The sequence below is a fragment of the Bradyrhizobium cedriense genome (assembly GCF_054602315.1).
In genome coordinates this window covers 280748-977975 of record NZ_JBTSWB010000004.1, presented here as the reverse complement: position 1 = coordinate 977975, position 697228 = coordinate 280748, and the positions used below count along the sequence as shown (strand labels likewise).

At 64.5% G+C, this 697228-nt stretch carries 629 protein-coding genes, 7 tRNA genes, 1 other RNA gene, 6 pseudogenes and 1 riboswitch (1 of these 644 only partly in view); of the genes and pseudogenes, 290 read left to right on the top strand and 353 right to left on the bottom strand.

The window, feature by feature from the left end:
- Positions 1 to 153: 153 nt before the first annotated feature.
- On the bottom strand, positions 154 to 1323 hold the full coding sequence (gene pobA / locus ACYCVF_RS21245) for a 4-hydroxybenzoate 3-monooxygenase (protein WP_459599634.1): 1170 nt from the start codon (positions 1321 to 1323) through the stop codon (positions 154 to 156).
- A gap of 264 nt (positions 1324 to 1587) precedes the next feature.
- On the opposite strand from pobA, the gene ACYCVF_RS21240 reads away from it, so the two are divergent.
- The 9 genes from ACYCVF_RS21240 to ACYCVF_RS21200 all read left to right on the top strand — a co-directional run bounded on the left by ACYCVF_RS21240 (position 1588) and on the right by ACYCVF_RS21200 (position 10568).
- On the top strand, positions 1588 to 2604 hold the full coding sequence (locus ACYCVF_RS21240; RefSeq protein ID WP_459599632.1) for a TRAP transporter substrate-binding protein: 1017 nt from the start codon (positions 1588 to 1590) through the stop codon (positions 2602 to 2604).
- Between the two features lie 258 nt (positions 2605 to 2862).
- The gene (locus tag ACYCVF_RS21235; RefSeq protein WP_459599630.1) at positions 2863 to 3372 is read left to right on the top strand and encodes a TRAP transporter small permease; all 510 of its coding nucleotides are present in this window, start codon (positions 2863 to 2865) and stop codon (positions 3370 to 3372) included.
- A gap of 2 nt (positions 3373 to 3374) precedes the next feature.
- Complete coding sequence (locus tag ACYCVF_RS21230; protein WP_459599628.1) at positions 3375 to 4694, top strand: TRAP transporter large permease; 1320 nt, start codon at positions 3375 to 3377, stop codon at positions 4692 to 4694.
- Between the two features lie 11 nt (positions 4695 to 4705).
- Positions 4706 to 5167 (top strand): DUF3237 domain-containing protein, encoded by a 462-nt coding sequence (locus ACYCVF_RS21225; RefSeq protein WP_459599626.1) that lies wholly within the window; start codon positions 4706 to 4708, stop codon positions 5165 to 5167.
- A gap of 254 nt (positions 5168 to 5421) precedes the next feature.
- Positions 5422 to 6231 (top strand): crotonase/enoyl-CoA hydratase family protein, encoded by an 810-nt coding sequence (locus ACYCVF_RS21220; RefSeq protein WP_459599624.1) that lies wholly within the window; start codon positions 5422 to 5424, stop codon positions 6229 to 6231.
- Positions 6228 to 8111 carry a feruloyl-CoA synthase gene (locus tag ACYCVF_RS21215; RefSeq protein ID WP_459599622.1) on the top strand — a complete coding sequence of 628 codons (1884 nt, stop codon included), beginning with the start codon at positions 6228 to 6230 and terminating at the stop codon, positions 8109 to 8111. Before ACYCVF_RS21220 ends, ACYCVF_RS21215 begins: the two co-directional genes overlap by 4 nt.
- 23 nt (positions 8112 to 8134) lie before the next feature.
- Positions 8135 to 8896, top strand: a complete 762-nt coding sequence (locus ACYCVF_RS21210; protein ID WP_459599620.1) for an SDR family NAD(P)-dependent oxidoreductase — start codon at positions 8135 to 8137, stop codon at positions 8894 to 8896.
- 10 nt (positions 8897 to 8906) lie between these two features.
- The gene (locus ACYCVF_RS21205; protein WP_024340606.1) at positions 8907 to 9326 is read left to right on the top strand and encodes an acyl-CoA thioesterase; all 420 of its coding nucleotides are present in this window, start codon (positions 8907 to 8909) and stop codon (positions 9324 to 9326) included.
- Positions 9327 to 9416: 90 nt separating this feature from the next.
- The gene (locus tag ACYCVF_RS21200) at positions 9417 to 10568 is read left to right on the top strand and encodes an ABC transporter substrate-binding protein (protein WP_459599617.1); all 1152 of its coding nucleotides are present in this window, start codon (positions 9417 to 9419) and stop codon (positions 10566 to 10568) included.
- A gap of 212 nt (positions 10569 to 10780) precedes the next feature.
- Here the strand turns inward: ACYCVF_RS21200 and ACYCVF_RS21195 are convergent, their stop codons facing one another.
- On the bottom strand, positions 10781 to 11509 hold the full coding sequence (locus ACYCVF_RS21195) for a glutathione S-transferase family protein (RefSeq protein ID WP_459599615.1): 729 nt from the start codon (positions 11507 to 11509) through the stop codon (positions 10781 to 10783).
- Positions 11510 to 11547: 38 nt separating this feature from the next.
- A complete protein-coding gene (locus ACYCVF_RS21190) occupies positions 11548 to 11823 on the bottom strand; it encodes a hypothetical protein (protein WP_459599613.1) in 276 nt (91 codons plus the stop codon).
- Positions 11824 to 11949: 126 nt separating this feature from the next.
- Here ACYCVF_RS21190 and ACYCVF_RS21185 point away from each other — a divergent pair, with 126 nt between their 5' ends.
- Together ACYCVF_RS21185 and ACYCVF_RS21180 are read left to right on the top strand one after the other, a co-directional pair.
- Positions 11950 to 12648, top strand: a complete 699-nt coding sequence (locus ACYCVF_RS21185; RefSeq protein ID WP_459599611.1) for a helix-turn-helix transcriptional regulator — start codon at positions 11950 to 11952, stop codon at positions 12646 to 12648.
- A 5-nt stretch (positions 12649 to 12653) separates the two neighbouring features.
- Positions 12654 to 12977: a YkgJ family cysteine cluster protein gene (locus ACYCVF_RS21180; RefSeq protein WP_459599609.1), complete on the top strand. Its 324-nt coding sequence runs from the start codon at positions 12654 to 12656 to the stop codon at positions 12975 to 12977.
- Here the strand turns inward: ACYCVF_RS21180 and ACYCVF_RS21175 are convergent.
- Complete coding sequence (locus tag ACYCVF_RS21175) at positions 12974 to 13372, bottom strand: hypothetical protein (RefSeq protein ID WP_459599607.1); 399 nt, start codon at positions 13370 to 13372, stop codon at positions 12974 to 12976. The genes ACYCVF_RS21180 and ACYCVF_RS21175 overlap by 4 nt on opposite strands.
- Before the next feature lie 276 nt (positions 13373 to 13648).
- A complete protein-coding gene (locus tag ACYCVF_RS21170) occupies positions 13649 to 13996 on the bottom strand; it encodes a DUF3307 domain-containing protein (protein WP_459599720.1) in 348 nt (115 codons plus the stop codon).
- Positions 13997 to 14384: 388 nt separating this feature from the next.
- Between ACYCVF_RS21170 and ACYCVF_RS21165 the strand changes: the two genes are divergently transcribed.
- From ACYCVF_RS21165 to ACYCVF_RS21155, 3 genes are all read left to right on the top strand, one after another.
- Complete coding sequence (locus ACYCVF_RS21165) at positions 14385 to 15833, top strand: TAXI family TRAP transporter solute-binding subunit (RefSeq protein WP_459599605.1); 1449 nt, start codon at positions 14385 to 14387, stop codon at positions 15831 to 15833.
- A 118-nt stretch (positions 15834 to 15951) separates the two neighbouring features.
- Positions 15952 to 16170 carry a hypothetical protein gene (locus ACYCVF_RS21160; RefSeq protein WP_459599603.1) on the top strand — a complete coding sequence of 73 codons (219 nt, stop codon included), beginning with the start codon at positions 15952 to 15954 and terminating at the stop codon, positions 16168 to 16170.
- Positions 16171 to 16292: 122 nt separating this feature from the next.
- On the top strand, positions 16293 to 17078 hold the full coding sequence (locus ACYCVF_RS21155) for an enoyl-CoA hydratase/isomerase family protein (protein ID WP_459599601.1): 786 nt from the start codon (positions 16293 to 16295) through the stop codon (positions 17076 to 17078).
- A gap of 134 nt (positions 17079 to 17212) precedes the next feature.
- On the opposite strand, the pseudogene ACYCVF_RS21150 reads toward ACYCVF_RS21155, so the two are convergent.
- Positions 17213 to 17859 (bottom strand): annotated as a pseudogene (locus ACYCVF_RS21150) (glutathione S-transferase family protein).
- An 85-nt stretch (positions 17860 to 17944) separates the two neighbouring features.
- On the opposite strand from ACYCVF_RS21150, the gene ACYCVF_RS21145 reads away from it, so the two are divergent.
- Positions 17945 to 18964, top strand: coding sequence for a helix-turn-helix transcriptional regulator (locus ACYCVF_RS21145; RefSeq protein ID WP_459599599.1), 1020 nt, complete (start codon positions 17945 to 17947; stop codon positions 18962 to 18964).
- Positions 18965 to 19061: 97 nt separating this feature from the next.
- On the top strand, positions 19062 to 19316 hold the full coding sequence (locus ACYCVF_RS21140) for a hypothetical protein (protein ID WP_459599597.1): 255 nt from the start codon (positions 19062 to 19064) through the stop codon (positions 19314 to 19316).
- A 53-nt stretch (positions 19317 to 19369) separates the two neighbouring features.
- Here the strand turns inward: ACYCVF_RS21140 and ACYCVF_RS21135 are convergent, their stop codons facing one another.
- From ACYCVF_RS21135 to ACYCVF_RS21120, 4 genes are all read right to left on the bottom strand, one after another.
- Complete coding sequence (locus tag ACYCVF_RS21135; protein ID WP_459599595.1) at positions 19370 to 20596, bottom strand: EAL domain-containing protein; 1227 nt, start codon at positions 20594 to 20596, stop codon at positions 19370 to 19372.
- 270 nt (positions 20597 to 20866) lie between these two features.
- Positions 20867 to 21814 (bottom strand): fatty acid desaturase, encoded by a 948-nt coding sequence (locus ACYCVF_RS21130; protein WP_459599593.1) that lies wholly within the window; start codon positions 21812 to 21814, stop codon positions 20867 to 20869.
- 15 nt (positions 21815 to 21829) lie between these two features.
- Positions 21830 to 22846 (bottom strand): alpha/beta fold hydrolase, encoded by a 1017-nt coding sequence (locus ACYCVF_RS21125; RefSeq protein WP_459599592.1) that lies wholly within the window; start codon positions 22844 to 22846, stop codon positions 21830 to 21832.
- Between the two features lie 158 nt (positions 22847 to 23004).
- A complete protein-coding gene (locus ACYCVF_RS21120; protein ID WP_459599590.1) occupies positions 23005 to 23808 on the bottom strand; it encodes an MBL fold metallo-hydrolase in 804 nt (267 codons plus the stop codon).
- Between the two features lie 174 nt (positions 23809 to 23982).
- Between ACYCVF_RS21120 and ACYCVF_RS21115 the strand changes: the two genes are divergently transcribed.
- Both ACYCVF_RS21115 and ACYCVF_RS21110 read left to right on the top strand, forming a co-directional pair.
- The gene (locus ACYCVF_RS21115; protein WP_459599588.1) at positions 23983 to 25185 is read left to right on the top strand and encodes an MFS transporter; all 1203 of its coding nucleotides are present in this window, start codon (positions 23983 to 23985) and stop codon (positions 25183 to 25185) included.
- 258 nt (positions 25186 to 25443) lie between these two features.
- On the top strand, positions 25444 to 25722 hold the full coding sequence (locus tag ACYCVF_RS21110; RefSeq protein ID WP_459599718.1) for a helix-turn-helix transcriptional regulator: 279 nt from the start codon (positions 25444 to 25446) through the stop codon (positions 25720 to 25722).
- Here ACYCVF_RS21110 and ACYCVF_RS21105 read toward each other — a convergent pair.
- The 3 genes from ACYCVF_RS21105 to ACYCVF_RS21095 are packed head-to-tail and all read right to left on the bottom strand — an operon-like array spanning position 25719 to position 29175.
- A complete protein-coding gene (locus ACYCVF_RS21105; protein WP_459599586.1) occupies positions 25719 to 26726 on the bottom strand; it encodes a zinc-dependent alcohol dehydrogenase family protein in 1008 nt (335 codons plus the stop codon). The two genes, ACYCVF_RS21110 and ACYCVF_RS21105, sit on opposite strands and share 4 nt — an antisense overlap.
- A gap of 15 nt (positions 26727 to 26741) precedes the next feature.
- Positions 26742 to 28355 (bottom strand): acyl-CoA synthetase, encoded by a 1614-nt coding sequence (locus ACYCVF_RS21100; RefSeq protein ID WP_459606606.1) that lies wholly within the window; start codon positions 28353 to 28355, stop codon positions 26742 to 26744.
- A gap of 52 nt (positions 28356 to 28407) precedes the next feature.
- Complete coding sequence (locus tag ACYCVF_RS21095) at positions 28408 to 29175, bottom strand: FadR/GntR family transcriptional regulator (protein ID WP_459599582.1); 768 nt, start codon at positions 29173 to 29175, stop codon at positions 28408 to 28410.
- A 165-nt stretch (positions 29176 to 29340) separates the two neighbouring features.
- On the opposite strand from ACYCVF_RS21095, the gene ACYCVF_RS21090 reads away from it, so the two are divergent.
- The 4 genes from ACYCVF_RS21090 to ACYCVF_RS21075 all read left to right on the top strand — a co-directional run bounded on the left by ACYCVF_RS21090 (position 29341) and on the right by ACYCVF_RS21075 (position 35734).
- The gene (locus tag ACYCVF_RS21090; RefSeq protein WP_459599580.1) at positions 29341 to 30546 is read left to right on the top strand and encodes an ABC transporter substrate-binding protein; all 1206 of its coding nucleotides are present in this window, start codon (positions 29341 to 29343) and stop codon (positions 30544 to 30546) included.
- Positions 30547 to 30783: 237 nt separating this feature from the next.
- A complete protein-coding gene (locus ACYCVF_RS21085; RefSeq protein ID WP_459599578.1) occupies positions 30784 to 31851 on the top strand; it encodes an HlyD family secretion protein in 1068 nt (355 codons plus the stop codon).
- Positions 31848 to 34619, top strand: a complete 2772-nt coding sequence (rbbA, locus tag ACYCVF_RS21080; protein WP_459599576.1) for a ribosome-associated ATPase/putative transporter RbbA — start codon at positions 31848 to 31850, stop codon at positions 34617 to 34619. Before ACYCVF_RS21085 ends, rbbA begins: the two co-directional genes overlap by 4 nt.
- 2 nt (positions 34620 to 34621) lie before the next feature.
- Positions 34622 to 35734 carry an ABC transporter permease gene (locus ACYCVF_RS21075; RefSeq protein ID WP_459599574.1) on the top strand — a complete coding sequence of 371 codons (1113 nt, stop codon included), beginning with the start codon at positions 34622 to 34624 and terminating at the stop codon, positions 35732 to 35734.
- Positions 35735 to 36053: 319 nt separating this feature from the next.
- Here ACYCVF_RS21075 and ACYCVF_RS21070 read toward each other — a convergent pair.
- Positions 36054 to 36130 (bottom strand) — tRNA-Met (locus ACYCVF_RS21070).
- 311 nt (positions 36131 to 36441) lie between these two features.
- Here ACYCVF_RS21070 and ACYCVF_RS21065 point away from each other — a divergent pair.
- Positions 36442 to 37875 (top strand): coniferyl aldehyde dehydrogenase, encoded by a 1434-nt coding sequence (locus ACYCVF_RS21065; protein ID WP_459599572.1) that lies wholly within the window; start codon positions 36442 to 36444, stop codon positions 37873 to 37875.
- A 95-nt stretch (positions 37876 to 37970) separates the two neighbouring features.
- Positions 37971 to 39569 (top strand): GMC family oxidoreductase, encoded by a 1599-nt coding sequence (locus ACYCVF_RS21060; RefSeq protein ID WP_459599570.1) that lies wholly within the window; start codon positions 37971 to 37973, stop codon positions 39567 to 39569.
- Between the two features lie 158 nt (positions 39570 to 39727).
- Here the strand turns inward: ACYCVF_RS21060 and ACYCVF_RS21055 are convergent, their stop codons facing one another.
- Positions 39728 to 40489, bottom strand: coding sequence for an SDR family oxidoreductase (locus ACYCVF_RS21055; RefSeq protein ID WP_459599568.1), 762 nt, complete (start codon positions 40487 to 40489; stop codon positions 39728 to 39730).
- 143 nt (positions 40490 to 40632) lie between these two features.
- Between ACYCVF_RS21055 and ACYCVF_RS21050 the strand changes: the two genes are divergently transcribed.
- Positions 40633 to 41145 (top strand): CvpA family protein, encoded by a 513-nt coding sequence (locus ACYCVF_RS21050; RefSeq protein WP_459599566.1) that lies wholly within the window; start codon positions 40633 to 40635, stop codon positions 41143 to 41145.
- Between the two features lie 224 nt (positions 41146 to 41369).
- Positions 41370 to 42152 (top strand): SDR family oxidoreductase, encoded by a 783-nt coding sequence (locus tag ACYCVF_RS21045; RefSeq protein ID WP_035669603.1) that lies wholly within the window; start codon positions 41370 to 41372, stop codon positions 42150 to 42152.
- Positions 42153 to 42297: 145 nt separating this feature from the next.
- On the opposite strand, the gene ACYCVF_RS21040 is transcribed toward ACYCVF_RS21045, so the two are convergent.
- Complete coding sequence (locus ACYCVF_RS21040; RefSeq protein WP_459599563.1) at positions 42298 to 42774, bottom strand: DUF3775 domain-containing protein; 477 nt, start codon at positions 42772 to 42774, stop codon at positions 42298 to 42300.
- Positions 42775 to 42885: 111 nt separating this feature from the next.
- On the opposite strand from ACYCVF_RS21040, the gene ACYCVF_RS21035 reads away from it, so the two are divergent.
- The 8 genes from ACYCVF_RS21035 to ACYCVF_RS21000 all read left to right on the top strand — a co-directional run bounded on the left by ACYCVF_RS21035 (position 42886) and on the right by ACYCVF_RS21000 (position 51949).
- Positions 42886 to 43734 carry an MBL fold metallo-hydrolase gene (locus ACYCVF_RS21035; RefSeq protein ID WP_459599561.1) on the top strand — a complete coding sequence of 283 codons (849 nt, stop codon included), beginning with the start codon at positions 42886 to 42888 and terminating at the stop codon, positions 43732 to 43734.
- An 85-nt stretch (positions 43735 to 43819) separates the two neighbouring features.
- Positions 43820 to 44662, top strand: a complete 843-nt coding sequence (locus ACYCVF_RS21030) for a fumarylacetoacetate hydrolase family protein (protein WP_459599559.1) — start codon at positions 43820 to 43822, stop codon at positions 44660 to 44662.
- 145 nt (positions 44663 to 44807) lie between these two features.
- The gene (locus ACYCVF_RS21025) at positions 44808 to 45419 is read left to right on the top strand and encodes a glutathione S-transferase family protein (RefSeq protein WP_459599557.1); all 612 of its coding nucleotides are present in this window, start codon (positions 44808 to 44810) and stop codon (positions 45417 to 45419) included.
- A gap of 15 nt (positions 45420 to 45434) precedes the next feature.
- Positions 45435 to 46304, top strand: a complete 870-nt coding sequence (locus tag ACYCVF_RS21020; protein WP_459599555.1) for an MBL fold metallo-hydrolase — start codon at positions 45435 to 45437, stop codon at positions 46302 to 46304.
- Between the two features lie 126 nt (positions 46305 to 46430).
- A complete protein-coding gene (locus ACYCVF_RS21015; protein WP_459599553.1) occupies positions 46431 to 47579 on the top strand; it encodes an alpha/beta hydrolase in 1149 nt (382 codons plus the stop codon).
- A 65-nt stretch (positions 47580 to 47644) separates the two neighbouring features.
- The gene (mbfA, locus tag ACYCVF_RS21010) at positions 47645 to 48616 is read left to right on the top strand and encodes an iron exporter MbfA (protein ID WP_459599551.1); all 972 of its coding nucleotides are present in this window, start codon (positions 47645 to 47647) and stop codon (positions 48614 to 48616) included.
- Positions 48617 to 48750: 134 nt separating this feature from the next.
- Positions 48751 to 50223 (top strand): amidase, encoded by a 1473-nt coding sequence (locus tag ACYCVF_RS21005; protein WP_459599549.1) that lies wholly within the window; start codon positions 48751 to 48753, stop codon positions 50221 to 50223.
- 346 nt (positions 50224 to 50569) lie between these two features.
- A complete protein-coding gene (locus ACYCVF_RS21000) occupies positions 50570 to 51949 on the top strand; it encodes a hypothetical protein (RefSeq protein WP_459599547.1) in 1380 nt (459 codons plus the stop codon).
- Here the strand turns inward: ACYCVF_RS21000 and ACYCVF_RS20995 are convergent.
- Together ACYCVF_RS20995 and ACYCVF_RS20990 are read right to left on the bottom strand one after the other, a co-directional pair.
- The gene (locus tag ACYCVF_RS20995; protein ID WP_459599545.1) at positions 51946 to 53034 is read right to left on the bottom strand and encodes a Zn-dependent alcohol dehydrogenase; all 1089 of its coding nucleotides are present in this window, start codon (positions 53032 to 53034) and stop codon (positions 51946 to 51948) included. The two genes, ACYCVF_RS21000 and ACYCVF_RS20995, sit on opposite strands and share 4 nt — an antisense overlap.
- 73 nt (positions 53035 to 53107) lie before the next feature.
- Entirely contained in the window at positions 53108 to 54892 is a 1785-nt protein-coding gene (locus tag ACYCVF_RS20990) for an acyl-CoA dehydrogenase family protein (RefSeq protein WP_459599543.1), read from the bottom strand.
- A gap of 221 nt (positions 54893 to 55113) precedes the next feature.
- On the opposite strand from ACYCVF_RS20990, the gene ACYCVF_RS20985 reads away from it, so the two are divergent.
- Positions 55114 to 55815 (top strand): SDR family oxidoreductase, encoded by a 702-nt coding sequence (locus tag ACYCVF_RS20985; RefSeq protein ID WP_459599541.1) that lies wholly within the window; start codon positions 55114 to 55116, stop codon positions 55813 to 55815.
- 117 nt (positions 55816 to 55932) lie between these two features.
- The gene (locus ACYCVF_RS20980; RefSeq protein WP_459599539.1) at positions 55933 to 56763 is read left to right on the top strand and encodes an enoyl-CoA hydratase; all 831 of its coding nucleotides are present in this window, start codon (positions 55933 to 55935) and stop codon (positions 56761 to 56763) included.
- 196 nt (positions 56764 to 56959) lie between these two features.
- Here the strand turns inward: ACYCVF_RS20980 and ACYCVF_RS20975 are convergent, their stop codons facing one another.
- A complete protein-coding gene (locus ACYCVF_RS20975; RefSeq protein ID WP_459599537.1) occupies positions 56960 to 57850 on the bottom strand; it encodes a LysR family transcriptional regulator in 891 nt (296 codons plus the stop codon).
- Between the two features lie 123 nt (positions 57851 to 57973).
- Here ACYCVF_RS20975 and ACYCVF_RS20970 point away from each other — a divergent pair, with 123 nt between their 5' ends.
- Positions 57974 to 58816, top strand: coding sequence for an oxidoreductase (locus ACYCVF_RS20970; protein ID WP_459599535.1), 843 nt, complete (start codon positions 57974 to 57976; stop codon positions 58814 to 58816).
- Between the two features lie 50 nt (positions 58817 to 58866).
- Here the strand turns inward: ACYCVF_RS20970 and ACYCVF_RS20965 are convergent, their stop codons facing one another.
- Together ACYCVF_RS20965 and ACYCVF_RS20960 are read right to left on the bottom strand one after the other, a co-directional pair.
- A complete protein-coding gene (locus ACYCVF_RS20965) occupies positions 58867 to 59490 on the bottom strand; it encodes an N-acetyltransferase family protein (protein WP_459599533.1) in 624 nt (207 codons plus the stop codon).
- Positions 59491 to 59556: 66 nt separating this feature from the next.
- Positions 59557 to 59760, bottom strand: coding sequence for a DUF1127 domain-containing protein (locus ACYCVF_RS20960; protein WP_459599531.1), 204 nt, complete (start codon positions 59758 to 59760; stop codon positions 59557 to 59559).
- Between the two features lie 110 nt (positions 59761 to 59870).
- Between ACYCVF_RS20960 and ACYCVF_RS20955 the strand changes: the two genes are divergently transcribed.
- Positions 59871 to 60770: a transcriptional regulator GcvA gene (locus ACYCVF_RS20955; protein ID WP_459599529.1), complete on the top strand. Its 900-nt coding sequence runs from the start codon at positions 59871 to 59873 to the stop codon at positions 60768 to 60770.
- A 173-nt stretch (positions 60771 to 60943) separates the two neighbouring features.
- Here ACYCVF_RS20955 and ACYCVF_RS20950 read toward each other — a convergent pair whose 3' ends face one another.
- The 3 genes from ACYCVF_RS20950 to ACYCVF_RS20940 are packed head-to-tail and all read right to left on the bottom strand — an operon-like array spanning position 60944 to position 63550.
- Positions 60944 to 61357 carry a Rieske (2Fe-2S) protein gene (locus tag ACYCVF_RS20950; RefSeq protein WP_459599527.1) on the bottom strand — a complete coding sequence of 138 codons (414 nt, stop codon included), beginning with the start codon at positions 61355 to 61357 and terminating at the stop codon, positions 60944 to 60946.
- The gene (locus tag ACYCVF_RS20945) at positions 61357 to 62466 is read right to left on the bottom strand and encodes an amidohydrolase family protein (RefSeq protein WP_459599525.1); all 1110 of its coding nucleotides are present in this window, start codon (positions 62464 to 62466) and stop codon (positions 61357 to 61359) included. The genes ACYCVF_RS20950 and ACYCVF_RS20945 overlap by 1 nt, the downstream gene beginning before the upstream one ends.
- 25 nt (positions 62467 to 62491) lie before the next feature.
- Complete coding sequence (locus ACYCVF_RS20940) at positions 62492 to 63550, bottom strand: amidohydrolase family protein (RefSeq protein ID WP_459599523.1); 1059 nt, start codon at positions 63548 to 63550, stop codon at positions 62492 to 62494.
- A 143-nt stretch (positions 63551 to 63693) separates the two neighbouring features.
- On the opposite strand from ACYCVF_RS20940, the gene ACYCVF_RS20935 reads away from it, so the two are divergent.
- The gene (locus ACYCVF_RS20935) at positions 63694 to 64176 is read left to right on the top strand and encodes a CinA family protein (RefSeq protein ID WP_459599521.1); all 483 of its coding nucleotides are present in this window, start codon (positions 63694 to 63696) and stop codon (positions 64174 to 64176) included.
- 7 nt (positions 64177 to 64183) lie between these two features.
- Here ACYCVF_RS20935 and ACYCVF_RS20930 read toward each other — a convergent pair whose 3' ends face one another.
- The 12 genes from ACYCVF_RS20930 to ACYCVF_RS20875 all read right to left on the bottom strand — a co-directional run bounded on the left by ACYCVF_RS20930 (position 64184) and on the right by ACYCVF_RS20875 (position 77453).
- Positions 64184 to 64459: a DUF1488 family protein gene (locus tag ACYCVF_RS20930; protein WP_459599519.1), complete on the bottom strand. Its 276-nt coding sequence runs from the start codon at positions 64457 to 64459 to the stop codon at positions 64184 to 64186.
- Positions 64460 to 64538: 79 nt separating this feature from the next.
- Positions 64539 to 66008 (bottom strand): AMP nucleosidase, encoded by a 1470-nt coding sequence (locus ACYCVF_RS20925; RefSeq protein ID WP_459599517.1) that lies wholly within the window; start codon positions 66006 to 66008, stop codon positions 64539 to 64541.
- An 88-nt stretch (positions 66009 to 66096) separates the two neighbouring features.
- Positions 66097 to 67431 carry an HlyD family type I secretion periplasmic adaptor subunit gene (locus ACYCVF_RS20920; protein ID WP_459599515.1) on the bottom strand — a complete coding sequence of 445 codons (1335 nt, stop codon included), beginning with the start codon at positions 67429 to 67431 and terminating at the stop codon, positions 66097 to 66099.
- Positions 67428 to 69176: a type I secretion system permease/ATPase gene (locus tag ACYCVF_RS20915; protein WP_459599513.1), complete on the bottom strand. Its 1749-nt coding sequence runs from the start codon at positions 69174 to 69176 to the stop codon at positions 67428 to 67430. Before ACYCVF_RS20915 ends, ACYCVF_RS20920 begins: the two co-directional genes overlap by 4 nt.
- Before the next feature lie 252 nt (positions 69177 to 69428).
- Positions 69429 to 69698, bottom strand: coding sequence for a GlsB/YeaQ/YmgE family stress response membrane protein (locus tag ACYCVF_RS20910; protein ID WP_459599511.1), 270 nt, complete (start codon positions 69696 to 69698; stop codon positions 69429 to 69431).
- 98 nt (positions 69699 to 69796) lie between these two features.
- Complete coding sequence (locus ACYCVF_RS20905) at positions 69797 to 70771, bottom strand: ABC transporter ATP-binding protein (protein WP_459599509.1); 975 nt, start codon at positions 70769 to 70771, stop codon at positions 69797 to 69799.
- A complete protein-coding gene (locus ACYCVF_RS20900) occupies positions 70768 to 72183 on the bottom strand; it encodes an amidase (RefSeq protein WP_459599507.1) in 1416 nt (471 codons plus the stop codon). The genes ACYCVF_RS20905 and ACYCVF_RS20900 overlap by 4 nt, the downstream gene beginning before the upstream one ends.
- Positions 72180 to 72389, bottom strand: coding sequence for a hypothetical protein (locus ACYCVF_RS20895; protein ID WP_459599505.1), 210 nt, complete (start codon positions 72387 to 72389; stop codon positions 72180 to 72182). Before ACYCVF_RS20895 ends, ACYCVF_RS20900 begins: the two co-directional genes overlap by 4 nt.
- Positions 72386 to 73447, bottom strand: coding sequence for an ABC transporter ATP-binding protein (locus tag ACYCVF_RS20890; protein ID WP_459599503.1), 1062 nt, complete (start codon positions 73445 to 73447; stop codon positions 72386 to 72388). The genes ACYCVF_RS20895 and ACYCVF_RS20890 overlap by 4 nt, the downstream gene beginning before the upstream one ends.
- 79 nt (positions 73448 to 73526) lie before the next feature.
- Positions 73527 to 74429, bottom strand: coding sequence for an ABC transporter permease (locus ACYCVF_RS20885; RefSeq protein ID WP_459599501.1), 903 nt, complete (start codon positions 74427 to 74429; stop codon positions 73527 to 73529).
- A gap of 215 nt (positions 74430 to 74644) precedes the next feature.
- The gene (locus tag ACYCVF_RS20880) at positions 74645 to 75598 is read right to left on the bottom strand and encodes an ABC transporter permease (RefSeq protein WP_024338965.1); all 954 of its coding nucleotides are present in this window, start codon (positions 75596 to 75598) and stop codon (positions 74645 to 74647) included.
- A gap of 196 nt (positions 75599 to 75794) precedes the next feature.
- Entirely contained in the window at positions 75795 to 77453 is a 1659-nt protein-coding gene (locus tag ACYCVF_RS20875; RefSeq protein ID WP_459599498.1) for an ABC transporter substrate-binding protein, read from the bottom strand.
- 200 nt (positions 77454 to 77653) lie between these two features.
- Here ACYCVF_RS20875 and ACYCVF_RS20870 point away from each other — a divergent pair, with 200 nt between their 5' ends.
- Positions 77654 to 79249 (top strand): ABC transporter substrate-binding protein, encoded by a 1596-nt coding sequence (locus tag ACYCVF_RS20870; RefSeq protein ID WP_459599496.1) that lies wholly within the window; start codon positions 77654 to 77656, stop codon positions 79247 to 79249.
- Between the two features lie 213 nt (positions 79250 to 79462).
- Here the strand turns inward: ACYCVF_RS20870 and ACYCVF_RS20865 are convergent, their stop codons facing one another.
- From ACYCVF_RS20865 to ACYCVF_RS20855, 3 genes and pseudogenes are all read right to left on the bottom strand, one after another.
- Entirely contained in the window at positions 79463 to 81694 is a 2232-nt protein-coding gene (locus ACYCVF_RS20865; RefSeq protein ID WP_459599494.1) for a CHASE2 domain-containing protein, read from the bottom strand.
- A gap of 142 nt (positions 81695 to 81836) precedes the next feature.
- The gene (locus ACYCVF_RS20860; RefSeq protein ID WP_459612937.1) at positions 81837 to 84089 is read right to left on the bottom strand and encodes a VCBS domain-containing protein; all 2253 of its coding nucleotides are present in this window, start codon (positions 84087 to 84089) and stop codon (positions 81837 to 81839) included.
- A gap of 6 nt (positions 84090 to 84095) precedes the next feature.
- Positions 84096 to 86702, bottom strand: a pseudogene (locus ACYCVF_RS20855) (VCBS domain-containing protein); the annotation flags it as partial.
- 620 nt (positions 86703 to 87322) lie between these two features.
- Between ACYCVF_RS20855 and ACYCVF_RS20850 the strand changes: the two are divergent.
- Positions 87323 to 88057, top strand: coding sequence for a transglutaminase-like cysteine peptidase (locus ACYCVF_RS20850; RefSeq protein WP_459599492.1), 735 nt, complete (start codon positions 87323 to 87325; stop codon positions 88055 to 88057).
- Between the two features lie 167 nt (positions 88058 to 88224).
- The gene (locus tag ACYCVF_RS20845; protein ID WP_459599490.1) at positions 88225 to 89340 is read left to right on the top strand and encodes a lysozyme inhibitor LprI family protein; all 1116 of its coding nucleotides are present in this window, start codon (positions 88225 to 88227) and stop codon (positions 89338 to 89340) included.
- Between the two features lie 237 nt (positions 89341 to 89577).
- On the opposite strand, the gene ACYCVF_RS20840 is transcribed toward ACYCVF_RS20845, so the two are convergent.
- From ACYCVF_RS20840 to ACYCVF_RS20815, 6 genes are all read right to left on the bottom strand, one after another.
- Positions 89578 to 90777, bottom strand: coding sequence for an ABC transporter substrate-binding protein (locus ACYCVF_RS20840; RefSeq protein WP_459599488.1), 1200 nt, complete (start codon positions 90775 to 90777; stop codon positions 89578 to 89580).
- Positions 90778 to 90857: 80 nt separating this feature from the next.
- Positions 90858 to 92696: an AMP-dependent synthetase/ligase gene (locus tag ACYCVF_RS20835; RefSeq protein WP_459599486.1), complete on the bottom strand. Its 1839-nt coding sequence runs from the start codon at positions 92694 to 92696 to the stop codon at positions 90858 to 90860.
- A gap of 94 nt (positions 92697 to 92790) precedes the next feature.
- Positions 92791 to 93579 (bottom strand): ABC transporter ATP-binding protein, encoded by a 789-nt coding sequence (locus tag ACYCVF_RS20830; RefSeq protein ID WP_459599484.1) that lies wholly within the window; start codon positions 93577 to 93579, stop codon positions 92791 to 92793.
- A gap of 4 nt (positions 93580 to 93583) precedes the next feature.
- Complete coding sequence (locus ACYCVF_RS20825; protein WP_459599482.1) at positions 93584 to 94342, bottom strand: ABC transporter ATP-binding protein; 759 nt, start codon at positions 94340 to 94342, stop codon at positions 93584 to 93586.
- Positions 94339 to 95490: a branched-chain amino acid ABC transporter permease gene (locus ACYCVF_RS20820; RefSeq protein ID WP_459599480.1), complete on the bottom strand. Its 1152-nt coding sequence runs from the start codon at positions 95488 to 95490 to the stop codon at positions 94339 to 94341. The genes ACYCVF_RS20825 and ACYCVF_RS20820 overlap by 4 nt, the downstream gene beginning before the upstream one ends.
- 5 nt (positions 95491 to 95495) lie before the next feature.
- On the bottom strand, positions 95496 to 96371 hold the full coding sequence (locus tag ACYCVF_RS20815; protein ID WP_122405871.1) for a branched-chain amino acid ABC transporter permease: 876 nt from the start codon (positions 96369 to 96371) through the stop codon (positions 95496 to 95498).
- A 262-nt stretch (positions 96372 to 96633) separates the two neighbouring features.
- Here ACYCVF_RS20815 and ACYCVF_RS20810 point away from each other — a divergent pair, with 262 nt between their 5' ends.
- From ACYCVF_RS20810 to ACYCVF_RS20790, 5 genes are all read left to right on the top strand, one after another.
- On the top strand, positions 96634 to 97383 hold the full coding sequence (locus ACYCVF_RS20810; protein ID WP_459599478.1) for an ABC transporter ATP-binding protein: 750 nt from the start codon (positions 96634 to 96636) through the stop codon (positions 97381 to 97383).
- On the top strand, positions 97380 to 98906 hold the full coding sequence (locus ACYCVF_RS20805) for a permease (protein ID WP_459599476.1): 1527 nt from the start codon (positions 97380 to 97382) through the stop codon (positions 98904 to 98906). The genes ACYCVF_RS20810 and ACYCVF_RS20805 overlap by 4 nt, the downstream gene beginning before the upstream one ends.
- A 104-nt stretch (positions 98907 to 99010) precedes the next feature.
- A complete protein-coding gene (locus ACYCVF_RS20800; protein ID WP_459599474.1) occupies positions 99011 to 99826 on the top strand; it encodes an MBL fold metallo-hydrolase in 816 nt (271 codons plus the stop codon).
- Positions 99827 to 99891: 65 nt separating this feature from the next.
- Entirely contained in the window at positions 99892 to 100413 is a 522-nt protein-coding gene (locus ACYCVF_RS20795) for a hypothetical protein (protein ID WP_459599472.1), read from the top strand.
- Positions 100414 to 100522: 109 nt separating this feature from the next.
- Positions 100523 to 101575, top strand: a complete 1053-nt coding sequence (locus ACYCVF_RS20790) for an amidohydrolase family protein (RefSeq protein ID WP_459599470.1) — start codon at positions 100523 to 100525, stop codon at positions 101573 to 101575.
- 81 nt (positions 101576 to 101656) lie between these two features.
- Here the strand turns inward: ACYCVF_RS20790 and ACYCVF_RS20785 are convergent, their stop codons facing one another.
- From ACYCVF_RS20785 to pcaB, 3 genes are all read right to left on the bottom strand, one after another.
- Complete coding sequence (locus tag ACYCVF_RS20785) at positions 101657 to 102112, bottom strand: cupin domain-containing protein (protein ID WP_459599468.1); 456 nt, start codon at positions 102110 to 102112, stop codon at positions 101657 to 101659.
- A gap of 557 nt (positions 102113 to 102669) precedes the next feature.
- Positions 102670 to 103926, bottom strand: coding sequence for an aminopeptidase (locus ACYCVF_RS20780; RefSeq protein ID WP_459599466.1), 1257 nt, complete (start codon positions 103924 to 103926; stop codon positions 102670 to 102672).
- A gap of 113 nt (positions 103927 to 104039) precedes the next feature.
- The gene (pcaB, locus tag ACYCVF_RS20775) at positions 104040 to 105401 is read right to left on the bottom strand and encodes a 3-carboxy-cis,cis-muconate cycloisomerase (RefSeq protein WP_459599464.1); all 1362 of its coding nucleotides are present in this window, start codon (positions 105399 to 105401) and stop codon (positions 104040 to 104042) included.
- A 441-nt stretch (positions 105402 to 105842) separates the two neighbouring features.
- Between pcaB and ACYCVF_RS20770 the strand changes: the two genes are divergently transcribed.
- On the top strand, positions 105843 to 107399 hold the full coding sequence (locus ACYCVF_RS20770; RefSeq protein ID WP_459599462.1) for a winged helix-turn-helix domain-containing protein: 1557 nt from the start codon (positions 105843 to 105845) through the stop codon (positions 107397 to 107399).
- Positions 107400 to 107461: 62 nt separating this feature from the next.
- Here ACYCVF_RS20770 and ACYCVF_RS20765 read toward each other — a convergent pair whose 3' ends face one another.
- The 4 genes from ACYCVF_RS20765 to ACYCVF_RS20750 all read right to left on the bottom strand — a co-directional run bounded on the left by ACYCVF_RS20765 (position 107462) and on the right by ACYCVF_RS20750 (position 110441).
- Entirely contained in the window at positions 107462 to 108142 is a 681-nt protein-coding gene (locus ACYCVF_RS20765) for a hypothetical protein (protein ID WP_459599460.1), read from the bottom strand.
- An 88-nt stretch (positions 108143 to 108230) separates the two neighbouring features.
- On the bottom strand, positions 108231 to 108944 hold the full coding sequence (locus ACYCVF_RS20760; protein ID WP_459599458.1) for a hypothetical protein: 714 nt from the start codon (positions 108942 to 108944) through the stop codon (positions 108231 to 108233).
- A gap of 132 nt (positions 108945 to 109076) precedes the next feature.
- Positions 109077 to 109325: a hypothetical protein gene (locus ACYCVF_RS20755; RefSeq protein WP_459599456.1), complete on the bottom strand. Its 249-nt coding sequence runs from the start codon at positions 109323 to 109325 to the stop codon at positions 109077 to 109079.
- 141 nt (positions 109326 to 109466) lie between these two features.
- Positions 109467 to 110441 carry an NAD(P)H-dependent flavin oxidoreductase gene (locus tag ACYCVF_RS20750; protein WP_459599454.1) on the bottom strand — a complete coding sequence of 325 codons (975 nt, stop codon included), beginning with the start codon at positions 110439 to 110441 and terminating at the stop codon, positions 109467 to 109469.
- A gap of 107 nt (positions 110442 to 110548) precedes the next feature.
- Between ACYCVF_RS20750 and ACYCVF_RS20745 the strand changes: the two genes are divergently transcribed.
- Positions 110549 to 112111 carry an AMP-binding protein gene (locus ACYCVF_RS20745; RefSeq protein WP_459599452.1) on the top strand — a complete coding sequence of 521 codons (1563 nt, stop codon included), beginning with the start codon at positions 110549 to 110551 and terminating at the stop codon, positions 112109 to 112111.
- A gap of 321 nt (positions 112112 to 112432) precedes the next feature.
- Here the strand turns inward: ACYCVF_RS20745 and ACYCVF_RS20740 are convergent, their stop codons facing one another.
- The 7 genes from ACYCVF_RS20740 to ACYCVF_RS20710 all read right to left on the bottom strand — a co-directional run bounded on the left by ACYCVF_RS20740 (position 112433) and on the right by ACYCVF_RS20710 (position 118214).
- On the bottom strand, positions 112433 to 113206 hold the full coding sequence (locus ACYCVF_RS20740; RefSeq protein WP_459599716.1) for a thioesterase family protein: 774 nt from the start codon (positions 113204 to 113206) through the stop codon (positions 112433 to 112435).
- 117 nt (positions 113207 to 113323) lie between these two features.
- Complete coding sequence (locus ACYCVF_RS20735) at positions 113324 to 114292, bottom strand: NAD(P)H-dependent flavin oxidoreductase (RefSeq protein WP_459599450.1); 969 nt, start codon at positions 114290 to 114292, stop codon at positions 113324 to 113326.
- Positions 114293 to 114556: 264 nt separating this feature from the next.
- Positions 114557 to 115957 (bottom strand): aspartate ammonia-lyase, encoded by a 1401-nt coding sequence (locus ACYCVF_RS20730; RefSeq protein WP_459606605.1) that lies wholly within the window; start codon positions 115955 to 115957, stop codon positions 114557 to 114559.
- 36 nt (positions 115958 to 115993) lie between these two features.
- Complete coding sequence (locus ACYCVF_RS20725) at positions 115994 to 116533, bottom strand: hypothetical protein (RefSeq protein WP_459599714.1); 540 nt, start codon at positions 116531 to 116533, stop codon at positions 115994 to 115996.
- 142 nt (positions 116534 to 116675) lie between these two features.
- Positions 116676 to 117278 (bottom strand): YqaA family protein, encoded by a 603-nt coding sequence (locus ACYCVF_RS20720; protein WP_459599446.1) that lies wholly within the window; start codon positions 117276 to 117278, stop codon positions 116676 to 116678.
- Positions 117279 to 117323: 45 nt separating this feature from the next.
- Complete coding sequence (hisE, locus tag ACYCVF_RS20715; protein WP_459599444.1) at positions 117324 to 117728, bottom strand: phosphoribosyl-ATP diphosphatase; 405 nt, start codon at positions 117726 to 117728, stop codon at positions 117324 to 117326.
- A gap of 117 nt (positions 117729 to 117845) precedes the next feature.
- Complete coding sequence (locus ACYCVF_RS20710) at positions 117846 to 118214, bottom strand: hypothetical protein (RefSeq protein ID WP_459599442.1); 369 nt, start codon at positions 118212 to 118214, stop codon at positions 117846 to 117848.
- A 228-nt stretch (positions 118215 to 118442) separates the two neighbouring features.
- Here ACYCVF_RS20710 and ACYCVF_RS20705 point away from each other — a divergent pair, with 228 nt between their 5' ends.
- The 6 genes from ACYCVF_RS20705 (at position 118443) to ACYCVF_RS20680 (ending at position 126122) form a co-directional block, all read left to right on the top strand.
- Positions 118443 to 119492, top strand: a complete 1050-nt coding sequence (locus ACYCVF_RS20705; RefSeq protein ID WP_459599440.1) for an ABC transporter substrate-binding protein — start codon at positions 118443 to 118445, stop codon at positions 119490 to 119492.
- An 85-nt stretch (positions 119493 to 119577) separates the two neighbouring features.
- A complete protein-coding gene (locus ACYCVF_RS20700; protein ID WP_459599438.1) occupies positions 119578 to 121374 on the top strand; it encodes a glucan ABC transporter ATP-binding protein/ permease in 1797 nt (598 codons plus the stop codon).
- A gap of 189 nt (positions 121375 to 121563) precedes the next feature.
- On the top strand, positions 121564 to 123087 hold the full coding sequence (locus ACYCVF_RS20695; protein WP_459599436.1) for a D-alanyl-D-alanine carboxypeptidase family protein: 1524 nt from the start codon (positions 121564 to 121566) through the stop codon (positions 123085 to 123087).
- A gap of 187 nt (positions 123088 to 123274) precedes the next feature.
- On the top strand, positions 123275 to 124960 hold the full coding sequence (locus tag ACYCVF_RS20690) for a long-chain-fatty-acid--CoA ligase (RefSeq protein WP_459599435.1): 1686 nt from the start codon (positions 123275 to 123277) through the stop codon (positions 124958 to 124960).
- A gap of 14 nt (positions 124961 to 124974) precedes the next feature.
- Positions 124975 to 125529 (top strand): DUF924 family protein, encoded by a 555-nt coding sequence (locus ACYCVF_RS20685; RefSeq protein WP_459599433.1) that lies wholly within the window; start codon positions 124975 to 124977, stop codon positions 125527 to 125529.
- Positions 125530 to 125636: 107 nt separating this feature from the next.
- Positions 125637 to 126122 (top strand): redoxin family protein, encoded by a 486-nt coding sequence (locus ACYCVF_RS20680; RefSeq protein ID WP_459599431.1) that lies wholly within the window; start codon positions 125637 to 125639, stop codon positions 126120 to 126122.
- 137 nt (positions 126123 to 126259) lie between these two features.
- Here the strand turns inward: ACYCVF_RS20680 and rnhA are convergent, their stop codons facing one another.
- From rnhA to ispH, 3 genes are read right to left on the bottom strand one after another with little or no spacing between them, the layout of a single operon-like run.
- On the bottom strand, positions 126260 to 126724 hold the full coding sequence (rnhA, locus tag ACYCVF_RS20675) for a ribonuclease HI (RefSeq protein ID WP_459599429.1): 465 nt from the start codon (positions 126722 to 126724) through the stop codon (positions 126260 to 126262).
- On the bottom strand, positions 126721 to 127704 hold the full coding sequence (locus ACYCVF_RS20670; protein ID WP_459599427.1) for a homoserine kinase: 984 nt from the start codon (positions 127702 to 127704) through the stop codon (positions 126721 to 126723). The genes rnhA and ACYCVF_RS20670 overlap by 4 nt, the downstream gene beginning before the upstream one ends.
- Before the next feature lie 6 nt (positions 127705 to 127710).
- Entirely contained in the window at positions 127711 to 128679 is a 969-nt protein-coding gene (ispH, locus tag ACYCVF_RS20665) for a 4-hydroxy-3-methylbut-2-enyl diphosphate reductase (RefSeq protein WP_459599425.1), read from the bottom strand.
- 266 nt (positions 128680 to 128945) lie between these two features.
- Between ispH and ACYCVF_RS20660 the strand changes: the two genes are divergently transcribed.
- Entirely contained in the window at positions 128946 to 129641 is a 696-nt protein-coding gene (locus tag ACYCVF_RS20660) for a DUF1013 domain-containing protein (RefSeq protein WP_459599423.1), read from the top strand.
- 106 nt (positions 129642 to 129747) lie between these two features.
- Here the strand turns inward: ACYCVF_RS20660 and ACYCVF_RS20655 are convergent, their stop codons facing one another.
- The 5 genes from ACYCVF_RS20655 to ACYCVF_RS20635 form a co-directional block, all read right to left on the bottom strand.
- Positions 129748 to 130491 (bottom strand): OmpW/AlkL family protein, encoded by a 744-nt coding sequence (locus tag ACYCVF_RS20655; RefSeq protein WP_459599421.1) that lies wholly within the window; start codon positions 130489 to 130491, stop codon positions 129748 to 129750.
- A 194-nt stretch (positions 130492 to 130685) separates the two neighbouring features.
- Positions 130686 to 130946 (bottom strand): hypothetical protein, encoded by a 261-nt coding sequence (locus tag ACYCVF_RS20650; protein WP_459599419.1) that lies wholly within the window; start codon positions 130944 to 130946, stop codon positions 130686 to 130688.
- A 170-nt stretch (positions 130947 to 131116) separates the two neighbouring features.
- Entirely contained in the window at positions 131117 to 133039 is a 1923-nt protein-coding gene (locus tag ACYCVF_RS20645; RefSeq protein WP_459599417.1) for a propionyl-CoA synthetase, read from the bottom strand.
- Positions 133040 to 133319: 280 nt separating this feature from the next.
- Positions 133320 to 134705: a tetratricopeptide repeat protein gene (locus ACYCVF_RS20640; protein WP_459599415.1), complete on the bottom strand. Its 1386-nt coding sequence runs from the start codon at positions 134703 to 134705 to the stop codon at positions 133320 to 133322.
- A gap of 112 nt (positions 134706 to 134817) precedes the next feature.
- The gene (locus tag ACYCVF_RS20635) at positions 134818 to 135579 is read right to left on the bottom strand and encodes a tetratricopeptide repeat protein (protein ID WP_459599413.1); all 762 of its coding nucleotides are present in this window, start codon (positions 135577 to 135579) and stop codon (positions 134818 to 134820) included.
- A gap of 124 nt (positions 135580 to 135703) precedes the next feature.
- Between ACYCVF_RS20635 and ACYCVF_RS20630 the strand changes: the two genes are divergently transcribed.
- Together ACYCVF_RS20630 and ACYCVF_RS20625 are read left to right on the top strand one after the other, a co-directional pair.
- A complete protein-coding gene (locus tag ACYCVF_RS20630; RefSeq protein WP_459599411.1) occupies positions 135704 to 137248 on the top strand; it encodes a cation:proton antiporter in 1545 nt (514 codons plus the stop codon).
- 105 nt (positions 137249 to 137353) lie between these two features.
- Complete coding sequence (locus ACYCVF_RS20625; protein WP_459599409.1) at positions 137354 to 138124, top strand: hypothetical protein; 771 nt, start codon at positions 137354 to 137356, stop codon at positions 138122 to 138124.
- Positions 138125 to 138185: 61 nt separating this feature from the next.
- Here the strand turns inward: ACYCVF_RS20625 and ACYCVF_RS20620 are convergent, their stop codons facing one another.
- The 5 genes from ACYCVF_RS20620 to ACYCVF_RS20600 form a co-directional block, all read right to left on the bottom strand.
- A complete protein-coding gene (locus ACYCVF_RS20620) occupies positions 138186 to 138992 on the bottom strand; it encodes an SDR family NAD(P)-dependent oxidoreductase (protein ID WP_459599407.1) in 807 nt (268 codons plus the stop codon).
- An 85-nt stretch (positions 138993 to 139077) separates the two neighbouring features.
- Positions 139078 to 139491: a DUF1850 domain-containing protein gene (locus ACYCVF_RS20615; protein WP_459599405.1), complete on the bottom strand. Its 414-nt coding sequence runs from the start codon at positions 139489 to 139491 to the stop codon at positions 139078 to 139080.
- The gene (locus ACYCVF_RS20610) at positions 139452 to 141563 is read right to left on the bottom strand and encodes a TRAP transporter permease (protein WP_459599403.1); all 2112 of its coding nucleotides are present in this window, start codon (positions 141561 to 141563) and stop codon (positions 139452 to 139454) included. The genes ACYCVF_RS20615 and ACYCVF_RS20610 overlap by 40 nt, the downstream gene beginning before the upstream one ends.
- A 171-nt stretch (positions 141564 to 141734) precedes the next feature.
- Complete coding sequence (locus tag ACYCVF_RS20605) at positions 141735 to 142682, bottom strand: TAXI family TRAP transporter solute-binding subunit (protein ID WP_459599401.1); 948 nt, start codon at positions 142680 to 142682, stop codon at positions 141735 to 141737.
- A 243-nt stretch (positions 142683 to 142925) separates the two neighbouring features.
- Complete coding sequence (locus ACYCVF_RS20600; RefSeq protein ID WP_061024273.1) at positions 142926 to 143405, bottom strand: hypothetical protein; 480 nt, start codon at positions 143403 to 143405, stop codon at positions 142926 to 142928.
- Between the two features lie 193 nt (positions 143406 to 143598).
- Here ACYCVF_RS20600 and ACYCVF_RS20595 point away from each other — a divergent pair, with 193 nt between their 5' ends.
- Positions 143599 to 143904 (top strand): hypothetical protein, encoded by a 306-nt coding sequence (locus ACYCVF_RS20595; RefSeq protein WP_459599399.1) that lies wholly within the window; start codon positions 143599 to 143601, stop codon positions 143902 to 143904.
- Positions 143905 to 144039: 135 nt separating this feature from the next.
- On the opposite strand, the gene ACYCVF_RS20590 is transcribed toward ACYCVF_RS20595, so the two are convergent.
- Both ACYCVF_RS20590 and ACYCVF_RS20585 read right to left on the bottom strand, forming a co-directional pair.
- Entirely contained in the window at positions 144040 to 145254 is a 1215-nt protein-coding gene (locus ACYCVF_RS20590; protein ID WP_459599397.1) for a hypothetical protein, read from the bottom strand.
- 56 nt (positions 145255 to 145310) lie between these two features.
- Positions 145311 to 145937 carry an NUDIX hydrolase gene (locus tag ACYCVF_RS20585; protein ID WP_459599712.1) on the bottom strand — a complete coding sequence of 209 codons (627 nt, stop codon included), beginning with the start codon at positions 145935 to 145937 and terminating at the stop codon, positions 145311 to 145313.
- Between the two features lie 68 nt (positions 145938 to 146005).
- Between ACYCVF_RS20585 and ACYCVF_RS20580 the strand changes: the two genes are divergently transcribed.
- The 4 genes from ACYCVF_RS20580 (at position 146006) to ACYCVF_RS20565 (ending at position 149747) form a co-directional block, all read left to right on the top strand.
- A complete protein-coding gene (locus tag ACYCVF_RS20580) occupies positions 146006 to 146428 on the top strand; it encodes a PaaI family thioesterase (RefSeq protein WP_459599395.1) in 423 nt (140 codons plus the stop codon).
- A gap of 201 nt (positions 146429 to 146629) precedes the next feature.
- A complete protein-coding gene (locus tag ACYCVF_RS20575) occupies positions 146630 to 147640 on the top strand; it encodes an aldo/keto reductase (protein WP_459599393.1) in 1011 nt (336 codons plus the stop codon).
- A gap of 15 nt (positions 147641 to 147655) precedes the next feature.
- On the top strand, positions 147656 to 148969 hold the full coding sequence (locus ACYCVF_RS20570) for a tetratricopeptide repeat protein (RefSeq protein ID WP_459599391.1): 1314 nt from the start codon (positions 147656 to 147658) through the stop codon (positions 148967 to 148969).
- Positions 148970 to 149168: 199 nt separating this feature from the next.
- Positions 149169 to 149747 carry a hypothetical protein gene (locus tag ACYCVF_RS20565; protein ID WP_459599389.1) on the top strand — a complete coding sequence of 193 codons (579 nt, stop codon included), beginning with the start codon at positions 149169 to 149171 and terminating at the stop codon, positions 149745 to 149747.
- A 9-nt stretch (positions 149748 to 149756) separates the two neighbouring features.
- Here the strand turns inward: ACYCVF_RS20565 and ACYCVF_RS20560 are convergent, their stop codons facing one another.
- Entirely contained in the window at positions 149757 to 151355 is a 1599-nt protein-coding gene (locus ACYCVF_RS20560) for an oleate hydratase (RefSeq protein ID WP_459599387.1), read from the bottom strand.
- A 56-nt stretch (positions 151356 to 151411) separates the two neighbouring features.
- Positions 151412 to 153238 (bottom strand): AMP-dependent synthetase/ligase, encoded by a 1827-nt coding sequence (locus ACYCVF_RS20555; protein ID WP_459599385.1) that lies wholly within the window; start codon positions 153236 to 153238, stop codon positions 151412 to 151414.
- Positions 153239 to 153431: 193 nt separating this feature from the next.
- Here ACYCVF_RS20555 and ACYCVF_RS20550 point away from each other — a divergent pair, with 193 nt between their 5' ends.
- Both ACYCVF_RS20550 and ACYCVF_RS20545 read left to right on the top strand, forming a co-directional pair.
- The gene (locus ACYCVF_RS20550) at positions 153432 to 153635 is read left to right on the top strand and encodes a hypothetical protein (RefSeq protein ID WP_459599383.1); all 204 of its coding nucleotides are present in this window, start codon (positions 153432 to 153434) and stop codon (positions 153633 to 153635) included.
- 4 nt (positions 153636 to 153639) lie between these two features.
- The gene (locus ACYCVF_RS20545) at positions 153640 to 153948 is read left to right on the top strand and encodes a hypothetical protein (RefSeq protein WP_459599381.1); all 309 of its coding nucleotides are present in this window, start codon (positions 153640 to 153642) and stop codon (positions 153946 to 153948) included.
- 50 nt (positions 153949 to 153998) lie between these two features.
- On the opposite strand, the gene ACYCVF_RS20540 is transcribed toward ACYCVF_RS20545, so the two are convergent.
- The 4 genes from ACYCVF_RS20540 to ACYCVF_RS20525 form a co-directional block, all read right to left on the bottom strand.
- Entirely contained in the window at positions 153999 to 155270 is a 1272-nt protein-coding gene (locus ACYCVF_RS20540; protein ID WP_459599379.1) for a flavin monoamine oxidase family protein, read from the bottom strand.
- A 9-nt stretch (positions 155271 to 155279) separates the two neighbouring features.
- Complete coding sequence (locus tag ACYCVF_RS20535; protein ID WP_459599377.1) at positions 155280 to 155987, bottom strand: RibD family protein; 708 nt, start codon at positions 155985 to 155987, stop codon at positions 155280 to 155282.
- Positions 155988 to 156006: 19 nt separating this feature from the next.
- On the bottom strand, positions 156007 to 156684 hold the full coding sequence (locus ACYCVF_RS20530; protein ID WP_459599375.1) for an FABP family protein: 678 nt from the start codon (positions 156682 to 156684) through the stop codon (positions 156007 to 156009).
- Between the two features lie 189 nt (positions 156685 to 156873).
- Positions 156874 to 157116, bottom strand: a complete 243-nt coding sequence (locus ACYCVF_RS20525) for a hypothetical protein (RefSeq protein ID WP_459599373.1) — start codon at positions 157114 to 157116, stop codon at positions 156874 to 156876.
- 296 nt (positions 157117 to 157412) lie between these two features.
- Between ACYCVF_RS20525 and ACYCVF_RS20520 the strand changes: the two genes are divergently transcribed.
- The 4 genes from ACYCVF_RS20520 to ACYCVF_RS20505 all read left to right on the top strand — a co-directional run bounded on the left by ACYCVF_RS20520 (position 157413) and on the right by ACYCVF_RS20505 (position 159583).
- Positions 157413 to 157958 carry a sigma-70 family RNA polymerase sigma factor gene (locus ACYCVF_RS20520; RefSeq protein ID WP_459599710.1) on the top strand — a complete coding sequence of 182 codons (546 nt, stop codon included), beginning with the start codon at positions 157413 to 157415 and terminating at the stop codon, positions 157956 to 157958.
- Positions 157955 to 158599, top strand: a complete 645-nt coding sequence (locus ACYCVF_RS20515; protein ID WP_459599371.1) for a ChrR family anti-sigma-E factor — start codon at positions 157955 to 157957, stop codon at positions 158597 to 158599. The genes ACYCVF_RS20520 and ACYCVF_RS20515 overlap by 4 nt, the downstream gene beginning before the upstream one ends.
- Positions 158600 to 158678: 79 nt before the next feature.
- Positions 158679 to 159263, top strand: coding sequence for an RNA polymerase sigma factor (locus tag ACYCVF_RS20510; RefSeq protein WP_459606604.1), 585 nt, complete (start codon positions 158679 to 158681; stop codon positions 159261 to 159263).
- A 17-nt stretch (positions 159264 to 159280) separates the two neighbouring features.
- Entirely contained in the window at positions 159281 to 159583 is a 303-nt protein-coding gene (locus tag ACYCVF_RS20505; RefSeq protein WP_459599367.1) for a hypothetical protein, read from the top strand.
- Positions 159584 to 159650: 67 nt separating this feature from the next.
- On the opposite strand, the gene ACYCVF_RS20500 is transcribed toward ACYCVF_RS20505, so the two are convergent.
- Positions 159651 to 160232: a DUF2177 family protein gene (locus ACYCVF_RS20500; RefSeq protein WP_459606603.1), complete on the bottom strand. Its 582-nt coding sequence runs from the start codon at positions 160230 to 160232 to the stop codon at positions 159651 to 159653.
- A complete protein-coding gene (locus ACYCVF_RS20495) occupies positions 160208 to 161011 on the bottom strand; it encodes a DUF1295 domain-containing protein (protein WP_459606602.1) in 804 nt (267 codons plus the stop codon). Before ACYCVF_RS20495 ends, ACYCVF_RS20500 begins: the two co-directional genes overlap by 25 nt.
- A gap of 173 nt (positions 161012 to 161184) precedes the next feature.
- On the opposite strand from ACYCVF_RS20495, the gene ACYCVF_RS20490 reads away from it, so the two are divergent.
- The 3 genes from ACYCVF_RS20490 to ACYCVF_RS20480 are packed head-to-tail and all read left to right on the top strand — an operon-like array spanning position 161185 to position 164512.
- Positions 161185 to 162498: an NAD(P)/FAD-dependent oxidoreductase gene (locus ACYCVF_RS20490; protein WP_459599708.1), complete on the top strand. Its 1314-nt coding sequence runs from the start codon at positions 161185 to 161187 to the stop codon at positions 162496 to 162498.
- Positions 162499 to 162502: 4 nt separating this feature from the next.
- Entirely contained in the window at positions 162503 to 163291 is a 789-nt protein-coding gene (locus ACYCVF_RS20485) for a DUF1365 domain-containing protein (protein ID WP_459599706.1), read from the top strand.
- Positions 163292 to 163294: 3 nt separating this feature from the next.
- Positions 163295 to 164512, top strand: a complete 1218-nt coding sequence (locus ACYCVF_RS20480; RefSeq protein ID WP_459599361.1) for a class I SAM-dependent methyltransferase — start codon at positions 163295 to 163297, stop codon at positions 164510 to 164512.
- A 271-nt stretch (positions 164513 to 164783) separates the two neighbouring features.
- Here ACYCVF_RS20480 and ACYCVF_RS20475 read toward each other — a convergent pair whose 3' ends face one another.
- Positions 164784 to 165761 (bottom strand): LysR family transcriptional regulator, encoded by a 978-nt coding sequence (locus ACYCVF_RS20475; protein WP_459599359.1) that lies wholly within the window; start codon positions 165759 to 165761, stop codon positions 164784 to 164786.
- Positions 165762 to 165898: 137 nt separating this feature from the next.
- On the opposite strand from ACYCVF_RS20475, the gene ACYCVF_RS20470 reads away from it, so the two are divergent.
- From ACYCVF_RS20470 to ACYCVF_RS20455, 4 genes are all read left to right on the top strand, one after another.
- The gene (locus ACYCVF_RS20470; protein ID WP_459599357.1) at positions 165899 to 166939 is read left to right on the top strand and encodes an ABC transporter substrate-binding protein; all 1041 of its coding nucleotides are present in this window, start codon (positions 165899 to 165901) and stop codon (positions 166937 to 166939) included.
- The gene (locus tag ACYCVF_RS20465; protein ID WP_459599355.1) at positions 166936 to 167718 is read left to right on the top strand and encodes an ABC transporter ATP-binding protein; all 783 of its coding nucleotides are present in this window, start codon (positions 166936 to 166938) and stop codon (positions 167716 to 167718) included. The genes ACYCVF_RS20470 and ACYCVF_RS20465 overlap by 4 nt, the downstream gene beginning before the upstream one ends.
- Positions 167715 to 168587, top strand: coding sequence for an ABC transporter permease (locus ACYCVF_RS20460; protein ID WP_459599353.1), 873 nt, complete (start codon positions 167715 to 167717; stop codon positions 168585 to 168587). The genes ACYCVF_RS20465 and ACYCVF_RS20460 overlap by 4 nt, the downstream gene beginning before the upstream one ends.
- 82 nt (positions 168588 to 168669) lie before the next feature.
- Positions 168670 to 170673, top strand: a complete 2004-nt coding sequence (locus tag ACYCVF_RS20455) for a molybdopterin-containing oxidoreductase family protein (protein ID WP_459612936.1) — start codon at positions 168670 to 168672, stop codon at positions 170671 to 170673.
- 99 nt (positions 170674 to 170772) lie between these two features.
- Here the strand turns inward: ACYCVF_RS20455 and ACYCVF_RS20450 are convergent.
- The 9 genes from ACYCVF_RS20450 to ACYCVF_RS20410 all read right to left on the bottom strand — a co-directional run bounded on the left by ACYCVF_RS20450 (position 170773) and on the right by ACYCVF_RS20410 (position 176940).
- Positions 170773 to 170848 (bottom strand) — tRNA-Phe (locus ACYCVF_RS20450).
- Positions 170849 to 171034: 186 nt separating this feature from the next.
- Positions 171035 to 171217: a DNA gyrase inhibitor YacG gene (gene yacG, locus ACYCVF_RS20445; RefSeq protein ID WP_459599349.1), complete on the bottom strand. Its 183-nt coding sequence runs from the start codon at positions 171215 to 171217 to the stop codon at positions 171035 to 171037.
- Between the two features lie 157 nt (positions 171218 to 171374).
- On the bottom strand, positions 171375 to 172004 hold the full coding sequence (locus ACYCVF_RS20440) for a Maf-like protein (protein WP_459599347.1): 630 nt from the start codon (positions 172002 to 172004) through the stop codon (positions 171375 to 171377).
- A 207-nt stretch (positions 172005 to 172211) separates the two neighbouring features.
- The gene (locus ACYCVF_RS20435; RefSeq protein ID WP_459599345.1) at positions 172212 to 172679 is read right to left on the bottom strand and encodes an arsenate-mycothiol transferase ArsC; all 468 of its coding nucleotides are present in this window, start codon (positions 172677 to 172679) and stop codon (positions 172212 to 172214) included.
- 71 nt (positions 172680 to 172750) lie between these two features.
- The gene (locus ACYCVF_RS20430) at positions 172751 to 173248 is read right to left on the bottom strand and encodes a UPF0262 family protein (RefSeq protein ID WP_061022060.1); all 498 of its coding nucleotides are present in this window, start codon (positions 173246 to 173248) and stop codon (positions 172751 to 172753) included.
- Complete coding sequence (gene hisD, locus ACYCVF_RS20425; protein ID WP_459599704.1) at positions 173245 to 174540, bottom strand: histidinol dehydrogenase; 1296 nt, start codon at positions 174538 to 174540, stop codon at positions 173245 to 173247. The genes ACYCVF_RS20430 and hisD overlap by 4 nt, the downstream gene beginning before the upstream one ends.
- Before the next feature lie 147 nt (positions 174541 to 174687).
- The gene (locus tag ACYCVF_RS20420; RefSeq protein WP_459599343.1) at positions 174688 to 175131 is read right to left on the bottom strand and encodes a DUF2948 family protein; all 444 of its coding nucleotides are present in this window, start codon (positions 175129 to 175131) and stop codon (positions 174688 to 174690) included.
- A gap of 184 nt (positions 175132 to 175315) precedes the next feature.
- Entirely contained in the window at positions 175316 to 175975 is a 660-nt protein-coding gene (locus ACYCVF_RS20415) for a Rossmann-fold NAD(P)-binding domain-containing protein (RefSeq protein ID WP_459599341.1), read from the bottom strand.
- Between the two features lie 26 nt (positions 175976 to 176001).
- Positions 176002 to 176940 carry an SDR family oxidoreductase gene (locus ACYCVF_RS20410; protein ID WP_459606601.1) on the bottom strand — a complete coding sequence of 313 codons (939 nt, stop codon included), beginning with the start codon at positions 176938 to 176940 and terminating at the stop codon, positions 176002 to 176004.
- 87 nt (positions 176941 to 177027) lie between these two features.
- On the opposite strand from ACYCVF_RS20410, the gene ACYCVF_RS20405 reads away from it, so the two are divergent.
- The gene (locus ACYCVF_RS20405) at positions 177028 to 177669 is read left to right on the top strand and encodes a TetR/AcrR family transcriptional regulator (protein ID WP_459599337.1); all 642 of its coding nucleotides are present in this window, start codon (positions 177028 to 177030) and stop codon (positions 177667 to 177669) included.
- 6 nt (positions 177670 to 177675) lie between these two features.
- On the opposite strand, the gene ACYCVF_RS20400 is transcribed toward ACYCVF_RS20405, so the two are convergent.
- The 5 genes from ACYCVF_RS20400 to ACYCVF_RS20380 all read right to left on the bottom strand — a co-directional run bounded on the left by ACYCVF_RS20400 (position 177676) and on the right by ACYCVF_RS20380 (position 181913).
- Positions 177676 to 178500 (bottom strand): alpha/beta fold hydrolase, encoded by an 825-nt coding sequence (locus tag ACYCVF_RS20400; protein ID WP_459599335.1) that lies wholly within the window; start codon positions 178498 to 178500, stop codon positions 177676 to 177678.
- 128 nt (positions 178501 to 178628) lie between these two features.
- The gene (locus ACYCVF_RS20395; protein ID WP_459599333.1) at positions 178629 to 179138 is read right to left on the bottom strand and encodes a hypothetical protein; all 510 of its coding nucleotides are present in this window, start codon (positions 179136 to 179138) and stop codon (positions 178629 to 178631) included.
- A 232-nt stretch (positions 179139 to 179370) separates the two neighbouring features.
- Entirely contained in the window at positions 179371 to 179679 is a 309-nt protein-coding gene (locus ACYCVF_RS20390) for an EthD family reductase (RefSeq protein WP_211413088.1), read from the bottom strand.
- Positions 179680 to 179978: 299 nt separating this feature from the next.
- A complete protein-coding gene (locus ACYCVF_RS20385) occupies positions 179979 to 181685 on the bottom strand; it encodes an FAD-dependent oxidoreductase (protein ID WP_459599702.1) in 1707 nt (568 codons plus the stop codon).
- 39 nt (positions 181686 to 181724) lie between these two features.
- Positions 181725 to 181913 (bottom strand): hypothetical protein, encoded by a 189-nt coding sequence (locus ACYCVF_RS20380; protein ID WP_459599331.1) that lies wholly within the window; start codon positions 181911 to 181913, stop codon positions 181725 to 181727.
- Positions 181914 to 182240: 327 nt separating this feature from the next.
- On the opposite strand from ACYCVF_RS20380, the gene ACYCVF_RS20375 reads away from it, so the two are divergent.
- A tRNA-Thr gene (locus tag ACYCVF_RS20375) sits at positions 182241 to 182315 on the top strand.
- Positions 182316 to 182394: 79 nt separating this feature from the next.
- The gene (locus tag ACYCVF_RS20370; RefSeq protein WP_459599329.1) at positions 182395 to 182745 is read left to right on the top strand and encodes a RidA family protein; all 351 of its coding nucleotides are present in this window, start codon (positions 182395 to 182397) and stop codon (positions 182743 to 182745) included.
- A gap of 1049 nt (positions 182746 to 183794) precedes the next feature.
- On the opposite strand, the gene ACYCVF_RS20365 is transcribed toward ACYCVF_RS20370, so the two are convergent.
- The 3 genes from ACYCVF_RS20365 to ACYCVF_RS20355 form a co-directional block, all read right to left on the bottom strand.
- Positions 183795 to 184271: a Crp/Fnr family transcriptional regulator gene (locus ACYCVF_RS20365; RefSeq protein WP_459599327.1), complete on the bottom strand. Its 477-nt coding sequence runs from the start codon at positions 184269 to 184271 to the stop codon at positions 183795 to 183797.
- 126 nt (positions 184272 to 184397) lie between these two features.
- Positions 184398 to 185027, bottom strand: a complete 630-nt coding sequence (locus ACYCVF_RS20360) for a ferric reductase-like transmembrane domain-containing protein (RefSeq protein WP_459599325.1) — start codon at positions 185025 to 185027, stop codon at positions 184398 to 184400.
- A gap of 12 nt (positions 185028 to 185039) precedes the next feature.
- Positions 185040 to 185543 carry a Twin-arginine translocation pathway signal gene (locus tag ACYCVF_RS20355; protein WP_459599323.1) on the bottom strand — a complete coding sequence of 168 codons (504 nt, stop codon included), beginning with the start codon at positions 185541 to 185543 and terminating at the stop codon, positions 185040 to 185042.
- 212 nt (positions 185544 to 185755) lie between these two features.
- Between ACYCVF_RS20355 and ACYCVF_RS20350 the strand changes: the two genes are divergently transcribed.
- Positions 185756 to 186760, top strand: coding sequence for an LLM class flavin-dependent oxidoreductase (locus ACYCVF_RS20350; protein WP_459599321.1), 1005 nt, complete (start codon positions 185756 to 185758; stop codon positions 186758 to 186760).
- Positions 186761 to 186933: 173 nt separating this feature from the next.
- Here the strand turns inward: ACYCVF_RS20350 and ACYCVF_RS20345 are convergent, their stop codons facing one another.
- From ACYCVF_RS20345 to ACYCVF_RS20320, 6 genes are read right to left on the bottom strand one after another with little or no spacing between them, the layout of a single operon-like run.
- Positions 186934 to 187809 (bottom strand): amidohydrolase family protein, encoded by an 876-nt coding sequence (locus ACYCVF_RS20345; RefSeq protein WP_459599319.1) that lies wholly within the window; start codon positions 187807 to 187809, stop codon positions 186934 to 186936.
- 13 nt (positions 187810 to 187822) lie between these two features.
- Entirely contained in the window at positions 187823 to 188218 is a 396-nt protein-coding gene (locus ACYCVF_RS20340; RefSeq protein ID WP_459599317.1) for a RidA family protein, read from the bottom strand.
- Positions 188219 to 188243: 25 nt separating this feature from the next.
- Positions 188244 to 189047, bottom strand: a complete 804-nt coding sequence (gene hpaH / locus ACYCVF_RS20335) for a 2-oxo-hept-4-ene-1,7-dioate hydratase (RefSeq protein ID WP_459599315.1) — start codon at positions 189045 to 189047, stop codon at positions 188244 to 188246.
- Between the two features lie 3 nt (positions 189048 to 189050).
- Positions 189051 to 189911 carry a fumarylacetoacetate hydrolase family protein gene (locus ACYCVF_RS20330; RefSeq protein ID WP_459599313.1) on the bottom strand — a complete coding sequence of 287 codons (861 nt, stop codon included), beginning with the start codon at positions 189909 to 189911 and terminating at the stop codon, positions 189051 to 189053.
- 43 nt (positions 189912 to 189954) lie between these two features.
- Positions 189955 to 190572, bottom strand: coding sequence for a flavin reductase family protein (locus ACYCVF_RS20325; protein WP_459599311.1), 618 nt, complete (start codon positions 190570 to 190572; stop codon positions 189955 to 189957).
- Positions 190573 to 190575: 3 nt separating this feature from the next.
- Positions 190576 to 191541: a Bug family tripartite tricarboxylate transporter substrate binding protein gene (locus tag ACYCVF_RS20320; protein WP_459599309.1), complete on the bottom strand. Its 966-nt coding sequence runs from the start codon at positions 191539 to 191541 to the stop codon at positions 190576 to 190578.
- A gap of 128 nt (positions 191542 to 191669) precedes the next feature.
- Here ACYCVF_RS20320 and ACYCVF_RS20315 point away from each other — a divergent pair, with 128 nt between their 5' ends.
- The 5 genes from ACYCVF_RS20315 (at position 191670) to ACYCVF_RS20295 (ending at position 196020) form a co-directional block, all read left to right on the top strand.
- Positions 191670 to 192470, top strand: a complete 801-nt coding sequence (locus tag ACYCVF_RS20315; RefSeq protein WP_459599307.1) for an IclR family transcriptional regulator — start codon at positions 191670 to 191672, stop codon at positions 192468 to 192470.
- 81 nt (positions 192471 to 192551) lie between these two features.
- Positions 192552 to 193847, top strand: a complete 1296-nt coding sequence (locus tag ACYCVF_RS20310; protein ID WP_459599305.1) for an O-acetylhomoserine aminocarboxypropyltransferase — start codon at positions 192552 to 192554, stop codon at positions 193845 to 193847.
- Between the two features lie 4 nt (positions 193848 to 193851).
- Positions 193852 to 194634: an alpha/beta fold hydrolase gene (locus ACYCVF_RS20305; protein ID WP_459599303.1), complete on the top strand. Its 783-nt coding sequence runs from the start codon at positions 193852 to 193854 to the stop codon at positions 194632 to 194634.
- Positions 194635 to 194703: 69 nt separating this feature from the next.
- The gene (locus tag ACYCVF_RS20300; protein WP_459606600.1) at positions 194704 to 195207 is read left to right on the top strand and encodes a DUF6496 domain-containing protein; all 504 of its coding nucleotides are present in this window, start codon (positions 194704 to 194706) and stop codon (positions 195205 to 195207) included.
- Between the two features lie 81 nt (positions 195208 to 195288).
- Positions 195289 to 196020 carry an SDR family NAD(P)-dependent oxidoreductase gene (locus ACYCVF_RS20295; RefSeq protein WP_459599300.1) on the top strand — a complete coding sequence of 244 codons (732 nt, stop codon included), beginning with the start codon at positions 195289 to 195291 and terminating at the stop codon, positions 196018 to 196020.
- A gap of 166 nt (positions 196021 to 196186) precedes the next feature.
- Here ACYCVF_RS20295 and ACYCVF_RS20290 read toward each other — a convergent pair whose 3' ends face one another.
- Genes ACYCVF_RS20290 through phnG form a run of 9 tightly spaced genes read right to left on the bottom strand, consistent with a single transcriptional unit; the run spans position 196187 to position 203165 of the window.
- On the bottom strand, positions 196187 to 196798 hold the full coding sequence (locus tag ACYCVF_RS20290; protein WP_459599298.1) for a pyridoxamine 5'-phosphate oxidase family protein: 612 nt from the start codon (positions 196796 to 196798) through the stop codon (positions 196187 to 196189).
- A gap of 23 nt (positions 196799 to 196821) precedes the next feature.
- The gene (phnN, locus tag ACYCVF_RS20285; protein WP_459599296.1) at positions 196822 to 197415 is read right to left on the bottom strand and encodes a phosphonate metabolism protein/1,5-bisphosphokinase (PRPP-forming) PhnN; all 594 of its coding nucleotides are present in this window, start codon (positions 197413 to 197415) and stop codon (positions 196822 to 196824) included.
- Positions 197412 to 198569 carry an alpha-D-ribose 1-methylphosphonate 5-triphosphate diphosphatase gene (locus ACYCVF_RS20280; RefSeq protein ID WP_459599294.1) on the bottom strand — a complete coding sequence of 386 codons (1158 nt, stop codon included), beginning with the start codon at positions 198567 to 198569 and terminating at the stop codon, positions 197412 to 197414. Before ACYCVF_RS20280 ends, phnN begins: the two co-directional genes overlap by 4 nt.
- 12 nt (positions 198570 to 198581) lie before the next feature.
- Positions 198582 to 199280 (bottom strand): phosphonate C-P lyase system protein PhnL, encoded by a 699-nt coding sequence (phnL, locus tag ACYCVF_RS20275; protein WP_459599292.1) that lies wholly within the window; start codon positions 199278 to 199280, stop codon positions 198582 to 198584.
- 8 nt (positions 199281 to 199288) lie between these two features.
- Positions 199289 to 200101 carry a phosphonate C-P lyase system protein PhnK gene (phnK, locus tag ACYCVF_RS20270; RefSeq protein WP_459599290.1) on the bottom strand — a complete coding sequence of 271 codons (813 nt, stop codon included), beginning with the start codon at positions 200099 to 200101 and terminating at the stop codon, positions 199289 to 199291.
- Positions 200094 to 200984, bottom strand: a complete 891-nt coding sequence (locus ACYCVF_RS20265) for an alpha-D-ribose 1-methylphosphonate 5-phosphate C-P-lyase PhnJ (protein ID WP_459599288.1) — start codon at positions 200982 to 200984, stop codon at positions 200094 to 200096. Before ACYCVF_RS20265 ends, phnK begins: the two co-directional genes overlap by 8 nt.
- A complete protein-coding gene (locus ACYCVF_RS20260) occupies positions 200981 to 202084 on the bottom strand; it encodes a carbon-phosphorus lyase complex subunit (protein ID WP_459599286.1) in 1104 nt (367 codons plus the stop codon). The genes ACYCVF_RS20265 and ACYCVF_RS20260 overlap by 4 nt, the downstream gene beginning before the upstream one ends.
- A 3-nt stretch (positions 202085 to 202087) precedes the next feature.
- Positions 202088 to 202696, bottom strand: coding sequence for a phosphonate C-P lyase system protein PhnH (phnH, locus tag ACYCVF_RS20255; RefSeq protein WP_459599284.1), 609 nt, complete (start codon positions 202694 to 202696; stop codon positions 202088 to 202090).
- Positions 202697 to 202700: 4 nt separating this feature from the next.
- Positions 202701 to 203165: a phosphonate C-P lyase system protein PhnG gene (phnG, locus tag ACYCVF_RS20250; protein WP_459599282.1), complete on the bottom strand. Its 465-nt coding sequence runs from the start codon at positions 203163 to 203165 to the stop codon at positions 202701 to 202703.
- Between the two features lie 105 nt (positions 203166 to 203270).
- On the opposite strand from phnG, the gene phnF reads away from it, so the two are divergent.
- Complete coding sequence (gene phnF / locus ACYCVF_RS20245) at positions 203271 to 204002, top strand: phosphonate metabolism transcriptional regulator PhnF (RefSeq protein WP_459599280.1); 732 nt, start codon at positions 203271 to 203273, stop codon at positions 204000 to 204002.
- 146 nt (positions 204003 to 204148) lie between these two features.
- Here phnF and phnE (ACYCVF_RS20240) read toward each other — a convergent pair whose 3' ends face one another.
- The 4 genes from phnE (ACYCVF_RS20240) to phnC form a co-directional block, all read right to left on the bottom strand.
- Positions 204149 to 204964, bottom strand: coding sequence for a phosphonate ABC transporter, permease protein PhnE (gene phnE / locus ACYCVF_RS20240; protein WP_459599700.1), 816 nt, complete (start codon positions 204962 to 204964; stop codon positions 204149 to 204151).
- 29 nt (positions 204965 to 204993) lie between these two features.
- Positions 204994 to 205878 carry a phosphonate ABC transporter, permease protein PhnE gene (gene phnE / locus ACYCVF_RS20235; protein WP_459599278.1) on the bottom strand — a complete coding sequence of 295 codons (885 nt, stop codon included), beginning with the start codon at positions 205876 to 205878 and terminating at the stop codon, positions 204994 to 204996.
- Positions 205879 to 205970: 92 nt separating this feature from the next.
- Positions 205971 to 206906, bottom strand: coding sequence for a phosphonate ABC transporter substrate-binding protein (phnD, locus tag ACYCVF_RS20230; protein WP_459606599.1), 936 nt, complete (start codon positions 206904 to 206906; stop codon positions 205971 to 205973).
- A gap of 66 nt (positions 206907 to 206972) precedes the next feature.
- A complete protein-coding gene (gene phnC / locus ACYCVF_RS20225; RefSeq protein WP_459599274.1) occupies positions 206973 to 207782 on the bottom strand; it encodes a phosphonate ABC transporter ATP-binding protein in 810 nt (269 codons plus the stop codon).
- 173 nt (positions 207783 to 207955) lie between these two features.
- Here phnC and ACYCVF_RS20220 point away from each other — a divergent pair, with 173 nt between their 5' ends.
- Genes ACYCVF_RS20220 through ACYCVF_RS20210 form a run of 3 tightly spaced genes read left to right on the top strand, consistent with a single transcriptional unit; the run spans position 207956 to position 210534 of the window.
- Complete coding sequence (locus tag ACYCVF_RS20220; RefSeq protein ID WP_459599272.1) at positions 207956 to 208627, top strand: transferase hexapeptide repeat family protein; 672 nt, start codon at positions 207956 to 207958, stop codon at positions 208625 to 208627.
- Positions 208624 to 209817, top strand: a complete 1194-nt coding sequence (locus tag ACYCVF_RS20215) for an alpha-D-ribose 1-methylphosphonate 5-triphosphate diphosphatase (protein ID WP_459599270.1) — start codon at positions 208624 to 208626, stop codon at positions 209815 to 209817. The genes ACYCVF_RS20220 and ACYCVF_RS20215 overlap by 4 nt, the downstream gene beginning before the upstream one ends.
- Positions 209818 to 209835: 18 nt before the next feature.
- The gene (locus ACYCVF_RS20210; protein WP_459599268.1) at positions 209836 to 210534 is read left to right on the top strand and encodes a DUF1045 domain-containing protein; all 699 of its coding nucleotides are present in this window, start codon (positions 209836 to 209838) and stop codon (positions 210532 to 210534) included.
- Between the two features lie 9 nt (positions 210535 to 210543).
- On the opposite strand, the gene ACYCVF_RS20205 is transcribed toward ACYCVF_RS20210, so the two are convergent.
- The 14 genes and pseudogenes from ACYCVF_RS20205 to ACYCVF_RS20140 form a co-directional block, all read right to left on the bottom strand.
- Entirely contained in the window at positions 210544 to 211131 is a 588-nt protein-coding gene (locus ACYCVF_RS20205; RefSeq protein ID WP_459599266.1) for a hypothetical protein, read from the bottom strand.
- An 83-nt stretch (positions 211132 to 211214) separates the two neighbouring features.
- Entirely contained in the window at positions 211215 to 212615 is a 1401-nt protein-coding gene (locus ACYCVF_RS20200; protein WP_459599264.1) for a selenium-binding protein SBP56-related protein, read from the bottom strand.
- Positions 212616 to 212919: 304 nt separating this feature from the next.
- Positions 212920 to 213861, bottom strand: coding sequence for a dihydrodipicolinate synthase family protein (locus ACYCVF_RS20195; protein ID WP_459599262.1), 942 nt, complete (start codon positions 213859 to 213861; stop codon positions 212920 to 212922).
- 121 nt (positions 213862 to 213982) lie between these two features.
- A complete protein-coding gene (locus ACYCVF_RS20190) occupies positions 213983 to 216064 on the bottom strand; it encodes a methyl-accepting chemotaxis protein (RefSeq protein WP_459599260.1) in 2082 nt (693 codons plus the stop codon).
- A gap of 119 nt (positions 216065 to 216183) precedes the next feature.
- A complete protein-coding gene (locus ACYCVF_RS20185; RefSeq protein WP_459599258.1) occupies positions 216184 to 216954 on the bottom strand; it encodes an enoyl-CoA hydratase in 771 nt (256 codons plus the stop codon).
- Positions 216951 to 217397, bottom strand: coding sequence for a MarR family winged helix-turn-helix transcriptional regulator (locus ACYCVF_RS20180; RefSeq protein WP_459599256.1), 447 nt, complete (start codon positions 217395 to 217397; stop codon positions 216951 to 216953). The genes ACYCVF_RS20185 and ACYCVF_RS20180 overlap by 4 nt, the downstream gene beginning before the upstream one ends.
- A 48-nt stretch (positions 217398 to 217445) precedes the next feature.
- On the bottom strand, positions 217446 to 219107 hold the full coding sequence (locus ACYCVF_RS20175) for a tannase/feruloyl esterase family alpha/beta hydrolase (protein ID WP_459599254.1): 1662 nt from the start codon (positions 219105 to 219107) through the stop codon (positions 217446 to 217448).
- 81 nt (positions 219108 to 219188) lie between these two features.
- Positions 219189 to 220433, bottom strand: a complete 1245-nt coding sequence (gene serA, locus ACYCVF_RS20170; RefSeq protein WP_459599252.1) for a phosphoglycerate dehydrogenase — start codon at positions 220431 to 220433, stop codon at positions 219189 to 219191.
- A 264-nt stretch (positions 220434 to 220697) separates the two neighbouring features.
- Positions 220698 to 221930: a rhodanese-like domain-containing protein gene (locus ACYCVF_RS20165; RefSeq protein WP_459599250.1), complete on the bottom strand. Its 1233-nt coding sequence runs from the start codon at positions 221928 to 221930 to the stop codon at positions 220698 to 220700.
- 96 nt (positions 221931 to 222026) lie between these two features.
- The gene (locus ACYCVF_RS20160) at positions 222027 to 222971 is read right to left on the bottom strand and encodes a DUF1963 domain-containing protein (protein WP_459599698.1); all 945 of its coding nucleotides are present in this window, start codon (positions 222969 to 222971) and stop codon (positions 222027 to 222029) included.
- Between the two features lie 75 nt (positions 222972 to 223046).
- A pseudogene (locus ACYCVF_RS20155) lies at positions 223047 to 223241 on the bottom strand (DUF1963 domain-containing protein); the annotation flags it as partial.
- Between the two features lie 227 nt (positions 223242 to 223468).
- Positions 223469 to 224653, bottom strand: coding sequence for a PepSY-associated TM helix domain-containing protein (locus tag ACYCVF_RS20150; RefSeq protein WP_459606598.1), 1185 nt, complete (start codon positions 224651 to 224653; stop codon positions 223469 to 223471).
- A 2-nt stretch (positions 224654 to 224655) separates the two neighbouring features.
- Positions 224656 to 226983 carry a TonB-dependent siderophore receptor gene (locus ACYCVF_RS20145; RefSeq protein ID WP_459599246.1) on the bottom strand — a complete coding sequence of 776 codons (2328 nt, stop codon included), beginning with the start codon at positions 226981 to 226983 and terminating at the stop codon, positions 224656 to 224658.
- A gap of 201 nt (positions 226984 to 227184) precedes the next feature.
- Entirely contained in the window at positions 227185 to 228069 is an 885-nt protein-coding gene (locus ACYCVF_RS20140) for a dihydrodipicolinate synthase family protein (RefSeq protein WP_459599244.1), read from the bottom strand.
- A 163-nt stretch (positions 228070 to 228232) separates the two neighbouring features.
- Here ACYCVF_RS20140 and ACYCVF_RS20135 point away from each other — a divergent pair, with 163 nt between their 5' ends.
- Together ACYCVF_RS20135 and ACYCVF_RS20130 are read left to right on the top strand one after the other, a co-directional pair.
- A complete protein-coding gene (locus ACYCVF_RS20135; RefSeq protein ID WP_459599242.1) occupies positions 228233 to 229645 on the top strand; it encodes an FAD-binding oxidoreductase in 1413 nt (470 codons plus the stop codon).
- A 7-nt stretch (positions 229646 to 229652) separates the two neighbouring features.
- Entirely contained in the window at positions 229653 to 230318 is a 666-nt protein-coding gene (locus ACYCVF_RS20130; protein ID WP_459599240.1) for a GntR family transcriptional regulator, read from the top strand.
- 6 nt (positions 230319 to 230324) lie between these two features.
- Here the strand turns inward: ACYCVF_RS20130 and ACYCVF_RS20125 are convergent, their stop codons facing one another.
- On the bottom strand, positions 230325 to 230489 hold the full coding sequence (locus ACYCVF_RS20125) for a hypothetical protein (protein WP_459599238.1): 165 nt from the start codon (positions 230487 to 230489) through the stop codon (positions 230325 to 230327).
- A 289-nt stretch (positions 230490 to 230778) separates the two neighbouring features.
- Between ACYCVF_RS20125 and ACYCVF_RS20120 the strand changes: the two genes are divergently transcribed.
- Positions 230779 to 232800, top strand: coding sequence for a YgiQ family radical SAM protein (locus ACYCVF_RS20120; protein WP_459599236.1), 2022 nt, complete (start codon positions 230779 to 230781; stop codon positions 232798 to 232800).
- A 612-nt stretch (positions 232801 to 233412) separates the two neighbouring features.
- Here the strand turns inward: ACYCVF_RS20120 and ACYCVF_RS20115 are convergent.
- Positions 233413 to 234855, bottom strand: coding sequence for a DUF1254 domain-containing protein (locus ACYCVF_RS20115; RefSeq protein WP_459599234.1), 1443 nt, complete (start codon positions 234853 to 234855; stop codon positions 233413 to 233415).
- Positions 234856 to 235252: 397 nt separating this feature from the next.
- On the opposite strand from ACYCVF_RS20115, the gene ACYCVF_RS20110 reads away from it, so the two are divergent.
- Positions 235253 to 235480, top strand: coding sequence for a hypothetical protein (locus tag ACYCVF_RS20110; RefSeq protein WP_459599232.1), 228 nt, complete (start codon positions 235253 to 235255; stop codon positions 235478 to 235480).
- Between the two features lie 62 nt (positions 235481 to 235542).
- Positions 235543 to 235908, top strand: a complete 366-nt coding sequence (locus ACYCVF_RS20105; protein ID WP_459599230.1) for a hypothetical protein — start codon at positions 235543 to 235545, stop codon at positions 235906 to 235908.
- Positions 235909 to 236540: 632 nt separating this feature from the next.
- Here ACYCVF_RS20105 and ACYCVF_RS20100 read toward each other — a convergent pair.
- On the bottom strand, positions 236541 to 237230 hold the full coding sequence (locus ACYCVF_RS20100) for a Crp/Fnr family transcriptional regulator (RefSeq protein WP_459599228.1): 690 nt from the start codon (positions 237228 to 237230) through the stop codon (positions 236541 to 236543).
- 92 nt (positions 237231 to 237322) lie between these two features.
- Here ACYCVF_RS20100 and ACYCVF_RS20095 point away from each other — a divergent pair, with 92 nt between their 5' ends.
- The 6 genes from ACYCVF_RS20095 to ACYCVF_RS20070 all read left to right on the top strand — a co-directional run bounded on the left by ACYCVF_RS20095 (position 237323) and on the right by ACYCVF_RS20070 (position 248909).
- On the top strand, positions 237323 to 238738 hold the full coding sequence (locus tag ACYCVF_RS20095) for a DUF1254 domain-containing protein (RefSeq protein WP_459606608.1): 1416 nt from the start codon (positions 237323 to 237325) through the stop codon (positions 238736 to 238738).
- 16 nt (positions 238739 to 238754) lie between these two features.
- Positions 238755 to 239792, top strand: coding sequence for a DUF1254 domain-containing protein (locus ACYCVF_RS20090; RefSeq protein WP_459606597.1), 1038 nt, complete (start codon positions 238755 to 238757; stop codon positions 239790 to 239792).
- Between the two features lie 264 nt (positions 239793 to 240056).
- Positions 240057 to 241286 carry a GTP-binding protein gene (locus tag ACYCVF_RS20085; RefSeq protein ID WP_459599696.1) on the top strand — a complete coding sequence of 410 codons (1230 nt, stop codon included), beginning with the start codon at positions 240057 to 240059 and terminating at the stop codon, positions 241284 to 241286.
- Between the two features lie 817 nt (positions 241287 to 242103).
- Positions 242104 to 247629: a DUF4082 domain-containing protein gene (locus ACYCVF_RS20080; RefSeq protein WP_459599222.1), complete on the top strand. Its 5526-nt coding sequence runs from the start codon at positions 242104 to 242106 to the stop codon at positions 247627 to 247629.
- Positions 247630 to 247742: 113 nt separating this feature from the next.
- Positions 247743 to 248201 carry an Rrf2 family transcriptional regulator gene (locus ACYCVF_RS20075; RefSeq protein WP_459599220.1) on the top strand — a complete coding sequence of 153 codons (459 nt, stop codon included), beginning with the start codon at positions 247743 to 247745 and terminating at the stop codon, positions 248199 to 248201.
- A gap of 24 nt (positions 248202 to 248225) precedes the next feature.
- The gene (locus ACYCVF_RS20070) at positions 248226 to 248909 is read left to right on the top strand and encodes a class I SAM-dependent methyltransferase (protein ID WP_459599218.1); all 684 of its coding nucleotides are present in this window, start codon (positions 248226 to 248228) and stop codon (positions 248907 to 248909) included.
- 12 nt (positions 248910 to 248921) lie between these two features.
- Here the strand turns inward: ACYCVF_RS20070 and styB are convergent, their stop codons facing one another.
- Both styB and styA read right to left on the bottom strand, forming a co-directional pair.
- On the bottom strand, positions 248922 to 249407 hold the full coding sequence (gene styB / locus ACYCVF_RS20065; RefSeq protein WP_459599216.1) for a styrene monooxygenase NADH-dependent flavin reductase subunit StyB: 486 nt from the start codon (positions 249405 to 249407) through the stop codon (positions 248922 to 248924).
- A gap of 24 nt (positions 249408 to 249431) precedes the next feature.
- Complete coding sequence (gene styA, locus ACYCVF_RS20060) at positions 249432 to 250682, bottom strand: styrene monooxygenase subunit StyA (protein WP_459599214.1); 1251 nt, start codon at positions 250680 to 250682, stop codon at positions 249432 to 249434.
- 103 nt (positions 250683 to 250785) lie between these two features.
- On the opposite strand from styA, the gene ACYCVF_RS20055 reads away from it, so the two are divergent.
- The 3 genes from ACYCVF_RS20055 to ACYCVF_RS20045 all read left to right on the top strand — a co-directional run bounded on the left by ACYCVF_RS20055 (position 250786) and on the right by ACYCVF_RS20045 (position 253200).
- The gene (locus ACYCVF_RS20055; RefSeq protein WP_459599212.1) at positions 250786 to 251682 is read left to right on the top strand and encodes a LysR family transcriptional regulator; all 897 of its coding nucleotides are present in this window, start codon (positions 250786 to 250788) and stop codon (positions 251680 to 251682) included.
- 63 nt (positions 251683 to 251745) lie between these two features.
- Positions 251746 to 252768: an LLM class flavin-dependent oxidoreductase gene (locus ACYCVF_RS20050; RefSeq protein ID WP_459599694.1), complete on the top strand. Its 1023-nt coding sequence runs from the start codon at positions 251746 to 251748 to the stop codon at positions 252766 to 252768.
- Positions 252769 to 252927: 159 nt separating this feature from the next.
- The gene (locus ACYCVF_RS20045) at positions 252928 to 253200 is read left to right on the top strand and encodes a hypothetical protein (RefSeq protein ID WP_459599210.1); all 273 of its coding nucleotides are present in this window, start codon (positions 252928 to 252930) and stop codon (positions 253198 to 253200) included.
- Positions 253201 to 253262: 62 nt separating this feature from the next.
- Here the strand turns inward: ACYCVF_RS20045 and ACYCVF_RS20040 are convergent, their stop codons facing one another.
- The gene (locus ACYCVF_RS20040) at positions 253263 to 255410 is read right to left on the bottom strand and encodes a GumC family protein (protein WP_459599208.1); all 2148 of its coding nucleotides are present in this window, start codon (positions 255408 to 255410) and stop codon (positions 253263 to 253265) included.
- Positions 255411 to 255509: 99 nt separating this feature from the next.
- Positions 255510 to 256139, bottom strand: a complete 630-nt coding sequence (locus tag ACYCVF_RS20035; RefSeq protein ID WP_459599206.1) for a LysR family transcriptional regulator — start codon at positions 256137 to 256139, stop codon at positions 255510 to 255512.
- Positions 256140 to 256282: 143 nt separating this feature from the next.
- On the opposite strand from ACYCVF_RS20035, the gene ACYCVF_RS20030 reads away from it, so the two are divergent.
- On the top strand, positions 256283 to 257524 hold the full coding sequence (locus ACYCVF_RS20030) for an MFS transporter (protein WP_459599204.1): 1242 nt from the start codon (positions 256283 to 256285) through the stop codon (positions 257522 to 257524).
- Here the strand turns inward: ACYCVF_RS20030 and ACYCVF_RS20025 are convergent.
- Complete coding sequence (locus ACYCVF_RS20025; protein WP_459599202.1) at positions 257517 to 258560, bottom strand: zinc-binding dehydrogenase; 1044 nt, start codon at positions 258558 to 258560, stop codon at positions 257517 to 257519. The two genes, ACYCVF_RS20030 and ACYCVF_RS20025, sit on opposite strands and share 8 nt — an antisense overlap.
- Positions 258561 to 258572: 12 nt before the next feature.
- Positions 258573 to 259238 (bottom strand): class I SAM-dependent methyltransferase, encoded by a 666-nt coding sequence (locus tag ACYCVF_RS20020; RefSeq protein WP_459606596.1) that lies wholly within the window; start codon positions 259236 to 259238, stop codon positions 258573 to 258575.
- A gap of 395 nt (positions 259239 to 259633) precedes the next feature.
- Here ACYCVF_RS20020 and ACYCVF_RS20015 point away from each other — a divergent pair, with 395 nt between their 5' ends.
- On the top strand, positions 259634 to 260011 hold the full coding sequence (locus ACYCVF_RS20015) for a BA14K family protein (RefSeq protein WP_459599198.1): 378 nt from the start codon (positions 259634 to 259636) through the stop codon (positions 260009 to 260011).
- 211 nt (positions 260012 to 260222) lie between these two features.
- Positions 260223 to 261014, top strand: coding sequence for a phytanoyl-CoA dioxygenase family protein (locus tag ACYCVF_RS20010; RefSeq protein ID WP_459599196.1), 792 nt, complete (start codon positions 260223 to 260225; stop codon positions 261012 to 261014).
- A gap of 230 nt (positions 261015 to 261244) precedes the next feature.
- Here the strand turns inward: ACYCVF_RS20010 and ACYCVF_RS20005 are convergent, their stop codons facing one another.
- The 4 genes from ACYCVF_RS20005 to ACYCVF_RS19990 all read right to left on the bottom strand — a co-directional run bounded on the left by ACYCVF_RS20005 (position 261245) and on the right by ACYCVF_RS19990 (position 264612).
- Entirely contained in the window at positions 261245 to 262147 is a 903-nt protein-coding gene (locus tag ACYCVF_RS20005) for a hypothetical protein (protein ID WP_459599194.1), read from the bottom strand.
- A gap of 186 nt (positions 262148 to 262333) precedes the next feature.
- On the bottom strand, positions 262334 to 262690 hold the full coding sequence (gene queD / locus ACYCVF_RS20000) for a 6-carboxytetrahydropterin synthase QueD (protein ID WP_459599192.1): 357 nt from the start codon (positions 262688 to 262690) through the stop codon (positions 262334 to 262336).
- An 83-nt stretch (positions 262691 to 262773) separates the two neighbouring features.
- Positions 262774 to 262850: transfer RNA gene (locus ACYCVF_RS19995), tRNA-Arg, on the bottom strand.
- A gap of 262 nt (positions 262851 to 263112) precedes the next feature.
- Positions 263113 to 264612, bottom strand: a complete 1500-nt coding sequence (locus ACYCVF_RS19990) for an ATP-binding protein (protein ID WP_459599190.1) — start codon at positions 264610 to 264612, stop codon at positions 263113 to 263115.
- A 350-nt stretch (positions 264613 to 264962) separates the two neighbouring features.
- Between ACYCVF_RS19990 and rpmH the strand changes: the two genes are divergently transcribed.
- The 11 genes from rpmH to dapE all read left to right on the top strand — a co-directional run bounded on the left by rpmH (position 264963) and on the right by dapE (position 274561).
- Positions 264963 to 265097 (top strand): 50S ribosomal protein L34, encoded by a 135-nt coding sequence (rpmH, locus tag ACYCVF_RS19985; RefSeq protein ID WP_008542748.1) that lies wholly within the window; start codon positions 264963 to 264965, stop codon positions 265095 to 265097.
- A gap of 28 nt (positions 265098 to 265125) precedes the next feature.
- Positions 265126 to 265512, top strand: a complete 387-nt coding sequence (gene rnpA, locus ACYCVF_RS19980) for a ribonuclease P protein component (protein ID WP_459599188.1) — start codon at positions 265126 to 265128, stop codon at positions 265510 to 265512.
- A gap of 16 nt (positions 265513 to 265528) precedes the next feature.
- On the top strand, positions 265529 to 267379 hold the full coding sequence (gene yidC, locus ACYCVF_RS19975) for a membrane protein insertase YidC (protein ID WP_459599186.1): 1851 nt from the start codon (positions 265529 to 265531) through the stop codon (positions 267377 to 267379).
- Between the two features lie 153 nt (positions 267380 to 267532).
- Complete coding sequence (yihA, locus tag ACYCVF_RS19970) at positions 267533 to 268186, top strand: ribosome biogenesis GTP-binding protein YihA/YsxC (protein ID WP_459599184.1); 654 nt, start codon at positions 267533 to 267535, stop codon at positions 268184 to 268186.
- Positions 268186 to 268551, top strand: a complete 366-nt coding sequence (locus ACYCVF_RS19965) for a DUF423 domain-containing protein (protein ID WP_459599692.1) — start codon at positions 268186 to 268188, stop codon at positions 268549 to 268551. The genes yihA and ACYCVF_RS19965 overlap by 1 nt, the downstream gene beginning before the upstream one ends.
- A gap of 154 nt (positions 268552 to 268705) precedes the next feature.
- Positions 268706 to 269593: an acetylglutamate kinase gene (argB, locus tag ACYCVF_RS19960; RefSeq protein WP_100236847.1), complete on the top strand. Its 888-nt coding sequence runs from the start codon at positions 268706 to 268708 to the stop codon at positions 269591 to 269593.
- Between the two features lie 218 nt (positions 269594 to 269811).
- On the top strand, positions 269812 to 270798 hold the full coding sequence (locus tag ACYCVF_RS19955; protein ID WP_459599181.1) for a DUF1036 domain-containing protein: 987 nt from the start codon (positions 269812 to 269814) through the stop codon (positions 270796 to 270798).
- 14 nt (positions 270799 to 270812) lie between these two features.
- A complete protein-coding gene (locus tag ACYCVF_RS19950) occupies positions 270813 to 271505 on the top strand; it encodes a pyrimidine 5'-nucleotidase (RefSeq protein ID WP_459599179.1) in 693 nt (230 codons plus the stop codon).
- 174 nt (positions 271506 to 271679) lie between these two features.
- Positions 271680 to 272525: a 2,3,4,5-tetrahydropyridine-2,6-dicarboxylate N-succinyltransferase gene (dapD, locus tag ACYCVF_RS19945; RefSeq protein ID WP_459599177.1), complete on the top strand. Its 846-nt coding sequence runs from the start codon at positions 271680 to 271682 to the stop codon at positions 272523 to 272525.
- A gap of 222 nt (positions 272526 to 272747) precedes the next feature.
- The gene (locus ACYCVF_RS19940; protein WP_459599175.1) at positions 272748 to 273398 is read left to right on the top strand and encodes a DUF805 domain-containing protein; all 651 of its coding nucleotides are present in this window, start codon (positions 272748 to 272750) and stop codon (positions 273396 to 273398) included.
- On the top strand, positions 273395 to 274561 hold the full coding sequence (gene dapE, locus ACYCVF_RS19935) for a succinyl-diaminopimelate desuccinylase (RefSeq protein ID WP_459599173.1): 1167 nt from the start codon (positions 273395 to 273397) through the stop codon (positions 274559 to 274561). The genes ACYCVF_RS19940 and dapE overlap by 4 nt, the downstream gene beginning before the upstream one ends.
- 159 nt (positions 274562 to 274720) lie before the next feature.
- On the opposite strand, the gene truA is transcribed toward dapE, so the two are convergent.
- The 3 genes from truA to def form a co-directional block, all read right to left on the bottom strand.
- A complete protein-coding gene (truA, locus tag ACYCVF_RS19930) occupies positions 274721 to 275458 on the bottom strand; it encodes a tRNA pseudouridine(38-40) synthase TruA (RefSeq protein ID WP_459599171.1) in 738 nt (245 codons plus the stop codon).
- Positions 275458 to 276381 (bottom strand): methionyl-tRNA formyltransferase, encoded by a 924-nt coding sequence (fmt, locus tag ACYCVF_RS19925; protein ID WP_459599169.1) that lies wholly within the window; start codon positions 276379 to 276381, stop codon positions 275458 to 275460. Before fmt ends, truA begins: the two co-directional genes overlap by 1 nt.
- 138 nt (positions 276382 to 276519) lie before the next feature.
- Complete coding sequence (gene def, locus ACYCVF_RS19920; protein ID WP_459599167.1) at positions 276520 to 277047, bottom strand: peptide deformylase; 528 nt, start codon at positions 277045 to 277047, stop codon at positions 276520 to 276522.
- A gap of 171 nt (positions 277048 to 277218) precedes the next feature.
- On the opposite strand from def, the gene ACYCVF_RS19915 reads away from it, so the two are divergent.
- The 3 genes and pseudogenes from ACYCVF_RS19915 to ACYCVF_RS19905 all read left to right on the top strand — a co-directional run bounded on the left by ACYCVF_RS19915 (position 277219) and on the right by ACYCVF_RS19905 (position 280352).
- Positions 277219 to 278421 carry a DNA recombination protein RmuC gene (locus tag ACYCVF_RS19915; protein WP_459599165.1) on the top strand — a complete coding sequence of 401 codons (1203 nt, stop codon included), beginning with the start codon at positions 277219 to 277221 and terminating at the stop codon, positions 278419 to 278421.
- Positions 278422 to 278509: 88 nt separating this feature from the next.
- Positions 278510 to 278811: pseudogene (locus ACYCVF_RS19910) on the top strand (GIY-YIG nuclease family protein).
- Positions 278812 to 278990: 179 nt separating this feature from the next.
- On the top strand, positions 278991 to 280352 hold the full coding sequence (locus ACYCVF_RS19905) for an AmpG family muropeptide MFS transporter (protein WP_459599163.1): 1362 nt from the start codon (positions 278991 to 278993) through the stop codon (positions 280350 to 280352).
- Between the two features lie 129 nt (positions 280353 to 280481).
- Here ACYCVF_RS19905 and ACYCVF_RS19900 read toward each other — a convergent pair whose 3' ends face one another.
- The 5 genes from ACYCVF_RS19900 to ffs all read right to left on the bottom strand — a co-directional run bounded on the left by ACYCVF_RS19900 (position 280482) and on the right by ffs (position 283995).
- Complete coding sequence (locus tag ACYCVF_RS19900) at positions 280482 to 280919, bottom strand: hypothetical protein (protein WP_459599161.1); 438 nt, start codon at positions 280917 to 280919, stop codon at positions 280482 to 280484.
- Between the two features lie 27 nt (positions 280920 to 280946).
- Entirely contained in the window at positions 280947 to 281549 is a 603-nt protein-coding gene (gene recR / locus ACYCVF_RS19895; protein WP_459599159.1) for a recombination mediator RecR, read from the bottom strand.
- 1 nt (position 281550) lies between these two features.
- Positions 281551 to 281871, bottom strand: coding sequence for a YbaB/EbfC family nucleoid-associated protein (locus tag ACYCVF_RS19890; RefSeq protein ID WP_028176358.1), 321 nt, complete (start codon positions 281869 to 281871; stop codon positions 281551 to 281553).
- Between the two features lie 112 nt (positions 281872 to 281983).
- Entirely contained in the window at positions 281984 to 283804 is a 1821-nt protein-coding gene (locus tag ACYCVF_RS19885) for a DNA polymerase III subunit gamma/tau (RefSeq protein ID WP_459599156.1), read from the bottom strand.
- A 94-nt stretch (positions 283805 to 283898) separates the two neighbouring features.
- Positions 283899 to 283995: signal recognition particle sRNA small type (ffs, locus tag ACYCVF_RS19880), an RNA gene on the bottom strand.
- 200 nt (positions 283996 to 284195) lie between these two features.
- Here ffs and ACYCVF_RS19875 point away from each other — a divergent pair.
- From ACYCVF_RS19875 to ACYCVF_RS19860, 4 genes are all read left to right on the top strand, one after another.
- On the top strand, positions 284196 to 284615 hold the full coding sequence (locus ACYCVF_RS19875) for an HIT domain-containing protein (RefSeq protein ID WP_459599154.1): 420 nt from the start codon (positions 284196 to 284198) through the stop codon (positions 284613 to 284615).
- Positions 284616 to 284626: 11 nt separating this feature from the next.
- Complete coding sequence (gene nudC / locus ACYCVF_RS19870; protein ID WP_459599152.1) at positions 284627 to 285571, top strand: NAD(+) diphosphatase; 945 nt, start codon at positions 284627 to 284629, stop codon at positions 285569 to 285571.
- Positions 285572 to 285584: 13 nt separating this feature from the next.
- Complete coding sequence (locus ACYCVF_RS19865) at positions 285585 to 286532, top strand: sugar kinase (protein ID WP_459599150.1); 948 nt, start codon at positions 285585 to 285587, stop codon at positions 286530 to 286532.
- Positions 286533 to 286599: 67 nt separating this feature from the next.
- Entirely contained in the window at positions 286600 to 287106 is a 507-nt protein-coding gene (locus ACYCVF_RS19860) for an Lrp/AsnC family transcriptional regulator (protein WP_459599148.1), read from the top strand.
- Positions 287107 to 287170: 64 nt separating this feature from the next.
- Here the strand turns inward: ACYCVF_RS19860 and ACYCVF_RS19855 are convergent, their stop codons facing one another.
- Together ACYCVF_RS19855 and ACYCVF_RS19850 are read right to left on the bottom strand one after the other, a co-directional pair.
- Complete coding sequence (locus ACYCVF_RS19855; RefSeq protein ID WP_459599146.1) at positions 287171 to 288520, bottom strand: sensor histidine kinase; 1350 nt, start codon at positions 288518 to 288520, stop codon at positions 287171 to 287173.
- Positions 288520 to 289242 (bottom strand): response regulator, encoded by a 723-nt coding sequence (locus ACYCVF_RS19850; protein ID WP_459599144.1) that lies wholly within the window; start codon positions 289240 to 289242, stop codon positions 288520 to 288522. Before ACYCVF_RS19850 ends, ACYCVF_RS19855 begins: the two co-directional genes overlap by 1 nt.
- Positions 289243 to 289426: 184 nt before the next feature.
- Between ACYCVF_RS19850 and ACYCVF_RS19845 the strand changes: the two genes are divergently transcribed.
- The 3 genes from ACYCVF_RS19845 to ACYCVF_RS19835 all read left to right on the top strand — a co-directional run bounded on the left by ACYCVF_RS19845 (position 289427) and on the right by ACYCVF_RS19835 (position 290881).
- Positions 289427 to 289648: a hypothetical protein gene (locus ACYCVF_RS19845; RefSeq protein WP_459599142.1), complete on the top strand. Its 222-nt coding sequence runs from the start codon at positions 289427 to 289429 to the stop codon at positions 289646 to 289648.
- 72 nt (positions 289649 to 289720) lie between these two features.
- The gene (locus ACYCVF_RS19840; protein ID WP_459599140.1) at positions 289721 to 290032 is read left to right on the top strand and encodes a cysteine rich repeat-containing protein; all 312 of its coding nucleotides are present in this window, start codon (positions 289721 to 289723) and stop codon (positions 290030 to 290032) included.
- 9 nt (positions 290033 to 290041) lie between these two features.
- The gene (locus ACYCVF_RS19835) at positions 290042 to 290881 is read left to right on the top strand and encodes a sterol desaturase family protein (RefSeq protein WP_459599138.1); all 840 of its coding nucleotides are present in this window, start codon (positions 290042 to 290044) and stop codon (positions 290879 to 290881) included.
- A gap of 12 nt (positions 290882 to 290893) precedes the next feature.
- Here ACYCVF_RS19835 and ACYCVF_RS19830 read toward each other — a convergent pair whose 3' ends face one another.
- The 4 genes from ACYCVF_RS19830 to ACYCVF_RS19815 form a co-directional block, all read right to left on the bottom strand.
- Positions 290894 to 292393 carry a phosphomannomutase/phosphoglucomutase gene (locus ACYCVF_RS19830; RefSeq protein WP_459599136.1) on the bottom strand — a complete coding sequence of 500 codons (1500 nt, stop codon included), beginning with the start codon at positions 292391 to 292393 and terminating at the stop codon, positions 290894 to 290896.
- Positions 292394 to 292585: 192 nt separating this feature from the next.
- Positions 292586 to 293098, bottom strand: coding sequence for a TIGR02281 family clan AA aspartic protease (locus ACYCVF_RS19825; protein ID WP_459599134.1), 513 nt, complete (start codon positions 293096 to 293098; stop codon positions 292586 to 292588).
- Positions 293099 to 293226: 128 nt separating this feature from the next.
- Positions 293227 to 295701: an ATP-dependent helicase HrpB gene (hrpB, locus tag ACYCVF_RS19820; RefSeq protein ID WP_459599132.1), complete on the bottom strand. Its 2475-nt coding sequence runs from the start codon at positions 295699 to 295701 to the stop codon at positions 293227 to 293229.
- Between the two features lie 118 nt (positions 295702 to 295819).
- Positions 295820 to 297136 (bottom strand): UDP-glucose dehydrogenase family protein, encoded by a 1317-nt coding sequence (locus ACYCVF_RS19815; RefSeq protein ID WP_459599130.1) that lies wholly within the window; start codon positions 297134 to 297136, stop codon positions 295820 to 295822.
- A 193-nt stretch (positions 297137 to 297329) separates the two neighbouring features.
- On the opposite strand from ACYCVF_RS19815, the gene ACYCVF_RS19810 reads away from it, so the two are divergent.
- The 3 genes from ACYCVF_RS19810 (at position 297330) to ACYCVF_RS19800 (ending at position 302428) form a co-directional block, all read left to right on the top strand.
- Positions 297330 to 298397, top strand: a complete 1068-nt coding sequence (locus tag ACYCVF_RS19810) for an acyltransferase family protein (protein WP_459599128.1) — start codon at positions 297330 to 297332, stop codon at positions 298395 to 298397.
- A gap of 174 nt (positions 298398 to 298571) precedes the next feature.
- Entirely contained in the window at positions 298572 to 301649 is a 3078-nt protein-coding gene (gene polA, locus ACYCVF_RS19805; protein WP_459599126.1) for a DNA polymerase I, read from the top strand.
- 143 nt (positions 301650 to 301792) lie between these two features.
- A complete protein-coding gene (locus ACYCVF_RS19800) occupies positions 301793 to 302428 on the top strand; it encodes a LysE family translocator (protein WP_459599124.1) in 636 nt (211 codons plus the stop codon).
- Between the two features lie 169 nt (positions 302429 to 302597).
- Here ACYCVF_RS19800 and ACYCVF_RS19795 read toward each other — a convergent pair whose 3' ends face one another.
- Positions 302598 to 303224: a glutathione S-transferase family protein gene (locus ACYCVF_RS19795; RefSeq protein WP_459599122.1), complete on the bottom strand. Its 627-nt coding sequence runs from the start codon at positions 303222 to 303224 to the stop codon at positions 302598 to 302600.
- Between the two features lie 172 nt (positions 303225 to 303396).
- Between ACYCVF_RS19795 and pyrE the strand changes: the two genes are divergently transcribed.
- Both pyrE and ACYCVF_RS19785 read left to right on the top strand, forming a co-directional pair.
- On the top strand, positions 303397 to 303960 hold the full coding sequence (gene pyrE / locus ACYCVF_RS19790) for an orotate phosphoribosyltransferase (protein WP_028176382.1): 564 nt from the start codon (positions 303397 to 303399) through the stop codon (positions 303958 to 303960).
- A 245-nt stretch (positions 303961 to 304205) separates the two neighbouring features.
- On the top strand, positions 304206 to 304952 hold the full coding sequence (locus ACYCVF_RS19785) for a DUF2865 domain-containing protein (RefSeq protein ID WP_459599690.1): 747 nt from the start codon (positions 304206 to 304208) through the stop codon (positions 304950 to 304952).
- A gap of 122 nt (positions 304953 to 305074) precedes the next feature.
- Here ACYCVF_RS19785 and ACYCVF_RS19780 read toward each other — a convergent pair whose 3' ends face one another.
- The 7 genes from ACYCVF_RS19780 to ACYCVF_RS19750 all read right to left on the bottom strand — a co-directional run bounded on the left by ACYCVF_RS19780 (position 305075) and on the right by ACYCVF_RS19750 (position 312680).
- Positions 305075 to 305506, bottom strand: a complete 432-nt coding sequence (locus tag ACYCVF_RS19780; RefSeq protein ID WP_459599120.1) for a hypothetical protein — start codon at positions 305504 to 305506, stop codon at positions 305075 to 305077.
- 120 nt (positions 305507 to 305626) lie between these two features.
- The gene (pdeM, locus tag ACYCVF_RS19775) at positions 305627 to 306325 is read right to left on the bottom strand and encodes a ligase-associated DNA damage response endonuclease PdeM (RefSeq protein ID WP_459599118.1); all 699 of its coding nucleotides are present in this window, start codon (positions 306323 to 306325) and stop codon (positions 305627 to 305629) included.
- Between the two features lie 148 nt (positions 306326 to 306473).
- Positions 306474 to 309062 (bottom strand): ligase-associated DNA damage response DEXH box helicase, encoded by a 2589-nt coding sequence (locus ACYCVF_RS19770; RefSeq protein WP_459599116.1) that lies wholly within the window; start codon positions 309060 to 309062, stop codon positions 306474 to 306476.
- Positions 309063 to 309139: 77 nt separating this feature from the next.
- Positions 309140 to 309505, bottom strand: coding sequence for a nuclear transport factor 2 family protein (locus tag ACYCVF_RS19765; protein ID WP_459599114.1), 366 nt, complete (start codon positions 309503 to 309505; stop codon positions 309140 to 309142).
- A gap of 111 nt (positions 309506 to 309616) precedes the next feature.
- Entirely contained in the window at positions 309617 to 309967 is a 351-nt protein-coding gene (locus ACYCVF_RS19760) for a RidA family protein (protein WP_027575148.1), read from the bottom strand.
- Positions 309968 to 310100: 133 nt separating this feature from the next.
- Positions 310101 to 311018, bottom strand: coding sequence for a CE1 family esterase (locus tag ACYCVF_RS19755; RefSeq protein WP_459599111.1), 918 nt, complete (start codon positions 311016 to 311018; stop codon positions 310101 to 310103).
- A gap of 3 nt (positions 311019 to 311021) precedes the next feature.
- The gene (locus ACYCVF_RS19750; protein ID WP_459599109.1) at positions 311022 to 312680 is read right to left on the bottom strand and encodes an FAD-binding dehydrogenase; all 1659 of its coding nucleotides are present in this window, start codon (positions 312678 to 312680) and stop codon (positions 311022 to 311024) included.
- Between the two features lie 263 nt (positions 312681 to 312943).
- On the opposite strand from ACYCVF_RS19750, the gene ACYCVF_RS19745 reads away from it, so the two are divergent.
- The 5 genes from ACYCVF_RS19745 to ACYCVF_RS19725 all read left to right on the top strand — a co-directional run bounded on the left by ACYCVF_RS19745 (position 312944) and on the right by ACYCVF_RS19725 (position 317380).
- Positions 312944 to 313471: a hypothetical protein gene (locus tag ACYCVF_RS19745; protein ID WP_459606595.1), complete on the top strand. Its 528-nt coding sequence runs from the start codon at positions 312944 to 312946 to the stop codon at positions 313469 to 313471.
- A 109-nt stretch (positions 313472 to 313580) separates the two neighbouring features.
- Positions 313581 to 313775 (top strand): hypothetical protein, encoded by a 195-nt coding sequence (locus tag ACYCVF_RS19740; RefSeq protein WP_459599105.1) that lies wholly within the window; start codon positions 313581 to 313583, stop codon positions 313773 to 313775.
- Between the two features lie 24 nt (positions 313776 to 313799).
- On the top strand, positions 313800 to 314390 hold the full coding sequence (locus tag ACYCVF_RS19735; protein WP_459599103.1) for an SCO family protein: 591 nt from the start codon (positions 313800 to 313802) through the stop codon (positions 314388 to 314390).
- 241 nt (positions 314391 to 314631) lie between these two features.
- Complete coding sequence (locus ACYCVF_RS19730) at positions 314632 to 315564, top strand: transporter substrate-binding domain-containing protein (RefSeq protein WP_459599101.1); 933 nt, start codon at positions 314632 to 314634, stop codon at positions 315562 to 315564.
- 172 nt (positions 315565 to 315736) lie between these two features.
- Positions 315737 to 317380: a lysine--tRNA ligase gene (locus tag ACYCVF_RS19725; protein WP_459599099.1), complete on the top strand. Its 1644-nt coding sequence runs from the start codon at positions 315737 to 315739 to the stop codon at positions 317378 to 317380.
- Positions 317381 to 317486: 106 nt separating this feature from the next.
- Here ACYCVF_RS19725 and ACYCVF_RS19720 read toward each other — a convergent pair whose 3' ends face one another.
- Positions 317487 to 318239, bottom strand: a complete 753-nt coding sequence (locus tag ACYCVF_RS19720) for a carbonic anhydrase (protein WP_459599097.1) — start codon at positions 318237 to 318239, stop codon at positions 317487 to 317489.
- A 127-nt stretch (positions 318240 to 318366) separates the two neighbouring features.
- Positions 318367 to 319023, bottom strand: coding sequence for a S24 family peptidase (locus ACYCVF_RS19715; RefSeq protein ID WP_459599095.1), 657 nt, complete (start codon positions 319021 to 319023; stop codon positions 318367 to 318369).
- A 291-nt stretch (positions 319024 to 319314) separates the two neighbouring features.
- Between ACYCVF_RS19715 and ACYCVF_RS19710 the strand changes: the two genes are divergently transcribed.
- Positions 319315 to 319659: a DUF952 domain-containing protein gene (locus tag ACYCVF_RS19710; protein ID WP_459599093.1), complete on the top strand. Its 345-nt coding sequence runs from the start codon at positions 319315 to 319317 to the stop codon at positions 319657 to 319659.
- Complete coding sequence (locus tag ACYCVF_RS19705) at positions 319656 to 320753, top strand: quinone-dependent dihydroorotate dehydrogenase (RefSeq protein ID WP_459599091.1); 1098 nt, start codon at positions 319656 to 319658, stop codon at positions 320751 to 320753. Before ACYCVF_RS19710 ends, ACYCVF_RS19705 begins: the two co-directional genes overlap by 4 nt.
- Positions 320754 to 320842: 89 nt before the next feature.
- Here ACYCVF_RS19705 and ACYCVF_RS19700 read toward each other — a convergent pair whose 3' ends face one another.
- The 5 genes from ACYCVF_RS19700 to ACYCVF_RS19680 all read right to left on the bottom strand — a co-directional run bounded on the left by ACYCVF_RS19700 (position 320843) and on the right by ACYCVF_RS19680 (position 326143).
- Complete coding sequence (locus ACYCVF_RS19700) at positions 320843 to 322168, bottom strand: MATE family efflux transporter (protein WP_459599089.1); 1326 nt, start codon at positions 322166 to 322168, stop codon at positions 320843 to 320845.
- A gap of 1 nt (position 322169) precedes the next feature.
- Positions 322170 to 322904 carry an MBL fold metallo-hydrolase gene (locus ACYCVF_RS19695; protein WP_459599087.1) on the bottom strand — a complete coding sequence of 245 codons (735 nt, stop codon included), beginning with the start codon at positions 322902 to 322904 and terminating at the stop codon, positions 322170 to 322172.
- Between the two features lie 21 nt (positions 322905 to 322925).
- Complete coding sequence (locus ACYCVF_RS19690) at positions 322926 to 323231, bottom strand: DUF6460 domain-containing protein (protein WP_459599085.1); 306 nt, start codon at positions 323229 to 323231, stop codon at positions 322926 to 322928.
- Between the two features lie 216 nt (positions 323232 to 323447).
- Positions 323448 to 325109 carry an ATP-dependent DNA ligase gene (locus ACYCVF_RS19685; RefSeq protein WP_459599083.1) on the bottom strand — a complete coding sequence of 554 codons (1662 nt, stop codon included), beginning with the start codon at positions 325107 to 325109 and terminating at the stop codon, positions 323448 to 323450.
- Complete coding sequence (locus ACYCVF_RS19680; RefSeq protein ID WP_459599688.1) at positions 325106 to 326143, bottom strand: ligase-associated DNA damage response exonuclease; 1038 nt, start codon at positions 326141 to 326143, stop codon at positions 325106 to 325108. Before ACYCVF_RS19680 ends, ACYCVF_RS19685 begins: the two co-directional genes overlap by 4 nt.
- A gap of 136 nt (positions 326144 to 326279) precedes the next feature.
- On the opposite strand from ACYCVF_RS19680, the gene ACYCVF_RS19675 reads away from it, so the two are divergent.
- Together ACYCVF_RS19675 and ACYCVF_RS19670 are read left to right on the top strand one after the other, a co-directional pair.
- The gene (locus ACYCVF_RS19675) at positions 326280 to 327206 is read left to right on the top strand and encodes a class I SAM-dependent DNA methyltransferase (RefSeq protein WP_459599686.1); all 927 of its coding nucleotides are present in this window, start codon (positions 326280 to 326282) and stop codon (positions 327204 to 327206) included.
- Positions 327207 to 327322: 116 nt separating this feature from the next.
- Positions 327323 to 328552, top strand: coding sequence for an ABC transporter substrate-binding protein (locus ACYCVF_RS19670; protein ID WP_459599081.1), 1230 nt, complete (start codon positions 327323 to 327325; stop codon positions 328550 to 328552).
- 75 nt (positions 328553 to 328627) lie between these two features.
- Here ACYCVF_RS19670 and ACYCVF_RS19665 read toward each other — a convergent pair whose 3' ends face one another.
- The 13 genes from ACYCVF_RS19665 to ACYCVF_RS19605 all read right to left on the bottom strand — a co-directional run bounded on the left by ACYCVF_RS19665 (position 328628) and on the right by ACYCVF_RS19605 (position 341318).
- Complete coding sequence (locus ACYCVF_RS19665) at positions 328628 to 329479, bottom strand: amidohydrolase family protein (RefSeq protein ID WP_459599079.1); 852 nt, start codon at positions 329477 to 329479, stop codon at positions 328628 to 328630.
- Positions 329480 to 329482: 3 nt separating this feature from the next.
- Positions 329483 to 330460 carry an aldo/keto reductase gene (locus ACYCVF_RS19660; RefSeq protein ID WP_459599077.1) on the bottom strand — a complete coding sequence of 326 codons (978 nt, stop codon included), beginning with the start codon at positions 330458 to 330460 and terminating at the stop codon, positions 329483 to 329485.
- A 102-nt stretch (positions 330461 to 330562) separates the two neighbouring features.
- Positions 330563 to 331495, bottom strand: a complete 933-nt coding sequence (locus ACYCVF_RS19655; RefSeq protein ID WP_459599076.1) for a sugar-binding protein — start codon at positions 331493 to 331495, stop codon at positions 330563 to 330565.
- Between the two features lie 92 nt (positions 331496 to 331587).
- On the bottom strand, positions 331588 to 332670 hold the full coding sequence (locus ACYCVF_RS19650; RefSeq protein WP_459599074.1) for an ABC transporter permease: 1083 nt from the start codon (positions 332668 to 332670) through the stop codon (positions 331588 to 331590).
- Positions 332670 to 333428 (bottom strand): ATP-binding cassette domain-containing protein, encoded by a 759-nt coding sequence (locus ACYCVF_RS19645; protein WP_459599070.1) that lies wholly within the window; start codon positions 333426 to 333428, stop codon positions 332670 to 332672. Before ACYCVF_RS19645 ends, ACYCVF_RS19650 begins: the two co-directional genes overlap by 1 nt.
- Positions 333429 to 333440: 12 nt before the next feature.
- Complete coding sequence (gene xylA, locus ACYCVF_RS19640) at positions 333441 to 334760, bottom strand: xylose isomerase (RefSeq protein ID WP_459599068.1); 1320 nt, start codon at positions 334758 to 334760, stop codon at positions 333441 to 333443.
- The gene (gene xylB, locus ACYCVF_RS19635) at positions 334761 to 336215 is read right to left on the bottom strand and encodes a xylulokinase (protein WP_459599066.1); all 1455 of its coding nucleotides are present in this window, start codon (positions 336213 to 336215) and stop codon (positions 334761 to 334763) included.
- An 81-nt stretch (positions 336216 to 336296) separates the two neighbouring features.
- Complete coding sequence (locus tag ACYCVF_RS19630) at positions 336297 to 337355, bottom strand: LacI family DNA-binding transcriptional regulator (protein WP_459599064.1); 1059 nt, start codon at positions 337353 to 337355, stop codon at positions 336297 to 336299.
- A gap of 245 nt (positions 337356 to 337600) precedes the next feature.
- Positions 337601 to 338074: a GNAT family N-acetyltransferase gene (locus ACYCVF_RS19625; RefSeq protein WP_459599062.1), complete on the bottom strand. Its 474-nt coding sequence runs from the start codon at positions 338072 to 338074 to the stop codon at positions 337601 to 337603.
- A gap of 24 nt (positions 338075 to 338098) precedes the next feature.
- A complete protein-coding gene (locus ACYCVF_RS19620) occupies positions 338099 to 338680 on the bottom strand; it encodes a helix-turn-helix domain-containing protein (protein ID WP_459599060.1) in 582 nt (193 codons plus the stop codon).
- 751 nt (positions 338681 to 339431) lie between these two features.
- On the bottom strand, positions 339432 to 339683 hold the full coding sequence (locus ACYCVF_RS19615) for a hypothetical protein (protein ID WP_459599058.1): 252 nt from the start codon (positions 339681 to 339683) through the stop codon (positions 339432 to 339434).
- On the bottom strand, positions 339680 to 340534 hold the full coding sequence (locus ACYCVF_RS19610; protein ID WP_459599056.1) for a helix-turn-helix domain-containing protein: 855 nt from the start codon (positions 340532 to 340534) through the stop codon (positions 339680 to 339682). The genes ACYCVF_RS19615 and ACYCVF_RS19610 overlap by 4 nt, the downstream gene beginning before the upstream one ends.
- A 481-nt stretch (positions 340535 to 341015) precedes the next feature.
- Entirely contained in the window at positions 341016 to 341318 is a 303-nt protein-coding gene (locus ACYCVF_RS19605) for a hypothetical protein (RefSeq protein ID WP_459599054.1), read from the bottom strand.
- Between ACYCVF_RS19605 and ACYCVF_RS19600 the strand changes: the two genes are divergently transcribed.
- From ACYCVF_RS19600 to ACYCVF_RS19590, 3 genes are all read left to right on the top strand, one after another.
- The gene (locus ACYCVF_RS19600; protein ID WP_459599052.1) at positions 341298 to 342899 is read left to right on the top strand and encodes a PAS domain-containing sensor histidine kinase; all 1602 of its coding nucleotides are present in this window, start codon (positions 341298 to 341300) and stop codon (positions 342897 to 342899) included. The genes ACYCVF_RS19605 and ACYCVF_RS19600 overlap by 21 nt on opposite strands.
- Positions 342896 to 343567 carry a response regulator transcription factor gene (locus ACYCVF_RS19595; protein ID WP_459599050.1) on the top strand — a complete coding sequence of 224 codons (672 nt, stop codon included), beginning with the start codon at positions 342896 to 342898 and terminating at the stop codon, positions 343565 to 343567. The genes ACYCVF_RS19600 and ACYCVF_RS19595 overlap by 4 nt, the downstream gene beginning before the upstream one ends.
- Positions 343568 to 343669: 102 nt before the next feature.
- Positions 343670 to 344047 (top strand): response regulator transcription factor, encoded by a 378-nt coding sequence (locus ACYCVF_RS19590; protein ID WP_459599048.1) that lies wholly within the window; start codon positions 343670 to 343672, stop codon positions 344045 to 344047.
- 357 nt (positions 344048 to 344404) lie between these two features.
- Here the strand turns inward: ACYCVF_RS19590 and ACYCVF_RS19585 are convergent, their stop codons facing one another.
- The 9 genes from ACYCVF_RS19585 to ACYCVF_RS19545 form a co-directional block, all read right to left on the bottom strand.
- Positions 344405 to 345340: an acyltransferase domain-containing protein gene (locus tag ACYCVF_RS19585; RefSeq protein ID WP_459599046.1), complete on the bottom strand. Its 936-nt coding sequence runs from the start codon at positions 345338 to 345340 to the stop codon at positions 344405 to 344407.
- Between the two features lie 9 nt (positions 345341 to 345349).
- On the bottom strand, positions 345350 to 346300 hold the full coding sequence (locus tag ACYCVF_RS19580) for an AEC family transporter (protein WP_459599044.1): 951 nt from the start codon (positions 346298 to 346300) through the stop codon (positions 345350 to 345352).
- On the bottom strand, positions 346297 to 347175 hold the full coding sequence (mdcB, locus tag ACYCVF_RS19575; RefSeq protein ID WP_459599042.1) for a triphosphoribosyl-dephospho-CoA synthase MdcB: 879 nt from the start codon (positions 347173 to 347175) through the stop codon (positions 346297 to 346299). Before mdcB ends, ACYCVF_RS19580 begins: the two co-directional genes overlap by 4 nt.
- The gene (gene mdcG, locus ACYCVF_RS19570) at positions 347172 to 347852 is read right to left on the bottom strand and encodes a malonate decarboxylase holo-[acyl-carrier-protein] synthase (protein ID WP_459599040.1); all 681 of its coding nucleotides are present in this window, start codon (positions 347850 to 347852) and stop codon (positions 347172 to 347174) included. The genes mdcB and mdcG overlap by 4 nt, the downstream gene beginning before the upstream one ends.
- Positions 347827 to 348549, bottom strand: a complete 723-nt coding sequence (mdcE, locus tag ACYCVF_RS19565) for a biotin-independent malonate decarboxylase subunit gamma (protein ID WP_459599038.1) — start codon at positions 348547 to 348549, stop codon at positions 347827 to 347829. Before mdcE ends, mdcG begins: the two co-directional genes overlap by 26 nt.
- Entirely contained in the window at positions 348536 to 349474 is a 939-nt protein-coding gene (locus tag ACYCVF_RS19560; RefSeq protein WP_459599036.1) for a biotin-independent malonate decarboxylase subunit beta, read from the bottom strand. The genes mdcE and ACYCVF_RS19560 overlap by 14 nt, the downstream gene beginning before the upstream one ends.
- Positions 349471 to 349788: a malonate decarboxylase acyl carrier protein gene (gene mdcC / locus ACYCVF_RS19555; protein WP_459599034.1), complete on the bottom strand. Its 318-nt coding sequence runs from the start codon at positions 349786 to 349788 to the stop codon at positions 349471 to 349473. Before mdcC ends, ACYCVF_RS19560 begins: the two co-directional genes overlap by 4 nt.
- Before the next feature lie 9 nt (positions 349789 to 349797).
- Entirely contained in the window at positions 349798 to 351519 is a 1722-nt protein-coding gene (mdcA, locus tag ACYCVF_RS19550; RefSeq protein ID WP_459599032.1) for a malonate decarboxylase subunit alpha, read from the bottom strand.
- A 98-nt stretch (positions 351520 to 351617) separates the two neighbouring features.
- Positions 351618 to 352403, bottom strand: coding sequence for an alpha/beta hydrolase (locus ACYCVF_RS19545; protein WP_459599030.1), 786 nt, complete (start codon positions 352401 to 352403; stop codon positions 351618 to 351620).
- A 730-nt stretch (positions 352404 to 353133) separates the two neighbouring features.
- Between ACYCVF_RS19545 and ACYCVF_RS19540 the strand changes: the two genes are divergently transcribed.
- From ACYCVF_RS19540 to ACYCVF_RS19520, 5 genes and pseudogenes are all read left to right on the top strand, one after another.
- On the top strand, positions 353134 to 353661 hold the full coding sequence (locus ACYCVF_RS19540) for a hypothetical protein (protein ID WP_459599028.1): 528 nt from the start codon (positions 353134 to 353136) through the stop codon (positions 353659 to 353661).
- A 20-nt stretch (positions 353662 to 353681) separates the two neighbouring features.
- Entirely contained in the window at positions 353682 to 354854 is a 1173-nt protein-coding gene (locus tag ACYCVF_RS19535; RefSeq protein WP_459599026.1) for an efflux RND transporter periplasmic adaptor subunit, read from the top strand.
- Positions 354851 to 357994, top strand: coding sequence for an efflux RND transporter permease subunit (locus ACYCVF_RS19530; protein ID WP_459599024.1), 3144 nt, complete (start codon positions 354851 to 354853; stop codon positions 357992 to 357994). The genes ACYCVF_RS19535 and ACYCVF_RS19530 overlap by 4 nt, the downstream gene beginning before the upstream one ends.
- Positions 357981 to 358388: pseudogene (locus ACYCVF_RS19525) on the top strand (thioesterase family protein); the annotation flags it as partial. The gene ACYCVF_RS19530 and the pseudogene ACYCVF_RS19525, both read left to right, overlap by 14 nt.
- 110 nt (positions 358389 to 358498) lie before the next feature.
- Entirely contained in the window at positions 358499 to 359986 is a 1488-nt protein-coding gene (locus tag ACYCVF_RS19520; protein WP_459599022.1) for a sensor histidine kinase, read from the top strand.
- A 17-nt stretch (positions 359987 to 360003) separates the two neighbouring features.
- On the opposite strand, the gene ACYCVF_RS19515 is transcribed toward ACYCVF_RS19520, so the two are convergent.
- Positions 360004 to 362295, bottom strand: coding sequence for an FdhF/YdeP family oxidoreductase (locus ACYCVF_RS19515; protein WP_459599020.1), 2292 nt, complete (start codon positions 362293 to 362295; stop codon positions 360004 to 360006).
- A gap of 247 nt (positions 362296 to 362542) precedes the next feature.
- On the opposite strand from ACYCVF_RS19515, the gene ACYCVF_RS19510 reads away from it, so the two are divergent.
- Positions 362543 to 363790: an oxalate decarboxylase family bicupin gene (locus ACYCVF_RS19510; RefSeq protein ID WP_459599018.1), complete on the top strand. Its 1248-nt coding sequence runs from the start codon at positions 362543 to 362545 to the stop codon at positions 363788 to 363790.
- 394 nt (positions 363791 to 364184) lie between these two features.
- On the opposite strand, the gene ACYCVF_RS19505 is transcribed toward ACYCVF_RS19510, so the two are convergent.
- The 6 genes from ACYCVF_RS19505 to ACYCVF_RS19480 all read right to left on the bottom strand — a co-directional run bounded on the left by ACYCVF_RS19505 (position 364185) and on the right by ACYCVF_RS19480 (position 368811).
- A complete protein-coding gene (locus ACYCVF_RS19505; RefSeq protein WP_459599016.1) occupies positions 364185 to 364853 on the bottom strand; it encodes a YoaK family protein in 669 nt (222 codons plus the stop codon).
- An 18-nt stretch (positions 364854 to 364871) separates the two neighbouring features.
- A complete protein-coding gene (gene fdhD, locus ACYCVF_RS19500) occupies positions 364872 to 365708 on the bottom strand; it encodes a formate dehydrogenase accessory sulfurtransferase FdhD (protein ID WP_459599014.1) in 837 nt (278 codons plus the stop codon).
- Between the two features lie 320 nt (positions 365709 to 366028).
- Positions 366029 to 366529, bottom strand: coding sequence for a Dps family protein (locus ACYCVF_RS19495; RefSeq protein ID WP_459599012.1), 501 nt, complete (start codon positions 366527 to 366529; stop codon positions 366029 to 366031).
- Positions 366530 to 366591: 62 nt separating this feature from the next.
- Positions 366592 to 367152 (bottom strand): cytochrome b, encoded by a 561-nt coding sequence (locus ACYCVF_RS19490; RefSeq protein ID WP_459599010.1) that lies wholly within the window; start codon positions 367150 to 367152, stop codon positions 366592 to 366594.
- A complete protein-coding gene (locus ACYCVF_RS19485) occupies positions 367149 to 368204 on the bottom strand; it encodes a catalase family peroxidase (protein ID WP_459599008.1) in 1056 nt (351 codons plus the stop codon). The genes ACYCVF_RS19490 and ACYCVF_RS19485 overlap by 4 nt, the downstream gene beginning before the upstream one ends.
- A 325-nt stretch (positions 368205 to 368529) precedes the next feature.
- Complete coding sequence (locus tag ACYCVF_RS19480) at positions 368530 to 368811, bottom strand: hypothetical protein (protein ID WP_459599006.1); 282 nt, start codon at positions 368809 to 368811, stop codon at positions 368530 to 368532.
- A 57-nt stretch (positions 368812 to 368868) separates the two neighbouring features.
- Here ACYCVF_RS19480 and ACYCVF_RS19475 point away from each other — a divergent pair, with 57 nt between their 5' ends.
- Positions 368869 to 369306 carry a hypothetical protein gene (locus ACYCVF_RS19475; RefSeq protein ID WP_459599004.1) on the top strand — a complete coding sequence of 146 codons (438 nt, stop codon included), beginning with the start codon at positions 368869 to 368871 and terminating at the stop codon, positions 369304 to 369306.
- Positions 369307 to 369514: 208 nt separating this feature from the next.
- On the opposite strand, the gene ACYCVF_RS19470 is transcribed toward ACYCVF_RS19475, so the two are convergent.
- The 6 genes from ACYCVF_RS19470 to ACYCVF_RS19445 all read right to left on the bottom strand — a co-directional run bounded on the left by ACYCVF_RS19470 (position 369515) and on the right by ACYCVF_RS19445 (position 377854).
- On the bottom strand, positions 369515 to 370216 hold the full coding sequence (locus tag ACYCVF_RS19470) for a hypothetical protein (protein WP_459599002.1): 702 nt from the start codon (positions 370214 to 370216) through the stop codon (positions 369515 to 369517).
- Between the two features lie 11 nt (positions 370217 to 370227).
- Positions 370228 to 371499: an efflux RND transporter periplasmic adaptor subunit gene (locus ACYCVF_RS19465; protein WP_459606594.1), complete on the bottom strand. Its 1272-nt coding sequence runs from the start codon at positions 371497 to 371499 to the stop codon at positions 370228 to 370230.
- Positions 371496 to 374678 (bottom strand): efflux RND transporter permease subunit, encoded by a 3183-nt coding sequence (locus tag ACYCVF_RS19460; protein ID WP_459598998.1) that lies wholly within the window; start codon positions 374676 to 374678, stop codon positions 371496 to 371498. Before ACYCVF_RS19460 ends, ACYCVF_RS19465 begins: the two co-directional genes overlap by 4 nt.
- An 86-nt stretch (positions 374679 to 374764) precedes the next feature.
- Positions 374765 to 375679, bottom strand: a complete 915-nt coding sequence (gene rpoH, locus ACYCVF_RS19455) for an RNA polymerase sigma factor RpoH (RefSeq protein ID WP_459598996.1) — start codon at positions 375677 to 375679, stop codon at positions 374765 to 374767.
- Between the two features lie 60 nt (positions 375680 to 375739).
- Entirely contained in the window at positions 375740 to 377164 is a 1425-nt protein-coding gene (locus ACYCVF_RS19450; RefSeq protein ID WP_459598994.1) for a sensor histidine kinase, read from the bottom strand.
- Between the two features lie 9 nt (positions 377165 to 377173).
- Positions 377174 to 377854 carry a response regulator transcription factor gene (locus ACYCVF_RS19445; RefSeq protein ID WP_459598992.1) on the bottom strand — a complete coding sequence of 227 codons (681 nt, stop codon included), beginning with the start codon at positions 377852 to 377854 and terminating at the stop codon, positions 377174 to 377176.
- Positions 377855 to 378346: 492 nt separating this feature from the next.
- Here ACYCVF_RS19445 and ACYCVF_RS19440 point away from each other — a divergent pair, with 492 nt between their 5' ends.
- Entirely contained in the window at positions 378347 to 378595 is a 249-nt protein-coding gene (locus ACYCVF_RS19440; RefSeq protein ID WP_459598990.1) for a hypothetical protein, read from the top strand.
- Between the two features lie 288 nt (positions 378596 to 378883).
- On the top strand, positions 378884 to 379234 hold the full coding sequence (locus ACYCVF_RS19435; RefSeq protein WP_459598988.1) for a hypothetical protein: 351 nt from the start codon (positions 378884 to 378886) through the stop codon (positions 379232 to 379234).
- Between the two features lie 408 nt (positions 379235 to 379642).
- On the opposite strand, the gene ACYCVF_RS19430 is transcribed toward ACYCVF_RS19435, so the two are convergent.
- A tRNA-Gly gene (locus tag ACYCVF_RS19430) sits at positions 379643 to 379716 on the bottom strand.
- Positions 379717 to 379888: 172 nt separating this feature from the next.
- On the opposite strand from ACYCVF_RS19430, the gene ACYCVF_RS19425 reads away from it, so the two are divergent.
- The 4 genes from ACYCVF_RS19425 to ACYCVF_RS19410 all read left to right on the top strand — a co-directional run bounded on the left by ACYCVF_RS19425 (position 379889) and on the right by ACYCVF_RS19410 (position 382377).
- Positions 379889 to 380467, top strand: a complete 579-nt coding sequence (locus ACYCVF_RS19425; RefSeq protein ID WP_459598986.1) for a methylated-DNA--[protein]-cysteine S-methyltransferase — start codon at positions 379889 to 379891, stop codon at positions 380465 to 380467.
- A gap of 9 nt (positions 380468 to 380476) precedes the next feature.
- Positions 380477 to 381316 carry a helix-turn-helix transcriptional regulator gene (locus tag ACYCVF_RS19420; protein ID WP_459598984.1) on the top strand — a complete coding sequence of 280 codons (840 nt, stop codon included), beginning with the start codon at positions 380477 to 380479 and terminating at the stop codon, positions 381314 to 381316.
- A gap of 54 nt (positions 381317 to 381370) precedes the next feature.
- Positions 381371 to 381730, top strand: a complete 360-nt coding sequence (locus ACYCVF_RS19415) for a VOC family protein (RefSeq protein ID WP_459598982.1) — start codon at positions 381371 to 381373, stop codon at positions 381728 to 381730.
- A 179-nt stretch (positions 381731 to 381909) separates the two neighbouring features.
- On the top strand, positions 381910 to 382377 hold the full coding sequence (locus ACYCVF_RS19410) for a hypothetical protein (protein ID WP_459598980.1): 468 nt from the start codon (positions 381910 to 381912) through the stop codon (positions 382375 to 382377).
- Here the strand turns inward: ACYCVF_RS19410 and ACYCVF_RS19405 are convergent.
- The 4 genes from ACYCVF_RS19405 to ACYCVF_RS19390 all read right to left on the bottom strand — a co-directional run bounded on the left by ACYCVF_RS19405 (position 382374) and on the right by ACYCVF_RS19390 (position 386886).
- Positions 382374 to 383816 carry an MATE family efflux transporter gene (locus tag ACYCVF_RS19405; RefSeq protein ID WP_459598978.1) on the bottom strand — a complete coding sequence of 481 codons (1443 nt, stop codon included), beginning with the start codon at positions 383814 to 383816 and terminating at the stop codon, positions 382374 to 382376. The two genes, ACYCVF_RS19410 and ACYCVF_RS19405, sit on opposite strands and share 4 nt — an antisense overlap.
- A gap of 153 nt (positions 383817 to 383969) precedes the next feature.
- Positions 383970 to 385034 (bottom strand): hypothetical protein, encoded by a 1065-nt coding sequence (locus ACYCVF_RS19400; protein WP_459598976.1) that lies wholly within the window; start codon positions 385032 to 385034, stop codon positions 383970 to 383972.
- A gap of 103 nt (positions 385035 to 385137) precedes the next feature.
- Positions 385138 to 385551, bottom strand: a complete 414-nt coding sequence (locus ACYCVF_RS19395) for a PAS domain-containing protein (protein WP_459598974.1) — start codon at positions 385549 to 385551, stop codon at positions 385138 to 385140.
- A 189-nt stretch (positions 385552 to 385740) separates the two neighbouring features.
- Positions 385741 to 386886, bottom strand: coding sequence for a 2'-deoxycytidine 5'-triphosphate deaminase (locus ACYCVF_RS19390; protein ID WP_459606593.1), 1146 nt, complete (start codon positions 386884 to 386886; stop codon positions 385741 to 385743).
- Positions 386887 to 386958: 72 nt separating this feature from the next.
- Positions 386959 to 387038, top strand: a riboswitch (SAM riboswitch).
- Between the two features lie 75 nt (positions 387039 to 387113).
- On the opposite strand from ACYCVF_RS19390, the gene ACYCVF_RS19385 reads away from it, so the two are divergent.
- Positions 387114 to 388301 carry an O-succinylhomoserine sulfhydrylase gene (locus ACYCVF_RS19385; protein ID WP_459598970.1) on the top strand — a complete coding sequence of 396 codons (1188 nt, stop codon included), beginning with the start codon at positions 387114 to 387116 and terminating at the stop codon, positions 388299 to 388301.
- 65 nt (positions 388302 to 388366) lie between these two features.
- Here ACYCVF_RS19385 and ACYCVF_RS19380 read toward each other — a convergent pair whose 3' ends face one another.
- Genes ACYCVF_RS19380 through ACYCVF_RS19370 form a run of 3 tightly spaced genes read right to left on the bottom strand, consistent with a single transcriptional unit; the run spans position 388367 to position 391407 of the window.
- Complete coding sequence (locus ACYCVF_RS19380; RefSeq protein ID WP_459598968.1) at positions 388367 to 389359, bottom strand: SGNH/GDSL hydrolase family protein; 993 nt, start codon at positions 389357 to 389359, stop codon at positions 388367 to 388369.
- Positions 389360 to 389371: 12 nt separating this feature from the next.
- A complete protein-coding gene (locus ACYCVF_RS19375) occupies positions 389372 to 390151 on the bottom strand; it encodes an SGNH/GDSL hydrolase family protein (RefSeq protein WP_459598966.1) in 780 nt (259 codons plus the stop codon).
- Positions 390151 to 391407 carry an OpgC domain-containing protein gene (locus ACYCVF_RS19370; RefSeq protein WP_459598964.1) on the bottom strand — a complete coding sequence of 419 codons (1257 nt, stop codon included), beginning with the start codon at positions 391405 to 391407 and terminating at the stop codon, positions 390151 to 390153. The genes ACYCVF_RS19375 and ACYCVF_RS19370 overlap by 1 nt, the downstream gene beginning before the upstream one ends.
- 192 nt (positions 391408 to 391599) lie before the next feature.
- Here ACYCVF_RS19370 and apaG point away from each other — a divergent pair, with 192 nt between their 5' ends.
- Complete coding sequence (gene apaG / locus ACYCVF_RS19365; protein WP_024337101.1) at positions 391600 to 391992, top strand: Co2+/Mg2+ efflux protein ApaG; 393 nt, start codon at positions 391600 to 391602, stop codon at positions 391990 to 391992.
- A 166-nt stretch (positions 391993 to 392158) separates the two neighbouring features.
- Here the strand turns inward: apaG and ACYCVF_RS19360 are convergent, their stop codons facing one another.
- The 3 genes from ACYCVF_RS19360 to ACYCVF_RS19350 form a co-directional block, all read right to left on the bottom strand.
- Positions 392159 to 393166, bottom strand: a complete 1008-nt coding sequence (locus ACYCVF_RS19360; protein WP_459598962.1) for an Hsp33 family molecular chaperone — start codon at positions 393164 to 393166, stop codon at positions 392159 to 392161.
- Positions 393167 to 393406: 240 nt separating this feature from the next.
- Entirely contained in the window at positions 393407 to 394330 is a 924-nt protein-coding gene (argF, locus tag ACYCVF_RS19355; RefSeq protein WP_459598960.1) for an ornithine carbamoyltransferase, read from the bottom strand.
- Positions 394330 to 395538 carry an acetylornithine transaminase gene (locus tag ACYCVF_RS19350; RefSeq protein ID WP_459598958.1) on the bottom strand — a complete coding sequence of 403 codons (1209 nt, stop codon included), beginning with the start codon at positions 395536 to 395538 and terminating at the stop codon, positions 394330 to 394332. Before ACYCVF_RS19350 ends, argF begins: the two co-directional genes overlap by 1 nt.
- A gap of 454 nt (positions 395539 to 395992) precedes the next feature.
- Between ACYCVF_RS19350 and ACYCVF_RS19345 the strand changes: the two genes are divergently transcribed.
- The gene (locus tag ACYCVF_RS19345) at positions 395993 to 396505 is read left to right on the top strand and encodes a GcrA family cell cycle regulator (RefSeq protein WP_459598956.1); all 513 of its coding nucleotides are present in this window, start codon (positions 395993 to 395995) and stop codon (positions 396503 to 396505) included.
- A 220-nt stretch (positions 396506 to 396725) separates the two neighbouring features.
- Here the strand turns inward: ACYCVF_RS19345 and phoB are convergent, their stop codons facing one another.
- From phoB to ACYCVF_RS19295, 10 genes are all read right to left on the bottom strand, one after another.
- Positions 396726 to 397433, bottom strand: a complete 708-nt coding sequence (phoB, locus tag ACYCVF_RS19340) for a phosphate regulon transcriptional regulator PhoB (protein ID WP_008143479.1) — start codon at positions 397431 to 397433, stop codon at positions 396726 to 396728.
- A gap of 32 nt (positions 397434 to 397465) precedes the next feature.
- Positions 397466 to 398182, bottom strand: a complete 717-nt coding sequence (gene phoU, locus ACYCVF_RS19335; protein WP_459598954.1) for a phosphate signaling complex protein PhoU — start codon at positions 398180 to 398182, stop codon at positions 397466 to 397468.
- Positions 398183 to 398193: 11 nt separating this feature from the next.
- On the bottom strand, positions 398194 to 399015 hold the full coding sequence (pstB, locus tag ACYCVF_RS19330; RefSeq protein WP_459598952.1) for a phosphate ABC transporter ATP-binding protein PstB: 822 nt from the start codon (positions 399013 to 399015) through the stop codon (positions 398194 to 398196).
- Complete coding sequence (gene pstA / locus ACYCVF_RS19325) at positions 399012 to 399857, bottom strand: phosphate ABC transporter permease PstA (protein ID WP_459598950.1); 846 nt, start codon at positions 399855 to 399857, stop codon at positions 399012 to 399014. The genes pstB and pstA overlap by 4 nt, the downstream gene beginning before the upstream one ends.
- A gap of 4 nt (positions 399858 to 399861) precedes the next feature.
- Positions 399862 to 400851 (bottom strand): phosphate ABC transporter permease subunit PstC, encoded by a 990-nt coding sequence (gene pstC, locus ACYCVF_RS19320; protein WP_459599684.1) that lies wholly within the window; start codon positions 400849 to 400851, stop codon positions 399862 to 399864.
- 167 nt (positions 400852 to 401018) lie between these two features.
- Positions 401019 to 402032 (bottom strand): phosphate ABC transporter substrate-binding protein PstS, encoded by a 1014-nt coding sequence (gene pstS / locus ACYCVF_RS19315; RefSeq protein WP_459598948.1) that lies wholly within the window; start codon positions 402030 to 402032, stop codon positions 401019 to 401021.
- A gap of 144 nt (positions 402033 to 402176) precedes the next feature.
- Entirely contained in the window at positions 402177 to 403475 is a 1299-nt protein-coding gene (locus tag ACYCVF_RS19310; protein ID WP_459598946.1) for an ATP-binding protein, read from the bottom strand.
- Between the two features lie 46 nt (positions 403476 to 403521).
- A complete protein-coding gene (locus ACYCVF_RS19305) occupies positions 403522 to 404577 on the bottom strand; it encodes a lysylphosphatidylglycerol synthase domain-containing protein (protein ID WP_459598944.1) in 1056 nt (351 codons plus the stop codon).
- A 453-nt stretch (positions 404578 to 405030) separates the two neighbouring features.
- Positions 405031 to 405333, bottom strand: coding sequence for a hypothetical protein (locus ACYCVF_RS19300; RefSeq protein WP_459598942.1), 303 nt, complete (start codon positions 405331 to 405333; stop codon positions 405031 to 405033).
- Positions 405334 to 405335: 2 nt separating this feature from the next.
- Positions 405336 to 406730 (bottom strand): OmpA family protein, encoded by a 1395-nt coding sequence (locus ACYCVF_RS19295; protein WP_459598940.1) that lies wholly within the window; start codon positions 406728 to 406730, stop codon positions 405336 to 405338.
- Positions 406731 to 406895: 165 nt separating this feature from the next.
- On the opposite strand from ACYCVF_RS19295, the gene ACYCVF_RS19290 reads away from it, so the two are divergent.
- On the top strand, positions 406896 to 407954 hold the full coding sequence (locus ACYCVF_RS19290; RefSeq protein WP_459598938.1) for a polysaccharide deacetylase family protein: 1059 nt from the start codon (positions 406896 to 406898) through the stop codon (positions 407952 to 407954).
- A 98-nt stretch (positions 407955 to 408052) separates the two neighbouring features.
- Positions 408053 to 408865 (top strand): SDR family oxidoreductase, encoded by an 813-nt coding sequence (locus ACYCVF_RS19285; RefSeq protein WP_459598936.1) that lies wholly within the window; start codon positions 408053 to 408055, stop codon positions 408863 to 408865.
- 302 nt (positions 408866 to 409167) lie between these two features.
- Here ACYCVF_RS19285 and boxB read toward each other — a convergent pair whose 3' ends face one another.
- The 4 genes from boxB to ACYCVF_RS19265 form a co-directional block, all read right to left on the bottom strand.
- Positions 409168 to 410619: a benzoyl-CoA 2,3-epoxidase subunit BoxB gene (gene boxB / locus ACYCVF_RS19280; RefSeq protein WP_459598934.1), complete on the bottom strand. Its 1452-nt coding sequence runs from the start codon at positions 410617 to 410619 to the stop codon at positions 409168 to 409170.
- Positions 410620 to 410737: 118 nt separating this feature from the next.
- Positions 410738 to 412426, bottom strand: coding sequence for a 2,3-epoxybenzoyl-CoA dihydrolase (gene boxC, locus ACYCVF_RS19275; protein ID WP_459598932.1), 1689 nt, complete (start codon positions 412424 to 412426; stop codon positions 410738 to 410740).
- Positions 412427 to 412557: 131 nt separating this feature from the next.
- Positions 412558 to 413376, bottom strand: coding sequence for an alpha/beta fold hydrolase (locus ACYCVF_RS19270; RefSeq protein ID WP_459598930.1), 819 nt, complete (start codon positions 413374 to 413376; stop codon positions 412558 to 412560).
- Positions 413377 to 413504: 128 nt separating this feature from the next.
- Positions 413505 to 415046 (bottom strand): benzoate-CoA ligase family protein, encoded by a 1542-nt coding sequence (locus tag ACYCVF_RS19265; protein ID WP_459598928.1) that lies wholly within the window; start codon positions 415044 to 415046, stop codon positions 413505 to 413507.
- An 84-nt stretch (positions 415047 to 415130) separates the two neighbouring features.
- Here ACYCVF_RS19265 and ACYCVF_RS19260 point away from each other — a divergent pair, with 84 nt between their 5' ends.
- Positions 415131 to 416075 carry a helix-turn-helix transcriptional regulator gene (locus tag ACYCVF_RS19260; RefSeq protein ID WP_459599682.1) on the top strand — a complete coding sequence of 315 codons (945 nt, stop codon included), beginning with the start codon at positions 415131 to 415133 and terminating at the stop codon, positions 416073 to 416075.
- Positions 416076 to 416088: 13 nt separating this feature from the next.
- A complete protein-coding gene (locus ACYCVF_RS19255; protein WP_459598926.1) occupies positions 416089 to 416484 on the top strand; it encodes a group II truncated hemoglobin in 396 nt (131 codons plus the stop codon).
- Between the two features lie 319 nt (positions 416485 to 416803).
- Here ACYCVF_RS19255 and ACYCVF_RS19250 read toward each other — a convergent pair whose 3' ends face one another.
- Positions 416804 to 417136, bottom strand: coding sequence for a PRC-barrel domain-containing protein (locus ACYCVF_RS19250; protein ID WP_061026089.1), 333 nt, complete (start codon positions 417134 to 417136; stop codon positions 416804 to 416806).
- Between the two features lie 266 nt (positions 417137 to 417402).
- Here ACYCVF_RS19250 and ACYCVF_RS19245 point away from each other — a divergent pair, with 266 nt between their 5' ends.
- From ACYCVF_RS19245 to ACYCVF_RS19235, 3 genes are all read left to right on the top strand, one after another.
- The gene (locus ACYCVF_RS19245; protein WP_459598923.1) at positions 417403 to 418236 is read left to right on the top strand and encodes a helix-turn-helix domain-containing protein; all 834 of its coding nucleotides are present in this window, start codon (positions 417403 to 417405) and stop codon (positions 418234 to 418236) included.
- 75 nt (positions 418237 to 418311) lie between these two features.
- Positions 418312 to 418746 carry a VOC family protein gene (locus ACYCVF_RS19240; RefSeq protein ID WP_459598921.1) on the top strand — a complete coding sequence of 145 codons (435 nt, stop codon included), beginning with the start codon at positions 418312 to 418314 and terminating at the stop codon, positions 418744 to 418746.
- Between the two features lie 92 nt (positions 418747 to 418838).
- On the top strand, positions 418839 to 419519 hold the full coding sequence (locus ACYCVF_RS19235; RefSeq protein WP_459598919.1) for a transglutaminase-like domain-containing protein: 681 nt from the start codon (positions 418839 to 418841) through the stop codon (positions 419517 to 419519).
- Positions 419520 to 419613: 94 nt separating this feature from the next.
- Here ACYCVF_RS19235 and ACYCVF_RS19230 read toward each other — a convergent pair whose 3' ends face one another.
- A complete protein-coding gene (locus ACYCVF_RS19230; RefSeq protein ID WP_459598917.1) occupies positions 419614 to 420399 on the bottom strand; it encodes an IclR family transcriptional regulator domain-containing protein in 786 nt (261 codons plus the stop codon).
- Between the two features lie 111 nt (positions 420400 to 420510).
- Here ACYCVF_RS19230 and ACYCVF_RS19225 point away from each other — a divergent pair, with 111 nt between their 5' ends.
- The 4 genes from ACYCVF_RS19225 (at position 420511) to ACYCVF_RS19210 (ending at position 425241) form a co-directional block, all read left to right on the top strand.
- The gene (locus ACYCVF_RS19225) at positions 420511 to 421869 is read left to right on the top strand and encodes an aromatic ring-hydroxylating dioxygenase subunit alpha (RefSeq protein WP_459598915.1); all 1359 of its coding nucleotides are present in this window, start codon (positions 420511 to 420513) and stop codon (positions 421867 to 421869) included.
- Between the two features lie 159 nt (positions 421870 to 422028).
- The gene (locus ACYCVF_RS19220) at positions 422029 to 423465 is read left to right on the top strand and encodes a glutamine synthetase family protein (protein WP_459598913.1); all 1437 of its coding nucleotides are present in this window, start codon (positions 422029 to 422031) and stop codon (positions 423463 to 423465) included.
- A gap of 136 nt (positions 423466 to 423601) precedes the next feature.
- Entirely contained in the window at positions 423602 to 424582 is a 981-nt protein-coding gene (locus tag ACYCVF_RS19215; RefSeq protein ID WP_459606592.1) for an FG-GAP repeat domain-containing protein, read from the top strand.
- 314 nt (positions 424583 to 424896) lie between these two features.
- Positions 424897 to 425241 carry a hypothetical protein gene (locus ACYCVF_RS19210; protein ID WP_459598909.1) on the top strand — a complete coding sequence of 115 codons (345 nt, stop codon included), beginning with the start codon at positions 424897 to 424899 and terminating at the stop codon, positions 425239 to 425241.
- Positions 425242 to 425300: 59 nt separating this feature from the next.
- Here ACYCVF_RS19210 and ACYCVF_RS19205 read toward each other — a convergent pair whose 3' ends face one another.
- From ACYCVF_RS19205 to ACYCVF_RS19175, 7 genes are all read right to left on the bottom strand, one after another.
- On the bottom strand, positions 425301 to 426014 hold the full coding sequence (locus ACYCVF_RS19205) for an ABC transporter ATP-binding protein (protein ID WP_459598907.1): 714 nt from the start codon (positions 426012 to 426014) through the stop codon (positions 425301 to 425303).
- Positions 426007 to 426774, bottom strand: coding sequence for an ABC transporter ATP-binding protein (locus tag ACYCVF_RS19200; RefSeq protein WP_459598905.1), 768 nt, complete (start codon positions 426772 to 426774; stop codon positions 426007 to 426009). The genes ACYCVF_RS19205 and ACYCVF_RS19200 overlap by 8 nt, the downstream gene beginning before the upstream one ends.
- Positions 426767 to 427711 (bottom strand): branched-chain amino acid ABC transporter permease, encoded by a 945-nt coding sequence (locus tag ACYCVF_RS19195; RefSeq protein ID WP_459598903.1) that lies wholly within the window; start codon positions 427709 to 427711, stop codon positions 426767 to 426769. The genes ACYCVF_RS19200 and ACYCVF_RS19195 overlap by 8 nt, the downstream gene beginning before the upstream one ends.
- Entirely contained in the window at positions 427708 to 428625 is a 918-nt protein-coding gene (locus ACYCVF_RS19190) for a branched-chain amino acid ABC transporter permease (RefSeq protein ID WP_061023219.1), read from the bottom strand. The genes ACYCVF_RS19195 and ACYCVF_RS19190 overlap by 4 nt, the downstream gene beginning before the upstream one ends.
- A 395-nt stretch (positions 428626 to 429020) precedes the next feature.
- Entirely contained in the window at positions 429021 to 429239 is a 219-nt protein-coding gene (locus ACYCVF_RS19185; protein ID WP_459598901.1) for a hypothetical protein, read from the bottom strand.
- Between the two features lies 1 nt (position 429240).
- Complete coding sequence (locus ACYCVF_RS19180) at positions 429241 to 429900, bottom strand: acyl-homoserine-lactone synthase (RefSeq protein WP_459598899.1); 660 nt, start codon at positions 429898 to 429900, stop codon at positions 429241 to 429243.
- An 84-nt stretch (positions 429901 to 429984) separates the two neighbouring features.
- Positions 429985 to 430722, bottom strand: coding sequence for a helix-turn-helix transcriptional regulator (locus ACYCVF_RS19175; protein WP_459598897.1), 738 nt, complete (start codon positions 430720 to 430722; stop codon positions 429985 to 429987).
- 166 nt (positions 430723 to 430888) lie between these two features.
- On the opposite strand from ACYCVF_RS19175, the gene ACYCVF_RS19170 reads away from it, so the two are divergent.
- Together ACYCVF_RS19170 and ACYCVF_RS19165 are read left to right on the top strand one after the other, a co-directional pair.
- Positions 430889 to 431065 carry a hypothetical protein gene (locus ACYCVF_RS19170; RefSeq protein WP_459598895.1) on the top strand — a complete coding sequence of 59 codons (177 nt, stop codon included), beginning with the start codon at positions 430889 to 430891 and terminating at the stop codon, positions 431063 to 431065.
- Between the two features lie 19 nt (positions 431066 to 431084).
- Positions 431085 to 431204, top strand: a pseudogene (locus ACYCVF_RS19165) (LysR family transcriptional regulator); the annotation flags it as partial.
- A gap of 140 nt (positions 431205 to 431344) precedes the next feature.
- On the opposite strand, the gene ACYCVF_RS19160 reads toward ACYCVF_RS19165, so the two are convergent.
- Positions 431345 to 432517: an ABC transporter substrate-binding protein gene (locus ACYCVF_RS19160; protein WP_459598893.1), complete on the bottom strand. Its 1173-nt coding sequence runs from the start codon at positions 432515 to 432517 to the stop codon at positions 431345 to 431347.
- A gap of 320 nt (positions 432518 to 432837) precedes the next feature.
- On the opposite strand from ACYCVF_RS19160, the gene ACYCVF_RS19155 reads away from it, so the two are divergent.
- The gene (locus ACYCVF_RS19155) at positions 432838 to 434100 is read left to right on the top strand and encodes an NAD(P)/FAD-dependent oxidoreductase (RefSeq protein ID WP_459598891.1); all 1263 of its coding nucleotides are present in this window, start codon (positions 432838 to 432840) and stop codon (positions 434098 to 434100) included.
- Positions 434101 to 434326: 226 nt separating this feature from the next.
- Here ACYCVF_RS19155 and ACYCVF_RS19150 read toward each other — a convergent pair whose 3' ends face one another.
- From ACYCVF_RS19150 to ACYCVF_RS19140, 3 genes are read right to left on the bottom strand one after another with little or no spacing between them, the layout of a single operon-like run.
- A complete protein-coding gene (locus ACYCVF_RS19150; protein WP_459598889.1) occupies positions 434327 to 435538 on the bottom strand; it encodes an ABC transporter substrate-binding protein in 1212 nt (403 codons plus the stop codon).
- A 59-nt stretch (positions 435539 to 435597) separates the two neighbouring features.
- Entirely contained in the window at positions 435598 to 435921 is a 324-nt protein-coding gene (locus ACYCVF_RS19145; protein ID WP_459598887.1) for a 2Fe-2S iron-sulfur cluster-binding protein, read from the bottom strand.
- Between the two features lie 11 nt (positions 435922 to 435932).
- Positions 435933 to 437141: a cytochrome P450 gene (locus ACYCVF_RS19140; RefSeq protein WP_459598885.1), complete on the bottom strand. Its 1209-nt coding sequence runs from the start codon at positions 437139 to 437141 to the stop codon at positions 435933 to 435935.
- 83 nt (positions 437142 to 437224) lie between these two features.
- On the opposite strand from ACYCVF_RS19140, the gene ACYCVF_RS19135 reads away from it, so the two are divergent.
- Positions 437225 to 437731 (top strand): MarR family winged helix-turn-helix transcriptional regulator, encoded by a 507-nt coding sequence (locus tag ACYCVF_RS19135; RefSeq protein WP_061021456.1) that lies wholly within the window; start codon positions 437225 to 437227, stop codon positions 437729 to 437731.
- Positions 437732 to 438093: 362 nt separating this feature from the next.
- Here ACYCVF_RS19135 and ACYCVF_RS19130 read toward each other — a convergent pair whose 3' ends face one another.
- Positions 438094 to 439950 (bottom strand): feruloyl-CoA synthase, encoded by a 1857-nt coding sequence (locus tag ACYCVF_RS19130; protein WP_459598883.1) that lies wholly within the window; start codon positions 439948 to 439950, stop codon positions 438094 to 438096.
- Between the two features lie 151 nt (positions 439951 to 440101).
- Between ACYCVF_RS19130 and ACYCVF_RS19125 the strand changes: the two genes are divergently transcribed.
- Positions 440102 to 440608, top strand: a complete 507-nt coding sequence (locus tag ACYCVF_RS19125; RefSeq protein WP_459598881.1) for a MarR family winged helix-turn-helix transcriptional regulator — start codon at positions 440102 to 440104, stop codon at positions 440606 to 440608.
- Positions 440609 to 440803: 195 nt separating this feature from the next.
- Positions 440804 to 442609: an allophanate hydrolase gene (atzF, locus tag ACYCVF_RS19120; protein ID WP_459606591.1), complete on the top strand. Its 1806-nt coding sequence runs from the start codon at positions 440804 to 440806 to the stop codon at positions 442607 to 442609.
- 15 nt (positions 442610 to 442624) lie between these two features.
- On the opposite strand, the gene ACYCVF_RS19115 is transcribed toward atzF, so the two are convergent.
- The 11 genes from ACYCVF_RS19115 to ugpB all read right to left on the bottom strand — a co-directional run bounded on the left by ACYCVF_RS19115 (position 442625) and on the right by ugpB (position 454254).
- Positions 442625 to 442840, bottom strand: coding sequence for a hypothetical protein (locus tag ACYCVF_RS19115; RefSeq protein ID WP_459598877.1), 216 nt, complete (start codon positions 442838 to 442840; stop codon positions 442625 to 442627).
- Positions 442841 to 442958: 118 nt separating this feature from the next.
- On the bottom strand, positions 442959 to 443681 hold the full coding sequence (locus tag ACYCVF_RS19110) for a GntR family transcriptional regulator (protein WP_459598875.1): 723 nt from the start codon (positions 443679 to 443681) through the stop codon (positions 442959 to 442961).
- A gap of 4 nt (positions 443682 to 443685) precedes the next feature.
- The gene (hpxZ, locus tag ACYCVF_RS19105) at positions 443686 to 444078 is read right to left on the bottom strand and encodes an oxalurate catabolism protein HpxZ (RefSeq protein WP_459598873.1); all 393 of its coding nucleotides are present in this window, start codon (positions 444076 to 444078) and stop codon (positions 443686 to 443688) included.
- 1 nt (position 444079) lies between these two features.
- Positions 444080 to 445474 (bottom strand): AtzE family amidohydrolase, encoded by a 1395-nt coding sequence (locus ACYCVF_RS19100; protein ID WP_459598871.1) that lies wholly within the window; start codon positions 445472 to 445474, stop codon positions 444080 to 444082.
- Positions 445475 to 445481: 7 nt separating this feature from the next.
- Positions 445482 to 445661, bottom strand: a complete 180-nt coding sequence (locus ACYCVF_RS19095; RefSeq protein ID WP_459598869.1) for a DUF4089 domain-containing protein — start codon at positions 445659 to 445661, stop codon at positions 445482 to 445484.
- Positions 445662 to 445687: 26 nt separating this feature from the next.
- Positions 445688 to 447457, bottom strand: a complete 1770-nt coding sequence (locus ACYCVF_RS19090) for a dipeptide ABC transporter ATP-binding protein (protein ID WP_459598867.1) — start codon at positions 447455 to 447457, stop codon at positions 445688 to 445690.
- Between the two features lie 94 nt (positions 447458 to 447551).
- Entirely contained in the window at positions 447552 to 448451 is a 900-nt protein-coding gene (locus ACYCVF_RS19085) for an ABC transporter permease (RefSeq protein ID WP_459598865.1), read from the bottom strand.
- Between the two features lie 213 nt (positions 448452 to 448664).
- On the bottom strand, positions 448665 to 449678 hold the full coding sequence (locus ACYCVF_RS19080) for an ABC transporter permease (protein WP_459598863.1): 1014 nt from the start codon (positions 449676 to 449678) through the stop codon (positions 448665 to 448667).
- 115 nt (positions 449679 to 449793) lie between these two features.
- On the bottom strand, positions 449794 to 451416 hold the full coding sequence (locus tag ACYCVF_RS19075) for an ABC transporter substrate-binding protein (RefSeq protein ID WP_459598861.1): 1623 nt from the start codon (positions 451414 to 451416) through the stop codon (positions 449794 to 449796).
- 389 nt (positions 451417 to 451805) lie between these two features.
- Positions 451806 to 452747 (bottom strand): aminoglycoside phosphotransferase family protein, encoded by a 942-nt coding sequence (locus tag ACYCVF_RS19070; RefSeq protein WP_459598859.1) that lies wholly within the window; start codon positions 452745 to 452747, stop codon positions 451806 to 451808.
- Between the two features lie 184 nt (positions 452748 to 452931).
- Positions 452932 to 454254: a sn-glycerol-3-phosphate ABC transporter substrate-binding protein UgpB gene (gene ugpB, locus ACYCVF_RS19065; RefSeq protein ID WP_459598857.1), complete on the bottom strand. Its 1323-nt coding sequence runs from the start codon at positions 454252 to 454254 to the stop codon at positions 452932 to 452934.
- 292 nt (positions 454255 to 454546) lie between these two features.
- Here ugpB and ACYCVF_RS19060 point away from each other — a divergent pair, with 292 nt between their 5' ends.
- The 12 genes from ACYCVF_RS19060 (at position 454547) to ACYCVF_RS19005 (ending at position 468625) form a co-directional block, all read left to right on the top strand.
- Positions 454547 to 455542: a TRAP transporter substrate-binding protein gene (locus ACYCVF_RS19060; protein WP_459598855.1), complete on the top strand. Its 996-nt coding sequence runs from the start codon at positions 454547 to 454549 to the stop codon at positions 455540 to 455542.
- 54 nt (positions 455543 to 455596) lie between these two features.
- Positions 455597 to 457627 (top strand): sensor histidine kinase, encoded by a 2031-nt coding sequence (locus ACYCVF_RS19055; protein WP_459598853.1) that lies wholly within the window; start codon positions 455597 to 455599, stop codon positions 457625 to 457627.
- The gene (locus ACYCVF_RS19050; RefSeq protein ID WP_459598851.1) at positions 457597 to 459342 is read left to right on the top strand and encodes an ATP-binding response regulator; all 1746 of its coding nucleotides are present in this window, start codon (positions 457597 to 457599) and stop codon (positions 459340 to 459342) included. The genes ACYCVF_RS19055 and ACYCVF_RS19050 overlap by 31 nt, the downstream gene beginning before the upstream one ends.
- 10 nt (positions 459343 to 459352) lie before the next feature.
- Complete coding sequence (locus ACYCVF_RS19045) at positions 459353 to 460090, top strand: response regulator (RefSeq protein WP_459598849.1); 738 nt, start codon at positions 459353 to 459355, stop codon at positions 460088 to 460090.
- Between the two features lie 377 nt (positions 460091 to 460467).
- Positions 460468 to 461079: a sigma-70 family RNA polymerase sigma factor gene (locus ACYCVF_RS19040; RefSeq protein ID WP_459598847.1), complete on the top strand. Its 612-nt coding sequence runs from the start codon at positions 460468 to 460470 to the stop codon at positions 461077 to 461079.
- Positions 461080 to 461500: 421 nt separating this feature from the next.
- A complete protein-coding gene (locus tag ACYCVF_RS19035; RefSeq protein WP_459598845.1) occupies positions 461501 to 462199 on the top strand; it encodes a cytochrome c biogenesis CcdA family protein in 699 nt (232 codons plus the stop codon).
- Between the two features lie 32 nt (positions 462200 to 462231).
- Complete coding sequence (locus tag ACYCVF_RS19030; RefSeq protein WP_459598843.1) at positions 462232 to 462795, top strand: thioredoxin family protein; 564 nt, start codon at positions 462232 to 462234, stop codon at positions 462793 to 462795.
- 143 nt (positions 462796 to 462938) lie between these two features.
- Positions 462939 to 464348, top strand: a complete 1410-nt coding sequence (locus ACYCVF_RS19025) for a cytochrome ubiquinol oxidase subunit I (protein WP_459598841.1) — start codon at positions 462939 to 462941, stop codon at positions 464346 to 464348.
- Complete coding sequence (cydB, locus tag ACYCVF_RS19020) at positions 464345 to 465355, top strand: cytochrome d ubiquinol oxidase subunit II (RefSeq protein WP_459598839.1); 1011 nt, start codon at positions 464345 to 464347, stop codon at positions 465353 to 465355. The genes ACYCVF_RS19025 and cydB overlap by 4 nt, the downstream gene beginning before the upstream one ends.
- A gap of 269 nt (positions 465356 to 465624) precedes the next feature.
- A complete protein-coding gene (locus ACYCVF_RS19015; protein WP_459598837.1) occupies positions 465625 to 466599 on the top strand; it encodes a hypothetical protein in 975 nt (324 codons plus the stop codon).
- Positions 466600 to 466863: 264 nt separating this feature from the next.
- Positions 466864 to 467457, top strand: coding sequence for a L,D-transpeptidase (locus tag ACYCVF_RS19010; protein WP_459598835.1), 594 nt, complete (start codon positions 466864 to 466866; stop codon positions 467455 to 467457).
- Between the two features lie 130 nt (positions 467458 to 467587).
- The gene (locus ACYCVF_RS19005; RefSeq protein WP_459599680.1) at positions 467588 to 468625 is read left to right on the top strand and encodes an amino acid ABC transporter substrate-binding protein; all 1038 of its coding nucleotides are present in this window, start codon (positions 467588 to 467590) and stop codon (positions 468623 to 468625) included.
- 231 nt (positions 468626 to 468856) lie between these two features.
- On the opposite strand, the gene ACYCVF_RS19000 is transcribed toward ACYCVF_RS19005, so the two are convergent.
- Positions 468857 to 469996: an acyl-CoA dehydrogenase family protein gene (locus tag ACYCVF_RS19000; RefSeq protein WP_459598833.1), complete on the bottom strand. Its 1140-nt coding sequence runs from the start codon at positions 469994 to 469996 to the stop codon at positions 468857 to 468859.
- A gap of 129 nt (positions 469997 to 470125) precedes the next feature.
- Complete coding sequence (locus tag ACYCVF_RS18995; RefSeq protein WP_459598831.1) at positions 470126 to 471325, bottom strand: acyl-CoA dehydrogenase family protein; 1200 nt, start codon at positions 471323 to 471325, stop codon at positions 470126 to 470128.
- 136 nt (positions 471326 to 471461) lie between these two features.
- Here ACYCVF_RS18995 and ACYCVF_RS18990 point away from each other — a divergent pair, with 136 nt between their 5' ends.
- Both ACYCVF_RS18990 and ACYCVF_RS18985 read left to right on the top strand, forming a co-directional pair.
- Positions 471462 to 472007, top strand: coding sequence for a carboxymuconolactone decarboxylase family protein (locus tag ACYCVF_RS18990; protein ID WP_459598829.1), 546 nt, complete (start codon positions 471462 to 471464; stop codon positions 472005 to 472007).
- A gap of 90 nt (positions 472008 to 472097) precedes the next feature.
- A complete protein-coding gene (locus ACYCVF_RS18985; RefSeq protein ID WP_459598827.1) occupies positions 472098 to 472592 on the top strand; it encodes a VOC family protein in 495 nt (164 codons plus the stop codon).
- Positions 472593 to 472713: 121 nt separating this feature from the next.
- Here ACYCVF_RS18985 and ACYCVF_RS18980 read toward each other — a convergent pair whose 3' ends face one another.
- Both ACYCVF_RS18980 and ACYCVF_RS18975 read right to left on the bottom strand, forming a co-directional pair.
- On the bottom strand, positions 472714 to 473949 hold the full coding sequence (locus ACYCVF_RS18980; protein ID WP_459598825.1) for an MFS transporter: 1236 nt from the start codon (positions 473947 to 473949) through the stop codon (positions 472714 to 472716).
- Between the two features lie 126 nt (positions 473950 to 474075).
- Complete coding sequence (locus tag ACYCVF_RS18975; RefSeq protein WP_459598823.1) at positions 474076 to 475323, bottom strand: MFS transporter; 1248 nt, start codon at positions 475321 to 475323, stop codon at positions 474076 to 474078.
- A 196-nt stretch (positions 475324 to 475519) separates the two neighbouring features.
- Here ACYCVF_RS18975 and ACYCVF_RS18970 point away from each other — a divergent pair, with 196 nt between their 5' ends.
- Positions 475520 to 477586 carry a prolyl oligopeptidase family serine peptidase gene (locus ACYCVF_RS18970; RefSeq protein ID WP_459598821.1) on the top strand — a complete coding sequence of 689 codons (2067 nt, stop codon included), beginning with the start codon at positions 475520 to 475522 and terminating at the stop codon, positions 477584 to 477586.
- A gap of 51 nt (positions 477587 to 477637) precedes the next feature.
- Here the strand turns inward: ACYCVF_RS18970 and ACYCVF_RS18965 are convergent, their stop codons facing one another.
- Positions 477638 to 478309 carry a DUF938 domain-containing protein gene (locus ACYCVF_RS18965; RefSeq protein WP_459598819.1) on the bottom strand — a complete coding sequence of 224 codons (672 nt, stop codon included), beginning with the start codon at positions 478307 to 478309 and terminating at the stop codon, positions 477638 to 477640.
- Between the two features lie 273 nt (positions 478310 to 478582).
- Between ACYCVF_RS18965 and soxX the strand changes: the two genes are divergently transcribed.
- From soxX to ACYCVF_RS18910, 11 genes are all read left to right on the top strand, one after another.
- Entirely contained in the window at positions 478583 to 478909 is a 327-nt protein-coding gene (gene soxX / locus ACYCVF_RS18960; RefSeq protein WP_459599678.1) for a sulfur oxidation c-type cytochrome SoxX, read from the top strand.
- A 20-nt stretch (positions 478910 to 478929) separates the two neighbouring features.
- Positions 478930 to 479421, top strand: a complete 492-nt coding sequence (gene soxY, locus ACYCVF_RS18955) for a thiosulfate oxidation carrier protein SoxY (RefSeq protein WP_459598817.1) — start codon at positions 478930 to 478932, stop codon at positions 479419 to 479421.
- 15 nt (positions 479422 to 479436) lie between these two features.
- A complete protein-coding gene (gene soxZ, locus ACYCVF_RS18950) occupies positions 479437 to 479748 on the top strand; it encodes a thiosulfate oxidation carrier complex protein SoxZ (RefSeq protein WP_459598815.1) in 312 nt (103 codons plus the stop codon).
- The gene (gene soxA / locus ACYCVF_RS18945) at positions 479748 to 480611 is read left to right on the top strand and encodes a sulfur oxidation c-type cytochrome SoxA (protein WP_459598813.1); all 864 of its coding nucleotides are present in this window, start codon (positions 479748 to 479750) and stop codon (positions 480609 to 480611) included. Before soxZ ends, soxA begins: the two co-directional genes overlap by 1 nt.
- Positions 480608 to 480913 carry a hypothetical protein gene (locus ACYCVF_RS18940; RefSeq protein ID WP_459598811.1) on the top strand — a complete coding sequence of 102 codons (306 nt, stop codon included), beginning with the start codon at positions 480608 to 480610 and terminating at the stop codon, positions 480911 to 480913. Before soxA ends, ACYCVF_RS18940 begins: the two co-directional genes overlap by 4 nt.
- 56 nt (positions 480914 to 480969) lie before the next feature.
- On the top strand, positions 480970 to 482721 hold the full coding sequence (gene soxB / locus ACYCVF_RS18935) for a thiosulfohydrolase SoxB (protein WP_459598809.1): 1752 nt from the start codon (positions 480970 to 480972) through the stop codon (positions 482719 to 482721).
- Positions 482721 to 483176 (top strand): DsrE family protein, encoded by a 456-nt coding sequence (locus ACYCVF_RS18930; protein ID WP_459598807.1) that lies wholly within the window; start codon positions 482721 to 482723, stop codon positions 483174 to 483176. The genes soxB and ACYCVF_RS18930 overlap by 1 nt, the downstream gene beginning before the upstream one ends.
- A gap of 207 nt (positions 483177 to 483383) precedes the next feature.
- A complete protein-coding gene (locus ACYCVF_RS18925; protein ID WP_459598805.1) occupies positions 483384 to 484421 on the top strand; it encodes an MBL fold metallo-hydrolase in 1038 nt (345 codons plus the stop codon).
- 83 nt (positions 484422 to 484504) lie between these two features.
- Positions 484505 to 484678 (top strand): hypothetical protein, encoded by a 174-nt coding sequence (locus tag ACYCVF_RS18920; RefSeq protein WP_459598803.1) that lies wholly within the window; start codon positions 484505 to 484507, stop codon positions 484676 to 484678.
- Between the two features lie 174 nt (positions 484679 to 484852).
- The gene (locus ACYCVF_RS18915; protein ID WP_459598801.1) at positions 484853 to 486058 is read left to right on the top strand and encodes an MFS transporter; all 1206 of its coding nucleotides are present in this window, start codon (positions 484853 to 484855) and stop codon (positions 486056 to 486058) included.
- Between the two features lie 189 nt (positions 486059 to 486247).
- Complete coding sequence (locus tag ACYCVF_RS18910; RefSeq protein ID WP_459598799.1) at positions 486248 to 487966, top strand: N-acyl-D-amino-acid deacylase family protein; 1719 nt, start codon at positions 486248 to 486250, stop codon at positions 487964 to 487966.
- Positions 487967 to 488110: 144 nt separating this feature from the next.
- Here ACYCVF_RS18910 and ACYCVF_RS18905 read toward each other — a convergent pair whose 3' ends face one another.
- Positions 488111 to 489448 (bottom strand): MFS transporter, encoded by a 1338-nt coding sequence (locus tag ACYCVF_RS18905; RefSeq protein WP_459598797.1) that lies wholly within the window; start codon positions 489446 to 489448, stop codon positions 488111 to 488113.
- 143 nt (positions 489449 to 489591) lie between these two features.
- Here ACYCVF_RS18905 and ACYCVF_RS18900 point away from each other — a divergent pair, with 143 nt between their 5' ends.
- From ACYCVF_RS18900 to ACYCVF_RS18885, 4 genes are read left to right on the top strand one after another with little or no spacing between them, the layout of a single operon-like run.
- Positions 489592 to 490245 carry an ABC transporter ATP-binding protein gene (locus ACYCVF_RS18900; protein WP_459598796.1) on the top strand — a complete coding sequence of 218 codons (654 nt, stop codon included), beginning with the start codon at positions 489592 to 489594 and terminating at the stop codon, positions 490243 to 490245.
- A complete protein-coding gene (locus ACYCVF_RS18895) occupies positions 490242 to 492704 on the top strand; it encodes an FtsX-like permease family protein (protein WP_459598794.1) in 2463 nt (820 codons plus the stop codon). Before ACYCVF_RS18900 ends, ACYCVF_RS18895 begins: the two co-directional genes overlap by 4 nt.
- Complete coding sequence (locus ACYCVF_RS18890; RefSeq protein ID WP_459598792.1) at positions 492694 to 493776, top strand: lipocalin-like domain-containing protein; 1083 nt, start codon at positions 492694 to 492696, stop codon at positions 493774 to 493776. Before ACYCVF_RS18895 ends, ACYCVF_RS18890 begins: the two co-directional genes overlap by 11 nt.
- 27 nt (positions 493777 to 493803) lie before the next feature.
- Positions 493804 to 494193: an MAPEG family protein gene (locus tag ACYCVF_RS18885; protein WP_459598790.1), complete on the top strand. Its 390-nt coding sequence runs from the start codon at positions 493804 to 493806 to the stop codon at positions 494191 to 494193.
- Positions 494194 to 494262: 69 nt separating this feature from the next.
- Here ACYCVF_RS18885 and ACYCVF_RS18880 read toward each other — a convergent pair whose 3' ends face one another.
- The 3 genes from ACYCVF_RS18880 to ACYCVF_RS18870 form a co-directional block, all read right to left on the bottom strand.
- Positions 494263 to 495453, bottom strand: coding sequence for an ABC transporter substrate-binding protein (locus ACYCVF_RS18880; RefSeq protein WP_459598788.1), 1191 nt, complete (start codon positions 495451 to 495453; stop codon positions 494263 to 494265).
- 165 nt (positions 495454 to 495618) lie between these two features.
- Complete coding sequence (locus ACYCVF_RS18875) at positions 495619 to 498786, bottom strand: efflux RND transporter permease subunit (RefSeq protein WP_459598786.1); 3168 nt, start codon at positions 498784 to 498786, stop codon at positions 495619 to 495621.
- Entirely contained in the window at positions 498783 to 499988 is a 1206-nt protein-coding gene (locus ACYCVF_RS18870; RefSeq protein ID WP_459606590.1) for an efflux RND transporter periplasmic adaptor subunit, read from the bottom strand. Before ACYCVF_RS18870 ends, ACYCVF_RS18875 begins: the two co-directional genes overlap by 4 nt.
- A gap of 505 nt (positions 499989 to 500493) precedes the next feature.
- Between ACYCVF_RS18870 and ACYCVF_RS18865 the strand changes: the two genes are divergently transcribed.
- The 7 genes from ACYCVF_RS18865 to ACYCVF_RS18835 all read left to right on the top strand — a co-directional run bounded on the left by ACYCVF_RS18865 (position 500494) and on the right by ACYCVF_RS18835 (position 508967).
- The gene (locus tag ACYCVF_RS18865) at positions 500494 to 501648 is read left to right on the top strand and encodes an iron-containing alcohol dehydrogenase (RefSeq protein WP_459598782.1); all 1155 of its coding nucleotides are present in this window, start codon (positions 500494 to 500496) and stop codon (positions 501646 to 501648) included.
- 18 nt (positions 501649 to 501666) lie between these two features.
- Positions 501667 to 503217, top strand: a complete 1551-nt coding sequence (locus tag ACYCVF_RS18860; RefSeq protein ID WP_459598780.1) for an AMP-binding protein — start codon at positions 501667 to 501669, stop codon at positions 503215 to 503217.
- A 268-nt stretch (positions 503218 to 503485) separates the two neighbouring features.
- The gene (locus ACYCVF_RS18855) at positions 503486 to 505084 is read left to right on the top strand and encodes an ABC transporter substrate-binding protein (protein ID WP_459598778.1); all 1599 of its coding nucleotides are present in this window, start codon (positions 503486 to 503488) and stop codon (positions 505082 to 505084) included.
- A 42-nt stretch (positions 505085 to 505126) separates the two neighbouring features.
- Positions 505127 to 506074 (top strand): ABC transporter permease, encoded by a 948-nt coding sequence (locus ACYCVF_RS18850; RefSeq protein ID WP_459598776.1) that lies wholly within the window; start codon positions 505127 to 505129, stop codon positions 506072 to 506074.
- A 9-nt stretch (positions 506075 to 506083) separates the two neighbouring features.
- Positions 506084 to 506977 (top strand): ABC transporter permease, encoded by an 894-nt coding sequence (locus tag ACYCVF_RS18845; protein ID WP_459598774.1) that lies wholly within the window; start codon positions 506084 to 506086, stop codon positions 506975 to 506977.
- Complete coding sequence (locus ACYCVF_RS18840; protein WP_459598772.1) at positions 506977 to 507984, top strand: ABC transporter ATP-binding protein; 1008 nt, start codon at positions 506977 to 506979, stop codon at positions 507982 to 507984. The genes ACYCVF_RS18845 and ACYCVF_RS18840 overlap by 1 nt, the downstream gene beginning before the upstream one ends.
- A complete protein-coding gene (locus tag ACYCVF_RS18835) occupies positions 507981 to 508967 on the top strand; it encodes an ABC transporter ATP-binding protein (protein ID WP_459598770.1) in 987 nt (328 codons plus the stop codon). Before ACYCVF_RS18840 ends, ACYCVF_RS18835 begins: the two co-directional genes overlap by 4 nt.
- Here the strand turns inward: ACYCVF_RS18835 and ACYCVF_RS18830 are convergent.
- The 8 genes from ACYCVF_RS18830 to ACYCVF_RS18795 all read right to left on the bottom strand — a co-directional run bounded on the left by ACYCVF_RS18830 (position 508939) and on the right by ACYCVF_RS18795 (position 518875).
- Complete coding sequence (locus ACYCVF_RS18830) at positions 508939 to 509745, bottom strand: hypothetical protein (RefSeq protein WP_459598768.1); 807 nt, start codon at positions 509743 to 509745, stop codon at positions 508939 to 508941. The genes ACYCVF_RS18835 and ACYCVF_RS18830 overlap by 29 nt on opposite strands.
- 256 nt (positions 509746 to 510001) lie before the next feature.
- Complete coding sequence (locus ACYCVF_RS18825) at positions 510002 to 511975, bottom strand: acetyl/propionyl/methylcrotonyl-CoA carboxylase subunit alpha (RefSeq protein ID WP_459598766.1); 1974 nt, start codon at positions 511973 to 511975, stop codon at positions 510002 to 510004.
- On the bottom strand, positions 511972 to 513588 hold the full coding sequence (locus ACYCVF_RS18820) for an acyl-CoA carboxylase subunit beta (RefSeq protein ID WP_459598764.1): 1617 nt from the start codon (positions 513586 to 513588) through the stop codon (positions 511972 to 511974). The genes ACYCVF_RS18825 and ACYCVF_RS18820 overlap by 4 nt, the downstream gene beginning before the upstream one ends.
- Positions 513589 to 513688: 100 nt before the next feature.
- Positions 513689 to 514555, bottom strand: a complete 867-nt coding sequence (locus tag ACYCVF_RS18815) for a beta-keto acid cleavage family enzyme (RefSeq protein WP_459598762.1) — start codon at positions 514553 to 514555, stop codon at positions 513689 to 513691.
- A 243-nt stretch (positions 514556 to 514798) separates the two neighbouring features.
- Positions 514799 to 515599 carry an AraC family transcriptional regulator gene (locus tag ACYCVF_RS18810; protein WP_459598760.1) on the bottom strand — a complete coding sequence of 267 codons (801 nt, stop codon included), beginning with the start codon at positions 515597 to 515599 and terminating at the stop codon, positions 514799 to 514801.
- 191 nt (positions 515600 to 515790) lie between these two features.
- Positions 515791 to 516447: a glutathione S-transferase family protein gene (locus tag ACYCVF_RS18805; protein ID WP_459598758.1), complete on the bottom strand. Its 657-nt coding sequence runs from the start codon at positions 516445 to 516447 to the stop codon at positions 515791 to 515793.
- Positions 516447 to 517610 (bottom strand): acyl-CoA dehydrogenase family protein, encoded by a 1164-nt coding sequence (locus ACYCVF_RS18800; RefSeq protein WP_459598756.1) that lies wholly within the window; start codon positions 517608 to 517610, stop codon positions 516447 to 516449. Before ACYCVF_RS18800 ends, ACYCVF_RS18805 begins: the two co-directional genes overlap by 1 nt.
- 128 nt (positions 517611 to 517738) lie before the next feature.
- Complete coding sequence (locus tag ACYCVF_RS18795) at positions 517739 to 518875, bottom strand: acyl-CoA dehydrogenase family protein (protein ID WP_459598754.1); 1137 nt, start codon at positions 518873 to 518875, stop codon at positions 517739 to 517741.
- Positions 518876 to 519138: 263 nt separating this feature from the next.
- Between ACYCVF_RS18795 and ACYCVF_RS18790 the strand changes: the two genes are divergently transcribed.
- Positions 519139 to 520689, top strand: coding sequence for an acyl-CoA synthetase (locus ACYCVF_RS18790; protein WP_459598752.1), 1551 nt, complete (start codon positions 519139 to 519141; stop codon positions 520687 to 520689).
- 73 nt (positions 520690 to 520762) lie between these two features.
- On the top strand, positions 520763 to 521995 hold the full coding sequence (locus ACYCVF_RS18785; protein WP_459598750.1) for an ABC transporter substrate-binding protein: 1233 nt from the start codon (positions 520763 to 520765) through the stop codon (positions 521993 to 521995).
- Between the two features lie 74 nt (positions 521996 to 522069).
- Here ACYCVF_RS18785 and ACYCVF_RS18780 read toward each other — a convergent pair whose 3' ends face one another.
- A complete protein-coding gene (locus tag ACYCVF_RS18780) occupies positions 522070 to 522840 on the bottom strand; it encodes a helix-turn-helix transcriptional regulator (RefSeq protein ID WP_459606589.1) in 771 nt (256 codons plus the stop codon).
- A 184-nt stretch (positions 522841 to 523024) separates the two neighbouring features.
- Between ACYCVF_RS18780 and ACYCVF_RS18775 the strand changes: the two genes are divergently transcribed.
- The 4 genes from ACYCVF_RS18775 (at position 523025) to ACYCVF_RS18760 (ending at position 529281) form a co-directional block, all read left to right on the top strand.
- The gene (locus ACYCVF_RS18775; protein WP_459598746.1) at positions 523025 to 525286 is read left to right on the top strand and encodes a marine proteobacterial sortase target protein; all 2262 of its coding nucleotides are present in this window, start codon (positions 523025 to 523027) and stop codon (positions 525284 to 525286) included.
- A gap of 88 nt (positions 525287 to 525374) precedes the next feature.
- On the top strand, positions 525375 to 525944 hold the full coding sequence (locus tag ACYCVF_RS18770; RefSeq protein WP_459598744.1) for a class GN sortase: 570 nt from the start codon (positions 525375 to 525377) through the stop codon (positions 525942 to 525944).
- A gap of 141 nt (positions 525945 to 526085) precedes the next feature.
- Positions 526086 to 528302 (top strand): acetate--CoA ligase family protein, encoded by a 2217-nt coding sequence (locus ACYCVF_RS18765; RefSeq protein ID WP_459598742.1) that lies wholly within the window; start codon positions 526086 to 526088, stop codon positions 528300 to 528302.
- Positions 528303 to 528459: 157 nt separating this feature from the next.
- Positions 528460 to 529281 carry an MlaD family protein gene (locus tag ACYCVF_RS18760; RefSeq protein ID WP_459598740.1) on the top strand — a complete coding sequence of 274 codons (822 nt, stop codon included), beginning with the start codon at positions 528460 to 528462 and terminating at the stop codon, positions 529279 to 529281.
- Between the two features lie 106 nt (positions 529282 to 529387).
- On the opposite strand, the gene ACYCVF_RS18755 is transcribed toward ACYCVF_RS18760, so the two are convergent.
- The 8 genes from ACYCVF_RS18755 to urtA all read right to left on the bottom strand — a co-directional run bounded on the left by ACYCVF_RS18755 (position 529388) and on the right by urtA (position 537428).
- Positions 529388 to 530428 carry an aliphatic amidase gene (locus ACYCVF_RS18755; protein WP_459598738.1) on the bottom strand — a complete coding sequence of 347 codons (1041 nt, stop codon included), beginning with the start codon at positions 530426 to 530428 and terminating at the stop codon, positions 529388 to 529390.
- 61 nt (positions 530429 to 530489) lie between these two features.
- Positions 530490 to 530867, bottom strand: coding sequence for an FmdB family zinc ribbon protein (locus ACYCVF_RS18750; protein ID WP_459598736.1), 378 nt, complete (start codon positions 530865 to 530867; stop codon positions 530490 to 530492).
- 92 nt (positions 530868 to 530959) lie between these two features.
- Positions 530960 to 532189: a formamidase gene (gene fmdA / locus ACYCVF_RS18745; protein ID WP_459598734.1), complete on the bottom strand. Its 1230-nt coding sequence runs from the start codon at positions 532187 to 532189 to the stop codon at positions 530960 to 530962.
- 27 nt (positions 532190 to 532216) lie between these two features.
- Entirely contained in the window at positions 532217 to 532906 is a 690-nt protein-coding gene (gene urtE / locus ACYCVF_RS18740; protein WP_459598732.1) for an urea ABC transporter ATP-binding subunit UrtE, read from the bottom strand.
- A 223-nt stretch (positions 532907 to 533129) separates the two neighbouring features.
- Positions 533130 to 533885 carry an urea ABC transporter ATP-binding protein UrtD gene (gene urtD, locus ACYCVF_RS18735; protein ID WP_459598730.1) on the bottom strand — a complete coding sequence of 252 codons (756 nt, stop codon included), beginning with the start codon at positions 533883 to 533885 and terminating at the stop codon, positions 533130 to 533132.
- Between the two features lie 64 nt (positions 533886 to 533949).
- Positions 533950 to 535092 carry an urea ABC transporter permease subunit UrtC gene (urtC, locus tag ACYCVF_RS18730; RefSeq protein WP_459598728.1) on the bottom strand — a complete coding sequence of 381 codons (1143 nt, stop codon included), beginning with the start codon at positions 535090 to 535092 and terminating at the stop codon, positions 533950 to 533952.
- A gap of 17 nt (positions 535093 to 535109) precedes the next feature.
- Entirely contained in the window at positions 535110 to 536036 is a 927-nt protein-coding gene (urtB, locus tag ACYCVF_RS18725; RefSeq protein WP_459598726.1) for an urea ABC transporter permease subunit UrtB, read from the bottom strand.
- 132 nt (positions 536037 to 536168) lie between these two features.
- Entirely contained in the window at positions 536169 to 537428 is a 1260-nt protein-coding gene (urtA, locus tag ACYCVF_RS18720; RefSeq protein ID WP_459598724.1) for an urea ABC transporter substrate-binding protein, read from the bottom strand.
- Positions 537429 to 537594: 166 nt separating this feature from the next.
- Here urtA and ACYCVF_RS18715 point away from each other — a divergent pair, with 166 nt between their 5' ends.
- Both ACYCVF_RS18715 and ACYCVF_RS18710 read left to right on the top strand, forming a co-directional pair.
- Positions 537595 to 540966, top strand: coding sequence for a hybrid sensor histidine kinase/response regulator (locus ACYCVF_RS18715; RefSeq protein ID WP_459598722.1), 3372 nt, complete (start codon positions 537595 to 537597; stop codon positions 540964 to 540966).
- Complete coding sequence (locus ACYCVF_RS18710; RefSeq protein ID WP_459598720.1) at positions 540950 to 541876, top strand: response regulator; 927 nt, start codon at positions 540950 to 540952, stop codon at positions 541874 to 541876. Before ACYCVF_RS18715 ends, ACYCVF_RS18710 begins: the two co-directional genes overlap by 17 nt.
- A 95-nt stretch (positions 541877 to 541971) precedes the next feature.
- On the opposite strand, the gene ACYCVF_RS18705 is transcribed toward ACYCVF_RS18710, so the two are convergent.
- Positions 541972 to 543474, bottom strand: a complete 1503-nt coding sequence (locus ACYCVF_RS18705) for a flavin-containing monooxygenase (protein WP_459598718.1) — start codon at positions 543472 to 543474, stop codon at positions 541972 to 541974.
- 125 nt (positions 543475 to 543599) lie between these two features.
- Positions 543600 to 544358 carry a S1 family peptidase gene (locus tag ACYCVF_RS18700; protein ID WP_459598716.1) on the bottom strand — a complete coding sequence of 253 codons (759 nt, stop codon included), beginning with the start codon at positions 544356 to 544358 and terminating at the stop codon, positions 543600 to 543602.
- Positions 544359 to 544467: 109 nt separating this feature from the next.
- On the opposite strand from ACYCVF_RS18700, the gene ACYCVF_RS18695 reads away from it, so the two are divergent.
- Complete coding sequence (locus ACYCVF_RS18695) at positions 544468 to 545103, top strand: HAD-IA family hydrolase (protein WP_459598714.1); 636 nt, start codon at positions 544468 to 544470, stop codon at positions 545101 to 545103.
- 143 nt (positions 545104 to 545246) lie between these two features.
- Here the strand turns inward: ACYCVF_RS18695 and mtnA are convergent, their stop codons facing one another.
- The 3 genes from mtnA to ACYCVF_RS18680 all read right to left on the bottom strand — a co-directional run bounded on the left by mtnA (position 545247) and on the right by ACYCVF_RS18680 (position 547694).
- Positions 545247 to 546353: an S-methyl-5-thioribose-1-phosphate isomerase gene (gene mtnA / locus ACYCVF_RS18690; protein WP_459598712.1), complete on the bottom strand. Its 1107-nt coding sequence runs from the start codon at positions 546351 to 546353 to the stop codon at positions 545247 to 545249.
- 18 nt (positions 546354 to 546371) lie between these two features.
- Complete coding sequence (locus ACYCVF_RS18685; protein WP_459598710.1) at positions 546372 to 547247, bottom strand: S-methyl-5'-thioadenosine phosphorylase; 876 nt, start codon at positions 547245 to 547247, stop codon at positions 546372 to 546374.
- A gap of 174 nt (positions 547248 to 547421) precedes the next feature.
- Positions 547422 to 547694 carry a phosphopantetheine-binding protein gene (locus ACYCVF_RS18680; protein WP_459598708.1) on the bottom strand — a complete coding sequence of 91 codons (273 nt, stop codon included), beginning with the start codon at positions 547692 to 547694 and terminating at the stop codon, positions 547422 to 547424.
- Between the two features lie 361 nt (positions 547695 to 548055).
- Here ACYCVF_RS18680 and ACYCVF_RS18675 point away from each other — a divergent pair, with 361 nt between their 5' ends.
- The 7 genes from ACYCVF_RS18675 (at position 548056) to ACYCVF_RS18645 (ending at position 557652) form a co-directional block, all read left to right on the top strand.
- The gene (locus ACYCVF_RS18675) at positions 548056 to 549273 is read left to right on the top strand and encodes an acyl-CoA dehydrogenase family protein (RefSeq protein ID WP_459598706.1); all 1218 of its coding nucleotides are present in this window, start codon (positions 548056 to 548058) and stop codon (positions 549271 to 549273) included.
- Positions 549274 to 549330: 57 nt separating this feature from the next.
- Entirely contained in the window at positions 549331 to 550311 is a 981-nt protein-coding gene (locus tag ACYCVF_RS18670) for an amino acid--[acyl-carrier-protein] ligase (RefSeq protein WP_459598704.1), read from the top strand.
- Between the two features lie 41 nt (positions 550312 to 550352).
- Complete coding sequence (locus tag ACYCVF_RS18665) at positions 550353 to 551228, top strand: acyl-CoA acyltransferase (RefSeq protein ID WP_459598702.1); 876 nt, start codon at positions 550353 to 550355, stop codon at positions 551226 to 551228.
- 228 nt (positions 551229 to 551456) lie between these two features.
- Positions 551457 to 554324 (top strand): PAS-domain containing protein, encoded by a 2868-nt coding sequence (locus ACYCVF_RS18660; protein ID WP_459598700.1) that lies wholly within the window; start codon positions 551457 to 551459, stop codon positions 554322 to 554324.
- Positions 554325 to 554526: 202 nt separating this feature from the next.
- Positions 554527 to 555504 carry a tripartite tricarboxylate transporter substrate binding protein gene (locus tag ACYCVF_RS18655; RefSeq protein WP_459598698.1) on the top strand — a complete coding sequence of 326 codons (978 nt, stop codon included), beginning with the start codon at positions 554527 to 554529 and terminating at the stop codon, positions 555502 to 555504.
- Positions 555505 to 555653: 149 nt separating this feature from the next.
- Complete coding sequence (locus ACYCVF_RS18650; RefSeq protein ID WP_459598696.1) at positions 555654 to 556139, top strand: tripartite tricarboxylate transporter TctB family protein; 486 nt, start codon at positions 555654 to 555656, stop codon at positions 556137 to 556139.
- A gap of 4 nt (positions 556140 to 556143) precedes the next feature.
- Positions 556144 to 557652 (top strand): tripartite tricarboxylate transporter permease, encoded by a 1509-nt coding sequence (locus ACYCVF_RS18645; protein ID WP_459598694.1) that lies wholly within the window; start codon positions 556144 to 556146, stop codon positions 557650 to 557652.
- Between the two features lie 104 nt (positions 557653 to 557756).
- Here ACYCVF_RS18645 and ACYCVF_RS18640 read toward each other — a convergent pair whose 3' ends face one another.
- Complete coding sequence (locus tag ACYCVF_RS18640) at positions 557757 to 559448, bottom strand: EAL domain-containing protein (protein WP_459598692.1); 1692 nt, start codon at positions 559446 to 559448, stop codon at positions 557757 to 557759.
- Between the two features lie 221 nt (positions 559449 to 559669).
- On the opposite strand from ACYCVF_RS18640, the gene ACYCVF_RS18635 reads away from it, so the two are divergent.
- A complete protein-coding gene (locus ACYCVF_RS18635; RefSeq protein ID WP_459598690.1) occupies positions 559670 to 559930 on the top strand; it encodes a hypothetical protein in 261 nt (86 codons plus the stop codon).
- Positions 559931 to 560012: 82 nt separating this feature from the next.
- On the opposite strand, the gene ACYCVF_RS18630 is transcribed toward ACYCVF_RS18635, so the two are convergent.
- The 3 genes from ACYCVF_RS18630 to mtgA form a co-directional block, all read right to left on the bottom strand.
- Complete coding sequence (locus ACYCVF_RS18630; protein ID WP_459598688.1) at positions 560013 to 560666, bottom strand: hypothetical protein; 654 nt, start codon at positions 560664 to 560666, stop codon at positions 560013 to 560015.
- A gap of 144 nt (positions 560667 to 560810) precedes the next feature.
- Positions 560811 to 560993: a 50S ribosomal protein L32 gene (rpmF, locus tag ACYCVF_RS18625; protein ID WP_007598106.1), complete on the bottom strand. Its 183-nt coding sequence runs from the start codon at positions 560991 to 560993 to the stop codon at positions 560811 to 560813.
- A gap of 169 nt (positions 560994 to 561162) precedes the next feature.
- Positions 561163 to 561837: a monofunctional biosynthetic peptidoglycan transglycosylase gene (gene mtgA, locus ACYCVF_RS18620; protein ID WP_459598686.1), complete on the bottom strand. Its 675-nt coding sequence runs from the start codon at positions 561835 to 561837 to the stop codon at positions 561163 to 561165.
- 161 nt (positions 561838 to 561998) lie between these two features.
- Between mtgA and ACYCVF_RS18615 the strand changes: the two genes are divergently transcribed.
- Positions 561999 to 562922, top strand: coding sequence for a polyprenyl synthetase family protein (locus ACYCVF_RS18615; RefSeq protein ID WP_459598684.1), 924 nt, complete (start codon positions 561999 to 562001; stop codon positions 562920 to 562922).
- 9 nt (positions 562923 to 562931) lie between these two features.
- Positions 562932 to 563624 (top strand): DUF1345 domain-containing protein, encoded by a 693-nt coding sequence (locus ACYCVF_RS18610; protein WP_459598682.1) that lies wholly within the window; start codon positions 562932 to 562934, stop codon positions 563622 to 563624.
- Between the two features lie 41 nt (positions 563625 to 563665).
- Here ACYCVF_RS18610 and ACYCVF_RS18605 read toward each other — a convergent pair whose 3' ends face one another.
- Entirely contained in the window at positions 563666 to 565480 is a 1815-nt protein-coding gene (locus ACYCVF_RS18605) for a caspase family protein (RefSeq protein ID WP_459598680.1), read from the bottom strand.
- Between the two features lie 180 nt (positions 565481 to 565660).
- Complete coding sequence (locus tag ACYCVF_RS18600) at positions 565661 to 566089, bottom strand: GFA family protein (protein WP_459598678.1); 429 nt, start codon at positions 566087 to 566089, stop codon at positions 565661 to 565663.
- Between the two features lie 95 nt (positions 566090 to 566184).
- Between ACYCVF_RS18600 and ACYCVF_RS18595 the strand changes: the two genes are divergently transcribed.
- From ACYCVF_RS18595 to ACYCVF_RS18585, 3 genes are all read left to right on the top strand, one after another.
- Positions 566185 to 566559 (top strand): nuclear transport factor 2 family protein, encoded by a 375-nt coding sequence (locus tag ACYCVF_RS18595; RefSeq protein WP_061020581.1) that lies wholly within the window; start codon positions 566185 to 566187, stop codon positions 566557 to 566559.
- Positions 566560 to 566745: 186 nt separating this feature from the next.
- On the top strand, positions 566746 to 567603 hold the full coding sequence (gene bla / locus ACYCVF_RS18590; RefSeq protein ID WP_459598676.1) for a class A beta-lactamase: 858 nt from the start codon (positions 566746 to 566748) through the stop codon (positions 567601 to 567603).
- Between the two features lie 48 nt (positions 567604 to 567651).
- On the top strand, positions 567652 to 569259 hold the full coding sequence (locus ACYCVF_RS18585; protein WP_459598674.1) for a Na+/H+ antiporter: 1608 nt from the start codon (positions 567652 to 567654) through the stop codon (positions 569257 to 569259).
- Positions 569260 to 569288: 29 nt separating this feature from the next.
- Here ACYCVF_RS18585 and ACYCVF_RS18580 read toward each other — a convergent pair whose 3' ends face one another.
- From ACYCVF_RS18580 to ACYCVF_RS18560, 5 genes are all read right to left on the bottom strand, one after another.
- Positions 569289 to 570107, bottom strand: coding sequence for an N-acetylmuramoyl-L-alanine amidase (locus tag ACYCVF_RS18580; protein WP_459598672.1), 819 nt, complete (start codon positions 570105 to 570107; stop codon positions 569289 to 569291).
- Between the two features lie 377 nt (positions 570108 to 570484).
- The gene (locus ACYCVF_RS18575; RefSeq protein ID WP_459598670.1) at positions 570485 to 571381 is read right to left on the bottom strand and encodes a TauD/TfdA dioxygenase family protein; all 897 of its coding nucleotides are present in this window, start codon (positions 571379 to 571381) and stop codon (positions 570485 to 570487) included.
- Between the two features lie 131 nt (positions 571382 to 571512).
- Positions 571513 to 572796 (bottom strand): flavodoxin-dependent (E)-4-hydroxy-3-methylbut-2-enyl-diphosphate synthase, encoded by a 1284-nt coding sequence (gene ispG / locus ACYCVF_RS18570; RefSeq protein ID WP_459598668.1) that lies wholly within the window; start codon positions 572794 to 572796, stop codon positions 571513 to 571515.
- 12 nt (positions 572797 to 572808) lie between these two features.
- Complete coding sequence (locus tag ACYCVF_RS18565) at positions 572809 to 573762, bottom strand: DMT family transporter (protein ID WP_459599676.1); 954 nt, start codon at positions 573760 to 573762, stop codon at positions 572809 to 572811.
- Positions 573763 to 573797: 35 nt separating this feature from the next.
- The gene (locus ACYCVF_RS18560; RefSeq protein ID WP_459598666.1) at positions 573798 to 574292 is read right to left on the bottom strand and encodes a Fur family transcriptional regulator; all 495 of its coding nucleotides are present in this window, start codon (positions 574290 to 574292) and stop codon (positions 573798 to 573800) included.
- 155 nt (positions 574293 to 574447) lie between these two features.
- On the opposite strand from ACYCVF_RS18560, the gene ACYCVF_RS18555 reads away from it, so the two are divergent.
- Genes ACYCVF_RS18555 through ACYCVF_RS18545 form a run of 3 tightly spaced genes read left to right on the top strand, consistent with a single transcriptional unit; the run spans position 574448 to position 577659 of the window.
- Positions 574448 to 574930 carry a MarR family winged helix-turn-helix transcriptional regulator gene (locus ACYCVF_RS18555; RefSeq protein WP_459598664.1) on the top strand — a complete coding sequence of 161 codons (483 nt, stop codon included), beginning with the start codon at positions 574448 to 574450 and terminating at the stop codon, positions 574928 to 574930.
- Positions 574923 to 576098 (top strand): HlyD family secretion protein, encoded by a 1176-nt coding sequence (locus tag ACYCVF_RS18550; RefSeq protein WP_459598662.1) that lies wholly within the window; start codon positions 574923 to 574925, stop codon positions 576096 to 576098. Before ACYCVF_RS18555 ends, ACYCVF_RS18550 begins: the two co-directional genes overlap by 8 nt.
- Positions 576099 to 576102: 4 nt before the next feature.
- Positions 576103 to 577659 (top strand): MDR family MFS transporter, encoded by a 1557-nt coding sequence (locus ACYCVF_RS18545; protein ID WP_459598660.1) that lies wholly within the window; start codon positions 576103 to 576105, stop codon positions 577657 to 577659.
- A gap of 176 nt (positions 577660 to 577835) precedes the next feature.
- On the opposite strand, the gene ACYCVF_RS18540 is transcribed toward ACYCVF_RS18545, so the two are convergent.
- The 5 genes from ACYCVF_RS18540 to pcaF all read right to left on the bottom strand — a co-directional run bounded on the left by ACYCVF_RS18540 (position 577836) and on the right by pcaF (position 583668).
- Positions 577836 to 578900, bottom strand: a complete 1065-nt coding sequence (locus ACYCVF_RS18540; RefSeq protein WP_459598658.1) for a phosphotransferase — start codon at positions 578898 to 578900, stop codon at positions 577836 to 577838.
- A 76-nt stretch (positions 578901 to 578976) separates the two neighbouring features.
- Complete coding sequence (locus ACYCVF_RS18535) at positions 578977 to 580665, bottom strand: methyl-accepting chemotaxis protein (RefSeq protein ID WP_459598656.1); 1689 nt, start codon at positions 580663 to 580665, stop codon at positions 578977 to 578979.
- A gap of 264 nt (positions 580666 to 580929) precedes the next feature.
- The gene (gene pcaG, locus ACYCVF_RS18530) at positions 580930 to 581523 is read right to left on the bottom strand and encodes a protocatechuate 3,4-dioxygenase subunit alpha (protein ID WP_459598654.1); all 594 of its coding nucleotides are present in this window, start codon (positions 581521 to 581523) and stop codon (positions 580930 to 580932) included.
- A complete protein-coding gene (gene pcaH / locus ACYCVF_RS18525; RefSeq protein ID WP_459606588.1) occupies positions 581524 to 582225 on the bottom strand; it encodes a protocatechuate 3,4-dioxygenase subunit beta in 702 nt (233 codons plus the stop codon).
- 234 nt (positions 582226 to 582459) lie between these two features.
- Positions 582460 to 583668, bottom strand: coding sequence for a 3-oxoadipyl-CoA thiolase (pcaF, locus tag ACYCVF_RS18520; RefSeq protein WP_459598650.1), 1209 nt, complete (start codon positions 583666 to 583668; stop codon positions 582460 to 582462).
- A gap of 216 nt (positions 583669 to 583884) precedes the next feature.
- Between pcaF and mutS the strand changes: the two genes are divergently transcribed.
- On the top strand, positions 583885 to 586623 hold the full coding sequence (mutS, locus tag ACYCVF_RS18515) for a DNA mismatch repair protein MutS (protein ID WP_459598648.1): 2739 nt from the start codon (positions 583885 to 583887) through the stop codon (positions 586621 to 586623).
- A gap of 105 nt (positions 586624 to 586728) precedes the next feature.
- Here the strand turns inward: mutS and ACYCVF_RS18510 are convergent, their stop codons facing one another.
- The 6 genes from ACYCVF_RS18510 to ACYCVF_RS18485 all read right to left on the bottom strand — a co-directional run bounded on the left by ACYCVF_RS18510 (position 586729) and on the right by ACYCVF_RS18485 (position 593082).
- Entirely contained in the window at positions 586729 to 588405 is a 1677-nt protein-coding gene (locus ACYCVF_RS18510; RefSeq protein ID WP_459598646.1) for a methyl-accepting chemotaxis protein, read from the bottom strand.
- A gap of 358 nt (positions 588406 to 588763) precedes the next feature.
- Positions 588764 to 589573, bottom strand: coding sequence for a hypothetical protein (locus ACYCVF_RS18505; RefSeq protein WP_459598644.1), 810 nt, complete (start codon positions 589571 to 589573; stop codon positions 588764 to 588766).
- A 263-nt stretch (positions 589574 to 589836) separates the two neighbouring features.
- The gene (locus ACYCVF_RS18500) at positions 589837 to 590346 is read right to left on the bottom strand and encodes an OsmC family protein (RefSeq protein WP_459598642.1); all 510 of its coding nucleotides are present in this window, start codon (positions 590344 to 590346) and stop codon (positions 589837 to 589839) included.
- Positions 590347 to 590401: 55 nt separating this feature from the next.
- Positions 590402 to 591187, bottom strand: coding sequence for an ABC transporter ATP-binding protein (locus ACYCVF_RS18495; protein ID WP_459598640.1), 786 nt, complete (start codon positions 591185 to 591187; stop codon positions 590402 to 590404).
- A gap of 4 nt (positions 591188 to 591191) precedes the next feature.
- Positions 591192 to 592037: an ABC transporter permease gene (locus ACYCVF_RS18490; RefSeq protein WP_459599674.1), complete on the bottom strand. Its 846-nt coding sequence runs from the start codon at positions 592035 to 592037 to the stop codon at positions 591192 to 591194.
- Between the two features lie 73 nt (positions 592038 to 592110).
- The gene (locus tag ACYCVF_RS18485) at positions 592111 to 593082 is read right to left on the bottom strand and encodes an aliphatic sulfonate ABC transporter substrate-binding protein (protein ID WP_459598638.1); all 972 of its coding nucleotides are present in this window, start codon (positions 593080 to 593082) and stop codon (positions 592111 to 592113) included.
- A 188-nt stretch (positions 593083 to 593270) separates the two neighbouring features.
- Here ACYCVF_RS18485 and ACYCVF_RS18480 point away from each other — a divergent pair, with 188 nt between their 5' ends.
- Positions 593271 to 596060: a [protein-PII] uridylyltransferase gene (locus ACYCVF_RS18480; protein ID WP_459606587.1), complete on the top strand. Its 2790-nt coding sequence runs from the start codon at positions 593271 to 593273 to the stop codon at positions 596058 to 596060.
- Positions 596061 to 596216: 156 nt separating this feature from the next.
- Here the strand turns inward: ACYCVF_RS18480 and ACYCVF_RS18475 are convergent, their stop codons facing one another.
- A complete protein-coding gene (locus tag ACYCVF_RS18475) occupies positions 596217 to 596747 on the bottom strand; it encodes a methylated-DNA--[protein]-cysteine S-methyltransferase (protein WP_459598634.1) in 531 nt (176 codons plus the stop codon).
- A gap of 50 nt (positions 596748 to 596797) precedes the next feature.
- Here ACYCVF_RS18475 and ACYCVF_RS18470 point away from each other — a divergent pair, with 50 nt between their 5' ends.
- Positions 596798 to 597205, top strand: coding sequence for a DUF1304 domain-containing protein (locus ACYCVF_RS18470; protein WP_459599672.1), 408 nt, complete (start codon positions 596798 to 596800; stop codon positions 597203 to 597205).
- A gap of 134 nt (positions 597206 to 597339) precedes the next feature.
- A complete protein-coding gene (locus ACYCVF_RS18465; protein WP_459598632.1) occupies positions 597340 to 598566 on the top strand; it encodes an ABC transporter substrate-binding protein in 1227 nt (408 codons plus the stop codon).
- 179 nt (positions 598567 to 598745) lie between these two features.
- Here the strand turns inward: ACYCVF_RS18465 and ACYCVF_RS18460 are convergent, their stop codons facing one another.
- The gene (locus ACYCVF_RS18460) at positions 598746 to 599171 is read right to left on the bottom strand and encodes a DUF1330 domain-containing protein (protein ID WP_459598630.1); all 426 of its coding nucleotides are present in this window, start codon (positions 599169 to 599171) and stop codon (positions 598746 to 598748) included.
- 167 nt (positions 599172 to 599338) lie between these two features.
- Between ACYCVF_RS18460 and ACYCVF_RS18455 the strand changes: the two genes are divergently transcribed.
- Positions 599339 to 601549, top strand: coding sequence for a transglycosylase domain-containing protein (locus ACYCVF_RS18455; protein WP_459598628.1), 2211 nt, complete (start codon positions 599339 to 599341; stop codon positions 601547 to 601549).
- A 318-nt stretch (positions 601550 to 601867) separates the two neighbouring features.
- Positions 601868 to 602536 (top strand): hypothetical protein, encoded by a 669-nt coding sequence (locus tag ACYCVF_RS18450; RefSeq protein WP_459598626.1) that lies wholly within the window; start codon positions 601868 to 601870, stop codon positions 602534 to 602536.
- A gap of 203 nt (positions 602537 to 602739) precedes the next feature.
- Here ACYCVF_RS18450 and ACYCVF_RS18445 read toward each other — a convergent pair whose 3' ends face one another.
- From ACYCVF_RS18445 to ACYCVF_RS18430, 4 genes are all read right to left on the bottom strand, one after another.
- Positions 602740 to 603579, bottom strand: coding sequence for a M48 family metallopeptidase (locus ACYCVF_RS18445; RefSeq protein WP_459598624.1), 840 nt, complete (start codon positions 603577 to 603579; stop codon positions 602740 to 602742).
- A 217-nt stretch (positions 603580 to 603796) separates the two neighbouring features.
- Positions 603797 to 605125: a polyhydroxyalkanoate depolymerase gene (locus tag ACYCVF_RS18440; RefSeq protein WP_459598622.1), complete on the bottom strand. Its 1329-nt coding sequence runs from the start codon at positions 605123 to 605125 to the stop codon at positions 603797 to 603799.
- A gap of 121 nt (positions 605126 to 605246) precedes the next feature.
- On the bottom strand, positions 605247 to 606065 hold the full coding sequence (locus ACYCVF_RS18435) for an ABC transporter permease (protein ID WP_459598620.1): 819 nt from the start codon (positions 606063 to 606065) through the stop codon (positions 605247 to 605249).
- 130 nt (positions 606066 to 606195) lie between these two features.
- Entirely contained in the window at positions 606196 to 606999 is an 804-nt protein-coding gene (locus ACYCVF_RS18430; protein WP_459598618.1) for an ABC transporter ATP-binding protein, read from the bottom strand.
- A gap of 117 nt (positions 607000 to 607116) precedes the next feature.
- Between ACYCVF_RS18430 and ACYCVF_RS18425 the strand changes: the two genes are divergently transcribed.
- From ACYCVF_RS18425 to ACYCVF_RS18415, 3 genes are all read left to right on the top strand, one after another.
- Complete coding sequence (locus ACYCVF_RS18425; protein WP_459599670.1) at positions 607117 to 608439, top strand: ActS/PrrB/RegB family redox-sensitive histidine kinase; 1323 nt, start codon at positions 607117 to 607119, stop codon at positions 608437 to 608439.
- A gap of 207 nt (positions 608440 to 608646) precedes the next feature.
- The gene (locus tag ACYCVF_RS18420; protein WP_459598616.1) at positions 608647 to 609201 is read left to right on the top strand and encodes an ActR/PrrA/RegA family redox response regulator transcription factor; all 555 of its coding nucleotides are present in this window, start codon (positions 608647 to 608649) and stop codon (positions 609199 to 609201) included.
- A 560-nt stretch (positions 609202 to 609761) separates the two neighbouring features.
- Positions 609762 to 610751 (top strand): c-type cytochrome, encoded by a 990-nt coding sequence (locus ACYCVF_RS18415; RefSeq protein ID WP_459598614.1) that lies wholly within the window; start codon positions 609762 to 609764, stop codon positions 610749 to 610751.
- 71 nt (positions 610752 to 610822) lie between these two features.
- Here ACYCVF_RS18415 and ACYCVF_RS18410 read toward each other — a convergent pair whose 3' ends face one another.
- Both ACYCVF_RS18410 and ACYCVF_RS18405 read right to left on the bottom strand, forming a co-directional pair.
- Positions 610823 to 611314 carry an MmcB family DNA repair protein gene (locus ACYCVF_RS18410; RefSeq protein WP_459599668.1) on the bottom strand — a complete coding sequence of 164 codons (492 nt, stop codon included), beginning with the start codon at positions 611312 to 611314 and terminating at the stop codon, positions 610823 to 610825.
- Between the two features lie 61 nt (positions 611315 to 611375).
- Positions 611376 to 612977, bottom strand: a complete 1602-nt coding sequence (locus ACYCVF_RS18405; protein ID WP_459598612.1) for an alpha-amylase family glycosyl hydrolase — start codon at positions 612975 to 612977, stop codon at positions 611376 to 611378.
- 172 nt (positions 612978 to 613149) lie between these two features.
- Between ACYCVF_RS18405 and ACYCVF_RS18400 the strand changes: the two genes are divergently transcribed.
- Positions 613150 to 613818, top strand: coding sequence for an MBL fold metallo-hydrolase (locus ACYCVF_RS18400; protein WP_459598610.1), 669 nt, complete (start codon positions 613150 to 613152; stop codon positions 613816 to 613818).
- A 257-nt stretch (positions 613819 to 614075) separates the two neighbouring features.
- Here the strand turns inward: ACYCVF_RS18400 and ACYCVF_RS18395 are convergent, their stop codons facing one another.
- Positions 614076 to 615251, bottom strand: coding sequence for an extracellular catalytic domain type 1 short-chain-length polyhydroxyalkanoate depolymerase (locus ACYCVF_RS18395; protein WP_459598608.1), 1176 nt, complete (start codon positions 615249 to 615251; stop codon positions 614076 to 614078).
- A 654-nt stretch (positions 615252 to 615905) separates the two neighbouring features.
- Between ACYCVF_RS18395 and ACYCVF_RS18390 the strand changes: the two genes are divergently transcribed.
- Positions 615906 to 617141 (top strand): LLM class flavin-dependent oxidoreductase, encoded by a 1236-nt coding sequence (locus tag ACYCVF_RS18390; protein WP_459598606.1) that lies wholly within the window; start codon positions 615906 to 615908, stop codon positions 617139 to 617141.
- 146 nt (positions 617142 to 617287) lie between these two features.
- Positions 617288 to 618664 carry a cytochrome P450 gene (locus ACYCVF_RS18385; protein ID WP_459598604.1) on the top strand — a complete coding sequence of 459 codons (1377 nt, stop codon included), beginning with the start codon at positions 617288 to 617290 and terminating at the stop codon, positions 618662 to 618664.
- 53 nt (positions 618665 to 618717) lie between these two features.
- Here the strand turns inward: ACYCVF_RS18385 and ACYCVF_RS18380 are convergent, their stop codons facing one another.
- Positions 618718 to 619557, bottom strand: coding sequence for an SDR family NAD(P)-dependent oxidoreductase (locus ACYCVF_RS18380; protein WP_459598602.1), 840 nt, complete (start codon positions 619555 to 619557; stop codon positions 618718 to 618720).
- 173 nt (positions 619558 to 619730) lie between these two features.
- Here ACYCVF_RS18380 and ACYCVF_RS18375 point away from each other — a divergent pair, with 173 nt between their 5' ends.
- The 14 genes from ACYCVF_RS18375 (at position 619731) to ACYCVF_RS18310 (ending at position 637666) form a co-directional block, all read left to right on the top strand.
- Positions 619731 to 620696 carry a sensor histidine kinase gene (locus ACYCVF_RS18375; RefSeq protein ID WP_459598600.1) on the top strand — a complete coding sequence of 322 codons (966 nt, stop codon included), beginning with the start codon at positions 619731 to 619733 and terminating at the stop codon, positions 620694 to 620696.
- 318 nt (positions 620697 to 621014) lie between these two features.
- The gene (locus ACYCVF_RS18370; RefSeq protein WP_459598598.1) at positions 621015 to 622751 is read left to right on the top strand and encodes a putative bifunctional diguanylate cyclase/phosphodiesterase; all 1737 of its coding nucleotides are present in this window, start codon (positions 621015 to 621017) and stop codon (positions 622749 to 622751) included.
- Between the two features lie 151 nt (positions 622752 to 622902).
- On the top strand, positions 622903 to 624342 hold the full coding sequence (locus ACYCVF_RS18365) for a sigma-54 interaction domain-containing protein (RefSeq protein ID WP_459598596.1): 1440 nt from the start codon (positions 622903 to 622905) through the stop codon (positions 624340 to 624342).
- A 243-nt stretch (positions 624343 to 624585) separates the two neighbouring features.
- Positions 624586 to 626610, top strand: a complete 2025-nt coding sequence (locus tag ACYCVF_RS18360) for an acyl CoA:acetate/3-ketoacid CoA transferase (RefSeq protein ID WP_459598594.1) — start codon at positions 624586 to 624588, stop codon at positions 626608 to 626610.
- Positions 626611 to 626717: 107 nt separating this feature from the next.
- Complete coding sequence (locus ACYCVF_RS18355) at positions 626718 to 627902, top strand: substrate-binding domain-containing protein (RefSeq protein WP_459598592.1); 1185 nt, start codon at positions 626718 to 626720, stop codon at positions 627900 to 627902.
- A gap of 169 nt (positions 627903 to 628071) precedes the next feature.
- Positions 628072 to 628836, top strand: coding sequence for an ABC transporter ATP-binding protein (locus tag ACYCVF_RS18350; protein ID WP_459598590.1), 765 nt, complete (start codon positions 628072 to 628074; stop codon positions 628834 to 628836).
- Positions 628833 to 629555, top strand: a complete 723-nt coding sequence (locus tag ACYCVF_RS18345; RefSeq protein WP_459606586.1) for an ABC transporter ATP-binding protein — start codon at positions 628833 to 628835, stop codon at positions 629553 to 629555. The genes ACYCVF_RS18350 and ACYCVF_RS18345 overlap by 4 nt, the downstream gene beginning before the upstream one ends.
- Positions 629552 to 630562, top strand: coding sequence for a branched-chain amino acid ABC transporter permease (locus ACYCVF_RS18340; RefSeq protein ID WP_459598586.1), 1011 nt, complete (start codon positions 629552 to 629554; stop codon positions 630560 to 630562). Before ACYCVF_RS18345 ends, ACYCVF_RS18340 begins: the two co-directional genes overlap by 4 nt.
- On the top strand, positions 630559 to 631644 hold the full coding sequence (locus tag ACYCVF_RS18335) for a branched-chain amino acid ABC transporter permease (RefSeq protein ID WP_459598584.1): 1086 nt from the start codon (positions 630559 to 630561) through the stop codon (positions 631642 to 631644). Before ACYCVF_RS18340 ends, ACYCVF_RS18335 begins: the two co-directional genes overlap by 4 nt.
- 147 nt (positions 631645 to 631791) lie before the next feature.
- Positions 631792 to 634902, top strand: coding sequence for a bifunctional diguanylate cyclase/phosphodiesterase (locus ACYCVF_RS18330; protein WP_459598582.1), 3111 nt, complete (start codon positions 631792 to 631794; stop codon positions 634900 to 634902).
- Between the two features lie 134 nt (positions 634903 to 635036).
- Positions 635037 to 635113, top strand: a tRNA-Arg gene (locus ACYCVF_RS18325).
- Positions 635114 to 635442: 329 nt separating this feature from the next.
- On the top strand, positions 635443 to 636321 hold the full coding sequence (locus tag ACYCVF_RS18320; protein WP_459606585.1) for a hypothetical protein: 879 nt from the start codon (positions 635443 to 635445) through the stop codon (positions 636319 to 636321).
- A 195-nt stretch (positions 636322 to 636516) separates the two neighbouring features.
- Entirely contained in the window at positions 636517 to 636990 is a 474-nt protein-coding gene (locus ACYCVF_RS18315) for a hypothetical protein (protein ID WP_459606584.1), read from the top strand.
- Complete coding sequence (locus ACYCVF_RS18310; protein WP_459606583.1) at positions 636977 to 637666, top strand: hypothetical protein; 690 nt, start codon at positions 636977 to 636979, stop codon at positions 637664 to 637666. Before ACYCVF_RS18315 ends, ACYCVF_RS18310 begins: the two co-directional genes overlap by 14 nt.
- Positions 637667 to 637994: 328 nt before the next feature.
- On the opposite strand, the gene mcrC is transcribed toward ACYCVF_RS18310, so the two are convergent.
- The 10 genes from mcrC to ACYCVF_RS18260 form a co-directional block, all read right to left on the bottom strand.
- Complete coding sequence (mcrC, locus tag ACYCVF_RS18305; protein ID WP_459606582.1) at positions 637995 to 639080, bottom strand: 5-methylcytosine-specific restriction endonuclease system specificity protein McrC; 1086 nt, start codon at positions 639078 to 639080, stop codon at positions 637995 to 637997.
- Positions 639081 to 639092: 12 nt separating this feature from the next.
- Positions 639093 to 641297 carry an McrB family protein gene (locus ACYCVF_RS18300; RefSeq protein WP_459606581.1) on the bottom strand — a complete coding sequence of 735 codons (2205 nt, stop codon included), beginning with the start codon at positions 641295 to 641297 and terminating at the stop codon, positions 639093 to 639095.
- A gap of 108 nt (positions 641298 to 641405) precedes the next feature.
- Positions 641406 to 641633, bottom strand: coding sequence for a hypothetical protein (locus ACYCVF_RS18295; RefSeq protein ID WP_459606580.1), 228 nt, complete (start codon positions 641631 to 641633; stop codon positions 641406 to 641408).
- Positions 641605 to 642852 carry a GIY-YIG nuclease family protein gene (locus tag ACYCVF_RS18290; protein WP_459606579.1) on the bottom strand — a complete coding sequence of 416 codons (1248 nt, stop codon included), beginning with the start codon at positions 642850 to 642852 and terminating at the stop codon, positions 641605 to 641607. Before ACYCVF_RS18290 ends, ACYCVF_RS18295 begins: the two co-directional genes overlap by 29 nt.
- Positions 642842 to 644821: a DEAD/DEAH box helicase gene (locus ACYCVF_RS18285; RefSeq protein WP_459606607.1), complete on the bottom strand. Its 1980-nt coding sequence runs from the start codon at positions 644819 to 644821 to the stop codon at positions 642842 to 642844. The genes ACYCVF_RS18290 and ACYCVF_RS18285 overlap by 11 nt, the downstream gene beginning before the upstream one ends.
- A gap of 80 nt (positions 644822 to 644901) precedes the next feature.
- Entirely contained in the window at positions 644902 to 647688 is a 2787-nt protein-coding gene (locus ACYCVF_RS18280) for a class I SAM-dependent DNA methyltransferase (protein ID WP_459606578.1), read from the bottom strand.
- Positions 647689 to 647921: 233 nt separating this feature from the next.
- Positions 647922 to 648935: an AAA family ATPase gene (locus ACYCVF_RS18275; RefSeq protein ID WP_459606577.1), complete on the bottom strand. Its 1014-nt coding sequence runs from the start codon at positions 648933 to 648935 to the stop codon at positions 647922 to 647924.
- Positions 648928 to 649251 (bottom strand): hypothetical protein, encoded by a 324-nt coding sequence (locus ACYCVF_RS18270; RefSeq protein WP_459606576.1) that lies wholly within the window; start codon positions 649249 to 649251, stop codon positions 648928 to 648930. Before ACYCVF_RS18270 ends, ACYCVF_RS18275 begins: the two co-directional genes overlap by 8 nt.
- Positions 649252 to 649605: 354 nt before the next feature.
- Positions 649606 to 650454, bottom strand: coding sequence for a hypothetical protein (locus ACYCVF_RS18265; RefSeq protein ID WP_459606575.1), 849 nt, complete (start codon positions 650452 to 650454; stop codon positions 649606 to 649608).
- Between the two features lie 88 nt (positions 650455 to 650542).
- Positions 650543 to 651811, bottom strand: a complete 1269-nt coding sequence (locus tag ACYCVF_RS18260) for a tyrosine-type recombinase/integrase (protein WP_459606574.1) — start codon at positions 651809 to 651811, stop codon at positions 650543 to 650545.
- 6 nt (positions 651812 to 651817) lie between these two features.
- Between ACYCVF_RS18260 and ACYCVF_RS18255 the strand changes: the two genes are divergently transcribed.
- Positions 651818 to 652007, top strand: a tRNA-Arg gene (locus ACYCVF_RS18255).
- A 28-nt stretch (positions 652008 to 652035) separates the two neighbouring features.
- Here ACYCVF_RS18255 and ACYCVF_RS18250 read toward each other — a convergent pair.
- A complete protein-coding gene (locus tag ACYCVF_RS18250; protein ID WP_459598580.1) occupies positions 652036 to 652245 on the bottom strand; it encodes a hypothetical protein in 210 nt (69 codons plus the stop codon).
- A 95-nt stretch (positions 652246 to 652340) separates the two neighbouring features.
- On the bottom strand, positions 652341 to 652784 hold the full coding sequence (locus tag ACYCVF_RS18245) for a TspO/MBR family protein (protein ID WP_459598578.1): 444 nt from the start codon (positions 652782 to 652784) through the stop codon (positions 652341 to 652343).
- 43 nt (positions 652785 to 652827) lie between these two features.
- On the opposite strand from ACYCVF_RS18245, the gene dinB reads away from it, so the two are divergent.
- The 8 genes from dinB to ACYCVF_RS18205 all read left to right on the top strand — a co-directional run bounded on the left by dinB (position 652828) and on the right by ACYCVF_RS18205 (position 662330).
- On the top strand, positions 652828 to 653928 hold the full coding sequence (gene dinB, locus ACYCVF_RS18240; protein ID WP_459598576.1) for a DNA polymerase IV: 1101 nt from the start codon (positions 652828 to 652830) through the stop codon (positions 653926 to 653928).
- A 388-nt stretch (positions 653929 to 654316) separates the two neighbouring features.
- Positions 654317 to 655006: a cytochrome c oxidase assembly protein gene (locus tag ACYCVF_RS18235; protein WP_459606573.1), complete on the top strand. Its 690-nt coding sequence runs from the start codon at positions 654317 to 654319 to the stop codon at positions 655004 to 655006.
- Positions 655007 to 655047: 41 nt separating this feature from the next.
- A complete protein-coding gene (locus tag ACYCVF_RS18230) occupies positions 655048 to 656121 on the top strand; it encodes a c-type cytochrome (RefSeq protein WP_459598572.1) in 1074 nt (357 codons plus the stop codon).
- Positions 656118 to 657131, top strand: coding sequence for a cytochrome c oxidase subunit II (gene coxB, locus ACYCVF_RS18225; RefSeq protein WP_459606572.1), 1014 nt, complete (start codon positions 656118 to 656120; stop codon positions 657129 to 657131). The genes ACYCVF_RS18230 and coxB overlap by 4 nt, the downstream gene beginning before the upstream one ends.
- Complete coding sequence (gene ctaD, locus ACYCVF_RS18220) at positions 657124 to 659649, top strand: cytochrome c oxidase subunit I (protein ID WP_459598568.1); 2526 nt, start codon at positions 657124 to 657126, stop codon at positions 659647 to 659649. The genes coxB and ctaD overlap by 8 nt, the downstream gene beginning before the upstream one ends.
- A gap of 5 nt (positions 659650 to 659654) precedes the next feature.
- Complete coding sequence (locus ACYCVF_RS18215) at positions 659655 to 660029, top strand: hypothetical protein (protein ID WP_459598566.1); 375 nt, start codon at positions 659655 to 659657, stop codon at positions 660027 to 660029.
- Between the two features lie 105 nt (positions 660030 to 660134).
- Positions 660135 to 660662: a DUF421 domain-containing protein gene (locus ACYCVF_RS18210; protein WP_459598564.1), complete on the top strand. Its 528-nt coding sequence runs from the start codon at positions 660135 to 660137 to the stop codon at positions 660660 to 660662.
- Between the two features lie 255 nt (positions 660663 to 660917).
- Complete coding sequence (locus ACYCVF_RS18205) at positions 660918 to 662330, top strand: sensor histidine kinase (protein WP_459598562.1); 1413 nt, start codon at positions 660918 to 660920, stop codon at positions 662328 to 662330.
- A gap of 117 nt (positions 662331 to 662447) precedes the next feature.
- On the opposite strand, the gene ACYCVF_RS18200 is transcribed toward ACYCVF_RS18205, so the two are convergent.
- The 3 genes from ACYCVF_RS18200 to ACYCVF_RS18190 all read right to left on the bottom strand — a co-directional run bounded on the left by ACYCVF_RS18200 (position 662448) and on the right by ACYCVF_RS18190 (position 664054).
- Positions 662448 to 662741 (bottom strand): hypothetical protein, encoded by a 294-nt coding sequence (locus tag ACYCVF_RS18200; RefSeq protein WP_459598560.1) that lies wholly within the window; start codon positions 662739 to 662741, stop codon positions 662448 to 662450.
- Positions 662742 to 663045: 304 nt separating this feature from the next.
- On the bottom strand, positions 663046 to 663339 hold the full coding sequence (locus ACYCVF_RS18195) for a DUF1330 domain-containing protein (RefSeq protein WP_459598558.1): 294 nt from the start codon (positions 663337 to 663339) through the stop codon (positions 663046 to 663048).
- Positions 663340 to 663367: 28 nt separating this feature from the next.
- On the bottom strand, positions 663368 to 664054 hold the full coding sequence (locus tag ACYCVF_RS18190) for a DNA-3-methyladenine glycosylase I (RefSeq protein ID WP_459598556.1): 687 nt from the start codon (positions 664052 to 664054) through the stop codon (positions 663368 to 663370).
- Positions 664055 to 664205: 151 nt separating this feature from the next.
- Between ACYCVF_RS18190 and ACYCVF_RS18185 the strand changes: the two genes are divergently transcribed.
- On the top strand, positions 664206 to 665033 hold the full coding sequence (locus ACYCVF_RS18185; protein ID WP_459598554.1) for a metallophosphoesterase family protein: 828 nt from the start codon (positions 664206 to 664208) through the stop codon (positions 665031 to 665033).
- Here ACYCVF_RS18185 and ACYCVF_RS18180 read toward each other — a convergent pair.
- The 4 genes from ACYCVF_RS18180 to ACYCVF_RS18165 all read right to left on the bottom strand — a co-directional run bounded on the left by ACYCVF_RS18180 (position 664972) and on the right by ACYCVF_RS18165 (position 667378).
- Positions 664972 to 665457, bottom strand: coding sequence for a Crp/Fnr family transcriptional regulator (locus tag ACYCVF_RS18180; RefSeq protein ID WP_459598552.1), 486 nt, complete (start codon positions 665455 to 665457; stop codon positions 664972 to 664974). The genes ACYCVF_RS18185 and ACYCVF_RS18180 overlap by 62 nt on opposite strands.
- Before the next feature lie 173 nt (positions 665458 to 665630).
- A complete protein-coding gene (locus ACYCVF_RS18175) occupies positions 665631 to 666371 on the bottom strand; it encodes a di-trans,poly-cis-decaprenylcistransferase (RefSeq protein ID WP_459598550.1) in 741 nt (246 codons plus the stop codon).
- 28 nt (positions 666372 to 666399) lie between these two features.
- Positions 666400 to 666774 (bottom strand): transcriptional regulator, encoded by a 375-nt coding sequence (locus ACYCVF_RS18170; RefSeq protein ID WP_459598548.1) that lies wholly within the window; start codon positions 666772 to 666774, stop codon positions 666400 to 666402.
- The gene (locus ACYCVF_RS18165; RefSeq protein ID WP_459598546.1) at positions 666761 to 667378 is read right to left on the bottom strand and encodes a hypothetical protein; all 618 of its coding nucleotides are present in this window, start codon (positions 667376 to 667378) and stop codon (positions 666761 to 666763) included. The genes ACYCVF_RS18170 and ACYCVF_RS18165 overlap by 14 nt, the downstream gene beginning before the upstream one ends.
- A 196-nt stretch (positions 667379 to 667574) precedes the next feature.
- Here ACYCVF_RS18165 and ACYCVF_RS18160 point away from each other — a divergent pair, with 196 nt between their 5' ends.
- Positions 667575 to 668819, top strand: coding sequence for a S1C family serine protease (locus ACYCVF_RS18160; protein ID WP_459598544.1), 1245 nt, complete (start codon positions 667575 to 667577; stop codon positions 668817 to 668819).
- Between the two features lie 36 nt (positions 668820 to 668855).
- On the opposite strand, the gene ACYCVF_RS18155 is transcribed toward ACYCVF_RS18160, so the two are convergent.
- Positions 668856 to 669128 (bottom strand): DUF3551 domain-containing protein, encoded by a 273-nt coding sequence (locus ACYCVF_RS18155; RefSeq protein WP_459598542.1) that lies wholly within the window; start codon positions 669126 to 669128, stop codon positions 668856 to 668858.
- Positions 669129 to 669274: 146 nt separating this feature from the next.
- A complete protein-coding gene (locus ACYCVF_RS18150; RefSeq protein WP_459598540.1) occupies positions 669275 to 670249 on the bottom strand; it encodes a Bug family tripartite tricarboxylate transporter substrate binding protein in 975 nt (324 codons plus the stop codon).
- 122 nt (positions 670250 to 670371) lie between these two features.
- Here ACYCVF_RS18150 and ACYCVF_RS18145 point away from each other — a divergent pair, with 122 nt between their 5' ends.
- A complete protein-coding gene (locus ACYCVF_RS18145) occupies positions 670372 to 670782 on the top strand; it encodes a VOC family protein (protein WP_459598538.1) in 411 nt (136 codons plus the stop codon).
- Between the two features lie 238 nt (positions 670783 to 671020).
- Complete coding sequence (locus tag ACYCVF_RS18140) at positions 671021 to 672601, top strand: AMP-binding protein (RefSeq protein ID WP_459598536.1); 1581 nt, start codon at positions 671021 to 671023, stop codon at positions 672599 to 672601.
- Between the two features lie 92 nt (positions 672602 to 672693).
- Here ACYCVF_RS18140 and ACYCVF_RS18135 read toward each other — a convergent pair whose 3' ends face one another.
- The 3 genes from ACYCVF_RS18135 to ACYCVF_RS18125 form a co-directional block, all read right to left on the bottom strand.
- Positions 672694 to 673788, bottom strand: a complete 1095-nt coding sequence (locus ACYCVF_RS18135) for an HD domain-containing protein (RefSeq protein WP_459598534.1) — start codon at positions 673786 to 673788, stop codon at positions 672694 to 672696.
- A 350-nt stretch (positions 673789 to 674138) separates the two neighbouring features.
- Entirely contained in the window at positions 674139 to 676424 is a 2286-nt protein-coding gene (locus ACYCVF_RS18130; protein ID WP_459598532.1) for a xanthine dehydrogenase family protein molybdopterin-binding subunit, read from the bottom strand.
- Positions 676421 to 676912: a (2Fe-2S)-binding protein gene (locus ACYCVF_RS18125; protein ID WP_459598530.1), complete on the bottom strand. Its 492-nt coding sequence runs from the start codon at positions 676910 to 676912 to the stop codon at positions 676421 to 676423. Before ACYCVF_RS18125 ends, ACYCVF_RS18130 begins: the two co-directional genes overlap by 4 nt.
- 358 nt (positions 676913 to 677270) lie before the next feature.
- Between ACYCVF_RS18125 and ACYCVF_RS18120 the strand changes: the two genes are divergently transcribed.
- The 3 genes from ACYCVF_RS18120 to ACYCVF_RS18110 all read left to right on the top strand — a co-directional run bounded on the left by ACYCVF_RS18120 (position 677271) and on the right by ACYCVF_RS18110 (position 679239).
- A complete protein-coding gene (locus ACYCVF_RS18120) occupies positions 677271 to 678035 on the top strand; it encodes an alpha/beta fold hydrolase (protein WP_459598528.1) in 765 nt (254 codons plus the stop codon).
- A 24-nt stretch (positions 678036 to 678059) separates the two neighbouring features.
- Positions 678060 to 678395: a hypothetical protein gene (locus ACYCVF_RS18115; protein WP_459598526.1), complete on the top strand. Its 336-nt coding sequence runs from the start codon at positions 678060 to 678062 to the stop codon at positions 678393 to 678395.
- A 172-nt stretch (positions 678396 to 678567) separates the two neighbouring features.
- The gene (locus tag ACYCVF_RS18110) at positions 678568 to 679239 is read left to right on the top strand and encodes a dienelactone hydrolase family protein (protein ID WP_459598524.1); all 672 of its coding nucleotides are present in this window, start codon (positions 678568 to 678570) and stop codon (positions 679237 to 679239) included.
- A 180-nt stretch (positions 679240 to 679419) separates the two neighbouring features.
- Here ACYCVF_RS18110 and ACYCVF_RS18105 read toward each other — a convergent pair whose 3' ends face one another.
- From ACYCVF_RS18105 to ACYCVF_RS18095, 3 genes are all read right to left on the bottom strand, one after another.
- A complete protein-coding gene (locus ACYCVF_RS18105; RefSeq protein ID WP_459598522.1) occupies positions 679420 to 680151 on the bottom strand; it encodes a polysaccharide biosynthesis/export family protein in 732 nt (243 codons plus the stop codon).
- Positions 680152 to 680402: 251 nt separating this feature from the next.
- Positions 680403 to 681053, bottom strand: coding sequence for a peptide-methionine (S)-S-oxide reductase MsrA (msrA, locus tag ACYCVF_RS18100; RefSeq protein WP_459598520.1), 651 nt, complete (start codon positions 681051 to 681053; stop codon positions 680403 to 680405).
- 140 nt (positions 681054 to 681193) lie between these two features.
- Positions 681194 to 681511: a hypothetical protein gene (locus ACYCVF_RS18095; protein WP_459598518.1), complete on the bottom strand. Its 318-nt coding sequence runs from the start codon at positions 681509 to 681511 to the stop codon at positions 681194 to 681196.
- Between the two features lie 422 nt (positions 681512 to 681933).
- Between ACYCVF_RS18095 and rpsT the strand changes: the two genes are divergently transcribed.
- The 9 genes from rpsT (at position 681934) to murA (ending at position 695657) form a co-directional block, all read left to right on the top strand.
- On the top strand, positions 681934 to 682200 hold the full coding sequence (gene rpsT / locus ACYCVF_RS18090) for a 30S ribosomal protein S20 (RefSeq protein ID WP_035704405.1): 267 nt from the start codon (positions 681934 to 681936) through the stop codon (positions 682198 to 682200).
- A gap of 1230 nt (positions 682201 to 683430) precedes the next feature.
- The gene (gene dnaA, locus ACYCVF_RS18085; protein ID WP_459598516.1) at positions 683431 to 684840 is read left to right on the top strand and encodes a chromosomal replication initiator protein DnaA; all 1410 of its coding nucleotides are present in this window, start codon (positions 683431 to 683433) and stop codon (positions 684838 to 684840) included.
- Positions 684841 to 685182: 342 nt separating this feature from the next.
- Positions 685183 to 686301 carry a DNA polymerase III subunit beta gene (gene dnaN / locus ACYCVF_RS18080; RefSeq protein ID WP_459598514.1) on the top strand — a complete coding sequence of 373 codons (1119 nt, stop codon included), beginning with the start codon at positions 685183 to 685185 and terminating at the stop codon, positions 686299 to 686301.
- Positions 686302 to 686399: 98 nt separating this feature from the next.
- On the top strand, positions 686400 to 687536 hold the full coding sequence (gene recF / locus ACYCVF_RS18075) for a DNA replication/repair protein RecF (RefSeq protein WP_459599666.1): 1137 nt from the start codon (positions 686400 to 686402) through the stop codon (positions 687534 to 687536).
- A 109-nt stretch (positions 687537 to 687645) separates the two neighbouring features.
- A complete protein-coding gene (locus tag ACYCVF_RS18070) occupies positions 687646 to 688389 on the top strand; it encodes a hypothetical protein (RefSeq protein WP_459598512.1) in 744 nt (247 codons plus the stop codon).
- Between the two features lie 142 nt (positions 688390 to 688531).
- Positions 688532 to 690697, top strand: coding sequence for a hypothetical protein (locus tag ACYCVF_RS18065; RefSeq protein ID WP_459598510.1), 2166 nt, complete (start codon positions 688532 to 688534; stop codon positions 690695 to 690697).
- Positions 690698 to 691154: 457 nt separating this feature from the next.
- The gene (gene gyrB / locus ACYCVF_RS18060; RefSeq protein ID WP_459598508.1) at positions 691155 to 693590 is read left to right on the top strand and encodes a DNA topoisomerase (ATP-hydrolyzing) subunit B; all 2436 of its coding nucleotides are present in this window, start codon (positions 691155 to 691157) and stop codon (positions 693588 to 693590) included.
- Between the two features lie 196 nt (positions 693591 to 693786).
- The gene (locus ACYCVF_RS18055; protein ID WP_459598506.1) at positions 693787 to 694254 is read left to right on the top strand and encodes a hypothetical protein; all 468 of its coding nucleotides are present in this window, start codon (positions 693787 to 693789) and stop codon (positions 694252 to 694254) included.
- A 110-nt stretch (positions 694255 to 694364) separates the two neighbouring features.
- Positions 694365 to 695657 (top strand): UDP-N-acetylglucosamine 1-carboxyvinyltransferase, encoded by a 1293-nt coding sequence (gene murA / locus ACYCVF_RS18050; protein WP_459598504.1) that lies wholly within the window; start codon positions 694365 to 694367, stop codon positions 695655 to 695657.
- Between the two features lie 492 nt (positions 695658 to 696149).
- Here the strand turns inward: murA and ACYCVF_RS18045 are convergent, their stop codons facing one another.
- The 3 genes in view from ACYCVF_RS18045 to ACYCVF_RS18035 are tightly spaced (each overlapping or abutting the next) and all read right to left on the bottom strand, a layout consistent with a single transcriptional unit that may run on beyond the window.
- Positions 696150 to 696593 (bottom strand): periplasmic heavy metal sensor, encoded by a 444-nt coding sequence (locus ACYCVF_RS18045; RefSeq protein ID WP_459598502.1) that lies wholly within the window; start codon positions 696591 to 696593, stop codon positions 696150 to 696152.
- Positions 696590 to 697015, bottom strand: a complete 426-nt coding sequence (locus ACYCVF_RS18040; protein WP_459598500.1) for a hypothetical protein — start codon at positions 697013 to 697015, stop codon at positions 696590 to 696592. The genes ACYCVF_RS18045 and ACYCVF_RS18040 overlap by 4 nt, the downstream gene beginning before the upstream one ends.
- On the bottom strand, positions 697012 to 697228 hold the final stretch of the coding sequence (locus tag ACYCVF_RS18035; protein WP_459599664.1) for an RNA polymerase sigma factor. 344 nt of this gene lie beyond the right edge of the window; 217 of the gene's 561 nt are visible here — the last part of the coding sequence; the start codon falls outside the window, past its right edge; its stop codon occupies positions 697012 to 697014. The genes ACYCVF_RS18040 and ACYCVF_RS18035 overlap by 4 nt, the downstream gene beginning before the upstream one ends.

Sequence of the window (697228 nt, the reverse complement as noted above, 5' to 3'; positions counted from 1 at the left end):
GCAATCGGATTTCATCAGGGCCAGCGGTCGTAAACCCGCACCAACAGGCCGGACATATGACTGAAGCCGACCAAGTCGTTCGATATTTCAAAAAGTGCTTGCCAATAGGGGCCGTCCACATATGACGATGTTGAGAGAACGCGCGATGCCGCTCTAGAACGGCAGCCCGACATAATTCTCCGACAGCGACGTCATCGCGGCCTGCGACTGCGTGACGTAGTCGAGCTCGGCGAGCTGGATGCGCGCGCCGATGGTGCCGGTGTCGGGGAATTTGTGCAGCATCGAGGTCATCCACCAGGAGAAGCGCACGGCTTTCCAGACCCGTGCCAGCGCCCTCGCGGAATAGGCATCGATGCCGGCGCTGGATCTCTCGTCGTAGAACTCGCGCAGCGCACTCGACAGATAATGCGCGTCGCTGGCAGCCAGGTTCAATCCCTTGGCGCCGGTCGGCGGCACGATGTGGGCGGCGTCGCCGCACAGGAACATGCGGCCGAAGCGCATCGGCTCGGCAACGAAGCTGCGCAGCGGCGCGATGCTCTTTTCGATCGAGGGTCCCGTGACGAGGGCGTCGGCCGCCTCCTGGTCGAGCCGGCGCTTCAACTCGTCCCAGAAACGGTCGTCCGGCCATTGGTCGACCTGGTCATCGAGCGAACATTGCACATAGTAGCGGCTGCGTTTGGTCGAGCGCATGGTGCAAAGCGCAAATCCACGGGCGTGGTTGGAGTAGATCAGCTCGTGGCTGACCGGCGGCGTATCCGAGAGGATGCCGAGCCAGCCGAACGGGTAGACCCGCTCGAACTCCTCGACCGTGGATGATGGGACGCTGGCACGGCTGACGCCGTGGAAACCGTCGCAGCCGGCGATGAAGTCGCAATCGATCGTGTGGGTGACGCCGTCCTTGGCGTAAGTCACGCGCGGGTGACTGCCGTCGAAATCATGCGGCTGCACGTCTCCGGCTTCGTAGACCGAGGTGAGACCCGCGGCCTTGCGCGCATTCATCAGGTCGAGCGTGACCTCGGTCTGGCCGTAGATCATCACCGTCTTGCCGGTCGCGCCCTTCATGTCGATGCGGTGACGGCGACCGGAGAAGGCGAGTTCGATGCCTTCATGCACCAAGCCTTCGGCATGGGCCCGAGTCCCGGAGCCGACCTGATCGAGCAGGGCGACGGTTCCCTCCTCCAGCAGACCCGCGCGGATACGGCCCAGCACATAGTCCGGGCTCTGCCGCTCCAGGATGACGTTGTCGATGCCGTATGCGTGCAGCAGTTGCCCAAGCAACAATCCGGCCGGTCCAGCCCCGATGATTGCGACTTTTGTCCGCAATACTTGCTCCTCTCGATCCTGTAGGCTTTCGTCGCGGCCTGCTTGTCGCCAAGGCCGACAGACGATAATTATATCATATAATTGTTGGACAAAAGGGGAGCGGTGGTCGCCCGAGCAGCGACAAATCAATGCAATATGGCTGACGTGGATGGCGCAAAAAGCGCACGCCGATTCCGGCTTGAACGCACCGGCCAATTAGATAACATGTTAATTAACGAGACCGGGCCATCGAAGCCCGCCGTCGAAAACAGGGAGAGACGCGTGATGAGAAAAGCCTGTCTGGCGTTGCTGCTGGCAGCAAGCGTGAGCCCTGCGCTCGCGCAGGACAAGACCTTCGATCTGAAGATCTCGCATTGGGTGCCGGCTTCGCATCCGCTGCAAAAATCGCTGGAGGACTGGGCCGCCGCGGTCGAGAAGGATTCCGGCGGCACCATCAAGGGCAAGGTGTTTCCGGCCCAGCAGCTCGGCAAGGCGTTCGATCATTACGACATGGCGCGCGACGGCATCGCCGACGTCACCTATGTCAACCCCGGCTACCAGCCCGGCCGCTTCCCGATCATCGGCGCCGGGGAATTGCCGTTCCTGATCTCGGACGCCAAGGGCGGCTCGATGGGGCTCGACGCCTGGTACCGCAAATATGCCGAGAAGGAGATGAAGGACGTCAAATACTGCCTCGCCTTCGTCCACTCGCCCTCCTCCTTCCACTCCAAGACCAAGAAGATCGCCAACCCTGAGGACGTGAAGGGCATGAAGATCCGCCCGGCGCACGCCACCATGGCGAACTTCGTCACCTCGCTCGGCGGCACCAATGTGCAGTCTTCGGCCCCGGAAGTGCGCGACATCATCGAGCGCGGCGTCGCCGACGGCGTCACCTTCCCCTGGGGCTCCCTGGTTCTGTTCGGCATCGACAAGGTGACGAAATACGACATGGAGGCGCCGCTCTACACCACGACCTTCGTGTTCGTGATCAACAAGGACAAGTACAATGCGATGTCCGACAAGCAGAAGGCCGCGATCGACAAGAACTGCACGGTCGAAATGGCGGGCGTGGTCGGCGAGCACTGGGGCAAGTTCGAGGATGCCGGCATTGCCAAAGTGAAGGCGGAATCCGGTCACGAGGTCTACAAGCTGACGGCCGAGCAGACCGCCGCCTGGAAGAAGGCTGCCGAGCCGCTGGTCAAGACCTGGGGCGACAATGCCAAGAAGGCCGGCGCCGATCCTGATGCGGCGCTCGCGGACCTCAAGGCCTCGCTGAAGAAGTACAACGCGCTGGCGGAGTGACGCCCAGCTGCGGCCACGCACTCGCTGCACCTCTCCCGCTTGCGGGAGAGGCGCAGGCCGCCTCCGGCGGCCATTCGCCTGGAGACGCCAAGGCCGGGCCTTGGCTATGGCGAAGCGCCGGGTGAGGGCTCTCTCCTCTTGGGATTGTCCCGTTGCGGAAACACCCTCTCCCCAGCCCTCCCCCGCAAGCGGGGGAGGGAGCGCAGCTCGATCGCGGGCGCATCTTGAACTCGTCAAGCTTTTGAACAGGACACACTCATGAAGCGCGCCTGGATGGATCGCGTGATCGACTCGATCGAATGGATCGCGGCCGGCTTCGTCGGCATCGTCGCGCTCGACATCTTCCTGTCGGTGCTGCTGCGCAACACGCTGAACTATTCGATTCCCGACAGCTTCGACATCGGCCGCATGCTGCTCGGCATCCTCATTTTCTGGGGCATCGCCGCGACCTCCTATCGCGGCACCCACATCACCGTGGACCTGATCTGGGCCAATGTCGGGCCGCGTTACCAGCGCATGATCGACGTGTTCGCGACGCTGGTGCTGCTGTTCGTCGTCACGGTGCAGACCTGGACGCTGTTCGACAAGGTCCGGCTGACCTACAACGACAATGTTCAGACCTTCGACCTGCACATGCCGACATGGCCCTTCTTTCTCGTCGCCTGGATCGGCGACGTCTGCGCCGTGCTGCTGATCGCGATCCGCACGTACCGGCTGATCTTCCATCCCGAAGAGATTCATGAACCGAAAATGAAGGTGACGGAGTAACCATGAGCACTGACGCCGTCGCCGTCATCGGCTTTATATCCCTGTTCGCGCTGATGCTGCTGCGCGTGCCGGTCGGCATGGCCATGGGCCTCGTCGGCGTGTGCGGCTTCAGCTATCTGGTCGGCTCGACACCGGCCCTGAAGATGGTCGGACAGGTCACGATGCGGACGGTGACCGACTACACCTTCGGCGTGATCCCGATGTTCCTGCTGATGGGCGCCTTCGTCAGCAACTCCGGCATGAGCCGCGAGCTGTTTCGCGCAGCCAACGGCTTCGTCGGCCATTTGCGCGGCGGGCTCGGCATTGCGACGGTCGGCGCCTGCGGCGGCTTTGCCGCGATCTGCGGCTCCTCGGTCGCGACGGCCGCAACCTTTTCCGCGGTCGCTTATCCCGAAATGCGGCGCTTCGGCTACCCGCAGTCCTTTGCCACCGGCGTGATCGCGGCCGGCGGCACGTTGGGTGCGATGCTGCCGCCCTCGACCGTGCTCGCGGTGTACGGCATCATCACCGAGCAGGACATCGGAAAACTCTTCATCGCCGGCATCATTCCGGGCTTGCTCGCGATGACCATGTACATGCTCACGATCTTCCTGATCGGCTATTTCCGCCCCGACTTTCTGCCCAAGGGCAAGGTGACACCGTGGCGCGAACGCTTTGCCGGACTGAAGGACATCTGGGCGCCTGTGCTGCTGTTCATATTCGTGATCGGCGGCCTCTATGGGCTACCCTTCCTGCCGCGCTTCACGCCGACGGAAGCCGGCGGCGTCGGCGCCACCGGCGCCTTCATCATCGGCGTGCTGACGGGCCGGCTGGATCGCGAGAAGGTGCTGGCCTCGCTGCTGCAGGCGACGCGCACCGCGGCCGCAGTATTCACCGTGCTGATCGGCGCGCTGATCTTCGGCTATTTCCTGACGGTGACGCAGACGCCGCAGAAGGTCACGGAATTGCTTACCGGCCTTGGCCTTGGTCCCTACGGCGTGCTGGCGCTGATCATGGTGATGTATCTCGCGCTCGGCTGCCTGATGGATGCGATGGCGATGATCATCCTGACCGTGCCGATCATCTTCCCTGTCATCATGCATCTCGGCTTCGACCCGATCTGGTTCGGCGTCATTATCGTCGTGACCGTCGAGCTCGGCCTGATCACTCCGCCGGTGGGCATGAACGTCTTTGTCATCAAAAGTGTGGTGAAGGGCGTCTCATTCTCCACCATCTTCAAGGGCGTAGCCCCGTTCGTGGCGACCGACCTCCTGCGCCTCGTGATCCTGATCGCCTTCCCGCTGCTGGCGACCTGGCTGCCGACGCGGATGATGGCGCATTGAAAGGTGAAGCGATGACGACCCCTGTCCTCGAAACAAAGTACGTCTTCACCATCACCGCCCGCATCGGCGACGTCGTCACCGCCGGTGAGACCGGCATCGGCGTCCGTCGCATCATTCCGATCATCGGCGGCGAGGTGACGGGCGCGATCAGGGGCAAGGTGCTTCCCTTCGGCGCCGATTTCCAGACCATCCGGCCCAACGAGCTGATCGACCTCGAGGCGAAATACGCCTTCGAGACCGAGGACGGCGCGACCGTCTATGTCGAGAACAAGGGCATGCGCTTCGGTCCGGTCGAGCTGCTGCAAAAGCTCAAGCGCGGCGAGCCGGTCGATCCCAAACTGATCTACTTCCGCACCGTGCCGAAATTCGAGACCGGCCACGAGAAGTATCGGTGGCTGATGGAGCACATCTTCGTCGGCTCAGCCGCGCGGCATGCGGATCGGGTGGTGATCGACGTGCACCAGGTGATGTGAGGCCAGAAGCAAGTCTCCGCCGGCTTTGCAAACTCCACTCGTCGTCCCGGCGAAGGCCGGGACCCATACCGCGGAATCCATCGATAGCCGGTCGGTCAGAGTACCGAACGACGAATCTTCGCCAAATTCCTCCCTGGGATGATGGGTCCCGGCGTTTCCCCGGGACGACACCGAATGTGAGGGTAGCCGCTCGGCTTCCATATTGACTCCCCCAGAATTCGTTATACAACATAACTATTCTGACAAGGACGCAAATGACACAGGGAAACGCCGAGACCGCTGCCGCGGGCCCGTCCGGGCTGCTCCGGATCGAGAGGGCGGACCGGATTCTGACCGTTGGTCTGAACCGGCCGGCCAAGCGCAATGCGCTCAACGACGGCATCATCCTGGAAATCGGCGCGTGTTTTGCCTCCCTGCCCGAGGATATCGGCGCGGTCGTCATCCACGGCATCGGCGATCATTTTTCCTCGGGCCTCGACCTGTCCGAGCTGACCGAGCACGACGCAACCGGCGGCCTGCTCCATTCCCAGATGTGGCACCGCGTGTTCGACCGCATCCAGTACAGCCGCGTGCCCGTGATCGCCGCGCTCAGGGGCGCCGTGATCGGCGGCGGCCTCGAGCTCGCCTGCGCTGCGCATATCCGCGTCGCCGAGCCCTCGACCTATTTCGCCCTGCCCGAGGGGCAGCGCGGCATCTTCGTCGGCGGTGGCGGCTCGGTGCGGCTGCCGCGGCTGATCGGCGTCGCCAGGATGATGGACATGATGCTGACGGGGCGCGTCTATAGCGCGACCGAGGGCGCGTCCTACGGCTTCGCGCAATATCTGACGGAGGCCGGCAACGGGCTCGGCAAGGCGCTGGAGCTTGCGACCAAGGTCGCCTCCAACGCGCCGCTGACGAACTTTGCCGTGCTCCAGGCCTTGCCGATGATCGCGGAGGCCAATCCGCAGACGGGCCTGCTGATGGAATCGCTCATGGCCACCGTCGCGCAGAGCGACAAGGAAGCCAAGCGCCGGATCCGCGAATTCCTTGAACACAAGACCGCGAAGGTGAAGCCGAAGCCATGAACGCGCAGCCGTCCTCTTCCAGCACGGAGCGCGGCGCGAGCACTTTCCCGCTGCGGCCCATCTCTTTCGGCGATCCCGTCGTCAACATCGAGCGGCGCGACGACGGCACGATTTACCTGCGGCCGAAGCAGCCGCTCGGCGACTATCCCCTCCGCATCACCGATCGCCTGCATCATTGGGCGAATACCACGCCGGACCGCGTCTTCATGGCCGAGCGCGAAGGCGGCCGCTTCTGGCGCAAGATCACGTATGCCGAGTTGCTCGCCGCGAGCCGGCACATCGCCTCGAGCCTGATCGCGCGCGGCCTCTCGGCGGAGCGGCCGGTCGTGATCCTCTCCGGCAATTCGATCGACCACGCCCTGCTCGCATTCGGCGCGTTCTATGCCGGCGTCCCGTTCTGCCCGGTGTCGCCGGCCTATTCGCTGGTGTCGAAGGATTACGGCAAGCTGTCTTACCTGATGAAGCTGCTGACGCCCGGCCTCGTCTTCGCCGACGACGCCGACAAGTTCGCGGACGCGCTCGCCGCCAACGTCTCGCTCGGCACCGAGATTGCGACGTCCTATGGTCGCGTGCCGGGCCGCGACGTCACGCTGCTCGCCGACCTCATGGCAACGCCGCTCCGCGGCGATCTCGACGACGTCCACGGCCGGATCGGCCCTGATACGATCGCAAAATTCCTGCTGACCTCGGGCTCGACCGGCAACCCCAAGGCCGTCATCAACACCCAGCGCATGATCTGCGCCAACCAAGTGATGCTGCGCGAGACGCTCGCCTTTCTCAAGGACGAGCCGCCCGTCATCATCGACTGGCTGCCCTGGAATCACACTTTCGGCGGCAACCACAATATCGGGCTGACGCTCTACAACGGCGGCTCGATGTATCTGGACGCCGGCAAGCCGGTGCCCGGCGGCATCGAGGAGACCGTGCGCAATCTCCAGGAGATTTCGCCAACGGTCTATTTCAACGTACCCAAGGGCTACGAATCGCTGCTGCCCTATCTGCGCGACGACCAGGGCCTGCGCGCAAGGTTCTTCGACCGGCTGCATGCGATGTTCTTCTCCGGCGCGGCGCTCTCGCCCTTCGTCTGGAACAGCCTCGACGAACTCGCGGTGAAGGAAAAGGGCTACCGCGTGCCGATGCTGACCGGCCTTGGAGCCACCGAGACTGCGCCGTTCTTCATGTCGGTCAATCCGCGCACCAGCCGCTCCGGTCATGTCGGCCTGCCCGTCTCGGGCAACGACGCCAAGCTCGTGCCGAACAACGGCAAGCTGGAAATCCGCGCCAAGGGACCCAACGTGATGCCCGGCTACTGGCGCCAGCCCGACATCACGGCAAAATCCTTCGACGAGGAAGGATTCTACAAGATGGGCGATGCGCTCAAGGCCGCCGATCCCGAAGATCTCAACGCCGGCTTCGATTTCGACGGACGCATCGGCGAAGACTTCAAGCTAGCCAGCGGCACCTGGGTCAGCGTCGGCCCGCTGCGGGCGCGCTTCGTGGCGGCCTGCGCGCCGCTGGTGCGCGACGTGGTGATCGCAGGCATCAACCGCGACGAGATTTCCGCGCTCGTGGTGCTCGATCTCGACGGCTGCCGGCTGATCAACCCGACGCTGCCGACCGACGATCTCGTCGTCGCGACACGCGATCGCCTGGTGCGCGAGGCTTTTCGCGAACGCCTGACCCGTTTTCTCGCCTCGGCCACCGGCTCCTCGACCCGGATCACGCGCGCGATCCTGATGGACACGCCGCTGTCGATCGACAAGGGCGAGGTCACCGACAAGGGCTCGATCAATCAGCGCGCGGTGCTTGAGCATCACGGCGAGCTGATCGAGGAGCTCTACGCTGCCAATCCATCGAACCGTGTGATATCGGTCGCCTAAAATCATCGCCAAAGGAGAACCTCATGTTGTTGAAGGATCAGGCAGCCATCGTCACCGGCGGCGCATCGGGACTGGGCGCGGCGACCGCGCGCAAGCTTGCGGCGCAGGGCGCCAAGGTCGCGGTGTTCGATCTCAACACCAAGCTCGCCGAGACCGTCGCCGCCGAGATCAAGGGCGTGGCCGTGACCTGCGATGTCTCCGATGCCGCTTCCGCTGAAGCCGCGATCGCGCAAGCGGCGAAGGCCCACGGCCCGGCCCGCGTGCTGGTCAATTGCGCCGGCATCGGCGTTGCCAAGCGCGTGGTCGGCCGCGACGGCCCGATGGCGCTCGCCGATTTCGACAAGGTGATCAAGGTCAACCTGATCGGCACCTTCAACATGCTGCGCCTCGCCGCCACCGAGATGTCCAAGCTCGAGCCGCAGGCGACCGGCGAGCGCGGCGTCATCATCAACACGGCATCCGTCGCCGCCTATGACGGCCAGATCGGCCAGTCGGCCTATTCGGCATCCAAGGGCGGCATCGTCGGCATGACGCTGCCGATCGCGCGCGAGCTCGCCCAGTTCGGCGTCCGCGTACTGACGATTGCGCCCGGCCTGTTCCTCACGCCGCTGCTCGCCAATCTGCCGCAGGAAGCCCAGGACTCGCTCGCCGCCGCGATCCCCTTCCCGCGCCGGCTCGGCAATGCCGACGAGTTCGCCGCGCTCGCGCTGCACATGGTCGAGAATGCCTACCTGAACGGCGAAGTGGTGCGCCTCGACGGCTCGCTGCGCATGGCGCCGAAATAAGGCGCGCCAGATGTTCGTGAACCGGCGCGAGGTCCAGATCCAGTGGGGCGATTGCGACCCCGCCAACATCGTCTATTACCCGCGCTATTTCGCGATGTTCGACGATTCGACCTCGACCCTGTTCGAGGTCGCCGGCTTCTCCAAGCAGGACCTGGTCCGCAAATACGGCCTGGTGGGCATTCCCATGGTCGACACGCGGGCCAAGTTCTACATCCCCTCCACCTATGGCGACTGGATCACCATCGAAACCAGGATCGAGAGCATCAAGCGCTCGAGCTTCGAGGTGAAGCACAACGTCTACAAGGGCGAGGCGCTGGCGATCGAGGGGTTCGAGACCCGCGTCCTCGTCGGCCGCGACCCCGTTAACCCCGACAAGCTGAAATCGGCACCTTTCCCGGCGGAAATGGTAGCCAAATTCACTGGGAGCTGAGCCCGGAGCTAAATCGCCGCATCACCAAAAGAGGGGGCTGAATTACCCCCCGATTTCTGCTTTCAAAGAAACACGTCAAGGGAGGAATAGATGAAACGTTTTTATTTGACCGCTGCCATCACTGCGGCCGCGCTTGCGCTGCCGGCATTGCCTGCGCTGGCCCAGACCAGCGAAATCACCATCGGCATCACCACCACCACGACCGGCCCGGGCGCTGCCCTCGGCATTCCCGAGCGCAACGCGCTGGAATTCGTGCCGAAGGAGATCGGCGGCGTGCCGTTGAAGGTGATCGTGCTCGACGACGGCGGCGATCCCACCACCGCAACCACCAACGCCCGCCGCTTCGTGACCGAATCCAAGGCCGACATCATCATGGGCTCGGCCCTGACGCCGCCCACGATCGCGGTCTCCAACGTCGCCAACGAGGCCGGCATCCCGCATTTCGGCCTCGCGCCGTTCCCGATCACGCCCGAGCGCATGAAGTGGTCGGTCGCAATGCCGCAGCCGATTCCGATCGTGGGCAAGGTGCTGTACGATCACATGAAGGCCAAAGGCGTGAAGACGCTCGGCTATATCGGTTACTCGGACTCATATGGCGACCTCTGGTTCAATGACCTGAAGGCCCAGGCGGTTCCGATGGGCATGACCATCGTCGACGAGGAGCGGTTTGCCCGTCCCGACACCTCGGTGACAGGGCAGGTGCTGAAGCTGGTCGCGGCCAATCCGGACGCCATCCTGGTCGGCGCCTCCGGCACCGCGGCCGCGCTGCCGCAGACCGAGCTGCGAGAGCGCGGCTACAAGGGCCTGATCTACCAGACCCATGGTGCCGCCAGCATGGACTTCATCCGCATCGCCGGCAAAGCGGCGGAGGGCGTGCTGATGGCCTCCGGTCCCGTCATGGACCCCGAGGACCAGCCGGACACCGCGCTTACCAAGAAGCCGGGCCTCGCTCTGAACTCGGCCTATGAAGCCAAATATGGCCCGAACAGCCGCAGCCAGTTTGCCGGCCACTCCTATGACGCGTTCGAGATCCTCAAGCGCGTGATCCCGACGGCGCTGAAAACCGCAAAACCTGGCACGCCGGAATTCCGCGAAGCCATTCGACAGGCGCTGCTGACGGAGAAGGAGCTGGCGGCGAGCCAAGGCGTCTACAACTTCACCGAAAAGGACCGCTACGGCCTCGACGAGCGCTCGCGCATCCTGCTCACGGTGAAGGACGGCAAGTACATGCTGGTGAAGTAGACGCGGCGAAAGATTTGAGACAAGGAGAGCCGGCCCATCGGGCCGGCTCTTTTGTTTCGTGCTTGAGAGTGGCCGAGGCCCCGGTGGCGGTGCGAGGCTTGTCGAGGAAGTCCCTTAGCCGAGAAAGCCCTCACCCGCCGCGCTCTGCGAGCGCGTCGACCTCTCCCGCAAGCGGGAGAGGTGCACCGAGCCCGTGGACAACAAGATCCGCCTCACGCCGCCTGCCGCAGCGGGGTCCAGGCGAACTCCGGATAGTAATTGTCCATCATGCGATCGACATAGGCGGTGAGGTTCGGAAATCCTTCGGCGCGCTCGCGCAAGGCCGATTCGAAGAACGGCGTCAGGATCCCCGCGAGCGCGCCGAAGGCGGTGGCATCGACGCCGCAGGGCTTGTTGCCCATCAGGTACGCCTTGTCGCCGAGTTGCACCGAGAGCGCGAACAGCGAGCGCACCGCGAGATCGACATCGTCATCGGGCGCATGGCGGCCGAGACCGGAGAGCAGATAGTTCTCGGCGACGCGGAATTGCGCATCCTCGCGCAGCTTCTCGCGGTTGTGCTCCGGCGCGCCATCGAAGAAATGCGCAGGACCCTTGGCGAAGTTGACCGAATCGACCCAGCGCGCGCCGACCAGCGCCCAATAGACGTGATGCTCGATCATGCGCTCGAACGCCCAGGCCTGCGCGCGTTCCTGCAACGAGAGTCCCGCGTCGAAATCGAAGCCGTAGCGGCGCTCGATATGGGCGCGGATGAAGGTGGAATCGGCCACCGCCTCGCCGCCGTCGTCGATGAAGGGCAGCTGCCCCTTCGGCGACGCGGGTGGCATCGCCCGCTCCTTCCGGTAAGGAAGTCCCGCCATCTTGAGCTGCACCTCCGTCTTGGTGACGAAGGGGCTGATTTCCGGCAGGCCAAAGCCGGCGCCGAAACCGTAAAGCGTGATCATGCAAGCTCTCCTGAACCTGTCGAACGAGTTGACGGAACCTAGCGGTCGGCTGCTGCCACCATGGTGGCAGCAGCCGTGATATCTTCTGCGAAGCGGGCCCCGCGCCAGGCGCGACCCATCAGTTGGCGGACCAGCGCATCCGCAGCATGGACCAGCGAGCGCGTCACGGCGGTCGCGAGCGCAAGACGGAGGGCGACGACCGTGGAATCAAGCGAAGCGAGGCGGCCGAATGCCCAAGCCTGCCACGGCTGGACCTGGCAAGGCTGGCTCCGCCACAACGGGCCGGCCGGGCCGAAATGGGTTGGAATGATCATGGACAAATCCTCTTCAGTCGATGTGTTGTCCCGGTATAGAACTCCCCTGCTGCCAACACTCTGTCAGCAGCCGCGCGCCGCCTTCTGAAGAGGCCACCGACAAAAAGCAGCGACAAGAGACCCGTCATGAGACGCGCCGACCGGCTGTTTCAAATCATCCAGGTGCTGAGGCGCACGCGTAAGCCGCTGACGGCGGACGCGATTGCGGCCGAGCTCGAGACCTCGAAGCGCACCATCTATCGCGACATCGCGACACTGATCGGCCAGCGCGTGCCGATCCGCGGCGAAGCCGGCATGGGTTACATCCTGGAAAAGGGTTTTGACCTCCCGCCGCTCATGCTGACACCCGACGAGATCGAAGCGGCGGTGCTGGGCGCGCAATGGGTCGCTGGCCACGCCGACTCCGCGCTGGCGCGCGCGGCCGAGGATTTGATGGCCAAGATTGCCGACACCGTACCTGAGCGCCTGCGGCCCTTCGTGCTGGAACCCGCAAGCCGGGCGCGACCGAGTTGGAACAGGGAGCCGGACCGCCTGGACATGGCGCGCACTCGTACCCAGATCCACGAAGGCCGGAAGATCATACTGCGCTATCGCGACGAGCAGGGCCGCCCCAGCGAGCGCGTGATCTGGCCGATTTCGGTCGGCTATCTCGAAGCGGTGCGGCTGCTTGCGGCCTGGTGCGAGCTGCGCGGCGACTTCCGCAGCTTCCGCACCGACCGTGTGGTCGAGGCGACCTATCTCGACGAGAAATATCCGGAGCGGCGCGACGTGCTGCGGGCAAGATGGCGGCAGAGCCTGGTCTGGGGCCCGCCAAAGGACACGTGACGACGATGGAACGGACCACACCCCACGATCTGTCGAGCTGTTGCCAGGGTTGCGGCGCCTGCTGCGGCTATTCGGCGAACTGGCCGCGCTTCTCGATCGAGAGCGACGAGGAGCTTGCCGCCATTCCCGAAACGCTGGTCAACGAACGCCAGTCCGGCATGCGCTGCGAGGGCGATCGCTGCTCTGCCTTGCAGGGAGAGATCGGAAAGATGACGGCCTGTGGGATCTATGCCGTGCGGCCGGAGGTGTGCCGCACGTGCATGCCTGGCGACGCCGAATGCGCGATGGCGCGGCGGAGGTTCGGCTTGCCTGCGATAGAGGCCGCTTAGGCTGGAACGGCTTCGCCGATCTCGTCGTCGAGCTCGTCATCGAGCGGTGCGAGCACCGAGAGCGGCTTGGTCGATAGCGTGATCGGCTTGCGCCCGCCCGACACCGAGGGCGACGATTTTGCCGCGCCTTCGCGCGACAGCGCGTAGAGCGTCGAGCCGACGCGGCCGCCGTTCTCGATCAGGTCGCGCTCGCTGCAGCTTGCGGCAATCGCAACCGCCAGCGAGTGCAAATGGCTGCGCCGGTAGCAGAACAGCGCCAGCTTCGCGCGCGCGTCAGGGGAAACACTCTCAACCAGCCTCGGCAACCCACTCTCGCTGGCACGATACATCTCGCCAAGGAGTTCGTCGCGGACCGGGCAGAAATCGCTTTCAAAGGTGTCGCGGCTTGAAAACATTGCAGTTCTCCCTCGTGTCAGGAAGATGCAGCGCAATTCTCTAATGAAAGGTTAACCACGCGGCCCGGTAGTCACCCGGAGTGCTTGCGCCCCCGCCGCGAATCAGAGGCGCCGGGGGCGCAAATGCTCTCCCAAAGTCATGGCCGGGCTTGTCCCGGCCATTCACGGAGAACCAAGCGGCACGAAGAACGTGGATGCCCGGGACAAGCCCCGGGCATGACGACCATTCGTGATGCAAGCGATGGCTTCCAGCCAAACGCCGCAAGGGGGCAGCAGTCAGTTCGCCGCCATGAAGATGGAGAGGCCGAACCCGGTAAGGTGATGCAGCGCCTGGTCGACGCCGATCAGGGTCCAGAACCAGGGATGCGCAAGGTCGACGCCAAAATTGGCGGAGACGAACCCCTTGGCGCGGTCGATCGTGATATGGATCACGAAGTCGATGAACGCCACGAACCAGAATTTCGGGGCCACGATCAGGATCAGCGGCAGCGCAACCGCGAGGTGAACGAGGCAGTGCACCAGGAGCGGCAGGGCCCAGCCATGCTTCTGGTCCTTGCCATGCGCCATCCAGGCAGTCTGGAGAACGAAATCGCCGATGATGTGCTTGAAGGTGAGCAGCAACATCCAGCCAATGAGCGCTTCAACCGGAATCGCCGATGACATGGGTGGAAACGACAAGCTGACGCCTCATTGACGTGACGAGAAGAATTGGAGCGTTCAGCGCAACTTCTTCTTGGACCGGTCAAATCGCCGGGACGCCTGATTTATGACATCTCCCGCGACGGAATGCAGCCGGGGGAACCGGAAAATCGCCAACTGTGGCTAACTGGTGATAGGATGACCAATCGCCGCGCCCGCATCGAGTAAGGTTACCTCCGGCTCGAAATTTGCATTCCGTCACCTCCGCGCTATCATCGGCGACGGAAAATACCGTCCTTTTTTCAGACGTTTACGATTGCAAGGCGCCGGCCAATAGCCGCAAGCCGTCCGAGTACAAGGCCAGAGTGCCGCCATGAGTACCGAGGGCCCGACCGCATCATTGACACCGCCGCCACCCCGGCGTCCCAAGGTGATCAAGACCAATCAGCAGCAAGTCCTGCTCTACGTCGTGCTGACCCTGCTGTTGTCGTTCGCCACCGTCTGGGGCGGCCGCGCCTTGCTGCACAGTTCGGAGACGCTGACCTTTGCCGTCGGCGCTCCCAACAGTGACGAGGCGCTTTTCGCGGCCAAACTCGCCACGGTGCTGAAGAGCGATGCCTCCCGCATCCGGATCGAGATCGTCAACAACGCGGACAACGCCAAGGCGGTCGCGCAGTTCGACCGCAAGCAGGCCGACCTCGCCGTGCTGCGCACGGACGCCAAGGTGCCGCTGCGGGCGCGCACGCTCGCGATCCTCGAGCACGATCTCGTGCTCTTGCTCGGGCCCGGCACCAAGAAGATCAAGTCCCTCTCCGAGCTGAGGAAGAAGAAAGTCGCGGTCGTCGCCGAGAACGAAGCCTCGCTCGCCTTCGTCCGCAGCATCCTCGAGATCCCCGACGGTCCCGAGGCTGCGAGGGTCCAGATGGCGCCGCAGGGCGCAACGCTCGACAAGCTGTTTGCCCCGCCGAATGGCTTTGGCGCGGTGATCGCCATCGTCCACGCCTCCAGGGCCGTCAGGGACAAATCCTATGAGAAAGCCGCCAGACGCGGCGGCGGCTTCACGCTGAACGCGATCGACGAAGCCAAGACGCTGGCCCGCAAATTCCCCGGCATTTCCGACGAGACGCTGACGGCGGGCACGTTGTCGACATCCCCGCAAATTCCCGACGACGATCTCGACACGATCGGGCTCGAATGGCTCCTGGTCGCACAATCCAGAATGTCCCCGACCACGGCAGGGGAGCTCGCGCGCATCGTCTACGAGAACAAGTCCGCGCTCGCGCTCGACAACGGCTTCGCCACCCGGATAGAGCCGGCCTCCGTCGAGAAGGATGCGTTCGTGATCGCGCACCGGGGCGCCGCCGACTACATCAACGACGACACCAAGTCGTTCATCGATAAGTACAGCGACCTGATGTATGTGGGCGTTGCCGCGCTCAGTATCATCGGGTCGATCTTCGCCGCGGTCTACACCAAGATCACGAGGATCGCGCCGGAGAAGGCCAGCGAGCTCTCCACCGCCATCCTCGACATCGGTGAGCGGATCGAGCATGCCCACTCGCTGGATCAGCTCGAATGTCTCCAGGACGAGCTGGAGGCGATCTTGCGCGGCGCCGTGATCGGCCTCAGAGACGGCACGATCAGTACCGACGGGCTAGACACCTTCAAGCTCGGCTATGAATTCGTTCGCGACGAGATCGGCATGCGACGCGACTATTTGAAACGTCATGCCGGCGAAGCTGACAAGACGGTGCGCGATGCCGGCCCGCCCCAGCCGGACGACAGCAATGTCGTGGTGGTGAAGACCGCCCAGAGCGCCTGATCCGCAGGCTGCGGCGCCCCTAGGTTTGGCCGATTTCCTCCCGGTGAATCGGGCGTCGAACCGAGGAACCGCCTCGACCCGCAACCGTTGGTTACCGGCTGCAACCGGAGAACGCGGCATGCGTGCGCTCCTCATCATCCTCCTTCTGGCAATGCTGGCGGCGGCCGGCTATTTCGCCTACGCCGCAATGGCCGTCGAAGGTGAGCCGATCCCGACGGAAGGCTACGTGGCGCTGGCGCTGGGCGCTGGATTTTCCATCATCGTCGGCGTCGGGCTGATGGTCCTGCTGTTCTTCAGCAGCCGGCGGGGCTACGACGAGCCACCGCATTTCAGGTAGGCATACCGGCGACGACGGCGACACGACGGGCGTGATGCAGCGGCGCCAATGAAGCTGCCGGCGCCCTGTCGTTGACGGCCTCGGCCCGGGCGGGCACTTTGGCGCCGACAATGGAGACAAGAATGTCGGACACAGCCGAGGCAGCGACCGGCCCCCTGCTCGAAATCACCGGCGCACGCGCCACCATCCGCCTCAACAGACCGAAACATCTCAACCGGCTCCAGGCGGAGGATCTCGGCGAACTGACGAGACTGTTCGACCGGGTGGAAACCGATCCTGACATTCGCGTTCTGGTGCTGACCGGCACCGGGCGCGCCTTCTCTGCGGGCTACGATCTCAATTCGGTGGCCGAGCGCGCGGTCAGCGCGAGCGAGCAGCAGAGCGCGGGCTCGGCCTTCGAGGTGGTCGTCAACCGGCTGGAGGATCTCGGCATACCGACCATCTGCCGACTCAACGGCGGTGTCTATGGCGGCGCGACCGACCTGGCGCTGGCCTGCGATTTCCGCGTCGGCGTAGATACCGCGGAAATGTTCATGCCGGCGGCGCGGCTCGGGCTGCATTACTATCCGAGCGGCATCAAACGCTTCGTGGCCCGCCTCGGCGTGGACAATGCCAAGAGACTGTTCCTGACCGCGCAGAAGATCAGCGCTCCGGAGATGCTGCGCATCGGCTATCTCACTGCGATGGTGCCGGTGGAATTGCTGGACGAGGAGGTCGAAAAGCTCGCCGCGATCCTCGCCGGCAACGCGCCGCAGGCGATGCGTGGCATGAAGCGTGCGATCAACGAGTTCGCCCGCGACGAGCTTGATGATGCCGCAGCCGACCGGCGGCACCGCGACAGCATGCGTGGCGACGAGATCAAGGAAGGCATCAAGGCGTTCGCGGAAAAGCGGCCGCCGCGGTTTTAACGGCTCGCGGCGGACAATGCCGCCGCACACGATGCCACTCCGCCTCTTCGCAAAACAAGATCCTGTGGCTACGGGTCCCGGGTCTGCGCGTACGCTTGCCCGGGACGACGGCGGAGATCGCGGCGCGCGCCGCTTCAGCCTCCCGCAGCCTCGGCATGCTCCGCCGCCATCTCCACATCCGCCGCATTGATGCGCTGGAACGCCGGCCGCGCCGTCATGCGCTCGGCATAGCGGACGAACACGTCCTTTCTCGGCACGATGCCGAACATCATGGTCCAGCTGAACGCGACGCCCCACAATACGTCGGCGGCCGTCATGCGCTCGCCGAGCAGATACGGCCCGCGTTCGACAGCTGCGCCTCGAGCGCACCCAGCATGGTGTCGTAGTCGGCATAGGGCGACTGCGTGATCGGCGCCGGCTCGCGCTGCATGAACTTGTCGATCAGGGCCGGTTCGAACGACGACCCGTAATACGCGATCCAGCGCAGATAGGGGCCGCGCAGCGGATCGTTCAGGGCAGGCGTGAGGCCGGCCTGCGGGAACAGGTCGGCGAGATAGATGGTGATGGCGACCTGCTCCGTCACCAGCGCTTCGCCATGGCGGACCGCCGGCACCTTGCCGAGCGGATTGATGGCGAGGTAGCCGGGCAAGCGCTGCTCGCCGGCCTTCATGTTGAGAACGTGGAGATCGTAGGGAGCCCCGAGTTCCTCCAGCAGCACCCGCGTGCCCGTGGCGCGGCTTTGCGGCGAGTAATACAGCGTGATGAGGTTCGGATCGGTCATGGCAGTCTCCCTCTGGCCGGCTGGCGCTGGGCTGCTTGTAGCGCACCATACCTGACATCCTCTGTCAGGTATGGTCTAAGGGATCATGCGTGCGAGCCGGATGCTGTCGATCCTCACCACCCTCCAGGCCAGGGGACAGGTCACCGCGCCCGAGCTCGCGAAGGCCTGCGAGGTCTCGGTGCGCACGATCTATCGCGACATCGACGCGCTCGCCGCCTCAGGCGTTCCCGTCTACGCCGACCGCGGCGCGGAAGGCGGCTATCGCCTGCTCGACGGATATCGCGTGCGGCTGAACGGACTGTCGCAGAGCGAGGCAGGCGCGCTGTTCCTGGCCGGCCTGCCCGGCCCGGCCGCAGCGCTCGGGTTGGATGCGGCGATGATCGCCGCGCAGAACAAGCTCATGGCCGCGCTGCCCGAAACTTTGCGCGAGGACGCCGGGCGGATGCAGGAACGTTTTCACCTCGACGCTCCGGGCTGGTTCGGCGAGGCGGAAGAGCCAACGCATCTGCGCACGATTGCCGGCGCGGTGCTTCGCGGGACGCTGATCAGGATCCGCTACCGCAGCTGGCGCGCGGAGAAACAGCGCCGCGTCGCGCCACTCGGCCTCGTGCTGAAGGGCGGCAGCTGGTATCTCGCCGGCGATGTCGATGGCAGCGTGCGCACCTATCGCGTCGCGCGCGTGCTCGACTGCACGGCGCTCGACGACCGCTTCGATCGGCCTGCCGATTTCGATCTTGCCGCCTACTGGAAGGCCGCGACCCTGCGTCTCGAGGCCGAGATGCATCCCAATGTCGCGATCGTGCGGTTGTCGCCGTTCGGCGTCAAACTGCTCGACGCGCTGAGCCAGCCCTACGTGAAGGCACGCACGCAGCTCGAGGACACCACTGATGCAGACGGCTGGCGCATTGCGCGAGTGCCGGTCGGCAAGACGTCGTGGCACGCCGCGGCCGAGTTGCTGAGGCTCGGTCCCGAGGCCGAGGTGCTGGAACCCGCCGATCTCCGCGACAAGATGACCGAGCTCACGCGGGCCATGGCCGCGCGATATCGCGCGGTGCAAAAAGCCCGATCGCGACGCATCTTGCCGCAGCCGACGAAACAATCCTGAAACACGATTCTTCCCGGGCGCCATGAACGCGTTCGCGTTTCGCCTCGACCGAGATGCAGGGACACAACAATGGCCCCGCGCCAAATGGAGAATGAAGATGTTTCGTAAGCTTGCACTTGGTCTGATCGCCGCCGGCACGCTCGGTGTTGCCGCTCTCGCCCCCACCGCCGCCTCGGCCGGCGGATTCCATAGCCATCACTGGGGTCACCATCATCACTGGGGTCCCGGCTTTGGCTTTGGCGGTCTGTACGTCAACACCGGCGTCAGCAACTGCTATCAGGAGCGCCTCGTCCGGACCCGTCATGGCCTGCGTGTGCGCGTCGTGAATGTCTGCGCCTACGGGATCTACTGATACAGCCGTCGGCTGGCGCAACCCCGGTCGCTTTGCGGCCGGGGTTCGTCGTCTCAACTCGCCAAGGCCGCTGGGGCCGCAACCTTTTCGTCTGCGAGAGAATTGCGCTGCGATATCCATCGTTCGGCGCGCGAACGCCGCAGCGAAGGAGCAAAGTAGAAACCCTGAGCGACGTCGCAGCCGATCCGGCGGATGATTTCGAGTGCTTGCGAGCTCTCGACACCCTCCGCCACGACCTTCATGTTGAACGCCTTCGCCAGCGCGACGGAAGCATCGACGATCTTCATCATGTCGTCGTCGGACTCGCAGCCCTTGATGAAGGACTGATCGATCTTCAGCTCGCTGAACGGAAGCCGCGCCAGGGCCGCGAGCGACGAATAGCCGGTGCCGAAGTCGTCGATCGCTGTACCAATGTTCTTGAGCCGCAAACGCACCAGAATGTCGTTGGCGCGGTCGACGTCCGCCATTGCCATGGTCTCCGTGATTTCCACCGTCAGCGACGACGGGGGCACGTTCTCGCGGCGCAGGATCTCCTCGATCCGGTCGGGCAGGGTCAGGTCCGACATCAGCGAGCCCGAGATGTTGACGGCGATGGTGAAACCGGGATTGCGCTCGATCAGCTTGCGGCCCTGCGACAGCGCCGACGACAGGATGCAGTCGGTCACCTCGCGCATGAGGCCGGCCTCCTCGGCGATCGGAATGAAGACCATGGGGGAGACCATGCCGAACTCGGCGGTACGCCAGCGTGCGAGTGCCTCTGCGCCGACGACCCGCTCGGTCCGCAGCGCGATCTTCGGCTGAAACTCGACGAAGAACTCGTGATCGGCGAGGCCCCGCGCAATTCTGTCCGGCGTGATCCGGGGCGGCGGCGCAGCAGATGTGGCGGCTGACGGCGAACGCTGCGGCAGTTCGAGCGCGGAACGCAGGCGGCTGAGATCGAGCGGCTTGGTCAGGCACCCACCGAGATGCAGCTTCAGCCCGGTGGCAACCCGGCGCGTCGCCTTCATGATGCGATCATCGCAGCCGCTGATGATCACGATAGCCATCGCGCGGAGGTTTCGCTCCGCGACGAAGCGCAACAGCTCCACCCCGTCCCGCCCGCCGAGCGACAGATCCAGCGCCATGACGTCGAAGGCTTCGCGCGCCAGAAGCTCGGTTGCAGCCTCGTACGACGGAACGACGACGGAATCGTATCCGAGCTTCGAGCCGATCTTGCTGATCAAAACCCGCTGCACCAGGTCGTCGTCGACCACAAGAAGACGGCCTCTCGTCGCGCTCATCATCAATCTCCCGTTGATGGCTTGCACGTTAGAGCGGCGGCCTCGCTTGGTCGTGAATACAAGACGGCTAAAACTTTCCCTATCGGGAAGCATTTGTTAGCCGCGTTTCGCGGCCATCCAAATACTTGATTTCGATGAGAAATCCCGATCGCTTCGCGGCCGCGGGGCGAAACGGTATTGGAATGAGCCGTCCGATATGCCCGTGTGATGAACGTGCAATGAAGCTTTCTATCGGGAGCTGGCAAACGCGTGCGGAAGAAGTGCGCGCGACTAGCCGGCCGGCCGCTGCCGGCGAAACCAGGCCCAGGTCTCGCGCGTTGTTCTGATGTAGCCGCGGCCGCGATGGACGATCTCGCCATCGACGATCTCGTTCAGCTTGGGCAGCGCGTGAAAGGGGATCGAGGGATAGGCGTGGTGCTCGACGTGATAGGGCATGTTCCACGCGAACCATTTGACGACCGCGCCGGTGTAAGTCGTGCGGGTGTTGTGGAAGGCGTTGCGGGTGCGGTCGCAACCGGTATGCTCGGCATAGAGGTAGGGCCGCAGGAAGAACTGCCCGATCATCAGCGGCACGATCCAGACCCAGAGCAGCAGCGCCGAGGAAAGCCAGAGTGAGAGCGCGAGCAGCAGTGCATAGAGTGCGGCATAGATTCGCGCCTCCGCCACGACGGTGGCGCGCTTGCTCTCGGGGATCCAGGGCACGGTGACCTTGCCGGTGATCGCATGGCCGAGCATCAGCCGCAGCCGGCCGGCAACCTGAAGAAGGCCGCTATAGGCGAGCGCGAGCTGCGTGTCGGACGTCGGCTTCACGCCGACGATCAGCTCCGGGTCCTTCTCCGGATCCTGGGTGTAGCGGTGGTGGTCCCAATGAAACAGGCAGTAATATTCGTAGGGCAGTCCAATGAGGAAGGCCGACAGATGGCCGACGACCAGATTGAGGGAGCGGCTCTTGAACGCGGTCTTGTGCGCGGTCTCGTGCACTGCCATGAACAGGAAAGCGACGACATAGCCCTGCACCGCCATCAGCGGCAACGCCCAGAGCACGCCCCATGTCGACGCAACCTTCCAGATCAGCACGCCGACCAGCAAGATCACGCTGTAATGACCGAGGCTCTGCGCCGCCCCCCTGAGGTCGGAGCGAACCGACAATTCGCGCAGCATGGCCGGCGTCAGCGGCTTGAGGCGATGGCTGGTGTCTGAAACGGTTGCGTCGCTCATGATCGGTTGCCTGCCCTACTTGCGGAGAAGCTCGGCGATCTCGGCCTTGATGAAGGCTTGGTCGCGCGGATTGGTCACGGGGTTGCCGGCGCGATGCCCATGCGGCGACGGGATCGGATGCAGCACGGCGGATTTGGCATTGACCAGCCGGCCGAGCTCGTCCTCGTTGTCGCGGAGATCGAAATAGCGATCGGTCGCGCCCGGCATCAGCAGCATGTGAGCCTTGATCGCCGCCAGCGCCCGATCGAAATCACCCGCGAATGCCGGGCACTGGCTGACGTCGCCATTCTGCCAGATCCCGATCTGCGCCAGGAGGTCGTTGGCATCGCGCCGCGCAAATGTCGCGTCCCAGGCACGGACGAGATAATCCTCGAGCGAGGCGAAGCCGGCCTCGCGCCAGAGCTCGTCGCGATAGAAGCCGTGCGACATCGCCCAGCCGGCATAGACGCGCCCCATGGCCCGATAGCCGGCAACGGGCTTTTCGGCGAAACGGCCATCGCGGAAGGCGGGGTCGGCCGTGAGCGCGGCCTTCACGCTTTCCAGGAACACGTAATTGTAGGGCGCACAACGGGCGCTGCCGCAGACGACCGCGGCGCGCTCGACCATGTCAGGGTGGAGCGCCGCCCAGTGATAGGCCTGCATCCCGCCCATCGACCAGCCATAGACCAGGGCCAGCTTCGAGATGCCGAACCGCTCGCTGAGCAGCCGGTGCTGGACCGCGATGGCGTCGTGATAGGCCACCTCGGGGAATGGCGCCGGCGTATTCGAGGGCGAGGACGACAGGCCGTTGCCGAACAGGTTCGGGATGATGATGAAGTAGCGCGTGGGATCGAGCACGCGATCCGGCCCGATCAGCCATTCAGTATCTGTATGCTGCGCACTGAACGAGGTCGGATAGAGGATGACGTTGTCCCGCGCCGCGTTCAGCGTGCCGTAGGTCTTGTAGGCGAGCTTCAGCGAGGGAAAGACCGTCCCGCACCGGAGCAGGACGTCGCCGGCTTCGAAAATCTCGTAGTCACGCTGCGCCGTCATGCATACAGCTCCCGCCACGGAGGTCGTAAAACCCCTGTGGCTTGCGCGATGCATCGATCATGCCGGCCCCCGCCGATGCGTCGTTGCATCAGATATATAATTGTACTTTTAGTACAGTTATTAGACGGCGGCAAGATAAATCCGATCCGGATGCCGGCTCAGGCGATGGCCGACAGATAGCGCGCAACCGACGCCGCAAAGGCTGCCTTGGCGCCCGCGGCGATGTTGCGGCCCCACCAGGCTCCGTAGATCCGGTCGAAGGCGAGCGGCTCGACGGCTGCCGCGATCCGTCGCACTGCGGCGGCGTTGATCGGCATGTAATTCGGATAGGAATACATGAAGCTGACGAAGCGCCGGTCCATCGTCACCTGAGCGACGTCCCCGGTGAGCAGCGCACCCTTGCCCTCCGCACCGCGTGCATAGTGCAGCACGGTAGCGCCCGGGAAGTGGCCGCCGGTGCGCAGCAGCAGCACGTCCTCGGAGATGCGGTGGTTTTCGCCGGTCCAGTGCACGATGGCCGGATGAGGCCGTGTGACGAAGGCCCGATCGTCGGCATGCAGATAGACTGGTACGCCGCCGAACGTGTCACTCCAGTCGGCGACCGCGCCGTAGTAATGCGGATGCGAGATCGCGATGGCCTTCAGCCCGCCGAGTGCCGCGACGTACTGGATGGCCTCGTCGGTCGCGAGTGGAATGCAGTCCCACATCACGCAGCCGTCGTCTTGAGGCACCAGCAGTGCGCGCTGTCCGATGGCAAAGCTCGGCTCCATCCCGATCCCGGTGAGGCCGAGATCGTCGCGTCCCACGACCTGGTGCGTCCGCGCGAGCTCCTCGCGCGTGAGAAAGGTCTGCCCTTTCCAGTTCACGAACTGTCGTTCGTCCTCGCAAATCGGGCAGGAGGCGGGCGGTGCTCCGCGTGAGGGAAATTGAGCGCCGCAGGCTTCGCAGGTCCAGAGAGACATGACTCGTGCTCCGTTGGAAGAGCGCAGGATGACATTGCGGCCAAGCGCCCGGCAAGATCGATGACCGACAGCAGTGATTGGAACCAACGCGGCGAGCGCCCGTTACGTTCAGGCTCGTGCCAAACCCATTGGCCGAGAGGCATCACGACGCACGAGGAGCATGTTCGAGTACCGATGACATCGCGGTCCCCCTCCTCGTCCCGTATCTGGCCTTTGTTCGCGCTCAACTTCTTCATGGCCGATATGCAGTCGGGCATCGGGCCGTTCGTGGGTGTCTTTCTTCAGGAGCGCGGCTGGGCGACCGGCCTGATCGGAACCGCGATGACGATCGGCAACGTCGCGGGCATGCTGGTCACGACGCCAATTGGCGGCCTCATCGACTCCAGCCGCAACAAGCGGCTATGGGTCGTCATTCCCGGCATCTGCGTGGTCTCGGCTTCCGCGATCATCCTGATCTCGCAAAACTTCTGGGCGGTGACGTTCTCGCAAGTCGCGCAGTCGCTGGCGAGCGCCGCGATCGTGCCGGCGGTGACGGGAATCACCCTCGGCATCGCCAAGCAGAAGGGCTTCAACGCACTCAACGGCCGCAACCAGGCCTACAACCATGCAGGCAACATGGTCGGCGCTGCGCTGTCGGGCTATCTCGGCTACAAGTTCGGCTATGTCGCCGTGTTCGCGCTGGCGGCCGTGTTCGGCGCCATCGCGATCGCATGCGTGATGATGATCCCCGCCAAGGCGATCGACGATCGCGCCGCGCGGGGCTGTAGAGAGGATGATCCCGACAGCGCGCCGGATGCGCTCACGATGCTGGCCAAGCACCGGGCTCTGCTGGTCCTGGCGCTGGCGCTCGCATTGTTCCACCTCGGCAACGCCGCCATCGTGCCGCTCTATGGACTCGCGGCGGTGGCCGAGGAGCAGGCCAACGGCCCGAGCTTCGTCGCGACCACCGTCGTGATCGCCCAGGGCGTGATGATCGTGACCTCGCTGATCGCGATGAAGGCCGCGAGCAAGCGCAACTACTGGCCGATCATCCTGGTCTCCTTCATGTTCCTGCCGATCCGCGGCGTGCTCGCATTCTTCGTCACGGGATGGTGGGGCGTCGTGCCGATGCAGGTGCTCGACGGCATCGGCACCGGTCTGCAAACCGTCGCCGTCCCCGGCATGGTCGCACGCTCGCTCAACGGCACCGGGCGCATCAATCTGGGCCAGGGCGCCGTGATCACCGTGCAGGGTGTCGGCGCGAGCCTCAGTCCCGCTCTCGGCGGCTGGATCGCGCAATGGATCGGCTACGGACCGACCTTCCTGCTGCTCGGCGGTTTCGGGCTCGCGTCGATCGCGCTGTGGCTGGCGTTCGGGGCGACGGTGAAGAAGTATTGAGCCTCAGCGGCGCGGACTGGCGTGCTGCGGCACCTGGTCACCGGCTCAACGCGCGATTGCGAGTGGTTTTTCACGCAATTTTGCGCTTTTCTCGTTGCCGCACCTCGGTGACCCGATCAGGATACAGATCGCCCACCAACGTTTACGGCCCGACCGATGACCCCGCCTCAGCTCTCATTCAGTGGCGATCCCACGGGGCCGACCTATGAGGGCTGGCGCGAGCAGTTCTGCCGGCAGGTGATGGGGACCGATTAGGTCCTGTCGCTGTCCGAGCTTGCCGCCGCGCACCGGATCAGCCCGCGCACCATCCAATTGCTGTTCGAGCGCGCCGGCATTACCTATAGCGGTTTCGTGCTGGAGCAGCGGCTGCTGCGGGCCGAGCGGCTGCTGCAAAATCCCGCTATGCGCGGGCGCAAGATCATCGAGATCGCGCATCTCGCGGGATTTCACGACGTATCCTATTTCCACCGCGTGTTTCGCCGCCGCTTCGGACAGACGCCGGACGACATCAGAAAGCTGGCCGGTCAGACAAGCTAGGCGAACTCGACCACGATCTTGCCGAAATGGCCGCCGTGCTGCATCAGGCGCATCGCGTCCGGCACGGCATCGAAGCTGAACACGCGATCGATCACCGGTTTCACGCCATTGCGTCCGATCGCTCTCGTCATGGCCTCGAACATGCGGCGGCTCCCGACGGAGAGGCCGAAGACGTGCAGGTTCTTGGCGAACAGGCTGGAGATCGCGATCTGCTGCGAGACGCCCGTAAGTATGCCGATCACCAGAATGGTGCCGCCGACGCGCGCTGCCTCCAGTGATTGCGAGAACGTGTCCTTGCCGCCGACCTCGACGATGTGGTCGACGCCGCCGCCGGTCCACTCCGCCGCGGCCTTGCCCCATTCCGGCACCGACCGGTAGTTGATGGTGTGGTCGGCTCCCAGCGCCCTGGCGCGTTCGAGCTTCTCGTCGCTCGAAGACGTCACGATCACGCTCGCGCCGGCGAGCTTTGCGAATTGCAGCGCGAAGATCGACACGCCGCCGGTGCCCTGCACCAGCACGGTATCGCCGGGCTGCACTTTCGCTTCCTCGAACAGCGCGCGCCAGGCGGTGAGCCCGGCGCAGGGCAGCGTCGCGGCCTCCTGGAGCGACAGATGCGAAGGAATGTGGCTGACGCCCTCGGCATCGAGCACCATGACCTCCTGCAGGACGCCCGGCCGCGTGCCGCCGAGCGCGTAACGGCGGCTTGCCGCCGAAACCTTCCCATCGATCCATGATTGGAAGAACATCGGAGAGACCCGATCGCCGACCGCGACGCGGGTCACGCCATCGCCCACCGCGACCACTTCGCCCGCACCGTCCGAGAACGGGATGAGCGGCAATCTTGAAACGCCGCCCTTGCCCTGCACGGTCAGCAGGTCGCGATAGTTCAGCGACGCCGCCCTCATGCGCACGGCGACCTGGCCAGGTCCCGGCGTCGGGTCCGGCAGATCAACCAGATCCATTCCCTCGATCGACCAATCGCGTGCCACCTGCCAGGCTTTCATGACGATCGCTCCGTCTCAGGTCCCGAAATTCTTCTGGATCGCCTTGTCGAGCGTCTCGCCGCCGACGAAGCGCTGGCGCAGCTCGCGCTTGAGCAGCTTTCCGCTCGGATTCTTGGGCAGGCTGTCGACGAAGATGACGCGCTTGGGCACCTTGAAATGCGCCATCTGGCCGGCGCAATGCTTGATGACGGCCTCCTCGTCCAGCTTCTCGCCGCTCTTGACCACGACGACCGCGGTCACCGCCTCGATCCAGCGCGGATCCGGCAGGCCGACGACGGCGACCTCGGAGACTGCGGGGATGCGGTAGACCATCTCCTCCACCTCGCGGCTCGCGACGTTCTCGCCGCCGGTCTTGATCATGTCCTTGACGCGGTCGACCACGGTGATGTGGCCCTCGTCGTCGACAGTGGCGAGATCGCCCGAGTGAAACCAGCCGCCGGAGAACGCGGCCGCGGTCTTCACGGGGTCGTTGTAATAGCCGGAGAGCAGATGCGGCGAGCGGTGCACGATCTCGCCGACTTCGCCGACCTTGACGTCTTCCATCGTCGTGTTGACCACGCGCGTCTCGACATTGAGCACGGGCTTGCCGGCGGAGCCGGCCTTGCGCAGCTGATCCTCCGGCCGCAGCACGGTCGCGAGCGGCGCGATCTCGGTCTGGCCGTAGAAATTCCAGAACTTGACGTTTGGCAGGCGACGCTGGAGCTCGAGCAGCACCTCCACCGGCATGATCGAGGCGCCGTAGTAGCCTTTTTGAAGCGTCGACAGATCGGTCTCGTCGAAGTTTGGCGAGCGCAGCATCGCGATCCAGATCGTCGGCGGCGCGAAGAACGACGTGATCCTGTGGGCCTGGATCAGGGCCAGAATGTTGTCGGCGGCCGGCTTGCCGGTGATGACGCCCGAGGCACCGAGATAGATTTGCGGTCCCAGGAAGACATCGAGCTGGGCACAGTGATAGAGCGGCAGCGCGTGCAAGAACTTGTCCTCCACGCTCATGCCGCCATCGATGATGCAGCTGACATACTGCCACATCACGGCTTCATGGGTCAGCATCGCGCCCTTGGGCAGCGACTCCGTGCCGCTGGTGTAGACGATCTGCGCCAGCTCGCGGCTGTCGACGGATGCCTCCAGGAACGAGCCGTCGGCATGCAGGAGATCATCGAAGGTGGTGAGGCCCGCAGGCGCCGAGGCCGCATCCTCGCCCGGCAGCCAGATCATCTTCTCGACCGCGCAATCCCGGGCGCTGGCCGCGCGTGCCTGCTCGAGGAAATCCGGTCCGGTCGCGAGCAGCCTTGCGCCGGAGCTCTTCAGGATGAAATTGATCTCGTCCGGGTTGAGCATGAAGTTGATCGGGACCAGCACGGCGCCGATCCGCGCCACCGCGAAGCGCAGCGCCGCAAAGGCGTGCGAGTTGCGCGAGAGCACGCCGACACGGTCGCCCTTCCTGACGCCGAGGCCGAGCAGGCCGCGGCCGAGCCGGTTGCAGATCGCATCCATCTCGGCAAAGGTCCAGCTGACGTCGCCGCAGCTTACCGCGAGCTTGTTCGGCTCGCGGCCCGCCGAGCGGCGCAAGAGATCGCCGATGGAATGCTCGCGCGCTTTCGAGATGATGGCTGCGGTGTCGCCGGTCATGTGTTCCTCCATGTGATGTCTTTATTTGTTGAATCTCGTTTGAAATCTTGCGCTATCTGCGCCGAACCGCCTGCGCGTGCTCCATGTACATGTGCTCGACCGAGCGATCGAGCGAAGCGATCTTCTCGAAGCCGCGTCGCCAGTCCTGCAAGTGCCGGCGCGTCCACAGCACGCCGGCCTCGCGGTCGCGGTGGCGAATCGCGTCGATGAGATGGCCGTGCGCCGCGACGAGGCGCGGGCCGCCTTCGGCGACACCGGTCACGATCATCTCGGTGGTCGGATAGAACAATTGCGCTGCCGGCTCGCGCGCGAGCTGGAGCACGCGGTTCTGCGAGGCCTTGGCGACCAGAACGTGGAATTCGGCATCGCATTCGGCCAGCATCGCGGCATCGCCGACCACGGCCTCGCTGCGCGCGAGATTGCCGGCGAGCTCGGCGATGTTCTCCTCCGTCGCCCGTTCCACCGCGCCCTCGATGCTGGCGACCTCCAGCGTCATCGAAGCCTCGTACAGTTCGCGGAAGGTAACCTCGTGCAGGACCAGCGCGCGGCTGAGGCGGCTCGCGAGGTTGCTGTAGCGCGGCAGGCAGGCGTGCAGGCGGCGCGAGGAATCGCGCCGGATCAGCCCGCCCTCCTCCAGCACGCGGATGCCCTCGCGAATGGTCGAGCGATTGACGCCAAACTGGCGGACCAGATCGTGCTCGGTGCCGATGGGATCGCCCGGCTTGATGCGGCCATTGACGATCTCGCGCTCGATGGCGTCGGCGACCTTCTGATAGGCGGGCGCGACATCGATCGGACGAAACAGCGGAGCGACAGGCACATCAAACTCCATTGGCGATTGTCCGACAAACTGTATGCCTGTCCGGAGAATGCGTCAAACTCTCGCATTTGAGCCTCGGACGCAAGAAATTGACTCTGCCGGAACGTGGTTCTAGCTTTGTCGGACAAAGGGACAAAATAGCCCCGCATAAGAGGAAACGTACCAATGAGACCTATCGCGGCACTCGTGTCTGCGGCCGGATTGCTGTCGGCTGCCTTGATCACCCCCACCTCGGCCCAGCAGGCACCGCTCAAGATCGGCGTGCTCTCCGACTTCTCGTCCGTCTATTCCGACATCGGCGGCATGGGGAACGTCGAGGCCACCAAAATGGCGATCGAGGACTTTGGCGGGCAGATGTTCGGCAAGCCGATCGAGATGCTCAGTGCCGACGTGCTCAACAAGCCCGATGTCGCCTCCACCATCGCGCGCAAATGGTGGGAGACCGAAGGCGTCGACATGATCATCGATCTGCCGACATCGGCGACCGCGCTTGCGGTGATGGAGCTGTCGAAGCAGTACGAGAAGATCATGATCGTGACGGATGCAGCCAGTTCCGACATCACCGGCAAGTCCTGCTCGCCCTATACCGCGCACTGGACTTACGATACCTACGCCAACGCGCACACGGTCGGCAGCGCCATCGTCAAGAACGGCGGCGACACCTGGTTCTTCCTGACCGCGGACTACGTGTTCGGCCATTCGGTCGAGCGCGACACCGGTGACGTCGTGAAGACCTCCGGCGGCAAGGTGCTGGGCAGCGTCAAGCATCCCCTCAACACGGCGGATTTCTCCTCGTTCCTGCTTCAGGCCCAGGCTTCCAAGGCCAAGATCATCGGCCTCGCGAACGGCGGCGGCGACACCATCAACGCGATCAAGCAGGCCGGCGAGTTCGGCATCGTCGCCGGCGGCCAGAACCTGGCTGCGATCGTGATGTTCATCTCCGACGTGCACAGCCTCGGACTCAAGCTGGCGCAAGGGCTGATCGTCACCGAGGCTTACTATTGGGACCTCAACGACAAGACCCGCGCTTTCGGCAAGCGCTTCATGGAGCGCGTCAAGCGCATGCCGACCATGAACCAGGCCGCCACCTACAGTGCGACCCTGCATTACCTCAAGGCGGTGCAGGCCGCCGGCACCCGCGACACCAAGACCGTGATGGCCAAAATGCGCGAGCTGCCGGTACGGGACGCCTTCACCGACAATGGCACTCTGCGCGAGGACGGCCGCATGGTGCACAGCATGTACCTGTTCCAGGTGAAGAAGCCGGAGGAATCGAAGGGGCCGTGGGATTACTACAAGCTGCTCGCCGAAGTTCCCGCCGAGCAGGCGTTCCGCCCGCTGAAGGACGGTGGTTGCCCGTTGGTGAAGTAATACGGCACGAATCGAGCCGACAGTAATCCGTTCAGCGAGTCTCGCTCGTCCGCTCGAGGCGGACGAGCGGTCATGAGGGCAGGCCCAAAATAGAGGCAGGACGCCTCGCACCGCGGGCTGATCTGCATCAAGTTGCGATGCGGAATTCGCTGCAATGTTGAGTCTGCCCTTCCGCGCGATCAGCGGCCGGGCGTTCGTGTCTCAACAATGGGCGCCGCCGCACGGCGTTATGAACAGATGAACTTTACACCGGGTCGCGTTGTCGCCGCGCTCGCCATCCTGCTTGTGGGCGGCGGCTATTACTATTGGCAGCACCGCGACACCAACGCGCTGCCACCGGGTTTCGCCCGCGGGAACGGCCGCATCGAGGCCGTCGAGATCGACATCGCCACCAAGACGCCGGGACGAATCCGCGAGATCCTGGTCAACGAAGGCGACTTCGTCAGCGCGGGCCAGGTTCTCGCACGCATGGACACCGAGCAGCTGCAGGCCCAGCGCCGCCAGGCGGAAGCGCAGCTCCAGCGCGCAATGATCAATGTCGAGACCGCGAAGAGCCTGGTGAACCAGCGCGAGGCCGAACGCAAGGCCGCGGAAGCCGTGGTCGACCAGCGCATCGCCCAGCTCGACACCACGAGCCGCAAGCTCGACCGGTCGGAACAATTGATCAAGACGAGTGCGGTGTCCCAGCAGGTCCTGGACGACGATCGCTCCGCCAACGCAACGGCGAAGGCGGCGCTGGCTGCTTCGCAGGCCCAGGTCGCGGCATCGGAAGCTGCGATCAGCTCTGCGCGGGCCCTCGTGATCGATGCCGGCGCCGCGGTCGACGCGGCCAAAGCCGCGATCGAAAGCATCAACGCCGACCTCAACGACAGCGTGCTGAAGGCGCCGCGCGACGGTCGCGTGCAGTATCGCGTGTCCCAGCCCGGCGAGGTGCTCGCCGCCGGCGGCCGCGTCCTCAACATGGTCGATCTCGGCGACGTCTACATGACGTTCTTCCTTCCGACGGTCGATGCCGGCCGCGTCGCGATCGGAGCCGAAGTTCGCCTCGTGCTGGACGCCATCCCGCAATATGTGATCCCGGCCAAAGCCAGCTTCGTCGCCGACGTCGCGCAGTTCACGCCCAAGACGGTCGAGACCGAGGAGGAACGCCAGAAGCTGATGTTCCGTATCAAGGCGCATATTGCGCCCGATCTGTTGCGCCGGAACATCGAGCATGTGAAGACCGGCCTGCCCGGAATGGCCTATGTACGGCTCGATCCGGCCGCGCAATGGCCGGACAATCTCCAGATCAAGCTGACGCGATGAGCACGGCGGCCGCAACCGAAGCACCGGCTGCCATCGGCAGCGTGGTGCAGCTGGACGGCGTGGGCCTGAGCTACGGCAAGACCCGGGCGCTCGAATCCATCACGCTCGACCTGCCGTCCGGTTGCATGGTCGGGGTGATCGGCCCCGACGGCGTCGGCAAATCCAGCCTGCTCGCCCTGATCGCGGGGGCGCGCGCGATCCAGCAGGGCCGTATCCATGTACTCGGCGGCGACATGGCGAGCGCGCGCCACCGCCGCATGGTCTGCCCCGACATCGCCTACATGCCGCAGGGCCTTGGCAAGAACCTGTATCCGACGCTGTCGGTGTTCGAGAACATCGACTTCTTCGGTCGCCTGTTCGGACACCACAAGGCGGAGCGGAACAGGCGGATCGCGGGTCTGCTGCGCGACACCGGCCTCACGCCCTTCGCCGACCGGCCGGCGGCAAAACTCTCCGGCGGCATGAAGCAGAAGGTCGGCCTGTGCTGCGCGCTGATCCACGATCCCGAGCTCCTGATCCTGGACGAGCCGACCACCGGCGTCGACCCGCTGTCGCGCCGCCAGTTCTGGGAATTGATCGCCTCGATCCGCGACAGCCGTCCCGGCATGAGCGTGATCGTCTCGACCGCCTACATGGAAGAGGCCGCGCAGTTTGATTTCCTGATCGCGATGAACGCCGGTCGCGTGCTGGCGACCGGCACGCCCGCCGAACTCAAACGGCAGACCGGCGCCGATACGCTCGATGAGGCCTTCATCCGTCTCCTGCCCGACACGGAGCGCAGCAACCATATCAATGTCGTCATCCCGCCGCGCGGCGAAGGTCACGAGGAGATAGCGATCGAAGCCGACCACCTGACCCGACGGTTCAACGGCTTCGTTGCCGTCGACGACGTCAGCTTCCGCATCAGGAAGGGCGAGATCTTCGGCTTTCTCGGCTCGAACGGCTGCGGCAAGACCACGACCATGAAGATGCTGACCGGCCTCCTGCCCGTCAGCGAAGGCACTGCGCGACTGTTCGGCAACACGATCGATGCCCGCGACATGTCGGTGCGGCGGCGCATCGGCTACATGTCGCAGGGCTTCTCACTCTATTCGGAGCTCACGGTCGCGCAGAACCTGGATCTGCATGCGCGACTGTTCGAGCTGCCGGCGGACACAGTCGCCCCGCGCATCCGCGAGATGATCGCCCGGTTCGATCTTGCCGATGTCGTCGATGCCCTGCCCGATGCCTTGCCGCTCGGGCTGCGGCAGCGGCTGTCGCTGGCGGTCGCCATGATCCATGCGCCGGATATCCTCATCCTCGACGAGCCGACCTCCGGCGTCGATCCCGTCGCCCGCGACCGCTTCTGGCAGATTCTGGCCGAGCTTTCCCGCAAGGACAACGTTACCATCTTCGTCTCGACTCATTTCATGAACGAGGCGGAGCGCTGCGACCGGATCTCGCTGATGCATGCCGGGAAGGTGCTGACGTCGGACACGCCCGCCGCGATCGTGGCCGCGCACGGCACCGCCACACTGGAGCAGGCCTTCATCGCCTGCCTCGAAGAGGCGATCGCCGATAGCGGGGACTCAGCCGGACCGCCTGCGGTCGGATCGCCGGCGCCCGCGAAGACCGCGGCGCTTCCGCGCAAGCACACCGCGAGATTCAATCCCACGCGCATGCTCGCCTATTCCCGGCGCGAGACACTCGAGCTGCGGCGCGATCCGATCCGCGCCACGCTCGCGATCCTCGGCAGCGTGCTGCTGCTGTTCGTGCTCGGCTACGGCATCAGCATGGACGTCGAGAACCTGACCTTCGCCGTACTCGACCGCGACGACACCGCGATCAGCCGCGACTACAGCCTTCAGATCGCGGGCTCGCGCTATTTCACCGAGAAGCCCCCCATCACCGACTACGCCGATCTCGACCGCCGCATGCGCGCCGGCGAGATCGGCCTCGCCATCGAGCTGCCACCGGGCTTCGGCCGCGACGTCAGCCGCGGCCGCCACGTCGAGATCGGCGCCTGGGTCGACGGCGCCAATCCGACGCGGGCCGAGACGCTGCGCTCCTACGCACAGGCGATCCACGCGAGCTGGCTCGCGCAAAAAGGCCGCGAGCTCTATGGCGATGCGGCAATCGCCGGCGCCTACCAGCTCCAGCTGCGCTACCGCTACAATCCAGACGTCATCAGCGTCGTAGCGATGGCCCCGGGCATCATCCCGCTGCTGCTGGTCATGATTCCGGCAGTGCTCGCCGCACTCGCGGTGGTGCGAGAGAAGGAGCTCGGATCGATCGTCAATTTCTACGTCACGCCGGTGACGCGGCTGGAATTCCTGCTCGGCATCCAGCTGCCCTATGTCGTGCTGGCATTCGCCAATTTCCTCCTCCTGGTCGCTTTCGCGCTCACCGTCTTCGGCGTCCCCTTCACCGGGAGCTTTCCGACCTACGCGCTGGCCGCGCTGCTCTACGTCACGGCCACGACCGGCCTGGGGCTGGTGATCTCGGCCTTCATGAACAGCCAGATCGCGGCCTTGTTCGGCACCGTGCTGATCACGCTGATTCCCGCCATCCAGTATTCCGGCCTGATCGATCCCGTCTCTTCGCTCCAGGGCCTGGGGGCCGCGATCGGGCGGCTCTATCCCACCACCTACTTCGTCACGATCTCTCGCGGCACCTTCTCCAAGGGCCTCGGCTTCGACACCCTCCACAACGATCTGCTGGCGCTCGCCATCATGGTGCCCGTGCTGATGGCGGCCGGCGCAATGCTGCTGAAGAAACAGGCTCGCTGACCATGCGCTTCGACAACGTGTTTCAGCTCGGCGTCAAGGAATTGCGCGGCCTGGTGCGCGACCCCATGCTGCTCGTGCTCATCGTCTATTCGTTCACGCTGGCAATCTACGCCGGCGCGAAAGCGCTGCCGGAAACCCTGAACCACGCCGCGATCGCCATCGTCGACGAGGACCGGTCCCCGGTTTCCAGCCGCATCGAACTGGCATTCACGCCGCCGTACTTTTCCGAGCCGCGCCTGATCTCGCAATATGAAATGGACCGGCGGATGGACGCGGGGCTCGACACGTTTGCGCTGAACATCCCGCCCGATTTCCAGCGCGACCTGCTGGCGGGCAAATCGCCGACGATCCAGCTCAACGTCGATGCGACGCGCATCTCGCAGGCGTTCAACGGCGGCGGCTATATCGAGCAGATCGTCAGCGCGGAAATCGCCGAGTTCCTGGCGCGGGCGCGCAATGCGCAGACCGCGCCGATCGAGCTGGCGCTGCGGGCCCGATTCAATCCGGAGCTGAAGAAATCCTGGTTCGGAGCCATCGACGAGATCATCACCTCGATCACCATGCTCTCGATCATCCTGACCGGCGCGGCGCTGATCCGCGAGCGCGAGCACGGCACGATCGAGCACCTCCTGGTGATGCCGGTCACGCCGCTGGAGATCATGGTCAGCAAGGTATGGTCGATGGGGCTGGTGGTGCTGGCCGCTTCGACGCTGTCGATCGTCTTCGTGGTCAAGGGATGGCTGGCGGTCACGATCGACGGCTCGGTCGCGCTGTTCCTGCTCGGCGCAGCGCTGCAGCTGTTTGCGACCACCAGCATGGGCATCTTCCTCGCCACCGTCGCCGGATCGATGCCTCAGTTCGGAATGCTGCTGATGATGGTCCTGCTGCCGCTGCAGACGCTGTCGGGCAGCATGACCCCGCGGGAGAGCATGCCGCAATTCGTCCAGGACATCATGCTGGCGGCGCCCAATACGCACTTCGTGATGCTCGCGCAGGCGATCCTGTTCCGCGGCGCGGGTCTGGAGTCGGTGTGGCCGCAACTCCTCGCGCTCGCCGTGATCGGCAGCGTCTTCTTCGTGATCGCGCTGCGGCGGTTTCGTGCGTTCCTGGCGTGACGCGCGAAGGCCAGCGATTCAAGAGGATCGAAACAACCCCATGCACAGTAGCGATGCCCTTGTTTTGGCTGAAGGATTCAGTTGATCCGTCGGGCAGGATCGTGCCGGCGGCGGCCCTGACTGGGCGGGAGCGCAGTCAGCTCAACTCATCGCCCTTTCGCTCGCTTCTGCACAGGCTCGATTGGCGTGCGTTGAGCGGCGCGCCCCTTCGCTGGGCTGAGCAATCCCGCCTTGGAGCAGTCATCGCTCATGCTGTGCCCAAACAGAAATGGCCCGCTGATGCGGGCCACTTTCGTATCGGATCCGGTCAATCCGAATTTGGTTGCGGGGATAGGATTTGAACCTATGACCTTCAGGTTATGAGCCTGACGAGCTACCGGGCTGCTCCACCCCGCGTTAAACACTTGCACGCCTTCGGTTAAATCCCGGGGACGGTGGATTGAGGGCCGCGCTGTTCGCGTGGCTTGCTGCTTCCGTCCCAAAGGCTTCCTTGGAAGGCGACCCGGGGCAAAGCCCGTCGGGTGCGGGGCGTATGTATCAAGGCGGGCTGGCTTTGGAAAGGGCTGCGGGAACGTTTTTTTCGACTTTATGACAGGCGGATAGACCGATTTCGGGCCTCTTTGGCGTGGACTTGCCAGAAGTTCCGCAAAGGGCCAGCTTTGCGGCAACGAGATCAAGGCTGAAACGCCGGACGAGGGAGGAACGCCGTGGACAAATCCCTGACGAGCGTCCCGCTGCGGGCGCTGGAGGATGGCTTCCATGCCATGGTCGCGCGGACGCGGACCGAACCGACGCCAGATCTTGCCCAGCGGCTCGATCGGCTGGCGCGGCTGCGCGCCGTGGTCGCCGACAACGAGGAGCGCTTCCGGCAGGCGATCTCGGCCGATTTCGGCCACCGCTGCGCGGTCGAGACCACCATCGCCGAGACCATGCTGGTGTTCTCGGAGATCCGGCATGCCACCAAGCACCTGAAGACCTGGATGGCGCCGCAGCGCGTCGCGACCGCCCTGCAATTCCTGCCGGCGCGCAACCGGCTGATGCCGCAGCCGCTCGGCGTCGTCGGCATCATCGCGCCGTGGAACTACCCGCTCCAGCTGACGCTCGCACCCGCGATCGGCGCCATCGCCGCCGGCAACCGGGTCATCATCAAGCCGAGCGAGCTGGTCCCGCACTTCTCGGCGCTGCTGAAGGAGACGGTCGCGCAGCGATTCGATGCAACGGAGGCGCTCGTCACCGGCGTCGACGACGAAATCGCCAAGGGCTTCGCGAGCCTGCCGTTCGATCATCTGGTCTTCACCGGCTCGACCCGGGTCGGCCGGCTGGTCGCGGAGGCCGCCGGGCGCAATCTGACGCCGGTCACGCTCGAACTCGGCGGCAAGTCGCCCGCGATCATCGACGCTTCCGCCGATCTCGACGAGGCGGCCGAACGCATCGCCTATGGAAAGCTGCTCAATGCCGGGCAGACCTGCATCGCGCCGGACTACGTGCTGGTGCCGGAGGGGTCGTTGCAGGCCTTCGCCGAGAAGGTCCGCGCGCAGATGCGGCGCATGTTCGGCACCGATCCCTCGAACAAGGACTACACCTCCATCATTTCCGACCGGCACTATGCCCGGCTCGAAGGTCTCGTCGCGGATGCGGCGAGCCGAGGCGCAAAAATCCTGCAGCCGGCAAAGCCCGATGATCCCAACTGGAAGGCGCACCGCAAATTCCCGCCGACGCTGATCGTCGGCGCGAGCGAAGCGATGGCGGCGATGCGGGAGGAGATCTTTGGACCCGTGCTGCCGGTGCTCGGCTATCGCGACCCGGCGGAGGCGATCGCTTTCGTCAACGCGCGCGACCGGCCGCTGGCGCTGTACTGGTTCGGCAGCGACCAGAACGCGCGCGACGAGGTGCTGGCGCGCACCGTCTCCGGCGGCGTCACGATCAACGACTGCCTGTTCCACTTCACGCAAATCAACCAGCCGATGGGCGGAGTCGGTGCATCCGGCACCGGCGCCTATCACGGCGAATGGGGCTTCAAGACCTTCAGCAAGCTGAAGCCGGTGTTCTACCGCTCCCGGTTCAACCGCCTCGCCGATCTCTATCCGCCCTATGGCGGCAAGATCGCGCGGCTGGAGAAGCTGATGCGGTTCATGTCGTAGGAGCAGTGGTTCCGGGGCGCGAAGCGAACCCGGAACCTCGAGATTCCGGGTTCGATGCTCCGCATCGCCCGGAATGACGATAGGGGGAAACAACATTGACCGATACATTCGATTTCGTCGTCGTGGGCGCGGGCTCGGGCGGCTGCACCGTGGCGGGGCGGCTGTCGGAGGATGCAGGGACATCCGTGGCGCTGCTCGATGCCGGCGGACGGAACGACACTTGGCGGATCACCACGCCATTCGGGCTTGCCCTGCCATACAAAACGGCCAACTGGGCCTTCGATACCGTACCCCAGAAGGGATTGAATGGCCGTATCGGCTATCAGCCGCGCGGCAAGGGCCTCGGCGGCTCCTCGGCGATCAACGCCATGGTCTATATCCGCGGCCACAAATGGGACTACGACCACTGGGCCTCGCTCGGCAATGCCGGCTGGTCCTATGCCGACGTGCTGCCCTACTTCAAGCGCTCGGAGAACAACGCCGATTTCGACGGCGAATATCACGGCAAGGGCGGGCCGCTGCATGTCAACAGGCTGCGCACGGACAATCCGATCCATGATGTCTTCCATCAGGCCGCGCGCGAAGCGCAGTTTCGCATCCGCGAGGACTTCAATGGCGAAGACCATGAAGGACTCGGCAGCTACCAAGCGACGCAGCACAATGGCGAGCGCTGGAGCGCGGCGCGTGCGTATCTTGATCCCCACCTGGGCAAGCGCACGAATCTGCGCGTCGAGACCGGCGCGCACGCCACGAAGATCCTGTTCGAAGGCAGCCGCGCGGTCGGCGTCGAATATCTGCAGGGCAAGCAGACGAGGAAGTTGCGCGCACGCCGCGAGGTGATCCTGGCCTCCGGCGCCTTCCAGTCACCGCAATTGCTGATGCTGTCGGGTGTCGGCGACGGCGAGGCGCTTCGATCGCACGGCATTGGCGTCGTGCATCATCTGCCCGGCGTTGGGCGCAATCTGCAGGACCATCCGGATTTCGTGTTCGTCTACGCCTCCGACTATCCCCATTTCGTTCACGCCTCGCTCGGCCGGCTGCCGTCCCTGCTCCGCGCCATCCAGCGGTATCGCCGTGAACGGCGCGGCCTGATGACCACCAATTTCGCCGAGTGCGGCGGCTTCCTGAAGTGCCGGCCCGACCTCGACATACCCGACATTCAGCTCCACTTCGTCATCGCGATGCTCGACGACCACGGCCGCAAGAAGCACAAGGAGGCGGGCTTCTCGTGCCATGTCTGCCTGTTGCGGCCGAAGAGCCGCGGCAGCGTATGGCTGAAGAGCGCCGATCCGCTCGCAGCGCCGATGATCGATCCGAATTTTCTGGGCGAGGCAGAGGATATCGAAGCGATGGTCGCGGGCTTCAAGACCACGCGCCGCCTGATGGAGACACCGGCGCTGCGCGCCTTGCAGAAGAAGGACATGTTCACGTCTAATGTGCACACCGACGACGACATCCGCGCCGTGCTGCGCGAACGCGTCGACACCGTCTATCACCCGGTCGGCACCTGCAAGATGGGGACGGATGCGATGGCCGTGGTCGATCCGGCGTTGAAGGTGCACGGGGTTGAAGGCTTGCGCGTCGTCGATGCCTCGATCATGCCCACCCTGATCGGCGGCAACACCAATGCGCCGACCATCATGATCGGGGAGAAGGCGGCCGATATGATTCGGGGCGAGATGCGGGCGAATTAGGGCCACGCCGAGCTGGGGGCCGCGCCACTTGCTCCGACCTCGTCCTGAGGAGCGCGCCCTTGCGCGCGTCTCGAAGGACGCGCCCCGCACTCCATCTTCATCCTTCGAGACGCCGCTTCGCGGCTCCTCAGGATGAGGGCGGAGTATGCGGCAGCTTCTCAGTTCAGCAGAAAGCCACCGTCGACGGTGATGACGCTCCCCGTCATGTAGCGCGACGCGTTGGACGCCAGCAGCAGGATCGCGCCGTCGAGATCGGACTCGGCGCCGACGCGGCGCTGCGGGATGCGTTTGGCGAGGCGCTCGCCTGCCGGCGTCGACCAGAACGCATGGTTCATTTCGGTATCGATATAGCCGGGCGCGAGCGCGTTGATGCGGATGTTCTGCCCCGCCAGTTCCAGCGCCATCGCCTTCGTCGCCTGGATGATGCCGGCCTTGGAGATCGCGTAGGGCGAGACCGCCTTGAGCACGCCGGTGCCGAGCACGGAGGCGATGTTGACGATGTTGCCTTCCTGCTTGCGCGCGATCATGCGCCGCGCGACTTCCGTCGCGAGGAAATAGGCCCCCTTGAGATTGGCGCCGATCACCGCGTCCCAGTCCGCCTCGGTCTGCTCGGTCGCGAGCTTCTCGATGGCGATGCCGGCATTGTTGATCAGCACCGTCACGGGGCCGAGCGCGGTTTCGACGGCGTCGACAGCCCTGGCGATCGAGGCCGTGTCGGTGACATCGAGCGCGACCGCGGCCGCGCGGCCGCCCTTGCCACGGATCTCCTCCTCCAGGCTCTTCAGCTTGTCGGTCTGCCGCGCGGCGAGCGCGACGGATGCGCCATGCGCCGCCAGCACCCGCGCAAACTGCCGGCCCAGCCCCTGGCTCGCGCCCGTGACGAGGATGGTTTCTTTACTGACGTCGAATAGGTCTGACATGATGATTTCCCTGGCGATGTCCGTGGATCTCCTCGGGCGCGATCCCGCGAGCTTTGAGGCCATCAATACAGACGATTTTAGCGATCTGAAACCGGAATGATCGGTTCGGCGTTCACTCGTTCCGTCGAGGCAGGGTTGTGCTGATGAACACTTTCGATCTTGCCGTCTATGCCGCGCTCGCCGTGGCAGTCGGCTTCGGTTTCAGGACCGGGCTGCTGCGCAGCGCCATGACCATCCTCGCCTATCTGCTCGCCGCGCCGATCGCGGTTGCGCTGATGCCGCTGATCGCACCGCAGATTGCCGGCAATCCAAACTCACCGCTGCTGCAGAACTGGATCTGGTTCTTCGGCATCTTCGTGGTGGTCGGCATGCTGTTCGGTCATATCGGGCGCATCGCACTGAACGACACCATCGGCGAGGCCGGCATCGGCGACCGGCTCGGCGGCGCCGCGCTCGGCGCCATCAGGGTCGGCCTCGTCGCCACCACCTTGGTGCTGGTGTTCGACCAGATCGTGCCGGACAACCGCCAGCCGCCCTTTCTCGCCGGCTCGCATCTGCGGCCGCTGTTCTCGACGGCAGGCCAGTTGGGCTTCAAGTCCCTGCCGCCGGAGGCCGCCTCCGCGATCAACCGCCTCAAGCAGGAACAGCGGATCTGAAGCGTGACAAGATCGCGCGCCGCCGTTTGGGCATGATCTTCTCGACAAGCCCATCGCACACCTTTTCGCTAACGCGCCCTTCGGGTCCGGATCATGCCTGCTCATTTGCATTGCCGCGCGGGCGCGCCATGCATTTTGATGCGAACGCATCCCTTATCAGCGGCACCGAGGTTGGCTAAGGTGGCCGCCGTCCAATACCTGCCTGACATTACGGGAGTGAAACAGTGGATCTTGGGATCAAAGGTCGCCGCGCCATCGTCTGCGCATCCAGCAAAGGCCTCGGGCGCGCCTGCGCCATCTCGCTGGCGGACGCCGGCGTTCACGTCACGCTGACAGCGCGCGGCGCCGAAGCCCTGAAGAAAACCGCCGATGAAATCCGAAAGGCCTACCCTGACGTGACGGTCACCGAAATCGTCGGCGACATCACGACACCGGCCGGCCGCGAGGCGGTGTTGAAGGCCTGCCCCGAGCCCGACATCCTGATCAACAACGCCGGCGGCCCGCCGCCCGGCGATTTCCGCAACTGGACTCGCGACGACTGGATCAAGGCCATCGATGCCAACATGCTCACCCCGATCGAGCTGATCAAGGCGACGGTGGACGGCATGATGGCGCGCAAGTTCGGCCGCATCGTCAACATCACTTCGGCCGCGGTGAAGGCGCCGATCGACATCCTCGGCCTCTCCAACGGCGCGCGCGCCGGGCTCACCGGCTTCATCGCCGGCCTCTCGCGCAAGACGGTGATCAACAACGTCACCATCAACGGTCTCTTGCCAGGCCCGTTCGAGACCGATCGCCTGACCAGCACAGCGAAGGGCGAAGCCGACAAGCGTGGCGTCACGCCGCAGCAGATCCTGGCCGAGCGCGCCAAGCTCAATCCGGCCGGCCGCTTCGGCCAGCCCGACGAGTTCGGCTATGCCTGCGCCTTCCTGTGCGGTGCCAAGGCCGGCTTCATCACCGGGCAGAACATCTTGCTGGATGGTGGGGCCTTCCCGGGAACGCTGTAAGATACCTTCGTCGCGTTCCAGGACGGCGCAGACCTGCGGAAGATCGTCATGCCCGGGCCTGTCCCGGGCATCCACGTTCTTGGTACGACGCGATGAAGACGTGGATGGCCGGGTCAAGCCCGGCCATGACCATGTGCTTGGGAATTCACCGCTGCTTCGTCGGCTCGTCTTCGTCCTGCTGGCTCAGGGCAGACGAATCCGGCGTCGTGCGCTCGCCGGTCCAGTCGATGCCGAATTCCTCGAGCCCGTTGGCGAGCAGGTCGCCCAGCATCGGCTCGCCGAGCAGATAGTGCACCGTTTCGCGGCGCGGGCTGCGATACTCGCCGCGCGCCTCCACGGCGCGGGCGCGCAGATCGTCCCAATCATCGATCGTGCCGTCACCGCGACCAAGCCAGGTCAGCGCGACGAGATCGACCTGCTCGTCCTCGTTCAAGGCGATCATGAAGCTTCCGAGCTCGTTGACGACGGGGTCGGAGCCATCGTCATCGAGGACATCGACCGCATCGTCATCGCTCGGGTTCGAGCCGGAATCCGGATCGGAAGCCCCCTCCTTGACGTCGAATTCACGCGCCTTCTCGATGATGAAGGCGACCTTCTCAGCGGAAATCGTAAGCTCCGGCATGGCTCTCTCCAGGGTTCCCGCGATAACGCCGCATCGCGTCAGATGATCCATTGCGCTTGACGGCGGAAAACCGCATGTTTCGGCACCAAAAAGAAGATGGGAAGGTGCCGGATGCAGTGGCAGGTGGGCAAGGTCAAAATCACCAAAGTGGTGGAATTGGAGACGGTCGGCTCGACCCGTTTCATCCTGCCGCTCGCGAGCAATGAGGAGATTTGCAAGCTGCCCTGGCTGATTCCCTATTTCGCCACGGAAGAAGGCCGGCTGAAAATGTCGATCCATTCGCTGGTCGTGGAAACGCCCGGCAAGCGCATCGTGGTCGATACCGGCCTCGGCAACGACAAGCAGGGCCGCAACGTCCCGACCTGGAACAACCGCAGCACGCCGTTCCAGGAGACCATGACGGCGGCGGGCTTTGCGCCCGACAGCATCGACACCGTGCTGTGCACGCATCTTCATGTCGATCATGTCGGCTGGAATACGAGACTGTCGGGCGGCAAATGGGTGCCGACCTTCCCGAAGGCGCGCTACGTTTTCGGCAGGACCGAATACGAATACTGGCGCGACCATTCGACTGAGCCGGACAAGCAGGCCGTGTTCGGCGATTCCGTGCAGCCGATCGTCGATGCCGACAGGGCCGACCTGATCCCGAGCGATCATCGGCTCTGCGAGGAGATCAGCATGATCCCGACCCCCGGCCACAGTCCCGGCCATATGAGCATCCTCATCCAGTCGGACGGCGAACAGGCCCTGCTCACCGGCGACGTCGCGCATCACCCCTGCCAGATGGCCCATCTCGACTGGTCCTCGACCGCCGATTCCGACCAGGCGCAATCGGCCGCGACGCGGGCAGCACTGTTCGGCCGCTTTGCCGACACGCCGACGCTGGTGATCGGCGGACATTTTTCGGCCGGGCATATCAGGCGGGAGGGGGACGCGTTCAGGTTCGTAGCGCTGGGGTGATCTCTGTTTTGGGCGGTTGAATTTCCTGCCGCCCTGTTCCATGAAGCTGTTAACCGACCGGTCCAATCTGCAGGGAGAAACGAGAATGAAGCTTGTTCGTTACGGCGAGAAGGGTGCGGAAAAGCCCGGCCTGATCGACAAATCCGGCCAGTTGCGCGACCTGTCGGCGCATGTGAAGGACCTCACCGGCGAAGCCTATTCGCCCGAGTCCCTGAAGAAGCTGGCGGCGCTCGATCCCGCGTCCCTGCCCGCCGTTTCCGGCAAGCCGCGGTTCGGTGCGCCCGTCACCGGCATCTCGAAATTCGTGGCGATCGGCCTCAACTACAGCGACCATGCCAAGGAGACGGGCGCCGATATTCCGAGCGAGCCGATCATCTTCATGAAAGCCAACACCTCGCTGTCCGGCCCGAACGATCCGGTCGAGAAGCCGCGCGGCTCGACCAAGCTCGACTGGGAGGTCGAGATCGCCGCCATCATCGGCACCCGCGCAAAATACGTCTCGGAAGCCGACGCGCTGAACCATGTCGCCGGCTATTGCGTCTGCAACGACGTCTCCGAGCGCGCATTCCAGATCGAGCGCCTGGGCCAGTGGACCAAGGGCAAGTCGCACGACACGTTCGGCCCGCTCGGTCCGTGGCTTGCCACCAAGGACGAGATCAAGGACGTGCAGGACCTGTCGATGTGGCTCGACGTCAACGGCCAGCGCCGGCAGACCGGCTCGACAAAGACCATGATCTTCTCCATGGCCAAGTGCGTCTCCTACGTCTCGCAGTTCATGACGCTCCTGCCGGGCGACATCATCACCACCGGCACCCCGCCCGGCGTCGGCCTCGGCATGAAGCCGCCGACCTTCCTCAATGTCGGCGACATCGTCACGCTCGGCATCGAAGGCCTCGGCGAGCAGCGCCAGGAGATCATCGCGGCGTAGGCGGAAGCTTCCGCCCCTCCACCGTCATTGCGAGCGAAGCGAAGCAATCCAGGACTCTTTCCGCTGAGGCAGTCTGGATTGCTTCGTCGCTTCGCTCCTCGCAATGACGAAAACCAATTGCCGGTCGCTCCGCAGGACATTTTCCATGAAGCTCACCTTCTCCCCCGCCTCGCCCTTCGCCCGCAAGGTGCGCATTGCCGCGATCGAACTCGGGCTGATCGACAAGATCGAGTTCGTGCCCGCAGCCGTGACGCCGGGCACGGCCAACGAGGACTATTCGCGCATCACACCGCTGAAGAAGCTGCCGGTGCTGATCACCAACGAAGGCGACGTCATCCTGGACTCGTACGTCATCGTCGAATATCTCAACGAGATGGCCGGGGGCAGCCTGATCCCCGACTACGGTCCGCGGCGCTGGAAGGCCAAGACCAACCATTCGCTGATCAACGGCATGCTCGATTCCATGCTGCTGTGCCGCTACGAGAAGATGGTGCGCCCGCAGGGCTCGCAATGGCAGGCCTGGTCGGACGACCATTGGAACAGGGCCTGGACCGGCATGGCGCGCTTCGAGAACATGCCGGAGGTGCTGAACGGCCCGTTCGACATCTCGCAGATCGGCCTCGTTTGCGTACTCGGCTACGCCGACTTCCGCTTCGCCGATTGCGGCTGGCGCAAGGCCTATCCCAAGCTCGACGCGTTCCACCAGAAGATGCTGGAGCGACCCTCGGTGAAGATCTCGGTGCCGCCGGCCGCGTAAATCCCGGGAGTTCTCATGAGCCTGAAGTTCTCAGTCGGCGATCTCACCATCCATCGCGTCATCGAGCAGGAGACTTCCTTCGTCCCTGCGCTGGAAATGCTGCCGGGACTGACTGCGGAGGTGCTGGCCGAGAATCGACAATGGATGCGTCAGGCCCGGGCGCTGGACGAGCAGGACGTGTTGCTGCTGTGCTTCCAGTCCTACGTCGTGAAGACGCCGCACCACACCATCCTGATCGACAGCTGCATCGGCAACGACAAGCCGCGGCCGCAGCGGCCGAAATGGAACATGAAGACCGACGACACCTATTTGCGCGCGCTGAACGCGGCCGGCTTCTCGGTGGAAGACATCGACTTCGTGATGTGCACGCATCTGCACGTCGACCACGTCGGCTGGAACACGCGGCGGGAGAACGGCCGCTGGGTGCCGACCTTCCCCAGGGCGCGTTACGTCTTCGCCAAGCAGGAGTTCGACCACTGGTCCGAGCAGAATGCGAAGGCGGAGATCCCGCCTTTCGCCGACAGCGTGCTGCCGGTGGTCGAAGCCGGGCGCCACGAACTCGTCGGCAACGACCATCAGATCGGCGATCACGTCCGCATCCTGCCGACGCCCGGTCACACGCCGGGCCACGTCGCGTTCACGATGGGTCGCGGCAAGGACGAGGCGGTGTTCTCCGGCGATCTCATGCACTCGCCGTTGCAGACGCTCTATCCGGAGCTGTCGATCAAGTTCGATGTCGATCCGGCCAAGGCAGCCACGACGCGCCGCAGCTTTCTCGAGCGCTATTGCGACACCGACACGCTGTGCTGCACGGCACATTTCCCCTCGCCGTCGGTCGGCAAGATCCGGCGCAAGGGCAACGCGTTCGTGTGTGCGGCCGTTTAAGAACGTTCCGTAGACTTCCAGGCTCCGTCATGCCCGGACTTGTCCCGGCCATCCACGCTCTTACAATCCGACTTCAATGAAGAACGTGGATGGCCGGGACAAGCCCGGCCATGACGAGGAAACATCATGGCCGATCTTCCCAACATCCCCCTGCCAGCCGGCATCCGCTCGCGTCATGTCGAAGGCATCAACGGCTTGCGCATGCATGTGCTCGAGGCCGGCTTCGAGACCAGGGGACGGCGCTGCATCCTGCTGCTGCACGGCTTTCCGGAGCTTGCGTTCTCCTGGCGCAAGGTGATGCCGGCGCTGGCAGACGCAGGTTATCACGTGATCGCGCCGGATCAGCGCGGCTATGGGCGCACGACGGGATGGAGTGCGGAGTACGACGGCGATCTCGCCCCCTTCTCGCTGCTCAATCTCGTGCGCGATGCGCTCGCCCTGGTGTCGGCGTTCGGCTACAGGCAGGTCGATGTGGTCGGCCATGATTTCGGCAGCCCTGTCGCAGCCTGGTGCGCCTTGATCCGGCCTGATGTGTTTCGCTCCGTGACGATGATGAGCGCGCCGTTCGGCGGATCGCCGCCGCTGCCGTTCGGCACGGTCGACACGCCGGCAAAGCCTGCGGCCGAAGACCCCGTTCATCGCGAGCTTGCCGCGCTGCCGCGACCGCGAAAGCACTATCAATGGTACTACTCGACGCGCGAGGCGAACGCGGACATGCAGCACGCTCCCCAGGGCGTGCATGATTTCCTGCGGGCCTATTACCACCACAAGAGTGCCGACTGGACCAACAACAAGCCGTATCCGCTCGAGTCATGGTCGGCGGGTGAGCTTGCGAAGCTGCCGACCTACTACGTGATGGACCTGCATGAGACCATGGCCGAGACGGTGGCGAAGGAGATGCCCTCGCCCGCGGCGATCGCTGCCAATCGCTGGCTGCCCCACAGCGATCTCGCCTATTACAGCGCCGAATACGGACGCACCGGATTTCAGGGTGGGCTGCAATGGTATCGCTACGGCACGTCGGGCTCGCTCAACAGCGAGCTGCAATTGTTTGCCGGCCGCAGCATCGACGTGCCCTCCTGCTTCATCTCCGGCAAGCAGGACTGGGGCACCTATCAGCGTCCCGGCGTGTTCGAGGCGATGCAGAAGGGCGCATGCACGAAGATGCTCGGCTGCCATCTCGTCGATGGCGCCGGCCACTGGGTGCAGCAGGAGCAGCCGGCCGAGGTCACCCGCTTGCTGCTGGACTTCCTCACCAGAGCCGGCACCGCCTGATTTGACCGGGGAACCGCCGCGCCCTATATAATTTAGAACTATTCTAAAGTGATGGTGGGCCGGCCGTGAAGAATTTTGCCGATCTGACCGAGCGCGAGGTGCTGGCGGTTGCGATCTCCTCCGAGGAGGAAGACAGCCGCATCTACATGACCTTCGCCGAGGACCTGAAGGAGCGCTATCCCGACTCGGCGAAGCTGTTCGAGCAGATGGCCGAGGAGGAGCGCGGCCATCGCCACATGCTGCTGGAAACGTATGAGCAGCGCTTCGGCCAGCATCTGCCGCCGATCCGCCGCGAGGACGTCAAGGGCTTCCTGCGCCGCCGCCCGATCTGGCTGACCAAGAACCTGCCGCTCGACACGATCCGGAAGGAAGTCGAGACCATGGAACTGGAGGCCGAGCGCTTCTACGCGAAGGCCGCCGACCAGGCCGAGGACGTCAATGTGCGCCGGCTGCTCGGCGATCTCGCCGAAGCCGAGAAGGCTCATGAGCATACCGCCGCGAAACTCACTGACGAGATCCTGAAGCCCGACGTTCGCGCCGAGGAAGACCGCACGCGACGCCGGATGTTCGTGCTGCAGTATGTGCAGCCCGGCCTCGCTGGACTGATGGACGGCTCGGTCTCGACGCTGGCGCCGCTGTTCGCCGCCGCCTTCGCCACGCACCAGAACTGGCAGACGTTCCTGGTGGGCCTCGCCGCCTCGATCGGCGCCGGCATCAGCATGGGCTTTGCGGAAGCGCTGTCCGACGACGGCTCGCTCACCGGACGCGGCTCGCCCTGGCTGCGCGGCATCACCTGCGGCGCGATGACCACGCTCGGCGGGCTCGGCCACACCGCGCCCTATCTCGTTCCCGACAGCTGGGCCAACGCGTTCTGGATCGCCACCGCGATTGCATGCGTCGTCGTGTTCTTCGAATTGTGGGCGATCGCCTTCATCCGCTCGCGCTACATGGACACGCCGTTCCTCCAGGCCGTGTTCCAGATCGTGCTCGGCGGCGCGATCGTGCTTGCGGTCGGAATCGTGATCGGGGCGGCGTAGCGACCTTCACCGCGGCGTCATTCCCCGCGCAGGCAGGCTATCCAGTATTCCAACATCAATCGCCATCAAACGGCGGTTGCGGCATTCGGCCAAACTGCGCATCATCCTTTGACAAGAAGAACAGGAGATGCGCGGTGGCCAAATCGGAATGGAGTTTCAAGAGCGCCGTCGAGCTGTCGGCCGCGCTGACCGCAAAGAAGGTCTCCGCGGTCGAGCTCACGCGGGATGCGATCGGCCGCATCGAACGGCACGACGGCAAGATCAATGCGATCTGCGTGCGCGATTTCGAGCGCGCGCTCGTTGCGGCGCGCGCGGCGGACGCGGCGCTGGCGCGCGGCGAGCGCAAGCCGCTGCTCGGCCTGCCCGTGACGATCAAGGAATCCTTCAACATCGCCGGCCTGCCGACAACCTGGGGATTCGTTCCCCAGAAGGATTTCGTGCCTGTGGAAGACGCGCTGCCGGTGGCGCGCATCAAGCAGGCCGGCGGCGTGATCCTCGGCAAGACCAACGTGCCGGTGGGCCTCGGCGACTGGCAGAGCTACAACGACATCTACGGCACCACCAACAACCCCTATGATCTCGGCCGAACACCGGGCGGATCGTCCGGAGGATCGTCCGCGGCTCTCGCCGCGGGCTATTGCGCGCTCGCCACCGGCTCCGACATCGGCGGCTCCCTGCGTGTGCCGGCGTTTCATTGTGGCGTCTTCGCTCACAAGCCGACCCTCAATCTCTGCGCAGCACGTGGCGAGACCCCGCCGCCGTTCCCAGCCATTCCGCGCGACAACGACCTCGCCGTCATCGGTCCGATGGCGCGCACGGCGGCGGATCTGTCCTTATTGCTCGACGTCATGGCCGGACCGGATCCGCTGGAAGCCGGCATCGCCTACAAGCTCGATCTGCCTGTTGCACGGCATCAGTCGCTGCGGGAATTTTGCGTCCTGGTGATCGACAGCCACCCGCTGCTGCCGACCGACCGGGACGTGCGCGGCGCGATCGACAGGCTCGCAACCGATCTCACGAAAGCCGGCGTGACGGTCGCGCGCGAGAGCGTGCTGCTCCCGGACTTCACGGAGACGTCGCGGCTCTACATGCGCATGCTGCTGGGCTTTCTCGGCGCGTTCTTCCTGCCCGAGGTGCTCGCGGATTCGCAAACGCGGGCGAGCGAGTTGTCGCCGGAGGACCGGAGCCTCGGCGCGGAGCGGCTGCGCGGCACGATTGCAAGTCATCGCACCTGGGTGCTCGACGCAGGTAGCCGCGCCGGGCTGCGCGCGCAATGGCGTGCGCTGTTCAAGAGCTTCGACGCGGTGATCTGCCCGATCATGCCGACGCCGGCCTATCCGCATGACCATTCGCCGGAGCAGGACCTGCGAACGATCAGCATCGACGGCAAGGACTATCCCTATTCCGACCAGCTCACCTGGCCGGGCATCGCGACGCTTCCGGGCCTGCCGGCGACAGCCGTTCCGCTCGGCCTGTCCAAGGACGGGTTGCCCGTCGGCGTGCAGATCGTCGGGCCCTTCCTCGAGGACCGCACGCCGCTGAAGCTCGCCGAGCTGATCGAGCGCGAGTTCGGCGGATTCGTGCCGCCGCAGATGTTTGATGATTAGTTATCGCCTCGGTGCCCGCGAGGCGATCGTGCCGCCTCATCAACAGGTGCCGCCAGGGAGAGTGCCGGAACCGCGCGAAAATGGTTCCAGCCCGGAGTGTGCGGCCCTCGGGCCTTTCGAGACTGCTCCTAAAGCAATCGGTAACCAAACAATCTCTTCCGCGCGCGATGTGCAACCAGCACACCCCGCATTTACACAACCGGCAATTGTTTCCCCGTAGATATTGCAGGTCACAGCATGACGCCTCCTGTCTCGTAACCGGGGGCGTGGCTATGGATTCGCTGCGAAACGCGGAGTGCCTCTGAACTCGCGGCGAGGACCGCTCAAATCCGGCAAGAGTGATTGCGTGATAAAAGACACTGTCGAGAACGGCGGGCTCCGCACATCCTATCATTGCGCCGATCCGGACAAGACGCTGTCTGAGCAATGGCGCATTCCGGTTTCCGCAGCGGTCGTGTGCGCGTTTGTGGGCCTCGTGCTCCGCTACCTCGCCCGCGAGCATGCGACCGACGACGCTATTTTTTACCTGACGTGGTATGGCTTCGCGCGGGATCATGGCCTTGGCGGCCTCGCCGAAGCTTTCACCAACTACACCCCGATTTACAGCTACTTCCTGCTGCTTGCCGCCCGATTCGACTGGCTGGGCCAGCCGCTTTCCCTCGTCAAGATGATCTCGACCATCTTCGAGTTCGGTTGCGCGATCGTCGTGGCCCGGATGGTCTGGCGATTTACGAAGCTGCCCTTGCGCACGTCCCTGGCCTTCTGTGCAGTCTGGCTTGCACCGACGGTGCTGTTCAACGGCGCCATGTGGGGGCAGGCCGATTCGATCTGGGCCTTCTTCACGCTGATTTCCGTGTCGATGTTCATGCGGGACCGAAATGGCATTCTGCCATTCGCGATGGCTTTCTCGGTGAAGGCCCAGGGCATATTCCTGGGACCCTTCGTACTGGGCATGATTCTGCGCCGCAGGATCCACTTGGCATGGCTCGCCGCAATTCCGGCAGTCTATGTGATCCTTGCCATTCCGGTCCTCGTCGCCGGCAGGTCCTTGGTGTCAGTGCTCGGGATCTACCTCGACCAGGCTCACACCTTTCATCGCCTGTCCATGAATGCCGCGAACCTCTGGGTGTTCGCCGGCGGCACGCCGTATGCGATCGGAGTCGCCGCCGGCCTGGTGCTCGCGGCTGCGAGCGGGCTTGCCTTGTCGATTTTCATCGCGAACGCCAAGCGGGAGGGACCGGAGTTCATTCTCCTCATCGCGTGTGTATCGCTCATCCTCATGCCGTACCTGCTCCCGAAGATGCACGAGCGCTATTTCTATGGGTTCGAACTTGCGTGCATTGCCCTGGCCTGCCTCAATCTGCGCTATCTGCCGTTCGCGGTGATTGCCCAGGTCGACGGCGTGCTATCCTACCTCGCGTTCGAGAGCGGGATCGTCATGGGTCTGCTGCCGGCGGCGCTCTGCAACACCTTTCTCGTGTTCTATCTCGTGCTTGATCTCCGGGGCGGCGAGCGTGGATTTCGCCTTCCGAGGCTTGCCTGGCTCGGCTTCGCCGCATCGACCGCGGGATTGTTCTCCTATCTGCTGTTTGCAGGTGCCGGCTTGAACGTGTCCCCCGCCTACATGCTCGCCGCGGGACTTGCCACGGCGATGACGCTGCTGCTCGTCAAGGAATCGCGTTGCGCCTCGGCCGACGGCCCGGACCCGGCGCCTCACTTGCGCTAGCTATCGAACACGATCACGCTGCGCAGCGTCTTGCCGGCCTTCATGCTGGCAAAGCCCTCGTTGATCTCGGACAGTTTCAGCTTGGCCGAGATCCAGTCTTCCAGATGCAGGCGGCCGCGCAGGTAGAAGTCGACCAGGCGCGGCATGTCCACGCGAAAGTGGTTGGAGCCCATCGACGAGCCCTGGATCTTGCGCTCGCGCAGGAAGTCGAAGCCGTGCAGCTCGATCTTCTGGCCGAACGGAATCATGCCGACGATGGTGGCAGTGCCGCCGGAAGCAAGCATGCCGAACGCCTGCTCCGCGGTTTCCTTTCGGCCGAGCACCTCGAAGGAATGATGCACGCCGCCATTGGTGAGGTCACGAACCTGCTTCACCACGTCGCCGTCAGCCGGATTGATGATGTCGGTCGCGCCCAACTTGGTCGCGAGCTGGAGCTTGGCCGGATTGGTGTCGATGGCGATGATGCGGCCGGCGCCGGCGATCTGTGCGCCGTTGATCGCCGCCATGCCGACGCCGCCGCAGCCGATCACGGCCACGGTTTCGCCGGCGGTCACCTTCGCCGTGTTCACCACCGCACCGTAGCCGGTGATGACGCCGCAGCCGATCAGGGCGGCGAGATCGAGCGGCATCTCCTTGCGGATCTTGACGATGGCATTCTCGTGCACGAGCATCTGCTCGGCGAAGGAGGAGAGGTTGAGGAACTGGTGCAGCTTTTCCGGCCTGGACCACTGCATCCGGTTCGAGACGCCCGGCATCATCTTCACCGTCGTGTCGGTGCAGAGCACGGTGCGACCCGTGGTGCAGTTGTCGCAGGTGCCGCAAAACACGGACAGGCAGGTGACGACGTGGTCGCCCGGCTTGACGTAGGTGACGTCCGAGCCGACCTGCTCGACCACGCCGGCGGATTCGTGGCCGAGCACCGCGGGCAGCGGATGCGGATAGAGACCTTCCATGAAATGCAAATCGGAATGGCAGAGCCCGGCCACCGAAGTGCGGATCAGCACCTCGCGCGGGCCAGGCTTCGGCAGGCTGATATCCTCGATGACGAGCGGCTGGTTGACTTCATGGAGGACGGCGGCCTTCATTGGGTTTCCTCACTGTTATGATTTTCGTTGAGCTCGGGGGCTTCACCTCTCCGAAGGGAGAGGTGAAAGCAGCCTACGCCGCCAGAACCAGCTCGCCAACCTCGCTCATGCTGCCTGCGCGATCGCCGAGTAGCAGGGCAGCGATCTTCGCTTGCGCGGGATTTTCCGTCACCCGGAACGGATCGCTCGGCAGCACGCGATGGTCGACCACGAGGCGCGACAGCAGCAGGCGGCGCGCATCGCCGCGCATGGCGTGGATGCAATGCGCCTCCCATGTGAGCGCGACCGCGCTGGCGACATGATAGAGCAGGCTGGTGGCCCGGCGCGCATCCGCCTCGTTCTCGGACTTGGCCGCGACTTCGCGTGCGAAGCCGACCGCGCGATCGGCGAGGCCGCGCAGACGGTCGCGCCAAGCCTGCGGCACGGAGGCGCTGTCGTCGAGCCGGGCGTGCAGATCGGCCGCGAGCGCCGATTCAGCGCCGTGACGGCCGACCGCGCGCCGCAGCGCATCGATGGCGACGATGTTGCCGGTGCCTTCCCAAACCGAGCCGAGATGCGCATCGCGCAGCAGGCGGGCGGTGGCGAATTCCTCGATATAGCCGATGCCGCCGCGCATCTCGAGCGCATCGCCGCAGACCTTTCGCGCATCGCGCGTGGCGCGGAATTTCAGCGTCGGGGTGAGGATGCGCAGGAGCGCCGCGGCATCCTGGCTGCCGGCTTCAGCACGGTCGAGCGCATCGGCAGTGAGAAAGCTCATCGAGAGCGCCTGCTCGACCGGCAGCATGATCTTCAACATCTGCCGGCGCCCGAGCGGCAAGTCGATGATGCGGTTGCCGAACACCACGCGATTTGTCGCCACGGTCATCGTGTCATGATAGGCGCGGCGCATCAGCGCGGTGGACTTGACGCCGTTGGAGAGACGCGACGAGTTCACCATCTCGGCCATCTGCACGAAACCGCGGTCGAGCTTGCCGACCGCATAGGCGACGGCGCCTTCGAGCTTGATCTCACCTGACGCCATCGAACGCGTGCCGAGCTTGTCCTTGAGCCGCACGATCCGGTAGTTGTTCTGCGAGCCGTCGTCGAGGAAGCGCGGCATCAGGAACAGGCCGACGCCGCGCGTGCCGGGGCCGGCGCCTTCGGGGCGCGCGAGCAACATCACGACCTTTGCATCCGCATTCGAGCAGAACCATTTTTCGCCGTAGAGACGCCAGTGGTCGCCCTCCTGCACCGCGCGCGTGGTCAGCGTGCCGACGTCGGAGCCGCCCTCTTTCTCCGTCATGAACTGGCCGCCTTGCGTCAGCTTGCTCATGTCGGTCGAGGTCAGGCCGTCGAGATATTTCGCCTTCAGCGCCTCGCTGCCGAAACTTGCCAGCAGCTTGGCGCAGCCGTCGGTGACGTTGATCGGGCAGCCCATGCCGAATTCGGTCTGGTTGAACAGGAAAGTGAAGGCGTGCTTGGCGACGACGGGATATTTGTCCGGCCAGCCCATGATGCCCTTGCGGATCGAGAGCGCGTGGATGCCGAACTCGCCGAACGCGGCGTTCTCCAGCTCGCGATAGGCCGGGTGGTATTCGATCCATTGCATGTCGCGGCCGAACTTGTCGCGCTGGTGCAGAACGGGCGTGTGCCGGTCCGCGAGCCGCGCGCACTCATCGAGATGGCCGCCGGCCAGTTCGCCGAGACGATCGAGATGCGGCTCGATGTGGCGGAACAACGTGTCCGGCAGATGAATGCGCAGGAGATCGGCCAGTGCGGGATCGGCGCGGTAGAAGTTCATGCCTGACGTATCGGGCGCCAGCAGGCCGGACGGTGCGGCCGCGACATTTTGTGGCTGCGCTGTGACCGGCTTGTGCATGATCGTCCTCTTCGTTTCCATCCGACGGCAATTCTTTACGCTTGCTGCTTTGGATGTTGTCGATCATGCTCCAGTCGCAGGCAGCGATAAAGTCGCAAATTGTCAGGGCGGCATGACCGCCATGGAGGAGCAATTCGCTCTGCGGAATTGTGATCGACCCGGCTGGTTGTTCGCAAAGCCCATGCATAGATCAGCGGCACCTGCTTCCGAGAGATCACGCCATGGAACATCCGAAATACAAGATCGCCCTCATCGTCGGTGCCGGCGAAGGCCTGAGCGCCTCGCTGGCGCGGCTGCTCTCCGCCCAGGGCATCCGCGTCGCGCTCGCCGCGCGAAAGATCGAGAAGCTCGGCGCGCTCTGCAGCGAGACCGGCGCCAAGGCCTATGCCTGCAACGCCACCGACCCCGACGAGGTGGAGCGGCTGTTCGGCCTCGTCGAGCGCGAGATCGGAACGCCCGACCTCGTCGTCTACAATGCCAGCGGTCGCACGCGCGGACCTTTCGTCGACCTCGTTCCGGCCGACGTCGCGCAGGCGATTGCGGTCAGCGCCTATGGCGGCTTTCTGGTGGCGCAGCAGGCGGCCAGGCGCATGCTGCCGAACAAGCACGGCGCGATCCTGTTCACCGGCGCCTCAGCCAGCGTCAAGGGCTACGCGCAGTCTGCCCCGTTCGCGATGGGCAAGTTCGCGCTGCGCGGCCTCGCGCAGAGCATGGCACGCGAACTGTCGCCACAGGGCATCCATGTCGCGCATTTCGTCATCGACGGCGGCATCCGCAGCGCGGCGCGGACCGAACCGGCGGAGAGGCCCGATTCGATGCTCGACCCGGACGCGATCGCAGAGAGCTATTGGAACGTGCTGCAGCAGCCGCGCAGTGCCTGGAGCTGGGAACTGGAGCTGCGGCCCTGGGTGGAGAAGTTCTGAATTGATTTCGTCATTCCGGGGCGGTCCGCAGGCCCGAACTAGGGTGCGCACTTGCGCACCTGAGGTTCGATGCTTCGCATCGGCCCGGACTGACAGCAAACAAAAAGGGGGAGCGACATGACCGCGGAAACCATCATCGACACTGGCACGAACGAACTTCTCTGCGTCATCCGCGACCGCGTCGCGTTGATCACGCTGAATCGGCCGGAGGCACGCAATTCGCTGTCCGATAGCCTGACGCCGGCGCTGCGCACGATGATTCGTGTCTGCGGCGAGAACCGTGATGTCGGCGCATTGCTGCTCACCGGCGCGGGCGCGGCATTCTGTGCCGGCGGCGACGTCAAGGGTATGGGCGCCCACCGCGACCCGAAAAAGCTGGAGATGTCGCTCGAAGATCGCATCGCCGATCTCCAGGAACGGCAACGGCTGCTGACCGGCGCGCTGGTGTCGGTGCGCAAGCCGACCATCGCCGCGCTGCCCGGGCCCGCGGTCGGCGCCGGACTTGCCATCGCCATGGCCTGCGATATCCGAATCGCCGCGCAATCCGCCTTCGTTGCGACCGGCTATGCCCGCATCGCGCTCAGCGGCGACTACGGCATCGCCTGGCTGCTCACCCGGCTCGTTGGCACCGCGCGGGCGCGCGAGCTGATGTTCACCGGCGATCGCGTCGATGCGGCGCGTTGCGAAGCCATCGGCCTCATCAACCGCGTGGTGCCTGACGACAAGCTGCAAACCGAAGCCTTCGCGCTGGCCAGATCGCTTGCCGAAGGCCCGCGCCTGGCGCTGCGCTACATGAAGGACAATCTCGACGAGGCCGTGCTGTTCGACTTCGAAACGGCCCGCGACCACGAGGCTGAACGACTGATACGCCTGACCACGACCGCCGATCACAAGGAGGCGGTGCAGGCCTTCATCGAGAAGCGCAAGGCGGTGTTCACGGGGAAGTAGCAGGATTCGGCAATGTCTGCCCCTCACCTGAGGCGGCCGCGCCTTCGCGGCCCTCGAAGGGCGACGGCCCGGCCGTGGTTGCGAGTCGCGTTTCATGAGCGTCGGGGCCGATCATCCTTCGCAGGCTCCCCATGGGACGCCTTGCGTCCCAGGCATCGCACCTCAGGATGACCGGATACACGTCGCTCGACTCGGGTTACTTGGCAGGCGTCCGCGCAAAATCCACGAATGCCCGCAGCGCAGCCGGCAATCGGCGGCGGCTTGGATAGTAGAGGAAGAAGCCGGGATAGGCGGGGCACCAGTCGGTGAGAACCCGCACTAGCTTCCGCTTGGCGAGCAGTGTTTCCACCTGCTGTTCGAATACATAGGCCAAACCAGCCCCGTCGAGCGCGGCATCGACCATCAGACCCTGGTCGTTCATGGTCAGCGGCCCGGTGACGTCGATGGCGAGCTCGATACCGCCGCGCTCGAACTCCCAGTGATAAAGCGCGCCTGAGGTGAAGCGGTAGCCGATGCAGGGCAGGCCTTTGAGCTCGCGCGGTGTGTTGGGCTGTTTATGCACCTTGAAGAAGGCGGGCGAGCCCACCACGGCAAAGCGGTGCCGTGGGCCGATCGGCACGGCGATCATGTCGGCGGCAATGGTCTCGCCGAAGCGGACACCGGCATCGAAGCCAGCCGCGACCATGTCGATCAGGGCGTCGTTGACGACGATCTCGACGCTGACGTCAGGGAACGACTTCAAGAAACGGGTCACGATCGGCAGCAGCACCAACTGCGCCGACTGGCGCGCGGCGGTGAAGCGCAGCGTGCCGGCGGGCTTGCCGCGGAAATTGTTGAGATCCTCGAGCGCATCGTCGATGTCGCGGAAGGCCGGTGTGATGCGGGCGAACAGCCTTTCGCCGGCCTCGGTCAGCGCCACGCTGCGGGTGGTGCGGTTGACAAGGCGCAGGCCGAGCCGCTCCTCGATGTTGCGCAGGGCATGCGATAGCGCCGATGGCGTGACGCCGAGCTCGGTCGCTGCCGCGCGAAAACTGCGGTGGCGAGCGATGGCGAGGAAGGTCGCGAGGTCGGACGGGTCGATCTTCATTGATGAATTTTTCTCAATAGCGCGTCAAAGATATAACGGATTATCTCAGTTATGACGAGCCACTACACCTTGCCCCATCGGCCTCGGCAGATCGCCGCGGCCTTAAATGGAAAGGGCAACATCATGCGTGTCTGGTTCATCACGGGAGCGTCTCGCGGATTTGGGGCGTTGATCGCCGAAGCAGCCCTCAAGGCAGGCGACGCGGTGGTCGCCACCGCGCGCGATACCTCCACCGTCACCGCTCGGCTCGGCAGTCACGAGCGGCTGCTCGCGACCCGGCTCGACGTCACCAGCGAGGCGGAAGCGCACGAGGCCGCGGGCCTGGCAGTCAAGCGCTTCGGCCGCATCGACATCCTCGTCAACAATGCCGGCTATGGCCTCCTGGGCGCGATCGAGGAAGCCAGCGACGCAGAGACGCGCAAGCTGTTCGGCACCAACGTGTTCGGGCTCCTCAGCGTCACCCGCGCGGTGCTGCCGCATATGCGCCGACAGCGATCCGGCCACGTCATCAACATCTCGTCGGTCGGCGGCTACACCGGCTATCCCGGCTGGGGTGTCTATGGCGCGACTAAATTCGCCGTCGAGGGACTCAGCGAAGCACTGGCCAGCGAAGTCGCGCCACTCGGCATCAAGGTCACCGTGGTCGAGCCGGGTTTCTTCCGCACCGACTTCCTCGACGAGACCTCGCTGTCGCGCACCGCGCAGGTGATCGACGACTATCACGAGAGCGTCGGCAAGACCCGCGCGCACGCGGCTGACGTGAACCACGCCCAGCGCGGTGATCCGCGCAAGCTGGCGCAGTCCTTTTTGAAGCTGGCTGATGCCAAGAACCCGCCGCTGCGGCTGCCGCTCGGCAGCGACACGGTCGAGCGGATCGAGGCGAAGAACGCGTTCGTTGCGAAAGAGCTGGCGGAGTGGCTGGCGGTCGCGACTTCGACCGACTTTACCGACAACGATGCCGCATAAGGGCAAAAAAATGCCCGGCGCTGGGATGACCAGGCCGGGCTGCAGTGGTGTCAGGCCGAGGCTGAGGGGCTGTCGGCCTGACGGGAAAGGGCGGCGAGGCGCCAGCTCGCGCAGGGAACGTCTCTCGGCGCGACGCTGATCTCCTTGTCGAAGCGCACCAGCTTCCAGTCATCGGGGTGATTGACGAAGGCGAAGCCGGATTTGCGCGCAAGCGACACCATCGCCTCGTTGGAACGCAACGTGTCGCCGAACACGTGCTCGGCGCCAAGCGCAGCGGCGCGACATTCGAGATTCTTCATCAGCGCAGTGGCAATGCCGCGGCCGTGCCAGCGGTCGCCGACCGACAGGCCGAACTCGACCGCCGCGGCTTCGACATGAAAGGCGTAGCGCATTTCGGCGACGATGGTTTCGAAGCCGTCGACCGTCATGGTCGCCACCACCGTGAAGCGCTCGCGCTCGCCGACTTCGAGGAAATCGTGCAGCAGCCCCTCGGGCAGTTCGCTGATTGCGCCGAAGAAACGGTTGTAGCGGGAGCGGGTCGAGAGCGAGCGGAAATAGTGCTGGAGCTCGTCGGTGTCGCGTGGCTCGACGAAGCGAACATCGAGCGCGGTTCCGTCGCGGGTGCGCAGGCTATCCGAATATTGCTTCAGGTCTTCGAGGTGAAGGATGCTCATGACACATGCCGTGCGGAAAAGGGACGCCGGCGCCCCGTAATCAGGCGGCGCCGACCTGGCGGCCAATCAGGCCCGCCAGAAGGGTTTGTCGGCCTCATAGGCGATGTCGGACCAGGACAGCCCGACATCATGGAGGTCGCGGGCGGTCCAATTGGTCAGCTCGCGCCTGGTGCGGTAGCGCTCGTGCCAGACGTGAAGCGTCTCGCCGATCTGGTGGATCAGGCCGGGCGCATGATGATTTGTCATCGAATTGTCGGTCAAAGTAGACATTTTCAGCTCCTGGAGCTAAGGTTGCAGCTAATATCTGCCTCCTACCGCGCCGCGACAAACGACAATTTGTACCTTTTCGCATGAATTAACGTCATGTATCCTACTGCCAGATGACTGCCAGATTGCCCTCCCTGAACGGATTGCGGGCGTTCGAGGCCGCCGCGCGCCATCTGAGCTTCACGCTGGCAGCCAGCGAGCTGAACGTGACCCAGACCGCGATCAGCCATCAGATCCGCAGGCTGGAGGAGGAGCTCGGCATCCGCCTGTTCATCCGGCAGAACCGCGCACTGGCGCTGACGCCGGAGGCGCGCGACTACCTGCCGGGCGTGCGCGCCGCCTTCAACGACCTCCGGCTCGCCACCGACCGCCTGCTGCGCAAGGAGGACGACAAGGTGCTGACCGTGTCGACGCTGGCCTCGCTCGCCGCAAAATGGCTGTTGCCGCGGCTGACCGATTTCCAGGAGCAGCATCCCGGCATCGACGTGCGTATCACCACCTCGACCGGCCTTGTCGACTTCCAGCGCGACAATGTCGATGCCGCGATCCGCTATGGCCGCGGCCAGTGGCGGGGCGTGCGCGCCGACTGGCTGATGGCGGACGAGCTGTTTCCGGTATGCAGCCCGTCACTGCTGCGCGGCGACAAGCCGCTGCGCCGGCCGGAAGACCTGAAAAACCATCCGCTGCTCCACACCTCGAACGCCAACAGCGACGACTGGCGGCTGTGGCTGACGGCGGCGGGCCTGCCGGCCGACATCGCGAGGCAGCCCGGCATCACCTTCGACATGATCTTCATGACCATCCAGGCCGCAATCGACGGCATCGGCGTGGCAATGGGGCGGACGTCCTACGTGCAGGACGATATCGCCAAGGGTCGCCTCGTTGTGCCCTTCAAGATCGCGCTGCCGGCCGATGCCGGGTTCTACCTGGTCGCACCGGAGGGTCGCCGCGAGGTGCCGAAGCTTGCAGCCTTCCGGCAATGGATCATCGCTGCAACGCAAAACAAAGCCTGAAAACGTCGGCTTGGACAGGCCAATCGATTGATCCGAGGGTGTCATTCCGGGGCGCGCGCAACGGGAGCTCAGATGCAGAATTGCGCATCAGAGAATCGACTTCTCCCAGCAATCCCGTCGCACAATGAATTCCCGGCTCGATGCTTCTCATTGCCCAGGAATGACAGCGGAAGTTACAGCTCCACCACCACGTAGTCGCTCTCGATCCTGACCGGGATCGTCTCGGCGACATACGGTCCCTTCACCACGCTCGCGCCCGGCTCGACATGGGCCGGATAGGCCTTCACGCGGAAGCGGCGGGGGTCGCAATAGGACTGGCCGGTGCGGATGTCGAACTCCCAGCCGTGCCAGGGGCAGCGGATGATTTCGCCGAGCTTCGTGTATTCGATCTCGCCGGGACTGCTGGATTGTGCGAGCCCGATCAGCGGACCCTCGCACAGCGCCGCACCCTGATGCGGGCAGCGGTTCATCAGGCCGAAATACTCGCCCTTGATGTTGAAGACCGCGATCGGCCGTCCGTCGATCTCCAGGAATTTTCGCGTGCCCGGCGGAAGCTCATCCACTGGCGCAATCACATGCCGCGCCATCAGGAGAGTCCGTAAAGCTTCTTCGCGTTGCCGAGATAGAACGCCTCGCGATCGGCCTCGCTGACGCCCGCCGGCAGCACGCGCGAAGGCTCATCGTAGTCCCAATGCGGATAATCGGTCGCGAACAGCAGCCGGTCCCAGCCGATCCATTTGATGACGTCGAACAGGTCCTCGCGCCGCTCCGGATCTTCCATCGGCTGCGTCGTCCACCACACCTGCTCGCGGATGTATTCCGAGGGCGGGCGTTTCACATGCGGCACTTCGCTCCTGAGCCGCTGCCAGGCCTTGTCGAGCCGCCACGCCAGCGACGGCGCCCAGCCGAAGCCGGCCTCGATCATCACCATCTTCAGTTTCGGGAAGCGCTCGAACACGCCCTCCAGCACGAGGCTCGCCAGCGCCGATTGCTGGCATTGCGAGTGGCCCACCATCTCCTCGATGTAATAGGACGGCCAGCCCGACGGCGTGATCGGGTTGCCGCCGAAGCCGAAGGCGTGGACGCCGACGGGAAGACCGGCCTCTTCAGCGGCCTGGTAGATCGGCCAGTAGCGGCGCTGGCCGAGCGGCTCGACATTGCGGCTGAGCAGCAGCACCTGCACGAAGTTCTTGTCGCCGGCGCGCTCGCGGATCTCGGCGGCCGCCGACAGCCCATCCTCGTTGCCGACGACGATGGACGCTTTCAGCCGCTTGTCCTTGGAGGTCCATTTGTCGATCTGCCAGTCGTTGATCGCCGAGCATAAGGCCGCCGAGAGCTCGTGATTGCGGATGCCCTGCCCGGTGTTGAGCGGATTGAGCACGCCGAGCTGCACGTTGTTGGGATCGAGCAGCTGCTTCTGCATGAAGGACAGCGAGGAGCCCTGCGGCCCGCCTTCCGGCGGATAGGCATCGCGGCGCGACGCGTTGGGCTGCGCCTTCGGATAGGGCGGGCCTTCCGTCATGCCCTGATAGGCATGGACGCCATAGACTTCGAGGTGATGCTGCCAGCGTTTGGCGAGGTAGGGATAGAGCTCGGTGCGGGTGGCGCGTGCCGGATGGATGTCGCAGTCCGCGATCGCGGTTTTGACGGTCAGTGGGGAAGCGGCTTCTTGGCTCTCGCGGAACTGGATATTCATCGCCTTGCCTCCTTTGGCAGCGGGCTCACGTCAGGCGGGGATAGGTTGCATGCGGATTGTCGATCATGATCTTGCGCACGAGATCGGGGGACAGACCTTCGGGCAGCGCGTCCTGGCCGTCGAACTGCCAGTGCGGATAGTCGGTGGAGAATAGGACCAATTCGTCCGACTGCATATGATCAAACAGGCGAATTAATGTCTCGGCTTCCGGCGGTGCATCAAATGGCTGTAACGAGAAGCGGATGTTGCTGCGCACAATCTCCAGCGGCGCGCGATCGACCCATGGGGTCTCCATCCGTACCCCGCGCCAGAACTTGTGCAGGCGCCAGAGATAAGGCGCGATCCAGGAGACGCCGGACTCCAGCATCACCATTTTCAGGTGCGGGTATTTGGCGAACACGCCCTCGACGATCAGGCTGGTGAGCTGGGTCTGGAAGGCCTGGGCCTGGCCCACATAATCCTCGATGTGATAGGACCCCCACCCCACGGCGGTCGGTGGATTGTGATAGGCGGAACCGGCGTGGATTCCGACCGGCAGTTGCAGCCGTTCCGCGGCCTCATAGATCGGCCACAGCGCCCGTTTGCCGAGCGGCACGTCGCCCATGACCAGGACCAGCACCTGCACGAAGCGCGTGTCCGGGGCGCAGCGCTCGATCTCGGCGACGGCCTTCTCGACGCTTTGCGTCGGGATCACGATCGAGCCGCGCAGGCGAGGATCGCGATCGAGCCATTCCTTCGCCAGCCAATCGTTCAGCGCGCGGCAGAAGGCAGCCTGCATGTCCTCGGAGAACACCATCTGCACACCGTAGAGCGGGTTGCAGATGGCATGCTTGAGCTGGAAGGGATCGAGCACATGGCGCTGCATGTCCGCAAGGCTTTCGCCGGGCTTGCCGGTCTCCGGACGCCAATCGGGCCGCGCCGTGATCGGCGACCTCTCGGGATAAGATTGCGAGACGAGGTCGACCATGCCGCGCGTCGTCACCTGATCGCGCCAGTAATCGTTCAGATACGGCAGCAGGCTGGTCAGATGCGGTACGGCCGGATGCACGTCGCAATCGATGCCGCCGGCGATCAGGGACGCCATCACGTCTCCCTTCTCACGTTTCCTCGTCACGTCTTGTTTTGCACCTGCCATTCAAGCAGGACTGCCCCCTGCCCGCAACTCGGCCAAGGCCGCCGGCATATGCTAGGAAGGCTGGGCTCGGTTGCGGGATGAGAGGTGCAGGAATGAGAGAGCTCGTCGGCATTGCGGAACAGGTCGCCGCCAGACTGATCGCGCGCAAGCAGACCATTGCGGTGGCCGAATCCTCGGCCGGAGGCCTGATCTCGGCCAGCCTGCTCGCGGTGCCCGGCGCCTCCGCCTATTACCTCGGTGGCGCCGTGGTTTATACCCGCGATGCAAGGCGCGTGCTGATGGATATTTCGGACGAGGGCATGAAGGGCTTTCGCTCCTCGTCGGAGCCCTATGCGCAATTGCTGGCCGAGCAGATGCGAGCGCGCTTCAACAGCGACTGGGGCCTGTCCGAGACCGGTGCCGCCGGCCCGACCGGCAACCGCTACGGCGATGCCGCCGGCCATAGCTGCATGGCTGTGGCGGGACCCGTGCCCGAAGTGATGACGCTGGAGACGGGCCGCAATGACCGGCTTGCGAACATGGAGGTGTTCGCGGCGACGGCACTGAAGTTGCTGCTGAGGAAGCTCGAGGGGTGAGGCGACGTCACCGCCCCAAATGCCGCATGAAAATCCGCACCACATAGCCGTGGAAGCGCGGCGCTTCGTCGTAGAGGTCCGACGCAATGCGTTCGATGGTTTCGCGCAGCGACAGGAATTGCGCCTGGCGTGCGCTGCTCTCGGTGCCCTGCATGCCCGCGAGCTCGTCCATGGCAGCGTCGCTGATCTGGCACTGCACGACCTCGCCATCGTCCAGCATGGTGAAGCGAAAGGCCAGACGTTCGAGATCATGGCCAATGATCTTGTCGCGCGTGAGCGGCATCAAGTCGTCCCGGTCGAGCCCCCCGCCAAACAATGCTGAAGATCGTCGCGCTTGTCAGCAGCAAAGGAGGACTTTCTCCCTACTGGAACGCGACTTCGGCGAAACTGCGGAGCTTTCGCGAATGCAGCCGCTCCGATTCCTGCTGCTTGAGCCGCTCCAGCGCCTTGACGCCGATCTCGAGATGCTGGCCGACGCGGCGGCGGTAGAACTCGCTGGCCATCCCCGCAAGCTTGATCTCGCCGTGCAGCGGCTTGTCGGAGACGCAGAGCAGCGTGCCGTAGGGGACGCGGAAGCGATAGCCGTTGGCGGCGATCGCAGCCGATTCCATGTCGAGCGCGACCGCGCGCGACTGCGACAGGCGGCGGATCACCTCTGGCCCTGAGATCTCCCAGTTGCGGTTGTCGACGCTCGCCACGGTGCCCGTGCGCATCAGCCGTTTCAGCTCGAAGCCCTCGAGCCCGGTGACGTCCTCGACGGCCTCCTCGAGCGCGACCTGCATCTCGGCCAGCGCGGGGATCGGCACCCAGGGCGGCAGCTCGCGGTCGAGCACGTGGTCCTCGCGCACATAGCCGTGCGCGAGGACGTAATCGCCGAGCCGCTGCGTGTTGCGCAGGCCGGCGCAATGGCCGAGCATGAGCCAGGCATGCGGGCGCAGCACGGCCACATGGTCGGTGACATTGCGCGCATTGGACGGACCGGTGCCGATGTTGATCAGGGTGATGCCGCGATAGCCGGGCGTGACAAGGTGGAACGCCGGCATCTGCGGTGCGCGCGCGGGCGCGACGCCGGTCGTTGCGCCGCCGCTGCGCGTCATCACATTGCCGGGCGCGACGAAGGCATCGAGACCGGCCTCGCCGGACCGAAGCCGCTGCTGGCAGAGCTGCGCGAAGGCATCGACGTAGAACTGGTAATTGGTGAAGATCACGAAATTCTGGAAGTGCTCGGGATCGGTGCCGGTGTAGTGATAGAGCCGGCGCAGCGAGTAGTCGACGCGGGCGGCGCGGAACAGCGACAGCGGCTCGGGCGCGCCGGGTTGGAGCTCGAAGGTGCCGTCGGCGATCGAATCGTCCATGGTGGCCAGATCGGGTACGTCGAACGCATCGCGCAGCGACCGCGTGACGGCAGAGTTCTCGCTTGTCGTGATCGCGGCCTCGATGTTGATGTCGCGGCGATAGGCAAAGTGGATGGGGATCGGCTCCGCGGATTCACCGATCTCGACGGGCACGCCGTGGTTCTGGATCAACAGGCCGATCTGCTCGGTCAGATAGGCGCGAAACAGATCCGGCCGCGTCACGCTGGTTTCATGCACGCCGGGCCCGGCGACGAAGCCATAGGCGAGACGCGAATCCAGCCGCGCATGCGTCGCGGTGGTGATACGGACGAAGGGATAATAAGTCCGCACTCGCGCCGTGATCGCTTCGCCGCCAACATAGGCCTCGAACCGGTCGCGCAGGAACTTCGTGTTGCGCTCGTAGATCTCTTCGAGGCGGGCAACGGCCGCAGCTGCGTCGGAGAAGGATACGGTGGCGATGGGGGGTGGGGATTGCATGATCGACCGCCGGGTTGCTGTTTGCGATCGCAGTATAGCAAACTGGCGGCCAAGTCGTCATTGCGCGGAGACGACGCGCCTACGCGCGTCACTTCTCGCGGAAGGCCCGCATCAGCTGGTCGTGCAGCGGCTTCATCAGATAGGACAGCATGGTGCGGTCGCCGGTCTGGACGAAGGCCTCCACGGGCATGCCCGGGATCATCTTGACGTCGCCGAGACGGGCGATCTCTTCGGCCGGCATCGAGACGCGGATGGTGTAGTAGCTCTGGCCGGTGCGCTGGTCGGTGGTGACGTCCGGCGAGACGCGGCTGACGAGGCCGTTGAGTTCGGGCGTGGTGCGCTGGTTGAACGCGGAGAGGCGCAGCAACGTCTTCTGGCCGATCTGGAGCTTGTCGATGTCGACCGGGTTGACCTTGGCCTCGACCTGCAGGTCGTCGGCCTGGGGCACGATCAGCATCAGCGCATCGCCGGCGGTGACCACGCCGCCGACGGTGTGCACGTTCGATTGCAGCACCATGCCGTCCTGCGGCGCGCGGATGTCGACGCGACGCAGCTGGTCTTCGGCGGCAACCTTGCGCTCGATCAGCTCGCCGATCTTGTCGTTGGTCTCGCGCAGGTCCTTGGAGACCTCGCTGACCACGTCCTTGTCGATCTGGATGATCTGGAGCTCGGTCTCGGTGATCTTGCCCTTGGCCTGGGCGCGCGCGGCGATGTACTGGGCGCGCTCGCCGTTGAGGCGCGCCGAGTCGCGTTCGAGCTGGGTCAGACGCGAGATCTGCACCAGACGCTTGTCGTAGAGCTCGCGCACGCCGGTGAGTTCGTTCAGCACCAGCGCGATCTCCTGGTCCTTGGCCTTCTCCTGGGCACTGAGACCCGCGATTTCCTCGTTGAGCTGCGTGATACGCTCGCGCAGCTGCGCCTTCTGGCCGGTACGGCCGTTGACCCGAACGTCGAACAATTTGGTTTCGGCCGAGAGCAGCGCCTTGACGTCGGGATCACTGGCGCGGTCGAGCAGCATTTGCGGAAACTCGATTTTGTCGAGACCACGCTGCTCGGCTTGCAGCCGCGCCGCGCGCGCCTGCGCGGCATCGAGATTCTTGGTGACGATGGCGAGGTTGGCCTTGGTGACGGTGTCGTCGAGCCGCACCACGATGTCGCCGGCCTTGACCACGTCGCCATCGCGGGCACGCACCTCGCCGACCACGCCGCCGGTCGGGTGCTGCACCTTCTTGACGTTGGATTCGACCACGATCTGCCCCGGCGCGATCAACGCACCCGAGATCAACACGGTCGACGCCCAGCCGCCGAGTCCGACGACCAGCACCAGCACGATGCCCAGTCCGAGCAACAGGTGGAACTTGATCGAATCGCCCACGGTCCTCTTCGCGGCAGGCTTGCTGCCGCCGATCGCCAGCGTGCTCATGGCTTGGCCACTCCACCTTCGCTGACGATCTTGATCGGTGCCGGCGGCGTCACCCGCGGCTGCAGGACCTGGGCGAGCACCTGCTCCTTGGGACCGAAGGCCTGCATGCGGCCGTCGCGCAGCACCAGGATCTGGTCGACCGCCTCGACGCCGATCGGACGGTGCGCCACCACGACGACGATGGCACCGCGCTCGCGCGCCGAGCGGATGGCGCGGGTCAGCGCCTCGTCGCCTTCGGTGTCAAGGTTGGAATTGGGCTCGTCGAGCACGATCAGGAACGGATTGCCGTAGAGCGCGCGCGCCAGCGCCACGCGCTGCGCCTGGCCTGCCGAGAGCGCGGCGCCCTGCTCGCCGACTTGCGTGTTGTAGCCCTCGCGCATCTTGATGATCATCTCGTGCACGCCGGCCTCCTTCGCCGCGGCGATGATGGCATCGGAGGTGGCTTCGGGATCGAACCGGCTGATGTTCTGGGCGATGGTGCCGCCGAACAATTCGACGTCCTGCGGCAGATAGCCGATGTGGCGGCCGAGCGTGTCGCTCGACCATTGGTCGAGCGCTGCGCCGTCGAGCCGCACCTTGCCGCGCACCGGCTGCCAGACCCCGACCAGCGCGCGGATCAATGACGACTTGCCGGAGCCGCTCGGCCCGATCACGCCAAGGCCGTTGCCGGCGGCGAGCGCGAAGGTGACGTCCTGCACCACGAGCCGCTGATCGCCCGGCGGGACCATGGCGATGCCTTCGACCGAGAGCCGGCTGGTGGGCGCCTGCAGCTGGGTCGGCATCGCCTGCGCCGGCATCTGCTCGAGGAGGCGGGTGAGGCGGTGCCAGCTCTGGCGCGCCGCCACGAATGATTTCCAATGCGCGATGGCGAGATCGACCGGCGCGAGCGCGCGGGCGGAGAGGATCGAGCCGGCGATGATGATGCCGGCCGTCGCCTCCTGGTGGATGACGAGGTAGGCGCCGACCGCGAGCACCGCCGATTGCAGCATCATGCGCAGCACCTTTGCGACCGCGCCGAGCCCGCCGGCGACGTCGCTCGCGCGCTGATTGCCGGCGAGGTATTTTTCGTTGGTCTCGCTCCAGCGCTGGTTCATGCGGCCGGCCATGCCCATGGACACCATGACCTCGGCGTTGCGGCGACTGGCCTGGGCGAGATCGTTGCGCTGGGCGGCAAGCCCCATCGCCTCCTTCGCCGGCTGGCGGGACATGAATTCGGTGACCAGCGTCAAGCCGACCAGGATGATGGCGCCGACCAGCGCGGTGACGCCGATCAGGACGTGGAAGGCGAAGCAGATGGCGAGATAGAGCGGCAGCCAGGGCAGGTCGAAGAACGCGCTCGGGCCCATGCTGCCAAGGAAGGAGCGGACATTGTCGAGGTCACGCAGCGGCTGTAGGCCCTCATTGCGGTTGCCGACCAGCAGCGGCAGGCGCACGATGGTGTCGAACACGCGCTTGTTGAGGGCCTCATCCAGCGCGGTGCCAATCCGCCCCAGGATCCGGTTGCGGATCATGTCGAGCAGGCCCTGCGCCATATAGAGGAAGCTGGCGAGGATGATGAGGCCGATGAGGGTGGGGATGCTGCGGCTCGGCAGCACCCGGTCGTAGACCTCCAGCATGAAGATCGACCCGGTCAGATAGAGCAGGTTGATCATGCAGCTCATCAAGCCGACGCCGACGAACGCCGTGCGACAGGCGCGCAAGGCGTCACTGAGCTCTGAACGGCGGACGCCAGGGATGGCTGCCATCAGGAGGGTCTCTTTCGGGTGAGAGGCAAAGCCTCTGATTTCAAAGGCGAAATCAGGAGTACTCGACCCGGATTAACATCGCGTTTTTCCGCGCGTCCAACGCAGTCGACCTGATCCGGGACCAATGAGCCACATCTACCCCGACCCGCCCCGCGCGCAAGTCCGGAATTTCACAGGCTTGCGGCTTTTTCTTGCAGGCTTTCAGGCTCTTCCCGGGAAAGCAGGACCTGCAAGTTCCGGGATTCGCGGAGTCTAGAACCTGCCCCCGCCACGCACCAGCCGTACCACCACGAGCAGTATGACGGCGCCGATCGCGGAGTAGACGATCTCGGATACCAGCCCGGTGCCGAGGCGGATGCCGAGCCTTGGGAACAGGAAGCTCGCCACCAGGGCGCCGGCGATGCCGACCACGATGTCGCCGATGATGCCGAAGCCGGTCCCGCGCACGACCTTGCCGGCAAGCCAGCCGGCGACCAGGCCGACGAACAGGATGACGAGCATGCCTTCGTTGGAAATGTGCATGGGTCCGGTTCCTTTGGCGTGAGTGGCTCATGGAACGGGAACCGGGATGAACGGGGTCTGAATGTGTTCATCGAGGCCGCATTGAGGAAGCGCTCCGGCTATGGCGCGGCGATCGGCTCCGCCAGCACGCACCTCGCCGCACGGGCCGGTCCGACCGCGACGTTCGCAGGCAATTGCTCCAGGCAGCGCGGCTCGGCGAGCTTGCAGCGGGGAGCGAAGGAGCAATTATGGGGTCTTTCGGCCAGCGAGGGCGGCGTGCCCGGGATCGTCTCCAGCCGCGCGCCGCGCTTGGCGCCGTGGATGGTCGAGGCGAGCAGGCCCTTGGCATAGGGATGCACGGGCGAGCGGACGATGTCGCGCAGGCTCCCCTGCTCCACGATCTGGCCGGCATACATCACCGCGACCCGGTCACAGATTTCGACGGCGACGCCGATGTCGTGGGTGACGAAGATGACGGACATGCCGAACTCGCGCTGCAACTCGCGCAGCAGCAACAGGATCTGGATCTGCACGGTGGCATCGAGCGCAGTGGTCGGCTCGTCGGCCAGCAGGATCTTGGGACGACAAGCGAGCGCCAGCGCAATCATCGCGCGCTGGCGCATGCCGCCTGACATCTCGTGCGGATAGGCATCCAGCCTTCGCTTGGCCGAGGGGATGCGCACGACTTCGAGCATTTCGAGTGCCCTCGCCCTGCCTTCCGCCTGAGATTTGCCCTCATGGCGCACCACGCTTTCAGCGATCTGCGCGCCGATGGTGTAGACCGGGTCGAGCGCCAGCGCCGGCTCCTGGAAGATCATCGAGACGGTCTGGCCGCGGAAGGAGGACAACTCCTCATCGTTCATTGCGAGCACGTCGCGGCCCATGACGTTGACCGTGCCTGTGATCTGCGTGCGCTTCCTCGGCAACAGCCGCATCAGTGCACGCAAGGTCACACTCTTGCCCGAACCGGACTCGCCGAGCAGGCCCAGCACCTCGCCGTCACCGAGCGAGAGACTGAGATCATTCACGGCATAGACCGTACGCTCGCCGGTGAAGCGGATATTGAGGCCCGAGATCTCGACGAGTTTTGTCATGACGGCAGTTTGGGCATCCGGTCGTGGTAGTCGGTGACGCGCTGGAAGGCCGCGCCGATGGTGAGCAGGGTCGCTTCATCGAAGGAGCGGCCGATCAGCTGCATGCCGACCGGCAGGCCGGTTCGGGTAAAGCCGGACGGCACCGTGAGCGACGGCAGGCCCAGAAAATTGACCGGGCGGGTGAACAGCGTCAGCCGCTGCAACAGCGCCGGCGCGTTCGGCCCGCCGCCGACGTCGCTCTCCTCGATCGTCGGCGCCGGCACCGGGGACGCCGGTGCGATCACCGCATCGACGCCTGCGGTCGCAGCGTTGTGCGCGGCGAGCGCCGGGCCGCGCCAGCGCATCGCCTCGAGATAGGTGATGGCGGGAACGGCGAGGCCGTTCTGAAGCCGCATCAGGACCTGCGGCCCATAATCCTGCGGACGCTCGATCATCCAGCGCTTGTGGAAGGCTGCAGCTTCCGCCGCGAGCACGAGCTGGCTAGCCGAGGACAACTGCCGCTGGTCCGGCAACTCGACCTTCACGATGTCGGCGCCCTCGCGCTTCAGCACCGCAATGGTCTCATCGAGCACGCGCGCGACCTCGCTGTCGAGATCATCGACATAGAAGGAGACCGGCACGCCGATCTTGAGTCCCTTCAGCGAGCCTTTCGTCGCCGCGACGTAGTCCGACAGCGGCTCGTGGCTACAGGTCGAATCGGCGGGATCGGGGCCGGCCATCAGCGCCAGCAACAGCGCACAGTCCTCGGCGGTACGGGCGAGCGGGCCGACCGTGTCGAGCGATTGCGACAGCGGCATCGCGCCGGCACGGCTGACGCGGCCCACCGTGGTCTTGAGGCCGGTGACGCCGCAGAAATGCGCGGGCATGCGGATCGAGCCGCCGGTGTCCGAGCCGAGCGCCGCATAGGTCAGGCGCGCGGCGACCGCGGAGCCAGACCCCGACGAGGAGCCGCCCGTGATGTGCGCGACGTTCCAGGGATTGCGCACCGGACCGTAATGGGCGTTATGCCCGGTCGGCCCATAGGCGAATTCAGCCAGATGCAGCGTGCCGAGGCGGACCTGGCCGGCGTCCTTCAGCCGCTGCAAGGCGGTGGAGGTGACGGTCGGAACGAAATCGCGGCGGATCAGCGAGCCGCAGGTCGAGACCTTGCCGGCATCGTAGTACATGTCCTTGTGCGCGAGCGGCACACCATGCAGCGGGCCACGGACATTACCCTTGGCGAGTTCGGCGTCGGCGGCCTCGGCCGCTTTCAGCGCCGCCTCCGCCTCGATCGACATGAAGGCGTTGAGATGCGGCTGCCACTGCGCGATGCGGTGCAGCAACGCGCGCGTCACCTCATGCGACGACACCTGCTTCGTCGCGATCGCCCGTGCGACCGCGGTGAGCGTCATCAATGCTGGCTCGGTGCTCATTTCGACACCTTCTGCGCCTGCTTCTGCGCCTGCGCGATGACATAGCCGGCGGGCTCGAGGTCGAACGGCAGCGTGCCGGCAATGGCCGCGAAGCCCTCGAAGGCAGGTCCAATGGCATTGGAGATGCGGGTTGCGATTTCGTCGTCCACGGGCACGCCTGCAACCAGCGCGATCGGCTTGATCTCTTTCGGTGTCGGTCTCGTCATGCGGTCATCTCCCTGGGCGCGCGGCTATGGCCTGAACCGGGTATCGCCATGTAGCACGCGACCTCGTGGCCCATCTTATCGAGCGCAGTCAGCTTTGGTGTCGCATTTGCGCAGAGCGGCTCCGCAAACGGACATCGGGTGTGGAATCGGCAGCCCGGGGGCGGATCGATCGGATTGGGCGGATCGCCGGTGATCGGCGGCGTCTCGGTGCGCTTGTCGGGATCCGATGACGGCATCGCCGCGAGAAGGGCGCGCGTGTAGGGGTGGGCGGGCAGGTCCCAGACCTGGTCGACCGGACCGAGTTCGACGACCTCACCGAGATACATCACCAGCACGCGATCGGAGATGTAGCGGACCACGTTGAGGTCGTGGCTGATGAACAGATAGGTCAGGCCGAACTCGCGCTTGAGATCGGCCAGGAGATTGAGCACCTGCGCCTCGACGGATTTGTCGAGCGCCGAGACGGCTTCGTCCAGGATCACCAGCCGCGGCGACAGCGCCAGCGCGCGGGCGATGTTGACGCGCTGGCGCTGGCCGCCGGAGATCTCGTGCGGATAGCGGTTGGCGAAATTCTCGGGCCGCAGGCCGACCTTGCCGAGCAGCTCGCGCGCCAGATTGCGTGCCGCGCCATCGGCCATGCCGTGAACCTTGGGGCCGAACGCGATCGATTCCTCGATGGTCAGGCGCGGATTGAGCGAGGCGTAGGAGTCCTGGAACACCATCTGCATGCCGCGGCGCAGCTCGCGCAACGACAGCGACTGGCCGACACTCATGCCGTCATAGATGATGTCGCCGTCGTCGCGCGGCATCAGATGCATCAGCAGTCGCGCGGTGGTGGACTTACCGCAGCCGGACTCGCCGACGATACCGACGGTTTCGCCCTTGGCGACGGAGAACGAGACGTTATCGACGGCGCGCACGGTGCGCTTGGCGGCGAACAGCCCGCCGCGAACCGGGAAGTGCTTGGTCAGGCCATTGACCTGAAGCAGCGGCTGCGCGGCCCCGCCGCGGTCCTCGACCGGCTCCAGCATCTCGACCGATGTGTTGCTCTCGCTCATGGCCGCAGGCTCCCGCCTCTCCCCAACGTGGAGAGGTGTACGGAGTGCGCCGCGACTGCCAGCATCTCCATCATCATCGCTAATTCCTGATGTCCATGGCGCTGCGCAGGCCGTCCGAGAGCAGGTTGAAGCAGATCGAGACCGCGAAGATCATCGCGCCCGGCAATGCTGCGACCCAGGGATTGACGTAGATCGCCGTGCGCAAGGTGTTCAGCATCAGGCCCCATTCCGGCTCCGGCGGCTTGGTGCCGAGGCCGAGGAAGGAGAGGCCGGCGGCGAGGATCATCGAGACCGAGATCAGGCTGGTGGCATAGACGAAGATCGCGCCGAGCACGTTGCCGAGGATGTGCACGCGCATGATCGTGAAGGCGCCGGCACCGGAGGCGCGCGCAGCCTCGACGAAATCCATGTTGCGCACGCCGGTGGTGACGCTTTCGGCGACGCGGGTGATCTGCGGCACGAACACGACGGTCAACGACACGATGGAGTTGAGGATGCCCGCGCCGAGCGCGCCGGAGATGGCGATCGCCAGCAGAACGGAGGGGAAGGCGTAGAACACGTCCACGGTCCGCATGATCGCGGTGTTGAGCTTGCCGCCGACGTAGCCGGCAACGAGACCGAGCGAGGTGCCGATGCAGAAGGCAAGGATCACGGGCAAGATGCCGATGACCAGCGACAGCCGCCCGCCGTAGATCAGCCGCGCCAGCATGTCGCGGCCGAGCTCGTCGGTGCCGAGCGGATAGCCCGTCGTGCCGATGTGGCGCAGGCGGCGGATCATCGAGCCCTTGTAGGGATCTTCGAGACCCAGCCATGGCGCAAGAACCGCGGACAGGAAAATCAGCAGCAACACCAGCGCGCAGGCCATGCTGACCTTGTCGCGCATGATACGGCGGCCGACGGTCGCCCAATAGCCGCGTGCCTTGGTCGCGGGCGCGGCCTGGAGCGCGGCGTCGGCGGTGGCGGACAACGGAAGCTCGCTCATCGGCTGGCTCCCAGTGCGCATTGCTTCAATCGGTGCAAGCCCGGAAGGCATTGCACCTCTCCCGCTTGCGGGAGAGGTCGGCGCGAAGCGCCGGGTGAGGGCTTCCTCCTCTTGGGGGTTCTCGATTGAGGAGACACCCTCTCCCCGACCCTCCCCCGCAGGCGGGGGAGGGAGCGCACTGCCGTCGTCGCGATAGCTGGGCTCGATCCCATCTTCTAGCCCCGCTTGATGCGCGGGTCGATCGCGGCTTGGGCGATGTCGACCAGCAGATTGAGGAACACGAAGAACAGCGCCAGGATCAGGATCGTGCCTTGCAGCAGCGGCAGGTCGCGTTGGAAGATCGCGGAGTTGAGCAGGAAGCCCGAGCCCGGCCAGGAGAACACGGTCTCGATCAGGATCGAGCCGCCGAGCATGTAGCCGAGCTGAAGGCCCATCACAGCGAGCGCGGTGGGCGCGGCGTTCTTGATGACGTGGCGGAACACGCCGGTTTCGCGCAGGCCCTTGGCCCGCAGCGCCTCGACGAAATCCTGGGAAAGGATGTCACCGGTGAGGGCACGCACCGTGCGCGTGACGATGCCCATGGGAATCACCGAGGTCGTGATCGCCGGCAGCACGAGATATTTCAGATGTGCCCAATCCCAGGCCCAGGAATTGGAGCCGCTGGGCCCGGCGCCGACCGCGGGCAGCCAGTTGAGCTGGACCGAAAAGATGATGACGAGCAACATGCCGAGCCAGTAATGCGGCACCGAGACGCCGGCGATGGCGAAGGACGTCGCGACCTTGTCGATCCAGGTCTCGCGGAAATAGCCGGCGATCAGGCCGAGCAGGATACCCATGGTGAAGCCGATGATGGCCGCGGCAATCGCGAGCGTGACGGTATTGCCGACCGCACGCATGACCTCGGCCAGCACGGGGCGTCCGGTCGCGATGGAATTGCCGAGATCGCCATGGAGGGCCCGAAGCAGCCAAAGGCCGAACTGCACCGGCAGCGGGCGATCGAAACCATAGGCGGTGCGAAGCTGCGCCGCGAGCTCCTGCGACGCATCGGCCGGCAGCACCGCAACGAGCGGATCGCCCGGCGTGATGTGCACGAGCAGAAAGCACACCAGCGCCACGCTGATGACGATCGGAACGACATAGACGATGCGTCGGGCGATATAGGCGAGCACGTTAACTTCTTTCTTCCTTCTCCCCTTGTGGGAGAAGGTGGCGCGAAGCGCCGGATGAGGGATATCTAGCCGCGAATACAGTCGTTACGAACGCGAAAGGGGAATCCGCGGAGAGAGACCCCTCACCCGGCTTCGCTGTCGCGAAGCCACCCTCTCCCACAAGGGGAGAGGGTGCATCGAACTCGTGGCTATCACATCACTTGATCGACACCGGCGAGAAGTCGATGAACCAGCTCTTCGGCTGCACGACCCCTGTCACCTTCGGGCTCATCGCGCGCGGGCCGACGTCGTGGGCGACATAGAGGAAGGCCGCGTCGTCGACGGATGCCGCGTGCAATTCGGCGAGCGCGGCGTCACGTGCGGCGGGATCGAAGGTCTGGCGCGCTTTCTTCACCAGCTCATCGAACTTGGGGTTGTTGATGAAGCCCCAATTGTTCGAGACCGGCGGTGCCATGCCCGATTGCAGGAAGCGCACCAGCGCGAAGAACGGGTCCATCGCCGCATAGGTGACGTTGGTCGCATTCGAGCCGTTGGCCGAGGGGTCCTTGGCGCCGCGGCGCCAGTTGGTGAACAGCGTGTTCCACTCGATGACGTCGAGCTTCACATCGAAATAGCATTCGGCGAGGGCCTGCTGGAGATATTCATTCATCGCCAGGGGCTGCATCTGTCCCGAGCCCGAGGCCGAGGTCTGGGTCTTGACCGTCAGCTTCTTGTTGGGACCGAAACCCGCCTCCTGCATCAGCTTTTGCGCTGCCGCCTTGTCGTACTTGATCTCGAACGTCGGCTTGCCGCGCCAGGGATGGCCGGGCTCGAAGGTGCCGGTCGCGGGCACCATCAGGCCGGCGAGCAGGCCGTCCTTGAGGCCTTCGCGGTCGATGCAGAGGTTTGCAGCCTTGCGCACGCGGATGTCGTTCCAGGGCGAGCCTTCGACGCGCGAGAACTGCCAGGGCCAGACATGCGGCTGCTCGTTGGCGTAGAGCTTGAAGCCACGCTGCTTGAGCTCGGGCAGCGCGTCCGGCGCCGGCGCCTCGACCCAATCGACCTGCCCCGAGAGCAGCGCCGCGGTGCGCGCGTTTGCCTCCGGCATCGGCAGGAGCACCATCTTGTCGACCTTGGGCACCCGATCCTTGTTCCAGTAGTTGGCGTTCTTGACCAGCTCGAGCCGTTCGCGCGGCGTGAAGCTCGCCATCTTCCACGGGCCGGTGCCCGAAGCCTCCTTGGCAAACGCCGTCCAGGCGGCCTGCGACTTCGCCTTGGCGTCGGCGCCTTCGGCCTTGTCATAGAAGGCCTGCCACTTCGCCGGGCTCGCCATGAAGAGATTGGTGAGGTTGATCGGCAGGAAGCTGTCGGGCTCCTTGGTGGTGAGCTCGACCGTCATGTCGTCGATCTTCTTGGCGGAGGCCAGCGTCGGCATGCGCGAGGCCGTGACGCCGACCTGGCTGGCGTCGAACTGCGGCGCGTCCTGCTTCAGCACCTTCTCGACGTTCCACACGACGGCATCGGCGTTGAACGGCGAGCCATCATGGAACGTCACGCCGGGGCGCAGCTTGAACACCCACTTGGTCTTGTCGGCATCGTCGACCTTCCACTCGGTGGCAAGACCCGGGATCACCACGCTCGCCTTGTCGGCCGAGGACAGGTCCCAGCCGGTCAGCGCGTCATACATGGTGAGGCCGGTGAAGCGGTTGCCTTCGAATCCCTGATCGGGCTGGCCCAGCGTGCGCGGAATATCGGCAGCGGTCATGCCGATGCGCAGCACGGTTTCGGCGCTGGCCAGACGTGGCCACGCCGCCGCGCTGCCGAGCGCCAAAAGCGCGATCAGCGCCGTGCGGGTCTTCTTGTTCTTCATAAGCATCGCCTCAATCCTTTTCCGGCTTCGATGACTATTTTTGATGCACACGTATGCAATGGCTATGCCAATGGGGAAAGTTATTCTGCAAATTGCCCCCGCTACGACAAGTCCTTGTGATGACGCACCCGCGGCGGCATCACGCTGCCTATTCTGGCATCAAGATTGCAGGTTCGACCCCGATGTCTCCTGGGAGCTTTGGGCCAATGCGTACTCGACTGTCGACCTGTCTCGCCGTGCTTGCGCTGGCGCTTTCCGCAATCTCGGCGCGCGCCGAAACCGTGGTGCGCTACGGCATCTCGATGGCGGATATCCCGCTGACAACCGGCCAGCCCGATCGCGGCGCCGGCGCGTATCAATTCACGGCCTACACGATCTACGATCCGCTCGTGGCCTGGGAGATGGACGTCGCCGATCGGCCCGGCAAGCTGGTGCCGGGCCTCGCCACCGAATGGAAGGTGGATGACGCCGACAAGACGAAGTGGCGCTTCACCCTTCGCAAGGGCGTGAAGTTTCATGACGGCAGTGAATTCAACGCCGACGCGGTGATCTGGAACCTGGACAAGGTGCTCAACGACAAGGCGCCGCAGTTCGACAAGCGGCAGAGCGCGCAGGTGAAGACGCGCCTTCCTTCCGTCGCGAACTACGCCAAGATCGACGACTCCACCGTGGAGATCACCACCAAGACGGTCGATTCCTTCTTCCCGTATCAGATGCTGTGGTTCCTGGTGTCGAGCCCGGCGCAATATGACAAGCTCGGCAAGGACTGGGACAAGTTCGCCAGCCAGCCCTCGGGCACCGGCCCCTTCAAGTTGACCAAACTGGTGCCGCGCGAGCTCGCCGAGCTGACCAAGAACCCTGACTACTGGAACAAGAAGCGGATTCCAAAGGCCGACAAGATCGTGCTGGTGCCGATGCCGGAAGCGCTGACGCGCACCAACGCGCTGCTCGCGGGGCAAGTGGACCTGATCGAGACGCCGGCGCCTGACGCGGTGCCGCAGCTGAAGGCGGCCGGCATGAAGCTCGTCGATAACGTCACGCCGCATGTCTGGAATTACCATCTGAGCGTGCTGCCGGGTTCGCCCTGGACCGACATCCGCCTGCGCAAGGCGCTGAACCTTGCGGTCGACCGCGAGGCGGTGGTCGGACTGATGAACGGTCTGGCCAAGCCGGCCAAGGGCCAGGTCGACCCGTCGAGCCCGTGGTTCGGCAAGCCGAGCTTCGAATTGAAGTATGATCTTGCCGCCGCGAAAAAGCTGGTCGAGGAGGCCGGCTACTCCAAGGCGAAGCCGCTCAAGACCACCTTCATCATTGCGCAAGGCGGCACCGGCCAGATGCTGTCGCTGCCGATGAACGAGTTCCTGCAGCAGAGCTTCAAGGAGATCGGCATCGACATCGACTTCAAGGTCGTCGAGCTCGAGACGCTCTATACGCATTGGCGAAAGGGCGCGGCCGACGAGATGAACGCCGGCATCACCGCCAACAACATCGCCTATGTCACCTCTGACCCGCTCTACGCCATCGTCCGCTTCTTCCATTCCGGGCAAATCGCACCTGTCGGCGTCAACTGGGGCGGCTACAAGAACCCCAAGGTCGACGCGCTGATCGACGAGGCCAAGCAGACCTTCGACAGCGCCAAGCAGGACGCATTGCTGGCCCAGGCGCACGCGCTGATCGTGGACGATGCGACGCTGGTCTGGGTGGTCCACGACACCAACCCGCACGCGCTGTCACCGAAGATCAAGCAGTTCGTCCAGGCGCAGCACTGGTTCCAGGATCTGACGACGATCGGGATGGAGTGAGGGCGACCTTAGCACTTGCCTTCAATAAGCGCGGTCGCCCAGGCATTCGCTGGGACAACCGCCCGTAATCATTGCGCGCAAATGCCTCAACAGGCTCGTCATTGCGAGCGTAGCGAAGCAATCCAGAATCTTTCCGCAGAGGCAGTCTGGATTGCTTCGCTACGCTCGCAATGACGGAGTGTGGGCAAACAGCGGAAGACCACACTTGCGCCGCTACTTCGTCAGAAGCGCATATGCCCCGGTCCAGCCCTCGGGCGGCGGATTGATCTGGAAATCCTTGATTCGTACCTCGTAGAGCCTGAACAGCTTCTCCAGCGTGTCGGCATCTTCGCTGCGGCGGCCGCGCTCGATGGCGTCGAGTGCGCCCTGCCAGTCGCGGCCGCGGTAGCAGCCGAGCATCTCGATGGTGACGTTGCGCAGGCGCTGGAACGCGCCGGAATGCATCACGTCTTCACGACCCGCGATGGCGTAGATGACTTCCGGCTCGGTCTTGCCCTTGACCATGATGAAGTCGAGCTCGAGGATCGCGAACTTGTCCTTGACCGCGAGTGCCGTCTTCGAGCCGACGATGATCGGGAAGCCGTATTCCTTCGACTGGCCCTCGAGGCGCGAGGCCAGGTTCACGCTGTCGCCGAGCACCGAATAGTTCTTCTTCAGGTCGGACCCCATGTTGCCGACGACGCCGATACCGGTGTTGAGACCGATGCCGACGTTGAGCGGGATGTAGACGTGGCCGCCTTCGGCCGCTTCCTGCTCGCGCTCCTTGTTGACCGCGTCGATCTGCTCCAGCATCTGGATCGCGGCCTCGCAGGCGTTGACCTCGTGCTCGGCATCGTCGAGCGGCGCGTTCCAGAACGCCATGATGGCGTCGCCCATGTACTTGTCGATATAGCCCTTGCGCTCGATGATCACGTCGGTGAGCGGGGTCAGGAAGCGGTTCATCAGCGCGATCAGCCCTTGCGGATCGTGCTTGTAGGTCTCGGAGATCGTGGTGAAGCCGCGCACGTCGGAGAACATGATGGTCATCTCGCGCTCCTCGCCGCCGAGCACCAGCTTTTCCGGCGATTGAGCCAGTTGCTCGACCAGCACCGGCGACATGTATTGCGCGAACTGCCCGCGGATCTGCACGCGCTGACGCTGCTCGCGCACGAAGCTGGCGAAGATCAGGGTCAGATAGATCGCCGTGGTCGAGAGCAGCGGATAGGTGAAATCGATGAGGTAGCGGTACTGCGCGTAGAAGAACCAGGATACGCCGACCAGGATGGCCGCGAAGGTCGCGCCCGCGAGCACGAGGCGCACCGGACCGAGATTCGGCGTGAAGATGATGACGAGCAGGCCGATGATGAGCGCGGCGATCAGTTCGACACCGAGTGCGTAGTTCGGCTGGGAGATCACCGCGCCGCTCAGCAGGCTCTCGAGTACCTGGGCATGGATCTCGACCCCAGGCATGGTCGAGGACACCGGCGTGGTCTTGATGTCATTGAGCCCGACTGCGGAGGTGCCGACCAGCACCAGCTTGCCGGCGAGCTTGGCAGGCGGCACGGTATTGTCGAGGACGTCGGCCGCCGAGACGTAGATCGAAGGGTCCTGGCGCGCATAATGAACCCAGAGCTGACCGTTCTTGTCGGTCGGAATCTCGACGCCCTTGAGGCGAACGGCCCGCACGCCGGTCTTGTCGGTCCGGATCAGCAGCGTCGGCGTGCCCGTGGCGACGCGCAGGATCTCGAGGCTGAGCGAGGGCATGATGTGGCCCTGGGCGCGCATCACCATCGGCACGCGGCGGATCAAGCCGTCGCGCTCGGTCTTGATGGTGAACAGGCCACGGCCGGCCGCGACCATCTCGATGACCGGCACGTTGCGGAGCAGGCCGGGGAATTCGAACAGGAAACGTTCAGCGCCCTCCTCACCGACCGTCGCGACGCCGGTGAACGGCAGCGACTTGTCGAGCTCGGATGAGATCGCCCGCTGTCCTGTCTCCCCCAGCACCACGCGCGAGCGCTTGATCGCCTCGGAGAGGATCTGGTCGTTGGTCGGCAACTCGCGCAGCTTGGCGCGGGTGGCATCGTCGAGAGAGCGCATCTGGCTCGCGACCAGATCCGGGTTGAGCCGGTCGGGCTCCGAAAACACCACGTCGAAGCCGATCGCCACCACGCCGTTGCTGGTGAGGTTCTGGATCATGTCGGCGATCCGCGTGCGCGGCCACGGCCACTGGCCGAGCTTGGCGAGGCTCTTGTCGTCGATGTCGACGATGGTGACCGGCCGCGCCGTCTTGTGGCGCGGATCGATCAGCTGGAACATGTCGAAGGTACGCAGCCGCAATTCCTGGATCGGCGGTGGATCCCAGAGCCGGGCGCCGGCAAACAGAACCAGCAGCACGAGGCACATCAGCCGCGCAAGGCCGAGCTTCCGCGCAAACCACCGCCGCAGGATCTTGAGACGTTTCATTTCGACCGGACTTCCTGCCAACCGCTTCGGGTCTGATCCTGGGCTCCCGTGACGCGGACGGGCAACAGTTCGGCGACAGAGGATAGGGATTTTCTTTCCGCAATCACAGCGAAATGAAGATCCACCGGCCCGAGGGGGACGCCTAACTCACATGAAGGATGAAGTCGCCGGCGTGGAGACTGCCGGCAACGGTATTCTTCAGGAGGATCTTGTCGTTGCCATCGAGATTGAGGACGGTATCGGCGCCTTGCTGCTCCGCGAGCGCGGAGAGCTGCGTCCACGATGTGATGCTGGTGAACTGCCGCAGGTCGATTTTGTCGAGCCCGACCTCGAAATCATTCAAGCTGTGCTCGACCGTAGGCTGCAACGACGTCGGCGCAAACACGAACTGATCCTTGGCCCCGCCGCCAATCAGCGTATCACTCGACTCAGTCGCGAAAATCACGTCCTTGCCACCGCTGCCTGTCAGGGTGATACCCTGGCCGCTCGCTCCCTCGGCGAAGATGAAGTTGACCGTGTCGTAGTGGCCGGCGGAGTCGGTCACGGTCAGCGTGATCTGGTCGGTTGCGGGCGGCTCCGCCTCCGGATCGGAGGAGGCGCCGATCGGATTGTAGGTGAGGCCGGTCTCGAATCCCAGGTTGATCTCCTCGAGCGTCCCTGACGTCGGATAGAGATCAACATGGCTGAGAACCGGGTGCGCGGTTGACAACGTGACGGTGAAGTCATCGGTCGCGGCGCCGACATCGCCGTCGGTGACCACGATATCGGTGATGATGTCAGTGTTGTTCTCGATGATGTGCTCGAGGCGGAAGCCCTCGGTGTTGATGACCGGACCGCCGGCGGGAGCAGTCACGCTGGTGTCGATAGTGGCGACCGCGTGCGAGACCGGCGTGGAGCCGCCGGCACCCGTGGCAGTGATGTCGATAATCGCAGCCGTCGACGCGTTGGTCGTAATGGGACCGGTATAAGTGTCGTCGAGCGCGTGAACGCCCAGCGGCTCGGGCGTCCCGGTGAATCCATCGGCCGGGACGAAGCGGATCAGCGTATCGGGGCTCAGCACCAGCGCCTGCGTGTCGCTAACCGATCCGATGGCGACCCATTGGTTCGTACCGGCCAGCGCGTACTGCCAGGTGCCCTGCGCAGCGGTGGCAGCGTCCGACGTCACGGCGATGGCCTTGAAGCCAGCGCCGGTGTCGACATCCTGGAACTTGTTCGCAAAGAGATCGGCGATCGCGGCTCCACACGGGTCGCTCTCGTTGCCGGCCACAGCGGCCAGCGTGGCGTTGTCGAGCGTCGGTGCGTCGTTGACACCGTTGATCGTGACCGTCACGTCCTGGGAGACCTGGGCGCCATGATCGTCCGTGAAGGTGACGGCGTAGACTTGGGTGATCGACTGGCCTTGCGCCAGCGACTGCAGCACCGGATTGCTGTTGTCGAGCGTGAAATGCCAGCCCAGCGTCGCGCCGTTATTGGTGTCGGTGCTGAGCTCGGCAACTGCGCAGTCGATCGTGAAGGTGCCGAGCGGCGTGCCCGTGGCAAAACCCGGAAGCTGAACACTTGACGTGGACGATTTGAGCACGGCTTCCGCCGTGTGGGTATCGATCAGATCGGGATCCTGAATCGCCAGCGTACCGTCGATCGACAACGTCGCACCGGCATCCTCGGTCACCGCTCCAGCGGCATCCGCGGCGCTGCTCGTGATCGTCGGCGCGTCGTTGGCGCCGTTGATCGTGACGGTCACGTCCTGCGATACGTGGGCACCGTGATCGTCGGTGAAGGTAACGGTGTAGACCTGGGTGATGGTCTGGCCTTGCGCCAGCGACTGCAGCACCGCATTGCTGTTGTCGAGGCTGAAGTGCCAGCCCAGCGTCGCATTGCTATTGGTATCGGTGCTGGATTCGAACACAGACGGATCGATTGTGAAAGTGCCGATGTTCGCGTTGGCGCCGAACCCCGGCAGAGCCGAGCTGACGGACGACGACTTGAACACCGCCTGCGCGGTATGGGTGTCGATCAGGTCGAAATCCTGGATTTCAAGGGTGCCACCGATCGACAGCGTCGCATCCTCGGTCACGGCTCCGGCGGCGGCCGCGGCACCACTGGTGATCGTCGGCGCGTCGTTGACGCCATTGATCGTGACCGTGACGTCCTGCGTGACCGTCGCGTCGTGATTGTCCCTGAAGGTGACGGTGTAGACCTGGGTGATGGACTGGCCCTGCGCCAGCGATTGCAGCACCGCGTTGTTGTTGTCGAGCGTAAAGTGCCAGCCCAGCGTAGCGCCGTTGTTGGTGTCCGTGTTGGATTCCAGCATCGAAGGATCGATTGTGAAGGTGCCGATGTTCGCGTTGGCGCCGAACCCCGGCAGAGCCGAGTTGACGGACGACGAGGTGAACACCGCATCCACCGTATGAACGTCGATCAGGTCCAGATCCTGAATCGCCAGCGTGCCGCGGATCGAGAGTGTCAGGCCCGCGTCCTCGGTGACACAGCCCTTCGCCGCGTCTTCATCGCTGGTGATGGTCGGGGCATCGTTGGTCCCCGTGATGGTGATCGTGACGTCCTTGGTGACCGTCCCCCCGTGATGGTCGTCGACCGTAACGGTGTAGACCTGCGTGATGGTCTGGCCCATGGCCAGGGACTGGAGCACCGGATCGCTGTTGTCGAGCGTAAACGTCCAGCCGACCGACCCTCGCGAGCTGGCGCCGGGACTCTCGATGACCGACGTCAGCGCGAACGTGCCGATATGCGAGGTGCCATTGTTGAATCCGGGCAGATGCGTGCTCGACGTCGTCGACTTCAGGACGAAGCTCGCACTGTGCGTGTCCGTGAGATCGGGATCGTTGAAGGTGATGGTACCATTCGCCGCGAGCGTGGCCGCCGCATCCTCAGTCACCGTGCCCGTCGTGTCCGTGTCGTCTTCGACGATCATTGGCACGTCGTTGGTGCCCTCGACATTGACGTCCGCGCCGTCGATGGACACCGTGAGCGGCGTGCTGACGACACCGCCGTGCCCGTCATCGACCTGCACCACGTAGTTGAGGATCAGCTTCTCGTCCTCGGCAAGGAAGTCGAACAAGTGGTCGGGAACGCTGTAGGTCCAGGTGGCCGTTCCGTTGTTGCCGTTTCCAGCGCCTTGAACGACGGTCAGCGGCACCTTGACGGCGGAGATCGCCGCGAGCTGCTCGGGCGTCAACGTCGCGGTGATGTCGTTGCCTTCCGCATCGAGATATCTGAACGGCTGGGTGGACGAGAGCTCCGCGCTCACGATCGGCCGGTCCGTCAGATCGGCGTCGGTGAAGGTGACCGTGCCAGTGATGATGTCCAGAGCATCGTTGCCGGTCCCGACCTGCTCGATGACGGTGCCGCCCGATGTCGCGACGGTGGGCTTGTCGTTCGTTCCGGTGATGGTGATGGTGATCGGGACGAATCTTGACTCGGGGCTCACCGAGAAATTGGTGTCGACGCGGACCATGTAGGTCAGCGTCACGGTTTCGCCGGCCGCGAGGAAGTCGAAGACCTTGTCGGGGATCGTGTAGGTCCACACCGCCGAGCCGTTGTTCTCGTTGGCGGGATCGGCAACGACGCCGATCTGGATCTGCGTCGCGGCGATGCTCTGCTTCTGAAGCGCGGTGAGCGAGCCGGTGACGTCCTGCTGTCCCGCGTTCTTGTAGACGTAGTTCGGCGCCTCGGCGAGGCTCACGCTTACCGACGGCCGGTCGCCGAGGTTTTGATCGACGAATCTGATCAGGCCCGAAATCGTATCGGCCTGCGTGTCGCCGGTGGTGTCCGCGCGTTCTGTCAATCCGAACGCCGTCCTCACATTGCCGCCGAGGTCGAAGCTTTGCACAATCGGCTGGCCGGGAATACGGCCGACGGAGGTCGGGGAATTGCCGGGCCCCTCGGATGCCGGCGGGTTGAGGTTCACGAAGGTCGGGGTGGCAGAGTAACCCGACGCCGTCTTGAAGATCAGGCCTTCGCCGAACGGCGTGATGGTGTCGGTGAAATTCGTGGTCAGCTTGGTGTTGGTGTTGTTGTCGGTGAACTTCAGCGTGAACACGTCCGTGATCAGCTTCTGCACTTCCGGCGACATCAGCGCATTGGTGATCGAGACGTTGCCGCCGCTGATCTGGATCATCTGGCCGGCCTGGTTGACCGTCGCGATCGGCAGCAGCGTGATCTTGTCGAACAGGATGTAGGAGCCGGTCGTGCCGTTCGGCTCGACCAGCACCTGGAAGTTCGCCTGCGGCTGCGGATCGCCGCCGCCGGCGGGAATGACGAAGTTGATCTGGGTCAGCACCGCCGTGCCGCGAATACCCATGGTCGCGACCGGCGTGTCGACCTTCATATCGCCGTGCTTGGCGGTCTCGCCGGCGACGAAGGTGATGGTGCCCGCAATCAGGCTGAGCAGCGAGGAGTTGTTCGACCCATTGGGGTCGTAGACCATCTCGTTCAGCACCATCCGGGCATTGGAGGACAGGCCGAACACGGTGCCGTCGATGAAGGTGATGCCGAGCGTCGAATCGGAGCCGGTCGAGACCACGTCGCCCTTCTCGACATTGTCGCCGTTGTTCAGGATGACGGACACGCCGTTGCGGATCGCGGTCGCGCTGCCGGAGAGCTTCGTGACGTGACCGATGACCTGGGCCGCAGCGACGCCGGGCGCAGCCTGCGCAACCTGAACGTGGCCGGTGAGCGCGTTGACGATGTCGCCAGTGAGGTGGGCGCCGTCGGGCGAGGCGATGGCGGCGCGCTTGTCCCCCCTGAAATAATCGTGAACCACGAACTCATGGCCTTCGTGAGACAGCACGAGATCGAGGCCGGCGCGCTTGAACTCGCCGTCGAAGATCAGGTTGGGGTCGGGAACAACGAACGCGCCATCAGGCACATGGCCGTGCCCCTTGGCGATGAAGGGCTTGGCTGTAAAGGAATCGGCGGGGGCATAGGCGGGCGAGCCGAAACCCTGGCCGTCCAAGAAGATCGCGGCGTCAAATTTGCCAGCGTAATTCAACCGGGCACCGTGAAAAGGGTTAAAATTTAAGTAAGTATCGACTGCCTAAGCTTGCTTAGCATTACCAAGTCCTTAGCGAAACCATCTATTGCTTGTGTGATTTCGGGTCACTTGGCCGCAAGAGCCTCCGCGGGGCGGCGCCTCCCCAGAGAAGGTGAAGTCATACTTGAAGCATTCTGAAGTCGAAGTCAGCTTAGATGTACGCATTTCCTGCCACCCCAAGTAATCCATCGTATAATTGGTCGAACAGATATTTGCGTCATCTTCCGTTCGTGATGCCCCGCAGCATCTTGCGGCAAACACGGAACTAAATCTGTGACCTAACTAACAGAACCCGCGAAATAGCGGATCGTTAGCCATGGGGCGCAGAATCGGCCGGCTCGCAACCTCTGCCTGCAAAGGTCTCCATTTCGCGGCAGCGAGACCGCTCCTAGCCCGCGAATCGTAAAATTTTACGCAATTTGGACAGGCCTGTTTCAGCTTGCCCTCCAGTTTCAGAACCCCTGCCGGGCGCGTTAAGCAGAACAAAACGGCCGAACTCGCACTATCTCCGCGAAGGCAACAAAGCCCGGCACGTCGGATCGAGGGGGATCTCGCGAAGCCTGGGAAGGGGATGTCAGATGGAGACCGCTGCTCGCTCGCGCGCCTGGCGCGCAATCCTTACCTTGTGCGGCTTGATCCTGCTCGGATCGGCCGCCGAGGTTCGCGCCGGGACGCTGCTGTCGCCGGGCGCCGGCGTCCTCGTACGCAAATCCGCCGAACCTTTCGGCGTGTTCGCCTTTGCCATCTCGTCCGGGGGACTCCAGCAGAAATGGTCCTCGCTGAAGAACAAGCTCGACGACGACATGGTGCAGCTCGCGCTGTGCGACGGCGACCGGGACAATTGCGCATCCCCTGCGGCCCTGAAGCTGCTCGCCATCGTCGACCAGGCTCGCGCCCGCGAGGGCCGCGCGCGCCTCGGCGAGACCAACCGCGCCATCAATCTCGCCATCCACGCCGCCAATGACGGTACCGACGACGTCTGGAGCGCGCCGCTTGCGACCTTCGCGCGCGGCGCCGGCGATTGCGAGGACTACGCCATCGCCAAGCTCGCCGCGCTGCGGCTGGCAGGCGTTGCTGCGGAAGACCTCCGCATCGTCGTGGTGCGCGACACGAGCGCCGGCGAGGAGCACGCGATTGCCGCTGCACGGCTCGACGGCCAATGGCTGATGCTCGACAATCGCCGCATGGCGATGGTCAAGGATGACGCGACCCGGACTTATCAGCCCCTGTTCGTGCTCTACCGGTCCGCGGTGATGAAGTATGTCGTCAACGAGCCGGTGCAGGTCCCGATGGCGGTCGCCGAGGCGCACTGATCACGCTGCGGCCTCGCTGTCCGGGTGGAGCGCAAGCGAGATCCTGGATTCTCGCCGTCAGCATCGGCGCTCCGTTCTATCCGGGCCAAGGGGCTGCCCCTCCAGAAACCCATTCCATCGCGCGATGCGGGACGCTAGCATGCCCCGGCTTTGCGGGGGCGACCGGGATGCGATTCATCGTGCTGTCCGTGCTTGCTCTGCTGGCATTGCCGGCGGCACCCGCGTGCGCGCAATCCGACCGCTCGATCGCCGACAGGCTGCCGCTGTTTGCCAAGAACAACTGCCAGAAGATTCGCGACCCCGCCAACCAATTGTTCTGCGGTGATGCCGGGCTTGCCGCCGCCGCCGAGAAACTGAGCATGGCGATCGAGGCGCGGCTCGCCCGCCTGCCCGATCGCCTGCCTGGGATCGAGGAGAATGCGATCTGGATCCGCCAGCGCAATCTCAGCTGCGGCATCGTCGGACAGACCGCGATCCGGGCCGACGAATTCGACCGGGTCAAGGCGTGCCTGTTCAAGGTCACCGAGGAGCGCGCCGCGATCGTGCGCGATCCGGATTTCGACTGCCTCGCCGCCAACACCGCAGCGGGCGCGCTGATCTGCGCGGACCCATCGCTGGCGGTTGCCGAAACCGAGCTCAACGGCCAGGTGCTGGCCCTGATCGGCAAGCTGGACCCGACCGCAGCCCGCTTTGCCTTTGCCGAATACGGAAGGTGGACGCGAGAGCGCGACCGCAAATGCAATCTGGTCGGCAAGGAGAACGTGCCGCTGCAAGAGCTGGAATCCGCAGAGGACTGCCTCGCCGATCAATTAAAGCGCAAGACCGATGAAATCCGCGCGGCCAAAGGCGACCCAAAGAAGGTGTTCGGCCGGCAGGTCGCGGCCCGCTCGCCCGACACCGACGCAGTCGATTTCTGCGCCGCGCGCATCCACGCCGCCAATTCCTGCGGCAACTTCCTGCGCATCAACCGCGTCTACGCGCTCGACAGCCAGGTGACCGAGCAGGAGGCGCAGGTCACGGGCGAGATCGAGATGGCCGTGCTGGCGCCCTTCACCATGTGCAGCAAGGTCGCCTCCGCCTGCACCGGCACCTGCTGGGACGCGAGGACGGGCCGTCCACAGCCGGGCGCCGGCAACAAGGAGCGCTCCGCAGAAGCCTTCAACGTCACGCGCCGCCTGAGGATCCAGCGGACTTTCGCTTTCGTCAAAGCCGCCGACGGCTGGCGCTGCCGGGAGGACGAGCTGGCCCCTGTGAATTCCGGCACGGCGGGCGAGGGCTCCTAGGCTCCCTTCTTGCTTCTCCCCTTGTGGGTGAAGGTGGCGCGAAGCTCCGGATCAGGAATTCTCACCATTCGCGAGACTTGAAGATAGATATCCTTCACCCGGCTCGCCGCTTTGCCATAGCCAAAGCGAGCATCAGCGTTCTGAGAACGGCGGCCGAAGACCGCCTATGCCACCCTCTCCCGCAAGGACCCGCAAGGGGAGAGGGTGCACCGTTCGTGCCGTGAGCGCCGCCCTTGATCAAAACATCAGATTGTCCTTCACCAGCACCCAGCGGCCGCCCTTGACCTGCTGCACCTGGGTGATGGTGTTGGCGAGGTGGTCGGTCTTGGAGAACTTGGTCGGCGGTGAGTTGAAGATGTCGAGGAACTTGTCGCCCGACTCAAGCGAATCGAGCATCTTCTGGCCCGTGAGCTCCTTGCCCGCCTTGTTCGCGTAGAACGCAAACGTCATCACCGCATTGTAGCCGATGATCGCCTGCGTGTTGGCGTCGGTGCCAAACATCTTCTTGTAGTTGACGAGCCAGTCCTTGACCTTGCCCTTGGCGGTGTCCTCGTAAGGAATCTCGAAGCCGCTCGCGGCGTAGAGGCCTTCGACGGCTTCCTTGCCGAGCATCGGCACCTCCATCACGTTGGTCGGCGTCGCTCCGAGGAAGGTGACGTCCCAGCCGAGCTTCTTGGCCTCGGTCATGGCGCCGATGGGCTCACGGAGGACCGCGCCGAGCACGACGAGATCGCAGCCGTCGGACTTCATCTTGGCGACTTGCGCGCTGAAATCGGACGCGCCGCGCTTGTAGCTCGTGACCGAGGCCGGCTGCACCTTCATGGCTGAGAGCTGCTGATTGAAGCCGTCGAGCACGTTCTTACCGTACTCGTCGTCCTGGTGCATGATGCAGGGCTTCTTGAATTGCTTCCACTCCATCATGTATTTCAGCGCCGCACGCGTGCTCTCGACATAGGGCAGCAGATTGTTGAACTTCAGCCGCTCCTGCGGCTTGGCCGGATCGAACTTGAAGGTGAACTCGGCCGCCGTTAGCGGGAACAGCTGAAGCACGCCGGCGTCGAGCAGGATGTCCTGCGCGGCGAGCACCGTCGGCGATCCCATCGGCCCCACCATCGCGAAGATCTTGTCGCGCTCGATCAGCTTCTGCGATGCCAGCACCGCCTTCTTCGGATCGTAGCCGCTATCCTCGATGACCAGCCGGATCTTGCGGCCGTGGATGCCGCCGCCTGCGTTGATCTCGTCGACCGCCATCTTCATGCCGTTGGAGACGGGCACGCCCCAGCCCTTGATCGGACCCGACAGGTCCTGATGGGTGCCGATGACGATCTCGGTTGCCGAGATGCCTTCGTTGGTGACCTTGGTTTGCGCTGCGGCCGGCAAACAGGTGAGGGCCACAGCGCCCACCGCAAGGCCGAACGTCCTGAACGATTTCGACATTGACGTCTCCTCTCCTCAAGGCCCGTGTTGTACGAAGGGCGGGGCCATGGCTCCTTCGCTTTCTCGAATTTGCAGGCGCCTCACGCCACCGCGCGCTCGCGATACATCGCCTCGATCTCGGCGGCGTAGCGTTTGTTCACGAAGCCGCGCTTCAGCTTCATGGTCGGCGTCAGTTCCTCGTCCTCGGGACTGAGCTGCCGCTCGATCAGGTAGAATCTCTTGATGGTCTCGACGCGGGCGAAGTTGGCATTGACCGCTTCGATCTCGCGCCAGATCAGGTCCTGGATCTCCGTCGCCCGGCACAGGCTGGCATAATTGGTGAACGGAATGTCGTGGTCCTGGGCGAACTTCTCCACATTCTCCTGGTCGATCATCACGAGGCAGGTGAGATACGGCCGCTTGTCGCCGATCACCACGGCATCCGAGATGTAGGGCGAGAACTTGAGCTGGTTCTCGATCTCGGAAGGCGTGATGTTCTTGCCGCCGGAGGTGATGATGATGTCCTTCATCCGGTCGGTGATCCGGACGAAGCCCTCATTGTCGATGGAGCCGACGTCGCCCGTATGTAGCCAGCCGCGGGCATCGATGGTCTCGGCGGTCTTCTCGGGCTGGTTCAGGTAGCCCATGAACAGGAAGTCGCCCTTGATCAGGATCTCCCCCTCGGGCGACAGCGCCACCTCGCCCCAGGGCACCGCGGTGCCGACCGAGCCGAGCTTGATTCTTTCCGCCGGCATCATGGTGGCGACGCCGCAATTCTCGGTCTGGCCGTAGACCTCGTGCATGTCGATGCCGAGCGCCAGATACCAGCGGATCAGCTCCGGTGCGATCGGCGCCGCCCCAGTGAAGGCGATGCGGCAGCGGTCGAGCCCAATCATGCGGCGGATGTTGCGGAACGCGACCTGGTAGGCGATGCGATTGGCGATGCGTAGCGACAGCGGCGGCACCCTGCCCTCGACCCTGCACTCGACCATGCGGTAGCCGACGGCGATGGCGCGGCGATAGACCCATTGCTGGAGCGGCGTCGCGTCCTTCAGCGCAATGGTGATGGCGGAATGGAACTTTTCCCAGACCCGCGGCACCGCCAGGAAGACGGTGGGCTGCACCTCCCGCAGATTGTCCGGCACGGTCTCCGTGCTCTCGGCAAAATTCATCACCGAGCCCAGCGCGACCGAGATGTAATAGCCTCCGATGCGCTCGGCGACGTGGCAGAGCGGAAGGAAGATCAGCCGGTCTTCGTTCTCTCGTGCCGGGATGAAGTCGTTGGCGTGCCGCATCTGGTGGGTGACGCTGCGGTTGGCGTGCATCGCGCCCTTGGGCGGGCCCGTCGTGCCGGACGTATAGACGAGGATTGCGAGATCGTCGGCGCCGCGGCTGTCGATCATCTCCTGCCACAGCGCTTCGCGGCCGACCATGTGGTTGCGGCCGAGCGCGCGAAGCTCGTCGATCGACATCACCATGTCGTCGGAGAAGCCGCTCAGGCCCTCCATGTCGAACACGATGATCTTCTGCAGGGATGGGCAGCGCGCACGGCAGGTGAGAATCTTGTCGAGCTGCTCCTCGTCCTCGGCGAAGATCACCTTGGTGCGGGAATCGTTGACGAGATACTCGACCTGGGACGAGGAATCGGTCGGATAGATTCCGGAGGAGACGCCGCCGGCGCACAGAATACCCATGTCGGCATGGACCCATTCCGGGACGGCGTTGGCGACGATGGAGGCGACGTCGCCAGGCATGAAGCCGATCGCGCGAAGCGCGTAGGCGATCTCCTTCGAGTTCTCCAGCCATTCACGCCAGCTCGTCGGCTGCCAGATGCCGAACTTCTTCTCGCGGATCGCCGGCCTGTCGCCCCGCGTCTCGGCGGCGCGCAAGAAGCTCTTCGCGATCGTATCAGCGACCGTCAGCACCGCCGGTCGGGCCATGCGTCTCTCCTCCTCCTCGTCGCCTGCCTCCGCTGCCTGCCTTGCCGGCGGTCTCTGTTGCGGATGGCAAGCTCATCTTACTGCCAGCTCGTCCTCACCGCCACGTCTTCTTCTTTTTCCAGCGCCGCTCGCCGCGCGCGCCCGCTTCCTTGGCGCCAAGGTAGAACTCCTGGATGTCCTGGGAATGCATCAAGCGGTCGCAGCTGTCGTTCATCACGATCCGGCCGATCTCGAGCACGTAGCCGTAATGGGCCGTCTCCAGCGCCACCTTGGCGTTCTGCTCGACCAAAAGGATCGACATCCCCTGCTCCTCGTTGACGCGGCGGATGATGGTGAAGATCTCCTTCACCAGCAGCGGCGACAGGCCGAGGGAAGGCTCGTCGAGCAGCAGCAGCGTCGGCCGGTTCATCAAGGCGCGCCCGATCGCGAGCATCTGCTGCTCGCCGCCGGAGAGCTGGCCGGCGGGCTGGTTGATCCGCTCCCTCAGGCGCGGGAAGTAGCCGTAGACGCGCTCCAGATCCTCCGCGACGCCGTCCCGATCCTTGCGCGGATAGGCGCCCATCATCAGGTTCTCGCGCACCGAGAGGAACGGGAACACCTCGCGCCCCTCCGGCACGTGGCTGAGGCCGAGCCGCACGATCCTGTCGGCTTCCATGCGCTGGATCGGCTTGCCCATGAACTCGATGGCGCCTTTCTGCGGATCGAGGATGCCCGAGATGGTCTTCAGCACCGTGGTCTTGCCGGCTCCGTTGGCCCCGAGCAGCGTGACGATGCGACCGCGCGGCACCTCCAGCGAGATGCCCCGAATCGCCATGATGGGCCCGTAGTAGCTCTCGATGTTCGAGAGCTTCAGGATGGTCTCGGGCGTCGCGGTCGCATCCATCGCTTCAAGCTCCCAGATACGCGGCGACGACGTCGGGATGCTGCTGCACTTCGGCGGGCGAACCCATCGCCAGCACCCGGCCGTAGTTCAGCGCGATGACGCGATCGGAGACGCGATTGACCAGCGACATGTCGTGTTCGACCATCAGTACGGTGATGCCGAGCTCGCTCCTCATGTCGCGGATCCAGAACGACATGTCGCCGGTCTCTTCGACATTGAGGCCGGAGGACGGCTCGTCGAGCAGGATCAGCTTCGGCTCCGAGCAAAGCGCGCGGGCAAGCTCGATCACCTTCCGCACGCCATAGGGCAGGCCCGAGATGAGCTTGTCGCGATAGGGCTCGAGATCGAGGAATTCGATGACCTGCTCGACCCGGCGACGGTGCACCTTCTCGTTGGCCCGCACGCTCGGCAAAAACAGCAGCTCCTGCCAGAGCTGGGTGGTGGAATGACGGTGGCGGCCGACCAGCAGGTTGGAGAGCACGGTCGCGTTCTCGAACAGCTCGATGTTCTGGAAGGTGCGGGCGATGCCGAGCTTGGCGATGTCGTAGGGCGGCTGTTCGGTGACGTCCTGGTCTTCGAAGAAGATGCGGCCCGAGGTCGGCCGGTAGATCCGCGAGATCAGGTTGAAGATCGAGCTCTTGCCGGCGCCGTTGGGGCCGATGATCGAGAGAATCTCGCCTTTCTCGACCGCGAACGAGACTGCATCGACGGCCTTGAGACCGCCGAAATGCAGCGACAGGTTCTCGGCGCGGAAATAGCTCATCGATTGCGCTCCGACTTCACGTAGATCTTCTGCCGCTTGAAGGTCGCGCGCTTGTAGAGCGGGAACAGCTGGAAGAAGAGCTTGATCTTCAGCCAGCGGCCATAGAGGCCGAGCGGCTCGAACAGCACGAACAAGACGATGATGATGCCGTAGATCGCGCCCTTCAGCCCGTTGAGCGAGGCGAAGGCAGCGACGGTCGATTGGATATTGGCAGCCGTCGCCGAGCCCGCCCCGAACGTTGCGGCAATGCCGGCGATGATGCCGGGCATGTCGTCCTTCAGATAGGTCAGGAAGGGATCGATCATCACGATGAAGATCGCGCCCAGGACCGCCCCATGCAGGCTGAAGGTGCCGCCGATCAGGATCACGATGATGAACTCGATCGAGAGCTGGAGCGTGAACATCTCCGGCGAGATGAAGGAGAGCTTGTGGGCGAACAGCACGCCGGCAAAGCCGGTGATCGCGGCCGAGATCGCGAACGACTTCACCTTGTAGAGCGCGACATTGACGCCCATGCTGCGCGCCGCCGTCTCGGAGTCGCGGATCGCGACGAAGGCCCGGCCGGTCGGCGAGCGCAGCAAATTGAGCGTGCCGACGATGGTCAGCACCAGCACGGCAAGACAGAGATAATAGAAGGTCGGGCTGTCGCGCGGCACCGCGACGCCGAGCAGCGACAGCGTCTTGACCCGCATGCCCTCATTGCCGTGGGTCACGCTCTCCCAGCGCGCCAGGATCTCCTCCACGATCAGGGCAAAGGAGATGGTGGCGATGACGAGATAGATGCCGGTCAGGCGCAGCGCGGGGAAGCCGACCATCGCGCCGATGATGCCGGTCAGGAGGCCGGCGGCGAGGAAGTAGACCGGGAACGGGACGTTGTATTTCTGCAGATAGGCCGCGGTATAGGCCCCGATCGCGAGGAACGCGGCGTGCCCGAGCGAAGCCTGGCCGGTGAAGCCGGTCAGGATCAAGAGCGCCACGCCGACGGTTGCATAGATGCAGACGAAGACGAGCTGGCTCATCAAGTAGCTGGACAGCACATGGGGTGCGATCAGCAGCACGGCGAGCAGGACGCCGTAGGTGACAATGTAGCCCGAATGCGGAAACAGCCTGATGTCGTCTTCATAATCGGTCTTGAACATGAAGCGCATGGCGTTCAGACCTTCTTGCGGACGTGGAGGCCGAACAGGCCTTCGGGCTTCAGGAGCAGCACCGTCAACAGCACGACATAGGGCGCGACGTCCTTCCAGCCCTCCGGCAGGTAGAAGCCGGCCATGCTCTCGATCACCCCGATCAGGACGCCGCCGACCACTGCGCCGGGGATAGAGCCGAAGCCGCCGAGCACGGCGGCGGGAAATGCCTTCAGGCCGAGCACGAGGCCGACATTGGAGTGGATGAAGGTGATCGGAGCCAGCAGCACGCCGGCGCAGGTCGCGACCGCCGCACTGATCGCCCAGACGACCGACACCACGCGTTTGACCGGAATGCCCATATAGTAGGCCGCCAGCATGTTCTCGGAACTGGCGCGCATCGCGGTGCCGAGCATGGTCTTGTTGAAGAAAAGCCAGAGCAGCGCGCACAGGATCATCGTCGCCGCGATCACCGACAGCTTGTCGTAGGCGAGCACCAGCGAGCCCATCCGCAGCACGCCCTGACTGAACGGCGTCTCGATCTTCAGGTCGTCGGTGCCCCAGATCATGCCCGCGACCGAGCGCAGGAAGTAGCCGAGGCCGATCGTCGCCATGATGATCGAGAACTGCGGATAGCCGAGGATCGGCCGCACCACCACGCGCTCCGCCAGCATGCCGAACAGCGCCATCGCGGCCACCGCACCTGCGAAGCCGATCCAGTAGTTCAGGCCCATCATGCCGATGAAGGTGAAGGCGAAGAAGCCGCCCAGCATCATCAGATCGCCCTGGGCGAAGTTGACGACCTCGGTGGCCTTGTACACGAGCACGAAGCCGAGCGCGATCAGGCCGTAAACGCAGCCGAGCGCAACACCGCTGACCAGCTGCTGAACAAAATCCAGCATCGACGCGCGTCCTCCCGATGCAGCCGTCGGTTCTTCGTGACCGCCTTGCCGCATCTTGTGTCCAGTCGCTACGCAGTCGTTTCGCTGCGTTAGCGCCATTTGTCCCGGCGCCAATTCAGCCTGAACCGTCAGGCGCTGTCAACAAACGGTGACTTGCCTTGGTCCAGACCGGGTGACGGAATTTGCGGCAGCACATTCACGGTGCCGAAACGAACTTCGGGTCATGGTCGCGGGCGATGCAAAACCGGATGGTGGGGCCGTCATGAAGCCGGACAACTCGGCGCTGGAAGTCCGAGGGTTAACGAAGCGTTTTGACCGTCTGGCGGTCGACAGCCTCGATCTCACCATTCATGCCGGAGAATTCTATGCGCTGGTCGGCCCCAACGGCGCCGGCAAGACCACCAGCTTGCGCATGGTTGCGGGCCTCCTGCGCCCGGATGCCGGCGCCGTCTCGATCTTCGGCATCGATGCGTTGCAGAGTCCCGCCGCCGCCAAGCAGGTGATGGCGTGGGTCTCCGACGAGCCCATGATCTACGACAAGCTGACCCCGCTCGAATACCTCGAATTCGTCGCCGGCCTCTGGGGCATCGCCCCCTCGGCCTCGGAACCGGTCGCGCAGGAGTTGCTCAGTTCGCTCGGGCTCGAGCCGCACCGGAACGAACGCTGCGAGGGCTTTTCCAAGGGCATGCGCCAGAAGGTCGCTCTTGCAGGGGCGCTGGTGCACGATCCCCGCCTCATCATTCTGGATGAGCCGCTGACGGGGCTCGATGCCGTCTCCGCACGCCACGTCAAGGGCCTGCTGAGCGAGCGCGTTCGCGCCGGCTGCACCGTCATCATGACCACGCATATTCTCGAGGTCGCAGAGCGCATGGCGGACCGCATCGGCGTGATCGCGTCCGGGCGCCTGGTTGCCGAAGGCACGCTGGCCGAGCTGCGTCAGCAGAACGGCCATGCCGATACCAGCCTCGAAGATCTCTTCATCGCGCTGGTGACGCTTCAGGCCGCAGCATGAGCTCGGCAACCGCCCTCTCCTGGTTTGCCCGCCACGAGCTGCGGCTCGCCTGGCGCGAATGGCTGGCCATGATGACGGGCGGCAGGCGCAGGCGTACCCGCATTGCACTGATCGGCCTGCTCTGCTTCGCCGCGCTGCTGCATCTGCCGGCGTGGGCGGTGATCGGCCGTTTCGCCGACCTGCAGCTGCCGCTCGACCAATCCTCGCTGATCGTGATTTCGGCGACGATTTTCTTCGCCTGGACCTTGATGCTGTCGCAGGCAATCGAATCGGTGACGCGGGTATTCTATGCCCGCGCCGATCTCGACCTGATCATGTCCTCGCCGGCTGCGCTGGCCAATCTGTTCTCTGTCCGCATCGCCGCGATCGCGCTGACCGTCACCGTGCTCGCGCTGCTGTTCTCGACGCCCTTCATCGACGTGCTGGTGATCGGCGGAGGTGCGCGCTGGCTTGCCGCCTTCGGCGTCGTCGTCGCGATGGGCCTGTCGGCCGCGGCGGTCGCGATCGCCGTCACCATTCTCCTGTTCCGGCTGATCGGCCCGGCGCGAACGCGCCTGATTGCGCAGATCCTAGCCGCGATCATCGGCGCGGGCTTCGTGATCGCGCTTCAGGTCGCCGCGATCATGTCCTACGGCACGCTGTCGCGCTTCACCATCCTGACCTCGGGGAGCCTTGCCGCCTACGCGCCCGACGTGGACAGCATCTGGTGGTGGCCGGCGCGGGCGACCATGGGCGACACCGAAGCGCTGCTGCTCCTCCTTTCCCTGGCGCTCGTCCTGCTCGGCAGCGTCATGGCGGTCTTCTCGCACCGTTTCGCCGACACCGCGATCGATGCGGCGGCGTACGGCAAGTCCGGCCGCGTCCGCGCGAGGGAGCGCTCGTTCCGCGGCGGATCTCGCCAACAGGCGCTGCGGCGCAAGGAATTCATGCTCCTGTGGCGCGATCCGTGGCTGATCTCGCAGACATTGATGCAGTTGCTCTATCTGGTGCCGCCAGCGCTCCTGCTCTGGCGTAATTTTGCCGACAGTTCCGCGGCCATGACGCTGATCACACCCGTCATCGTGATGGCGGCCGGACAGCTTGCGGGCGGGCTCGCCTGGCTGACGATCTCCGGCGAGGACGCCCCCGATCTCGTCACCACCGCGCCGCTGATGCCGTCGAGCGTCATCCGCGCCAAGATCGAAGTGGTGCTGATCGCAATCGCCGTGATCTTTGGCCCGCTGGTCGCAGCCGTAGCCTTCGCCTCGCCATTCCAGGCAGCAATCAGCGCCGGCGCGATCGTCGTAAGCGCGGCCTCCGCGACTGCAATCCAGCTCTGGTTCCGGGTGCAGGCCCGGCGCAGCCAATTCCGCCGCCGCCAGACGTCCTCGCGGCTTGCGACCTTTGCCGAGGCGTTTTCCTCGATCGGTTGGGCGGCCACCGCCGCACTGCTGCTCGCCCTGCCGATCGCCGGCCTCGTCAGCGGCCTGATTACAGCTGGCCTCGTTGCCATGACCTGGAAGTTCAGCCCGCGGCGGGAATGAGGACGCGCAAGAGGTGCGACACTGACGCGCTGTTGATCGCAGCCCATTGGCGACGCGCGGCTTAGCGCGCTAGACTTTCCCCCGAAGTCATCGGGGACGGATGCATGTGGCGACTGGTTTCGGCGGCTCTGGCGCTGTTCGGCGTATCCTTCGCTCCTGCCCTTGCCCAGCAGCTGCCTCAACGCAGCGAATGTCTGGCGATGGCGAATGCGGCGCCCAGCGCGCTGCCGGTCGCGTTCCGGCAGGTTGCCGGCGCCGCCGAGGTCGAGATCACCTATGCCGGCCACTCGACCTATTTCATCGATACGCCCGGCGGCCTGCGCATCGCCACCGACTATAGCGGCGCCTACCAGGTCGGCCGGCTGCCGGACGTCGTCACCATGAACCGGGCCCACAGCACCCACTACACCCTGTTCCCGGACAAGCGCATTCCCCATGTGCTGCACGGCTGGAGCGAGGACGGCAAGCCGGCCATCGTGTCGGGCCGCATCGGCGACACCTTCATCCGCAACGTCACGACCGACATCCGGCGCTATTTCGGCGACGATGCCGGCACAGACATGGTCCGCGACGGCAATTCGATCTTCATCTTCGAGGTCGCCGGCCTCTGCATCGGTCATCTCGGCCACCTCCACCACAAGCTCGACGACAGCCATTTCGCCCAGATCGGGCGGCTGGACATCGTGATGGTGCCGATCGACGGCACCTACACCATGTCGCTGGGGGGCATCTCCGAGATCACCAAGCGGCTGCGCGCCTCCGTGGTGCTGCCGATGCATCGCTTCGCCACGCCACTCGAGGATTTCATGCGCCGGATCGGGCAAGACTTCGAAATCGACCGCCGCACCGAACGTTCGTTCCGGATATCGCGGGATGCACTGCCATCAAAGCCGACGGTGATCATCCTCGACGGAGTCTGACGCGCAATTTTCTCCAAGCCGGCTGTTCGCCTTTGGTGCTGATCTCCCCGCAACAGGAGATCGACATGACAGACTTTGCGAGATTGTTGCATGCGGACCGACCGCATCCCGAGCACGCAGCCGCGCTCCAGCTTTACGGCCGCTTCGTCGGCGACTGGGATGCCGAGATCACGGCCCATGGACCTGACGGATCCAAGCACACCGCTCCCGGCGAGATCCATTTCGGCTGGGTGCTCGAGGGCCGCGCCGTGCAGGACGTCTGGATCATACCCCGGCCGGCGGGCGCGTCGGCCTTTCCGATCGCCGGCAATTGGTACGGCACGACGCTGCGCGTCTATGACCCAACCATCGCCGCATGGCGGATTTCCTGGTTCGACCCCGGCCGCAGCGTATTCAGCCAGCAGATCGGCCGTCCGCGAGGCGAGGACATCGTGCAGGAAGGCACGACCGAAGCCGGCGAGTTGACGCGCTGGAGCTTTACGGAGATCACCGGCGATTCCTTCCATTGGCTCGGGGAGGTCAGACCTGCCGCGGCAGCGGACTGGCGGCTGATAGTCGACGTGAGAGCAAAGCGGCGCAAGGGCTGACACTGCCGCTGTGCCCGCGATGACGGGTGCGGTTGCATGGCGCGCGCTGCTGCGCGGCGAGATGAGGTGCTAGGCTCCCCGTACAAGAACAACGAGGGAGCGAACGCCGATGGCCACAAGCGGTCTGCCCGCCAATACCAGCGGGCTATTCGTCGAGCCGCGCGAGGACTGGCTTGCGCTGCATCAGGAGGAGATCATCGACGCGGCCCGGCCGATCGTGGATCCCCACCACCACCTCTGGAATCGTGGGCACCGCTATCTGATCGAGGAGATGGCGGCGGACATCGCCACCGGCCACAACGTCATCGCCACGGTCTATGTCGATTGCCGCTCGATGTATCGCGCGCACGGACCCGAAGCGTTCCGGCCCGTCGGCGAGGTCGAATTCGCCAACGGTGTTGCCGCGATGAGCGCGAGCGGCGCCTACGGCAAAGCGGCGATCTGTGCCGGAATCGTCAGCCACGCCAATCTGCTGCTAGGCGATGCGGCGAGGCCGGTGCTGGAAGCGGAGATCGCGGCCGGCAACGGCCGCTTCCGCGGCATCAGGCATTCCTCGGCCTGGGACGAAGACCCCATCGTTGCCGGCATGTATGCGAACAGGCCGAAGGGGCTGTTGCAAGACGAGACTTTTCGCAAGGGCTTCGCCTGCCTGGCGCCGCTGAACCTCAGCTTCGATGCCTGGCTGTTCCATCCGCAGATCGGCGAACTGACCGAGTTGGCGCGCGCATTCCCCGACACCAGGATCGTGCTCGACCATTGCGGCGGCCCGGCCGGCGTCGGCCGTTTTGCAGGCCGGCGCGAGGAGGTGTTTCCGCAATGGCGCGCATCGATCCAGGAGATCGCGACGTGCGAGAACGTGGTGGTCAAGCTCGGCGGGCTCGCCATGTGCCTGCTCGGCCACGACTTCCATCTGCGCGAGAGACCGCCGTCGTCCGAGGAACTCGCCACGGCGTGGCGACCCTATATCGAGACATGTATCGAGGTATTCGGTCCGAAGCGAGCGATGTTCGAGAGCAATTTCCCGCCGGACAAGGGCCAGTGCAGCTATCAGGTGATTTTCAACGCCTTCAAGCGCATCGCATCACCCCTGAGCGAGGCCGAAAAGACGGCGCTGTTCTCGCAAACCGCGATCGACGTTTACCGGCTCGAACTGCCGTCATGACAAGAAGAGGGGCCGGGATGTTGATCCCGACCCCTCTTCGTCGTGGCCGCTGGGAAGCGTCCTTGAGACCTTATTGCCGCTTTAGCCGGCACCCATGAGCGAGGCCGGACGGCGCTCGCCGCTGGAGGCGAAGATCTTCTTCAGTTTGTTGACGACACGGATCAGGAAGCCGATCATCACCGGATTGGTCTTGCGGCAGAAGGCGATCTTCTTGACGTGCCCTTCGACATACCATTTGGCATGCGCACCGTCGCGGAAGAAGATGACGTCGCCTGGGCCATAGCGCTTGGGCGGCATGCCGTCGCTTTCGAGCACGATCGATCCTTCCATGATCATGATCGTCTCGTCGATGTCGTAATACCAGTTGAAGCGTCCTTCGGTACAATGCCAAATGATTGTCTGGGCGGTGCCGTCGGCGCTGGTCGACAGGACGCGCGAGCGGGACACCGGATTGCCCTCGATGATCCAGGACGGCTCGATCGGCCGCAGCTCGAGGTCCACATTGCAACTGCCGATTTCAATCAATGCGCGCGACATCTGCTTCCTCAGGAGAAATATAAAATGAATGGTCGGGTCTCGGCCCGGATTGTTTCGAAAGACGGCGGGACGCTAGTAGCCGCTTTTTAATTCTTTCTTACACGATCCTCGACCATCAGCCCCCAGTTCAAACGCGAAACGGTTAACGTCACGATTCGCCTGAGAATCCCGACACATGAACTGATCTTTCCTGGGGTGCGACAAAGTGCGCGATCGAAAGACCGCGGCCGATCGGCAGTGACGGCGCCGGCGGCGCCTTCGTCCTGCTGCCGTCGCAAGAGGTGCTCTACATCTCATCTGAGGACCGCGCGGGGAGCGACACTCGACGACAAGGGTGAGGTCAATGAGGCTCGTCACGAGATCCGCGGTGCGCCTCGACGTGCCGGAGGCGGATGATCCTGTTGCCGCGCTTTACGGGGCGGTCACCGCTTCCGACACCATCGTGCGAGCCACCAGTGGCAGCCCGTTCACGACTCTGTTCAACCGCTTCAACATCGACGACGATCCAATGCTGCGCAACGCCGGCAGGCGTCCCGAAGCAAGGCCTGCAAGAGGCGTCACTTCGCCCATTCGCCCTTGCGGAAGACGGGTACCTTGCTGCCGTCGGCCAAAATGCCGTCGATGTCGGTCTCGGCCGAGCCGATCATCCAGTCGATATGGATCAGGCTCTGATTGCCGCCTTGCGCCGCGATCTGCTGCGGCGTGAGCTGAGCGCCGTTGACGAAGCATTTCGAATAGCACTGGCCGAGCGCGATGTGAGACGCAGCGTTCTCGTCGAAGAGCGTGTTGTAGAACAATAGCCCGCTCTGCGAGATCGGCGACGAATGCGGCACCAGCGCCACTTCGCCGAGGCGCCGCGCGCCCTCGTCAGTGTCGAGCACCTTGTTCAGCACTTCGGCGCCGCGCGAGGCCTTTGCGTCGACGATCTTGCCGTCCTCGAAACGCACGGCGATGTTGTCGATCAGCGTGCCCTGGTAGGACAGCGGCTTCGAGCTCACGACGTGGCCGTAGACGCGGCGGCAATGCGGCGTGGTGAAGACCTCTTCAGTCGGGATATTGGCGTTGCAGCTGATGCCATTCTTGGAGAGCGAGGCGCCGCCTTCCCATTCGTGACCGTCGGCAAGTCCGATGGTCAGATCGGTGCCGGGACCCGAATATTGCAGCGCGCGAAAGCGCTGGCCGTTGAGCCAGTTGGTGCGCTCGCGCAGCACCGCATTGTGGTTCGCCCAATTGCCCATCGCGTCCTCGCGATCGACTCGGGACGCTGCGAAGATCGCATCCGCGAGCTTGCCGACCGCGACGTCCTCGGAATCGTCAGGGAATACGAGCTTCGCCCAGGACGGGCTTGGATAGGCGATGATGTTCCAGTTGGTGTCGAAATTGACGATCTTCTCCAGCGCGGGCTGATAGGCCATCGAATTCGCCTTGCTCGCGCGCGCCACCTTGGAGGGATCCTCGCCCGACAGCAGCATCGGGTTGTCGCCGACGATGGCGAGCCGTGCGGTGTTGTCCGAGAACGCCTTGGCCATGCCTTCGTAGAGCCAGCCGGCGGCGCGATCGAAACTGCTGTCATGTCCGTGGCGGTAGCGCGCCAAGGTCATCTCCTCGTCCGACAGGATCGGCGTCACGATGCCGGCACCGGCCTTGTAGGCATGCACGGCGATCCGCCGCACCAGCGGCAGCGCGATCGCGGGCGCCGTCAGAAGCAGATCCTGTCCCGGCCGCAAGCCCAGACCCACCTTCACCGCCACCTCGGCCAGGCGGTCGAGCTTCACGGGATCGATGGGAGTTAAGGTATTGCGTTTGTCAGTCATGCCGGGCCCTCTGCCGAAAGTCGTTCATTCAATCTAAGTCTAGCATCGCGAGACACAAGTGTACGAGCGACTTGCGACGCATGAAAGATACGTGGTTTCACGCATTTTGGTTTTCAACGCGTTGCCGATTTCAGCACCCGGTCAACCATGGCGGGCGCGAGACCGAGGTAATTTTTCGGTGAGGTAAGCGCCTCGATCGTGGCGCGGTCGATGCGGCTCGATATCCGTGAATCTGCGGACAGCGCATCTGCAAGGCTTATTGCCTTCTCGTTAGCCTCACGGCAGGCGTCGTAGACGACGTCATGCGCCTCCTGCCGCCCGATCTGCGGCGCGAGCCCCATCATGACCGCCTCGGCCACGATCAGGCCGCGGCTGATGGCTAGATTGTCGTTCATCTTCGCCGCGTCCACGATGAGACCTGCGAGCGCAAATTTCGCCTGGCGCAGCGCGCCGGCGGTCAGCACGAAGCTTTCGGGGATCGCCATCCATTCGGCGTGCCAGGGCCCCGTGGCACGCTCGAAATCCTGCACCATGGCGTCGAGCATGAGACCAGCGTGCTGGCGCACCGCTTTTGACGCAGCAAGCATCAGTTCGGAGGAGATCGGGTTGCGCTTCTGCGGCATGGTCGAGGAAGCGCCGCGCCCCTTGACGAAGGGCTCGTAGACCTCGGCGAATTCGGTCGAGGCCATGATCATGATGTCGAGCGCTATCTTGCCGAGCGAGCCGGTGACGAGAGCGAGGAAGTTCACCGCCTCCGCAAAGCCGTCGCGCGCGACATGCCAGGTCGAGGCGGGAACGCCGAGCTTCAGCTCGGCGCAGAGCGCCTCCTGCACCTCGAATCCCTTGTCGCCAAGCGAGGCCAGGGTGCCGGCAGCGCCGGCGAACTGGCCGACTAGAACGCGCGGCTTCAGCTGCGCCAGCCGCTCGGCGTGGCGATCGAACATCGCGAGCCAGATCGCGGTCTTGTAGCCGAAGGTCACCGGCAGCGCCTGCTGGAGATGGGTTCGGCCCGCCATCGCCGTGTCGCGATGGCGCTTCGACAGATCAGCGAGGATTTTGCGCAGCTCGCCGATGTCACGTTCGACGATCTCGATCGCGGCGCGGAGCTGCAGCACCACGGCGGTGTCCATGATGTCCTGCGTGGTGGCGCCCCAATGCACGTAGCGGCCGGCCTCGCCGCATTGTTTCACCATCTGATGCACCAAAGGGAGGATCGGATAGCCGACGACATCGGTCTCCTGCCGCAACAGATCGAAATCCAGCGCGGCGACGTCGGTCCGCGCCGCGATCGCTGCGGCCGCCTCTTGCGGGATCACACCGCATTTCGCCTCTGCCTTCGCCAGCGCCACCTCGACCTCGGCATAGCGCGCGACCGTCGCGACGTCGGAGAACACCTCGCGCATCTCGGGCGTGCCGAAGGCGTCGCGAAACAGCATGGAGTCGAGCACGGTGGTGGAGGCAGGGAAAGCAGGCATGGGCGTTTCTTCGTGGTTGGTGTGGTGCGTGAGCGGCAGCTTACGCGGGTTGCTGGGCAGGGCAATCCGACATCCAGGGTTCATCACACGTTCGATGCCACAGGATCGTCTCGACCAGCCCTCCTTCCGGCGCTCAGCTCCGCCATCCGAGCCGGGAGGCGCGTGAGGCGAAGCAGAGCGCGCAACCTCGAAGGGTCAGCGGCCGGGAGATGGCTGTTCGAGCCTCCTCTGCGCTTCGGCGCGTCGCGACGAGGGATCGCTGCAATCCAGATCCAACGGCAACATTCCAGCTACGGTTGTATTTCCCTCCGAAAAGGGCATGGCTGTCATCACGCGATCGCGATGAACCAAGTGCCCTCTTCGACAGACACACGGTTTTCGACCCAAATTTCCTTTTGTCATTTTGCTTGATCAATTGCGGAATGAGGCCTGGTTTTCGACGTGCAGTTTCTGTTCCGGGACCACCTTCTGGATACCGACCGCCGCGAGCTGAGCCGCGAGCAGGTTCCCATTGCCGTGGAGCCGCAGGTTTTCGACCTCGTCGTCCATCTCATGCAGAACCGCGATCGGGTGGTCAGCAAGGACGAGTTGATCGACAAGATCTGGCACGGGCGCAGCGTCTCCGAATCCACCCTGACCAGCCGCATCAACGCGGCCCGCAAGGCGATCGGCGACAGTGGCGCCAGCCAAGCGCTGATCCGCACGATCACCCGCAAGGGCTTTCGCTTCGTCGGCGACGTTCAGATGCAACTCGGCGCGGGCGCGCCTGAGCCGGTCCGTATCGCCCAGCCTCAGGCGTCATTCGCGCTGCCGGATCGGCCCGCGATCGCCGTGCTGCCCTTCACCAATATGAGCGGCGAGGCCGAGCAGGATTATTTCTCCGACGGCATCAGCGAGGATATCATCACTGCGCTCTCGAAGCTGCGGTGGTTCTTCGTCGTCGCGCGCAACTCCTCCTTCGTCTACAAAGGCCGCGCCGTGCACATCCACGAGGTCGCGCGGGAACTCGGGGTGCGCTACGTGGTCGAAGGCAGCGTGCGGCGGAGCGGCGAGCGGGTGCGCATCTCGGCCCAGCTCAACGACGTTTCGACGGGCAGCCATCTCTGGGCCGAACGCTACGACCGGGAACTCGCCGACATCTTCGCCGTACAGGACGAGATCACCGAGGCAATCGTCGCCGCGATCGAGCCGCAGCTCTATGCCGCCGAAAGCTTTCGAGCCCAGCAGAAGCCGCCGGGCAGCCTGGATGCCTGGGACCTCGTGATGCGCGCGATGTCGCATTACTGGCGCATCAACCGCGAGGACAATGCCGCCGCGCAAGGCCTGCTGAAAGAGGCCGTCGCGGTCGATTCCGCTTATGGCAAGGCGCTGGGCCTGCTCGCGACCAGCCATATCTTCGGCGCGCATATGGGCTGGGCCGACATGGCCGCGACCCTGCCGGTCGCAGAACGTGCGGCGCTCGCGGCGGTGGAGGCCGATCGCGAGGATGCCTGGGCCCATCACGGCCTCGCTTACACTTATCTGTTCCGCCGCCGCTTCGACGACGCGCTGGCTGAGTTCGACCTCGCCTTGAGGCTCAATCCGAATTTCGCGATGGCACATGCCTTCCACGGCGTGACGCTGTGCTACGCCGGTCGATGGCAGGACGGCGATGCCGCCGCCCGCCGCGCGCTGCGGCTGAGCCCGCGCGACCCGCTCGCGGCGATCTATTGCGGGGTTGCGGCCTATGCCCGTTTCGTCGGTCGCGACTACGAGGGGGCGGTACAGATGGCACGGGAATCGATGCGCCAGCGCGGAGATTTCGTCGGCGCACACCGCGTTCTGGCGGCCGCTGCCGGCATGTTGGGTGATCCAGCGCTCGCGGCTTCCGCCCTGGAAGGTCTGCGCCGCGCCCAGCCCGAGGTCTCGCTTGCCTGGATCACGCGCGAGCTACCGATGCTGCGCGAAGAGGATCGCGCACATTATCTCGACGGCTTGCAGCGCGCGGGCATGACGTGACTGTGGCGCGACGACGACGGCGCGCCCTCTTTCCCTTGCAGCCGCGATCCTCGGGTTGAGTGCTAGTCGTCGTCAGGCCCAAACAGCCTGATCTGGGGGAAGCCGCCGCGCGGCCGGTCCGCGTAGTCGCGCGCATCGGAATCTTCGCGAATGTTGCGCGCGACGTCGTCCCAATCTGTGCGATCGCGCATGCCGCGCGGCTCGCGGAGGTCCTGGTGGCGGCGATCGGCCCAGCGCTCGCGACGCTCCGCTCGGCGCCGTTCGGTGGCGGCACGCTTGAAGTCGGAATCCCTCGCCCTGGCATAGGCGTTATCGGGAGAGGAAGGCTCCGTGGAGGCCTGCTGTTCGACCGGTTTTGCAGCGCGTGGAGGCGATGCCGGTGCCGGCTTGGGCGGCTCGACCGCAGCGGCTTGCGAGGGCTGAGGCGCCGGCGGTTCAGCATTCGCCTGCGCGGTTTGCGTGTCCGGCCTCGCGGTTTCAGGCTTTGCTTCGGCCCGCGCCGGCGCAGCGATCATCGCGCCAAAGGCTTGCGAGCCGGTGAGATAGTTGACGCGCTCGGACGGCGCGTTCGTGGCCGCCGGAGTGGCAGCCTCGGTCCGCTGTGCCATTTTGCTGGCGTCCGGGCCCTGCTTCGACGCGACCGGATTCATGATGTTGCCGGCCACGATACCGCCGCCGAGACCAATGGCGATGGCCGCGATGATGGTCCCGGCACCGACAAAATAGGCTGTCGAGGCGCGCATTCATCCACTCCCTCTTTGGAGCGGGCAACGCATGGGGATTGCCAGATGTTCCTGATGGCCGCGGCTCCTCCAGGAGGAACCGCGCGGATCAGATTTGCTGCGCGACCTTCTCGAGGCCGATGAGGCGAGCGAGCTTGCGGACTTCTTCCTTCTGGTCGTCGCGAAGCTGGAACAACAGCGGCATGGCGGCCGACTTCAACTGCTGCACCTCGTCACAATTCGGATCGATCTGCGCGCTGGGCGGCGCGTTCGGATTCGACAGCTTGTTCGCCTGGATCTTGCGGGCGACGTTGCGCAGCGCGGTCTCGACCGAAGGCCAGTAATATTCCTGCGACGACGACAGTCTCAGGCGATCCCGGATGCCCGCGATCTGAACGTCGGACAAGAGCGAATAGGCCTTCTGTGGCTGAGGCTTCGCCACGACCTTCGGCTTGGCCGGAACTTCGACGGCTGGAACCTCCGTCCCGGCGGGCGCCTCGTGAGTGCTTGTCTTCGGCATCGGGAAATCGGCGGGCGTGGCCGCGGCGAAGGCCTGACGCAGCGGCTCGGTCAGTACGGGCGCTTTGGAGAGCTTGTCGGCGGCGACCTGGACCGGCTCGATCGCGGCCGACGCCAAGGCTAGCGTCGGAACCAGGCGGTCGGCCTTGGCGGCGCGGTTGGTTGCGAGCGGCTTGGCCGGGGGTGTCTGGGCGATCATCTCGGCGCTGACGCTGGGGACGCTGTCGCGGCCGAGAATGGCGGTGGTGGCGGCGCCGAGAACGAGGAAACAGGTCAGCACGACGATGGTGATGGCTTTGGACAAACGTCTCTCCGCGTCCAGCTTCAAGTCCACGTGATCACTGCCCGGAAACTGGGCGATAATTAAGGCTTAACCGTGCCAATGCGGCGGCAATCGCTCGGACTGCGGCGACATCGCCGGAAAAGCCCAGCGAAGTCAGGCAGCTGCCGCAAGGTCGTAGGCGTCCTGGATGTCGGCCACGATCTCCGAGGCCTCCCAGACCGCGCGCGGCTCGACCGATTGAAGCGTCACCGTCCAGTTGCCGCCCCGGCGGGTCCGCGGAACGCTGACGACGTCAAAACGGACGTTGCGACACAGCGGGTGGCGGGCCAGCGCATGGGCGACGCGGACGCGGATTTCGTTCAGCGAAGCCGCCGTCTTGGTGTTGAGATAGTCGAAGTCCATCGCCTGTCCCTCTCGGTCCTGATTGGCGGCCGTGAGGGGATTCTTGGCGGGCGTTGGTTAATCTGCCGTTAAGTGCAGCGGCTCGGGTGTGCGCTCGATTAACTGTGATCGGGACGAGCGGACCCTGCGATTTCCGTATTTCTACGGGGAGAGATGCGCTCTCGCCTCACGATATTCGACCACCGTCCGCGCCACGAGTTCGTCCACAGGGAGCACATCGGTGACGCCCGAGGTGGAATGTCCGCCGCTCCAGATGTCGCGCCAACGCTTGGGCCGGCTCTCGCGTGCCGTCACGTCGATGTCCTTGGCGATGTCGATCGCGCCATGCGCCGGCAGATCGTCGGGATCAAGCCCGGCGGCGACGATCGATGGCCTCAGCATGCTGGTCTGCAAGCCCGTGAACGCGGTGGTGAGCAGGACGTCGTCTGCGCTGCTCTCGACCAGCATGCGCTTGTAGCGGTCATCCGCCATGCTCTCCCGCGTCGCAATGAACTTCGTGCCCATATAGGCAAGATCGCAGCCAAGCACTTCCGCAGCCCGCAGCGCGTTGCCATCACTGATGCCGCCCGCCAGCACGATGATGCCGTCGTAGAATGCGCGCACCGCGCGGACGAAGGCGAACGGGTTCAACCAGCCCGTCTGTCCGCCGGCGCCCGCCGTGAGCAGCACCAAGCCGTCCGCGCCTGCTTCCGCCGCACGCTCGGCGTGCCGGATCGAGGCGACGTCCACCAGCACCAACGCGCCGGCGTCATGGAGCGGACTCAGCACCTGCGCCGGCGATCCCACCGAGGTGATGACGATCTCGGGCCTGTGCCGCAGCAGCACGGTGAGATCTTGCGCGAGCCGCGCATTGGAGCGGTGCACGATCAGGTTCGGACAGAACGGCGCTGCCTTGCGGCCGGTTTGATCTTCGTGCTGCCGCAGCCGGGTCCCGATCTCGGTGAGCCATTCATCGAGCTGTTCCGCGCCACGGCAATTCGCGGTGGGAAAGCTGCCGATCACCCCGTTGCGGCAGGACGCGACCATGAGCTCGACGCCTGACACCAGAAACATCGGCGCGGCGATCAGCGGCAGCGCGAGACGATCACGGAAGCGTTGCAGTCGATCCGATGGCATGCGTGCCTCCCTGCGCGGGCTCTGTCGTTTCCTCCCGCATCCGCTGTGCTAGCGTCATCAGCAACATTGGCACGCCAGAAGCCGGTGACAAAGCAACGAGGAAACATATGTCTGATCCGCTCCACGCATCGCCCCCTGCTTGTGCGCAGACGCTACGGGCGCTGTCGCGCTATCCCGACCGCACCGCTTTCGCCTGGGCCGGCGGATCGCTGAGCTATCGTGGCACCATCGATCTCATCGGACGCATCCAGGGTGTGTTCATGCGGCTTGGATTGCAGCCCGGTGCGCGCGTCGCTTTCCTGACGGCGAATCGCGCCGATACCTGGTGCGCCGGCGTCGCCGCGCAATTGGCGCGGCTCTGCATCACCTGGCTGCATCCGCTGGGATCGCTGGAGGACCAACTGTTCCAGCTCGAGGACTCCGAGGCAGAGATGCTGGTGGTCGATGCCGCCGTCTTCCGCGACCGCGGCGGCGAGCTCGCTGCGCGGGCGACCCGGCTGAAGGCGGTCTTCACCGCCGGTCCCGCCGGCTACGGCGTCGATCTGCTGGCCGCGATCGAAGATGCAGGACATGCCAGCCCGCTGTGCCTTGCCGGCCCCGACGATCTCGCCACGCTGAACTACACCGGCGGCACCACCGGCAAATCCAAGGGCGCGCTGCGCTATCATCGCGAGAACAGCGGGGCTGCCGGCGCGATCCTCGCCGACTTCGAGATTCCGGAGGCTGCGCGCTATCTCACGGTCGCCCCGATCAGTCATGTCGCCGGGACGAAGGTGCTGCCGACCCTGATGCGCGGCGGCACCGTGCACATGCTGAAGGGCTTCGATCCCGAGGCGGTGCTGTCGACGATCGCGCGCGAGCGCATCAACTTCACACTGTTCGTTCCGACCATGATCTATGTGCTGCTCGATCAGCCCGCGCTGAGCAAAACCGACCTCTCTTCACTGGAGCTCGTGCTCTACGGCGCCTCCGCGATGTCACCGAGCCGGCTGCTCGAGGGCATCGAACGCATCGGACCGGTGTTCTCGCAGCTCTATGGCCAGACCGAATGCTATCCCGTCTCGGTGCTGCGCAAGGCGGATCACGATCCCAAGAACCCGGAGCTGTTCCTGTCCTGCGGCTTCCCGATCGCGGCCTGCGAGGTCAAGATTCTCGACGACAACGACCAGGAGGTGAAGACGGGCGAGGCCGGCGAGATCTGCGTGCGCGCGCCGCACGTGATGGCGGAATACTGGAAGCGGCCGGACATCACCGCCGAGACGCTGAAGAACGGCTGGGTCCACACCGGCGACATCGCGCGCAGGGACGAGCGCGGCTACATGTTCATCCTCGACCGCAAGAAGGACATGATCGTCACCGGCGGCTTCAACATTTTCCCCCGCGAGATCGAGGACGTGCTGTCGCAACACGAGGACGTCGCGATGGTCGCGGTCGTCGGCATTCCCGACGAGAAATGGGGCGAAGCCGTCACCGCCGTCGTCGTGCCGCGTGAGGGCGCAAGGCCCGATCCGGACGAACTGATCAACCTGGTCAAGACGCGAAAGGGCTCGGCGCACGCGCCGAAGCAGATCCAGTTCGTGAAGCAGTTGCCGATGACCGGCGTCGGCAAGGTCGACAAAAAGGTGCTGCGCGCGGGCTTCTGGAGTGGCCGGGACCGCATGGTGGGGTAAGCACTCCGGGATTCTACGGGGGCATTGTGGCCCGGACACCACAACACGCAACGGAGTGGGTGGCGGCGAGGTCCACGTAATTGCCGGCGAATCAGGGAATCACCTAGACCGCTGACGGGGCTGGGAAGCGGAGTGAGAGATGAGAGTCGCTTCCCTGGAAAGTGCAATCGCCGCGATTGCGTTGATCACGGCGATCATCGTGGTGCTGTGGGAGATCAAGATCTTCTACGGAATGTGAACTGGCAGGATGCCAAGCATCCCTTCCGCGGCGGCGGAAGCCTGCCGTTCAATCGGCTCCAAGCGCGACGCTTGCCGTCACGCTCACCGCTTCTCGATCACCAGGCTCTGCACCGCGCGGCCGAAATAGCCCTGCCGGTCGGCCAGCCGCGACATCGCAAGGCCGGCGCCGCCGGGCCCGATCCAGGACTCGCCATCGAGCAAGATCCACTCACCGATGGGTTGGCGTGAAAAATTCACGGTGAGATCGGCGTTGATGTAGGTCCAGGCGCGGAAGTCGAGCGTGGAGGCGGTGCCGTTGGAGAAGTCGGCGGCGACCAGGGCGCGCATCGCCTGCGAGATCGCTTCCCCTTCGATCAGCGGGCGGTCGACGCGAAACCAGATCGCGCCGGCGCCGGCCTGACCGAAACGGCCGCGCGCGGCGCGCATCGAGACCGATCGCACGAACGGGCTGGTGGCGGCGTGACCGTCCTCGACCAGCGAGTCCTCCGGCGACGGCAGCGTGAGCGGCAGCTCCTCGACGTTCTCAGGCAGGCTCAGCGCCTGGCGCCTGATCTTGAGCACGGTGGCGCCGACGACCTGCACGCCGTCGGCGAGCAGCTTGATCTCGCAGAGCTGGATCTTGCGGCCCTCGCGCAGGACCTCCGTCGCAATCGTCAGCGGCGCCACCGGTACCGGGCGCATCAGATCGATCGTGACGCGCGCGATGTCCATCGGGACAGGCGTCGGAATGCGTTCGGCCGCCCATGTCGCGAGGGAAGCCGGCGCCGAGCCGTGCTGCATGCGCCTGTCCCAGGGGCCGGCGGCATCCGGGCTGGTGATGACGCTGTTGCCGTCGACGCGGTAGATGGCGGTCATCATTTCAATCGGTCTCAGTTGACGTTCCCCGGACGCGCCGCAGCACGTAGCGGTGCGCCGCTGATCCGGTATCCATGCCTGGCGGCGATTCATTGCACCGCATCCGGGACATGAGAACTAAAGCGGCGGATCGATCGCTTCGTCGTACTCCTTCTTGAAGCGCGCGATCAGGTCGGCGGCGGGCACGATGCCGTCGATGCTGCCGATACCCTGGCCAGAGCCCCAGATTTCCTTCCAGGCCTTCGGCTTGGCACGCTCGCCGGAGGCGTCGGTGCCGAAGTTCATCTTGGAAGGATCGGAGGTCGGCAGGTTTTCGGGGTCCATGCCGGCGGCGAGGATCGACGGCTTCAGATAGTTGCCGTGCACGCCGGTGAAGAGATTGGAATAGACGATGTCGTCGGCCGACGATCCCGCAATCATTTCCTTGTAGCGATCGACCGCATTGGCCTCCTTGGTCGCGATGAAGGCCGAGCCGATATAGGCGAAGTCGGCCCCGAGGATGCGTGCGGCGCGGATGGCCTTGCCGTTGCCGATCGCCCCCGACAGGGCGATAGGACCGTCGAACCATTTGCGCGTTTCGGCAACGAAAGCCAGCGGCGAGATGGTGCCGGCATGGCCGCCGGCGCCGGCTGCCACCAGGATCAGGCCGTCGGCGCCCTTCTCGATCGCCTTGTGCGCGAACTTCTGGTTGATCACGTCGTGGAAGACGATGCCGCCCCAGCCGTGCACGGCCTGGTTCAGCTCCTCGCGCGCGCCGAGCGATGAGATGATCATCGGTACCTTGTACTTGGCGCAGAGCTGCATGTCGTGGTCGAGCCGGTTGTTCGACTTGTGCACGATCTGGTTGACCGCGAACGGCGCCGACGGCTTGTCGGGATGGGCGCGGTCATAGGCCGCGAGCTCTTCGGTGATCCGTGCCAGCCATTCGTCGAGCAGCTCCGGCGGCCGCGCATTCAGCGCCGGGAACGAGCCGACCACACCCGCCTTGCACTGCGCGATCACGAGATCGGGCACCGAGATGATGAAGAGCGGCGAGCCGATCACCGGTATCGACAGACGCCCTTTGAACAAGGCAGGCATGGACATTGCGAAACGATCCTCTGTTGGCAGTCGAAATCGAAGGTTGGCCGTCATACCAACAAGGCAATCTTTCCACTGTCAAGTATTGCGTTTTGACGCCGGCATGGATGCCGTTACCGCAATTCCAATCGGCGGAATTCCTCTCTCCGTCATTCCGGGATGCGCCGACAGGCGCAGGCCCGGAATCCATCGGGCCTCGACGCGAATGGCGAAATGGATTCCGGGCTTGACGCTGCGCGTCGCCCCGGAATCTCGAGGAGAGACCAGCGCTTACCCGATCAAGTCCGGGTTGATCAGCCGCTCGAACGAGAACATCTCGTCCCACTTCTCCTGTGTCAGCAGCTTGCGCTCGAGGACGACGATCTGGTGCAGCGACTTGCCGGTCCTGTAACCTTCGCGCGCGATCTCGGCGCATTGCTTGTAGCCGAGCAGCGGCTTCAGCACCGTGACGATGCCGAGCGAATTCAGCACCATGTTGCGGGTGTGCTCCTCGTTGGCGGTGATGCCGACGACGCAGTTCTCGCGCAGGCTGTTGACCGCGCGCTCCATGGTCCGGATCGAGAAGAACAGCGCGAACGAGATCACCGGCTCCATGACGTTGAGCTGGAGCTGGCCGGCACTTGCCGCGAGCGTCACCGTCGTGTCGAGCCCGATGACGAGGAAGCTGGTCTGGTTGACGACCTCGGGAATGACGGGATTGACCTTTCCGGGCATGATCGAGGAGCCCGGCTGTAGCTGCGGCAGGTTGATTTCGTTGAAGCCGGCGCGCGGTCCCGAGGCGAGCAGACGGATGTCGTTGCAGATCTTCGTCAGCTTGCTCGCCGTGCGCTTCAGCACGCCCGAGAGCTGCACATAGGCGCCGGTGTCCGAGGTCGCCTCGACGAGATCGCCGGCAAGCACGAAATCGACGCCGGTCAGGGCGCTCAGGTGCCGCACGGCAAGCTTGGGATAACCGACCGCCGCGGTGACGGAGGTGCCGATGGCGGTGGCACCGAGATTGATCTCGCGCAGCAGCGCGCGCGCTTCCGAAATGCGCTCGACCTCCTCGCCCATCGTGGTGCCCCATCCACGGAATTCGGCGCCGAGCGACATCGGCACCGCGTCCTGAAGATGCGTGCGTCCCATCTTCAGCACGCGGTCGAACTCGCGCCCCTTGGCGAAGAAAGCCTCCTGGAGCTGGCGCAAGGCCGCCATGTAGCTCTCGAGCCGCAGGATCAGCGCCAGCCGAAAGGCGGTCGGATAGGTGTCGTTGGTCGACTGGCCGTAATTGACGTGATCGTTGGGGCTGACGTGCTGGTAGTCACCCTTGGTGAAGCCAAGCGCTTCCAGCGCGAGGTTCGCGATCACCTCGTTGGCGTTCATGTTGGTGGAGGTGCCGGCACCGCCCTGGATGAAGTCGGTGACGAACTGATCCATCATGTCTCCGGCGATGACGCGGTCGCAGCCGAGGATGATGGCGTCCGCGACCTTGGCGTCGATCGCGCCGAGATCGCGATTGGCCATGGCGGCAGCCTTCTTGACGTAGCCAAGCGCCTTTACGAAGTAGGGCTCCTGGTTCATCGGAATGCCGGTGATGTGGAAGTTCTCCTTCCCGCGGATGGTCTGGACGCCGTAGTAGATGTCGTCGGCGATCTCACGCTGTCCGAGGAAGTCCTGCTCCGTCCGGCTCATGGGCACTCCTTGCTGCTTCCGCGCTGGGCCATCACGTCAGTTCTGGCATAGCGCGCTGGTCACGAAGGTATCGGTGCGGCAGTCGTCCGGTTTGCGTTGCCTGCCCGGAATGAGAACCTTGGCCGAGCATTTCTCGGCGGAGTCGGCATTCAGGCTCTTGCCTTCCTTGTAACCCTTGCTCTGGCAGAGCTGGTCGGCGGCCTGCTTGCAGTCGGGAGCGCCGTTCGACGAGACCGGGCAGGCCACCCGCCCCGACATCACGGTCGAGGGTTTGGCCAGCCGCGACAGATCGTTCATGGTCTCGCTCGGGCTTTTGATCGGCGGCAGGATCGAGGGCAGCTTGTCGAACAGCTTGCCCATTTCGTTGATCAGCCCCGGATTGTCCTCGGCCGCCGGTGACGCCGATGGAGCGGGCGTCGATGGCAGCGGCGCGGCCTGCACGCCCGGCTGCTGGAGGCCGAGCGCCGGCGGGGCGGATTGCGTCCACCCGGTGCCGCCGCCACCGAGCAGAAGCAGCAGCGCTGCTGACGTCAGCGTCCCGAACCGCACGGCCGAATTGCCGGATCGAACCATCATGACGGCGACCGTAGCTGAAGCCGGCGCTCCGGCAAAGCCGCTGAGGCGTTGTTGAGTAAGCATGATCTCCCGCGCAAACGCCTGCCTTTGTCGCGCGGGAAAGCCGCTTCGCGCTGGCGCGGCCGTTGGATCCGATCGTGGTCTAGATCAGCTTGATGGCGACGACGAAGCCGAGCACCAGCACGATCGCTCCGATCGCGACCCACAGACCGAGATGCCTCTCGATCCGGACCCGTATCCAGTCGCCATAGCGATTGAGCAGGATCGCCACCACGAAAAAGCGTCCGCCGCGCGCGACGATCGAGCACAGGATGAACAGGATGATGTTGTAGCCGGCGAAGCCCGAAGTGATGGTGACGAGCTTGTAGGGGATCGGCGTCAGGCCCTTGAGCAGGATGATCACAGCGCCCCATTCCGCATAGGAGGCGCGGAAGGCGTCGACCTTGTCGCCCAGCCCGTAGACCTGGATCAGCCAATGGCCGAGCGAGTCGAACAGCAGCGCGCCGATGGCGTAGCCGACGACGCCGCCGAGCACCGAGGTCGCGGTGCAGACCGCGGCATAGAGCCAGGCGCGCTGCGGACGCGCCAGTGACATCGGAATCAGCATGACATCCGGCGGGACCGGAAAGAAGGAGCTTTCGGCGAAGGACACCACACCCATGATCCAGAGCGCGTAGGGCTTGTGGGCGGCGTCGATGCACCAGTCGTAGATACGTTTCAGCATGGCGCCGCGATGAAGCACCATGGGACGGATTTGTCCATGCCGAGATTGAGGCGAATTATGACGTTTCTAGTGGCGCTTGCGCGCGGCACGGCTCTCAAGCGCGACAATTGGCCGCCTGGCCGCAACGCGGGGTGACGCGACTTTGGGCAGTTTCATCGGCGATTTCGGCAGCTTCTCGGCGATGCCGAGCATGTCTTCCCGCCGCGCCATCTCGCGCCAGACGTCCTCGGGACGGACTCCGGCCGAAGCCCACAGCACGGTGAGATTGTAGAGTAGGTCGGCGCTTTCCCGGACCACGGCGTCAGCGTCGCCGTTGACCGCATCGATCACGACTTCGATGGCCTCTTCGGCAAGTTTCTTCGCCATTTTGGACGGGCCGCGCTGAAACAGCCGGGCCGTGCGCGATGTTGCCGGATCAAGATCCCTGGCCGCGAGCACAGCCAGATATAGCCGCTCAAGCGAATCACTCATGGTGCTCAAAACTACTTTAAAGAAATGGCGGTCGTGTTAACGCACGACAAGAAAAGCAGAAAACAGGCCGGCGCGGCAAGCGCGACGGCCTGTCCAGGTTAACCCCGGCTGCCAGAGTTAATAGCAGTTCTGGTAATATCCCTGGCCGCACATCTCGGACGGGGCCGTGCCGCCATAGCGCTGATACTGATAGTTCGGGCCCGGACCGTAATAGGGGCCGTAGGCCGGGCCACTGTAATAGGCAGGACCGCCGTAATAGCCATAGCCCGGGCCGTAGTCGTACGCGTAGGCGTTACGGCTGGCGGCGATCGCGAGACCGGTACCGATGGCGGCGAAAGCCGCAGCTGCGGCCGCTCCACCTCCACCGCCATGCCAGTGGCGACCGCCCGCATACGACGCGGTTGGAGCAATTGTGGTCAGCGCCAGCACCGCGGCGGTGGCAAGAACGGCCTTCCGGCCCGCAAACTTGGAGAATCGCTCGAACATGTCTTGGCCCTCCTTTGGGACCTGAAATCGACGCCTGCGGACAGGCTCATGCCTCTCAAACCCGCATAACCTAAGTTAGGTTCCCCCACCCCAACGCAAGCTGAACGGGGTTGCGTAACGATGCCGCAACGCCGCTCATCCTCCGTTCATATTGGCGCGAACAGACTGGCCGCCAGCCGGCGCTCCGAGCGTCACGAAAACCACAACAATGCGGGACCGGCGCAACTGATGTCGGAATTCAGGACAATCGCGCTTCGTTGCCTGCTGGCCCTCTCGATCCTGCTTGCGACACTGACTGCTCGCGATGTCAGCGCGGCCGAGACCGCGGTGCCTTCCGTCACGATTCACTTCACCTTCGACCGACCGATCGACGCGAGCGTGGCGCCGTTCTTCCTGGCCGCAAAGGACGGCAGGTTCGGCGCCGAGCATCTCAGCGTGTCATTCACGACCGCAGCCGGATCGCCCGAAGCGCTCGCACGCGTCGCCAAGGGCGACAGCGAGCTTGCGCTCGTCGACATCAACGAACTGATCCGCTTTCGCGACAAGGAGGACGCGGTGCCGGTCAAGGCGGTGTTCGTGCTGTTCAACCGCGCCCCGTACGCGATCGTCGCGCGGCGAAGCCGCGGCATCCATCTCCTGCCCGATCTCGACGGCAAGACCGTCGGCGTTGCCGATGGCGATCTGTCGATACGGCTGTGGCCGGCGCTGGCGCAGCATAACGGCATCAAGGCCTCGCGGGTCAAATTCCACAAGATCGGTGTGGCGGTGCGCGAGCCGATCCTCTCGGCGGGCCAGGTCGATGCGGTCGCTGGATTCAGCTATCTCTCGGCCGTGAACCTGCGCGACCGCGGGGTGCCCGGTGGCGATCTCGTCGTGTTGCGCTATGCGGACTACGGATGCGAAGCCTATGGCTTCGCCGTGGTTGTGAATCCCGCCTTCGCCGCATCAAAGCCGGATGCCGTGAGGGGCTTCGTCCGCGCCTTGATCGCGGGCATCGCCGACACCGTCAGGCGGCCAGCGAGTGCGGCGGAGGAGGCGGCGAGCCGCATGGACGACGGCGACGGCCACCTGGAGCTGGAGCGGCTGCGCGCCGTGCTCGCCGACAACATCCTGACCGATGAGGTCCGACGCAACGGCATCGGCGGCGTCGAGGCGGCACGGCTGGAGCGCTCGATCGATCAGATCGCGCAGGACTTCAAATTCCGCAGGCGACCCACCGCGGGTGATATCTTCGACGACCGGTTCCTGCCACCGGTTGCCGGGCGGCTGATCAACTGAGCAAAACTGACGGCTTCCGCTATATCTCCAGCACGATCCCTGCTTAAGATGCGGGCTCCGCTACCCGCTCGAGTTCGCCGCCCGCATGTCCATCCTCCGTCTCTACACCCGCGTTCTCGAGCTGCTCGGCAAGGAGGCGCGACTGGGCTGGCTGCTCGCGGTCGCCAATCTCCTGCTCGCGGGCTCGCAATTCGCTGAGCCTGTGCTGTTCGGCCGTATCATCGACGTGCTCTCGGGCAAGACGGTCGCCGGGTCGAGTTCGGCTTGGCCGTTCCTGGCCGCCTGGGTCGCGTTCGGGCTCTTCACCATCGCTTGCAGCGCGCTCGTGGCCTTGCAGGCCGACCGGCTCTCGCACCGCCAGCGTCAGGCGGTGCTGACGAGCTATTTCGAGCACATCCTGCAACTTCCGCTGACTTTCCATTCCGGGACTCATTCCGGCCGGCTGATGAAGGTGATGCTCAACGGCACCGACGCGCTGTGGCGGCTCTGGCTCGGCTTTTTCCGCGAGCATTTTGCCGCGATCCTCTCGGTCTTGGTGCTGCTGCCGCTGTCGCTCTACCTGAACTGGCGGCTCGCGATTCTGCTGTTCGTGCTCTGCATCGTCTTCACCGCGCTGACCACGTTCGTGGTGCGCAGGACCTTCGGCATGCAAATGGCGGTCGAGGAGCACTACAGCGAGCTCTCCGCGCGCGCTTCGGATGCGCTCGGCAACGTCGCGCTGGTGCAGAGCTTCGTACGCGTCGAATCCGAGGTGAAAGGGCTGCGCTCCGTCGCCGACGAGTTGCTGGCCGCGCAGATGCCGGTGCTGTCGTGGTGGGCCCTGGTCACGGTGATCACACGCGCCTCCACGACCATCACGGTGCTCGCGATCTTCACCTTCGGCATCGCCCTGCACGACCAGGGGCTCACCTCGGTCGGCGAGATCGTGATGTTCGTGAGCTTCGCGACGATGCTGATACAGAAGCTGGAGCAGATCGTGAGCTTCATCAACAACGTGTTCATGGAAGCTCCGCGCCTGCGCGAGTTTTTTGGCGTGCTCGACGCCGTGCCCGCGGTGCACGACCGGCCCGACGCGATCGATGCCGGCAGGATGTCGGGCCTCGTCGAGTTCAACGACGTCACCTTCTCCTATGACGGCAAGCGGCCGGCGATCGAGGACCTCACCTTCACCGCGTTGCCCGGCCAGACCATTGCGCTGGTCGGCCCGACCGGCGCCGGCAAGTCGACCGCGATTGCGCTCCTGCATCGCGCCTTCGATCCGCAATCCGGCGTCATCAAGATCGACGGCATGGACGTGCGCGGCGTCACGCTGACCTCGCTGCGGCGAAACATCGGCGTGGTGTTCCAGGAAGCGCTGCTGTTCAACCGCTCGATCGCGGATAATTTGCGCGTCGGCAAGCCGGAGGCGACCGAGGCCGAGATGCGCAAGGCGGCGGAGCGCGCGCAGGCGCTCGAATTCATCGAGCGCAGCGGCGGCTTCGAGACCAATGCCGGCGAACGCGGCCGCATGCTCTCCGGTGGCGAGCGCCAGCGCCTGTCCATCGCCCGTGCGCTGCTGAAGGATCCGCCGATCCTGATCCTGGACGAGGCCACCAGCGCGCTCGACGCCGTCACCGAGGCCAAGTTGAATGCCGCTCTCGACGAAGTGATGAAGGGCCGCACCACCTTCGTGATCGCCCACCGCCTTTCGACCATCCGCAACGCCACGCGGATCCTGGTGTTCGAGCACGGACGGGTGATCGAAAGCGGAACTTTCGATGAACTCGTGGCCAAAGGCGGCCATTTCACCGAGCTCGCCAGGGCCCAGTTCATGGTTCAGGAGAACGCACGGGCCAGCGTGACGGCAGCCGAGACTGCCGCGACGGCGGCCAAATCCCCCTGACAAGTCCCCGCAGCACCGTCGAAATTCGGCCTATTTCATTGCGGAATACCGCGGCGATCCCCCTATTCTCGACGCACCAGCCGGTATAGGTTTGCGACGCCGCAAGCGGCGGCGCTGGATCTCAGAACCGACGATCAGATCACGAGAGCCGACGGGAACCGGCGGATCTCCAAGGACCGGAATCGGATAGTGCACGCCCTTCGCCCGCTGCTGCCTCGCAAATACCTGTTCAACCTGTTCGCTGCGGCGTTCGCATGTGCAGTGCTGCTCGCGCCGCGCGCGGCGAACGCCGAGGCGCTGCTGCTGATCGAGGCCGACAGCGGCAAGGTGCTGCAGGCCGATAACGCGACCGTTCCCTGGTACCCGGCCTCCGTCACCAAGATCATGACCGCCTACGTCACGCTGAGGGCGGTCAAGGAGGGCAGGCTCACGCTCGACACGCTGCTCACGGTGTCGCCGACGGCGGCTTCGCAATCGCCCTCGAAGATGGGGTTTCGCCCGGGAACGCAGCTCACCGTCGACAACGCCCTGAAGATGATGATGGTGAAGTCGGCGAACGACGTGGCCGTGGTGCTCGCAGAAGGCGTCGGCGGCTCCATCGACGGCTTCTCCGCGATGATGAACGACACCGCGAAGAAGCTCGGCATGACGCAGACGAGCTACGTGAATCCGAACGGCCTGCCTGCCGAGGGCCAGATCACGTCGGCGCGCGACCTCGGTATTCTGGCGCGCTCGTTCCTGCGCGACCTGCCGGAATACGAATACTTCGTGCACGTCCCGGCGATCCGCTTCGGCAAGCGCATCACCGGCAATTTCAACAAGCTGATCGGCCGTTATCCCGGCGCCGACGGGTTCAAGACCGGGTTCATCTGCGCCTCCGGATACAATCTCGTCGCTTCGGCCACGCGCAACGGCCGCCGGCTGATCGCGGTGGTGCTCGGCGCAAGTTCCGGCACGGCGCGCGCGGTGAAGGCGGCACAGCTGCTGGAGCGCGGCTTCGCCCAGGACAATCTCACCTGGCTGCGTCCCTCGCTCGGCACCGTCGACAACCTCGTGCCGGTCGACGCCTCGCCGCCGAACCTGCGCGACGAGATGTGCGGGCCCCACCGCAAGCGGCCGGCCAGCGATGACGACGATGCGCTGATCGCGACCAATGGCGGCGCGACCGGATCGGCCTCGGCCACCGGCGGAGAAGCTCAGGTCACCTTCTTCACCGCCGGCCTGCAGCCGCCCCTGATGAAGGCTTCCGAGTTGATGGCCTCGGCTCCGGCGGCGACCGAACCCGTGCTGGTCTATACCGGCCCGACCCGCACCGGCACGGCCCTGATCGCGGCGGTCGCGGCCGACGCCGACCAGCAGACGACGGCGAAGCCACGCGGCAAGAAGTCGCGCGTCGCCAGCAAGCCCGACGCGGCCAACAAGCCCAAGGACGGCGGCAAGGACGGAAACAAGGTCGCCGGCAAGGACACCAAGACGGCGGCGGCGAAGCCGGATGCCAAGTCCGAAGCCAAGTCCGAAGCAAAGCCGGAAGCCAAGAGCGGTGCCAAAGCCGCAGCCAAGCCGGCCGGGACCAAGCCGGCCGGGACCAAGCACGATGTGGCGGCGAAGCCCGCCGAGAAGCCAGCAGCAAGCGGCGATCAGGCGGCCAAGCCCGCCAAGCCCAAGGCGGTGACCAAGCCCGCCGCTGCCGCGAAGCCGGCGAACAACAGTTAACGTTCCTCGGATTAACCGCAGCCCGCGCTTCGCACCCGCGGCAGCGCGTTTTGCGACGATTCCAGTAGCTACGCCCCGACCTTTGCCCTAAGCCTCGACGGCTTGCCACCCGTTCCGGCAGGTTGGATACTGGCGGCAATGAGGCAAGCCCGAGACACAACGGGCTCAGTTTGATGAGGGGAGTACCATGGAGCGCATCTGGCTCAAGCAATATCCGCCCGGCGTGCCCGCCGATATCGAGCCGACGCAATACGCATCGCTGGTGGACCTGCTGGAGGAGAGCTTCGCCAAGTTCGCCGACCGCAAGGCGTTCATCTGCATGGACAAGTCGATCAGCTATCGCGATCTCGATCAGATGTCGGTCGCGCTCGCCGCCTACCTGCAGGGCCGCGGTCTCCAGCGCGGCGCCCGCGTGGCGATCATGATGCCGAACGTGCTGCAATACCCGGTTGCGACCGCCGCCGTGCTGCGCGCCGGATACGCGGTGGTCAACGTCAATCCGCTCTATACGCCGCGCGAACTCGAGCACCAGCTCAAGGATTCCGGCGCCGAAGCCATCATCGTGCTGGAGAATTTCGCCCACACGGTCGAGCAGGTGATCGCGAAAACGCAGGTGAAGCACGTCATCGTCGCCAGCATGGGCGACCTGCTCGGCTTCAAGGGGGTGATCGTCAATCTCGTCGTCCGCCGGGTCAAGAAGATGGTACCGGCCTGGTCGCTGCCGGGGGCAGTGGCTTTCAACGACGCACTCTCGGCCGGCCGCGGCATGACGTTCAGCAAGCCGAAGCTCTCGCCGGGCGACGTCGCCTTCCTGCAATACACCGGCGGCACCACCGGCCTCTCCAAGGGCGCCACGCTGCTCCACCGCAACATCGTCGCCAACGTGCTCCAGAACGACGCCTGGCTCCAGCCGGCGCTCGCCGCGCCGCCGCATGTCGACCAGCTCATGGTCGTGTGCGCGCTGCCGCTCTATCACATCTTCGCGCTGACCGCCTGCTACCTGCTCGCGGTGCGCGCGGGCGGCTGCAATCTCCTGATCCCCAACCCGCGCGACATTCCCGGCTTCGTCAAGGAGCTGGCGAAGTACCAGGTCAATAGCTTCCCGGCAGTGAACACGCTCTATAACGGGCTGATGCACCATCCCGATTTCAAGAAGCTCGACTTCTCCAAGCTGAAGATCTCCAACGGCGGCGGCATGGCCGTGCAGCGTCCCGTCGCCGACCAGTGGAAGGCGATCACCGGCTGCTTCATCGCCGAAGGCTACGGCCTGTCGGAGACCTCGCCGACGCTGACCTGCAATCCCGCGACCGCGACCGAGTTCTCCGGCTCGATCGGCATCCCCGTGCCATCGACCTACATCTCGATCCGCGACGACGACGGCAACGAGGTGCCGCTCGGCCAGCCCGGCGAGATCTGCGCCAAGGGCCCGCAGGTGATGTCGGGCTACTGGAACAGGCCGGAAGAGACCGCGAAGGTGATGACCGCTGACGGCTATTTCCGCACCGGCGACATCGGCATCATGGACGAGAAGGGCTACACCAAGATCGTCGACCGCAAGAAGGACATGATCCTGGTCTCCGGCTTCAACGTCTATCCCAACGAGGTCGAGGAAGTGATCGCGAGCCATCCGGGTGTGCTCGAATGCGCCGTGATCGGCATCCCCGATTCCAAATCGGGCGAAGCGGTGAAGGCCTTCGTGGTCAAGAAGGATCCAAACCTCACGGCCGATGCGATCATCGCGTTCTGTCACGAGCAGCTCACCGGCTACAAGGTGCCCAAGCACATCGAATTCCGCACCGACCTGCCGAAGACCAATGTCGGCAAGATCCTGCGCCGGCAGCTCCGCGACGAGACGAAGGCCGAGGCCGCGTAAGCACGCCTTCGTTGATGGCCGAGGTCGGTGACATCAGTCCGGCCGGAATTCTCGCCTTTTGGCGCGAGGCCGGCCGCGAGCGCTGGTATGCGCGCGACGACGCCTTCGATGCAGAGATCAGGCGCCGCTTTCTCCGTTTGTGGCAGAAGGCGGCCGCCGGCGAGCTCGCATCATGGGAGGCAAGCGATGACGGCGCGCTCGCGCTCGTCATCGTGCTCGACCAGTTTCCCCGCAACATGTTTCGCGGCACCCCGCAGGCGTTCGCCAGCGACGCGCAGGCGCGCGATGTCGCGCGTCGCGCCATCGCGCGGGGAGTGGACCGCAGGGTTGATCCCGCCCTGCTCGAATTTCTCTACATGCCCTTCATGCATTCCGAGCATTTGGCCGACCAGTTGCATTGCATTGCGCTGTTCCAGGGCACCGACAACGCCGAAAGCCTGGAATACGCCCATGTGCATGCCGACATCATCCGCCGGTTCGGCCGCTTTCCCCACCGTAACCAGCTCCTCGGCCGCGAGACCACCGCGGAAGAGCAGGCTTTCCTGGACAACGGCGGCTTTGCGGGTTGATGACATAACAGTTAAGCGTCGGTAGCCTGCCGCTCCCCTCACCGGCAATATTGTGCAGGCCGGCTGCCCGGTCTAAAAAGCAGGACCGATATTCAGGGAGACTGATGATGGCGATCCAGATTGGCGACAAGCTGCCCGAGGCGAAATTCCGCGTGATGACGGCGGAAGGCCCGCAGGTGAAGACCACCGACGATGTCTTCAAGGGCAAGAAGGTGGCGCTGTTCGCGGTGCCCGGCGCCTATACCGGTACCTGCCACAAGATGCATCTGCCGAGCATCTTCCTCAACGCCTATGCCATGAAGGACAAGGGCGTCGACGCCATCGCCATCGTCTCCGTCAACGACGCCTTCGTCATGAACGCCTGGAAGCGCGACACCGACCAGCGCGACGAGGCGGTCTTCCTCGCTGACGGCAATGCCGACTTCACCAAGGCGATCGGCATGGAGCTAGACGCCTCCGCCAACGGTCTCGGCATCCGCTCCAAGCGTTATTCGATGCTGGTCGAGGACGGCGTGGTGAAGAAGCTGAACCTCGAGGCGATGCCCGGCAAGGTCGAGGTCTCCGGCGGCGATACGCTGCTGGGGCAGCTGTAAGTTCTGAGGCACCTCTTTCCAAGGGCAACGTCATGCCCGGGCTTGTCCCGGGCATCCACGTTCTTGGACACTGCGGCAGGGCGTGGATGGCCGGGTCAAGCCCGGCCACGACGGGGTGGAGAGACAGTACGCCTTCGCTACTCCGCCACCCGCTGCTGCAACCGCGCCATCGCGACGCCATCCCGCGCCAATTGATCGGCGCGCTCGTTCTCGGGGTGGCCGGCGTGGCCCTTGACCCAGTGCCAGCGGACCTCGTGCTGCTTCAGCGCGGCATCCAGGCGCTGCCACAGCTCGACATTCTTCACCGGCTTCTTGTCGGCGGTGCGCCAGCCGTTGCGCTTCCAGCCGAAGATCCAGCCGGTGATGCCCTGCCGGACATACTGGCTGTCGGTGTAGAGATCGACCGTGCACGGCCTCTTCAGTGCCTCCAGCGCCGAGATCGCCGCCATCAGTTCCATCTGATTGTTGGTGGTATGGCGCTCGCCGCCGTTCAGCTCCTTTTCCTTGTCGCCGAACTTCAGGATCGCGCCCCAGCCGCCCGGCCCCGGATTTCCCGAGCAGGCGCCGTCGGTATAGATCGTGACAACGGGACGCTCGCTCACGCCACCAGCCCCGACGGCATCAACCCATAATCGCGCACGCTCGTCACGCTCTGGTGGAAGCGCAGCTTGCGGGCATATTCCAGGGGATCCTTCGGCTTGACCAGCGCGCCCGGCGGCACGTTGAGCCAGTCGACCAGTCGCGTCAGCAGGAAACGGATCGCAGCGCCGCGCGCCAGCAGCGGCAGCGCAGCCTCTTCGTCTTCGCTCAGCTTGCGCACGCGGCCGTAGGCGTTGAGGAAGGCACGCGCCTTGGTGACGTTGAAGGAATGATCCGGCTCGAAACACCAGGCATTGAGGCAGATCGCGACGTCATAGGCCAGCATGTCATTGCAGGCGAAGGTGAAGTCGATGATCCCGGAGAGCTTGTCGCCGAGGAAGAAGACGTTGTCGTTGAAGAGGTCGGCGTGGATCACGCCCTGCGGCAGACTGGTTGGCCAGACCCCGCTGGAGAGATAATCGAGTTCGGCGGAAAGAAAACCGCGCAGGCCCGGCTGCACCTCGTCGGCGCGGTTTGACGCCGCATCGAACAACGGCCGCCAGCCCGAGACCGAGAGTGCATTGGCGCGCTTGATCGCAAAATTCGCGCCGGCCAGATGCATCCTGGCCAGCCCCTCGCCGACCCCGGCGCAATGGGTCGCGTTCGGCTTGCGCGGCCAGACGCCTTCGAGAAAGGTGATGACCGCCGCGGGCCGGCCTGCCAGCTCGCGCAACGCCTCGCCGTCCCGTCCCTTCACCGGCAGCGGGCAGTTGACGCCGTGCTCGGCCAGATGCGCCATCAGCGCGAGGAAGAACGGCAGATCGTTCTTCGCCACACGCTTTTCATAGAGCGTGAGGATGAACGAGCCCTTGCCGGTGTGCAGCAGGAAGTTGGTGTTCTCGACGCCCTCGGCGATGCCCTTGTAGGAGAGCAATTCGCCGAGATCGTACTGTTTCAGGAAATCCGCTAGCTCGTCGGCGGCGACGTCGGTGTAGACCGCCATAGAGGTCTACTCGGCGGCAGCTTCGGGGCGCACCTGACGCGGCAGCGGGAAGAACTCGTTCTCCTCCGCGGCCGAGACCGTCTCCACGTGCAACGTATAGCGCTCGGCGAAGGCGTCCATGATCTCCTCGACGATCACTTCCGGCGCGGACGCGCCTGCCGTAATGCCGAGGCTGCTGATGTTGCCGAACCTGGTCCAGTCGATGTCGGTGGCACGTTGCGCCAGCACCGCGATCTTGCAGCCCTCGCGCTCGGCAACCTCGCGCAGACGCTGCGAGTTCGACGAGTTCGGCGCACCGACCACGATCAGGGCGTCCACCACCGGCGCCACCTTCTTCACCGCGAGCTGGCGGTTGGTGGTGGCGTAGCAGATGTCTTCCTTGTGCGGACCGTTGATGTTCGGGAAGCGCTCCTTGAGCAACGCCACGATCTCCGCGGTGTCGTCGATCGACAGCGTGGTCTGGGTCACGAAGGCGAGGTTGTTCGGATCCTTCGGCGTGATGGTCTTGGCGTCCTCGGCGGTCTCGATCAGGGTCACGGCGCCGGGCGGAAGCTGGCCGAGCGTGCCGACCACCTCGGGATGATGGGAGTGGCCGATCAGGAAGATCTCGCGGCCGCGCTTGAAATGGATCGCAGCCTCGCGGTGCACCTTGGTGACCAGCGGGCAGGTCGCATCCAGCGAGAACAGGTTGCGGGACTGGGCATCTGCCGGGACCGACTTCGGCACGCCGTGGGCCGAGAACACCACCGGGGCGGTGGTATTTTCCGGTATTTCCGCGAGCTCCTCGACGAAGATGGCGCCCTTCTTCTTCAACCCGTCGACGACGTATTTGTTGTGCACAATCTCATGGCGAACATAGACGGGGGCGCCGTATTTATCGAGCGCCCGCTCCACGGTGTCGATCGCCCGGACCACCCCGGCACAAAAGCCACGGGGAGAACAAAGCACGATCTTGAGGTCTGGCTTGGCTGACATTGAGCGATCTCGGGACCGAATCACCCGTTTCGCCTTCTGGCGGGGGGCGGTCGATGGGATGGAATAGGGCTTAATACCGTCGGCTTGAACCTTACACCGGTTCGAAGGGAATTGGGCCCCCTTTCGGGCGGTGTCAAGGCACTATCTATAGCAGAACCATTGCATGGCTGACCCCTCCCGGATTATATAGCGCGAATTCCCTGTCATCGCTGATGACCACCGGTTTCGCCTCCAGAGGGGTGGGCGAAGCACAAAGGAGATTTGCCATGAGCAACGCACCTCTGATGCCCAAGGCGACCGCCGTCTGGCTACTCGACAACACCGCGCTGACCTTCGACCAGGTCGCCGATTTCACCAAGATGCACCCCCTCGAGGTGCGCGCGATCGCCGACGGTGACGCTGCCCAGGGCATCAAGGGCATGGATCCCCTCTCCAACGGCCAGCTGACCCGCGAGGAGATCGAGAAGGGTGAGAAGAACCCGGATTACCGGCTCCGCCTCCAGGAGAGCAAGGTGGTGCTGCCGCCCCAGCCCAAGCGCAAGGGGCCACGTTATACCCCGGTCTCGCGCCGCCACGAGCGCCCGAGCGCCATCCTCTGGCTGCTGCGCAACCATCCGGAACTCAAGGACGCCCAGATCATGCGCCTGGTCGGCACCACCAAGAGCACGATCGCGAGCGTGCGCGACCGCACCCATTGGAACACCTCGTCCCTGACCCCGATCGACCCCGTCACCCTCGGCCTGTGCTCGCAGATCGAACTCGATTTCGAAGTGCAGCGCGCGGCCAAGGAAAAGCCGATCGACGCAGCCTATGGCGGCGCCACCCTGCTGCCGGCGTCCGAGACCACGCGCAAGGACGAGTACGAGCCGGCGGAGAAGTCCGGCGACGATCTCAATGTCGACGCCGTATTCGCCAAGCTGAAGACGCTCGGTGGCAAGAAGCAGGACGAAGAGGAGGAGTAAGCTCGCCTTCGTCTGCGTCCGAATGCAAAAACGCGGCGGGAAAACCCGCCGCGTTTCGTTTGTGCGCCCCACCCCCGATGCGGGTCGGCGCTCTCCTGGTGAGCGCTCAGAACTTGTACGTCACACCCGCGCCGACCAGCCACGGATCGATATGCGCGGTGCCGGTGACCGGCAGGCCGGAAACGGTCGCCGAGTAGTTCGGACGCAGCCAGAGCTTCTTGACGTCGACGTTGAAACCCCAGTGCCGGTCGATCATGTAGTCGAAGCCGAACTGGACGGCACCGCCCCATGCGTTGCTGACGTGCAGGTTGGTGGTGGTGGCGACGATCGCGGGCGGGCCGACAATCGCTGCCGGCGTATTCGCAGCGGAGTTGTTGAAGAACACCGTGTAGTTCACGCCGGCGCCGATATAGGGCTTGAACGCGCCGAAATTGTCGAAGTGATATTGCAGCGTCAGCGTCGGCGGCAACAGCGTGGTCTTGCCGATCGGCAGGTTCGCCAGCGAGCCGGTGCCGTTGATCGAGTGCCTGGTCACGCCGAGGATCAGCTCGGCCGCGATGTTCTTGGTGAAGAAATAGCTGATGTCGAGTTCGGGGACGACCTGATCGCTGATCGAGAGGCCGGAATTCGGCGACGAGAGCGAGGGCGCGCCCGCCACGTTCACGCTGCTGCCGCCATCAGGCAGCACGCCGAGCACCCGCAGGCGCACCATCCAGGGATTGAACGCCTCCACCGGCGGCGGCGCCTTCTTGTAGACCGGCAAATCGGCTGCCTGCGCCGAGGCAAAAGTGCCCACGAGCATCGCGCCAATCGTGGCGAGCCGCGCCAGGTTTCTCGTCGTTCTCTGCATTTCAATCCCCTTCAGCCATCTCTCGCGCGCATCGTTGCGCGACATCAGCGTCAGAGCAGAAAGGGGATGGCGAAGGATTTGACGCCGATCAAATCAGGACAGGCGCGCCACGATTTGGTCGCGGCGTTGCAGATGTGTCACGAAAAGCGCGAATGCGAGGCGTGTGGCACGGAATCATAGTGCCGCGCCGCACATCACGGCCGCTCGGGATGGTTCAGCATGTACTCGCCGAGGTCGCGCTGGCGGCGGTCGGCGCGGGCAGTGGCGGCATTGCGCTGGACGTCGCGGTCCTTGCGGCAGGCCACGTATTCCGGCGAGCCCTGCGCATAGCCCCGGCTCTGGCAGACCGCGTCATCGTCGTCGCCGCCCACCGCCACCGGCGTCTGGTAGCGCGCGGAGCAGGCGGAGAGCATGAGGCCCGCAAACACAATCGCAAGAAACGACTTCGAATTCATAGCAGCACTTCCGTCCTCATGGTGAGGAGCCCGCGCAGCGGGCGTCTCGAGCCATGCCGGCCCGGATGCAGCAGCAGCGGGCCTTTCATCCTTCGAGACGCGCGCAGGGCGCGCTCCTCAGGTGAGGGTTGAGCGGAAAAATACGGCCTATTCAAGCCCCATCGGGACCGTCACACCCGCCCCTTCAACGCCTCTCCAATCTCGTCGAGCGCCTTGGGATCCTCGATCGTCGCCGGCATGGTCCAGGACTCGCCGTCGGCGATCTTCTTGATGGTGCCGCGCAGGATCTTTCCGGAGCGCGTCTTGGGCAGGCGGCCGACGGTGATCGCGAGCTTGAAGGCGGCGACCGGGCCGAGCTTGTCGCGGACCAGTGCGACGATCTCCTTCTCGATCGCGGCGGGCGCGCGCGTCACGCCCGCCTTCAGCACCAGGAAACCGCAGGGCACCTCGCCCTTGATCGCGTCCTTGACGCCGAGCACGGCGCATTCGGCGACATCCGGATGCGAGGCCAAAATCTCCTCCATGCCGCCGGTGGAGAGCCGATGACCGGCGACGTTGATGATGTCGTCGGTGCGGCCCATGACGAAGACATAGCCGTCCTCGTCCTTGTAGCCGGCGTCAGAGGTTTTGTAGTAGCCGGGGAATTCGCTGAGGTAAGCCTCCTTGAAGCGCTCGTCCTGATTCCACAGCGTCGGCAAGCAGCCGGGCGGCATCGGCAGCCTGATGACGATCGAGCCCATGGTGTTGGGGCCGACCGGCTTTGCCGCTTCATCGACCACGTCGACCTGGTAGCCCGGCATCGGCACAGTCGGCGAGCCGTGCTTCACCGGCAACATGCCGAGCCCGACCGGATTGCCGGCGATGCACCAGCCGGTCTCGGTCTGCCACCAATGATCGATCACCGGCACCTTCAACTGCTGCTCCGCCCATTCCACCGTCGGCGGATCGGCGCGCTCGCCGGCGAGGAACAACGTGCGGAATTTCGACAGATCATATTGCCGGATGAACTTGCCCTCAGGATCTTCCTTCCGGATGGCGCGGAACGCCGTCGGCGCGGTAAACAACGCCACCGCCTTGTGCTCGGAGATCACGCGCCAGAATGCGCCGGCATCGGGCGTGCCGACCGGCTTGCCCTCATACATGATCGTGGTCGCGCCATGAAGCAGCGGGCCGTAGACGATATAGCTGTGGCCGACCACCCAGCCGATGTCGGAGCCGCACCACCACACCTCGCCCGGCTTGACGCCGTAGAGGTTGAACATCGACCATTTCACCGCGACGAGGTGCCCGCCATTGTCGCGCACGACGCCCTTGGGAATCCCCGTGGTGCCCGACGTGTAGAGAATGTAGAGCGGATCGGTCGCAGCGACAGGCACGCAAGGAGCTTTCTTGCCGTCATTCAGCGCCTTGCGGCGCAGGCTCGCCCAGTCGTAGTCGCGACTTGGCGTCATCTCGCAGGTGAGCTGCGGACGCTGCAGCACGATGCAGGCCTTCGGCTTGCTGCCGGCAAGCCTGATCGCCTCGTCGAGCAACGGCTTGTACTGCACGATGCGGCCGGGCTCGATGCCACAGCTTGCGGAGAGGATCAGCTTCGGCTGCGCGTCGTCGATCCGTGTGGCGAGCTCTTTCGCGGCAAAGCCGCCGAACACCACGGAGTGGACCGCGCCGAGCCGCGCGCAGGCGAGCATCGCGACCACCGCCTCCGGCACCATCGGCATATAGAGGATCACGCGGTCGCCCTTGGCGACGCCGAAGTCCTGCATGACGGCGGCGAGCGCCTCGACCTCGCTCAGCAGCTCGGCATAGGTGAGTTTGGTGACCGAATTGGTCAGCGGCGAATCATGGATCAGCGCGACCTGGTCGGCGCGGCCGCGTTCGACGTGGCGGTCGAGCGCGTTGTAGCAGGTGTTGACGACGCCGCCGACAAACCAGCGGCCGTAGGTTCCTTGCGAGGGATCGAAGATCTTCCTCGCAGGCTCGATCCAGTCGATCTCCTTCGCCGCCTCGGCCCAGAAACCCTCGGGATCGGCCAGCGAGCGCGCATGGACCTCATGATAACGGCTTTTCCCGTCAACGTTTCCCTGGACGTTCATACCCGCACTCCCGTACCTTTATTCGCCTGCCCTTGACCCTTGTGGCAGGACAGGCGTCCCGCCATGACCAGGATCAATTGCCGGCCTTGTTGTGGGCCTATTTTCGCGGGAACGGGCCCCGGTTCAAGCTCAAAAGGATGGGCTTTTCGGGGAAGACACAGCTGACACCGCGGGGCAGCACGCTCCCTCGGCCCGCTTGCGGGATGTGGGGCCATTCGAAAGGACGGTGGCAGTTGGGCTCTCCCCGCAGGCGGGAGAGACCACGAGTGCGGAACGCTTCTTAGCTTTCCATCGCGTTCAGCTTCTGCAACCGCTGCTGCATGATCTTCTTCAGATCACAGTCGGGGCGGCCGAAGCTGGCGTTGCGCGTGGCGAGGAAATCGCGCTGGGTCCCGCGCAAATCGCCGGCGGAGCGCTTGTTCGCCAGCTTCAGCGCGCGCTCGTAGGCCTCGGCGATCTGGCGGTCGAGCACGCCGAGCTGTGGATCGGCGCAGATCACCTTCTCGACCTCGCGCTTCGCCGTCGCGCAATCGAACGACGGGCCATTGCCGGAAGCCGCATTCAGCGGACGCAGCGGCTCGGCACCGAACTTCGCGATCTCGGCGATCATGGCGCGGCGGCCGTTGGCTGCATTCTCATTGCCCGGATCAAGCTTCAGCGCCGTCTCGTAGTCCGCCAGCGCCTTCTTGCGCTCGCCCATCTTCTTGTAGAGCACGGCGCGGTTGTTGTAGGTCTTCGCAAAATTCGGATCGAGCTCGAGCGCGGCATCATAGTCGCTCAGCGCAGCCCCGAGTTCGCCCTTGAACTGGTAGGCATCGCCGCGGTTGGTCAGGAAGTTGGCGCGCCGCTCACGCCGGATCGCTGCGTCGTAATCGGCGATGGCCTTGTCGTACTCGCCCATCGCGGCATGGGCGAGGCCCCGATTGTCGTAATACTCCGGCTGTTTCGGGTCGAGCCTGATGGCCTCGGTGTTATCGGCGACGGACTTGTCGTGCTGGCCGAGCTTCTTCCGGGCCGCGCCGCGATTGGTGTAGGTGCGCGGCCGGTTGGGGTCGAGCCGCAGCGCCTCGTCAAAATTCCTGATCGCGTTCTCGTTGTCGCCGCCGAGATAGTAGGCAACGCCGCGGTCAGACCAGGCTTGCGCATCGTCCGGCTTCAGCTTGATGGCCTGGTCGTAATCGGCAAGGGCGCGATCGAGCCGGCGCTGATTAGTGTAGACCACGCCGCGCGACTCGTAAGCCTCCGCATCCTGCGGATCGAGTTCGATCGCCTTGGTCAAATCGGCCGCAGCGCGGTTGAGATCGCCGCCGGCTTCGCGCAGGAGGTCGCCGCGCAGGCGCCAGGCCTTTGAGTTCTTACCGTCGAGCGCGATGGCGCGGTCCAGATCGCGCAGCGCCTGTGACTGGCCTCCAAGGGTTCGCGCATTGGCCTCGGCGCGGACGACGAGGGCTGCGCTACGATCGGAGGCTGGATTTGCGGTCTCGTCGATGATGGCGCTGCACGCCGGGATCAATTCGGCCGGAGCAGCCTTGCTGCCCAGCACGCACTGGGCGCTCGCCGAGGCCGGGGAAGCGAGAACAAGGCCCATTGCCGCACCGAGGAAGAAGGCGCGAAGCGGGAATTTGGCAGGCGAAAGCGCTTGCGCGGGGGCTCGAGTGCCGCACATGACATAGGGCTCCGTGACGTCGGGTTCTCTCCGTTGTCGCACCTGGCGAGGGATGGGTTCAATTCGGCACCTCCAGCCCTCATGTCCGGGGCTTGCCTTCGGCGAAGGCCCATCAGTATCCGTCCACCCCGTTCAGCCTTTGCAAGCGCTCCCGCATCGCCTTCTTGAGGTCATAGCCCGGCCGGCCGAAATCAGCGTTGCGGCGGGCGATGAATTCATCCTGCTCGCGCTGCAGCGCTTTGGCCTCGCCCGCATTGCGCGCCAGGCGGACCGCACGGGCATTGGAGGCGAAGACCTCGCGATCGAGATCGGCGAGCTCGCGATTGCCGCAGATCGCCCTTTCCACCGCACGACGCGCTCGCGCGCAATTGAAGCTGGGCTTGCCGGCGACCGCCATCTGCGCTCCCATCCGCTCGAGCTCGCGCGCCATCGCCTTGTGATTGGCCTTGGCCTTCTCGTGGTTCGGATCGATCCTGAGGGCTGCGCCGAAATCCTGCACCGCCTTGGGCTTGTCGCCCTTCTTCAGCCAGAGCTCGCCACGCGCGTTGAAGATATCCGCAAGTCCCGGATCGAGCTCAAGAGCACGGCTATCGTCGGCGATGGCACGGTCGACCTGATCGTGCCGCGCATAGAGCGCGCCGCGCGCGATCAGCGCCTTGATAAGATCCTCCTTCGCCGTCTTCTCATTGTCGATCAGGGCAGCGCAGGCAGTGGCAGCCTTGTCCATGTCATCGGCAGCGGTTGCCGCGAGACAGGGCGCGAGATCGACCTCCGTCACGGCAACCGGCTCGCCGCCGGTCGCAGCATCGGCCGGGGCGAGCGAGGTTGCGTAGAGCAACAGCCCGGCGCCGAACAGGTGAATGGGAAGACGCATGCTCGTTGCCGTTGGAAGGTCTCAGGGTTTTCTTTTGATGTCTTGCCTTGGGACCGTACTATCCATCATACGGCCAGATTGGTGCCAGCTCGTGGCGCCGTTCAGATCGGCTTCGGGGATCAACGTGTCGACATTCGAATGGATCATCGCGCTTCTGCTCGGCGCCGTTGCCTTATCGGCGTTGGCGCGGCGGATCAAGGTCCCCTACCCGACCTTTCTCGCCATCGGCGGCGCTCTGATTGCCTTCGTGCCGTCGAGTCCGTCCTGGGCGCTTGAACCCGACTTGGCGCTGGCCCTTTTTGTCGCACCGGTCCTGCTCGACGCCGCTTTCGACACCTCGCTGCGCGATCTCCGCAACAACTGGGTTCCCGTCTCGACCCTGGTCGTCGCCGCGGTCGGCCTGACCACGGCCGGCGTGGCCTATGTCGCGCACCTGCTGATGCCCGACATGCCCTGGGCCGCCGCGGTCGCACTCGGCGCGATCGTGGCGCCGCCGGATGCCGCGGCGGCAGTCGCCATCCTGAGCCAGGTGAAGCTGCCCCACCGCATGGTCAAGGTGCTGGAGGGCGAGAGCCTGCTCAACGACGCGAGCGCCCTTCTGATCTATCGCATTGCCGTCGGCGCGGTCGCCACCGAGCATCTGACATGGAGCCAGGTCGCGCCGACCATGGCGCTGGCCCTGGTCGGCAGCGTCGTCGCAGGTCTCGCAGCTGGTCGCATCATTCCGCTGTTCATGGAGCGGGTGACGGAAGCGCCGAGCGCCATCATCGTACAGTTCACCACCACTTTCATGGTCTGGATCGCCGCCGAGCATCTCGGCCTCTCCGGCATCCTCACCATCGTGGTCTACGCCATCACGGTCGCACGAACCGCGCCGGCGCGCATCCCGGCGCGGCTGCGGGTGCCGTCCTATGCGGTCTGGGAGACGATGGTGTTCGTGCTCAACGTGCTCGCCTTCATGCTGATCGGCATGCAGATGCGCCCGATCTGGACGCGGCTCGACGCGGATGTCCGTTGGGAATATTGCGTGGGTGCGGCCTGGATCCTGCTCACCGTGGTGCTGGTGCGGCTGTTCTGGGTGACGTTCTACCGCGCGACGCTGCGCGCGCTGGTCGCGCAAGGGATCTACCATCCGAAGGATCCGAAGCAGGTCGCCTCGGCGAAGGGCGGACTCATCATCTCATGGTGCGGCATGCGCGGCCTCGTCACGCTCGCCGCCGCCTTTGCCCTGCCTGAGAATTTTCCCTATCGCGACTTCATCGTCTTCATCGCGTTTGCGGTGGTGCTGGGTTCGCTGGTGATCCAAGGCCTGACGCTGCGGCCGCTAATCCTCGCCTTCAATCTCGAGGACGATGATCCGGTCGGCGTCGAAGTCGCCCGCGGGCGGGCCGTGGCCTATCGCGCCGCGCTCGGCGCCATCGACAGCGATCCGTCGGAGGAAGCGGAAATCCTTCGGCTGGAATACCGTGCCATCCTGATGCAGGCCGAGACCGACCCGAACGGCGGCATTGCCAATGGCGAATTACCCGCCGATCCCCTGCGCCGCCGTGCGATCGAGGCCGCGCGCAAATCGATCTTCGATCTCCGCGCCACCGAGGTGATCGGCGACGACGCATTCCACCGGCTCGAGGAAGAGCTCGATCGCGCGGAATTGAGCGCGGGGGGATGAGCCGACAGCCTCGCGGTCGTCCCGGGCAAGCGCCCAAAGGCGCGCGGCCGATCCGGGGCGGCAATCGGGCTTGAACCAAACCGCCCTTCCCCAGACTCACCCCTCATGACCACTCTGATCGATGACCGTCGTGTACGCGCGCGTGAGGCGTCGCCAGCACGATATTTCTATTTCCACATGGCTCTGGCCTGCGCGGCCACCGCCTTCCTCGGCTTCGCACCGACCTATTGGGTGCCGCTCGCGCAGCGGACATTGTCCGCAAGTCCGGTGATTCATTTTCACGGACTGTTGTTCTTCACATGGTCACTTTATTTCGTGCTACAGACCTGGCTCGCGGCCTCGGGCCGCGTGGTCAACCACCGTTCGCTCGGAATTGCCGGGGTATCGCTCGCGACCGCGATGACGATTTTCGGCTTCCTCGCCTCCGTGCACGTGATGCAGCATGCCGCCGCACTCGGACAGAAGGACGCTGGCATCGGCTTCTCGATCGTGCCGATGAGCGGAATCGCGTTCTTCGCCGTCGTGTTCGTCTTGGCGATCATGAACACGCGCAGGCCCGAGATTCACAGGCGCCTGATGCTGCTCGCGGCGGTCTCGATTCTGGATGCCGCGATCGCGCGCTGGTTCATGACCTTCCTCGCACCATCAGGACCGCCCGGCCCGCCGCCGGTGCCGGCGACGATTGCGCCGGCTGTTGTCGCCTCCCTTCTGCTGGTCATCGCCATGGTGCGCGACTGGCGCACCGAAGGCCGCGTGCATCCGGTCTACCTCTACGGCACGCTCGCGCTTTTGGCAGTGAAGGTGCTGAACTGGCCGGTCAGCGAGAGCGCCGCGTGGCATGCGTTCGCCGGCGGCATCCTGGCGCTGGCGCAGTAATCACCGCTGTGTCCCGGACAAGCGGAGCGCCGATCCGGGACGACAGCGGAGTAAGAGGCGCTTACGCCCCCGCCTTGCACGTGATTCCGCCGTCGACCACGAGCTCGATCCCCGTCACGTATTTCGAATCGTCCGACGCCAGGAACAGCGCCGCATTCGCCACGTCCCAGGCGTCACCCATGTGGCCCATCGGCACCTGCGCATCACGCTTGCGCCACATCTCCTCGACGTCGCCGCTGGCGTAGCTGGCGGCAAGCCCCGCTGAATGTTCGACCATCGGCGTCTTCATCAAGCCCGGCAGGATCGCGTTCACCCGCACATGATGCCGTGCGAACTCGACCGCCGTGGTGCGTGTCATCATGTTCATCGCCGCCTTCGAGGTGCCATAGGTGACGTAGGAGATTCCCATGTGGCGGATCGAGGCGATCGAGGAGATGTTGATGATCGAGCCGCCGCCCTGCTTCACCATGACGGGGATGACGTGCTTCATGGCGAGATAGGCGCTCTTGAGGTTGACGCTGAAGACGCGGTCCCAGCTCTCCTCGCTCACCTCGACCACGCTGCCCATCTCGGCGATGCCGACATTGTTGTCGAGCACGTCGATGCGGCCATAGGCCTTCAGGCACGCTGCGACCATCGCCTCGATCTCGGCAGGCCGCGCGACGTCGGCTGTGAACGCCGTCGCCTTGCCGCCTTCGTCGGTGATGATCTTCGCGGTCTCTTCCGCCGCAGCACCGTTGCGATCGACACAGAACACCTGCGCGCCCTCGCGCGCGAACGTCGCCGCGGTCGCTTTGCCGTTGCCCCAGCCCGGTCCGATCGAGCCGGCACCCACCACCATCGCAACCTTGCCCTTGAGCCGATCCATCGTGTGTCTCCCGCTTTTTTGTAGCCCGGATGAGCGAAGCGACATCCGGGGCCGCCGTTCCCGGATGTCGCTTCGCTCATCCGGGCTACGGATCGTTGCAGATCTTCATCGTCGTGACGTTAGCACCAATGGGGTGTCCGACAATCTCGGACAACGTGTGGCACGCCCCATCATGGCATAGCCGCCATTCACCGGCAGCGCCCGAGTTACCAAGCACGACCTCGTGCATCGGCGAGCGCCCCGGCCGCCATTGAAACCAGCCGTCGACGAGCCGCGCCTCGGGCGGCGGCTCCATGCCGGGGCCGGTGCCCTTGACGCGGGCCTGCACCAGCTCGAGGCCGGCCGGTGTCACGTGCCAGTCTTCCTGCCATTCGACCTTCGCGATCGAATGCGTCCAGGCCAGCGTGAAAGCGGACAGCGCCAGCGCCTTCACGCCTGATGCCGTTGCGAAGCAGAGGCTCACACCGCCTCGACCGCTGTCGGCGGACGCTGCCGCCATTGCCACAGCACCAGCGCCGCAGCGAGCACGAAGCCGGCGGTGTCGCTGAACGGGAATTCGCCGAGCAGGCAGAACGCGGCGCCGAGCGCGACCAAGCGCTCGATCAGCGTCATTCGCGTGAACAGGAAGCCGATCGCAACCATGCCGAACAGGCCGATCGCCACCAGCGCCTTCAAGCTCGCCAGCGCCACCGCGCCGTAGAAGCCGAGCTTGGCCTCCATGGGATCGCCGGCCTGGAGCATCAATGCCGGCGAATAGACGAAGATGAACGGGATGACGTAGCCGGCGAGTGCGATGCGCATCGCCTCCCAGCCGATCTTGTCCGGATTCTCCTTGGCGATCGGCGCCGCCGCGAGCGCGGCGAGCGCCACCGGCGGGGACAGATCGGCCATGATGCCGTAGTAGAACGCGAACATGTGGCTTGCGATCAGGGGCACGCCGAGTTTCGCGAGCGCCGGCGCGGCGAGCGCGGCGGTTATGATGTAGGTCGGGATGGTCGGGATGCCGGTGCCGAGCAGGATCGACAGCAGCATGGTCATGACCAGCGCCAGGAACAGGCTCTTCTCGCCGAGCCCGATCACCCAGCCACCGAAGATGGTACCGACGCCGGTCTGCGACATCATGCCGATGATGACGCCCACGATGGCGCAGGCCATGCCGACGGTGATGGCAGATTTCGCGCTCTCGGCCAGCGCATCGCGACAGGCGCGCAAGGCCGCAAAGCCGCCGCGGACGAAAGCCGTGATCACGATCAGGCCGACCACGACGGTTGCGACCGGCACGATCTGCAAGCCGTCGCGCGACAGCGCGGCGACCACGAGCGCGAGCCCGATCCAGAAGACGTAGCGAATCGCCGTCGCGGAGACGCCGACCGTGATGGCGGTGCCAAGGATCAGCGTCACGGTCAGCGCGAGCCCCATGCTGCCGGCATAGAGTGGCGTGAAGCCCTCGAACAGCATGTAGACGAGGGCTGCGAGCGGCAGCACGAGGTACCAGCGCGTCACCAGCGCTTTCCAGGCGCTCGGGATTTCCGAGCGCTTCATGCCGACGAGGCCGTGCTTGCCGGCTTCCAGATGCACCATCCAGAAGGCCGACGCGAAATACAGGATCGCAGGGATCGCCGCCGCCTTGACGATCTCCGAGTACTGAACGCCCAGCGTCTCGGCCATGATGAAGGCGACCGCGCCCATCACCGGCGGCATGATCTGGCCGCCCATCGACGCTGTCGCCTCCACGCCCGCCGCAAACGCGCGGCGGTAGCCGAACCTGATCATCAAGGGAATCGTGAACTGCCCGACGGTAACGACGTTGGCGACGCCCGAGCCTGAAATCGTGCCCATCATGCCCGAGGCAAACACCGCGACCTTGGCAGGTCCCCCACGCGTGCGGCCGAACAGGCCGAGCGAGACGTCGGTGAAGAGCTGGATCATGCCGGCGCGCTCCAGGAACGAGCCGAACAGGATGAACAGGAAGATGTAGGTCGCCGAGACGTAGATCGGCACGCCGTAGAAGCCCTCGGTCCCGAACGACAGATGTGTGACGATCTGGTCGAAATCATAGCCGCGATGGTTGAGCGGCGACGGCAGATACTGCCCGAAGAACCAGTAGAGGAGGCATGCGCCGCACATCAGCGGCAGCGCCGCGCCCATCAGGCGCCGCGTGCCCTCGAAGATCAGCACCGCGAGCACCGTGCCGACCACGAGATCGAGCCGGGTCGGATCGCCGTCGCGGGCGATCAGGTCAGCGTAGAAAATCCATTGGTAAAGGCCGCAGAAGAAGCCGGCAGCGCCGATCACCCAGCCGAGCGCACGGCCGAATCCGCTCTTTGCGGTGAAGTTGGCAATCAGTCCGAAGGTGAGCAGAACGAGGAAGCCGACATGGACGCCGCGCACCACCTGGCTCGGCAGATAGTTGAAGGCGGCGACATAGAGCTGGAAGGTCGCAAAGGCGATTCCGATCCAGTAGGCGAGCAGTCCCCACCAGCCCGGGCCGAAGCCTTCCGGAAACCCGTGCTCGAAATTGTCGAACTCAACCTTGATGGGGGCCTGGGTGGCGGCCTCTGCCTGCGACATCGATATTTCCCCGTGCCCTGAAATCGTCATGCCCGGGCAGAAGCGCGTCTTCGCGCAGACGGCCCGGGCATTTGCGTGTTCTCCGTCATTCCGGGGCGATGCGAAGCATCGAGCCCGGAATCTCGAGATTCCGGGTTCGCCCTGCGGGCGCCCCGGAATGACAGTGGAGAATTACTTGATCAGTCCCTTTTCCTTGTAATAGCGGATCGCGCCGGGATGCAGCGGAACCGGGCTGCCATTGGCTGCGGTCTCGAGCTTGATCTCCTTGCCGGCCGCATGCGCGTTGACGAGTTCGGGGAGCGACTCGTAGACCAGCTTGGTCATCTGATAGGCGAGATCGTCCGACACGGCGGAGCTCGTGACGAGATAGTTGATCACGGCCGCAGTCGGCACATCCTTGTCCTGACCGGCATAGGTGTTGGCCGGAATGATCGCGGAGACGAAGGGCGGCCCGATCTTATCGACGGTCTCCTTGGGAACCGAGACCACGGTGATCGGGCTGGAGGTCGAGAGATCCTTCAGCGAAGCGACCCCGAGCCCGGCCGATTGCAGCGTGGCGTTGAGCTGCCGGTTCTTCATGAGGTCGACGGATTCGGCGAAGGGCAGATATTCGACCTTGCCGAGATCCTTGTAGCTCATGCCGGCGGCGGCGAGGATCGCACGCGAGTTCAGTTCGGTCCCCGACTTCGGCGCACCGACCGACAAGCTCTTGCCCTTGAGGTCGGCGAGCGTCTTGATGCCGCTGTCGGCGGTCGCGACGATCTGGATGTAGTTCGGATAGATCGCACCGATGGTCCTGAGCTTGTCGAGCTTGGTCTTGAAGCCGGCCTCCTCCTCGCCGTTCCAGGCGGCTTTCAGCGAATCGCCCAGCGTGAACGCCAGTTCGCCGCGCCCCTGCTGCAGCAGGATGAGATTCTCGACCGAGGCCTTGGTGGCCTGAACCTGCGTCTTCACGTTCGGAATCTTGTCGCCATAGATCTTTCCGATCGCGACCCCGAGCGGATAGTACACGCCGGAGGTGCCGCCAGTCAGCACATTGATGAAGGATTGAGCCTGTGCGCAAGGCACCGACGCCGCCAGAGCAAGAGCCGCGGCCACGCCGAAGATCGTCCGTTTCATGGTTGTTGTTCTCCCCAAACCGGTCGCGAAATTGGCCGGATGAGGGGTGCGGGTCAACCCATCCAAAAGGCAAAACAGGACTGCGGCGAACGGCCGATCCAGCTCGACGGGAACCGGTGGGTGCGGCGAGGTGGCGCAGTCAGGAAAGGCGGGGCACCCCTCCCGCAATCTCCCCAACCCTCCCCCGCTAGCTTGCGGGGCGGGAGTTCACCGTCTGCGAGGACGATTGCGTCCAGCGCGTCCTCACTGGAACGTCATGTCCAGGCACTTCGAGATGTCGGAGCCGAGGCCGGAGGAGATGGTGATGCAGCCGCGGATTTTCTGCGCGCCGACGTCGGCGGCCCAGACCGAATAGCCGCCGGGACCGAAGAACGAATTGGTGTTCGGCGGCTCGGTCTCGGTCGCGTCGAAATCATATTTGCCGTCAGTCTCGAATATCCGCGGCTTCTTGGTGCAGCCGCCGTCGGTCTGGACGTTGATGACCTCCTTGTTGTCGCGGGTCAGCGCCAGGGAGACTTGGCAGCGGAAATATTCCGAGGTCTTGGTGTTGAAAAGATAGGTATAGGACTTGCAGGTCGCCGTGTTCAGCTTGCCGGGGGCAAGGCCGCGGCTGCACGAAATGCGCTGGTTGTGGCTGAGCTGGTAATCGTCGGCCCGAGCCGCCGGCGCCAGCGCCGTCAGCGACAATGCAGCAGCCCAGCAAAGCTTGATCACATGGCGCATCCGAATCATCCCTACCGATAATTTTGTCGAGTTGCGTTCTAGACGGAAAGCGGAACATAGTCGCGAGGGGACGAAGGGAAAATCACAAGCTGCTGGGCAAGTCGTGATGCGCTGCGGCGCTTTCGCGAATTGACCCGGACACATCGTTCGTGATTTGTTCAAGCTTCGAATGTCCCGACCGTGGGAGGATGGGATGACGGCATTTCCAATCAAGCCATTTGCAATCGTAGCCGTGCTCGGCGCATGCACAGGGCCCGCATTGGCGCAAACCGGCGCGACGCCCTGGGAGCTCAAGTCCGACATGGGCTATGCCTATGACAGGGACGGCAAGACCTTTTCCTACAAGATGGGCACCAGCAACGCCGGCGAACTCCTGAAGGGTGCCAAGAAGGTGCCGAAAGGCACGCTGTTCTTCATCGGCCAGAACGGCCAGCTCTACATGCGGAGCGGCCCTTATCTGGAGGGCGACGGCAAATTCAAGTTCGGGCCGGACCAGTAGCGTCTTGACCACGCGGCCGACCGCGCTGCCTCGCACGCGGTGACATCGTCCCGCCTTGTGCGCAATTGCGCACTGGGCCGGACGATCCAGCATCCCGGAGGCCGTTGCGATTGAAGGGTGCGGCGGGAAGAAGGGTTAAAACGCCCCCGCGAGCTCCCGCGCGCCAGCTTTGCTGCTGTTCGAGTCCATCCGCTCGTCGGTCACGGCGAGCAGCTTGGCCACCGTATTGTGGCGGATCGCGACCGGGTTGCGCTCATAGCCGCCGCGCTGGAAGAAATTCGAGGTCGGCACCCGCTCGCGCATCGCCTGCGGCATCGTCACCATGTCGAGACCGGTGCCGTCGCCGGTGAGGTTCATCATCTCGAGCTCGGCCGCGGAGAGCGGTCGGGTGTGGCCCTTGGCACGTGCGAACAGCACGGAGGTCAGCAGCTTGTGGGTCTGCAGCATCGGGCCGATGTCGATGTCGAGCACCATCGCATGCATGGCCCAGCCCTGCGGGGTGTTGCCGATCTTCTCGTGCTCCGACCAGGTGTCGGGCACCGACTTCGCATGCGCCACCATTTTCTTCAGGACAGTGAGCTTGTGCTCGAGCGCATGCCGCGCCGGGCCTGATGTCCGCGCCACCTTCTCCGAAAGCGCGCGGATGAGTTCATGGCCCTGCTCGGCCAGCAGTTCGACGCTGTTGGTGGTCAGCAGCTGGTTGTAGCCCATCGCGGTCGAGATCGCGCGCTTGCCGCCGTGCTCGATGCCCGCCTGCACGTCGTAACTGCCGGTGCCGCCGGTCTCGAACGAATAGACCCGCACCGCCTGCTCGCGTGTCAAGCCGTTGGCCAGCGCGTAGCGCGCATAGGCGCGCTTGAACTCGAGTTCGCTGGTCGGGCGCTGCGGCGTGAACTGGTAGAGCTCCTGCGCCGCGCGCAGGAAATCGGCGACCACCGGAATGGGCCTTCGGGCGGGGCGCTCGGGCGTCTCATCCGGCTCGGGGTTTACCGGCCGCTTCGGCCCGCTATAGAGCGGCGGATGCTCCAGCACGTAATCGTCGAGCGTGACCTGCTGGCCGCCCCGCCGCTTGGCGTTGCGGCCCTTCCGCTTCTCGGAGATCTGACTCCAGTAAGCGCCGGCCTCGGCGTCGAAGGCAGCGCGCGCGGCCTGATATTCCGCGAGCTTGCGGCGATATTCGAGCACGGCGGGCGAGGCCCCGCCCTGCGCGAAAAACTGCGAGAGCAGCTGGGCGTTGGCATTGCGAATCGCCGGCGAAAGCGCGTCGGCTTCAGCGCCGCGCGCGGCGGGTGAGATCAGGACGAGCGCGAATGGAACCAGCGCCAGCTTGTTTCGAATCGATTGATGCATGCTGCCCTCTTAGCAGGCACCCGGTAACCGTCACGTTAACGCGCCGTTTACCATGGTCACTTCCAGGCAAACACCGGTTGTTCCAAATCGGTGACGCGGGTATGCCGCCCCGCCAGCACTTCGCGGAACTGGTAGATCAGCGCCGCCGTCGGTGCATGGATCAGGCTCATTTGATGATGGAAGCGGACCACGCGGCGGCTGCTTTCGGGGATCGCGACGAAATCGAAAGCGTCCTCGCGCTCGATCGTGGCGAGCGCGATGCGATGCACGGAAGCAACCTCGTCCGGGTTCGGCCTGACCGCGGCGCTGTCGGAGGCCCAGACCACGACCGGCGTGATCAGATAACCGGAGCGCGTGGGATAATCGTCGAGCGTGCCGAGCACATCCGCATCGGTGAGGCGAAGGCCGAGCTCCTCGTCGAGCTCACGTAGCGCCGCTTCGACCGGCGTCTCGCCTGGATCGCAGCGGCCGCCCGGCAGCGCCCATTGACCGCGATGGGCGCGCAGATGCGACGCACGCAGCGTGAGCAGCAGCGCAGTGTCGTCGCCCTCGCTCGCGGTCAGCGCGACCGCCACCGCGGCGCGCTTCAGCGTCGCTTGCGCATCATCGTCCCGCAGACGGATGAAGGCTGCGCAGGCATCCGCGATATTCCGCCGTGTGGCATCGTCGAACGGTCTCATGATGCTTGACTACACCACGTCCGGCCACGATGAAATGCGCTCGCCAGGCCCACGCAGGAACGGACGACGACATGACCAAGGCCGCCGCAAGGCTCAAATCAGACGGCTGGACCATCCTGGAGACCACGGGCTTCCTCCACCTCGTCGGCCCCTTGTGGGAGCGCAAGATCGACGGCCATTACGAATTCGCACTCGCCACAGAGGACAAGCACCACAATCGCCGTGGCATGGTCCAGGGCGGCGTGATGATGACCTTCGCCGACCGCACCTGCGGCATGACGGCCCGCTATGTCTCCGGCAAGGAGTATCTGGCGACGGTGCAGCTCGACACCCACTTCGTCGAGGCCGGCCAGATCGGCGACGTCCTGATCTCCCGCCCCCGCGTGGTGCGCTCGACCCGCAGCCTGATTTTCATGAGCACCGAAGTCAGCGTGGACGATCGTTGCGTCGTGATGGCGAATGGCGTGTTCAAGATATTGAAGGGACCGGCGTAGGCGAAGCGGCCAGACCGGCACCGCCGCGCATCGCCGCCTCCGCTGTCATTCTCGCGAACGCCCCCACCGTCACTGCAAGCGCAGCGAAGCAATCCCAGAAATCTCCCCGCGGACGCAGCTCTGGATTTTGCTTCGCTGCGCTCGCAATGACGGAACCGGATGGCTATGCTGCGCCCCATCGCAGCGTTGAGGACCCGCCCAATGCAATACCGCCAACTCGGCCGCACCGGCCTCAAGGTTTCGCCGATCTGCCTGGGCACCATGATGTTCGGTGGGCCGACCGATGAAGCCACTTCGAAGCGGATCATCGACAAGGCACACGGCGCCGGCATCAACTTCATCGATACTGCCGATGCCTACTCGAAAGGCGCATCCGAAGAGGTGGTCGGACGCGCCATCGCCGGCAACCGCCAGGCCTGGGTGCTCGCGACGAAGCTCGCCAACCCCATGGGTAACGACCCGAACCGTGGCGGCCTGTCACGACGCTGGGTATTGCAGGCCGCCGACGAAAGCCTGACACGGCTCGGCACCGATCACATCGACATCTACTATCTGCACAAGGAAGATCACGCGACACCGCTGGAGGAGACGGTGCGCGCGATGGGCGACCTGATCCGCGCAGGCAAGGTGCGCTATTTCGGCGTCTCGAACTACCGCGCCTGGCGCGTCGCCGAGATCTGCAACATCTGCGACCGGCTCGGCATCGACCGGCCCGCGGTCAGCCAGCCCTATTACAATGCGATGAACCGCATGCCGGAGGTCGAGCACTTTCCGGCCTGTTCCTATTACGGTCTCGGCATCGTGCCCTATAGTCCTTTGGCGCGCGGCGTGCTTACCGGCAAGTACAAGCCAGATGCAGCCCCCGACAAGGAGACGCGCGCGGGCCGCAACGACACCCGCATGATGCAGACCGAATGGCGGCCGGAATCGCTTCGCCTCGCGCAGGAGATCAAAACGCACGCGGAGAAGAGGGGCGTCACCGCCGGCCAGTTCGCGGTCGCCTGGGTGCTCAACTCCGCCTTTGTCTCGTCGGTGATCGCCGGTCCCCGCACCGAGGAGCAATGGGACAGCTACATCGGCGCGCTCGACTACCGTTTCACCGCGGATGACGAGGCGCTGGTCGACCGGCTGGTGACGCCAGGCCATCCCTCCACGCCCGGCTACAACGATCCGGCCTATCCGATCGAAGGCCGCCGCGCGCGGACGGCATGAGAGCGGGAGACGACGATGGCGCTCGAAGACCGCTATGGCCTGCCGCTCTCCACCACCTCGCATGAGGCGGCCGCCGCCTATCGCGAAGGCGTTGACCTCATGCTCGCGGGCTGGACCAGCGCGGCGGAGACGCTGGAGCGCGCGATTGCGGCTGACCCCGATCTCGCGCTGGCCCATATCGCCCGCGCCCGCGTGCACGGCTTTTACCAGCAGGGCGATCTCGCCCGAGGCAAGGCGGCGCTGGCGCGCGAGTTGGCGGCGAAGCGCGGCACCGAGCGCGAGCGCTCGCATGTCGAGACGCTGGCGCTCGCGATCGAGGGCCGTCTGCCCGAGGCGATCGCATCGACGCTGAAGCACATCGACGCTTGGCCACGCGACGCCGTGGTGCTGTCGCTGCCGCTCGGCGCGTTCGGCCTGTTCGCCTTCTCCGGCATGGCCGACCACGATCGCGCCCGGCACGAGCTCTGCGAGAGGGTCGCACGGCATTATGGCGAGGACTGGTGGTTTCTCACCATGTCCGGCTGGGCGATGACGGAGAACGGCGACGTCGTGCGCGGCCGCGCCGTCACCGAGCGCGGCTTCAATCTGCGACGGGCGAATGCCCACGCCGCGCACGCAGTGCTGCATGCGATGTTCGAGGATGGATCGATCGATGAGGCCGACCGGCTCGTCGACGAATGGATCCCCACATACGACCGCGCCGGAATCCTGCACAGCCATATCCGCTGGCATCAGGCGCTCGGTGCGCTCGAACATGGCGATGCGGCACGCGCGCTGTCGATCTATGCCGACGTGATTCAGCCCTCCGCCACGCAGGCGCCGCCGCTCAACGTCGTCACCGACAGCGCCTCGCTGCTCTGGCGCGTGTCGGCCTACGGCCATGCCGTGCCGAAGGCACTTTGGCGGGACGCCGACGCCGCCGCGCAAAAGCTGTTTCCGAAGTCGAGCCTGTCCTTTGCCGACGTCCACATGGCTCTGTTCGCAGCTGCAACGCAGAACCGCGAGGCGCTCGCCGCGCGCCTTGGCGCGATCGAGCAGCGGCTCGCTGACGACAAGCTGCCGGCCGGTCCCGTGGTCCCGGCAATCTGCCGCGCGCTCGCGGCTTTCGCCGATGAGGATTACGGGACTTGCGTCCAGGTGCTCGCGCCGGTCCTCGGAGAGGTCGTCCGTATCGGCGGCAGCCACGCCCAGCGCGAGCTGATCGAGGACACGTATATTGTCGCGCTCATGCGCAGCGGTCAGCTGCCTCGCGCCCGCGCCGTGCTGGAGGCCCGCCTCCACCGCCGGCCCTCACTTCGAGATGCGCGCTGGCAGGCGGCAATCAGCTAGCTCCGCCACGAAAAAAACACCGCCCTGATGGCATGTGCCGATCGGACGGGTTGGGGCGATTGAGGCGAATCGCCGTGGGGGTGGCGCGGTGGTATTCCAGTCGGGAATCGAACAAACGGGATCGCAACCAATTTGCGGTTCGATGGTTGCCGGACGGAACCTTTCCGCCGCCACGGCCCTCCGGCATACGAGCCCGACGATGCGCCTCTGCCGACCAGTCCTCGCCGCCTTGAGCATGGCCCTGGCAAGTCCTTGTTTTGCCGAGACTTCCAAGCCCCTCCCGGTCAACAATCCGCAGCCGCAGCAGAACGCCTTCATCGATCTCCTGGCGCTGATCTCCGGTCACTGCAAGACGTTCAAGGTCGCAGGCCGCACCTATGCTTGCAAGACCGTAGCCTACGCCCACGGCGACAAGGGCCGGGTCAATTTCGCGGTCGCAGTCGACGATCCCGCAGATGCGAACCACGTCGTGTCGTTCTCCGGGGAGAACGGCAAGCGCGCCGACGACAATTCCTACGAGTTGCCGATCGACCGTATGCTGCTCAATTCCAAGGACCGCCCCCGCGTCGACGGCCTGCCGGTGCCGGCCGAGCAGACCTCCACCGGCGTCTGCCGCCAGACCGGCAATTTCGCCGCCAGGAAGGTGAACGACGTCACCTGCTCGGCAACCGACAACCAGGGCCGAAAATACGAGCTCTTGTTCGTCTCCGACGGAACGCCGGTCAGCGTACGCCGCATCCGCCAATCGGCACCGTCGATCCAGGACCCGTTCAAGTAACTCCATCCATCACGCGAATGCCTTTTCCAGCGTCGCGAAGATCACGGCGAGCGACTTGTCGTGCCGCGTCACCGGCGGCACAGGGCGGTCGATCTTCATCAGCTGATAGACCGCCATCTGCGCCGCGCGCACCGAATATTCGACGGTGAACACGACGTCGTCGGGAATCTCGACGAACTGGCTGACGAAGGCGAGATTCACCGAATTGCTCGGCACGGGCAGCGGCCGGTCGGTGATGCTCCGCGGCATGAACATGCTGGTGATGTAGGGCATGCGGCAGGGAATGCAGATCGCATCCTCGAACACTGTGGGATCGAAGTTCAGGTGACCGCAGAGCTCCTTCAGGATTTCGGCGCCGCTGCAATCGGACATCGGCTTGCCGACGAAGTTGCCGACGCGATCGGGATGCAGCGCATAGCCCCAGAACACCTGCACGTTCTTCGGCTGTCCGGCGAAATGCGGCTGGTGATAGAGCACGACCGACATCAGCCAGTTGGAATCCTTGAACGTGACGAGCCCGCCGGTGCCGGCCCTGTTGCCGGAGAAGGCTTCCATCCGCTCGAAGAACCGTGCATCGCGGCAGGTGGCCGTGAAGGACAGCCAGTATGATTCCGGGATCGAAGCGTTGAACGCCGACGGATTGCCGAATTCGGGGCGTCCTTTCGCGATCGTCTCCCACAGCGCCCAGCCCTGACTGTCGGCCTTGGTCAGGCGCGGCGGCGGCTCGGTCATCGAGCCCAGGCTCGAGGCATCTGTCATCGAGCCGTTCTGGAAGAAGACGAGATCGCCGTCCTCGAGGCGGACGTTGGCGGTGCGGCCGTCGCGATCGAGCACGAGCTGGCGCACACGCACACGTCCGGCCTCGTCTTCGAGCGTCATGTCGGTGACGCGGGTGCCGCGCACGAATTGCACACCCTGGCGTTTCAGCCAGTCGGCAAGCGGCCGTACGATCGCGTCATACTGATTGTAGACCGTGCGCTTGACGCCGGCGAGGGTTTCGATGCGCGGGAATTCGTTCATGAAGCGGTGCAGATAGCGCTTCAGCTCCACCGCGCTATGCCAGGGCTGGAAGGCGAAAGTGGTCTGCCACATGTACCAGAAATTGGACTCGAAGAACTTCGGCGACAGCCAGTCGGTGATGCGGCTGTTGCCGAGGGTCTCCTCCGAAGCCTCGGTGAGCCGCAGCAGCTCGAGCCGGTCGCGTGCGGAGAAGCCCATGTGGGAGACGTCGATCTTGAAGCGGTTGCGGTCGACCAGCCGCGCCCTGGAGTGCGCCGGATTCTCCACGTTGAACGCGACGGTCTCGTCCCGCACGCTCAGGCCCGGACGCTTGAGCGAAGGAATGCTCGAGAGCAGATCCCAGGTGCATTCGTAATGGTCGGTGGTGAGCATGCGTCCGCCGCGCAGCGAGTAGGCGCCGTTCGCGAGCTGCGCGCCGTCCAGGCTGCCCCCGACCAACGGCTGCGCCTCGTAGATCACGATGTCGCGGCCCGGCAGCTGCGCATCGCGGACGAGAAACGCTGCGCCCGCGAGCGATCCAATGCCGCCGCCGATGAAATACGCCTTCATGACCTGCCTCGATTCTTCATTCCAATCTCGCGGCGACACTGCATCCGGCGGATGCGGTCAAGGTTGCGCTGGATCAAAGGCGAGGCGAGGCGGAATCACGTCGACGTTATCGCCACCGGCTTCTTGGCGTAGATCTGCTCGATCTCCGCGGCGAAGCGGCGCTCGAGCGCGGGGCGCTTGTTCTTCAGCGTCGGCGTGAGCAGGCCGCCAGCAATGGTCCACGGATCCAGCGTCCACCATACCGCGCGCGGTGTTGCGTAGGACGGATAGGCCTTCACGGCGGCCGCTATTCTGGCCAGCAGCGCCGCCCGTTCCGCCGCGGCGCCTTGCTTGCCGCTCGCCGCGAGCTTTTCCTTCTCCTGCACCCAGGCTCTTGCATTCAGCACGACCAACGCGGCAAGGAATGGCCGCCGTTCGCCGATCACCAACGCCTGCTCGAACAAGGGATCGGCGACGATTGCGGTTTCCAGATCAACCGGCGCGATCTTCTCGCCGGTTGAGGTGACCAGGATGTCCTTGATGCGACCGGTGATGGTGATGCGCCCATTCTCGATTCGGGCTTGATCGCCGGTGTGCAGCCAGCCGTCGGCTTGCTTGACCCTGCGCGTCTCCTCCGGCTTGTGCCAGTAGCCAAGCATCACGCTCGGCCCGCGAACGAGCAGCTCGTCGAGCTCGCCCAGCCTGACCTCCAGACCGTCCAGGACGCGGCCGACGGAGGACGGATCGTTGTCGTCGGGCGTATTGACGGAAACGACCGGCGAGGTCTCGGTCATGCCGTAGCCCTGAAGGATGTCGAGCCCGAGCGCTAGAAACAGGCGGATGACCGGCTCCGCGATCGGCGCGCCGCCGGAGACCGCAACGCGCAGGCGCCCGCCGAACTGGGCCAGCACCTTGTCGGCGACGAAACGCTTCAGGAGCGGCCAGGTGAGCCGGTCGAACAGCGCCGGCGAGCCGCGACGCTGCCGCGCCTCGAAGCGCCGGCCGCCGACGGCAAGCGCAAGATCGAGCAGCGCGCGTTCTGCGCCGCCGGCCGCCGCGCGATGTTGCATGATCAGAGCGTAGATGCGCTCATAGATGCGCGGCACCGAGACGAGCACCGTCGGCCGCACCGCTTTCAGGTCCTCCGCGAGCTGCGGCACCGAGCGCGCATAGGCGACGCAGGCGCCGACCGCGATCGGATAGTAATAGCCGCCGGTACGCTCGAAGGTGTGGGAGAGCGGCAGGAACGACAGGAAGACGTCGTTCGGCACGGCCGCGATGCGTCGCGCGACGGCCTTCACATTGGCGACGATGTTCTCGTGCGACAGCATCACGCCCTTGGGCCGGCCGGTCGTGCCCGAGGTGTAGACGATGGCGGCAAGATCGTCCGGCTCGACCGCGACGTCAGCTAACGGCGCGGCTGCGTCCGGCGCGGCCGCGAGCCAGCGGTCGAGCGCGACGATGCGGGCGTCGGCAGCAGTGAGCCCCGCCGCATCCGCGCAGACGATGCGCTTGAGATGGTCGAGCGGCTGGCCGGTGGCGGTGATCGCCTGCCAGCGCGACAGCGTATCCACGAACAGCAGCAGCGCGCCGGAATCGGCGAGGATGTAGGCGATGCTGTCCGGGTTGTCGACGGCATGCATCGGCACCGGCACGAGCCCGCGCGACAGCGCCGCCTGATCCATCGCGATGTGCGCGATGCCGTTCGGCATCAGGATGGCGACACGCTCGCCCGGCGCGAAATCCTCCGCCGCCAGCGCGCGCCGCCAACGCTCGAACTCCGCGTCGATCTCCTGCCAGGACTTGCCGATCCAGCATCCCGCCGCCGCGTCGAAATGACGATAGGCCTCGGCCGCCGGGGTCGCACCCACGCGCCAACGCAGCAGCTCCGGAAGCGTGGTCACGTCGGCAAGCCCATGCGGTTGACTGATCGGCTGTGACATGGCGTCCTTTCGATAGCTTCGATTCCCATGGAGTTGGGGAGACTAGGCCGGCCGGCCCTGGACGCGTTGATCTTCAGCAAACCGGCCAGGCTTCAACGGCGCGATGCTCGCCTCGCTCTCCGGGCGCCACCACTTCCTTCATTCCTATCCGTGAAGAGAATCGCGATGACGCTGTCGAATCTCGACGGCACATTTGCGAGTCGTCGCCAACAATGCGACGCGATCGCGGCAATCGCGGCAAGGTGATGGCGACATCGCGATCGAGCCGGTGCTGCGACAATGCTTCCTGCCACCCGTGCTTCGTCCCGAACTGGAACCGCTGCGTCGTTTCGACGCCCGCACCGGCCGGAACGCGCAACATCCTCATGTGTTGTCTCGCGACATTCAACTGGAGTGATGACATGAAGTATCTCTTTGTCGCGATGGTCGTCGGTGCTGCGGCGCTGGCTGGCGGATCGACGGCGAATGCAGCCAACAGGGACGGCGCCAAGCAGCACGCGCAAGAAAGCCAGTCGACCGATATCAGCGCGCACCGCAGGAATTGGCACCACCGCCATCATCATTGGCGGCATCATCATGGCCATTATCGGCCCCACTACCGAAGCTACGGCTACTATCCGCGGCACCATGGCTACTATGGCGGTGGGCCGTACGGATATCACCGCGGCGGCCCCGGCGTGACGTTCAGCTTCGGCGGCGGACGCTGGTAAGACATAAGACAATGAGACAAGAGGCCCGCAGAGATGCGGGCCCTCTTTTTTTATCCCCGCAAGATCAGCGTCGCCGTCTCCAGGCCGCTTGCTAGCGCCGCCTCAACCGTCCCCATGTCACGGCCCCGATAGAGCGCTTCGCCGGAAAGCAGCACCAAGCCGTCGGCGTGCGCCAGGACCGTCTGCGCCTCGCGCGTTCGCGGCGTCGCCCAGGAATAGGCACCGCGGGCAAAGGGATCGTGCGCCCAGTTGATCGCAGCCGACGCCACGAGATCGCGCGCAATATCCTGGCGTGAGCGCTTGAAGATGGCGGCGAGCGAATCGAGCCCGGCATCGATCAGTGCTTGCGAATCGAGCGCCGCCAGCTCCGCCGTGCGCGGCCCGCCGAACCAGCCGGTGAGCAGCGGTTGCTGGTCCGGATACCGGGTCCACCACACCGGAATCCTCGCGTCAGACAACAGGAAGGTCATGTCCGCGAGATCCTCCTTGCGCTCGCGCCACCATGGCCGCGCGAAGCGAAGCAGGATCTTGATGACGTTGCCGAAGCCGATGTCGTCGGCGGCGGCAAGCTTCGTGCGCGTGCCTGCCGGCAGCGCGATCTCGCGCAGCAGCGGCAGCGGCACGGTGAGGATCACGCGATCGCAAGCATGCACGTCGCCGCCGGCACAGCGAACGGTCACCGCACCGCCATCCTCCGCGATGGCCGACACGGCGCAGCCGAGGCGGATATTGGCGCCGTACCTGCGGCAGTCGGCCGCCATCGCGTCGATCAGCACGCCGTATCCGCCATTGATGCGCGCCTGCGGAGCGTGTCCGCCATCCATCCATTCCGCGCGCAGCGCCAGCGTGGACGCGCGCTCAGGATCGGCCGCGTCATAACCTTCGACCATCCGTTCGATCGAACGGCGCATCGGCGCATAGTCATTCCCGGAGAAATGCCGGCGCAGGAAGTCGGCGACCGTGAAGTCGTCCTTCAACTCCCGCAGCACGACCTGGAGCTCCGCCTCATGAAGATCGTGGCGATGGTGGCGGGAAAACGTCGTGCCGTCAAAGCTCCACTGCTCGCCTTCGATCTCCCGAAGCGACAGCCCGGCCTCGCGCAGGAGCGCGCGCGTGACCGGCGCCTCGCCATGGACGAATTCAGCACCGCCATCGGCGGGATAGCCGAACTCCGCGGGCGACAGCGGATGAATGCGGCCGCCGCAGCGCAAGCGCGCTTCCAGGATCGTCACCTTCCTGCCGGCGCGTGCCAGCTCGCGCGCCGCCATCAGCCCGGCCGCGCCGGCGCCGACAATGACGATGTGCTCGGATGTATCGGACATCGCCGCGACTCACCGGCTCGCGGTTTGAGGCTCGTTCTTGATCAGATATCGCAGCAGCAGGACGCCGCCGCCGAGCTCCCGCGTGCTCTCCAGCGTCATCGCGGCGATCGGCGCGCGCTTGTCGCTATCCGCCTCCGTGGAATCGAACACGAAGGGTGCACCCTTTGCGCCGTCGATTGCGGGGCTGAGGATCAGGTTGAACTCGTCGATGAGACCGGCGCGCAGGAACGCGCCATTGGCGACGCCGCCGCCCTCGACCAGCAGACGCTTCACGCCGAGCTCGCGGACCAGAATGTCCAGCGTCAGCTCCAGGTCGATCTCGGATTTGCCGGCGAAAATATAGGACACGCCCTCGCCGCGCAGCCCGGCGAGATGCGAATCCGGGACGTTCTCGGTCAGCACGACGACGATCGGGTCGCCGCCGATGTCCGAGCGCCCCCAGCCGATCTTGCCGTGGGCATCGAGCACGACGCCATAGGTCTTCGCATCGCGCCGCGCGAACCAGTTCTCGCGCGGGAACGTCGCGTCCGCCGTGGGATAGGGTTTGCCCTTGGCGAATTCCGCCCCGGTGACGCGACCGATCACCCAGGCATCGCCGCCGAGTTCGTCATGGACTTTCTCGAACCAGTCCGTGCCGGCACCCTTGGGACGCCAGCGGCTGGGATGCGTACGGCCGTCGAGGCTGGAATGCATCAAACAGATGACATGCGGTTTCATGAAATCCTCCGGGCAGCACTCAGGCCGCGGATCCATCATCAGCTGCTGCAGTCTCCCTGGCGCGATCGTTCACGATCGCCGCCAGCGGGTTCTGCTTCGGCGGTGCGACGAGCTGGAGCGTGTTGGTGTCGCGATGGTTGAACGGCGCGCCGCGCACGAACAACTCGGTCTGGATCAGATAGGCCCAGCTGCCGTCGTCGTTGAATGTGATGTCGCAGCGGTAGGCATCGGTGCGGAAGGCCTGTTCCAGAAAATCGGTCGAGCAAATCCCGTAAGCGGTGTCGCCGCGCTTGGCCGTGACCGTGATTGTCCTGTTATCGGGCCCCGCCTTGCCCGAGGCCAGCAGCACCTGGCCGCGCGGGATCGCCAGCGTCTGCATGATCAAGCCGGTCGCGGGCTCCCACAGCCAATAGCCGACCTGGTCGTGGAAGGTGATGTCTTCCTCGGGCGTGTTGATGTGGATGTGATAGCGCAGCCCGTACAGCAGCTGCGGCCCGTTGGCCTGCGGATCGATCGGGTCCATGCGGATGCGCTCGATGAAGGTTCGCCGCTCCGGCCCTTCTGCCTTCGGATTGATGTCGATGCCCTTGTCCGCCTGCCAGGTGCCGGCGAGCCGCCGCAGCGGGCCGAGATTGGCAAGGCCGTCGGGCGAGACGTCCTCGGGCTCGGTGAAGATATCGGCGGGAATGGGGAGCATGGAGGCCTCGCGGGATTGCAGAGGCCAGCCATATCACAGACAGGCGCGGCGTGAATTCAACTCATGCCCCGACAAGCGCCGGAGGCATTCGAGCCATGCGATGCTGCGCCTTGCACCCTGTTCTGCTCCCAAGCGGCAACAAGCCGGGCGGCCAAATCGTTGACGTGCGAGCGTAACGGCGAACCGCTATCAAGCCGCTTCTGACGCCTTCGCCCGCTGCTCCAGCACGCCGATCGTCGCGACCAGATTGTCGCGTCGGGCGCGCAGGTTGAGCGCGAGAAGCGGATAGGTCGGCTGGTTCACGTCGAACACTCCGGCTCGAGCTTCCTCTTCGAGGATGTCGGTATTCAAGAGCCGAACGCGCCACCACAAATCGGCGATCAACGCATCGAGCCGGAGTTCTCCGGCACCAGAACGGGACATTTCCTGCATCGCTTGCCTCAATCTGAAACGGCCTCCTCCGCCGAGGCCTGACTTTGGTCCTCACTGAGCAAGTCGAGTGCCAGGCGCGGGCCCGTGCGCGGCCTGGCGCTCCGGAACCGATGATCGAGCCTTTCGCAGTGATCTGGCGCCAGTTCCCGGTCGTTCTCAGCCCAGAGGTCGCTTGTCGAGGCGCTATGATCGCTGCTATCCGGGCTAGAGATGTGCCAATCTGGGCTGAAGCCGGTTTGCCCCGGAGGGGTGAGGCGCGGCTGTCGATTGGTGCGAGCAAAGGGCCAAAGGCAAAGGTGGATTGGGCTGATTTGATCGGACGCGTCGCCGCTCACGGTGACCGGGCCGCTTTCAAGCGGTTGTTTGAGCATTTCGCGCCCCGCATCAAAGGGCTGATGCAGAAAGCCGGGTGCAGCTCCGACGAGGCGGAAGAGATCGCCCAGAACGCCATGATTGCAGTGTGGCGGAAGGCCAACCAGTTCGATCCGGCGAGCGCGGGCGCAGCGGCCTGGATATTCACGATCGCCCGCAATCTGCGGATCGATTTGTTCCGCCGCAGAGCGCGGTCAGACCGTCTGCAAGCAGATTCCGAGCTGCCCGATACACCGGATCCAGCCGAGCCGGCCGATGCCATCATTTCGCGCGGGCAAGATGCCGCACGAATCGCGTCGGCCATCAAGCAACTCTCGACGGAGCAATCCATGGTGGTGAGGCTGTCCTTCATCGAGGAAAGGGCGCACCCGGAAATCGCGAACCAGCTCGGGATTCCGCTCGGGACGGTCAAGTCTCGGATCAGACTGGCGATGAACCGGTTGAGAGACATATTGGACGAAGAAGCATGACGATCAGCCACCATCCGCCTGAAGATCTTCTGGCCGATTTCGCGGCCGGCAAGCTGGAAGAGGCCCATCAGCTGGTCGTAGGGGTGCATGTGGCGGGATGTGCCCGGTGTGCTCGTTTCGTGCAAGCCATCGAGCAGCTTGCCGGCGCTGCGCTGGAGGATGTCGAGCCGGTGCCGATCGCGCCAGATGCGTTCGATCGCGTCATGTCGCGAATTGGCGCTTCTCGGGATGACGCACCGGAGCAGGCCCCCCTTGCGTCCGCCGCCGACCATGATCTTCCGCCGGCACTGCGAAAATATCGCATCGGCAAGCGCCGGCGTATCGCGCCGGGTCTGAGCATGCGGCCGATCGAGCTGTCCAGTCCAGGCACGGCGCGCGCCTTTCTGCTTCGGTCCGCGCCGGGCTCGCGCATGCTTGAACACACTCACACCGGCACCGAACTGACCCTCGTGCTCGAGGGCAGCTTCAGTCACGAGGGCGGGCGCTTCGGTCCCGGCGATTTCGATTACGGCGATGACGAGGTCGATCATCGTCCTATCGTCGGCAACGAGGGCCCATGCGTCTGCCTGGTCGCGATGACCGGCGATCTGCGCATGAACGGTCTTCTCGGACGATTGATCGGACCGTTCGTGCGGCTTTGATTCTCTCGAGTCCTTCTCCCGCGAGGTGATCCGGACCCGTGCCCGGAGCGTTTCGAAACAAACGCAAGGGAGACAGGACATGGCCGGTTCAAGCCTGGCGAGTCAGGTGCCGAGCGAAAGGCTGCCTGAACTGCTGGCACGCGTTTCCGCAGGCGAGACACGTGCTTTCGTAGAGCTCCACGCGTTGACACGAGGTCGGCTGCGCAGGATAGCGCTGGCCGTTGGATCCTCGCCTCACGAGGTCGACGACATCCTCCAGGAAACCTTTCTGAAGATCTGGCGCAAGGCTGACTGGTTCGATCCCGGACGCGCCCCGGCGATGGCCTGGATGTCCGCGATCGTCCGGAATACCGCAATCGATCATCGGCGGACCAGAAGGCAAGCAACTTACGAATTGAACGAAGCGCTCCTGGTTCCGGCAGGGGCCGACCCGTCAGCGATCGAGGATTTCGACTACGCCAGCGCAGAACCGATCGCGCGCGGAGCGTTGGCTCGTTTGCCGGAAGATCGCCGCCGGCTGGTGGCTCTGGCCTATCTCGAAGGCGAGAGCCGCGCCAGCCTGTCACGACGCTTCGGTGTACCGGTCGGCACCATCAAGACCTGGCTTCACCGAACCATTCTGGCGGTGCGCAAGGATTGCCTTGCGGCATCGGCCGCGGCCTGACTCCGGAGAGCGCGATCATGGCCGCAGAGATCATCGCGTTTCCCGAGCCCGATCGCGGGGACCGGATCGTCTCTTCGATCGCACGGCTCGAAGCGGTTTTGAGGGACGTCGAACGTGTTGCAGCCGACGATCCCGGAGCCGGCATCGATCGGCTACTTGCTGCCATGGAGCGCATGAGCGATCAACTGGTCGATCTCGCGTGCCTCTTGCTCGACGAAGATGCGAAGCTGCAGGCTCAAGGCGCATTCATCTCCTTGTCCGACAAGATCGCGGAAACCCGCGAGACGTTCGACCTGCTCGGAATACCAAGGCATACCTGATTCAACTCCGACGGCACGCATGCTCCAAGGTCGATTCAGCTCTGTCGTGCTGAATGTCAGGGATTGCTCAGTGCGCCAGCTTCTGAGCAACGAGGAATCCGACCCAGGCGCTGACGCCGGCGAGGAGCGATCCCCAGCAAACGTCCGCAAGTGTCAGCCCGGTCGACCAATTCCGCAGGGTCGCCTGGTTGGTGAGATCATAGGTCGCATAGGTGAAGCAGCCGAGCATCAAGCCGGACGTGAAGGCACGCAATGCGCTCCCGTCTTGCTGCGCCGGCAGCACGGCGAACCAGATCAAACCGATGGGATAAAGCAAATAGAATGCTGCCGCAGCCGCCAGATTCGGCTCGGCCCGCAACATGTCACCGAGCACCGGCCGGTAAAGCCGTTCGACCATGATATTGAGCCAGACCATGTCGATTGCAACGAAGGTCACGGCCACCGAAAAATAGGTGAAGAGAAGGTTCATATCCGATCCCTGTGCGATTTGGTCCGGCCGGTTCGTCGAGCGGCCGATCAAACAACGAGCGGCGAGCCACGCCGGATCACATCCGCGCATTCGCGCCCGTTTGTTCGCGGGCCAGCCGACAGCCCGAATCCCTTCGCGCCGCAACGCCCGGCTCGTCACTGTGCCCGTTTCGGCAGCCATGGGAAGAACGCATTGGTTCGCGTCTGATACTCCCGATACCGGTCGCCGCGCGATTGCAGCATCTGCTCCTCGAGCGGGGGTATCCCCGTCACATGCGCGAGTATCCAGTACATGATCGCTGGCGCCGCCAGGCTGGCCCAACCCCATGCATATCCGGGCGACAGCGCGATGACCGAGTAAGCACACCACCCCAGCCATTTGAAGAAATAGTTCGAATGACGCGACCACCGCCAAAGGCCGACATCGCAGACGAGTCCGGCGTTGGATCGGCAGTGCTTGAACCGGCGCAGTTGGCGGTCCGCCAATGCCTCGCCTGTGACGGCTGCCAGAATGACGGCGGCTCCGGCGTAGTCCTGCAGTCGCAGTCCGGGCTCGGGTGCGTGCGCCGCGAGGAAGACGGCGAACGGCAGCGGCACCGAGATCAGCGCCTGCGATTGCAGGAAAAGGAACATCCGGCGAGGGGCCGCAGCCTCCCATTGACGCGCATAGTTCGCATACCGTGGATCGTCGATGCCTGCTGCGGCCCGGCGCGCAATGTGCGTGCCTAGTCGCACCGACCAAAGCAGCACGAGGCTTCCGACGAGCACCTGGCGTTCCGGCGCGCCGGCATCGAGAGGCCACAGGGCGGCGCCGGCGCCAACGAGGCCGGTCGCGTAGGACCAGATTGCATCAACCCATCCGGAATTCCCCGTGCGCTGCTGAACGACCCAAGCCAGTCCCATCAGGACACAAAGGGCCAGCGCGATGCCGCCTAATGCCTGAACATGCACCAAAGCCATGCCATCACCGGAATTGACCTGTCCTCGATACGTCCGCTGCAGGAGCTGGTTTCGCCTTCGGCGGCAGGCTGCCGATGATCAGCAAGGTGATCCGCGCCGTCCCGCCGAACGTTTCCTTGCGCAGCGACCGTTTCAAGTACCGTATTGACGGTATCCAGTGGGGGCGACAGAGGATGCGTTTGGCCGTGATCGGGACGGGAATTGCCGGCAATGCCGCCGCGTGGCTCCTGTCGAAACGTCATGCCGTGACGGTGTACGAGCGCGAGCTGCGCCCAGGCGGACATAGCCATACCGTTCGCGTCGACTACGATGGCGAGGCCGTTGACGTCGATGTCGGCTTCATCGTGTTCAACGAGGCGAATTATCCGCAATTGACGGCGCTGCTCGCCCGGCTGGGCGTGAGGACCGTCGAGACTTGCATGAGCTTCTCCATGTCCGCCGATCACGGTCGGTTCGAATGGCGGGGTGGCGGCGAGACCATTCTGCAAACTATTTGCGGGCTGTTTGCACAGCCGCGCAACCTCGGATCGCCATCCTATCTTCGCATGCTGGCCGAGGTCCTGCGCTTCAACAGGCAGAGCGCTACGGACTTGCGCGCCGGCAGGCTGCACAACCTGACGCTGGGCGAGTATCTGCGCAAGGAATCATTCGGGCCGCGACTGTTCTCCGATTATCTCGGACCAATGGGGGCGGCCATCTGGTCGTCCTCGTCGGCCGACATTCTGTCCTTTCCGGCGGAAAACTTCGTCGCCTTCTTCGACAACCATCGGCTCCTGCACCTGGACCGGCCGCGCTGGCGTACCGTGGAGGGTGGCAGCCAGCGCTATGTCGACAAGCTCACCGCTATGTTCAGGGACAACATTCGGCTAGGTTGTGCAGTGACGTCGATCCATCGATCGGAGCATGGCGTGATGGTCCGCGACACTCATGGCGGTGCGGAGACTTACGATGCCGTCGTTATGGCCTGCCATAGCGATCAGGCCTTGGCGGCGCTGCCGGACGCCGACGCCCAGGAACGGTCCATTCTCGGCGCGATCAGGTATGCCCCCAACACCGTTTATCTGCACCGTGATCGCAAACTCATGCCCAGGCGCCGCCAGGCATGGGCATCCTGGAACTTCCTGCAATGGCCGCGGCAAACGCCCGCCCAGAACGACGTGGCCGTGACCTATTGGATGAACCGGCTGCAGGGCGTAGACGACAGCAAGCCATTGTTCGTCAGTCTCAACCCTCCCTTCGAGCCGGCGGCACATCTGACGTTTGGAAAATTCAACTTCGCCCATCCGCAATACGACCTGGCAGCGTTCGCGGCGCAGCGACGGCTCCCCGCGATCCAAGGGCGCCGCCGGACGTGGTTCTGCGGTGCCTGGACCGGCTACGGCTTTCATGAGGACGGCTTGCAGGCCGGCATCTCCGTTGCCGAGGCGCTTGGCGGCGAGGTTCCATGGCGTCAGACGGACCCGTTGCTGGTCCAGGCCGCTGAGTAACATGATGGTCCGAGCGAAACCAACGAGAGCGGAGAATGCGAGAGCGCCCGCCGCGCTCTACTGGGGAAAAGTGATGCACGCGCGATGGCGGCCCGTGCAGCACAGGTTCAGCTACCGCGTGATGAGCCTGCTGATCGATCTCGACCAGTTGAACGAAGCAGATCGCCAGTCCAGGCTGTTTGGCGTCAATCGAGCAGCACTCTTCAGCTTCCACGAGCGCGATCACGGCGAAGGCAGCAGCGCGAGCCTCAGCCGGCACGTTCGCGGGCTGGCAGCGGAGCGCGGCATCGATCTCTCCGGAGGCCGCATTCTCCTTCTCTGTTATCCCCGGGTTCTGGGCTACGTGTTCAACCCGCTTTCGGTCTATTTCTGCTACGGCGCGTCCGGCGATCTCGCGCTGTTGATCTACGAGGTCCGCAACACTTTCGGTGAGATGCATGCCTACATCCTCCCCGTTCAAGATGCGCGACCGGGCTGCACGATACGACAAAGCCAGGCGAAGGAGTTTTACGTTTCGCCCTTCATGGAGATGGAGACGCATTACCGCTTCAGCATTTCTCCACCGGAGCAAGAGGTGAAGGTCAGAATCGTGCAAACGAGCGCGCAGGGCGCGATGTTTGCGGCAACGTTCTGCGGACGACGCCGCCCTCTGACCAGCCACTCGCTATTGGCGGCGCTGTTCGGTCTGCCCTTCCTGACCTTCAAGGTGATCGCGGCGATCCACTGGGAAGCGCTGCGGCTTTGGCTGAAAGGTGCTCCGTACGTGCCCCGTTTGAGACAACGCGAGATTTGAACCATGGACCTCGCAGCCACGCATCAGGCCGTCCAATTCGATGGTGTCCCATTCCTTGCGCGACTGACTCTGCGCCTTGCTTCGCAGATCCGGTACGGCACCGTTCATGTACGCCTTCCCGACCAGAGAACCGTCACGTTGCGCGGCCGGCTTCCGGGTCCGTCGGCCACCATCGAGCTCAACAATTACAGGTTCGCGCGCAGCCTCGTCATAGGCGGCGACATAGGCATGGCCGAGGCTTACATTCGAGGCGATTGGACCACGCCCGATCTCACCCAACTTCTCTACGTGTTCTGTCTCAACGAAGAGCTGGTCGAGAGCGCCTTTGCCGGGAACATGCTGGTCCGGCTCTGCCGGCGGGTGCTTCATCGACTGCGCCGGAACACGAGACAGGGGTCGAGGCACAACGTCCATTCGCATTATGATCTCGGAAACGAGTTCTTCGCTGCGTGGCTCGATTCGAGCATGACCTACTCATCGGCCCTGTTCCCGGCCGAGACAGCCGACCTGCCCGCCGCTCAACGTCACAAATACGAGCAACTGGCGAAGGCCATCGAATTGCGGCCCGGTCAGAGCGTGCTCGAGATCGGATGCGGCTGGGGCGGCTTCGCCGAATTTGTCGCGAAGACTTACGGTGCAAGCGTGGTGGCCCTGACCATCAGCAAGGAGCAGCACGAATTTGCCCGTCGACGAATCCACGAAGCCGGGCTCGCCGAAAAAGTCGAGGTCCGGTTGCAGGATTATCGCGACCAGGAAGGCCATTTCGACCGCATCGCCTCCATCGAGATGATCGAGGCCGTCGGCGAGCAATTCTGGCCAGCATACTTCAATCAGCTGAACCGGCGGCTCAAGCCGGGCGGTCTGGCAGGAATCCAGGCCATCACGGTCCGCGACGAGCTCTTTGACAGCTATCGGCAGCGCGTGGACTTCATCCAGAGGTACATCTTTCCGGGGGGGATGCTGCCCTCGACGAATATCCTGCACTCGCTCGGCGAACGCTTCGAGGTGCCTGTCATTCACGAGCGTGTGTTCGGGCAGGACTATGCAAAGACGATCGCACTCTGGCGAGAGAACTTCGGACGGGCATGGACGGACCTGACGTCGCTCGGGTTTGACGAGCCCTTCCGCCGGCTGTGGGAATACTATTTGTGCTACTGCGAGGCAGGATTCAGAGCCGGAAAGATCGACGTCCGACAGCTGGTTTTTGCACGCCAAAGCTGACGCGGCTCAGGGCGCAGCGGCCCTGTGCGCTCGGACTACCCGGGGCTCGCCAGCACCGCTATCGTGCGGTTCGCGATGGCGCGCATCAATCCGACCTCGCTCAGATCCCGCAGGCTTTGCTCATACAGCCGGTCTCCGCAAGGATGTTACCGTAGGGGTCTTCGCCGGTGCGCCAAAAATTGACGAAATCCACCGCGAATTTCGACACCCCGGAGCGCTGCGAGAGGACATCCACGGCGCATCACCGGAACGAGGGAACTGGACGCACAGGCTATTTTTCGAAGCGAGATCGCGCCGGCGAAGGTTGATCAATATTCCCGGACAAGGCGTCCGCCTGCAGCAGACGAGCTCCCGGCCAATCCCCGCTGCGAATGAGACGTTCGACGACGTCGCGCAGGATATCGCCAACCTTGCGGACCAGGCGGCCTGGATTGGTCTTGGTAGCCACATAGCTGCGCAATTTGATCGATGGCTCGATCGCCAGAATTTGCGCACGTTCGGTCGGTTCTTCCGTTGCGAGCGCCACGCGCGGGAGAATGGTGTGACCACGGCCTTCGCGCGCGAGGGCTTTGAGCTGCCCCACGGAATTGATCTGCGCCCCGAATTTCAGCGTGAGATGATGAGTCTTTGCAGTTTTGCTCAGCAATGGGCGCACCGGATGCTCGCCATCGGTCGTGTAGATGAGCCAGCGGGGGAGTTCCTCGAATGCAATGCTCTGGCGTCCCGCCGACTCCTCGCCGACTCTCCCGAACAACACCAGTTCATCCTCGGCAAGCCCGGTCAGCGACAGTCCGTCGGACTGGTCATCGCCATAGAGGATGCCGGTATCGATCTTGCCCGACCGGAGCCAGCCGCGCAGGTCACCTGTCAGGCCTTCGAACACATGGACCTGCGCGCCAAGGAATTCGACCTCGAGGGCCTGCAGCAGCGGCAGCGTCAGCACCGAGGCCATGCTTACGGGGATACCGATGGTGACTTCCCCCGCCACGTCAGCAGCATCTCGAACCTCCCGGCGGGCCAGTTCGAATTGGGCACGGATCTGCCGGGCATGATCCAGCAGAACCTCGCCACAGGGGGTCAACGTCACACCGCGCGCGTGACGGAAAAGAAGCTGGACCCCCAGATCGGCCTCCAGGGCCGCAATCTGGCTCGAAAGCGCCGACTGGGCGATGTTGCAACGTGCAGCGGCGGTCGTGATGCATCCATGAGTCGCAACATTCTGAAAATGCACGAGTTGTTTGAGATTCATGGGTGCGCCATTGCAGCCGGATCGATCAGCCAGCGATCTTAAAATCAGATCGCAGTCAGCGCAATTTACTGTTTGATGAATTTTAAGGCAGGTCCGAAGATTGCCTCGCCGGTTAGCAGATCGTTCCGGAGGGGAATATGACGAGCAGAAATGGCAACGGCCGGTGGAGCCGTCGCGAAGTCGCCAAAGGGTTGCTGGCCGCACCCTTCGTTCTGTCCACGGCAGCCAAAGCACAGTCGTCCGCGAAATACGAATTCGGCATTGCCGGCATCGACCCCATCTACAGTGCGCCCTACATCGCGTTCAAAAAGGGGTACTTCAAGGAAGCCGGCATCGATGTCGGCTACCTGAATTCCCAGAGCGGACCTCGCACCAAGCAGATCCTCACGGCGGGGCAGGTGCTGGTGGGATGCAGCGGCGTCAATGACGCCCTCGCCACCACCGTTGCCGGCAAGCCCACCACGGTCATTTTCGGGCTTGATCGCAGAATTACCTACGCGAACATCCTGATCCGCAAGGAAGACGCCGGCAAATTCAAGTCGGTCGCCGACCTCAGTGGTCAGCGACTGGCCGTGACTCAACTCCAATCGGCCACTTGGCTGATGGCCGTCTTCATCGCCGAGAAAGGCGGCGCCAAGGATGTCGATATCCGCGGCCTCGGCGACTTTGCGACCATGCTCGGTGCGCTGAAATCGAAGCAGGTGGTCGCGACGATCGCGACCTCAGCCATGCTCGAACAGATGAAGGGCGAGGACTGGGCGGTGCCGCTGTTCAGCATCGGCGACGATGCCAGCTGGAAATCGACCTTCGGTGGCGATGTCCCGGGCATCGGCTGCTATGTCCTGCAGGAACAGATCGACAAGAATCCGGCAGCGATCCAGGCGGTGGTCACCGGCCTCGTGAAGGCACAGAACCTCGTCAATTCGAGTTCTCCCGAGCAACTCGCCGAGTTGCTGCACGAAGACTATATGAGCTCGCTGCCGAAGGGGACCGTGAAGAGCGGCCTGACCTTCTACAAGCAGAACGTCTTTTCGCCGGACAACATCATTTCCGAGGACAGCTACGCGCTTCTCTCCAACATCATCAAGGACCGCCAGTTCACGCCCGATCAAATGGCGAAGATTCCGTACAAGGCGGCGATCAACATGGATTTCGTTCGCAAGGCGCGCGCGGCATGAGCGCGATGATCGAGCTTCGTCACGTCGGCAAGTCGTTCGAGAGCAAGAGCGGCGAGATCGTGAAGGCGGTGGGCGACGTCTCCCTCACCGTCGAAAAGGGGGAGTTCGTCTGCATCGTTGGACCGTCCGGTTGCGGCAAGAGCACGATCCTCAACATGATCGCCGGCTTCATGCCGCCGACCGGCGGCGAGGTCTATGTCGACGGCGCGCGCGTCGATCACGACGTGCCGGCGTCGCTGGGATACATCTTCCAGAAGGACACCGTGCTGCCCTGGTACACGGTGCGGCAGAATGTCGGTCTCGGCCTCAAATTCGCGGGCGCGGCCAGGCAGGATACCGACAAGAAGATCGACCGGCTGCTGCGGCTCGCGCATCTCAGCAATTTTGCGGAGGCTTATCCGCATCAGCTTTCCGGCGGCATGCGCCGCCGGGTCGCGCTTTGCATGAGTCTCGCGGTGGATCCGAAGATCCTGCTGCTCGACGAGCCGTTCGGCGCCCTCGATACGCATACCAAGACGCATCTGCACAGTGAACTGCTCGAGATCTGGCGCGAGCTCGGCCAAACCGTGGTCATGATCACGCATGATCTCGACGAGGCGGTCACGCTCGCCAGCCGCGTCATCGTTCTGTCGGCGCCACCCAGCCACATCCTGCTCGAAGAGGTCATCGACATTCCCTATCCGCGCGACGTCTTCGAGTTGCGGCAATCGAGCCAGTTCACCTCTCATATCCAGCGCGTCTGGAAGGTGCTCGGCAACCAGTTCAGGGCGGCAGCATGAGCAGCGACCAGGTGCAGATCGCCGGCCCGGAGGTGTCTGCGGGCCGCGCTTCCAGGACGCAGCCGCGGCGTCGTTCGGCCGGCGGCTTGCGGATCACGCTCACGCAAATTCTGATCCTGGCCGTGGTGCTCGGAGTCTGGGAGGCGCTGACGCGCATCACCTGGTTTCAGCAGAATACGATCTTCGATCCGTTCTTCATCAGCCGGCCCTCGCTGATCGGCGCGCGCATCTGGCAGTGGATGCAGCCGGACAAGAACGCCATCTGGCCCCATCTGGCGTCGACACTCTATGCCACCGGCCTGGGTCTGCTGGTCGGCACTGCGTCCGGCTTCGCCGTCGGCGTGATGCTCGCCCAGAGCCGGTTCTGGGCAAAGGTGCTCAACCCCTTCATCGTCTCGATGAACTCGATGCCGCGCATCGCCTTCGTGCCGCTGATCACGATGCTGTTCGGCCTGGGTCTCGCCTCGAAGGTCGTGACCGCCTGGTTCATGGTGTTCTTCCTCGTCTTCTTCAATACCTACAAGGGTGCGAACAGCGTCGAGCAGGAACTGGTGAATTTCTGCCGGACGCTCGGCGGCCGACGTTCGCAGATCCTCTGGCGCGTGCGCATTCCGACTGCGGCGGCATGGACCTTCGCATCGCTCCCCAATGCGATCAGCTTCGCGCTGATCGGCGTGGTGCTTGCCGAGTTCGTGGGATCGACGACCGGCGTCGGCTATCTTCTGACGACGGCTCTGGCGACGCTCAATGCGACGGACATGTTCGCCTCGATCGTCATCCTGAGTCTGGTCGGCGTGGGTCTCGTCTATCTGATCAGCGCGATCGAGCGACGACTGCTGCATTGGTCGTCCGAATTCCGCAACGATTGAGGCGCGCATGCCGAGCAGCAGCTTCGTCAAGACGGCTTGCCCGCACGACTGTCCAAGCGCCTGCGCGCTGGAAGTCGAACGCTTGTCATCGACCAGAATCGGACGCGTTCGCGGCAGCGCCGAGAACAGCTATACGTCTGGCGTCTGCTGCACCAAGGTGTCGCGCTATGCCGAACGGGTGCATCATCCCGACCGGCTTGCCCAGCCGATGCGGCGCGTTGGCACCAAGGGATCGGGTGAATTTGCGCCGATCAGCTGGGACGATGCGCTCGACGAGATTGCGGACCGGTTCACCCGCGCGACACAGAGCCATGGATCCGAAGCTGTCTGGCCCTATCATTCGGGTGGCAACATGGGTGTCATCCAGCGCTGGGGTCTCGACCGGCTGCGGCACGCCTTCCGCTATTCGCGCCAGCAGACCACCATCTGCGTGACGCCGGCAGAGTCAGGTTGGAAGGCCGGCATCGGCGAATTGCGCGGCTGCGACCCGCGCGAGATGATCGAGGCCGATCTGATCCTGATGTGGGGCGGCAATCCCGTCTCCACCCAGGTCAACGCGATGACTCACATCGCGCGGGCGCGCAAACGCGGTGCGAAGCTGATCGTGGTGGACGTCTATCGGACGCCGACCATCGCTGCGGCGGACATCGCCGTCATTGTCCGCCCCGGCACTGATGCTGCCCTCGCGCTCGGCATGATGCATGTCCTCTTGAAAGAGGGATTTGCGGATGAGGCCTATCTCGCACGCCTGACGGATTTCGACGGCGACGTGCGCCGGCACATCGAGAGCTGGCCACCGGAGCGGGCGGCGCAGGTGACCGGCGTCGATGTCGCGCAGATCGTCGACATCGCACGGCTTTACGGGCAGACCAAGCGCAGCTTCCTGCGACTCGGCTTCGGCTTCACCCGCTCGCGCAACGGCGCCGCCAGCATGCACACGGTTTCCTGCCTGCCGGCGATCACGGGCTCCTGGCAACACAAGGGGGGCGGCGCTTTCTTTCTCGCGCTCGACAACTGGCGCCTCGATACGACGTTGGCACATGGTCTCGACATGCGCGATCCCCACACCCGCATACTCGACCAGTCGCGCATCGGCGCAATCCTGACCGGCGACCCGGTCGCCCTCAAGGGCGGGCCGCCGGTCGCCGCAATGATCATGCAGAATGCGAACTCAGCCAATGTGGCCCCGGATAGTCGCAAGGTGGCTCAGGGGCTCGGCCGGGAAGACCTGTTCCTTTGCGTGCACGAGCAGTTCATGACGCCGACGGCTCGCTATGCCGATATCGTCCTGCCGGCGGCGATGTTTCTCGAAGCGGACGACATCTATTACGGCCTCGGGCACACCTACATCACCGCGGGCCCGCGCGTCCTCGACCGCTATCGGGAGAGCTGGACCAACCACGAAGTGGTCTGTGGCATCGCGCGGCGGCTGGGATCGGATCATCCGAGCTTTCGAATGAGCGCGTTCGAGCTGATCGACAAGACGCTCACTGCGTCGGGGCGGGGAACGGCGGCGGAAGCCTTCGCCACCGGCTGGGTGGAATGCGCCGAACCGTTCGACGACGCTCATTTCACCAATCGTTTCCCGACCGCGGACGGCAAATTCCATTTCAAGCCGGATTGGGCCGCGATCGGTCCGTACGGTCATGGCATGCGACCGTTGCCGGACTTCATGGAGAACTATGAAGTTGCCGACAGCGAGCACCCGTTCCGCCTCGTTGCGCCGCCTGCGCGGACCTTCCTCAACACCACCTTCACGGAAATTGAGAGCTCACGGAAACGCGAAGGTGCGCCTCACGTGATCATCCACCCCGAAGACGCCGCGCGCCAAGGCGTGGCCGATGCCGACATCGTGCAGATCGGCAATCGCCGCGGCCGGCTCGAACTGCCGGCGAAAATCGACCAAAGCGGTCGCCCAGGGGTCGTGATCGTCGAAGGAATCTGGCCGAATGCGGATTTCTCGGGAGGACTTGGCGTCAACCAACTGATCGGCGACGATCCGGTGCCGCCAAACGGCGGAAGCGCCTTCCATGACACCGCCGTCTGGATGCGTCGGGCTAAGTCAGGATGCGGTGATCGAAAATAGATAAAAAGCCGCATCGCTTGCATGTGCGCGTGGGCAGAAGCGGGCGCCGCACGCCGCCTGCGTTCCACCGGTCGCAACCAAGCTCGGTTTGCAAGAGGATGGTGCCCAGGGGCGGAATCGAACCACCGACACTGCGATTTTCAGTCGCATGCTCTACCAACTGAGCTACCTGGGCGTGCTCCAAGAGAGGGGCCAAAGCCCATCGAGCGGGCGGTTTATAGTGGCCCGAGGGCTGCCTGTCCACCCACGCTTCGCCTTTGGCTTCGCGGGGCTCGGCCCGGCTGTGCACAAGGTGGGGCCGTCCTGCCATTGCTTACGCGCGGCGCGGCGCCGACACCTCTAAAGAATTGATATTACTTGTCTATTCAACATCATCCACTTCGTCGTCGTGGCCGGGGATGACGTAGGAGCCTTTCAGCCAGCGGTTCAGATCGACGTCGCGGCAACGCGAGGAGCAGAACGGGCGGGTGGCCTGCGCCTGCGGCTTGCCGCAGACCGGGCAGGGCTTGAGCGGAGCGTCGGGCGTTTTGACGTGGTCGTCCATGATCCGGGCGGCTTACGCGGGGTGAGAGAGGTCAAGCGCCTGCCGGCAAACGGGTTCCTCGGACGGCGGCGCAGGCGTCGCCGACGGGTCCGCGAGGCCAATTCTACTGTGCATGGGGTTGTTTTCGCGAATTTTGCAGGGAGCGGGTTCTCGCGGCTCACACCGCGGTGGTGTTGAGCCAGCCGAAGCGGATCGGAAAGCCTTCGCCGCCCAGCAGCGTCGTGGTCTCGTAGAGCGGCAGGCCGACGACGTTGGTGTAGGACCCGACCATCTTCACCACGAACGAGCCGGCGATGCCCTGCACGGCGTAGCCGCCGGCTTTGCCGCGCCATTCGCCGGAGCCGATATAGGCCTGGATATCGTCCTCCGACAGACGCTTGAAGCGTACGCGGGTCTCGATAAGGCGCTGGCGGAATGCCTCGCGCGGCGTGACGAGGCAGATCGCGGTGTAGACGCGGTGGTTGCGGCCCGACAGCAGCCGCAGGCATTGCGCGGCCTCATCCACCAGATTGGCCTTGGGCAGGATACGGCGGCCGACCGCCACCACGGTGTCGGCGGCGAGGATGAAGGCGCCGCGCAGGTCGTCGTCGAGCTGCACCGACTTCAGCGCCGCATCGGCCTTGGCCCGCGCCAGACGGTTGGCGCAGGCGCGCGGCAGCTCGCCCCGCTTCGGCGTCTCGTCGACGTCGGCCGGCCGGAGCGCGTCCGGCTCGATGCCGGCCTGGTTGAGCAGCGACAGCCGACGCGGCGAACCGGAGGCAAGTACGAATTTGGGGCGGCCGAGCATCAGGTGATTTGGGGGATGAAGCGGGGTGAATTGCGCGCGGAACCTATCGGAAGGGGGCCGGTTTCACAACCCGGGAACCGGAGGTTTGGTGGTTCGAGTCTCTCAAACACGCATCTGCCTGCGCTCTGTGACGCGGGTGTTACGCAAGGGCCTCGTGTCCCGGATGCGGCGCAGCCTGCAGCGATGCGCTGCGTCCGGGGCACGAGATCAGACCGGCGCCGAGCCCAATTTCGCGAACCGCCTGCGGATGCGGATCAAGAGCTGATCGCAGACATCTCGATAGGCCGCGAGCTTCTGGTCTCGGCTGCCTTCGATGGTGGTGGGGTCCTGCGTCGGCCAGTACTCGACCTCGGCCGCGAGCGTCCGTGTCAGCTCCAGCGCCTTGTGATGCGCCTCGGGCGAGAGCGTTATGATGAGGTCGAAATTCAGCCCCTCCCAATCCTCCAGCTCCTCGAAGGTCTGCGGCTTGTGCGCCGAGATGTCCTGGCCGAGCTCGGCCATCACGGACACCGCAAACGGATCGAGCTCGCCCCGCTTCGAGCCGGCCGACTTCACGTAGAGGCCTTGCGGAAACATGTGACGGAGCAGGCTCTCGGCCATCGGCGAGCGCACACTGTTCATCGCGCAGGCGAACAGCACCGATTGCGGATTGCGGGCGCGTGGCGGATCCGCCATCGCGCTTAGGGCCTCTTGATAGAGAGCATGGCCTTGTCGGAAAACCGCTGCACACTTTTCCGGGCCATGCCCTAACCCTTCCAGTGCAGGACGGTGATGAGCGTGAACAGCCGGCGCGAAGTCTCGAAGTCGACCCGCACCTTGCCCTTCAGCCGCTCCTGGAGCGTGCGCGAGCCCTCGTCATGGATGCCGCGGCGGCCCATGTCGATGGCCTCGATCTTGTCCGGCGTCGCGGTCCGGATTGCCTGGTAGTAGCTGTCGCAGATCATGAAATAGTCCTTCACGATCCGCCGGAACGGGGTCAGCGACAACAGATGCGCGACGACGGGCGTGCCGTCCTCGCGGCGGATGTCGAACATCAGGCGGTTGCCGGTGATGCCGATATGCAGCGTGAACGGGCCCTTCCCGTCCGCGCCTTCCGGCGCAAACAGGTTCTGCTCGATCAGATCATAGATCGCGATCGCCCGTTCATGCTCGATGTCCGGCCCGGAACGGCCGATCGACTCCTCGTCGAGCGTGACGCCGACGATGCGATTGGTCGAGTCGTCCTGTTCGGGCGGCTTTGTCATGACAGATTGAGGCGCAGTCCAATCGAGCGCGAGTGGGCGTCCAGCCCCTCCGCTTTGCCGAGCGTCATCGCGGCCGGGCCGAGCGCACGCAATTGATCGGGCCCGCATTTCAGAATCGAGGTGCGCTTGATGAAGTCGTGCACCGAGAGGCCCGAGGAGAATCGCGCCGAGCGCGCCGTCGGCAGCACGTGATTGGAGCCGCCGACATAATCGCCGATCGCCTCGGGCGTATGGGGCCCAAGGAAGACCGCGCCGGCATTGCGGATCTTCGCGGCGAGCGCATCGGGATCACCCGTCATGATCTCCAGATGCTCGGCAGCGATGGCGTCCGCGAGCGGGATCGCGTCGGCCAGATTCTTCACCATGATGACGGCGCCGAAATCGGCCCAGGACGCGCCCGCGATCGCTGCGCGCGGCAACGTCTTCAACTGTGCCTCGACCGCCCTTTCGACGTCGGCGGCAAGACGTGCCGAGTCCGTGATCAGGATCGACTGCGCGCTCGCGTCGTGCTCGGCCTGCGCCAACAGGTCGGCGGCAATCCAGTCGGCATTGCCGGTGTCGTCGGCGATGACGAGCACCTCCGAAGGGCCGGCGATCATGTCGATACCGACCTTGCCGAACACCAGCCGCTTTGCGGCGGCGACATAGGCGTTGCCGGGTCCGACGATCTTTGCGACCGGCGCGATGGTCGCGGTGCCGTGCGCGAGTGCGGCGACGGCCTGCGCGCCGCCGACACGGTAGATCTCGGTGACGCCGCCGAGATGCGCGGCGGCCAGCACCAGCGGATTGAGCTTGCCGTCCGGCGAGGGCACCACCATCACGAGGCGCGAAACCCCGGCGACTTTCGCAGGCACCGCGTTCATCAGCACCGATGACGGATAGGCCGCGGTGCCGCCGGGCACGTAGAGGCCGGCCGATTCGATCGCGGTGTAGCGCCAGCCGAGCTCGACGCCGAGCGGATCGGTGAAGCGCTCGTCCTCCGGGAGCTGACGGCGGTGATAGGTCTCGATGCGATCCCGCGCGAGCTTGAGCGCATCCAGCGTCGCCGCATCGCAGGCCCTCACGGCGGCCTCGATCTCGGCGGCGGTGACGCGCAAGCCCGATGCATCCAGCGTCAGTCGGTCGAACTTTGCCGTGGCTTCGAGCAGGGCGGCATCGCCACGCCTGGCCACGTCGTCGACGATCGCGCGCGCGGCGGCCTCGACGTCCGCCGAAGCCTCGCGCTTGGCGGCGAGGAAGGCGGCGAATCGCTGGTCAAAATCGGCGCTGCTGCGGTCGAGGCGAACGGGCATGTTTCGCTTGGCTTCCGGCTGGTCTTCGGGGGCGGGATCGGCGCACCAGGTCCCCTGCTCAATGGCGCGGCCGGGAAGCTGCGTCAACCCTCGGAAGATGCCGCTCCGGCGACGGCCTGAGCCCATTTGGCTGGTATACCGGCCACGTCACTGCTCCGCCTCAATGCCCGTTCCCAGCGGGTCGGCCCCGAGATCGGTCAGCTCGCATTCCAGGCATTCGACGTCCAGGCGGATGGCGCCGCCCTGGGCGAACAGAAGCAGCGCGCTGCCGCCAGGCTCGTCGGTGCGCCCGTCCTGGGGGTGGAATTCAATGCCGACGAGGTCCAGCACCTTGTCCGGTGCGGCGAGGTCGATGTTGCGCGACTTGCAGGCGAGCACACGGTCGAAACGGAGCGCGGCGACCAGCCGGCGTGGTTCGGTCTCGCCCTCCAATGTCTGCCCCCAGTCCAGCCGGCTCATTCCGACCACGAGCCGCTTCTCGCTCTGCCGCCAGATGATGTCGGAGGCCTGGACTCGGGCGTCCTGGACATGGGTCGAGATCACGGCGAGGTCATCGGCGTCGAGCGCGATCAGTTTGAGCTGGGGCGACATCGCCGAAGCTTCTCCTTGGGGGGAACAGGGCTCAACGCGCACAGGCGCCGAAATTTCCGCACAAACTAACGGGCCGGCAGGCTAGAGCCTTTCCCGTTCCGATGGAATCGGAACGCGGCTCCAGATTCTGGTTTTTGACGCGTTTTCTTGACGCGAACCGGTGTCCACTTCGCTCGAAAACGCTCTAGAGGCTATTGATATCCTCCATCTCCAGCACCTTGCGCGGGTAGCCCTCCCGGGCAACGCGGATCATGGCGCGGCCGATCTGCTCGGTCGAGGTCACGAGCCGCGGCGAAATCCGGCGCAGCACCGACCAGAGCGGCCCGCTCACGGCATAGACAGCCTGCACCCAGGGGGTCTTGGACCGGGCGCCGTGCAGAGGCTGGATCGCGCCGGGCCGGAACGCGTAGACGGCCTTGAACGGCAGCTTGAAGAGATCGTTCTCGGTCTTGCCCTTGATCCGCGCCCACATTCGCGGGCCCTTCTCGGTGGAATCGGTGCCGGCGCCGGTGACATAGGTGAGAATCATCTGCGGGTTGAGCCGCGCCAGCGTCGTCGCAGCAGCGAGCGTGAGATCATAGGTGAGGTGGCGATAGCGCTCCTCGTTCATGCCGATCGAGGAGACGCCGAGGCAGAAGAAGCAGGCATCGAAGCCGGTCAGCTGCGACTCGATCGCCGAATAGTCCATGAAATCGTCGTGGATGATCTCCGTGAGCTTGGCGTTGCGCACGCCTGTCGGGCTGCGGCCGACCACGAGCACATGACCGATGCCGGGGTCGAGCAGGCATTCGCGCAAAACGCCCTGCCCCACCATGCCGGTCGCGCCGAAGATGATGACATTCATCGAAATATCTCCGGCGGCCTCGCAGCTCATGCGGCGGCTGCGATTTCATCGAAGGATACACCCGTCAGCGTTGCCGAGGCATCCCACAGCATGGCCGCAGCGGCGAGATCCGTCGCCAGCGGCATGATCCGCGCCGGCCCAGGCGATCCCTTCAATTCGTAGAACCCGTTTGGACCGTAATAGCCGCCGGGCTCGGCGTGGGGAGAGGTTGCCGCAAACAGCGTGGGCAGCGCGCCTTCGGCTGCGGACTGGCTGATCCAGGGCTGGAGCAGCCGGCCGACCCGCCCCTGGACGGTATTGGTGCCCGGCCCGTTGGCGATGAGGTCGGTCCGCGCGTAGCCGGGATGGGCGGCAACGCTCGTCAGGCCCCAACCGGCGGCGAGGCTGCGGCGTTGCAGCTCCAGCGCAAACATCAGCATCGCCAGCTTGGATTGGCAGTAGGCGCGCCACGGACGATAGGAATGCTTGCCGTGCAGATCGTCGAAATTGATCGCACCGGAGCGGTGGGCGAGGCTCGAGAGATTGACGATGCGAGGCGCGCCGGCGCGGCGAAGCTGGGGCAACAGCCGTGCCGTCAGGGCATAATGACCGAGATAGCTGGTGCCGAGCTGCATCTCGAAGCCATCCTCCGTCTGCTGCCGCTTCGGCAGCGCCATCACACCGGCATTGTTGACGAGGAGATCCAGCCGGTCGTTGTCGGCGGCAAAGCGCCGGGCAAAATCGGCGACGGAAGCAAGGCTTGCGAGGTCGAGATGCTCATAGGCGATCAGAGCGTCGGGAAATCGCTCGCAAATACCCTCGATCGCCCGCAAACCCTTTGCGTCGTCGCGCCCTGTGAGTATGACGATGGCACCGGCGCCCGCGAGCGCCATAGCCGTCTCGTAGCCGAGGCCGCCCGTCGCCCCGGTCACGACGGCGGTCTTGCCGCTGAATGAGGGGATGTCTGCCGTGGTCCACTCGGTCATGCATGTCTCCGCGGCTTTCGGGGATGGAAAAGGCCCGCGACCGGTCTAAATGTGCACTGAGTGCAAGTTTGCAAGAGGTGAAACGATTTGAAGGCTTCGAAGGTCGCCGGAAAAGGCGTCAAGTCATTGCCCGCAGGAGGAAAATCTCCTGCCGCCACCGGTCTGCGCCAGCGCAAGCGGCAGGAGACCCGCGAGCGGCTGGCCCGCGCGGCGATGACCCTGTTCCTGGAACGCGGCTTCGAGGCCACGACCATCGACGACATCGCGGCGGCAGCCGACGTGTCGCGGCGCAGCTTCTTCCATTATTTCGCGTCGAAGGAGGACGTGGTCACCGCCTGGCAGGAGAACGCGGCAAGCGCTCTGGTCGCCGGGATCGTCGCCCGGCCCGCGGAAGAATCCATGCTGACGGCGGCGGAGAATGCGATTGCGGCGGCGATCAAACGGCTCGATCCTGCGGAAGCTGCGGCAATGTCGCGGCTCAAGCGCGACAATCCCGCGCTTCAGGCGCGCGACCAGCTCAAATACGAGAAGATCGAACGCGCACTGGCCGAAGGGCTGGCACAGCGCGCACGCACCAAGTCGGACCGATCGAAGGCGCGGCTCGTCGCCATGATCGCCGCCGGCGCCATGCGCGTCGGCGGCGAGAGCTGGATCGGCGAAGGCGCGGGCGAAAAGCCGGAGGCTTTCGTCAAGCGCACCTTCGACGCGATCCGGGCGATATTGAAGTGAGGTCTCTCACTCCCTGAAGAACGCCAGCAGGTCCGCGTTGATCGTCTCGGCGTGCGTGGTCGGCATGCCGTGCGGAAAACCCTTGTAGGTCTTCAGCGTGCCCTTCTTGAGCAGCTTGGCCGACAGCGGCGCGGAATCGGCGTAGGGCACGATCTGGTCGTCGTCGCCGTGCATGACCAGCACCGGCACGTTGATCTTCTTGAGGTCCTCGGTGAAGTCGGTCTGCGAGAACGCGACGATGCCGTCGTAATGCGCCTTCGCGCCGCCCATCATGCCCTGACGCCACCAGTTCTGGATCACCGCTTCCGACGGCTTTGCGCCGGGACGGTTGTAGCCATAGAACGGGCCGGCGGGGAGGTCGCGATAGAATTGCGTGCGGCTGGCGGCGAGCTGCTTCTGGAGATCGTCGAACACGCTCTTCGGCAGGCCGCCGGGATTGGCTGCGGTCTGCACCATCAGCGGCGGCACCGCGGAGAGAATCGCCGCTTTCGCGACGCGGCTCTCGCCGTGGCGCGCGATGTAGTGCACGACCTCGCCGCCGCCGGTGGAGTGACCGACGTGAATGGCGTCCTTGAGGTCGAGATGCGCGGTGAGCGCGGCAAGATCGTCGGCATAATGATCCATGTCGTGGCCATCGGCGACCTGCGCCGAGCGGCCATGGCCGCGGCGATCATGCGCGACGACGCGGTAGCCGCGCGTCACGAAGTATATCATCTGCGCGTCCCAGTCATCGGCCGACAACGGCCAACCATGGCTGAACACGATCGGCTGGCCACTTCCCCAGTCCTTGTAGAAAATCTCGACGCCGTCTTTGGTGGTGATGGTGGGCATGATCGCTCTCTTTCAGTGAAGCTCAGTTGCGTTGCGCGTGAGCAGGCACGCGCCAATGATGCGCAGATACTTGCGCGGGATCCCGAATGCGACGCCTCGCATCAACGGGGACGTTGAGAATGGTGTGATCAGGCAAACGCCATTGGCTTGAAGCGGCGCCAGGCGCCGACGGTGAGCACCACGAAGAACACCAGCACGATGCCCTGCACCACGGCGAACACGGGGCCGGACGGCGGTGCGGGCGGCACCGCCGGCGCGAGCGCGGCCAGCGCCGGCACCTTCAGGAACGACTGGATCACCAGCACGAAGACGTTGAAATAGAGCGAGATCATCGCGGTCACGATGTAGACCGGGCGCCAGACGCCTGCGAGCTTCATGCCGTAAAGCGCGACGCAGGCGATCGCGAGCAGCACCAGCGAGATGATGCCGATGATGTGCGAGGGCAGTAACTCCTTGAACGGAAACAGGAAGCCTGTGGCGCTGGTGAGGATCGTGAACAGCAGGAAGATCGCGGTGAGGCCCGGCATCGGCTTCGAGCCGAGCAGACCGAACATCACGACGAGGCCGGCGACGATGGCGATCAGGCTGATGATGACATGGATCAGCGTAAGGGCGGGCAGACTCAACCCAAGGACCATGACATCTCTCCTCTTCTCCGCATTGAGATGATGAGAGTAGTATTACGGTCCTCATGGGATTGCCACCTGCGTTGTCGTCACATGCGGAGGCGCAGCCATGCGTCGCCGTGCGAATTAGCAAACGCGTGGCTGAATTTTTTGCATCGCTGTCTCGAATGACAGCAGATTGCGACGAAAGTTGAATCCAGCGTTGCAACATCGGCCCGCGATCGGCGGGCCGATGCGGCGTATCTCACACTTCCTTGGTGTCGAAGATCAGCAGGTCAGCGCCGCCGCTGGCGAATTTCGGCACGTCGGCGCCGGTCGCCTTGCCTTCCGGACTGGCGAATGCCGCTTGAATGTCGGCCACGCTGTCGAAGGTGAGAATGGCGACGAGATGGATCCCGGAAGGACCTGCAGGAGATGCGACCGCCCCCTTGCTGACGGCGTATTTCTTCAGCCCGGGAAGTTTCTTGGCGAGCGGGATGTGCGTCTCGGCATAGTACTTGTCGAAGGCGGCAGCGTCCTTGGGCGTTTTGTAAAGCACGACGATTTCAGCCATTTGGTCCTCCCTTTGAAACTTGTTCTATGTCGATCCTCATGGTGAGGAGGCGCGCCAGCGCCCCTGCGGACGATGCTTCGCATCGCAGCGCGAACCATGCGGCCCAGGCCGTCATTCCGGGCCTTCATCCTTCGAGACGCGCTGCGCGCCCTCAGGATGAGGGGATAGTCGGCAGTTGCGGCGGCAATGGCAAGCCGGATTTGGCTCACCATCTCCTCGTCTTCTCCTTGACTTATTGCTCGCGCACGATCCTTTCGGAAAGCCGCTCCACACTTTTCGCTCGCGCGGCCCTTCGGATCCTAGAGCGCCGGTTTTGCGGCGTCGCCGAGATAGCCGTGCAGGGACGCCACGACCTGTGCGCCTTCGCCGATGGCGCCGCCGACGCGCTTGACCGAGCCGGAACGGACGTCGCCGACGGCAAAGACGCCGGGCACGGAGGTCTCCAGCGGCGCCACCAGCTTGCCCTGGTTCTGCTCGGACTGCGCACCTGTCACGACGAAGCCGCCGCGATCGAGCGTGACGCCACAGCCGTCGAGCCAGGCGGTGGCGGGATCGGCGCCGACGAACAGGAAGAGATTGCGGATGTCGGCAGCATCCTCGTCGTCCGAGAGCCGGCTCTTCCAGCGGATGCGCCGCAGCAGCGAGGCCTCGTCGCCTTCGAGCGCCGTGATCTCGGTGTTGAACATCAATTCGATGTTCGGCGTCGCTTCGATGCGCTCGATGAGATAGCGCGACATGCTGGCCCCGAGGCCACCGCCGCGGATGATCATCAGCACTTTCTTCGCATGACCCGACAGGAACACGGCCGCCTGGCCGGCCGAATTGCCGGCACCGACCAGCGCCACCTCCTCGCCGGCACAGAGCTTCGCTTCCACGGGCGAGGCCCAGTACCAGACGCCGCGTCCCTCGAATTTGTCGAGGTTCTCGATCTCCGGCCGGCGATAGCGCGCGCCGCTCGCGACCACGACCGCGCGTGAGCGCAGGGGGTCGCTGCCGTCGAGCGACACCGAAAACGCGCCGTCCTTGCGCGTGCAGTCGAGCGACTCCACCGTCACCGGAATCATGATGTCGGCGCCGAACTTCTGGGCCTGGGTGAAAGCGCGCGCGGTCAGTGCCTGACCGGAAATGCCGGTCGGAAAGCCGAGATAATTTTCGATGCGCGCGCTGGCGCCGGCCTGGCCGCCAAATGCGCGGGTGTCGAGCACCGCGACCGACAGCCCTTCGGACGCGGCATACACGGCGGTGGCGAGCCCCGCGGGTCCGCAGCCGACGACCGCAACGTCGTAGATGCGGTCACCCTTCGCGCCGCCGATCATGCCGATGGCGCGCGCGAGCTCGGTCTCGTTGGGATTGCGCAGCACCACACCATCGGCGGTGACGACCAGCGGCCAGTCTTCGGGCTTCGGCAAATACCGCGCGATCAATTCGGCCGCATCGCGATCGCGATCGGGATCGAGCAGATGGTGCGGCTGGCCGTTGCGGGTGAGGAATCCCTGCAACCGCACCACCCCGGCGGAGTTCGACGGCCCGATCAGCACGGGACCACCGGCGCCGTCCTGGATCAGGTTGACCCGGCGCAGGATCAGCGCGCGCATGATGCGCTCGCCGAGCTCGGCCTCGGCGACCAGCAGCGCACGCAGCCGGTCCGGCGGCAACAACAGCGTCTCGACCTCGCCCTCGGCGCGGCCGTCGACCAGCGCCGGCCGGCCGGAGAGCTGGCTGAGCTCGGCCAGAAATTGCCCTGGGCCCTGGTCGATCACCGGGGTGACGTGGCCGAGCCCGTCGCGCTGGGTAATGGCGACATGGCCCTTCAGCACGACGAACATGCCGGGCCCGGGCTTGCCCGTCTCGAACAGCAACTCGCCGTCCGCGAAGGTGCGGATTTCGCCGAAATGCCTGATACGTTCGATCTCGGCGGGCGTCAGCGCCGGAAAAGTCTGTTCGGGGCGTGTGAATCGCGACAGCTGTGCGTCACGGTCGGTTCGTTGCGGTTCGTCCTGCCCCATTGCCACGTCATGCACTCCACAAATTCCAGTCGTCCGCCTTCAACTGCCGGTCTTGCCGGCGGCCCCCTCATTTAGGGAACCATCGTCGTTCTGCGAGGGGTCGGTGATTGCGGCGCGTTCGCGGGCCTGCATCTTTCGCCGCTTCAGGTTTTCGCGCAGCGCCGATTTCAGGCGATCGTCCCGGGACGCCCTCGTCTGGCTCGCGCTCTTGTCGTTCTGATCAGTCATCCAAGGTCCATTTACGGGATCGGCGACAGGATGCCACCGAAGTGTGGCAGCTCAAGAGGCCAACGCGACGCGATCGTGCGAAACGCGAAATGGAGCGAGTCCGCGTCCCCGGCAACTACCCGGCAACTACCCGGTTGACCGGGCTATATCGGAACCGAGATTGGCGGAAAATCGGTGGTTTGGAGCCAAACTGGGCATTCTGACCCCGATATCGGCCCGATTTTCTCGTCCTGACCAGCCTGGCAAGCTTGCGCAGGAGGGGGGCTTGTGGCAGATATCGGCCCGCTTGGTCGGCCCCCTCGGGCGCTCGATTCTTCACCAGCACATGCTGCCGTAGCTCAGTGGTAGAGCACTCCATTGGTAATGGAGAGGTCGACAGTTCAATCCTGTCTGGCAGCACCAGCTTTCCCTATTGAAGCGAGCCTTATTGAAACAAGCCTCGCGCCTGGCTAGCGAGCCCTCAACTTTCACGGATGCCATCGTGATCACACGTTCCCTACCCTACGAAGGACTGCTCCACGAGATCGTCGAACATAACGGCGTGCTCTATCTCGGCGGCATCGTCCCTGAAGATGCGGGGCTCGACATGGCAGGCCAGGCCGACGATGTATTTCGACAGTTGAAGACCCTGCTGGAGGGGGCCGGCTCCGATCTTTCCTGCGTTCTGCAGGTGACCATCTTCATGACTGATCTCGCCGACAAGACGGCGCTCAACCAGGTTTGGAAGCGCTATTTCACCGCGGACCATCTGCCGGCGCGTGCGGCCGTCGGCGTTGCCGATCTCGGCCCGGGCATCAGGCTGGAGCTAACGGCCACCGCCGCCCGCCGCTGACCCTCAAGTGTCCCGGCGCAGCGAGACCACTCAGTCATTCCCGTGCTCACACATAAAGCAGCGTTCTCGCGGCGCGAAGCGCCCGAGTTTTGCTCGTTTCCTTGACCCTCTTCCTTGAAGAGGGAGCAGGGAAGGCCGGGTGCCGGCTTGCACCCGTGATCCGCCGCGCGAAGAATTTGCACACGCAAATGCGCAAGCGGGACGACAGGTGGGCCGGAAAACACCCGGCCTTCCCTGCGCGATGGTTTGACGGCTTATGCGCGCTCTCCCCGGAGCCGAGTTCCTTCTGGCCTCCGTCACCTCGCGAATTGACGATGCATCGCGACCCGGTTGGGCCTCAGAAGCATCTCCGCAAGGCTTGACCGTAGCAACGACGGTCAGGACCACGCGTTTTCGCCGTACGCAGCGGCCCGGCTCCGCCCAAGGGCTTCGCCGGACTTAAGCGCCGTCCGTCCGCACGGAGTGAGACCTCACGAGGTTCATCTCGCCCTGGCCCCACCTTCGCGTGCCCGACGCTGCCGCGTCCACCGCACCCCGGCCCACGTTCGTTGCGACGTACGATCGCCCCTCTCCCTGGGCCGGGATGGCGGGAAGTATGCCGTAATTCCGAATTTCGGTAAAGTGGAAAATTTTCGCGAAGGGGGATTGACGGGGGTTTGTTGGAGAAGGTGTTTTGCCCGACGGCTGCCGGTAAGGTTAATCCTTCCTTTCGATTGTCGGTAAAATTTTATCCATTATCATCTTTGCCGTGGATGATGAACCAGAGGCTCCGATAGTGTTCGCGTGTTTCCTGATCGTGACTGGGATTGCGTTGCTTCTCTCCGGCATCGTTGGCTTCGGCTTTCATAGAAACTCGCTGCACTCGATGGCGTTGCTGTAGCCGTATCGGGGCGCCGGCGCGCGGGATGGGTGCGACTTGTCCGCCGTAGGTCGTAGGATGGGTAGAGCGACTTGTAGCTCAAGGAGCGAAAGCGAAACCCATCAGATCCCTTGCAGGCGATGACGAGGCATGATGGGTTTCGCGAGTGCTCTACCTATCCTGCGCGCGATCAATTGTCGTTATCCGCCGCACGTCCCGCGAACCGCTCATCAGCCCGTCGCAGCCGCCGGCACAGCTCGCGGTTGATGTTCTGCAGGACGATCACATAGGCGTGGATATCGGCCTTGTAGCAGGCGTAGAGCTTCTGGGCCGTCAGCTCGTACAGTTCGGTCGGGCTCTCCGCGACCACCGTGGCGGAGCGGTTCTGCATTTCGATCAGCGTCATTTCACCGAAGAAATCACCACGCTCGAGGCCGGAAAGCGGGATGACGCGGCCCGCGTTCGCGCGCTTGCTCACCGCCAGCCGGCCGGATTTGACGATGAACATCGAGCGTCCCGGCTCGCCCTCCGCCACGACGGTTGCTCCGGCATCGAAGCGGCGCTCGACCAGCATTGAAATCAGGAGGTCGAGGCTCGGCTCCGGGAGACCGCCGAAGAACGGTGTGGCGAGCAGGAACGCCTTCAGATCGGGAGCGCTGGCGGCCATTGCGCAAAGATACGCCCCCTCGCCATCTGCGGCAAGTCGAGTACACCGGCGCTGACGCCGCTCAATGAGTGAGGCTCGATGTGTTCGAACATGGAGGTCTGCAACGCGCGGTCAGTTCCGCGCGGTTTACTGCCGCGCAACACTCTCGCCGCGCAGCGTCCGCCGTCGCCAAAGGTCAGACATCACCTTCGCAGCCGCCGCGAGGACAGCTGCGCAAAGCGCCGCTTTCGAGATCGTCTCCATCGTCCCCTCGATCAACAGGCAATGCACCACGCTGCCTGCGACGATGACGATCGCGAGCGGAATGTGGACGATGCGCCAGGTTCGCAGCCGCAGCCCCAACCGCCTGCGCAGCAGAGCCAATAGCGCGACGATGAAGATGGCCCACATGGCGGTCACGCCGAAGGGGGAGAACGGCGTCGGCGATGCGTAGGTCAGGGCGTCGATCATGTCGGGCGGGCTGGTGAACCAGAGGCCGGCGACGTGGATCACCACGGCCAGCACCAGCGCGCCGCCGATCCAGTGGTGGGCGCGCCGTCCGCGATAGGCCGACAGGCCCGGCAGATATCCGCCGATCAGCAGGGGCTGCGCGAGCACGAGACCGAGGGCGATGATCCCGGCGAAGCCGGCGAGGATGTAGACCGGGCCGCGCCATGCGAGTTGCTCGCTTGCGGCAGCAGCGGCAATCGGCACGCCAATGGCCAGGGCAAGGGCGACCCAGATCAGGATCGCCCGGGCCGATCTCCATCCCTTCATTTGCAAGTCAGCTCAGGCCGGCTGAAGCACGAAATGCGCCTCGAGGCTGGTTTCCTTGGCGCTCCGCATCACCGGCCGCAGGAACACGGTTTTGAACTCACCGCTGTCATAGGCGAGGTGACCATGCGGCTGGCCGAAGATGGGAATGATCTGCGGCATCTCGAGCCGGAACTTGCCGTCCTTGTCGGTGAGCGTGGCGCCATGGCTCTGCGGCTCATGCTCCTGCCCTTCGACCGTGTGCGCCCAGATCTGGATGCGCTGCCCGGCAAGCGGCGCCCCGTCGCCGGCACGGCGCACGGTACCGCTCATCCAGAAGCCGCCCTTTCCGATGCGATCCACGACCGCCGCGCCCCTGCGGTAATTGTTGGCCCCACCGGACATCGACTGGGTCGGTGCGAGTCCATTCGCGCGGGCGGGCAACAGGAGGCCGGGCACGCCTGATACCAAGACCCCGGTAGCGAGGACGGAGCCGCCGGCGGCGAGGAGGCTGCGGCGGTTGAGTACGACGGTGGTCATGTCAGTTCCTCCTGGCAACCCTGCGGTTGCTTCCGCAAGCTACAACAACAGGCGCAAAACGCCCAGTTGCGACCAAGGGCGCCAGAGGTCGCAATAACAGTGTTGTGAACGGGGACGCGGGCTGCTCGAACTGGTCGAGCAACGGTGTCTTCCTGACACTACATGTCCCCTCGCGCAGTACCGCGTAGATCCGTCACGTCAGGTCCCCTCACATGATCCCCTTCTCCGTGCTCGACCTCGCGCCCATCCGCCAAGGCGGCGATGCGGCGCAGGCATTCCGCAATTCGCTCGATCTCGCTCGGCACGCCGAGGCCTGGGGCTACAAGCGGTTCTGGCTGGCCGAGCATCACAACATGACGGGAATCGCGAGCGCGGCGACGTCGGTGGTGATCGGGCACATCGCGGGCGGAACGAAGACGATCCGCGTCGGCTCGGGCGGGATCATGCTGCCGAACCATTCGCCGCTGGTCATCGCCGAGCAGTTCGGCACGCTGGAATCACTCTATCCCGGACGGATCGATCTCGGACTCGGCCGCGCGCCGGGCACCGACCAGTTCACGGCACGGGCACTGCGGCGCGACCTCGCCACCACGTCCGAGAATTTCCCGCACGACGTGCTGGAATTGCAGGCGCTGCTCGGCGACGTGCAGCCGAACCAGGCGATCCGCGCCGTGCCCGGCATGGGGACCAAGGTGCCGCTCTGGATCCTGGGATCGAGCACCTTCGGTGCGCAGCTCGCCGCGATGCTCGGCCTGCCCTTTGCGTTCGCCTCGCATTTCGCGCCGCAGATGATGATGCCGGCGCTGCGCGAATATCGCGCGCGCTTCGAGCCCTCGGCGCAGCTCGACAAGCCCTATGCGATGATCGGCGTCAACGTGTTTGCGGCCGACAGCGATGAGGAGGCACAGCGGATGTTCTCCTCGCTGCAGCAGCAATTCATCAACCTGCGCCGCGGCACGCCCGGCCCGCTGCCGCCGCCGGTCGACGACATGGACGCGCTGTGGTCGCCGGCGGAGAAGGCAGGCGTCGGCCAGTCGCTGTCGTGCTCCGCGGTCGGCTCGCCGGATATGGTCGAAGCGAAGCTGAAGGCGCTGATCGCCGAGACCGGCGCGAACGAGTTGATGACGACGGGGCAGATCTACGATCACGCCGCGCGGCTGCGCTCGTTCGAGATCGCGGCGGAGGTGCGGGATCGGCTGGGGAAGCAACCGGTGTGAGGGCCCGATTGTTGCGGCGATGAAGGTGCGCTCCCTCCCCCGCTTGCGGGGGAGGGCTGGGGAGAGGGTGTCTCCGCAATGGGACAACCCCCAAGAGGACAGAGCCCTCACCCCGACCCTCTCCCGCACGCGGGAGAGGGAGCGCACCGCGTTCGTGGCAAGCCTGGAGCCTTCTAATCCGGAAAGCCGAACAGCTTGGCCGGATTGTGCACCAGGATATTCTCCAGCTCAGTCTGATCGGGCGCGTAGCGGTACATCAGCTCGAGCAGGTCGGCATCGTTCGGCGGCTGCTTCACCGAGACCGGATGCGGCCAGTCGCTGGCCCAGACGCAGCGGTCGACGGCCGCCTCGATATAGGCGCGCGCGATCGGGATCACGTCGTCGTAGGGAGCCCCGGTCTTCGAGGTCTTCTCGCCGAGCGAGAGCATGACCCAGAAATTGCCCCTCTTGAGCAGCTCCAGCATCTTGCGCAGGTTCGGATCGGCCTTGCCGGCCTCGGGATCGGGGCGCGCCATGTGGTCGATCAGCACGGGGACGTCGAGATTCTCGTACTTGGCAACGCTCGACATGATGCCGTCCTTCTCCGGCTGGATCTTGACGTACCAGCCGAGCTCGCGGATGCGCGCGATCGCCCGGGCGAAATCGGCATCGGACAGCACGGCGCCGAGCTCCTGGCGGAAGCTGAAGCGCGCGCCGCGCACACCGGCATCGTGGAGCTTGGCAAGATAGGCGTCGTTCGCCTCGGCGAACACCAGCGCGTTGGCACAGCCGCGGTAGTTCGGACCCATCGCGGCGAGGCCGTCGAGCACGACGGCATGATCGGCGCCATAGGTCGTGGTCTGCACGATGATGCCACGTTCGATGCCGAGCGCCTTGTGCATGCGCAGCGCCGCGTCCCAGGTCGCGGTCGGCATGCGGTAGGCGGCGCCGGGGCGCTCCGGGTATTTGTCGATGGGACCCAGCACGTGAAACTGGCTGTCAACGGTCTTCGGTGGCGGCGCCTTGCTGGGGCGGCGCGGGTTGGGATCGAACGGCAGATAGGTCGGCATGCGCAAAACTCCCTCAGTCGATGACGGCGGTGAAGTCGCACTGCACCAGCGCGCCGCCGTCCATGTTGTCCATCGGCAGCGCGTGGCGCGCCGGGCGCGAATGCTCGTCCGGAAACATCTTGAGCCACTCGACATTGACGGGACCGCGCTGCGTCCGGTCCTTCAGCCACACCGTCATCTTGATGATGTCGTCCGTGGTGCCGCCCGCGGCCTCCACCGTGGCCTTCATGTGCGCGAACATGTTGGCGCACTGCGCCTCGAGACTCTCGGGCATCGTATTGGTCGCGGGGTCGCGGCCGAGGATGACGCCCGACATCACGAGATTGCCGATGCGGCAGGCGTTCGGAATCGGATTGACGTGCTTGAAGCCGCCGATGTGGATGCTCTTGCGCCGTGTTTGACCCGTCATGGAGCGCTCCCTGCTTGTTGTTGCTTCAGACGAACTGGCACGACACCGAGCCGAAGGCGCCGTAATCGGCGTGGAAGGTGTCGCCGCGGCGGATGTCCACCGGCCGCGTGAACGATCCCGCCAGCACGACTTCGCCGGCGGCGAGATGCTCGTCGTGCGGCGCGAGGCGGTTGGCGAGCCAGGCGATGCCGTTGGCGGGATGATTGAGCACGCCGGCGGCAAGGCCGGTCTCCTCGACCTCGCCGTTCCGGAACAGGAGCGCGCCGATCCAGCGCAGGTCTGCATCCAGCGGGCGGAAGGGACGGCCGCCGAGCACCAGCGCGGCATTGGCCGCGTTGTCCGAGATCGTGTCCATGACTTTTCGCGTCTTGCCCGTCTCCGGATCGACGCGATGCATGCGCGTCTCCAGGATTTCCAGCGCGGGTGTGACGTAGTCGGTGGCGTTGAGCACGTCGAAGATGGTGCAGTCGGGCCCGCGCAGCGGCGCCTTCAGCACGAAGGCGAGCTCGACCTCGATGCGCGGCGCGTGGAAGCGTTCGAACGGGATCGGCGTCGCATCGGCATAGAACATGTCGGCGAACAACACGCCGTAGTCGGGCTCGGAGATGCCGACCGCGTTCTGCATCGCCTTCGAGGTGAGGCCGATCTTGTGGCCCTTGATGATGCGCCCGCGGCCGAGCTGAAGCCGGGTCCAGGCGCGCTGGATCGCGTAGGCGTCCTCGATGCTGAAGTCGGGGTACTCCTTCGAGAACATCGGGATCAGCGATTTCGTGCGCTCGGCTTCATCGAGGCGCGCGGCGAGGCGTTCGATCGTGGCAGCGTCCAGCATGACTTAGCTCTCCGCGGCCACGGTGTTGCGCAGCACGCCGATGCGGCTCGACTCGACTTCGACGACGTCGCCGACCTTCAGCCAGCGCGGCGGATCGAAGCGGGCGCCTGCGCCGGTCGGCGTGCCCGTCACGATCATGTCGCCGGGCTTGAGCGTCGCGAACGTCGAGAGATAGGAGATCAGGACATCGAACGGGAACATCAGCCGCTCGGTGGTGTCCTGCTGCCGGACCTCGCCGTTGACGCGCGTGATGATGTCGTGGGGCCCGCGCGGATCCAGTTCGTCCGCCGTGACGACCCACGGGCCGATGCTGCCGGAGCGGTCGAAATTCTTGCCCTGCGTGACGTTGAACTTGCCGTGACGCAGCCAGTCGCGGATCGTGCCCTCGTTGCACAGGGTCATGCCGAAGATGTGCGACCACGCCTGTTCGCGCGGGATGTGGCGGCCGCCCTGCCCGATCACGATGACGAGCTCGCCTTCATAGTCGAGCTGGTCCGAGACGTTGGGCTTCTCGATCGGCTGGCCGGAGCCGGTCACCGAGGACATGCTGCGTACGAACAGGCTCGGATATTTGGGCAGGTCCGAGCTGTCTTTATATTCAGCGTTGCGCTCGGCGTAGTTGACGCCGATGCACCAGAGCTTTTCCGGGGCCAGCACCGGCGGCAGCAGGACGAGCTTTTCCAGCGCATGGTCCGGCGCGGCGCCGGCAACCGCCTCCTGCGCGTCGGGCAGCGCGTTGGCCGCGATCAGCGCCTTCACATCGGAAAAATCGCGGCCGATCCGTTTCGTCAGATCGACGACACCGCCTTCGACGACCGCGCCGTAGCGCGGCTCTCCGTCCAAGAGATAGCTTGCGAGTCGCATGATGGTTCTCCAGTGGTGGCGCGGCGCCGCCGGCGCGGCGCGCTCAGTCGGTCGATTTGGGCGTCTGGAAGACGGAGTTCAGCGTCACGATCTCGCCGAGGCTGGCGTAGCGCGGTCCGCCGATGCGGGCGATCGGGTCGAGCGTCCTGGTCTCGACCTTGCCGTCGTTCACGAGGCCGTCGCGCAGGTGGAACATCACGACCTCGCCGACGATGAGCCGGCTGCGGGCCTCGCCGAACTCGAGGCACTGCCGAAAGCGGCACTCCATCGCCACCGGCGCGGCAGCGAGCCGCCGCACCTTGATGAGGTCGCAGGGCAGCGTTTCGAGTCCGAGATGCTCGACCTCGCTGACTTCAGGCGGATGCTCGACGGAGCTGTCATGCACCGCGGACATCAGCGGGGTATCGGCGATATGGATGACGTATTCCTCGGTGTCGAGGATGTTGTGCGCGGTGTCCTTGTAGTCGGCGCCCTTGCGGCCGACGCTGATGGCGAGCATCGGCGGCTTCTGCGAGACGAAGGTGAAGGCGCTGAACGGCGCGAGGTTGAGCACGCCGCTTCGCGACAGGCTCGTCACCCAGGCGATCGGCCGCGGCACCACGATGCCGGTCATCAGCCGGTAGATGCGCTCGGCGCCGAGCTCGGCAGGATCGATCCGCATCGATCAATCAGCCCTGATGTTGGCCTTGCGCACGACCGGAATCCACTTGGCGTCCTCGCGCGCGAGATAGGCCTTGAATTCTTCCGGAGTCATCGGCGTGGCTTCGCCGCCGAGCTTCTCGAACTTGTCGACCACGGCGGGATCTTTCAGGATCGCGACCAGCGTCGCGTGCAGCTTGTCGACGATGGGCGCCGGGGTGCCCGCGGGCGCGAACAGGCCCGTAAAGGTCTGGCCATCGAAATCCTTGTAGCCGAGCTCGGCGAAGGTCGGCACATCAGGCAGCGACTTCAGCCGGTGCGGGCTGGTGACCGCGAGCGCGCGGAACAGGCCTGCCTTGATGTGCTGGAGGCTGACCGTGAGCTGGTCGAACGCGAACTGCACCTGACCGCCGAGCAGATCGTTGATCGCAGGCGCGTTGCCGCGGTAGTGCGCGGTGACCCATTGCAGGCCGAGGTTGGACTGCATCAGCTCGCTGAGCAGATGGTTGGTGGTGCCGGGACCGGGCGAGGCCATGGTCAGCTTGCCGGGCTCGCGCTTGGCGAGATCGATGAACTCCTTGAAGTTCGTCGCCTGAACCGACGGATGAACCTCGAGCACCAGCGGCGTCATCGAGATCGTCGAGATCGGCATGAAGTCCTTTTTCCAATTATAGGCCTCGCGCTTGTTGATCTCGGTCGCGAACAGCACCGGGCCGTTGGCGCCGACGAACAGCGTGTAGCCGTCGGGCGCCGACTTCGCGAAGGCCTCGCCCGCGATCATGCCGCCGGCGCCGGCCTTGTTCTCGATGACGAAGGGCTGGCCGAGCTTTTCCTGGAGCTTGTCGGCGACGATGCGCGCGGCGCTGTCGACATTGCCGCCGGCCGGATAGGGCACGATCAGCTTCACGTTACGCGCCGGCCATTCCTGGCCCGACGCCGGCCCCGCCAGCATCGCAGTGACGGCAGCTATGGCAATCCAGATTAATCTCATGTTAACCTCCCGGCGGCGCTTCCAACTCACGTCGAATGCCTGACGTTTCGCATGGCATTCCGATCGGAGCGCAATCTCCAGATGCGCGCTTGCCCTGTCGAGTGAATTGTGGCGTTCTTGTCCATATTATGGACAAGAGGCGTTCGGTAACATCCACCCGCAGCGCGGTTGAGCCGCGACAGGGCGCGCAGGCGATCCGGCGCGCGCTCGCCGTGCTGCGCATCCTTGCCGCCGGTCGCGAAGACGGTGTGCCATTGGCCGACGTGGTGCGCGCGACCGGCCTCACCCGCCCGACCGTGCATCGCATCGTCCACGTGTTGATCGAGGAAGGCATCGTCGAGCGGCACGGCAAGAGCGGCCGCTACGCCATCGGCAACCAGGTGCCGGAGCTGGCGCTGGCACGGCCGCGGCCCTCGCGGCTGCTGGTCGCCGCAAATCCGTCGCTGCAGCGCGCGTCCGCCGAGATCGGCGACACGCTGTTCCTGACGGTGCGCACCGGTAACGACACGCTGTGCGTCGATCGCCGGATCGGCGTCTATCCGATCCAGGTGCTGTCGATCGAGATCGGCGCGCGCCGGCCGCTCGGCGTTTCCTCCGCAGGAGTCGCCATCCTTGCCGCAATGCCGGCGCAGGACGCGCGAAAGATCGTCGCAGCGAACGAGAAGCGGTTCGAAGCGTACCGGACCGACGTGGGTGCCGTGACGAGCCAGGTCACCGCAGCACGGCGGCGGGGTTACAACATGAGAGAAATCGGCCTCGTTCAGGGCACCAAATCGATCTCGACCTGGATCAAGACCCCGGACGGACAACCCACCGCTGCAATCACGGTCTCCGCCGTTCGAACCAGGCTCGGCCCCCGCCGCGAGCAGGAGGTCGCGGAGATTTTGTTGCGGGAGGCGCGCGCCATCGAGCAGGCGATCCGGGGCTAGACGGCGCTGTCAATGGGCTGACGTGGTCCCCCGTTTTGTGGCACAAGAGCCGCCATCGCCGACTGACCAACGAGGCCATGCATGCCCGCGCCAAAACCGCCTGCCTTCGAGACCCTGAGCCTTCATGCGGGCCAGCATCCGGATCCCGTGACCGGCGCCCGCGCGGTGCCGATCTACCAGACCACGTCCTACGTGTTCCAGGATTCCGATCATGCCGCGGCGCTGTTCAACCTGGAGCGCGCCGGCCACATCTACACGCGCATCTCCAATCCGACCACCGGAGTTCTCGAGGAGCGGCTTGCGGCTCTGGAAGGCGGCGTCGGTGCGATCTGCACCGCCAGCGGCATGGCGGCACTGCATCTGGCCATCGCGACGCTGCTCAATGCCGGCGACCACATCGTGGCGTCGAGCTCACTCTATGGCGGCACCATCAACCTGCTCGCGCACACGCTGCCGCGCTTCGGGATCACCACCACTTTCGTGAAGCCGCGCGACCTCGACGCGTTCCGCGCCGCGATCAGGCCGAACACGAAGCTCGTGATCGGAGAGACCATCGGCAATCCGGGGCTGGAGGTGCTCGACATTCCCAAGGTCGCGGCGATCGCGCACGAGGCCAAGGTCCCGCTCTTGATCGACAACACCTTTGCCACGCCCTATCTCAGCCGGCCGATCGAACTCGGCGCCGACATCGTCATGCATTCGGCAACCAAATGGATCGGCGGCCATGGCATCGCGATCGGCGGCGCCATCGTCGACGGCGGCCGCTTCGACTGGCGCGGCTCCGGCAAGTTCGGCGTGCTGACCGAGCCCTATGGCGGCTATCACGGCATCGTCTTCGACGAGCAGTTCGGCACGGCGGCCTTCATCATGCGCGCGCGCACCGAGGGCTTGCGCGATTTCGGCGCCTGCCTGTCGCCGACCAATGCGTTCCAGCTGCTGCAAGGCGTGGAGACGCTTCCGGTGCGCATGGACCGCCACATGCACAACACGCATCTCGTGCTGGAGGCGCTGAAATCCAATAAAGCCGTAGACTGGGTGCTGCATCCCTCGCTGGAGAACCATCCCGACTATCAGCTAGCCAGGCAGCTGCTGCCGCGTGGCGCCGGCTCGATCGTCTCCTTCGGCATCAAGGGTGGCCGGCCTGCTGGGCGCAAATTCATCGAGGCGCTGCGCATGGTCAGCCATCTCGCCAATGTCGGCGATGCCAAGACGCTGGTGATCCACCCGGCCTCGACCACGCATCAGCAGATGGATTCCGAACAGCTCGAGGCCGCCGGCATCGGCGAAGAGCTGGTGCGACTCTCGGTCGGCATCGAGACGGCAAGCGACATCATCGACGATCTGGCGCAGGCACTGCGCATCTCGCAAAAGGTCTGACGCCATGAAGCTTTCCGTCAACGGCACTGAAGTGTTCGCCGCAACCGGCGGCCGCGACTTCGACAAGTCGCTGCCCGCGGTCGTCTTCATCCACGGCGCCGGCTTCGACCATTCCACCTGGGCGCTGCACACGCGCTGGTTCGCCCATCACGGCTTTGCCGTGCTCGCGCCCGACCTGCCCGGCCACGGCCGCTCCACGGGGCCTTCACTCGGCAGCATCGCGGAGATGGCCGATTGGACGGCGGCGCTGCTGGACGCAGCCGGCGCCACGAAGACGCATCTGATCGGCCATTCCATGGGCTCGCTGATCTCGCTGGAGACGGCGGCGCGGCATCCGGACAAGGTCTCCGCGCTCAGCCTGATCGGCACCGCTGCGACCATGACGGTCGGCCCGGATCTGCTGAAGGCCGCAGAAGCCAACTCGCAGGATGCAAACGACATGGTCTCGATCTGGGGCCTCGGCTTCAAGGCCGAGCTCGGCGGCAGCCTCGCGCCGGGCCTGTGGATGCATGGCGGCGCACAGGCGGTGCTTCAGGCTTGCGAGCCCGGCGTGCTGTTCAAGGATCTGTCCGCCTGCAATGCCTACGCGAATGCGCTTGCCGCCGCGGCGAGCATCAAGGTGCCGACGACGCTCATTCTCGGCGAGCGGGACATGATGACGCCGGCGAAGGCCGGCAAGGCGCTTGCGGCCGCGATCCCGCATGCGAAGACCGTCGTGGTGCCCGGGGCCGGCCACATGATCATGGCCGAGCGCCCTGATGAACTGCTGGTGGCCCTACGGAACTGAAAAGGATCAATCGTCCACGTCATGCGTTGCGGTCGGATATCCCTATGGCTGTCGGAGGGAACTCGACCCATGCCAAGACAAGAAATCATTCGCAAAGCGAAGCAGGACAAGCGCGCCGGCAAATCGGCAAGCACACAGGCCGGCGAATTCGTCAAGGACGAGATCGACAAGATCAGGAAGGGCAAGCACGGCGCGCGCTCGACGAAGCAAGCGATTGCGATCGGCCTGTCCGAGGCGCGCCGCGCGGGCGTCGATCTGCCGCCGCCGCGCAAGGGGCGCACCAAGAAGTCGACCCGCCGCAGCGCCAAATACGCTTATGAGGTGGGCCAGGGCAAACGCACGCCCAAGCGTCGCCCGCGCGTCTCGCGTGCGGTCGAGATCGTCCTGAAGAAGGAGCCGCGCTCGACCGCGTCGCGCAGTGCGTTGTCAAAGCAGGGCAAGCGCGCCGCAAGCCGGCGAACCGCGGCGTCACGCTCCACCGCCGCGCGCAAGGCGAGCCGCACCAAGGGCGCCAAGGTCCGCTCCGCCGCTGCAAAGAAAGCGGCGCGCACAAGGGCGCGCCGCAGGAGCTGATGTCCTGTAGCGACCTTGTTAGTTGAATGCCAACGGCTGCCGGGCGACGATCCGCCCGTCCATGAATCGATCGGAGCTTTCATGTCAGAGACTCTAAAGGGGCGCATCGCGCTCGTGACCGGCGGCTCGCGCGGAATCGGCGCCGCCGTCTGTCGGGCGCTGGCCGAAGCAGGCGCTGCCGTGGCGATCAATTGTCGCGAGCGTATCGGGCAGGCCGAGCAGCTGGCTGGCGAGATCGGCAAGCAAGGCGGCCGCGCCATCGTCGTTGCCGCTGACGTCTCGCAGCGCGAGGCCGTAGCCGCAATGGTCGAGCGCGTCACGGCCGGGCTCGGCCCGATCGACATTCTCGTCAACAATGCCGGCATCGCCATCACGCGCGGCATCGACGATCTCACCGAAGACGATTTCGATCGCACCATCCTGATCAACCTGAAATCCGCCTTCCTGTGCACGCAGGCCGTGCTGCCTTCGATGCGCACCAGGAAGTGGGGCCGCATCGTCAACATCTCCTCGGGCGCGGCACGCGGCGCTGGCTCGATCGGCCCGCACTACAATGCGTCCAAGGCCGGCATGGAAGGCCTCACGCGAGGTTATGCCGCGCGGCTGGTGAAGGAGGGCATCACGGTTAATGCAGTGGCGCCGTCGCTGATCGAGACCGACATGATGAGCGGCCAGCCCCAGCTCGTCAGCCGCATCCCGCTCGGCCGCTTCGGCACGGCGGAGGAGGTGGCGAAAGCCGTGATGCTGCTGGTCGACAACGCGTACATGACCGGGCAGACCGTGGCCTTGAGCGGCGGGATGGCGTTTAACTAGAGTCGAAGCCGCGATCTCTTCTTCCCTTCTCCCCTTGTGGGAGAAGGTGGCGCGAAGCGCCGGATGAGGGGTATCTATCCACGTGCAACGTTTTCGTGAGGAAAGATACCCCTCACCCGTCTCGCCGCGAGCCACCCTCTCCCGCAAGGGGAGAGGGCAAGAAGACTCACCACATCGTCGCAGCAGCCCGTTCCGGCCAGATGCGGTCGTACTCCGCTCCGCCGACCCTGTTTTCGCTCATCTCGGCAAGGATCTGGCCGGGCGTCGGCAAACTCTTCGGATCGATGCGTTTGTCGGGATTCCAGAGGTCGGAACGGACGATGGCGCGAGCGCACTGGAAGTAGATTTCCTCGACGCTCATCACCATCACGCTGCGCGGCGCCTTGCCTTCGACCTTGAACGAGCCAAGCAGCTCCGGATCGACCGAGAGATAAGCGCGGCCGTTGGCGCGGACCGCATTGCCAGAGCCGGGGATCAGGAACATCAGCGACACCCTGGGGTCGCGCACGATGTTGCGCAAGGAATCCACCCGGTTGTTGCCGCGTCGGTCCGGCAGCATCAGCGTCTTGGGGTCGTGAACGCGCACGAAACCGGGGAGATCGCCGCGTGGCGAGCAATCGATGCCTTCGGGCCCGATGGTGGCGAGCGCGGCGAACGGCGCCTTTTCGATGAAGATTCGGTAGAGCGGCGTGACGTGGTCGGCGACTTTCACGGTCGAGGCATCATTGGTGGCACCATAGATGGCTTCCAACTGTTCGACCGTTTCGATCACCGTCATTTCACTCTCTCCTCGTTGGCCGGCTAATCGCGCCAGCCTTCATCCCTGATCACGCGCAACAGCTGGCGGCTGTGATACTCGGCGCTGCCGGCGTTGGGGATGGTGACGTCGGCCCGCGCCGAAGCGTCCTCGACGCTGCGCGACAGCCGCTCGGCGATGTTGCCGTCGCTGTGCCGTGCCCGCGCCGCAAGCCGCTGCGCCAATACGTCCGGCGGCGCCGTGATGGCGACCACCACGACATTGGCGTAGGTCTGGCGCAGCGCGGCGATCACGGTGCGCGAGACGTTGACGACGATCGTGCGGCCCGCGCGGATGTCGTCGTTGATTTCGAGCGGCAGCGCATAGGCGTGTCCATGCGCCTCCCAGTGCACGGCGAAGTCGCCGTGCTCGCGCGCACGACGAAACTCATCGGGGCTGACGGAGATGTTGTCCTCCGCCGCAGAGGACTCGCGCGTCACGAGGCGGCGTGGAAAGCCGACGTTGTGATCGTCCGCACAGGCCGTCTGTGCGAGCCGGAGCAGCGTGTCCTTGCCGGCACCGCTCGGACCGACCACCAGCACCAGCCGGCCGGGCCCGATCGCACCCGCCTGCCCTGCCATGGTCGCCGCCTCGCTCATGCGACGCGGTTCCCTTCGCGCCAGACGCTGCGGACCACCGGAACACTGCCCGCGACGTGCACGCGGATCAGGTCGGCGCGCTTGCCGTTGGCGATCTCGCCGCGGTCGGAGAGACCGACCGCCTCGGCCGGCGCCTTCGTCACGGTGCGAACGGCCGCCGGAAGGCTGATCGCCGGCACATGCTCAGGCAATTGCAGCGCAGCCATGAGAAGGCTCGACGGGATGTAGTCCGACGACAGGATGTCGAGCAGGCCTTCGCGGGCGAGATCGACGGCGGCGATGTTGCCGGAATGCGAGCCGCCGCGCACGACGTTGGGCGCGCCCATGAGGATGTCGATGCCGGCCTGGTGCAGGCCGCGCGCGGCCTCCAGCGTGGTCGGGAATTCCGCCACCGAGACGCGGTCGCGCACGGCGTCCGCGACGTTTTCCTCGGTGGTGTCGTCATGGCTCGCCAGCGGAATCTTGTACTGATGCGCCAGCGCCACGATCTCGCGCATGTTGGCGGCAGCATACTGCTTCTGGTACTCGAATCGCTTTGCGAACAGCTCGTCGAGTTCGGCATCGGTCTTGCCGCCGCCCTTGCCGCGATAATAGTCGCGCAGCTTGACCTCGTCGCGGAACTGGCGCTGGCCCGGCGTGTGATCCATCAGCGACATCAGCTTGACGTCGGGACGGTCGATCAGCTCCTTGGCCTCCTCGACCACGCTCGGCATCGGGATCTCGCAGCGCAGATGCAGGAAGTGGTCGGCGCGCAACAGGCTGGCATCGCGCGCAGTCGTGATGGCGGCGGCGAGCACGCCGGCGCGGCCATCGACTTCCTCGGCACCATCCTCGCGCCAGACCCGGAGCGAGTCGAACACGGTGGTGATACCCGAGGTGGCGAGCTGACCGTCATAGGAGATGACGGCCGCGACCGGATTCCAGAACACCTTCGGCCGCGGCACGTAATGCGCTTCGAGATGGTCGGTGTGGAGCTCGATCAGGCCGGGCATGATCAGGTCGCCGCCGGCGTCCTCGGCACCGGCGGGCGCGCTGCCCTCGCCGATTTCGGCGATGCGTCCGTCGGCAAGAGCGAGCCAGCCTTGCTCGATCACCCGGTCGGCCAGCACGATCCTGGCGTTGGCGATCACTGTTACCTTCGGCTTGGCGTTCATTTCCCTCTTCCTTCAGGCCGCGGCGGCAAAGCTGGCGACGTCGACGATGCGGTCCGCAATCAGATGACGGATTTCGTCGTCATGGACAATAGCGACCATGGCGGCGCCCTGGCGCTTCTTTTCAGCGACCAGCTCGACCACGACGGCGCGATTGGCGGCATCGAGCGAGGCGGTGGGCTCGTCCAGCAGCAGGATCGGCAGGTCCGAGATGAAGCCGCGCGCAATGTTGACGCGCTGCTGTTCGCCGCCGGAGAAGGTCGCGGGCGGGAGCTGCCACAGCCGCTCGGGGATGTTGAGACGATGCAGCAACGCGCCGGCGCGCGCCTGTGCGTCGACACGGCTCACACCGTTGACGATCAGCGGCTCGGCGACGACATCGATGGTCGCGACGCGGGGCACGGCGCGCAGGAACTGGCTGACATAGCCGATGGTGGAGCGGCGGACGTTGAGGATCTGCCGCGGCTCGGCAGTGGCGAGGTCGACCACTGTGCCGCGGTGGCGGATGGCGATGCGGCCGCTGTCGCAGCGATAGTTGCCGAAGATCATCTTCAGGATCGACGATTTGCCGGCGCCTGACGGCCCCGACAGCACGACGCACTCGCCGGGCTTGACGTGGAAGGTCACGCCGCGCACGACCGGCAGCGCGATGCCGCCTTGCAAGTGCATCGTAAAGGTCTTTTGGGCATCGGCAACGTCGATCATGGCGGTCATCGAAAAGCTCATGGCGGGAGAATCGAGGAGACGAGGAGTTGCGTATAGGGCTCGCGGGGATCGTCAAGCACCTGGTCGGTGAGACCGGTCTCGATGACGCGGCCGCCCTTCATCACCATCACGCGATGCGACAAGAGGCGCGCGACCGCGAGATCGTGGGTGACGATGATGACGGCGAGGTGCAACTCGGCGACGAGACTACGCAGGAGATCGAGCAGGCGCGCCTGCACCGACACGTCGAGGCCGCCGGTCGGCTCGTCCATGAACACCAGCCGCGGCTCGGTGACGAGGTTGCGGGCGATCTGAAGACGCTGCCGCATGCCGCCGGAATAGGTGCGCGGTGCATCGTCGATGCGTGCGACGTCGATCTCGACACGGGTGAGCCAGTCCGAGGCGGTGTCGCGGATGCGGCCGTAGTGATTCCAGCCCACGGCCATCAGCCGCTCGCCGACATTGGCGCCGGCCGAAACCGCCATCCGCAGGCCCTGCGCGGGGTCCTGGTGCACAAAGCCCCAATCGGTGCGGAACAGGAAACGCCGCTCGGCTTCGCCCAGCGTCGTGAGGTCGCGCGTGATGCCGTCGCGCATCCGGTAGGACACATGGCCGGCGCTCGGTGCCAGCTGGCCCGACAGCAGCTGCAGAAGCGTCGACTTTCCCGAGCCCGACTCGCCGACGATCGCCAGCACCTCGCCGGGATACAGCGCGAAGGAGACGTCGCGGCAGGCGGCGATGCGCCCGAAGGACTTGCTGAGGGACTCCGCGACCAGCAGCGGCTGGTCGTTTTCGAGCGTATCGAGATCAGCCGAGCCTTGATCAACCATGTGAGCCCGCCTTTTCCTTGTACGGCGCAGCGCTGAGACTGCCGTGATGGCCCGCGGCCTGGCGGCCCTCGCAATAATCGGTGTCCGAGCAGACGAACATCCGCCCGCCCTTATCGTCGGTGACGATCTCATCGAGATAGGAATTTTCCGCCCCGCAGAGCGCGCAGGGCGCGTTGAAGCGATAGGGCTCGAACGGGTGATCCTCGAAATCGAGCGAGACCACCTGCGTATAGGGCGGGATCGCGTAGATGCGCTTCTCGCGGCCGGCGCCGAACAATTGCAGCGCGGCGCAATTGTCCATCTTGGGATTGTCGAATTTCGGCGTCGGCGACGGATCCATCACGTAGCGCGCGTTCACCTTCACCGGATAGGCGTAGGCGGTCGCGATGTGGCCGAAGCGGGCGATGTCCTCGTATAGCTTCACGTGCATCAGGCCGTACTCGGCCAGCGCGTGCATGCGCCGCGTCTCCGTCTCGCGCGGCTCGAGGAAACGCAGGGGCTCGGGGATCGGCACCTGATAGACCAGCACCTGGTTCTCGTTCAGGGCCGTCTCCGGGATGCGGTGACGGGTCTGGATCACCGTCGCCTGGTCCGTCGCCGTCGTCGTGGCGACGCCGGCGGTCCTGGCGAAGAACTTCCGGATCGAGATCGCGTTCGTGGTGTCGTCGGAGCCCTGGTCGATCACCTTGAGCACGTCCTGGGGACCGAGGATCGCGGCGGTGACCTGCACGCCGCCGGTGCCCCAGCCATAGGGCATCGGCATTTCGCGGCTGGCGAACGGCACCTGATAGCCGGGAATGGCGATCGCTTTCAGGATCGCGCGGCGGATCATCCGCTTGGTCTGCTCGTCGAGATAGGCGAAGTTATAGGCGGGCGCGTTCATTCCGCTGCCTCCTTCATGGCGTCGGGCGCATTGGCATCCGCGAACTCCTGCCGCAGCTTGCGCAAGAGGCCGAGCTCTGACTGGAAGTCGACGTAATGCGGCAGCTTCAGGTGCTCGACGAAGCCGGTCGCCTGGACGTTGTCCGAATGCGACATCACGAACTCCTCGTCCTGCGCGGGCGCGAGTGCCTCCTCGCCGAGCTCGCGGGCGCGCAACGCGCGATCGACCAGCGCCATCGACATGGTCTTGCGCTCGCTCTGGCCGAAGGCGAGGCCATAGCCGCGGGTGAAGCACGGTGCTTCGGTCGCAGACCCCTTGAACTGGTTCACCATCTGGCATTCGGTCAATTCGATCGAGCCGAGCGGCACGGCGAAGCCGGCGTCTTCCGCGAAGAACTCGACCTCGACCTCGCCGAAGCGGATCTCGCCGGCGAAGGGGTGGTTGCGGCCATAGCCGCGCTGGGTGGAATAGCCCATCGCGAGCAGAAAGCCTTCATCGCCGCGCGCCAGATTCTGCAGGCGCAGGTCGCGATCAGCCGGGAAATTCAGCGGCTCGCGGGTGAGATCGCCGACCGGCGCGCCGTCCTCGGCCTGGGGCGAGGATTCGATCAGTCCGTCGCGGCCAAGAATGTCCGTCACGCGCGGCGTAGGCGCCGTCGATGCTTCGGCCGTCGCTGGCGCTTCCGGCAGGAAGCCTTTGGCGAGCGACGGATCGAGCAGGCGGTGGGTATAGTCGAAGGTCGGCCCGAGGATCTGCCCGCCGGGAATGTCCTTGAAGGTCGAGGACACCCGCCGCTGCACCCGCATGGCGCCGGTGTCGACCGGCTCGCTGGCGCCGAAGCGCGGCAGGGTGGCGCGGAAGGCGCGGACCAGGAAGATCGCCTCGATCAGATCCCCGCGCGCCTGCTTGATCGCCAGCGCCGCGAGCTCGCGATCGTAGAGCGAGCCTTCGCTCATGACGCGGTCGACGGCGAGGCCGAGCTGCTCCGAGATCTGGTCGAGCGTGACTTCCGGAACGCTCTGGTCGCCGCGCCGCTTATGCGCGAGCAGGCGGTGGGCGTTCTCGATGGCGCGTTCGCCGCCTTTGACTGCGACATACATGCTTCAGCTTCCTTTGCTCACGACGCGCGTGGTGCGCGGGATCGCAACCACGGCGTCATCGGCGACCAGCACCACATCGATGCCGCGCGGAAACAGCGCCTCGTTGATTTGCAGGCGCTCGAACAGGTCGAACGGCTTGATCGACGCCTGCAGCGTCGCGACGCCGTCGATGCCGGGGCCGCGGAGCTCGAAGCTGCACCCCGAGGCCAGGCTATCGACCTGGATGATCACCGTGGTCGAACGATCCGGGTATTCGCTCGTCCCGAGCGCAAAACGATCCAGCGACGGAAGCGCGGCACCATCGCTGATCAATGCGAAACTCGCGACCGAGCAATCCTGTACCACCGGTGCGCCGGTATGAAACTTCAGCCACTTCACCAGGTCAGAGCTCTCCGCCATCCGCGCATCGAGCCAGAGCGGCGTGTCGTGGTCGAACAGCGTGAGCGCGATTGCGGCGGCACCGCGCATCATCGGCCCCGGCGCCCCCGCCATCGGCACGATGCGCTGAACCGAGCCTGGTCGCGCCATGGCGTCCATGACGGAGCGAAAGGTCGATTGCGCCGACAGCACCTTGTCGGCAAAACCCGGCGGCAGTTCCGCAATCGTGGTCATGATCTCAGCCCTCACCGCGCACCATGGTGTAGAAATCAACCTTCGTCGCGGCGGTCTCGGCCGCCGCCTGCTTGCGCCGAATCATAAGCTGCTCGCGCAAGGGCGCGATGACATCCCGCTCCATCGCGCCGCCGTAGTCACGAGACTGCACCAGCGCATCGCACAATGCGATCAGCCGCGCCTTGTCACCGTCACGGCCGAGCGTGTAGCCGAACCCGACCTCACCGCTCGCAAGCCGGACCGCGGCGCGCGACACCGTGGCCTCGCCGAGATTGAACGGCGCGCCGTCGCCGCCGACCCGGCCGCGCAGCATGACGAGCCCGTTTTCAGGCACGCGCAGATCCTGATGGGCCGGGAGGGCCAAGTTGCGGAGGCGAGCGGCGATCTCGCCCGCCTCCGCGTGCGCCAGCACCGCCATCGCGGCCTTGCGCTGGGCTTGCTGAATGTTGTGCTGCGTCACCTGGTCCACCGAACTTGCCGCGTCGAAGTTGTCTATGATAATAGACAACTTCATACGGACGCGCCATGACCGTTTCGTGACAATGATGTGATTTCTGGGGTAGGTTCTCGCGACATGAGCATGCAGGACACAGCCTCCTCGGGCGTCGCGCTATGGCGCCTCGTTGCCGACGGCATCGAGCGCGGCATCGCCGACGGCCGCTTTGCGGCCGGCGACAAGCTGCCGGGCGAGATGGAGATCGCCGAGACCTATCGGGTCAACCGTCACACCGTGCGGCGCGCGCTGGCTGCGCTCGCCGAGCGCGGCCTCGTGCGGGCCGAGCGCGGCAGTGGAACCTATGTCGAGGCGCAGAAGCTCGCCTATCCGCTGCGCTCGCGCACGCGTTTTTCCGAGATCGTCGGTGCGGGTGGCCGGGAGCCGCATGGACGGCTGATCGAGGCGACCGACGAGATCGCGACGCGCGAGCTCGCACGGGAACTGGGATTGAAGTCCGGCGCGCCCTTGGTGCGGATCGAGGCGATCCGCCTCGCAGACCGCACGCCGATATGCGTTTCCACCACCTGGCTGTCAGCGGAGCGGTTTCCGGGCGCCGGCACCGTATTCGCTGCAACGCGCTCGATGACGAAGTTGCTGGAGCACTACGGCATTCCTGACTATCGCCGCGGCGCAACCCGAATCACCGCCGGCATCGTCGACGCAACCGACGCCGCACGGCTGAATCTCGCGCTCGGACGCCCGATCCTGGTGGTCGACGCGACCGACCACGATCTCGACGGCAAGCCGCTGATGACCAAGCACTCGCGCTTTGCGGCGGAGCGGGTGGAGTTTCTGGTGGAGAACGGGTGAGCGAGCGACCACGCACGGCTCGTAGGATGGGCCGCGCCAGCTCCACACTCTCGTCATGCCCGGGCTTGTCCCGGGCATCCACGTCTCAAGTTCCAAAAGAACGTGGATGGCCGGGACAAGCCCGGCCATGACGCGGAGAGACTCTGCTAAGCTACCGCCCTTCGCCCGATGATCGCAAACCGCAGCTTGCCCGATATGAAATCGATCGCGGCGACCGCAACCAGGATCATCAGGATCAGGAACGACACCTTCTGCCATTCCAGCACGCGGATCTGTTCGGCGAGCTGGAGGCCGATGCCGCCTGCGCCGACGATGCCGATGATGGTGGCCGAGCGGGTGTTCGATTCGATGTAATAGAGCACCTGGCCGGCGATGACAGGCAGCACCTGTGGCATCAGGCCGAAGCGGATCTCGTGCAGCGCGCTGCCGCCTGAGGCGCGGATGCCCTCGACCTGCTTCTGGTCGGCGCCCTCAATGGCCTCCGAGAACAGTTTTCCGAAGGCGCCGAAATCCGACACGGCAATGGCGAGCACGCCTGCGAACGGGCCGAGCCCGACCACATTGATCCACACCAGTGCCCAGATCAGCGTGTCGACGCCGCGGATCGAATCCAGGAAGCGACGGACCGGGAAACGGAGGAAGTTCGACGGTACCACGTTGCGCGCCGCTAGCAGGCTCACCGGCAGCGCGAGCAGCGCCCCCAGCGTAGTGCCGAGCAGCGCGATCGACAGGGTCTCGCCGAGCGCCTTCAGATAGACCGGCAGCGAGGAACCGGGATCCGGCGGGATCATCATCAGGCTGATCCAGCCGAGCTGGCTGAGGCCGGCGAAAAAGCGCGACGGCGAAAAGTCGAGATCGACGAGGCCGTAGATCAGGATCGCGAACGCCGCGACGATCATCGCGGGCGTCGCGAGCCGCGTCGCTGCCGGCCGGTCGAACACATCCGGATAGCGCGCACGCATCTGCGCGGTATCGAACTCCTGCGGAGCCTTCACGTCCGCGCCTCCTTACCGAACAGGCGGCCACGCAGCCAACCGGTGGTGATGTCGATGATGAAGACGGTGACGATGATGGTGAGCAGGATCGCGCTGACGTCCGAATAGTAGAACTTGCGGATGGCGACGACCAGCTCCTGACCGATGCCGCCGGCGCCGACGAAGCCCATCACCGAGGCTTCGCGGACGTTGATCTCGAAACGCAGCAGCGCGTAGCTGGCATAGCCGGCAGTGACCTGCGGCACGATCGCGAAGCGCATGCAGGCGAGCCAGCTCGCACCGGTCGACCGGATGCCCTCGACCGGTTTCATGTCGGCGTTCTCGACGATCTCCGAGAACAGCTTTCCGAGCGCGCCGGTGGAGTGGATCGCAATCGCCAGCACGCCCGCCATCGGGCCGAGACCGAAGGCGATGACGAAGATCAGCGCGAAGACGATGCCCGGAACCGTCCGGGCGAATTCGAGCAGGCGGCGCACGACGAAGCGCAGCCAGGGTGCAGGCGACGTATTCTCGGCCGCGAAAAAATTCAGCGCGAACGCGAGGGTCGCGCCGATCAGCGTGCCGACGTAGGAGATCAGCAGCGTCTCACCCAGCATCCTCAGCCATTTGCGCCAGCCCCACAGCCACTCGCCGACATCGGTCCAGACCCGCTGGCCGCTGTCGAGCGTGAGGATGCGATCGAAATAGCTGATGAAGTTGCCGAAATGGGTGAACAGCGTGCGCAAATTCACTTCCGCGCCGATCGCGGCGAGAAGCAGCGCGGCGGCAAAGATGACGGCGCCCAGCAACAGGCGGAGCCGCCTGCGCGCAACTGCCTGGCGATAGGCGGCATTGAGCACGGCGAGCTGCTGCTCGGGGAGGATCGAAACCGCTGTCGTCATCTGTCGAAACAGGTCCCTCAAAGAAGAAACAGGTCCCTCAAAGAAAGAGCCGGGTCCTCAGGGACCCGGCTCGAGTGCACCGTCCCGAGAACTCAGGACGCCTTCTTCTTACGCAGCGCATCGACGAACTTGATCAGCTCGATCGTGCCATCCCAGTCCTTGGTGGTGGCGGGATGAAAACCCTTCTTCTGGCCGTCGGAGAGACGGTCGAACGCCGCCTTGTCCTTGGTTGGCGCGTCGAAGAACGCCTTCGCAATCGCCGCCTTGGCATCTTCCGGCAGCTCGGAGTTATAGGCATAGGGGCCGTTGATGATCGGTGCGGACTTGTGGATGATACGGAAGTCATCCTTCTTCATCGCCGAGCCGTCGGCGTTCTTCAGCATGCCCTTGGTCAGCATCTGCGCCAGCGTGGAATCGTCGTCGCTGGTCCACTGGTTGGCCGCGACCTCGACCGTGCCCTGCGCCAGCGCCAGCATCGCGTTCTCGTGGCTGCCAGTGAAGACGACCTTGCTGAAATAGGTGTCGGCATCGTGGATGCCCATCTTGTCGAGTTCGAAACGCGGCACGTTGTTGCCCGAGGTCGAGTTCGGATCGACGAGACCGAGGTTCTTGCCCTTGAGCTGATCGAGGCTCTTGTAGGGGCTGCTCGCCTTGACGAAGAACACCGAATAGTAGCCGGTCGAGCCGTCGGCATTGATGTCGTTGGCGAAGGGGTCGGACTTGACGCCGGTCAGGCGGGCGCGCGCAAAGGCGGCCGAGCCGTAGCTGGCGACGTGAATATTGCCGGCGCGCTGGCCTTCGATCACTGCGGCATAGTCGTTGGCGATGCGCAGCGTGACCTTCACGCCGAGTTCCTTCGAGAGATAGGTCATGAACGGCGCCCAGCGCTCGGTAACGCCGGAGGCGTTCTCGGCCGGAACGACCGCGAAGGTCAGTTCGGGATATTTTGCCTTCCAGTCGTTCGCCGAGGCGGAGACCGTGAATGCGAGCGCGGCAGCACCGGCAAGGATTAATCTGCGAGTGATCATGATACCCTCTTCATCGGTTGGGGTCGGTTGACGCAAAAACTTGCAACGAAACAGGCGCGTCGCAACTCAGGCGGCCGCGGCCGTTCCGAGTGCCGGGACACCCTCAGGCGCCGGAACAGGCGTGCCGCCCATGACGTCGGCAGCTTCGAGATCATAGAGCTCGCGGGCAACGTGATCGGTCAGCTCAGCCGGTGCGCCGTCGAACACCACGCGCCCCTGCGCCATGCCGATGAGACGGTCGCAATAGCTGCGGGCAAGATCGAGCGAATGCAGGTTGCAGAGCACGGTGATGCCGAAATGCTTGTTGATGCGCAGAAGCGCATCCATGACGATCTTGGTGTTGCGCGGGTCGAGCGAGGCGATCGGCTCGTCGGCCAGAATAATATCGGGCTGCTGCACCAGGGCGCGGGCGATCGCGACGCGCTGCTGCTGCCCACCCGAGAGCTGATCGGCGCGCTGGGCGGCGAGCGAAGCGATGTCGAACTGCTCCAGCGCGGACATCGCCAGCGCCTTGTCCTGCTCGGGCCAGGCCTGCGTGAGGGAGCGCCAGGCCGGCATCGTCGCGAGGCGTCCCATCAGGACGTTGGTGAGAACATCGAGCCGGCCGACCAGATTGAACTGCTGGAAGATCATGGCCGAACGGGCTCGCCATTGCCGCAGTTCCTTGCCGCGCAAGGCGGTGACGTCCAGTCCGTCGAACAGGATGCGGCCCTGCGACGGCATTGCGAGGCGGTTGATCGTCCGCAGCAGGGTCGACTTGCCGGCGCCGGATCGCCCGATCACACCGACGAAGCCGCCGGCGGAAACTTGAAACGAAGCGTCGTCCACCGCGGCTTTCGCGCCGAAGCGACACGTCAGACCATCCACCACCAGCATGCAGGGCTCCAGAGTAGCTGGAGGCAACCGCTAACGCCCATGCTTAACACTTGTGTGACAGCACCATTGCAGTGCGGCAATCAAGCAGGCGTCATCCACTGTCATCGTGACGTCATGCTATCGTCATCAAGTCACTCGAAGAGAAATTCCCCGCCCTCCGCCTTGGATACAACATGGCCGCCAAAGCTCTTTCGGTTCAGCCGACCATAGATCCCTCCGCCAAGCTCCACGAGACCAGGCTGGGCGCCTATACCGAGGTTGGCGCGCGCACGATCCTGCATGAAGTGGCGATGGGTGATTACTCCTACGTCGTCAACGACGCTCAGATCACCTACACCACCATCGGAAAATTCTGCTCGATCGCGGCGATGACGCGCATCAATCCCGGCAATCATCCGATGCACCGCGCGACACAGGCGCACTTCACCTACCGTTCCAGCGCCTATTTCGAAGGTGAGAGCGACGACGCCGAGTTCTTCGACTGGCGGCGCCAGCATCATATCCATATCGGCCACGACGTCTGGATCGGCCATGGCGCGATCGTCCTGCCGGGCCGCAACATCGGCACCGGCGCGGTGATCGCCGCCGGTGCCATCGTCACCAAGGACGTGCCGGCCTACACGATCGTCGCCGGCAATCCGGCACGCATCGTGCGGCGGCGGTTCTCGGAGGAGATCGCCGGACGGCTCGCCAAGCTCGCCTGGTGGGACTGGGATCACGACAAATTGCGCGAGGCGCTGCCCGATTTCCGCAAGCTCGGGATTGAAGATTTTCTTTCGACATACGAAGCACGGGCGAACTCTCTCACCAATTCTCCCGCCAGCAAACGAAACGCGGTCGCGTGACAGACATCTTCCTCGAAGGCGGCCGAACCCTGATCGGCGCCGAGTTCGTCGAAACCTCGCTTCTCGTATCGGGAACGGACATCGCGCAGATCGATGCTTCGCGCGGCCGTGCACGGCTGGCGATCGACGCCCGCGACCTGCTGGTGCTGCCCGGCATGGTCGATCTGCATGGCGACGCCTTCGAGCGGCAGATGATGCCGCGCGCCGGCGTCGATTTCCCGATCGACGTCGCGCTCGCCGACAGCGACCGCCAGGCGATCGGCAACGGCATCACCACCGTCTTTCACGCCACGACCTGCTCCTGGGAGCCGGGCCTGCGCAGCGCCGGCAATGCGCGCGCCCTGATGGAGGCGATCGAGCGGCAGCGTCCGCAATTCGCGGCCGACACCCGCTTCCATCTGCGCCATGAGACCTACAATCTCGACGCCGAGGCCGAGATCACCCAGTGGCTCGCCGCGGGCCGCGTCGACCTGTTCGCCTTCAACGACCACATGGACGGCACCGTCGCCGACATGGCCAGGCCGCGCAAGCGCAACCGCATGGTGGAGCGTACCGGCCTTTCAAGCGAAGAATTCGACCGGCTGGTCGAGCGCATCGTTTCGCGCGCCGATGAGGTGCCTGCTTCGGTGTCGCGCCTCGCCGCGTCAGCCCGCGCGGCCGAGGTGCGAATGCTGTCGCACGATGACGCAACACCGGCCATGCGCCGGGAGTTTCGCGATCTCGGCGCTGACATCGCGGAGTTTCCGATCAACGAGGAAACGGCGCGCGCGGCAGCGAACCACGGCGATGCCATCGTTTACGGCGCGCCGAACGTCGTGCGCGGCGGCAGTCACACCGGCTGGACCAAGGCATCCGACATGATCGCCAAGGGGCTCTGCTCGGTGCTGGCCTCGGACTATTATTATCCCGCACAGCTGCTCGCCGCGTTCCGCCTCGCCAACGACGGCGTGGTGCCGCTGGCAGCGGCCTGGGATCTGGTTTCTGACGGCCCCGCCCGCGCAACTGGACTTACCGATCGCGGTGTGCTCGCGGAGGGACGCCGCGCCGACATTCTCCTCGTCGACGACGGCGTGAAGCTGCGGCCGCGGCTGATCGCGGTGATCTCGGGCGGCAAGCTCGTCCATCTCACCGACGCGACAAGGCTGCTCACTGCTGTGGCGGCACCGCGCGAGGCTGTCGTCGCGGCGTAAATTGGCTATGCTGAGGTGATGACAGGCTTTCCCCGCTACGCGATCTATTTCGCCGACGGCGCCGACGGCGCCCTCTCCCGCTTCGGCGCCGAGCTGCTCGGCTATGACGCCCGCACGGGCGACGAAGTGCCGTTCCCGCGCGAAGCGCTGCAGATTGCTCCGGACTGGCGCGACATCAGCACCGATCCGCGCAAATACGGCTTTCATGCCACGCTGAAGGCGCCGATGACGCTGGTATCAGGCAGGACCGAGGCCGAGCTCATGGCGACCTGCGCGACGTTCGCCGGCAAGAGGCGAACAATTCCAGTGATCCGCCCTGTCGTCGATGCCATCAGCGGCTTCATCGCCGTCATTCCCGCCGAGCCGGTCGACGCGCTTCAGCAATTTGCCTCCGATTGCGTTCGTGAATTCGACTCCTTCCGCGCGGCCCTCACTGCGGAAGATCGTGCGCGGCGCAAGCCCGAAAAACTCACCGAGCAGCAGCGCGACTATCTCGACCGCTGGGGCTACCCCTACGTGATGGAGGAGTTCCGCTTCCACATGACGCTCACCGGCCGGCTGGACGCAGAGCGACGCGGGCCGATTCTGGAGATGTTGCGGACCCGGTTTGCATCGCTTCGTCTCGGCGCGCTGGCGATCGACCATCTCGCACTGTTCAAGCAGGACGAGGCGAAGGCCCGCTTCCGCATCATCGGCGAGTGGGCGTTGACGCGGTAGGCCTCACCGTCAGCTCCCAAGATTGAAGGCGAGCGCAACGGCGCCGACCAGGACGAGGCTGGTCGCCCAAACAGCATCCAGATTGAACCAGCTTCGCGAGACGAACCTCAACCCCAGATAGCGGTAGACCAGCCAAGCCAGACATCCGCCGGCGCCGACCATGGCGGCAACGTGCACCAGGGACACCAGCGCCGCCATCCCGACACTTGCCTTCATCAACTCGCCCGCTGCCTCATGTCCGGCATCGAGCTCGAAGGCCTGGCAGAGTCCAAGATAGATCGGCACAAGCATCAGGGCGGCGCCGTGAGCAATGGCGACGGCGAACGACCAGAGCACCAATTGCGTCGGCGGAATTCGTGCCAGTGCGCGCGGATGGCGCCGAATGATCAACCGATAGGCCCCGAAGCCGATGACGAGAAGGCTCGCACTGATCTGGATCGGACGCTGCCACTCCGCCAGCACGAGCAGGAACGCGAATGGCAGCAGCACGAGAAACGTTGCGAGCAGATGCCCGGCCGACAGGGCCCACAAGGCGCGGAAAAGCGCGCGCGGGCTCTTGTCCATGAGCCCGGCCGAAACGGCGAGCGGCCACCCCATGCCCGGATTGACTCCGTGATAGAGACCGCTCGCAACGAGAGCGAGCCACAGCCAGCCGAGTGCCGGGCTCGCGTGCCCCCAATCTAGACCGACGGATAGCAAAAGGAATCCGTCGAACAATCGCCGCCCTCGAGCCTGATCTGGTGCGCACGATATCCGTCGGGGAAGCTTACGAAATAGTCCCTGTCGAGTTCGAGGCCGCCGTTGCGACCGACATTGGCCATCACCTCCACGCCCGGGACCCCATCGGGATAGAACTGGTCATCCCAGGTGGAATAGAGCGAATTGGTCCAGTACACGCGCTTGCCGTCGCGGCTGATCTCGACCATCTGTGGACCCGCCGCAAAGGACTTGCCGTTCGGATGAGGCGTGCGGCGGGCGATACCGCCGATATGGACCGAGCCTGCAAGTTTCGGCTTGCGCGGATCACTGACGTCGTACTGGCGCATTTCACCCGTGCCCCAGCACGAGACATAGAGAAACCGGTCATCCATCGACAGGTCGATGTCGGTCACCAGCGGCGGTACGGCACCGAAGCCCTGGAGCAGCGGCGGGAGCTTCTCTTTTGGCGCGGGCTCTGGCGGGATCGTCGCGGTCTTCTCCGCGTGGAATTTCCCGCCTTCGCGCCACCACGTCCAGATCGATGCTTCGAGATTCGTGGTGTCGACCACGACGCCTACGAAGCCGTACTCGCGAACCGGATCGTGCGCCGGTCGTACCTCCAGCGCCATTTGATGATTGGCGCCGAGATCGATGGTCTGGACGTTGCGACGTGCGCGAAGATCCCAGAAATGGAGACGATGTCCGTACTTGTTCGCAAGCAGATCTTCCGGGACGATCCCGTTCTCGAACTGCGGCGGCAACGCCCATTCGCTCGTCACCATGTAATCGCGCGGCAGATTCCACCAGAAATCATAATGCAGCGTCTGTGGACCGCGGTCGATCTCCCATCGTCCGAGGACCTCGAACGTCTCGCAATCCATGATGAAGACGCCTGGAGGCCCGTTGGTGCCGTCCTTGCCGCCGCCACCCAGCGTGCTGACGTAAATGCCGTCCGGCCCGCAATGGATCGTGTGTGGCCGCGAATAGCCGGTCTTCCTGAAGACTTCCTCCGGCTCGATGATCTTGTGGATCTTGGCTTGGGTCGGATCGGGCTTGGTATCGATGATGTAGATGCGCGACGAGCGCAGCCCGGGAATGATGAGATAGCGCCGCTCGATGAAGGCATGTCCGGCGAGTGGCGACAAGGCGGAGGAGCAGGCATTCCAGCCGAAGTGATGAAACTCATCGCCCTTGTTGGGCATCGTCACCGTGTGGACGATTTGGCTATAGGTGGGCGATCCCGGTTTGACGTCGATGACCGCGAGAGCATCCGGCTTTGAGAAGTCCGGACTAAGCAGCAACGTATAGGCAAAGTTCTCCGCAGGTGCTTCCATCGCAAGCTTGGGCGATGCGTGAAAGGTGGGATCCGGCCTCATCGTCATGGCACTGCCTCCCTGTTCTGTCGGTTTACGACAACCTGACTCGGGATAACGGCATAAAGCAAGGTATTGCGCGATGTCTCGGCTGCTCCGCAGAGTCTGGTTGGTCAGCGTACGATACTTGATCGCCGGGTCCGGGGAAACTGGAGGAATTGCGCCAATTCGACACCTGGAACCGAAATGGGCGACCCCTTCACTGCGGGCGCAGCGAGGCAATCCAGATTGTCTCCGCGGAGCCGGCCTGGATTTGGCTCGTCGCTTCGCTCCTCGCAATGACGACGGAAGAACCGAATTTCGGCCGGAGAGGTTACTTCCCCCACCGCAGCGCCAGCGCGTCGCGCTCCTTGGCGAGCTCCAGCAGGCCCGCGCGCGTTGCCGGATGCAGGGGCTGGAGCGGATGCCGCACGGCTTCCGACTTGATCACGCCGCCGGCCTGCATCATGACCTTGCAGGCGATCAGGCCGCATTGGCGGTTCTCGTAATTGATCAGCGGCAGCCAGCGCTCATAGGCGGCCTTCGCCTCCTCGCGCTTGCCGGCGAAATACGGATCGATGATCTGGCGGATGCCGTCGGGATAGCCGCCGCCGGTCATCGCGCCGGTGGCGCCGGCATCGAGATCGGCGAGCAGCGTGATCGCCTCCTCGCCGTCCCAGGGGCCTTCGATGTCCTTGCCGCCCGCCTCGATCAGGCTGCGGAGTTTCGAAGCCGCGCCTGCGACCTCGATCTTGAAATAGCGGATGTTGGCGAATTCGCGCGACAGCCGCGCCAGCAACTCGACCGACAGCGGCGTGCCGGCGACCGGAGCGTCCTGGATCATGATGGGAATGTCGATCGCGCCCGACAGCACCTTGAAGAAGTCGACGATGCCCTTCTCGGGCACCCGGAAGGTCGCACCGTGATAGGGCGGCATCACCATCACCATGGCGGCACCGGCCGCCTCGGCCTGCTTGCTGCGCGCCGCGCACACGGCCGAGCTGAAATGCGTGGTGGTGACGATCACGGGAACCCGTCCCGCGACATGTTCCAGCACCGCATGCATCACGGTCTCGCGCTCGGCGTCGGTGAGCACGAACTGTTCGGAGAAATTGGCGAGGATGCAGAGACCGTGCGAGCCGGCATCTATCATGAAATCGATACAGCGGCGCTGGCCCTCGAGGTCGAGCTCGCCGCGCGCGTCGAAGATGGTGGGCGCGACCGGGAACACGCCGCGATAGGGGCGCTGAGCCTTGTGCTGTAGCGTGACCGGCATCGAACTCTCCATCCCTGATATACTTACGTCTGTCGCCGCGCTCGCGGAGCGAGACGGCACAGATGTACAAGCCACACGGACCGGCGGCAATGCCCGCGCGAATGGATGGTGAGAGAACGAGCTATGCGGTCTTGACGGCTCCCAAGAAGCCCTCGACCGCGACGCGCAGGCGATCGGCGTCGGCCGACATCTTCTTGACGGACTCCGACAGCACCGTGCCCGCGTTGCCGGTCTCCTGGTTGAGCCTCGCGACGCTGCCGATGGTGTCGGTCACCTCGCGGGTGCCTTGAGCGGCCTGCTGGAAATTGCGCGAGATCTCCGTGGTGGCCGCGCGCTGCTGCTCGACCGCGGCCGCAATCGCCGTCATCTTCTCGTCGATGCCGCCGATGGCACCGCCGATCGAGCGGATCGCGGCAACGGCCTGGCCGGTGGCGCCCTGGATCTCCTCGACCTGGCGCGAGATCTCTTCCGTCGCTGTCGCCGTCTGGGAGGCGAGGCTCTTGACCTCGCCCGCGACGACGGCAAAGCCCCGTCCGGCCTCGCCCGCACGCGCGGCTTCGATGGTGGCGTTCAGCGCCAGGAGGTTGGTCTGGGCGGCGATCGCGTTGATCATCTTCACGACCTCGCCGATCCGGCTGGCGGTCTGGTCGAGGATCTCGACCGTTGCATTGGTCTGCTCCGCCTGCGCCACGGCCTCGCGGGCCTCGCGGGCGCTCGACTGCACCTGTGCGGAAATCTCGCCGACCGATGCGGAGAGCTCCTCCGTCGCGGCCGCGATGGTTTCGAGATTGTTGGTGGCCTGCTCGGCCGCGGAGGAGACCGCCGCGGTCTGGCTGCTCGATTCGGAGACCAGCGAGCGCACCCCGGTCGCGGTGGCGTCGAGCTCCCGTGTCGAGGCCACGACGCTCTGGATGACCGCCTGCACCGTATCGTCGAAGCTGCGGCACGCCGCATCGACGGTGCCGGAGCGGGCGAGCTGGAGCGCCTGCTGCGATTCGCGTTCCTGGCCCAGCCGTTCCGCGGTCGCCGCGCTCTCGCGCAGGCTCTCGAGTGCGGCGGCCATGGTGCCGAACTCGTCGGGATGGCGGGATTGCGGAACCGGCGTCGCATAATCGCGTGCGCTGATGCGCGCGATGGCATCGAGGATGGCGCGCACCGGACGCATGAGGCGATGACGCACCACGAACACGCCGGCCAGGGTCACGGCCAGCGCGAGCAGGAACGCGAGCGACTGCACGATGAGATTGGTGAGGGCCTTCGCCTGAACCGCCTCCGCGCGCGCGATCGACAAGTCGAGCGCCTTGTTCGCGACCGCGACGATGGATGCGAAGGGAGACTGACACAACGCGTTCCACTCCGAGGCGGGCATCGCAGGACGGCCGCTGCCGTCGAAGTTCCTGGTGACCTCGCCGATCTGCTTGAGGACCCCATCGGTCTTGGCGCGCGCCTCCTTGGCCGTGTTGACGAGATCCGCCGTCACATCAGGCGCAGCCAGCAGTTCCTCCATGCCGGCCCAGCCGGCCGTGATGATGCCATTCCATCCCGCCACGGTCTGCTTCTGGGTCTCGTCGAGCGGCTTGGAGCCGTTGACGTTCGGACGCAGGGTCGAGCACTGGATGCCGTAGCGGTCACGCACCTGCCAGGCAAGGCGGCGGGCCTGGATCATGCGGCCAATGAAGGGATCGTTCATCCAGGCGCGGTTGGACACCGCAGTGGACGCGAGGTTCGCCGTCTCGATCACCTTGGTGACGGAATCGTACCAGGGTGCGGTGCGCTCGACCTTGCGTTCCGCGCGCGGCAACTTGGCTTCGTCGTAGAACAACTGGAACTTCGGCGCGGCCTCGCTCCAGCGCTGCTTCAGCGTGCCGGCCAGCTCGTCGCGCCGCGCGAATTCGACGGTCGAGAGCGCGGCGGCGATGGCATCGAAGCCGGCCTGCTCGGCCTTCTCGGCGGCGCCGAGCTTGGCACGCGGATCGTCCTCGCCCAGCAGTGCGCTCTGGGCATCGCCGCGATTGTTGCGCAAGGCCAGCACGCCCTGGAAGATCGCCTTGTCGGCATTCGCGAGCCGTTCGGTCTCCAGGCTGTCGCTGTAGCGGCCGAAAGCCCCGCCCATCTGGATGGCCGTGCTGGTCAGCGCACCGGCGGCCAGTAGCGCCATCAGAACCAGGAGGAGCGTGCTTACCGATTTCTTAAAAATTGACATGGACCAAAAGACCTACTCGTCACGAGCGGTCATCTTGCACGGTGACATGCCAAAGTTTCGTTAAGGTTTATTCAAATGCCATGGACCTCGGAATGTGCCACGCGGTCGGGGCAGCCGCCTCACGCTACCTTGGTGAAATCCGGCGGGCGGCGCTCGGCGAATGCCGTAAACGCCTCGCGCGCTTCGGCGGTGCGCAGGCGTTGCGCGAACTGCTCGCCTTCGGCCTGCATCTGCGCAACCAGCGCCTCTCCGTTGCGCATCAGTTTCTTGGTGGCCGTGAGCGCACCGAGCGGCTGACGGGCGAGACGCTGGGCGAGGGCGAGCGCCTCGGCATCGAGCTTGTCGAGTGGCACCACGCGGTTGGCAAGGCCCCATTCCAGCGCCGACCGGGCAGGCACGGTCTCGCCGAGCGCAAACATCTCATAGGCGCGCGCATGGCCGATGCGCGCCGGCATCAAGAGGCTGGAGGCGGCTTCCGGCACCAGTGCGAGGCTGACGAAGGGCGTCGACAATTGCGCGTTGTCGGCGAGCACGACGAGATCGCAATGCAGCAGCATCGTGGTGCCGACGCCGACGGCACGGCCCTGCACGGCCGCGACCAGCGGCCGGGTGCAGCGCGCCAGCGACTGGATGAAGCGCACGACGTTGCGGCTGCCTTCCGACTTGCCCGCTGCGACCGCCGCGAACTCGCCGACGTCGTTGCCGGCGGTGAACATGTCGCCCTCGCCGCGGATCAGGATCACGCGGGCCGAAGGATCGAACTCGGCGGATTCGATTGCATCGGCGAGCTTGCCGTACATAGCATCCGTGAGCGCGTTCTTCTTGTCGGGGCGCGCCAGCGTGAGGGTGAGAATTCCGCCATTGTTCTCGATCCGGACGTGCTCGGTCATTGCTCTGCTCCTCTTGGAAACTTGTCCTGAATGCTCGTCAGCCAGCGTGCGACGATGTCGATCTCCGCAGCCGTAAATCCGTCCGTCAGCGCCGCATTGACCTGTGCCGCACCGGCCTTCGCCTGTGCCAGCGCGGTACGCCCCTTCGGCGTCAGCCAGATCCGCCAGGCGCGGCCATCCTCCCGATCGGCGCGCCGCTCGATCAGTCTTGCGGCTGCGGTGCGGTCGACCAGGCCAGAAATGCCGGCCGGCCCCATATCGAGCGCCGCGCCCGCCTCGCCGATCAGGACGCCGTCCTGCTTGCCGAGGATGAACAGCAGCCCCGCCTGCGCCGGCGTTACCGTGCTCTGCGGCTGCGCCGCCATCCAGCGCTGCAAGCGGCGGTGCGCGACGCTCAGCAGGTAGATCAGCCGATGATGCCTCGCGCCTTCGTTATTTCGCATGCGAAATATCTAGCCGCACACGAGGCGATTGTCAAACCGGCCGTTTCGCTACGGCGCGCAGGTAAAGCTCGATACCTCTGTCACTGGGCCGCTCTTGTAGTGCGGCCAGGCCGGCCAGCGGCACAGCGGCAGCGCGCGCAGCGTCGCGAAAGACGGCGCCTGCACCTTCTGCTCGCTGACTTCGAGATCGCCGGGCGCCTTGCCGTTCTCGACCCAGTCGACCAGCACGCTCAGCATGTCGACATTGGCCGGTGCGCCGGAGCCGACATGGTCGACCCCGGGCGCGGTGTAGAGTCGCGCGAACTCCGCCGTCTCGGCCTTGCCCATCTTGCGCTCGACGTTCTCGAAATAGCGGATGCCGGCATAGGGGCTCTGCGCGTAGTCGGCCATGTGCTCGAGCATGATCAGCCGGCCGCCGCGCATCCGGAAGCGGCTGAGATCGGGATCGGTCGAATCCATCAGCTTCGAGACCTCGAGCAGCCGGGCCTTATGGTGCTCCACGTTGTATTTGGTGACATCGAGCTTCGGGTCGCGCGCGAAGACATATTGAATGCCGCCGGCGCCGTAGATCCAGGCGATGCCGTTGTTGAGCGCAGGCGGCTGCGCCGGCGGCGCCGTGCCGAGCCACCACGCGACCCAGCCGCCGGTCGGCCCCACCGCCGGGATGTCCTCGCCCGAAACTCCCCAGCCCGGATAGTCGTCGAGACCATTGGCGAGCGCGAACGGGAATTTATAGGTCGCATGCAGCGTATTGATCGCCGTGATCTGGGGATCGGTGAGGCACTGATCGCCGCTCTGGCCCGCCGCGCAACGCAACGTCTCGACCTTGAATGCCGCCTTGCAACCGACGGGATCCTGCACCAGCGCATCGTCGGAGCCGTCGGCCTTGTCGCAAGCCGCACGCACGGCATCGCCGACCAGCTTGACCTGCGCCGGATTGATCCAGCCCTCCCCCATGGTCACCAGGCCCGAGCGCGTTCCGGCATGCTGCAGGCCGACCCAGTTGATCACGGGCACTCGCGCGAAGATGCCGTCGAAATCATCAGGGTAGCGCTGCGCCATGGTGAGGCCTTCGCGGCCGCCTTCGGACGAGCCCATGAAGTACATCTTATCCGGCTTCCTGCCGTAGGCGCGGTGCATCAGCGCGACGGCGGCGTCGCGCACCTTCTTGTAGGCGCGATGAGCGAAATTCTCGAAGGCCTCGTCGTTGAGCGCGAACACCTGCGGCGGCTCGCCCTGCTTGGTCTCGTGGCCAGAATCGGTGCCATAGGTGACGAAGCCACGCGCCAGCGGCGACGGCTTGTCGAAGGGATAGGCCGGCGGCAGCGCGAGGCCGGTGATGAGCACGCCATTGAAACCGCCGCCGCCATATTGCAGCGAACGGCCGTTCCATTCGACGGGAAGGTTGACCTGAAACTTGATCGGCGGCGCTTTGGGATCGACCGGATCGATGTGGCCGAGCACCTTGCAGAAGCGCGGATTGGCCGGCGTGATGCGCCCCGACGGCGTCGGCCCGCGTTCGGCAACGGCGAGTTGCGACGGCGCTTGCAATGTCGCGCTATCGATCTTCACGGCGTCAGTGCCGCCATTGAGGCCTTTGCAGACGATCCCCGCGTCCTCCGTCAATGTCACGGCAAGCGCGGCGTTCGCGCTCAGTGCAGCTGCCGTCCCCACGAGCAGTCCGCACAGCTTCGCTCTCGTTGGAGTCATCGTTTCCACCCAGTTTCTTGTTTGTTCGATCCGTCAGGAGACCGCATTGAATGCAACCTCCTGAAGCCCGTCAACAAGACTCTAGTGCTCGAACACCAGCCGCGCGCCGACGGTGCCGTCGAGGGAGCGGATCTGCTGGAGCAGCTCGCCGGAGTCCTGGCCGCCGAGATCGGCGTCGAGCACGACATAGCCGAGGTCGCCGGCGGTCTCCAGATATTGCGCGGCGATGTTGATGTCGCGCTGGAGGAACACCTCGTTCAGCCGCCGCAGCATGCCCGGCACGTTGCGATGGACATGGCTGAAGCGCGCGCCGGAGGGGCGAAGATGCAATTGCACCTCGGGGAAATTCACCGCGCCCATGGTCGAGCCGGTGATGAAATAGTCGACCAGCTTGCGCGCCACCTCGCCGCCGATACGCTCCTGCGCCTCTTCGGTCGAACCGCCGATATGCGGGGTGAGGATGACGTTCTCGAGGCCCTGAATGGGACTCTTGAAGCGATCGGAATTCGAGGACGGTTCGACCGGAAACACATCGACCGCCGCGCCGGCGAGGTGACCGTCGCGCAGGGCGCGCGCAAGCGCATCGAGATCGACCACGGTGCCGCGGCTGTTGTTGATCAGGAACGAGCCCGGCTTCATCGCCCGCAGCTCCTTCTCGCCGATCATGCCTGCGGTCTCCGGCGTCTCCGGCACGTGCAGGCTGACGACGTCGCTCTGCGCCAGCAGCTCTTCGAGCTTCTCGACCGGCTCGGTGTTGCCGTGGCGGAGCTTGTCGGTGCGGTCGAAATAGATCACGCGCATGCCCATGGCTTCGGCCAGGGTCGAGAGCTGCGAGCCGATATTGCCGTAGCCGACGATGCCGAGCGTGCGGCCGCGCACCTCGCGGCTGCCGGTCGCCGACTTGTCCCAGCCTCCGGCGTGGGCCGACACCGAACGCGGAAAGATCCGCCGCAACAGCATCACGATCTCGCCGATCACGAGCTCGGCGACGCTGCGCGTGTTGGAGAACGGCGCGTTGAAGACGGGAATGCCGCGCTTGCGCGCCGCCGAAAGATCGACCTGGTTGGTGCCGACGCTGAAGCAGCCGACCGTGAGAAGCTGGTCGGCGGCGGCGAGCACCTCATCGGTGATCTGGGTGCGCGAGCGGATCCCGAGCAGCGACACGCCCTTGAGCGCGCGCCGCAGATCCTCGCCATCCAGCGCCTTGGTCAGCCGCTCGACATTGGCAAAGCCCGCGCTCTTGAACAGATCGACGGCGCTGTCATTGACGCCTTCGAGGAGCAGCGCCTTCGCATTCCGCTCGGGGCCTTGGCCTGGGGCTGACATAGTCTCTCCGTAAGTTGCAGCTTTGCCGCAGCTCTTAGACCGCAGGCGACGCGCAGCACAATAGGGCTTGGATACGGGGACAAGATGGCGGGAGCGTCACGCTTGCGTCAGCAACTCCGTCATCCTGAGGCCTGTGGTGCGAAAGCACCGCGGCGGGAGCTTCGAAGGCACACCCGGGCTGGCCTCAGGGCCGCCGGCCATCGAGGGCCGTCGCTGGATCGGCCATTTCGGGGGACGGAGACGGGCTCCCTCCCGTGGTCGGCATCAGATCACGTAGAACCCATGCGTGCCGTCGCGGCGGAGCTGTTCGACCAGGCCGTACTCCCAATCCAGATAGGCCTGCATTGCAGCTTCGGCCACATCGGTCCCTTCGTAGGGCCGCCGGTAGCGTTGTGCCGGATCCGGCTTCGGCAACACGTGCGGCGGGCTGATCTCGAGCGCGCCGTCATAGCCGCCTTCGAGCACATAGACCTCCCACCCCATCTGCGCCAGCCAGGACGCCGTCATGTCGGCGCGGACGTTCTTGTCGTCGGTCAGGAGGATGCGCGCGCCGCGCACGGGCGCAGCCATGTCGGTCTCCTGGACGAGCTGGCCGCCGGGATAATGGCGGAAACCGGGAAGATGGCCGGCCGCGTATTCCTCGGCATCGCGCACGTCGAAGCGATAGAGCGTGCGATCGGCCTGCGCGGCAAGCGCCGACATCTCGTTCGCACCGATATGGCGGACGCCGGCGCGATAGGCGACGTCACGGGCATTGGCATGGCCGCCTTCGAACGATCCGATCTCACCGCGTCGGTCCGCGCCATGGCCAAGCGTATGCCGCGCCAACGTCCAGCCGATGGTGCCGTTGCGCAGCGCACGCACCCTGTTGGGCACGCCGGCATTGATCAGCGACTGGGTGCCGATGATCGAGCGGGTACGGCCGGCACAGTTGACGATGATCGTCGTCTCGGGATCGGGCGCGGCTTGCCCTGCCCGCAGCACCAGCTCCGCGCCGGGCACGCTGACCGAGCCCGGAATGTTCATGGTTGCATATTCGTCGAAGCGGCGGACGTCGAGAATGGCGATGTTGGCCTTGTCGGCGATGAGCTTGGCGACCTCGTCGGCGCTCAGCGAAGGCGTGTGGCGGCGCGACTCGACCAGTTCGCCGAACGCTTTCGAGTAGGAATTGACGTCCTCGAAAACCTCGAAGCCCGCCGCGCGCCAGGCCTTCAGCCCGCCGTCCAGTGCGCTGACATTGGTGTAGCCGAGCGCGGCGAGACGTTCGGCGCCGCCCGTGACCAGCGCCTCCCCGTCGTCATAGAGCACGATCGCGACATCCTTGCGCGGCAGCCTGACCTCGGCCTCGACCGCGATCCGGTCCACGGCCATGTTGGCGGCGAACAGCGGATGTCCGATCGCGAAAGCGGCCTCGTATCTGAGGTCGAGCAGCGCGATCTCCTCGCGCAGCAGCAGCGCGCGGCGGATGTCGGCGGGCGTGACGGTGGGAAGCTTCATCGCATGGACCTTGGAAACAGGGCCAGGAGCTTTTGAACCATTGCGCTGGTGTTGGCTAGCGATATCGGAGGGCAGGAGAATCGCCCAGAGATCAGGCTAGTCGCACTGGTACGTGGCAACGACCTGCGAGAAGTCGTGTTGAGCAAGAGCATCCCGACCGATCCAGAAATGAAGCACACAGCCGACATCATTGTGCCAATTGAGGAAGGCGAGATCACCCTGAATTTGAAGCAACAACACGTCCTCCAAGTGCTCCTCGGTCGCATCTTGCGGGCCGCTGCCGTATCCTAGCATCTGATGAAGCGCTGTTCTGAAGTGGCGGTACTTGCCATCGCCCTCGGTTGGCGTCTTCCAGTGATTCTGCCGCGCCAAATTCGCAACGTATTTGGAAGGGGCGCGGTCGGAAATATCGACATCCTGAGTCGCCATGCAACGGATCGTATGGTTGATGGCGTTGCCGAGGTCGCCCGCGATTGTGAACACATATGTGCTCACCTGCCCGTCCAGCTTCTTGTAGGCTCGCACGACGTCGAACCACCAGAACCTGAAGGCTGCTTTTGTGTCCGGATCGACGCCATCCATCGGCGTCCGCGCCCGACCGCGCTCGAGCCACCCGATTGCACCAGCGCAAAGCCGCTTCAATTCAACAGTGGCTTCGTCGGTGAGCGGCTCGTCATAATATCCGCGCGTCAGATCGCCTTGGACGTGCGACAGGACCGACCGAACCACATAATTGATCAGGAGCCAGTTGAAGGGCCAGTCCTCGTCTTTTTCGTATTTGGACGCAACTCGGAATTTAAGCAGATCATTCTCGTGCGGCTCCCCCGGACCCAGCGCCTTACACAATTCTTTGACCATAAGCTCCCCTCCGATGGCGTCCTCCCAGAACCAGAAGTCGCGGAATAGCCGGAAGGAGATCGGATACTTGAACTCAACCCTGGAATGAAAATCGAGGTTGGGATCGAGCCATCTGACCTGGGAATCGCCGTCGGTGCCTGCCAGCGGCATCAGGTCTGGCGGTGGCGCGCGGTCGGGATACACGCCACCGTCCGTCGGGCAATACAGTACGCGACGAGGTGGATGTCCTTCGCCAACAAACACAGAACTACAGAAAAAATAAAGGGTGCCTCGCGCCGGAAGTGGCGACCAGCCGGCCCCGGGCACTTCAGCCAGGTCAATCTGAGCCACAAATGTAAGCGCAACTATTTCCGATGTTCTATTTGCCGTGACCTCTGCTGTCGGCCAATCGAACTGCGGGGGCAACTTCGGAAGCCCGCCGAAGAAGCTCCGCGCCGGGTGCGCGAGCGGCACGGGCAGATCACTGCGTGTGACGAGCACCCCGGGCCGCGCCGTCTCTTCGATTTCGTCTCAGTCGGATCGGGCCATCGAGATCACCATGACTTTCGCTTGCTCTTCGCCAATGGAACCATTTGGCGAGGCTTCAGACAAGTCGCTCCGGTTAGCTGCGCGCGATAGGCTTCATTGCGTCGGCGGCGAATGAGCTATTGGCGACTCGCGCGGCGGTTACCGCATCGCTGTCACTCACCGGGAACGAGCCGCCCGAGCGGCGGCTGCGCCGGGCGCCGCAGCTTGCGGCGCGACAGATAGAGCAGGATTCCCGTAACCGAGAACAGGGGCATGAGGACCGCGGCGATCATGAACGCGAGCTTGCCCGGCCATCCAAGGATCGCGCCACGATGGATGTCGTAGATGGCCGCGATGATCTTCTCGCCGAATGTCTTGTCGTCATAGCGCTCAGCCGAGACCATCTGCCCGGTGACCGCGTCGATGCGAAATTCATCGCGTGTGGTCTCGAGTGTCCTGTCCTTCCCCCACGACCGGATCCGTATCACAGTGCCAGAGCCAGCCGGCAGCGTCAGCAGGGCCCTGGAGAAGCGGCCACCCTCCTGGCGCTGGAACGTCGTCCATGCCTGATCGAATCCGATCGGCTGCGCTGTCCCTGGACGGTCGGCCGTTCGCGGCGACTTTGCGGGCATCTTCGCTGCGGTGACGTGAGGACGCGCCAACAGCCAGGTCACGCCGTCCTTGTACCATTCGAAGGAGAACCATAGCCCGGTGAGCGTCATCACCAGATAGACCGGAAGCACCCAGGTGCCGATCACCGCATGCAGCGACCGGTGCAGTCCGCGGCCGCTCAGCGCGAGGTTCGGCTTCAGCCACATCTTCGCGCTGCTCGCGCGACGCGGCCAGCGCAGCACGAGGCCAGAAACCAGCATGACGATCAGGCCGAGCGCGATGGTGCCGGTGATCGGACGCCCCCAACCCTTGGCATCGCCGGGGATCAGCAGCCAACGGTGCAGCTTGCGCACGGTCGCGAAGAACGCCTCGCCGCGCGGCGAACCCAGCACGCGCGCGTCATGGGGGTCGACGTAGAGCGAGCCCGGCCGGCTGCCCTCGTCGTCGCGCGCGAAGCGGACATGGACCGCCGCCGCCGGATCGCTCGACAGCGTGAGGGCCGAGACCTTGCCGACATCCTGCACCGCCTTCAGCCGGGCGATCAGGTCATCCGGCATCAGCACCGGCATTTGACGCGGTGGGACCTGCATGATCCCAGCGTTGAGTTGATCGACGATCTCATCCTCGAAGCTCATGATCGCGCCGGTCAGGGCGATCAGGGCCAGCAGCAGCGCGAGCACGAGGCCCGCGACGGAATGGATCTGGAGCAGGGCTGCCTTGACCTTATGCCCGATCCGCGCAGTCATCGCTAGAACTTCACCGTTGCCGACAGCGACACCCGTCGCGCATCGCCGAGGGCGACGCCCAAATTGTTCTGGGCGGAGGTGTAATAGAGCGTGTCGAACAGGTTCTTGACGTTGAGCTGATAGATGACGGGCAGCGTCTGGTGCTTCGTCTCATAGGTCGCGAAGACATCGGCGACGACATAGGACGGCAGCACGAATGTGTTCAACGCATCGCCGGGCCGGTCGCCGACATAGCGGGCACCGCCGCCGAGCCTGAGCTGACCGGGAAGCATCGTCCCAAAATCGTAGACCAGAAACAGCGAGGCCGTGTTCATGGCTACGTTCTGCAACTGCTTGCCGGCATATGTCGGATCCTCGGTCACGCGCGCATCGGTGTAACCATAGCTTCCGATCATGCTCCAATGGTCGGAGAGCCGGCCGGTGACGTCGAGCTCGACACCGCGCGAGCGGGCCTTGCCGGCTGCGGTGTATACGTTGAGGCCGGTTGCCGTGTTGAGCTGGCTGACCAGCACGTTCCTCTTCTCGATGTCGTAAACCGCGAGCGTACCCGAGAGGCGCTTGTTGAGATCGAACTTGAGACCGGTCTCGTATTGCGTACCCTCCTCGGGCGCGATGTCCGATCCGAGCACCACGCCGCCGCCATTGCTGAGCGGAGCAATAGTCGAGTTCGGCTTCAACGACTGGGTGTAGCTCGCATAGAGCGAAAGCTCGTCGGTGAGCTTGAAGATCGCGCCGCCAATCGGGAGTACGGCATCCCCTGAGACATTGGTGTTGGTTTTGAACGGCTTTCCGCGCCCGGCCAACTGGTCGTAATCCATGTAACGCACGCCGCCGACCAGCGCGAACCGCTCGGTCAGATGCAGCGTATCCTGGAAGAACAGCGACCACTGGCCGAGCTTGTCGGTCTGGGCGCTGTCGCTATTCGAAACCGTCGTGCCCGGCCCGATCAAACCGTAGACCGGGTTGTAGACATTGAAGGACGGGGTCGCCTGCCGGATCAGATTGTCTCGGTAGATCGTGCGATACTGACCGTCGCCGCCGAACAGCACCTCGTTGCGCATGTCGCCGAGCCAGAACCCGCCCGAGACGTAGGACGTCCCGTAGCTGGAATTGCTCAGCGAGCCCTGCGTGCCGTCATTGCTGCGCGTTTCGACGCCGGTATTCGCGTTGACGCCGGTGATGCGGAGCTGGTTCGCGCTGAAGGTCTCGGTGTTGTAGCTGTAACCGGCAAAGAGCTTCCAGTCCTGATTGATGCGATGCTCGACCGAAGCCTGGATCAGGTCGGACGTCCCCCACATGTTGTTGTAGGGCTCGTCGAGCCGGCGCGTCTTCGGAATCGCCAGCGGCGTGCCGTTGATGAACGCCGTGCCGCGGTCGAACGGAGAGATGAACTCGCGGTGCTCGTAGTTGAGCTGGACCGTGGTGTCCTTTCCATACCAGGCCAGTGACGGCGCGACCAGCATCTCGCGGTGCCGGCCGAAATTGCGCCAGTAATCCTCACTGATGCCATAGCCGATGAATCGATAGGCCAGACCCTGATCGCCGATCGGGCCGGTGACGTCGAGCAGGCCGTCGGCGCCGCTGCGATTGTTCGCGTAGGTCGAGCCGAGCAACGTGACCGAACCGTGCTGATACAGCTCGGGCCGCTTGCTGATGGTGTTGACGATGCCGCCGGGATCCATGATGCCGTAGAGCAGCGAGGCCGGCCCCTTCAGCACCTCGACGCTTTCGACCGCGGGATTGAGGCTGCGGCCCTGCACCAGCGGCATGCCGTTGCGCATGATCGAGCCGTCGCGATTGTCGCCAAAGCCGCGGCGGATCACGGCGTCCTGGGTGCCGGCGAGCGTGTTGGTCTGGGTGACGCCCGAAACGTTGGCGAGCGCATCGTCGATGTTGCGCGGCAGCTGATCCTTCAGCACCTGCTCGGGCACGACATTGACGGCCTGCGAGGTGTCGAGCGGCGAGGCCCCGCTGCGCAGCGTGGTCGCGTTCGGCATCGCACGGTAGCCGAGCTTTGCGGCTTGTTGTGCGGCGGCCTCCGCGGCCGCTCGCTCCGAGAGCGTCGGCGCTGCGGGTGCGGTACTACGACTACGTTGGCGCACGACGGTTTGCGTGCGGCGTGACGACTGGTCCGATGCCCGTGCCGGCTTCGGCCGCTGCACCGGCGCATCCACCGTCACGGGCGGCAGCGCGGATTGCGCCTGCGCGGCCGTCATGTTGGAGGGACATTCGGCGAGCAGCACAGCCGCTCCGATGAGAAGACCTGCACGGCTCTTGCCGGCACGGTGACGGCGGCCGCTGGCGCAGCGGCCATCCAAATGAGCACGCACGTTCGATTCACTTCCAGATCAGACGCAGCATTGAAGCTGGCGCGTCTAACAGGCACAGCGCGCGAGCGGAACTGCGAGCGGACTTGAATCGCTCTAGTATTGAATCGTTCTAAGAGCGGATCGGGGCCGATCCACAATCTTCAATTGCCACCGCACTGAGCGCTGCACGCAGCACGCGAATTCGCGACATGCGTCCCGATTCTACGCGATAGCAGGCGCCGTCAACACGTCGAGCTTCCGCTTGACCGCGGTGCCGTCCGACAACGCGCGGAGCGGGGGGCGCACGCGCAGCCAGCCTGTATCGCCAGTTTGCGCGGCAAGGATGGCCTTCAATGTCGCGACCGGAGAGGGCGTCTTTACCACGGCGTCGATCGCGGCCTGCATGCGTGCCTCGACCTCCTTGCCGTCGACCATGGCCTTCACCAGCTCCGGCACGACATTGGCCATGCCGCAAATGGTGCCGGCGCCGCCCGCGGCGATGGCGCGGGCGATGTCGGCCTCGTTGCCGACGGTGATGGCGAGCTCCGGCGCGGCCGCGCGGAACGCCTTGAACTGCTTGAAGTCGCCGCTGGAGTCCTTCAGGCCTGCGACCTGCTTGCCGTAGCGCTTGCGCAGGTTCGCGGCGACCGTTGTCGGGATGGCGACGCCCGAGACCTGCGGGATGTGATAGAGCGAGGCGCGCAGCCGATCGTCGGCGACGCCGTCTATGATCGCCGCAAAGGCATCCTCGATGCCTTCGGGCGTGACGCTGCGGTCGAAATAGGGCGGCAGCAGCAGCACGTGGCGCAGTCCGAGGCCGAGCACGGCGCGCGTCAATGCGATGCTGTCGGTGATCGCGGGAAATCCGCCGCCGATTCCGATGCGCTCCGGCGCAACGCCGGCCTTGAGCATGGCTTCGACGGTCGCGACGCGTTCGCCCACATTGAACGAGGTGCCCTCGCCCGTGGTACCGAACAGCACGACGCCATCGACGCCCTTGCCGAAGAGCTGCCTGGCGTGGGCGGCGAGCTTGGCGAAATCCACACTGCCGTCAGCCGCCAGCGGCGTCGCCGATGCCACCCAGAACCCGCGAATTGCCTCCGTCATCACATCGCCCTTTGCTGCCGCCCTGAGCTAAGCCGCTGACCCCCAACGGTCTTCCGGACTTGGCGGGATCCTGTTTTTGCTTTACTTTCTACGTTGTACCTTACATACAAGACTAACGCAAATCCCCGCCTTGGGCGCAGCCGAAATAATGAGGAGGTCTCGCATGGACATGGTGACCCCCACGGGGCGGCCCGATCAGTTGCTCGGCGCCCTGCGCGACAAGCTCGGGCAAGCTGCGGTGTTGACCGGCCGCGACGTGCCCGCGCGCAATTGCAACGACTGGAGCGCGAGCCTGCCGCAGACGCCGCTTGCGGTGATCCGGCCGGTCGATGCGCAGGGCGTTGCGGATGCGATTGCGACCTGTCGGCAGGCCCGGCTTCCCTTCGTGCCGCAGGGCGGTTTGACCGGGCTGTGCCGCGGCGCGTCGCCTGAAGACGGCTGGGTCGCGATCTCGCTGGAGCGCATGACCGGGATCGAGGAGATCGACCGCGCCTCCGCGACGATGACGGTCAGGGCGGGCACGCCGCTGGAGACGATCCAGAAGGCTGCGGACGAGGCAGGTTTCTTCTTTCCGCTCGACCTCGGCTCGCGCGGCTCCTGCGCCATCGGCGGCAATCTCTCGACCAATGCCGGCGGCAACCGCGTCATCCGCTACGGCATGACGCGCGAGCTGGTGCTCGGCCTGGAGGTTGTGCTGCCCGACGGCACCATCATCACCAGCCTCAACAAGCTGATGAAGAACAATGCCGGCTACGATCTGAAGCATCTGTTCATCGGCTCGGAAGGCACGCTCGGCATCATCACCCGCGTGGTGCTGAAGCTGTTTCCGAAGCCGCGCTCGACCATGGCGGCGCTCTGCGCGCTGAAGGACTATGCCGCGGTGGTCGCACTGCTCGGTGCTGCGCGCAGCGGACTGGGGCCGCTGCTGTCGGCTTTCGAGGTGATGTGGCCGGACTATTGGGACGTGATCACCACGCGCGCCGGGGTGAAGCCGCCGGTCGCGCCAGGTCACGGCCTCTACGTGCTGGTCGAGGCGCAGGGCACCGACGAGAGCCTGGACGCACCGCGCTTCCAGAGCTGGCTCGAAGAGCTGATGGAACGCGGGCTGCTCGCCGACGCTGCTGTCGCGCAGTCGCTGGCGCAGACGCAAGCCTTCTGGCGGGTGCGCGACATCTGCGCGGAGTTCGGCCAGGTGCTTGGGCCGCACATCTCCTACGACATCGGCCTTGCGGTGGCGCGCATGGACGAATTCGTCACGCGCTGCAAGGCGGCGCTGGCCTCCGGCATCAAGGGCTGCGAGAGCGTCTATTACGGTCATATCGGCGACGGCAATCTGCATCTCGTCTCCTGGGTCACCGGCCTTTCCGTGGCGCAGCAGCCCAAGGACGCGATGGACGCGATCATCTACGGGCTCGTCCGCGACATGGGCGGCAGCGTCTCCGCCGAGCACGGCATCGGCACGCTGAAGAAGCAGTGGCTGGGCCATGCCAGGAGCGAGAGCGAGATCGCGCTGATGCGGACGCTGAAGGCGGCGCTCGATCCCGATCACCTGCTCAATCCCGGCAAGGTGATCTGACAGCATCATGCGATCGCTCAAGCTCGATACGCCGAAATCGTTGTCGCAGCGGGTGATGCAGCGGCTGCGCCAGGCGATCATCGACGGCGAGTTCGCGCTGGGCGCTGCCATCTCCGAAGAGATGGTGGCGAATTCCTTCGGCGTCAGCCGCACGCCGGTGCGCGAGGCGATGGGGCTGTTGCAGGCGCAGGGCCTGGTGGTGATCCGGCCGCAGGTCGGCAGCTTCGTGTTCACGCCGAGCGCGGAGGACATCAATGCGCTCTGCACCTTCCGCATCGCGCTGGAGCCCAAGGCGGCCGAACTCGCCTTCCGCCACGATCGCGAAGGGGCGATCGCGGCAATGAACGCAGCGATCACGGCGATGGAGCCGGCGGTCGCGGCAAGAGACAACATCGCCTATGGCCGCGCCGACGCCGCCTTTCACGAGGCCTTGTTCGCCCATTGCGGCAACCGCTATCTCGCAGAAGCCTACCAGCTCGTCTCCGGCCGCGTCGCCGCGCTCCGCACCAATCTGACATCGCCGATCGACGTGCGCACCCGCACGTCCTTCGACGAGCATCACAGGCTGCTCGATCTATTCGCACGCGGCGAGTTCGCAGCCTTCGAGAGCCAGATGACGACGCACATCACCAACTCCGGGCTGGTCTATGCGAAGGCGCTGCAAGTGGATTGAGCGGGCCTACCGCTCTTCTTTCGGCGCCTGCCTGTCGAGAAAATCCAGCGCGGTGTTGATCTGGTCGAGCTGGTGCTCGATCTGGTCGCGATCCTCCACCGACGGGGCCTTCTCGAGCTGTTCGACGAGCTTCTGCTTCCGCAACAGCAAGTTCTCTATGACCGTGCTCACAGCTCCCCCATCGCAGAGGCGACGTCGCGAACGCCGAAATGACGGAGGCGCGCGCGACCCGGGCCCACGTCGAACCCTCGACCAGAATGTTCGCAGGCACGGTTGGTTCCTATGGCGTATGGCCGATATCCGATCGAGGACGGAACCCGCCGCTCACCGGAGTGATCCCGGCGACGGCATGAATCGATCGGTGTTTGGACCGTGTCACAGTCGCACAGGTCATCACAATCGGCGTGGCGGCACAGCGATCGGTTGAATTTGCAGGCCCGGGGTCCTATGCGTAGGCGCCATGGACACCCAGATGATCACCGCCGCCAAGCCGCTGATGGCGCAGGCGCAGCCGCGCAAGCCGGCGCCATTCCTGCCGATGAGCCGCGCCGAGATGGATGCGCTCGGCTGGGACGCTTGCGATATCGTGCTGGTGACCGGGGACGCCTATGTCGACCATCCGAGCTTCGGCATGGCGATCATCGGCCGGCTGCTCGAGGCGCAAGGCTTTCGCGTCGGCATCATCGCGCAGCCGGACTGGCATTCGGCCGAGCCGTTCAAGGCGCTCGGAAAGCCAAGAGTGTTCTTCGGCGTCACCGGCGGCAACATGGACTCGATGGTGAACCGCTACACCGCGGACCGCCGCATCCGCAGCGACGATGCCTATACGGCCGGCGGCGAAGGCGGCAAGCGGCCGGACCGCTGCACCATCGTCTACGCGCAGCGCTGCCGCGAGGCATTCAAGGACGTGCCGATCGTGCTCGGCGGCATCGAGGCCTCGCTGCGCCGGATCGCGCACTACGACTACTGGTCCGACAAGGTGCGCCGCTCGGTGCTGGCCGACGCCAAGGCGGACCTCCTGCTCTACGGCAATGCCGAGCGCGCCGTCGTCGAGGTGGCGCAAAGGCTCGCCGCCGGCGAAGCACCACGCGAGCTCGACGACATCAGGGGCGTCGCGCTGTTCCGCAAGGTCCCGGCTGACTACACGGAGCTGCACGCCGACGATCTCGATTCCGCCGACGAGGCCGCGTCGCGGACGAAAGGCCCGACCGTGATCCGGCTGCCGGCCTTGGAACAGGTCGAGCAGGACAAGGAAGCCTATGCCCGCGCCTCGCGCGTGCTGCACCGGGAGAGCAATCCCGGCAATGCGCGGCCGCTGGTGCAGCGTCACGGCGATCGCGATCTCTGGCTCAACCCGCCGCCGATCCCGCTGACCAGCGAGGAGATGGACGCGGTCTACGACCTGCCTTATGCGCGCGCACCGCATCCGTCCTACGGCGAAGCCAAAATCCCCGCCTGGGACATGATCAAGTTCTCGGTCACGATCATGCGCGGCTGCTTCGGCGGCTGCACCTTCTGCTCGATCACCGAGCACGAGGGCCGCATCATCCAGAACCGCTCGGAGGGCTCGATCCTGCGCGAGATCGAGAAGATCCGCGACAGGACGCCCGGCTTCACCGGCGTCATCTCCGACATCGGCGGCCCCACCGCCAACATGTACCGGATGGCGTGCAAGGACCCGAAGGTCGAGGCCGCGTGCCGGCGGCCGTCCTGCGTCTTCCCCGAGATCTGCCCCAACCTCAACACCTCGCATGACGACCTGATCCGGCTCTATCGCAAGGTGCGCGAGACCAAGGGCATCAAGAAGGTGATGGTCGCGTCCGGCGTGCGCTACGACCTCGCGGTCGAGAGCCCTGAATACATCAAGGAGCTCGTCACCCATCACGTCGGCGGCTATCTGAAGATCGCGCCGGAGCATACCGAGCGCGGGCCGCTCGACAAGATGATGAAGCCGGGCATCGGCGCCTATGACCGCTTCAAGCGGATGTTCGACGCCGCCGCCGAGCAGGCGGGCAAGAAGTATTACCTGATCCCCTATTTCATCGCGGCGCATCCGGGCACGACCGACGAGGACATGATGAACCTCGCGCTGTGGCTCAAGAAGAACCGCTACCGCGCCGATCAGGTGCAGACCTTCCTGCCCTCGCCGATGGCGACCGCGACGGCGATGTACCACACCGGCGTCAATCCCTTGCGCGGCGTGCGCCACGGCGGCAGCGACAAGGTCGAGGCGATCAAGGGCCTGCGCCAGCGCCGCCTGCACAAGGCGTTCCTGCGCTATCACGACCCCGACAACTGGCCGGTGCTGCGCGAAGCGCTGAAGGAGATGGGCCGCGCCGACCTGATCGGCTCGCAACCCCACCAGCTCGTGCCCGCGCACCAGCCGCCAGGCACCGGCAAGGCCGCCGGCACGAAGCGACCAATGCGGCCGGGCGGCAAAACGCAACGCTTCACGACCAAGGGCCTGCGGGTGATGAAGTAGGCGGTGGGAGCCGGATCAGGCCAGATTCCGCGTGGCGCTGTCGCACCTCCAAGACAAAATGTCGAAACAACCCCATGCACAGTAGCCGGGGTCAGCAAGATCAATGACTTACGGCGCGATGAGCTTGCGATGTCCGGTCACCGCGGCTCGGCTTGCTGATTGCCCATAGCCTTTCGAAAAGCGACGCGCATTTTCCTGATTTTACGAACCTTGCATCGTCGGGCAAAACAGGCGCATCATGGCATCATCGCGAAACGTGGGAGAGGGCGAGCCCCTCAGCGTTTCGGTATCGACATCCTCGAGCGTACACCGCATCCGCCCGCATACTGTTCCTCACCTGTTCGACTCGCTGCAGGGGATCGCGTTTCTGATCGCCGGTTCACCTGGCAGCCCAGCAACTTTCTCCGAGACAACCGCACCAGCCCTTGCCTCGCGCGCACCGCGCTCAAAGTGGCCCTCCTATCCTGGTTCAGGATGCTCATGGAAGTCGGGTTTCCAAGGCAGTAGGAAGTCAGCCGTCTTAGCCGGATAGGCGGCCTGTGACCCGAAGCGGACAACACGAGAACCGATATCATCGCAACGACCGGAGGAGGACGTCGCGACCTGCGTCTTCTATGAGACCCTTTTCACGCCGGGGGGCCGCCACGTCCCTTCGCCCGCCGGTAGTATCGAAGGTGGCGTAGGTTTAGGCCAGTATAGGCGCATCACGAGATAAATTTTGTCATCCGGTGCTGGAAGCCAATTTGCCTCCTTATCCGCGCCCGGGCTTTCCTTTTGAATGTACAGCGTCAGCGATCCGTCTGCGTCCTTTTTCATCGCTGGTAACATTGGGGAGTTGATGAGGTAGCGATTGATCGGGTTCTTGACCAAAAGCTGGCTCTTGCCATCGTACATCGTAACTGACCAAAACGCATTCACTGGCGGCAACTGGCCGGGTGCGAAGGTGATTGCGTACTTGTGCTTGCTGCCGTCGAGCGGCTCACCTGTCGCGTCGGTTCGGGTATAGGGGTACATTGCTTCTACGGCATCGTTGCCCAAGAGACCACCTTTGGCAGACCCAGCCCGCATCACCCAATCACTATTGTAGAACGCCTCATCGCCAAAGAACGAGCCGACGTTCCAGCCATTGATGTTTTTGTTTCCGCTGGCCAACCATTTGTCGACCTTGTCGTCGCCCTGCTTCATGGCCACCAGGATTGCGGCTTTGTGTTCGAGCGATAAGTCCTTGAACTCGAAGGTCTTGCCAGGGCCGATGCCGATCTTCGCAAGTTTCGCGCGGATCGCCTTGTCCCTTGGCGTCTCCGGGACGTATTGCAGGGCAGCATCGAGATACTGGAAGAAGTTCTCCTTGATCCCGGCGGTGTTGGCAGAAACGAAATCGATCTTCGGGGCGGCGGACGGGGCGGGTTGCTTAAGGAACGTGGAAAGCGGCTGGGCCTTGTAGCCGGCCTGCACTTTCTCGACGTTCGGCATATCGCCGGGGTTGAAGAGTTGAGTGCGGATAAGCGCGAGCGGGAACGGCGTCGTCGATTGAAAAACCTTCTTGATCCCAGTGGGTGCTACACCCTTCCAGTCGGGGCCGACCACCAGATAGTCGCCACCCTCGGTCCCCGTGGCGCGAGTGCCAATATAGCCAAAATTGTAGGTGTTGCCGTCGATGAGTTGGACCGCGTAATAGCGATCCTTCTCCACCATTGGCACCGAGACAACCATCGGTTCGGCACGCAAATCTAGCCAGATGAACGAGTAAGGGGTGTCGCTGTTGGGCGTGATGACTGCCGTATCCTCAGGCGTGGCGACATGGTGCAGGCTGTTGATTTCGTTGAACGGCGCTTTGAACTGCCCGGAGTTCTTGTCAACGGCAAACTCTTGCATGACTGCATAATACATCACGAGCGGTAGACCGTAGATGAAGCCTTCTTCGGCGATGTCCTTGGCCTCTAACAGACTGGGCCATTCGGCTTTATCCTGGGAAATTGCTGGGGTCGACTTCGCCGTCGTGGCGACGAGTGCGGTCATCGCAGCAGAGCGAAGCAGATCGCGTTTCGTGAACATCTGAACAATTCCTTCCGGTTCGCAGCTTGTGGTCGAGCGCGCGTAGGTAGGCACGAGAAGGTTACACGCCTTCTGGGAGGGTTGACAGTGCAATAACGGCCAATTCAGACCGTCTGTATGTCCGCCTTCGGCCCTTAGCCGAACAAGGCTGAGACCATCGCGGTGTCGGCTATCAGCGGTGCACCAGACGCTAGGCAGCGCTCACTTTGACCGCCGCTTGTGAACCCATGGCGGTCGTTGGCCCATGGGAAATCAGAACCGGGTGGTCGTCGCGACCGCCAGCGACAAAGTGGCACATTCGGATTCGCGGGTTGTGCGCGCCGATTAATGCACGCTTAATACTCGTTCGAGTACGGGAGTCGGTCCATCCATTGCAGCTCGCCGCAATGAGAGCCGTATGAGTTTGTGGTACTTCGTGAGCGACTGGTTCGCAGGTGTTCCAACCCATGGAGCGCTGTTCAAAAGAGTCATGATTAACGCTGGATGGGCAATCGTCCTGCTCTTTGTAATGATTTTTCTTCAGGCTCCCGCTGAATACGCGGCCGTCGTTTTCTACGGTGTTATTGTTGTGAATGGCGTGATGATCTTTGTCTTTCATCGCCAGCGCCTGCAAATGCGTGATTGAGAGTGTGCTGCCTACTGTCCATCACTCAACGCCAAGCCGGCAAAGACCTTTAAGAGCCATAGATGAAGATCAAGCTTGCCATCGCAGCGTTCCTAGTCCTCGGTGTCGCTGTTCTCGGTTATGCTCATGTCCGCGGCTATCCGCCGTTCACCTCTCAGTTTGTGCAGACCTGTGAAAAGGCAATCCAGGAGCGGCTGGCGGTTCCCTCCACCTATCAACGGATTGGCCTGGACGACTCCAGAAGATCGATCACGTGGGACGAATTTTTCGCCGAGCCGGAGCGGGCCGTAGCTGAAGCAACGAGAAAGGTTATGATCCAGACCGCGAAGAAGCCGCCGGTTCAGTATATCGCGCTCATCGACTACCAGGCTCAGGACTCCATCGGTGCAATCATTCGAAAGGACGTCATGCACTTTCAACTCACTTGATGGGAGCGATGCGCCTACGCGTACGTTCTGGGTGAAGATCGATGGCGAACGTAACCTGGAGTGGGTCGCTCGGCAGCCCAATGCCGCAACGCTCCATCAGCGCTTGCTGAAAAATCTGTGATGCGCCCCGGGTCGTTATTGGCCCGCGGGCTACGTCCACCCAGAGCGCGCGGATATCCGCTTCCGAGACGTAGCCCGACCAACATTATGCGGGCTGGCGCGCGATAGTCAGTTTCCCTGAAGCGACTTGCCCATAGATAAAAACAAGCTGCATCTGATCACAATATCACAAGGAGTTTCCCGAAGGCTCCTCTTCAAAATCGCGGAGTCCAGACGGCGCGGCGGTGATGATGCCGGTTATTGGACCATGCCGACGACGGCAATTACGGCTTGACCGGAAATGACGGACGCATCGCCAGACGACGTCAATGACTCATTTCAGACATTCACATCGGAGTTTGCGCGCAATAAGAGCAGGCTGGCGGCGACTCTGGCAGGAGGGACAGCATGCATCATCGTGTGCACACTGCATGAAGCCATCTCGGGCGGGGACGACTGGGCAGCAGCTCCCGTTCGCGGCTCCCAGCAAATTCGACGCACCGAAGAGTGACATCACGCGCATGCCGCGAATCTCAATCATCCCTCTCCGCGTCGGCATATCGGCGAAGCGCATTGACGTCATTTACAATGATCGAGCGATAGGTGTGCGTGAGCCAGCCAGCGTCCTTGAACTGCTTCAATGCGGCATTCACCTGCTTGCGTGATGCATTGGCCATGATGCCCAACTCGCTTTGAGTCAAGGGCAGAGGGGCTTCACCAATTCTTATCGTCCGCTGCAAGACGGAGGCGATGCGACGACCCGCCTGGGGCTTCTGCAAGTCATGCACGACCTCGAGCAACGTTTCGACGCTCATCATCAGGATTTGCGCGATGTGGTGCGAGACCGTGGGGTCTTTCGCCGCCATTCGGTCCAGCGCATCGAGCGGCACGTGCAACAGCGTCGTATCAAGGGCAGCCCTCACCTCTCCTCGTCGTGGCTTCCTTGTTAGAAAGCAAGCCTCTCCCGTCCAGTGGCCAGGTATACCGAGCAGCATCAAGCGCGGTGCGTGATCGAGGGGCGCCAGACTCACGCTAATGGTGCCAGCCACGAGTCCGTAAATTCCGCCGGGCGGATCGCCGACGTGAAACAGCACCTCTCCCTTCTTCAATTGAATCAATACCGAATGATGCAGCACGTCCGCCCGAAACTTGCTTGGTACCCGGGTGAGCCAGCCCGACGAGCTTGCGATCTTTTCGGACTCAACCTTAGATATTTTTCGCATCAACGCTCACTTTGTCCGATTTCGGACAATCTTGCATTTTGAGGTCGTTAAACTCAAGCGCGCCTACAGCTCGGGAGAGAGGGGTTCGAGTGATGACAACGCCTTTGACCCGTCGCGACTTTGTACTCGGGACGGCTGCCATATCCGTCGGCGCCAACACGAATGCCGCCGCGGCCACATCGCTTGCACCGGGCGATGCGCGATCTATTGCCAGGGAAGCGACAATCTACGGCGTGCCGATGCTGGAAAATTATCGCATCATGAGGTCGTACTTCGTCGATCGCGACGATCCCGAGTTCAAGGCGCCGTGGAATGCAATCAACAACGTCGCGCGCGTCTTTACCCCGGACGACAAGGCGATCCAGACACCCAATTCCGACACCCCATACTCTCAGCTCGGCGCAGACCTGCGTGCCGAACCGCTGGTGCTGACAGTGCCCGCCGTCGAGAAGAGGCGGTATTATTCATTGCAGTTCATCGATCTCTACACGTTCAACTTCGCCTATGTAGGAAGCCGCGCCACGGGCAATGATCCCGGAAGTTTCCTGCTGGCCGGCCCACGATGGCAAGGCGAGAGGCCGAAAGGCATCAAGGCGATCATCCGTTCCGAGACCGAGCTCAATCTGGTGCTTTACCGGACACAGCTGTTCGACCCAGCCGACCTCGACGGCGTCAAACGCGTCCAGGCTGGCTACAAGGTCCAGACGCTATCCAGCTTCCTGGGGCAACCGGCTCCGCCCCCAATGTCCGCAACCCGTTTTCCAGCACCACTCGCGCAAGACGAGCAGAAGAGCTCGCCCGAGTTCTTCGTTCTCTTGAACTTCCTCCTTCAGTTCTGTCCGACGCATCCGTCCGAAAAATCTCTAATGGCTCGCTTCGCGAGGCTGAACATCGGGGCCGGGAAGAACTTCGATCCAGGCAACCTGTCGCCCGAAATGCGCAAAGCCGTGACGGACGGAATGGCAGACGCCTGGAAGGCGTTTGCCGAGTTCAAGGCGAAGGAGGTTGATACCGGCAAGCGCACCGCGGCGGACGGATTCGGTACGCGGGCCATGCTGAAGAACGCCTACATGGCCCGGATGGCATCCGCCGTGCTTGGCATCTACGGCAATACCAGGGACGAGGCGATGTACCCGGCTTATTTCCGGGATGCAGACGGCGGCATGCTCAATGGTGCAAACCGCTACATGCTTCGCTTCAAGTCAGGACAATTGCCGCCAGCCAATGCCTTCTGGTCCCTCACGATGTACGAGCTGCCGTCGAGCCTGCTCTACGCCAACAAGATCAACCGCTATCTGATCAATTCGACGATGCTCGATAGCCTCAAGCGCGATCCCGATGGCGGTTACACACTCCACATTCAGAATGAAGCGCCCGGAGCGGATCGCGAGTCGAACTGGCTGCCTTGCCCCAAGGGGCCGTTCTGGACGACGCTTCGCATATACTGGCCCAAGGCAGAGGCTTTGAACGGCCAATGGAAGCAGCCCCCATTGCAGCGCGTCGTCTGAGCGTAAGGAGATTGGCATGAAGATCGGCCGCGTTTCTGTTCTTGCAGCAATGATCACGTCAGCGCAGTTCGGTATGGCGCAAAGCGGATTCCCCGCAGAACACAAGCCCGCTCTAGTAACGCCCGAGAACTTTGCCCGCGCGGAATCGGATCTGTATTTCGGCGGCGTCGTGAAGAACGGTGGTTTTGGAAAGTTCGACCATACCCGTTCGCCCGCGCCGCTGGACAAGCAGACTGTCATCCGTCTCAACCGAGACACGCTCTATTCTGCCGCCGTGTTCGACCTCGATGCCGGGCCCGTCACCATAACGCTGCCGAACGCCGGCAAGCGATTCATGTCGCTACAGGTGATCGACGAAGACCAGTACACATTTGGTGTGTTCTACAAGCCCGGCAGCGTCACGCTTGCGCGAAAGGATGTCGGCACACGCTATGCTTTGGCCGCCGTTCGAACGCTTGTCGATCCGGCCGATCCTCAGGACCTCAAGGAGGTGCACGCGCTGCAGGACGCGATCAAGGTGTCACAAAAGCAGGCAGGGAAGTTCCAGATTCCCGACTGGGACCAAGCAAGCCAGAAGAAGGTGCGTGATGCATTGCTGGCGCTGGGGACCACACTTCCCGATACGAGCCGGATGTATGGACGCAAGGGGGAGGTCGATCCCCTCCGATTCGTGATCGGCGCTGCCCTTGGCTGGGGGGCAAATCCTCCAAAGGAGGCACTCTACCTCAACGTCGTCCCGACCCGTAACGATGGCACGACGGTCTACAGGCTGAACGTGAAGGACGTGCCGGTGGACGGGTTCTGGTCGATAAGCCTGTACAACGCGGAAGGCTACTTCGAGCCGAACCAGTACAACGCCTATTCGCTCAACAACATCACGGCACGAAAGAACGACGACAGTTCAGTATCCGTGCAATTCGGCGGTTGTGACGGAAAGATTCCCAATTGCCTGCCCATCATGAAGGGCTGGAACTATATGGTCCGGCTTTACAGGCCGCGGGCGGAGATCTTGAACGGAAAGTGGAAGTTTCCGGAAGCCCAGCCCGACAAGTAGATTTCGGCAATGACTATCCGGGTTCACGAGGGAAGTCGGGCTCCCAGACGCACCTCCAAAGTGCGCGCCGCCCGACCGTGACTTGATTTAATTTATCGATCTCAATATTAATATATTTATATAGACGCCGATATTCAAATATTAATTGGCGGGGCGGGGCCGAGAGGAACGGACAGGTCCAAACTGTTGTGGCGCGACCTGCGGCGTCACTGCCTGCCTCTGTCAACGTCGCTCAGTCCGCAGGTCATCGGCCAGGGAAGACTTATGAAAGAGGCACCAGGTCCCGCCAATCGGCTACCGGTCACCGTGCTCAGCGGATTTCTGGGGGCGGGGAAGACGACATTGCTCAACCACGTGCTCAGGAATCGCGAGGGCCTTCGCGTTGCCGTCATCGTCAATGACATGAGCAAGCTGAACATAGACGCGGATCTGGTTCGCAATGGTGGGGCGAACCTGTCGCATACGACCGAGACACTCGTGCAGCTCAGCAACGGCTGCATATGCTGCACGCTGCGCGACGATCTCCTGATGGAGGTCAGGCGATTGGCCGAAGAGCGACGCTTCGATTATCTTCTGATCGAAGGGACCGGGATTGCCGAACCTCTTCCCGTCGCAGCAACTTTCTCCTTTCGCGACGAGGCCGGCGTCTCGCTCTCTGATCTTGCGAACCTCGACACGATGGTCACCGTCGTGGACGCCTTGAACCTGCTCGCCAAATTCAACAGCCGCGATCTGCTGCGCGACCACGGCGAGTCACGCGATGCCGCCGATGGACGCACGCTGGTCGATCTCCTGGTCGAGCAGATCGAATTTGCCGACGTGGTCGTGATCAACAAGGTGTCAGAAGCTACAGAGGCGACGCGTGCGGAGGTTCGCAAGGTGGTTGCCGCGCTCAATCCACGGGCGCGCCAGATCGAGACTGACTTTGGCGAAGTTCCTCTCCACGCCATTCTCAACACCGGCCTTTTCCGCGAAGCGAAGGCCGCGACTCATCCTCTCTGGGACAAGGAGCTCAACAGCCCCGCTTCCCATGTGCCGGAGACCGAGGAGTACGGCATATCCAGTTTCGTCTACTCGGAAAGACGTCCGTTCGATCCGGCCAGCCTCTTGTCCTTTCTCAACAAGCCATGGCCAGGCGTGTTGCGCGCCAAGGGACATTTCTGGCTTGCTACGCGTCCGGACTGGGTGGGTCTCCTCTCGGTTGCAGGGATGCAACGTCGATGCGAGCCCATGGGATATTGGTGGGCAACAGTCCCAAAGTCGAATTGGCCAAGCCATCCTCACGTCCAACAACATCTCAATGAGAGATGGGACAGCACTTGGGGCGATCGTCGTCAGGAGCTGGTGTTCATCGGTTCAGGCATGGACGAAACGTACATCCGAGCCTCGCTGGATGCTTGTCTTGCCGTTTCGGAGAATGAGTTCACTCCCCAGAGCTGGCGCAATCTCAGCGACCCCTTTCCGCCCTGGCATTATCCTGATCACCTCAACTAATTTAGGCAGCGTAGCGCCCGTGCCCTCGCGTCTTGAGCCGGCTATTAACGCTCGACACGACCATGTGACACGAAAACCATTGTATTAATATTAAATGCAATTAATATCGTCGTTTTAATTCGATGCGATGACGGCTGGCCGGCGATGCCATGGTTACAGAAATCATTACGAAAAACGGGGCGATCGCGTCCGAGGGGCAGATCGAACAATGCAGGTTCGCGCTCGCCTCCCGGTTCAGAGCCTCTCCTGAAAGTCCAAGATCGACTCGTTGCCGAATAGTGGAAACGTCGCTTCGACATCCGCGCCGCCGTCAAGGTGACGGCCATCAGCATCTGTCAGGCAATTTCCCCCATCTCGCGAGGATGTCATGAGGTCCTTGTACGAAAATTTTCGTTTGAGCCACATAGCTCTCGGATTGCGGGCCTGGCCACGGACCCTGTCCCGGAGAAATAGCTGGACGCCTGATCCAGAGGCCGATGACGAGTGGCTGTCGCCGCACGCGCGAAATCCGCTGGAACGTACGGGCCTGAGCGCCTCAGCTCCCGCTGTACTGTCTTCCTCCAATACGACGTCGAGCGACGGATTCGCAGGAGTGACCGCAGGACTCCGAACGCCAACCTCTGCGGCCGCCGACCAAACGACCTCAAATCCCGTCGTCATCCTTGGTCGGATCCCCTCGGCGAGCCTGGCCCCGGATGTCGTCGGATCGTCTACAACGCCAGCGGTCGCGCAGATTTGCGGTTGCGGCTACTTCATTGCTCCAACACGATTGCTCGATCAAAGCGCAGGCCACAGCGGGCAGTTGCAGGGTAGCCGGGTGTCCGGCGGAGCAGATTTCGTGCTGACCGGCCAGGCCGGTACGATGGGAGCCTCCACCAGCGTCGACCTGTCGACGCACCACGTTGCGCCGCTTGCCAACTGGAACGTCCTGCCAGGCGGAGGAGAGATCGGTACCGGGACGTCGACCGGCCAAATCGGAATTCTGTCCGGCTCGGTGACATCCGCAACGGCTCCTCCCGTCGGCCGGCAGGCCGCCGCGCCTGACTCGAGCAGTCTTCTCGCGGCCGCAGCGACTTCCACAAATCCAGTCGTTCTCGAGAACCAGAAACCCGGAAGCCCGCAAAGCGAATGGGACATCGTTGGCGCCGGCAGTTCGAACATCGAAGGTTTTGCCACCGACATCAGCATCAATCGGGGCAACCGGGTCGACTTCAAGATCGATACGGATTCATCAGACTACCGGATCGACATCTACCGCCTCGGCTACTATGGCGGCATGGGAGCGCGAAAGGTCGCCACCATCCAGCATACGGGCGTGCAGAATCAGCCTGCGCCGCTGCGCGACGCGGCGACCGGCCTGGTCGATGCCGGCAATTGGTCCGTTTCAGCCTCCTGGGATATTCCGGCCGATGCGGTGTCCGGCGTTTATATCGCAAAGCTCGTGCGCCAGGACGGAACTACCGGTGCCAATCACATCCCCTTCATCGTGAGAGACGACAGCAGCACCAGCGATGTGGTCTTCCAGACCTCGGACACGACCTGGCAGGCCTATAACGGCTGGGGCGGCGCCAATTTCTATGGCGGCGACGGCCCCGCGACCGGCCAAGGCGCGGGACGCGCCTACGCGGTGAGCTACAACCGGCCGATCGCCACCCGCGGCAACGTCGGGACCTATGCCGGTCCGCAGGACTATTTGTTCGGCGCTGAATACTCCGCGATCTACTGGCTGGAGCAGAACGGTTACGACGTCTCCTACATGTCGGGAGTCGATGTGGACCGTTACGGCAGTCTCCTGCTCAACCACAAGCTCTACCTCGACGTTGGTCACGACGAATATTGGTCAGGACAGCAACGCGCCAACGTCCAGGCGGCCCGCGATGCCGGCGTGAACCTCGCGTTCTGGAGCGGCAACGAAATGTACTGGCGCACGCGCTGGGGCGACAGCATCAGCAGCGACGCCACCGCCTACCGCACCTTGATCTCCTACAAGGAAACATGGTCACCGACAGCGTCGATCGATCCGAGCGACGAGTGGACCGGGACGTTCCGCGATCCACGCCTCAGCCCCCCGTCGGTCGGCGGCGGAATCCCGGAAAATGCCCTGATCGGGCAGATGTTCCAGGTCGATGATGTCGGCCAAGGCAGCGGCCTCCAGTCAATTGCAATTCCCTATGACGACGCCAATCTGCGCTTCTGGCGCGACACCAGCGTTGCCAGTCTCCAGCCTGGGCAAACAGCAACGTTGACCAAGAACTATCTCGGCTATGAGTGGGATGAAGCGCCCGACAACGGCTTCGATCCAGCCGGCCTGGTCCGGCTCTCCTCGACGACGCTTCCGGTCAATACCTATCTGCTCGACTACGGCAACACGACCGGACCTGGCGTCTCGACCCATAACCTGACGCTCTATCGCGCTCCGAGCGGCGCGTTGGTCTTCGGCGCCGGAACAGTCTATTGGTCGTGGGGCCTGAGCGACAATCACGATCTGGCGCCGACGCCGACCGATCCGCGCGTGCAGCAGGCGATGATCAACCTGCTCGCCGACATGGGAATTCAACCGGGAACGCTCCAGCCGGGAATGATCGCGGCGACCGCCTCGACGGACTCGACGGCTCCGACCTCCACCATCAACGCACTGGCAGGTTTCAGCGTCGGAACTACAGTCACGATCTCCGGCACGGCGGCGGATCTCGGCGGCGGCGTGATCGCCGGCGTGGAAGTCTCGACCGATGGCGGATTGAGCTGGCAGAACGCGATCGGCGACGAGACGTGGACCTATACCTGGGCGCCGCAGGTTGCCGGGACCTACACCATCAAATCACGCGCGGTGGACGACAGCATCAATCTGGAAACGCCTTCGGCGGGTCGCGCGGTGACTGTTGCTGCGCCGTCCTACGTCACGCTCTTTCCGGGCTCGGCAACCCCCGATACGGTCAACACCACCGATGCAAGCGCCGTCGAGCTCGGGGTGAAGTTTCAAACGTCGCTTGCCGGCACCATCAGCGGGATCCGCTTCTACAAGAGCAGCCAGGATACGGGCACCCACACCGGCACGCTCTGGACCAGCACCGGCACCTTGCTGGCAACTGCCACCTTTGGAAATGAAACGGTCGGCGGTTGGCAGAGTGTGACCTTCTCCAATCCGGTCCCGATAACGGTCGGCGCCACCTATGTCGCGTCCTATCATACGAATGTGGGCTACTACTCCTCCAGCGTGAACTACTTCACGGGCAATGTGACGAGCGGCCCGCTGACCGCTCCCGCCAATGGTAACGGCGTCTACACCTACAGCAGCAGCACGGCTTTCCCCACCAGCACGTTCCAGTCGACGAATTTCTGGGTTGACGTCATGTTCAACCCCTCCACCACCAATACCGCGCCGGTGGCCGTGAACGATACCGCGACCGTGACACAAAATGCGCCCGCGACGATCACGGCGGCGTCGCTGATCGCCAACGACAGCGACCCCGATGGAGATACACTGACCATAACCGGAGTGAGCGCAGCGACGAACGGCACCGTCGTCCTCAACACTCAGCCCAATCCGCAGAACAACACCATCACATTCACGCCCACGGCCGGCTACGCCGGCCCCGCCAGCTTCAGCTACACGATCTCGGACGGGCGCGGCGGTACGGCCACGGCCAGTGCCAGCCTCACGGTGGCACCGCTCGGAACGGGTCCCTACAGCCTGTTCAGCGCGTCAAATACGCCAGCGCAGACCAACCTCAATGATGGATCCCCACTTGAAGTCGGGATGAAGTTCACGTCCTCGGTCGCCGGCCAGATCACTGCTCTCAAATTCTATCGCAGCGCCAGCGACACTGGTGCCAACGTCCTTGACCTCTGGTCGTCGACGGGCGCCCGCCTCGCTACGGCCACCTTCACCACTACGTCAGCCAGCGGCTGGCAGACCGTTAACCTGCCATCCCCGGTTTCGATCACCGCCAATACGACCTATGTCGCGTCCTATCACACCACCGGCGCTTATGTGGTGACCAACAACTACTTCACCACGGCCGTCACAAACGGCCCGTTGACCGCGCCTTCGACCACGACCGCGGGCGGCAACGGCGTCTATTCCTATGGCGGCACCAGCACGACCGGCATCTTCCCGACCAGCACCTATAACGCCTCGAACTACTGGGTCGATGTCGTGTTCACGCCGTCCGGCGGCAGCAACCAGCTGCCGGTCGCAAACAACGACAGCGGCTACACCACAACCCAGAACACCGCGCTGGCGATTGCGGCAGCCGCGTTGCTCGCCAACGATTCCGATCCCGATGGCGGCACTCTCACGGTCACGGGCGTGAGCGGCGGCGTCAACGGCACCGTCAGCTTCAATGCCCAGACCAATACGGTCACCTTCACGCCGACCACCGGCTACACCGGGGCGGCTTCCTTCAGCTATGCCATCGCCGACGGACAGGGCGGCACCGCAACTGCGACGGTCGGTCTGACGGTCAATGCCCCAGCCAACCAGCCGCCGGTCGCCAGCAACGACAGCGGCTACAACACCACGCAGAACACGGCTCTGACCATTGCCGCGTCTGCCCTGCTTGCGAACGATACCGATCCAAATGGCGATCCGCTGACGATCACGGGCGTGAGCGGCGGTGTCAACGGCACCGTCAGCTTTAATGCCCAGACCAATACGGTCACCTTCACGCCGACCACCGGCTACACCGGCGCCGCATCCTTCAGCTATGCCATCGCCGATGGCCGCGGCGGCACCGCAACTGCAACGGTCGGTCTGACGGTCAATACCGCACCCAACCAGCCGCCGGTTGCCAGCAACGACAGCGGCTACAGCACCACGCAAGGCACGGCTCTGACCATTGCCGCGTCTGCCCTGCTTGCGAACGACACCGATCCGAATGGCGATCCGCTGACGGTCACGGGCGTGAGCGGCGGCGTCAACGGCACCGTCAGCTTCAATGCCCAGACCAATCTCGTCACCTTCACACCGACAACCGGCTACACCGGCGCCGCATCCTTCAGCTATGCCATCTCCGATGGCCGCGGCGGCACCGCGACCGCAACAGCCAACTTGGCAGTGACGACGCCGATCGCAAGCCTGTTCTCAAGTTCGGACACGCCGGCCATTCTCTCGGATCCCGATACGGCCCAGGTCAATCTCGGGGTGCGCTTCACGTCATCTGCGGCCGGCACGATCAACGGCATCAAGTACTACAAGGGCACGGGCGACACCGGCACCCATACGGGGTCACTATGGAGCAGCACCGGCACGCTGCTGGCGACCGCTACATTCACGAACGAGACCAGCAGTGGGTGGCAGACCGTCATCTTCAACAATCCGGTTTCGATCACCGCCGGCACGACCTATGTGGCAAGCTACCACAGCAACGGCCACTACACGTCCACGGGCAACTACTTCACCAGCCCGCACGTCAATGGTTCGCTCACAGCGCCGGCCGGCAACAATGGCGTCTACACCTATGGCTCCGGCAATCTGTTCCCAACCAGCACCTACGGGGCCACCAACTACTGGGTGGACGTGGTGTATAGTCCCGGGGGTGGCGGCACCAACCTGGCACCGCTCGCCGCGAATGACTCCGGGTTCAGCACGACTCAGAACTCTCCGATCTCTATCCCGGCCTCGGCCCTGCTTGCCAACGACACCGATCCCGACGGTGATGTCCTGACGATCACGGGAGTGAGCAACGGTGTCGGCGGCGTCGCAAGCTTCAACGCTCAGACCAGCACCATCACGTTCACCCCCAATTCCGGATATACGGGACCCGCGTCATTCGCCTATGCAATCTCTGACGGTCGCGGGGGGACGGCGAGCGCGTCCGCCTCTCTGGATGTCAACGCGGCATCCGGGAGCATCGTAAGCCTGTTCAGCAACAACCCGACGCCGAGCGTGGTATCGGTCAATGATCCGAACCCGGTGGAGCTGGGGTTCAAATTCCAGGCGTCCAGCCCCGGCGATGTCACCGGACTGCGCTTCTACAAGGGTCCGTCGAACGTCGGCACTCATACCGCGCATCTCTGGAGCAGCACCGGCACCCTGCTGGCCAGCGCAACCTTCAGCAACGAAACGGCGAGCGGTTGGCAGCAAGTCAACTTCGCCACGCCGGTCGCGATCACGACAGGGGCGACGTATGTCGCATCCTATCACACGTCAGGAAACTACTCCGCCGATCCCAATCTGTTCAGCTCGGCGATCAGTAACGGACCGCTGACCGCGCCATCCTCGGCTTCGAGCGGAGGCAATGGAGTGTATGCATATGGGTCAGACAGCCTCTTCCCGTCCAACACCTATAACGCAACGGGTTACGGCGTGGATGTTCTGTTCCGCCCGCAACTGACTGCGTAGCGGGGCAGCGGCTGACTTTGCCACGGCCATCGTGAGACAAGCCATGTCGCGGTCGACGAATTCGCGCTTGGGGCCGGTTGACCTTCGCCCAGATATGTAACATATATAGTTACATGAGACGCGATTCCCGCTTGTCCGGCGTGCTCCACGTTCTGCTGCACATGGCGCAGCAACCTGGGCCGTTCACGTCCGAGACCCTGGCCAAGGCGATGGACACCAACCCGGTGGTGATCCGGCGCACCATGGCGGGACTGCGGGACCTCGGTTACGTCCGCTCCGAGAAGGGGCATGGCGGCGGCTGGACGCTGGCGTGCGACCTTTCGAAGGTAACGCTGCGCGACGTCTACACCGCACTTGGCAGCCCGGCGCTGCTGGCGATGGGCAACCGCACGGAGGCGCCCGGCTGCCTCGTCGAGCAGGCGGTGAACGCCGCGCTTGATCAGGCCTTTCACGACGCGGAGGCGCTGCTGCTGTGGCGGCTCGGTGAGGTGACGCTGAAAATGCTGGGCGACGATCTTCGCAAGCGGCTCGGCTCCCGCAAGCTTCAAGCCATGAGCGCGCATCACGCGTGAGGGGGCTTCAGCAAGGACGACGTCATGACCGGCATTCAAGACATGTTCTCCGATCCGCAGGCGGTGGCGAACTACACCAACGGACCGCCGCGGTTTGTTCCCGGCTACAACGCGATGCTGTCGATGGCTGCAATCCTGCTGGCCGAGCGCGCGCCTGAAGATGCGCGGATCCTCGTCCTCGGCGCCGGTGGCGGCCTGGAGTTGAAGGCGTTCGCGCTGGCGCAGCCGGATTGGCGCTTCGACGGTGTGGACCCGTCCGCCGCGATGCTGGGGCTCGCGAGGCAGACCCTTGGCGCGCTCGCGCCGCGCGCGCGTCTTCATCAGGGTTACATCGACGATGCGCCGGAGGGGCCCTTCGACGGGGCGACCTGCCTCCTGACCCTGCACTTCGTCGGTGTCGCGGAACGGCGTCGCATCGCGTCGGCGATCCACCGGCGGCTCAGGCCGCGCGCCCCTTTCGTGGTCGCCCATTTGAGCGCGCCCAATGGCGATGAGGAGCGTCCGCTGTGGCTGTCGCGGTACTCCGCGTTCCTGGCCTTCTCCGGGGTCGAACCCGAGAAGGCGGCGGCCGCGCGGGACGCCGTGACCAACCATCTGGACATCCTCACGCCCGCGCAGGACGAGGCGGTTCTGCGCGAGGCCGGCTTCACCGACCCCACCCTGTTCTACACCGGCTTCGCCTTCCGCGGCTGGGTGGCTTACGCCTGAGCTGCACGGGCGTCACCGGTCGAGGGGCGCGCCGGGGCCTAGATGATACCTGCTGGAGAAGAACACCAGCGGCGTGGAGTCGCGATGGTCGCAACCCGAGACTTCAGCGATGATCAGCGTGTGGTCGCTGACCTCGACCTGCCGTGTGACCTCGCAGGCGAACCAGGCGATGCATCCCTGCAGGCGCGGAAGGCCGTCGACGACGTCGTAGTCCGGCTTTGCGCCGGCGTTCGGCTGGCTGGCGAAATGCCGTGACAGATCCCGGCCGTGGTCGGGCAGGACGTTGACGCAGTAACGTCCCGTCGCCGAGATCGCGCGGTGCATGCGGCCGGGCATGACGGAGACCAGCACGGTCGGCGGCGACAGGCTGACGGTCACGAAGCTGTTCGCGGTCATGCCGCAGACGCGGCCGTGCTCGTCCAATGCGGTCAGCACCGCGACGCCGGTTGCAAAGCGCGACGCGGCTTCGCGGAACGATGCCGGGTTGGCGCGCGACATCTCAGTCTCCGCTCGCATCGATCCTCACGCAATCGCCCTGACGGGCTCAGGCGGCGCCGACATGCGTTCGATCCAGGCCTGGATGCGCTGCGGCGTGGAGATGCGATCCCACTGCCGGTCCGGATAGTTGAAATTCTCGGTGAATTCGTTCGCCAGCGCCGGATTCTGGCTCATCGCGCCGATCAGCATGCCCAGGGCTTCCGTGGGCGGCTGCAGCATCACATTGGTCCAGCGCGAGGCCGCCAGCACGCGGTCCTGCCGCTTGAGATCGATCTTCTCGCAGAGGCGCGCATCGAGCGCATCGGCGTTGACGATCTCTTCGCCGAGCACGAAGGCCGCATAGGAGGCGACATTGGCGCCCTGGCCCATCATGGGATCGACGATGGCATGGACGTCGCCGAGCGCGATGGCGCATTTGCCGTCGTCGAATTCGACCACCGTGTTGCGCACCGTCGGGACTACGCCGCCTTGCAGCAGATCCTGCGGCTGCGCAAGATCGAAGCGCGCAGTATTGATGCGGTCGTAGGTGGTCGGGTGATGCTTCTCCAGCTTGCCCAGCAGCACCTTCAAGAAGTGCTTGGGGTTATCGTCGTAGCTGAGCGTGGCCAGCTCCTCCATGTCGCCGCCGGGCACGTTCTCCATCAGCAGCGCGTTGGCGATTCCGCCGAAGGTGATAGTCGGGATCACGATCATCTCGCCATGGCCGGGCGACACCGAGAGCGTGACGTTCATGGGATCCGGCTGCCGGACGCCGGTGTAGAGGCCGACGCACAGCCGCCGCTGCGGCTGCGAATAGGGAGTATGCTCCGGCCGATAGGTGAAGAGCTGACCGAGCGGCCCCTTGCCGGTCGAGACGACCAGCAGGTCGAAGCGTGCGACCAGCGGACGGATGTCGCGCTCCTCGATGCGGCGATATTCGATCGTGCCGCCGCGCTTGGCGAAGTCCTGCATCAGGGCAGGAAGATAGATCCGGTAATCGACGGCGCGGCTCGCTTTCGAGAAGTCGCCGCGAAAGCGCAGCGGCTGCGGAAAATTGAAGACGTGATCGTGGTAGTAATAATGGTCCTTCGGATCGGTCCAGTGATTGACGCCGAGATAATCCTCGCGCGCGATCGTCACGTGGTGATGCGCGACGGTGTTGAGCAGCCGGCTATCGCGATAGTCTTCCGGCGTCCGGTCGGTGATGACAGTGGCGTCCACGCCATGCTTTTGCAGATAGAGCGCGAGATGCAGGCCGGCGATTCCGGCGCCGACAATTCCGATATGGCGTGCCACGTGACTCCCTCCCCGGTTGCTTGTTTTGACGAAGCCTAGCGACCCGACATGTTGCGCGCCACGGAATATATGGGATATGATTTATTCCAGATCGGAATGAATTATGGACCGGATCGACTGCCTCCGCGCTTTCGTTCGCACCCTGGAAGGCGGCAGCTTCTCGGCGGCGGCCAAGGAGCTCGGCATTGGCCAGCCCGCCATCAGCAAGCGCATCGCGATGCTGGAGAGCGAGTTCGGTACGCAGCTGTTCTCGCGCACGACGCGCACGCTGAAACCCACGGCAGAAGCGCACCGCATCTACGATCTCGCGCGCCAGATCCTCGACAGTTTCGACATGGCACGGTCGAGCGTCGAGCAGGCGGCGCCCCGCCCGACAGGCACGCTGCGGATCGGCGTGCCCTCGTCGTTCGGGCGGCGCTACATGATGCCGGTCATCGCCGAATATGTGCGGCACTATCCGGAGGTGCGGGTCGATATCCGCTTCAGCGAGCGGTTCGTCAATCTCGTCGAGGAAGGCATTGAGCTCGCGCTGCGCATCGGAAACCTGGAGGCGAGCACGCTGGTGGCCCGCCGGCTCGGCACCGTGCATCGCTACCTGGTTGCAACACCGACCTATCTGCACGGCCGCCCGATGCCGCGAACGCCCGATGACCTCGGCTCGCACCAGTGCATCGTCTATTCCAGGATGTCGCCGGCGCATCAATGGGCCTTCGAATCCGAGCATGGCCGTCACGTCGCGTCCATCAACGGACCCATTCACGTCGACGATGCCGACGCGATGCAGGAAGCGACGATGCATCATCTCGGCATTGCCGTCCTGCCCGACTGGAATGCCGCGAACGGTCTTCGCAGCGGCGAGCTCGAACATGTGCTGCCGGACTACACGATCGCCGCGCTGCCACTGCATGCGATCTATCCGGAGACGCAGTGGATGTCGCCACGCGCGCGAACCTTCCTGGATCTCCTCGTGGAGCGCTCCGAACATTTCGCTGTGTCTTAGACGCAGAGCACCGGCATCGGTGCGGATGGTTGACGCCGTCCCACGCATCATTAAATGACGCACATGAAAAAGATCGGATTCCTCTCCTTCGGGCACTGGACGCCCTCGCCGCAATCGCAGACGCGCTCTGCCAGCGACACGCTGCTGCAATCGATCGAGCTTGCGGTCGCAGCCGAGCAGTTGGGCGCCGACGGCGCCTATTTCCGCGTCCACCATTTCGCGCGGCAGCTGGCCTCTCCGTTCCCGCTGCTCGCCGCCGTCGGCGCGAAGACCAGCAGGATCGAGATCGGCACCGCCGTTATCGACATGCGCTACGAGAACCCGCTTTACATGGTGGAGGACGCAGGCAGCGCCGACCTCATCGCCGGCGGGAGGCTACAGCTCGGCATCAGCCGCGGCTCGCCCGAGCAGGTGATCGACGGCTGGCGCTATTTCGGCTATCGGCCGGCCGAAGGCCAGAACGATGCCGACATGGGCCGGCGCCATGCCGAGGTCTTCCTCGACCTGCTCCGCGGCGACGGTTTTGCCGAGCCCAATCCGCAGCCGATGTTTCCGAACCCGCCGGGGCTGCTTCGTCTCGAGCCGCATGCGCCGGGCCTGCGCGAGCGGATCTGGTGGGGCGCCGGCTCGAATGCCACCGCGGTGTGGGCGGCGAAGCTCGGCATGAACCTGCAGAGCTCGACGCTGAAGAACGACGAGACCGGCGAAGCCTTTCATGTGCAGCAGGCCGCCCAGATCCGCGCCTATCGCGCGGCATGGAAAGAGGCGGGGCACAACCGCGAGTCGCGCGTGTCCGTCAGCCGCAGCATCTTCGCGCTGATGAACGACCGCGACCGCGCCTATTTCGGCGGGGAGGGCGGATGCGAGGACCAGATCGGCTTCATCGATCCGCGCACGCGGGCGATCTTCGGGCGCTCCTACGCGGCGGAGCCCGACGTTCTGATCGAGCAGTTGCGGCAGGACGAGGCGATCGCCGAGGCCGACACGCTGCTGCTGACGATCCCGAACCAGCTCGGTGTGAGCTACTGCGCGCACGCGATCGAGGCGATCCTGACGCAGGTCGCGCCGGCACTGGGGTGGCGGTAGTGCAAACCAACGATCTCCATCGATGAACAACGTCCAGCTTCCTCATGGGAGTAGACGGGCAACCCCGAGGAGGCGGACGCAGTAACGCACGTCATTGACAGCACGACACAACCTGGGAGAGCATCTGGCGTTTCATTCAGACCTTTGGAGAACGCCAATATGACCGCCATCCACATGGATTCCTCAGTCAGCCAGACCATCACCCGCGCCGTCATGAATGGCGGGGTTCTGAGCTGCACCAAGACCAGCAACCAGGACGTCTACTCCCATTCCATATGGGCGACGGAGAGCAATATTCGCCAGTTCACGATGCATGAGGGTGACAGCATCGTCGTTCCGCCCGGCTCTACCCTCACGATCTGGATTTTCCGGAAGCAGCCCGGGAAGTCGACATGGCAGATGGATTTCGACCTCACGGAAAAGGCGGCCTGAGGCCTAAGCCGGTTCAGGACCGAGCATCGCCGCGACGTGCAGACGACGGCGCGGCGCTGTCATCATCCGACCGCAAGACCCAGTGCGCCACCCTCGGGGTGAGGCGCCGCTGAACCGGCCGGCACGTGATTGACGACGACGCCGGTCGGCACGGCGGCATATTTCGACAGCGCCGCGGTCACCCGGCGCATCGCACCCGAGCCGAGCTCGCCGGCGCGCGCCACCAGGACGATCAGGTCCGCGTGCGCGGCCAGGGCGACGGCGTCAGGCTGCAAGGCGAGATTGCCGGCATGGACGACGATCAGGTCGAACTCCGAACGTATGTCATCCTCGGGCTTCGCATCGGGTTTTCGGCCGGCACTCAGGAGCTCGTCGATCGACTGAAGTCCCGCCGTGGTCGAGCCGTCGTTCCATTCGGTCACCGGCGCCTGGTGACTTGCGAATTCCGGCTGGAGCCGGATCAGCACGCTCATCATGCCCCGATTTACGGCGGCCCGATTGAGGGAGCGCGCAACCGTGCTGCCGCCGGCGCTCTTGCCGACCGACAACACCAGCGCGACCTTGCAGCCGCGCACCGGCACACGGTCGATGCGTTCGAGCAGCGGCCGCAGATGGATGCCGAGATCGAACTCGGCCGCCGCGGCGATCGGTCTTTGCCAGACCGTGTTGGTGCCGGCTCCGGACGCCAGCTCGGGGATGCGGGCCCAGACAGGAAGGCCGGGCATCGGCTCGGCCCTGGGCATGGCCGCGGCCGGAGGCTGGGTTTCCCGGCCTGGGGCCTCCTCCGCATCCACGGATGCAGGCGCCTGAACGGAGGCGTGCTTGTCGGCGGTCATGCTCGACATCACCGAAACGGCGGCGGTGGACGTCAACAGCGAGCCGATCGCCAGCGCCGCAAGCAGCAAGGCGAGCGGCGGACGCGTCGGGCGCACCGGCGGAATGGCGGGCGAGGCGATCTTGGTCTGGGATGCCTGCAGCTGACGCTGCTCATTGGTGGTCTTGAACCTCGACAGGAACTGCTCGTAGATGTTCCTGTTGGCGTCGGCGTCGCGCTGCAGCTCCTGCAGCTTCACCAGCGCCTGGCCGTCGATCAGCATCTTCGTCTCGAACGCCTTGAGCTGCTTCTCCAGCGCATTCTGCTGCTCGAGCTGGGCGTCATATTCGGACTTGGCCGTGTCGATGTTCTTCTTGCGCTCGATCTCGATCTGCCGGTTGATATCCGCCAACTGGCTGTAGGAGATCGCGAGGTCGGGATGGCGGTCGCCGTACACCGCCTTCTTCTGCGCGATCTGGTCATTCAGGGCCGAGCGCTGCGCGCGCAGCATGCTGAGGAGGTCCTGCTTCACCGGCCCTTCGACATTGGCCTTGAGATCGCGTTGCACCTGCTCGTAGCGGGCCTTGGCCTCCCCGGTGCGCAAGCGAGCGGCGGAGACCTGCTGGGTCAGATCGGTGACCCGCAATTGCTGCGTGGTGGATTCCTTGCCGGCATTGACGATCTTGTGCTCGAGCCGAAAGGCGGCGACGGCGTCTTCCGATGCGCGCAGGCGCTCATTCAGCGTCTTCAGCCGGTCCTTGAGCCAGTCGGCCGCCTCGTCGGTCGCCTCGGTGCGAACGCGGCCTTGACTGGCGACGAACGCCTCGGCGATCGCATTGGCGTAGTGAGCGGCCCGCTCGGGGCGGTTCGAGGTGAAGGAAATCGCAATGACGTAGGTGAGCCCGCGCCGGGTGATCTCGAGGCGGTTGCGGAATCTTTCGAGCACGCGCGTCATGTCGGTATAGCCGCCCGCGACATCCTCATCGTCCGCGATCTTGAGCTGCTCGATCAGGGGGCGGAGAAAGCCGTCGGATTTGGCGATCTCGATCTGGCTCTGGAGCGCCGCGGCATCCTGGCCGATGCCCGGCAGCACCTCCTGATCCGAGGTTACGCGCAGCTCGCGGGGGTCGAGCACGACCAGGGCCGTCGCGGCGTACCGGACCGGAAGAACCATCAGAACCACGACGCCGAGGGCGAACAGCGCCAGGGCGAGCGTCAGAATGCGCCGGCCATTCTCGCGCAGAAAGGAGAGCGTACCGGAGACGGTCAACGATCCCTTGATCATTGCCGGCCCGACGACGTCAGGCTTCACTCTCACAGCCCGGGGCGCTTCCCACGAAGCCGCTTGCTCCGTCGGGGCGATGCTTCGCGGAGATGCGCGGCTACCGAACGCCATGTGGTTGGACTCGAAATCAACTGACAGTCATAGCCGAGAGGCTTGTTACACCGTAAATATCCATGGTTAACCGCCGGTTACGGCCTGCACTCGAAGCCATCACGGCACGCGGCTCGGCCATGCCGCCGGCGACGGCGCCTTGGCAGCGGCCGTAGGCTCGAGCCCGCGATGGCCAAGCAGGCAGGACCGCAGGCTCTCGATCTCAGCACAATCGGCGGTTCCGAGCGGGCCGATCAGGAAGCCGCTGTCCAGAGGCTCGCACCTGTAACCGGTGCAGCGCTGCACCCTGTCCGCGATCAAGACATCGACCTTGCCTTCGAGCAGCTCATGCAGCCCAGCCGGCTGGCTGATGCGAACGGCAAGCTGTGGCTGAGCCCGGCGGAACTGTGCGAGGCGAGCCCGCAACCCATCAATGGCAAGGCTCGCATGGAGCCCGACATGCAGCAGGCTCGTGACGCCCTCAGGCTTGAGTTCGGCGGTGGCCTCGGCGAGGCAACGAAACGCCTGACGCACCCGCGCCAGATAGGTTTCGCCTGCAGACGTCAGAATGATCTGCCGCGTCCGTCGCTCGAACAGCTGCACGCCCAACCGCTCCTCCAGCAGGCGGACTTGCTGGCTGACGGCACCGGCCGTGACGTGCAGCTCGTGGGCGGCCTGCTTGAAGCTGAGGTGGCGGGCCGCGGCCTCGAAGGCGCGCAGGGCATTAAGTGGCGGCAACAGATACGTCATGGCCGGCTCCGGACGATGCGGGAAGGATCGGGAAGATGCATGAGTTTCGTTCGCTCGACAAAAGAGAAATCCTGCTTTGTCGCCGGTAACGGAGGACGATACCCCGGGCCGTAGCTCCACCCAGCCCGAGGAAACCTGCCGCAGTGCCGCCTCACGATCCGTCGATCGAGACTCCCTATTCCTGGATTCGTCTTTCGGTCTCCATCATCCTCAGCACATTGGGCTGCGTCGGGATGTGGTCGCTGATCGTGGCCTTGCCGGCGGTGCAGGCCGACTTCGATGCGCCTCGCGCCGGGGCGACCCTGCCGTACACGCTTGCGATCATCGGCTTCATGATCGGCGGCATCGTCGTCGGAAGATTGGCGGATCGCTTCGGCATCCTTCCGCCGCTGGCTGGCGGCACGATCCTGATGAGCCTCGGCTACGTCCTCACCGCCTTCGCGCCGAACCTGTCCGTCTTCGCGACGATCTGCGGTCTCACGGTCGGCCTCGGCGGCGCAGCGAGCTTTGCGCCCCTGGTGGCCGACGCCTCGCTGTGGTTCGACAGGCATCGCGGCCTTGCCGTTTCCCTGGCGATGGCCGGCAGCTCCTTGGCCGGAGTGGTCTGGCCACCCATCGTTCAGCATGCCATCGCGGCGATCGGCTGGCGGCAGACCCATGTCGGCATCGGCCTGTTCTGCCTCGCGACGATGCTGCCGCTCTCTCTGGTCCTGCTGCGCCGGCCGGTCTTGCAGAAGGCGACGCCCAGAGCCGTGGGCAGTGGCGGCACGATAATGACCATAGGCCTGTCTCCCGGTGCCACGCAGGGCCTGCTCGCCTTCGCCGGGATGTGCTGCTGCATCGCCATGTCGATGCCGCAGGTGCACCTGGTCGCCTATTGCGGCGACCTCGGCTACGGCCCTGCGCGCGGCGCCGAGATGCTGGCGGTCATGCTCGGCTTTGGCGTGGCGAGCCGCCTGATCTTCGGCTGGGTGTTGAACCTCATTGGCGGCCTACCGACCTTGCTGCTGGGCTCGGCGATGCAGGCCGCGGCACTCGCGCTTTACCTGCCGTTCAACGGGCTGGTCTCACTCTATGTCGTTTCCGCCATTTTCGGCCTGGCGCAGGGTGGCATCGTGCCGAGTTATGCGGTGATCGTCCGTGAGCTGTTCCCGGCGCACGAGGCCGGCTTTCGCGTCAGCCTCGCCATCTCGATCACGCTCGCCGGCATGGCGCTGGGAGGCTGGATGGCCGGCGCGATCTACGACTGGACCGGCTCCTATGCTTCCGCGCTGGTCAATGGCATCGCCTGGAATATCGTGAACATGGCGATCACGGCCTGGCTGCTGAAGCGCCAGCGTCGGCATGCTGCCGGCGCGTGCGCATCGAACGCAGCGCTCAGCTGATGTTCAGAAGGATCCGTCCCGACGTGCCGCTGCGCATCAAGTCCAGCGCGTCGTTGATGTCATCGAGCGCGAACTCGTGGGTGACGATGCCGCGGTAGCTCACCTTGCCGGCATCGCTCAGGCGGACCAGACGCGGGATATCGCGCGCGGGCTGGCATTGCCCACCTTCCGAGCCCTTGAGCACCTTCTCGAAGTGTAACGGCAGCGTGTAGATTTCGGCCTTCTCGCGGGGAACGCCGACGAGGATGCAGCGGCCCTTCTTCGCCGTGATCTCGTAGGCGAGCTCGATCAGGTTCTTGACGCCGGTGGTCTCGACGACCTTGTCGGGGCCGTCGACCCCCGTGATGGCCCGAACTTCGGCGGCCACATCCTTCGCCGTTTCGGAGTTGATGGCATGGGTCGCGCCGAAATCCTTCGCCATCGCCAGCTTGTTGTCGAGGCGATCGATCGCAATGACCGGCCAGGCGCCGACCATCGCGGCGAATTGCACGATGTTCAGTCCGACGCCGCCGACGCCGAACACGACGACCGCTTCGCCGATGGCGATTTGCGCATCGTTGTTGACGACGCCGAGCGCGGTCGTCACCGCGCAGCCGAGCAGCGGCGCGCTGGTTCGATCGATCGAGGCGGGAACGGGCGTGACGCGATTCTCCGATACCACGGCATATTCGTTGAAGGTGGTGACCCAGCCCGCGTTGAGGCGCTTGCCGCGCCAGGAATAAGCCGGCGTATTGGACTGGATGCCCTTGCCCGGACGCCAGTGCATGACGACGGTGTCGCCCTGCTTGCAGGAGACGACGCCGGGTCCGGTTTCGACGACGGTCGCCAGCGCCTCGTGCCCCAAAAGGTGCGGCAGGAACTTGTCGACGCCCTTGACGGCGTCGATCTCGTTGATCTGCGCGCCGCAGATGCTCGACGTGTGCACATGCGCAAGCACCTGGCCGTGCTCGAGCGTATCAGGCAGGGTGAACTCGTCGACGATCAGCGGCTTGCCGGATTCGACGAGGATGGCCGCCTTGGCGGTCTTGATGTCCATCGGCAGCCCCGATTACTCGAAATAGATGAATTCGTAATCGCCGGTGTAGCCGAGCTTGCCGTACAGCCAGATCCATTCCGACGTGTGCAGGATGGACTCCGCCGTCAACGCCCAGCATTCGAGGTTGTGCAGTTCGGCGACGGTCCGGTAGCCCTCGACCATGACGTACTTGTTCTTGCCGACCCGCTCGATCTCCTTGAGCGCGGCCTCGAGCTCGTAGAGCCTGAGATTGTGCAGGGTGCCGAGCGAGATGACGAGGTCGAAACTGTCGTCGCCATAGGGATAGACGTCCTGGGCGCGATAGTTGAAGAGGTACGGCTTCACCTGCTCGTGCGAGTTCGCAAGACCGTGCTTGGAAATATCGAAGCCGACGACCTTCAGACCCGGCAGAATCTTCTGCATCTCGTACAGCAGAAAGCCCTTGCCGCAGCCGACGTCGAGCACGCTGGACCCATCCTTCAGACCATAGGTCTCGATCAGCGCCTTGGCGACCGGCGCCCAGCGCCCCTCGATGAAGCGATAGCCGCCATAGCCGAAGCGGCGGTCGCCATCCCAGTAGTCGGCCTCGTATTCCCGCGCCTTCAGCGAGCAGCCGATCTTGTCGTCGTTCATGCGGCCCATGTAGTCGCGCTTGGTCGCCGTATGCAGCGGCGTCACGATATTCAGTAGTCGTCCCATCGAGCCCTCGGATTTCGTCACGCGCTGAGATCGTCTTGACTGGCTTGGGGAGCCTTGCGCGGTGACCTGCGACTCGCCCTAGCATTTGTGCCGAATGGCTTCATTGTTTCAGATCAATGATGCCGAGATCGTACGGCGGCGCCAACAAAACCATGCACCGGGCACGAACATGCCGAGATACGCCAGCACATCGGCACCACGTTCCGCGCAGGGGACGCATCCAGATTGACCGCATTCCGATCGACGAGCAGGGCCCGTGGTCCGTGTTCAGCTTTCAATTGTTCCGCCTTGCGAACATTTCATTTTCTGCGACCGTCTGACGCTCGCGCCACCCCGACGGAACGGAGCGTGCAACCGGCCGTTGCTCCAGCATCCTGAACAACATGGAGCTCGACATGACAATGCGTAGAACTTTCGTCGTCCTCGCGGCCGCTGGAGCGATGCTCTCGACGGCTGCCTCGCCAGTGCTCGCGGCGCCTCTGCCGATCGGCAACCCCGGTCCCGACTCAGGCGTGCAGCAGGTGCAGTACCGGCATGGGTACGGGCATGGGCATGGGTACCGGCATGGGTACGGCCACAGGCATCACCGGCATTACGGTGGCGGCGCAGCCGTACTCGGCGGCCTCGCGGCGGGCGCGATCATCGGCGGCGCGATCGCCAACAGCCAGGCTCAATCCAACGCCGCCTCCTACTGTGCGCAGCGATATCGATCCTACGATCCCGGCTCGGGAACCTATTTGGGCCACGACGGTCTACGTCACCCGTGCCCGTGACGCACGCATGAGCATTGCGGCAGCCCCCTCGCGTCGCGTCGAAAGGCGAGCGCATCTTGATTGCACCGTCCGCCGCGGTGTACATTCCCGGCATGATGTTCATGTCCACATTCTTCCCGCTGATCTGAACGGCTGACGTCGTTTCCGGCGCATCCGCGCCAATCAGATCAAACGGCTGCGCTTGATGCGATAGCCGAACGGAGAATGTTCAATGCTTGGGAATGAACAGGCTGGCCTGACTCCCCGTCAGGTCCAGAACTTCATCGAAGACGGTTTCATCAAGATCGAGAACGCCTTCAGCACCGACCTTGCGAATCAATGCAGGGACGAGCTGTGGGCGGATATCGGCCTTTCACCGGACGAACCCGAAGGCTGGACTCACCCCGTTGTTCGGGTGGGGTCCAAGGCTTCGCCTCCATTCATCGAAGCCGCGAACGCGCCGGCCCTGCACAAGGCCTTTGATCAACTCGTTGGCGAAGGGCGGTGGCTTGCGCCCAGGGGCCTCGGAACCTTTCCGATCCGCTTCCCGTCACCGGAGTCCGCCGGTGACGATGGCTGGCACGTGGACATGAGCTTCGGCACCGCCAATCCGGATTTCATGGAGTGGCGCGCCAATGTGAAGAGCAGCGGACGCGCATTGCTGATGCTCTTCCTGTTCTCGGATGTCGGCCCGGATGACGCGCCCACGCGAATCCGGAAGGGCTCGCATGCTGCAATCGCGCGGGAACTGCTGCCCTTTGGCGAGGCAGGCGCAACGCTCCGGCAGCTCGCTTCCGGGAACTGGGCGTCGACGGAGGATTGCGAGGTCGAACTGGCAACCGGCGCGGAAGGCACCGTCTATCTGTGCCATCCATTCCTGGTTCATGCCGCGCAACCCCACCGAGGAAAGCGACCGCGCTTCATGGCACAGCCTCCGCTGCTGCCGAAGGGCGAGTTTGATCCGAAGTTGCCACCTTCGCCGGTTCAGATCGCGATCCGGCAGGCGTGTGGGCTGGCGGTGTAGTCGGACGAAGTCCGGGACCACTGAGTGGTCCCGGATCTTGGGCGGTTTCACCTGCTGCAGATCATTTATTGCAGCGCCGGCGAGAAACTTGGCGCGCGACGCTTGAGGAGCATATCGACGGCGAGGCCGTCGAATTGCTCCGATCGGCATCACCATCAGATCTCCGGAAGAGCTGGAGAGCACCTGGTTCAGCTCATCAACCGACTATTGCCCATCGCCCTGATGCGCCGTTACAGCTTTCCATAGACCCGTCCGGCGACGGCCTTCAGGCGCTCGACCGAGCCGGATTCCTTATGCGGCTTGACCGGCGCGAACAGGATCGAAGCCTGCCTGCCGTTCTTCCAGACATAGATGGTGACGGCGTTGCCGTTGCCCTTGCTGCAAGAATGCTCGCCGAAAGCTTCATGGCCGAGTTCGGGTATCGCCACGTGCTTGCACGGACCCGTGCGCTTCATCATGCCGACGGCGGTGTCGCGCGAGGTCGCGATCACCGCAACGGTCATGGTGTTGGCCTCGCGGTCGAACATCAGGCAGCTGCCCGCGCCGGTCCGCTGGACCGTCAGCGTGCTCGTGTCGAGAAAGCCGTCGGCATCCGCGGCCGTGAGCCACTCGCAATTGCCGAACCGCTCGCTGCTCCTGCTCACGTTGGCGATGGAAACGCGCGCGGCTTCGGTCACCGATCCAAGCAGCGCATCGTCAGCACGCCTGCCAGTCGGATAGACGGTGATCTGGAGAATGTAATCGCCGGACAGGATCACGATCGAGGCCTCCGGGCGCTCCGCGCCGACGGCGCTCGTTCCGCCCTGGCCTTCGTCGCCGATCCCCGCCACTGCGCTCAGCGGCATTCGCTCGCCAAGCGTCTTGACGAAGGTCGCATACAATTCCCTGGCGCGGTCCTTGTCGGGATTGCGGAACACGGAGAGCATCATCGTGTCGCCGCGCCCGCCTTGATAGATGCAGCCGCGGCCGTCCTGATTTGAAATCAGTGACCATTTGAGCGCCGGCATTGCCCGGGCGAGCTCCTGGGCGCTGATGAACGGGCAGGTCTCGGCCGCGCGCGCGGGAAGCACCGGGACGGCTGCGATTGCCAGGAACAGAGCGAGACAGGAGAACAGACGATCGATCGTACGCATGGAGCGAACTTACTATCGAAATGGCGCGCCGGGAACGGTTCGAAGGTCCGCGCTCGGATTCGCAGTCTGCTGCTCTATCCAGCCGAGCTACGAGCGCGCTCTTTCCGACGGGAGCGGGCATGGCCCGTGGCCAACGAAGATGGGCCTCTTGCGCCGGCCAAGGCTCTCAGATGCGCGGGTCTGTCGTCACCGTCCCTGATATTCGGCCCAGCAGTCCGCCGTCTCATAGACCCGGACCGCCGACAGCGCGCGAAGGCTCGGCTTCAATCGATCCCAGACCCAGACCGCGATATTCTCGGCGGTCGGATTCTCGAGTCCTTCGACCTCGTTCAGGCAGTGGTGGTCCAGCGCGGACATGATGTCGGCGAAGCTTTTCTCGATATCGAAGAAGTCCGCGACGAAGCCGGTGTGCGGGTCCACCGGACCGTCCAGCTGGACCTCGACCCGATAGGAATGACCATGCATCCGGCTGCACCGGTGCGTCTCCGGCACGTTAGGCAGCCGATGCGCCGCCTCGAACTTGAACGCCTGCGATATCCTCATCCAGTTCCTCACACGGCACGGCCATCCGGTCTCGGCCCGTCTGGCGACCAGATGCTGCCTTGTCCTGACCTTCCGTCGAAGAATGGCGCGCCCGGAACGATTCGAACGTCCGACCCTCAGATTCGTAGTCTGATGCTCTATCCAGCTGAGCTACGGGCGCGTTTTCGCAAACAGCGATGGCGGGCATGACCCACGACGCATCTCCCGGAGGGCCGGGAGGGGTGCGAAAGAGCGCTCTGACTAACCGCTCTTGTCCCGGTTGGCAAGGTCCGGGTGGGGGAGATTTTGCGGGGGGATGGCGGTTTGGCCCGGGTCATTCCGGACTCGATCAGCGAGACGTGCGGAATCTCGCCCTCAAACCTCTGGATTCCGGGTTCGGCGCTTTGCGCCGTCCCGGATGGCTCACTCGGCCGCTGGCCGACTTACGCCCGCGCCCGCTCGTTGCGGATGGAGAGCAGTTCCACGGGACGGTCGGGGATGGCGATGCGGAAGGTGGCGCCGATGGTGCCTTCGACCAGGTGGATGTCGCCGCCATGGGCACGGACCAGTTCGGCTGCGATGGCAAGGCCAAGGCCGCTGCCGCCGGGACGGCCGGAGGTCTGGAAGGCCTCGAACAGGTGCTCCCGGGTCTTCTGGGGGACGCCGGGGCCGGTATCGGAGACCTCGATGATGGCAACGGAGCCTTCGCGCTTTCCGGTGATCCGGATCTGCTGCACGCGGCCCTCCCCCGACGCATGGCTTTCGAGCGCCTGGGCGGCGTTGCGGACGAGGTTGAGCAATACACGGAACAGCTGGTCGGGATCGGCATCGACAGCGAGCCCGCGCTCGATCGCGGCGACCCAGGCGATCGAGGCCTCGTTGGCGAGGCCCGCGGTCTCGCGCACCTCCAGCACGACCGGCTCGATCAGGATCATGCGGCGGTCGGGCGCGGCCTCCTGGGCGCGGCCGTAGGACAGCGTCGACTGGCAGAAGGCGATGGCACGCTCCAGCGAGCGCACGAGCTTGGGCGCAAAGCGCTGCACCCGCGGATCCGGCACGCTGGCGAGCTGGTCCGACAGCAGCTGGGCCGAGGCGAGCAGATTGCGCAGATCGTGATTGATCTTGGAGACGGCGAGGCCGAGGGCGGCAAGCCGGCTCTTCTGGTTCAGCATCGACATCAGATCGCGCTGCATGTCCGACAATTCGCGTTCGGCCACCCCGATCTCATCGCTGCGCTGGCTCGGCACAATGATCCCGGCCGAGCTCTCGGGATTCTCGTGGAAGCCGACCAGGCTCGCGGTCAGCCGCCGCATCGGCCGCACGAACAGATAGTGAAGCGCGAGATAGACGAGGCCCGCGGTCAGCACGGCGATAATCAGCGCGACCACCACGAGGTTGCGGGAGAAGCGGTACATCTGCTTCCGCAGCGGCAATTCGTCGGTGACGATCTCGATGAACTGGGCATTGCCCACGCCGGGACCGACGATGCGGATGGCCTGGTTGCCCGTCTCCAGCATCATCCGGAACGAGCCGGTGATCGCCTCCCAGGCCGTCATGTCGCGCAGGTCGATGTCATGCTCGATGGCGGCCGGAATGTTGTCGCTGGCGAGCAGCCGGCGCTGCTGGCCCATCTTGATGGCGACGGCACGGGCGTTGATGCTCTTCAGGATCTGGCGCGACAGCGAATCCGGCACCATGCCGAGCGGCGCCGCGTCCAGCACCAGCGCCGCCGTGTTGGCCGCCGCCACGCGGTCGTTCAGCCGGTTGACCCAGAAATTGGCGATGGCGGGCACGTAGAGCAGCACGGCGGCAATCATGACCAGAGGAATGGTGAGCAGCAGCAGCTTGCCCGACAGCCCGAGCCCGCGCGTCCCGCGGGGCGGCATCGCCGGCTGTTCCGGCTGATCCAGATCCTGGATCGGCTGGCGATCTGTGGCTGCCACGAAATTCGCCCCTGTTGGCCTTGGCTGATGGAGGATGCGACCCGTCCGGAGTCCGGTCAAATTAAGGATCGCTAATCTGCCAAGGTGGGAGCTAAGCATTGATATCGCCAGTCGCCACCTCAAGGGTTTAAAGCCCCGCACAAACAGCAATATTCACCGGAAACGCGCGCTTGTGCGGCGTTGACGAAGAGAAGGCGCTCCCTTATAAGCCGCGCAAATTGTCCGCGATGACCCGGTGCGACACCGGGAGCGGCTCTCTGAGGGCCGGAAAAGGGCCCGTTTTGGGCCGCATCTTCCGGACTTTACCATCAATTCTACAGGCAAATTGCCCGGTCAGCGGAGAAAAACCCGTGAAGCGGACTTATCAACCCAGCAAACTGGTGCGCAAGCGCCGTCACGGCTTCCGCGCCCGCCTCGCCACTGCCGGCGGCCGCAAGGTTCTCGCCGCCCGCCGCGCCCGCGGCCGCAAGCGTCTGAGCGCCTGAGCCGGGACCCCCTTTTTGGGATTTCATCATGGATCGGCTGAGGCAGCGGGCGGATTTCCTCGCCGTTGCCAATGGCGCGCGGGTGAATAGTCCCGCGTTCGTCCTGCAAAGCCGCCGCCGCGATGACTTTGGTCCGATCCGGATCGGCTTCACCGTCACCAAAAAGAACGGCAACGCCCCCGAGCGCAATCGCATCCGGCGCCGGCTTCGCGAACTGATGAAGCGGCTCGATCCGGTGTCGATGCAGCCCCATCATGATTATGTCCTGGTCGGACGAAGGGACGCGCTCTCGCGCGACTTCGCCACCATGCTCGACGATCTGCGCATAGCGTTCACGAAGCCCGCGCGGCATACGGCCCAAGCGCGCGGCCAGAGGCCCGGCCCCGCTCCTGCTGCCCGCCGCAAACCGGATTGATGACGAGACATACGAGATGACCGACAATCGCAATACCATCCTCGCCGTCATTCTGTCCGGCCTGGTGCTGATCGCCTGGCAGTACTTCTACAATGTGCCGCAGATGGAGAAGCAGCGCGCCCAGCAACAGGCGCAGACGGAGCTGCAGAAATCCACGCCGCAGCCGACGGCGTCGGCCACGCCGGGCACCACACCGCAACCGGGTAGCGCGACTCAGCCGTCAGCTCCGGCCGCGAACCAGGCCCAGCCGGCCGTCACCCGCGACGCCGCGATCGCGTCCAGCCCGCGCGTGAAGATCGAGACGCCGCGGATTGCCGGCAGCATCTCCCTGAAGGGCGGCCGCATCGACGACATCGCTCTGGTGCAGTTCCGCGAAACGGTCGATCCGAAGTCGCCGCCGATCATCCTTTACTCGCCGTCCGGCACGGCGGAGCCCTACTACGCCGAATTCGGCTGGGTGGCGGCCACGGGCGTAACGTCGAAAATGCCTGATGCCCAGACCGTCTGGCAGCAGGACGGCAGCGGCAGCCTGACCCCGTCGACACCGGTCACGCTGAAATGGGACAACGGCGAGGGCCTCACCTTCCGCCGCACCATTGCTGTCGACGACCACTATCTCTTCACCATCAAGGACGAGGTGAGCAATGTCGGCAACGCGCCTGTCACGCTCTATCCGTTCGCGCTGATCTCGCGCCATGGCGCGCCGTACGTCTCCGGCTACTACATCCTGCATGAAGGCCTGATCGGCTATCTCGGCGACCAGGGCCTGCAGGAATATGCCTACAAGAAGGTCGACGAAGCCAAGCAGGTGAACTTCGGCAATGTCACCAATGGCTGGCTCGGCATTACCGACAAGTACTGGGCTTCGGCGCTGCTGCCCGACACCAATGCCAAGCTGCAGGCGCGCTTCTCTTCGAATCCGAGTGGCAACGTCCACACCTACCAGACCGACTACCTGCTCGATCCCGTCACCGTCGCGATCGGCGGCACCGCCACGGCGAACGCGCGGCTGTTCGCCGGCGCCAAGGAAGCCGGCGTCGTCGGCGTGTTCCCGTTCGCCGGGCTCGGCGGCTACAACAAGGAGCTCGGCCTCAATCATTTCGATCTGTTGATCGACTGGGGCTGGTTCTACTTCCTCACCAAGCCGATGTTCCTCGGCCTCGACTTCTTCTTCCGCTTCTTCGGTAATTTCGGCATCTCGATCCTGCTCGTCACCGTGATCGTGAAGCTGTTGTTCTTCCCGCTGGCGAACAAGTCCTACGCCTCGATGGCGAAGATGAAGTCGATCCAGCCGCAGCTTCTGGCGCTGAAGGAGCGCTATCCCGACGACAAGGTGAAGCAGCAGCAGGAGATGATGGAGATCTACCGCAAGGAGAAGATCAATCCGGTCGCCGGCTGTCTTCCCGTGCTGATCCAGATCCCGGTGTTCTTCTCGCTCTACAAGGTGCTGTTCGTCACCATCGAGATGCGCCACGCGAAGTTCTACGGCTGGATCAAGGACCTCTCCGCACCGGATCCGACCAACCTGTTCAACCTGTTCGGTCTGCTCCCGTTCGATCCGACCACGATCCCGGTGTTCGGCCACTATCTCGCGCTCGGCATCTGGCCGATCATCATGGGCATCACGATGTGGTTCCAGATGAAGCTGAACCCGACGCCGCCGGATCCGACCCAGCAGATGATCTTCAACTGGATGCCGCTGATCTTCACCTTCATGCTGGCGGGCTTCCCGGCGGGCCTCGTGATCTACTGGGCCTGGAACAATTTGCTGTCGGTGGTCCAGCAGAGCTACATCATGCGCCGCAACGGCGTGAAGGTGGAGCTGTTCGACAATCTCAAGGCGACGTTCGCGAGGAAGGCGACGTAGCCTCACGCCAGCGTGCCCCGTCATGCGGGCGCAACTGCCTCCACATCGTCATGCCCGGGCTTGTCCCGGGCATCCACGTTTTGGAGGGTGCCCCGCGGATGGACGTGGATGGCCGGGACGGGGCCCGGCCATGACGCGAGGATAGACCTTCAGATGACTGATAAGTCAGACGACAAGCTGATCGAAGCCGGGCGAAAACTGTTTGCCCGCGACTGGCAATTCATCTGGGCCTCGCCCTCGATTGCCACGCTGCCGCCGATGGCGGGGCTGGAGGTCGCCTTCGCCGGCCGCTCCAATGTCGGCAAGTCCAGCCTCATCAACGCACTGACGGGACGCAACGCGCTGGCGCGCACCTCGCATACGCCGGGCCGCACCCAGGAGCTGATCTTCTTCGAGGTGCCCGGCAAAAGCGACCTGCGGCTCGTCGACATGCCCGGCTATGGCTATGCCAAGGCGCCGAAGAGCCAGGTCGCGTCCTGGACCGAGCTGATCCACAAATTCCTGCTGGGACGCGCCTCACTGGCGCGCGTCTACGTGCTGATCGACGCGCGGCACGGCCTCAAGGACGTCGATCTCGAAGTCCTCAAGACGCTCGACCGCTCCGCCGTCAGCTACCAGGTCGTGCTGACCAAGGCCGACCAGGTGAAGGCCGCCGAGTTGCAAGCGCGCATCACCGAGACCGAAGCCGCGCTCGCCAAGCATCCGGCCGCGTTCCCGACCGTGCTCGCGACCTCGTCACGCAGCTCCACCGGCATGGAGAGCTTGCGCGCCGCGATGGCGAAGCTTCTGGAAGAGCGGGCCACGTGATGCTGGCGAACCGCCTGCTGATTGGGCTTGCCGGACTCATGGGCGCTGCTGGCGTCGCGCTGGCCGCCGCCTCCGCGCATGGGGCCGATGCAAGCCGGCTGGCATCGGCAAGCGCCATGCTGCTGTTTCACGCAACCGCCATACTCGCCGCCGTCGCGCTGCTCGCACGCGGCCTTCTGCACGGCGGAATTGGCCTCGTTGCGGCGTTCGGCTTCGTGACCGGCGCCGCGCTGTTCGCGGGCGACCTCACCTTGCGGCAATATGCGGGTCAGGCGCTGTTTCCCTATGCGGCGCCGACGGGTGGAATGGCGATGATTGCGAGCTGGCTGGCGGTGACGCTGGCGGCGGCCGTGGCGAGGACATAGCTCTCGCCTCCGGACGCGGCGCAGCGCCTTCTCAGCGGCGCGCCGCGGTGTGATGCACCCGTCGGGACACGGAATCGAGTACCAGCCACACTTTGCGCCCCGCCCGCCAATCGGATAGAACGCGGCCCAACCGACCCGCCAGCGAGACCGCGACATGACCGACATTTCCCCGCTCGACCAGGCCCGCATCCTGTCCGAAGCGCTGCCGCACATGCAGCAGTATGACGAGGAAACCATCGTCATCAAATATGGCGGCCATGCCATGGGCGACGAGGAGACCGCGAAGAACTTTGCCCGCGACATCGTGCTGCTCGAGCAGACCGCGATCAATCCGGTGGTGGTGCATGGCGGCGGCCCGCAGATCGCGACCATGCTCAAGCGCCTCGGCATCGTCTCGGAATTCGCAGCCGGCCTGCGCATCACCGATGCCGCGACGATCGAGATCGTCGAGATGGTGCTGGCCGGCTCCGTCAACAAGCAGATCGTCGGCTACATCAACGAAGCCGGCGGCAAGGCCGTGGGACTGTCGGGCAAGGACGGCAACATGGTGAAAGCGTCGAAGACGACGCGCACCATCGTCGATCCGGGCTCGAACATCGAGAAGGCGATCGATCTCGGCTTCGTCGGCGACCCTGAAAAGGTCGACCTCACGCTGCTCAACCAGCTGATCGGCTACGAGCTGATCCCGGTGCTGGCGCCGCTCGCGACCTCGCAAGACGGCCAGACGCTGAACATCAACGCCGACACCTTCGCCGGCGCAGTGGCCGGCGCGCTGAAGGCCAAGCGCCTGCTGCTGCTGACCGACGTGCCCGGCGTGCTCGACAAGTCCAAGAAGCTCATTCCGGAACTCTCGATCAAGGACGCGCGAAAGCTGATCGCCGACGGCACCATTTCCGGCGGCATGATCCCGAAGGTCGAGACCTGCATCTACGCGCTGGAGCAGGGCGTGCAGGGCGTCGTCATCATCGACGGCAAGATGCAGCACGCGGTGCTGCTCGAGCTCTTCACCAACCAGGGCACGGGCACGCTGATCCACAAGTGAGAGACGAGCGGCGCAGAAAAGAGGGCGTCATGCCCGGGCAAAAGCGCGAACCGCGTCTTCACTCAGACGTCCCGGGCATCCACGGCTCCCGCATTGCTCAGTCATTCCGGAGCGCCCGAAGGGCGAATCCGGAATCTCAAGATTCCGGGTTCGATGCTTCGCATCGCCCCGGAATGACGGGGGTGAGACACCGCCGCTCGCCTCTCACGCGCTTCCTGATGACGCTGCCTGCAGCGGCCGTCTCGTTCGTCTTCTCCTCCGCCCCCGCCTTCGCCGACCTCAAGATCTGCAACCGCATGTCTTATGTGGTCGAGGCCGCGATCGGCATCGACGACAAATCGGCGACCGCGACGCGCGGCTGGTTCAGGATCGAGCCCGCCACCTGCCGCGTGGTCGTGCAGGGCACGCTGGCCGCCGACCGCATCCTGCTCAACGCCCGCGCGCTCGGCGTCTACGGCGCCTCCCCGATCCCGCAGAGCGGCCGCGACATGCTCTGCGTCGCGCAGGACAATTTCGTCATCGCCGCGGCGCGGCAATGCCGGAGCGGTCAGACGCAGGTCCCGTTCACGCAGGTGACGCCGACGCTAGGTGCGGACGGAAACCTCGTGGCCTATCTCGCCGAAGACTCCGAATATGACGACGAGCAGGCGCGCCTCGCCGGCATCCAGCGGCTGCTGGTGATCGCAGGCTACGACGCAGCTCCGATCGATGGCGTAGACGGGCCGAAGACGCAAGCGGCGCTGGCCGCCTTCCTGAAGAGCCGCGGGTTGTCATCCGACGTCGTGGCCTCGCCGAACTTGTTCAAGGCCATGGTCGATGCGGTGCAGACGCCCTCCGCGAGCGGGCTGACCTGGTGTAACGACACGCCGCACAAGGTGATGGCGGCGATCGCGACCGACGACGGCAAGTCCGTGACGAGCCGCGGCTGGTATCGCATCGATCCCAAGACCTGCCTGCACCCCGACGTGACCGGCCAGCCCAAGCAGATCTTCAGCTTCGCGGAAGCGGTCGACGTCGACAACCGCGTCGTCAGGCTGAAGGATCGGCCGCTGAACTGGGGCGGGGACAGGCAGCTCTGCACACGCGAGACCAAGTTCGAGACCAACGAGCAGGCCGATTGCGGCGCGCGCGGATTCGCGCCGACGGGCTTTGTCGCCGTGGACATGTCGAGCGGCGGCAAGACGCTGCGCTTTGCGGTGCCGTGATCGAGAGGATTTTGATGAATTCGCCCCGCATCTTCGCGCATGTCGACACCTGGGTGTTCGACCTCGACAACACGCTCTATCCGCATCACGTCAATCTGTGGCAGCAGGTCGATGCGCGGATCGGGGAGTTCGTCTGCAACTGGCTGAACGTCGGCCCGGAGCAAGCGCGGGCGATCCAGAAGGACTATTACCGCCGCTTCGGGACCACGATGCGCGGCATGATGACCCTGCATGGCGTCTCAGCCGACGACTATCTCGCCTACGTCCACAAGATCGACCACTCGCCGCTGGAGCCGAATCCGGCGCTCGGCGCGGCCATCGCAAAGCTGCCGGGGCGCAAGCTGATCCTCACCAACGGCTCGGTCGACCATGTCGATGCCGTGCTGGCGCGGCTCGGCTTCGCCAGCCATTTCGACGGCGTGTTCGACATCATCGCCGCCGAATTCGAACCGAAGCCGGCGCCGCAGACCTACCAGAAATTCCTCAGCCAGCATGCGGTCGATCCGGCCCGCGCCGCCATGTTCGAGGACCTCGCCCGCAACCTCACCGTCCCGCATCAGCTCGGCATGACCACGGTGCTGGTGGTGCCCGACGGCACCAAGGAGGTGGTGCGGGAAGACTGGGAACTGGAGGGCCGCGGTGCCGCCCATGTCGACCACGTCACGGACGACCTGACGGGGTTCTTGGCGAAGCTGTCTCCGAGCTAGGCGCTGTCAGCCCGGGCAGGCGCTCTGGACAACGCCGCGCGCTGCCAAGAGCTGCGCTCGTCCTGGACGACCGCGGCGTATGGACCACGGCCGAGTATGCCTTGACTCTCCCGGCTCAAATCCCGAAAAAGCGCCCAATCCATCAAAATTCCCGCTTCCCCAGAGGAAATCCCGATGTCGCTTGCAGCCCTCGAATCCACCATCAACAGCGCCTTCGACGCGCGCGACGGCATCTCAACCACGACCAAGGGCCAGGTGCGCGAGGCCGTGGACCAGTCGCTGGAGATCCTGGACAAGGGCGAGGCGCGCGTCGCCGAGCGCGGGGCCGACGGCAAGTGGATGGTCAACCAGTGGCTGAAGAAGGCCGTGCTGCTGTCTTTCCGCCTCAACGACATGGGCATCATTCCCGGCGGATCGGGCAAGGCGACCTGGTGGGACAAGGTGCCCTCGAAGTTCGAGGGCTGGGGCGAGAACCGGTTTCGCGATGCCGGCTTTCGCGCGGTGCCCGGTTCGATCGTGCGCCGCTCGGCCTTCATCGCCAAGAACGTCGTGCTGATGCCATCCTTCGTCAATCTCGGCGCCTATGTCGATGAGAGCACCATGGTTGACACCTGGGCGACCGTCGGCTCCTGCGCGCAGATCGGCAAGCGCGTGCACATCTCCGGCGGAGTCGGCATCGGCGGCGTGCTCGAACCGCTGCAGGCCGAGCCCGTCATCATCGAGGACGATTGCTTCATCGGCGCGCGCAGCGAAGTCGCCGAAGGCGTGATCGTGCGCAAGGGCGCGGTGCTGGCGATGGGCGTATTCCTGGGTGCCTCGACCAAGATCGTCGACCGCGAGACCGGCGAGATCTTCATGGGCGAAGTGCCCGAGTATTCGGTGGTGGTGCCCGGCGCCCTGCCCGGCAGGCCCATGAAGAACGGCGAGCCCGGCCCGAGCCTTGCCTGCGCCGTCATCGTCAAGCGCGTCGACGAGCGCACCCGCGCGAAGACCAGCATCAACGAGTTGCTGCGGGATTGATCTGCGCAGCAAGCGCCATTCCCTCACTGTCACCCTGAGGTAGCTGCCTCTTTGGCGGCCCTCGAAGGGCGACGGCACGGCTACCGCTATATCTCGGCCGTTCATCCTTCGAAGCTCGCTGCGCTCACGCCTCAGGATGACGCTCTAAGCAGTGCATTCGAACCCACCGCTCCTCCATAGCGACCAATTCCCGGGCGGCCCCTCCCGCCCGGAGCCATTCGCATGGACTGGACTTGGTATCTCTTCCGCTTCGACCGCCGCATCAACCGTGCACTGCTGTGGCAGGCGCTGCTCATCGTCGCGCTTCTGGCGGCCTTGCTCGGGCTGATCGATCAGGCGATCCACGTCGCGAGCGGCCAGAGGGCGTTCACCTCCACCCTCAGGCTCGATTTCGACTTCGGTCTCGACGAGCTCTTCAAGCTGGTCGATCCCCGGGCCTATCGCGTGCCGGCATCCTTTGACCGCACGGATCTGATCCTGAAGTCGTCCGGCTTGGCGGTGTTCGCATGGATTTTCCTGGCAACGGCAATCAAGCGGCTGCACGATCGCGGCAGGAGCGGCTGGTGGATCATCCCGTTCGTCTTCATCCCCGGCCTGTTCAGCCAGTTCTCGGACCTTTTGCCTGACGCCAACTGGACGCTTGCGTTCAGCCTCACCGCTTCGACCCTGTGGCTGTGGGGCCTCGTCGACATGTTCATTCTGCCGGGCACCTCGGGCCACAACCGGTTCGGCCCCGATCCGCTCGCCGAGGTCGAGGACGGCTCCGCATCCGCCTCGTCCCCTGCAAAAAGCTGGGATCAGCGGAGCGAGCTCGAATTCGTGCCGCCCAGCGCTAGCCCGCCCGGCGGGATGCATGTTAAGCGGGGCGCATGACCGATGCTCTGTCCATTGCCCGCGATCTGATCCGCTGCCCCTCGGTGACCCCGGCCGACGCCGGCGCGCTCGGGGTGCTCGAAAAAGCTCTCACCGCGGCCGGCTTCACCTGCCACCGCGTGACGTTCTCCGACCCCGGCACCGCCGACGTCGACAATCTCTACGCGCGGCTCGGCGCTGAAGGGCCGCACATCACCTTCGCCGGCCACACCGACGTGGTGCCGCCCGGCGACGAGAGTGCCTGGAGCGTCGGCGCATTCTCCGGCGAGGTGAAGGACGGCATCCTGCACGGCCGCGGCGCGGTCGACATGAAGGGCGGCATCGCCTGCTCGGTCGCCGCGGTGCTGGAGCATCTCGCCGCCAATGGTGGCAAGCCGCGCAGCGACGGCAAGGGCTCGATCTCCTTCCTGATCACGGGCGATGAGGAAGACGTCTCCATCAACGGCACCATCAAGCTCTTGAAATGGGCTGCGGAGCGCGGCGAGAAATTCGATCATTGCGTGCTCGGCGAGCCATCGAATGTCGAAGTGCTCGGCGACACCATCAAGGTCGGCCGGCGCGGCTCGCAATCCGGCACGCTCCATGTCGACGGCGTGCAGGGCCATGTCGCCTATCCGCACCGCGCGTCCAATCCTGTGCCGGACATATCCAGGCTGATCGTGGCGATCTCGGACGAGCCGCTCGACCACGGCAGCGCGCAATTCCAGGCCTCCAATCTCGAATTCGTCTCGGTCGATGTCGGCAACAACGCCTACAACGTGATTCCCGGCCAGGCCCGCGCCAAATTCAACATCCGCTACAACGACAACCACACCCAGGCTTCCTTGCGCGAGCTGGTCGAGGCACGCCTGGCCAAGGCCTGCGGCAACCGCATCAAGGCCCGCATCGTCTGGGAGCCATCCAACTCCAACGTGTTCGTGACCAAGCCGGGTCCGTTCACCGATCTTGCGGTGTCCGCGATCGAGGAAGTGACGGGCCGCAAGCCGGAGCTGTCGACCTCGGGCGGCACGTCGGATGCGCGCTTCATCTCCAGCTATTGCCCGGTGATCGAGTTCGGGCTCGTCGGCCAGACCATGCATCAGGTCGACGAGCGCGTGCCGGTGACGGATTTGGAGAAGCTGACGAAAGTGTATCGCGGGATTTTGACGCGGTATTTTGCTTGAGGCGCTGTTGCCTCCACAAAGAGAGCTGTCATCGCCCGACCTGATCGGGCGATCCAGTATTCCAGAGACAGTCGTGATTGAGCCGCGAGGCCGCAGCGTACTGGATGCCCCGCCTACGCGGGGCATGACACTGAGGGTGTGGCAGCAGCGCGCCTCACCTCAATAATCCACCTTCATCAAGTACAGCCCCTCCGGCGGGGCGACGATGCCGCACGCCGCGCGGTTGCGGGCTGCTAACGCGGCGGAGAGATCGTCGGCCGTCCAGCGCCCCTCGCCGACCCAGACCAGCGAGCCCACCATCGAGCGCACCTGGCTGTGCAGGAAGGAGCGCGCCGAGGTGAGAATCGTGATCTCGCGGCCGTCGCGCAGCACGTCAAGCTGGTCGAGCGTCTTCTCCGGCGACTTGGCCTGACACTCGGTGTCGCGGAAGGTGGTGAAATCGTGCTTGCCGAGCAGGCGCTGCGCCGCTGCGTGCATCGCGTCGGCATCGAGCCGGCGCGGTACGCGCCAGGCGTGGCCGGCGTCGAGCGCGAGATTGGCGCGGGTGTTGACGATGCGATAGCGGTAGTGGCGCCTGACCGCCGAGAAGCGCGCCTCGAAAGTATCAGGCGCGATCTCGGCCTCGAGCACCGCAATCGGATGCGGACGCAGATGCGCGTTGAGCCCGTCGCGAAAACGGCCGGGCGGAAACTGCTTGTCGACGTCGACATGCGCGACCTGGCCGCGCGCGTGCACGCCGGCATCGGTGCGGCCAGCGCCGTGCACCCGGGTATCCGCCCCGGTCATCGCCTTCACCGCCGCCTGCAGCGCGCCCTGCACCGACGGCAGCGTCTCCTGCATCTGCCAGCCGAAGAACGGCGCGCCGTCATATTCGATGGTGAGCTTGTAGCGGGGCATCAACCGAACCGCATCGGCGGCTTGACGGGCACGCCGCGCAGGAACTCCGATGTCTGCATCCGGGCCTTGCCTTCGCGCTGCAGCTCGATGATGCGGATCGCGCCCTCGCCGCAGGCGATGGTGAGGTTGTCATCGAGCACCTCGCCCGGCGCGCCGGATCCCTTCGCCAGCTCGCAGCGCAGGATTTTGACGCGCGCAGCATCGAGCTCACTCCAGGCGCCGGGGAACGGCGACAGGCCGTGGATGTGGCGCAGCACGGCACGCGCGGGCCTGGTCCAGTCGATCCGCGCCTCAGCCTTGTCGATCTTGGCGGCATAGGTGACGCCGTCCTCGCCCTGCTTCTTGAGCTGGAGCCCGCCGCGTTCGAGCGCGGCCATCGCGCGCACCATCAGGTCGGCGCCCAGCCGGGACAGGCGATCGTGCAGATCGGCGGCGGTCATATTGTCGGATATCGCGAGCCGCTCGGCCATGGCGACGTCGCCGGTGTCCAAGCCGACGTCCATCTTCATCACCATCACGCCGCTTTCGGCATCGTCTGCCATGATCGCGCGGTTGATGGGCGCGGCGCCGCGCCAGCGCGGCAGCAGCGAAGCGTGCAGATTGTAGCAGCCGAGCTTTGGCGCATCGAGAATCGCCTGCGGCAGGATCATGCCGTAGGCGACGACGACGGCGGCATCGGCCTCAAATCCGCGAAACTCTTGCAGCGCTTCCGGCGTCTTCAGCGTCTTCGGCGTCAGCACGGGAACGCCGAGTTTTCGCGCGGCCTCCTCGACCGGGGTCGGCTGCAGTTGCAAGCCGCGCCGCCCGCCCGGCTTCGGCGCACGGGTGTACACCGCCGCGATGTCGTGGCCGTGCGCAACCAGCTCGAGCAGCGTCGGCACGGAGAAATCGGGCGTGCCCATGAAGATCAGGCGAAGGGGCATGTGGCGAGACAATCCTCGAAACGAGCAATGTACTCGTCATGGCCGGGCCTGTCCCGGCCATCCACGTTCTTCCTGCTCGCGACGGCAAAGAACGTGGATGCCCGGCACAAGGCCGGGCATGACGGCGAACGACGCGGCCTACTCAACCGCGCGCTTGGCCGCCTTCTCGAACTTCTTGATCACGCGGTCGCGCTTGAGCTTCGACAGATAGTCGACGAACAGCACGCCGTTGAGATGATCGATCTCGTGCTGGATGCAGGTGGCATAGAGGCCTTCGGCGTCCTCCTCGTGCACCTTGCCGTCGAGATCGGTGAAGCGCACGCGCACTCTCGCGGGCCGCTCGACCTCTTCGTAATATTCGGGGATCGACAGGCAGCCTTCCTCGTAGACCGACAGTTCCTCGGACGAGGCGACGATCTCGGGATTGATGAAGACGCGCGGGAGCGGCTTGGTCTCGCCGTTCTCGTCCCGCTTGGCGAGGTCCATGGTGATCAGCCGCAGGGGTTGCGCGACCTGGATCGCCGCGAGGCCGATGCCGGGCGCGTCGTACATGGTCTCGAACATGTCGTCGGCAAGCTTGCGGATCTCCGGCGTGACCTTCTCGATCGGCTTGGAGACCAGGCGCAGCTGCTTGTCCGGCAGGATGATGATTTCTCGTAGGGCCATGGCCGCGATTTAAGCCGCGCGCCGGATGCGGTCAATCCGGCCAGGAACCCCGTTAACCCTCCGCTAACCATAAAACTTCAGGGTTCGTTAACCATAAAAATCAACGGGACATTCAGCATAAATGTTCGCCATTCGTTCGCGCGCCCCGGCGAATCGGCTAGAAGGGTGGGCATGAACGACATCATCTTCGTGCTCGGCGACTGGCCGATACGCGTCATCGACGCGCTGATCGGCTTCGGCGCCCTCGTCCTCATCCTTCTGGTGGTGATTACCGTCGTGATCGCGCGCTCCGGGCGGCGCGGCGCGGAACTCGCCATGGCCAACGCCATCCGGGCCGACGAGCTCGAGGAACGTCTGAGCGAGGTGCTGCGGGCGCAGAGCGAGTCGTCAGGCCGGGTCGACGCCATGACCCAGGCGCTGGCCGGCCGCCAGGCCGAGATGGCGCGCGCGGTCAACGAGCGGCTGGATTCGGTGACGCACCGCGTCGGCCAGTCCATGGAACACTCGACCCGAAACACCATGGAGAGCCTGCGCGCGCTGCACGAGCGGCTCGGCATCATCGACAGCGCGCACAAGAACCTGACCGACCTCACCACGCAGGTAACCACCTTGCGCGACGTGCTCTCCAACAAGCAGTCGCGCGGCGCGTTCGGCCAAGCGCGGATGGAGGCGATCGTCCAGGACGGCCTGCCGAAGGGTGCCTACGAGTTCCAGTTCACGCTCTCGACCGGAAAGCGTCCGGACTGCGTCGTGTTCCTGCCCGATCAGCGGCCGCTTTGCATCGACGCGAAATTCCCGCTGGAAGCGATGACCGCGCTGCACGACGCCCGCAGCGACGAGGAGAAGCGGATCGCTACGCAGCGGCTGCGCGGCGACGTGATGAAGCATGTCAGCGACATCTCCGAAAAATACCTCATCACCGGCGAGACCCAGGAGATGGCGCTGATGTTCGTGCCGTCGGAATCGGTCTACGCCGAGATTCATGACGGTTTCGACGACGTGATCCAGAAGGCCTATCGCGCCCGCGTCGTGCTGGTGTCGCCCTCGCTCCTGATGCTTGCGATCCAGGTGATGCAGCAGATCATGAAGGACGCGCGCATGCGTGATGCCGCCGACCAGATCCAAACCGAGGTGATCAAGCTCGGGGACGATCTCGGCCGCCTGCGCGAGCGCGTGGTCAAACTGCAGAAACATTTTTCCGATGCGAACGAGGACGTCCGCCAGATCCTGATCTCCGCCGACAAGATCGAGAAGCGCGCGGGACGAATCGAGGAGCTTGATTTCAGCAAGACCGATGCGCCGGCCGAGGGGCCGCGGCTGGTGGCGACGGGCGCGGGCGAGCTGTTTCCGCGGAAGCTCCAGGCGGGGGAGTGATTCTGCGCTGACATGCGGTAACCTGCCGCCTCTATACCGGTGTCGTCGCCCGGCTTGACCGGGCGACCCAGTATCCCAGAGACAGCAGATGGGCGCGCGGTCGTACTACGTGTACATTCTCGCCAGCAAGATCGGCGGAACGCTTTACATTGGCGTGACGAACGACCTCATCGCCGGATCGCACAACACAAGCTGAAGCTCGTCGAGGGCTTCACGGAGAAGTACGACGTCGCCCGGCTTGTCTATTTCGAGCAGTTCGATGATCCCGAAAACGCGATCAAGCGGGAAAAGCGCCTGAAGAAATGGAACAGGGCCTGGAAGGTTCGGCTGATTGAGCAGCACAACCCGAATTGGGATGATCTCTATCACGAAATTGCCGGCCCGCCATGACGCTGTCATGCCCCGCGAAGGCGGGGCATCTAGTACGCCGCGGCGGATGTGATTGAACCGGAACGCCGGTGAGTACTGGATCGTCCGCCTGCGCGGACGATGACACTGAGGATGTAAGGCTCTCTCACCTCGCGGCCATCGCGCAAGTCATTCCCCCCAGAATCTGCTAACACCACACCATGACCGCACCTGACGCGACTTCCCCTGCCGCGACTTCCGCCCCTGCGACCTCCTGGCGCGACGGCCTTGCCGTCTACCTGCAACCGCGGGTGCTGATCGTGCTCTTCCTCGGCTTCTCCTCGGGACTTCCGCTGGCGCTGTCGGGGTCGACGCTGCTGGTGTGGATGGCCGAGGCGGGGGTCGATCTCGGAACCATAGGGCTCTTTGCACTGGTTGGAACGCCGTACACTTTGAAATTCCTGTGGGCGCCGCTGGTCGATGCGCTGCATGTGCCGCTCTTCACGCGCGCTTTCGGCCGTCGCCGTGGCTGGCTGGTGTTTTCGCAGCTGCTGCTGATCGGCGCGATCCTGCTGCTGGCGCTGACCGATCCGGCGCGCTCGCCCCTGTTCGTCGCGCTTGGTGCGCTCCTGGTCGCGACTATGTCCTCGACGCAGGACATCGTCGTCGATGCATTCCGCGTCGAGAGCCTGCCCGAAAGCGAGCAGGCCGCCGGAATGGCCGCCTATGTCGCGGCCTATCGCATCGGCATGCTGATATCGACGGCGGGCGCCTTGTTCATCGTCACAGGCTTCGAGGCGATCGTCCCTCGTGGCGCCGCCTGGATGTGGGGCTATGTGGTGATGGCGGCTCTGGTGCTGATCGGCACGGCGACGGCGCTGGCGGCCACCGAGCCCGCGCAATCCAAGCGCGCCGAGGCTGCCACGCAGGATGAGGACGCGCTCGTGCGGGTGTTCCATGCCGCGATGGGCGCGTTCTCGGAATTCCTGAGCCGCAAGGAAGCGTGGACGGCACTTGCCTTCGTCGTGCTATTCAAATTCACCGACGCGTTTTCCGGTAACATGACCGTGCCGTTCGTGATCGACATCGGCTTCACGCGGAACGACTACGCGGTGATCGTGAAGGGCGTCGGCATCGCAGCGACCTTGGCCGGCGGCTTTGCCGGCGGCTTTGTGGCACGGCGCTATTCGCTCGCAACGAGCCTGTGGATCGGCGGCATCGTCCAGGCCATGTCAAACCTGTCGTTCTCGTGGCTGGCGCTGGTCGGCGTCAATGAATGGGCGCTGACCCTCGCTATCACCTCCGACAATTTCTGCAATGCCATCGGCACCGTGATCTTTGTCGCCTATCTCTCGGCGCTGTGCCAGAACCCGCTGCACACCGCGACCCAGTATGCGCTGCTGACGGCGCTCGCCGCCGTGGGCCGCACCTACCTGTCATCGGGTGCGGGCTATCTGGCGAAAGCGACGGGCTGGCCGATGTTCTTCGCGATCTCCGTCCTCGTCGCCATCCCGAGCCTGATGCTGCTGGCGCATCTGCAGAGGCGCGGACACTTTGAGGCGCTGGGGCCGGCGCGGGTGTAGAACTCACCTTCCTCTTTCGTCATTGCGAGGAGCTCTCGCGACGAAGCAATCCAGACTGCCTCCGAGGAGATTTTCTGGATTGCTTCGCTTCGCTCGCAATGACGGCGGAGAGGGTAGCGCGAACCGCCCCTACTGCTTCCTGATGATGCTCCACTTCGTGATCACGGCCTCGCTCATCTGACCGGCATCGCTGGCGCAGGCGATCTCGTCGACCTTGACCGATATCTCCTTGCCAACGAACGATTTCAGCTGCGCGGCCTGCGCATCGCTGGAGGTGACGAGCTGGAACGTCTCGGGGCCGGTCTCGAGATTGCACAGCCCGTTCGGCGGCGGCAGGCGGCGCGGCTCGGAGGTGATCTGGTAGGTCGCGATGCGCTTTCCCGCGTTCTTGACGTCGCGGACCTTCATCGCGTTCAATTCGCCGGACAGCACGTCGCCGGTATTGATCGGCTTGCCGGGCTTGGACGGCGGCGGCGCCTCGTCGCCCTGCTGCGCGGAGATGGCCGGGCTCACCAGCATCGTCATCATCGCGACCAAAGCCCATCGTGTGGCGAAAAGTTTCGTCATGTCGTCCGTTCCGTAAAGTCTGGATGGCTAGAACAGGGTGCGCTGCCGCATCGCAGCCGATAGCGTACCTTCATCGAGATAATCAAGCTCGCCGCCGACAGGAACTCCATGGGCGAGTCGCGTCACCTTCACATTGGCGTCCTGAAGCAGGTCGGTGATGTAATGCGCCGTCGTCTGGCCGTCGACCGTCGCATTCAGCGCCAGGATGATTTCGTGCACCTGCGTATCATGCGCGCGCGCCACCAATGCGTCGATGGTGAGGTCCTGCGGGCCGACGCCGTCGAGCGGCGACAATGTCGCGCCCAGCACATGATAGCGCCCTTGAGTCGCATTGGCCCGCTCCAGCGCCCAGAGGTCGGCGACGTCGGCAACGACGACGATGATGGAGGGATCGCGCTTTGGATCGGTGCAGACCGTGCAGGGATTCTGCGTGTCGATGTTGCCGCAGGTCTTGCAGACCTGGACCTTATCGAGCGCGACCTGGAGCGCCGACGACAGCGGCATCATCAGCGCTTCGCGTTTCTTGATCAGATGCAGCGCAGCGCGCCGCGCCGAGCGCGGGCCGAGGCCCGGCAGCCGTGCGAGCAGCTGGACCAGCCGCTCGATTTCAGGACCTGCAACCGCGCCCATACTACTGGCCGAACAACCCCGGCGGCAGGCCGAGCCCGCCGGTGAGGGCCTGCATCTTCTCCTGCATGGCGGTCTCGGCCTTGCGGCGGGCATCACTGAGCGCGGTGACGAGCAGGTCTTCCAGCACCTCACGCTCTTCCGCCTTCATCAGCGAGGGATCGATCTTGATGCCCTTCACGTCCATCTTCGCGGTCATGCGCACGGCGACGAGGCCGCCGCCGGAGATGCCTTCGACCTCGACGTTGGCGAGCTGCTCCTGCATCTCCTGCATCTTGGATTGCAGTTGCGCCGCCTGCTTCATCATGCCGAGAAAATCAGCCATGGGTCGCGTGTCCTTGAAAGAGGCTAAGGCGCTATGAACATCATCGCGCCCTAGCATATTGTTTGCGCATGATCTTATCGGAAAACCGCTTCGCACTTTTCCGGATCATGCGCTAGAGATCGTCGCCGTCGGAACCGTCGGGCGGATCGTCACTGCCATAGTCTGCATTAATATTGGTTTCCGGCGTCTCGGGGGCAAGCCTGCGGACCTCGACGACCTTGGCGCCGGGGAAACGCGACAGCACCTCCTGCACGCGCGGATCGGCTTCCGCGGTACGGGCATGCTCCTGCTTGGCCGCCTGATTCAGCGAGCGCAGCGTCGGCTGGCCCTGCTCGTTGGAGACGATCACGGTCCAGCGGCGGCCGGTCCACAGCTCGAACTTCTTCGCGAGCTCGGAGATCATGGTCTTGGAGGCGTTGGGCTCGAGCGCGACTTCCAGTCGGCCCTCCTCGAACCGGACGAGGCGCATGTCGCCTTCGAGCGCGCTCTTGGTCATGATGTCGCGCTTCTGCCCGGCGAGCGCGACGAGCTGGGTGAAGCTGGTGATGCGCAGCTGCGGTGCGGCGGCTTGCGGGTCCGGCACTGGGGCGGCCATCTGCGGCCGGGCAGCCCCACCACCAAACGAAGAGGGCGAGGCGGTCGGCATGCGAACAGGCGCCGCGGACGCGACCGGCGCCGAAGGCGCGCTGCGCGCGGCACTGCCGCCGTTCACGACCGGGGAGCCGCCGCCGTTCTGCTCCAGCATCCTGATCGCTTCGTCCGGCGTGGGCAGGTCGGCGACATAGGCGATGCGCACCAGCACCATCTCGGCGGCTGCGGCAGGTCGCGTCGCAGCCTGCACCTCGGCGATGCCCTTGAGCAGCATCTGCCACATCCGCGACAGCACGCGCATGGAAACCCTGGACGCAAAGTCGCGCGCTCGCACCCGCTCCGTCTCGCCATAGGCGACGTTGTCGGCGGTCGCCGGCACGATCTTCACGCGAGTGACGAAATTGACGAATTCGGCAAGGTCCGAGAGCACGACGATGGGATCGGCGCCGACGTCGTACTGGTCGCGGAACTCCTTGAATGCCGCGGCGATGTCGCCGCGCACCAGCGAATCGAAGAGCTCGATGACGCGGGTGCGGTCGGCGAGCCCAAGCATCTGCCGGACGGCATCGGCCTTGACGGTGCCGGCCGCATGCGCGATCGCCTGGTCGAGCAGCGACAGCGAATCGCGTACCGAGCCTTCGGCGGCCCGCGCGATGATGCCGAGCGCCTCCGGCTCGATCTCGACGTTTTCCCTGGCCGCGATGTTGGCAAGGTGCTTCATCAGCACGTCGGCTTCGACGCGGCGCAGGTCGAAGCGCTGGCAGCGCGACAGCACCGTGACCGGAACCTTGCGGATCTCGGTCGTCGCGAACACGAACTTGGCGTGCTCCGGCGGCTCCTCCAGCGTCTTCAGGAAGGCGTTGAACGCCGCCGTCGACAGCATGTGAACTTCGTCGATGATGTAGACCTTGTAGCGGGCGCTGGCCGGCGCATAGCGCACGCTGTCATTGATCTGGCGGACGTCGTCGACGCCGGTGTGGGATGCCGCGTCCATCTCCAGCACGTCCATGTGCCGGCTTTCCATGATCGCCTGGCAGTGCACCCCGAGCGTCGGCATGTGGATGGTCGGGCCCTTCACCGAGCCATCAGGCATCTCGTAGTTGAGCGCGCGGGCGAGGATGCGCGCGGTGGTGGTCTTGCCGACACCGCGGACGCCGGTGAGAATCCAGGCCTGTGGAATGCGCCCGGTCTCGAACGCGTTGGAGACGGTGCGGACCACGGCCTCCTGGCCGATCAGGTCGTCAAAAGAGGAAGGGCGGTATTTGCGCGCCAGCACCCGGTAAGGCGCGTTGCCGGCCTGGCCGGCGTTGTCAGGATTGGGAGGGACGCCAGCGTCGGTCATCGGTCGATCCGCAATGAAATCTCTCTCGGCCGGCTCTTGCGGAAAGGAGCACGCTGGCGGGGCGACCGCCGGCGCAATTCGCTCGAAAAAACAGGTAGGAGACTGACGAGCGACCCGATCCGGACCTCGTTAGGGCTGCTTCCTTCCGGACCTGACCCGGTTGGCGAGTGGCTCGTCCACCGCCAATCTCCCGGTCCCTATTTGGGGCCAAAGGAAGCGGAAAGCAAGCGGGCTGTATGGCTGTTCCCCCAAGGCCGGACAGACGGGCGGCCTGGCCGATCGCGGCCAGTCCGACCGGATTGGCATGCCCGCCCCGATGCAACCGCGTATCACGGTTATTGTCCGGGGCCGTGCTCTCTGCGACGGTAGGAATCATCACGAGAAGGTCTTCATGCTCGAACCCGCCTGGTCGCTGCACTCCCGCCTGAAAGAGGATACCATCGACATCGGCGACCTGCCGCTGTCGAAGGTGCTGGTCATCAAGGACGCGCACTATCCCTGGCTGCTGCTGGTACCGCGACGGCCCGACGCGGTCGAGATCATCGATCTCGACGAGGTGCAGCAGGCGCAGCTGATGACCGAGATCTCCCGCGTCTCGCGCGCGCTGAAGGAGATCACCCGATGCGACAAGCTCAACATCGCCGCGCTCGGCAACCTCGTGCCGCAGCTTCATGTTCACGTCATCGCACGCCGGACCAGTGACGCGGCCTGGCCACGCCCGGTCTGGGGCGTGATGCAGCCGCTGGCGCACGACGCCACTGAAGTGCAGAATTTCATCAGCGCGCTCCGCCGCAAGATCTGGTTGGGTTGAAAGAGCAAGAAATGTCAGCATTCGATGCGTTTCCGCTGGGGCAGCCGGCCTTCGTCACCAACATTCTCGACCGCGCCGCGCATCTGCGCCGCGACGACGAAAAGCTGTTCGCGATGGAGCAGAAGCCGTCATCGCGCGCCTATGTCGTCTATCGCGACTCGCTCCTGGTGAAGCGCGAGGGCGAGACGGTGCGCGCGCGGCTCTCGATCGACGAGGCGCTGAAGTGCGGCGCCAATCCCGGCACGATTTTCCTCGGGCTTCGCGAAGGCGCCGCCATGTTCGGCATGGGGCTGTCGCAGGCCGCCGCCGAGAAGCTGGTCGGCCGCGAGGACTACACGGTGACCGAGCTGCGCGGCATGGCGATGCAGGGCGTAATTCCCCCCGACGAGCTCTCGGCAATCGCCCTGGCGAAGTCGATGGTAAGCTGGCATCAGCGCCACGGCTATTGTGCCAATTGCGGCACGCGCAGTGCGATGAAGGAAGGCGGCTGGAAGCGCGACTGCCCGGCCTGCAAGGCCGAGCACTTTCCGCGCACCGACCCGGTCGTGATCATGCTGGTGGCCTCCGGCGACAAATGCCTGCTCGGCCGCCAGAAGCAGTTTCCGCCCGGCATGTATTCGTGCCTTGCCGGCTTCGTCGAGGCGGCCGAGACCATCGAGGACGCGGTGCGCCGCGAGATCCTCGAAGAGTCCGGTATTCGCTGCACCGACGTGCAGTATTACATGACTCAGCCCTGGCCCTATCCGTCGTCGCTCATGATCGGCTGCAGCGCTCGGGCGCTGAACGAGGACATCGTCGTCGATCGCATGGAGCTGGAAGACGCGCGCTGGTTCACGCGCGAAGAAGCAGCCCTCATGCTGACGCGGACGCATCCCGATGGGCTCGCCGGGCCGCATCCCTTCGCCATCGCTCATCATCTGCTCGGCCGCTGGGTGCACGACAAGAGCGGTGCCTGAGCGGAGGCCATCGATGGCCGGCGTCGCGCCGCGGGTCCTCTGCATCGGCATGCCGGTGCGGGACCTGATTTTTCGCGTCGACGCCCTGCCCGAACGCGGCAGTAAGGCGAACGCCTGCCATCTCGCAGAGATTTGCGGCGGCAACGCGCTCAATGCGGCGATCTCCATCGCGCGGCTCGGCGGCCGCGTCGCGTTCACCGGGCCGATGGGCGATGCCGGCGAGACGTCGAGCGGCTTCATCCTGGAGCGAATGACGCAGGAGGGCATCGACATCACGCACATCGTGCGCATGCCTGATATGACCACGCCGATCTCGGCGATCATGATCGAGCCATCCGGCGAGCGGACACTCACCATCTATCGCGATCCCGGCCTGTGGCGCGCGAAACTGCCCGACACCGACGAATTGCTCGCCGACTGCCGGGCGGTCCTCGTCGAAAGCCGGTGCGCGGCGTTCGCAACCACCCTCTGCGCCGAGGCACGGCAGCGCGGCATTCCCGTCATCGTCGGCGTCGATCGCGCGATGGCGTTGCAGGACGGCCTGCTCACCGCCGCCTCGCATCTGTTGTTCGCCAGCGCGCAGCTGCAGGAGACGGCCGGCATCGCCGGCGACCGCGAGGCGCTGAAGCTTCTGGCCGGGCTGACGCCGGCCTTCATCGCGGCCACGAGCGGCCCGCATGGCACGATCTGGCTGAACGAAAAGGGCGAGCTGGAGGAAACGCCGGCCTTCCCGGTCCAGGCGGTCGACACGCTTGGTGCCGGTGACGTCTTCCATGGCGCCTTCACACTCCGGCTTGCCGAGGGCGAAGGGGCGCGGGAAGCGCTGCGATTCGCCTCGGCCGCCGCTGCGCTGAAATGCAGCCGCCATGGCGGCGGTCTGGCCGCTCCGCAACGCATTGAAGTTGAAGACTTTTTGCGAGACCCGCCCGAGGGCAATTCAACCGCGGCGCGAAGACTATAGGCTTGCCGTGGAAGGATATTCTCTATATCAAGAGAATCGGCTCGTAAAATGAAACAAAGTTCTTCAAATGACTGATGTCGCCGTCCAGATTCCCGAGACCAGCCGCCGCCTCGATGCCATCGACCGCAAGATCCTGATGGTCCTCCAGGAGGATGCCTCCCTCTCTGTCGCCGAGATCGGCGACCGCGTCGGCCTGTCGTCGACCCCCTGCTGGAAGCGCATCCAGCGCCTGGAGGCCGATGGCGTGATCATCAAGCGCGTGGCGCTCGTCGATCAGAACAAGATCGGGCTCGGCATTTCCGTGTTCGTGTCGGTCGAGAGCGCCGACCATTCCGATGCCTGGCTGAAGCGGTTCGCCGAAGCCGTCAGCGCCATGCCCGAGGTGATGGAGTTCTATCGCATGGCCGGCGACGTCGACTACATGCTGCGCGTCGTGGTCGCGGACATGCAGGCCTATGACGTGTTCTACAAAAAGCTGATCAGCGCCGTGCCGCTGAAGAACGTCACCTCACGCTTCGCGATGGAGAAGATCAAGTCGGTCACCGCGTTGCCGATTCCCGCGATGGTGGCCTGACGCCGATTGTTATTTTGACGCGTTTTCTTCACGCGAACCGGTATCCACTTCGCTCGAAAGCGCTTCAACCCGGCTGAAATACCGGCAGCGTGACGCTGACGCGCGTGCCTCCGCCCGGGGCCGCGCCGATCTCGATCGTCCCGCCATGGGCCTCGACCAGGTTGCGGACCACGGCGAGGCCAAGTCCGGCACCGCCGGTCGCGCGATTGCGCGACTTCTCCATCCGGTGGAACGGCTCCAGCACGGTCTGCCGCTGATCGGCGGGAATGCCCGGCCCCTCATCGTCAATCGACACCACGACGGCACCGTCCTTCAGGGCCGTGCGCACATGGGCGGCATGGCCATAGGCGAGCGCGTTGTCGAGGATATTGGCGAAGACCCGCCGCAGGGCGAGCCGGTCGCCGAGAACGACGACATTGCGCGCACGCTCGTCCGCGACCAGATCGACCGCTGCGCCCTGGACGCGGCGGTCGTGAACGTCGACCCCCACCAGCCCGGCAAGCTCGACCATTTCCTGCGACAGCCCGCCGGCGCCCGCCCGCGTCGACAGCAGGGCGTCGTCGAGCAGCCGGATCATGTCGTCGATATCGGCCACTGCGCGCTGCCGCTCGGCATCGTCGGGAATGTGCTCGACGCGCAGCCGCAGCCGTGTCGCAAACGTCCTGACGTCATGGGCGATGCCCCCAACCAGCGTCATGCGCGCGCGCAGCATCTCGGCAAGCCGTCCCTGCAGGCGGTTGAACGCGGCGATGACGGCGCGGATCTCCGGCGCGCTGCGTCGCGCATCCGGCAGCGGCGGCGGATCGGCCGACAGGTCGACACGATCGACGGCGGCGGCGAGCCGAGCCAGCGGCCGCGTCTCGCGTTGCATGACGAGCAGCGCCAGCAGCGCCACGACCGACCCGAACAGGCCAGCGCCGAAGCCGACGGGCAGGCCGAACGGGGTGACCGGCAGGCGGGTATAGGCATCGATGATCAGCAACTCGCCGCTGCGCAGGCCGATGCGGAATTCGACCGCGTTGGCCATCAACCGCGCGAGGCGGGGAAACACCCGGCTGCCCCGATGACCGGACGGCGGCACGATCTCAACGGGGCGGCCCGCGAGGCCGGCCGCATAGGTGTCGCGCAGTTCCTGCTGCTGTTGCGGGGTCTCGCCGTCGACCGGCGCGCCCGACGGCACGATGCGCACCGTGAACTGCGGCGAAGACACCGCATCGAGCACGGCTTGACGTGAACCGGCGTCCGTTCGCTCCAACAGCGTGGCCAGCGCATCGAGACGCGCGGGTGAAGGCCGTGTCAGCTCGTTTTCGCGCAGGGTCGTCCGGTAGAAGATCGCAACGACCACAGTGCTCACCAAGATGAATCCCACCAGTCCGATCAGGGCGAGCCGCGCGGCCAGCGTCACGCGCAGCATCACGACACCTGCTTGACGGACGCGGTGAACAGATAGCCGCCGTTGCGCACCGTGGTGATCAGGTTGGAGCCGGGGCTGGCGCCATCGAGCTTGCGGCGCAGGCGCGAGATCAGCATGTCGACGGTGCGGTCGAACGGCTCGGCCGAACGTCCGCGGGTCCAGTCGAGGATCTGGTCGCGCGTGAGCACCCTTCGCGGCCGCTGCACGAAGCAGCCGAGCAGGTCGAACTCGGCGCTGGTCAATTGCAGCTCCGGCGCCTCGGCCTCGGTCGTCTCGACACTGCGTGCATCGAGATCTATCACGAAGCGGTCGAACGCAAAACGCCGGACCAGCGGCTTTGCCGGAGTCCCGTTGGCACGGCGCAGGATGGCGCGAACGCGCGCCAGCAGCTCGCGCGGCCCGAACGGCTTCGTCAGGTAGTCGTCCGCGCCCATCTCGAGACCGACCACGCGATCGATCTCGTCACTCTTGGCGGTGAGCATCAGGATCGGGATGGCGTCGTCGGCACGCAAGCGGCGGCAGATCGAAAGCCCGTCCTCGCCCGGCAGCATCAAATCGAGGATGACGAGGTCGGGCCGCAGGCGCTGCAGCATCGAATCCATTGCCTTGCCGTCGGCGACGCAGGCGACCTCGAACCCCTCGCGCCGCGTGAAATCGGCGACGAGGCGGCTGATCTCGGGATCGTCCTCCACCATGAGAATCGTGGCCGAATGTGCGGTCATCGCCGCATTGTGGACGACCGCGTGTGCCGCGCAAGTGCTGCGGCGACGTTGTTACATAGTGTTACATGGCGCCGACAAAGCCCTAAAAATCGTTTCGTCCCGGCAATGCTGCGCAGACGCCGCAGCCCCAGTCTCCTCCGCACGGCTCCCGCTCACGGCAGCCCCCCAGAAGGAGACGACGACCATGACCAAGCTTTTCCTCACCTCCCTCGTCATCGGCACCCTGTCGGTCGCCGCGGCGGCCGACGCCAATGCCTGGACGCGGTCGGCGACGGCGACCGGGCCGCGCGGCACGTCCCACGTCACCGCGACGGGAAGCTGCGCCAACGGAAGCTGCACGCGCAGCGTCACTCGCACCGGTCCCGCGGGCAACACCTACACCCGCAGCGGCACGGTTTCGCGCTGACGCTGCTCCGCCGTCGCCGCGTCAGCCCCGCGCGGCGACGGCGGATTCGTCGAATGGGAAAGGACCAGCACCGTGTCATCGATTTTCCGTTTCCTGCCGCAAGCTGCAGCCATCGTCGCCCTCGGCGCCTCGACCTCCGCCGTCGCCCAGAGCCAGCTGCAAACGCAGATCACGCCGCAGATGCGCAGCGAAGCGCGAACCGTCATGCAGGCCTGCCGCGCCGACCATGACCGACTTTGCAGCGACGTCGCGCCGGGTGGCGGACGCATCCTCGCCTGCCTGCAATCTCACGCCGGCCAGCTCACCTCGGCCTGCGCACGAGCGTTGCCCCGTGCGCAGGCGCTGAGGGACAGCGCCGTCACAGCCGGCGTCGCTCCGAAATAGGAGGGCGCCGTGGTTTATGCTTCTCTGCTGCTCGACCCAACGCTCCGGCACGTGGCCCTGGCGACGGCGATCGGCCTGATGCTGCTCGAGTACGGCATCGGCCGGCTTGCCCATCGCGAAGCCCACGACTGGCGCGAGAGCGTCGCATCGTTCGGCGTGGCCTTCGGGCAGAATTTGCTGCGCGCGGTCGAGGCCGGGACTCTCGCGCTGCCGTTCACCTTCCTGTACGAGCACCGCCTGTTCGACTTTGCACAGACCGGTCCGCTTGCGCTCGCAGGATTATTCCTGGGCAGCGAATTCCTGTACTATTGGCAGCACCGTGCCTCGCATCGCATTCGCTGGATGTGGGCGACGCATGCGGTGCATCACTCGACGACGCGGCTGAACCTGACGGCGGCGATCCGGCTCGGCTGGACCGGCAACATCTCCGGCAACTTCCTCTTCTTCCTGCCGCTCGCGCTGATCGGCTTCCATCCGTTCATGATCGTGGCGATGCTCGGGATCAACCTGCTCTATCAGTTCTTCATCCACAGCGATTTCGCGCCGAGGCTCGGCATGCTGGAATGGGTGCTGAACACGCCGAGCCATCATCGCGTGCATCATGCCTGCAACGAGCCGTGCCTCGACAAGAACTATGGCGGCATCCTGATCGTGTTCGACCGGCTGTTCGGGACCTTTGCCGAACGGCCGTCGGACCAGCCACTCCGGTTCGGCCTCGTTGGCGGCGTGCAATCCTTCAACCCGATCCGGATCGCGCTCGGCGAATGGATTGCGATGCTGAGCGATGCCTGGAAGGCACGGGGCGCGGGCGCGAAGCTCCGCGCGCTGTTCGGTCCGCCGGGAGGCTGAGCGCGATAGCGCTCAGATCTTCTGGTTGTACTCGCCGACCTCGGGATGGGTACGCAGCACGCTGTTCACCATCTCGAACATGTCGTGCATGCGCTGCTCGGAGACCGGGCTCTCGACCACGACGACGAGCTCGGGCTTGTTGGAGGACGCGCGCACCAGGCCCCAGCTGCCGTCCTCGACCGTGACGCGCACGCCGTTGACGGTGACGAGATCGCGGATCGCCTGGTCGCCGATCCGGGCGCCCTTCGCTTGCAGGCCTTCGAAGTGCTTCACCACCTTGTCGATGACGCCGTATTTGGTCTCGTCGGCGCAGTGTGGTGACATGGTCGGCGACGACCAGGTCTTCGGCAGCGCGTTCTTCAGGTCCGCCATCGACTTGCCCGGCGCACGGTCGAGCATGTCGCAGATCGCGAGCGCCGAGACCAGGCCGTCGTCATAGCCGCGTCCATAAGGCTTGTTGAAGAAGAAATGGCCGGACTTCTCGAAACCCGCCAGCGCGCCCGTCTCGTTGGTGCGTCGCTTCATGTAGGAATGGCCGGTCTTCCAATAGGCGGTCTTCGCGCCCTGCTTCTGCAGCACCGGATCGGTGATGAAGAGGCCGGTCGATTTCACGTCGACGATGAAATGTGCGTCCTTGTGGATCGCCGACATGTCGCGCGCCAGCATCACGCCGACCTTGTCGGCGAAGATCTCCTCGCCGGTGTCGTCCACGACGCCGCAGCGGTCGCCGTCGCCGTCGAAGCCGAGGCCGACATCGGCCTTGTGATGCAGCACCGCGTCGCGGATCGCGTGCAGCATCTCCATGTCTTCCGGATTCGGATTGTATTTCGGGAATGTGTGGTCGAGCTCTGTGTCGAGCGGAATCACCTCGCAGCCGATCGCTTCCAGCACCTGCGGCGCGAACGCGCCGGCGGTGCCGTTGCCGCAGGCCGCGACGACCTTGAGCTTGCGCTTGAGCTTCGGACGGTCGGTGAGGTCGGCGATATAGCGCGCCGGATAGTTCTCGTGGAATTGATAGGAGCCGCCCGCCTTGTTCTTGAACTCCGCGTTGAGCACGATCTCCTTCAGCCGCGTCATCTCGTCGGGGCCGAAGGTGAGCGGGCGGTTGGCGCCCATCTTGACGCCGGTCCAGCCATTGTCGTTATGCGAGGCAGTGACCATGGCGACGCAGGGCACGTCGAGATCGAACTGCGCGAAATAGGCCATCGGCGTCACCGCGAGTCCGATGTCGTGCACCTTGCATCCCGCCGCCATCAGACCGGAGATCAGCGCGTATTTGATCGAGGCCGAATAGCCGCGGAAATCGTGGCCGGTGACGATCTCCTGCCTGACGCCGAGCTCGGCGATCAGCGCGCCCAGCCCCATGCCGAGCGCCTGCACACCCATCAGGTTGATTTCCTTCTGGAACAACCAGCGCGCGTCGTACTCGCGAAAGCCCGTCGGCTTCACCATCGGCTCGGATTCGAAGGCGTAGGTGTTGGGCAACAATACGGATTTCGGCTTCGGGAACATTTGAGACGGTCTCGTGAAAAGGGGGGCAGGATTTGCTGCAGCCTTAGCGAATGCCGGGCCGCAGCGGAAGGCGGGATTGAAGGCTTATGGCCGTAAATTGCGGCAGTTTGGTAACGAAGAAGCGTTACCGCGAGGGCGGCCGGAGCAAAGATATTCTCTTGAAATGGACGGTCGCGATCGCGCGGGCTGGCCCTACTGCTCCAGCACCATCTGGCCGTTGGAATATTCGAAGCGCTTCAGGCGGGACAGGAAGGAGAGGCCGAGCAGGTTCTCCGAGAGCGCCGCGTCCGGCAGCACCATGGCATCGACGTCACGCACGATGAGACCGCCGACATCCAGCATGGCGATACGGGTACGCGCGGCCTTGACGGTGCCGTTGGCGGTCGAGACAGTGGCGGTGTACTCGCCGCGCGAGGGACGCAGGCCGAAGCGGGCGGCCGAGGTCTCGTTGAGCGCAACGACGGAGGCGCCGGTGTCGATCATGAAGCCGATGCGCTGGCCGTCGACCCGTCCCTCGGCCTGGAAATGACCGCGGCCGTCGCGCGGAATGCTGAGGCTGCGGCCGCCGGCCGGCGCGGTGGAGGCAACGGCCACCGTCGTGCGGGACACCGAGGTGGCGGAGGCGGAGCTCATCTTGTCCGCCATCTGGGCCATGAAGGTACCGAGGCCGATCATCACGGCCGCGAAGATCATAATGTTACGCATCACACCACTTCCGAGCCGGAAAGCTCGATTTCACCACGCAAACTTCCCGCCCGCGAGCGCAGCCACGGCCAGAAGGTCGTCATTTTGGCGAAAAGGATGAGCGAACGGTTAATGCGGGGCTCTAACTCTCACGTCCCGCGCGGCTTTGCCCGCCTGGTCGGCAGCGCATTGGCGGGATCATCCGGCCAGGGATGGCGCGGATAACGGCCGCGCAGGTCGGAGCGTACCGCATTGTAGCTTCCGCGCCAGAAGCCGGGGAGATCGCGCGTCACCTGCACCGAACGCTGGGCCGGCGACAGCAATTCCAGCACCAGCGGCACCTTGCCGGCGGCGATCGACGGATGGGTGTTGAGGCCGAACAACTCCTGAAGCCGCACCGCGATCGTCGGCCCCTGCTCGGCCTCGTAGTCGATCGCGAGCGCGCTTCCGGTGGGCGCCTCGAAATGGGTCGGCGCCTCGCGATCGAGCCGCGCACGCATCTCCCAGGGCAGCAACGCCATCAGCGCATCGGAGAGATCTCCGGCGGAGATATCCTTGAGCGCGATCTTGTCGTAGAGCGCCGGCACCAGCCAATCGTCGCGGCGTGCGATCAGGCCCTCGTCGGAGAGATCGGGCCAGCCCTCGCCCTCGGCCTTGCGCAGGAACATCACGCGGTCGCGCCATTGCTTGGCCGCCTTCGACCAGGGCAGCCGGTCGAGGCCGGCCGCGATCAGCCCATCGGCAAGGATGCGCGCGGTATCCTCCGAGGGCGATACGGCAAGTGTCGCCTCGGACAGCGTGATCGCGTGCAGCAGGCGCTTGCGCCGCGCGCGCAGCGCCATCGCGCCGCGATCGAACGAGATCTCGTCGGCGCTCTCGATATGCTCGGCGAAATGCCGCTCGATCTCGTCCTGCGTGATCTGCGCCGCGAGCAGGATGCGTCCGCTCGCCGCCGTTCCCGTCATCTCGCCGATCGCGATGTAAGGCGCGCGGGCGAGCGAGGATGTCTGCTCGACGGCGGCGCCGCGGCCGTTGGCGAGCACGAAACTGCCATTGCCGCGGTTGCGCGCGACGCGATCCGGAAAGGCATAGGCGAGCATCAACCCAGCCGAGAGATCCTCCTGCTGCCCGGCCTTCTCCGACGCGGCCACCTGCGAGGCCCAGCGCCGCGCCAGATCGCGCGCGCTCGCCGCGCGCGGCGAGCGGTCGCGGCGGAACTGGTCGCGCCGGTGCTCGAGATCGACGCTGTCGCCGCCGAGCCCGCGCTCGGTGATGATGGCCGCGATCTCGGCGGCGGCCTCGCCGCTGCCTGCACGATGCGAATCGACGATCATGCGCGCCAGCCGCGGCGGCAGCGCCAGCGAACGCAGGCTCTTGCCTTCTGCCGTCATGCGGCCGTCGTCATCGAGCGCGTTGAGCTCAGTCAGCAGGCTCTTCGCTTCCTTCCAGGCCGGCTGCGGCGGCGGATCGAGGAACGACAGCGCTGCGGGATCGCTGATGCCCCATTGCGCGAGATCGAGCACCAGCGAGGACAGATCGGCGCTGAGGATTTCCGGCTGGGTGTAGGCTGCGAGCGAAGCGGTCTGCGGCTCGTCCCAGAGCCGGTAGCAGACGCCGGGCTCGGTGCGGCCGGCGCGGCCGCGGCGCTGGTCCACCGCCGCGCGCGAGGCGCGCACCGTCTCGAGCCGCGTCAGGCCGATGTCGGGCTCATAACGCGGCACCCGGGCGAGGCCGGAATCGACCACGATGCGCACGCCTTCGATGGTCAGCGAGGTCTCCGCGATCGAGGTCGCCAGCACCACCTTGCGCGTGCCCTTGGGGGCCGGCGCGATGGCGCGGTCCTGCACGGCGGCATCGAGTGCGCCGAACAGCGGCACGATCTCGATCGAGGCATCCTGCACGCGCTCGCCGAGAAAATTCTGGGTGCGGCGGATTTCGGCCGCGCCCGGCAGGAACGCCAGCACCGATCCGCTGTCGGCGCGCAGCGCCGACGCAATCGCATCCGCCATCTGCCGCTCGATCGGAGCGTCTACCTTGCGGCCGAGATAGCGCGTCTCCACCGGAAAGGCGCGCCCCTCGCTTTCGACGACCGGCGCATCGCCGAGCAATTTGGCGACGCGCGCGCCGTCGAGCGTGGCCGACATCACGAGGATGCGGATATCCTCGCGCAGCCCGGTTTGCGCATCGCGGGCAAGCGCGAGGCCGAGATCGGCATCGAGCGAGCGCTCGTGGAATTCGTCGAACAGGATCGCGGCGACGCCCGAAAGCTCGGGGTCGTCGAGGATCTGGCGAGTGAAGATGCCTTCGGTCACCACCTCGATGCGCGTCGCGCGCGAGATCTTGGAGCCGAAGCGGACGCGGTAACCGACGGTTTCGCCAGTGCGCTCGCCAAGCGATCTGGCCATGCGGTCCGCGCTGGCACGCGCGGCGATGCGGCGCGGCTCCAGCACGATGATCTTCTTGCCTTTTGCCCAAGGCGCATCCAGCAACGCCAGCGGCACCCGCGTGGTCTTGCCGGCGCCCGGCGGCGCCACCAGCACGGCGGCGTTGTGGGTCTCCAGCGTGCGCGAGAGATCGTCGAGCACGGCATCGATCGGGAGGGGCGTGTCGAAGCTGCGGGGCAAAATCTATCCACTCGTCATGCCGGCCTTCGTGCGGGCATCCACGTCCTGGATTAGAAAACAGACGTGGATGGCCGGGACAAGCCCGGCGGCGACGGATTTCTCGGATAGCGAGCCGCGATCAGCCCTGCACCGGCGGCCGGCCGACGCTCTCGTAGGTGAAGCCGGCGGCTTCCATGTCCTCCGGGCGATAGATGTTGCGCAAGTCGACGACGACCGGCTGCGCCATGGTGGCCTTCAGCCGATCGAGATCGAGCGCGCGGAACTGCACCCATTCGGTGACGATGACGAGCGCATCGGCGCCTTGCGCGCAGGAATAAGCGTCCTCGCAATAGGTGATATCGGGCAGCTCGCCCTTTGCCTGCTCCATGCCGACGGGGTCGAACGCCTTCACTCTGGCGCCCATGTCGATCAGGCCGGTCACCAGCGGGATCGACGGCGCATCGCGCATGTCGTCGGTGTCGGGCTTGAAGGTGAGGCCGAGCACGGCGATGGTCTTGCCGCGCAGCGAGCCGCCGAGCGCCTGGCTCACTTTCCGCGCCATCGCCCGCTTGCGGTTCTCGTTGACCGCGAGCACGGACTCGACGATGCGCAAGGACACGTCGTAGTCCTGCGCGATCTTGATCAAGGCCTTGGTGTCCTTCGGGAAGCAGGAGCCGCCGAAGCCGGGACCTGCATGCAGGAACTTGGTGCCGATGCGATTGTCGAGGCCGATGCCCCGCGCAACCTCCTGGACGTTGGCGCCGGCCTTCTCGGAGAGATCGGCGATCTCGTTGATGAAGGTGATCTTGGTCGCGAGGAACGCATTCGCGGCGTATTTGATCATCTCGGCGGTGCGGCGCGTGGTGAACATCAGCGGCGCCTGGTTCAATGACAGCGGGCGATAGATATCGCCCATCACCTTGCGGCCGCGTTCATCCGCGGTGCCGACCACGACGCGGTCCGGGAACTTGAAGTCGCGGATCGCCGCGCCTTCGCGCAGGAACTCCGGATTGGAGGCGACGACCACGTCGGCCTTTGGATTGGCTTCGCGGATGATGCGTTCGACTTCGTCGCCGGTACCGACCGGCACGGTCGATTTCGTCACCACCACGGTGAAGCCGGACAGCGACTGCGCGATCTCGCGGGCGGCGGCGTAGACGTAGGAGAGGTCAGCGTGACCATCGCCGCGGCGCGACGGCGTGCCGACCGCGATGAACACGGCATCAGCCTCCGCCACCGGCTTGGTCAGCTCGGTGGTGAAATCCAGCCGCTTGGCTTTGACGTTGTTCGCCACCAGTTCGTCCAGCCCGGGCTCGTAGATCGGGATTTCGCCGCGATGAAGCGCCGCGATCTTCTTCTCGTCCTTGTCGACGCAGGTGACGTCGTGGCCGAAATCCGCAAAGCACGCTCCCGACACCAGTCCCACATAGCCCGTGCCGATCATCGCAATACGCATGCAAAATCCTGTTCTGCTTGGTTAACGAAAGCCCTATTCGGGGGCGGTTTAGCATTTTCCCGAGGTCGTGGAACAGTCCGCAAGCAAAAACCGGCCCGCGATTTGAACCGGTAAAGAAGTCGGAAACCACTAGGCTCCAAACTGCCCCGCACCCACACAGGGACGGGCGTAAGGCGCCCCGAAAAGGGACACCATGGCACGATCGGGCACAATCGCCGACGGCGGGCTTTCCAACGCCCCTTCTGCCGCGCGTGTCGACTGGGTCGACTACGCCAAGGGCATCTGCATCGTCATGGTCGTGATGATGCATTCGGTGCTGGGAGTCGAGCTCGCCGCCGGGCAGACCGGTTTTATGCATGTCGCCGTGGCGTTCGCAAAGCCGTTCCGGATGCCGGATTTCTTCCTGATTTCGGGCTTGTTCCTGTCTCTGGTGATCGATCGGGACTGGCGAACCTATCTCGACCGCAAGGTGGTGCATTTCGCCTATTTCTATGTCGTCTGGGTGACAATCCAATTCGGCTTCAAGGCGCCCGCCTTCGCGGCGGAGACGAGCTGGCGAGAGGTCGGCTTCCTGTACCTCGAATCCTTCATCGAGCCGTTCGGCACGCTGTGGTTCATCTATCTGCTGCCAATCTTCTTCGTCGTCACGAAACTGACACGCAAGATCCCGCCGCTTGCGATCTGGCTCATCGCCGCCGCGCTGGAGACTGCACGCATCACGACCGGTTGGACCGTCATCGACGAGTTCTGCGGGCGCTTCGTCTACTTCTATTCGGGCTATCTGTTCGCGCCTTACGTGTTCGCCCTGTCGGATCGCGCACGCAGCCATCCCGCGCTTGTGCTCACAGCGCTCGCAACCTGGGCACTGGTCAATGCCGGCCTCGTCGCGTCAGGGGCCAGCGAATGGCGGATCGTCTCGCTCGCGCTCGGCTTTGCCGGCGCTGGCGCCATTATCACGACGGGCACGCTGCTCGCGCGCGCACAGTGGCTCCATTTCCTGCGCTTCTGCGGCGAGCATTCGATCGTGATCTATCTCGCCTTCTTCCTGCCGATGGCGGCGACGCGGACGCTGCTGCTGCGCACGGGTCTCATCCCTGATATCGGCACGGTGTCGCTGATCGTCACCATCGCCGGCGTGCTCGGAGCGCTGGCGATCTGGCAGGTGGCGCTGCGCGTCAATGCGCGCTTCCTGTTCGAGCGGCCCGATACGTTCTGGATCGCGCCGAGGAAGAGCGGGGCGGTATTGCAAGCGGCGGAGTGATCCATCAGGCCCCGCGAAAGCGGCGCATCCAGTATTCCGGAGGCAGCAATCGTCCACGGAAAGGTCGCGGCATACTGGATTCCCCGCTTTCGAAGGGAATGACAGTGGGGATAGCGACCCAAAAATCCGCCTCCCAAGGCTGTCAAAGGACGCAAAAATCCATACATTGCGGCCATGCCCAAAACTTCCCCGAAGACCTCCGCCAAAGCTGACACCAAGGCCGCGCCGAAGGCGGTCGCCGAGAGCAAATCCACTGCGACAGCTGCTGCCAAACCGGTGGCGGCGAAGGCGGCCGGCAAGGGCGACCATGTCTTTCTGGTCGACGGTTCCTCCTACATCTTCCGCGCCTATCACGCGCTGCCGCCGCTGAACCGCAAATCCGACGGTCTCCAGGTCAATGCCGTGCTCGGCTTCTGCAACATGCTGTGGAAGCTGCTCCGCGAGATGCCCGAGGACAACCGGCCGACGCATCTGGCCATCATCTTCGACAAGTCGGAGATCACCTTCCGCAACAAGATCTACCCCGAATACAAGGCGCACCGGCCGCCGGCGCCGGACGATCTGATCCCGCAATTCGCGCTGATCCGAGAGGCCGTGCGCGCCTTCGACCTGCCCTGCCTGGAACAGGTGGGGTTCGAGGCCGACGATCTCATCGCGACCTATGTGCGGCAGGCCTGCGAGCGCGGCGCGAGCGCGACCATTGTCTCGTCCGACAAGGACCTGATGCAGCTCGTCACCGATTGCGTCACCATGTACGACACCATGAAGGATCGCCGCATCGGCATTCCCGAGGTGATCGAGAAGTTCGGCGTGCCGCCGAACAAGGTGGTGGAGGTGCAGGCGCTCGCCGGCGATTCCACCGACAACGTGCCCGGCGTGCCCGGCATCGGCATCAAGACCGCCGCGCAGCTGATCACCGAATATGGCGACCTCGACCAATTGCTGTTCCGCGCCGGCGAGATCAAGCAGCCCAAGCGGCGCGAGGCGCTGCTCGAGAACGCCGAGAAGGCGCGGATCTCGCGGCAGCTGGTGTTGCTCGACGACAAGGTCGACCTCGAGGTGCCGCTGGACGACCTTGCCGTCCAGGAGCCGGACGCGCGCAAGCTGATAGCCTTCCTGAAGGCAATGGAATTCACGACGCTGACGCGGCGCGTCGCCGAATATGCGCAGATTGATCCCGCCAATGTCGACGCCGACCCGGGCTATGTCAGCGGCGCCAGCGTTTTCTCGCCGCTGCCGCCCTCGGACGTCGTGCCGGCACCGGGAACCGGCACACCGGCGCAAGCCGCGCCGGGCAAACCCAACAAGTCGGCCGGCAAGGAGGACAAGGCTGCGAGCCCGAAGGGTGCGCCGATCTCACTCGCCGCCGCGCGCGAAGAGGCGCTGCGCAAGCTTCCGGTCGACCGCAGCAAATACCAGACGATCAAGACGCTCCAGGAGCTGACCGCCTTCATCGCGCGCATCCACGATGCCGGGCATGTCGTGATCGAGACGAGAGCAAACTCCATCGACCCGATGCAAGCCGATCTCTGCGGCATCGCGCTGGCGCTGGCGCCGAACGAGGCCTGCTATGTGCCGTTGGCGCACAAGCAATCCGGCGGCGATGGCGGCCTGTTCGATGCGGGCCTCGCGCCGGATCAGGTCAAGCATGCGGAAGCGATCGAAGCGCTGCGGCCGGTGCTGGAATCATCAGGCATCCTGAAGATCGGTTTCGACGTCAAGTTCACCGCCGTGATGCTGGCGCAGCACGGCATCACCCTGCGCAACGTCGACGATGCGCTCCTGATCTCCTACGTGCTCGATGCCGGCCGCGGCTCGCACGCGCTGGAATCGCTGTCCGAGCGCTGGTTCGGCCATGCCATGCTGAGGGAGAACGAGTTGCTCGGCAGCGGCAAGGGCAAGATCACCTTCGACCAGGTGCCGATCGACAAGGCCGCGCCACTATCGGCCGAAGGCGCCGACGTCGCCTTGCGCGTCTGGCGCGTGCTGAAGCCGCGCCTCGTCGCCGAGCACATGACCGCCGTCTACGAGACGCTGGAACGGCCGCTGGTCGCGGTGCTCGCACGCATGGAGCGGCGCGGCATCTCGATCGACCGTCAGGTGCTGTCGCGCCTCTCCGGCGACTTTGCCCAGACTGCAGCGCGCGTCGAGGCCGAGATACAGGAGATCGCGGGCGAGCCGGTCAATGTCGGCAGCCCAAAGCAGATCGGCGATATCCTGTTCGGCAAGATGGGACTGCCGGGCGGCACCAAGACGAAAACCGGCGCATGGTCGACCACCGCGCAGGTGCTGGACGAGCTCGCCGAGCAGGGTCACGACCTTCCGAAAAAGATTCTCGAGTGGCGCCAGGTCTCCAAGCTGAAATCGACCTACACCGACGCGCTGCCGACCTATGTGAATCCACAGACCCATCGCGTGCACACGACCTATGCGCTGGCGGCGACCACGACCGGCCGGCTGTCATCGAACGAGCCGAATCTTCAAAACATCCCGGTACGCACCGAGGATGGCCGCAAGATCCGGCGCGCCTTCGTCGCGGCACCCGGACACAAGCTGGTGTCAGCCGACTATTCGCAGATCGAGCTGCGGCTGCTCGCCGAGATCGCCGACATTCCGGTGCTGAAGCAGGCGTTCCGCGACGGGCTCGACATTCACGCCATGACCGCCTCGGAAATGTTCGGCGTGCCGATCAAGGGCATGCCGAGCGAGATCCGCCGCCGCGCCAAGGCGATCAATTTCGGCATCATCTACGGCATCTCGGCGTTCGGCCTTGCCAACCAGCTCGGCATCGCCCGCGAGGAAGCCTCGGCCTACATCAAGAAGTATTTCGAGCGCTTCCCCGGCATCCGCGCCTATATGGACGAGACGCGCGACTTCTGCCGCAGCCACGGCTATGTCACCACGCTGTTCGGCCGCAAGTGCCACTATCCTGACATCAAAGCCTCCAACGCTTCGGTACGCGCCTTCAACGAGCGCGCCGCGATCAACGCGCGGCTTCAGGGCACGGCGGCCGACATCATCCGCCGCGCCATGACGCGCGTGGAGGATGCGCTGGCCGAAAAGAAGCTGTCGGCGCAGATGCTGCTCCAGGTGCATGACGAATTGATCTTCGAGGTGCCGGACGCGGAGGTGGAGGCCACGCTCCCGGTCGTGCAGCATGTGATGCAGGACGCGCCGTTCCCGGCCGTGCTGCTCTCGGTGCCGTTGCATGTGGATGCGCGCGCGGCGAACAATTGGGACGAGGCGCATTGAGGCTGCACCTCTCCCCGTAAGAACGGGGCGAGGGAGCGAAGCCAGCGCGCGGCCGGAAACTCAATTGTCCTCCGAGCAATTGCGTCGTGGCACCACTGCACCTCGCATATTAGAACCGGTGCATCGCTCGCACCGGTTCATCCATGCCCCATAGCTCCGCCCTGCTCGGCTTTGCCCTGGTCAGCCTCGGCCTCGTGCTCACGCCCGGGCCGAACATGATCTATTTGATCTCGCGTTCGATCACGCAGGGGCCGGCGGCGGGCATCGTCTCGCTCGGCGGCGTGGCGCTCGGCTTCGTGTTCTACATGCTGTGTGCGGCGTTCGGCATCACGGCGCTCTTGCTCGCGATTCCGTTCGCTTACGACGCGCTGCGATTTGCCGGCGCCGGATATCTGCTGTGGCTCGCCTGGCAGGCGGTGAAGCCGGGCGGGTGCTCGCCGTTCCAGGTGAGGAAGCTCGCAGTAGACAGCCCGCGCAAATTGTTCGCGATGGGCTTCGTCACCAACCTGCTCAACCCGAAGATCGCCATGCTGTATCTGGCGCTGCTGCCGCAATTCATCGATCCCGCCGCCGGCAGCGTGCTGGCGCAGTCGGTGGCGCTGGGGGCGATCCAGATCGCGATCAGCGTCAGCGTCAACGCGATGATCGCACTCGCGGCGGGCTCGATCGCGCTGTTCCTGGCGCGCCGGCCGAGCTGGGTGCTGGTGCAGCGCTGGCTGATGGGCACCGTGCTGGCCGGCCTCGCGGTGCGGATGGCGGTGGAAGCGAAGAAGGTGTGAGGGCTTTCTTCCTTCTCCCCTTGTGGGAGAAGGTGGCGCGAAGCGCCGGATGAGGGGTGTCTCTCCACGCATTCGAATGAGAGTTGGACTCGCGGAGAGAACCCGTCACCCGGCTCGCCGCTTCGCGGAGAGCCACCCTCTCCCACAAGGGGAGAGGGAGAAGACCCCTTTAATCCAGCTTCGCGTCCATGCCGCGCTTCACCGCCGGCCGGGCCAACAGGGCCTCATACCACCGCTTGACGTTGGGAAAGTCGGCGAGGTCCACCTTGTGGCGAGGGTGGCGCCAGGCCCAGCCCAGGATGGCAAAATCGGCAATCGAGAGCTCGCCAGCGACGAAATCGTGGTCCGCCAGCCGGCGGTCGAGCACGCCATAGAGCCGGCGGGTCTCCGCCATGTAACGCTTCAGGCCATAGGCGCGGTCCTGCTCGTTCTCGAGCGCGATGAAATGGTGCACTTGGCCCGGCATCGGACCGAAGCCGCCCATCTGCCACATCAGCCATTCGTAGACCGGGATCCGCCCACTAAGCGATTTCGGCAGGAATTTGCCGGTTTTTTCGCCGAGGTAAAGCAGGATGGCGCCGGATTCGAAGATGCTGACGGGCTTGCCGTCGGGACCCTCGGGGTCGACGATTGCGGGGATCTTGTTGTTCGGAGAGAGCTTGAGGAACTCGGGCGCCATCTGTTCGCCTTTGGTGATGTTCACCGGGATCACCTTGTAGGGCAGCCCCATTTCCTCCAGCGCGACCGAGATCTTGCGGCCGTTCGGCGTGTTCCAGGTGTACAGCTCGATGGTCATTCCGTTTCCTTCCCCAAAAGGCTTGCCCCCTGAACTACTCCAGATGGTCGCACCCTCACAACCGGCGCCCCGGGATGGCCGATCCCTGTTGACGGGAGACGCCCCCTCTGGAATGTCGCGGCTGTGCCGGATAAATTCCGCCTCCACCAAAAACCCCGTTCGAGGGACCGCCGTGTCGAAATCCGCCTCCCGCGCCCGCCTGTTCGAAATCATCCGCCGGCGCTCATTCGGCCGCGGCGAGGTGACGCTCGCGTCGGGCCGCAAGAGCGATTTCTACTTCAACCTCAAGCCGACCATGCTCGATCCTGAAGGCGCGACGCTGCTCGCCGAGCTGACCTATGAGGCGCTCAAGGACGACCAGCTCGATTTCATCGGCGGGCTCGAGATGGGCGCCGTGCCGCTCGCCGGCGCGCTGGCGCAGATCTCCTGGATCAAGGGCCATCCGATCGCGGCCTTCTTCGTGCGCAAGAAGCCGAAAGAGCACGGCGCCAAGCTCGCGATCGAGGGCCTGCCCAAGGGCGAGACGCTGGCGGGCAAGCGCGTCGTGATCGTCGAAGACGTCACCACCACGGGCGGTTCGGCGATGAAGGCGGTGGAATCGGTGCGCGAGGCCGGCGCCAATGTGGTGCTGGTGCTCACCATGGTCGACCGCGAGGAAGGCGCCACCGACACCTTCGGTGCGGCCGGCCTGCCGTTCCGCTCGCTTTACAAGGCGTCGGAGTTCTTGAAGGCGTAGGAGGACGAGAAATTCTCCCTCGACATGCCTGAGCGTGCCCCGGGAGCAACGCCGTCCGAGAAAGCTGCGCGCGGCCATAAAGAGATCACCGCCTCGTCTTGAAACCGCCTCCACGCAACCGCTCATTTACCATCGCGCATTACGGTGAATCGTGAGCTGGAGACCTCTAACGGTCCTGGTCGGTTCCGTAGCGTCGGGTGGAGTGAGCCGTGCGTACAGTGTTGTCCCCTACGCTGCGTGGCGCGATGTTCGCAGCCGTCATGGTGGCGGTTCCCATGCTCGCGGCCCCGGCCCCGGTTGCGGCCGAAGGCCTGTTCGACTTCCTGTTCGGCGGAATGCAGCGGCCGCAGCCACAGCAGCCAAACTCCTCCGATCCCTTCACAGGCCAGCAGAATCCGCAATATGTACCTCCGACCCGCTCGGCCGCAGCCAGCGGCTCGGGCCCGGCTTTCTGCGTGCGCAGCTGCGATGGCAAATATTTCCCGCTGATGCGGGGCGCCGTCTCACCAGCGCAGATGTGTCAGGCCTTCTGCCCCGCCACCGCCACAAAGGTCTATTTTGGGTCCAGCATCGACGGCGCCTATTCGCAGACCGGCGAGCGCTACGCCGACAGCGAGAACGCGTTCGCCTATCGCAAGGCGCTGCGCGCCGACTGCACCTGCAATGGCCGTGAGCCGGTTGGCCTCGCCCCGGTCGACCTGGCACTGGACTCCTCACTGAAAGCCGGCGACGTGATCGCCACCACCGACGGCCTCGTTGCCTATACCGGCATCCGCGTCGGCAACGACCAGGCTGCGGACTTCACCCCGGTTGCCTCCTACCCCGGCCTCACTGCGCAGGTCCGCGCGCGCCTCGGCGAGATGAAGGTGGCGCCGGTGCGCGCTGATACGGTGGCGGCGGATGCGCCGGCCGCCGAGATCGTGCGCGAGCCAGTGCCTGACGTGACGGTGCCGAAGACGCAGAAGCCGGCCAAGCGCGCGGGATTGGACTAGCCTTACGCGCCGATAACAGAGCCACCATTGCGAGGAGCCCTCGCGACGAAGCAAATCCAGAATGTCTCTGCGGAAGGATTCTGAATTCCTTCGGTGCGCTCGCAAAGACAGAGACGGTTACGCTATCTCCCGATGATCACACCGATCACGTTCGGCGCCGCCAGATATTTCTCCTCGATTGCCGCGCGCGCAGCGGCGCGGTTTTCCGGCGTCAGGAGACCGCGCTTCTCGGCCAAGATCATCCAGCAAAATCCCCACCAATCGGTCAGCATGCCAGCTTCGTCGACGAGGTCATAACCCTGCTCGGCCGCGAAGATGCGCGCATGCGCCTCGTCCAGTGTGTCGAGAAACAGATGGTCCTCGGTCGAGAACAGATCGTCGCTGATGTCATTGATGGTATAACCCCAAATCGACTGGCACACCGCGTTGAACTCGCGATCGAACTGGTCGTCATCGACCGCGTAGCGCCGGGCCGCCTGATGCAGCCGTGACAGCGAGCGGGCGAAATCGGCGATCCGGGTCAGGGCAAACTGGTCGAAGGCAATGGTGGACATGTAGTCCTCGCAAAGTCTGATAGCCGCTAGATATTGTGCCGGCAGGTGCGCCGAATCACAATGATATATCAAAGACTTGCTAAGTTGTTCTTAATTTGTTCCGAGCTCGCGGCGGCCGCCTCAGCAACAGCGCGAGGCCGCAATGGCGTGGACGCGGCGGTCGCCGAGGAGGTGGGCGACGAAACCGTTCTTTGGAAAGATGCTGGCGAAGGCAGCGTCGCGGATGCTGAGGCCGCCGGCATAGGCGCCGAAGGCAGGCATCACGGCACGAATCCCGTCACTGGCGAAGCAGCGACGCTCCATCGATCGGCCGCGCGCGGCGACGCGCGCCTTCGGATGCAGGTGGCCGGCGATCTCGCCCTGCGCGCCGGTCGGTTCGTGGCGGAAGGTGATCGGACCGATCGCGACCTCGTCAGCGACGGTGCCGCCGAGATCGCGCGGAAGCATGGGATCGTGATTGCCCGATATCCAGATCCAGTCGCGGCCTGCCTGAAGCGCGGTCACGGCGGCGCGGTCCTCGGCCGACAGGCGCTCATGCGCGGTGCGATCGTGAAAGCTGTCACCGAGCGCGATGACGATTCGCGGATCATGGCGGGAGATGACGGCAGCGAGCCGGCTCAATGTCGCGAGCGTGTCGTAGGGCGGCAACAGCACGCCGCGGGTGGCGAAGCTCGAGCCTTTTTCCAGATGCAAATCGGAGACGACGAGCAGGCGCTGCTCTTCCCAGAACAGCGCACCGGAGAGATCGGCCTGGAACGGCACACCGGCGATTTCCAACGCAAGGGTCGAGGCGATCGATGGCGCAATTTGCTCAGTCATGGCCGGGCACAGCAGTCCGAAGAACCGCGGCGCTTTCGCTCGTCGGTGCCCGGCCATCCACGATCGTCGTGCGGCAAAGACGTGGATGCCCGGGTCAAGCCCGGGCATGACGATGGGGATGGATCAGCGCGCCTCACTGGCAAATTCTCTACGACATCGCCTCTTTGACGAGTTCGTCGGCCGCTTCGGCCAGGAGCTCGTCTGCAGCTTCGCCATAGACTGACTCGCGGCCGATTTCCAGCATTACGGGGACCGCCAGCGGGGAGACGCGGTCGAGTTCCCGGTGCGTGATGCGGCCGTGGATTCGGGCGAGCATGTCGCCGAGGCGGCGCAGGTCTAGCAGGCCGGTGGCGGCATCCGCCCGCGCGGCGCGCAGCAGGACGTGATCGGCCTGGTGCTTGCGCAGCACGTCATAGACGAGATCGGTCGAGAATAGCACCTGACGGCGGCTCTTCTCTTCCCCGGTGTGGCGGCGCGCGATCAGGCCGGAAATGATCGCGCAGTTGCGGAAGGTACGCTTCATCAGCGCGGATTCGGCGAGCCAGGCCTCGAGGTCGTCGCCCAGCATATCGGGGTCGAACAACGCGTCGAGGTCGATTCGGCCGTCCCGGATCATGAAGGAGAGATCGCCGAGCGCCCAGATCGCCACGGCATATTCGTTGGCGACGAAGCCGAGCGGCCGCGCGCGGGCGCGCTCCAACCGGCGCGTCAGCAGCATGCCGAGGGTCTGATGCGCCAAACGCCCCTCGAAGGGATAGCAGACGAGATAGTGCTTGTTGGCGCGGGGAAAGCTCTCGACCAGGAGCTCGCGCACCGCCGGCACGCGCGAGACGTCCTTCTGCAGCGACAGCCAGTGGCGCACCTGCTCCGGCAGGCCATTCCACGCGCGGCCATCATCGAGCAGGCGGCGCACGCGCTCGGCCAGATAGGTCGAGAGCGGGAACTTGCCGCCCATATAGGATGGTACCTTCGGATCCTTGTCATGCGCGCGCGAGACATAGACTTGGTCCTCGACCAAGGTCTCGTAGCGCACCACCTCGCCCGAGAACACGAAGGTATCGCCGGGGCTCAAGCCCTCGATGAAGGCTTCCTCGATCTCGCCGAGCAGCCTGCCACCGCGCGCGATCACGCCGGTCGAGCCGCCTGCCTTTCCTTGACCGCCGCCGCGCGAGCGCACCAGCCGCACCTTCAGCATATCGTCCTCGACGATGGTGCCGACGTTCATGCGGTAGCTCTGCCGCACCTTCGGATTGGCGACGCGCCAACGGCCTTCCTTGTCCTGCTTGATGCGAGCGAAGCGCTCGTAGGTCTTCAGCGCGTAACCGCCGGAGGCGACGAAATCGACGACGTCGTCGAAATCCTGCCGCGACAGGTCGGCGTAGGGCGCGGCGGTGCGAACCTCGCGGTAGAGATCATTGGAGAGAAACGGCTCGCCGCAGGCGCGGCCGAGCACGTGCTGGGCCAGCACGTCGAGCGCCCCGAGGCGCAGCGGCGGCGTGTCCTGCGCGTTCTCAGCAATGGCATCAATGGCAACGCGGCACTCCAGCACCTCGAAGCGGTTGGCCGGCACCAGCACGGCGCGCGAAGGCTCGTCGAGGCGGTGGTTGGCGCGGCCGATGCGCTGCATCAATCGCGAGGAGCCCTTGGGCGCACCAATATTGACGACGAGGTCGACATCGCCCCAGTCGACGCCGAGGTCGAGCGAGGAGGTGCAGACGACGCCGCGCAGCCGGCCTGCCGACATGGCGTCCTCGACCTTGCGGCGCTGGGCGACGTCGAGCGAGCCGTGATGCAGCGCGATGGCAAGGCCGTCGTCGTTCATGCTCCAGAGATTCTGGAACAGCATCTCGGCCTGGCTACGGGTGTTGACGAAGACCAGCGTGGTCTTGTTTGCCTTGATCAACTCGTAGATTTCAGGGAGCGCGTGGCGCGCGCTGTGGCCGGCCCAGGGCAGCCGCTCGCGCGTGTCGAGCATCTCGACCACAGGCGGTGCCGCTCCCCCGGCGACGACGACGTCGGCAGCGGCTTCCTTGCCGTCGGGCTGCGGCACCAGGAAGCGCGCGAGCTGATCCGGCTCGGCCACGGTCGCCGACAGGCCGATCGCGCGCATCTGCGGCGCAAGGCGCCAGAGCCGCGCGAGCCCGAGCGAGAGCAGATCGCCGCGCTTGGACGTCACCAGCGCATGCAGCTCATCGAGCACGATGCGCTTCAGGGAGGAAAACAGGTACGGCGCGTCGTCGGAGGACAGCAGCAGTGCGAGCTGCTCGGGCGTCGTCAGCAACACGTCCGGCGGATAGCGCCGCTGCCGCTGCCGCCGCGACACCGGCGTGTCGCCGGTGCGGGTCTCGACCTTGATCGGCAACGCCATCTCCGCGATCGGCCGCTCCAGATTGCGCGCGATGTCGACGGCGAGCGCCTTGAGCGGCGAGATGTAGAGGGTGTGCAGGCCGCCGGCGCGTCGCACGCTGCGGCCGGTGGAGACGAGATTCTTCTTCGCGCCCGCGTCTCGTTCGACTGACTGCGCCGACAGCTCCACCAGCGTCGGGAGAAACCCGGCGAGCGTCTTGCCGGCGCCGGTCGGCGCAATCAGGAGCGCCGAGCGGTCCTCGCGCGCCTTCTCCAGCAGCGCCAGCTGATGCGCGCGCGGCGACCAGCCGCGGGCTGCGAACCACGCCTGAAAGCGATCCGGCAGCAGGGCGGCCGGCTCGGCCGATGTTTGGAGGATACGGGGCGGCACAGCACGAGAGGTAAGCCGCAGGAGCGGATTCGTCGAGGGGTGGCCCTTCCCGCCTGCGGCGAGAAGGGCAAGAGGTCTCACACCCCGGTCGGCACCTGGTCGAGAAATCCGGTCACGCTGCTGATGCGCCCGTCCCTCAGCACGGCAAAATCAGTGCCCTTGATCGGGCTGTCGGCACCATCGGGGCCAAGCCCCCACGAAAAGCGGATGCGATCGCCGTAGCCGTCGGGCTTGCCGATCAGCTTGAATGCAAAATCGGGAAAGCGCTGCTGCACGCCTGCGATCAGCGCCTCGATGCCGTCCCGGCCATCGCCCCTCATCAAGGGATCGACATAGCTTGCATCCGCCGTCCAGCTTTCGCTGAGCAGCTCGCGGCGCCGGCCGGCGGTGCGCTCGTTCCAAAGCTCGATATAGCTATGGGCGATGATGATGGGGTCGGTCATGATGCTCTCCTTCGATGGTGCCGTATTCGGCTGACCGTGACTATCGAAGGCTTGCGCGCGCCGATCGATTACCTCGGAGGTCATCGGCGCGCGCAGGGTACCGTGCAGGCGCTACTTCGCCGCCGTCACCATGATCTCGACGGTGTATTGCGGAGCGGCTAGCTTGGCTTCGACGGTGGCGCGCGCCGGGGTGTTGCCGGGCGACACCCAGGCGTCCCACACCGCGTTCATCTCGCCGAAGGTCTTCATGTCGGTGATGTAGATCGTTGCCGAGAGCAGCTTCGACTTGTCGGTGCCGGCCTTGGCGAGGTGGCCGTCGATGGTCGCCAGGATGTCCTGGGTCTGCTTCGTCACGCTTTCGCCGGCCGCCTTGTTCGCGACGACGCCGGCGAGATAGACGGTGTTGCCGTGCACGACGACCTGGCTCATGCGCGGACCGGTTTCAAAACGCTGAATGCTCATCTGGGCTCTCCTGGTGGAATGGCGGCCCTGTCTAGCCCAGCACCTCGCGCTCTGCCACCCCGAGCACGCATGCGTGGCCGGGCACGCATGCGTCGCGTGCGGCGGATGCGTCACCGCCGATGCATGCGTCGCTTTACGGAAACTGGCTGAAGAACGTCCAGATCGTCTCGGCACCGTCGATGTCGGCGTTCTGGGGCCCCAGCAGGCCAGCGGCGACCTTCGGGAAGCGGGCATCCGGAGAAAATCCGGGCACGCGGTGGCCGCCATGGTTGACGCGATAAAGCACCACGTCGTGTCCCCGAGGACAGCGTGAGGAGATCCGCGTGACCGTGGAATGGTCTGCGGGCGCCCTGTCTGGCAAATCAGTCACCTCAGTGTCATCGGTTTCGCAGCCATTGAGCCTGCGCCAGAATGCCAGCGTCTCGTCCGTCGACCAGAACCCGTCCGCGGCAAAGTAGCTCGCTCCGCGTCCACCGCCGTAGGGGACCAGCAGGTCGGCGGTGCCGTTCATGAGCAGCATTGGAAGCGGCCGTGCCGGATGACAGGTGACGGCGGCCTCGTCAGTGAGATTCATGATCACGCTCGCGGCAGCCGCAAACAAATCCGCACGTGCGCAGGCCATGGTCATCGCCATGGCGCCGCCATTGGAGATGCCCGCGACGAAGACGCGCTTTGCATCGGCCGCGCCGTCGGCGACCAGCTTCTCGACGAGCTTTGCGATGAAGGCGACGTCATCGGTACCCGTCGGTGGTCCGCGCAGGGCGGGCCCCGCCTTCGTTCGCGCGTCCGCCCATGCATTGTTGAGCCCGTCCGGATAGACCACGGCCAGACCCTCGCGCTTTGCAACCTGCGGCCAAGCCGTCCGCGTGATCATGTCGGCGCCACGCTGGGTCTTGCCGTGCAGCACGATCACGAGCGGCGCAGGCCTCCTGGCGGGCAGCTGCGCGGTGTAGGAGCGCTTCACGCCGTTGACGTCGATCGTATCGGCGGATGCAGCTGAGGCTGCTGCCAGTGAAGCGGCCAGCGCCCCGACATGCAACCATCTTCGCACGATCTAACCTACCGCTTTCGCTGCGGCACGGCCCGCATTGCGGCCCGAGAACAGGCAGCCGCCGAGAAAAGTGCCCTCCAGCGAGCGGTAGCCATGCATGCCGCCACCGCCGAAGCCGGCGGCTTCGCCGACGGCGTAAAGGCCGGGAATGACGTTCCCCTCTTCTCCGAACACGCGGGAGTCGAGATCGGTCTCGAAGCCGCCCAGCGTCTTGCGGGTGAGGATGTTGAGCTTCACCGCGATCAGCGGCCCATGCGCGGGATCGAGGATGCGGTGTGGAGAGGCGGTGCGGATCAATTTATCGCCGATGTAGCGGCGCGCATTGTGGATGTTCATCACCTGCGCATCCTTGACGTAAGCATTGGCGATCTCGCGGTCGCGCGCCTCGATCTGCATCTTGATGTGCTCGAGCTTGAGGAGATCGCTGCCGGCGAGCTTGTTCATGGCCGCAACGAGTTCCTCGAGCTTGTCGCGGACGATGAAGTCGACACCATGGCGCTTGAACGCCTCCACTGGTGCTGGCGCGCCTTTGTTGGTGGCCCGGCGCAAGGTCATGCGCCAGCTCTTGCCGGTCAGGTCGGGGTTCTGCTCCGACCCCGACAGCGCAAACTCCTTCTTGATGATGCTCTGGGTCAGGATGAACCAGGAATAATCATACCCCGTGGACATGATGTATCTGAGTTGGCCGAGCGTGTCGGAGCCCGGGAACAGCGGCGCAGGAAGCCGCGTGCCCGTGGCGTCGAACCACATCGAGGACGGGCCGGGCAGGATGCGGATACCGTGACGCGGCCAGATCGGCGACCAGTTCTGGATGCCCTCGACATAGTGCCACATGCGGTCGCGGTTGATCAGCCGCGCGCCTGATTTCTCCGTGATGCCGATCATGCGGCCATCGACATGCTCGGGCACGCCGGAGATCATGAATTTCGGCGGCTCGCCGAGCCGCTTCGGCCAGTTTTGCCGCACCAGGTCGTGATTGCCGCCGATGCCCCCGGCGGCAACGATCACGGCCTGCGCCTTGAATGCGAATTCGCCGACCACGTTGCGGGAGGAGCTCCTGCCGCGCTCGACATCGTCGGGCGCGAGCACGGAGCCGCTGACGCCATCCACGGTACCATTGGTGACGGACAATGCATCGACGCGATGGCGGAATCTGAAGATCAATTGGCCCCTCTTCACCGCCTCGCGCGCGCGGCGCTCGAACGGCTCGACGATGCCCGGTCCGGTTCCCCAGGTGACGTGAAAGCGCGGCACCGAATTGCCGTGGCCCATCGCATCGTAGCCGCCGCGCTCGGCCCAGCCGACCACTGGGAAGATGCGATGGCCCATCGCGCGCAGCCAGCCGCGCTTCTCGCCGGCCGCGAACGCGACATAGGCCTCCGCCCATTTGCGCGGCCAAAAGTCCTCGTCGCGGTCGAATCCGGCGGTGCCGAGCCAGTCCTGCATCGCGAGCTCGAACGAGTCCTTGATGCCCAGCCTGCGCTGCTCCGGCGAATCGACCAGGAACAATCCGCCAAACGACCAGAACGCCTGTCCGCCGAGCGACTGCTCGCCTTCCTGGTCCAGAACGATCACGCGCTTGCCCGCGTCCGCGATCTCGGTGGCGGCGACGAGGCCCGACAGTCCCGCACCGACGACAATGACGTCAGCCTCTTCAGCCATGCGCTTCCCCCTTCATGGATTTCCCCTGTAATTGCCCGGATTGAAGCCAGCGGTTGTAACTGAGATCAAGAGCCGGCGCGTAAGACCTCATTAACTTGTTCCACTTTGGGCTAGAGACCGGCAGACTGCAGCGCGGACGCAACACTGGATTTGAATTTGTTTTGAGTCAGCCGGCCTGCCTAGACAAAACCTCGGTTACGACAGACGCTAGCTGTGCATCACCACCTGACACGCAGATTCGAATACGACTGGGGCGGGGGACAATGAAGTTTCTGACCGGGTTGCTTGCGTCGACTGTCCTGATCGCGAGCATGGGGGCTTCTCACGCGGTGGTTCGTATCGCGGATGACCGCGGCGGCCGGATTGGAACCTACGTCGACAAATACCAAGACCTGCGTCAATCAGGCGAAACCGTCATCATCGACGGCCTCTGCGCCTCGGCCTGCACCATCGTTCTCGGCGCCATCCCGCACGATCGGATCTGCGTCACCTCGCATGCGACGCTCGGCTTCCACGCCGCCTGGGATTTCGGCTCCAACGGCCGCGCCGTCACCAATCCTGAAGCAACCCAGATGCTCTACTCGATGTATCCATCGCAGATAAGGCGCTGGATCGGCCAGCGGGGCGGGCTAACCCCGCGGATGCTCTTCCTGAAGGGCAAGCAGCTCGAAGCCATGTACAAGCCCTGCTACCTGGACGCGCAGGCCTCGACGGCCAAGCCGTCACGCCGATCTGTCCCACAAGCGGAACAGCAGCCGCTCGAATCCGCTCGGGGGCAGCTCCTTCACTGATATTTGCAGCCCGACCAGATTCTAAGCGCCAGCGGCGGCGCCTTGCCCGCCGGCGGGGTAAAGCCTATTTGAAAGCCTGGGAACAGGGGCCATCGCCCCGATCGTTGTCATGGCTCAACCACCGCATCCAGCACAGCCTCTATCGGACAATTCGCCCACTGCCGGCCGGACACCATCCGTGCTGCTGTGGGCTGGCGCTGCGACCGGCAGTCTCGTCGTGACCGGCGCGCTGGCGCTCTGGTTCCACTATGGCAGCCAAGTGTTCTTCGAAATGATCAGGACGGGCTTGGCCGCCTGCTTCTGACCTGCGACAGGAAGTTTTCCGCCCATGAGCTCCGCCACCCGTCCGCTGGTGATCGCGACCGCTTTCGCCGCAAGCCTGCTTGTCGGGCTCCTGATCTTGTTCTGGGCCATGGGCGGGGTCAGCAAGGTGGCGCAGCCGGCCGCCATCGGCGGCCCGTTCCAGCTCACCGACCAGAACGGCAAGGCCGTCACCGACAAGAGCCTCAAGGGCAAGCCGACCCTGATCTTCTTCGGCTACACCCATTGCCCCGACGTCTGCCCGACCTCGCTGTTCGAGATATCGGAAGTCCTGCGCGCGATGGGCAAGGACGCCGACAAGGTCAATGCCATCTTCATCTCGGTCGATCCCGAGCGCGACACGCCCGCGACGATGAAGGACTACCTGTCTAGCTTCGATCCCCACCTTCAGGGCCTGTCCGGCGCTCCCGCCGAGACCGCCAAGGTCATCAGCTCCTACCGGGTCTACGCCAAGAAGGTCCCGACCAAGGACGGCGACTATACCATGGACCATACCGCGCTGATCTACCTGATGGACCGCGAAGGGAGGTTCGTTTCGCCATTCAATTTGAAGCGGACGCCGGAAGAGGCGGCTGCGGATTTGAAGAAGTATCTCTGAGGGCGACCGTTCGGGCCCACGTGCTTCCACATCGTCATGGCCGGGCTTGACCCGGCATCCACGCCTAAGCCCGCGGGACGGAGAACGTGGATGCCCGGGCCTTCGCCTCGCCGAAGCGGCTTCGGCCGCGCAGGCGGGACAAGCCCGGCATGACGACCGTCGCCGCATTCCGGGCTCGCGTTCCCGCCGGGATGGTCTATAAGGCCCTCCGATCCCAACGAAATTCGTTCATTTCCGGCCGATGGCTCCATCGCAACAGGCGAAATCGTCTAAATATGCCCGTAGCTTGCTGACGGGGCTGGTCATCGGCGCCTGCCTGCTCACAGGACTGCCCGGCGCCGAGGCGCAGGCTCCCGCCAAGCGCCCCCCAGCGGCGCCCCAGGCCACGCAGGTCGCCCCCCAGGCGGCCCCGCAGGCCGTGCCCGGCTTTTGGGACCCTCGCCGGCGGCCGGAGCGGCCGGACCTGTCGCGCCTGACCGTGATCCGCTTCCTGACAGAGACCGACTACCCGCCGTTCAATTTCACCGGCGCGGACGGCAATCCGGCCGGCTTCAACGTCGATCTCGCCCGCGCGCTTTGCGAGGAGATCAAGGTCACCTGCACCGTACAGATGCGCCGCTTCGAGACCCTGGTCGATGCGCTCACCTCCAACAGGGGCGATGCCATCATCGCCTCGATGGCGGTGAGCCCTCAACTGCGCGCGCGGGTCGACTTCACCGATCCCTATTACCGCGTGCCTGCGCGCTTCGTCTCGCGAAAGGACGCGGTGATGCCGGAGATCCGGCCCGAATATCTCGAGGGCAAGAAGGTCGGCGTCATCGCCGGCTCCGCGCATGAGGCCTATCTCAAGGCGATGTTCACCGACGCCGAACTGCATGCCTATCCCGGTGATGACGCGATGCGCGCAGCTTTACGCAGGGGCGAGGTCGATTTCATCTTCGGCGACGCCATCGCGCTGGCGCTCTGGGTCAACGGCACCGATTCCGGCGATTGCTGCGCCTTCTCCGGCGGTCCCTTCGTCGAGAGCCGTTTCTTCGGCGAAGGGATCGGCATCGCCGTGCGCAAGGGCAACGACGTGCTGCGCCAGGCCCTGAACTGGGCACTGTTCCGCGTCTGGGAGAAAGGGCGCTATACCGATTTGTGGCTGCGCTATTTCTCGGTGAGCCCGTTCTAACCAGTCGATCGTCATTCCGGGGCGCCGCGAAGCGCGAACTATGGTGCGCAATTGCGCACCTGAGAATCTCAAGATTCCGGGTTCGATGCTGCGCATCGCCCAGGAACGACGACCAAGACCGTTTTTGCATTTGGCCCGGAAATCGCTATTTTCCGCGGCCCGGAGGCCCCTGATGTCCGTTGTCGATCTTGCCGCGAACCCGAGCGATCTTCGTGCGCTCGCCGAACAATCCAACGCCTGGCCGTTCGAGCAGGCGAAGGCCATTGTCGCGCGGCTGAAGAAAAGCCCGAAGGACGAGGTGCTGTTCGAGACCGGCTACGGTCCCTCGGGCCTGCCGCATATCGGCACGTTCGGCGAGGTCGCACGCACCTCGATGGTGCGCCATGCGTTCCGCGTGCTGACCGAGGACAAGATCAAGACGCGCCTGCTCGCCTTCTCCGACGACATGGACGGATTTCGGAAGGTACCCGACAACGTTCCCAACAAGGAGATGCTGGCGGAGCATCTCGGCAAGCCGCTGACGCGAGTGCCGGATCCGTTCTCCAACGAGTATCCGTCGTTCGGCCACCACAACAATGCGCGGCTGCGCGCCTTTCTCGATCATTTCGGCTTCGACTACGAGTTCGCGAGCTCGACCGACTACTACACGTCAGGCCGCTTCGACGCGACGCTGCTCAAGATGCTCGCGGCCTACGACAAGATCATGGAGATCATCCTGCCAACGCTGGGGCCGGACCGCCGCGCGACCTATTCGCCGTTCCTGCCGATCAGCAAGTCCACAGGGGTCGTGCTCCAGGTGCCGATGATCCGCCGCGACGTCGCCGCCGGCACCGTGACCTATGTCGATCCAGACACAAATCAGGAAGTTGAAACGCCCGTCACCGGCGGCAACGTCAAGTGCCAGTGGAAGGCCGACTGGGCGATGCGCTGGGTCGCACTCGGCGTCGACTACGAGATGGCCGGCAAGGATCTCATCGATTCCGTTAAGCTCTCCGGCGCGATTGCCAGGGCGCTCGGCGCCACGCCGCCGGAAGGCTTCAACTACGAGCTCTTCCTCGACGAGAAGGGCCAGAAGATCTCGAAGTCGAAGGGCAACGGCCTCACCATCGACGAATGGCTGCGTTACGCCTCGCCGGAATCGCTGTCGCTGTTCATGTATCGCGAGCCGAAGGCTGCCAAGCGGCTGTATTTCGACGTCATCCCGCGCAACGTCGACGACTATCAGCAGTTCATCGATGGCTTTGCGAAGCAGGACGCCAAGCAGCAACTGGGCAATCCGGTCTGGCACATCCACAACGGCAATCCGCCGAAGGGCGACATGCCCGTTACCTTCCAGCTCCTCTTGACGCTGGTGTCGTCGTCGAATGCGGAGAATGCCGAGACGTTGTGGGGCTTCATCGGCCGCTACCGCCCCGGCGTGAGCCCGCAGACGCATCCCAAGCTGGATGCGATGGTCGGCTACGCCATCAACTATTATCGCGACTTCGTCGCGCCGACGAAGCAGTTCCGGGTGCCGACCGAGACCGAGCGCGCCGCGCTTCAGGATCTGCGCGATGCGCTGTCGCAGCTTCCGCAGGAGTCATCCGCGGAAGACATCCAGAACGTCGTCTACGAGATCGGCCGTCGCGAGCCCTTCCTCGACCAGGTCAAGAAGGGCAAGGACGGCCGCCCCGGCGTCACGCTCGACTGGTTCAACATGCTCTACCAGGTGCTGCTCGGCCAGGAGAAGGGTCCGCGCTTCGGCTCCTTCGTCGCTGTCTACGGCCTTCAGAACGCTGTCAACATGATCGACGGCGCACTGGCGCGGAGCGCGTAGACAAGCGGCAAACTCGTAGCGCGGATGAGCGCAGCGATATCCGGGACGTCTCGAGCACCGCACCCGGGTGTCGCTTTGCTCATCCGGGCTACGATGGGCCGACGCCTCAGATCGACTTCAGCACGTAGCGCCGGTTGTCCTTCTGCACCGGGCGCGCGTTCATCGGATAGAGCTTTGCGAACGCCGCGACGTCGGCGGCCGACACCTGGATTGGGGTCGTCAACAGCAGCCATTCGACCACTTCCGAGCAGGGCGGCGTCGTCAGCGAGCCGGGATAGCGGTAGTAGCTGAGCTGGGCCGGCAGCATCGCATGCGGATCGATGCCAGCATCGGCCTTCACCGCCGGACCTTCGCTCGCGGGCATGGTCTTGACGATCTTGCTGAACGCCGGGTTCTGCCGGCCTTCCGTCATCAGCACGCCGACCACGGCAAGACCGCCGGCTTCGTTGCGATGAACGAAGTGCGCTTCCATCGGAAAATTCTTGCCGCCGATCATGTGCTCGCTCGGGCGGTGGAAGTGCACCTGAAGCAGCTTGTACTTGGTGTCGCCGAGCGTGAGCGTGCTGCCTTCGCTGAAATTGAGCTGGATGGTGTGGCCGTTGTTGACGATGGTGTCGGCGCTCTTGCCCCAATTCAGCTTCAGCGCCGGCAATTGCGATTTCACCGTCGCCTCGATGTCGATCGGGGATTGCTGCAGGCCGATGCCGCAGGCCTTGTTCGCCGTGTCGAGGTCGCCCCATTTCGCCGGGCCACCGGTACCCTCGTAGCTCCAGTGCGCACCTTCGGCGGCAAAGGCCGGTTTGCAGACCGGACAGAGCGCGAGACCGGCAAGGGCCATCAATGCGTGACGACGATTCATGATCTTTCCCCAGAAATGCATGTTTGCCAGAAATTGGCGCAGGGAACCTATGCGAGCGGTGTTCTGAGTCGCAAGCTCGTTGGAACCCGGACTCCGCGCGATCCTGCCCTTGAGATGAACGGGACGTTTACTGGCTCGCCCAAATGATCTTCGCGACCCAAGCCACTTCGCCGGCCGCCAGTCGGCGCTCGCTGTGGGTTGCACCGAGCGGCAGCAACTCCAGGCCTGTCGCGCTGCGGCGCTTCATCGTCGCGACCACGAGCTCGCCTGCCGTCGTTTTCAGCAAGACCCGATCGCCGCCCCGGATTCGTCTGTCGCGTGAGACGAGGATGATGTCCCCATCTCGGTAGATCGGCATAAAGGCCTCGCCGGAGAGCTTCAGCCCGAAGCTGCGACTATCGGCGGAGGCCGGAAGCCTGATCGAGGTCCAATCCTTTCCGGCCGGCGAGCCGGCGTCGTCGAACGCACCGCTCGCACCGGCGCGCGCGAAGCCGAGCAGCGGGACCATGCGGCTATCGCGGGCGTCGCCATTGTCGACCAGTCGGGCGAAGGTCTCCATCGAGGCGTCGGTCGCCGCGAGTGCCTTCGCGATCGATTCGGTCGAGGGCCAGCGCGCGCGCCCCTCGGAGGTGACACGCTTGGACCTGTTGAAGGTAGTGGGATCGAGCCCGGCGCGCTTGGCGAGCCCAGATGGCGACAGTCCAGCTCGCGCCGCCAGCCGATCCAGCGCGCCCCAGATCTGGTCGTGGGTCAGCATCCTCTGCGCTTTGGCCTGTCTGACCATCGAAGGTCCAGCCCGTCGCAACTCAGGAAAACTGTCCTCAAATCAACCGGTTTTCCGTTTTTCACGCAAGAGGCGGCGGCGGAGACCTGCCAGGCCAAGTCGAGACCGGTTTGCGTCGAGAAAGCGCGTCAAAACAGGAGTTTGGAGTCCGCCCCAAATTTCATCGGAGCGGAGATGGCTGTAACCCTTGAGTTCGGAGGGGGCGGCCTTTACGGTCGCGCCGGGTTTGAAGGACCCGTTCGAAACGAAAAACCCCAAGAGACTCAAAGAGCAAACAGGGCTGCGGAAGCGGTGGTCAAGATCTACAAAATCTGTCCGGCCTCGGCCTGGCGCGAGGCGGAACGGCAGGGTGTCTACAGGGGCAGCGCGGACGATTCGCGCGACGGTTTCATCCATTTCTCGACCGCAGCCCAGGTTCCCGAGACCCTGCGGAAGCATTATTTCGGGCAGCGTGCGCTGTTCCTGGTCGAAGTCGACGGCGATGCGCTTGGCAGCGAATTGCGCTGGGAACGTTCGCGCAATGACGAGCTGTTTCCGCATCTCTATGGCGAGCTCGATCTCGGCGCGGTGCTCGCGGTGATGAACCTCAACACGCGCTCGGACGGCGGTCACGACGTTCCGGAGCTTGCCCCGTGATCCGCGCCTTCGACGCCTTGTCGCTGCCGGTGCTGCGCTGGCTCGATCCGGAGGATGCGCATCGCCTCGCGATCCAGGGCCTGCGCTTCCTGCCGCCCGTCAAGCCGCGCCCCGACGATCCCAAGCTCGCCGTGCGCGCCTTCGGGCTCAACTTTCCCAATCCGATCGGGATGGCCGCAGGCTTCGATAAAAGCGCGGAGGTGCCGGACGCACTGCTGCGACTCGGCTTCGGCTTCGTCGAGATCGGGTCGGTCACGCCGAAGCCGCAGGCGGGCAACCCGCGGCCACGACTGTTTCGTCTGGAGCGCGACGAGGCCGTGATCAACCGCATGGGCTTCAACAACGACGGCGCCGAGGTTGCGCTGCGCCGGCTCGCCGCGCGCGCCCAGCACGGCGGCATCGTCGGCGTCAATGTCGGCGCCAACAAGGATTCGCCGGATCGCGTCGCCGACTACGTCAAGCTGATCGAGACCTTCGCGCCGGTGGCGAGCTACTTCACCATCAATGTCTCCTCGCCGAACACGCCCGGACTGCGCAACCTGCAGGAAGGCGCACTGCTCGACGAGCTCCTCGCGCGCGTGATCGACGCGCGCGAGCGGGTGCGGCAGAAGGCCGGCGACACGCCGGTGCTCTTGAAGATCGCACCGGATCTGAGCCTTGCCCAGCTCGACGATGTCGTGCAGGTCGCGCGCTCCCGCCGGGTCGACGGGATGATCGTGTCGAACACGACCATCGCGCGGCCGAGCACGCTGCGCGAGGAGATGCGCGCCAAGGAACAGGGCGGCCTGTCCGGCCGGCCGCTGTTTCGCCTGTCGACGCGCATGGTCGCCGAGACCTATGTGCGCGTCGAGGGCGCGTTCCCGCTGATCGGCGTCGGCGGTGTGGACTCCGGCGGCGCCGCGCTGACGAAGATCCGTGCCGGCGCCAGCCTGATCCAGCTCTATTCCTCGCTGGTGTACAAAGGCCTCGGCCTCGTCGACGACATCAAGCGCGATCTCGCCTCGACGCTGCTCCGCACGGGGCGGGACTCCTTGTCCGAAATCGTTGGTGCCGATGCGGCTACCCTCACGGCGGAAGACTGGCCGGGGATGTAAGTCCCTCGTACCCGGATGCAGCGCAGCGCGCCGTCTTCGGCGTGGTGCGCTGCTCCCGGGGGCACGAACATTCTCTCGCTGCGCTCCGCCTACGGCTTCGAAAACGTCGACCGGTACAGCGCCGGATAGCGCGCGCCCTGCAAGCCGCCGCGGGCGACGTAGAACGCGATCAGCGCGCTCCACAGTCCAGTATTGCCGAAAGATTGCAGCGCCAGCCAGACGCCGAAAAAGATCACTAGCGAGGCCAGCATCAGATTGCGCATCTCCCGCGCCCAGGTCGCGCCGACATAGATGCCGTCGAAGCCGAAGGCAAACACGCCGGGAATCGGCGCCAGCACGATAAACGGCAGGAAGTCGCGCGCGGCGCGGCGGACGTCCTCACTCGCCGTCATGACATTGATCAGGTTGGGCCCGAACAGCGCGAACAGCACGGCGACGACCGTTGCCAAACCGAGACCCCAGAGCAGTACCAGCCTAGTCGAATCCGCAAATCCCTTGGCGTCGCGCGCGCCAAAACTGCGGCCGCAGAGCTGCTGGGCTGCGTTGGCGAGACCGTCGAGGAAGAAGGCACTGACCAGGAGGAAATTGTTGAGCACGGAGTTCGCCGCCAGCGTGACGTCGCCGGCGCGCGCGCCCTTGGCGGTGAAGAACAGGAACACTGCGATCAGCGCCGCGGTGCGGATCATGATGTCGGAGTTCACTGCCAGCAGACGCATCAGTTTTGCGCGATCGAACAGCGTTGCGCGGGGTACCCTGAAGCCTCCGGCGGCATAGCGGCGGCAGACGATCACGCCCAGGACGAAGCCGATCGTCTCCGAGAGCAGCGCGGCGATCGCCGCGCCGGCAATGCCGGTGTCGTAGACAAGCACCAGCAAGATCGTTGCCACCATGTTGATGAGGTTGATGACGACCTGGAGCGCAAGGGCGGGATTGGCGCGGGCCTGTCCAACCAGCCAGCCGAGCACGACGTAATTGGCGAAGGCGAATGGCGATGACCAGATCCGGATCATGAAATAGGTTTTCGCCGCGCGTGTCACGCCTTCGCTGCCGCCCATCAGGTCGAACAGCACCGAGGTCAGCGGCAGCTGCAGCGCGATCAGCCCGGTGCCGATCAGGCCGGCAACGATGAAGCCGCGCACCAGGATCGCGGTCTGCTCGCGCGTCTCGCCGGCGCCCAGCGCCTGTGCGGTGAAGGCGAGCGTGCTCATGCGCAGGAAGCCGAACAGCCAGAACAGGCAGTCGAAGATGACGGAGGCCATCGCAACGCCCCCGAGCAGCGCGGCATCGTCGAGCCGTCCGACCGCGATGGTCGAGACCACGCCGATCAGCGGCGTGGTCAGGTTCGCGACCATCGCCGGCCCGGCGATGGCGAAGACCTGGCGCGAGCCGATCCTGGGATGAACCGGTGCGTGCATGTCAGAACACGAGCACCATGCCGTCCTCTGCAGCGAGATGCGGCACTTCGTCCAGACGCGACAGCATATCCTCGCTCATATGGGTGAGGACGAGCCGCTTGGCGCCGATGTCGGGCAGATGCTGTTCCAAGGTCTTCAGGCTGAGGTGGTTCTTGACCACCTTCTCGTACATGTAGGCTTCCGCGATGAAAAGGTCCGCGCCATGCGCCAGCGGAATGAGCGCCTCCGTCCATTCGGTATCGGCGCTGTAGGCGAGCGTGCGCCCCTCGGCCTCGACCCGATAAGCCAGGAATGGCCCGCCGGATTCGCCGTGCACGACCGGATAGGGTGTCGCCGTCACCGGACCGAAGCTTTGCCTTTGCTCGGGGGCGAGTTCGATCACTTTCAGCTCGAACCGCTGGTTGGCCTTTGAGGAATGCTCGAACAGCGCTTCCATGACCTGGGCAAGCCGCGCCGCGATGCCTTGCGGACCCGCGATCGTCAACGGCCGCGTCCGCCGCGAGAATTGCGCGTCGAGCAGGACAAACGGTAGCCCGCCAAAATGGTCGCCGTGGAAATGCGTGATCAGGATCAGATCGATCTCGTTGCGGTCGATCTCGAGCCGCTTCAGCGCCGGCAGAGCCGACGCGCCGCAATCGATCAGGAAGTTGGCCTCGCGCCCGGAGACGTGGAAGCAGGTGTTGAGCCTGCCGCCAGAACCGAAAGCATCGCCGCAGCCGACAAAGCGCAATTGCATCGGCGGCGAGCCCTCAGGATCTCACCGGCCGCGCGGCGTCCCGAAGACGCGCGAGAGCAGCCAGATCGGGATCACGATGACGGCGCCGAGCAGGAAGTAGCGCCACAGCCAATTCACGGCATCGAAGCCGAGATCCCAGAGACGCTGGAACAGCAGACGAATGCTGTAGATGATGTTCCAGGGGTCGAAGCCGATCGCGGCCAGCACAACGCCGACCAGGATCGAGAGCAGGACCAGGCGAAACGCGACCGCCAGCGGGGAGCCGCCGAGAAAGCGGTGCAGGCCGTCGCTGCGGCCGGCCGGCAAATCTCTGACGTCTTGGACCATCGCAAACTCCTCAGGGGATTCGACCCCATTATAGGGCACGGCGAGGCACATGGGGAACCCGCAATGGGGCGTCAATCGGGTTACTGGAGTTTAATTCGCGCGAGCAACAGAGCTTCGGTCGTGGCGCGTCGCCGGCCGCGGGCCCCTTAACCTCTCCGCTTGCGGGAGAGGGAGCGGACTGTCGTCGCGGCGACATCGAGCTTCAAGCCTCACGCTTCACACATCAATCTCCGCCGCTTCCGCCTTCAACATATTCTCCAGCGTTTCCAGCCGGTCGGCCTCGCGCGGCGGCTTGTCCCAGCGCAGGCGGCTGATGCGGGGAAAGCGCATGGCGACGCCGGACTTGTGTCGCGGCGAACGCTGCAGACCCTCGAACGCGACCTCCAGCACGAGCCCTTTCTCGCCCTCGTGCACGACATGACGCACAGGACCGAACTTTTCCGTGGTGTTGCGCCGGACGAAGCGATCGATCTGGAGCAGTTCCTCGTCCGTGAAGCCGAAATAGGCCTTGCCGACCGGCACCAGTTCGTCGCCCGTCTCGCCCTCGGTCCAGACGCCGAAAGTGTAATCGGAGTAATAGGACGAGCGCTTGCCGTGGCCACGCTGCGCATACATCAGCACGGCGTCGATGATGTGCGGATCGCGCTTCCACTTCCACCACTGGCCCTTGGGCCGCCCGGGCAGATAAGGCGCATCGCGGCGCTTCAGCATCACGCCCTCGACGGCGTCGGCATCCTCGCCGGCACCTGCGCTCGCCGGATCGGCACGCGCCGCGGTGAGTGCGTCCCAGTTCGCAAAGTGCACGGTCGGCGACAGATCGATGCGGGGATCGTCAAGCTTCCCAACGAATCTCTCCAGCCGTTCACGTCGTTCGGCAAAAGGCAGCTCGCGCAGATCGCTCTCGTCATCACCGAGCAGGTCATAGGCACGCAAGTGAATTGGAAAATCCTTGATCAGCTTCGGCGAGACAACCTTGCGGTTGAGGCGCTGCTGCAGCACGTTGAAACTCTGCACGCGGCCTTCGCGCAGGATCAGAAGCTCGCCGTCGATCGCGCCGGGCAGGCGCAGCGACGGCACGAGATCAGGAAAGTTGCCCGTGATGTCCTCGCCGGTGCGCGAATAGAGCCGCGCCGTGATGTGGCCGCGATCGTCGCGGCCGGCCACTGCCTGCACGCGGATGCCGTCCCATTTCCATTCGGCGATGTAATCGGCGGGATCGAGCGCGGCGAAATCCGTGTCCTCGATCGCATGCGCCAGCATCACGGGCCGGAACGGAGCCGGATCGCGATTGACGGGCTTTTCGGCGCGTCCCTCCAGCCAGGCGAACAGGTCGAGATAGGGCGGCGAAAGGCCCGGCCAGATCAGCTCGACCTCATGCGGGTCCTTGTCGCCCAGCGCGGCAGCCGCGGTCTTGGCGAGGCGCGCGGAGATGCCGATGCGCAGCGCGCCGGTGACGAGCTTGAGCAGTGCCCAGCGGCCCGTCTCATCCAGCTCATCGAGCCAGCGCTCGAGCTGCTTCGGCAATTCGGTCTTTCCGAGCGTGCGCAGCGTGGTGACGACCTCGGTGAGCGTCGGGGGTGGCGGGTTGTTGTGCGCGGCGAGCTCGGCCTTTGGCCACATCAGCGCGACCGTCTCCGAGAGATCGCCGACATAATCATAGGAGAGCCCGAACAGCACCGGATCGGTGCGCGCTGCGATGAGATCGCGGATCAGTGCCGGCTTGGCGTGCTTGAAGCTGAGCGCGCCGGTCAGCGCGGCCAGCGCATAGCCGCGGTCGGGATCGCCGACCTCGCGAAAATAGCCGGTGATCAGGCGAAGCTTGTTGTTGCGGCCGGGCTCATAGGCGAGGCGGTCCAGCAGTTCGGCGAAGCGGTTCATGCCTCGGCCTCGCCCTGGATCGGCGCCTCGCTCTCCTCCTCATCGCCATAACCGACGAGATCGAGCGGCCGCGCTTTGAGGCCTTTGCTCTGGCACCAATGCACCAGCGCGTCTTCCTGGCCGTGGGTGACCCAGATCTCGCTGGCGCCGGTCGCGCCGATCGTGGCGGTGAGACCGTCCCAATCGGCGTGGTCGGAGATCACCAGCGGCAGTTCGACACCGCGCTGTCTCGCCCGGGCACGGACGCGCATCCACCCCGACGCGAAGGCAGTGACCGGATCGGGAAAGCGCCGCGTCCAGAGATCGGAAGTCGCCGACGGCGGGGCCAGCGTGATGGTTCCGGCGAGCGCGGCCTTCTTCACGCCCTTCACCGGCCTGAGCTCGCCGAGTTCGATGCCGCGGCCCTGGTAGTACTCGGTGATCTTCTCCATCGCGCCATGCAGGTAGATCGGCGCATCATAGCCGGCCTGGCGTAGCAGTGCGATCACGCGCTGGGCCTTGCCAAGCGAATAGGCGCCGACCAGATGCGCGCGCTCCGGAAACAGCGCGACGGACGCGAGCAGTTTCTTCACCTCGTCGGCTGCATCGCCGTGCCGGAACACCGGCAGGCCGAACGTCGCCTCGGTGATGAAGACGTCGCATGGCACCAGCTCGAACGGCGGGCAGGTCGGGTCAGGCGCGTCCTTGTAGTCGCCGGAGGCCACGATGCAGGTGTCCTTGCACGTCACCGCGACCTGCGCCGAGCCCAGCACATGGCCGGCCGGATGAAACCTGACGCGGACATCGCCGAGCCGGATCTCCTCGCCATAGCGGATGACTTGCGTCGATCCGGCAAAGTCGTCGCCGTAGCGCAGCCGCATCATGTCGAGCGTTTCCTGCGTCGCCAGCACCGCGCCATGGCCGGCGCGGGCATGGTCGGAATGGCCGTGGGTGATCACGGCGCGCTCGACCGGGCGGACAGGGTCGATATGGAAGCCGCCGGGCTTGCAGCACAGGCCGCTCGCGACTGGCAGCAGGATGTCTTGCGGACGCATGACGGTCATATAGGGAGCGGCCGCCCCAAATGAACCCGTCAGGCGCGGGCTTGACCCGCGTGTCCATCCCTCTAAAGAGTTTCCTTTTTGATCGATTGCCGGGACAAGTCCGGCAATGACGGCTCCCGGTTCCTCGATGCCCCTGCGCCTGTTCCTGTCCTCTGGCGATCTCATGGCCGACCGCCGTTTCGAGTTCGCGCGCGACCTCCAACTCAAGGGAGATCTGCTGGCCGCCGCGGACCTTCTGGAACAGACGATCGAACTTGCGCCGAACTTCACCTCGGCCTGGTTCACGCTCGGCGAGATCCGTCAGCAGCTCGGCGAGCGCGACAAGGCGATCACGGCCTTTCGCAAGTCGCTCGACTCCGATCCAGAGGATCGACACGGCGCCGGCCTGCGCCTGATGCGGCTCGGCGTCGCAGAGATGGCGGAGATGCCAAAGGCCTATGTGCAGACGCTGTTCGATCAATATGCGCCACACTTCGAGCACGCGCTGATCAACGATCTCGGCTATCGCGCGCCCGCGCTGATCTTCAGGTCGGTGCTGGCCGCGCGCGGCGCCGCCAAGAAGCCCGCCTACTTCAAGCGCACGATCGATCTCGGCTGCGGCACCGGGCTCGCGGCCGCTGCCTTCAACAAGCAGGTCGATCATTTCATCGGCATCGATCTATCTCCCGGAATGATCAGGGAGGCGCGTGCGACCAAGCTCTACGCCGAGCTCGAAGTCGCCGACATGATCGAGAGCCTGCGCGGCAAGGCCGACGCGAGCGCAGACCTCATCGTCGCCGCGGACGCCTTCGTCTATCTCTCCGATCTCGCACCGGTGCTCACCGAAGCCTGCCGCGTGCTCGTGTCCAGCGGCGTGCTCGCCTTCACGTTGGAGACGCACGATGGCAACGGCATCGTTCTTGGCGAAGGCCTGCGTTATGCCCACTCCGCGGAATATGTCCGCGGCGCGATCGCCAACGCGGACCTCAAGCTGCTGACGCTGGAGCCGGCCTCGCCGCGCATCGAGAACAACGAGCCGGTGCGCGGCCTCGTCGTCGTCGCCGAGAAAACTTGAGTCTAGGCGCTGGATTTCAAGCGATTTGAGCGTCATTGCGTCGCAAAGCTGCGACTTCCCACTTGCGGGCCGAGCTACGATGCCAGCACAATGCTCTCGCTAGGGAGAAACAAATAATGACGAAGAATCCATCGCGGCGCGATTTCAGCGCCGGCGCGCTCGCCACCATCGCCGCATCCACATTGCCCGCACCTTATGTCTGGGCCGCGAACAAGAAATACGATGCGGGCGCCAGCGACACCGAAATCAAGATCGGCCAGACCGTGCCGCATTCCGGCCCCGGCTCGCTCTACGGGGTGCTCGGGCGGATCGGCGAGGCCTACTTCCAGATGCTGAACGAGAAGGGCGGCATCAACGGACGCAAGGTCAAATTCCTCACCATGGACGACGCCTACAGCGCGCCGAAGTGCGTCGAGGCGACGCGGCGCCTGGTCGAGCAAGAGGAAGTGCTGGCGCTCTATGGCTCGCTCGGCACCGCGCCGCAGACCGCCGTCCACAAATACCTGAACTCCAAGGGCGTGCCGCAGCTGCTGCTTAACACCGGCGCATCGAAGTGGAACAACCCGAAAGAGTTCAAGTGGACGATGGCGGGGCTGCCGCTCTATCCGACCGAGGCGCGCATCCTTGCCCGGCACGTCGTCAGCGTGAAGCCGAATGCCAAGATCGGCATTCTCTATCAGAACGACGATTTCGGCCGCGACTTCCTGGGACCTTTCAAGAAGGTGCTGGCCGACGCCGGCGGCACCGCTCAGGTGATCATGGAGCAGACCTACGATCTCACAGAGCCCACCGTCGATTCCCAGCTGATCAACCTCTCGAAATCCGGCGCCGACGTGTTCTACAACATCTCGACCGGCAAGGCGTCGTCGCAGTCGATTCGTAAAGTGGCCGAGCTCGGCTGGAAGCCGCTGCAGCTTCTTTCCGCCGGCTCGACCGGCCGCTCGATCCTCAGTGCCGCAGGCCTCGAGAACGCCACCGGCATCGTCGCCATCCGCTACAACAAGGAGGTCGGCCTGCCCAAATGGGAGAAGGACCCCGACGTGATGGCGTTCGAGGAACTGCGCAAGAAGTACACGCCGGCGATCGACCCCGACAACACCATCGCCTTTGCCGGTTACGGCCAGGCGGTGACCATGGGCGAGATCCTGCGCCGCTGCGGCGACGAACTGACCCGCGCCAACGTGCTGAAGCAGGCCTCGACGCTCGCAGGCTTCCATTCGCCCTACTTCCTCGATGGCGTCACCTACAGCTACACGCCCGAGGACTACACGCCGATGAAGACGCTGTTCATCTCCACCTTCACCGGCAAGGACTGGGACATCTCCGACAAGCCAATGTCGGAATAGGCCTGGAGAGTGCGCCGCCCCCGCCGCTGCCTCTCCTGCTCTGCAGGAGAGGCAGGAGGACGCCGGCGCTTCGCGCTAAGCCGGAACAGGCAGCTGATACGCCTGCTTCGCATTCACGCCAAAGGCCTTGTCCCGCACGCGCGGGCCAAGCCTCGCCAGACAGGTCTCCAGCGCGGTCTTGATCTCGCCGTAACTTCCGGCAAGCAGGCACACTGGCCAGTCGGAGCCGTAGATCAGCCTGTCCTCGCCAAAACATCCTGCCGCGTGCTCGACGAACGGAAACAGCCGCTCGGCATCCCAGTCATTCCAGATGGCCTCGGTCGCCAGGCCCGAGATCTTGCACCACACATTGCCGCAAGCCGCCAGCGCTGCGATGCGGTCGGTCCATTCGGCGCTGCCGCCGTCGGCGATCGGCGGCTTGGCAGCATGGTCGAGCACGAACCGTGCCTGCGGAAAGGCCTGCGCCGTTGCAATAGCGGCTGGCAGCTCGCGGGTGCGGACGAGGAGATCGCAGGCGAGATCGCGGGCGAACGCAGCCGTGAGGCCGCGCTGGACATCCTCGCGGAGCAGCCAATCCGGATCGGCCTCATCATGGACCTGATGACGAATCCCCACCAGCTTGCCGCCGCCGGGCAAGGCACGCAGGCAATCAAGCGTTTCGTCGAGGGCGCCATCCGTCAAATCAGCCCAACCGACGACGCCGGCGACGAAGGGATTTTCGTGCGCGATGTGCAGGAATTCCTCGGTCTCTTCCAGCGCGGCGCGGCATTGCACCAGGATGCTTGCGTCGATGCCGTTGGCCCTCATGAGCGGCGCGAAATCGGCGGGACCGAAGGCGCGACGGATCGGCGCGAGCTCGACCGCCTCCATCCAGGGATAGTCGGCGCGTGCCGGGTCCCAGAAATGCTGGTGGCCGTCGATGATCATGCCTTACACCCCGCCTGGCAGCGGTGCCCGCGCATCGACGAGCTCTCGTGCACGCAGCTCCTGCCAGAACGCCGGCGGCACCGCGCGCTCCGACATCGCGATGTTCTCGATCACTTCCGCTTCATTGCGCGCGCCCATCACGGCCACCGTCACGGCCGGATGCGCCATGCAGAACTGGACCGCGGCGGCCTTCAGATCGGTGCCGTGCTTGCGGCAGAGCTCATCGAGCGCGAGTGCCCGCGCAACGAGTCCCGCATCGGCATCCTGATAGTTGAACTTGGCGGAGGTCCGCGGATTGGCCAGGATCCCGCTGTTGTAGATGCCGCCGAGCAGGATGCCGATGTTCCTGGTCTGACAGAGCGGAAACAGCGCATTCAGCGCGCCCTGATCGAGCAGGGTGTAGCGTCCGGCGAGCAGGAAACAATCGAACGGCACGGCCTCGGCGAAGCGCACCAGCATCTCCGACTGGTTCATCCCGGCGCCGATCGCTTTGACCGTGCCGTCCTCGCGTAGGCGCTGCAGCGCGCGGGACGCGCTGGCGACGACGTCGTCATAATGGTCATCGGGATCGTGGACCAGCAGGACGTCGACGCGGTCGAGCCCGAGGCGCTCGAGGCTCTCCTCGACCGAGCGCATTACGCCGTCATAGCTGAACTCGAACACCGGGCGCTCGCGCGGCGTACCCTTGTAGTGCTCGTCCTCGGCGGCCGCGCCATCCGGTGCGCGCAGCAGACGGCCGACCTTGGTCGAGATGACGTAGGAGTCGCGCGGCTGCCGTCGCAGGAAAGCGCCCAGCCGCCGCTCGGCAAGGCCAAAGCCGTAGAGCGGCGCGGTGTCGAAAAAGCGCACGCCAAGCGACCAGGCACGCTCGATCGTCGCTTGCGCATCGGCATCGCTTACGGGCGCGAACAATCCGCCGAGCGGCGCGGAACCGAGACCGATTGAGGTGACATCGAGAGCGCCGAGCCGCGAACGTTTCATTTCATTGCCTTCCAGCAGTCTTCTTCCGGAAGAGATCATCTCTCCCGCTTGCGCAAACCGCAAGCGGAAGAGGCATGCAGGAGCGCGGGGCTGGCGGCGCTCTTACTTCAACATCTGCGCGACGTTGTCCTTGGTCACCAGATCGAGGCCGGTGTAGACGATCTCCGGTACCTTCTCGCCCTTCTTGATGGCGAGCAGCGTGTCCATGACCTTCTCGCCCATCTCGAACGGACGCTGGCCGACCAGCGCATTGGCGTAACCGTCGCGCAGGAGCTCGAGCTGCATCTTCAGCGTGTCGGCAACGACAAGCGTGAACTTGCCGGAATCGATGTCCTTTTTATTCCGGGAGGCGAACGCCTTGAAACCTTCGGGGGCGAACATCGGCCAGCCGCCGATCGGAACGATGGCGGCGAGGTCGGGCGTTGCGGTGCGCATATCGGTCATCTGCTGGACCGCGAGCGCGGGATCGTCGTTGCAGAAGGTCGGCGAGCCCGCGACCTCGGTCCATTTCGAGCCCTTCAGCGCCTCGCGCACGCCGTCGACCCGCTCGGCGAGATTCTTGGCGCCGGGACCTCCCGAGACCATCGCGTACTTGCCGCCATCGGGCCGCATCTTCAGCAATTGCTTGCCGAGTGCGACGCCGAATTCCTTGTTGTTGGTGCCGATATAGGCGATGCGCTTGGAGCCCGGTGCGTCGGCATCGAAAGTGATGACAGGGATACCGGCGGCAGTCGCCGCTTCGATCGACTTGGTCATGGCCGCGACGTCAGCGACCGAGATGGCGAGTCCGTCGACCTTCTGGGTAACAAAGTCCTGGATGATCTGGGCCTGCGTCGCCGGCTCGTGCTCCACCGGCCCTTTGTAGATGCACTCGATGTTGCCGAGTTCCTTTGCGCGCTTCAGGCAGCCGTCGCGTGCGAAGTCGAAGAACGGATTGTTCATCGCCTTCGGCACGATGACAAAGCGGTAGTTCGCGGCAAATGCCGGCGTTGCCATCATCGCAACCGCGATGCCGGCAAGAAGAAATTTCCTCATCGTCTCCTCCACCCTTCTCTGGCCCATCCTTTCGAGATACGTCCGGGAAGTGGACAGGCGACATTTTCGTTGCCCTCCCGGAACGACGTACGTCAGATCATCCGCGAGCGGATGCGATCGACCAGCACGGCCAGGATGATGATCACGCCAACCAGCGTCTGCTGCCAGTAGGAGCTGACCTGCGCCAGCACGAGCCCGTTACGAATCACTTCCAGCAGCACGCAACCGACGATGGCCCCGAGCGGGCCGCCGATGCCACCGGCGAGATTGGCGCCGCCGATGACAGCCGCGGCGATCACGTTGAGTTCGTAGGACGTGGCCATGTTGGCGGGCGCCGATCCCAGCCACCCGGAGATGATGATGCCCTGGAGGCCTGCGGCGAGCGCGCAGATCACATAGACCTCGATCTTTACTCGCACCACCGGAATGCCGGTGAGTTCAGCCGCCTTCTCGTTGCCGCCGAGCGCGAAGACGTGGCGGCCAAAGCTGGTGTGGTGCAGCACCACCGCCATCGCCAGCGCGAGGATCATCAGATAAATGAAGGGCACGGGCACGCCGAGGACGTCGCCCGAGGTTGCTGCGTAGAAGTAATCGGCGTCCGGCCCGCCCGGGAAGCTGCCGCGGCCGTTGGAGACGACGTAGCCGAGCCCACGCACGATCGAGAGCATGCCGAGCGTGGTGACGAAGGGCGACAGGCCGAGCACGGCGATGCAGAAGCCGTTGACAAGGCCGGCGACGAGCGCGACGCCGAGCCCGGCGAGGATCGAGACCAGCAGGATCAGTCCGGGCATGTTGGCAACAACGGTCTTGCCGTCGGCCGCCATGTGCACGAACAGCGCGCCCACGGGCGAGCCGGGCGCCGACAACTCGGTCATCACCATCGAGGTGATCATGGCGGAAAAGCACATCATCGAGCCGACCGACAGGTCGATGCCGCCGGTGATGATCACGAAGGTAACGCCGAGCGTCGCAATGGCGATGAAGGAGAAATTCTTCGCCACGTTCTGCATGTTGCCTTCGGTGAAGAAGTACGGGCTGGCGAAATGCATGATCACCAGCAGCACCGCCAGCGCGAGCAGCACATAGCCGGTCTGGGAGGCGAAGATGCCGCGCTGCCACCACCTGATCCGGCCGACATTGGTGAAGCTGATCGGACTTTCCATAGGCATGGTCATCACGCCGCCTCCTTTGCGCCGGTGATCAGGGCGGTGATCTCCTCGGGGGATGTCTGGTGGATCGGCTTGTCGGCACGCTTCTCGCCGCGGCGCATGACGATGACGCGGTCACACACCGCGAACACGTCGGGCATGCGATGCGAGATCAGCATGACCGCGACGCCCTGCTCCTTCAGCCGGTGGATCAGGCCGAGCACCTGCTCGACCTGCCGCACCGAGATCGCGGCGGTCGGCTCGTCCATCATCACCAGCCGCGCATTGGAGAGCCGTGTTCGCGCGATGGCGACCGCCTGACGCTGGCCGCCCGACATCTGCTTGACGAGATCGTCGGGGCGCGTCTCCGAGCGCAGCTCGCCGAACAGCTCCAGCGCGCGCGCAGCCATCGCCTTGTGGTCGAGCAGGGTGATGGGCCCGAATTTGCGCTTCAGCTCGCGGCCGAGGAAGACGTTGGCTGCTGCCGTCAGGTTGTCGGCCAGCGCAAGGTCCTGATAGACGACCTCGATGCCGACCTCGCGGGCATCGACCGGGCGGTTGAAATGGACCACATTGCCGGCAAAGCGGATATCGCCAAGGCTGGGGCGGAAATTGCCGGCGATGATCTTGACCAGCGTCGATTTGCCCGCGCCGTTGTCGCCCATCAGGCCGACCACTTCGCCGGGCAGGATCCGCATGTCGACATCGTGCAGCGCGCGGATCGCGCCGAACTCCTTGCCGATGCCGGTCAACTCGAGAACCGGTGTTGCGTCCGTCTTTGCCATCAGCGGTCTTCCTCAGACGTAGCGGTTGACGAGGGATTCCAGATATTCCTGCCGGCCCGAGCGCGGCTGCGGGTCGAAGCCGGGACTCATGGCGCGGTCGGCGAGGTCGGCGAGCGAGCGCTGGCCGCCGAGAATGGCGCGACCCTCGGGGCTGGCCCACCCGTCGTAACGCTTGGCAAGCGGCTCAGTGAGGACCGCGGCATCGATCATGTCGGCGGCGGCGAGGAAGGCACGCGCGCAAGCATCCATCGAGCCGACATGGGCATGGATCAAATCGTCGGGATCGATGGACTGACGGCGGATCTTGGCGTCGAAATTGAGCCCGCCCGTGGTGAAGCCGCCGCGGTTCAGGATTTCGTGAAACACCATCGCCAGCTCCGGTAAGTTCATTGCGAACTGATCGGTATCCCAGCCGAGCAGATCGTCGCCCCGGTTGATGTCGAGCGAGCCGAAGACACCGAGCGCCTCGGCAAGCACGACCTCGTGATGGAAGGAGTGACCGGCGAGGATGGCGTGGTTCTGCTCGATGTTGAGCTTGACGTCGTCCAGGAGATCGTAGCGCTCGAGGAAGCCGTAGCAGGTGGCGACGTCGAAATCGTACTGATGTTTGGTCGGCTCCTTCGGCTTCGGCTCAATCAGGATCGGTCCCTTGAAGCCGATCTTGTGCTTGTGCTCGACCACGAGCGAGAGGAAGCGGCCAAGCTGGTCGAGCTCGCGTTTGAGATCGGTATTGAGCAGCGTCTCGTAGCCCTCGCGCCCGCCCCACAGCACGTAGTTCTCGCCACCGAGTCGGTGCGTCACCTCCAGCGCGGCGCGGACCTGGCCCGCCGCATAGGTGAAGATATCGGGGTCCGGATTGGTCGCGGCGCCCGCCATATAACGGCGGTGTGTGAAAAGGTTTGCGGTGCCCCACAGCAGGCGCACTTTTGCGGAGGCCATCTTCTGTTCGAACAGATCGGCGATCGCGTTGAGGTTGGCAACGGACTCCGCGAGCGTGGCGCCTTCCGGCGCCGCATCGACGTCGTGGAAGGTGAAGAAGGGCACGTCGAGCAGGCGGAACAGCTCGAACGCGACGTCAGCCTTGGCGCGCGCCATCGCCATCGCGTCGGTGCCGTGATGCCACGGCCGCAGGAACGTCTCTCCGCCGAAGGGATCGCTGCCAGGCCAGCACAACGAATGCCAATAGCATACCGCAAAGCGCAAATGATCCTCGAGCCGGCGGCCATGCACGAGCCGGTCCTTGTCGTACCAGCGGAAGGCGGCTTGTCCCGCATCCTTGCCGCTGAAGGCGATGGGTGCGCTTGCTTCGAAGAATTTGGCTGACACGTTCACTCAGGCAGTCTCCTTCAATGCGGGATAGAGCGCGCGCCAGCGCCGATAAGCCTCGTCATAGGCCGCAACGATGGAGGAGCGGGGCGTGAAGGTCGCGAGCCGCCGCGGACGGGTGCAGACCTCCGTTGCGTCTTCGCCGGTCGCGGCGATGCGGCCGAGCCGTGCGGCACCGAGCGCGGCGCCGACGTCCCCTTCCTCGACGCGGTGGACGGGAATGCCGAGCACGTCGGCGCAGATCTGCGCCCACAGCGGTGAGCGCGAGCCGCCGCCGACAAGATCGAGTTCAGTGACCGGCCCGCCTGCCGCACTCAGCGCCGCCAGATTGTCGCGCGCGGCGAAAGCGACCCCTTCGAGCACGGCCTGCACGATCTCGCCGCGCCCGGTCGCGCCGCGCAAGCCGACGAAGGCCCCGCTCGCGGCGGCATCGTTGTGCGGCGTGCGCTCGCCGTCGAGATAGGGCACGAATCTGATCGGGCTTGGTCCATCGACGCGCTCGCCGAGCGGCGCGAGGAGCGCTGCGGCCGGCGTCTCCATCACGCCGGCGAGCCACGCGAGCGAGGCCGCCGCCGAGAGCATTACGCCCATCTGGTGCCACAGGCCGGGCAACGCGTGACAGAAGGCATGCACGGCCGAAGCCGGGGCCGGTGCGAAGCGGTCGGTGACGCGGAACACGACGCCGGACGTGCCCAGCGACAGGAAGGCGTCGCCCGGCGCAATTGCGCCGAGCCCGATCGCGCTCGCGGCATTGTCGCCGGCGCCGCCCGCGACCACGACGTCTTTCGCCATGTTCCAGCGCTGCGCGAACTCCGGCGCGAGCACCGCGCTCGCCGCGCTGCCCTCGACCAAGCGCGGCATGTGGTGCAGATCGAGCCCGGTGGCGTGCAGCAGCAGGGCCGACCAGCGGCGCAGACCGACGTCGAGCCACAGCGTGCCGGCCGCGTCCGACATGTCCTCGACCATCTCGCCGGTGAGGCGATAGCGCACATAAGCCTTCGGCAGCAGCACCTTAGCCACGCGGTCGAAGATCTCGGGTTCATGCCGCGCGACCCACAGCAGTTTCGGAGCGGTGAAGCCGGGCATCGCCAGATTGCCGGCGATCGTGCGCAGCGAGGGACAGCGCCGCTCCAGCGTGGCGCATTCGGCCTGCGAACGACCGTCATTCCAGAGGATGGCCGGACGCAGCGGCCGGCCGTCCTCGCCGAGCAGCGTCGCGCCATGCATCTGACCTGACAGCCCGATGCCACGAACCTGCGCAACCTCGCGCGGAAGGCGGACAGCGAGATCGTCGATCGCACCGATCGCGGCATCGACCCAGGCATCGGGATCCTGCTCGGACCACAGCGGCGCCGGATGCGATAGCGCAAGCTCGCGCGCCGTCGTCGCGAGGACCGCGCCGGCTTCGCTCACGAGCACCGCCTTCACACCGGATGTGCCGATGTCGATCCCGAGATACACGCTATCCTCCCTTTCGCCTGCTGCGGTGCGCGATCTTGCGTCGCTTTCCCGGCAGCGGGCCCATTCGAAATCCAGCTGCCGCTAAGGCATATTGTCCCGCATCACGATGTCGATCCTGATCTTCTCCTGTTCGCGCAAGATCGGCTCGCCGCGGGCGAGCGCCAGCAGCACGCGCACGGCCGCGCGCGCTTCATGTCCGGGGTTCTGCGAGATCGCAGCATCCATCACGCCCTGCAGCAGCAGCCGCCGTGTCAGCGCGGTGACGTCGTGCCCGACGAACACCACCTGCTTGTATCGGCCGGCACCGCTCGATGCCTGGTCCCCTAACGCCTTGGCGACGCCTTGCGTGCCGGCACCGACGTTATAGAGACCGACAATGTCGGCATGGCGGCCGAGCAGCCGCCCCAGCAGTTGCTCGGAACGTTCGTCCTCGTCGCGCCCTTCCAGCACCGGCAGCACGCCGAGATCGGGGAATTCCGTCGCCATCACCTGGTTGAAGCCGAAGATGCGCTCGGCATGATCGCGCAGGCCCTGCGAGCCCGCGACGATCGCAACTTTGCCGGACCTTTGGCCGACCAGCCGCCCGACCAGCGCGCCGGCGGTGCGCCCCGCCGCGATATTGTCGATGCCGACATAATGGTGACGGCGCGAGGACGGCACGTCCGAGACCAGCGTCACCACCTTGGTGCCGGCATCGACGAGATCGTTGATGGCGGCGCGAACACTTGGATGGTCCAGCGCCACAACGGCGACGCCGTCGTAATCACCCGACAGGGCCTCCAGCGAGGCCGCGAGCGCGGAGGGGTCGAACACATCCGTTGCGATTGTCTCAACGCCCAGGCGGCGGGCCGCCAGCCAGGCCGCCATCTCGCCGAGATAGGCCTCGATCTGCTGCATGAACGGGTTTGGCCCCGACGGCATCACGAAGGCGAAACGGCGGGCACGGCCGCGGGCGAGTTCGGCAGCGGCCACATGCGGCTGGAACGCATTGCGCTCGATCGTTGCCTTAACACGCCGAACCGTGTCGGGCCGCACGCCGGGCCTGTTATGCAGGACGCGGTCGACCGTCGCGAGGCTGACGCCGGCCTCGCGGGCGATGTCCTTCAGGGTCAGCGCAGTCGTGGTGAGCGTCTCGGCCATGACTGAAGGCTAGCAGAGGTGTTTTGAGGTACGCAACTCATTTTGAGGGGCGCCGCTCATCATTGCGTGCCTTACGGCTAGGAAGCGCCGGGTCAGCCTGCTGGGATCATGGGCAGACCAAGGTCGCCCGCCTGCCGACCCAGATCGCCGAACGGCTCGATATCAAGCCGGACTCGGAACGCAAGCGGCCCGCGACATCGCGCCCGAGCGCGTGCGCGACAAGATCGAGGAGACGTGCTCCTGAACTATCGGCGCGCCGGCCCCGACAGGTCGAGCGTCAGGAACAGGCTGTTGGTATCCTCGACATAGCCCTCGAACGGGCTGCAGGCGACGAAACCGTGCGCCTGGTAGAGCGCGTGCGCCGGCTTGAAATAGTCCCACGAGCCGGTCTCGAGGCTGAGACGCGTCATCCCGCGCGCGCGGGCCTCAGTAATGATGTGGCGGAGCATCTGGCCGCCGAAACCGCGCCGACGCGTGATCCGAAGTGTATGCATCGACTTCACCTCGCCGTGCAGCGTCGAGAGCATCTTCAGCGCGCCCACTGCAACCAGCGCCTCGCCGTCCCAACCGGTCCAGAACGAAATATCAGGCGCGCGCAGGCCGGAGAGATCGAGTGCATGCGCGCTGCCCTGCGCGGTCTGCGCCCGCGCTGCCGTGACGTGATGGTCGAGCAGCGCGATGACGCGGGGATCGTAGGTGTCGCCGGTGCGGATCTGCATCGTTAGGGTCTCCACTCCATGATGTCACATCTTCCCGTAGGAGGCGCCGCGCCGCGTGATGATGATGTAGCGCGCGTCCTGCTTCGTTTCGTTCTCGAAGATCACAGCGCGCATCACGTCGAAATCCAGACAATCGCCCTCGCGCAGCCGCACCGCCTTGGCATCGATATGCACGGCGATCGCGCCCTCCAGCATCAGCAGCTGCTGGGTGAAGGCGTTGCGACCCCAGGGGCTGTACGGCACCCGCGAGCCAGCCGGCAGGTCGACGACGATGATCTCGATTCCGCTCGCAGCATCGGTCGGCGAAGCGTGGCGGCGGCGATAGCCGCTCTCGGGATCGCGCCAATGCGGCTGGTCGGCGAGCCGCACCAAGCGCTCCGGCGGCTTCTCGGCCAGAGCGACGACATCGCTCAGCGAGACGTCGAGTGCCGCACAGAGTTTTCCGAGCAGCGCAGCCGTAGCACTGCTCTGCGCCCGCTCCACCCGCCCGATCATGGCGCGGCTGACGCCGGAGCGCGCCGCAAGCTCGTTCAACGTCATGCCCGCCTGCGTCCTCAGCGTCTTCAGGCGGCGGCCGATCGCGCGATCGAGTTTCTGCTGGTCCATGTTTGAGGCCTGCCTTCATCCAAGCGTTACCCTGCGAAACGACGCATGCCGCCCGGACGCAACGAGCTTAGCCAAGGCAACAGGGCATGCCGGCAGTTGGAGGCTAATATATTGGAAACTTGGCGCAACGCACGACGGTGCGCGCGTCACTTCGGCTCGCACAAACATTCGACGGCAGGCGGCTTGGAACGGGCGAAGGGAATCCGACCCTCGTCTGCAGCTTGGAGCGGAATCCCCCTTTGTCTAAGGGCGTTTAAGGCCATCTAACCAACTGAAATCACTTCATATTGCTGTTGTTCGCGGCTTTCGGAAATGCCCTCGAAGCCGCTTGATTTCGTTTGTACGGCTGTCGTCTAAGGTCGCGATGCCTGAGCTGGCCGCTCGGACCTTCAATCTCGATCGATTGCGGCCGTCCTGCGCGCAATTTTGGCCCCGAACGAGCCAGCCGCGCTCACCGAGCGTTGGAGCTCATCGGCACGCCGAGGATGCCGGCGGATGTCGCCGGCGACTTCATCGGTTGGGCCATTCCTCGCGCAGTTCGCGGTTGGCCATCAAGCGCGGCGTGCACGCCTTGGAAGCTGCGCCGCCGCCGGCCATCCCCGTCGGCAACGGCGAAGCCTTCAGCCGCCTCTGCCTCGGCCGCGTTGGGCTCACCTCGCGACGCGTCTCCCGGCGAAGGGTACCGGTGTGGCCGACAGAGACCGCATCGGCCCCGATATCGAAGCCGGGGCGGCTTTGCTGTCTTTGCGATTCAGGAATTGCCGATCTGGAGAACTGGTATGAGACGCCCGCGTGCGCGTTCATCGATTTCCTGCCGGAGCACCCTAAAGAAATCCAGAGTGAAACGGGCGTAGATGACACTTGAACCCGGTCCCCAAGCAGCCAGGCGGCACGAATTGCCAAGAGCGCGGACAAGCTCAATCATTCCCATAAGTTCAGCATGCGTCAGCATCAAATGAATGCTCGCGAGCGGCAGAAGGGCTTGAACTCCGATATAGTTCATGACAGGCCTGCTCCTGGACGCGGCAGCGGCATGGATTGAGCGAGATAGGCGCTGCGCCATTGATACGGCGTATCGCCGACAAAGCGCTTGAACACCGTCGTGAAATGCGCCTGGGTCTGGAAACCTACGGTCAAGGCGATATCGACCAGAGTGACTTCGGCCTGCTTGAGCAGTTCCTGGGCGCGCTCGATGCGACGCCTCAGCAGATATTCGTGGGGCCGAACGCCGGTGGCCGCGCGGAATTGCGCAGCGAAATGCATCCTGCTCAGCCCGGCGACGCCGGCCATCTCTTGCAGCGTCATTTTGGCACTCAGATGCTTGTCGATATATTGCAGGACGCGCTTGAGGCGCCAACTCTGCAGCGACCGCACGACCCGGCCAGCATTCTCCTCGCGAACACTTTCAATCGGGTCAAGCTCGGCCGGTGTGCGACACGCCCGTCGGCTGAACGTCCGGGTGAGGATCGCAAGCCGTAGCGCATCGGCCATGATCGCGGAATGGACATCGTGCTGGGCTTCGGTCGCCGCGAGCGCATCCGACAGGCGCCGCACGACCGGATCGATCGATTCTGATGCTGCAATCGCACGCTCGCTCTCAGGAAGCGATTCCGCGAGGAGTTTTGCGGAGACCCTGAGGCCCGGTCCGGGAGCGGCAGATCGCTCGACGTTTGCCGCGCTCTTCTCGATCGCCAAGGCGACGTCCAGATGAACGAAGGACAACATCGTTCCGTCTTCGTCGAAGCGGTCAGGAAGTCTGGACAGCCCGAGCGGATCGCGATCGATTGCCGAGATATCGATCGCGCGAACGCCATGATCTCTAACCGTCTGTGAGCGTGACATCTGCAGCGACATCGTCGAATCTCCTTGTCCCGTTTTCGATCCGGCCAGGCCTGGTTGGCTTGTCCGAATGTCATGGCGGCAGAGTAATTCGGCGATCGGCGCGATCCATTCTACGCGCGGGTGCGTCGATAGATTCTCGGGTTGAGCGCATCATACCTAGGTATGATCGCAGCATGTTCGGATGGTGAGCGCACCGAGGCGACACCTTCTGGCCACGCGGGGAGATCAGCACCGTGGGGCGATGCGTCTGCGGTAAGTTGACGCGCTTTTTCGGGAGCAGTCGCCGGCGAAGTCACTCGAATTCCCTGGGTTTTCTGGAGAACGCCGCCTGCCGGCGCTTTCGCCGGATTGTGCCGTCCGACAAGTCTTCCACAAGAGCACGAAAATCGTGCGACTGGATGTTGTGGACGCGAGCAAATCGCGGCATCAACGCCGGCGGCATGAGAAGAACGACTTCAAGCGACATATGACGAGTCATGATCAGACCACGGGTTCATCCATGAGCCACGTTGGTTTGCGGCTGTGGTCCGCCATCCTCGCCGTCGCGGTTTTTCTGGTTGACGTGCTGACCCCGCTCGAGGGAGCGGTCGCGGTTCTTTATGTGGTCGCGATCCTGCTCGCGGCCAAGACCAACCGGCGCGACGATACGATCGTTGCTGCAGCCGGCTGTGTGGTCCTGACGATTGTAGCCTATGTCCTGTCGCATGATCTGGAGAGCTTCGCCTCGCCCGCCGTTCGCGCACTGGTGAGCCTTGCAGCGATCGGGATCACGACCTTGCTGGCGCTGCAGAATCAAGCGGCGACGAAGCACCTGGCGGCGCAGGCGCGCCTACTCAACCTTTCGCATGACATGATCTTCGCAAGGGATCGGGGCGGCGTGATCACTTTCTGGAACAAGACCGCCGAGCAGGCCTACGGCTGGTCGGCCGACGAGGCGCTCGGGCAGCTGGCTGACAGCCTTCTGCGCACCACATATCCCGATCGGCGCGAGGTCATCGAAGCCGGCCTGCTCGACACCGGCCGATGGGAAGGCCGCGTGCAGCAGCGGACGAAAGACGGAGCCGTGCTCACCGTCGATGCCCGATGGGCCCTGCAGCACGACCGTCTCGGCAGGCCGGTCGGGGTGCTCGAAACTCATACCGACGTCACCGACCGTGTCGCCGCGCACAGCGCGCTGATGAAGAGCGAGCAGCGATACCGCCGGATGTTCGACGCAAGCCGGATCGGCGTGGTCGAAGAAGACTGGAGCGATCTGCGGGCCGCGCTGCAATCGCTGGGGCCAGCAGGAATCGGCCTGCGTGACTATCTGACGCAACATCCCGACTTCGTCCGGCAAGCCCGCCGGCTCGCCAAAATCACTGACCTCAATCCGGCCCTGCTGAAGATGGCAGGGGCAAACGACGCCGCGGCCTTTATAGAGAATGTGGACCTGCTTCTCGGCGAGAACGACCGAAGTTTCCTCGGGGCATTGACCGCTTTCGCGGAAGGCGAGCCATTCTACGAAGGCGAGACCGAGCTGGTCAGGCTCGATGGCCGCAAGGTTCCCGTGCTGTTCACGATCACCTTTCCCTCCGGGCCAGACGGTGATCGCAACGTGCTCGCCTTCGTCGTTGACATCACCGAGCGCCGGCAGACGCAGGATGCCTTGCTCGCGGCTCAGGCGGAGCTCGCACATGCCGCACGCGTCGCCACCCTCGGCGAGCTCACCGCCTCCATTGCCCACGAGGTCAACCAACCACTGGCGGCGATCGTCACCAGCGGCGAGGCCGGCCTGCGCTGGCTGCGGCGCGAGGTCCCCGATCTGGACGAGGTCGGGGCCACCATCGTCCAGGTCGTCGCGGAAGGCCGCCGTGCCAGCGAGATCGTGGCGCGCATCCGAACCTTCCTGAAGAAGGCGCCGGTCGAGCACGGCAGTCTCGATATCGCCGAGATCGTCGAAGAAGCGGCCCTTCTGGTCGAGCGGGAGCTCGCCAATGACGACGTCCTCCTCACCTTCGAGGTCGAGCAGGGCCTGAAGCCGGTCCGCGGCGACCGGATCCAGCTTCAGCAGGTGCTCGTCAATCTGCTTGTCAATGCCGGCCAGGCCATGTCGGGCCAGCCTGGTTCCCGAACCGTCAAGCTGCGCGCCAGTGCCCTCGACGACGAGCGTCTCGCCATCGCGGTACAGGACAGCGGCCCCGGCATCCAGCCCGAAGACTTGCCGCGCCTTTTCAATCCGTTCTTCACGACCAAGCGCGATGGCATGGGCATGGGACTTGCGATCTGCCGGACGACGGTGGAAGCTCACGGCGGCCAGTTGTCGGTGGAGAGCGCGCCCGGCGCGGGCGCGACATTCCGCCTGACACTGCCGTACAGCCAAGAACACCCCAGACCATGACACGACTAGACCAAGTGCAACCACCTGCCCAATCCTTCAACTCGGTCGTCATCATCGTCGATGACGACGCAGGGATCCGCGCCTCGCTCGATAGCCTGTTCCGTTCCGTCGGGCTCGAGACGCTCCTGTTCGCATCGCCCGCCGAACTGCTCGGTGGGTTGCTGCCGGACTGCCCCGGCTGCATCGTGCTGGACGTCCGCCTTCCCGGCGTGAGCGGGCTCGACCTGCAGAGCCAGCTCGTCCGGCAGGGCATCAGACATCCCATCATCTTCATGACTGGCCACGGCGACATCCCGATGTCGGTGCGTGCCATGAAGGCCGGCGCGGTCGATTTCCTCGCCAAGCCGTTTCGCGACCAGGACATGCTCGATGCGGTGACGGCGGCGCTCGAGCGCGACGCGCAACACCGTGCCGAAGCCGCGACCAGAGACGATATCCGCGCCCAGTACGAGACCCTGACGGCGCGCGAGCGCGAGGTGATGGGCCATGTCACGGCCGGCCTGATGAACAAGCAGGTCGCCGCCCGGATCGGCCTTAGCGAGATCACGGTCAAGATCCACCGCGGGAACGTCATGCGCAAGATGGGGGTCCGGTCGCTGGCAGACCTCGTCCGCAAAGCCGAGGCGCTCGGGGTTTCCCAGACCCGCAGGACTACGGACCAAACCTGAGTATAATTCCGGTCCGGCTGCCCCAGGTGCATATAAGGTGTCATCGGCCGCGCAAAGGGAGATGCTCTCCTTGCGGAACACCGCGGTCAGGATTGTGTGCCAATGGCCAAAACCCCGGTGATTGCGATCGTGGACGACGACGAAGGCGTTCGCGCGTCGCTTGCGAGCCTCGTACGCTCGATCGGCTACGAGGCCAAGGCCTACGAATCCGGCGTGGATTTCCTGCGGCACGCACCGGGAGAAGATCCGGCGTGCATGATCGCCGACGTCCAGATGCCAGTTATCACCGGCGATGAATTGCAGGCCCGGCTGATTGCCGCCGGCCGCCATTTCCCGATCATCTTCATGACGGCATTCCCGAGCGAAAACGTGCGCCAGCGCGTGATGGCCGCAGGCGCACATTGCTATCTCGGCAAGCCCTCCAGCGGTGACGAGATCATCCGCTGCCTTGAAGAGGCGCTGGCAGGCCACGCGCCGTAGTCCGCAACGCGGGTGACACGCCCGCAGGCTGGACCTGCGCCAGCCGGAACGCGTCGGCTTCGTCCAGGCTCAAAGGCGGCGATCCGGCTTTCGATATGCAAGGTCATGTCGTGCATGTAGCCCGCAGACCTCTCGAAAATCATGCGAAATGAGAAACAGCCGGGGTTCGCGAAATACTTCGGCCGCGGGATCGGCGATGCTGTGTGCGTTAGGTGACTAAGCCCCCCAAGTCACCGCTCGAGCCTCCCTCCTCCCTGGGCATACGAGCATCTAAGGGCCGTCCTCCCCCAAAGGACGGCCCCCTTTTTGTTTTACAGCGGGACACGATAGACGGCATCATCTCAGAACTTGGCGGCGCTAGGTGCTCAGGTGGCGCGCAGCCCAGGCGCGGACGCCCTGAAGACTCCTGAAATCATCGAACGAGCGAGCCGGAAGTCCCGCCCCGATTTCCGCAACCATGCCGCTCAGCGCATGTCCCGGCCCGAGCTCGAGAAACCCCGTCGCGCCCGCTTCGACACAGGCTTGCAGGCAATCGGCCCATTGCACGGTCTGCGAGATCTGCGCTGCGAGCTTGTCGAGACCGGTCTCGCGCGAGACGACCGGAGCGGCATCGATTCCGCTCAGAATGCGCACTCCGCTCCTCGGCGGGAATATCATCGACGCCTCGCGCAATGTCTCACGAAAGACGGTAGATGCCACGGCAAGCCGCTCGGTGTGGGAGGCAACCTCAACCGGCAACGCGACGATCCTAGCGTGCATCGCCCGCGCGTCTCTGGCAAACTCGCTTAGCGCCTCACGGCCGCCTCCGATGACAAAGGCATCGCCCGGATTGACGATGGCGACCGCTGCGCCGTGGCGTTCGCAAAGACGATCGACCTCGTTCCGGGAAGGACCGCGGACGAAGATCAGTCCGTCACCGGCGCGCGTGGCCGCATCCATGGCCTCGGCGCGGCGCGCCACCAGATCGAGCGTGGCGGTCGCATCGAACAAGCCGCCGACACCCCAGGCCGCGACTTCGCCGACACTATAGCCGGCAATGATGACGCCACGCGGAATGACATCTGCAAGCGCACACGCTGCGGCGAGCGGCTGCAAGGTGCAGAGAATCTGACCGGCACGGTTGCGGTGCAGGGTTTCATCGGGTTCATCGCGGACGAATTCGCGCGGATCGCTGCCACCGAGCAATGCCGCCGCATGCGCAAACAGCTGCGCGGCCTCCGGCGCGCCGCCCGTGAGGGCGAACATGTCCGGATGCTGGCCGCCTTGCCCTGCGCAGAGGATCGCAAGCGTCATGGTGGCGGCCTAACGAGGAAACAGCAGTGCGATCGCGATCGCCAGGCTCACGGCGCTGAATCCAGTGCTGGCGATGACCATGGACCCTGCCCTTGCGGAATCCAGCCGGTAGTTGACGGCAAACAGGATGCCGAAAAAGCCCGAGGGCACCGCGGCAAGCAGAATGGCCGTCTTCGCGGGATCAGGCGCGATCGGAATGACGTGAATGACCGCAACGGCCAGCAGCGGTCGAACGACGTCCGAGGCCGCCGTCGCAGCAACGATCTTCCAATCCAGCCGGAACGACTGTGCCGACAGAATGGCTCCGGTGAGGAACAGGGCGACGCCGGCAGCCGAACTTCCAATCAACGCGAGGCTCGCATGGGCCAACGCGTCGAGGCTCACACCCGACAACGAAAACAGGATGCCAAGCGCGGGCGCGAGCACCACCGGCTTGGTGATCGCGCGTCGAATTGCCGTCAGGACCTGCCGCGCCGCCATTTGCTCACCGCGAGCCTTGGCGACGCCTATTTCCGCCATGATCAGGGTCAGCGGACTGATGAGGATCGAGCCCGCTGCCAATGCGACGGCAACCGGCACCGTGCCGGCCGGCCCCACGACTGACGTCATGATCGGAAGGCCCACGCCGGCGAGATTCGGAAAGCCAATCGTCAACGCCTGTAGCGATGCTTCCGACCGGGCGACATTAGAGAACCCACGTGCGGCAAAATACCAAGCGAGATAGAGCAGCAGCATCGTCACCCCGAGCACCAGGAAGAGCGGGACCTGCTCGATCATCTCACGGCGCGACGCCGATGCCGTCGCCGCGAACAGCGAGGCCGGCAGCGCAAAATCCATCACCAGTGCGTTGAGGGCGTCGACGTGAAGATTGTCAACGATATGAAATTTTCCGGCGGCATAGCCCAGCAACAGAACGAAGAAGACCGGCACCAGCGCCATCACAATCGCATTGGACATCATGGACCCGGCCTTTCATGGGCGTCGACGAAGAGCGTCATTGCAAGCAAATCGGCCGATCCACCCGGGCTGAGACGGCGGGCGACGAAGCTTTCGTGGATCGACTGCGCCCGCGCACGCCAGCCGGATGCGCTGACGCCGCCCGAAGCGATGAAGCGGCGCGCCGCATCATGTGCAAAGTGAAGGCCGTCGAGCCCACCACGATGCAGCAGGTTGGTGTCTTCGACGAATGCGATCAGGGCAAAGCATGCCTCGACCCGGGCGGCCTCCGTATCCTTCACAACGACAGCTGCTCTGCGCAAGGCGGGCAAGCCGATCCCGTAGACGCTGGGAAATCCCTTCGCGGCTTCGATACGTGCACCGCCCGCGCGAAAGCGGCGGCGGGCCACGCTGCCATGGCTGTGCAGCAACACCGGACCATCGAGTATGCTGTCGCCCCACAGGCGGGCCACGACATCGCCAAGCGGAAGCCCGGGATCGACCAACCCGCCGGCTTTCGCGCCGGCCGCCGCGCAGAGCAGGCCAAGCCCGAAGATCGCGCCACGGTGCGTGTTGATCCCCGCAGTTGCCGCCAGCATGGCGCGCTCCGCCTCAAGGCCAATGATCCGCAGCCGCCCCATGCCGCAGCCGAGCGCGCCCGCATCGGCCAGGCGCTGCAGATAGGGCCTGATCGCCGCAGCGCTGCGACGAAACGTGCCCGCATCCATATCATCGTGACTGCCGTTGTCGACATGGCTCACGAGCCCCGGCTTCGGCCAGGTTTCGAGCTCCTTGACGAGGCAATCGGCAGCGACGGTGCCGATGGCGGAGAGATCGGGCGCGATCTGCGCCCGGCGCAGAACCGGCCGTTCCACGCCTCTTGCGGCGTTGGTGATCATGATCCCATCGCTCCCGACATGAATTGATGCCTGCCGAGCAGGACCACGCGCTCGATGCTCTTGACCAGAAGCTCGCGTGCGCCGCCGTGAAGTTCGCGCCAGTTGACCGCGGCGCCGTCGGCGCCCATCAACTCGCCATCGAGCCGCATCGGCGCATCGACCTCGATCTCGGCGACATCGGCGACGAAGCGATCGATGTCGGTTTCGCGGCGAAACTCGAACAGGACATCGAGATCGGAGTGACTGGTGACGTAGTCGAGCCCGGTCAACGATTGCCAGGCCAGGCTGCCGAACACGCGCGCGTCCACCGCACGGCGACGCGCCAGCATGTCGAGCCGGTCGAGCGTCGGCCACCAGCTGCGCGGCGCGTAGGCCCGCGCCTGCCGCAGCGACGGCGGTCTCGCGACCGAGGCGACGCGGTCGATATCAACCAAAAGGGAGATCCGCTTCTTGCCGGCCGAGGGCGGCAAGGGCAGGCCTAAAGCTAGGCCGCTTGCCTCGCATGGCAGAGGGCGCCGCCTGATCGTCGGCCATCCCATTTTGGCCCAACGTACGACTAGCGCATCGGTCGTGAGATCGTGGCGCGCGTCCAACATCTCGCGCCATCCCGCGGGGCTGACGAAGACGAGGTCGTGACGACCCGGTGGGCGCTCACCGTGCTTGCAGGGCGAGGTCATGAACGCGCTCCGCGATATCGGCGGCCTTGAGCCGCCCGCCACGCTCCTTGCCGAGCGCATCCCGCCGATCCTGCAAGGCCGGCATGTCGGCGAGCAACGCCTCCAGCTGGTCGGCGAGCGAGGTGGCATTGCTCCATGTCATGTGAACGGCGCCCATCTGTGCGAGGTTGGACAGTCCCGGGGCGAACACCGGCGTCGACTTCGCCTTCTCCTGCAGCGCCTCGATCGACAGCTTGGTGACCTTCGCCATCGACGGCAGATCCATCACCGCGGGATCAGCGCCGGGCAACCCGACCAGCACGCGGGTTGCAAGACCCGTCGCAAGCAGGGCACCGGCGGCCGAGTGACCGTACAGAAGGCCGATGGTCGGGCGGCCATTCAGGTCCGCATGGATCAGCACCTTCGTCAGATGCGCCAGGAATTCGTTCAGCCCGAGCAACTCGTCGCGCTTGCTCATGCGCTGGCTGTCGCTGTCGACGAGCACCAGAATCGGCCCAGAGTCTCGCCCGATCGATTCCAGGAGATGGCCGGACAATCTGATCGCCTCGTCGACGCCCAAGGCGGTTCGATCCGCGACACCGAGGACGAGCATTTTGTCGCCGCATCGCAGCGTCGCCGAGCCGAGAAGGACGCCTTTGTCGTTCTCAATCTCATGGCCGTCGGGGAAGAGCGAGGCGAGAATGTCATCGAGCGTCACGGCTGGTCCTCCCGATCCTGTCGGCGAGCGTAATGAACTGATCGGCCGGCAGCTCCGGAACCGCTTCAGCATGCGCGATGCCTTGCGCCGCCCAGATGTCGACGGCATCCAAGCAGGCGCCGTAGCGGCTTAGCCGGTCGGCAAGCCGCTGCTGCTCTGCCTTCAAGCTGTCGAGGCCGAAAGGTCCGATCAGGCCCAGCAGCTCCAGCGCGGCCTCGCGAAAATCCTGCACATTGTCATCGGCAAAGACATCGGCGGCGCCGAGCAGCCGGCGATGCTTGCCGCCCATGGTGCGCCAAACCAGCGCGCGGTCGCGGGAGTCGAACTCCTCGACGCCGCGATTGGTCTCGATGACTTCCGGACCCGACACAGCGATGCGCCCGGGCTCCGAGACGGCGAGAGCCGAGCAGCAGCCTGCGATTAGGCCGCCACCGCCATAGCATCCGGACCTCCCGCCGATCAGCCCGATGACCTTCACGCCGGCGCTGCGCGCCTCCATCACAGCGCGCATGATCTCAGCGATCGCGAGCTCGCCGGCATTGGCTTCCTGCAACCGGACGCCGCCGGTATCGAACAGGATCAGCACGGGGATCGAGCCGATCTGGCGCGCGGCGCGGAGCAGCCCCGTCAGCTTGGCGCCGTGGACCTCGCCGAAGGCGCCGCCCATGAAACGGCCCTCCTGTGCGGCGACGAAAATCGGCGAGCCATCGAGGCGGCCATGGCCGACGACGATGCCGTCGTCGAACTGCTCGGGCAGATCAAAAATCTTCAGATGCGGACTGACCTCGCGCTGCTCCGGACCGATGAACTCGACGAGGCTGCCGGCGTCGAGCAGCAACTCCAGCCGCATGCGGGCCGACGCTTCGTAGAAGCTGGTGTTGCGGGCGCGCTCGGCCGGTGTGTCGTCCTTGAGTGGTGCGGTCATTGGCCGTTCTCCGTGATCAACCGCACCGCCTGTGCCAACCGAAGCGAGACCGTATCCGGGCGCGCACCGCCGTCATTGATCGAGAATCTCAGCCCGCCGGGCGAATAGCGCTCGACGAAATCACCGATTACGGCAGTCCAGACCTCGCCGAAGCCGACTGCCGCGGTCCTGATCTCGATGGCGCATTCCGCATCCGGGAGGACGCGTTCCACCAGCACCTCCAGATTACCCGAGGCGACGACGCCAACGATTGCGCTCCGCCTAATGCCGCCGGCCCTGGTGCGAACGCTGTGCTCAAACCTAAGATCTTCCATTGCTCGTCCTCACCAGTTCCTGAATTTCGACGGCGGCGCGTAGAGTCCGCCCGACCAGCGCACGAGATCCTTGATCGAGCGCGCCGCCAGCAGACTGCGATCCGCGTCGAGCGGATTGATGCCGAGATCCTCCGGCCGGCGGATCACACCGCGCTCGCGCAGGCGCGAGACCATGCCGTGATCCCGCCGGCGGCCGACGTCGGTGTAGCCGGCAACGCCGCGGATGGCCTGTTCGCGCTCCTGCGCGGTGCGGCACAGCAACAGGTTGGCCACGCCCTCCTCGGTCACGATGTGGGTGACGTCGTCGCCATAAATCATGACCGGCGTGAGCTCGAGCTTCAGCTTCTCGGCAAGCTCGATCGCGTCGAGCTTCTCGACGAACAGCGGCACGTTCTTGTCGCCGAACGTCTCGCCGATCTGCACGACCAGCTTGCGGCCACGGCGCATCAGGGCCGAGCCGTCGGGATCGGCCTCCGCTCCGGCCTTCAGCCAGGGCTCGCTCGGATGACGCCGCCCGCGGGCATCCGCTCCCATGTTCGGGGCGCCGCCGAAGCCTGCAATGCGCGAGGTGGTGACGGTCGACGAATTTCCCTGCAGATCGATCTGCAACGTAGAGCCGATGAACATATCGCAGGCATAGAGCCCGGCGGTCTGACAGAAGGCACGGTTGGAGCGCAACGAGCCGTCGGGACCGGTGAAGTAGACGTCGGATCTGGCGCGGATGTAGTCGTCCATGCCGACCTCCGAACCGAACGAGTGGATCTGCCGGACCCAGCCGGACTCGACGGCGGGAATGAGTGCGGGATGCGGGTTCAGAGCGAAATGGGTTGCGATCTGGCCTTTGAGGCCAAGCCGCTCGCCGAAGGTCGGCAGCAGGAGCTCGATCGCGGCCGTACTGAAGCCGATGCCGTGATTAAGCCGCTGCACGCCATAGGGAGCATAGATGCCCTTGATCGCGAGCATCGCGGTCAGGATCTGTCCCTCGGTGATCGCGGCCGGATCGCGCGTGAACAGCGGCTCGACGAAAAATGGCTTGTCCGCCTTGACGATGAAGTGGACGCGGTCCGCCGGGATGTCGACCCGCGGAACCCTCTCGACGATGTCGTTGACCTGGGCGATCACGATGCCGTCCTTGAAGGCGGTTGCCTCCACCACGGTCGGCGTGTCCTCGGTGTTCGGACCGGTGTAGAGATTTCCCTCGCAGTCGGCGCTGACAGCGGCAATCAACGCGACGTGCGGCGTCAAGTCGATGAAGTAGCGTGCGAACAGTTCGAGATAGGTGTGGACCGCGCCCAGCTCGATCTTGCCGCCGAACAGCATGCGCGCGATGCGTGCCGATTGCGGTCCGGAATAGGCATAATCCAGCCGCTTCGCAACGCCGCGGTCGAACAGGTCCAGATGTTCGGGCAGAACGACACCCGACTGCACCATGTGCAGATCGCTGACCTTGGAGAGATCGACCGCCAGCAGCGCGCGACTGAGGAGATCCGCCTGCTTCTGGTTGTCGCCCTCCAGGCAAACTCGGTCGCCAGGCCGGATCACGGCCTCCAGCAGGCGCGTGACGTCGTGTGCATCGACGACCTTGCCGCGGGCATGCCTGGCGCCTGCGGCGATGCGGGCATCGCGCGCGGCGCGGTTGGTTTGCCAGACCGTCGTCGCGTTAGCTCCTCGGCGCGCCTCACTGTCGCGGTCCAGTCCGCGACTGGTGCTGGTCGTCTCGATCGCGCTCATGGGAATTCTCCGGATGGGATAATCGGGGCGGCGGAAGTGCTGTCTCTCCCGCCGCCCTTCTTTTCACCGGCCGTGCGTCAGGACCGGCAAACACGTCGTCAGCGGGTCGCTGGCTGATCAATGCTGCGTGCGGCTCGTGTGATCACAGCCGCCACTTCCTTGGGATGCGACTCGTAGACCGAGTGGCTCGCGCCCGGGATCACCGTGGTGTGGCTCTTGGCCCGCTCGTAGTACCAGCGCTCCAGTTCGGGATTGATGATCTGGTCGCCGCCGGCAACGATGCCCCAGCTCGGCTTGGACCTCCACGCAGCCGCCGTCAGCGGAGTGCTGAACACCTGTGCCGCGGCCGGGACCTGTGAGCGTGCCACGAACTCGGCACGCTCACGCGGCAGATCGGGTGCGAACAGCTTCGGGAATTGCACGGGATCGAGATAGGTGAACTTGTCGGGCGTGACCTTGATGACGCCCTCGGTCTTTCCGAGCACGCTCGGCGTCTTCTTGCCGAGCGCCGATTCATCCTCGCCGACGTCGGGGGCGTGCGCGGCGACGTAGACGAGACCGGCGACCTTGGGGTGAACGCCGGCTTCGGTGATGATCGAACCGCCATAGCTGTGGCCGACGAGGAGCGTCGGGCCGTCCTGGAGATCGAGAATGCGCTTGGCCGCCGTGACATCGTCGGCGAACGAGGTCTCAGGCTCCTGCACCATGGTCACGCGGAAGCCTTCCTTGGTCAGAATCTCGTAGACCGGCTTCCAGCCGGACGCATCTACCCAGGCGCCGTGCACCAGGACAATGTTCTTAAGGGGTTCCGCATGCGCCGGAGCGACGCTCGCGGACAGGGAAAGGGCTGCAGCAAAGGCGAGACCTGCGTTGAGGTGCTTCATGTCGGGATCACTCCGGGTTGGAACGACGCGACACTAGGTTGGCCGCTTGCCTGCGTATTTCGGCAAATAACGGCCCTTGCCACTTCGCACGCCGGGAATCATCGGCCGCAGCTCTGATCGAACTCACACTCCGGTTTCTTTGATGGCACGATCTCGTGCGCATGCAAAGCAGCCGACGTTCGCAAGCGAAAGACGGCGCGTATCAGTCCTGTCATTCGAGAAAGGCTTCGCTAGCGACACGAAGGATCGACGATGACATCGAATTCACTCATTCGGATTGCAGCCGCCGCTATAATCCTCCTGCAGACGCCATTCCCAGCTCGTGCAGCGTCCTGCGAGAATTCGATCGGACGTGTCCAGGCACAGCTGGACGCCGCAATTGAGAACAATGCCGGCGCACATGGCTGGAGCCCGGAAGGCCTCGATGCACTGCGCGGTCGTCAGCCCACGCCACGATCGCTGGCGCAGGCGGAAGGCGCGAGCGGAGTGTACCTTCGGTTCGCGCTCGATGCCCTCGACCGCGCGCGCGCCGCGGACCGTTCCAGCGACATCGCCACGTGCCGCCGGGAAGTGTCCGAGGCAAAGCGACTGCTTCGGAAGGGGCCCCAATGATCCCGGAGGTGGATAGCTTTCTATCGTGCGGCCAGACAGCGGGACGTGCGTTCAGGGAATACCGGCACGCCGGCCGCTCCCTACCGTTCCGCACGAATGAAAGGATCCGGAGCAGCCCATGCGAGAACAGCTCTCACTGAACCGCTTCAAATGCCGCCGATTTGCATCGATGCATCTGGGCGTTGCGCTCGCAACTAGCCTGACATGGCTGATCCCGGCCGCGGCAAATGCGCAAACGACGCTGCCGACGACGCTGCCTCCTGTCGGCATGTCTGCAACCTCGCCGCTCAACCTGGGCTCCACGCGGCCTGAAGGCATTCCGCTGGGCTCGACCGAAATCGCCACACCCGGCGTATCCCCGATCAGTCCTTCGCAAGGAATGACGAACTGCCCCCTTCCAGAAAATCCCGGATCGTCGGGAGCCCTGTTTGACGGCGGCGGACTCTCCGGAAGCCCGTCACTCGGCTGCTCCGACGGTACGACGACCCAACCAGCCTTGCCTCCCTCGATGTCGACGGTCGGGCGCGTCGGGATTCCGCTCGGATCCACCGAGCTCGGCGGCGCCGGAATCAGTCCGTCCCTGCCGGTGCCCGGCCCTACCTCCATGGGCAGCACAAATTCAATCAACGCTTCCGGCAATCCCTGAGATCAAGAAGGACCATCACCGTGAAACGGAACCTCACCCTTGCGCTGGTTGCTCTCGCCGCGATCCTGATCGGCGCAGGCCTCTGGTTCCACAGCAGCGACTACAGGCCGCCCGCGGCGGCCGCGCCGGTGCCCGCTGCCGTGCCGGTCGTCGCAGCCACCGTCACCGGCAAGGACGTGCCGATCTATCTGCGCGGCATCGGCACGGTTATCGCTTACAACACCGACGTCGTGCGCAGCCAGATCCAGGGGCAGATCGTCAAGGTCGCCTTCACTGAAGGACAAGCCGTTAAGGCCGGCGACCTGCTTGCCCAGATCGACCCGCGTCCCTACGAAGCACAGATCGAGCAACTGACGGCCAACCGCGACAGGGACCAGGCGCAGCTCGTGAACGCCGAGGCCAATCTCTCACGCTACAATCAGCTTGGCGACAAAGGCTACGCGACCCCACAACTGATCGAGACGCAAACGGCGCAGGTGGCGCAGCTCAAGGCCGCCGTGAAGGCCGACCAGGCGCTGATCGATCAGGCCAACGTCCAGCTCAGCTACACGCGCCTGACGTCGGCCATTCCCGGCATCACGGGCGTCCGCCAGATCGATGTCGGCAATGTGATCCATCCGACCGATCCCAATGGTCTCGTCGTCGTCACCCAGATCGAACCGATCTCGCTGCTGTTCACCCTGCCGCAGACTGACCTGCCCGCAATCCAGGCGCACGCTGCGAAGGGACCGCTGAAGGTCATTGCCTACAGCCAGGACAACAAGATGAAGCTCGACGAAGGCACGCTGTTGCTGGTCAACAACGAGATCGCGGGGACGACCGGCACCGTCCAGCTCAAGGCGGTGTTCCCGAATCGTGAGCGCCGGCTTTGGCCGGGCCAGCTTGTGAACGCGCGCCTGCTGCTCGAAATTCAGAAAGACGCGCTCACTGTCGCGGGCTCGGCCGTGCAGCAGGGCCCGAACGGCAGCTATGTCTATGTCGTGACCGACAGCCAGACGGCCACCTTGCGCCCTGTTCACGTCGCACAGATCAGTGATGGCCAGGCGCTGATCGACCAAGGGCTGAAGTCAGGTGACGTGGTCGTTGTCGACGGCCAGTATCGGCTGACGGAAGGCAGCCGCGTCCGGGAATTGCATGGCAAAGCTGCGCAGGAAGCCGACTTACAGAGCGCCGTGCAGGACGCGATCCCATGAACCTCTCGGCGCCCTTCATCCTGCGGCCGATCGCAACCGCCCTGCTGATGGCCGGCTTGCTGCTGTGCGGCCTTGCGGCCTATCCACTGCTGCCGGTCGGGGCACTGCCGAACGTCAATTACCCGACGATCCAGATCTCGGCGCAATTGCCCGGCGCCGATCCGGGCACCATCGCCTCGTCACTCGCCACGCCGCTCGAACAGCAGCTCAGCCAAATTCCCGGCATCACCCAGCTCACCTCGTCCAGCGCGCTCGGCGTGGCCCAGCTCACGGTGCAGTTCGAGCTGTCGCGTACGGTGGACAGCGCAGCGGTGGACGTGCTGGCCGCGATCAATGCCGCCAGCCCCTTCCTGCCGCCAAACATCCCCTACCCGCCGACGATCAGGAAGGTGAATCCGGCGGAGACGCCGATCATGCTGATCGCACTAACGTCGGACTCGCTGCCCCTGACCACGGTCGATGCCTATGCGGAAAACATCCTGCTGCCGAAGATTTCGCAGGTGCCGGGCGTGGGCCTCGTCGGAATCGGCGGCCAGCAGAAACCCGCGATCCGTGTTCGCGTCAATCCGCAGGCGCTTGCTGCCCGCGGCATCGGTCTCGAAGACGTCCGCAACGTCATCGCCGGCGCCAATGTCGACTTGCCCAAGGGCACGTTCAACAGCCCGCGCGTCACTTACACGCTGAACACCAATGACCAGCTGCTGAAGCCCTCCGCTTACGAAGACCTCATCATCGCCTATCGCAACGGCTCGCCGGTGCGAATCCGCGACGTCGGGACGGCGATCGAGGCACCCGAGAACGATCTTCTGGCCGGCTGGTACGGCAAGGAGCGTGCCGTCATCCTCGCGGTCCAGCGCGTTCCCGGCGCCAACGTGATCCAGACCGTCGACCGAATCAAGAAGCTGCTGCCGCAGCTGCAGGCCTCCGTTCCGCCGGCGATCAAAGTGACGATCGCCGCCGATCGCACCGCCACGATTCGCGTTGCGGTTTCCGACGTTCAATTCACGCTGCTGCTGACGGTAGCCCTGGTGGTGATGGTCATATTCCTGTTCCTGCGGAATTTCTGGGCCACCGTCATTCCAGCGATCACAGTTCCGCTGGCGCTGATCGGAACGTTCGCAGTCCTCTACGTGCTCGGTTACAGCCTCGACAACCTCTCGCTGATGGCACTGTCGATCGCCGTCGGCTTCGTGGTCGACGATGCGGTCGTCGTCATCGAGAACATCGTGCGGCATCTCGAGCAGGGCATGACGCCGATCGAGGCGGCACTCAAGGGCTCCGCCGAGATCGGCTTCACGATCGTCTCCATCACGTTGTCGCTGATCGCAGTGTTCATCCCGCTCTTCCTGATGGGCGGATACGTCGGCAAGCTGTTCCAGGAATTCGCCGTCACCATTACCGCCGCTCTGCTGCTGTCGTTGATCATCTCGCTGACCCTGACGCCGATGATGTGCGCACGCCTTCTGAAGGATGGTTCGCGAAGGAAGCACGGCCGCATCTATCTGCTGTTCGAACGCGGCTTCGATGCCGTCCTTGCGCTTTACGCGCGGGGCTTGCGCGTCGTCTTACGACATCGCTTCGTGACGCTGCTCGTCATGCTCTCGACCATCGCGTTGACCGGCTATCTCTACGTGATCATCCCGAAAGGCTTCTTCCCGCAGCAGGACACCGGACAGATCGTCGGAATCACCGAGGCTGCCCAGGACATCTCCTTCCCCGCGATGTCCGAACGCCAGCAGGCGATCGTGGACGTCCTCTCAAAGGATCCCGCCATCCAGTCGGTGGCGAGCTATATCGGTCCGGGCGGCCCGACAGCGACGCTCAACCAGGGGCGCATCTTCATCGTGCTGAAGCCGAAACCGGAGCGCAAGGCGAGCGCTGACCAGGTGATCAACCGGCTGCGCCCTCGACTGGCTCACATCCAGGGCATCACGCTTTACATGCAAGCTGCGCAGGACATCACAATCGGCGCGCGCCTGTCGAAGACGCAGTATCAGTACACGCTGACGGATGCCGATTCCAGCGAGCTGACCCACTGGTCGGCGATCTTCCTTGAGAAGCTGCGCGCGCTCGACCTCGTCACCGACGTCGCAAGCGACCAGGCCAATGCCGGCCCACGGCTGGAGGTCACCGTCAATCGCGAGGTCGCCTCGAGCTTCGGCATCTTGCCCACGACGATCGACAATGCGCTCGACGATGCCTTTGGCCAGCGCATCGTCTCCACCATGTTCACCTCGCTGAACCAGTACCATGTCGTGATGGAGGTCGATCCGCGCTTCCAGTATGGACCAGAGGCACTCAAGGACATCTACCTGACCTCGGCCAGCGGGCAGCAGGTCCCGCTCAGCACGCTGGTCCACGCCGTCATCAAGCCTGCGCCCATCCTGATCAATCACCAGAGCCTGTTTCCCTCGGTGACGATCTCATTCAATCTTCGGCCAGGCGTCGCGCTGGGCGATGCGGTGACGGCGATCCAGAAGATCGAGAAGGACACTGGAAAGCCCGCCTCGCTGTCGGCGTCGTTCCAGGGTAACGCCCAGGCGTTTCAGTCCTCCCTGTCCGGCACGCCGTTGTTGATAGGGGCCGCACTGATCGTGATCTACATCATCCTCGGCGTACTCTATGAGAGCCTGATCCATCCGATCACGATCCTGTCGACACTGCCTTCCGCGGGTATCGGCGCGCTGCTGCTCCTGCTGGTCGTCCACATGGATCTCAGCGTCATCGCCATCATCGGCATCATTCTGCTGATCGGCATCGTCAAGAAGAACGGCATCATGCTGGTCGATTTCGCGCTCGAGGTGGAACGACGGCACGGGCTCAGCCCCGAGGAAGCGATCTATCAGGCCTGCACGCTTCGCTTCCGTCCGATCCTGATGACGACGATGGCTGCACTGCTCGGTGGCGTGCCTCTGATGATCGGCTCCGGCACCGGCGCCGAGCTGCGACAGCCGCTCGGTTACACGATCGTGGGTGGCCTGATGCTGTCGCAGATCCTGACGCTCTACACCACGCCGGTCGTCTATCTCTATCTCGATAGGCTCGGTAACCGGTTCACAGGACGCAAGCCCCAGGCAGCCAAGACATCCACCCCATCCACGACCGAAGCAGAGACGGAATTGAACCATGAATCCGCTTGAGAAACTGACGACCGGCATGATCGCCGAAAAACTGGTGACCGTCTCGCCCGAGATGACGGTCGGCCACGTGGTCCCCGGAATGCCTGAAGTCTACGGCACGCCGATGATGATCCTGCACATGGAAATGGCCGCCGGATCGGCGGTTCAGCCGTTCCTGCCCGCAGGCCATGTCAGCGTCGGGATGACGGTCAATATCCGCCACCTCGCGGCAACACCGGTCGGCCACACCGTGCGCGCGATTGCGCGGGTCGTCGCGGTCGAGGCCAAGAGCGTGCTGTTCGAGGTCGAAGCCTGGGAGGGCGTCCGCAAGATCGGCGACGGCACCCACCGCCGCGGCATCGTCAACGTCGCCGCGTTCGAAGAACGGTTCGGCGTGACCGAACCAACAGCAGCGATGTCTAGGCTCGCAGCCAGCGACCAGCCGGATCGCAGCCCCGTGCTTTTTGACAAAGTATCTGCGACATTGCAAAAGACGACTGTTGGGCGGCGCGCTAGATCTTTCGGATGACGATCGAACCCGTGGATGGGGCAATCCCCGCAAAGCCCCAGCGATGGTGGCGCCGTGTACTCGCGGGCCGGCCCCTTCGGGACGGGGCTCCGCTATGGGCCTGGGGTAGTGTTGCCCTGAGTCTGTTGTCGTTTACTTCCTCCCTGCTCGGCTTCAGCTTCACCGCGATCGCATTCGCCGCCTCTATTGCCGCTTCGCTTGTGGTGATCAGTTTGACCATCGCCGCGCAGAAGAAGACCAATGCCGAGCTGGAGCGGAGCGAGCAGCGATACCGCCAGCTGTTCACCCGCATGCCGATCGCATTCCGGCAGCTCGATGCCAGCAGGATGGTCGTGCTGTTCCGCAAATTGCGCGCCGAAGGCGTCAAGGACCTCAGTGCCTATTTCGACAGCCATCCTGAATTCCTCCGAACCTGCATGGATGCGCTCACGATTCAAGAGGCCAACGAACGCGCCATCGAGATGTTTGGCGGCGGCGTCAACGATTATGTCGGACGTTCCATGGCCGAGACCTGGAAGGAGCGTCCCGACACGTTCAGGCGAGCCATGGAGTCCCGTTATCGCGGCGAGACGAACTTCGAGGAAGAGACCCAGATGGTCACGTGGGACGACCGCGTCGTCGACGTTCTCTTCACGACGGCCCGGGTCGGCCCCATCAACGATCTCGAAATCAGCCTGGTCGGCACCATCGACATCTCACAGCGTGTTCGCGCCCAGCAGAAGCTCCAGCAAGTACAGGCCGAGTTCGCGCATGCCGCGCGGGTCTCGATGCTCGGCGAGCTCACCGCATCGATCGCACATGAAGTCAATCAGCCCCTCGCAGCCATTGCCACCAATGGTGCCGCCGGACTGCGATGGCTGAATAGGCCCACTCCCGATATCGTCGAGATCCGCAAGGCCATCGAAAGCATCGTCCTAGATGCGCAGCGGGCGGCGAACATCGTGGCGCGCGTTCACGGAATGGCTTCCCGGAGGGCCCCGGAACAGGCATCCCTGACATTTGACGAGATCGTTCGGGAAGCGCTTCTCTTCCTCCGGCATGAGCTCGAATCCCGCGCGGTGACGATCGTGCACCGGCCCGACCCGAACGCGCCGCGGGTGCTCGGTGACCGCACCCAGCTCCAGCAGGTGATCGTCAATCTGGCCATCAACGCGGTGCAGGCGATGACCCAGGCCGGATATGACGATCGCCGGATCGTCATCAGCACGGTCACGCTGGACGCGACCACGTTATGCTGCTCCGTGGAAGACAACGGTCCCGGCATCGCCGCCGAACATGTCGACCGGCTCTTTGAAAGTTTCTTCACGACCAAGGAGAGCGGGATGGGCATGGGACTGCCCATCTGCCGGTCGATCGTCGAAGCGCATGGCGGCCGGATCGGCGCCGAAGGCCATGGCGCGAATGGCGGCGCCCGCTTCTGGTTCACCCTGCCGACCGCCGCCGCGGCAGTCTCGCCGCGCTTCGACCTCCAAGCCGAAACGTGACCGTTCCAGCGCTGCCGCTATTCTCCCGTAGCGGCCGAACGCACCAGGCGGATCGGGACGCCCTTATACGACGGCGTAAAGCTGAGGGGGTCACGGGCATAGAGCGGGACCAGCGGATTGGTCTCCGGATAGTAGGCGGCACAGCAGCCGGTTGGGAAGGAATAGGCCACGACACGGAAGTTGCGCACGATCCGCTCGGCACCATCGGTCGATCCGGTTATCAGGTCGACGCGATCGCCGTCGGCCAACCCCCGCTTCTTCAGCTCATACTCGTTGAGGAAGACCACGTCGCGCTGGCCGAACACGCCGCGGTAGCGGTCGGACATCGAGTAGAGCGTGGTGTTGTATTGGTCGTGGCTGCGTATGGTGGTGAGCCAGAGGAAATCGGGATCGCTTTGCGGCGGATCCTCGCCGCAACCGGGATAGACCAGGAAGTTCGCCCTGCCCGACGGCGTCGCCCAGATGCGTTCGCGCGCGGTCGAGGTGAGATGGAAACCGCCGGGCACGCGGATGCGGGCATTGTAGCCCTGAAAGATCGGGAACACAGCCTCGATCGCATCGCGGATGCGATCGTAGTCGGCGACAAAGCCGTCCCAATCGACCACCGTGTGCTCGCCCAGCGTCGCCTTGGCGACGCCGGCGATGATCGCGACCTCGCTGAGCAGGTGCTCCGACGCCGGCTTGTTGCGGCCGCCGGACGCATGCACCATCGACATCGAATCCTCCACCGTGATCGACTGCGGCCCCGATGCCTGCACATCGATCTCAGTGCGTCCGAGGCAGGGCAGGATCAGGGCGGCGCGGCCATGAATCAGGTGGCTGCGATTGAGCTTGGTCGAGACGTGGACGGTCAGATCGAGCTTGCCAAGCGCCGCCTGGGTCGCCTGCCAGTCCGGAATGGCCGCCGCGAAATTGCCGCCCATCGCGAAGAAGGCCTTCACCTCGCCGCGGATCATCGCCTCCAGCGCGGTCACGACGTTGTGCCCCGCCGCGGCCGGAGGCTTGAAGCCGAAGCGTTGCTCCAGGCGCTCAAGGAAGTCTGCCTTGGGAACCTCGGTGATCCCCACGGTGCGATCGCCCTGCACGTTGGAATGACCGCGAACGGGACAGACGCCGGCGCCCTCGCGTCCGACATTGCCGCGCAACAGCGCGAGATTGGCGATCTGCTGGACGTTGTTCGCGCCGCGCCAGTGCTGGGTGATGCCCATGCCGTAGACGAGGATGGCGCGCTCGGCCTTCATATAGGCACCAGCCGCATACTCCATGTCCTCACGCGTCAGACCGGACTGACGTTCGATATCAGGCCATTGCGTGCGCTTGAGGTCGTCGATCAGGGCTTCAACGCCAACGGTGTGACCGCGAATGAAATCCCAGTCCAGGATCTCCGGCTGCTCGGCGGCGCGGGCAGTCTCATCGGCTTCGACCACGATCTTCATGATCCCCTTGAGGACAGCGACGTCGCCGCCGACGCGCACCTGGAACAGCTTCGAGCTGATCGTCGTCGAGCTCAGCGTGATCATCTCGACCGGGCTCTGCGGCGCCTGGAAACGTTCCAGCGCCCGCTCACGAAACGGATTGAAAGAGATGATGGAAGCGCCGCGCCGGGCCGCATTGCGCAGGCTGGTCATCATCCGCGGGCTGTTGGTGCCGGGATTCTGGCCGAATATGAAGATGCAATCGGCCTTGTCGAAATCCTCCAGCAGCACGGTACCCTTGCCGACGCCGAGCGAGTGCGGCAGGCCGACGCTGGTCGCCTCATGGCACATATTCGAGCAGTCGGGAAAATTGTTGGTGCCGTATTCGCGCACGAAGAGCTGATAGAGGAAGGCGGCTTCGTTGGAGGTCCGCCCGGACGTGTAGAACTCCGCCATGTTCGAATCCGGCAGCGCCCTGAGCTCTCGTCCGATCAAGTCGAACGCATCGATCCACTCCATAGGGAGATAGCGGTCGGATGCGGCGTCGTAAGCCATCGGATGGGTGAGCCGACCGACCATTTCAAGATCGTAATCGTTCCAGCGCGCGAGCTCCGTGACGGTATGCTCGGCAAAGAATTCGGGCGTGCAGCGCTTCGATGTCGTCTCCCATGCGACCGCCTTGCCGCCATTCTCGCAAAATTCGAATGACGAGGTGTGCTTCGGATCGGGCCAGGCGCAGCCGGGGCAATCGAAGCCCTGCGGCTGATTCATCCGGCTCAGCGTCGCCGCGCCCTTCAGCGGCGCCCGTTGCACCAGAAGGGCCTCGCTGAGCGCCTTGAGCGCACCCCAACCGCCGGCGGGCTCACTATAGGGACGAACCGATTTCGTGGTCATCTCGATATCTCTCGGTGTGGCAGTTCTCACGCCAGTTAAGGGGCACGCGGGCAGAGCCGTCTTTTCAAAACGAAGCCGAATTTCGCAATTGCACACGTCGGGAGCGGGCTGGTCGGCCGCAGCAGCCATGCATTCCGGCAAAAAGAACGCCGTTCGCGGAAGCTGAAACGACAACCGGAAGCTAATGTTTGCGGTGGGAGCCCCTGCGCCATGGGGGGCTTTCGACGAATTTCAGGAGCGACCCAACATGTTTTCACGACGTGACTTGCTGGCCATGTCCGCGGCAGGCGCCGCCATGGTCGGCGCAAGTGCGCAGGCCGCAAGCTTCGGCAATCCGGACGAGCCACCGCAAGGTGCCGTAAACGCCAAGAGTCCGGGAAGCCTGACCGATCCCGGTCCGCAGAATCCCGCGCTGTCCAAGCAATTCCCATCGGCGCAGACCCCGCCCGCGACCGACGTCGGGGGTCAGCCGATGGATTGGGCCTCGTTCAACAATGCGCCGAAGCGCATCCAGAATGGCGGCTGGGCCCGTCAGGTCACCGTCGCGGACTTCGCCATCTCCAAGGAGATCTCCGGCGTCAACATGCGGCTGTCCGCCGGCGGCATCCGCGAGCTGCACTGGCATCAGGCCGCCGAATGGGCGATCATGACCTACGGCACCTGCCGCATCACGGTGCTCGACACCCAGGGTCGCCCCTATATCGCCGACGTCAAAGCCGGCGACCTCTGGTATTTCCCACCGGGCGCCCCTCATTCGCTGCAGGGATTGGGTCCCGACGGCTGCGAATTCGTGATCTGCTTCGATGACGGCCATGCCAACGAGTTCAACACGCTGCTGGTGACGGATTGGCTCGCCCATACCCCGCCCGAGGTTCTGGCGAAGAACTTCGGTGTCCCAGCCGAGGCCTTCGCGAAGATCCCGCTGCACAATCTCTGGATCTTCCAGGGGACGCTGCCCGGCGATCTCGCCGCCGATCGCGCCGCAGTCGCCAGGCACGCCGAAGCGCCGCCTTACCCCTTCGTCCACACGCTCGGCAGCTCGACGCCGGTCAAGGAGAGCCCTGCCGGAAGCATCCGCGTTGCCGACAGCAGCAACTTCAAGGTGTCCACCACAATCGCAGCGGCCCTGGTGACGATGCCGCCGGGAGCGGTCCGGGAGATGCACTGGCACCCTAACGCCGACGAGTGGCAGTACTACATCAAGGGCAAGGCGCGGATGACGGTGTTCGACACCGGCCCTAACGCGCTGACGACGGACTTCTCGGCCGGCGACATCGGCTATGTTCGGCGCAATCTCGGCCACTACGTCGAGAATGTCGGCGACACCGAATTGCAGTTCGTCGGCGTGTTTCGCGCGCCCCGCTACGAGGAGGTCTCGCTCACCAACTGGCTGACGCACACGCCGCCCAAGCTCGTCGCTCAACATTTCAACATCGACGAGAAGCTGATCGCGCAATGGCCGGACAACAGCCCGGGCGTCATGCCGAAGTCCTGAATGAAGCCGTTCAACGAGAGACCGCAACGAAAGGCGCCGGAGACGGCGCCTTTGTTCTTTCCGCTATAGCGCAAGGCAGGTCCGCGCCGTGCGGGCCATCAGTCGTGATCGAACAGTCTCCCTTTCGCTCACGCTCGCCTCGCGATTGCCGATGCGCGTGCAACCGGCCGTTGGGTATCGTCACCCTCGAGAATCGCAGCCATACCCCAGAGCTTGTCCGTTGGAAGTTTCACTTTACCCAGGCTGTCGGCTCTTTGCGGGCGGTCATCCCTGCCTCTCGTGACATACGGTACTGATCGAAAGTGTACGTAGCGCACGATGCAGCCGCCTTCGCAAACGAACGCCCCTTTGCCGAAATAGCGGGTGACTCAGTCGGCGACGAGCCGGCGTGGCATCAGTGCGAATGGGTTCGCTTGCGACAGATCCAGAGAACGCATGCCGACGATGCGATCGGCAGAGCGAGGCTCCAGGTTCCGAACCACCTGGTCACGCAGCCGCCGGCGACAGCCCCCAACAGGAACATCACGCAGAGCGTAAGCATGGTCCCGGCGCCGGACGCCGCATCGCGATCGGACGTCGCAACAGACTGGTCGATGGCGCGGAGCATGTTTCCGGTGACGGTGACCGAGAGATACTTCCAGTGCCCGACCTGCCTGAAGCTGGCCGACTGCAACGCGATGCCGAAGGAGATTCCGAGGATGACGATCTGATCGGGAACACGATGAAGCAACAGCATCGCCGCCGCCAGGCAGGCGATCTCTCCGACAAGACAGCGTAGCGCCGCCCTGGTGCGGACCGCCACCACCGCCCCCAGGACGAAGGCCGCTATCGGAAGCAGATGGTGAAGCGCCGGCTGCCATTGCCCTGATAGTGAATAGATCCCGAAGAAGACGACATTGCCGGTCTGCGAACTCGCGAAGACGCCGAGCGACAACCACGTAAAGGCATCGAGGAAGCCTCCCGACATGCTCAATAAAGAGGCAACCAGCAGCGATTGTTCCGGAGCGTAGGCCTCGATCCGCGCCTCTGCCAAAGGCCCTGTTGATACGACTTGCATCGCCATGTTTGGAGGTCCGCGAGGTCAGCAGACCGGACTCAGCGCGGCCTCTTCAGGCAGCAGAACGCGGCGTGAATGCGTGAACACGCCGTATCCGTCATCGCGGGCGACGGCGAGCAGCGTGATTCCCGCCTCGTTCGCGGTCCGGATGGCAAGCGCGGTCGGCGCCGAAACGGCGACGACGATCGGCGTCCCGATCATCGCGGCCTTCTGCACCATCTCCACTGACACGCGGCTCGTCAGCAACACCGCGCCGTCGCGGGCAGAGCTGCCGTCGCGGACAATTGCCCCGGCGAGCTTGTCGAGCGCATTGTGCCGGCCAACATCCTCCCTGACCAGGGTGATCCCGGTGCGAGGATGCCAGAAGGCCGCCGCGTGAACGGACCTCGTCTGTTGATTTAACGTCTGGAGAGGAGACAACGCCTGCATGGCGTCGAGCAGGTCCCGTGCGTGAAAAGCAATGTCACGGCCCTCGACCCGCGGCGGCGCTCGGCGTGCCTGTTCGAGGCTTTCGATGCCGCATAGTCCGCACCCGACCGGACCGCTGATGGCGCGGCGACGTTCGGCCAGGGACGTAGCACGGTCGCCATCGAGCCACATCCGCACTTCCATGCCGAGCTCGTTCGAGATCAGCTCGATGCACCTGATCTCGCTTGCGCGCTCGATGATTCCCTCGGTGAGGCTGAAGCCGACACCGAAATCCACCAGATCGGCCGGCGTCCCCATCATCACCGCATGGGTCGACCCGTTGTAGGTGAGCGCGATGGCGCTCTCCTCGGCGACCAACCGCGACGTCGATGTCGTGCGGCCGCCGCGCCAAGCGATCTCCCGGTGCCGCGTGAATGTCGAAGCTGTCATCATGGCTCACACTTCCGGCGATTGCGCGAATGGCCCTTCCGAGCCACGCCCTTCGAGTTCGACATACCCGTCATGGCTTGATCCTTGTACGTAGGGCCGGTCTGCCGGTCACGAATTCCGTCAAGCGTACAGAGATCTGCCTCCGGTCATCTTTCGAGGATGCAGCAGCATTTTTCATCCGCACGATCTGGACCCGGCGTGGAGTCTGCTCGATCAGCTTGAGGGCGATGAGCCGGCAATCCACGGAAGCGAGGGGGCGCCCCCACTTCCGCGCCGTCACAACGATCGGCCGGCGCTTTCCGGCCGCATGACATACCCAGTGCTTACGGGTTCGGACCGCCTCGGCCTGTCTCGTACAGGAACCAGACCCGCCGCTCCGTCTCGTCGATCCAGTTTTCCAACAGGCTTGCAGTTGCAACGTCGCCGTAATCGTCGCAGAGCTCGTGGACCCGGCGCATCTCCCGCGTCAGCTGCTGGTTGTCGCTGCGCAACTCGGCCAGCATGTCCTGCGGATCGACATAGTCGGCGTCGTTGTCGAGAATGCGCTGCTCGCGCGCGATCTGCCCGATCGAGCGCAGTGTCGTTCCGCCGATCTTGCGCGCCCGCTCGGCGATATCGTCGGTCATGGCAAAGATCTGCTCGGCCTGCTCGTCGAGCAGGAGATGATAGTCGCGGAAATGCCTACCCGACATGTGCCAGTGGAAGTTCTTGGTCTTCAGGTACAGCGCGAAGACATCGGCCAGCAGCGCTCTCAGCGCTGCCGGAACGTCCCGGTTTGCATTGGCCCCGAGATCCGTCGGGCTTTGGAGGTCCGCTTTGGTCATTGTCGTCATCCTTGTTCGAGGTTGAAAAATTCAGCCGCGCGCTTCGCCGGCGCGTGAAGCGCTCATTCTTCCGGTGTCACGTTCCGTAGAGGAAAGAGTGCGATCGTCCCGAAGACGCCGTCGCGGCGGACCAATGCATGGAACAGCGCTGCCGCCAGATGCAGCAGCACGAGGGCAAAGAATGCGAAGCCCAGATAGAAATGGGCATTCCACAGCAACGTGTGCACGCCGTCGCTTTGCGGCAGCAACGCCGGAATGTGAATCCCGCCGTACAGGACAACCGGGTAGGCCGCCGCCCAAAGCATGCCGAGCCCCAGTAGCGGCATGATGATCATGAGGCAATAGAGCAACAGATGCGACAATCGCGCTCCCTGCTTGATCGCCGGCGGAAGATCGGCCGGCAATGATGGCGCGCCGTAGTGAAGCCGCAGAGCCAGCCGGATCACGACGAGGACCAGAAGCACGAAGCCGAGCGTCTTATGGATCAGGATGAGCGGTAGATATGCCGGCGTCACCGTGGACACCATGCCGACGCCGATGAAGAGCATGGCGATGATGCACACTGCCATCAGCCAGTGCAGGACCCGCTGACTCAAGGCGAAACGACGGAGAGTATTGCTCATGGCTTGGCGGTCCCGGTTCGCGGATAGTCGTTGGCTTCGGCCGCACGCAAATCGTAGGATTTGCGGTAGACCGACGAACGCGCAGCCGGGAAAGGATCGTCAGACACCCGGATTCCCTGCGGCAGCACGGTCGGATCGAAGTTGATGTCGCGGCAAGGCCCATCCCGCTCCTGTTCGATCCGCTGCACGACGAGCGTTCCGACCTGCACCGTCCGGCGGCCTTCGGGCCAGGCCTTGCTCGGGTCCGCGGTCGGGTCACCGGGATCGGCGACCGTCGTAACCATGGTCCAGCGCTGCGGGCCGGCGGTGCGGATGCGCTCCGTTATCTCCTGCTCGAGAAAATCCGGGCCACGCTTTTCCAGCTCGGCTTGCGATATCGGAACGACCTGCGCCGTCGGGAGCAGCGACCATCGCACTGTGCGCTCGCCGCCCCTGGCATCAGTGAAGATGAAGCTATTGAGCCCGTGGTACGGCTCCTCCGCATAGCTGGCTGTCCAGGGCGCCGTCTTGGCCCAGGCCGCGAAAGCGGCAAATTCCGGATTTGCCTGGATGAACCTCTTCATTGCCTCCGGATCCTTTTTTCCGGATGCAATCAGCAGGTCGTGAAATGCCTGCGGCGTCGACACTGCAAAGAATGGCGGGTTGATCAGCGCCGTCCGCCACTCTTCGCCGTCTGCCGCGGCGATCTGCAATCCCAGACCGCGCACACGCACGGTCGCGTCGACGGCGTTCGGATCCGCGGTGCCGAGATTGAAGCGGCCCAGGGCCGGATACGCGCCTCGCTCAAAGACTTTGGCCGTCGAGAGCTCCACGCCGTTTCCGTTCGCCTCGAACACGCCGGTGAAGCAGATCCCCTTCGCATGATTTCGCCGGTGCCCGAGCGGTGCGCCGCTCGGTGGCGTCAGCGCCGCGATCATCCGCTCCGGCGTCAGGCGCTCGGGCGAGAGCCACCCAGCCGTGTAGGCGAATGCGGCAGCGCCGCCTCCGATGACGGCCGCAATCAGCACCAGCGAGCCGAGTCCCGAACGCGGCAGATTGCCTGATTGATTCATCGCTTTTCCTTGCAATGCGAAAACCACCCCGCCGACCGACCACTCGGCCCGTTCTGTGAGCGGTGCACGTTGCTTCTAGCCGGCGATCCTGACCGCGATCTTCTGAAACCCAACGCCAATTTCGCGAAGGCACGTTCCGGCTGATCCGATCAGCGCAGGGCTCATCTGCCGCTTACGGGCCTTCTCGAAAGATTTCGTGCAATCTGAGAACCGCCCGCGGGCTCGACAGACTGATCGTACGTTCGTCCTTATTTCGAAGGCCTCTTCACGCAAGGCTGACGACAGGCTGCGCGACCGTCCAGCTCCGTCTTGCAGGACGTGCCGTTCAGCAGCCGCGGCAGATCGATCCCTCGAGCATCTTGTCTAGCCGGGCGTCGTCCTTGGTGATGGTCGGGTCTGTGCCGAGCAACGGCCCCTTCATCGCGTGGCCGCCACCGTCGGACGACGGAAGCGCAGTGCCCAGCGAGTTCGTTCCCGGCGCAGCGGCGCTCGTACCGAGCGTACCGCCGCTCTGCATCGACATATGCGATCCCATGCCACCGCGGGCAGACGCAGCGCCCGAGAGCGCAACGCTGGCGAGGATACAAACAACAGCGAATGATCTCATTGCTCACACTCCATGTGTTCGAACTACCTGCCTCCCAGAAGCGGACACCGGACGCGTTTGACCACGCACAAGCGCGCGAGAATCCTGACAACGGTGACAGAACCTTCCCGCAAGTGTGATGCAGATCCAGCGGGACTTTCTGCTCTGACGACCTACATAACCATCATCAAAACAATCTTCGGAAACGCCACCAGCCGAGCAGCGATCATCGCCAAACGACTCTCCGCACAGAGAAGACAGTGGAGAATCGCTATGAGTGCATTCAAGATTCTGATCGCAGCGGCGCTGATCTCAACGACAACGCTATCGTCCGCATCTGCAGCCTGGTCCTTCGCCGATCAGGAGCCCGCCACGTTTGCATCGATGTATCCCGATCGCGACGTGCTGAACGGTGGCGCGCTGACGCCCGCCGGTCGAATGGGCCTTGAGCGGCCGGGTGGCGCTGCACCCGTATTCGCCGCAGGTCACATTCACAACAGCAACTGGCATCGATGACCAGGCACCCGAATCGAGTATCCTGCGTCCCTGGCAGGTGCAGATGATGGTGTCCGCAACCCGGGAGTGCGACCGCGCCATGCGGCGCACCCTGCCGGCTTCGAACCGAGGCCGATGACATCGATGCCGGTAGCCGGCCGCAACTACCCATTCTTTGGACTTTGCGTGCCAGGGCTCTCGACGACAGGCTCTGGGCGGCATCGAAGCTTCAGCATCCTGGCGGCAGGATCGGCGACACGCCCGGCGTTGGCGCTGCGCCCGAGGCGTTGGCCGGCAACACTGTCGCAGGCGAGGCCAGACTCATCGAGACGCCTTGCGCGCAAGCCGAACTGTTTGGGCTCGGCACGACGGCGGCATTCGGGTCTATCCCTGTGCCGCCGGCGCCGCTGGTATCCGCCAGGATCGTGCCGGGTGGGGGGGGCGCAGCCACCTGCGGAATCGACAACGGCAAGGACGAAGCGCTCGTCACTTGCCCTCCCGACATCGAGCTGCACGCCACCGTCGCACCTATTCCTGCCGGCGCCGTCGCAGAAATCGTCCCGATTGAGCTGCTGTTCTGTCCCGTGACCGGGAGGATCGGAGCTGCTATGCCCGGGGTTGGAAGGCCCGTGGGCGATACGACCGGAGTCGGCGGCACCGGCATTGGTGATGACGACGGTGGGGCGCAGACGACCACTGTCCCCGGCATCGTCGGATCGTTCGCGAGCGGAACGGGCGCCAGCGTCGTATCAGGCGCGCCCGACACGGTCGTCGCGGAAAACGGCCCCGGACTGTTGAGCGGCGAGACCACGATCGCGCCCGGCACTGTCGGCAGATCCATTGCCGTACTGCCGGTCGTTGCGACCTGTGCCTCGCCCGGAGAACTGCCGAGCAGCAGAGCCATCACCGTTGCAAACACGATCCGTATCATCTTCGCTGTCCCTAGCTGGCTTCGATCTTGCGAACGGCGACCTTGCTGCCTTCTGCCAGATTAACTGCCGGATTGAGCACGACATGATCGCCGGCCCGCACGCCGTCGCGCACTTCCACCGTGGTCCCGAAGTCCCGGGAGATCGACACCTGCTGAAATCGAACCGTGCCGTTCCGCACGACTACGACATGGAGGCCGTTCTGATCGAAGACGAGCGCGTCGGACGGAATTGTCACCGATGGCGTCTTGCGCGGAATTGACAATTCGACGGTGCAATAGATCCCGGGACTGAGCAGGCCATCGGGATTTGGGACGTCGATCTCGGTCAGCAGGGTCCGGCTCCCAGGCTGCAGCGCGGTCGCGATCCGCGTGACCTTGCCTGCAAACGTCCGCCCCGGAATCTCGGGGACGCGGATGTCCGCCTTGACGCCCGGCTCGACTCCGAACGCCTCGTCCTGCGGCACGAACACCTGGGTTCGGACCACGTCGGAATGCATCATCGTGAACATGAAGGTGGAACCTGCTTGCACCAGGCTGCCATTGTCCACGTTGCGCTGGGTGACCACGCCATCGAACGGCGCCACCACCCGCTGGTAAGCCTTCTCCTGCTGGAGGACGCGAATCTGCGCCTCCTGCGCTGCGATGTTCGACTGGGCGACGCCGACCGCACCTTGCTGCGCGCGCAGGGTGAGGCGGTCATTGTCGCCCTGTTGTGCCGTCAACCAGCCTTGCTTGACGAGATTGCTATCCCGCGAATTGGTGACGTCGGCCAGCTCCCGGCTCGCCTGCGCCTGCTGAAGCGCAGCCTGGTCCTGGGCGAGCGTCGCCTGCGCCTGCGCGATCTGCTGGTCAAGCTCCGGCGCAGTGATTTCCGCGAGGAGATCGCCCTTCTTGACCCGATCGCCGATGTCGACGTAGCGCTTCTCGATATAGCCACTGGTCCGCGCGAAAATGTTGGCTGCCTCGAACGCAGTCGTCGTCGCCGGCAAGCTCACCTTCATGATGTCGCCGCTTGGCTTGACTGTCGCCACCCGGACTTCCGGAACGTTGGTCCGGACCTGCTCCGCCACAGCGGCAACGTCACGTGTGGCCTCGTAGTGTCGCCACCCGCCGATACCGAGGCCGCCCGCAAGCAGGAGGAGCGCACCTCCCCCGAGCAGCGCGCCACCGTAACGGCGTCCAGATTGCGCGTTGTTACCAGGCAACTCCACGACCCGGAGGCTCTCTGTCCCCGGGCGACCTCTCGTCCCCTCGTCATCGGTCCTTGCGCGAACATCACTCATTCAGGTTGCTCCTCGAATACGCCGTGGCGAGGCTTGCCGTCGTTGCCCTTGCGCAGCATGGCAAAGAGATAAGGCACGATCAGCAGGGTGGTCGGGGTTGCGAACAGCAGCCCGCCGATGACCGCCCGCGCGAGCGCGGCATTCTGTTCCTCGCCCGGGCCGCCAATCGCCATCGGGATCATGCCCACGATCATCGCGGCCGCAGTCATCAGCACGGGCCGGATCCTCGTCCGGCCCGCGCTGAGCGCCGCCTGGAAGGCCGAGTGTCCCTTCAACTGCTCGTCACGCGCGAACGTCACGAGCAGGATGGAATTAGCGGAGGCAACGCCGATCGCCATGATCGCGCCCATCAGCGAAGGTACGTTCAGCGTGGTCCCGGTGATGAACAGCATCGTCACGATGCCGCAGAATGTCGCCGGCAGCGCCATGATGACGACGAAGGGATCGCCGAAGTTCTGGTAGTTCACGACCATCAGCAGATAAACCAGGATGGCCGCAAACAGCAGTCCGATCCCGAGATCGCGGAACGACTGATGCATGCTCTGGATCTGTCCCAGAACCTGAATCGAATTGCCTGGCTGCAGCTGCTTCTGCAGGGTTGACGTCACCTTGTCGATATCGGCCGCGACGCTGCCGAGATCGCGGCCCTGGACGCTCGCATAGACGTCGAACACCGGCTGCACATTGGCCTGGTTCGAGTTGGTGGGAACGGTGCCCCGCTTGAAGGTGGCGACATTGCTGAGCAGGCCGGGCACCGTCTGCCCGCTTGCGGCAAGCGAGGCCGACACTGGCGTGTTGCCCAACGCGTTTAGCGAATTGGCCCTGTATTCGGGCGTCTGCACGGCCAGATAATAGGGGATGCCTGACGTCGGATCGGTCCAGAAATTCGGCGAGACCTGTGAGGACGAACTGAGGCTGACATTGATATTGGTCGCCACCGTGCTCGCATTGAGGCCGAGCTGCGCGGCGCGGGTACGGTCGATGTCGGCGTAGAGCGCGGGAGCATCCACTTCCTGCTGCAGATGTGCATCAACCACGCCGGGGATCGCCGCGAGACTCTTCTGCAGCTCCTTGGCCACGGCCAGGTTGTTGTTGCCGTAACCGACCGTGCGGACATCGATCTGCGCTGGAAGACCGAAGTTCAGGATCTGCGTGACGATATCGGCCGCCTGGAAGTAGAAGGTATCCTCCGGGAATGCTGTCGGCAGCACCTGCCGCAGCTTCCTGATGTAATCCGCAGTCGGCTTGTGCCCGTCCTTCAGCGAGACGAGGATGGTGCCGTCGTTCACCCCGATGGTCGAGCCATCAGTGAATGCGAGATTGTAGGCCCGCGCGGGGAGTCCGATGTTGTCGACGATCAGCGCCCGGTCGCGCTCGGGAATGACCTCGCGGATCTTGTCCTCGACAGCCTGGAAAATCGCTTCCGTCCGCTCGATGCGAGTGCCTGCGGGCGCGCGAACATGGAGCTGGATCTGGCCACCGTCGATCAAAGGATAGAAGTCCCTGCCGACATAGGCGAACATGGTGGCTCCGAGCGCCAGCACCAGCACGGCGACAACGGGCACGACGACGCGATGCCGCAGCAACGCCAATAGAAGATCGGAATAGCCATCGCGCAGGCGCTCGAACCCGCGCTCGAACATGTCCGAGGCGCGCGCGAAGATGCCCGACGGGCGTTCGCCCTCGCCATGGCGCCGCTCGCTCTTGAGCAGCAGGCCGATGGTGATCGGCGTGAGCGTGCGCGACAGCCCGTAGGACGCGAGCATCGCGAACACCACGGCGAGCCCGAGCGGCGTGAACAGGTACTTGGCCGGGCCCTCCAGAAACACGACCGAGGTGAACACGCAACTGATCGCGAGTGTCGACACCAGCGTCGGCACCGCGATCTCGGCGGCTCCGTGCAGGGTCGCCTCCGACAGCGGCATGCCTTCCTCGGTCCAGAGCCGGTGCGTGTTCTCGATCGTCACCGTCGAATCGTCGACGAGAATGCCGACCGCAAGCGCGAGGCCGCCGAGCGTCATCGTGTTGAGGGTTTCGCCCAGGAAATAGAGGACAATCAGCGAGGACAGCATCGCCAGCGGGATCGAGATCAGGACGACCAGCGTCGACCGCCACGATCCCAGAAACACCAGGATCATCAGCGCCGTCAGACCAGCCGCGATGGCCCCTTCGCGCAGTACGCCATCGACCGAATGAGTGACGAATATCGACTGGTCGAACAGCTCGTTGATCTTCAACCCCGCCGGGGCCGACGCGCGGATCGACTTCAGGGCCGCCTTCACGCCGTTGACGACAGCGAGCGTTGAGGCATTTCCGTTCTTGATGATGCTGAGCAGGACGGCCCGGTGGCCGTCCTCGCGCACGATGTTCTGCTGGACCTGGGCGCCGTCGCGGACCTGGGCGACGTCCTTCAGGAAGATCGTGGCCCCGTTCGCGAACTTGACCGGGATCATGTTGAGATCCTGGATCGTGGCTGGCGTCGCGTTGGTGCGAACGGTGTACTGGGTGTCGCCGATCTTGGTCGTGCCGGTCGGCAGCGTCAGGTTCTGGGTGTTCACCGCGTTGACGATGTCGAGCGGCGTCAATCCGCGCGACAGCAGCTTGTTCGGATCGATGTCGACCATGATCTGGCGATACTTGCCACCGGCAGGCGTTGGCAGGGTCACGCCAGGAACGGGTGCCAACTGTTGACGGACCCGGTAGATGCCGAAATCGTAGAGTTGCTGCTCATTGAGGTTGTTCGACTGGAGGCTGAGCTGGAGCACCGGCACGCTCGATGCATTGAACTGCACGATGATCGGCGGCTGGATGCCCGGCGGCATCAAGGCGCGGATCGCATTGGTGGCCGAAACGATCTGAGAGATCGCCAGATCGAGATTGACGTCCGGTTGGAAGTAGATCTTCTGAACCGAGAGGCCGTTGAGGGTCTGCGCCTCGATATTCTTGATGCCGCTGACGTTGGCGCTGATCGAATACTGGCTGTAGGTGCTGACGCGCTGCTCCATCTCCGGCGTCGACAGGCCGGTGTAGCTCCAGATGACCGTGACGACGGGGATCCGGATCTCCGGGAATATATCGGTGGGCATCGAGCGGATCGCGATGCCGCCGAGGAACAGGATCAGCGCGGCGAGCACGTAGAATGTGTGCGGAAGCCGCAGCGCAAAGCGAACAATTCCCATGGTGGCCTGCCTGGAGCAAATGACGCGAGATCGTCGGACAAGTGATGACGATCGGACCTCGGTCCAAGTGAAATCGAATTCAGAGGTTACATGCGGCCGCGCGGCACGTCCTGCGCGGCGAGCACGACCGCCCGCTTGACCTTGGCAAAGGCGCGAATCTCGATCTGCCTGACACGTTCGCTGGAAATGGACAGTTCGCGGGCCAGTTGGTCGAGCGTGGCAGGGTACTCGGTCAGCCGCCGTGCCTCGAAGACACGACGTTCCCGCGCCGCAAGTCCGCCCAGCGCAACACGCAAGGCCTTGGCGCGCCGCTCGGTCTGCTCGTGGTCGGCCAGCACCGTCTCGGCATCGATTGCCCCATCGACCAGCAAGGCTTCCAGCTCGCTTCCGCCGTCCTCGTCACCAACGCGCGCATTCAGGGACAAGTCGCCGTTCAGCCGCGCGTCCATCTCGATCACGTCACGTGCGGTGACTTGGAGCTTGCCGGCAATCACCTCGACGACGTCGGGTGTAAGCCCGGCCATCACGCTGCCGGTGGTCTTCCTGATCTCGCTGCGGAGCTTGAAAAACAGCTTCTTCTGCGCGGCCGTGGTCCCGATCTTGACGAGGGACCAGGACCGCAGGATGTATTCATGAATGGCGGCCTTGATCCACCAGACCGCATAACTGGAGAATCGCGCGCCGCGGCCTGGCTCGAAGCGTGACGCTGCGATCACGAGGCCGAGATTCGCTTCCGCGATCAGATCGACCAATGGCAAGCCGTATCCCTTGTAGCCTCGCGCCAGCTTGGCTGCGAGCCGAAGATGGCTGGTGACGAGCGCATCCGACGCGCTGCGGTCCCGCGTCTCCTGCCAGCGGCGTGCCAGCTGCTGCTCCTGACCCGACTCGAGCAGGTCGTAGCGCCGGATGGCGGCGGAATACGCACTGAGGAACGGCGCCGACACCGCTGTGTCCGGCACGGCAACGGGACGGCGGTTCGCAACTTCGTGGCTAGTCTGCATCTGCCCCTCCTATGTTCCAGGCTGGTTGATCGATATCGAAAGCTTCGCGTGTCATCCGGCTCATCCCATCTGATCGGCGCTTGCATGTTGCAATGTCCTGAACCCGCGGGTTGTGGACTTGCCCGTCGTGCCGGTCCAGGCAAGGATCTCGACCCGCCCTCCGCGCCCGGGGCCAATGATCAGCCGAAAGCCGTGCAGCTTGACGATCGCGGCCACCAGGCTCAGTCCGAGACCGACGCCTGGCGTATTGCGCATTTTTTCCGAGCGATAGAACCGCCGCAGCACCGCCTCGCGCTCCTGTTCGCCGATGCCGGGCCCGGTATCGCTCACGCGCACCAGCGCGGTGCCATCTTGCGCTTCCAGCGCGAGCTCCACCCGCCCGTTTGGCGGCGTGAACTTAAGGGCATTGTCCACGAGATTGGCGACTGCCTCGAACAGCAGGTCCCGGTCACCCCACGCCTGCACATTGCGCTCGATGACGACACCGAGCGCGATCCGCTTGTCTTCGGCGATCGGCTCATAGAGGTCGCACACCTCCCGAAGGATCTCGTCGAGCGCGACGTCGCCAAATCCGGCCATGCGGCGGCTGTTCTCGATCTCGGTCAGGCGCAGCAAGGCAGTGACGATTGCGAGCGACTGGTCGATGCCGGCAATGGCCTTGTCCACGATCTCCTGGAGTTCTTCCAACGTTACGGCATGCGTTCGCCCGCGCTCCAGTGCCAGGCGGACGCGCGTGAGCGGAGTCCTGAGGTCGTGAGCGATGTCGTTTCCGACGCCGGCAAGCGCATTGATCATGGCCTCCATCTCGTCGAGCATGCCGTTCACGATGCTGGCCAGCCGCGCGAAGGAATCGTCCGTGTTGCCCTCGGGAAGCCGCTCGCGCAGCTCGCCGGCCACGATCCGTTGGACCCGCTGGTTGACCTCCTCGACGCGCCGTTGGGCGCGGACGCTCAACCAGACTCCAGCCATCAGGCAGAGGCTGAAGGCCGGCAGCAGCCCCAGAGCCAGCGCCTCACCCACGACGCTCGATATCTCGCGCGTCTCGTCGACGTTCCGCCCCATCACCAGGACATCGCCTCCATCGAGACGTCTGCCGATCGCCCTGACGACTGGAACTTGGAATGCCGGTCTTCCCCCGAGATCAAGCCGCACGCCCTGGACTGAGCCGTCCAGCCCGAGCCTGTGCGGCAAATGGTCGATGTTGCCGGCCAGCCTGTTGCCGGCGGCATCGAACAGTCCTGCGTATTGCACACCCCTGGAATCCTGCTGGAGGTGATCCGAGATCGCACTGACGCGGCGAGCCGGCGGCAGATCTGCGATGAAATGAATCTGCGTGGTGATCATGCGATCGGATCGCGCGACCAGATAGTTGTCGAGCTTCCAGTAGATGAACGCGAACAGTCCGACCACGAACAGCGCGAACGCAGCCGCCACGGCCAGAGCCCAAAGGAAAGTGTTGGAGCGGATCAACTGGAGCTGGCGCATCGTCCGCCCCTATTGCCGCAGTCGAAGGACGAAGCCGGAGCCTCGAACGTTGTGGATGAGCTGCGCCTCTCCGGGACCGTCGACCTTGTGGCGAAGCCGCCCCATATGTACGTCGATCAGGTTCGTGGTCGCCGGAACGAACTTGTAGTTCCAGACCTCCTCGAGCAGCATTGCACGCGTCAGCAGCTGATCGTTCCGGCGCATCATGTACTCGAGCAGGCGAAATTCGCGCGGCAAGAGGTCAAGCTCGCGCTCACCACGCCGCGCGGTCCGGTCGATCAGATCGAGCTCAAGCGGGCCGACATGAAGAATGGTCTCGCGGCTATCGATTGGACGGCGCAGCAACGCCTCGATCCGCGCGACCAGCTCGACCAGCGCAAAGGGCTTTGTGAGATAATCATCTCCGCCCATGCGCAATCCGCGGACTCGGTCATCCACCGCACCGAGCGCACTGAGAACCAGCACGGGCGTCCTGACCTGATCCTTGCGCAGCGCCTCGATGACGGTCAGCCCGTCCATGCCGGGCAGCATGCGATCGACGATCATGGCGTCCGGGCTCGAGGCGCGGGCACGGTCGAGACCATCGACACCGTCGCCGGCCCATTGCACTTCGAAGCCGCGATCGGCGAGCTCGGCGACTATCGCTTCGGCGGTTTCGGCGTCGTCCTCGATCAGGAGAATTCGGTTCATGATCTTCGCTCCACGTTCCGCGCAGCGTCTTGGCGCGCGGTGAGGAAGCGTGGGTTCAGCGGCGCGCGGCGTCATGTTCGGCTACCGCGCGCACCGAACCCGCGGCCCTGAGGTCGCCTGATGCCGACTGCTCGCTGTGGTGTGAGATAGGCTTGCGGCGCTGGCGCTGCCATTGAATTCCAGTTCATGTTGCGGACTGCTCGCCTCACGAGCAACGCCAACGCAGGGATGAAGCGTGTTGCCATTGTCTCGATCATCTTGCGGGCTCCGCTGCGAGCTGCATTGGATCGAACATATGCCCTTAGCGCACGCGCTGTAGTTTCAGGAGCCACGAACCTTGTGCATTCGCACGATCGTGGTTGCGACGCTGCATCGGCTCACACGCCGTTGAACGCGAGTGAGCAATTCGTGCGTTTGGATCGCACCCGATCGTACACACTTCGATCACGAGCCGGCTTGGTTCGGCCTGATGTTCATCAATGGAGAGAGCGAATGACCACGTCCAAACTGTTGTCGATGGGACTGATTGCTGCCGCAATGCTCGGCGGGCCCGTAATGGCGCGCGAGCATCACGGCGTCGTGCGCGAGCCCGCCGTGGCGGTCGACACGGCCGCAACGAGCTCGCCCTTGTATTATCCCAGCGAACGCACCTGCGTTCCGGCGCCGCGCGTCGGTGCCTTCGCCACCGCGCCGTGGACCGGCAACAACGTGCCGTGCGAGCCGGGCACCGGCAGCTTCTGATCGCGCTGGCCCGTCCGGGCGGATGACGCCGCCGGCCGCCGCACATCGAATGACAGGGAGCGGGCTGGTCCATTCAGTCCGCTCCTCGCGCGCACGCCGCCACTGCGCGTCGTGTGTCGACCTTCGTGAGTAGTGAACTGATATATTGACGCCGAATTCAGTTGGATTGCCGTGCATCGCTCCTACCTCTCTTGCATCACACGCCCAGTCATCAGCAGCCTCGCGCGCAGCAAGATGCGTCAGCGGCTTCCAGGATGTCCGGGCAGCTCAACACGAGAGGAGCTTTCCATGAAACGAGCCATCATGATTCTGGCAACAGCAGCACTCGCTTCGACGCTGGCGATCGGCGCGGCCGACGCGCACGGCGGTGGTGGCGGCGGCCACGGCGGCTTCGGCGGCGGCGCACATGCGGGCTTTGGCGGCGGCGCACATTTCGGCGGCATGGGCCACGCGGGAGGATTCGGCGGCGCCCGGTTCGGCGGCGAGCACCTCGGCTTCGTCGGTCATACCGGCGGTTTCCGCCAGCATGCATTTCACCGCTACGGCCGGCCCGGATATGGATTCTACGGCGCCTATCCCGATTGCTATGACTGGTACGAGTTGCATCCCGGCCGGCCATTGCCCCTGAGCTGCAGCTAGTGCCGCGCGCATGGCGTCCGATCGGTCAGGACCTCACGACGTCATGACCCGGGCCGATCGGGCTGCGCAGCTTCATGCGGGACATCGGCATGCGTTACGGCGAACACGCATTCTCGCATTCTCGCGATCTTTTCGGCCGAGCTTTGCTTCGCTCGGCCGTCAATTCCGTCAACAAGCTCACCGTAACTTCGGCATCGATTCCATGCAGACAACAACGCGCGATGCTTCGCCGGAAAGCGGAGCGGATCCCGAAGCGCTTCTGTGACAGACGTTTAGGTCTGGCCCCCGATCAAAATTCGGGTTTCGACCCGCCTTGGCTGAGATTTTGTACAAGCGTTGTACCAAGCTTCCCAAAAGACGGGAAACTCTCGTCCAAAATGCCCGCAACCCCCTGTCCAGCACGTGAATTGGAGCGGGCGAAGGGAATCGAACCCTCGTATGCAGCTTGGGAAGCTGCCGTTCTACCATTGAACTACGCCCGCGGATTGCGCTCCGCGCATCCCCTGATTAGCCGAGACGGCGCGTCCCGCCAAGCGCTTTGGCGCGGGCGGCCTCGCGCTTGTTGATTTTCGAGTAAGATTCCACGTGCGCCGGATTGTGGCGGTGTTATGATCACGTGTCTGGAGCGAAACGTGCACTGAGTGGGGCGTGTGCATGGTGGGGCGTGCTTACGCGATATTCGACACGGCCATAGGGCGCTGTGGCATCATCTGGAGCAGCAGCGGCGTAGTCGCCGTGCAATTGCCGGAGGCGCGGGAGATCGACACCCGTCGCCGCATTTTCCATGCCCATCGCGAGGCGCGGGAGCAGCGGCCCTCCGAAAACGCCGAGCTTGCGATCGAGGGGATCGTCGCCCTGCTGCAAGGCAGCGACCCCGATTTCTCCGACGTCAGCCTGGACGCCGGTGGGGTGCCCGGCTTCAACAGGCGGGTCTACGAGTACACCTGCACCATCCGGCGCGGGGAAACGCGCACCTGTCACGACATCGCCAAGGCGCTGGGCGCCTCCGGCGCCGTGCATTCGGTGGCACAGGCGATCGCCAAAAATCCCTACATGCTGATCGTGCCCTGCCACCGGGTGTTGGAGGCCGGCAATTACACCGACCGTCTTTCGCCCTATGGCGGCGTGGTCTCCAAGCGACGGCTGCTGGCGCTCGAAGGCGCCCATCCCGTCGCCAGCAAGACGCTGTTCGAGGTGCTGCTGCCCGTTGCTCCGCCCCGCGCGCCTACTTAGATAGGCGGCATGGACGCGACCACACTGCTGACGACACCATCCATGACGGTCTCCGAATTTCGCTGCGATGCGGGGCCGGACGACACGCCGTTTGCCGAATGCCGCACCGGCCATTCCATCGCCTATGTCCGGTCCGGCAGCTTCGGCTGCCGTTGCCGCGCCGGGTTCTTTGAGCTCGTGGCAGGCTCGATGCTGGTCGGCGCCCCCGGTGAGGAATACACCTGCACGCATGAGCACGTGGCCGGCGACGTTTGCCTGTCCTTTTTCCTCAGTGAGGCCATGGTCGACGAACTAGGCGGACGTCGCGAGGTCTGGCGAGTCGGCGCGACGCCGCCGCTGCCAGAGCTGATGGTGCTGGGCGAGCTCGCGCAAACGGCAGCAGATGGCAACAGCGACCTCGGTCTCGACGAGATCGGCCAGATCCTGGCCGGCCGCTTCATTGACGTTGTCTCAGGCAAGACGCGCAAGCCTGCCACGCCCACCGCGCGCGACCGCCGCCGCGCGGTCGAGGCGGCGCTTTGGATCGACCGCAATTCGGTTGGCGACGTCGACCTGGAACAGGCTTCGCGGCAGGTAGGCCTCAGCCCGTTTCATTTCCTGCGGCTGTTCTCAAGCGTGCTGGGCGTCACCCCACATCAATACCTGGTGCGCTCACGGCTCCGGCATGCGGCGCGGCTGCTCACCGATGACGACATCGCGATTACCGACATCGCCTACGACGTCGGCTTCGGCGATCTCTCCAACTTCGTCCGCACCTTCCACCGTGCCGCCGGCGTATCGCCGACCAGGTTCCGCCAGGCCTCGAAGGGACAGCGCAAGATTCTCCAAGAGCAGCTTGCCCTCAACTGACTACGATCGTCTCCGGCGCGCGCCATCGCGGCGCGCTTTGCAATGGAGACGAACATGTACGACCATATCGGATTGCGTGTTGCCGACCTCGACGCCGCCACTCGCTTCTACACTGCAGTGCTGGCGCCGCTCGGCTACGTCCTGTGCTCGAGCGGCGATGGTTATGCCGGCTTCGGGCCGAAGGGCGAGCCGGCGCTGTGGCTGCACCTGAACAGGGGCCGCAAGGCCGACGGCGTCCACATCGCGTTTCGCGCCAAGGATCATGACGCGGTGAAGGTGTTCCACACTGAAGGGTTGAAGAGCGGCGGCCGCGACAATGGCGGCGCCGGGCCGCGCAAGGATTACAGCCCGACCTATTATGCGGCGTTCCTGATCGACCCCGATGGCAACAATGTCGAGGCGGTTTGCTTGTGAGGACGGTAGCCTTCACCGCACGTTCGCCGTCGTGCCCCGGCTCGACCGCGGCATGACTTTTCCGCCGGCAGCATCGTGATCCTTCTCACAGAGCGGCTTACTCGCCTGCCGTAACCATCATGGTGTGCGTCCGGTTGACTCCGCTCTCCCGGCGGAGCCGCGCACGCGAGGAGCATGCCATGAGAGGTGCGGACAAGGTGATCTGCCAGGCAGCCGCCGTGCTGCTGCTGTTTTGCGTCGCGAGCTCGCCCGCGAAGGCGCAGTTCGCCGGCTTCGGCGGAGGCGCCGGCGGCGAGGACATGATGACCCAGATGGCTCCGATGCTGGAGATGATGAAGGCGAAGATGGGCAAGCGCCGCTTTGCCATGCTGATGCAGACCATGGGCCCGATGATGATCCGCATGATGGAGAACGGCGGCGGCCTCAGTGGCGGCAATTGGGGCGGCGGATTCGGTGCGCCGAACTACGGCGGCTACACGCCGATGGGCGGCGGCACTATGCCGGCCGGGTTCGGCGGCATGGGTGGCGGCGACGTCATGGGCATGCTCGGCGGAACCGGGGGCGGCGACATGATAGCGATGATCCCGCAATTGATGCGACTTGCCAATGTCGGCGGCGACGGCCATCGCCGCCGCAAGCATCGCTAGTCGACAGCCGACAGCGCCGGCCTGATCGCAGGTTTCGTCTCGCGCGGTCCCCAGCGGGTCAGCACCACGCTGGAGCACGAGAGCAGGCCGAGCACGACCATCGAGCTGGCGGCGAGCCAGAAGAAGCTCTGCGCGGTGGCGTCGTGGGTCGACAGCCACCATCCGATCGCTGCGATGTAGATCAGCCGCGCGGTCTGTGCCAGCACCGGTCCGATCACCTTCGCGGCGCCTTGCGATGAAAAATACATCGTCGTTGCAAGGCCGAAGAAGGCGTAGAACGGGCCGACCGTCGAGAGATATTGACGGCTCGCCGCGCGCACGGCCGCGCTGTCGGTGAAAATGTTGACCCAGAGATCGGGGAAGATCGCAACCAGGCACGCCGGTGCGCCGACCGCCACGAACGCGGCCACACTGGCGATCCAGGCGATGCGCCGGGCGCGCGCGATGCGGCCCGCTCCGATCGCCATCCCGACCATCGGCACACAGGCGATGCCGAACGAGAATGCGATGGAGGTGAGCAGGAATTCGAGCCGCGCGCCGATGCCGTAGCCGGCGAGGATCGCGGTGCCGAACTTCGCCAGCATGTGGGTGAAGATCGAGATCGTCAGCACCGATTGCAGCGGCGAGAAGCAGGCGATGGCGCCGACCTTGAGAATGTCGAAGAACATCGCCCATTGGACGCGCAAGCCCCTCAGCTGCAAGGCGATGCGGGCGCGGCCCGAGAACAGGTACCAGCCCATGATGCCGATGTTCATGGAATAGGCGATCAGCGCGCCGGCGGCGACACCGCGCATGCCGAGCTGCGGCACCGGGCCGAGTCCGAGGCCGAGCGTGCCGCCGAGCACGATCTGCCAGACCGCGGAGTTGAGGATCAGGAACGACGGCAGCTTCATGTTGCCGGTGCCGCGCAAGACGCCCGCCATGGTGTTGAGCAGCCAGGGCAGCACCGCGCCGCCGAAGAACACCTGTGTGTAGGCGACCGCATGCGTCAGCACATCACCGCGGCCGCCGAGCATTTCGAGAACGCGCGGCCCGAAGATCAGCATGCCCAGCATGAAGACCAGACCGAAGCTGATGCCGATCAGGATCGCATGCACAGCGAGCGTCCCGGCGCGCTCGCGATCTCCGGCACCGAGCGCGCGCGCGATGGCGGAAGCGACCGCGCCGCCCATGGCGCCGCCCGACATCGTCATGGTCAGGATCACGGTGGGAAACACCAGCGCCATTGCCGCGAGCGCCTCGACACCAAGCCGGCCGATATAGGAGGTCTCCGCAATCACCACGCAGATGCCGGCCGATAAGCCGATCACGTTCGGCCAGGCGAGGGAGAGCAGCGTGCGCAGGATCGGCCCGTCGGTCAGCGCGCTTCTCACCGGCGCCGGGGGCGGCGGCAGCGGGCGCTCCTGCTCATCGACCGGGATCTCGGCGATGTCGGACATGTCCTCTCCCGGGCACGAGCGCCATTTGCGGCGCGGCGATCATTGGTGTGCCAATGATTTTGGCTCGCGCGAAGGCGCGGCGAGCGGCTTGTTAGCACGGCCGGCGCCGATTCTTCCTGCGCCTGATGCAGGCGTGCCCTGCGGCAGCGCAATTCAACGAATGAATGACTCGACCGTCCACACCAGCGGCGGGCGGCCGCCCTTGGCCGGACGCATGTGTACGCCGATGTGCCGCCCGCATCCCGCAGCCAGCCCTTCGAACAATCCCTCCAGCACCCTGGCGCAGGCGGGGTGATAGTCGACGACGTCGTCCATCAATCTCCAGCTCTGCTGACGTATTTCGAACGTCCCTTCCGATTGCATCATCTCGGCCGCGTCATCCTGTGCGGCGAGCAGCGCGTTCAGGAACGATGCGAACTCGCGCGTACCTCCGCGGCTCATCGCGAGCGCCGCCGCCACCTCGTCGAAATACTGCATCCCGATCAGCTTGCCGGTGAGATGCAGGAGATGGCCGGCATCCTCCGGACCGAACAGCTGCACCATCACGGGCGCAGCGGTGCGGACATATTCCATGGCATAGTTGCGATAGGCTTTTTCCAGACGCGGCTTCGGCCAACTCGCGACCGGCAGCGCCGGTGCGGTCCCGGCATCGAACAACGGGGCCTCGATATGGCGCGCGAACACCAGGCGCTGGTCGAGTTCGAGCGGATGGTCGTATTGATGATAGTAGCCTTCGAGCCCATCCTGGCCATCGACGCTCTGCTTGGTGCAGACGAAGCCCAGACGCAAATCGCCGAGCGCGACGCCGTTGTTGGCGTGCCAGCCGCGCAGCATCGCGCGGCTGACCTCGCCCGGCACGCCGCAGATTGCGGTGCCCTTCCAGATCCAGCGCGGCGGCGGATAACGGATCCAGGCCTTGGTATCGCTCTCATACATGTATTCGACATGCACGCCGCCGATCCAGTTGGAGAGATAGTGGTATTGCGCAGCGGCCACCGCTGGCGGAAGATGACCGAGTCCGAGCTTTTCGAGCCCCGGCAGGAAGCGCTCCTGCTGCTGGCGGCGGAATACACGGAAGACGAATTCAGCGGCATCGGCCGTGCCTCGCCGCGTGACCACGGTGAGGATCAGGCCGGTGAAGTAGGCGTGATAGAGATCGGCGACCGCGCGCCAGCGCGTCCATTGCGCTTGCTGCGCGGGGTCCGATGCGGCGGTCATGTTCGCTCCCGATCGTTGTTTGATCGAGTGTGTCACTGCATCGGGTCGCAGACAACATGATGCGCGTGCAGGACGCCCTGCACGGCAGCCCGTCAATTCCGCATCACGAACTTTGCGCAGCCTTGGCGGCGCGCTCGCGTTCGACGCGTTCGGTGACGTCGCGCGCCATCGCAACTGATCCCTGCACGCGACCTTCGGCGTCGCGCACGAGCGCGAAGGTCATCTCGATGTAGAGCTTGCGCCCGCTCTGGTGCAGCGCGCGAGTCAGAGTCGGTCGTCCCGCCAACTTCATTACGCCGCTGGCGAGAGCGGCCTCGAAACCCTTCCAGTGCGCCGCGCGCAGATGTTCGGGGATGATCAGGTCGAGGTTCTGTCCGAGCGCTTCGTCCGCCGGGAAACCGAACAGCGTGGTCGATGCGCGATTCCAGCGGATGATCGTGCCGGAGCGATCGGAATAGATCAGCGCGTCCGCGACGTCTTCGATGATGTTTGCGTCGAGATCGGATGGATTGCTCATCTCGTCACCTCGCATGTAGCCCTGGTTTTGCGTCGCGTCCTGACGCACATTCGGAGTCATCACCCGCGTTGTGCGCACTTGCGCGCCGGGGCGGGCGATCCAGTGTTCCGAGGCGTCAGTGAACAAATCGAGAGGCTGCGGCGTACTGGATGCCCGGTCAAGCCGGGGGCATGACAGTAGAGCGTGGAGCTACACCCGAAAATGCTTCGATAGTTTGAGGCCCTGCGCCTGATAGTTGGAACCGATGCGCTGCCCGTACATCGCGTCGGGCCGGGCCAGCATCTTCTCATAGACGAGGCGACCGACGATCTGGCCGTGCTCGAGGATGAACGGAACCTCTCGCGAGCGCACCTCCAGCACGGCGCGCGCGCCCTGCCCGCCGGCGCCGGCATAGCCGAAGCCGGGATCGAAGAAGCCGGCGTAATGCACGCGGAACTCGCCGACCAGCGGATCGAACGGCACCATCTCCGCGGCGTAATCGGGCGGCACCTGCACCGCTTCTTTCGAGGCGAGGATGTAGAATTCGCCGGGGTCGAGGATCAGGCTGCCGTCGGGGCGGGCCGACATCGGCTCCCAGAAGTCTTCGACCGCATAGCCGGAACGGCGATCGACGTCGACGACGCCAGTGTGGCGCTTGGCGCGATAGCCGACGAAGCCGCTCGCCTTCTCGCCCGACAGATCCACCGATACAGCGACGCCGCCCGAGAGATCAGCATCGTCGATGTCGACGAGGCGCTCGGCTGCATGCAAGCCGTCAAGTTCGTCGGCATTGAGGATGGCGTCACCAGTGCGGAAGCGCACCTGCGACAGGCGCGAGCCCTCGCGCACCAGCACCGGAAAGGTCTTCGGGCTGATCTCGGCATAGAGCGGACCGTGATAGCCGGCGCCGATCATGTCGAACCGGCGGGTGCCGTCGGCAATCACGCGGGTGAAGACGTCGAGCCGGCCGGTGGAGCTCTTGGGGTTCGCGGCCGCGACGATCTCCGGCGGCAGCGCCAGGCTTTCCAGCAGCGGCACGATGTAGACGCAGTTGGTCTCCAGCACCGCGCCGTCGGCAAGGCTGAACTCGTGCAGCTTCAACTCGTCGATGCGCTCGGCCACGGTGGCACCGGGGCCGGGCAGGAAGCTCGCACGGACGCGATAGGCGATATCGCCGAGGCGCAGATCGAGGCTTGCCGGCTGGATCTGGCTTTCGACGAAGTCGTATGCGGGCAGAATAAGCCCCGCCTCCGCCATCGCCGCGATCATGCGGTCAGGCAGGATACCATTGGCGTCGGCAGCGACCGTGAACGTCAAACGGCGGTCCTCATCAAGGGGGCAAACGCATACCGACATACGGGAAATACTAGCCTTTTACGGCTATCCGATGGACGCCTTGACGGAAAGGGCATAGCGGAATATGAGCATCACTTATCCCGTGGTGATTTGAGCCGGCCGGCTTGCAGCCACGTTAAATAAGTCGCTAAACAGGCCGGGGACCTCTGTGATCCCGGCCCGTGGAGATTTCCAGGCCGGTTTTTTTGTGACCGTTTTTCGCGTCGACGGTCATGTCGGAGGTACCTATGTCGAAGTCGACCGCCAACTATCGCCCCGAAACCCGCCTGGTCCATTCCGGGACGCTGCGCTCGCAATATGGCGAGACCTCGGAGGCGCTGTTCCTGACCCAGGGCTATGTCTACAACAGCGCCGAGGAGTGCGAGGCGCGGTTCAAGGGCGAGGACCCCGGCTTCATCTATTCGCGCTACTCCAACCCGACCATCGCGATGTTCGAGCGCCGCATGATCGAGCTCGAAGGTGCCGAAGCCGCCCGTTCGGCGGCGACCGGCATGGCTGCGGTGACGACCGCGATCCTGGCGCCGCTGAAGGCCGGCGATCACGTGGTGGCGTCGCGGGCGCTGTTCGGCTCGTGCCTCTACGTCATCCAGGATCTGTTGCCGCGCTACGGCATCGAGACCACGCTGGTCGACGGGCTCGATCTCGACCAGTGGCAGCGGGCGTTGCGGCCGAACACCAAGACGTTCTTCCTGGAGAGCCCGACCAACCCGACGTTGGACGTGCTGGACATCCCCGGCATCGCCGAGATCGCGCACAAGGGCGGCGCCCGGCTCATCGTCGACAACGTGTTCGCAACCCCGATCTGGCAGAGCCCGCTCGCGTTAGGGGCCGACGTCGTCGTGTATTCCGCGACCAAGCATATCGACGGCCAGGGCCGGTGCCTGGGCGGCATCATCCTGTCGTCGGAAGCCTTCATCGCCGAGCACATCCACAATTTCATGCGCCAGACCGGGCCGTCGATCTCGCCGTTCAACGCCTGGGTCCTGCTCAAGGGCCTGGAGACGCTCGGCGTGCGCGTGCGCGCGCAGACCGATACTGCAGCGCGCATTGCCGAGGTGCTGGCGAGCCATCCGAAGATCTCGCGGCTGGTCTATCCCGGCCGTGCCGACCATCCGCAGGCAGCTCTGGTGAAGAAGCAGATGCGCGGCGGCTCGACGCTGGTCGGCTTCGAGGTCAAGGGCGGCAAGGCGGCCGCGTTCCGCGCGCTCAACGAATTGAAGCTGGCGAAGATCTCGAACAATCTCGGCGACGCCAAGAGCCTCGTCACGCATCCTGCCACCACGACGCATCAGCGCCTCAAGCCGGAGGACCGCGCCGCGCTCGGCATCAGCGAAGGGTTCATTCGCTTCTCCACCGGGCTCGAGCACCCTGACGACCTGATCGAAGATCTGACGGCAGCGCTGGAGAAGGTGTAAGGGCGAATGGCGAGTAGCGAGTAGCAATCCCTATTCGCTATTCGCCATTCCCCATTCGCTTCCAATCACATCGGCCGGTACGTCCGAACGTCCGCGGGCACGTTCACCCCGAGCTTGATCTGGCCGACGGAACGGATGATGTCGTCACCCAATAGCTGGGCGAAGCAGGCATAGCCCCAATCGTTCATGTGCAGGCCGTCGGCGATCACGAAGCCTTCGACCGGAATGGCCTGCTTCTCGTGCCAGTCGCGCATCACCTCGAAGCGCGGGAAGATTCCGACGTGACGGAGCTCGGCGACACTGCCGAGCAGCTTCACCATTTTGCCGGCGCTCTCGGCGCGCTGATTGACGGCCGGCGAATATTGCGGATCCACCAGCACGATGTCGGCGCCCCCGGCAGCCTGAATGCGGCTGATGCCTTCCTCGACCAGCTTGGCGGTTTCACCGGGATCGAGATTTCGCAACACGGCGTTGGTGCCGACCTGCCAGATCACGAGGTCCGGATGCATGTCGATCACCTGCGTCTGGAGGCGCTTCATCATCTCGGGAGCGTCCTCGCCGCCGACGCCGGCATTGATGACGCTGATGTCGGAGGTCGGATAGTGCCGGCGCAGCTGCGCGGCGAGACGATTTGGGTAGTTGAACTCCGGCGAGCTCGCGCCGAACCCTTGAGTAGACGAGGAGCCGAACGCGACGATGACGACGGGCTGGCCGGCGACGAGCTTGCCAGCAACATGCGGCAGCGAGCCCATCGCCTTCGAACCGCCCTTCGGCGGCAGGCAGGGCACACGGTTGAAGATGTCGCCGGCAGACTTGGCGGCCTGCTTCACCTTGTCGATGGCGCGTGCCGTGATGCCGCGTTGCTCGGGCGACGTCGCAGCGACTGTGGTCTGGGAGGGCGAAGCGGAGGCGGGATCAGCCGACTGCGCGGGGGCGGGCGTCACCTGTGCGGCTGGCGTCTGGGCATGCGACTGCGAGGCCGGCGTCAGCAACAACAGCGCTGCGGCTGCAGGCGCGGCCAGCCACGTCGTCAGGCAAAAAGGGCGTAGAGAACTCATTAACGCTAGACCTCAATTTTGCTGCTGGGCCGGCTCGAGACGAGCTGCGTCAATCACGAACTGTGCCAACGCCCGGCCAAGGCAATCATGGACCTGTTTCGCCAGCTCGGGCCCGCGGGACGGGCTGAATAGGTCGAACTGACCCTGATCATTCCACTGCCGCATGATCGCGAAACGATCGAATAGCGGGATATCGTGCTCCTGCGCCACCACCCGCATGTTATCGAGAAAAGGTTGCGCCGAGATCATGGTTTCGGTGCGTGGACTGTACTGCAGATTCATCAAGATGACGTCGGCCCCCGCATTTTGCACCGCAGCAACCCCATCGGTGACCGCACTGCGAAACTCGTCGGGATCGGTGGCTCGGATAGCATCCACGGTCCCGGTCTGCCAGATGACCAACGTAGGCGTTTTTGCTTCCATCAGCTTAACGAAGGTGGAGGCTGTCTCCTCTGCCGTTTTCTTACTCTGTATTTCTACGGAGACATGCACCACCTCCGACGGCGACAGCTTCTCCTTGAGGATCGCCTCCATGCGCGCCGGGTACGAGCTGCTCTCAGAAGACGGAATCGTGGTCGAGCGACTGCCGATGACGAGGATGTCGAGCGGCTTGCCGGTCTTGATGGTATCGGCGACCCTGGGCAGCGGGCTTTCGGTGGTCAGCAGATAGGCCGGCAATTCGCAGGAAGGGGGCGCAGGGGAAGCCGTGGACGCAGCATCGCCCGCCCGCGCCACAGGCGCGGCGAGGCCACCAAACAGCAGGATCAGGCTCAGGAGAACCCTAGCCTTCATCAGCCCCCTCCCGCCAAATCGGCATTGCCGACGGCGTTTTTGGCTTTCGCACCGCTCTTGTCAGCCACGCGCTTGTACCACGAAATGACCCAGGCCACTCCCCACATGATCAGGACTCCGGAGAGACTAATCAAGGCGTGCATGGCTGCGCCGCCGGAGACTTCAGCCAGGATGAAGTGGCCGGCGAAAGCAAGGAAGACGCCGAGACAGAAGATCTCGAGGGAATGCTGGCCGCACAGGATCAGCGGCCGCAGCCAGCGCGACTTCAGACCGGGCCAGTCCCGCGGCAGGAAGCGCACCGTGAGCGCGGCCAGCGCCAGGAAATGCGTGAAGCGCAGCACGTCGAGATCGGTCTTGTTGATCGGGTACATCCATTGCTCGATCAGCTTCGGCATGAACTGGGAGAGCTGCGGCACGTACCAGGTCAGCGTCACGTAGAACGACGCGAGGAGATAGGCGATCGCCATCCACATCGTGACGCGTGACGACAGAATACGCGACATGCGGCGCGCACCTCCGAGCGCACACCATGCACCGAAAACGAACAGCAATTGCCAGGCAAAGGGATTGAAGGCCCAGAAGCCGTTCGGATAGGCCGACAGATAAAGATCATACTCCCAGGTGACCGCGTAGAGTACGACCGAAAGGCCGAGGGTGACGTCGGGGCGCCATTTCATCGACCACAGGATCAAGGGCAGCGCCAGCATCAGCACGATGTAGAGCGGCAGCACGTCCATGTTGACGGGACGGAAGCGCAAGAGCAGCGCCTGCACGATGGTGACGTCCGGCTGCTTGAGAAAGTCCATGATACCCATCTCTTCGGTGTAGAGCGGGTTCTCGAATCTGGTCGCCACGTAGGAGATTTCGGCAAGGAAGATCGTGAACAGGAAGACGTGGGCGACGTAGATCTGCCAGACCCGGCGCAGGATGCGCGCGGTGGCGATGACGACGCCGCTCTCCAGCATCGCTCGGCCGTAGACGAAGGCGGCGGTGTAGCCGGAGATGAAGATGAATATCTCCGTAGCGTCGCTGAAGCCGTAATTACGGATCGTGAACCAGGTCAACAGGCTCGACGGCAGGTGGTCGATGAAGATCAGCCACAGCGCGAGCCCGCGGAACAGATCGAGCCGGAGCTCGCGCTCCCCGATGGCGGGCAGCGTGATGGCCGGCGCGGCGGCGCGCGGCTTGGTCCCGGCGGGCCTGGCCTCCGCGGTCCCCCCGATCGTTGATCCCGTCACTTGGTCGGCAATGGTCATCGGGGGCCAAAAACCCTTCCGCAAATCGCGACGCTTCAAGGAGTTTAATGGTCCGGCCGTCGTCTCGCAAAGCGGCCGGATCACATAAGGGTGTCTCCCTCGGGTCCTTCCCTTCGAATTCTGGCGGGACGATGTCGCCCAAGCCGTCCGCGGCGTTTGGTTCCCGGGATGGATTTGGCTATTATGGCAATCATGTACCGCGCCGTGACCCGCCAAATTGAAGTGACCGTCGAGCCGAACTTTGTTCCGGAGCAGTCGTCGGCCGACCGCTCGCGCTATTTCTGGTCCTACACCATCGTCATCACCAATTCGGGCGAGGAGACCGTGCAGCTCAAGACGCGGCACTGGATCATCACCGATGCCTCTGGCCGTCAGCAGGAGGTAAAGGGCGAGGGCGTGGTCGGCGAGCAGCCGATCCTGGCCCCCGGCGAGCGCTTCGAATACACCTCCGGCGTGCCGCTCTCGACCGCATCGGGCTTTATGACCGGCCGCTACCAGATGGTCAGCGAAACCGGCGAGCGCTTCGAGATTGACGTGCCGACGTTCTCGCTGGACAGCCCCGACAACAAGCGGGTGTTGAATTAGCTCGGTGCGGCGACGTCCAAGCTGCTGCGCCCCGCGAAGGCGGGGCATGCGCCGCAGCCTACCGGTTTGACCACCGCCGCTTCGGGTTTCTGGATTGCCCGGTCAAGCGGACGATTAGCGAGTTTGTGGCGACAGCTTCCCCGACTTTTCGCCGAGCGTGGAGACGCTAGGCGTCTTCCACGCCCGCCTCATGCGGCGTGAACTGGTACACCGAGGAGCAGAACTCGCAGGTGACGACGACCTTGTCGTCCTTCACCATCGCGGCGCGGTCGTCCGGCGAGAAGCTCTTCAACATGGAGGCGACCGCATCGCGCGAGCAGGAGCACCGCGCCTCGAGGACCTGCGGATTGAACACGCGCACGCCGCGCTCGTGGAAGAGACGGAACAGCAGCCGCTCGCCGGAGAGTTCGGGATCGATCAGCTCGACGTCTTCGACGGTCTCGATCAGCGAGCGCGCCTCGACCCAGGCGTCGTCTTCGGCAACGCTGTGCACCTCCGAGCCCTCGGGCGCATCGCCCGGATGCAAGTCCGCCTGCCGTGCGCGCTCCGGCGCCTTGGGCAGAAACTGCATCAGCATGCCGCCGGCGCGCCAGCGATGCTTGCCGCCGTCGTTCGAGCGCCACTCCTCGCCGACCGCGAGGCGCACGCGCGTCGGGATCTGCTCGGAGCGGAGGAAATACTCGTGCGCGGCGTCCTCCAGGCTGCCGCCGTCGAGCGCAACCAGACCCTGGTAGCGGCTCATGTCGGGGCCCTGGTCGATAGTCATGGCAAGATGGCCGCGGCCGAGCAGCGTGCCGGAATCCTTTGCCGTGCCCAAGCGTGAGGCATCAAAGCGGGCATAGGCGCGCAGATGATCCGGGGCCTTGTAGTCCACCACCAGGAACGACACCGGACCGTCGGTCTGGGCTTGGAGAATGAAGCGGCCTTCGAATTTCAGCGCCGAGCCGAGCAGCGTCGTCAGCACAATCGCCTCGCCGAGCAGTTTGCCGACCGGTGCCGGATAGTCGTGCTTGGTGAGAATGTCGTCCAGCGCCGGACCGAGCCGCACAAGCCGTCCGCGCACGTCGAGCGCATCGACCTCGTAGGGCAGCACGGCGTCGTCGATCGGAACCGCTGATGGCGCGCGAACCGGGCCCTCGGGCCCGGCTTTCATGTCAGGAGATTGGAAAACCATGGCGCTCTATCTGGGGTCGGAGGGCGGAAATGGAAGGGGCACAAGAGTGTCGTCCCGGGGCGCGCGAAGCGCGAACCCGGGACCCTTAACCACAGGATTACGTTGTAGCCGGCGATGACAAGTCCGAGTCCTCGCCAAACGACTTCCTGTGGTTATGGTCCCGGATCGGCGCGCCGCTGTGCGGCGCTTGTCCGGGACGACAGCGGAGAATGGCCCAGCGACGCAGCCCCACCGCTGAGATCACTTCACCGCGTCAAAGCACCAGGCCAGAATGCCCTTTTGCGCATGCAGGCGGTTTTCGGCCTCGTCGAACACGACCGATTGCGGGCCGTCGATCACTTCATCCGTGACCTCCTCGCCGCGATGGGCGGGCAGGCAGTGCATGAACAGCGCGTCCGGCTTGGCGAGCGACATCAGCTTGGCGTTGACCTGGTACGGCTTGAGCACGTTGTGGCGGTGCTCGCCCTCCTTGTCGCCCATCGATACCCAGGTGTCGGTGACGACGCAATCGGCGCCGCGCACGGCGGCTTCCGGATCGGTGCCGAGCACGATCGGCGCATTGGTCGCCTTGATCCAGTCGCGCATCGCCTTTTTCGGCGCGAGCTCCGTAGGCGTTGCGACGTTGAGCTGGAACTTGAAGCGCTCGGCGGCATGCGCCCACGACGCCAGCACGTTGTTGTCGTCGCCGGTCCAGGCCACCGTCTTGCCCTCGATCGGGCCGCGATGCTCCTCGTAGGTCATGAGGTCGGCCATCACCTGGCAGGGATGCGAGCGACGCGTCAGGCCGTTGATGACGGGCACGGTGGCGTTGGCCGCAAGCTCCAGCAATGCATCGTGGTTGAGGATGCGGATCATGATGGCGTCGACATAGCGCGAGAGCACGCGCGCCGTGTCGGCGATGGTCTCGCCGCGGCCGAGCTGCATCTCGGCGCCGGTGAGCATGATCGCCTCGCCGCCGAGCTGGCGCATGCCGACGTCGAACGACACCCGCGTCCGGGTCGAGGGCCGCTCGAAGATCATCGCCAGCGTCTTGCCTTCGAGCGGCCTGACCGGCTGCTGCGCCTTCTGCTTGGCCTTCATCGCGGACGATGCGGCGAGCATGCGTTTGAGCTCCGACAGCGGCAGCTCGTTGATATCGAGGAAATGCTTTGGCGACTTGCTCATCAGCTTGCCGCCCGCTTGGTCTGACCGGACGAGATCGCAGCACAGGCACGTTCGAGCCGCGCGACGCTGTCCTCGATCTCGGCCTCGGTGACGATCAAAGGCGGCAGGAAGCGCACGACATTGTCGCCGGCCCCGACGGTGAGCAATTTCTCGGCGCGCAACGCCGCGACGAGATCGCCCGAGGGCACGACGGCCTTGATGCCGATCAGGAGCCCCTCCCCGCGCACCTCGCTGACGACGTCGGGATGACGGTCGATCACGGAGGCAAGCTTCTGCTTCAGCAGCAACGACATCTTTTGCACGTGATCGAAGAAGCCCGGCTTGAGCATGACGTCGAGCACGGCGTTCGCAGCCGAGATCGCGAGCGGATTGCCGCCGAAAGTGGAGCCATGCGACCCAGGCCCCATGCCGGAAGCGGCCTCCGAGGTGGCCAGCACCGCCCCGATCGGGAAGCCGCCGCCGAGCGCCTTGGCGAGCGACATCACGTCAGGTGTGACACCGGTGCGCTTGTACGCAAAGAGTTCGCCGGTGCGGCCCATGCCCGTCTGCACCTCATCGAAGGCGAGCAACAGGCCGCGCTCATTGCAGAGCTCGCGCAGCGCCTTCAGGAAGGCGGGAGGCGCAGAGCGAACGCCCCCCTCGCCCTGGATCGGCTCGATCAGGATGCCGGCGGTGTGCGGGCCGATCGCCTTCTTCACAGCTTCCAGGTCGCCATGGGGCACCTGGTCGAAGCCGTCCATCGGCGGACCGAAGCCCTCGAGGTATTTTGCAGATCCGGTGGCAGCGAGCGTTGCCAGCGTGCGGCCATGGAAGGCGCCCTCGAAGGTGATCATGCGGTAACGTTCCGGATGCCCCTTGGAGAAGTGATGGTGGCGCACCAGCTTGATCACGCCTTCCAGCGCCTCCGCACCGGAATTGCAGAAGAATACGAAGTCGGCAAAGCTCTCGTTGCAGAGGCGGCTTGCGAGCTTCTCGCCGTCCGGGCTCTGGAACAGGTTCGACATGTGCCAGAGCTTCGTCGCCTGCTCCTGCAACGCCTTGACCAGCGCGGGATGGACATGGCCGAGCGCATTCACCGCCACGCCAGAGGTGAAATCCAGATATCGATCCCCATTGGTCGCGATCAGCCAGCAGCCTTCGCCGCGTTCGAAACCGAGGTCGGCCCTGGCGAAAACGGGGAGCAAATGCGGCGCGGCGCTGTTAGTCATGACGTCACTTGATGTTGCGGACGGCGTGAAGCGTGCACTCGCAACGCACCATTGACCGGCCCGGAAAACGAAACGTGCCGCCTTTTAAGGGCGGCACGTGGCACTATCTTATGCTTGGCAAAACGGGTGTCAATGCCGTCCGGAAAGCCTCGCGAAACGCTGACTCCGTAGTCTTGCGGTGCCGATTTTGCGGGGTTTTCACCACGGAACATGTGGAAGCGAGTCGGCGGACTCTTGCGCGGGAGTCACGCCATATTGTAGCGTTTGAATTGTCAGATACGACATCTCGTGCAGCGGTTCTGATCCCAAGAGTCCTCATGTACCGGCGTAACGTTCGGGCGTTTTGAGCGCGCCCGGCGAGCCTTAAGGGATTCTGGGGGCACGGGTTTTCAAGGCTTAGGCATTCGCTGCGAAGGCCCCAGGATGGCAGCCGCGCAGCGAAGGAAAGGGTGCAATGACGGTTTTGACCTGGTCCGATGATCGCGTCGAGCAGCTGAAAAAGCTCTGGGAGGCCGGACTTTCGGCCAGCCAGATCGCGGCAGAGCTCGGCAATGTGACCCGCAACGCCGTGATCGGCAAAGTGCACCGGCTCGGCCTGTCCGGCCGCGCCAAAAGCCCTTCATCGGCAGCGCCCCGGCCGCGCAAGGCGCGGCCCGCGCAGCACATGATGCGGGTGACCCGCCCCGTTTCGCGCGGCAACACCGCACTGGCGCAGGCCTTCGAGGTCGAGGTGGAGGCCGAGCCTGTCACCTACGACAACGTCGTGCCGATGAGCCAGCGGCTGTCGCTGCTGGAATTGAACGAGGCGACCTGCCACTGGCCGGTCGGCGACCCCTCGAGCCCGGATTTCTTCTTCTGCGGCGGCAAGGCGCTCTCCGGCCTGCCCTACTGCGCTCAGCATTCGCGCGTGGCCTATCAGCCCGCGGCGGATCGCCGCCGTGCGCCGGCGAAGCCGGGTCCGCGCTGAGCCCGGCGCGCGCGGCCAGTCGTAGCGCAAAGACGTCTCAACACATTGGATGTCGTCCCTGCGAACGCAGGGACCCGTAGTCCCGGGGTACAATTATCGCGGGATCGTCACTCCGAGTCTTCGCCAAACCACGTCCTGTGGTTATGGGTCCCTGCGTTCGCAGGGACGACATCGGAGGATGCCGTGGCAGCCCGCTCAATCACGTCTGCCTGAGCAAACCCTAAGTCTGCTCCGCCTTCGCAAACCGGTCGTCCAGCGCATAGCCGGCGCCGCGGACCGTGCGGATCGGATCCTGCTCGCGGCCGAGATTGAGCAGCTTGCGCAGGCGGCCGATATGGACGTCGACGGTACGCTCGTCGATGTAGATGTCGCGACCCCAGACGCTGTCGAGCAGCTGCTCGCGCGAGAACACGCGCCCGGGATGCTCCAGGAAGAACTCCAGCAGACGATATTCGGTCGGGCCGAGATCGATTGGCCGGCCCGAGCGCGCCACGCGGCGCTTGTCGCGATCGAGCTCGATGTCGCCATAGGCGAGCACGGTAGCGAGCCGCTCGGGGCTGGCGCGCCTGAGCAGGCCCTTCACGCGCGCGAGCAGCTCCGGCACCGAGAACGGCTTGACGATGTAGTCGTCGGCGCCGGTGGCAAGACCCCGCACCCGCTCACTCTCCTCGCCACGCGCGGTCAGCATGATGATCGGGAGCTGCTTGGTTTCGGGGCGGGTCCGAAGCCGTCGGCACAGTTCGATGCCCGACAGGCCAGGCAGCATCCAGTCGAGCACGATCAGATCGGGAATGTGCTCCTTGAGGCGGGTGTCGGCGTCATCGCCGCGCATCACCGTCTCGACGTCATAGCCGTCGCCTTCGAGGTTGTAGCGAAGAAGCTCGGTGAGAGCTTCCTCGTCCTCAACCACCATAATGCGTGCGCCCATGTTGTCGTCGCTCCTTAGGTATTCGGCACCGTTTAGGTATTCGGCACCGTCGTGGCGAAGTTCGTCATGTCGCCCTTCGGCCGCTTGTCGGTGATCGTCTGCCCCTCGATCATGTAGAACACGGTCTCGGCGATGTTGGTGGCGTGGTCGCCGATCCGCTCGATGTTCTTGGCACAGAACATCAGGTGGATGCAGAACGAGATGTTGCGCGGATCCTCCATCATGTAGGTGAGGAGCTCGCGGAACAACGAGGTGCAGATGGCGTCGACTTCCTCGTCGCCCTTCCACACCGCCATCGCCGCCGGCAGATCGTGCGCGGCATAGGCGTCCAGCACGGACTTGACCTGCTGTTGCACGAGGTCAGTCATATGTTCCAGGCCGCGGAACAGTTTGAGCGGATGGAAGTCCGTCTCGAGCGCCGCGACGCGCTTGCCCATGTTCTTGGCGAGGTCGCCGATCCGCTCGAGATCGGTCGCGACGCGCATGGCGCCGACGATCTCGCGCAAATCGACCGCCATCGGCTGGCGGCGGGCGATGGTGAGCACGGCGCGCTCCTCGATGCGCTTCTGCAGCCCGTCGAGCTCGACGTCGATGGTGACGACGCGCTGCCCGAGCGCGACGTCGCGGCGGATCAGCGCGTCCACGGAATCGACGATCATGCGCTCGGCGATGCCGCCCATCTCGGCGACCAGACGGGTGAGCTCCTGGAGATCGGTGTCGAAGGCTTTCGCGGTATGTTCAGAACCCATATTCCGTCTCCTCAACCGAACCGGCCGGTGATGTAATCCTGCGTGCGCCGGTCGCTCGGCGACGTGAAGATCTTGCTGGTGTCGTCGAACTCGATCAACTCGCCGAGATACATGAAGGCGGTCTTGTCGGAGACGCGCGCCGCCTGCTGCATGTTGTGGGTGACGATCGCGATGGTGTAGTTCTCGGACAATTCCTGGATCAGCTCCTCGACCTTGGCGGTCGAGATCGGGTCGAGCGCCGAGCAGGGCTCGTCGAACAGGATCACCTCGGGCCGCACGGCGACGGTGCGGGCGATGCAGAGGCGCTGCTGCTGGCCGCCGGAGAGCGACAGGCCGGAGGCATTGAGCTTGTCCTTGACCTCGTTCCACAGCGCGCCGCCGCGCAGCGCCTTCTCGACCCGGTCATCCATCTCGGACTTCGAGATCTTCTCGTAGAGGCGGATTCCGAAGGCGATGTTCTCATAGATCGTCATCGGGAACGGCGTCGGCTTCTGGAACACCATGCCGACCCGCGCACGCAGCAGATTGAGATCGAGCTTGGGATCGAGGATGTTGGTCTGGTCGAGCATGAGCTGACCGGTGGCGCGCTGCCCCGGATACAGATCGTACATCCGGTTGAAGATGCGCAGCAGGGTCGACTTGCCGCAGCCCGACGGACCGATGAACGCCGTAACGCGATTGGTGCCGAGCGCCAGGTTGATGTTCTTCAGCGCGTGGTGTTCACCATAATAGAAGTTCAGGTTGCGCGCAGTGACCTTGGCGGGCGCCTCGGGCAGCGGCTGCGAGCCCGGATGAACGACCGGCGCACTTACGGAAACAGACATTTCACTCATTTTGCAGTCCTCTCGGCCCCGAGGATGCGGGCGCCAATGTTCAGGGCAAGCACGGTCAGGGTGATCAGCAACGCACCGCTCCAGGCGAGCTGCTTCCAGTAGGCGTAGGGGCTCTGCACGAAGTTGTTGATGGTGACCGGCAGGTTGGCCATCGTCTTGTTCAGGCTGAGGCTGAAGAACTGGTTGGACAGCGCGGTGAACAGCAGCGGCGCGGTCTCGCCGGCGACGCGGGCGGTGGCGAGCAGCACGCCGGTGATGAGGCCGGAGCGCGCGGCGCGATAGGCGATCCGCTTGATCACCAGCGAGCGCGGCAAGCCCAGTGCGCTGGCGGCTTCGCGCAGCGGATTCGGCACCAGCAGAAGCATGTCCTCGGTGGTGCGCACCACGACCGGGATCACGATCACGGCCAGCGCCAGCGCGCCTGCGATCGCCGAGAAGCTCCGCATCGGCACCACGACCGCGCCGTAGATGAACAGGCCGATGATGATCGACGGCGCCGAGAGCAGGATGTCGTTGATGAAGCGGATCACCGAGGTCAGCCTGTCGTTGCGGCCATATTCGGCGAGATAGGTGCCGGCGAACAGGCCGAGCGGCGCGCCGATGCCGACGCCGATCACGGTCATGATGAGGGAGCCGACGATGGCGTTGAGCAGGCCGCCCTCGCTCGATCCGGGCGGCGGCGTGTTCTCGGTGAAGATCTGCAGGTTCAGACCGGCGAGGCCGTTGTAAAGCAGCGTGGCGAGGATCAGGGCGAGCCAGGTGACGCCGAAGGCGGCGGCTGCCATGCAGAGGCCGCGGATGACGATGTCCCAGCGGCGGCGGCGCGAATAAATCGGGTTCATGGCTTCACTTCCCGGCCTTGGTTTCCAGGCGCATCAGCATCAGCCGCGCGGCTGCGAGCACGAAGAACGTCAGCACGAACAACAGTAGACCGAGCAGGATCAGGCCGGACTGGTGCAAGCCGTCGCTCTCGGCGAATTCGGAGGCGATGGCCGCGGAGATCGTGGTGCCTGGCGCGAAGATCGACGAGGAGATGCGGAACGAGTTGCCTATGATGAAGGTCACCGCCATGGTCTCGCCGAGCGCGCGGCCCAGCGCCAGCATGACGCCGCCGATGATGCCGACACGGGTGTACGGGATCACCACGCTGCGGACGACTTCCCATGTTGTGCAGCCGACGCCATAGGCGGCTTCCTTGAGCACGGGCGGCACCGTCTTGAACACGTCCACCGAGATCGAGGTGATGAAGGGCAGCACCATGATGGCGAGGATCAGCGCGGCATTGAAAAGGCTGAGATAGGACGGGGGACCCGCGAAGATCGCCCCCAGCACGGGAACGCCGTCGAAGACCTTGATCATGAAGGGCTGGAAGCTGTTGGCCAGGAAGGGGCCCAGCACGAAGAAGCCCCACATGCCGTAGATGATCGAAGGAATGCCGGCGAGCAGCTCGATCGCCATGCCGATCGGGCGGCGCAGCCATTGCGGGCAGAGCTCGGTGAGGAAGATCGCGATGCCCAAGCCGACCGGAATGGCGATCAGCATCGCGATGAAGGAGGTGACGAGCGTGCCGTACATCGGCCCGAGCGCGCCGAGCACCGGCGGATCGGCCGACGGCGCCCAGCGCTGCGTCCACAGGAACGAAAGGCCGTATTCCTTGATCGCCGGGAAGGCGCCGACGATCAGCGAAATGATGATGCCGCCGAGGATGAGCAGCACCGAGATCGCGGAGAGCCGCGTTATCCAGTAGAAGGTGACGTCACCCAGCTTGAACGCGCTCAACGCTTTGGCGCGGTCATATGGTCCGGCGGCATCAATCACATTGCTCTCGACAGCCATTTCTGCCACGCCGATCCCCTGTACTGAATGATAACGTTTTCTAGGTCGCTGGTCTCGTGCTCCGGACGCTCGCGGATCGCGAGATTGGTCCGGAGGACGGTCGTTCGCGGGATCCGAGCGACGGCGCGGCCTTCGCGCCGCACCGCCTTCCGGAACAGAAGAGCGCCTTAGCTCTTGATCTCGGCAGCCCAGGTCTTCTCGATCTGCTGGACGACGCTGTCGGGCATCGGGATGTAATCGAGCTCCTCTGCCATCTTGCCGCCGCTCTTGAAGGCCCAGCGGAAGAACTTGATGGCTTCCTGCGAGGCCGCCTTGTCGGTGGCAGACTTATGCATGAGGATGAAGGTCGCCGCGGTGATCGGCCAGGACTTGTCGCCGGGCTGGTCGGTCAGGATGACGTAGTAGCCGGGAGCCTTGGCCCAATCGGCGTTGGAGGCGGCGGCCTGGAAGGCTTCGACGGTCGGCTGCACCGTCTTGCCCGCCTTGTTGACGAGGCCGGTGTAGGTCAGCTTGTTCTGCTTGGCATAGGCGTACTCGACATAGCCGATCGAGTTCTTGGTCTGGCCGATGTTGCCCGACACGCCTTCGTTGCCCTTGGCGCCGACGCCGACCGGCCACTCGACCGCGGTGCCCTCGCCGACCTTGCTCTTCCAGTCCGCGCTGGCCTTGGAGAGGTAGTTGGTGAAGTTGAAGGTGGTGCCCGAGCCGTCCGAGCGGCGGACAACGGTGATGGCTTCCGACGGCAGCTTCACGTTCGGATTGAGCTTCTTGATCGCGGCATCGTCCCACTTGGTGATCTTGCCGAGATAGATGGCGGCCAGGGTCTCGCCATCGAACACCAGCTCGCCGGGCTTCACGCCCTCGAGGTTGACGACGGGAACAATGGCGCCCATCACCATCGGCCACTGGGCGAGGCCGTCCTTCTCGAGCTGCTCGGCTTTCAGGGGCGCGTCGGTGGCGCCGAAGGTCACGGTCTTAGCCTGGATCTGCTTGATGCCGCCACCGGAGCCGATCGACTGGTAGTTCAGACCGTTGCCGGTCTCCTTTTTGTAGGCGTCAGCCCACTTCGAATAGATCGGGAACGGGAAGGTCGCACCGGCGCCCGTGATGTCGGCAGCAAAGGCTGCCGTCGTCGATGCGGCGACCAAGCCGGCAACGACGATGGTTTTGAGGAAATTCATGCTGGTCTCCATAGAGGGGAGCGAAGCGCCATTGGCGCCCGATCGCGCTCCCCGCGCCGCTCGTTTAGGAGCGGTCGGCTGTGCTTTTACGAAGGTTTCGTGACAGTTGGATGACGCGATCAAGCAATTGAAATCACTAGATTTTTATGCCGACGCTGAAGTCCTCACCTGGGGAAAACAGGCCGTGAAAGTGGCGCCCTGCCTGGGCACGCTCTCGATCAGAAGCCGGCCGCGATGGCGGTTAAGAATATGTTTCACCAGCGATAATCCGAGCCCGGTCCCGCCTTGCGAGCGGCTGTCGCCGACGTCCACCCGGTAGAAGCGCTCGGTGAGCCGGGGCAGGTGCTCGGGCGCGATGCCGGGGCCGAAATCGCGGACCATGACCCTGATTTCCTGAGCTCCATCAGGGGCCGCGCTCGACGTCAGCGACACGATGACGCGTCCGCCCGAGGCGCCGTATTTGAGCGCGTTCTCGATGAGGTTCTCGAACAGGCGAAGCAACTCCTCGCGGTCTCCCGCGATCATCACCGGCCCCTCCGGCAGATGGATCTCGACCTCGACCTGACGCTCGCGCGCCAGCGGTTCGAGCCCGTCGGCGACCTGGCGGATGATCGGCAGCAGGTCGACCAGCGTGTCGGGCCGGACATGGGCCGACAGCTCGACCCGCGACAGCGACAGCAGATCGTCGATCAGGCGCGCCATGCGAGTGGCCTGGTTGTGCATGATGCCCAGAAAGCGCTCGCGCGCCTTGGGATCGTCCTTGGCTTGGCCCTGGAGCGTGTCGATGAACCCCGACAGCGCGGCCAGCGGCGTGCGCAGCTCGTGGCTTGCATTGGCGACAAAGTCGGCGCGCATCTCCTCGACCCGGCGCAGTGGCGTCTGGTCGTGGAAGGTCATCAGCATGCATTTGTCGGCGCCGCCGAAGCTGGTCGGCACCGGCACCGGCGCGATCACGAGCTCCATCCAGCGATCGACCGGAACATGGTCGAGATAGGTCGCGCGCCGCGGCTCGGTGGTCGCGATCGCCTCGCGCAGCGCCGTGATGATCTCCGGGGAGCGCAGCGCGAACTGGGCGAGTTCGTTCCTGCGCAGCGCCGGCGCGAGCTGGGCGGCCGCGGCGTTGAGATGGATGACGCGACCGGCCCGGTCGAGCAGTACCGCCGGGTCCGGCATGCCGGCGACCACCGCGGCCACCGCCGCGCTCTCGACCGGATTGATACGCCTGACATCGTCGCGGGAGGCTGCGGGATCGTGCAGGCGCCACGGGATCAGGGCAGCCGCCGCGATACAGAGGAACACGATTGCGGCGTGCAGCGCCGCCAGCTCCCCGAGCGAGACCACGACGGACAGCGCCAGGGCCGCGGCGATCAGGATGACGGTCGAGTGCCGCAGCCGGTCGGACCAGGGCTGGGCGGGGGGAGAAGATGGGGCGTCGATCGCCATCGGGGCAGGCTTCTCCTGGGGACTTGTCCTAAGGACCTGGCACCGGTCAGGCGCCGCTGTCGCTGCGCTCTCTCACATAGGCGGCTTCACGCGCCGGGCCGGGGTCCAGCTTGAGCGCCGCCTGATGCAACCGCTTCGATCGCGCGCCGATGATAACTTCGCGAAGCGTCAGCAAGATTACAGATAGGACGAAGGGCGCCAGATAATAGAGGACGCGGAACAGCAGCATGCCGCCCAGAAGCTCCTCCCGGTCCATCTGCCAGAGGCCCACCAGCATGGCGGCGTCAAACACGCCAAGCCCCCCCGGCGAATGGCTGGCGAAGCCGAGCAGGGTCGCCGAGACGAAGATCACCGCGACCACGACGAAACCGAGATTGGGCTCGTCCGGGACCAGCACGTACATCGCCAGCGCGCAGAAGCCGAGATCGACGATTCCGATCGCGATCTGGAGCAGCGTCAGCGGGCCGCCCGGCAGCACCACGGTCCAGGGGCCGCGGCCGACCACCCGCGGCTGGGTCCAGACCCAGACCACGTAGCCGACCAGCGCCACGATGATCATCAGGGCCAGCGTCCGGTTCAGCCAGGGCGGCAGCTGGTCGATCGAGGCCGCGGCCTCAGGATGGTAGGCGATTCCGAGGCCGAGCACGGCAGCATTGCCCAGCCAGAAAGTTAGGCCGGCGAGGAAGCAGATTTTTGCGACGTCGATCGCATTCAGCCCATAGGCCGAGTAGATGCGGTAGCGCACGGCACCGCCGGTGAAGACGCTGGCGCCGACATTGTGGCCGATCGAATAGCTGGTGAAGGCCGCGAGCGCGTTGATGCGATACGGCACGTGGGAATGACCGATCGCACGCGTGGCGAAGAGGTCGTAGAAGGTCAGGGTGAAGTAGCCCGCAGTGACGAACAGCGCCGCCATCGCAATCTGACTCGGCTCGGTGCTCTTGATCGCTTCGAGGACCTCGTTGAAATCGATGCCGCGCAGCATGTGATAGAGCACATAGCAAGCGATGCCGATGACCGCGATGCTGATCACAACTCCAAGCTTATGCAGGACTTGCTTCTGGCGCAGAAACGACGTCGCCCTGCGTATGGCTTCCAGCATCTAGACCTCGAACAACGCTTCAGCGGCCAGGGAGGCCGGCGGACAGGCGGACGACGCACAGGCATTCAACGAACCTTCGCCGCCTCCGGCTCCGGCATCTCGCATGCCCCCTGCCCCTCCACTAGCGCGTTTTCGGGCGAAGTGGAATTCGCCAATTCGAACAAAAACACGTGCCTTCAATATTTTAGGCAGGGTGATGGGCTCCTGATGCACGGTTTGGCGCCTTCGGCGGCAGGGCTGACGCGAATCTCCATGGCAATCCTGCGCAGGCGCCATGAAGTTTTGATGATTTCGGCCGCACAATGTTCCGTCACGCCTTAAGCCAAGGTCAATCTATGGGGCAGGCCTGCCTGTTGAAAGAGGATGATCGAAGCGGCCAGTTGACGCGTTCTGACGCACCGAAAGGCCGCGACGGACGCGCCCCGCGTCCTTCAGTGACGGTGCACGGCAACATCACAGAGCGGCTGGCGGCGCGGTGCGCGAGACCACCCGGTCGCGCAGCCAGGCGCCGATGGTGCAACCGACGAGGTAGCACGCGAACATGATCAGGCCGAGGTCAAGCCAATAGCCGAAACGGCCGGGGACCACATGGGTGAACGAAGCCGCGACGAGACCCACCGCGAGCGCGGCGAGCCACCGCGCGGTCACCTTCGAGGTGCCGTTGCCGCGCTGGACAACCGAGATCCAGCCCATGCAGAAGCCCAAGAGCAGCGAGCCGATCAGCCAGCCCAGATGGAACGAGACGAGATAGGGCATCGTCACCTCACCAGAAATTCGATGCGGCGGTTCTGCGCCTTGCCTTCATCGGTGTCGTTGCCGGCGACGGGTTGCGTGCTGCCATGGCCAATCGCCGTGAAGCGGCTGGCAGGCAGGCCGGCCTTGACCAGATAGTCGATCACCGCCTGCGCGCGCTTTTCCGAGAGAGCCTGGTTGAAGGCGTCTTCGCCGTCGGCGTCGGTATGTCCGACGACCTCGATATTTGTGGTGGGGCAGCGCAGCGCCGTCTCGATGAGACGGTCGAGGATGCCGGCCGAGTCAGGGTCGATGTCCGCGCGCTTGTTCGCGAAGCGGATCTTGCTCTTGGTCAGAAGCTCCGAGAACAATTGCTGGCACACGGTGCCATCGACCGGGCCCGCCGCCGGCTTCACCGTGATCTCCGGCTTGTACTGCCAGTTCTTCGGGAAGTCCTTGCCGAGGCCTGCGCGGATGTCGCTGGCGGCGCCCTCGTAGAGCGCATCGCCCGACAGCTTCACCTCGCGGTCGGAGACGACGAGCGTCCCGGTCGACAGCCGCGAGAGCGCGCCGAGTGCTGCGACGACCGCCGTGTTGAAGGAGCCGGGTGCGCCGATGCTGGCCTTGAGATTGTCGACGACCTTTTCGGTGAAGAACTTTCGCGAGGCGCTGGTGGCGATCGCGGCATGGACGTTGTTGTCAGGAACATATCCGGTCAGCGTCACCGTCGCGGCCACCGGATCCTTGTAGGCCTGGAAGATATAGGGCGGAGCCTTGATCTCGTTGGCGGCAATCGAGAAACCCTCGGGCAGGTTCTTCAGCGCGGCCGCGATCGCCTCGCGGCCGCCGAGCTCGCGCGCCATGCCCGACAGATTGACCTTGGTGTCCGTTATCGTGATCTTGCCATCCTTGAGCTTGCCGATCTGATCCAGCAACAGCGTCGCGGCGGCCTCGAACCGCGGCGGCGCACCGCGCGCCAGCCCCATCTGGTCGGCCACCTCGACGCCGCCGACTTCCTTGCGGGCGGCCTCGGTCAGCCGGGCCTTCATCGACGGCAGAGGCGCGGAGCCCGACAGCGTCACGCGCACCACGTCGCGCTCGGCATTCCAGACGAAGGGCTTGGCCTCAGGAACAAGGCGGGTCCGGTCGTCGACGAGGCGGACGCCGGGCACGGTCTCGACCGCCATCACGGCGTCGCGGCGCCCCTCCTCGGAGAAGGCGTCCGCGGCCAGGCCGACGTCGCGGCCATCGACCGCGATCCGGGTCTTGTCCAAAACGGTATTCTTCAGCGCAGCCGAGCTGCGGGCCGACAAATCGGCCTCGACCGGTATGGTATTATTCCAGGCCGCAAATCCCCACATGACGGCCAGGGGGATCAGCCCCGGCCACCATTTGCTGGCCCACCTGAAAAGCTTCTGCATTCGACGACCCGAACTCTGGAAACGGAGACAAAACAAACCCTTGGCAGGCTGTCAAACCGGAAATGGCGTCATTCCGAACGCCCGGCCTGGACAATCGGAATAACTTTTTCTTCAAGGGTTCCTCCGTAAGTTGAGGACGGAATGCCAGAGTCCCCCGGCCCGGTCATGAAACAACTGCGTAACAACGTCATCCGCGCCGGGCTGGGAGCACTCTATTTCAGCGGGGCGCACCACCTGTTGCGTCCGCTTTTGTCGGGCGTCGGCGCCATATTCATGCTGCATCATGTGCGGCCGGCCCGCGAGGCCGTGTTTCAGCCGAACCGGCATCTCGAAGTTACTCCCGAATTCCTGCGTGCGACGCTGTGCCATTTGCGCTCGCGCGACATCGACATCGTCAGCATGGACGAGCTGCATGAGCGGCTGGTGCAGGGCCGGTTCGATCGCCGCTTCGCAGCCTTCACCCTCGACGACGGCTATCGCGACAATCTCGACTACGCGCTGCCGGTGCTGCGCGAATTTGACGCGCCTCTTGCCGTCTACGTCGCGAGCGATTTCGCCGACGGCACCGGACGATTGTGGTGGACGGCGCTGGAGGCCGTGATCGCCAAAGCCGAGCAGATCGACGTCAGAATCGGCAATTCCGAGCTGCGGCTCGATTCGACCACGCCGGCCGCGAAGCAGGCGGCTTTCGACCGCCTGCACGACTGGCTGCGCGCACTGCCGGGCGAGCACGATCTCAAGCGCGAGATCGAGGCGCTGTGCACGAAGCACGATGTCGACATGGAGGCGCTATGCCGGAGCCTCTGCCTGTCCTGGGCCGAGGTGAAGACATTTGCCGCCGATCCTTTGGTCACGATCGGCGCGCATAGCGTCAGCCATTGCAATCTCGCCAAGCAGCCCGGAGACATCGCCGCGCAGGAGATGGCCGTGAGCCGCGCGCGGATCGAGCGGGTGCTGGAGCGACCCGTGCTGCATCTCGCCTATCCCTATGGCGATCGCGAGGCCGCGGGCGGGCGTGAATTCGCCCTTGCCGCGTCCGCCGGCTTCAAGACCGCGGTGACGACGCGGCCCGGCATGCTGTTCGCGGAGAATGCCGGCCACATGACTGCGCTGCCCCGCGTCTCGCTCAACGGCAACTATCAGGACACGCGCGTCCTGCCGGTGCTGACCTCAGGCGCCGCAACCGCGATGTGGAACGGCTTTCGCCGGATCGCGGCGGCGTAGGTCCCGCTCTCGGCTGCCGCGCCACGCGGCGAGCCGGGCACATTCCTTGACTCCCACCCCTCCCCCGGCTCACACAGCTTCCAACCAAGGGAGGCATCATGTTCAACGATCTGTTCTCGCTCAACGGCCGTGTCGCGCTGGTGACCGGCGGCTCGCGCGGCATCGGCAAGATGATCGCGGCGGGATTTCTCAGCGCGGGCGCGGCAAAGGTCTACATCACCGCGCGCAAGGCAGGGCCATGCGAGGAGACTGCCAGGGAGCTCACCGCTCGGTATGACGGCGAATGCATCGCGCTGCCGATCGACATCTCGACGATTGCCGGCGCCGAGTTGCTGGCCAGCGAGTTCAGGAAGCGCGAGCCCAAGCTCGACATCCTCGTCAACAATGCCGGCGCGGCCTGGGGTGCGGAGTTCGACGAGTTTCCAGAGAGCGGCTGGGACAAGGTGATGAACCTCAACGTCAAGGCGCCGTTCTTCCTCACCAAGGCGCTGGCGCCGACGCTACGTGCCTCGGCCAGCGCAGAGCGGCCGGTCAAGGTGATCAACATCGCCTCGATCGACGGCATCTTCGTCAATCCCGGCGAGACCTATTCCTATGCCGCAAGCAAGGCCGGCCTGATTCACCTGACCCGGCGGATGGCGGTGAAGCTGATCCCCGACCACATCGTGGTCACCGCGATCGCGCCCGGCCCGTTCAAGTCCGACATGAACCGCGCTGCGCGCGACCACGCCGACGAAGTCTCGACGCGCGTGCCCGCAGGCCGCATCGGCACCGACGAGGACATGGCGGGCGCTGCGATCTATCTCGCCTCGCGCGCCGGAGATTACGTCGTGGGCGCGACCATCGCCGTGGATGGCGGGATCGTTTATGCCAACCCGGGGATCAAGGGCAGCGGATGGGATAGTGATTGATCGGACGATCCCCGTAACACGCAGTGGGGCTCCAAGCCAAAATGTCGAAAACAACCCCATGCACAGTAGAATGCCCCTTCATCAATAAGGGATTTTCTTAGCCGCGCGGAACGGGCATTTGCAACTGCGATGCAGTTGACACGTCGGGCAAAGCACCCCGATCTGGGACCTCTCCCCTCGCATCACATGCGCTGTACGCCGCGGCTTCTCTGTGAAGCCACGACCGCCTCCGGAATACAGGACCACCCGCTTGCGCGGGTGGCGATACCTTTTTGTGGTGCGGGAGCGTCGGCTCCCGATGCTTACGACTCGATCTTCACGTACTCGAAATCGCCGGGCTTGTTGTCGATGCCCACCTTCGGCGGCGAGATCCACGAAGCGTACTTGCCGGTCTCGGTGACGGGCTGCATCAGCGAGGTGATGAAGTCGCCGTCGGCGATCGAGGGCAACCATTCGTCCTTGCGCTTGGCCCAGGTGGCATCGTCGATCAGCAGACCATCCGGCGTGGCGTGCACGTCCTTGAACTCGCCGATATGGCGATGGAAAGCGACGTTGGGGAGCTTGAGCTGGAATTCGTAGCCTGCGGTCGAGATCACCTTGTTCCAGCGCAGCATGCCCTTGACGCAATCCTGGCTGTAATCGTCGCGCAGGCGCATGTTGAGCGCAGTCAGCGCCGGCTCGTCGACCAGCTTGATCTCGCCGTTGATCAGCTTGAGCACCGGATAGGTGGAATTCTTGAGCTGGTGATCGTCTTCGATCTGGGTCTCGTGATAGCGGCCCTTGATGCCGGCGTTGAAGGCATTGGCCGCGTTGGTCGAAACCTCCGAGCCGAACAGGTCGAGCGACAGCGTATAGTGCAGGTTCAGCTTCTTCTGGATGGTCGGCAGGTCGATCACACCGAGCGCGCGTACTTTTGCGATGTCGGTGGGATCGGTGATGCCGGCTTGCTTCATTGCATCGCAAGTGCGCTGCACGACGCGGGTGATGCCGGTCTCGCCGACGAACATATGATGCGCCTCTTCCGTCAGCATGAAGCGACAGGTGCGCGACAGCGGATCGAAACCGGACTGCGCCAGCGAGTGCAGCTGCATCTTGCCGTCGCGGTCGGTGAAGTAGGTGAACATGAAGAAGGACAGCCAGTCCGGCGTTGCTTCGTTGAAGGCGCCGAGCATGCGGGGCGCATCGGCATCGCCGGAGCGGCGGCGCAGGAGGTCGTCGGCTTCCTCGCGGCCGTCGCGGCCGAAATATTTCTGCAGCAGATAGACCATCGCCCAGAGGTGACGGCCCTCCTCGACATTGACCTGGAACAGGTTGCGCATGTCGTAGAGCGAGGGCGCGGTCTTGCCGAGATGGCGCTGCTGCTCGACCGAGGCCGGCTCGGTGTCGCCCTGGATCACGATCAGGCGGCGCAGCATGGCGCGATGCTCACCCGGCACTTCCTGCCAGGCCGGCTCGCCGTAATGCTCGCCGAACGGCACGACGCGGTTCTCTTCCTGCGGCGCGAGCAAGATGCCCCAGCGATATTCGGGCATGCGGACATAGTCGAACTTGGCCCAGCCGCGCGGATCGACCGAATAGGCGGTGCGCAAATACACCAGCGATTCCTGGAAGCCCTCAGGCCCCATGTCGCTCCACCAGTCCATGTAGCCGGGATGCCAGCCCTCGAGCGCTTTGAGCACCTGGCGGTCTTCGGCGAGATTCACGTTGTTTGGAATCTTGGTCGAGTAGTCGACGTTCATGATGTTCATATTCATGGTGGACCTCCCGTGGGGGACTGCTTTACTTGTGTCATCGTCTTGCAGGCTCGCGAGTAGCGAATGGCGAGTAGCGATTGAATGCACCATTCGCTATTCGCCACTCTCCATTCGCCCTCTACACCCGCGTCATATCGAACTTCGGTTTCTGGCCGCTGCCGTAGCGGCGCAGCGCGCCTTCCTCGCCGACTGCGTTGGGGCGCTGGAAGATCCAGTTCTGCCATGCGGTCAGGCGTGAAAAGATTTTCGATTCCATCGTCTCGGGGCCGACGAAGCGCAGGCTCGCTTCCATGCCGGTGAGGCTGTCGGGCGAGAAGCTGGCGCGTTCCTCGAGGAACACGCGGACCTCGTCGTCCCAGTCGATGTCGTCGAGCGCGAAGGTGACGAGGCCGAGCTCCTCGGCCTCCTCGGCATCGAGGCTGGTGCCGATGGTCGCTTCCGCGCGCTCCACATCGGACGGATCGGCCTGGAACCGCGACTGAAGCCGCGTCAGGCCATGGCTCATCGGATAGGGACCGAAATTCATCGCCGAGAGCTCGATCGACGGCGGCGGGCGGTTGTCGCCCTGACGCGTGCCGATCAGCATGTAGGAGCGGTCGGCAGCGAACACGAGCTCGGCGAGCGTGCCGGCAAAGCAGGAGCCGGGCTCGACCAGCGTCACCAGTGTGCGCGAGGTGACGTCGATGCGCTTGAGCACGCGCTTCCAGTAGTGGCGGATTTCGTTGACCAGCCAGTGTGCCTTGTTGGCTTCGAGAAAGGCATCGCAAGCAAGCACATGGGCACGATCGCCGTGGCTCTTGAACACCAGCATGGCGATCTCGAGCTCGTTGATGCGCAGATGCAGGATGGCGTCATCGAGCTCGCGCGCGACCTGGAGCGGCCAGAACGATGCGCCCTGCGCCATCATGCCGTCGGTGTCGGCAGGCGGCGCGGCCTCCGGTGCCTTGATCGAGATAGTGGCGATGCGGGCAGTGCGATCGATGTCGACAGTGACGAAGCCGTAACGGATGCTGGTCTCATCGATGACGCGCTTGAGCGGCGTCAGGACGATGCCCTTGCCGCTGCCGGAGCGTTTCGAGGCTGCCGCGAATTCCCTGGCGCGCTCGGCGATTTTGGCTTCCAGCTTGGAGTTCGGCGCGATCTCGTCGACGAGACGCCACTGCACCGCGCGCTTGCCCTTCACACCCTCCTCGATGGTGCAGAAAAAGTCGGCGTGGTCGCGGCGCACCTTGCGCTTGTCGACCACACGCGTGAGACCACCGGTGCCGGGCAACACGGCAAGCAGCGGCACTTCGGGCAGCGCGACGGCGGACGAGCCGTCATCGGCGAGGATGATGTGATCCGTCGCAAGCGCCAGCTCGTAGCCGCCGCCGGCAGCGGAGCCGTTCACGACGGTGATGAAGCGCTGGCCGGAATTCTCCGAGGAGTCTTCCATGCCGTTGCGGGTCTCGTTGGTGAACTTGCAGAAATTGACCTTGTGGGCGTGCGTGGAGCCCGCCAGCATGCGGATGTTTGCGCCGGCGCAGAACACGCGGTTCTTCGCCGACCGCATCAACACCACCTTCACCTCGGGATGCTCGAAGCGCAGGCGCTGGATCGCGTCGGCAAGCTCGATGTCGACGCCGAGATCGTAGGAGTTGAGCTTGAGCAGGTAGCCCTCGAACAGTCCGCCGTTCTCGTCGACGTCCATGGTCAGCGTCGCAACGTCACCCTCGACGGCGAGCTTCCAGTGCCGGTAGCGGGACGGTTCGGTCTGGAAATCGATGAATGTCGCGCCGCCTGCGAGGCGCCGATCTTCCCCGGCCATGGGTCATCCCTGAGCTTGATTATGCGTTTGGCTTGAGCGTCAGATGCACAATAGTGCATCTTTTTGAGCGCGTCTAGTCCTTAACAGCTAGAGCATGCACTTTGTTTCATGGCGGCCACGCCCGGCCGCCATCACGCGGCGCGTCCTTGCAGGCCATGATCGTCGCGCAGGGCGGCTCTTGCGAACTGCTCGATTGCCTCGAGCGTCGGCCCGGGCGCCTCGCGATGCGGAGAATGTCCAGCGCCTGGAATGATCTTCGGATCGACGGGGCAGTAGCACTCCTCCTGTGCGATCCCGACCTGACGCAGGGTGCCATATTGGTCGTCCGCGCCTTGCAGGACCATGATCGGGACGCGGATATAGGCGAGGCATTCCGAGATGTCCCAGTCGCGGAACTTCGGATCGAGCCAGGCGCCGTTCCAGCCGTAGAAGGCGTTGTCGACGTTCTTGTGCCAGCGCGAGAGTTTAGCCTTGAGGTCCGTGGTCTCAAACGTCGTCTTGATCGCGGCGATGGATTTGATCGAGACGTCCTCGACGATGAAATGCGGCGCGATCAGCACGAGACCATTCAGGCGGTGATCCTGATGCGCCCCGGCATAAATCGTCGCGATCGAGGCGCCGTCGGAATGGCCGAGCAGGAGGCCGCGCTTGAAGCCGATCATGTCGAGCAGCTTCGGCAACACGTCAAGCGCCTCGCGCTGCATGTAGTCGAGCGGCCGCGGCAACGTAACCGGGCTGGACTGTCCGTAACCCGCGCGTGAATAGGCGAAGATGCCGGCGCCGGTCGCCTGCTGCAGCTTCTCCGGAAAGTCGCCCCAGAGACCAACGGAGCCGAGCCCCTCGTGCAGCATCACGATGGTCGGCGCGTCGGCGGCCTGCGGCACGAGCCATTTGTACTCGAGGCTGGCGTTGCCGATGCTGAGGAAGCCCGTGGGGGTGAGTGTGGTCATGCTGTCGCTCCCGTTCTTTGCGTCTTTCCGGACAGCTCGCAGCGCGAGCTGATCCGGAATCTCGAGATTGTCTTGGAGGCTCGAGATTCCGGGTTCGATGCTTCGCATCGCCCCGGAATGACGAGCGACTAATGCGCCCCCTCGCGCAGCTTGAACCGCTGGATCTTGCCCGTCGCCGTCTTCGGCAACGAGTCGACCACGTCGATCCAGCGTGGGTACTTCCACGGGCCGATCTTCTGCTTGACGTGCTCCTTGAGCGTCTCCTGCAAGCCCGTCGTCGTCGCGCCCTGCCGAAGCACGACGAAGGCCTTCGGCTTCAACAGCCCCTCCGGATCGGCTTCGGGCACCACGGCGGCTTCCAGCACGGCCGGATGCGTGATCAGCGCGCTTTCGACCTCGAACGGTGAGACCCAGATGCCGGACACCTTGAACATGTCGTCGGCGCGGCCGCAGAAGGTGTAGCGGCCTTCGTCGTCCCTGACATATTTGTCGCCCGTGCGCGTCCATGGTCCTTCGAACGTGCGGCGGCTCTTGTGCCGCTGATTCCAGTAGCCTTCGCCGGCGGATGGCGCATCGACCAGGAGCTCGCCGACCTCGCCGTCGGCAACGTCCTGCCCGGCCTCGTTGACGAGCCGCACCGAATAGCCCGGCACCGGCTTGCCGGACGAGCCGTATTTGATGTCGCCGGGGGCGTTCGAGAGAAAGATGTGCAACAGCTCGGTCGAGCCGACGCCGTCGAGAATGTCGACGCCGAAGCGCGCCTTCCAGCTATTGCCGACCGATTCCGGCAGCGCCTCGCCGGCCGAGGTGCAGATGCGCAGCGCCTTGCCACAGCGCTCGCCCTTCATCGCCTCATCGTTGAGCATCGCCGCGAACAGCGTCGGCACGCCGTAGAAGATCGAGGGATTGTAGCGGTTCATCAGATCGAACATGCGGGCCGGCGTCGGACGCTCGCTGTTGAGGATGACGCTGGCGCCGACCGACATCGGGAAAGTCAGCGCATTGCCGAGACCGTAGGCGAAGAACAATTTTGCCGCCGACAGACAGACATCGCTCTCGCGAATGCCGAGCACCTGCTTCGCATAGGTATCGGCGGTCGCCTGCAAATTCGAGTGCAGGTGGCGCACGCCCTTGGGCATGCCGGTCGAGCCGGACGAGTACAGCCAGAACGCCGGCTCGTCCGGATGCGTCGCGGCAGTGGTGAACCGGTCGCTCTCGCCCGCGAGCTCTTCGGCGAGCTGCTTGTGGCCGTTCTGCTTGGCGCCGGAGACCACGACATGCTCGAGATCGGGCATGCGGCCGACGACGTCCTTGATGATGGGATAGAGCGCTTCGGACACGAACAGCACGCGTGCGCGGCAGTCGGCGAGGATGTAGGCATACTGGTCCGCGGTCAGCAGCGTGTTGAGCGGCACCGGCACGATCCCGGCGCGGATCGCACCCAGGAACACGATCGGAAAATCGATCGTATCCAGCATGATCATCGCCACGCGCTCCTCGCGGCGAACGCCAAGCCGGCGCAGCATGTTGGCGGCGCGCCGGGTCTCGCGCGCGAGCTCGCCATAGGTGAGCCGCGAGACCGTGTCGTCGAAGGCGAGCTTGCTGCCACGGCCTTCCTCGATGTTACGATCGAGCAGCCAGGTCACCGCATTATAGGATCCCTCGCTCACGGACATCTCCCCCGAATTTAGAATTATAATTCATAGAAAGACACCGCAACGGCTTGCTGTCAATGCCAGCAGGCACTATGTTTCATTAAAACGCGCCGCAGGACATCCGTAAAGAGGCTCATGACCGAAAGTCCCGACGCCGAATCCCAATTTCTCGAACAGCTCGGCCAGCGCGTGCGCACCATGCGCGCATTGCGCGGCATGTCGCGCAAGGTGCTCGCCAAGGTATCGGGGATCTCGGAGCGCTACATCGCGCAGCTTGAAAGCGGCAAGGGCAATGTCTCCATCGTGCTGCTGCGCCGCGTCTCGGACGCGATGGGCGCGCATCTCGAAGACCTGCTGCCTAGCGCCGATCCGACTCCGGACTGGCAGATGTTTCGCGACCTCCTGCGCAAGGCAACGCCCGCGCAGATCGCGCAGGCGAAGGATGTGCTCGCCGGCGGCAGCGTCTCCGCGCCGCGCCGCGCACCATTCTGCGGCATCGCCCTGATCGGCCTGCGCGGCGCCGGCAAGTCCACGCTCGGCAAGATCCTGGCGAAGAAGATCGGCTGGAGCTTCGTCGAGCTCAACAAGGAGGTCGAGCAGCAGAACGGCCTCTCTGTCGCCGAGATCATCGCGCTCTACGGCCAGGAGGGCTTTCGCCGCATGGAGCAGGCGGCGCTGCAACAGCTGCTCGCGCGCAACGAGCTGATGGTGCTGGCAACCGGCGGCGGCATCGTCTCCGAGCCCCTGACCTTCGAGCGGGTCCTGAGCTCGTTCTACACGATCTGGCTGAAGGCCGAGCCCGAGGAGCACATGGCGCGCGTCCGCCGCCAGGGCGACCTGCGCCCGATGGCGGATGATCGCTCCGCAATGGCGGAGCTGCGCAACATCCTGCTCAGCCGCGAGCCGCTGTATTCGCGCGCCACTGCGGTCGTGGACACGGCAGGACTGAGCGTCGATGCCGCTGCCGCGCGCCTGATCGACGCGGTGCGGCCGGTGCTGCAGAACGAAGCCCGCAGCTTCGGCCTGCGCAGCGTCGGGCTTTGAGCTCCATTCTCGCATGACAAATATCGACGCGACCACCTCCCTGTTCGATCGGATCGGCGGCAGCGCGACGATCGATCGCCTGGTCGACCGCTTCTACGAGCGCATGGACATGCTGCCGGAAGCGAAAGTCATCCGCGCGATGCATGCGGACGACCTCGGTCTGATCCGGGACGTCTTGAAGCGCTATCTCACCGAATGGACGGGCGGCCCGAAGCTCTATTCCCCCGAGAAAGGCCATCCGCGATTGCGGCAGCGGCACATCGGCTTTGCCATCGGCGATGCCGAGCGCGATGCGTGGATGCTCTGCATGCGTGGGGCGCTGGAAGAGGCGGTGACAGATAGCGCTGCGCGACAGGATCTCGACACGGCACTATCCGGTCTTGCCGATTGGATGCGCAACCGGAACTGATCGGGACCGTATTGCCGACATTTGGCCCGCCTACGGAAGTTGCGACGCCGCTAAAGCGTGATCCGGAAAGTGCACAGCGGCTTTCCGAAAAGATCATGCTTAAACAACAACCTAAAGCGTGACGAGATGAGGCATGATTGCTGCAACGACGGAGATGCACACCCTCTCCCGTTGCGGGAGGGTCGGGGAGAGGGTGCTTCCGCAATGGGACAATCCCCAAGAGCAGAAAGCCCCCAACCGGCGCTTCGCGCCGACCTCTCGCGCAAGCGGGAGAGGTGTACGAGCCGCAGCGATCGATTCAACCTGAAGCCATTCCGCTTTAGATCGACCAGTAATGCGGATGCGGGTACGGCCGCGAGCGGTCGCCCCAGTCGAACGCGTCGCCATCGAATTCGCATGGGCCGCTGCTGAGCTCGTCCAGCGTCAGCTCGATCTGGAAAGCCTGCCGTCCTGGATCGTACTTCAGCGCGCTCCACTGGAGCGGATAATGGTGACGCGTACCGAGCAGCCCGCCGGTCTTGATCACGGCATAAGCGACCGTTCCGCTCATCTTGTCCAGCATCAGTCGCTCGATCGTGCCGAGCTTTGTGCCATCGCGTCCGTAGACGGCGACGTGCTCCACGCGATCACTGGGAACCATGGTGTGGTTCATGGTGTCCTCCCTGTTCTCTTGTGCTTGCGACAACTATAGCACCGTTTTCGAGCCGGCGGGAGCAGCTACGGAAGCTGCGATCGCACCGCCTCCGCGCCTTTCCGCAACAACGGCAGGAAACGGTTGATTGGTTCCCGCGCCGGCACACGATCGATCGTCCGGTCGACCGCTTCTACGAGCGCATGGACATGCTGCCGGAAGCAACTCTGTCTCTTGGTGTGATCCCGTCGTCCGGCTAGGCTGTGCACGACAACGGAGGCTTCTCCATGGACGCAAGCACCGCGCCGGAAATCATCAGGCGGCCTGTCCCCGCACATATGGCGCACATCGTCTCGTCGATCTCCTGCTACCGCGAGCGGGGACTCGGCCTGGCGAATTTTCGGCACGCCGCGCCGCTGTCCCTGCCGTTGCTCATCAGCCTTGGAACCCCCTTCCGCATCGCGCTCGGACGCGAGCCGGGCCGGTCAGATATCCAGCCGAGCTTTGCGGCGGGCTTGTTTCCCGGACCGGTGCAGATTGAATCCGACGGCCGCGCCGTATGCATCCAGGTCGACTTCACGCCGCTCGGCGCCTATCGCTTCTACGGCGGCGCCGTGCCTGACCTCACGGCGCGCATCGTCGATATCGGAGATTTGCTTGGCCGCGACGGCCGAGAAGTCGGCGAGAGGGTGGCGGAAGCAGAGGGATGGCAGCAACGCCTGGAAATCATCGAGGCGTTCGTGCTCGAGCGTACGGTCAATGAACCCTCCCCCGCGATCGCTGCGGCGATCGGCCGGCTCTGGCGCAGCGCCGGCGCGGCGCGCATCTCCGAGATCGCAACCGACATCGGCTGGAGCCGCAAGCATCTGTCGCGTCGGTTTCAAAACGAGATCGGCGTTTCGCCCAAGACACTGGCGCGAATGCTGCGCTTCCACCGCGCCTGCGAATTGGCGCGCAGCGGGAGTCCATGCGGATGGGCCGGCATCGCGCTGGAAGCGGGCTTTGCCGACCAGGCGCATCTTGCCCGTGAGTTCCGGGAATTCAGCGGCGAGAAGCCGACGCGTTGGGCCGCGCGGCTGGCGCACACGGATCCTCGCCTGATGCGGGAGGCCGGCGGATAAGTCGAGGTCCCATTTGTTCAAGCCGCAGGACAACGGCTGACCTAGGGTGAGCGCCCAACCCCACGGGAGACAGTCATGCCAAGCTCAATCGGGAACGAAGCGCCGCGCCTGTATCATACGCTGCGCTGCAGGGACGCCGAGGCGATGATCGCCTGGCTGACGGACGTCCTCGGCTTCACCGAACGCGTGATCTACAGGCGCGAGAACATCATCGCGCATGCCGAATTGTCGTTCGGGACCTCCATCCTGATGCTCGGGGCAGACCGCCCCAATGCCTACGGAAAAAAGGTGGGAGACCTCGACGGACACAGGACCGACTCGGTGTATCTGGCCGTTGACGATCCCGACGCTCTCTACGCGAAGGTGAGGGCATCCGGAGCTCGGATCGAGATGGAATTGCACGATACCGATTACGGCAGCCGGGACTTCTCGGCGCGGGATCCCGAAGGAGGTTTGTGGAGCTTCGGCACCTACTGGCCCAAGGTCGGCGAAGACCCGCTGAAGGGCTGATTACGAGTCACACGAGATGCGCAGGGCTGACATCCAGGCGCCAACGAGCACAGAGCGTGGACAACGCGCCACGCCGCATTACATTTGCAGGCATGACCGAGATCCTCCCCGACACCATCCGCCGGCTCTACACCGATCCCGGCGAATATATCGACAGCGACCACCCCGCCGTGCAGCGCTTCGCCGAGACCAGCGTGCGCGCGGGGGCGAGCGCGCGCGAAAAGGCGAGCGTGCTCTACAAGGCGGTGCGCGACGGGATTCGCTACAACCCTTATGTCAGCATGCGCGTCGCCGAGACGTTTCGCGCATCGAGCGTCCTCGCCGCCGGACAAGGCTATTGCGTCGGCAAGGCGTCACTCTATGCGGCCGCGTGCCGCGTCCACGGCATTCCCGCCCGTGTCGGCTTTGCCGATGTGAAGAACCATCTCACCACCGAGAAGCTGCGCGCGAGCATGGGCACCGACATCTTCACCTGGCACGGCTTCACGGAAGTGTTCGTCGACGGAGCCTGGCGCAAGGCGACGCCGACGTTCAACGATACGCTCTGCGCCAAGGTCGGCGTGCTCCCGCTCGATTTCGACGGCCACACCGATGCGCTGCTGCACCCCTTCGACGGCGAAGGCCGTGCCTACATGCAATACGTCAACGACCGCGGCAGCTATCACGACGTACCCGCGAAATTCCTGATGCGCGAGATGGCGCGCGACTACGCCAACATGCAGGGCGAGGATCTGTCGAGCCGCGACATGGAGCGCGAGGCAGAGGGGCGGTAGCGTACAATGCCGTAGCTAGCGATAGCCGGATGAGCGGAGCGACATCCGGGATTCCTCGCAAACGGTGTCCCGGATATCGCTTCGCTCACCAGGGCTACAGCAATTGCGAGCGCACGGACTCCGCGCCATCGCGCAACAACGGCAGAAAGCGATCGATCAGTTCCTGCTCCGGGACGCGATCGACATGGGCACCCATGTTGATGGCGGCGACGATCACATTGTCGTAACGACGCACCGGAACCGAGATCGAGCGGAAATGCGGTTCGGCCTCACGATCGACCAGCGAGTAGCCCTGCGCGCGGTCGGCTGTGACGCGCGCGAGCAACGCCTTCGGATCCGTCACTGTCTGCGGCGTCAGCGCCTTGCGCGTCATCGCGTTCAGACGCGCAGCGAGTTCGACATCGTGGAGCTGACCGAGCATGACGCGGCCGACCGAGGTACAGAAGGCCGGCAGGCGATAGCCGATCTCCAGGCCACTCGCGAAGACACGCGCCGGGCTGCCGCGAGCGATGAACACGGCGTCATCGCCGTCGAGCACGGCGAGCGAGGAGATCTCCTGTGCGGCGGTCGAGATGCGATCGAGCACGGGTTGGAGCACCGCAACGAGCTGGCTTGAGCGCAGGTAAGACGCTGCCAGCGTCAGCACATGCGGCGTCAGCGAGAACAGCTTTCCGTCGCCGGAGACGAAGCCGCCGCGCTGGAGCGTGAACAGCATGCGCCGCGCGGTGGCGCGCGGAAGCTCCGCAGCCCGGGCGAGATCGCTCAACGTCATTGGCCCGGCCGTCATGCCGAAGCACTGAAGCAGGCGCAGCCCGCGATCGAGGCTCTCGACGAAATCCGTCGCCCGTTCCTCGCTCTCGCTCCGGCTCAGCTTGGGCATGGGTGCGGGACAATCCTGCAAAATAGTGCTTGCTGCCGGTTCAAGGCATGTCATAATTCGCCCATTCGTTCAATAGGCGAACAAACGTCACTCCCCAAGGATGTCCACGCCATGATGAGCCAGGAGCAGAACGACCTGATCACCCGCACCGGGCCGAAGGACCCCTGCGGCAAGCTGATGCGGAGCTATTGGCAGCCGGCGGCGCTCGTCGATGAGCTCGAGGGCGCCCGGCCGATCCGTCCCGTCAGACTGCTCGGCGAGAATCTGGTCCTGTTCCGCGACGAAGCCGGACGTTACGGCCTGATCGACCGCCATTGCGCGCATCGCGGCGCCGACCTCGCCTTCGGCCGGCTCGAACATGGCGGCCTGCGCTGCGCCTTCCATGGCTGGCTGTTCGACGCGACCGGCCAGTGCATCGAGACGCCGGCCGAGCCGAAGGATTCGAAACTCTGTCAGAACATCCGCCAGCGCTCCTATCCCGTGGTCGAGAAGAGCGGAATCCTGTGGGCCTATCTCGGCGAAGGTGAACCGCCTGCATTCCCGGAGATCGACTGTTTCGTCGCGCCCGGCACCCACACCTTCGCGTTCAAGGGTCACATGGCCTGCAACTGGCTGCAGGCGCTGGAGGTCGGCATCGACCCGGCGCACGCGTCCTATCTGCACCGTTTCTTCGAGGACGAGGACACGTCCACGGCCTACGGCAAGCAGTTTCGCGGGGCCTCCGCCGGCTCCGATCTGCCGATGACGAGAATCCTGCGCGAATACGACCGTCCGATCATCAATGTCGAGCACACCGAGTATGGTCTCAGGTTAGTCGCGCTGCGCGAGATCGACGAGGAGCGGACGCATGTGCGCGTCACCAACCAGCTCTTCCCGCATGGCTTCGTCATCCCCATGAGCACGGAGATGACGATCACGCAGTGGCACGTGCCGATCGACGACGAGAACTGCTATTGGTACGCGATCTTCACCAGCTACACGACCCCGGTCGACAAGCAGAAGATGCGCGACCAGCGGCTCGAGCTCTACGAGTTGCCGGACTACAAGTCGCGCAAGAACCGCAGCAACGATTACGGTTTCGATCCGCACGAGCAGCAGACCGCGACCTATACCGGCATGGGCAACGACATCAACGTCCACGACCAGTGGGCGGTGGAATCGATGGGCGCGATCCAGGACCGCACCAAGGAGCATCTCGGACAGAGCGACAAGGCGATCGTGCAATACCGCCGCCTGCTCCGGCAGGAGATCGAGAAGGTCTCCGGCGGCGAGAAGCCGATGCTGTTCCTGGACGAGAGCAGGGCACGCAGCATTCAGGGACCGGCTACCATGGACGGCATCGGGCCGACCCAGGGTTGGGAGCTCTACTGGATGGAGGTCGACGTCAAGCGCCGCCGTGGCGCTCCTTGGGCCGCACCGGTACCGAAGGAGATCGCGGACAACGTGCACCGGCTGACGGCGGCGGAGTGACGGGCTGGTGCAGGCCACTCCCTCGTCATTGCGAGCGCAGCGAAGCAATCCAGACTGTCCCCGCGGAGGGATACTGGATTGCTTTGCTGCGCTCGCAATGACGGAGACTATGGCAGGCGTCTTGCACCCGTCGGACATCATGACTGAGGAGCAAACAAAGTGACTTTCGTTTCGCGTCATGCGCTGTGGTCGGACGAGCAGAGAGACGCGGCTCAGCGCATGCGCCGCATCGTCGAGGAGAGGAACCTCGAGGTCATCCGTCTCGCCTTCCCCGACCAGCACGGCATCCTGCGCGGCAAGACCATTATCGCCTCCGAGGCAATCGCTTCACTGGAGAGCGGCTGCTCCATCACCACCACCATGCTTGCCAAGGACACCTCGCACCGCACGGTATTTCCGGTGTTCACCGCGGGCGGCGGCTTCGGCATGAAGGAGATGGAGGGCGCCGCCGACGTGCTGATGGTCGCCGACCCCACTTCGTTTCGCGTCTTGCCGTGGGCGCCGACGACGGGCTGGGTGCTGTGCGATCTCCATTTCAACGACGGCCGCCCGGTGCCGTTCGCAACGCGAGGGTTGTACAAGCGCGTGCTCGATGAACTCGGCGCACGCGGTTACGATTTCGTCGCGGGCCTCGAAGTGGAATTCCACATCTTCAAGCTCGACGATCCGCATATGCGTGCCGAGGATGCCGGCCAGCCCGGCACGCCGCCCTCGGTAAGCCTGCTCAGCCACGGCTATCAATATCTCACCGAGCAGCGCTACGACCAGATGGAGCCGGTGCTGGAGATCCTGCGGCGTGACATCGTCGCGCTCGGGCTGCCCCTGCGCTCGGTCGAGGTCGAGTTCGGACCGAGTCAGTGCGAGTTCACGTTCGCCCCGAAGAAGGGCCTGGAGCCCGCCGACAACATGGTGCTGTTTCGGAGCGCCGTGAAGCAGATCGCGCGCCGCCACGGCTATCACGCCACCTTCATGTGCCGGCCGAAACTGCCGAACGTGTTCGCGAGCGGCTGGCACCTGCATCAGTCCGTCGTGTCGCGCGCGAGCGGCGACAACCTGTTCATGGCGAAGGACGGCGATGAACCGCTCAGCGCGTTCGGCCGCGCCTATCTCGCCGGCCTGCTCGACCACGCCCGCGCGTCCACCGTGTTCACCACGCCGACCATCAACGGCTACAAGCGCTACCGCTCATATTCGCTGGCGCCGGACCGGGCGATCTGGGGCCGCGACAATCGCGGCGTGATGATCCGCGTGCTCGGCAGCGCGGGCGACGCCGCAACGCGCCTGGAGAACCGCATCGGCGAGCCCGCCGCCAATCCCTATCTCTACATGGCCTCGCAGATCCTCTCGGGACTCGACGGCGTCGACCGCAAGCTCGACCCCGGCCCTTCGGCCGACACGCCATACGAGACCAAGGCTCCGCCATTACCGAAATCGCTCCGCGATGCAGTCAGCGCCCTGAAGGACGACCCCTTCTTCCGCGAAAAATTGGGGGCCGAGTTCGTCGACTACTACACCCACATCAAGAACGCCGAGATCGACCGCTTCCTGGCCGAGGTCACCGACTGGGAGCACCGCGAATATTTCGAGGTGTTTTGAGCTGCGCGGACGGCGCGTTGAACTCTTCACATTGAATTGTGGATCGTGGTCGGCGGGCCGTGCTTAAGGTCGAAGCCGCCAAGTGGCCGCCGATCCCCGCATCACGGCCGGATTTTCCTGATCCAGGAGTACGATGATGCGGTTGCGCCCGGCGGTCCTGCTGTTTTTCCTCGCCTTGTCCACGCCAGCCTTGTCCGCGCCACCCTTGGCCGAATGGCAGGCGAGCACAGTGCCCGCCTCCGGCCGCGTCAGCGAAATTGATTTGAGGGATGGCGACGTCCGAATTGCAATCGGCGCGGGTTGGTACCAGTTCGACGCAGGAACGATGCGCCTGCTGCCGGCCGCGGCATTCAAACGTCCGGCGGCGCCGACCAAGGCGCTTGCGGATGGGCGCGTCGCGACAGGCCGCGACACCGTTGCGCGTGCTTGGCTCGCTGAGCCGACTGAACGCTACCGCCATGGCGTCCTCGGCGATGCCATCGAGGCCGGAAGCCTGGTGATCGAGCGACGCGAGGGCGGACGACGCACGCTACGCCTGGACGGTGACGCCGTGTTCGAAGATCTCGAGCCGCGCGTTGCTGCGATCGGCGGCCGCGAAAGGATCGTGCTGGTCAAATCCTATCTGAAACGCGGCTCCGCGCTGGCAGTTATCGATCCCGCCTCGACCGCCATCATTGCGGAGACGCCACCGATCGGCCGCGCCCATGCTTGGCTCAATCCGGCCGGCATTGCCGATTTCAACGGCGATGGCACCACGGATATCGTGCTGGTCCGCCAGCCTCATGTCGTCGGGATGCTCGAGATGTGGTCGTGGCAGCATGATCGTTTGGAAAAGTCGGCGGAAATCTCCGACGTTTCGAACCATTTCATCGGCTCGCGATCACTGCACATGAGCTTTACCGCCGACTTCGATGGCGACGGCCATCCAGATCTCGCGGTACCGGATCTCGAACGGCGAACGCTGCGGCTAATCGGGTTCGTCCCTGGCCCGCGTGACATCGCGCGCATCAGGCTTCCGACACGGATCGCGACGAATATCGGCGGCATCAAATACCGCGATCGTCCCGCACTCGTGTTCGGCCTCGAGGATGGCCGGCTGATGTTGGTCCACGATTAGGATCGTCGGGGCACCGAACCAACGACCGTTACCCCGACCGGCCCTCACGCCGATGTGCATCGGTTTCACGCCGGCGGTTCCGATGAAGCTTTCGACCTCGCCGACGAAGTCATTTTTTACCGCAACGAAGATGGCCGGAAACGATGGAGGGGCACAATTCCCAAACTGATCAACAATGGAGTTCGATCATGTGGGATCAATTGTTCAGCCTGATCTATCGCCTGTCTTGCCGGAGCACCCTGACCGAGATCGGAACGCACCGTCTGGCGCGTTGACGGCCGGTCGGTGAGATTTGAGTAAGACGGATTGACCAAATGGCGGGGAAGACCATGCGCAAGCTGATTCTGATCGCGGCAATATCGGTGCTCGCAACCCAGGCCTATGCCGGCGGCTCACGGGGCCTGAGCCTTGCGGCAGCCAATACCAACCAGCAGGCGACCGAGCAGCAGGCTGTTGCAGGTACACCATCACCTGCGGCGCAGCCGGCGGCCAGGCAGACGGCAACCGTAACACCCGATGCGACGACGCAGCCTGCGGCCACGACGGCGCCGGCCGCCTCAGCCGCACCGACACAGGCCGCGACCAAGCCTAAGCGTCGCGCACCGTCGATCGAGACCCGCGTGGTCCGCGAGTTGCACCGCCACGGGATCTATTGGTGACGAGGGACGACTCCCTTCTCCTTGCGAGAGGCAGGGTGTGACATCCGCTCACCATGACATCAGATTCCCAGGTACTTGTGCTGTAAATCCGGCGCGGCCACCAGTTCGTCAGAGGTGCCGCTCCACACCGTCTTGCCGCGTTCGATGATGTAGTGACGGTCGCAGATGCGGGCGAGATGGTCGACATTCTTGTCGACGACCAGGATCGACTGCCCGCGGCTCTTGAGCAGCGACAGGCAGTTCCAGATCTCCTCGCGGATCAGCGGCGCGAGGCCCTCGGTCGCTTCGTCCAGGATCAGGAGTTTTGGATTGGTCATCAACGCTCGGCCGATCGCGAGCATCTGCTGTTCGCCGCCGGAGAGCTGATTGCCCATGTTCGAGGTGCGCTCGGCGAGGCGCGGGAACAGCACGTAGATCGCGGCCAGCGTCCAGGGATTGCTGCTGTCGAAGCGGTCGGCGGCAGCCGCGACCAGATTTTCGCGCACGGTGAGGTTCGGGAAGATCTGGCGTCCTTCGGGAACGAGGCCGACCCCGAGCTTTGCGATTCTGTAGGACGGAAGCTGTCGCACCTCGGTGCCAGCGAAGCGGATCGTACCGGCGCGCGCCGGCGTCAGGCCCATGATGGAGCGGATGGTGGTGGTCTTGCCCATGCCGTTGCGGCCCATCAGCGAGACCATCTCGCCCGGCCTGATAGACAGCGACAGGCCGAACAGCACCTGGGAGAGACCGTAGCAGGTCTCGATGCCTTCGACGTCGAGCAGCGTGTCAGCCATGATGCGTCACCACATGCTGATCGCCGAGATAGGCGCGCTTGACGTCCTCGTTCTGGCGGATCCCGGCCGGATCACCCGACGCGATGACGCGGCCATAGACGAGGACCGAGATGCGGTCGGCAAGCGCGAACACCGCCGGCATGTCGTGCTCGACCAGCACGATCGAGACCTCTTTGCGCAGTTCCTGCAGGAGCTTCACCATGCGCTGGGACTCGGTCGCGCCGAGGCCGGCCATTGGCTCATCCAGCAGCAGCAATTTCGGCTTGCTCGCGAGCGCGACCGCAAGCTCGAGCTCGCGACGCTCGCCATGGCTGAGCCTGTTCACCACGACATCGGCGCGATGGGCGAGACCGACGCGATCGAGCGCCGCATGGGCGGCATCGCGCAGGCTCTTCTCCTTGCGCGCGTTGGCAAAGAAGCGGAAGGAGGTCCCGGCATGGGCCTGCGCCGCCAGTGCCACATTGTCTGCAGCAGTGAAATCCAGCAGCAGCGAAGTGATCTGGAACGAACGCGCGAGGCCGAGCGCGCAGCGGCGATAAGCCGGCAGATCGGTGATATCGCGGCCACCGAGCAAAACGCTACCGGAATGCGGGGAAAGGTGCCCGGTGAGCTGACTGATCAGCGTGGTCTTGCCGGCACCGTTGGGGCCGATGATGGCGTGCAGTTCGCCTGCCGCGACGTCGAGCGAGACGTGATCCGTCGCGATGATGCCGCCGAAGCGGCGCACCAGCTTTTCGACGCGAAGCAGAGGCTCAGCCACGGCCAGCCCTCCCCAGAGCGCCCATGATGCCGCCACGGCCGAACAGGACGATGAGCAGCAGCAGCGGGCCCATGATCAGCGCCCAATATTCCGTGATCTGCGACAGGAACTCTTCCAGCAGCAGGAACACCACCGCGCCCATGACCGGGCCGAACAGCGTGCCCATGCCGCCCAGGATCACCATCACCATCAGATCGCCGGAGCGCGTCCAGTACATGACGGCCGGGCTGACGAAGTCGGTGTTGTTGGCGAGCAGCGCCCCGGCAAGGCCGCACATGGTACCTGATATGACGAAGCAGACCAGCTGGTAGCGCTTGGCGGGGAAGCCGATCGCCTGCATGCGCTGCTCGTTGGAGCGCAGGCCCTGCACGACGAGGCCGAAGCGCGAATTGACGATGCGCCAGATCAGGAAGATCACGCCGAACAGGCAGGCTAGGCAGAGATAATAGAATTGCGTGCGGTTCGACAGGTCGATCAGGCCGGAGAAGTCGCTGCGCTTGTAGACGGTGAGGCCGTCGTCGCCGCCATAGCGCGCCAGGCCCGAGGCGACGTAATAGGCCATCTGCGCGAAGGCCAGCGTGATCATGATGAAATAGACGCCGCGGGTGCGCAAGCTGAGCGCACCGATCACCAGCGCGTAAGTCGCGGATGCCGCGAGCGCGACCGGAAACTGGATGAAGCCGCTTCCGACGCCTTCCTGCGCCAGCATGCCGACCGCGTAGCCGCCGATGCCGAGATAGGCGGCATGGCCGAAGCTCATCATGCCGCCGAAACCCATGATGAGATTGAGGCTCGCCGCCGCCAGCGCCAGGATGACGATGCGAGTGAACAACGTCAGGATGAAGATATTGCCGGTCAACTGCGAATAAAGCGGCAGCAGCACGAGGCCCGCCAGCAAAAGGGCCGTTGCGGCCTTGCTCACCGTGAAAGCTTTCATCGACGATTGGCCGGAAATAGCCCCTCCGGCCGCACCACCAGCACGATCGCCATCAACAGATAGATCAGCATGGACGATAGCGCGGGCGCCGCGGTGGAAGCGGCGGCGCCGCTCAGCACCTGCCGCAACAGGTTCGGCAGGAAGGCACGGCCGAGCGTGTCGATCATGCCGACGAAGATCGCGGCGAGGAACGCGCCGCGGATCGAGCCGATGCCGCCGATCACGATGATGACGAAGGCGAGGATCAGGATGTTCTCGCCCATGCCGATCTGCACGGTGAGGATCGGCGCCTGCATCAGGCCGGCAAGGCCCGCGAGCGCGGCTCCCAGGCCGAACACCAGCGTGTAGAGCAGCTTGATGTTGATGCCGAGCGCGCCGATCATCTCGCGATTGGAGGCGCCGGCCCGGATCAGCATGCCGATGCGGGTGCGCATCACGCCGAGATAGAGCAGCAGCGCGACCAGCAGCGCCACCGCGATGATGGCGAGCCGATAGGCGGGATAGTGAATGCCGGGCAGGATCGGTACCGGCACGGTCAGCCATGCCGGCAAGGGCAACGCCAGGCCCGCCGGCCCCCAGATCAGCCGCACGGCCTCGTTGAAGAACAGGATCAGGCCGAACGTCGCGAGCACATGGTCGAGATGATCGCGGCCATAGAGATGCCGTAGCGCCGTCACTTCCAGCACGATACCGAGCACCAGCGTGGCCCCTAAGGCCATCAGCGCGCCGAGCAGGAAGCTGCCGGTCCACGCCGCAAAGGTCGCAGCGAAATAGGCGCCCATCATGTAGAGGGAGCCGTGCGCGAGGTTGACGAAATCCATGATCCCGAACACCAGCGTCAGGCCCGCGGCGAGCAGGAACAGCAGCAGGCCGAACTGTAATCCGTTCAAGAACTGTTCGATGACGAGCAGCATCAGGACTCTTTCAGGCGCACGCAGCTTCGCGCCGATGTTCGAACAATGTCGCCATCAGTGAAAGAGCTCCCCCTGCCTCTTCAAGGCCGAAAAATGGGTAATGGCAGTATCGTTCCGAGGCAAGAGCGATCTAACATCAAACATGCACTTTGTTGCATCTCGGCTCATACGGCCGAACCTGTGCCGCAATGCAAGAAGATTGCCGCGCGGCATGGGGCAACCTGCCGCACCCAAAGGTCCCCCCTCCCTCGGGCTGACCCGAGAGAGGGGGGACCTTCGTCGGAATGTTAGCCTCTAAAGCATGATCCGGAAAAGCGTGCAGCGGTTTTCCGGAAAGATCATGCTCAAACAACAACCTGAGGCGCGATGACGATCCATCCTGATCTCATCGCGCTTCAGTGCGGCGTCATCTGCCGGGGAAGCTCGTCCGCTTCGGCGAGCATGCCGTTGACCGTCGAGGCTTCCAGCGCCGCCATCCGGAACAGGTAGGCGAGCGTCGCCAATCCGGAGTCTTCCGCCATCTGCGCCAGCTCGAGCGCCATGTCGGTCATGTAAGCGAGGTTCTCGTCCTTGGTTTGCGCCATCCTCTGGCCGTCCCGCACCATGTTCGACATCTCAGGCGCCCTTTCGTTGCACGGCAGCGAGGCTGCAGAGGTTGGCACGAGTGACGGCGTCCAGACGTGGGCCGTCCTGCTGCACGACTGAAGTCATGCCGATGCGATCATGCAGCGCATCGAGCGTCTGCGGACCAATGTCGATCGTCGCCGCCATGGTCCATGCATTCTCGACCAGAGCCGGCAAGCCAAGCGGCGTCACGACGAAGCCGGCCTCATGGAAACGCGGCAACCACCAGGTTTCCATGATCGCGCTGACCTGCGCGATGCCCTGGCCGAGACAAAACTCCTGCACCGCCGCCATGAGTTGCAGATTGAGCGTGCCATCGCGACGATCGCGCACGACGAAATAGCGCGACCATTCCCAGACAAGAGGATTCGCGGGACAGCCGCGTACCGACGCCAGATGCGGGAACACCTCGCTCATCATCGAAGGCTTGGTCGTGGGGTAGAGCCGGTGACCGCCGACGACGCGGCGCCCCTCCAGCGCAAGCAGGTAGACAGTATCCTCGTTGTCGTAGGAATCGATCTCACGGCCATCAGGCCTGCGCAGCGACTCCCAGCGCCGCTCCTCGACGAAAATGTCGTGACGCAGCCGGAAATGCTGCTCGAGCACGTCTTCATAAAGGTAGCGATTTGCTGCAGAAATTGCGTGAATCATGAAAACCTCCATTCGTCCTCAATGGAGGCAAGCTCTGCCAAAAGAGGCAGTCTCGATATTGGGAAATTTCCCAGTACGTTCCGGTCAGGGAGTGATGATCTTGTTCCGAATCGCCAGCGCAACTGCATGCGTGCGGTTGACGGCACCGAGCTTGCGCGCAGCGGTTGCAAGATGCTCTTCGGCGGTACGCTGGGTGATGTGGAGGATCTCGCCGATTTCCCAGGCCGACTTACCCTGAGACGCCCACGCGATCACTTCCTGCTCGCGCTGGGTCAGACGCGTCGAGGGATGGGGCGCCGGCCCGAGCAGACGACGAATGTGGTCGAAGCCATACATCGCCATCAGATGCAGCGCCGGCTTGCTGCGGCCGTTGAGGTCGAGATGAACGCCGCCGAGCGACACCGCGGCCTCATACCCGGTGAGCCCGTGGATCGGAACGATGAAGCCGCGCGACATGCGAAAATCGCCGGCGCGATTCATGACCTCGGCTGCGTTCGGCTCGAGTTCGGCATCATAGGGCGCCTCCGACCACTCGAACGGATTGACCGATTGCCGGCACAGCCGCACCACTGGGTCGAAGCGGTCGTAGTTATTCTGCGTATAGAGATTGAACCATCCCGCCGGCCAACGCTTGGCAAGCACCATTTGCGCAAACCGCTGATCGGGGTTCGGCAGTCCCGTCACGATGATGGTTTCGAAGCCGAAGCGACCGAAGGCCGTTTCGAGCGCGTCCATGGCATCCGGAACCTTGGTGTATGCGCCAAGCCCCTCGATGAAGTCGAGCGCCTCCCGGCCATAATCAACGGCATCTCCGGCGGACATCGGCGCGTTTCCTGACCCTCGCCATCCCGTATAGCACGTGTTTGGGAGCTGCCTCAATTCGCGACTCCCGTAGTTTGCCGGTGTCCGTCGGCTACGAGATTTGATCTACTTTTGGAGGAAACGGCGTCAACTTACACCTGAACGCGTCCGAGGCAGGAAAATCACGATGGAAGACGAGGACATCGGCTTCGACAGCGTGCTCGGCCTGGAATTGAACCGCGTGTTTCTTGCCGTCCGCGAAACCGCAAACAAGCAGAAGATCGTCGAGTTTGCGCGCGAGGTGCTGCAACGCGAGCGCGCGGCGCCGGCCGTGAGTGTATCGCCCGAAGGCCCGGCAAGCTGAGCGCAATTGTTGCAAGCGACGCGTCCGCCGCCGCTATCCCGATCTCGGCATCGACATCAACATCAACATTCTCAAGCTCGAGGAAGCCATCGACCATCTCATGCTCGGCCGCGGCGAGTGCGTGGCGATGAGCTACCAGGCCTTTGGCGCGGCGAACGCCGCCATCAGGCTCGCAGCGAAGGCCCGAGAGGTGCGGCCAGTGAGCGTGCCGAGGGTATGGATGCCTGCCACCTTCTCCCACAGGGGAGAAGGGGCAGTGCCGCTCGGAGCAGGATCAGCTCACTTCATCTTGCACTTGCCGTGGAAACGATCCTGGTCGTTCTCCACGATGGTGGCGACGGTCTTCAGCGCGAGCTGGCCTTCGGCGTCCTTGACGACGTCCTGGAGATAGAAGCTCTGCACCGGGATGTGGTTGTTGCCGAACTTGAAGGCGCCGCGCACCGACTTGAAGTTGGCCTTCTCCATCTCGGCCTTCATCGCGTCCTTCTTGCTGGTGTCGCCCTTCACCGCGACCACCGCGCTGTTGATGAGCTGCGCCGCGTCATAGGATTGCGCGCCGTAATAGGTCGGGCGCAGGCCGGGATACTTCTTGCGGTAATCGGCGACGAAGCGCTTGTTCTGCTCGTTGGGCAGGTCGTTGACCCATTGCTGCGCGCCGGGCACTCCGAGCGCGTTCTCCTTCTGCAGCGGCAGCGACAGCTCGTCGACGGTGAAGGCGGTGTACAGCGGCATCGTGCTCTTCAGGCCGGCCTGGGTATATTGATTGAGGAACTGCACGCCGGCGGCGCCGGGGTAGAAGACGAAGATCGACTCGGCGCCCGAGGCACGCGCCTTGGAGAGCTCGGCGGAGAAGTCGAGCTGGCTCGGCCAGACCGTGTATTCCTCGCCCTTGATCTCGCCCTTGAACGTGCTCTTCAGACCTGCAAGCATGTCCTTTCCGGCGGCGTAGTTCGGTCCGATCAGGAACACGCTCTTGACGCCCTTCTGGTTCATGTAGAGGCCCATCGCCTGTGGCGTCTGGTCGTTCTGCCAGGAGGTCGAGAACACGTAGGGCGAACACAGTTCGCCGGCGAGCTGCGACGGACCGGCATTGGCGGAGATCAGGAACGTCTGCGAATCCACCGCGGTCTTCAGCGAGGCCAGGAGCACGTTCGACCAGATATAGCCGACGATGAAGTCGACCTTGTCGGACTGCACCAGCTTCTCGGTCTTCTGCTTGCCGACGTCGGGCTTCTGCCCGTCGTCCTCGTAGATCACCTCGACCGGCTTGCCGTCCATCTTGCGTCCGAGATGATCGAGCGCGAGCTCGAAGGAATTGCGCATGTCGTTACCGATCACGGCGGTCGGGCCGCTGAAGGTCGAGACGAAACCGATCTTGATGGTGTCGCCAGCGAATGCCTGATTTGCCAGCACCAGCGCCGCCGCGCCCGCCAGCCAAAATGCCGTCCTCATAACCACTCCCCTCCCTATTATCGGTCTCGGAAACGGCTGATCGCCGCTCCGGGCCGTTCGCTATTGAACGCAAAATCTGTCGAGCCGCCAATGGCTCAGCGCCCATCCCTGCACCATATTTCGCCTCGATCGACGATGGCAAGAAATATAATTCTACTCACTTCGGCCGAGGCCGGCCCAGGACCGCACCGGGACTGCGGCGCTTTTTCGCGTCAGATCGATACATCGTGCCTATGCGGCCATTGATGACGGCTATTGGACCGCGGTGCCCAATCCGCACTTAAATGGAATTGAGCAGCAGCAAGATTCGAGGGTGCATCATGGCCGCAAATTCCCATCGCGTCGTCATCGTCGGCGCCGGCTTCGGCGGCCTGGAGGCGACCTACCGGCTTGCTGGCGCGCCGGTCGAGATCACGCTGATCGACCGCCGCAACCATCATCTGTTCCAGCCACTGCTCTATCAGGTCGCGACCGCCTCCCTCGCCACCAGCGAGATCGCCTGGCCAATTCGCCATCTCATGCGCGATCGCCGCGAAGTGACGACGCTGTTTGCCACCGTGAGCGGCGTCGACACGACGCGTCGCTGCGTGCTGATCGACGACGGCAGCGAGGTGCCCTACGACACCCTTGTGCTCGCCACCGGCGCGCGGCACGCCTATTTCGGCCACGACGAATGGGAGCAGTTCGCACCCGGCCTGAAAACGCTCGAGGATGCGACCACGTTGCGCCGGCACATCCTGGTGGCGTTCGAACGTGCCGAGCGCGAGACCGATCCGGCGAGGCGCGCGGCGCGGCTGACCTTCGTCATCGTCGGGGCCGGCCCGACCGGCGTCGAGCTCGCCGGCACCATCGCCGAGATGGCGCATCACACCCTGCCCGAAGATTTCCGCAACATCGACACGCACAAGGCGCGCGTCGTGCTGATCGAGGCGGGCCCGCGCGTGCTCGCAGGATTTCCCGACGAGCTCTCTGCCTACGCCCAGGCGTCGCTGGAGAAGATCGGCGTCGAGGTCGTGCTCGGCCAGGCCGTCACCGAGATCAATCGCGAGGGCGTCGTATTCGGTGGCAAGCTGCTCGAGGCGAAGACCAGAATCTGGGCCGCCGGCGTGCGCGCTTCGCCCGCGGCCGAATGGCTGGGCGCCCCCAGCGACCGCGCCGGGCGCGTGCAGGTCGAAGCCGACCTCACCATTCCCGGCCATCCCGAGATCTTTGCGATCGGCGACACCGTCAGCATCAACGCTTGGGACGGCAAGCCGGTGCCCGGCATCGCGCCGGCCGCCAAGCAGCAGGGCCGCCATGTCGCCGAGACCATCAAGGAACGCCTGCGTGGTGCTGCGACGGGCCCGTTCCGCTACAAGCATGCCGGCAGTCTTGCGCAGATCGGCAAGCGGCTGGCGGTGATTGATTTCGGCCGCATCAAACTGCGCGGCACCATCGCATGGTGGATCTGGGGCATCGCCCATATCTATTTCCTGATCGGCCTGCGCCACCGCCTCAGCGTCGCGCTGAGCTGGCTCTGGATCTACGCGCGAGATCAACGGGCCGCGCGGCTGATCACGCAGGGGAGCAGCAAGGTGGTGTAGGTTTTTTCCTTCTCCCCTTGGGGGAGAAGGTGGCATAGGCGGCTTTCGACCGCCGTTCTTAGAGAACGCCGAAGCGAAGCTTCGGCTACGGCGCCGGGATAAGGGGTTCTCTCCACTCGCAATACCATTCGTGAGGAGAGAGACCCCTCACCCGGCTTCGCTATCGCGAAGCCACCCTCTCCCACAAGGGGCGAGGGTGCAGCGGCGCTCGCGGCAACAGCTCGTCCTACTTCACCAGCTCGCACCCACCGTCCGCCAACGGGCGGAACGCCTGGTCGGCCGGAATGGTCGAGACCAATTTGTAATAGTCGTAAGGATATTTCGACTCCTCCGGCTTCTTCACCTCGAACAGGTACATGGGGTGCACGACGCGGCCGTCCTGGCGGATCGCGGTGTCGCCGAAGAGCTTGTCCTTGCCCCTGAACTTCTTCATCTCAGGCACGACGTTCTTGGCATTGTCGCTGCCGGTGGCGGCGACCGCATTGAGATAGGCGAGCGTGGAGGCATAGACGCCGGCCTGGTTGCCGCTCGGCATCTTGCCGTTCATGCCGGGACGCGCGGCAAAGCGCTTTGCGAACGCCCGGGTGTCGTCGTTCATGTCCCAGTAGAAAGCTTCCATGAGCTGGAGCCCTTGCGCGACCTTGATGCCCATGCCGTGGATGTCGTTGATGAAGAGCAGGAAGGCGACGAGCTTCTGGCCGCTTTGCTGGATGCCGAACTCGGCCGCCTGCTTCACCGCGTTGATAGTATCGCCGCCGGCATTGGCGAGCCCGATCACCTGCGCCTTGGAGCTCTGCGCCTGCAACAGGAAGGACGCGAAATCAGAGGTGCCGAGCGGATGCTTGGACGAACCGAGCACCTTGCCGCCATGTGCCTCGATATATTTCTGCGCTTCCGCCTCGATGCCCTTGCCGAGGGCATAGTCGACCGTGAGGAAATACCAGTCCTTGCCGCCGCGCGACATCATAGCGGCCGCCGTGGTGTTGCCGGTCGCCCAGGCGTCGTTGACCCATTGGATGGTGTTGGGCGAGCAGGCCTTGCCGGTGAGATCCGAGCTTGCGGTCGAGGACGCCAGGAAGGTCATGCGGCTGTCGCGCAGCAGGGCATTAATGGAGAGGCCGACCGCCGAGTTCGGCACGTCGACGATGGCATCGACGCCTTCGACATCGAGCCATTTGCGGGCGATGGCGTTGCCGACGTCGGCCTTGTTCTGGTGATCGGCGTAGACGATCTCGACCTTGATGCCCTTGCCGCCGCCATTGAAATCCTCAGCGGCCATGCGCGCGGCCTCGACCGAGCCCATGCCGTTGGTGTCCTGGAAGATGCCGGAGATGTCGTTGAGCACGCCGATGCGCACGACATTGTCCGACATCTCGGCGTTCGCCGCGCCGTTTACCAGGCTCGCAGCCAGCACGAGCGTCCACTTCAGACGTTTCATCATTCCCTCCCTGTTTGATCGATTGCCGCACCGGTCGATGCCGGCGCGTTCGAGAAAAATCAGACCTGCCGTTCGGGCAGTCTCAGCACGAGCCCATCGAGGGCGGACGTGATCTTGATCTGGCAGGAGAGCCGGCTGTTCGGCAGCCGCTCGCTCGCGGTACCGTCGAGCAGCGCATCCTCGTCATCGGCCACGTCAGGCAAGCGCGCGAGCCAGCTGTCATCGACATAGACGTGACACGTGGCGCACATGGCGTTGCCGCCGCATTCAGCCAGGATACCGTCAAGGCCGTGGCGAGTCGCGGCCTGCATGGCGCTCTCGCCGTCGCCGGTCTCGACGCGGTCGCTCCTGCCGTCAGGATGAATGAAGGTGATGGCGGGCATGAAACTCCTCGTCAGGCCGGGGTGATGGTGACAGGCAGGCTGTCGAGCCCGCGCAGCGTGTTGTTGAAGCGGCGCTTCGGCTCGCCCGTGATCTCGATCTTTGCGATGCGCCGGGCCAGCGCCGTCAGCATCACCTCGCCTTCGAGACGGGCGACGAGCTGACCGACGCACATGTGGATGCCGGAGCCGAAGCCGACATGGCCGGAGGTGCGGCGGGTGATGTCGTAGCTGTCGGGCTTGTCCCAGCGGCGGGGATCGCGATTGGCTGCGGCGAGGAACATCAGCACCTTCTCGCCCTCGCCGATCTGCGCGCCCGACAACTCGACCACGCGCGTCGTGGTGCGGAAGAAGGTCTGCACCGGACTTTCGAAGCGCACGGCCTCCTCGAAGGCTCCACGGGCGAGCGCGAGATCATCGCGCAGGCGCTGCCATTGATCCGGGAAGCGAGCCAAGCAATAGACCGCCGCCCCGATGCCGTTGACGGTGGTGTCGAGACCGGCCGACAGCAGCGAGCGCACCAGCAGCGGTGCCTCGGTGGCTGTGATGGCGCCCTCGTCGACCTGCGCATGAATGCAGGCCCCAAAGCCGCCGGGCGCCAGATTGTCGCGCTGACACTGCTCGGCGACATAGGCCTGGTGCGGCGCCGAGCGTTCGATCGCCTCCTGGCGCAACTGGTTGGGCGGACCGAACGCGTTGAACACCACGCTCGCATAGGGAATCAGGTGCTCGCGCCCCTCCGGTTTCAGGCCGAGCGCATCCGGGAAGATCGAAAGTGGATAAGCTTCCGCAAGATCCGCGATCGCATCGAAATTGCGCTTCTCCAGCAAAGCGTCGACTCTCGCCTCAGCCGCCGCGGCAAAGCGATCCCGGACCTGCTTCATCACGGTCGGCGACAACACCTTCGACAGCACGGCGCGGGTGCGGGTGTGCGCGGGCGGATCGGCCTCGAGGATCAGGCTCGGCGGACGCCACGGAGTCTCCTTCTTGAAGTCGGATAGGCCGACGCCGCGGCTTGAGCAGAAGGTGGCGGGATCGTTCAGAACGGCATGGACCTCAGCGTAGCGCGCGACGGCGTACACGTTCCATTTGTCGAGATAGACCACGGGGCCCGCCTCCCGCAGCAACTCATGCGTGGGATACGGATCGGCGAAAAAATTCAAGTCGAAGGGGTCGACGTCGAGATGCGGAATGCCTGATCCAGCAGGGCCGGACGCGGTCATGGAAGACCTCCCTCATTTTGATCTTGTGAAAGGGCGGCGCATGCCATTAGGTCAGCGGGCCCGCCGCGAGTCAGAAACCCGATATGCCGCCGTCTTCGACCAGAGCCCGCCAAAAGCCTGCGCCCACGGATGTGGGGCCGACGCTCGATCTCGACCGCTACGTCCCGGCGTTCATCACCTTCATCGCCAACAAGCTTTCGAACAGCGCGACCGCGTTCTATCAGAAGCAGTTCGGCGTGAACGTCACGGAATGGCGGATCATGTCGCTGCTGGCGATCGAGCCCGGCATTCCGGCCTCGCGAATCTGCCACGTCATCGGCTTCGACAAGGGGCCGGTGAGCCGGACGCTGGCCGGGCTGGAAAAACGTGGGCTGATCTCGATCCGGACCGATCCGAACGACGGTCGCACCCATTCGATCTCGCTGACGGCGAGAGGCCGGGCCACCCACGACAAGGTGATCGTCGCTGCGTTCGAACGTGAGCGGCGCCTGTTGTCCTGCCTCAGCAAGGACGAGCGCGAGGTGCTGATCGATCTGCTGCGCCGGCTGCACGAAAATCTCGGCGCGGTGACCGGCGGCACCGAGGTCTGACAGGACCCGCAACGGGCCCCATCTTCCGTCATCCCCAGGCATGCGCCCGCGTTTGCCGACGGCACCACTTCTGCCGTGCATTGTTTCCTCCGGAATTGGACGCAGCGGTTCGCCCGCCGTCGTGCTCGTCTGGAACGGTTCGCACAAATTAGTTGCTTAAGCAACAAAAGAATCGGCAGAATATTGCGGCAAGGTTGCTGGCCTGTCTTTGCGCGCCTTCGCGCCCGCTCTCGTGTCCCGGACGCGGCGCGGCATGAAATCACGCGCCGCGGAGACCCAGATCAGCAACCTGCGTGAAGATTGGCCGCCGCTCAGCAGCGCATCGCTTGCGTGCTGCGCTGCGTATGCGCGGCAACAGCATGCTAGCCGACGCAACCGATCCACTCGCCCGACGCATCATCATTCAGCCGCGCCACTGCATCGGCACGGCGCGTCAACACGGCGCGCTGGTTGATGTAGCCCTTGTCGGTGATCTCGCCGCCGTCAACGGAAGCGGGCTCGGCGAGCAGCAGCGCACGCGTGGCGTGGCCGGAGGAGTTGCCGCTCTGCCGTTTCAGCCTCGCCAGACCCTGCGCGATCGCGGCCCTGACCAGGTCATGCGCCAGCACCTCGTTCACGGCCGCCGCCTCGGGCAGCCCGGCATGGGCGCGGCAGGCCGCGATGTTCGGAAACACCAGGAAGCGCACCTCGTCGCCGCCATGACCGGTGACAACGATGTCCTGCGCGAGCGGCGCCAGCGCGGCGATGCCGGCGACGCGCAGCGTGCCGACGCTGACCCAGGTGCCGGAGTTGAGCTTGAAGTCTTCCGCGACTCGGCCGTCGAAGAACAGGCCACGCTCGGGCCTGCTCGCATCGGCAAGTTTCACGGCATCTCCGATCAGATAAAAGCCCTCGTCGTCGAACGCTTGCCTCGTCAGTTCCGGCGCTTTCCAATAGCCCGGCGTGACGTTGGGCCCGCGCACCCGCACCTCCAGCTTGTCGCCGGAGGTGACCAGCTTCAGCTCGGTGCCGGGAATCGGCACGCCGATGTTGCCGGAGCGTTCGGCAAGAAAATGACAGTCGGTGGCGAGCGGCGAGGTCTCGGTCGAGCCCCAGGCCGACACCATCGGCAGCGCACGGCCGACGGTCTCGATGGAAAGCTGCCCCAGAGCATCCCAGAGATTCTGCGGCAGCGCGGCGCCGGCATAGAATGCGAATTTCACCTCGCCGAAGAAGCGGCGACGCAATTCCTCGTCGCTTCGCAGCGCCGCGATCAGCATATCGAAGCCGCGCGGCACGTTGAAATAGACCGTCGGCATCACGCTCTTCAGATTGGCGAGTGACGCCGCGAACAGGCCGGGAGCAGGCTTGCCGCCGTCGATATAGAGCGAGCCGCCATTGCGCAGCACGAGATTGAAATTGTGGTTGGCGCCGAAGGTGTGACTCCAGGGCAGCCAGTCGAGGATGACGAGATTGCCGCGGCTCTCTTCGAGGAAGGTCCAGGTCTGCGCCTTCGCCTGCTGGCTGGAGGTCAGCATGCGCTGGGTATTAATGACCGCCTTGGGTGTGCCGGTCGAACCCGAGGTGAACAGGAACTTCGCGGTCGTGTCCGGCGTCACCGCGGCAAAGGCTTTTGCGACCTCGGACGTCTCCGGCGTTTCCACAATGGTGCGGAAGGACAGCGCATCAGCGTCCTTGTCATGGCCGCTGATGATCTGGGCCGTGTGCAGCAGCCTGATTGCGGCCAGCGCCGCTGCGAAAGGCTTCGTCGCGGAAACGTAGATCGCGCCCGGCTCGAGCAGTGCGATCATGCTCTTGAGCTTGTCGAAGTCTTTCGACATCAGCGAATAGGCGGGCGAGATCGCGGCCGAGGGAACGCCCACATGCTGGGCGGCAAGCGCGAGCAACGCGTGGTCGATGCTATTGTCGGAGAGGATCACGAGCGGGCGTTCGGCGCTGAGGCCCTGCGCCAGTATCCACGACGCCGCCGCGCGCACCTTCCGCAACGCCTGGGCATAAGTGACGGTGGTCCAGGGCGCTTCGACATTGCCGCGCTCGGCGAGGAAGATCGCATCCGGCGTTTGCCGCGCCCATTGCTCCAGCCAGTCGCCGATGCAACGGGCGCTCGCGCGCAGTGGCTCGGGCGAACGCAGCACGATGCTGCCGTCGGCGCGATGCTCTGCAACGGTCCTTGGTGTTGCGAACAGGCCTGCAACGTCACCATTTGGGGCGACTGTCATGTGTGCTTCCTCCTCCGCCCGGATTTGGACCCGGTCGCAGCCTCGTTCCGGGCCGCTTTCCACAATGTTGGGCACGGCAATTGTTGTCGTCAACAACAATCTTTCTCTCGGGCCCGCGAGGCGTTAGGATCGCGCGACAGGAGACACCGACGTGACAGCCAGCGCACCCCGCGCCGACACCCGCCTCTCCCCACGCAAGAGCACCGGCAACGGGACGGCACCTTCCGGTGTCGCCGACGGCGTCGGCCTCGACGCGCTGGCCGGCCACGCCGGCTATGCGGTGCGGCGCTTCCAGATCTGGATCTTCCAGGACTTCATCAAGACGCTCGGCGAGGTGGACATCCGGCCGACGCAGTATTCGGTGCTGACGGTGATCGGCGCCAATCCGGGCCTGTCCCAGATGGCGGTGGCAAAGCGTCTCGGCATCGAGCGCGCCCGACTGGTGCATCTGCTCGACAGCCTCGAACGGCGCAGGCTGGTGAAGCGAATCAAGTCGAAGACGGACCGGCGCTCCCACGCCTTGCACCTCACCGTGCAGGGCGAGACCGCGCTGGCGAAGTTCAAGCGGCTCGCGGCCGAGCACGAGCGGCACGTCGAGGCGAAGATCGGCAAGGAGAACCGGGCGCACCTGCTCCGGATCCTCGCCGGCTTCACCTGATCTTCGCTGCCCATAATCTAGGCAAATGCCCGAGACAAGGCGTTTGCATCGCGGGCCGATCAATCCGCCAAATGTCGCCCAAGCCTCTGATCTCACGATAACATCTGGAACGCACGCTCTGCCCGGATAATGTACACAATGGCACATCGCTTGCTTCACTCGGACGAAGACAGAGATTGCCGGAGTTATGTCGCCATGGGGGCTGAACAGCCAGAAACGATCGCCGCGATTGTGGCCGCGCACCGCGCGGGCACGCTGACGCCGGCCGAGACGGTCGCGCGGACCTATCGGCGCATCCGCGACCACAATGATCCCGCGGTGTTCATCAGCCTCCGTGACGAAAAGGACGCGATCGCCGAGGCCGAACGTCTTGCGACGAAAGACGCCACCGGCCTGCCGCTCTACGGCGTGCCGGTCGCGGTGAAGGACAATATCGACGCATTGGGCTTTCCGACCACAGCCGCGTGCCCGGCTTTCTCTTACATGCCGGCCCACGACTCGACCGCCGTGAGGCGCCTGCGCGCCGCCGGCGCCATCATCATCGGCAAGACCAATCTCGACCAGTTCGCGACCGGCCTCGTCGGTGTCCGTTCGCCCTATGGCATCCCCAGGAATTCGATTCGCGATGATCTCATTCCCGGCGGCTCGAGCTCGGGCTCGGCGACCGCGGTCGGCGCCGGTCTCGTACCGCTGTCGCTCGGCACCGACACCGCCGGCTCCGGCCGCGTGCCGGCGATGCTCAACAACGTCGTCGGGCTGAAGCCGAGCCTCGGCATGATCTCGACCGCTGGCCTCGTCCCGGCCTGCCGCACGCTGGATTGCATCTCGATATTCACCTTGACGGTCGACGACGCTGCCCTCGCACTCTCGGTGATGGCCGGGCCAGACCCGGCCGATCCGTTTTCGCGCGACCGGCCATTTGGTGCGATTACGCCGTTGCCGGCAAACTTGCGCCTGGGCGTGCCGCGCAAGGGGCAACTGATTTTCTTCGGCGACAAGAAAGCGGAAGCCGCTTACGGCGATGCATTGGAGCGATGGACTGCGCTTGGCGCTATATTGGTCGAGTTCGACCTCGAGCCGTTCTACGAGACGGCACGGCTGCTGTATGAGGGTCCCTGGGTCGCCGAGCGATATCTCGTGATCAAGGATCTGCTCGCCTCCGCGCCTGACTCGATCCATCCCGTGACGCGCGAGATCACCGCCGCCGGCGCGCGGCTGACCGCGGCGGAGACCTTCTCTGCGCTCTATCGCCTGCAAGGGCTGCGCAAGACCGCCGAGCGCACGTTCGCCACTATCGACGCGCTGGTGCTGCCGACGGCACCGACGGCCTATACGACCGCACAGGTGCTCGCCAACCCGATCGAGCTCAACAGCCGGCTCGGCACCTACACCAATTTCGTCAACCTGCTCGACCTCTGCGGCCTCGCCGTGCCGGCTTCGATTCGCAGCGACGGCATTCCGTTCGGCATCACGCTGCTCGCGCCCGCGGGACGCGATGCGCAGCTCGCCAGCATCGGCCGCGTCTTCCATGCAGATACCAAGCTCACCGTCGGCGCAAAGGGGGTGGCGCAAGCACCACTCGCAGTGCTTGCCACCACCACCAGCGACGAGATCCCGATCGCGGTGGTCGGTGCGCATCTGTCCGGCATGGCGCTGAACGGCGAATTGACGGCGCTGAACGGACGCCTGATCGAGGCAACCAGGACCGCGCCCGACTACAGGCTCTACGCGCTCGAAACCACGCCGCCAAAGCCCGGCATGCTGCGCGTCGCAGCCGGCAAGGGAGCCGCCATCGAGCTGGAGATCTGGTCGCTGTCGCCGTCCGCCTTCGGCAGATTCGTCAACGCCATTCCCGCACCGATGGCGATCGGCACCGTGCGCCTTGCGGACGGCCGCAGCGTGAAGGGGTTTCTCGTCGAGCCGGAAGTGCTGGGCGATGCCCGCGATATCACCGCCTATGGCGGCTGGCGCGCTTACATGGCGGATGCCGCGACGGCGTAGACGGCAGTTGCGATCTCACGCCGATTTGCGCCAGGCGGCTTCGTTCTTCTTCTCGTAATCATCGAACGCCTTGACGAGGCCGGACAGCACCTCGGCCGAGGTTTCGAACATGGCGGTGAGCTGCGGCTCGTCGACCTTGCGGATGTCTTCGCGCAGATGCGCCACCGTCTCCTGGAGACGCTGCTTCATCTTCTGGGTGTGACGGCGGGGATCTTTCTCGGAGGACGCCATGGTGTTTCTCCTCATCGAATGGATGGGAGAAACGATCGTGGTAGAGCCGGGTTCCCGACGGGAGACGCCGTTCCTTCACCTCGCGGTGAGCGCACCAACCAGCTCGCGAGATGATGAACTACACCGACACCGCGTAAATCTCGTACTCGCCGCGCACCAGCTCGATATGCGCGCGCATCGCCGCTGCCGCACCTTGCTTGTCGCCGCGCATGATGGCGACGACGACGCGGTCGTGCTCGGCTTGCGACTTGGCGAGGCGGCCGAGATTGCGGAACTGGGCGCGGCGGAACGGCTGGACGCGGACGCGGGTGGCGAGCGTGATCTCGGCGATGTAGCCGTTCTGCGAACCGGCATAGATCGCGTTGTGGAAGCGCTCGTTGACCTCGTGGAAGCGCTCGGGATTGCCGGTGTAGCTCAGCACCCGCAGTTCTTCGTGGATGGCCTCCAGGCCGTGGCGCTCGGCCGCCGACATGCGTTCGGCGGCAAGGCCTGCGCACAAGGCCTCAAGCTCCGCCATCGCCTCGAACATGCCTGTCAGCCGCTCGATAGATGGCTGCGCCACCACCGCGCCACGATGGGCACGCGCTTCGACGAGCCCGCTCGCTGCCAGCTGGCGCAGCGCCTCACGCACCGGCGTACGCGAGACGCTGAAGCGCCGTGCGATATCGGTCTCGTCCAGTGGGGCGCCTGGTGCCAGCGTTCCCCGCACGATTTCGTCGGCGAGTTGAAGCCGCAGTTCCTCGGCACGCGTGACCTTCTGCAGCGACGGAAGTGCCCGGTCGAGGCGGGGCACCACCGGCTCGGCCGGCAATGTCCCGGGCGGAAGATCGTCAAGCGTCATTCGGTCAGGTCTCTTTCGGCTCGTCGATGATGCTGACATGAGCCGCAACGACGCGCCAGCCCTCCGGGAAGCGAATCCACGTCTGCATCTGCCGGCCGACCTTGCCGGGCGCCGTGTCGCGATAGAACAAGGTGGAGGCAACGGCCGTGTCGCGGCCGTAGCTGGTGATCACCGTCTTTGCCGTGCGCCGGTTCAGCCCGACCGGCGAGCGGGCGGCGCGGAAGCCCGAGATGGCCTCATAGCCATAGAGGTTCTCGCCGATGCCGTAGCGCAGGGTGCGCGGGTCGTTGCGGAAAATTTCGCCGAGCACGGCGACGTCGTTGGTGACGAGCGCCTGCTCATATCGATCGAACGCGGCTTTGACTTCCGCTATCACCTCAGGGAGATCGATCTCCATGTCACAATCCTCTTGGGGACGGCGCAGCAACGACGCCCATCTTCTCCAATGCGTGCGCGACGCGCAGCGCGATGTCCTCGCGCCAGGGCGCGGCGATGATCTGGACGCCGATCGGCAAGGGCTCGAGCGGCACCGGAACTGCGACCACGGGCAGGCCGATGAACGATATCGGCTGGGTGTGGATGCCGATATTGGCGCGCACCGGCAACTCGACGCCGTCGAGATTGAAATTCACCTGGCCTAGCTTTGGCGCGGTGCAGGGCGTCGCCGGCGCAAGCAGCACGTCGACGGATTTGAAGATCTCGGCGAGCTGGGCGCGATACCAGCGGCGGAACTTTTGCGCGCGATCGACCAGCGGCGCCGGCACCATGGCGCCCGCGATCAGCCGGTCACGCACCGCCGGATCGAAGTCGTTCGGGCGCTTGCGCAGGCGATCGAGGTGCAGCGAAGCGCCTTCGGTGGTGGTGATGACGTAGGCGGCAGCGCGTGCGCGCGAAGCCTCGGGCACCTCGACCACCTGCGTTGCGCCAAGCGCCTTGGCAACGCGGCTGACGGCTTCGACCGCTTCCGGAAACACGTTCTTCTGGAAGTGACCGCCGGCAATGGCGATGCGCAGATCCGAGACCGGATTGGCGAGCAGCGGCAGCGTCGGTTCCAGCCCACGCGTCGTGCAGGCGGCATCGTCGGCATCTGGCCCCTGCATCACGTCATAGGCGAGCGCGAGATCGGTGACGGAGCGCGCGAACGGACCGAGATGATCGAGACTCGCCACGAACGGGAACGAACGCGCCCGCGACAGCCGGCCATAGGTGGGCTTCAGGCCAAAGATGCCGCAGAACGAGGACGGTACGCGGATCGAGCCGTTGGTATCCGAGCCCAGCGCGATCGGCACCAGCGCGCCGCCCACAGCGCTGCCCGAGCCGCCTGACGAGCCGCCGGTCATGCGCGTCGTGTCATGCGGATTGCGCGACGGGCCGTCGTGGACGTTCTCGCCGGTGAAGTCGTAGGCGTATTCGCCCATGTTGAGCGCACCGACCAGCACGGCGCCGGCCGCTTCCATCCGCTCGATCAGCGCCGCATCGCGCTTGGCGGGTGCGAGGTCGCGGTTGATCCTCGAGCCCGCACGCGTGGGCAGGCCCGCGACGTCGAACAGGTTCTTCACCGCAAAGGGCACGCCGGCGAGCGGGCCGACGGTCTTGCCCGCGGCGACGTCCGCATCGATCGCGCGCGCCTTTGCACGGGCACGTTCGGCGGTGACGTCGGTGAAGGAATTGATGATGCCGTCATGCTGCTTGATGCGCGCAAGCGCGGCATCGGTGGCAGCTAGCGCGGACAATTGGCCGCCCGCCACCGCTTTCGCGATCTCGGCGGCAGTCATCTCTGGCTTTGCGGTCATGGCGGCGTCAGGCCGTAAAGACGGGCGCCGGCTCGGTCTCGTCCGGCAGCGCGAATTCGTCGACGAGACGGGCAAGCCGCAGCGAGACTTCGAGGTTGGCGCGCACCGCGGGCTTCCAGGCCTCCTCGACCGGCAGCGCCAGCGCTTTCGATACGGCGTCGATATAGTCGTCCAGGGGTTCGGCCATCACGCTCTCAGACAATCAGTGCACTCTTAGTGTACCTGCAGCGGCGGATGCGGAATCGCCGTCAGCAGCTCCTTGGTGTAGTCGTCCTTGGGATCGCTGAGCACCTGCTCGGACGAACCTTCCTCGACGATTCGACCCGTCCGCATCACAATGACACGATCGCACAACAAGCGCACCACATTCAAATCATGCGAGACGAACAGATAACTCATACCTAGCCGCGCCTTGAGGTCCTGCAGCAGATTGAGGACCACGGCCTGCACCGAGACGTCGAGGGCCGCCGTCGGCTCATCGAGGATGACGAGCTTCGGATGCAGAGCGATGGCCCGGGCAATGCCGACGCGGGCCTTCTGGCCGCCGGACAATTGGTGCGGGAAGCGGTCGAGCAGGTTGTGCGGCAGGCCGACCATGGTGGCCAGTTCCTCGCAGCGGGCGCGGAGCGCGTCGCGTCCCTTGACGTCGCCGAGCTGCATGATGGGGTCGGCGATGGCGCGCGCGGCGGTGAAGCGCGGGTTGAGGCTGTCGGTCGGATCCTGGAACACCATCTGGATGCGGCTGCGCTGCGGCAGGCGGGCGAAGGAGGCAGGCGGCATGGCGCCGATGTCCTCGCCGTCGAACTGGATCAGGCCGGAGGTCTGATCCAGCAACCGCATCACCATCATCGACGTCGTCGATTTGCCGCAGCCGGACTCGCCGACGAGGCCGACGCTCTCGCCATGGCCGATCGAGAAGCTGATGCCGTCGACGGCCCGGAACACGTCGGGCTCCACCGGCGGCTTGCGGCCGAACAGCTTGCCGAGCACGGCGGTGGCGCCCTGGCGGGGATATTCCTTGACCAGCTTGTCCACGAGGAGAAGGGGTTGTGATGTCTCGTCACCCCCGGACTTGCCCTGGGGGGCCATCGAGGGAGAGGCATCTTGCGAAGCGGGATGGATGGCCGGGTCAAGACCCGCCATGACGGTAGCGCCTTCTTCCTCCGGCAGCAGATCGCGCAAGTTCACCCCGAGCCGCGGCGTCGCGCGCATCAGCTTCTTGGTGTAGGGGTGCTGCGGATTGGCGAAGATGTCGGCAGCGCTGGCGGTTTCGACCACGCGGCCTTTCTCCATGACGACCACGCGGTCGCAATAGGCGGCAGCCAGGCCCAGATCATGCGTGATCAGGATGGTCGACATCGCGCGCCGCCTGGTCAGCTCGACGATCAGATCCATCACCGCCTTCTGGGTGGTGACGTCGAGGCCGGTGGTCGGCTCGTCCGCGATCAGGAGCTGCGGATTGCAGGCGAGCGCGAGCGCGATGACGACGCGCTGGCACATGCCGCCCGACAGTTCGAACGGATAGGCGTGGTAGCGCTCGCGCGGGCGGGCGATCTTGACCTGCTCCAGCGCCTCGATCGCCTTCTCGCCGTGATCGGCCACCTGGGCCTGCTGCACATGGGTGCGCAGCACGTCCTCGATCTGGTCGCCGACTTTCCGGATCGGGTTCAGCGCCGCGCGCGGGTTCTGGAAGATCATCGAGACTTCGCGGCCGCGCAAATCGCGCATCTGGTCTTCGCTCGCGGCCTTGACGTCGATGCCGGAGAACATCACCGAGCCCTCGGCGATCCGCCCGGCGCGGTCGAGGATGCGCATCACCGCGTAGGACGTCACCGACTTGCCGGAGCCGGACTCGCCGACGATAGCGAGCGTCTCGCCCTTGGCGACGGAGATGCTGACGTGCTGCACGGCTTTGACGATGCCGCGGCGGGTGGAAAATTCGACGGTGAGGTCCTGGACGTCGAGCAGGGGCTGGGCGGTCATGAACGGCCCCCGTCACCCAAAAAGTGCGAAAACAACCCCATGCACAGTAGAACGACGTTGAAATCGTTGGGGAATTTTCGACGGAAATTCGCCATCACGTCCTCCGCTGCGGGTCGACGATGTCGCGCAGGCCGTCGCCGAGGAGGTTGAAGCAGAACACGGCGATCATCAGGGCGAGGCCCGGGAATAGCGCGATCCACCATTCCCCTGACACCATGAAGCCGGCGCCTTCCGCGACCATGATGCCCCATTCGGCAGTGGGCGGGCGAACGCCGAGGCCGATGAAGGACAGGCCCGCGGCATTGAGGATGGCATAGCCCATGGTCAGCGACATCTGCACGATCATGATCGGCATGATGTTCGGCAGGATGTGCACCAGGAGGATACGGAATTCGCCGTTGCCCGACAGGCGGGCCGCCTGCACGAAACCGGCGTTGCGGCGCACATTCGCCTCCGCACGCGCGACGCGGGCATAGAGCGGGAAGTTCACGATCGCGGTGGCGAGGATGATGTTCTGCACGGTGTTGCCGAGCGCCGCGACGATGCCCATCGCCAGCACGAACAGCGGGAAAGCCATGATGGTGTCGGCGATGCGGCCGACGATGCGATCGGTCCAGCCGCCGAAATAGCCGGCGGCGATTCCGGCAAGCCCGCCCATCAGGAACACCAGCGCGACCGACGCAACCGCGATGAAGACGTCGAGCCGGGTTGCGACGATGACGCGGCTGAAGATGTCGCGCCCGAGCTGGTCGGTGCCGAACCAGTGCGCCGCCGACGGCGGCTTCAGCGCAGCGGCGGTGTCGGAGGCGAGCGGATCGTACGGCACCACATAGGGGCCGAAGATCGCGGCGGCGAGGATCAGGATCAGCAGCGCGAAGGCAAAGCCCGTAACCTTGTTCTCGCCGAGAACGTAGCGGGTCTGCTCGAGGATCGCGACCAGGCCGGACGTGCGCGCGGGACCGACCGGCTCCGCAGCAGGCGCAACGGTGCTCATGGGACCACCCGGATGTTGTTTGACCGAACCAGCAAGCCGTGGGGGTGCCTTACCTCTCCCGCTTGCGGGGGAGGTCGGCGCAACGCGCCGGGTGGGGGCTCTCTCCACATCGGGACCCTCGCCCGCGGAGATACCCCCTCCCCAACCCTCCCCCGCAAGCGGGAGAGAGGGCGCACCTTCGTCGGGGTTTGCATCGGACGAAACCTCATTGGTTCAGCCCTCCAGCCGCACGCGCGGATCGATCACGCCGTAGAGAATGTCGATCACCAGGTTGAGCAGCACGTACATGACCGCCATGGTCAGCACGAAACCCTGCACCGGGGCGAAGTCCGACGAGATCAGCGCTTCCACCGCATAGGAGCCGATGCCGGGCCAGGCGAAGACCTTCTCGACCAGCACGTTGGCGCCAAGCAGGAACGAGAACACCATGCTGAGCGTGGTGATCACCGGCAGCATGGCATTGCGGAATGCGTAGGTCACGATCACGGTGGCCGGCGACAGGCCGCTGGCACGCGCGGTGCGGACGAATTCGCTGGCCAGCACCGCCAGCATCGAGGCGCGCGTCATGCGTGCGATGGGCGCCAGCGAGAAGATCGCGAGCGTCGTCGCCGGCAGGATCAGCTGGCTCAGCGCCGAACGGAACGCCTCGAGATCGCGTGCGATCAGGGTGTCGATCAGATAAAAGCCGGTGACCGTCGGCGGCGCGCTGTAGAACACATCGAGACGGCCGAGTGGCGCGGGCGACCAGCCGAGGCGGAAGTAGAAGACGTAGACCAGTACGAGGCCGGTGAAGAACACGGGCAGCGACACGCCCGCCGTCGTCGTGACACGGCAGAGATGGTCGACCCACGAGCCCGGCCGCGTGGCTGCCAGCACGCCGAGCGGGATGGCGATCGCGATCGAGACGAAAAGGCCGAGCAGGGTCAACTCGGCGGAGGCCGGCAGGCGATTTCGGATTTCCGCAGCCACGGGCTGGCCCGTCGTCAGCGAGTTGCCGAAATCGCCGTGAGCGAGATCATTGGTGTAGCGGAAGAACTGCTCGATCAGCGGCTTGTCGAGACCGAGCTTCTTGCGGATCTGCTCCACCGCCTCCTTGGTCGCGGCGGGGCCGGCGAAGTACGCCGCGGGGTCGCCCGGCAATGCGCGCGTCAGCAGGAAGGTGACGATGACGACGCCGATCAGCGAAGGAATCGCGAACATCAGGCGCTTGCCGATCATGGTCAGCATGGGGCTCGCTCCGCTCGCGCGAATGGCGAATAGCGAATGGCGAGTGGATTTTCACCGCCGACAGCCTGCATTCGCCACCCCCTGTTCGCTACTCGCCACTCACCATTCGCACCGCTCACCCCTTCGCCATCGCGCGATAGTCCAGGCGTCGGTGGAACCAGTATTGATAGCCGCTGATGTTCTTCTGCATCGCGACGTTGACGAAGGGCTGGTACAGCGGGATGCGCGGGATGTCGCTGAACGCGAGATCGACGAAGCCCTTCACGTCCTTGTCGTAGGTCGCCGTGTCGCCGGTTGAAGCGGCGGTGCGCGCGCCGTCGATCAGCTTGTCCATCTCCGCCGACTTGTAGCTCATGGTGTTGAAGACGGAATTGTTGCCGTGATAGCACCAGTAGAAGAAGTATTCGGGGTAATCGAGCCAGCCCGAGAACACGTTGGTGAAGAGCGGCATCTCCTTCTTGTTCAATTCGGTGCGCCAGTTGGCGCCGGGCACCTTGTTGATGGTGGCCTTGATGCCGAGCTGGGCGAGCGATTCCTGCACGAGGATGCAGAGCGGCTCGTTGACGCCGGCAAAATTGAGGTCGAACGAGATCGTGGTCTCGAACCCGTTGGCGTAGCCGGCCTCTGCCAGCAGCGCCTTCGCCTTCTCCATGTCGGTGTTGTATTTGTGCGGCTGCGGCCAGGCGACTTCGGTCGCCTTGTCCTTGGGCGCTCCGAACATGGGATTGCCCAGGCCGAACAGCACGGCATCCATGATCTTCTGGTACGGCATCGCATAGGCCATCGCCTGCCGGACCTTGGGATTGTCGAACGGCGGCTTGGTCACGTTCATGCCGATATACTGGATGCCGTTCGAGAACGGCAGCGACACCACGTTGAGCTTGCCGCTCGCCTTCATCTCCTGGAAATCCTTGAACGGCAGCTCATAGGAGATGTCGGCGTCGCCGCGCTCGAGCAGCGCGCGGCGGTTGCCGGCCTGCGGCACCATGCGCCAGATCACGCGCTTGATCTTGGGCAAGGGACCGCCGACCCAATCGTCGTTGCGCTCCATGACCACTTCGGTGCCGGCGGTCCACTTCACCACCTTGTAGGCGCCGGAGCCGGCGGTCTGCTGTTTCGTGAACTCGAGGCCCCAGGGGTCCTTCTCGCTGGCGTTCTTCTTCACCAGCTCCGAGTTGACGATGCAGGGCACGATGACGGCGAGATCGGGAATCGTGAGCCTGTCCTTCTTCAGGAAGTCGACACGCACCGTATGATCGTCGATCACGACGAACTGCTCCGGCTTGGTCAGCGAACCCGCGCTCATCTGGAAGGTCGGGAAGCCGCCGACGCTGACGGCGCGGTCCAGCGACCACTTGACGTCCTTGGCCGTGACCGGCGTGCCGTCGTGGAACTTGGCTTTCTTCTTCAGCTTGAAGGTGACCGACATGTCGTCGATCTTGAAGTCTTCGGCCAGCTCGCCCTTGAACTTGTCGCGGTCGTAATAGGGCACGCCGCCGGGGCCGCTCTTCATCTCGTGGCTGATCAGGCGGTCGTAGCAATTCCAGGACACCTCGTAGCCGGGCACGTTGGTGCCGATGCCATGGATGTCGAGATTGTTGGGACCGCCCTCCGAGACGATCAGCAGCGTCTCCGAGCGGGCATCGGCCTTGGCGCCGGAGATCACGGACGGCATGGCCGGAAGCGCCGCGCCAGCGGCCAAACCGGAAACGGACTTGAGGAAATCGCGGCGCTTCATGAAATCGCTCCACCAGAAAGGATTTTGGTGGAACCGGATTCGCAAGGTTCGTGCCAGAGCTTAATCAGAGCTTAATATTTACTTAACTTATTGATTTCTCGTAAGTTATTGAATTTTCGTTGATGGGCTCGAAAGCCGACGTATCGCGCCAATTGCATACAAAGAATGGCATTTGCATAAAAATTAGGCTGACACGGATGGAAGCTCATTTGAAAGGCGGCAACACACGGCGCTTCCCTTGGGAGCCGTGCCGTAGCGGGCCCGGCTGTCATTCCGGGGCGCACGGCACCAAGCCCCGAAATCATCGGGCTGCAGGATGCGCGCGAAAATGGGTTCCGGGCTCGCCGCTCAGCGGCGTCCCGGAACGACAGGAGGTGGAGCGAGCGCGCTCACTCCGCCCAGATCAGATCCTGCAACTCGACCAGGTCCGCCGCCCTCTCCTGCCAGCCCTCGATGCAGATGTGGCTATTGAGGTCGCTGGCGCGGTGCAGCAGCATCAAGGCCATCAAGCGGCGCTTGAGCGCGAAATCCAGCTTCGTGTAGCCAAAGCCTTCGAGCAGGCTGCGCACCCTGCCCGGCCGGCCCGCCGCCATGAAGGCGCTGGGGCCGAGCAGGTCGTAGTCGCGCCACCCCGCGAGCACGTCGCCGAAGTCGAACAGGCCTTGGAGCGACCATTCCCCGTCATCGCAGGCAAGCAGGAAGTTCTCCGGAATGTATTCGCCGGTCAGGATCACCGGCGGCGCATCCATCGGAATGAGGCGCGCCGCGTCGCACAGGAGATCGTCGAGGCCGGCGAGGAATTTCGGTGCAAGGCCGAGACGCGCGTGCCTGGCGCGGCAACCCTGGATCTGCCGGCGCATGAATTCGTCCCAGCGCGGCTCGATCTGCGCGAGTTCTCCAAGAGGGGCGCGCTGCACGGACGCGATGGTCTCGCCGATCTGGCGCAGCACGCGCTCCTTCTGGTCTTCCGGCAAATGCGGCCAGACCTCCGAGCCGAGCGTGCCGGCAAGGCGCGTGATGATCAGATAAGGCCAGCCGTCGCGCACGCCTTCGGCGACGATCTCAGGGATCGGCAGAGGCAAACGGCCGGCGAGCTGCGTCAGCGAGCCGCGCTCGGAGACGAATTGGGCGCGGAGCAGCGGCGGGAAGATCTTCACGACTAGGCGATCACCGAGGCCCACGACGAGATTGGTGCCGGTTACGAACACGTGCGGAGTGCTGACATCGAGACCATGGCTGCGCGCGATGTCGATCGCGATCGGCAGCCATCGAGACGAATCGGAGCGGAAGGCGCGGAAGCTTTCGGCGTCGGTGAGGTTTGACAGTGTCATCGGGTTACATTCTGGAAACCGTATCTTTGCGGCCATCCTTCGAGACGCCCGCTTTGCGGGCTCCTCAGGATGAGGAGCTGTTTGCGCAGCGGCATTTGACAGGCACTGGTGCTGCTGAGCCTCATCCTGAGGAGCCCGCCGGAGGCGGGCGTCTCGAAGGACGAGGCGCGCACTCCGACCACTCCTACCGCTCGGGACTTGCGCGCTCGAACTGGCGCAGTAGCTTGTTGCCGCGTTCGACGGCGGAATCCAGCGCTGCCTGCGCGCTCTTCTGGCCGGCGAAGGCCTGCTCCAGCTCATCCTCGATCGCGCCGCGGATCAGGACGAAGGAGCCGAGCCGGATGCCTTTGGAGCTCTCCGTCGGCGGATGCAGCGTGACCTGCTCGAAGGAGATCGCCGAGCCCGGATTGCGCGCGTAGAAACCTTGCGAGCGCGTCAGCTCGAAGGCGGCGCGGGTCACAGGCAGATAGCCGGTGTTCTGGTGCCAGGCGGCCTGCACGCCGGGCTGCGACAGATAGGCGAAGAACCGCGCCACGCCCTTGTACTCCTGGCGGGGCCGGTCGCGCAGCACCCACAGCGTGGCGCCGCCGATGATCGAATTCTGCGGCGCGCCCTTCACGTCCGGCCAATAGGGCATCATGCCGTAGCCGATCTCGAACTTCGAATTGGCCTTGATGTCGGCACGCGTCGCCGAGGAGCCGATGAAGATTCCGCATTCTCCGTTCTGGAAGCGTGGCTCGGCCGATTGGCCGCGGCCGCTGTAGTCGAACAGCTTGGTCTTCTGCCACTCCGCAAGTTGGGCGATGTGCTTGACGAGGAGCGGATTGTTGACGGTCAATTCCGCATCCAGCCCGGCAAAGCCGTTGGCCCGCGTTGCCAGGGCCGAATTGTGGAAGGCGGAAAAATTCTCGACATGAATCCAGGACGGCCAGGACGTCGTGAAGCCGCAGGCGGCGCCACGGTCGCGCAGGCGTTTCGCGGCCGCCCCCAATTCCGGCCAGGTCTTCGGCGGCACCTCCGGATCGAGGCCCGCATCCCGGAACATGGTCTTGTTGTAGTAGAGGATCGGCGTCGACGAATTGAACGGGAAGGACAGCAGATTGCCGGCCGCATCGGTGTAATAGCCGGAGACCGCGGGCAGGTAATCGCCCAGCGAAAACGGTTCGCCCTGGTCCCGCATCAGGCTGTACACCGGATAGATCGCGCCCTTGGCCGCGGTCATGGTCGCGGTGGCAACCTCGTTGACCTGGACGATCGCCGGCTGGCTGCGCGAGCGGAAGGCGAAAATCGCGGCCGTCACCGTCTCGGTGTAATTGCCCTTGTAGGCAGGCACGATCCGGTAGTCGGACTGCGAGGCATTGAAGTCGGAGGCGAGCTTTTCCAGTTGCCGCCCGAGCTCGCCGGACATGGCGTGCCACCACGCAATGTCGGTGGCGGCACGCGCAGGCGCGGCCAATGAGAGAGCCGCAACGGCGGCGACGAGCTGCAAAAGGCGCAGTGCTGACATCACGATGGCTCTTCCCTTGCCGCCCGCCGGACGGCGGCTGCCTTGCTTAAGGCGCGGCATTGGCGGTTTCAATCGGGAACAACCGGCAGCCGCGCCGCACAATCGACCGGCGGAACCAGCGGGATGGCCTCCCCTGACCATCTGCGAGAGCCCGTTCCGATCGGAACGGGCTCTAAATTCCTAATTTGACGCGTTTTCTTTACGCGAGCCGGTATCTACTTCGCTTGAAAACACTCTAGATTGCATTGAACCTTTTCCTTCCGACATAGACTCCACCACCGAGGGGTTGAGTGTGCCAGTGCTGAACCGTGCCGAACTCTCGCGGACCGGGGTGATCTTCGTCGCGCTTCTGTTTGCCGTCTGGACGACGGGCGCCGTTGCGCGCGAGTTTCGCGCCGCCGATACCCAGGCCGAGGACTACCCGACCGTCCAGGCGCTGCGCTACATGGGCGCCTTGATCGCCGAGCGAACCGGCGGCCGGCACGAGATCAAGGTGTTCCACTCCCGTCAGCTCGGCGAGGAAAAGGAGACCATCGAGCAGACCCGGGCCGGCGCGATCGACCTCAACCGGACCAATGTGGCGCTGATCGGCAATTTCGTTCCGGCGATGAACGTGCTCGCGATGCCGTTCCTGTTCCGGTCCATCGAGCACATGCAGAAGGTGCTGGACGGACCGATCGGCGGCGAGATCCTCGGCAGCTTCGAACCCTATGGCTTCGTCGGGCTCGCCTTCTACGATTCCGGGGCGCGATCGATCTACAACAGGGTCCGCCCGGTGCGAAGCGTCGCGGATCTCAGCGGATTGCGGATCCGGGTGCAGCAGTCGGAGTTGATGAGCCAGATGATCCGCTCGCTCGGCGCCGAACCGGTCGAGCTGCCTTACGGGCAGGTGCTGACCGGGCTTGCCAACCATCTGATCGACGGCGCCGAGAACAACTGGCCATCCTTCGTGACGACGGACCATTACAAGCATGCCGGTCACTACACGCTCACCGGGCACACGATGAGCCCGGAGGTGCTGGTGATCTCGCTCAAGGCCTGGAAAAGCCTGTCGGCGGAGGAGCAGATGATCTTCAGGGAGGCCGCCCAGCGCTCCAGCGGGTTCATGCGCGAGAAGTGGCGCGACCTCGAGGAACGGTCGCAGCGCGAGGCGCAGGAAGCGGGCGTGACCATCATCAAGGACATCGACCGCAAGCCGTTCGAGGAGGCGATGACCGCAATCTACGCCAAGGCCGGACGCGACCCCGCCGCGGCCGCGCTGATCGAACGCATTCGCAAGGTGGAGTAAGGCCGGTTGGCTGCGCTTGGACATAGCGGACACGCGGACAGGCCGCCCGGCCCGATGGGCCAGCTGCGCGCGCGACTTGTCGGCATGCTGCGGGCGGTGCCGATCCGCTGGCGCATCCTGTCGATCGCCGCGCTGAACTCCGCCGTGGTCGTGGTGCTGGTGGCGATGATCTGGAACGGCGCGCAGGTGCTGGGCTCGGCCTGGGACGACGTCCGCCAGGTGCGCGAATCCGACCGGATCCTGGCGCTGCTCGAAACCGAGACCGGGCGGCTGCAGAACCTGATCCATCGCTACATCAACCAGCCGAGCCCGGACCTGTTCGCCGAGATCCTGCTGCTGCGCGAGGCGGTGCTGGGCACGCTGACGAACCGCGCCGCCAAGGACCCGATGCTATCGGGCTCGGTCGAGGAGCTGGAGCGCTCCACCGACCGCTTCCTCAACGGCTTCGGCGAGCTGCGCAGCGTGCAGGCGACGATCGCGAAAACCTATGAGGAGCAGGTGCAGGGCCCGGCCAAGGACATGGCCGGCCTCTATTCCATTATCGAAGGCGCCACCGGCCACCGCGACGCGCTGATCTGGCCGTCGCTCGGCAAGTCCCGCGAGGCTTTCACCGCGATGCTGGTGGCGGCCAATTCCTATTATCTGTCGCTGTCACAGGGCGCGGCCGACGACGCGCGCCGCAATACCGAGACGATCGAGAAGACCATCCCGGTCATGATCGATCTCGCCGACAACGACCTGCAGAAGATGGCCCTGCGGCGGCTCGCGGCCCGTACCACGGCGCTGCGGGAGGGCTTCGCAAGGCTCTCCGAGCAGCTTGCGAGCCGCACCGAGCTGCTCCGCAACACCATCGACGCCAGCCAGGCCGAGGCGATCGGCGCCATCGACGACCTCTCGACCAAGATGCGCCAACGGGAGCAGAAGGCGCAGGAGACCTTCGACCGCACGCTGGCCGACATTTCCCGGCGCGTGCTGTCGATCGCGGTGATCTTCCTCGGCATCATCCTGACCGCCGGCGTCTTGATCGCGCTGTCGATCCGCCTGCCCCTGCAACAGATCCTGGCGGCGATGCGCGCGATCACGCTCGGCGACCTCGACCGCGAGGTGCAGGGCACGAAGGCGCGCGACGAGGTCGGCGCCATGGCGCGCGCGGTGGAGGTGTTCCGCGAGAACGCCATCGCCAAGCGCCAGACCGAGGACGAGCTGCGGGCATCCAAGGAGAAGGCCGAGAGCGCACTGCTCGAGCTCAACGCCGCGCAGCAGAACCTGATCGACGCCGAACGTCTGGCGGCGCTCGGCGGCCTGGTTGCCGGTGTGGCGCACGAGGTCAACAACCCGATCGGCATCAGCCTGACGGTGGCCTCGAGCTTTGCCCGGCGCACCGAGATCTTCGAGGCCCAGCTCAAGGGCGAGGGTGGCTTGCGCCGGTCGCAACTGGAGGAGTTCGTCCAGTCCTCCCGCGACGCCTCGCAGCAGCTCGTCGCCAACCTCCAGCGCGCCGGCGAGCTGATTCAGTCGTTCAAGCAGGTCGCGGTCGACCGCTCGCACACCGAGCGGCGGCAATTCTCGCTCAGCGAAGCCACCGACCAGATCATCGCCAGCCTGCGCCCGGTGCTGAAGCGCTCGCCGATCACGCTTAAGGTCGACGTGCCCGAGGGGCTGCTGCTCGACGGCTATCCCGGCTCCTACGGCCAGATCCTGACCAATCTGTTCCTCAATGCCGCCAACCACGCCTTCGCCGATGGCCGGGCCGGCACGATCGCGATCTCGGCGCGGCCGCGCGGGGCCGACGACATCGAGATCAGCTTCGCCGACGACGGAGCCGGCATGACCCCGGACGTGCAGCGCCAGGCCTTTGACCCTTTCTTTACCACCCGGCGGAATGAAGGCGGCACGGGACTTGGCCTGCATATCGTCTATAACCTCGTCACCCAACAGCTCGGCGGCCGCATGATGCTGGAATCCAAGCTGGGACAAGGCACTACTTTTCGCATTATCATGCCCCGCGTCGCCAAGGGCGGCGCGCAAAGCACAGAAAGTGACGGATCTTCGCAATGGCCGAACAGGACGATGTCCTCCACCTGATCGACGATACCGGTACCGCGTCGGAGGATGCCAACGCCCGGAAATGGAAGATCGCCGTCATCGACGACGATCCGGCCGTGCATGACGGCACGCGCTTTGCGCTCTCGGATTACAGCTTGAACGGCCAGAGCCTGGAGATCCTGTCGGCCTATTCCGCGGCGGAAGGCCGCAAGCTGATGGCCGAGCACAGCGACATCGCCGCCGTGCTGCTCGACGTCATCATGGAGACCGATGTCGCAGGCCTCGAGCTGGTCGAGTTCATCCGCAACGAGATCAGGAACGAGACCGTGCGCATCATCCTGCGCACCGGCCAGCCCGGCCAGGCGCCCGAACGGCGCGTGATCGTGCAGTACGACATCAACGACTACAAGGCCAAGACCGAGCTGACTGCCGACAAGCTGTTCACCTCGCTGACCGCGGCGCTGCGCTCCTATCAGCAGCTCGAGCGCATGGTGCAGACGCGGCGCGGGCTGGAGATCATCATCGACGCCGCCTCGACGCTGTACGATTTCAAGTCGATGCAACGCCTCGCCGAGGGCGTGCTGACCCAGCTCGCCTCGCTGCTCAACGTCGATTGCGCCGGCATCCTGGTCTTGCGCGACAATGGCGGCATCGACCCCGAGCTCTCCGTGCTCGCCGGCAGCGGCTGCTACAGCCGCTTCATCGGCACCACCACGTCGAAGGCGCTCGACCCCGACCTGCGCGAGATGGTCGAGGCGGCCTTCCAGCGCCGCAAGAACGAATTCGCCGACCAGCGCAGCGTGATCTATTTGCGCACCGGAAGCGGCCGCGAGGTCGTGGTGCTGCTCCAGGCCGAGCGCGAGCTGTCGGAGACCGATCGCTCGCTGGTCGAGATCTTCTCCAGCCGGCTGTCGATCGCCTTCGACAACGTGATCCTCTATCAGCAGCTGCAGGACGCCAACACCCAGCTGGAAGACCGCGTCGCCCAGCGCACCCGCGCGCTGATGCAGGCCAACCGTCGGCTCTCTGCGCAATGGCTGCGGCTGCAGCGCGCCAACGGCTTCAAGAACGAGATTCTGGGCACCGTCGCGCATGACCTCAAGAATCCGCTCGGGGTCATTCTCGGCCGCACCGAGATGCTGAAGGAGCTGATCTCGACCGGCGCCTCGGAAAGCGGCGTGGTCGCCCAGGTCGATCACATCCGCGATGCGACGAAGCGGCTGACCACGATGGTCGATCATCTGATCTCCGATGCGATGGCCGATGCCTTCGACATCACGATCCGCCGCGAGCCGGTCGACGTGGCGGCCCTGGTCAAGGAGGTCGCCGAGGCCAACCAGCCGCTCGCCGTCAACAAGCAGCAGGCGATCAGCGTCACCGCGCCGCCCAACATCGTCACGATGTGTGATACCGACCGCATCCGCGAGGCGATCGACAATCTCATCAGCAACGCCATCAAATACTCGCCGATGGGCGGCAAGATCGACGTGGCCGTCACCCATGAAGGCAGCGACACCGTCGTCCGCGTCAGCGACGAGGGCGCCGGCCTGTCGCCGGAGGATCTCGGCCGCTTGTTCGGCCGGTTCCAGCGGCTCTCGGCAAAACCGACCGCCGGCGAGAGCTCGACGGGGCTTGGGTTGTCCATCGTCAAGCGTATCATCGACATGCATGGCGGCGAGGTGACCGCCGACAGCGACGGCCCCGGCAAGGGATCGACCTTCACCATCACCCTCCCCGCGACTGAAACGCCGTGATGGAAAGCCCATGACCCAAAGCCAGCACATCATGATCGTCGACGACGAGGCCCCGGCCCGGGAGATGGTCGGCGATTACCTCAAGATGCACGGCTTCACCGTGACGCTGTGCGACGGCGGCAAGAGCTTGCGCGCCGCGATCCAAGGCAGCATGCCCGATCTGGTCGTGCTCGACCTCAACATGCCCGCGGAAGACGGGCTCTCGATCATTCGCGACCTCAAGAGCCGCATCAACGTGCCCGTCATCATGCTCACGGCGACCGCGAGCCCGATCGACCGTGTCGTCGGGCTCGAGCTCGGCGCCGACGATTACGTGGCAAAGCCGTGCGAACTGCGCGAGCTGATGGCACGCATCCGGTCGGTGCTGCGGCGGAGCGCTCCGGCCAAGGCCGCGGCGCCCGACGCGTCGGCGGCGAAATCCGACAAGGACCAGTTGGTGCGCTTCGGCACCAAATGGCTCGATCTCGAAGCGCAGGCCTTGCGCGACGACGAGGGCAACGAGCATCCGCTGACTGCCTCCGAGTTCGGGCTCCTGAAGGTGTTCGCGGCCAATCCGAAGCGCGTGCTGTCGCGCGAGCGCCTGTTGGAATTGGCCAATGCGCGCGACGCCGAGGCTTTCGACCGCGCCGTCGATCTCCGCATCATGCGCATCCGCCGCAAGATCGAGCCCGATCCGGCAAAGCCGGCCGTGATCCGCACAATCCGCGGCGGCGGCTATCTGTTCTCACCGGCGGGCGAGAAGGCGTAGAGGCGCGGCACCCGCCGTCGCCCTGGACGAGCGAAGCAACAATTTCGAGTCTTCGCTGGACCCTTTGGCGAGGGGGGCCCGGGTTCGCTTCGCGCTCCGGGACGACAGGAGGATGTTTGGCGCGACCAAACGCAAAGGCCGGGAAGACGTTCCCGGCTGCTCAGGGCGCCACCAAATTCACGACCCCGTATTTTCCGCACGTTGAAATACCACGCTTTTTTGTCCTGAATGTTTCGTCGCGGCGTTGGCGACGAAACAATTTGGCGGCGCACGAAACCATTTTCCCCTTTTCGTGCAGACGTCCCGAAACGTTGGCTCATTAACACTTCGATCCAAGGAAACGCCGCTCGGTTGCGGCGCTACGGGGAGCCAAGTCCATGCCTAACGTCATCGCCATCAACGCCCAAGCCAGCCAGAGCATCGTTGCCGCTCAGGCGACCTCGGACGACATGCTCCTCGAAAGCATTGCGGACGGCAACCGCACGGCCATGCACATCCTCTATTGCCGGCATAATGTACGCGTGTACCGCTTCATCCTGCGCATCGTGCGCGACGCCACCACGGCGGAAGACCTGGTCAGCCAGGTTTTCCTGGACGTGTGGCGGACCGCCGGCCAGTTCCAGGGCCGCTCGCAGGTCTCGACCTGGCTGCTTTCGATCGCCCGCTTCAAGGCGCTGACCGCGATGCGCCAGCGCCGCTTCGAGGACATCGACCAGGAAGACGTGCGCCAGATTGCCGATGATTGCGAGACGCCGGAGACCTCGCTCGACCGCAGTGACACCAGCGCCATCTTGCGCGCCTGCGTGCAGAAGCTGTCGCCGGCGCATCGGGAGATCATCAACCTCGTCTACTACCACGAGAAGTCGGTGGAGGAGGTCGGCCAGATCATCGGCATCCCCCAGAGCACGGTGAAGACGCGGATGTTCTACGCCCGCAAGCAGCTCGCCGATTTGCTTAAGGGTGCCGGCGTCGATCGTTTCGCAGCCTAAATTCAATTCATTCAACGGGATAGGACCAGATCTCAGGTCCCATCCGGGGACACGGAAGCGTTACCGCCGACGAAACAATTGAAACGAAGCACAACATCAGGCGGAAAAACTTCCCTCCTATAACGCCCACATACGGTTTTGCTTAAACCTCCCAAGGACCTCCAACGACCCGGACGGGATGCCCCCCTTCCGGGTCGTTTTGTACTTGGCGGCGGGCTGACGCGGCGGGCGAGGGTTCTTTCCTCTGGGGGAGTGTCCCGTTGCGGAAGCACCCTCTCCCCAGCCCTCGTCCGCAAGCCAGCGGGGGAGGGAGCGCAGCGTCGTCCTGATAGGCACTCAACCCGTCACGAAGGCGTGACGCTTCGTAACGAGCCCCGCATCCGTTCCGAACTGCCCTCGTGACCTCCTTCACGAGTGCCCCATGCTCGAACTTCTCTTCGCCGTCCTTGCCGGCATGCTCACCATCGCCGCGCCCTGCACGCTGCCGATGCTGCCGATCCTGCTCGGCGCCTCGATCGGACGCGCGGGGCACTTGCGCCCTGCGATGATCGCGCTCGGCTTCGTCATGTCTTTCTCCGCGACCGCGCTGGTGCTTGGCGCGATCACGCGCCTGTTCGACTTCGATCCGAACGTGCTGCGCGAAGCCGCATCCATCCTTTTGCTCGGCTTCGGCCTCTTGATGCTGTGGCCGACACCGTTCGAATGGTTGTCGATGCGGCTCAATGGTTGGCTCGATCTCGGCAATTCCGGCGCCACACAGCGCGCGGGCACGCTCGGCGGGCTCGTGCTCGGCACTACGCTCGGCTTGGTGTGGACGCCCTGCGCCGGCCCGGTGCTCGGCTCCATCCTGACGCTGGTGGCGACCTCGCAGAACCTTGCCTGGGCCGGCACGCTGCTGGTCGGCTACGCCATCGGCGCGGCCATCCCGATGCTGGCGATCGCCTATGGCGGACAGGCCGCGACCACGCGCGTGCGCAGCCTCGCGCGCATCTCGCCGCGGCTCCAGCAGGGCTTTGGCGTGGTCGTGATCGGCTTCGCGGTCGCCGCCTATTTCCAATACGACACGCTGATCGTGGCGTGGCTGACCCGCTTCTATCCCACCGGCCAGATCGGCCTGTGATCATCGCCCGTCTCAACCGGAGGACCCCGCCAATGAGTTTCAAATTGCTGACCGTCTCGGCCGCATTGATCGGCATGGCCGTAACCGGCGCCGTGATCCCCGGCATCTGCAACGAGGCCGCACGCGCCGCACCTGTCATGACCACTGCCGCGGCCCGGCAGACCGCGCCCGACTTCACCGGCATCAACAACTGGTTCAACTCGAAACCGCTGAGCATGACCGAACTCCGCGGCAAGGTCGTGCTGGTCGACTTCTGGACCTATGGCTGCGTCAACTGCGTCAACACGCTGCCGCACGTCACCGACCTCTATGCCAAGTACAGGGACAAAGGCCTGGTCGTCGTCGGCGTACACACGCCCGAATTCCCGTTCGAGCGCTCCGCCTCCAATGTGCAGGCCGCGCTGAAGCGCCATGGCATCACCTATCCGGTGGCGCAGGACAATGATTCCAGGACCTGGAACGCCTACCGCAACCGGTATTGGCCGGCGCAATACATCATCGACCAGACCGGCAACATCGTGTTTCAGCACGAAGGCGAAGGCAGCTACGACGAGATCGAGCGCACCGTGGCGCGGCTGCTGAATGCGAATAGCTGATGTCGCACAGGTTAGACAAAGAGTCCTATAGGACAAGAGCCCCGCGTGGGCCATCATGCGCAGGCTGGGCGCTATGGCATAGCTAAGCAGCCAGATCGGCGTCCCCGCAGCCTACATCTTGTTGCGTTGTGACGGGAGCGCCGATGCTATCGAACCTTGATCCCATCGTGCTCGCGCGAGCGCAATTTGCCTTCACGATGTCGTTCCACATCGTGTTTCCCGCGTTCTCGATCGGGCTTGCAAGTTATCTTGCTGTGCTGGAAGCCCTCTGGCTGTGGACCGGCCGCGAGGTATTCCTCAACCTGTTCCACTATTGGCTGAAGATCTTCGCGATCGCGTTCGGCATGGGCGTGGTGTCGGGCATCGTGATGTCCTACCAGTTCGGAACCAACTGGTCGGTGTTCGCCGACAAAACCGGACCGGTCATCGGTCCGTTAATGGCCTACGAGGTGCTGACCGCGTTCTTCCTCGAGGCAGGCTTCCTCGGTGTCATGCTGTTCGGTCTCGAACGCGTCGGCCCGCGGCTGCATTTCGTCGCGACGCTGATGGTCGCGATCGGCACGCTGATTTCGGCGTTCTGGATTCTCTCCGCCAATTCGTGGATGCAGACCCCGGCCGGCTACGCAATCAACCCCGACGGGCAGTTCGTGGTCGCCGACTGGTTCAAGGTGATCTTCAATCCGTCCTTCCCCTACCGGCTCGTACATATGGTGCTCGCCGCCTACCTCACGACGTCTCTCGTGGTCGGCGCGGTCGGCGCGTATCACCTGCTGCGCGACCCGCATCTTGCCGGCCCCCGGGTGATGTTCTCGATGGCGATGTGGATGGCGGCCCTGATCGCGCCGATCCAGATCCTGGCCGGCGACCAGCACGGCCTCAACACGCTGGAGCATCAACCGTCGAAGGTCATGGCGATGGAAGGGCATTACCAGAGCCACAAGGACGGTGCGCCGCTGATTCTGTTCGGCCTGCCCGATCAGGAGGCCGGCCGGGTCAAATACGCGATCGAGATACCGAAGCTGTCTTCGCTCATCCTCAAGCATTCCCTCGATGCGCCGCTGGCGGGACTTGATACCGTGCCGCGTGAAAACTGGCCGCCGGTACTGATCACGTTCTGGTCGTTCCGCATCATGGTCGGGCTCGGCTTCCTGATCTTCGCGCTCGGGCTGTTCAGCCTGTGGACACGATGGCGCGGCACCTTGTTCGACTCCCGGCCGTTGCACATCTTCGCGCTGACGATGGGACCTGCGGGTTTCATCGCGGTGCTCGCGGGCTGGATCACCACAGAGACCGGCCGGCAGCCTTTCACGGTCTACGGCCTGTTGCGAACCGCGGACGCCGTCTCTCCCCTGGCCGCGCCCGCGGTGGGCTCGTCACTGCTGGCCTTCGTCGTCGTCTATTTCATCGTGTTCGCGGCGGGCGCCATCTACATTCTGCGCCTGATGGCGGCCTCGCCCCATCACGGCGAGGAAGGGCCGCGCGGCGACATGCCGGCGCGCGCCGCCGGCATCACACCGGCCTCGGGCGTTGCGGGACGGGGGGCGCTGCCATGATTGCCGCCGTCGACCTTGCCACCGTCTGGGCCTTCATCATCGCCTTCGCGGTATTCGTCTATGTCGTGATGGACGGCTTCGATCTCGGTCTAGGCATGCTGTTTCCCTTGTTTCCCGCCAAGGCCGACCGCGACGTGATGATGAACAGCGTGGCGCCGGTCTGGGATGGCAACGAGACCTGGCTGGTGCTGGGCGGCGGCGGCCTGATGGCGGCCTTTCCGCTCGCCTATGCGGTGCTGATGCCGGCGCTCTATACGCCCATGATCGCCATGCTGATCGGACTGGTCTTCCGCGGTGTCGCCTTCGAATTCCGCTGGCGCACCACCGCAGCACGAAACCGCTGGGACATTGCCTTTGCCTTGGGATCGCTGCTGGCGACGCTGGCGCAAGGCGTTGCTCTCGGAGCCATCCTGCAAGGTGTGCATGTCGAGGGGCGGCATTATGCCGGCGGCTGGTGGGACTGGCTGACGCCGTTCAGCCTGCTGACGGGAGTTGCCCTGATGATTGGCTATTCTTTGCTGGGCGCCACCTGGCTCATTATGAAGACCGAGGGCGCGCTGCGCGAGAAGGCCTACCGGCTGAGCCGGGGTCTGCTGTTCGCGATGCTTGCAGCGATCGCACTGGTCAGCATCGCCACGCCGTTTCTCAGCATTCAATACGCGCAGCGTTGGTTCGCCTGGCCGAACGTCGCCCTGGTCGCGCCGGTGCCGATCGCGGTCGCCGCCGTCACCGCACTCCTGATCCGCAGCCTCGCGCAAAAGCAGGACTCCCGGCCGTTCTTTCTCGCACTGGCATTGTTCGCGCTGTCCTATGCCGGGCTGGGTATCAGCATGTATCCCTTCATCGTGCCGCAGAGCATTACGATCTGGCAGGCGGCTGCGCCGCAGAACAGCCAGATCTTCATGCTCGTCGGCGTGGCCGGACTGTTGCCGCTCATTCTCGGCTACACCGGCTGGGCCTACTGGGTCTTCCGCGGCAAGGTCAGGGCCGGGAGCGGCTATCACTGATGCCGCGCAAAGCAGAGGCAAGGCCGCTGGGGCGACGGCTGATATGGTTCGCCGTTCTCTGGCTCGGCGGCGTGGGCGCCGTCACCGTGATTTCGTTCGGTCTCAGACTGTGGCTTGCGCCGAAATGATCGGCCCGGCCCCCCGAGCGGAACCTCGTTGTCCGCTGCTCAACGCCGACAACTGATGCTGGATGAAGCGGGCTCCGATGCTGCTTGACTCCACGGACCCGTCCGTGGAGTTTCGCGACCGACGAAAATCAGCCGCCCGCAATGGACGACGCAACCACCAGCCCCGACATCCGACTTCGTGAAGGCTCCTCGATCGCGCAGCGGCTGGTCGTGGCCGGCTCTGCGGCTGCCGTCGCGCTGTGCTTCACGCCCGGCCTGTTCACCCACGACACGCTGGAAGTGATCATCTCCGTGACCGCGCTCCTCGTGGGGGCGGGGTTCGTCGTCGGCATCATGATGGCCCCGGCGGTGGTGTGGATCATCACACCGGACGAGATCCTGATCGGACAGCAGCGTCCGTTCGGAAAACTCCGCACACGGGTCGTTCCGAAAGACGACGTCACGGGACTACAGGTTCCCGGCAGCAAGAGGGTGAAAGCGCGGTTTCAATTCGTCTTCACGCTCGCTTCGGGTGAGCGCCTGACGTCCCCACCGATCTCCGAAGTCACTCATGTGCATGACATGGTGGCCCGGATCGCCACCCAGTTTGACGTTCCCAACGTCGCGCCCCCCGTCAATCCGCTCGATGCCAGCAATCCCGAGATGCAGCTTGGCGAACCGCTCGAGCCGTTTCCCGTCAGGGACATCCGGATCGTTGCGTTGATCGCCGTCGCATTGTGCGCCGTTCCCTACGCCTACAAGCTCTGGCGCGGCCTGCCGCCGGGCCCGGTCGACATCGCGCTGTTGCCTGCCGGCGCAATCGCGGCGTTCTTCGTCTACAGATATGCCAACCTCGTCACAGGCGCCTTCTGGATCATCCGGCAGTCCGACATTCGCGTCGAACGCCTGTGGGGCGACGGCAGCTTGCGCGCCGACCATATCGAGGGGCATGAGGTGAAATCGATCACGGTCGAGCGTCGCGGCCGTTCGGAGGACGAGCATTGCATCGTGGTGATCCGGTTGCACGCGGGGCGGCGATTTCGCAGCCCCCGTGTCGGGTCGCGGGCCGAAGCGCGCGCCGTGGCCGCGGAGATCGTCCGCCGCCTGAAAATTGCGCCGGAGAGCAACAAGATCTAGCCCCATCCGGGGCGGGTTTTCGAACTCGATCTTTTGCGTGAACTCGGTCGGCCAAGCAGGCGGGAGAGGAGCGCAGTACCGCCTCGCCGCGACAATCTATGCTTTTCGCGCCATCCCCCGTTTGTGGCATTGCCAGGCACGCGTCAAAAAGCCAAGTATTCTCGTGAGATACTAGGGCGGCGCGCCATCAACTTGCCATGAACTTGCCCCTCAGGTTTGATGGTTCCTGATTGATTTGCGCTGTGGTAGCGGGGAGAGCTTTACATGACGAATTTTCGTCGCCTGACCGGGATGTTTGTGGCTGCGATCGGCCTGATTCTGTCCACGCCGCAGGCCTTCGCCCAGCAGCCCGACCGCGGCGATGAACCGGGCCTGGTCGCCGATGACGGCTACCAGCTCGAGCCGGAATGGCAGAAGCAGGTGGTTTACTTCCGCACCACCGAGCCGCCGGGCACGATCATCGTCTCGACGGCCGAACGTCACCTCTATCTGGTGCAGCCCGGCGGGCGCGCGATCCGCTATGGCATCGGCGTCGGCCGCGACGGCTTCCAGTGGCAAGGGCTGGTGACCATCACCAACAAGAAGGAATGGCCGGACTGGACGCCGCCGCCGGAGATGATCCAGCGCCAGCCCTATCTGCCGCGCTTCATGGCCGGCGGCCCCGGCAATCCGTTGGGGGCCCGCGCCATGTATCTCGGCACCACCGTCTACCGCATCCACGGCACCAATCGCCCAGACACGATCGGCACCAAGGTGTCTTCGGGCTGCTTCCGCCTCGTCAACAATGACGTTGCCGATCTCTATGATCGCGTTCCTGTTGGCACCAAGGTGGTCATCCGGCAGAAACCCGAGCTCTAAAGGTTATGGTTCGAGCATGATCTTTTCGGAGAGCCGCCTCGCGCTTTGCGCTCACGCGGCCCTCCGGATCCCGATCATGCTTCCCGTCCTCGCCTGATTCCTTTTTCCGACATTTCGAGAGAGCAACATGATGCGCACTTTTCGTGGCGGCCTGCTGATCGGGCTCGCCGTCGCCGTGCTGGTCGCCGTCCTGGCCATCATCTATGAATTCTACGACACCCGCACGCTGAAGCGCACCGTCCGCCGCGGCGAAGTGCTGTGCGGCGTCAACAAGGGCCTCCCGGGCTTCTCGATCCCGGACGACAAGGGCAACTGGACCGGCTTCGACGTCGACTTCTGCCGTGCGGTGGCCGCCGCGATCTTCAACGACCCGGGCAAGGCGAAGTTCGTTCCGCTCGACGCCAACGAGCGTTTCAAGGAGCTGCAGAGCCGCAAGGTCGACATCCTCTCGCGCAACACGACATGGAGCATGGCGCGCGAGCTCGACTACGACCTGTATTTTCCGGCCGTGGCCTACTACGACGGCGTCGGCTTCATGGTGCCGCGTTCGCGCAACAAGGAGACCTCGCTGGACCTGACCGACAGCAAGGTCTGCGTCCAGTCCGGGACCACGACGACACTCAATGTCGCCGATTACTTCCGCCTCAACAACATGAAGTATGAAGAGGTGAAGTTCGACAAGCTCGACGACGTCGTGAAGGCCTACGACACCGGCAAGTGCGACACACTCTCGGCCGACGTCTCGCAGCTTTATGCGCTGCGGCTGAACCTATCGAAATCGGGCGACCACATGATCCTGCCGGACATGATCTCCAAGGAGCCGCTCGCCCCGGTCGTGCGTCAGCGCGACGACGACTGGATGATGATCGTGAAGTGGACCTTGTACGCGATGATCAACGCCGAGGAGCTCGGCGTCACCTCCGAGAACATCGACGAGGCCCTGAAGTCGAAGAAGCCGGAAGTGATGCGCCTCGTCGGCACCGAAGGCCGTTACGGGGAGCAGCTCGGCCTCACCAAGGACTGGGCCGCCCGCATCATCCGTCACGTCGGCAATTACGGCGAGATGTACGACCGCAACATCGGCGAGAAGTCCAAGCTGAAGATCCCTCGCGGCATGAACCAGCTGTGGAATGCCGGCGGCGTGCAGTACGCACCGCCGATGCGGTAAGGGGGCGGTCTAACCTCTGTCATTGCGAGCGAAGCGAAGCAATCCAGAATCTTTCCAAGGCGACAGTCTGGATTGCTTCGTCGCCAGCGCTCCTCGCAATGACGAGATCGAGGCAAGCGGTTTCGACTCACTCGATGCCGTAGCCCGCATGAGCGAAGCGATATGCGGGGCCGCTGCCCGCGACACCCCCGGATGTCGCTACGCTCATCCGGGCTACACGCCCGCCTCAGCTCAATACCCCCGCGCCCTTGCGAGCTGCTCGGTGTGGTAGTTGGCATCGCCGAACAATTCTTCGCACACCCTTGCGCGCTTCATGAAGAAGCCGATGTCGAACTGGTCGGTCATGCCCATGCCGCCATGCATCTGCACGCCTTCCTGCACCGCGCGGGTGGCGGTGGTGCCGGCGCGGGCCTTGGCAACGGCGACGCTCGATGCAGCCTTGGCGACGTCGGCGTCCAGCGCCTGAAGCGCCTTCATCACGGCGGCGCGGGTGATCTCGATGTCGACATAGAGCTCGGCGGAGCGGTGCTGCAGCGCCTGGAATTCGCCGATCAGCTTGCCAAATTGCTTGCGGCTCTTCAGGTACTCGACGGTGCGGCCAAACACCTCCTCGCTGAGGCCGACCATCTCGGACGCGACCGCGCCGCGGCCGATATCGAGCACGCCTTCAAGCAGACTTGCGCCCTGATCGACCTCGCCGAGCACGCTGTCGGCATTGACCTCGACATTGGCGAAGTCGATCCGCGCTGCATTGTGCGCATCGACCATGACGGTGCGCTCGACCGCCACGCCCTTCGCCGCGGGATTCACCAGGAACAGCGTCAGGCCCTCGCGTTCGCCGGCGGAGCCCGCGGTGCGCGCAGCGACGATGAGAAGGTCGGCGACGTGTCCGTCGACCACCAGCGCCTTGGCACCACTGAGCCTGAAGCCGTTACCGGCGCGCACGGCCTGAAGGCTGGTCCGAAGCGGTCGATGCTTGGCGCCTTCGTCGATCGCGAGCGTCGCGAGCAGCGAGCCGCTCGCGATCTTCGGCAAGAATTCCGACTTCTGCGCGGCGTTGCCGCCGCGGTTCAATACGGAGGCCGCGACCACGCTGGTGGCGAGGAACGGCGAGGGCATCAGCGTGCGGCCGATCTCCTCCATCACAACTCCGGCTTCGACATAGCCGAGGCCGCTGCCGCCGAACTCTTCCGGCACCAGGAGGCCGGCAAAGCCCATCTCGGCGAAGGACTGCCAGAGCTCTTTCGAGAAACCGGCGCGATCCTTGCTGTCGCGCAAGTGTCGCAGGTGCGACACCGGCGCCTTGTCGCTGATCAGCCCACGCGCGCTATCGCGGAGCATCGATTGTTCTTCGGTGAGGACGAGGGCCATGTGCAAAGTCTCTGGTATCGCGTGAAATGCATATTGTTGGTGTCATTCCGGGGCGATGCGCAGCATCGAACCCGGAATCTCGAGGCTCCGGGTTCGGTCCTGCGGACCGCCCCGGAACGACGGCGCGGCTCACGCCCCCGGCAGATCCAGGATGCGCTTGGCGACGATGCCGAGCATGACCTCGGACGTGCCTCCTTCGATCGAGTTGGCCTTGGTGCGCAGCCAGGCACGCGGGCGGGCGCCCTGCTTGGAGCGCTCGCTCTCCCATTCCAGCGCATCGACGCCGCCGGCCGACATCAGGATCTCATGGCGGCGCTTGTTGAGCTCGGTGCCGTAATATTTCATTGCGGAGGAGAAGGCCGGATGCGCCTGCCCGGCCTTGGCCAGATCGACCGCGCGCTCGGCGCAGGCCGCGAGCGCGGCTTCATCGACGTCGAAGCGCGCGATCTGGCCGCGCAGCATGGCGTCATCGAGCCGCCCCTGCGCATCGGTGCCGACGGAGTCCGCCGCGACCTGGCCGAGCGGTCGCCCGGCGCCGCGCTCGCCCATCCCTGAGATCATCGCGCGCTCGTGCTGGAGCAGATATTTCGCCACGTCCCAGCCGCGGTTGATGGTGCCGACCAGATTCGACTTCGGCACCCGGACATTGTCGAAGAAGGTTTCGCAGAACGGCGAATAGCCTGAAATCAGCAGGATCGGCTTGGTCGAGACGCCCTTCGAGGCCATGTCGAACAGGATGAAACTGATGCCGTCATGCTTCTTCGCGGCGGGATCGGTGCGCACCAGGCAGAAGATCCAGTCGGCGTAATTGGCGTAGGATGTCCAGATCTTCTGGCCGTTGACGATGAAGTGATCGCCGTCGCTCTCGGCGCGGGTCTGGAGCGACGCGAGATCGGAGCCGGCGTTCGGCTCGGAATAGCCCTGGCACCAGCGGATCTCGCCCGCCGCGATCTTCGGCAGATGCTCCTTCTTCTGGGCCTCGTTGCCGTATTTCAAGAGCGCCGGCCCGAGCATCCAGATGCCGAAGCTCGACAGCGGCGGGCGAGCACCGATCCGCGCCATCTCGGCGCGCAGCACCTTGTGCTCGGCGGCGCCGAGACCACCGCCGCCATATTCCTTCGGCCAATCGGGCACGGTCCAGCCCTTGTCGCGCATGCGCTCGAACCAGATGCGCTGCGGCTCGGACGAGAATTTTGCGTTGCGCCCGCCCCAGAACACGTCGGCATCCGACGTTGCGGGCTTGCGCATCTCCGGCGGGCAATTGGCTTCCAGCCAGGCGCGCGTCTCGTTGCGGAATGTTTCGAGATCGGCGGTCTCAGTGTCGCTCATGGTCGTTTCCATCAATCAAAATCGGCTTGTTGGGCGCGACTCTGGGCCAAGCCCCCGCGGAATTCAACCACTTCCGCAGGCGCAGTCGGCTATAATCGCTGCGACGACGGTGCTTGAAAACAAAGAGGAAACGCGAATGCGCCTGACACTTCTTTCGCCTGGCGAAATGAACGAGAGCCAGCGCCAGACCTATGACGAGTCGATCGCGGGAAAGCGCGGCAAGCCGCCGGCGCCGATGATGGCCTGGCTCAACAGCCCGGAAATGGCGCGCCATGCCACCCGGCTCGGCGAGGTGCTGCGCTTCGACACGATCTTCCCGGCAAAGCTCTCGGAGATCGCGATCCTGGTGACGGCGCGGCACTGGACCGCGCATTACGAATGGTACGCGCACAAGCGCCTCGCGCTCGCCGGCGGCATGAAGCCCGAGATCATCGACGCGATCCGCGACCGCCGCACGCCCGAGTTCGACGATCCCAAGGGAAAGATGATCTACGACGTCGCGAAGTCGCTCCATGAGGGCCATGGCGTCGAGAAGGGGCTCTATGATGAGGCGGTCAAGGTGCTCGGCGAACGTGGTGTCGTCGAGGTGATCGGGCTGTGCGGCTACTACACGCTGGTGTCGATGACGCTGAACACCTTTGAGTTCGAGCTGCCCGACGGCGAGGTGCCGGAGCTCTCTTAAGTTTTCCATCCGGAAACGATGGGTTTCGGGATGGGCGATAGCACTGTCCCGAGGCCCGCCTTATGTGGAGGTCATCAAAGGAGCTGCCACATGTCGCAGAACCAAGCCGTCGCCGCCGATACCAGGATCGGCCACGTTCATCTCAAGGTCGCCGATCTCGATCGCGCGCTCGGCTTCTATTGCGGCGTGCTCGGCTTCGAGCTGATGCAGCGCATGAGTTCGGGCGCCGCCTTTATCTCGGCCGGTGGCTATCATCACCACATCGGGCTCAACACCTGGGAAAGCAAGGGCGGCTCGCCGCCGCCGCCCGGCACGACCGGGCTCTTTCACACCGCGATCCTCTATCCGACGCGCTCCGCGCTGGCGGATGCGCTGCATCGCGTGCTGTCGGCCGGCATTGCGCTCGACGGCGCGAGCGACCACGGCGTCAGCGAGGCGCTCTACTTGCGCGATCCCGACGAGAACGGCGTTGAGCTGTACTGGGACAAGCCCAGGGAGCAATGGCCGTTCGGGCCGGACGGCAAGCTCGCGATGTTTACCAAGCGGCTGGACGTGGAGGCGTTGCTGAAGCAGCGGGAGGGGTGATCTCCGCTCTCTCCCGTCATTGCGAGGAGCAAAGCGACGAAGCAATCCATCCCTGCACGGCAAGACTCTGGATTGCTTCGCTGCGCTCGCAATGACGGAGTTTGTTGAGGCCCCGTCGCGTCTATTTCAACTTGGCGGGTGGCCTCCCCCGCACCATGATCAGCGCTGCGGCGATCACCTCCAGCGCGATGCAAAGGTAGAACGGCAGCGAATAGCCGCCGGAGATATCGCGCAGGAAGCCGACGACGCCGGGGCCGAATGCGTAGGTCACCTGGTTGATCGCGGTGTTCAGGCTGATCAGCACGCCGAACGCGGCACTGTCGAACTCCTGCTGCACGATCAGCGAGGGCAGCGTGATGAGGTTGCCGACCGAGAAGCCGAACACCGCGCAGGCCGCGATCAGCACATAGTCATTATGCAGGTTGATGACGACGAGAAGGGCCGCCGCCTGGCTGAGAAACGACAGCGCGGCGGCCAGGCGCTGATCGAGGCGGTCGATCACCAGCGAGAACAGCACCCGGCCGACCACGGCCATCGCCGTCAGCACCGCGACGGCGACCGCCGCCCGCTCGCGGCCGATCACGGGATCGAGGAACGAGATCAGGTGCACGATGAAGCCGACCTGGGCGAACAGCACCAGGGCGAAGGCGATCGTCACCGTGAGGAAACCGACGTCACGCAACGCCCATGCGCGGATCTGGGACGAGGATTGCAGTTTGGCCTTCGTCCTCGCGTGCCAGCCATGGTGATCGGGCGGGCGGCCGACGAGAAGGAGGATGACCGGCACGAGCAGCACCAGCATGGCGCCGGCGGCGGCATACATCGCGCTGGCGAAGCCGACATGGCCGATCAGCGCCACCAGCAGCGGCACGCCGACGATGCCGCCAAAGCTGGCGCCGTTCAGCGCGAGGCTGATCGCCATTCCGCGCTTGTTATCGAACCACAGGCTGATCGTGTTGGTGATCATGGCGAGACTGGTACCGGCCCAGCCGAAGGCGAGCACGGCGTTCGCGAGATACAGCTGCCAGGGCTCGCGCACCGCGCCGATCGCGACCGCGGCCGCCGCCATCGCCAGCGTGCCCGCAATCAGACAGATGCGCGGACCGTAGTTTCGCACGGCTTCGCCGACGAAGACGACGAGCAGCGCGCCGAACAGGTAGAAGAACGTCGTCCCTGCGGAAACCAGCGTGGTCGGCCAGCCCCGCGCGCGCTGGAGTTCGGCGACATAGACGCTCTGGCCGTAGAAGCCGAGACCCCAGCCGAAGGTGGCGAGCAGGAAGCAGACCGCGACGATGCGCCAGCCTTCGTAGCGGACGGAGGATTCGTCGATTGTGGGCTGTTGAGGATTATCAAGCATTGCCGCTTACTCCGTCATGCCCGGCTGTCCCGCCTGCGCGGCCATGACGACATCTAGCCAGCCCTCACCAGAAAATCACTTCGACCCGGATCGAAGTGTCAACGATGCTGACAGCCTCCCGCCAACCTAGACCGCATCCGGGAACTCGCCCATGGCCGCGTCCAGGCGCGCCTTGCGGCGGCGAGCCCAGGAGACCAGCGAGAGCACGGCAAGACCCAACACAACAGGCGGGAACACCACCAGGTTCACCGCCGACCAGCCGTAATTGGCGAGCAACTGGCCGGAGGAGAACGAACCGATCGCCATCATGCCGAACACCAGGAAATCGTTGAAGGCCTGCACCTTGTTGCGCTCCTGCGGCCGGTGCGTCTCCAGCACCAGTGCGGAGGCGCCGATGAAGGAGAAATTCCAGCCGACGCCGAGCACGACCAGCGTCGCCCAGAAATGCATCGCGGTGAGGCCGGAGAGGCCGATGCCGGCGGCGCCGGCTTCCAGCAGCAGGCCGGCGGCCACGATCTTCGGCGCGCCGAAGCGGGCGATCAGCGCGCCTGTGAAGAAGCTCGGGCCGTACATCGCGACGATGTGCCATTGCAGGCCGAAATTCGAATCGGAAACGCTGAGGCCGCACATCTTCATGGCGAGCGGCGCCGAGGTCATCACCAGATTCATCATGGGATAGGAGATCACGCCGCACAGCGCCGCCGCGATGAAGCGCGGCTGGGTCACGATGGTGAGCAGCGGCCGGCCGCCATGCAGATCGGCCGGCGCGGGCTTGGGCATGTCGACGCCGGCAACGATGCCCATGGCGACGAGCGCTACCGCGGCCTGCACCAGGAAGCTGAAGGCGAACAGATAGGGCTGCCAGACGTCCATGGTCCATTGCACGAGCTGCGGACCGAGCACGCCGGCGAACACGCCGCCCGCCATCACCCAGGACACCGCCTTTGGGCGGTAGGCCGCGCTGGCGCCGTCGGCGGCGGCGAAGCGGTAGGACTGCGCCACAGCGCCGTAGAGGCCGCCGAGGAAGGTCGCGACACAGAACAGCGCGAACGAGCCGTGCAGGATCGCGAACGAGCCGAGTAGGCCAGTGAGCGTGCCGAGGCCCGTGCCGATGACGAAGGCCACACGGCGACCGAAGCGGCGCGAGATCGCGCCGGTCGGCAGCGTGCCGGCAGCGAGCCCCACCACATACATCGAGATCGGCACGGTCGCGAATGAGATATCCGGCGCAAGCGTGGCGCCGACGATCGCACCGGTGGCGAAGATCACCGCCGAATTGGCGCCGGTCAGCGCCTGCGCGGCGGCAAGGCGCACCACATTGGCACGCGCGCGGGTATCGTCGGCGATCTCATTGACGGCAGTGACGTCCAACATCGGCATTTCCGCCCCAAGGGCTCACGAGGGCTCTGTTGATTCCCGGCACTATGGAGGGGCGCGGAAAGGTGGGCAACCGGCGCAAACGGGCGCAGGCCATGCCCCCGACGCAATCGGACGGATGATAACGGACTGCGCCCTTGACGACTTGAGTTCGATCAAATCCTATCCGCCGCCACTTGCTGGAGTTTCGTTCATGACCGTCGACGACAGGCCCACGCTCAGCGCTCCCGACGACGATCCCTGGCTGTGGCTGGAGGAGATCGAGGGCACGCAGGCGCTCGATTTCGTCGCGCGGCAGAGTCAACTCACGCTCGCCGCATTCGGCGGAGCGGCCTTCGAACGCGACCGCGACATCCTCGCAGCGATCTATGACCGTCCGGACAACATTCCCTATGTCAGCCGGCGCGGCAACGATCTCCACAATCTCTGGAAGGATGCCAATAACCCGCGCGGCCTGTGGCGACGGACGACGCTGGCGGAATTTCGCAAGGCCGATCCGGCATGGGAGACCATGCTGGACATCGACCAGCTCGCGACGAGGGAAGGCGAGGACTGGCTGCTCAGCGGGATCGCCACGATGCCGGGAAGCTCGCGGGCGATCCTCAGCCTGTCGCGCGGCGGCAGCGACGCCGTCACCTTGCGGGAATTCGACCTCGTCGCAAAAAGTTTCGTGCCGAACGGCTTTGCGCTGCCGGAAGCCAAGGGCGGCGTCGACTGGCTCGATGCCGACACGCTGCTGCTGTCGAGCGCGCACGGCGAGGGCATGGCGACGAGCTCGGGATATGCGCGAACCGTTCGCCTCTGGCGGCGCGGCCAGCCCGTCGATCAGGCGCAGGTGATCATCGACACCGCGACCGATCACATGACGATCCATGGCAGCGTCGACGACACCGGTGCGGCGCCGCGCGTCTGGATTATCGACCAGATCGACTTCTTCAATCATGCGGTCTGGCTGCGCGATGCGAGCGGTGCGACGACGAAGCTCGATCTGCCGACCGGAATCTGGATGCAGGCGCATGGCGACTGGTTCGCGATGAAGCTGCGCAAGGACTGGACGGTCCAGGGCCGGACCTATGCCACCGACACCGTGCTCGGCATCTCACTCTCGGCGTTCCTTGCCGGCAGCCGTGATTTTGCGATCCTGTTCGAGCCGGCGCCGCGACGCGCGCTGCAGGGTTTGTTCTGGGCGGCCGGAAAGCTGGTGCTCTCGATCCTCGACGAGCTCAAGCCGCGTTTCGAGATCTGCACACCATCCGCGACGGGCTGGAGCCGCAAGACGCTTTCCGGCCTGCCACAGATCGGCGTCGTCGACGTCTGGCCGCTCGATCGCCATCCCTCCGAAAGCAATGGCGACCTGCTCGCCAATGTGCAGGATCCGCTCACGCCGCCCTCGCTGCTGCTGATCGAGCGCGGCGTCGCCAGCCCGGCCGTGCTGAAGCAGGCGCCGAAGACGTTCACCGCCGACGGCCTCGTGGTGACCCAGCACGAGGCGATCTCGATCGACGGCGAGCGCATTCCCTATGTGCAGACCGGGCCGGCCGGCGAGACCGGCGATGCGCCGGTCTATATGAGCGCCTATGGTGGCTTCGGGCTTGCCGTGAAGCCGTATTACAACGCCTCGCTCGGCAAGCTGTGGCTGGAGCGCGGCGGCACCACGGTGCAGGCGAATTTGCGCGGCGGCGGCGAGTTCGGCACGCGCTGGCACGATGCCGGCCGTCTCGCCGGCAAGAAGCTGTCGCACGACGATTTCGCCGCGGTCGCGGCCGATCTCGTCCGCCGCGGCGTCACGACCGCAAAACGCATCGCCGCGCAGGGCGGATCGAACGGCGGCATCCTGATCACCAACATGCTGACGCGCTATCCCGAGCGCTTCGGCGCGCTGTTCTGTACCATCCCGCTGATCGACATGCGCCGCTACACGAAGCTGCTCGCGGGCGCGAGCTGGATCGCGGAATATGGCGACCCCGACAAGCCCGAGGAATGGGAGTGGCTGAAGACCTATTCGGCCTATCACAACGTCAGGCCGGGGCAGGTCTATCCACCGATCCTGATCGCCACAACGCGGCGCGACGACCGCGTCCATCCCGGCCACGCGCGCAAGATGGCGGCGAAGCTCCAGGCGATGGGCTTCGAAGCCTGGCTCTACGAGCCGGAAGCCGGCGGCCACGGCTACGGCAAGGACAACAAGGAGCGCGCCGGCTTCGAAGTGCTGGGCTATCGGTTTTTGAAGGAAAAGATCGGGTGGCGGGATGGCGACTAGCGTTAGGAGTGCGGACGTCTCCACATCGTCATGGCCGGGCTTGACGACCTTCTAGCGCGCGAACACCAGCGTGAGATTGTTCGCCGGCATATCGATCGTATCGACGAGACGAAGGTCCGCGCCCCGCGCGAGACTCTCGACGTCGGCGATGTCGCGCACGCCCCATTCGGGATTGCCTTCGCGCAAGGAGGTGTCGAACACCGCATTGCTGAGCGCGGTGTGCTTTCCGTCGCGCTTGAAGGGGCCGTAGAGGAACAGCTTGCCGTCAGCGCGCAGATAGCGACCTGCGCCGGCGAACAGGCCTTCGGCGACGACCCAGGGCGCGATGTGGATGACGTTGGCGCAGAACACGGCCGCGAGGCTCGTCGGCCCCTGCCCGCTCTTCATCTCCGGGCACCAGTGGGGATCGGTCAGGTCGATCCGCAGGGGTGAGCGGATGTTCGGCAGGCCCGCATGCACGCGCCAGGCTTCGATGCTCTTGAGGTGCCGCTGGTTGAGGTCGCTCGGCCACCAGACCAGGCCGGGCGTGTAGCGCGCGAAATAGACGACGTGCTGGCCGGTTCCACTGCCGAGTTCCACCACGTTGCCGGCAGCGCCGGCGAGATGCTTCTCCAGCGCCGCCCAGATCGATTCGTGATTGCGATGGAAGGCCGGTGCGTCGAGCCGGCCATCCGGCTCGACTCGTCCGCCGTCCCTGCCAAATTCGACGACATATTCAGCCAAGTGACGTCCCCAAAAATGTGAACCAAAAATGTGAATCAGAAAAGACGGCCATGACGGCCGCGCGTTCGAGAATAATCTGCTAGCTCCAGCCCATCTGCTGAACGAACTATCTCATCAGTTGCAATGCGCGGGATATTAACCCCATTTTGCCGCCTGCATAGTCTTGATTGTCAGGCGATGCCCGTTGTGCTTTTGAACAATTCCATAAATGAGATCATCGACATAACGCTTCGGGACGATGCCTTGACCGCCTTTCCTTGCAAGTCCGCCGTACTGGTTGCACTGGCCTTCCTCGCCGGCGCCGCCGTGGCTCCGGCGGGAGCACAGTCCAGCGCGACCGAGGGCCGGAAACTCGCTTTCGACCGTGGCAAGGGCAATTGCCTGACCTGCCACGTCATCAAAGGCGGCGACCTGCCCGGAACGATCGGGCCGGAACTGAAGGACATCAAGGAAAAATACCCCGACCGCAACGAGCTGTTTGCCATCATCTTCGACGAAACCAAGCGCAATCCGCAGACCATGATGCCGCCGTTCGGCCGAAACCGGATTTTGACCGACCAAGAGATCAACGCGATCGTTGATTTTCTGCAGACCCTGTAACGGCCGCCAGGAGAACCCAGATGACCACGACCACCGGCCCTCATCCGACGCGGCGCCTGATCCTTCAGGGCGCGGCCAGTGTCGCGCTGCTCGGTCTCGGCAATCTGCCGTTCGGCGCCGCTCCCGCGCGCGCCGCAGCCAACGACAAATATCCGGAAGAGGCGTTCAAGCAGAAGAACGAGGCCGATGCGATCAAGGCCCTCTATGGCAAGACCGCGGAGCCGTCGGACAAGGTCAAGTTGGATGCGCCGGAGATCGCCGAGAATGGCGGTGTGGTGCCGGTGTCGGTGACGACGTCACTCGACAAGGTCACCTCGATCTCGTTCTTCGTGGCCGAGAACCCGAACGCGCTCGCGGCGAGCTACAAGATTCCCGACGGCACGACCCCTGCTGTCGCCAACCGGCTGAAGATGGCCAAAACCACCAAATTGACCGCGATCGTGGAAGCCGACGGCAAGCTCTACAGCGCGACCAAAGAGGTCAAGGTCACCGTCGGCGGTTGCGGCGGTTAATCGAGGCAGTTCGACATGGCATCCAGCATTCGCGCGCGCGCAACATCCAACGGCGATATCACCGAGGTGCAAACGCTGATTCAGCACCCCATGGATACCGGCTTGGTCAAAGACTCCAGGGGCGAGCTGATTCCGGCTCACTTCATCCAGGAGCTGAAGTTCGAATGTAACGGCAAGGAGGTCTTCGTCGCCAATTGGGGCACCGCGGTCTCCAAGGATCCCTACGTCAAGTTCAGCTTCAAGGGTGCCATGAAGGGCGACGAGCTCAAGATTTCCTGGACCGACAACAAGGGTGCGTCGGATACGACCACCGCCAAGATCGCGTGATGAAGGCCCGCCTCTCGTTCCTGCTCGGCGCGGTGTGCGTCGCGCTCGTCGCATTCGCAACCGCGTCTCCGCGCGTGGTCGCAGCGGACAAGGTCGATCCCGTCGCCGACGCCAGGGCGTTCCAGAACTTCTTCTTCCAGAAATTTCCCAACGTGATGCACGAGGATTTCGTCAACGGTCCTTATTCCATGAACGAGGACATGAAGCGGCAGTGGCAGGAGAAGGAAGAATTCCCGCCCTACGAGTTCGCGCTCGACGCCGGCAAGGAGATGTTCTCGACTCCGTTCAAGAACGGCAAGACCTATGCCGACTGCTTCCCGAATCGCGGCATCGGCATTCGCCAGAACTATCCGTATTTCGACACCGGGGAAGGCAAGGTCGTCACGCTCGAGCTCGCGCTCAACCGATGCCGCGAGGCCAATGGCGAGGCACCCTATTCCTACGTCAAGGACGAGATGGCCTCCCTCACCGCCTACATGGCCTACACCTCGCGCGGCAAGCCGATGGACATCAAGATTCCCGATGACCCGCGGGCGCTCGAAGCGTTCGAGAACGGCAAGCGCTATTTCTACACGCGGCGCGGACAGATGAACTTCTCCTGCGCAAGCTGCCACGTGCAGAGCCCGGGCGAACGCATCCGCGCCGAGGTGCTGGCGCCCGCGCTCGGCATCCTCAATGCGATGCCGATCTACCGCTCCGAATGGAGCGGCATGGGCACCACCAGCCGCCGCTTCGTCACCTGCAACAGCCAGACCCGCGCGGTTCCGCTGGAGCCGCAATCGGACGAATATCGCGACGTCGAATATTTCCTGTCCTATGTCGCCAACGGCCTGCCGATCTCCGGGCCGGGAGCAAGGCCATGAAGCGGTCGTTTCCGATTGTCATGCTGCTTGCGCTGAGCTTTGCGCCGGCAGCGCGCGCGGCAAACGAGGCGGATTTCAAGGCGGCCTATGCTGCCGCCGAAGCGGCCGCCAAGGAGGCGGCCGGGATGCGTAACCAGTGGACCGTGACGGTATCCGCGCTGGCGACGGCCAGGAGGGCGGCCGATGGCGGCGATTTCGACCGCGCCGTAGCTGCGTCGAAAGAGGCCGAGGCGCTGGCCAAGGCGTCGATCGTCCAGGCCACGTCCGAAAAAGAAGCCTGGAAGGCGATGGAAATCCGCTAGACTGACAGGGTCTGTGGAACCGTTTCGCCGTTGATCAAGAGGCGCGGAGAATTCTGATGGCCATCCGCCGCCGCGATTTCCTGAAGAGCGCAGGCCTTGCCGCCGCATCTCTCAGCCTGCCGCGGCTCGCGCGCGGCGCCGACACCGCGAGCATCTATGACGTCGAGCGGTTCGGGAATGCGCGGATCCTGCACATCACCGACACGCACGCGCAGCTCAATCCGGTCTATTTCCGCGAGCCCAGCGTCAACATTGGCGTCGGCGAGATGGCGGGACGGCCGCCGCATCTGGTCGGACAGGCTTTCCTGGAGCGGTTCGGCATCCGTCCCGACAGCGCCGATGCCTACGCTTTCACCTGCCTCGAGTTCGAGAAGTCCGCGGGACGCTTCGGCAAGCTCGGCGGCTTTGCCTATCTCAAAACCCTGGTCGACCGGTTGCGCGGCGATGTCGGCGAGAAGCGGTCCCTGCTGGTCGATGGCGGCGATCTCTGGCAAGGCACCGGCCTTGCCAACGTCATGGAGGGCCGCGACATGGTCGAGGTGGCCAACCTGCTCGGCATCGAGGCGATGACCGGGCACTGGGAGTTCACCTATGGCGAGCAAGTGTTGCGCGACAATCTCGAGCGCTTCAAGGGCGAGTTTCTGGCGCAGAACGTGTTTCTGACCGAGGAGGCCGCGTTCAACGACGCCCCTGCCTTCGACAAGGCCACGGGGCGCGTGTTCCAGCCCTCGATGATCAAGGACCTCGGCGGCCATCGCGTCGCGATCGTCGGCCAGGCCTTCCCTTACGTGCCGATCGCGCATCCCAAACGGTTCACGCCGGACTGGACCTTTGGCATCCGCGAGGAGGAGCTGCAGAAGCACGTCGACTCCTTGCGCAACGCCGACAAGGCCGATGCCGTCATTCTGCTGTCGCACAACGGCATGGATGTCGATCTCAAGCTTGCAAGCCGCGTCACCGGGATCGACGTCATCCTCGGCGGCCACACCCATGATGCCGTGCCACAGCCGATCGCCGTGAAGAACGCCAGCGGCACCACGCTCGTCACCAATGCGGGCTCAAACGGAAAATTCCTGGCCGTGCTCGATCTCGCGATCGACAAGGGCAGGGTCAGCGACATTCACTATCATCTGCTGCCGGTCTATTCCGAACTGCTGAAACCGGATCCTGCCATGGCCGAGTTGATCGGGCGGCTACGCGCGTCGCATGTGAGCGACTGGTCGGAGACGATCGCAACGCCCGACCGCCTGCTCTATCGGCGCGGCAATTTCACGGGGTCCGTCGACGAGCTGATCTGCACGGCGCTGCGTAGCGAGCTCGATGCCGAGATCGCACTGTCGCCGGGCTTCCGCTGGGGCGTCACCGCGCTGCCGGGCCAGCCGCTGACCATGGAGGATCTGCTTGCGGAAACCGCGATCACCTATCCCGAGACCTATGTGCAGGAGATGACCGGCGCACAGATCAAGGACGTGCTGGAGGACATCTGCGATAACCTCTTCAACGCCGACCCCTACTACCAGCAGGGTGGCGACATGGTGCGCACCGGTGGGCTCAGCTACACCTGCACGCCGGATGCTGCGATCGGGACACGTATCTCCGAACTGAAACTCGGTAACGGCAAGGCGCTCAACGCCGGCCACCGCTACAAGGTCGCTGGCTGGGCCTCGGTCAACGGCCAGCAGGGCGCGCCGGTGTGGGAGGTCGTCGGCAAATATCTGCGCTCGGGCCGGATCATTCCAGAGCGGCTCGGCTCCGGTGTCACGCTGAAAGGCATCGAGGGTAATCCAGGCATTGCGGGACAGGGATAATGTGGCCCCGACTCTCATCCGCGATCATGCTGGCACTGCTCCTCTGGGCAGCGATTGCGCCAGCTCGTGCGCAACAGGTACCGCTTCAGGACAAGCCGTTCGCGGAGCACAAGGTCGTGCTCCAGCTCTCCGATGGCGATCCGAAGAAGCAGGCGCTGGTGCTCAGCGTCGCCAACAATCTGCTGAAGGCCTATGACCCCGACAAGATCGCGATCGAGGTGGTGGCGTTCGGACCGGGTATCGACTTGCTTCTTGCCGGCAGCGAGCGCCGCAAGCAGGTCGAGAGCCTGATCGCACAAGGCGTGCGCTTCGACATCTGCCTCAACACACTCGACACGATCGAGCGGGAGTCCGGAAAACGTCCTGAGTTCATCCCGGCCGCCACGCCGGTCCAGGTCGGGGTCGGGCAGATCCTGTTCCTGGCGGCGAACGGGTACATAGTGGTGCGCCCGTAGAGCTTCCCCGTCATTCCGGGGCGATGCGAAGCATCGAACCCGGAATCCCGAGATTCCCGGTTCGGCTCTTCGGGCCGCCCCGGAATGACAGTTGGCGCCGCAACAAAAATCTTCTAAATATTGCCGATCGCACAGTGAATTGCTTCTCTTTCTATCCCCCGGCGTAGTAGAATTGTCGAAATCAGTTCCACTGCCGGACTTCCTGCCATGATCTTTCGCCAGCTCTTCGACAGCGTTTCGGGCACCTACAGTTATTTGCTTGCGAGCCGCCCCGGCGGCGAGGCGCTCATCCTCGATCCCGTGCTGGAGAAGGTCGACCGCTACTGCCAATTGCTGCGCGAGCTCGACCTCAAGCTGGTCAAGGCGGTAGACACGCATCTGCATGCCGACCACGTCACCGGCCTCGGCGAGCTGCGCGACCGCACCCATTGCATGACCGTGATGGGCGACCAGACCAAGGCCGACGTGGTCGCGATGCGGGTCGCGGACGGCGACAAGGTGACGATCGAGGGCCTGTCGCTCGACGTGATGTACACGCCCGGCCACACCGACGATTCCTATTCCTATCTGATGGGCGACCGCGTTTTCACCGGCGATACGCTGCTGATCCGCGGCACCGGCCGCACGGATTTCCAGAACGGCTCGTCGCGCGCGCAATACGATTCGATCTTCAACCGCCTGCTCAAGCTGCCGGACGAGACGATGGTGTTCCCCGCCCATGACTACAAGGGCGACACCGTCTCCACCATCGGCGAGGAGAAGCGCTACAATCCGCGGCTCCAGGTGCGCTCGGTGGACGAATATATCGAGTTGATGGCCAACCTGAAGCTGCCCAATCCGAAGATGATGGACGTGGCAGTGCCCGCCAACATGCATGTCGGCCTGCATCAGGAAGAGCTCGAGAAAGAAGGCCGCGCGCTCAGCGCGACCGAGGCGATCCGTTCGCTGGGCCGACCCGACATCCTGCTGGTCGATCTGCGCGAGAGCAACGAGCGCGCCAAGCACGGCATGCTCGAAGGTGCACTGCATACGCCCTACCAGTCCGTGGAGGAGAGCCTCAAGCCCGGCGGCATGCTGCGTGAGGTCGTGGCTGCCACCGGCCGCCGTGTGGTGTTCTTCTGCGCCTTCGGTGAACGCTCGGCGATGGCGGTGGCCGCCGCCAAGGCGGCCGGCCTGTCCAACACCGCGCACATTGCCGGCGGCATCGACGCCTGGAAGAAGGCAGGCGGGCCGGTGCTGCACTGAACGGCGATCGACTTGCGATAGGTCAGGCGCGGCAAGCCTTTTCCGGATAGGATGGAGTTCAGCATCACCATCCGGGACCAATCATGGCCAAGACTGGCAAGCCAGGCGAGCCGCCCAAGATCGCCGAGAACAGGCCGGCGGACGACAAGGCGAAGAAGCCTCTGCCGCCGCGCGAGATCGATGACGACGATTACGAGGACGGCGATATCGCAACGCCGAAGCGCGACCGCTACGGGCCGGACGACGACCCGTTGTGAGGCGGTGCTGGCCGATTGAATGCAGCTGGCACAACATCCTCCATTGCGTCGAGGTGAAGGCGTAACGGCATCCTCACGCCCCGCCCGCACTACCAGCCATGCGCCTGCGTTCATGGACAAATAACCGCTCTCCCCGATAGTTTGCGCCTCCATCGGGAGTGAAACGGAACTGCAATGGTCGACGTTCTCGCCGCACCGCAGCAAGGCAAGGCGGACAGCGCGCTACGCACGCTGACGGGAATCTCGATCGCGCATTGGGTCAGCCATTTCCATCTGCTGGTGCTGCCGATGCTGTTCCCGTTTCTCAAAAGCCAGCTCGGCGTCGGCTATATCGAGCTCGGCTTCGCGCTTACCGTGTTTGCGGTAGTGTCCGGCCTGACGCAGGCGCCGACGGGCTATCTGGTCGACCATTTCGGTGCGCGCAGGATTTTGCTGGCCGGGTTGACACTCGGCGGCGTCGCGCTGATCCTGCTCGGGCTGCACCTCAGCTACGCCTCGCTGATCGCCTGCGCCGTGCTGCTCGGCCTCGCCAACAGCGTCTACCATCCCGCCGATTACGCAATTCTGGCCGAGCACATGGACGAGGCGCGGATGGGCCGCGCCTTCTCGATCCACACCTTTGCCGGCTTTCTCGGCGGTGCGGTGGCGCCGGCCATCGTCGCAGCGCTCGTCACATTGTCCGGTGGCGCTGGAGCGCTGATCGCGTCCGGCGCGATTGGGGTCGGAGTGGCGCTGCTGCTGATCGTCATGAGCATTCCGGACGCCGGCGCGCACAAGACAAAGCCCGGCAGCGCGAGCGCGCCAAGACAGGCCGTCATCACGCCGGCGCTGATCACGCTGACCGCGCTGTTCATGCTGCTGAGCCTGTCCGTCGCCGGCATCAACAATTTCGGCGTGGTGGCGCTGATGAGCGGCTACGGCGCCTCTTACTCCGCCGCCAACATCGCGCTGACGGCGTTCCTGGGCGCAAGCGCCATCGGCGTGCTCGCAGGCGGTTTTCTCGCCGACCGCACCGAGCGTCACGGTTATGTCGCGGCTGCCTGCTTTGCGGCCAACGCGGTGATCGTGTTGGTGATCGCGCTCGTCACGCTGCCCGGCTGGGCCCTGACCGCCGCAATGATGGCCGCAGGCTTCCTCTCCGGTGTGATCGCCCCGTCCCGCGACATGCTGGTGCGCAACGCGGCACCTCCCGGCGCGGCCGGGCGCGCCTTCGGCATCGTCTCCACCGGTTTCAATCTCGGCGGCATCGTCAGCCCGCTGCTGTTCGGCTGGATCATGGACCAGAGCGCGCCGCATTGGGTGTTCGGCGCGTCCGTGGTCTTCATGGTGGCGACGGTGGTGCTGTCGCCGTTCACGGAGCGGAAGCCAGCGAAGGCGTAGCTACAAACTCAGCTGTCGTCCCTGCGAACGCAGGGCCCCATAACCACAGGGAGCAATCGTCGCGCGAAGTTGGTAGCTCCGGGTCTTCGCAAAACATCTGCCTGCGGTTATGGATCCCGGATCTGATCTGCACTTCGCTTGTCCGGGACGACGGATAGAGAAAAGCAAAACAAAGCGGGAAGAAACACCATGACCACTCCTGATCTCGTGATCCGTGGCGGCACCGTCGCGGACGGAAGCGGCGGCGAGCTGTTCGAGGCTGATGTCGCCATTACCGGCGGCAAGATCAGCGAGGTCGGGAAGGTCTCCACGAAGGGCAACGAAGAGATCGACGCGCGCGGAAAACTGGTGACGCCGGGTTTTGTCGACGTCCACACGCACTACGACGGACAGGTCACCTGGAGCCAGGACATCACGCCGTCCTCGCAGAACGGCGTCACCACGGCGATCATGGGCAATTGCGGCGTGGGCTTCGCGCCGTGCAAGCCTGATGACCACATCCGCCTGATCCAGCTCATGGAGGGCGTCGAGGACATTCCGGAGCCGGTGCTGAGCGCCGGCATTCCCTGGGCCTGGGAGAGCTTTCCGGATTACATGGGCTGGCTCTCCAAGCGCGATTTCGACATCGATGTCGGCGCGCAACTGCCGCATGCGGCGCTGCGCGTCTATGTCATGGGCGAGCGCGGCGCGCGCCGCGATCCCTCGACCGCGGAGGACAATGCGGCGATGGCGAGGCTCGCGGGCGAGGCGGTACGCTCGGGCGCGCTCGGCTTCTCGACCTCGCGCACGCTCAATCATCGCACCTCGACCGGCGATTTCACACCGACGTTGAAAGCAGGCGAGGACGAGCTCACCGCGATTGCCGGCGCGATGCACCGTGAGGGCCGCAGCGTCCTGCAATTCGTGCTGGATCTCTCCACCATCCACGAAGATTTGCCGATGATGCTGCGGGTCGCAGACTCGACGAGATGCCCGATCTCGTTCTCGATCACGCAGAACGACAAGGCACCGCAGCGCTGGCGCCAGACGCTGGACGAGATCAATGCGGCAGCGCGGCGCGGCCTCTCCATCACCGCGCAGATCGCGGCGCGCCCTGTCGGGCTCTTGCTCGGGCTCGAACTCTCGCGCAACCCTTTCCAGACCCATCCGAGCTACAGGGCGATCGCCCATCTGCCGTTGCAGGAGCAGCTGGCGCGGCTGCGCCAGCCCGATGTACGCAAGGCAATCCTGAGCGAGACGGCGACCGCCACCGACGATCCGCTGTTCTTCCGTCCCAACTACGACAAGATGTTCCTGCTCGGCGATCCCCCCGACTACGAGCAGCCGCCGGAGAACGCGCTGGGACCGCAGGCGCGCAGACAGGGACGTCAGCCGGAAGAGCTCGCCTATGAAGCCATGCTGTCGGACGAGGGCCGCGGCATGCTCTACGTGCCATTCCTGAACTATTCCGACGGCAATCTCGATGCGACACGCGAGATGCTGCTCGATCCGCAATCGGTGCCGGGCCTGTCCGACGGCGGCGCACATTGCGGCATCATCTGCGATGCGAGCTTTCCGACCTATCTGCTGACGCACTGGACGCGTGACCGCAAGCGCGGCGAGAAGCTCACGATCCCGTTCGTGGTCGCGGCGCAGTCGCGCAAGACCGCGCTCTCGGTCGGCCTCACCGACCGCGGCCTGATCGCGCCGGGGTACAAGGCCGACGTCAACGTGATCGACTACGACCGCCTGCATCTGCATCCGCCGAAGGTGCATTACGATCTGCCGGTCGGCGGGCGGAGATTGCTGCAGGATGTCGACGGCTACGACGCCACCATCGTTTCGGGCGTCGTGACGCGGCGACATGGCGAGGCGACGGGACGCCGGCCGGGCAAGCTGATTCGCGGTGCGCAGGGCTTGGCGAGCTAAAGCATGATCCGGAAAAGTGTGCAGCGGTTTTCCGAAAAGACCATGCTCAAACAACAACCTGAGGCGCGATGACGATCCATCCTGATCTCATCGCGCTTTAGCGCGGCGTTACCGCTTACCCTTCCTGGAGGGCAAGAACGGCCCTTACGTCGGCGACACCGCGCCCTTCAGTGCCGCCGCCTGCGGAGCGGCACCGCGCGTCAGCCTGGCCCTCTCCGTGTTCGGCCAGAGCAGCAGAAGACCGAGCAGGCCGGAGCCGACCATGATCACGGCATTGATGGTGAAGCCGGTCATGTAGCCGTCGATCGTGCTGCCGGCACGCTGGATCGTGGCCCCCATCACGGCCGGCGCGATGATGCCGGCGAGCGTGTAGAGCGCGCCGTAGATCGCGAGAACCGCGCCGCGCTGCGAGGTCGGAGTGAACTCGCCGAGCATGGGCGGGCAGACGACATAGATCGCCCCGCACAGGCCCGAGCCGACCACGAGCAGCGCGATCTGAAGGCCCGCGCCCTGGACATGCGGCATCATCGCGAGGATCAGCCCCCCGATCACCAGCGGCACCGAGCCGAGAACGCCGCGGGCCACACGGGTGTTGTAGCCGCGCGCCATCATCACCTGAGAGATCCAGCCGGTCAGCATGACGATGGTGGCGCCGAACACCCAGGGAAGGATCGAGATGAAGCCGGCCTGGCTCTGTGAGAAGCCGAGCCCCTTGACGATGAACGGCGTGAACCAGGTCAGGCCGAGCGATAGCGCCCAATAGGCGCCGAAGGTTGCGGCGACGCAGCCGATGAAGGTGCGCGAGGTGAGAAGCCGCAAGTAAGGGATCTTCGGCTCGGCCGCGGCCGCGACTTGCGTGTCCTCCAGCGGTCCTTCCTTGCCGAGCGCAAGCCAGGCCGCAACCCAGATCAGGCCGACGATGCCGAGCGCACCGAAGGCATAGTGCCAGGAATGGTTGACGATGATCCAGTTCAGCGCCGGCACCGCGAGGATGACGCCGAAGGCCGAACCCTGTGACAGGATCGCGGTCGGCAGCGTACGCTTCTCGTCGGGGAACCACTTGTAGATCGCGTGCGCGGCAACCGAGAAGGCCGGGCCTTCGCCGGCGCCCAGCACGATGCGGCAGATCAGGAGCGTGGTGAAGGAGACGGTGCCGACCATCGGAAATTGCGCCAGCGCCCAGATGACGGCCAGAGCAAGCAGCACCCAGCGTGTCGGCACCTTGTTAACGATGAAGCCGACCACGATGGCCGAGATCGAGAACAGGAAGAAGAACGAGGACCCGAGCAGGCCGAATTGCTCGGCGCTGAGCTTCATGTCGGTCATGATCGGCACGCCGGCGAGACCGACGACGATCTTGTCGGCGAAGTTCACCACCATGAAAAGAAAGAGGAGAAATGTAACGGTCCAGGCGCCCTTCGGCGTTGCCTTGGATTCCCCTGCCGTCCTGCCCGCCACCGCTGGCGTTCCCTGAGCGCTCATGAATCTCCCCGAATGTCTTCTTGGCACTTTCTTGATTTGGCCGTCTTGGAAGCTAACAACGGCTTAGGAGGCAACGCAACGGGCATTTCCGCAGCAAGTGTGCTACGCAGCAATTGTCTCAATTCCGTCCGGCGCCATTCATCGTGCTGAGCATCAAGAATCTCTCCAAGACGTTCTCCTCGGCTGGTGAGCCGGTCCACGTGCTGCGCGGCGTCGATCTCGAACTCAGCGCCGGCGAGCGCGTCGCATTGACAGGCGAGTCCGGCAGCGGCAAGAGCACATTGTTGCACCTGGTCGCGGGGCTCGATGCCGCCGATGGCGGCACGATCCAGCTGGCGGACATCGAAGTCACGAAGCTGTCGGACGCGGGTCGCGCGAAGTTGCGGCGCGACCGCATCGGCCTGGTCTTCCAGCAATTCAACCTGATCCCGAGCCTCTCCGTCGCGGACAATCTCGCCTTCCAGGCGCGGATCGCCGGCCGGCATGATACGGCCTGGACCAAGGAGCTGGTCGAGCGGCTCGGACTCGGAAGCCTGCTCAAGCGTTATCCAGAGCAAATATCGGGCGGCCAACAACAACGGGTCGCGATCGGCCGGGCGCTGGCGACAAAGCCCTCGCTGCTGCTCGCGGACGAACCGACCGGCAATCTGGACGAAGCCACCGCCGAGGACGTGCTGGCGCTGACGCGCGACCTGGTCGAACGCACCGGCTGCGGCTTCCTGATGGTGACACACAGCCTGCATCTGGCCGCAACGCTCGACCGCCACCTCACCCTGCATGCGGGACGCATCGCATGAGGCGTGCGCTCTGGGTCCTCGCGGTGCTGCTCAGCCATTGGCGGCGCCACAAGATGCAGTTCGCCACGCTGCTGATCGGGCTGATCGCGGCGACCGCGCTGTGGAGCGGCGTGCAGGCGATCAACCAGCAGGCCCGCAACGCCTATGACCGTGCCGCGGCGACGTTCGGCGGCGTGCGCACGGCGATGCTGGTTGCGCCAAATGCGGCAACCTTTTCCCAGGAACTGTTCGTCAAGCTCCGGCGCGCGGGCTGGCCCGTCTCGCCGGTGCTGGAGGGGCGGGTCCAGATCAACGGGCGCTCGGTGCGGCTGCTCGGCATCGAGCCCGTGACCCTGCCGGCGGATGTCGGCAACGCGCCGCGGCTCGGCGCCTCGGATCTGAGCCGCTTCGTCGCGCCACCCGGCCAGACGCTGGTGGCGCGGGAGACGCTGGCCGATCTGCAGGAGGCGGAAGGCGCGGCGCCGGCAATCAGCAACGGCGCAAGGCTGCCGCCGCTGCGCGTGCTGGCGCAGCTCGTGCCCGATGTGCTCGTGGTCGATGTCGGCGTGGCACAGCGCCTGCTCAACAAGCCGGACCAGGTGTCTCGGCTCCTGATCGGCAAGCCGAAGGGCACGCCGGCGCCGCTGGCCAGCGTCGTTGGCGACCAATTGCAGCGGGTCGAGCCGGATGCCGAAACGGAGCTGGAGCGACTCACCGATAGTTTCCATCTCAACCTCACGGCGTTCGGCCTGCTCTCGTTCTTCGTCGGGCTGTTCATCGTCAACTCGGCCGTCGGGCTCGCCTTCGAGCAGCGGCTGCCGATGCTGCGCACGCTGCGCGCCTGCGGCGCGTCGGCGCGGCTGGTCAACACGGCGCTGGTGGTCGAGCTCGTGGCGCTGGCGCTGATCGCCGGGCTGATCGGGCTCGTCTGCGGCTATTTCATTGCGGCTGCCTTGCTGCCCGACGTCGCCGCTTCGCTGCGCGGGCTCTACGGCGCGCAGATCCCGGGGCAGCTCAGCTTGCGGGGCGAATGGTGGCTGGCCGGCATCGGCATCAGCATCGCCGGCGCACTGGTGGCGGCCGCGACCAGCCTGATCAAGGCGATCAGGATGCCGGTGCTCGCGACCGCGCAGCCGCGAGCCTGGCAGCAGCAGCAGCGCCGCTGGCTGGTCCTGCAAAGTGCTGCGGCGTGCGTGGTGTTCGCCGTCGCGCTGCTGCTGCTCCAGTACGGGCAATCGCTGATCGCAGGCTTTGGCGTGCTCGCGGCGCTGATGTTGGGTGCGGCGCTGATCCTGCCGGCCTTCCTCGACATCGTCCTGCTCATCGGTCAGCGCTGGGCGAAGGGCCCGCTGGCGCTGTGGTTCTGGGCGGACAGCCGGCAGCAGCTCTCCGGATTGTCGCTCGCGCTGATGGCGCTGCTGCTCGCCCTCGCCGTCAATGTCGGCGTATCCACCATGGTGGAAACGTTCAGCCGCACCTTCATCGGCTGGCTCGACGGGCGGCTTGCCGCCGACGTCTACATCAGCGCGTCCGACAATGCGCGGGGTGTCGCGATCCAGAACTGGCTCAAGGAACGCGCCGAGGTGCAGGCCATCCTGTCGGGCGGACGTGCGGAGGCGCAGGTGCAGGGGCAGCCGGTGGAGTTGCTCGGCCTGCCCGATCACGCGCTCTATCGCGAGCGCTGGCCCCTGCTGGAAGCCGTGCCGCGCGCCTGGACGCGGCTCGTACCCGGCAATGCCGCCTTCATCAGCGAGCAATTGAGCCGCCGGCTGAACGTGCGGATCGGCGACGTCGTCGAGGTCCCGGCGCCGGGCGGAACCTGGGAGCTCGACATCGTCGGCATTTATGCCGATTACGGCAACCCCAGGGGGCAGCTCACGGTGAATGTCGCCGCCCTGATCCGGCAGTTTCCACAGACGCCGCAGACGCGAATCGGCCTGATCGTCGCGAGGGAGAGCATCCCCGGCCTGATCGCGGCCCTGCAGACTCAGTTCGGGCTCGACGACCGCAGGGTCGCCGACCAGGCGACGGTGAAGGCGGAGTCGATCCGCATCTTCAAGCGCACCTTCGCGGTGACCTCGGCGCTGAACGCCTTCACGCTCGGCGTCGCCGGCATCGCGCTGCTGACCAGCCTGCTGACGCTGGCGAACTCCCGCCTGCCACAGCTCGCACCACTCTGGGCGATCGGCATCACGCGGCCGCGCCTTGCCGCGATCGAGCTGACCAAGACGCTCTCGGTCGCGCTGTTCACATCCCTGCTGGCGGTGCCGCTCGGCCTGCTGGTGGCGTGGTGCCTGATCGCCATCGTCAATGTGAAGGCATTCGGCTGGCGGCTGCCGTTTCACGTGTTTCCGCTGCAGCTGGTCGAGCTGGTCGCGGTCGCGCTGCTTGCTTCGCTGGCGGCCGCCCTGCTGCCGATGCTGCGGCTGGCGCGGATGCAGCCGGCGAGCCTCGTCAAGGTGTTTGCCAATGAGCGCTGAAGCAATCTCGCGGCGCGTTTTCGCCGGCGGCATGGTCGCGCTCGCCCTCGCGCGCCGCGCGGGCGCGCAGGGCTATGCCGGGCTCGGCGAGACCGCCGACGGCTTTGCGAAAGTGACGCCGGGAAAGCCGTTCAGCTTTCCGGCCGATCACGGGCCGCATCCCGAGTTTCGGATCGAGTGGTGGTATCTCACGGCAAACCTCGTCGATGGCGGCGGCGCGGCGTGCGGCCTGCAATGGACCTTGTTCCGTCAGGCGGCGCAGCCGGGCCCGCAAGGCGAGGGCTGGGCCAACCAGCAGGTGTGGATGGCGCATGCCGCCGTGACACGGGTCGACACCCACCGCTTCAATGAAACGTTTTCACGGGGCGGCGTCGGGCAGGCCGGCGTCACGGCAAAGCCGTTTGCAGCCTGGATCGACGATTGGGAGATGAAAGGATCTGACCGCACCAGCGACGGCACGCTGGCGCCATTGACGCTGAAGGCATCCGGCACCGACTTCAGCTATGCGCTCATCCTCGAGGCCGATCGTCCGGTGGTGCTGCAGGGCGACGGCGGCTACAGCCGCAAGTCGGAACGGGGCCAAGCGTCCTATTACTACAGCCAGCCGTTCTACCGCGCGCGCGGTACGCTCACGATCGACGACAAGCCGGTCGATGTCTCGGGCCAGGCCTGGATGGACCGGGAATGGAGCAGCCAACCGCTCGATGCCGACCAGACCGGATGGGACTGGCTGTCGTTGCATCTTGCGTCCGGCGACAAGCTGATGCTGTACCGGCTGCGTCAGAAGGACGGCCAAAGCCATCCGTTCGGCAACTGGATCAGCGCCGCCGGCGAGACGCAGATGATTGCGGACACGGATATCCAGATGATGCCGAAGGGCACGGCGGACGTGACCGGACGCAAAGTGCCGGTGGAATGGCAGATCGCGATCCCGTCGCGATCGTTCTCGATTGCATGCAAACCGCTCAACCCCAAGGCCTGGATGGGGACCGGCTTCTCCTATTGGGAAGGACCGATCAGCTTTGCCGGCTCGCATGACGGCGTTGGCTATCTCGAGCTGACAGGGTATTGAAGCGCGACCTCTTCGAAGGGACTAGCGATGTATCATCTCACTGCCCTCGTCACGCTGTTGGCGATCGCGTTTTACTTCTTCACCAGCATCAACGTCTCGCGGTCGCGTACCGCGACCGGCGTCAAGGTCCCGGCGATGTCGGGCCATCCGGATTTTGAACGCGCATTCCGAATCCAGATGAACACGCTGGAATGGATGCCGATCTACCTGCCGGCGATGTGGCTGTTCGCAATCTATATCAGCGACGTGATCGCGGCGAGCATCGGCGCGGTCTGGATCATCGGCCGCATCGTCTATTTCGTCGGTTATTCGAAGGCGGCAGCCAAGCGCGGCCCGGGCTTTGCGATCCAGTTTCTCGCAACGTTTGCGCTGTGGGCGGGGGCACTGGGAGCGGTGGTGTTGCGATTGGTGAAGTAAAGCACGGACGTGGGTCCCGGCTCCGCGCAGCAGCGTTTCACGCTGCAGCGCGTCCGGGACACGAGAGCGTCACTTCGTCAGCGGACAGCCGCTTTCCTTGGCGGTGAAGAACGCCTTGTCGCCGGGGACGGTGGCGAGCAGCTTGTAATAGTCCCACGGCTTCTTCGACTCCGAGGGCTTCTTGACCTCGAACAGGTACATGTCATGGACCATGCGGCCGTTCTCGAGCACCTTGCCGCCTTGCGCGAAGTCGTCGTCGACCGGCAGCTCCTTCAGCTTTTTGGCGACCGCGTCGGAATCCTTGGTGCCGGCGGCCTTGACCGCCTTGAGATAGCTCAAAGTCGCGGAGTAGGTGCCGGCGTGGATCATGCTCGGCATGCGCCCGGTCCGCTTGAGGAAGCGCTCGCCGAGATTACGGGTGCGATCGTTGAGATCCCAGTAATAGCCCTCGGTCAGCACCAGGCCTTGCGCGGCCTGCAGGCCGAGGCCGTTGACCTCGGCGAGCGTCATCAGAAGGCCCGCGAGCTTCTGGCCGCTGGCGACGATGCCGAACTCGGAGGCCTGCTTGATCGAGTTGGTGGTGTCGAGGCCGGCATTGGCAAGCCCCACGATCTTCGCCTTCGAGCTCTGCGCCTGGAGCAGGAAGGAGGAGAAGTCCGAGGAGTTGAGCGGCACGCGGACCGAGCCGACCACCTTGCCGCCATTGGCCGTGACGATCTCGCTGGTGTCCTTCTCCAGCGCGTAGCCGAAGGCGTAATCCGCGGTGAGGAAGAACCAGGTGTCGCCGCCGGCCTTGGTCAGTGCGCCGCCGGTGCCGACGCCGAGCGCGCGGGTGTCGTAGGCCCAGTGAAAGCCATAGGGCTGGCAGGCATCGCCGGTGAGGCGCGAGGTCGCGGCGCCGACGACGATGTCGATCTTCTTCTTTTCCTTGGAGAGCTCGTGGATCGCGAGCGCAACCGAGGAGGTCGTCAGCTCCGTGATCATGTCGACGTTCTCGACGTCGTACCAGCGCCGCGCGATCGACGCGGCGAGGTCGGGCTTGTTCTGGTGGTCGGCGGTGACGAGCTCGATCTTCTGGCCAAGCACCTCGCCGCCAAAATCCTCGATCGCCATCCTTGCGGCCTCGACCGACCATTTGCCGCCGTAATCGGCATAGACGCCGGACTGGTCGTTGAGGATGCCGATCTTGACGCCTTGCGCGGCGGCCGGCGCGGCCAGCAACACGGCCGACGCTGCGGCGACCAAGAATGCTGATTTCATATGTTAACTCCCGGCAGTGTTCTGTTGTGAAATCGCGCGAATACTAATGAAGAACGCCGCGCGTGCCCATCCATTGGATGTTGGTCGTTAGTATGAAGCAGACATCGCCATGGATCACCCGCACGAGCGCCGCGAAGCATGAAGCCAAGACGACATTTGAGAGCATCATGCAGCAGTCGCCTCCGGCTTCTTGTCCCGCCGCCCCTCCGCGAGGTTCCGCACCACCACGTAGAAGATCGGCGTGAACAGGAGCCCGAACAGGGTGACGCCGATCATGCCGAAGAACACGGCAACGCCGACGGCCTGTCGCATCTCCGAGCCGGAACCGCTGGAGATCACCAGCGGCAGCACGCCGAGGATGAAGGCGAAGGACGTCATCAGGATCGGCCGCAGGCGCAGACGGCAGGCCTCGATCACGGCCTCCAGCCGCGACTTGCCTTCGTTCTCGATGTCGCGCGCGAACTCGACGATCAGGATCGCGTTCTTCGCCGCCAGCCCCACCAGCACGACGAAGCCGATCTGGGTGAGGATGTTGACGTCCTGCCCCATGATGCGCACGCCGATGGTGGCGGCGAGCAGGCACATCGGCACGATCAGAATCACCGCGAACGGCAGGGTCCAGCTGCCATATTGCGCGGCGAGCACGAGATAGACGAATAGCACGCAGATCGGGAACACGTAGAGACCGGCATTGCCGCCGGTGACCTGCTGATAGGACAGGTCGGTCCATTCGAAGGTGAAGCCGCTCGGCAGGGTATCGTCGGCGAGCTGCTTGATGGTGTTGAGCGCGGTGGTCGAGCTTACGCCCGGTGCCGGTTCGCCCTGGAGCTCGGATGCTGCGTAGAGATTGTAGCGCGCGACGCGGTCGGGCCCAGAGACGTCCTTGAACTCGACCACGCTGCCGAGCATCACCATGTCGCCGGAGGCGTTGCGCGTGCGCAACCGCGAAAGGTCGCTCGGCTCCTTTCGGAACGGGAAATCGGCCTGCGCGGTGACGTGATAGGTGCGGCCGAACAGGTTGAAGTCGTTGACATAGGTCGAGCCAAAATAGGTCTGGATCGTGTCGTTGATGTTGGAGATGGGAACGCCGAGCTTCTGCGCCTTGGTGCGGTCAATGTCGACGAAGAGCTGCGGCGTGTTGGCCGTGAAGGGCGAGAACACCGAGGGGGCGAGCAGCAAGGGCGATTTGCGCGCGGCGGCGACAAGCTCGTCGGTAGCGGCAGCGAGCAACTCGGGCCCACGTCCCTGGCGGTCCTGGATACGGATGGCAAATCCGCCGCCGGTGCCGATGCCGGGCACGGCCGGCGGCGGAATCACGATGATGAAGGCGCCCTGGATCGCGGACAGGCGCTTGCGCAAATCGACCGTGATGGCGTTTGCGGTCAGACCATTCTTGATCCGCGCCTCGGGTTCGTCGAACACCGGAAACAGCGCCGCCGCATTACCAGCCTGGGTGCGTGTGGCGCCGGAGAAGCCGGCAAAGGCCGCGACGCGGACGATGCCCGGCGTATCCAGTGAGATCCGCTCGATCTCGCGTACCACCTCGGTGGTACGCGCCAGCGAGGCCGCGCCCGGCAATTGCACGGAGATGATGACGTAGCCGCGATCCTGCGCCGGGATGAACCCCTGCGGCGTAGTCACGATCAGCCAGCCGGCGCTGCCGATCAGCACGACGTAGATCAGCAGCATCACGACGGAGTGCCCGATCACGAAATTGGCGAGACTGGCATAGCCATGCGCCAGGCGGTCGAACACGCGGTTGAACACGCCTGTGAAGGCGTTCCAGCCGCGCGCGATGACATTCCAGGCGGCCGGCGGCCGCTTCTCTTCATGCGGCGTGAGGATCTGCGAGGCCAAGGCCGGCGACAGCGTCAGCGAGCAGAAGCAGGAGATCGCCGTCGCAACGGCAATGGTGACCGCGAACTGCTGGAAGAACTGGCCGGAAATGCCGCCGAGGAACGCGGTCGGGACGAACACCGCACACAGCACCAGCGCGATCGAGACGAGCGCGCCGCCGACCTCTTCCATGGTCCTGAGCGCGGCATCACGCCGGCTCATGCCGTGCTCGAGATGGCGCTCGACATTCTCGACCACCACGATGGCGTCGTCGACCACGATACCGACGGCGAGCACGAGGCCGAACAGCGTGAGATTGTTGATCGAGAAGCCCAGTGCCGCCATCACCGCAAAGGTGCCGACCAGGGAGACCGGAATCGCGATGATCGGAATGATTGCCGGCCGCCAGCCCTGCAGGAACACCAGCACCACGACGACCACGAGCAGCATCGCCTCGTAGATGGTCTTGATCAGCTCGTGGACAGACTGCGCGATGAACTCGGTCGGGTTGTAGCCGATGTTGTAGTCGAGGCCTTTCGGAAAGTTCTCCTTGAGCCTCGTCATGGTGTCGGAGATGTTCTTCGCCGTCGCGAGCGCGTTCGATCCCGGTCGCTGCGTCACCAGCATGGCGACCGCCGACTTGCGCAGCAGGAAGCTGTTGGTGGTGTAGGACAGCGCGCCGAGCTCGATGCGGGCGACGTCGCGCAGACGCACGGTGCGGCCGTCGGAGCCGGCCTTGATCAGGATGTCCTCGAACTGCTTTTGGTCCTTTAAACGTCCGGTGAAAGTGAGGTTCGGCTGGAAGGCGCGATCGGCGATCGGCGGCTCGGCGATCTGTCCGCCCGCGATCTGCACGTTCTGGGCGCGAATGGCCGCCAATACCTCGGCCGAGGTCAGGCCGAGATTGGCGATTCTATCAGGGTCGAGCCACAGCCGCATCGAATAGTCGCGCGCGCCGAAAATCTGGATGTCGCCGACGCCGTCGAGGCGCAGCAGCTGGTCACGAACCTGGAGCAGCGCGTAATTGGAAATGTAGAGCTGGTCGAAGGTGTCGTCCGGCGACAGCATGAATACGACCATCAGGATGTCGGGCGAGTTCTTGCGCGTAGTGACGCCGTTGCGCTGCACCTCTTCCGGCAGGCGCGGCTGCGCGATGGCGACGCGGTTCTGCACCAGCACCTGGGCCTTGTCGAGATCGGTGCCGAGCTTGAAGGTGACGGTGATGGTGAGCTGGCCGTTCGAGGTCGCCTGGCTGTAGAGATACAGCATGTCCTCGACGCCGTTGATCTCCTGCTCGATCGGAGCAGCGACCGTGTCCGACACGGTCTGCGCGGAAGCGCCGGGATATTGCGTGGTGACGACAACGGTCGGCGGCACCACCTGCGGATATTCGGAGACCGGCAGGGTCGTGTAAGCGAGCGCGCCGACGATCAGCAGCACGATCGACAGCACCATCGCCAGGATGGGCTGATTGATGGAGAGACGGCCCAGGTTCATGACTTGCCACCGGCCGGCGCTTGAGCGGACTGCGGGGCGACCTTGGCGCCGACGCGGGCGCGCTGGATGCCGTTGACGATGACGCGGTCCTCCGCCTTCAGCCCCTCGCGGATCACGCGGAGGCCGTCATCGAGCGGTCCGAGCACGACGGAACGCGCCTCGACGGTATCGTCAGGCTTCACCACGAACACGATCTTCCGGGACTGATCGGTCGCCACAGCGGCGTCCGGAATCAACAGGGCCTCATAGGGCGCGCTGCCGACCAGGCGGACGCGGCCGAACTGGCCGGGCAGGATCGACAGATCCGTGTTCTTGACCACGGCACGACTGCGCAGTGTGCCGGTCGACACGTCGAGGCGGTTGTCGAGGAAATTGACGGTGCCTTCACGGGACGGCTTGGTTTCACCGGCGAGCGTCACCTGCACCGGATTGGCGGTATCGCGCGAGCTTGGGCGTCGACCTTCGAACCACAGCTTGCTGTATTTGATGAAGGTCGCCTCATCCATGTCGAAATAGATGTAGATCGGATCAAGCGTGACGATGGAGGTCAGCAGCGTCGACGTGCCGTTGTCACTGCCCTGCACGAGATTGCCGGGACTGACGAGATGGCGGCTGACGCGGCCCGTGATCGGAGCGGTCACGTGGGTGAATTCGATGTTGAGCTTTGCGGCCTTCAGCGCTCCTTCGGCCTGCATCTCGGCTGCATGCGCGGCCTGCAAGGCCTGGCGGCGCTGATCGACGACCTGTTCGGAAACGGCGCTGGTCTGCACCAGGCTGAGGCCGCGATCGAGCTCGCGCTTGGCGAGCTCCACTTTGGCCCGTGCATCCGACAGCTGGCCCTCCGCCTGCGTGGCCACCGCCTCGAAGGGCCGCGGGTCGATCACGTAAAGCAGATCACCCTGGCGCACGATCGCGCCGTCCTGGAATTCGACCGAGTTGACGAAGCCGCCGACGCGCGGACGCACCTGCACTTCCTCAACCGCCTCGAAGCGCCCGGTGAACTCGTCCCAATCGGTGACTGTGCGCTTGACCGGCTGGGCGACGGTCACCGGCGCAGGCGGCGGGGCGGCGGCCTGTGACGCCGGCTTGTCGCAACCGGTGAGGACAAACGCCACGGCGATAAGCCCGCCGATTGAGCTGAGCCGGGGCTGAACGAAATCGTGCTTTTTGACAAACTGCTCGCTTCCGTCCGGTCCGCTCATCCCAGGTCCTCGCATCAAAGCCGCAGAAATAGCAGGGTACTCGCCTACCCGCGGGCGACACAAGATGGGGAGCAAGGATAAACTCTTCAAGTCGACGGCGGACGCAATGCTGGAAAAGAGGCCCTGACCGGATCGTGGGTTGACGGGACTTCTCTGCCTCTCCCCGTAAGAGCCAAGGCCGCCACATTTGAGAGCTTTTCCTTGCGGCCATCCTTCGAGACGCCCACCTTTGGCGGGGCCTCGGGATGAGGACCGCGTGCGTGACAGCGGCTTCCACAAGCAAAGATGCCGCTCACCCTCATCCTGAGGAGACGGCAAAGCGATGGCCTCGAAGGACGAGGCGACCGCTCAGGCCCCGCCAAGAACGCATATGCGATAGCCTGCCGTAAGCGCGGGGCGAGGGAGAATCGATGCCGGGCCCAGCGTCTTCGCACATGACGCGTGGCATCGGCTGGGATAGATTATTTCCAACAAAATCAAGACGAATTGTCCGGGGAGGACAGGCGTGCACCAGGGACGTGTCGTTTTCGGCGCGATCGATGAGGTCGTATTCGGCCATCCTGCGGCCGGCGCCGTCGTCGCGCAGATGGATCGGCTGGGAACGCGCCGCGCGTTCCTGATGGTTTCGGGCACGCTCAACCGGCAGACCGACGAGATCACGAAGATCAAGGAGGCACTTGGCCCGCGCTGCGCCGGCCTGTTCGATGCCATGCCAGCACATACGCCCCGAGAGGCGGTGATCGCAGCGACCCAAGCGGCGCGCGAGGCGAATGCCGATCTGATCGTCACCGTCGGCGGCGGCTCCATCACCGACGGCGCCAAGGCGGTGCAGCTTTGTCTCGCCAACGGCATCGATGATGTCGATGGCATCGAGCGCATCCGTGTGCACAAGGGTGTCGCGCCCGAAATGAATGCGCCGACCGTGCGCCAGATCAGCGTGCCGACCACCATCGCCGGCGGCGAGTTCAGCGCGATCGCCGGCGTCACCGACCGCAGCACGGATGTGAAGCAGATGTTGCGGCATCCGCTCGCGGTGCCGCGCGCAACCATCCTCGATCCCGCCATCACCGTGCACACGCCGGAATGGCTGTTCCTGTCCACCGGCATCCGCGCCGTCGACCATTGCGTGGAGGCAATCTGCTCGCGCGAGACCCACCCCTATGCCGACGCGCAATCGGTGAAGGGCCTTGCCATGCTCGCCGACGCGCTGCCTCGGGTGAAGGCGACTCCTGGCGATCTCGATGCGCGGATGGACGCGCAGATCGGCACCTGGCTGTCGATGGGCGCGCTCGCAGCCGGCGTGCCGATGGGTGCGAGTCACGGTATCGGCTACGTGCTGGGCGCGGCCTTCCACGTGCCGCACGGCTACACTTCCTGCATCATGCTGCCGGCGGTGATGCGCTGGAACGCGCGCGACAATGCCGAACGGCAGATGATCGTCGCCGCCGCCATGGGCTATCCCGGCCACGACGCCGCCGATGTGCTCGATGCCTTCATTCGCTCGCTCGGCATGCCGCGCAGCCTCGCTGACGTGCGTGTGTCCCCGCAGCATTTCGACGCCATCGCCGAACAGGCGATGCGGACGAACTGGATTCCGCGCAACCCGCGCAAGATCGACGGCCCAGCCGACGTGCGCGAAATCCTGCTTCTAGCCGCCTGATCGCAAACCGGAGGATCGATGTATACTGGTACGCATGCCCGCCTGCGCCCGCTCCAGCCCGCCTTCATCATGGCGGCGACAGGCGAAGCCGTGACCTATCGCGAGCTCGAGGCACGCAGCAATCGCCTGGCGCATCTGCTTCGCAAGCACGGCTTGAAGCGGCTCGATCACTACTCGATCTTCATGGAGAACAATGCGCGCTATCTGGAAGCCTGTGGTGCGGGTGAACGCGCCGGGCTCTACTACACCTGCATCAACTCCTTCCTGACGCCAAGCGAGCTCGCCTATCTCCTCGTCAACAGCCAGTCGAAGATCCTGATTACGTCCATGGCCAAGCTCGACATCGCGCGCGAGGCGATCAAGGCCTGCCCTGACGTCAGGCTGTGCATCGTCGCCGATGGCCCGGGTGAGAGCGAACGTATCGTCGGGCTTGCGGAGGTGACTGCCGAGCTGCCCAAGACGCCGATCGCCGACGAATGGCTCGGTACCGCCATGCTTTATTCGTCCGGCACAACGGGACGGCCGAAAGGCATCTTGCGGCCCCTGCCGGAAGAGCCGCCGAAGCACAATCTGCCGCTGTTCGATTTTCTGACGAAGCTTTGGCACTATCGGGAAGGCATGGTCTATCTCTCGCCCGCGCCGCTCTATCACTCCGCCCCGCAGGCTGCCGTGAACCTCACGATCCGCATGGGCGGCACCGTGATCATCATGGAAAGTTTCGATCCCGAGCGTTACCTCCAGCTCGTCGAGCAATGGGGCATCACCCACACGCAGCTGGTGCCGACGATGTTCTCGCGCATGCTGAAGTTGCCGGAGGAGGTGCGTGGCCGCTACGACCTTTCCTCGCTGGAGATCGCGATCCACGCCGCCGCGCCCTGCCCGGCCCTGGTCAAGGACGACATGATCAGATGGTGGGGACCGATCATCCACGAATATTACGGCGCGACCGAGGGCCTCGGCTTCACCGCCTGCAACAGCGAGGAATGGCTCGCCCATCGCGGCACAGTCGGCAAGGTGCTGCTCGGCGATCTCCACATCCTGGATGAGAACATGCGGGAATGCCCGACCGGCACGCCCGGTCAGGTCTGGTTCAAGACGGCTACGCCGTTCGAATATTTCAACGATCCGGAGAAAACCAAAGAGGCACGCTCGGCCGACGGTAGCATGAGCACGGTCGGCGACGTCGGCTATGTCGACGCCGACCGTTTCCTGTACTTGACCGATCGCGCGACGTTCATGATCATCTCCGGTGGCGTGAACATCTATCCGCAGGAATGCGAGAATCTGCTGATCACCCATCGGAAGGTTGCCGACGCGGCCGTTTTCGGCGTGCCCAATGCGGATCTCGGCGAAGAGGTGAAGGCCGTGGTGCAGCCGATGCCGGGCGTAGTACCGGGGCCAACTCTCGCCGAAGAGTTGATCGCGTTCTGCGCAAAATCGCTGTCGCGGCAGAAGGTGCCACGCTCGGTCGATTTCGAGAAGGAATTGCCGCGGCTGCCGACAGGGAAGTTGTACAAGAGGCTTCTCCGGGACAAATATTGGGGAAACAAGGCCTCCAGGATCGTGTGAAGGCGCAGCCGCTCCAAGGGTGTCGTCCTGTGGCGCGACGAAGGCGCGACCACGGAACGACGGTCGGGTTTGTCGGCGCAGCTGCGCAGAGCGTCTGCACAGGAGCTCTACGTTCGCACCTGCACTCTCACGTGATGAGGGTAAACCCTGCAGCCGCCGTCATCCGAATTGTCGAGGCGTCCTGCGGCCTTGCCTGTTGCCTCGCTGTGCCCGCGTCGCTATCGTCTGACAAACAGGCCGCAAAGGCCGTTGTCCAGGGAGGATGAGAATGCGGAGCGTGTGGGCGCTCGCCGCAATGGCGGCGCTATCTGTGCTGACGACCTCAACCGCCACGCTGGCCGGCGACCCCAAGCAGGGCGGCATTCTGCGGATGTATCACCGCGATAGTCCCGGCAGTGCTTCGATCCACGAAGGTGCGACCTATTCCCTCAACGTTCCCTTCATGCCGGTGTTCAACAACCTCGTCATCTACAAGCAGGACGTGGCGCAGAACAGCATGGACAGCATCGTTCCCGAGCTCGCCGAGAGCTGGGCCTGGGTGAACGACAACAAGACGCTGACCTTCAAGCTGCGCCAGGGCGTGAAATGGCACGATGGCAAACCGTTCACCTCGGCCGACGTCAAATGCACCTTCGACATGCTGATGGGCAAGGCGCAGCAGAAGTTCCGGCAGAACCCGCGAAAGTCCTGGTACGATCAGGTCGTCGACATCTCGACCAATGGCGACTCCGAGGTCTCCTTCAATCTGAAGCGGCCGCAACCCTCGCTGCTCGCGCTGCTCGCCTCGGGCTACACGCCGGTCTATCCCTGCCACGTCTCGCCGGCGGAGATGCGCACCCATCCGATCGGCACCGGCCCGTTCAAATTCGTCGAGTTCAAGGCCAATGAGTCGATCAAGCTGACCCGCAATCCCGACTATTGGCGCAAGGGCCGGCCCTATCTCGACGGCATCGAGTTCACCATCATCCCCAACCGCTCGACCGCGGTCCTCGCCTTCGTGGCCGGCAAGTTCGACATGACCTTTCCGACGGAGGTGACGATCCCGCTGGTGAAGGACGTCAAGTCGCAGGTGCCGAACGCGACCTGCGAGATCGCGCCGACCAATGTCACGACCAACATCATCGTCAACTCGTCGTCGCCCCCCTTCGACAATGTCGACATCCGCCGCGCCATGGCGATGGCGCTCGACCGCAAGGCATTCATCTCGATCATGTTCGAGGGGCAGGGCGACATCGGCGGCACCATGCTGCCGCCGCCGAACGGTCTGTGGGGCATGCCGAAGGAGATGCTGGAGACCATTCCGGGCTATGGCCCCGACGTGAAAGCCAACCGCGAGGAGGCGAAGAAGCTGATGCAGAAGGCCGGCTACGGGCCCGACAAGCATCTCGCCGTGAAGGTCTCCACGCGCAACATCCCGATCTATCGCGATCCCGCCGTAATCCTGATCGACCAGCTCAAGAACATCTATATCGACGGCGAGATCGACGTCGTCGAGACCGCGAACTGGTTCCCGAAGGTCGCGCGCAAGGACTACATGATCGGGCTCAATCTGACCGGCAACGCCGTGGATGACCCCGACCAGTCGTTCTACGAGAACTATTCCTGCGGCTCGGAGCGCAACTACACCAATTACTGCAACAGGGAGATCGAAAAGCTGTTCGACGTACAGTCGCAGGAGACCAATATCGAGAAGCGCAAGAAGCTGGTCTGGGACATCGACAAGAAGTTGCAGGAGGACGTCGCACGGCCGATCATCTTTCACAGCCGAATGGGCAGCTGCCGGCAGCCCTACGTGAAGGGCATCACCGTCATGACGAACAGCTCCTATAACGGCTATCGCTACGAGGACGTGTGGCTGGACAAGTAACGCAGGCCGCACACGGCTGACGGGCTCGACAGGAGGCGGTAGATGTTTGCCTATCTGGTGCGGCGCCTGTTCCTGATGCTCGTGACCCTGTTCGGGATATCGATCGTCATCTTCTTCCTGCTGCGCATCGTTCCCGGCAACATCGTCGACATCCTGTTCGCCGCCGCCGGCTATGTCGACCCGGCCGACAAGGCCAATCTGGAGAAGGAGCTCGGCATCGACCGGCCGTTGATCGTGCAATATTGGCACTGGATCAGCGGATTCCTGCGCGGCGATTTTGGCTATTCCTATGTCTCGGAGAAGCCTGCGCTGCAGGAAATCCTGCCGCGGATTCCGATCACGGCACGGCTCGCTGGCCTCGCGCTCCTGTTCTCGGCGTCGATCGGCATCCCGCTCGGCGTCATCAGCGCGGTGAAGCAGGGCACACGGCTCGACTATGCTCTGCGTGTCGTGAGCCTCAGTGGATTGTCGCTGCCCTCATTCTGGCTGGGCTTGCTCATCCTCACCGCATCGGTCGCGATGTTCGGCCAGATGCCGATCTTCAATCCGAATCCGCAGACCTGGCTCGAGGCATTTGCCACCTACGCCGTGCCGGCGGCCGCCGTCGGCTTCCGCAGCGCGGCACTGACCATGCGCATCACCCGCTCCTCGATGCTGGAGGTGCTGCGGCAGGACTATATCCGCACCGCCCGTGCCAAGGGCGCATCCGAAGCGGCGATCAATTATCACCACGCGCTGAAAAATGCGATCCTGCCCGTCATCACCGTGATCGGCATCGAGGCCGCATTCCTGATCGGCGGTCTGATCGTCACCGAGACCGTGTTCAACATCCCCGGCGTCGCCCGCTTCCTGGTCGAGGCGATCCGCTGGCGCGACTATCCGATCGTGCAGAACCTCGTGATGTTGATCGCCGTCGTGGTGGTGCTCGCGAATTTCACCGTCGACATGCTCTATGCGGTGTTCGATCCGCGGATCAGGTACACGGATTAGGAGATCAGCTTGGCTACGATCGACTTCGACGTTGAACTGAGACGTGCTGGGGCGCATGCGACCGGCGGCTGGCGCCGCGTGCTGTTCATGGCGCAGCGGCATGTGCTGGGCGCGGCTGGGCTCATCATCATGACGGCGTTCGTCCTTACCGCGATCTTCGCCGACCTCATCGCGCGCTACGATCCGCTGACGGTCGATTCCACCCGCGCGCTGATGCGGCCCAGCCTGGCGCATTGGATGGGCACGGATTCGTTCGGCCGCGACGTCTTCAGCCGCATCATCCACGGCGCGCGGATCTCGCTCGCGGTCGGCATCGGCTCGACGGCGCTCGGCGGCACGATCGGCGTGATCGTCGGTCTTACGTCCGGCTATCTCTCCGGCTGGGTCGATCTCATCTTCCAGCGCGTATCGGATGTCCTCCAGGCGCTGCCGCTCCTGGTGCTTGCGCTGGTGATGACGGCAGCGCTCGGCCCGTCGCTGCCGAACGTCATCCTCGCCATCGCCATTCCGCTGATCCCGACGGTCGCGCGCGTCATCCGCGCCAACACGCTGGCGCTGCGCGAGCAGCCGTTCGTGGAAGCGGCGAAATCGATCGGCATGAGCGAAATGCGGATCGCGCTGCGCCATGTGCTGCCGAATACGCTGGCGCCATTGATCGTGCTGGCGACCGCACAGCTCGGCTCGACCATCCTCACCGAAGCCTCGTTGTCCTTCCTCGGCCTCGGCATTCCCGAGCCTTATCCGTCATGGGGGCGCATGCTGTCGGAATCCGCCGCCGAATATGTCCGTACCGCGCCGTGGCTGGTGATCTTCCCGGGCATCGCGATCAGCCTCGCGGTTTTCGGAGCCAATCTGTTCGGTGACGCCCTGCGCGACATCCTGGATCCGAGGCAGCGCGGCTGATGGCGGACAAATCCGATCTCGTGCTCGACGTGAGGAACCTGAAGACGGTGTTCTTCACCAATTCCGGCCTGTTCAAGGCTGTCGACGACGTGTCCTTCACCGTGAAGCGCGGCGAGACGCTGGCGATCGTCGGCGAATCCGGCTGCGGCAAGAGCGTCACCGCGCTGTCCTTGATGCGGCTCGTGCCCGATCCGCCCGGCCGCATCGTCGGCGGCTCGGTCGCATTGGAAGGGACCGATCTGCTATCGCTGGATGAGGTGCAGATGCGCGCGGTCAGGGGCAACCGCATCTCCATGATCTTCCAGGAACCGATGACCTCGCTCAACCCGGTGATGCGGATCGGCGATCAGATTGCCGAGGCGGTGCGGCTGCACCGAAACATCTCGTCGAGAGATGCGCGAGGCATCGCGGTCGAGATGCTACGGCTGGTACGTATCCCCGAGCCGGCGCGGCGCGCGCGAGAATATCCGCACCAGCTTTCCGGCGGCATGCGCCAGCGAGCGATGATAGCGATGGCACTGGCGTGCCGGCCGGCGCTGCTGATCGCGGACGAGCCGACCACCGCGCTCGACGTCACCATCCAGGCACAGATCCTGGCCCTGATCCTCGATCTTCAAAAGGAGCTCGGCACCGGGCTTGTGCTGATCACGCACGATCTCGGCGTGGTTGCGCAGACGGCCCAGCGCGTGATCGTGATGTATGCGGGGCGGAAGGTCGAGGAAGCAAGCGTGGAAGCGCTGTTCGCCTCGCCTAAGCATCCCTATACGCGCGGGCTGATGGCCTCGATCCCGGCGGTGCCGGCCTCCGGCGTCCCTGTGCAGGCGCGGCTGAACGAAATCCCCGGCACGGTGCCATCATTGGTGGGGCTGCCTCAGGGCTGCGCCTTCGCGCCGCGCTGCAAGCTCGCCATCAAACGCTGTGAGGCAGAGTATCCACCGCTCGCGGACTGGGGCGGCGGCCATCTCGCGGCGTGCTGGCGCGCGGAAGAAGTCGCGGAGGTGGCATGACCGAAGCGCTGCTCGAAGTCACCGACCTCAAGAAGCACTACCCGGTGCGCGCCGGCGTGTTGCGCCGGCAAGTCGGCACCGTGCATGCGGTCGACGGCGTCTCGTTCGCGCTTGGGGCCGGCGAGACGCTCGGTCTCGTCGGCGAATCCGGTTGCGGCAAGTCCACGGTGGCGCGCAGCGTGCTGCGGCTGGTGGAGCCGACCTCGGGCCGGATCCGTCTCGATGGCGAGGACATCACACATCTGTCCAAGACGGCACTGCGCCCGCACCGCCGTTCGATGCAGATCGTGTTCCAGGATCCGTTTGCCTCACTCAATCCGCGCATGACCGCGGGCGATATCGTCGGCGAGCCGCTTGCCGTGCATGGGCTCGCCACAGGCAAGGCGCTCGAGGCGCGGGTCGCAAAACTGTTCGAACAGGTGGGGCTGCGGCCCGACCAGACGCGCAATTTTCCGCATCAGTTTTCGGGCGGCCAGCGCCAGCGCATCTGCATCGCGCGGGCGCTCGCCCTCGGGCCGCGCCTGATCGTGTGCGACGAGCCGGTCTCCGCGCTCGACGTCTCGATCCAGGCGCAGGTGATCAATCTCCTGATCGATCTCCAGCGCCAGCACGGCTTTTCCTACCTCTTCATCGCCCACGATCTCGCCGTGGTCGCCCATATCAGCCACCGTGTCGCCGTGATGTATCTCGGCCGGATCGTCGAGATCGCCGACAAGGATGAGCTGTTCCGCAACCCGCGTCATCCCTATACGCAAGCCCTGCTCGCCTCTGTGCCGATCGCCAATCCGCTGGCGAAAAAGCTCGCGCCGCTCGTCGACGGCGATGTCCCGAGTCCGGTCGACCCGCCCTCCGGCTGCGCGTTTCACACCCGCTGCCGGTTTGCGATGGAACGTTGCAGGACGGAACGGCCGGCACTTGTCGATGCCGGCGACGGGCATCAGGTGGCGTGCTTGCTCAACGAGGGGACCGGGCGGGGGCAATAGGCCTCAACGTCCGTATCACCGGCCACGCCGCCAGCGCGGCGGCCAGATGCTTGAGCGTATGGCCCGAGACGATATGTCCCGTCGCTTCGAACACGATGACATCGCCGAGCTCGAAGAGCTTGGCCAGCACGTAGAAGAAAAGCACACCGCCGAGCGGAACGCCGAGCGCGCCAGGCTGGGGCCGCGTCAGCGCAAGAGCCGCCGTGAGCGCGATGCCGCCGAATTGCACCACGACCCATGGTGTGAGGTTCTCGCGCGCGACCCAAGCGGCGAGCAGGCCCGCAACCGTCACGAGCACCACCATGGCCTGACCGGCGCGCACGCTGATGCGCTCGCCGGCCGCGATGCCCAGAAAGCCCGCGAACGCCACCGCCATGCCAAGTCGATCGGCCACGAGCCGCTGCGGCGCGTCGGGGTCGAGGTGATAGAAGGCCGACCCTATGCAAGTGAGGATCAATCCCAGGAAGAGGCAGCCTGCACCCGCGGGGGCGTTGCGGCAGATGCGCAGCCGCACCAGGCCCCAGGTGCCCATCGCCAGAAAAGCGAGATTGCTCAGCACGTCGCCGGCGTTGGGGAGGCCCAGCCAATTGCGGGTGTCGACGAAATGCGGGATGTGCCAGGCGGAGGCGGGCAGCGGGGGCGCCAGCAGCGCCACCAGCGTGAGCACAAACAGCGCGGCGATCAGATATTTTTCACGAATTTTCGTTTCGCCGAGTCGGCGGGACGCCGAGGGGAGCTTGGCGCCGGTCGCTCCGGCAAACTCATTGACGCGCAACATGCAGGCCTCCGAGGGAATTGAACGATGTTCATATTTGTAGCTCAGAAGTGAACAATGTTCAATGGTTCGCGGTGACGCCTCCGCCTTCTCGGCTATAACCTTGGAATCATTTGATTAATTAGTCAGACGGCAGCACGTTCGCGAATAGGGGAGCGCGCGGCCGGCGCAGGCCCCGCTTACTGCGAAAGCGCGCCCCGAAGCGCCCGCGGCCTGGGTGATTGGATCCCGGCGCGCCCGATGCATCCGGGACGCGAGACTAGGCCCCGATCTCCGCCACGATGCGGCCCGTGGTCACCTGCTCGCCTTCGGCAACGTCGATCGCTGCAACGATACCGTCGATGCCGGCCTTGTGAACGTGCTCCATCTTCATCGCTTCCAACGTCATGACCGGCTGGCCCGCGGTGACCCGGTCGCCCGGCTTGACCAGCACGGCGACGACGCGGCCGTTCATGGCGGCGCGGACCTTGCCGTCGCCGCCATTGCTCGCGGCCGCCTTCGGCGCGGCCAGCGTGAGATCATTCACCGCAAGCGGGATGCCGCGATGCTGGAGGTAGAGCCGGTCGCCATCGCGCAGGAATTTGGCACTGTCCATCACACCGTCATGGCGGAAACGAACCGCAACGCCATCGAGCTGTTCGATCTCGAACCTTTCCCGACGGTCGTCGCCGGCGACGGTGTAGCTGCCATCTCGCTCCCGCGTCACTTCGAGCTCATGCACGTGGCCGGCGATTTCGATTTTTGCCGGCAGCGGAAAGCTGGCGGCGAGACTCCGCCCGCCCTGCCATGACGGCGCGCGCGGGTTGGTGACGTAGAGCAGAAGCCCGGCCAGTGCAGCGTCAAATGCGGCGTTCGCGGAGGGCGCCATCAGCTCGTCGCGATGTGCGCCGATGAACGCCGTCGTCGCCTCGCCCCCGGCAAACCCGGGATGGCGCAGGCAGGACATCAGGAACGCCTGGTTGGTGGTCACGCCAAACGCGGTGAGCTGCTCCAGGCCGACGATCAGCCGCCCCCTCGCCTCGTCGCGATTGGCGCCGTGGCTGATCACCTTGGCGATCATGGAATCGTAGAACGGCGGAATCTCCGAGCCCGATTGCAGCGCATGCTCGACGCGGATGCCGTCGGGCACCTGCCAGCGCGCCATGCGTCCGGACTGCGGCATGAAATCCTGAGCGGCGTCTTCCGAGCACAACCGCACCTCGATGGCGTGGCCTGTGAAGCGGATGTCCTGCTGCTTCACCGGCAGCGGTTCGCCACGCGCGACGCGCAGCTGCAGCTCGACCAGATCGAGCCCGGTGATCGCCTCGGTCACGGGATGCTCGACCTGGAGGCGCGTGTTCATCTCCATGAAGTAGAACTCGCCGCTCGCATCGAGGAGAAATTCCAGCGTGCCGGCGCCCTCATAACGCAGCGCCTTCACTGCGGCGACGGCGACCTCTCCCATCCTTGTCCGCAGCTCCGGCGTCACGGCGGGCGACGGCGCTTCTTCGATCAGCTTCTGGTGCCGCCGCTGCACCGAGCAATCGCGCTCGCCGAGATGGATGGCGTTGCCGTGGCTGTCGCCGAACACCTGGATCTCGATATGGCGCGGGTTCTGGATCGCGCGTTCGAGGATTACTGTGGGATCACCGAACGCCGCCTTGGCCTCCGACCGCGCGCTACGCAACGCATCGGGGAAAGATGCGGCATCAGCGACGAGCCGCATGCCGCGTCCGCCGCCGCCCGCAACCGCCTTGATCATCACGGGAAAGCCGATCTTTCTGGCTTCCGCCAGCATGACCTCGTCGCCCTGCTCGACGCCTTGATAGCCGGGCACGATGGGCACGCCGGCCTTCTTCATGATCTCCTTGGCGCCGGCCTTGTTGCCCATCGCCGCGATCGCCTGCGGCGACGGCCCGATGAAGACGAGACCCGCCTCCTTGCAGGCGCGCGCGAACTCCTCGTTCTCGGCCAGGAAGCCGTAGCCAGGATGGACCGCGTCCGCGCCGCTCGCCTTGGCGGCGGCGACGATCGCGGGAATCTTGAGATAGGATTGCGCCGGCAGGGCTTCGCCGATGCGAATGGCCTGGTCGGCCTGCCGCACATGGAGCGCGTCGCGATCGGCATCCGAATAGACGGCGACGACGCTTAAGCCCAAGCGCCGCGCGCTGCGCATCACGCGCAATGCGATCTCGCCACGGTTGGCGATCAGGACCTTGAAGAACGGCCGGTGCTGCACTGATCCGTTCCTCATGGGCGGGCCACCGAGAATTGCATGCGCTGGGGTGCGCGCGCATCGCCCTCGCGGCAGATCGCGAGCACCTCGGACAGCACCGCGCGGGTGTCACGTGGGTCGATCACGCCGTCGTCGAGCACGCGCGCGCTGGTCGAGAACACGTCCATCTGGCCGTCGAACACGCCGACGATCTGCGCCTTCATGGCCTCGAGCTTGTCCTTCTCGATCGGCTTGCCGCGGCGCGCAGCGGCGGCTTCCGTCACGATCGCCATGGTCTCGGCCGCCTGCTCGCCGCCCATCACCGCGGTCCTGGCATTGGGCCAGGAGAAGCAGAAGCGCGGATGGAAGCCGCGCCCGCACATGCCGTAATTGCCGGCGCCAAAGGAGGCGCCGCAATAGATCGTGATCTGCGGCACCGTCGCCGAGGTGACCGCCTGGATCATCTTCGAGCCGTGCTTGATCATGCCGGCCTCTTCGTAGGATTTGCCGACCATGTAGCCGGTGGTGTTGTTCAGATAGAGCAACGGCGTCCGGGTCTGGCAGCAGGCCTGGATGAAATGTGTCGCCTTGTTGGCGCCGGCGGGATCGAGCGGGCCGTTGTTGGTGATGATGCCGATGGCCTGCCCTTCGATGCGGGCGTGGCCACAGACCGTGGCGGACCCGTAATTCGGCGCCATCTCGGTGAAATCGGAATCGTCGATGATGCGTGCGATCACCTGCTTCATGTCGACCGGGCGCTTATGGTCCATCGGCATGATGCCGAGCAGTTCGTCCTGGTCGTAGCGCGGCGGCCTGAACTGGGAAGCCGCCCGGCCCGGCCGCTCCCATTCCAGCGCGGCCATGATCTCGCGGGCGATGCGCAGCGCGTCACGATCATCCTCGGCGAGATAGTCGCCGAGGCCGGAGACTTGCGTGTGCATCTCGGCGCCGCCGAGCTCTTCCTCGGTCGCGATCTCGCCGGTTGCGGCCTTCAGCAGCGGCGGCCCTGCAAGGAAGGCGCGGGTGCGGCCCCGGACCATGACGATGTAGTCGGAGAGACCGGTCTGATAGGCGCCGCCCGCCGTCGAAGATCCATGCGTGACGGTGACGACCGGAAGGCCGGCCGCGGAGAGGCGCGCGAGGTTACGGAAGATGTTGCCGCCGCGGACAAAGTCCTCGACACGGTAGCGCAACAGATTGGCGCCCGCGCTTTCGACGAGCTGGACGTAAGGCAGCTTGTTCTCCAGTGCGAGCTCCTGCACCCGAAGCGTCTTGTCGAGGCCATAGGGCTGGAGCGCGCCGGCATCGATGCCGGCGTCGTTGGCGCTGACCATGCAGCGCACGCCCGAGACGAAGCCGATGCCGGCGATGACGCCGCCGCCCGGCACGCTCTTGGCCGCATCGGGCACGTCGAACATGTAGCCCGCGAGCGTCGACAGCTCGATGAAGGGCGCCCCGGGATCGAGCACCAGCGCGACGCGTTCGCGCGGCAGCAACTGTCCGCGCTTGTGGAAGCGATCCTTGGCTGCGGCCGACGCCGCCCGTGTACGCTCTTCCAGCGCGCGCATGCGGTCGATCAGCGCGAGCATGCCGTCGCGGTTGGCCTGGTAGGCGGCGCCGCCGCGGGAAATGGTGTTTTCGAGAATGGACATGACAGACCTTGATCGTCATTCCGGGGCACGCGAAGCGTGAACCCGGAATCTCGAGGTTCCGGGTTCGATGCTTCGCATCGCCCCGGAACGACGGGAATATTCAGCGATTCGTCCCAAAGATCTTCCGCGCCTCGGCGGGGCTCGCGATGTCGCGGCCGGCACGCCGCGCGCAGGCGGCGACGGCTTCGATCAACTGGCCGTTCGAGGTCACCTTCGTGCCGTCGGCGAGATAGAAAGTGTCCTCCAGCCCCGTGCGGAGATGACCGCCGAGCTCCGCGCAACGCTGGTGCAGCGGCCAGATCTCCTCGCGGCCGATCGCGGTGACCTGCCAGTTCGCCTCGGGGCGCTTCAGCTTGATCAGGATCGGCAGCAGCTCGGGATCAGCAGGCATGCCGGAGGCGACACCCATCACGAAATTATACTCGAGCGGGCCGTTGTACATGCCGACCTGGCGATACATGCCGACGCAGCGGACGATGCCGACGTCGAAGCATTCGAACTCAGGGATGGTGCCGACCGCGTTCATGGCGTCGAGATAGTCCTTCACCTTCTCGACCGCATTGTCGAACATCATCGGCGGCCAGGCCCAGGTGTTGTCGGCCTTCACTTTCAGGTAGTTCAGTGAACCGGCATTGCAGGCGGCGATCTCCGGCCTGGTTTCGCGGATGCAATCGAGCGCGCCACTGTAGTTCGGGCCGGAGACCCCCGAGGTATGGTTGATGATCACGCCCGGACACGCCTCGCGGATCGCCTGCTGAATCTCCTTGCTGACAGCAACCTCCCAGGACGGCAGGTGCCCCTTGCCCGGCGCCTGCTGGCGCAGATGGATGTGCATGATGGACGCGCCGGCATCGAATGCAGCCTTGGCCTCGCGCGCCATCTGCTCGGGCGTCACAGGCACGTTGTGCTGCTTCGGGTCGGTGAGCACGCCGTTCAGCGCGCAGGTGATGACGGCCTTGTCGCTCATGCCAATAATGTCTCGCACGTTGAGAATTCAACGCTTGCGATCATGTGACGCGCGACATGCGGCTTCTTGCGCGGAGAAGCTGGAAAAGGACGAGAGATCGCAGAGCTGTCGCAGGGCGGGCAAAGGCGCTCTTGCGCCGCGCCCACCACGTCTCAGCGCGGATCGAAGATGGTGGGCACGCTTCCGCCTTCGCTCTTCGAGCACCGGCGGACAAGCCGCTTTGCCCACCCTATGCGCGCGGCGCTAGCTCGCCTCCGCAAGCCGCACCGTCTCGGTGCTGCGATAGATCGCAAGATCGCGCGAGCCGACGAAGATCGCGCGCGGCTTCAAGCCGTAGAAGCGACGGATCGAATGGCTGAAATGGGTCGAGTCGGGATAGCCGATGTCTTGCGCGAGATGGGCGAGGTTGAGGTCCTGATTGGCGAAGTGCAGCAAATGCCGCGCACGCTTCCAGGCACGGAACGAGCGGAACGAGATGCCGGTCTCCTCCTTGAAGAGATGCAGGAAGCGCGAGGCCGAGAGCCCAGCCTCGGCGGCGCAGGTATCGGCGGTCACCGGCTCGCCGGAGAAACGTCCGATGCGGGCGACCGCGCGCATCACGCGCGGATCGAGCACGCGGCGCGGCAGTGCCTCGCCAAAACACATCTCGTCGAACTCGGCCGTGGTGATGTCGCCGTAGCGGCGCTGGCGCAGCAGCGTGTAGGCGGCCAGGATCTTGCGCGCATAGGCGGCCTTGTCCGGCCCCCGGAGCCGCTCGGCCAGGGCCTCGATCACGCCATCCGGCATGCTTTCGGGCTCCAACGTTACACTGATCACGGTGCGGTAGTCGCTGGCGATGGTGTGCAGCTGGTTCGGCAGGGTCACGATCAACTCGTCCGACGTCTGGACGTCGTCGATCGTCAGGTGCAGGCTGCCCTTCACCGCGACATAGACATGGCAGCAGCCGGGGGTCCGCTTGCGGGGCCGGCCGAGCAGGCCAGCATAGAATACCCGCTCCGGTGTGATCAGCATCAGATGGTCGGATTCGCGACCTTTATCTTCCATTGGGGTCCTCCTCGCGCGGCTCTCTGGCCGCTGCGGACGGAGGTCACCTTAGCGGAAATTTGGGCGCTGTCACGATAGGATAGCGCTGTCATCGAAACATGCATCGTCGTTCCGGGGCGGTCCGCAGGACCGACCCCGGAACCTCGAGATTCCGGGCTCAATGCTGCGCATCGCCCGGAATGACAGCCCCCTTACGCCCTCGCCCTTGGCGCAACATTCTGCTCGGCGCCAGCCTTCTGTTCCGCAGCAACTGCGCGCTTGAAACCGTCGCGCTGCTGCAGGCGAGCCCAATAGGCTGCGACATTTGGCCCGAAATCCTTGGCGAGCCCGATGTTACTCGCCAGGCGAAGCGCGTATCCGATGACAATGTCAGCGGCGGTGAAGCGGCCCGCGCACAACGTTTCGGCATTCGCCATGGCTGCCTCGACCGCGCGCAGTCTCCCCAAGAACCATTTTGCGTAGTCGGTGGCGACCTGCGGGTTGCGGCGCTCCTCCGGTTCGAGCTGGGTGTATCGGAGCACCAGCGTCTGTGGGAAGGTTAACGTGGCGTCGCTGAAATACATCCAGTTCAGGAAGGCGCCGTAGGCAGGATCCTCCGGTCCGACCATCAACGGCGTCGGGCCGTATTTGACGCCGAGATAGTGGCAGATGCCGGAGGATTCGGTCATCTTCGCTTCGCCGTCGACCATGAAGGGAATCGTGCCCAGCGGATTGATCGCGAGATACTCCTTGGCGAAGACGCGCGGCGGGAACGGCAGCATCTTCAGCTCGTAGGGCAGCCCCATCTCCTCCAGCATCCAGAGCGGGCGAAACGAGCGCGCAGCGTCGCAGTGATAGAGCGTGATCATCAAGCACTCCCTTTGCTGCCGGGCAACGTGCCCATCATCTTGCACAGGACCATCAGCATGACCTCGTCGGCGCCGCCGCCGATCGAGGTCAGGCGGCTGTCACGATAGGCGCGGCTGACCGGCGTCTCGTTGGTAAAGCCCATTCCGCCCCAAAATTGCAAGCAGGCGTCGGTGAGCTCGCGGCCGAGGCGGCCGGCCTTCAGCTTGGCCATGGTCGCAAGCCTGGTCACGTCTTCGCCCGCCACCAGCTGCTCGGCGGCACGATAGATCAGCGCGCGCAGCAGCTCGACCTCGGTCTGCATCTCCGCCAGCTTGAAGTGCACGACCTGATTGTCGAGGATGCTCTGGCCGAAGGCTTTGCGGTTGCGGGTGTACTCGATGGTCTCGTTGATGATGTATTCGTGCGACTTGAGGCAGGCGGCCGCGCCCCACAGCCGCTCCTCCTGGAACTGGATCATCTGGTAGGTAAAGCCCTTGCCCTCCTCGCCGATGCGGTTGCGCTTGGGCACGCGGACATTGTCGAAGAAGATCTGCGCCGTGTCGGACGAGCGCATGCCCATCTTGTCGAGCTTTCGCGCCACCGTGACGCCCTTGCTCTTCATGGGCACGCAGATCAGGGACTTGTTGCGGTGAACCGGCCCGTCGCCGGTGTTGGCGAGCAGGCAGATCCAGTCGGCCTGCGTGCCGTTCGTGATCCACATCTTGCCGCCGTTGACGACGTAGTCGTCGCCGTCTGAGCGCGCCTGGGTCTTGATCGAGGCGACGTCGGAGCCCGCGCCGGGCTCGGAGACGCCGATGCAGGCGACGTAGTCGCCGGAAATCGAGGGTGCCAGAAATTCGCGACGCACCTCGTCCGAGCCGAACCGCGCCAGCGCGGGCGTCGCCATGTCGGTCTGCACCCCGATCGCCATCGGCACGCCGCCGCAGGTGATGGCGCCCAGCTCCTCCGCCATCATCAGCGCGTAGGAGTAGTCGAGGCCCGAGCCGCCGAACTCGACCGGCTTGTTCAGCCCGAGGAAGCCGAGATTGCCCATCTTCTTGAACAGCTCGTGCGCCGGGAAGATGTCGGCCTTCTCCCATTCATCGACATGAGGATTGATCTCGTTCGCGATGAACTTTTGCAGGCTGCGGCGGATATCGTCGTGGTCAGCGGTAAATAGCATTTTTGTCCTCATCGTCATTCCGGGGCATCGCGAAGCGATGAGCCCGGAATCCATTTCTCGACGGAATCTGCAGCCCGATGGATTCCGGGCTCGCTCCGCTGCGCTTTGCGCCCCGGAATGACCGCCAGTCACAGCCCCATCTGCCTGGACGCCAGATCCTTCATGATCTCCTCGGTGCCGCCGCCGATGGCATTGACCTTGACCTCGCGATAGATGCGCTCGGCCTTGATGCCTCGCATGAAGCCGGCGCCGCCGAAGATCTGCACGGCTTCCGAGGCGCAGAAGGCCATGGTTTGCGTCGCCTGGTTCTTCATCATGCAGATTTCCGCCACCGGGCTTTCGCCCTGCTCGAGCCGCCAGGCCAGCATCTCCAGCATCGCTTGCGAGGCCGCGACCTTCTGCGCCATGTCGACGATCTTGTGGCGAATGACCTGGTGCTGGGCCAGTGGCTTGCCGAAAGTCTTGCGCTCTTTCGCGTAGGCAACCGCCTCGTCGAGGCAGACCCGCGCGAAGGCGGTACAGCTCGCCGCCATGCCCATGCGCTCGCTGTTGAAGTTCTGCATGATGATCTTGAAGCCCTGGCCTTCCTCGCCGATCAGGTTTTCGGCCGGGACGCGGCATTCGTCGAAATGCAGCGTCGCGGTGTCGGAGGCCCACCAGCCCATCTTCTTCAGCTTCGTCCGCGACAACCCGGGCGTGTCGCCTTCGATCAGGAGCAGGCTGACGCCGCCGGCGCCCTCGCCGCCGGTGCGCACCGCAACAGTCAGATAGTCGGCGCGCATGCCCGAGGTGATGAAGGTCTTCTCGCCGCTCACGACGTAGTGATCGCCGTCGCGCCGCGCCCGGGTCCTTAGGTTCGCGACGTCGGAGCCGCCGCCCGGCTCTGTGATCGCGAGCGCGGAGATCTTCTCGCCGGACAAGACTTGCGGCAGCACGCGCGCCCTCACCTCCGGCCGAGCCGCGCGCGCGATCGGCGGCGAACCGATGGTGTGGCTCATCAGGCTGGCACTGACGCCGCCGGCGCCGGCGCGCGCCAGTTCCTGGCTGGCGACGATCTTCATGAACTGGTCGGCGGCGATCCCGCCATATTCCTCGGGAAAGTCGAGCCCCAGGAGGCCGATCTCGGCGGCCTTGCGATAGAGCACGCGCGGGAATTCGCCGGCCTCGTCCCACTCATGGGCGAACGGGGTGATCTCCTTCTCGACGAAACGGCGCATGACGTCGCGGAAGGCGTCGTGCTCGGCGGTATAGAAAGGGTTCTTCATTGCAGTCTCGCCCTCTGGCGGATTCGCTCGTCCACCATGGCTGGAACATTCGCCATTCACTTGCGCAGAGTGGCTGACCGCAGGAGCCGCTCCACCGCAGCCCATGGCCTAGCAACTCCACGCAAGACGATTTTCGTCCCGCACAGGCTAACTCTGGCTCAAAAAAACGTTGTTGCACAGACTCCGGCTGGCGCCAGCGCCACGCCGGGCACCCCACGGGGCAGCAAGAGGGATGGCGGCACAAACCGCCGAGGGAGGAATTCTTGGCCGTTCGTTACTACGACTGGATCACCCATCATGGCCGCCGCACGCCGAACAAGGTTGCGGTGATCGACCTCGCTAGCGAGCGCCGCTTCAGCTACTCGCAGCTCGACGCCCGCGTCTCGCGCCTCGCCTCGCTCCTTCGTCACACGCTGAAGGTCTCGCGCGGCGATCGTGTCGCGGTGCTGGCGCTGAACACGACCGATACGCTGGAAGTGCAGTTCGCCTGCGGCCGGCTCGGCGCCATCTTCGTGCCGCTGAACACACGCCTCACCGTTCCCGAGCTCCAGTTCATCACTGCCGACTGTGCGCCGAAGGTGATGATCCACGACACGGATCTGGCCGAGACGGCGCTCGCCGTCGCAAAGCTCTGCAACGTCGCGACCAGCCTGCTGCTCGGCCCGGGCGGCACCTACGAAGCCGGAATCGCTGCCGCGAAGCCGCTCGACCGCGCCGAAGAAGTCACGCTCGATGACGTCTCCACCGTCATGTACACCTCGGGCACGACGGGCCATCCGAAGGGCGCAACCATCACCCACGGCATGACCTTCTGGAATTGCGTCAATCTCGGCGGCCCCGCCTGCATCGGACCGGCCTCGGTGCTGCTCACGGTGCTGCCGCTGTTCCATACCGGCGGCCTCAATTGCTACACCAATCCGGTGCTGCACGCCGGCGGCACCGTGATGATCATGCGCGCCTTCGATCCCGGCACGGCGCTCGGCCTGATCAACGATCCCGCGCAGGGCATCAACGTGTTCTTCGGCGTGCCCGCGATCTACCAGTTCATGGCGCAGCACCCGGCCTTCGCGACGACCGATCTCAGCCGGCTGATCGTCGGCGGTGTCGGCGGCGCTCCGATGCCGGTGCCACTGTTGAAGGTCTGGGAGGCGCGCGGCGTCGCGCTTCAGCAGGGCTACGGCATGACCGAGACCTCTCCGGCCGTTCTGGTGCTCGATCGCGAGGATGCCGCGCGCAAGGCCGGCTCCGCCGGCAAGCCGGTGCTGCACACGGAAGTGCGCATCGTCCGCCCCGACGGCAGCGATGCCGATGTCGGCGAGCTCGGTGAGCTCTGGGTCAAGGGCCCCAACATCACGCCGGGCTACTGGAACAGGCCGGAAGCAAACAAGACGTCTTTCACCGACGGCTGGCTGCACACCGGCGATGCGACCCGCGTCGACGAGGAAGGCTTCTACTACATCGTCGACCGCTGGAAGGACATGTACATCTCCGGCGGCGAGAACGTCTACCCGGCCGAGGTCGAGAACGTCCTGCACCAGCTCACGGCTATCGCGGAGGCTGCCGTGATCGGCATTCCCGATGCGCAATGGGGCGAAGTGGGCCTTGCCATCATCGCGGTCAAGCCGGGACAAAAGCTGACGGAGGCGGAGGTCTTCGCGCATTGCGCGGCCAACCTCGCGCGTTTCAAATGCCCGCGTCACATCAGCTTCGTCGAGGCACTGCCGCGCAACGCCACCGGCAAGATCCACAAGCCGACCCTACGCAAGGAGTTCTCGGTCGCCTCCGAAGTCGACAAGAAGGTGGCGAACGCCTGACCAAAGCGCCCCTCGCGGGCGCTTTTTGTTTTGAAGTGCCTTTCCACACCACAAGAAACCCCAAGGAATTTCTATGAACAAGAAGAAACTCGCCCTGCTCGCCGCGGCAACGGCCCTGACCCTGCTTTCGGTTCAAGACGCTTTCGCACAAAAGAAGTACGACACCGGCGCCAGCGACACCGAGATCAAGATCGGCAATGTCGAGGCCTATTCGGGTCCCGCTTCCGCCTACGGCATTATCGGCAAGACCGAGGAAGCCTATTTCAAGATGATCAACGACCAGGGCGGCATCAACGGCCGCAAGATCAACTGGATCTCCTATGATGACGGCTATTCGCCGCCCAAGACCGTGGAGCAGGTCCGCAAGCTGATCGAAAGCGACGAGGTGTTCCTCGTCTTCAACGCGCTGGGCACGCCGACCCAGACCGCCGTGCAGAAGTACCACAACGCCAAGAAGGTCCCGCAGCTCTTCCTCGCAACCGGCGCCAGCAAGTGGAATGACCCCAAGGGTTTTCCCTGGACCATGGGCTTCCAGCCGAGCTACCGGGTCGAGGCGCGGATCTTCGCGAAATATATCCTGCAGGCCAAGCCCGACGCGAAGGTCGCGATCTTCTATGCCAATGACGATTTCGGCAAGGACTACGTCGCCGGCATCAAGGAGATCTTCGGCGACAAGGCCTCCTCGCTGATCGTCGCGGAAGAGAGCTACGAGACCACCGAGCCTTCGATCGATTCCCACATCGTCAAGCTAAAGGGCACCGGCGCCAACGTCTTCGTCAACATCTCGACGCCGAAGTTCGCGGCACAGGCGATCAAGAAGATCGCCGAGCTCGAATGGAGGCCGATGCATGTGATGACCGACGTGTCGATCTCGATCGGGGCGGTGATGAAGCCGGCCGGGCTCGATGCGTCGGAAGGCGTGCTGTCGGCGAGCTATCTGAAGGACGCATCGGACCCACAATGGAAAGACGATGAGGGCATGAAGAAGTTTCTCGCCTTCATCGACAAATACATGCCCGGCGCCAACGTCTCCGACACCAACATCGTCTACGGCTATGCCGCCGCGCAGACCCTGGTTCAGACATTGAAGCAGTGTGGCGACAACCTGACCCGGGAGAATGTGATGAAGCAGGCCGCGAGCCTGAAGGATTTTGCTCCCGATACGCTGATCCCCGGAATCAAGATCAACACCGGCGCCAACGACTTCGCGCCGATCGAGCAACTCAAGATGATTCGCTTCAAGGCTGGTCAGTGGGAGCTTTTCGGCGACATCATCAGCGCCGAGACCGGGGCTAGCTCGCATTAGCTGGGCATTGCCCAATCCAGATAGCGGCCGAAACGGCCGCTATCTTTTTGTCTGCGAACGAAGTCGAAGCGAGGCTACGCGGGCAGGAACAGCGCGAAGGGCTCTTCCACCGTGCGGCGCAGATGCTTTCGATACAGGACGTAGTTGCCGTCGTCGGGCGCAACCCGCCCCAAGGAGGGCTTCGGAATATTCCTGAGCGGCACGTAGGCGATGGGCGCGGCGATCGGCGTGAGCTGCGAGCCGGGCCCGGCGCGGAGCGTCGAGATGATGCCGTACATCTCGCCGGCAACCGTCGGCCGCGACACCGTGATCACGCGATGCTGACCGTGCTTGATGATGACGAGGTAGATGAAGCCGGACTGATGGGGAACGGCGACCTCGCCGGTATGCTCGTAAGCGGCATCGGTCCGATCGCCCTCGCGGAAGACCAGCGAAGAGACTTTCGGCTCCCAGGCGATCTCGGTGCGATAGGCGAAGATTGCATCCTTGTCGCCGAAGGACGGCCGCAGGGTGATGTAGACGTCCTCGAGCCAGGTGACCGCGCGATGCGCATAGGAGCCGAGGCTGTCGGGCGCGACGTCGCTTGCCGCGGGAGGCGTCACCACGACGGCATTTTTGCGCAAGGAGACGCCTAGCGCCTGCTCCAGCCGGACCGTCGTCGCCAGCGTGAACGGCCGGCGGCCGCCGAGCACCTTCTCCAGCGTCGACAGGCTGAGCTTGGCCTGCTCGGCAAGCGCCTGCCGGGAGATCCGGCGTCTGGCGAGTTCCTCGCGAATGGTTTCGGCGATCTCTCGACTCTGCTCGTCCGAAAGCTGCTTGTCGGTGAGTTTATCCTGCGTCTGCATTGTTAGCCCTGCTCCAGCGCGGACACTCTAGCAGGCCGGACAAACCAGCACAAAACCGCACATGGCTGCCGCGGCCGCATCCTGCCAGGGCCGGCCGCGGCAGAACATTGCCGATCATTCTGCTCGCGAAATGCTGCCCTGCCGACGGATGTTGAGGCCAGCAAACATGCTTCGGGAGCAAGAAATGGACACCTACGACACGGCCGAGAACGACGAACACCCCCTGTTGAGCCGCGTCATCAAAGTCGGACTATTCCTGCTCGCGCAGGGCATCGCGGTGATGCTGGTCGCCTTCCTGGCCCTTCTGGTGAGCCTGGGAACAAGTTGGTCGGCCACGACCGAACAGGCCAGCCTGCTCCAGCCCGGCGACGCAAGGTCCGGCACCCTGCTCCTGAAGGAGGACGGCGCCTACACCGAAGCAATCCGCCTCGGCATCGACGTTGACGTCACGGTATCGGGTCCGACGCTGCGCGCCCGGGTCACGCAGGTCTTCCGCAACCCGACCAAGGATTGGGTCGAGGCGACCTATGTCTATCCGCTCGCGACTGGTGGCGCCGTCGATACCCTGAAGATGGTGGTCGGCGACCGCGTCATCGTCGGCGACATCAAGGAACGGCAGCAGGCTCGCGTGATCTACGAGGAGGCGCGCCGCGCCGGCCAGAAGGCTGCGCTCACCGAGCAGGAGCGGCCGAACATCTTCACCAACTCGGTGGCCAATATCGGTCCCGGCGAGACCGTTCTGGTCCAGATCGAGTACCAGGAGCCGGTGCATCAGGCCGGAAACGAATACTCGTTGCGCCTGCCGCTCGTGGTCGGACCGCGCTACAATCCGGCGCCGATCGTGCAGAGCGTCGATTTCCGCAAGGACGGCTCGGGCTGGGGCGCAGCGACGTCAGATCCGGTTCCGGACCGCGACCGCATCTCGCCTCCGGTGCTGGATCCCGCCAAGAATGCGCAGGTCAATCCGACCAGCATCACCGTGCGCCTGAAAGCCGGCTTTGCGCTCGGCGAGGTCAAGAGCCATCACCACGACGTCAAGGTCGAACGCCCGGACGATGCGACGCGCCTCGTCACGCTCGCCGACGGGGCCATCCCCGCCGACCGCGATTTCGAGCTGACCTGGAAGCCGGCTGCGGACAAGGCGCCGTCGGTCGGCCTGTTCCGCGAACGCATCGGCGGTGCCGATTACCTGCTCGCCTTCGTCACCCCGCCCGCCGTCGAGCAGGCGACGCAGAAGCCGCAATCACGCGAGGTCGTGTTCGTGATCGACAATTCAGGATCGATGGGTGGCACCTCGATTGTCCAGGCCAAGGCCAGCCTCACTTACGCACTCTCTCGTCTCCAGCCGACCGACCGCTTCAACGTGATCCGTTTCGACGACACCATGGACACGCTGTTTCCGGCCTCCGTGCCGGCGGACGCGGCGCATGTCGGCGAGGCCACCTCGTTCGTCGGCGCCTTGCAGGCGCGCGGCGGAACAGAGATGGTGCCGGCGATGCGCGCTGCGCTGGCCGACAAGCTCGGCGACAACAGCATGGTCCGCCAGGTCGTGTTCCTGACCGACGGCGCGATCGGCAATGAGCAGCAATTGTTCGAAACGATCACCGCGATGCGCGGCCGCTCGCGTGTGTTCATGGTCGGGATCGGGTCCGCACCCAACACCTATCTGATGACGCGCGCCGCCGAGCTCGGCCGCGGCGCCTTTACCCATATCGGCTCCGTCGAGCAGGTGGAGGAGCGCATGCGCGGCCTGTTCACCAAGCTCGAAAATCCGGCCGTGACCGGCCTCACCGCAAATTTCTCGGAAGGCGCGGCAGATGTCACCCCGGCGATCATTCCCGACGTCTACCGCGACGAGCCCCTGGTGCTGGCGGCAAGGCTGGACAAGCTCGCAGGCTCACTCGAGATCAAGGGACGCGTCGGCGACCGTCCGTGGACGGTGACGATACCGCTGCAAAACGCCGCCGAAGGCAAGGGCCTGTCAAAGCTCTGGGCCAGGCGCAAGATCGCCGATGCGGAAGTCGCGCGCACGCTGCGCGAGTTGACGACTGAGGAAGCCGACAAGACGATCCTGGCGCTAGCGCTCGACCACCAGATCGTCACGCGACTGACCAGCCTCGTCGCGGTCGACAAGACGCCGAGCCGCCCCGAGGGCGTGCCGCTCAAGCTCAGCGAGCTGCCCATCAACCTGCCCGCCGGCTGGGACTTCGAGAAGGTGTTCGGCGAGCGGCCCCAGGTCCCGACGCAGCTGCGTGAACGTCACGCCGATGCGCGCAACCAGCCGGAGCTGAGGCGGCCGGCGCCTGCCGCGCCCGATGCAATCCGCCTGCCCAAGACTGCAACCTCGGCCGAGCTGAAGATGATGGCAGGCCTGGTCCTGATCGTGCTCGCCCTGATCCTGTTCGTGTTCAACCGGCGTCGGCCCTTGCTCACTGACGCCGCTTGAGAGAGGAGCCCCCGAACTCCTCTACCTCAGCGCGCGCGGCTGCCCGTCCCCTGCAAGAGCCGCGCGCGCCTTTTTCTCAAGGTGATTGATGCCCCGCCTCATCTCTCCTCTGGCTCTCACGCTTGCAGGCCTCTTCTTGTTCGGCGACGGCGCCTACATCCACGCCAAGGCATGGCTCGCGCAGGTGCTGTTGGAGCGCGCGTTCGACAGGAGCATTGCGACCGGAAAGGCGGTCAAGCCATGGTCGTGGGCCGACACCTGGCCGGTCGCGCGGATCGAGGTGAAACGGATCGGCGCCAGCGCCATCGTGCTGGAAGGCGCGACCGGACAGGCGCTGGCTTTCGGACCCGGCCATATCCGGCACACGGCTGATGCGGGAGAACGCGGGACGGCGGTGTATGCCGCCCATCGCGACACTCATTTCCGCTTCCTGCGGAATGTCGCCATTGGTGACGTCATCGATGTCACACGCAGCGACGGTCAACGTTTTCGCTATCGCGCAGATTCCTCGGCCGTGGTCCGTTTCGATGCATCCGGCATCGACCCCACGGCACCGGGCTTCGAGCTCATTCTCGCGACCTGCTGGCCCTTCGACGCCGTCGCGCCCGGCCCTGAGCGCTACATCCTGCATGCGACGTTGATCGGAGCCGACGGATAGATCGCCCACCGGACGCGCAATACGCCCATGCACGCTTCATTCCACCACACGGCATGACAGCCGCATGGTTGCCACCCCGAAGGACTCGCCATAGAACAGAGCGGCGCGCCACCAAACAAGAACAAGCGGTGAGGTCACACCATGGAAGCCCATGTGTCTACAGCGTCCGCGTCCCGCCCATGGTCTCCACCGCCCGACGCCAGCGACATCGTCAAGGGCATCCACGCCATGCTGCACCCGCGCAACATCGTGCTGGTGGGCGCGACCGACAAGCCCGGAAATTACGCCGAACGCATCTGGAACAACCTGACCAAATACGGCTACGAGGGCGGACTCTATCCGGTCAACGCCAAGCGCGACGCCATCTGGGGCGTCCCCTGCTACAAGGACCTTGCGAGCCTCCCGGAAAAGCCCGATCACGTCCTGGTGCTGGTGCCTGCGCGCTTTACAGTGCAGGTGATCCGCGAGGCCGCCGCGGCCGGCGCACGTTCGGCCACCATCGTCACTTCGGGCTTCAGCGAACTGCAGGACGAGGAGAGCCAGAAACTCGCCGCCGAACTCCAGGCAGCTGTGCGCGAGACGGGGCTTGCCGTCACCGGTCCGAACTGCCTCGGCAATTTGAGCGCCGGCGAAAAGCTCTTCACCAACATCGACGATCGAATCGTCACCATGGAACAAGGCGCGGTGGCGATCGCCGGCCAATCCGGCGCCATCGTCATGGCGATCCGCCAGGCGCTGGAGGATCGAGGTGTCGGTGTCGGCTACATGGTGACCACAGGCAACGAGACCGGCCTCGAGACGCCGGACCTGATGCGCTATTTCGCCGAGGATCCGAGCATCAAGGTGATCGTCGTCTACCTCGAAGGTGTGCGCAACACCAAGGCGTTTCGCGATGCCTGCAAGGCGGCGCGCGCCGCGAGCAAGCCCGTGATCGCGCTCAAGCTCGGCACGTCCGAAGGCGGCCGCGCAGCGGCGATGGCGCATACCGGCGCGCTGGCAGGTTCGATCGAGACATTCGACGCCATCGCAACGCGCGAAGGTGTCATTCGGGTCGGCGGGCTCGACGAGCTGATCGAGACCACCGAGTGTTTCGTGCATGCAGCCGTACCCAAGGGCGATCGTCTCGCCGCCGTCACGCTGTCCGGCGGCAAGCGCGGCATGCTGATCGACGCCTTCCATGCCGCAGGCCTGAGCTTCGCGCCACTGAGTCCGCATGTCAGCTCGGAGCTGGCGAAGATGCTCGGGCCCGGCTCGATCGTCGGCAATCCGCTCGACGCCGGCTTCGCCGCGGTGGTCGATCCATCGGTCTACATGAAGTCGATCAAGCTGATGATCGACGACCCCGATATCGACATCGTCATCGTCGATGCCGAGCTGCCGAAAACGCCGCACGAGCTGCGCGAGCGAAATTTGCGCATCGTCAACGAGATGGCGAGCGCGGCCTGCAAGCCGGTGATCTATATCAGCGCGATGTCGATCGGCTTCACCGAATTCACCAAGGACTTGCGCAAGTCGCTGCCGCACCTCGCGGTCATGCAGGGCATGGACCGCGCGGTGACCGCGATCAAGTCGCTGCTCGACTATGCGAAGCTGCGCAAGGAGGTGCCCGACATCGTATCGAGCTCGAAACCCGCCGCGCGCGCCGTGCTGGAGAAGACGTTGAGATCGGCGACCGGCGCCGCGCTCGACGAGGTCGCCTCGAAGAAGCTGCTCAAGGCCTACGGCATCCCGATCTCGAAGGAAGCGATCGCGCAGACGGCGGCCGAGGCGGTGAAGATTGCGAAGCAGATCGGCTTCCCGGTCGTGGCGAAGGTCGTCAGTGCGGAGATCCTGCACAAGTCCGACATCGGCGGCGTGGTGCTGAACCTCGACAGCGCGGCCGAGGTGAAGAAGGCATTCAACGACATCACCGCGCGGGTCAACAGGCTGAAGGGCAAGCCGAAGCTCGACGGCATCCTGATCGCACAGCAGGTCAAGGCCGATCTCGAGCTCGTGGTCGGCGCCTCGCTCGACGCCGAGATGGGGCCGGTCGTGCTGATCGGCACCGGCGGCATCGACATCGAGCTGATGAAGGACGTCGCGCTCGCCGGTGCGCCGCTGGACGAGGCCGAGGCCCGTCTTTTGATCGGCCGTACCAAGGCCGGCATCAAGATGCGCGGCTATCGCGGCAAGCCGGCCCTGCACGAGGCCTCGGCGGTGAAAGCGCTGGTCGGCCTGTCCAACTTGATCGCGGATGCCGGCAACCGGATCGCCTCGATCGACATCAACCCCTTCCTGATCAACACCAGGACGGGCGTGGCCGTCGATGCGCTGATCGTGTTGAACAATGCCGCGGCCAAGCGCGCGGCCGGGCATTGAGGATGTCGTAGGGCAGATTGGCGGCAGTGCAGTCCGCCAATCCGGTCATCCAGGCGCGACGCATCGGCTGGGTTACGCTTCCCTAACCCGCCCTACCTAGAATCGCGGCCATTCGAGCACCTTCCAACCATCCCACTTTGGCCGTAGACTCAGCCCCATGGCACGCGCGAGCAATCTTGTGATCGGCACGGCGACGCTGGCGGCGATCGCCGTAGCGTTCGGCGGCCTGCTCGGCGTGCAGAAATGGCGCAGCATCCAGAGCCGCAGCCAGTTGCGCGTGGTGTTCGAGGGCGGTTCCGCCAGCGGCCTGCGCCGTGGCGGCCCGGTCAATTTCGACGGTGTGCCCGCCGGCCAGATCCTGTCGATCAAGCTGGATAGCCCGCGCCGGATCGTGGCGCTGGTGATGCTCGACAACAGCGCACCGATCCGCAAGGACACCGTCGCGGGCATCGAGTTTCAGGGCCTCACCGGCATCGCAGCGATCTCGCTGATCGGGGGCGCGCCCTCGGCGCCGCCGGTGCCGATGGACTCGGACGGCATCCCCATCCTGACCGCAGATCTCAGCGACGCCGAATCCATCGTCGACACCCTGCACAGCGTGGACCGCACCATCGTGACCAACGCCCCCGCGATCAAGGAGGGCCTTCGCACATTCGAGGCCTACACCGGCGATCTCAGGAGCAAGGGCGGCGAGATCGATTCCGTGATGGCCAAGGTCGACAGCGCCTTCGCGGGCTTCGACAAGGCGGTCAGCAAGATCGAGGGCGCGGTGCCCGGCTTCGTCGACGGCAAGGCCGACGAGCTGTTCGACAAGATACAGGAACTGCACGAGCTTGCCGGCACCATGAAGAAGAAGTCGGCTGGCTACATCGAGGATATCCGCCGCTCGCTGCTCGACGTCAGCGAGACCGCCAACAAGATGGCGGGAACGCCGGTGGCACCGCGACCGCCGCGCAGGCCCACGGAGCAGAAGCGCTAACCTACCACGCGTAGCGCACGAGACCCTTGCCGGCGTAGGAGCGAGTGACGTTCGAGATCTCGCGAACTCATCTCCGGCTGTGCCGGCGCTGACCGCCGACGATTGCCTAGTAGTTGCTTGGTGATGATCCGTTCGGAATGCCGTCGATCGGACACTCGTCGGTGCCCGGGGTCGATCGGGTCATCGCTTCCACCATGTCGCGCGTGCCTTCGGGGTCCTTGATCCAGTTCTTGTAGAAATCATACGGGCACGCCGCGACGCCGCGCGGGCTGTCGCCGGAATTGATCATGCCGGTGTAACCGCGATGGACCAGCTTGTAGAGATGGTTCTGCGACTGGCCGTTGCGGCGCGCGTCCCGGATCAGATGCTTCGAGAGCTGGGCGTACTGGATGCCGTAATCCTCCTCGCCGCACTCGCCGAGGGTGCGGCCGTCGAAGCCGATGATCGCTGAATGGCCGAAATAGGAATAGACGCCGTCGAAGCCGGCGGCGTTGGCGACGGCGACATAGACGTTGTTGGCCCACGCCATGGCCTTGGAGATCATGACCTGCTGCTCCTTGGCAGGATACATGTAGCCTTGGCAACGCACGATCAGCTCAGCGCCCTTCATGGCGCAGTCGCGCCAGATCTCCGGATAATTGCCGTCGTCGCAGATGATCAGGCTGACCTTGAGCCCTTTCGGCCCCTCGGAAACGTAGGTGCAATTGCCGGGATACCAGCCCTCGATCGGCACCCACGGCATGATCTTGCGGTACTTCTGCACAATCTCGCCCTTGTCGTTCATCAGGATCAAGGTGTTGTAGGGCGCCTTGTGCGGATGCTCCTCGTGGCGCTCGCCCGTCAGCGAGAACACGCCCCACACCTTCGCCTTGCGGCAGGCCTCGGCGAAGATCGCGGTTTCCTCGCCCGGCACCATGGATGCCGTCTCGTACATTTCCTTGGAGTCGTACATGATGCCTTGCGTGGAATATTCGGGGAAGATCACGAGGTCCATGCCGGGCAGGCCGAGCTTCATGCCAACGATCATGTCAGCGATCTTGCGGGCGTTATCGAGCACCTCGGCCTTGGTATGCAGCCGGGGCATCTTGTAATTGACGACTGCAACGCCGACCGTGTCGTTGCTGCTGGAAATATCGCCGTGAAGCATGTCGAGCGCTCCTGTACTTGACTCGTTGTTCTGGATCGCCGCCGATAGGCGGCCGCGTTGGTTAGTGACTGATCATCCAGGGCCGCGCCGTCGGAAAGCCCTTGGCGCCGCTCCTGGTCTTGGTCATCAACCGCGCCGGCTTCTTTCGGTCTGGCGAACTCTTGTCCTTGACGGCCTTGCCCGAGGAGCAACAGCCGCAGCCCGGGCCGTGCGAGGCCTTGTATTGCGCCAGCGTCTGCGGTGCGTGCGTGCTGCGCTCGTTGACGGCGTGCGCCTTGCGTTTGTCCGCCGGCATGCAGAAGAAATTCGGCGCAGTCAGGATCACCCGCGGCGCCAGCGTCTCGCAGTGCGGGCAACTTTGCGGATCGTCGCATTCCGCCATCGGGCGCAGGTCCTTGAAGGGACCGCAGTCATCACAAAGATATTCATAGACCGGCATCGCATCATCCCCACGCTCTTGCCTGTTCAACACATCCGGCGACGGGTGCGGGGCGGCAAAGACGCGCCGTCCCGCACCCCGTCGCGCAGGGACTATTTGTCCGGCGAGATCGGCATCTGAATGTCGCCCTTGATGTGCTTGATCGGGCCCGCCGCCGAGGGCATCACGTCGAAGTCGAAGATCTCCGTCGGTAGCCACAGCGTGGCGCAAGCGTTGGGCACATCGACCACGCCTGAGATGTGGCCCTGGCACGGCGCAGTGCCGAGGATCGAATAGGCCTGGGCGCCGGAATAGCCGAACTTCTTCAGATACTCGATCGCGTTCAGGCAGGCCTGGCGGTAGGCGATGTGGACGTCGAGATAATGCTGCTTGCCGGCCTCATCCACCGAAATGCCTTCGAAGATCAGATAATCCTTGTAGTTCGGCGTGATCGGCGACGGCTTGAAGATCGGGTTCTTGATGCCGTACTTCGACATGCCGTCCTTGATCACCTCGACCTTCAGATGCAGCCAGCCGGCCATCTCGATGGCGCCGCAGAAGGTGATCTCACCATCGCCCTGGCTGAAATGCAGATCGCCCATGGAGAGACCGGCACCGGGCACGTAGACAGGGAAGTAGATCTTGGAGCCGCGCGAGAGATCCTTGATGTCGCAATTGCCGCCATGCTCGCGCGGCGGCACCGTGCGCGCGCCCTCCGCGCCGATCTTGGCCTTGACGTCGCCCTTGGCGCGGCCGCCATGGGCGGTCGGCGCGAAGGGCGGATTGGCAAGGCCGGGCACGCGGGTCGGATTGGTCGAGATCAGCTCGGCCTCGCGCTTGTTCCACATGTCCAGCATCTTGGGATCGGGCAGACAGCCGATCAGGCCGGGATGGATCAGCCCGGCGAAATTGACGCCGGGCACATGGCGCGACGAGGTGTAGAGCCCCTTGATGTCCCAGATCGACTTCTGCGCCAGCGGGAAATGATCGGTGAGGAAGCCGCCGCCATTCTGCTTGGAGAAGAAGCCGTTGAAACCCCACAGGCTCTCCTTGAGCGGACCGACGTCGAGCAGATCGACGACAAGGAGGTCGCCGGGTTCGGCACCCTTGACGCCGATCGGGCCGGAGAGGAAATGCACGATCGACAGGTCGATGTCGCGCACGTCGTCGGCGGAATCGTTGTTCTTGATGAATCCGCCGGTCCAGTCGTAGGTCTCGATGATGAAATCGTCGCCGGGATTGACCCAGGCCACGATCGGGATGTCGGGGTGCCAGCGGTTGTGCACCATGTCGTTTTCATAGGCCGACTTGGTGAGATCGACCTTGATCAGTGTCTCTGGCATCGAGAAGCTCCCCTTTTACACGGTTGGTTAGACGGACAGATATTTGGAGACCTGCGCGGCATCGACGGCATCACGCGGGTCGTCGCGCACGATCTCGCCGTTCTCGATCACCAGCACGCGGTCGGCGATGTCGAGCGCGAAGCTCAGGACCTGTTCGGACACGACGATGGAGAGGCCCTTCTCGTCGCGGATGCGCTTCAGGGTGCGCGCCATCTCCTTGATGATCGAGGGCTGGATGCCTTCGGTCGGCTCATCGAGCAGCAGCACTTTCGGCTTCGTCGCGAGCGCGCGCGCGATCGCGAGCTGTTGCTGCTGGCCGCCGGAGAGATTGCCGCCGCGGCGGCCCTTCATCTCGAGCAGAACCGGGAAGAGTTCGTAGATGTCGCCGGGCACCTCGGAACCGCCGGACACGACGAGCCCGGTCTCGATGTTCTCCTTCACCGTCATGGTGGAGAAGATCATGCGGCCCTGCGGCACATAGGCGAGGCCCTTGGCGACGCGTTCGTAGCTCTTGAGGCCGCCGAGCTCGGCGCCCTCCATGGTCACCGAGCCGCTTCTGGCCGGCAGGATACCCATCAGCGACTTCATCAGCGTGGTCTTGCCCATGCCGTTGCGGCCCATGATCGCGACGATTTCCTTCGGCGCGACCTTGACGTTGAGCCCGTGCAGCACCTCGCTCTGGCCGTAGGCAACGTGGAGATCGGAGATAGCCAGCATCGGTGCGCTCCTAGGCTCGGTATGCCTTCCTTCTCCCCTTGTGGGAGAAGGTGGCGCGGGCGAAGCCCGCGACGGATGAGGGGTCTGCATCTGCGAATACGAACGGCAGTTTGATGCGCGGAGAGATACCCCTCACCCGGATCGCTTGCGCGATCCGACCTCTCCCACAAGGGGAGAGGTGCACCGTCCCAGCCGCAACTAGCTCGCTCGATTTCGCCATCTCTCAATGCCCCAGATAGACTTCGACGACCTTGGGATCGTTCTTCACCTTCTCCATCGTTCCCTCGGAGAGGATCTGGCCCTGGTGCAGCACGGTGACCTTGTGCGCGATGTCCTCGACGAATTTCATGTCGTGCTCGATCACCAGCACCGAGCGGTTCTTGATGATGCGGTTGAGCAGTTCGGCGGTCTTGGCGCGCTCGGAGACGCTCATCCCGGCGACCGGCTCATCCAGCATCAGCAGGTCCGGATCCTGGATCAGCAGCATGCCGATCTCGAGCCACTGCTTCTGGCCATGGCTGAGCTCGTCGGCATAGGTGTTGAGCTTGTCCTTGAGGAAGATCATCTCCGCGACCTCTTCGACCCGGTCCCTCACCAGCTGGTCGCGCTGAAAGGTCAGCGAGCCGAACACGGTGCGGCCGCGCGGGAACGAGATCTCGAGGTTCTCGAAGACGGTGAGGTCCTCGAACACCGACGGCGTCTGGAATTTTCGCCCGACGCCGGTCTGCACGATCTCGTTCTCTTTCATCTTCGTGAGCTCCTTGCCACGAAACTGAATCGAGCCCGAGGTCGCCTTGGTCTTGCCGCAGATCAGGTCGAGCACCGTGGTCTTGCCCGCGCCGTTGGGGCCGATGATGACGCGGATCTCGTTTTCCTCGACGTAGAAGGAGAGATCGTTGACCGCCTTGAACCCGTCGAACGAGACGGTCAGTCCGGAGACGGCGAGCAGGAAATCCTTGGGCTGATGACCGACGAGCATGATTTATCTCCTCACTGCCAGCGTGGTATCGGCATCGTGATGTCCGACGAACATGATGGTCTCCTCACTCTGCCGGTGCGCTGTCGGCGACCGAATTGCCGTTCCAGCCCGCCTTCGCCTTGCGCGAGCCGAACAGCCGGTCGATGCGGGGCTGCACGTAGTCGGCCCAGAGCCCGGACAGACCGTTCGGGAAGGCAAGCACGACCGCGATGAACAGCGCGCCGAGGCCGAACAGCCAGAGCTGCGGGAAGGATTCAGAGAGGCTTGTCTTGGCGAAGTTCACGAGAATGGCGCCCCATACCGCGCCGAAGATCGACATCCTCCCGCCGACCGCGGTGTAGATCACCATCTCGATCGACGGCACGATGCCGACGAAGGACGGCGACATGAAGCCGACGTTGAGCGCGAACATGGCACCGCCGATCGCGGCGAAGATCGCGGCCATGCAGAAGGCGAAGATCTTGAAGTTGGCGACGCTGTAGCCGGAGAAGCGGACGCGGTCCTCCTGCTCGCGCATCGCCACCAGGATGCGTCCGAGCTTGGTCAGCCGGATGAACTGCGCGATGCCGATGCAGGCAAACAGCAGCACCACCTCGACGAAGTACAGGATGATCTTGGCGTGGTCGGGCCGGATGTCCCACCCCTTGAGCGTGCGCAGATCGGTCATGCCGTTGATGCCGCCGGTGTAGCCCTGCTGCCCGACGATCAGGATGGTCAGGATGGCGGCGACCGCCTGGGTGATGATCGCGAAGTAGGTGCCGCCGACACGGCGCTTGAACATCGCAGTGCCGATGATCAGGGCGAACAGGCCCGGCACCAGGATGATGGCGAGGATGGTGAAGGTCAGGCTGTGAAACGGCTGCCAGAACAACGGCAGCGAGGTGATCTGATTCCAGTCCATGAAGTCGGGGATGCCGGGCGTCGACTGGATCTTGGTGTTCTCGACGCTGGAGGCTTCGAGCTTGAGGAACATCGCCATGCAGTAGCCGCCGAGGCCGAAGAACACGCCCTGCCCCAGGCTCAGAATACCGCCATAACCCCAGCACAGCACGAGACCGACCGCCACGAAGGCGTAGGTCAGGTATTTCGCGACGAGATTGAGGCGGAACACGTCCAGCGACAGCGGCAGGATCACGAACAGCACCGCGGCCAGGACGATGAAGCCCATGAGTTCGGATCGGTTGAAGAAGCGTGAGTTGATGATCATGACTTGCCTGCTTCTCGTTATTTGCGAACCTTGAGGGCGAAGAGACCCTGCGGCCGCAGCATCAGGATGCCGACGACGGCGAGCAGCGTGAGCACCTTGGCCATCGAGCCCGACATGAAGAACTCGAGGGTCGATTGCGTCTGCGAGATCGAGAAGGCCGAGGCGATGGTGCCGAGCAGGCTCGCGGCGCCGCCGAACACGACGACCAGGAACGTGTCGACGATATAGAGCTGTCCCGACGTCGGCCCGGTCGAGCCGATCATGGTGAAGGCGCTGCCCGCGACACCTGCGATGCCGCAGCCGAGACCGAAAGTATAGCGGTCGACCTTCTCGGTATTGATGCCGACCGCACCGGCCATGATGCGGTTCTGCACCACCGCGCGCACCTGGCGGCCCCAGCGTGACATGTAGAGAACGTAGGCGACGGAGACGGTGATCAGCACGGTGAGACCCATCACGAAGACGCCGTTGATCGGCACTTCGATGCTTTCGGTGACGTGCAGCGAGCCGAGCATCCATTGCGGCAGTTCGACGCCGACCTCACGCGCGCCGAACACGGATCGATAGGCCTGCTGCAGGATCAGGCTGAGGCCCCAGGTCGCCAGCAGCGTATCGAGTGGGCGCTTGTAAAGGTGCCGTATCAGCACCCATTCCACCAGCATTCCCAATGCACCGGAGGCGATGAAAGCCAGGATCATCGCGAGAAAGAAGTAGCCGCTGAACAGACTCGGTAAATAGGACTGGAAGAAGCTCGAGGTCATCCACGTGACGTAGGCGCCGAGGATCATGAACTCGCCATGGGCCATGTTGATGACGCCCATCTGGCCGAAAATGATCGCAAGCCCGAGCGCCATCAGCACGTAGACCGAGAACAGGATCAGTCCTGCAAAGCCCTGCATGACGAAGATGGAGCCGAGATCACCAAGCGAGTAGTCGCCGAACATCGATGTCCTCCGTCGGGGATAAGGTCCCCGCGCCGCGAGCAGGTTCGCGGCGCGGGGGTCTTGGGCATGGATTTGCTGTCCACGCCAGGGAGAGGCTTGGCGTTTGGAAGAATGCGCGACCAGGAGCGCTTCTTACTGGTAGCCCTTCGGGAACGGATCGGGCTCGACGAGATCGGCGGTCTCGTAGATCAGCTCGAACTGGCCATCCAGCTTGGCGCGCCCCACCCGGGTCTTCGACCAGAGATGATGGTTCTCGTGAATGCGCACGTAACCTTCCGGCGCACCCTTGAACTCGACGCCGGGCGAAGCCGCCGCGATCTTGTCGATGTCGAAGGAGCCGGCCTTCTCCACCGTCAGCTTCCACAGCCACGGGCCGAGATAGGCAGCCTGGGTGACGTCTCCGATCACGGTCTTCTCGCCCCACATCTTCTTGAACGCGGACACGAAGGCCTTGTTGTTGGGATTGTCGAGCGACTGGAAGTACTTCATGCAGGCATACGCACCCGCAATGTTCTCGCCGCCGATGCCGTCGATTTCGTCTTCGGTCACCGAGATCGTCAGCAGCGGCTGCTTGGCGAGGTCGATGCCGGCGGCCTTGAGCTGCTTGTAGAAGGCGACGTTGGAGCCGCCGACGACGTCGGTGAAGATCACGTCGGGCTTGGTCAACTTGATCTTGTTGATGACCGAGTTGAACTGGGTCGAGCCGAGCGCGTAGTACTCCTCGCCGACGACCTTGCCCTTCAGAACGTTCTCGACGTGCTTGCGCGCGATCTTGTTCGAGGTGCGCGGCCAGATGTAGTCGGAGCCGATGAAGAAGAAGGTCTTCGCGCCCTTTTCCTTGGCGATCCAGTTCAGGCCGGCGAGAATCTGCTGGGTCGCCTCCTGGCCGGTGTAGATGACGTTCTTGGACTGCTCGAGGCCCTCGTAGAAGGTCGGGTAGTAGAGCATGCCGTTATACTGCTCCATGACGGGTAGCACGGCCTTGCGCGACGCCGACGTCCAGCACCCCATGATCGCCGCGACCTTGTCGTTGACCAGCAGCTTCTTGGCCTTTTCGGCGAAGGTCGGCCAGTCGCTCGCGCCGTCCTCCTGGATGAACTTGATCTTGCGCCCGAGCACGCCGCCGGCGGCGTTGATCTGTTCGATCGCGAGCTTTTCGGCCTCGATCGAGCCTGTTTCGGAGATCGCCATGGTGCCGGTCGCCGAATGCAGGATGCCGACCGTCACCTCGGTGTCGGTGACCGCAAGACCCGTGGTGTTGACCGCCGAGGTCGCCGGGGCCTGCGCAAAGGACGCCCGCGGCAGCATGGTGATGGCCGGCACGGCCGCCATCCCCATCAACAATTTGCGCCGCAGCGGCGACAACAGGCCCTTGTTTTCTTCGTCTGACATGAGCACCCCACTTTTGTTCGAGAACACGCGATTGGTGCCGTGAGGATGGCTCGGATCTATGCAACCCAAGCATACGCAAGATCGCGTATACTGCACCGCAAAATGCCGACGTAGGCTTTTGGTACGGAACTTGCGAGGGCTCGGGCCGTATCGGGAGTGGGGTCAAGTGGCAGGGCGGCAGCGAATAGACCGCGTCAGGCGCCAGTACAATCAATGGGTCGCCAACCAGACGCTGGAGGACTATGCGCTTCGCTTCACCGCGAAGAGCGCGCGCCGCTGGTCCGCCGCCCGCGTCGCCAACACGGCGCTGGGCGCGATCTCGTTCCTGGCCATGGAGGCGATCGGCGGAACCATCACCCTGAACTATGGCGTCACCAACGCGACTGCCGCCATCCTCGTGGTCTCGGTCATCATCTTCTGCTGCGGCATGCCCATTGCGTATTATGCCGCAAAATGCGGCATCGACATCGACCTGCTCACGCGGGGCGCCGGCTTCGGTTACATCGGCTCGACAGTCACCTCGCTGATCTACGCGTCCTTCACCTTCATCTTCTTTGCAATCGAAGCCGTGATCCTCGCCTCCGCGCTCGAAATGTGCTTCGGGATTCCGCGGCCGGTCGGCTATCTCATCAGCGCCGTCGTCATCATCCCGCTGGTGGCCTACGGCATCACGCTGATCAGCCGCTTCCAATTGTGGACGCAGCCCCTATGGGTGTTCCTCCACATCATTCCGTTCGCGGCGATCGCCTGGCACAACCCGCACTCCTTCACGGAGTGGCGCAAGTTCTCGGGCCAGCACGGAGATCTCAACGGACATTTCGATCTGTTGCTGTTCGGCGTTGCCGCCTCGGTCGTATTTTCATTGGTGGCGCAGATCGGCGAGCAGGTCGACTTCCTGCGGTTTCTTCCGCGCGACCGTCGCGGCTCGCGGGTCTCCTGGTGGATGGCGCTGATGAGCGCTGGACCCGGCTGGATCGTGCTGGGGGCGCTGAAGCTCCTGGCCGGCTCGTTTCTCGCCTTCTTCGCGCTCAGTCACGGCGTGCCGCCCGAGGAGGCCGCCGAGCCGGCACACATGTATCTCGAAGCGTTCCGTTATGTGCTGTCCCAGCCCGAGCTCGCGCTGGCGTTGACCGGCACCTTCGTGATCCTGTCTCAAGTCAAGATCAACGTAACCAACGCCTATGCCGGCTCGATCGCCTGGTCGAATTTCTTCTCGCGCTTGACCCACAGCCATCCCGGACGCGTGGTCTGGCTGGTCTTCAACGTCATCGTGGCGCTGCTGTTGATGGAGATCGGCGTCTACAAGGCTCTCGAGCAGACGCTGGCACTCTATTCGAACGTCGCGATCGCCTGGGTCGGCGCCCTGGTCGCCGATCTCGTCGTCAACAAGCCGCTTGGATTGCGGCCGCAGCAGATCGAATTCAAGCGCGCGCATCTCTACGACGTCAATCCGGTCGGCGTTGGCGCGATGACGATCGCAACCATCGTCTCCATCAGCGCCTTTTACGGCCTGTTCGGGCCTACCGCGAAGGCGCTGTCAGCCTTCATCGCTCTCGCGGCGGCGTTCCTGACCGCGCCGGCGATCGCCTGGGCCACAGGCGGCAAGTACTACATCGCGCGCAAGCCGAAGCGGAGCTGGCAGAACATCGAAGCGATCCAGTGCTGCATCTGCGAGCACTCGTTCGAGCCGGAAGACATGGCCTCCTGTCCCGCTTACGCGGGGCCGATCTGCTCGCTGTGCTGTTCGCTGGACGCGCGCTGCCACGACCTCTGCAAGCCGCATGCACGGATCCAGGCGCAGGTGGCAGAGACGCTGGGCAGGCTGATGCCGCGACCGATCTATGCCCGGATCAACTCGCAGCTCGGCCACTACATGGGCGTGTTCGTGGTCTCTGCCGGCCTCGTCGCCCTGGTGCTGGGACTGATCTATCTGCAGACGTCGGCGAGCGTGCATGGCGAGAACGAGCTCGTGTCCGACGTGCTGTGGAAGGTGTTCTTCTCGCTCAGCATCATCATCGGCGTGGTCGCCTGGCTGTTCGTGCTGGCGCAGCAGAGCCGCCGCGCCGCCGAGGCCGAGACGCGACGCCAGACGGCGCTTCTGATCCAGGAGATCGATGCGCACAAGCGCACCGACGCCGAGCTCCAACGCGCCAAGGAAGTCGCCGAGTCCGCCAATTTGGCCAAGAGCCGCTACGTGGTGGGCCTGAGCCATGAACTGCGCTCGCCTCTGAATGCGATCAGCGGCTATGCGCAGCTGCTCGAGCAGGATACGACGCTGGGCCCGAAGCCGCGCGACCAGGTTCGCGTCGTCCGCCGCAGCGCCGACCACCTCTCCGGCCTGATCGACGGCATCCTGGACATCTCCAAAATCGAAGCGGGCCGGCTGTATCTATCGCGTGACGAGGTGCGCCTCGGCGAATTCCTCGATCAGCTCGTCGGCATGTTCCGCCTTCAGGCCGCAGCCAAGGGCATCGATTTCGTATTCAGGCGACCGGCGTCGTTGCCGCGCGTGGTCTATGCCGACGAGAAGCGGCTGCGTCAGGTGCTGATCAACCTGCTCTCGAACGCCATCAAGTTCACCCAGACGGGCAGCGTGCAGTTCGTGGTGCACTATCGCAGCCCAGTTGCCGAGTTCGAGGTGATCGACACCGGCCCGGGCATCCGGGGCGACGATCTCGAACGCATCTTCGCACCCTTCGAGCGCGGCGCGCTCGGCGTCTCGCAGCCGCAGACCGGCACCGGGCTCGGCCTGACCATCAGCCGCCTGCTCGCCGGCGTGATGGGCGGCGATATCAAGGTCACGAGCACGGTCGGCACCGGCTCGACGTTCAAGGTCAAGATCCTGCTGTCGGAGGTCACCAATCCCCAGCGCATTGCGCCGGTCGAAGCTCCGGTCTCGGGCTATCACGGCGCCCGCAAGACCATCCTCGTCACCGACGACGACCCTGTTCATCGCGACCTCCTGCGCGAGGTGCTGACGCCGCTCGGTTTCATCCTGCTCAGCGCGCCCGACGGTGCCGGATGCCTTGCGCTGGCGCAGCATTGCCGGCCCGACCTGTTCCTGCTCGATATCTCGATGCCCACCATGGACGGCTGGGCCGTGGCCGAAGCCTTGCGCGCGAGCGGCCATCATCAGGCGCGCATCCTGATGGTCTCGGCAAGTGCGCTCGAGGCCCACGGCGCGCCGCTGGCGCAACCATTCCACGACGGCTATCTGATGAAGCCGATCGACATCCCGCGGCTGCTGGAAACGATCCGTCAGCTGCTCAAGATCGAATGGCAATACGGCTCGGAAGAGGTCGTGGTGCCGTTCTGGCATCCGGAGACCGGATCGAAGCCGCCGGTGCGGCACATCGAGGCGCTGATCGGGCTCGGCCAGATCGGCTACGTCAAGGGCATCCAGTTGAAGCTGGACGAGATCGGCAGCGAGCATCCGGAACATGCCGACTTCGTCGCACAAATGCGGTCGCTGGTCGATCGCTTCGACTTCGACCAATACATGGACACACTGAAGACGTTGCATGCGCATGAGCATTGAGTCGAAGAAGCGCGACGTTGCGCTCGTTGTCGATGACTCTCCCGAAACACTGCGGCTGCTCACCGACGCGCTCGACGGCGCCGGCATGACGGTGATGGTCGCGCTCGACGGCGCCGCGGCGATGCGCATCGTCGACCAGATCACCCCCGACATCATTCTGCTCGATGCCGTGATGCCCGGCATCGACGGCTTCGAAACCTGCCGCCGGCTCAAGCGCGATGCCGGACTTGCCAATGTCCCCGTGATCTTCATGACGGGACTCGCCGAGACCGAGCACATCGTGCGCGGACTGGAGGCCGGCGGCGTCGATTACGTGACCAAGCCGATCGTGATCGAGGAGATGCTGGCGCGCATCCGCGTCCATCTCGGCAATGCACGGCTGACCCAGAGCGCGCGCGCGGCGCTCGACGTCTCCGGCCGCTTCCTGTTTGCGGTCAATCGCGGGGGCAACGTGCTCTGGGCGACTCCGCAGGCGCAGAAACTGCTGTCCGACCATCACGGCGCACAGGCCGACGACTTCGTCCTGCCGCCGCCGCTGCTGCAATGGTTGGAACAGGCCAAGGCCAAGGGCAGCTCGAAGTCTCAGGCGGCTTCCTTGCCCGACAATCCTCAACTCCGGCTCTTCTACATGGGCGAGACCGCGCCGAACGAGTTCCTGCTTCGGCTCTCCAGGGAATCCGGCACGGCGCTGCCACCCGAATTCACCAGCGAGCTCGGCCTCACTACCCGCGAGGGAGAGGTGCTGGCCTGGCTCAGCAAGGGCAAGACCAACCGCGACATCGCGCAAATCCTGGGTCTCAGCCCGCGCACGGTCGACAAGCATCTGGAGCAGATCTACGCCAAGCTCGGCGTGGAGAACCGGACGGCGGCCGCGGCCATTGCGGCGAATGCGACGAGGCGGAATTCGTGATCTGCCGAGAGTGAGTTGGGACGCCACCAATCCTGCAAACGGCGGAGTATGTGGCGAGCACCGCCCGCCACACGACCCTTCACCTACGAACGCTCTCACCCGTAAACGAACGCCTTGTCGTCCAGATCCGTCTTCGGGATCTCGTCCTTCTCGGTCCAGTAATCCTGGCTGTGCTGCCACTCCGGCTTCTCGCCGCGCCTGGGCAACAGGTCCATGTTGCGCATCATGTAGCCGGGGTTGAAGTTTTCCGGATCGATCCAGGGCAGGATCGGCATGTTGTGGTCCTCGGGGCGCAGTTTCACCTCGACCTTCTTCGCGCCCTTTGCCTTCATGTGTCCGAGCAGCCGACAGACGAAATCGGCGACGAGGTCGACGCGCAGCGTCCAGCTGGCGCGGAAGTAGCCGAACACCCATACCATGTTCGGAACGCCCGTGAACATCATGCCGCGATAGGTGACCGTGTCGCCGAAGGCGAGCGGCTTGCCGTCGATCTCGAATTCGATGTCGCCGAGCGCGGCGAGATTGAACCCGGTCGCGGTGACGATGACATCGGCCTCCAGCAGCTTGCCGGACTTGAGCTGGATGCCGTTCTCGACGAAGCATTCGATCTCGTCGGTCACGACGGATGCCTTGCCGCTGGCAATACCCTTGAACAGATCGGCATCCGGCACGAAGGCGATGCGCTGCCGCCACGGGCGGTATTTCGGCGTGAAGTGGGTCTCGACGTCGTAGTCGGGACCCAGGACTGCGCTGATCTGGCCGATCAGGTCCTTCTTGACCTCCTCGGGCTTGGACATGCAAAGTTTCGTGAACGCATCCTGTTCGAACAGGATCTTCCGCCGCACGATCTCGTGGATCCAAGTCTCTTCAACCTGAAGCCGGCGCAGTTCTTCCGCGATCTCGATGGCGTTGCGGCCGAGGCGGAAAAAGGTCGGCGAGCGCTGGAGCATGGTGACATGCGCGCACTTGTCCGCGACGTTCGGCACCAGCGTCGCCGCCGTCGCGCCCGAGCCGATCACGACGACCTTCTTGTCCGTGAGGTCGATGTCATCGGGCCATGTCTGCGGATGGACGATGCGGCCCTTGAAGTTGTCCATGCCTTTCCATTGCGGCGTGTAGCCTTCGGAGTGGCGATAATAGCCCTGGCACATCCAGAGGAAGTTCGCGGTGAACGTCCTGGCCTCTCCGGTGTCGGTCGTTACCGCTTCGATGGTCCACAGATTCTGCTCGCTCGACCAGGTCGCGGAACTGATCTTGTGCTTGTAGCGAATGTGCTTTGCCAGATCGTTCTCCTCGATCACCTCATTCATGTAGGCGAGAATCTCCTCGGCGGTCGCGATCGGCGGCCCGACCCAGGGCTTGAAGCGATAGCCGAAAGTGTGGAGGTCGCTGTCCGAACGAATGCCGGGATAACGATGCGTGGTCCAGGTGCCGCCGAAAGTCGCCTGCGTCTCCAGAATGACGAAGCTCGTGTCCGGCAGCTGCTTCCTGAGGTGATAGGCGCTGCCGATGCCGGAGATGCCGGCACCGACGATCAACACGTCGAAATGTTCAGAGGCCTGTTTGGCCGTGGCGTGACTGCGAACAGCGACATTCATTGTTGTTTCTATGCCTTGCTTGTTTTTGTGGCCGCCCTTGACCGGACGGCGCGTTTCCTCCGCGACGGGCAGTTTCGCCCGCCGCGCTTCCACTGCAAAATGACATAGATCAAGCCGCGGTCAAATCACAGCACCGCACCCCAGCTCCGCGCGGTTTGCAAAATCCAGTCGCGATAGAGCGTGAGCGGCGTGACGCCGGTCAATCCGCCGCAACCGGCGGCGCCGTTCGGCCCTGTCGACCAGCTGATGAGACCGACGAGCACGGGACCATTCGGCTTGTCCTCGAATACGGGGCCGCCGGAATCGCCGGTGCAGGCGCCAATTCCGTCGCGAACACCGCTGGTTACGGGATCGACCAGGCGAATCTGGAGGGTGCCGGGCTGCCCGGTGGCAACGAGGCCGGCAACACGCGTCGTGCCGCCGCTCTTGCCGTCACCGCGCACGGTAACGCCGATGCCGGCAATGACGAAGCGGCTGCCTACCTGAATTGGAATGGTCGGCATTCCGACCCTCACCGCGAATTTTCCCTTGAGTGGAATTTCCAGTTGCAGCAGCGCCACGTCGGCGGTGGCGCGGTGCGACTGCATCGCCTGCATGTTGAAGTTCGGATGGATCGCGACGGTGCGGACGTTCAGCAATTGCGGTTGGCCGTCGGCACCGCGATCGACGATCTTGTAGTCGGCACCGGGCTGCACGCAATGAGCGACCGTCAACACCACCCCAGGGGAGATCAGGCTGCCCGTGCAGAAATTGCCCCGCGAACCAACGATGGTGACGACGGCCCGCGCGACACCATCGGCCTGCGGCGTGCCGCCGCCGACGATGGCTTGGGCAGGCGTGGCGAGCAGCAGCGCGGCTACGATGAACGCGGCAGGCTTCTTCATGGAATACGTCTTGGCGATCGAGTTGGCGAAGATTCGGGACTGCTTCGGACTGGCCCCTGCCGATACCGCATGCTAGCCGTCTTGGCAAAGAACTGACGAGGGCAGACCATTGGCTATCGAGGCTGTTATTTTTGATTTCGGCGGCGTGCTGACGAGTTCCCCGTTCGAGGCGTTCGCGCGGTTCGAGACCGAGCGCGGGTTGCCCCTTGACATCATCCGGCGGACCAATGCCGCCAACCATCTGGAAAACGCCTGGGCCAGGTTCGAGCGGGCCGAGGTCGATATCGACACTTTCGATCGCCTGTTCGCTGCGGAATCACTGGCGCTCGGCGCCGAGGTCCGCGGACGCGAGGTGCTGCCGCTGCTCCAGGGCGATCTGCGGCCCGAGATGGTCGAGGCCTTAAAGCGCATCAAGGCGCAATTCAAGACCGGCTGCATCACCAACAATCTGCCGGCGAACGCCATCGGCAGCATGACGGGACGCTCCCTCTACATCGCCGAAGTGATGGTGCTGTTCGATCACGTCATCGAATCCGCCAAGATCGGACTGCGCAAGCCTGACCCGCGCATCTACCGGATGATGGTCGAGACGCTGAAGGTCGATCCGAACAATTGCATCTATCTCGACGATCTCGGCGTCAATCTGAAGCCGGCACGTCAGATGGGCATGACCACGATCAAGGTCACGAGCGGCGCGCAGGCGATCGCCGAGCTCGAGGCGGCGACGGGACTGAAGTTGAGCTAACCTGTCCACAACAGGGTGCGCCGCCCATCGACAAGCTCGTCATTGCAATCGCAGCGAAGCAATCGAGACCGTGACCGCAGAGGTTTCTGAATTGCTTTCGCTGCGTCCGCGATGTCGGATGTGGCAAGAGACTGCTTGCCCATCTACTCCGCCGCGGCGGAAACCCGCTCCGGGAATGCAGCCGCCAGCGAGTGACGATCCGCCTTCAGCACGCCGCGTTCGGTGATGAGGCCAGTGACGAGCCGCGCCGGCGTCACGTCGAACGCGTAGTTCGCGACCGGCGAGTTCTCCGGCACGATGCGCACCGTCTCAAGCCTTCCGTCGGCGGTGCGGCCGGTCATGTCGGTGACTTCAGTGCCGCTGCGCTGCTCGATCGGGATGTCGCGGATGCCGTCATCGACGGCGAAATCGATCGTCGGCGACGGGAGCGCTACGTAGAACGGCACGCGATTGTCATGGGCGGCCAGCGCCTTCAGATAGGTGCCGATCTTGTTGCAGACGTCGCCATTGGCGGCGACGCGGTCGGTGCCCACGATGGCGAGATCCACCATGCCGTGCTGCATCAGGTGGCCGCCGGTATTGTCGGGGATCACGGTGTGCGGAACGCCGTGATGGCCGAGCTCCCAAGCCGTGAGCGAGGCGCCCTGATTGCGCGGCCGGGTCTCGTCGACCCAGACATGGATCTTGAGACCGCGCTCATGCGCAAGATAGATCGGCGCCGTCGCCGTGCCCCAATCGACCGTGGCGAGCCAGCCGGCGTTGCAGTGGGTCAGCACGTTGATCGTTTCGCCCGGCTTCTTCGCGGCGATCGCCTCGATCAGCTTCAGACCGTTCCCGGCGATGCCCCGGTTGATCTCGACGTCTTGCTCGACGATCTCGTCGGCGCGCGCATAGGCGGCTTCCGCGCGCTCGAGCGGGTCGATCGGCGCGAGCGTCGCGCGCATCTCGTCCAGCGCCCATTTCAGATTGATCGCGGTCGGCCGCGCCACGACGAGCGTGTCATAGGCCCGTTTCAGCCCGGCGTCGGACGCGTCCTCGCGCATCGCGAGGGCCATGCCGTAGGCAGCGGTCGCGCCGATCAGCGGCGCACCGCGCACCAGCATGTCGCGGATGGCAACCGCGGCGTCTTTGCACGAGGTCAAACGCGCGATGACGAATTCATGCGGCAGCCTGCGCTGGTCGATCGCGCCGACCGACCAGCCGTCACGCTCGCGCCAGATGCTGCGGAAATGCTTGCCGTCGACCTTCATGGCATTCTGCCTTTCACATCACGCCCGCAGGATGCGCCCGGCCACCGCATCGAGCTTCTTCAGAAGCTCCGGATCGCGCGCCTCGGGCGCCGTGATCAGCGCGGTGTCGAGCGCACGGTCGGAACCAATCGGGCACGCCTCGTGCTCGCGCGGAAAATCCCTCGCCAATCGTGCCACCAGCGCCTTTGCCTTGTCCGCGTTCGAGGTCAGCACACGGATGATGTCCTGCACGGTGACCGCATCGTGGTCGGGATGCCAGCAGTCGAAATCCGTCACCATTGCGACGGTGGCATAGCAAATCTCCGCTTCGCGCGCGAGCTTGGCCTCGGGCATGTTGGTCATGCCGATCACGGAATAGCCAAGGGTCTTGTAGGTCATGCTTTCCGCGTAAGTGGAAAACTGCGGTCCCTCCATGCAGACATAAGTGCCGCCGCGCGCGATGGCGATGCCTTCGGATTCAGCCGCCGCCGCGAGATGGATGCGCAGCCGCGGTGAGACCGGATGCGCCATCGACACATGCGCGACGCAGCCTTTGCCGAAGAATGAGCTTTCGCGCTTGTGGGTCCGATCGACGAACTGGTCGACCAGCACGAAGGTGCCGGGCGGCAGTTCCTCCCTGAAGGAACCACAGGCCGACAGCGAGATCAGGTCGGTGACACCGGCCCGCTTCAGCACGTCGATATTGGCGCGATAGTTGATGTCGGAGGGGGACAGCCGGTGGCCCTTGTCATGCCGCGGCAGGAACACGATCGGCAAACCGGCGATGGAGCCACGCCGCAAGGGCGCAGACGGCTCGCCCCAGGGGCTGTTGATCACCTCTTCGCGCGCACCCTCGAGGCCGGGAAGGTCATAGATGCCCGAGCCGCCGATGATACCCAATACCGCCTGCGTCATGCCTGCTCCAACCTGTCCGCCACCTGTGACATGGTTAAGCTATGCCAGTTTTGCGGCGGATTTGGAACGGGTGTGTTTGAAGCGGAGGCGCCGTGAGGAGCGATGACGCGGCCTCACGCTCAGCGTCGTCCCTGCGAACGCAGCGACGATGGAAGAAGGGCAATGACGCCTGATCTATGCCGCGGTCGCCGGCCGCAGCTGGGTTGCAACCATCCGCTCCAGCGTCTCGATGGACTGGAAATTCTCCGGCGTGATCTCGGATTGCGGGATGGTGAAATCGAACTCGGCCTCGACGCCGAGCATGAGATTGACCATGTCCATCGAGGTCAGGCCGGCGTCGACGAGTTTGGCCGACGGTGTGACGTCTGCTGCGAGCGAATTCTGTTGGAGGATGCCCTTCACCAGCTTGATGATGCGATCGCGCACGTCGTTATTGAAGGCCTGCATCGGTAATTTCCCATCTGTCTATCGAGGTCGGACCCAACTGCCGGCTACGATGGGCACGGCTTGCCGGTCCTGCAATGGACGTCACCATTACTTCGCGTTTCTTAGTAAACGATGACTCAGATTGTCTGGAATTCAGGCTTCTTCCGGAAGTCCTAACGTGATGCTGGAAAATCGGGCAGTGCGAACAACCGGCCCTTAACTGTTCGTCCGGAATTCGATTTTGTTTACCCTCTATTTCATCGACGAATTTGAATTAAATCCGTAGCCTCCTTCTCACAAGCAAAGATGGCTGGAGGATCGCTTCAAGCGGCATCGCGAATGGTGCCGGCGATCTCGAACGGCAAACCGGAGGCGGACGAGTATGAACGTGCGTGAAGCGGTCCTTACTGTCGACGAGATGCAGACAAGCTTCCTCGAGCAGGGCCCCTCCCTGATCGAGCGTGCCGCCCGGACGGCCGCCGCTGCGGCGGCCGACGCAGACGGGGTCGATCGCGACGCGCGTTTCCCACACAAGGCCTTCGAGGTCGCGCGTGAGCAGAAACTGCTCGGCGTGATGATTCCGGTCGAATTCGGCGGCTTCGGTGCCTCGATCTACGACGTCACCGACATCTGCTATACGCTCGGACGCGCCTGCGCTTCCACGGCGATGATCTACGCGATGCACCAGACCAAGGTCGCCTGCGTCATCCGGCACGGCCATGGGATTCCCTGGATGGAGACCATGATGCGCCGGGTCGCGCGTGACCAGTGGCTGCTCGCCTCCTCCACCACCGAGGGTCAGAATGGCGGCAACATCCGCGCGAGTGCCGCCGCGGTCGATCATGCCGGCGACACCGTCTCGCTGGTGCGCGACGCCACCGTGATCTCCTACGGCGCCGAAGCCGATGGCCTCGTCACCATCGCCCGCCGCGCCACCGATGCAGCTGCCTCCGACCAGGTCCTGCTTGCGCTCGCCAAGGACGATTATTCGCTGAAGCGGACCCTGGGCTGGGAAACGCTCGGCATGCGCGGCACATGCTCGACCGGGTTCGAGCTGAAGGTCGACTGCCCCGCCGACCGCGTCTTCCCGGAATCCTATGACAAGATCCACGCCCAGACCATGACGCCGTTCGCGCATCTGTGCTGGTCGTCGGCCTGGGCCGGCATTGCCGCCGCCGCGGTGACCCGCGCGCAGGCGTTCATCCGCAAGGCGGCACGCTCTTCCGGCGGCCAGATGCCACCGGCTGCGGCGCATTTCACCGCCGCCAAGATGTCGCTGGCCAAGCTGCGCGCGCTGATCGCCGCCAATATCGAAGCTTTCGCCCGCGCCGAGCATGACGAGCGCGCGCTCGCCTCGCTCGACTTCCAGTCCTCCATCACGCTGCTGAAAGTGCAAGCTTCCGAGCTCGCGGTCGAGACCGTGATGCATGCGATGCGCACCGCGGGCCTTTCCGGCTACCGCAACGACGGCGAGTTCACCATGGGCCGTCATCTGCGCGACGTGCTGTCGTCGCCGATCATGATCAACAACGACCGCATCCTGGCCAATGCCGCGACATCGACACTGATGAGCGGGGTGCCGACAAGCCTTCGCGACTGAAAGGCCTCGGCAGCTGAATCAACAAGAACAATTTTTGAGATAGCAGGGTATCGAACCATGAACATTGCCGTCCTTCCCGACTCGCCCGCCACCGCACCGCAGATGATCGATCCGCTCGATCATCTCGCCGACAAGCTGTTCCATCGCATGGGCGCCGACGGCGTCTACGCCCGCACCGCGCTCTACGAGGGCATTGTCGAGAAGCTCGCCGCGCTGATCACCAGCCATCGCGAATCCGGCACCGAGGTGATGCGCTTCCCGCCGGTCATGAGCCGGGCCCAGCTGGAAAAATCGGGGTATCTGAAGAGCTTTCCCAACCTGCTCGGCTGCGTCTGCGGCCTGCACGGCACCGAGCGCGAGATCAACGCCGCGGTGAGCCGCTTCGACGCCGGCGGCGACTGGACGAGCTCGCTGTCCCCCGCCGATCTCGTGCTGTCACCGGCTGCCTGCTATCCGGTCTACCCCATCGCGGCGAGCCGTGGCCAATTGCCGAAGGGCGGCCTGCGCTTCGACGTCGCCGCGGATTGCTTCCGCCGTGAGCCGTCGAAGCATCTCGACCGGCTGCAATCGTTCCGGATGCGCGAATATGTCTGCATCGGCAGCCCCGAGGACGTCGCCGACTTTCGCGAGCGCTGGATGGTGCGCGCGCAGGCGATCGCCCGCGATCTCGGCCTCACCTTCCGCGTCGACTACGCCAGCGATCCTTTCTTCGGCCGGGTCGGCCAGATGAAGGCGGTGAGCCAGAAGCAGCAGCAGCTCAAGTTCGAGCTCCTGATTCCGCTGCGCTCGGAAGAGCAGCCGACCGCGTGCATGAGCTTCAACTATCACCGCGAGCATTTCGGCACGACCTGGGGGATTCGGGACGCCGATGGCGAGCCGGCCCATACCGGCTGCGTCGCCTTCGGCATGGACCGTCTGGCCGTCGCCATGTTCCACACCCACGGCACCGATCTTTCCGCCTGGCCCGCCAAGGTGCGGGACGTCCTGGGCCTGCAGCCGCATGTTGCGGCCGATGCCCACGGCGAAGGCTGGCGCTAACCCAACTCACGAGGCCGAACATTTCCACGGGCAAGACGAGCGTGATCCACACCAAGGTTCGATGCCGCGAAATCACCGAGTCCGACGTCGACAAGATCGCGGACTTGCTGACGCGCGGCTTCGTCGGGCGTTCGCGCGAATACTGGATTCAGGGCCTGCGCCGGCAGGCCTTTCGCCCCGTGCCGGAGGGCTATCCGCGCTTCGGCTACATGCTCGACGATGACGGCACACCGGTCGGCGTGCTGCTCTTGATCTACACGGCACGCAAGGACGGCGAAGAGACCGTCATCCGGTGCAACCTGTCGAGCTGGTATGTCGACCCGGCCTACCGCAACTACGCCCCGCTGTTGACCAAGATCGCCCAGCGGCACAAGGACGTCACCTATTTCAACATCAGCCCGGCGCCGTGGACTTGGCCGATCATCGAGACGCAGGGCTTTCGCACCTATTGCTGTGGCATATTCTTCTCGATCCCTGCACTGGCGCGCGTTTCGCGCTGGAGCGAGATCGAGGTGATCCCTCCGCACGCCAAGGAGATCAAGGGGCTTTCCGAAGCCGAGACCGAGCTCCTGACCCGGCACGCGCGCTACAATTGCCTCAGCCTCGTCTGCCGCACGCCGAAGGGAGCGTTTCCCTTCATCCTGCAACCGGTGCGCATCCGCCGCGGCTTCATTGCGCCGCCCGCCATGAAGCTGATCTATTGCCGGAGCACCACGGAATATGTCGAATGCGCAGGCCGCATCGGCCGGCTGCTGCTGCGGCTCGGCAAGGTTTCGGTGGCCGTCGATTCCAATGGCCCGATTCCCGGCCTCGTCGGCATTTATACCGAGCGGCGCGGCCGCAAATATTTCAAGGGCCCGCACCGGCCGCAACTCGGCGATCTCACCGATACGGAACTCGTGCTGTACGGACCTTAAGTGGGTTCATGGGCACCGCACGGCCGCGACGCGGTCGGGCCCGTCGCCCTTCGAGGCTTGCGCTGCGCTCCAGCCCGACGCTGAAAGGTCTGTGCGCACGCGACTCTGCATCGCCAGTCACGCTCCGTAAACTACAGCACTTAAGGGAATTTTCCGGCCTCTTCGCTACCCTCGGTAGCTGAATTACGTTGCGTTAAGTCTATTGGCCGCCGAGATCCCGCCGATTCCATGACGTCGACCCGCGAGAATGAGCTTGGTGCAAGCCGCGAGCAGGGCCCGAAGGCCCTGGTTGCGCTCAGCCAGCTTGCGCTCGACCACATGGAACAGGGCGTCTGCGTCTACGATGCCCACAACCGCATCGTGCTGGTCAATCAGCGCTACCTCTCCTTCTTCAACATGTCTTCCGACATCGTGCGGGTCGGGACGAGCTATCGCGAGGTGCTCGCGCACAGCGCAAAGCGCGGCAACTTTCCGGAAAGCGAGATCGACGCTCTGTACTCGGCGCGGATTGCGCAGATCGCCGCGGGCAAGCCGTTCAGAACAGAGCAGCGGCTTGCGAGCGGCCTCGTGATGTCGCTCGAGCTGAAGCCGCTCCCCGGCGGCGGCTGGATGACGATCTGCGACGATGTCAGCCGCCTCGCCCGGCTCGAGGCGGAATTGCGCGTGCAGACCGAGCGCAGCCAGCATGCGCTCGCCAACATGTCTCACGGGCTCATCATGTACGACGTCGACAGCCGCGTCGTCGTCTGCAACGAACGGTTCCTGAAGCTCTACGACCTCGATCCCGAGATCGTGAAGCCGGGCGTCTCGCATTGTACGGTGATCGAGCACTGGATGTCGCGCGGCAACATGCCGGGCATGTCGGGCGACGAGTTTCACGAGAGCCGGCTGGAAGACGTCCGCCGCAGGAAGGCGAAAACCCTGCTGGTGATGCGTTATGACGGACGGATGTTGCAGGCGGTCTCCCGCTTCCTTTCCGACGGCGGCTGGGTGACGGTGCACGAGGACGTGACGGAGCGGCTGCAATATGAGGAAACGCTGAGGCAGCAGAACTTCATGCTCGACGCGGCGCTGGAGAACATGGCGCACGGGCTCGCCTTCTACAACAGCGACATGCGCCTTCGGGTTTGCAACACCACCTACCGCAAGATCTACCGGCTGTCGCCGGAGGAGACCAGGCCCGGCACGCATCTCGCCGAGCTGATCGAGCGATCGATGGCGAACGGTGCGTTCTCCTCCGAGCACAGTCCGCAGCAGCTTCTCGAAGCCGCGCGCACGATGATCGCGATTCGCGACTCCTCGCCGATGCGCCGGCGCATGGCGAACGACACCGTGGTCTCGGTACGCTACTGCGCGCTCTCCGAGGGCGGCTTCGTTGCCACCTATGAGGACATCACCGAGCGCGAACGCGCGGTCGAGCAGCTGAGCGAGCAGTACCGCCGCTTCGACGCCGCGCTGAACAACATGAGCCAGGGCCTGTGCATGCTCGATTCGGGCCTGCGCGTGATCGTCTGCAATCGCCGTTATATCGAGATGTACGGACTTTCGCCGGAGATCGTGAAGCCCGGCGTTTCGATGCGTGAGATCATGGAGCACAGTTGCGGGCTCGGCAACCATCCGGACACGACCGGCGCCAAGCTCTATGCCGACTACGTCGAGAGGTTGCGCGAGGGCGAGCACACGTTGCACCGGCACTTGAGCGACGGCCGCATCATCAAGCTCAATCACAAGCGGATGGAGCATGGCGGCTGGGTCGTCACCTACGAGGACGTCACCGAGCGCCACAAGGCTCAGGCCCGGGTGGCGCACATGGCGCGGCACGATTCGCTCACCGACCTGCCCAACCGCACCCTGTTTCGCGAGAAGATGAGCGAGGGACTGAACCAGGTCGCGATCGCCGGCGGCGCCATGGCCGTGCTTTGCTTCGACCTCGACAACTTCAAGACCGTCAACGACCGCCTCGGCCATGCCGCAGGCGACCGCCTGCTGCGCTGGGTCGCAGCGCGGCTGAAGGAGAATGTCGGCGAGCACGACACCGTCGCCCGCCTCGGCGGCGACGAGTTCGCCGTCCTCCAGCGCGGCACGCAGCCACAATCGGCCGAACAGCTCGCCCGCCGCCTCGTCGAGATCATCGGTCACCCGCCGCCGCTGGAAAGCCAGTCGATCCATGTCGGCGTATCCGTCGGCATCGCGATCGCCCCCGACCACGGCCTGGATGCCGACGAGCTGATGAAATGCGCCGACCTCGCGCTGTACCAAGCCAAGGCCAAGGGGCGCGGAGCCTATCAGCTGTTCGAGCCCGAGATGGAGGAAGCGGCGCGCAGCCGCCACGCGCTGGAACAGGATCTGGGCGGCGCGCTGGAAGGAGGCGAATTCCACCTGGTGTTCCAGCCGCAGATGCGGCTCGATTCCTCCGAGCTCACCGGCTTCGAGGCGCTGCTTCGCTGGAAACATCCCTCGCGCGGCTTGGTCTCTCCGGCCGAGTTCATTCCGATTGCGGAGGAGAACGGGCTTATCGTACCGATCGGCGAATGGGTGCTGCGCACGGCCTGCGCTACTGCGGCATCCTGGCCTGACGTCGCCGTCGCGGTGAACCTCTCGCCGGTGCAATTCCGCGCGCGCGGGCTGGTGGCGATGGTGACGAGCGCACTTGCGGAAGCCGGCCTGCCCCCGCAACGGCTCGAGCTCGAGGTCACGGAGACGGCGCTGCTCGATGACAGCGAGGCGACGATCGAGATCCTGCACCAGATTCGCGCGCTAGGGGTGCGCGTCAGCCTCGACGATTTCGGCGTCGGCTATTCATCGCTCAGCTATCTGCGCAAGTTTCCGTTCGACCGTATCAAGATCGACCGCTCCTTCGTCGGCACGCTCGGCGAAAGCCCGGAGAGCGTTGCCATCGTCCGAACCATCGCAAGCCTCGGTTCCGTGCTCGGCGTCGAGACCACGGCTGAGGGTGTGGAGACAGAGGAGCAGCTCGATTTTGTCCGCGAATGCGGCTGCACCGCAGTCCAAGGCTACTATTTCGGCAAGCCATGTCTCGCATCGGAGGTCGGCCGCACCATCGAAAGGCTGAACATGGTCCGGCGCGTGGCCTGAGGGCTTCGGGCCCTCAAATTCCGTCTCTCGGCACGCGACCAAACGACGAATTGTCGCATGCGCCGTCTCAGCCGCAATTGTCGTCCGGCCCCCGCACCCAGCCTGCGCAATGCGCTTTTCTTCTTCCTCGATTTCGGAAACAATCACCTCACAAGAACGGGAGGCGGCGGTCCAAAGAGGCCGCTGCGAGGGAGGCGTTTCGATGTCGGGATATGGGCTGAAGACGATCGCATTTGCCGCGGTGCACGCTGTCATGGGGGCAATGCTCTCGACTGCCGCCAACGCGCAGGACTATCCCAGCAAGCCGATCACGTTGATCGTGCCATGGCCGGCCGGCGGATCGACCGACATCTCGATGCGCGCGATCGCCGACAGCGCCTCGAAGATCCTGGGTCAGCCGATCGTGGTCGACAACAAGGCCGGCGGCGGCGGTACGGTGGGACCTGCGACCATGGCCGCGGCAGCGAAGCCTGATGGCTACACCATCTCGCAGATTCCGATCACGGTGTTCCGCCTTCCGCTGATGCAGGAAGTGTCATGGGATCCGGCGAAGGATTTCACCTACATCGTCCATCTCACCGGCTACACTTTCGGCGTCACCACCAGTGCCGAGTCGCAGTTCAAGAGCTGGAAGGACGTGGTGGAGTTTGCCAAGGCGAACCCGGGCAAGGTGACCTACGCCACGCCGGGCGCCGGCACTTCGCTGCATATCGGCATGGAGCAGATCGCGGGGATGGCCGGTATCAAGCTGACGCAGGTGCCGTTCAAGGGAGGTGCAGAGACCAACGCCGCCGTGCTCGGTCAGCACACCATGCTTCAGGCTGATTCCACCGGATGGCGGCCGCTGGTCGATGCCGGCAAGCTGCGGCTGCTGATGGTATGGACCGGCGCCCGCTCGCCGAATTACCCTGACGTGCCGACGCTGAAGGAGCTGGGCTATCCCATGGTCTATGACTCCCCGTTCGGCATTGCAGGGCCAAAGGGGATGGATCCCAAGATCGTCGCCAAGCTGCATGATGCCTTCAAGAAGGCGCTCGAGGATCCGGCAGTGATCGCGACGCTCGCCAAATTCGACATGGTGCCAAACTACAAGAACACCGACGACTACAAGAAATTCGTCGTCGAGGTCACGGAATCCGAGCGCAAGGTGATCGACACGCTCGGGCTTGCGAAGAAGTAGATTTGTGCCGCTATCCGTGCTGGCGTTATCCTAAGGTGCCGAGCCGCGTTTGCGGCTCGCCTTGAAGGATGGATCGAGGCACCGCCGCCCTTCGAGGGTTACGCTGCACTTCCCCACCTCGGGGCGACGGCGATTCAAGAGCATTCCAGATGAACGACCAAACCAACGTCAAGCTCCGCCTCGCGAATTCCGAACTCTGGGGCGGATTGATCGGGCTTGCGCTCGGCGGCTTCGTGATCTGGTCGGGCCTGAAGCTCAGGCTCGGCACCATCAACGATCCCGGCTCCGGTTACGTGCTGTTCTATACAGGCATCCTGATGTGCGTGTTCGCCGGCGCCATCATCGTCTCGGCGGTCACCGAGGGCGGTCCGACGCTGGCCTCGCGCTGGGAGAATGTGCGCTGGGGCAAGCCGCTTCTCGTCATCGCCTGCCTCACCGCATTCTCCTTCGCGCTGGAGCCGCTGGGGTTCCTGTTGTCGTCGATCCCGCTGATGCTGCTGCTGTTGCGGCTGATCGATCCCGTGCGCTGGACGCTCGCGATACCCATCGCGGTGCTGGTGCCGTCAGGCATGTGGTGGGTGCTCAAGCGGCTGCTGTTGATCCAGTTGCCCTCAGGCCTGTTCGGAATCGGTTGAACCCATGGATACGCTCGTCAATGTCGCCCATGGATTCGGCGTCGCGTTGCTGCCGGTCAACCTGCTCTACTGCTTCATCGGCGTCTTCATCGGCACGCTGGTCGGTGTTTTGCCGGGCATCGGACCGATTTCGGCGATGTCGCTACTGTTGCCGGTGACGCTGTCGGGCACGCCGGAATCCGGCATCATCATGATGGCCGGCATCTATTACGGCTCGATGTATGGCGGCTCGACCACCTCGATCCTGGTCAACATCCCCGGCGAAGCCGCCTCAGTCGTCACCTGCATCGACGGCCACCAGATGGCCAAACAGGGCCGCGCCGGGCCAGCGCTCGGCATCTCCGCTTTCGGCTCCTTCGCCGCCGGCACATTTGCGCTGATCGCCTTGATGCTGGTAGCGCCAAAGCTCGCCAGTGTCGCGATCGCATTCGGCCCGGCCGAGTATTTCAGCCTGATGGTGCTCGGCCTCGTCGTGCTCACCTTCCTCACCCAGGGATCGATGCCAAAGGCGCTGCTGATGGCGTGCACCGGCGTCGTGCTCGGGCTGGTCGGGCTCGATAGCATCACCGCGCAGCCTCGGCTGACATTCGGCCGTATGGAGCTGATCGACGGCATCGGCCTCGTGCCCGTCGTGATGGGCCTGTTCGGCGTTGCCGAGGTTCTGCTCAACATCGAGCAGGCCATCAAGCGGGACATCATCAACACAAAGATCACCCACCTCCTGCCCAGCAAAGAGGACTTGAAGGCGAGTGCAGGTCCGGTCGGCCGCGGCACGATCCTCGGCTTCTTCCTCGGCATCCTGCCGGGCGGCGGCGCGGTGGTGGCGTCCTTCGCCTCCTATGCGTTGGAGAAGCGGCTCTCGAAGACTCCAGAGCGTTTCGGCCATGGCGCGATCGAAGGCGTCGCAGGACCGGAATCGGCGAACAATGCCGCGGCGGGCGGGGCCTTCATTCCGCTGATGACGCTCGGCATCCCGCCGAATGTCGTCATGGCGCTGCTGTTAGGGGCCTTCGTCATTCACGGCCTGCAACCCGGACCGCTGCTGATCACGCAGAATCCAGGCCTGTTCTGGGGCATCGTCGCCAGCATGTATATCGGCAACGTCATGCTGCTGATCCTGAACCTGCCGATGATCGGCATGTGGGTGCAGCTGCTCAAGCTGCCCTACAACATCCTGTTTCCCCTGATCATCCTGTTCACGATCCTGGGCGTCTATTGCTCGAGCAACAACGTGTTCGACGTCTATGTGATGATCGCATTCGGGATCATCGGCTATTTCATGCGCAAGCTCGGCTATGAGCCGGCGCCACTGGTGCTCGCCTTCGTGCTGGGGCCGATGATGGAGAACAATCTGCGCAAGTCGCTGATCCTGTCGCAGGGCGATCTCTGGACCTTCGTGCAGCGGCCGATCTCGGGAGTGTGTCTTGTGCTTGCGCTGGTGCTGCTGATCGCGCCATTGCTGCCGTCGCTGCGCAAGAAGCGCGAGCTGGTGGCGCTGGATGAGGGGGCGTGAGGAAACTCGTCGGGTGGATTGGCCGAGGCACAATCCACCTCTTCCGCTGCCGCGGAGACCGATAGTGGTGGGTTACGCCTCCGGCTAACCCAGCCCGCAGTTCCTCAGCTTGCCGCAGGCAGTGCGCTGTCGAGCGCACTCCACGGCCGCTCGGCTGAGGCAAGCCCGATCAGGCGGCCCTGGATGTAATCGCAACCCCACTCGCGCAGCATGCTTGCTGCCTCTTCATCCTGCACCCATTCGGCCACCGTCTTGATGTCGAGGCGGCGGGCAAGATCGATCAGGGTCTGCACGAAGGCGCGGTCGTCCGCGGAATGGGTGATGTTCTGCACGAATGCGCCGTCGATCTTCACGATATCCACGCCGAGCTTGCGCAGGTTTCGGAACGAGGTGTAGCCGGCACCGAAATCATCGATGGCGATGCGGCTGCCGAAGTTCTTCAGCCGCGTGACGAAGCCGCGGACGTCGTCGATGTCCTGGATCGCGACCGTCTCGGTAATCTCGACGATCAGCCGCTCGGCCACACCGGGATGGGCCAGCATCAGCGACTCGATCCCCGCCCACCAGTCCGGATCCATCGTGGTATCAGGCGAGATGTTGAGGCTAAGGCAGATGTCGGGCGCAGCGGCGAGCTCGGCGACCACCAGTTCGAGCACGCGGTGATCGACGAGGCGGATCAGACCGAGCCGTTCGGCGACCGGCACGATGTCGGGCGCGAGCAGCACCTGGCCATCGCCCTGGTCCATCCGCACCAGACATTCATGGAACGCGCGTTCGCGCGAGCTGGCCGAGACCACCGGCTCATAGGCGAGCTTGATGCGGCGTTCGTTCAGCGCGGTGACGATCTCGTCGGTGACGCGGATGTTGACCCGGCGCTGCGCGTCGCGCGCGGCATCCGGACGCCATGCCGCGAACGAGCCGACGCGGCGGCGCTTGGCGGCATCCAGCGTCTCATGGGCGCGGTTGACCGCCTCGTCCGTGTTGCGGGCGTAGCGCGGCAGGCTGACCGCGCCGATCGACGCGGTGACCGAGACCGGGCCGGATTTGGTCGGCACCACCTCGTCACGGATCCCCGTCAGGAAGCGCTCGGCGGCGACGTTCATGTCATCGACGGTGCAGTTCTTCAGGATCAAGCCGAACTTGTTGCCGGAGAAGCGTCCGAGCACGTCGCCGCCGCGCAGGCGCGAGCGAATGCGCTTGGCGACATCGAGGATCACGGCGTCGGCAACGTCGAAGCCGAAGGCGTCGTTGACGCGGGCGAGATGGTCGATGCCGACCAGCATGAAGGCTGCGGTGGAGCGGAAGCGGGTCGTCTCCTCGATCGCCTCGGCCAGCGCCGCTAGCAGATGGGAGCGGTTGAGCTCCCCGGTCAGTGGATCGAGCCGGGCCAGCTTGGCCAATTCCTCGTCGCGAGCATGACGTTCGTTGTTGATGCGGACGGAGCCGATCGCGCGCGTGGGGCGGCCATCCGGGCCCGCGAACCAGCGGCCGGTCTCCTCGACCCAGATCACGGAATCGGCGGCGCTCATTCGGACGCCGTACTCGACCCGGTAGGGCGTGCCGTCGGCACCGTGCACGGCCGAGGTCTGCGCCAGGGCCGCGGTCCGTAACGTTTGCGCGGGCTCGATCAGCTTGGCGAACTCGGCCCCGGTCGCGAGCCGCTCGGCGGGGATACCGGGAAAGATGCTGGCGACCTGATCACCCCAGACGATGGCGTCGCTTGCGATGTCCCAGGCGAACACGGCTTGGCCGAGCGCGGCCAGGATGTCGGAGGCTTGCGGCAATGCGGGGGTCAAAATCGCCTCGTTCTGGGACAGTGGAGAAGTCCTGAGCCGGCACAGGATAGAGCCAGATTCGCCCTCAACCCTAGGCAAAGTTGATAAACAATTTGGAAACCACGTTTCCCGGGCGCGGGGAACCAAACCGGCCCGGCCGGCATAGGCCTTGCGAGTACAGGACTCGCACCGGCGCCTGCGTCCCGAAACGCGACATTCTCGCCGGATCAACGGTGATTGCGATGTTGAGTACCGATCGATCGGACGTAGCGGACAACGGCGCGGGCACGGCCCTGGTGCCGCTGATGCCGACATTGCAGTGGGTTCACAAGGCGCCACTGCCGCGCCCCGATCCGAGCTTCGTCACCCAGCTGATCGCCAATGCCGAACATCTATCCCAGACCAGCCGACTCCGCCGCGCCTCTTCCGAAGATGCGCGGACGGCCTATGGCACCAAGCGGCCATTGGGAAGCGTCAGCGCCCGGACGCGGCAGGTGGCTTAACCCAGCTTATTTGATAATCGTTACCGCACGCTCGCTGCACCGCTCCCGCAAGAGGTCGCGCGCTCGAAGAGCGCCCTCTCGGTCAGCGTGGCGGTGCATCGGGCGACGGCGGCGTGCCATTGCCCGGCTGAAGATGCGGCGAGGGAATTTCCGGCGAGGGTGAGCCCTGCGCCGGCTTTGGCGCAGGATGATCCATCAGCACCGATTCGGCGACGGATTGCGCCGAGGGTGCGGGCGGCACCGCTGGCGCCGGCTGCGGCGCAATCACCGGCTCGAACCTGGAGGCGGCATCCGTATCATCCGCCGGCACTTCGCCCTTGCGCCTGGCCCTGCGTGGCGCCGGGACCGTCGTCTCGGCCACATAGGTGACGCGACGACGCGTGCGCTGGGCAATGCCGGCGAAGAAGTCGGCCATCGCCATCAAGACCAGCAGGAAATAGGTGGAGTTACCGAATTTGGGCCACATCACGAATTCGGCTGCGGCCGCCCCGAAGACGATCAGCGACAGCAAATGATCCATCAGGAATTTCGAGCCCGGCCGCGCGCCCTTGACCACTTCGAGCAGCAGCAGCACCACGCCGAGCGCGAGCAGGAGATCGGCGAGCGTGACCGGCCAGCTCTCGCCCGTGATCATCGGCACCGTGAACAGCACGTCCGAGAAGGACACGCTGGGCATCAGGAAGGCGATGATGTTGTAGACCGCGAGCGGAATCAGAAGCAGCGGGAAACCGACCATCGGCGAGATGCCTTCTCGATCAAGATATCCGGACAGAACAATGCAGCGGCGAAGCATTTGCTCCGCCGCCGTCACCGTCTAACTCATGGGTTGGCCGAAATCAGGCAGAGCCAGTCGTCTCCCGCCTGAGGAAAGGTCCTGCCTTCAGGACTCTTTCTTCTTCAGGACCTGACGGCCCTTGTACATGCCGGTCTTGAGGTCGAGATGGTGCGGACGACGGAGCTCGCCGGAGTCCTTGTCTTCCACATAGGTCGGCTTCTTGATGGCGTCAGCCGAGCGGCGCATGCCACGGCGCGACGGCGAGGTTTTTCTTCTCGGAACGGCCATTTCAATATCCTCTAGGGATTGGTGTCATCAGGGCATCGTCCGCGAAGGGACGGCTCAGCACCCGCAATACGAGGCGAGCTGAATGCCGATCAAGGCCGCGCTTATAGAGGAAGGCCGGCCGCAAAGCTAGGCTCTTCGGCCGGAAAATGCGCCCGGAACGGGCCAAGAATCAGCGATTTTCGCGCCAGCAGGTCGCAAGCGAGCTCGCCTGCCCCCGCGCCATATAGGTGGCCGCCAGCCGCCGGACGCCCGGCCCGGGGGTCCTGGCGCTGCGTTTGAGCGGATTCGGCAGGACCGAGGCCAGAAGGGCTGCCTCCCGCGGGGAGAGGCTGGCGGCCGATTTGCCAAAGGCATAGGCGCTGCCCGCCTCGACGCCAAACTGGCCCTGCGGACCGAACTCGGCGATGTTGAGGTAAATCTCCAGGATCCGCGGCTTGGGCAGAACGAGATCGATCCAGAGTGCCAGTGGGAATTCCAGCGCCTTGCGAACGAAATCCCGCCCCTGCCAGAGGAATAGGTTCTTGGCCACCTGCTGGGTGATCGTGGAGGCGCCCCGGAATGGCGTGCCATCCTCCTGAGCCTCGTCGATCGCCTCGCGTAGCGCGCCCCAATCGATGCCGCGATGCCTGCAGAAATGGGCGTCCTCGGCAGCCACCACCGCGCGCGGGAGATGGGGCGACATGGCCGCGAGATCGATCCACTCCCGGTGCATCGGTGCGCCCGTGAGCGAACGCCAGGCCATCAGCGTCGAAACCGGACGGCCGGTGCGGTAGAACGGCGCGATCACATAGGGCGCGAGAGCCGCGATCACGAGCACCAGGAGAAGGATCTTGACGATGCGCAAATCGACCTTTCCGGCACAAACTGAACCGCGGCCGCGGGCTGAGCCATTAAGTCTGTGATAATTCGGGCCTTTTCCAGCACTTTTTAGGCCTTCCAAACGATTGACTGAGGCGGGCTCATAAAGGATTGTCCCGCCGAATTTTAGTTCTGGAGCTCTTCTTGATGACCGGCACGTCCCCGTCCGATTTCGCCAAACGTCTGGACAAGACCGCTGATGACACCGAGGCCCTGCTCGGACGCCTGCTGTCGGACGACATCCTGCACGACGAGATCGCCCGGCCCAAGCGACTGATGGACGCAATGCGCTATTCGAGCCTGAATGGCGGCAAGCGCCTCCGGCCGTTCCTGGTGGTCGAGAGTGCCGCCGTGTTCGGCGTTCCGCGCGAGGCGGCCCTGCTCGCCGGCGCGGCGCTCGAATGCATCCACTGCTATTCGCTGATCCATGACGATCTGCCGGCGATGGACAATTCGGACCTGCGCCGCGGCCGCCCCACCCTGCACAAGAAGACCGACGACGCCACCGCGATCCTCGCCGGCGACGGTCTTCTGACGCTCGCTTTCGATATCATCACCCGCGACGAGATCCATCGCGACGCCAATGTGCGGCTGCTGCTGACGCGCGCGCTGGCGCGCTGTGCCGGCATCGGCGGCATGGTCGGCGGCCAGATCCTCGACCTCGCCGGCGAAGGCCGTTTCGGCGGCAACGAGCCGATCGATGTCGCTCGTATCCAGCAGATGAAGACCGGCGCGCTGCTACGTTACGGCTGCATCGCCGGCGCGATCCTCGGCCAGGCCTCGGAGAAGGAATACCAGGCGCTCGACGATTACGGGCGCGCGCTCGGCGAGGCCTTCCAGATCGCCGACGATCTGCTCGACGTCGAAGGCGATGCGGCCGCGCTCGGCAAGCCCTCCGGCCAGGACGCAGCTCTCGGCAAGACCACCTTCGTGACCCAGCTCGGCATCGAAGGCGCCAGGCAGCGCGTGCGCGATTTGCTCGCGCGGGCAGACAACGCAGTGTCGATCTTCGGCGACCGCGCCGCCGTGCTGCAAGCCGCCGCGCGCTTCGTCGCCGAGCGGAAGAACTGAAGCGCGTCGATGGCGGCCGGCGGCAAAGAGGATCCCGCCCTCGTCCGCTTCCGCCAGATGTCGCGACCGGTGCGGCTGATCTATGCGCGGCCGCGAACCTTCATCGCACTCGCGGCCGGTATCCTCGTCTGCCTGCTGCTGCCAGGGACGTACCGGCTGGTGACACGGCTCCTGCTCGGCTGGGACGCGCTGATCGCGGTCTATCTCGTGCTGGTCTATGCGATGATGCTGTGCAACGACCATCAGCACATCCGCCGCGCCGCCGCAATGCAGGACGACGGCCGCTTCGTAATCCTGCTGGTAACTGCGATCGGCGCCTTCGCCAGCATCGCGGCGATCGTCTCCGAGCTCGGCACCCAGCATCGAGGAGTACTGGACCTCACCATCGCGATCACCACCATCGTGCTGTCATGGGCCGCCGTGCACACGACCTTCGCGCTGCATTACGCGCATGATTATTATCGAAACGTCAAACCGGGCGGCCTTCAGTTTCCCAGCGGCGGCAACGAAGACCATGTCGATTATTGGGACTTCGTCTATTTCTCATTCGTGATCGGCATGACCGCGCAGGTCTCCGACGTCGGCATTACCGACAAGACGATCCGTCGCACGGCCACGGCGCACGGGATCGTGTCGTTCATCTACAACACGGCCTTGCTGGCGCTGACAGTCAACATCGCAGCGAGCGCGATCTCGGCTTAGCCGTCGTCCCGGACTTCGCCGGAACGATCCAGAGAGCACGATCAGTAACATACCTCGGCATTGGCGTCGTTGCCGGGGCCGCCGCCGCCGCGGTATTCGAGACGGCAACCGCGATGGACCGGACGACAGCCGGCGCTGTTGCAGAAGATCTGCCCGCCACCAGCGGCGCGGCCGGCACCCGCGATGCCCGCAGCGGCACCGTAGCCGCCTGCCGACCCAACAGCCGCGCCGCCGGACTGACGACGCTGCCGTGCGGGACGCTCGTCGCCGTCGTCGCGCTTCGCGGTCGCAGGTTTGGCCGACTTGGCGGCACGCTGTTTTTCGCATTCATTATCATTATTGACCGCGTAGCCCTCGCGGCAGACGATCCTGGTGCATTTGTCGCCATCGGCCTTGAAGCCGTGCTCGCACACCAGCGGACAAACACGCGACTGTTTGGTCTTGACAGTATCGAGCGCGTCGGTGCTTGCGACCTTCACGTCGAGCTTGGTGCCGGCATAGCGGTTGAACTGCGATAGCGACCGCTGCGAGGACGTATTCCAGTTGCCGTCCGCCTGCCCGGAGAAACACCCGACGCGGCCCAGCTCGGTCTGCACCGAGCGGTTGAGATCGGCCGGCGCGGTCGCCGGGGTCAGCGAGGCGACGTTGGTGCCGGCCGGGCTCGCGGTGCTGGCCGGCGCAGCGCTCGGGGCCGCAGCGGCGAGATTGACGCGCTGCTGCTCGGCGGCTGCCGCCTGCTGCTGCGCCTGCTCCTTGGCCTTCTGCGCGGAGAGCTGTGCCTGCTCGGCGGCCTTCGCATCGGCCGCAGCCTTGGCCTGCGCATCCTTCTGCGCGCCGAGCGCAGCAAGACGATCGCGCTCGGCCTCGGCCTGCTTCGCTTTCGCGATGGCCGCCGCATGAGCCTGCTCGGCGCCAATTTTATCCAGCTGGAGCTTGGCAAGACTCGCATAGAAGCCGTCGGGATGCTGGGCGAGGAAGGCATCCCATGCCGCCCGGTTGCCGAGCTGGAGCGCGAGCTCGTAGTCACGGCGGATGTCGGCCTGCGGGTTCGCCACGGGCGCCGGAGTCGTCGCCGCGACCTTGACCGGCACCAGCGGCATGTCCTCGCCGCCGAGCGAACCGTAGACGAACGGCTCCTGCTTGTTGCCCGTCGACTTGAGCACTTCGTCACGCACGAAGCCGAAGGCGCGGCGGACGTCGAGGCCCGGCGTGGTCAGATGCTTCGACAGCGCGACCGTGAACGGGCTGTTGGCGCCATCGCCGTCCTGCGCCGTGAAGCCGGCTTTGGCCGAGTAGGCGATCAGCGTGTTGGGACTGGTCGGCTCGACCTGAGCGAGACCACGGCCGATGCCGCGCGAGGCAACGGTGCGCTTCATCCTCTTGCCGAAGGGATTGTCGCGGCAGGCATCCAGGATCACCAGGCGAAGCTGCTTTGCAGGCTCGACCGCAACCAGGACACGGTCGAGCGAGAGCGCCTCGTCGTAGACATCGGTGTCGCGCTCGAGCTTGGCGTCGACGGGAATCAGATAGTTCGAGCCCTCGACCTCGATGCCGTGACCGGCATAGTAGACCACGGCAATGTCGGCATCGCGGGTCGCGTCGGCGAAGTCGCGCAGCACGCGCCGCGTCTCCAGCGCCGACAGATCGTGCCGGGACTCGACGACGTCGAAGCCGGCCTCCTTCAGCGTCTTCGCCATCACCGCCCCGTCATTGACGGGATTGGCGAGCGAGGGCGCGTGCTGATAGGCCGAATTGGCGATCACCAGCGCGGCACGCTTGCCGGCAAAGGCGGGCCCGGCGCCGAACAGCACCGCGAGGGCGAGGAGAAGCGGACAAAGTCTGAGCAAATTGCGCATGACACGACTTCCGATAATTCCGGGCCGTCGGGCCCTTTGGGACCGCTTTAGCAGCATCCATCGCCGGCGCTTGTGATGGAGGTCACGAAGGGGACACCCGCGACAGCCTGAAAGACCCCTTTTGTTTGTCGCGCCAGCGAGGGCGCGGTTCGCCGACAAATAGGGGTGAGCCGGGTTCCCTCAGACAACCCCAATGTGCCCCCGGTATTGCGGCAGATTGTCCGTAATTTCGTGCCAGGAGGCCTTCGAGCCCACAAAAATATGGGCGCTCGGCCGGATCGAGGGGGTATCGAGCAGGGTTCCCATGGCGACGTGGACCCATTGTCCTTCGCGCACCCGGGAGTAGAGCAACGAGCCGCAGCAGGCGCAATACGCGTCATGGGTGGTGTCGTCGCCGATAATCATCCGCTGGTTCTCTCCATGGACGATGCGGAGCTTGTCTTGCGGGATGCCGGCGAAGGGCTTGAACGCGGCGCCCGTGGTGCGACGGCAGTTCGAGCAGTGGCAGTTCATCGCATAGGAGAACGCATCCGCCACTTCAAAGCGCACGGCGCGGCAATAGCATTCGCCGGTGAGGATGCGAGCGTTCGAATTCTCTGATCCGACCATTCCAACGTCCTTGTGCAATTTGCGAGAGACACCCGTAGCGCATTTTGATGCGTACGACTAAGTTCGCCCGAAGCCACCATGCAAAGGAATGACTCATGAGCCAGGACCGGTCGAGCGTCGAAGCCGTCGTGCAATCCTATTTTGACGGACTTTATGAGGGCGACGCCGAAAAGCTCGGTGCCATCTTCCATCCCTCCGCCGATCTGCGCTGGGTCGAGAAGGGCGAGCTCCAGGTTCTCACCGTGCCCGATTGGCTCGATCGCGTCCGCAAGCGCGCCTCGGCCAAAGCCGAAGGCAAGCCGCGCGAGGATTTCATCGTCACGATCGACCGTTCGGACGACAAGACCGCCTTCATCAAGGTGCGCTGCCAGCTGCCGCCGCGCTATTTCACCGATTATCTGGTGGCGATGAAGCTCGCCGACGGCTGGCAGATCGTGTCGAAATCGTACAGGTACGACCTGCGGGAGTGAGTCCTCCCGATCTTCCGCTGTCTGAAATCTGTCGCACTCGTTCTCCATTCGTCATTGCGGGCGAAGCGAAGCAATCCAGAATCTTGCCGCGGAGGCAGGCCGGATTGCTTCGCTCCGCTCGCAATGACCGTGCGAATAATGCGTACGCATTATCCCTACCCCGTCGGACCCAGGCCAAGGTCTCCCATGCTTCTCGATCGCCGCTCCCTGCTCGCCTCCCTGTGCTGGATCGCCGCTTCTCCCGCGCTTGCCGCGCAGGCGCCGGCCGAACTCGAGGCCTATGAGCGTGACAGTGGCGGGCGCATCGGGTTCCATGCGGAGAATCTTGCGACCGGCAAGAAACTCGCCTGGCGCGCTGACGAGCGGTTCGTCATGTGCTCGACATTCAAGGCTTCGCTCGCGGCCTGCGTGCTGGCGCGGGTCGATCGCGGTGAGGAGCAGCTCGCGGCCATGGTCCCTTACGGCCAGGCCGATCTCTTGGAGTACGCACCGGTCGCCAGGCAAAATCTCGCGGCCGGCAAGATGTCGGTCGGCGAGATGTGCAAGGCCATCGTCGAGCTCAGCGACAACACCTGCGCCAATCTGCTGCTGGCGCGGATCGGCGGCCCCGCCGCGCTGACTGCATTCTGGCGGTCGCTCGGCGATACCACCTCGCGGCTCGATCACAACGAGCCCGAGCTCAACCGATCACGGCCCGGCGATTCCCTGGACACCACGACGCCGGCCGCGATGGCCGGAAATCTGCGTCGGCTTGTCATGGGCGAAGCATTGTCGCCGGCCTCGCGCGTGCAGCTCACCAAGTGGATGGTGAACTGCAAGACCGGGGCGAACCGGCTGCGCGGCGGCCTGCCCGTAGACTGGAAGATCGGCGACAAGACCGGCTACAACGGCAAGGATGCAGCGGGCGATATCGCGGTGGCCTGGCCGAAGCCAGACACGCCGATCCTGATCACGGCCTACGTCCAGGGCGGCACGCCGACCGCGGCGCAGATCGCGTCCGTGTTCGCGCAAATTGGGCGGATGGTGGCCGAGAGGCTGGCGTAAGCCGCGCGCATTGACGTTGCGGCCGCTTCCGGGTCAAGACAGACCATCATGGAAGCGAAATTTCAGACTTTTCTCATCCTGCTCGCCGTGCTGGCAGGCACCGCACTTGCTGCGCGCCGCTTCAACATCGCGCCTGCCATACTCCTGATGCTCGCCGGCGTCGGCCTCGCCTTCGTGCCGGGCATGCCATCGGTGGAACTGCCGCCGGAGCTGGTGCTGCTGCTCGTGCTGCCGCCGCTGATCTACTCGGCAAGCGTCGCGATGAGCTGGCGCGAGTTCAGGAAAAATCTGCGCCCGATCGTGCTGCTCGCGGTCGGCGCCGTGATCTTCACCGCGGCCATGGTCGCAACCGCCACGCATTATCTGATCGGCCTCCCCTGGACGATTGCCTTCCTGCTCGGGGCCATCGTCGCGCCGCCCGACGTGGTGGCGCCGCTCGCGATCGCGCGCCGGCTCAACATGCCGCGCCGGCTCCTGGTCATCCTCGAGGGTGAAGGGCTGGCCAATGATGCCACCGCGCTGATCCTCTACCGCTTCGCGCTAGCGGCGATCATGGTCGGACATTTCTCGCTGCCGCTCGCGGCCGGCGAGTTCCTCCTCATCGTCGCCAGCGAGATCGCTTTCGGCATCGGCGTCGGCTGGCTCTCCCTGCGCTTCCGCAAATGGTCCGGAGATCCGCAGGTCGAGCTGACGCTGTCGCTGATCACACCCTACGTCTCCTACTGGCTGCCCGAACATGTCGGCGGCTCCGGCGTGATCGCGACCGTCGCCTGCGGCCTCTATGTCAGCTGGAACGGGCCGCTGCTGATCTCGTCGGCCACGCGCCTGCAAGGCATCTTCTTCTGGGATCTGGTGATCTACCTGATCGAGGGCATGCTGTTCCTGCTCACCGGCTTCCAGATGCGCGCGCTCTACGAGAAGTCGAAGTCCTTTCCGCTCGACGACATTCTCATTGCGACAGCCGTCGTCCTGGTCATCGTCGTGGTCGCGCGCTTCGCCTGGCTCTATCCAGCAACCTATCTGCCGCGGATGCTCAGCAAGTCGCTGCGCAAGCGCGACCCGTCGCCGCCATGGCAATGGCCGTTCGTGCTCGCCTTCACCGGCGTGCGTGGCGCCGTGTCGCTGGCGGCCGCGCTGGCGCTGCCGTTCGCGCTGCCTGACGGCGAGGCCTTTCCGTATCGCGACCTGATCCTGTTCGTCGCCTTCGGCGTCATCTTCGTGACGCTGATCGGCGTCGGCCTGACGCTGCCGCCGATCGTGCGCTGGCTCGGCGTCGCGGAAGCCGGCCGTCACGAGCACGCCGCCGAGCACGAGGCCGAGATCGCCGCCCGTCGCCAGGCGCTCGATGCCGCGCTGAAATCGCTGGACGCACTGACCGCGGAGAAGGACGTGTCCGAAGAAGTGATGCGGCTGCTGCGCGCACGGCACGATATCCGCGTCAACCAGCTCCCGGACTCGCTCGATCTCAACCACCACGACGTCTCCGCCGCCGGAACCGCGCTGACTCGCGAGCTGATTGCCGCCGAACGCAAATTCATCCACGATCTCCTGCGCGACGGCCAGATCACTGACGAAACGCGGCGGCGGATCGAACGTGATTTGGATCTGGAGGAAGCAAGTCTGGCAAACCGGGAGTATCGGGACGCGCCGCTTTAGCCTCTCATCTTCATTGTTGAACGGGCAGGTTAGATCCGCTTCTCGCAAAATTCCCTCATGGCAGTCGCAACGGCTCCCGCGACGGCCTCCTGCCGCTCCGCCGAATTCATCTCCATTTCCTCGTCGCGATTGACGATCGAGCCGGCCTCGAGCAGCACGGCGGCGCTCCTCGTCCGCGACAGCACGACGAGCCCGTCATATCGATACACGCCGACATCCTTGTCGAGCAGCTGACGCCGGTAGCGGCCCATCACGGGCAAGGTGTATTGGCTGGCATAGCGCAGGCCCTGCTCCTTCAACTGCCTGCCGATCATCCGGGCCAGCTTCAGGCTGGCGGCGAAGTGCGGATTCTGCTGCGATACGAACAGCGAGTGCCCCGAGAAACGATCACTGAACTGACTCTTCGCGCCGTCGAACTCCCAGATCTCGAGCAGCTTGTCGGGCACCGAATCATGATGGACCGACAGGAACAGATCGGCCCGGCCTTCGTTCGCGGCGCCGACGCGCTTGAACAGGCTCGGCCGGGCCTTTCCGTCCGTGACAAGCAGGCGTGCCTCGGCAAAGCCTTCAGACCTGAGCTTCGCCGTGATCAGTCTGGCGAGGCGGAAGTTGAATCCGAACTCCGGATCGTTGCGCGCGCTCAACGCGCCGTAGGAGTCGGGGGTGTGCCCGACATCCACTACGATCCGGAATTTGGGCATCTCGCATCTGGCCGATGACGACAGCTGCTTGCCGTTGGTTCCTCCAGCCTTTCGCGCAGCAGCGGCCTCGCTGTTGCCGAGAGTCGCAAGCGACCACAGCAGGATCGTGGCGACCAGCCCGACGATGACGCTCCGCGACCGATCCAAGCGCTACTCCGCTGCTGCGATCCTGGGAGGCAAGTCCGTGGCTTTACTGGTGACGCAGGCGCCGGATCGCACTGCATAGCGGTCCTGATGCGCAGCTTGCGGCGGCTCGCCCTGCTCGGGGAGCTCTTCCGAGAGCAGGATAGGAGTCCGGACGCGACGCAACAGTTCGCCCATGCCCGTCCCAGGGCCGGACTCGGTCAAGAATCTATTATCCCCTGCGCGGAGCATGGAAAATCCTCCCGATCTTTAGGGAAGATTGGCGCGAGAGCGCTGGGACGTCAACGCAAGAACAACTTCGGAGTGCCCACTACGTTCGGCGCCGTCGCAAGTCGGTGGGCACGCTTCGCTTTGTCCATCCGAGGCACGATGTGCCGCCGCTACATCGGCCGCTCCCCCTTCACCGTCACGCGCGTGCCCGAACGCGTATGCGGCCAGTAGTCCCACATAGCGCGGTGCTGGGTGCAGCGGTTGTCCCAGAAGGCGATGGTGTTCTCGGTCCAGCGGAAGCGGCACTGGAACAGCGGGTTTTCGGCGTGCTGGTAGAGATAGGCGAGCATCGCATCGCTCTCGTCGCGCGGGATACCGTTGATGTGGCGGGTGAAGCCGCGATTGACGTAGAGCGCCTTCCTGCCCGTGACCGGATGCGTGCGCAACACTGGATGGTCGGCATGCGGATAGGACGGACGGTCCGCGACGCCATAATTGGCGTAAAGCCCGCGATAGATGGGCTCCCCATCGTGCAGCGCGGTGAGCCCATCGAGATAAGCCTTCATGCGGTCCGACAGCGACTCATAGGCGGCATACATGTTGGCGAACAGCGTGTCGCCCCCGCGCGGCGGGCACTGCTTGATGTAGAGGATCGACCCCATCGGCGGCTCGAGATCGCAGGACACGTCGGAATGCCAGCCCTCGCCGTTGGCGCGTGGCGAGTCCTTGTCGGCGTAGATCTTCATCAGCGCAGGATCGTCGTCCTCGTGCGGTGCGGCGGGATGGACATGCAATTCGCCGAACTTGCGTCCGAAGGCGAGATGCTGCTGCGGCGTGATGTACTGGTCGCGGAAGAAGACGACGAGGTTTTCGGCAAGCGCGCGGTGAATCTCGTCCATCTGCCGGTTGGAGCGGCTGTCTCCCGCGACGAGCTTGCCGATATCGACGCCGGAGATTTCCGCGCCGATGATGGGGGTGAGCTTTTCGACCGCGATGGTTTCGTAAGGCGCGCCATCGTCCGCCGCGTGGCGATAGCGCGGCCCCTGCTTGCCGGCGAGTGAACTCATGGCGGTTCTCCCGATCGTTGTTGATTGGGAGCATGGTAGCGTGCGGCGATGGATGTGCAATCTGCACTGCAGACCCGACCGTCGTTCCGGCGGAGGCCGGCACGACAGCATGGGGTGCTAGCGGAGTGGAATCACTCCGCCGCGGTCACCGGCACCTTGGTGCCCTGGCCGTAACGCTGGTCGATGTAGTCGATCACCAGCGCCTTGAAGTCGGCGGAGATCGTCGGCCCGCGCAGCGTACGGAACTTCTTGCCGTCGACGAACACCGGCGCGGCCGGCGCTTCGCCCGTGCCCGGCAGCGAGATGCCGATATTGGCATGCTTGGATTCGCCCGGGCCGTTGACGATGCAACCCATCACCGCGACGTTGAGCTCTTCCACGCCGGGATATTTCGTCTTCCAGTTCGGCATCTCGTCGCGGATGAAATCCTGGATCGAGCGGGCCAGCTCCTGGAACGTGGTCGAGGTGGTACGGCCGCAGCCGGGGCAGGCCGCAACCAGCGGCACGAAGGTACGGAAGCCCATGGTCTGCAGCAGCTCCTGGCCGACCTGCACCTCACGGGTGCGGTCGCCGCCGGGCTCCGGCGTCAGCGAGATGCGGATGGTGTCGCCGATGCCCTGCTGCAGCAGGATGCCGAGCGCGGCCGACGACGCCACGATGCCCTTCGAGCCCATGCCGGCCTCGGTGAGGCCGAGATGGATGGCGTAATCGGAACGGGACGCGAGATCCTGGTAGACCGCGATCAGATCCTGCACGGCCGAGACCTTGGCTGAGAGAATGATGCGGTCCTTGGGCATGCCGAGCTCTTCGGCGCGCGCGGCGGAGAGCAGCGCCGATTGCACCATGGCCTCGCGTGTCACCGCCCGCACGTCGCGCGGATTGGCGGACGCGGCGTTCTCGTCCATCAGCTTGGTCAGAAGCTCCTGGTCGAGCGAGCCCCAATTGGCACCAATGCGGACCGGCTTGTCGTTCTTGTTCGCGATCTCGATGATGTCGGCGAACTGGGTGTCGCGCTTGTCCTTGAAGCCGACATTACCGGGATTGATGCGGTATTTGGCCAGTGCCTCGGCGCAGGCCGGATAGGCCGCGAGCAGCTTGTGGCCGATATAGTGGAAGTCGCCGATCAGCGGCGTGCTGATGCCGCGCTTGGCGAGGCCGTCGCGGATGTGCGGAACGGCGGCTGCGGCTTCCTCGCGGTCCACGGTGATGCGGACCATTTCGGAGCCGGCGCGCGCGAGCGCTGCGACCTGGGCGATGGTACCGTCGATGTCGGCGGTGTCGGTGTTGGTCATCGACTGCACGACGATCGGCGCACCGCCACCCACGGCGACGTTGCCAACCTTGACCTGGGTGGTCCGGTGCCGGGGCGCCGGGCCCGCGACGTCGGAATCGAGGGGATTTTCGAGCTTGTTCATGAGGTCCAAATATCAGGTTTTGGTGACGTTCAGCAATGCATCACGCGGCGCCGCAGCCGCTTGGCTCGGACGGTTAACCAGAAAAAGCCCAGCAATTACAAGGACCGCGGCGGCCCCGAATGTCAGGCTCAAGGTGTCGTGCATGATGAAATAGCTACCGACCACGCCAAACAAAGGGGTGATGAATGTAAAAGCCGACAATTTGCTGGCCGAATAGGTCTTCACCAGCGCGAACCAAAGCGTGAACGTGGTTCCCACCACCCAGATCGCCTGGAATGCCATCAGGCCGAGCGACAGCGGCGCCGGCATGTGGGTGATGGACTCGCCAAACAGCCAGGCCGCCATCCCCAGGATCGGGATCGAGGTGGCGACCTGATAGCCCAACGCCTTCTCGGGCGCGGCGAAGCGCAGCCGCGTGCCCTTGGCGACCAGGGTGGTCGCCGCCCACAGCGCGGCGCCGCCGACGATCATGAGGTCGCCGAGCAGAACTTGCGAATCGACATTGGGCTGCGGGACACCGATCGCGAGGGCGACGCCGGCAAAGCTGATGGCCAATCCCAGCCATTGCGAGCCGCCGAGCCGCTCGCCAAGGACTTGATAAGAGCCAAGTGCCACGAAGAACGGCGCCGTGTAGAGAAACACCACCGCACGCGAAGCAGACGTGAAGCGCAGCCCCTGGAAAATCAGCACGAATTCGATACCGAACATCAGCCCGGCGATCAGGCCGGGCTTCCAGGTGCCGTCACGCTCGAAGAAATTGACGCCACGCAGGGTGCCGATGATGAACAGCACCGGCAGCGCGCCCATCGAGCGGATCGTGGCCTGGAGCATCGGCGGAATGTCCGGCAGCACCAGCTTCACCGCGATCTGGTTGAATCCCCAGGTCAGGCAGAGCATGAGCATCAGGGCGATGGCGCCGGCACTGAGGGGACGTGCGGCGGAAGGAACGATTTGAGCTGAGGACATCTCTTCCCGAATACCGGCTTTGCGCCGTTGTTGGTCTATGCAGTTTTCTGACAATGGGTGCAGACACCCGTGATCTCCACCACGGACAATTTGGGGGCGAAGCCTGAGGCGCGCGCGGCCGCGTTGAGGTCCTTGGCGAAGGACGCCGACGGGATCTCGCCGACCAGGCCGCAGCGCTCGCAGATCAGGAACGCCACCGCCGAGGTCGCGTCATGATCGTGGGCGGCGCAGGCGAGATAGGCATTGCGGCTCTCGATGCGGTGCACGAGGCCGTTGGCCATGAGGAAATCGAGCGCACGATAGACCGTGATCGGCGCCGGCCGCGCCATCGACTTGGCGAGTTCGTCGATCACCTCATAAGCGCCGAGCGGCCGGTGGCTGGAGAGCAGCGCACTCAGCACCTGGCGGCGGATCGGTGTGAATTTCTGCGCGCGCTGCTCGCAAACCTCCTCGGCATGCGCCAGCGCGTCCGCAGTGCAGCGGCCGTGATCGTGGTCGGGCGCGGGAAATGCCGGCTTTGCGAGGGTCATGCGGCTGCCTTCTAGCATTTCGGCGAGGGAACCCAAAGCACCACCGGCGGCAGGGGTGCCAGCCATGCTCTCGCCGCGGGACAGCGTCCCGCCGAGCCCGCGTGAAATAATCATAAGCTAGCTTATTATAAACAAGCTTATTGGAGACGAAGCTCATGAGCCGCGGGTCGGTCGACCAGAACTTCCTCTTTACGCTCGGTGAGCTCTACCGTTTGTTGCGCGTCTATGCCGACAAGGAGGCCTCGCGATTCGGCATCACCCGCGCGCAATGGGCGGTGCTGGCCAAGGTCGAGCGCAGCGAGGGCATGAAGCAATCCGAGCTCGCCGAGCTTCTGGAGATGCAGCCGATCACGCTGACGCGGCTGATCGACAAGCTCTGCGACAATGACTGGATCGAACGCCGCAGCGATGCTTCGGATCGCCGCGTCAAGCGGCTGCACCTCAAGAAGGCCGGCCGGCAATTGCTCGGCAAGATGAGCGGGCTGAAGTCCGAGCTCACGGCCAACGCCCTCGAGGGCATCAACCCGGCGGACGCCCATCGTCTCCTCACCCAGCTCGAGACGATCAAGGAAAACGTGCGGACCGCGATCCAGACCAGCGGTGCGGAACAAGCACGCAAGGAGCAGCGCTATGGCTGATCAGGTCCTCAAGTTCCAGCCCGAGCAGAAGAGCGACGATGGCAAGCCGGCCAAGAAGGCCGGCACCGATCCGCGCCGCCGCCTGGTGGCGGGGCTGCGCCGCTATCGCCGTTTCCTGCTCCTGGTCGTGCTCCCGGTCATCGTCGGCATCGGCGGTGTCACCTTGTATCTGCATGGCGGCCGCTATGTCGGCACCGACGACGCCTATGTCGGCGCGCAGAAGGTGCTGGTGACGCCCGACATCTCCGGCAAGATCCAGAAAGTGGTCGTGAAGGAGGGCCAGCTCGTCAAGCAGGGCGACGTGCTGTTCGAGATCGACCCCGTGCCGTTCCGTCTCGCGGTGGACGAAGCCAGAGCACAGCTGATGCAGGCGCAGACGACCTATGACAATCTCCGCGCCAACATCAAGATCTACGGCGACATGTTCAGCCTCGCCCAGCAGGGCGTCGACCTGAAGCAGCGCGACGTCGAGCGCAAGCAGGCGCTGGTGAAGAACAATTACGGCTCGCAGCTCGATCTCGACAACGCATCGAATGCGTTGGTCACGTCCGGTTCGGTCGCGCAATATGTCAGGCAGCAGCTCTCGACGGCGAAGACCCAGCTACTCGGCGATCCCGACCTGCCGCTGGAAAAATTCCCAGCCTATGCAGAGGCCAAAGCCAAGCTCGACAATGCCGAGCGCAATCTCGATCACGCCGTCGTGCGCGCCTCGATGGGCGGCGTGGCGACGCAGGTCGAGCAGATCCAGCTCGGCCGCTACGTCGCCGCCGGCACGCCAGTGTTCACCATCATCGACGTGGCCCATCCCTGGGTCGACGCCAACCCGAAGGAGAGCGACCTCACCTACGTCACCGAAGGCCAACCCGTGACGCTCGAGGTCGACGCGTTCCCGAACCACGTCTTCAAGGGCAAGATCGGCTCGCTCTCGCCCGGCACCGGTGCGCAATTCGCCATCCTGCCGCCGCAGAATGCCACCGGCAATTTCGTCAAGGTGGTGCAGCGCGTGCCGATCCGGATCTATTTCGACGAAACCGACAAACATGTGCGGAAGCTGAAAGCCGGCATGAGCGTCTACGCCACCATCGACACCGGCCATCGGCGCTCGCTCGCAGGCCTTTTTGGGCTGTCGGCGACCGCGGGGCAACAGAAAGACCAAGGCGAGGACTGATCCGATGTCAGGCCCCGATGCCAGCCTGATGGTCCCCGGCCTGCGCCGGAACATGGTGACGATCTGCGCCATGACGGCGACCATCATGCAGGCGCTGGACACCACCATCGCCAATGTCGCCCTGCCCTATATGCAGGGCACGCTGTCGGCCTCGCAGGACCAGATCAACTGGGTGCTGACCTCCTACATCGTTGCCGCCGCAATCATGACGGCGCCGGTGGGCTGGATCGCCAATCGCTTCGGCCGCAAGCGCATCTTCATCATCTGCTCGGCCGGCTTCACCATGGCCTCGGTGCTGTGCGGCCTCGCGCAGGACATCAATCAGATGGTGCTGTTCCGCCTGCTGCAAGGCGTGTTCGGAGCGGCCCTGGTGCCGCTGTCACAATCCGTCATGCTCGACTATTACACGCTCCAGGAGCGCGCCAAGGCGATGTCGATCTGGGGCATGGGCGTGATGATGGGTCCTATCATGGGGCCGTCTTTGGGCGCCTGGCTCACCGAGACCTATTCCTGGCACTGGGTGTTCTTCGTCAATCTGCCGTTCGGCGCCATCACCGTGCTCGGGCTGATCGTCTTCATGGACGAGACCAGGAAGGACATCAGCCTCAAATTCGACTGGTTCGGCTTCGCCGCGTTGGCGATCGCGATCGGCTCGCTTCAGCTCGCGCTCGACCGGGGCGAGCAACTGGGCTGGCTTGAATCGGGCGAGATCCTCGCGGAATTCATCGTCTCGGCCGTCGCTTTCTATTTCTTCCTCGCGCATTCGTTCACGACGTCGACCCCGTTCATCCGCTTCGCGCTGTTTCGGGATCGCAACTTCGTCACCGGCTGCGTGTTCATGATCGTGATGGGGCTCGTGCTGTTCTCAACCATGGCGCTGGCCTCGCCCTACATGCAGAACGTGATCGGCTATCCCATCATCACCGCCGGCTTGCTGCTGGCGAGCCGCGGCATCGGCACGTTCTTCGCGATGATGCTGGTCGGCCGCATGATGCGTTACGTCGAGGCGCGCACGCTGATCATTTCCGGCCTGACGCTGACCGCGGGCTCGCTGTTCCAGATGACCGGCTGGACCGACCTGACCCAGGTGCCGGAGATCGTCATCGTCAGCGTCATCCAGGGCTTCGGCTTCGGCCTCGTCTTCGTGCCGCTCTCGACCGTGGCGTTCCTGACGCTGTCGAACGAGCTGCGCACCGACGGCACCGCAATGCTGACACTGATGCGCAACGTCGCGAGCTCGGTCGGCATTTCCGTCGTCATCGCCCAGCTGACCCAGGGCACGCGGCGGACCTATGCGATCCTCTCCGAGCACGTCAATCCGTTCAACCACGCACTGCAGATGCCCGGCGTCAGCGGCATGATCAACCTGTCCACCGACGTCGGCCGCGCCATGGCCGACAGAATGGTCAGCGTGCAGGCGCAGATCATCGCCTTTGCGCACGACTACCAGCTCGTGATGGTCTTCATCCTCTGCACCATCCCGCTCGCTTTCCTGATCGGCTCAACCAAGGCCACGCTGCGCAAGCAGGCCGCCGGGCCGGAGCATGCGGTGATGGAGTAGGGTCGACTTCGCGCAATCTCGTGTCCCTAAAGCGCGATGAGATTTGGATGAATCGTCATCGCGCTTTAGGTTGTTGTTTACGCATGATCTTTCCGGAAAACCGCTTCGCACTTTTCCGGATCATGCTTTAGGCGCGGTGCAGCCGTAGCGATGCGCTGCGTCCGGGGCACGAGAGATCATCCCAACAGCTCCTCGCAGCCCAGATCATCCGCTGCCGCAAACACCCGCTCCAGATTATTCCACCAGATCAGCGGCGGGATGTTGATGCTCCACTGCCAGACCGGCCTCGTGATCTGCCAGAGCACCGACCAGCGGTAGTCGCGATCGAGCGCGCCGCGCGTGTAGCCGGTGATGCCGCTTTCGATCAACGTGTCGTGATAGAAACCGAGCAGCGGGCGTTCGAGCGCCTGCCGACGTTCCGGGTACCAATGCATGGCCATCAAATAGGCGAGGTCGTTGGTCGGAACGTTGATACTCCAAAGATCGAAGTCGAAGATGCGTACGGTATCGGCAACGCCCGCGCGCGGCAGCAGGAAATTCCAGGTATGGGCATCGCCATGGGTGATGCTCATATGACGCCGTGAATGATAGCGCTCGGAGAGCCGTTCCGATCGATCGATGAGGCGACGATAGAGGATCCGCCGCTCCTCGCTGAGGCGATCCCCGAGCAGATCGGCGAACCGGTCATAATGGCCCGCAAACGTTTCCATGCGCTGCGCGCTGTCCTCCATGCTCGCCCAGGTGCCGACGGGGTCGCCAAGTCCGGGATGGTCCCACCAGGCTGCGTGCCAGCGCGCGAGTGTCGTAACGATCGCAATCGCCTGATCGCGCGACGGCGGCAGCGGCCAGGCCGTCGCGATATCGTGGCTGTCAGTGAGGTCCTCGAGCAGAAGATGCCAGGCGAGACTGTCCTCGTCGAAATGTCCGTCGAAGCAGCGGGGCACGAGTCCCGGCGGCATGCTCGGCGTCAGCTGCGTGTAGTATGCGATCTCGCGCCGGCCGCCATTTGCCAGCGTCTGTGCGAACGCGGCATTGGGAGTCTTCAGGATCAGCGACTGCGGAGCGCCGGCGGATTCGCCGACATAGCGCAGGCCGAGACGGATGATATGCGACACGAGGGTGTCGCGCTGGTGCAGCACCTTCACTTCGCGCACCGCGCCGGCGTCCAGCACACCGCCCCGGCGCAGCGCGGCCGTCAGTCGGGCGGGCTCAACGACCGCCGGCAGTTGTGGAGATGTCATGAACCACGATGCCCCTGTCCCGCGCCATACTGCACGATCTCACTCCCGGGCACCAGCGGCCGAGCAGCCGCCGGGCTCAGGCTGCCGCAGTCGAGTCGTGCACGGTCCGCACGACGACCGATCTTAGCTGTTCGAGATTGGTCGCCATCCCCGCAATCGCCTGCCTGACCTCAGCGGCGCGCTCGTTCACGGAGGCGGCGTCACGGCTGACATCGCCGATCTTGGCCGAGACCTCCTTCGCCGCGGATGCGGATTCGGAAATCGACCGCGTGATCTCCCGCGTCGCGGCATCCTGCTCTTCCATCGCAGCGGCGACCGAGGTCGCAACACCGTCGATCTCGACGATGTGCCCACCCATGGCCTCGACCGCATCGACCGCCGCCTGCGTCGAAGCCTGGATCTCGGCAATCAGCCGCCCGATCTCTTCGGTGGACTTGGCGGTCTGGTCGGACAGGGACTTCACCTCGGCGGCAACCACCGCGAAGCCGCGGCCGGCTTCGCCGGCGCGAGCCGCCTCGATCGTCGCGTTGAGCGCGAGGAGATTGGTCTGGCCGGCGATGCCGCCGATGAGATCGGAGACCTCGGCGATCTTCTTCACCGACCCGGCCAGCGCCTGGATGGTCGAGCGCGCCTGCTCTCGGCCGGCGACCGCCGATTTGGTGACGGTGCTGGTCCGTGCGACCTGGCTTGCGATCTCTCGGATCGAGGTGCTCAATTCCTCTGCCGCAGCCGAGACGGCCTGCGAGCTGCCGAGTGCCTGCGTAGAGGCCGCCGCGACCGCCTGCGACTGCGCAGAGAGCGACTTTGCGATCTCCGACAGACCGGAGGCGGCCCGCTCGACGCCTTGAGTCGCCGCGGTCGCGGTATCGACCGAGCGGCCCGTCTCGCGCTCCACGGTCTCGGCCATCTGATGCAGGGCGGAGCGCTTGGCAAGCGTCGCCTCCTGCTCCTGCCGCAGCTGTTCCTCGCGCAGGCGGGAATTCTCGACTGCCGCCTGCTTGAACACCAGGAGCGCACCCGCCATCGAGCCGACCTCGTCCTGGCGGTGCGCGAACGGAATGTCGGCGGCGAGATCGCCGGTCGCGAGCTTCTGCATCGTTTCCGTCATGCGCACGATCGGACGCACTACACCGAGGGCAACACCGAGCAGACCGGCGGCAATGAAGGCCAGAACGGCCGCAGAGACGCCGACGAGGATATAGAGGATGGAGCTGTCGCGGTCCGCGGCCAGCTTCTCCATGGCGGCATTCTGCTTGTTGGCGTTCTCGACGATGCTGTCGATGACGGCGCGATGCGCAGTATAGGCATCCTTGAGCTGCGCATAGGCGCGCTCGGAGGCAGCCGCGTCCTTGGCCTTGAGGGCCGGCAGGAGCTGGTCGGACGCCTTCCAGAATTTCTGCACCTCGGCATCCGACTTCGAGACCAGCGCGGTCTTGAGGTCGGGCGAGAGGCTGGAGGACACCCAGAACGCTTTGCGCTCGTCGTAATCCTTGCGGAGCTGGACCAGGCGCTCACCATGGGCCGCCAGCTGGTCCGGCTCGCGCATGGCCAGCGTCGCCTCGAGATAGGCCTCGATGACGTATTCCGGCGGCGGCAGGATGTCGGCGATGAGGTCGTTGCCGAGCTTGATGTCGGAATAGAGCGGGCCGCCGACCTTGAGCTCGCGCAGCGCATAGAGGCTGGTGGAAACGACCGCCGTAAAGCCGATGGCAAGAACGATCCCGAAAGCGACGATCGCGGAGGACAATGACAAACGAATTTTCATGAAATGACCCACGGCGCCCGCTGAAACCGCGAGCAGCCTAGATCAATATGGTAAATGCGGGATTGCCCCCGCAGGAAGTCCCGAAAGAGGGGCTCCGCAAAACTACGGGAATTGGACGTCGTTCGATCGGGTTTGAGTCAGCGGGACCGACGCACGGGCGCGCAAAGCCACGATCCGGCCGGATGCACGGCAACGCCAACTGCGATTGCGTTAGACAAGGAAACGTGGTGCCGACGACTTGGCGCAGCCGGCACGCTCACTCACTCAGACCTCGAAGAACACCGTCTCGTCGTCGCCCTGGAGCCGCAGGTCGAGCCGATAGACCGGCTTGCCGGCCTCGCGCACCGCGGTCAGCGTGGCGCGGCGATCAGCCGGGACCAAGGCCAGCACCGGATCGGCCGCGTTGCCAGCCTCGTCGCTGAAATAGATCCGGGTGTAGAGATGCCGCAGCATGCCGCGGCCGAACACTGCAAGCAGGATGTGAGGCGCCTGCGGCTTGCCGTCGGGATCCGGCACCGCGCCGGGCTTGATGGACTCGAAGGCGTAGTTGCCGTCCTTGTCGGTGCCGCAGCGGGCAAAGCCCCGGAAGGTCGCATTCGGCAGCGCACGCTTGTCCTGCGGGTCGGCGAAGCGGCCTTGCCCATCCGCCTGCCAGATCTCCAGCATGCAGTCCGGCACGGCAACGCCGTCGCCGTCGAACACGCGGCCCTCGATGCGGATGCGGTCGCCCGAGACGTCGGGGGTCAGTGTCGAGTTGGTGAACGCGTCGTTCCAGGCGTACGCGCCGTTCGGCGTCAGGCCATACTTGAAAAACGGACCGACCGTCTGCGATGGGGTGATCCCGTTGGACTCTTGCACTTAATGGTTCTCCATGGGGGTGGCGTTCTTGCCGCGCAGCACGATGTCGAAGCGGTAGCACAGCGCCCATTCGGGTTTTGTGTTCTCGAGATCGAACGACGAGACCATCCGCGCCCGCGCCTTCTCGTCCGGCACCGAGTTGAAGATGGGATCGAACGGGAACAAGGGATCGTTCGGGAAGTACATTTGCGTCACGAGGCGCGTGACGAAGGAATAGCCGAACACCGAGAGATGGATGTGCGCGGGGCGCCAGGCGTTGTGGTGATTGCCCCAGGGATAGGCGCCGGGCTTGATGGTGACGAACCGATAGTAGCCGGCGGCATCGCTCACGTTGCGGCCCGCGCCGGTGAAATTCGGATCGAGCGGCGCCGGGTGCTGGTCGCGGACATGAACATAGCGGCCGCAGGAATTGGCCTGCCAGATCTCGACCAGCGAGTTCGGCACGCCGCGGCCGTCCTCGTCGCGCACATGGCCGTGCACGATGATGCGCTCGCCGATCGGCTCGCCGCTGTGCTGGGTGGTGAGATCGTTGTCGCCCTCGCGCACGGTCTCGTGGCCATAGACCGGGCCGGTCAGTTCCGACAGCGTGTGGCGCATGGGGATCAGCGGCTTGTTCGGCGCGCGCTTGATCGAGCTCTTGTACTCCGGCGACAGCGGCAGCGGATGCGCCTTGTTGCTGTCAGTGGGATAGACGAATGTCATTGGCGAACTCCTCCCCGGCCATTGTGATCCGGCCGGTCAACGCTTCCGCCGATCATTATAGGATATAACTAATTTGGGGAAGCGGGTTTCGGAGCGCGTTGGTTCCCTGCTTCCGTCATGGCCGGGCTTGTCCCGGCCATCCACGATCTTCCGGGCGGCGCCGAGAACGTGGATGCCCGGGACAAGCCCGGGCATGACGGTTAGATAGGACCGGGGCAGACGCTGCGCGTCTCGTCAGTTCAGCTTCTCGATCGCGACCGCGACGCCCTGACCGACGCCCACGCACATGGTGGCGAGCGCGAGCTTGCCGCCGCGCTTTTCCATGCCGTGCACGGCGGTGAGCGCGAGGCGGGCGCCGCTCATGCCGAGCGGATGGCCGAGTGCGATCGCGCCGCCATGCGGGTTGACGAAATCCGCATCGTCCTTGACCCCGAGCTGGCGCAGGCAGGCGATGCCCTGCGAGGCGAAGGCTTCGTTCAGCTCGATCAGGTCGAAATCGCTGATCTTCTTGCCGAGACGTTCCATCAGCTTGCGGGTAGCCGGCACGGGACCAATGCCCATGATCCGCGGCGGGACGCCGGCCGAGGCGAGCCCGAGGATGCGCGCGCGGGGCGTCAGGCCATGCTTCTTCACCGCAGCTTCCGAGGCCAGGATCATGGCGGCGGCGCCGTCATTGACGCCGGAGGCGTTGCCGGCCGTCACCGTACCGGGATTGCGCACGATCGGCTTCAGCTTGGCGAGGCCCTCCAGTGTGGTCTCGGGGCGCGGATGCTCGTCCTTGTCGATGGTGATGGGCCCGGCCTTGCCGCCGGGGACGGTGATCGGCGTGATCTCCTCGGCGAAATAGCCTGCCGCGATCGCAGCACCCGCGCGCTGCTGCGAGCGGATGGCAAAGGCATCCTGGTCGGCGCGGGAAACCTGGAATTCCTCGGCGACGTTCTCGCCGGTCTCCGGCATGGCATCGACGCCGTATTGCGCCTTCAGCAGCGGATTGATGAAGCGCCAGCCGATGGTGGTGTCGAAGATTTCGGCCGAGCGCGAGAAGGCTTCCTGCGCCTTGCCCATCACGAACGGTGCGCGCGTCATCGACTCGACGCCGCCTGCGATGGCAAGCTCGATCTCGCCGGAACGGATGGCGCGACCCGCGGCGCCGACTGCATCCAGTCCCGAGGCGCAGAGCCGGTTCAGGGTCTGGCCCGGAACCGAATCCGGCAGGCCCGCCAGCAGCAGCGCCATGCGCGCCACGTTGCGGTTGTCCTCGCCGGCCTGGTTGGCGCAGCCGAAGAAGACTTCGTCCACCTGCGCCCAGTCGAGACTGGGATGCTTGGCCATCAGCGCCTTGATCGGGGTTGCGGCGAGGTCGTCGGCGCGCACCTTGGCGAGCGAGCCGCCGAAGCGGCCGATCGGGGTCCGCACGGCATCGCAGATAAAGACGTCACGCATCGTTGTTCTCCCTGAATGCCGCGGTCCGGCCAGAATTCTTCAATAACCGCGGAGTTTTAGGAGTGTGCCCGCGGCAGGTCAATTGACTGATGCGCGTGTGTTCCGAGGGGTGCGCGCGCTTCCAGCGCACGCCGCGATGCGGACAACGTGGAAAACCCGCCCTACTAAGCCAAACCGATAGGATGCTCAGGCGAAATTTTGTAGGTTGCGCCGCCCATGACGATGCAACAGCCGATACCTGTCCTGCCCCCCGACGAGGCGCCCGCGCCGCAGGCCGAAGCCGCCGCGCGCGTCACGCCGATGATGGAACAGTACCTCGAGATCAAGGCGGCGCATCAGGGCCTGCTGCTGTTCTACCGGATGGGCGACTTTTACGAGCTGTTCTTCGAGGACGCCGAGATCGCCTCCAGGACGCTCGGTATCGTCTTGACCAAGCGCGGCAAGCATCAGGGCGCCGACATCCCGATGTGCGGCGTGCCGGTCGAGCGCTCCGAGGATTATCTGCATCGTCTCATCAGCGCCGGCCACCGGGTCGCGGTGTGCGAGCAGACCGAGGATCCCGCTGCGGCCAAGGCGCGCGGCAACAAGAGCGTGGTCCGCCGCGGCGTGGTGCGGCTGGTCACGCCGGGCACGCTGACCGAGGACACGCTGCTTGATGCGCGCGCCAACAACTACCTGCTGGCGATCGCGCGGGCGCGGTCCTCCGCCGGTGGCGACCGCTTTGGCCTAGCCTGGATCGACATCTCGACCGCCGAGTTCACGGTGACCGAATGCGCCAGCGGCGAGCTGGCCGCGACGCTGGCGCGCATCAATCCGAACGAGGCAATCGTCACCGACGCACTGTACAACGACAGCGAGCTCGGACAGACCCTGCGCGAGCTGCCGGCCGTGACGCCGCTGACGCGCGACGTCTTCGACGGCGCCACCTCCGAGAAGCGGCTGTGCGACTACTTCGCCGTCGCGACCATGGACGGGCTTTCCCAGCTCACGCGCCTGGAGGCCACCGCCGCGGCCGCCGCCGTCACCTACGTCGATCGCACCCAGGTCGGCAAGCATCCGCCACTGTCGCGCCCGGCGCGCGAGGCTTCCGGCGCGACCATGGCGATCGATCCGGCCACCCGCGCCAATCTTGAGCTGACGCGGACGCTGGCCGGCGAGCGCCGCGGCTCGCTGCTCGACGCCATCGACTGCACGGTGACATCGGCCGGCTCGCGCCTGCTGGCGCAGCGGCTGGCAGCGCCGCTCACCGATGCGCCGGCGATCGCGCGGCGGCTCGACGCCGTCAGCACCTTCGTTGCCGATTCCGCGGCGCGCGAGGACATCCGCAGCATCCTGCGCGGCGCACCCGACATGTCGCGCGCGCTCGCCCGCCTCTCGGTCGGCCGCGGCGGACCGCGCGACCTCGCCGGCATCCGCGACGGCATCATTGCCGCCGACCAGGCGCTGGCGCGGCTTGGCGAATTGGACCAGCCGCCGCAGGAGATCGCCGCGGTGATGGCGGCGCTGCAGCGCCCGTCGCGCGCGCTCGCATCCGAATTTGCCAGCGCGCTCGACGAGCAATTGCCCCTGATCAAGCGCGACGGCGGCTTCGTTCGACAGGGCTATGAGCCGGCATTGGACGAAGCGCGCAATTTGCGCGACGCCTCACGTCTGGTGGTCGCCTCGATGCAGGCGCGCTACGCCGACAATACCGGTGTGAAGGGTCTGAAGATCCGCCACAACAACGTGCTCGGCTATTTCGTCGAGGTCACGGCCCAGCACGGCGACAAGCTGATGTCGCCGCCGCTGAACGCCACCTTCATCCATCGCCAGACGCTGGCCGGCCAGGTGCGCTTCACCACGTCCGAGCTCGGCGAGATCGAGGCCAAGATCGCCAATGCCGGCGAGCGCGCGCTCGGGCTCGAGCTCGAGATCTTCGAGCGGCTCTGTGCGAAAGCGCTCGAGATCGGCGAAGACTTGCGCGCTGCCGCGCACGGCTTCGCGCTGCTCGACGTCGCGACGTCGCTGGCCAAGCTCGCGGTCGATGAGAACTATGTGCGGCCCGAGGTCGATGGCTCGCTCAGCTTTGCGATCGAGGCCGGCCGCCATCCCGTGGTCGAGCAGGCGCTCAAGCGCAACGGCGAGCCGTTCATCGCCAATGACTGCGACCTGTCGCCTGCGCCAGCGCAGAAGTCCGGTCAGCTCTGGCTGCTGACCGGCCCGAACATGGCCGGTAAATCGACCTTCCTGCGCCAGAATGCGCTGATCGCGCTCTTGGCGCAGATCGGCAGCTTCGTGCCGGCCACGCGCGCGCGGATCGGCATCGTCGACCGCCTGTTCTCGCGCGTCGGCGCCGCCGACGACCTCGCCCGCGGCCGCTCGACATTCATGGTGGAGATGGTCGAGACCGCGGCCATCCTGAACCAGGCCGGCGAGCGCTCGCTGGTCATTCTCGACGAGATTGGCCGCGGCACCGCCACCTTCGACGGCCTCTCGATCGCCTGGGCCGCGATCGAGCATCTGCACGAGAGCAATCGCTGCCGCACGCTGTTCGCCACGCATTATCACGAGCTGACCGCGCTCTCGGCCAAGCTGCCGCGGATGTTCAATGCGACGGTGCGGGTGAAGGAATGGCAGGGTAACGTCGTGTTCCTGCACGAGGTGCTGCCGGGCTCGGCCGACCGTTCCTACGGCATCCAGGTCGCCAAGCTCGCCGGCCTGCCGCCTGCGGTGATCACGCGGGCGAAATCGGTGCTCTCCAAGCTGGAGGCGCAGGACCGCGGCCAGACCGCGCGCGCGCTGGCCGACGATCTGCCGCTGTTCGCCGTACCCTCACGCGCCGCGGCGGAAGCGGCGCCGCCGAGCGAAGCCGAGCTGCTGATGGAGGCCGTGAAGGCGCTGCATCCCGACGAGATGTCGCCGCGCGAGGCACTCGATGCGCTGTATGCGTTGAAGGCGAAGCTGCCGAAGCAGTGAGCGTGCCGTAGCCCGGATGAGCGGAGCGATATCCGGGACGCCTGTTCCCGCATATCGCTCCGCTCATACGGGCCACGATACTTTCTGCGCCGAGAGAGTGGCGCTTTACGCCCGCGCCGCGATCGCCGCGGCCTCAGCCGCTGCGCGCTGCATGCTGTTCGACATTTCGTTCGTGACCGTGCTCTGCTCCTCGACGGCAGCGGCGGTCGACGTCACGTACTCGCTGACGCTGTTGATCGCCTGCTTGATCGAACCGAGTGCGTTGACGACGTCGCCGGAGATGCCGTTGAGGCTGCCGATCTCCTGGCCGATCTTGTCGGTCGCCTGCTTGGCCTGGTTGGCGAGGCTCTTGACCTCGGAAGCGACCACCGCGAAGCCACGGCCGGCTTCACCGGCGCGCGCGGATTCGATCGTGGCGTTGAGCGCGAGCAGGTTGATCTGCCCCGTGATGTTGTTGATCAGCTCGACGATGCCGCTCATCGCCTGTGCGGCCTCGGTGAGGCGCTGCGCCTGCGAATCGGCAGCCGAGACCTGCTCCACCGCGCTGATCGCGGTTTCACGCGATTTGGTCATGGCCTCGGAGATCTCCCGCACCGAGGCGTTGAGCTCCTCCGAGCCGGCGGCAACGGATTCCATCATCCCGCGCACGCGCTCGTTGCCCATGCGGACCAGCACCTGCTTGGTGGTGTCGGTGGCGTATTTCACGACCTTGAACGGTTTGCCGTTGAGATCGAGGATCGGGTTGTAGGACGCCTGGATGTAGACCTCCTTGCCGCCCTTGCCGATGCGCTTGTATTCCGCCGCCTGATACTGGCCGCGATTGAGCGCCGCCCAGAACTCGCGATAGGTCGCACTGTCGCGTTCACTGGGATCGACGAACATGCTGTGATGCTTGCCCTTGATCTCGGCCAGCGTATAGCCGAGCGCACCGAGGAAGTTCGCGTTGGCGGTGATGATCGAGCCATCCATGTTGAACTCGATCACGGCTTGGGCCTTGTCGATCGCAGCGATCTGGCCGGCGAGATCGGCGTTCTTCAGCTTCTCCGCGGTGACATCGGTGGCGAACTTGACGACGCCGAACGGCTTGCCGTTCTCGTCGAGCAACGGGTTGTAGGACGCGAGAATCCATACCTCGCGGCCGCCCTTGCCGATGCGCTTGTATTCACCGGCCTGGTATTGGCCGCGGTTGAGCGCGGCCCAGAACTCGCGATAGGCTGCGCCGTCGCGGTCGGCCTGGGCGACGAACAGGCTGTGATGCTTGCCCTCGATCTCGGCCAGGGAATAGCCGAGTACCCGGCAGAAATTCTCGTTGGCCGTGACGACGGTGCCGTCGAGCTTGAATTCGATGACGGCCTGGGCGCGGCCGATGGCGGCGATCTTGGAGGCCTCGGTCATGCCGCGAATCTTCTTCGCAGTGATGTCGGTCGCGATCTTCACGACCTTGACCGGCTTGCCGGCTTCGTCGAGCACCGGGTTGTACGACGCCTCGATCCAGACCTCGCGGCCGCCCTTGGCGATCCGCTTGAATTCGGACGCCTGGGGCTCGCCACGGTTGAGTTGTGCCCAGAACGCCTGGTACTCGGCGCCGTCGCGCTGAGCGGCCGGAACGAACATGGAATGCTTCTTCCCCTTGATCTCGTCGAGGGAGTAGCCGAGCGCAGTCAGGAAGTTCTGGTTGGCCGTCAGGATCGTGCCATCCATTGTGAACTCGATCATGGCTTGCGAACGACCAATGGCCGCAAGCATTGCGTCGGCATCACCGCGGGACTTGCGTCCAAACATCAGGAAATCTCCATCTCGAAATAGAGCCGAAGGGATGTGCCCGTCGGTATCAACGAACTGAACATGCGGCGCAGATCGATGGCTTGGAATCAGGTCGCCTGAATTCCACCGCGCGGAAGTGCCTGCGCAGGGCCTCATTCTGTAAGGAAAAGCTCGAACAAAGTTCTAAGATTGTTGCCGGAAGCCCGCGGGCTGGATGAGCCGTTCAAAGCGACGGCGCCAGAGCTGAGACCGGAGAAAGCACGTCAGACTTGAGAATGATGCTTCTCATTCAACGACTTGCTGACGCCGTGCCCTTGGCGTGAATCGAGCTTGCTACATCGGCCTTCGCGACGTCGTGTCGCGCATATCCGTAGTCTCACGGAAGCGGCTGCGCCTTGCGCGCCGCGCGCCGGCCAATTCCCCACAGCGTCAGGTTCCACGCCACGCAAGTCCCCAGCGCGAGGCACAAACCGACCGTGGAGCCGAACCACACGACTGCAACGTGCAGAACGGCGATGGCCATGCCAAATCCGAGCAGGCCCCACGCGGAGTTGGCGAGCACAGCGGCAGTCGGCGGTCCGCCGATGCGCGGATGCAGGATCACCATGATGCTGGAGAACACCACGGGATAGAGTGCGATGATGCCGCTGATGCGAGGGCCGACCCAACTCGACGTCGAGACCACGACAGCGACGAGGGTCGCGACCAGCGCAGCGCGCATCGGCACGTCGTACCAGCGGCGCGTCACTAGCGGCATTTTGGCATGGCGATAGCCTGCGAGCAGCGGAATGCAGATGCCGAACGCGATCAAATTGGCAGCGAGCCCCGCGGCCAGCGACCAGTCGAACTGGCGGATGATCGATGCAAGCACGAGCCAGACCGCGATTGCGCTTCCACAACTCACGAGAAGGCCATGTCGCTGCGCCAGCACCACATAGATAAGCGCGAGGACGATTGTCGCAGCATTCACCGGCAGGCTTGCCAGCGCACCCTGCGCTATGAAGGCGGCGTCGTGGTCCAATGCCAGGAAGACGTAGGAGGGACCGGCCGACACCGGCAGGGTCGCAACCAGCGCGCCGATCACAGGCCCTGCGCGTTCGGCGATAATCGACGCAGACACCACGAACGCCGCCGCGATCGCCATGCGCAAGAACAGGAAGAGGATGAAGTGAAGATCGAAGGACATCTTGGCTTCTTACCCTGCCCCGCAAGCGGGCAGGGCTATCGCATATGCGTTCTTGGCCGGGCCTGAGTGAGCGCCTCGTCCTTCGAGACGACCGCTTCGCGGTCTCCTCAGGATGAGGCTGAGCGGCATCTTTGCTTGTGGAATCTGTTGTCACGCACGCGGTCCTCATCCTGAGGGCCCGCCAGAGGCGGGCGTCTCGAAGGATGGCCGCAGGGAAAGCTCTCAAATGCGACAGCCTGCCCCTCCAGCGAAGTGTCCGAACGTCACATCCGCTGCATCGACACCGAGACCTTTGGGCCGTTCTTGATGGTTTGATAGACCACGCAATAGCGCTCGGTGAGCTTGAGCAGGAGATCGAGCTTGTCCTGCGGCGCGTCGGTGTCGACCTCGAAGCGCAGGCGAATCTCGGCGAAGCCGACCGGAGTCTCCTTGTCGATGCCGAGCGTGCCGCGGAAATCCAGATCGCCCTCGGCGTAGACGTTGCCGGTCTTCAAGGGCACCTCGATCGCAGTCGCGACCGATTTCAGCGTGACGCCGGCACAGGCGACCAGGGCTTCCAGCAGCATGTCGCCGGAACAGAGCTCGAGGCCGGAGCCGCCGGTGCCGGGATGCAGGCCGGCCATCGCGATGGCACGGCCGGTCTCGACCTTGCAGGCGATCCCATCGCCGTCTGTGGAACCCTTGGCCTTCAGTGTGATCAGCGCGGCCTTGGGATCGTTCTTGTAGCGCTCCTTGATCGGGGCTTGCATCTGGCGCAGTTGGACAGCGTCCATCTTGTTTTCTCCCGGGACATGATGCCTGCCGATGTACCGGCTCAGGGCGAGATTGTCACCACCACATGGCCTGGCCGGGACCCTGGGTTGCGTCGCGGTCGGGCACGCTGCGGTCGAGCGAACGATCGAGTGATGTCAGCACGCTGCGCTTGAAATTCTCGAACAGAGGCGAGTTGCGGTCGCGCGGTCGCGCCAGATTGACCTCGATCTGGTCGAACAGCCGGCCCGGCCGCGGCCGCATCACCAGCACGCGATCGGCCAGCACCACGGCTTCGTCGACGTCATGCGTGACGAGGATGAGCGTCGGCCGCGTGTCGGCCCACAGGTCGAGCAGATGATCCTGGAGATCCCTGCGCGTGAAGGCATCAAGCGCGGAGAATGGCTCGTCGAGCAGCAGCACTTCCGGCTGCGGCACCAGCGCCCGCGCAATCGCAACCCGCTGCGCCTGCCCGCCGGAGAGCTCGCGCGGCCAGGCCTGCGCCTTCTCGGTGAGCCCGACGCGCTCGAGCGCGCGCGCCACCTTCTCGCGCCGCTCGGTCGCAGGCAGATCGGCAAGGCCGAAGCCGATATTGTCGGCGACGCTGAGCCAAGGCAAAAGCCGCGGCTCCTGGAAGATGATGCCGATCTTGGCGTGCGGCGAACCGATCGTCTCGTCGTCGAGCGTTACGCTGCCCGAGCTGGCGCGATCGAGGCCGGCGATGGCGCGCAACAATGTGGACTTGCCGCAGCCGGAGCCGCCGATGATGGCGATGATCTCGCCTTGCCTGATCTCGGCCGAGAAGCGCGCCAGCGCCTTGACGCCGTTGGGATAGGTCTTGCTGACCCGATCGAGCGCGAGCATCGTTTCAAGCTCCCCTTGCCCGCCCGAATGCGTCCTGCCAGCGCAGGAACGGCACGGCGGCAACCTCGATCAGCCAATCCGTGAGCTTGCCGAGGATGGCGAAGATCACGATGGCGGCCAGGATCTGCGCGGGCTTGCCGAGCTGCTGGCCGTCGAGCAGGAGGTAGCCGAGCCCTTCGGAGGCGCCGATCAATTCGGCTGCGACCACGAACATCCAGCCCAGGCCAAGGCCGACGCGGAGGGACACGACATAGGCCGGCAGCACCGCGGGCAGCAGGATGCGGCGGATCATGGCGAACCCGGAGAGGCGAAAGGTGCGCCCGACCTCGACGATCTTGCGATCGACGGAGAGAATCGCACCCATGACGCCAAGATAGACCGGGAAGAACACGCCGACCGCGATCAGCGCGATCTTCGATGTCTCGAAGATGCCGAGCCAGAGGATGAACAGCGGCACCCAGGCCAGCGAGGGGATCGCGCGCAACGCCTGCACCGTCGGATCGAGCAGCCGCCGCGCCAGCGACCAATAGCCGGAGATGGCGCCTAGCAGCGTGCCAGCGACGATGCCGAACGCAAAACCGAGGCCGACGCGCCACAGCGTCGCTGTGACGTGGCGGACCAGCTCGCCGGAACGGGCGAGCTCGGCGATCTCCGCAAAGACGCGCGAGGGCGGCGGGACCAACCGGCCGTTGGACCAGCCGAGCCACACCACGAGCTCCCAACCCAGCGCGAGGGTCAGCGGCAGCAGCACGCCCAGCATTGGTCGCGCATAGCGGGACAGGCGCGAGGGCGCAGCGGCGCCCTCGGCTGGCTCCGAGGTCTGTTGCAGAACGGGCGCGTCGGAGATCATGGCCATAGCAAGCGCGTCTGACGAGGGAATGCAGGGTAGCGTCGACCCTCCCTCCAGGGGAGGGCAAGAGACACTAATTCGTGGGCAGCGGGACCTGATCGTCGATCAGGGCATCGAGCGTCGCCTTGACGTCGACCTTGCCGTCGACGACTCCGGCCTGTTGCAGCGCGAGGCCGGCGGCCAGAATCGATTCGCGCTGGGGCGCGCCAATCCGGCCGTGGGTGAGCTCGGTGCGCTCCTTGAGCTGCTTGTCGACGACGGCCTCGGGAAGTCTTGTGGCTGCGATGAAGGTCTTCTTCAGTTCGTCGTAATTCGCCAGCGAATATTTGCGCGCCTCCTCGTAAACCGCGAGGACGCGGCGAGTGATGTCGGGATAGCCCTTCAGGAACTGCTCGCGCACATTGAGGATGCCCCAGGTGTTGGCGTCGGCCTTGCGATGGAGCAGCTTTGCACCTTCCTCGACCTCGGCCTGTGCCATCATCGGATCGAGCCCGGCCCAGGCGTCGACGTCGCCGCGGATCAACGCGGCCTTGCCGTCGGCATGCTGGAGCAGCACCGGCGTGATGTCTTTTTCCGTCAGGCCCGCCCCGAGCAGCGCGCGAACCAGGAAGATGTGCGGATCGGTGCCGCGCGTCACCGCGACGCGCTTGCCCTTGAGGTCGGCAACGGCAGCGATCTTGGAATCCTTTGAAGTCACCAGCGCGGTCCACTCGGGGCGCGAATAGACGTAGATCGACTTAATCGGGTTGCCGTTGATGCGGGCGACCAGCGCCGCCGAGCCCGCGGTCGAGCCGAAATCGATCGAGCCGGCGTTGAGGAATTCGAGCGCCTTGTTGGAGCCGGCTGACTGCACCCAGGTGACCGTGATACCGTCCTTGGCGAACTCCTTCTCCAGGAGACCCTTCTGCTTCAGGACCATCGACACCGGATTGTAGGTCGCCCAGTCGATGCGGATTTCCTTGAGCGGCCCGGCCGCCTTGGCCGCGGGGAAGAATGCGAACGCCACCGCCCCCGCCAGAAGAATACGTCGTGCAATCCCGGCCATGCTCCGCCTCCCGAAAAATTTCATTGTTTTTCAATGAGTTGTATCTAGAGGTCAACGAGAAAATCCATCCCTTGAAACCGCGCCGGCCGAGAACAGATTTGCCCGAAGCCGCGCCTTTCCAGCATGGAACGTTTGTTGCCAGAGAATGGCGGGTGACAGCGCCTGTCACCTCTTATATCCGGAGAGACATGGACAGCATCGCGACTGAGCAGAAGGCCGGGGTGGACGAACGTTTCGACACCGCGCGGATCACCGCCGCGGTCGATGCGCTTGCCGAAAAGCATCAGGGACGCGAGGACGCGTTCCGCACGGCGATGGCGCAACTGCTCAAGGCGGAGCTGATCGCGGCGCGCGCCGCCGCACAGGCGATCCTCTTGAAGGACCGCCACGGCCGCCGCTGCGCCGAGCGTCTGTGCCACGTGCAGGACGAGATCATTCGCATCCTGTATTCGGCCGCGACGCGCCATCTCTACCGCTCGCCGATCCCGGGCGGCGCCGAGCGCATGGCGGTGGTTGCCACCGGCGGCTACGGCCGCGGCCTGATGGCGCCGGAATCGGACATCGATCTGCTCTTCATCCTGCCCTACAAGCAGACCGCCTGGGGCGAGCAGGTCGCCGAAGCGATCCTCTATTGCCTCTGGGACATGGGGTTGAAGGTCGGTCACGCCACGCGCTCGGTCGACGAATCGATCCGGCAGGCGCGCGGCGACATGACGATCCGCACTGCCATCCTGGAGACGCGCTTCCTCACGGGCGACAAGCCGCTCTATGAGGAACTGGTCGAGCGCTTCGACAAGGAAGTCGTGCAGGGCACTGCGTCCGAATTCGTGACCGCAAAGCTCGCCGAGCGCGAGGAGCGGCATCGCCGCGGCGGCCAGTCGCGCTATCTGGTCGAGCCCAACGTCAAGGACGGCAAGGGGGCCTTGCGCGACCTGCACACGCTGTTCTGGATCGCCAAATACGTCTACCGCGTGCGCGATACCCACGAGCTCGTCGCGCGCGGCGTGTTCGACGCACAGGAATATCGCACTTTCCGCCGCTGCGCCGATTTCCTCTGGTCGGTGCGCTGCAATCTGCATTTCCATTGCAACCGCGCCGAAGAGCGCCTCTCCTTCGATCTGCAGCGCGAGATCGCGATCCGGCTCGGCTATACCTCGCATCCCGGCATGCAGGATGTCGAACGCTTCATGAAGCACTACTTCCTGGTCGCCAAGGAGGTCGGCAACCTCACCGCCATCCTCTGCGCCAAGCTCGAGGACCAGCAGGCCAAGCCCGCCCCGGTGCTGAGCCGGATGATGGCGCGGTTGCGGCCGACCGCGGCGAAGCGGCGCGTCCCCGACAGCGACGACTTCATCGTCGACAACAACCGCATCAACGTCGCCGCGCCCGACATCTTCAAGCACGACCCGGTCAATTTGATCCGCATCTTCCGCCTCGCGCAGAAGAACAACCTCGCCTTCCACCCGGATGCGATGCGCGACGTAACGCGATCGCTGGGCCTGATCAACGCGCAGCTCCGCGAGAATCCCGAGGCCAACCGGCTGTTCATGGAGATCCTGACCTCCGACAACGCGGAGATCGTGCTGCGGCGGATGAACGAGACCGGCGTGCTCGGCCACTTCATCCGCGCTTTCGGCAAGATCGTCTCGATGATGCAGTTCAACATGTATCATCACTACACCGTCGACGAGCATTTGATCCGCTGCATCGGCTTCCTCCAGGACATCGAGCGCGGCGGCATCGAGGAATTCACGCTCGCCAGCGACCTCATGCGCAAGACCCGGCCTGAGCACCGCGCGGTGATCTACATCGCCACGCTCCTGCACGACGTCGCCAAGGGCAGGCCGGAGGATCACTCGATCGCCGGCGCAAAGGTGGCTCGGCGGCTCTGCCCGCGGCTCGGCTTCAGCCCTGCCGACACCGAACTGGTGGCGTGGCTGATCGAGGAGCATCTGACCATGTCCACGGTCGCGCAGTCGCGCGACCTCTCCGACCGCAAGACCATCGAGAATTTCGCCGCCGTGGTGCAGTCGGTCGAGCAGATGAAGCTCTTGACCATCCTGACCACGGCCGACATCCGCGGCGTCGGCCCGGGCGTGTGGAACGGCTGGAAGGCGCAGCTCTTGCGCTCGCTGTATTATGAGACCGAACCGGTGCTCACAGGCGGCTTCTCGGAGGTCGACCGGGGAAAACGCCTTGCGGCCGCGCACGCCGAATTCCGCATGGCTTTCTCCGAATGGCCGAAGGACGAGCTCGACGCCTATATCGCCCGGCACTATCCGGCCTACTGGCTCAAGGTCGAGCTGCCGCGCAAGATCCGCCACGCCCGCTTCGTCCGCTCCAGCGAGCAGGCCGGCCACAAGCTCGCGATCAATGTCGGTTTCGACGAGGCGCGCGGCGTCACCGAGCTGACGATCTTCGCCGCCGACCATCCCTGGCTGCTGTCGATCATCGCGGGCGCCTGTGCCTCGGCCGGCGCCAACATCGTCGATGCCCAGATCTACACCACGACCGACGGCCGCGCGCTCGACACGATCTCGATCTCGCGGGAATACGACCGCGACGAGGATGAAGGCCGTCGCGCCACGCGCATCGGCGAGATGATCGAAGACGTGCTGGAGGGCAAGCTTCGCCTGCCCGAAGCAATGGCGCGGCGCACCGTACGCAGCAAGGCAAGGCCGTTCGTGATCGAGCCGGAAGTGACCATCAACAACCAATGGTCCGATCGCTATACCGTGATCGAGGTCTCCGGCCTCGACCGGCCCGGCCTGCTCTACGAGCTGACCACCGCGATCTCGAAGCTCAACCTCAACATCGCCTCGGCCCATGTCGCGACCTTCGGCGAGCGCGCGCGCGACGTGTTCTACGTCACCGACCTCCTGGGCGCGCAGATCAACGCGCCGACGCGGCAGGCTGCGATCAAGAGCGCGCTGACCCATGTGATGGCCGGCGACAAGGCGGTGCAGCCGGCGGCGTAACGGGCGGCGGCTTCTTTCTTCGTCATTCCGGGGGCGCGCGGCGCGCCAACCCGGAATCCATTCCTCGACACCGTCGGTGTGGCCTGATGGATTCCGGGTTCGCCGCTACGCGGCGCCCCGGAATGACGTTTGGAGAGAGAGAGCGGCTCGCTACGCCTAAACCTCCACACCCTCATGCCGCAGCAGCCACCGCTTGCGCTCGATGCCGCCGCCATATTTCACCAGTGAGCCATCCGCGCCGATCAGGCGGTGACAGGGCAGCACCACGCTGATCGGGTTGGAGCCGTTGGCATGTCCAACCGCGCGAATGGCTTTTGCCATGCCGATCTTTGCGGCGAGCGCACCGTAGCTCAGCGTGGTGCCGGCGGGGATCTGCGCCAGCGCGGTCCAGGCCTTTTGCTGGAACGGCGTACCGGCAGTGCGCCAAGCGACGCTCGAGAGCCGGCCCAGCTCGCCTTCGAAATATCCTGACAGCGCCATCCGCATATCCGCGGGCGCTGGCCCATTACTTAGAGCCACCGCACCGTAGTGCAGGCGCAACAGCCCGAGCATGCGGTGCTCGTAGTCCTCCCAATCGAGGGCGCGCAAGACACCTTCTGCATCGGTGACAAGCAGCGCGATTCCGATCGGCGTCGCCAAGCGGTCGAGACCGAAGCTTGCAGACGGTTTGGTTGATCGACCGGCCATTTGCGACACCACTGCATCGAAACACTTCCGTCGCACTTGCCATGCCTGCCATGCTAGCGTCCACCCGAAAGCTGACGCTTTTGGGGGAGTTCACATTGATCCTGATCGCCAATGTCCTGGTGGCGCTGATCGCGGCACTGCACGTCTTCTTCCTGATCCTGGAGATGTTTCTCTGGGACAGGCCGCTGGGCCTGAAAGTATTTCGAAATTCGCCGGAGAAGGCCGAGATCACGAAAGTGCTGGCCGCCAATCAGGGCCTCTATAACGGTTTCCTCGCAGCCGGCCTGGTCTGGGGCCTCGTGCACGGCAACCCGGCTTTCGCGCTAGAGATCAAGGCGTTCTTCCTGCTTTGCGTGATCGTTGCCGGCGCTTATGGCGCCGCGACCGTCAGCACGCGCATCCTGATGGTGCAGGCCCTGCCGGCGGCGGTCGCGCTGCTCGCGTTGGTCTTGGCCTGAGACGCTACGGCGCGGCGCCGCGCTCCTTGCGCGGCGGCGAACCTTCCTCCACAATCTTCGGCAGCGATGGCGACCGTTGCAATCAACGGAGAAAGACCGTCGGCCTAAAATTCCGTCAGGAGGAACGACCCAACATGAACAATCGCAGAGCCTTCATGGCTGCAACGGCGGCATTCGCCTTCGCAGTCTCCGCCAGCCAGGCCCTCGCCCAGAAGAAATACGACACCGGCGCAAGCGACACCGAGATCAAGATCGGCCAGACCGTGCCGTTTTCCGGCGCCTATTCCGTCTACGCCAATATCGGCAAGACCCAGGCCGCCTACGTCAAGATGATCAACGATCAGGGCGGCATCAACGGCCGCAAGATCAACCTGATCCAATATGACGACGCCTATTCCCCGCCGAAGACGGTCGAGCAGGTCCGCAAGCTCGTCGAAGGCGACGAAGTGCTGTTCACGTTCCAGCTAATCGGCACCGCCGCGAACGCGGCCGTGCAGAAGTACCTCAACGGCAAGAAGGTCCCGCAGCTCCTCGCCTCGACCGGCGCCGCCCGCTTCAACGATCCGCAGAATTACCCCTGGACCATGGCCTACAATCCCAATTACGTGTCCGAGGGGCGGATCTACGCCAAGTACATTCTCAAGGAGCATCCCAACGCCAAGATCGGCGTGCTCTACCAGAACGACGACATGGGCCGCGACTATCTGGCTGGCCTCAAGAGCGGCCTCGGCGACAAGGCCGCCAGCATGATCGTCGGCGAGGTCTCCTACGAGGTCACCGACCCGACCGTCGATTCGCAGGTGGTCAAGCTGAAGTCGATGGGGGTCGACCTGTTCTTTGATGCCTCGACGCCGAAATTCGCGGCGCAGGCGATCAAGAAGCTTGCCGATCTCGGCTGGACCCCGGTGCACATCCTCGACATCAACGCGAGCCCGGTGTCCGCAACGCTGAAGCCGGCCGGCCTCGACATCTCCAAGGGCATCATCTCGACCAATTACGGCAAGGACCCCGGCGATCCCCAGTGGAAGGACGATCCGGGCGTGAAGGCCTTCTTCGCCTTCATGGACAAGTATTTCCCCGAAGGCGACAAGCTCAACACCATCAACACCTATGCCTATTCGGTGGCCGAGCTGCTGGTGCAGGTCTTGAAGCAATGCGGCGACGACCTGACGCGTGAGAACGTGATGAAGCAGGCCGCCAACATCAAAGGCTACACGCCGAGCCTGGCGCTGCCCGGAATCAAGATCACCACCGGCCCCAACGACTACCGCGTCAACAAGCAGATGCAGATGATGAAGTTCAACGGCGAACGCTGGGAGTTGTTCGGACCGATTATCGAGGACACGGGCCCGTCGGGCTAGGCTAGCCAGGACGCACCTGCCTCAGCGACGTCATGTCCGGGCTTGTCCCGCCTGCGCGGCCGAAGCCGCTACGGCGCGGCGAAGGCCCGGGCATCCACGTTCTCGGGCATCAACGGGAAGCCGTGGATGGCCGGGTCAAGCCCGGCCATGACGATGGAGAGAGATTCGTCGCGTGAGATTCAGACGGGTATCTCCCCGAAATTCTTCCCCACCGGCAGCACGGCATGCCGGATCAGCCGCGAATCCTCCACCGCGGCCTGGCGATGCTTCACCGCCTCGCGATAGACGGGATCGCGGATCATCTCGACGAAGGCCGCAACGCTCGGATATTCGGCGATGAAGCAATGGTCCCAGCGCTCCTCCTGCGGGCCGATCAGCATCAGCTCGAATTTGCCCTGCCAAACGATGCGGCCGCCGAGTCGCTCGAACACCGGGCCGCTCTCGCGGCCATAGGCCGCATAGGCTTCCGCACCGCTGACCTTGCGGCCATCGGGATAGGCTGCCTCTTTCCGCAGGCGCACCAGATTGAGCATGTGGATAGGGCCCGGGCGGTCGTTCTCCCGGAATTGCGCGAAGATCTCCTTGGTCGGATCGATGTGGCCCATGCGAGTTCCCTCTTTATTTATACGAACGATCCTAGCCCCGGCACCGAGGGAGCGGAACTGCGGCGTGGGAATGCCCCACCTCCTAATCACGCGTTAACGTCGGGGTAACCGGGCCTTAAACAGCGACCGCTAGCGTGCGGCGGGGCGGCTGACCGGGCGTATTGCGTATGGCGTGGGGAAAGAAAAAAGGTGCGCGGAAGGAGCCGCTGTTCGGCTTGCCCGCGGCGCTCGCCGACCTGCGCCTCACCGCAGCGGACCGCATCCCCGGCGGGGACGACAAGCCGAAGAAATCTGCGAAATCATCGGCCAAGCGCAAGAACGAGGATGCCGGCGACGAGCCGCCCCGCGAACGGAAGGCACCTGCCAGCCGCAGCGGTGCCAAGCGCCGTTCGAAATCGCGAGGCGGCTTCGGCCTCGGCCGCCTGGTCTATTGGGGCGCGGTGTTGAGCCTGTGGGGCGCGATCGCCGTGATCGGCGTCGTGATCTATGTCGGCGCCCATCTGCCGCCGATCCAGTCGCTGGAGATTCCCAAACGGCCGCCGACGATCCAGATCGTCGGCATCGACGGCAGCATGCTGGCGCAGCGCGGCGAGATGGCCGGCGCCAACGTGTCGCTGAAGGACCTGCCGCCCTATCTGCCCAAGGCGTTCATCGCCATCGAGGACCGCCGCTTCTACTCGCATTTCGGCATCGATCCCGTCGGCATCCTGCGCGCCCTCGTCACCAACGTGCTTCATCGCGGCGTCTCGCAGGGCGGATCGACGCTGACGCAGCAGCTCGCCAAGAACCTGTTCCTGACCCAGGAGCGCACCATGCGGCGCAAGCTGCAGGAGGCGGAGCTCGCGATCTGGCTGGAGCGCAAGCATTCCAAGGATGAGATCCTGGAGCTCTATCTCAATCGCGTTTATTTCGGCTCCGGCGCCTACGGCGTCGAAGCCGCCGCGCAAAAATACTTCGGCAAGTCGGCGAAGAACGTCACCATCGCCGAAGCCGCGATGCTGGCCGGCCTCGTCAAGTCGCCGTCCCGCCTTGCGCCGAACCGCAATCCGGAAGGCGCCGAAGCGCGCGCGCAGATCGTGCTCGCGGCGATGGCGGACGCAAACTTCATCACCGACGCGCAGGCCAAGGCCTCGATCGGACATCCCTCCTACAACGTGAAGCCGGTCGGCGCCGGCACCGTCAATTACGTCGCGGACTGGATCGGCGAGGTGCTGGACGACCTGGTCGGCCAGATCGACGAGAGCATCAAGGTCGAGACCACGATCGATCCGAAACTGCAGAGCGTGGCGGAAGCTGCCATCATCGACGAGCTCGCGGCCAAGAGCGTCAAGTTCAACGTCAGCCAGGGCGCGCTGGTGGCGATGACGCCCGACGGCGCGGTGCGCGCCATGGTCGGGGGGAGAAACTATTCCGACAGCCAGTACAACCGGGCTGTGACCGCCAAGCGCCAGCCGGGCTCCTCGTTCAAGCCGTTCGTGTACCTCACCGCGCTCGAACAGGGGCTGACGCCCGACACGATGCGCCAAGACGCGCCGATCGAGGTCAAGGGTTGGAGACCCGAGAACTACACCCACGAATATTTCGGCGCGGTGACGCTGACGCAGGCGCTGGCGATGTCGCTCAACACGGTCGCGATCCGTCTCGGCCTCGAGGTCGGGCCGAAGAACGTGGTGCGCACCGCACATCGGCTCGGCATCTCCTCCAAGCTCGAACCCAATGCCTCGATCGCGCTCGGCACGTCGGAAGTCTCCATGGTCGAGCTGGTCGGCGCCTATGCGCCCTTCGCCAACGGCGGCCTCGCGGTGGCGCCGCATGTCGTGACGCGGATCCGGACGCTCAGCGGCAAGCTGCTCTACATGCGCCAGCCTGAAGAGCGCAACCAGGTCGTCGACCCCCGCTATGTCGGCATGATGAACACGATGATGCGGGAGACGCTGATATCAGGCACCGCCAAGAAGGCCGAGATTCCCGGCTGGCCGGCCGCCGGCAAGACCGGCACCAGCCAGGATTATCGCGACGCCTGGTTCATCGGCTACACCGCCAACCTCGTCACCGGCGTCTGGCTCGGCAATGACGACAACTCGCCAACAAAGAAGGCGACTGGCGGCAGCCTGCCCGTCGAAGTCTGGACGCGCTTCATGCGCGCGGCGCACGAGGGCGTGCCGGTGGCTGCCTTGCCGAATGCACAAGCGACCTGGGGCCTGTCGAATCTCGCGCAGGCGGCCTCGCAGATCTCGCCGCCGACACCGGCGGGTCCTGCACCGGCGAACACCGGCGGCTATCGCCCACCGCCCCCCACGCGCGCCAATGTGCGACCGGAGGCGGCGGCAGGGCTCGATGGCTGGCTGATGGACCGGCTGTTCGGCGGGAATCGATAGGTTCGCAACGACAATCCAGGGACCTCACAACAAAAACCGCGAAAACAACCCCATGCACAGTAGCCGGCGATAGCAAAATCAACAGCTTGCGGCGGCAGCACTGCGGGGTTGAATCTGGTCCGGCCAGGCAACGATCATTGTGCGCGAAGGCGGAGAAGTCAGCCCGGTCACGCCACCGCTTCGGCAAGTCCTGCCTATTGCCGGCAAGATTGACCAAGGCTTGCGACTCCCCGAGCGCAAAAACACCAATTGCTTCAAGCTCCCGTCAGCGGCCCGGGATTTGCTCTCATGGGTTGAGCGAGTGCCAGGGAGCGTTCCATGATTTCAGGTTCATCCGGTGCGGCGTTGCCCTATCTGCGTCCCCCATCGACGTCCGCTTCACATGCGACATCGGGTCTGCAGCCGATGGCGTCAAAGCCGTCAGGGGCGACAGAGGCGGCGGCCAGCGGCTTCCGGGTTGATGTCTCCCAGGTGAAGCCGCTGCAAGGGGCGAAGCTGATATCGGTAGCCGATAATCCGGTCCTGCGCGACCTGATGGCGAAAAACTGGCTGAGAACTCATGACATTGCTGCAACTCAATCGGTCGTCTCAGACGATGCGCCTGAAAACACCTACGCTGAGGTGAAAGTCGACGGCCAGGTGGTGGCCACGGTCTACAATGGCGGCTCCTCGACGATGACCAACGCGGCCGCCGGGAAGATCGGCAAGCTCGAGGATCCTCCGGGCCTGAGTGGACCGGATTTGGCGCAGTGGCGGGCCGACAATTACGCGAGGCTGCTCGGCGGCACCGTGGAGAAGGCGCCCACCGCCATCACGCAATCACAATGGACGCCGCGCGAAAGCACGTCCACCACTTACAGCCGCGAACAACTCGACGCAGCCTTCCAGGACATGTTGGCCGAGGGCCAGAAGGCGAACGCGCAACGGCAATCGTCGTATTTGGCGTCACGTATGCAGCCTGGGACGAATGCGAATCTCAGTGCGTGAGCGTTGAGATGGATGTTGAGGGTATGCATCGAGGCACGAGGACGCTGTCTCATTCTCCGCCGTCGTTCCCCGCGAAGGCAGGGAATCCAGTATTCCAGAGACATCGAGATTCATAAGAAGGCCGCAGCGCACTTGGATCGCCCGCCTTCGCGCGCGATGACACCGTACAAAATCGCGATAGCGAGGCCGAACCTCAGCCTAGCCTAATCCTCGACCCCGTACCGGTGCAGGTCATTCCCGTACGTGTCGAGCCACTTCTTGGCGCGTTCCATTGACGGGCAGACCTTGCCGCACACCCGCCAGAACCTCGCCGAGTGGTTCATCTCGACGAGATGGGCGACCTCGTGCGCGGCGAGATAGTCGAGCACGAAGGGCGGCGCCAGGATCAGGCGCCAGGAGAACGACAGCGAGCCGGCCGAGGTGCAGGAACCCCAGCGGCTCGACTGGTCGCGGATCGAGAGCCGCTTGACCCTGACGCCGAGCTCGGCGGCGTAAGCTTCCGACGAACGCTGGAGATCGTGGCGCGCCTCGCGCTTGAGGAAGTCGCTGACGCGGCGGTCGACATGCTCGAGGCCGCCGGCGACGCAGAGAATGCGTTCACCGGACTCGCGCGTCTCGGTCCACACCGTGCCGCGCTGGCCAGCGCGATGAACGATACGATGGGGCGTGCCGCGCAGCGGTATGACCGTGCCCGGCTGGAAGGGTGCCGCCTTCGGCAAGCGGCCGAGACGCGCGGCGATCCACGCACCGTGACGCTGCGCGAAGTCCTTGGCTTCGGCGAGCGTGCCGCGCGGCGGCATGGTGAGGATGGCTTCGCGGTCGCTCGGATGAATCCTGAGCGTGTAGCGGCGCGCGCGTCTGTGCCGCCGCAGCCGAATCGCAAAGAACTGCGATCCGTGGGTGATGACGAGGGTCTTCGGTTCGTGGGGCCGCCGATAGAGGAGTGCGCGAGTGGCCATGTCTGTCAGTCCGGGGAGCAGGAGTTCGCCCGGATTCTGCCATAACCGCCGCCAGGGAAAGCGCTCGGCGCAAAAACAAATCATTTGCCCAATATACAGCGGTCAGGCGCCCGGGAGACCCTACAGACTGGGGTTGGAACCCGCTTTTTTCGCCCCCGCTGGACGCATGCGACACCCCCAAGAGGTGAGGCATGACTCACTCCTATAGAGCTACCTAAATACCGCGAATCTGGAGGGAACTTGCCCCCGTCAGACGCTCCGGCGGGGGCTGGAATTTCGACTGGAAAGCCGAAATTGACGACTATTCGGCCGCGAGGGCCTGCAACGAACTCGGATTCGCAGCCGAAACCATGAAGTCGTGAATCCGCGGCACGATCTCCGACTTGAAACGCGATCCGTTGAACACGCCGTAATGTCCAACGCCCTTCTGGACGTAATGAACGCGGCGATGATCGGGAATCGAGCTGCACAATGTGTGAGTCGCTTCGGTCTGACCGAGACCGGAGATGTCGTCGTTCTCGCCTTCGACCGTCATCAACGCCACGCGCTTGACCTTGGACGGATCGACGCGGGTTCCGCGATGGGTCATCTCGCCCTTCGGCAGCGAGTGCTTCACGAACACGGTGTCGACGGTCTGCAGGTAATACTCGGCCGAGAGATCCATCACCGCGAGATATTCGTCGTAGAAGTCGCGATGCTTGTCGACGAGGTCGCCGTCGCCCTTCACCAGATTGGCGAAGAGCTGCTTGTGGGCATCCATGTGCCGGTCGAGATTCATGCTGATGAAGCCGTTGAGCTGCAGGAATCCGGGATAGACGTCGCGCATCATGCCGGGATGCGGGAACGGCACCTTGGTGATGACGTGGTTGCGGAACCAGTCGATCCCGCGCTCCTGGGCAAGGTTGTTCACTGCGGTCGGATTGCGGCGGGTGTCGATCGGGCCGCCCATCAGCGTCATCGAGGTCGGCACGAAGGGATCGCGCCGCGCTTCCATGACCGAGACGGCGGCGACGACGGGCACGGAGGGCTGGCACACCGCGAGCACATGGGTGTTGCCGCCGAGGACATGCAGCATCTCGATGACGTAGTCGATGTAGTCGTCGAGATCGAAGCGGCCGTCGCTGAGCGGCACCATGCGGGCATCGGCCCAATCGGTGATGTAGACCTCGTGCGCAGGCAGGAAGGCCTCGACCGTGCCGCGGAGCAACGTCGCATAGTGGCCGGACATCGGGGCCACGATCAGCACGCGCGGTTGCGGGCTGCGCAACGGGCGGGTGAACTTGCGATCGAAGTAGAGCAGCTTGCAGAACGGCTTCTCCCAGACCGAGCGGATCTCGACCGGGACTCGGATGCCGTTGACCTCGGTGTCGTTGAGGCCCCATTCCGGCTTGCCGTAGCGGCGCGTGGTACGCTCGAACAATTCGCAAGCCGCTGCGACCGACTTGCCGACCTCGGTGCGCGCCCAGGGATTGAGCGGATTCTGAAACAGCAACTTGGTCGCGTCAGTGACCGCACGTGCCGGATTGAGAGAGGCATGAGCCATCTCGTACATCCAGTACATCGGCGTCGTCAGGACCGGACTGCCTTCTGCAGCCAGGGGCGGGGCGCCGCCGAACTCACCAATGGGCATCGCTATATTCCTCTTCGCATCGCAGCATACTGCCGAATGCGTAATATTGCGTCAATGCATGGTTCCGTACATCTACGTGGTCAAAGCGGCCAAACCAGCCTGAATCCACGAGAAAGTGACGTTATTCGCCGCCCGACAGCAGCGAGCCGTGCTTTCTGGCGCTGCGCAAAAGGGCAAGGAATGCCCCAAAAGATGCAGCCAGAATCACCCCATTGATGGCTAACGCCTGCAGCATCAGGTCGATTCTGAAGGTGTTCTCGATCAGCAGCGCGCGCATCCCTTCGAACACGTAGGTCGGCGGTAGCGTCCAGGCGACGTATTGCAGCCAGACCGGCAGCACGCTGACGGGATAGTAGATGCAGGCGAGCGGCATGATCGCGAACATCAGGGTCCAGACGATGCTCTCGGCACCGAGGCCGTTTCGCAGCACGAGACCCGAGACGAAGATGCCGACCGACCAGCTCGTGAAGATCAGATTGCAGAAGAACGCGATCAGCGGCAGGCCGAGGGCATAGACGTTGAAGTGAAACAGGAACAGTGCGAGCAGCGTCATCGGAATGACGCCGATCGCGAGCCGGATCAGGCTCATGACCATCAGCGACAGCAGAAACTCGATCGGCTTCAGCGGACTCATCATGAGATTGCCGAGGTTGCGCGCCCACATCTCTTCCAGGAACGAGATGGAGAAGCCGAGCTGGCCGCGAAACAGGATGTCCCAGAGGATGACGGCGCCGATCAGCGTGCCGCCGGCCCGCGCGAAGAAACTGGCGTTTTCGGCGATGTAGAGCTGGAGGAAACCCCAGGTGATGACCTGCAGCGCCGGCCAGTACAGCAGTTCGAGCAGCCGCGGCCAGGACGACAGCAAGAGATACCAGTAGCGCAGGATCATCGCGCCTATGCGGTGGAGTGAGATGCCGCGGTGGAGGGAGATATCGGTCATGGCAGCTACGCGGTACCTCCGCCGTCATTGCGAGGAGCCCTTGCGACGAAGCAATCCAGACTCGTTCCGCGGGTAGATTCTGGATTGCTTCGCTTCGCTCGCAATGACGAAGGAAACACCGGGAATCCATTCATCGCGCCGGCTCCTTCGCGCCATTCCCGCGCCCGCGCGCGACGTCGAGAAACACCTCCTCCAGCGTGGTGCGGTTGTAGCGGGCCATGATCGCGTCCGGCGCGCCGTCGTCCTCGATGCGGCCGCCCTTCATGATGATGACGCGGTCGCAGAGCCGCTCGACCTCGAGCATGTTGTGCGAGGCGAGCAGGATGGTGGCGCTGTTCTCCTTGCGATAGCGCTCCAGATGACCGCGCACCCAGTCGGCGGTATCAGGGTCGAGCGAGGCGGTTGGCTCGTCCAGCAGCAGCAGCTCGGGCTTGTTGATCAGCGCTTTCGCCAGCGCAACGCGGGTCTTCTGTCCCGCGGAGAGCTTGCCGTTGGCGCGGTCGATGAAGTCGGCGAGATCGAGGTCCTCGGCAAGTTCAGCGATTCGGTCGGACAGGCTCTTCACCGCATAGAGCTTGCCGAACACGGTGAGGTTCTGCCGCACCGTGAGCCGCATCGGCATGTCGACATAGGGGCTCTCGAAATTCATCCGCCCCAGCACGGCAGCGCTCTCCTCGGGCATCCGATGCCCGAGCACTTCCACACGGCCGGAGGTTGGCAGCACCAGACCCATGATCATCGCGATGGTCGTGGTCTTGCCGGCGCCATTGCCGCCGAGAAGCCCGGTGATGCTGCCGCGCGGAAGCGAAAAGGAGATATCGTCGACGGCGCGGGTCTGCTTGTAGACCTTGACGAGGCGATCGACCGCGATTGCCGCGGACGAGCTGCGATCCGCGACAGTCGGCCGACTTGAAGCCTTGTCATTCTCGGTCATGCTGGCCGTTCTTCTGCTATTGCATCGGGGAGCGCAAGGCTCGATGTAAGGGCTTGTCATCCGGTGGTTCCGTCAGCCCATCGTTTGTGATCGAGAGGCATCGCCACATTGGCCGATATGACCGAAATCGTCGGTTCCGACTTCCACCACGCGCAGCGGCATATCCGGCTGGACACGATCCTGCGGCTGCGCTGGCTCGCAGTGCTGGGCCAGCTCGCCGCGATCTTCATCGTGGCACAAGGGCTCGAGTTCAACGTCGAGATCGTCCCCTGCGTCAGCATCATCTTCCTGTCGGCAGCCCTCAACCTCGCGCTCCAGACTGCGGCCAATCCGATGCAGCGGCTGGAGCCGGTGCAGGCGGCCGGCCTCCTCGCGCTCAACATCGTGGAGCTGGCCGGCCTGCTGTACTTCACCGGGGGACTGCAGAACCCGTTCTCGTTCCTGTTCCTCGCGCCCGTGTTGATCTCGGCCACTGCGCTGCCGGCGCGTTTCACCTTCGGGCTCGGGCTGCTCGCCGTTGCCTGCGCCTCGATCCTGTTCTTCTTCCATTTTTCACTGCCGTGGGATTCCGACGATCCCCTGGTGCTGCCGCCGATCTATCTCGTCGGCGTCTGGCTCTCGATCGCGCTCGCGATCGGCGTCACCAGCCTCTACTCGTTCCAGGTGACCGAGGAGGCGCGCAAGCTCGCGGACGCGCTTGCGGCGACCGAGCTGGTGCTGACGCGCGAGCAGCATCTGACCCAGCTCGACGGCCTTGCTGCAGCGGCGGCGCATGAGCTCGGCACGCCTCTCGCAACGATTTTCCTGATCTCGCGCGAGCTGGAAAAGACGGTGAAGGACGCCAGCATCGCCGCCGACCTGAAGACCCTGCGCGAGCAGACCCAGCGCTGCCGCGACATCCTCAGCAAGATCACCCAGCTCTCCCCCACCGGCGCGCCATTCGACCACATGAAGCTGTCGGAGCTGATCGAGGAGGTGGTGGCGCCGCACCGCGATTTCGGTGTCGAGATCAAGGTGAGGATCGCGGTGGCCGCAGTGGCCGAGCCGGTCGGCTCGCGCAACCCGGCGATCCTCTACGGCATCGGCAACATCGTCGAGAACGCGGTCGATTTCGCCCGCACCACCGTCGAGGTGAATGCCTGGTGGAACAATGACACTATCGAACTCGTGATCTCCGACGACGGCCCAGGCATTCCGCCCGATATCCTCAACCGGATTGGCGAGCCCTATCTGTCGCGGCGGCGCACCCAGGACGAAGGCGGCGGCGAACGGCGCGGCCTGGGCCTCGGCGTGTTCATCGCACGCACGTTGCTCGAACGGACCGGCGCCAAGGTCTCGTTTACCAACCGGATCTTCCCGGACCACGGCGCTGTTGTTCAGATCACGTGGCCCAGGCAGCGTTTTGAGGCTATCGAGACGCTCGAAGAGACAATAGGATAGAGGGTGATCCGGACCCGAAGGGGCCACGTTACTACAAGGTGTTTTCCGAAAGGGTCATGCTGAAACCAAGAATCCAAGCGTGACGACGATTCATCGCGCTTTGAACCGCGACCTTGCGTCGCATAACTGGGCGGATCGACCATTTGCCGCCTTGGCACCGCGCGACCGCGACGCCATATGTCAACGCGCTGGAGAGAGGACACAACCTTGAACGCCATCGCCGAACTGAACGAACAGACCGACCGCTCGTTGCTCATCGTGGAGGACGACAAGCCGTTTCTGGAGCGGTTGTCGCGCGCCATGGAGACGCGCGGCTTTGCCGTGACGTCATGCGACACCGTTTCGGACGGACTTGCGCAGATCAGCAAATCGGCGCCGGCCTTCGCGGTGGTGGATTTGCGGCTCGGCGACGGCAACGGCCTGGACGTGGTCTCGGCGCTGAAGAAGAAGCGCCCCGATGCACGCGCGATCGTTCTGACCGGCTATGGCAACATCGCAACCGCCGTAACCGCGGTGAAGATGGGCGCCATCGATTATCTCTCCAAGCCGGCGGATGCCGACGACGTCGTCGCGGCCCTGCTCTCGACCAGCGCGGAGAAGTCCGAGCTGCCGACCAACCCGATGTCGGCCGATCGCGTCCGCTGGGAACACATCCAGCGCATCTACGAGATGTGCAACCGCAACGTCTCGGAAACGGCGCGCCGGCTCAACATGCACCGGCGTACGCTGCAGCGGATTTTGGCCAAGCGCGCGCCGAGGTAGTCTCGACGTTCACGCATGTGAACGCGATCTCTGGCCTTTGAGGCTGGGGCGGAGGTGCCTGGCGTGGTCAGAGCGTTGCCGTTGACCCGGGATGGCCGTTTTCGCGGAGAGAATGGGTGGCAGCGAAGGCCGGGTCAGCTGCGGATTTCACAACTCGACGGGCGCTCCCACGGCTCAACATGCCTAGAGCCGAATGGCTTTAGCTCGAATCGATTGCTGCGGGTCGTTCACCTCTCGCGCTTGCGGGAGAGGTCGGCGCGAAGCGCCGGGAGAGGGCTTTCTCCTCTTGGAGATTGCCCCTTTGGGGATACACCCTCTCCCCAGCCCTCTCCCGCAAGCGGGAGAGGGAGTGCACCTCCGTCGTTGCAGCGATCAAGCCTCATCCCATCATGCTTTAGACCAGAGTTGGTCGGCCCCTGAACGTGCCCGGCCTGACCCAGCGCAATGTCGGTAAACCCAAGCGTTGGCCTCGCGAGTTCGTTGAACCCGACGTTAACCTCGGACGGCGGATCATAGTGCCCACTTGGCGCACCGAATATCCACCTGATGTCGAGGGATCGATGGCTCACCCTACGTGGCTTCTTGAATTGCTTTGCTTCTGGACGGTGCGCGCGGTGGCCGTCGCTTTCATCGCCGTGGCCACGCCGGCCGCGGTGCGTGCGCAGCAGATCTCCCCTCCAGTCTGGACGGTGCCGGAAGTCGGCGCGCTGCCTGATGATGCCCATGGCCGGCTCGTGCGGCGCGGGCGCGACCTCATCACTGCGACCTACGCCCATATCGGGCCGGAGGTGCCGGATCCGGCCAAGCGTTATGCCGGCAACAATCTCGCCTGCAGCAACTGCCATCTCGAAGCCGGCACCAAGAAGTTCGGCTTGCCGATCTTTGGATTGGTCGAGCTTTTCCCGCAATACAGCGCCCGGCTCGGCGCCGAGATCACGATCGAGGACCGTGTGAACTCGTGCATGGCGCGCAGCATGAATGGCCGCGCGCTGCCACTCGAGAGTCCGGAAATGCTGGCTTTCGTGGCTTACATCAGGTTTCTGTCGTCTGGCGTGCCAGCCGGCAAGGCATTGTCAGGACTCGGCACCGGATCGATGCCTGAGCTCGATCGGGCGGCCGACCCGGTTCGCGGCAAGGCGATCTACGCGAACGCTTGTCTTTCCTGTCACAATGAGGACGGCTCCGGAATACGCCGCAGCGTGCCGAGCGTCGATCTCGGCTACATGATGCCGCCGCTCTGGGGCCCGGATAGTTTCAATGACGGCGCAGGCATGGCGCGGTTGATTACCGCGGCGAACTTCGTGCACTTCAACATGCCGCACGGGACGGACTATCTGAATCCGCAGCTCACGGTCGAGCAGGCATGGGACGTGGCTGCCTATATGATCTCTCAACCGCGTCCGAAAAAGGCCGGCCTCGACAAGGACTATCCAGACCTTTCGACCAAGCCGGTCGATGCGCCTTACGGACCATACGCCGATGGTTTCGATCAGCGGCAGCATATGTACGGACCTTTCGGTCCGATCCGGGCGGCGCACGCCAAAAAGTAGCCCGGGCGGAAGGGGACCGGCGACCTCGCATCACGAGGACTCCGGATCACGTCGCGCTTCGCTCGGGTCGCCTATTCCCAGAAATCCGCGTGTCCCTGCGGGTCGACCAGGCGATTGATTCGCAGCGCCGCCGCCATCGCAAAGCGCACCGTCATCTGCTTGCGCGTGGCGGCAGCGAGCTTGTGCTCGGGCGCCTCGCAATGCATGTGCGCACCATAGGCATCCGCGACGATGAGGCCGGTGTCGTCAGGAAAGATCTCGCAAGGCAGATCCTGCGTGAAGGCGAAGAACAGCCGGTCGCAATGGGCGCGGTATTCGTGCCATTTCTGGTCCGCGCGCAGATCTTCCACCGACGACTTGATCTCGACGATCCAGATCTCGCCGCGCTCGTTCAGCGCCACGAGATCGGCACGCCGGCCCGACGGCAGCGGCAATTCGCTGATGCAGGAGAAGCCGAGCGAGCGGAGCAGCCGCGCCGTGCCGCGCGCGATCGCCAGCGCCGTCTCCGACTGGCGGCGATCCGGTGGTGGAACAAGGGCGATGTTACGGGCGGTGTTGTCCATGGAGCGAGAATAGCCGATTCCGTCGCACGCGGACACTCTCTCCTTCCTGGCGAAAAGACGGCTAGGCAGGTGGCTGCACCACCACGCCCTCATTGCCGCGCAAATCCAGCACGCCATCCAGCCGCTCGCCCTCGCGGTCGAGGAACGTCGACAGCAATATCTCGCTGCCGAATCGGATGGCGCTGGTGGTCACAGCGACCGGCTCGGGGCCGAGATTGATCGCCACGATCACCGCCCTGCCGCCAACGTCGCGGCGGTAGATCAGCAGATCGCCTTGCGCCGAGATCGGGTGGTAGTCACCCGCGACCAACGGGGGACAGCTCTTCCGCAACGTGATCAGGCGCTTGTAGAGATTGAGGATCGAGCGCGCATCGGCTTCGAGATTCACGACGTTTTCGTGGATATGATCCTCAGGCAGCGGCAGCCACGGCCTGGCCTCCGAGAAGCCGGCGAAGTTCGAGGAATCCCACTGCATCGGCGTGCGGCAGCCGTCGCGACCGACACCGATGCCGGGCACGTTCTTCTCGAAGGGATCGCGAACGTCCTCCGGCGCGATCGCGAGCTGATGCATGCCGATCTCGTCGCCGTAATAGAGCGTCGGCGTTCCGCGCAGCGTCAGCAGCAGCATGGCGGCGACGCGGGCCTGCTCCGGCCCGACGCGGCTCGCCACGCGGGGACGATCGTGATTGCCGAGCACCCAGTTCGGCCAGGCGCCGCGCGGCAGCGCCTTCTCGTAGTCCTCGATGATCTTCTCGATCGAGCGCGCGCTCCAGAGGGTCGAGAGCAGCGCGAAATTGAACGGCATCTGCGCGCCGGTGAGGTCGTTGCCGTAGTACGCCATGAGCCGATGCAGCGGCAGATAGATCTCGCCGATCAGCACGCGTGCATTGTAGGAATCAGTGACGCGCCGCATCTCGGCAATGACATCGTGCACCTCCGGCTGATCGGTCGAGTACTGCGTCAGGATCTCCTCGTTCGGCGGCCGGCCCTCGACATAATGGGGGTTGGGCGGGTTGTCGCGGAATTCGGCGTCCTTGATCAGGTGCCAGATCACGTCGACGCGGAAGCCGTCGACGCCCTTGTCGAGCCAGAACCGCATCACGTCGTAGATCGCAGCGCGGACGTCCGGATTGCGCCAGTTGAGATCAGGCTGCTGGGCGAGGAAGGCGTGGTAGTAATATTGGCCCGTGGTCTCGTCGAGCTGCCAGGCGCTGCCGCCGAACTCGGACAGCCAGTTGTTCGGCACGCCGCCATCAGGCGCCGGGTCGCGCCAAATGTACCAGTCGCGCTTCGGATTGTCGCGTGAGGACCGGCTCTCGATGAACCAGGGATGCTGGTCGGAGGTGTGGTTCGGCACGAGATCGAGGACGAGCTTCAGGCCGTTGTCGTGCGCGGCCGCGAGCAGCGCGTCGAAATCCGCCATCGTGCCGAACAGCGGCTCGATGCCGGTATAGTCGGAGATGTCGTAGCCGAAATCCGCCATCGGCGACGGAAAGATCGGGGATAGCCAGATCGCGTCGACGCCGAGGGATTTCACGTAAGGCAGCCGCCGCAAGATGCCGGCGAGATCGCCGACGCCGTCACCGTTCGAGTCCTGAAACGCGCGCGGATAGACCTGGTAGAAGATGCCGTCGCGCCACCAATTCTCGTTGCCTTGAGCCATGCGGAAGGACCACCCATAATCTGCGCCTCGCGCGGGAGAACGCGACAGCAACGCCCCGGTTCAAATTGGCAGGGCGATTGGGACGGTCGTGTGACGAGGGCCGCGGCTGTTCCCCGACCTCTCGCCGGAATCTTTTGCTTGGCGGCCCGGCAAAAATCGGCATTGTGCGGTCATGAGCGAGCAAGACGAAACCAAGGCCAAGGCGGGCGCGATCATCGTTCCCGTGACGCTGTTCGAGCAGAACTGCACCATCATCTGGGACGAGCCCACCAAGAAAGCCGTGGTGATCGATCCCGGCGGGGACGTGCCGAAGATCCTGGACGCGATCAAGCAGACCGGCGTCACCGTGGAGAAGATCTGGCTGACGCACGGCCACATCGACCATGTCGGCGGTGCGGCCGAGCTGCGCGATGCGCTGAAGGTGCCGATCGAGGGGCCGCATGTCGACGACAAATTCCTGCTCGACAACGTCGTCGCGAGCGGCGCGCGCTTCGGCATGACCGGGGGACGCGATTTCACGCCTGACCGCTGGCTCGATGAAGGCGACAGCGTGTCGATCGGCGACTTGCAGTTCGACATCCTGCACTGCCCGGGTCATTCGCCGGGCAGCGTGGTGTTCTTCAACAAGGAGCTGCGCTTCGCTCATGTTGGCGACGTCCTGTTCGCGGGCTCAGTCGGCCGCACCGATTTGCCCGGCGGCAGTCACGCCACGCTGATCAATTCGATCAAGACCAAGCTCCTGCCGCTCGGCGACGACGTCGGCTTCATCTGCGGCCATGGCGCCGGCTCGAGCATCGGCCAGGAGCGAATGACCAATCCGTTCATCACCGGCGAGATGTAGCCACCAACTCCGCTGTCCTCGCCAGGGCTATCGCATTCGAGAGCCTTCCCTGCGGCCATCCTTCGAGACGCCCGCCTTTGGCGGGCCCTCAGGATGAGGACTGTGCGCGCGGCAGCAGTTTCACCGGGCACCAATGCCACTCAGCCTCATCCTGAGGAGACCGCGAAGCGGTCGTCTCGAAGGACGAGGCGCTCGCTCAGGTCCCGCCAAGAACGCATATGCGATAGCCCTGCTCATCCCGGACAGGCGGGCTAAGGCTACTTCATGAGCCCCGCGGCGGTCAGGGCGCGCGTGATGATCTGGCCGAGATCGAAGCTGCGCGATTTCTCGTGCCTCGCATCCGTCGGCTGCGCGGCAACTGCCTTGCGGATCGAGCGGGCGAGATGCGGCGCGGGCGTGAGCGCCGGCTTCGGCGCGGCGGCCGGCCTGGCCTCCACCTTCGCCGCGTCCGAAATCCAGCCGGTGAGGCCGAAGAATTTTGCGATGTGATAGGACGAGGAGATGCCGGCCTCGATCAGGAACGCGCCTTCCATGCCGTAGCGCTGGTCGTTGTCGGCAAGGCCGAGCGGCGTGCCATGTGCCATGTCGGTGATGGCATAGCTTTCCACCAGCGTCTCGCCGTCCTTGTTCCACCAGGCTTGGCGCGGATGGCCGTCGACAACCGTCTCCGCCATCGGCGCGTCAGGCAGGTCATGCAGATCGAGCCATTGCTTGACGATCTCGTTGGCGTTACCGGGATTGACGGTGCGATCGGCACTGCCATGCCACACCGAGATTTTCGGCCAGGGCCCAGGATGGTCGGTCGCGCGGCGCACGAAATCCCCGAGTTCGCGCGCGGGACGCGCCGGGGAATTGAACATGCCGTCCAGCGCCTCGCGCAGGCTCGAGGCAATGCCGTAGGGCAAGCCGGCAATGACAGCGCCGGCCGCGAAGACTTCCGGATAGGTCGCGAGCATCACCGATGTCATGCCGCCGCCGGCGGACAGGCCGGTGACGAAGATCCGCCTGGGATCGATGCGGTGGGCGTCGGCCATGTGCGCGATCATCTCGCGGATCGAGCGCGCCTCGCCGCCGTCACGCGCCGTGTCTTCCGGATTGAACCAGTTGAAGCAGGTATTCCCATTGTTGATGCGCTGCTGCTCGGGCATCAAGAGCGCAAAGCCGTAATGCCTCGCGAGCGTCGACCATCCGGCGCCGAGATCGTAGACGGCGGCAGTCTGGCCGCAGCCGTGCAGCACGACGACGAGCGCGCGTGGCTTCTGCAGTTGCTCCGGCACGAACGCGAACATGCGCAGATTGCCGGGATTGTCGCCGAAATCCATGACCTCCTGCAGTGGGCTGGACAAATCCGCGCCACGGCCGAAACCGGCAAAGCGCAAGCCGTCCATCTTCGGAAGGCGTCTCAAGAGGTCGACATTTCTGGCTAATGACACGGCAATTTCCTGGTGGGCGGCATTCAACGTCCAGCCAAACCAGATAGTTGCTGCGCCGCAAAATAAAAAGGCCGTGCGCTGTCAATCTGGCGAAAAAGCCGCGGATTCCCGCAGGAATCCCTCGCATTAACCGTAATGCCTCAACTTCGTGCAGATGTGCACATGCACGCCGGAAATGCGGCGCAAATCTGAATGTCACAAACGGCGTGAGCGAGACGTCAAATCCTGCGCGCGCTGATTGCACGCTCGAGCGGCGAACAAACCGCGCAGATCGCGGCCACTCCGGCCGCATGTCCGGCGCGGTGGTGCCGTGCGCGCCGGAGGCCGAGCCTGCAGCGAAGGACTTCACGCTCGACAGCACCGTTCTCGAGAGCGGCCATCAGGATCCCCGGCCATCATCGAAGATGATCATGGTGAGCGCGGGCGCGAGCGGCTTCGGTACAGCGACACGGAATGTTGTCGGAGCGCGAACGCAGCAAGGCCTGCGATCTGCAGCGCGCAGCCGCGATCAGCAGCTTGGTGTCGCGACGCCACCTCGCCTCACCTCGCGTGCCCGCATTCCGCAACACGGGACATCGCGCGATTGCGTTCTTGCCATCAGACACGTAGCCTGACCCTCTCAACAAACAGAAAATCAAAGCCGGAGAGATCGCCATGGCGCGCCTGAAGTTCGGAGCCTTCCTTGCCCCGCATCACCCGATCGGGGAGCATCCGATGCTGCAGTTCCGGCGCGATCTCGACCTGGTCGAACAGCTGGATGCGCTCGGTTACGACGAGTTCTGGTGCGGCGAGCATCATTCATCGGGCTGGGAGATGATCGCCTCGCCGGAGATGTTCCTGGCCGCGGCCGGCGAGCGCACCAAGCGGATCAAGCTCGGCACCGGTGTGGTGTCGCTGCCCTATCACCATCCCTACAACGTCGCCCAGCGCATGGTGCAGCTCGACCACATGACCGGCGGCCGCGCCATCTTCGGCTCCGGACCGGGCGCGCTCGCCTCGGATGCGCACACGCTCGGCATCGATCCGATGACGCAGCGCGACCGCCAGGACGAGGCGATCGGCGTCATCCGCCGCCTCTTCAACGGCGAGCGCGTCACCGCCAAGAGCGATTGGTTCACCATGAACGACGCCGCACTCCAGATCCTCCCGTTGCAGGAGGAGATGCCGTTCGTGGTGGCCTCGCAGATTTCGCCCTCCGGCATGACGCTCGCCGGCAAATACGGCATCGGCATCATCTCGCTGGGATCGATGACGACGCAGGGGCTGATGTCGCTGCAGCAGCAATGGCAGTTCGCCGAGGATGCCGCCAGGAAGCACGGCACGAAGGTCGACCGCGCCAACTGGCGCGTGCTGCTGACCTTCCACATCGCCGAGACCCGCGAGCAGGCGCGCCGCGAAGCGGGCGCCGGCCTGATGCGCTGGCACAACGAGTATAACGTCGGCACGCTGCAGCGGCCGGGACTCACCGCGTTCTCCTCCCCCGACGAGGCCGTGGACAAGACCGCTTTCGTCGAGGGCGCCGCGTCCACCATCGGCACGCCCGACGATCTCGTCAAAACCATCAAGAACGTGATGGAGGTGTCCGGCGGCGTCGGCGCCATCATCGGCTTCGTGCACGACTGGGCCAATCCGGAAAACACGCGGCGGAGCTGGGACATGGTGGCGCGCTACGTCGTGCCGGAGATCAACGGTTATATCGACGGCCTGCGCAGGTCGCAAAAATTCGTGATCGAGAACCGCGCGATCTTCGAACGCGCGGGCCAGGCCGTGATGGCCAAGATCATGGAGAACGAGAAGGCCGCCGAGGCGCTGAAGATGACCGGCCCCGGCCGCGTCGCGATTCCCGCCGTCAACGCGCCGGATCTGCAGAAGGAAGCGGCGAAGCGGTAGGGCCGCGTTGCGCGCTACACCTGCGACCACGATCTCGAGCAGGAGACATCGGCCTGTGCTAAGCTGATCGCATCAGCCTGACACGGGCCGCAATATTGCCGTCAGTCGCGCGGATTTTGTTCGGTCAGCCAACCGGAGCAATCGTTATGTCGATGCAGAATGTGGCCGCCCCTCCGTTTCAGTTCACCCCGCCCAGACGCAATGAGCTGACCCACATTCCCGGCGACGAAGGCTGGCCGATCATCGGCAAGACGTTTCAGGTTCTCGCCGACCCGAAGGGCCATATCGAAGCCAACGGCGCCAAATACGGCCTGGTCTACCGCACACACTTTTTCGGCGAGACCAATGTCGTGCTGCTCGGGCCCGAAGCCAACGAGCTCGTGTTGTTCGACCAGCAGAAGCTGTTCTCCTCGACGCACGGCTGGAACAAGGTTCTGGGCCTGCTGTTTCCGCGCGGGCTGATGCTGCTCGATTTCGACGAGCATCGCCTGCACCGCAAGGCGCTGTCGGTGGCTTTCAAGTCCGGGCCGATGAAGTCCTATCTCGGCGATCTCGACCGCGGCATTTCCGCGCGCGTCGCGCAATGGAAGGCAAAGCCAGGCGAGATGCAGCTCTATCCGGCGATGAAGCAGCTCACGCTCGATCTCGCTGCGGCCTCGTTCCTCGGCGCCGATATCGGGCCGGAGGTCGACGAGATCAACCGCGCCTTCGTCGATATGGTCGCCGCCTCCGTCTCGCCGGTCCGCCGTCCCCTGCCCGGCACCCAGATGGCGCGCGGGGTGAAGGGACGCAAGCGCATCGTCGCCTATTTCCGCGAGCAGATCCCGCTGCGGCGCGGCAACCATGGCGGCGACGATCTGTTCTCGCAGCTCTGCCGCGCCACCCATGAGAACGGCGCGTTGCTGTCGGAGCAGGACATCATCGACCACATGAGCTTTCTGATGATGGCGGCGCACGACACGCTGACCTCGTCGCTGACCTCCTTCATCGGCGAGCTCGCCGCCAATCCGGACTGGCAGGACAGGCTTCGCGCGGAGGTGCTCGCGCTCGGGCTCGCCCCGGGGGCGCCGAGCAGCTTCGACGATCTCGAAAGGATGCCGCTGACCGAGATGGCCTTCAAGGAAGCGCTGCGGATCAAGCCGCCGGTGCCGTCGATGCCGCGCCGCGCGATGCGCGATTTCAGCTTCAAGGGCTTTGCGATCCCGGCCGGCACCGCCGTCGGCATCAATCCGCTCTATACGCACCACATGAAGGACATCTGGCCGGAGCCGGACCGCTTCGATCCGCTGCGCTTCACCGAGGAAGCGCAGCGCAACCGTCATCGCTTCGCCTTCGTACCGTTTGGTGGCGGCGCGCATATGTGCCTCGGCCTGCACTTCGCCTACATGCAGGCGAAATGCTTCGCGCGGCACTTCCTCGAGAACATCGAGGTGTCGCTCGCACCCGGCTACAAGCCGGACTGGCAGATGTGGCCGATCCCGAAGCCGCGGGATGGGCTGCGGGTGACGGTGAAGGCGGTTTAGCCTCTCGTGTTCCGGACGCGCGCAGCGCGACCCCGGGGCACGAGACCTGTCCGCTACGCCCCCTGATCGAACGCCTTGCGCAGAGCCACGTAGCCTTGCTGCTGCTGGCTCCAGTTGCGGCCGCCGGTCATGGCGCCGTCGACGACGAGGTCGTGACCGTTGACGAAGCTGGATTCGTCGCTGGCCAGGAACACCGCGGCATGGGCGATGTCATCGGGAAGGCCGGCGCGCGGGATCGGCTGCGCGGTCTTGTAGACCTCGCGCATCACCGCCGGCGTCTTCTCCGCTGCATCGGTCGAGAGCCCCAGCGCCTTGCCGAAGATGCCTGTTGCGATCGCGCCGGGCGAGATCGAGTTGACACGGACGTTGGATTCACCGAGCTCCATCGCCACGCATTTGGTGAGATGGATCACCGCCGCCTTGGCCGCGCTATAGACCATCGACGACGAGAAGCCGGCAAGGCGGCCGGCGATGCTGCCGTTGTTGATGATGCTGCCGAAACCCTGCTTCTTCATGGCGGGCGCGGCATGCTTCATGCCTAGCATGACGCTGCGCACCAGCGTTGCCATTGCCGCATCGAACCGCTCGACTTCGAGGCCCTCGATGCCGCCGGTCTGTGCCGGGCCACCGGCGTTGTTGAACAGGCAGTCGATCCGGCCGAACTTGTCCACGGCGAGCGCGATGAGCGCCTGCATCTGCGCTTCGACCGTGACATCGGTCTGGCGGAAGATGCAGTTGGGCCCGAGCTGCTTTGCCAGCGCCTCGCCTTCCGGTAGGCGCCGCCCCGCGATCACAATTTTGGCACCTTCGGCAACGAAGACTTCCGCAGTGCGCAATCCGATCCCGCTCGTGGCCCCCGTGATCACCGCAACCTTGCCGTCCAGCCTGCCCATGGAATGTTCCTGTTTTCGAGCGATCTGATGCCAAATGGCGAATGCCGGCCGTCGCCGGAGCGGATACTATCCCTGCCCGCCTCCGACAAGGCAAGCTATGCTTGCGCGCGCGGCATGCGTGCCATCCTCACGAACCGCTCGATGTTCGAACGCATATCGCAACTGGGCTACGCATGGGGAAGCTGATCGACGAGTTCCGCAAGAGCTGGCAGGGCGCAGAGAAGCCCTCGCTCGGTCTGAGCATCTCGTTTGCGGTGATCTGCCTGCTGGGCGCGACCTTGGTCCGCTGGGGTCTCGCCCAGGTACGCCCCGACATCTACTTCACACCGTATTTCCCGGCCGTGTTCTTTGCCGCTGCCCTTGGCGGATTTCGGATCGGCATCGTGACGGCGCTGGTCGGCGGAATGCTCGGCGTCGCCCTGAATTTCGGCGATGCTTTCGCCGATCGCGCGCGATTTGCCCTGCTGGCACTCTACTGGGCGGTCTGCGCCATCACCATCTGGGGTGTCGAGCATTATCGCACCCTGCTGGCCGAGCAGCGCCGGATCTCCAGGCGCCTGATCGAGGAAGAAGACTATCGCAAGCTGCTGGTGGACGAGCTCCAGCACCGGCTGAAGAACAAGGTATCGACGATGCATGCCGTGCTGCACCAGGTGCTGCACGACCAGCCGCAGGTCTGGGCCCGGATCGATCCCCGACTGCGATCCCTGGCAGCAACCGACGACCTGATCTCGCGGATCGACAAGAGCGGCTGCGATATCCGCGACCTTCTGATCTCGGAGCTAGGCCCCTACGGCCATGTCCGCTTCACCCTCAACGGCGACCGCTTGTTCCTGCCGCCGAAGCTCGCAGTCACGCTGTCATTGATGTTTCACGAACTCGCCACCAATGCGGGAAAATACGGCGCATTCTCCGCGCCGCGCGGCCTGTTGCAGGTGTCATGGACCGTCAGCGACGACCGCCTGGCCATCACCTGGGACGAAACCGAGGGGCCGAGCGTGGACAAGGTGTCCGAGCCCGGCTTCGGCACCAAGCTGCTGAAGTCGGCCCTGTCGTCCTTCGATGGCAGGACCGAGATCTCTTACTTGAAGACTGGACTGCATTGCATCATGCAATGCCGCATCCCACGAAGCGAATAGAGCCGAATGAACCAGCTCCGCTTCCTGATCGCCTCTCTCCACCAGGAAGAGGTGTCTGCAACGGCTCACACTGCTTCAATCAAGCTCAAGCGCAGCCGGATCCGAAATGAGCGAAATCGCGGACGTGGCTTCGCTTGCAGTTTCACTGGGCGCATTGACCCTCTGTTAATGACGATCGTCAGCGCGCGTCGCATCGTCGCAAGTTTTCTCCAAAACACCCCCGTATTTCTCCGGACCCCTTAACCAAACTTAAGAGGGAACCGCGCAAGATCGCGCCCATTGCAAAGGCGCGCCGAAACAACAAGATTCATGACTTCTATGAACGACAATAAGTACTCCGGCGCGACTGAAGCCGAGCTCGGTTTTCTCAAGGAAATCGTTAGAATGCTGCCCGCCGGCATAACCGTGCAGGACGCGGATGGCGAGCTTCTGCTGGTCAACGAAGCTGCCGCCGCCCAGCTCGGCATGGACGGCAACAGTCCCTCACCCGATCTCGCATCGCGCCGCGAAGCGTGCCGGCAGGCGCTGAGCGCCGGCCAGGCGGTCGTGACCGAGGAGGCACTCCACATCGGTGCCGCGCGCCAGGTGCTGCTCACGACCCATCGCCCCGTTCGCCTCGCCGGACGCGAGCTTCTGATCTCGACGTCCTCCGACATCACCGAACAGAAGAATTTCGAGGACCAGCTGTTCCGTTCGGCCTATTTCGACGAGCTGACCGGACTTCCCTCGCGGCGCGTGATCGAGCATCGCGCAAACGGCCTGCTCGCGCGCGATCGCGGCGGCGAACGCTTTGCGCTGGCCTTTCTCGACGTCGACAATTTCAAGCACATCAACGACTATTACGGTCACTCCGTGGGAGACGCGCTGCTCGTCGAGCTGTCGAAGCGGCTCGGGCGCGACCTGCGCGATTCCGACATGCTGTCGCGCATCTCCGGGGACGAATTCCTGCTGCTGCTCTCTCCGATCCAGAGCCAGGAGGAAGTCGCCGAATTCATGCAATCGACGCTGGAACGGCTGACCGCGCCGTTCTTCATCGACAATTCGGAGGTCTTCGCCTCGACCTCGGTCGGTATCAGCCTCTATCCCGACCACGGACGCAGCTTCGAGACGCTGCGACAGAACGCCGATATCGCGATGTACCGCATCAAGAACAACGGCAAGGGGCTGGCAGCCTTCTTCGATGCCAGCATGGAGCGCGAGGCGCAGGCGCGGATGAAGGTCGAGCAGTCGCTAAGGCTCGCCATTCTGGAAAAGCGCTTCTGCTGCGCCTTCCAGTCCAAGGTCGACATCCGCACGCAGGCCGTGAAGGGCATCGAGGCATTGGTCCGCCTGCGCGACGACGAAGGCGTGATCCAGGCACCGGGTTCGTTCATCAACCTTGCCGGCGAGCTCGGCCTCATCGACGAGTTGACCCATCTCGTTCTCGCCGAGATCGTCAAGTCGGTCGACCTGATCAACGACACGTTCGGCGCGGAAGCGATCATCAGCATCAACGTCGCCGCCAAGCAGGCCGGCAATCCCGAGTTCATGCGCAGCTTCGCGCAGGCGCTGGGCGACACCGGCTTTCCGCAGCGCTTCATGATCGAGGTGACGGAAGACGCCTTCGTCGCCAAGAATCATTTCCAGGCCGAGATCCTGCCGATGTTCCGCAAGCTCGGCGTCGGCATCTCCATCGACGATTTCGGCACCGGCTATTCCTCGCTCTCGGCGCTGGCCGACATCACCGCCGACGAGATCAAGATCGACCGCTCGTTCATCACCGACATCCATAAGCGTCCGCGCAGCCAGGGCATCCTGCGCGCGATCGAATCCTTGAGCGAAGCGCTCGGCATAACGGTGATCGCCGAAGGCCTCGAATCCTACGAGGAGCTCGCCTATCTCCAGGCCGCGACCAAGATCCGCTACGCTCAAGGCTATTACTTCTCCCGGCCGATCTTCCTGGAGGAGCTGAAGCTCGCAACGCCCCTTTCCAGCGAGGCGCGGACCAGCGTGGCGAGCCGCCCGATGCAGCAGAACCGCCAGGGCTATTCGCGGGCGAGCGGGTATCGAAGGTAAGGCGCGAGCGGCACAGCACATGCCGTTGTCGTCCCGGATTCGCTTCGCGCCCCGGGACGACAGCAATTGCTGAGCTCGCTTAAGGCCCATTTCCCCCTTTGAAATTGCTGGCCTTTTGCTAATACACGGGCGGACCTCCCTGAGGCATGTCATGTCCGCTTTCTCCTCGATCAGCGATCCCGCCTATCTCCGCGCACGCGCGATGGAGACGCTGTTCGAGCGGCTGGAGAAGCTCTGCGAAGGAGCGATTGCGATCGATCGCGGAGGACGCGTCGTGTACGTCAACGAGAAATATCTTGCCGCGCTCGGTCTCGGCCATACCAGCGAGGCGATCGGCCGCTCAATCGAGGAGGTTATCCCGAACAGCCTGATGCGGAAGGTGGCCGAGACCGGCGAGCCGATCCTGCTCGACATCATGGAGCTCGGCGGCGAGCAGCTCGTCGTCACCCGCATGCCGATCGAGGACGAGAACGGCACCGTGATCGGCGCGATCGGATTCGTGCTCTATGACCATCTCGACAGCCTGAAACCGCTGCTCGCCCGCGTGGCCCAGCTCGAGAGCGACCTGCGACTGGCGCGGCGGCAATTGTCCAATGCCCGCGCGGCGCGTTTCACTTTCGCCGATTTCGTCGGCACGACGCCGGGAATCGCCCGGGCCAAGGAGATCGCAAGCCGGGCCGCGCGGCAGAGCGTCACGGTTCTGCTCACCGGCGAGACCGGAACGGGAAAGGAGATGCTGGCGCAGGCGATTCACAATGCCTCCTCGCGTGCGGAGAAGCCGTTCGTCAGCGTCAACGTCGCTGCGATCCCGGACACGTTGATCGAGTCGGAGTTCTTCGGCACTGCGCCGGGCGCCTATACCGGCGCCGACCGCAGGGGGCGAGAGGGCAAGTTCCGTATTGCCGATGGCGGCACGCTGTTCCTCGACGAGATCGGCGAAATGCCGCTGCAGCTCCAGGCAAAACTGCTGCGGGTGCTCCAGGAGCGCGAGATCGAGCCGCTCGGCTCGGACAAGATCACCAGGGTCGACGTCCGCGTCATCGCCGCGACCAACATGGACCTGCGCAAGCGAGTCAGCGACGGCGCATTCCGCGCCGATCTCTATTACCGTCTCAACGTGCTCTCGGTCGACCTGCCGCCCCTCCGTCATTGCCTGGACGATCTCCCCGACATCTGCGCCCGGCTGCTGGAGGACATCAGCGCGTCGGGCGACTACGTCAAGGCGAAGATCACACCGAGCGCACTCGCCGCACTCGCCCGGTATGATTGGCCGGGCAATGTTCGCGAGCTCCGCAACATCCTCGAGCGCGCGCTGATCCTCAGCGATTCCGGGCGGCTGACCGGCGAGGATGTCGCGCGCATCCTCCCCGTCGCCACCGAGCTCAAGCTTGCACCGCCCCAGCGCCCAGCCGGAATCGTGGTGCCCTATGCCGAAGCCGAGGCCGAGTTCGAGAAGCACACGCTCGAACAGGCGCTCGCTGCCAGCAACGGCCAGATCACCCAGGCCGCCAGGATGCTGCGGATCTCGCGCGCGACCTTCTACAAGAAGCTCGCCAAGTTCGGCCTCGCGTCGGGATCGGCTCCCGTCTGAGTTTCGAGACATTGAACTGTCCGGAGTCTCGGACTCCAGACACCGCGCCCGGCTGCGCCTCCGGGCACGGTTGCGGGAATTGCCGCGAGTTTCAGCCGCTTTGCGCGATGCGACAGGATCTGGCGCAGACCTTGCTCTCCGCTGTGCTGTCTTTCTTTGCGAGGAGCAGCCTGTTCCGGGACTGCTCCCCGCGATAAGATCAAGCCCAACAAGGCATACGGTCCAGGGAGCGGGAGGAACGCCGTGAGCCATCACCCAGCTCTGCCTTACCTGCGCAATTCCGAGAAGGGAAAGGTCGTCTCGGCCTCCGAAGCCGTCATGCTGATCCGCGACGGCGACACGGTGGCGACTGGCGGCTTCGTCGGCATCGGCTTTGCCGAGGAGATCGCGATCGCGCTGGAGGAGCTCTATCTGTCCCACGAGAGCGATGCGCCCTATGCGCAGGGCAAGCCGCGCAACCTGACGCTGGTTTATGCGGCCGGACAAGGCGACGGCAAGCAGCGCGGCCTCAATCATTTCGGGCATGAAGGGCTGGTCCGGCGCGTGATCGGCGGACATTGGGGCCTTGCGCCCAAATTGCAGCAGCTCGCGATCGCGAACCGGATCGAGGCCTATAACCTGCCGCAGGGCGTGATCACGCATCTGTTCCGCGACATTGCCGCGCATCGGCCGGGCCACATCACCCACGTCGGCCTCAGCACCTTCGTCGATCCCAGGCACGGCGGCGGCAAGCTGAACGCACGCACCACCGAGGACATGGTGGAGCTGATCAAGATCGGCGGCGAAGACTGCCTGCTCTACAAGACGTTTCCGATTCAGGTCGGGATCATCCGCGCCACCACGGGCGATCCCGACGGCAATCTCACCATGGAGAAGGAGGCGCTGACGCTGGAGGCGCTGGCCATTGCCATGGCGGCGCATAATTCCGGCGGCATCGTCATCGCGCAGGTCGAACGCGTCGCCGAGGCGGGCAGCCTCAATCCGCGCCAGGTCAAGATTCCCGGCATTCTCGTCGACTGCGTCGTGGTGGCAAGACCCGAGAACCACTGGCAGACTTTCGGCACGCAATACAATCCGGCCTTCTCGAGCGAGATCCGCGTCCGCGCCGCATCGCTGCCGGTGATGCCGACCAGCGAGCGCAAGATCATCGCCCGGCGCGCCGCGCTCGAGCTGAAGGCCAACAGCGTCGTCAATCTCGGCATCGGCATGCCCGAGGGGATCGCCTCGGTCGCCAATGAAGAACGGATCATCGATCTCATCACGCTGACGGCGGAGCCGGGCGTAATCGGCGGCATCCCGGCGAGCGGCATCGATTTCGGCGCCGCGATCAACACGCAGGCGGTGATCGACCAGCCATACCAGTTCGACTTCTACGATGGCGGCGGCCTGGATGCGGCCTTTCTCGGCCTCGCCCAGGTCGATCGTGCCGGCAATCTCAACGTCAGCAAGTTCGGGCCCAAGCTCGCGGGTGCCGGCGGCTTCATCAACATCAGCCAGAACGCCAAGGAGGTCATCTTCGTCGGCACGTTCGGCGCAGGCAAGCAGCGCATCGCGGTGAACGACGGACAACTCGTCATCCTCGAGGAAGCCAAGTCCCGCAAATTCGTGGACAGCGTCGAGCACGTCACCTTCAGCGGCCCGTTTGCCGCCGCGCGCAAGCAGCGAGCGCTGTATGTCACCGAGCGTTGCGTGTTCGAGCTCAAGTCCGACGGGCTGGAGCTGACGGAGGTCGCGCCCGGCATCGACATCGAGCGCGACATCCTGCGCCTGATGGATTTCAAGCCGCTGATCCCGCGCGATCCTGTCCTGATGGACGCGCGCATCTTCGGCGAGGGTTTGATGGATTTGCGCGAGCGCCTGCTCACCATTCCGCTCGACCAGCGCTTCACGCTGGACGAGCAGCAGAACCTGTTCTTCGTCAACCTGGAACGCTATCCGCTACGCAGCAAGGCCGAGATCGACACGATCGCGTCTCTCGTCGAGGCTCGCCTGGCGCCGCTCGGACGCCGGGTCTACGCCATCGTCAATTATGACAATTTTTCCATCCTGCCGGAGCTGATGGACGATTATTCAGCCATGGTCCGCAGCCTCGTCGACCGCTTCTATTCCGGCGTGTCGCGCTACACCACGTCGGGCTTCCTGCGCATCAAGCTTGGTGAAGCCCTCGAGAGACGCGGCGTCGCGCCGCATATCTTCGAAAGCGCCGAGGAAGCGCAGTCCGACTGGCGCCAGGTCGAGGCCGGAGCGGCGAGGCAGGCCCAAAAATGATGCATGCCCGCAAAGGCCAGCCCGCTCCACCGGAAGGTTCAATTGCAATGTTCGCGAGCTTGTGCAAATCGCTGTTACCGAGAAACTTCAGATCAGGAGGGACCATCGTGCGTCGATCATTCATCATAACAACAACCATCCTCGCGCTCGGCGCGGGCACCTGCGCACAGGCCGACGATCTCAAGATCGCGTTGATCTACGGCAAGACCGGTCCGCTCGAGGCCTATGCCAAGCAGACCGAGACCGGGCTGAAGATGGGCTTTGAATACGCCACCAAGGGCACCATGACGCTCGACGGCCGCAAGATCGTCGTCATCACCAAGGACGACCAGGGCAAGCCGGACCTTGCCAAGGCCGCGCTCGCGGAGGCCTATCAGGACGACAAGGCCGACATCGCGATCGGCACGACTTCGTCGGCCGCGGCGCTCGCCATTCTCCCGGTGGCCGAGGAGAACAAGAAGATCCTGATCGTCGAGCCCGCGGTTGCGGACCAGATTACCGGCGAAAAATGGAATCGCTACATCTTCCGCACCGGGCGCAACTCGTCGCAGGACGCGATCTCCAACGCGGTCGCGATCGGCAAGCAGGGCGTCACCGTGGCGACGCTGGCGCAGGACTATGCGTTCGGCCGCGACGGCGTCGCCGCCTTCAAGGAGGCGCTCGCCAAGACCGGCGCGACGCTGGCCGCCGAAGAATATGCCCCGACCTCGACCACCGACTTCACCGCAGTCGGCCAGCGCCTGTTCGACGCGCTGAAGGACAAGCCCGGCCGCAAGGTGATCTGGGTGATCTGGGCCGGCGCCGGCAATCCGCTGGCCAAGCTCCAGGACATGGATCCGAAGCGCTACGGCATCGAGCTCTCGACCGGCGGCAACATCCTGCCGGCGCTCGCCGCCTATAAGGGCCTGCCCGGCATGGAAGGCGCGACCTATTACTTCTACGAGATCCCGAAGAACCCGGTGAACGACTGGCTGGTGGCCGAGCACCAGAAGCGTTTCAACGCGCCGCCGGACTTCTTCACCGCGGGCGGCTTCGCCGCCGCCATGTCGGTCGTCGCCGCCGTCACCAAGGCGAAGTCGACCGACACCGAGAAGCTGATCACGGCCATGGAAGGCCTGGAGTTCGACACGCCGAAGGGCAAGATGGTATTCCGGAAAGAAGACCATCAGGCGCTGCAGAGCATGTATCACTTCAAGGTCAAGGTCGATCCGAACGTCGCCTGGGCCGTGCTCGAGCCGGTGCGCGAACTCAAGATCGAGGACATGAACGTTCCCATCCGCAACAAGCGGTGACCTTTCTTGCTTCACCTCTCCCGCTTGCGGGAGAGGCCGGGAGAGGGTGTCTCCTCTCGGGGATTCTCGATTGCGGAAACAGCCCTCTCCCCAGCCCTCCCCCGCAGGCGGGGGAGGGAGCGCAGCGTGATCGCGGATCTAATTTCCTTCCATCAATCGCCAAACCTCAATGCCCCTGACCCTCGAAACCCGCGACCTGACCATCCGCTTCGGCGGCCATGTCGCGGTCAACTCCGTTTCCTGCACGTTCCGCCCGGGCGAGCTCACCGCCATCGTCGGGCCGAACGGCGCCGGCAAGACCACCTATTTCAACTTGATCTCGGGCCAGCTGCACGCATCGAGCGGCAGCATCCTGTTTGGCGGCACCGACATCACCGGACAGTCCGCGCCGATGCGCACCCGCGCGGGCCTCGGCCGCGCCTTCCAGCTCACCAACCTTTTCCCGAACCTGTCGGTGGAAGAGAACGTCCGCCTCGCGGTGCAGGCTGCCAGCGGCACCCATTACGACATGCTGCGGCCCTGGATGGTGCGCCGCGACCTGATCGCGCGCGCCGACGCCATCCTCGACCAGGTCGCGCTCGGCAATCGCCGCGGTGTCGCCGCGACCGCGCTGTCCCATGGCGACCAGCGCAAGCTCGAAGTGGCGCTGATGATCGCGCTGGAGCCAAAGGTGTTCATGTTCGACGAGCCGACTGCCGGCATGAGCATCGACGAGGTGCCCGTCGTCCTCAACCTGATCGCGCAGCTCAAGCAGGACAACAGCAAGATCATCCTTCTCGTCGAGCACAAGATGGATGTGGTGCGCTCGCTCGCGGACCGCATCATCGTGCTGCATAACGGCCAACTTGTTGCAGACGGCAAGCCTGCCGAGGTGATCGCTTCGCCGATCGTGCAGGAAGCCTATCTCGGCATCGCCCCGAAGAGTGCGGCATGAGCGATCTCCTCAAACTCTCCGGCGTGCACACCCATATCGGGCGCTATCACATTCTCCAGGGCATCGATCTCACCGTCCCGCAGGGGCAGGTCACGATGCTGCTCGGCCGCAACGGTGCCGGCAAGACCACGACGCTGCGCACCATCATGGGCCTTTGGCAGGCCTCGCACGGCGAGATCACTCTCGCCGGAGAACGCATCGAGAGCCGCGCCACACCCGACATCGCGCGACTCGGCGTCGGCTATGTGCCGGAGAGCATGGCGGTGTTCTCCGATCTCACGGTGAGGGAAAACCTGGTGCTCGCGGCCCGTGACGGGCCGCTCGATGAGACCCAGCTCGACTGGATCTTCGGCTTCTTCCCGGCGCTGCGTCGCTTCTGGCTGTCGCGCGCGGGAAGCCTCTCGGGCGGGCAGAAGCAGATGCTGTCGATCGCGCGCGCCATCATCGAGCCGCGCAAGCTGCTCTTGATCGACGAGCCGACAAAGGGGCTCGCGCCGGCGATCGTGATGGCGCTGATCGAATGCCTGAAGGAGATCAAGCACAAGGGCGCCACGATCCTGATGGTCGAGCAGAATTTCTTTGCCGCCCGCGAGCTCGGCGACAGCGTGCTGGTCATGGACAACGGCACCATCGTCCATCGCGGCGAGATGGCGGCCCTCGCCGCCGACGTGCCGCTGCAGGAGCGGCTGCTCGGCCTGAGTCTGGAGACGCATCAGTGAGTGACCTTGCCGCTACCGATCCGCTGCCGAAGCCCAAGCGCGATCTCGCGCCGATCCTGCTGCCGGTCGCGCTCGCCCTTCTGGTGATCCCGCTGATCGGATCGACCTCTTCCTGGCTGACCTTGACCGTGGCGAGCCTTGCCATGGGCATGATGATCTTCATCATGGCGTCCGGGCTGACGCTGGTGTTCGGCCTGATGGACGTGCTCAATTTCGGCCACGGCGCCTTCATCGCCGTCGGCGCCTATGTTGCCACCCTGGTGCTGGCACCGTTTGCTGCTTCCATCCAGGCGGATTCGCTCTGGATGAACCTCGCGGTGCTGGCGCCGGCCGCGCTGCTCTCGATGGCGGTGTCCGGCGCGCTCGGCCTGGTGGTCGAGCGCGTGCTGATCCTGCCCGTCTACGGCCAGCACCTGAAGCAGATCCTGATGACGACCGGCGGCCTGATCGTCGCGGAGCAGACGCTGTACGCGCTGTGGGGGCCGCAGATCATCCCCATGCCGCTGCCGACCTCGCTGCGCGGCTCGTTCATCCTCGGCGACGTCGCGATCGCCAAATACCGCGTCCTGGCGATGCTGATCGGCCTCGCCATATTCATCGCGATCCAGCTCGTGCTCAATCGCAGCAAGGTCGGCCTCCTGATCCGCGCCGGCGTCGAGAACCGCGAGATGGTCGAGGCGCTCGGCTATCGCATCCGCCGCCTCTTCCTCGGCGTGTTCATGACGGGTTCGGCGCTGGCCGGTCTCGGCGGCGTGATGTGGGCGCTCTATCGCGAACAGGTGCATGCCTCCATGAGCGATGACCTTACGGTGCTCATCTTCATCGTCGTCATCATCGGCGGCCTCGGCTCGATCGGTGGCTGCTTCATCGGCGCCATCCTGGTGGCGATGGTCGCCAATTACGGCGGCTTCCTGGTGCCGAAACTCGCCCTCGTCTCCAACATCCTGCTGATGGTCGCCATTCTGATGTGGCGCCCGCGCGGCCTCTATGCGGTGACCAGCCGATGATGATCCTCTCAGGCGATCCGCCGCGGAGCCGCGTGCTCACGCTCGTTCTCGTCGTCATCATACTGGCGCTGGCGGCGACGCCGTTCCTGTTTCCCGGTGCCAAGGCGCTGAACGTCGCGGCCAAGATCTGCGTCTTCGCCGCGCTGGTCGCCTCCTACGATTTGCTGCTCGGCTATACGGGTTCGGTGTCGTTCGCCCACACCATGTTCTACGGCATCGGCAGCTACGCGATCGCGATCGCGCTGTACGGGATGGGCCCGAACTGGGCCGCGATCGCGACCGGAATCGTCGTGGGCCTGCCGCTCGCAGCCCTGCTCGCGCTCGCGATCGGGCTGTTCTCACTGCGGGTCGCCGCGATCTTCTTCGCCATGATCACGCTCGCGGTCGCCTCCGCCTTCCAGGTGCTGGCCTCGCAACTGTCCTGGCTGACCGGCGGCGAGGACGGACGCAGCTTTCAGCTGCCGGAGCTGCTGCGGCCCGGCACGGTGCTGATCTCCAAGGGCGCGTTCGGCTTCGAGATCAACGGCCGCATCCTGACCTACTATCTGGTGTTCGCGATCTCGGCGCTGATGATCCTCGCGCTGCTGCGCGTCGTGAACTCGCCGTTCGGCCGCGTGCTCCAGGCGATCCGCGAGAACCGCTTCCGCGCCGAGGCGCTCGGCTTCCGCACCGTATTCCACCTGACCTACGCCAACTGCCTCGCGGCCCTCGTCGCCGCCGGCGCCGGCATCCTGAACGCGCTGTGGCTGCGCTATGCTGGGCCCGACACCTCGCTCAGCTTCTCGATCATGCTGGACATCCTGCTGATGGTCGTGATCGGCGGCATGGGCACGATCTACGGCGCGGTCATCGGCGCAAGCATCTTCATCCTCGCCCAGAACTATTTGCAGTCGCTGATGGGCGTTGCCTCCAGGGCGGCGGACGAAGCCGGACTGCCGCTGCTGCCGGGGCTGTTGCATCCCGACCGCTGGCTGCTGTGGCTCGGGCTGCTGTTCATCGCCAGCGTCTATTTCTTCCCGACCGGCGTGGTCGGACGGCTGCGCAATCCGGTCGGCGACAAGAGCGCCGGCAGCTCGCATTAAGTCGCGATTAATGATGCGGCCTAGCGATCGCTGCACGCGCTGCTGCACACGGACGCGAATACGCAACCGGATTAATGCTTAGGTAACTGGTTTTCCTAAGCTTTGCGCCATTTGTGCGGTGTATTCCTGTTCCTTCAGGGAGGGGGAATGCGCCAGGTTTTTTCCACGGTGGCCGCCGGAATGTCTCTAGCCGCAAGGAACGGCTGGGAGGCTTTGGCGCGTCGTGGTCCCGTCCTGTGGTTGACCCTGTGCGGCATTTTGCTGGTCGCGGGAATCTTCATCGTGACGGCCATGGCGGTCGGCGAGTTTCGCGAGCGGACCCTCGCCAACCGCGAGCGCGAGCTTGAAAACACCGTGCAGCTGATCGCGCGGCACTTCGATCAGCAGTTCGAGGATTCCGACGTCGTCGCCGCCGATCTGATCGGGCAGATGAACCTGCTCGACATCGTCTCGCCCCAAATGTTCCGCGAGCGCATGTCCGGACCTGAGGCGCACCAGATGCTGCGCGGTAAGATCAGCTCGGTGTCCTATCTCGGCGACATCGCGATCTACGATGCCGAGGGCGACCTGATCAACTGGTCGCGGGCTCAGCCGCTGCCCAAGATCAGCGTCTCCTCGCGCGCCTACTTCCAGACATTCAGGACGAACCCGCAGTCCGAACCGGTGCTGCTGGAATCCGTCCGCAGCTTCATCATCGGCAAATGGACCACGGTCGTCGCACGCCGGCTGAACGGAGCGGACGGCACCTTTCTCGGCGCGATGGTCCGGCGGATCGACCCGGACAGCTACCGGCAATATTTCGCATCTGTGGCGCTGGCCGAGGGCACGGCGATCTCACTGTTCGACCGCGAAGGCAAGATGCTGGCCCGCCATCCGCATCGCGAAGAGCTGATCGGGCGGAACTTCAAGGATGCGCCACTGATGCAGAAGGTGCTGGCCAGGGGCGGTCAGCACACGCTTCGCGTCAAGAGCCCGGTCGACAACGAGGAGCGGCTCGGCTCGGCGGCGTCGCTGACGCATTTCCCGCTGGTCATCGTCGCCACCAACACCACGGCGGCAGCCCTTGCGGACTGGCGGCAGCAGACCGGCTTCATGGTCACGACCGCCGCGCTTTCAGCCGCCGTCATCGCGCTGATCCTCTATCTGATCATTCGCCAGATCAAGCGACAGAACCGCGACGCCCAGCAGCGGCTGGAAGCCGAAAGACTCCGGCTCGATACTGCCCTCAACAACATGTCGCAAGGGTTGATCCTGTACGACGCTGCCGGATACATCGTCACATGCAACCGCCGCTATGCGGACATGTTCGGCCTGTCCCACGACGTCATCAAGCCCGGCTGCCACATCCGCGAGGCGATGTACCACCGCAAGGAGCGTGGCGCGTTCGACGGCGACGTCGAGGAGTTCTGCGCCGACGTCATGAGGACCGTCGCCGAAGGCACGGTCTCCACGAGAACTCATCAATTGGCGGACGGCCGCGCCTTCCAGGTCATCAACACCCCGCTCGCGCAGGGCGGATGGGTCGCCACGATCGAAGACATCACCGAGCGCCGCAACCTGGAGCAGGAGCGCGACCGCAACCACACCTTCCTGCGCGAGATCATCGACCACATTCCCTCGCGGATCACCGTGAAGGACGCCCGCACGCGGCGCTACCTGCTGGCCAACCGGGTCGCCGAGGACCAGCTCGTCGAATCTGCCGGGACGATCGTCGGCAAGACCGCGTTCGAACTCTATCCGGCGGACGCTGCCGGGGTCATCACCCGGGATGACGACAGGCTGCTGCAATCACCTGACGGGCTGTTCCTGGACGAGCACATCTGGAATACCCCGTCCATCGGACGGCGCTACATCACCTCGCGAAGGATCGGCATCCGCGACAAGTCCGGCGAGCCGCGCTACATCATCAACGTCGTCGAGGACGTCACCGAACGCCGGCGCGCCGACGAGAAGATCGCGCACCTGGCGCATTACGACGCGCTGACCGACCTGCCGAACCGCACGCTGTTCCGCGAGCAGATCGAACGCGAGCTGGCGAAAGCCGCCGACGGCTGCCAGTTCGCCCTGCTCTACATCGACGTCGACGAATTCAAGGGCATCAACGACTCGCTTGGCCATCACGTCGGCGACGAGCTGTTGAAGGCGATCGCGGGCCGTCTGCGCGGCTGCCTCGCGCAGGGCGACCTGATCGCACGGCTCGGTGGCGACGAATTCGCTGTCATCCAGACCGGGATCCAGTCCTCCGCCGACGTGGTGTCGTTCGTGACGCGGATCTACCAGGCGATCCGGCAGCCCTATCACTGTCTCGGCCATCAGCTCTCCACCGACGCGAGCATCGGGATCGCGCTGGCACCGCAGGACGGCTCCGATCTGGATCAGCTCATCAAGAATGCCGACCTCGCGATGTACGGCGCCAAGGCCGAAGGCCGCCGCACCCACCGCTTCTTCGAGCCGGCGATGGATGCCTGCGCCAAGGCGCGCCTCGCCATGGAGCAGGATCTGCGCCAGGCCCTGGTCGATGGCGGCTTCGAGATTCACTACCAGCCCCTGGTCGACCTGCGCTCCGGCGAGGTCTCGGGCTGCGAGGCGCTGCTGCGCTGGCGGCATCCCGAGCGCGGCATGGTGTCCCCGGCCGAGTTCATTCCCGTCGCCGAGGACACCGGCCTGATCAACGAGCTCGGCGACTGGGTGCTGCGCATGGCCTGCAACGAGGCCGCGACCTGGCCTTCCCATATCCGCGTCGCGGTCAACGTCTCGCCCGTGCAGCTCAAATGCGACACGCTGGCCTTGCGGATCGCAGGCGCGCTCGCCGCCTCCGGCCTCGACCCGCGCCGGCTCGAGCTCGAGATCACCGAGGCCGTGCTGATCCGCGACGACGAGGCGGCGCTCTCGATCCTGCATCAGCTCCGCGCGATCGGCGTCCGCATCGCGCTCGACGATTTCGGCACCGGATACTCCTCGCTCAGCTACCTGAAGCGCTTCCCGTTCGACAAGATCAAGATCGACCGCTGCTTCGTCGTCGACATCGCCGAGACCAGCGGCGCGCCGGTCATCGTGCAGGCAGTGGTGAACATCGCGGCCGCCAGCAACATGACCACGGTCGCCGAGGGCGTCGAGACCGAGGCGCAGCGCGACATGCTGCGCACGCTCGGCTGCACGGAGATGCAGGGCTATCTGTTCAGCGCGCCGAAGCCCGCCAGCGAGGTGCGAAAACTGTTCGGTCCGGACTACGCCGCGCCCGTCGCGGCGGTGGCCTGATGGCGAAGCCAGGGGCAGCTCCGGTCGGCCGAAGCTGCGGGGGTTCCGGCCCCTCCCCGGCCAAACCGGGTTTACGGCGATAGGGCGAGAAGCGGTTGCCCGGCCCTCGCCAATCGGCTACATGAGGCATCACTGCACCCGTAGCTCAGCTGGATAGAGCGTTGCCCTCCGAAGGCAAAGGTCACACGTTCGAATCGTGTCGGGTGCGCCAGCAAAAATAGGCTTTTTCGTACATTCTTGATATTGCGCCTTTGGGCTGGGTAAGCACTAGGTAAGCAAGCTGTCGCATTTGCATTGCGGTCCCCAGCGTCAGCCTGAGCCCGCGGCCAATGATCCGCGATTTTTTTCTGGACTAGGCCCCCCATGAGGCAAAGGCCCTCCTACTAGCGAGCTATAAAAAGAGCCATTTCGTCCCGAGCGCGACGCTTGCGCGATCGCCGCCGCAACGTTCTTCGCCTTTGTCCTCCGTCCAAGTCCTGCGCATTGAAAGTTTTCCAACCGATCCATAAATCACGCCCTGTCGCAAACGACGGTGGCAGCATGACGAATACGATTGATATGAACCTTTTCCATGACTACTGCGATATGGGGCGCTTGCGCCTGCGGACTGCTGGCTACCAGGACGTCCCGGGCGAGAGCGACGATGACGCGCTGTGCCGCTATTTGAATGTTCTGAACCGCCGCGTCCCTGTGGCGAAGCGTACCACCCATCAGTCCAGCACGCTCTCGGTGCCTGCAAGCTTGCAGGCCGGATACGATCAGCTCATCCAGGTAAGTGAGACCGGAGGGGACCTGCGGCCGTATCAGAGCACGCTCCTGGAGCGGTCCGCGTTCAACGACCTGCTTCTGAACGACTGGGGTTTCCAGCACTTCCATATGGGCGTTGGGCCGCACCCGACGAAGCCCGGCTTTCAAGAACGAACCCCGCCTCTCCTATTCGCCATGGTCACGGATACGGACCTCTACTGCATCGCAATCGGCGATCATAGCTCGTTTGAGGATCGCGACCTGCTGGATATCGTCCACCTAGAATGGCCTGACCTTTTGCCGAAGGTCGCGGACAAGAATGCCCTGACCGCGTGGGAGCCGACTGAGCAGGATATCAAGACGCTACGTCAGAAGCAGATCAACGCCTTCACAACCCGGCCTGATGGGACGATCAACATGGGCGCCGGCGGCGGTTTGACGGGGAACAAGAAGCATTCCGTGAAGGTGATGTTGGCATTCACCCAAATCGTGAAGATGGTGCGCGGTTGGGAAAAAGCCATTCGTGACGAGGTCTCGGCAAAACCTGACAAGTATCCTACGACGCTGACGTTGGACCTCATCCTTGATCCAACCGACGGGTTTCTCCGCGCGGTCGACGAGACGCGAACCTACGCATTCAAACTCGGCGACATCTCGCTGCGCGAAATCTAGGCCATCGACTCTGCGGAATGACCATCCGCAGCGCGGCCAGCAGGGCACCTGTGGGCCTTCCTTTGCCATCTCCGGCCGCCGGCACTTCGAGGTCATGATGGACAGCACTATCCGTCTTGCTAATTGACTTTCTCGTTCAGGTTGTTCCGTATTGAAAATTATAACAATACGTTCAATGCATTGGTTCGGGGGAACATGACAGAAGACGAGGCTGACGAGGCTTTTCTTCGGATCAACTCTACCTTGCGGGATTCTGGTTTGTCATGGCTTGCAGACCAGATTGCTGGCGAGGCCGCAGAAGGTAGAGCGAGCACGAAGATCTTATCGGTGCAAGAGTACGTAGAGGGGCCCCTCGTCGAGGGTCCTGTCGTCGCCAAGACGAGGAAACGAAAGACGGAATTTACCCACGTTCGGCCGTTAACCTCAAAGGAGAAACTTAGCGTCGCTATCACGGCGCTTCGAGCAATCGTCGTCTCCTCGGGAAAGATTCTTCCAGAAGTTGCCAACACGTTGGAAGCGGCCAACAGAGCCACATTCTCTTTTGTGTCCGATGCGGATACCAGTTCGACCAGGTTGCCCGCCGATCAAAGACCCCGTATTTCGTCGGCCGCCATCGTCCTGGATGAGCACCTTCAGGCGTTGACACACGAGGTCGATGATGGCGCTTGACCCGAACCTCATCGCATCCATCGAGCAGTCGATAAAGGACACAGTCTCTCCCTTGCTGACTTCTCCGTCCAAGGGTGCAGACCTGTACGAGCTATATATTTGGTCACTGATCATCGAAGCGGCGCGAGCAGAGGGAGCGACCGTCACCTTCTACGATGTGAACGGCTCACTGGTGACTTCAAATTTCGTCTTCCGGACTTCCCCAGGCCGAATCTTCTCGACGATCCAACCCTATACTCACGCCCTCATAGCATTTCCTGGTTGCCCGGCCTTGGAAGCTCATATCGGAATCTTTGTTTCGGGGAAATCAAAAGTCATCCACGAATGCGACGTCGCAGTTTTATATGCCGATGCTGCTGCTACCTGTAGAGCTGAAGAGGTCCATCCCAAGAGCACTCAGTTGCTTCTATCGGCTGAATGCAAATTCTACGTGCAGAGCAGCATGGGTGTTGGGCTCGCGCGCTCCTATTTGGGCTTGGTCTCCGAGGTCAAGCACACCTACCGCGCTTGCTATTTCGTTGCCGTTAGCGAGTCGAACAGCGTTCAACGACTTTTTGCGCATCACCAAAAGGATTGGGAGACCGGGGTGATGCCCGACGATCCGAAAGGCAGGCCACAGCGCCTTCGTGCCTCCTTCGAGAAAGCGTTTCGGGACTTCCAATTGAGAGAAGGTTAGCTGATCCCCTCATTTCACGAGCCGAGACGGTGCGGCCTTCATGTACGCTGACCACCACTTGTTACATCGCGCTCCGCGCCTTGATTACGGACGCGGCGTTATTCCTTTCCGCATCCTCGCTTGAGCAGCTTGCGACGAGCCGTGGCTCGCTTGCCGGGAGGAGTCGAGCGCTTCGTCGGATGGCGCCGATTCTTGATCTTCGTCAGCCTCGACAAATCCCTCTCCCGTTCCCCGGAACAGGCGCGCCGAAGCCGACTATGTGGGCTTTATTGGATTTTGCTGCCTTGGGAAGTAACCTTGATGAGTCGTTCCAAATTCTGACGCGCGCTCAGTGACCTTCCTGAGCGATCGAGTGGAGCCGATCCAGGATGTCGGAAGGTTTGAGAGCCAAATCGACTGTGACGAACCGGATAGCATGGCCCTGGATTGTGAATGTCTCATCCACATCATGGTCGAGCGCGGGATAGAGCAGCACGCCTTCCGCCCTGTCGCACAGGGGTCCGCGCCCGCCTTGGGAGTGAAGATAAGCGTAGATCTGATAGATGTTGGCGCTCTTGAGCTTGTCCTTGTCGGCAATACCTTTCGCAAGAATACTGGTGAACTTGGTATCGATGACGATCCTGCGGTCCTGCCCTCTGTCCAGGATAATGTCGGGCTTCATTCCCGGAAGCAGAGCTACGTCGCCGGACCGGCCTGGCTCCAGTTGCCAGCTCTGATAATTCTGCTCCCGCACGGACCAGCCATCGGCGGCACGCAAATGATGCCGATAGAACCCCGTGACCGCCTTCTCGAAGATCTTTCGTAGGGTGATCTCGTCCCGCCTGAGCCGCGACAGTTTCATGTCACCGGGCGCTTCGTTCGGCAGCAGCATCTCGAACACGAGCCTGGCAGCGCTGACCATGAAGCGGTCTTCGGATTGATGGCTTCCGATGGTGTCTGCGGACATGTCCTGTCGGGTTGGTCGGGACGCCGCAATGCCCAGCCGTCCGAGGTCGTCACTGAGTCGGCGGCAATCGGCGGCGACGGCACGATCCCCAATCCGTCCGGCGATCGCAATCAGCGCGCAGCGCACCAACCGGTTTCGCGGCGTGTCGAACGACAGCTCCTCAAACCGGCATGCAAGGCGCCCGCGCTGCAGATGTTGGCGGGAGAGCGTCTGCAACCAGTCCACCCGCCCCCTGACCCGCGGAATGATTGCTTCCCTGCGCTGATAACCTCGCGACAGATTGGTCCTCAGCCGCCGCTTGACCAACCTCACCAGCAGGCGACCCAGAATATCGGCCAACTCAATATCATCGTCCGTGCCTACCGCGCACTGGCTCTCGAAGTTGGCGAGGCCGGACGCATAGACAAGCAACAGCCAGAGGTTCCGAATCGGAATGCCTTTTTCGCTGCGCCAGACCTGATCGGACATCTGCATCCGCCCCTACAGGCAGGCCTGCAGTGTCTTGACATGGTCTTCCGCCTTCTCCCTTGCATCGTACCAATATTCCAGCAGCAGCGGTTTGATCTCGGTCAGGATCACATTGCCGATCCATGTCTTCCATCGCGCGGCATCCATGTTCTCAGCCGGCGTGAGAAAGCTATGGCCGACACTGAATTGAGCACCGAGCGACTGGTCCGCTGCAATGATCTCGTTCAACGCAACGATCGCCCGCCTTACGGCCTGCACCAGCTCATCTGGAGCGCCCCGGGCCTTGCAGTATTGCTGCCAGGCAGCTCCGAAATTGGGATTGAGATTCACGAATGCGAAGCGGCGCCGCAGCGCGAGATCGACCAGCGCCAGCGAGCGGTCGGCGAGATTCATCGTCCCGATGACGTGGAGATTCGGCGGCACATGGACCCGTTCGGTCAGCGTCCGCGGATAGGCCAGCCGGAGCGCTTCGCTCTCTCTACGCTTGTCGGCTTCTAGCAAGGTGAGCAACTCGCCGAAGATCTGCGCAGGGTTTCCCCGGTTGATCTCCTCGATCACGAGAACATACGGCCGCCCCGGCTCCGCCCTCGCCGCCGCAACGGCTTCCAGGAAGGCGCCATCGACAAGTTGCAGGCCGGTGGTGCCGTTCGGGCGGTAGCCGCGGACGAAATCCTCGTAGGACAGCGAGGGCTGGAATTGCACCGCCATCAGCCGCGATGTGTCCTTTTCGCCGATCAGCGCGTATCCCAGGCGTTTCGCGAGCCAGGTCTTGCCGGTTCCCGGAGGTCCCTGCAGAACCAGATTCTTCTTCGTCTTCAGCAGGTCAATCGCCTGTTCGAGCGTTTCGCGCTCCAGGAAGCAGCCTTCGTCGATGATGTTCTCAACCATATAGGAAGTACCGGAGCCGGTCTCTTCCACGAGGATTTCGGGAGCCCCTTCATCCAACTCCACGGCCGAAGCGTTGATTCTCCAGCGCTCCTCGAAATCCCGCGGCAGGGCGGATACGTATTCCTGGCCGTCATCCGTCAGATAGAGACGGTTGATGCCCTGGACAGTTTCGGCTCTCACAAGACTGGTGACTCTGGCCCACGCGATGATATGCGACCCCGGCATCGTCGTGGTCCAGGTCGGCACCAGCGATTGCAGCCATTTGGCCGCATCAGTAGCCCCCATGCCCTCCGGGTGCCGCGACAGTTGAAGCAGCAGCTGCCCCATGCCGAAGACACGGCCGACCAGCGGCGCGCGCAGCACGTCCGCCGGCTCGTTCGCGGACAGCAATTCGAGGCCGCGTTGCGTCGGCCGATACGCGCCATCGACTAGATGAATGAGTCCCAGTCCGCCCCCGGCCTGCCAAATCACCTGGCTCGCGCTGTTCGTATTGAGCTGCGGCGCTTCCGACAGAATCACGCTGGCGAGGTCTTCCCGTGCAATCCCATTCTCGGCTTCCCGAACAACGGCCACGAACATGCCGACGGCCCCTTTCATGCAGGCCAGGCTTCGCCGTTGCGCGGTCACCGGCAACAGCGACAATGGCGGTATGTCGCTTGCTTCTGCTTGGGCCGCCTCCACCGTAACTGCCCCCTCGTCGGGACGGTTCAAATATTTGCTCCACAGAAACCATGCAAATATCGACTGGTCGACCTCACCGGCGATATCCGGTGCACTCCCCACCGCATCGCGGATCCGCTGACGGAGCGCCGGATGCTGAGCGATGAAGTCACCGACCAGTCGCGGCGCGCCGATCAGGCGTTGCGTGGCCCATACCCTGTTGGCGTCCATCAGACAGGTCATGTCGCGCGGAAACATCGCGGCCATCAGCCGGACGAGGCGCGCCTTGGGCCGGCGCTTGGCGTGAGCCGGATGAACCCTGGCCAGAACATGGTCGAACATGTCCTGTAGCCTCTTCCCGCGCTCGGCGAGATCGCTGCCGATCGGCGCGTCTCGGAACTGAAGAAGCTCACGCGAGATCGCAACGTCGGAATATGCACCTTCCACCGTGACCGAAGTACCCGGCCCGATATTGGAGATCGGATTCTCATCCCAGAGCCTGCGCTGGAATGCGGGATCGAGCCATTGCGCCTCGTCCGCACTCTTCACCAGCTCGACATGAGCGGCGTATCTCTGCCGCCACTCCACTGCCCATGGCTCGTTCAAGTAAGCGCGAAACGGCCCGTTGAACGCTTCAGTCAATGCCTTTTCATCGAACGAATCAACCATCCCCTCAGCCTTCCAAACTTTGATGTTGTCTCAAATCGCGTTCGACTGCGCGACTTCTTCCGGCTCTTGCTACGATCACATTCCACGGCATCGATCGCAGGTGCCGCGCTAACTCTTTCGTCTCTTCTTGAGCAGCTTGCGACGAGCCGCCGCTCGCTTACCGGGAGGCGTCGAGCGCTTCGTCGGGTGGCGGCGGTTCTTGATCTTCGCCAGCCTCGCTAAGTCCCTCTCCCGCTCGCCCGGGACGGCTGCCCCGGCCACGCTGCCTTCTCCTGCTTTACTTGGTGTGCGCGACTTGATGAGCCGGTTACGTTTTTCGTGGTTGATCTCGTTCACGGTGGTCACCCCCCTTGGTCTCGCCTGCCCGTACCAATGCCGCAATTCTCGGGTGGTAAAGGTATTCGGTGATCGTGCCGTCTCTGATCCGGTCAACAGCTTCGTTAATGACGAAGAGAGGCACGAGAAACCATTCTCGGGGAATCACTGGATGACCGAACCGATCCTTGATCTCGATGTCGAGCCGCGCAGGATCAAAGATGCGATGGATGAGGTTTTCGAGCTTTGTCCGATTGATATTGGATAGCTTGTAGGTGGCGACGACCTCTACGTCGGCCAAAAGGAAGGTCGCGTCGTTCTTCGCGTCGCCTATACGTGCCTCAACCGCGCCGCCCGTGACGCCTATCTTGTGCAGCACATCACGGTGGGCAGCGACGGTCGGATGGTCCGATTTGCTACGCAGTACGTAGATCGTGCCGCTGGCAAGATCGCCATCCTCGCTCTCGCTTGCAAATAGCGGTCCCGCCGCGGGATCTGTGATGCGACGCCCAGTCTCATCCTTGTAAAGCGCGCGCTGGAGCGAACGGCGCAGCAGGTTGCTCTCCGTCGCGTTGGAATAGATGACACGCAGTCGAGCGTCAGATTCCCCATTGGGCGCTTTGAACGTTTCGCCGACCTCAGCGACGTAGGCGATTTGGCCGCCAAGAATGAAGAACTGCCCCTCCACTATGTCCGCTTTCAGGAGCCCTGCATCCTTCACAAAGGGCCGAGTTGTCCGCGTCCCTGTGTTAAGATCCCGCTGCACATCGATGAACAGCGATTTAAACTTCTCAAAATCCGAGCAGGGCTCACGGTTGGCAATCTCCTCAGCCGCACGCTTGTCGGCGGCGGTACGCACATGGCGAAGCTCCGTAATGTCGGACGCGCCACCCATGCCCTCCAGTTCGGCAAGCAATTCATCGTCATCTATCGGTTCGACCGACTCGGTGGCAGGCGTTACTGCGACCGCCAAGAGGCCCTGCTTGTCGAGCGGGGCGAGAAGCGAACGGCAATCTTCCAGCCCGCGCAACCGATCGAGGCGCACGGCATAAAGCCTCTCGAATATGTCGTTGCTCTCGCCATGCGCTGGCGCGCGGCCGTGGGCCTCGGCGAAGCGCTGGATCTCCTCAAAGCCCGCAATGATACGTTCCTCGCGTGGACTACGACCGCCCTTCTTGTCCTGCGGGGCGAAGTCGGCGAGGTCCGCCGCCAGTTCGTCAAGATCGAGGTCATCCGTCATAGCGGCCCTCCTTCTTGAAGCGCATGAACGCCATGGCTCCTTCGGCCATGCGTCTTTCCCAGGGATCCTGCGCGTCGATGGAGGGTAGCCGACCTCGCTCCTTCTTGAACCGCGACGCCCGGACGGCAAGCTCCTTGGCGTCCTCCGGCGTCAGACTCGTGCGCTTGGCCGCAATCGCCGCCGCCACCTGCTTCAGACTCGCCTCATTCATGGTCTTGGCCAGTATGGCGTAGGCCTCGCCGAACGGGTTGATGCGGTCGATAAGGTCGACATCAAGTTCGGTTACACTTAGGGCAAATTTCCGCACGCCGTCGATCAGGGCCATATTGGCTTTTGGCTCAGTATCGTTTTCGCCCCCAAGCGCGATTTGCTTGGCCTGCTGAGTTACGTTAAGCGCGGCGATCGCGTGCTGACGCACAGCTTCCTGATCTTCCTCGTCAAGTTCGGGATACTTGTCCTTGATGATCTTCCCCATGCGCACCTGGGTAAGCTCCTCGGGGATCAGTTCCTCGTCGAACAGCCCGCGCTCTATGCTGGTTTTGTCCTGAACGAAGGCGGCGATGACTTCGTTCAGATCCTCAGTGCAGATGCGCGTGGCTTCCTTGCTCTTGGGTTCAGCAAGGCCCTTGATCTCGATATGGAACTGCCCGGTCTGCTCGTTAAAGCCGACGTTGCCCTTGCTCGGATCGTAGCCGCCTTCTCCATAGTCGAAGCCTTCAACCGGGCCGCTCTGTGGATTTTTCGGAGTGAAGTTGAAGCGAGGCGCAAGCACTTGCTCCATCAGCAGGCTTGCGGCGATGGCTTTCAGCGTGTCGTTAACGGCCTCGGTGACGGCTTCCTCAGAAGCGTCCGGCTCAGCGATGAGGTTGGTGAAGCGGGCGCGGGACTTGCCCGGCGCGTCGCGGGTCGCGCGGCCGATGATCTGCACGATCTCGGTGAGGCTCGACCGATAGCCGACCGTCAGCGCGTGCTCGCACCAAATCCAGTCAAAGCCTTCCTTCGCCATACCAAGCGCGATGATGATGCCCACATGGTCTCGGTTGTTCTTCTGCGTGGGGTCTTTCAGTGCGGCGGAAACTTTGTCGCGCCTGCCGGCGTCATCATCGACCAGATCGGCGATGCGAAGCATCAGACCATCGGGCGTCTTGACCCGTTGAAAGCCGGTGACAGGGTCGGTCCCCTGCCAGTCGCCTAGAGCCTCAATGATATGCTCCACCTCCTTGATCTTGTCCTTCGTGCTCTCGCGCGAATTGACGCTCGGGATGTGGATGATGGTTTTCTCAGTCGGGTTGAGTACGGCGAGAATGTCGTCGGCATAGGAACCGGAATAGAAGAAATAGCCGATGTCGAGTTGCTTGAGATATTCGTAGCCGTTGAGTTGTTCGTAGTAGGTATAGGTGACGGCATCGAACTTGGCCTCGTCCTGCGGAGCAAGCACCGGCACAGCGTCGCCCCGAAAGTATGAGCCTGTCATGGCGACGATATGCACCTTGTCGCGGGCAATGAACGCGCCGAGATGCTGGCCGAGCTTGCTCTCCGGGTCGGCGGAAACGTGATGAAACTCGTCCACCGCGATCAGCCGATTGTCGAACTTCTCAACCCCGAACTTATCCACGGCGAAGCGGAAGGTCGCGTGGGTGCAGACCAGAACCTTATCGTCGCTGTCGAGGAACGCACCGAGGGAATTGACCTTGCCACCGTTGTCCGAGCCAGGCGCGTCGCAGAGGTTCCATTTGGGTGCAACGATCCAATCGGCCGAAAAGCCGTATTTGGTCAACGGCTCGTCATGGAAGCTCGCGCCGATGGATTTTTCCGGCACCACGATAATGGCCTGCTTGAGACCCTGATTGGCGAGCTTGTCGAGCGCGATGAACATGAGCGCCCGGCTCTTGCCGGACGCCGGCGGCGACTTGATGAGCAGATATTGTTCGCCCCGCCGTTCATAGGCCCGCTCCTGCATCGGCCGCATGCCGAGTGCGTTGGCCTTGGTCGATGAACCGTTGCGGGCATAGGAAACCGAAACGGAAGGGATGGCTTTCTTGTCCTCGGTCACGCGCTTGCCCTCGCCTTTTTCTTCTTCGCCGGCGCCCCTCGCGACGCAATCATCTTGGTGTAAAGGTCGAACAACTTTTCCAGCCGTTCCGTGTCGTTACGGAAGCGGCGGCCGACGTAAATGCGCTCCAACACTTCGTCGTTGCGTTCGTGCGCAGCGCGCAGATTGGCAGGCATGTTGTCTGGGTCGTAAAGGTCCGCGATGGTCGCGGGGAAATGCACCTCGCGCGCCAGCAGGATGTCCTCGGCGCAGCGGGTGAGGTCTGACTTGTTCTTCTCCGTGAGCGTCGGGACTGGAAAGGTGTTCCAGCCGAGAGTATTGGAGTAGCGATATCGAGTCTCGAGCTTACCGCAAATCGTGGCAATCCAAACGAGATGCAGGCGCGAAGCCACAATCGCCATGTTCCATAGCTCGGCGTCGTAGAGCGCGAACAATAGGTCGCTGGCGATGGCTTCGCCTCGTAATAAGTCGACCGGTATGTATGGCCGCCTCTCTGACGAGACCTTTGCCACCGCCAGCGTGCAACTCTTTGCGGTCCCCGCAATTTGTACAAACCTGTGAGGCTTCGAAGCGAAGTCCCGGGTGGACGCTGCGCTACTCTCCTCCCGAACTGCCCGGATACTACGCAGGACCTCTTTCAAGTACGGGTGCCCATCTGCGGCTGCGGCATCACGATCCTCGATCCAAAAACACCATCTTAGTTTGCCCTGGATCATTTCCTCGGATCCAAAGTACGGTCGGATGAAGCGATTTAACTCCGGATATTGGATCAAGAGGCGTTCGCGCTCGCCACTATTAAGAATGAAATGACCGCCATCCCTTGGCATGTTCCCAAATAGCATTGGAGAAACAACAGAAAGTGGACTGCGCATTTGTTCAACGAAAAGGTTCGGACCAGAGACGAGATACGCATTGATGTATCCGACACCTTGCTCGACCACCGCCCCGTCGTCTGCGATGGAAATCAGGCGCCTGACTGCTCCCGGTTTTCGTGCGATCCCAACAATAACGACCGTGACGCCAGCCTTGTTGCTGGCCAGATTTGACCACCGGAACGAAGTATGGGCGAAAGCAACCTGGTGACCCGTGGCGAACACCAATGGCCAAAGGATGGGAACTTGGAGTCCTTGGCAAATCGAGTTGGTAGCAACGAATGCCGCAACCGCATCGGTCCGATTGCCGTAGTCAGCGGCCTTCATAAACCAGCCGGCTACGTAATCTAATGACTTCCAACCGGTCGTCCGACTATCGAAGATTGCGCTCAATTCTGCCTTTTGTTCTTGCGTCTGCCACTTGCTGCCAAGGTAAGGGGGATTTCCACAGATGTAGGTTTCCCCGCCATCGTTCTCGAAGTCGATCTGCGCCTGATCCAACGGGGTCGAAAAAAAATCGTCGCCGTGCAACTTCACGCCCGTCCCTGTCGGCGGGCAGATGCTCAGCCAGTCAAGCCGCAGAGCATTGCCGCAGGTAATCCAATTCTGCGCGTCCAGTGGCAGAAAGTCCTGCAAGGCCTCCTTCTGGCCACGATAGAGCACGTCACACTGAAACTCCGCGATGATAAGCGCCAGCCGTGCGACCTCGGCGGGGAAGTCGCGCAATTCGATGCCCCGAAAGTTGGTCAGCGGGATTTCCGAGCGCAGGTCGGCCTCACCGCGCCTCCTGTTGATCTCGGCCTCAATCTCCCGCATGGCCTTGTAGGCGATGACAAGGAAGTTGCCAGAACCGCACGCCGGATCGAAGACCCTGATCTTCGCCATGCGATTGCGGAGGTTCAGCAGCTTGCGGGGATTGTCGTCTGCTTCCGCAAGCCGGGCGCGCAGATCGTCGAGAAACAACGGATTGAGGACTTTCAGGATGTTCGGCACGGACGTGTAGTGCATGCCGAGCGCGCCGCGCTCCTCGTCCTCCGCGACGGCCTGGATCATCGATCCGAAGATGTCCGGATTGATCTTCGTCCAGTCGAGACTGCCGATATGCAAAAGATAGGCACGGGCTATCTTGCTGAATCGCGGTGTCTCCACACTGCCGGCGAACAGTTCGCCATTCACATAGGGAAAGTCGTCGGCCCATCGGGGAATGCCGGCGCTCGCTCGCTCGCCCCGCTTGGTGTTCATGGAGCGGAACAATTCGCCGATCACCTCGTGGGTGTCGGACGAGTCCTTGGCGCTCATCCGAGCAATGGTGTCGGTGAATAGGCCGCTGCCGTGGAAGATGTCGGTGCGCTCGGCGAAGAAGCAGAAGATTAGCCGCGCCATGAAATGGTTCATATCGTGGCGGCGCTCGGCGGTGCCCCAATCGGGGTTGTCTTTCAGAAGCTCGACATAGAGCCGGTTCATGCGGCTGGTGGCGCGGATGTCGAACGAGCTTTCGCGGACCTGCTTGACGGTGGTGATGCCCGCAAGCGGCAGGAAGAAGCCGAAATGGTCGGGAAAATCGACATAAGCACAGGCGACGGTTTCGCCCGTGTCCAAATCCTCGGCCTCGAAGTCCGCGCCGTCGGTCGCAAGGATGAAACGCGCCTTCGCCTTCGCCGTGGCCGGGCTGGCCTTCAGCGCGGCCAAGGCCTTCGTGACTGCGCCCGGGGCGCAGACGGCTATGTGAATGTGGTTCCGTTGCAGGACGCCGCCTAGGTCGGAGCTATTCGACGCTCCCGCCCGCAGCTTCTTGATCGTCGTTTCCTTATTGCCGAACGCTTGCAAGAAGGCGAACGGGAACTCGCCGCCGTTGAACGGCTGCTGCTCGGCCAGGATCGATATGGCTTCTTCAATTTCAACGGCGTTCATCTTGCCCCCGCCCGCCCGGAATCCCGAAAGGACCGCTGATGTAAATGCGGCCGAACTTGCGCCCTCCATAAAAGCGGATTTATTTTTTTTCGCGATTCCCGAGAAACCATAGGTCTTTCATAGACTTCAACGGCCGAGGTAATTCAAGGAAATTCGAGGAAATTTGCACTACCGTCAAGCAGGTGTCCCGCTGTCCCACACCCTAAGGCAGCGGGACAGCGGGACAGCGGTGGCTAGTCGTTTGGCTCCGCCGGCTTGGCTTTCTTCGCGCGCTTGGCCTTCTTCAACAGCCGGTCAACCCTGGACTTGCTCATCGACAGCTCCTTGCCGATCTCGCGGGTGCTCTTACCCGCTTCCGACAGCTCCAGCACCTTCTGCACGTCCTCCGAGTCTTCACTCTTGAGATCGGTGCAGACCCAACGGGCCGCCCCGTCCTCGTCCAGTTCGAGCTTCGCCTCGAACGGCAGGGCATCTTCGCCCAACACCCCGCGCGCTTTGGTCAGGTGCACCTCGAAGCGTGCCCCTTCGCCGGGATCATAGTCTTCCGGGTGCTTGAGCTGGATCACGGTGTCGAGCACGTCCTCCCGTTTGGACGTGCCACGCGCATTGCCGCCTCGGCCGGCGTGATGCACGACCAAGACGGTGACCCCGCGTCGCCGCAACTGGAGCAGCCAGGCCTGCATCGAGATCCAGGACTCGGCGTCGTTCTCCGCGCCACCGTTTACGAGGGTCGACAAGTTGTCCAGAACCAAAAATTCCACACCGTCCAGATGCGAATTGATGGCCTCTTGCTGCTTCGGATCGGCCAGATTGAGGGACGTCCCCAACGGCTGCCGGTCCATGCACAGGAGGCGGAATGCGCCAACCGGTGGTTGGCGCCCTCCTTTCATCGTTCCTAGCAGACGGTCTTGCAAGGCCTCCTGAGGCATCTCTCCATCGACGTACAGCACGTTGCACGCCCTGTCCGCTCGCCAGCGCAGAAACTCGCCACCGCAGCTCACGGCGTAAGCGATACCGAGCGCGACATGGGTTTTCCCGATGCCTCGCCCAGCGAACAGCATGGCCAGACCTCGTTCCGGCAGGATCGGATCGAGCACGTTCTTCCGCGGCGGCAACTTCAGCTTGGCGAACTTGCTGACGCAGATCGTGTCGAGCGTCAGAGATTGCTCTTCCGCCTCAACTTCGTCATCGCCGATCCGGTCGCCGAAATCGGCTCGCTCGTCGAAATCGAACGCCTGATCATCCATGTCGGCTACCCTTCTCCTCCTCAGTCAACACCGCTCGCCAGCAGTTGACACGCCGTCCCGCTCTGCTGAGGCGGCGCTCTCCCGTCTGCTCCACCTCTCTCGCGTAGTGCGCCTCGGCCAGACGGGGCCGGACTGGCAACAGGCTGAGCCCGAAGTGCTCCGCGATCTCATCCGCGGTGCGGCCCTTGGGGTACTGGGACTTCAGGTAGGCGACGATCTGCTTGCGCAGAACCCGCGCTCGGCCGCGTACGGCGATCGCGGCTTCCTGGCTGGCCCCGGGGGTCTTGTAACCCGGCATGTTCGGATAGCTGCTCATCGCCGAACCTCCGACGTCGAGCGTACCAGCGGGCCGATCTTGCCCCGAGCCCAGGCATCGAGGCCCGAAACCGGATACAAGGGGATGCGGCCGGCTCGCCTGAAGGGTGGCCCATCTGAGCTGACGCACGCCAACTTTGCGAGCGTCTTGGGGGAGCACGGGATGTTGTAGGTCTCTAAGATGTACTTCGCTGCCTCCGTTCGGCGAAGGTGACGTTCGTCTTGAATTTCGATCTTGGTGTTCATCAGACCCTTTCCAATCGCGGACCAATTCCGCGATCGAGGGTTTATCTTGGCGCCATAGCTCAGTCGCCCGATTGATGCCGAGTGCTTCCGATCGTTTCCGATCGAATTATCACGCACTGTTTTGGGACGTTCTCTTGCGAAACCGTTTAGCTAGACGCTCGACCTTGCTTTCGATTGTCCCAGCGCCATGGGCTCGGGTGGCCACCCTCTTTGCAGCCTCTTCCGGAGATGCCACGCTTAGGTTCTTGAGAAGCGCTGCCATCTCGTCGAGGAGAGGCTCGTCGAGAGCCGCGTAAGAGCCCTGCCCCTTCTTCTTGCCCGGGCTGGATCTTAGGTTGATTTCAGATTCTGCGATCGCTTGCGTTTCAACAGCCGGATTCTGCGTAGGCCACACTGCCATGACTTCATCGCGAGGAAATCGCGCGTCGGTGTACCTTCGCCTGTCGCCGACGTAGATCGGCAGTTCGAACCATTTATCGGAGTTCCTGACCTCCAGACGTGACCAGCTGTACGCTTCGATTTTGACCTCGTTGCCTTCAAGATCGAGCGCTATCGCCGACACCTTGCCCTCACTAGCGGCGGCACGAACGGACTGTATTGCATCTCCAAGGGGCACTGACGGCGCCTTAGGAGCGTCAGATGCCGCGCTGTCTGATGCCGCCCACGAAGCCCGCCTCACGAACGCCCCCATTACGCGAATGTTCGCGGGCTCCCAGTGCTTCATGTCGAAGATCGTCACGCCGTTGGCGGTTCTGGGCACATGGTCCCAACAGAACTTTCGATACTCATCCCAAAACGTGCGGACGGCATCCAAGTCGCGCCAAGATATCCAAGCTATGACCATCGGATAGGTCCAGAAAGCCACCTTTCCTGGATCGAACCTTGCTGAATCTGGACGATAAGACGCACCCTTAGGCTTGGTACCCGGCGCCGGTTCGAATTTTATTGGCTTCTTCAAGGGCCCTCCGCAGAGCCGCCGCAAAGTGACGACGCGGCAGGCTGGTGCGGACCAGCTTTTCGGGAGCTACCCTAGCCGCGCCGATTGATCAGGTCTTGCGAGTTTGACCTACCTTGCTTTGTTTCTTTCCTGCCATGGCGTCATCGATGTGCCTGGCGACACGATCGGCTGCCGCGAGGAGAGCGGTATCGATCAGGTGAATATAACCTTCCGTCACACTCGCCCTGGAGTGGCCAACCAGGGCCTTGATCGTCGGGATCGAGAAACCGAGGTCCTCCGCCGTAGAGCTAAAGGAATGGCGCAAGCCGTGGCAGGTGATGCCAGGAACATCCTCTGCCGATATCTTCTGAAGCCAACGAGTCAAGCCCGTGTGGTGCTTGCTGCTGTTCGTTATCGCAGGAAAGACGAACTTCGACTGGGACCTCGCCATGGCCTTCTTTAAGACTGCGATCACTGCCGAGCCCACGGGCCGGACGCTCTTGCCGGTCTTCGTCTTGCCTAACCTGAGGGCCATTCCAACCGCATCGACTTCGGTCTTGAGGAGGCCTTCTACTTCATCAAGGCGACAGCCGGTCATAGCAGCCGCGCGACTCGCCAGCACTCGTTGCCAGTGCTCTCCGTTTGCCTCCGCCGTCGCGAGACATTTGCCGAGCTTGCGATACCCGGCGTCGTCCAAACGCCACTCGCGAGTTCCATCTTTTGGTCGAATGATGCCGTTGACAGGGTTGTCAGATCGATATCCCTCGCGGACTGCGTAGCTGAAGATGCCACCAAGAAGCCCCATCGTCCGAGCAGCCGTACCGTTACCACCAGTGACGATCGCTCGTCCCCGCTCTTTCGTTTTGACGTCGGCGGCGGATTTCCCGCTCATTACGTCGCGCATGAAGCGACCGGCATCAGCAGCCGTGAAGTCCGCGACGGTGCGGTTCCCAATGAGGGGCACGATGTGCCGCACGACCCGGCCCTTGTCGCTGTAGACGGTCGCAGCGCTCTTCGTCACGCCACGGCGCGTTAGTATTAGTCCCCGCTCGGCCTTCTCCATATACTCCTGACAAAGCTCCTCAATGGTCATAGCGCCACGGGCGAGCTTACGAGTTTCTGCTGGATCAGCCCCCTTCACGACCTCCGCTAGGGCGAGCTTGGCTGCTTTGCGGCCCTCTTCTGCGGTCAGCACCCCATACCGTCCCAAGGTGAGGCGCCGGCTTCGGTTGTTGGCGTTTCGATATTGGACGACGAAGGACTTGACCCCGCTTTTCTTGACCCTCAAACCAAAACCGGGAAGTTCATCGTCCCACAGGAAAAGGTCGCCGCCCGCAGCGGTAGCTGCATCGGCAATGCGTTTGGTGATCTTGGGCATGGGTAAGCAGAGGGTAAGCAGTTGGCGGGAAACCGGGGCAAATCTCGGGAACCAAGAAGACCCTCAAGAAAGCCTATAAGACACGGGTTTTGTTGCAGAAAGTAATATCAACCCATGAACGGGAAATCAAGGAAAACCTACAACCCTTGCCCTCCGAAGGCAAAGGTCACACGTTCGAATCGTGTCGGGTGCGCCAGCGCTGCCAGCCGCTTCCCAGCCGGCACTCACGTCAGCATCGCTATGATCGCCTGGACCTGGTTTGAGGCGGACGCCACCAGTCCGTCATATGACGTCTGGCCGTGCGCGGCGGCCTTCAGGATGCATTCGGCGACGGCCGCTTTCAGGCCGAACACCGATTGATGAGCCGGCACGCTCGTCATCACGGTCTCGAGTGCGTGGCGCATGGTCTGAATGAGCTCGGAGCTGTATTGCATGGGCTGTCCTCCGCGCACCTATATTAGGTCGCGTGCCCATGCCTGCCACTCACAAGCCTGAGACTGCTCTTTGAACTCGATTGAAACTGAACGTCTCAATTCAAACGCCAGATGGCCGCATTGAGCATGCCGGCGAACGCGACCCAGGCGGCGTAAGGCACGAACAATGCGGCGGCCAGCCTGTCTCGTGACATCTCCAGACCGATATAGGTCATGATCGCGACGAACAGGCCAGTGAGGATGACGAGGGCAGCGCCGATCTGGTGCATCGTGAACATGACAGGAGACCAGGCGAAGTTGAGAGCCATTTGGGCAACCCAGGCCAGCATCGCCTTGCCTCCGGGGTCACGGCGGAAGGTCCGCCAACCTGCAATGGCGATCATGATGTAAAGAATGGTCCACGCGATCGGGAACGCCCAGTTCGGCGGAACGAAGCCCGGTTTGGCAAGGCCGGCATACCACTCTCCCGGGAGATTGGTCGCTCCGATCAGCCAGCCGATGCCGACCACACCCGCCACGAAGACCAACAACTGGAGCATCCATCACCTCGCGCTTCACTTCGCCCGATTGTATCATCTTTTCATGAGCGAATCCGACACGGCGACCGGCGAAGCCTCGCCCGTCCGCAAGATCATCCATATCGACATGGATGCCTTCTATGCGTCGGTGGAGCAGCGCGACAATCCGGAGCTGCGCGGCAAGCCGGTTGCGGTCGGAGGTTCTGCGGAGCGCGGCGTCGTCGCCGCTGCCAGCTATGAGGCCCGAAAGTTCGGCGTTCGCTCTGCCATGCCATCGGTGACGGCGAAGCGGCAATGTCCCGATCTGATCTTCGTCAAGCCGCGCTTCGAGATCTATAAGGCGATCTCCAGGCAGATCCGCGACATCTTTGCCGAGCACACGCCCATCATCGAGCCGCTGTCGCTCGACGAGGCCTATCTCGACGTGACCGAAAATCTGCAAGGCATCACGCTGGCACGCGACGTCGCGCTACGGATCCGCGAGAAGATCAAGGCCGAGACCGGCCTCAACGCTTCGGCGGGCATCTCCTACAACAAGTTTCTGGCCAAGCTTGCATCCGATCATCGCAAGCCCAACGGTCAGTTCGTGATCTCGCCGGAGATGGGACCGGCCTTCGTCGAGACGCTTCCGGTCGGCAAGTTCCATGGCATTGGCCCGGCGACCAGCGCAAAGATGAATGCGCTTGGCATGTTCACCGGCCTGGACATCCGCAACCAGACGCTCGCGTTCATGAACGCGAACTTCGGCAAGTCGGGCGCGTATTATTACTGGATCTCGCGCGGCGTCGATGAAAGGCCGGTCCGCGCCAACCGCATCCGCAAGTCGATCGGCGCGGAGACCACGTTCTCGACCGACCTCACCGAGCTCGACGCGCTGGCCGCCCAGCTCAAGCCTCTGGTCGACAAGGTCTGGCGCCATTGCGAGGCGACCGGCAGCCGGGGCCGCACCGTCACCTTGAAGATCAAGTTCGACGATTTCGAAATCATCACGCGCAGCAGGTCCGTCGCAGCGCCGGTTGCGAGCCCCGGCGATCTGGAACGGCTGGCCTGCGGCCTGCTCGAGATCGAAATGCCGCTGCCCAAGCCCGTCAGGCTGCTCGGGGTCTCGCTGTCGTCGCTCCAGCTCGGGGACGACGCGGAGCCGCAGCTGACATTGGGAATTTGAATCCGGCGGGAGAGCCGCTTTTTGCGAATCCGACACCTCGGTCCGCGACGTAGTTCCAATCCCGTCGTAGAGCCACCAAGATACAATTTTTTGAGAATTAGAATGCTAGCCCTGTTTGATCCGTCTTGGGGAGCGCCACTCGTGTGCCCACACCTCGGACGAATGGCGGATCAGCAGGCAATCGCCGGACGAGCGCCTGGTCCTCATTAGCTCGTACGTTTTTGTTTGACGCAGCGGCGATCGGATTGCGCGGGGGAAAAGGTTCCCTAAAAAGGCCGTCCTCGCTTGGTTTTCTCATACGGGCACCTCGCTACTTGTGAGGGTGGGTGCATTGATTTCCGAGCCTCGTACGTTAGTTTGAGATACCCGAACCAACTGAGGCTCGACGTTGCGTGTCAATTTGCCGACAGGCATCAAGGCATCGCTGCACAGATCCGCCCTCGTAAGTGCTGCGGTGGTTTTCGGCGCAGGAATGATCATCCTCCTGGTCTACGACCTTGGGCACCTTTCCACGCATATGATGCTGCATATCGCCACCATGAACGTGGTGGCACCTGGTCTCGCTGCCCTCGCTGTCTCTCGCTATCTGCTTTCGAGACCCATCAAGACGACTGCGTCCCTCCTTTGGACTGCTTGGCTGATCCAGATGATGGCTTTCTGGACGTGGCACGCTCCGGCCGTCCATATTGTAGTGACCCATTCGACCTTGCTCACTTGGCTCGCCCAGGGGACGCTCTTGGTCGCCGCATTGACCTTCTGGCTCGCCTTGCTGACGATTTCATCGAACGCGCGTTGGCAGGCCGTTCTGGCATTGCTTCTGACGGGCAAGCTGGCCTGTCTTCTTGCGGCCCTGCTGATCTTCGCACCAAGGACGCTCTACACATCTGCCGCTCATCTTGGGCATGCGGCAGGAACGTCCGCAGCCGGTGCGCTGGAAGATCAGCAGTTGGCCGGCCTTTTCATGATCACGGCTTGTCCGCTCAGCTATCTGATTGCGGCGGTCATCATCACTGTTCAACTGATTGCCCCCCAGCATTCGCCGGGGAACCCTGCACATCAGAACGCACCAGCCGGATGAATTTGCCGTTTCGACTGACATATGTGAGTAGACTCGTTCTCGTGGGCGCGCTCTCGATCGCGCTCGGCGGCTTTCTGTTCGCGTGGTCCGGTGTCTACAACGTCGCCGCCAGTCGCGGTCACTGGGAGATCACCAACTCCCTTCTCACTTTCGGCATGCGCAACTCGGTGAGGACCCACTCAATTGGCATCGAGGTTCCGCCGCTCGACAGCAAGGAGCTCGTGATCCTCGGCGCCGCCCATTTCCAGAACGGCTGCGCCTTCTGTCACGGAGCGCCCGGGGTGCCGATCAGCCCGATCGCGCAGAGCATGCTGCCGTCGCCGCCGGATCTGTCGAAGCTGAACGAAGAATGGCGCGAACAGGACCTGTTCTGGATCGTCAAACACGGCCTCAAATACACGGGAATGCCGGCCTGGGTTGCCGCCGGACGCGACGATGAGGTTTGGGCTCTTGTCGCATTTCTCAAACGTCTGCCAACGCTGGACGCCGCTGCCTATCGCGACTTGGCACTGGGCGGTCTGTCGGTCCCCGAGCAAAGCGGACGTCAGATCGCCACCGCAGAGGACACCTCCGGCGCCGTGAGCGCGTGCGCGCGATGCCACGGTGAGGCCGGACGCGGTCCGACCAGCAAGCTCGTGCCCGTGCTGCACGGTCAGCCGCTGGATTTCCTGCTGACCGCCATGGACGATTACGCGCATGCGCGTCGTCAGAGCGGCATTATGCAGCCGCTCGCGAGCGACCTGTCCCCCGACGACCGGGCGCGGGTCGCGCGCTATTATGCGGGACTGTCCGCGCCGGACACGCCGGGCACGCCGCCTGATCAGCGCGCTGTCGAGCGCGGACGCCGCCTTGCCACAAGCGGCGATCCGGCTGCACGCATTCCGGCCTGCATGGAGTGTCACAACAACTCATCGCTCGCGGCCTATCCGCGCCTGCGGGGCCAGAATGTGGCCTACATGGTCAACCGGCTGAAGCTCTGGAAAGGAGGGCTGAACGCGCGCACGAGCAGCGATGCGATCATGGCGCCGATCGCGCGCGCCCTCGACGAGCGCCAGATCGAGGACGTCTCGGCTTATTTCGGCTCGATCGCGGCCGAGAGGAGAACACACCAATGACGCGCGCGGGATCATGCGGCGGCGTCATCGCTCTCTCGATCTTGCTCGGCGGGTGCGGTCCGGACAGGCAATCGGTGCTAGCTCCGCAAGGCGTGCAAGCCGAACAGATCGCCACATTGGCGTGGCTGCTGTTCGGCCTGGGCGCCGCCGTGCTGGCCATCGTCATCGCCGCGCTATGGCTCGCCGTGGCGGGACCGGAGCGAGCGCGCGGATGGCTGGCCAAGGAGAACACCGTCATCCTGCTCGGCATCGTGTTCCCGACCCTCACGTTGGCACTCTTGCTCGGGTATGGCGTCTGGGTAATGCGGTCCCACCTCGATCTCACCCGTGACCCGAGCGGCGCGGTGATCGAAGTCGTCGGCGAGCAATGGTGGTGGCGGGTCAACTATTCCGGCTCTAATGGAAAGCCGATCGCGAGCGCGAATGAGGTCCGCGTTCCCGTCGGCATTCCCGTCGATTTCCGGCTGAAGGCGAACGATGTGATCCACAGTTTCTGGGTGCCGAGTCTCGCCGGAAAGATCGACATGATCCCCGGCCGCACCACGAGCCTGCGGGTCACCGCCCGGCTGCCGGGCATTTATCGGGGCCAGTGCGCTGAATACTGCGGCGGATCGCATGCGTTGATGGCCTTCGAAGTGATCGCGATGCCCCCCGCCGAATACGCCGCATGGCTCAGCCGCGCCGCCGCACCGCCACTTCCGCCTCAATCGGAAGATCACAGGCGCGGGCAATTGCTGTTCCTCGCCTCGGGTTGCGGCGCCTGCCACACGGTGCGCGGCACCCCGGCTGCCGGCACCATCGGGCCGGATCTCACGCATATCGGCTCGCGGCGTTCGGTCGGGATCGACACGCTGCCGCTGAACCACGCCAACCTGGTGCGCTTCGTCACGGGCGGCCAGCACGTCAAACCCGGCAATCTGATGCCCGAGTTTCGTATCCTGAAACCGTCGGACGTGGACGCACTGTCCGCCTATCTGCTGACGCTCAAGGTGAAAGACCAAGATGGCTGACACCGCCGCGCATTTTCCGAACACGCTTCCGCGGCCTCACGGGGAAGATGCAGCGCTCGAGGCGATCTGGGCGTCGCCAAAGTCGTGGCGCATCGTAACCGACGTCAACAACACCGTGATCGGCTATTTCTATGTCGGCACGGCGATGCTGTTCTTCCTGCTCGCCGGCATTCTGGCCCTGCTGATGCGGCTGCAACTCGCGGTGCCGAACAACACGTTCCTGAGCCAGGAGACCTACAACCAGATATTCACAATGCACGGCACGGTGATGATGTTCCTGTTCGCCGTGCCCGTCGTCGAGGCGATGGGCATCCTGCTCTTGCCGCAAATGCTCGGCGCCCGCGACCAGCCATTCCCGCGCCTTGGTGCCTTCGCGTTCTGGGCGTATTTCGTCGGCGGGCTGATCTTCTTTGGCACGCTGTTCTTCGACGTCGCCCCGTCCGGCGGGTGGTTCATGTATCCGCCGCTGACCAGCGCGCAGTTCTCGCCAGGCATGGGCGCAGACTTCTGGCTGCTTGGAATCGGCTTCATCGAGATTTCGGCGATTGCCGGTGCCGTCGAGATCATCGTCGGCGTTCTGCGCACCCGCGCGCCTGGCATGACCCTCGACAAGATGCCGATGTTCGCATGGACAATGCTGATCTTCGCCGGCATGATCGTTTTCGCATTTCCTGCCGTAATCCTCGCGACGCTGCTGCTCGAACTCGAACGCGCTTTTGGATGGCCATTCTTCGTGGCTGCGAAGGGCGGCGACGCATTGCTATGGCAGCACCTGTTCTGGTTCTTCGGCCATCCTGAGGTCTATATCATCTTCCTGCCAGCGGCTGGCATGGTGTCGATGATTGTGCCGACGATGTCCGGCACTCCACTCGTCGGATACCGGCTGGTGGTCGTGGCATTGATCGCAACGGGCTTCTTCAGCTTCGGCCTCTGGGTCCACCACATGTTCACGACGGGCATTCCAGCCCTGTCGTTGAGCTTCTTCTCGGCCGCCAGCATGGCGGTGTCGCTGCCGAGCGGCATTCAGGTGTTTGCATGGATCGCTACCATTGCCGCCGGTAGGTTGCGCCTGGCACCGCCGTCGCTCTTCGTTCTTGGCTTCCTCTTCATCTTCACGCTCGGCGGCCTCACCGGCGTGATGGTGGCTATGGTTCCGTTCGACTGGCAGGCTCATGACACCTACTTTGTCGTCGCGCATTTCCACTACGTGCTGGTCGGTGGGATGGTGTTTCCATTGTTCGCCGCGCTCTACTATTGGGCGCCGGCGTTCAGCCGCCGAGCATTGTCGGATCGGCTCGGCCGATGGGTGTTCTGGATGATGTTTTCCGGCTTCAACATCGCATTCTTTCCCATGCATTTCACCGGCCTGATGGGCATGCCGCGGCGTGTCTACACTTATCCATCTGTCATGGGATGGGACGTGCTGAACGTCATCTCCACCGTCGGCGCCTTTGTGTTCGCCGCCGGAGTAGCTCTGCTTTTGGCGGACCTCATTCGTAACCTGCGCCCGTCTGCGGCGGAAACGGCCGGCAACGTCTGGAACAGCGCCTCGCTGGAGTGGCTTCCCAATAGAGCCTATGGTCCACGCAGCATTCCCATCGTGACCAGCGCCGATCCGCTCTGGGATCAGCCGAAGCTGTCCGAACAAGTCGATGCCGGCCGGTTCTATCTGCCGGGCTCGGTCACCGGCCGGCGCGAGACGATCGTCACCTCACCGATCGAAGGCACGCCGCAATATATCCTGCGGCTGCCGGGACCCGGCTGGACGCCTTTCCTGGCAGCGGTCTTCACCGCGGCCTTCTTCATGCTGCTCACGGCCAAAGCCGTCGCTCTCGCTTTTGCCTGTGGCCTACTTGCCGTCGCGATGATCCTCTTCTGGATGTGGGGAAGTGACCCGAAGTCGCTCGCCCCCGTCGATATCGGCGGAGGCCTGACGCTGCCGACCTATGCGACCGGATCATTATCGCATTCATGGTGGGCGATGATCGTTCTGATGCTGGTCTCGGGCTCGCTCTACCTGGCTTACGTTTTCTCCTATCTTTATCTCTGGACGATCTCGCCGCAGGTCTGGCCGAAACCAAATGCGCTGGCGCCGCTGCTATGGCCGGCTGTCAGCGTCACTCTCCTTGTCCTCGGATCGACTTGCGTCATCACGGCGAAACGCCTGCTGCCGGACGAGGCGCGACACGGCCGCGCCTTCGAACTATTGACCGCTCTGTCCAGCGCTGCGTTGGTTGCGGCGCTTGTCTTCGATGTGTCCGGTCATTGGCGAACAGGATTGCGACCGGACACCGATGCTCATGGCGCCATGGTCTATATGGCAGCATTCCTGCAAACGCAGCTGACACTTCCGGTCCTCGCGATGGCAGCGTTTGCCGTCGCCCGGAGCGTCGCCGGTCGTCTCGATACCGAACGGCGCGTCGTGTTCGATAATTTCCGCCTGTTCTATCACTACACTGCCGGGCAAAGCTTGCTCGGCCTCCTGCTCGTTCACGGCTTCCCAAGGCTTGCGGGGTGATGCCGATGACCGTTCGACCACTTACTGATCTTCTCCGGATCACCGCCGCGCCGATGATCTGGTTCGTCCATCTCACGTCCATCTACTCCGCCGAAGCAGTGATCTGCACGGGCATTCTGCCTGTTCGGTTGAGCATGGGATGGATCGTCGTTGGGTTCACGATCATCGCGATCATTGGTCTTGCAGCGACCGCGGCAATCACCGCGAAAGGGGGCAGGACCAGCTTCGGCACTGCGGAACAGAGTGGTGCCTGGCTTCGTTCTGCGTCGCTACTCCTGATACTTCTATCCGCCATCGGTGTTGGTTGGACATCGCTCCCATCATTTCTGTTGCCGGGGTGCGATCCTGCGGCCGGACCCTTGCTCGGCATGTTGCTTTAACGCCGGGTCTTCGGCGGGGGCCTCATCGCAAGGGAACCCAGCGCTTCCTCCGGCCGTTACAAGCCTGCTCCGGCAGTTCAGCCGACAACATGCCGAGATCCCACAATGATCGACTGGTCCTCCATTCTCATTCCGCAGAATCCCATCGCCGAAGTCGTGTTGCGGGGAACGCTGATCTATTTCCTGCTCTTTTTCATCCTTCGCTTTTTCCTCAACAGACAGACCGGTGCAGTTGGCATCCCGGACCTACTCGTCGTGGTCCTCATCGTCGAGGCGACGACGGACGCGCTAGGGCGCAACGAATCGGTCACCGAAGCGGCAATCCTGATCATCACCGTGATGTTTTGGAGCTACGGCCTACAATGGCTCGCCTATCGAGTGCCTGCGTTGGAGATCTTGACAACCTCTCCCAAGGTTAAACTGGTCGAGAGGGGTCGAATGCTGCGCGGCAATATGCGCAAAGAACTGGTGACGGAAGACGAGTTGAAATCGTTGCTCAGGACACAGGGTGTAGAAGATCTCGAGATGGTGAAGCTCGCCTGCCTCGAAAGCAGCGGTGATATCAGCGTGATCCCATACGACAAGGATGAGCCCCATTCTGGTCGCCCGAGCAAGGCGAAGGAGCTTGCCTAGTTCTGTTTGACGTTTCGGCCAACGACGATGTCGGCTTTTCGTGCCCAGACGTCACCACGGCACGGCCCAATAGCCGACCCGGTGAGGCTGCCTGGGATGGCCGCTGTCCCCCGTTCTGACGGCGCGGAGCCGCATTTGACGCTGGGCACCTGAACGACTGGACAGAGCCTCAACCGACGCGGCATCTTTGACCGCGACGCGGCCCAAATCCTGTCGTAGAGACACCACACACGCCTTTTCGCGATTGATGTTGGAATGCTTGCCTTATTGATACGCCTCGGACTGCGCTTTGAAGATCGCATCGAGGAGCGGCGGTTTGTCGACCAGTACGTCCGGGGCAGTCTCGGCTGGACGCAGATCGCGATGCTGCTCGGCGCCGCCACCTATGCCGGCTACACGCTGTGGGATTGGGTGCTCTACCCGGAAGTTGTCCCTACCACGCTGGCAATCCGCGGCGGCACGGCCGTCTTCATCCTGCTTCCGCTGACCGCACTGCTGTCACGTCGCTGGATGAAGCCATGGGCGGAGACGATCTTCCTCGTCTATTGCGTCATCCCCGGGTGCATCCTGCCCAGCATTTATCTCGTGCTGCCGTCGGGCTTCACCTTCGCCGCGCCCGGCATGATGATGATCATCCTGTTCGTCTCGACCATGCTGCCGTTGCGGATCGGTTCGCTCGCGATCTTCTGCCTGCTGTCGTGGGTGGCGCTGCTGGTCGCCGAGGCGCTCGCGCCGACGCTGCCGACGGGACTGAGATTCATCAATCATTCTCTCGTCGGCAACGCCTACGCCTTGTCGCTCTATGCCGTGGCCGCGCGCGAGTACCGGGCGCGAAGGCAATTTCGGACGTCCGAGGCGCTACAGCGGGAAAAGGAACGCTCGGAGAGATCGCTGCGCGATCTGCGCGCGACTCAGGAGCAGCTCGTGCAGGCGGAAAAGCTCGCCTCACTGGGGCAATTGGTGGCCGGTGTCGCGCACGAGGTCAGCACTCCGCTCGGTCTCGCCTTGACGACCTCGACCACCATGCAGACCGATCTGCAAGCGATGGCTGAAGCATTGGGCGGAGCATCGGTCCGGCGGTCCGATCTGACCAAGGGGATCGACAGGCTCAAGCAGGGACTCAATCTGACCTCTGACAATTTGCATCGCGCATCTGAGATGGTGCACAGCTTCAGGCAGGTCGCCGTCCATCAGGCCGATGAGGACCGGCGGACGTTCGAACTCCAGGAGTGGCTGTCGGAATTGATGTCCAGGCTCAGGCCATTGCTGTCGCATCATGCCCTGACGGTCGACGTCCAATGCCCGGCGGGAATCAAGCTCAACAGCTACCCCGGAGCGCTGGCTCAGGTGATCAGCAATCTCGCACTCAATAGCGCGGGGCACGCGTACCCTGACAAGAGAGGCGGCAAGTTTGTCATCACGGTCAGCCAACCCGACCCGAAATCCGTCCGCCTGGTCTGCGCCGATGAGGGCGTCGGGATTCCCGAGGACTTGCAGGCGCATATCTTCGATCCGTTCGTGACGACCAGCCGGGAGAGTGGTCATACCGGCCTCGGGCTGCACATCGCGTTCAATCTGGTGGCCTCGTCGCTGAACGGGCGCCTGCGACTCGAGGGCACGAGAGGCCCAGGGACCCGCATTGCCATCGAGATCCCGCTCCAAGCATGATCGCCGCGAGCGACCTTGGATCACGCCAGAGAGCGCGGCAGCGCGTTGGCTCTAGACGACTGACGGTGGCGGGATTTTAACACCCCGCCACCGGTGAAGGCGATCCGCGATCGCCGCTCAATGTCTCGCGTGCTCGAACACCACGATCACGCCGGTCGGTTCGGGCTCGTGCGCCATCAACCGAGTCAGGTCGGAATCGCCCCAATCGGCGAGGCTGACGACCTCGCCGCTCTGGCGATCGGCGCCAGGTGATGGCGTCGGCTCGACGACCTTGAGGCCCATTTCGTCGACGAAAAAGGTGTGATCGCCAAACATGCTGTTGAGCTGCGGCATCGCGGGGTGCTCGTCGGGCAGCACCTGAGCGCCGAGCTGGTTGACGGTCTGCTTCACCTGTTCGGATGTGAGCTTCATGAGCTGCTCCGTTTCTGTGTCCGGTTTCATTGACCCCGGGCGGGAGCGTGCGTTCCCTGCGCCCTTGTCCGCCTGGCTCAAGGTCCCGAACAGACGCTGCGGACAAATGTTCCTGCAAAATGTATTTCGTGATCGCGCGCGGCGTCCGCCGCGCTCGCGGCACGAGATCGCCACAGTATGCACACGATCCGCCCGTTGGCGGCGCTAAAGCGCGATGAGATTGGGTGAATCGTCATCGCGCTTTAGGTGATTGTTTGAGCAGGAGCTTTTCGGAAGACCGCTGCACGCTTGTCCGGATCATGCTCTAATCGGCGGCTTCGACGATCCGGATGTCGCGGTCGGCGCTGTCGCCAAGCAGATCGTGAGCGGCCTGATAGGCCGGGCTCGCATACGCCGCCTTGGCGTGCTCCACGCTGTCGAACTCGATGAGAACGACGCGCTCCATCTGACCGAGTTCGAAGGCCGCAGCCGGCATCCCGCGTGCGAGCACACGGCCGCCGGCCGCTTCGATGGCCGGGCGCGACAGTTTGGCGTAGGCCGCCATGGCATCGGGATTCTTGATCGCTCGGTAGGTTGCAACCCAGTATGCTTTGGCCATTGCTTCTCCTGACGTTTGTGGCGAATTGCTACTCGCCGCGGCTCTCACCGACCGACAGCGCGCAGATGCGTGACAGATAGGTGTAGGGCAGGCCGGTTTCCCCGGCCCAGGCATTGAACTGCGCCTGCACCTTGGCGAGATCGCCCTTCGACTTGACCTCTTCGGCAATGTCGAGGCCTGCACCGTGCAGGCAAGCCACCACATCCTTGGACGTCACGAAACCGTCCCAGCCGACGAAGCGCAGCAGCATCTGACCGGTGTTGCCGCCGAGACGGCTGCCGCGCTTGTTCAGGAGATCGAGCAGGCCGATCTCGTCGGACGAGGGCCAATTCGCCAGAAATCGGCCGAAGCTGCCGTGCTCCTTCGCAATCTCCTGGACGAAAGCGGCATTGTCGCGCACCGACATGATCTTGGCGCCGTTGCGCACGATGCGCGCGTCGCGCAGCAGGCCGTCCCAATAATCTTCGGGCTGGAAGGTGAGCTCGGCCGGCTGGAAATGCAGGAAGGCATCTTCAAAGCCGTCCCATTTCGAATCGATCACGCTCCAGGCAAAGCCGGCGCAGAACACCCGTTTCGTCATCTCGGCGAGGATACGGTCATCGGCGAGCTTCGCCAGCCGCTTGAGGTCCGGCTTTGCAGGCAACAGCTTTTCCAGCGCCTTGGGACCGCCCTTGCGTTTCTCGGCGCGGGCGCGAATGGTCTTGAAGGGGGTCATATGGACATCCGCATCGGGGCGCGTCAAAACATCAGAATTCATCCATCCGGTCCAGCCTCGCGATGACGCGAGGCGACCCGTGCTGGTCCGTTTCTTGCTTCATAACGTCCGGAATTCCCAGACATTCTCAGCTCCTGCCAACGGATTTTCGATGCGTTGCCTGGTCGTGGCCGACCTGCACTATTCGCTGCCTCAGCTCGACTGGCTGGTCAGCGCGGCGCCGCAATTCGACCTCGTGATCTTCGCCGGCGATGCGCTCGACATCGGCTCGATCGTGGATTTTCGCGCCCAGATCGTGGTGGTGAAGAAGTACCTCGCGCTGCTTGCGTCGAAGACACGCGTGATCCTCTGCTCCGGCAATCACGATCTCGACGAGCGCAACACGGAAGGCGAGAAGATCTCGCGCTGGATTTCGGAGGTGCGCGAGCTTGGGATCACCTGCGACGGCGACAGTCTGACCATCGGCGATACGATGTTCGTGGTATGCCCGTGGTGGGACGGGCCGCTGGTCAGGCAGCGCATCGTCGCGCAGCTCGCTGACGCCGCGGCCGGCCGACCGCGACGCTGGATCTGGGCACATCACGCGCCGCCGGCGGATTCACCGACGAGCTGGGGCGGCAAGCGCTTCTTCGGCGACGTCGAGCTGGTGCAATGGATCACGCAGCACCAGCCGTCGATGGTGATCTCCGGCCATGTGCACCAGTCGCCGTTCATCACCGGCGGATCGTGGTTCGACCGGCTGGGGCAGACCTGGGTCTTCAACACCGGCCTGCAACCGGGCAGGCCGCCGGCTTACATCGTGCTGGACCTCAATGCGGACAAGGCGTTCTGGCTTGCGGCCGGCGAGGCGCAGTGGATCGACCTGAATGCACCCCTGAGGCGCCCGGCCGCGCCCATCGAGGCACCGCCCGACTGGCTCACATTCTTGGATCGGATTGCCGATCCGATCCTGGCGAGACCTCAAGCGGCGGAAGGTTGATCATGCTCTGCAAGACCTCGCCGACCATCGCCAGGTGCGTGCCGTGGCCGGCATATTGCCGCTTGAGATCGGCGAGATAGGTGTTGGCGACGTTGAGCCGCTGCGCCAGCATCTTCGCGATCAGCAGCGCCACGCCCGGCTCCTTCTGCAGGAACGAGGCGGCATCCTCGAACTCGTAGACGACCGCGTCGGAGCAGGCCCGCACGGTTGCGGTGTGCGGCTGGCCCAGCAGCACGGACATCTCGCCGAGCACTGCGCCGGGCTCGGTGACGGTGGCGACCACCATCTCGCCCTTGAGCACCTCGAGCTTGCCTTGCATCAGCACGTAGAGATGGCCGGTGGTGCCACCCTCGTTGACAATCAGCGTGCCGGCGGCGACCTGCCGCTCCGTTCCACCGGTGCAATAGTCCAGGACTGCGCGCATCGCGGAAAGCTCCCATCGCTGCGGACACCGCATCGTGGGAGACTAGAGCAGGATCCGTGCCAGGCGCAAATCAATGCGCGTGTGGCGAACATGACAGCCGCTTTGCGAAATGGAGACTTCTCATCGCCGAGGCCGGTACATGGCTGAGAACGCTCATTTCTTCGTGCTGGGCGTCACACCCGTGAGAGTGAGGGCACCTCGTCGGGCATGATCGCCTGAAGACCGCCGAACCGGCGCTCGCGGCCGTGGAAGGACGCCAGAGCCACGGCAAGGTCGCCCGCGTCGAATTCGGGCCACATCCGCTCGGTGAAGTGAAGCTCGGCATAGGCGCCTTCCCAGAGCAGGAAGTCCGACAGCCGCTTCTCGCCGGACGTGCGGATGATCAGGTCGACGTCGCGAAGGCCGGCCTCGCCGGTAACGAGCTGCGAGAAGGCCTCGCGGGTCAGGCTGGTCAGCGCGGCCGCCTTCGCCGCGGCATTGAGGATGGCGTCGCGCGCGGAGTAATCGACCGCGATGCGCAAATGCAGCGTGCCGCCATCGGCGGTGGCCTCTTCGGCGCGGGTGATCGCCGTGGCCATGCCTTCGGGCAGACGGTCGCGGCGGCCGATGACGGTCAGGCGCACGCCGTTCTTGACCAAGCTCTGCACTTCGTTGGCGAGATAGAAGCGCAGCAACGTCATTAGTGCGGCAACCTCGGCCTTCGGCCGCCGCCAATTGTCGGCGGAAAAAGCATAGAGCGTGAGCGTGCCGATGCCCTGCTTGGGCGCGGCCTCGACGATACGGCGGATGGTCTCGACGCCGGCTTCGTGGCCGCGCATGCGCGACAGACCGCGCCGCGTCGCCCATCTGCCGTTGCCGTCCATGATGATGCCGACATGAAGCTTCTCGTTGCGGGCGGCGATTTCACTTTGCATTGCAAAGTCTCCGGTCAAAAGGGGAGGATCAGGTCGAAACGATACCGAGACGGCCGAGCGACGGCGCCTCGCGCCCGGCGGCTTTCGCCGCATCGCGGACCAGCCGCTCGAGCACGGCGAGATAATCGAGGAAGCGGCGGCGGCCGGCCTTGGTCAGGCGGCACGTCGTGTGCGGGCGGTTGCCCTCGTAACCCTTGGTCACCTCGACGAGGCCGGCCTCCTGGAGCACGGCCAGGTGTCGACTGAGATTGCCGTCGGTGAGGCCGCAGAGCTGCTTGAGATCACCGAATGCCAGCCCCTTGGGATGCGCCATCAGCGAGGTCAGCACCCCGAGTCGGGCCTTCTCGTGGATCACGCGGTCGAGCCCTTCATAGGAGAAGGGCGCGCTGTCAGTCTTCGACATCATTGTCTCCCGATGCGAAATGCAGAATGCCCGCCATCACCAATTGCCCGATCACGAAAGGCAGGCCCATGGTCCATGGCGACAGCGTGTGGGTCCGGCTTGCCAGCGCCACCACGATGAAGCCGGACACGAAATACCATGCGCCGGCGAGCGCGACGGTGCGCGGCAGCGACCGGACCGAGGCGAAGATCCCGAGCGACACCAGGATCTGCCAAAGGCCGGGCAGCAACCACAGCGTCTCGGCAGCGAACTTCCACATCACCACTGCCAGCAGCACGCCGGCAACGCCGGCGGGCAGGAACTGCTCGACCGCCTGATGGATCATCGCATCGGCTAGGCCGGAATGATGACGGCGCGAGCGTGCGCGCATCTCGATCCCGATCATCAGGCCCGAGAGCGCGGCGGCAATGAACCAGCCGATGAAAAAGCCGAGCGGCTCGCCGGTGGGATCGTCGAGCAGCCAGACCTGCAGGACCGCAGTGAGCAGCGCGATCGCGCCTGTCGCCGCCATCGTCGCCGGGCCGTAGCCGCGAAACGCCGTGCCGGCCGCAATCTGGCTGCGGATCGCCACGATATCGGCCAGCGCCTTGTCGAGATCACGCATCGGCAACCCAAAACCTCGCTTCAGTCGTGTTTCCCGGGATTGCGACCCGTTGCTTTGTATTGCAAAGTATATGGCGACGCAAAGTAAAGGCAAGCCCGATGTAGGCAACTGCATCAATCCCGGCGGACAACTGGCGGTTGCGCGGCACATGGCCCCGCGGATAAGATGATCCAAAAGCGTCCCCGGGGGGCTGGGTATGTGGCTCAAGTCATTTGTCGTTGCGTTTGTTTTCCAGACGATGCTCGCCGGGCTCGTCCATGCGGCGGGGCCTTTCGGCACCATCCATGTCGGCAACTGGAACGGTGGCGCTTACACCAATGACGCGACCGGCGCGTTCTCGCACTGCGCTGCAAGCACGCCCTACGCCAATGGCATGACCTTGCTTGTGGGCCAGGATACGAACAACGCGTGGTTGCTCGGTTTTGCCAATCCAGCGTTTCGCTTCAAGAAGGGCGAGAGCCTGACGATCGACCTGACCTTCGACGGTCAGGCCGAGGTGAGGCTGTTTGCGACCGCCTTCTCCGAGGTGATGGTCTCAGCCGTTCTGCCGACAAACGTCGCGCGCGCTTTCCAGAAGGCGAGCCTGATGGTGGCGGTGGCGAGAGGCACGCCGTTCCAGTTCAGCCTGACCTCGACCGCCCCTCTTATCGCAGCGGTCAGCAATTGTGTGACCCGGGTCAAGGCGGACGGGCTGGACAAGGTCGGAGATTTCTCGAAGATCGCCACCAGGCCGCAGGCCACCCCCGACAAGCAAGCCCCGTCGGCAGCCGGCAGCAGGACGGCCAGAGCAAAAAGCGGCACTGGCTTCGTGGTGAGCGCGAGCGGGCACATCGTCACCAACAACCACGTGATCAGTGGTTGCGCCGACATCAAGGGCAATCTCACGGGCGAAGCCGCGATCACGTTGCGTGTCGTGTCCAGCGATGCCAACAACGATCTCGCCTTGTTGCAGGCGCCTTCGACGACCACGTTCAAGGACTTTGCCCGAATCCGCGACCGCTCGATCCGCTCCGGTGATTCCGTCGTCGCGATCGGCTTTCCCTACCATGGAATGCTGACCTCGGACTTCACCGTGACGACGGGAATCGTGAGCTCGCTCAGCGGCATGCGCAACGACACCCGCTTCCTGCAGATCAGCGCGCCCGTGCAGCCGGGCAATAGTGGAGGCCCGCTGTTCGACGCCACCGGGCAGGTCGTGGGTGTCGTCACCGGAAAGGTCGACGCGCTCCGTATCGCCGTGGCGACCGGCAACATTCCCGAGAACATCAACTTCGCCATCAAGACCGGCGTGCTGCGCGACTTCCTCGACAATTCCGTGGTGCCATATCAGACCGCCGAACCAAAGGGCGAGCTCAAGACCACCGACATCGCCGCCAACGCCCGGCCGTATACGATGCTGATCTCGTGCAATGCGACCGAGCAGGCGGACGCGAAGCGGTAGCGCCGGCCGCATCCGCGGCACGACATCGATCAGCTCTCAATAGGGCACAGGCCTTGCGCGCCGATGCGGCCGCGGTTGCGGCTGCACATCGCCGTAGGCGAAACGAGGATTGCGGTCGCAGAAGAGCAGCCGGCCGGAGACGCTGGCCTGGCATTGCTCATAGGTGCTGTAGGCGCATTCGCCGGGATAGTCGTACTCGCCGCCCTGCGCGCACCAGGGATAGTCGCGCGCCGTGGCGGGAGTGCTGGTGGCGAAACCGACGAGAACCATGGTGGCCAGCGCCGGTAGCGCCCATTGCAGCATGCGCATGATTCCAACTCCTCTTCGTCGTGAGAGATACGGCCCCACATATCACCGGGTTTCGTCGTACCTCTTTATTCCAGATCAACGACACCGGGCGCGCAAAAAAAGCCCTGCCGGACGGCAGGGCTCCATTCCCAGGCATCACAAGATCGCTACTCGACCTTCAGGCCGGCAAACTCGACGACCTTCTTCCACTTCTCGGTCTCGGCCTTGATCTCCTCGCCGAACGCCTCGGGCGTCTGCACCCGCGGCTCGCCGCCGAGCTCGACCAGACGCTTGGCCATGTCGGGCTCCTTCATGACCGCGTTGACCTCGGCGTTGAGCTTGGCGATGATCTCCTTCGGCGTGTTCTTCGGCGCTCCCATGCCGAACAGCGCGCTCGCCTCATACCCCTTCACGGTGTCGGCGATCGGCTGCACGTCAGGCAGCTGCGGCGAGCGTTCCGTGGTGGTGACGCCGATAGCGCGAAGCGCGCCGGAGCGGATGTGCTGTATGATCGAAGGCATGTTGTCGAAGATCACCTGCACCTGACCGCCGAGCATGTCGGTGATCGCGGGCGCGGCGCCGCGATAAGGCACGTGCTGCATCTTGCAGCCGGTCATGGCCATGAACATCTCGCCGGACAGATGCACCGAGGTGCCGTTGCCGGACGAGGCCATGTTCACCTTGCCGGGATTGGACTTCACATATTCGATGAACTCGGCGACATTCTTGGCCGGCACGTCCTTGTTGACGGTCATCACGTTCGGAACGCGCTGGAACGAGGCGACCGGCGCGATGTCCTGCACGAAGTTGAACTTGAGATTCTTGTAGAGCGAGGCGTTGATGTAGTTGGCCGGATTGACCAGCTGCAGCGTGTAGCCGTCGGGCTCGGCATTGATGACCGATTCGGTCGCGATGTTGTTCCCGGCGCCCGGCTTGTTCTCGATCACGAATTGCTGGCCGAGCTTTTCCGAGAGCCGCTGACCGAGCAGCCGCGCCAGGATGTCGGTGGCCCCGCCCGGCGGATAGCCGACCACCCATTTCACCGGACGCGCCGGATAATCGGCGGCAAGGGCCTTCGACAGCGGGGTGGCTGCAAGCGGACTGGCGGCGAGCAGGCCCAGCGCGGTACGGCGAGTGATCATCTCGAGGGTTCTCCCAGTGTTGTTATTGAAAGCGATAGCTTGAAAGGCACGTCGGCGCGGTTGTAACAAAGCTTGCCGCAGGCTGAAAGTGCGCGGGGCGCATCATGACGAAAGGATGAGACATGCCGGTCAAGGTTCACGCCCTGGATCATCTCGTGATCAACGTCGCCGACGTCGCGGCGACTGCGGACTGGTACCGCAAGATCCTGGGCATGGAAGTCAAGGTGCTCGATCCCGGCGGCGGCAAAGCGCCGCGGACCTCGCTCGTGTTTGGTAACCAGAAGATCAACGTCCGCCAACGCGACGCCGACAAGGTGGAGTGGTTCACTGCCGACCATCCAACCGCCGGCAGCGACGATCTGTGCTTTCTCACCTCGGCCACACCGGACGAGGTGGTGGCGCATTTGCGGGCACATGGCGTCGCGATCGAGGAAGGCCCGGGCCCGCGGCAGGGCGCCCGCGGCACGCTGCGCTCGGTCTATTGCAGGGATCCCGACGGGAGCCTGATCGAGATATCGTCTTACGAGGATTGAGGCCGATAGGACCGCACCGCCCGCCCCAAACACCGTCATTGCGAGGAGCGCTTGCGACGAAGCAATCCAGACTGGCTCAGCGGAGACAGTCTGGATTGCTTCGCTTCGCTCGCAATGACGGCCGAGGGAACGCGGACGACATACGCCCCCAGATTTGCGCCGCGCGCCGTCCGGTGGCAGGAAGACGCAATAAACAAAAGGCAGCCGCCATCAAGATGCAGGCTGCACGGGAGGATCCATGCCCATTCAACACACCGCCGCCGGAATCGTGGGCCCCTTCGACGGGCTCGACGTGCCCTGGCTCCTGAGGATGCGCGCCGAAGTGCGCAGCTCACATCCGTTCCTGATCTGGGTGCCGTTCGACGCGCCGGCGCGGCACTGGAGCTACGGCGAGTTTCACGAGCGCGTCGGTGCGCTCGCGGCAGGGCTGGCTCGGCGAGGCGTCAAGCCCGGCGAATACGTGCTCATTCATCTGGACAATTGCATCGAGGCGATGCTGGCCTGGTTCGCCTGCGTCGAACTCGGCGCGATCGCGGTGACCACCAACACCCGTTCGGCGCCGGCCGAGATCGAATATTTCGCCAATCATTGCGGCGCTGTCGCCGCGATCACCCAGCCGGCCTATGCGGAGGTCGTCGCGCAGAACTGCCGCAACATCCGCTGGCTGGCGGTGACCTCGCATGACGCCGGCACGGCGCCGGCGCAGGCGGTCTCGCGCGGCGACAGTTTCGAGTCCCTGTTCGCCGACAGCGCCGATCGTCCCAGGCGCGCCGCCGATCCGCTCGCCCCATGCAGCGTGCAGTACACCTCCGGCACGACGTCGCGGCCGAAGGCGGTGCTGTGGACCCACGCCAACGCGCTGTGGGGTGCCAAGATCAACGCCGCGCATGAGGATCTGCATGCGAGCGACGTGCACCAGACCTATCTGCCGCTGTTCCACACCAATGCGCTGGCCTATTCGATGCTGGCGACGCTATGGGTCGGCGGCTCCTGCGTGATCCAGCCGCGCTTCTCCGCCAGCCGGTTCTGGAGCGTCGCGCGCGAACACCGCGCGACCTGGACTTCGACCATCCCGTTCTGCATGAAGGCCCTGCTCGAGCAGGAGATCCCGAAGGACCACAAGTTCCGCCTGTGGGGCTCCGCCATCAACGAGCCGCCGGCCTTCGCCGCCTTCGGCATCAAGATGATCGGATGGTGGGGCATGACCGAGACCATCACCCACGGCATCGTCGGCGAGGTCGATCAGCCCAACATCCCGATGTCGATCGGCCGCGCCGCGCCGGAATACCAGATCCGCATCACCGACGATGACGGACGGCCGACCGAGGTCGGCGGCACCGGCAACCTCGCGATCAAGGGCATCCCCGGCCTGTCGCTGTTCGCCGAATATCTGCACAACGAGAAGGCGACGCGTGAGAGCTTCGACGAGCACGGCTTCTTTCTCACCGGCGACCGCGTCGAGCGGCTACCGAACGGCTACATCAAGTTCGGCGACCGCGCCAAGGACATGCTGAAGGTCGGCGGCGAGAACGTCGCGGCCTCCGAGATCGAGCAGGTGGTCGCCCTCGTGCCCGGCGTGCACGAGGCCGCGGTGGTGGCGAAGACGCATCCCATGCTGGACGAAGTGCCGGTCGTCTTCATCATCCCGCAGGGCGGCGTCGCCGGCGCTGCGCCCGATCTGCAGGATCGTGTGATGGCCGCCTGCCGCGCCGGCCTCGCCGACTTCAAGGTGCCGCGCGAGGTCAGGCTCGTCGACGACATGCCGCGCTCGACACTGGAGAAGGTTGCGAAGGCGGAGCTACGGAAAATGGTGGACTGAAGGAATGTCATTCCGGGGCAACGCGCAGCGTTGAACCCGGAATCTCGAGATTCCGGGTTCGCGCGTCGCGCGCCCCGGAATGACGGCTAGTGTCAGAACGATCCCAGCGCCACCGGCCTGAACGCCTGCAGCAACTGCTGATCAAGTTTGCCGCCCATGCCTTCCATCATCGTAAACGCACGCGAGTGGGTGAAGGGCATGCGATAGGCGCGCTTCTCCACCAGGGCGGCGTAGATGTCGACGATCGTCGTCAGCCGCACGATGTCGCTGATCTGGTTCGACGACAGGCCGTTCGGATAGCCGGAGCCGTCGAGGAATTCGTGATGATGCAGGACGACGTCGAGCATCTCCGGCGGGAAGCTGCCCTGCTCGGCGAGCGCGTCGTAGCCGCGGCGAGGATGCTCGCGAACTTCGGCCATCTCCTCGTCGGTGAGCTTGCCCGGCTTGTCGAGCAGCGCGGCCGGAACGAAGGCTTTGCCGACGTCGTGCAGCAGCGCGGCGCGGGTCAGGCGGCGCTGGTCGTCCTCGCGCATGCCGAGATGCTGCGCGAAGGCGACGGCAAAGCCGGTGACGAACAGGCAGTGCCGATAGCTGCCGACATGATGGCAGCCGACGGTGGTGAGCCATTCACGCAGCGACGAATGCTTGATCGCCTTCAGGATCTTGCTCTCGGCCGCAATGACGTCGTCGAAGGTCAGGGCCACGCCGAGCGGCAGCTTCTCGAACATCTTGGCCAGCACCGCGTGCGCCGCCTCGACGCCGCGGTTGAGCGTCTTGCCGCGGTCGGTCGCGTCATAGGCGGCAGTGTCCGGGAAGGCGGCGCGGATGCGCTGAAGGATGGCCTCGGGCTGGAGCGGCCGTGAGATGGTGTCGGTGGCCCCTAGCGCCCAGGCCTGCATGGTGCCGTGATGCAGGGCGTCTGCAAGCACGAACAGCCGCGGCATCGAACGATAGGCATCGCCGCGCAGCTTGTTGCGAACCCGCTGCACGCTCTCGGGCGAGCGGAGGTTGATGTCGACCACGAGGCCGGAAAGGTCACGCGCCGGCTGGGCGGGGATAGCCTCCGTCGTCACCGTCGACACGTCGCCGACCGCTTTCAAAATGCTGGCGAGCTCGCTGCTTGCGTCGCTCCGGTCTGAGGCGAGCAGAAGCCGACGTTTGGCGGCAGGTTTGGCTGAGGCGTTCATGACTTCCCCAAAGCACGGGACTGGATTTGGGGTCAGCCTAAGCCGATCAGGTTCTCCGGGCCTTAAGAGGCGTGCTCAATGGAACCTTGGGGAATTGGATGAAATTTTACGGATCCGGGTTCCAGGGCAGAATGGCAAACAGTGAAAACAACCCCATGCACAGTAGAAAGAGCCTTGATGGACAAGGAGAATTTTTCCGTCATGGCTGGTCGTGTCCCGGCCATCCACGCCTTGGCCCTGAAGCTCAGGGAACGGCATGCCCGGGACCGGACTGGGCGTGACAGCGCCCAAAAAGTAATCCGCCGGAGATTGCTCCGGCGGATCATATCATTCAGCAATCACGCCCAGCCTTACGCCTTCATGCTCGCCTTCACGGCCTCGGCCGTGATCGGCAGCGCCCGGACGCGGGCACCGCTGGCATTGAAGATGGCGTTGCCAATGGCGGGGGCCACCACCGTCACCGCGGGCTCGCCGACGCCGGTGGCCTTCTCGCCGTTGGCGATCACGGCGACCGCCACCTCGGGCGTCTGGCTCATGCGCAGAGGCGTATAGCCATCGAAATTGGTCTGCTCGATGCCACCGTCCTTCAGCGTCGCCTTCTCGTACATCGCCAGCGACAGGCCCCACAGCGCTGCGCCCTCGACCTGAGCGCGGATGTTGTCGGGATGCACCTGCGTACCCACGTCGGTTGCGATCGTGAGCTTCTTCACGGTCACCGCGCCCGACGGCGCAACGGCGACGTGAGCCACGCATGCCGTCCAGCTCGCACTCGCGCGTTCCTGCGAGGACACGCAGGCAACGCCCATGCCTTCGCCTTTCGGCAACTGCCTGGTGCCGTAGCCGGACAGCCCCATCGCAGCGAGCAGGGTGTTGCGCAGCCGCTGCGCGCCGCCGTCGTTCTTGCCGGCGCCGTCGAGCAGCGAGATGCGGAGCTGCGCCGGATCCTTGCCGGTCGCCGCCGCGATCTCGTCGATCATGCTTTCGACCGCCCAGAAGGTCCAGCCCGGCGCCACCGAGCGGAGCTGACCGGACGGCGTGGCGTTGTGCGCGAGCTCGTTCTTGACCGCGCGCACATAATGATTGGGCACTGTGTAGAAGAAGTCCGCTCCATTGACCGTGAAGGAATCGAGCGGCCCCTTCTTGTCGACCGAGGGCGTCAGGAAATCAGGAATTCCCCAGCGCGCGGTCGGCCAGGCCGAGACCACGTCGTGGCTGATCGCGATGAGCTTGCCATCGCCGTCCACGCCGGCCTTGACCTTCTGGTAGGTGAGCGGACGCGAGAAATCCATCGTCATGTCGTTCTCGCGCGAGTAGATCACCTTCACCGGCTTGCCGACCGCCTTCGCCGCCTGCACCGCCGGAATCATCATGTCGGCATCGAGCCGCCGGCCGAAGCCGCCGCCGAGCCACATCTGATGCATAACCACGAACTTCGGATCGATCCCGGCCGCACCTGCGGCGATCGCACCGGAGCGCGTCGCGAACTGGTTGCCGGAATAGATGTGCAGGATGTCGCCCTTGAACTCCGCGGTCGCGTTCATCGGCTCCAGCGGCGCGTGGATGTTGATGCTGGTGGTGTACTCGGCCTCCACCACCTTGGCCGCCGAGCCGAAAGCTGCATTGGGATCGCCGTCCTTGACGAAGAACTGGCCGGAATCCTCCAGCTTCTGAAGCCGCATGGCTTCATCGAGCAGCGATTGACTCGACAGCTTCGCGTTCGGACCGCCGTCATAGGCGATCTTCAGCGCTTGCGCCGCTTTCTTGGCGTTGGCATAGGTGCTGGCGACCGCGACGACCCAGCCGGAGGTCGTGCCTGTCTTGTCATCGAGGGTGACGGCCTTGATGAAGCCCGGCACCTTCTTCGCCGCGCTGTCGTCGACGGATTTCACGGTGGCGCCGAAGCGCACCGGCGGCGTGACCAGCGCACCATAGGCCATGCCCGGCAGCATCACGTCGATGCCGTATTTGGCCGTGCCGTTGGTCTTGGAGGGGATGTCTAGCTGCGGCACCGAGACGCCGATCATGGTGTATTGATCCGGCGTCTTCAGCTTGATCGCCTTCAGCTCGTCCGGCGTGAAGGACTTGGTCGCCTTGCCGCTCTTCACGACCTCGGCGAACGACATCTGCTTCTTCGACTTCGGATGCACGATCATGGAATCGCGCACCACGAGCTCGCTGGCCGGCACGCCCATCGCGGCGGCAGCGCCTTCGGTCAGGGCCATCCGTCCGGCGGCGCCCGCGCGGCTCATCGCCTCGAAGTTCATCATGGTCGACCAGCTGCCGCCGGTGATCTGCGCCCCGAGCACGGGATCGTTGAACTTCGGATCATTGGAGGCGAGCGACACGCGCATGTCGGTCCATTTCGCGCCGAGCTCCTCACAGACGATCTGCGCCATGGTGGAGGCGATGTGCTGGCCCATGTCGGCCTTGCCGCAAGTCACGGTGACGAGACCGTCCGGCGAGATCGCATACCAGACGCTCGGCTCGAAATTGGCGGGCGCTGCGGCCGCCGCAGAATCGATGCCGGGCACGCCCGCATAGCCGAGCACGAGCCCGGTCGCGGCAGTGCCGACCAGGAAGGAGCGGCGGCTGAGATCGGTCGTCTCGGAGGTGACGTTCTTCACGTGCTTGTTCATGTGGGCCTCCGCTCGCTGGAGGCGTTGGACGCGGTGCGCATCTCGGATGCGGCGCGCATGATCGCCTTCTGGATCCGCGAATAGGTCATGCAGCGGCAGAGATTGCCGTCCATATGCGCGACCACTTCGTCCTTGGTCGGATTGGGATTCTTCGCAAGCAGCGAGGCCGCCTGCATGATTTGGCCGGACTGGCAGTAGCCGCATTGCGGCACCTGCTCGGCGATCCACGCCTTCTGCAAGGGATGATCGCCCTTGGCGGAGAGGCCTTCGATGGTGGTGATCTTCTTGCCGGCGACGTCGCCGACCATGGTCTGGCACGAGCGCACGGCTTCTCCGTTGACGTGCACGGTGCAGGCCCCGCACAGCCCGGCACCGCAGCCGAACTTGGTGCCCGTCATCTGCAATTGCTCGCGGATCGCCCAGAGGAGCGGCGTGTCGTTCGCCGCATCCACGGACAGACTCCGCCCGTTGATGGTGAGTGTTGGCATAGGCGTCTTCCCCTGCCGGTGCATGAAGCCGCTTACGGCGGCAACTTGTGCGGCGGACGCCCACCGGGCTGGCGGCCCACCTTGACGCCAAGAATGATCGGGTTCAGGCGGAGAGGCAATTGCAATTTGGAAGCAGTCGAAAAACTATCGCGCAGGCGCAGTGTTGTGCATTGCGAGATCGGGGTTGATGCAGCGGCTGGACGCAACAGAGAAGGCGTCCCAACATGAGTGCCAATGCGTTTGGGCAGTTTCTCCGAAGTAACTTGGCACGCTAGAGTGCGGACGTCGCCGCGGACCGCCCTCTCCCGCAAGCGGAGAAGGTGCACCGAGTTGCGGCAACATAAAGAGAGGGCGGACAATGCCTGAGATCGATCGGGATGGCGTCGGGATCTACTACGAAGTTCATGGCGAGGGTCCGCCGTTGCTGCTCACCCACGGCTATTCCTCGACTTCGGCGATGTGGCATGGGCAGGTCGATGCGTTCGCGAGGGATCACAAGCTGATCTTGTGGGACATGCGCGGACACGGCCAGTCCGACTATCCCGATGATCCGAGCGCGTACAGCGAAGCGCTGACTGTCGGCGACATGGCGGCGATCCTCGATGCGGCCGGCGCCGAGCGCGCCATCATCGGTGGTCTCTCGCTCGGGGGCTACATGTCGCTCGCGTTCTATCGCGCACACCCGGAGCGCACCCGCGCGCTGCTGATCATCGACACCGGACCGGGCTTCAAGAAGGACGACGCGCGCGAAGCCTGGAACGCGCGGGCGCTTGTCACTGCCGACCGGCTCGACCGCGAAGGCCTCGACATGCTGAAATCGGCGACGCGCGAGCGCGCGACTGCCACCCATCGCAACGCCGGAGGGCTGGCACTTGCCGCGCGCGGCATGCTGACCCAGCGCGATGCGCGCGTGATCGAACTGTTGCCCGACATCAAGGTGCCGGCGCTGATCGTGGTCGGCGCCGACGACACGCCGTTCCTCGCGGCGTCCGACTACATGGCGGCAAAGATTCCCGGCGCACAAAAGGTCGTGATCCCCGCGGCCGGACACGCCGTCAACATCGATCAGCCCAAGGCTTTTGTTGACGCCGTCATGCCTTTCCTGAAGAACTTGCCGGGATAGGCCGATCAAGCAAGGACGTGGGCGATGAAGCGGGCGATGCTGGCTGCGGGCACGATGTTGCTGTCGATATCTGCGCAGGCCGAGCCGTTCGGCGTGGTTCCGCCGCGCCAACCCTTCGTCGCCACCCTGTCGAACAACACGCCGCTCGCCTTCGGCATGGACACCGAGCAGACCGCGCGCGCCCTCGGCCAGCCGCTGCAATATGTCCGCGGACGTCCCGGCAACGAGATCTTCCTCGCGCTTCGCAACATCGGCGGCAGCAGGTTGATCCCCTACCGTCACCGCCTGTTCCTGCAATTCCGTCACGGACGGCTGGCAGGATGGAAGGAGGACTACGGCGAGAACTGGATGTGGGAGTGAGTATTGCTCCTCATCCTGAGGAGCTTGCGAAGCAAGCGTCTCGAAGGATGAAGGCCCGGCTGAGGCGTCGAGGGCCTCTATCCTTCGAGACGCGCGCGAAGGGCGCGCTCCTCAGGATGAGGGGTGAGAGTTGAAAATACGGATCGAAGACCAATTAAGAAGGACAACCCGCGTGGGACAGGACATCAAGCTGACGGCCTCCGACAATTTCCAGTTCGGCGCCTATCGCGCTGACCCCTCGGGCAGCCCCAAGGGCGCGGTGGTGGTGATCCAGGAGATCTTCGGCGTCAATCACCACATCCGCTCGGTCTGCGACCGGCTGGCGAAGGAAGGTTATGTCGCGATCGCGCCGTCGATCTTCGACCGGACGTCACCAGACTTCCAGTCGGGTTATTCGCCCGACGAAATTGCGGAAGCGCGCAAGTTCGTGGCCAATCCGGATTGGGCCGCGATGCTGCGCGACACCCAGGCGGCGATCGACGCCGCCAGAAGCGTCGGTCCCGTGGGCATCATCGGCTTCTGTCTCGGCGGCAGCATCGCCTTCGTCGCGGCGACGCGGCTGTCGGGGCTGAAGGCCGCAATCGGCTATTACGGCGGCGCGGTGGTGCGCTTTGCGGACGAGACGCCGAAGGTGCCGACACAGCTGCATTTCGGCGAGAAGGATGCCGGCATCCCGCTGACCGACGTCGAGACCATCAAGACGAAGCGGCCGGACGTCGAGGTCTTCGTCTATCCGGGCGCCCAGCACGGCTTCCATTGCGACGAGCGGGCGAGCTACGACAAGGTCAGCGCCGACATCGCCTGGCCGCGCAGCATGGAGTTCCTCGCGACGCATTTGAAGTAAAGCGCGTTTCTCTCTCCGCTGTCATTCCGGAATGCGCCCACAGGCGCAGGCCCGGAATGACGAGGACAGAGTTGGCCGAGACTAAAGCGCGATGCGATTAGATGAACCGTCATCGCGCCTGAGATTGTTGTTTAAGCATGATCTTTTCGGAAAACCGCTGCGCACTTTTCCGGATCATGCTTAGAACCAGCGCTCGCCGACGAACACGGTGTCGCCGGGGCTGAGGGGGGTGCCGAGCGGCACCACGGCGCGCATGGAGCCGCCGTTCTCGGTATGCGTGACCGTGACCATGTCGCGCTTGGCGCGCGGCGAGAAGCCGCCGGCGATGGCGACCGCGCTCTCGACCGTCATGTTCGGCACGTAAGGATATTGGCCGGGTGCGAGGACCTCGCCGAGGATGAAGAACGGGCGATAGGCCTCGATCTCGACCGCCACGGAGGGCTCACGGATGTAGCCGTTGCGCAGGCGTGCGGCGATTTCGCCGGCAAGGCCCGCCGTGGTGCGGCCGCGCGCCGGCACCGCGCCGATCAGCGGCATGGTGATGGAGCCGCCGGCGTCGATCGCATAGCTGTTGGTGAGACCTTCCTGGCCGTAGACCACGACGCGAAGCTTGTCACCGGCATCGAGGTGGTAGGAAGCGCCATTGCGTACCACCATCGGCGCGGCGTAACCGACCGGCGCGGGCGAAGGGGCGAAGGAGTTGCGCAGCGCGCCAATGGCGCCGCCACCGTCGGCGACGACAACCGGTTGCGGCGCGCCATAGGGCTGGCCATAGGCCATGGAATCGAGATCGGCGCGCGGCTGCATCACTGCGACGGGAGCGGTCTGCATGCATCCGCCAAGGGCAAGCGCGGCGGACGCCGCCAAGGACACTGCTAAGTTCGACCATCGAAACGCGCGTGCAACCGGCACCGGACCTATCCCTCGAAACGAGACGGCTCCAGTGATGCACCGGTTATGGTTAATAAAGCGTTGAGTGGGGCACTGCGGGCAACGGGCGCGGTGCGCTCCCTCTCCCCGCTTGCGGGAGAGGGCTGGGGAGAGGGAGTCTCCACGTCGGGACGATCACCAGAGGACAGAACCCTCCCCCGCATTGCATCTCACGATGCAATGCAACCTCTCCCGCAAGCAAGCGGGAGAGGCGCAGCGAGCCCGGAGCAGACTTACGCGCTCAGGCCGACGCCGATCGGGTAGGACACGCCGGTTCCCCCCAAGCCGCAATAGCCGGCGGGATTCTTCGCCAGATATTGCTGATGGTAATCCTCGGCGAAATAGAACTCGCCGGCGGGGGCGATCTCGGTGGTGATGGCGCCGAGGCCCTTGGCGGCAAGCGCCTTCTGGTAGAGCGCCTTCGACTCCTCGGCCGCCTTCTTCTGCGCATCGGAACAGGTGTAGATTGCGCTTCGATATTGCGTGCCGATGTCGTTGCCCTGGCGCATGCCCTGCGTCGGGTTGTGGCTCTCCCAGAACGTCTTCAAGAGCGCCTCGTAGGAAATCTTCTTCGGGTCGAACACGACCAGCACCACTTCGGTGTGGGCGGTGCGGCCCGAGCAGACTTCCTCATAGGTCGGGTTCGGCGTGTGACCGCCGGCGTAGCCGACGGCAGTGGCGTGGACGCCGTCGCCGAGCTCCCAGAATTTGCGCTCGGCACCCCAGAAGCAGCCGAGTCCGAACACCGCCCGCTCGAGGCCGGCGGGATAAGGCGGCTTCAGCTTGGCGCCGAAATGGGTGGTCGCGGTCGGGATGGCCTGCGCACGGCCAGGCAGCGCGTCGGCGGCACTCGGCAATGCGGTGGTCTTGCGCATGAACAGCATGGTCGGATCTCCGGGACGAGCCATTCACCGCTTGAGCGAAGCGGGAACCGAACGCTCAGGCGGCGTGCTCGCGAACAGGTGGGGATATAGGCATCTACGTGGCACGGGGCAGCGGTGTTACGCGGCTGCCATCTGCAGCCTCAATCCCGCGAATAGCCGATCAGCGGCTTGCGGGGGCGGAACAGGATCATCAGCAGGATGCCCAGAATGCCGAGCACGGCGAAGACCGGCTGCTCCAGCACCAGGCGGATCACGGAGGTCCAGAGCCAGGGCGCCTTGGCCTCGACCCAGGTGCGGAATGCCGACTGGCTGGCCTGATTGATGTCGTTCCAGAACTGGCCGAACCGGGTGAACCTGAGGGTCTGGTCGGCCACCCAGCGGGCGCCGTCATAGACCATGAAGATGAACCCGCCGGCGAGCAGCAACAGCCCTATCAGTCGGAAAAAGCCGCGGATCATGCCTCACCTGCGCTGGTCGTCCGACCGGACGACCTCTGGGACCGTTGCCAGCCAATAGCCGGGCGACGGCAGAAATTCAACCTCTTCAGTGCGTTACGGCACCAGTCCCGGGCGCCAAAGGCGGAATTACAGCTCCCTAAAGCGTTGACGGTGCCAAAGACCCTCTCTATAAGGGCGCCAACTGGCGGTGGGCGCAATCCTGCCGCCGCTGTTCTTTGAGCAGTTGCAGGCGCCCTCGAGCTTCAAGCCTCATCCGAGCTTGAAGACTCTATGGAGCCTCAGAGGCAGCCGCGAGGCCGTCGCTCATGCTCCGGGAACGGCCCAGCAACCGAACACCCTAAATCCGAGCGTCGATTAAGCGGTCAAGCAGCCGGCGCTACCCCGACCAAGACGCGACCGGTACCGCAAAGGACATTGAACCCATGGCCAATACCACTTCCGCCAAGAAAGCGACGCGCAAGATCGCCCGCCGCACCGCCGTCAACAAGTCGCGCCGCACCCAGATGCGCGGTGCCGTGCGCACCGTCGAGGAAGCCATCAAGACCGGCGATCGCGCCGCTGCCGTGAAGGCACTCGCGACTGCCGAGCCCGCTCTGATGCGCGCCGCCCAGCGCAATATCATTCACAAGAACAACGCCAGCCGCAAAGTCTCGCGCCTCACCGCGCAGATCGCCAAGCTCGCGAAGTAATCTCGCAGCATCATCTGATCGGTCGATCCGATCAGCGCGTCAAACGGCCCGGCAATGCGCCGGGCTTTTTTGTTGGCTGCCATATCGACGCAAGCAGTCGCGCGAAGGTCGATCTTCGCTCGGACGATTGGCATCGCGCGCGCTATTCTTCGTTCCGTAATTGTACCTGACGATGTTCTGCAACAGTGGAAACTTCACCGCGTTGCAAAAACCCCGCGCTTCGGGCTCGAACTAAATCCGCGCCGACGAGAGTTCTGCACACCGTAATTCACCGGAACGCGTGTGGCGGTGGAGTTACCCTGCAAAAAGAGTCCCGAAAAGCGGTGACTCAATAATCACTTATCAACATAGCAGCGACAAGCATTTGGAAAATTCGCTCGCGCGTCAGGTGCGTGACGCTTTTGTTAAAAAAATTCGGCCGCGAATGAAAATTGTCACATGAGGCGCGGCACTCTCGATTCTGTGCACGAATCCAAAAACTTGCAACCGAGCCTGTGAACAAGTCGCGCGCGGCGTTAACGCTGGTCAAGTTTTTTGATCGATCGACTGTGAATCAATTTCGTTGCGAGTCTTTCCGCTTAGTGTATTCCTTAAGTCGTCAGCGGCGCCCACGATCTTCAGACCAGCGCGGTTTAGGAAACGGGGCGAGCGTGCAGATCGGCGGCGGTGTGCACGTAGGCGACGCTTCAACAAGCGATGTCGATTCAAAACCCATAGCAATATGGGAACGGTAGCTCTTTGTCTGAATGTCTCCAAGCGGGATCTTCCCGCCTCGCGCAATGCGCACATGAGAGACGTCGCAAACTACCCCGGCACGCGAGGTGGCGAAGTCGAGCGGACGACCAGTACATTGGGCAGGCATCCGCGACAGGAGTACGGCGCGGTTGTCTTCAGGACACGCAGGACCTTGTCGTGAGCGATCACGGCAGGACGGGGAGGTATCATGTCTTACGGACTCAACGCGGTATTGAAGCACGTTTCCTATTCCATCGATGCCGTTCCAGCTCCGTCGGATCTCCAGCCTCCCGCGTATGACGGAGCGCCGAGTACGCGCTGACCTCGCGACCCCTCCATCTCTGACATCGCTGATCTGACGCGGCATTCCCGCCGAACGGTCGAGCCATGCCTGACGATGGACTCGCTCGAGGTCGCGCCACGTCAGGGACCGTGGCAGGAACCCTGCATGGCGCTCACAACGCAACTATATCTCTCAAGAGAAGTTTTCTGACGATGACAATGGAACAGGATCGCTGGTCACGCGTGAAGGGTCGGCTGCGCTCGAGCGTTGGAGAAGACGTCTATACGAGCTGGTTTGCACGCATGGATCTGGAAGGCGTGCAGGATGAGAGCGTGCGGCTCTCGGTGCCGACGCGATTCCTGAAGAGCTGGATCCAGGCCCATTATGCCGAGCGCGTGCTGTCGTGCTGGCAGGCCGAGATGCCGGAAGTGCATCGCATCGATCTCACGGTCCGAACCGCCGTGCGCCCGGCGGTGCAGCCGAAGGAAGCGCCCGCGCCGGTCGAAGCGCGCCGCGTACCGGCGCCGGAGCTTCGCTCGACCGCAATCGCGCCGGTCTCGGCCAGTCACGACGCGCTCGGCGGCTCGCCGCTCGATCCGCGCCTGACCTTCGCGAGCTTCGTCGTCGGTCGCTCCAACACGCTGGCGCATGCCGCCGCGCGTCAGGTCGCCGAAGGGCGACGCGGCGATCCCGTCATGTTCAATCCGCTCTACATCCATGCCGGCGTCGGCCTCGGCAAGACGCATCTGCTTCAGGCCGTGACCTGGGCCGGCAATTCCGGCAACGAGCGCAAGGTGCTGTATCTCACTGCGGAGAAATTCATGTACGGCTTCGTCGCCGCACTGAAGACGCAGACAGCGCTCGCCTTCAAGGAAGCGCTGCGCGGCATCGACGTGCTCGTGATCGACGATCTCCAGTTCCTCCAGGGCAAGTCGACACAGGCCGAGTTCTGTCACACGCTGAACGCGCTGATCGACGCAGGCCGCCAGGTCGTGATCGCGGCGGATCGTCCGCCATCCGATCTCGAGAGCCTCGACGACCGCGTGCGCTCGCGGCTGGCCGGCGGCCTCGTGGTCGAGATGGGCTCGCTCGGCGAGGAGCTGCGCCACGGCATCCTCAAGTCGCGCGTCGCCGCCGCCCGCGCCCATCATGCGACCTTCGAAGTGCCCGAGGAGGTGCTGCAATATCTGGCGCGCACCATCACCCATAACGGCCGCGACCTCGAAGGCGCGATCAACCGTCTGCTCGCGCATTCCAAGCTCAACAACCGGCCGGTGACGCTGGAGATGGCGGAGCACGAGGTGCGCGACCTGGTCCGGCCGCAGGAGCCCAAGCGCATCAAGATCGAGGACATCCAGCGCGTGGTGGCGCGGCAGTATAATGTCAGCCGCTCCGACCTGCTCTCCTCGCGCCGCACCGCCAACGTGGTCCGCCCGCGGCAGGTGGCGATGTATCTCGCCAAGACGCTGACCCTGCGTTCGCTCCCCGAGATCGGCCGCCGCTTCGGCGGACGCGACCACACCACCGTGCTGCACGCGGTGCGCAAGATCGAGGCCCTGGTCTCCAAGGACACCGCGCTGTCCGAGGAGGTGGAGTCGCTGAAGCGCCAGCTTCAGGAATAAGCGCCTGGGCCGCATGGGATATCGTCATGCCCGGGCTTGTCCCGGGCATCCACGCTCCCGGTCCAGCAGTGCAAGACGTGGATGGCCGGGACAAGCCCGGCCATGACGCCCGGAGACGGAGTTCGCCGCCAACCGGCACGTCGCGCTTCGGCACGAAACATCGGTAAATCGTGGGGAACTGCCGCCCAATCCCTTGAAACGGATGGCTTTCCGCGCCACCTTGCGCGACCCTGACGGCTTTGGTCATATCGGCGGGATGGCCTCAGCTTTGGGGTCTTGCGGTGCCGCGGCGGGCTTCTCGGCCGTCCGGCTTTTTCATCTGGGGATCGGGCGAGTAGTGCAATGAAGGTTACGGTCGAACGCGCGCAACTCCTGAAGTCGCTGGGCCATGTCCACCGCGTGGTCGAGCGCCGCAACACGATTCCGATCCTCGGCAACGTGCTGGTCCGCGCCGAAAACGCGAAATTATCGCTGAAAGCCACCGACCTCGACCTCGAGGTGACGGAGACGCTGCCGGCGGAAACCGCGACCGCCGGCTCCACCACCGTGCCGGCGCACATGTTCTACGACATCGTGCGCAAGCTGCCGGATGGTTCGCAGATCGTGCTGGAGGCCGATGGCGACCGGGCGGTGCTCGCGATCCGCGCCGGCCGCTCGCGCTTCACGCTGCAGACGCTGCCGGAGAACGATTTCCCGGATCTGGCCGCGGGCGACATGTCGCACTCGTTCTCGCTCGCCGCCAAGGACGTCAAGCGGCTGATCGACCGCACGCAGTTCGCGATCTCGACGGAGGAGACGCGCTATTACCTGAACGGCATCTATCTGCACGCCGCCGGCACGGCCAAGGCTGCGACCCTGCGCGGCGTCGCGACCGACGGCCACCGCCTCGCCCAGCTCGACCTGGTGCAGCCCAAGGGCGCCGAGGGCATGCCCGGCGTGATCGTGCCGCGCAAGACCGTCGGCGAGGTGCAGCGTCTGATCGAGGACACCGAGGCCGAGATGACGATCGAGCTGTCGCAGGCCAAGATTCGCTTCACCATCGGTAACGTCGTGCTGACCTCGAAACTGATCGACGGCACCTTCCCCGATTACGGCCGCGTCATCCCGCAGAACAACGACAAGGAGCTCGCCGTCGACAAGAAGGATTTCGAGAACGCAGTCGACCGCGTCTCCACGATCTCCAGCGAGCGGGGGCGGGCGGTCAAGCTGTCGCTCTCGCCGGGCAAGCTGGTGCTGTCGGTGACCAATCCGGATTCCGGCAGCGCGACCGAGGAGCTCGAAGTCGAATACGCCTCCGACGCCCTCGATATCGGCTTCAACTCCCGCTACCTCCTCGACATCGCCGCCCAGATCGAAGGCGACGTCGCGACCTTGAGGCTCGCCGATCCCGGCTCGCCGACCCTGGTGCAGGACCGCGACGACAAGAGCGCGCTGTACGTGCTGATGCCGATGCGGGTGTGAGGCCTACCGGCCTCTCCGCGTATTGACTACATCCGTCATGGCCGGGAATAGCCGTCCGAAGGGCGGCGCCGCTGATGCGTGCCGATGACAAAGACATCATGACCCCCTCCCGCATTCATCGCCTGACGCTGACGCATTTTCGCAATTATCGGGCGGCGGGGCTCGAGACGGCGGCTGACATGGTGGCGCTGGTCGGACCCAACGGGGCGGGGAAGACCAATTGTATCGAGGCGATCTCGTTCCTGTCGCCGGGACGCGGCCTGCGGAGGGCGACGCTGGAAGACGTCGCCGACAACCAGGGCGACGGCTCCTGGGCGGTGTCGGCGCAGGTCGAGGGCGCGCTGGGGCTGGCCACGCTCGGCACCGGCATCGATGCGCCACGGCCCGACAGCGCCGTGAGCCGGCGGTGCCGCGTCGACCGCGAGCCGGTGGGTTCGGCCAGCGCGTTCGGCGATCACATCCGCATGGTGTGGCTGACACCGGCGATGGACGGGCTGTTCATGGGGGCCGCCTCCGAGCGCCGGCGTTTCTTCGACCGCCTGGTGCTCGCGATCGACAGTGAGCATTCCAGCCGGATCAACGCACTCGAGCGCTCGCTGCGCTCGCGAAATCGCCTGCTGGAGACGCGCAATTACGACGACCATTGGTGCGACGCGATCGAGCGCGAGACGGCGGAGCTTGCGGTCGCGGTCGCGGCAACGCGCGGCCAGACCGCCGCAAGGCTCACCGGCATGCTCAACGCGCGCGCGCAGGCTTCCGCCTTCCCGTCTGCGCAAATCGCGCTCGACGGCTGGATGGAGAACGCGCTGCTCAACGAGACAGCGACGTCGGTCGAGGACCGCTACCGGCAGATCCTGCGCGACAACCGCCCGCGCGATGCAATTGCCGGCCGCACCACCGACGGCCCGCACCTCACCGACCTCCAGGTCGTCTATGCGCCGAAGAGCATGCCCGCGCGCGATGCCTCGACCGGCGAGCAGAAGGCGCTTCTGATCGGCCTCGTGCTGGCGCATGCGACCTTGGTGGCGGAAATGACCGGCATCGTGCCGCTGCTGCTGCTCGACGAGGTCGTCGCGCATCTCGACCCGAACCGGCGCGCCGCGCTGTTCGACGAGCTGAAGAAGCTCGGCGCGCAGGTCTGGCTGACCGGTGCAGATCCTGCCGCCTTCGCCGCGCTCGGCGCAGGCGGCGAAGTCTTTGACGTCGAGAGCGGACGAGTCTCGGCCCGAAGGTAGGCCGCCACATTGAACCCGCCCGTTTCCATCAGCGACTAGCTGCTTGAGGCTGCAAGATGCGGCCATCGCGCATGATTTCAGACATGCGCGACATCCTTGGAGCATGAGCATGGCGACGGTGGGGCGTGGAGCGCAAGCTCCGGCACGATGGCAACTCATTGCGTGCGGCCTCGCCCTCTTCGGAAGCTGCCTGCTCGCGGCAAGCGCCGGCGCCTTCGTGTCGAATCTGCCGCCGCTGTTCCCCGCCGCGCTCACGCTGGACCCCGCGGCCAGGCTGCCCGCGCCAACCCGCTACAGCTATCGCGGAATCCACACCACGGTGATGCCAGGCGTCGAAGCTCCGCTCCGGACCAGGCTCGAAGCCCGCGTGCCAGCAGCGCTCGGTGACGTCCTGACTTTCTATCGTACCGAGCTTCGAAAGCTCGGTTGGCAGGAACGGCGGGAAGACGCGGTAGTCACCGCCGATCACGCGCGACTCGCCTTCGTCTCCCCGATCGGGCCGGCAGCGCTGGAGCTCGACCGCGATGGCGGCAGCACCTCGGTGCATCTCGTGCAGAAGAATTCGGATGTCGCGGCCCGGGCGAACGTGCTGCCTGAACCCGGCCGGGCGAAGCTGGTCTTCAGCAACATCGGCGAGAACGAGGCCGTGCTCACGATCGACGAGCGGACCATCCCGCGCCCGGTCGGTGCTGACGCCGTCGCGCTGGACCTCGTGCCCGGCAAATATTCCTACGGACTGAGCGTGCGGGGCCGTCCGGCCACGGCGAACACGCTCGCCGTCGCGGCCGGCGATACCTGGGAGCTCGCAATCGGGCGCGATGGAGCGGCGTGGCCGCCGCTCCAGCTGTATTGAACCCCGTCTGCCGTTCGCCCGCGCGTCGCCTGTTGAACCTGCCCGGTTCCTGCCGCGACTTCTCGTCTGAGGCCGCGCCGATGGTGCCGCGGCCTGCAATTGCGCAGGCATCAAGCCGCGCCTCAATCCGGGAGTTTTGACGATGCCGATGATCCGGCGCGGGGCGCAAGCCCCGGCAAGATGGCTGCTGCTTGCCTGCGGCATTCTCGCGATGGCGAGCACTTCCCGTGACGCGAGCGCGGCAGACGACGGCATCGTCGACGTCCATACCTTGCCACGGCCGGACGGCGCGGTGGAGGACACCTCGCGCGCGGACACCCATCGTGTGACATACACCCTGCCGAGCGGGGTTGCAGCCGCGTCGGAGGCCACCAAGAAGCTGCTGAGCGCGGACGGCTGGGTGCCCTATGTGTACCCGCTGGATGAGAAGAGCACCGCGCTGTCTTTCAAGAAGGGGCGGCAGGGGCTCCGTGCCTCCTTCACGCAGGCGCGCGGCCGGTCCGACCAGTCCGCCGTGTCCTACACGCCGAACCGGATCTATTCCAACGTGCCGTTTCCGGATGGTGCGACCGAGCTCGCGTTCGACGAGACCCGGCCCTATCTCGGCTGCATCGCGCCCGGCGCGCTCGATGCGACCTCCGATTTCTTCGCAAGGGAGATGGCGGCGATGGGATGGCGAAAGCTCACGGCCGAAACGGCGGCACGCTGGCCGAACGCCGAGCTCGGCGGGACCGTCCCGAACGGGGTGCGCGTCTTCTACGACCATCCCGGCGGCGACACGACGCAATTCTACAAGCAGAAGCCGGTGATGCTGACCCTGACACGCCGCGACGACGGCCGCACCAATGTCGAGATCAGGGTGGCGCCGTTCGCGCTGCCCGAGGTGCTCGAGGCCGACGATGACATGGCCGGCCTGCCGCGGCCCAAGCCGACGAAATCTGCGCGGGGCCTTGGCGGCGCAAGCTCCAACAAGCGCGAGATGTCGGCGGCGGCGATGGCCGAGCTGCCCGCCGTGCTCGCCTTCTATCGTCGCGAGCTCGCCGCGCGCGGCTGGCAGGAGGATGGCAAGGCACCGCTCGCGCCCGGCGACGATGTCGCGATCAATATCTCCTCGGCGGAAGAGACCGGCGTGCTACGGCTCGGGCGCAAGTATGATTTCACCATGATCAGCCTGACCACGCAGGTGAAGGAATCAGCGCTTGCCGCCCGCGCCAAGGCGAAGAAGGAAGCCGATGCGAGATTCCTCGGCGACGCCTTGGGTGCGGCTCAGCAGCTCATTGCGGCCGATGAGGCCAGGCGCAAGGCGCAGGCGGCTTCCCTGTCCGATGCGCCGCTCAATGTGCTCGCCGACAGCAAGACGCCGGTGCCGCTGCCCGAAAACGCCGAAGGCGTGAGGTTCGAAGGCGGCGATGGCCAGCTGGAATTCTCCTCGGCGTCGAGCGTGAAGGTGCTCAGCACCTTCTATCGTTCGGCGCTGAAGGGCTCGGGCTGGAAGGAACAGCCCTCCGTCATCAACCAGCCCAACATGGCAGTGATGACGTTCTCCAGGGGCGGCAAGTCGATCTCGATGACAGTGATGCAGATGGGTCCAAAGGTGAATGTCCGCGCCAATGGATCGGGCCTGGTCACGGAAGCAGCCAAGCCTGCACCCAGCGCGGAGGTGGAGGTGCAGGCCAAATCCTCCGAGCCGCTCAAGCCCGATCCCGAATCCCAGCTCCCCGTGCCGACGCAGCGCTCGTCGAAATCTTTCGCCACCACTAAGATGCCGGGCAACGAGGCGCCATTCCGCCGCGAGCTGACGGCCAACATCCCGGCACCGCTCGGCGACGTCCTCGCCTTCTACCGTGCGGAGCTGTCCAAGCTCGGCTGGCAGGAGAAGACCGACGGCGCGACGGTGTCCGCAGAACGCGCGCAGATCGACTTCGCCTCGCCACAAGGCCCGGCCGTGCTCAAGCTCGGCCGCGCCAGGGGCGAAACCACGGTCACTCTGGCGCAGAAGAATGCGGACGCTGCGGCCAAGGCGGACATCATGCCGAAGGCGGGACAAGCGCGGCTCATGCTCGGAAATATGGGAGCAGGCGAGGCGTCGCTGACGATCAACAAGCAGACGGTGAAAATCGCGGCCGGCGCCGGCGGTCCGCATTCGCCGAAGGGTCCGATGCTGGACCTGCCGCCCGGCAAGCACCAATACGCCCTGCGCCTGTCCGGACGCCCGGTCCACACCGAGACCCTGACGGTTGCTGCCGGCGAGGCCTGGGGCCTTCTGGTCGGCCCGAGCGGAGACGTGCTGCCGCTTCAGATGTACTGAGCCGCCGCCAGGCGGTGCTCCCTCTTCCGCTTGCTCGCGGGAGAGGGGGAAAGGGTGCTTCCGCAATGGGGCACTCCCCAAGAGAACTCCTCAAGAGAAGTCCCCAAGAGAGGAGAAAGCCCAACCCCGCGCATCGCGCCGACCTCTCCCCCAAGCAAGCGGGAGGTTGCACCGAGCCGGTGTGCCCGGCCAACTTCGCCAGGAACCCGGAACCATCGGTTCCCGACCCCGCAAAATTCACGCCCTGCGAGAGCCCAAACCGCCCCTCGAATCGCGCTTTTTGCAGCGCCGAGAATCGGCTTTCGAAAGGCTTGAAAATCGGACGAAAATCCCTATCTGCTCAAAGGGTTGCAAGGAGATACTTTGCGCTAGGCGCGAACCCTCTTTCATGGCACAAATAGCCTGCAAATCAGCGCCTTTTGCGCCGCTGATTCGGGCGACATCTCGAAGGCCTCTCATGACAGAACCTGCTCGGCAGCCCGCTGCCGAAAACGAACCCTCCAACGCGAGCGATTACGGCGCGGAATCGATCCGCGTGCTCAAGGGTCTCGATGCCGTCCGCAAGCGCCCCGGCATGTATATCGGCGATACCGACGACGGCTCCGGCCTGCACCACATGGTGTACGAGGTCGTCGACAACGCCATCGACGAGGCGCTCGCGGGCCACGCCACGCGCGTCGAGGTGATCCTGAACGCCGACAATTCCGTCACCGTGCGCGACGACGGCCGCGGCATCCCCGTCGACATCCACAAGGGCGAAGGCATCTCGGCGGCCGAGGTCATCATGACCCAGCTCCATGCCGGCGGAAAATTCGACCAGAACTCCTACAAGGTCTCCGGCGGCCTGCACGGCGTCGGCGTCTCCGTCGTCAACGCACTGTCGAGCAAGCTCGGCTTGCGGATCTGGCGCGACGACAAGGAGCACTACATCGAGTTCGCCCATGGCGATGCGGTCGCACCGCTCAAGGTCGTCGGCGACGCGCCGGGCAAGCGCGGCACCGAGGTGACGTTCCTCGCCTCGACCGAGACCTTCAAGAACGTCGAATATGATTTCGCCACGCTCGAGCATCGCCTGCGCGAGCTCGCCTTCCTCAATTCCGGCGTCAACATCATCCTTTCCGACATGCGTCATGCGGTCGAGAAGCGCGAGGAGATGCACTATTCCGGCGGTGTCGAGGAATTCGTCAAATATCTCGACCGCAACAAGAGCGCGATCGTGCCGGCGCCGATCATGGTGCGCGCCGAGAGCAACGGCATCGGCGTCGAGGCCGCGTTGTGGTGGAACGACAGCTACCACGAAAACGTGCTGTGCTTCACCAACAACATCCCGCAGCGTGACGGCGGCACTCATCTTGCCGGTTTCCGAGGCGCACTGACGCGCCAGGTCAACGGCTATGCCGAGGCCAATGCGAAGAAGGAAAAGATCGCGCTGACCGGCGACGACTGCCGCGAAGGCCTCACCGCCGTCCTGTCGGTGAAAGTGCCCGATCCGAAATTCTCGTCGCAGACCAAGGACAAGCTGGTGTCCTCGGAGGTGCGGCCCGTGGTCGAGAACGTCCTCAACGAGGCGCTCCAGGCCTGGTTCGAGGAGCATCCGGGCGAAGCCAAGATGATCGTCGGCAAGGTGATCCAGGCCGCGGCCGCGCGCGAAGCCGCGCGCAAAGCGCGCGAGCTGACGCGCAAGAGCCCGCTCTCGGTCTCCTCGCTGCCCGGCAAGCTTGCCGACTGCCAGGAGAAGGACCCCGCGAAATCCGAGCTCTTCATCGTCGAGGGTGACTCGGCAGGCGGCAGCGCCAAGCAGGGCCGCAACCGCGAATTCCAGGCCGTGCTGCCGCTGCGCGGCAAGATCCTCAACGTCGAGCGCGTGCGCCCCGACAAGATGCTGGGCAGCGAGCAGATCGGCACGCTGATCACCGCGCTCGGCACCGGGATCAGCGACGAGTTCTCGATCGAGAAGCTGCGCTACCACAAGATCATCGTGATGACGGACGCCGACGTCGACGGCGCCCACATCCGCACGCTGCTGCTCACCTTCTTCTACCGGCAGATGCCCGCCATCATCGACGGCGGCTATCTCTATATCGCCCAGCCGCCGCTCTATAAGGTCAGCAGAGGCAAGTCCGAGCAGTACCTGAAGGACGAGCGGGCACTGGAAGACTATCTGATCGACACCGGCCTCGACGACTGCGTGTTCCTTCCCGGCGCCGGCGGCGACCGCACCGGGCGCGACCTGCGCTCGCTGGTTGACGATGCGCGCGTCGTTCGCGGCGTCCTTCGCAACTTGCACAGCCGCTACAATCGCAAGGTGATCGAGCAGGCCGCGATCACCGGCGTGCTGAACAAGGCGATCTACGGCGATCCGGAGAAAGCTGCCGCGGCCGCGCAATATATCGCCGGCCGCCTCGACAACCAGTCCGAGGAGGTCGAGCGCGGCTGGATCGGCCAGTACGTGGAAGGTCAGGGTTTCCGGTTCGAGCGCACGGTGCGCGGTGTCAAGGAAGCCGCCGTCATCGACGACGCCTTTCTCGGCTCTGTCGAGGCGCGCAAGCTCGACGAATACACCGTGAAGCTTCAGGACGTTTATGCCCGCCCCGGCAAGCTCAGGCGCAAGGACGTCGAGCACATGGTCTACGGCCCGGTCGACCTTTTCGAGGCGGTCACCGACGCCGGCCGCAAGGGCGTCACGCTCCAGCGCTACAAAGGGCTCGGCGAGATGAACCCCGAGCAGCTCTGGGAAACGACGCTGGATATCAATGCGCGCTCGCTGTTGCAGGTGAAGGTCAAGGAGGTCGACGAGGCCGACGACATCTTCACCAAGCTGATGGGCGACGTCGTCGAGCCGCGCCGCGACTTCATCCAGGAACATTCGCTCAGCGCGACGATCGATATTTAGGCCGTTGGCATTGGATGGTCGTCATGCCCGGGCTTGTCCCGGGCATCCACGTTCTTCGTTCCGCGCGGCAAGCGTGGATGGCCGGGACAAGCCCGGCCATGACGATGTGGGTGCACATCGGCTGAACCTCACCACCGGCCATTGCGACGAAACGGCGTGACCCACAAGGCCAATTCCGGCCGGGAAGTCTCGCGCCATGACCGCCTCTGCAACGACCAGTTCCGCCGCGCCCTCACGCCGCCTCGGCATCATCGGCAACATTGTCGGCATGCTGGCGCTGATGGCCGCTGTGCTTCCGCATTGGGTCGTGCCGATGGTGTTTCCGCCGCCGCCGGCGGACAAGGTGATCGTCGACACCGGACATCGCATCAAGGACCGCATGGTCGCGAAGGTGAAGGGCGTGGAGTATCAGGCTCCGAAGGTCGAGAAGTCGGCTGGACGAAGCTGGGGTGAAACCGCGTCGGTCACCGCGATCTCACTCGGCCTGCTCGCCATCCTGTTCTCGGTCCTCTCGCTGATCTTCAGGGAAGAGCGGCTGCTTGCCGCGGTCGCCGCCACGCTCGGCTCCGGCGCCATCGCGATTGAGATCTCGTTCTTGATGATCGGCGCGCTGATCCTGATCGCCATCCTCTATGTGGTGGGGAATATCATCGGGCTATTCTAAGGGCCCCGGACCGACGGGTTCAAGTCCGGGCCAGCACAATTGCTCCCGCGCTCGATTCTCTGTAGTTTCCGCCCCGAAACAGCCCACCCAACAGGACAGCGAGAACCGACGTGGCGCCCATCCAATACATCGTCGAGGGCGGTCACCGGCTCTCGGGCTCGATCGAGCCGTCCGGCAACAAGAACTCGGCGCTGCCGATCATCGCCGCCGCGCTGCTCACCGAGCATCCGGTGACACTTCAGAACGTGCCGCGGATCCGCGACACCGAGACGCTGGTCGAGCTGATCCGCTCGGTCGGCGCCGCGGCGGAATGGACGGCCCGCAATACGCTTCACATCCACGCCAAGAGCATCCGCGCCGCCGATCTCGACCCCGAGCTCTGCGTGCGCATTCGCGCCTCGATCCTGCTCGCCGGGCCCCTGCTCGCCCGCTGTGGCGAAGTGATGCTGCCGCCACCGGGCGGCGACGTCATCGGCCGCCGCCGTCTGGACACGCATGTGCTGGCGCTGGAGCAGTTGGGCGCAAAGGTCACCGCGACCGACCGCCTCGAATTTCGAGCGCCCAAGCTCGCCGGCGCGGACGTGTTCCTGGACGAGCCGAGCGTCACCGCGACGGAGAATGCCCTGGTCGCGGCGGTCGCCGCCGAGGGCGTCACCTATCTGCGCAACGCGGCCTCCGAGCCGCATGTGCAGGACCTCGCCAATTTCCTCGTGGCGCTCGGCGCGAAGATCGAGGGCATCGGCACCAACACCATGATCGTGCATGGGCCGGCGACGCTGGGGGAGGCGACCTACCGAATCCAGCCCGACCACATCGAGGTCGGCTCGCTGATCGGGCTTGCGGCGGTGACGCGCTCGCCGCTGCGCATCACGCGCGCCGGCATCGAGCATCTCCGCTCGATCCGGATGGGCTTCGAGCGGCTCGGCATCGTTTGCCGCGTGGAGGGCGACGATCTCATCGTGCCGTCGAACCAGACGCTGAAGATCCAGGACGATTTCGGCGGCCATGTGCCCAAGCTGGAGGACCAGCCCTGGCCGGCCTTCCCCGCCGACCTGATGTCGATCGCAATCGTCACGGCCACGCAATGCGAGGGCGTGATCCTGATGTTCGAGAAAATGTTCGAATCGCGGATGTTCTTCGTCGACAAGCTGATCGCGATGGGCGCCCGCATCGTGCTTTGCGACCCGCACCGCGCCATCATCGCCGGCCCCAGCCGCCTGCACGGCGCGACGATGACGTCGCCCGACATCCGCGCCGGCATGGCGATGCTGCTCGCCGCCGTCTGCGCCGAGGGCACCTCCACCATCAACAATGCCGATCAGATCGAGCGCGGCTACGAGCGGATCGAGGAACGGTTGAACGCGCTCGGCGCCAGGATCACGCGCGTGCCGGCACGTACCTGAAGCGCGATGCGATTGGGAGGTATCGTCATCGCGCTTTGAGCGCGTCGTTCAAGCATGATCTTTTCGAGGAGCAGCGGAGCACTTTCCTGGATCATGCCTTAGCCCACCATCCTATTTTGGCGGGTTCGCGTCGAAAGCCTGTTTGCAGGCCGTGGACAAGCTCGCGTAATTGTCGCTGAGGCATTTGCGAATGCGGCCTCCCCCGGGCATCGTTCCCGCGCAGAAGCGCGAATAGTCCGCCTTACAGGCCTGCTTTGCCTCGTTCCGCGCGTCCTGCGCGGAAGCTTGCGAGAGAAACAGCACCAGAAGCGTGATCAAGCTCCCAGCCGCAAGAGCCGCACGTACATAGACGGGAGCCCGCCGCGAGAACCTCACCGCCGGTCCGTTTGCCGCCCTGCCAAATCGTTGCACCATGTCATCTCCACCAACTCGCAGACATCGATGTAGGTGATACGCCTGGACGGACCGAATCCCTCGCTCACTCCGCGCGGCTCAGCGAAAATAGCCGCCGACGAGTTGGCGGCGTCCTTTCGGTGAAATTCGCTCCAGCATCTCGACGAAGGTGGCGACGACGACGTCGCCAATCTTCAAGCGCTTGTCGCGGGCATCCGCCACGGCCGCTTGCAACTGGGCCTTGTCGAGATTCGTCTGCGCCGCCGCCTTCATGGCCTTGATCAGCGCATGCCGGTATTCGGTCTGAAGAGGCAGCAGCTCGGCTTCCTTGCCGTGATAGATGTTCCACAGGATTTCCGCATCATCCTTCGGCAATCTATCCGCAACGCGCTCGATCATCCGAAGCGGCAAACCCGCGCCCGGCACGAGTCCGCCGGGCGCCAGCCATTGCACCGTGACGTAGGTGAACAGGACGACATTGGCGCAGAGCGACAGCAGCATCAGCGCCCGCAGGCCGAATGACGATTCTCGCCAGAACTTCATTGGACCGATCCATAACCGATTGCGTAGACGTCGAAGACACCGCTCACGACCGACAAGGGGTCCGATGGCGGACGAACATAGGGCGCCGCGCCCGCGAGCCACGCGCCCACCATCACGGAGCAAGCGAGACTTGCGGCTGGCACGAGGGCTCGCGAAAGCAGGAAGCGATGCCACGGCTGCGGGCGCCGCGGCTGGATGGCGGCAATTCTTTGCAGGACGAGGAAGCTGGCGCGCTCGGCGCGACCGGCCTCAATCTCCGGAGCCGCGGTAAGGAGGCGGTCGAGGCGCGCCTGCTCATCAAGGACGCGCCGGCCTTCCAAGGTCGCCGCGAACTGCCGCGCGCCATCGCGCGTCGAGGTGGGCCAGCGCTCGATGTCGCCGCCCCACGTCTCGGCCAACCGTCTGAACTGATCGAGCGTCATGCGAAACTCCCCGTGTCTTGTATTTTCTGAACGCTTTCCTTGAGCGCGGCGCGGGCGCGGCCGAGCAGCGATTCGAACGCCTTCGCGCTGAGATTCATCGCTTCTGCCGCTTCCTGGCCGCTCAGCCCTTCCATGTGAAAGAGCGCGATCGCGCCGCGTTGACGGTCCGACAAGCTCGCCATTGCGCGTTGGAGCAGGCGGCGCTCCTCTGCC

Excerpts from the sequence above, each read along its gene's own strand:
- ACYCVF_RS18850 (WP_459598776.1), top strand. The coding sequence starts at position 505,127 with ATGTTTGCCTATCTGGTGCGGCGCCTGTTCCTGATGCTCGTGACCCTG.
- ACYCVF_RS20490 (WP_459599708.1), top strand. The coding sequence starts at position 161,185 with ATGCGTTTGGCCGTGATCGGGACGGGAATTGCCGGCAATGCCGCCGCG.
- ACYCVF_RS19800 (WP_459599124.1), top strand. The coding sequence starts at position 301,793 with ATGCCCCATAGCTCCGCCCTGCTCGGCTTTGCCCTGGTCAGCCTCGGC.
- soxA (WP_459598813.1), top strand. The coding sequence starts at position 479,748 with ATGAAGGCCCGCCTCTCGTTCCTGCTCGGCGCGGTGTGCGTCGCGCTC.
- ACYCVF_RS19620 (WP_459599060.1), bottom strand. The coding sequence starts at position 338,680 with ATGGACCAGCAGAAACTCGATCGCGCGATCGGCCGCCGCCTGAAGACG.
- ACYCVF_RS18760 (WP_459598740.1), top strand. The coding sequence starts at position 528,460 with ATGGCACGCGCGAGCAATCTTGTGATCGGCACGGCGACGCTGGCGGCG.
- ACYCVF_RS19795 (WP_459599122.1), bottom strand. The coding sequence starts at position 303,224 with ATGACCATCGAGCTGTACACCTGGAACACGCCGAACGGCCGCAAGATC.
- ACYCVF_RS20410 (WP_459606601.1), bottom strand. The coding sequence starts at position 176,940 with ATGACCGAGTGGACCACGGCAGACATCCCCTCATTCAGCGGCAAGACC.
- ACYCVF_RS20645 (WP_459599417.1), bottom strand. The coding sequence starts at position 133,039 with ATGAACGTCCAGGGAAACGTTGACGGGAAAAGCCGTTATCATGAGGTC.
- ACYCVF_RS18375 (WP_459598600.1), top strand. The coding sequence starts at position 619,731 with ATGGGGAAGCTGATCGACGAGTTCCGCAAGAGCTGGCAGGGCGCAGAG.
- ACYCVF_RS18455 (WP_459598628.1), top strand. The coding sequence starts at position 599,339 with ATGGCGTGGGGAAAGAAAAAAGGTGCGCGGAAGGAGCCGCTGTTCGGC.
- ACYCVF_RS19085 (WP_459598865.1), bottom strand. The coding sequence starts at position 448,451 with ATGAGCACCGTTGCGCCTGCTGCGGAGCCGGTCGGTCCCGCGCGCACG.
- ACYCVF_RS18245 (WP_459598578.1), bottom strand. The coding sequence starts at position 652,784 with ATGCTCCAGTTGTTGGTCTTCGTGGCGGGTGTGGTCGGCATCGGCTGG.
- urtE (WP_459598732.1), bottom strand. The coding sequence starts at position 532,906 with ATGCTGGCTATCTCCGATCTCCACGTTGCCTACGGCCAGAGCGAGGTG.
- ACYCVF_RS20650 (WP_459599419.1), bottom strand. The coding sequence starts at position 130,946 with ATGAATTCGAAGTCGTTTCTTGCGATTGTGTTTGCGGGCCTCATGCTC.
- ACYCVF_RS19310 (WP_459598946.1), bottom strand. The coding sequence starts at position 403,475 with ATGGCGATCGACGCCCCATCTTCTCCCCCCGCCCAGCCCTGGTCCGAC.
- boxB (WP_459598934.1), bottom strand. The coding sequence starts at position 410,619 with ATGAATATGAACATCATGAACGTCGACTACTCGACCAAGATTCCAAAC.
- ACYCVF_RS19630 (WP_459599064.1), bottom strand. The coding sequence starts at position 337,355 with ATGGCCGAGACGCTCACCACGACTGCGCTGACCCTGAAGGACATCGCC.
- argF (WP_459598960.1), bottom strand. The coding sequence starts at position 394,330 with ATGAGCAAGTCGCCAAAGCATTTCCTCGATATCAACGAGCTGCCGCTG.
- ACYCVF_RS18780 (WP_459606589.1), bottom strand. The coding sequence starts at position 522,840 with ATGCAGACGCAGGATAAACTCACCGACAAGCAGCTTTCGGACGAGCAG.
- ACYCVF_RS19300 (WP_459598942.1), bottom strand. The coding sequence starts at position 405,333 with ATGCCCTATCTCGTCTCGTTCCATCTGGGCTGGCTGATCGGCTCGCTG.
- ACYCVF_RS20660 (WP_459599423.1), top strand. The coding sequence starts at position 128,946 with ATGAGCAACGCACCTCTGATGCCCAAGGCGACCGCCGTCTGGCTACTC.
- ACYCVF_RS21160 (WP_459599603.1), top strand. The coding sequence starts at position 15,952 with ATGCGTGCGCTCCTCATCATCCTCCTTCTGGCAATGCTGGCGGCGGCC.
- ACYCVF_RS18095 (WP_459598518.1), bottom strand. The coding sequence starts at position 681,511 with ATGATCCGCGGCTTTTTCCGACTGATAGGGCTGTTGCTGCTCGCCGGC.
- ispG (WP_459598668.1), bottom strand. The coding sequence starts at position 572,796 with ATGAACAAGCTCGAAAATCCCCTCGATTCCGACGTCGCGGGCCCGGCG.
- ACYCVF_RS21155 (WP_459599601.1), top strand. The coding sequence starts at position 16,293 with ATGTCGGACACAGCCGAGGCAGCGACCGGCCCCCTGCTCGAAATCACC.
- ACYCVF_RS20360 (WP_459599325.1), bottom strand. The coding sequence starts at position 185,027 with ATGAAGGGATGGAGATCGGCCCGGGCGATCCTGATCTGGGTCGCCCTT.
- ACYCVF_RS20075 (WP_459599220.1), top strand. The coding sequence starts at position 247,743 with ATGAGACGCGATTCCCGCTTGTCCGGCGTGCTCCACGTTCTGCTGCAC.
- ACYCVF_RS18500 (WP_459598642.1), bottom strand. The coding sequence starts at position 590,346 with ATGGACGCTGTCCAACTGCGCCAGATGCAAGCCCCGATCAAGGAGCGC.
- ACYCVF_RS19350 (WP_459598958.1), bottom strand. The coding sequence starts at position 395,538 with ATGACTAACAGCGCCGCGCCGCATTTGCTCCCCGTTTTCGCCAGGGCC.
- ACYCVF_RS18550 (WP_459598662.1), top strand. The coding sequence starts at position 574,923 with ATGGCTGATCAGGTCCTCAAGTTCCAGCCCGAGCAGAAGAGCGACGAT.
- urtC (WP_459598728.1), bottom strand. The coding sequence starts at position 535,092 with ATGATCATCAACTCACGCTTCTTCAACCGATCCGAACTCATGGGCTTC.
- ACYCVF_RS19595 (WP_459599050.1), top strand. The coding sequence starts at position 342,896 with ATGACACGACTAGACCAAGTGCAACCACCTGCCCAATCCTTCAACTCG.
- mutS (WP_459598648.1), top strand. The coding sequence starts at position 583,885 with ATGACGATGCAACAGCCGATACCTGTCCTGCCCCCCGACGAGGCGCCC.
- ACYCVF_RS19450 (WP_459598994.1), bottom strand. The coding sequence starts at position 377,164 with ATGCGCCAGCTCCAGTTGATCCGCTCCAACACTTTCCTTTGGGCTCTG.
- ACYCVF_RS19690 (WP_459599085.1), bottom strand. The coding sequence starts at position 323,231 with ATGGTCCAAGACGTCAGAGATTTGCCGGCCGGCCGCAGCGACGGCCTG.
- ACYCVF_RS19485 (WP_459599008.1), bottom strand. The coding sequence starts at position 368,204 with ATGAATCAATCAGGCAATCTGCCGCGTTCGGGACTCGGCTCGCTGGTG.
- rnpA (WP_459599188.1), top strand. The coding sequence starts at position 265,126 with ATGGATCGGCTGAGGCAGCGGGCGGATTTCCTCGCCGTTGCCAATGGC.
- ACYCVF_RS19175 (WP_459598897.1), bottom strand. The coding sequence starts at position 430,722 with ATGTCCGCCGGAGATGCCGTTGATTATGGCCGGGAGGCGCTCGACTTC.
- ACYCVF_RS21020 (WP_459599555.1), top strand. The coding sequence starts at position 45,435 with ATGAGCCTGAAGTTCTCAGTCGGCGATCTCACCATCCATCGCGTCATC.
- ACYCVF_RS18545 (WP_459598660.1), top strand. The coding sequence starts at position 576,103 with ATGTCAGGCCCCGATGCCAGCCTGATGGTCCCCGGCCTGCGCCGGAAC.
- ACYCVF_RS20655 (WP_459599421.1), bottom strand. The coding sequence starts at position 130,491 with ATGCAGAGAACGACGAGAAACCTGGCGCGGCTCGCCACGATTGGCGCG.
- ACYCVF_RS20115 (WP_459599234.1), bottom strand. The coding sequence starts at position 234,855 with ATGTTCACGAAACGCGATCTGCTTCGCTCTGCTGCGATGACCGCACTC.
- ACYCVF_RS21175 (WP_459599607.1), bottom strand. The coding sequence starts at position 13,372 with ATGTTTTCAAGCCGCGACACCTTTGAAAGCGATTTCTGCCCGGTCCGC.
- ACYCVF_RS20680 (WP_459599431.1), top strand. The coding sequence starts at position 125,637 with ATGGCGATCCAGATTGGCGACAAGCTGCCCGAGGCGAAATTCCGCGTG.
- pcaB (WP_459599464.1), bottom strand. The coding sequence starts at position 105,401 with ATGCCTGCTTTCCCTGCCTCCACCACCGTGCTCGACTCCATGCTGTTT.
- ACYCVF_RS18505 (WP_459598644.1), bottom strand. The coding sequence starts at position 589,573 with ATGTCCTTCGATCTTCACTTCATCCTCTTCCTGTTCTTGCGCATGGCG.
- ACYCVF_RS19360 (WP_459598962.1), bottom strand. The coding sequence starts at position 393,166 with ATGGTTTTCCAATCTCCTGACATGAAAGCCGGGCCCGAGGGCCCGGTT.
- ACYCVF_RS20720 (WP_459599446.1), bottom strand. The coding sequence starts at position 117,278 with ATGGTGCTTCATCGCGGCGCCATGCTGAAACGTATCTACGACTGGTGC.
- pstS (WP_459598948.1), bottom strand. The coding sequence starts at position 402,032 with ATGAATTTCCTCAAAACCATCGTCGTTGCCGGCTTGGTCGCCGCATCG.
- ACYCVF_RS18045 (WP_459598502.1), bottom strand. The coding sequence starts at position 696,593 with ATGAAGTTCTGGCGAGAATCGTCATTCGGCCTGCGGGCGCTGATGCTG.
- ACYCVF_RS20730 (WP_459606605.1), bottom strand. The coding sequence starts at position 115,957 with ATGAGCCGGACGGAGCAGGACTTCCTCGGACAGCGTGAGATCGCCGAC.
- ACYCVF_RS18830 (WP_459598768.1), bottom strand. The coding sequence starts at position 509,745 with ATGTTGCGCGTCAATGAGTTTGCCGGAGCGACCGGCGCCAAGCTCCCC.
- ACYCVF_RS18260 (WP_459606574.1), bottom strand. The coding sequence starts at position 651,811 with ATGCCCAAGATCACCAAACGCATTGCCGATGCAGCTACCGCTGCGGGC.
- ACYCVF_RS20640 (WP_459599415.1), bottom strand. The coding sequence starts at position 134,705 with ATGTGCGGCACTCGAGCCCCCGCGCAAGCGCTTTCGCCTGCCAAATTC.
- ACYCVF_RS19435 (WP_459598988.1), top strand. The coding sequence starts at position 378,884 with ATGAAACGAGCCATCATGATTCTGGCAACAGCAGCACTCGCTTCGACG.
- ACYCVF_RS19465 (WP_459606594.1), bottom strand. The coding sequence starts at position 371,499 with ATGAGTGATGTTCGCGCAAGGACCGATGACGAGGGGACGAGAGGTCGC.
- ACYCVF_RS19235 (WP_459598919.1), top strand. The coding sequence starts at position 418,839 with ATGACCGAGATCCTCCCCGACACCATCCGCCGGCTCTACACCGATCCC.
- fmdA (WP_459598734.1), bottom strand. The coding sequence starts at position 532,189 with ATGCCAGAGACACTGATCAAGGTCGATCTCACCAAGTCGGCCTATGAA.
- ACYCVF_RS20440 (WP_459599347.1), bottom strand. The coding sequence starts at position 172,004 with ATGCTCGGCCGCCCCAAATTCGTACTTGCCTCCGGTTCGCCGCGTCGG.
- ACYCVF_RS18680 (WP_459598708.1), bottom strand. The coding sequence starts at position 547,694 with ATGCAGGCCTTCAATAACGACGTGCGCGATCGCATCATCAAGCTGGTG.
- ACYCVF_RS19750 (WP_459599109.1), bottom strand. The coding sequence starts at position 312,680 with ATGGCTGAAGAGGCTGACGTCATTGTCGTCGGTGCGGGACTGTCGGGC.
- ACYCVF_RS18185 (WP_459598554.1), top strand. The coding sequence starts at position 664,206 with ATGCGTTGCCTGGTCGTGGCCGACCTGCACTATTCGCTGCCTCAGCTC.
- ACYCVF_RS19845 (WP_459599142.1), top strand. The coding sequence starts at position 289,427 with ATGACCAAGCTTTTCCTCACCTCCCTCGTCATCGGCACCCTGTCGGTC.
- ACYCVF_RS19025 (WP_459598841.1), top strand. The coding sequence starts at position 462,939 with ATGCTATCGAACCTTGATCCCATCGTGCTCGCGCGAGCGCAATTTGCC.
- ACYCVF_RS20755 (WP_459599456.1), bottom strand. The coding sequence starts at position 109,325 with ATGGACTTCGACTATCTCAACACCAAGACGGCGGCTTCGCTGAACGAA.
- ACYCVF_RS20530 (WP_459599375.1), bottom strand. The coding sequence starts at position 156,684 with ATGCTCCCCATTCCCGCCGATATCTTCACCGAGCCCGAGGACGTCTCG.
- ACYCVF_RS19005 (WP_459599680.1), top strand. The coding sequence starts at position 467,588 with ATGCGCACTTTTCGTGGCGGCCTGCTGATCGGGCTCGCCGTCGCCGTG.
- ACYCVF_RS20945 (WP_459599525.1), bottom strand. The coding sequence starts at position 62,466 with ATGAATATCCAGTTCCGCGAGAGCCAAGAAGCCGCTTCCCCACTGACC.
- ACYCVF_RS19425 (WP_459598986.1), top strand. The coding sequence starts at position 379,889 with ATGGTGGGGCGTGCTTACGCGATATTCGACACGGCCATAGGGCGCTGT.
- ACYCVF_RS19825 (WP_459599134.1), bottom strand. The coding sequence starts at position 293,098 with ATGCGTAACATTATGATCTTCGCGGCCGTGATGATCGGCCTCGGTACC.
- ACYCVF_RS19405 (WP_459598978.1), bottom strand. The coding sequence starts at position 383,816 with ATGTCCGACATCGCCGAGATCCCGGTCGATGAGCAGGAGCGCCCGCTG.
- ACYCVF_RS20780 (WP_459599466.1), bottom strand. The coding sequence starts at position 103,926 with ATGACTGACAAACGCAATACCTTAACTCCCATCGATCCCGTGAAGCTC.
- ACYCVF_RS20875 (WP_459599498.1), bottom strand. The coding sequence starts at position 77,453 with ATGCTTATGAAGAACAAGAAGACCCGCACGGCGCTGATCGCGCTTTTG.
- ACYCVF_RS19245 (WP_459598923.1), top strand. The coding sequence starts at position 417,403 with ATGGACGCAAGCACCGCGCCGGAAATCATCAGGCGGCCTGTCCCCGCA.
- ACYCVF_RS20105 (WP_459599230.1), top strand. The coding sequence starts at position 235,543 with ATGAAGATCAAGCTTGCCATCGCAGCGTTCCTAGTCCTCGGTGTCGCT.
- ACYCVF_RS20910 (WP_459599511.1), bottom strand. The coding sequence starts at position 69,698 with ATGCACATTTCCAACGAAGGCATGCTCGTCATCCTGTTCGTCGGCCTG.
- ACYCVF_RS18335 (WP_459598584.1), top strand. The coding sequence starts at position 630,559 with ATGATGATCCTCTCAGGCGATCCGCCGCGGAGCCGCGTGCTCACGCTC.
- ACYCVF_RS19890 (WP_028176358.1), bottom strand. The coding sequence starts at position 281,871 with ATGGCTGATTTTCTCGGCATGATGAAGCAGGCGGCGCAACTGCAATCC.
- ACYCVF_RS18150 (WP_459598540.1), bottom strand. The coding sequence starts at position 670,249 with ATGATCACTCGCCGTACCGCGCTGGGCCTGCTCGCCGCCAGTCCGCTT.
- ACYCVF_RS18170 (WP_459598548.1), bottom strand. The coding sequence starts at position 666,774 with ATGTCGAAGACTGACAGCGCGCCCTTCTCCTATGAAGGGCTCGACCGC.
- ACYCVF_RS18180 (WP_459598552.1), bottom strand. The coding sequence starts at position 665,457 with ATGCGCGCAGTCCTGGACTATTGCACCGGTGGAACGGAGCGGCAGGTC.
- ACYCVF_RS20120 (WP_459599236.1), top strand. The coding sequence starts at position 230,779 with ATGGACACCCAGATGATCACCGCCGCCAAGCCGCTGATGGCGCAGGCG.
- ACYCVF_RS18635 (WP_459598690.1), top strand. The coding sequence starts at position 559,670 with ATGTTGAGTACCGATCGATCGGACGTAGCGGACAACGGCGCGGGCACG.
- ACYCVF_RS18815 (WP_459598762.1), bottom strand. The coding sequence starts at position 514,555 with ATGAGCGACAAGGCCGTCATCACCTGCGCGCTGAACGGCGTGCTCACC.
- ACYCVF_RS18370 (WP_459598598.1), top strand. The coding sequence starts at position 621,015 with ATGAACGACAATAAGTACTCCGGCGCGACTGAAGCCGAGCTCGGTTTT.
- ACYCVF_RS18660 (WP_459598700.1), top strand. The coding sequence starts at position 551,457 with ATGACGTCGACCCGCGAGAATGAGCTTGGTGCAAGCCGCGAGCAGGGC.
- ACYCVF_RS19905 (WP_459599163.1), top strand. The coding sequence starts at position 278,991 with ATGACCGCACCTGACGCGACTTCCCCTGCCGCGACTTCCGCCCCTGCG.
- mdcB (WP_459599042.1), bottom strand. The coding sequence starts at position 347,175 with ATGATCACCAACGCCGCAAGAGGCGTGGAACGGCCGGTTCTGCGCCGG.
- ACYCVF_RS18190 (WP_459598556.1), bottom strand. The coding sequence starts at position 664,054 with ATGACCCCCTTCAAGACCATTCGCGCCCGCGCCGAGAAACGCAAGGGC.
- ACYCVF_RS20420 (WP_459599343.1), bottom strand. The coding sequence starts at position 175,131 with ATGTCGCCCCAGCTCAAACTGATCGCGCTCGACGCCGATGACCTCGCC.
- ACYCVF_RS19765 (WP_459599114.1), bottom strand. The coding sequence starts at position 309,505 with ATGACCGACCCCATCATCATCGCCCATAGCTATATCGAGCTTTGGAAC.
- ACYCVF_RS20540 (WP_459599379.1), bottom strand. The coding sequence starts at position 155,270 with ATGTCCGATACATCCGAGCACATCGTCATTGTCGGCGCCGGCGCGGCC.
- ACYCVF_RS21200 (WP_459599617.1), top strand. The coding sequence starts at position 9,417 with ATGAAACGTTTTTATTTGACCGCTGCCATCACTGCGGCCGCGCTTGCG.
- ACYCVF_RS19075 (WP_459598861.1), bottom strand. The coding sequence starts at position 451,416 with ATGAAGCGCCGCGATTTCCTCAAGTCCGTTTCCGGTTTGGCCGCTGGC.
- ACYCVF_RS19730 (WP_459599101.1), top strand. The coding sequence starts at position 314,632 with ATGGCTCCATCGCAACAGGCGAAATCGTCTAAATATGCCCGTAGCTTG.
- ACYCVF_RS18940 (WP_459598811.1), top strand. The coding sequence starts at position 480,608 with ATGAAGCGGTCGTTTCCGATTGTCATGCTGCTTGCGCTGAGCTTTGCG.
- ACYCVF_RS20980 (WP_459599539.1), top strand. The coding sequence starts at position 55,933 with ATGACCGCGGAAACCATCATCGACACTGGCACGAACGAACTTCTCTGC.
- ACYCVF_RS18575 (WP_459598670.1), bottom strand. The coding sequence starts at position 571,381 with ATGAGTTCACTCGCCGGCAAGCAGGGGCCGCGCTATCGCCACGCGGCG.
- ACYCVF_RS20180 (WP_459599256.1), bottom strand. The coding sequence starts at position 217,397 with ATGCGAAATAACGAAGGCGCGAGGCATCATCGGCTGATCTACCTGCTG.
- ACYCVF_RS19015 (WP_459598837.1), top strand. The coding sequence starts at position 465,625 with ATGGACGACGCAACCACCAGCCCCGACATCCGACTTCGTGAAGGCTCC.
- ACYCVF_RS19670 (WP_459599081.1), top strand. The coding sequence starts at position 327,323 with ATGACGAAGAATCCATCGCGGCGCGATTTCAGCGCCGGCGCGCTCGCC.
- ACYCVF_RS19585 (WP_459599046.1), bottom strand. The coding sequence starts at position 345,340 with ATGACGCTTGCGATCCTCTGCGCAGGGCAAGGCGGCCAGCATCCGGAC.
- ACYCVF_RS19505 (WP_459599016.1), bottom strand. The coding sequence starts at position 364,853 with ATGGCGATGCAAGTCGTATCAACAGGGCCTTTGGCAGAGGCGCGGATC.
- ACYCVF_RS20575 (WP_459599393.1), top strand. The coding sequence starts at position 146,630 with ATGCAATACCGCCAACTCGGCCGCACCGGCCTCAAGGTTTCGCCGATC.
- ACYCVF_RS18975 (WP_459598823.1), bottom strand. The coding sequence starts at position 475,323 with ATGTTGGACGTCACTGCCGTCAATGAGATCGCCGACGATACCCGCGCG.
- ACYCVF_RS18970 (WP_459598821.1), top strand. The coding sequence starts at position 475,520 with ATGACCGTCGACGACAGGCCCACGCTCAGCGCTCCCGACGACGATCCC.
- ACYCVF_RS18610 (WP_459598682.1), top strand. The coding sequence starts at position 562,932 with ATGGCGGCCGGCGGCAAAGAGGATCCCGCCCTCGTCCGCTTCCGCCAG.
- ACYCVF_RS18365 (WP_459598596.1), top strand. The coding sequence starts at position 622,903 with ATGTCCGCTTTCTCCTCGATCAGCGATCCCGCCTATCTCCGCGCACGC.
- ACYCVF_RS20800 (WP_459599474.1), top strand. The coding sequence starts at position 99,011 with ATGTGGCGACTGGTTTCGGCGGCTCTGGCGCTGTTCGGCGTATCCTTC.
- ACYCVF_RS18870 (WP_459606590.1), bottom strand. The coding sequence starts at position 499,988 with ATGAGCGGACCGGACGGAAGCGAGCAGTTTGTCAAAAAGCACGATTTC.
- def (WP_459599167.1), bottom strand. The coding sequence starts at position 277,047 with ATGGCCCTACGAGAAATCATCATCCTGCCGGACAAGCAGCTGCGCCTG.
- ACYCVF_RS19215 (WP_459606592.1), top strand. The coding sequence starts at position 423,602 with ATGCGGTTGCGCCCGGCGGTCCTGCTGTTTTTCCTCGCCTTGTCCACG.
- ACYCVF_RS21075 (WP_459599574.1), top strand. The coding sequence starts at position 34,622 with ATGCGCTTCGACAACGTGTTTCAGCTCGGCGTCAAGGAATTGCGCGGC.
- ACYCVF_RS20505 (WP_459599367.1), top strand. The coding sequence starts at position 159,281 with ATGGCCGCAGAGATCATCGCGTTTCCCGAGCCCGATCGCGGGGACCGG.
- ACYCVF_RS20325 (WP_459599311.1), bottom strand. The coding sequence starts at position 190,572 with ATGCGGATCGATCCTGCCGAGCTCGGCGCCGAGCGCATCTACCGGCTG.
- ACYCVF_RS20985 (WP_459599541.1), top strand. The coding sequence starts at position 55,114 with ATGGAACATCCGAAATACAAGATCGCCCTCATCGTCGGTGCCGGCGAA.
- ACYCVF_RS19185 (WP_459598901.1), bottom strand. The coding sequence starts at position 429,239 with ATGTCGAACATGGTGCGGGACGGCCAGAGGATGGCGCAAACCAAGGAC.
- ACYCVF_RS19715 (WP_459599095.1), bottom strand. The coding sequence starts at position 319,023 with ATGGTCAGACAGGCCAAAGCGCAGAGGATGCTGACCCACGACCAGATC.
- ACYCVF_RS20260 (WP_459599286.1), bottom strand. The coding sequence starts at position 202,084 with ATGTATGTCGCAGTCAAAGGCGGCGAACGCGCCATCGAGAACGCCCAC.
- ACYCVF_RS19150 (WP_459598889.1), bottom strand. The coding sequence starts at position 435,538 with ATGAAACGTCTGAAGTGGACGCTCGTGCTGGCTGCGAGCCTGGTAAAC.
- pstB (WP_459598952.1), bottom strand. The coding sequence starts at position 399,015 with ATGAGTGAAATGTCTGTTTCCGTAAGTGCGCCGGTCGTTCATCCGGGC.
- ACYCVF_RS18825 (WP_459598766.1), bottom strand. The coding sequence starts at position 511,975 with ATGAGGAACGGATCAGTGCAGCACCGGCCGTTCTTCAAGGTCCTGATC.
- ACYCVF_RS19380 (WP_459598968.1), bottom strand. The coding sequence starts at position 389,359 with ATGAGTTCTCTACGCCCTTTTTGCCTGACGACGTGGCTGGCCGCGCCT.
- ACYCVF_RS20555 (WP_459599385.1), bottom strand. The coding sequence starts at position 153,238 with ATGTCACAGCCGATCAGTCAACCGCATGGGCTTGCCGACGTGACCACG.
- phnN (WP_459599296.1), bottom strand. The coding sequence starts at position 197,415 with ATGAGCGAGGCGGCGACCATGGCAGGGCAGGCGGGTGCGATCGGGCCC.
- pstA (WP_459598950.1), bottom strand. The coding sequence starts at position 399,857 with ATGAACCCGATTTATTCGCGCCGCCGCCGCTGGGACATCGTCATCCGC.
- ACYCVF_RS18475 (WP_459598634.1), bottom strand. The coding sequence starts at position 596,747 with ATGGCCGGTCGATCAACCAAACCGTCTGCAAGCTTCGGTCTCGACCGC.
- ACYCVF_RS18070 (WP_459598512.1), top strand. The coding sequence starts at position 687,646 with ATGGCGACGGTGGGGCGTGGAGCGCAAGCTCCGGCACGATGGCAACTC.
- ACYCVF_RS18585 (WP_459598674.1), top strand. The coding sequence starts at position 567,652 with ATGGAAGCGAAATTTCAGACTTTTCTCATCCTGCTCGCCGTGCTGGCA.
- nudC (WP_459599152.1), top strand. The coding sequence starts at position 284,627 with ATGTCAGCATTCGATGCGTTTCCGCTGGGGCAGCCGGCCTTCGTCACC.
- ACYCVF_RS20570 (WP_459599391.1), top strand. The coding sequence starts at position 147,656 with ATGGCGCTCGAAGACCGCTATGGCCTGCCGCTCTCCACCACCTCGCAT.
- ACYCVF_RS19815 (WP_459599130.1), bottom strand. The coding sequence starts at position 297,136 with ATGCGTATTGCGATGATCGGCACGGGCTATGTGGGACTGGTGTCGGGA.
- ACYCVF_RS21170 (WP_459599720.1), bottom strand. The coding sequence starts at position 13,996 with ATGTTGCTGCTCACCTTCAAGCACATCATCGGCGATTTCGTTCTCCAG.
- ACYCVF_RS20005 (WP_459599194.1), bottom strand. The coding sequence starts at position 262,147 with ATGCGTACGATCGATCGTCTGTTCTCCTGTCTCGCTCTGTTCCTGGCA.
- ACYCVF_RS20685 (WP_459599433.1), top strand. The coding sequence starts at position 124,975 with ATGGCCGAGGTCGGTGACATCAGTCCGGCCGGAATTCTCGCCTTTTGG.
- ACYCVF_RS19180 (WP_459598899.1), bottom strand. The coding sequence starts at position 429,900 with ATGATTCACGCAATTTCTGCAGCAAATCGCTACCTTTATGAAGACGTG.
- ispH (WP_459599425.1), bottom strand. The coding sequence starts at position 128,679 with ATGTCAGCCAAGCCAGACCTCAAGATCGTGCTTTGTTCTCCCCGTGGC.
- ACYCVF_RS20185 (WP_459599258.1), bottom strand. The coding sequence starts at position 216,954 with ATGACCGAGCACGTCCGGATCGAGAACAATGGCGGAATTCTCACCCTC.
- soxB (WP_459598809.1), top strand. The coding sequence starts at position 480,970 with ATGGCCATCCGCCGCCGCGATTTCCTGAAGAGCGCAGGCCTTGCCGCC.
- ACYCVF_RS20400 (WP_459599335.1), bottom strand. The coding sequence starts at position 178,500 with ATGCCCACCATCACCACCAAAGACGGCGTCGAGATTTTCTACAAGGAC.
- ACYCVF_RS18065 (WP_459598510.1), top strand. The coding sequence starts at position 688,532 with ATGCCGATGATCCGGCGCGGGGCGCAAGCCCCGGCAAGATGGCTGCTG.
- ACYCVF_RS20090 (WP_459606597.1), top strand. The coding sequence starts at position 238,755 with ATGAAGATCGGCCGCGTTTCTGTTCTTGCAGCAATGATCACGTCAGCG.
- ACYCVF_RS19540 (WP_459599028.1), top strand. The coding sequence starts at position 353,134 with ATGCGAGAACAGCTCTCACTGAACCGCTTCAAATGCCGCCGATTTGCA.
- ACYCVF_RS20705 (WP_459599440.1), top strand. The coding sequence starts at position 118,443 with ATGTCGGAATTCAGGACAATCGCGCTTCGTTGCCTGCTGGCCCTCTCG.
- pstC (WP_459599684.1), bottom strand. The coding sequence starts at position 400,851 with ATGGCTGTCGAGAGCAATGTGATTGATGCCGCCGGACCATATGACCGC.
- ACYCVF_RS19480 (WP_459599006.1), bottom strand. The coding sequence starts at position 368,811 with ATGAGATCATTCGCTGTTGTTTGTATCCTCGCCAGCGTTGCGCTCTCG.
- ACYCVF_RS20480 (WP_459599361.1), top strand. The coding sequence starts at position 163,295 with ATGGACCTCGCAGCCACGCATCAGGCCGTCCAATTCGATGGTGTCCCA.
- ACYCVF_RS18605 (WP_459598680.1), bottom strand. The coding sequence starts at position 565,480 with ATGCGCAATTTGCTCAGACTTTGTCCGCTTCTCCTCGCCCTCGCGGTG.
- ACYCVF_RS18350 (WP_459598590.1), top strand. The coding sequence starts at position 628,072 with ATGCCCCTGACCCTCGAAACCCGCGACCTGACCATCCGCTTCGGCGGC.
- ACYCVF_RS20320 (WP_459599309.1), bottom strand. The coding sequence starts at position 191,541 with ATGAGATTAATCTGGATTGCCATAGCTGCCGTCACTGCGATGCTGGCG.
- ACYCVF_RS18280 (WP_459606578.1), bottom strand. The coding sequence starts at position 647,688 with ATGAACGCCGTTGAAATTGAAGAAGCCATATCGATCCTGGCCGAGCAG.
- ACYCVF_RS21210 (WP_459599620.1), top strand. The coding sequence starts at position 8,135 with ATGTTGTTGAAGGATCAGGCAGCCATCGTCACCGGCGGCGCATCGGGA.
- recF (WP_459599666.1), top strand. The coding sequence starts at position 686,400 with ATGACCCCCTCCCGCATTCATCGCCTGACGCTGACGCATTTTCGCAAT.
- ACYCVF_RS18205 (WP_459598562.1), top strand. The coding sequence starts at position 660,918 with ATGCTTGCCTTATTGATACGCCTCGGACTGCGCTTTGAAGATCGCATC.
- ACYCVF_RS19545 (WP_459599030.1), bottom strand. The coding sequence starts at position 352,403 with ATGAAGCACCTCAACGCAGGTCTCGCCTTTGCTGCAGCCCTTTCCCTG.
- ACYCVF_RS19650 (WP_459599074.1), bottom strand. The coding sequence starts at position 332,670 with ATGACCATGCCTATGGAAAGTCCGATCAGCTTCACCAATGTCGGCCGG.
- ctaD (WP_459598568.1), top strand. The coding sequence starts at position 657,124 with ATGGCTGACACCGCCGCGCATTTTCCGAACACGCTTCCGCGGCCTCAC.
- ACYCVF_RS20895 (WP_459599505.1), bottom strand. The coding sequence starts at position 72,389 with ATGACGAGACCGACACCGAAAGAGATCAAGCCGATCGCGCTGGTTGCA.
- ACYCVF_RS18540 (WP_459598658.1), bottom strand. The coding sequence starts at position 578,900 with ATGACATCTCCACAACTGCCGGCGGTCGTTGAGCCCGCCCGACTGACG.
- ACYCVF_RS21230 (WP_459599628.1), top strand. The coding sequence starts at position 3,375 with ATGAGCACTGACGCCGTCGCCGTCATCGGCTTTATATCCCTGTTCGCG.
- ACYCVF_RS20740 (WP_459599716.1), bottom strand. The coding sequence starts at position 113,206 with ATGACCGCCATCTACCGCGTCGACGGCAACAGCGTCATCACCAGCCCG.
- ACYCVF_RS20865 (WP_459599494.1), bottom strand. The coding sequence starts at position 81,694 with ATGAAACGTCTCAAGATCCTGCGGCGGTGGTTTGCGCGGAAGCTCGGC.
- ACYCVF_RS18855 (WP_459598778.1), top strand. The coding sequence starts at position 503,486 with ATGCGGAGCGTGTGGGCGCTCGCCGCAATGGCGGCGCTATCTGTGCTG.
- ACYCVF_RS20725 (WP_459599714.1), bottom strand. The coding sequence starts at position 116,533 with ATGATGGTTCGATCCGGCAATTCGGCCGTGCGGTTCGGGACGCTGACG.
- yihA (WP_459599184.1), top strand. The coding sequence starts at position 267,533 with ATGACTGATAAGTCAGACGACAAGCTGATCGAAGCCGGGCGAAAACTG.
- ACYCVF_RS18160 (WP_459598544.1), top strand. The coding sequence starts at position 667,575 with ATGTGGCTCAAGTCATTTGTCGTTGCGTTTGTTTTCCAGACGATGCTC.
- urtB (WP_459598726.1), bottom strand. The coding sequence starts at position 536,036 with ATGTTCGGCGACTACTCGCTTGGTGATCTCGGCTCCATCTTCGTCATG.
- ACYCVF_RS19045 (WP_459598849.1), top strand. The coding sequence starts at position 459,353 with ATGACCCAAAGCCAGCACATCATGATCGTCGACGACGAGGCCCCGGCC.
- ACYCVF_RS18875 (WP_459598786.1), bottom strand. The coding sequence starts at position 498,786 with ATGAACCTGGGCCGTCTCTCCATCAATCAGCCCATCCTGGCGATGGTG.
- ACYCVF_RS21015 (WP_459599553.1), top strand. The coding sequence starts at position 46,431 with ATGGCCGATCTTCCCAACATCCCCCTGCCAGCCGGCATCCGCTCGCGT.
- ACYCVF_RS20815 (WP_122405871.1), bottom strand. The coding sequence starts at position 96,371 with ATGCTGGATTTTGTTCAGCAGCTGGTCAGCGGTGTTGCGCTCGGCTGC.
- ACYCVF_RS18300 (WP_459606581.1), bottom strand. The coding sequence starts at position 641,297 with ATGGTTGATTCGTTCGATGAAAAGGCATTGACTGAAGCGTTCAACGGG.
- ACYCVF_RS19250 (WP_061026089.1), bottom strand. The coding sequence starts at position 417,136 with ATGAACCACACCATGGTTCCCAGTGATCGCGTGGAGCACGTCGCCGTC.
- ACYCVF_RS21025 (WP_459599557.1), top strand. The coding sequence starts at position 44,808 with ATGAAGCTCACCTTCTCCCCCGCCTCGCCCTTCGCCCGCAAGGTGCGC.
- ACYCVF_RS19415 (WP_459598982.1), top strand. The coding sequence starts at position 381,371 with ATGTACGACCATATCGGATTGCGTGTTGCCGACCTCGACGCCGCCACT.
- ACYCVF_RS19470 (WP_459599002.1), bottom strand. The coding sequence starts at position 370,216 with ATGATACGGATCGTGTTTGCAACGGTGATGGCTCTGCTGCTCGGCAGT.
- ACYCVF_RS21115 (WP_459599588.1), top strand. The coding sequence starts at position 23,983 with ATGACATCGCGGTCCCCCTCCTCGTCCCGTATCTGGCCTTTGTTCGCG.
- ACYCVF_RS18685 (WP_459598710.1), bottom strand. The coding sequence starts at position 547,247 with ATGACGCAGGCGGTATTGGGTATCATCGGCGGCTCGGGCATCTATGAC.
- ACYCVF_RS19070 (WP_459598859.1), bottom strand. The coding sequence starts at position 452,747 with ATGACACTGTCAAACCTCACCGACGCCGAAAGCTTCCGCGCCTTCCGC.
- ACYCVF_RS20795 (WP_459599472.1), top strand. The coding sequence starts at position 99,892 with ATGACAGACTTTGCGAGATTGTTGCATGCGGACCGACCGCATCCCGAG.
- fdhD (WP_459599014.1), bottom strand. The coding sequence starts at position 365,708 with ATGATGACAGCTTCGACATTCACGCGGCACCGGGAGATCGCTTGGCGC.
- ugpB (WP_459598857.1), bottom strand. The coding sequence starts at position 454,254 with ATGTCAGCACTGCGCCTTTTGCAGCTCGTCGCCGCCGTTGCGGCTCTC.
- ACYCVF_RS18600 (WP_459598678.1), bottom strand. The coding sequence starts at position 566,089 with ATGGTCGGATCAGAGAATTCGAACGCTCGCATCCTCACCGGCGAATGC.
- ACYCVF_RS18565 (WP_459599676.1), bottom strand. The coding sequence starts at position 573,762 with ATGTCCTCAGCTCAAATCGTTCCTTCCGCCGCACGTCCCCTCAGTGCC.
- ACYCVF_RS18440 (WP_459598622.1), bottom strand. The coding sequence starts at position 605,125 with ATGCCCATTGGTGAGTTCGGCGGCGCCCCGCCCCTGGCTGCAGAAGGC.
- ACYCVF_RS20840 (WP_459599488.1), bottom strand. The coding sequence starts at position 90,777 with ATGTCGAAATCGTTCAGGACGTTCGGCCTTGCGGTGGGCGCTGTGGCC.
- ACYCVF_RS20965 (WP_459599533.1), bottom strand. The coding sequence starts at position 59,490 with ATGAGCATCCTTCACCTCGAAGACCTGAAGCAATATTCGGATAGCCTG.
- ACYCVF_RS20625 (WP_459599409.1), top strand. The coding sequence starts at position 137,354 with ATGACCACTCTGATCGATGACCGTCGTGTACGCGCGCGTGAGGCGTCG.
- ACYCVF_RS19745 (WP_459606595.1), top strand. The coding sequence starts at position 312,944 with ATGAAGTTTCTGACCGGGTTGCTTGCGTCGACTGTCCTGATCGCGAGC.
- ACYCVF_RS20210 (WP_459599268.1), top strand. The coding sequence starts at position 209,836 with ATGACAGGCTTTCCCCGCTACGCGATCTATTTCGCCGACGGCGCCGAC.
- ACYCVF_RS19230 (WP_459598917.1), bottom strand. The coding sequence starts at position 420,399 with ATGCCCAAGCTGAGCCGGAGCGAGAGCGAGGAACGGGCGACGGATTTC.
- recR (WP_459599159.1), bottom strand. The coding sequence starts at position 281,549 with ATGGGCGCGGTTGCAGGTCCTGAAATCGAGCGGCTGGTCCAGCTGCTC.
- ACYCVF_RS20315 (WP_459599307.1), top strand. The coding sequence starts at position 191,670 with ATGGACAAGAGGCGTTCGGTAACATCCACCCGCAGCGCGGTTGAGCCG.
- phnE (WP_459599278.1), bottom strand. The coding sequence starts at position 205,878 with ATGACGACAGCGGTTTCGATCCTCCCCGAGCAGCAGCTCGCCGTGCTC.
- ACYCVF_RS20110 (WP_459599232.1), top strand. The coding sequence starts at position 235,253 with ATGAGTTTGTGGTACTTCGTGAGCGACTGGTTCGCAGGTGTTCCAACC.
- ACYCVF_RS20915 (WP_459599513.1), bottom strand. The coding sequence starts at position 69,176 with ATGGCAGCCATCCCTGGCGTCCGCCGTTCAGAGCTCAGTGACGCCTTG.
- ACYCVF_RS19225 (WP_459598915.1), top strand. The coding sequence starts at position 420,511 with ATGATGAGCCAGGAGCAGAACGACCTGATCACCCGCACCGGGCCGAAG.
- ACYCVF_RS20510 (WP_459606604.1), top strand. The coding sequence starts at position 158,679 with ATGGCCGGTTCAAGCCTGGCGAGTCAGGTGCCGAGCGAAAGGCTGCCT.
- rpmF (WP_007598106.1), bottom strand. The coding sequence starts at position 560,993 with ATGGCCGTTCCGAGAAGAAAAACCTCGCCGTCGCGCCGTGGCATGCGC.
- ACYCVF_RS19400 (WP_459598976.1), bottom strand. The coding sequence starts at position 385,034 with ATGACCGCCGCATCGGACCCCGCGCAGCAAGCGCAATGGACGCGCTGG.
- ACYCVF_RS19270 (WP_459598930.1), bottom strand. The coding sequence starts at position 413,376 with ATGACCACACTCACCCCCACGGGCTTCCTCAGCATCGGCAACGCCAGC.
- ACYCVF_RS19000 (WP_459598833.1), bottom strand. The coding sequence starts at position 469,996 with ATGGCCCTCGTCCTCACCGAAGAACAATCGATGCTCCGCGATAGCGCG.
- ACYCVF_RS20905 (WP_459599509.1), bottom strand. The coding sequence starts at position 70,771 with ATGACAAAACTCGTCGAGATCTCGGGCCTCAATATCCGCTTCACCGGC.
- ACYCVF_RS20045 (WP_459599210.1), top strand. The coding sequence starts at position 252,928 with ATGACCGCCATCCACATGGATTCCTCAGTCAGCCAGACCATCACCCGC.
- ACYCVF_RS20345 (WP_459599319.1), bottom strand. The coding sequence starts at position 187,809 with ATGCCGACCTATCTGCCGTTCGATCCCAACCCGCGCCGCCCCAGCAAG.
- ACYCVF_RS21120 (WP_459599590.1), bottom strand. The coding sequence starts at position 23,808 with ATGTCTCTCTGGACCTGCGAAGCCTGCGGCGCTCAATTTCCCTCACGC.
- ACYCVF_RS18880 (WP_459598788.1), bottom strand. The coding sequence starts at position 495,453 with ATGAAATCAGCATTCTTGGTCGCCGCAGCGTCGGCCGTGTTGCTGGCC.
- ACYCVF_RS19195 (WP_459598903.1), bottom strand. The coding sequence starts at position 427,711 with ATGAAAGCTTTCACGGTGAGCAAGGCCGCAACGGCCCTTTTGCTGGCG.
- ACYCVF_RS18920 (WP_459598803.1), top strand. The coding sequence starts at position 484,505 with ATGGCCAAGACTGGCAAGCCAGGCGAGCCGCCCAAGATCGCCGAGAAC.
- ACYCVF_RS19610 (WP_459599056.1), bottom strand. The coding sequence starts at position 340,534 with ATGTCGCTGCAGATGTCACGCTCACAGACGGTTAGAGATCATGGCGTT.
- ACYCVF_RS18275 (WP_459606577.1), bottom strand. The coding sequence starts at position 648,935 with ATGGATGATCAGGCGTTCGATTTCGACGAGCGAGCCGATTTCGGCGAC.
- ACYCVF_RS21220 (WP_459599624.1), top strand. The coding sequence starts at position 5,422 with ATGACACAGGGAAACGCCGAGACCGCTGCCGCGGGCCCGTCCGGGCTG.
- ACYCVF_RS20015 (WP_459599198.1), top strand. The coding sequence starts at position 259,634 with ATGACAATGCGTAGAACTTTCGTCGTCCTCGCGGCCGCTGGAGCGATG.
- urtA (WP_459598724.1), bottom strand. The coding sequence starts at position 537,428 with ATGTCAGACGAAGAAAACAAGGGCCTGTTGTCGCCGCTGCGGCGCAAA.
- phnH (WP_459599284.1), bottom strand. The coding sequence starts at position 202,696 with ATGACCACGATTGCGGAACTGCCGCCGGGTTTTGCCGACAAGGTGCTG.
- ACYCVF_RS20295 (WP_459599300.1), top strand. The coding sequence starts at position 195,289 with ATGTCAGAGACTCTAAAGGGGCGCATCGCGCTCGTGACCGGCGGCTCG.
- ACYCVF_RS21240 (WP_459599632.1), top strand. The coding sequence starts at position 1,588 with ATGAGAAAAGCCTGTCTGGCGTTGCTGCTGGCAGCAAGCGTGAGCCCT.
- ACYCVF_RS18135 (WP_459598534.1), bottom strand. The coding sequence starts at position 673,788 with ATGAACGCCTCAGCCAAACCTGCCGCCAAACGTCGGCTTCTGCTCGCC.
- ACYCVF_RS19865 (WP_459599150.1), top strand. The coding sequence starts at position 285,585 with ATGGCCGGCGTCGCGCCGCGGGTCCTCTGCATCGGCATGCCGGTGCGG.
- ACYCVF_RS20845 (WP_459599490.1), top strand. The coding sequence starts at position 88,225 with ATGCGATTCATCGTGCTGTCCGTGCTTGCTCTGCTGGCATTGCCGGCG.
- ACYCVF_RS18775 (WP_459598746.1), top strand. The coding sequence starts at position 523,025 with ATGGACACCTACGACACGGCCGAGAACGACGAACACCCCCTGTTGAGC.
- ACYCVF_RS19965 (WP_459599692.1), top strand. The coding sequence starts at position 268,186 with ATGCTGGCGAACCGCCTGCTGATTGGGCTTGCCGGACTCATGGGCGCT.
- ACYCVF_RS19660 (WP_459599077.1), bottom strand. The coding sequence starts at position 330,460 with ATGAAACGTTCGCGGCTCGGCGCTCTCGATGTCACCTCAATCGGTCTC.
- ACYCVF_RS19680 (WP_459599688.1), bottom strand. The coding sequence starts at position 326,143 with ATGCGTCCGCAAGACATCCTGCTGCCAGTCGCGAGCGGCCTGTGCTGC.
- ACYCVF_RS19010 (WP_459598835.1), top strand. The coding sequence starts at position 466,864 with ATGACGAATTTTCGTCGCCTGACCGGGATGTTTGTGGCTGCGATCGGC.
- ACYCVF_RS20475 (WP_459599359.1), bottom strand. The coding sequence starts at position 165,761 with ATGAATCTCAAACAACTCGTGCATTTTCAGAATGTTGCGACTCATGGA.
- ACYCVF_RS21205 (WP_024340606.1), top strand. The coding sequence starts at position 8,907 with ATGTTCGTGAACCGGCGCGAGGTCCAGATCCAGTGGGGCGATTGCGAC.
- ACYCVF_RS18425 (WP_459599670.1), top strand. The coding sequence starts at position 607,117 with ATGACCGAAATCGTCGGTTCCGACTTCCACCACGCGCAGCGGCATATC.
- ACYCVF_RS19160 (WP_459598893.1), bottom strand. The coding sequence starts at position 432,517 with ATGAGGACGGCATTTTGGCTGGCGGGCGCGGCGGCGCTGGTGCTGGCA.
- ACYCVF_RS20900 (WP_459599507.1), bottom strand. The coding sequence starts at position 72,183 with ATGAGCACCGAGCCAGCATTGATGACGCTCACCGCGGTCGCACGGGCG.
- ACYCVF_RS18345 (WP_459606586.1), top strand. The coding sequence starts at position 628,833 with ATGAGCGATCTCCTCAAACTCTCCGGCGTGCACACCCATATCGGGCGC.
- ACYCVF_RS20700 (WP_459599438.1), top strand. The coding sequence starts at position 119,578 with ATGTCCATCCTCCGTCTCTACACCCGCGTTCTCGAGCTGCTCGGCAAG.
- ACYCVF_RS21105 (WP_459599586.1), bottom strand. The coding sequence starts at position 26,726 with ATGAAAGCCTGGCAGGTGGCACGCGATTGGTCGATCGAGGGAATGGAT.
- ACYCVF_RS19345 (WP_459598956.1), top strand. The coding sequence starts at position 395,993 with ATGACGGTTTTGACCTGGTCCGATGATCGCGTCGAGCAGCTGAAAAAG.
- ACYCVF_RS20280 (WP_459599294.1), bottom strand. The coding sequence starts at position 198,569 with ATGAACGCCAAGCCGAAGGTAACAGTGATCGCCAACGCCAGGATCGTG.
- queD (WP_459599192.1), bottom strand. The coding sequence starts at position 262,690 with ATGAGGATATCGCAGGCGTTCAAGTTCGAGGCGGCGCATCGGCTGCCT.
- ACYCVF_RS21145 (WP_459599599.1), top strand. The coding sequence starts at position 17,945 with ATGCGTGCGAGCCGGATGCTGTCGATCCTCACCACCCTCCAGGCCAGG.
- ACYCVF_RS19735 (WP_459599103.1), top strand. The coding sequence starts at position 313,800 with ATGAGCTCCGCCACCCGTCCGCTGGTGATCGCGACCGCTTTCGCCGCA.
- ACYCVF_RS20925 (WP_459599517.1), bottom strand. The coding sequence starts at position 66,008 with ATGCAATCCCCACCCCCCATCGCCACCGTATCCTTCTCCGACGCAGCT.
- dnaA (WP_459598516.1), top strand. The coding sequence starts at position 683,431 with ATGACAATGGAACAGGATCGCTGGTCACGCGTGAAGGGTCGGCTGCGC.
- ACYCVF_RS19290 (WP_459598938.1), top strand. The coding sequence starts at position 406,896 with ATGAAACAACTGCGTAACAACGTCATCCGCGCCGGGCTGGGAGCACTC.
- ACYCVF_RS18985 (WP_459598827.1), top strand. The coding sequence starts at position 472,098 with ATGTCGCAGAACCAAGCCGTCGCCGCCGATACCAGGATCGGCCACGTT.
- ACYCVF_RS18885 (WP_459598790.1), top strand. The coding sequence starts at position 493,804 with ATGTATCATCTCACTGCCCTCGTCACGCTGTTGGCGATCGCGTTTTAC.
- ACYCVF_RS20935 (WP_459599521.1), top strand. The coding sequence starts at position 63,694 with ATGAGAGAGCTCGTCGGCATTGCGGAACAGGTCGCCGCCAGACTGATC.
- ACYCVF_RS20395 (WP_459599333.1), bottom strand. The coding sequence starts at position 179,138 with ATGGTCCTTGGGTTGAGTCTGCCCGCCCTTACGCTGATCCATGTCATC.
- ACYCVF_RS18810 (WP_459598760.1), bottom strand. The coding sequence starts at position 515,599 with ATGGAAGATAAAGGTCGCGAATCCGACCATCTGATGCTGATCACACCG.
- ACYCVF_RS18925 (WP_459598805.1), top strand. The coding sequence starts at position 483,384 with ATGATCTTTCGCCAGCTCTTCGACAGCGTTTCGGGCACCTACAGTTAT.
- ACYCVF_RS21135 (WP_459599595.1), bottom strand. The coding sequence starts at position 20,596 with ATGAGCGCGACGAGAGGCCGTCTTCTTGTGGTCGACGACGACCTGGTG.
- ACYCVF_RS18990 (WP_459598829.1), top strand. The coding sequence starts at position 471,462 with ATGCGCCTGACACTTCTTTCGCCTGGCGAAATGAACGAGAGCCAGCGC.
- argB (WP_100236847.1), top strand. The coding sequence starts at position 268,706 with ATGACCGACATTTCCCCGCTCGACCAGGCCCGCATCCTGTCCGAAGCG.
- atzF (WP_459606591.1), top strand. The coding sequence starts at position 440,804 with ATGGGGGCTGAACAGCCAGAAACGATCGCCGCGATTGTGGCCGCGCAC.
- gyrB (WP_459598508.1), top strand. The coding sequence starts at position 691,155 with ATGACAGAACCTGCTCGGCAGCCCGCTGCCGAAAACGAACCCTCCAAC.
- ACYCVF_RS18380 (WP_459598602.1), bottom strand. The coding sequence starts at position 619,557 with ATGGGCAGGCTGGACGGCAAGGTTGCGGTGATCACGGGGGCCACGAGC.
- mdcG (WP_459599040.1), bottom strand. The coding sequence starts at position 347,852 with ATGACCTCGCCCTGCAAGCACGGTGAGCGCCCACCGGGTCGTCACGAC.
- ACYCVF_RS20265 (WP_459599288.1), bottom strand. The coding sequence starts at position 200,984 with ATGAACGCGCCCGCCTATAACTTCGCCTATCTCGACGAGCAGACCAAG.
- ACYCVF_RS19695 (WP_459599087.1), bottom strand. The coding sequence starts at position 322,904 with ATGCAATTGCGCTTTGTCGGCTGCGGCGATGCTTTCGGTTCTGGCGGC.
- ACYCVF_RS19395 (WP_459598974.1), bottom strand. The coding sequence starts at position 385,551 with ATGAGCAATCCATCCGATCTCGACGCAAACATCATCGAAGACGTCGCG.
- ACYCVF_RS18310 (WP_459606583.1), top strand. The coding sequence starts at position 636,977 with ATGATGGCGCTTGACCCGAACCTCATCGCATCCATCGAGCAGTCGATA.
- ACYCVF_RS19940 (WP_459599175.1), top strand. The coding sequence starts at position 272,748 with ATGGACTGGACTTGGTATCTCTTCCGCTTCGACCGCCGCATCAACCGT.
- serA (WP_459599252.1), bottom strand. The coding sequence starts at position 220,433 with ATGTCAGCCCCAGGCCAAGGCCCCGAGCGGAATGCGAAGGCGCTGCTC.
- pcaF (WP_459598650.1), bottom strand. The coding sequence starts at position 583,668 with ATGCGTGACGTCTTTATCTGCGATGCCGTGCGGACCCCGATCGGCCGC.
- ACYCVF_RS19515 (WP_459599020.1), bottom strand. The coding sequence starts at position 362,295 with ATGACCACGAAATCGGTTCGTCCCTATAGTGAGCCCGCCGGCGGTTGG.
- ACYCVF_RS19875 (WP_459599154.1), top strand. The coding sequence starts at position 284,196 with ATGCTCGAACCCGCCTGGTCGCTGCACTCCCGCCTGAAAGAGGATACC.
- ACYCVF_RS18910 (WP_459598799.1), top strand. The coding sequence starts at position 486,248 with ATGACCACTCCTGATCTCGTGATCCGTGGCGGCACCGTCGCGGACGGA.
- phoU (WP_459598954.1), bottom strand. The coding sequence starts at position 398,182 with ATGGGTTCTGAACATACCGCGAAAGCCTTCGACACCGATCTCCAGGAG.
- ACYCVF_RS20310 (WP_459599305.1), top strand. The coding sequence starts at position 192,552 with ATGCCCGCGCCAAAACCGCCTGCCTTCGAGACCCTGAGCCTTCATGCG.
- ACYCVF_RS19100 (WP_459598871.1), bottom strand. The coding sequence starts at position 445,474 with ATGACCGCAAAGCCAGAGATGACTGCCGCCGAGATCGCGAAAGCGGTG.
- ACYCVF_RS18755 (WP_459598738.1), bottom strand. The coding sequence starts at position 530,428 with ATGCTTCACGGCGATATTTCCAGCAGCAACGACACGGTCGGCGTTGCA.
- ACYCVF_RS20305 (WP_459599303.1), top strand. The coding sequence starts at position 193,852 with ATGAAGCTTTCCGTCAACGGCACTGAAGTGTTCGCCGCAACCGGCGGC.
- ACYCVF_RS19255 (WP_459598926.1), top strand. The coding sequence starts at position 416,089 with ATGACAAATATCGACGCGACCACCTCCCTGTTCGATCGGATCGGCGGC.
- msrA (WP_459598520.1), bottom strand. The coding sequence starts at position 681,053 with ATGCTGTTCATGCGCAAGACCACCGCATTGCCGAGTGCCGCCGACGCG.
- ACYCVF_RS20950 (WP_459599527.1), bottom strand. The coding sequence starts at position 61,357 with ATGGCGCGGCATGTGATTGCGCCAGTGGATGAGCTTCCGCCGGGCACG.
- ACYCVF_RS19130 (WP_459598883.1), bottom strand. The coding sequence starts at position 439,950 with ATGACAGTCGCCCCAAATGGTGACGTTGCAGGCCTGTTCGCAACACCA.
- ACYCVF_RS19420 (WP_459598984.1), top strand. The coding sequence starts at position 380,477 with ATGGACGCGACCACACTGCTGACGACACCATCCATGACGGTCTCCGAA.
- ACYCVF_RS20580 (WP_459599395.1), top strand. The coding sequence starts at position 146,006 with ATGACCAAGGCCGCCGCAAGGCTCAAATCAGACGGCTGGACCATCCTG.
- ACYCVF_RS18215 (WP_459598566.1), top strand. The coding sequence starts at position 659,655 with ATGACCGTTCGACCACTTACTGATCTTCTCCGGATCACCGCCGCGCCG.
- ACYCVF_RS19390 (WP_459606593.1), bottom strand. The coding sequence starts at position 386,886 with ATGTCGGTATGCGTTTGCCCCCTTGATGAGGACCGCCGTTTGACGTTC.
- ACYCVF_RS21130 (WP_459599593.1), bottom strand. The coding sequence starts at position 21,814 with ATGAGCGACGCAACCGTTTCAGACACCAGCCATCGCCTCAAGCCGCTG.
- ACYCVF_RS21085 (WP_459599578.1), top strand. The coding sequence starts at position 30,784 with ATGAACTTTACACCGGGTCGCGTTGTCGCCGCGCTCGCCATCCTGCTT.
- ACYCVF_RS19720 (WP_459599097.1), bottom strand. The coding sequence starts at position 318,239 with ATGAATCGTCGTCACGCATTGATGGCCCTTGCCGGTCTCGCGCTCTGT.
- ACYCVF_RS18655 (WP_459598698.1), top strand. The coding sequence starts at position 554,527 with ATGTCGGGATATGGGCTGAAGACGATCGCATTTGCCGCGGTGCACGCT.
- ACYCVF_RS18400 (WP_459598610.1), top strand. The coding sequence starts at position 613,150 with ATGAGCGAGCAAGACGAAACCAAGGCCAAGGCGGGCGCGATCATCGTT.
- phnC (WP_459599274.1), bottom strand. The coding sequence starts at position 207,782 with ATGCTGGTGGTGGATGGTCTGACGTGTCGCTTCGGCGCGAAAGCCGCG.
- ACYCVF_RS21035 (WP_459599561.1), top strand. The coding sequence starts at position 42,886 with ATGCAGTGGCAGGTGGGCAAGGTCAAAATCACCAAAGTGGTGGAATTG.
- mtnA (WP_459598712.1), bottom strand. The coding sequence starts at position 546,353 with ATGAAGGTCGACGGCAAGCATTTCCGCAGCATCTGGCGCGAGCGTGAC.
- ACYCVF_RS20035 (WP_459599206.1), bottom strand. The coding sequence starts at position 256,139 with ATGACGTATCTGTTGCCGCCACTTAATGCCCTGCGCGCCTTCGAGGCC.
- ACYCVF_RS18630 (WP_459598688.1), bottom strand. The coding sequence starts at position 560,666 with ATGGTCGGTTTCCCGCTGCTTCTGATTCCGCTCGCGGTCTACAACATC.
- ACYCVF_RS18410 (WP_459599668.1), bottom strand. The coding sequence starts at position 611,314 with ATGGACAACACCGCCCGTAACATCGCCCTTGTTCCACCACCGGATCGC.
- ACYCVF_RS19205 (WP_459598907.1), bottom strand. The coding sequence starts at position 426,014 with ATGGCTGACACGCTGCTCGACGTCGAAGGCATCGAGACCTGCTACGGT.
- ACYCVF_RS20535 (WP_459599377.1), bottom strand. The coding sequence starts at position 155,987 with ATGAAACCGCATGTCATCTGTTTGATGCATTCCAGCCTCGACGGCCGT.
- ACYCVF_RS18840 (WP_459598772.1), top strand. The coding sequence starts at position 506,977 with ATGGCGGACAAATCCGATCTCGTGCTCGACGTGAGGAACCTGAAGACG.
- cydB (WP_459598839.1), top strand. The coding sequence starts at position 464,345 with ATGATTGCCGCCGTCGACCTTGCCACCGTCTGGGCCTTCATCATCGCC.
- ACYCVF_RS19665 (WP_459599079.1), bottom strand. The coding sequence starts at position 329,479 with ATGATCATCGACGGCCACCAGCATTTCTGGGACCCGGCACGCGCCGAC.
- ACYCVF_RS20390 (WP_211413088.1), bottom strand. The coding sequence starts at position 179,679 with ATGGCTGAAATCGTCGTGCTTTACAAAACGCCCAAGGACGCTGCCGCC.
- ACYCVF_RS20195 (WP_459599262.1), bottom strand. The coding sequence starts at position 213,861 with ATGCCGGTCACGCTACAGCACAAGGCTCAGCGCCCCTATCGCGGCGTG.
- ACYCVF_RS20605 (WP_459599401.1), bottom strand. The coding sequence starts at position 142,682 with ATGAAACGGACGATCTTCGGCGTGGCCGCGGCTCTTGCTCTGGCGGCG.
- ACYCVF_RS18555 (WP_459598664.1), top strand. The coding sequence starts at position 574,448 with ATGAGCCGCGGGTCGGTCGACCAGAACTTCCTCTTTACGCTCGGTGAG.
- ACYCVF_RS20500 (WP_459606603.1), bottom strand. The coding sequence starts at position 160,232 with ATGGCTGCCGAAACGGGCACAGTGACGAGCCGGGCGTTGCGGCGCGAA.
- mcrC (WP_459606582.1), bottom strand. The coding sequence starts at position 639,080 with ATGTCCGATCAGGTCTGGCGCAGCGAAAAAGGCATTCCGATTCGGAAC.
- ACYCVF_RS19240 (WP_459598921.1), top strand. The coding sequence starts at position 418,312 with ATGCCAAGCTCAATCGGGAACGAAGCGCCGCGCCTGTATCATACGCTG.
- ACYCVF_RS18750 (WP_459598736.1), bottom strand. The coding sequence starts at position 530,867 with ATGCCGGTCTATGAATATCTTTGTGATGACTGCGGTCCCTTCAAGGAC.
- ACYCVF_RS19210 (WP_459598909.1), top strand. The coding sequence starts at position 424,897 with ATGGCGGGGAAGACCATGCGCAAGCTGATTCTGATCGCGGCAATATCG.
- ACYCVF_RS18980 (WP_459598825.1), bottom strand. The coding sequence starts at position 473,949 with ATGCTTGATAATCCTCAACAGCCCACAATCGACGAATCCTCCGTCCGC.
- ACYCVF_RS21225 (WP_459599626.1), top strand. The coding sequence starts at position 4,706 with ATGACGACCCCTGTCCTCGAAACAAAGTACGTCTTCACCATCACCGCC.
- ACYCVF_RS18445 (WP_459598624.1), bottom strand. The coding sequence starts at position 603,579 with ATGATTTGTTTTTGCGCCGAGCGCTTTCCCTGGCGGCGGTTATGGCAG.
- ACYCVF_RS19460 (WP_459598998.1), bottom strand. The coding sequence starts at position 374,678 with ATGGGAATTGTTCGCTTTGCGCTGCGGCTTCCGCACACATTCTACGTG.
- coxB (WP_459606572.1), top strand. The coding sequence starts at position 656,118 with ATGACGCGCGCGGGATCATGCGGCGGCGTCATCGCTCTCTCGATCTTG.
- pcaH (WP_459606588.1), bottom strand. The coding sequence starts at position 582,225 with ATGACATTCGTCTATCCCACTGACAGCAACAAGGCGCATCCGCTGCCG.
- ACYCVF_RS18860 (WP_459598780.1), top strand. The coding sequence starts at position 501,667 with ATGTATACTGGTACGCATGCCCGCCTGCGCCCGCTCCAGCCCGCCTTC.
- fmt (WP_459599169.1), bottom strand. The coding sequence starts at position 276,381 with ATGCCCCTTCGCCTGATCTTCATGGGCACGCCCGATTTCTCCGTGCCG.
- ACYCVF_RS19490 (WP_459599010.1), bottom strand. The coding sequence starts at position 367,152 with ATGAGCAATACTCTCCGTCGTTTCGCCTTGAGTCAGCGGGTCCTGCAC.
- ACYCVF_RS18290 (WP_459606579.1), bottom strand. The coding sequence starts at position 642,852 with ATGACGGATGACCTCGATCTTGACGAACTGGCGGCGGACCTCGCCGAC.
- ACYCVF_RS20600 (WP_061024273.1), bottom strand. The coding sequence starts at position 143,405 with ATGCGCCATGTGATCAAGCTTTGCTGGGCTGCTGCATTGTCGCTGACG.
- ACYCVF_RS20960 (WP_459599531.1), bottom strand. The coding sequence starts at position 59,760 with ATGTCTACTTTGACCGACAATTCGATGACAAATCATCATGCGCCCGGC.
- ACYCVF_RS21125 (WP_459599592.1), bottom strand. The coding sequence starts at position 22,846 with ATGACGGCGCAGCGTGACTACGAGATTTTCGAAGCCGGCGACGTCCTG.
- ACYCVF_RS18995 (WP_459598831.1), bottom strand. The coding sequence starts at position 471,325 with ATGAGCGACACTGAGACCGCCGATCTCGAAACATTCCGCAACGAGACG.
- ACYCVF_RS19295 (WP_459598940.1), bottom strand. The coding sequence starts at position 406,730 with ATGCAGAAGCTTTTCAGGTGGGCCAGCAAATGGTGGCCGGGGCTGATC.
- urtD (WP_459598730.1), bottom strand. The coding sequence starts at position 533,885 with ATGCTCGTCGGTCATCAGCCCAAGGATTTCCTGCTCGCCGTCTCCGGA.
- ACYCVF_RS18710 (WP_459598720.1), top strand. The coding sequence starts at position 540,950 with ATGCGCATGAGCATTGAGTCGAAGAAGCGCGACGTTGCGCTCGTTGTC.
- ACYCVF_RS21050 (WP_459599566.1), top strand. The coding sequence starts at position 40,633 with ATGAACACTTTCGATCTTGCCGTCTATGCCGCGCTCGCCGTGGCAGTC.
- ACYCVF_RS20745 (WP_459599452.1), top strand. The coding sequence starts at position 110,549 with ATGTCTGATCCGCTCCACGCATCGCCCCCTGCTTGTGCGCAGACGCTA.
- ACYCVF_RS20765 (WP_459599460.1), bottom strand. The coding sequence starts at position 108,142 with ATGCGCGCCTCGACAGCCTATTTTGTCGGTGCCGGGACCATCATCGCG.
- ACYCVF_RS20140 (WP_459599244.1), bottom strand. The coding sequence starts at position 228,069 with ATGACGGAGGCAATTCGCGGGTTCTGGGTGGCATCGGCGACGCCGCTG.
- ACYCVF_RS20885 (WP_459599501.1), bottom strand. The coding sequence starts at position 74,429 with ATGAGCGAGCTTCCGTTGTCCGCCACCGCCGACGCCGCGCTCCAGGCC.
- yacG (WP_459599349.1), bottom strand. The coding sequence starts at position 171,217 with ATGGACGACCACGTCAAAACGCCCGACGCTCCGCTCAAGCCCTGCCCG.
- ACYCVF_RS20635 (WP_459599413.1), bottom strand. The coding sequence starts at position 135,579 with ATGCGTCTTCCCATTCACCTGTTCGGCGCCGGGCTGTTGCTCTACGCA.
- boxC (WP_459598932.1), bottom strand. The coding sequence starts at position 412,426 with ATGGCCGGGGAAGATCGGCGCCTCGCAGGCGGCGCGACATTCATCGAT.
- ACYCVF_RS19305 (WP_459598944.1), bottom strand. The coding sequence starts at position 404,577 with ATGCTGGAAGCCATACGCAGGGCGACGTCGTTTCTGCGCCAGAAGCAA.
- ACYCVF_RS19625 (WP_459599062.1), bottom strand. The coding sequence starts at position 338,074 with ATGCAGATCCGCACCGGCGACACCTACGATCCCCGCGTCATCGCGCTG.
- ACYCVF_RS19725 (WP_459599099.1), top strand. The coding sequence starts at position 315,737 with ATGTCCGTTGTCGATCTTGCCGCGAACCCGAGCGATCTTCGTGCGCTC.
- ACYCVF_RS19675 (WP_459599686.1), top strand. The coding sequence starts at position 326,280 with ATGCCCCTGCGCCTGTTCCTGTCCTCTGGCGATCTCATGGCCGACCGC.
- rpoH (WP_459598996.1), bottom strand. The coding sequence starts at position 375,679 with ATGCAGACTAGCCACGAAGTTGCGAACCGCCGTCCCGTTGCCGTGCCG.
- ACYCVF_RS19645 (WP_459599070.1), bottom strand. The coding sequence starts at position 333,428 with ATGGCAAAGACGGACGCAACACCGGTTCTCGAGTTGACCGGCATCGGC.
- ACYCVF_RS18560 (WP_459598666.1), bottom strand. The coding sequence starts at position 574,292 with ATGACCCTCGCAAAGCCGGCATTTCCCGCGCCCGACCACGATCACGGC.
- ACYCVF_RS19560 (WP_459599036.1), bottom strand. The coding sequence starts at position 349,474 with ATGACCGCACCACTCAAGGACGACACACCGGCCGAGCGCGCCCGCAAC.
- ACYCVF_RS20430 (WP_061022060.1), bottom strand. The coding sequence starts at position 173,248 with ATGACAAAGCCGCCCGAACAGGACGACTCGACCAATCGCATCGTCGGC.
- ACYCVF_RS18915 (WP_459598801.1), top strand. The coding sequence starts at position 484,853 with ATGGTCGACGTTCTCGCCGCACCGCAGCAAGGCAAGGCGGACAGCGCG.
- ACYCVF_RS18480 (WP_459606587.1), top strand. The coding sequence starts at position 593,271 with ATGGACAGCATCGCGACTGAGCAGAAGGCCGGGGTGGACGAACGTTTC.
- ACYCVF_RS18450 (WP_459598626.1), top strand. The coding sequence starts at position 601,868 with ATGATTTCAGGTTCATCCGGTGCGGCGTTGCCCTATCTGCGTCCCCCA.
- ACYCVF_RS18115 (WP_459598526.1), top strand. The coding sequence starts at position 678,060 with ATGAAGCGGGCGATGCTGGCTGCGGGCACGATGTTGCTGTCGATATCT.
- ACYCVF_RS18675 (WP_459598706.1), top strand. The coding sequence starts at position 548,056 with ATGAACGTGCGTGAAGCGGTCCTTACTGTCGACGAGATGCAGACAAGC.
- ACYCVF_RS20525 (WP_459599373.1), bottom strand. The coding sequence starts at position 157,116 with ATGCAGGAAATGTCCCGTTCTGGTGCCGGAGAACTCCGGCTCGATGCG.
- dapD (WP_459599177.1), top strand. The coding sequence starts at position 271,680 with ATGTCGCTTGCAGCCCTCGAATCCACCATCAACAGCGCCTTCGACGCG.
- ACYCVF_RS19780 (WP_459599120.1), bottom strand. The coding sequence starts at position 305,506 with ATGTCCACCATTGCCTTCGACCAGTTTGCCCTGACCCGGATCGCCGAT.
- phnD (WP_459606599.1), bottom strand. The coding sequence starts at position 206,906 with ATGATCACTCGCAGATTAATCCTTGCCGGTGCTGCCGCGCTCGCATTC.
- ACYCVF_RS18195 (WP_459598558.1), bottom strand. The coding sequence starts at position 663,339 with ATGGCCAAAGCATACTGGGTTGCAACCTACCGAGCGATCAAGAATCCC.
- ACYCVF_RS21180 (WP_459599609.1), top strand. The coding sequence starts at position 12,654 with ATGGAACGGACCACACCCCACGATCTGTCGAGCTGTTGCCAGGGTTGC.
- ACYCVF_RS19685 (WP_459599083.1), bottom strand. The coding sequence starts at position 325,109 with ATGAACCGCTTCGCCGAACTGCTGGACCGCCTCGCCTATGAGCCCGGC.
- ACYCVF_RS19590 (WP_459599048.1), top strand. The coding sequence starts at position 343,670 with ATGGCCAAAACCCCGGTGATTGCGATCGTGGACGACGACGAAGGCGTT.
- phnK (WP_459599290.1), bottom strand. The coding sequence starts at position 200,101 with ATGGTTGATCAAGGCTCGGCTGATCTCGATACGCTCGAAAACGACCAG.
- ACYCVF_RS19740 (WP_459599105.1), top strand. The coding sequence starts at position 313,581 with ATGGCTCAACCACCGCATCCAGCACAGCCTCTATCGGACAATTCGCCC.
- ACYCVF_RS20710 (WP_459599442.1), bottom strand. The coding sequence starts at position 118,214 with ATGTTCGAGCGATTCTCCAAGTTTGCGGGCCGGAAGGCCGTTCTTGCC.
- ACYCVF_RS20355 (WP_459599323.1), bottom strand. The coding sequence starts at position 185,543 with ATGACCACCGTCGTACTCAACCGCCGCAGCCTCCTCGCCGCCGGCGGC.
- ACYCVF_RS19510 (WP_459599018.1), top strand. The coding sequence starts at position 362,543 with ATGTTTTCACGACGTGACTTGCTGGCCATGTCCGCGGCAGGCGCCGCC.
- ACYCVF_RS19155 (WP_459598891.1), top strand. The coding sequence starts at position 432,838 with ATGGCCGCAAATTCCCATCGCGTCGTCATCGTCGGCGCCGGCTTCGGC.
- ACYCVF_RS19850 (WP_459599144.1), bottom strand. The coding sequence starts at position 289,242 with ATGACCGCACATTCGGCCACGATTCTCATGGTGGAGGACGATCCCGAG.
- ACYCVF_RS19090 (WP_459598867.1), bottom strand. The coding sequence starts at position 447,457 with ATGACCGCCCAGCCCCTGCTCGACGTCCAGGACCTCACCGTCGAATTT.
- ACYCVF_RS20130 (WP_459599240.1), top strand. The coding sequence starts at position 229,653 with ATGCGATCGCTCAAGCTCGATACGCCGAAATCGTTGTCGCAGCGGGTG.
- hpaH (WP_459599315.1), bottom strand. The coding sequence starts at position 189,047 with ATGCTGGACGCTGCCACGATCGAACGCCTCGCCGCGCGCCTCGATGAA.
- ACYCVF_RS21055 (WP_459599568.1), bottom strand. The coding sequence starts at position 40,489 with ATGTCAGACCTATTCGACGTCAGTAAAGAAACCATCCTCGTCACGGGC.
- ACYCVF_RS19190 (WP_061023219.1), bottom strand. The coding sequence starts at position 428,625 with ATGCTGCTCGTCATCGAACAGTTCTTGAACGGATTACAGTTCGGCCTG.
- ACYCVF_RS20975 (WP_459599537.1), bottom strand. The coding sequence starts at position 57,850 with ATGAAGATCGACCCGTCCGACCTCGCGACCTTCCTCGCCATCGCTCGC.
- ACYCVF_RS18055 (WP_459598506.1), top strand. The coding sequence starts at position 693,787 with ATGACCGCCTCTGCAACGACCAGTTCCGCCGCGCCCTCACGCCGCCTC.
- ACYCVF_RS18285 (WP_459606607.1), bottom strand. The coding sequence starts at position 644,821 with ATGCGGCCGATGCAGGAGCGGGCCTATGAACGGCGGGGCGAACAATAT.
- ACYCVF_RS18330 (WP_459598582.1), top strand. The coding sequence starts at position 631,792 with ATGCGCCAGGTTTTTTCCACGGTGGCCGCCGGAATGTCTCTAGCCGCA.
- ACYCVF_RS19615 (WP_459599058.1), bottom strand. The coding sequence starts at position 339,683 with ATGAACTATATCGGAGTTCAAGCCCTTCTGCCGCTCGCGAGCATTCAT.
- ACYCVF_RS18040 (WP_459598500.1), bottom strand. The coding sequence starts at position 697,015 with ATGACGCTCGATCAGTTCAGACGGTTGGCCGAGACGTGGGGCGGCGAC.
- ACYCVF_RS18165 (WP_459598546.1), bottom strand. The coding sequence starts at position 667,378 with ATGCGTGATCTCGACAAGGCGCTGGCCGATATCGTGGCGATCCGCAGC.
- ACYCVF_RS18155 (WP_459598542.1), bottom strand. The coding sequence starts at position 669,128 with ATGCGCATGCTGCAATGGGCGCTACCGGCGCTGGCCACCATGGTTCTC.
- ACYCVF_RS20495 (WP_459606602.1), bottom strand. The coding sequence starts at position 161,011 with ATGGCTTTGGTGCATGTTCAGGCATTAGGCGGCATCGCGCTGGCCCTT.
- ACYCVF_RS18130 (WP_459598532.1), bottom strand. The coding sequence starts at position 676,424 with ATGAACAAGCACGTGAAGAACGTCACCTCCGAGACGACCGATCTCAGC.
- ACYCVF_RS20850 (WP_459599492.1), top strand. The coding sequence starts at position 87,323 with ATGGAGACCGCTGCTCGCTCGCGCGCCTGGCGCGCAATCCTTACCTTG.
- ACYCVF_RS18930 (WP_459598807.1), top strand. The coding sequence starts at position 482,721 with ATGTGGCCCCGACTCTCATCCGCGATCATGCTGGCACTGCTCCTCTGG.
- ACYCVF_RS18770 (WP_459598744.1), top strand. The coding sequence starts at position 525,375 with ATGCCCCGCCTCATCTCTCCTCTGGCTCTCACGCTTGCAGGCCTCTTC.
- ACYCVF_RS20460 (WP_459599353.1), top strand. The coding sequence starts at position 167,715 with ATGAGCAGCGACCAGGTGCAGATCGCCGGCCCGGAGGTGTCTGCGGGC.
- ACYCVF_RS20010 (WP_459599196.1), top strand. The coding sequence starts at position 260,223 with ATGCTTGGGAATGAACAGGCTGGCCTGACTCCCCGTCAGGTCCAGAAC.
- ACYCVF_RS21090 (WP_459599580.1), top strand. The coding sequence starts at position 29,341 with ATGAGACCTATCGCGGCACTCGTGTCTGCGGCCGGATTGCTGTCGGCT.
- ACYCVF_RS19950 (WP_459599179.1), top strand. The coding sequence starts at position 270,813 with ATGAATTCGCCCCGCATCTTCGCGCATGTCGACACCTGGGTGTTCGAC.
- ACYCVF_RS20670 (WP_459599427.1), bottom strand. The coding sequence starts at position 127,704 with ATGGCGGTCTACACCGACGTCGCCGCCGACGAGCTAGCGGATTTCCTG.
- ACYCVF_RS20025 (WP_459599202.1), bottom strand. The coding sequence starts at position 258,560 with ATGGACATCAAGACCGCCAAGGCGGCCATCCTCGTCGAATCCGGCAAG.
- soxZ (WP_459598815.1), top strand. The coding sequence starts at position 479,437 with ATGGCATCCAGCATTCGCGCGCGCGCAACATCCAACGGCGATATCACC.
- phoB (WP_008143479.1), bottom strand. The coding sequence starts at position 397,433 with ATGGGCGCACGCATTATGGTGGTTGAGGACGAGGAAGCTCTCACCGAG.
- ACYCVF_RS19115 (WP_459598877.1), bottom strand. The coding sequence starts at position 442,840 with ATGGCGTCCTCCGAGAAAGATCCCCGCCGTCACACCCAGAAGATGAAG.
- mdcA (WP_459599032.1), bottom strand. The coding sequence starts at position 351,519 with ATGAGCGCGATCGAGACGACCAGCACCAGTCGCGGACTGGACCGCGAC.
- ACYCVF_RS19040 (WP_459598847.1), top strand. The coding sequence starts at position 460,468 with ATGCCTAACGTCATCGCCATCAACGCCCAAGCCAGCCAGAGCATCGTT.
- rpsT (WP_035704405.1), top strand. The coding sequence starts at position 681,934 with ATGGCCAATACCACTTCCGCCAAGAAAGCGACGCGCAAGATCGCCCGC.
- ACYCVF_RS20435 (WP_459599345.1), bottom strand. The coding sequence starts at position 172,679 with ATGGCGGATCCGCCACGCGCCCGCAATCCGCAATCGGTGCTGTTCGCC.
- ACYCVF_RS20470 (WP_459599357.1), top strand. The coding sequence starts at position 165,899 with ATGACGAGCAGAAATGGCAACGGCCGGTGGAGCCGTCGCGAAGTCGCC.
- ACYCVF_RS19495 (WP_459599012.1), bottom strand. The coding sequence starts at position 366,529 with ATGACCAAAGCGGACCTCCAAAGCCCGACGGATCTCGGGGCCAATGCA.
- ACYCVF_RS19810 (WP_459599128.1), top strand. The coding sequence starts at position 297,330 with ATGGCACGATCGGGCACAATCGCCGACGGCGGGCTTTCCAACGCCCCT.
- ACYCVF_RS20820 (WP_459599480.1), bottom strand. The coding sequence starts at position 95,490 with ATGCGCTTCATGTTCAAGACCGATTATGAAGACGACATCAGGCTGTTT.
- phnE (WP_459599700.1), bottom strand. The coding sequence starts at position 204,964 with ATGCGTGCGCGCTATCCGGATGTGTTCGACCGGCCGGCAGCGACGCGG.
- yidC (WP_459599186.1), top strand. The coding sequence starts at position 265,529 with ATGACCGACAATCGCAATACCATCCTCGCCGTCATTCTGTCCGGCCTG.
- ACYCVF_RS19055 (WP_459598853.1), top strand. The coding sequence starts at position 455,597 with ATGGGCCAGCTGCGCGCGCGACTTGTCGGCATGCTGCGGGCGGTGCCG.
- ACYCVF_RS20785 (WP_459599468.1), bottom strand. The coding sequence starts at position 102,112 with ATGTCGCGCGCATTGATTGAAATCGGCAGTTGCAATGTGGACCTCGAG.
- ACYCVF_RS20165 (WP_459599250.1), bottom strand. The coding sequence starts at position 221,930 with ATGAAGCTTCCCACCGTCACGCCCGCCGACATCCGCCGCGCGCTGCTG.
- ACYCVF_RS19170 (WP_459598895.1), top strand. The coding sequence starts at position 430,889 with ATGGAAGACGAGGACATCGGCTTCGACAGCGTGCTCGGCCTGGAATTG.
- ACYCVF_RS18705 (WP_459598718.1), bottom strand. The coding sequence starts at position 543,474 with ATGAATGTCGCTGTTCGCAGTCACGCCACGGCCAAACAGGCCTCTGAA.
- ACYCVF_RS19140 (WP_459598885.1), bottom strand. The coding sequence starts at position 437,141 with ATGACCGCGTCCGGCCCTGCTGGATCAGGCATTCCGCATCTCGACGTC.
- ACYCVF_RS19860 (WP_459599148.1), top strand. The coding sequence starts at position 286,600 with ATGACTGATGTCGCCGTCCAGATTCCCGAGACCAGCCGCCGCCTCGAT.
- styB (WP_459599216.1), bottom strand. The coding sequence starts at position 249,407 with ATGTCGCGCGCCAACCCGGCATCGTTCCGCGAAGCCGCGTCGCGCTTT.
- apaG (WP_024337101.1), top strand. The coding sequence starts at position 391,600 with ATGTACCGCGCCGTGACCCGCCAAATTGAAGTGACCGTCGAGCCGAAC.
- ACYCVF_RS18615 (WP_459598684.1), top strand. The coding sequence starts at position 561,999 with ATGACCGGCACGTCCCCGTCCGATTTCGCCAAACGTCTGGACAAGACC.
- ACYCVF_RS20020 (WP_459606596.1), bottom strand. The coding sequence starts at position 259,238 with ATGGGACGACTACTGAATATCGTGACGCCGCTGCATACGGCGACCAAG.
- ACYCVF_RS18670 (WP_459598704.1), top strand. The coding sequence starts at position 549,331 with ATGAACATTGCCGTCCTTCCCGACTCGCCCGCCACCGCACCGCAGATG.
- ACYCVF_RS19445 (WP_459598992.1), bottom strand. The coding sequence starts at position 377,854 with ATGAACCGAATTCTCCTGATCGAGGACGACGCCGAAACCGCCGAAGCG.
- ACYCVF_RS18250 (WP_459598580.1), bottom strand. The coding sequence starts at position 652,245 with ATGCAATACAGCTCCGAGCTCATTCAGACCATGCGCCACGCACTCGAG.
- ACYCVF_RS20565 (WP_459599389.1), top strand. The coding sequence starts at position 149,169 with ATGCGCCTCTGCCGACCAGTCCTCGCCGCCTTGAGCATGGCCCTGGCA.
- dapE (WP_459599173.1), top strand. The coding sequence starts at position 273,395 with ATGACCGATGCTCTGTCCATTGCCCGCGATCTGATCCGCTGCCCCTCG.
- ACYCVF_RS20810 (WP_459599478.1), top strand. The coding sequence starts at position 96,634 with ATGAAGCCGGACAACTCGGCGCTGGAAGTCCGAGGGTTAACGAAGCGT.
- ACYCVF_RS18140 (WP_459598536.1), top strand. The coding sequence starts at position 671,021 with ATGCCCATTCAACACACCGCCGCCGGAATCGTGGGCCCCTTCGACGGG.
- ACYCVF_RS18270 (WP_459606576.1), bottom strand. The coding sequence starts at position 649,251 with ATGAGCAGCTATCCGAACATGCCGGGTTACAAGACCCCCGGGGCCAGC.
- ACYCVF_RS19145 (WP_459598887.1), bottom strand. The coding sequence starts at position 435,921 with ATGCCCGCCATCACCTTCATTCATCCTGACGGCAGGAGCGACCGCGTC.
- ACYCVF_RS20485 (WP_459599706.1), top strand. The coding sequence starts at position 162,503 with ATGGTCCGAGCGAAACCAACGAGAGCGGAGAATGCGAGAGCGCCCGCC.
- ACYCVF_RS20135 (WP_459599242.1), top strand. The coding sequence starts at position 228,233 with ATGGACATGGTGACCCCCACGGGGCGGCCCGATCAGTTGCTCGGCGCC.
- ACYCVF_RS20055 (WP_459599212.1), top strand. The coding sequence starts at position 250,786 with ATGGACCGGATCGACTGCCTCCGCGCTTTCGTTCGCACCCTGGAAGGC.
- ACYCVF_RS21140 (WP_459599597.1), top strand. The coding sequence starts at position 19,062 with ATGTTTCGTAAGCTTGCACTTGGTCTGATCGCCGCCGGCACGCTCGGT.
- ACYCVF_RS21235 (WP_459599630.1), top strand. The coding sequence starts at position 2,863 with ATGAAGCGCGCCTGGATGGATCGCGTGATCGACTCGATCGAATGGATC.
- ACYCVF_RS19110 (WP_459598875.1), bottom strand. The coding sequence starts at position 443,681 with ATGACGCTTGACGATCTTCCGCCCGGGACATTGCCGGCCGAGCCGGTG.
- ACYCVF_RS20890 (WP_459599503.1), bottom strand. The coding sequence starts at position 73,447 with ATGAGCGAGAGCAACACATCGGTCGAGATGCTGGAGCCGGTCGAGGAC.
- ACYCVF_RS20200 (WP_459599264.1), bottom strand. The coding sequence starts at position 212,615 with ATGACGATGAGGCCGGATCCCACCTTTCACGCATCGCCCAAGCTTGCG.
- ACYCVF_RS20805 (WP_459599476.1), top strand. The coding sequence starts at position 97,380 with ATGAGCTCGGCAACCGCCCTCTCCTGGTTTGCCCGCCACGAGCTGCGG.
- ACYCVF_RS18145 (WP_459598538.1), top strand. The coding sequence starts at position 670,372 with ATGCCGGTCAAGGTTCACGCCCTGGATCATCTCGTGATCAACGTCGCC.
- ACYCVF_RS18595 (WP_061020581.1), top strand. The coding sequence starts at position 566,185 with ATGAGCCAGGACCGGTCGAGCGTCGAAGCCGTCGTGCAATCCTATTTT.
- ACYCVF_RS20690 (WP_459599435.1), top strand. The coding sequence starts at position 123,275 with ATGGAGCGCATCTGGCTCAAGCAATATCCGCCCGGCGTGCCCGCCGAT.
- ACYCVF_RS19030 (WP_459598843.1), top strand. The coding sequence starts at position 462,232 with ATGAGTTTCAAATTGCTGACCGTCTCGGCCGCATTGATCGGCATGGCC.
- mdcC (WP_459599034.1), bottom strand. The coding sequence starts at position 349,788 with ATGGAAGATCTTAGGTTTGAGCACAGCGTTCGCACCAGGGCCGGCGGC.
- ACYCVF_RS20330 (WP_459599313.1), bottom strand. The coding sequence starts at position 189,911 with ATGCGACTCGCAAGCTATCTCTTGGACGGAGAGCCGCGCTACGGCGCG.
- ACYCVF_RS19080 (WP_459598863.1), bottom strand. The coding sequence starts at position 449,678 with ATGCTGACCATGATCGGCAAGCGCCTGATGTTCGCGATTCCTTCGCTG.
- soxY (WP_459598817.1), top strand. The coding sequence starts at position 478,930 with ATGACCACGACCACCGGCCCTCATCCGACGCGGCGCCTGATCCTTCAG.
- ACYCVF_RS18645 (WP_459598694.1), top strand. The coding sequence starts at position 556,144 with ATGGATACGCTCGTCAATGTCGCCCATGGATTCGGCGTCGCGTTGCTG.
- hpxZ (WP_459598873.1), bottom strand. The coding sequence starts at position 444,078 with ATGGAGATCGATCTCCCTGAGGTGATAGCGGAAGTCAAAGCCGCGTTC.
- ACYCVF_RS20870 (WP_459599496.1), top strand. The coding sequence starts at position 77,654 with ATGCGTACTCGACTGTCGACCTGTCTCGCCGTGCTTGCGCTGGCGCTT.
- ACYCVF_RS18415 (WP_459598614.1), top strand. The coding sequence starts at position 609,762 with ATGGCTCACCCTACGTGGCTTCTTGAATTGCTTTGCTTCTGGACGGTG.
- ACYCVF_RS20620 (WP_459599407.1), bottom strand. The coding sequence starts at position 138,992 with ATGGATCGGCTCAAGGGCAAGGTTGCGATGGTGGTGGGTGCCGGCTCG.
- ACYCVF_RS20205 (WP_459599266.1), bottom strand. The coding sequence starts at position 211,131 with ATGGGGTGGCCGCTCGCCGTTTCGGCCGGGCTCATGGACAAGAGCCCG.
- ACYCVF_RS18460 (WP_459598630.1), bottom strand. The coding sequence starts at position 599,171 with ATGGGCCACATCGATCCGACCAAGGAGATCTTCGCGCAATTCCGGGAG.
- ACYCVF_RS20750 (WP_459599454.1), bottom strand. The coding sequence starts at position 110,441 with ATGCCATCGGATCGACTGCAACGCTTCCGTGATCGTCTCGCGCTGCCG.
- ACYCVF_RS20970 (WP_459599535.1), top strand. The coding sequence starts at position 57,974 with ATGCGTGTCTGGTTCATCACGGGAGCGTCTCGCGGATTTGGGGCGTTG.
- ACYCVF_RS19830 (WP_459599136.1), bottom strand. The coding sequence starts at position 292,393 with ATGTTCCCGAAGCCGAAATCCGTATTGTTGCCCAACACCTACGCCTTC.
- ACYCVF_RS19785 (WP_459599690.1), top strand. The coding sequence starts at position 304,206 with ATGTTCGCAGCCGTCATGGTGGCGGTTCCCATGCTCGCGGCCCCGGCC.
- ACYCVF_RS19285 (WP_459598936.1), top strand. The coding sequence starts at position 408,053 with ATGTTCAACGATCTGTTCTCGCTCAACGGCCGTGTCGCGCTGGTGACC.
- ACYCVF_RS20385 (WP_459599702.1), bottom strand. The coding sequence starts at position 181,685 with ATGGGGCAGGACGAACCGCAACGAACCGACCGTGACGCACAGCTGTCG.
- ACYCVF_RS18175 (WP_459598550.1), bottom strand. The coding sequence starts at position 666,371 with ATGCAAAGTGAAATCGCCGCCCGCAACGAGAAGCTTCATGTCGGCATC.
- ACYCVF_RS19760 (WP_027575148.1), bottom strand. The coding sequence starts at position 309,967 with ATGAGCATTCAGCGTTTTGAAACCGGTCCGCGCATGAGCCAGGTCGTC.
- ACYCVF_RS20735 (WP_459599450.1), bottom strand. The coding sequence starts at position 114,292 with ATGTCCATGCCTGCCTTGTTCAAAGGGCGTCTGTCGATACCGGTGATC.
- ACYCVF_RS18125 (WP_459598530.1), bottom strand. The coding sequence starts at position 676,912 with ATGCCAACACTCACCATCAACGGGCGGAGTCTGTCCGTGGATGCGGCG.
- ACYCVF_RS20545 (WP_459599381.1), top strand. The coding sequence starts at position 153,640 with ATGAAGTATCTCTTTGTCGCGATGGTCGTCGGTGCTGCGGCGCTGGCT.
- ACYCVF_RS21165 (WP_459599605.1), top strand. The coding sequence starts at position 14,385 with ATGAGTACCGAGGGCCCGACCGCATCATTGACACCGCCGCCACCCCGG.
- ACYCVF_RS20835 (WP_459599486.1), bottom strand. The coding sequence starts at position 92,696 with ATGGCCCGACCGGCGGTGCTGACGGTCGCTGATACGATCGCGAAGAGC.
- ACYCVF_RS19885 (WP_459599156.1), bottom strand. The coding sequence starts at position 283,804 with ATGACCGACGCTGGCGTCCCTCCCAATCCTGACAACGCCGGCCAGGCC.
- ACYCVF_RS20940 (WP_459599523.1), bottom strand. The coding sequence starts at position 63,550 with ATGGCGTCCCTGATCGCCGGCGGCATCGATTGCGACGTGCATCCGGCC.
- ACYCVF_RS20290 (WP_459599298.1), bottom strand. The coding sequence starts at position 196,798 with ATGACGGTGATCGAAACGGTCGAACAGTTGGAAGCCATCTATGGTGCC.
- ACYCVF_RS18200 (WP_459598560.1), bottom strand. The coding sequence starts at position 662,741 with ATGAAGCTCACATCCGAACAGGTGAAGCAGACCGTCAACCAGCTCGGC.
- ACYCVF_RS18465 (WP_459598632.1), top strand. The coding sequence starts at position 597,340 with ATGAACAATCGCAGAGCCTTCATGGCTGCAACGGCGGCATTCGCCTTC.
- ACYCVF_RS20380 (WP_459599331.1), bottom strand. The coding sequence starts at position 181,913 with ATGACTGATCAGAACGACAAGAGCGCGAGCCAGACGAGGGCGTCCCGG.
- ACYCVF_RS19095 (WP_459598869.1), bottom strand. The coding sequence starts at position 445,661 with ATGGCCGAACCCCTGGACGACTATATCGACGCCGTATCGAAAGCGCTG.
- ACYCVF_RS19440 (WP_459598990.1), top strand. The coding sequence starts at position 378,347 with ATGACCACGTCCAAACTGTTGTCGATGGGACTGATTGCTGCCGCAATG.
- ACYCVF_RS18385 (WP_459598604.1), top strand. The coding sequence starts at position 617,288 with ATGTCGATGCAGAATGTGGCCGCCCCTCCGTTTCAGTTCACCCCGCCC.
- rbbA (WP_459599576.1), top strand. The coding sequence starts at position 31,848 with ATGAGCACGGCGGCCGCAACCGAAGCACCGGCTGCCATCGGCAGCGTG.
- ACYCVF_RS20465 (WP_459599355.1), top strand. The coding sequence starts at position 166,936 with ATGAGCGCGATGATCGAGCTTCGTCACGTCGGCAAGTCGTTCGAGAGC.
- ACYCVF_RS20300 (WP_459606600.1), top strand. The coding sequence starts at position 194,704 with ATGCCAAGACAAGAAATCATTCGCAAAGCGAAGCAGGACAAGCGCGCC.
- ACYCVF_RS20190 (WP_459599260.1), bottom strand. The coding sequence starts at position 216,064 with ATGTCAATTTTTAAGAAATCGGTAAGCACGCTCCTCCTGGTTCTGATG.
- ACYCVF_RS20220 (WP_459599272.1), top strand. The coding sequence starts at position 207,956 with ATGGCCGCCAAAGCTCTTTCGGTTCAGCCGACCATAGATCCCTCCGCC.
- dinB (WP_459598576.1), top strand. The coding sequence starts at position 652,828 with ATGAGCGAATCCGACACGGCGACCGGCGAAGCCTCGCCCGTCCGCAAG.
- polA (WP_459599126.1), top strand. The coding sequence starts at position 298,572 with ATGCCCAAAACTTCCCCGAAGACCTCCGCCAAAGCTGACACCAAGGCC.
- dnaN (WP_459598514.1), top strand. The coding sequence starts at position 685,183 with ATGAAGGTTACGGTCGAACGCGCGCAACTCCTGAAGTCGCTGGGCCAT.
- ACYCVF_RS19700 (WP_459599089.1), bottom strand. The coding sequence starts at position 322,168 with ATGCACGCACCGGTTCATCCCAGGATCGGCTCGCGCCAGGTCTTCGCC.
- ACYCVF_RS20920 (WP_459599515.1), bottom strand. The coding sequence starts at position 67,431 with ATGAGCACGCTGGCGATCGGCGGCAGCAAGCCTGCCGCGAAGAGGACC.
- ACYCVF_RS18805 (WP_459598758.1), bottom strand. The coding sequence starts at position 516,447 with ATGATCACGCTCTATCACTGCGACGCTGCGCGCTCGTTTCGCCCGCTC.
- ACYCVF_RS20825 (WP_459599482.1), bottom strand. The coding sequence starts at position 94,342 with ATGAGCTATTTCCGCGCCGAGAACCTGTCGCTGCATTTCGGCGGTCTC.
- ACYCVF_RS18430 (WP_459598618.1), bottom strand. The coding sequence starts at position 606,999 with ATGACCGAGAATGACAAGGCTTCAAGTCGGCCGACTGTCGCGGATCGC.
- ACYCVF_RS18495 (WP_459598640.1), bottom strand. The coding sequence starts at position 591,187 with ATGCTCGCGCTCGATCGGGTCAGCAAGACCTATCCCAACGGCGTCAAG.
- ACYCVF_RS19370 (WP_459598964.1), bottom strand. The coding sequence starts at position 391,407 with ATGACCATTGCCGACCAAGTGACGGGATCAACGATCGGGGGGACCGCG.
- phnL (WP_459599292.1), bottom strand. The coding sequence starts at position 199,280 with ATGACCGCCATGATCGACGTTGCCGATGCCCAAAAGACCTTTACGATG.
- phnF (WP_459599280.1), top strand. The coding sequence starts at position 203,271 with ATGAGCATGCAGGACACAGCCTCCTCGGGCGTCGCGCTATGGCGCCTC.
- ACYCVF_RS20515 (WP_459599371.1), top strand. The coding sequence starts at position 157,955 with ATGACGATCAGCCACCATCCGCCTGAAGATCTTCTGGCCGATTTCGCG.
- hisE (WP_459599444.1), bottom strand. The coding sequence starts at position 117,728 with ATGAGTGATTCGCTTGAGCGGCTATATCTGGCTGTGCTCGCGGCCAGG.
- ACYCVF_RS19035 (WP_459598845.1), top strand. The coding sequence starts at position 461,501 with ATGCTCGAACTTCTCTTCGCCGTCCTTGCCGGCATGCTCACCATCGCC.
- bla (WP_459598676.1), top strand. The coding sequence starts at position 566,746 with ATGCTTCTCGATCGCCGCTCCCTGCTCGCCTCCCTGTGCTGGATCGCC.
- ACYCVF_RS18485 (WP_459598638.1), bottom strand. The coding sequence starts at position 593,082 with ATGGCCGGGATTGCACGACGTATTCTTCTGGCGGGGGCGGTGGCGTTC.
- ACYCVF_RS20050 (WP_459599694.1), top strand. The coding sequence starts at position 251,746 with ATGAAAAAGATCGGATTCCTCTCCTTCGGGCACTGGACGCCCTCGCCG.
- hisD (WP_459599704.1), bottom strand. The coding sequence starts at position 174,540 with ATGCCCGTTCGCCTCGACCGCAGCAGCGCCGATTTTGACCAGCGATTC.
- ACYCVF_RS18390 (WP_459598606.1), top strand. The coding sequence starts at position 615,906 with ATGGCGCGCCTGAAGTTCGGAGCCTTCCTTGCCCCGCATCACCCGATC.
- ACYCVF_RS19410 (WP_459598980.1), top strand. The coding sequence starts at position 381,910 with ATGAGAGGTGCGGACAAGGTGATCTGCCAGGCAGCCGCCGTGCTGCTG.
- ACYCVF_RS18835 (WP_459598770.1), top strand. The coding sequence starts at position 507,981 with ATGACCGAAGCGCTGCTCGAAGTCACCGACCTCAAGAAGCACTACCCG.
- ACYCVF_RS18435 (WP_459598620.1), bottom strand. The coding sequence starts at position 606,065 with ATGACCGATATCTCCCTCCACCGCGGCATCTCACTCCACCGCATAGGC.
- ACYCVF_RS20175 (WP_459599254.1), bottom strand. The coding sequence starts at position 219,107 with ATGACTCCAACGAGAGCGAAGCTGTGCGGACTGCTCGTGGGGACGGCA.
- ACYCVF_RS21215 (WP_459599622.1), top strand. The coding sequence starts at position 6,228 with ATGAACGCGCAGCCGTCCTCTTCCAGCACGGAGCGCGGCGCGAGCACT.
- ACYCVF_RS20830 (WP_459599484.1), bottom strand. The coding sequence starts at position 93,579 with ATGGATGCGACCGCGACGCCCGAGACCATCCTGAAGCTCTCGAACATC.
- ACYCVF_RS20930 (WP_459599519.1), bottom strand. The coding sequence starts at position 64,459 with ATGCCGCTCACGCGCGACAAGATCATTGGCCATGATCTCGAACGTCTG.
- ACYCVF_RS20085 (WP_459599696.1), top strand. The coding sequence starts at position 240,057 with ATGAAAGAGGCACCAGGTCCCGCCAATCGGCTACCGGTCACCGTGCTC.
- ACYCVF_RS20150 (WP_459606598.1), bottom strand. The coding sequence starts at position 224,653 with ATGACTGCGCGGATCGGGCATAAGGTCAAGGCAGCCCTGCTCCAGATC.
- ACYCVF_RS18510 (WP_459598646.1), bottom strand. The coding sequence starts at position 588,405 with ATGTTTGGACGCAAGTCCCGCGGTGATGCCGACGCAATGCTTGCGGCC.
- ACYCVF_RS19385 (WP_459598970.1), top strand. The coding sequence starts at position 387,114 with ATGTCGAAGTCGACCGCCAACTATCGCCCCGAAACCCGCCTGGTCCAT.
- ACYCVF_RS20350 (WP_459599321.1), top strand. The coding sequence starts at position 185,756 with ATGATCCCCTTCTCCGTGCTCGACCTCGCGCCCATCCGCCAAGGCGGC.
- ACYCVF_RS19855 (WP_459599146.1), bottom strand. The coding sequence starts at position 288,520 with ATGCTGCGCGTGACGCTGGCCGCGCGGCTCGCCCTGATCGGACTGGTG.
- ACYCVF_RS20070 (WP_459599218.1), top strand. The coding sequence starts at position 248,226 with ATGACCGGCATTCAAGACATGTTCTCCGATCCGCAGGCGGTGGCGAAC.
- ACYCVF_RS19530 (WP_459599024.1), top strand. The coding sequence starts at position 354,851 with ATGAACCTCTCGGCGCCCTTCATCCTGCGGCCGATCGCAACCGCCCTG.
- ACYCVF_RS19050 (WP_459598851.1), top strand. The coding sequence starts at position 457,597 with ATGGCCGAACAGGACGATGTCCTCCACCTGATCGACGATACCGGTACC.
- ACYCVF_RS18210 (WP_459598564.1), top strand. The coding sequence starts at position 660,135 with ATGATCGACTGGTCCTCCATTCTCATTCCGCAGAATCCCATCGCCGAA.
- ACYCVF_RS18490 (WP_459599674.1), bottom strand. The coding sequence starts at position 592,037 with ATGATCTCCGACGCGCCCGTTCTGCAACAGACCTCGGAGCCAGCCGAG.
- truA (WP_459599171.1), bottom strand. The coding sequence starts at position 275,458 with ATGCCCCGCTACAAGCTCACCATCGAATATGACGGCGCGCCGTTCTTC.
- ACYCVF_RS20095 (WP_459606608.1), top strand. The coding sequence starts at position 237,323 with ATGACAACGCCTTTGACCCGTCGCGACTTTGTACTCGGGACGGCTGCC.
- ACYCVF_RS18890 (WP_459598792.1), top strand. The coding sequence starts at position 492,694 with ATGAGCGCTGAAGCAATCTCGCGGCGCGTTTTCGCCGGCGGCATGGTC.
- ACYCVF_RS20365 (WP_459599327.1), bottom strand. The coding sequence starts at position 184,271 with ATGGCCGCCAGCGCTCCCGATCTGAAGGCGTTCCTGCTCGCCACACCG.
- ACYCVF_RS18800 (WP_459598756.1), bottom strand. The coding sequence starts at position 517,610 with ATGCTATTTACCGCTGACCACGACGATATCCGCCGCAGCCTGCAAAAG.
- ACYCVF_RS20040 (WP_459599208.1), bottom strand. The coding sequence starts at position 255,410 with ATGGCGTTCGGTAGCCGCGCATCTCCGCGAAGCATCGCCCCGACGGAG.
- ACYCVF_RS18470 (WP_459599672.1), top strand. The coding sequence starts at position 596,798 with ATGCTAGCGTCCACCCGAAAGCTGACGCTTTTGGGGGAGTTCACATTG.
- ACYCVF_RS21195 (WP_459599615.1), bottom strand. The coding sequence starts at position 11,509 with ATGATCACGCTTTACGGTTTCGGCGCCGGCTTTGGCCTGCCGGAAATC.
- ACYCVF_RS18650 (WP_459598696.1), top strand. The coding sequence starts at position 555,654 with ATGAACGACCAAACCAACGTCAAGCTCCGCCTCGCGAATTCCGAACTC.
- ACYCVF_RS21030 (WP_459599559.1), top strand. The coding sequence starts at position 43,820 with ATGAAGCTTGTTCGTTACGGCGAGAAGGGTGCGGAAAAGCCCGGCCTG.
- ACYCVF_RS18405 (WP_459598612.1), bottom strand. The coding sequence starts at position 612,977 with ATGGCTCAAGGCAACGAGAATTGGTGGCGCGACGGCATCTTCTACCAG.
- ACYCVF_RS20790 (WP_459599470.1), top strand. The coding sequence starts at position 100,523 with ATGGCCACAAGCGGTCTGCCCGCCAATACCAGCGGGCTATTCGTCGAG.
- ACYCVF_RS19375 (WP_459598966.1), bottom strand. The coding sequence starts at position 390,151 with ATGAAGGCTAGGGTTCTCCTGAGCCTGATCCTGCTGTTTGGTGGCCTC.
- ACYCVF_RS20995 (WP_459599545.1), bottom strand. The coding sequence starts at position 53,034 with ATGAAGGCCGCCGTCCTCCATGAAGTCAACCAGCCGCTCGTCATCGAG.
- ACYCVF_RS18820 (WP_459598764.1), bottom strand. The coding sequence starts at position 513,588 with ATGTCCATTCTCGAAAACACCATTTCCCGCGGCGGCGCCGCCTACCAG.
- ACYCVF_RS19580 (WP_459599044.1), bottom strand. The coding sequence starts at position 346,300 with ATGATGTCCAATGCGATTGTGATGGCGCTGGTGCCGGTCTTCTTCGTT.
- ACYCVF_RS19655 (WP_459599076.1), bottom strand. The coding sequence starts at position 331,495 with ATGAGGAAATTTCTTCTTGCCGGCATCGCGGTTGCGATGATGGCAACG.
- ACYCVF_RS18700 (WP_459598716.1), bottom strand. The coding sequence starts at position 544,358 with ATGAAGAAGCCTGCCGCGTTCATCGTAGCCGCGCTGCTGCTCGCCACG.
- ACYCVF_RS20955 (WP_459599529.1), top strand. The coding sequence starts at position 59,871 with ATGACTGCCAGATTGCCCTCCCTGAACGGATTGCGGGCGTTCGAGGCC.
- ACYCVF_RS20595 (WP_459599399.1), top strand. The coding sequence starts at position 143,599 with ATGACGGCATTTCCAATCAAGCCATTTGCAATCGTAGCCGTGCTCGGC.
- ACYCVF_RS19520 (WP_459599022.1), top strand. The coding sequence starts at position 358,499 with ATGACGATCGAACCCGTGGATGGGGCAATCCCCGCAAAGCCCCAGCGA.
- ACYCVF_RS20590 (WP_459599397.1), bottom strand. The coding sequence starts at position 145,254 with ATGCATCAATCGATTCGAAACAAGCTGGCGCTGGTTCCATTCGCGCTC.
- ACYCVF_RS21190 (WP_459599613.1), bottom strand. The coding sequence starts at position 11,823 with ATGATCATTCCAACCCATTTCGGCCCGGCCGGCCCGTTGTGGCGGAGC.
- ACYCVF_RS21185 (WP_459599611.1), top strand. The coding sequence starts at position 11,950 with ATGAGACGCGCCGACCGGCTGTTTCAAATCATCCAGGTGCTGAGGCGC.
- ACYCVF_RS18315 (WP_459606584.1), top strand. The coding sequence starts at position 636,517 with ATGACAGAAGACGAGGCTGACGAGGCTTTTCTTCGGATCAACTCTACC.
- ACYCVF_RS18120 (WP_459598528.1), top strand. The coding sequence starts at position 677,271 with ATGCCTGAGATCGATCGGGATGGCGTCGGGATCTACTACGAAGTTCAT.
- ACYCVF_RS19135 (WP_061021456.1), top strand. The coding sequence starts at position 437,225 with ATGCCGCCGTCTTCGACCAGAGCCCGCCAAAAGCCTGCGCCCACGGAT.
- ACYCVF_RS18535 (WP_459598656.1), bottom strand. The coding sequence starts at position 580,665 with ATGAAAATTCGTTTGTCATTGTCCTCCGCGATCGTCGCTTTCGGGATC.
- ACYCVF_RS21100 (WP_459606606.1), bottom strand. The coding sequence starts at position 28,355 with ATGACCGGCGACACCGCAGCCATCATCTCGAAAGCGCGCGAGCATTCC.
- ACYCVF_RS18785 (WP_459598750.1), top strand. The coding sequence starts at position 520,763 with ATGAACAAGAAGAAACTCGCCCTGCTCGCCGCGGCAACGGCCCTGACC.
- ACYCVF_RS18795 (WP_459598754.1), bottom strand. The coding sequence starts at position 518,875 with ATGAAGAACCCTTTCTATACCGCCGAGCACGACGCCTTCCGCGACGTC.
- ACYCVF_RS20610 (WP_459599403.1), bottom strand. The coding sequence starts at position 141,563 with ATGTCGCAGGCAGAGGCCGCCACCCAGGCCCCCATCAAGGTTGAGTTC.
- ACYCVF_RS18895 (WP_459598794.1), top strand. The coding sequence starts at position 490,242 with ATGAGGCGTGCGCTCTGGGTCCTCGCGGTGCTGCTCAGCCATTGGCGG.
- ACYCVF_RS19900 (WP_459599161.1), bottom strand. The coding sequence starts at position 280,919 with ATGACGAAACTTTTCGCCACACGATGGGCTTTGGTCGCGATGATGACG.
- ACYCVF_RS20415 (WP_459599341.1), bottom strand. The coding sequence starts at position 175,975 with ATGAATGTCATCATCTTCGGCGCGACCGGCATGGTGGGGCAGGGCGTT.
- ACYCVF_RS20615 (WP_459599405.1), bottom strand. The coding sequence starts at position 139,491 with ATGGCGGCAGCGTCCGCCGACAGCGGTCGAGGCGGTGTGAGCCTCTGC.
- ACYCVF_RS20100 (WP_459599228.1), bottom strand. The coding sequence starts at position 237,230 with ATGCGAAAAATATCTAAGGTTGAGTCCGAAAAGATCGCAAGCTCGTCG.
- pdeM (WP_459599118.1), bottom strand. The coding sequence starts at position 306,325 with ATGACTGAGCAAATTGCGCCATCGATCGCCTCGACCCTTGCGTTGGAA.
- ACYCVF_RS18320 (WP_459606585.1), top strand. The coding sequence starts at position 635,443 with ATGACGAATACGATTGATATGAACCTTTTCCATGACTACTGCGATATG.
- ACYCVF_RS20990 (WP_459599543.1), bottom strand. The coding sequence starts at position 54,892 with ATGCACAAGCCGGTCACAGCGCAGCCACAAAATGTCGCGGCCGCACCG.
- ACYCVF_RS18905 (WP_459598797.1), bottom strand. The coding sequence starts at position 489,448 with ATGAGCGCTCAGGGAACGCCAGCGGTGGCGGGCAGGACGGCAGGGGAA.
- ACYCVF_RS19915 (WP_459599165.1), top strand. The coding sequence starts at position 277,219 with ATGAACGACATCATCTTCGTGCTCGGCGACTGGCCGATACGCGTCATC.
- ACYCVF_RS18765 (WP_459598742.1), top strand. The coding sequence starts at position 526,086 with ATGGAAGCCCATGTGTCTACAGCGTCCGCGTCCCGCCCATGGTCTCCA.
- ACYCVF_RS19955 (WP_459599181.1), top strand. The coding sequence starts at position 269,812 with ATGACGCTGCCTGCAGCGGCCGTCTCGTTCGTCTTCTCCTCCGCCCCC.
- ACYCVF_RS21040 (WP_459599563.1), bottom strand. The coding sequence starts at position 42,774 with ATGCCGGAGCTTACGATTTCCGCTGAGAAGGTCGCCTTCATCATCGAG.
- ACYCVF_RS20340 (WP_459599317.1), bottom strand. The coding sequence starts at position 188,218 with ATGACGGGTCAAACACGGCGCAAGAGCATCCACATCGGCGGCTTCAAG.